Here is a 922,746-nt window from a genome sequence, read left to right as displayed (position 1 = left end):
AATCTCTGCCAATTGATACGCCACGCTGGATACCAAGCCATACCAATCCTTATTTCAGGCACACGTTATTGATATACGCCTGTAAGCCGTTTATTTGGCTGGTTGCAATTCCGATTCGCTCGCGGAGACTGAGATAATCCCGTTCAGCGGACTCAGTAAGTCGGGGGCTGGCATCATCAGGGATGCTGGCGGGGCCGGTGGTTTTGGACACTGGCTTTGTACATGTTGCGTTGAGCTGCAACCGCTTAGTGCCATTAGCGACATCAGCACGAAGGCGCTCGTTTTCAGATTTGGCATCTGCCAACTCCTTGGTGTGTTTGATATCGATAGCGGCTACGGCTTGGCGCTGGGTTTCTATCTGGTCGAGAGTGGCTTGTTGCTGCTTGGCTACATTGCTTAACTCTGCTACATCACGGTTTAGTGATTGAACTCTGTAGTGGTAGTAAGTCAGACCGAAGAGCGATGCGATAAGCACGGCGACGAGAGCGGCGGTTAATTTCCCAGACATAGCGCCTTCTCCTTCTCACGCCGAACAACCAGTCCGGGGAGCTGTTTCCCGCCACCATATGTCCAGCGAGGGAATTGATAACAGGCTTCAGTAAACTTCCCTTCTCGCAGCATTCGATACATCGTTGATTTCTGCATTTGGGCGCAACCGGCATTAAAGGTGATCGACGTGACCGCATCAAACTGGCCTTGGTTCAGCTTGTTGCCATTGCCGTACTTGTTCACGCAGGATTCAGCCTGAAGAATATTCTTCTCCCAGTCTGCGGCTATCTGAGTGTCGGTCTTAATGACTCCAGCCTTGACGCCATGAGTATTACCAATGCCATCGGTCAACACTCCGGCCGGGCAAACATACGGGTCACGGCGGCATGATTCAGCATTACCAATAAGCTCTAACCCTTTCTCGCTGGTCCTAACCGTTCCGTTAGATACGACGATTGCAATAATGGCTGATACAGCGCAGGCGGTACCGGTGGCAACACGCTTTAATGTCGCCATCACTCACTCTCCATTTGCTGCAACGCTTCATTGACCACCTGAATAGCCTCCGGGTGGCTGCCAATAGGCTTGCCCTGCAAGTAATCTTTTAGTATCTGCGTCCGGTCCTGCTGCTCTTTAATCTGAGCCGCTTTCTCTCTTCGATTTGCGTAATACGTCTTTATGGTGAACCAGGCACTTATCAGCGCGCCGATTATAAAAATGTATTCCTGCAAGCTAAGAGCGGAGAACAAAGCAAGTGAGGCTGTCCACCAATAAGGTAATTGCCCGGTATCGTTCATCTTCATGACCCACCCCCCAGTTGGGGATATATCCCCGGCTATTGGTCGGGTGCTGTTGTGTAGGGAATAGCTCCCGTCGTAGTCATTCGAAAGTGTGAGGGTGTTTTCAGTGATTGACTGTTTTGACGGGAGCTAAATAAAAAAGGCCACCAAATTGGCAGCCTTAAAAGTTGGTATGTGGTGTCCGGCGCTAATCTCGGATATGTCAGACTTTCACTGCGCTACTCCGCGTGTCGGGGAGTGGTTTTACACTCTCCCTTGCAGGCCGTCTGCTGGAGTTTTGCCAGCCTGCACGGTCACTTCATCTCCAGTATTGCGGCTCTTTAGCATGAGCATTCACCACATTCGGCTGGATACTGTTTCACAACGATTGGATTAACCAATCCAGTACCCATGCGAATGTAGAAAGCAAAAAGGCCGCACATAGCGACCTATTATTTGATATGGTTTTGTAATTACACGTCGTAACCGTGTTTAATTATTGCTTCTGTTATTTGGCTTTTACCGACTTGGCAGAATAATGCGAAATAGGCAAACTTATGGACAGACAGTTCTCTGTGTTCCCACATCTGAACATCGACAGCGTCCTCCAATCCATCATCGCCAATCATATGCCACTTTAGCGTCCCATCTGGTGCGTTAACTACCTTACTTACACCACCAGAAAAGATAACTATTTTCATATACAACCTCGCCTAGTTGTTCGTCATGGTTCGCTATGGCAGGCAGTGACGATACCGCTTTTCGATTGGCCTATCTAGCCATAGCTAACAAAAAAGCCCCGGCGATTAACCGAGGCTTATAATTTTACCGACCTCTCAGCCAGTATGGTTGGAGTTCCAGACCTAAGTCGAAGTGACCAACTCGGCGGTATCTATGGTTAACAAGTGCCGCCGCAAAATCTTGTTTACCAACTCAACGGATGCAATTACCACCGTTAGAGATGAATCTAGTCCATTTCCGCCAAATAGTCAACACTTTGCTTTTAAAATGTCGCCATCCGTGGCAATCGTGCTTCTATCGTGTCACCGCATGCAATTGTGCGTCAGCGAAACCCTCTTCTGCATGGCATTTGCTTATCAGAGCTTCATACATGGGTTTAAAGTTACGACGCCATGTGGTTTCTGGTATCTCACCGACGAACTCCTCAAGGGCCGCGCAAGCCTCAGATGATGGCAGTCGAGAATAACCACGACCTGAGCATTTCCCGCAGGTTTTATAAACCGGAATCCCCTGCTGTTCTGATTTCTCTTTGTCCACCACAGTGCCTTTCCCATTACAGCGGCATGAGTTGGAAACCACCCCTTTCCCACCGCACGGCTTACATAGCAATTTTACTTTTTCACGCAGACCCCTATGGACTTCATACTCTGAAGGCCGGAATCCCTCAACTCCAAAACTAATGGAGCCTTTAACGATCTCCCTGTTGAATAGTGGCATTGAAGTTTTAGTCGTGAACACCTCTGATTCAGTGAACCCTTCCCCTTTGCAGCATTCACACTCGCGAACACTGGCAGCACTCCGCGCATAATCAGCAAACGCATATCTTGCGAGTGTTTGCACGACGCTTTGTTTAATATCCTCATCGAGCTTAGAGATTGCTTTGTACTTAACGGATTCTTTCAGCGCATATTGAGTAATACTATCCACGGCGCGATGCGGATTACTGATCCCCTGTTTTGCCAAAAACAATTCCAGCCCGAAGCCGCTTTTAAGGTCTGCCAACCCTAACGCTGCCATGATATCGGTGCCGGTAAGTGAATCAGAAGCCGTTGCCCGTGGAGAGTCGCTAATCATTGTGGATTTAGCGAAGAAGTGTTTCGTTATTGATTCCAGTCTCATTTATCAATCCTCTTCCTGCCAGTTGTCCCAACCATCAGCCGACCATTAACAATTGCGTGCCGTTCGCCCTTCACGTCATTGGCGTATTTCTTTACCGTTGAGCGCTGAGTATTTAGCTGGGCCGCCACAGTTGATTGGTTGCCATAAGCGGCGATAAGTAACTCTGGAATGGTTTTCACATATGCGTTCACGCTGCTACCTCCTGAAAATGGGATCGCCTTTTCTCAAGCATCTTGGTTTTTTTGGTGAAGATGGTTTTAATGCGGATTAGATATGGAATGTCGAACTTGCGGGTTTCGTGGTTTGAATCTACTTCCTGAACTTTGTCTAAGCCGTCACGCTCGATAAGCCCTATTCTGAATCCGGCTACATTGCCGCTTAGGTGTCGATTGCAATAAACGCATTGGGACCCAGTATTGTGAAGATTAAATCGGAGGTGGGGTGCTGCGCCGCGGCTTCGATAGTGACCACACTCCATCGTTCCGCCGTACTTCTGTTCTGGATACCTGCCGCAACTGATGCAGGGTTTACCTAAATATTTGAGCCTCACATACTTGTTAAACGCTGTTTGGGCCTCTGCCATTCGCTGTGGTTTGGTCTTTAACTTCTCCCTCCTGGCTTTCAATTCGTCTTTCTGTGTCTTGGCTAACTGCTTATCTGCTACTGATTTCTTCTTCTGCCTTCGCTCACGGTCTTTTCGGTATAAAAGTATGCAGTATTCTTCCTTGTGCTCTGGACAGCACCACCACGTTTCTACGCGGTCAGGCTTGAACCTCGTTTTGCATACTTTGCAGTTACGATGGCTCGGTAGCTTGTTTATCATCGGCTTCCTCCTTCGCTGCTTTATCAATGCATTTCTGATGAGCGTAGGTTTCACCCTTGTTAAGCATCAGAAAGCAGAAGATACATATTGATTGGGGGAGTTCAGGCATGGCTAACCTCCGGCTTTGGCAGTCCGTCATAGACTTCAGATAAGTGACCTCTGATTTGCATTCTTCGTAGGGCGCTGTACATGAGGTCGCATTCGGCCTGTTTATTAGCCTTGAATGGCTTATAGGCTGTAGAACACCACATGGCGTTACCGGGCCAGCCGTGCACCTTGTAAACTCGTCCGTTCTTTACGTGCAATAACCCCCACCCTTGCGGCAGGTCATTGGCACTGATAATTCCCGGTTCACAGATAAAGAACCGCCAGTCGCCCATACCTAGATCTGGATTAATACGAAAACGCTTTTTCTTGTCTGCCAAAAAATCAGAGCGGGAGCATTTCGCCTCAATCAAGCATGACGCCAGATTTCTAAACCCTATTGCATCGGGCTGTTCTCCAGTTGATACGGCGGCAACAAAGCGATCATGAAATGCCACTTTAAATCCGTTGTTCCTGAGAAACTTTTCAGCTATCAGGCATAGCTCATCGTGAGTTAATGACTGCTCACTCATCGCGTTCTCCTTACTCTGTCGAATTTTGCGCGCAGCAATACCGGTACCGGGTCATAGGTTGGTATCTGGCTGGCGGGGATTTGTTTGGTTGGCTTGGTTCGAGAGGTCTTGCGGAATATCAGGTTGTCTATGGCTATCTGGGTGGGACTTCGTTGTCGGCTCATTCATGCCGCCTTCCTGATTTGCACAGGAAAATCCAATAGGGCCATGTGATGCCAATGCAAAACGCCCTTGCATACCCCGCAACTGTTTCTTTACTGCCTTGAATGTCATGAGCCCATTCAGATACAACGCCAGCCATCCAGAAATAAGCTGCGACTAATATCAGAGTAATCATGTGCCACCTCAGAAGTAGCTATAAAGTTGGTTGATAATGTTCTGGTCAGTCGTGCGACCAAACAGGTGTTTTATTGCGGCGTTAACCATTGCGTTGTAGCAGCGTTCGAACTCGTCAGGCTCCATGTTCGCGTAAGCCAAGCTCTTTGCCCTCACCTTTGTTTCGCCTTTGATGGTTGTCACGACGTCAAAAAATCCAGCCAGAATAGTCAGGTTGTTCCTGAATTCTTTTTTCTGGGTATATTCGTCTGTGAATTCATAACCAGCACTCTCTGCCGCCCAATGAGCAAAGCAGAAGTTAAAGAAGGCAAACATCTTTCGGTGAAAGGCGGGGTTTCGAGTTAGCTTAATATCGGCAGTGTACATCTCGCCGTTTTTGAACTTGGTTAACCTGGGTAAGTCATGATCGAACGCTGGAACAAAAACGCCACCGGCATTCTTGACCATTTCGATTTGCATTAAATATCTACCTGCTCGGGTGAGATAGCCAAATTAGCCATACGAAGAATATTCCGGAACATATGGCACCTAAGAAATAAAACCACTCACTGGTCATAGTGGCTTCTCCGGCGCGGCGGCTAGCATGGCTTGATATATGCGCATAAATTTACCTCTATCAGTTCCGCCCATAGCAAAATGCCCTTGCGACATCATTTGGCGTGTCGGCGCAATCGGCACCAGCTTCCAACCATCCGGTATCTCCGGAGAGTTCAACTGTGGGGTGGTGTAGAGCGCCAACGTATCGCATCGCATTTCGCTGGCGTAATTACCGGCAGCGAAAAGACTGTTGAATAATTTCCCGGAAACTTCATACCCCCACGGATCAGCCCTCTTTGCAGCTAACGCGATTCGGGCCAGTGAAAGCAGTAATCGAGGGCTTACAGGAAACTCATCGCTGGTTGGCGTGTTGTGAATTTCTTGCTGGCAGGAACTTATAATTTCTTCAATTTCTTCTACAGTGAAACTATCTAATGATTTCATGCTGTGTATCTCCATACTGAATTGCCGCGGCGTGAATAGTATTCGTCCAGACAGATGGCCGGCATTCCTTTAATTTCCTTTCTGATATCGGCGCAACTGAATTTTTGTTTGTGCTCATTCTCCAGGTGGTTTCGAATATTCCACGTAGCCATTTGCACTGGGTATCCCGCACCTAAATTCTCGTCCTGCCATTCTTTGTATTTCTTGAAAACGTCAATTATTTGATTGGCTAGTTCACTCATTCACTCTCTCCCTTGATTCATTGATAATCCCATTCAATATCTGCATTATCATCAGAGTTGATTCTGATAACCCCAAATCCACCGCATGAACGACAAACAACTGCATCACCATCATAAAAAACATTATCGATATCGCTATCTGTGTGTACCGTCTTTTTAATACCGTTGCATTGATAGCAGTCGGTCATTTTTGTAGTATCTACGCTATGCATATAATTTCCCCTTTAAGACTTTCAATCACCCTTGATTCGAATACCGGCAGTGCGGAGGGCTTCGGCGCACTCGTCAAGCGTGTTGTTTCTGGAGCGCCCGCCGTGATTTCCATCCCAATCTCTTTCTGTGTAAGCGTCGGCATTACGTTTAGGCAACTCCACCTCGATGCTTTCACGGCTGGCTTTCCAGCCCTCCCACAAATCAAGATATGAGTTAGCTGCCCAAGCACCGTAGCTAGTCACTGCATATCCCGAGCCACATCTGATCACGTGCTTTGGCATCGGGAATTTTTCTTCAAACTCTTCCCGCGATTTAGTTATGTCCATCAGAAACCACCTTGTTTTTTAGTTGACCGGCGCTCAGATTCAGCAGCCTTAGCTTTAGCCTGCTCCTGGTTGCAGTCATAGATTGCGCCGTGGCGCTGCTCAACGAATACAACACCGCCGCTTCCGTGCCGGTTAAGCCGGAGTAGTAACTCTGTATCCTGCTGATTGGCGTTCTCGTCGTAAGCACCTTCGCGGTATATCCCCAGCCAGTAATCACAGTCTTGCTCAATCTGTCCTGTGTCGCGGGAGTCGCTTGGTTGAGGCCGCTTATTGACGCGCTTTTCTAAATCACGGTTTAGCTGAGTCAGCAGAACGACAACACAATCCAGCTCTTTGGCGAGGTTCTTTAGCCCCTTGGTGATCATCCCGTAAGCCAGATCATTACGGTCTGCTTTTTCGGCGGTCATCAGTGTGAGGTAATCAACCAACACCATGCCTACAACACCACGTTCGCGCTTGATGCGGCGGCACTCAGAAACTATGTGGGACAGTGGAATGCCCGGCGTATCGTCGATATACAAATTTCCACTTCTTGCCAGCTCTAACCCTTTCGCAGATGCCAATGCAAAACGGTTATCGTCGTACCCATCAAGATAAAAATTACTGCTGGATACCCCAGAGGCTTGAGAGATCATACCTTCGCCAAGCTGCACTCCAGGCATTTCAAGACTAAACGCCAGCGCAGGGAGGTTCTCATTCAGCGCGCAGTTGATTGCCATGTTTGAATAGAGCGTTGTCTTACCCATTTTGGGGCGGGCACCGACCACGAACAGTGAACCTTTCACAATTCGCTTAGGTTCCAGCATGGCGTCCAGTGATGCTATCCCGCTGGTTAGTCCAATGGCTCGCGGGTCACCGGAAAGTCGCTGATCAACAACATCAACCCAATCTGAGAACACACTTTCGAATGTTCGCAGCCCTCTGCGGTTACCTGTCTTGGCGTGATCCGTAATCTCGGTAGATAGCGCCTGTATTGCCTCAAGCTTTTGCGTTGCTGTCATGCCGTTGTTGGCATAAAGCAACTCGGTCATCGCATTGGTTTTGGCAATGCTGTAACGAGTGATCGCCTTATCGCGGACTTCCATCGCGTAGTGCACGATATTCGCGGCGCTGGGGGTGTTCTTCGATAGCTCTGCCATGTAAGCAAAACCGCCTACAGTGCTGCTGATCCCCTTGTTCTCCATTTGGTTGAACAGAGTCAGAAGGTCAATAGGGATCTGCCTGCTAACCAAGTCTTTAATTTCAGCAAAAATAACTTGGTGCGGGCGGGTGTAAAACGATTCTGGTTTCAGCATGGACAGGACTTTAGCGACGTTATCACTGCCGTCATCCAGCATCAGGCCGCCAAGAACGCTTTGTTCAGCATCGAGGTTATGTGGTGGTGTTTTGTAATCAACGGTCATCCTTGTCTCCTTCGCGTACATCCCGGTAAAGCTTTTCTGACAGGAAGCTATCAAACTTCATCCTGCGCCATGTCTTGCCACTGCGGTTATCAGGGCGGTCTTCCAGCATCCAGCGGCAGTTCTCGCTGATGTACTGGAGATATTCCCTGAACCCCTGCATCGTAAGCGGCTGACCGTTATCCATCTGACGGGCAATTTTGTTTGCCTTAGCCCAAAAGCGTCTAATCAGGTTGCGCCGGTCATCGTCCATTACTCGCCAACCTCTAGCTTCGGGTAGCTCTTCTTTCAGGCATTGCCAGACTTCTTCGCAGGAAATCTTTTGTCCCTGATTGACCGTTTTTGAGTCGCCAGTTGCACACTTAATATCTTTAGATATTAAGTTAGTATTTAGTATTTCATTGTTTGTGGCACTTTGTTGGTAATCTGTTGGCACAACCTCTGCGCCAGCGCTTGGTACAAGCGGCTTTGCGTTGGCACTTTGTTGGTAATCTGTTGGCACAATATTTGGCTGATATTCGTCGTATTTTGTGACGTAAATTAGTGAGAATTTCTTGGTGGTTGACTTGGTGATCATCCCAAGTTTTTCAAATTTACCGATGAGATATTTAATGCGGTTACCGGTAATACCGGTTGCCAGTTCCAGCTTATTGCGACCGGTCATAAATTCACCACGGCGAACCATGACATCACCCAACTCAGTATTAATTATTGCCGGTGCGTGATTGGCGATAAGTATGAAATGGAACCACAAGTGAACCGCTTCAGAATCCGTCCTGTAGAAAGGCAGATCCATTATTTTCCTATGCATCAAGGCAAACCCCTTACCGGTTGCCTCCGGCCTTACTGTGTCTGGTTGACGAAACGCTAAGACGTTACTCATTGGCTTTCCCCTGCATAGCCTTAAGCTCCTTGAATTTCTCAACGAGCTTGTGACCGAATATTGGATTGTCCACGCAGACCATGACTAACTCGTCCGGCTTTGCAGAACGCTGCTGAGTAACTTCTCGCTGTTTTGCGTTAGTTTTCTTTCGCATCATTTGGCCTCCATGCGCTCAAACTCAATTACCCATACCCATGGGTTAGCTTCCCAGCTTTCCTCTCCGTAGATGGACTGCCATAAGCTGCTGAAATAACCTTTTGCAGTTGGTCTGCCAGTCATATTATGGTCAGCAATACAGTCATAATGGTCTTGAGATTCAGCAAGATAATCAGCGTCTACACCTTCAGCCAGTGCATCCGCATCACTGATATCATTCAACCGCTCAACACGAACGCCAGTGATTAGCAGGTTGATGCGGGAAGCTCTGCGCGGCATATGAATCGACGGCTTAGGCTTCGTCCAGTTCCCCCACTCAGGATTGCCGTCTGCCCAATACCAATAATCAGAGATGACATCGGGCACTGAAGGATTGAAAAAATCGAAGTCTTCGAGGTCCGAAAAACACTCGCGAACCCATAACTGATCGCCGGGCTTACCAAGCGGACAATTTCTGTAGTCACCCGCGTTAACCTCTCCGGCTAATTCATTCCCAGCCAGTTCACAACCCATGTTCTTATCGATAAGCGGGAGTTTGATAATTCGTCTCGTCTGTGTCTTGCGACCACTGAGAATGGCTTGAACCATTTCGGAATTGAAAAGTATTGGCTTCTCGTTCATAATTACTCCTGTGAATTGATCCAGTTAATTTGCATTGATGCCCTGACAGTTCGCGCTGTTGGGGCATTTTCTTTAGAACAAAGCTGGAGTCCTGTTGACTGGCTTCCTAGCTTTGGCTTTCTTTGCTTCGGCTTTATCAGCCGCCGTTGTGTTCTTAATTGCCCACGCCTTAGCAAGCCGTAAGCAGTCATCAAACATCTTTCCCTTTGCGCTTGCCTGTGAGCAGCGCCGATAGTGGTCAACTCCAAAACTTGCCCCCCCCTGAGCGATTGGTAACGAGTACCCAGCCGCTAGAAGCTCTTGCTTGATGTTGTGTTCGATAAATTGGATGTGGTTCATGACACCTCCTAAGCAGCAAGTGAGTTAGCGTCACTGCCGGTGATTTCTAACTGATACTTTGCAAACTCCATTGAAATGGTCATCAGATACCGGTACTGATCAATCGGTAGCTTCTTCTCACCTTCCATCACGAAGTCCTGAACACCACTCGCCGCTAATTGCTCCATGATTTCTGGGTACTTCTCAGCGCGTCGCATGACTGTTGAGTCGGCAACACTGAGTAGCTTTGCAACTACCGTTTGTCGTGTATGACTTAAGGCGTGGTGAGCCGATGAAAGGAGATGGCGACCAATAAATTCAACTGAATTTCTTTTGCGTGTTTTTGCACGTTCCATTGCGTACTCTTCCCTTGTTAGATGTTGTTACGTGACAAAGCTGTGAGCTTGTCACTTTGGTAGTGTTATTTTTTGCGCGCCATTGACAGTCAACCTTGACCACGCCGGGCACCCGACCGTATACCGGGTCGTTCGGTTACTAAGTTGTTGTTAAGCTGCTTGTTCCGGGTGAGGGAATAAGTCAGTCAAATCAGGGCGGATTCGGTATGCAGGGATTAGTCCTTTGGTCGCCTTCTCAATACGTTTTGCATTTTCGGCGGAAACCTTTTTCTTCCCATGCAACCAAGACCATACGGAGGGCTGTTTAACCTCACAGGCTTCAGCAAGTTTCTGCTGGCTCCCCACGATGTTAATAGCCGACTTAATAGCTTCGTTGACCATAAATAACTCCTGCTTTTGTAGATACAGGAATAATAGCCAAAGCTATTCATATTGTAAATAGCTTTAGATATTTGATTGGGTATAGCTGCGGCTATAAACTATGCGAATGGAAAAAATGACTTTTGCAGATCGGCTAAATCTAGCCATGAAAGAAGGTGGGTTTACTCAGGGTTCACTTGCTGAGGCCGTAGGTATGGCACAACCTAGCGTATGGAAACTAACTTCAGGAAAAGCCAGTTCTTCAAGGAAATCCGTTCAGATAGCCAGAGTGTTAGGCGTTCGCCCTGAATGGCTTAGTGAAGGAATAGAACCAATGCGCGAAGATGGCGCAAAGCCACACCATCCAGATTCAACAATCCCGCCTGAAAGCGAATGGGTTGGAGTTGAGGTATGGGACAGTTCCACCCCGCTTGGAGAGGATGACGTAGAAATTCCTTACTATAAAAGCATAGAGCTAGCAGCTGGGAGTGGTTGCGAAAACAACGAAGATCACAATGGTTTTAAGTTGCGATTTTCAAAGACCACCTTACGCAGGGCTGGAGCAGATCCAAAGAGCGTCATGGCCTTCCCTGTTCATGGCAATAGCATGGAGCCAGTACTTCCCAATGGAACGACTGTAACGGTTGATAACGCCAATAAGCGCATCGTTGACGGTGGGATTTACGCGATAGACCAGGATGATTTTTTTAGGGTTAAGCTGCTTTACCGGATGCCAGGCAAAAAGTTAAGCATTCGAAGCTACAACAAAGAAGAGTTCCCGGATGAGGAAGCGGATATGGATGATGTGAAGATCATTGGTCGAGTCATTCATTATTCGGTGATGCTGGTTTAGCTCATTACTAGCCCATCGTACCCGGCCCAGATGCCGGGTTTTTGTGCCTGTAATCTAAAGATGGAATAATTTCAGGAATATTTTGTTGTCGATTTTGGTGTTCCGATCCCCACTTGGTAATCACCCTAACATACTGATATTACTATCGTACGATTGAGATAATCCTCTTTTGGTGCCCACCCCGATCCCCATCGGCTGACAGAACGGCACCAGAATGTAAACCCGGCTGACATGAAAAACACCAACTACTCACCACCCTACCCGCTTTAAACACTACTCACCTCACACTTTTCACGCCTGATTGCCAGGTGCGATGAGTCACGTCTGCATATTTATTAAAAATAAATTACTTTATCAATCAATAGCTAAATAGCTTTATCTATATAATTATATCTTTAGCTATTTACATGGAATATATCCAAAGCTATTATCTATTCCATCAACACGGCAGGACGCCAACTAAGCAACACGCACCGAGGTGAGCGATGTAATCACTTCCGGCCCCGAGAGGGATCGACCGCTAAGTGTTCTTTAAAGGAGAAGTGAATTTATACCCTGTCGCTGTCAGTTCGAGGCGGCAGTAATAAGTTCTCTAAATGAGAGGTGAGTATGAAGAATGAAATTCGCTGTCCGGTGTGTGGGTTGAACTTCAATCCAAGGATACCGCTTATGCACATCGAGAAGCACCACAGGGGCGCGAAAGATTGTGACCTAGCAAAGATAAGGGATGCGCGTCGTAAATGCTTCACGGAGCCTACAGCAAAGAAGTCTGGCGGTAAGACCTGCTTACCACAGGTAGCTAAGTTTGCAGCAGGCTTCCGTAAGTCAGAATCATTAACAGCCCGTTAGGGCTCCACCGAGGATTTCATAATGGGATGCGATATTCATTTATACCGTGAGAAAAAAGTCTCAGGGGATTGGGTTACAGCTGATGTGTGGGAAGAGCAAGACGACGGCGATGACGGTGTTTACTTTGAAGTCCCATGGCGAAATAGATTCACTGACCGCAACTACAAATTGTTTGGGCTTTTAAGTGAGGGTGTTCGCTGTGAAATACCATTTGCATTCAAGCAGCGCGGAATACCTTTTAATGCCTGCAAAGAGGTTGCAGACAATAGCGCTCGCTGGGAAGGCGATGGTCACTCTCACAGCTATTTGTATCTGCATGAACTCAAGGATATGAGTGAATTTATCCAGAAGGCGAGCATCAATGTCACCGGCATGATGGAAAGAGATCAACTTAAAAAGCTTCAAGATAGCATCCGATCTGGCAGCCCAGACTGGAACCTGCTTTACCCATACTGCCGCATGGGTGGCAGTAGCAGTTATGTTGATTTCGATATCGACGTACCAGCGGCTTTTATCATGGCAAATTGTCTTGATTCAATTATTTCATCATTTAACGGTGTTGACGGCGACAACCACCGAATCGTTTTCTGGTTCGACAATTAATCATCAACATCGGCAAAAGCATCCCGCTTATTTAGAATCCCACCACATAGTTAAGGGGTAAGAGATGAAAATTAAGAATATGGAAGTAGCAGTTCAAGTTGTCGCAGCCCAGTGTTTGGCTAAACAATTGGAAGAACAATTAGTTCTTTGCACCACAGTGCAAACGGAGAAAGCAAAAGAGATTGCCGCCGCCGTCCGCACTGCTTTTGAAGAATTACTCAGTGATTAGTAAGGAATATCTTCTTATTGCTTATCCTTTTTGAAATGCTGTACAGCTTGGTCATACATTTTTAACAGATTATCCATATTACCAGAGCTGTGCATTGGCACTTTATCTCCACGAATTAACTCTACTACCAGTTGTAGCGCAGCCTTCTCAGGTAAAACTGTTGGATCAGAAATAGGTTCTGACATTCTCAATTCCTTATTTTGACTGTGGAATAACCAACATATCAATTTCCTTTGACTGTGGAAAGTAGGGAAACCACGGCTGGGCGTGGCTAAATACCCCAGCACAAATTATCAGGGTCGCATAACGCGGCCTTTTTTATTGGCGGGTAAATGAGGAATGAATGATGAGTAAGGAAAAGCGTGAAATAGCATGGCTGAATTGTGAGCGATGTGACCACAGCCCTGTGATTGTAGAAACCTCCGCACCAGTCGGGATGATTAATTTCAACGATAAGGCCGCATGCCCATCGTGCGGTTTGGAAGGTCATGCAGAGGTTGATAGTCCAGAGGAAGCATATATCTGCTGGAATGAATTTGAATGACCAGTGACCTTACCCCTGCCACTTAACCGGTGGCAGCAATAAGACCACTAGATGAGGTGATGTATGACAGATGAAATTAAAACAGGCGGCCCAGCGTTTCCGTGGTGTGGTGATTTGAATAATACGGCGCACATTGGGCTTGGTATGCAACTGCGCGATTACATGGCAGCTAAGTACATGCAGGGTGTAAGCGCGAGCCCTGAAAGATTGTACAGCAACGATGACTTAGCAGAAGAAGCCTACCAGATGGCAGACGCAATGATTAAGGCGAGAGGGTGATATATGGGAAAGATGACTTTTGTTGTTGAGTTCGAGGATGGAAAAGAACCGGCAATAAGTAAAGCCACTGAGATTCTCGGCGGGAAGTTGATTAGAGCCTCATTCAGGGACGGAATACTTAATGTGGATGACATCAATCAAGAAGCCTTAGCCGTTGAGCTTTGGAATGAGTTAACGGAATTAACTCAAAGCAGCGAAACAGAGTGGGAAGATGAGCCTTACGCTGATTTTTATCGCGATGCAGTGACTAATCTTCTCGAAAGCATTCAGAACCAATTTCAGGACTAACCCTCACCACCCCCACCAATCCCCAGAGTAAATAACTGACAACTGTCGGTGTTTTGCTGTGGGCGAAAATAAACAAACTTTATTAGGAACAACCCATGCAACAGCTAATTTGTGCAGGGTGGCCTTGCGTGGTCTGCTCTGATGAACCACCACGCAATCCACTTATAGAACTTCTGCTCTGGATTGCCAAAACACTTAATCAGCGAGGTGAGCCTTAATGGATATCGTAAAAGCACTTCAATTGCTCGCGGTTGATGCTCGCCGCGTTGGTAATAACGACCTGTGGCAAGTTGCAAATTGCTTATTTTATCGGGGGTTGAAATGAACGTATCTCAAATTATGGCTCTCGATAAAATCACAAAAGGATTTGATTCTCGCGATGAGAAAGCGCTGGAAGCGCGAACCGCCGAGCTGAATACCGAAATCAAGATTAAGCACATTGAGGCGCTGTTTAAACAGGTCGGCTTCTGTGACTTAAACCATAAGGTGCTTCACCTAATGCTTAATAACTCTGACTTCCAAGAAATGGCATCTCAATTTTTATGGGACTCAATGCTTATTGCAGCGAAGTACGAGCGAGCAATGATGATTGACGGGCATGGGGAGGCGGCGTGATGAGCTTCAGTATTGTTGAATTTGTAAAGCAACAGGAACCGCTATTCTCCAGTGCACTGACGGATCAGGGAGTGACATGGGCTAAGGAAAGCCAATTCGCTGTGCAGCTTTTCCAGAGAAATGAATATCTGACAAAAACAGCGATAGCCAATCCAGCTAGTGCACAGAACGCAATTATCAACGTGGCGGCAATTGGCATCACATTGAACCCAGCCAGTAAGCTGGCCTATCTGGTTCCTCGCGACGGCATGGTGTGCCTTGATATCAGCTATATGGGCCTTCTTCACTTGGCTCAAGCGACAGGGGCTATTAAGTGGGGTCAATGCAAACTCGTTTACTCAAATGATACGTATGAATCCAATGGATTGGATTGCGCCCCGACTCATAAGTACAACACATTTGGCGACAGAGGAACTGTTGTTGGTGGCTATTGCACTATAAAAACACCGGATGGTGACTACCTTACAGAAGAAATGAGCCTCGCAGAAATTAAAGCAACTGAAGCTACCAGCAAGGCAAAAAATGGCCCATGGAAAAACTTTTGGGAAGAGATGGCACGGAAGACCATCGTCAAGAGAGCAAGCAAATACTGGCCCCGCCGTGAACGTCTGGATGCGGCTATTGATTATGTCAATACGGAAGGCGGTGAGGGAAATAACTTCGATAATGCAAAGTCGCCTGAGCGAGATGTTACGCCAATAACGGCTGAGCAAAACGATAGAATTAACTCCATTCTTATCCAGGTTAATTCCACATTCGACAGTCTAAAAAAAGCATGCAAAACACTCACAGGACGTGAAGTTAATAACCAATCTGAACTGACTAACGAAGAAGCAGGGATGCTTATATCAAGCATGGAGCGCCGGTTAGCCAATAGCAAGGAGGCCGCAAATGCTTAGCAACGCAATAGCATCACAGAGGCTTGGCTTTGATATTTCCGCTATCGAGCAAGGAAGCGACGAGTGGAAAATGTGCCGGTTAGCATGCATTACAGCTTCAAGAGTTGGCGATATTTTGACAGAACCAAAGTCAAAAAAGGACAAGGATGCAGGCGTTCTATCTGGCATGGCTGAAACATACATGATGGATTTGATTGCTGAAGTCTGTACGGGAAGAATCCCCGACGAAATACCCGCTCGCCCCCTGCTTTGGGGGAAGAAACACGAAGAGGCTGCAAGGTTTCTTTTTGAGTTTGAAAACGACCTGACAACTACCCAGCCACCTATTTATTACAAGGATGAATCAATGCGCTGTGCATGCTCACCTGATGGCATGTGCAGCGACGGGAGAGGACTTGAGCTTAAGTCACCTTACACATCATCTCAGTACGTTAAGTTTCGCCTTGGCGGTATTGAGGCGGTTAAAAAGGAGTACATGGCACAGGTTCAATACTCCATGTGGGTCGCAGGATGTGATCAGTGGTGGTTTAGCAATTATGACCCGCGCATGCGCCGCGAGAACATGCACTCAATCATTATCGACAAAGACAATGAGTTTCAGGATGCCTTTGAGTTGAAGATACCCCAATTCATTAAGACCATGGATGAGGCTCTTGACGTTTTAGGCTTCAAATTTGGTGACCAGTGGGGGATTCAATGATGAAACCCTATGAACCATGGGAAGGATATGAAGAGCAGTTTATGAGAGAGGTTGCCGGATACATGCCCGGCGACCTGATAGCTGAAAAGCTTGAACGCTCTCTTCAGTCGATTTACGCAAAAGCTTCTTCGATGGGAATCGCACTAATATCCAACCGCCCAGCGCGACGCTGGACAGAAACGGAATTGCGGCTGCTCGGCAAGGATGCCGATGAGAAAGTAGCACACCTAACCGGCAGGACGCTGAAATCAGTGATATGCAAACGCGCTTCATTATCCATCCCGAAAGCAGCCTAATCCCCCACCCCATTACCGGCAGTCAATCTGCTGAGGAAACAGTTATGTCTGAAAATACTGATTACGAAACGTTAAAAGATGAGCGCGATTCAGCACTCAATACCTGCACTCTGATTGCCGAGGCTTTGGGTATTACCGGCGCGGTGGCGGGTGACACCATTGCTAGGGTACAGCAGTTGGTTAGTGAGAATGCAGCTCTGTGGAACGAAAACTCAGTACCTGAAGTTAAATTGGGACATCAAATGCAATGTTGGGCCATCGTCAGGTATACCAGCACCTTTAGCGGGAAAGTCACGGTTAGAGTTGCCATGCTGCGATATCTCAATATGCCTTGTGATGGAGGAGATGACGAATCTGATTGGGCTCTGCAAGACGACAACGGCGATTATTACAATGCCGTTGGTTGGCATTCATATCACGGACATCCTGAATATAGTGATTATTATCAATCGATTGAAAGTGGAGAAGAAGTATTGGCGTGGAAGCCACTGATTTATCCAAAGTTGCCTGAAAGGTTCGCCGCCAGCCTGAGGGGTGAGCATGAAATCAAATCGTGAAGCTAAGCGGCTGCTTGGCATGACGTTCAATATCAGTCGGCGGCGAATAGTGACTAAATCTGAATGGACTGGATTACACGTAACGGTTAAGCCATCTGCCAGCCAGAACCGTACTAAAAAACGGGCCGAGGAAGTCGAATATGCAGAATGCGTATGCGGTGAGTGGGGTGAAGTTAATTTTGACGGTCGCAGGTATTACTGCGGCTGCTCACCACGATGCTGCCCATAGGAGTAAAAATTGATGAATAACATAGAAGAGTTGAAACCCTGCCCATTCTGTGGCGGTAAAGCTCATTTATTAACGAGTAATGGAATGAGCTTTCTAGTTGAGTGCTCAGTCTGCCTGACTGATTTCCTCAATGGCCCCGTAGGTATTGGATGGTATCGCAGTGAAAAGGATGCTGCCGCCGACTGGAATGACAGACCTAGTGAACGTGCACTGATAGCCCAACTGGAAGCGGCACAGAAAGAAAACGGCGTTGTGCGTAATAAATATGAATCCATGTCTACTGCATATTCGTCAGTTACAGCAGAGCTAGCAAAAGCAGAAGCAGCGTTATCAGCGGCAAACGAGAAGCTGAAAGGCGATCAGGTGCCGGTAGCGTGGACTGACGCAGAAGAACTGCGAGGCATGGCTAACGATGGCTGCGGCTACCTGTTTAAGATTGACCCTGCAAACCCATTCACCGACCCGCGCAGGCAGATAATGCTATTCACCGGCACGCAGCAAAAGCCGGTTGTGTTGCTTGATAAGTATGTCCGAAATGAAAAAGGGCAGTATATTCTTGACGGAAAATGTGAGCCGCGCATAGGTTTTGCTGTGGGCTGGAACGCAGCAATCAAAGCAGCCGGTTTCATGGTCGAGGGGGGGTGATGACAAAGCCTCAGATAATTAAAGACCTCAAGCGGTCATATGAGTTGGCGCGTGACCACATGCTTTTGTCGCAGCGAATCACTGACTGGTTTGAGGATAGATACGGGGTTGATATCACCCCTGCCAGTGTTGATTGCGACGCAATCATTGACTCAATGGATTATGGGGTTGCTGGGCCATTATCAACGATTGAACGGATTGATGAGGAGATGGCCCTGTGCGGTGCTTATCCTTTGAACAAAGAGGGGAATGCAGATGCTGAGTAAAGAACAGAAATTACAGATAAAAATGTCGATGAATGACAAGTGGCAGTTAGTCAAACTAACTCACGTTTGGCCCGATGGTCACTTAATCAATCAAATGGCCCATGCTCTGATTGAACGAAATGCTGAACTGCTATCACTGCGTGAGCAATTGGAGGCACTAAAAAATCAGGAGCCTATAGCGTGGGGATTGGCCGATAAAAATGATATTGCTTATTATAATGAGTGCTGCATTGGTGATAAGGGAGTTATGGAGGATGAGGCTAGTAATTATAATGATTACGCAGATTCAGAAGATGACTTTATCCATGTGATACCGCTTTTCACAGTAGCAAAACCAGCGGAGGACTAATGCTAATCGGCTTTGTTCTTCTCATAAGCTCCTGCGGCTTTGATGTCTGTGATGCCCTGCCAGTTACCGAAGATATCTACCCTACTCAATCCGAATGCTTAACCATCTCAACGCTGATTAAAGAGCGCAAGCCCAACGTTGTGCTCATGTGCAGCGAAGTGTATCGGTAACTCGCTTTAACCCCACCACGGAACTCTCAGTAAACGGATTTCACTATCTGGAGTTCAGCATGAGCGACTCATTCGAAAAGTGGCTCAACGAGCCAATCGGGCCTAACGGTGAACAACGCCGCTACGTTCTCAGTATACCCCGTCAACACTTCGCTAAAACCGTATGGACAGATTGCGAGAAAGCAATCAAAGGGAAACGGACTTCATCTAAATAACCTGGAGATTCCCTATGAAAACTCACGACCTGAAAATCAGGCCGGAATTCTTTGCGCCCGTATATCAGGGGGTGAAGACCGCCGAAGTGCGCCTGAATGATAGAGATTACATGGTTGGTGACCTGTTAATTCTTAATGAATTTAATGGAACCCAATACACAGGAAAAATTGTAATCCGGCAGGTGACGCATGTTGCTGATATTAGCGAATTAAAGGCTGGATACGTGCTGTTGAGCATGGTCCCTTTTGAAATGGCAGAGGTGGCCTGATGGACGATATCAGCGAACTAATTCTGACTGTCGGCCGCGCGCCGGATGACGGACGTGACCACAAAGAAGCCTATTTGTGGGACATGAAAATAAAGCAGCGGCTACGAACCGGCGATAAATCAAAGAGACCGGTACCGCGGCAAGTTGTCCCGCCAACTCCAGTTAAAACGGTGAAGTCAGTGAAAGCGAAAGTGAGAAAGATAATGGAGGCGGCATGAGTGATTACGGCGGCAGCCACACCCCGGATAACTTGAAAGATTTATGGATGACACCCGCCGACATATTCACCGCATTAGATATTGAGTTTGGCTTTTACCTGGATGCAGCAGCCAGTCACAAAAGCGCCCTGTGCGCCCGATACCTCACCGAGCAAGACGATGCACTTATTAGTGCATGGGAAAGTTGCGGCGCTATCTGGTGCAATCCACCCTACTCCGATATCTCACCCTGGGTAACCAAGGCGGCTGAGCAATGTAAGCAGCAACTCCAGCCGGTAGTGATGCTTGTGCCGGCCGACTCATCTGTAGGCTGGTTTAGCCAGGCACTGCAATCTGTGGATGAGGTGCGATTCATTACTGATGGCCGGATATCGTTTCTACGCTCTGATACTGGAAAGCCAATCAACGGTAACAACAAAGGTTCGCTGTTGTTCATCTGGCGGCCATTCATCAAACCTCGCTGCATGTTCACGACCGTTAAGCGCGATGAGCTAAAAGCGATTGGGCAGGAAATATTAACCGGGAGTAAAGCAGCATGAAACGACTCAAATTATCAACTGAGATACTTGTGGTGATAATCCTCACCCTCTTCTTTATGTGCATGGTTGTCTATGTTGTGGGTGATGCGCTGAAGGGAGTTCACTGATGGATGCGTTTAGCTTTTTAATGGCATATCTCGACTGGATTCTTTTGCTAATCGGCGTCTGCGCAGCTTTCTGGTTGGTGCGAGTAAAAGGATGGTGACACGTGACTCCAGAAGAGAGACAGAACGCGCTCCAATCTACCGCCAGAATGTGTAACAACGAAATTAAAATCACCCTCGCCGCTCTGCCGGCCAACACAAACAAAGACTCCATCACCCGCCCTATCATCCTGCGCCACTACGAAAAGCTAAAGCCACTTGGCTACAAGCTGGCTTGGCTTCTTTTCGCCATCGGAGTGCTGAATGGTCAGTTTAAGTGGAATAGGTGATGGGATTGATAAAGAGATAAGAGGCCAGATATGACAAATGTTATTCAAATTGTGCCGAATAAGTGGGTAACAGAGGATCTGCTTATTACTTTAACCGGCCTTCGTCCTGGAACAATTAAGAGGGCCAGAGAGAAATCGTGGCTGCAAGGGAGGGAGTATTTACTGGTTTCTCCTGAAGATGATCCAAAACCCAATAGCGAGTGTATGTATAACAGGGAAGCTATTGATAACTGGGTCGAGCGTCAAAAAAGTATCCAGCCATCAACCGCAAAGCTAAAAAAAGCGGTATAACCTACAGTCCAATCAACCTCATAAGGGTCAATTATGAGCAAACAGCAATACCCTACCGGCGTAGAGCATCATGGAGGATATCTACGCATTTGGTTTATGTATCAGAAAAAGCGTTGCAGGGAATCCCTTGGGGTTCCTGATACGCCTAAGAACAGAAAAATAGCATCTGATTTGCGTCAGTCAATTGGGTACGCTATTAAGACCGGAACATTTGACTATGCAAAACAGTTTCCTGAGTCACCAAATGCATCACAATATACAACCACAGAAATCAGGAATATTACCGTTCAGGTGTTGTTCAACAAATGGCTTTCCCTGAAAGAGCCGGAGGTTTCGCTAAACACCCACGATAGATATACATCAACACTGAAAACGGCAGCTATTCTACTTGGTCCTGACCGGCAGGCTTCATCAATCAGAAATGAAGACATTTTGAAGTTGAGAAATGAGTTGCTTAATGGGATGCAATTACCTCGACGTCACCAGATTACGGCGGTTAGAGGGCGGTCGGTGCCAACTGTTAATTATTGCCTGGCATGTGTTAAATCAGCATTTATGTTTGCGGCGGGGAATGGGTACTCTAATTCAGATCCAACATCAAATTTGGTTCGACTGAGGAAAAGTAAGCCACAGCCAGATCCGCTAACAAGAGATGAGTTCTTTAGAATGCTCGATGGTTGCACCCATCAGCAAATTAAAAACTTATGGACACTCGCTGTATATACCGGCATGCGGCATGGAGAACTTTGTGCACTGGCGTGGGAGGATGTAGACCTCGAAGCGGGCACAATTATGGTAAGGAGAAATCTTACCCGAGTTAAGCAGTTTACTTTACCAAAAACCGACGCAGGAACCGATCGCATTATTCAGCTTACGGACAATGCAAAAGAAGCCCTGCGCAGTCAAATGCTATACACAAGGATGGGGCCGCAATATCAAATACTGATCCATACAAGAGAAGCAAGAAAAACAAGGGAAGACAGTTGCACTTTCGTCTTCATACCCAGAGTTACATCATCAAACCAGCTTTGCGGTGATTATTACTCAACTGAGTCACTAGGCCAGATATGGAACGGAGCATTGAGGAGATCGGGGATCAGGTCAAGGAAACCATATCAATCACGTCATACATTCGCATGCTGGCTGTTGTCGGCCGGTGCAAACCCATCATTCATCGCTTCACAGATGGGACACGCATCTGCGCAGATGGTTTTCTCTGTTTATGGGGAATGGATGCCAGAAAGCAACAATGAGCAAATTGCACTTTTGAATGCTAAATTTTCTCAAAATGCCCCACTCATGCCCCACAAGAAAATTGTATAGTGGTTTTTACTATATAATTCAATAGCATTACCCACTCACACGCCCATATTCATCACATCTTGATAAGCCGCAACTAACTTATTACGAACTTGAATGCCCAGTTGCAAAGATACTGATGACTTTTGCATATCTACCATCACATCATTCAGGCCAACACCGGGCACACCCAATTCAAAATTCTGAGCCTGAGTGCGGGCATGCTGTTGGTTTTCACTGATTTTGCCGATGGCCGCTTTCAACTCACTGGCGAAGCCGGCCTCTACTGGCAACATCTTTGCCGAACCGGATGCCTGCAATGCAGTGACCTGCAACTGCTGTAAAACCCCTTCAATACCTTGAACAGACATGCTCATCCTCAAACGATGTAATGGGTCAAATAACAACATGGAAAATGAGTCCGTAAATGCGGTTATTCACCATTCGCCACGTGTCACTATTTTCAGGATGACACCCTAACACATCATTTTTGTACTAAAGCCGCTAATTAGACACAAAAATACCGGCTTATTGAGCCATCGAATTCATCACTTACAGCAAATAATGGCATGCCCATAAAAGGGGAGATCAGCTATTGATGCTTTATCGCTCACAGCACTTGGGAGTCTGTTTTGTTTCGACACACTAGTTACATAAAAAATACTAACTCAAACGTTGTTCAGCTTGGCCAAGGACGTGTATGAATGCCTCGATAACTGGCGGTGAAAATCGTGAGAATGTTTTTACGACGACACTGGCACGCCTACGCGCGAATCCAAAAATCCCACTGCTGATTGCTGCGGCTGCGGCTGTCGCTATTATTGTCGCGCTGATGTTATGGGCTAAAAGCCCGGATTATCGCGTCCTTTATAGCAACCTGAATGATCGTGACGGTGGTGATATCGTTACGCAACTGACACAACTGAATATCCCTTATCGCTTCGCTGATAATGGTGGCGCGTTGTTGGTCCCGGCAGATAAGGTACATGAAACCCGCCTGCGTCTGGCCCAACAAGGCTTGCCTAAAGGCGGTGCGGTAGGTTTTGAACTGCTGGATCAGGAAAAGTTTGGCATCAGCCAATTCAGTGAGCAAATTAACTATCAGCGCGCTTTGGAAGGTGAACTGGCGCGCACTATTGGCACCCTCGGGCCAGTGATGAATGTGCGTGTTCACTTGGCAATGCCAAAACCTTCTCTCTTTGTTCGGGAACAAAAGTCTCCAACCGCCTCTGTAACACTCGCATTGCAACCAGGTCGTGCCCTTGATGATGGCCAGATTAACGCCATCGTATATATGGTTTCCAGCAGCGTGGCCGGTTTACCGCCGGGTAACGTGACTGTCGTTGACCAAACCGGCCGTTTGTTAACGCAATCCGACAGTGCGGGCCGTGATTTAAACGCCGCACAACTCAAATTTACTAACGAAGTTGAAAATCGCTTCCAACGTCGCATTGAAACCATACTCGCCCCGATGGTCGGTAACGGTAATGTGCATGCGCAGGTCACGGCTCAAGTTGATTTTGCCAGCCGTGAACAGACCGATGAAGAGTACAAGCCTAATCAGGCCGCCGACAAAGGCGCGGTCCGCTCACAGCAAGTTAGCACCAGTGAACAACTGGGGGGAACCAATGTCGGTGGTGTGCCGGGGGCATTATCCAATCAGCCATCTGCCACACCGGTCGCACCGATTGAAACCCCAGCAGCGACGCCTGCTGCCGGTGCTGCTGGTGCCACAGCGAACAATGCCAACGCGGCTAATCGTCCGGCCACTGCCGCTAAATCGACAGCGACGTCAAGCAACAGCCGCCACGACCAAACCACTAACTTTGAAGTTGACCGCACAATCCGTCATACCCAGCAACAAGCTGGCATGGTGCAGCGCCTCTCTGTTGCCGTTGTTGTTAATTACGGCAGTGATAAGGCGGGCAAGCCAGTTGCGCTGACCAAGGATCAATTGGCACAAGTGGAATCCCTGACACGCGAGGCGATGGGCTTCTCTACTGATCGTGGCGACACATTAAATGTGGTGAATACACCATTTAACGCCACCGATGATGCCAGCGGCAACACACTGCCCTTCTGGCAGCAACAATCGTTCTTTGATCAGATGTTAAATGCTGGTCGTTATCTGCTTATCTTGCTGGTGGCATGGATTTTATGGCGCAAATTAGTGCGCCCTATGGTCGCTAAGAAACAAGTTGCTGATAAGGCTGCGGCATCGGTCAATAACATTGTCCAGACTGCGGTAGCGTCTGAAAATGCCAAACAGAGTAAAGAAGAGCTGGCCTTACGTAAGAAAAATCAGCAGCGAGTGAGTGCTGAAGTTCAGGCCCAGCGTATACGCGAACTTGCGGATAAAGACCCACGTGTTGTCGCGCTGGTTATCCGTCAATGGATGAGTAATGACCAATGAGCCTGACCGGAACTGAAAAAAGCGCCATCATGCTGATGACTCTGGGTGAAGACCATGCCGCTGAGGTGTTTAAACACCTCTCCTCGCGCGAAGTGCAGCAACTCAGTACCACCATGGCCAGTATGCGTCAGGTTTCTCACCAGCAACTGATTGATGTATTGGCTGAATTTGAAGACGATGCCGAGCAATATGCCGCACTGAGCGTCAACGCCAGTGATTACCTGCGCAGTGTGCTGATAAAAGCCCTGGGGGAAGAGCGCGCATCCAGCTTGTTGGAAGATATTCTGGAATCGCGCGAAACCACCAGTGGCATGGAAACGCTCAACTTTATGGAACCGCAGATGGCGGCCGACCTGATCCGCGACGAACATCCGCAGATTATCGCCACCATCCTGGTCCATCTGAAACGCGCTCAGGCCGCCGACATACTGGCGCTGTTCGACGAGCGCCTGCGCAACGATGTGATGTTGCGTATCGCCACCTTTGGTGGTGTCCAGCCCGCCGCATTGGCTGAGTTGACCGAAGTATTGAACAACCTGCTCGATGGCCAGAACCTCAAACGCAGCAAAATGGGCGGTATCCGCACAGCGGCCGAGATTATCAACCTGATGAAAACACAACAGGAAGAGACGGTCATGGACGCAGTACGCGAATACGACGGCGAATTGGCTCAAAAAATTATCGACGAAATGTTCCTGTTCGAGAATTTGGTCAGTGTCGACGACCGCAGCATTCAGCGTTTACTGCAAGAGATAGACAACGAATCACTGTTGATCGCCCTGAAAGGTGCCGATCAAGCATTGCGCGAGCGTTTCCTCAGCAATATGTCATTGCGTGCAGCAGAAATCTTGCGCGACGATCTGGCAACCCGTGGACCGGTACGTATGTCACTGGTCGAAAACGAACAGAAAGCCATCTTGCTTATCGTCCGTCGTCTGGCGGAAAGCGGCGAGATAGTCATTGGTGGTGGCGAGGATATCTATGTCTGACAGGATAAATGCCCTGCCCTGGCAACCTTGGTCACTCAACGACTTTGCCACTACATCGGATACTACTCCGCCCGCGGCTGCGCCGGATATCAGTATGCTGTTTACTGATGAACCGGATACGGGTAGCGATAGCGAATCAACCGGGGTCAGTGAGCAGCAAGCACTGGTAAATCTGCAACTCGAAGCCGAGAAGCAGGGCCGCCAACAAGGGTTCGCTAAAGGGTTACAAGAAGGGTTGGATAAAGGTTACCAGACCGGTCTGGAGGAAGGTCATCAACAGGCACTGGCCGATGCTCAAAAGCAATTGGCCCCGATGACTGCCCACTGGCAACTGCTGGTGAACGACTTCCAAAGTACCCTTGATGCACTCGACAGCGTGATTGCCTCGCGGTTAATGCAAATGGCCCTGGCCGCCGCGAAACAAATTCTCGGGCAACCTGCAATCTGTGATGGCACGGCATTATTGGCCCAAATCCAACAACTGATTCAGCAAGAACCGATGTTCACCGGTAAGCCACAACTGCGGGTTAATCCTGATGATCTGGCTGTCGTCGAGCAACGCTTAGGCAGCACCTTAAGTCTGCATGGCTGGCGCTTGCTGGGTGATAGTCAAATTCATCCGGGTGGCTGCAAAGTCAGCGCCGAAGAAGGTGATCTCGATGCCAGTTTGGCGACCCGCTGGCATGAGTTGTGCCGCCTCGCCGCGCCGGGAGAATTATGATGACCGCGCGCCTTGGTCGTTGGCTCGCCTCTTTAGATAAATTCGAAGAGCGCATCAGCCAGTCAACCACTATCCGTCGCTACGGGCGGTTGACCCGCGCCACGGGTTTAGTCCTGGAGGCCACGGGATTACAGCTGCCATTGGGCGCAACTTGTCTGATTGAGCGCCACGATAACGGCGCAGTGCAGGAAGTTGAAAGTGAAGTGGTCGGTTTTAACGGCCATCGCCTGTTTCTGATGCCGCTGGAAGAAGTCGAAGGCATTGTACCCGGTGCCAGAGTCTATGCCCGGGTGACCACAGGCGGTGCTTCAGCCAGTAAACAACTGCCGCTCGGCCCGGAACTCCTGGGGCGGGTATTGGATGGCAGTGCCAAACCGCTTGATGGTCTGCCTGCACCAGAAACCAGTTATCGCGCCCCACTGATCACCCCGCCAATCAATCCATTACAACGTACCGCGATTGTGCAGGTACTCGATGTCGGTGTGCGGACGATTAATGCCCTACTGACCGTTGGCCGTGGGCAACGTATGGGTCTGTTCGCCGGCTCTGGGGTAGGTAAAAGTGTGCTGCTCGGCATGATGGCGCGTTATACCCAAGCAGATGTCATTGTGGTGGGTCTGATTGGCGAACGTGGCCGTGAAGTAAAAGACTTTATCGAGAATATTTTAGGGCCGGAAGGCCGTGCTCGTTCGGTAGTGATAGCCGCGCCTGCCGACGTATCGCCATTACTGCGTATGCAAGGTGCCGCTTATGCAACTCGCATTGCAGAAGATTTCCGTGACCGTGGTCAGCACGTATTGCTGATTATGGACTCGCTGACTCGCTATGCCATGGCGCAACGTGAAATTGCGCTGGCCATCGGCGAACCACCGGCAACGAAAGGTTATCCACCCTCCGTATTCGCTAAATTACCGGCGCTGGTGGAACGTGCGGGTAACGGTGTCACCGGCGGTGGCTCGATTACTGCATTTTATACCGTATTAACCGAAGGCGATGACCAGCAAGACCCGATTGCCGACTCGGCACGCGCCATTCTCGACGGTCATGTGGTGTTATCACGCCGTCTGGCTGAATCTGGCCACTATCCGGCCATCGATATTGAAGCATCGATCAGTCGTGCCATGACATCACTGATCGATGAGAACCATTACAGTCAAGTTCGCCAGTTTAAACAACTACTTGCCAGTTATCAGCGTAACCGTGACTTGGTCAGTGTGGGTGCCTATGCCGCCGGTAGTGATCCGCTACTGGATAAGGCTATCGCCCTTTACCCGCAAATGGAAATCTTCTTACAGCAAGGCATGTTCGAACGCAGCAGTTACGACGATGCATGCCAGCATCTGAAGAGTCTGTTTCCGGGTTGATAGCCAGTGACTCAAGCCACCGCCCCTGTCGTATACCCAAAGAAATTGGCGTGGCAGGTAGGCGGCAAATGAATGACAAATCGGTCGGGAACCGATTTGAACAGCATTTATGCTAGCCCGTAGGGTGAGCCTCATTAATCCCAATAAGCTTACACAGTCAAGTCATTTGGGTAAGTGAAGGTAGCCAACACCCCTGCGGCTTCAAGTACGGAGGGTATAAGGAATACGATGAAAAGTCAGTCACCTCTCATCACCCTGCGCGATCTGGCCCAGAAAGCCGTCGAACAGGCAAGCACGCAACTGGGTCAGGTTCGCCTGTCCTATCAGAATGCTGAGCAGCAACTCACGATGTTGCTGACTTATCAGGATGAATACCGGGTGCGGTTGAATGACACACTGAGTAACGGGATGGCCTCCTCCAGTTGGCAAAACTATCAGCAATTTATTCAGACGCTGGAGCAAGCCATTGACCAACATCGTAATCAGTTGGCTCAGTGGAATGCCAAAGTTGAGCAGGCAGTTAAGCATTGGCAAGAAAAGCAGCAACGGTTAAATGCATTTGAAACCTTGAATGAGCGGGCTGAAACCACCGCGCGCTTGCAAGAAAACCGTTTGGATCAAAAATTGATGGATGAGTTCGCACAGCGCGCCTCACAAAGGAGTCTTAATTCATGAATCTGTCCCTATTGCCTGCCACTGCAACTGCCAGTGAGACTGAGGGTGCATCTTCCTCTTCATCGATTGCTGCGCTGTTTACAGACGCAGGGCTACCGGCTGATTTTGCCAAATTATTGGGTGACCAACTGGGTAAAGAGCTGACGGCTATGGATGCCTCGACCCTGAAATCATCGCTGGCTGCAACCACTGATATCACTGCCAATGTGGACGGAGGAAAGTCAATCAGTGGTAACAGTAAATTGAATCAGTTATTGGCCGCCTTAGGTGATATTAGCGCCACGTTGCCTGTAGGCCTGACCCACGCAGGGCAGACTGGAGACGCGGCTAATGTGAAGAAAAACACATTAGATGATGACAGCACGCTGGATAAAACCACCGCGCTGGCCGAATCCAGTGCGTTGCAGTCGTTATTAGCCATGTTACCTCACCAGGTTGCTACCACGCTGGGCAGTGCCAACAATGGACAGAAAACGCCATTGACTGACGGCAATGGCCTGACCAGCGACAAAACCAGCGCCAGGCAGGACTTAGCTACTCTGACCAGTCTGACCTCACAAGATAAAGGTTTGGCGGCATTGATCAGCGGCACAATCGGCACTGCGAAAAGTGACAATGCCACCAACAACGCACTGCCAGCGGCCACCCCCGGTAAGGCTAAAACCACTACCGCCCAAGATAAGCTGGCACGTCTGACGACAGCACAGGATGCAGATAGCAGCCTTAGTGCCAAAGCCGCCCCCGTAGCCGTACCGACCGACAAAACCATTGCCACAGCCGCGGTGGATAAAATAGCCGTGAGTTCAGCCACGGTAACACCATCACTCCCTCCGGTTTCCAGCCCGGTTCTGCCAGCGACAGCCAGTGGCCCGGTTAGCGTGCCCGTCAGTGGCCATTTAAGCGCTCAGTTGGGTAGCCAGGAATGGCAACAATCGCTGGGGCAACAAGTGGTGATGTTTAGTCGTAACGGCCAACAAAATGCCGAACTGCGGCTACATCCGCAAGAGTTGGGGGCATTGCAAATCAGCCTGAAAATGGAAGATAACCAAGCTCAGTTGCACTTTGCTTCAGCTCACAGCCAGGTTCGGGCAGCTATTGAAGCGGCGATGCCAAGTTTACGCTCGGCATTGGCTGAAAGTGGTATCCAGTTGGGCCAAAGCAGTGTCGGCAGTGAAGGACAGTGGCAACAGGCACAACAACAGAGCCAACAAAATCAGCAGAGTTTCGCATCACACGGCCAACCCGCTTACGGTAGCAGCGCATCGGGTGATGTATCGAACAGCACACCGCTCGTGACACCTGCGGCGTTGCAATCGCTGGCTAATGGTAATGGTGGTGTTGATATTTTCGCCTAAAACGGGTGTTAATTTCAGCAAAAGGTGACAAACGGACAAGTTAGGCCGTTTTTCGCCACCTATTCTGCCTATTGGCATTAAAGATACGCGGGATAATCATCAGTAATAATTCGGATAGCATGGGGTTATTTGTCGGTGGTCAGCGGTTTGTACCATCCAGCAATGAGATACCCCAGGTTATTGTCGTGATTCACCGGTTTGATACCGAAACAGGAATTTGTCTTCTCCATGTCTGATAATACCTTCCCGGCCAAGCGTAAGAGTTCGATCTGGGTGATCCTGCTAGTGCTGATTGCTGTGGCAGCATCTGCAGGTGGCGGTTATAGCTGGTGGATACTCCATAAGAGTAAACCTACCGCTGCGAAAGCCGTTCCTGTTATTCCGGTGTTTATGCCGCTGGAGACCTTTACGGTCAATCTGATCACGCCAGATAACAATCTGGATCGCGTGCTTTATATCGGATTAACGTTAAGGCTGCCCGACGATGCGACTCGCGCCAAACTCAATGACTATCTGCCGGAAGTTCGCAGCCGCTTGCTGTTGCTACTTTCTCGGCAGTCCGCCGATAGCCTGTCAAATGAAGAAGGCAAACAGCGTTTAGTCGGTGAAATTAAAAACGTACTTAGCCCGCCAATGGTTAAAGGCCAACCTAATCAGGTAGTCAGCGATGTGCTGTTTACCGCATTTATATTGCGATAATCATTATGGGCGATAGCATTCTTTCACAAGCAGAGATTGACGCACTGTTAAACGGTGACAGCGGTGGCGATGAGCCAGTTGCTGTCGTCGGTAATGAAACAGACGTTAAACCTTACGATCCGACGACCCAGCGACGTGTGGTGCGTGAACGCCTGCAAGCGTTGGAGATCATCAATGAACGTTTTGCTCGTCAGTTCCGTATGGGGCTGTTTAACCTGTTACGTCGCAGCCCGGATATCACCGTCGGCCCGATAAAAATTCAGCCATACCACGACTTTGCCCGTAATCTGCCGGTACCGACCAATCTCAACCTGATTCATCTCAAACCGCTACGTGGCACCGCGCTATTCGTTTTCGCCCCGAGCCTGGTCTTTATTGCGGTTGATAATCTGTTCGGTGGTGATGGTCGCTTCCCAACTAAAGTAGAAGGTCGCGAGTTTACCCACACTGAGCAACGTGTGATTAACCGCATGTTACGGCTAGCGCTGGATGCCTACCGTGATGCCTGGGCGCCTATCTATAAAATTGATGTGGAATATGTCCGTTCTGAAATACAGGTGAAATTCACCAATATCACCACCTCCCCCAACGATATCGTGGTCACCACCCCTTTCCATGTGGAGATCGGGGCGTTGAGTGGTGAGTTCAACATCTGTATTCCCTTCGCCATGATCGAGCCATTGCGTGAGCTGCTAACCAACCCACCGTTGGAAAATTCCCGACAGGAAGATAGCCACTGGCGCGAAACACTGGTGAAGCAAGTGCAGCACTCCGAGCTGGAGCTGGTGGCTAATTTTGTCGATATCCCGCTGAGACTATCGCAGATACTCAAGCTGCAACCAGGGGATGTATTACCCATAGATAAACCGGATCGACTGATTGCGCATGTCGACGGCGTACCGGTACTGACCAGTCAGTACGGGACATTAAACGGGCAATATGCCCTACGTGTTGAACATTTGATTAACCCTATTTTGAATGCTCTGAATGAGGAACAGCCCAATGAGTGACCCTAAGCTTCCGTCTGACGATGGAAAGGAATCCGTTGACTCCCTGTGGGCTGATGCGTTTAATGAGCAGCAGGCAGCGGATAAACCAGCGGCCACCACCGAGGGTGTATTTAAATCACTGGAAGCACCGGATGCCTTGGGTAACCTACAGGATATCGATTTAATTCTGGATATCCCGGTAAAGCTGACCGTTGAACTGGGTCGCACCAAAATGACCATCAAAGAGTTACTGCGCTTGTCTCAAGGCTCGGTCGTCTCCCTTGATGGCCTGGCCGGTGAGCCATTGGATATTTTGATTAACGGTTATCTGATTGCGCAGGGTGAAGTGGTGGTAGTCGCTGATAAATATGGCGTACGTATCACTGACATCATTACTCCGTCAGAACGTATGCGCCGTCTGAGCCGCTAATGACCGCAGCACAGGTTGATACTGCCGCATCCACGGTTACGACACCGGTTACTGGCTTTGCCGCCAGCCACTCTGGTACGGCGGTGCAACAGACGGCACCAGCGATACCTGCCGGCTCGGTGTTAACGCAGGTTGGCAGCGTGTTAGGCGGTATTTTACTGCTGATTTTATGTGGTGCCTGGCTGGTACGCCGTTTAGGTTTTGCCCCGCAGGCACGTAACAACAAATTATTGAATGTGAAGGCCAGTTGTCAGGTTGGTCAGCGCGAGCGGGTGGTCATTGTTGAAGTAGACAATACCTGGCTGGTGTTAGGCGTAACTGCACAGCAGGTGACACAACTCCACACTCTGACACGTCCTGCGATTGATGAAGCCACAGCGGCTTCGTCGCCCGACCGTGCGAAACCGGCCGATTTTCGCCAGCTACTGAACAACCATCTATTTAACAAGAAATCGAAACACCCGGAAAAATCGGCATGATGTCTCTTCGCCCCGTGCTTACCACAGCCAATAGCGTAACAACCGCAGCGGCCAACACTGATTTCACTTATCGGTTGCTGCTGCGCCGTCTTCTGGCTGCACTCATCAATAAAACCACCCTACTGCTATTGGGCTTACTCTGCTCTCCGGCGGTGCTGGCTCAACTGCCCGGTATCATCAGCCAGCCATTAGCTAATGGTGGGCAGAGCTGGTCTTTACCGGTGCAGACCTTGGTTTTCATCACCACCCTGAGTTTCCTGCCTGCCGCCTTACTGATGATGACCAGTTTTACCCGTATTATTATTGTGCTCGGGTTGCTGCGCAACGCATTGGGTACCCCCTCTGCACCCCCCAATCAGGTGATGTTGGGTCTGGCGCTGTTTCTGACATTTTTTATTATGTCGCCGGTATTTGACAAGGTGTATCAGGACGCTTATCTGCCTTTCAGTCAGGACAAGATAAGCATGGAAGTGGCGATGGATAAAGGCTCACAACCTTTACGTGAATTTATGCTGCGCCAAACCCGCGAATCAGATCTGGCACTGTATGCCAGGCTGGCCAATCTGCCGCCATTGGAAGGTCCCGAAGTGGTACCGATGCGCATTCTGCTACCTGCTTATGTCACCAGCGAGCTGAAAACCGCCTTCCAAATCGGTTTTACCGTGTTTATTCCCTTCCTGATTATCGATCTGGTGGTAGCCAGTGTGCTGATGGCATTGGGGATGATGATGGTTCCCCCAGCCAGTATCTCACTGCCCTTCAAGCTGATGCTATTTGTCTTGGTTGATGGTTGGCAGCTACTACTGGGTTCCCTGGCACAGAGTTTTTATAGCTAAGGTAGACTCATCATGACACCTGAATCGGTAATGGCCCTCGGCGTTGAGGCAATGAAGATTGCACTTGCCCTGGCTGCGCCCTTGTTATTAGCCGCCCTGATAAGCGGCCTGATCGTGAGCCTGTTGCAGGCAGCAACGCAAATTAACGAAATGACATTGTCATTCATCCCAAAAATACTGGCCGTGTTCGCCACGATGGTGATCGCAGGCCCATGGATGCTGAACCTGATACTGGACTATATGCGTAATCTGTTCACCAGCCTGCCCACGTTGATTGGCTAACGGTGCTTTCCCTCGATACCACTCAACTTAGCCTCTGGGTCAGCCAGTATTTCTGGCCGTTAATTCGGGTGCTGGCGCTGATCACCACTGCGCCGGTGTTTAGTGAGAAACAGATAAACCGCAAAGTTAAAGTCGGTTTGGCGCTGTTAATTACCTTTCTGATTGCCCCTTCGCTACCCCCGGTCAATATTCCCTTAGTCTCAACCGGTGCAGTCTGGGTCGCCGCCCAACAAGTGTTGATTGGGGTAGCCATCGGCTTGACCATGCAATTTGCTTTTGCTGCCATCCGGCTGGCCGGTGAAGTGATTGGTTTACAGATGGGATTATCGTTCGCGACCTTCTTTGACCCCTCGGGGGGGCCGAATATGCCGGTTTTAGCCCGGTTACTTAACTTGCTGGCCCTGCTGTTATTCCTCACTTTTGATGGTCATTTATGGCTAATTTCATTGTTGGCCGACAGTTTTCATACCTTACCCATTCAGTTCGAACCGCTCAATGGTAATGGCTTTCTGGCATTGACGCAGGCCGGCTCATTAATCTTTATGAATGGACTGATGTTAGCATTGCCGCTGATCACGCTGTTGTTAACTCTGAATATGGCATTAGGCATGCTAAACCGAATGACACCTCAACTTTCGGTGTTCGTTATCGGTTTCCCGCTGACGTTGACCGTCGGTATCATCTCAATAGGGTTGATAATGCCATTATTGCCCCCCTTTGCTGAGCATCTGTTCGGGGAAGTTTTTGACCGATTAGCCGGCGTATTGAGCGGATTGGCAAACTGAGTCGCTGCAAAAAAATGGTATGTCACCCCAAACCTTAGTGGGAAAAGATGACACACCAAAAAGTGCACCCGGTTTAAGTACACTTAAGAGGGAACCTGTGGGGTAGACCCACAGGCAGAAGACGGATTACTTATTAAGCTGGAACAGGGACAAACCCTGCATATTGGTAAATGTGGTATATGAAGCCTGTAGCGCAGCCTGCTGCATCACATATGACGAGATAGCCGCGGTCCAATCCACATCCTGCAAATCACTCAAACGCTGTTTATTAATCAAACTACGATCACTGCCCAAACTATCCAGGTTGTCTAGCTCTTGCAGTTGGGTACCGATTTCGGCTTGAACCGACAACACATTATTCAATGAGTTGGACATCCCACGGATACCTTTATCCATATCGGCATTAGCTTGATCTTTAACCGCATCAGTCGCCCCTTGTAACGGGACTTTCAGTGAGTTCAGCACGGTATCGATGGTATTGAAAATATTGCTTTCTGACGCAACCGGATTACCACCGGCATCATCAGGTTCAGGTTTCGCATTACTGGTCAATGCCATAAAGACACTGGAACCGGTATGTCCAACCGTAATCGAACGGTTAGCATCGACTTTCTGCTCAATAGCGACATCGCCGCCCTGATAAGTCACATCACCGGTAGCACTAACCGCAAACGGCGCTTTGTCACTTTTGAAGCCAGCAAAGATGTAACGACCGTTGCCATCAGTGGTGTTAGCCTGATTGACCAGTTGGTCTTTCAAACCCTGTAACTGAGTGGCATAAGAGGCACGGTCATCATCACTCAATATATCGCTCTTAGCGCTAATGACTAAGGTCTGAATTGATTGAATGGTACTGGTCGCCTGCGCCAAAACCGTGGTTTCCAGCGAAGAACTTTGGCGAGCGAAACTGCGCGCTAAAGTATATTGGCTATTTTCCGATTGGGCTTGCGACACCATCACCGCTTGAGATGCGGCCATCGGGTCATCGGAAGGGTTAACCACCCGCTTGCCGCTGGAGAGTTGTTGGCCCGACTGCATCCACAGTGATTGGGCGTTAGTCACGCCCTGCATATTTTGCTGATACAGCATGCTGGTACTTAAGCGCATGATGCCAGTTCCTTTTAGTAATCGTTCAGCCCGCTAACCCCGTCTCAACAATCAATCTGTCTTAACAGGGATACTGACTAACCGCTAAATAAGATAAGTAGCGACAGGGACTCTCTGCCGCTGACAAAAAATTAACCGCGCAGACTCAGCAACGCATTAAACAGCGTCGAAGCCGTCTGAATGACCTGGGCATTCGCCAGATAATATTGCTGGAAACGCTGTAAATCGCCGTACTCTTCATCCAGGTTCACGCCGGAAATAGACTGCTGCTCGGCGGTCAACTGTTTGACGATATTGGCTTGCGCCGTGCTGTTGGTTTTCGCGGTGCTGGTTTGGTTACCGACGTTACTGACCAAACCGGCATAAGCACCAGACAGCGTGGCTTTGCCATCAACCAGTTTTTTGGTTTGCAGATCTAACAATGCCTGGGCGTTAACGTTGTCACTCGCGCCACCATCAGCGGTACCGGCAGCAGCAATCTTACTTGAGTCGGTGATATCGACCTGTAAATTAGCAGCCACGTTAGAGACGGTTTTGACGATGAATTTATCTCTGGCTTGCGCGCCAGCAGTGCCGTTATCAACACTGACGGCGACACCATCAAAGCTCAGCCCGGTGGTGTTACCACTGCCGTCTTTCACCGGGTTAGCCGGCACTTTGGTGTTATCAGACAGCCGTGTCACCTGCCAGTCAGTTCCATCAAACTCCACACTATAATCACTGGCTTTGACTTTTGAAGTATCGGTGTAGGACACCGTCAAGCTGGCATCACCCTGATTTCTCGCATTTTTCAACACATTCGGTTGTGCAAAGCTGAAGAAATCAACGCCCGGATCACCGCTGGTATCAAACCCGGCTTTATGCTGAGTATTGAAGCTGTCTGCCATGACCAGGGCCAATTGCCCCAGTTGGTTACGTGCACTGTCGAGTGCCTCACTGCGGAATTTCAGCGTACCACCCAGGCTACCGGTGGTCAGGCGGCTTTCGTCCACTTCAAGCACATCGCCACTACCATATTTGTAGCCAATGGTTAATCGGGTAGCATCACTGCTGGAAGGTATGGCTTCGACTTTATAAGAATCCGGTCCTTGCACCAATGGCAGACCGCTGGCAAAAGAAACGTTGTAAGCATCGCCGTCTTGCTGGGTCACGGTCACGCCAACAATCTGGTTCAATTCTGTGACCAATTGGTCGCGCTGATCGAGTAACGCATTTGGCTCGCTGCCACTGCTGCCGCGCAAACGGGTAATTTGATCGTTTAACTTAGCAATTTGGTCAGCATAGTTATTGATTTGCGTAACGCTTTCGGTGATCTTCTGGTTTACGCCGGTATCCATATCACGCAGATATTTATCTGCATTCTGGAACTGGTTAACCAACCCTTCAGCCTTGCCCAATACCGTTTTACGGGCCGCATCATCACCGGAATTACTCACCAGATTTTGCAGGTTACTGAAAAAGTCCTGCATGGTGCTGGAGAGGTTATTGGACGAATTAGAGAGCAAATTATCAATTTGCGAAATTTGCTGATAATAGGTAGTTAAGCCACTGCTTTGCGTTTGTGAAGAACGTAATTGGTTGGTAATAAACGAGTTATATTCACGGTTAACACCGGTTACTGCAACGCCATTACCAATAAAGCCGGCGGGACTTAAGGTTCCACCGTTTTGTGCAAAAATAGTATTCTGACGGTTATAGCCCGCCACCTGAAAATTAGTGATGTTATTACTGACGGTGCTCAGGGCATATTGCGCTGCGCTCAGACCACTCATCGCAGTATTCATTAAACTATTGGACATGAAGAAATCCTTTTACCACAGACGACGAGCATCGCAGCGCCTGCATTAATTAATATTGGGATACTGCCTGAGGAGACCTTAGCCTCCGCACAGCCTGTGATTATTATCGGCTCGACTTTGGAAAACTTGAGTCAAAATATGGGTGTAAATCTCGATCCTCACCAATCCAATAGGCGTTATTGTCGCAGACAGTTTGGGTGTGGCCAGCGCACAGGCAACGGAGCGTACACCATGACTTTGTAAGTTATGGCTACGTGACGCCGCCGAGCACTGTCCAATCCCAAAATGACAAATAAAATAGCCTATTTAGAACAACTGACTTAGGTCGCTGCTGTATGCCTTTACTGCTTGTTCGCCGCTATTTTTCATTTGCTGGATCACGCTGACTAATTTTTGCGCATATTGCGGGTCGGTGGCATAACCGGCTTGTTGCAGCGCATGTGCCCCCTGCTCAGGGCTTTGTGCTGCGGCAACATTGGCGTAGCGCGGGTTTTGTGTCAGTAATTTGACATAATCACTGACGGCCTCGACATAGGAGCCATATACCCGGAAGCGAGCTTTGGTTTTCTTCGCCACACCTTGCTCATATTCGGTAGTCGTAATTTCACTGACTGGACCATCCCAGTTGCTACCCGCTTTGATGCCAAATACGTTGTAACTGGTTTTGCCGTCGGCCGTCGGAATTTCACGCTGACCCCAGCCCGACTCCAGTGCCGCCTGAGCCACAATCAGCTGATGAGGAATGCCACTTTGCTGACTGGCAATTTGTGCCGGAATAGACATCCGCGCCACGAAATTACCGGTGCCTTGTGGCAATGACGCTGAGTTGTTGGCTGGCGGTGTCGGCATGGCACGACGTACCATTTGTGCCAATGCCTGTGCTGGCAATGTTTGCAGCACTTCATTATCCAGCAGCATCGGCACCGTTCCTGCCGTTTCACTTGGCGAGGTAGAGCCTGAAAGCTGCTCCACCATCATATCGGCCAGGCCCAACCCCTTGACCGACATTTGCTGCGCGACTTGTTGGTCATACATCGAGGTATAAAGCCGGGTCTGATCACTGTTCATCACGCCATCTTGCGGCAAGGCAGAACGCATACTTTTCAGCATCATCTGCACAAACATCCCCTCTACCTGCTGAGCAACCTGCCTCAAGTTACCTTGTGGATCTCTTGCCGCATCACGTTTTAAGGTATTCAGTGATTGGGCGTCATACGCCGCCCCAGACATCGCCATCAAATCACTCATCAGATAATTTCCAATTTAGCCCGCAAGCAGCCAGCACTTTGCATTGCCTGCAAGATAGACATCAAATCGATCGGGGTTGCCCCCAGCGAGTTCAGGGCGCGGACCACATTATTCAGATTCGGGCTGGCATTGACGCGTTGCAATACCCCACCTTGTTGCTGAACGGAAATCTGAGTATTCGGGGTAACTACGGTCTGCCCACCACCAAATGGGGTATCAGGCTGGCTGACGGTATTTTGCTTATCAATCACCACCGATAGATTCCCTTGCGCCACAGCACAAGAATCCAGCATTACATTGCGGTTCATCACCACCGAGCCGGTACGAGAGTTGATAATCACCTTGGCATCACCCGCATCGACATTCACTGGGATATTTTGAATATCTGCCAGGAAACGCACTTGCGAGCTGCTGCCGCGCGGGACCAAAACCTGAATGGTGCGAGCATCAATCGCTGTGGCAGAACCAAAACCGCGCTGGCGGTTAATGGCATCACTCACCTGTTGTGCCATGGTGAAATCCTCGGTATTCAATTGAAGATTAATCACACCATCGGTACCAAAGGTCGTCGGCAGCTCACGTTCGATAGTGGCACCATTGCTGATTCGCCCACCGGTCAGTTGGTTGACCTGTACACTACTGCCACCCGATGCCGCACCCGCACCGCCGACCAGCACGTTACCTTGTGCCAGGGCATAAACCTGATTATCCACCCCTTTCAATGGGGTCATCAGCAGGGTGCCGCCGCGAATACTTTTGGCATTACCCATTGAAGAAACCACAATATCAATGGTTTGCCCGGCACGGGAGAATGCCGGTAACTTGGCCGTGACCATCACTGCTGCTACGTTTTTGAGCTGCATATTGGTACCTGGCGGTACGGTAATCCCCAACTGCGACAGCATGTTACTCAGGCTCTGCGTGGTAAACGGCGTTTGCATGGTCTGGTCACCGGAACCATCCAGGCCGACCACCAGGCCATAACCGATTAACGCGTTATCACGTACTCCCTGCACGGTCACCAAATCGCGGATACGCTCTGCGGTGGCAGGTAATGACACCAGTGTGAGCAGCGCAATAAGCTGTATAACAAATAGAGTGACAAGTGACTGTTTACGCATCGACGGCCTCTTAGTACGGTGAGATATTAAGGAAGAACCGCTGCAACCAGCCCATGGTCTGCGCTTCATTGATATAACCATTACCCACATACTCGATGCGCGCATCTGCAACCTGCGTTGAGGTCACGGTATTGCTGCCGCTGATGGTGCGTGGGTTTACTACCCCAGAGAAGCGGATAAATTCAGTCCCCTGGTTGATTGCAATCTGTTTCTCACCGACCACATGCAAGTTGCCGTTAGCGAGCACGCGATCGACGGTAACGGTGATCGTGCCGCTGAAGGTGTTGTTGGCATTCGCCCCGCCCTTACCGCCAAAGGTATTGTCACCCGAGATATCCATATCAGCCCGCGCATTGCCCAATAATCCTTCCAGATAACGCGGCGCGGTGGCGACACCAAATTTGCTTGAACCATTACGGCTGGCGTTGGCAGAGGAGCTTTTGCTGGCACTGACATTTTCCTGCAAGGTAATGGTCAGCGTGTCACCGACATTACGTGGGCGACGGTCTTCGAACAAAGGCTGATAACCATAGTTCATCGGCTGAGCAGCCTGGAAAATAGAGCCATTCGGCAACGGCGCACTGGCCGGTGCCGGTTGTGCCGAGGTGGTACCCTCCACCAGTGGTTTATGCGGAATATACGCGCAGCCATTGAGCAGCATCGCCGTCAACGGCATACAGACCCATTTCAATCCACCTGATTTGCGCAGCGGCTTTCTGTCCATCTCTGATTATCAGTCCTGTAACCGGTAAGAGGCCACGCGGTCGGCCTCATCTACTCATTATTCTGTTGCAGTCAGGGGGCTAAATTACCCCCTGAAAGCGGATTTACAATTGGGTCAGTTTTTGCAACATCTGGTCTGAAGTTGAAACCGCTTTACTGTTGATTTCATAGGCTCGTTGCGTCTGGATCATATTGACCAACTCTTCCGCCACATTGACGTTAGAGGTCTCAACATAGCCCTGATACAGCAAGCCCCCGCCGTTCAGACCTGGCGTGGTTTCGTTTGGTGCACCGGAACTGGCGGTCTCCTGATACAGGTTTTCGCCAATACTTTCCAAGCCACTGTTATTGATAAATGTGGTCAATGTCAGTTGCCCGACTTGCTGCGTGGCAGTTTGCCCCTGCAAGGTGACACTGACTATCCCGTCGCGCCCCACCGTCATGCTCAGGGCATTGGCCGGAATGGTAATCGCCGGTTGTACCTGAAAACCGCCGGATGTTACTAACTGGCCGTTTTGGTCCACCTGAAAAGACCCATCGCGAGTATAAGCGTTGGTACCATCAGGCATTTGCACCTGAAAGAACCCTTCACCTTTAATGGCGATATCTTTGGTATTGTCGGTTTTGGACAGGTTACCTTGACTGTGTAAACGCTCTGTCGCTACCGGGCGAACACCGGTACCAATCTGTAAACCCGATGGCAAGGTTGTCTGCTCGGAGGATTGCGCACCCGGCTGGCGCATGGTCTGGTAGAGCAAATCTTCAAATACCGCCCGCTGGCGCTTAAAGCCATTGGTGCTGACGTTCGCCAGGTTGTTGGCGATGACATCCATATTGGTCTGCTGTGCATCCAAACCGGTTTTGGCAATCCATAATGATCGGATCATCAGTTTATTCCTCTGCGCCTGCGCGCTTAGCCCATTGCTAACAGCTGATTAGCGCGCTGTTCATTTTCATCCACACTGTGAATGACTTTCATCTGCATTTCGAAACTGCGGGCATTGGCAATCATGTCTGTCATGGCTTCAACCGCTTTCACGTTGCTGCCCTCCAGTACACCCGGCATAATTTTAATCAGCGGGTCATTGGCCAACTGAGCACCACGCGCCTGTTGCGTCGCGGGAGTCAGATGGAACAAACCGTCATCACCGTGCATCACTTCACCCGCATTGGCCCTAACCCGTTTGATTTGGCCGAGCTGAGCAATCGTATTCGGTGAGTCACCGGCGTTCAGCGCCGAAATGGTGCCATCAGCCGCAATAGTCACTGCGGCCTGCGGTGGCACTTCAATCGGGCCGTTATCGCCCATCAGCGGGTAGCCCTGCACGGTCATTTGACCGTTAGCCGCAACCTGAATATTCCCGTTGCGAGTATAAGCCTCGGTGCCATCAGGCAGTTGCACCGCCAGATAACCATCTTGCTGTAAGGCAACATCCAATGGGCGGCCGCTATAATTCATCGTCCCCTGACTGATATCCACACCGGGGGTCGATGCCGTCACCATGGTACGGGTTGCCATGCTCGGCCCGTCGATAGGTACGGCACGCATCGCTGACAACTGCGCGCGGAAACCCGGCGTCGAGGCGTTAGCCAGATTGTTAGCCGTAACCGCTTGCTGCTCCAGCGACTGCCTGGCAGCCCCCATCGCGGTATATATTGCGTGGTCCATGAGCTTATCCCGTCAGTTCGATTAACGCAGGTTAACCAGAGTTTGTAAGATCTGATCCTGAGTTTTGATGGTCTGCGCATTGGACTGATAGTTACGTTGCGCCACAATCATATTCACCAGTTCTTTACTCAAATCCACGTTAGAAGACTCCAACGCGCCACTGGTCAAGGTGCCGAAACCGCCACCACCGGCGGTACCGAGGATCGGGTTACCGGAAGACTTGGTTTCTTTCCAAACGTTATCGCCTTCAGGAGACAAACCTTCAGGGTTAGAGAAGTTAACCAGCACAATTTGGCCAAGCAGTTGGGTCTGCTGGTTTGAATAAGTGCCGACAACCGAGCCATCGTTGTTGATCTGGAAGCCGGTGAACTCACCTGCGGCATAGCCGGTTTGGTTTTGAGTCACAATACCGTCAGTACCGGTATTTTGCTGTTTGCTACCCCCAACATTCAGCGCGAAGGTTTGCGCCGGGGCACCATTCACCACCGCCATAGGGACGGTCAGATTGAAGTCAGTGGTACTGGCAGCACCCGCGCCATTTTTCACGCTTTTCAGTGCGCCATTGGTATCAAATACCATCGTTCCGCGCAGAGAGGCAGCGGCAGGGTCAGCAGGGTCAAAAGGTTTAGTCGCATCGGCCAATGTCCCGCTGCTGTCTTTGGTATAGACATTCCAGCTATTACCATTGACGGCATCTTCAGCGGTTTTCACATAATACACATTGATAACGTGGCGGTTACCCAGGCTATCGTAGGTGGTCATGTTATTCACAAAGCTGTAAGTATCTGGTTTTTGCGGATCAAAGGTTGCGCTAATAACATCATGGGTTGAGGTCAGGTTAGCGACCATATTGCCCGAGGTGGTGGCTTTCGCGGCAATCATATCCTGAGGAATCGACAAGGGTACCGGATTTGCCCCTTGCTGTATGGTAGGAGGAGTCCCTGTTGCCGGATAACCGGTCAGACTCAGCCCTTGCATGTTAACGATGTTGCGGTTTTCATCAAGTTTGAACTGGCCGTTACGGGCAAAGTACACACCGCCGCTGCTATCTTGCATGCGGAAGAAACCACTCTGGCTGATGGCTAAATCCAAACGGCGGTTGGTGGTGGTTGGCGTACCGTCGTTAAAGTCTTGAGTAATCCCGGCAACTTTAACCCCCATACCGGTCTGGGAACCTGCGAACATATCGGCAAAAGAAACTGAGCCGGCTTTAAAACCTGATGTCGCCGAGTTGGCGATATTGTTACCGATCACATCCAGATTGCTGGATGCTGCGTTCAAACCGCTGACTGCTTGAGAAAAGCCCATTTTCTTCTCCGTTAGATTCGGGGTCCGTTATAGACCTTGAGCATTGATGACATATCAAACGCTATTTAAAATATTAAGATGAGTTTTTTCAATTAGTTAACTCACCATGGTGTTTGTTTGGTTACTGCTTAAGACTGATCTCTGACCTACAAAATCTGACGGACTTTATCCATGGTGATAGTCCCCGCCAGGCCCAGATCCAGCTTGGAACCGTCACTGCCACGGGTCACACCATTAACAACCGCGTAGCTCAGCGGAGTAGCAACCAGTGACTCGCTACCACTACTGGCGGCGATCGTCACGGTGTAAGCACCATCTGGCGCATTACCGCCCGCGTCCAGTGAACCATCCCAGGTAAAGGAGTGGACACCTGCTGACAGGCCACCGATTTCAATGGTGCGTACTGCCAGACCATTGCTGTCGCTGATGGTTGCCGTCACTTTGTCTGCGGAACGTTCTAACTCAACACCAAATGGCGTGGTAGTGACGGTGCCATCTTTGCTGCCTGCCAACACCGTGGTGCCGGGGATCATCACGCCGTGGCCAATCAGGCTACTGGCTTGCAGCGACTGGCTGCTATCAATCTGCCCGGAGATGGAGCCCAGTGTAGTATTCAACTTTTCAATGCCACTTACGGTGTTGATTTGCGCCAATTGCGTTGTCAACTCGTTGTTTTGCATTGGGTTAGTCGGGTCCTGATTCTTTAACTGGGCAACCAGCAACGTTAGGAAACTGTTCTGCAAATCCTGACTGGTGCTACCGCTACCGGTGGTGGAATTAGCCCCGGTGGTGTTGGTAATACCGTAATCGCTCTCAGTCAGAGAATTGGTAATGGCCATATAGACAAGCTCCTGTTATTGACCCAGTGTTAGCGTCTTGAGCATCAGAGATTTAGTGGTATTAAGCACTTCAACGTTGGCTTGATAGCTACGCGAGGCCGAAATGGTGTTAATCATTTCCCCTGTTACATCAACGTTGGGCATGCGGACATAACCCTTGGCATCAGCCAGCGGATTACCCGGCTGATACACCAAACGATCCGGTGCGGGATCGTCAACGATTTGTGATACACGTACCCCGCCGGTTTCCTGCCCTGGTTGAGCCGCTACCTGAAACACCACTTGCTTGGCACGATAAGGCTGACCATCCGGGCCGGTAACGCTATCGGCGTTGGCCATGTTACTGGCGCTGACGTTCAACCGTTGCGATTGGGCTGATAATGCCGAACCGGCAATATCAAAAATATTCAGTAAAGACATACGTCTTATCCTTGTTGTAACACTGACATCATCCCTTTGATCTGGCCGCCAAGAACGGTCAAATCGGTCTGATATTTCAGGCTGTTATCGGCAAAATTAGTACGTTCACGATCCATATCAACCGTGTTACCGTCCATCGCCGGCTGGTCTGGAACCCGGAATAAAAGGTCAAGGTCAGGTGGCGCAACGGTGCTTGCCGGGATATGACGGGCTGACGTTAAACTGAGCGACACCCCTGTACCTGTGGCACGGCCTTGCTCCATCACTTTTTTCAGTTGGCTGGAGAAATCAATATCACGTGCCTGAAAGCCGGGTGTATCCGCATTTGCAATATTGGACGACAGGATCTCCTGTCGTTGCGCACGCAAATTAAGCGCCTCTTGTTGAAAACGCAGAGCACCGTCCAGTTTGTCGAGCATAGTCCCCCCGCAAGGTTAGAATTTGGAGTCGACAGCATAAACGCCGTATAGGAAAGCCTATCGCCAGAATAAGAGCAAAATGCGTCGCTATTTGTCCCCTTAACCTCATCGCGCTACAGGTACACTAGTGTGCAAAAGGGGTGTGCCCTGGTATTACCTGGTTACACAGGCAGAAAGGAGATTGATGACAATGAATAAAAATGGCGTCATAAAGTTGGCTTGGGGGGTGCTGTTGCTGAGTCAGACCGTCACTCATTCAGCGATGGCGGCAGATTTATCAACGCAGGTAAATCAATTCTTCCAACAGCAATACCCGGATAAAGAGAGTCAGGTTAAGGTGGTTATCAAAACGCCACAGAACCAATGGCCGCAATGCGAAGTGCCAGAAATCACGCTGCCTGCCAATGCGCGCCCGTGGGGCAATATCAGTTTGTCCGTACGCTGTGAGGGGGTTCGCCGTTTTATTCAGACACAAGTGCAGGTCAGTGGGCAATATGCTGTGGCTGGCCGCCAACTGGCAGCGGGTGAGAAAATTGCCGTGTCTGATATACAGATGAAACAAGGCCGGTTGGATACCCTCCCCCCCGGCGCCTTGCTGGATTCGCATTTTGCTCAAGGTGCCGTCAGCTTGCGGCAAATCAGTGCCGGCCAGCCGCTGACGCGCAATATGCTGCGTCGATTGTGGGTCATTAAAGCAGGGCAAGAGGTGCAAGTTTTGGCACAGGGAGAAGGATTTAATGTTAACAGTAATGGTAAAGCGATGAACAACGCCGCCATACAGGATAACGTTCGGGTGCGCATGGCATCCGGCCAAATCGTCAGTGGCACCGTAGCCGAAGATGGCACAATTCGGATTATGTTATAGTGATTAAAGTTTTTTTAACCTTTGCCGATAACTCTGGTATGCAGTTATTTGCGGGTAGCACTGTGACAATCCCGCCTTTCTTTTTGTTAAAAGATAAAAGTCTCGCGGGTCGATAAACGTCAATCCCGCTATAGAGGGAGCAACACAATATGAGTATTGATCGCACTCAACCGTTATTACCGGTATCGCAAGTGCAGCCACGGGAAACCAGTGACATTGCGCAGCAGATGCGTAAACCTTCTGCCCAGACAAAAGCACAGGTGAGTGGTACTGAGGTTAAATTAAGTGATGCGCAGGCAAAACTGATGCAACCGGGCAGCCAGGACATCAACGTAGAACGTGTAGAAACCTTAAAACAGGCTATCCGCTCAGGTCAACTGACGATGGACACCGGTAAAATTGCCGATGCTCTGTTAAAGAATGTCGCGGATTTTCTGAGAAATAGCTAAACATAACAAAAGTCATTAACCCTAGAATAATCGTTAACCGCAAAACAGTTGTTAACCGTAAAAGGATACGTGGTGGTGGAAAGACTACAGACCAATTTGGACCAGCAACTGGAACTTCTCGAGTCACTGACGACTGTGGTAGCACAAGAGCAGCAATTACTCTGCTCCGGTCGGATTCAAGGTGTCGTGCTGCAAGGTGTGACGGAACAAAAAAGTTCAATACTGGCCACCTTGGCTTATCTGGATCAAACCCGGCTCACCACCGAAATTGCGGCCAATATACAGGCGCCTTATAGCGAGATTCAAGAGTTGGCAATTCGTTGGCAACGTATCTTGCAGCTGGCTGAGAACCTTCAGTACAGTAATTTGCACAATGGATTATTGCTACAACAGCATATTGAGCATAATACTCAGGCGCTGGCAGTATTGAATACCCGCCACGGCCAGTCACTATACGGGCCAGATGGTCATTCTAAAGGTGCCAGTCTACTGGGCCGCAAGATCGGTATTTAAAACCGCATCCCTACGGATATAAACCGCCGCTCAGCCGAGGCTTATATCCGTACCGTTCCTCCGCGCTCATTGGCTCGTGCCCTCAATGCTTTCTACCTACTTAAAAAATGAGTTTTCCTGTTTTTCTCCGATGTTTTAATCTGCTGAAACTGAGCAAATGTGCTTAGTGTCAAGGAGGAAATATGAAAAAAAGGTATGTAAGTCTGTTATTGGGGTGGGTTTTCTGTGGTGCGGCAGCACTAACCATGAGTCAAACAGCGCAGGCCGTTGAGGTCTACAATCAGTTAGAACATCCGTTCTATTTCTGTACGACTTGCTATCACCCCTTCGTCTGGTTTTAGCGATAATTGACCAGCACCTGATTGCTGATCACTTGCAACGGCGGGTTAACCCGGCCTTTACCGGCAATAAAATAAACAAACCTCAGTTGAGTTGCTGCCGCCTCTCCCGCCAGTCCCCGGCTCTGTCCGCTGCCACCTTCAAGTGGCATACAACGGGTCGGGGTGCATAATTTAACCTGTAAACCCTCTGGCGCTGTCGACATTAATTGGTAGCGCCAGCCAACCGACACGATGCGCGCATTTTCCTGCGCCAGCGCTACCGGTGGTTGCAGTACCGCCGACGAGGTAGCTACCCCGCGCAAACCCTGCGTAACCCCAATATCGTCCGCCACCCAAGTGCCTGAAGCGACAGCATTCAACGGCAATACACATACCGGAAGTAGTGTAGCCAACATTAGGGAGAGACGAGTTAGCATCAAGCAGCTCCTATCGTTGATGTCATCCGGATCTGGCGATTATCGCCAATTTCCAGATTAGACAGCACCACCATCTGCGGCAAACTGCGGCGCAAGAAACGGGCTAAAAGTGCCCGCAGTGCATGGTTAACCAGTAACACCGGCGGTGCACCCAACATCTCCTGACGTTGCAGCGCTTGTTTAGATTGATCCAACAAACGGTCAGCCAGACCTGGCTCCAGACCACCCCCACCTTGCAGCGCCTGTAGTAACAAACGCTCTAATGCCGCATCCAGCCCGATGACCTGAATTTCGCCGGTTCCCGGGAACCATTGTTGCGCAATGGAGCGCCCTAACGCCACTCGAACTACCGCCGTTAATTCGTAAGGGTCGGTCTGGTTTGGCGCATGTTCAGCCAGTGTCTCGATAATGGTGCGCATATCGCGAATGGATACCCGCTCCATTAGCAGATTTTGCAGTACTTTATGCAGCGTGGTTAAGGTGACGACGCCGGGAATGAAGTCTTCCGTCAGCTTCGGCATCTCTTGCGCAACTCTGTCCAGCAATTGCTGGGTTTCCTGGCGGCCAAACAGTTCGCTGGCAAATTGGCTAATCAGATGGTTTAGATGGGTCGCCACAACGGTACTGGCCTCAACCACGGTAAAACCTTGAATCTGCGCCTGCTCACGTAATGCACTTTCAATCCAAACCGCCGCCAATCCGAAGGCGGGATCATGGGTGGCCTCACCGGGTAACGAACCGACCGCATTGCCGGGGTTAATGGCTAACCAACGGCCGGGATGAGCTTCGCCACTGCCAATCTCGACCCCTTTCATTAATATCCGATAGTTTGCTGGTGGCAGTTCCAGATTATCTCTGATATGCACCACCGGTGGCAGGTATCCCATCTCTTGAGCAAACTTTTTACGAATACTGCGAATCCGCCCCAACAGCTCACCATTTTGCTGGAAATCCACCATCGGAATCAGGCGATACCCCACCTCCATACCCAGCGGATCTTCCAGTTGAACATCTGACCAGGTCGCTTCAGTGGCTTGTTGCTGGTCTTGCACCACCGGTGATTCTGCCACCATGGGTTGCTGCATTTGTTTGCCACGTAAACGCCAGGCTAATGCCAACAGTGCGCTGGTGAATAGCAGGAAGACAAAGTTAGGCATGCCAGGCACCATCCCCAGTAACCCGAGGACACTGGCACTCAGCACCATCACGCGTGGGTTATTAAATAGCTGGGTGACCATTTGCTGGCCAACATCCTGGTCGGTACTGACGCGGGTCACGATAACACCCGCCGCCGTCGAGATAACCAATGCCGGGATTTGTGCTACCAGGCCGTCACCAATCGTCAACAAGGTATAGGTTTCTGCTGCATGGCCCACCGCCATGTCGTGCTGAAGCACCCCTACCAGTAAGCCACCGACCACGTTAATCACCATGATCAGTAACCCGGCAACCGCATCGCCACGAACAAACTTACTGGCCCCGTCCATTGAGCCGTAGAAGTCAGCTTCTTGCGTAACATCGGAACGGCGTTTTTTGGCTTCGTCTTCACCAATCAAGCCAGCATTTAAGTCGGCATCGATCGCCATCTGCTTACCGGGCATACCATCCAGAACAAAGCGCGCCCCCACTTCTGCAATACGCCCCGCCCCTTTGGTGATAACCATAAAGTTGATTATGACCAAAATAATAAAGACCACGATACCGATGGCAAAGTTGCCACCAACCAGAAAGTGACCAAACGCTTCCACCACACGGCCCGCAGCCGCCGCACCGGTATGCCCATCCATCAGAATGATACGGGTGGAGGCGACGTTTAGCGATAAACGCAACAGCGTTGAGAACAGCAGAATGGTTGGGAAGGCGGCAAAATCCAGCGTGCGTTGGGTAAACATGGCAACCAACAGCACCATAATGGACAGCGCGATATTAAAGGTAAACAGCAAATCAAGGATGAAGGGCGGCAGCGGCAGCACCATCATCGACAAGATCATCAGGATAAGAATTGGCCCGGCAAGGATTTGCCACTGCGTATCTTTAAAATTGCCCGGTAAACGTAGCAGGGCGGCCAAGTTAGCCATTAGTCAGTCTCACTCTCTGTTGCAAAATCCAGTGCTTCCGGCACTGGCAGATGTTCAGGTTTTTTCGGGATTAGCCCGCCTTCCCGTTTCCAACGCTTCAACTGGTATACCCAGGCAAGAACTTCTGCCACCGCGGCATAAAGGGTGGCTGGAATATGTTGGCCTACCTCGCTGTGCCGAAACAGTGCCCTGGCCAGCGGCGGCGCTTCTAATAACGGAATACGATGCTCTGCACCTAACTCGCGGATACGCAGTGCCACTGCGCCAGCACCTTTCGCCAGCACCTTGGGTGCACTCATTTTTGCTTCGTTGTATTGCAAGGCAACAGCATAGTGGGTTGGGTTGGTCACTATTACATCAGCTTTAGGGACATCAGCCATCATTCGGCGGCGAGCCATAGCCCGTTGCTGCTGACGAATGCGCCCTTTCACATGTGGGTCACCTTCTTGATCTTTGAATTCATCACGTATCTCTTGTTTGGTCATACGTAATTTTTTAATGTGGCTGGTTATTTGGAAGAACACGTCGAATCCAACCATCGGGGTCAGGCCTAATACCACCACCAGTCCGCAGAAAATAATCAAGTGGACAGCATCACTTAAAGCCGCCACTGGCGGGGCTGCCATCAACCGCATCATATCTGGCCAGTTGTGCCAGAGGAATATTCCCGTGACCCAACCGACCAGCGTGGCCTTGAGGATGGCTTTCAGCAATTCGGCCAGAGCCTGAGAAGAAAACATACGCTTTAAGCCCGCAATCAGACTCATCCGCTGAAAATCGAACTTGATGGATTCTCCGCTGAACAGCACCCCACCTAACAGCATCGGTACTGCTAGCGCCACGATCACCAATCCGGCAAAGATTGGCAGTAATGCCATCATCGTTTGACTCAGCAGCATCCCTATTTGGCGCAACATCTGCTTATCATCGCTGATAATGCCATGGTCAAAATGCAGCCCTTGGGCAATCATCGCCGCCAGTTGGCGAGCCATCGATTCCCCAGATACCCACAGGATCGCCAAACCGGCCCCGAGCATCAGCATCGAGGTCAGTTCGCGCGAACGCGGTATTTGGCCTTTTTCGCGAGCCTTCTCCAGCTTGTGGGCTGTGGGTTCCTCGCTCTTTTCCGCGTCGCTATCTTCAGCCACAGCAGGTTTTCCTGTTCAGCGTAAGCGTTCCCATATCAGATAATTAGGAAATAAAAAATTGCTGTCTAGCATGACAAATATTCAGCAAGGTTATGGATGGAACAAAGCAGCAATTAGGGGGTTATTTCTCGGATGAGGACATCATGTCAGGCTCAGTCGTCTGTTAGGGGGCTGGTTGTTGTCAGATTTTGATAGCCAAGAACACCCATAGCCAGTGATACCTTGTATTGGAGAGTAGTCCTGTACTGGCACTCTAATTAATCGGCAATTAAATGGTTCTTGTTAAACAACATGAAATATTCATTATTAGCAAACGGCAATCCATCACCAACACTATATTTGCATCTAACGATATTTATAAAGGAATAGTTATAAATGCAATAAAAATAGCAACTCACCTGGTTATATCAAAAGGAAATAAAAATGAAACGTTTTAACGTTACATATGACATTCTAAATAATAAAAGAAAGACATTCTCTATAATAAAATCCACTGACACCCTTATAATAAGAATGCATCAGGAGGCTAATTTTGCCGACATGATGCTCAGTGTCATGAATGATAATGGCATACAATATAAGGTTCTTTTTAACATTGCCAAAGCCAATATCTATGTTGTTAGCATAGATGCCCCAGCCGATAGCGTTAGCGAGATAAAGAAAACCATCGCTAATCATAACGATGTTAGATTCGCCGGATACGGGTTTAAAAATGAGGGCAATAAAAAACCTTTTATTTACACTGAGAATCTTTTTATTCAGTTCAACGATAATTTATCCGAGGGTGACTGCGAGAAAGTAATCGATGAATATCGCCTCAGCATTAAAATGAAATTATCATTTATTAACAATGCCTTTTTTGTTTCAATGCCGGAGAATACCGGTGAGAATATGTTCACTATCGCTGAATGTATTTTAAATCGCAAGGATGTTAAACATTGCCATCCTGAATTAATTCATCTTAAAAAAAATAAAATCATTCATCCTAATCAGTGGCATTTGAAGAAAACCACTGTACGAGTTGAAATCGATATTGATGCCAGCGCGAATGTTGAAAACGCGCATAAAATCACCTTAGGCCAAGGTACGACGATTGCCGTTATCGATGATGGATTCGACTTAGGCCATCCAGAGTTTTGGCGTGAAGGGAAAATAGTCCATCCGTATAATCTGGCGGGCGAGGACACTGATGACGATCCAACTCCGTGGCCCGGTGACAATCACGGGACGGCATGTGCGGGGGTAGCCTGTGCCGATGGCCGTTATGGTGCTTCTGGTGTGGCCCCGGAGGCCAGACTTATGCCGATACGACTAATGGAAGGATTAGGCTCAATGGGGGAATCTCTCGCCTTTGTTTGGGCAGCCGATCAGGGTGCTGATATTATCTCTTGCAGTTGGGGGCCAGTGGATGGCAGGTGGTATGACGTAGATGACCCTGAGCATGACGTTGTCACCGAACTCCCGGCAGCAACCAGAATAGCCATTGATTATGCGATAAAAAAGGGGCGCAAAGGTAAAGGGTGTGTGATCTTTTTTGCCGCTGGTAACGGCAATGAATCAGTCGAAAATGATGGTTACGCCAGCTATGAACAGGTTATTGCTGTCGCCGCCTGCAATGACCGTACTCTCCGTTCTGTTTACAGTGATTATGGCAGATCACTCTGGTGCGCCTTCCCGAGCGGTGATATGGCTGATCCACACTTCTCCGGTTCAGGTTCCTTAACTACCGGTATCTGGACCACCGATCTGCGTCATGAGCATGGCTATAATCGGGGATTCACAGCCGCAGGGGATGTTTTTGGTAATTACACCAATAGGTTCAGTGGTACCTCTAGCGCCTGCCCCGGTGCTGCTGGTGTAGCAGCATTGATCCTCGCGGTGAACCCCTCACTTAACTATCATGAGGTCAAAGATATCATCCGCTACAGTTGCGACAAAATAGATGAAGAAAACGCAGGCTATGATGAAAATGGTCACAGTGAACTGTACGGCTATGGACGAGTCAATGCCGAGAATGCTGTGATATTGGCCAGAAAATGGGAATGGAAGGACACTATCAGCCATCCCGCCAAGAATAGCTAAACAACAAGCAGCCTTAAATGAAGTTATCGCGCAGATCAATACAGAGAGAAATAATGGCAGATGAGATATCCCCTCACCTGCCTATTATGGTCATCAGTCGGCTTAGAAGCCTAAACTGTCCAGCAGATCATCAACTTGATCCTGGTTGGCAATAACACCAGCACCATTCTTATCCAGTTGTGGCCCATTGAGTAGACTGTCAGCAGGTTTTTGCGGTTTAGATGGCATATCTGGGATATTTTCCATCAGTACCATTAATAGCTGCTTCTCAATCTCTTGCACCACATCCATCATGCGTTTGATAACCTGACCGGTAAGGTCCTGGAAATCTTGCGCCATCATGATTTCCAACAATTGTGCATTGGTAAATGAGGTATGTTGCGGCACGACTTCCAGATATTCACGGGTATCAGCGACCAGAGAGCGGGCATCTGACAGCTCGACAGGATTAGCAAACCATTCGTCCCAACGAACTTTAAGCGCCTTCGCCGATGACTCCAGCTCATTTTGGCGCGGCTGTGCTGCCTCAACACAGTTCAGTGCTCTTTCTGCGGCCTGAGCCGTCATATGAACGACATAATCCAGTCGATCACGCGCATCTGGAATGGCTTCCGCAGCCTGTGCAATCGCCTGATCAAGACCTAATTCGCGCAGGCTGTCGCGTAACATCCGCGTCAATTGGCCAATGCGGCTTATTATATCACTGGCCGATGCCGCATCTGTTGCGGGCATTTGATGGTTACTCATCTCGCCTCCTTACATACCCAACTTTTCAAAAATCTTATTGAGCTTCTCTTCCAAGGTAGCGGCAGTGAAAGGTTTCACTACATAACCACTGGCACCTGCTTGCGCTGCTGCGATGATATTCTCTTTTTTCGCTTCGGCAGTTACCATCAGAACCGGCAAAGTACTAAGAGCACCATCGGCACGGATAGTTTTCAACAGGTCCAGGCCATCCATATTCGGCATATTCCAATCAGAAACCACAAAATCAAAACCACCCGCACGTAATTTATTCAATGCGTCGACGCCATCTTCGGCCTCTTCCACATTGTTAAAACCCAGCTCTTTCAGCAGGTTTCTGACAATACGACGCATGGTCGAAAAATCGTCTACCACCAAAAATCTGAGATTCTTATCCGCCATACCAACTCCTAAGGTTTGTTGCTCACCGCTGAGCGATTAACTATCAACGCCCGATTTCCACCGGAAAATGTCTACTAGATTCGCAGGGCTTGACCACTGCTAATCTGCGCCAACATACGCTGGCTTATCTGGTTCAAATCCAGAACTTCATTAACGCCCCCCATACCAATCGCTTCACGCGGCATGCCGAAAACCACACAACTGGCCTCGTTTTGCGCGATGGTATAAGCACCGGCGCGATACATCTCCAATAACCCGGCCGCACCATCATTGCCCATCCCCGTCAGGATAACCCCCACGGCGTTACGCCCGGCATACTGCGCCACTGAGCGAAATAGGACATCAACCGAGGGACGATGGCGATTAACCGCCGGCCCGTCATGAATGCGAACCTGATAGTTCGCCCCACTACGCGCCAGTTCCATATGCCGATCGCCGGGCGCAATATAGGCATGCCCCGGTAAGACCCGCTCACCGTCTTCTGCTTCTTTCACAGTGATTTGACACAGCTTATTGAGTCGCTCAGCAAATGAACGGGTAAAACCCGGCGGCATATGCTGAGTAATTAACAGTGCCGGGCTGGTCGGTGGCAACGGCTGTAATACCATACGGATAGCTTCTGTCCCCCCGGTAGAGGCACCAATTGCAATTAACTTTTCACTACTGAGCAGTGGTGTATGCGTCAGCATAACCGGCGCGTTTTCTGGGCCGCGCTGCGGCAGGCGAGCTTTAGCAGCCGTACGAATTTTCTCCGCAATCAACTCACTGTAAGCCAGCATTCCCTCTCTGATCCCAAGCTGAGGTTTGGTAACAAAATCAATCGCTCCCAACTCCAACGCACGCATGGTTATCTCGGAGTTCTTACCGGTTAATGATGAGACCATCACCACCGGCATCGGCCGCAACCGCATCAGCTTTTCAAGAAAATCCAAACCATCCATCCGCGGCATTTCGACATCGAGCGTCAAAACCTGCGGATTGAATTTTTTGATCAAATCACGGGCAACCAACGGATCGGGAGCCGTTGCAACCATTTCCATGTCCGGGTGACTATTAATAATCTCGGTCATTAGTTGGCGCATCAATGCAGAATCATCAACGCACAATACTCTGATTTTACTCATCACCTCTCCTTGGTCAGCCCATAAACGGTCTGCCCGCGCAAATAGAATTCCCGACTAATTTGACTGAAATTCTCCGAGTGGCCTGCAAACATCAGACCACCTGGTTTTAGCAAAGGGACAAAGCGACGCAGAATGCGCTCCTGCGTTTCTTTATCAAAATAAATCATCACATTACGACAAAAAATAGCATCAAACTGCCCGGGTAACGCCCACTCTGGTGCCAACAGATTGAGTTGCTGGAAATGGATCATATTGGCCAATTCCGGGCGCACTCGCACCATGCCTTGATGTGGGCCGGTGCCACGCAAGAAATAGCGTTGCATCTGTTGTGCCGACAATGAACGCAATTCATCTTGCCGGTATACACCACTGGTCGCTTTTTCCAGTACTTGCGTATCGATATCGCTGGCTAACACCTGACACGAACCCGCTCTATTACCCAACACATCACACAGTGTCATCGCGATAGAGTACGGCTCTTCACCGGTCGATGCCGCCGTACTCCACACCGAATAGCTTCCCGGCCGCTGGCGGGCATGTTCAGCCAGAATCGGAAAATGGTGTGCCTCACGGAAAAATGCCGTCAGATTAGTGGTCAAGGCATTAACAAATGCCTGCCACTCTGCACTGTTCGGGTCGGTCTCCAGCAAAGCAAGGTATTGACCAAAATCGTTAATCCCCAGCAATCTCAGCCGCCTGACCAGGCGGTTATAGACCATTTCCCGTTTGTGATCGGCCAGTACTATCCCGGCTCGTTGATAAATAAGTTGGCAGATGCGCCGGAAGTGAACATCCGGCAACGGGAGCCGTTGAATCATCTGAGTCAGGATCGACCCAGACTCTTGGGGTGATGGCTGTTTCATCGATGATGGTTTCATCCGGCCTCACCCCACAACAAAGTCTTCGTTACGCCGTTTGACAATCTGGAATTTCCTTAACAGCCGGTTGTTTACCACTGCCGTCTGCTGCCTGCCCCTCCCCGCTGTCGCTATCCTGCTCCAAACGAAAAACAGACACTGCATCGGAGAGCATACTTGCCTGCTCTTCGAGTGCGTTAGCCGCAGCCGCAGCCTCTTCCACTAATGCGGCGTTTTGCTGAGTGACCTGATCCATCTGTGTTACTGCCAGTGAAACCTGCTCTATACCTCGGCTTTGCTCATCCGAGGCGGAAGCGATTTCACCCATAATGTCGGTAACCCGAGTCACTGAGCGAACAATCTCTTCCATGGTAGTACCCGCATTTTCAACCAGAGTGGAGCCCTGGCGAACACGGCTGACCGATTCATCGATCAACCCTTTAATCTCTTTTGCTGCTTGTGCACTGCGCTGGGCCAGATTACGAACTTCACCGGCGACGACAGCAAAACCGCGCCCCTGCTCACCGGCGCGAGCAGCCTCAACAGCAGCATTTAACGCCAGAATATTGGTCTGGAAGGCAATACCGTCAATAACACTGGTAATGGCACCAATCTTCTGTGAACTGGTGGCGATATCATGCATGGTTGTCACCACACTGCCCGTCAACTCACCCCCTTTGGCAGCGGTTGCTGATGCGTCTTTCGCCAGCAATGTTGCCTGACGAGCATTATCCGCATTCTGTTTGACCGTCGCGGTCAGTTGCTCCATGCTGGCCGCAGTTTGTTCCAGTGACGCCGCTTGCTGTTCGGTTCTTGCCGACAAATCATTGTTACCAGCAGAAATTTCCTGAATCCCCGTTAGCATTGCTTCAGTGCCATCCCGGACATGACTAACGGTGGTGATAAGCGACTGCTGCATGATGCGTAAACTGGCAAACATCTCGCTGATTTCATTACGCCCGGAGACATGAATCTGCGCCGATAAATCCCCCCGTGCGATGCGGTCAAAATGCGCGCGCATAATTTTCAGCGGCCTGACAAACATGGTGCGCAGCCAAACAAGCGACGAAATCGCCATGGCTATTACCATTACAATCGCCGCACCAAATATCCACATGGAGAGATGGTACGCCTGCTGGTTTTGGGTACCGGCCTCAGCAATCACTTCATTGGCATACTGCAAATACTGTAAAAAATCGGCTTCGAACAAATCTTGTGTTTTCTGGGTGGGTTGGTCCATAAAGCCTTGTAAATTACCGGCTTCCAGAAAATCGATTAGTTGTCGTAACGACGTCCGTAAGTTCTGATAACTGTTTTTAGTGGCATCCAACAATTCGCCACCGTTATCACTCTCATCAAGGCGTGGCACCGCAATAAACTGATTGAAGTAGAGGTCCGCTTTCTGTAATGAGCTGCGCGCACTGCCCATTAATGCGTTGACTTGCTCCTGAGGTACTTTGAGAGCCGAGCGCGTCCCCGCCCGGTTTAAGGTATTACGCGCCTGAAGCAAGGATACCCAACTGAGGCTTAATGCATCCCGTTGCTGGCTACTGAGATCCACCCGGTTCAAATTTTGGTAGTCTGAGCGAAAAGCAGTAAATGACAGACCACTTGAAATTAACTGTATCGAGCAAATTAATATCAGTAACAGGAAAAAGCTGGTAGAAATCCGAATTCGGCCAAACATCGTAACCTCTTCTCAGCCGGCTCATTGGCCGGCTTTATCTATTTTTGTCCACCCAAAATAATTGGAGTTGCAGGTAGGCAGCCAGCAAACGAATCCCGATGAGCTTACGCAGTCAAGTGATTCGGGTTCGTGAGCGCAGTTAACACCCCTGCAATTTCAAGTATGAAGGGTTGTAGGGGACTAGAAAGTTTCCCAATTGTCTTGCAGGCCACTTCCCAGTGTTTTTTTAGCTGTGATGCTCAAATCCTGTGTCGGCTGCTTTATTTTTCTAACATCTCTTGTAGTACTACCGTTATCCATACGCAGAATGAATACAGACATGGATTGGGTTAACATACTGGCTTGTTCTTCCAGTGCGGCGGCGGCAGAGGCTGACTCTTCCACCAAAGAGGCGTTTTGCTGGGTTACCCGGTCCATTTCAGTGACCGCCTGACCCACCTGATCGATACCGCGACTTTGCTCATCGGAAGCAGAAGCGATTTCACCCATGATGTCGGTGACGCGGGTTACCGCATTAACGATATCTCCCATGGTTTCACCCGCACTTTCAACCAGTACTGACCCCATATCGACACGGCTAACCGAGTCTTCAATAAGGCCTTTAATCTCTTTTGCAGCTTGCGCACTACGTTGTGCCAGGTTACGTACTTCACCGGCAACAACGGCAAAACCACGACCCTGCTCACCGGCACGGGCAGCTTCAACGGCGGCGTTCAGCGCCAGGATATTGGTCTGGAAAGCGATACCATCGATGACACTGGTAATATCTGCAATTTTCTGTGAACTACCGGCAATCTCATGCATGGTTTGCACCACATTCGCCACCACTTTGCCACCTTTCTGTGCCGTTTCCGATGCACTTAAGGCCAGTTGGCTAGCTTGACGGGCATTCTCAGCATTCTGTTTCACTGTGGCGGTTAACTGCTCCATACTGGCGGCGGTTTCTTCCAGTGAGGCGGCTTGTTGTTCTGTACGCGCTGACAGATCGTTGTTGCCGGCGGAAATTTCTGAGGCACCGCTATAGATAGCATCGGCACCTAAACGCACGTCACTGACGGTGGTAATCAATTCAGATTGCATGTGTTTCAGGCTGGCTGCCAATGTGCCCATTTCGTTGCGGCTATGCACTTCGATAGTCTGCGTTAAGTCACCGTTAGCGATATGTTTAATATGTTCTATCAAGTGTTTAAGCGGATTAATCAAAATGTGTTGCATACCAAGCCAAACAACAATAATTACCGCGAATACCACAATCAGTACGGTAACAATCACCCCCATCGCGAAGCTAAATGACTGGTTGCTGTCTTCCACTGCAGAGGCATACAAGCGATCATTTTGTGTCAGGTAAGTGTTGTAATCCTGTTCAAAAGCATTTTGGAAGCTAGAGGTGGGTTGGTCGAAGAACTCATTGATCTTGCCAGCTTCCATCAATTGGATCAGTTCGGTCAACGCACCAAAGTATTGGTCATAAGTCTGTTTTAATTTTTTAGCTGATTCGGCATCTTGCTGGCTATCCAACGGGATCTGTTCGTAGCTTTTAAAACGCTCCGCCGCCACACCCAATGTCCCTTTGGCTGATGCCAACAGGTCATTCACCGTAGGGCCACTCCCGGTGTGATTCACATCCATCATGTAGCGGATGCCTGCGCGGTTCAGCGTATTACGGGTTTGCAGCAGATTTACCCAACTTTCATTCAACACCGACTGTTGCTGACGAATAACCTGTAAAACCGCAAAGTTCTCTTTGTCATTTTTCAGGGAATTGAAGAAAAGCCCGCCGGAAACGAACTGTAAGGCACCAAATAGCACTAACACCAACAGGAGGCTGGTGACCACTTTCATACGCTTAAACATGTTATCCCTTCATAAGTACGTCAAAACACAGGTACGCCAAAACATAGGACGTCTAATTAACTGTGTTATCGGCACTGGGAGGGGGAACTTTACCGGAGAGAGACATTATTTTAACGAGATGAGGATGAGTGTTAGCAGTTTGTTATTATCGAGGTGAAAACCGGCCTCATCAGGTTTTGGCCGGACAAAAACGGACCACGGTTTCGATGGAGACCGACGTGGTGATTGGTTCGGTTGACATGAGACAGGAGATCACCTGATCACTGAACGAATATCAACCGAAACCCGATAGGCAAATTAACCGAAACTTACCCTTTAATGACGGAGTCAATCAACGACATCTCTTCACTGCTCAACAGCTTTTCGATATCCACCAAAATCAGCATTCTTTCCCCGAGTGAACCTAAACCTGTTAGATACTCAGTTGCCAGAGTGACGGCAAATTCTGGAGCAGGACGTATTTGCTCATTGGTTAATGACAGCACATCAGACACACCATCAACGACAATACCCACCACGCGCTGATCAAAATTCAGTACGATCACTACGGTATTTTCGTTATAGCTCACGCCTTTTTGTGCAAACTTAACCCGTAAATCAATAATAGGAACAATGACGCCGCGTAAGTTAGTGACACCTTTAATGAACGTCGGGGTGTTAGCGATACGGGTCACCTGATCGTAGCCACGGATCTCTTGTACTTTCAGAATATCAATCCCGTACTCTTCATCGCCCAGCGTAAAAATCAGGAACTCTTGTCCTACCGTTTCGCCAGCCAGCTTCGTGACGGTTGCTAGTCCTGCCATGTTTTTACCCTTCAATCAATAGGTTGAATTTATGTTTGTTTTCAGGACCGGAACACTCCGTGCCCTATACCTGTTTTCATACGGGTTCCATACAGGCTTCAATTGGTCCACCTGTTAGGCTGCGACCACATCATCAGCCGTTACACGCTTTTCCCGGTTTAATGCCTGCAAAGCCGACACATCAACAATTAATGCCACGCTGCCATCACCCAATATGGTTGCGGCTGAAATACCTGGCACCTTGCGATAGTTACTCTCGAGGTTTTTCACCACCACCTGATGCTGACCAATCAACTGATCTACCAAGAGTGCATAACGACGCCCGGCACTTTGCAGAATCACAACGATGCCCTGAGTGGCTTCAGTTTTGGCGTTTTCAACATCAAATACCCGGTACAATTCAACCAAAGGTAAATACTCACCGCGCACTTGTAATACCCGTTCACCGCCGGCTAGCGGGTGTAAATCTTCAGCCAAAGGTTGCAGTGATTCCATTACCGCATTCAATGGCAAGATGAAGACTTCATCACTGACTTTTACTGACATTCCATCAAGAATAGCTAGCGTCAATGGCAATAGAATACGGATTGAAGTGCCAAGACCGGCCTGGAAACTGACTTGCACATGGCCGCCCATCTCCTGAATATTTCGCTTAACCACGTCCATACCGACACCGCGGCCAGAAACATCAGTGACTTGCTCTGCGGTGGAGAATCCGGGAGCAAAAATCAGCATCCCAACATCTTCATCACTCATATGCTCATTAATGGCCATTCCTTGAGACTGCGCTTTTGCCAGAATCTTCTGCCGGTTTAACCCTGCGCCATCATCCAAGACTTCAATACAGATATTACCGCCCTGATGCTCTGCGGACAGCGTCAGATTCCCCACCGGCGGTTTACCGGCAGCAATACGGGTTTCAGCATCTTCAATACCGTGGTCCAAACTGTTACGAACCAAATGGGTCAGGGGATCGATAATGCGTTCAATCAGGCTTTTATCCAGTTCGGTAGAACTGCCAAGCAGCGTCAGTTCGACTTGCTTATTGAGCTTACTGGCTAAATCGCGCACCAAACGAGGGAAGCGGCTGAACACATACTCCATCGGCATCATACGGATCGACATCACCGACTCTTGCAAGTCACGCGCATTGCGTTCCAACTGCCCCATACTATTGAGCAAATCACCGTTGATGACGGGATCCAGCGTGCTGGAGCGCTGTGCCAACATTGATTGAGTAATCACCAACTCGCCCACCAGATTAATCAACTGGTCAACTTTCTCAACCGCGACGCGAATACTGGTTGACTCACTGGCTTTCGCTTTTGGTTTTACATGTTCCGGGCTGGTCGGTGCGGCAATAACACCCGTTTTAGGGGAACTGTTGGTTTCAGCCACTGGGGCCACCGCCGTTGGCGGTAATTCTGCGATAACCGGCGCCACTACAGCCATTTCAGCTGTAGCTTCTGGTTGCAATTCAGCGGGTATAAAACTGATCTGTTCCGGTTCCAACACAAAACAGAGCACGGCGCTGATATCATCTTCACTGACAGACGTAATCAGGGTGGCTTCCAGGCTATCAGCACTTTGATGCGGATCTTTCACTTCACCCAGATTGCCTAGCTCTTCCAACATCAGTGGGATTTCTTGCTCTTTCAGGCCAGACAAGCGAATGCGCATTCCCCCCTGAACTAATGCCGGTGACTTACCCCCCACTTTGGTGTCAGTCATCACAACGCCATTCCCTTGTGCTACTGATGTGTTGGTTCCTGTGCTTTGTTGTTCTAAAGCCTCTAATGCCAGTTGGCGCAATGCGTGGCAGATATACTCAAAGCTTTCCGCATTAGGTTCCTGAGAGGTTTTATAGGCGTCCAACTGTTCCTGCATAATATCTTTCGTTTCCAAAAACAGGTTGATGATATCAGTGCTCAACCGCATTTCATCGCGACGAGCACCATCCAACAGGTTTTCCAACAGATGGGTTGTCTCTTGTAATACCGTAAAGCCAAACGTCGCTGCACCGCCTTTGATCGAATGAGCAGCACGGAAAATGGCATTGAGTTGTTCTTTATCTGGTGCCAGTGGGTCCAGCAATAACAAGTGCTGTTCCATATCTGCCAACAGTTCATCTGCTTCATCAAAGAAAGTCTGATAAAACGCGGTAATATCCATGCTCACGGTGTCACCTCTACTGTGCGTCGCGGCTTGTCGGAGAGACCGGTGCATTACTTGCAGGTGCCGCTGGCAACGATGTCGTTGGCCCAGTGGTCGCTGGAGTGATGCTCCCCGTGCTCGATTGTTGTGTTTGTGGTGCTGTTGCAGGCTGCGTTATCGTTTTCACAGGTGCTGCCGTTACCGGTACTGCCGCCGCCGATACTGTTACCGCCCCAGTCGCGGTTTGCCCGGTGGAGGTTGCCGTACCCGTTGGCGCTGTCGCAGCAGCAGGCGTCGCGGTTGGCACAGTCCCACTGGTTTCAAGCTGCTTTAAGCTCGCGGCTTTTTCTATATCCAGCGCTTTGTTATCTAAATTCTCATGCTCAATATCATGTTGCGTCTGTTTGTTCAGCACTAAAATACTGATTCGACGGTTAACCGGATCATCCGCTGCTTGCTCTTTTAAGCGCATCGTCGAGGCCATGCCCACCACCCGCAGCACTTTTCCCTCATCCAAACCACCGGCGAGCAATTCACGCCGTGAAGCATTAGCACGATCAGCCGACAACTCCCAGTTGCTGTAACCTCGTTCGCCATTGGCATACGGCAGATCATCGGTATGCCCAGACAGACTGATTTTGTTTGGTATGTCATTCAAGATAGGGGCTATAGCACGTAAAATATCACGCATATACGGCTCTACCTGCGCACTGCCCATCTTAAACATGGGCCGATTCTGGCTATCAATAATCTGAATTCTTAGCCCTTCTTCCATCATGTTAATCAACAGATGTGGCCGTAATGCTCTCAATCTCGGGTCGGATTCGATTAATTGATCCAGTTTTTCCCGCAACTTGTTCAGTCGATACTCTTCTTTGCGACTCTCTTCTGAATCGATGTGCTTGCGTACCTCGCCCACTTGCTGGGTGGGATCATCACCGCCCCCAGGAATCGGACTGGTACTGGCACTGCTCTTATCACCGCTGGTCAACGCTATTTTCAACGGTGTCCGAAAATACTCCGCAATTTGCGTCAGTTGCTGCGGGCTGGAAACCGATAGCAACCACATCACCAGAAAGAAGGCCATCATCGCTGTCATAAAGTCAGCGTAAGCAATTTTCCATGACCCGCCATGATGACCGCCACCATGCTTAGCTTTTCGCTTTCTAATCACAATAACGGGGTGGTTCTGATGCTTCATGCGTCCTCTTCTGTCGCTTGCGGTGCCGGCGCTTTCACTCTGCGTACATGCTCTTCCAGCTCAATGAACGATGGACGCTCAGTGGTGTAGAGCGTTTTACGACCAAACTCCACGGCAATTTGTGGCGCATATCCGTTCAGGCTGGAAAGCAGTGTCACCTTGATGCACTGCATCATTTTGGTGGTTTCTGCACTCTGTTGACGCAACAAGGTGGCCAAAGGTGAAATAAAGCCATATGCCAGCAAAATACCCAGAAACGTCCCCACCATCGCATGGGCAATTAGTGCCCCAAGTTCTGCGGCGGGTCGGTCGGCGGAAGCCAGGGCATGTACCACCCCCATAACCGCAGCAACAATACCGAACGCGGGTAACGAATCCCCCACCATCGCCAGGCTACCTGCGGGAACTTCACATTCTTGTTCGTGAGTTTCTATCTCTTCATCCATCAGTGCTTCGATTTCAAAAGCATTCATATTTCCGCTGACAATTAACCGTAAATAATCAGTAATAAATTCCACTAATAACTTATCGGCCAAGATCCGAGGATAATTAGAGAAAATTTCACTTTCCCGCGGACTTTCTATATCCCGTTCCAGTGACAGCATTCCCTGTTGACGGGATTTAGCTAATAAACGGTAAAGTAACGCCATTAAGTCCATATACAGGACTTTGTTATATTTAGAACGGCGCATCAATTTTGGCATGACCTTTATTGTCGCTTTTATCGCTTTGCCGTTGTTACCCACGATAAATGCACCGATACCTGCACCGCCGATAATTAAAAATTCGGCTGGCTGATACAGTGCGCCAAGGTTGCCACCAACAATCATGTAGCCACCGAAGACCGCACCTAAGACCACGATATAACCCAAAATAACTAACACGCGACATCCTTAGCAAAGTGTGTGGGTGGAAGGTGAGGCGTTAGCACCCTTTGAGTGCAATGAATTGTCATTAACTGGCTACAGGAACGGTATCCATACCGCAGCTGTAACCAAAAAACTCTGACAACTCAAAGAGACTCAAACTGCGCGTCTAACCTGCTCATCCAGCAGTTGTGAAGTAATATCGGCAGATGGCGGAGAAAGTTTACGTTTTTTTACTGCGCGGGAAGGTGGCTGGCAGAGACTGCAAACAAAGCTATTTCGTGGTTGATGCGCATGGGTGATAAAAGTCCCACCACAGCAACTGCAACCTGAGAGTTGCAACATACCACTGTCAACGAATCGAACCAGGGTCCAGGCACGAGTTAACGCCAGTAATGGCGGCACTCCAGACTGATCAGGACACTGTTCCAGATAAAGACGATAGGCCTTAATAACGGCCTCAACACCGGTGCATTGCCCGCTTTTTAGCAGGAAGCTATAAGCGTTATAAAACATCGATGAATGAATGTTTTGTTCCCAGGTCATAAACCAATCAGTCGAAAACGGCAGCATTCCTTTAGGTGGCGGACTCCCTCTCAGCTCTTTGTAAAGCTTAATTAATCGCCCCCGGCTGAGTTGCGTTTCGCTTTCAAGCATCTGCAAACGCGCACCTAAAGTGATCAACTCCATTGCCAAATGAATGTCTTTGGCTTCCTGGACAATACTTTTCACAACCATCAGTCATGCTCTTTTTTTAGGCGCACTACCGTCTTGTAACGATAGCTCGTGGAGTAAGTGACTCGACAATAGGATCCCTGTGTGGATTTGCTGCAAGTCATCGACACGAGATTCTTTCGTCAGATGATGAATAGTGTTGTGGTCACTGAAACGGAAATGACAGACTAATTGGTTAGTCTCAGCTAATTTAACCATTTGCGGTAAAGTTAACTGCGCTAATGCGTCGGCCATAGTATCTGTAATACCCAGACGAAACATCGCTGAGGCTTTTTCATCGTTAATTAACCGTTGTGCTAAAAGCAAGTAAGACAAATTAATATCATAAATATGTTTGAGTAATTCAGACGTACTCATTTTATACATCCCGACTGATTATGTTTTAAAACATAAGTTGGATGATAGAATTCTTCACCCAAGACCTGGGATCCTTCCCGCTATACAGTTAATTAAAACCCATAGAACTAAAAGTAATTAAAACCTACTGGTGTTACATTACAAAAATACCATTTTGGTATGAAATAACATGTCGTAAACTTGGCAGCTCGGTTTTGTGCTGCTCTGATAGTGCATTTTGCTATGCAATTTTTCTTACAAAATATTAGGATTATTCCTAAAGAGGCCCAACTCTACTCCCGAATCGTTAGCACATACAATGTGACTAGTGATTCATTTTAAATGTAATGTGATGCAGGTCACAAAAATAAAATATAAAGCTGTTTCTTACACCCATAATTGTTCATTTTTCACTCACATCCATGGTTAAAAAACACTCACAAGTCAGAAAAGAGCTAAAAAACTAGATATATAGGCCCAATTCTTAGTGTTTTTAGATCAGTTCGAACAAAAGCATTCCTAAAGCAAAATAGCAGAACATAAATCTGTTATAACCCAAAATTATCAGCAGTAAGGACTAAAGCAGAGGATTATAGTTCGGTTATCCTATAACTACCCTTCCGAAACTATTTTGTTTTAACGAATATTTATGCGATTTCACAAAACACCGCCTATCGACCATTTATTAACCCATTTACCTTTTAACGTTAAAAAACCCAACAACATGTATTAAAAAAGGCAACAGAGGTAACTGCATGTTTCAGTTCAACGCTATTGCACACATTTCATTCTGCCGCAGTTTTAACTTTGGTTCATATCCGCGTTTTTACAAGGAATTTGTGAATACAATGTAATTGAAAGTAATTAATAATGTTTGAAACATAAGTTTCAAACATTGCTTATTAGCGACTATTTTAATTAACGCCCTATCACGGCTCGCATTATTGGCTGGTCGTAACCAAATGTGACTGATATCCCATTTATCAAAGGTGTATTCCCCTAACCTTTAATCTATAGCCGCGCTTATGGGAGCTTAATGATGGGATACAGAAATGTACTGGTCGCAGTTGCCCTTTCACCCGATAGCCAACAATTGGTTAATAAAGCCGTTTCTATCGTGCGGCCCTATAATGGCAGGGTTTCGTTAATCACCCTGACAACTGAGCCAGAAATGTACAGCAGTTATGCTGCCCCCATGCTGGGAGACTTGCGTTCTGTGTTGCAAGAAGAAGCGCAACTATTTATGGAGGAGTTAGCGATTAATGCAGATTATCCCATAGAGGATAGATCCATTGTGCACGGGCAATTCGCTGATAGCATGGCTTACGTTTGCCAACAGCAGCATATTGATTTAGTTATCTGCGGTAACCACAGTACAAGCCTGATGAATAAACTCTCCTGTTCTGCTGCCAAGCTGATTAATACCAGTAGTGTCGACGTGTTGATCGTCCCACTTTAATTAACCCGCAGCTGCGCGTTGCGGCAACCGTTCTGTCAGAACCGTAATACCTTTCGCTGTGTTGCCGCACTATTAGCTGAAATCATCCCGCCGAGTTCTACTATTATTCTCAACACGCGTTATTTTTAATATTCGCTATGTTCACTACCGGCCTTTTTACTCCGTCCAAGTAAGGGAATTTGATGCCTCAAGATAAAACCAGTAACCGCCGTATTCTGCTGGCTTCACGCCCACATGGCACACCAACCAGCGAAAATTTCACCTTAGATATTCAACCTATTGCGCAACCCGCAGCAGGTCAGGTGCTACTTCGCACTCGCTATTTGTCGCTTGACCCCTATATGCGTGGCCGTATGAGCGACGCCCCCTCCTATGCCGCGCCGGTTGAAATTGGTGACGTCATGGTGGGCGGGGCCGTCTCACGCGTTGAAGCCTCTAATCACCCGGAGTTTCAAGTGGGTGATTGGGTTTTGGCCAACAGTGGCTGGCAAGACTATACGTTATCGGATGGTGCTGGTATCCGCAATTTGGGGCCACAACTCTCCCATCCTTCACGCTCTCTGGGCGTTTTGGGCATGCCTGGTTTCACGGCTTATATGGGACTATTGGATATTGGTCAGCCCAAAGCGGGCGAAACTCTGGTCGTTGCCGCAGCCAGTGGCGCGGTGGGCTCAGTTGTCGGGCAAGTCGGTAAACTAAAAGGATGCAAAGTTATCGGGATAGCCGGAGGATCGGAGAAATGCCGCTATGTGGTGGAAGAATTGGGCTTCGACGCCTGTATTGACCACCGGGCAACAGATTTTGCGCAACAATTGGAGAAAGCCTGTTCTGACGGCATTGATATTTATTATGAAAACGTAGGTGGTGCGGTATTTGACGCGGTATTGCCATTGCTGAACCCACGCGCCCGTATTCCAGTATGCGGGTTGATAGCACGCTATAACGATACGGAATTACCGGACGGCCCGGATCGTTTGCCACTGTTGCAAAGCATCATTTTGCGCAAACGGATTAGGATGCAAGGATTTATCATTTTTGATGACTATGGCCATCATTTTGGTGATTTCCTACAGCAAATGACCCAATGGGTTGATCAGGGCAAAATCAAGTTCCGTGAAGACTTGGTTGACGGACTAGAAAATGCGCCGCAAGCCTTTATCGGCCTATTGGAAGGCAAGAATTTTGGCAAGTTGGTGATTCGCGTCAGTAATGAATAGTCGACATAATTCCGGGGCCAACTCGCCCCGGAAACTGTTATATCAATGCCCTGATAGCAACAAATAATCTTGCCGGATATAAAACCTAGCCATTAATCGAAGCAATTACAGCCACTCGCCGAAGCGGCGAATATAAAATTGCTTCATCATTTGCGCAACAACACAGTAGCTGACTAAGGTACCTGCCAACCAAGGGAAATATTGCCACGGTAATGGTTGCAATCCGACTAATGCTCCCAATGGTGAGAACGGAATATAGATACCTATTGCCATGATCAATCCGGTGGTCAATAGCACTGGCAAGGCGGCGGTACTTTGAATAAACGGTATTTTTTGTGTGCGCAACATATGGACAACCAACGTCTGCGACAACAGACCTTCAATAAACCAACCGGACTGGAACAAAGCCTGATGCTCAACACTGTTAGCCGCAAAAACAAACCACATCAGTGCATAAGTCGTAATATCAAAAATTGAGGAAGTTGGCCCAATCCATAGCATAAAGCGGCCAATATTCTTAGCATCCCACTTACGCGGTTTGCGTAAAAACTCTTTGTCCATTTTATCCCACGGCAGGGAGAGCTGGGAAATGTCATACATCAGGTTTTGTAACAGCAGGTGGATGGCAAGCATGGGTAAGAAAGGAATAAATGCACTGGCAACCAGCACTGAGAACACATTGCCGAAATTCGAGCTAGCCGTCATATTCAGATATTTGATGATATTACCGAAGGTTTCACGCCCTATAATAACCCCCTCCTCCAGCACCATCAGATTCTTTTCTAACAGAATAATATCTGCCGACTCTTTAGCGATATCAGTGCCAGTATCAACCGATATCCCCACGTCAGCATCGCGTAATGCCGGTGCATCATTGATGCCATCGCCAAGAAAACCAACGGTATGCCCATTGCTTTGCAGCATTTTTAGCACCCGTGATTTTTGCAAAGGGGTAAGTTTGGTAAACACTGTGCGCAACTCGACTTCACGCGCTAACGTTTCATCATCCATACCTTCAATATCACGGCCACTCAACGGTTCCCCCGGCTCCAACCCGACATCGCGGCAGATTTTTGCCGTAATAATCGGGTTATCGCCCGTTAACACTTTTACTGCAACGCCATTTTCACGCAGTGCGGTGATAGCAGCCTCCGCGCTCTCTTTTGGCGGATCGAGGAAAGTCAGTAGCCCTTGAACAACCAAATCACGTTCATCATTAATATTTAACGGTAATTCACTGAGCTGAGTCCCTAACTCACGGGTTGCCAGTAACAAAACACGAAAACCGTCTTCATTATATTGCGTGGCTAACGCCAGTAATTTAGCTCTGCGGGCTTCATCCAGTGGGTATATCTTATCTCCCTCGCGAACTTGGGTGCAGATACTCAGCATCTCTTCCACCGCACCTTTGCAAATTAAGCGCTGGTGCTGCTGCTCATCTTTTACCACAATTGACAGACGGCGACGGATAAAATCAAACGGTAATTCATCGACCTTGTTAAAGCCGCGCAAAGCATCTATTTCAGGTTTACCGCGGCTAAATTTTATGACCGCCTGATCCATCAGATTGCGCATACCACTTTGATGGAAACTATTAAGCCATGCTAATTGCAGCACTTTATTGTCATTGCTGCCATTGGCATCCAGGTGGTGTTCAAGAATGATGCGGTCCTGGGTTAATGTGCCGGTTTTATCTGTGCACAACACATCCATAGCACCAAAGTTCTGTATTGCATTCAATCGCTTAACCACAACTTTGCGCCGTGACATAGCAATTGCACCTTTCGCCAGGTTAGAACTGACAATCATTGGCAACATTTCAGGGGTTAACCCAACCGCAACTGCCAATGCAAATAGTGCCGCTTCAGTCCAATCACCTTTTGTAAAACCATTAATTAGCAATACAATCGGTACCATTACCAACATAAAACGAATCAATAACCAACTGACACTGTTGACGCCACGATCAAATGCCGTCTGCGCGCGTGTGCCAACAATCGACTTAGCAAGCGACCCGAAATAAGTATGCCCGCCGGTAGCCACAACCACAGCCATTGCCGTTCCACTGGCAACGTTAGTTCCCATCAGACAAATATTAGATAATTCAAGTAATTCACTCTCGCTATTGGCATCCGCATCTACTGATTTTGAGCTGATGGCCCCCATTGCGTCGTACTTTTCAATAGGGATAGCTTCTCCGGTCAGGATCGCCTGGCTGATAAACAAATCTCTGGATTTAATGAGCCGTAAATCTGCCGGAATCATATCTCCGGCGGATAACAGAATGATATCCCCCGGCACTAATTGCTTAATCGCAATTTCTTGTTTTGCCGGTTGGGCACTATGGCTACTACGGCGTAATACTGTGGCGGTGGTTCGCACCATCGATTTCAGGGCTTCAGCCGCTTTATTGGTGCGGTACTCCTGCCAGAAACGCAATAAACCACTGATCAATACCATCGTCACAATAATAGTGACACCTATCAGATCAGTCTCCTCACCCTGTTGTAATGGCAGCCAATAATCAGTAAAGAAACTGATTGCCGCCAATACCATCAAAACAAAAATAAAAGGATTATTAAATGCTGCCAATAACTGAAGCAACGCTGGGGGCGCTTTCTCATGTGCTACCTGATTAATGCCGTATAATTCCAGTCGCTCCCTGGCATCCTCTTCTGTCAGCCCATTTAAATTAGCATTCAACTTGGATAATGTTTGATCCAAACTATTCTTGGCTTCTTGCGCGATAGCAAAAGTTTTTTTATTACTGCTACGGCTGGTAACTGTTTTTTTGAATTGGGTCATAACGCTTCTCTTTTAATTCTAAACGCACAGGGTTTATCTGCTCAATTATTGAGAGATAAATGTGCTGAACTATTATTGCGCTGCCAACTTTGTATTTATATTTAATTAGCAGCGACTAATTTGGTTAACTCCGGGGTGATCGTCCATAACAACTCCTTACTACCACATGGGTCAGTATTTAATTATTTATTGCAAAAAATTGAGCAACTTATTAATGAGTAAATTACTTTATTATTAAGCAGGTAATTCAGATGCGATACGCCAATGGACGGCACTGACGCTCCGCTCCAGACTGACACGGCAAACAATACTTTCAATTTCTCTTTGCGCTGCGGGTGTCGCCATTATTTCTGCACACACTTCCAACTGACCGGGTTTGGCAATATCTGCACTGCAAAGTGACTGTAATCGTAATGCCACACCATTTAACGCCTGTAAAATAAGGGTGCGAACCAATATCTCATCTTCCGCACCACAAGTGACCTGAATCCGGTAACGAACTTCCAGGTCTATAGCTTGTTGCTGAGGCTGCATATTAATCCGTTGCGCCGCCTCCCGTAACAATATATTGGCACACAGAATAACGGCAGTGGCGGCCACTGCATTCCAATACAGTCCCAAGCCACAAAGCACACCAATACCCGCCGAGCACCAGAGTGTAGCTGCGGTGTTCAGGCCACGAATATTCATGCCTTCACGCATAATGACGCCTGCACCCAAAAAACCGATACCTGAAACAACTTGAGCGGCGATACGACCAGGGCTATCAGGGGATGTGGCATAAGAGCTGAGAATAAATACTGCAGCACCGGTCGCGACTAATGCATTAGTACGTAAGCCCGCCATACGCTGGCGCCATTGTCTTTCAGCGCCAATTAATGCGCCCAAACACATCGCCAGTAATAAATTTACGACAAAAGGAGTTAATGCCATGATTCTCTCCATGAATTAATCACTGGTAGAATAATCATGTGCTATTTAGCACACAGGTAATTGTGCTGAGATATATAACCCGAGGGTATAAATCAGCAATAGCCCGTGTTTCTGCCGGGAGGAAAAAGTGCGTGGTTGTTAAATACCATAATAAAAACCCGAATTATTACCCTCGATGATTAAACATCGAGTGAAATATTACACCCACACTCATTGGCGTTATAACCAGACAACGATTGAATGAATCTCGTTGCGCTGACTAAAACATGGGCTTCAAGTGAATAAACACCACCAGCGCCACGATAACGTCAAGTAATAAGGGTCTACTTGGGTATGCACAACTCAGGAAATAAGAGAGGGTGCTGCCCGCCATTTTCGGCAAGCAACAAATCTGTAGAGAGATAGGTTAGCTTGCCTTGCTTATTTGACTACTACTTTGCGTATCCATTATTTTCTCCACCGAAATTTTTCAAGAGTATAGTTGCGTGTGATAATTATGTAAAGTCTATATTTCTAAACAAAACCTAAACCAGCCCCAATGAATTAAACAATAAACTTAATATTTATAATATATCGATTAATTACATCATACTCTACTCAAGCCATTGAGCATGCGTCAGGGGCATATAAGAATAAAACAGAGATAAGAGAATCAACTCAAACACTCTTACCTGCCATTCCCCGCGTCGGTGCCCATACTCAATCACCCTCGCTAAGACTCGCGCACAATGACACCTATACCCCCTCACTCAGCCAACTGAGTGCATCCCCCTATCCTTACCATCAAGTCATTGACACAATTACAGAAATCCCATCAATCTTTAATCCAAATTGCGATCGTGATCCCATTTATAACCCTAACTATTTTAGCTCCGTTGCCGATAGGTTCTTAAAGGACTGTTGAGATTTTTTTAGATATAGGGGTGGATTAACTGTAAGTAGCGATGCCTGTACCCACCGTAAATCGGCGTTACAGCGAACCAGGCTATAGCTTCAAACATACCGGGTACATCAGGCAAGGACCTTTCCTCGAGCGACTATAGAAACGGAACTAACAATGAAACGTGGAAGTACGCATCAGCCATTGGATATAAAAATAGCGCCAGAACAGAATAAAAATACGAAAGTATTGTTTATTAATAATATGCGTCTGGTCACTTTGTTTATCGCCATCTTGGCGGGAATACTGCTTTTATTTGCAGCGGCGATTGGGACGTCAGGTTACTTCTTAAAACAGAGTAACCAATCACTGGAAGAGGCGACGCAAGAGCTAGATATCCGCCTGGGTCTGTCTAACAGTTCGAACCACCTGCGTACTGCACGCCTTATTCTGATTCAAGCAGCATCAGCGGCACGTATCGGTGATACCGAGGGTTATCAGCAGGGGCTAAAAAACGCTGAGAGCCGTATCGCTCAATCGCAGCAAATGTTTAATCTCTACTATAACCGTCCGGTTAAATCCGAAACGGATAGCGCATTAGATGCACCATTGAAAAAAGCCTATGAACAGTATCGCGACGAGGGGATGAAACTCATGCTCGACGCGACGAAAGAAGGTCATTTTGAAGAAGTTATTTCCCTCGAAGCTGAAAAACTTAATCAGTTGGATGATGCTTATAATGAACCACTGCTGAAAGCAGTTAAGTATCGCACCGAACGGGCTAACCAGATTAATCAGACCGCCCAACAACAAGCCCGTCTTGGTTATATGCTGATGGGAGGCGCTTTTATTCTGGCCATCTTACTGACATTAATTGCTTTTTTAGTGATCAGCAAAGTCATCATCAAGCCGATTAATTGGCTGGTAGCACGTATTCAGCGTATTGCTCAGGGGGATTTGACACAAAGTTCGGTCTCATTTGGCCGCAATGAAATTGGTGTGCTGGGTAACAATATCCAACAAATGCAGGATTCGTTATCCCTAACTGTGGAAGCTGTGCGCAGCAGTGCTGAATCTATTTACCAGGGATCGAGTGAAATTGCACTGGGTAATACCGACCTTTCGGCACGTACCGAGCAACAAGCCGCATCACTTGAACAGACCGCCGCCAGCATGGAGCAACTGACCGCAACCGTGAAACAAAATGCGGAGAATGCCCATCATGCGAGCCAGCTCGCAGCCAACGCCTCAGGTAAAGCTGCTCAGGGTGGCGATATCGTTAATGATGTTGTTAGCACGATGGATAAGATATCCCTCAGTTCAATGAAAATTGCTGAAATTACCAATGTAATTAATAGTATCGCGTTCCAAACGAATATTCTGGCTCTGAATGCTGCGGTTGAAGCTGCCCGAGCGGGCGAACAAGGCCGTGGTTTTGCTGTAGTGGCCAGTGAAGTCCGTAATCTGGCCCAGCGCAGTGCCGATGCTGCCAAAGAGATAGAATCGTTGATTGAGGCCTCGGTTGACCTGATTGGTGATGGATCCATCCTGGTGTCCGATGCCGGTAAAGCGATGAATGAGATCGTGACAGCCGTTAGTCATGTAACTGATATTATGGGTGAAATTGCCTCTGCTTCTGATGAGCAGAGTCGTGGTATTAGTCAGGTTGCCCAGGCAGTTTCAGAAATGGACAATGTCACGCAACAGAATGCCTCTTTAGTTCAGGAAGCGTCAGCGGCGGCGGCCTCGTTGGAACAACAAGCTGAAATCTTGACTCAAGCCGTTGCAGTATTCCATTTAAAAGGCGGCAACCCTGCCCCGTCACTGAATACTCCAGCACCTATGTCCACCAAACAGAAGAGCGCGGTCGGGAATAAGAAGTCCGGTGACGACTCACTAAACTGGGAAACGTTCTGAGTTAACACCGAAATCGTTCAACCAAACTATAGTGACGATATTTAGATAGCAAAACCGGAGGCAAGGTGTACTCACCTTCCTCCGGTTTTTTATTGCGCCGCTTGCAGCACAACAGACAGAACACCAATGTTACGGGTGAAGCGGCTCGACAAAGGTGCCATCATGGCTATCAATCTCGTTAAAGAACCAGACACCTGCGGGGTAATCTTCCAACGAAACCAGATACATAATGCCCTCACTAAACTGCTCAACCTCTAACACAACCCCCTCACGCCGTGGGCCGCCATCGGTTTTTACTGTCACCCGATCATTCACTTTCATGATATTACCTTCAATTAAATCAATGCTGTTAGTGTAGTACAGAATAAGGTGAGAATGATAAGGTTTACGTATAAACAACGGTATGCTTTTGGTGAATATATTCGAGGGTAGAACAGTATTGGCTTACTGAGTAAGAGAAGCTGAGTTAATCAGAATCGAGGGGATAAAGCAGAGGATCTTGCCGGATGCCAGAAAGTAAAAAACCCGCCTTAGCGGGTTTTTTTATAATCAGCCAAAGGCCAATTAGATTGCAGTTACGTTTGCTGCAGACGGACCTTTAGCACCGTTCTCGATAGAGAACTGTACATTCTGGCCTTCAGCCAGGGTCTTGAAGCCTTGATCTTGGATTGCAGAGAAGTGAACGAACACGTCTTTGCTGCCATCAGCTGGAGTGATGAAACCGAAGCCTTTAGACTCGTTGAACCACTTTACTTGACCTTTCATCATGTTAGACATGTGTATTTCCTTTATTAAAAAAATTTGCCACCATGGGCGTGTTATAGCCGGTTATCAGTCGTTACTTATGGAGGCACTATGAAGGAAATTCGTCAGTGAAGAGCTATCAACGATAACGCTTTAAATATGAACCACTTTACTCAAGATGTCGTGCATAAATAGGTCTGTACCACAGGCCGAGACGCATTAACTCATGACCGGCTTTTAATAGCAACTCTTTTTAGCGGGCAAACTACAGATTCTTGTTTGCATGGCTAAAATAAAACCAAAAAAGCTATTAATTATACTCTTGATGCCCACTTTTACGCAGAATAATCATAAAATTTATTGTTACTAAACTACTGCTGCCCAAACGCTGGCGATAATAAAAAGAGCAAAATGTATTAAATGGGCTGTTTTACGTCATGTTTTCCGATGGGGACTGAAAGTTTATCTCATGAGTTTGCTATAATATGCAGCCACCTATCCCTGAGAAGAACGCATGAGGCCGAAGTCTGTCACCTTAGATGATGTTGCACGTCAGGCGGGAGTGTCATATCAAACCGTATCACGTGTTTTAAACCAGGCCCTTCATGTCTCGCCAAAAACCCGCAGCAAGGTCGAACAGGCCATGGCTGACTTAAACTATGTTCCTAACCGCGTAGCACAGCAATTAGCGGGGAAACATAGCCTTACGCTTGGGCTGGCAACGACAGATCTCGCGTTGCATGCCCCTTCTCAAATAGCTGCAGCGATAAAAAGCAAAGCCCGCGAGTTGGGATACGCAATAGTGATTGCCATGGTTGATGATCAAACTGGCCCAGCCTGCCAGCAAGCCATAAATGAGCTATTAGCCCAACGGGTGGACGGGATCTTAGTGAATATTCCGCTGAAGCCCAAAGGCTGCGAGAAAATTGTCCAGCAGTGTGCTGATACTCCAGTGCTGTTCCTGGATGTTGATCCACAATCCACCGCCTTCAGTGTTCTGTTTGACGCCAAAGTCGGGGCTGTTCAGGGGGCTGAACACCTAATTAGCTTAGGCCACCAGCAGATTGCCCTTATCTGTGGGCCCAAAAATGCCATTTCAGCCCAGTTACGTTATCAGGGCTGGTTACAGGTACTCAATGATGCCTCGTTAACACCGCAGGCGGTCTATCACGGTGAGTGGAATGCCAAAAGCGGCTATCAGACCACACTGCAACTTATTACCAGCAACATCCCTTTTAGCGCCATTTTGGTCGCTAACGATCAAATGGCTCTTGGTGTATTACGCGCTCTGCATGAGCATAATATCAATGTCCCTGAGCACGTCTCGGTCATTGGTTACGATGACACCGCAGACAGTGCCTATTTCCAACCGCCACTGACGACTGTCAGGCAGGACTTCAAGCAATTAGGGGCAGAGAGCGTTTCCCGCCTGATTGTCAGGCTGCATCACTCAATTGAGTTACCTTCTGCGTCTCTCTTGTTAGCCACTGAACTGACAATACGCCAAACAACAGCACGCTTTAAGCGCTCTATCCTTAAAAACGAATAAATGCGATCACTCTCGACTATTTATCCAACCACTATTTACTTTATCTGTCGTTGAATTCATCTTTATCCCAACACAATTGTGAGCGCATAACATTTTTACCCTTTGATCACTTACCAGCACAAAAAGTATCCACGCACATCGCAGAAATGAGGCTGATATCATGACGTCACAGCAGAAGGTTCAACAGCAGGTTCAACCGCCCCTATCGCAGATTTTGTCACGCAGAGATTGGGAGAACCCGCAGGTGACGCAGTATCACCGCCTTGAAGCACATCCTCCCTTTTACAGTTGGCGTGATAGCGACAGCGCAAAAAATGATACCCCTTCGCCACAACGGTGTTTACTCAACGGACAATGGTCATTCAGCTATTTTGACCAGCCAGAAAGAGTACCAGATGAGTGGGTTGAGCACGATTTATCGGGAGCGAGATTACTGCCAGTCCCCGCCAACTGGCAACGCCATGGTTACGACACCCCGATTTACACTAACGTCCAATACCCTATTCCGGTCAACCCGCCGCGAGTACCACAACAGAACCCGACCGGTTGTTATTCGCGTAATTTCGTTTTAGAGCCAGATTGGCTCTCATCAGGCCAAACACGCATTATTTTTGATGGTGTCAGTTCCGCATTTTATCTGTGGTGTAACGGAAAATGGGTGGGTTATTCCCAAGACAGTCGCCTGCCTGCTGAGTTCGATCTCACTCCTTACTTACAGGCAGGTGATAACCGTATCGCCGTTCTGGTTTTACGTTGGAGTGATGGCAGTTATCTGGAAGATCAGGATATGTGGCGCATGAGCGGTATTTTCCGTGATGTCAGTTTGCTTCACAAACCAGCGATCCATTTGCGGGATATCCATATCGCCACACATTTGTCCCTGGAGTTCAGCTCTGCCAATTTAGAGGTAATGGCAGCGATAAATATTCCTCCACTCAGCATCAACGATCCACAGATAACTGGGGCTTACCAAGTCCGCGTACAATTGTGGCTGGCAGATAAGTTAATTAGCAGTTTGCAGCAACCGCTAGGTACCCAAGCCATTGATGAACGTGGGCAATACACTGATCGCACCCATCTTAAGCTGCGGGTGGAATCCCCCTCTTTATGGAGTGCAGAACAACCCACGCTGTATCGCGCCGTGATTTCGCTGCTCACGCAGCAGCAAGAATTGATTGAGTCGGAAGCCTATGATGTCGGTTTTCGACAAGTTGCCATCCACCAGGGTCTGCTTAAGGTTAATGGTAAAGCGGTATTGATTCGGGGGGTGAACCGTCATGAGCATCATCCGCAAACCGGTCAGACCATAGATGAAGAGAGCATGCGGCAAGACATCATTCTGATGAAACAGCATAACTTTAATGCCGTGCGCTGCTCACACTATCCAAACCATCCATTGTGGTACCGCCTGTGTGATCGCTATGGTCTGTATGTTGTGGACGAAGCCAATATTGAAACACACGGTATGCAACCGATGGGGCGTCTCGCGGACGATCCTCAGTGGTTCTCTGCTTTCAGCGAACGGGTTACGCGCATGGTTCAGCGTGACCGTAATCACCCCTGTATCATTATTTGGTCTTTGGGCAACGAATCTGGCCATGGCGCAACCCATGATGCCCTCTATCGCTGGATTAAAACCAATGACCCGACACGTCCGGTACAATACGAAGGCGGCGGCGCAAATACGCTCGCGACCGATATTGTATGCCCAATGTATGCTCGCGTGGATGAGGACCAACCTTTCCCAGCGGTACCAAAGTGGGCAATCAAGAAATGGATTGGTTTGCCTGATGAATCTCGCCCATTGATTCTGTGTGAATACGCTCATGCAATGGGTAATAGCTTTGGTGGGTTTGCCCGTTACTGGCAGGCATTCCGCCAATATCCTCGGTTACAGGGTGGTTTTATTTGGGATTGGGTAGATCAAAGCCTTGTCCGCGATGATGAGAATGGTGAACCTTACTGGGCTTATGGTGGTGATTTTGGTGATAGCCCCAATGACCGTCAATTTTGTATGAACGGGTTAGTTTTCCCTGACCGCAGCCCTCATCCCAGCTTGTACGAAGCACAATGCGCGCAGCAGTTTTTCCAATTTTCATTACTGAGCACCACGCCACTGGTGATAAGTGTCACCAGTGAATATCTGTTCAGACACAGTGATAATGAACAGCTCTATTGGCGAATTGAATTAGACGGCGAATTGATACAGGAAGGTGACTTTTCTCTTGATTTATCTCCTGAGGCTACGCAGCACTACAGGCTGGCAGAGCAATTACCCCTGACAGATAAACCCGGCCATTTATGGTTAAACGTCGACGTCAGGCTGAGAACAGAAACACCTTGGGCAGCCAGTAACCATCGCAGCGCCTGGCATCAATGGCGTTTACCTCGGGCGCTATCTATACCCCGCCGCTCTGTGCCAAATAGCACTGAGCTAAATAGTACCGAGCCAAGCGAGCTTCAGCTCATTCAAGATGCGCACTCGATTATGGTGACTCACCAGCAACAGCGTTGGCAGTTCAATCGTCAGACTGGCTTGCTGGAACAATGGTGGGTGGGTGAATTACCGGTGTTACTTAGCCCGCTGCGTGATCAATTTGTTCGTGCGCCACTGGATAACGATATCGGTATTAGCGAAGCAACCCGTATCGACCCCAACGCCTGGGTTGAACGCTGGAAAAAGGCGGGAATGTATCAGTTGGAACAACGTTGTCTATCATTACACGCTGATAGCCTCTCCCACTCAATACAAATCTGTGCCGACTACAGCTATGAGTTTGCCAATGAAGTGCTATTGCATTCACATTGGTTATACCGTTTTGATCAGCAAGGCCGTATGACCATTGATGTTCAGGTTGAAGTGGCAACATCACTTCCCCCTCCGGCCAGAATCGGTATGTGCTGCCAACTATCAGATCTCGCTCCATATGTTGACTGGCAAGGGTTAGGGCCACATGAAAACTATCCTGACCGACAGCTTTCAGCACAATATGGTCAGTGGTCACAGCCGCTTGAGCAGATGCACACACCCTACATTTTCCCGAGTGAAAATGGCTTACGCTGTAATACCCACTCTATGCGTTACGGAAACTGGCAATTAACCGGTCGGTTCCATTTTGGTATCAGCCGTTACAGCACGCAGCAACTGATGACAACCAGCCACCAGCACTTACTAAAACCAGAGCAAGGTACCTGGTTGAATATCGATGGTTTTCATATGGGGGTCGGTGGTGACGACTCATGGAGCCCTAGTGTTCACGCTGATCACTTGCTGACGAATGAAAGCTATCACTATCAGGTCTGCTGGCACTATAAGGGTTAGGGTTAGGCTTAGCGCGGCGTACGGTGGCTATCTCGTCACCGTACGCCGCGGGTTATCCTGGTCCACAATTTCAGATTTATACCTATAGCGTAAGAAAAGTAATGTTCATACAATCAAAGTGTTCCAAACATCTCTTAGTCTTGATTGTAGCCCTGCAAGTAAGCCATACATGCACGACTCCTTTGCAAATTTGTGCGCCCACTCTGTTGGGCGCTTTTTTTTGTTTTCTACTTCACTGATGTTTTCTGACGCTTATTTTTGTCATCACTTAAGCACATTCTCGTCATGAATTATTTCCATTACCAGACTAAGATAGTCTCGTAGTCACTGGCATAGCATCGGACTTACCACTTTTAGGCGACAAGAGGAATATTATGACATCGTTAACGCACCTCCCGGCGAATATGGTCGCAATTGAAATCACTCAGTCTGGTGGACCAGAAGTCTTAGCGGCCGTACAGCGTCCAACACCGATGCCTGCTGCGGGCGAAATATTAGTTAAAGTTTCAGCCGCAGGTGTTAACCGCCCTGATGTGATGCAACGTCGTGGTCAGTATGCGCCGCCGCCGGGAGCCTCAGATATTCCTGGATTAGAAGTTGCCGGCGAAGTGGTCGCCATTGCGGCTGATGTTAGCCGTTTTAAGATCGGAGACAGAGTCTGTGGGCTGATAGCTGGTGGGGGTTATGCGCAATACTGTGTCATACATGAAACCAATGCCTTACCTATTCCCTCCCCCCTTACTGATATTGAAGCAGCGGCGTTACCTGAAACATTCTTTACCGTATGGACCAACCTATTCCAACGAGGCCATTTTAGCGCCGGTGAAACAGTCTTAATTCACGGCGGATCTTCGGGTATTGGGACCACCGCAATATTACTGAGCAAAGCATTTGGCGCACAGACAGTGATTGTCACTGTGGGTTCAGAGGAAAAACGTCAAGCGTGCCTGAAGTTAGGGGCAGATGTTGCTATTAACTACCACACCCAAGATTTTGTCACTGAAACTAAACGCGCTACTGCCGGCAAAGGGGCTGATGTTATTGTTGATTTAATTGCTGGAGAGTATGTCGGGCGCAATTATGAAGCTGCGGCCATGAATGGGCGTATTGTTCAAATTGGTACACAAAATGGTAATGCTAAAGATCTTAACCTGATGTTAATGTTGCTAAAATGCCTGACACACACCGGCTCCACATTGCGCTCTCGTAGCGTTGCAGAAAAAGCACTGATCGCCCAAGAACTGCAAAAGCAAGTCTGGCCTTTACTGGGTAAGGGCAATATGAAGCCGCAAATCTGCCAGACATTCCCACTGGAAGAAGCATCGAAAGCGCATGAGTTGATGGAAGGCAGTACACATATCGGGAAAATTGTTTTGACCGTTTAAAGCAATGCAAAACGATAAAAACCGCTATTATTTATACTCATCCGCAGAAATCGACACTCAAGGGTTGATTTCTGCGGATGAGTAAATAATATACATCACTATTATCCCTTATCAGCCTATAACAGTTTAGCTAACTAATTTATTGAACTGATATACTTTAGATTTGATCTTCTATGTTAATCTATAACAAACCATTATGGTTTAATTTTTATGAGTCATTAATCACAAGGTCATAATTATGGACATAATTAAAAAAATATTAATTGACGACATCGCAAGAATAAATCAAAAAGAAAAAAGAGATGGCCGGTTAAAATTTAACAGCGATTTTGTCTACAAACATCCCTACCTTTGCCTGGCAATGCTAGTGTCATATTTTTTCGTCTTAGTTTTGATGTACTTAACGCCATACTTTGGCACAGGCTACATGATTGCATTTACCGCTTTCTTTGTCCTGATGTCAGCCATCCTTATGATGGAAATCAAACCTGTATTTAAGTTTGAGGATATTGGCATTCTTGACTTACGCGTTTGCTACAACGGAGAGTGGTTCTTTAGTCGTGCGTTATCAACACAAGCAATTGATGAAATATTAAATAACAAGAATATCAGTGATGACTTTAAACTTCGCTTTAAGCATATTATTAATAATAAAGGCGAAATAGATTTTTATGATGTCTATGATTTGGCCTATTTACAAAAAAAGCCCTCACGGTTTAATGAACCAAACGTCACCTCCTCGTTAGCCAGTTCGTCAGTTATTGGGCAGTAAATACCCGTATTCAGAACACTTATGCCCCGTATGGGGCTTTAATCGTTATATCAAAGTAGCCTTTTTATCCAGCATACTTATTAGTTTTGTTAGGCAGATATCGTTAATACGCTAAAATGTTGCCTATAATAAGGTTAATGCTCCTAATAAAAAGAGGCTGATAGGTATGGATAAAATTGATGAACAACTGATTGCTATTTTAGCGGAAAATTCTCGTATATCTCTAAAAGATCTGTCACAACAAGTGGACCTCTCCTCTCCGAGTACATCCGAACGTCTGCGGCGTCTTGAAGAACGTAATATCATCCGCAGCTACACTCTAGACTTAGACCCGCGAGCTTTCGGTTATAACTTGCAAGCCATTGTCCGGGTCAAACCCTTGACGGGAATGCTGCATAGCGTTGCAAAGATGATCCAGGAGACACCAGAATGTGTTGAGTGTGACAAAGTAACCGGTGACGATTGCTTTATTAGCCGTCTATACCTTCAGTCATTGGAGCAATTAGATGCCATCACTGACCATTGGTCCGAACACGCCGAAATTCATACCTCAATCGTAAAATCATCCCCTATTATGCGGCGATTACCCCCATTAATGCAGCCAATCAGGGGCACAAAAATCTAAAATATATGCCTCCAGGCTCACTTTATTTATAATAAAGAGTTATGCTTCCTACCATTAGATAGATATCAAAAAAATGGATAGTTGATGAGCAGTGAAACCCTAAGTCAGGTGCCGGAGTCATTGATTCTAACACTCCCCAACAGCAGTTGGGATCAGAGTGAAACAGAAAGTGCCCGCGCTATTGAGGCTCTAGAACAAGGTAAAGTGCTATTTTTACCTCATCTGGCCTTTGCACTAAGTGAACAGGAGAAACAACTGCTCAACCCTGCATTAGTTGATGTTAAGCGTAAGAATATCAGCTACAAGCCAGTGGAAGGCACGTTAACGGGTGTCACTGATGAAAGCAAAATTGCCTTAACCCGTCAGTTACTTGAACGCTATTACCAACGTTGCTTAAATTTAATTAATCAACTATTGCCAGAGTATAAATCTGCCCTGCACAGCCCAACCAATAGTTTACGTTTACACCCGGTTACGGCCTGGCGTGATAACACATCATGGCGTAAAGACGATAGCCGCCTACATGTTGATGCATTCCCTTCACGCCCCAATTATGGCGAACGCATCATCCGTATCTTCACCAATATCAACCCTCAGGGTGAACCCCGGTCATGGCGTGTTGGCGAAAATTTCACCCAGTTGGCCAGCCGTTATTTACCGCAACTGGATGACTACTCCCCTATCAGTAGTTGGCTACAAAATAAAGTGGGTATCACTAAACGCCGTCGCAGCCATTACGACCATCTGATGCTTCAGTTACACGACAAAATGAAGTCCGATTTGGATTATCAGAAGAATGGCCTACAACAAGCGATTGATTTCCCATCGGGCAGCAGTTGGATCTGTTTTTCTGATCAAACCCCCCATGCCGCAATGGGAGGGCAATATATGTTAGAACAAACTTTCCTATTGCCGGTTACCGGTATGAAACACCCTGAGCAATCCCCGCTAAAGATACTGGAATCATTGACACAGAAAACACTAATATAATCTATACAGATATTCCACTAATCCGCCAACACGGCGGATTACTGATTAAAGATATCATTGCCAAGCTGCACCGGTTATATCGCGAGTAAATTAGCAAAAAAAAAATCATTGTTAAGCTTGATCCTCGATAAAAAATAAATATAATTTCTCACGTTATGTAAGCCAACTCCGCAATAGTTTTACTTGAGGTAAATAGATTAGCCTCATTGAGCACAATCCATATAGGGTATATTATTGCTCTGTTTGTGATTTTAGATAGCAGTTTTATTATATAGCTTATAATCATGGAATCTGATCAGATAGCGATTGGAGGTTAATATGGTTAAGGTCTATGACAGAAACAGAAACCAAATTATCCCGGGAAAACGTGTAATGGTCGCACAAACCGGTGAGATTGACATAGCAAAAGCTATCCATGCCGACGGGCTGCCCCCAGTACAGGCCGAACGGGAAAGAGTAGTTGAATTGCAGCAAACAGGTGAACGTTACGTGCCTTTCGATTTAGTCAGATTAGGCTAATAGTCGTGAGTACATATAATGAATAGATTTAGACATACGATTTTCTTGGCGAAAATTGAAAAGCTAATTTATTAGCAGTGGCACTAATACGCTGGGGCACCTATATTAAAAAGGTCGCCCCATCATTTTTATATAACCTTGCTATTTATATGATTATGGCATTTGATAACGCAACTATTTGACAACGCAACTATAGTAGCCATCAACTATAACAGCAGAGAGTGGAATCCTAGCCAACACTGATTATCATCAACTGCCAATAATATATCCGGCGGGTGTTAATGACCACCCGTCGGATCAGCGTTATTTAAATATGACAAGCCGGTTCAATCGCCTGAGCCACTTTCTTTTGGAAGGTCTCAAGCTGACAAAGTTTGTCCTCTCCGCTGTTTTCACAACCTTCAATCGCAACAGGAACCCTACCTGCCGGATTGTTTTTCAAATCTAGTTTCTCAGCATTTCGTAATTGCTCCATGGTTTGATAGAACATTTTCACCGCGACATAGCGTTGATGATTATCTGGGTTCTGCCATAGCTCAAAGACTAACCCTCCACCGGGCGGTGTATTATCGGGTTGCTGTGGTAGTTGCCAATTGGCACCCAACATTCCGCCAATATTGGCAATATTCGTATCATGCCCACCAAGGAAAAGAACTTTGGTTTGTGGTGATAACGGCAGTGTTTGTCCCTGAGCATCGCGCTGAAGGACGAGTGCGGTCTCGATCTGTTGCAATAATGGAGTGCCCTTATGACGAGCGATATAAGGTGTTTTGGCCATTAAATCAAATTGCGCATTATGCAACGATAATAACGAGATCCAATTTTCTTCTCCCGTTAACCGATGCCAGGCAACATCAGGCATCGCTTGTGAATTCTGTAGCAGGAAGATCTCACCCAAGGTTGATGATAGCGCCAATGGTCCACTGAGCGAGACTTTTGTCCCACTATTATTCACCGTGATTTCATTCGCTGCAAATTGGGCAAAATCACAGATTTTTCCTTGTTTTTGCAGTAACTTACAGTAAGGCGATGCTGCAAAGTTCAATACCTCGCCCATTTGGGCAAAGGGTTTAGCATAGCGCTGGCTTAGTTCACTTAATGGCGCGCCTAGTCGCTCCTCAACAGCCTGATGGGTTTGTGTCGAATCTAACTTACACACCCCCGCGTCGACAGGGTGAAACAGCGGATCCACTTTTTTCAAATCAGCCTGATAATGTACTTTCAGGCCGCACCCCGGTGCTATTCCATCAAGAAATGCCTGCCCGGTTAAACGCGTTCGTTGATCAACATCGGCCTGCGCATAGATAGCCGTGTCAGTTGGGCACCCTGGCGCGAGTAACCCTTTGCTACGGAAGTAATCGCCATAGAATCCGCCCATCAATGTTACTAATTGTGCACCTCGGGGGGTTAAGTATCCTGCGGCGACCGGCCATTGCGGCCACTTGTCGGGGGTTACATCATTCATTAACTGTGTTTGTTTGGTTGGCGAGCGGACACCATGGCGGCTCAAAATAACCACGCGCTCCAATGTGTAACCGGTAGGCGGGATAGCAACCGGTGCGGCACTAATCGCGCTGCTACTTAGCATCAAAACCAGTGCGGATAATCGCAGACTATCTACTGTTACTGTCATAATTTTATATCCTTATTAAAACTACGAATATTTTTGCCTCAACGAGTATGGTCGACGATCGACGCCCCCACAATGTGCGAAAGCAATAAACAGTAGGAGTGCTAATAAGTGCTATAGAGCAAAAAATTATGTCAATTGGCGCTAAACTTGATTCGCTTCTCAGTGTTAGAACCATAATTAGCCGATTATGTCATTAACGATATTTATATTGAAAGGAGGGAGGGTACAAATCCGCTTTATCATTCCGGCCATTGTCCGAAAAGCATTAAGCGCATAAAAGCATTTGGCACATTAGGATTGGAGAATATAGCCCGTAATCCGGCAGCTATACATACACATCATAAGGAGTCTGACATGCGGAAAACAGGCGATATCGACAGAGTCATGTCGGCCAGACAACTTCCAAACAAAGCCGTAGCACTGATTCTTGCAGGAGGCCGTGGCTCACGCCTTAAAGATCTTACGTCCGTTCGCGCGAAACCCGCAGTTCACTTTGGCGGAAAATACCGCATTATCGACTTCGCACTCTCTAACTGCCTCAATTCAGGTATTCGCCGAATCGGCGTAATAACGCAGTATCAGTCTCATACCTTGGTGCAACATATTCAGCATGGTTGGTCGTTTCTCAGTGAAGAGATGAACGAGTTTGTTGATTTGTTACCTGCACAACAGCGCCAAGGACAAGAGCACTGGTATACCGGCACCGCTGATGCCGTCTTCCAGAACCTGGATATTATCCGCCGTTATCGTTCTGAATATGTCGTGATCCTCGCCGGGGACCATATATATAAAATGGACTACTCCCGCATGCTGTTGGATCACGTGGAAAGCGGCGCTGCCTGCACCGTAGCCTGTATTGAAGTGCCCAAAGAGGAAGCGAGTGCCTTCGGTGTAATGGAAGTGTCTGAAGATCTACAAGTAAAAATGTTTTGGGAAAAACCGGAGGATCCGCCAACGTTACCCGGCAAACCCGAGCGCAGCCTGGCCAGTATGGGAATTTATGTCTTTAATGCTGAGTTCCTGTTCAATTTACTGGAAAGCGATCACGCCGATAAAGGCAGTAGCCATGATTTTGGCAAAGATATCTTGCCGAAAATTACTGAACAAGGTCATGTCTGGGCGCATCCGTTCTCACTGTCTTGTGTCTCAACATCACCCGATGCCCCTGATTATTGGCGTGATGTAGGAACATTGGATGCCTACTGGCAGGCTAACCTTGATCAAGCAGCTATCACACCCGAGCTGGATATGTATGACCCTCATTGGCCAATACGTACCTATGCCGAGCCCTTACCACCGGCGAAATTTGTTCAGGATCGTTCTGGCAGTCACGGGATGACCATGAATACCTTAGTTTCCGGCGGCTGCTTTATCTCCGGTTCAGTGGTGGTCAACTCAGTGCTATTTTCCCGAGTGCGGGTCAACTCCTTCTGCAATATTGATTCTTGCGTATTGCTACCCGACGTCAATGTGGGCCGCTCTTGTCGTCTACACCGTTGTGTAATCGATCGTGCGAGTACTATCCCCGAGGGGATGGTGATTGGCGAAAATGCAGATGAAGATGCCCGTCGTTTCTATCGTTCAGAGAGTGGCATTGTATTAGTCACCCGCGAGATGCTGGCAAAGCTGTAAGGACAGAGGTGGCCTGACATGGACAAGTGAGGAATAATTTATATAATCAGACCAAACAAATCAAAAGGTCTGATTATGTCGTTTACTGAATGGGTCATATTGGGTGTGGTTATTGGTTGTGCCGTTGGCGCGTTACTGAGGATTTTTGGTAAGAAGAAAGACCGCTAACCTTTTCAGTTGTCAGAATATACCCTAAATAATTCAAGTTGCAGGAAGACGGCAAGCGAGATACAAATCGGTCGGGAGCAGGTTTGAACGCTGCTTGCAGCGGCTTCGCACAGGCGAGGCCCAAGGATGGGCCGAGTAACGAGCGCAGCCAACACACATGCAGCTTGAAGTATGGCGGGTATTGATAGAGTAAGACGGCGCATTACTGTGCCGTCTTTTTTGTGATAACAATCTCATTATCGATCAGAAAGTGTAACGTAACCCTAAGCGGAAACGATATTGCTCGCTGTTGTATTCATTCCAACGATCCAACCATTGCAATTCAAAATAGGGCATCCAGTGAGTGTCAATTTTATAACTGAATTTATTGGTTATTTCCCAGTGAGAACTTTTGCCATTTTTACCGTGAAAATCATTGACGCGCACAAAGTAATGAGGTTCAAAAGTATATGACAACGCATCAGTCAGTTTGAAATTCCAATAAGTGGCAAACTCATGGGTGTCATTGTGAGCATAATGACCATTGAGATCTTTTGATTCATAGTTATTGTGGTTATAACGATAGCGCGCAGTCAAATTAAATACCGGTAAGAATTTGTAGTTAAAATCCATATAGGCGGAACCACCCGAACCTGAGCTATTGGAGTTCACTAAGCCGCCAGGGGAAATAGTGAATTTATCTGTCGGGCGAAATAATGGATACCAACCCTCCAGTTCGTTATAGCTATGTTTGAATTGATCCATTTTCCCTGTGTTATAAGCATTCGTTAACATCAAGCCGGAACCATTATCAAAGTTATACCCACCGCGCAGGATAACTTCATGCAGCTCAGAGGCCGTATTATATGCTGCCCGGGTTTCAACATAAGCTCGACCGGCAAAGGCACTGGCAGAGCAAACCAACGAGGTAATCAAGATAATTGAATTATATTTATTCATGACAAATCCCTATTGATAACAATAAATGAAGGTTTATTATTTTTCTTACATCATGAAAAATGACAAATAGTTATCATGGCTATTCCTCTGCCATAAATAACCGGTAGAGGAATAACACAATCAAAATAACAACATGCCAGTTTTTAACGTCACATTACTCTATATTTAATAGCATTTCTTATTACTACTAAAAAATAGAAATCACCCCGGCGTAGCCATTTTACGTAAATTCAATTCAGCAATAATTTTAACAAAGCGCTGCTCATTGAGCTTATAAAATAGCCCCATGGTTATGGCTGCAATCATTGCCAGAGTGCAAGGGTAAATAAAAATCAATTGGCGTAACCCCTCCAATACTGATGCCGATTGGGCAACATTGGGAATATAACCAATCTGAGTGAGCATGATACCGGGCAGAAATCCAGCCAGTGCGGCAGAAATTTTTCGCGAGAAGGTATAGCCGGTATACACCGACCCTTCTGCGCGAATACCTGTTTTCCATTCACCATAATCCACCGTATCGGAGACTAATGCCCAGTTCAGGCTGTTGACAAATGCAGTACCGAAAAAGGCCATACAGGAGAATGCAACAAAGCTGACCGAACTGGTGCCCCAGATATAATTCAGTACATCCCCCATGCCCCATAACATTAAGCCACTAAGGTAGACGGTTTTCTTGCCGAAATACTTCACCGCCGTGGGGACCAGCAATACGCCAATCAAAATACAGCCCATACTGAAAAAACCCATATAGGACAGTAAATGAATATCCTGCAATACGTACTGAGTGTAATAAACCTGAATCGCCAGTTTGATATTGAATGCTGCCAACGTGCACAGATTGGCAATACATAACACTAATAGCGGCGGGTTCTTAAAGATGGCGCAGAATGATTTAAAAATACCCGGTTTATGGTGTACCGATACCGGTTCCACATAGCGTTCTTTGACACCGGAATAACACCACCACATGCAGACCAGGCCGAACGTGACAAATATTAGCGCTGCAACCAGATAACCTATCTCAGGCGAGGACGTAAACAGCAGTTGAATTGGCATAAAAGCGACCGTGCACAGTAATAGCCCTACCGTCGCCCCACCCTGTCGCCAGGCTGCCAGGTGTGCGCGCTCATTTGGGTTTTTGGTCATTGCCGGGACCATCGCACCATAAGAGCAATTCATCAGACTGTAGAATAAACCGAATAACATAAACAGCACTGTTGCCAATACCGTTTTGATATTTAGACTAAAGCCAGTATTGAGAAAGTTCGCGACAGCCAACAACGCCACAGGTAATGAGGCATACAGAATAAATGGCCGGAACTTCCCTTTCACACCAATGTGACGGCGAGAATCTAATAGCACGCCGGTAAACATATCGGTAAAGGCGGTAAAGAACTTGGCAATCAAAAAAATCACGCCACCGTAAATAGCCGGGAGCCCCAGAATATCGGTATAAAACTTCAGTAAATAAAGTGTCCCGATGCACAGCATCAGGTTAGAACCAAAATCGCCCATCCCATAAGCTATTTTTTCCCGCAGCGGTAATCGAAGTGTTACCGGGTCCTGGTAAGTTGAATTCGGCATCTGACAGGTCCTTTTTATTTTTTAACCCGCTTACCTCCGGTTAAATCTCACTCGCACCGGATCCTGCCATAAGCGGGTTGTAGGGTTTTGGTGGTGTTAATTCATCTGATTAAACAGATCAAGGCTAGATTGCCGGACTGACATCGCGTTTGCGCTCTTCCAGCTCGCTGACAATCTTGATGTAATTTTTCTCGGTCAGATGGTAGAACAACCCCATAGTCAGTGCGGTAAGTATCGCCAACCCGCATGGGTACAAGAAGATAAGCTGCGTTAGCCCCTCCAGCGTTCTTTCTCCCTGTGCCACGTTAGGCACATAGCCGATATACGCCAGCATGACACCGGGGAAAAAACCTGCTAACCCTTGGGAAATCTTACGGAAGAAGGTGAAACCGGTGTATACCGTCCCCTCTGAACGCACGCCGGTTTTCCACTCACCATATTCCACCGTGTCAGAAACCAGCGCCCAGTTCAGGCTGTTCACAAAAGCGGTGCCGAAGAAAGCCAGGCAAGAGAACAGAACAAATAAAGTCGAGGTGCTGCCCCACATGTAGTTCATGGCATCCCCCAGAATCCACAAGCTCAGTCCCCCCAGATAGACGTTTTTCTTACCAAAGCGTTTCACCACCGTCGGTACCAGCAGCACCCCCAGCAAGATGCATCCCATACTGAAGAAGCCCATGTATGACAGTAACGTGACATCGTTGAGTACGTATTGGGTGTAATAGATCTGAATCGCCAGTTTGATATTGAAACCAGCCAAGGTGCACAGATTAGCAATACAGAGTACAAACAACGGCTTATTGCCAGTAATGGCTTTGAATGATTGCAACAGACCAGGTTTGGCTGCTCCCGGTTTTGGCAGTTCGACATAACGTTCTTTGACGCCGGAATAACACCACCACATGCACAGCATGCCGACAAAAGCGAAGATGGATGCAGCCACCAGATAACCGGTCTGCGCCTGCCCTTCAAATAGCGACAAAATGGGCACAAAACCGACGGTACACAATAGTAGTCCGACGGTTGCCCCCCCCTGACGCCATGCGGCAAGCTGAGCTCGCTCTTGTGGGTTTTTGGTCATGGCGGGAACCATTGCACCGTATGAGCAGTTCATCATGCTAAAGAACAGGCCAAAGCTCATAAAGATCAACGTAGCCGTGATGGTTTTACCGGTAATACTAAATGAGGTACCAATAAAGTTAGCCACCACCAGCAAGGCCACCGGCATCGATGCATAGAGGATAAAGGGGCGGAACTTACCCTTTGGCCCGATATTGCGGCGGTTATCCAGCATGACACCGGTACCAATATCGGTGAATGCAGTAAAGAAACGCGAGATTAGAAAGATTAATCCTCCCCAGGCGGCGGGGATTTCCAACACATCCGTATAAAACTTAAGCAAGTACAATGTACCCACACACAACAGTAAGTTTGAACCCACATCGCCAATCCCGTAGGAGAATTTCTCGCGCAGCGGCAGTGTCAATTTTACTGGATCTTGATGTATTTCACTCATGTCACTCTCCTGAGAGGCCCGCCACCCGCGGGCCTCTGCCTGTGTTATAACGCCCGTAATGATGCAAACAATTCAGCCCATTCACTGCTCGCCCGGTAGAACACCGGCGGCTGTCCCATTGGTGCCGCGACAGTTACATCAGCCCCGCCACAGTGTGATTCATCGGTCCACAGATTGATCCAGTTGTCTGATGGCAAATAGAGTGTCCAATCGGTGCGCCCCTCTTCATATACCGGTGCAACTAACAGATCACGGCCAAACAGATACTGGTATTTCAGGCCATAGGTGTGAGCATCATTCTCGTAATGCAGGAACAGTGGGCGCATTACCGGCAAGCCAGATTGTGAGTTAAGCGCCACGGCTTGTTTGATATACGGCTTCAGCGTGGTAAAGACTTGGGTCATCCGGGCAAACTGACGGATAGTCTCGACATCGCTATCAAACTGCCAGTTATCATCCGGGCGGTTACCTTCATGAGTACGCATCAGGGGGGTAAAGGCGCAGAATTCACACCAGCGCATCAACAACTCTTTACTGCGTTTCATCTCAAATAACGTGGTGTAACCACCAATATCGCTGTGATGCAAACCATGACCGGTCATTGCCAGTGATAACGCCGCAGGTATAACAGATGCCAACCCATCATCCAGACTCCAATCCACGTTCTGGTCCCCAGCCCACATCATCACCGAGTATTTTTGGCTACCGGTATAACCGGCCCGCATAAAGAACAATATTTCGCCTAATTTGCCGGTTTCGGCCAGGGCGTCGTAGTTACATTTGGCCCACAGCGCGGGCCAGGCGTTATGCATGATTTCAGCATCGACACCATTGTCCATCACGGTGTCGGTCGGCAAGTATTCGCCAAAGTCGGCCATCCAGCCATCAAGGCCAAACGCGATCAGATTCTTTTTAATCACTTCCTTATACCAGTCGTAGGCCGCCGGTTTGGTCAGATCAACCACCCCGGCATAGAATTCACCAAACTCCACCTGGTAGTCATTGCCGCTGTAGTCTTTGGTCAAATAGCCCTTCTCTGCCGCTTCGGCATACAGCTCTTTTTCAATCGCCACATAGGGATTGATATAGCCGAGGAAGCGCACACCTTCTTTCTTCCATTGCACAATACGTTTATCCAGCTCAGGATAGAGGTCGCTGTCCCAGCGCCAGTTCCACATCAGGCGTTTACCAAAAGATGTTATGCGACGGCCCTCCCAGTCCTGCGCCCAAATACCGCTGACTTTCACCCCATGCTCACGCATCATCTCCAGCTTTTGCTGGCACACCTCGGTCCCGCCCTGAATCCCCAGAATCACGCCGTCATATACCCAATCCGGTAACTCAGGCTGGCGGCCCAATAATGCGGTCAATTGCTCCAACAGACCGATATAGCTGTCAGCACACTCAAACCGTAGCACCGCTACGTCTTGCCAAATCGCCAGTTCGTGATAGTCAGGGGCTGAAAAATCGAAATTCATATAGCAACTGTTATCAACGTGACAGTAGTATTTTTGGCTGCTAACAAAAGTGGGCTGCGGGAAGAAGGTCCAGTAATAGTCACCGCCCGCGTTCTCTTTACAGTCGGCCTGCCAGGTAACATAACTTTGCTTGTTGCGCCCCACCCCCTGCTCGCTGGTCCACAGTGGGAACGGCTTGCCACGGAGATCGAAATAGGAGAACTGTTCACCACCGCCGTAGATATGGTCCTCCGGTTGCGCGGCGAGCCGTAGCCACATTCGGTTATTCTCTTTATCACCATTGCGCAGGGACATCTCCAACCGCCCGGCCGCGTCGTAGGTAATATGTAATGTGGCTTGGGCTACCTCTCCCCGGCTAAATTGAATCTCCCACCCCTGCTGTTGTGGGGTGATAACCGCATCGGTCAATGCCAGTTTTTCACTCAAGCAATCTTTGATACTGAAATTGCCACGGAACATATCAATGTCCGCTTTACCCCGACCAATCCACAGGCACGGTGTTTGTGCGCTGTGTTGCAGTAACAAACGTTGTTGGAATGAAAGAGTGAAACCGCCATCGTGCTCAACCAATACCACTCCCGGCAGGTTGCCCGCTTGATAAGTCATAATAAAAATCCCCAAAAAGTATAAATACTGTTGATTTAGTTAGGGTTCTTAACTTTCATCAGAACCCCTATTATCAGAATGGTTGCCCTATCAGGTCAGCTCAATCACCTCAAGGTTGAGTAAACGAGCCACCTTGCGCAGCAGCGGGCGATGCTCGCCATAGACCAGCGAGGTATGATGTTCCATACCGGCATCCAGTAGCCGTTGACGATAGCTATCAGCATCGATATCCAGTTTTGCCGTCCCGGCAGTGCCAGAGAACGCCAGCGGAGCTTTGATCATCTCGCCGCCTGCCAGCATCAGACGCAACTTGCCTTCACCCTGCGTAATACGGCATAGGGTGATGCGGCCCGGTTTAAGGGCAAACTCGGATAGCAGGGGTAACTTGCGGTTGGAGTGGATGGTGGCTTGCACCGGCCCGTCGCGATCAGCCATTTCAATCGGTGCCTGACCACAATGCCAGAACACCACACTGTTGCTCACCGGGTCGATATCGACCAAGTCGGTATTGAACGCGGCACTACCAGAAGCCCACTGCGCCATTAATGACGAGAGCACGCCGAACATGTCAGCCTCGCAGCCACACGGAACGAGGTCTTCATTCATCAGCGCCAATGCGCCACAGGCAGCACAACCATAATCGGTGAAGAAGTCTGGCCAGCAGCGCACCGCAATACCGGAGTAACCCTTCTGTTGCGCTTTCTCACGCAACGCTGAGTAGACTTTCAGCGTTTTACAGGTCGCACTTTGGTCCATTTCCGCCAAATTCGGGAAATCTTTAGCGCGGCGCTGATAGGGTGCATCGGCGGCACTGTCCGGTAGCGCTTTTACTTCATCGATAAATTCCAACACGGGTTGGCGATCAACGCTGACACCAAAGTGTTGTGTCAGTTGTTGTTGGTTGTAGTTACAAGCATCGAACCCCAGTGGATGTTCGCCTATTACCATCACTTTGGCGCACTTAAAACGATTGACGATCGCGGCAGCCTGCGCCAATTGTTGTAGCTCGCTGACCACATGGGCATCATCCGGCAGGCCATGAACAGTCTGGACCTTGATATTTTCGCGGCTCAGTGCATGACAGGCCAAATTAACCCCGCAGAAGGAGTTGAGCCGTAAACGGCCACCGGTACGAGCCTCCGGGAAGGACCACATAGCTGTTGGGACCGGGAAGTCACGCACCACTTCACAGGTCAGCGAAGCATCGGTAAACGTCACCTGTAAAATTAGCAGTAAATCAAGGTTGGCCTGCTTCAGCGCGGGCAAGGCTTGTAACGCAGACTCGGCATCAAACTGTAATGCCGGTTCCCCAATCAACTCGATATCCATTGCTCTCAGGGTATTCCACGCCTGCGCCAGCATTTCCTGCGCATACGGCACATCAAAAGTACTACGACCCAAGGCCAACACGCCCACTTTTGCTTTTTTATTCATCATATTGCTTCCAGTGAATTTAATGACTTATCGGTTGGCGCAGCTCAAGCGACAACACTGAAACGGTGTTCGGTGTAGCTAGAATAATTTTGATTTGGTCGCAGAATGACATCGGGGAAGTGCCCCTGATGAATGCTGTCAGGGAAGGCCTGTGTCTCCAGACATATTCCTGAAAATGCCTGATAGCGATGCCCTGCTTTGCCATTCCATACCTTGTTAGAAAGCTTGAATGCGTTATAAAACTGAATACCTGGCAAGGTGGTATGAACCGCCATCACCCGACCTGAATGTGGGCAAATCAGCGTGGCCGCTGGTTGCAGAGTGGTGCTATTTTTCTGCGATAAATCGTTTTTTTTCAGCACATAGTTGATGTCAAAATCCTGCGCTGGCCGCTGTTGCATCGCATCACCCAAGCGGCGGGCATTACGAAAGTCAAATGCAGTGCCTGCAACACGGACAATCTCGCCGGTCGGTAGCATGCTGCTTTCATCCACTGGCGTGATAAAGTCAGCGTCAATTTTCAGTTGCTGGTCGTGAATTAAATGAGTGTGACCGCGCAGATTGTAATGGCTGTGATTCACCAGATTGACGATGGTTGCCTTATCGGTTTGCGCCTCGAAACTGAAGGTCATGACATTGTCATCCGTCAGGCCGATACGGTGGCGCACCTGTAAATTCCCCGGATATCCCTCTTCGCCATCGGGCGACGTGCGGCTAAAAATAAGACCATCGCCCTCTTCCTGCGCCTGCCAGACATACTTATCAAAACCGCGCAGGCCACCGTGCAAATGCTGCCCGGTCGGCAGTTCATTGGTTGCCAGCAGATACTCTTGCCCGTCAATGTTAAAGCGCCCACCCGCAATGCGATTGGCACAGCGACCGGCAATGGCACCAAAGAACGGATGACCGGCCTGATAGGAGGTCAAATCATCAAACCCCATCACCACATCCTCCAGTTGCCCGTGGCGGTCCGGCACCCAAAGTTGGGTGATGATACAACCGTAGTCGGTCACGCAGAGCCGCATACCATTGCGGTTAGTTAGTGTAAACAGCGAAACTTCCTGCCCCTGATGCTCGCCAAATTGCTGGCGTTGAATTGTCGTCATACACTCAACCTCGTATTTCGTACGGCTTTAGTCGCCTGCCCGTTCAGATGCAAAACGCCATGCCGTACGATAGATAGAAAGGATTAGCCAGCAAAAGCAGCGGCTTTCCCCTGGCTGCCAAACAAGCGGATTTTTTCAATCACTTTTTGTTTCATCACATCACGCCCGTGGCCCAGAGAAACCGCCAAGACATACTCCTCTGGTGATTGATGCAATACTTCGCTAACCCCTTGGGTAAAGGCCTGACGCAGCTCGGTATCGACATTGACCTTGGCAACCCCCAAGGTAATCGCGCGGCGAATTTGCTCATCCGGCACCCCAGAGCCGCCATGCAATACGATAGGTTTCTTGACGATTTCGCGGATTTCTTGCAGCCGCTCAAATGCCAGTTTCGGCTCTTGCTTATACATTCCGTGAGCGGTACCAATCGATACCGCCAGATAATCAACGGTGGTCAGTTCGGCGAACTGTAGCGCTTCATCGCAACCGGTGATCAGGGCATCTTTTTCGTCAACTGAGATATCATCTTCAGTACCACCGATTTTACCAATTTCACCCTCAACGCCGATATTCAAGGCATGAGCGACATCTGCCACCGCGCGGGTAATACGCACATTTTCATCGAATGGCAGGTGAGAGCCATCGAACATCACCGACTGGAAACCGGCCTGAACCGCCGCCATGGTCTGCTCAAAACTACGGCTGTGATCCAGATGGATACAGACCGGTACCCTAATGTCGTGCATAAAGGCATCAACCATCTCTTTCATGGGTTTTAACCCCATGACGCTAATCACTTTCTGCCCAATTTGCAGCATGATGGGCGCCTGCTCCTCTTCGGCAGCCAGCAAGATCGCACGGATTGTTTCCGCATTGTGGGCACTAAAAGCGCCGATGGCATAGCCATGCTGCCATGCGTGTTGAATCAAGGTATTACCGGATACATAAGACATTTTCTCTCCCTCTGCGTGCTGATAACAGCCGCTTTAAAAACAATCAATTAATCGGAAATCATTCGGTTGTTGGCAGACCAGACTGACTGCGAACCTGTTGTAAAATGGCACTCCAATCCTGGCGCCCGCGCCCGCAGGCTCTGGCCTGACTGTAAACCTCGCGGGAAGCAGCCCCCATCGGCATGGTGACGTGCAATTGGTTAGCCACATCAAGAGCGATACCTAAATCTTTATGTGCTAAATCAATCATGAACGCTGGCGTTAAATCCCCCTTCAGCACCTTATTTGGCCACGTAGTAGTGAAATGCCCTTTACCCGCCGGAGTGCCACTCATCACTTGCAGTGCGACATCGAAAGACAGTCCCAGTGCTTCGCATAGCACGGCGGCCTCCGCCGACAACGCATTGAGCGCAATACTCATGTAGTTGTTGATAAGCTTCACGCGGATCCCCATCCCCGGCCCGCCCGCATTGATAAGTTCAGATCCCATTGCCATCAGCAATGGCGTTGCCCGCTCAACCTGCGCTTGCGTTCCCCCCGCCAGTATCAATAAGGTGCCGGCCTGTGCATGGTCAGAGGTACGCCCCACCGGCGCATCCATAAAACCATACCCTTTGGCCTGCATCTGTTGCGCCAAACGGTCAGTCTGTAATGGATGGATAGTGGACATATCAATCACCAGTGCATCTGGTGACAAGCGGCTACAAACGCCGTCGTTGCCGAACAGCACGTCATGCACCAGTTCTCCGTTAGGGAGCATGGTGATAACAAACTCTGCTCCTTTGGCGGCCTGCCCTGCGTTACCACATGGCGTGGCACCCAGCGCAGCCAACACCGCTACCGCGCCGGGGTTGGTATCGAAAACATGCAATTGATGCCCGTGTTTAATGAGGTTACGCGCCATGGGCGATCCCATTTGCCCTAACCCGATGAATGCTACCTGTGCCATTATTCTCTCCTGTCACCTGATGTCATTTTTCGTCACTTGATTGGAATATTTTGTCTGTTTTTGATCGTATTTGTAATTTATGGTCAAAAAATTGACATTCGTCACTCTTTTAACATTTGAACGAATTAAAATGGTCACATCGTGATCAACAGCCCTTTTTTGGCTAACCAAGGAACTGAAACCATGACCCGGATTGCATGTGTAGGAATTGCGGTGCAGGACCGCCTCTATTACCTGGCAAAACTGCCCGATAGCGGCGGTAAATATGTGGCGGATGATTATCGTGAGATTGGTGGAGGGCCTGCGGCAACAGCAGCGGTAGCGGCGGCTCGACTGGGCGCGCAAGTCGATTTTATTGGCCGGGTAGGTGATGATGCCACGGGCAATACTCTGCTCGATGAGCTGGAACACTATGGGGTAAATACCGCCCTTAGCCGCCGCTACGCCAATGCCCGTTCATCGCAGTCGGCGGTCTTGGTCGACCATCATGGGGAGCGCATCATCATTAACCATCCCAGTCCTGACCTGCCAGAAGATGCCCAATGGCTGACGGGGATAGATTTCAGCCACTATGATGTCGTGTTGGCGGATGTCCGTTGGCATCAGGGGGCGCTAACCGCATTTACACTGGCCCGCCAAGCCGGTATCACCACCCTACTTGATGCTGATGTCACGCCGCAAGATATCCGCCCGTTGGTCGCTCTTGCGGACCACGCGGTCTTCTCCGAGCCGGGTTTACAGCGAATGACGGGCAAAAATGACACTGACGCTGCGCTCTTATTAGCCGCCAGTGACACAAACGGACAGGTGTATGTCACCCGAGGTAAAAAGGGTTGTTATTGGCTGGAGAATGGCGAACAGCAACATCAGGCGGGATTTGAGGTAGTCGTGGTCGATACCACCGGTGCGGGGGATGTTTTTCATGGTGCATTGGCGGTAACGCTGGGCCGACAACACACAATTACTGCGGCAGTGCGCTATGCTAATGCCGTGGCGGCATTAAAATGTACCCGCCCCGGTGGGCGGGCCGGAATACCTGATTGTGATCAAACTGACTCTTTCCTGACGCATTTTGTATAAAATAAACAATAGTATGATGAATGAGAGAGAGCAAAGCATGAGTCTGACCGAACTAACCGGTAACCCACGCCACGATCAACTGATTCAACTGATCGCCAGTCGTGGCTATATGAATATTGATGAATTGGCACAATTGCTGGATGTTTCGACTCAAACCGTGCGTCGCGATATCCGTAAGCTTAGCGAACAAGGGCTGATTACCCGTCATCACGGGGGAGCCGGGCGAGCGTCTAGCGTCGTGAATACCGCGTTTGAACAGCGAGAGCTTTCATATACTAAAGAGAAAATGGCCATTGCTGAGGCGATTGCTGATTACATTCCCGATCGTTCAACGGTGTTTATCACTATTGGTACCACTGTTGAACATATCGCCCGCGCATTGATAAATCACAGCCACCTGCGGATTATTACTAATAGCCTGAGGGTGGCACACATTTTATATAAAAATACCGATTTTGAAGTGATGGTGCCAGGCGGTACGCTACGACCAAATAATGGTGGCATTATTGGCCCCAGTGCGGTCTCTTTCGTTGAAGGTTTCCGCGCCGACTATCTGATTACCAGCATGGGAGCAATTGATAGCGACGGCAGCCTGCTGGAGTTTGATGTTAATGAGGCGACAGTGGTGAAAGCGATGATGGCACATTCCCGCCACATCTTATTGGCAGCCGATCATACCAAGTTCCACGCCTCCGCCGCCGTCGAAATTGGTAATGTTGCCAAAGCTACAGCGCTGTTTACCAATGTTTCTCCCCCGTCACAACTGGCCGCACTGTTGCAGCAACAACAGGTGGAACTGGTGATCACACAGTTAGGTAATCAGGAACCCACTATCTAAATTTTACGCAAAAAAAAGCAGGCGACACGGCCTGCTTTTTCAGGATTTAACGCGCTAAGAACAGGTCAGTTAATGGTGCTATCACCATGACCAACCACAAGAGTAACGCACTGAACATAGCGCGCTGTAGCAATTTCCGAGCGCCCTGCCAGCGAGAGTCCAGGCTGCGCCCGCTGATAGGCTTGCTACGCCATACATGTTGTAACGCCGCATCAAAATCCTCAGTTTGCGCTGAGTTGGCATACAGCAAGGCAAATAACCGCTCATCAAGCCATAAGCGCCAACAGTAATAATGGGTGATACCCGCGAGCATCAAGAGCAACGTAGCGACCGGACTATCCGCGCCCCATAAGGCAAAGACTATCGGTGGTACCGTCAGTGCGGCCAGATAACGCCAACTGGCAAGATGAATAGTCAGAACCTGACCCGCTATTGGCCGGTTGAGCATGATGTTTCCTTTTGTTGCCATACTGCCAACGCCCGTAAGTGCTGTGGCTGTAACACCACTTGCGGCCGGGCCTGTCGTAATAATTCAGCGGCCGCCAATGGCGTCGCAACCCGCCCCTGATCAAGCAACCATGCAGCAATCACCAGTGCGCTGCGAGACATGCCCAAAGCACAATGAACCAGCACCGTGCCATGTTGCTGATGCAGTTGATTAAGTAACGTAACCGCCTGCATTAATTGCCGTTGCTCGGGCACCACTAAATCCATCAATGGGCAGCATCTATAAGGTTTACCCTGGCTGTAACGACTGCGGCTAAACTCCGCCGTCACATCCAATACGCTTGCTGGCAATATGTCGGATCGCGGATAACTGCCAATAAATACCCCATCAGCCACCGCAATTACCGAGGGAAGCTGGCGAGTGAACCCATACATCGACAATCTGGCTCCTAGCCGATAAGGCCATAATAGCAGCCGGGCTGAGGGTGAGATCCGGCCATCAGCGCGCTTTTGGCATACATCAGCCCCCCAGCCGCAATAACCCACAGCCACAGCCAGCAGTGACAGCACCGGCCACCACAGTAAACTCCATCCGCCGCCCAGCCACCCTGCCAGCCCAGTTGCCAATAAGGCACCGCCACCATAGTAAAAAGCCAGTTTCAGCGATGAACGACAAGGCGGTAGCCAACGCCAGCCACCCGTTATCGGGACCAGATAACTGACAACCACACCTGCCGCCAGCCCTGTAACAAGATCAATCACATGATGCTGCCAGGTCGTGAGCACCGAGACTGCAATCAATGCAAACCAACCACTCATCAACCAACGGAATACCCCTTTGCAGTGCGGCCAGAATCGTAGCCACAGCAACCATGCCAGCATAATATGTAGCGATGGTGCCTGGTTGTAGGGTAAATCAAACATTTCCAATTGCTGGAATAGCCAACCGAACGGCCCGTCGGTTACTGGGCGAATAAAGCTGAATTTTAGTGGGAACAGCAGAAAACCCAGGCACGCCACCAGTGATGCCATTACCAACCGCAGCGCGTGACGCGTCTGCTCTTGCTGTGAAGTGCAAATAAACAGCGACAAACCATACAACAGATCAATGCTCCAATAGGGCACGATGGTCCATGGCAGAAAAGGGATCTGCTGCTCCCAATCATATACCACACTGCCAACCCCAATACGGCTGGCCGTAAAGTGGTTGGTCTGACCGTAGCTAATAAAAAATAGCGGGGCCAGCAACAGCAGCCATAATGCGCCACGCCACCACAGTGACTTGCGTGGCGAGCGAATATCAGATTCAGACATCGGCACGGCGAACCGCCAGCGACACGGTAAAAATACCCCATTCATCAATCAGTTGATGACATTTATCAAAGCCGGCCTGTTCAACCAGCGCATCCATCTCGCCCTGACTGCGCACCCGCATCACCCAAGGCTGACCACCTTGATGGCTGGTCAATGCGCGGGCAATCATGTTAAGTTGCGGATGCCACGGCTGGCCGGTATAAACCAATATACCGCCGACAGGAATTGCCGCGGCCAACCCGGCCAATGATGCCTGAATCATGTCGTTGTGCGGGAAGAGTTCGTATAAACCGGAAACGATCGCCAGCGTCGGATTTGGGGCCAGATTGGCTAACGAGTCACGATCAAATGCATCTCCTTTCTCGAAACGCGCCACCTCGGCCAGATTGCGCTCTACAATCATCTGCTGCCCTTTCTCCACGTTCAGGTCGCTGTAGTCACGCAGTAGGATTTGCTCAACATCAGGTTGGTTCGTCAGCGCATCCAACACATAACGGCCATGACCGGCCGCGATATCAACAATTCGCAGCGCCATGCCTTTATCTCGTAACTGCTGGAGTGCTTGTTGAATCGTCTGTTGTAAATGTACTTTACGCCTACGAATACCGCGCCAGCCAATACTATTGAGGTATTGCTGGTCAATGTAGCGCCCTAGCTTGTTAGTGCCTTGCGGCTGATTGCGATAGACGTAATCTAGCGTACTGCCAGAGTCAAAACCGGTTTCAAACCCTAAGCGCACCCCAGTTGCACTGCGGCCCAACGTTTGCATACCGTAACGCAAAGCAGAGTAGTAGATTCCCTCCGCGGAGTACGGTTTCAGGGGCACTTGCAGTGCACGGTAGCTGTCCGCACTGGCACTCCAGCGGTCTTCGTAGCGGTAATTGTGCGTTGGCAATTGTGCGGTATACAGGCTTTCAATAAAGCACCGCATTTTATCGAATGCCAAATGCCGCTCTTTCTCGCCCAAGGTGTCGTGATAAAAACCGGGTAGGATATGTTGTTCTTTGACCGGGCTACTTAGGCGCTGATAAAACTTCAGTTGCGGTGCCCGATGAACCACAAAATCATCACCGGAAATCAGCAGTTGCGTTGGCAATGTAATGGCCGCGGCATCTTGCACAATCCGCTCAGCCGCACGGTAAAGATCTAACAGAATATTCACCGCAATAGGTCGGCTGACCAGCGGGTCGCTATCAAAACTGGTAACCCGTGATGCATCGTGGCTGAGAAACTTACCTTTGACGTAGGATTTAACATAGAACAAACCCCGTAAGCGGTGCATTAGCGCCAATCCTGGGCGGGCAAATGGCACATACAGTTTCACTTTAAACGCTGGCGATGCCAAAATCATGCCCCGTATTTTCGGTGCGTAATCATGAACCCAAGTTGAAACCAACACCGCGCCAACACTTTGTGCCACCACCACAATGTCCTGCAACGGCACACCACTATCCACGGCGGCGAAACGGACAAACTCATCAACATCTTGCACCGAACGGGCCAGACTTGGGCTATAACCACGATCACCCGGTGATTGACCATGGCCACGCGCATCCCAGGCATAAAAAGTTACATCCGGCAGCATCAATTCATCGACAATATGCTGTAGACGCCCCGAGTGTTCATGACCACGATGAAACAGCACCATCACCCGCTTGGCAACGCCGCTCTCAGCAGGCCAACAACGGTAGAATAACGGAACATTATCACTGGTGCTAAACGTCAGTTCCTGCGCGAGACGGTTTCCTTGAGTCACGGTATTTTCCTTGTGGCAAGTTGTTGCAAAATGATAAAGCGCTGCTGCAATTCTGTGCGAAACACCTGTTTATCATCATGATAATAGAAAGGTTTATCCACATAGATATCAATAAAAAATGGCACCGGAATGTGTTGCCCTTTGCCCATCGCCCGCCCCAGCCCATGCATATAAATCGGCGTTATCGGGACGCTGGGGAACTGACGGCTTAAATACCACAATCCCGATTTAAACGCTGAAAACTGCTCCGGTTCGCCACGTGTCCCTTCGGGGAACAGAATAACAATTTTGTTGTTTGATAACGCCTCGATGCAACCCGCTAAGGGATCATTGCCCTTGGTCGAACCACCGCGCACCACCGGGATAATGCCGATTACCTTGGTCGCGAACCATGCCATGGCACGATTACGGAGGAAATAGTCAGCGGCAGCCACCGGATGCACTTGCGATAGCGTTGACAGCGGAAACAGGGTAAATAGCGTCAGGATATCCAAATGGCTATTATGATTCGCCACCACAATTGCCGGGCCGTTCAGCGGCAACTGCTTGCGCTGCCAAACGGAAACCCCCAGCCATACCAGCACCACCGGATACGCCACACAAAGTGTAAAACACCAGCGCAAAAGTCGGTTCACAGTGTAGCCTCAGTAATAAAAGTAGCGGATAAAATGGAAGAACAGCGGCGCGGTATAAATAAGCGAATCCAGCCGGTCAAGAATACCGCCGTGGCCGGGTAATAATTTGCCTGAATCTTTCACCCCAAGATCTCGCTTAACCGCAGACATCACCACATCACCGCAGAAACCAGTCAAACCAATAAGTAATCCGGCCAACAGAGAGAAATAGATATTCATCGGCGTTAGAATCGGCCCCAGAATGGCCGCCAGCAACATGGTGGTTGCCACACCCCCCAACAAACCGGCCAATGTCTTATTCGGGCTAACGCTGGGGGTGACTTTGATGCGGCCCAGTGATTTCCCCCACAGGTATTGAGCTATGTCATTCAGTTCGGTCAACGCAACCAGGAATACCACCAGCAGTGCCCCCTGCGTGCCAATAGGGCCAGGCAGTACCATCAGGAATGCCACATGGCTCAAGGCAAATACGGTGGTCATCAATCCCCAATGCATATTTGATGCTGCGTGCAGGAACCCTTTGGTGTCACCAATCAGCACCATCCTGACGGGCAGGAACAAGAATGCATAAATTGGAATGAAAATGACGAACATGCCGTACCACCCTATGCCGACCCACAGATAATGAATTGGGATAGCCAAATACATCCATAACAGTGGGATATTATCGGAGCGGCGGGTTGATATCAGTGTTAGAAACTCTTTTAGCGCCAGAAAACTGATGAAACCGAAGATAACCAGTGACAGCCATTTCGGGCTAACCATCGCTACAGTGAAAACGATAATAATCAACCACCAACTGGTGATGCGCTGACGTAACTCCAACCACTCTTTTTGCGGGTAACGCAGCATCAATATCACGATAATCACGCTGGCAAGCGCCAACAGACCAAAAATAACCATCAGACTGATAGCAAGTCTCGAGTCCATATTATGCCTCGCCCTTTAGCGCTGCCCGGCAGCGGTTGATACATGTCCACAGCAATAACAACGATGCTAAAGCGAACAGCCATGCGGAAAAGGTTAAAGCGACAGGCCACAAAGCAACTGCTAACCCATAAGCGCCGAACAACAGGGCGCGATCGCTTTTTCCCAATGGTCCCTGATAACCTCGCGGCTGCCCCAGCGTTTGCGCCATAATGCCGCAGAACTCCGTCAGAAAAGCCAGAAACAGTGCCAAGATAACCCACTCAGGACGCGCATAAGGCAGCAAAGCAAACGGCAGGTAGAGCGCAATATCCGAGATAACGTCGCCAATCTCATTGAGCAACGCGCCGAGGCGTGACTGCTGGTTAAACTCCCTCGCTAACATGCCATCAATCGCATTCAGCGCCATACGGAAAAAGAGAAACACGGGGAGTAGAATAAACATCATGCGTGATGGGAATAACGCCAATAAGCCGCCCACCAGCACTGAAGCAATCAGAGTAAATAATGTGACTTGATTCGCCGTAATCCCCCGCCGATACAACCAGGCCAAACACGGTCGCAACAGCGCCTGAAATCGCGGTTTAATATCATAAAGCGTCATAAATATACCTGTGTATTGACCCTGAAAAGTCAGCAATTAGCTATGCGGATGGTTAATGAAATTATTCCACACCAAATTATTATAGAAAGGTATCACTTGTGGCCGGAGAGACCAATAGGAAAAACAAAGCAGGAATGAATTGTATCCATTTGATTTGTAGGATTTTTCTTATGACCACGTTGTTTGCCTGTTTGCGGGCTATCGTTGGTCTCGCCGCAGCAGTAAGGAGTAACAACGCGGGTTATTGTAGTGGCTGTTGACCTTCCACTGTCGAGCCAAAATCATCAATAATTGAGAAGAATACCGTCATATTCTTAGCCGGAATTTGATTACCGACTAGCCCACCATCGATGCTACTTTTCGGGGCGACCATATCGTCATTCCCCAACTTAACCGGGGTTCTCGCGGCACTTTTACTTTGCGCAATCTCCACAGTCTGGAATGTCACATTAAATGGCGTCGGATTGGTGACACGAAAGACCCCGCCACTGCCCTCTGGAATCCATCTGAAAGAGAGTTGGTTAAGCACCCCCTCTGAACTGGCAGGAATACCCGCCGGGCGATAGAACAGTTTGATGCGTGAGCGGAAGGCAATTTGTACTTCATTGCCGGCAGCCTGCGGTGAAGCGGTTTTCGGTGGCACTTCTAATACATTCAGCCAAAACATCGATTCGCGATCAGACGGCAGTTGACCGGCAGTACCGGTATAGTAAATGCGAACAGATTTATTGGTTTGAGGATCAAGGCGGAACACCGGAGTATCAACAACAAAGGGTACCTTTATCTGCTCAATGGATTTATCCATTTCAGCAATATTGTTATCAACCCACAGTTGCAGTAAAGCTGGGCGATTGCCCTTATTGAGGATCTGCACGCTGCCTGATTTATCATCTCCAGTAACCACCACTCGGGTCAGACCAATAGCAATACCCGCCTGCGCTGTGGTAGTGAGCAACAAGGAGGCAAGGGTCACCGCCGCAAACACGTGGTACCAATGCGTGAACCTGCGGATATACAGCATGAGCCAGTACGAAAACGTTTTCATTTATAGATCAACGTAAAAGTAAATGCGCCGTTGACGGAACCACTTTGCACGGTGCTTTCAGTTTGATAAAGCCCGGCGTTCATCGGCACGGTGTAGCTCTGCGTGCTTGCTGAATTATAGCCGCTCAAGGTGTATTCGGTATTCAACACGATAGGTGTATTTGTCTGGCTACGCAATAATACCCCCACGCCTCTGGCGGTAGATCCGCTATTCAACGCTACCACACCATTTGCCGCATTCAGCACATTAGTTGCCGCGCCAAACGTATAATTAATACCCGCCAATCCACCGGGGCAGTTATTAAAATTGAGATTAAATGATTTTAACCCTTCAATATTGCCAATCCCAGTAAATTTATTGCTGGCGACATCCGGTAAATTGACAATCACATCCGGTGTGGTGCAGGTCTGTGTCATTAACTGGATATTCAGGGAATTTGGCGCAAAATCAAATAATCGGTAGCGGGTTGATTCAAGATAACTACTGGTGCCATTGTTATAGGTGCGATAGTTATAGGCATAAGCAGGGTCAAAAGCGGCAGCCCATCCACTGGTTAATGTCGTGGCAATCTTAACAAACTTGATTTGTAGTTCTATGTTCAAGTTAAAATTAGCCCCATTGTTGTAAGGAATAGGGCCTAACAGCGGTGAGGAATAAACTATATTTGCCGCGCTAAAGCCATTCATCGGCTTCCAGTCGCTGCTGAAACCTGCGCCGGTCACGCGAAAACGCAGTGCATAGCCTAAGCCAGCTTTACCGGTATAAGAAAATACACTGTGACTATTGCCATCAATGTTGATTGTCCGATCGATGCTGTACGGCGAGAACAGCCCAGCCCCAGCCTTAATACTGTCATTCATTGAGGTGGATAATATCTTGCACACCCAGCCCCCTGCGGGGAAGCTTATCCATGAACCAATCGGCGAACCAACCGCAGTGTTGGGCGGAACTCGCAGCGTGGTTGTCGGGCCATAAATATAGTAAGTACCGCTATAGTCACAATCCATGGCAGAGCCCAAGGCATTAGCATTATGGCTGATCGCTAAACCACTCATCACCAGTAACCACAGTAAAAGTTGTTTTAGTTGACGGCAGCCGTGCGCTATCGAATCACTGGCTGCACCACAGGACCTGTCCATGTAATATTGCGCTATATTCCGATAAGAACTCATTTGCATATCACCTCTAACTGCCGGAATTCACCCTTAACCAACGCGCCGCGGGGTAATTTATAATCAAAGCCGCAACTATCACCAACGCCCTCACCCCATATCACGCGCAGATGTCCATCTTGCTGGTTCACCCGCACCATGGCTTGCCCGCCCTGAGCGATATAGCCCACACTGGCACCAGTGGCATCTTTCACCTCGGCACCAAACGGCAGTGGTGTGTTATCCGCCCGATGTCCGGTCAATAACATCGAATAGCCACTAGATGTCTCAAACTTCACCAGTGCCACCGCACCGGCAGTAGGGGCAACCCGCTGACTGGTGGTTTTAAATTCCACATCCGACGATAAGCCTTTTGGATCCAGTTCGACATCATTTTGTCGGTAAGGGCTTAAGTAAGGCACCACCGCCCGGCCACTGCTATCGAGACGCATCCCCGAGTAGTTGGCCACACGGGCTCCGGCAGCATCCGGGGCCTCAACAATCCCTACCGTATCGCCCAGATAGGAGGCAAAAACCACACCACCACCGTAGGCGACGATGCCACCAGACATATTGACACTGGCCTGCTCGTAATCATTACTTTTCGAATAACTGCCGCCAATAGTCGTTTTAGGCGCCAGCCAACTGCCCGTCACGCCTACAGTGTTGTAGTTACCGTTCACGTCAGTACGGTTATTCGCCGCTGAAACACCATAGTTAAATTGATTATCGTCGCCAGCAGAACCTGAAACCCCGGTTTGAACTGAACTGCTGTCACGAGTGTGGGTGTAACTGGTGCTCAACCGCGGTGAACCCCGTTTGCTGCCCAACGGAATGGAGAAAGAGACGCTCAGTTGATTATCCCAATCCCCACTGGACATATTGCGCAGCCGATTAAGAGCCAGGTTATAACTCAGTGACTTATAACTATTATTATAACCGAGCTGGAAATTCATATCGCGACGCTGCCCGCCCCAATAATCCTGCGCATTCGCATTGGCATAAAACGAACCATAACCCTCTGGCAAACCTTGAGTAATACTGATTTGCGCCTGATTGCGGCGACGATACTTAAAACTGTCATCGTAGCGGGTATTACCATCTGGCAGGCTTGAATTGAAAATAGTGTTATTAACTTCGCCATGTTGCAAATAGTCACGCATGCGCATCGCTTCTGACGGCGTATAAAAACCGTCACTGGAATAGTGGTAACTGGCGATGGTCAGGCTGGTATCGGTTTGCGGTAATGAGTTCGCATAGGTAATGCCCATACTCTGACCGTTCTGATCACTCTCACCGGGTAACCTGGTTTGCGCTTGTGTCAAACTAAATGCCACCGCTCCGACGGGGGTATTAAACGCCAGCCCGGCAGAGGCCGATAGATACCCTTCGGCCGCAACTACTCCGCCGTTGCCGGTAATTAAATTGGATAAGCCATGGCGTAAGGTTCCCATCAAGAGAGCCGGTTTTTCCGCCATTGAATTATCACGATACTCACCGGCCATTAAAGAATAGCGCGTGGTTCCCGGCCGCAATAGCTCGGCAATTGATGCAAATGGCACGGTAAACGACTGCTCGCTACCATCAGCTTCAGTAATAGTGACAATCAGATTGCCGCCCTGGCCTGTAGGGTAGAGATCGTCGATGGTAAAAGGCCCCGGTGGCACCGTGGTTTCATAAATAGATTGGCCTTGTTGACGCACCACGACACGGGCGTTAGTACGGGCGATGCCGCGCACCACGGGTGCATAACCACGCTGAGAGTCAGCGAACATACGATCATCCGAGCTTAATTCAATGCCACGATAGCTGAGACTGTCGAATACCTGACCATCAGTATTGGAGTCACCAATCGTCATTTTGCTGTATAAGGATGGCACCGCACGCTCTGCGTAGGTGGCCAGATTTTGATAATCAAATCCCTGACTGTCACTTCGATTTAATGCGCTACGATAGTATAAACGCCAACTTTGCCAGTTGAATCCGCCTAGCAGCCCGAGATATTGATAAGTCTGGCTGCTGGCATCACTCTGATTACTGCGATAACCGGTGTAATCATATTTCAGCGTTGCCGCCGTCACACCGTCATCCCAATATTTGGGATTAACATAGCCACGCGCCTGGCGGATTAAAGAAGCCTGTGGGATCTGAATATCCAACCGCTGGGTATTCTCATCAAAAATGGCATTCCCACCGTCCAGCAGAGTACTCAATGATGAGCAAACACGGGCAGTTTCCAGTTGTTTCAGTACATCAGGCGTGAGCTTAGTGGTATCAATTCCGAGTTCATCAAACAACTTTAAGTCAAAACACGGAAGGGCCACTTTAGATTCTGGCGACGGCAACTCAAAGCGTATCGCCTGACGCCCGATCCATTGCTCATTCAAATAGATATCAATGCTACGCTCACCTGGAGCAACGGGATTGCCCTCACTATAGCGACTGGCATCAACAGAAAAACGGAGGAAAGAATCACTGAACTCAACATGTTCAGGGTCTTCAGCACAGGCGGGTAAACTAAATAGCATGCCGCCCAAGCTAAAAATAACAAAGGAGAATGCCGACAAATATTTCGGGCGCTCGTTTTTTTGATAATACATGTAATAATTAAACATTATATCGAGGCCATTTAATAAATATGCACCTGGTGGATGCAGAGAAAGACTAATTAATTATATTTATGTTTTTATTGCGCCAACTTTTGAACACCCTGCGTTTCGCCACCCTGGTCATTGATAACAGAATAAAAAACTTGTGTAGTATTATTTATTGGACCGTTAACGCTAACCGGTAAGCTAAGCTCAGCAAAAGGTGCAATCATCTTATTATTTATTTTGCTCAAGTTCGCCACCGCTGGGCTCTCTTTTGATGCCCGTAACTCCAATTTTCTAAAGGTTATATAATACGGTGATGCATTTTTTATAACCAGTTGATTGCCCTTTTTAGAAAAGGTCAGATTCGTAATAGCCTGTTCTATCGGCATCGTTAATTCTGCCGGGCGATAGAACATTTTTATTCGGGTACGGAAAGCCAATTGCAATTTATTATCTTCCCCCGTGGCACCTTTAGTGGGTTTAGGTGGAATTTCTAGCAAATTAAACCAAAAAAGCGTTTCACGATCGGCTGCTAAGCCGCTGCCAGTACGGAACAGGCGAATAGTCTGATCCCGTTTAGGATCCAGACGCACTACTGGTGGCGTAACACTAAAAGGCACCTTGATAGTATCAGGACGCGCATTCGCATCACCGTTATCAATCCAGGCTTGAAGAAGAACCGGCATATTACCGGTATTGGAAACCTTAACCACGCCTTCACGCTGCTTCTCGTCATAAATAACACGCGTACCCGTGATCATTACTTCAGCACGGGTAACCGTTGCTGCAACCAGTAATGTGACAAAAGCAAAGGCTATAAAGTATGTTTTGCGCATAAGTGTTTCCAATTATAGAGCGAATGAAACAGGGAGCATTAAGCTCCCATTCGGCAACAGATAACATTAGCTATAACAAGCACTTGCTATCAACCACGCTATATCACACGCTTTGATTAATCGTAAACAATAGTATAGTCGACTTGTGTTACAACGGTACCAGCACCAACAGTGCCACTATTCGCATAATATTGTGCGTAGTAGCCCAATGTTGCATCACCAGTGGAAATATCTTCCACCACGCCGCCCTGGCTAGCGCCGCCTACCATGATTGCTGTGCTGCTTTTGTCTAACAAACGAACCTGAACACCCGTCGCTGTACCGCTATTGTTGTTCAACCGGCCAGTGCTGGTCTCAACAAAAGCACCTGGTTCGAAATAAGCATAAGCGGTATTCAGTGTCGCCCCAGTACAACCAGACAACGAGATATTGAAAGGAGTGGTACCCGCAACGGAGTTGACAGAACTCAGTGCGCTTGTAGAAATAGTCGGTAAGTTAACGGTCCCATCTTTAGTGCCGTTGTTGACAGAGACACCACAAGTCGTATCTGTAATTTGGCCGTTAATGGTAATAGTTCCATCAGCAGCAAATGCTGATTGTGCAATAAATACGCTTGCAATAGCAGCGATTAATGCATTGCTAGTTTTAATTTTCATGTTTATTTCCCCGTGCTTTAAAATAAGGTTTTAGGCCAATAATATTAATTAGGATTAATATCCTGAATCAGTGACGTCCGATTTCGTACGGCTATTATTTCAGCATTTTAAATATTGTCAATCCAGCCCAAAACGTGAGGTTATAAATGCATTACCAAATAATAAGAATCACAGAATACAAACAAAAGAAGAGTGGAAATTTACGGTAGGATATATCTCATTCCATGTAGGAAATTACCTACAATCGATAGATAACATATAAAAATAAGTTATGCTCGATATTAAACACGCGAATAACTCACAAATAAAAAAACAATATAAAACAGGCTTGTGGGACTTTTCTTACGCTGATAGATGAGGACATGTTAAAAAAACACCATTCTTGGATATACCACATCAAAAAACGCTAAACATAAATTTAGCTAAAAATGATCTTTACAAATTATTTATAATATTTAAGTGAAAAATATCTATTTATCGAAGAATTAAATTAATATCAACAAATCTCATGACAAAAAGAAACAAAAATAGCCACTTTTATTATCTTATAAACAGAAATAATTATCACTTACTGTTATCTTTTTTGGCTCTGCCAATCATTGTAAGCCAGTACGTAATGCCATCTTATGGCGCGATAGCATCACCTCATCTCCACCTGGGTGCCTAATTTACGCGCTAACCCTTTGGCACCTTCTCGCATAACGCTATCATGATTCCAGCGAAATAATGGGGCAGCGATTGGCGCCAGACAGTTCATCCAGCGCGTATTGGTTCGAATATGCCAATCGTAACGAACAATGGTGTCGCTGCCATTGTAAAATAATGACCACTGCCCAATCCCTTCAACTTCACCACTCGCCTGCCCCTCTAACAAATGTAAAGGCATAATGGTTACTACATGAATATCAAAGGTTATCCGATAAGGAAGTACACCTTTCCAGGTATAACGATGTAATGCGCCGATACCCTGTAGATCGCCTTTTTCTATCTCAATGATTTGCTCCAGGCTTTTCCACCAATGCGGCCACATATCCGGGTGGCATAAAATATCCCATACCGCCTGAAGTGGTGCCTTGACCTGCCAAATAGTGGAAAACCGATACTCAGCCATACCAGCGAACTCCGCATCAAGGGGTGAAAAAACGCTCAGGAAAATGCAAATTGATAATCATTGCCGCCATAATGACCGTTTCCAGTTGCTCTTCATCCACCCCATAGCTGATCACTTTGACAGGCAAATGGGATCGATTATCTAGCCAGATGTCACAACGATGCACCTTATCCACAGTGAAACCGGCCGGGCCAGTTATTGAGAGGTGCAATACCGGTTGTTGCGCGAAAACCTCCTCACCAAGAATTGCGGTCTTGCCACCTTGTTGCAGGCGCTGGATGTTGTCTAACAACCTTCCAATGTCTGATTGATCCACCCGGTGGCCATTTTTATCGCGTATTAAGATATTGGTGGGCAAAAGGCTCAGCACGGGTAGCGTGTTTACACCGAAGGGCCATAATCGAACTTTGCCACTGTCAGGGCTATAGACCAGCGCGGCGCCATTGTGGGGCTCAGTAAAATCCATACGCACATATCCCGGCTTACGATAGCTATAACGAATTACCGTAGCCTCGCCCTGTGCTGACAGAGAATGAATTATGACCTGATAGGATTCAATCTGCTCAAAATGGTGTTGAGCGACCCGAATCGGGTCAGAGGTGAGGAGACTCGATATTGGCATAAACATCGGGCTGGCATCACCCGCCATCGCTGCATAGGCAACACTGCCCGGAAGCAGTAGCGCCGTCAGTATTACAATGAAACCGGTTAAGCCGCGAATAGCCTTCTCCTGCATTTGGGACTCATCAGTCAGAACTCTCTGATGTCATAATTAAATATAGGCCTAAATAGCAGCAAACAATCAACAACCCTGATCTATTATTTATCATCTTGCCACGCCAACTTAGTGTGATAAAGATCGCTGAATTTTTTTTCTATAAGTGCTTGAATAATGGCGGAGCAAGTGGGGGTTTTTCCCTCAGAAAGGTTATCTTCTCAGTCGTTTTCGGGGCAACCTCTTCAGCCGCTCCGGTATCTCTCCATGAAACGGTTGCGATCATGCACCTTTTTACGGCATGTTTATGGCAACACCTCCCTGCTTTAGATATTCGAATTATCACTTTGTGAGCAACCTGATGATTAAGTGGCTGTGGAAAGCAAATCAACCGCAAGCGGAGATGCTTGCGCAGTGGCAGGAAGCACTGAACATCCCACTGTTGGCTCCGCTGAATGAGCAGGAGCAGCAGCGGCTGGTTTCTGTTGCCAGTAATTTGCTGCAACAAAAGCGGCTGGTGCCATTGCAGGGGTTAGAACTAACACCGCTGATGCAAGCCCGCCTTTGTCTGCTATTCGCACTGCCAGTGATGGAACTCGGCGCCAAATGGTTAGATGGCTTTCATGAAGTCCTTATTTATCCTTCACCTTTTGTGGTTGACGACGACTGGCAAGATGATCTCGGCTTGGTGCACTCTGGCCAAACGGTACAATCGGGTCAAAGTTGGGAACAAGGGCCGATTGTCTTGAACTGGCAAGATATTCAAGATTCCTTTGATTTATCAGGCTTTAATCTGGTTATTCATGAGGCCTCGCATAAGCTGGATATGCGTAATGGTGGCAATTCTAACGGGGTGCCTCCTATTGCTATGCGTGATGTAGCTGCATGGGAATATGACCTGCATCAGGCGATGGACAGTATTCAAGATGAGATAGATATGGTGGGTGTCGAGGCTGCCAGTATGGATGCGTATGCCGCCAGTGATCCGGCCGAATGTTTTGCGGTATTATCAGAGTATTTCTTCAGTGCGCCTGAACTATTAGAAAGTCGTTTTCCTGTTGTTTATCAGCATTTCTGCGCATTCTATCGTCAGGACCCACTCGCCCGATTAAAACGTTGGGAAAATGGGTTAGCGGATAATCAAAACACCGATAATATGCAGCCACTAAGTTAATTACCTATACCTTCGTTGAAGCAGTAAAGAGTCGATAGTTAATAATAAATCGCGGACTGGCCTTATTTAGCCGCTATCTCCCCCCTCTTTGCTCAGATGCTGAGCAGTCAATCGCAATGTACTAATTTAGCGTTGACAGTATCGGGCATGCTAGATATCATGCGCCCCGTTCACACGATTCCTCTGTAGTTCAGTCGGTAGAACGGCGGACTGTTAATCCGTATGTCACTGGTTCGAGTCCAGTCAGAGGAGCCAAATTTATGTTTTCATGCATCTTCACGAATCTTTATAAGTTTTAGATTCAACGAGTTAGTGTGAAAAGTCTTCCCGATGCATTTTCATCTCCCCCTCCGCATCGGGCAAGATTGGTGGTCTGATTTGGGGTCATTTCAGTTCGATTATGGAGTGACCACCTTATGTCTCTGAACGACACTAAAATCCGCAGTCTCAAGCCTTCTGAAAAACCTTTCAAAGTTTCCGATTCCCACGGTCTATACTTTTTAGTCAATCCAAGCGGTTCACGTCTCTGGTATCTTAAATATCGTATCAACAAAAAAGAATCTCGCCTTGGCTTAGGTGCCTACCCTGATGTATCTCTGGCCGATGCCCGTCAGCAGCGTGACGGTATCCGTAAATTGCCGGCGCAGAATATCAACCCGGCGCAATAGCGCTCAGCTGAAAGAGCTATTTCCGCACCAGAAAAAACCTTCAAGTACGTGGCACTGAGTTGGCATGAAAGTAACCGGAAATGGTCAGAGAATCATGCCGCCCGTCTGCTTGCCAGCATGAACAACCATATCTTCCCGATAATTGGACACTTTCCTGTCACTGAACTGAAAACCCATCACTTTATCGACCTGCTGAAAGGCATCGAGAAAAAAGGCCTGCTGGAAGTGGCGGCACGTACTCGACAACATATGTGTAATATCATGCGTCATGCCGTGCATCAGGAACTGATAGAAAACAATCCAGCGGCAAATCTGGACGGTATCATCGCCCCTCCCGTTAAACGCCACTACCCTGCCCTTCCACTGGAGCAACTACCGGAACTGTTGACACGCATTGACGGCTACCAGCAAGGACGAGAATTAACCCGGTTGGCAGTATCGCTCACTCTGCACCTGTTTATCCGTTCCAGTGAGCTGCGTTTTGCCCGTTGGTCTGAGATCGATTTCAGAAACCGAATCTGGACCATTCCCGCCACCCGCGAAGCTATCCCCGACGTTCGCTATTCCGGGCGTGGCGCGAAAATGCACACACCGCATATTGTGCCCCTCTCCCATCAGGCCATCACCCTTCTGAAACAGATAAAGGGAATATCCGGGCATCAGGTGCTGATATTCCCCGGTGACCATAATCCGTATAAGCCAATGTGCGAAAACACGGTCAACAAGGCTTTGCGCCTGATGGGTTATGACACAAAAGATGAAATCTGCGGCCACGGATTCCGTGCCATGGCCTGTAGTGCCCTAATGGAATCTGGAAGGTGGTCACGGGATGCCATTAAACTCCAGATGAGTCATCACCGTCAGGGCGGCCTACAATCATCTGGCAGAGCACCTTGAAGTCAGATATCAGATGATGCAATGGTGGGCTGATTATCTTGATGTGAATCAGTCAAATTATGTTGCCCCTTACCAAAAAAATGACCCGCCCTAAATAGCGTTGACACGTTCCCCCTAATATCAGGAGAACGCGATGAACCAATATGTTAAACGCACGTAACATGATGACTCTCTATCGACCCAAAAAATATATGTACAGGCGTACCAATAGGATCGAGAGATATTCCTATCTAATGTCAAGCATTGTAGAAGTTGCACTGTTACATTGTTTAAGAGGAAATGGCAGCAAACTGCATCAGTGCTCCCATGGCGTCTGCTGCCATCGTTCAAGTAAGAAGTCACTGAAGACGGTCAGTCGGTGCGGCACGGGTTCTCTGCGTGCTCGCACGAGGCTGATTTTGGATGCCACGCCTTCCCAGTCAGGCAAGACACGTACCAGTTGGCCATTGTGCAATTCCTCGTGAACGTCCCAAATTTCACGCAAAGAAATTCCCAAGCCAGCAAGACACCATTCATGTAAAACTTCGCCATTGTCGCTGCAGAGCATGCCGTCGATGACGATGGACTTCTCGCATCGGCCTTTTCGCAGCGGCCATGTGTTTTGCAGTAATCCAGGATAGGCAAACACCAGGCAATTGTAGTGCTCTAACTCTTCCGGTCGTGCGGGATTTCCATGTGTCGCAATAAAGGTCGGCGAAGCCACTAGAATGCGTCGGTTATCGGCGATCCGACGAGCAAGAAGTCTTGAGTCTGCCAACTCACCCATACGAATCGCCAGATCCAGATCGCCTCTGTACAAATCCTGGATCTGATCGGAAAGACGCAGGTCAAATCCAACTCTTGGGTGTAACCGACAAAAATCAGTTATCGCTGGGGCAACAAATTTTCGCCCAAAGGGAGCTGGCGCGGTTAAGCGTATGTGTCCGGTCAGTTCCTGACTTCCGCCTTGAGCAAGCTCTTTCACTTCATCCAAAACAGAAAGGGCAACACGTACTCTTTCTGCAATGGCGCGTCCCTCATCCGTGATACGTAAGTTACGGGTGTTCCTTTCAAACAAGGTCGTCCCAAGAGCCCCCTCTAACCTGGCAATCTGCTTGCTGACAGCTTTGGGGGTAATATGAAGGTTTCTTGCCGCCGCTGAAAAGCTGAGACAGTCAACAACATGCAGAAAGACGGCGAGATCATCGTTGCGCAACTTATTTGGGCCATTTAAGGGAAAGTGTTTGTCTATTTTAGTCACTTTAATACTTAAAGCAAATCATCCAGAATAACCTCTGATGATGTTCATCCCACCTAAGCAGTTTTGAGCTGTGGACGGATGCCCTCCCCCTCTTTACGTTTAAAGGAACCAACAAATGGCACAGCGCATACTGTTCGTATTGACCAGTCATGATCGAAAAGGTCCCGCAGATGCAATGGACGCCGCACCGAGCGGTTTCTACCTGTCTGAGGTAACACACCCACATAAAGTGCTCATCGAAGCCGGTTTCAGCATCGATTTCGTTAGCCCCAAGGGAGGCAAAACCCATGTCGACGGATTGGATCTCGAGGATCCGGTCAATGCTGCATTCTGGAATGATGTAGTGCTTCGTAAGGCCATCGAAAACACGCTGGCACCGTCACAGGTAGATCCCGATGCCTATGCGGCGATCTTCTATGCAGGTGGTCATGCGACGATGTGGGACTTCCCAGATAACACAAAACTGGCCGCTATTGCCGCGAGTATTTATGAGCGTGGAGGAGTGGTCTCTGCGGTATGCCATGGACCGGCAGGTCTGGTGAATATCAAGCTCGCTGATGGTCACTATCTGGTCGCAGACAAGGAAATTTCGGCATTCACCAACGAAGAGGAGCGTGCGGTTGGTTTGTACGAGACGGTGCCTTTTTTGCTCGCCGATGCCTTGCAGGAACGAGGGGCCAGGCATCTGCCAGTAGCAGACTTTCAGGCTCAGGTCGTGGTGAGCGAGAGGCTGGTGACTGGCCAGAACCCAGCCTCTGCTAAAGGTGTTGCTGAAGCGATGCTACCTCTGTTGGTGTCTAGCGCTTATGGGCGGGAATAAGCCATGAACGAGCGCATGCCCTTCGTTATCTACGTCTTCGCGCTCTGTGCCTTCGCATTGGGATTCACCGAGTTTGTCACCATAGGTCTGGTATCCAACATTTCCGCTGATCTGCACTCCAGCATCAGTCAGGTGGGAACGGCAGTGACGGCTTATGCGCTGGGGGCGGTCATTGGCGCCCCGGGACTGACAGCGCTCGCCACCCGCTGGCCACGAAAGCGTCTCCTGTTAGCGGCCATGGGGTTATTCACGCTGGGAAATACGGTGGTGGGTTTGTCGGACACCCTGACGCCTATGTTGGTGGCTCGCTTTGCTTCCGGACTTGGTCATGGTGTATTTCTCGCTGTGGCCTCCAGCGTTGCCACACAACTGGTTGGGCCTAACCGCGCCGGTGCTGCGGTTGCGGTTGTCTTCGCAGGTCTGACGCTTGCCTTGGCTTTGGGCGTACCGCTAGGGACTTACCTGGGTAGTATCTTGAGCTGGCAGGTGATCTTCATGGCTGTGGCCGCCTGTGGCACAATCGGCTTCGTGGGCCTACTGATCCTGATGCCGACCGACCACAATGATACTTCGGCGCAGGCCAACGCGATGGATGGCCTCAAGGCTATATTCAATCCGCGCCTCCTGGCAGGTGCTGGCATCACTGTACTGGCTTATGCTGGCTCGTTCACGTTCTACACCTACATTTCGCCTATCCTGCTGGTAGTAACCAAAGTCAGCGAAAGCACTGCCAGCCTGCTGATGCTGGGCTATGGCGTGATGGCTGCTGTCGGTAATGTCTGGGGGGGGCGCCTAGCCGACCGCAGAGGTGCTGATGCGGCAGTGATGACAGTACTGATCGGTTTGGTCGTGGTGTTAATTGCAATCTGGATATTTGCTCCATCGCTGACGCTCATGGTGTCACTGGTAGGCCTGTTGGGTGCGCTAACCTACGCCGCAGTGCCCGCCTTACAGGCTCGTTTGATCGGACTATCGCACATCCATGCACCACAAGCACCTGCGGTAGCTGCCGGGTTGAATATCGCAGGCTTCAATGGCGGCATTGCACTGGGTTCTCTGCTGGGCGGGGTAAGTCTGGGGACGATGGGGTTGGCCAGCACTGGATGGGTCGGTGCGTTCACTGTTTGCCTGGGCATTATTTGGATGCTCTGGCAGATCCACCGTCCCGCGTTCCAGGATACTAGAGTTAAAGGATAGTGTAGGCCTTCAACTGATTCGCTTATAAGTGTGGTGCTTACCCTGCTAAGTAACAGAGCAACTTATTGCTGACTGATGGGTAAAATAAGACTCTACTCTGATTTGAGAATGGTGCTAAGCGCACCTCTCGTAGCGCCAAAAGTCGCAGCCTTGGTAAGTTCCAGGTATTGCTTTAAGATCTCTGACGAGTTGTCTGGGGAATATGCAACAGCGATACCACTGGACAAACTTTTAGCCTCTGCTTTTAGTCGTCGAAAGACAACGCCCTGCCGCTTGACCTTCTGTAGTGATGAAAAGATGAATGCGATCCCTTGTCCCTCGGCAATAAGGCCGAGCAAGATATGGTGATCATCGGGTTCAGGGATCATGTTGGGTTTGAAGTCAATCTGTTCGAAGAACGACTGGCAGTGATCATAAAAACCTGGGTTCAGTCGCCGTTCAAAGCGAAATATTGACTCACCGCGAAGGTCATCAAAGCCTAGACTGCGCTTACGGGCAAGAGGATGAATGGCGGGCAATGCGACTATGAGTGGATCCTCAAATAGCATCTCGACCTTCAGACCTTTAGCCTCGGTATGCAAGCCGATAAAGGCTACATCCATTATTCCGTTTTTGATATCCCGCACAAGACTGATCGAATGCTTGCCTTGAGTAACAATCTGCCAGTTAGGGAAACGCTGACGTAAAGGCTCAAATACATCAGGAATAACGCTTCGGTCAAACACGGTTGTGTAACCCACGACGAACTTACCTGCAACGATAACGCGTGCCGCTCTAGCGGCAGCTATGGCCTTATTTGCTTGCGCTAATGTCCGCCTGACCTCGGGTAAAAATGCGGCACCTGCTTTTGTCAGTGTCACCCCGCTCCGGGTTCGCACGAACAGCTCAACGCCCAACACCGCTTCGAGCTGCTGGATCTGCCTGCTCAATGGGGGCTGGGATATGTGTAGTCGCGCCGCAGCCCGCCCGAAATTAAGCTCCTCGCTGACAGCAAGGAAGTATCGAAATTGTCGTAGATCTATAGGTTCATTCATACCTAAAAGGTATCACAAAAATGGTATTGGATGAACCCATTGGGTGAAATGTAAAGTGCACACATCAGTTAACTAAGGAGTGATGATGAACAACGAACGCTATGTCAGAGGCTGGGAGAAGCTCAAAGAGATTGATGGAAAAGCGGGTGAGAACGTCATAGAAAGTCTGGAAGATATCGCCCCCGACTTTGCTCGGCTACTCATTGAGTTTCCGTTTGGTGACATCTATTCAAGACCGGGACTCGACCTCAAAACTCGAGAACTTGCCGTGGTAGCATCCCTCACAGCGATGGGGAACGCATCTCCACAACTCAAGGTGCATATCTATGGCGCTCGCAATGTTGGCTGCTCTCGGCAAGAGATCATCGAAGTTATCATGCAGATGGCGGTTTATGCTGGCTTTCCTGCTGCAATCAACGGCCTACTTGCCGCTAAAGAAGTCTTCTTGCAGGAAAGAAGCTCTTCTGATCTCTGCGGCTGATACTCATTATGGCAGCTTCACCGAGTTGGTCTATAGCACAACCAAAAGTGATCAAAAGATATATTGATGTTGGACAGCGTAGTGTGCAGGCACCACGTTTTAGATTCACTCATTGCGGCGTAAAGTTACAAATGCATAAATTCACAAAATCAATACTTACTAACAGAACCATGGCTGCTTCACTCCTGTGTTTATTGATGAACCCAGTGCATGCCGGAGAACCCCTATTCACAGGGTTCCAGTCACCCACTGCTATCGTAACCGCACAAGACGGTATGACCTACGTATCGGACTGGAGTGCCGATACTGTAACGCGCATCAGTGCAGATGGAAGACGTACCATCTTAGCGCGCAACATTCCTGCGGCCTCCGGCTTGGCGCTGGATAGCGCAGGAGGACTCTATGTGAGCTCGTATTCAGGCCATTACATCCTACACATCGCTGCCGATGGGAAGAGTCGTCGAATTGCCGAGAACTTGGCTACACCTACTGGGATCGCTTTTGGACGCAACGGGCGGTTGCTTGTCGCGAACCGAAGTTCTGGGGAAATACTCTCTATTGATGTCTCAACCGGACAAGCTGAGATCGTGGCTCGGTCACTTTCGCTGCCAGTCGGCGTCGTGGAAATGGAAGATGGTAGCCTGGTGGCGTCTCAGTATGGCGGGCGAGTGACTCGGATCTCGCCTGATGGGAAACATCAGGAGATGGGGGCCAGTTTCAATCGTCCAGGCGTAGGTATTTTGTCTGATGGCAAAGATGCTGTGTTCGTTATTGACAACGGTGCTAACGTAGTTCGGAGAGTAACGTTTGATGGTCGCTCGACCATCGTGGTCAATGATTTATCTGGGAGTGCGGTCGCTCTGGGTCGAGGACGTAACGCTGATTTATTGGTGGGGACCTGGGTAACAGGAAATGTCTACAGCATTCGGCCCTAAGTGATGGGTTTTTGGGGCTGCGACAGCACCACGGGCAGTTAAGGGACACAGCCCAATTTCCCTCCATTCTTTTATATGGTTAGTCAGAGAATTCGATCGCACATTCTGCTCTAAACTCAGAGTTTTTGTAGACTTCATGGCTGGCCATCTTCTCCCTCTTCAGGAAGGTTGAACCGCTATGATGTTTTCATACAACAGTGCGCTGCGGCAGGCCGCTTATTGCGAATTGTCAGGTTCCAGTTGTTGTTTCAGCCATTCAAATGAACGCTTGATCAGCTCAGGCCTGTTTCTGATGTAATGGTCCATGTCTTCGATGCGCCAATACGTCACATCCACACCGGCTTGCTTTGCTTTTTTATAAAAATCATCGTTTGATTGGATCAGTGTGTCTTTCACGCCGGTCACCATCAGGAGTTTCCCCTGTCTATTTTTATAATCCGGCCCAGGGTATGTCAGGGCATCGGCCATATAAGCGTCGTTGCCAGCTTCGAGGGTATGAGAGTAATTGGCTCGGTAAGACTCAACGAATTCGCCCCCAAAGCCCGTCACTTTATCGACCTACTGAAAGGCATCGAGAAAAAAGGTCTGCTGGAAGTGGTGGTCCGTACAGTCCAAAAATAAACGCAGTAATAACCCGCCTATCGTCGAAGGCGGGTTATTAACGGTGCTAAATATTGCTTATTCCAGTTGCCAGGCTCCGGCATCGCATAATATCGCCGTTCCATTCCAGGCAAATAAACTTAACTCACGTCGATTGGCATCAGGATAAATTCGGCTGCTGAGGCATGCCTCGCCATCATTAACAAATACTTCTACCGAGGAGCTATCGATATATAAACGCAAAGTAAGAGCAGTTCCGGCCACCAGCGGTACGCTGCGCGTGCCACATAATCCGTGCTGAGGATAGTAGCGCTCAAGCACTAAACGCTGCATTTGGGTGTCTGCATAGACGCGCAGACCTTCACCAAGGCTTAGACCATACTGTTCAGCATCACAGTTCGCGCAATCCCAGTGAAGCACAACCTCCATGGCCTCCCCCTTGTTCGCCGTCAGGATCTGCTGGTTTTTCAAGGTGCTGACAGGCCACGGGAACCAAGCCTGGCGCAGAGCTTCTACCTCTTTCGCGGGCCGCATCTGCAGGTGATTGTTCTCATCAAGACTCAGTTCACGCGGCAGAGACAACATCCCGGCCCAGCCGTCCTGTTGTTCCGGTAGCGGCGACTCCCACATATCCAGCCAGCCAATGACGATGCGGCGGCCATCCGGCGTGAGGAAGCTCTGCGGGGCATAGAAGTCGTGTCCGTGATCCATTTCGACAAATTCTCCTACGCGGACAAACTGCTGTCCGGGCTGCCAGTCACCCACCAGATAGCCGCTCTGGAACAGGTTGCGGTTCTCAAAACCCTGCGCGGCTATCCCCTGTGGAGAAAACATCAAAACGCGTTTACCATTGAGGAGAAAGAAGTCGGGGCACTCCCACATAAAGCCCATACCGGTTTCCGCCTCATCCAGGATCCCTTCTTCCTGCCATTGGCGCAGATCAGCTGAGCGATATAACCGTACTTGCCCAGTATCGCCAACGCGCGCACCGACGACCATGTACCAGCTATCCTCTTCGCGCCAGACCTTAGGGTCGCGGAAGTGATGCAAACCCGGAGGAGTATCCACAATGATCCCCTCACGCTTGAAGTGAATACCATCGCGGCTCGTTGCCAGGCACTGCACCTGATAAAGGTTCTCTTCATTGCTGGCGTCGCCGTGAAATTTGTGCCCGGTGTAAATAAGCGCCAGGGTATCGCCATCCACCACCGCCGAACCAGAAAAACAGCCGTCTTTGTCTTCCGGCCCTTCCGGGGCCAATGCAACGGGTAAGTGCTCCCAATGAAGTAAATCTTTGCTACGCGCATGTCCCCAGTGCATCGGTCCCCACTGGGTGGAATAGGGATGATGCTGGTAAAATGCGTGATAACAACCCTCAAACCAAATCAAGCCATTAGGATCGTTAATCCAGCCAGCCCTTGCGGCCAGATGATAGCGCGGGTACCAGCGCAGGTTTAGCACCTCGTGTTTAGCTTGAAGTTCCTGTTCAGCGTTAGCAATTGAGTACGTCATAGTCTTCACTCTTTTCATTCAGATAGTGGAAAGTTGCGGCGTTTGCGGATCCCTGGAGGGTTTACTGGAGTGCAACAAGAAGATGGATATAAAGGTGATACAAAACACCATCAGCCCCATAACTAGATAGGACTGAGCAAATCCATATTTTTCGTAGCTGTAGCCTGCGAGGGGTGACAACACGGTGGCTATCACTGAGCTCGTACAGGCAAAGCCCACCAGATAGAGCGTAGATGAGAGTCGTTTATCGAAGTTAAGGCTGTTGTATTTGAAGATAGCGATTAACAGTATCGGGAGTTCAACGGCGTGTAACAGCTTAGTGATGGAGATAAGCAGTGGACCCTCCACTAATCCGGAAACGATCATGCGCATCGCCATCACCATTCCGGCGAAAATCAGACCATTTTTGGCACCGACTCGATTGACCAACCATGGAGCACAAAACATACCGGCTGCCTCAAGGAACACCTGAAACGAATTTAGATATCCGTACATGGCGTTTCCTTCATGTTGCGTCGGGAACTGTGAGGAAAAGTAGACCGGGAACTGTTGATCGTAGACGCCGTAAATACAGGTCCCGACGACAAAGAACACTAGAGCCCAGAAGCGCGGCAGGGTCAGCAGGCGTAATGCATCTTCCAGCGTGACTTTTCCGCCTGACACGGCCTCCTGCATTGCGTGTGGTGCCGAAGAGACGCGTAACCGCATCAAAAGCATAAAGAAGACCAGACCGGAGCAGCTGGCGACCACGAAGTTTAATTTCGGGTTAATATTAAACAGCAGCCCGGCGAAAAACGTTGCCACGGCCCAACCCAGCGATCCCCACATTCTTGCTTTTCCGAATTCAAACTGGCTCTGGCGAGCGACACGCTCAGTGTAGGATTCCAGGACACCAATACCGCCATTGAATGTCAGACCGATATAGACTCCACCAAAAAAGCTGCCGAGAAAGACATTAATTTTCAAAAGATGGCCAAAAAGCAGATAGGCCGGACCAGAAAAGATCAACAATGCCGTGATAAACCAGAGCAGATTCTTACGCAGACCGAGCTTATCCTGAATAAAACCATAACAAATTTGCACAAACAGAGTGGAAAGCGACATCACTGAAAAAATGATCCCGGTGTCTCCTGCTTTCAAACCGACCTCCTGATGCAGCCAGATAGAGAGCAGCGAACCTGTGGCAGACCAGGTCACAAAGAAAAAGAATAATAAAGCGCTGAGTATCAGATAACTGTGAGAATGATGGGTTTTCATCATGGCAATCTCATGCTGAAGTGGTGCCAAAATGATAACGTTAACACAAAACAAAACTCATGCTATTTTACTGCAATTATAGATGTTAATCACAAAAGTTAACGTTAACATTGTCGGTATGAGATCATGATCAACTTTTCTGATTCACAGCAATCAACACACGCAATTCAAAATCACGTATGATCGTTTTACATCAGCAAGTTAGTTTTATAGCCTGTGGCGTAGTGACTAGTTTGGAGCAAGAAGAATGGCATCCCTGAAAGATGTGGCAAAACTGGCAAACGTATCGCTGATGACTGTTTCCAGAGCATTAAACTCCCCGGAACGCCTGAAGCCGGAGACCTTGTCTCGCGTACAGTCCGCTATCGACGCGACTAATTATGTACCCGATTTATCGGCAAAAAAAATACGTGGCGCTCACGCGATTCCAAAAACCATCGGTGTGTTGGCACTTGATACCGTCACCACACCCTTTTCAGTGGAAATCACACTCTCCATCGAAGAAACTGCACGTGCGCATGGCTGGAACAGCTTTGTGGTTAACATGTTTTCCGATGACAGCCCGGAAAATATCGTCGATTTGCTTCTCTCGCATCGGCCGGATGGCATTATCTATACAACTATGGGATTGCGGCAGGTGCCGCTACCCGAGAAGCTGTTAAGCCTCCCCTGCGTACTGGCTAACTGCGAAAGCTTACATCAGCAGGTAGCGAGCTATATTCCGAATGATGAACAAGGACAATATTCTGCGGTGCATGCACTTTTATCCGCAGGTTACCGTCACCCACTCTGCTTACATTTACCTGCAAATCAACTTGCTACCGTCAGGCGCCGTAAAGGTCTGGAGCAGGCATGCACGGAAGCGGGTGTGGCTCCTGATACACTTGATCACTATTACATGGAGTGTGGGGATGAACATTATCGCGATATTCCCGACATGCTGCTGGTGCATATCCACCACGGTAAACCTCATTTCGATTCAGTGATATGTGGTAACGATCGTATCGCCTTTATGGTCTATCAGACGCTACTGGCACAGGGATTAAGGATCCCCCATGATGTCGCGGTGGTAGGCTACGATAATATGGTGGGTATCGGTGACCTTTTTTTACCACCACTTTCAACGGTGCAATTACCCCATTACGAGATCGGACGCCTTAGCGCGCTTCATATTATCAACGGTGAGTCTCATCAGAGAACTGTGGCAGTTGAAAGCCCATTACTACTCCGTGAATCAGTGAAAAAAGCAAAGTAAATCAGCTTTACCTCTTCAATTCAGCTGATCCCCTACTGAAAATAGTACCAGTATAAATTGAAGAGTCTGATCTTTCTTTCCATACCATTACATCCTTGTTGCAACTGAATTAAAACTGTATAGAGGGCCGTCTCCGATTGAACAACTAAATATTTATATTGATTCCAAAATCTCCGCCAGTACATCCCGCGGCCGTTCAAGAACGGCCAGATGAGTTTTGGCATTCTCCAAACGTTTAACTTTAAAGAAATCATGCGCCAAAGCGAAACGCTATTGTAAAGCAAGGTATTCGTCGTTTCTGTCGAGGGAATAGATATGAGTAGCCTTCGGTGGGTTTTTGAGTTTTCGAGGCATTGAAGCGGCGAGCCGTAATGATGATAGGCATCAGCGATCACCTGCCCTGCAAGTCGCCACAGTTGGTAGCTGGATTCTGCCATCTCAGTTTTAAGATGATGGACCATAATGGGTGAGTCGCTTTCTGCCAACCAAAATTCGTACAGATGACCCCGTGCATATTGTCAGCGATCTTCATGCTGCATCTCTCTGATTGCAGTGAAAAACTCCGTCACAGGCTGATTCATGATCCAATCAAGGAATATCACCGCAGGTACACGTTCCTTTAAACTGTCCACCAAATCAACAGCTATCCAACTGGCATGTGCAATGGAAACCGGTACTATCCGGGTCAAGCCGAGATGTTCAATCAGTGTCAAAGCTTCTGTTAATAAATCCGCACCGTCAAAATCTTGACCATCAGTCGATGATTTTCCATGATCACGCCAGTCTATAATGACAACAGGGAAGAAAACGGCACCAACCCGGCATGAGGAACAGAGTTGTGTCGCCCATACCGATATCTTGATAATCGATATCACCACAGTTTGCCCGTCCGTTCGTTAAAACTAATAAAAACGACTTCGTTGATGCCGAAGCTATCTGTGAGGCTGCATCACGTCCATCAATGCGCTTCGTTCAGCCTAAAACGGAGTCTCAACAGGCCATGCGGGCCCTACATCGGGTTCGTGAGTCTCTGGTGCAGGATAAGGTCAAAACGACTAATCAAATGCATGCTTTTCTGCTGGAGTTTGGCGTCAGCGTTTACTGACGATCCCCTGTGTGGGTACGCTGACAGCCAATACCATTTCCACTGAGCTTGGTGACGGGAAGCAGTACGCCAGCAGCCGTGATTTTGCGGCAGCAACAGGACTGGTACCACGTCAGTACAGCACGGGCGGCCGGACGTCGTTGCTGGGGATCAGCAAGCGAGGCAACAAAAAGATCCGAACCTTACTGGTTCAGTGTGCCAGAGTTTTTATACAAAAACTGGAACACCAGTCTGGCAAGCTAGCCGACTGGATTAGGGATCTGTTGTGCCGAAAAAGTAATTTTGTCGTGACCTGTGCTCTGGCAAACAAGCTTGCCAGAATAGCCTGGGCACTGACGGCACGACAACAGACGTTCCATGCGTAAGGTCAACAATAATAATGATTTTAAACAGCCACTTATCTGGTTTTGCGAATAATGATTATTGATGATACGAACGGCCAACCGGCCTGTTGAGGAATCTGTAAAACGGAAAGGCTCATCTGAAGCCGTATATTTTCTAGAGGCGGAACTCATCGAGGCGCGGGCAATTAAGCTCATTCAGACGCCGGATAGATTCAAGCAAGCCAACGATATCTTCAAAATCAGTGTTGCAAAAATGGGAGTGAGCATAGATTCCGTTTTCCAAGCGGACCCAAGTACATCTACCCATGCGGCCCCTTATCCAATAACAGCATTAACCTGATAGCTCACCGGCATAAACTTGAATAATCAACAACAATGGCATCCTCCACGACCGTATCTTTGACGTTCTGTAAGACTCAGTGTCCTAAGTTAGTTACCCACATGATATAGACAAAGTAATGTAGTCGTTTTATGGAATTCAATATCAATGACATGTCAATAATTTTGATAAATAAAATCGGTATTTCTAATATTGTAATGAGTGACTTAATTTTTTTCGAGGGTGAAAAAAGTGTATTCTTATTTAAGCCGTGTACATTGAATGGAGAAAAGTGGCGTACCATGTAAGAATGTTCCTACGGATGACTGCGCGCACTCCTATATATACATTGTCTGGGTTAATTCATAATGGTTGTATGGAATGTTGCTTTCTTATTCTGGGTTAATAGTTATAGAGAATAACATTTTTATTGTTGGGGATGATTTTCATTTGATATTTTCACTAAGGCGATAGCAAAAAAACCTAGTGGAATATTGATTGTTTTATTTGTTTCAGTCCCGCTTTTAAAATCTTCTCTGAAAGAATGAGTGGATTGGATAGTATCGGCATTATTAGTATTGGGTAATGCTAGCATACTTTCAACTATCGGGTTATTTACCACACCATCACATAATACAAATTATGTTGATTTGCTTATAAAATACTATTTATGGATTCAAAAATGAAAAAAAACTTAATGGCGCTTGCATTAGTGGCTTCTGGCATTCTGGCGTCTTCAGCTTATGCGGCTGACGGTACGATTAACTTCGAAGGTGAAATTACCGATTCTGCATGTATTGTCGATACCAATTCAGAAAATCTGACTGTTTCCCTTGGTCGGGTTTCTGCCGCATCATTTGCCGGAGCTGGGTCTTACTCTTCCGCAACCCAGTTCCAACTGGTTCTGAAGGAGTGCCCAGCCTCTGCAACAACGGCTATCATCAAGTTTGATGGCACCAGTGTTGCTGGTGATAACAGCGTATTGGCTTTGACACCTGGTGCTGGTGTGGCTACGGGGGTAGGTATTGAGTTGTCCGATGCCAGCCAACGTGTGGTTAATTTATACACTGAATCAGCACCTTATACTCTGGTAACTGGTGCAGGTTCTGAGACCAACTTGGACTTCACTGCGCGCTACAAATCGCTCGATACTACTGTCGGTGCCGGTATTGCAAACGCATCTGCACAGTTTACTGTTATCTACCAGTAATTGTTATTTGGTCTGTAAAACAGGCCAAGTATTGTTGAAAGCAGGTCGGTTTTTTTGCCGACCTTGCTGTATACCATCCAACACAACAGTTTATATTATTAGTGTTTTGGGGTGTCCCATAATATTAAGAATTGAAATGGTTATCATTAACATTATACAAAGTAAGTAAAATTAAACAGATTAGCGTTAAATAAAGTGTAAGTGTATTTGAAATAATTATACTTCATTTAACTCTTATCCAAATTAGAATACAGGAAATACACACATGAAGTTATGGTTAATAGTATTAGCTACGGGGTTATTTGCCCCGGCATTTAGTTCAACTGCAGGGGTTGTAGTCGGTGGGACTCGTCTTATTTATGATAGCGAAAAAAAAGAAACCACATTAAACGTAAGTAACCCAGATAAAGTCCCTTATCTGATCCAGTCTTGGGTGGACACTCAAGATGGAGGAGCAGCCAAGGCTCCTTTTATTATTACTCCACCATTATTTAGGCTGGACAGTAACAAGGATAATGTATTACGTGTTGTACGGGCCGGCGGAAATTTACCGGAAGATAAGGAATCACTGTTTTGGTTGAATGTTAAATCTATTCCTTCTAGTGAAAAGATAGATAACACCCTACAAATTGCTGTCAAAACACGTATCAAGCTGATTTATCGCCCACAAAGCATTAAAGAAACAGTAGAGCAGTCAGCAAAAAGCATTAAATGGCAGCGTAGCAGTAATACCTTGAAAGCCATCAATGACTCGGCTCATTACATAACCTTCTTTTCCGTCAGTATGGGAGGGAAAGATATTCCCAACGTCACTATGGTTGCACCAGGTTCAACACTGAATATCAATTTGCCTGCGGGTATGACTGGAAGCAGCGTCAGTTGGAAGATTATTAATGATTACGGCGGGACCAGTGAAGCTTATCAAGCCTCACTATAAATCGAATCGGTTGTAAGTTAACAACCCTGCCGCGTCAATACTTTGGGTAATAGAAAATGAAAAATGGGCTGGGTAAAGACCCTATTAAAAAAATAAAACATAATATTCATTTGACGCGGTTGAGCTATTTCATTTTGTGTCAGTTGGGCTTACTGATGACAGATATTAGTAGTGTACGAGCAGAAGATTATTTTAACCCAGAGTTACTTGAGCTGGATAATCCATCCCAAGCCGGTGCCGATTTATCTGTATTTGAGCGAAATAATGCACAGGCTCCAGGGGTTTATCGCGTTGATGTCCTGTTGAATAACGAATTCATCGATACTCGCGAACTGGAGTTCGCCCTAGTAAATGATACCACCGCGAAGGAAAGCCTGCAGCCTTGTCTGACAATCGATGAGTTGGCGCAGTTAGGTGTCAAAGTCAGTGCATTTCCAGGGCTGGCAAATGAAGGGTGTGTGGACCTGTCCACCGCTATTCCTCAAGCTTCGACAGAGTTTCGCTTTGACCAACAACAGCTCAACCTGAGCATTCCGCAGGCGGCGCTGACCAGACAGGTTCGTGGATATGTCTCGCCAACACAGTGGGACCAGGGGATTACTGCGTTGCTGGCCAACTACAGCTTTAGCGGTTCTAACTCTCGAGTAAGTCATGAGGGGAGTAACAGCAACAGTTACTTTCTGAATTTGCGCAGCGGGGTGAATGTCGGCCCATGGCGACTGCGTAATTATTCAACTTGGAACCGTGACACTGCCGGAACCAATGAGTGGAATTCAATCAATACCTATTTGCAGCGTAACATTATTGCCCTGCGCAGCCAGCTCACATTGGGTGACAGTAGTTCTCCCAGTGATGTTTTTGACAGTGTGCCATTTCGCGGTGGTCAGTTAACTTCGGATGAGGAGATGTTGCCGGACAGCATGAAAGGGTATTCACCGGTAGTTCGTGGGATTGCTAAGAGTAATGCTCAGATAACTGTACGCCAAAACGGCTTTGTTATTTATCAGAGTTATGTCTCACCTGGGGCATTTGAAATCAATGATTTGTACTCTACGTCTGGTAGCGGTGATTTGGCGGTAACGGTCACTGAAGCCGATGGCAGTGAACAGAATTTTGTGGTGCCTTTTGCGTCAGTCCCGGTATTACAGCGTGAGGGGGCATTGAAGTACAGCCTAACTGGCGGCAACTATCGCTCTTCTGACCGCAGTGTAGATAAAACGACATTTGCACAAGGAACCGCTATTTACGGGTTGCCCTGGGGGTTGACGGTATACGGTGGTATTCAAGGCGCTGGGAATTATCAGGCAGTCTCTGGCGGTTTCGGTAAAAATATGGGCCGTATTGGGGCAATTTCACTGGATATTACCGAGGCGCAAGCGACTTTCTCCGATGAGAGTAACAGCAGTGGCCAGTCATGGCGTTTTCGTTACGGTAAAAGCTTTGTTGAGACAGGGACCAACTTCAGTCTGGCCGGTTACCGTTACTCCACACAGGGTTTTTATACCTTGCAGGAAACACTGGACACGTTTAACAGCAATAATAACCAACCGAACCAGCAACATAAACGTAGCCGTGCTGAGGTCGTTGTGAGTCAAAATCTGGGGCAATCTGCCGGTTCTTTGTCAGTAAGTCTCATTGATGAAGGCTACTGGGACAACGGTCAGAAAACACAATCAATGAGTGTGGGGTATAGCAACAGTTGGCAAGGTATTAGCTATGGCATCAATTATAACCGTAATAAAAATGCCGCCAGCAGTAATGGGACCCGCAGCGAAACGACTGATCAGGTCGTTGCGCTTAATGTCAGTATTCCGATTGACCGCTGGATGAGTAACTCATGGGCAAATTACAGCATGAGTAGCACCAAAGGCGGTCGTACTACACATAACGTTGGGGTGAGTGGTACCTCGTTGGAAAATAACAATCTTAGCTGGGGTGTTAACCAAGGGTATACCACGCAAGGTGATGGGAGCAATGGTAACGTGACGGCCAGTTATGACGGTAGTAGTGGCCAAATTAATGGCGGCTACAGTTATGACAAAAGTCAGAATCGCATCAACTATGGTGTGCAAGGTGGTGTGGTTTTTCACTCGGGTGGGGTCACTCTTTCCCAGTCACTGGGTGAAACGGTCGTGTTGGTGAAAGCCCCCGGTGCAGAGGGAGTGGCTGTCAATAACAATCGCGGAATTAGAACCGATGCCCGTGGTTATGCGGTAGTGCCTTATACCAGCCCGTATCGCAGTAATCCTGTCAGCCTCGATACAGGCTCGCTGCCTGATGATGTTGAATTGGAGTTAACCAGTCAAACGGTGATCCCAACACGCGGGGCGGTGGTAGTGGCCAATTATCAAACCAAAATTGGCCAGCGAGTGATGATGACATTGCAGCGCAGCAATGGTCAGCCGGTGCCTTTCGGTGCCACAGTCAGCGATGCGTCAACTACATCAGAGAATGGATTTATCGTTGGTGATGAGGGACAGGTTTATCTAACCGGGATGGCAAATAGCGGCAAACTGCTGGTGCAATGGGGTAAAAATAGCGATAGCCAATGTGTGGTTGATTATCAATTGTCGAAACACCGGACTCAGGATACGACGTCAAACGGTATCCTGATGATGCGTAGCCGTTGCCAATAAAGGAACAAAAGAGATGAAGAATACCGTTAAGATGATGGGAGCTCTGTTGTTTTTATACAGTACCCACTCCTGGTCTTTCTCTGCTTGTACGACTGAGTCTGCTGGCGTCACTATCAATGCACCGCCGCTACTTGTTGTTCAGCGAGATGTACCCGTCGGTGCGCGGCTAGCGGTACCGGAATTCACGTCACCAGTCCTGCTGTTATTCAGTTGTCCTGCTGGGAGGACCTATCCCACGGGCGGACAAAATCTTGCTGTTAAAGCAGCAACAGCTTTTTCTGGTATGACTGCGGGTGGTGGTGCGCGCATTTACGCAACTAATATACCCGGTCTGGGGATACAATTGGGGGGGGTTAACTCCCAAACTTTGACTGTTTCTGGCTGGATTGGGCGTGCACCCAATATAGATGGCAATGTGAATCAAGGCGCATTTATTAGTACTAATGGCGTGTTTAAGACAGCGGAGGCCGGCGCGGCAGTCACTTTTTATAAAATAGGGGCGATGTCGTCAGGCGTTCTTACTCAAAAAGTCGGGTCACTGATTCTTGGCAATGCAACAAGTTGGGCTAAACCCGAAGTGCCCGTCAGTATTATAGGGATGAATGTGACGGTATTAGCCTGCTCGCTCACAACACCGACAATAAGTGTCCCGTTGGGGAATGTATACGCGGCTGATTTTACCGGAGTCGGTACCACCAAGGGTGATAAGGAATTTAATCTGGGGCTGAACTGTGCTGCGGGTACTAAAGTCAACGTTGCTCTGGCCGGTACACAAAACGCAGACACGGTCAATACCAGTGTGCTGGCATTGACCGGGGCAGGAAGCGCGGGGGTAGCAAAAGGGATTGGTGCACAAATTTTATATAACAATACACCACTTAATATTGGCAGCAAGTTGTTATTAAAAGAATCCGCTGGAGGGATAGAAACATTTCCGTTTAAAGCGCGTTATTACCAGACACTGACCAGTATTTCTCCGGGCACTGCAAATGCCACGGCCACCCTGAGTATTACGTATCAATAATTTAAATGCTATCTATTAACTATTTTTGTGAGAGTAAAATAATGTTATCAACCCCAAAATATATACTGGCAGGTTTCGGTTTCCTTGCGGCCCCAATAATCATGGCGGCAGATACTAGCACGATTAATATTACTGGCAATGTTATAGCATCTCCTTGCACAGTTAATGCGGCTAACTCGGCGATGAATATTAAACTAGATGATATTCAGGCCACGGATTTAAGTGCTGCGGGAGCTGCAAGCCCATGGAAAATTTTTACGATTACACTGATCAATTGCCCTGTTTCGACCACCAAAGTAGATGCGGCGTTTTCTGGCACTGCTGATACACAAGACGCGGCCCGTTACAAAAATGCCGGTACGGCCACCAATCTTTCTATTGAGCTAACTGACAGTGTCGGGACTAATTTGGGGCCTGGGAAAGTAACCAATGTGTCAGTAAATGCAACCAGTAAAGAGGCGGTTTTTAGCTTAAAAACGCGAACATATTCTGCTCGCGGGGGGGTTATGCCAGGAACCATTAACGGTACCGTTCTGGCCACCTTTACGTATCGATAGCATTATTGCCCAATCTATAATATGGACAGCAAGATGAAACTGCATACTTTTGGAATATTATTGATATCCGGCATATTAAGTAGTGAATGCATGGCGGCGGCATCTGATCTTTCTATTAGCGGCAATGTGGTCGCCAGCCCGTGTGTCATTGATGTTGATAGTGCTAATCAGACGATAGATTTCGGTCAAAGTCGCAGTGGCGATTTTGTAACTGCAGGTCAAGGGGGAGAATGGAAACCTTTCTCTATTATGTTAACTGAGTGTCCGTTAACCACTCGCCATGTGATGGTGTCACTGACAGGCACCTCTAATCCTGATGATGATACTCTTTACATCAACACCGGGTCGGCACCCCATGTAGGGATACAGATTGCGGAGGGCCAAACACAACAAATCTTGAGACCGGGTAGTCAGGTTACGGTAGCGGTCGATAGCATCAGCAAGAAGGTGACCATCCCTCTGGTCAGCAGACTTTATAGTACTGGCCAAATCAGCGCAGGTTCGGTAAGAGGAGCACTGCAACTTAATTTTACTTATCAGTAAGTTCAGGTTTGAGATAATGTTCATTTCATTCTCAAAAACTGAAATTCACACTCTTGATGATGGCCTCTATATGGATGTGCGCTCCGATCCCAATTGACTTCAAGTGAAGAGCATTAATCGAGGAGTCGCTACAGTTCGTTTGTAAGTAATTACATTTTAAAAAGTATGATTTAAAGTTAATGGTAAATTTCTTTCATCACTACGCTTCCCGTCCTAGATAAAGCATTTCACAATAATGATATTTATTATTAGTAATTAATGAAAAATAACAATACTGATATCCAGTCGATGTTATGTAATAAGTTTATTATTTTAATCTTGCCATTTAGTTAACATATATATAACCAAACTTTACTCAATTAAAAGAGGCTTGGTTGTGCTATGTGACTTCAGTATTTAGTGCGAAAAACGTAAGTTATATATTGTGAGTAAACAAATATTAGCACTGTGTTGCACTATCGTTATTATATTGAGTTGTAAATATACCCTGATGTTTTGTTAAATTATTGGGTGTTAATTTATTTCGTTTAATGTTGTATTTTTTGTTATTTGAGGTTTTTCATGATGAATTTAATTATATTTAGCCGTAGTGGGTTGATTTTATTTTCTCTGCGCAAAATGGTCATGGATGTTATGGAAAATGATCCTTCGCTATTCGAGATCACTTTGTGCACTGAGTTTAGTAAATTTGTTGATATTCTATTGTATAAAAATGATGTTATATGTATTTTCGATATTGATGGTATTAGTGAGAAAGAACAAGGGAGTGCCATTGGTTTTATTAAAGAACGTTTCGGAATTGCGTCTCTATTGATATTGAGTAAAAATGGCACCGTGCCATTTGTCAGTAATGTCATGATAGAAAATCAGTATGCTATTGCAAGTAAAAAACAGTTTTTATCAGAGATTGGCCTAAAATTTTTAAATTTGGTTCGCGTTAGGCGTTCTGGTTTGGCACAAATAATTGGTTATGAAAAGGTGATTGATGATAGCGAAAAAGATGAGTTAACCGTCCGTCAACGTCAGGTTTTAAAACTCATCATCTCTGGTATGAATGTCAATCAGATATCTAAGAAAATTGGTATAAGTAATAAAACAGTTTATAACCACAGAAGAAATATTTATAAAAAGTATAATGTTGACAGTGATCTAGAACTTTACTACAAAGTAAGAGAAATGTTGTCTTATTGACGATGGGAGACTTATTTCAGTAAGGGGCTACGCTCAAATAAACGGGACTTGTCTAGCATGCAAAACTATCAACTTACCTTAGTCAATTCCAGTTAAGCTGATCTTAGTAAATAACATTTACGGAATGAGTACTCTTCGAATCCGTGAGAGTGAGGAATTAAAAAATGCCGACCGATATTTGAAAAAAAGCAGTATTGCACATAGTGTTTTGGCCGCCACTTTTGTAATATTGCCGAAATATCTGTTTTTACCAATAGCCTCTATACTATTGAGATTGTTTTATCGTAATATTTACGTTTATCTCTGAGCAATATTGCTTCATCTGGCTATATGCAGCAACCTCATTTTTTATCTAAAGCGAAGCTGAACAAGTGATATAGGTTGTACCATCTAAAGGGAAGCTGAATAGATTGCCATTCCCCAGATAGACATAATGCCGTTCGTTACTATCATTGGTAAGTTCCCTCACCCAATAATTACCCGAAAACCAACCATTAGAGTAACTGCCCATAGTCCCCCACTCATTCCACAATCTCCCGTTTGCGTCTCTACTCGATCCCGTTGGCATCATTGGCACTCTGTCGGTCATCTGGCTATAATTTGGTATGGTGTAATCCCCCACAAGTGAGCTGCACCATGTTTGTGCATCACTGTATCTCATAAGGTTGAAGCTGTTGTTTCTAAACCAGCGGCCTACGGTAAATCGATAAGTTAATAGCGAACCATTGGTTTTATGTTCAGCAGTTATGGTAACTGTATTATTGCCAGAAGTGGGTTCCTGATTAAATCTAACACTCCCGACAGCATCCACACTGACCCAGCCCTGATCGGCATGCCAGTTATACTCTGTATTCTCCGCAGTGGATTCCCCAATGACTAACTGGAATACTGCTCCTGTGAACCCTGTTTTAGGGAACCCATCATTGACTGAGAAAGAAGTGCCATTGACTAAAATATGCGTCATCTGTTTTTCATTGAAAAATTCAACAGTGGCCGTAGCGGAAAGACCGCTACGTGTCGTTGCCGTAACCTCACTTCTGGCCGCCGTATTGCTGGTGAGGAATATTTCTACTTCGCCATTACTGTCGGTTTCACCGCTGGTATAAAGTAGGTTAACACCGTTTGTGGCAGTGAAGTTCACAGTTTCGCCCACTACATCATTGTGATGACGGTCGTTCACTCTGACCAATATCCTATTGTCATCTGATCCGTTGGCAACTGCATTATTTTGAGTCACTTCCGCATTAATGAGCTCGGCAGGACCCGCAATAAATAAGGTATCTATAGATTGGACATCCTCATCAATACTTGCCGTTACCTTAGTGGACCCAGAGATAAAATTTGTTACGAAAGCAGTTGTAATACCATCGGTTCCAGTTGGCTCATTCGGTGTGACTACACCTAAATTATTTGCAGAAAAATGTACAACCGCATTCACTGCAGGCGTACCATCCAGATATTCAACAGTCGCACGAACTGTATTAACAGCAAGTCCATCTGCAACAGCACCCAATGGTGATTCAGCCCATATCAGACTGGAGATAGCCCGTTGCCATTTAATATTGATCGTACTGGGTAGTTGAACCGGTAATCCAACGCTGGGTTCGGTAATACTGGGGTCTGTCTGTGGAGTTACGACCACATTCAGCTCACTGCCTACAATTATGTCGCTGAGACTCAGCGTATAATTTTGACTCGTCGCACCGCTAATAAGGTTACCGTCCAGTATCCACTGATAGGTTGTTCCAAATTCGGTATCACTGTCTGCGTCGTTAAAAGCAGATGTCACCGTAATCACATCTCCGACCCGTGGCTTGGTATTGTTGACTGAGAGGATTGTCGTCGGCGCTCGCCCGTGAACGGGCGCTGTTGATTGTTGAACAGCCTGCACTGCCTGGCTCATGATGACCATCAGGATCAGTAATAGTCTGATTAACAATTCATTAAAGATAAAATGACGGTGCAGCATCCAGTGTATCCATCATACTAATATTACGTTAATTGACCCCGACACACTTAACAAACTAAGCATGCCGGGGTTTACTCTTTATTACAGACTCAGTTAGTTGCTAACAACAACCTGAATCCTCAATCTCTGGTCTGTACGTACCGGTGTATAGGTATTACTCGTTGCTCCGCTAATGTCAATGAACGTATTCGTTCCTTGTCCAGTTTCAATCTGCCACTGGTAAGTTACACCATTACAGGCACCGCCCGCACACGTTACTGTCGCAGTCAGTGCAGAATCAACCTGAGGATAGCCGCCGACTTCGCCGGAAACTGTTACGCCAGTGACTGTACCGCCAGCAATGACCGTCAAGGCATTAGAGGCAACGGACAAACCAACGGCAGGATCAGTAATTGCCGGGTCTGTATGCGGCGTAACCTCCACAGTAATAGTTTTGCCCAAATCACCAGCAGCTATAGTGTAGGTATTTGATGTTGCTCCTGGGATATCGACACCATCGGCCCGCCATTGATATGTTTCCGGTATCGCTGCATCACCGTCAGCATCGCTGAATACGCCGGGAGTACTGATACTTAACGTATCTCCGACATCTATCAAACCATTGCCGTTGGCATTATCTGAGACAATAGTGCTTTGAGTGACTACAGGGGCACGCCCTATAACGTTGGCAGTCGGAATGGATGTAACGAGCGCCCATGCAGACCCTGCTGTCAGCAGACTCAACAATATCCCCAAGACGAGAGACTCGAGCCCTTTAAGTGAGCCTATCTTGCTTTTCATTGTTTTCTTTCCTCTTTTGTACTAGAACCCAATATATTAGTCACATTTTATTGCCGTTCAGAATGATGATAAATGCCTTGTTTTAATGCGAAACGACTCGAATAGCTCGTTTTTGTAAGCCTGCTGTTATTGTCAATGACTCAGAAGTAGCGCCAGGTATAGCAATGAACACTCCCGATCCCACAAAAGACTCTACTTCCCACTGATAATTCACTGGAACACCGTTACACAACGCAATTGAACACATCGCAACGGCCACGAGGGTATCGTCAACAACAGGGTGAGTTGTTAATTCTACTCCATTGCTATATATCATTAATTTCACTGGAGTTTCCGATATAAAAGAAGTGTCGATACTCTGACTATTGTCATTGAAACTGGCTATCACAGTTGTAACACCTGCATTGATATTGGCAAGCGTAGCCGTCACCTCACCATTAGCATCTGTAATGGCTGTGGGGGTGATGGTCGCATCATTGTTCGCTTCAAATTCCACCTGTACATTCGGAATAGAATTCCCATTCTTGTCAGTCACATGTGCCTGTACTTTATTGAGGTCGACGCCATTGGCGATTGCATTATCAGTGATCATCGTCATCTCAATAGTCGCGGTGCGATAATCTGCCGTAAGTATTATCTCATTCGATTTCTCTGCTATAGGAGAACCATTCAGCGTAGGTATGACCGTCGCGATACCTGCCGATATCCCGCTAAGCTCAGCATGATACACGCCGTTATCTTCGGTTATCGCACTCACGGTAACACCGGAAATACCTGTAACTTCAAATGCCAACACTAATTGATGAATTGGTTGTTTGTTAATATCCAAAGCAGTAAAGCTGAGCGTACTGGCCTCTATTCCATCAGCAATAATCGTCGCAGGGGCTACTTTGAAAAGAGAATACTCTGTACTCAATGCATGGAGGCTCTCTGTTAAGATAATCTTAGCCGATGCCAGAGAGATATCATTAATTACCGGAGCAATAATGGTTTCCCCTCTGGTGAACCCAGCAGTTAATTGGAATGTATATACACCTGGAGCAGTCTCAGTAATCGCACTTAACTGCGGTTTGCTCACAGGAGCTGCAGCTGTTTTGTCTGGCGTAAAATTTAAATCCAGTGTCAATTGATCGCTCTTACCCTGAACCGGCAGATTACTACTGTCTTTCAGAGACAACGTTAGGAGGCTGATGGCAACGCCATCAGCGGGTATTTCAGCGGGTGAAGCCTGTATCGTAGAGTTCGCCGGATTAATATCCTGCGGTGTGACAATGACCTGGGTTGTGCTTCGTTTTGAGACATTTCCCTGGCTGTCGTAGGCAACCGCACTCAGTGTATAAACATTACTGTTTATTTTATAGGGAGGGAGTTTAATCGATAGGGTTTGTGACGAAATCTGTATCACCTCTCCCCCTGCCGCGACCAGAGATGCAGTGTCCCAATCGATTCGTTTAAGCCCATATTTAGCCGTCACTTGTGCATCGACTTTGATAATTCCAAACGCGCTTCCTGACACGTGATCTGGCAATGATAGTTGAATCAATTCCTTTTTTTGGTAATCCAACACAATATTGTTGTTACGCTCAACCAGATCATAACGACTGCCTGCTAACGTGCGGCTTGTTGCCACCGCCGATGGGTCGATCTGCGATTGCCATGATGCACCAAGCCGATAATTCAATTCGATGCTCATGTTGGTTTCATTCCTGCCACCTTTACCAACGCGGTTTTCTGCACCAATAGTTATCAATGGGATAGGTGTATAATTTATCCCAGTGGTCACTGCATAAGGATTCTTCTGCCTATTATCTTTGCCAAACAGCGCCACATCATCACCACGATAATATTCATATGCCAACTTACTGCCCAACTGAGGATAAGTGGGTAGATAAGCTTCAATACGAAGATCATAGCCGTTGGCTGGGCGTTCATTATAATCAGTGAAATCCCGGGACTGGTGCCAGTCAGTGATACGCAAATAACTGTTAGCTGAAAACTTCAGATAATCAGTCCAGGCTTCAACTCCTAAGCCAACACGGTTATTTTTACCCGTTATGTCACGATCAAAAAAAGTATTGATACCGTACATCCAATCACCCTGCAGTATTCGCCCCCCCGCACCGATATTGACCGTATTCCGACCATCTTTCTTACGCATACCAAGCTGGCTGAATAACAGAGAACCTTGGTAGTCGTACAATGGCACCAATAGATCGACCGCGCTTCCATCAAGACCAAGATCGTTATTAACACCCAATTTAACTCGCGCAGTACCAAACTGACTCAGCCAATGCGCCACTGAGTCGCTGGCTTCCCCCACCACAGCAGATCGTGCGATGTTAGCTGCCGCGCCAGCTGTATCACTGTCAGCCAGAAGTGTTCCACCCTTTATCAAACTGTGTGCCAACCTTTCTTTATATTGAGGAGGAGCTGTCGAGTAAGGAGGTGCGTTACTGCTATTTTTAAAAGGTAACGGCGTAGAACGTGGAATGTCAATTTCATCCCCCGCACCCAGTTGAATGAAAGCCTTTGAAAATGTGCGGAACTGGTTTAATTTCCGAAGTTCACCCACCGTAATGTGATACTTTTTGGCAACAACATATACGTTTTCACCGGGTGACAATATATATGGTACAGTTTCATAAACTGCCCCCGTTAAAGTGTGAGGTTCAGAGGTAAGCATTTTTGCTATTGCAGGGTAAAAAGGTTGTGTCAACGGTAACAACAGTTGAAAAGTGATATTAGTCCACGCGACGATAGATTTAGGTGTCATTAAGAAAAACCCCATCTTAATATTAGTCAGCGCAGCTTTGCATTCTAATTTCCTTGAGTTATTGTTAAGATTATAGCTCTATTATCATGATTATTTTTTCGTCTTAACTATATAAATGCAACTAATGGTACACTTCAATGCCAAGTCACGTTCTTTCTGGCCGTTTACTTGTATATTGGAAGCCAGTAAAATCTAATTATTTAGGCAAGGCAAATGGCGTGACGATATACAGTATCAGTGAAGTAGCACAGCTTTGCGGTATTAATTCGGTAACGCCGCGAGTGTGGTAACACAATTATAACCATTTAAAACAAAAAATTACTGAAGGAAGCCATCGGCAGTATATAGAGACGATATTGTTCGTATCCGCAGTATTAGGTGTGCCGGTTGGGTTTACTTGACGGTAGTGTGGTATCAGATGACAGCACTAACTGGGTATGTAGTGGTCAAGCAAAACTGGCCACGGCTTTCGAATTTTTCCAGAACAACCGTTCTGATTCATTCGGCGTCAAACTGTAAGTATCCCCTCAAAATGACCCATTCACTTTTAGAGATCTTCCGCATACTGATTATGTCACCTGGTGAGATAGCTATGCGTAAGATCCGATTCACCGAGCGCCAGATTATCGCCGAACTAAAATCAGTCGAAGCTGGCAGGAGCGTCAAAGATGTGTGTCGCGAGGCCGCTATTTCCGAAGCCAGCTATTACAACTGGAAGGCGAAATATGGCGGGATGAAAGCCGCTAATATCAAAAAGATCAAAGATCTTGAGGACGAGAATCGTCGTCTGAAGCAGACCTTTGCCGATCTAAATCTGGAATGCCGGGCGCTGAAAAACTTTATCGAAAAAAGCTTTAAAACCAGCGATAAAGCGTGAGTTCGCCAACTATTTGACCGCGTAGTTTACGATGAGCATACGCCAGGTATGCAGAACGTAGGGGGATTAGTCAGATCCCAGTTGCTGCCGGAAGTGGTGATAACGCAGCCGGTGCTATTGGTATCGGTTTATACCGCACCGGACAGGCAATGCTTTCACTCGGAACTTCCGGCATTTACTTTGCCGTCAGCGACGGTTTTCTGAGTAATCCTGACCGTGCAGTACACAACTTCAGCCATGCCCTGCCCTGTCCAATAACTGGCATCTAATGTCTGTCATGCTCAGCGCCGCCTGCTTAGAATGGGCTTGTAAGCTAACGAATGTAGCCAGCGTTTCGGAACTGTTGGCAAATATTGAGCGCCCCCCCTCAGTCCGACAATCCCGTCTGGTTCTTGCCTTATCTTTATGGGGAGCTTACTCGCCATAATAATCCTAATTCTAAAGGGGAGTTGGGGGGCTTTACTCATCGACATAATGCGACTGATTTAGTCCGTGCGGTACTGGAAGGTATAAGTTTCGCTTTAGCCGATGGTATGGATGTGCTACATGCTACAGCCTAAGCAAATTATGTTGATCGGCGGCGGGGCCCGTAGCCCATACTGGCGGCAGATACTGGCAGACGTTAGTGGTCGGTCGCTGGAATACCGTACCGGCAGAGATGTTGGCCCAGCACTGGGGGCAGGTCACTACCTCTGTTATCTACCACGTTTGCTAGCCGTGTAATAAAAAGTTAAAAAATAGGTAAATCACAGATAATAATTAAGCCTGAAACTTTTCACATATTCGCATAGGCCAGGAATTGAAGTATGGGCACCTCGGATTTAAAATTAACGGGCAGACTGGCAACGGACGATAATAACCCCGGATTAACTACAGCGACGTAATTACTCACGCTTTTTTATTCTTTCTTTATAGATAAAACAAAAAAGAGGAAGAGCTAACGAGTGTCAACCCTTCTCCCCAACAAGAGGTAATGGGTATAATTTATACAAGTAATGATGAGGGTACTAATCACTATTGGTCGAACAACTGTTGCGATATAGCGGCAGGCTATATATTACCAACTGTACTGAACACCAACACGGTAACGTGTTTGACGTTCATCAGTGATTTTGCTACCAGGAACGTTGCCGATAGCAGCATATGGCCTCCAATTTTTATCCCATTTATAGGCAATTTTCAGGTCATGGCTCCATTCGTCTTTCTCATTGTTTGACAGAATTTCATCTTCAGACTTCTTGTAATTCAATTCGTATTCAGCTGAATAGTCTTTCAAGAAACTATAGGCAAATAGCATAGTAAACTCATGGCCTTTCTCTATAGATTTGGTTTGAGCAGGCTGGTTACGCTTGTAGTATGGACGATAACGCAGTGATGTTGAAAAATCATCAGTGAAGGACACTTTACCACGCAGATAAGGGCGGTAGTTGTTATAGTCAGATGATGACTCTAATGAGAAGCCTGGCTCAAGCTGGAATGTTTTATTGAATTGATAGATGTAACTGGCAACGACTTCAGTGCCATTGCTGACTTGCTCGTTGAAAGGTTTGTTTGGTGTCGTATCAGAGCTGTGCTGGCCCCATTTTCCTTCTAAAGACAAACCGAAACCATTGGCAAAACGATTGGAAATCAGTAAGCGATCTTTATGATCAGATTGACGGGTATCTTTCATCTCATGTCGATAGTCAATTGTTGTTGCAACAGAACTAAAACTAATAATAGAGACTACTGCCAGAGTAAGTGATTTTAATTTCATTTTTATATAATCCTAGTCGTAGAGTAATTTAAATAATCAATCATTAATAATTTTATAAAAAAACAGACTCATTTATATCCAAAATCATCAGCGTTGCCATCAGGCAGCCAATGAACATAACCCGCCAAATAGACTAAAGTTCAACTAATTTAGGTAAATAAACGCTACTAACAACGTGACAGTTTCAAATAGTTAATGTATGGACATTAGATTTAACGTCAGGTGGAATTATTAATGGTCACCATAAAACACCAAAATAAATAGTGACCATCTAGACGGTCACTTATAAAAAAACTACCATTATTTCAACATACATTAAAAGTGAGTCCAAAATAATGAAGGTTCACATTTTAAGCTCATTGAACATTAGACGGTTAAATCCATCTCGGGATTATTCTTTTAACTCATCATCTACACATTCGGCTGATTCACCAAGGTAATACAAAGGATCCAGGATTTTATTAATATCCAACGTATCTGGAACATTTGCTTTCTTAAGTTCATCATGAATTGATTCAGCAAATGTGAGTTTTTTCGCTATTGAATTCATTGCTGCCTCATACAGAATATGATGTGCGGCTGGGCGGCCAATGTGTTCCGCTAATTGCATCATCACGGCTTCAGAAAGGATTAAACCGCCGGATATATCTAGATTTTTCTTCATGTTTTCAGGGTAAACATTCAAACCAGAGATCAGCTTGTGTAGCCCCTCCACAATAGATACAGCAAAAATAGACACCTCAGGTAATGACACATCCATAATATTACTCTCAGCAGCATCCCCTTCATTCATTCTTATCATTGATGTATTACCCAACATCATTCTTGAGCGCAGCAATTGTGATATACCCACCAGATTCTGGGTATGCTGTGGATTTCGCTTTTGTGACATAGTGGAACTGCCTACTTTGCCATGATGAAAACTCTCTTCAACTTCAGCAACCTCGGTTCGTTGTAAGAAAATAACTTCTTCACCAATTTTTTCTACGGTAGCAGCAAGTAAGCCAAAAACATTAATGTAAGCGGCTAATGAGTCACAAGACGATCTGACAGGGATCGTCGATGATTTAAGATCCAGTAGCTCTGCGACTTTATTCTGCACATTTCGTCCATTGCCACCCATCGCTGAAAAAACACCCACGGCGCCCCCCATCGTGACGATGAAAGCATCCTCAGCGGCATGTATTAAGCGCGCTCTATGTCGCCGGATTTCAGCACGCCAGCCTGCAACTTTAAAACCGAAGGTGATCGGCAGTGCATGCTGACCATGCGTTCTACCCGCCTGAGGAATATTCTTCGTATCGGCGGCAAGTTTAGCCATTGCATTAAGCACATTATCAAGTTCTGACAGAATAATGTTATGTGTTTTTCTTAATTGTAATACAGCACCTGTATCAAAAATATTTTGGGTTGTGGCACCCCAATGTATATATGACGCAGCTTCAGTACCACAAATGGCTTCATATTGACGCAATACAGGTACAAAAGGGTGCATGGTTTCTTTAATACCTGCAGATATTTTATCTGTATCTAACAGTTTAACATGAGCCTTCTCTGCAATTATGTCCGCAGCAAACTTGGGGATCATCCCTAATTCAGCTTGGGCTAATGCCAATGCTGCTTCTACATCGAGCCAGCTTTGAATTGTGCTCAGATCAGACCAGATATCTTTTGCTTTCTGGCTGAACCAATGTCCAGTGATACATGAGTCAAACATTCCCACACTTGCCATAATTCACTTACCTCAGGTTTATCATTTTAGTTATGATAAAATATACATTGATATATACAGTGATATTTATCACAAAACACAATAAATTCATAACGTGTTGTTTTAAAATGAAAATATTTATTTTAATTAAATCGTGGATGACATCACTATTTATCTTGGTGACTTATGGTTATATCTTCATAACCTTAAAGGAAGGGTGTGAGTGTTACACCATGATACTTGCACAGAATCATGAACTCTATGTGAGATATAAAATGACTGAATCTACTGGAATGAAAAACATCAAAAAACCCTTATTTATATGGATAATCAGCATCCCCATAATTTTAGCTTCTATGTATCTCTGTTTTGGTCAGAAAACATTTATTCTTGCGGCATCTTTCACTGTTATCATATTGATTGGCATGGGAATAATGAAGAAAATATATGCGCAGGCGCTAGTATTGGTCGGTGGTTGCGTACTTCTGCTAATGGCCGCTTTTCTTTTTCCTGATAGTGCCATAACGAACCCCAGTTCCGGTTCAAAAGTCATCGATGTCTTTGTGGAAATAAAAAATGTTTTCAGTAAAAACATTGCCAGTCTAGGACTCATTATCATGGTCATCGCGGGTTTTTCACGTTATATGAATGATATTGGCGCATCTGGAAAATTGGTTGAGATTTGTGTAAAACCTTTGGGGAAATTAAAATCAAGGTACATGCTTCTTGGAGTGTGCTATATAATAATGCAACTTTTAGCATTATTTATATCAAGCCCATCAGGACTGGCTCTCCTCATGATGTCTACCTTATATCCTATTCTTCGCTCTATTGGATGCAGTAAAGCATCTGTGGCCGCTGTTATTGCATCCGGGGTTTGTATTGATTATGGCCCATCGGCAACTGGCAGTATCCTTATTGCTGAAATAACCCACTATGACCTCTTCAGTTTTTTTGTTGAAAAGCAAATCCCCGTTGTATGGATACTCTTTATATTCATCGGTATTATGCATATGTTCGTCCAAGCTTATTGGGATAGAAAAGAAACTATATCATCACAAGATGACAGCTTATTGATGCATCAACAGGTATCGTCTGAAAAAGTTCCCTATTTATTCGCTTTATTACCTGTAATTCCAATGATACTTTTATTTGTATTCTCTAGTTTAGCTGAAGAATGGCTTCCCAAAGCTATGAGATTTAAAATGGATGTGGTTACCGCAATGTTTATCTCATTCTTTATCGCGTTCTTTTGCGATTTTGTTCGTACTTTCAGTATAAAAAAAGCAGCTGATAAAATATCTGGCCTTTTTGACCAAATGGGGCAATCATTTATCATGATTGTTTCAATTTTGCTCTGTGCTCAAGTCCTTGCTCAAGGAATGATAAAAATAGGTTTTATTGAAACATTGTTTAGTTTCATTCCTTCTGGTACTCACACTCATATCCTTGTTGTTCTCTCTTTCAGCATTTTAGTATTTTTTAGCTCTGTAGTCTTGGGCACGGGTTCAACATTTAATGCTTTTGCACCATTAGCCGCTGAAGTATCTAAAGGTGCAGGGATCTCTGTATTCAAGGTTCTTATCCCAATGCATTTTTCAGGTAGCTTGGGGCGCAGTTTCTCTCCCATCGCTGGTGTAACTATTGCTGTCGCAGGATTAGTAGGATTGACTCCATTTGATATAATTAAGCGAAATGCTCTACAACTTGGCAGCGCTTATATTTTGATGTTAATACTCTCTCATTTCTTAATTGTGTGAAAAAATATTTTTTAATTAAACAATGCCTTGGTGTGACTAGACCTCATTCACACCAAAGCATTGACGACTCTATATTAGAGCGGTTCTGAGTATCGGTCAGGTGAGGGTTGATTTTGATGAATATACTCAAGGTAGCGTTGTATATGTGGAGGATTTAGATTTGAAAGCGTAAAAAATGATATATCATCTGACACTTCAGGAATGAAATCTTTAAAAATGACTTGAGGGTCATTGATAGTTGAGGCAGGAAATGAGGGTATCAAACAAATTCCTGAATTAGCCCTTACAAATTCCAATGCTGAAAATGAGTCAGAAACTTCAGCTACAATATTGTACGACACTCCCGATTTATCTAATACCCGATCAAGCTTCGTTCTTGAAATATTTCTTTTGATGAAAATAATCATTCTCTTTTGATTAAGATCCTCAGGAGTAATAATATCTTTGCTAGCCAATTCATCCAATCGATTCATTGCGCAAACTATTTTAGTTCTTCTTAAAGGAAATTCGCTTACATTTATACTTGCCGTATTTAGGGATGAATCACCAAGAGCAATATCTGCTCGACCCTCATTTAAATTGCTCAGCAATTTTGAAGCAGTAACAATGTCAATTTTTATATTTAAATCAGAGTTTTCTTTTATATATTGAGCTGTCAAAGGCATAAGAAAACAATATGCAATTGTAGGTGTGGAAATTATGTTTAGAGATTTCCCTTCTTCTTTATTCCATTCAAAATTTGTTAATCTCCCAAAAGAATCTGAAATTTTTACAATTTCTTCATATAAAGATAATGCATCTGAATTTGGTATTAACTTACCCCCTTCTCTTTTAAAGAGTACACGTCCTGATCTTGACTCAATCAGGCTTAACGTTCTACTTATTGCTGGTTGAGAAATACCCAGAAACTCTGCAGCTAATGTTGCAGTTCTCACCTCGATGAGTGTCTTTATTATTTCTAAATCTCTTAATGTAGCCCAACCACCTGACCAAGAAGATTTTTTCATCATTTCCGTGACCCTATATTTTTACAGCAATCGGTAGAACACAAGGCGATTTTATTATATTTCACATATTAAATATTTTTCGGATCAACATCTTACACTACCTTAATAAAAATTTTAAATCTTAATTCAAGTTAAATACAAACTGTATTTCAAACAACAGATAGTAGAAGGAACTACCTCCTCAGTAGTTCTGAATGTAACAGTTGGCATTGACAGGAATAATGTTGTCGTCAGCACCTAAAGCCGCTCAGGGACGTCCCAGGTAATTATGAATCCAACTGCCGTAAACACGGTGTGGTTAATGCTGTTGGCCTGGCTCTTAACTGTTTTAAGAGCCCGAACGGAATGCGTCATAAACGTCTGGCTTCGCAGGCGCATCTTCATGATGAGGATGCGCCTGCGAATGCCTTTAGGGACCACGATCAAAGGCCCCATCTGAGCCCAAATGTATGACTCCCTTCTTACACTGTTAGCATTGTTTTTGGCTGGGTGGTTTGATTTGTGGTGGATCCAATGATACCTAATCACCCTGCGCTAAATTAATAATCTCAAAAGATCAACAGGACCGAGTTCTAACTCAATGATGCTATTATCGCGCCAGGATTGCCGCAGTGGCGACGATTATGATTGTGTTTTCAGTTTTGATACTTCTCACTCTAGAGTTCTTACGGCGGAGTAATGATCGCTTAAAGCTTGTAACTGATACCAGACGATGATCCTGTTAATCCACATATAAACCTAAAGACAAAATGTAGGTTTCATATTGTACTTTGCATAATTGATTAAACATAAGTATTGATGAGTTCCAACTGCTCAGAGATGTCTCACCCTGGAGTTTCAGTCACCCCTACAGTCCGAGCAGATGATCACTTTTGGTTAGAGAGTATGAACGAAGGGCCGTAAGAGCACACTGCAATCCACTGTGGGTCATATTACTGACGACCCGCCACCGGTATCTGACACCGTGTTACGGTCTGAATTGAAGTGGTATTCTCCGATTTCACAAAAACTAAAAGTTGTATCTATAATAGCCCCTGTGATGCCAAACAACGCGGATAACGAAGCTTGGCAGGAGCTATTCTATCAGAGATAGACCCCACTTCACTTTACGCCTCACTCAATTTATAGGGCACACCACTGGTGTGGTTCCAGCCATTTCTTTTTGCCTGATACAATTACAGGTCAGCTTGAAACAGACCCCAAGGCTAACGCTGACAAAGGGATAAACAGAAAAGCCGGTATGAGGAATTTTCTGCTCAAGAAGTTGCAACCTGATAGTTTCAGCAACCTCCATAGCCCCGACTAACTCGGTGTTGGGGAGTAGGCAGACAAACTCCTCACCGCCATGCCTACACGATTAACGTATTCGGCAACCCCGATGAGATACGCGATTCTTTGCAAGGAGTCTGCTATCTGTTCTGTATGGCCCAACTATTCTCTGTCAGGTAATTTTTACATAGCCCGAAGCCCTGCCCCCCACTGCTTGCCAGTTTTTGGCGTGCATTTTAGTCAATTGTACATTTGTATAAACCACAGTTTGTGCAATGTTACTCAGGAGTAGATATGGGGGGAAACAGGATAAAAACACCTAAAGGTGACACGTTGAGCGCACATGTATGTATAGAATTATTTGACGAGGCACCGACGGCGTTCGTACATGCACATAGTGTGTTTTCCGGCACGTATGTGCCCAGCAGGCAGCCTCCTTTTGTCATGAGGTAATAAACTAAAGACCGAATAAAAAAGCCATTCACAGTGATGAGCTACACCGGAATGGCTTTTTTGTATTGTCTTAATCAAACAGTAATCAAATATTACAATCCGGCCTTTCTCCGCAATCCTTCAGCATCTGCCGTACGTAACGCCGCCAGCAGGTTTAGCGGATTGATATCATGGGGTTCGTTATGCATGGTCTCTCCAGGCTGACAACTGGCTTCGGCAACTTTCAGTAACTCATCATCTGTCACATTCCCCAGTCCGATGTCAGCCAGAGTAGTCGGTAAACCAATTGATTCACAGAAACTATAAACAGTATCAATAACTTCGGGTTCACGGTCTGTCAGCATCAACATCACGAGTGTACCAAATGCCACTTTCTCACCATGCCAGTAACAGTGAGTTTGCGGTAATACGGTAAGCCCATTATGAATAGCATGAGCGGCTGCCAGACCACCACTTTCAAAACCTAAACCAGAAAGCAATGTATTCGCCTCAATCACATGATCCAGCGCGGGTGTTACCTGATGATGTTCGCAGGCACTTTTCGCCAGCACGCCGTATTTCAATAATGTGTCATAGCATAAACGCGCTAATCCAAATGCTGACATCGGCCCGGGGCGGGTTGTCATGTTACCGGCACCTTTAATACGGCAATCCTCCGCTTCAAACCAGGTAGCAAGAGCATCTCCCATGCCGGATACCAGGAAACGGACCGGTGCATCAGCAATTACCTGCGAATCCACTAATACCACGTCAGGGTTACGTGGTATCATCAAATAGCGTTTAAACCTGCCTTCCTGAGTGTAGATAACCACTAGCGAGCTGCAAGGTGCATCGGTAGATGCCAGTGTCGGTACAATAGCAATCGGCTTTTTTAACATCGCGCCGGTAGCTTTAGCAGTATCGAGCGTCTTTCCACCGCCGATACCAACAATAACATCCGCCTGATAAGATTCAGCCAATACTGAAATACGACTTATCTCTTCATCAGAACATTCACTATTAAATACTTCAACCAAATACTCAACTTTCCCGCTCAGAGCCTGATTTATCTTATCACCCAATTTTTGGTGAACGACAGGGTCCTGCAATACTAATGCCCTCTGTCCTAATCGGGATAACTCATCACCCAGATAAATACTTATTGATTCAGCACCCTGTACATAACGCGCAGGGAATATAGCTGTAGTGATCATTGTATGTCCTTACAGTAAGTTGGAAAAAATTAAATAGCATGATGTGATTAATGAACAGACTCGTTGTTGATTTCCATTTTATTATCGAAATTAATCATCAATGAGCAAATCAGATAACCCACGGCTGCCGCAGCGAAAAACATCATGGCAATGTAATAATTACCCGTAATCTGAACAACAAAACCAATTAAGATAGGAATAATTGCAGCGAATAAGTTACTACTGAAATTCATTGTTCCACAGAGAGTACCAGCAACTTTTTGTGCACCTAATAATGAAGGAATAGACCAGTAGACACTCGCCCAGCGTAATGGGAACATCGCTACCCCCAGCAAGATAACCGCCGAAATGGGATTATTAATATTAGCGCATATAAATATCCCGACGCCAGCCGTCACCGCCGAGATACCCAGCATGGTATGCATGACTTTGTTGGTATCGGCACCGGAATTCCTCCAGCGGTCCATGATATATCCACCAGTTAATTGGCCGATAAAACACAACAGAAAAATAAAGGCCATTGCGCCACCCATTGATTTAATATCAAAACCATAGGTTTTCTGAAAATACAATGGCAACCAAGTCATTAATCCGTAAAATACCGTACTATAACAAACCCAACCACCGATTAATGCCTGGACATTCCGTTGTTTCAGGTAGGGTAGTACATCTTTTATTTTATATTTTTCTGGTTTTTTGGTAGAGAGTTCATTATTTTTATTAATATGCTCTAATTCAGCCTTGTTAATTCTAGGGTGTTCGTGAGGATAGGTCCTGATATACCACCATGCCAGCATCCCCGCCAACATCGTTCCCAACCCCGCAATAATAAAGGCCATGCGCCATGAACCAAAGAATGCAATCAGCCAGGTCAGGATCACCGCACCCATGGCTGTCCCCAGAGCCGCACCACCGTCTAACAACATTGACCCACGTCCACGTTCCGTTGGTGTCAGCCATGTCCCCATCAGCTTGGCACCTGCTGGCATAATTGGTGCTTCTGATACGCCCAGTCCAACACGGGATAATGCCAGGAAGGTCGTTGAGTGGCACAGTGCTGCAATGGCCTGGAATGCCCCCCAGGTAATTGTCGCACAGGCAATAATTGTCCGTGTTTTAAATCTATCGGCTAATACGCCGCTAGGAACCTGCATTAAGGCATAGGCCCAAAAAAAGGCACTGTGCAACAGCCCCACAACAATAGTATCTTTAATATTAAATTCTTCGACAATATACGGCATGGCGATCGCCAGCGAGGTTCTGTCGATATAATTGATAGCCCCCAGAAGCAGTAATATTAAGAATATATTCCATCTAACCTTAGTCGGTGAGGTATTATGGTAAGCCTCATTCCTTATTATAGACATGACACTCTCCTGACCATATTTATGCATATGGTTTTTATCAAGAATTGTTTAACTAAAATAAATTATATTACATGATTGAGCCGATATTCCATGGCACAAACTCCAGGCTGCCATATCCAAACTGTTCACTTTTAGTTTTTTTCCCTGATGCCATTTCAAGTATCATGGCATACAATCTTTCACCTGCTTCAGCGATAGTTTCCTTGCCTTCAACCACATCCCCGCAATTAATATCCATATCTTCCTGCTGGCGAACCCACAACGTATTGTTGGTCGCTAATTTAAGGCATGGAGTGGGCTTACTGCCAAATGCAGAACCGCGACCCGTGGTGAAACACAATAAATTTGCGCCCCCGGCAATTTGCCCGGTAACAGCAATAGGGTCATACCCGGGGGTATCCATAAATACCAGTCCTTTGGCCGTAACAGGCTCTGCATACTCATAGACTTCAACTAAATTGGACGTGCCGCCTTTAGCAATTCCCCCAAGTGATTTTTCCAGTACCGTGGTTAACCCCCCCACTTTATTGCCCGCCGATGGGTTATTATTCATTTCACTTTTGGTTCGCTGACAATAATCTTCCCACCACTCAATGCGGGCGATCAATTTTTTACCTACGGCTTCTGAAACAGCACGACGTGTTAATAAATGTTCTGCACCATAGATTTCTGAGGTTTCAGACAGGATTGCTGTTCCCCCCTGCTGGACAATTTTGTCTGCCGCATACCCCAAGACGGGATTAGCAGAAATACCGGAATAACTGTCCGAGCCACCGCATTCAAGTGCCAAAATAATTTCCGATACCGGTACTGGTTCACGTTTAACCTGATTTGCATCATTCAGCATGCTATCAATAACGGTAATACCTTGAGTGATAGTTTTCTGGGTTCCACCAGTCTCCTGTATTGTCATGGTATGCAGTTTCGCACTCTCTTTCAGCCCTTCAGTGTTAATCAAATCCTTTATTTGGTTAGATTCACAACCTAAGCCAATAATTAATACGCCAGCAAAATTCACATGCCTCGCATATCCACTCAACGTCCGGCGCATAACAATCATTGCTTCGCTGTCAGTGCCAATAGCGCAACCAAAACTCTGTGGCAGAGCAACAATCCCATCCACATTCGGATACTCATCCAGTCCGATTTTCTTATAGTGATCTTCGATAGCTCTGGCCACTGTAGCACTGCAGTTAACGGTGGTTAAAATACCGATAAAATTGCGGGTCGCAACACGGCCATCCACACGTTTGATCCCCATAAACGTATCGGTCTTTTCTGCTTTAGGCAGTGTCAGGGTATCTTCGCCAAACGCATAGTCACGGGTAAACTCACCCATACCCAAATTGTGCATGTGAATATGCTCACCTGCATTTATAGGTTGTGACGCAAAACCAATAATTTGTCCATAACGCTTAACGGGGGCATTTTTCTCGATATTGCGTATAGCAATCTTATGCCCTTCCGGTACCGGGTTGAGAACGGTGATCTCCTCTTCAGGAAGCGGTGTACCCGCACTGATATTGATGCGGGCAATAACAACATCATCGTTAGGATTGATTTTTATTGCAGGATAGACATTACTCATCATTATTATCCTCTTATTGATCTACCTGATGCTATTTAGGATTTCTTTTACTTGATTGATTTTTTCTGCCGATAATTTTCGGGTCGGTGCAATGACCTCCGTTGAAATACTCACGCCACTGGCATTGATGGCTTCCTTTACTACACCAAAGAACGGTGTTTCTAATGCATACAGTGACGAGAGTTTGGCAAGACGGCGTTGCAACACAAAGGCCTGCTCATACTCTTTATTGATGAACGCATCATAGATCCCACCGGTCACCTCCGGCGCAAAATTGAAGGTAGCCGGGATCCCCCCGTGCCCGCCCAAAATTAGCGTATCAAGCATATATTCATCATAACCCGAGAAAATGATAAAGCCGGGCCGGACAGCATGAACGCGATTAATCACTTCACGCGTATGACTGATATTATCAATAGTATCTTTGATACCAACGATATTCGGAACCTCTCTGGCCAGTTGGGTAATAACATCCAGACCGATATCTTGTCCGGTTAATGCCGGGAAGTTGTACAAAAATACCGGCAGCGTGAGCGCTTCAGCGATGGTTCGGTAATGATGATAAAGATAATCGCTATTGAGCTGAGCATAATAAGGATTCACCGCCAGAACGGCATCAACACCAATCGACGCCGCATGTTGGCCATAGGCAATAGTTTCAGCCGTTCCCGGCGCGGCAATCCCCAACAATACCGGCACTCGCCCATCGATATGCTGGACGCAGAACTCGGCGACCTCAAGACGCATTTCATGTGACATATGACAGAACTCGCCGCCACTGCCCAAGATAAGTACCCCGTGAGCTCCCTGCGCAATCACATGGTCCAACAGTTTTGCCATGCCGGTTTTATCAAGCTGACCTTTTGCATCAACCACGGTAGGGACGGGAGGAAAAACACCTTTAAATCTGTTCACATTCACCACCATCAAGTTCTGCATATGGAACTTATGTTCCTTGTATGGAAAATGATGCGAGAAAATTGAACCTGAGTCAACTGGCTCAAATAGTGAACTGTGATCGAACGCTTATTTTAGTTACTTAACGTGGGATAATGGTGTGATGACCTGATGACCCCGTCATCAGGCTTTGAGTAACGAACTTAATACAGAGCAGGTATGTTGGACACGATGGGCAATATCTTCCCACTCGTCATTCGGCAGTTGGAAAAGTACTCCGGACACACTGATTGCAGCAATGACCTTACCCTGAGCATCATGCACAGGTGCTGAAATACAACGTACGCCGAGACTGTCCTCTTCATCATCGCATGCCCAACCGCGCTGACGGATTTCAGCCAATTGCATTTTGTAGGTGGTACGGTGGGTAATCGTTTTTTCGGTAAAAGCCGGAAAATGCTCTCCTTCAGGCAACAGATCATCAATCTCTTCATCAGATAGCCAGGCCAGCAATACTTTACCTAAACCCGAGCTGTATAAAGAAAGACGTTTCCCTTCCCAACTACGAACCACAATAGCCTGAGGACTTTCCATTTTTAACAAATAAATCGCCGCCCGGCCTTCCAATACACCAAGATGGCAAGTCAGGTTAGTACTGTCGCGCAATTCTGCTAATAATGGCAATGCGATGGTTTTAATATCAAACTGTTGAATTGCTTTATTGCCCAATTCATATAACAGCAGGCCGAGTGAATACTTATCTTTTTCCTGACGGAGCAGTCCCTGCACCACCATGGCATTAAGTAAAGTGGACGTGCTGCTCTTGGGTAAATCAACACCGCAGTAAATTTGACTGAAAGTAGCACTGCCGTGTTCTGCCAGGTAATGACAGACACGAATAGCTTTATCAAGAGCCGGGACCGGAGTGGTAGGTGTCTTCATCATCGTGTCAGTTGGATAAGATTATTAATGGATACCGAATGAGAATTGTAACGTTTTTATGAGGCTATGTACCAATTAAATGAGTCACCTGCATTAGGGGAAACCGTGGCCCAGTATTCTTTAAGATAACGTGATAACTCTCACTATTTCTATCCGTGGGCGTACGTGCTGTCTTTGCCTAATCTGCTGGCAGGCTTCACTCTATTTAGTCCATGTCACGACCTCTTGCTTATCATAATGGGATGACCCGAAAGATATTTCCGAGCTATTGGTCTTCATTAAATTCTGTTCAACATTATCTAAACCAGACACTGGAAAAATCTGCTGCAGACGTAACCGACGCTGATATCGAGCAGTTTTGGCGCGGGTTCAGTACGGCCATCGAGCAGCAAAAGAGTAAAGCTGCGAATGCCCGATAAAAACGCTAGAATCAGTCATCTCCGCCCGGTGAAAGCAGAATAAATGACCGACACTCCACTTCCTCAAACATCAGGCTCCACAATAGCAACAGACTCTCCTTCATCTCAAATGGTCACCCAAAATTTGGGGCATCTCGCTTTCTGTGCGCTGACAGCCCTGCATCTGGCTCGTCAGGAGGGGGCCATCAACTCCCCGTATGCCGAAAATATGTTTCTGATTCGCTGGTTATCCCTGGCCCAAAAACAGAAGCGATTTCCTAAAACGGTCGCTCAGGACATTGTCTGGTTGCAGGAGAAAGGGCGACTCAAGGGAACAACCGCCAATTTGAAAAAGCATGTTGAGTATCTGTACCGCTCGTGTCCAAGGGTGATTGAAGATCAAACGGATTTGTTCAGATTAACCTATTCCATTGAAACGCTGAAAGAGCGTGGCTGGCGAAATATCTTGCTGACGCCGTGTGAATTACAACGCGGAGAAGACATCAATTTGTTAACCGACGGTTCAGCCCTCTATACCGAAAAGTCAGCGCTGAGTCATAGCTTTAACAGTGAAGGAACGCCGACGCGCTGGTCTCATGCGCGTTACTCATCCCGTCACTCCGTTAATTTATCGACAATAATTTCCAACTAAAATCTAATCAATTTACCACTGTCAATAATCATGATTCTGAAAAAATTATTTTGTAATAGGCACCACAACGCAGCTAGTCCAAGAAAACATCCGCACCTTCCTTTGGTCATAATTCCCTTAAGATAGGCTCTTCTATGCTCGCTTTAGCTACGCTTCCCTTGCTGGGAACACCATAGTAACGATCACCACATGCCGAGGAACGCTCAAACCATCTTTATATAACCCACAACTATTGGTGGTCATTCTGGTGGTCTTGACAGGAGGGTAATTCAGGTTTAGCTTACTTATTAGCCAGTTACTGGCAAAGGCGATCCCAGTCAGAGGAGCCAAATTAGAAAAGCTCGCTTAGGCAACTAAGCGGGCTTTTTGCTTTTGTTTTTTGATCGTTTTTGTGTGTTACTGGCCGAAGCCTCTTTTCTAAGCTGCCTGTACGGCAGTGAACGGTGTGGTGCTGGGCAGTGTTCTTTCAGTTGTTTTCTAAGCTGCCTGTACGGCAGTGAACCAGGCCAGCCCGCAAACCGTGGTTATCCGCGTTTTCTAAGCTGCCTGTACGGCAGTGAACAGTTATAAAATACACATAACTTGCTGATGGTAAAAGAACAATAGACTGCGAGGGTAAAAAAGGCTTTTTTAATACTCTCGGCCAACCCTGTATAAAATCAATACGTTAGTATTGGCCGAAAAAAGAGGGTTAAAAATAGAGAATGGTGGCGATGATGCTGCAACCATAAACGCTAAACCTTCCTGTAATCAGAATTTTCTGCAACTCACCTTGCTCAACAAATAACAAGAAGTGTAGTGTACTAAACTGGCTTTTTAGTCGTAAAAAAAGCAGATTACACCACTGCTAATGGCGGTTTGGAATACGTTATTTTGCTTCGTTTTCCGTTATCCACCGGCCTATATTTGGATTGATCCTGTGCGGCTATTATCGTACCAGGCCGACATTTTGATATGTTAATTGTTAGATATCCTGGAAATTACAACGTTGTGTGCAACGGAGACATCCGTACAAAAGTGCGAGATGGGTATTAGTCGACGCGAAGGAATATGAATATGGCTGAGTTTCAGAATCCGTTTTTCACCAGCACGTCAGAAGACGTGGAAGCCGAATACGTTTGTGGTGTTGAAGCCTTACGGGCAGGCGATTGTAACGCTGCAAGCAGACACTTAGGCAATGCTGTTCGGGGAGGTCACGTTTCGGCATTATTCAATCTTTCTCTTCTTTGGGGGTCAGGCAGTGTGACGCCCTATGATTTCGATCTGGCGGCAGACTGTTGGTATAAAGCAGCGGAAGCCGGTCATCCTCGAGCCAAAGCTATTCTCTGGCAGTTGGAGGCAGCGGATCGAGGTGGATTTGGGGCAAATAATCTCGCTAAATTTGCCAAAGACGCGAATTCTGGGGATAGCCTGATATATTCGATAATGGTTTGTGCCGCCCGCTTTTATGATGTGATTTGCCGAAAATACGGCGCTACGGTGGACGTTATCGCTTATGAATTGGATGCAGCCACAATGAGCAATTTTGATTTCGTTCATTCATTCGTCAAGCGAACTGGCATAAACAAGGACTTCTACGAAGGGGGGTTGAACCGGTTAAAACCCGATTCAGCTGCGGATCAAATCGTTGATGGCCTAAATCAGTTACATGCTGCGATGAGATCGTCAGGTGTAAGCGAAAAGCTCGCTGCCATGGCCCGTTGCTCTATCGTGGGACATATCATTGCAAAATCACCCTACGGAGAGCATTCTCAGCCGCTTCGCGGTATAGATACGTTCTTTATTGAGGATGCCGGATTATTAGCTGAATCGGACGAGAGTCATGCCAACGAAATGGACTTATCTACCAGAAAGCGGGAGTCTCAGGTCGAGCAAGCTCAGAGACAAATCGCAGTTAATCTTGAGCAGATGGGGGCATCGGTCCTCCTCATAACGCAATCAGGGAAAGTCGTTATGACGGCAGACAGCTTGCAAGACCGACCACGCAATTGGTTTGGTGGGAAGGTCATGGAGGTCATGATAAGCCGCCCAGGCTTAGCCCCGTATTTCATCTATTATGAGAACGACGAGTACTACTACAACATGTCTGGGCCTGCTCAGCAGTCCTTTTCCAACGCTCAAGGCTACAACAACTATCGCAGTAACGTATCGCAAGCCCTATGCATGTATTTGGTGGTACACCTGATAGCAACACAGGGTAACGATATAAGTCATCCTGAGATGTCATTCAGTCACAACAGAATACACACTAATGTCATCGCCTACGTTGATAGGCTGAATAACTGGTACCCCATTCAACACAACTCGGCAGAATCAGACTCAGCGACAGAACGCAAGGTCGCACTGGTTAATAGGGGCGAGATCGACATTACTGATGTTATTGCCGTTCATCATACATCTCCCTCATAGATTAACCGCGGTTGCGGGGAGTAGCCTTTATCGGCAATTCCCCGAACTGATCCAGACGTGCGCGGCTATCTTCCAGGATTACTGTCCGATGGGTTGATACCCTGCCACTCCGGTTTATTCGGCATGTCCGCGTCGTCTAACACTCTATAAAATGAACTTCATAAAACTATACATAAAAGGCTGATTATTATAATGAAGCCACTTTAGGCATTGGTTTTGCGTTCAAATACCTAAGACCATCCTGCGTCACTGTTATAAATTGCACTCTTTGTGTCGTGGTTTACGCAGATTGAAGTGACTATCCTTGGTGGGCAACTGGCAATTAATACACGCAGCAGCACAATGTCGCCGCGTATCGATTAATGTCGAATGGCTATTCGGTTATCCCCTCTTTTGCAGATGATTCAGGCTGCCATACAACGTCAGCAAATGTGCGTATTCAGTCGTATCATAAAAATTACAGGTACCTCGTCCATATTCTTTGGCCACTTCAACGGCGAATTTTACCACCAATGCAATATCCACTTCGTGGCTGGCCCCGGTACCACATCCCGGTACAACCGACTCGGTGCAGATTGCGACGCCGACCACCGGCGCAGTTGTGGCGGTAGAGGGCTGGAGAATACTGTTGATATGATGCACACCATTACCATACGGTGTGATGTCTTGCGTCGTGATAGGGAATGTTACTGCCGGGCGACCACTGGTCATCTCCATGATGCGTAAAAGATCTTCCGCCACCCGCAAAATATAGCCTTCCTTCACCGTCGGTGAAAGTGCGTAGCCTTTGTGATTGAGTATACGGTTGCCTTTGGTCGTGTCGATCGACAAAATGGCATCGGCTTGCGTGATCATCTCATTATTATTCATCGTCACGTCATCAATCGGCGAATCCATAAAATCAACGGGATCGTGCGAGCGAGTTGGTGCATTTGGACAAATGTGGGTGGTGACTATCACATCTCCCGGTAATACATCTCCGTTATGTTGCATCTGTGCCAGTTTCAGCGCGCTGGCAATTACCGCAATGGCACCATCACCGTCGGAAACCAGCCCGATACGTGTTGGCCGCGCACCAACCCCACCGAGGCGGCCAATAATACCCAATGTAGGTGCCTTGCCGCCCAGGGTCTTGCCTTCACTGCCCACAATTTCAATGCGCACAAAATCAGTTGCCCCTTTCTCGCCATCGACGCGATGGGTCGTGGCTTTTACCGCCGGGTATTGGGCAAACAACGCGACAATCTCTTGTCCGTTAACATATGCACTATCTATTAATTCATAGGCTTGTATTGTTTGTTTCAAACTCATTTTTATACCTCAATCATGTTGCCGGGTGAATCAATGCATCCTGCATCAGCCGCTACTGGTTATTTCCCTTTACTGGAAAAAATGGAGTTAAAGAAGTTATACAGTGCATCGCCGGCAATAAAGCCTGCCGCCATAATTTCCATCGGCGTGCGGCCTTTATCACCCCAGCGTTTAATAATTAGGATACGCAGTGCGATACCCACCACTACCGCCCACCCTGCCATCGCGTTGTTAATTAGCAATCCGGTGGCCAGCAGCACCCCAAGCTGCCGCTTCGGCCCACCAATGAATTGCACGATAGCGCCGGGAATAGCCCAGATAAGCAGATTCAATGCAATGCCCGGCTGTGCACCGGCCTCGATAGTCTTGGCATATACCCGCGCCACTGGTGGAACCAAGCCCTGTAGGAAATAACTGGTGTAAGAGAAATAAACTACCGGAATGGCAATCACAAAAGCGATAAGTGCAGCGATCAGTTGAATGCGGCGCCCCCACAACTCTTGCTGCAAGTCTTTACCATAACCTCGCAGGATAAAACCGGCTTTCAGATCAAATCCCATATCGGCAAATGCCGGCCCGGTTGCCGCAGTGAAGCCTGTCAGAATGCATAATGCTAGCGGGGGGAAACCAATTAAAATACCTATAATCAAGGTAATCAGCGCGACGGCAAAGGCAGGGAACCAACCAGAGTGCATCGCTGCGATACCCACGATCAATTCATGTACAAAGGCAGCAAAAGCTGCATAAATCACAAACAGTAACAGCATGACCAATGACATTTCACTGTATAGACTACCGGCCAAAGCCAGCAGTGCAGCAATAATGATATACCCAACCGCGCCCAGTCCCAGTGCCTTACGCACCTCGCTGTCAGGTTGCGCATGAGTGGATTTGCTCTCGCCATTCTTATTGCGAATCATCTGTACAACTTGAATCAAGGCCACCAAACCGGCCCCAACCATCACCCCGTGTGGAATAAAATGTGCATTGATATCGACTCCGGTCATTGGCTGGCCGTAAGCTCTCAGCAACAAACCGACTCCAAACATGCTCAGAGCCCAAATATTGCCAATAAAAGCGGTACCAAAGGCTGCCATCGGAACTTTTAGCATTGAACCGGCGATACCCACCAGAACACCCACCACGAGCAGCCATGCTTGCTTACCACCTCGGTCACCGGCTTTGATTGCTTCCGCAGCAGCCACACCGGGAGGCCAGGCATTAGCGGCCGGAAAGACTTTGGTATCAAATAATCGATACAATAGATAAGCATCCAGCAACATCGCTGCCGCAACACCACATAGCATCGGTAGGATCAATTGCGGTTGGCCCATGACATAGGGCACAGCAATCGGCATCAACAAACTATTAGCAGCACCGAAGGTGGCTGAAGAAATAACGGTTTGCGCCAGATTCTGGGTATGTATCGAACGATAGCGCTGAAACATCTGTAATGGAATGCGCGCAAGCAGCATGGCAATAAGCGCACCGATAATCGAGGTATTAGGCGTCACGCCCAAGGTTGTTATCAGTTGTACGCCGATAATTGCCCCCATAACGGATAACAGCACCATAACCAGCAGCGTGCTGATATCTTTCAACGGATTTATCGCTTTTTCTGGTTTCATAAGCCCCTGTCTATCTTTGGTATTTGGCAAAAATAATATTTCAGGCATAGGATGCCGTCGCAGTTCCAATATTTGGAACCAACAATGAAATTTATTATTTATAGCCTGACTTAGCTTATTTAATTGCACCGTGCTTATTCACAGTGCAATTAAATAATCGGTAAGATGCCCTGGTGTTGGCATACTGATTTATTAATCAAAAACAAAACTCTATTCGCGGTGAGTTATTTGATCTGTTGCCAATATTCATCACCGAGTTTTTTCGCTAATTGCCGGGAAACCGTTATCAATGCCGCCAAAACCTGAGGTGGATAAGGCTGATCATCGGACTGAGAGGGGAAAGATAAGCATAACCCCACCGTTTCACTACGGTGTTTATTGGTTACCGCCGTCGCGAGTGAGCTGATCCCAGGCAGGGTTTCGTTACGCGCCAAAGACCACCCCTGCCCCCTGATTTGCGCCAGTTTTGGCAGCAATGTATCGAGCATTTGTCCAGAATCCGGCAGGGCACCTTGATAGCCAGCGATAAAGCGTTGCCGAACATCATCATCACTTTCTCGTGCCAATATGGCCCGGCCTACCGAGGTTTCCGCGGCGGGTGAACATCCGCCAACCGGCGTGACCACATGTAAGAAATGACGGCCAGGGAAGGTTCGCATAACCCTGATATCTCGCCCCTCCAGTACCGATATATAACCGGTACAAAAAGTCAGTTGGCCTAAATGCGCCATAGCGACTGCCGCATTGTCCACCAATGGCGTTGATAAATAGTGGCTAGCAACGGAAAGCAGTAAATGACCAATTTTATACAAGCGAGTCTGAGGATCTCGCTCCAGCAACCCTTGGTTTTCCATCGTTTGTAATAGGCGCGAAACTGTGCTTTTCGGTAAACTCAGTTGTTCAACCACATCGCTGAATGAAATACCCGGCTGACCGTGCGTTATGCATCGATGAGAAAATAACTTCAATACCGCAGTGGCATTTTCTAATGTCGTCATCTCACACCTGTTCCATTATATGGAACCAAGTTCTTAAATGGTATTTCGAAATTAGAACCCGTCAAACTTATTGTCAATAAGTTTATTTTTTTATGTGAAGTGAAATTGAAAATAATGATAATGTTATAAAAACACTCCAGCATCTAGTACAAGAGCAGTAGCACCTTAATTTGTATTTATTCTATTTTAAAGGGAAACACCAGCATAAGATGCTAGTAAATGGCGTCATATAGGGAATATAAACAATCGTCCAGAGATCACGGATTTTTCCACTGTCCGATTTTAAAAGTGTATGAAATAAAACAATTCATTTTACATTGAGAAACAAAACAAGAAATATCTGATAAATATGCGTATCATCGGTAAACGTAATCAAGTAAAACTTAACAAACCGCTTGATGTTATTTTCTATCTAGTTGGTCTGACTATAATTATCAAAAAAAAACCATTATTTGGTCACATTCACTTTAAATAAATTAGTTTGGAGTGAAAAATCATTATTTCTTGTTATAACTTTAATTAAGATAAAAATACATTCATAATTAGTCGTATTTTTTTGGCAGCGTAAACTATAACTTTTATACTTCCAGAAAAGGATAACACTATGGTTTTTTGGCAATGCTACTTAAATGGATGGCAACGCACCTTTGATTTTAAAGGCGTTTCATCGAGGCAAGAGTTCTGGATATTTTTCTTAACCAATTCTTTACTTAAAATTCTATTAATTATAATAATTGCCACATTGTCAGTAACAAAAACAATCGATTCAGTAGACTATCTCTTGACCATAAATATATTTATTAACATTGTAGTGCCTTTACCACTGCTTGCTGTTGGCATTAGAAGAATGCATGACATTGATTTATCTGGCTGGTTTTTTGGTATGCTTTACATCTTTATTTTCTTGTTTTATTTTTTGAACCGATTTATTTGGGCTTTTGAACTCGCTAGCCCACGGAATTTATATTACATAAGAATATTCTTGTTAATTACCCTTTGCTGGGTACCTATGCTGATCGTCGGCATACTATGTTGTATTAAAAATGAATAAATGCCTTTCACACAAAGAGTCCTTGTCGATGAGCCATAACTCACTAGTGTTGATACTTTATGTTCTCGTGTATTGAAATGATTTAATTCTTTATATTAACTCTCACACATCAAATTTTATTTATATTTTTTTGGATAATGTTAATACAAATGGAGTGTTTTGAAAAATGAAAGTTTTAAAATATACAGGATTTATCGTCCTTTTCTTTATTGCCGTTTACATTTCTGCCATCACGCCTTACCAACGGTTTTTTTATCTTTTTGAAAGTGAAGTGTCTGAAGGCAACATTAGAAATGCAAAATCAGGTGAACAGTATGAGGGGAAAAAAGCCGGAGATACTATTCCAACCATTAAAACGTTAGCAGATATCAGAGTGGGTAGTTACTTCACTATAGAAACCGAGTCTCTCGAACCAACCGAATTATATGGTATTGTTGATATTCAACGTGGTGGATTTATTACTTCAGGGTCTGGGCGGAAAAAAAAGACCAAATTCATTCCTTATTGGACACAAAGTAAAATAAAAACACTTATTAATGAACTAGACTACGCCAGATTCTATATTGCAAAGTTACCCGATGGAAACAACGTTATTGTTCTTATTGATGATACATTGCTCAGTACCAGCAATGGAGATAAGATTCGTTTACCCATTGGTTCAAAAGCAGTGCCATTTCATGTAACAAAACAAAGATCAGGAACGTTTGCACAATATTTTCATGAGAATGCTGAAAAGTACTCTTTAAACAATCAAACCAATGGATATATTAATATGGCGAGTAAGTCATTCAATGACACTTACCGACTGACAGTTCTTATTTTAAGAATAATAGGTACCGTGGTTATATTCACTATATTGTATATGGTTGCTAATAGAATACTTTCCATATTTAATAAAAAAACAGAACGTAATCAGTCAAATGATAGGGATAACTTGATTAGTAAATAATACCCCCCCTCCAAGTGTCAGTTTTCCCAACATTTGGAGGGCAGCTCGTATAGATCTATCCGTTATAACTGCATAACTTTATGATGTAACAAGAAATAGTTATGCTTATGAGGTAGATTTTATTACCTGATTCTAAATTCACAACCCAAAAAAATCATTAAACAACATGGGCAATAGGTGAAAGTCAGGATACAGATTCACCGTTAACTGCAGGAGGGATTTTAGGGGGGATGATGAGGATGATTTTTACTGAGTGAAGTAGAGCTTGTCATTGTCGGAGCCCATGACGCTTAGCAATAATCGACAACTGAATAATAGACTTCGCATTGAACTTTTCATGCAATTTTCTTTTATATGCACTAATTGTCTTTCGACTAACATTGATGTTATTGGCTATATCATTAATCGTCAAACCCTGGCTAATCCCTTGCATAACAGCAATTTCATTAGGTGATAGACTTTTTATTATAAGATATTCATTTCTTTGTTCATCATTATCATCATTTTTAAAACTAATAATAAGCTTTGGAAAATAACAATAACCCGACATAACCGCTTTAATGGCACTTTCCAAATTATCAATGCTATCGGTTTTAGAGACATAACCATAAACACCACAGTCCATACATTTTATAGCATAATCATTAAATACCATCGCAGTGAAAATTATTATTTTTGAATCAGGTGAAACTCTTAATATTTGTTCAATCAGGCCAAGACCTGAATATTCATTTGTAAGAATATCAAGAATAATCAAATCTGGTTTATGCATATGGGCTATCCTAACCGATTCTGTTCGACAATTACTTTCTAAAACCTCACCTCCTTTACACTCTATAATACGTTTTATAACACTTCTAATTATAGGATGTTCATCAACAACAAGCACTGTCATGTCAAGCATCATATCTCCTTAATAAAGTACCCGCAACCTTTATAGGGCGTAATCCATCAAATAGACACCTAAGAAAATTCATTATTATTCAGATGCACCATAGTATTAATGCACAATAACACCCTCCATTTCAAATCGATAAAAATGGAAAATTCTCACTGTATTGGAATATCTAACCTTACTTTACTTAGGTCGAATTAAAAGAGCAGGGAACCATTAATATCTCCTACAATTCTCACAGAAAGAACACTCATAAAAATCGCCGATTACTGTACGCTAAACTCGCCTGAAAACTCACAATTTAATTGCGGTAACGAGGTTTCTGCGGAGCTAGATGGCTGTTTAACATAAACACCAAAATAAAGTGCCGGTGTTGAGAACGTTGAAATAGTATCACCAAAACCAGACAAGGAGATTGTCTGAGTATGTGTATAACCTGAAGCTGTCCCGGCAAGCGTATTTTTATAAACTCCGCAAGCTACCTGAGTATTACTGCCGGTGGCGGCCCCTTCGCTCGGAGTGACGACAAAGTCGACCGCTTTGGTATTAGCCGTTGGGCTCCAATTAACACAGTTCATAGATACATCAATAGGATTAATGGCTTGTGATAAGCGCGTCCCATTACTATCATGCACATATATATGTGGCCCACTTAGGGTCGCTGAACGTTGTGACAAACTACTCGCCTCACATACAACATCAATATTGGCTGTTTTAAGGTTAAAGTTATATGTACCTAGTAGAGCAGATGAAAATGTATAACATGAGGTACCCGCCGCATTACAGGGTTTTCCCTCAGCTCCAGTTATCATTGCAAAACTCCCCGATGTACCGGATATCGAAACCAGTGCTGAGCGTGATATCACTATGCGATAAGAAAGTATTACCCCGTGAAATTGTGCGATCGCTAGTGCTTCGTCCATTGTTGAAGCAGCTAACAATTGTTGGTCATATGTGCCATCCCCTCGTAAATCAAACGCGCCAGTGTATAAGTCAACCCCTAGACCTCCGGAGGTAACTGCTCTGACTTTATATGTTAGTAAACAACGTTCTAATGTAGTATGGCTAACATTTTGTGGCCGACAATAATTAACATACGCAGAACCACCAGGCTGGAATACCACATCCATACTCATTTCTGACAAACTTGTTTGCAGGTTTTTTATGATAAATTCCGCATAAACAGTGCCAGGAAACACTGTCATCAGCAGAATAAACACCAGTAGATTTAATAATCTCATCTTAATCTATTTCCATAATATCAGTCCACTAACGCAATATCGGAACAGTAATAACTAAAGGAAAGCGTTTTATACTAAATAACGTTTACAATAATTTATCGAAACCGAAATAATGATACTTAAGCTAAAGGGCTTCTATTTAATTAGATGCCCTTTAGCTTTCCTCTTTTCCCTGCCGCCTACTAATACATACTTCTGTCTATTCCTGCTAATGTCCTCAATGCGTCAAGAACCTAACGCTGCCACCATAAAGTGTCATCAGCTACAGCACGGTTATCCCCCCATGGTTAAGGTCAATCTGATCTCAAAAGGTACAGCAACAAATGTCATCACAACCATTGCGCTACTGGTATTATCCAGTGTTGCGGTCACCGCGCTATTACCAATTGTTGAACTTTTCAGTGTTATAACAAAAGTCCCATCGGCACCGCTGGTACCATTACTATTACTGCTGATAATTGCGCCATTATCCGCAACAACGGTTATATTCTGGCCTGGCAATGGATTATTGTTGGCATCTGTTACCGTCACTTTTATTGCAGCATCTGCCACCCCATCAGCAGGTTGATTATCTAGGCTCTTTTCTAAAATCACTTTCGCGCTATTAACATCGGCAATAAAGAGCACGTCTATCTTTTTGGTGTCATTACTGACCCCGATAAGGGTGGCAATCACCGCGATATCCCCGGCTCGGATACTGGTTAATGCCGCCGGGATATACCCGTCACTGTCAGTCATCATCACCGATGGCATCAGCGTGGCACCATTACCGACGGTAAAAATCACTACCTGATTGACCAGCGGGTTATCGTTCGCATCGGTGACCTGCGCCCGCACACTATGGATCTCATTGCCGTCCGCCACGATGCCACTGTTTAGCGCGGTGGTTTCAGTCAGGGTGGCGATTTTTGCGGTACTGACATCAGCAATAAAGGTCACTTCCACCTCTTTACTGCTGCCCCCACTCAGGCTGGCGCTCACGGTGATGGCCCCGGCCCGGATACTGGACAGTGCCGTCGGGATATACCCATCACTGTCGGTCATCACCACCGACGGCACCAACGTGGCACCACTGCTGGCGACAAAGGTCACCGTCTGATTGGCCAGCGGGTTACCGTTCGCATCGGTGACCTGCGCCCGCACACTGTGAGTCTGGCTGCCGTCCGCCACAATGCCACTGTTTGGCGCGGTGATTTCGCTCAGGGTGACTATCTGTGCGGTAGTAACATCAGCAATAAAGATGATTTGCACCGTCATATTGTTACCACTGCCCCCAGTCAGGGTTGCGGTAACATTAACAGCCCCAGCCCGGGTATTGGTCAGATTTGTCCTGATATACCCATCACTGTCAGTGGCCGTCTGACTTACCAGGGTGGCGCCGTTGTCAGCGGTAAAAATTACCGTCTGATTGGCCAGCGGGTTACCCTTAGCATCGGTGACCTGCGCCTGCACGCTATGGATATCGTTGCCATCTGCCACGATGTCACTGTTAAGCGCAGTGATTTTGGTCAGGGCAACGATCTGTGCGGTAGTGACATCAGCAATAAAGATCACTTCCACCTCTTTACTGTTACCCCCGTTCAGGCTGGCAGTCACATTGACTGCCCCGGCCCGGATATTGGTCAGTGCCATCGGGATATACCCGTCACTGTCGGTCACTGTCACCGCCTGATTCACCAGCGTGGCACCGTTATCGGCGGCAAAGGTTACCGTCTGATTGGCCAGCGGGTTACCGTTCGCATCGGTGACCTGCGCCCGCACGCTATGGATCTCATTGCCGTCCGCCACGATGCCACTGTTTAGCGCGGTGGTTTCAGTCAGGGTGGCGATTTGTGCGGTAGTGACATCAGCAATAAAGATCACGTCCACCGTTTTGTCGTTACTTCCACTGAGGCTGGCGGTCACGGTGATGGCCCCGGCCCGAATACTGGTCAGCGCCATTGGGATATAGCCGTCACTGTCGGTCACCGTCACCGATGGCACCAGCGTGGCACCACTGCTGGCGACAAAGGTCACCGTCTGATTGGCCAGCGGATTACCGTTTGCATCGGTGACCTGCGCCCGCACACTGTGGGTCTGGCTGTCGTCCGCCACGATGCCACTGTTTGGCGCTGTGGTTTCGCTCAGGGTGACTATCTGTGCGGTAGTGACATCAGCAATAAAGATCACTTGCACCTCTTTACTGTTGCCCCCGCTCAGGCTGGCGCTCACGGTGATGATCCCGGCCCGGATACTGGTCAGTGCCGCCGGGATATACCCGTCACTGTCGGTTACCGTCACCGACGGTACCAGCGTGGCGCCATTACTGGCGGCAAAGGTTACCGTCTGATTGGCCAGCGGGTTGCCGTTTGCATCGGTAACCTGCGCCCGCACACTGAGTCTGGCTGCCGTCCGCCACGATGCCACTGTTTGGCGCTGTGGTTTCGCTCAGGGTGACTATCTGTGCGGTAGTGACATCAGCAATAAAGATCACTTCCACCTCTTTACTGTTGCCCCCGCTCAGGCTGGCTGTCACATTGACTGCCCCGGCCCGGATACTGGTCAGCGCCATTGGGATATACCCGTCACTGTCGGTCACCGTCACCGACGGTACCAGCGTGACGCCATTACTGGCGGCAAAGGTTACCGTCTGATTAATCAGTGGGTTACCGTTAGCATCGGTGACCTGCGCCCGCACACTGTGGGTCTGGCTGCCGTCCGCCACAATGCCACTGTTTGGCGCGGTGGTTTCGCTCAGGGTGACTATCTGTGCGGTAGTGACATCAGCAATAAAGATCACTTCCACCTCTTTACTGTTGCCCCCGCTCAGGCTGGCTGTCACATTGACTGCCCCGGCCCGGATGCTGGTCAGCGCCATCGGGATATACCCGTCACTGTCCGTCATCACCACCGACGGCACCAGCGTGGCACCATTACCGGCGCTAAAGGTCACGGTCTGATTAGCCAGCGGGTTACCGTTCGCATCGCTGACCTGGGCCCGTACGGTATGGGTCTGGCTGCCGTCCGCCACAATGCCGCTGTTTGGCGCGGTGGTTTCGCTCAGGGCGACTATCTGTGCGGTAGTGGCATCGGCAATAAAGATCACTTGCACCTTTTACTGTTACCCCCGCTCAGGCTGGCAGTCACATTGACTGCCCCGGCCCGGATATTGGTCAGTGCCGCCGGGATATACCCGTTACTGTCGGTCACCGTCATCGCCTGATTCACCAGCGTGGCGCCATTACTGGCGGCAAAGGTCACGGTCTGATTGGCCAGCGGGTTGCCGTTCGCATCGCTGACCTGCGCCCGCACACTGTGGGTCTGGCTGCCGTCCGCCACAATGCCGCTGTTTGGCGCGGTGGTTTCGCTCAGGGCGACTATCTGTGCGGTGACATCAGCAATAAAGATCACATCCACCTCTTTACTGTTGCCCCCGCTCAGGCTGGCGCTCACGGTGATGGCCCCGGCCCGAATACTGGTCAGTGCCGCCGGGATATACCCGTCACTGTCGGTGACTGTCACCGTCTGATTCACCAGGGTGGCACCGTTACCGGCGCTAAAGGTCACCGTCTGGTTGGCCAGCGGATTGCCCTGTGCATCCGTCACTCGCGCCCGTACGCTATGGGTCTGGCTGCCGTCCGCCACAATGCCATTGTTTGCCGCCGTGGTTTCAGTCAGCGTCGCGATGCGTGCACTGCTGGTATCAGCAGTAAAGGTTACGTCTACTGTTTTGCTATTGCTTCCGCTGAGGCTGGCGGTCACGGTGATGACCCCGGCCCGGATACTGGTCAGTGCCATCGGGATATGCCCGTCACTGTCGGTTACCGTCACCGACGGTACCAGCGTGGCGCCATTACTGGCGGTAAAAGTCACCGTCTGATTGGCCAGTGGGTTACCGTTCGCATCGCTGACCCGCGCCCGTACGCTATGGGTCTGGCTGCCGTCCGCCATAATGCCGCTGTTTGGCGCGGTGGTTTCGCTCAGAGTGACTATCTGTGCGGTAGTAGCATCAGCAATAAAGGCGACGTCCACCACTTTGCTATTGCTTCCGCTCAGGCTGGCGGTCACGGTGATGGCTCCGGCCCGGATACTGGTCAGCGCCATTGGGAGATACCCGTCACTGTCGGTCACCGTCACCGTCTGGCTCACCAGAGTAGCGCCACTGCTGGCGACAAAGGTCACCGTCTGATTAATCAGTGGGTTACCCTGCGCATCGGTGACCTGCGCCCGCACACTGTGGGTCTGGCTACCGTCCGCCACAATGCCACTGTTTGGCGCCGTGATTTCAGTCAGGGTGGCGATTTGTGCGGTAGTGACATCAGCAATAAAGGTGACAACCACCGTTTTGTCGTTACTTCCGCTGAGGCTGGCGGTCACGGTGACCGCCCCGGCCCGGATACTGGTCAGTGCCATTGGGATATACCCGTCACTGTCGGTCACCGTCACCGCCTGATTCACCAGCGTGGCACCGTTATCGGCGCTAAAGGTCACGGTCCGATTAATCAGTGGGTTACCGTTTGCATCGGTCACCCGTGCCTGTACGGTATGGGTCTGGCTGCCGTCCGCCACAATGCCGCTATTTGGCCCAGTGATTTCGCTCAGAGTGACTATCTGTGCGGTAGTGACATCAGCAATAAAGATCACTTGCACCTCTTTACTGTTGCCCCCGCTGAGACTGGCGGTCACGGTGATGGCTCCGGCCCGGATACTGGTCAGCGCCATTGGGATATACCCGTCACTGTCGGTCACCGTCACCGCCTGATTCACCAGCGTGGCACCGTTATCGGCGGCAAAGGTTACTGTCTGATTGGCCAGCGGGTTACCGTTCACATCGGTGACCTGCGCCCGCACGCTATGGATCTCGTTGCCGTCCGCCACGATGCCACTGTTTAGCGCGGTGGTTTCAGTCAGGGTGGCGATTTGTGCGGTAGTGACATCAGCAATAAAGATCACGTCCACCGTTTTGTCGTTACTTCCACTGAGGCTGGCGGTCACGGTGATGGTCCCGGCCTGGATACTGGTCAGTGCCGCCGGGATATACCCGTCACTGTCGGTCACCGTCACCGTCTGATTCACCAGGGTAGCACCGCTGCTGGCGACAAAGGTCACAGTCTGATTAATCAGTGGGTTACCCTGCGCATCGGTCACCCGTGCCTGCACGCGATGGGTCTGGCTGCCGTCCGCCACAATGCCATTGTTTGCCGCCGTGATTTCAGTCAGCGTCGTGATGCGCGCACTGCTGGTATCGGCAATAAAGGCCACAGCCACCGTTTTGCTATTGCTTCCGCTCAGGCTGGCGGTCACGGTGATGGCTCCAGCCCGGATACTGGTCAGTGCCATTGGGATATACCCGTCACTGTCGGTCACCGTCACCGTCTGATTCACCAGGGTAGCGCCGCTACTGGCGGCAAAGGTCACCGTCTGATTGGGCAGCGGGTTACCCTGCGCATCGGTGACCTGCGCTCGCACGCTATGGGTCTGGCTACCATCGGCCACAATGCCACTGTTCGCCGCCGTGATTTCAGTCAGCGTCGCGATGTGTGCACTGCTGGTATCGGCAATAAAGGCCACAGCCACCGTTTTGCTGTTGCCACTGCCCCCAATCAGGGTGGCAGTAACAGTGACAGTCCCGGCCAGCGTACTGGTCAGTGCCATCGGGATATACCCGTCACTGTCGGTCACTGTCACCGTTTGACTCACCAGCGTGGCACCATTACCGGCGCTAAAGGTCACGGTCTGATTGACCAGCGGGTTACCCTGCGCATCAGTCACCCGCGCCTGCACGCTATGGGTCTGGCTACCGTTCGCCACAATGCCACTGTTTGACGCCGTGATTTCGGTCAGCGTCTCAAGCCGCGCACTGTTAGCATCAGCAATAAAGGCCACAGCCACCGTTTTGCTGTTGCCACTGCCCCCAATCAGGGTGGCAGTAACGGTGACAGTCCCGGCCAGCGTACTGGTCAGTGCCATCGGGAGATAACCGTCACTGTCGGTCACCGTCATCGTCTGATTCACCAGCGTGGCACCATTACTGACGCTAAAGGTCACGGTCTGATTAAGCAGCGGGTTGCCCTGCGCATCCGTCACTCGTGCCCGCACACGGTGGGTCTGGCTGCCATCCGCCACAATGCCGCTGTTCGCTGCGGTGACTTCAGTCAACGTCTCAAGCCGCGCACTGCTGGTATCAGCAATAAAGGCCACATCCACTGTTTTACTGTTACCACTGCCCCCACGGAGGGTGGCGGTCACGGTGATCACCCCGGCCCGGAGACTGGTCAGTGCCATCGGGATATACCCGTCACTGTCGGTGACTGTCACCACCGACGACACCAGTGTAGCGCCGCTGCTGGCGGCAAAGGTCACGGTCTGATTGACCAGCGGGTTACCCTGCGCATCGGTCACCCGTGCCTGTACCCTGTGGGTCTGGCTGCCGTCCGCCACAATGCCACTGTTTAGTGCGGTGACTTCCGTTAGCGTCTGGATTTGCGCAGTACTCACATCGGCAATAAAGGTCACGTCCACCGTTTGAGCACTACCATTAATAGTTGCCGTCACGGTAACAACACCGGCTTTGATACTGGTAAGCATTACCGTTACCGAACCATCTGGGCCCGTCGTGCCCTGAGTGGCGATAGTGGCACCGCTTCCGTTGGCAACACTGAAACTGACCACTTGATTTGATACTGGTGCATTGTGTCCATCAGTAACAATGGCTTTCACACTGTTAGTTTTCGTACCATTCGCAACAGCGCCGTCAGTAACGACTTTCAAGTTACCACTGGCAATGTTGGCGGGGGTAACAAATGTCACATTGACACTTTGGCTACTGCCATTGACGCTAGCGGTTACAGTAACAACAGTACTGATGGTATTGGTGAGTGTCATGATCACACTACCATCAGCATCAGTAATGCCACTGCTGGCAATAACAGCATTATTATTGGCGTAGAAACTGACCGCCTGATCGGATACTGGATTGCCGTTAGCATCCTTGATAATGGCCTTCACACTGTTAGTCGCGACGCCGTTGGCAATCGCCTTGTCACGAACGACAGTCAGGTCACCATTAATAATTCTTACCGTGCTACTGTCTGCCGTGAACCTGACCGGTTTTGTATCATGGTTGCCGTTCATCAAGGAGGCAGAAACTGTCCCACTCCCTGAACGAGTACTGGTTGTGACAATACCACTAACCTTTCCGTTACTGTCGGTTGCCGCAGTTTGCGGAGTGATTGTTCCCAGGGTAGAACTGAGCGTAACGGCCATACCCGTTATCGGTTGGTTAGCATTATTCGCGGTATTAATCACTGTGGCTTCAAAAGCCACCGTAGATAAACCATCGGCCAGCGTTGTGTGATTACCAACATGTTTAAGGGTAATATTATGTAGAGAGCGCTCAACCAGCAGGGTTGTGGTAGCCGTATTGGATTTATTACCCCGGACATCATATGCCGTGGCGCTAACTTGATAATTATTCAGGCTAACGGATGGTTGATAGGCCGGGAGAGTGATTAACACTGTTCCCACACTTGACATCGTTATACTGCCACCGGCAGCAAGCAATGCAGGGGCATGCCATACGATATTTTTCACCCCGTATTTCGAGGCCACTTTTGCCGTTAGTGAGATATCTTCCATAGCATATGCGGTAATCTGCTCAGGCAAACTCAGATGAATTAAGTCCTGCTTTTGATATTGCATAACAATATCGTAATTACGGTCAATGATATCGTAACGGCTACCCGCCACACTGCGCATTAAACCAACGGTCTGTTTGCTAATTTGATCAATCCACGGTACGCCAAAACGGTAATTTAAATTGATCCCTAGCTGAAAATCATTATCGACATTGCGCCCTTTCTTATGGGAAGCATCGAAAGTTACCAATGGAATAGGCGTATAATTAACCCCAACGGTAATGGCAGAGGGTGAATGACCTAAATCATCAGGGCTGGTATTTCCACTGCCTAATGCAACGCCTTTACCAAAATACTTTTCATAGACTAGCCGTCCACCCAATTGGGGATGAGAGGGTAAATAGGCCTCTGCCCGCACATCAAACCCGTTAGCCGGGCGTTCGTTATAATCCTCCATATCGGACAATACCGACTGATGCCAGTCGGTTATTCGGAAATAACCATTTGTGGAGAATTTGAGATAATCTGTCCAAGCTTCACCCCCGACCCCCAAACGGCTATTTTTACCGGTCATGTCATAGTCATAAAAGGTATTTACACCGAAGGTCCAGTCATCGGTAAATCCACGTACGCCAATGCCGCTATTATTTGTTGCGCGTTGTCCATTATGACGGACCCCTAGTTGAGCAAATAACAGTGCACTTTCTGATTCTGCTAGTGGCAGCAATACATCGGCATTACCGGTACCTGATGAGTTCAATTGCACTCTGGCATTACCGTATTGCCCCAACCAATCTGAAGCCATTTGTGAGGCCAGACCTGAGGAGACGCCTTTTATTGCATTTTCGCCAGCTTTGCCAGGCTCACTACTGCTCATCACACTGCCAAAATTGGAAAACGCACTCGCCACGTTATTTTCCGTGATCTCATATTTATTATTAGTACGGATGTCGCCAACTTCATGTTTATCTGAGCCTAAATCTGGTAACCCATTTTGCTGTGATGCAATCAAGGGCTCTGCGGGCTCATTTAGAGGTGAAGATGGCGAAAAAATAGGAGGATTTACTGTCTCTTGCGGTGGATTGTTAGATCGACTTGAATCAATAGTCACTGCTGCCGAAGTGTGTTCATTCAAGATATCTGATGCTCTCATATTTATCATTGCATCATCTAAGCTATCGGCATGCGCGGACAGTGAAATAATAGGTGTGATGGTAGCGGTAAGAAGTAAGCATATTTGAACCACTAAAGTGATAAATGCCACTCCCCGCATAAACACGCAGTTAGAATTAAATTGATTCATGTGAGTAAAAATTCCATTTTGAGAGCAAGCAACTAGCACTCGAATACGCTATATGCACGACATAAATGATGATGAAGATATTAGATAATTATCCCCAGTAATTTTAAATTAACGTCACCGCCACTTAATTAACTTAAAATTAACAAGCACACTTTAAAATAACGTCAATAATATAAATTATATTCTTTGTATAACCCTCAATTAAAAATGAGTGATTTAGCATGCCAAACCACCCTACAATAGACATCTTAATTAGCTTTACTAAAAAATGAGCATCAAAATAAAATCAACACCACCCTGTCAATTATTAAGAATAATTAAACATTACTATTTTAATCACAATTATAACTTCGCGATTACATTTACTTTTCTTTGAACCTCGTTAAAAGTAGTATGCCTAACTCTGGCACACACCATTTTTAGTTTAGAATTCAACTCCAGAGAAATAAGTTGTTTTGGGTCATCATCAAGAATATTTCTATTCTGATCCAGGAAAGCATACATGTGATTAATCTGCTCAAACTGTCCTCTAAAAACGCCAAACTCATCAGTGTTCAATTTTTTCAGAACTGAAAAATCGTTTACACACTGATTGCTTGTATTGTTCTTAATAATGGTAGCCGTTTGCTTTTCTGATTCGGTTTTATCTTTTGTCGCGCATCCTCCTAAAAATGTACTGACCATCAATATCACTATTGCTACTGATTTCATAAAATTCCCTTATAAAAAATCACTGATTATCTGTTCACTAATTATTATTTTATGCCACTGCATTTCAACCCTGAGCATCAATAAATTAAATTGATGACGACGTTATACTGCTGATATGTATCATCGACAAATTATAAAATAGATCTAAAGGATTGAATTTTTTCATCAAAACGAATAAATTCACTCTAAGCATATTTAAAGTCCCATCAATAATATAGAAAATGAGACATTTAATCGGGCATTTTCCTAAAACAAATAATGAAATATATACCAAACCCTGATTGGTAAAATAAAAAACGAACATAAGATAATGAAATTAAAGAGTAAAAATAAAGAATCAGAAAATAAATCAAGAATTTTGTAACTTTAAACTATAATAATCAATTTAACAGGATTAAGTGCTACTTGTGGTATCTTTAATTCAGTTTACGGATATTTAACTCCAAGTGGCTTTAATTAAACTCATTTAAGTCCGATATATATGAATAAATTTCATTTTATAGCCCACTAAAATATAAACCCATCACAAATGTTAAAAATAATGTCACCAATTGTTTTATTGAGTTTGAAATGTCTTTATAAATTATAGGCGCTTATTTTATTTTTCTGTCTGAGGTCGTTAATGGGCGTATAAACACAACACCATTGTCTTCAGGCACTGCCGAAATTCTGCTTAATCTTTCTTACACCAAGTTTAAATTGTCACCATGTTCATAAAGCTCGTGTTCGTAAGACACAGAGTGGAAAAACACCTTATGCCGTGTTAAAACTAAACGGCATCTTTAAGATAAAATATCAGCCTGAATTATGAGTGTTACATAAAGTTAGAGACAGTAGCGGATAACAGTCCCAGCACGGTAACGTGCTCAATTAAAAAAGGATATGTATATGGAATTGTGTGTGGCGAGTGTTACTGATATTGAACAAGTCATGGCATTACTAAAAAAATACCATGTAGCAACGATTAATGAAGATGATAAAAAAGAGGGTTTTGTTACCACACAGATGACACAACAACAGATGTTATCACTGGTGACGGAGGAACAAGGATTATTTATCGCCAAGAAAGAGGGGAATGTGGTGGCTTTTGTTATGGCTGCATCCTGGCAATTCTGGTCTCCCTGGCCATTGTTCGAACATATGATAAATAAATTAGATGAGAATACCTTTGCTGGACAAACATTGTCTGTCGAAAACTCCTATCAGTATGGTCCCATTTGTATAGACCAATCCATGCGCGGTAGCGGTGTACTTCAGCAGCTTTTTGCTTTCTCTTTGGAAAAAATGTCTACACGCTTTCCTATTCTGATAACCTTTATTAATGAAATAAATCATCGCTCATACGTTGCGCATTCACGTAAGTTGGGATTACAGGTACTGAGTAAGTTTGAATTTAATAATAATCACTATTACTGGATGGCCTGCTCAACCCAGGTACCAAATACCGCAACACCATAAGCAAAAGCTTGCTACAGACCTAACTCGTGTTCTGCAATATCTTCATTTTCTTGCCAGGAAAATAACGGAATTGGCTATTGGTACATTGAAATAGTTGACTCACCCCGTCAGTGGGGCAGAAATAAGAATGCGATTAGCCCCGACAAACAGAACAGGGCTATATCGCAGTCGTCCTCTAGCCTAACTCAATGATAAGGGGCTTCCAGATGTAAATTTTGGGTAGAAAGCAGGGCCTGTTCTATGCGTTCCCATGCCAGCGAAAAGGGTAATCGTGCTGCAATATGCGGAGCAATAACGACGCCCTTAGCAATCTTTTTCACCTGTTCATCATTATGCTTGAATCCCAAATCTTCTAACGTCAACGGGCAGCCAAAACGAGGTAATAACGACAATAACTCATCACGATCAGCCTCTTGCTCGTGCTCGATAAACGACTGTACCACCAGCCCGAAGCCGACTTTCTCACCGTGTAGCCAATGGTGAAGCTCTGGCAGACGGGTCATGCTGTTATGGATCGCGTGAGCAATTCCGATTCGTGGAATATCATCAGCCATGCTATTAGCTAAGCCTGCCAGTGCGATAACTGCATCGATCACTTTACGCAGTGCAACACTGACTTCCTGGCGTTGATTAGCTGCGATAGCCTGCTGTCCATAGGTATTAAAGGTATCCAGTGCCTGTTTCGCGACCTGTGACTTTAGTATCAGTGCCAATCCATCATCACCCTTTCGCAGATAAGGAAGAAACTCATACCATTTAGCCAATGCATCGACGATACCTGCATTCAGGTAGCGTGGCGCTGTTCTGGCAATCGTCTGGCTATCGACCAATACCCAGACCGGTAACCGCGTTAAGGATAAAGGGCCGATATGAGCCCCAGCCTCATCATAAATAACGCTAATAGGTGACCATGCGGCACAGGTCGCCGCAATTGTCGGTAGTGTGATTACCGGCAATTGCCCCAATGTCTCCCCTACCGCTTTCGCACTGTCTAATACCCGACCACCGCCTACCCCCAGAATAAGTTCTGAGCCTAGTTGCTGTGCTTGTACAACCAATGCATCAATAGCTGTACGGGTACAATCTCCTGGCAAATAGCTGATATGAAACGAGATATGATGCCGTTGCAGGCTCGTTATCACACTTACTCCCACCGACTGCCAGGCGCGTGGGCTGGTCACGATAAGCACCTTCTGAGCCAATGGCGCAATAAACTGCCCCACTTTCTCAGTCACGCCATCTTGATTCAGGTAATTTTGTGGGGTTTTAATTGCCAGCATGGTTAACTCCTGTAAATAGTATTAGCGCTGCATACCCCAGCGCTTGACGGTCAGTTTCTCTATAGTGGCGAAAATAAGCCCTTCGACCAGTAAACCAATGACGATTACGGTCGCCAGACCGGCAAATACCCTATCGGTATACAGTTCATTGCGATTTTGGAAGATATACCAGCCAAGCCCGCCTTGACCGCTAGACGCACCAAAAACCAGCTCTGCGGCAATGAGCGTGCGCCATGCAAAGGCCCAGCCGATTTTAAGTCCTGACAAAATAGAAGGCAGTGCTGCCGGGATAAGAATATGAGCCACATAGCGCCCACCGCGTAGCCCATAGTTACGACCGGCCATCCGTAATGTGTCCGAAACACCGAGAAAACCGGCGTAGGTATTCAACGCCATCGGCCACATCACCGAATGGATTAGCACAAAAACCAGACTCTTTTCTCCCAGCCCAAACCACAGCAACGCCAGAGGCAGTAGTGCAATAGCAGGCAACGGATTAAACATCGACGTTAGAATATTAAGCAGATCCCGACCAAAACGGGTCGACACCGCTAAAGCACTTAGCCCTAATGCAAACACGCTACCTATGGCATACCCTTTAAGAAGAGTGCTGAGCGAGATAGCAACCTTAGCGGGCAACTCGCCGCTGGCCATATCCTGGGTAAATGCCCGCAGTGTTTGCATAAATCCCGGAAACATTAGGTCATTATCCTGCAAACGTGCAGCCAGTTCCCACAGCGCCAGTAATACCAGTAATACCGTCAACTGGCGTAGCCACTGCTGGTTCCAACAGCGGGTAATGATGGGCAATGGCTGGGTCAACACCACTTCTGGTAGTGGGGCCAGTTCACGCTGATATTCGCAGCGGATCGGGGGTTGAGTGCTCATATGGTTTACCTTGCAGTGGGATCGACGGAGCAGCTTGTGCTTGCTCAGTGGGGAACAGCAGATGATGGATACGCTGTGCGGCGAATTGAAACTCATCGCTACCGTAGTCAGCTAGAGAAAACTGATGGCTGTTCACCTCGGCACAAACCCGCCCAGGATGTGGTGACAGCAGTAGTATCCGGCTGCCAACCACCAGCGCTTCCTCAATAGAATGAGTCACAAATAGCAACGTAAAACGTATTTCCTCCCACAGCACCAGTAACTCCTCTTGCATTTTACGGCGCGTCAGTGCATCAAGCGCGGCAAAAGGCTCATCCATCAGTAATACCTTGGGCTGCATCGCTAACGCGCGAGCAATGGCTACCCGCTGCTTCATACCGCCCGATAACATATGCGGATAAGCATCGGCAAATCCGGCAAGCCCCACTTTATCCAGGTAGTGTAATGCCCGCTCTCGTGCTTGCTTATGGGTAGCCTGACGACTGGCAACCAGCGGGAACAGCGTATTTTCCAGCACCGTTTTCCACGGGGGCAATTGATCAAACTCCTGAAATACCATCATGCGGTCCGGCCCCGGCTCCACAATGACCTCACCGTCAAGGCGTATCTCTCCGTCAACCGGCGGCAGAAAACCGCCAATCGATTTAAGCAGGCTGGATTTACCACAACCCGATGGCCCCAGCAGAACAAAACGATCGGCAGGATAGACATCAAAACTGACGTCATGTGTTGCACGAACGCGTTTCTGGCGGGTTCGATACTCCAAACCCACACCTGCGGCCTGTAATAACGGCTGCGGTGATATTTCATTAATGATGCGGCTCATACCCCCTCCGGCGTAATTGGGAAAAAGACCGTCTGTCTAGCGTTTTCCAAAGAAACCAACAACTCAGCTACCGGCCCCGTTATGAGCTTCGGCGAAGAAATAGTCCTGCCACGAGTCGGCTTTATTCTTGAGGATACCTAATTGCTGCAACTGGTCAGCGTACACATAGGTGCGCTGTGGTGTGATAGTGAAATCAATTTCTGGGTCTTCAACGATTTTCTTCACCAATTCAGGTGATAAACGCGACTTTTCTACCCGAATATAGGTTTCAGCCGCCGCGGCTTTGTTGGCTTTAACTATCTGAGAAGCTTCAGCCAGCGCATCATAGAAAGCCCGATAGGTTTTAGGATTTTCATCATGAAATTTTTGCGTGGTGTACAGCACATTAAATGTTGCCGGCCCTCCCAGAACGTCATAGGAGCTAAGAATCTTATGTACGTTGCCGTGCTCTAGCGCCTGATATTGGAACGGCGGGCTGGAAAAATGAGCAGAAATTTCAGAGCCACCGGCAATCAACGCGGCATTGGCATCAGGATGGGGCAAGCTTACCGTGATGGTATCAAAGCGTTTATAATCGCTATTGCCATACAGTTTGGCGGTTTCAATTTGTAGGGTACGGGACTGGAAACCCACACCGGCAGCCGGTACCGCGATACGGTCTTTTTCACTAAGATCTGCTATCTTTTTTACTGCTGGATTGTTGCTTAGCAGGTAATTCGGCATCGAACCCAGTGACGCTATCGCCTTCACATTCTGACGCCCACGGGTACGATCCCACACTGTAAGCATCGGGGGTACACCCGCAGCCGCAACATCAAGAGCACCAGAAAGCAGTGCCTCATTCATTCCTGTTGCTCCCGAGATAGTGCGCCAGTCAACGTTAATATCCAGCCCTTGCTGTTTACCATGCTTTTCTATCAGTTGTTGATCACGCACCACATCAAGAATCAGATAACCAATACCAAACTGCTGTGCAATGCTAATAGACCCTTCTGCATGTGCACCAAAGGTACTTAGAGCAAGACAAGTGAACGCAAATATACCTGTAACTTTTTTTATCCGTTTTTCTGTTAGTGACTTATTCATTTCCCTGCCTCTTATATGTCCGAATTAAAATTTTAATCATCCTAGGGGGTAAATGACGCCATTTATAAATTATTTTTTGGAATAAGGTAGATGTGATATTTAATAAAAAGCACAGAGCGATGATAAAAAATAATATCACATTAACATTTAAAGTTTGTAGCTTATTTTAAGCTAACGATAGCTATATATTATATATGTATCGAACATTGAAAGCGTTATAGTTCCCGATATTCCATTATTATTTTCGGAGCTAGAAATGCCCGTTTTCAGTCATCATTTTCTTCGGCAATATCTGCATGATCGATTGGTCGATATTTCAGTAGACTCAGGCATCGCCGCTAACGTGGCTGATAATTTGGTGGAGTCCAGTCTCAAAGGCCATGACTCCCACGGTGTTAGTATGTTGCCCCGCTATATCGCGGCAATTCATGAGGGAGGATTAAATCCTGCAGCAAAGGTTAAAATCACCACAGATTTTGGAGCGTTGATTTCATTTGACGGGCAGCATGGCTTCGGCCAGGTTATTGGAAAACAAGTGATTGAACTGGGTATTGAACGCGCCCGACAGCACGGAGTCACGGTTTTGAGTCTGGCAAATGCACACCACTTAGGCCGCATCGGTGCCTGGGCTGAACAAGCTGCCGCGGCGGGGTTAGTCTCATTGCATTTTGCGAATGTAAACAATCGCGCCAATGTCATCCCCTGGCAAGGGCAATCAGCCCGACTAGGAACCAATCCCTTCTGCGCAGGCGTTCCCTTGTTATCCGGCGAGCCAATCATTCTGGACTTTGCCACTAGCGTTATTGCGGGTAATAAAGCACGTATTGCGTGGAATGAGGGGCGACAATTAGAGCCTGGTTGCGCGGTAGACCACCAAGGCATGCCCACGGTCGACCCACGTTATTTGATGGAAGAACCCTTTGGCGCTCTGCGGGCATTCGGCGAACATAAAGGTTCGGGGCTGGCACTCATCTGTTCTTTGCTGGGAGCGGCATTAACCGGGGGCAACACCGAACGAAATACGCAGCCGGGGCAGCAGAGAATCATCAATAATATGCTGACAATATTAATTGACCCTGAGCGTTTGGGCGGAGCACAGCGTTATCAGCAGGAAATACCAGCTCTGTTAGACTGGGTACGTAGTTCCCATTCCGATAATAATCTGACATTATCTGGAGAATGGGAACAAAGAAATCATCAACAACGTTTGACTCATGGCATATTTATTGATGATGTCAGTTGGCAGCAATTATCCAATTTGCAATCCATTCCAGAAAATTTAAAATAGTTATTTACTACAACATCCCCTTAATGCGCCGAAATTAATCATTTAAATCGCCCTATTTAAAAAGGGCGCTATTGTATGTGAAAACTATTAGCCGATTGTGAATGTTGCCATAACGTCACACAATGCTGAGCTAAGGCATATGCAGGGTCAATACTCAAAGCCAGTAGTGGCGATTCAATAGCGTTAAACGCGAGCGGAATTTCAGTACAAGCCAACACTAATTTTTCGGCACCACGCCCTACCAATTCTGTAGCCAACTGTTGCAAGAGTTGGCCCCCAAGAGCTACCTCACCACGCTTTACCGCATAACATCCTGGGACAAACAAGGTTTTTAATGCCTGTTCGGTCGGTAAAATGACGCTGATCCCTAATGCCGCCAATCGCTGCTGATACCACTGCGCTTGCAGTGTTGCCTCGGTTGCGATCACCCCGACCCGTTGTGGTCGGGGGTGCAAACTAGCTATGTGGGCTACGGCAATATCGACAATATGCAGGATAGGTGCCCGGCTAGCATTGGCCAGTTGTGGATACCAGTGATGTGCCGTATTACAGGGTATAGCAATATGACTGACATCTAACTGATTCAGTTGCTGTATTGCATGTAACAACTGTGGCAACGGTGATTCCCCACATCCCGCCAATGCTTTTTGTCGATCAGGTATTTGCGGGACATTCCATGTCACTACCGGTAAATGGTCCTGATCCCGACTAACTGGCGTTACTTCAATAATTTTGTGCAATAGATCCAGTGTCGCAAGGGGTCCCATCCCACCCAGCACACCAAATAAAAGAGGTTTAGTCATCCTTGCCTACCTGCTCTAATACCTGGCGGTAACCGAACAGCCCGGCAGAACCGCCGGTATGGATAAAGACAACATTATCGTCTGGTGAAAAATATCCCTGGCGCACTAAATCGATCAACCCCGCCATTCCTTTTCCTGAATAGACAGGATCAAGCAGAATCCCTTCTAATTGTGCCACCAACGTCAGCGCTTCAAGCATGCCATCAGTCGGTAAACCATAACCCGCACCGACATAATCGCTATTAACGATCACGCTTTCCCGAGGGAATTCCCCCTTTAGCCCCAGCAGTTCCCCAGTCCGTTGTGCCAAAGAGTAAACATTTTGCTCCTGTTTATCTTGTGGTGCGCGAACACTGATGCCCAGTACCGGAATACCACTATTACTGGCAACCAGCCCTGTAACCAACCCGGCTTGTGTTCCCGTACTGCCTGTTGCGTGTACAATATGATCAATTCGTAGCTGCTGCTGGCTAGACTGATAAAGTAACTCTTGCGCGCAAGCAACATAACCTAAAGCACCGATCGGATTCGACCCACCACCCGGGATGATATATGGCTTTTTCCCTTGTGCCCGCAATGTCTCTGCCAAATGCTCCATCGCCTGCTGCATATCCGTCCCCGCTGGCAAGTGAGCCGCTATCGTTCCCCCTAATAAATTATCCAACAAGATATTGCCCGAAAACTGGTAATCATCGCCAAAATCACTGACTCGTTTCTCCAGCAAAATTTGTGCTTCCAAACCCAATTTTGCCGCCGCAGCAATCGTCTGACGGACATGATTTGACTGGGTAGCCCCTTGCGTAATCACCACATCGGCCCCTTGTTGCAGCGCATCCGCCAGCAGAAATTCTAATTTACGCGTCTTGTTGCCACCGGTCGCCAGCCCCGTGCAATCATCACGTTTAATATAAATATTAGGACCACCTAAATAACGTGATAACGCGGGCAATGCCTCTAATGGCGTAGGGAAATGGCCCAATGAAAGGCGAGGAAACCGAGCGAGATGCATAGTAATTCCTTAATAATATTATATTAGTTATTGAAATGACGGCGGGCTTCACTACGAACTCGATGCAATATCCGCTGTTTAATTTCGCTATAACCCTCAGCCTGAGCCAACGTTTCTATGTCACGCTGACGGCCAAAAGGCAGTTTTATTTCATCTACGATACAACCGGGGTGTGCTGACATGATAAGGATCCGGTCGGCCAGAAACAGAGCCTCCTCAACATCATGTGTCACAAACAAAATCGTGGTGCCGGTTTGCTGCCAGGCTGATAACAACAATTCCTGCATCATGAGACGGGTTTGCGCGTCCAACGCACCAAAAGGTTCATCCATCAGCAATATGTCGGGGTTGGGTAACCAGGCTCTGGCCATCGCGACCCGTTGTTTCATGCCACCGGATAATTGCCATGGATAGTGATCTTCAAACCCTTGCAAACCCACCAGTTTCAGGAATGCCTGTGTTTCCGGTAGGATTTGCGCAGGCGTCGCCCCCTGCATCCGTGGGCCGAAAGAGACGTTATCGCGTACCGTTAACCATGGGAATAGATTTGCCTGCTGAAATACCATCCCTCGATCCGGTCCAGGTGCTGACACCACATCTCCCTGGCATTGAATATTGCCACTGTCGGGGTGCTCAAAGCCGGCTATCAAATTAAGAATGGTTGACTTACCACAGCCCGACGGCCCGAGCAGTACCACAAATTCACCCAGCTCGATGCTCAAAGAGATATCTTCCAGCACCTGCTGCCGCCCCTGCTTAGTGGCAAAACCCAAATTGACCCGATTAACCGTAATAGATGCCGATGGTTCCTTTCGCATTACTCTCTCCCTGCCCATGGCACCAATAATCGCTGTAAACCTACAATCAGCAGATCAAGCAGATAACCAATACCACCCAGTAACAGTATTCCCAGCATCACAATGTCAGTACGTAAATACGAGCTGGCATTGATCACCATCCAGCCTAGCCCTGATGTCGCAGCAACCATTTCAGCAGCAATCAGCGACGTCCAACCAATACCAATGGATAAGCGCACACTGGTAAACAATTCTGGTAGCGTTTCAGGTAGTACTACACGAAAAAAAATCTGCCGACGGCTAGCACCTAATGTTTGGGCGACACGAATTCTGGCTCGTCCAATACGTTCAACCGCAGCGCAAGCCCCAACCACCACACTGAGAAATGTGGCAATAAAAATCAGGAAAAACTTGGATGACTCACCGATACCCAGCCAGACAACCGCTAAGGGGATCAATGCTATCTTGGGTAATGGCCGTAAAAACTGCACAAATGGGTTAAGCAGCGCTGCAATAGGTTGCGACAGACCCATAACCAATCCCAATGGCACGCCAACCAAGATAGCGACGGCGAATGCACTCAATGCCCGGGCAACACTGACAGCAATGTGTTGCCACAATGGCACTTGCCGGTATCCCTCTTGCAGCAACTCGCCGGCGGTGAGGGCAATATCCGATAATGGCGGTAACAGCAATGGATCGATCCACTGCTCAGCCCCCACCACCTGCCACAATAAGAAGAATGAAATAACCGCCCCAACGCTTAACCCAACCTGCTGCACTCGATTCATAAATACCCTATTGCTGTACTTGTGCGGCGATCGCATCCTTTAAATAACTGACATTAATTCCCTTTTCAAACGAGCTGGGAATGTCACGTTTACGCACTTCACCAATGCTTTCCAAGAACCCAGCAGTTTTATGCACCGCCTGCCCAATACCACTGTTATCAGTATCGGAACCGTTGCCTAACCACTGCGCCGTTTCCTGCTGTTTAAGTGTTGGATATTCCAAACCAGATAAGGTATTCGTTGCCGTAGTCACCGGTGCGCCAACATCTTTCGCCACGATAGCCGCCGCTTTTATTGGATCACGCTTAAATTCATCAACTTTTTGCTGATGTACTTGCAAGAATTGGCTCAATAACTCGGGATGCGCTTTAGCAAACGCAGTTCTGACCACATAATTGTTATAAATGAGATAACCGTCCTGCTGAAGCTGTTTGGTCTCGAATACGGGATGCCCGCCAGAGACTTCGAGCTCTTGCGCAAAAGGAGCCCAAACATAGCCCGCGTCAATATCTCCCCGTTTCCACGCAGCAACCATTTCTGCGGGTCGCAATGGAATTAATGTCACCTTATTACGGTCAATATGATTGACCACTATCGCGGCATCTAATGCATATTGAGCGGTTGAATTAGGCGGATAAGCGACACGTTTACCTTCAATATCCTTCAAAGAGGTAATCGTATCTTTAGCAATAAGGCGTTCAGACGTAGCTATCACACCTGATATACCAAATATTTCTATTGGCAGTTTTCGCACCAAACCCGCGACCGCAGGGCTTGAACCTATATTGGCAATATCAATCGCATCGCTGGCAAAATAACCTAATGCATCAGCACCGGTGGCAAATTGTACCCATTTCACCTTGGTATTGAGTGCTTTTTCCAACGAACCATCGACTTTCGCCAGAACCAGAACCTGTGAGCTACCACCGTAGGCCACGCGAACTTCATCGGGTAATGGTTCATCTGCCTGAGCATGAAAAGTGAGTAGGGATAAACTTGTTAATCCCAAAGAAAATGCGATAGGTTTCAACATGATACTGTCCTTGATTAATAATAATCGTAAAGTAATAATAAATAAAAACAGCCTTTAGCTATAATCACCCTGTACTTTTTCCTTAATCACCATTAGGAATAAAGTATATTTATTCGACACTATCGTCTTAATAGGAATATTAGGTTATTCCGTTTGGTTATTTATAATAATATATTTAAATACCAAGTTTTAATTTTGACGTAAAAATAACCCTCACATCCACTGTGCGATTAGTTTACTGTATGAATATAATTCACTATATAAGTAGAGTTTTATAGTCAGGAATAGGAATAATGCTCACACTACCTCCTTGTACTGTTAATGAATGAAAATATTATTATGCATAAGTGACTTGCGATAATATTATTATTTTATACTGCCAAAAGTTCATGCTATGCAAACAACATAAATATCTATCGTTATCTATTAACGTCATATAGAGGCATACGCGATAGTAACCTACTCTTTTTCTGAGTACCCAGGTTCTGTTTCAGGATGGAAACATGCGCGAATGGCATCAAATCGCCTTAATAACTTTATGCCGAAGTGGTTAATAAAAGTCACTACTGTTAAGCGTCAGCCAGCACATTGAGATGGTTTTACAACTACCAAATTAAAAAAGCCCACTTAAGCAACCTCAAGTGAACTTTTTGCTATTTAATCTGCTAATAAACCCTACAATTCCAGGCTTACACGACCCTCCCCCTATTTACGATTAAGGATACGGAGAAAATCCTGTTTATTTGAGATTAATGAGAGCGCATTGGCAATAATTTCATCACTAAAAATCGAGGCTACATCTTTTAACACATCAATATGCTCTTTTTCTTTAGCAATAACCCCAATGGCAATAAACATAACATTACTTCTATCCCAGATGACACCATCAGGGAATTGAAAAATCTCAACACCGGTTTTAACAATGATATTTGTGGCTGATTTAGGCAGATGAGGTAAGGTAATACCATTCCCCAAGAATGTAGAGACTTGTTGTTCTCTTTCATTAAGAAAAGAGATACAGTCTTGGTTAATATAACCTTTTAATTTAAACTCTTTTCCTATCATTGCTAAAACTTCAGCTTTATTTTTTGCATGACATCCTAAGTGTAGGTTATCAACGGTAATATTATCTATCATTATCTGTCCCTTTTGCGATATGATCTTTTTTATCTCATATAAAAATTATGTTATTAATTACCGGCAGACAGTTCTTCTTCAAGTTGTTCTAATGATTTATTGGATGTTTCTGGTAAGGCGGTAATCACAAAGATAATCGCCAGATAGTTGATAAGAGCAAAAATCAAGAAGACCGGACCCAAGCCAAGTTTCGCCTGAAGCACGGGGAACAAATAACTCACAATAGCATTCATGATCCACATGAAAAATACTGAGATCCCCATAGATAGGCCACGAATCTTTAATGGGAACAGTTCTGCTAATACGACCCAAGTCAGAAAGCCCATCGTACCCTGCATGACCCCGACAAACAGTGCACCCAGCAACCAAATAACAGTGGCCTTTATTTCACCAACCAGATAATAATCCGCGCCAGCAATAATCAAGTGCAGCGTTGCCATCAGGGCAAAACCATACACAATCAGTGTTTTTCGTTTAAAACGATCAACCAGGAACATAACCCCAATAACCATCCCCCCGACAGAAAAAACGCCATTTAACACGTTACAGATTAGCGACATTCTTTCCGAGAATCCGGCAGTTTTTAATATTTCCGTACCATAATACATAATGACGTTAACACCGGTAGTTTGCTGTAAAGCTGCCCAGGCAATACCCACCAAAATTAATTTTAAGATCCACGGTGTTTGAAAAATAATAGCCAAATCATTTTTAGCATACAATTTCTTTTCTTTTTCGATATCAATCAACGTTACGATATCATTAAACTCTTTAATAGCCCGTGGCTCAGGGCGAATTTGTTTTAAAATTGTTAATGCCTCTTCCCGCCTATTTTTACTGATCAACCAACGGGGGCTTTCTGGCGAACGCCACATTCCCACTAACAGGCAAATAGCAGGGATAGTTTGAACCAATAGCATATAACGCCAGACCTCAGGCAGATGGCCCCAGGCAATACCAATTACCGCATTTACTGCAAATGCTGCTAATTGTCCAATAACAATGGCAACTTCATTCAACCCGGTAAGTTTGCCCCGCATTTCTGTCGGCGCAACCTCGGATATAAATGTAGGTGCAGTAACCGATGCCCCGCCTACCGCGTAACCAAGTAAAAATCTGGCAATTAAAAGAGTGGTGATATTAGGCGATAATGCACACAATAACGCACCAAAGAAAAAAACGAAGGAGAGATAGAGCAGGTATTTTCTTCGACCAAAAAAGTCAGCCAATTTTCCGCCAAAAACACTACCAATGGCGGCACCGACCAACAGTACACTCATTACCAGGCCCACAGTCGTCGGCGTCAGGGCCATATTTTCTTTCAATGAAGAAAATGCACCATTAATAACACCGGTATCATAACCAAAGAGCAAGCCACCAAATGTAGCGACTAATGTTATTTGATGTAATCGTTTTCTCTGTTGTGCATTGAGATTCATCATTAACGACATATCATTACCTTTTTATTTGATTATCCATTTAATGTCAAAAAGGGTTTCAAAAAACAAAAGTAACTCCTTCTCCACCTTAAAACATGGAGGTGATGAAGAACTTTTTGACACTCTGATTTATTAATAAGATAAATGCAGTTATTGAAGACAAATAAGTTTTATTCCAGAGTGCGATATTATATGATTCTTGCTACGGTTTTTATTTTGCATGATCCTTTTGCGCTCCCAATTTTTAAAATGTACCGATTACCGTGGTGGTACTGGTAATACGTTATATTTTGCTAACCCGCCTCAACCGAAGTCCCGGCCCCTCATTCTGCTGACAGCACAAACAAAGGTTGCGGCCTGAAACCAACCGACGGCTTGACTGCAATAACCACCACCAATCAATCCAACACTGACTTCTTTCATCTATATCCTCCTGACGAGACAAAAATAGACTATCAATGAATGCTCGCTAGCGGTTTCTGGCGATCCTCAACTGGCGTTATCACTGATAAGTATGTTAACTCACTGTGACACAACATATCATTTGAATTGAAATTAAAATTCTATATCGATCACAACATGGCATTCTAATTTCATTTTTGGCGGGGAAAATTTCAGGTAAAACAGGTGGGCCATCATCAAACATATCATTATCGCACTGATATATAAGTACTATTATGCTTAGAATAGATGACGGTACTGATGAGTTATTCACGCTATAATTACAAAAAAATTTACAACTTTGTGACTTAGATAACTATATTGTTTCAAAAACAACTATCAATAGAATAAAATATTCCATTGGTTTTTGACGGCTCTAAGTATCAATTTTGGGTGTGATGTTTGTCTGAGTCTGGATTTGTGGCGGGGTTGCGGGCGTCAAAAAAGAAAAGTGATCAAGATAATTGATGAGAAAGCCCCACATAGTTAAGTTTGGGCAGGGCTCTCGCTATTTGATAGTCTGTTCTGTGAGCCGTTTTCTTTCACAGTGCATAAAAAATCAATACGGCAATACCACCGAATAATATCCATTTAATCAAATAATAGATCCTACGATTCCAGGCTTTCAACCGTTTCCCCACCTTGCGCACTGCATAGATGTATTTAAACATACGATTGACACCACCGGTACGATCCCCCTCTTCGTTGGGGGCAGTGGCTGCACTCATTAAATTGCGCCCCAACCAGTGGTTAATCCATTGCGCCCAGCGGTAACGCATTGGCCGCTCAATATCACAAAACAGGATCAGCCTATTCTGCCCACTCTGATTCTCGGCATAATGAATATAAGTTTCATCAAATAAAATGCCTTCACCGTCACGCCAACTGTAAGTGGTGCCATCAACATCAATAAAACAGCGGTCATCATTCGGGGTGATTAAACCAAGGTGATAACGTAAAGAACCGGCATAAGGATCACGATGCCGAGGCAGGCGGCTACCGTGCGGTAATTCAGCAAACATCGCTGCCTTTACCGAAGGTAATCCGCGTAATAACGAGGTGGTATAAGGGCAAAGTGTCATCGCCGAAGGATGGCTGTCTTCATACCATTTCAGATAAAAACGTTTCCAGCCAGTTTTAAAAAACGAATTAAAACCCGCATCATTATATTTATCCGATGCTTTGATTTGCTGGATTTCCATCAGCGCCTTACCTTCATCCCTGATTTGCTGCCAGTTTTCACGCAGCACGGTCAATTCAGGGAAAAGATCCTGCTTTAAATAGGGTGTGGTGGGTACCCGTGAAAACAGATACATAAACACATTGATGGGTGAAACAAATGTCGAATGATCTGAGAGCTGACGCCAGAACTTGTAGCGAACTTTGCCACGAAAATGCACATAGACTACACATAAGATAAAAACGAATAGCACTATATATTTCATGATGTCCTATCAAATAAATATGGTTGATAGTCAAATATTTAGTCTATATCGATTGAAATTTCCAACTTAAAAAAATAAAAAGTTATTACAACAAGTGACTAGTACCAACTTAGTAAGCAATAAATGTTTGAATATCACTGTCATTAACAGTGAAACATCCCGTAAAAATGCGGCCTGCTGGGAAGTCACTGCTGAGATCCCGTAATAGCTGCAACTCAAAACGCCCTGATGCCATGGAATAACTCAGGAAACGGGCCTCCAGGAAGTCAAAATAACGCCCTAGCTGTGGATACACTGCTTTAAATAGACTCTCTTTGGCTGAAAAAGCCAATGTCAGTAACTGGTTGAATACTAATGGGCCTTCCTGAAGGTCGCGGTACTCCTGCTCACTAAGGATTCCGGGCCATAGATCATTCGCCCTTTCAACGGCAATCAGGCTTTCAATATCTAGCCCAACACCGTGGACATGAGCACTTTCATCAGAATACTCTGTAGCCGGCGTTATAATTTGCGCAGTGCACAGAGCACGTTGGTTGTTATGACTGATGCTGCCAATCAAACCGGCGGGCCATAGTGGCGCGCGATCTAGCCCATTCGCCAACGGATAATTGCGTACTTCTAGCATATTCAGCACTTGTCGGGCGACAAAACGGCCCGCCAGGTATTCGGCACGCCGTTTTGCCACTGCTTTTTGTAAACTGCCGGGAAACGCAATGCCATAAACAGCAAACAGCTCATCCCGGTATTCATTGACATCAAAATCACATTTTGCCAACAGGCCGTGAAACAATGGCTGGCCATTTAAACCGCTGGCTGGCAGTGCGGCAAAGGTAAAGTTACGAATAAATACCGACGTCACGCGTTATCCTAATCATCTGGATTCATAGGCCTTTATAATAGTAGTTAACCCACAGCACCACAATATCCGAACCTATCCCGGTGGCTAAAACACATCAGTGAAAGCAAGTTGCTGCCAAAAGCCAAAACACCAATCCCATCAACAAATAACCCAATACGACTTAATTCATTATGAAATGTCACTTCACAATTATTGAAACGCAGTTCCTGACGTTTCTTTTTCTGTGACAATGGTCAATTTAAAAGAAAATGTAAACAGCTAGGTTAATTACCAGAGGGATAAAGGAATAACCTTTTTTTATATATTGATATATCCGTCAGGTTACAGGTTACAGATGCGCACCTGCTGCTTGAATTCTATTGGGTATATACCTATCCCATTATTAAAAATAATCCATTTTATCTTTTGTATAGCGACTTCTGGAGAACACTGAATGAAATTCCCAAAGCCTTTGCCCACACTGTGCCTGGCTATTTCTGCCATATTATTTAGTCAAATGGCCTCTGCTCAACAAATTAAAGCTGCCGATGTTCATCCCAAAGATTATCCTAATGTTGTTGCTGTTAAAAATATGGGCGACAAACTAAAGACCGCAACGGATGGTCGCCTGGAAATTAAAACATTCCCGGGTGGTGTCTTAGGTGATGAAAAGCAAATGATAGAACAGGCTCAAATGGGAGCAATTGATATTATTCGTGTTTCTATGACCCCTGTTGCCTCTATTCTGCCGGAGATCAGTGTCTTTACCCTGCCCTATATGTTCCGCGACGAAGACCATTTACATAAAGTTATTGATGGTCAAATCGGCCAAGAAATCGGTGATAAAATCACTAACAATAAGAACTCAAAATTGGTATTTCTCGGCTGGATGGATGCGGGTACCCGTAATCTGATTACCAAAGAACCGGTGGTTAAACCAGAAGATCTCAAAGGTATGAAAATCCGCGTTCAGGGCAGCCCGATTGCACTGGCTACCCTTAAAGCCATGGGTGCCAACTCACTCAGTATGGGCGTAAGCGAGGTATTCAGCGGGATGCAAACCGGGGTGATTGATGGTACCGAAAATAACGAACCGACCTTTATCGCCCATAATTATCTGCCGGTTGTCAAAAACTATACCCTGAGCGGCCATTTTATTATTCCTGAGCTGTTCCTTTATTCCAAAACCAAATGGGATAAATTATCTGCTGAAGATCAACAAACCATTCTGAAATTGGCCAAAGAAGCACAGGCTGAGCAGCGCGTATTATGGCAAGCCTATGTGCAGCAATCCCATGACAAAATGAAAGCCGGTGGCGTGCAATATCATGAAATGGATCATGACTATTATTATAAAGCCACTCAACCTGTTCGTGATGAATTCGGTAAGGATCATCAAGAACTGATCAAGCAGATTGCAGCCATGCAATAACATCTTTCCGACAGTATTAAATTTTTTAATACTACTGATATTTACCCAAGGTCATGGGTGTTGCAGCCAATGACCCTGGGTACACTGAGGTCTCCGCTATGGCTCGCTATTATCTATCAACGATGGATGCGTTATATCGCCTGTCGATCTGGGTCGCTGGTATTGCCTTAATCATTATGGTTGCAGTTATCCCTATGGGGATATTTGCCCGTTATGTCCAAAACGATGGCTTATCCTGGCCAGAGCCCGTCGCCATATTATGTATGGTGACATTTACTTTTATTGGTGCTGCCGCCAGTTATCGATCTGGTTCACATATTGCCGTCAGTATGGTCACTGATCGGCTCTCTGAGACCGGTAAAAAAGTATGCCTGTTATTGGTTGATTTGCTGATGGTGCTGATAAGCCTGTTTATTTTGGTCTATAGCTACATTCTGTGTAGCGAGCTTTGGTCACAACCAGTGGCTGAGTTCCCATTACTGACAGCCGGACAAAGCTATATTCCTCTGCCAATCGGCTCCGCGATAACGCTGATGTTTATCATCGAGCGGCTATTTTTTGGCCCGCAGACCCACCGCCCGGTAGTGATGATCGGCAATTCATAATTTGGGGAACTTTGCCTTATGGACGCATTTATTTTAGTTTTTACGCTGGCAATCTTGCTGGCGATTGGTGTCCCGGTGGCTTATGCCGTCGGTTTAAGTGCCATCGCCGGGGCATTTTGGATTGATTTACCGTTGGAAGCGGTGATGATTCAAATCACCAGTGGCGTCAATAAATTCTCATTACTGGCCATTCCGTTCTTTATTCTGGCGGGGGCCATTATGGCCGAAGGTGGCATCGCACGGCGGCTGGTGAGTTTCGCCTATATTTTCGTTGGTTTCATCCGTGGTGGTTTGTCGCTAGTTAACATTGTCGCTTCAACATTTTTCGGTGCCATTTCAGGATCATCAGTGGCAGATACCGCCTCCATTGGCTCGGTAATGATCCCGGAAATGGATAAAAAAGGCTATCCGCGTGATTTTGCCGCCGCAGTCACCGCCAGTGGTTCAGTGCAGGCGATATTGACCCCACCCAGCCATAATTCGGTGATTTACTCACTGGCAACCGGCGGCACCGTATCCATCGCGGCGCTGTTTATTGCCGGGATTTTACCGGGCTTGCTGCTCAGTTTTACCCTGATGCTAATGTGTGTCGGCTTTGCCTATAAGCGAGGTTACCCTAAAGGTGAACGAGTGCCGTTCCGTCAGGCGCTTAAAATCTTTGTCGATACATTATGGGGGTTGATGACGGTGGTCATCATCATGGGAGGAATTCTTTCCGGGGTATTTACCGCCACAGAATCTGCCGCGATTGCCTGTTTGTGGTCATTCTTCGTCACTATGTTTATCTATCGCGACTATAAATGGTCCGAATTGCCTAAACTGATGTATCGCACGGTAAAAACTGTCACTATCGTGATGATTTTAATCGGTTTTGCCGCCAGTTTCGGCGCTATCATGACCTACATGCAGTTGCCAGAACGTATCACTGAATTCTTTACCTCGGTTTCTGATAACAAATACGTGATTCTGATGTGTATCAATATCATGCTGCTGCTGATTGGCACCTTGATGGATATGGCACCGCTGATTCTGATCCTAACACCGGTACTGATGCCAGTGACCAATTCATTAGGTATTGATCCGGTCCATTTCGGTATGATTATGTTGATCAATTTGGGGATTGGTCTGATCACCCCCCCGGTGGGGTCGGTGCTGTTTGTCGCCAGTGCGGTGAGTAAACAGAAGATTGAACAAGTGGTAAAAGCGATGTTGCCGTTCTACGGCGCACTGTTCCTGGTGCTGATGTTGGTCACTTATATTCCTGAAATATCCCTGTGGCTACCAAGGGTATTTGGCGTGTACACCGGCTGATAAAACGATAATCATGAGTCGGGCCGCTGACCGGCCCTTCTCACGGTTACTTTGTCATCAATACCACAGGCTCATGATTGGCCAGCCCACCAGTAGCAACATTGAGATGTAGAACACCCCCATGATGCCACCCAGCCGCCAGTAATCTTTCGATTTCACATAACCACAGCCATAGATAATCACACCAGGGCCAGTCGCATACGGCGTCAGGACACCCATGATCCCAATGGATAACACCAGCAGCATGGATAAATGCTCCATCGGCACACCACTTAAACCTTTACCGACTGCCAAAATAACCGGCAGCATGGTTGCCGTGTGGGCAGACAAGCTGGCAAACAGATAATGAGAGAAATAGAACACCAATACTAGCGCCACCACCGTCATATTCGGCGAGAAACCATCCAAATGGGTACTCATGGTATTGGCGAACCAATCAATGAAGCCCGACCGCGTTAAGCCATTGGCCATCACCACCAGTGTGGCCAGATTGACCAGCGTGTTCCAGGCACTTGAGTATTTAGTAATGTCTTTCCACGACACCACATGCAGTGCCAACATCAGGGATACTGCCAGCAACCCTACCGCCGTCGCATCGATGAATTTACCGCCAAACACCCATAAGCACAGGCTCAGCAGCACCAAACCAATCAGAATTGCTTCCTTGCGCGTTAACGCCCCCATCTCAGTCAGTGCTGTTTGCGCCCAAGCTGCTACCTCATCGCTTTTGGTCACGCCGGGTTTATACAACACATAAGAGAGCCAGGGTGCCACGATCAGTAAAATTAACCCAACGGGCAGGAACGCCAGGAACCACTGCATCCAGCCAATATGAACACCGGCAATTTTATTGACAAACTCAATACCCAGCACGTTAGGTGCCGCGCCAGTGACAAACATGGAGGAGCTGATACTGGTCCCGATCACCATCATCCACATTAGGTACCCACCGATACGCCGTGACGACGGATCATTGGGGAATGAGTCAAACAGGGGTGGCAGATTTTTTACTACCGGGAACACTGTCCCCCCGGTACGGGCAGTATTGGATGGTGTAAAGGGTGCCAACAGAATATCTATAATAACAATGGCATAACCCAACGTCAGGGTACGTTTGCCCATGAATTTCACCATGAACAGGGCGATACGGCGGCCAAGTCCGGTGGCTTCATAACCCAGCGCAAAGATAAATGCCCCAAACACCAGCCAGACGGTGGTACTGGAGAACCCGGCCAGCCCCCATTTTAAAGACTCTTTACCGCCGTTAAAGCTGGCATCAGCCACTTCAGCCGCACTAAATAGCACCCAATCTGAACTCAGTACACATATCGTCACGGCGATAAAGCTTATCGCGGTGGCGGGGATCGGTTCTAAAATCATCCCAACAATCATGGCGACAAAAATCGCAAAATAGCGCCAGGCTTGAGGTGGCATTCCTTCCGGGGTGGGAATCAACAGCAGAACAGCCAGCACCACAAAAGGCGCGAGCGCTTTCCATAATTTCTCTTGCGACTTCAACATAGAGATACTCCTATAGCTGTTACTGGTTCAATAACAACGCTATTATTTTTGTGAGGGAGATGATGAGGGAACTGCGCCAGAAACCAGGTTAGGATCAGCAGGTCAGCACTGCCGCCGGGACTAAGGTTGCGAGCGATACATTGGGTATCAAACATTCGCACCCGCCTCAGGCTGAGAGGAGAACCCATCCCTGCCGATGCGAGTGAGGCCAGAATCTCTGTCGCCTGCTGTTGCAGCCATTGCAGCCCGGCCATACCGCCACGGGACACCACATTGGTATCGCGGTTGACGGACATCAAAATCAGCAAGGTGTGCAATAAGGCATGGTCGGATTCCGCCCCGTTAACTAATAAGCGTTGGTAAGCGGGCAAGGCATAATTCAACACTGTAGCGAAGCCAGATTCGGCCTCGCCGCGTGCGCCGGTCAGGCCATAGTGATAGAACAGCCGTTGGCCCGCCGTTTGTTGTGGATTGGATTGACGCAACTCACGCTCTGTCAGCCCAGAACACAGGCGCGCCGCCTCCTGGCAAATAGCATTAGCGCTAATCCATTCACCTCGCGCTTTCAGCCGCCCCAACGCACAGCAAATTAATCCCAGCGAAAAAACGCTACCTTTATGGGTATTCACCCCCCCGGTGGCGTGGAACATACTGTTTTCACACGCCAGTCCCAGCGGTCGCAGGCTGTTCAGTGCTGCCTGCCCACCAAGCTGAGCATGGTTGATACCCTGTTCTATAAAGCGCGGGAGCCACGGCGCAATAGCATCAGCACTGTGATAAAAATCGATCAGCGCCATATCCTTATGTGCACCACAATTGAAGCGATCCACCAGGCCCGGTTTCGGTGTCAGATTCACCTCTGCCAGCATGGCGCGATACGCCAGTGCGCCATATTTTTTGGCAAAGTCAGAGGAGGCGGCAGGTGATTGAGCCGCCCTGTTGTCAGTGCGTTGCAGTTGTGGCATTGAGCATCAACTCCATCTGAACCAATAGTTGGTCAATACTGTGGGTTTGCGCGCGGGCACAGACATTGGCTGGACGGTGACAAAGCAGACAGCGGCGCGGCGCTAACCCCACATCACGGCGCGATAAGATTTGCCCCGATGCATCAAGCACATCGATATCCCATAACCGGCCCTGCGGGTGTTTTAGCTCAAGTAACAACGCGGCGTCCTTCACCTGTTCCGCAGGTAAATCCACCGCCATCAAACCTTCACAGCCGGTCGGCAGTGGAAAAATCTCTTGCTGCAACACTGGCCAACACTGCCGTTGACTTAGCGAGGTGATCGCCTGCCATGCCAATGCAAATAATTTGCGCGTCAATGGGTTATCTTTCACCGCACCGGGTGCCACCAACGTCAGTGAAATCAACGTCACCTGATGGCGAGCCAGCCACGCCTGTTGTCTGCTCTGACGGGACTCACGGCTGGTAAGTAACTCCGGTAAGCTGATGGGCCGATTGGCCGCTAACGCAGGAGAGAGTGTGTTCATCGCCTACTCCTGTATTTGATGCACAACGTCAATCACTGAGCCGTCGCGATAGCGCACCACCGCTACCACGCGATCAGTAAATGCAATAGGTTGTGGCACGCCAGTCAGTAGTAACGCGCGCTGATGCAGCCATTCGATGGTGACTACGGCTAAACCGGCTTGCTGTAAGCGTTCCGCCAATTCGGGCCGGGCTGGATTAACCGCAATACCATGATCGGTCACTAAAATATCGACACTGGAACCGGGCGTCACACAGGTGGTGACGTCATTGACCAGCGTCGGGATCCGGCCACGAACCAAGGGAGCGACGATGATAGAGAGTCGGGCGGCGACCGCAGTATCGCAATGGCCGCCAGAGGCTCCGCGTAACACGCCATCCGAGCCGGTCAGTACATTGACGTTAAAACGGGTATCAATCTCCAGAGCACTGAGCACCACCACATCCAGTCGATCGACTGACGCACCTTTCGAACTAAAATTGGCGTATTGATTGGCACTGATTTCGATGTGACGTGGGTTACGGGCCAGTGAGGAGGCAGCCTGCCGGTCAAAGCTTTGCACATCCAACAACTTGGTAATCAGCCCTTTTTCGTGCAGTTCTACCATCGTTGAAGTAATGCCACCGAGGGCAAAAGCGGCAGTAATGTTGCGCCGCAGCATTTTATCCTCAAGGAAGCGCGTCACTGCCAGTGATGCCCCGCCAGTCCCGGTTTGCAAAGAAAATCCATCGACAAAATAGCCGGAACCGGCAATCACCTCGGCAGCTCGGCGGGCAATCAGTAACTCACGAGGATTGGAGGTCATTCGGGTGGTATCAGCACCGATCTTGTCGGCATCACCGACCTTTTCAACCTGTACAATCAGGTCAACTTGATCTTGGGTAATACTGGCCGGATGATGGGGATAGGTCACCACCGCTTCTGTCAGCAACACCACACAGTGTGCATAGTCTGCATCGACTTTGGCATAGCCCAACGAGCCACAACAGGCATTGCCGCTAAAGCCATTGGCGTTACCAAATTCATCACAGGCCGGTACGCCGATAAAGGCAATATCGATAGTCAGTTCGCCGGATTCAATCAGATTAACCCGGCCACCGTGGGAGTGAATCTGTACGGGTTTAGCCAGTAACCCGCGAGAGATCTCTTCTGCCAACGGCCCGCGCAGACCAGAGGTATAGATCTCACTGACCACCCCATTGCGGATATGATCCACCAGCGGTGAATGGCAGTCGCTCAGCGAACTGGAGGCCAGACGCAGATTTTTGAATCCCATGGCGGCAATGGTATCCATCACCAGATTCAGGGTTAAATCACCAGCACGAAAAGCATGGTGAAAGGAGATAGTCATGCCATCTTGCAACCCGCAACGGCGGATAACTGTCTCCAGTGAGTCGCATATTTTGATATCACGGGGTTTCTGCGCCTGTAAATTCGCTTTCGAGGTGTTTTGATACAGGTGGTACGCCGGGCCGTTATCCTGAGTGCGACTTAAACTTTCTACTCGTTGTTGCCTATTCATCTTTTATTCCTCACGCAGGCCACTGACCGCACGTTGCAAAACCAACCGTGCCCGTTCAATCACCGGGCTATCTACCATCTTGCCGTTCAGGGAGACCACCCCACGTCCTTCGGCTTCCGCCGCCGCCGCCGCATCGACCACTCGTTGTGCGTGCTGGACTTCCTTCTCGGTCGGGGCGTAGAGGTTATGTAGCAGTTCGATTTGCCGTGGGTTAATCAGCGATTTGCCATCAAAGCCCAGTTGTTTGATCAATGCGGCTTCCTGCAAAAAACCGGCCTCGTTGTTGGCATCGGAATAGACGGTATCGAAAGCCTGAATTCCAACAGCGCGGGCCGCCTGCAAAATTGAACAGCGCGCAAACAGCAGCTCAATACCTTCTGGTGAGCGCTCGGTACGCAAGTTACGCACATAATCCTCTGCACCTAATGCAATCCCCATCAGGCGCGGAGATGCCTGTGCAATAGCCAGTGCCTGAGTAATCCCTTGTGCTGACTCAATCGCGGCCAGTAGACCTGTACTGCCAACGTCGCGGCCGCATTCCGACTCGATACGGCTGATCTCGCGCGCCATATCGGTCACATCTTGCGCACAGTCAGTTTTGGGCAGACGTACAATATCGGCCCCCCCTCGGACCACCGCTTCCAAATCGGCCAGTCCGTAGGCTGAGTCCAACGCATTGACTCGCACAATGGTTTCCACATCTTGATAAAGCGGGTGTTGCAAGGCGTGATAGACCAAACGTCGGGCGGCATCTTTTTCGCGCAGAATAACCGAGTCTTCCAGATCGAACATCAATGCATCAGCCTGATAAATAAAGGCATTACTTACCATTGCAGCATTAGCGCCGGGAACAAATAACATGCTGCGACGCATTCTGTTTTTCATTTCAGGTTTCATCACGATGCTCTCCATGGCAGAATTTTTTCGTTACTTGCCCTGAGTAGCGCGGTTTCCAACCGTGCCTGCAATACGCAATCCAGTGCGCCTTTATCGTCAATAATCAGTTGCACTCCGTTTACCCGATACTGTTCCAACAGCGCCAAAACGCTGTAACGAATAGCTTCACCAAACTGCTTATCCACACTGCTATGTATTTGCAGATCTATTTCGGGTGGATTTAATGGCGCAATGCGCACCATCACGTCGCTCGACTCCAGTGTTCCGGCGACGGCCTCTCTGATAATTTTCATTTTTCACCTGATTAACTTGTCTTCAAATTCGAGGTTGCTGATCTACGTATCTGCACCTATCTTTGCGCCCTGTTTTATTCGGCTAAAACAGGGCTGGATCCTTTGCTGAAGCTACCTTTTTTGCCCGCTGCGCCAGTAGGCGTTGTAGATAGTGGCAGGTGGCGGGGGGGACCAATTTACGAATGGTTTCGCCATCCCCCTGAGCCAGTAATTTGCGTACCCAAGAGGCAGAAATAGCGGTGTTGTGATATTTAAGGCGCTCAATTTCTACCAGTGAGATGGGGGGATAGACTAATAACGGGGTTTCCAGCCAGTAGCTCATGTCATGGTTATATTTGGCGGTCACGGTACAAAACGGTTCGGTACCAACAAAGCGGTGAGTGACACCCAATGCCGGGGCCAAATATTGACGGAATATCTTCAGATCGATTTCGGTATAGCAGTCATCGGCCACACCTTGATCTTTAATGAAATAACATGGGAAAGTGGCACGAGAGATCATATATTCCGAGCCAGGATGCACGGTAAGATTGGTAATATCCTCGGTGCCACTGAGCACTAATTGCAGGCGGTCTTCATAAGGGAAACGCGAGTTATCTTCTTTCACCAAAAACAGGTGCAACCAATCACACTGTGCCGCGGCCTGGCGGACTAAATATTGATGCCCACGGGTAAACGGATTGGCATTCATTACGATGCTGCCAATTTTTTGTCCCGGTTGGCGTAACTGGCTTAATTGTTTGGCATAACGCTGCAAGCGGCAGGCGCTATTTTCCATCAACACCACAATACCGGGGACACTGGCTATCGGATAAAAGCCACAGGCTTTAAATAAGTCTTCATTCTTGGTCTTGGTATAAATAAACAGATGGCTATGGTGACGTTCATAGGCCAAATTGACCAGTTCGGTCGCCAGGGTCAGCGCCAATCCTTCCCCCCTAACCTGCTCACTGATTGCCACGCATTTGATAATATTACCGGCAATCCCGCCACAGGCCACGAGTTGTTCATTACGGCTTACGGTAATAAATACGTCAACAGTGGTATCTATATTCAGATCGTTAGCACGCAAGAAACGTGTTATTTCTGCAATTTGCTGATGCTCTGAACGATTAATTTGACTAAATACCGTATCCATAATTCACTCTCTAGCATAACGTTTATATAACAAATAAAGCACAAGTTAAACTCCCGATAATCAGGCAAGTAAAAGCGTGCGATTTAAATTAAAAATTCACATAAAAACAACAATATAAAATAACCATTTAAAAACTGATTTTTAATTTCAATTAATTTACGACCACATGCTAAACATAAAAATAGCGTTGTTAATTGACCTATTTCACATATAAGAGAGTAAATATAAGTTATTTAATGGTTTTAATTTCTTTAATTATTAATATTATTTTTTATTTCTCTTAGCTATTTAATTATTGCTTAAATTCACTTATGTTAATGCCTGTGCTAATGGTCCATATGTTAATTAAGGTGAGTAGCATGCCCAGTTCCTCTTCAGGTTCTTCCCCATTACGCAAATTAAAATGGCACGGTCTGAAATGGAGTCGCTTGAAGAATATTGCCTTCCCACTGCGTATATTTTTGCTGCTATTAACCGTCTCGATCATTTTGGTTGGTACACTTGATCGTTTTCTGAGCCACAGTTTTGAACAATATTTACTGGATCAGGTCAGTAAAACCGCGATGAATCAGGCCAAGATTATCGCCGCGATGGATTCGGTGGTGGATGCAGTAAAACGCCGCGATAAAGCTCAGTTAGCACAAATTGTGGGGCGGTTAGGTGATACCTCAGATCTTGATTATCTGGTGATTGGCGATACTCAGTCGATTCGTCTGTATCACCCTAATCCGCAAATGATTGGTTATCCGATGCAATGGACGAAACCCGGTGCGCTGGAACGAGGTGAAAGTTATATCATTTTCGGTAAAGGCTCGATGGGGGAAGCGATGCGGGCTAAAACCCCGATCCGCGACGAACACGGACAAATCATCGGGGTCGTTTCTCTGGGCTACCTCATCAGCAAGATTGACCACTGGCGACTCATTTATCTGCTGCCACTCACTCACTCGTTTATCATGGTGCTGATTGTATTGCTATTGCTGTCATGGCTGTTTGCACACCACATCCGCCGCCAAATGATGGGAATGGAGCCGAAAGAGATAGCGCGAGTATTACGCCAACAAGAAGCCTTGTTTGGTGCCGTATTTGAAGGGCTGCTGGCGGTTGATCCTGAGGGAAGGATCACTGCAATCAATCAAAATGCGCGTAAAATGCTGCACATCTCCGCCACACCACAACAGTTAATAGGTTGCAACGTCAGTGAAGTGGTCTCACCTGACCATTTCTTCCTCGATCAAACCGGCGATAACCGTCAGGATGAGCTATGTACCTTTAATGGCTTGAATACTATCGCCAATCGGGCGGGTATTTGGTCTGAAGAGGGGGTGTTTCAAGGCTGGGTGGTGAGCTTTCGTAGCCAGGATGATATTCATACTCTTAGCGTCCAACTGAGCCAGATTAAGCAATATGTCGAGAATCTACGCACGGTGCGCCATGAACACTTGAACTGGATGTCAACCATCAGTGGGTTGTTGCAGATGAAAGAGTTTGATCGGGCACTTGAGATGGTAAAAACCGAGTCTTCATCCCATCAGGCTCTGATTGATATGTTACGCACCGCGTTCAGTAACCGGCAAATTGCCGCTTTACTCTTCGGTAAATACCACCGGGCCAAAGAGTTAGGGCTGAGCTTGAACTTTATTCCCGGTTGCCAGTTGGGCATACTGCCGCCCACCATCGGGGAGAACGAATTGGCTGCTATCATGGGGAATTTATTGGATAACGCTTTTGAGGCTAGCTTGAAGAACCCGGAATGCGATAAACAGGTTGAAATTTACCTTTCTGATGAAGGGGATAACTTGATTTTGGAGGTTGCCGACCACGGTTGCGGTATCGATCCGCAACTGCAAGATAGCTTATTCGAACGCGGTATCAGCTCTAAAAATTCAGACGAACACGGGATCGGCCTGTACCTGGTAGCCACCTATGTTCAGCAAAGTGGCGGCACCATTACGATAGAAGAAAATCCGCCGCGCGGCACCTTATTTACGGTCTTTATTCCGAAGACGCGTTGATCTCAAAGATGAGGAGATCCCATGGAATGGCTTAATATTTTAGTGGTAGAAGACGAAACACCGCTGGCAGAGATGCATGCAGAATTTATCAAACAAAGCAGCTATTGCCACGAAGTTTGGCTCGCGGGTAATTTGCAACAAGCCCGCAGCATGGTGATGCGTTTCAAGCCTGATTTAATTTTGCTGGATAACTATCTGCCCGATGGTAGTGGCCTGGAATTACTGCGTGAGATGACCTTACAGGGTTTCTCTGGTGGCATTATTTTCGTCACTGCGGCCAGCGATAGTGAGACGGTATCTGAAGCAATCCGTTATGGGGTTTTTGATTACCTGATTAAACCGGTAGCCTATGAGCGGTTGGAGCAGTCATTAGCCCGTTACAGCCACCGCCATCAGGTATTACAAGATGGTACCAAGGTTAATCAGCGCCAGATCGATGAAATGTATAATACCTATGCCCGTGGTGAACAGAAAGTGACGCTACCATTAGGCATAGACCAGATGACATTGGACAAAATCCAAACCCTATTCAGTGATAACACGGCGGAGTACACCGCAGAAACTGTCGCCCAGGTTCTGGGATTAAGCCGTACCACGGCACGCCGTTATCTGGAGTTCTGTGCCACTAATCAGGCCCTACAGGCAGAAATTATTTATGGCAAGGTGGGTCGGCCACAGCGGATTTATCGCAGTAAAAAATCAGCGTAGTTGGGACGGCTCCCCACTCGATAGCAAAGGCGTTCCACCGTCAATCACGTGGAGCGCTTCATTTCTCAGATAATAATTGCCTAGTTAATAATCAGATTTTTCCTGCATCTGTTAAGCCTCTAACATTTTTGATAACAATTATTGCTACAACAAAGATTGATGAGCATCATGCAGGCTAGGTTCCGTAATACAGAAAAATCATGATTAATGTTGCATTGATAGATGACCATATTGTCGTCCGCTCTGGGTTTGCCCAACTGCTCTCGCTGGAAAAAGATATTCGCATTATTGGTGAATATGGTTCGGCAGCGCAGGCGTGGGCCGAACTACCGAATATCGATGTGCATGTTACCGTTATGGATATTTCGATGCCGGATGAAAGCGGGCTAAGTCTGCTCAAACGTCTGCGTCAAACCATGCCTCATTTTCGCGCAATTATTCTGAGTATTTATGACACCACCGCCTTTGTGCAAAGTGCGATGGATGCGGGTGCCAGCGGCTATCTGACTAAACGCTGTGGCCCGGATGAATTGGTTCAGGCGCTGCGGACGGTCAATGGCGGCGGCCTCTATCTGTGTGCTGACGCACTGCGAGCACTGCGTTATATACCACAACATCCGCCACAACTGGCAATATTAACGCCACGCGAGAAAGAGGTTTTCCAATTGTTAATCAATGGAATCAGTGTTAAATCCATTGCCGAGCAATTGTCACTCAGCCACAAAACCGTCCACGTCCATCGAGCCAATATTCTGGGCAAACTCAACTGTGAAACCACTGTCGAACTGGTGCATTTTGCCCTACAGCATCAGTTGTTGGCAGGTAATTAAGTATGTTACAGCTACGGTCGGTGGGGCTATCGCTGTTTCTGACCATCTTCTACTCTCTGAGTTGGCTCGCCCTGTGGACCATCAGTTTTTATCTCAGCAATGACGGCTTACACGCCGTTTTACTGCTGCCGCAAGGGCTACGGCTGGCCTTAATGATTCTGCTACCCCGCCGTTATTGGCCGGTACTGCTGCTGGCCGAATCTGGGATGTTGTGGTGGTTGTATAGCGAAAAGTTGCAAGTTACTGCCTTAATTGTGCTTTCATCGGCGCTGAGTTTATTGCCCGCCTGGCTGAGTCAACGTTTCTGGCATCACTACACCCTTTATTGGCAACGGCTATTACTTTTACTCACTGCGGTGACGGGCAACAGCTTACTGCACGGCTTCGTACTGGGTTTTTGGCTGCCTTTATCGTTAACGCAGACCCTGCTTGCCACCTTTACCGGCGGTATTTTGCTAGTCCCCTTTACCTATCTTATCTATGAATATTTAAAGCAGCAGCACATCCGTAACCTGTTTTCCCAACAGATGCCCGATCCGCCGCTGCGTACCTCGCTACTGATTTGGTGCTCGCTTATTTTTGCCATTGGCGTGTGTATACAGGTTGCTATTACGCCGAATATGGAGCGCCTGTTGCTGATTTTTGTTTTTCTACCCAATGTGTTTATGGCTTACAAATTCGGTTGGCAAGGGGGGGTATTGGCTGCGGTATTAGGCAGCCTGATGATAACAGTCACCCGTCAGGCCAGTGGCGCTTTTCATGACCTGTCGGAACTGGAGCTGTTCCTCTCGACCCAGGCCTTACTGGGAATGACATTAGGTATCGCCATCAGCCGCCAACAGCAACTGACCCAACATCTGCACCGTTACCGCAATCAGTTAGAACAAGAACTGCAAACCCGCCGTAAGCTGATGGAACGGTTGGTGCATACCGAGGAGGATGTGCGCAAAGAGATCGCACGCGAATTGCATGATGAAATTGGCCAGAATATCACCGCAATTCAAATCCAGGCGATGTTAGTCAACCGCAGCGCCCCCTCTGCGGCAGCGCAATCCGCAGCAAATCAGATAAGTACCCTGTCGCAACGTATTCATCAAACCACGCGCCAACTGTTACGCCAGTTACGTCCGCCAGTTCTGGATGAAATGCCGCTGGATCAAGCACTGCACCATCTGGCTGAAGAATTTGCTTTTGCCGAGCAAGGTATCAACTTCCAACTGGATTATGCGCTGCCACCCGACCCTGGTGAAGATGCGGTGATATTCACCCTGTATCGACTGGTGCAGGAGTTATTGAACAATATTAATAAGCATGCCAAGGCTCGCAATATTCATGTCAGCCTGCGCATCGGTAACAATATCATCACGCTGGACGTGCGCGATGATGGCATGGGTATTCCGGTGCAACCGCCAGGAGGTGGTTTTGGCCTGCGTGGCATTGAAGAACGGGTGCGCGCACTGGGGGGAGACTGGTTACTGCAACGCCGGTTAGGTACCCGGGTGGTGGTCAATCTACCCACTCACGTCCGCAGTAATGACACTGTGAACCTGCCCACAAAATTGAATCAAAAGTCTTCATAAATAAGCATTATTCCTAGCCGCCTAAAACCTTGTCTCATCTCTTTCACTTTCACCTTCCCTACACTCAACTCACTTACTGGAGGAATCCATGCCTGCATCGCACACGTCGTCGAAGACTTTACCCCCCGAGCCTTTGACGCCGGAACAGGTGAATGCGCGTTATCGCTATTGGCGGCCGCGCCTGATGGCCGCCATGGTGATGGGTTACGCCGCTTTTTATTTAACGCGTAAAAGTGTCAATTACGCGATGCCAGTGATGCAACTGGAACTGGGGTTGGACAAAGGGGATATCGGCTTACTCGGCACCCTGTTTTACCTGGCTTACGGCGGTTCTAAATTTGTCTCCGGTATCGTCAGCGACCGGACTCAAGCCCGCTGGATTATGGGTATCGGCCTGATGATGACCGGGGTGCTGAATGTGGTGTTCACCCTATGCCACACCCTACCCGCACTGTTAATTGTGTGGACCTTGAATGGCTTCTTTCAAGGATGGGGCTGGCCGCCATGCGCCAAATTGCTCAGCACATGGTATTCACGCAGTGAACGCGGTAGCTGGTGGGGATGCTGGAATACCTCTATCAGCATCGGGGGGGCGGCAGTGCCTCTGCTGTCTGCCTTTCTGGCCTCGCACTATGGCTGGCAAGCCGCACTACTGGTACCGGGTGCGATAGGCATCATATTAGGGATTTGGCTGTGCTGGCAGTTGTGCGATAAGCCGCAACAGCAAGGTTTGCCGACTATCGGCCAATGGCGGCGCGATCCACAGGATCAATGGCAGGAGCAACAAAGCCCGCCGATGCCGATGGGGCGTATTTTACGTGATGCCATTTTAGGTAATCGCACCATCTGGTTGCTGGGGGTCTCTTATGTGCTGGTCTATTTGATCCGCATTGCTCTCAACGACTGGGGCAATATCTGGCTGGCGGAGAGCCATGGAGTCAATTTGCTCAGTGCCAATGCCACGTTATCGCTATTTGAGTTAGGTGGATTATTTGGCGCGCTGTTTGCTGGCTGGGGATCAGATCTGTTATTTCGTGGTCAGCGGGCACCGATGATTTTGTTATTCGCGCTGGGGTTATTTCTGACTATGACCGCGCTGTGGTTGGCACCGGTACATAACTATCCGCTGCTGTCAGTGACGTTTTTCAGTATCGGTTTTTTTGTTTTCGGACCGCAAATGCTGATTGGATTGGCGGCAACGGAATATACCCATAAAGACGCCGCCGGTACGGTCACTGGATTTCTCGGATTATTTGCCTACCTCGGTGCAGCACTCGCGGGATGGCCACTGGCGCAAGTATTGCAACATTATGGCTGGCAAGGTTTTTTTGCCTTACTGACGCTGGCATCAGCCGGGGTTGGGTTGCTATTAATGCCGCTATTAATGACCGGTATGAATTTGTCGGGGTTGGAACTCGCGCAAAAGAGATTCGCCCCACAAGATAAAGATAATCTTTAGCCCGCAATGGAACGCAGGTGAGTAGTACCTAAAAAAGAAAATAAAACAGTACGTTACGTGAAGTGAGCACGACCTCGACCCTACAACATCAGCCCGACCTGTCACCCCGTATCGGCGACAAAAAGGGATAAAAGGATAATGTTATGAAACTCGCACCACTCTCAGTTCTGATTGCCGCCGGCCTCACCCTGAGCGCCTTGACTACTGTCGCCAAAGCCGAAGGCCGTCTGGTGATTTATTGCAGTGCCACCAATGCGATGTGTGAAGAAGAAGCCAAAGCCTTTGGGGCAAAATACGATGTAAAAACCAGCTTTATTCGTAATGGTTCCGGCAGCACGCTGGCCAAAGTGGATGCTGAGAAAAAGAACCCGCAGGCCGATGTTTGGTATGGCGGCACTCTGGATCCACAATCTCAAGCGGGTGAAATGGACCTGCTCTATCCTTACCAGTCACCTAATCTGGCGCAAATCATGCCGCAGTTCCGTGATCCGGCCAAACGCAAAGGTAACTACTCTTCAGCGGTTTACATCGGCATTTTAGGCATGGGCGTGAATACCGACCGCTTGAAAGAAAAAGGTCTGCCAGAGCCAAAATGTTGGAAAGACCTGACCAACCCAGTTTACAAAGGTGAAATTCAAATTGCTGATCCGCAAAGCTCTGGTACCGCCTACACCGCGTTGGCAACTTTTTCACAATTATGGGGTGAAGATGCCGCCTTCGATTACCTGAAAAAACTGAATGCCAACGTGTCGCAATACACCAAATCCGGTATTGCCCCGGCCCGGAATGCTGCCCGTGGCGAAACCACAATTGGTATTGGCTTCCTGCACGACTACTCACTGGAAAAAGAGAAAGGCGCACCGTTGAAATTGATCTCGCCATGTGAGGGTTCCGGCTATGAAATCGGCGGAGTCAGTATCCTAAAGGGTGCTCGTAATCTGGATAATGCCAAGTTATTTGTTGATTGGGTGTTGTCAAAAGAGGCACAAGAACTGGCATGGCAGAAGGGCCAGTCCTACCAGATTCTGACCAATACCACGGCGGCAACCTCACCTAACTCGCTCAAGTTGGATGATCTGAAGCTGATTAACTACGACATGGACACTTATGGTGCCACAGAAATGCGTAAGAAGCTGATCACCAAGTGGGTCAACGACGTCAAGATGGGCCAATAAAAGCCCACAAAGGACTCCGACTCATATAAATAATTTATTTCTATAACCGAGTCATTGGCGTTACAGCAAGTGAATAACAGATCGGTCGGGGACCGGTTTGAATAGCATTCATGCCGGTTCGCAAGGTAAGCGAACATTGCTGTAACGCCAGGGACAAAGGGTATCTGGGGAACACCATGACACATGCACATGCTCTGCGGCTCCCGCAGACACGGGATGCCATTTTCTATTGGCTGGCTTTCGCCGTGGCTGCTTTTGCCCTATTGCCCACGTTTAGCCTGGATTACGGCCTGCTTGAGGCCAGTCGTTCGGAGCTACTGGCCTCTTATGGTTGGTCTGGCCTTAATATCAGTACGCTGTGGTTTGGCCTGCCGTTACTGCTGCTTTTCAGGCCATTGTCACCCGTTGGTCGCGAACATCGCTACCGCCATCTGTTTGATGCAGGCTATGCCTTATTCTGCGCACTGCTGGTGGTGGTAAGCTCAGCCTGGCTCGGGCGCGGGTTAGGATTTGCCACTATCGGGCTGTTTATCGCTCTGGGGGCAATCATTACTCTGGCGCTGGCGCGCCTTGAATGGCTGGGTGGTGACCGTTTTGTACTCGGATCACTGGTGACTATCATTGCCCTGATCACCGTTTTTATTCTGTTCCCCAGTATTGCCATTTTTATCCCGATCTTTACCGATGAGAGTGGCGCTTTTGCACCGTGGCAGTTTATGGCAATCCTCGGTCAAGCGCATATCCTGCAAGTTATCTGGAATTCGTTCCTGCTGTCGGTGGCGGTTGGCATAGGTTGTACCTTTTTCGGTATGGTGCTGGCTATCTATACCACGCGTATTGCCAAACGCTCCGCTTTGCTGGGGCGCATCTTCTCAATTCTGCCTATTGTTACCCCACCCTTTGTCGTCGGGCTGGGTGTAACCTTGATGATGGGCCGCTCCGGCTATGTGACAGAGTTGATGGTCACTTGGTTCGGACTGACCAATACTAACTGGTTATATGGCTTCACCGGCATCTGGCTGGCACAAGTTTTAGCCTTTACGCCGATGTCATTTATGATCCTCGATGGCGCAATCAAAACTATCCACCCGTCGCTGGAGGAAGCCTCTTATACCTTGCGGGCCAGCCGTTGGCAGACCTTTATGCAGGTGTTTTTACCCTTGCTAAAACCGGCGCTGGCCAACTCATTCCTAATCGTTATTGTGCAATCACTGGCTGATTTCAGTAACCCATTAGTGTTGGGTGGTAACTTTGACGTGCTGGCTACCCAAATCTACTTCTATATCACGGGTGCACAACTTGACTATCCAGCCGCCTCCACGCTGGGGGTTATCTTACTGATGTTTTCACTGTTTATCTTCTGCATTCAGTATATGTGGATAGGTAAACGCTCTTACGTCACCATTTCTGGTAAGTCTTCTCGGGGCGATGTCCAACCATTACCGGTATCACTGGTGTGGGGCACCACCGCCATGCTGTATGTGTGGATTGCCTTTAACGTCTTACTGTATGGCAGCATTTTCTACGGCAGTTTTACCGTCAACTGGGGGGTCGATTACACCCTGACGCTGAATAACTTTAATCAGCTATTTGGTCAAGGTTTCAGTGACGGCGCATGGCCTTCTCTGCTCGATACGCTGCTCTATGCGGGTATTGCTGCCCCTATCACCGCCGCCTTTGGTCTGCTGATTGCCTATATCGTGGTGCGCCAACAGTTCCGTGGTAAAAAAACCATCGAATTCAGCACCATGTTGTGCTTCGCGGTACCGGGTACGGTCGCGGGGGTGTCCTATATTCTGGCCTTTAATAGTGCCCCGGTGTACCTGACCGGTACTGCCGCCATCGTTATTATCTCTATGGTGATGCGTAATGTGCCGGTAGGGATACGCGCGGGGATTGCCGGGCTGGGACAACTGGATAAATCATTGGATGAGGCATCACTTAGTCTGCGGGCGGGTTCGCTGCGTACTGTGATTTATATTCTACTGCCGTTGCTACGCCCGGCGATTCTATCGGCGCTGATTTACAGTTTTGTGCGCGCCATGACTACCGTCAGTGCCATCGTCTTCCTGGTAACACCTGATACACGGGTCGCCACCTCTTACATCCTTAACCGGGTAGAAGATGGCGAATACGGTATTGCCATCGCTTATGGTTCGATTCTGATTGTGGTCATGCTCGCCATCATCTTCCTGTTTGATTATCTGGTTGGCGAAGCGCGTACTGCCCGCTCGAAAGCCAGTAATGCTGAATAATGACGTACTGATAAGGCTGAATGCTATGTCTACTATAAATACAGTATCTACTCAAAAAAATCTGTCAGAGCAAAAGACAGTCACTCGCGATAAGAAACATTTCGTCGAGCTAAAACACGTCACCAAGCGTTTTGGTAGCAATATCGTGATTGACAGTCTCAATCTGGCTATCCCTAAAGGGGAAATGGTCACCCTGCTGGGGCCATCGGGTTGTGGTAAAACCACGGTATTACGGCTGGTTGCCGGGCTAGAAAAACCGTCCGGCGGACAAATCTTTATCGATGGTGAAGATGTGACTGACCGATCTATCCAGCAGCGGGATATCTGCATGGTATTCCAGTCCTATGCCTTGTTCCCGCACATGTCACTGGGCGAAAACATTGGCTATGGTCTGAAAATGCTGGGCCGGCCGAAAGATGAGATTCGAGATCGTGTACAAGAAGCCTTAGCGTTAGTAGATTTAGACGGCTTTGCCGATCGCTTCGTGGATCAAATATCCGGTGGGCAGCAACAACGTGTTGCGCTGGCCAGGGCACTAATCCTCAAACCTAAAGTGCTGCTTTTTGATGAACCGCTCAGTAATCTGGATGCTAATTTGCGCCGCAGCATGCGTGATAAAATTCGAGAATTGCAGCAGCAGTTTACTATTACCTCGCTGTATGTTACCCACGACCAAAGTGAAGCCTTTGCCGTGTCTGATACCGTGCTGGTGATGAATAAAGGTAAAATAATGCAAATTGGTGCGCCACAAAAACTGTATCGCCATCCCGCCTCGCATTTTATGGCCAGTTTCATGGGCGACGCTAACGTCTTTCCAGCCACTATTCACAGCAGTAGCGTTGAAATCTTCGGTTATCACATCCCTAAACCACAGGGATTTGCCGCCCAACGGCAACAGTCCACCGTGGGTGTACGACCAGAGGCTATCACGCTAAGTCAGCAAGGTGAGCCAAGCCAGCGGTGTACTATTAATAAAGTGGCTTATATGGGGCCGCAATATGAGGTACTGGTGGATTGGCAAGGTCAATCTTTGCTATTGCAAGTAAATGCCACACAACTGCAACCCGCCCCCGGTGACAGTTATTATCTGCAAATCCATCCCTATGGCATGTTTGTTCTGGCTGATACGCCCCAGTAGACTTGTTGGCGAGCAGCGTAACAATACGTTGCTCGCTCTTTCGTTAAACAATCGGCCGCTTTTTGCGCAAGGATTGAGCTAAAAGTCAAAATTCTCAATAAGTTGCGCAAACTGTAAGCAAACAATCCAAATTTACTGTTTCCCCTTTGACATGTTCCTCATACCCCGCTATTATTCGCCCCGTTCAGACAATTCCTCTGTAGTTCAGTCGGTAGAACGGCGGACTGTTAATCCGTATGTCACTGGTTCGAGTCCAGTCAGAGGAGCCAAATTTGAGAAGCCCGCTTAGGCAACTAAGCGGGCTTTTTGTTTTAATCCTGTAGATTCACGCTCCGCCGCAGTTTTGCGACAGTTAATGTATTATCATTAATTGCATTAGGTTACCATCCGCAAACCATTATCAGATAGGACCTATCTCCCTGATATTCATACTAGAATAACCCACACAATAGATTATAGAAGTTTCCTACACCCTACTCTGAAAAGTCGTATATATTTACATTTGGAATTATAAATTAACTATTTCTTCTCTGTTTTTCTGAATAATCTATTTTAAATTTAATAAAAAAATTCCTAATTCGTTTATAATCAATTCACTAGGCAGAATAAGGTTGCGGTGATGAGTTGGCTTCAGCGGGCTATACATGAGTAAGAATCTTTTCTTGATAATCTATAATTAGAGATTAGAATCACCGAAATAGTACTTTGGGCATCGGCAGCGTGGTTCTTGTTTATCTCGTCTTGGGTAATCATTTGGAGTCGATCGGTGCGAGTGAGGAGCAGTGAATTAACTCTGCGAATCCCAAGATATAACGATTTACGGAGAGAACATGACAAAATCAGTGATGATAGTTGATGACCACCCGGCTATTCGTGTCGCCATTCGTGCATTACTATCACAAAGTAACGAATTTTCAACCATTTACGAATCGGTTGATGGCAGTGAAGCCTTAGAGATTTTAAAAAACAACCCTGTTGATCTGGTTATTATCGATATTGAGTTACCTAACTTCGATGGTTTCTCGTTGTTGAAAAAACTACAGCAACGTGGATTTACAGGCAAATCATTATTCTTGTCCGCCAAGAATGAGCAAGTTTTTGCGGTACGGGCATTACAGGCCGGTGCCAACGGTTTCATCAGTAAAAATAAAGATATTAGCGAAATTCTTTTTGCTGCACAGAACGTATTACGTGGGTATTCTTTCTTCCCCTCTGAAACGTTGACCCAATTAGCCGGGCAACCTTCCAGCCATGATCCTGTCAATCGGGCGCGGTTGTTGTCAGAACGAGAAATTAATGTTTTACGTTATCTGGTGAATGGTTTGTCAAATAAACAGATTGCCGACGAAATGTTTATCAGTAACAAAACTGTCAGTACCTATAAAACCCGCATCTTGACCAAGTTAGGGCTAAGTTCCGTAATTGAACTGGCAGATTATGCACATACCCATAATTTGGTATAATTCAGGCGGCTCTGGTTTACCACGGGCAACCTTATCTTTACCGAGTAGGTTCTCTTTGCGAATTCTTCTTTACTGTTTGCTGTTGCTTAGCGGGCAGCTTAATGCCGCAATGATGACCGGTCGTCAGGGGTGCGATACTGGGCAGCCATTGACGATACACAGTATCGCTAATAGCTACAGTGAAGATCTATTACTGACACCTTCCACGGACACTCGCCAATCAAGCCGGCGCACGGTGAAAGTGGGGGTGGTCATGGATGCCAATACTCCTTTTGTCGTTAACCGTGATGATAATGCCATTGAAGGTATTGTTGCGGATTACCTGAAAATAATCAGTGATGCCAGCCAATTATCTTTCCAGATGATCGGTTATTGCGATTACGGGTTAGTTTTGAATGCCTTGGAAAATGGCCAGATTGACTTAATGGCCGGGACACCTATGCCCCCTCAGCCGGGGCTGATAGCTTCCCATGCCTTCTTTACCAACCGGCATGTCGAAGTTCGCAGCAAAAATTGGGACCCGACCAAACGTACCCACCCAGAAACGGTGGCTATCGTTAATAACGAGCCACTCTCCCCTGAGTTTTTATTTAATTATCATGCCGATAAAATTGTTGCCTACCCCAACCAATTGCAGGGGTTGTTGGCTGTCGCCTATGGTAATGCCGATGTCTTTGTCGCGAATGCCACAACAGCTAACTATCTGATTGATCAGTTACAATTGCTGACGTTGCAAATTCGTAACTTTACCCCTTATCACCCTGCCCCTTACACATTCCTGGCGAGGGAAAATAATCAAAAGCTGATTGACTACATTAATCAGATTTTAGAATTATTACCTACCCGCGCGACCGGTGATATTCAGCAACGCTGGTTTGGTAGCAAACATCATTACAATATTGATGCCAAGTTACTGTTGACCGAACAAGAGGTGAGCTGGATTCAGCACCATCCGGTGGTGAGTTATGTCGCCCCACTTGATCTGGCACCACTGATATTCCGCGATCGTCAAACCGGACAAATAGCCGGTTTCTCAGTCGATCTTATCGATATTATCGCGCGCCGAACCGGGATTAAATTTGAACCGGTCTATACCAAAGATACCGGTGAAGGGGTGCGTGATTTTATCGCCGGTAAAACCGATTTACTGCCGATTGTAGCCGTTCGCAACGGTATGTATGGTAACAACCTTTACTCCTCACCAGTAGCTCAATCCTTATGGGGTATATTGACGCGCGAAGATCGCCTGGATATCAACAATGTGGCAGATCTGGCAGGAAAGCGCGTGGGGATACAAGCCGGTAGTGCTTCTGGCGGGATTATTGGTAACCCCCTGTTAGCCCAAAAGATTACCTTTGTCCAAGCCCCGGATACCATGACACTGGTGCGTTGGTTGCAGCAAGGTAAAGTGGATGCTGTCGTTAAGAATATGATGACCGCCAACTACCTGTCAGCTCAGAATTTTAGCCCGAATATAAAAACGGTCGCGGTTGCAGGTGAAGAACCGCTGATGATGGCATTTGCCATCCGCCCAGACCTGCCCGAATTAAAGGCCATTATAGATAAAGTAATTGAATCTATTCCACCAGAAGAGTTAGACAACTTAATTAGCGAATGGAGTACCTTCAAGCCTAAGCCAATAAGTTTTGATGAAGACTCATCAGATAATGAATGGCTGATGATGGCGTTGAAAATAAGTTCAGGGCTATTGTTGGTCTTCGGTTTATACCTGTGCTATCTGGTGTTCAATAAGCGCCGCCAGGCCAAGTTGCTACATGCCCGTTTGCTACAACAAGAATCGATTATCAATGCATTGCCCTTTGCGGTCTTTATTCGTACAACCAATGCCGAGTTAGCCGTTTATAACAGCCATTTTGCTGCGGCTCACCAAGATAAGCTTCACGATTTGCTCAATCAGGATATTGAACAAGCCAACTGGCCGATGACCAGTCCGCTTGATCGCGAGATAGATAAATACTGTCGTTATGTATTACAGGACAGAAAACCACAAATGGTGGATTTATCCCTTGAAATCAATGGTGAGCTACGGGATATCTTCCTGTGGATTATTCCACTGGACAATGCCGAACGCAGTTTACTGGGCGGCTGGCTGGACATTAGCCAACGTAAAACCGTTGAGCGTGAGTTAGAAGCGGCCCGTGTCGAAGCCGAAAGCGCCAACCGGACCAAGAGTACGTTCCTTGCCACAATCAGTCATGAACTGCGAACGCCAATGTACGCCATCATGGGCTTATTGGAGCTGGAGATCCGCAGCTCCCAGCCGGTTGATAAAGATACACTGGTTACCGTGTCCAAATCAGCTCAATCGTTGATGTTACTGCTTGATGACATCATCGACTCTGCCAAAATTGAAGCAGGCCAACTGAGTGTTCACCCTGCGGTGGTAGATTTCCGCCAGGAAATGGAACGGATGCTGACTATCTATCAACCCATCGCCGATGAGCGTGGGCTTCGATTCTCGGGTTGGCTGGATGACCAAATCCCTCACCTGCTGATGGCAGATATGCTCAGAGTGCGACAAGTGATGGGTAATCTGTTAGGTAACGCGTTGAAATTTACCGAACAAGGTAGTGTTTCAGTGGATGTGACTTGGGAGCCGACAGATGATAAGCATGGCGTAATGAATATCGATATTACCGATACCGGTATTGGTATTTCTCCAGCGGCACAGGCAACGCTGTTCCAACCCTTTAGCCAGGCGAACGAAGGTAAATCACCCCGTTTTGGTGGCTCAGGGCTAGGGCTTTGGATCTGCCATCAATTGATTCATAAAATGGGCGGACAAATCAGCTTGGAAAGCCAGCTCGGCAAAGGCACCAGTTTGTTTATTACGTTACCACTGGAGATTGCCACTGCTGATGATTTACCGCCAGATGCGACTATTCTGCATGCTGATGAAAAGCAGTTAGACCAGTTGAAAAATCTGCGTGTTCTGGTGGTGGATGACCTTCCGGCCAACCGCCAGTTACTTCAGCAGCAATTGGCCTTTATCGGCATCGAACAGGTGATGAGCGCAGAAAATGGCGCAGAAGCCTGGAAAATATTGCAACATTACAGTTTTGATATCGTCATCACCGATTACAACATGCCGCTGATGAATGGCTATGAACTTGCCGCCCATATCCGCAATAGTCCGGCAATGAAGGAGATGATAATCATTGGCTGTACCGCAGATGCGCGGGAAGAGAGCATAACTCGCTGTTCTGATGCTGGTATGAATGATTGCATGGTTAAACCGGTGACTATTGACACCTTACGCACTGTTTTGCTGCATCAACAGATTGTCGGTAAAGATGTCGAGGCGAATTATCATCACACTACTGGCGACGATGGCATCAATGCGATGGAGATGAGCCATCAGGAAAATAGGGACTCAACCGCGGACAACAGTGAGCCCCCAAAAACGCAACAGCCCCCTATTGTCGCAGCACAAGATAAATTGACATCGCTCTCGGGTGGCAGAGCTGAGGTAGAGTTGCAGTTATTACAATCGTTGCTGGAAAGCAATGTGCAGGATACTGCCGCGCTAACGAAACTGTTTGACCATCTGATAACGGATGATAGCAGTACGAATGCTAGCGATATTTATAACGAAATGGCAACGTTGGTGCACCGGATCAAAGGCGCGGTACAACTGATTGATGCGCAAGATCTGGTAGATTGTTGTATCAGATTCGAACCCCTGTTACTCGCTCATGATAGGCCAGCCGTCATTTCACTTGGAGCAGACTATCTGAAACAGTTAACGGAGACTAATCAGTTATTAGTTAAGCTGGTTGCCTCATACGCCGAAATAGATAGCGATACCCCCGATTAAATAAATATTTAAATAGTGCTTTCATCTAAAGCCCGCCAGTACATACTTGGTGGGCTTTTTTATTTATCAACTAATCATCCCTGCACGATAGCAAAAATATAATTTCATATTTAATCAAAATAAATCACATAAGATATTGAAATTAAAGTAATTTATAATTTTTGCTTTTTTAATCGACTAAGTTCCTACACCTTTTGTGGGAAATTTCACATATAAAACAAGGACGCCTCTCATTTTACCCGTCTCTATTTCCCCCTACACTAGCCTCGGCCCGGATACCAAATAGCACAACTCAATCACGGCTGACTTTATTCAACTTAATGATCGCTCATTGTGATGAATGCTAGAGGTCTCCGTACAACTAAATATAAATTATAAAATTAAGTAGGAATTAAATGGGAAAGACTCTAATGACGTTGGTGCTACTTACCCTGCCGGGTATGGCGTTAGCTGCAACCTCAAATAACACTATCAAGTTTCAGGGAGAGGTAGCCGAACAAACTTGCATGGTGGATATCAATGGCACAGCTAACACCCCGGTAGTTTTGTTACCAACAGTTTCGACCAGCAACCTGAATCAAGTTAATGCAGTTGCAGGTAAAACCAATTTTACGATTAACCTAACCGGCTGCAATATTGCCATTCAAGACACCAAGATTAGTTCGGTTTTTCAGGGGATGAACGTCACTTCGGCGGGTAATTTGGGCAATGTGGGTACAGCTCAAAATGTTGCTATTCAGTTACTTGATACCAATGGTGCCCCAATTCGCATGTCTGGTGGCAGTGTTGAAGTACCGGGAATCACCTTGGTCGCCGGTGCAACCTCAGCATCACAGGATCTGGCAGCTCAATATATTACGGAAGAAGGTCGTGCGACCGCCGGGAGCGTTATTGCTTCCGCACAATACGCGATCACCTATCCCTGACTATTCATGAGATCCAAGCCATATCATGAATACGTTGCCAATCGGTAACGAAGTCGAAACAAACCAGAAGTATCAAGGATAAGTAATTGCTATGACACTGATTGCCCACAGAATGATCGCCTGCTCGTTGTTGCTGCTCAGCGGCGTACCCTTATGGACGCAAGCCAGTGTTGTCATGACCGGTACTCGTATTATTTATCCCGAAGGTACGCGGGAAAAAGTAATACAGCTCAGTAACAAAGATGACCATCCGAATTTAGTCCAATTATGGATGGACGACGGTAATAACCAGTCTTCGCCATCAAAAAGTGATGTCCCTTTCACACTGACACCACAGATATTCCGTATGGAAGCCCAAAGTGGGCAAGTGGTACGGTTGTCATATGTTGAGCGCCATTTACCTAAAGATCGTGAATCAGTTTTCTATCTTAACTTCTTGCAGATCCCCGCGTTAAAAGCAGATAAGCAGACCGAAAACAAACTGGTTTTGATCGTTAATAACCGAATGAAAGTTTTTTACCGCCCTGCGGCATTAAAAGAAAATGTCGATACATTAGGTGAAAAGATACGCGTTACTCTGGATGGCACTAGCGGTGATAAAATCAAGATAAGTAACCCGACAGGTTATTATATCAGCCTGCGTGATGCCAAATTGGTCAGTGATGGGAAAACGATTTCGTTCGCCACCAGTGAGATGTTCTCGCCCAATTCGACCACTGATTTAGCCTTACCCGCTGGGATTAAGGCCAAAAAGGGCGAAGTGCTGACGCTGAACGTGGTTAATGATTATGGCACCAACATTTCCACGAATTATCATTTGTAGTCCAGCCGTGATGATAATCCAGACTGTGCCCAGTTATAGAGATAACCAGTGAGGTTTGCTCCCTGGTTATCCTATTTGCTAACGCACGGTTTACTGGCGAGCCATTTCGTGTCAGCAGCAGAGCAGAGTAATCAAGACGAATATGTATTTGAGGATGCGTTAGTCCGCGGCTCAGCGCTCGGCTTAGGCTCCATCTCCCGCTTTAATAAAAAAGACACCTATCAAGAAGGCAAATATCAAGTTGATCTCTATATGAACAACAATTTTGTTGATCGTATAGAAATGATATTTATTGCAAAAAATGATGCGGTTATTCCCTGTTTGTCAGTCGCACTACTGCAACAAGCCGGCGTCACTGAGGAGGCGCTGAAAAACAGCGACCCAAAAGATGACTGTTTGGATTTTAAAACCACCTTGCCGGCCAGTGACTATCGCTTTGATTACGCCAAGTTGCGCTTCGACTTGTCAGTACCACAGCTGTTCGTTAAAAAAGTGCCGCGTGGCTATGTTGACCCCCATAATTTAACCTCGGGGGATACCATTGGTTTCAGCAATTACAACTTGAACCAATATCACGTGGGCTATAACAAAGATGGAATTAAGCGTTCAACCAACTCAACTTATCTCAGCCTAACCAATGGTATCAATGCTGGCATGTGGCGTTTGCGTCAACAGGGTTCATTGCGCTATGACCCTACCCGAGGAGCCAACTGGACCTCTAACCGGCTATACAGCCAACGCGCGCTGCCCGCCATAGGCAGTGAAGTGACCTTGGGCCAAACGTTCAGCGCGGGTCAGTTTTTCTCCAGTCTGGGCTTTAACGGCATCGCATTGGCCACTGATGACCGCATGTTGCCTGAATCGCAACGCGGCTATGCCCCTATTGTGCGAGGGATTGCCAGAACCAATGCCAAAGTCACGGTTTATCAAAACAATCGGTCTATTTACCAAACCACTGTGTCACCAGGACCGTTTGAATTTAATGATTTATCAGCCACCAATTTCGGCGGTGACCTGACGGTAGAAATTCAGGAAGCGGATGGCAGCGTAAGCACCTTTCAGGTGCCATTCTCTTCCGTGCCGGAGTCGTTGCGCCCCGGTTATTCCCGCTATAGCTTCGCCGCTGGGCAAGTGCGGGATCTGAGCAGTAGTGAAGTGTTCAGTGAACTGACTTATCAACGAGGGGTCAGTAACGCCATTACCGCCAATACCGGGCTACGCGTGGCGTCAGGTTATCAGGCCATCATGCTGGGGGGCGTCTTTACCCACTATATTGGTGCCTTAGGGCTGGATGCTACCTATTCGAATGCCAGCCTAGCGGATGACAACAGTTATGGTGATGAACGGCAGCAGGGCTGGATGGCGCGAGCCTCCTTCAGCCGCACGTTCGAAGCTACCAATACCACATTATCCGTGGCGGGTTACCGCTATTCTACCGAGGGTTATCGCGATTTAAGTGATGTTTTGGGGGTACGTGCAGCCCGTAATGGCAAAGTCTGGAATTCAGATACTTACCGGCAACGCAGCCGGGCAGAAATATCGATGAATCAGAGTTTTAACAGCTACGGTTCTCTGTATTTGACCGCGTCTTCACAGGATTATCGCAATGACCGCAAGCGGGATACACAGTTGCAATTAGGCTATGCCAATACTCTGTGGCGCGATACCAGTTTCAATATTGCGGTCTCACGACAAAAAACCGGAGGCGGCAGCAACGAAACCTACTTTGTCGACCCCGGTAGCGGCATGCCAGCGGCCAATGGCGCAAATATTCTTGGCATCAGCGAGACTGTGGTGCAGATGTCGGTCTCATTCCCATTAGGTGGTAGTGCGCATGCGCCGTATATCTCCGCCGGTGCTGTCAACAGTAAGCTCAGTGGCGCCAGCTATCAGACCTCATTATCCGGTGTGATGGGCGAGGACCAATCCGCCAGTTACAGTATGGATTTTGCCCGCAGTGAACAAACGAAAGAAAACACCTTTAGTGGCAGTTTACAAAAACGGCTTCCTGTCACTAGTCTGAGCGGCAGTGCGTCCAGCAGCCCTGGTTATTGGCAAGGTTCAGCCAGCGCCCGTGGGGCGGTGGCCTTCCATAGTGGCGGTGTGACACTGGGACCTTATCTGAGTGATACTTTTGCCCTGATCGAGGCCAAAGGCGCCAGTGGTGCCAAAGTGATGTATGGCCAAGGTTCAAGTATTGACAGATTTGGCTATGCACTGGTGCCAACACTCACCCCGTATCGCTACAACACCATTACGCTCAATCCTGATGGCATGGATTTCAATACAGAGCTTCAGGATGGTGAGCGGCAAGTTGCTCCCTTTGCCGGCTCAGCAGTGAAAGTCACTTTCCGCACCCTCAGCGGTTACCCGGTACTCATTACCGTCCGGCTGGCTGATGGGAGTCAGTTACCTATGGGCACCGTGGTATACAGCACGACGGCCGACGGCGACAACAGTGCTCCGCAGCAAAAGAACGAGGTTGGTATGGTTGGTCAGGCCAGCCAGGCTTATGTTCGGGCTGAAGGAACCCGAGGCACACTCATTTTGGTATGGGGCGATGCCGCCGATGAACGCTGCCAGTTAAATTACGACTTAGGCACGCCCAATAACGATAAACAGTTATATAAACTCGATGCCTTGTGTGTCGTTACCCAGCATTGAATCAGAGAAACAGTATGAATCCTATAACGACTCACTACGCCAGGTTATACCGATACAAGCCCCTATTCTCACACTATATGGGGTTATTCTTTTCACTCGCATTATTGAGCATCAGCTTACCCAGTTATGCACAATGTGTTTGGAAAGGCGCCAATATCGGTGGTGATAACTACGGTGCGTCTTTGCAATTAGGCAATATCAATATAACCAGTAATTACATTCAGCCTGTCGATTCAATCCTGGCCTCCAGCATTATCAGCTTGGTACCCGCCCGTTTCTGGTCAGACCCGGAAGCGGTTATCTATGAATGTGATGTGGCCGATAAAGACAGTTTATTTGAAGTTTTTGCGACTAATGGCGACAGTAATGTCGGCGGCTACAGCAATATGGGTGATAACTATTTTCAGACTTTCTTCCCCTATACCGCATTGAAACTGACTCATGTTGATACTGGCGTCGAATTTACTCGTATCTGGCAGCAGGTCCCGTTGAGAAAGTACGACGTAGTCGGGAATAAAATTCAAATTAAGGGTAAACATTTCAGCCAAATCCGTGCTGAGCTAAAAAAAGTAGGTTCTGTAGACCGCACGCCCGGCCCTTCCAGTTGGGGATGTTCTGGTCCTGCGGCTGATAACTATTCGGGTAGCTATTCCTGCAATCAACCCAACGGTTACGTGGTATTCAAAGGGCCCGGCATGCCAGTACCGGAAACCGGCTATGACTCAGCAACCAATTACCAAACATGGGGAAGTGGCCGCTATATGGCATTTGGTATGAATACCTCTCCGGTCTCTGTCCTGACACGCAAAAATACCTGCGTAGTACGTAACGTCACACCTTATGTGGTTTTCCCTATTATCACCGTGAACGAACTTAATGATAATCAATCACGCAGCGCGGATATCACTGTCGATATCGAATGCCAGTCGGGTACGGAATCTGGCATTAATAGTGGGCAAACTGCGCTGGGCATCCAAACTTCATTACCCGGTTATCTGAAAGCACAAGGACTCGGGTTAGTAAACGCAGCCGGCGGCGTGAGTTATCTTTTATCAGACCACTATGGTACTGACAAAAATATAGCCACCGGCGTGGGAATCAGCCTGAGTGACAGCAGCGGCGCGGCAATGAATTTTGTTGGTTGGGGAGGATGTGTCAGTAATTGCAATGCCAATACCAACGCGGGTTGGTACCCGGTACTCACGGGTGCCAGTGCTAATGGCAGCAATGGGGCTGGTTATGATAACTATTCACATCACTTTGTCGCCACCTTGAAAAAATTACCTAACGGCACGCCTACTGCTGGCAAAGTCGATGCGACCGCTTACGTTTTGGTGAAGATACAATGAGACTCCTCTGCCTATTTTTACTGATGTTGAGCATCAGCCAACACACCATGGCCGGTTTAGTGGCCGGTTCAACCCGCATGATTTATCAGCCTGAATCGCGTGAGCGCACCCTGATGTTGGCTAATACCAATGATTATCCGGTCGTGGTGCAGACCTGGATTGATGATGGCGATGTGGACAGCACTCCCGATCAGAGCAAAGCGCCTTTCATTGTCTTACCTGCTGTTTTCAAAATGCAGGCAGGAGCGGCTCAAGGGCTGCGCATTATCAATAAAGGTGACAATCTGCCGACAGATCGAGAGTCTGTTTATTGGCTCAATCTGTATGAAATTCCGCCTAAATCTCGGCGTAACACCGATGCTCAGGCCCAGGTTGCTATGGCGATGAATACCCAAATGAAAATATTCTATCGGCCTGATGGGCTAACGCCGAAACCGGCTGAGGCAATGAAAAAAGTCAGTTTTACCCTTAAGAAGAAAAACAAAGAATATATTCTCACCGCCCATAACCCCACACCATACCATGTCTCTTTTGGTCAGATTCAGCTAGAAAACCAACAACAACGCTTTCTGATAGCACAAGAGATGGACATGATGGTCACACCCTTTGCTGAGCGCCAATATCATTTTGAACAGCAGCCTACCTCACTCAATGGTGAAGTAACCTTGAACTATGTTTATTTTGATGATGCTGGCAATCAGCTAAAAAACAGCCAGTTAATAAAAGTGACGTTGTAACAAATTACTGTTTTCACGGTTAATCGCAGAGGAATTGCAGCGCTCATGTAATTCCTCTGACAATTCTGGCTACCCGCCACGAAATTATTACCCTATTGAATTTAGGAGGTATTTTACACATGTCCCACTTATGTTGCTTATGTCACTAAAACACACGGCTAAAAGTGTCTTTCCTACTGATTAGCGGGTTTAAATACATAACCTCGGCGTGTAATGGGCGCTTTTCGGTCACTACCGAGCCAATCACCTTCCCCAATACAAACGCGCCTCTCAGCCTTATTAAAAATAACCTCATTTGGCGGGATAACTCACGAGAAAATAAACAAGTTTGCTGAAAAACAAGCCAATAAGCTCATTCTCTCAGCAAACGCACATTTTTAGTGTTTTTCTACTTTGACAAACGTCACCACCCTCGCTATTATTCGCCTCGTTCACACGATTCCTCTGTAGTTCAGTCGGTAGAACGGCGGACTGTTAATCCGTATGTCACTGGTTCGAGTCCAGTCAGAGGAGCCAAATTTTTGTTTTCATGCCTCTTTGCGAATCTTTATAAGATTTAGATTCAACGAGTTAGTGTGAAAAGTCTTCCCGCTGCATTTTCATTTCCCCCTCCGCATCGGGCAAGATTGGTGGTCTGATTTGGGGTCATTTCAGTTCGATTATGGAGTGACCACCCTATGTCTGTGAACGACACTAAAATCCGCAGTCTCAAGCCTTCTGAAAAACCTTTCAAAGTTTCCGATTCCCACGGTCTACACCTTTTAGTCAATCCAAGCGGTTCACGTCTCTGGTATCTTAAATATCGTATCAACAAAAAAGAATCTCGCCTTGGCTTAGGTGCCTACCCTGATGTATCTCTGGCCGATGCCCGTCAGCAGCGTGACGGTATCCGTAAATTGCCGGCGCAGAATATCAACCCGGCGCAATAGCGCTCAGCTGAAAGAGCTATTTCCGCACCAGAAAAAACCTTCAAGTACGTGGCACTGAGTTGGCATGAAAGTAACCGGAAATGGTCAGAGAATCATGCCGCCCGTCTGCTTGCCAGCATGAACAACCATATCTTCCCGATAATTGGACACTTTCCTGTCACTGAACTGAAAACCCATCACTTTATCGACCTGCTGAAAGGCATCGAGAAAAAAGGCCTGCTGGAAGTGGCGGCACGTACTCGACAACATATGTGTAATATCATGCGTCATGCCGTGCATCAGGAACTGATAGAAAACAATCCAGCGGCAAATCTGGACGGTATCATCGCCCCTCCCGTTAAACGCCACTACCCTGCCCTTCCACTGGAGCAACTACCGGAACTGTTGACACGCATTGACGGCTACCAGCAAGGACGAGAATTAACCCGGTTGGCAGTATCGCTCACTCTGCACCTGTTTATCCGTTCCAGTGAGCTGCGTTTTGCCCGTTGGTCTGAGATCGATTTCAGAAACCGAATCTGGACCATTCCCGCCACCCGCGAAGCTATCCCCGATGTCCGCTATTCCGGGCGTGGCGCGAAAATGCGCACACCGCATATTGTGCCCCTCTCCCATCAGGCCATCACCCTTCTGAAACAGATAAAGGGAATACAGAACCCGAGCCTGCCGTCGCCCCTTTTGCTGTCACCGTTTCTTGTACCAACGTACTTGGTTTATTTGTCGCAGGAACATCTAACCCCTTCATCCCATACACTGCACCACCAATCGCCGCCGTGGTGTGCGTTATCGCTATGCCAGTATACAGTGCCGAAGCCGTCTCTACACTGACGCCCCAGTTCTTCGCTATGGTATGGATATCTTTAGCTTTCTGGGCCTGAGCATCTGCTGTCGCATACTGCCACAGCAGGCCATCAACTTTATCGGCTCCCTCTTTGTAAACGCTGGCCATGGTGCCGATGTACTGACCATCCATTTGTTAATCATAGCTTTTGCCCATCGCGGCCAGTTCTTGCCGCATTCCCCTGCACTGAGCTGATGACAGATGCTTACATGCTGCGTCTATGGCTGCATCGAATGCTTTATCTTTCGCGTCAAGGTCAGTGACCAGTTTTTCAGCCTGTACCTTCTTATCACCTTCCAGATAAGGCAGTGACCACTTCGCATCCTGACGCAGCTTCTCATCTTTAGAGGATAATGTATTATTCTCAACCGCATTTTTCCCAGCCTGTGCACCAGCCACTGCGCTATTACTGCTGTCACCTACCAACCCACCCGCCAACCCTGCTGCCAGTGTACCCAACGCGCTGACAGTTTGTTTCTGCTGTTCGGTGAGATGGTCTTTATCCCAGCCCATCGCCTTGATAATTGCGGGGGCGGCGGCCTCTGCCGTAAAGGCCGATACGGCACCGACTGTCGCATTGCCGTTAAAGTGCCCGACCACCGCACCCAACACCGCATGGGCCATCAGATTCGCACTCTGGTTCTGATCGGCGGGCAGATATTTGCTGATTTCGTGCGCCAGATACGGTGCGCTGCCGCCTGCCAACGCCTGACCAAGATTACCGCCGGTCAGCCCCTGCGTGACCGCAGTCGCGGCCTGAATAGCCCGTTGTAAATCACTGCCGGTGCCGTAACTGGCTGACGCTGTATTACGTATCTGGTTGGTAAGCTGTTCTTGTGTTGGCGTCAGATTGCCGTTCGCCGCCAACGCTTCTTTTGCTGCCTGAATCGCTTGCGGATCTTTCAGCGCTTTTTCTTCCGCTATCTTACCCTGCGTGCGCGCAATATCGCCAACCTGATTGCCTATCTCCCCGATCAAATTGATTTCACGCAGGCGATTCTGCTCTTTCTCTTTATCAAAGATAGGCGAAAGTGCATTGTTAGCGTGTTCAGCATCACGGCTCAGGTCAGCGACATTTTGTTGTTGTTTATCCGTGTCCCTGATGGTGATAGTGTCATCCGGTGGTGCCTTCCGCGTGCCCATCATTGCCCAGCCCCGACAGGACCACGCCGCCCAGTGTGCTGGTATCCAACTCAGTATTTATAAACATAGGTCACTACACCTAACCTATTTCATCAAAATAACTGGTGTAGCAATCCCAGTTTTGTCATTAATGGTATAATTTCCTCCATCCCATCTATACGCAATTATTCCACCATCATCACATAATGTCAGACTTGTGAAAGGATTACCCTCACAATCAAAGTCACTACTCACTTGCCAAATAGTCGCTCCATACATATCTAATAAATAAATATTTCGCGCACATTCAATTTTTCCGTATAGGTTCTCCATTCCTAGCCTATCAAGGAGAATTATTTTATTTCCATCAGAAAAATAGTATTCAGTTAGCACATTATTAGTCATGATTTCTCTCTTACTTTAAGGATTTCGGTATCCCAAAACTGCTAGTTGGGATCTGTTGCAAAAGTTGATACTGAACCCCACCCGCATTAGGTGCATCGAACTGAGGTTGAGCTGCAACTTTACCGACTTGCATTTTCGTTCCTGCTGGTACAAGAACATCAGCTATTTGCGTCGGAATTTTAGGTAAGGCTAAATATTTTTGGATCTGGATTGAAGTCATACCTGCAATTTCATCTGCACGGACTAAGAAACCACCTACGGGGTTATCAACCGTTGAAACACGCACAAAAGTAAGATCTGATGCTGTAGTAAATGTTCGTACTTGGGTTGCCGAATCATAAGGAGCTCCCCAACCTTTTGCTACAAACGGAGCATTGGCCTCAGTTGCACTTATAGATTTCACATCAGCTATTGAGCCAGTTGGAATCACACCTTTTGTCACAGGAACTTCAGTCTTCATCCCATACACTGCACCACCAATCGCCGCAGTGGTATGCGTTATTGCCATTCCTGTATACAGTGCGGAGGCTGTCTCGATACTGACGCCCCAGTTACTCGCTATAGTTTGGATGTCTTTGGCTTTCTGAGCTTGAGCGTCTGCTGTTGCATATTGCCACATCAGACCATCGACTTTATCCGCACCCTCTTTGTAAACACTTGCCATGGTGCCGATGTACTGGCCATCCATTTGTTCATCATAGCTTTTGCCCATCGCGGCCAGTTCTTGCCGCATTCCCCTGCACTGAGCTGATGACAGATGCTTACATGCTGCGTCTATGGCTGCATCGAATGCTTTATCTTTCGCGTCAAGGTCAGTGACCAGTTTTTCAGCCTGTACCTTCTTATCACCTTCCAGATAAGGCAGTGACCACTTCGCATCCTGACGCAGCTTCTCATCTTTAGAGGATAATGTATTATTCTCAACCGCATTTTTCCCAGCCTGTGCACCAGCCACTGCGCTATTACTGCTGTCACCTACCAACCCACCCGCCAACCCTGCTGCCAGTGTACCCAACGCGCTGACAGTTTGTTTCTGCTGTTCGGTGAGATGGTCTTTATCCCAGCCCATCGCCTTGATAATTGCGGGGGCGGCGGCCTCTGCCGTAAAGGCCGATACGGCACCGACTGTCGCATTGCCGTTAAAGTGCCCGACCACCGCACCCAACACCGCATGGGCCATCAGATTCGCACTCTGGTTCTGATCGGCGGGCAGATATTTGCTGATTTCGTGCGCCAGATACGGTGCACTGCCGCCTGCCAACGCCTGACCAAGATTACCGCCGGTCAGCCCCTGCGTGACCGCAGTCGCGGCCTGAATAGCCCGTTGTAAATCACTGCCGGTGCCGTAGGTCGCCATCGCGGTATTGCGTATCTGTTCGGTCAGCTGTTTTTCCGTTGGCGTCAGATTGCCGTTCGCCGCCAACGCTTCTTTTGCTGCCTGAATCGCTTGCGGATCTTTCAGCGCTTTTTCTTCTGCTATCTTACCCTGCGTGCGCGCAATATCGCCAACCTGATTGCCTATCTCCCCGATCAAATTGATTTCACGCAGGCGGTTTTGCTCTTTCTCTTTATCAAAGATAGGCGAAAGTGCATTGTTAGCGTGTTCAGCATCACGGCTCAGGTCAGTGACATTTTGTTGTTGTTTATCCGTGTCACGCACCGTGATAGTGCCATCGGATACTGCCGCATAGGTAGTGGAACTGGCATCACCATTATTACCGCCCGTGATGGGGATGCCCCCGCCCATATTGCTGATAAAGTCCTTGCTGCCGGTAAAGCCGCCACTGCTCAGGCCCATGCTACTGGTCGAGGTGTTAAAACTGGCCTGATTATCGAGATCCGAGAAGCCGAGCGTGCCAGTATCCAGTGTGTTTTTATCGGCAGTGGCCGTCGAGCCAATCACCGCACCGTTGAGCTGAGTGTGGTCGCCGACGGTGATATCAAAACCCCCTTTGCCAGCAAAGAACCCGGTCTGTTCCTGTACTGATGTGTAGTCTGAGTCAATTTTAGACTTACTGGCACTGACACTCCCGCTGCCGGTCATGGTGCCAAAGGTGAAGCTGCCACTGGCACTCACGCTGCTCTGTTTGCTGTCGTAGTTGTTGCGGTCTTGCTCACTTTGCAGGGTTAAATTGCGGCCAGCATCCACTTTCACCGTTTCACCGCTGACCTGCGCGCCTTGCAGCGTGGTATCACGGCCACTGCTGATACTTACCGTATTGCCCGCTTTCAACTGGCTTTCAGTATGGGTCAGGCTGTCGCCCTGTTCTTTGCCTTTACTGGCGTTCACGCCCGCAAAGATACTAATACCGGCGCCTTTCCCTGCGCCGATGCCCACCCCGATATTGCCGCCCGAACTTTTATTGCTGCCACGCAGGCTTTCACTGTTTTCAGCGCTGTTCAGCGCAATATCATTTTTGGCATCCAGACTGAGGTTTTTCCCTGCCTGCAATTCGCTGCCCTGTACGCGAATATCCCCGGCCCCGTGGTTCCCGGTGGCGGTGATGGACAGATTATTCCCGGCCGCCATGTTACTGCCGCTGGCGGTAGTCTGCTCAAGGTGACTTTCTGATTTACTTTTTTGGCTGCCCAGTGAAATGCTTACCCCTACCGCATTGGGGTCGCCGGTTTCATTGGCCAACACCGCGCCTTGTGCTGCCTGAACGCCCTGAAGGACTGCTTTGGTGGTCTGCAATGCCTGGAGACGGCCATTGGTCTCTTTTTTGGCATCCTGGGCAGTAGTGACGGCGCTGTTGATGGCACTGCCTACCGCACCTGACAGGGCGAGGGTGATGCCACTCTGTTTGCTCTCGGTGGTATGCTGTTGAGACAGGTTGTTTTCCGCCGCAGTTATCGCGACATCTGACCCTTGCAGGCTGATGTCTTTATTGGCGATCACTTCGCTGCCATGAATAGTTAACTGATTTCCCGCATCAAGAGTGACATTGCCGCCCAGACTGCCAATCGTGCTACCCACGTTGCTCAGAGTCTGCGTTTTGTCGGTGGTTTTTTGGCTGTTGCTACCCACCGTGACACCAATGCCGCCAGTGGTCATCAGGCCGGATTTTTTCTGCTCATACCGATGAGATTCGCTCTCGCTCTGTTGTGCTGTGCCGACGGTGATGTTCTCTTTAGCCCGCAGGTTAATATCGTTATCGGCCACCACATTGCTGCCGGTGACCGCGATATTGTTGCCGCTGACATCGATAGAACCTGCTGACAGCATGGAGCCGACCGCCAGTGTCTGGCTAATACTGTCTTCGGTACGAGTGGTCGTCGTCGATGCCAGCCCTTTACTCTTACCGGTATGATTGCGCTGTTGATCATGCTGTTCGGTCTGGGTGGTGAGCGTGACATCGCCGCCCGCCGCCAGCTTCAGCGCACCGTCGGTTTGTACCGTGCTGGCACTGAGGGTGATGTCTTTTGCTGCCTGTAAATTGATATCGCTTTTGGCGTTCAACTGGCTGCCGAGCAGCGTTTCATCGTAGAGATCCACTGAACTGGTATGGCGCTTGCTCGAGGATTCACCGCTGACGTGCAGGCTGTCGGTCGCCGCACTCAGGTTAATGTTTTGTGCCTGCACATCCACCGTGCCGGCGTTAATGTTAGCCCCCACCGCAGTCAGGTTGTCTACTTTAGCGGTCAGCGCACCGCCAACATTCACCTCGCTGCCCAGATGGCGGATATGCTCACTGGCCGAACTGCCATAACCATAATTCGCACTTATCTGGTCGCTGCTTTGCACGGTATTGAGGATCCAGTCGCCGCCGGTATTGACCTGAAGATCCTTGCCAACCGTCAGGCCAGCGCCTTGCAGGATAAAATCACGACCGGTATTGATAGCGGCGTTATTACTGACATTAATGCTCGCCAGCGGCCCCAGTAGGGTTTGATTGCGCAGCACAGCGCCATTGCTGCTACTGAGTTGCTCACTGCTGGTGCGCAGGATCACATCGCGCCCGCTATCGAGTTGCAGGTTAGTGGCATTTAACCGCGCGCCGGTCAGGTCAATATCGCTGTTGAGCGTACTGAGCAGCATGTTGCCACCGGCCTGAAGTAAGCCGCCATTGCTGGTCAGGGTGATATCTTTTGCCATGTCAATGTGCAGATCATTGCTGGCTTTAATCGCCCCCTGATTGGTGAAACCCTGCATATCGGTGAGTTCGATATTATTCGCGGCAATCAATGCTCCGTTGGCACGCAAGTCGCCTGGTTTCACCCCCGCCAGATACACCACCGGTACCAGCACGGTTTGCCCGGCGACTTCGCGGCTTTCCATCAACACGATATTGCGGGTCAATGCCGCCATCTGTTCCGCACTGAGGTGGCTACCAAGAGCAATATTAAATGCCTTACTGTATTCGAGTCCCGCCGCAAAGAGCTGCTCGAACTGCTCTTGAGCGCTGCGGTAATCACTGGCGACCGTTTGGCCAGTTAAGGCCAGCACCTGATCGCGCACCAGACGCTGCTCATAGGCATTATCCCCCAGCCGTTTATGGATGAAAGCAGGATCGCTATTTAACTGCTGGAGATAGTAATCCGACCCTTTCCAGTGATTCAGATTGGCAAAAGCCGGGTTGGTTTCTATCAGATAGCCGCCACTTACCGCACGATCAGGGGCGGTGAGGCCGATGCGATCCAGGTTGGCAGACGGGTTATTGATACTGCCAAGCGAGAGGTCACCTTCCGGGGCTGGCGCGTAGTGACCTTTGTCTGTACTGAGTTGATACAACCCACCGCTGGGAAGTGTCAGCGAAATACCGTTAAACTCAACAGCAATATTCTTACCGATATTGTCACGATCACTCGGTAGAGAGATTGCGCCGGAGTTTGCCCCATTGTTAATCGTCGTCCCACTGCCACTAATGGTTTTCGCCGTAAGACTGGAGGCGTATTGGTGGGTGGTGTGTTCTTTGACCTCCGGCCCCCAACCGGTACCCCACAAATTGCCTTTGTAGGTGCGGTAGCGCCACTCACCGCTGGAGGTGGTTCTTTCGATCAGCCGTTGTGCATTCCCCCAACCATCCTGGTTCAGGGTGACACCCGAAAGATCAATCTCGCCTTGCGCACTCACTTTACTCCAGAAGTTTTCCAGTGTGCCGACATGAGGCGCTAAGTTACCGCCCGCTAACAGTTGTGCTTCAGGGCTTATCTTATCGATGCCGTTTTTGGCGGTAGTCGAGGTATAGTTTGTACCAATATAATCGCTGTTCATCGAGCCGCCATGAGGTGGCTCAGCATAGCGCCCGCCGGGGATATCGGGGTTTGCTGTTGTCCAGTAGGCCGTCCCACTCACTGTACCCGCTGCCACGAAATTGCTATTGGCGGTTAAGATATGACGGCTATTGGTCAGCTTGCTGGCGTAAACCAGCAGATCTTTGCCTGATTCAATCAAACCAGAAATGTTGAGGATCTGAGCCGCCGTCTGGTAATTTCCGCTATTATCTTGCCCGCCCGCCAGAATGACCTTGCCCATCCCTAAAAGGGTGGTGGTCGGGGCGCTGTCGGTATGGGTGACGGTATCACTGTTTTCAATCACCGGTGCCAGCAAGGCCAGGGTGCCGTTTTCATCGGTGGCGCCGATCAGGGCGTTAGGGCCGGAGTTGGTGATGCGATCTCGCGCTTTAAGTGTGGCTTCAGCCGCAATAATGCTGCCACTGTTGAATAAGGTGGTGGAGTCGGTACTGAGTTTTCGACCTGCCAACAACTGCCCACCATTGGTTAAGGCACCCTGAGTGGTAAAGGTTAAATCTCGTCCAGCCTGGAGGGTGGAACCTGCCAGATTATTGAAATCACTCAGTAAACCAAGGGTCAGATCCTGACTGGCACTGACTTTACCTGCGCCGCCATCAAACTGACCAAGATTCAACGAGATATTATTCGCCGCCAGTGCGCCGCCCTGGTTATTGAGTGTTTGAGCTGCATTTGCGCCCGCAGTAATGGTCAGCGAGCCAAGGGAGATAATGTTGGCGCGTTGTGTGCTGACATCACCACTGTTGGCGATAATATTCATCTCGCGGGCTTGCGTGTGGCTGTCGGCAAGATTCACCCGACTGCCGGTTAACGTCATGGCTCCCGCCGCGAGGGTTTGACCTTGTGCGATCAAATCCTGACGGGTGGTTACCGCCAGGTTGCCCGCATCAGTCAGGCGGCCATCATTCTGTATCCCAGCACCCAACAGGCTGGTGCTGTTGCTATCAAGGCGCTGTGCCTGCACCGTCACGTTACCTTTGGATAGCAGGGTGCCCGCGCGGTTATCCAGATAACCGGCCAGATTGAGATTGAAATCAGTGATGCCGGTTTGTGCGATGACACCGCCGAGATTGGAGAGCGATTGGGCGCTAAGTGTGACCCTCTCCGCCATCAGGTTGGCCTTATCGGTACGCAGCAGGGCGGTGGTGTTGGCCGACAGTTGCGTGGCCGCTTTTACCACGGCCTCCGTTAAGGTGATATCGCCAGATTTAGCCACAAAGTTGATGGCGTTGGCCTGAGTCTGGCTGCCAGTGAGATCAAGTTGGCTCCCCGATAGCGCCAATGCACCGGCGGCCATGTTTTGCCCTTGCGCTATCAAGGTGTGCTCTGTGCTGACCGTCAAATCACCGCTGCTGGCGCGGTTGCCGTCAGATTGCAATCCCGCCCCTATCAGGGATTGATGGGTGCTAAATAAGTCATTAGCGCGCAGTTGGAGATCGCCAAATGCGGCGATTGAACCACTGTTGCCTACGCGCCCATCAGCCTGCCACTGTAGTGCGCCCTGAGTATAAATCGAGCCGCTGTTAACCGCGTCGCCGTGCGTAATGAGTTCGCTATTGCCTGCGCTATACAGGCTGCCGCTGTTATCCAGATAACCTTCTGCCCGCAGGTGGACGTTGCCATTGGCGGCGTACAGCTTGCTCTGATTGGTTAGATTACCGGTGGTTAACACCTGCATCTGGTCACCGCCACTGTACAGGGTGCCACTGTTATTGAGGTCGCCCTGCGTCGATAACCGCATATCACCGCGCGTTTGTATCACACCGCGGTTAGCCAGATTGCCCGCAGAGGCTAAAGTCAATTGCTGGTCGGTGTAGATCTCGCCCCGATTTTCGGCATTGCCGTTAACCGTAAATTGCCCGACACCGGTGGCATACAGAGTTCCGCTGTTAAACAGGCTATCGGTGTTAAATGACAAATCCCGACCTGCCAGTAGTGCGCTGCTGTTATCAGCATTAGTGTTGCTGATACTGAGCGCCGTGAGCTGCATATCCCGCCCGGCTTCCAGTTTATACTGATTAGTCAGTGCGCCACTGGTGCTAAAGACCAGATCACGCCCCGCCGTTAAACGTGCGCCAGCCTGATGAGTGAAATCACTTTGCAGGCGTATCCACAGGTCGGTCGCTGCTGCAATTTCCCCTTTGCTGCTATCCAATTTGGCGAGATTGAGCTGAATATTATCAGCATGCAATTTACCGCCACTGTTATTCAGGGTTTGTTTCGGGTTTGCTGCGGCGGTGATCGCAAGGGTTCCGGGGGTGAGTACCGTCGCGTCTTGCGTAGAAATATCGCCGTCGCGGGCCGTTATAGTGATATTGCCAGCCTGAGTTTGGCTACCGGTAAGGTCGACACGGCTGCCGGTTAGCGTCATGTCTTGTGCTGCGACGTTCTGCCCCTGAGCAATCAATGCTTGCCGCGTGGCGACATTCAGTTCTCCACTCTGAGCCAGCTTGCCATCGCTCTGCACTCCGGCACCGAGCAAGCTGTTAGCATTGCTGTTCAGCGTTTCGACTTGCAACGCGAGTTTGCCACCAGAGAGGATCTTGCCATCACGGTTATCAATATTACCCGGCAGATTCAGATTGAAATCTGTGGTCCCCGTTTGTGCTATCACGCCGCCAATATTGGAGAGCGATTGGGCGTTCAGCGTGACCCTCTCCGCAATCAGTCTGGCGCTGTCGGTACGTAACAGCGCGGCGGTCGACGCAGACAGGTTGCCACTGGCTAACAGTTCAGCGCCGGTGAGATCGATAGCGCCACCTTGTGCGGTGAGTGTCAGGTCACGGCTCTGTGTTTGGCTGCCACTCAGATCGATACTGTGCGCGTTAAGCACTTGCGCCGTCCCGCTAATATTTTTGCCTTGGGCGGTTAACATCCCGCTGGCATCAACGCGCAAGGTGCCACTGGTGATCGCGCTGTTGTCGGACTTGACACCGGCACCCAGTACCGAGTTGCGGCTACTATTGACTTCTGCCGCGCGCAGCGAGGTATCACCTGCCGCCGCGACAGTGCCGGTGTTATTCAACTTGCCTGCGGTGGTGAGCTGGGTATTGCCCTGCGCATAGAGCACACCTGCGTTCGCTATACCGGCGGCGGTATTCACCGCCAGATGTTGAGCACTGTTGATCTGGCCGTTGTTTACCAGCATGCCATCCGCCGTGATAGTGATATCGCCGGCTGACGCCCCTATTTCACCGGCATTGCGCACCCCGACACCGCTTTCAGTCCCGATCAGGCGAATTTTACCGGCGTACATGCCACCCAAATTGGCGACATCCACCGCCACGGTAGGGCGAGCGCTGCCATCGTCGGCTTTGGTGGTAATATTTTGGTGCGCGGCGTCAACCTGATTGCGTCCGGCGGTGACTTTTAGATCATTGGCCCAGATGCCGGCATTGACTTTAACCGAACGGGCAATCAGGTCGGTATGGTCCTGACGGCTGCTGTCCAGACCTTTGCCCTGAATAACAATCTCACCCCGATCCACATCGTAGCCAGTGAGTTGGCCGTTATTGAGCTGTGCCTGACCGGTGGTCAGCGTGGCGCGGTTGGCATTAATAAAGCCGCAGCCATCACAGGTAATGCCTGATGGGTTGGCGATAACCACCTGCGCTTTGCGGCCAGCGACCTCGATATAACCGTTGAGTCTGCTGGGGTCGCGGCTGTTGACTTCATTGAGAATAATACTGGCTTCACCGCGTGCCAGCGACGGGTTGCCGCTGACAAATCCGCCAAGTTGAGTCTGATTAACACCCTGGCCGTTATTGAGGATCACGCCACGATTATCGACATCAAACTGGCTGTAAACGTTACGCGAAACCCCACCGCTACTGGGTGTCTGGATATTGACCTGTGGCGTACCGTTGGCGCTGCTGATAAGGGTCGGCTGTTGGTTACCCGGCGCACTGGCATCGGCGACAATAGTGGCTTGCGCGGATAACGAGACGCAGCCCAAGGCCAGTAACAGACTAAAACTCAGCGACGATAAGGCACTGATACGGCGGTTTTGCGTATGCCCAACACCTGACGACGGCGACGAGGCGGCCCGACCGGAGGCGGCGATATCAGCCACCACCATTAATAAGCCACGCGCTTTGTTGAAAACGATACGGTACAGGTTGTTATTCATAACTCATCCCAGAGTAAAGCGTTAATCGGGCGCATCAGTATTGCCAGTTCAGGTTAAAGCCCACCGTCACCGAGTCGGTTTTGAATCCATCAGGTTTAGACAGCGGCTTGCCAGCAAACAGGTCATAACGGGTATTCAGAATATTGCCGCGCATACCGATGGCACCGCCCGCCAAATGCTGGCCCAGCAGATAAGAGGCGCTGCGTCCCCCGACCTCGCCATAGTCAACACCGACATACAGCTCATGCCCCGGTAGCGGGGTGTACCAGCCGAGATCATTGCGCACTGTCCAGCCACGGTCCGCATTCAGCGTGCGTTCGCCATCAAACCCGCGCACTGACCAGCGGCCGCCGATGGAGAATTGATCCTGTGGCGTCAGCAGCGTATTAGTGCTTTGCCGCTGGTATTGCAGGTTGTAGTGGAATTTTTGCGTCAAGACGGCAAAAGGAATATCCAGTTGCGCATTCAAGCGCAGAATTTTACTTAGGGCGGTGGCTTCCCCGACATACTCTTCCTGCGCGGGCATCGCACCAAACCAGCGGGTACCGCGCTGATAGCTGATACCGGCATCCAGTGTGGCCTGCGAAATAAAGTGGCGATGTTCCAGCCCAATACGCCAGGCAGAGGTGCGGCGGCGCTGCACTTCCACTTCGGTATCATTAATGTAGTTTTTCGACGAGCGGGTCAGCACATCGTAGGTAAAACTGGTTTTCTGGTTGGCGTTGCGGTGCAGCAGACGGCTGAGTTGCAGTGTTACATTCTCACTTTCACCCCGATAGCTGTAATCGCCATTCAGGCCCGCCACCGTCTGATGATAGTCATAGCTGCTGGCGGTAATACCTGCGGTCCAGTAACCGAACGGCAGCGAGTAATGGCCGGTCAGGTTATTGGTGCCTTTCTCGCCGCGATTTTTTATTGAACCGCCAGCCGAGACATAAAACAGGTCACTCAGGGATAAAGGGTTATCCAGAAACAGGGTTGCGCCCCCTTGATAACGGCCGGTGCTGCGGGTGCCGGAGTCATCCAGTGAGGCTGCCAGCCGCCACATTTTGCGCTGCTGCCAGTTCAGGGCGATATCGGTCTCGCCGGGGGCATCACCCGGGATCAATTCCATACTGGCTTGCACGGTGGGGACGCGCTGCAGGTTCTCCAGTCCTTGTTCGATATCACGTAAATTCAACAAGTTACCGGGGCGGGCAGGGAAAGCACTGAACAGCGTGACATGGCGGTCACTGCCCTGCGTCAGCTCAACATGGCGTATTGTGCCGGGCACCACGTGTAACGCCAGTGTGCCGCTGTTCAAATCCTGCTGCGGGGCCAGAACACGAGTGGTGACATAGCCGTGGTCGATCAGGCGGTTTTGCATCTGGCTCATCAGCAGATTAATGCCCTGGCCCCCCAAACACTGGCCTTGCGCCTGATTGGCGATGCGTTGCAGTGGCAACCAGCGGGGTAAAGGCTCTGCGCCACTGATTTTTATACGATCAATGGCAAAGCAGGGCTTTTCAACCGGAAAGACAATCCGGTCCAAAGTGGCTGCCGGTGCCGATAAGCGCACATCCGGTGTAGAGGGGGCCAGACGCTCTTCCAATGCCCGTTGCCGTTCCTGCTGATGAATACTTTGCTCAACGGGGGGGAATTCCGCACCATAACTGGATAACGGAATAATCAATACTGGCGATAATACGCCAGCTATTAATTTTAAATAGTAGGAACGCAGCACAGGGAATATCCTTATTTGCCCGGCTGGGGCAGATAAACGGCTGAATAAAATAATTCAGCGCATTATGCCCGCGAAAAAGTTATTTTCAATGCATTTCTACAATATAAAAAACACCCAATAATTAAATTATAAATACCGTAGAAAATATCGTACAAACGGGAAGTGATCGTGATAAATATCTCATTAAATGAGATTTCAATTACAGTTATAAGTCAGGGGAATAATATCGCTCTAACTTATAACAATCTTAAAAAAGGACTTAAGCCCGTATTCTCTGGCAAAGCAGCAGGGATAATCACACACCTATAATTCCAACCCCAAAATCTAATAAGTTATTTTTTACATTGTAAATAAGGATGGAAGACAAGGACCAAATCGCACACCAACTCGACCACCAACAGCAAAAGTTTCTCCTTTATTTAGGGTACGCGGAGAAGGATCAGTTGTTCCATCAACATAAAATCCATAACCGGCTCCAATCCAATAGTAGCCTCACCTTTACGCATAAGGTTTCACTTTATATGTAACACCAGAGGATGGGCTGAGATGTAAATCAGTTATTGTCTCAAGCTGCCGCCGTGGTTGGTCGTAGTGAGTAGTGGTGTCGCGGGGGGGTTGTTAAGTGTGGCACTGTGAGGTTCCTGACGTGGCAGACAAAGAACTTTACGGCCGTTTGCACATTCTGCATCTCGCAGCTGAAGAACCCGTCTTTAGCCTCGGCCTCATTGAGGAATTAAGACATCACGGTTACGATCTCAGCCAAGGTACCTTAATCCGGCGTGCACTCGTATAACGTCTGCTCCTCGCTCATAGCTGACTGTAATACTTGGTTGTGTGCTGTATGAGAAAACTGTCAGGCGATATGAGACATCAATCCCTCCTTAGGGCTGTCTTAATTCCACTGCAGGAATATGACTGTTCGGTGCTCGCTTTGGCTGTGCTCCGCCTCACTCATGTACCTACAGCGTTTCTGTTTAAACCTGCACTTGATGAAAAAAAGCATTCCTTTGCGACTTCTTCCTGCTCAGATTTTATCCATCAAATAACGATGCGCTTTGGATGCCGCGCTGGCGGCCTTGAAAATATAGCGTTTGTCGTTCTTCAGTGCTTTCAGCCAGGAAGCGATATAGCTTTCATGCTGAACCTCTCCGACAATCCCCAGATCCGCCATCAGGAACGCGCTTCCCAGTTCGGCGATCAACTCCTCAAACGCATAACCCTCACTACCAAACTTCCCTTTCATTTCACGGTTCAGCCGACTTTTTGCCCCGCTCCAGTGAACCAGCTCATGTAGGCCAGTGGCGTAGAAATTGGCGGCATCGGTAAAAAGACAACGTTCAGGTAGCCGAATTTCGTCGGTTAACGGTACGAAAAAGGCGTTCTGTCCCTTCTCAATGATGGTTGCACCACTGTTACGGAAAAGCGCTTCCGCCTGCGGTAGCGGCTCAAAGGTCTCTGCCGGGAAAACTGCTTCATCACTGAGAGGCAAACCATCAATTTGCTCAACATTAAACACGGTGAACGTCTTCAGCATCGGGATATAGTCAGTTTCTCCGTCGTCATTTTCCCTTTCCAGCATGGTATAGAAAATGGCGGTAGTACCGTGTTCTCCCTTGCGTACCTGCCCGCCTTCCGCTTTTGCCTGTTTGTAGGTCATCCAGCGCGAATCACTGAATCCTTGTTTTGAGGCACTGCACCACAACAGCATGATATTCATTCCACTGTAAGCAGCTCCAGTTGAGTAATTTGAAGGTAATCCTGACATACCCGGTACGCGCTGCCACGGACAGGACCACGGCTTAGCGCCTGCTTCAAGAGCAGAAATAATGCTGTCAGTGACGGTCTGATAAATATCGGTTTTGGATCTGGAAAATTTCGTTTTTGAGGAGCCTGACGGGTCCAGCGGGGATACGCTGGTCGCCGCTGCGGTGTTAGGGGCGCTAGTCTGGGTATGCAGGGAAATAGTCATGGTTTTTTCTCCGTCAGTGGTGTGATTTTCGTCTTCGTATCGCCTGACGGTTCGCTTTCCCGGCATCGTTCCGGCACGCAAGGGCGCAGAATGCGTGCCATTTACCCTTGCGGGACGGGTTGTGTTGGGAAACGATTAACCGGAAGTTGATACGAGGAATGAAAAGCACACAGGAGAAAAGGATCAGTCTCTACAAAGCCAGATGTAGCGCCCCTTGCTCCGCAGCGGTGAAAGGGATTTGGGATTTGGGATTTGGGATTTGGGATTTGGGGTTTGGGGTTTGGGGTTTGGGGTTTGGGGTTACACTCTTATAGCCAATTACTGATATTCCAAATTTCATTTCAACTAAAAAACAACTATGAATTGCATCAAACGCATAATCCCCCTTACCCTTTTTTAGGTGAAGAGGAATGTCATTAACTCATTAAAAAAACGAGAAAAGAAAGTATAATGCAATCATAAATTTGTCATACAGGCAATCAATAGCAATTGAATTATGACCCTAGTAAGTTTTAAAAAAGGAACTAAAGTGAATATCGAGGAGAAAAGTATTGTAAAACTGGGTCCACCTATTGGGAAAGCAGATGCTTATTTACCACTGGAGCTTATGGAGCCTAAAACGTTTGAGTTATTTTGCTGTGAGCTTATTAAAAAACGGCTGAAAAATATAGGTGGCAAGATAATAGATACTATGAAAATTGGCGTTCCCGGCCAGTCACAGTTTGGTGCCGATATTATTTCACATCGTCAACATGGCAATCAGGATTTTTATTCGCTATACGAAGTAAAACGTTTTAAAAACTTCAGAGAAAATGATTACCTTGCCACTGTTGAGCGTTTTCATGTGCATCGGGAAAAATGGCAGTTCAATGTAACTGAGTTTTATATTTTCCTCAGTGAGAAAGCCTCTGCAAAATTAATTTCCGAACACAAAGTACAAGAAGCCCGGTTAAAAAAACTGAGTATAGAGCATCGTTTACTGGATACAGAAACGATCCACGACTGGTTGAAAGATCTTGATTGTCCGGATCTACTCTACCGCTTTTGCCATGAGAGCTGGGTAGCTCTTTTTTATGGCGAGCGGGCGTTGCTTAATATCAAGAACTATGGCCTATGGGACTATCAAGAGTCTTCAGCCTGGCGAAATTATAAACAACCGTATCACAGAATTGATGGCAATATTTTCACGCTACAAAACGATCATGTACTGATAAAAGCGTTTTTACCCAGTCTGAGAGATAGCTCTCTTTCCTGCTTTATCGATCTACGTAATGGTCGCTATTCCCATGTGTTATTGACAATAAGCCAGAAAAACCTGCTAAATTCGGCTTTCGAAGGGGCTGGCAGCCCACCAGAGGCTGAAGTCAGACCGTGGATTTTGAGAGAACATCAGGGTGAAAATTATTACTGCGACATCGGCAACTGCCGTCTTCTGCTTACTCTGAATGAAGCCCAGGCGCTCTGTGATGCATTTGACGTATTGTGGCACAGTTATAAACAGTGTATGGAAGAAATTGACCGAATTTGCCGTACCGAAGGTTTTTCGGGTAGTACGCCGCTCGGCGATAATATTCAGCTAATCAATATCCCTTTATGGTTATGGAATCGTATTAACGTTTTTTGTCAGCGTCATGATTATCTGGATACCGAAGGAGAATGGTCGATATTTAACGCCGCGCATGAACATATTATGGTATTTAATCGTCATAAAGATGAAGTGATGAACGAGGGACATCACGTTACCTTACAGGCCAGGCGCGATCCTGATTTTAACAGCGTTAATAATCAGAGTGTGGCGTTAATCTGGCAGCCTCCCGGCCGATTCGATCGCCATAATAAGGAAGAGGACGCCATCGGGCCACGTAATTACTGGGATGCACTAACGACATACCACTGGTTGGTGGAAAAGCTGATACCGGAGGCGGATAGTTGGTATTGCGCTAATTTCTGTCCTCCGCGCCGGGGCTGGCAACGACTACCTTTTCTAGCCCCCGCCATACTGCCTATACGCCCCATGATATCTATTCGCGCTACCGGCCCGAAAATAATATCTCGGTTAAACAGGTCAACAGCAAACAGGGTCTGCTGGCGCTGCTGAATGAACTACAATATTTTTATCATAGCTATACTCATCGGGTATGTTTTAAGGTGGCAGAGTTTGAGCAACTCTGCGATGCCTTCCTCTTTTTGTTGAACGAAACTACCGTCAGTTACTGGGACTATATTCGCGGCAGTGTCGGGGCTTCGCAGGACAACCGCCAGTCAGTAGTAGAGGCACTGCAAAAGTATCGGATGGAAAGTAAGAATAATGTTAAAAACCTGTCGCTATATGACTATCTTTTCCGCGGTATAATGGCGCTATTTCGTGATGGCGACTGTCATATCAATGAGGTGGAAGCGCTGAAGGTTGCGATGCTGCTGAGCCCCTTTGCGGATAAGATGTCGGAAGTGCGTTTTTTGCGACGCTGTCAGAAGCGGTTGTGAGGGGGATTGCCAATGTTGCTTTTACGACAGCCACTCTATCTGACCGGTTTAATATTCAGCTGCAAGATAGTTTTCTGGATACTATCTCTCTGTTTTATTGGCAAACTATCCGTAAAATAAGTCCCAAGAACAGTAAGAATAGTGCGTCAGCACAGCATTCAATATATGAAGGTGGAATTTGTCTGATATAAATCTGAACGGTCCTGCAAACGGCGGTGGCGCAGCAACCAGCAGCGGTATTTTATTTCAGCAACAGTTGGGGGCTCACTTTGCTGCTCAGATCCTTTCAGATAGCAGACTGGATGCACGTTTAGGGCTGGGCAACGCTTCTTCTGTTTGGTTGCGCTTTGAAACGGAAGCGCCCGTTGACGATATACTGGTAGCGACATCCGCAGGTGGCTTTATCGCCATCCAGGCTAAAACAACCGTTTCGCTTTCAGATGATGAAAGAAATCCTTTTTACCGGACCATAGAACAGTTTGTCCGACACTGGCTAACATGCCGAGATGGTAATGGTTCTCTGGAGTGGAATCGACCTCTCGATTCGGATAAAGACCGTCTGGTTTTAGCCGTAAGTTCCAGAGCTCCGACTTCAATTCGAAATGATCTTCCTGCTGCCTTGTCCCTTTTATCTCAGCACGGCTGCAGAGCTGTAAATCAAAGCCAAGAAAAGGCATATGACATTTTTGACCGCTGCATTTCCACAGCCTGGAATAGCATAACCTCGGATCCCCTACCACTTCACCTTGTTTCTGAACTTTGCCGCCTGGTTGTTGTTTTGGTTGTTGATGTTGAAAACATGGCTTCACCGGCCTATTCACAGCTTACTCAGAGCCTTGTTAAAGATGCAGACGCAACGACTGCATTAAGTGTTCTTGTCGAAATTTGCGGGAAAATGATGTCACGTAGGGGGGCGGCGATCTGTCAATATTTCGCAACGAGCTTACAGGAAAAGGGATTGAGCTCGCAGCACCACCTCGATACAAGGATGATATTGCTCGACTTCAACATCATTCTCAGGAAATTGCAGATTCTCTTAATCGATATGAGGCGATTGAAAGTCTGGCAGGTCAACCGGTTACCCTCCGCAGGGAATGTCAGAGCGAAGTTGAACAAGCCGTACAGTCAGGTTCATTACTGATTATCGGAGAACCGGGAGCCGGTAAAAGCGGAGTGCTTAATGCACTGTCCCGCAACCTGCGCAATCGGGGAAATGATGTCTTGGAACTGGCTGTTGACCGATATTCCGTGGAGTCGCTTGAAGGTCTGAGCCGTGAGCTCAGGCTTGAACATAGTTTTACCGACGTGCTTGAGGCGTGGGATGGCCCATCTCAGGGCTGGCTAATTATAGATGCGCTGGATGCCACCAGAGGGGGCAAGGGAGAAGCCGTTTTCCAACCTCTGATTGAACAGGTTCTAGCTTGGGATGGCCGCTGGCGAGTGGTTGCTTCAATACGTAGCTTTGATCTGCGCATGGGGGTAAAACTTCGTGACTTGTTTAAAGGCCAGCCTCCCATTGCTGACCGTGCTGATGATATGTTTTCTTCAGTTCGCCACATTGTTATTCCGCGCTGGTCGGACAATGAATTCAACCAGTTATTGGAACTATCTACTGCGCTGGCCACTGCTCTTGACGGTGCCTCAGCAAGGCTTAAAGACCTTGCTAAAGTACCATTTAACACCAGACTGCTGGCCGAACTGATTTCACAAAATATGGATATCAGCCTGACTGCTATTTCGTCCCAAACAGAATTGTTAAAACTGTACTGGCAACATCGCGTCGAGGAGCATGGACTTAATGCGACCCGAAATATCAAGACACTGGTGGACGCCATGATCGATGCACGTTCACTTAGTGTGTCATCCCTACTTGCGGGTACGGATCCAGACATGATCGATACACTCTGCCGCGAAGGGGTATTGGTTCGGGAACAAAATGACCGTCGAATACAGTTTCGCCATCACCTTTTATTTGACTTCGCTGCGGCACAAATATCATTCGATCCGGATGCGCTAATTACAGGGACATTACGTTTCCAGAAACAGCAAGCTCAGGGGTTGATGCTATCCCCCGCACTCGGCTTTGTTCTTCAGGAAATATGGAGTTATGACGATAACCATCACAGTTTCTGGCAGGCGGTGAATAATCTGGTCAATGACAACGATGGCGATCCAATAATTCGAAGTTCGGCGGGTCGGATTGCGGCGGAGTATCCTGTTGCAGAAAATGACCTGCTCTGGCTTGCTGAACGTGTGACTGCCGGTGATGAGAAAGTGATAAGCACTTTCGGTCATATTTGCGGTGCGCTTGCAATACGATTTGAGGATGAACAAGAGGTTGTAGCTCTTCCGTGGGTACATCTGGTAGCAGCGCTGACGCCCCAGGTGCATAAGGTCTCAGAAACGTTATGTTTTCTGTTGCACCCGCTTATCAAGCGTGTTACCGAGAAACCCTTATGTAATATGCTGGGTACAGCCAGCCGCGCAGTACTTTCCTATGCCCTTACGCTGAGTAAGCCAGATTATTTTGTCAGGAGCGCTATTCTTCTCGTTATAGATACTTTCAACACTAATGTTCAGGCTTCCCGTCAATTACTGGAACAGATTATTAGTTCGGAACGTCTCCAGGCTTTTGGTTCAGAAGAGATTCCCGTACTCTGTTACAACATCAAGAAAATCGGAGTTCTTGCACCTGAGTTTGTAGTCAAAGTATTCGAGTTTGTCTATAGCTATGACGTCACAGAAGAACGGGAAACAAAGCTGGGAAACAGCCGAATTCTGCCTCTGAGATCAAATGCCCGACAGGATTATGAATCAGCTCGCTATTCACTCGGTGAGTATTTCCCTCATTTTATCGAGCAATATCCTGGTCTGGCTGTGGACGCCGCAATAAGCGCAATAAACGGGTACGTTTCCCGACGACATCCCTTAGATGATACGCCTGTGATGCATGTGTCCATTTCAGGGCATGATATTTATCTTAAGGCCGATCGCAGCCATATCTGGGCACACGATCCTGATGGCAAACACGCTCATGACGGTGAAGTACTGGTTAAAAAATTATTCCAGCGCCTGCAAAACTCGCCTGAACCTGACGCGCTCGCAAAATTTATCAGTGAAAAAGCTTCGCTTGCAATATTCTGGGCCAGACTCTTTCTGGCGGCAAATAAACGCAACGATGGCCTGATTGATTTTCTCTGGCCTATTGCTGCACAAGAAGCGTTTATTCAAAATGCCGATACCTGTAAAGACGCTATCGATCTGGTCGCTATGGGAATTATGCGTCGTTCAGAACATGAGCTTGAAGAACTGGAACATTCCGCATTTGAGTATGACTTCTCTGATTATTACTCCCCAGAGGAAGCAAAGAACAGTCTGTTGTACCGCCTTTTCAGAACAATTGGTTCAGAGAATCTTCATACTGAACTAGCCAGGGATTTCTGAAGAACGCCTCACGGGATAATAAAATATCTGGTAATAATAGGCTTTTCAGCATTTCCCCCGTTAGAGTCAGCACCGATATACCTTACGATTTTATTGATGGTCTGGATCGGAACGAACCAGACAACGCCACTCTTATCAATGCAGTCGAAACCGCTAAAACTGCCTTGGGGCTAACAACGAATAATACGCTTTCGTCCGAATTATCGCTGCAGGATGTTTTTAGCATTCTCGAACCGCTTCATAAACAACTCAATCTGGAAAATGCTCATTCATATGTACGTACAACCGCAGAGGATTTCATTGTACGGGCCTGCGTCGCCGTTGTTGAACAGAAATTACTTCCTTCTCCTGTAAATGACAATCGGACTGATAGGCCTACATCTTATTTTTTAGATTTAATACATCTCGCTTCCTGTGCAACTGCCCCGATCTTGAATGAAGATACAGAAAAGAACTTTGAAGATAATGTTAGCTGGGGCTCTCCTGCACCTAGGATCGATGCTGCACAGATTTTGCTCGATGTTATTCCATTACGTCCCGACCTGTATGAGCGGTTGAAACCAGATATTGAAAAAATGTTAATTGACCCTCATCCAGCCGTTCGACTACAGGCATCAGTACGCCTGCTACGGTTGTGGGATGTTGATCGGGATAGTATGTGGCGCCACTTGAGTGAACGGTTGGAGCAGGAAACCAATACCGGCGTAATAGCACATATAGTTGGGGATGGAGTCAGAAACCTGTTATATACCGATCCTCAGCGTACTTTCTGCCTTATTCAGAAATTGTTAGGGCGTTTTAATGGAGACCCTGAACGTCAGAAACGTATTCGTAGTTTTGTTTGCAGCGATCTTGCGATTCTCTGGGGAGTCCTTGAAGTCAGAGAGGCATACAATATTCTTCAGTGCTGGATTACTGACCCCGCCGTTTATAATGATGAACTTATTCAAGTCCTATTTACATTAAGGGATGGATTCGCTCTTGGCATTGTCGGACAAAGTAAAGAGTCAGATACCGAACTCAGGCAACGGGCGCTGGACATGGCCTATAGCATTATTGATGCTGCTGGTAAAAAACTGGAAGAATACTCTCCCCGTACTGACCTTACAGAGGCCGAACAGAAAAATAAAACACTGCTTTGCAATTATAGACAGAGCATGTCTACAACTTCGTTTCGTTTGTGAAGGGAAGCATAATTCTGATAAGGCATCATTAGAATATGAAGAACTTAAGCAATTTCTGAACGAAACTGAATTGCACATGCGCCGTATTGGTGATTGCAGCTCGCCACATACTGTTTATTATCTTCTGGAGTTGCTTGAAACGCTTGTTCCTGTCGACCCTGCCAAGTGTTTTGACCTGATGGCTCATGCGTTAAGTCATGCAGAAAAATCCGGTTTCCAGAACGAAACGCTGGGAATGGAACAATTAGTAAAAATGATGGGCGTGTTTCTTGCCGATTATAAAACCATCTTTGAAGATGAGAACAGACGAGCTCGTTTGATAGATAGTCTGGATATTTTTCTGGCCGCGGGTTGGCCCGCAGCCAGACGCCTGCTTTACCGTCTGCCGGAGTTAATTCAGTGAACGAACAACTGTTGCGTAATCAGTTTCGCGGTGATTCATCCAAATTGATTGAGGATCTTAAGCGCTTTCTTGAAGATGCAGAGATTAATCCCTATTCAAAAGATAGCGCAAATACGCTGCACGAGCATAATACGCGTATCTTTTTTTCGATCGTTTACTGGAAATTATAGGCTGGCATTTGGGATGCCGGTGGTAATGTTGCAGAAGAAGCCAGAATAAAAGCAGATACAACACGTTTTATGGATTACGTCGGTCTAAATCTGGACACTAAAGCACCTTTAATTATCCAAGAGGTATATAGTTTTCATATTGAACCTCACCGATGATCCCCAAATCCGCCATCCGCAACGCACTTCCCAGCTCACGTTCAACTCTTCAAATGCATTCCCTTCACTGGCAAACTTCCCTTTCATTTCACGGGTTTAGTTTTTTTTGACCGCTCCAGTGAACTGGCTCATGCAGGGCTGTAGTGCCGTGTTCCCCCTGCGCACCTGTCCACCTTCCACCCTCGCCTGTTTGTAGGTCATCCAGCGTGAATCACTGAAACCCTGTTTTGATGCATTGCACCACAGCAACATGATATTCATTCCGCTGTAGGCTACGCCGGTGGCGTAATTGGATGGCAGACCAGACATGCCGGATACACGCTGCCACGGGCAGGACCAGGGTTTCACACCGGATTCCAGCGCTGCAATAATGTTGTCGGTAACGGTCTGATAAATATCCGTTCTGGTTTTAGAAAATTTCGTTTTTGAGGAGCCTGACGGGTCCAGCGGGTATACGCTGGTCGCCGCTGCGGTGTTAGGGGCGCTAGTATAGGTATGCAGGGAAATAGTCATGTTTTTTCTCCGTCAGTGGTGTGATTTTCATCTTCGTCTCGCCTGACGGTTCGCTTTCCCGGCATCGTTCCGGCCTGCAAGGGCGCAGAATGCGTGCCATTTACCCTTGCGGGACGGGTTGTGTTGGGAAACGATTAACCGGAAGTTGATACGAAACGGAAAATACACAGGAGAAAAAAATCAGTCCCTGTATAGCCTAGCCAGATGTAGCGCCCCTTACTCCACAGCGGTGAAAAGGGGTTTGGGGTTTGGGGTTTGGGGTTTGGGGTTTGGGCGAATGATTTTAGTTCTTCATGATAAACGTAGATAAATGGTCATCCGTGCCAATTAAGACGGAAGCGTATACTCCGCTCAGATCTATTTCACATCAACTCCATCGTGCAGATAGTCACTTAAAATGTAAGGAGTTATAATCCAGCAGGCCTATCTGAATCTAAGGACAAATTTCAATGTCAGACAGCTTACTTGTTCGTGCCAGTAGGGATGGGGATCAATTTCACTACCTTTGGGCTGCCCGCCGTGCCCTCCGATTGTTAGACCCCAAATCCTCTTTAGCTGCTCTTACCATTGAAGGTGCTTCAGCAACCGAAATGGGATCACAACCGTCGGTGGAGGAAGGCGAAGAGATCATTGATATTGCCGAATACTATGGCAGTAATGAGTTCGAGCGAGCTACTACTGTCAGATATATGCAATTGAAACATTCAACATTGCATGCTGAAACCACATGGCCCCCTAGCGGATTACAGAAAACGATAGAAGGATTCGCTAAACGGTATAAAGAACTTTTGCAGCGATTTCCTGCTGAATCCTTGCATACTAAGCTTGAATTATGGTTTGTCACTAACCGCCCTGTCAGTACGAGTTTCAGTGAAGCAATTACAGATATGGCAAATCAACGCCCTCCTCGCCATCCAGACGACCTTGCTAAACTAAAAAAATTCACAGGTCTGAAAGATCAAGGGTTGGTGTCCTTTTGCCAAATGCTTCGCATTGAAGGACGACAGGATGGTTACTGGGAACAGCGAAATATTCTCCTGAGAGAATCTAACGGATATCTCCCCGATCTTGACACCCAAGCCCCGCTGAACCTAAAAGAACTGATTACCCGGAAAGCGCTATCAGAAAGTGCGTCAGACCCTGCTATTACCAGAATGGATGTTTTACGTGCGTTAGGGGTAGACGAAACAGATCTGTTCCCCGCACCTTGCCTGATAGAGAAAATTGATAATGTGATACCTCGAATACAAGAGGTTTCACTGGTCAAAAATATTGTTGAGTCCATGGGCTCACCTATCATCGTTCGTGCCGACGCAGGTGTCGGCAAATCAATTTTCTCAACCCGCATTCATCAACACCTGCCTGAGGGGTCAGTCAGTATTCTGTATGACTGCTTTGGTAATGGACAATATCGCAATGCTTCAGCCTATCGCCATCACCACCGAACCGCATTAGTGCAGATTGCTAATGAGATAGCCTCACATGGTCTATGTCATCCCTTAATTCCGAACGCCAGTACTGACATTTCTCACTATATGCGTGCATTTATGTATCGTGTCTCTCAGGGGATTTCCACGCTTCGGGCGTCACATCCTGAGGCAATATTGTGCATTATTGTTGATGCTGCAGATAATGCACAAATGGCCGCAGAGGAAATCAACGAATCACGTTCATTTATAAGAGATTTACTCAGAGAGAATATTCCCGCAGGAGTTTGTATTGTCGCACTTTGCAGACCACATAGGCAGAGTCTGCTTGATCCACGCCCTAGCACGCCTAGCCTGACTTTACAGCCTTTCGATCGTAGCGAAACTGCCGCACACCTGCGTGGAATATTCCCGGATGCAAATGATCAGGATGTGGATGAATTCCATCGACTGAGCTCTCATAACCCCAGAGTACAGGCGTTATCACTTTCGCGACGTTTATCACTGTCAGAGACATTGAGATTGTTAGGTCCTAATCCCAAAACGGTGGAGGATACTATCGGAGAAGTACTCGAAGCCGCCATCGGACAGTTGAAAGATGCTACAGGGCATACAGAACGTGCGCAGATCGATTTTATTTGTGCAGCACTGGCGGTACTTCGCCCACTCATTCCCATCGCAATTTTGTCTGCTATCGCTGAAATCGATGAATCCGCAATAAAAAGTTTTGCGTTAGATCTTGGGCGGCCGCTAATCGTCAATGGGGATACTATCCAGTTCTTTGATGAACCAGCTGAAACGTGGTTTCAGGAACGATATCGCCCTAAAGAAAAAGAGCTTCGTCAGTTTATTGCCCGACTGACACCGTTAACAAAAAATAGTGCCTACGCTGCGTCAGTATTACCACCGTTAATGCTTGAGGCAGGGCAATTTTCGGAACTCGTCACTCTGGCAATGACATCACAAGGGTTGCCAGAAACGAGTCCTATCGAACGCCGTGATGTTGAATTTCAAAGACTGCAGTTTGCCCTGAAAGCAGCGTTACGCCTTGAGAAGTATCAGGATGCTGCAAAACTTGCGCTCAAAGCAGGTGGAGAAAGTGCAGGTGACAGCAGGCAGCGAAAATTATTGCAGGATAATCTTGATCTAACTGCAAAATTTATGGACAGCCACAGTGTTCAGGAGCTTATTTCACGCCGTGCCTTTTCTGATACTGGTTGGGTTGGGTCACAAAACGTCTACAACTCTACACTTTTATCGGAATTTTCTGAGCTCTCTGGTGATGCCCGAAGCCGATTGCGTATTGCTCTGGAATGGTTAGATAACTGGAGTAAATTATCCGATGATGAACGAAGCAGAGAAAACGTAACGGCTAAGGATAGAGCAGTCATGGCGATCGCCTATCTGAATATTCATGGTGCAGATGAAGCTGCAAGAAGCCTTCGCCGGTGGCGACCTCGGGAATTATCTTTCGATGCCGGCATAATCATTGCCAAACAATTACTGGATCATGGCCGTTATACAGAGCTGAACCAGTTAGCTATTGCGGCAGGAAATGATCTTGGATTAATTTTGGCTATTGTACTGATTGCCAGAAAATTCCATTACCAATTACCTGAGCAATCTATAAAGAGAGGCTACCGTTTATTGGCCAGCTCTCATCTGAAAATAGAAATCAGATATTCATTTGATAATCAGACAATAGCAGCAATAACTAGCATGGTTGAAATGGCGCTACAGCTTAATGTTTGTAATGACAAAGAAGCTACAACACTTTTAAACCGCTACTTGCCCCAATCCGCTCCGAATGCCCTGTCCTCTAAATACAGTAAAGAACGAGTACAATATATACGAATGTATGCACTGCGCGCTGCATTGAGTCGCTCATCATTAAACTTAACTGATATTGCATCTGATAAGGTCATCGAAGAGATTAACTCTGAAAGAAAGTATAGTGAATCACAGGAACTTCGAGAACTAAAGCAATATAGCGGTGTATTAGTCCCTTGGTATAACTTATGGGCTAAAGCGTTTTTACAGGAAGTATCCAAAGCTGAATTAGATAATCAACTCGCTGATACTAAAAAGCTGTCAGCGGAAATAAAAGGGTATTCATACTCGGAACATTCCTCTAGCAGTGATGAAATAGCTAATATCTGGTTCGACATTTTATCTGAAGTCGGAGATATTAGCTGTGCTGATATCGAAGAAATCACTGCATGGTATCAGCATAAAGACAATCGAGTCTTTACACCGACATTACACAGATTTTCCCGTCTTTGCTCGCAGACAACTGGGCTTGAAAAATTTTCATTTATCTTCACGCAACAGGCACTATCTCTGTGGAAAGATGACCACACTGACGCACAAACCAAGGCTGAGAACTATATCGATATAGCTAGATCGCTTATTTTACTCGATAAGTCAGAAGCTCAAGAATATTTTAACCACGCTATTGAGGTCACCAATAAACTCGGTGATGAAAATCTGGAACGATGGGGAGCATTACTTGATCTGGCGGAATACATTGCCGACAAAAACATAGCTTCGTCAGAAATTGCCTATAAATTTTCACGCTGTGCCGAAGTAACTCGAGAATATGTTGATCGTGATAAACATTTTGCATGGAATGATACGATAAAAGCGTTGTCTGAATTATGCCCCTGTTCCACTCTGGCCATCATTAGTCGTTGGCGAGATCGTACGTTTGGCGATCACCGAAATATACTGGCGCTGACGATAGAACAACTAGTAAAGAAAAATAAAATCAATCCACTTGATGCAGCAGCATTAATCCCTTTCCGGGAAGAGTGGGACGAAGATAAGTTGTTAATAGCTGCTTTGCCTTTATGTAAAAACGATCAGGACAAACACGCGCTTTTTCATTGGGTTTATAATTACATCCAATTCACCTCACCTCGTTCAGAAAAATTAGCACAAATTAAAACTATTGCTTTATCCATTGGAATAGATCCCACTGAACTGAACATATACAGTTCAGCTGAAGAACAAACCGGATCAGATTTGGAATTAACAAGCGACCACGTCACTGAAATTGACGGAAAAACTAAAGTAGCATGGCATAGAGTTTTCAGTCTGTGTGATTTATCCACATCCGAAGGGATTTCTATTGCATACCAAAACTTCCGTCGTGAACCTGATCTTTATTCAACCGAACTGTTCATTCAAAAGGCGATAACTCGTATTAGTTTTGGCAAAGAAAAAGACTTTATTAACGCTTTTGGTAACTTATCTGAGATCAGCCTTTATAGCTTCACGACTTTTCTTGAATCAATTCCTCAGGAATGGACATCCCGGTTAAGCATAAAAACAGCTATTGCTTCAGTAGCCAAAAGTTACTGCCAGCGGTTCTGCATGCTTATTAGAAAGCATCGCTACTACGAAGTATTCCCTTTTAAGCTTGCCAGCGAGCTATCCGGGCTCAATGAAGATGATTTAATTAGTATTGTTCTAAATGCGACATCTGAATCACCAGAACCATCAGATTCACGACAATTATTTAGCCTTGTCGGGCTATTGGTTAATAAGTTGACCTCAGAAGAAGCATTAAATGTTCTGTCTTATGGGCTGGACTTATTCAATGAAATATTGAAAGAGGAAGATGGTGATGGCCCATGGGGACCTACATTAATTCCCCCTACTCAGATAGAGGATTCTCTTGCGGGGTATATATGGGCCAGGCTAGCATCGCCAGAATCAACCGTTCGCTGGGAAGCCGCTCATGCAGTTCTTATGCTTTGTCGACTAGAACGTTCCGAAGTGCTTCAAGGAATATTTAAACATGCCGAAAATTGCTCGACGCAGCCTTTTTGCGATCGCAATCTTCCCTTCTATACCCTTCACGCTCAATTATGGTTATTAATTGCTGTTGCACGTGCCGCACAAGATGACGGAAAAGCATTGATACCCTATACCGATTATTTTTATCGCTACGCCACAAGTGAACAGCCGCATGTATTAATCCGTCTTTTTGCCGCCAGAACCCTGAGCGCACTTAGTGAAGCCAGGTTGATATCTATAACCAATCAAGAAAGGGACAAACTTTGCAACATAAACCAGTCAACATATGACTCTACAGTGAGCCAATCTGAAAGCCTAATGGGCGAAGATTCGTACACTTTTGGTATCGATTTTGGCCCATATTGGCTGAAACCTTTAGGCCGCTGTTTTGGAGTATCTCAAAAACAGCTTGAACCTGAAATGTTACGTATTATTCGCAATGACTTTGGTTTCAAAGGAAGCCGTAATTGGGAAGAAGATGAGCGTAATAAACGACGCTACTATCAAGACAGTGATAATCATCACAGCCATGGTTCCTATCCACGTGTTGATGATTACCATTTTTATCTCTCCTATCATGCTATGTTCATGTGCGCTGGAAAGCTACTAGCGACCAAACCTCTGGTTGATAGTCGTTACGACGAAGTAGAAGATGTTTTTCAGGACTGGCTCAAAAGACATGATATTTCACGCCGCGATGGCCGTTGGCTCGCTGATCGGCGAGATCCGCAACCCGAAATCAGACCAAGCTGGATTAATGATACTTCTGGTAATCTCAATGAATGGCTGGGATCAATTTCAGAAAACATTTTTGACAAAGCATTAAGTCCCGCAGCTGGATTGCTGACCATATGGGGTCACTGGTCAGAGAATCGTACTGATCGAAGAGAATCAGTTTCCGTTTATACGGCCTTAGTTTCACCTGAAAGATCATTCTCTTTACTCCGGGCACTACAAACTGCCGAAAATGTACATGACTATAAAATTCCCAGTGCTGGTGAGGATATGGAAATTGATCATATGTCCTATCAATTAAAGGGATGGATTAAAGACATCAGTGAATATAAAGGCATTGATGAACACGACCCATGGGCTGGTGATGTGACATTCCCGTTACCTAAGCCAGCGCCGTTTATCGTTGAAGCCATGAAATTAACCACAGATAAAGACCAGCGAGTATGGCATACCACTCATAGCACCGAACCAGAAATGATCTCCAGTATCTGGGGTAACCTAGCAGAAAAAAATGAAGACGAAAAACCAAGTGGTCACAAACTTTGTGCCTCGGTGGATTTTATCAAAAACGTGTTAACTACATTAGACATGGATCTCATTATAGAGGTTGATGTAAATCGCTACTCGCGGAGTGACAGATATGGGCGGAGTAATGAAAATGAGCTCGAGAATATCCCCTCAAGTACCAGAATCTTCCTCGTTAAACATGACGGAACCTTCCGAACGCTACACGGCAATTATACAACTGGGGAAAAAGCTGGTTGAAGAACTTGAGTTAAACAATTCTGTTGATACGTTAGGCCGTTGGATGGCTCACCATATTGCAGAACTGATTTACGACGCAGAAAATACCACGAATGAAACTGTGCGCATCGCGAAACAGTTGGAGATCAGGGACTCTGTTTGGGCCTTCTGGACTAACCGCTACGAATTACCATTTGGCAATAAGCCATTTAAAGAGCTAGAACCCATCCTAAGGGCTTTAGAAAGTCTTGATCCTGAAAACCAGCAACCGAGACATATCTTCCCCTACCCAGGACTGACTGATGATAGAGAAAAGGAATCTACGGAGACTCAAAAATGGTTGAAAGTGGCCGAAAGCATCGACTCGACCTCAAAAATCCTGATTGATTATTGCCTCTCTTTAGCCGCAGAAAATTCTATTGATAAGTCTCAAGAATGGGTGGAACTAGCACAAAAAGCTGGGTTAGACGAAGACATTGATCTAATTGAATTTCGTATTTTTCAATTACGTGGGAACGCAGCCAACACAACTAATCCCAGTAGTGCACAATGGCGAGTTCTAGAAAAACGACAAAAGAATCTTGCCGTATTTCTTTCTTTGGCCACTCAGTTAGATGAACAACTCAAATCACAACTTGAAGCCCTACCAGCAATAGAAGATGAGCCAGAAAAAGACGATGACAATGTTTGAGATGACACATTTTTAGCATTCATGATAATTTAAAAAGCATATTACTCTCTAGACCAAAGCGTTGAGATTCCCTTAACATTTAGTAAAAGGAGTTCATATGTTAGTGTCCAGATTTTTGATAGAGAACAACGGTTCAAATCAGAACAATATAAAGCTAGCCATAAGCAAAGCCTATCATCTATGCCAAGATGCAGGGTTGCAGCGAATCACATTGTTATTTCCTGCAAAAGGAACATTTTCTCACTCTGATATTGCAACATTTCTTGGCGAGCAAGCGGTAAAAGCTTTGCTAAAAGACCAAAAAATCGATTTGGGTAACAACATTCAGCTAAATTTTAATATTCCTAAAAACTTTTCTGCACATGGCAACCATGACATTGTGTTAGCCACATATCTATCTGATAAAGACATGGATATTGTTGATAGTGCTGGAAACGTCAATAGCATCGTTTTCTTACCTTGGTCAGAGATCGAAGGTAAACGCTGGTTATCCACATGGGCACCTGAAAGAGTCGGCCCTTCTACCTGGGAAGTACAAAAAATACAGTTATTAATTTCCATTGGGGATGAAATTATACGCCTAGGTCGTTGCATCAACATGTCAACAGGGCTTAGTCATCCATCAGATAAAGACATGGCAAAACGAATTTTTACTAGCCTAAAAAAGCAAGGACTCAGAGCAACAGAAGAAGAGATCAGACAATTCGCGGTCAATAACGGATGGGAACCCGTCAGAGCGAAAGAGTTAGCTAGTTTTGCAAAAAAATATATGGGGTAGTGAAGCTTAAAAAGCTAACTCGTTGTATGTTCAGCCCGAGCTAAATTGGTGGTCATTCTGGTGGTCTTGACAGAAAGTGGATTCAGGTTTAGCTTTTTATTCAGCCAGTTACTGGCAAAGGCGATCCCAGTCAGAGGAGCCACTTTCTATTCCAAGGATGTTTACTGATGTCCATGGAAGCAGTAAGATCAATAAGTTATACGTAAATGTGGTTACACTGAGTTCCACATTGTTACGTTGACTGCCACAACTTTTGGGGGCTTTATTAGGGGCCTGTTCGGTTCGATAATATCGAGGCCCCCAAATGTCAATTTCTGATGTTGTAATCCGAAACACCAAGCCCCAAGACAAACCCTTCAAGCTGAGTGATAGCGCCGGTCTATACCTTCTGGTCAAACCCAACGGTTCAAAACTCTGGTATCTCAAGTACCGCTATGGCGGAAAGGAAAGGAAGCTGGCCTTTGGTGCCTACCCTGCCGTCTCCTTAGTGCTGGCCAGAAAATTACGCGACAACTCACGCTCCGAATTGGCTCAAGATAAAGACCCAGGACAAACTCGGCGTCATGAAAAACAGGTCAGAAAGGTAGGCATTACTCTGGAAGAAGTAGCTCGCACCTGGCACAAGAGCAACCGCACCTGGTCTGAAAATCACTCAAACCGTATATTACGAAGCCTTGAAATGTATCTGTTCCCGCCTCTGGGAAAACAAACTATTTCCGATATCAGCACGGCTGACTTGCTGTATGTCCTCAAAGCCATCGAAGACAAAGGATTTCTGGAGGTTGCCATGCGGCTGCAGCAGCGCATCGTCAACATTATGCGCTACGCCATTCAGAATCAGATGATCAAATATAACCCGGCGCTCGACTTGAGCGGAGCCATTGCCGTACCGAAAAAACGTCACCATGCTGCCCTTCCACTCTCTCGTCTGCCCGATTTCTTTGCCAGACTAAATCAGGATAATGGACGGCTTCTGACCCGTTTGGCACTGCGCTTTAACTTGTATGTCTTTGTCCGTTCCAGCGAGTTACGTTTTGCCCGCTGGGAAGAGATTGATTTTGATAATGCACTCTGGACCATTCCTGATACCCGAGATCCTGTTCCCGGTATCCGCTATTCCGAGCGAGGCGCCAAGATGAAAACTCCACATCTGGTGCCACTTTCTACCCAGTCCATTACAATCCTCAAGCAAATACAGCAGCTATCAGGACACGGTCAATTCATTTTCCCCAATGACCACGATATGTTTAAAGTCATGAGTGAGAACACCATAAATAAAGTACTGCGGCGTCTGGGATACGACACGAAATCTGAAATATGTGCGCATGGCCTAAGAGCCATGGCCTGCAGTTCCCTCATTGAGTCAGGAAAGTGGTCGCGGGATGCTATTGAACTTCAGATGAGCCATCAGGAAAGAAACTCTGTCAGAGCTGCCTATAACCATCTGGCTGAGCACCTTGAGATCAGATATCAGATGATGCAGTGGTGGGCTGACTATCTTGACGCGAATCAGTCAAATTATGTTGCCCCTTACCATTTCTTTCAAAAACAACAAAGAAAGAAAAACATCAAACAGCTCCTCCCGTGTTAGGGATTGAGTGACGATATCGTGGTCAGTGATTTATCTGGGAGTGCGGTCGCGCTGGGTCGAGGACGTAACGCTGATTTATTGGTGGGGACCTGGGTAACAGGAAATGTCTACAGCATTCGGCCCTAAGTGATGGTTTTTTGGGGCTGCGACAGCACCACGGGCAGTTAAGGGACACAGCCCAATTTCCCTCCATTCTTTTATATGGTTAGTCAGAGAATTCGATCGCACATTCTGCTCTAAACTCAGAGTTTTTGTAGACTTCATGGCTGGCCATCTTCTCCCTCTTCAGGAAGGTTGAACCGCTATGATGTTTTCATACAACAGTGCGCGCTTATTGCGAATTGTCAGGTTCCAGTTGTTGTTTCAGCCATTCAAATGAACGCTTGATCAGCTCAGGCCTGTTTCTGATGTAATGGTCCATATCTTCCATGCTTCAATAGATCACATCCACACCGGCCTGCTTTGCTTTTATAAAAATCATCGCTTGATTGAATCAGTGTGTCTTTCACACCAGTCACCATTAGGAGTTTCCCCTGTATATTTTTATGATCTGGCCCAAAGTGGACTTAAAACTATCCAAGAAAATCGGTGCGGTTCAATCTCAGATTTCATTACATTCCGGGCAGGTTCCGAAGTATCTGTAAAGTACAGCGCTTGCACATGACTCGGAGCAATGAAGTGGTTAAAAACGGAGCGCCATAATTTGTCTCAAATAGATAATTTGGCTTACAGCCTTTTGAACCAAAACACCCCCACTTTTCCACGTGAAGTTACCCCCCTAAACCTGTAAGGTGTCTTTGTTTTTACCTATAAATGATAGCTGAGATACCCTATTTTCAGCTCTTGCCAGGCGGTTTTGAATTTATTGATCGGGTACTGATATCGACTCGTTCAGCCAGAAAATCCAGAAAAGCCCGCACACGCAACGGCAGATGACCCCCCTGCCCGACATACACGGCATGAATTTCCTCGATATAGCCAGGATCGCAATCCTCAAGTACGGGTATCAATCGGCCAGCACCGATATCCTCACGTACCTGAAAGGCAGCAAGACGCGCCAATCCTAGCCCAGCCAAGGCTAGACGATGCAATGCCTCACCATCATTGACTTGAGCGTTGCCACTAATGGGTATCACGATATTCTTGTCACCCTGACGCAATAACCAGCCAGGTTGGGCACGCACGTAATTCGTTCCCAGACGATTGTGCTGGTATAAATCCTCTGGCGTCACTGGGACACCATGGCGAACCAGATAATCAGGCGACCCGACAATTATCTTGCATGTCTGACCCAATTTACGCGCCATCAGGTTAGAGCTTTTGAGCGGCCCCGCCCGCACGGCCACATCGGTACGTTCTTCCAGAAGATCGATGACCTCATCGGTCAGCATAATATCCAGCATGACCTCAGGATAACGCTCCAAAAATTCAGGTATCAACGGCAGCAGGAAGTGATGCCCAAAGGGCACATTGGCATTGACCCTTAACCGACCACGTGGCGCAGCGTTTTCACTGGCACAGCGATCTGCCTCGTCCAAATCAGCAAGGATACGCACTACGCGCTCGTAGTAGGCACAGCCTTCTGGTGTCAGTTGCAGTTGTCGTGTGGAACGATTCACTAGCCGTGTACCCAGCCGTTTCTCTAGTCGTGCGACCAACTTGCTGACAGCTGAGGGTGTCATGCCACAGGCGCGGGCGGCGGTAGAAAAGCCGCCTAGCTCAATCACACGCACGAACACTTCTAATTCGCCGGAGCGGTTGACTTCTTGGCGGGCCATATCTGCCTCCTTGATGAGTTTAATTCACAAATGCTATTCCGCTGAACAGTCTATCGTGATTGTGTCTTTGAATTCATAATTAATACACGATTTATTTTTGAGTTCACTAATATGAAAAAGCAATTCAAATCATTTTTAACGACTTCATCTAGAAAAATTATAACTTGGGCCCTTGCAGTGGGTACTGCCATGGTAACCACCACTGCGGTAGCTGCCACACCGTCTTGGGTTGCAACGTGGGGGGCCAGCCCACAGCCTGTATGGGGTTCGAGTTTTCCGCTTCCCACAAATATACCAACCGAACTGCATGATCAAACAGTTCGCCAAGTGGCGCGTATCAGCCTGGGTGGAGAGCGTTTTCGTATCGTGCTATCCAATACCCATGGCAGTCAGCCACTCACCGTGGGCAAAGTAACGTTTGCACAGACACAGAACAACCACAGCATTGCGGCTGATAGCTTACGCACTGTGACATTTGGTGGCCAGGAAGCAGCGACGATCCTCCCTGGCGCTTTGTTGGTCAGCGATCCTGTAACATCACACATACCTGCATTGACTCAGGTTGCCGTGAGTTTCTATCTACCGAAGGCTACCACTATGAGCACCTTCCACTGGGATGGCCGTCAGACTAGCTGGATTGTTCCAGGAGATCAGACCTCAGCCCTGGAGCTTAAGGTGACAGATGCTTCCATTCAGAGCACGACGACACGTCCGCTGCTGGTGGGGGTTCATGTTGAAACTGAACAGGCAGCGCAGACAGTTGTGGTTCTCGGAGATTCCATTACTGATGGTAATGCTGCAAGTCTGGACAAGAATAGCCGCTGGCCAGACTTCCTGGCTACTCGCCTTGCCTCGCGGGGTATCAGTGTTATCAACTCTGGCATCTCCGGTGCCCGGCTTCTCTCTGACGGTATGGGTGTCAATGCATTGGCACGGTTGGACCGTGACGTGTTGGCTCAACCAGGAGTGCAAAGCGTTATTGTCATGATAGGGATTAACGACATTGCCTGGCCGGGTACCATTTTCGCTCCACAGAGCCCAAGACCCACACTCGAGGCGTTAACAGCTGGCTATCGCCAACTGGCTGAGCAGGTTCATGCTCGCGGTCTGCGTGTTATCGGTGCAACACTGACACCATTCGAAGGGGCATTGCCTGGTACACCGATGGACAATTATTACCAACCAGAGAAAGAAGCATTACGCCAGCAGGTGAATACTTGGATACGCCAGAGTGACACCTTTGATGCCGTTATTGATTTTGATACGGTGTTACGTGACCCTGAGCATCGTACCCGCCTGCTGTCGCGTTTTGACTCAGGTGACCGACTCCATCCCAGCGATGAAGGTAACCGTGCGATGGCTGAATCGGTTGATCTTAAAATCTTATTTCCCGGCAACAATGCCTTATTGAAACCCAGCCACTAACAGGAACACCAAACTATGCTTTTACCCTCTATCGGCTGGGCAATCTGGAATTGCTCAACCACATCGTTAACCGTCCATAATATGTGCGAGTGCGGGTAACGTTACTACCGTGATAATGAACGGAGATCATGCACCATGCGCCTCGGGTACCTACACCACTTAGACAAACCTTCGTAACATACACGGATAAAAAGCATCAGATTGGGTTTTTTGTTGGCTATATTCATTTTTTGAATACCTGAAATGAACAGTTTTGTTTTTTAGAATTATAGCGAATCGCCTAAGCTGACAGCCAGTTCATGATTCATGCGCTGCGGCGCTCAACGGAGAAAATGATGAAAATCCTGATGGTATTAACTTCTCATGACAAGCTGGGTAGTACAGGTCATAAAACTGGCTTTTGGCTGGAGGAATTTGCATCACCTTATTACGTTTTCCTCGATGCCGGAGCGGAGATCACCCTGGCTTCCCCCAAAGGTGGCCAACCGCCGCTTGATCCGAAAAGCAGCCAGCCGGATGCCCAAACTGCGTCCACCCATCGGTTCGCATTGGACAACACTGTGCAGCAAGCACTGGCAAAAACTCTGAGACTACAGGAGGTTAGCGCCGATGATTTTGATGCACTGTTTTACCCCGGTGGCCACGGCCCGCTATGGGATTTGGCGGAAGACCCCTATTCAATAGCCCTAATAGAGCAATTCCAGGCGCAGAGCAAACCGGTCGCTGCGGTGTGCCACACGCCTGCGGTACTGCGCCATGCCAAGAATACGTCAGGCAAACCGCTGGTGATGGGGAAACAAGTTACGGGTTTTAGTAATAGTGAGGAAGACGCCGTAGAACTGACTCAGACAGTGCCGTTCCTGGTTGAAGAAATGCTCAAGGCCAACGGTGGGCTCTACAGCCGTGGCGAAAACTGGCAAAGCCACATTGCGGTAGATGGTTTGTTGATTACCGGACAAAACCCGGCGTCTTCAGACGCTACTGCTGAAGCCATGCTAAAGCTGTTGTAAATCACGGCAGCCAATATAACACCCTAATAACCTGGATGTTTGTTATGCGATTAACTAAATATGTGATTGCCCTGCTGCTTTGCCTGGGTATGGGTGCCACTGCTTTGGCAGCGGAAACCCATGGACGGATACTGGTACTGCTCTCTGGTGAAAACCAGTTACCGCTTAAAGAGGGAAAAACCTATCCGACCGGGTATTATCTCAATGAATTCGGTGTGCCTGCAGATGGCCTGCAAAAAGCGGGATATGAACTGGTGCTGGTTACGCCAAACGGCCAGGCACCGAGCGTTGACCAGCTTTCGGTTGATCCGCTCTATTTTGGCGGTAACAGTACGGAAATGCTGCGTATTCAATCGGTGGTAGCAAATATGCCAGGGATTAATAAGCCGCACAAACTGGCAGAAGTACTGGCTGGTGATCTCTCTCAATATGCCGGTCTATTGATCCCTGGTGGCCATGCGCCGTTGATTGACCTTGCCAATAACCCACAGGTGGGGGAGTTGCTGAAGCATTTCCACTCTGCAGGCAAGCCTACCGCCGCCATCTGCCATGGTCCGATTACCCTACTGTCAGCACAAGACGATCCGCAGGATTTTGAAGCAGGACTGATCCAAGGCAAAACGTCACAGGCAAAGAACTGGATATATCAGGGATATCGCATGACTATTTTTGCGGATGAAGAGGAACAGGTTTTTGAGGATTCACTGAAGGGGGGGAAGATCCGGTATTACCCAGCCAAAGCTATGGCGACAGCAGGCGGCGAGTTGACACAGGCAAAAGCCTGGACCCCGAATGTAGTTGTTGATCGTGAGTTGATCACCGGTCAAAACCCATTCTCTGACCATGCTCTTACCAAAGCGTTGTTAGCGCAGTTGCAAAACGGGCATTAATCCCTGCTTGCGCTGATCAGGTTGCCGCCAATAAGTATCCCCCGTCACAGCCGGGGGTTTTTCATATGCGCCTCTATCTCCGTTGAGCGCCACAACCCGTGGATCAGCAAACTGGCTATCAGCCTGGATGGCTCGCTATAATTCTAAAAATAAAAAGCGATCATTTCAGGCATTCAAAAAATGAATATAGCCAACAAAGACCTCAACCTGCTGCTGTTCTTTCACGTACTGTATCAGGAGCGTAATGCTTCTCAGGCTGCGATCAGGATGTCACTCAGCCAGCCCGCAATGAGTCATAAGCTTAACAAGTTACGGCATGAATTTGGCGATCCGCTGTTTGTCAGGGCACCGCGAGGCCTGGCCCCCACGCCACGTGCCCATCAGCTTGCGACTCAGGTTCAAAAGCTGGTTGAAGATATCGAGACGTTTTACGATCAATGTGAAGGGCGCGATTTTCTTGCACGGGCTGAGCGGATACATATCTATACAACTGACTACATGGAGCAGATCCTGCTGCCGGGTTTATTACCCATCTTGCGGCAGGAGGCTCCCAATCTGGTGTTGATAACCCATAACACGCGTGGAATGCTACCGCGTGACGAGCTTGAAAAAGGTACCTGTGACCTGGCTATTGCCGGTTTTTACGAGCAGCTTCCAGAGACTTTTCATCAGCAGCGTTTGCTGAGCGAGGATTTTGTCGTGCTGGCAGCGGCAGATCATCCTCTGCTGTTACAGGGGCTGGATCTGAACAGCTATCTGGCTTGCGAGCATGTTCTGACAACCTTGACCGGCGATCTGAACGGGCTGGTTGATCGTGACCTTCAACGTCAGGGACTGGCTCGTAAAGTCGTTGCCGGGTTGTCCAGTTTTCTTGCGCCAAGCCGTTTAATCAGAGGTAGTGACTTGTTACTTACCTGCCTGCGTTCGGTGGGGGAAGAGGCCGTTGCCCGCGATCCTGAATTGCGCCTGTACCCGTTACCTTTGGCACTGCCGCGCATCGACATGATGCAGATCTGGCATGAGCGGACACATAGCGATCGGTTACGCCGCTGGTTGCGTTTAAAAATTTACCAACATGCTCAGGCTCTGGCTGAAAGCCGGATTATGCTTGAAATATCGAGCCATCGAACGACTTAACTGTTATTGATTTTCAGCATGACCACCGCGTCCGTGGCCGGCATGTGGAACCGGTGCCGAGCCGCCATATCGAGCTTCTCAATATTCGCGGCCTGGAAATACTTACACGCCCATTTATCATTCACGGAGTAGCTTTACTGTTGTAAATGCGTTTCCATACCCAACTCAACGTCTTGACGAAATCACCGGACTCAGGCATTTGGATTATTTCGGGTGCTGCTACCCAAACGCCACGGTCATCTATGCCAGCAATGTCATAGCGGAAAAAATAATCGGGCTCTAGCCCCATTCGCAGATCGGTAAGGATCAACCGAAGCTCGCCATCCTCACGTCGCTGCGCGTGAGCGGCGACAAACCCCTGAGTGAACCACAATAGGCGTTTCAACTGCGGCACGGAGGTCAATTGCGTCAACGCTGGGTTGTCACTTGCGTGAAAAGTAAATTGCATTGGTCCTCGATCCGCGACAAGGGACCGGTCACCGAGCCAGTAGCCATCCGGTACCATCACAATCACCCGCCAAGCCAGCGTGTTGAAAGGAAGCGGTGTAGAAAAACGCGGGGCATTCTGCAAGTTCAGGACAGCCAGACTTTGCGATGCGACTCGGTCGACCAGAGATTTGGCGGCAACACTCCAAACCAGGTAGGTCGAGCTCACGAGCAGGCCTGCTACCAACCAATTGCGTGCCGCCCTGTCTCTGCCAGAGCCACTCGTTTGCTGCGCGGTTTTGTGTGGTGATAGCCGCCAGGCAGCAATAACCCCTATCAGCAAGGGCACGGTATATAAAGGATCAATGACGAAGATTGTCGCCCACATGACGGGAGGGGTCTTCATGGGCCATAACAGTTGAGTGCCGTAGACGGTAAAGGCGTCCAGCAACGGATGCGTTATCAAGGTCAGCCAGATCGCCAACAGCCACTGCAACGGGGAGGACTGGATCAGGCTACTGCGGGATTTGAGCAACAGCCAAAGCAATAATCCCAACACCGTTAGCACCAAAAGAGAATGCGATGGGCCACGGTGCCAGGTCACTTCTGTAACCACATCACTGCTGAAGACCTTGAACCAGAGTACGTCCAGATCGGGCAAGGTACCGAGTACTCCACCCGCCAGTATTGCCCGGCGTCGATGATTCGGGGGGACGACAAGTGCAGCAACACTACTGCCAAGAACGATCTGAGTTAATGAGTCCATGGCAGACTCCAGCGGCTTGGTTTATCGATCTGTTGGGCATCCTGGAGCTTTATCCATCGGTCATGCAGCCATTGTTCCGTTTTGCGGCGAGCGAGCAGAGTGGCCCATTCCAGATCGCGCTCGAACAGCATCGGTTTCTCATCGCTATCAACGTGGCATCGTTTCACTGGCTAAATCCGTTCGCAAGGAACGCATGATTGAAAATTTCAACATCCTGGATTTTGAACTCAGTGCGATGGAGATGACACAGATAGCTGCAATGGATTCGGCCACCAGTGCCTTCTTCTCTCATCGCGATCCGGCAATGGTTGAGTGGCTGGCCAACCGTAAACTGGATGTTTAAGCATCCACACACTCATAGTAGTTCTAAAGTGAATAGTCTCTCCATTATGTAGAAACACTGGGCTCTCACTGTAATGTCACCATTAAAATGAGATATCCATCACAATTATTACATGCAAATATTTTAGGGGCTTTATTGGGGGATTAGTCATCAAGAACCATCAATTTAAAATAATAAAATCAAGTAATTAAAGCAAAGTTCTAGCCCAATCAGAGGAGCCAAATTTGTGTTTTCATGCATCTTCACGAATCTTTATACGATTTAGATTCAACGAGTTAGTGTGAAAAGTCTTCCCGCTGCATTTTCATTTCCCCCTCCGCATCGGGCAAGATTGGTGGTCTGATTTGGGGTCATTTCAGTTCGATTATGGAGTGACCACCCAATGTCTGTGAACGACACTAAAATCCGCAGTCTCAAGCCTTCTGAAAAACCTGTCAAAGTTTCCGATTCACACGGTTTGTACCTTTTGGTCAATCCAGGTGGTTCACGTCTCTGGTATCTTAAATATCAAACCGAATCAGGACCATTGGCCACGGATGCCATGGCCTGTAGTGCCCTGATGGAATCTGGTCTGTGGTCACAGGATGCGGTTGAACGCCAGATGAGTCATCAGGAACGCAACAGCCTGCGGGCGGCTTACCCCCATAAAGCAGAATATCTCAATGCCCGTAAAGCGATGATGCAGTGGTGGTCGGATTATCTGGATATGAACCAAGAAGAATATGTTGCATCATACGTTTATGCGCAACATAAAACGGCTGGAACAGCCTGATCGATAACGCTTTGATAACAGCAGACCCTGATAGATGAGGCTGTAGTCCCAGTCCCCCATGAATTATTAAGCGAATTTCTCAGCTTCTTCGTGAGTCGTGATGAAGCTTTCGCCAAAACCAATCGCAATCAAAACGCCCACGATATAGCCTGCTAGCTTACTGTTTAGAATTTTCTTGAGCATCAATCCCCCAATTCAGAGAAGTCATTATCCTATACCCTTTTAAAATATTGGAGAAGACCCACAATAGTGCAGCCCTATAATTTGAATTATCTTGCAAAAATACACGCACTTTCAGCGATAATGAGTAAATGACATGGTCAAAAGGAAAATTGCCCCATGAATACCGGATTTATCCTGCTCTGCATTTACGGAATTGGGGCTATTGTCTCTACCCTCATCATCTTTCCACTAACACGTGATCAGAGCTTAGCAGTAAGGTGCTTATCATCATCTCTTATCGGATTAACGTGGCCCTTGAGCCTGCCCGTTGCCTTACTGCTTTCGATATTCTGATTAATAATACCGATGGATAAATAATCAGGCCGAATCACTAAGTGCCTGATCCAATGCCGAGAATATATTTAATTTACCCCTCGTTCAGTTGATAGAGCATCCCACTAGTTTGATTCCGGCCATTTTTCTTTGCCTGATACAATTGCAGGTCAGTTTGACGCAGAAGTGCAGTTGACATACCGATGCTTTGATTTTCTTTGCAGCAGACCCCAAGGCTAATGCTAACAAAGGGGTAAACTGTGGAACCAGAATGTTGAATTTTTTGCTCAAGAATTTGCAGCCTGATAGTTTCTGCCATATCCATTGCTCCGGCTAACTCGGTGTCGGGGAGCAGACAAACAAATTCTTCGCCACCATAGCGGGCCACCAAATCCGCAGGGCGTCGGAGAGCTTCCCGGATAACTTTTGCAATACTCCGCAAACAATCGTCCCCTGCCTGATGCCCATATAAATCATTATATTTTTTGAAAAAATCAACATCAATCATGATCATGCTAAGTGGAGTCTGGTTACGATTTGAGAGTTTCCACTCCAATTCTAACTGTTTATCAAAATAACGCCGGTTATGTACTTCGGTTAATCCATCTAAATAAACTAGTTGGCGTAATAAGTCGGATTGAGCTTTAAGCAATAAGTGTGTTTTCACTCTAGCCCGAACGGTGTTCCTGTTAATAGGTTTACTGATAAAATCTACGGCACCTTCGCTAAAGCAGCGAGTTTCGGTCTCTTCATCAATATGCGCAGTGACAAAGATAACAGGAATATCCTGAGTGTCTGGCGATGCCTTGAGTCTGGCACAAACCTCAAAACCATTCATACCGGGCATTTCAATATCCAGTAGAATCAAGTCTGGATGTTGACTAATACAGACGTCGAGTGCCTGTTTACCACTGGTGGCCATACACACATGATAATCGGAAGAGAATGCTTGATAGAGCATCTGAATATTTATCGGATGATCATCAACAATAAGGATCTTGGGCTTCCCCGTGCCGGGTAGATCCAAGGTCAAATCTTGCGAAAAAGAATGGATTATAGTCATATCTTCTTATCTCTCTGAGTAGGAAGATTAACCATCAAGGCTTGGCATAACTTGATAGCGTTGGCAAAATCTAGTTGGTTTACTGCATCATTAAGGGGAGATAATTGTCCATTAAGTTGCTTAGCAAAAGTCATCATCAATTTATTCATCAGCTCTAACGCAGCCATATCTGAGTTTTGTAATAACAGCATCAAACGATTCAGTTCCAACTCGATAGGTTTTATATCAACTGCCTCTGCCACGACATTATTAGTGTTATCTTTCGATAGCATTGGGATTAGTGTCACTATCCCAGATTGTATAACGGATACTTTATTTCGCATCTCGCTCAGTAATTGATTAATCGTATCTGCCGTAGGTATCGCGCCCTGGCTAAATAACTTCTCCCCCTGCCCCGCACTCAAAGAAAGACCCGTGGCCCCCAGCTGTGCGGCAAGTCCTTTGATGGTATGTAGCAGACGAGATGCCGACAGATGGTCGCCTTCAGTCAATAATGTCTCCAACTGGGTAGGGAAATTAGCCAAATCCTCACTAAGCAGCGATAACATTTTTTGGTACAGCGTAATATCGCCACCTAATCGATTAAGGGCGGTATCAACGTCAATTCCTGCCGTTGCCGCGACATTTTTCAATTCAGCAGATAACAAAACAGGCGTTAGATGGCTAACCGTAGCGGCAACATCAGTTTGCCCACTGTATTTCCGTATGACGTGTATTAGATTATTCAAGTCAAAGGGTTTACCAATATGGTCATTCATTCCAGCAGCAAGGCAGGCATCACGATCAGAGGCCATCGCATTAGCTGTCATGGCTATAATCGGTAAGTTTTTTAACCCAAGACTTTTTCGAATATATTTCGTCGCATTGTAGCCATCCATGACCGGCATTTGTAAATCCATCAATATCAGATCAAATGAAGACGGATGATGTTCTAATATCTCAATTGCCTCTTTGCCATGATTGGCAATACTGACCTCTGCTCCCTCATCCTCAAGTAACTCACGGGCTATTTGCTGGTTATTCAAGTTATCTTCAACAATTAATAGCCTTATACCAGACAGTCGGTGTAAAGATTCGGTTATTGCCGGTTTCGCAACATCAGGTTGTTTGCGTTCGCTTAATGCATCAATCACTGAATCCAACAACATCGATGCGGTGATCGGCTTAACCAAATAACCATCCAGTAATGCCTGCTCTTCTTCGCTGCGCTGTAATAACATTTCGCGATCATGGGCGGTTATCATGACAATCATAGGGCCGTTATCTACTGGCATCAGTTCACGCACACATTTACTGGTCTGCCAACCATCTAACCCCGGCATTTGCCAGTCAATAAAGAGCGCCCCGTAGGTAATACCACTATCATGCTGCTGTCTCATCAATTGCAATGCATCATTGCCACTGGTTGCGACATCAACGGTCCATTTTAGTGATTCCCCCATCCGTTTGATCAGGTCACAGGCGGTCGGATTATCATCAACAACCAAGACTCGTAAATTATTCAATGCCTGTGCTCTATTTACCAAAGTGTTTGGTGTTTCATTATTAATAACCAGATTGGTATAAGAAGGTAGTGACAGCGTTATGGTGAAATGAAATAGGCTCCCTTTACCCGGTTCACTTTCTAAGGTGAGTGTCCCGCCCATCAGTGCAACAAAGCGCTGGCTTATCACTAGCCCTAAGCCCGTGCCACCAAACCGGCGCGTTGTCGAGGCTTCTGCTTGTGTAAAACCACTAAAAATACTTTCTTGATTCTCTGGTGCAATGCCAATTCCGGTATCGCGCACCCCAAAATGCAACGTAACGTGATGGCTATCCTGTGTGATAACTTTGATGAAAAGCACCACCTCACCAAATTCGGTGAACTTCAGCGCATTGCCCCCCAGATTGGTTAATATCTGCTGGAGTCGCATGCTATCGCCTTCAACAAACTGGGGTAGTGAAGGGTCAATATCAAATAAGACCTCAACCTTTTTAACCTTCAGATTGCTCGATAAGATAACCGCCAAATCACGCAACATCACATGAATATCAAACGGGATACATTCCAGTTCCATTTTACCGGATTCGATTTTGGAGAAGTCCAGGATATCGTTCAGCAAGCGCAGCAAGGTACGCGTGGCGGCTTCACTTTTAACCGCATAATCGGCTTGTTTCCTATCAAGACCCGTTCTACGCAGCAATGTCAGCATGCCAAGGATGGCATTCATCGGGGTCCGTAGCTCATGACTCATATTGGCCAAAAATGCAGACTTGGCTTTATTGGCTTCTTCAGCAGCTTCTCTGGCTGTTTTCAGGATATTCTCGGCCTCGCGTTGTTGAGTAATATCCCGATTAATCCCCATCATCAACATTGCTTTGCCACTTTCATCCCGTTCAACCGTTCCAGTTGATTGAATAAAGTGGACTTCATTTCTCACCAAAATACGGAAAACCTGACGATAGACACTTTCATTTTCTAACGCCGCTTTTATTGCACTTTTAACGTCGGGAATATCCTCTGGATACAAAAGGCTATACCAATACGCCAACGGGATATCGGCATTGTGTAACTCTTCAGGGATCCCATAGATATTATTCATCCGCTCATCGAAAGAAAGCGTGCCTTCTGGAATGCTCCAGGTCCAAATACCTAACTCAGCAACATCCGCCGCTCTGACTAATTGATTTCGAGCAATAATCAGATTGGCTTGCTGATTTTTATTGGTTGTAATATCAACTTGAATGGAAATATATCGCTCAATCTGGCCAGTACTATTGTTAAACGGAGCAATCGTGGTATCGACCCAATATAAAGAGCCATCTTTAGCTTTATTACAGATTTCTCCACGCCACGAGATCCCATTAGCAATGTCATGCCACATCGATTGCCAAAAATCAGTCGAATGTGTATGAGAATCAACTAAGCGGTAAGTCTGCCCTATAAGTTCTTCGCGACTGTAACCACTGATAGTACAAAATGCGTCATTAACATCCGTGATTATCCCATCCCGGTCTGCGGTAGAGATAATACCGTGTAAATTAAGGGTGCTGAGTAAGGCATTATTTTCACGTAAGGCCGCTTCAAGACGTTGATAAGTCGCTTTACGTTCACTGATATCCGACTCAATAGCCATAAAGCCGATAAGTTCACTCTTATCGTTATAACGCGGTTGAATCTCCAGCTCAATCCAATATTCTTGCCCCGATTTAGCGCGATTGACTATTTCACCTTTAAATGGCTCTCCGGCATCTAACGCAATTTTCATCTCACTTGCTACGCCTTGGTCTGTATTACTGCATTGCAGTAATTTCCCCGGCGACTTGCCGAAAGCCTCGGCTAGACTGTATCCGGTAATACGTTCAAAACCCTCGTTAACCCAGACAACTTTACGGTTTACATCGGTAATAACGACGGCGTTAGAGGTATTCTTGGCCACTAAAGCCAGACGTTCAAGATCTGCAGTCATATTCCGCGCCAGCATTTCTGCCCGATTACGCCCACTGATTTGCTGGCGAATAAGTAAAGCCAATGCCGAACTGAGCAAAAGGCCAAAAGCAAATAACAACCAAGGGACATAACGCTCTATTTGTGCTTCAAACACCGGTGTACTGCTGATTCGCAGTGTCATTTCTCGGCCTGGTAGTGGCAAGATGCTGGTACTGTGAAATATTCTGGCGGCTATTGCTCCATCATGACCCTCTTCATCGGGTATGAAATCGGCGTATTTGCTACCATCGGCATCGAAGACCATCGTTTTATTAGATAAATCATTGAGACTGTCAAACAACTCAACATCCACTCGCCCGTCCATAAACTCAGGAATATCACTTAATAGTTCTGTAATTGCGATGGGTGAATAGAGAATACCCACTAATGACGCTTGCCTTTCAGCTGGGGTGGTAGGATTTGAGCCATAGCTATAAACCGGAATAAAAAGCAGTACCCCGGGGGCTTTAAAGTTAGACTGAACCAGATGAATAGATCCAGAGAAGGTAGGTTTACCACTGTTTATTGCTGAGAGTACGGCGGCGCGTCGTACCGGCTCAGAGCCAACATCGAATCCTTCCGCACCTTGGTTCCCTTCAGATGGCTCTATATATTTAATAATATACAAATCGTCATGTTGTCTATCCTGTAGCTGACGCAGCGCAAATTTCGGTGCGCCATCTGCTTGGGTCTCAGCCATAAAGGTATTTAACTGGTTGCGTTGCACCCGCTGAATAAAGCCGAATCCCCTGACACCAGGAAACTCAACCGATAAATTACGCGAGGCGACATAAGCATGAAATTGTCCACGGGTTAAAGCACCGTCAGCCGCATAAGCCCCTTTTATGCCATTCAGCCCATAGACAGGAAGATTGAAACGCTGAGCAACTTCTCCAGAGACTCGGTCAACATTACGTTGAAAATCGATTTCTGCATTGGCTTTAATTTCGTTATAAAGCCACCATGCTCCCGCACTTGAAATAACCAGCCCAATAATGAAAACAACCAGTGGCAGCAAAATACTTTTTTGTAACTTAAATGGAAACCAAGATGAGGACAATTGCTGCGTGTGGGCATTGAATGGAGAAGGATTCATATAATATCTATACCCTTATAATCACTATTGGCTAAAGCATAGGATCACTCTGTAATTTAAGATAGTATTGGCCACAATCAAATCTAACTTAAGCATTCTCTGCTAATAATAAGCAGTATTAGTTAGGGTTGAATATGAATTTGTAATTCATTATGGCCTAATATCTCACCCCGTTCGTTAATAATGTCACTCATTACATTCATTGGTTGAACGCTACGAGGTATAACTTGCAATTCAATCACCTTTTGACCGCTATCCGCCATTAATTTTATGTCCTGCGATCCTTTAGATAAAATCATGCCACTTTGCAATATTTTCCAATGTAATGATGCCTTTTGATAGTTGAACCAGTGATCGTTAATGGCCCATAAATCAATACGCCCTCTCTGCCCCTGCACCCAATTTTCTGTTTTCGGATCTATAGAGGGTAAAACGGGCTGATAAGCTCGCTGCAAAGCAAAATAACCCGGCTTAGGATGGCGGAGATAGTCCACCACGCCCCAGTTAATTGACGGCCAGTTTTCAGTAAACATAAAGTGAAATAATGCAGCAACGGGTTGATAGCGTTGGCGTCGATAACTCTCTGCGGCGAGTTGGATTAAACTTGCCTGATACTGTTGGCTGTTCTTGATAAACGTATTGATATTTGGCCCGCGAGTCACCTTAGCTAATTCAAATGTCTCATGAGGTTGAAAATTATGGTATGCCCAGATACGCCAACCTTCGTCTTGTTTATCCGCCGTTTTTGGCCACAGATCAGCGTGCGGAATTATCGTGTTTAACGTTGCCAAGTCAGGTAAGGCTTGTGCGCCAAACTCGCTGATTATTGAGGTGGTTGCCGGTTTAAGATGATCATTTTTCTGCCCTGAGTACCACCCTTGCCAGTAGTGTTCAGCAGTGGATGAGTAAGCATGAGTGATCCGGCTATGGTCCTGACTGAGCACCTGCGCGACGCTCGCGGTTAACGCCCGGTTGGTGTCAGGCCGCCAGTCTGAATAACGATATTGCATCCATGTGGCATCCCAGGGCGGTTCATTGTGCCCAGACCACAATACAATCGCTGGATGGCTGCCAAACTGCTGTGTCATATCTGCGGCCTGCCTGGCAGCCTCTCTGGCAAAAGAGGCTGAATCGTCATATCCCCATTGCAGTGGAAAATCTTGCCAGAGCAGTATCCCAATCTCATCAGCCAGGTCGTACAACGCCCGCCCAGCCACATGGGCATGTACTCTTATGGCGTTGATGTTCGCCTGCTGCATCATGAGCAAGTCATGGCGATAATCTGTCGGTGTCAGGCTTCCCAGCCACGGGCTACCAATATAGTTCGTCCCTCTGATGAATAGGCGTTTGCCATTGATTGACCAACTTTGCTGTTGGGGGTCTATCGCAATTTGCCGTAAGCCAGTGCGAATATGAGTCACATCCATCATGCCTAAACGGTCTGAGAAACTGACCTCCAGCCGATAAAGATTTTGTTTCCCATGACCAGACGGCCACCACAATGCGGGGTTATCAAGCAGAAAATTAGCAGTGAGAGTTTGTGCATTACGCTGACTGGCAACCAATGAAACGCTTTTCTCCAGTTGATAAGATTGGCCGATAAAATTATCGGGTATCAGACGTAGCAACATAACAACGGAGCGGTTGTGGTTAGCACGATAATCCAAACTCACTTTTAGAATCGGATGTGCAAGCCCCCGTGACCAGTCAGGCACGGCCAGTACATTGTCTATAACGGCGCCACGGCTGATATGTGACGCCACCGGAGCCCAAATACCACCCGAATTGGCATCTTGCCCGTGATCCGACCACGCGCCACCGGGCCGAGTATCATGATGATTGAACACGCCCTTAATCAGTTGCTTACGAAATGACCAAATTTTGCCCGGAGTCTCGTAAGGGCTATCTACACGCATAGCCAGCACATTATCTATTCGGGCTATATCGGTGATATCGATACTGAACCGCTGAAAATACCCCTTATGTTGCCCCGCTCGTTGACTGTTGAGCCAAATATCCGTTTGATAATCGACGCCATCGAATACCAAGGTCGCCATATCATCGGTATCTAAAACCGGTAATGTAAACCGGGTGCGATACCATAATACGCCTTGATGATCGACGCCCTCACTGTACCAATTAGCGGGCACTTTCAAATGTTGCCACTGGCTGTCATCCAGGGTGTCACGCCAGGCGTCAGAAGCTGGCGGATTGCCATCCCGTATTCGCCACTGACCGGACAAATCTAAAGTGGATGGCAACTGAGCAACAACAACCGACGAGATAAGTTGTAAAAGAAATCCCAAACTTAAAATGGAAGCCCTGCACCGGCAATTAATGTTCATTTCGATGCCGCCTGTCGACGGATGACTCTTTCTTGCGGCAGGCATAATTGTGGACGTGAAAAAACATCACTCATGCGCACATCCAGATATCCCGCCGTAGAGTCGCTATTAATTAAACTCCCCGCCGCTTTATAGAGCAGCGTTTCCAATACCATAGCGTTTGTCGTCAGACTAATGGTCTTGTTATATGCACCATTATTTTCATAACGCCCCTCATACCATCCGCGTTGTTCATCATATTGCATCTGAGTCAACTGCATTAATGCATCGGTATAAGGGCTATTCCACAAAACCCATAAGCCAAAAACTGCGCGGGTTGATACCAACGCCAGGTCAGGATGAAATTGCCCGTCTTCGCTAATCGTATTCCAATGATAACCGTTAGCGAACACCGTATCGTAAACGTGATATGGCGCAACTGAGGTGAAATAATCACTACGTGCCGTCAATATATGTTCTTTTTGCCACCGTATTTCTTGTACCCGATAGACATTATCTATCCGTTTTTTTTGCTGTTTAAATATTGGGGTGCTTTTTAATTCCATCGCAGTAAGTAAATAAGGCAAGCTGACGACAATAGAGGGTACATAGGTTGTTCGGGCATCTCTGATATCGAAATCGATAGGTATGTCATAAATAAACGTGGTGTTATAGGGAAGATTAGCTGATATTCCTACAGGAAAACCCCACAGTCCAAACGCACCAGCGGTATATTCGCTATAACCCAACACGCCTTCGGGTTTGGCTATAAATCTGCCATTAACCGTCGCTGATTTCAGCAACTCACCGTGACCATCAATAATCTGACAGAAATTCCATCGTAATAGGACCTTATCCAAATACTCAGCATATTCAGGATAAAAACGCACCACAACTTTCAAACCTATCATTAAGCGGCCGATATCTTGTGCAGACCACCCCAGTGGTTTTGGCTGGTGAGCATAATCAATCATCTGTCCGTTGGCGGTGTTGTAAAGCAGATTTGGCGTTTTTCCCTCCACCAAAGGTAAATGACTTATTGTTGCCAATAATAGTGTGAGGCGCTGATCAAACTCCTGACGATTGATCAACCCTAATTGGGCTGCTGCGGTTAATGTGACAAGTGTGTCGCCGATTTGCCAGAGATTAACAACCGGGTAATTATCCAAAGAATTAACCAGCCCAGTATTCACTTGCGTATTATTAACAAAGTAACGCCAAGCTACTTTCGCCCACAATTGTTCATTATCAGATAGCACACCACTACGGGCAGAATAGGCAACAGAGCTGTGAGTAATACTGCTTGCCACAAACATACCGCCCGTAAATGCAGCACCCAGTAGCCCAGCACCAATAACCCAGGCAAAAGCGGCGGACTTCACTATTTTGCGCATGATGATGTTGCCGCCGGTAATTTAAATAAATTATTACTGCTGCTTTCATCCTGACACTGAGCACACTGGCAGCTCTTACAATCTGGTGCTTTACGTATCGCAATGCCCGTTTGATCACAAAATGCGGCTAAGCTCGGTGTTGCATCAATATACGGCCGATTCCTTTTACTGTTATTATCATCAAAAGCATTAATTAACTGCCGTTCCCACAACGAGGGAATATAATCTTTATGGCTAGGATCACCACTGGTGAAACGGAGTATTTTCCCTGCTTTTTTAAATAATAGCGCTTCTAACATGATGCCATTATTATTTGCCGTAAACTCTTTAATTGGCCCTTTACCATTTTCGTAGAGGCCCTCGTTAAAGCCGATATCCTTAACGTTAGCATTTTCTATTGCATCAAATAATCGGTCAGTGTACGGCGAGTGCCAAAATACCCACATACCTAACGCAGCTTTTAATGACACTGCCGCATTTTCAGGGACAAAAATGCCCTGATCGGTAATTGTGTTCCAGTTATAGCCATCGGAAAAAACCGTGTCATAAACAAAGTAAGGGGCGTGGTCTAACTGATGCTCCGAACGCGCTGTCAGTATTCCCGTTTCACGATAGCGGTTTTCCTGTGCCTGATAGACCCGATTGGCGAAGTCTTTCATCCACGGATGGCTGTAGCTCGCCGCTTTATTAGCCCGATCATTACTGCGATCCCACCCCATCTCAAGGCCATGTAAGATATACGACTCGGTAACTACATAGTTGTGTTGATTAGTTTTGCGTGCATCTCTAGAGTCGTAAGGTACTAATACACAATAAATTTTAGCCAAATCATAAGGTTCAGGTCGTGACGCCTGACAGGTTGAAAAACCCCAAAGTTGAAAGCCACTGGCAGCGTACTCCTCATAGCCCAGTCGCCCTTCCTGCACATACTGAGGCGTGTTATTTTTATCTAATATCGCACCATATAACGTACCGCAATCATCGACAACATGTGAAAAATCCCAACCTAAGACCACGTTATCAATGCTATTGGCATATTCAGGATAACGTTCTTTAATAATTTTCAGCCAAATTAACATACGGCCAGTATCAATAGCTGAAAATCCTATTTCACCGGGTTTATTCATATAGTTAACTTTTTCAGCAGTTATGGTGTTGTAAGCTTTATTGGGTAATTGCCCTTGGAATAGTGAAATATTATTCAGTGTCTTTAAAAAAGGTAACATTCGGTGGTCAAACTCTTCCTTATTAATAATACCCAACTCGCGCGCCGACACCAGTGCCGCCAAATAAGATGCACTATCCCACATTGTGGTCGAAGGATAATTATTAACTGCATTAACAAGCCCAGTTGTAGGTTGTAAATTATGGACAAAATATTGCCAGGCATTAACTGCAACCGCCATCTCTCTGGGCGTTAACTCACCGTGCCGGACAGGGTAGTTTTCAGCAGCTAATTTATTGCCAGGTAATTCGGCAAAGGTATTAAAAGACGGTATGGCCAGGAGTATCAAAATCAAGCCGCCAGCCTTAACAATGAGACTTAACCTTATCAAAAATGACTGATTTCCCATCATAAAACCTTCCTACTTTAGTTGTTTATCTGTTGCGCCAACGGATTGCATCACCTGAGTACAGGCAGCACAAAGTAGTTTTCCACCCTTGATAAAAGCCAAACTTTCTAACACCACGCCATTGGTATTGGCATTTAGTGAAGTATTTATTTTATTGTTAACTTCATAAATTCCGCTATACCAACCTTTGTTCGAATCCATTAAGCTATTTAATTGATTCCGTGTCTGTTCACTATAAGGTGTGCGCCATAAGGCATACCAACTAAATGCCGATTTGGTTGATAACTGTCGTAACTGATTGACACGCTCACCTTTGTCCGTAATTACCGCCCAATCTTCATTAGCATAATGGAGTGTGCTATAAATAAAGAAAGGAGCTTGATCCACATGATCCTCACTGACAGAGGTATATATAGCAGTACGCTGAAAACGATTCTCCTGAGCCTTAAAAACCCGCCAGGCTAGTTCTGCTGAATAAAGATCAAAACCCAACTCTAAGCCGGTCAAGATATAGGGTTCACTGACGATAAATGTATTTGCTCCCTCTTTTTGCGAGATACGGTCATCATCAGGCACCAATATCCCTTCAACTTTAATAAATTGCAGATGTGCAGTGTAATCAAGGGCTAAACTAGCATTAATACCCACCAGTTGCAGGGTCCGTGCCGCATATTGCTCATACCCCATACGCCCTTCCTGATGCAATGAAATGAGCTGAGTTTTATCATCAACTACCGAACCTTGTAATTGATCATCAACCACTAGCGCATCTAATTGCCAACGTGAAATAACCTTATTGACCTCGACAGCATGCTGGGGATAACTCCAGACCAATATATTTAATGGCACCATCATTCGACTGATATCAATAGCCGACCAACCTATACCTTTCGTACTGGGCTGATTAATATAATTAACCATAGATAGAGTCTGTGTATTATAGGCTTTATTAGGTAATTTACCTTCAAATAGTGGCAATTTAGCCAATGCACCTAATGCATTACTGATTCGGGTATCAAACTCATCTTGTTGAATAATACCAATTCGTTGCGCTGAAATCAGCGCCATAAAATAACTACTGGTATCCCACATTGTCGACGATGGGAATTTATCCACGGAATTCACTAAACCACTCGGCTGAGTATTATTAATAAAATATTGCCATGCAGCCTTAGCCCAAATTATTTCTTCGGAACTCAGTGGTCGAGGAGCCGGTGTTAATGGTCGGCCAATACTGGTGGTGATATGGACACGAGAATCTTCCATATCTTGAGAGTTCTTTTCGACATACAACACAATAGAAAATGCGATTAAAATACCGATCACCATTGCCAGATAACTTCTCGCCTTGAGGAGGTTATATTTGAATGACATCAAGCCCCCTCCTGTCCGGTGTATTCAGCATGCTCGGGTTGCCAAAATGCGGCTAAAACCATCGGCATCATGGCTGCAATATTTGCAGCTCCCCAAAAGATATTGATCACAAAACCTGAGGGATCTTTTATGTTCCCTACGGCTATCTGAATCGCCCCCCAAATCAACCCCAATAACGTCAGCCCAATAATGGCGAGCTGAGGTTTAACTAAGGATAAAAAATTGCCCTGTTGGCGTTCTTTGGGCGTCACATGAAACTTGATTTTCTCTCCTCGTAGTACTGTATCAAGAGCTCGTAGATTCATGGAAAATAAAGCAAGAAAAGACGATTTCCCATCCCACGCCGATATACCCCAGGTGCCAAACATAAATGCTAATTCAGAGACAATCATAAAGGGCAAAAAATGCAAATAAAAAGGAGATGAGTAAGTCGAAACGGGGGGGATCCCCGTAAAAAGATAAATTAATGGGGCAATCAAGAATACCGTATTCCAGATACAGGCAAAATAGGACCAAAAAGTAGTTCCGTACATTAATTTTTGTATTGCACTGAGCTTAATCCTTTTACTGGTGAAAAGTCTGTCGTGCAAGGCAATATCCATTGAACCAGCCGCATATTTAAATCTCTGGATCATCCAAGTCAACAAATCCTGCGGTGAAAGCATTTTTGATTCTATTTGCGGGTGCATGACAGATCGCCATTTACGGCCTGGATCACCATGTAAAACGATAGAAGTATAGATATCTTCTGAAACATGAAATTTATATGGCATCAGCTCGGTATCATGCACCACATGAGGTAACATGGCCTTAGCCAAGTCTGCTTTGGTTTCTTTATCAGTTAGGTCGCCCGTATATTGCTCGATCTCATCTTCTATATTATCTACATAGCGACGCAGCGCAGCTTGCATAATAGCTTCACGACGATGAATTGATGCAGCGCCACAACAAAAAGCCGCATTAGCCCAATTACGTCGGCGTAAAATAACATCGTAAAACATTTGCGGATCATTAAAAAAGGGATCATGCCCCACAGTCAGCGGGCCAACCAATTTTTCAATCCCTTTACCAACAAAATAGCCTGTTGAACCTAACTTTTGCTTTGCCCATTCAGGTAATCGCTTGCCCTGTGGTAAATCATAAAACCACTGAGGAGTCTGGACCCAGGCAACATCAACATCACGAAAATAACCCAAAGTATGAGTCAATATTGTGGGGAAAACTCGGGTATCTGCATCACAGATAATAATAAAGTCACCGTCCGTCATATCCAGCCCGTGGCGGAGATTACCTGCTTTATAACCGATATTATTTTCCCGACTTAAGTAATTAACCCCCTCTTCTTTTGCAACAACCTCCATTTCGCTTCGTTTACCATCATCTAATACATGAATGCGATAATCCAAGGGGAAGGGATAAGTTACGGCGAGTGCATCCCGAATCGATAAACGCACCAATTCGACATCTTCATTATAGGTGGCAATAAACAAATCAACTTTTATCTGACGCCTTTCTTGCATCTCTTCAGCGGCTATACAGTCATCGATTGTTTCAGGTACTGGGAGGACAGGAATATCTCTGACTTTCCAGAGGTTGATAGTGAATAAAACAGAACCAATATAGGCTAGTGTTTCAGCCATTACCAAGGGGATGGAATACCAAAGCGCATCGTAATTAAGTGAATTCATCCAGCGCCAGCGGATATAATTTGCCCCCAAGATAAGCGCTGCAACCGCCAGACTTTGCCATAAAAACTCAGTAGCCCAATGAGTTTTGAGTGGTGATGGTGGTTTCCTGTTTTCAAACGAAGAGAAATAAAAAGCCATTATCACAACCTCAGTCAATCCATGAAGATAAGTGAGATAAATCAGCCCATTTTAAGGGGGAGTTCGAAGAGCATTATTTTATGAATAAACATAATTTTTACGCCTACTCTTCTATTTTCTTTATCAGCGATAGGTAATTGATGCCCTCTTCCACTTTATAACTGATGTCATCAACGGCATTAAACATCATCATCAATCCCATCCCATTTTCTGGCCAAGAATCCGGCGCTGACAACTCAGGAATATGAGACAACCCACTTTTATTTTGCAAAAATTTTGTAGGTATAGGCTTTCCTTTATCTTGTAAGGTCACAGCCAGTTGGTTATTGCCATAATGCATCACAATAGTAATATTTTGGGTGGCATCATAGTTAACACCATGCTTTACAATATTGATAAATGCTTCATTTAATGCAAGTTCCATAGCATAACTGCTAGATGAATCAATCTTTAAGGGTTGAATAAATTGTAGTAACTTTTCATGTAAAACATTCAGGCTAGACAAGGAGGCAGGCAAACATATTCTCATTAACCAGCTCTGTGAGCCACATTGGTGATAACTCATATCAACGTATCTTTATGTAGGAATTCATCGAACAAAGATTTCTCTGCCATAATAATATCTTTACGCCGTTTATCATCAATGAGCCAGTTTAAACCCGCCTCAGATAAATCAATGGCCATACCGTCTGGTGAGATAACTTTCCCAGCAAAAATCATCTGTTGATGCAAATGCGCAATACCCCCGACCCGGGTATAATCAGCAATAAAACTTTGATCGATAACAGCTCCCTGCTCTAATAAACACCCCGCACCAATAATTGTAGGCCCTTTAATCGTTACGCCGGACTGTATTTCTGTACTACTACCAATATAGACTGGCCCTTCAATATCTAAGGTCGAAAAGTCGGCTTTAACATTAAGTCCACACCAGATTTGAGGTGCAATCTTAATTCCCGGCATGGGATAGTCGGGTAAATCCTGATTAAGGATCATGCGATTCACATGCCAAAAATCTTGTAGAGACCCAATATCAACCCATTGGAATGGCAAGGCAATACCGTAGAAAGGAACACCTAATTCAGCAAGTTTGGGGAACAACTGACTACCAATGTCGTATTCAACGCCATCAGGAATATAATCGAATATTTCTGGCTCAAAAACATAAATTCCGGTATTGGCATTGTTTGATAATGCATCCTCGGTTTTAGGTTTTTCTTGAAACTTACTAACTCTACCCTGCTCATCAGTAACAACAATACCGTATTTGTTTACCTGATCTGCTGAGACTGGGCGCATCACCAAGGTTGCCACACTTTTTCTGGCTCGATGGAAAGCCAATACCTTATCGAAATCTACATCAATTAATGCATCACCACAGACAACGACAAAAGTTTCATCAAAAAAACCTGAGAAATTTTGGATGTGTTTCATTCCACCCGCTGAACCCAGAACATTGTCAACAAAAGTATTACCCTCCATAATACCTTCGTAGGAGTAACCTATTTCTACTCCCCAGGCATGGCCATCACGAAAATAATTCTCGATGTCCACAGATAGATAGCTGGTATTCACCATTAACTGATTAAAACCATATTTTCTTAAATGCTCAATAATCGATTCCATAATAGGTTTTCGAATCAATGGAATCATTGGCTTTGGCAGTATGGTGGTCAGTGGTCTGGCTCTGGTTCCTTTCCCGGCAGCAAGGATCATGGCTTTCATAAATAAGTATTCCTTACAAATTAAGGTGCTACGGAATGCATCTGCTGTAATGTATCGGGTTGATTAGCACCGATAGTAAATATCCTATCCATCCGGGTTAATTTGAACATTCCGTGGATATTATTATTCAGTGAGCAAATAGCCAGTTCACCTTTCCCATTTAAGGTCTTCAACAACGAAACCAGAGCACCTAAACAACTACTGTCGATGAAATCTACCCGACTAAAATCCAATAAAATATTTTTGGCTCCCTGAGCGATCATTGCTTGTATATCTTCCTTAAATTTCAGGGAAACTGATGCATCGAGTCGCCTGATCAAGGGGGTTATCACCAATACATTGTCAATTGTCTGAGTTTCAAAGTTCATTATTTCTTCCTTACAATGCTGTTAGGAGAGGGGAATTGTTATTGCGTTCGATCACCAGTAACGAGATATCATCACTAAATGCAGAACGCCCATTCTGAATATCACTTTGATGTTCATCTTCTTGTACCGGATGCCAGTATTTCAATGCCTGCTGTACTTGCCCAAAAACAGTTTGCACACAATCACGTTGACTTGCGGCCAGTAAGTCTTGTAATCGTCGTTCTCCAAATAGCTCTTGCTCAGGATTTTCACACTCAACAATGCCATCGGTGAATAAATAGAGCCTATCACCCGAAGCAAGAGTGAACGCAGTGTCCTGATAGTCCATCGAATCAATAAGTCCAACCGGTGCACCACCGTCACCAATAGGGGTAATCTGACCTGAACTACTGACAATAAAGGGGGTCGGATGCCCAGCTTGGCAAAGCACCCCACCCGCTGTTTGAACATCAATAACGCCATAAATAAGAGTGAAATAGCTGGCGATATCATCATTTTCTATACAGAAACGGCGATTAAGTTCGCTCACAACTTTGTGTGGCGGGGTAATTAGATAACCAGAGGGAGTATCTGCCAGTGAAATCAGTAAGTTATCTACCGTGCGCCCATTAAGAAATTGGCGTGCAACTGACAGTGACAGCATCGCTGCGGCCACGCCATGCCCTGCAACATCAATACTATAAAAACCAATGTGTTGATTTCCCAGTTGGAAAAAACTTAACAAGTCACCCGAAACATACGCGGAGGGTATAAACATCCATTCGGCTTGAAAACCACTCACCATTAGTTTTTCTGCTGGCAAAACACTACGTTGCAATTTTGCCGCAGCTTGCAAGTCATCTTCTATTTGTTGGTAGGCTTGGGACAGTTTCTGATTACGGGCATCGAGGGTTGCCTCTAGCATTAATATCCGTTCACCTGCATGTAATCGGGCGCGTAGCTCACTTTGATTTATCGGCTTTGACAGAAAATCATCGGCGCCCGCATCTAATCCTGCGATCAAATCCTCGATGGATTGCCGCACGGTTATCAATACTAAGTAAATATACCTATCGGAATAATGTTTACGGATAGTAGTACAGAGTTTCAACCCATCCATAACTGGCATTTCCCAGTCACTGATCACCATATTGATGGCATTATTATCAAGGATAGCCAAAGCATCTTGGCCATTTTCTGCTTCAAAAACAGTAAATTGCCAATTTTTTAGTAGATTAACCAATAAAAAGCGATAACTTGCTGAATCATCAACAACAAGAATAGATGTCACACCAGTAGCGGAAGGATGTGGTTGCATAAGTTACCCAAGAGCTTCGTGTAAACATAATTTATCAAACATCATCGTCAATAGAGGATGCTCAACGTCCCTGAACCTTTCATACCCACCAAAACATTATTCTCACTTAACTATTAATCGCGTAATTAAGCGTAGCACAGATTCTTACACCTTCAATTTATAGGGGTAATGTCCAACTGAGATTTATTGTCCCACTACGAAAATTAGCATTTGCATTCTGCCGCCACGGGTAGCGAGTCCCGGTGTAATTGCCATAAAAAAGCGACCAGGACCCCGGAGCGTAGCCAGACGTATAACCAAAACTATAGGTATAATCATAATTCCAAGGTTGCTGCTGGTTCTTGTCAGGGTAATAAAACGCGGACAAACGCAAAAAATAGTGCTGTTGTAAGGTATAGCCACAACTCCCTAAAAAACTGTTCTTATTTTCTTTGATAGTTGATGAAGCATCAGAGTAATAACGAGGCACATAGCTATAGCCAATTTGACAAATCAGTGAGTCATCTTTGTTAATCAATAATGCTGACTCCACCGTCTTGGGTAAGGTAAACTTATAGCCCAAAGTCCAAGAGCCTTGTTCAAACCGTGTTCTTTGGGCACCTGTCGCAGGGAAAAAACTATTATTATCGTTGTAATTACCATAAACCAAACTAAAAGTACCCGGATGCCAATCGTCATAACCAAAACTATAAACAAAGTCGGTACTGTATTTACTGGTATTTTGTAATGGAACCCGAACCGTCATATTGGCAAAAAGATAACTTATTGGGGAATACTGCACACTAAAAAGCCCCCGCTGATTTAGTTTATATACTTCCTCCGAGCTATATTTCCCTGTAGGTACATTAACCATCTTTTTTTTAAGTGGTGAACTATAGGTTAATGCCGTTGAAAATGTGTTCTCATCACCAGAAAAAAGGCGTGACCAAGGGCTGGTAAATAATTTAACAGCTGGTGGATTAGTCGTTTCACTCGCAGTCACCAGTGGGCAGAAAAAGAGTCCACTAAGTAATACCGTGAGTGATTTGTAATGTTTCACTTAAGGTTGTCCTCCCCCCAAATATCCTTGCTGTATCCACGAATAGTTCTGTCGCTGGAAAACTCTCCCATACCACTTATCGTATTTAATGCTCGCTTGTGCCAACTGTAAGTATCGCTATAATCGGTCAATGCTTGATATTGTGCGTAACAATAACTATCAAAATCAGCCAAATGGAAATAGTGGTCACCGTGACTCACTAGCATATGGAATATCGGTGAAAACAGGCTCTTATCGGCATGAAAAGTACCTGAAATAAGTGAATCAACAGTCTCTTTAAGTTCTGTATTAGATAAATACTCATCATATGATGACCGTCCTTTAGCTCTTTGCTCAGCAATTTGCTCCGCAGATAAACCAAAAACATAGAAATTCTCATGACCCACAGCGTCTCTAATTTCAATATTAGCGCCATCTAGCGTTCCGATAGTTAAAGCACCATTCATCGCCAGCTTCATATTGCTGGTACCCGATGCTTCAGTACCCGCAGTAGATATCTGCTCTGATAAGTCAGCGGCTGGAATAATATTTTCCGCGAGCGAAACTTTATAGTCTTCTAAAAAAACCACTTTTAGTTGCTCATTGACTCTAGGATCATTGTTCACTTTAAGAGCAACTTGATTAATCAACTGGATGATCAATTTGGCCATGGCATAACCCGGAGCAGCTTTGCCCGAGAATATATGGACTTTCGGCGAAACAGTTCCTCTTCCATTCAGTATTTTCTGGTAAAGGTTTATCACATAGAGGATGTTGAGTAATTGCCGTTTATACTCATGAATTCGTTTGATCTGACAGTCGAACATAGCTTCGGGATTGATAATTATCCCTTGCTGACGCGTAATTATCTGACTTAATTTTAATTTATTAAATTTTTTAATTTCAGCCAGTTCAGCAATAATGTCACGTTCGTTCGCTAACGATTTAAGTTTAGTCAACAGAGTCAGATCGGTAACCCATTCATGGCCTAAGTGACAATCCAGAAATGTCGATAACCGGGGATTAGCCTGCTGAATCCAGCGACGAGGTGTAACACCGTTGGTTTGATTAGTGAACTTCTCTGGCATTAAATGATAAAAATCGGGTACAAGATTCGATTTAATTAATTCCGAATGAAGTTTAGCCACTCCATTCACTTTGTGACTACCAATAATAGCAAGATAGGCCATGCGAACTTTCTTTTCAGGCGTCTCTTCAATCAAAGACATTGATGCTAATAAATCTGCACGTTCAGGACGCCATCTATGTATTTCCAGTAAGAAACGGCGGTTGATTTCATAGATAATTTGTAGATGTCGAGGCAGCAACAACTCGAATAAATTAACTGACCACTTCTCTAACGCCTCTGGCATTAAAGTATGATTGGTGTAGGCGCAAACCCGTTGTGTCAAATCCCAAGCGATATCCCAATCAACAGTATGTTCATCTACCAATATTCTCATTAGCTCAACAATAGCCAGGGCTGGGTGGGTATCATTAAGTTGAATGGCTACAAAATCCGGCAACTGGTTAATATCACTGGAAAGTAAGAAGAAATCATGCATGACATCACGTAATGTACAAGCCACCAGAAAATACTCTTGTGTTAAGCGTAATTCCTTCCCTGCCAACACTTCATCGGAGGGATAAAGCACTTTAGAGATATTTTCCGATGCTATTTTTTGATTAACAGCATTCAGATAATCACCATGATTAAAGATATGAATATCAAATGAATCTGAAGCGCAAGCACTATATAAACGCAATGAGTTTACGGTATGATTAATATAACCTGAGACCAGATAGTCATGAGGCACACCAATAATTATTTTCCAATCCATCCACATTGGATTGTAATTTCCTTGCTGGTCCTCTATTTCGACTATGCGCCCATACAGCGGAATTATCATTGCCTGACTTTGATGTTCTATTAGCCAGGGTGAGTGTGCAGAGTGCCAATCATCAGGCTTCTCTATTTGTTGTCCATCCTGAATTTGTTGGTGAAACAAGCCATATTCGTATTTTATACCATGACCAGAGCCAGCAATATCCAAGGTTGCCATTGAATCAATGAAACATGCAGCCAGGCGCCCCAACCCTCCATTACCTAATGCTGCATCTTCTTCACTTTTTACAATAACTTCAAAATCTACCCCAAGAGATTCCAATGCGGCTTTAGCTATCTCCATCATCCCTTGATTTATTAAGTTATTCCGCAGAGATTGACCAATTAAAAACTCCATAGAAATATAATAGATACGTTTTTTTCTTGCCTGATGATGTCGTTCCCGGGTGTTAAAATAATCATCAGTTTGGTTACGTCGTACGACCAGTGCTAATGCACTAAAAATGTCACTGGATGATGCTGTTGATAGTATCACTCCGAGAGAATATTTCAGTTCATAAAGTATGCTATTACGTAGCTTACTGATCTGATTCTTATCTGAAGTCGATGGAGTATTTTTCATTTCTAGCCTATTTATAAGATTGAGTCGAAAAAATACAAATCAGTTAGGAATGAATCTCCTACCGACATCATATTTTGCTAATAGCCATAACATCATTAAGGCACAGAGATGAACCAATGTATTTAGCAACCATACCCTATGCCATAAACCAAAATCAACTACCTGACTAACCAATAAGACCACATACACGTGGATAATAAAAACATACAAAGAATGTTGGCCTAATGTTATTAAAAACCAACCACATATCTTATTTATTGGTTTCCAAAAATAACTCAACACCAAATAACACGTTGTTAGCAGACTAAAATCATTAATAATACGCAGTGGACCTAGTGCATTCTTTTCAGCAAAGTTCAGATAGAACCAATTGAAATTTTTTGCATTTATGATATGGAGCATCGTGTTATAGGGCATAAATGGATTGGTATGATTCTGTGCAATAAACATCATTACTAATGTAAATAATACCACAACTGACAAACTCCAGAATCCAGCCTGAGTATGGGCTAAAGAAAGCAACTCTTCTTTGTACCAACCAATTGTCATTCCCAAGACATAAATAAATTGCCAAGCCAAAAATGGAAAAGCAAACTCAAACTCCGCTGATGTAACTCGTATCCCGGTAATATGGTAGGTGATATATAACGCCAAAGATAACAGCAGCAATACACCAACCCATCGGCGTTGCAATAAATAGATAAAAATAGGACTGGCCAACAGCAGATAGAAATACAGCCCCAAAATCTGGCTCTGATGAGGCCCGATCTGTAAGTAGAGCACCATGTTAAACCAAGATTCTTTTAGCTGGTCGTAAACTGGATATAACGTATAACTTACGTTTGAAAAGCGATCGGTAAAATGGGTTACTTCGAAAGTATTTATGAACGTCAGTTTAGTTAGAAGTAAAATACTAAGGATGATCACTATATTAACTACATATATTTTTGCTGCTCGTCGATATAGTGCATAGCTTATAGTTAGCAGAACTTCTTTTTTTAAACGCTGGCGATTGATTACACCCAACATAAATCCCGAGAGAATAACAAACCCTTCAGCGCCGGTTGTCAGGCCAAAACGCTCCCAAGTAAAGATATTCAATAGCGACATCACTTCAATGTGGGCTACAACCATCATCACCAGAGCAATGCCCCGCAGCAGATCAATCCTTAAATCACGCTTATCTGATGATATATAACGAAACGATTTTACCCAAGCAAGTATTGTCCTACATTTATCTTCAAGTACAGAAAATGCGTGAATCATCCAATCACCCGCAAAAATTACCTGCCAATAAAAAGGGGTAGCATTTATTTATCAGCCTAACCCTATTTCCCGTTGAAAACATTAACGCCCTTTAACTGTAGAGCAATCCGGCAATTATGGTTAATAATCAGAATAATTTATGCGTAATGGGATACCTAAAAGATAACCCCTTAAATGGGTGCCACTTTCGAAGATTATCCAGCACCTTCTTCTTTAAGCTGTCGCACTCACCTTCAGGCTAAGTTATTTGCCGCAGGAGCGAACCAAATTCTACCGTCGTGAAGAACTATCTTTTAGTTGTAGCCAGGAGTCATGTCTTTATTGGGTGCCTGGTAAAAGAGACTCAATGGACCCGCTATTTAGCGTATTCATGAATGCTGCTCATAGTGCTTATCCTACTACCTGCCATTATCTCTTTGCATAAATCCGTTAACATGCGTTCATCTCTTAATATTCAGATAGATGATCATGACCAACCCACAGACACGCTCGCAACTAGCTGCCGGAAAAACCAGCGGCCTTACACTTGTTTTAATTCTCAGTGCGTTAATGGCTATCACATCCTTATCAACCGATATCTATTTACCTGCCATGCCAGTCATGGCAATAGATTTGCAGGGCGATGTGGAATTGACTATCACCGGCTTTTTAATCGGCTTTTGTCTTGCCCAACTGATTTGGGGGCCAATTAGTGACCACTTTGGTCGACGCCTGCCACTGTTTATTGGCATGATATTGTTCGTTATAGGCTCTGTGGGCTGCGCATTATCGACTGATATTGTGCAAATCGTTTTCTGGCGTGTCTTTCAGGCTTTGGGAGCATGTACAGGCCCCATGCTGGCACGGGCAATGATACGCGATCTGTTTAGTCGTACTCGTGCAGCACAGATGCTTTCTACCCTGATGATCATTATGGCTATTGCGCCCATTGCCGGGCCACTGGTCGGCGGACAAATGATTAGAATCACCTCCTGGTACGCCATTTTCTGGTTGCTGGCGATTATCGGTGCATTGATGCTGGTTTCTCTATTCTGGCTTGCAGAAACCTTACCTACAGAAAAACGGGTTAAAGCATCTTTGTCCGGCGCTTTTGGTAACTATTTCATACTGTTGAAGAACACCAGGTTTATGCGCTTCACGCTATGCCTGACATTCTACTACGTCGCGGCCTATGCGTTTATTACGGGATCCCCCTTCGTTTACATCACTTATTTCGGCGTTGACCCGCAGCATTACGGCTGGCTGTTCGCTGTAAATATCGTCGGATTAATGGCAGTTAGCATGGTTAACCGGCATCTGGTGCATCGTTATCCGCTTGAGTCTTTGCTTAGGTTTGCCGTATTCATCGCCACTCTCGCCGCAGTGGTACTTGCCATTGCGACCGGACTGGGATTCGGTGGGATTAGCCTGATTATGGGCGCGGTATTTGTTTTCTTTTCCATGAACGGAATTATTGCTGCAACCTCAACGGCCTGCGCATTGGATGCCGTGCCGAACGTCGCGGGTTCGGCTTCGGCACTGATGGGATCGCTGCAATACGGGAGCGGAATTATTTCTTCACTTTTACTGGCCCTGCTTAGCGATGGTACACCTTGGACAATGGGTTGGATTATTGCAGTATTTACGGTGGCCAGCGCTGTGATGGCGCTGACTACAAAAGCAACAAAAACGGGCGATTCGACTGCGACATAACCCAATAAACTGCTACCAGCTCACCCGCACGCCAACCGTGCCGCCGACAGCATAGTTATCTCCAACATGACGGGTTGCCGTCAGCAAACTCACATTACCATATAATGCATAACGGCCATTCTGCCACTCATGAGTAGCACCTGCTCCGATCCCCACTGACTGACGTTCATCGCGGGTGCTGAAATCGACGCCAGAATTGGCCCCAGACACTCTGACTTTGCTACCATCAAGAAACTCGTTGTATAAATCCAGATTACTGTACAGATGTGAACGGCTGATAGTTCCGTCTTTGGCGCGCCACGATACCTCTTTATCTAATGCGACACCGATTCTTCCACGCAGGCTGTCAGCGTCTTCAAGCGACACATTACTGCCATACGGATCACTGAAAGGATCAAAATCCACCCGAGAATAGGTTAGTTGCATCTGCGGCGTCAGTGATAATCCATTACCCAACGAGTAACGTTTACCTGTCTCAACCGAAGAAGCATAGCCTCTGCCATTATTGCCATTGGCCACTGAATGCCCTTCAGTGCTGGAGTTCAGATCACTGTCAAACCACATGGTCTGTAGCTGCCCATCGACATACACCCCGTTATTGCCATACCAAGTGAGAGTGGCACCTACACCATAACCAGAGGAATCAATCGAGCCGTAGCCAAAGTAGGAACTGATATCCGCTTTGGCTTTACCGTAAGAGAAGTTTACCCCGCCAGTCAACAATGCGCCGTCGTTACCCTGATGTAATGGCACATCAATGCCAGTCTGCAACTTCCATATATCAATGTCACGACTCGAACTGCTGGTAGAACGGGCAGGATCAGTGACCTGACGGCTACCTTCGATACGCCCCCAAGCCCATTGGTTATCGTCAAGGCTGTTTGGCATTTGTTTCGACAGTGCTTCTTGTGACCAGTAACGATTACCGACGCGCTGTTGTAGCGTAGGTAATGTATTAAGGGCTGCCAGCACCTGCGGATATTGTTCATACAATGGAGCACCCGGCTGATAGCGAGTTTCCCCTTCAGTTCCTGTTGGTGTCAGTTCTGAAGAGAGATACCAGTTACGACCGGCAACAGTGGCGTCACCACTGGCTTGCAAGGTATAAGCATAAGCTCCGCCAATAACCGCTTGTTGCCCTTCAGGGGTAATATAATCTCCGGCCAGCAAGAAAGAACCATCAGGAGCCAGTCCCCCCACGTCAATAATACTGATACCATTGATGGTCTGCCCGCCAAGGCCACCTAAATTAGTAACTCTGACAGAAGTATTACCGCTCGCGTTACCGGTTATTATCAACTTGTCCGTTGCTGAGCTGTCATCGCCCAGTACTGTTTCGATATGTAATTCACCGTTATTACCAGTGTAGTTACCATTAACTGTAAAGGTTCCGATCGAATTACCTGGAGAAAGTATTCCGCCGTTGACAGTATTTCCCACTCGCCCATGGCCTTCGAGCATACCGCCGGCGAGGATAGATGCTGTACCGCCAGACATATCGCCATTTACGCTAATAATACCGTTGTCACTGACTTGAAGGGTGCCGGTGAAATCACCGTGGTCACTGTTGAACAATGTTCTGCCGTTCAATGAGTCAATCAGGATATTGCCCACCAGACCTGTGCCTGAACCCACAGCGTTATTCGCACCGCCGTTAAGCGAACTGTCGAGGACATAATCTGTTGCATTGTGGTTAAGAATAATGCTGCCGGAACCCTGACCCACAGTAATTTGCTGTCCAACCAGCGTCCCGGGGGCAGTCAACGCACTGCCGCCAATAATAAAAGTACCACTACTGCCCGTGTTCATTCCTAGTGTCGTATTATTGGCATTGACCGTGCCACTGTCAGCAACGATTAACGTGCCAGTCCCTCCCCCGCCAATAACAAGGCCATTTAGGGTGTTCCAGATGGAACCCGCACCGTTTACCTCCACAGTGCCCGTCGCTGATGCATTGAGGCCAATATTACTGGTTGAACTGCTCGTTACCAAACCACCTTCACGGATAAGCAGGCTGCCGTTACCTGTATGCCCAACGTAGAGGAAGCTGGAGTTATCCCAGCGAGAACCGTTGCCCGTCACAACCACTCGCCCTTCTGAACCAGTAGCCTGAGCGATAAAACCACTGAAGTTACTTACCTCACCCGTTGCCCCACCACTAATACCGATATTTAAAGTACCATTAATGAGTAAATTCAGCGCCGTTGCTGCCTACATCACCGGGAACGGTCACCGTTTCCCCGTCATTAATATTATCAAGAGCCAGCGCACTCATTGATATCGGAATAAGAAATGAGATGATCAATTTACCAAGGCGGCGAGTAACATTGCCAGTAAGACTGGAGGTTCTCGTGATACGCGACAACCGGAATTTAACAGTCATAACATATACCCTCTGCGTTGCCATCCCAAAAAAATGCCTGTATTTGAGTTGGAATACTAAAAAGAACTTTTTTTAGAACCAAGTCGCACACAAAATTTGAGTTCCCTTTATATGGCGGCCTGATTTTTGAGCCAGTGACAATGGTTGAGAAAAAGGGATATAGATCATCGCTTCCAGTCTCTACTTGAATAGGTATCACTGATAAAGCATTAAGGGGGACAGTAGACATGGTTACACCAGATGAATTAAGTAAGTTTAGTCTCTATAAGATAGTTACAAGCCCATACTTCAACCATTACACCATAAATTATAATATAACAAATAACTAACAAGATAATTGGTATCAAAGCACGGGATAGATAATATTGTGCTGGTATGCGAATTGAATAGGTAACATCTGGTATGGTGTGGGAATTCTCCTACGTCATGCCAGATTGAATGTAGTATACCGTAGGGTACAGCGCTGAGGTGGTTGAGGGCCAACGGGATTAAACCAACGCTAAGCCACGCCCCAGATTACCCACATTAGCTTTACCACTAATTTATTTGTTGATCCATAAATCCCAAATAGGCAAAACGAAGATCATCGATTAAGTGCTTCGCCAATGGCGTCAACGTCTGTTGCTGCCGATAAATTAAACTATAGTGCCCATCAGGTAGTTTTTCTTTGATAGGGATAATGGAGACAATTTTTTTCAGGTGAGGCACTGCCAGCATAGTTTTTGGCCCGACAAACAGGTAGTCCTCATTTAATACCAACTGTTCCGCAATAGCCGCAGAATCGCCAAAAATCACCGAACAGGTTGATTCTTTGCCATAGGGGAAAATTAACGCTTCCATATTACTGAAATACCCTGTGCTGGCCGTAGGTAAATACCATTTCGCCGCCCGTAAATCGCGTAATGACATGCTATTAATTAACGGATGTCCTTTACGAGCAATAACACCGAATTCAGCAATAGCTAAATGTTCATCATTAAATTCATGCAGAGAAATATCGGGAGAGATAACGCCAATAAAGAAATCCATGCGGCCAAGGCGTAAAGAGGGCAGTAATTCTGACAGTTGTCCCTCAATCACGGTCAGTCTGGCGGTCGGGTAACGCTCCTGAAATTTCTTAACCACAGTAGGAACAATGCCAAATGCAGGTAAGTGGGAGCAACCGAAGGTCACTGACCCATGAGATGATCGTTCAATCTGCCTTAATTCATCAATTGCTCGTTCCAGTTCATTAAGAATCATATTCATTCTAGGCTCAAATATCCTCCCCATCTCGGTTAAAACCGCACCTCGTGCCCCTCTGACCAACAGTGAAACACCTAATATTTTTTCTAATTCCTGAATGCTGCGCGTCATCGCTGGCTGGGTTTGGTGCGAAGCCTGAGAGGCAGCTCGTATGCTGCCAAATTGTATAATTGCTTTGAGGTTTTTAAGTTGATTAATCTTCGGCAGTTCTCTCATCATATACCTGCTGTTTCTATTAGATTTATTCATATAACTGTGAAAATTAAATGCAGCACTCATCTATGTAAACATAGCCCATCCTACAAAATATCGTGATAAAATAAATTATATCGTGGCCCCTATTTTTTCAATAACACATTGATTTTATGCCCAAAAAACATTCTGCTCGATAAATTTAACCCGGCAGAAATTTTCTTTTCCGTTATTCCTGAATAATATTGACTCTCTTTTAGTCAATAACGCCTTGAGTGATTGGCAGATCATTCGTGTTTTGTTTAGTTAGCGCCAAAGTTCAGAGTATTTTCAATAGAAACATCATGAGTTACAGCACCGGTAGAATAGCGGATACCAAAGCAGTCTCCACACTTCACTTGTCTTAGAATGAGACTTCACACTATTTAGAGGTTAGCGACATGCGTCACTTCTTTAATTTTGAATATAACTCCAACAGATTATTTACCTGAAATTTATTGAGAATATTGGCTCGATGTGCACTGATAGTCTTAGGGCTAATACTCAGTATACGGGCAATATTAATATTAGAGTACCCTGACAGAAGGTACTGGCAAACTTGGCTTTCTCTTTGGGTAAGAACAGGTTGTTGCATTTTATCTGGCATTAGAGCTGATTCTTTCTTCTTAAATATTACATTACAGCTATTCAATAGTGGATAGAATACGCTTTCCAACTGTGCCTGCGTGGCAGTTTTACTGAATACGAGTGAAGCTATATATCTTACTGCGACCACGTACTTTGACTCTTCAGATTCTTTAGTGAAAATAAAAATACGCTCACTTTTTGTTGTTTGTTTAATTAATTTTAAAAGACGAAACTGATCAAACCTAGAAACATTATCAGTATCAAAAAAGATGATGGGTTGGTCAATGGTTTGTATTGCATTTTCAATTTCGGGTAAAGAGTGACATAGCGTAATATCTGGTTTTTCTTTTTTGGGGTGCATTCCAGTAACTTTATCAACAACAGTTTTCAAGAAAAACATAATGATATCATAATGACTGAAGATAATAACATTAATCATAATAAACCCTACGGTATTAACATGCAGTATTGAAGCAGTCATTATTAATTAACATAATTACTTCGTGAGCAATAACGTTATATAATGAACAATAATCTTTGAAGGAAGAACAAGATTTTTCGTTAGTGTAATATGTCATAATGAGTTAAGTACATTTATTATGGCGTAGGTACTATAGAGAAAAATGACGCCTTCTGGAAGTAAGTTAAATTTTAACGTGATGCTAAAAATGCATAACTGATAAAGGAATGCCAGTCCTGTTTGGGAGCAGCACCATTTCTTCCCCCTTTCAGTTTTTACGAGATGCATGAATCAGCACCGATGAACGCACTACCGGAGGATATCATTCATGCTGTCGAGCACCTCAATATGCAAAATGACGGTGTGATCCGCTCGTTGATGGCATTACGGCAGTTACCAATGAATATCAGTGATCTGTTCACTATTGATTAACACGCCTTGGTATTAGCAACATCCGCTCTTGGTATGAGCAGAAATTTAGACCTCTTTGAACACAGTTCCTTTAGGATAGACTCTTCGATGCTCGCTCTAACTACACTTCCTTTTAAGGGAAAACCATAGTAACGATCACCACATGCTGAGGATCACTCAAACCAGATTTATGTAACCCGCAGTTATTGGTGGTCATGCTGGTGGTGTTGACATAAAGGGAATTCAGGTTTGGCTTATTTATTAGCCAGTTACAGTATCCACCTCTGCACTGATGTAATGGTACTGGCTGATGGCAGGTAACTCCTAACTTCATCACAATATTGCGGTAACCCGTGTTACAGAGCTCAAAACCCAATATTCATAATTTCAGCTGCACACAAAAGATAATAACAGTGCTGAACTAGATTAATTCACCCCAGTTTAAACTTATAATTAAAAACATTTCTTTTCATTCTCATCTTATTAAGATTATCAATTACACATCTAACAATGATTCAGTTTTATTTAACTATCACACACTAAACGCATTGAGCATTGTATCCGTAACCTGAAATAAGAATAGATATAAAACTGTGGCTGAGATAATTGCAACGGAAAAATAGCAGCAAGTTACCCTCTCAGTTACTATGGTTAACTCAACCGCTATCAATATAAAGATAACGCCCCAATAAATCCGAAACACCACGCCACCAAAGCCATAATCACAACCATAACAAATTGAAAAATAACAAGTAAAACTTAAAAAACAAACGTCTTACATTTACAACAAGTCGCACTGCACTTAATAAATCAATTAAATCAATTAAATCAATTTAGGGAAATTTCCTACAACACCCCTATCGCCCTCCTATATTCGTAATTAAGGGGGTGAGTTATATTGTGCTGATTAAAAGGTCAACCTTGTTAATTTAACATTTTAAACAATCCTACTCAGTTCTAAACCAACACCCTTGTGGATAGACCAGATTATCAGGTCTACGCATCTAATTAGAGTAATACAATGAATAAAGTATTTAAAGTCATTTGGAATAGTGCCTTAGGCCGCTATGACGTTGCATCTGAAATCTCTAAATCAGGAAAAAAAACTAAGTCACTTTGCTCAGGAACTGTCGATACAACTTTAGGTTTAACGACCCCTTCTCGCCTGAGCCAGATTGCCATCACCTTGATGTTTACATTAGGGGCGAGCTCTGCTTTTGCTGCGGATGTAAGTGTTCCCGGATTTACACCTGAAGTTGATTTTACGCAGACGTTTAGTGGAGCCAACAATACTTTATCGGGGAGCTTTAGCAGCATTACTCGCGGAGCCAATGGTTTTACAAACATGAAGTTAGGGGATATTCCGACAGATAAATTCCTTAATGGTGCTGAGAATCTGCTCAGTAAAAATATTTTCAACTTGGGTTCAATGGTAACTGAAACCTTCCTTGACCCGAAAGGCACTGGCGCATTAATTACCATTAATGTGTATAACAACGACAAAATGTCAATTAAACCACTTGCTGATTTTTCGGTACCGGTTTCTCATGCGGTCGGTGAAAATGGTCAGTATGTGAATCGCAACCTATTCCATGTGCTGGATGGTAGCGACCTAAGTGTGAATGTTGGTAGCACTGCCGCAGGCTGGGTTAATGACAGCGATAACTATTTTAACGCCATTCTTAAAGGCAGCCTGAAAAGTGAAGCTGCAACAACGACCTCTTCAGGATTCTATGTTGAATCTACTACATCGGCCCAGAATACAGTCTTAAATTATAACGCTAAGACAGTGGTCAACTTGGGTAATAACAGTAATAACCTTCGTGACCGCGACACCGCAGTGGCGAATGCTGTACTTGATGACTTTACCGGCGCATTCACCAGCCCTTATCTAGGGGCCCAAAATGTTCAAAATTTTGCAGATTTCCAAAAATATAACCAAGACCTGATCGATGCTATTAAGAGTGGTGCTATTACACTGAGCAGTACCGCCTATCAGACAGAACTGGCGAGAGCCTATATCACTAATGGCAGCAATAGCTCACCTAAAGTTACCCCGATCTATCTTGATATGGGGATTGATGCTAATGATGCTGTAAACCATTTCGTTGATTCTGATCGTGTTGCCTTTATTCATGGTGAAGGTCAGCATGCCATAGTGAACATTGGTGCTGATGCCAATATTCAGGCTTATAACACCGATATTTCAGTGGTGCGTCTGGAAGACGGTGCAACATTGAATAATGCTGGGACACTAGGTTCAGCCGCAGGCACTGTTCGTGGCACCAATATTATTTTTGCCACTGATAGTACGGTAGTTATTGAATCTACAGGTGTTTTGGATGCAGGGACTAACCCTGACATGCTGGATTTCAAACCCACCCCGACCTCCACATTACCGCTATATGTTGCCAACGGCAGCCATACCGCTATTTTGGCTAATGGAACTTCGTCAGTCACCAACAATGGTGTGATAAATACCGCTTCTCGTGGGGCAAGCGTTTATACTCGCGCAGCGATGATCGATGGCAACTCATCCTTCGTCAATAACGGTGCAATCAACATCGCGGCAACTGTCGATTTAGTCCCTCCGGCAGGATATATGAATGAAGGGGTTAATGTTCAGAAAGGCTCTACCTTTGAAAATAACGGTACTGTCTATGTGGGTCGTCAAGCCCAACGTTCAGCGACTGATATCGTCACTGATCTGGCTATTAAGACCCAGTCTTATGCCGTCAAATTACTACAAGATACCGTTAATCTGAGCAATATCGCCACCTTTACCAATAGTGCGACCGGTAAAATCGTGATTGGTAGCAAAACTGAAAACTCTATTGCTGTTGATGCGCAAGGGGTGAGAACGGCAGTCAATCAGAACGGTACCATCGAGCTAAACGGTGCGGGTGCAACACCTGGAGAAAAATCAGCGCAGAATATTGGTATCTTATCCCGTTACAGCGCCACGAATATCTTCAATAATGGCGACATCGTTATAAATGGTATCAATACCGTCGGTATTAAAGTGCTGACCAACAGCTCAGCCACTAACGCCGGTAACGTTTATGTGAATAACGGGCTTGATGCTGCCACTAATCTGGCGAACTACGGTATTCAGGCGGTTGGTGCAGGCGCGGTAGCTAATCTTTCTGGTCAAGTTTATCTTGCTGGCGATGGGGCTATCGGGGTGGTTGCCGAAGATAAAGGCACCATTAATGTCTCCGGTACCGGTCAGGTTGAGTTTGTCTCCGGCACCAAACAAGTGGGCTACCTGATTTATGGTGCCGGTGCGAGTGTTAATAACACCGCGGTTGGTGCTGAAACCGTTGCAACTGAAGGTTCTACCTTATATCGCGTCGATAAAGGGGCCTCTTTCGCTGGAACGACGGCCTCAACCATGAATGCAACGGGTAAGAACTCATCCCTTATTCAGGTTACGGGTGCTGGCAGTAGCTTTACCTCCGGCGCGTTAGATATGGTCCTGTCTGGCGAGGGCTCTACTGGGGTCAAAGTTGAAGGAGGAGCTACCGGCACCATCACGGCAGATGCCAGTCTGGAATTGAGCGGTGATGGGGCTACTGCCGGTATCGTCGATGGCAACTACTACGGCCTGGATGGTATTGCCACCGGAGCTACCGGAAAATCTGTCTTAACCAGTTCGGCGGTATTGACCACCGGTAACACCGCGTCTGGTGCCTATGGCTATATCGCCCGTAATGGTGGTGAGCTTATCCACAAGGGCTCCATTGATTTTACACAAGCAGGCAGTACTGGCGTGCTGGTAGACGGCGGGATTCTGACCAACCAAAACCTCATCACCGTAAATGGGACTGCGGTCAATATTCAGGGCGCTAACTCTACCGTGAATAACAGCGGTACCGTCAACGCAACCGACGGCACTGCCGCTTATCTGCTGGGTGCGGGTGCGAGCCTGACCTTATCCGGTAACGGTGAAACCAAAGCGGGCGGCACTGCCCATGGCGTACTGCTTGATACCGGTGCCACGGCACTGACCGTGGATGGCGCAACCATTACCATGACCGCGGGCGGCACAGGTAATGCGATTGAAAACAAAGCGGAAATTACCGGCATTCAGTTAAAAAACACCTCGCTGACGGTGGGTAATGGTGCAGGTATTCGTACCGGTGCCTCCATGGCGGCAACCAACTCTGGCACGATCAATGTCAACGGCAGCGGTACCGGTATTCTGTTTGCCAACACGGGCGACACCATCACCGATAATACGCTGGACATGTCCGACTCGGCCGATCTGGTGATTAACGTCAATTCAGCCGCGGGCAAAGGGATTGTCACCAACTCCAGCCAGGATCTGAAAACCGGTGCCAGCGTAAACGTCAATGATGCCGCAGGCGGTGCAGCGCTTATCGTTGGCGGCACCACGGCACAAGTGGAACAATCAGGTAACCTGAAATCTAAGTCACTGAGCAGCCCGGTGGTCGATATTGATAATGGTTTTGTTAACAGCTTCGTCAACAGCGGCACCATTCAAGCCAACAGCGCCACGCAGCAGGCTGTCGTAACCAATACTGGGACGGGTCTGGCCTTTACCAACGCCACGGGTGGCACAATTGTTGGCAAGGTGGATCTGTTAGCGGGCAACAACACCGTGACCCTGATGCAAGGCAGTAAAGGCAATGATTTCACCACCGGCGCGGGTGACGACCTGTTTATTCTGAAAGATCTTACATTAACTGATACAGGTGTGTTCAGCTCACTGAACGGCGGTACCGGCATGGATACCCTGCGCTTTGATAACTCGGCGTATACCCTGAGTAACGCTGCTGCCATCAGTAATATGGATTATATCGATCTGATCAATAACTCGACGCTGACACTGGACAACGTGCTGCTGGCGCTGGGTGACAGTCAGGATGACAATGCCAACACCGGTTTTAATCTGGGTGACGGCAGTCTGTTGCAGGTTAATAACCTGAATGCCGTGAGCTTTAACAGCAAGTTGAACGGCCTCGGCACGATGGCCGTTAATACCGCCGGTAATGCCTTTGATTTTACGGCTAATGCGGCACAGAACGCCTTTAACGGGGTACTGGCATTAGGTCACGCCACTTTTGAACTGGCGGCGGATAACACGGCAGCATTAGTGAATGCCACCCTGAAACTGGGCGCGGACAGTATCACCACCGTCGGTGACGGTGTGCAAACTATCGGTGGGTTGGCCTTTGACGGCGGTACGGTGAAATTTAACACCGGCACTCCGGGTGAGACGGTGGCGAAAAGCACTATCCATACCACCAAAGAGATGAACCTGCTGGGCACCGGGACGGTGGTTGTGGACATCGACAGCGTCGACAACAGCCAGACGCCGGTCAATCCAGTACTGCCCATCATGGAGCAGGATGACGCCAATACCGTGCTACAACTGGCGGTGAGTGATGTGGCCGTGCAAGGCAATGGCGGCAATCTGGTGCTGAAAGACCAGGATGGTAATGTCATTACCGATGCCACCACGGCCGATATTGCACAGAATGGCACCACGGTCGCCAAAGGCACTTACGATTATCGCCTGAGCAGCGGTACGGGTAACGACGGTTTGTATATCGGTTACGGCCTGACCGAAGTTGAACTGCTGGGCAGCGGTGCAGATGCACTGGCGCTGTATGCCACCAATAAAACCGGTCCTGCGGCGGATTTGAGTGCCAAAGTGACGGGCAGTGGTGAGTTGGCGATTGATACCGGTGCAGGAAATACGGTAACACTGTCCAATCTGGATAATGATTACACCGGTTCTACCGATGTACGCAGCGGCACCTTGCAGATGCTGAATAATAATGTGTTGGGGAATACCTCGCTGTTATCACTGGCAGCAGATACTGCCTTTGACATGAGGGGTCACAGCCAAACCGTGGGCGAACTGAACAGTACTGCGGGTTCAACGGTTGATCTCAATGGTGGCAGCTTAACCTTGAGTCAGGGCGGTGTGTCTGAGGGTGAACTGACCGGCAGTGGCGCGCTGACAATTGCCGCCAATGTGCTGACCGTTAAGGGTGCCAATACTGGCCTGAGCGCGGTGACCACCATTGCCAGTGGCGCACAAGCGTTACTGAACAATGCAGCGGGTCTGGGCGATGGCAATATCGTTAACGCCGGTCTGCTGACACTGAAAGGGGCTGCGGGCCAGTTAGCAAATGCTATCAGTGATGCTGGCAGTGTGGTGCTGGAAGATAACAGCGACATCACATTGAGCGGTGATAACCGCCTGTTCAGCGGCCTGTTTGCTATCACGAACGGCAGCCAGTTAACCGCTTCTCAGGCAGAACATCTGGGGACGGCAGCGGTCACTAACGACGGTTCATTGGTGCTCAATAGCGATAATAACTGGTTGTTGGCAAACAGCATTACCGGCAGTGGTAGTCTGACTAAAAACGGTGACGGTACCCTGTCATTGACTCAAACGGCGGCCTATACCGGCCAGACAGATATCAATGCGGGTGGCCTGATGTTAGGCAGCAGCGCTGACCCCATGACGCTGGCAAGCCAGCAGGTGAATATAGCCAGCGGTGCCTTTATGGGCGGTTTTGGTGGCGTAGCGGGAGCGGTTGATAACCAGGGCGTGCTGTTTGTGGGCAACCCAACGGCACCGGTGGTACCGGCGATGGGCCGTCTGGCCTCGGCCAGTAACATCTTTACCGTTGGCACTGACTTAACCAACAGTGGCACAATTTTTATCGGCAATAAAACTAATGATGGTACGGGCACCACGGGGAATCAATTAGTGGTAAACGGCAACTACATTGGCAACAATGGTCTGCTGCATTTCAATACGGCGTTGGGTGCAGATGACTCCGCAACTGACAGCATGATTGTGAACGGTAACACCAGCGGCACCACTAACGTAAGCGTAGATAATGCGGGCGGTACGGGCGCTAAAACCTTAAACGGTATTGAGCTCATTCAGGTGAACGGCCAGTCAGACGGTGAGTTTGTGAACCCTGGCCGTATCGTAGCGGGTGCATATGATTACTCACTGGTACGTGGGGTGGGTTCAAACGCCAGTAACTGGTATTTGACCAGCCTGAGTAATTTGCCGATTGATCCAGAGAACCCGGTTGATCCAGAAAACCCGGCGGGTCCAGGCGAGGAAACTAAACGTCCTGAAGCCGGCAGCTACACCGCGAACCTGGCCGCAGCCAACACTATGTTTGTGACGCGTCTGCACGATCGTTTGGGCGAAACACAGTATATCGACGCCCTGACTGGCGAGCAGAAAGTGACCAGCATGTGGTTGCGTAACGAAGGCGGACATAACCGTTCACGTGACACCAGTGGTCAGTTGAAAACCCAAAGCAACCGCTATGTGATGCAATTGGGTGGCGATATTGCCCAGTGGAGCAACGATGGTCTGGACCGTTTACACCTGGGTGTGATGGCCGGTTACGGTAATAGCAAGAGCGACACCCACGCGAAATCGGGCTATAAGTCGAGTGGTTCGGTTGATGGTTACACCGCCGGGGTGTACAGCACCTGGTATGCCAACGACGAAGACAAGTCGGGCTTGTATGTTGACGGTTGGGCGCAGTACAGCTGGTTTAACAATAGCGTGCAGGGCGACGGTCTGGCGACGGAAGAGTATAAATCGAAAGGGATCACCGCGTCGGTCGAGAGCGGCTACACCTTTAAGATCGGTGAAAATCAGTCTAAGAACGAAACGTACTTTATCCAGCCGAAAGCCCAAATCACCTGGATGGGTGTGAAGGCTGACGAGCACCGTGAAGCAAACGGTACTCAGGTGAGTGGTCAAGGCGACGGTAATATCCAGACGCGTCTGGGGCTGCGTTCTTATATGAAAGGCCACCACGAAAGTGATAATGGCAAGGATCGCGAGTTCCAACCGTTTGTGGAAGCCAACTGGATCCACAACACCAAAGATTTTGGCACCAATATGAACGCCGTTGACGTGAAACAAGCTGGCGCGAAGAATATCGGTGAACTGAAAGTGGGTGTTGAGGGGCAATTGAACAAGCAACTGAATGTCTGGGGTAACGTTGGCCAGCAATTGGGTGACAAAGGTTACAGTGATACCGCAGTGATGTTAGGGGTGAAATACAACTTCTAATCGTTATTAGCTCTCATCAATAACGGTGCTTCGGCACCGTTATTGATCTCCGAACAATTTAATAAAATCTCATTCTGAATAACTAAAAATTGCAGAGTAGATCAGAAGCCGCCATCAATATCAGTCACACCAATCAGCTTATGATTGACAAACTCCTTCAGTCCCAGACCAATCAGCTCGCGGCCATAGCCTGAGCGGCGCACACCGCCAAATGGCAGGTCAGCCTTCACCGCAGTCGGATGGTTGATGTAGACCATGCCGGTAGACATTTGAGCTGCAACCTTGCGGCCCCGTTCGATGTCTTGAGTGAACACCGAACCGCCAAGCCCGAAAGGCGAGTCATTCGCAATCTCGATAGCTTCCGCTTCATCTTTGGCTTTAAAGACCAGCGATACCGGGCCAAAGAATTCCCAGTAATACGCCGGGTTATCCTTAGTCAGGCCGGTGAGCAACACCGGTTGCACGAAGGCGCCCTGCGACGGCACCTCAGCGCCAATCACGGTCAGGGTCGCGCCGTGGCCGACAGCTTCCTTCACCTGTTTACGCACATCGTCGGCCGCACCCTGTGAGGACAGCGGCGCCAGAGTCGTGGCAGGGTCCAGCGGATCGCCGGCCTTGAGCTGGGCAACGCCAGCTGTGTACTTATCAAGGAAAGCGTCGTAGATAGCCTCGACCACGATAATACGCTTGGACGAGCAGCACACCTGGCCGGCATTCCAGTGGCGGCCAAACACCGCCCACTTAGCGGCCTTGTCCAGATCAGCATCTTCCAACACCACAAAGGCGTCAGCACCACCCAGCTCCATCGTCGACTTCTTCAATGCCTTACCGGCCTGTGCTGCAACCACAGCGCCTGCGTCCTCCGAACCCGTTAGCGCAACACCATGTACACGCGGATCGTTAATGATGGTTTCGAGTTGCTCACGGCTAGCGTAGAGGTTTTTGAATCCGCCTACCGGCAGGCCGGCTTCAAGCATCAGCTTCTCAAACACATCGGCAGATTGCGGTACGTTAGACGCATGCTTGAGTATCACGACATTCCCGGCCGCTAACTGCGGCGCGATGATTCGAGCTATCTGGTAGTAGGGAAAATTCCACGGTTCGATAGCCAGGATGATGCCTAGAGGCTCATGCACCAGCCACGCTTCGGTTACCGCAGGGTCTTTAGAATGCAGCTTCTCCGGCGCCAGTTGCTGCTGCGCATTCTCGACGTAGTACTCAAAGATAGCCGCCGATAGTTCGACCTCCGCTTCGGCCTCTCCCAGTAGCTTACCCATCTCCAGTGTCAACAACTTGGCGTATTCGGTATGCTTGGCTCGGAGCAAGTCGGCCGCCTTTTGCAGCACGGCAACACGATCGGCGATTGTGGTATTTTTCCATTGCTTGAATGCCCCATCGCCTTGATCCAGAGCAAGAGCAACATCGGCGGTAGTGGCGTCAGGAAACGTCTTGATCGTTTCGCCGGTGTAGGGATTGGTTGTTGCGTAGGCCATCTTTCGTTCCTTGGTTGCATGCAGGGGCCGTTCGCGAACGAACAGCCTATAAAAGAAAGTCCGACTCAGGATCGTCACCGACTAAAACCAGAGCGTTCCCGGGAGAGGAAACGTCATTCGGACGGCAGTGATATCACTCAACAATTAGATGATGAACGTAATACAAATAAAAAACGGCATCGTAGAAGAGTGTATTCGCTCCATGGCGATTCAGACACTTTTATCCGATTAAAATATGTGACTCTCTTAGCGCTATTTATAAACTGGCTTCAAGCGAAATCATGGGTACTGTTTTTAATGAGCCAGAACAGCATCTCCGTCTGAGCCTGCATAGACCAACACCTATCGCCCCTTCTTGCGCTAAACCAGCACCGCCTCACACAAAGTCCACGCCAAACACTATTGCAGTCGGCTGACTCATTCCATTTCGTCATTGCACATAATTACATCATCTAAGTGTCAAAGAGGATTCACTTGCACAAATAGATTATGAGTGTCATATATAATAGATGTTGGTCATCATAAATAATTATTGGGATGGGGAATCAATATGAAATACACCACTTTTGGTCGTAATAGCGGCCTACGGGTCTCCGAACTGGCACTGGGTACCGGTAACTTTGGTACTGCCTGGGGATATGGCTCGGAAAAAGAGGAAGCAAAACAGGTATTTGACCGCTATGCCGAGGCCGGGGGGAATTTCATCGACACCGCAGATACTTACCAATTCGGTCAATCTGAACAGATCGTAGGAGAGTTTATTGCTGCGGAACGTGATCGTTTTGTGGTCGCAACAAAGTATACGCTGGGAGCACAACCGGATGCGGGGATTGCTCAAACCGGAAACAGCCGCCGCAATATGATTGCTTCCGTGGAAAGCAGCCTTAAACGGCTTAACACCGACCGCATTGATTTATTGTGGGCCCATTTTGATGACCAGTTAACGCCTCTTGAAGAAATTGTGCGCGCTTTTGACGACCTGACTCGTGCAGGCAAAATACAGTATGCAGGGCTTTCCAATTTCCCGGCATGGCGCATTGCACGGGCAGATACCTTGGCAGAATTACGCGGCTGGTCACGTATTGCCGGTATTCAGGTAGAGTACAGTTTGGTACAGCGAACGGCTGAACGTGAACTACTGCCGATGGCCGAAGCACTCGGCTTAGCAGCCACACTGTGGTCACCTCTGGGGGGAGGATTGCTGACAGGAAAATATCGTCAAAGCGATGAAGGTCGTCTACTTGGTTTTGCGGGCCGATTGGTGCATACCGAGCAAGATACTGCGCTACTCGATGAAGTTATCGCAATAGCACAGGAACACCACATGCAACCATTACATATTGCTATTGCCTGGTTGCGCCATAAAGCCGCAAACTCCCCTACCAGTCTAATCCCTATTTTAGGCTCCCGTACCCAAGCCCAACTGGCTGACACACTGGCAGCATTAGATGTGATATTGAGTGATGAACAAGTGGCACGTCTTGATAAGGTCAGCGCCATTACTCTGGGGACGCCACACGAACAAATCGCCAACACTCTGGCACGGGCGCAGGGCGGCGATAGTACCCGTATCATCGCCCCCCTACCACCGCGGGCATGAATCAAGGTCTGTATTGATGAGAGGCAACATCTATTGATGTGCTAGCATGGCATACTTTATGATGCTGCCTGTTCAATCAGGAGAAATGTATGGCCCGAGTATCAAAGCAACAGATGGCACTCAATCGCGAGTCAATCGTACAGACCTCTTCGCAACTCTTCCGTGCCCGGGGTTTGAATGGTGTCAGCGTCAACGATTTAATGGCTGCGGTCGGATTGACCCATGGCGGGTTCTATGGACACTTTACCTCTAAAGATGAATTGGCGGCTATCGCCAGTCGCAAAGCGCTCGACGATTCCAGCACCCGTTGGCAGCAAATCAGCAGCCAGCCCGAGCATCATAATCTGCGCACGTTAGTCGAACTTTATCTCTCAACCACCCACCGTGACCATGCAGAAGATGGCTGTGCAATTACTGCGCTAGCCAGCGATGTGGCACGTGAGAATGATGAGAATCCGGTGCGAGAGGTTTATCTCAGTGGCGTGAGATCCCTGCTAGACAGATTAATGTCTGTTTCTGATATAGAAAATGAAGAACAACGCAGGCAACACGCGCTGGTACAGCTTGCTATGTTGTCCGGTGCATTAACACTGGCGCGCGCCACCGCCGGGGATAAGTTGTCGGATGAATTTCTTGAAGCAGCCAAAAAAGCCTTATTGACTGAAGAAAAGTAATGTCCCCACGGCCGGATTATCAAGATGCCAATCATGCTGTGCTAAAAACTTTTCGCCTATAGCTTAAGTGGCTATTTGCCCGCAAACATCCTGTCACTAAGGAAATCGATAAATACCCGTAATTTAGGCGTGATATAACGCCCGGAAGGCCACACCACATGCAAGCTCACTGTGCGCTTTACATAACTATCCAGCAAGCTTCGTAATTTGCCTTCCGCCACTGCCTTTCCCATCGAAAAATCCGGTAAGCAGGCGATGCCCAATCCTCTTAAAGCAAAACACATTCTGGTTTCAATGTTGTTGCATACCATCGAGATTGGGATCCGCAAATCAGACTCATTGGGCAAGGGCCAGGTTTCCAATTTTCCGCTGTTAGGGAAACGATAATGCAGGCAGATATGATTCGCCAGTTCAACAGGGTGCATAGGCTCACCATGCTGCTCCAGATAGGCGGGCGATGCCACCAGTAGCATGGTGGACTGCCCCAACTTACGGGCTGACAAACGGGAATCAGTCAGTTCACCGGTACGGACGACGGCATCAAATCCCTCTTCGACCACATCAACAATCCGATCACTAAAATCCAGATCCAGCTCAATGTCGGGGTATGCGAGCATAAAATCGGCCAATACGGGTAACAACAATGTGCTCACCAGTGGTAAACTGACCCGCAACCTGCCGCGCGGTTTATCGGTAAGTTGTAACAGCTCAAGCTCTGCCGCCTCTACCTCAGCAAGAATCCGCCGACTACGTTCAAGAAAAAGCGCACCTTCGGAAGTCAGTGCTATGCTGCGAGTGCTGCGGTGAAATAATCTCACGCCTAACCGCCCCTCGAGCCGTGCGATATTCTTACCAACCGCTGAAGCGGAAACACCCAATATACGCCCTGCCATCACAAAACTACGGGTCTCGGCCACTTGAACAAAAACACTCAGACTGCTTAGGCTATCCATCACGGCTCCGATTGCGGACATTTATATCCTCTAATACTGGAAATCTACCCCACTTTTTCCTGATTGCGTAGTTATCTATTGTTAGATTGCCATCTATGGTTAAGTCTTCATTCATTCAGATTAAGGAATTACTATGTCTGCGAGTTCGTTAGTGCCAATACAGCCAGTGCATCTGGCAGCCAGAATTAATACAGTGATTGATAAGGCGCTCACCGAACAGCGCTTGGTGGGTACCGTGGTCATGGTGGCGCTTAACGGCGAGACACATTTCAGCCGGGCAGCAGGATGGGCGGATCGCGAAACCAAACAACCGATGACCTCCAATACCCTGTTTCGTTTGGCATCCATCAGTAAGCCGATTGTTTCTACAGCAGCAATGGTATTAGTCGCACAGGGTAAGCTCGACCTTGATGGCGATATCCGGCGCTGGTTACCTGACTTTCAACCCCGGCTGGCAAATGAGGAATTACCAACCATTACGATACGCCAATTACTCAGCCATACCGCCGGTTTGAGCTATCGCTTTTGTGAAGCTGATGAGGATGGGCCCTATGCTCGCGCGGGGATCTCCGATGGCATGGATCGTTCAGCAATCACACTCAACGAGAACTTACGTCGATTAGCCGATGTGCCGCTATATTATGCCCCAGGAACTGCATGGGCTTATTCATTGGCAATTGATGTCTTAGGTGCAGTTGTCGAGCAAGTTTGTGGTCAGCCATTAGATCAGGCAGTAAGGGCATTGGTCACCGAGCCACTACATATGCAGGACACGGATTTTTTCACCCATGATGTCAGTCGGCTAGCTACGCCTTATGTCAGTGATACACCTGCACCACACCCCTTGCAGGAAGATGAACTTGTCGCCGCGTTCCCCGGTACCATCGGTATTCGATTTTCTCCTGCCCGTGCACTCAATCGCCATGCTTTCCCTTCTGGCGGTGCGGGGATGATAGGCAGTGCCAACGACCTGTTGCGCTTGCTGGAAACGCTACGTCGGGGTGGCTCACCACTGCTTCCAGCGGCTTTAGTCGATGAGATGGGACGAGACCAAACTCAGGGTCTTATCTTACCTGACTCTCCCGGTTTGGGCTTCGGGTTAGGCTTTTCGGTCTTGCGTGATCCACACCTGGCTGATTCACCTGAGTCCGTTGGTACATGGCGTTGGGGAGGTGCATATGGCCACTCATGGTTTGTTGATAGGATTCAAGGGATATCCGCAGTCGCATTAACTAATACCCTATACGAAGGTATGTCCGGGCAATTTGTCAACGATCTGCGGGACGCCATCTATGGCGTCGGGAAACAATAATGAAAACAGCACCCTTTCCTCTCTCGGCATTATTGGCTCTCGCGATGACGGGCTTTATTGCCATCATGACCGAGACATTACCTGCTGGATTATTGCCGCAGATCGGCCAAGGGTTGGGGGTTTCACAAGCATTGGCCGGCCAATTGGTGACACTCTATGCTCTGGGTTCGTTACTGGCTGCGATCCCCTTAATTACTTTGACCCGTAGTTGGGGGCGGCGTAAAGCCTTACTCAGCGCCATTGTCGGTTTTTTCATATTCAATACTTTAACCACTATTTCGCCTTGGTTCACTTTAACCTTACTGGCCCGTTTTATGGCCGGTGCTGCCGCTGGACTGGCATGGGGGCTTATCGCCGGTTACGCACGACGTATGGTACAACCTCATCAACAAGGGCGCGCGATGGCGATCGCCATGACCGGCACCCCTATCGCCCTGGCACTAGGGGTTCCATTGGGGGCATGGCTGGGCATGGTGCTCAGTTGGCGCAATGCATTTGCCATTATGTCGGGATTAACTTTGCTGTTGATTGTCTGGGTTATCGTGAAAATACCTGATTATCCAGGACAATCGGCCAAACAGCAGCAACCGGTGCGCAAAGTGTTCACCACCCCTGGCGTACGCCCCATTTTGTCGGTTATTGTCCTTTGGATGCTGGCACATAATATTCTTTATACCTATATTGCCCCTTTTATCACCCCTGCCGGGCTGGAAAATCAGCTCGATAAAGTGCTGTTGGTATTTGGTGTCAGTGCGCTAGCGGGAACTTGGTTCACCGGATTAGTCGTGGATCGATGGTTACGTGGCGCGGTATTACTGAGTCTTGGTACCTTTATTCTGGCTGCATTGATATTGGTAATCGCCGGGGGATCCCCCACCGCGATTTATGGCAGCATGTTGCTCTGGGGCCTCAGTTTTGGTGGCGCATCCACACTATTGCAAACCGCGTCGGCGGACGCCGCAGGACAAAATGCCGATGTGGCGCAGTCAATGATTGTGGTGGCTTGGAATTTAGCCATTGCCGGGGGCGGGGTCATCGGTGGCCTGTTGTTACAAAGCGCCGGAGCAGTAAGTTTCCCGTGGACAGTGTTGGGGTTATTACTCCTTGGGTTGATTATTGTCTGGCAGGCTCAACAATACGGGTTCAAACCGGGTATTCGTACTGCAATGCACGCTGAAAAATGCTGAGGTAATACACATAAAGACACCCGCTATTGGGTGGGTGTTGTAAAATAATATTAATTGGCGTAGATGATTTTATCTGAATAGATAGCTTCAATTGCTTGTTTATGAATATTCTTCTTTTTATCGGTGACAATAATATCAATATCATTGATGTCACTTATTTTCATTAACCCACTTTGGCCAAATTTACTGGTGTCACATAAAATAACTTTCTGTCTGCCCATCGCCAACATTTTCTTGGCAATACGCCCTTCATCTAAATTTTTTACCATCACGCCAAAATCACTGTCTATTCCGCCAACTCCGACGAAAGTGAAATCAGTATGAATATCGTTCATTTGCTCAATGGTCTGAATGCCTAAGTTAGCCTTGTAGGTATGATTATATTCACCACCTAATACATGCACGACAGCCATATTATTTTTACTTTTAATTTGATCAGCAATTAATGATGAATTAGTAAAAACAGTAAACTTCACTAATGGTAAGAATGAAGCAAAAATAAGTGTGGTGGTACAAGAATCAATAAATAAAGTATCGTTTTCAGTCACCAATGATGCAGCATATTGACCAATTAGCATTTTTTCCTGGCGATTTAAATCCATTCGTTGGGCAAAACTGCCCTCTTGTATATTCTGAACTTTTATCGCACCGCCATGGACTTTGGTGACCTCACCGCTCTTTTCCAAATAGGAAAGATCCCGGCGGATGGTTTCAGACGTCACACCCAACTCTTCGGAAAGACCAATAACCGAAACCTCACCAAGACTATCCAGCTTTTCTAAAATAAACTGTTTGCGTTTGATCTGATTCATAAGAATAGCGGCCCGAAGCTGTGCGATACATAGTGTCATTCTACTGAATAATTTTATGAAACAAAAGGCGATTCAATCACACCGGCCAGAGTTGATTAACGGTAAAAGCGACCCGGTGTTGGTTATTATCCTGACTTACCCTACCCACACAAGATTTGACAAAATCACTGACATTACCCATTGCCACACCCACAGCAGAAAACTGAAACATACTGATATCATGCTGCTGATCACCAATACTGACCACGGCTTGAGCACTAATATTTAAGTGCTGAGATAAATAATGCAATCCTTACCCCTTACTGATGCCATATTTCATTATTTCATAATAATGATTGCTGGTTTTACTGAGTGAGTAACGTGCCATCAAGAGCAAGCGCTAATAACTTATACATACGTTGACTCCAATAAAAAAGGGAGAATAGATTATTGCTAATATACTCTCCCTCCTTGCTCACATTATACTATCAGTGGGTAATAAAGCGCGATACCACATCCTTTGCCGCGTTGCAGACAACATTATCAATGGCGGTGCCCACCACCAAAATATTTACACCGGTATCTTTAAATGCTTTGGCATTTTCCAGATTGATCCCCCCTTCTGCTAATGTTGGTACCGAAACCGCACCGACCAAAGCCAGAAGCCGCTGTTTGATAGCATCAGGAATATCACCCGCACTGACACCTTCGTAGCTCATGCCAGTCATTAAACCAATCATATCAACACCCAGTGCCTCCATCGTTTTAGCCACTTGCGCAACGTCAGCGGGGGTTTCAGCGGCAATACCGAAGGTATGCAAGTCACTCGGGTGACCAATATAAGCATCCACCGTCAGACCATATTTATGGGCTAAATCCACCAGTTCCTTTAAATCTTCAAAACTTGACTTATGGGTATGTAAACCATCAGCCCCTGATTGAGCTATCAATAAAATATCTTGTTCTGTCACGGGTGTAGGTACAGTTTCAGTAAAGCCCCCGGCGATGCCGACGGTAATAAAAATATCGTCAGCCACCACATTACGCACCCCCCGCACGGCTTGTGCCATTTGGCCGATGGTTATCTCATGACGAATACGCTCCGCAGCATGCATATTCGTCACGCCATTATGGCCGCGAGCCAGTGCCAACGCCGGGTGATTAGGTTCCAATAATTTAACACCTGAATCGCATACTGCTTTCGCTAAGCGAGCATCATCTCCGGTTATTCCAGTACTGAGAATAGTTTGACCGCCATGTAATGAAATTGCATTTCGTACTTTATCCATAGCGACGGAACGTTTCTTACTCATATCAGCGTTGAACATATTTACCTCTACTTGATTTATATAAAACGGCTTTTTTAATTGTTAACTCTTAGCCCGAGATCCCTGGTGTTGGTGATTCGGGTACTGCTTTTTTAATTGCGACAAACTTGTTGGCTAATAGGGTGATTACACAGGTCAACACCAGTGTTACCGCCATGACTATCGCCATATAAAAAGCGTTATTCGACAAGAATGGGGAGGCGAATGCAGGTACATATGCCACGCCTTTAATATTTAATAATCCCAGCAACATGCCGCCAACGCCGGCGGAGAATATTGCTCCAGCAAAGACGACTTTATTAGAGAACATGAACGGGTAAGCAGATTCGACGAACGTCCCAAAACCGAGGTTAATTAACAACCCAGGGGCAGCTACTGCGGCTTCACTTTTCTCGCGCGGAGCAATCACGTTTGCCAGATTAATACCGGCTGCCACCATCACCAGCCCGACCATATCGACCGCGCCGAGGAAGCTGACACCGGATTTTTCCATTTCCAGTAATACCAGTGGCAATATAACTGCGTGATAAACCCCACCCAGAATAGCTGGCCAAATAACCAGACCGGCCAGTAATCCGGCTAAAATCGGGCTAAAGGCCAGAGTGGCTTCGATAGCCAATTTGATATAGTCACCAGCGGCTAATGCCAATGGGCTAAGCAGGTAATACATCACTAAACCGGAGAATAAACCGGACAAACCACCCGCTACGATATTGATGGTGGTCATTGGGAATTGCCATCTCAGACAGAGCCCGAACAGGTAACGCACCATAATACCGGCGCCGATCCCTCCCAAAATACCGCCAATTAAGCCACCTTCTACCGACAGCACCCCGGCGACAACCCCCGCCACAATCGACACTTCATCTAGCTCAGAAACCTGTTTAGCCGCAATAACCGCGACAATAACCGGCAACCCCTTCAACAGCAGTTCAAAAATGGCATTGAGTGATTGCAACCCTGGGATATGGCTTAGCGCCAATACAATGGCCATGGCAATAAAACCAGGCAGAGCTGGGATCATGATGCTACGGATATTGATTCTTTTTAGCAGGCTCTTGTCACTGCCCGGCATGTTGGCCTCGCTACTGCCCAGCACTGGGGTATATTTTATCTGCCAATGTTTGCATAGCGAGGCGGTAAAAGAGATAGCCCGTGTGCGGCTATTGGTCCCGGTGGTGCCAGAGGTGGCAATCACATTGGCACCTTTGGAGGTGATAATTGCCATCGAGGTGCCGCCAGTGCCCACAATAGGGATTTTCTTTTCTATCGCCGCCAAAATAGCGTCTTTATTACTGCGATCAGGGTCGGCACTCATGATAATGATGCCATCAATATCACCGGCTCGGATTTGTGCCGCAATGGCCGCGTCCGATGATTTTACCGCGTCATTCACCTCGGAGAGTTTCCCCTGGAAGCTAATCCGTGGTTTATCCCCTTCCTCCGCGATTATTGAATAAACGGCGGCGGCGGTGGTCGGCTTTGCCACATCCATCGATTCTTCCGCTGCAATAAATTGCACCGCACTAACACCTAACCCAGCAGAGTGGAGTTGGGTATAGATTTCTTGTAGAAGTCTTTCGGGGTAGGCACCACCGAGATTGAACAGATTTCCCCCGCTGCTTCCGAGTATTGCTACATTTTTCATGTCGGGCCTCAAAAGATAAGAAATATTAGAAAGTGTTATTATGTTTTTAACTGCAATTCACCATCACAGAAATAATCATTCAAAGCAACATTAAACAACATAAATCCATCTATTAACCCCACTAACATGACAGTGATTAATACCAATAATTTAATTAAAAAATCACATAATCAAACTAATATTCTATTAAATTAAGATAATGAAAAACTAAAAATCACAAACTGGCATTTTGTTGTTTTATTTTGTTTTGTTGTTTTCGTGATGAAGGTCAAATTGTTGCCGTTGGCTATTTCTGGCGAAGAAAGAAATGTGGGAAAAATGATTGGCATCGGACCCTCTCCGCACCGGATTATGCCAAGGGGAGCGGTGAGTGATGAAGAATTAGAGCAACCCGCTTAGGAAACTAAGCAAGTTTTTGGTGATTTGAATGCTATCAGGGCTGTTCAATCACTCGCGCCAATTCAGCCAAAGCACTTGTGCTGATTGCCAGCCCGACACTGGGATTAACCCAGCTTGATGATTTAACCACGGTGACACTCTTTCACGTCGAGAACCGACATATTCCGCAGCCCTCACCAAACTGGGAACATTGGCGTGATCAATATGGTCCGAAAACGCTGGATATTGAGGCCAGCCTGCGTTTTACCGATGAAACCCACGCGATTCAAACCGCCATCGCCAGGCAAGGTGTGGCCATTGTCAGCAGTTTGCTGGCGAAGGATTTTATCGATAAACAGATCCTCACCGTCCCATTTGATATGGCGCTACCGGGCGGGAAATACTTGTCACCAAAAGCACCGCGGGAAGATGTGCGAGAGTTAAAATTGTGGGTAGAGGGAAGTATCGCGGGTCGTTAAATAGCACAGTGCCATAACGGTTTTAGGCAAGAGTGATCAGTCGGCCCGTTCCTGCTCATGTGAGCATGCAGGAAAAGGCCGCAGGTATCATGGTGGTTACGCGTTTATCGCTTTCTTTGAATCCAGAGCGCTATGGATGGCGGCTTCCAATTCGTTGACTTCGAATTTTGCCACATAAGCATCTGCCCCAACTTTGCGGACATGGTCTTCATTGGCACTACCCGATAATGACGAATGGATTATCACCGGAATATTTTTCAAGAACTCATCGCGTTTTATATTCAGCGTCAAGGTAAAACCATCCATCTCCGGCATTTCTAAATCGGTTAACACAAAGGCGATTTTATCCGAGATAGGTACCCCTTCGGCCCGCGCTTCATCGGCCATCTTCTTGATCTTATTCCACGCTTCCAGACCAGTGATATGCATCACGGCAGGGATATTCATCATCTTCAGACCCTGTTCAAGCATCGAACGCGCCACCTTAGAATCTTCAGCCACAATCGCAACTGAGCCTGGCTTAAGTTCAAATGCCTTGGTCTTCTCACTGTCGATTTGAACATTGCGATTAGCAGGAATAATGTCATATAGAATCTGTTCAACATCCAGCACCAGTGCCAATCGGTTGCTGGTAGGATCGTTATCCAAGCGCGCGATACTGGTAATATTGCGGCTCTTAACACCCGCGTCGGCAGCCAGTACCTGGCTCCATTCAAGGCGCACGATATCGTCAACGGATTCCACGGCAAAAGCCTGTGTGCTCCGGGCGTACTCAGTCACCAGCAGAATATTTAGTCCAGTTTTTGGCACGCAACCGACGATAGACGGGAGGTCAATCACCGGAATGATTTCTCCGCGAATATTCGCAATACCCATCATCGGAGATGCCATACCCGCGGCTTTGGTCAGCGTAGGCATGGGTACAATTTCACGCAGTTTGAACACGTTGATACCGAATAACTCGGATTTCTCTTCTTCTTGAGATACCCCCAGTCGGAACAACAAAAGTTCAAATCGGTTTGATGAGGTGAGATTTGTTCTCTCTTCAATCTCTTTTTGAAAATTATCCATACTTTCCCCAATGCAAATAATTGTTGATGTGCAATAACAAGGCGATATCAGCCATTCGGAAAATAAGGAATAACATTCTGCTCAGCGGCAACTAATGCTTCACCCTTTCATTCGGGAACAGGAAAATACAGCACGCACGGTGCTCTCTCGTCCCACGTCTGTCCATTGCCTTTTCTCATTCTCACCATGGTGGAACTTATAGTGTTATCGGCACCTGGGAGAAAATGCTTAATAATTCGACTTAAGAGAAAAACGCGACACCGAGCACTGCCTGACGTCGCCGCTGCACATACTTAACGACCATCTGTGTCCATTGGAAAATGCGATAAAAGTCGCCAGGCGCTGGCCCGCAAACGGGCGCAAATGAACTTTAGTGGTCAGGCTGTGGGCCGATAGCGCCATAGCCAACGGCCAGAGGACATTCGCCGATAAAACAGCACACCACGCACTATCCAATCGAGGAACATGCCCATCCACACGCCAATGACGCCAAATCCTAGCGTCACCCCCAGAATGTAACCGACGATAATCCGGCAACCCCACATCCCGGCCAGTGCCACCCACATAGTGTAACTGGCATCCTTCGCCCCTTTTAGGCCGGATGGTAACACCCAAGAGGCGGCCCAAATCGGCATAAACAGTGCATTTATCCAGATCAGGTGTTTAACGACAGTAATGACGCCCGGCTCGTTGGTATACAACGAAGCCAAAAAACCTGCGCTGGGGATCGATAATAGCGCGATAAAACACACACCAACCGTCGATAACCAGAAGATATGCTTGAGTTGGCGGATCGGTTGCAAGATCTGCCCTTTCCCTAACCGCGTGCCGATAATAATCGTCGAGGTATAGCCCAGCGCATTGCCCGGCAAGTTAATCAGCCCGACAATTGAAAATGCGATGAAATTACCGGCGATCACTTCGGTCCCCATCCCCGCCACAAAACGCTGAGTAATCAGCTTACCAATGCTAAACATCACTGATTCAACACTCGCGGGAATACCAATACTCAACACCTCAAACATAATCGCCGAGGTAAACGGCATAAAATACGCTTTGAACGGGATGCGCAGAGTGTGATTGGCACCAAAAATCAGCATTAGCACCACCACCAGCGCGCCGATATAGCGAGAAAGCGTGATACCGATACCGGCACCAATAAAGCCTAAACCCTGCCAGCTAAATAGGCCGTAAATCAATATGCTACTGATAGCAATATTGAGAATGTTCATCATAATATTGATGAACATGGGTAATCGGGTATTACCGGCTCCGCGCAGTGCACCACAACCCACCAAGGTGATGGCCATTGCGGGATAATTCCAGACGGTCAGGTGCAGATAGGTCAGCGCCATCGCCTTAACGGAGGGATCGGCTTGACTGGCCATCAGATTAATAATCGTCTCACCGGTAAAATGCACCAGTAGCACCAAAAATAATGAGATGAGCACCAGTAGAGAGATCGATTGACGCGCTGCCGTTTGTGCTTGTTTGCGTTTACGCTGACCAAGGCTAAATGACACCACAACCGATGTTCCCAGCGCAACAGAGGCAAAAAAGGCCACAATCAACATATTGAAGCTATCCGCCAGCCCCACCGCCGCCATGGCCTCTTTACCCAACCAACTCACCAGCAGTGTGCTAAACACCCCCATCAGCAGCACACAAAGCCCTTCAATAAACAGTGGGATAGCCAGTGGCGTTATCTCACGCCAAAACAGTACCCGATAGGATTTTCGCTTTTTATACCACGCGCTTGCGTGAAAGATTTTCAACTTAACAGTCCCTGGAATCACGTCCATTTGCATACATCAACGCTTTCCACCACTATGGTGAAACATCCCGATGCGCTGATTTACCATGGTGATTGCCCGCGTTAAATTTTAACGTTTTGTCCGCGGTAAAAAACCCTTGCAGATCTCATAATAGAACATGCGATAAATTTTAGTGAAACATCATTTCACCATAGTGGTGATGAAATACTTATGCAATGAAACATACATAAATATGCAAAATGTCTTTGACTAGAATAGGGGTTTTGCGATATCAATGTAGGCATTGAAACCTTTGCCAGACAGACCTAATTCATACAGGATTTAATTGATGACAACTATTCTCAAACACCTTCCTATTAATCAGCGTGTTGGTATTGCTTTTTCTGGTGGCCTGGACACCAGCGCAGCACTGTTATGGATGCAGAAAAAGGGTGCAATTCCTTATGCATATACCGCCAATTTGGGTCAGCCTGACGAAGAAGATTACGATGCAATTCCGCGTAAGGCAATGGAGTATGGCGCAGAGAAAGCCCGTCTGGTTGATTGCCGCAAACAACTGGTTGCTGAGGGTATCGCAGCCATTCAATGTGGTGCATTCCATAACACCACCGCCGGTGTGACCTACTTTAACACCACCCCGTTGGGCCGTGCTGTCACCGGTACCATGCTGGTTGCCGCCATGAAAGAAGATGGTGTCAATATCTGGGGTGATGGCAGTACCTATAAAGGTAACGATATCGAGCGTTTCTATCGTTATGGTCTGTTGACCAATGCTGAGTTGAAAATTTACAAACCGTGGCTGGATACTGATTTCATTGATGAATTGGGCGGCCGTCATGAAATGTCCGAGTTTATGATTCAGTCCGGTTTCGACTATAAAATGTCGACCGAGAAAGCCTATTCCACTGACTCTAATATGCTTGGAGCCACTCACGAAGCCAAAGACTTGGAATTCCTTAATTCCAGCGTCAAAATCGTTAACCCGATTATGGGCGTGAAGTTCTGGGATGAAAACGTGGTAGTGAAAGCGGAAGAAGTCTCTATCCGTTTTGAACGTGGGTATCCGGTTGCTCTAAATGGCGTAGTGTTTGACGACAGTGTTGAGCTGATGATGGAAGCCAACCGTATTGGTGGCCGTCATGGTTTGGGGATGAGCGACCAAATTGAGAACCGTATTATCGAAGCCAAGAGCCGTGGCATTTATGAAGCCCCAGGGATGGCGTTGTTGCATATCGCTTATGAGCGTCTGCTAACCGGTATTCATAACGAAGATACTATCGAGCAATATCATGCCAATGGCCGGGTGTTGGGTCGTCTGCTGTATCAAGGCCGTTGGTTTGATCCACAAGCATTGATGCTGCGCGATTCTGCGCAACGTTGGGTTGCGAGCGAGATTACCGGTGAAGTGACACTGGAACTGCGTCGTGGCAATGACTATTCGATTCTCAATACGGTATCTGACAATCTGACCTACAAACCAGAGCGCCTGACCATGGAGAAAGGGGATTCCGTATTCTCACCTGACGATCGTATTGGTCAGTTGACTATGCGTAATCTGGATATCACCGACACCCGTGAGAAGCTGTTTAACTATGTTGAAACCGGTTTATTATCCTCTTCAGCAACCACTGGGCTGCCACAAGTTGATAATAACAACTTAGGCACACGCGGGATTCAGAACAAGAGTAAGTAATTATTCTCTTGAACTAAAATTTTTAGGCCGTAAAGGAAAGCCGTCCGAGTTTGTACACCAATACGTGCCCGCTAAATACTTGACAGTGAGTAGCAATCAGACCGAAATATCAACACTAGATCGCCCTTGCGTTACGTTGGTAACAAAGCCCTGCTGGAAAGGCCGCTTACCTGACCAGCACAAAAAAACCGCCTACCTGGCGGTTTTTTTGTTTCTATTTGATTATTCAACGACTAAAAACTCCCTTAGCAATTCAAAGCCATTCAAGTTACAGGTAGGCAGCAAGAGAATGAACTCCGATGAGCTTACTCATGTAAGTGATTCGGGTGAATGAACGTAGCTAACACCCCCTGTAATTTCAAGGACGAAGGAAACACCCCAAAGTCATTGGGATTACAGGTAGGCAGCAAGAGAATGAACTCCGATGAGCTTACTCATGTAAGTGATTCGGGTGAATGAACGTAGCTAACACCCCTGTAATTTCAAGGACGAAGGGGAGTAGGTAACTCAATATTACTTTCAGCCAACAACCCCATATTGTTATACATAGCACAGGCGGCATCCACTAAATGCATGGCAATTGCGGCGCCACTGCCCTCACCTAGCCGCATGCCCATTTGCAAGTATGGCTCGAGTTGCAGATGGCTTAACGCAATGACCGCACCTTTTTCTGCTGATAGATGAGAGGGGATCAAATAGTCACGGACCCCCGGTGCGATACGGCAAGCCGCTAACGCAGAAGCATATGAGAGGAAACCATCCAACACCACCGGTAACCCCGCCGCCGCCGCACCAAGCATCACGCCGGTCATACCTACCAAATCAAAACCACCCACTTTCGCCAACACATCAATACCATCACTGGCATCTGGATGATTGGTTTCGATAGCACGGCGCACTACCGCCACTTTATGATGCAACTGCGCGCTAGGAAAATTAGCCCCAATCCCCACCACCAATTCAGGATCGCTGTCAGTAAACACGCTGACCATCGCCGCTGCTGGCGTAGTATTCGCCATACCCAACTCACCAACACCAAATACTTTCACGCCTTCAGCCGCCTGCCGTAATGTCAGCAGTGCACTGGCACAAAGTAAATCCTCTGCCTGCTGGCGAGTCATTGCCGCTTCACGGGCGATATTGCCACTGCCACGCGCCACTTTCATATCCACCACACCGGGTAGCGTCTCGCTATCAATACCCACATCGACAATTTTTACTTCAACACCGGCATTAGCCGCTAGCACGCAAACACCCGTTACCCCTTTCACCATGTTCAACGCCTGAACCAGCGTGACCACTCGAGGTGAAATAGCCACGCCTTCATCGTAGACGCCATGATCTGCTGCCATCACAATAATTTGTTTGCGCTCAACTTGATGCCCGTATAACCCCCGCATTCCAGCCAGTTGAACCGCCAGTTGTTCCAGGCGACCTAAGCTACCTGGTGGTTTCAGTAAACCATCCAACCGCACCTGTGCTCGGGCCATCGCCTTGCTATCCAGCGGCGCAATCGTGCGCAGAATCGATGAAAGTGTTTGCATGTACTTAACCTCGTATTGCAGGCTGCCAAACAGCCCGACTGTTAAACGCACGCAGCGTGACAAATCCATCATGGATCTCTAATACGCTGTATGCCCCCTGATCAAAATGAAAATGCCACATAGCCGCCGCTGGCATGGCCAGCAAACGAGCCAACATCAGGCTTAATACCCCCTGATGAGCAACCAGTAGCCGATTGTTATCATTACTTTGTGGTGAAGTGCCCGATGCTAACAACAGTGGCTGGATAACCTCTTCAACCCGGGCAGAAAACTGAGGGAATGACTCTCCTCCAGTGGGACTTGCCTGTTGCCAATCGGCCACCCATTGTGCCCATGCATCCGGGTCTTCTCGCTGTAAATCATGATGATGGCGCATTTCCCAGTCGCCAAAATTCATTTCATTTAATTGCCCGTCGCTATCGGCGCTCACCCGGTGCCCAGCAAGTATGATGTCGGCGGTATGGCGGGCGCGCAGCAACTGGCTGCTGACGCCCTGACAAAAATTCACATCCGCTAACCAATCGGCCACCCATCCGGCCTGCTCCACACCCTGTGGTGTCAGTGCCAAATCGGTCAGGCCGCAAAAAACGCCACGCAAATTGGCCTCGGTTTGCCCGTGGCGTACCAGAAAAAGTCGCATAGAATGGCTCAATCTTGAGATTATTCAGGAAATAACGCTGTTATTGCAGGGCAGCTACAACAGCGCCAGCAAAAACACCAACTCACCTATTTCAGCAGCCGCGCCCAATGTATCACCGGTTTGCCCGCCTAAACGGCGACGCAGATAGGTTGCCAACAGCAGCACTACCGCCATGGTAATCACCAGTGCCAACAGCGCAGTCCCTTTCCCCAGTAACAGGGTAAGTATTGCGCCACCCACTAATGTGACGGCAGTTTGCCGGCCGGTAACTTTACCGATGTAAATATTGCCCAAGCCATTGCCTGCGCGGGCATAACGCTGGCGGTACATCAACAACACAATCACCGTGCGCCCCGCCACTGAAGCTGCCATTAGCATCAATAGCATCGGCACATCGCGCAGTGCCAGTTCACTCACCACCAGCACTTTCGCCACCACGATAAAGATCAAGGCTAAACCGCCGTTAGTACCAAGGCGGCTATCACGCATGATCTCCAACATCTGCTCGCGTTTACGAGCGGAAAACACGCCATCGCAGGTATCTGCCAAACCATCAAGGTGGAAAGCGCCAGTGACCAGCGCCAGTGCCAGCACATAACCCAGTGCCGCTAACGGAATGCCACACCAGGGGGCCAGCAGGGTAAAGACCAGCGCGCCGATGATACCGACAATCAGCCCAATCAGCGGGAAACCGATAATACCGCGTTCGTACTGATCCATCGCCAACCCTTGCGTCCAGCGCTCTGGCACCGGAATCCGGGTCATAAACTGCAAGGTGGCGAGAAATAGACGCAGGCTCATTTAATTTTTACCTCAATGCCGGAAACCACCAGAAACACCTGGTCAGCGGCAGCAGCCAGGCGCTGATTGACCCGACCGGCGATATCGCGAAAATGTCGCGCTAAACGATTTTCCGGCACAATGCCCATCCCCAGTTCATTCGTCACCAAATAAATCGGTGCTGAACTTCGGGCACAGGCGGCCAGCAGATCGGTAATTTGTTGCTGAATCCCCGCTTCAAGTAACATGAAATCCATCTGCTCCGGCGGCGTATCACCGGCCTGTTCAAACAGCAGATTAGTGATAAGGGTGGTAATACACTCCAACATCACCGCTTCGCCGGGTTCCACTTGCTGATCCAACACTGCCCCCAGATCCCGATAACCTTCCCAGGTACGCCAGTGTGCCGGGCGACTGGCGCGATGTAACTCAACCCGCGCGGCCATTTCCACATCTGTTACCACTGAGGTGGCAATGTAAAACACCCGCTCAGCCGCCTGTGCCGCCAACCGTTCAGCCAGCGAACTTTTGCCGCTGCGCGCACCTCCGGTAATCAAAATCACTGCGCGCTCTCCTGTCGATGTGTTTTCATTATTTTATAAATACTTTCAATATCAATATGTTGTCGCATATGTGCTGCCAGAATATCAAACTGTTGCTGCTTATGTTCGGCGTAATTCACCGTCACACCGTCAAACGCCGCTAGCCCTTTACGTTGGCGCAAATTGTCCAGCAGTGGGCGAGTGAAGTTGTGGCTGTCAAACAGACCATGAATATAGCTGCCCAGCACACTGCCGTCGGCGTTCACCGCCCCTTCCAACCATTGCTCCACTAGCCCGTTACGCAATGTCAATTGTGCGAAAGGCTTGGCTGCCGCTCCAAGCAGGGATGCACCCATATGAATTTCATAGCCTTCCAGTTGCTGCTCGCCGCAGCTTTCCAGCATCCCCGGCAGGCCCGTCAGACAATAGCCACTGACCCGCGTGGTCACTTTGTCCTGTGCAAACTGCGTTTCCACATCCAGCAAACCAAGGCCTGCCATCTGTTCCAGCCCAGACTCCACACCATCAATAATACGTTTTCCCAACATCTGATAACCGCCACAGATACCCAGCACCGGTACCTGATGTTGATGTTGTGCCAATAACGCGGCGGCCAGCCCACTGTGATGCAACCACTGTAAATCGCCCAAGGTATTTTTGCTGCCAGGCAGAATAATCAGATCCGGTTGCCCCAAGGCTGAGGGCTGCGAAACATAGCGCAGGCGCACATCTGGCTGGGCCGCCAACGCATTAAAATCAGTAAAGTTGGCAATGTGTGGCAAGTGAATGACAGCGATATCCAGCGCTTTTTCCGCCGCATCCTGATATTTGCCATTTTGTAATGCCACACCATCTTCATCTTCCAAATCAATATCCAGCCACGGCATTACCCCTAATACCGGCACATCCGTCAGCGCTTCAATCTGTTCCAACCCGGGTTTAAGCAGCGCAATGTCACCCCGAAACTTATTGATTATCACCCCTTTGACCCGGGCTTTTTCATGAGGATGCAACAGGGCTAAGGTGCCATAAATAGCCGCAAACACCCCACCGCGATCGATATCAGCCACCAGTATCACCGGTGCATCGGCCATTGCCGCCATCCCCATATTGACGATATCGCGGTCACGCAGGTTAATTTCTGCCGGGCTACCCGCCCCTTCCAGTACCATGACGTCATATTCACGGGCTAAACTTTGGTAAACCTCGCTGATTTGTTGCTGCAATTGCGGCTTATATTGATGATATTCCACCGCATCCATATTGCAGGCAACTTTGCCCATCAGTACCACCTGCGCCTTACGGTCACTGGTGGGTTTGAGTAGTACCGGATTCATGCGCACATCAGGGGTGATGCCTGCGGCTTCCGCCTGAAAAATCTGTGCCCGCCCCATCTCCTCACCCTGCGGCGTAATACCTGAGTTGAGCGCCATATTCTGCGATTTAAACGGTGCACAACGATAGCCATCCTGCATAAAAATACGGCATAACCCAGCCACCAATACGCTCTTACCTACATCAGATGCGGTACCTTGCACCATCACCGATAAACTCATTGCGCCTCCTCGGTTTCACGCTGACGCATCAACGCAAAAAGTTGTTCTTCCGTTTTGCATAACGGTAACCCTAGCTCGCAGTGCATTTTGACCAACCATGGCTGGATAAGCCCGGCAGCGCGCAGTTTATCCTGTTGCAGAAACACCTCAGTCGTTTCACCGGCCATCATTAAGCGACCATGAGATAAGACATACAGATAGTCACAAACCTTGTAGACCAAATCGATATCATGGCTGGAGAGAATAACCCGTTTCCCTTCTGCCACAATGCGTTCAATGATGGTAATCATGTGCTGACGCCCGGCCGGATCCAGCCCAGCGGTCGGCTCATCGAGTAACAGATACTCTGCTTCCATCACCAGTGCTCCGGCAATTGCCACCCGTTTTTTCTGACCGTGACTGAGGTGCTGAATAGATTTATGGCGAAAACCCTGCGCATCAACCAGTGTCAGCGCCCGATCCACTCGCGCGGCGATCACCGTTTCCTCCACGCCGAGATTACGCAGGCTGAACGCGATATCACTGTCGATATCGGTATAAAAAATCTGCTGTTCCGGGTCTTGGAATACCGTTGTCACCCGTTGGCGTAGCTCACGCAGGCTGGCCTTTTTATAACTCAGCGGCTCTCCTTGCCACAGCACAGTCCCGTGTTGGGGTTGCAAAATACCGGTCAGATTCATAAATAAGGTGGATTTGCCACAGCCATTGGCGCCCAAGACACCAGTGACCGCGTGCTGACTGAAATCCAGCGTCAGATCGTGCAATACCTGCTCATCCTGATAGCTGAAACCTAACTGCCTGGTGGCTAACATCAAATCCTGCCTTACAGGTGGAAATCACCCTGATAAAGTTTCATATCCAGCGAGATAACCATCTGTTGATAGCGAATCATCACGCGGGTAAATAGCATACTCACCAACATAGCCAGCGAATGGTAGCCAGTACGCAATGAGATATAACCAAACCGCAGGGACTGCGCATGATGGATAGCAGCAGCCTCTTCAGCCAAAATAAAAATAAAGCGCCAGGTCAGCAAAATTTGCTCAGTCAGCAAACGGGGGGCATGGCAGCGTTTAAGTATCTGAATAAGCTGTGGGAATGGCGTATTCAGCACAAACCAGAAAGTCGCGGCCAATGCAGCCAGGCTACGCCACAAGGTCTGATTGGCAGTGGTTAGACCGACTTTATCGATACCGAACCACCAATTGCCGATTTGTATACTCCACCACATGCTCTCCGGTTGACGGGCGAGGGATAACACAATAGTCACCAACCCCACCAACAGGAATGACAGCGGGATAGCCAGCCAGCGCAGATAACGGCGCGGGCCAATGCGTAACAAGTAGCAGGTCAGCGCGGCGATAAATATCAGCAGTAGCGCCTGATAGAGCGGCGGGCTGAGCATCGCCAACAACAGGAAAACCCCATACAGCACCAGTTTTCCTATTGGGTCAACCTGCCGCCAGCGGCTTTGATAACTTAGTTTATCAATCCCCAGCATGCTCACCGCGTTTCCCCCGGTAGTAACCCAAGATATAGAAAATCACCGCTGCGCCAATGGAGCCTTGCAGGGTGAACAACAGACTCTCAATTTCACCACTGGCAGGTTCATATAATGGCTGGAACCAAGGCTCATAGTGCGGTGCTGTTTGCTGGATCAGCGCTTCAGCCTCACCATCCGAGCCACCGTATTCGCCACCGTGATTAATAAAGAACGGCATAATAACCAGTGCAATCACCATTGCCAGCAGGATCAGGGTCTTTTTCATGTTAATGGCTCTCCGCGTGAATTAAGCGCCGTTTGGTTAATTGGTCGTAAATCATGACCGTCAGCAACCCTTCGGCAATCGCAATTGGGATCTGGGTAATACAGAACACCCCCATAAACTTGATAACTGAACCACTGATACCAAATTGTGGATCGGGGAATGCCAAGCCAAGTTGCACAGAGGTGACAAAGTAAGTGGTTAAATCCGCTAACATGGCACAGAGGAAGACCCCAACATCACGGCGTAATCCCGCTTTACAGGCCAATTTCCACACCAAATACCCCACTACCGGCCCGATCACCGCCATCGACATACCGTTAGCACCGAGCGTTGTCAGCCCGCCGTGTGCCAGCAATAGCGCCTGGAACAGCAGTACAATCGCCCCCAGCACTGCCACCACCACCGGCCCAAACAAGATGACAGCCAGCCCTACCCCTGTAGGGTGCGAGCAACTGCCGGTCACCGACGGAATTTTCAGTGCTGAGAGCACGAAAATAAACGCACCACACAGCGCCAGTAACACTTTCTGATTGCTGTCTTCAGCCACAATCTGCTTTAAGCGCACCAACCCCATAAACAGACATGGCAGAAACAATACCCACCAAGCCAGCGCCCACATCGGCGGCAGAAAACCTTCCATAATGTGCATGGCAAAAACGTCATTCGGTGCCAGCGTGAGCAAGATTGCCATTGCCACTCCGCTATAAGACAGTTTCTTTAACTCTTTTTCCATTTCCATTAGTTGCTCCAATCACTTTGGGGAGTAATTTAAAATTAATTAACCCTCTATTTAACTAACCTGTTATCCATTAACTCGTTGCTGTTTATTCACTAAAATGGTCGAGAAATAGGGCAATGGCTGGTCAGCGGCGATGCTATCAAGCTGACGCCAGCACACTTCGCCGGGCAATGAGGCTTCCGACATCAACAGCGCATGTGGGAACAGCTCCAACCGTGCCAGCAGCGCCTGGATCCGAGCAAAACGGCCGTAGACTTTCATTAGCACCACACAGTCGTGATCCCGCAGTGCGCGCTCCAATTCGGCCTCCGGCGCGGTACAGGACATGATGGCCAGTGACTGCTGCTCCATCGCCAGCGGTAGCGCCGCACGCGAGGCAATGGCGGCAAATGAGGTTACGCCCGGTACGATTTCCAACCAATCAGGCCGCCCGATGCGTTCCAATAAAAACACCCACGTGCTGAATAACATGGCATCGCCGAGGGTGATAAACCCCACCTGACGGCCATTGGCCACTTCCGATTGCAACTGTTGTGCCACCTCATCCCATACCGCTTGCTTCTCACTATCATCAGCGCTCATAGGGAAATGACAGGTGCGGATTTCGGTATGTGGTGAAAGGTATTCGCGCACGATAGAGAGCGCCAGACTGTCGCCACCTTTGCGCCCGGCAGGCGCATACAGCACATCGAGTTTGGCTATCAGCCGTGCTGCGCGCACCGTAATTAAATCACTGGCACCTGGGCCAACACCCAATGCATAAAGTCTGCCGCTCATTACGCTGCCTCCTGCTGTTTTTGTTGTAAGGCTTGGTCCAGATGTTCGACAAACATTTGACGTATCAATGGGTTCTCACCCAATCCTTGTAACCAGGAGTGAGCACAGATACCGGCGGCCTCCAATTGCGATTGCCATGAGTCCGGCTCATCAGAGGCCATATCGTTGATGGCATGGCAGCCTGCCACCAACATCAGCGGCATTAAGTGCACTTTACGTACCCCCTGCTGTTGCAGCCGGGTAATGATATGGCTGATTTCTGGATAACTTTCTACCGCGCCCACCAATGCCGGGAAATGCAGCGAGGTCATCAGATGATCAAGGCAGGCATAGGCTGAAAAGGCATAATGGCTGGCGCCGTGGCCCATAAAAACCACCCGCTCATCGGCGGCCAGCACCGGCATTTGAGCCTGTAACGCCACCAGCAGTTGTTGGTAATCGGCAAAACTGCTTAACAACGGCGTACCCAATACCAGACGATGGAAACAGTCGCTAAAGGTGCGCACTTCATTAGCAATTTTTTCGTATTCATCGCCGTTTATCACATGCAGCGATTGGATGGCGACATCCTGATAGCCCTGTTCAGCCAGGTGTTTTAGCGCCTCCCGTGGGTTGTTGATCAGCAAACCATCGCGTTTGCGCAATTTGCGGATGATCATCTCCGAGGTAAACGCGCGAAAGACATCACGATCGCTGTAAGCTGCCGCCAGTTGCTGCTCGCAAGCATCAATATTCTTTTGGCGGGTTTGTTCATAACTGGTGCCAAAACTGATCACCAACAGTGCCTTTTTCATTTTATTGTCCTCGTTGTTCTTGCCTGTGGGCCAAATTGTTGCCAGTGGTTCAGATGTTGACTAAATTCATCTAATGACGTCACTTGCTGACCAATACCGCCCAATACCACGCTGGCGGGGCGACACACCACAATGCAGGGGATATTCAGTGCCAGACAGGGGGCGACTTTTTCCTGATATCCCCCCAGGGCACCGGACTCTTTAGTGATAACCACATCCGGCTGGCAAAACTCATACAGTGCCTGATTGAACGACGCGCTGAATGGCCCGCGCAGCGCAATAATGTGGTCTACCCCCAGCCCCAGCGCCTCACATTGGTTCAGCACTTGCGCCGTGGGCAGCACCCGAACCAGTAAGGTTTTACCCACCAGCCCACGTTGATATTCAGCCAACTGCTTGCTGCCAGTCGTGAGTAACACCCGCGGCCCCAGCCGTTTGGCCACCTCACAGGCCGCAGCGACACTATCGACCTTGTGCAGTAGAGGGTGGCTCAGAACATCAATTTCACTTGGTCGTTGGTAACGGGTCAGCGTGACATTTGACTGTTCGCAGGCCGCCACCACATTGTCACTGAGCATGCAGGCATAAGGATGCGAGGCATCAATCACCCACTGGACCTGTCTGATCGCCAAAAAATCAGCCATCTGCCCTGCATCCATCCGCCCAACCATGACCTCACCGCCAATATCCCCCGCCAGTTGTTTACCGGCGTCCGTGGCGACCGACAGGCTATAGCGCTGCTCTGCGACATCCAGTAATTGGCAAATCAGCCGCGCATCACTGGTACCGCCAAACACATGAATCGGTGGATAAGGGTGATGGCCCATCACAATGAATAGCCCCGTGGCGTGATCATCAGCCCATCACGGCAATAGGTCGCCTGATTACCGACGATAACCAGACTGGTCATATCCACCGGTTCGAAATCCATCTCACCCAGCGTGGTTAGCCATTTCTCCTGTTTTTTACGCCCGGCGGCTTTCACTACCCCGACCGGCGTTTCAGGCCGCTTCCACGGCTGCATTAGCTCAAACGCGCGGGCCAGATGCCCTTCACGGCCACGGCTGCGTGGGTTATAGAAACAGATAACAAAATCAGCCTGCGCTGCCGCGATAATGCGCTTTTCGATCACCGCCCACGGCGTCATCAAATCACTCAGGCTGATATGACAAAAATCATGCATTAGCGGCGCACCGAGTAACGAGGCGGCAGCAATACTGGCGGTGATCCCCGCCACCAACCGCACCTCCAACTCCAATTTTTGTTGCGTTACCAGCTCCAGCACCAAGCCCGCCATACCATAGATCCCGGCATCACCACTGCTGATAAGCGCCACGTTATGGCCCGCCAGCGCCAGATCAATGGCGGTTTGGCAGCGCTCTATCTCTTTACACATGCCGGTTTTGATCACCTGCTTATCCCCAGTCAAGGGTTTCACCAGATGGGTATAGGTTTTATAACCAACGATAATTTCCGCCTCGCGGATTGCGGCGATGGCTTCCTGCGTCATCATCGATTCACTGCCCGGCCCAATGCCAATTACGGTTAACATTAATGCGATACTCCCAGAGTGATGGTGACACCCTGCTGACGCAGAGTATTGCCAACCAATTTACCGTCGCTCATCAGCCAGGCGACCGGTTGTGAAACGCTGCCGACACCCACCGTTTGGCGGACAAAATCAGAAGCAGGGAAACGTTGCTCATGGCGGCTCAGTTCGCCGACACTGAACAGTTCGAACGGTACTCGCCAGCACTGAGCCAATTGATGTAACGCGGGTTCATCTTTTTTGATAGTGACACTGCCAATAGCCCGCAGCGCCATGAGGTCAAAGTGATTCTCGGCCATTTGCTGTTGTAACAATTCAACCAAGGTTTGCAGCGAGGTGGCCCGGCGGCAACCGATACCCGCGACTACCCGGCGTGGCACCAGTTTGTAAACCGGTAATGGTAATGGGGGCAGGCTGTCGCGTAACGTGACGCAAACTAGTGCATCCAGTTTTGGCAATTGATCCAACGAATCGACCGCTACAAAACCACGGGTGTCACAGCGTTCACGCTCAGCTAACAGGGGTGCATCCCACCACAACCCCACTTTTTGTTCGCTGACCAACATTTGATTGACCACTTTGACGGCGTGACGAAAATCCTGCATTTCGCCGTCCAGTTGGGTCGCCAGCGTATCCAATGCCGCCATCTGGTTAACGTCGGTTGCAGTAGTTATCACCGGATCGGCCCCGAGAATGCCCGCCAGATAACGGGTTAACGTATTGGCACCACCCACGTGACCAGACAACAGACTAATAACATGTTGCCCACGCTCATCAATCACCACCACCGCCGGATCACTCATTTTGTCATTCACCAACGGGGCGATAACCCGCACTGTCAGGCCGATAGCCCCGACCACCACCAGTGCCGAGTACTGTTTAAATGCCTCGCGGATGGTGTCGCCAAAACTGCCATTGAACGGCAGAAAACCCGGTTCCAACAGTTTTTCACTGGTAAAGCAGGTCAGCGGCAAGTGGGTCTGCAAACGCCGCGCCAACCGCACCCCGCCCGGAGTCAGGCAAAATACCGCTATGGATTCAGGCTTGACGATATTCATGGCTAAACCCCGCATCATAGAGTTTGGAATAGTGGTATTCATCGCCGAGGAACGCCCCCACCAAAATCAGTGCAGTTTTATGAATAGCGGCGGCGCGGACCAATTCGGCGATATCAGCCAGCGTACCGCGCACAGTAAGGCTTTCAGCCCATGTCGCTTTGTACACCACCGCAACAGGAGTCGTCGCCGGGTATCCGCCAGCAATCAAACGTTCAGCTACGCGGTCCATCTCTTGCACTGACAAGAAAATCGCCATCGACGTTTGGTGCGCGGCAAACGCCTCCAGTTGCTCCAGCGGCGGCATCGGGGTTCGCCCTTCGATTCGGGTAATAATCAAGCTCTGCGCCACTTCTGGCACGGTGTATTCCACCCCCAGTTGCGCTGCTGCGCCAAGAAAAGCACTGACACCCGGTACCGACACAAAACCAATACCGTGCTCACTCAACACCTCCCCCTGCTCACGGATCGAACCATATAAAGAGAGGTCACCGGTTTGTAATCGCACCACCAACTTGCCAGCCCGCACACCATCAACCATCAGTGTGATGATCTGTTCCAAATTCAAACCCGCGCTATCGTGGCATTGCGCCTCTGGCGAACAATATTCCAGCAGTTCGGTATTGATCAGCGAGCCGGCGTAGATAACCACCTCTGCTTGCTGTAACAACCGGTAGCCTTTCAGGGTGATCAACTCTTTGTCGCCCGGCCCTGCACCGACAAACCAGATTTTTTGTGTATCCCAGGGTTGTATTACCGCTGTTGATACAGCATCAGGATGCTCAGACATTGCGCGCCTCCTTGTGGCAGGAAATAAGATAAGTAGGATTATTAGGTTTAAAATAGTGTCCGCTGCCCAAAGGGGTCAGGGTGGAGAGTTGCAACTGCACGCAATCTAACTGGCTGACAGCGCAGTGCTGTAAGTGAGCCAACGCGTCATTAAGGTTATTGAGCAAAATAAAGGTCAGTACCAAACGGCCATCGGGCTTTAGTGTCATCAGCGCCCAATCAATCAGATCGGTTAAATGCCCGCCGCTGCCACCAATAAAAATGGCATCGGCTGCGGCCGTATTAGGCAAGGGGGCAACGCCTGCAATAATCGCCACATTGTGGCAACCCAGCCGCTGGCGGTTTTCGCTAATCAGTTCCAGTGCCGCTGGATTGCGCTCAATCGCGGTGACCTGCAAATCGGGGAAGCGCAGTGCCGCCTCCAACGCCACACTGCCCGTCCCGGCGCCCACATCAATCAGATGGCCATAACAAGGTAACTCCAGCCGTTCCAGTGCCAATGCGCGCACCGCTTCTTTGGTCATCGGGACTTTTTGCCCACGTAAGAACAGATCATCTCTCATTGAGGATCACCACCACATTCATGTCATAACGCGCCGCCACCTGTTGTTGCGACAGACGGTGAATACGTTCATTGGGTTGTGACAGGTTTTCACCGATAATCAAGGTGCGGGACAGACCACGCTGATGTAATGCATCGGCGATGGCACGCGGGCCGATAATACTGTCAGTCACCATCGCCACCTTGTCATGCTGGAAAATCCAGTCAAAATCGGGTACCCGCCCGTGGCTGCTGGTAAGAAAAAGGTCATTCATATCCAGCGCCACTTTGGCACACAGATATTGAATAGCGCTGATGCCGGGCACGATATGTAACTCGTCAGTGCCGAAGTTCGCCGCCAGCAGTTTGCCAATGCCATACAGCAGAGGATCACCGGAAGCCAGTACCACAATGGCGCGAGTTTTGTTGCTATCCAGCCACTCCAGTAACCCCAGCAGATCCGCATCTAACCAGCGGGACTCACGGACATTGCTGCTAAATGTTGCCAGATGGCGCTTCCCGCCCACCAATACCTCAGCCTGGCTGATAGCCCGCCGGGCTTCAGGGGTCAGATAGTCGATATCACCTGGGCCGATGCCAACAACCGTAATCATCGCAATGCCTCCACAATCTCATCCAGAGGCCGGCTGCTGCCTAACACCTGATTATCGAAAGAGAATAAAATCGCATCGCACTGCGGCGGATTAACGGAGAAACGCATCATTTCAGCAATTCGCTCACAGATACGTTCGGCAATACGGCTGTAGACCGCCTGCCACCCCTGCTCAGCAATCAATTCCATCGCCGCTTCAGTGGTATCGCACTGGTTCACTTCAAGCAGTAGCGCATGCGGCGCCCCCATCAGCGCCAGATGGGCAACCAATGTTTCCATACGCCCATCCGCGATATGGCTGTGGGTATGGAAGATACCGGCGGCCACTTTCACTAATTTGCCGGGATGCCCTACCAGCAGCACCTGACGAAAGCCCAGTCGCACGGTTTCCTGCAACATATAGCCGACGAAATTACTCATGGTCACCACCCGCTGGCTGTCGAGGCCCAGATGGTCGCGAACAAAGCGCTCGCCATGATTGCCCGGTACCAGAATGACGCGATCTTCACCCGCCGCGCGCTTCATCTCCAATTCCAGTGCCAGCGAGCGTTTCCAGCTCTCTTCCGACATCGGTGTCACAATGCCGGTAGTACCGATGATGGAAATGCCACCGAGGATCCCCAACCGCCCGTTGTAGGTTTTTTTCGCCCGCTGTTGCCCTTCGGGAGCAAAGATCTCTATTTCAGCACCGCGTAACGGGCCGATGACCTCGCGCACTGCTGCCTCGATGGTCTGGCGTGGTGTACGATTAATGGCTGAGCTGCCGACGGGGAGGCCAATACCTTTACGGGTTACTGTCCCGACTCCTTCGCCACCGCGCAGAGTAATTTCCGTCTGTTCACGCAGCGTGACGCGAGCAAAAATCAGCATGCCGTGGGTCGCATCAACATCATCACCACCATCTTTGCGGATGGCCGCCGTAGCTTGCTGGCCCTCAATGAGGGGTTGTTCTACATTCAGGCATAACGTGACACCGGAAGGCGTCACAATTGAAATCTGGTCAATCACTTGCTGGCGCAACACCATTAGCGCCGCCACTTTAGCCGCCGCCGTCGCACAAGAACCGGTGGTGTAGCCTTTGCGATATTGTTTGCCGTTATGCCAAATACTGTCTAATTGCTGGTTTTGCAGCATCTGACTGTCATTGACAGTAGCCTCACTCATAGCGCCCCCCGTAACTGATAGAGGATGGCGTTGATGATGGCTGCTGCCACATTGCTGCCCCCTTTGCGCCCAAGTGCTGCAATGCACGGCAGGTCACTGGCAACCAAGGCATCTTTGGATTCAGCCGCCCCGACAAACCCCACCGGTACACCAATGACCGCGATCGGTGTGGCGTGGCGTTCCAACAAGCGGAATAACGCAGTCGGGGCATTACCAAAGACAAACAGCTTTTCTCCTGACTCTGCCAGAGCAACATCCACTGCGGCCATCGAGCGAGTAATACCCTGTAGCGGCGCACTCTCCACCACCCGTGGGTCACTGATGTAGCAACGGCATTCACATCCCATCTGCTTTAACAGCACTTTGTTGATACCGGACATCGCCATCGTGGTATCGGTATAAAGGGTGCAACCCCGGCGGATACCCTCGGCAATATGGGTCAGTACCTGCGGTGAGAAATGCAGAATATCCAGCCAATCAAAATCCGCCGTGGTATGGATAACCCGCTTGATCACCGCTTCTTGCATCTCACTGACAAAGCGAAAGTCCGGCCGCTCATCGGCAATAATGTCACCGATGATGGCAAAACTGTTTTGCTCTATTTCCTGCGGGTTCTTTATATAGTTCATCAGGTTATCCTTGTTAAATGCCGACCAGCAGCAGACGAATCAGGGCAAACAGTAATAGTGCTAATAACGACGCCACCAGCATCAAATGGATAGTGCGCGGGATATCGCCCAGATCCACCTCGCGCCGTTCATCACCGATCCAGGGTTTTTCAACCCGCACGCCAAAGTAATCATTCGGCCCCCCCAACCGCACGCCCAGCGCACCGGCAACCGTGGCCTCAGACCAGGCGCAGTTAGGACTGGCGTGCTGATAACGATCACGCCAGCCGATGCGCAATGCCTGACGATAATCGGCCCGGAGTAACCATGCGGCTGCGCTGAGTAATAGCCAGCTCAGACGGGCTGGGATCCAGTTCGCCAGATCATCCATCCGTGCCGACACATAACCAATTGCGCGGTATTTTGGCGTTTTGTAACCCACCATCGAATCAAGGGTATTGACTGCTTTGTAAGCCATTGCCAGCGGAGCGCCGCCTAACATCAGAAAGAACAGCGGTGCAATCACGCCATCAACGCTGTTTTCGGCCACTGTCTCTACCACCGCACGGGTGATTTGTGGCTTCTCCAGTTGTGAGGTGTCACGCCCGACAATCCATGACAGCTTCTCGCGGCTTTGTGCCAGCGAACCGTGTTTCAGGGCATCAAACACCAGCAGCGCTGCGTCACTCAGGCAACGTCCCGCTAATAAGGTGTAAATCATCCACACTTGCGCCAACCAGCCGAGCCACGGATTGATGTGTGTCATCAGTGATAAGAATCCCCAACTCAGCAGCCATGTCACACCGACCACCACCAACCACAACACTGCGCCCCCCCACTTCAATGCCCGTTCGCTTTGGCAAACCGCACGAATCGCACGCTGCATGACAGAGATCAGGTTACCCATCCAGCGCACCGGATGCGGCCAGTGCGGCGGGTCGCCGAGCCAGCTATCAAGCAAGAAAGCGACAAACCATGCGCTCAGGGTCATAGCACGCTCCGGGCAGCGGTCAGCCAGCCATCCAGTAAACCGGGGCGCTGAGCAAAATGGATATGCAGATAGCTGGCCTGAGTGCACTGGAGTTGATAGCCACTGTGCCAGCGCTGAATAGCGACGCCATCACGCCATTTGCTGCTATCAAATACCGGCGTCAATGGGCTGGTAAAATCGGAATAATGGAATTCATGACCACGTAGAATTTCACCTTGTGCAGCCAATAAGGTGTCACTGCGGGCCTGTGCCTGACAGTAACCAAAGCGAGTCAGCCGTTTCCCCATCTGGCTCTCACCGGCCAAAATACCAACCATCGGGTGGCGCTGCCCCCCCTCATCCGTTAAGCCATCACCGAGGTACATCAGGCCACCGCATTCGGCATACAGCGGAATCTGTTGGCGGTGCGCTTGCTGTAACGCTGCATGCATCGCTGTATTTGCGGCTAAGCGAGCAGCGTGAATTTCGGGATAACCGCCCCCGAGATAAATCATCTGGCAATCAGGTAACCGGCGGTCATGAAGTGGGCTGAAACGTTGGATGCGCACGCCTGCCTGCTCTAGCAGGTCAAGGTTATCGGGGTAATAGAAATTGAATGCTTCATCTTCGGCCAAGGCCAGTGTCAGGCCGTTAGCCAGTGTGGATGAAGGTAAGGAAGGGGGGGTGCCGGCAGGCTGTGCCGCACAATGCGTCAGTGCCAGTAATCGGTCAAGATCGATAAAGGCTTCAACCTGCTGTGCCAGCCGTTGCCAGCGGGGCGAGCTGTCGGGCTGATAGGTTTTACCCGCCACGCCCTCACGCTGTTCTTGCACCGGTATCAACCCTAAATGGCGTGATGGCAGCGCGATATCATCCATCACCGGCAAACGGCCCAGCACGGGAATACCGCAGTAATGCTCGATGGCGTGGCGGATTAGCTGATAATGGTTTTCTGAATTAACACGGTTAACAATCACGCCTGCAATGGTGAGATTCCGGTCAAACTGGCAGAACCCTAGCACGGTAGCTGCAACCGAGGTGGATACCGCCTTGCCATCCACCAGTAAGATAACCGGACAGCCCAGTTGCTTGGCCATCGCCGCACTACTGCAATAATCAGGATCAGTGCCGTAGCCGTCATACAAGCCCATCACACCTTCGATCACCGCCACATCAGCATGGCGCATATGCTGATTATACAGCCCATTCAAGGTCGCAGGCGGTAGCATAAAAGCATCGAGGTTACGCGAGGTAACACCGCTGACGGCGCTATGCCAGCCGGTATCCAGGTAATCTGGCCCGACCTTAAACGGCTGCACAGACAACCCGCGCACCATCAGCGCCCGCAGAATACCCAACGTCACGGTTGTTTTACCGCATCCACTGCCGGTACCTGCGATAATAAATGCTTGTTTGCCAGACCGTTGCATAAAAAATCCCGCCATTTCGAGCGGGATATGCAGTGTCAAAAAGGTGCGTCTGCGCAACGTCACCGCAGCGCGCATCTGATGACAACCCGCTTCCCACCGAAGGAGTTGAATATATTTTACCGATCTGGCTGGTCTTCTGGCTTAGCGTCATCCTCCCCCGCACCTTCCCAATCCAGTGGATCAGTGGTTTCAGCGGGTTCGTCGGCATCACAGCAGCGGGGGCTGCGGGGGATTTTCACCCCCTTCCCTGTCGTGTATTAAGTATCAATGCATACACGACATAACCATTTCAGTAACTTCCCCCTCGTATTGATAGCTACAGCGTTGTTAGCAACTCTCACGCCCCTGCATCACTGACCTTAGTCAGCTCCACGGGTTTGTTCGTTTGCTACCTTGCTGCAACGCCAACTACGTTGAGGTATGTATTTATCTAATACAGTAGATTATTTTATTTCTATTTCGTTATAGAATTTATCTCTTTATTTACACAGTTGTAACGTCAACTGATTTATTAAATCCGGTTAACGTTAATATACTCTTTTCCACAAATAAAAAATGGTTAATTTCATTTTTTGGGGATTATTTTTTAGTGTCAACACAGCAAATAATTGCCACCACATTATTAAAAATAACTTAAAAACAATCACTTACAACGATAACGACATTTAAGAACATAACAAAAAATTGTCATTATTTATTTAATATATTAATACCCATCACAGTTCTTAAATATATAAACATGAGCATAGAGCATGACTAATTGTTATTAGATCAATAACTGTCATTCCATTTCACTGCGTTCAGAAGAAAGTGAACGAAATACCTGCGGTGTCACATTATAGGTCTGGCGGAACACCTTGCAAAAATAGCTGGTTTGGGAAAATCCAAGATTTTTGGCAATGCTGGCAATGCTCCAATCACTGTGCTGCAACATCTCTCTGGCATTGGCCATGCGTTGTTGGTTGACCCAGGCATTGAAGCCGATCCCCTGATATTTTTTAAATAATTTACTGAAATAGTAAGGGCTGAGATACACCTTGCCAGCCACTTCTTCCAACCGCAGCTCTTCTGACAAATGCGTGTCTATATAGCGTAGTGCTTTCTTCATTTTGCTGTCATGCGGGTGGACCGGCCGTACCCTGCCCGGCTCTTTGCTCCCCATATTGTCATTGATTACAACGAAATTGAGGTGTTTTTTCAGGCAGTTCTCAACAATCAGCTTCAGCAAATCAGCCGAGGCTATTACCCGAGAAAAATCCATTATCGGTACATTATGGAACTCATCCATTAGCGCCGGATTCTGCTGCCAGTTATTATCGACATTCAGAATATCAATAAGGTAAACATCTGCATGCAGCCGGACCTGCCCACATAACACAAAACCCACCAGATGGCCGGCAATCACCAAAGGAATAGAAAAATCAGTTAATCCGGCATGGCAGCGGTAGATGCAGGGCTCATTGGATTTGGACGCTTCAAGGCCACCACAACGATCACTCATCCGACAACGCAGATGGTTAACCGGATCTTGACGCATTAATTGACAAAATGGAGTGAAATTAAACAGGTCAGAGATTTCCTCACCGTGAATATTCACCACCACCACCGCCAATCCGGTAGCTTGGGCAAAATCCTGGGCGATTTTATTTATGAGCTCTGAGTTAAGAGAACTGGCAGAAATCATGATAAAACCTCTCAGTTAATTTATTGTTATTAAATTTTATTTTATTGTTATAAAGCATCCCTGTAATAAGTAATATGTTAGAACATTGTTATTTAGTCATTCCTATTCACCAGGTTAAAATCTATTTCCCTGAAAAGGTAAAGTAACAATTTACTCTACCAGAGTCATAAACGTCAGGGGACAATTAATGAGCCATTAACCAGAATGGATCACGAAATTTCCTCACCCAGTGTCAGATGAGGAAATCCATATTGCTTTATAAATTAACTTTCTCATCCTCTAACTTACAGGTATTACAAGGTAGATTTTTGCCAATGAGGAAGCGATAAACTGCGGCCCCGAGGCAAGCACCAATAATCGGCGCCACAATCGGAATAATGAAATAAGGGATATCACGGCCGCCGGTCATTGAGATTTTTCCCCAACCAGCAAAGAAGGTAAATAATTTAGGACCAAAATCACGTGCTGGATTCATGGCAAAACCAGTTAATGGAGCGGTAGAAGCCCCAATAACCGCCACCAGAATACCGATCAATAGTGGACCTAATGCACCGCGTGGCACACCGTTACCATCATCAGTTAGTGCCATAATCAGCCCCATAAGAATCGAGGTGATAATAATTTCAACAAATGCAGCCTGCCATACGCTGATTGCCGGTGATGGGAAGGTGCTGAAGATACTGGCTAATTGCAGACTTTCCATGCTGCCACGCACCATCTGGTGTGCGGCTTCGAAATCAGTAAATAAATTATGATAGAGCATATAGGCCAGTGCCGCGCCACCAAAAGCACCGGCAACTTGAGCAATGCTGTACGGGATGACTTTCCGTGCGGGGAAACAGGCAAATAGCCATAACGCGATAGTAATGGCCGGGTTGAGGTGAGCACCGGAAATTCCTGCCGTCAGGTAGACCGCCAGTGAAATACCCAGCCCCCACACGATACAGATTTCCCACAAACCAAAACTGGCACCTGCTACTTTCAATGCAGCTAAACAACTAATACCAAAAAACAAAAACAGCCCGGTACCGAGAAATTCCGCAATACACTGCGCTTTTAGTGAGTCGTTCATAGGGTTACCCTGCTTGTTATTAAATTAATACGTTATATACCCTAAATAATTCAAGTTTCAGGAAAGCGGCAACTGAGTAAATCCCCAGGAGCTTACATCAGTAAGTGACTGGGGTGAGCGAAGGCAGCCAACGCACATGCAGCTCGAAGTATGACGGGTATGGAAATGCACGGCCCATGACCCAGCCACTATAAAGAGAGCAAAAATGAAAGTGTTGTCGTGATGTGCCATTAATTAAATAAAAAATAGACCTTGAATAACAAATTATTGTCATTTCCGTAGAAAAGTTAGCGCCAACACCGTGTTAACAGGCACTTTTATGCTTTATTCCGCTATATGACTTTCTTGCCATTTATTCTTTCCGTTATTGTTATCAAGCTCGCACTTTTGTGGCTGCTCCCCCCTCAGGTGTATCATTATATTTATGCGCGCGATCACGCGAACTATTTAATCGGGCAGGCGCGCAATTAGCAAATTTAATAGCTACTGTCACCTAATAAATTGTAATTCTGAATATGCAATAGCCAGTTATTACCACCCAACATCAACGAAATAACGTTTTAAAACATAATATTAAGTTATAGCCATGACAATAATTTGTTATTTCCTCACTAACCATTCCCGTCAGTAAATTCAATACAGCCATTCTTTTTCATTGCTTGTTTGTATATTCGTTCTCAGCACGAACCTGACAACTTTATTTTTAAACTTACCGAATTTGTTTTTTTAAATTTACTGAATGGCCCCAACACGACAATTTTTATTTTAGAACCTGAAGCGCGTTTGAAACCGTAATAGCTGTATTTCCAACGCACAAACATCAGGTCCCTGACATCCCCGTCGAGGTATTTATGCAACAAGAAGCACTAGGAATGGTGGAAACCAAAGGGTTGACTGCGGCCATTGAGGCTGCGGACACCATGGTGAAATCGGCCAATGTGACATTAGTCGGCTATGAAAAAATTGGCTCTGGTCTGGTCACCGTCATCGTACGTGGTGATGTGGGCGCAGTTAAAGCAGCCACTGATGCCGGTGCAAGTGCGGCTGCGAAAGTGGGTGAAGTGAAATCGACCCATGTCATCCCACGGCCACACACCGATGTCGAGAAGTTCTTGCCAAAGGGAAATAGCTAATGAAAAGCAATGACCTGGTCGACCAAATCATGGCGCAGGTGATAGCAAAAGTCAGCGAACACGCTCCGGCGTCTTCTAAACAACCCTCCTATAAACAACGAGATACGGCTATGGCTGAGAAGACTTGCAGTTTAACGGAATTTGTTGGTACCGCGATCGGTGACACGGTCGGACTGGTGATCGCCAACGTCGACAGCGCCCTACTGGACGCAATGAAGCTGGAAAAACGCTATCGCTCCATCGGTATTTTGGGCGCACGTACCGGCGCAGGCCCGCACATCATGGCGGCCGATGAAGCTGTCAAAGCCACCAATACTGAAGTGGTCAGTATTGAGTTACCCCGCGATACCAAGGGCGGTGCCGGTCATGGCTCGCTGATCATCTTCGGTGGTGATGATGTTTCTGATGTGAAACGTGCCGTCGAAGTGGCACTGAAAGAGCTGGATCGGACCTTCGGCGATGTTTACGCCAATGAAGCCGGTCACATTGAATTGCAGTACAGCGCACGTGCCAGCCACGCATTGGAAAAAGCATTTGGCGCGCCATTGGGCCGTTCTTGCGGTGTGATAGTCGGTGCACCGGCGTCGATTGGTGTTTTGATGGCGGATACCGCCGTGAAATCTGCCAACGTTGACGTGGTGGCTTACAGCTCCCCCGCACATGGCACCAGCTTCAGTAACGAAGTGATTCTGGTTATCTCCGGTGATTCTGGCGCAGTTCGTCAGGCAGTAATTTCTGCCCGTGAGATTGGCAAAACGGTATTAGCGACCTTGGGTTCTGAACCGAAAAACGACCGCCCTTCTTATATCTGACGCCACAGTGAGGCTGTTTCATGAAATCGAAAAGATTTGAAGCGTTGGCGAAACGCCCGGTTAATCAGGACGGCTTTGTCAAAGAGTGGATCGAGGAAGGCTTTATTGCCATGGAAAGCCCGAATGATCCAAAACCTTCCATCAAGATTGTTAACGGTGTGGTGACCGAATTAGACGGTAAGCCACAAAGCAGTTTCGACCTGATAGACCACTTTATCGCCCGCTACGGTATCAATCTGGCGCATGCGGAAGAAGTGATGAAGATGGATTCCATCAAGTTGGCCAACATGCTGTGTGATCCTAACGTATCGCGCCGCACCATTGTGCCACTCACTACAGCAATGACCCCGGCCAAAATTGTCGAGGTGGTTTCTCATATGAACGTGGTGGAAATGATGATGTCGATGCAGAAAATGCGCGCACGTCGTACCCCATCACAACAGGCTCACGTCACTAACGTTAAAGATAACCCGGTGCAGATTGCCGCCGATGCCGCCGAAGGCGCATACCGTGGCTTTGATGAGCAGGAAACTACCGTGGCCGTGGCCCGCTATGCGCCATTCAATGCCATCGCGCTGTTGGTCGGTTCGCAAGTGGGTCGCCCTGGTGTGCTGACGCAATGTTCGTTGGAAGAAGCCACCGAGTTGAAGCTGGGGATGCTGGGCCATACCTGTTATGCCGAAACTATTTCGGTTTACGGTACTGAGCCGGTATTTACCGACGGTGATGACACGCCATGGTCCAAAGGCTTCCTCGCCTCGTCCTATGCATCACGCGGTTTGAAAATGCGTTTTACCTCTGGTTCAGGCTCCGAGGTGCAAATGGGTTATGCCGAAGGCAAATCCATGCTGTATCTGGAAGCTCGCTGTATCTATATCACCAAAGCTGCCGGGGTTCAGGGGCTGCAAAATGGTTCAGTGAGTTGTGTCGGCGTGCCGTCCGCGGTGCCATCAGGCATCCGGGCCATCCTGGCAGAAAACCTGATTTGCTCTGCACTGGATTTGGAATGTGCTTCCAGTAACGACCAGACCTTTACCCACTCCGATATGCGCCGTACCGCCCGTCTGCTGATGCAGTTCCTGCCGGGTACTGACTTTATCTCCTCTGGTTTTTCTGCGGTGCCTAACTACGACAACATGTTCGCCGGTTCCAACGAAGATGCCGAAGACTTTGACGATTACAACGTATTGCAGCGCGACTTGAAAGTTGATGGTGGCTTGCGTCCGGTGCTGGAAGCTGACGTGGTGGCGATTCGTAATAAAGCTGCCCGTGCGCTGCAAGCGGTATTTGCCGGTATGGGCCTGCCACCAATTACTGACGAAGAAGTGATTGCGGCGACATATGCACACGGCTCGAAAGATATGCCGGAACGTAACATCGTTGAAGACATCAAGTTCGCTCAGGAAATCATCAGCAAAAACCGTACCGGTTTGGAAGTGGTAAAAGCATTGGCTCAAGGCGGTTTCGAAGATGTAGCGCAAGACATGCTCAACATCCAGAAAGCCAAAATTGCCGGTGACTACCTGCATACCTCGGCGATCATTAAAGGTGACAACCAAGTGCTGTCAGCGGTGAATGACGTCAATGACTACGCGGGTCCAGCTACCGGTTACCGGCTGGAAGGTGCACGTTGGGAAGAGATCAAAAACATTCCAAACGCGCTTGATCCGAATGAGCTTGGTTAAGGGGTTCACGAGATGGTGGATATTAACGAAAAACTGTTACGTCAAATTATCGAAGGCGTATTGCAGGAAATGCAGGGAGACAAAAATACCGTCTCCTTTAAGCAGGATACCCAACCCGCAGCGGCTACGGCCACTGTTGCTGAAGGAAATTTCCTGACCGAAGTGGGTGAAGCCCGCCCTGGCAGCAATCAGGATGAAGTGATCATTGCCGTCGGCCCGGCATTTGGCCTGTCGCAAACGGCAAACATCGTCGGTATCCCGCACAAAAATATTCTGCGCGAATTGATTGCCGGTATTGAGGAAGAAGGCATTAAAGCACGGGTTATCCGCTGCTTTAAATCCTCCGACGTGGCGTTTGTTGCCGTCGAGGGTAACCGCCTGAGTGGTTCCGGTATCTCTATCGGCATTCAATCCAAAGGCACTACGGTGATTCATCAGCAAGGCTTACCGCCGCTCTCCAACCTGGAGTTGTTCCCGCAGGCCCCACTGTTGACGCTGGAAACTTATCGCCAAATTGGTAAAAACGCCGCGCGTTATGCCAAACGGGAATCACCACAACCGGTTCCTACCCTGAACGACCAAATGGCACGGCCAAAATATCAGGCCAAATCAGCGATTCTGCATATTAAAGAAACCAAATATGTGGTGACCGGCAAGAATCCTCAGGAACTCCGGGTGGCGCTTTAACAAAGGAAAACACAATGAATTCCGAAGCTATTGAATCCATGGTTCGCGATGTGCTGAGCAAGATGAACAGCTTGCAAGGCCAGACACCTGCGGCTGCTTGTGCGGCACCAACAGCCAGTTCGCGCAATGATGCCAAAGTCTCTGATTATCCGTTGGCAAATAAACACCCTGATTGGGTCAAAACAGCCACTAACAAAACGCTGGATGACCTCACGCTGGCTAACGTTTTGAACGGCAGTGTTACTTCGCAAGATTTGCGGATTACACCGGAAATCCTGCGTATTCAGGCATCCATTGCCCGTGATGCGGGTCGTCCACTGTTGGCAATTAACTTCGAGCGTGCGGCCGAGCTGACCGCGGTACCGGATGACAAGGTATTGGATATCTACAACGCCCTGCGGCCATTCCGCTCCAGCAAAGAGGAGCTGAACGCTATCGCCGACGACCTGGAACAGACCTACCAAGCGACCATCTGTGCGGCATTCGTCCGTGAAGCTGCCGTTTTGTATGTCCAGCGTAAGAAGCTAAAAGGCGACGATTAACGCAGTGATATCAATCAAGGGGAAGCGTGCCATGGGGGTCGTAGCGGCGTAAGCCGCCGGAGAGCCCCTAGGTACGATAGCCCCGTTGATCACGACATCCAGTTATTAGTCATTTAAGGATCGGATATGGATTACATCGTCGGTGTGGATATTGGTAACTCATCAACAGAAGTGGCATTAGCACAATGCACGGCTGATGGTCAGTTGCACTTTATTACCAGTACCCTGACCGAAACGACGGGTATCAAAGGGACTCAACGCAATATTTTCGGCATCAACAAGGCGCTGAATATGTTGGTGGAAAAGGCCGGTATTGCGCTAAGCGATATCAGCCTGATCCGCATTAACGAGGCCACACCGGTGATCGGTGATGTGGCGATGGAGACAATTACCGAAACCATCATCACCGAATCCACCATGATCGGTCATAACCCGAAAACCCCTGGTGGACTGGGATTGGGGGTTGGGCTGACCATTACTATTGATGAGTTAGTTACCCGTGACCCTGCCCAACCTTACATTCTGGTGGTGCCATCAGCGGTGGATTTCGCCGATGTCGCGGCGGTGGTAAATGCCGCCAACGGCGCTGGCTACCGCATCACTGCGGTTATCTTGCAACGGGACGATGGCGTGCTGGTCAGTAATCGGCTGGCGCATCCGCTACCGATCGTTGATGAGGTGCTACATATCGACCGCATCCCGATGGGCATGCTGGCGGCGGTAGAAGTTGCGATGCCGGGTCAGGTGATTGAAACCCTCTCTAACCCCTATGGCATTGCCACCGTATTTGAACTGAGTGCCGAAGAAACCAAAAACATTGTGCCGGTGGCACGAGCGTTGATTGGTACCCGCTCGGCGGTGGTAGTGAAAACCCCAGAAGGGGATGTTAAAGCTCGCTCGATACCGGCCGGTCATCTGGAGTTATTTGCCGACGGTCGCACGGTGCGGGTGGATGTGGCGACCGGAAGTGAAGCCATTATGACCGCGGTTAACAGCTTTCGCCATTTGGACAATGTCAGTGGTGAAGCAGGAACCAATATCGGCGGCATGCTCGAACACGTTCGCCAAACCATGGCGGAACTGACCAATAAACCAACCAATGAGATCTTCATTCAAGACTTGCTGGCAGTAGACACTGCCGTGCCGGTCAATGTCACCGGCGGTCTGGCGGGCGAATTCTCGCTTGAACAAGCGGTGGGCATCGCCTCCATGGTGAAGTCTGATCGCCTGCAAATGGCGCATATCGCCAGAGAAATCGAAAAAACTCTGAATATTGATGTTCAGGTTGGGGGGGCGGAAGCCGAAGCGGCGATACTCGGCGCGCTGACCACACCAGGGACGCAACGGCCACTCGCCATCCTCGATTTGGGGGCGGGATCTACCGACGCCTCTATCATCAATGCTCAGGGCCAAATCGTCGCCACCCATCTGGCGGGAGCCGGCGATATGGTCACGATGATCATCGCCTCTGAATTAGATTTACAAGACCGCTATCTGGCAGAGGACATCAAAAAGTATCCGCTGGCAAAAGTGGAAAGCTTATTCCACCTGCGCCATGAAGATGGCAGCGTTCAGTTCTTCCCACAACCGCTGCCGCCAGAGGTCTTTGCCCGACTGGTGGTGGTCAAGCCGGAAGGTTTGGTGCCACTGCCGGGGGATTACGCGCTGGAAAAAGTACGCAATATCCGCCGCTCCGCTAAAGAGCGGGTGTTTGTTACCAATGCGCTTCGCGCCCTGCGTCAAGTCAGCCCGACCGGCAATATCCGCGATATCCCCTTCGTGGTGTTGGTTGGCGGCTCGTCGCTGGACTTTGAAATCCCGCAATTAGTCACCGATGCCCTCTCTCACTACAAATTGGTGGCGGGGCGCGGCAACATTCGCGCCAGCGAGGGGCCGCGTAATGCGGTAGCCACCGGGCTGATTCTGGCCTATCAACGGGAGAATCACGGATGAATTTCACCCATGACACCCCCGCAATAGTAATCAGTCTGACCACACCGACACCCGAAGCCGTCTGGCATCAGGTGCTGCTAGGTATTGAGGAGGAAGGTATTCCCTGGCGCTGGCAACAAGACGACGACGGCGATGTAGCACAACGCGCCTGGCAGGCCGCAACCCGCTCCCCGCTATTGGTCGGGCTGGCCTGTTCCGGCGACGAAGTGGTCGTGCATTTCCGTAACTTACCGCCCGCCAACCCGCTATTTCGCCAGCGGCGCGGGCAGAACGAGGACCAACTACGGCGGCTTGGCAATAACGCAGCCCGGTTAGTCAAAGGATTACCATTTAAATAACCCCATACAAATCTCAGGGCGTTGTCGGTGCAGGCAGTTTGGACTTGGCCAGCGCACAGCCACCGGAGCGTACACCTGGTGTTGTAAAAGCCAAGGTTCGTGAGGATGGCGAGCACTGCCCTGGTTCAAAATGGCAAACAAGATAGCCCTTACTTGATAACAAGGATAAATGAAACATGAATAACGCATTAGGTTTAGTCGAAACCAAAGGTCTGGTCGCTGCTATCGAAGCGGCTGATGCCATGGTCAAATCCGCCAACGTACAACTGGTGGGCTACGAAAAAATCGGCTCCGGTCTGGTCACCGTAATGGTACGTGGCGATGTCGGCGCAGTAAAAGCCGCTGTTGATGCCGGTTCTGCGGCTGCCAGCGCGGTGGGTGAAGTGAAATCCTGCCATGTGATCCCACGCCCACACAGCGATGTAGAAGCCATTTTACCGACCTCTGCCTAAGGGTAAGAAGAGGAGCACAGCGTGAAAACGTCACTGGGTTTACTTGAAGTTAGCGGTCTAGCGCTGGCGATCAGTGCGGCGGATGCGATGGCAAAATCAGCATCTATCAACCTGATAGGTATAGAAAAAACCAATGGTTCTGGCTGGATGTTAATTCGTCTGACCGGTGATGTGGCCTCGGTGCAGGCGGCAATCAGTACCGGTGCCGCCTTTGCCGAACTGCATCACGGATTGGTGTCGCGCGCGGTTCTGGCCCGTCCGACAAAAGCCCTGTTGGCCTATTGGCTGACAGAGACTGTTGAGGTCACGGCCCCCGAAATCGCTGTGGCGATAGAGCCAGTTGTCGTTACAGCGCCCATTAACGAAGAGACGGAAGCAGCAGAGACTCAGCCCGCTGCGGCTACCGCCACAGATGATGTACCTGAACCTGTCTTTAGTGCTGAAAAAATCAGCACCGAAGAAAGTAGTGTGGAAAGTGAGGCTCTAATCGCTCCCCGGGTGAGCTGTAATCTCTGCCTCGATCCGGCTTGCCGACGCCATAAAGGCGAGCCTCGCTTTCGCTGTATCCACTTGGGTAAACGAGGAAAAGTCTGATGGAAAAAGCGTTACTGGAACCCGTTGTCAATAAGATCCTCGACGAAATGCGTCTTCGTCCGATCCCACTTGGGGTTTCCAACCGACACCTGCATCTTTCGGTGCAGGACTACCAACGGCTGTTCCCGCAGCAGCCGATTACTGAAAAGAAAGCGCTGCTCCAGCCCGGCCAGTACGCCGCCGAACAGACGGTAACGCTGGTCGGGCCGAAAGGCAGCCTGAAAAATGTGCGTATTCTTGGCCCGTTGCGTAGCCACAGCCAGGTGGAGATCTCCCGTACCGATGCACGCACGCTGGGTATCAATGCCCCTCTGCGGATGTCTGGCAATCTGGACGATACCCCTGCCATCACGTTAGTCAGCCCGTTCGCTGAGCTGACGTTACCCCATGGGGTGATTGTGGCACTGCGCCATATTCATATGTCGCCGCTGGATGCCCTTATCTACCGGGTAAAACACGGTGACCGGGTACAAGTTGCCATTCAGGGCAGTGGCCGTCGCCTGATACTGGATGATGTGGCGATCCGCGTTTCACCCCAAATGAAACTGGAAATGCATATCGATACCGACGAGGCCAATGCGGCGGGTGCCGACGACCCTGCGGCATTTGCCACGATATTAACCTCATCAGGGACAACGCGGCCATGAATCTGACTCAGGCGCAAACCGAACAACTGGTCAGCCAGATTGTCACGCGGTTAGTTGAGCGCGAACGCCGGGTTCACGCCCTGCTACTGCCTCAATTGCGCGCCGGGCTTGATCCATCGGTATTCGTACACCATGCCACGCTGCATCTGATGTTGCCAGACCTGGCATTTATCCACCGACTGGCGCAGTTCGATACCACCTGCCCTGCGGTGGCGGCGCTAAACGAGGCATGGTCGTGGGGCATGAAAGTGCATATCAGCTTACATCGCCAACTACTGGCTGCTCTGCCCTGTGCCGCGCTGCACTCATTGCCGCTCAGTTTCAGCGACAGTCAGGGCGTTGCTATACGGTTGCACGCGGGCAAGGTTCTAAGTTATCGCGATATCGCCACTCTCGACTCCGGCTGGCTACTCATTGCAAGCCACACGCTGGTTACACCGCTGGCGCAGGACACCGTGTCAGCCCGTCACATTCAACTGTTAAGGCAGGAGTAAATCATGCAACTGGCCAGAGTGGTAGGTTCCGTGGTCTCAACGCAAAAATCACCCACGTTGATCGGTAGGAAGCTGCTGCTGGTGCGCCGTGTTGCCGGTGATGGCTCACTGCCACCCGACAGCAAAACGCCGGACGAAGTGGCCGTCGATTCGGTCGGTGCCGGTCAGGGCGATTTGGTCTTGCTGTCAGGCGGTTCCAGTGCCAGACGGGTATTTTCCGAGCCGAATGATGCCATCGATTTGGCGATTGTCGCCATCGTCGATGAATGTTCTTACTGATGATTAATGTTCTTACTGATTGAACGGGGACCTTATGAGCATTTATACCAAAACCGGCGATGCGGGCACCACTGCCCTGTTCACCGGACAACGTGTGAAAAAGAGCCATCCCCGGGTGGAAACTTACGGCACGCTGGATGAACTCAATGCAGCACTGAGCTTGTGTGCCCGCGTGACGCAGGGCGAGGAAAACCGTCAATTACTCGATGCCATACAACATCAGTTGTTTTATTTCAGCGCTGAATTGGCAAGCGAAGGTATCGAAACACCGCCTGCCGGGCGCAAAAGCATTAATGAACCCGAGATCCAAGCGCTGGAGCAAGCCGTAGACCGCTGTATGGCGGGGCTGCCACCGGTACAGGGTTTTATTCTGCCGGGTAGCAGTGAAGCCGGTAGCCGATTGCATTTTGCCCGCACTCTGGCACGGCGCTGTGAACGGCGGCTGATTGAACTGGCTGAACAAGTCCCGGTACGCCCGGTGTTATTGCAATACCTAAACCGTTTATCGGATTGCCTGTATGCACTGGCTCGTGATGAAGACCAGCGCCAACAGTTACAACACACCACGCAAACCGTGGTGGCCCGTTATCTGGCGGCAACAGCACTCCCTCCAGCCACAAGTCAGCCACAAACAGCGGCCTCTCTGGGATTTTCTGATGTTCATCAGTTAGTTAAATTGGCGGTCGATGCCGCTATGAAATTACAAATTGCCGTGGTCGTGGCACTGACTGACCGCCACGGCAACATGATTATGACCTACCGCATGCCAGACACCTTGCTGGTCAGCAGCGAACTGGCACCGAAAAAAGCCTGGACCGCTGTGGCGATGAAAACGGCAACTCACCAACTTAGCGACGCCGTACAACCGGGGGCCGACCTGTTCCAGCTTGAGGCCAGTACCGGTGGCAAAGTGGTGAGCTTTGGTGGTGGCTACCCGCTATGGCGTAACGGCCAATTGGTGGGGGGCTTAGGCATCAGCGGCGGTAGCGTCGAACAAGATATGCACATAGCAGAAGCGGCCATATCGGCTTTACATCTGAGGAATGAATAATGAATACCAATGACCTTGAATCTCTCATTCGCACTATCCTCATTGAGCAACTGACGCCCACACCCGCGTCTGCCTCCAGCGCCATTTTTGCCAGCGTGGATGAAGCTGTCAATGCCGCTCATAACGCATTTTTGCGTTATCAACAAAGCCCGATGAAAACCCGCAGCGCGATTATCCGCGCCCTGCGTGAACAGCTAAAAGCACAGTTGCCTTCACTATCAGAACGCGGTGCCAGTGAAACCGGCATGGGGAATAAAGAAGATAAGTTGCTGAAAAACAAAGCCGCGTTAGAAAACACCCCAGGTATTGAAGATTTGTCCACCACGGCGCTGACCGGCGATGGCGGCATGGTGTTATTCGAATACTCGCCTTTTGGCGTGATAGGTTCCGTTGCCCCTAGCACTAACCCAACCGAAACCATTATTAATAACAGCATCAGTATGTTAGCTGCCGGTAATGCCATCTATTTTAGCCCACACCCAGGCGCTAAATCGGTATCACTGGATTTAATCGCCCAAATTGAAGAGATAATCTTCAACAGTTGCGGCATTCGCAATCTGGTAGTGACAGTGAAAGAGCCAAGCTTTGAAGCCACTCAGCAGATGATGGCGCACGACAAAATCGCCTTGCTGGCTATCACTGGCGGGCCTGCCATTGTGGCGATGGGCATGAAGAGCGGCAAAAAAGTGATTGGGGCGGGGGCCGGTAACCCACCTTGTCTGGTGGATGAAACGGCTGAATTGGTAAAAGCGGCGCAGGATATCGTGGCAGGAGCCTCATTCGATAATAACCTGCCCTGTATCGCTGAAAAGAGCCTGATTGTGGTGGAAAGTGTTGCCGATCGGTTGTTGCAACAGATGCAAGCCTTCGATGCATTACTTATCAGTAATCCGCAAGAGGTCGACAGCCTGCGCAAAGCCTGCCTGACCCCTCAAGGCCACGCCAATAAGAATCTGGTCGGTAAAAGCCCGCTTGAACTGCTGAAAGCGGCGGGTATCGCTTGTCCGGCCAAAGCACCGCGCTTGCTGCTGGTTGAAGTAGCCGGTGACGATCCTCTGGTCACTACCGAACAACTGATGCCGCTGTTACCGGTGGTCCGGGTAAAGGATTTTGATGCTGGCCTGACGCTGGCACTGCAAGTGGAAGGCGGCCTGCACCATACCGCCACCATGCACTCACAAAATGTCTCACGCCTGAATCTGGCCGCCCGACTGTTACAAACCTCTATTTTTGTTAAAAACGGCCCGTCCTATGCCGGGATAGGCGTCGGCGGTGAAGGCTTTACCACCTTTACCATCGCCACCCCGACCGGAGAAGGCACCACCTCGGCTCGCACCTTTGCGCGCCAGCGTCGCTGTGTGCTGACTAACGGTTTTTCCATTCGCTGAGCGAGGACGTATGAAGACTTTTTTCCTGCAAACACGTATTTACAGCGGGGAAGGCAGCCTTAAGGTGCTGCAACGCTTCCATCAGCGCAAAATCTGGATTGTCTGCGATGGCTTTCTGGCCACCTCGCCGTTGCTGGATCGCTTAAAACAGTCGCTGGCAGAGGATAACCAAATCAGTCTGTTCAGCGACATTACGCCGGACCCGAACATTAACACCGTGGTTAAGGGCATTGAGCAGATGCATGCCTTGCGCCCCGATGTGGTGATTGGTTTTGGTGGTGGCTCCGCGCTAGATGCAGCAAAAGCTATTGTCTGGTTCAGTCGTAAACAGGGGATAGAGATCGAGACCTGTATTGCTATCCCGACCACCAGCGGCACGGGTTCAGAAGTGACCAGTGCCTGTGTAATCAGCGACCCGGAAAAGAGTATTAAATACCCGCTGTTTGACGATGAGATTTACCCGGACATCGCCATTCTGGACCCGGCTCTGGTGGTTACCGTGCCGCCAGTTATCACCGCCAATACCGGGTTGGATGTGTTGACTCACGCACTGGAAGCCTATGTTTCACCACGTGCCAGTGACTTTACTGATGCGCTGGCAGAAAAAGCGGTGCAGTTGGTGTTCCGCCATCTGCCCACCGCTTGCCGCAAAGGCGATTGCCTGATTACCCGAGGCAAGATGCACAATGCTTCCACGCTGGCTGGCATGGCATTCAGCCAGGCTGGTCTGGGCATCAATCATGCTATCGCGCACCAGTTGGGGGGGCAATTTCATATCGCGCACGGTTTGGCGAATGCCTTGCTATTGGTGCCGGTGATTCGCTTTAACGCGCTTGATGCACGGGCATGTAAACGCTATGCGCGATTGGCAAAACTGTGCCATTTCAGTGCGGCAAATAGCGATGAGCGCAGTGCAGTTAACCAATTGGTCCATCAGATTGAACAACTCAAACGTCAATGCGGATTACCTCAGCCGCTGGCCGCGATGAAAATCAATGAAGGCCAGTTAGAGCAACGCATTCCCGACATAATTACCGCCGCACTTGCCGACGTGACACTGCGCACTAACCCGCGTGCGGCTGACGGCAATGATATCCGTGGGATTATCGAGGCGCTTTATGAGTGACCTACACATTGCGGATACCTGCTTGCTACCCGCCTACGGTGAACTGGCTGATTGTGATGCCGTGACTATTCAGCAACGGGTTCAGCACGCTGGCGTGGTCGGTGCCGGAGGTGCTGGTTTCCCAACGGCGGTGAAGCTACAAGCGCAGGCCGAGATTTTTCTGGTCAATGCGGCTGAGTGCGAACCAATGCTGAAAGTGGATCAGCAGTTGATGCCGCGCCAGGCAGCCCGACTGGTGCGCGGTGTGCTGTATGGCATGAGAGCCACCGGCGCGCGGGAAGGCATCATCGCCTTGAAAGCCAAATATAGTGAGGCGATTGCCGCACTAACCCCCTTGCTACCATCACAAATCCGGCTGCACATTCTGCCCGATGTCTATCCCGCCGGTGATGAGGTTATCACTATCTGGCTGGCAACCGGTCGCCGGGTGCCACCTGCGGCGCTGCCGGTCAGCATCGGTGTGGTAGTGAATAATGTGCAAACACTACTCAATGTGGCGCGGGCGGTGGAACAGCAGTGGCCGGTGACTCGCCGCACCCTGACCGTAAATGGTGCGGTGGCGAAACCCTTAACCCTGACGGTACCGCTGGGTACCCCGCTGCGCGAAGTTCTGGCGCTGGCAGGAGGGGCTACCATCAACAATCCGGCCTATATCAATGGCGGGCCGATGATGGGCCATGCCCTGCATGACCTTGACCAACCGGTAACCAAAACTACCGGTGGCCTACTGGTACTGCCCGCTGATCACTTACTGATTACCCGCCGCGCCCGCAGCGACCAGGATGTGTTAGCCATTGCTCGTGCCGTATGTGAGCAGTGCCGCATGTGTACCGAGTTATGCCCGCGCCACTTGATTGGCCATGAGCTACCCCCGCATCTGCTGGTGCGCGCGATAACCTACCAACAAGTTGCCACACCAGACATTTTACTCAGCGCCCTGACCTGCTCGGAATGCGGGCTATGTGAAAGCTACGCCTGCCCGGTAGATATCTCACCGATGCGCATTAACCGCCTGCTGAAAACGCAGTTGCGGGCGCAAGGTGCCCGCTATCAAGGGGCGCTACGTGAGGCCGATCCGATGGCTAATTACCGCATGGTACCGATATCAAGGCTGATTGCCCGTCTGGATCTCACCGACTGGTATCAAGCTGCGCCATTCAGCGAACAAGGCTACCGACCACAACAGGTGGTACTGCCATTGCGCCAGCATATCGGGGCTGCCGCCGAACCCGTGGTCACGGTCGGCGAACGGGTCGATCACGGTCAACTTATTGGCCAAATTCCGAATAACGCGTTAGGCGCACCGGTGCATGCCAGTATCAGCGGCACGGTCACGGCCATCAGCGCAAATGCCATCACCATTAAACGGGCTGATGTTTATTAAAAGGAAGGGCTATGTCACAAGCCATTGGAATTGTTGAATTAAGCAGTATCGCCAAGGGCATGGAGGTCTGCGACTTGATGCTGAAAAGCGCTAACGTCAGCCTATTGGTGAGCAAAACCCTGTGCCCCGGTAAATATCTGTTGATGGTCGGTGGCGATATCGGTGCCGTCACCCAGTCGGTACAAAACGGCGAGCGGCACAGCGGGCATCTGTTGGTCGATAGCATCGTCCTGCCCAACCTTCATCCATCCGTATTACCGGCGATCAGCGGCCTGAATACGGTGGAAAATCGTCAAGCGGCGGGTGTGGTGGAAACCTGGAGTGTGGCGGCCTGTATTACTGCCGCCGACCGTGCGGTTAAAGCGGCCAATGTCACGCTGGTGCGCATCCATATGGCGTTTGGCATCGGCGGCAAATGTTATCAAGTGCTCAGCGGCGATATTGCTGATGTACAAACTGCCGTGGACGTTGCCAGCCAGTGTGCCGGTGAGAAGGGATTATTGGTTTACAGCTCAGTGATCCCACGGCCCCATGAGGCGCTATGGCGTCAGTTAGTTCAGGAGGCATGATGGAAAAGAGCAGCACCCCCGAGCGCGTAATTCAGGAATATGTTCCCGGTAAACAGATAACCCTGGCGCATCTGATAGCCAATCCTAATAAGGCACTTTACAAAAAACTGGGGCTGAATGATGTCAGTAGCGCCATTGGCATTCTGACCATTACCCCTAGCGAAGCCTCGATTATTGCCAGTGATATCGCCACCAAATCCGGTGCGGTTGAGATTGGTTTTATCGACCGTTTCACCGGTGCGGTGGTGTTTACTGGTGATGTGTCAGCGGTGGAATATGCGCTGAAACAGGTGATCCACACCCTCGGCGACATGATGAAATTTACCGCCTGCCCAATGACCCGGACCTGATGCCATGCAACGCATCATGTTGATTGGCCCTAGCCAGTGCGGCAAAACCTCGCTTATCCAGCGTTTGCAGGGTGAGGCGCTTAATTACCAGAAAACCCAAGCCATTATCTGGCAGGACAATGCCATTGATACTCCCGGTGAATACCTGGAAAACCGCTGTTTATACAGTGCGTTACTGGCAAGCGCCTGTGAAGCGGATGTGGTGGGGCTGGTACAAAATGCGGATGCGACCCAAAGCTGGTTTGCCCCGATGTTGGCGCAGGTTTTCAACCAGCCGGTCATTGGCATTATCAGTAAAGCCGACACCGTTAACCACCCAGACCAATTGCGTTGGGCTGCTGACAGCCTCACGCAGGCGGGCGCACAACACCTATTTGTGACCTCGGCGCTGAGCGGTGAGGGATTAACCGACCTTATTACTTATTTGAATCATTCTGGAGAGTCGCATGCCCGGTAAGATTATGGCGATTAACGCCGGCAGTTCTTCGTTGAAGTTTCAGTTGTTTTCCTTACCTGATGAAAAAGTGATCTGTCAGGGATTAATCGAACGTATCGGTATGGATGATGCGATATTTAACCTCCGCGCCACAGATGTGAAATGGCGCGAGATTCTGCCTATCGCCGATTGCCGCCAAGGTGCTGAACACCTACTTCACGCGCTGATTGAACACAATATTATTGATTCACTGGATGAAATTACCGGTGTCGGCCATCGTGTCGCGCACGGCGGTGAAGCATTCGCCGATTCGGTCGTGATAACCCCCGAGGTGCTGGATAAGATAGAGCAGCTTGGCGCACTGGCCCCCCTGCATAATCCGATTAATGCGCTCGGTATCCGGGTGTTCCAACATGCCCTGCCCCATGCCAGCGCGGTGGCGGTATTTGATACTGCATTCCACCAAACGCTGAGCCAGACCGCCTATTTGTATCCATTACCGTGGCGTTACTATGAAGAGCTGGGTATTCGCCGTTATGGTTTCCATGGCACCAGTCATAAATATGTCAGTGCCGTTTGCGCCGAACGAATGGGGCGGCCCTTAGAAGAACTGCGCATTGTCTCCTGCCATCTTGGCAACGGCTCCAGCATTTGTGCTATCGGCAACGGCCAGTCGGTGAATACCTCGATGGGCTTCACCCCGCAGGCCGGTATCATGATGGGCACCCGCAGCGGTGATATTGACCCCTCCATCCTACCGTTTATTCAGCAAGCGGAAGGAAAAAGCGCCAGTGAAATCAACCATTTGATTAATAACCAGTCCGGCTTGCTGGGTGTCTCCGGCATCTCACACGATTATCGCGATGTCGAACATGCCGCCGCCAATGGCAACCCGCGCGCTAAAGTGGCGCTCGACCTGTTTGCCGAACGTATCCGCGCGATGATTGGCAGCTATATCGTACAACTGGGCGGAATTGATGCACTGATATTTACCGGCGGTATCGGTGAAAATGCCCGCACAGCCCGCCAGCAGATCTGCCGTGGTTTAGCTTTTCTCGGTATCGAGTTGGACGAAGAGAAAAATATCAACAATCAACCATTTATCCAACATGACTCGGCGCCGGTACAGATTGCTATCGTCAATACCAATGAAGAATTAATGATTGCCCGTGATGTCATTCGCGTGGCCCTGAATCTGCCGGTACAACCGGCCCTCGCCGCACAATGAGAGGCAATATGAAAAGTGGGAAAGTTTGGTTGGTAGGCGCCGGGCCTGGGGATGCCGCGCTGATTACGGTGAAGGGATTACATGTTATTCGTCGCGCTGACGCGTTGGTCTATGACCGTTTGGTGTGTGCTGAGTTACTGGCAGAAGCCCCTGATGGTTGTGAAATGATCAATGTGGGCAAAAACCCCAACCACCATTTGGTGCCACAAACAGAAATCAATCAAATTCTGGTTGATTGCGCCCAACGTGGGCTAAATGTGGTGCGACTCAAAGGTGGTGATCCTTATGTCTTTGGGCGCGGTGGTGAAGAGGCTGAAACACTGGCGTTGGCGGGTATTCCGTTTGAGGTAGTTCCAGGGATAAGCTCCGCCATTGGCGGGTTGGCTTATGCCGGTATTCCGGTAACACATCGTGATTATGCCTCAGGCTTTCATGTGATAACCGGCCATTTGCGCCAAGGCAACGAGCCGCAGGACTGGGCAACATTAGCCAAGCTGGAAGGTACGCTGATTATCCTGATGGGAATGACACAACTGACAACCATTTGCCAGCAATTGGTCGCCGGGGGGAAAGCCCCCACGACCCCTGCCGCCGTGGTGATGTACGCCAGCCACCAGCAGCAACAAGTTGCCAGCGGCACATTGCTTACATTAGCCGATCAAGTTGCCGCACAGGGTTTATCGGCACCGGCGCTGATTGTCATTGGCGACGTGGTTCGCCTACGAGATGTGCTCGCCTTCACGCCGGAGCTATTGTCGCTAAACGCCATTCCCTCGCTGATATACCCAAAGTCATTGGCGTTGTAGGTAGGCTGCAAGTAAACGCATCCCTATGAGCTTATTCATATAGGGTCAACGACAAGTAAGTGATTCGGGTGCGTGAGTGTAGCGAACAACCCTACAGCATCCAGGACGAAGGGTATGGTACTCTAAACGCACAAGCTATATAGGGGAATAGAGTAGCAATGAGTGAGCATGGTGGGAATGTGCTGGAAATGGCACTGAAAATCGGCACAGATGCAGCCAATATCGTTGACTTCAGTGCCAATATTAATCCGCAGGGCATGCCGGGATCCTTGAAAACGGCGATTATCGAACAATTGGCCCGTGCCGAACACTATCCTGATGTTGAGTATCGCCAATTACACGCAGCGCTGGCCCGCGCTCACCACTGCCTGCCAGAGAATATTATGGCCGGCAATGGTGCCACTGAGCTGATTTACGCAGTGGTGCAACATCTGCAACCCCGCACTGCGGTACTGTTGACTCCGGGCTTTGCTGAGTACCGCCGCGCCCTGCAACGGGTCGGCTGCCAGATTCATGATTATCAGATGAGTGAGTCAGATGGCTATCAGCCCGATGAACGCCTACTGGCGCTATTAGCCCAACAGCGCCCAGACTGCCTATTTCTGGCGACACCCAATAACCCGACCGGCCTGATGCCTGATGCCAAATTGCTGCAAGCCATTGTGCAGTGTTGCCATCAGCACCATATTGCTTTAATTATCGATGAAGCTTTTATCGATTTCTTGCCAGATGCGCCGGGGCTTACCCCTCAATTAGCGGATTTCCCACACTTATACTTGTTACGCTCACTGACCAAGTTCTTTGCCATTCCCGGGTTGCGCCTCGGTTATCTGCTCAGTGGTGACCTGGCGGCGCTGGCGCAAATGAAACAGCACCGCGAGCCTTGGACTATCAATGCTTTTGCCGCACTGGCGGGTGAGATTATTCTCGATGACCAACCTTATATTCAAGCCACACATCAATGGTTGGCGCAGCAGCGACCTTGGTTATATCAGCATTTAGCCGCCCTGCCCGCGTTGCAGGTGTGGCAAGGGTGCGCCAATTATATTTTCCTGCGCTGCCTTAAACCTGAACTTAATCTGCAACACGCGCTATTAAAGCACCATATTCTGATCCGCCATTGTGCTAATTACCCCGGTCTAACCCGCGACCACTATCGTGTAGCCATTAAAAGCGCGGCAGATAACCAACGGCTGATCAATGCCTTACAGCAGGTCTTTGGTCATGGCTGAAGCCCGTTGCCCGGCCTCTTGTGGTGAGCTGATTCAGGGCTGGATACTGGGGGGGGAGAAGCTTATCTCCTGCCCGGTAAACTGGTTTAGTACGGTTTCGGTGACCGATGGCGTACCGGGCAAGAATGAACGCCCACGCATGCGCCAGATGTTGGCGGCGGTACTGGCCTATTTTGGCCAACCGGCACAGATGGCTAATGGCCTGCACATCAGTTTTGATTCCACCATTCCGGTAGCAAAAGGACTTGCCAGCAGTACCGCCGATATCGCCGCCACCGCACTGGCAACCGCCCGCCATCTCGGTGAAACACTCAATGAAGCCGCACTGGCAGCACTGTGTGTCAGGCTGGAACCGACTGACAGCACCCTGTTTCAACAACTGACACTGTTTGACCACCAAACTGCCGCAACACAAATCTCTTATAACTGGCAGCCAGCGGTAGATATTTTGTTACTGGAAAGCCCACAGATTCTCAAAACCGAGGATTACCACCGACGTGATCGTCAACCGGCGCTGTTAGCCAGTGCCATCTCACTGGAACGGGCATGGCAACTGTTTACCCAAGCCGCCGAGCGCCGCGATTGTTCACTGCTGGGCCAGGCCACCACATTGAGTGCGCAAGCCAGCCAGCGTTTACTGGTAAAACCTGACTTTAGCGCCCTGCTGAGGCTAGTGGAGGAGTTGGATTTATACGGGTTGAACGTAGCCCACAGTGGCAGCGTGGTTGGATTATTGCTTGACCGTCAACGGCATGACGTGGAGCAGGTGTTCTGGCAATTGCAGCAGCGCAATATCAACCGCCACTACCCCCGCCAACACCTGTTAACCATGGTGCCCGGTGGCGTGCGTTAGCCCGTAATTCAGCATCAAGCCATGATAGCGAAAAATTGAGAATCATCTGAACCAGAATATCCATGTAAACCTCACTGTTATTAACCTGCCGCTTACCATTTTTATGTAATTCTGTTTGTCTTGCCCCTCAAAATCATGACTTCAGTCACAAACAGGGAATGCAGCTATTTTGTCCATGTAAATAGCATTCATGTATATGGGGGAAACTGCTATCAAGGTATTAGATCCCACCAGCAGGAAATGTAGTGAAGATGTAAAATCTGTTTCCTGTTAAATCTTCATTTTTTTAAAAACATAAATAAAATTCATGTAATACAGCATGCTGATTATTGCACCAATACCTTAAATAACAATTACCTCAACCTACATGAGTTCCGGGAGCCTTAAATGAAAAAATTGAGTGTGAAAACCCTGTTGGCAGCCAGTCTGTTCAGCATGATGGTGTGCTCGGGCAGTGCACTGGCGCAGGAAGTCGAAGTGGTTAATATCTCAAAAATCGCCGGTATGCCGTGGTTTAACCGCATGGGCGAAGGTGTGGATCGCGCTGGTAAAGATCTGGCTATCAAAGCCTATCAAATCGGCCCTTCCAGTACCGATGCCCCGCAGCAGGTTAAAATTATCGAAGACTTAATCGCGAAAAAAGTCAGTGCTATCAGTATTGTGCCCAACGATGCCGATGTACTGGAACCGGTATTCAAGAAAGCCCGTGAAGCCGGTATTGTGGTGTTAACCAACGAATCTCCAGGGCAACCCAGCGCCAACTGGGATATCGAAATCATCGATAACGCCAAATTTGCCGCAGATAACGTAGAAGAGATGGCAAAAGCCATGGGTGGTAAAGGTGGCTATGTGATTTATGTCGGCAGCCTGACGGTGCCACAGCATAACCTGTGGGCCGATCTGTTTGTTAAATATCAGAAAGAGCACTACCCCGATATGTTTGAGGTGACCAGCCGCATGCCTGTTGCCGAGAGTATTGATGATTCACGCCGTACCACGCTCGATTTAATGAAAGCGCACAGTGACCTGAAAGGTATTGTCGCCTTCGGTTCGCAAGGTCCGATCGGTGCTGGCCGTGCCGTGAAAGAGAAACGTGCGAAAAACAACGTCCATGTGTTCGGTATGATGATCCCTTCACAGGCGGCATCCCTGATTAAAAGCGGTGATATCGCAATGGGCGTGACCTATGACCCAGGTTCTGCCGGTTATGCACTGACCGCAGTGGCGGACAAAGTGCTGAAAGGTGAAAAAATTGAGTCAGGTATGGAAATTCCTGGCGTGGGTAAAGCTGAAGTTGACCAAGATAAGCATCTGATCCAGTTCCACAATGTATTACGGGTAACCAAAGACAACGTGGATTCGCTGTATTGATTCACTAAGTTATTGCGGAGCCGGACGCCCTGTCTGGTTCCGCAATTAATTAATTAAGAATCAAAAGGACACAGGATATATGCAGCCATTTATTACCCTGGAAAATGTTAGTAAGACCTTTTATGGCGTCAAAGCGCTAAATAAAGTGGCTATGACCCTGTTACCCGGTGAAGTACATTGTCTTGCAGGGCAAAACGGATGTGGCAAATCGACCCTCATCAAGATTATTTCCGGCGTCTATCAGCCCGATGCTGATGCCACGATTACCATTGATGGCAAAACTTACTCAAGCCTGACCCCGATTGAATCCGTTCGCTTAGGGATTCAGGTAATTTATCAGGATTTGTCGTTATTCCCGAACCTGACTGTGGCTGAGAATATCGCCATGAACCATTATCACCATCACCTGTGGGTGGACAAACGCCAGATGCGCGCCACGGCTGAGCAGGTGATCAGCAGCATTGATGCGCATCTCAATCTGGATGAACTGGTTGAGAATTTGCCCATCGCCCAGAAGCAACTGGTGGCTATTTGCCGTGCCTTGGCACAGGATGCCCGGTTGATTGTGATGGATGAGCCTACCGCCTCCCTCACCCGACAAGAAGTTAATGGCTTGCTGCGGGTGGTACATGAACTGAAATCACGCAATATCTGCGTAGTCTTTGTCAGCCACCGATTAAGTGAAGTGTTGGAGATTTCAGACCGCATCACGGTGCTAAAGGATGGTGATTGGGTTGGCACTTACCCGGCCACCGAAGTGGACAACCAGCGGCTGGCGTGGCTGATGACCGGCATGAAATTTGATTTTCAGGTGCTACCGCCCTACAGTGCCGCCCGCCCGCCGGTGCTGGCCGTGGAGGAGCTTTGCCGTAGTAATGAATATCACAACATCTCATTGACGCTGCATCCGGGGGAAATTGTCTCGTTGGTGGGCCTGCTCGGTTCTGGCCGCACTGAACTGTGTCTTAGTTTATTCGGTTTGACCTCACCGGAGTCAGGCACCATCCGAATTAACGATAAACCGATGTATTTCAGCAGTAACCGTGATGCTATTGCGGCGGGGGTCGGTTATGTGTCAGAAGACCGAATGAGCACCGGGCTGATTATGGAACAATCCATTCGTGACAATATCAGTGCCACTGTTCTGCATCGCCTGAAAAACGTGTTCCATCTGATGCGTAGTGAGCGGGTCGATACGCTGGTCGAGGATATGGTGAAACACCTGTCGATCAAAATCGGCAACAGCGACCTTCCGGTCAATACGCTGTCTGGCGGCAATGCGCAGCGCATTGCTATCGCTAAATGGCTGGCAACCGATCCGCAAATTTTGATCCTTGACTCCCCCACTGTAGGTGTGGATATCGCTAACAAAGCCGGTATCTATAATATTATCAATGCATTGGCAGCTCGCGGTATCGCTGTGTTAATGGTCTGCGATGAAATTGATGAAGCTTATTTCAATAGCCACCGTATTTTAGTGATGCGGGCCGGACGACTGGTACAAGAGTTTTTACCGGGTAACAGTAGCGAAGCAGCCATTGCGGAGGTAGTAAATGGCTAACCCCCATGCAGTTAATAAATCTGCGGTAGGTAAAACAGGTTTATTCAATAAAGAACAACTAAAACGCCATGAAGTGATGCTGGCATTCACTATTTTGCTTATTTCGACTTATCTTGCGTTCACCAGCCCGGATTTTCTGACCCTTGCTAATATTTATGATCTGATAAATAACTACGCCATGTTAACCATTTTGGCCTGTGGCTTATTTATCGTATTGATTTCTGGCGGTATTGATATTTCATTCCCAGCGATGACCATTATTTCGCAATATGTCATGGTGACATTAATTGTGAAGTTTGGTGGCAACTTCCCGGTAGCTTTTGCGCTGGCTGGTGGTATCGGCCTACTTTTGGGCTTGGTTAATGCCCTGCTGGTTAACCGCTTACGCGTACCGTCGATCATTATCACCATTTCCACACTGAATATTTTCTACGGTTTACTGTTGTATCTCAGCCGTGGTGTTTGGCTGTATAGCTACCCTGAATGGTTTGAACACGGGCCAATGCTATTCGCCTTTACCGCTGCCGATGGTTATGACTACGGCCTGTCGCTCCCTATTCTAACGCTGCTAATTACCATTATTGTTACCGCTCTACTGATGACCCGCACCAGTATTGGCAGGCAAATCTATGCCTTAGGGGGCAATCAGGAAGCGGCGTCACGCATGGGGTTCAGTATTCTCAAACTGCAACTGTTCGTGTATGGCTATATGGGCTTTCTGTCCGGTATCGCCGGCGTAGTACAGTCTTATACCGTATTAACCGTAGCGCCTGATTCATTACTGGGCTATGAGCTTACAGTGCTGGCAGCCGTGGTGCTCGGCGGTACCAGTATTGTGGGTGGCCGTGGAACACTTACCGGTACCTTGCTGGGGGTGATTTTGCTGGCAATATTACAAAATGGTTTGAATTTACTGAGCATTTCGTCGTACTGGCATACCGTGGTTATCGGGCTGGTAATTGTCATCAGTATCAGTGTGACGGCCTGGGGCCAACGCCATAAGGTAGGGATATAACCATGTCGAAAACAACGCAACGTGATCATACCGAACGCTGGCTGGTTGCCCTGCTGGTGCTGGTCGGCGTAGGATTCAGCCTATTTATTCCACAGGTATTTTGGTCGGCGGCTAACTTCCAATCCATCGCCTCGCAAATCCCTGTCGCGGGGGTATTAACTCTGGCCATGGCGATTACTATGCTGACCGGTGGGATTAACTTATCGATTATTGCTACCGCGAATGCCAGCGCCCTGGTGATGGCATGGGTTTGTACCCATCTTGCGCCAACCTTTAGTTCAATGATGTTGATGTTACTGGCGGGTGCCTCGGTGGCATTGGTTGTGGGGCTTATCAACGGGATACTTATCTCGGTGGTACGAGTATCCCCTATTCTGGCCACTCTGGGCATCATGACCTTGCTCAAAGGCGTGAATGTACTTATCTCCAAAGGTTCGGCTATCTCAAACTTCCCGAACTATGTACTGGCACTGGATCGCAGCAACTTTCTCGGTGTGCCAGTGCCACTTTATCTGTTCGTCGCGGTAGCACTGACCATCTGGCTGATTCTGGCTAAAACGCCACTGGGCCGCCAAATCTATTTGTCCGGTTCTAATGAGAAGGCCACCTTCTTCTCTGGGATTAACACGCGCCGCACACTGGTTTGGGTGTATGTAATTTCATCTTTACTGTGTGCGGTAGCGGCCTTATTAATGATGTCGAAACTGAACTCAGCCAAAGCATCCTACGGTGAGTCGCTGTTACTTATCACTATTTTGGCAACCGTACTGGGTGGGGTAAATCCCGATGGTGGATTTGGCAAAGTTTTCGGCATTGTACTGGCGCTGTTCCTGCTGCAAATGCTGGAAAGCGGGCTGAATATCATGGGTGTCAGTAGTTATATCACTATGGCGCTGTGGGGCTCGTTACTGCTGGCGTTTATCTTTGTCAAAGGTGCTAAAATCCCAGCGTTTAGTTTCTTGCGGCAGAACAAACCGTCAAGTTAGAGCCATTTTAGCCAAAAAAAAGGCTGGCAATTGATGCCAGCCTTTCTCTTAATAGTGTTAAAACAAGCTATCAAACCTTGGTGAAGTTACTTAACTTCGCCCATCGCTTTCAGTTTTTTCGACAATTCACGACGTTCTTTAGACAGATCGGCATTTTTGATGGTGTAATCATCAACACGATCTTCGTAAGCAGTACGCATGTCCGCGATAATGGCCTGAATTTCTTCAATACTCATCCCCGGCTTGATGTAATCACTCAAGTTATCGAGCAACAGAACGCGTTTTTGGTTATCACGGATTTTCTTTTCGTTATCAACGATTTCACGCTGCAACTTGTTTTTGCGACGAAACATACGCACAAACTCCAAAACGTCCTGGAAAGTCGGCTTAATTGCATTATCCATTTTTACACCTTCACTTAAGTTTTACACAAATTCAATTGCTGGTGACCAGGCTACCTGCACCATACCGCTTTGCCGTACCTGGTGACAAGATTCATTGGCTTATCTTACCTGCTTTACTCGCCAGACAGAAATTTCATCTGCCTTCAGCGGCGAGAGATCACCTGCATAACGTCATATTAATCAGATAGTCGAATTCCTCAAGCTGTTTGGTTAGCTCCATCCTCAGCCAAACATAGCCATAAATCGGCGTTTCTACCTGCTGCTCTTGCGTTACCGCCAGCATCAATGATTTCACTGCGGTCGTAATTTCACTTAATTCGGCGGCAACCTCTCGCTCATGTGCTGGACTGACTCAGGGCGGCTTTCAATTTAGGTTCTAAGCGCGGGCAGTTGACACATGCGCTGACAGGTAAGCGGCGTAGATCTGGCTGATAAGCGGATAATCAATGATGAGACATAAACTGGAAAAGTTATTCCCCGCAATCTGTCGTTATGCGGGGAGAAATGTTTATTTAAAATCAACCGCCATTTGCTGCTGGATAGTTATTCCATGGCTGGACTCCACACAACAGGCAATATAATCTGTGAAGCGTGGTGATCTTGGCATACCCAAACTGAGCAGGCGTTCATTACTGAACCGCACATTTAACACTGCAAAAGAGCCATATAAACGCATGGCTTTCAACATTAAGCGCTCATTGCAGGGGCCGAAAATGCTTTTTAGTTGGTTACGCATCTGCACCAAAGCACCGTAGTCTACCTGGCAATAATCTGTACCCATCGGTTTTTGCCGCGCGGCCCATGACATCGCTTGATCAATTTCGGCAAAACTGACGCTGTCTTTTTCTCCGGCAGAAATATGATAAATATTTTCGGTCAAGTGGGGATGGAACAAAATACACAGCAGAGCATCCGCACAATAATCGACTGGGATAACGTCGATATAGTCATCCAATGAACACATAAACTTACGCAGCATTAATGCCATGCGAAATACCCAGAAAATACTGCTAGAGGGCTGACACCCCAAACGGGTATGCCCAACGACAATCGATGGCCGGGCTAATACCAGCGGTAAATTCGGGCATTGCTCTGCCAGCAATCGTTCAATAGCTGATTTGGACTTGGTATATTCCACTAAATGCGCATCATCTTGCGCTGATAATACTTGCTCGCTAACCACCGTTCCGGCATCTGGTGTGCACGACATGGCGGTACCCACGTGGATAAAGCGCTGTAATCCCACTACATTTGCCATTCTTTTGCCAAACGCCAGAGTGCCGTCTACATTTACTTTCCAGATTAAGGGATTATTACCAAATGACGCGACAGCAGCACAGTTAATAACATGGGTCACATCATCGATACGTGGGTCATTAATAAAGCTATCCGGCTCTGCCAAATCGCCTAATAAAATATGGTTGATATTTATTTTATTCAGCCGCTGACTGGGGAGATAAAATTTCGCCAGATTTTCACGGATGCGGTTTAGCCCCTGCTCCAGCGTAGTCGCCCGTACTAATAATAAATAATTAAAATCGGCGTCTGCCAACAATAATTTTTCAAGCACTGCCCCGCCCAGAAACCCTGTTGCGCCGGTTAGCAGAAGTTTTTTCACCATGATTCCTACCGTGTCATTTAGTAGGCGAATTGTATGAATAGCTGAGTAAACGGTAGGTAAATACTAATTAGATCGGCATGTTTCTGGCAAAACATAAGTATGTCGAAATAAATCCTGACGTCTCGGCGCACTTGAAATGATATTCTAACACTAACGTTATTGGTCACTGCGGCTTACCACCAAAACGGTGGCCCATCACTAAAGAATGACCATAGTAAAAAGGGTTAAACCGAATAATGTCAGATAAAAATAAGCAACCTACTTTCTACATTCACGATTACGAGACCTTTGGTCAGCGTCCGGCATTGGACCGGCCGGCCCAGTTTGCCGGGGTGCGCACCGATTTAGATTTCAATATTATCGAAGAACCATTGGTCATTTACTGTGCTCCCGCCGATGACTATCTGCCACAGCCAGAGGCTGTGATGATAACCGGTATCACGCCACAGCATGCCTTAGCCAATGGCGTGAATGAGGCAGAATTTGCCCGCCAAATCCATCAGGCTTTCAATGTGCCGGGCACCTGTATCCTCGGTTACAACAATATTCGTTTTGATGATGAAGTCAGTCGCAATATTTTCTACCGCAATTTTTACGATCCCTATGCCTATAGCTGGCAAGGAGGGAATTCCCGCTGGGATCTGTTAGATGTGATGCGAGCTTGTTACGCCCTGCGCCCGGAAGGTATCGTCTGGCCGGAAAATGAAGATGGCCTGCCGAGTTTCAAGCTTGAGCATCTGACCAAAGCCAATGGTGTTGAGCATTTGCATGCCCATGATGCGATGTCAGATGTGTATGCCACCATCGCGATGGCGAAATTGGTCAAACAGGCGCAACCCCGCCTATTCGACTATTTATATCAACACCGCAGTAAGCATAAAATAAACGCACTGATTGATATCGCGGAGATAACGCCGTTGGTTCATGTCTCTGGCATGTTTGGCGCGGCACGGGGCAATACCAGTTGGGTTGCGCCGCTGGCATGGCATCCTGAGAATAAAAATGCGGTGATTATGTGTGACCTGGCCGGTGATATGTCGCCATTGCTGGCGTTGGATAGCGATACACTGCGCGAGCGTCTGTATACCCGCCGCGACAAACTCAATGCACAGGATGCAGCGGTGCCACTGAAACTGGTGCATATCAATAAATGCCCGGTACTGGCTCCGGCTAAAACTTTATTACCGGAAAATGCTGATCGTTTGGGCATTGATCGCCAACGTTGCCTGCAAAATTTACAATTATTGCGGCAAAATCCGCAAGTACGTGAAAAAGTGGTGGCACTGTTCGCCGAAGCCGAACCTTTTGCGGTATCCGATGATGTCGATGCACAACTGTATAATGGCTTCTTCAGCGATGCCGACCGCGCCACCATGAAGATCATTTTACAAACTGAACCGCAAAACCTGCCCGCACTGGATTTGACCTTTCAAGATCCACGGCTGGAAGCGCTATTTTTCCGCTTTCGCGCCCGTAATTACCCCAATACGCTGACTGACAGTGAGCAACAGCGTTGGCTGGAACATCGCCGCGAAGCCCTCAATCCTGAAAGAGTGCAGGACTACGTGCTGCAACTGGAACAATTCTATAACCAGTATGAAGACGATAAAGAGAAGCTGGCACTGCTGAAAGCACTGTTTGAGTATGCCAGAGGCTTGGTGAGCTAGGGTTGTGGCAGCAAATTATCCCATAAAAAACGGAGCCATCAGGCTCCGTTTTAGTCAGCAATTGCGCAATATCAGATGCGACTACTGTGCCAGTTCGCCATTAAATTGAGGCAGAGCCTGACGGAAAGCACGGGTTTTCCAGACCATATAAGCCAGACCAATCGCGCCCCACACCAGCCCCAGTGTCATTGAACTGCTTTCCAGATTCATCCACAGCACCCCCACCGTTCCGGCACCAATCATTGGCAGAATCAGGTAGCTGAAATGATCCTTAAACGTTTTGTTACGGCGTTCACGGATATAGAACTGTGAAATCACTGACAGGTTCACGAAGGTAAAGGCCACCAGCGCACCGAAGTTAATCAATGCGGTCGCCGTCACCAGATCAAAGGAAATAGCTGACAATGCCACGCCACCGACCAACAGTACGTTGATTGCCGGAGTCCGCCATTTCGGGTGCACGTAACCAAATATTTTTTCTGGGAATACCCCATCGCGGCCCATCACATACAGCAGACGCGAAACGCCAGCATGTGCCGCCATCCCTGATGCCAATACCGTGACACAGGAGAAGCACAAGATAACTGACTGGAAGAATTTGCCAGCAACAAACAGCATAATTTCTGGCTGTGACGCATCAGGATCAGTGAAGCGCGAAATATCCGGGAAATAGAGCTGTAAGAAATAAGACACCACAATAAAGATCACGCCGCCAATCAATGCCGTCAAGAAAATCGCTTTCGGGATCACTTTACCGGCATTAGGGGTTTCTTCAGACAATGAACTGATGCCGTCGAAACCCAGGAATGAGAAGCACAGTATCGTGGCCCCGGTTATCATCGGCACCAAATGGGCATTTTCAGAATAGAACGGGCGTGGGCTTACCAATGTGCCCGCACCTTCACCCTGATAAACACCATGAATCAATAGCCCCATAAAGACCACCATGATAGCCACCTGAACCACAACAATAACCGAGTTCAAGTTTGCCACCACGTTGATGCCACGCAGGTTAAACAGCGTCATCAGGCTGACCAGCGCGCCAACAAAAATCCACGATGGCACACCAGGGAAAATCGCTTCGAGGTAAATTTTTGCCAACAGAATATTAATCATCGGCATGAACAGATAGTCCAGCAGTGATGACCAACCCACCATAAAGCCAACATTCGGACTAATGGATTTCTGGGCGTAAGTATACGCCGACCCCGCAGACGGGAAGCGTTTAACCAGTTTGCCATAGCTGATTGCCGTGAACAGCACCGCAATCAACGCAATGGCGTAAGAGGTCGCGACATGACCATCGGTCAAACCGGAAACAATGCCAAAAGTATCGAAAATGGTCATCGGCTGTAAATAAGCCAGACCCATCATCACCACTTGGACCAGTGTTAGTGTTTTTCTGAGTTGGACGCGGTTGTTGGTACCCGTTTGGTTAGTACCGACTGCAACAGTAGCGTTATGCGTCATGATTCAGCCTCCCCATACCTTTAACCCGATTCGCAAGTGTAGCGCACAGGTTAGAGGTGACGGGGAAACTTCGTATCTGCCTGGGATACGTAAGTGGGGAAATAAGAGCGGAGTAACGGGTATTTGCCATACCTGCTGCGCCATAATCGCTGCATGTGCAGCGCATACCGGTGGGCACCGGTGCCAGTGTGAATAATTGCCCCATCTTTCTTTCCTCATAACGGCGATTTCAGTATGTGAATAATCGCTCGCGGACCTGTTTATCTATCCGGATCGTTGTCCGGCCTCTTGATTTGTGAAAACATGAATGCAAAAAAATAACCGACGCGTTTAAACGTCGGTTATTGCATGGCGCGTATTCTGCCCTAAGTTGAGAGCAAAAAACAAGATGTTAAAGCACTTGAAACAATATTCTTATGACAGTTTGATCTATACCCTAAATAATTCGAGTTGTAGGAAGGCGGCAAGCGAGAAAATCCCGATGAGCTTACATGAGTAAGTGATTCGGGTTATTGAGCGTAGCCAACGCACATGCAGCTTGAAGTATAACGGGTATAAACGGCTATTCCCGCGTGCTATCAGTGCTGAGCGGCCATTTCTACCCGCTCAATTGCCGCCCACAGTTTGTCTGAATTCAATGCAATAGGCAGATAATGAATTGATTCACTCGGCTTCAGAATTCGACCAATCACCCGCTCAATAGCATCGCGATCATTAATATCAACATCCAGCGCCGCTAAATGGGTTGGCAAGCCCAACTTTTTAAACGCCACAATCAATGACTGTAATGCCTCATCCTGCTCCAGCAGGGCTGTCTGGACCAAAATCCCATAGGCCACTTTGGTGCCATGCAGAAAATGCTCGGTTTGGGGTAACAGAGTCAGGCCATTGTGCACTGCATGTGCCGCCGCCACCCGGGTATAACGCTCCCCCAACCCACCAACCATGCCGCCCCCGGCAATAATCGCATCCACCACATCCAGAAAGTCCTGTGTCAGTTCAGCTTGCTTAACCGCCCGTAACGCGGCTTCACTTTGCTTTAGCAGCACATTACGAATATCCAACGCAGCCTGTAATCCGAGGCGAACGGTGAGAGATAACGTTTCCGGCTGTGGGCTAAGTACCACGGCTTCGTACCATTTTGCCAAGGTATCGCCAATACCTGCCAGCAGATATTCCACCGGTGCTTGCAAAATGATGCGCGGTTCAACTAAGACTAAGTGATTAGCATCTTTGAAAATTTCAAAATTCAGTGCCTGCCCGGCGTCGCTATACCAGACGGAGAGTGGCGTCCAGGCGGCGCAGGTTGCAGCGATAGTCGGGATAGCGACCAGTGGCAACCCCAGCTTACGTGCCACCACTTTTGCGGTATCCAATACTGCCCCACCGCCGATACCGATCACCACCAGGCGGTCATTGCCCGCCGTTTTCACCAAATCCGCAACAGTAGACTCACTGCAATGGGTTGAAAACGCAGCACGCACCGCTTGCGGCCCGTGGAACGCGGCGGGCAAGTAATCACTGACTGCCGCCAAAGCACGCTCACCAAAGATCCACAGTGCCTTATCCAGGGCCGCCGGAGGGTAGAACTCACTCAGTTTGTCGATAGCACCCGGAAAAGAAAAATAGTTGGCCGGACCTACCTGTACCCGGATTGCATTCGTGCTCATCGCGCGTTCCTTTTAAATTACGTTCTTATCGCTGTTTTTCTCATCTTAAGGGGTAAGCCAGCAATGTTTAATAATTTTTTGATATACCTTAACTACTTTAGTTTGTTGCGAATAATAGAAACTGTGTTAAAAAAGAAAGCTATCAGCAGCATTATTGACTGCCTGTTTCTCCGGTTGATTGACCTGAGAAAAATCGTAAGCCTATTTCTGAATAGCAAAAAGGGGTAGGTCGCCAAAATACTTTATAGGGCAGTCACAGAAATTTATGTCCAGCATCAGCTCCTCCCGCCTTGAGATGCGCAATATCTCTATTTCGTTTTCTGGATTCCATGCACTGCAACAAGTTGATTTTACACTGGAAGGTGGTTCCACCCATGCACTGGTCGGTGCTAATGGTGCAGGAAAATCAACCTTGATGGCTATTCTTTCCGGCGCTCACAGTCACTATCGTGGTGAGATCTATATTGATGGCCAACAGATAGATATTCATTCCCCCCGACAAGCCAAACAACAGGGTATCCATGTGGTTCAGCAAGAGGTTGATGTCGCGCTGATCCCCACCCTGTCTGTGGCGGAAAATATTATGCTGGATACACTGGCGGAGCAGGGACATCTGTTTAACTGGCCGCAGCTTTACCGTCAGGCAGAAGCGCTACTCGGGCAACTTGATGTTAAATTAAATGTTCGTCAACGTCTGGAATCCTGCACGCTGGCAGAGAAACAACAGGTGTTATTAGCCCGCGCCCTTTCCCACCAATGCCGTTTCCTGATTTTAGATGAACCCACCGCACCACTGGATCAAGAAGAGAGCGCGCGCTTGTTCCGCGTAGTCCGCCGTTTGCAATCGGAAGGCATGGCAATCGTTTTCATTTCACATCGCATCCATGAATTACGCGAAATTTGCGATCAATTAACGGTGTTACGTGATGGGCGGCGTGTCAGCCATGATGCCATGGGTGAGCTAAGCGGCGAGCAGATTGTGGAAAAAATGCTTGGCCATACGCTGGATGATATTTTTCCCCCTCGGCGAGCGGCGGTCAGCCGTAAAACACTGCTGGCAGTACGTGGTTTACATGATCAACACAAATTGCGCGATATTTCCCTGACACTGCATGAAGGGGAGATTCTGGGTATTGCCGGGTTAGCCGGTGCGGGGAAAACCGAACTGTGCAAAGCGTTGTTTGGCGCAACACCCAGCCGTGTCGACAGTGGCGAATTACAAGGTAAAACCTGGAAGCCACGCTCGCCCGCCCAATCTGTCGCACAAGGATTGGCATTGGTACCGGAAGAGCGGCGCAAAGAAGGTATTTTTATCCACGAAGGGATTGCGATGAATCTCAGTGTGGCCGCCGATGACAGTTTTTCCCGCTGGAGTATTTTTAGCCGCCGTCAGGAGCTAAATTGGGCCAAAGAGTTAATTCAGCGTCTTGGGATACGTGCCTCTTCGCCGCAACAGAAACTCGCGCGCCTATCGGGAGGCAATCAGCAGAAAGTGGCAATCGGCAAGTGGTTGCGCGGTGATGCGCAGGTACTGATTTTTGATGAACCGACTAAAGGTGTCGACATCAAAGCCAAGCAAGACCTGTTCACTCTGATTGATGCTTTAGCACAGAGTGGGAAAGGCATTATTTATGCATCCGGTGAATTCTCAGAATTGGTCGGTTTATGCTCTCGCATCTGTGTGTTGTGGGATGGGCGTATTGTCGCCGAACTGAACGCCGCCGATGTTGATGAAGAGACATTATTACTATTCTCTACTGGAGGAACCCCTCAGTGAACAAAGAAATCCCCCTAGCCGACGCACAACCATGGCGTCATCAGCTCTTTGATTTTCTCTACAAATGGGGGATGTTACTCACCGTTGTGGCGCTAATCGCGTTATTTGGCTTGGCATCGGATAACTTCCTCGATCCAAACAATATTATAAATATTTTGCGCTCCATCGCCATCGTGACGGTGATTGCCATTGGAGTGTCGATTTCGCTGTCGATTGGTGGTTTTGATCTGTCGGTGGGTTCCACCGCTTCGTTGGCCAATGCCATCGTGGTATCGCTATTTGTCTGGTACGGTTTTGGTACCACTGGCGCCATTATTCTAACGCTACTGATTTGTACCTTGGTCGGCCTGTTTAACGCGTTTCTGATCGTGGTACTGAAGATCCCTGACATGCTGGCCACCCTTGCCAGTCTATTTGTGATTCAGGGCGTGGCGATGACCTACAGTTATGGCGGGTCTATCACGCAAAATATGTTGCTACCCAGCGGCGATATGGCGGAAGGCGTCATTCCTGAGATGTTTTCAGCGCTGGGCCAAGTGCCGGTAATTGTGCTGATTATGCTGGCGGTGACAATTGTAGTGCAGTTGTATCTGTCGCTAACCAAACATGGCCGGCGCATGTATGCAATTGGGGGTAATCCAGAAGCGGCTCGATTGGCGGGTATCCGTACCGTGCGTTATCGGGTGCTGGCCTATGTGCTCTCTTCCCTGTTAGCGGCACTGGGTGGCATTCTGCTGGCATCACGTATTGGCTCGTCGCAGGTGAACGCCGGGGGGGGCTACCTAATGGATGCCGTGGCAGCAGCGTATATCGGTTTCTCTTTGGCCGGTTCTGGCAAGCCTAATGCTTTCGGCACCTTAATTGGCGCGGTGATCTTGGGTGTATTACAAAACGGCCTGGTGATGCTGTCAGTACCTTATTATGCCATGGATATCATCAAAGGACTGGTATTAGCGATGGCGCTGGCGCTGACCTATATCCATCAAAAGCGGTGATAGGGCATTGATTCTTATGTTGTAATGCTTTCAATATCCATTCAAGGCATAGCGAGCGAAAGTAGTTTGGGTGCGGCCAGCGCGCAAAAACCGGAGCGTACACGTAGTACGTGAGGATTTCGAGCACTGCCCAAGCCCAAAATACAAACGCTCAGTAGCCGATAAGATAATTAATTCAAAGGCATTCGATTTGGGTCTGGATATTGATACTCAAACCCCAGCTCGCTACAAATTTTGCTGCCATCAATCTCACGTGGTGCTTCCTCAATATCCTCGGGAGCAAACTCCGGTGGCGTCAATTGTAATGCTCGCGCGCACTCAGGATAGAAATCACGCTTGGCGGGATGGTGTGGCGCACACAAATTATAAATATGGCCGCCCCTTGGCAGCTTAAGCAACAACTCGATGGCTGAAATAACATCTTCCTGATGCACCAGGTTAACCCCCAGTGAGCCGCCTTGCACACCGCATTTCCCTGCCAGAAAACGGCCAGGATGGCGATCGGTGCCCACTAGCCCGGCAAGGCGCAAGATATCCACCGAAGTATTGGGTAACTTATGCAACCAAAGCTCTAGCTCCATCAGTGTTTTACCGGCAGTGGTCACCGGTTGAAGCGGTGAACTCTCTTTGATTCGGCCACGGGTTTCGCCATACACCGAGGTAGAACTGGTAAAAATAATGCGCGGCATACCGAAAGCCAATGCGCTGTCGACCACCATCTGTACCGCCTGAAGATATTGTTCCCCACGTTCGGCGGTGCGGCTGGCAGGTAAGGTAATGACCAAAGCATCAGCGGTCATCAGTTGCTCCAGATCGTCTGGAGAGCAAATCAGTTCCGGTGTCAGTTGCAATTGAAAACAATCAACTCCGCTCATTCTGGCGGCATCGACACCATCTGGCGTAGTCTTACTGCCAACCACTTGTATTCCACGACGGATTAATGATTGCGCCAATGGCATCCCCAGCCAGCCCAACCCAATAATGGCTACTTTCTTCATTTCAATTGCTCTCCACGGATTCATACCGATAACCTATACCCTAAATAATTCGAGTTGCAGGAAGGCGGCTAATGCACATGCAGCTTGAAGTATGACGGGTGTATACCGATAACACACGTAATACGCATAAGTTACGCCAACTACTGTTACCTAACAATTACTCTCTATTATGGGCCTCTTTCTATAAATCGGTATAATGACGCTGGGTAAATATTTCATGCTTATACTGACATAAAACAAAGTGATAATGACTAAGTAGAAAACCATTACTGGTTGATAAGCCGCACCCTTCCAGGGTGAAATAAATGCATCAGGCGAAAAAAAGGTTGCGCGCTACCGAGCAGATGGTTTAGGTTGATTGACAGAAGTTATGCCACGTCATGGCTATATGGATACATCAAGGCTATTTTGATTTGCTCAAAACCGCCCAAACAGAGAAATTATTATGAACTGCGTTCAATTTAATCACCATCATCACCATCATCCTGACTAGTCTTGCAGGCCGATGTGTGCTGGAAGACGGTTAACGAATCTTCCAGGTGGCGGTAGAACGCAATAGAGAAAGCCCTCGGAAGATTATCTTCCGAGGGCTTTTTTGTTGCTCATCATTTTATATGATTAATTAATAGATTGAGGATTTACCATGCTGGATAAAACACGTTTACGCATTGCAATGCAGAAATCAGGCCGCCTGAGTGATGATTGCCATGAATTGTTATCGCGCTGCGGGATTAAAATCAATTTGCAACAACAGCGCCTGATCGCTTTTGCAGAAAATATGCCAATCGATATCCTGCGAGTACGTGATGACGATATCCCAGGACTGGTGATGGATGGGGTGGTTGATCTGGGGATTATTGGCGAAAACGTGCTGGAAGAAGAGTTACTGAGCCGCCGTGCTCAAGGCGAAGATCCCCGTTACTTCACCTTACGCCGCCTGGATTTCGGTGGCTGTCGCCTGTCACTGGCAGCCTCACTGGATACCGAGTATACCGGCCCGCAATGCCTGCAAAATAAGCGCATCGCCACCTCTTACCCACACATTTTAAAGCAATACCTTGATAAACAAGGGGTTACCTTTAAATCCTGTTTGCTTAACGGTTCCGTTGAAGTAGCACCACGTGCCGGTTTGGCGGATGTTATCTGTGATTTGGTGTCAACCGGTGCCACCCTGGAAGCCAACGGCCTGCGCGAAGTTGAAGTCATTTACCGCTCCAAAGCGTGCCTGATTCAGCGTGATGGCGAAATGCCAGCCGATAAGCAACAACTGATTGATCGCCTGATGACCCGAATTCAGGGCGTTATTCAAGCACGTGAATCCAAATACATCATGATGCATGCACCCAGTGAACGTTTGGACGAAATCATTACTCTGCTGCCAGGTGCCGAGCGCCCTACTATTCTGCCATTGGCCGGTGATAAGAGCCGTGTCGCCATGCACATGGTCAGTAGCGAGACGCTGTTCTGGGAAACCATGGAAAAACTGAAAGCGTTAGGTGCCAGCTCCATTCTGGTATTACCGATTGAAAAAATGATGGAGTAACTGATGCAGCCGACGAATTTCAATACCCTAATCGACTGGCAGCAATGCAGCGAAGAGCAGAAAAAATCGCTGTTGAGCCGCCCGGCTATTAATGCTTCTGAGCGAATCACCGCAACCGTCAGTGAAATCCTTGACCGGGTGAAAGCCGAGGGTGACAGTGCCTTGCGTGATTTCAGCCAACGCTTTGATACGGTGCAGGTTACCAATATCCGCATCAGTAGCGATGAGATAACTGCCGCCGTCGGGCGCTTGAATGACGACATTAAACAAGCCATGGCGAAAGCAGTATGTAATATTGAAATCTTCCACAACGCGCAGAAAATGCCCGTGGTGGATGTTGAAACGCAACCGGGCGTACGCTGCCAGCAAATCACCCGTCCGATTGCCTCCGTCGGCTTGTATATTCCCGGTGGTTCCGCCCCGCTGCTGTCTACCGTACTCATGCTCGGTACCCCAGCACGCATTGCCGGTTGCCAGCGGGTCATTTTATGTTCCCCGCCGCCGATTGCCGATGAAATACTGTATGCCGCGCAACTGTGTGGGATTAATGAAGTGTTCCAGATTGGTGGAGCACAAGCGATTGCTGCCATGGCATTCGGTAGCGAATCAATACCGAAAGTGAACAAGATTTTTGGCCCCGGCAACGCGTATGTCACTGAAGCGAAGCGTCAGGTAAGCCAACGTTTGGATGGTGCTGCAATTGACATGCCAGCTGGCCCGTCAGAAGTGTTGGTTATTGCCGACAGTGGTGCTACACCGGCGTTTATTGCCTCTGATTTGCTGTCTCAAGCGGAGCACGGGCCGGATTCACAAGTGGTATTACTGACCCCGGATGCCGCCATTGCCCAAGCAGTCGCTGTTGAGGTAGAGCAGCAACTTAAATTGTTATCGCGCGCTGATATCGCTCGTCAGGCACTGGAAAGCAGCCGTTTGATCGTCACCAAAGATTTGCAACAATGTATTGATATCAGTAACCAATACGGCCCAGAACACTTAATTTTGCAAATCCGTCAGCCGGAAGACATTATCGATCAGATTAATAATGCCGGTTCAGTCTTTATGGGTGACTGGTCGCCGGAATCTGCGGGTGATTATGCCTCAGGTACCAACCACGTGTTACCGACTTATGGTTATACCTCAACTTATTCCAGTTTGGGTCTGGCCGATTTTGTTAAGCGAATGACAGTACAGCAATTAACACCACAGGGCTTGCTGGGTCTGGCTTCGACTATCGAAATTTTAGCGCAAGCCGAACAACTCACCGCCCACAAAAACGCCGTTACCCTACGTGTTGCGGCCCTGACAGCCGCCCAAAAGGAGCAAGCATGAGCCAATCTACCAACGTCACCGATTTGGCCCGTGCCAATGTCCGTGCCCTGACCCCTTATATGTCTGCCCGCCGTTTGGGCGGTAATGGCGATGTTTGGCTTAATGCCAACGAATACCCGCTAGCGACCGAATACCAACTTACGGTACAAAACTTCAATCGCTATCCAGAATGTCAGCCGAAACAGGTGATTGAGCGTTATGCCGCCTATGCCGGTTTAGCAACTGATCAAGTGTTAGTCAGCCGTGGTGCCGATGAAGGTATTGAACTGCTAATCCGTGCATTCTGTGAACCGGGTGAAGATGCGATACTCTTCTGCCCGCCAACCTATGGTATGTATGCCGTCAGCGCCGAGACCTTTGGTGTGGAACTGCGTACCGTGCAAACCACCGCGGACTGGCAGTTAGATCTACCGGCAATTAAAGAAAACCTGGATCGGGTGAAATTGATCTATGTTTGCAGCCCAAATAACCCAACTGGCAATTTAATCAACCCAGCCTCTCTGCGTGAAGTGCTGGAACTGGCGCAAGGTCGCGCTATCGTGGCTATCGATGAAGCCTATATCGAGTTCTGTCCACAGGCCTCGGTAAGCGGTTGGCTAAAAGATTATCCGAATTTAGTCATTTTGCGCACCTTATCGAAAGCTTTTGCATTGGCCGGTTTACGTTGTGGCTTTACCTTGGCCAACAGCGATATCATCCAATTGTTGCTGAAAGTGATCGCGCCCTATCCGTTGTCTACACCGGTGGCCGATATTGCTGCACAAGCGCTCAGCCCACAAGGTCTTGAGCAAATGCGCCAGCGGGTAAACGAAGTACGAACTAACCGCGCATGGTTACAAAGCGCGCTGCAAGACTGTGCCTGTGTTGAGCAGGTATTTACCAGTGAAAGTAACTATTTACTGGCCCGTTTTACCGCCGCCAGCAATGTATTCAAAACCCTGTGGGACCAAGGCATCATCCTGCGTGACCAAAATAAGCAACCTGGGTTATCCAACTGCCTGCGCATTACGGTAGGCACCCGTCAGGAGTGTGAGCGAGTGATTGCCGCCCTTGCTCCCCTGCCTGGTATCAATAGCCCCAATAGCACTAATACCTCCAGCCTGCGTAAGGAAACGATATGAGCCAGAAATTTCTTTTTATTGACAGAGACGGCACCCTGATTGCTGAGCCACCGGAAGACTTTCAGGTTGACCGGCTGGACAAACTGGCGCTGGAGCCAGAAGTGATCCCGGCCTTGCTGGCACTGCAAAAAGCGGATTATCGTTTGGTGATGATAACCAATCAAGATGGCTTGGGTACCCACAGTTTCCCACAGGAAACGTTTGATCCTCCCCATAACCTGATGATGCAAATATTTAGCTCTCAGGGCGTCAATTTCGAGCAAGTGCTAATTTGCCCGCACCTACCTGCGGATAATTGTACTTGCCGTAAGCCGAAAACCGAGTTGGTAGAAAGTTATCTGGCTGAAGGCGTAATGAATAGTGCTAATAGCTATGTTATCGGCGACCGAGAAACTGACCTGCAATTGGCTCACAATATGGGCATCAGCGGCTTGCGTTATCAGCGTGATGGTTTGAACTGGTCGCAGATTGCCAAGCAGCTAACCCAACGAGACCGTCATGCCTATGTTAACCGTGTCACCAAAGAGACGGCAATTGATGTAAATGTGTGGCTCGATCGTGAAGGGGGCAGCAAGATCAAAACTGGCGTGGGCTTCTTCGACCATATGCTGGATCAAATCGCCACTCACGGCGGTTTCCGTATGGATATTCAGGTCAGCGGTGACCTCTACATTGATGACCACCACACCGTAGAAGATACGGCACTGGCACTGGGCGAAGCGATTAACAACGCGCTCGGTGACAAACGCGGTATTGGCCGTTTTGGTTTTGTCTTGCCAATGGACGAGTGTCTGGCGCGCTGCGCGCTAGATATTTCCGGCCGCCCGCATCTGGAATACAAAGCGGAATTTAACTACCAGCGCGTGGGTGACCTGAGCACTGAGATGGTTGAGCACTTCTTCCGCTCCCTCTCTTATGCCATGGCCTGTACCCTGCACTTGAAAACCAAAGGCCGTAACGATCACCACCGGGTCGAGAGCCTGTTTAAAGTGTTTGGTCGTACTTTACGTCAGGCGATCCGCGTTGAGGGCAATACCCTGCCAAGTTCCAAAGGAGTGCTGTAATGAATGTGGTGATTCTGGATACAGGGTGCGCCAACCTCTCCTCTGTCACCTATGCGGTGCAACGTTTGGGTTATGCACCCGTTATCAGCCGTGACCCTGAGATTGTACTGCGTGCAGATAAGCTTTTCCTGCCAGGTGTCGGTACTGCCCATGCAGCAATGGATCAGTTAAAAGAACGCGAACTTATCGAACTGATTAAGAGCTGTACTCAGCCGGTATTGGGTATCTGCCTGGGAATGCAGTTGCTGGCGACCAGCAGCGAGGAGAGTGGTGGCATTGAAACTCTCGGTATTATTGATACGCCGGTAAAACAGATGATGGATTTTGGTTTACCGCTGCCGCACATGGGCTGGAATCAAATTACCCCACAAGCGGGTAATCATCTGTTTCGTGGGATCCCGGATGGGACCTATTTCTACTTTGTGCACGGATATGCAATGCCAATATGCCCAGATACCATCGCCCAGGCCAATTACGGCGAGCCGTTTACCGCCGCAGTAGAAAAAGACAACTTCTTTGGCGTGCAGTTTCATCCGGAACGCTCCGGTGCGGCTGGAGCCCAATTGCTGAAAAACTTTCTGGAGATGTGAGCACCATGATTATTCCTGCGTTGGATTTGATCGAAGGCAAGGTGGTGCGTTTGCATCAGGGCGATTACGGCCAGCAGCGTGATTACGGTAATCACCCACTGCCTCGCTTACAGGATTATCAGCAGCAAGGCGCTCAGGTGTTACATCTGGTCGATCTTACCGGGGCCAAAGATCCGGCAGCCCGTCAGATCCCCTTGCTGCGCGAGTTACTGGCTGGTGTGGATGTCCCGGTGCAGGTGGGCGGCGGTATCCGTAACGAACAAGATGTGGTCGCACTGCTGGAAGCCGGTGCAACACGGGTTGTTGTGGGTTCGACAGCCGTTAAGCAGCCAGAAATGGTGCAACAGTGGTTTGAGCGCTATGGCGCTGAAGCCATTGTATTAGCGCTGGATGTCCGAATTAATGAGGCGGGCCGCAAACAGGTGGCTATCAGCGGTTGGCAGGAAAACTCAGATGCTACGCTGGAACAAATCGTCGAGCAATACCTGCCGTTTGGCCTAAAACATGTGTTGTGTACTGACATTTCCCGCGATGGCACCCTAAGTGGTTCCAATGTAGAACTGTATCAGGAAGTGTGCCAGCGCTACCCACAAGTGGCATTCCAGGCTTCCGGTGGTATCGGTTGTCTGGATGATATTGCCCGCCTGCGTGGCAGTGGTGTGCAAGGTGTGATTGTGGGCCGCGCGCTATTGGACGGCAAGTTTAACGTGAAGGAGGCGATCGCATGCTGGCAAAACGTATAATCCCTTGTCTGGATGTGAAAGACGGCCAAGTGGTCAAAGGCGTCCAGTTCCGTAATCACGAAATCATCGGCGACATCGTGCCACTGGCGCAGCGTTATGCACAAGAAGGTGCCGACGAGCTGGTGTTTTACGATATTACTGCGTCATCTGACGGCCGTGTGGTCGATAAAAGCTGGGTATCGCGGGTCGCAGAAGTGATTGATATTCCTTTCTGCGTGGCGGGTGGGATTAAAAGCGTTGAAGATGCCGGTCAGATCCTGACCTTCGGTGCCGATAAAATCTCTATCAACTCACCGGCGCTGGCAGATCCGACCTTAATTACCCGTTTGGCCGACCGCTATGGCGTACAATGCATTGTCGTCGGTATTGATACTTGGTATGACGCGGAAAGTGACAGTTATCAGGTTTATCAATTTACCGGCGATGAAAAACGGACCAAAGCCACCACCTGGCAGACCGAGGATTGGATCAAAGAGGTCCAGTTACGTGGAGCCGGTGAGATTGTGCTGAATATGATGAACCAAGATGGCGTGCGCAACGGCTACGATTTACGTCAGTTGAAACAGATGCGAGCCATCTGCCATGTTCCGTTGATAGCCTCTGGCGGTGCAGGTACCCCAGAACACTTCCTTGAGGCTTTCCGTGACACAGATGTCGATGGTGCGCTGGCAGCCTCGGTGTTCCATAAACAAATCATTAATATCGGCGAATTGAAAAAGTATTTGTCTGAACAAGGCGTGGAGATAAGAGTGTGTTAAGCGAACAACAAATTGCCCAACTGGATTGGGATAAAGTCGACAATCTGATGCCAGCCATCGTTCAGCATGCCATTTCCGGTGAAGTTCTGATGATGGGGTATATGAATCAGGCCGCACTGACGGTGACACAGCAAACCGGCAAGGTAACCTTTTTCTCTCGCACCAAACAACGTTTGTGGACCAAGGGCGAAAGCTCCGGTAACGTGCTGAATGTAGTGAATATCTATCCTGACTGCGACAATGATACCCTGCTCATTCTGGCTAATCCTGTTGGCCCAACCTGTCATTTAGGCAATAACAGTTGCTTCGCCCCGGCGGCCAGCGATTGGGGCTTCCTGTACCAGTTAGAGCAGTTATTAGCCTCACGTAAATCAGCCGATCCAGCCAGTTCTTACACCGCCAAGCTGTATGCCAGCGGCACTAAGCGTATCGCACAAAAAGTGGGGGAAGAAGGGGTAGAAACCGCCCTCGCCGCAACAGTGAATGACCGTGAAGAGTTGACCAACGAAGCATCGGATTTGATCTATCACCTACTGGTGTTGTTGCAAGACCAAGATTTGAATCTGAGTAAAGTGATTGGCCGTCTGCGCGAACGCCACGAGAAGTAATTGCCTGATTGCCTTTCTTATCAGCAAAAAAACGCCCTCGACTTAGCATCGAGGGCGTTTTTATTAGGGCAAACCTTTTAAATCAGCGACCACCTGTTCTTGCTAAGTTTGTCTTAACAGCAAGTCCATTCAAGGCGTCGCGAGCGAAAGTAGTTTGATTGCGGACAGCGCACAGTCACCGGAGCGTACACACAGTACGTGAGGATGACGAGCACTGCCCAATATCAAAATACGAACGCGCAGTAGCCGTTAACTTAAAGCCATTCGGTGTGGAACACGCCGTCTTTATCAGTACGCTTATAGGTATGCGCACCGAAATAGTCGCGCTGTGCCTGAATCAAGTTGGCTGGCAGTACGGCTGAACGGTAGCTATCGTAATAATTAATCGCCGCAGAGAATGTTGGTGTTGGGATACCGTTTTGAACTGCATAAGACACTACATCACGCAGTGCTTGCTGGTATTCATCAGCGATCTGCTTGAAGTAAGGTGCCAACAGCAAATTAGCAATATCTGCATTTTCTGCATATGCATCAGTGATTTTTTGCAGGAATTGTGCACGGATAATACAACCCGCACGGAAAATCTTGGCTATCTCACCGTAATGCAAATCCCAGTTATTTTCGTCAGAAGCGGCTTTCAGTTGAGAGAAGCCCTGAGCATAAGAGACGATTTTACCCAGATACAACGCACGACGGATTTTCTCGATAAATTCAGCTTTATCACCGACAAAAGGCTGCACTTTAGGGCCAGTCAGTACTTTAGAGGCAGCTACGCGCTGATCTTTCAGAGAAGACAAATAGCGAGCAAACACAGACTCAGTGATCAGTGTTAATGGCTCACCCAAATCCAGAGAACTTTGGCTGGTCCATTTACCGGTGCCTTTGTTCGCCGCTTCATCCAGAATCACATCGACCAGATATTTACCGGCTTCGTCTTTTTTGGTGAAGATATCTTTGGTGATATCAATCAGGTAGCTGTTCAGCTCTCCCTTGTTCCACTCAGCAAAGGTGCTAGCCAGCTCTTCGTTGCTTAAACCTAAAGACTGTTTCAACAGGGAATAAGCTTCTGCGATCAATTGCATGTCACCGTATTCAATGCCGTTGTGAACCATTTTAACGTAATGGCCGGCACCATCGGCACCGATATACGCCACACAAGCATCACCGTCATCAGCACGGGCAGCAATCTTCTCAAGGATAGGCGCAACCAGTTCGTAGGCTTCTTTCTGGCCACCTGGCATGATAGATGGGCCTTTCAATGCGCCCTCTTCGCCACCGGAAACACCAGTACCGATAAAGTTGAAGCCTTGCGCAGAAAGTTCGCGATTACGGCGGATGGTGTCTTTGTAATAAGTATTACCACCATCAATCAGAATGTCACCTTTATCCAGATGTGGAGTCAGTGAAGCGATAGTCTTATCAGTGGCTTCACCCGCTTTCACCATCAGCAGGATGCGACGCGGTTTTTCCAATGAATCAACAAACTCTTCCACGGTATAACTCGGCACCAGATTTTTACCTGGGTTCTCGGCAACCACTTCGTCGGTTTTGTCTGATGAACGGTTAAAGATAGAAACGGAATAGCCACGACTTTCGATGTTGAGCGCCAGGTTACGGCCCATCACCGCCATACCAACAACGCCAATCTGTTGTTTGGACATTAAAAAACTCCTGTCTGAAGGATGACACCTGTTACCGGCCTTGAGGCCAACAGGTTTTTGATGTGGGAAACATGTTAACTCAGGATTATGTCAGCTGGGTAGTGATTGGTGCGATAGATAGCACAACTGACCAGTTGCTGAATTGCATTCAGTAGAGTTAATCTTTTTTGTGCTACCTTTTCTGTTTATCCGCAAAAGCCCAAGACTTCATGGCTACAAAACTTAGTATTGGTACAAAAATAATAATCAAGGCGAAGCCAATTAAGTAGTGAAGTCCATAATATTTTGCTATAGATGACAATAGTAATGTCAAACCTAACGATAATAGAGATGCAAATAAAAATCTTAGATATAAGATAAATGAAATAGGTTTCTTAAAAGTTAAAATCGTATTCATAAAATATGAAAAAATATTTGCAAACATAAATGAAATAAAGTTAGACAGAACAACCTCAAGTTTAAAAATCTCGACAGTCAATACCAAAATAGAACCATGTATAATAGTGTTAATCCCACCAATCAATGCAAATTTAATAAATTGAGCGTGCTTGATAAAAAATTTAATATTCAATTATTAGAATACCTTTCTCACAATATATATCGGCCTATTCTTAACTTCTAAGAATATCCTACCTATATATTCACCTAATATCCCAATGCCAATAAGTTGAATACCAGTTGAGAACAAGACAACCACCATCAAAGATGCGTAACCTGGAGTATCAACACCTAAGAATACAGTTTTTAAAATCAAGTAAATAGAATACAAAAAAGCAAATAAGGAAATCACCCCACCAATATATGACCATACTCTTAATGGTACAGTACTAAAACTCGTAATCCCTTCTAACGCAAAATTCCATAGTTTCCAAGTATTAAAACTTGATTTTCCATACTCGCGGGGTTCGACTTTATACTCAACTGTTGTTGTTCTAAACCCTACCCATGCGAAAATGCCTTTCATAAATCGACTATTTTCTCTTAAAGTCCTAGTGGCCTCAACTACCTTTCGGTCCATTAAGCGAAAATCACCCACATCAGCGGGTATTTCTACGTGAGAAATCTTATTGCTAACTTTATAAAAAGTTCTTGCCGTCACTTTCTGAATTGCACCATCAGTATCTCTATCAATTCTTTTGGCGAGAACAACATCAAACCCATTTTCCCACTTTTCAAGCATGTCTAAAATTAGTTCTGGTGGGTGTTGCAAATCTGAGTCAATTGGTATAACAGCATCGCCATCTGCAAAATCTAATCCTGCAGTAACTGCGGCCTCTTTCCCAAAATTTCTCGAAAAATCAATTATCTTTACCCAGTGAAAAGTTTCTTTTGCGTGAAGCAGTTCGTCAAGAGTTCGGTCTTTACTTCCATCATTGATACAGACAACTTCTATATCATATTTCCCCATTATAGGGGAAAAAACTTGATTTATTCTTTCAAAAAAAGGGAATACGCCATTTTCTTCATTATAGAATGGTGCGATCAGCGTTATTTTCTTATTCTTAACTTCCATTAGGTGCCCTCACTCAATATAAGGATTATCTGCAAATATATGCAAAATCTACTTCGTTACATACTGGTGGTTTTTCTGCTGGGAATATTTTATTTAATACATCCATTTTTTGACTTTCTCCTTTCACAAAAATATAAGCAGAATTAGTCCGTGAAGATTGTTTAATTTCAGATTCTAAATTATCGCAAGTAGGGTTATGGCGCGATATATAACCAGTATTTAAATTTAAATTTCTATATGCAGCATATTTCATTACTGGCAATATAGTGTTATTGGGATCCCCTCCACATTTAAACTTTGGATATATATATAAGGTTTTCACATCATTCCCAATTACACCATCCCAAGCAGAATAATTAATTTTAGATATACTTTCACGCGATAATGTGTCTTTTAATTTTTTATAATGATTCTTTACATCCATAATTTGAAGCATAGTAATAGAAATCATAATTGCAATATAAATAATAGTTCTGTTTTTAAAATATTTATACAACATTAAAAAAGAAAAAATCACTATGCAATAACCTACGGGCCAAAAGAAACGTCCAGAAACTCGAAACTGCGAGGTTATAGAATCTAAAATAGCAGGATAATCAATAATCATAACTAACTGACTACCAAAATATACATTATCCGATAGTGAATATACAAAATAACCAAGCAGTAAAATCATCAACTGCCAGTTATTACGCAAGCAATGATTGTTATTGTCTTTTATCAAAAATAAAGATGCGAAAAAGGCTATAATTACCCCAAGGCCTAAATAATTAAATCCTTCATACTGACCTGGCATTATAGTCGCTTGTAGTTGAATAAATCTCCCACCAGTAAATGGAGATAAAAGATTCATAGAATAGAAACCGAACCCTGTATCTCTTGCTATTCCATCGGAAGGTAGTGGGAGTAAAAAAATAAATAGGCTAGCAGTCAAAGTAAGAAATGGAATTAAACACTTTAAAATGAGCCCTATACTGAACTTCTGTTTATTTGAAAATATAGCTGCAAAGTAGATTCCAGAAGCCATAACAAAAAGATAAATATTAATATAAAAAATAGAAACCAAAAGAATTGTCCATATGCCTATAGATAATTTTTTTTGTCTACGACCTCTGATATAAAGAGCTAACGAAAAAAGCAAAACCCAGTGGGACATTAAAGAAATATGCCCAATACGCGCTAGCAATGCTGGGTAGGTCAAAAATGTTAATAATAGTAATATAAAGAAAAGCCAAGAATTAACATTAAGTTCTTTTGTTATCCACCAAGCAGAAATTCCTTGTAACAGAAGACAAAGGGCAATCCAATATCCAAATGGATTGAATGGTGCAATGTTTTCAGGAAGTAATAACTTTAAAACAAATGAATATATTGGTATTGCATCAACGAAAGTAACTCTAGTTCCTTGAGGGTAATTTAGGCTATCAAAGGCGAGCAATGGGAAATTCCAAGGTGATGATAAGTACATATTAAACCCAGAAATATACTGAGTCACATCATCTACTTCACTCATCCAAAAGGATGAATCACCTATTATAAAATGCGGTCCATAAGTAGCTAAAATATACCCTATCGAAATTAATATAGCTAATATAGCTCCAGGGTATTTAGTCACATTCAATCTAAAGTTCAATTTTTTCTCCAAAAAATAAATCACATCAAAGCCCTTATCTATAAAATTAACAATTTAATATGATTAATTATATAATATTATGTCATATAACACTCTAATAACTTATGGCATTTAGCAAAAATGATTATCTGCCTTAACTACTAAAGATAGGTGCTGTATAACCATGGTTTAATTAGAATTAATGCCACACCTGAATTTACATTTCAGAGTCAAAAATAATGAAACATCAATTAATTATATAATGTGGATTTAGGGGGTCGATTATAATGTATAGACTATGAACCCCGCAATCAAAAAAGTATATAATCATATTCATCGTAATTATATTTTCAATATCACATACAAAAATCGATATTAAGTGTAAGGTATGTACATTTGAACTATCAATAGTAAAAAATACAAATCATCGCCCCCCAGTACGTTTAGCTACCCATAAACTCTTTCAACCAAGCCTTAAATTCTGCACCTTGTTTGGGGTGACGCAGGCCGTAGGCGACATAAGCCTGCATATATCCGAGCTTCTCGCCACAATTATAGGATTGGCCGGTTAATGCCACACCTTCGACTGGTTTAATCGCAGCCAGAGCATCAATGGCATCGGTCAGTTGGATACGGCCCCAAGCACCAGGCTTGGTTTTTTCCAGCATTGACCAAATATCCGCAGATAAGACATAACGCCCTACTGCCGACAGATTGGATTTGAGGTCAGCCGGACTTTGCGGTTTCTCAACCATTGCGTTAATTCGACTACTTTCACCCGGTGCCAGATCCGCTTTTTCACAAGAAATGACCGAATAGTTCGATAACGCCTCAGGTTCGACCGAGTGAACCAACACTTGGCTCGTACCGGTCTCTTCGAAACGTCTAACCAACTGAGCCAAATTATCACGGGTTAAATCCGATTTTGCGTCATCAATCAAGACATCTGGCAACAACACCGCAAATGGTGAGTCACCTACTAGCGGTTTGGCACACAACACCGCATGCCCCAAACCTTCAGGATGCCCTTGACGGATATGCATGATAGTCACACCCGGTGGACAGATAGATTGTACCTCATCCAATAGCTGACGTTTCACACGCGCTTCCAACATGGCTTCCAGCTCATAAGACGTATCGAAATGGTTTTCTACCGCATTTTTCGAAGAATGGGTTATCAGAATGATTTCTTTAATACCAGCAGCAACACATTCGTTGACCACATATTGGATCAATGGTTTATCGACAATAGGCAGCATTTCTTTTGGAATGGCTTTAGTCGCGGGAAGCATTCGCATACCTAAACCGGCAACTGGGATCACTGCTTTCAATTTGGTCATAATTAACCTACTGATTTCTTGAAGCGAATTTAAAATCTATTCCTACTCAGCCGCTAAGCTGAAGTTAGTCAATTTGCTGTTTCAGCCAGGCGGTAAAGCTCTCGCCCTCGGTGTTATGGCGCACGCCATAAGTGACAAAGGCTTTCATATAACCCAATTTGTCCCCGCAGTCGTGCGATTTACCGGTCATATGAAAAGCCTCAACATCCTCTTGCTCCATTAACATTGCAATGGCATCAGTAAGCTGAATTTCATCACCCGCCCCGCGTGGCGTTTTCTTCAGCAGCGGCCAAATGTCTTTTGACAATACATAACGCCCAACCACGGCAAGATTAGAAGGCGCATCAGCAAGTGAGGGCTTCTCTACCACTGCCGTCATTAGGGTACTTTCACCCGGAGACAAAGCCACATGATCACAATCAGCAATACCGTACTTGGAAACATCAGCTTTAGGCACCGGCTCCACCATAATCTGGCTACGCCCGGTCTCTTCAAAGCGCTTAATCATACTGGCAAGATTTTCTTTAGATAAATCTGCTGTTGAATCATCAAGTAAAACGTCTGGCAGCAGCACAATAAATGGGTTATCACCCACCATCGGTTGGGCACATAATACCGCATGCCCCAAGCCCTTGGCATGGCCTTGGCGCACTTGCATGATAGTGACATCCGGCGGGCAGATATTTTTAATCTCTTGCAATAGCTGCCGCTTAACACGTGATTCCAGTGCAGCTTCCAGCTCAAATGATGTATCAAAATGGTTTTCTATCGCATTTTTAGAGGAATGGCTGACCAGCACTATCTCTTTTACTCCGGCGACCACACATTCATTAACGATATATTGGATCAGAGGCTTATCCACCACCGGCAGCATTTCCTTTGGGATCGCTTTAGTCGCTGGCAGCATTCGGGTACCAAGCCCGGCAACAGGAATGACCGCTTTTAAACACTTCATTACTATGACCTCTTCAACTTTGGACAGCAAAACTTACAGGATTAACTCTATAATAATTAGTCAAATAATCTATGATTACTTATTATTCCTTTATCTTTGTACAAGCTTACATCAGAACGTCTTTGATTACATTCTTAAATGTATCAATAATCATTTCAACAAGTTATAGATTAATATCTTAGCTAAATCAAAATAGTAATAATGTCTTAGACTTTCTAGCAATAATGCTTACTTATCGATAATTTCATTATATAAGTCTATATAACTCGAAACCATTTTCTCGGAGGTGAAATTTTCTAAATAGCGATTTCGGGCATTTCGGCCAAATTTTTCTGATAACTCAATATCATCCCATAACTGATCCATCGCAGTTCTCAACGCGACAGGATCTGATGGGGGAACAACTAATCCAGTCTGTTGATCAATATTTATAAATGTCGTACCTGTACCAATCTCACTCGAAATTAGAGGCTTACCATACATCGCGCCCTCTAATAAGGTGATGCCAAAAGCCTCAGAGCGCAAATGTGATGGAAAGACTACGGCATAACAAAGTGATAGTAATGAAGCTTTATCTTCGTCAGATACGGCACCAAGAAAATAGATATTCTGTATATCTAATTTTTCCGCCTGTTTTTTTAATTCTGATTCAATTGGGCCAGCTCCGACAATCACAATCGGATAAGATGAATTTTTAGCTGCTTCGATTAGAATGTGAAGACCTTTATAATAACGAAAGGCACCAATAAACAGAAAAAAACGTGTTCCGAATTTATTTTTCCAGAAATCAATGCGTTCAGATAGTGGCGTTGGATATGAATCCTCATCTAAACCGTAAGGTATCACACTTACTTTTCGAGAGAATTTCTTTAAAGTTGCACTTGTGGCAACATAATTTGGCGATGCAGCAACAATTCGGGAAACACTACCAAGAAATAGGTTCATCAATGGTGTATATATCTTTAAAATATTTTTTTGCTTAACAATATCAGAATGATAACTAACAACCGTTGGTTTATTAATACCAGATATAAAGTGAACCATATCCATAAAAGGAAACGGAAAATGATAATGAATAATGTCAGCCTGCTGCGCCAATTTTTTGAAATCTTTAATCGCTTGAAAAGAAAAAGGAGTTGAGGCCGCTTCAAAATTTACAGGTGAACAATATACGGTATGTGTTCCTATTTTTTTATTTATAATACCACCACGCTTACTTAAAGAAAGCACTGTAGAATCGATACCTTTACTCGCTCCACCTTCACATAATTGAAAAATAACCTGTTCAATACCGCCGAAAGAATCTGGGTAATATGTTTTATAAAAATGCAGTACTTTTAGCATTATATTATTATACCTGCTTATAGGCTTTAATTGTTTCCTGAGTGCATCGCTTCCAGGAGAATGTACTAGCTCTGGCGAGCCCTGCTGCTATCGCCTTATTTCGCCAACCTTCATCCTGCAAACTTTTAACGATAGCGGTAGTCAGCCCCTCAACATCCAAGGCATCGCACATTAGACCCGACTCACCTATGACCTCAGGCAATGATGCCGCATTTGAACAAACGACAGGGATACCTGATGCCATAGCCTCAAGAACGGGTAAGCCAAACCCCTCATATAATGAAGGAAATAGAAATGTCCTTGCGCCAGAAAAAAGCAAAGGAAGATCATCCGAACTTAAATAGCCAAGGTATAATAACCAGCCTTGTTGTGTGGCTAATTCAAAACGGCGATGTAATGACTCACTGTTCCATCCAGAGAAGCCACATATTACCAAGGGATACCGAGAGCGAAGATCCAAAGGCAGGCGTTCATAAACATCAAGTAAGGTTGCAATATTTTTTCTTGGTTCGATAGTACCGGTAAATAATGTGTATTGTCCTGCAACCAAGTTCAAGCGGGTCATTAAATTTTGCAGAGACACATACTCTCGTGGATAAAATTCACCACTACTGGCTAACGGCGCTGAAACTATTTTTTCAACAGGGTAATCAAAATACTCGGCTAACTCTTTACGAGTAAATTCAGAGTCAGTAATTAAGACTTTCGCCCTTTTTATCGTGAGTAATAATTCTTTTTGCATATATCGTACACGATTTTCTGGATGGCACTGTGGCCATTTAAAAATCGAAAGATCATGAAAAGTTGAGACAGCATTATCAACTCGCGGGGGTAAATAAAAATTGGTGCTATGGTAAATAAAACCCTGGTAAGGTTTTAATGCCAAACTTTTTAGCCACGGAGCAGAAAGCCGATACAACTCACTCGCAATTGCACTATTTTTTACCGCAGTTTTTAACCCTGAAGTAGCACTCGACTCAGCCTTAACAGCAGGCAAATCCCGAGATATTTTTCTACCCTGTAAAAACAAGAGATCTGAGATATCGTCGTTGTTTTGCAGCTCTCGGGCTAACTCATATGTGTAGCGGCCAATACCCGTCAGTGGGTATTTAATAGAGTCAATAGAAAAAACCACTCTCATTATTTTCTTTCCAGCATCCAGCGTAGTGTTTGCTCTAATGGCGGCGTATTCCATCCATCAACAATACTTTGTAATTTGCTCGCATCACCGCATAACGTTTTTACTTCATTAGCACGAATAAAAGCTGGATTAACGCGAATTGATAGACTGTGTGAGGTTATTTCTTCGCATATCCTAATTACTTCACGTAATGAATAGGTTCTACCAGAGCAGACGTTAACAATCTCGCCAATAGGTTTGGCTGTTAGTAGTCCTAAATATGCTTTTACTAATGCTCTAACATCCGTAAAGTCACGCCATACGTCTAAATTGCCTAACTCTATTTCGTCGGCTTTACGTTTGAAGTGAGAGACTATTTTAGGCAATAAGAAATTATTTGATTGTCCGACACCGGTATAGTTAAAGGGACGAACAATGATAATCGGTAATTTTTCAGACCATAATTTAGCCATATATTCCATGGCTAACTTGCTGACGGCATAATCATTAGCAGGATTCACCACAGCTGTTTCACTCAACATACCAGCTTGAGTGTTACCATAAACATTAGCACTGCTGGCAAGCAAAACTGCGTCTATAGTAGACGCAACACTACTCAATGCGGCCAATAAATTCCTGGTACCAACAACATTGACATCATAAAAAGCGCCAGGATCTCCATGCCCGACAAATGCAATTGCGGCAAGGTGAATAACAAGATCCGGTCTTACCTGCTCAATAATAGAAGTAAGCCCGCTAGCATCAAGTAAATCCACTTGAAAATAATCAGGCTCATTTGAGGGCTGTGAACCTAAACCAAATACCCGGTAGCCGGCAGCGGATAACTCCGCTGCCATATAATGGCCCGTAAATCCCTGAATACCGGTGATCAGGGCACGTTTGCCATTCATTACCATCAGAATGAGAAACCTTGTTGATTACGACGGAGATCTTCTTCCACCATCATCTGGCAAAGTTCTTCTAATGTAGTTTTAGGCTCCCAACCAAGTACATCCTTGGCTTTTTGAGGGTTACCAATTAACAATTCAACTTCAGCAGGGCGGTAGAACTTCGGATTAACTTTAACTAAAGTGTTTCCTGTTTCAATGTCGATCCCAACTTCATTGTCATCTTTACCCTCAAATCGCAAATTGAAACCTGCAGCTTTAAATGCCATAGATACGAAATCACGTACAGTTTCGGTACGGTTGGTCGCCAGAACAAAAGTATCAGGAACATCTGCTTGCAGCATACGCCACATGCCTTCTACATATTCTTTGGCAAAACCCCAGTCACGTTTGGCATCCATATTCCCTAATTCAAGAATATCCAGTTTACCTAATTTAATTTTTGCGACTGAATCTGTAATTTTACGGGTAACAAACTCACGTCCACGCAGAGGAGACTCATGATTAAAGAGAATACCACTACAACCAAAAATACCGTAACTCTCACGATAGTTGATTGTCATCCAGTGCGCGTATAACTTAGCTACACCATAAGGACTACGTGGATAGAATGGAGTCTCTTCGATTTGTGGTATAGCTTGAACTTTCCCGAACATTTCAGAAGTAGATGCCTGATAAAAACGAATTTTAGTATTAACAATACGAATGGCTTCTAATAAGTTCAGTGGACCAATACCTGTAATTTCCGCCGTTGTTACAGGTTGATCGAAAGAAACACCAACAAAACTTTGAGCTGCAAGGTTATAAACTTCCGTTGCTTGTGTTGATTGCAACAAACGGATGCTAGCAGAAAGATCAGTGAGGTCATATTCGACTAAATGGAGATTAGGATGTTTGTCGATACCTAATTCTTCAATACGCCAGAAGTTTACAGAACTGGTACGGCGATAGGTGCCATAAACTTTATAGCCTTTCTCAAGTAACAATTCAGCCAGATATGCACCATCTTGACCTGTAACACCGGTAATTACTGCAGTTTTCATTCTAACCTCTGTTTTATTTATTAATAGTTTTTACTTGTTCAAAAATAGTCTCGGCAGATAAACTCCAAGAGTTAACTTTATAATAATTCCTTATACTGTTCTCTTTATCCACTAGTAATTCTTTGTTATAAATATACTTCTTAAGCGCTTCAGTCCAACCAACAACATCCCAAGGAGATATATACTCAATAAAGTCTCCTCCAGCTTCTGGTATAGAGGCTGCATTTGAAGCTAAGCAAAATTTTCCATATGCTAGACTTTCAGATACAGGCAGTCCCCAGCCTTCATACAACGACGGATATACACTGAAGAGGCTGTTTCTATACAAAAGTGAGAGCATGTTATCTTCAATATTATTGAAAATTTTAATTTTATCTTTTACTCTAGGGTCAAGAGCAATATCTTGAAGAAAGTCATGAACTCCCCAACCTGGCATACCTACAAATACGAGTATAGGTAAATTCTCACACTTTTCCTCTATTAGATTGATATATGCCTTATATAAAGTTTCATGATTTTTTCTTCTTTCAACTGTTGACACAAAAAGAATATATTCACTATTTTTAAGATCAGCTGGTAATTCCATTACTTCATTATTTTTCAAATTAGGTAAATCACATCCCAATTGTATAACATTTAACTCAGGAATTGGTGTACCCATTTCAACTAAAAGTTCACGGAGATCTTTTCTGGAACAGTCTGAGATACATAATATTTTATCAGCACACCACGCCACATTTGAAAAATAATGCCTAAAGGCAGCTGAAACATTACCGACACAAAGGTGAGGCAGTTTCACTGGAATTACGTCATAGCAAAATAATATAACGTTTAAAGAAAACTCTTTTTTAAGAGAATATAAATAGGTTAAATCTTTCTGATCCCAATCTAGTCCTAAGGATAAATAAACATCATTCGCTGCAAAAGGAGAATCTCTTTCTAATTTATTGGCTTTAGCTTTTACATTAGAAGAATTTTTTTCATGTTTAGCGAAGAGTTCTTTTAGACCAGCCTTCAGGTGCCTTGCACTACCAAGAAAATATCCAAAAGCACTTTTTTTTCTGACAAGAAACGAATGTAAGGAAGATGAAATAGAACGAGGTAGTTTGGAGTTATACTTCAAAAATAAAGTCTTTAGCCTCTGTTCAAATCCTATTTTAGATGCATCGTCAATTAATATTGATTTTTTTTGATACTTAGAAAAATTAGCAAAATAGGAGTTTACAGTATCCCGACTAACTTCATAATACCCGACGAGAGGATCATATACACAGAATTTTATATCATTATCAGTTTGTCCAATAGCATATTTTGCACATTCAGCTTCAACTCTAATTATTCCAACAGCAGGACGATTCCATTTACTAATAGTAGTAACGTCCATCCAGATAGATGACATTTATTTTCCCTCAATTACTTTTTTTACAGTTTGTGGAATAATCTGAAGGCAATGTTCCCAAAGTAAATCATCTAGGTTATTCGGCTCTTCAGTTGTAGTGCATTGCGATTTATCGTTTAAGATAGACCTGATAGATGAAGTAAAATCCTGACTATTATGACAAATTTTTATTTTATCAAGATCTTTATAACGCTCATAGCCTCTTAATGCTGTTTCAGTGGCAATAACATATTTTTTCGAAAAAATAGCTTCTGCCGTTTTGATATTAGATCCACCACCATGTGGGATTGGTAAAAGAAAAGCCGTTGCAAGTTCCTTTACTGCAGCCAAATCTTCATCTGAGAGCATATAAAGTAACTGAAGCCTACTTTTATTTATACTATTGTAATCAGTATCAACTAATTGACCGTAAAGACTTTCGCACACACTGCCAACAACGACAAGTTTGGAGTCTGGAGGTATACAAGCTAAAGAATCACCGATACAGGCTTTAAACCCCGTAAAGTTAGGGGGGTGTCCGCTAGCCACATACAAAATCCAAGGGACCATTGGTAGTTGACTTCGCCAATAATCTAGTCGGTCCTTTGCCGCTGTCCATTTTGAAATTCCATTTCTGGCAAGAATTACATTCTGTGCACCATAAGTAGATAATACATCTAAATCATTTTCTGTTACAGCACATACAATATCAGCTTGTTGAGTTGCACTAATTTCTAATTCTTTTATTTTTTGGATAATAGATTCAGCTTCGTTGATTGAATAACTTTCTAAAATATCTTTTTTAAGTATCCATTCAATATTTTGTGAACCATATATTAATATAGGTCTTCTAACAAAAAATTCACTAATTAATCGCTCAGTTAAAGGCCATAACCAAGGCTGCTCAACATGTATAACATCAATATCTTTAGGTATTATTTTTATCAGTTTATCAAAAAAATCCCTATCTTTAGATACATATTCGCCACATTGAAGATCAGTAATAAGTGGAACTAATTTTCCATCAAATTTCCTATAAGGTGAATTAAAATCAAAAGGTAGATCATGAGAATCAACATCACTTTTAGGATAGTTTTCAGGCTCGTATAAAGCAAAATTTATTACGTCAAAACCATTACTTTCATATGCCTTTTTAATATTAGCTAATCTTATCTGTCCCCCATGCCGTGGTTTGACTAACGGATATGTACTTAACAAAAGCACCTTACTTTTCATATTTACCTTCAAATCATAACTGATTTTTATGAGAATACTCATTTCAAAAAAATAGAGCCATCTTGTTATAGATGTATGACTTTATTCCTTTGTTTTTTTACTTTTGACTGAATTAATAAAATATTTTATCGGCTTAACTATCAGTGATATAATACTCTTACAATATTTTATTATATTAATCTCCTCTCGCGAGCTATCCCTTTTATAGCAATCTAATTCATCCTTAATTTCATTGACCTTATTATTTAGTTCACAAACCTCTTGATTAAGTTCATTAAGCTTACTAGTGAACTCACTAATTTCCTTTCTAAGTTCATTAAAAAGCATTTTTCTCTCCATTATTTTTTCTAAATAATAGTTAAGATGAAAATTGCGAATTTCCTTTTCACTAGGATTTGAGAGTCTCCAGTCATAATAATTTTTATCATATAAAAATTCTAATGGAATTAAATAATTTAGAACAGTAAAATCAAGAAACTTACCAGCATATTCTCTATCCGTACATTCACTTAATAACTTGAATGGGGAATCACCTAAGATTATTGTCTTTTTGCCATATAAAATAGCTTCGAGACCAACACTAGAATTTATAGTCACTATATTCCGACATTTATCTATAAAATCTTGGGGAGTTAACTCCTCACTATTTGGAGTTATCTCAGAGTAATTTATATATCCAGAAGGATGTTTACGAATCAAAATATTATTTGATAAAGAGCGACAATAATTTATCAACTCAAAATTAGAGAATCCATTTGAAAATGCAATAATATTTGAATCATCTTCTACTTGTAATGGAACACCAATATCATATACTTCTTCAATCAATCTTTCTTTTTCTTGCCCTTCTATTTTAAGTAAATTTAATAAATAATTTCTATCAAACTGAATAATCTCAATAAAATCTTTTTCTTTGCTAAAAGAAGTAAACCTTTTACTAGCTTCTGTATTGCCATTCACGCCGCTGAAATCAAAATAGCAAGTTCCTACATAATTAGGTGCCCGCAGAGGCCCCATCTCATTGTGTATAACTTTTATTTTCATCTGCTCAGCAATATAAACAACACTAGGAATATTACACCACAGCACAATGGCAGAAATTTCATACTTTGATACTAAATCATTAAAAATGTCATTTAGTAAAATCTCAAGAGGTAAATACCGCTCAGTTAATAATTTTCCCCAAACAATATTTTTTGATTTGTATTTTTTTTCCAATTCATCAAATATTTCAGGATTGATTAAAATTTTATCAATCGATGTTAATAAATCTTCTGTGGGTATGTTAGCATCATAAGATGCTAACCAATTTTCAGGTATATCAGCAGATGGAGGTTCGAAAATTTTTTTTTGGCCTATATGAATAGCATTTTTGATTGGAAACCTATCTAGTGCTAGATATAAGCTAGTTAAAAAAGTTTTATGCGTATATTTCACATCATAAGGTAACCAAAAAAATATATATTTATTATCTTTTTTGGAATACATATATATTTACCTGGCCTTGAACCTTTTCAACAGGCAACATTGCATTTTCATTCAACAATTGATGTGTATTGATTCCATGCTCATCAAATTGATAAACATCTTGGCCATACCATGTTAGCAATTCTAAACCATTACTGAATTTAGATAAAAAATCTAAATGAGTGTAATGTCTAAAATGAAATTTATGTGGATTCAGATCTAAACTGTGTTTCTCCTGATTGGGTACAGAAACTATAATCAATCCATCTTTTTTACATGATTTTTTGATTTCGTCAAAAAGTTGTTCATCTTTATCTACGTGCTCAAGTGACTCAAAGCAGGTTATTACATCAAATACATTGACGGGCAGTGTGAATGGAAAAAGTTTATTAGCGAAAATATTATTTTCTTTAACGTAATTTTTATTAGCTTCTAAGATCGCTTCAGAAGAACCATCAAGACCAATAAAATTGGCCTGTTCGAATTCAGAAGACAACATAAAAATACCATATCCATTCCCGCAAAAAATATCTGCAGCATTTATGATGATGTGTTTTTTCTGTCTTATGATCTCTATAGCCAACTCATATCTTGACGTATGATCACGCCGAATACCATCAATTGTATTAGAGGTCTGCCGTTCACCGCTATAAAGGGAATAATCTTTAGTTTCATCTAAGCATTCTTCAACAGATACATTGCTAACTTCACTAGTATTCTGAGAATAATCTACGTTAGTAGTATCTTTATTATTTTTGAAAAATTTCAACATCTGCTGGAACATAAAGTATCCCTCCAAAATTATTTTTTAAAAGATTACTAGGGGTATTCACGGTAAATACCTTCGCACAAAAAACTCTATCATAAAAGTTAGGGGAATACGGGTCCTCTTTTATGCCTATATCTACTCTGTAATCTCCCATAAAAAATGGTATTTTAAATCGCCAAGTTATAATAGACACCATACCCTTATTCATTAATGGAAGTCTCTTATTATAGTAATTGGAATTCATGCTGAGTAAAGGGAAACCAGCCTTATCTCCGATTAATAATCCGATAACGGCTCCTTCTGGGGTAGCGTCATTGCAACGAATGACAGCTTTAAATACTACCTCATCTTGGGCATAGAAAGTATTACTTTCAATCTCATCTGAATTTAGAATATCAAAACTAATAAATTCCAGGCTCTTGGTTCCTGTGTCTATAAGTAATGAATTAGCTCGTAGATTAGGATCGACTTTAATTTCGTTCGCTACAACCTCAGTATAATTAATCTCAACATTTTTAGAATTTTTATTGCTAGATTTATTTTCAACAAGATCATTTTGGTAAAAATCACAAACAGTCGCAGCATCACCAATAGATTTAATCTTTCCATCAGCAATATAGATTGCTCTATTACAAAATTGTCTGACTTGTGCTAATGAATGACTTACGAAAAGAATAGTAACTTTATCCGCTAATAAAGAATTCATTCGCTGCATACATTTAGCTTGAAATGCCAAATCCCCGACACTTAATGCCTCATCGACAATTAAAATATCAGGTTTTACGGCTGTAGCAACAGAGAATGCTACTCTTGCCTGCATCCCACTTGAATAAGTTCTTACTGGCTTATCAAAATAATCTCCCACGGCGGCAAAGCTTTCAATCTCCGGCATAATGCCATTGATCTCTTCTTGACTGAAGCCTAAAAGTTGCCCTGCCATATACGCATTCTGCCGTCCTGTGAAATCGGGATGAAAGCCCATACCTAGCTCGAGCAACGCAGCAACTCTTCCCTCAGTGTGTATTGAGCCAGTTGTAGGTGTCGTCGTCCCAGTGATCATCTTTAGTAACGTACTTTTCCCTGCACCATTTACGCCAATAATACCTATAGAATCCCCAGGATTAATAGTAAAGGTTATATCTCTTAATATCCATTTTTCAGTATGTCTTTTTTTAGCCGGAATAGAGATCCACTCGATAAACCTACTAAATTTATTCGGATATTGCTTATAAGCTTTTCCGACATTATTTACTATGATACTACTCATTATAGTTCATCCACCATGTCTGCCGAGTGTTTTTTAAATAGCTTAAATCCTAGATAACAAAAGACAATAGATAATACAATGACTAATTTTAATGGTCCCACTTGTGGCCATTGACCATGAACAAAAATGTTCTGATAAGAATTAATCAGCCCAGCCATTGGATTCCATCTAATTAATTTTTGCGCCCATTCGGGTAGTGTTCCAACCATATATACTATTGGAGTAAACCAAAACCAGAATTGGAGTAAGATACTAATAAATTGCCCAACATCTCGGAAGAAAACATTGATCACACCTACGGTCATTCCTAGACCTATGGAAAATACTATCTGTAGTATAAGAAGAGGAACCATTGCTAGAATAACGACTCCAGGAAAATTTCCACTTAGTATTAAAAACAAAATAAAGATAGTGAATATTATAATGAAATTAAGTAATGATGAAATGCTAATAATAATTGGTAAGCATATTCTGGGAAAATTTAATTTTTTTAATAAATTTGCATTGTCGGTAAATACATTTTGACTTCTAGATATAATCTCCGCAAAAAGCCCCCAGGTTAAGATGCCTGAACACAAATATATACTGTATGAAAAGGATCCAGATGTTTGTGGTAACCTAGCTTGCATTAATTGAGAAAAAATGACAGTGTAGACGATAATCATGGATAACGGTTGTAATACTAACCAAGAAATACCCAGCATACTCATCTGATAGCGCGATTGAAAATCACGCTTTACGCTGCCAAAAATAAACCCTCGATAGCGATATATTGCCAATAACATCTCTTTCACTGTTATTCCCTACCTAGTAATTCTAAAATTTCCTGAGTCTTATCATTCATTAGTTCAATATTAGCTAAAGACTCAACATTCAAGCGCACAACCGGCTCTGTATTCGACGTTCTTAAATTAAAGCGCCAGTCGCTGTATTCAATATTGACACCATCGGTTAAATCAATATTGGTCGCATCAGGCTCGTAAATAGCTCTAATTTGAGCAATGTGTTTGTGAGCATCAGTGAGTTTACGGTTAATCTCACCAGAGGCCGGGAATGCTTTCATTCTCTCACCCACAAATTGGCTTAAAGACATATTTTTGACGCAAAGCAACTCTGCAACTAACAACCATGGGATCATACCACTATCACAGTATGCAAAATCTCGGAAATAGTGGTGGGCACTCATTTCTCCACCATATATTGCATCTTCTTTACGCATTCTTTCTTTGATAAAGGCATGCCCCGTTTTTGACATAATTGGAATGCCACCAGCTTTTTCTACTATATCTATAGTATTCCAAGTCAAACGCGGATCATGAATAATCTTGGCACCAGGTTCTTTTTTCAAAAAAGCTTCAGCCAATAAACCAACAATATAATAACCTTCAATAAATTGCCCACTCTCATCGAAGAAGAAACAGCGGTCGAAATCTCCATCAAATGCTATGCCCATATCTGCACCAGATTCGGTAACAGCTCTTGCCGTGTCCGCGCGACATTCAGGTAACAGCGGATTAGGGATACCATTGGGGAAATTACCATCAGGCTGATGGTGAACTGTTACAAATTCGATAGGGAGATGGGCTGCAGTAAAACGTTTTTCAATTTCATCAATAACATGTCCGGCCGCACCATTACCGGAATTTATTACTAACTTCAAAGGCTTGGTAAAGTTTTTAAAGTCAATATAGCCCATCAAATGATCAATATATTCATTAAGGACCGATACCTTCTTATAACTCCCTCTTTTACTTTGAACTGGTACAGTAAAGTTATTTTCTTCAGCAAGTTTTTGGATATCGCATAACCCTGTATCACCGCTAATGGGTTTAGCATTCTCTCTAACTAACTTCATACCGTTATAGTTCATCGGATTATGGCTGGCTGTTACTTCGACTCCACCATCAACACCTAAATAAAATGTGGCGAAATAGATTTCTTCTGTTCCACTTAAACCAATATCTAATACATCGCTACCAGCATCCATCAAACCTTCTGCCAATGCCATTTTCAATGATTCACTAGTTAAACGAACATCGCCACCGACAACGATAGTTTTTGGTTTTAGATATTCACCAAAAGCTCGACCAATACGGTAAGCAATATCTTCATTTAACTCTGGACCTAATTGACCACGGATATCATAAGCTTTAAAACAAGTTAAGGTATTCATTGTTTCCTCTAAATCAGCAACGGCCATAATGGTCTTTAACTCGAATAATATCGTCATCGCCTAGATAAGAACCTGACTGGACTTCAATAAGCTCAAGTGGGATCTTACCGGGGTTTTCCAACATATGAAGTGAACCAATAGGGATAAATGTCGATTGATTTTCAGTAATTAAAAATGTTTTGTCGCCAATCGTCACTTTTGCTGTTCCTGATAACACAATCCAGTGCTCTGCCCGATGATGATGCATCTGCATGGAAAACGCGCCACCAGGTTTAACTGTAATCCGGTTAACATTAAAACGCTGTTCATTAACCACAATATCGCAGCGCCCCCAAGGACGATAAGTTTCTCGGTGACGGCGATACTCGCTACGTTTCGTCTGCTTGAGATATTCAACAATCTTTTTAACGTCTTGTACTTTAGATTTATCTACCACTAGCACCGCATCTTTAGTGCTGACAATGACTAAATTATCCACACCAACTGCAGCAACTAATTTCTCATCAGTATTGATATAGCAATTCTGTGTATCATGCAGGAATGTATCACCTGTAGTGGCATTACCTGATTTATCTTTGTTACTCACATCCCAAAGTGCGGACCAGGAACCAACGTCACTCCACCCCGCATCCAGCGGCACCACTACGGCGTTATTTGTTTTCTCCATTACCGCATAATCGATTGACTCATCAGGGCAGGCACTGAACTGATCTTTATCTATAGTGATGAAATCTTTGTCTGAATCAGAATCCTTCATCGCAGCTTTACAAGCATCAAGAATGTCTGGTCTAAATTTCTCTAACTCTTGAATATAACGTTTGGCCCGGAACATAAACATGCCACTATTCCAATAATATTCACCAGAATTGATATATTGTTCAGCAGTTTCTGAATTAGGTTTCTCAACAAACCGCTTGACGCTAAAAGCTTCCAAAGCCTCTTTGACTGTCGATTCTCCACGTTGAATATAACCATAACCCGTTTCTGGGCCGGTCGGAACAATCCCGAATGTTACCAGGCAATCCTTTTTAGCAAAAGGAATCGCACCGATAATAGCCTGGTGGTATGCATTACAGTTATTGATGATATGGTCAGCAGCCAACACCAACATTATCGGGTCGTCGCCTTGAGAGATAGCATTTAATGCGGCTAAAGCAATTGCAGGGGCAGTGTTGCGGCCAACGGGTTCTAATATTATATTATGTGAAAGTTTATTAATTTGTCGCAACTGCTCTGCGACCAGGAAACGGTGTTCTTCGTTACAAATGACAACCGGTTCTCTGACAGAAATCCCTTCTAAACGATTTACAGTCTCCTGCAACATCGAATTCACCCCGTGCAAGCGTAAAAATTGCTTTGGATAGAGTTCTCTTGACATCGGCCACAGGCGGCTGCCCGTACCGCCAGCCATAATCACGGGAAGTAACATCATATATCCTTAATCACCATAAAGTTTGAACTAAAGAGGTACCGCCACAACAAATGAGAATGAAAACTATTTCACTTTAAATAATATTCTATTAAATAATTAGTTTTTACAATGCTACCGCCCTTGGCTTTTCAGCTACCAATAGCTATTTGGTCACATTTACAGCATAGTTTACGCATATCTTGCATTGCAGAATGCATGATTTTAGTAAGGAAAACACACCCAATTAATCATTTTATTTTATGGTTATTATATAGCATTAACTTTGACTTTAACTAGGAAACATCTGTGATTTTTATATGTTCACCAGAATTTACATACCATAATAATATATCCACTTCAACCATTTAGATGTAAGTTTACGGTAACTCTCTAGCATACTTTTTATTTTCAATCTCATCCAATTTTTATATTTAGATTTGAAAATTCCCAAGTATAAGCCCATTATTCACTTTGGCGGCATAAGCCGTAGAAATCAAAGGTGAAATTGGATATATGGAATGGATCGCAGATCCTACTATTTGGGCAGGACTGGCAACGCTGGTCGTGCTCGAAATTGTATTAGGCATTGACAACCTGATATTTATCGCCATTTTGGCAGAAAAGCTTCCACGTCATCAACGAGATAAAGCCAGAGTTACCGGTTTACTGTGCGCACTGTTGATGCGTTTGGTGCTGTTAGCCAGTATTTCATGGCTGGCCACATTAACGGCTCCCTTGGTCACCTTATCTGGCCACCCGTTCAGCGCCCGTGACTTAATCATGCTAGTCGGTGGGATATTCCTGCTCTTTAAAGCCACCATGGAGTTAAACGAGCGGCTTGAGGGCAAGGACCAGCATCAAGGTCAGCAGCGCAAAGGCGCACGGTTCTGGCCGGTCGTCGCACAAATTGTGGTGCTGGATGCCATATTCTCGCTCGATTCGGTTATTACTGCCGTCGGTATGGTAGACCACCTCGCGGTCATGATGGCTGCGGTGTGTATTGCCATAGGTTTGATGCTGTTGGCCAGTAAGCCATTAACCCGTTTTGTCAACGCGCATCCAACCATTGTCATACTCTGTCTGAGCTTCTTACTGATGATCGGTTTCAGCTTAGTGGCTGAAGGCTTTGGTTACCATATTCCAAAAGGGTATCTGTACGCTGCGATTGGTTTCTCCGTCATTATTGAATCGCTCAATCAATTCGCACAATTCAATCGCCGTCGCTTTTTGTCAACGGTTAGACCGTTACGTGAAAGAACCGCAGAAGCAGTGTTACGTATGCTAAGTGGCAAACACGAAGAGGCCGAGCTGGATAACCATACTGCTAACCTGATCGCTGATAATACCAGTGTCGGCCAAGAGGTGTTCAATGAGCAGGAACGCCGCATGATTGAACGGGTGTTGGGGCTGGCGCAACGTACCGTGAGCAGCATCATGACATCACGGCATGATGTTGAGTATCTGGATCTTAACGATCCGCCAGAGAAACTGACTCAGTTGCTGACAAAAAATTTGCATACCCGAATTGTGGTTACTGAAGATAGTTCGACCGATGAACCCTTGGGTGTTATTCACGTCATTGATTTATTAAGGCAGCAGTTAGCAGATGAAAAGCTCGACTTACGCGCATTGATTCGCCAACCGTTGATTTTCCCCGAGCAGGTTTCGCTGTTGATGGCATTAGAGCAGTTCCGTCAGGCACAGACGCATTTTGCCTTTGTCGTGGATGAATTTGGTTCCATCGAAGGGGTGGTTACCCTGACCGATGTGATGGAAACCATTGCCGGTAATCTGCCCGTGGCCGGTGAAGAGTTGGATGCCCGTCATGATATTCAGCAAACCGAGGATGGTTGCTGGATTGCGAATGGCTATATGCCGCTGGAAGATTTGGTGCTCTATCTGCCGCTACCTATCGATGATAAACGTGAATATCACACCTTGGCCGGGTTAATCATGGAGTATACCCAGCGCATCCCGCAGGTCGGTGAACAGATGAAAATTGGTGACTACCTATTTGAGCCGTTGGAAGTCAGCAGCCATCGTATCTTGAAGGTAAAAATAACACCGTTGAAAGTGCCTGACCCAGATTATGAAGTGTAATAAACCGTCGTGATTTGGCGTAAAAGCCGGGTAAACTCGCCCGGCTTTTTTATCGTGATAGATTGTGATTACAAGTGCACAGGCACCAGAATCTCAGTGGCAACAATCACCACCACCAACCCGACTAAAACCGGTACCGAGGTGCGTTTCACCACTTCAAATGGTGAAATTTTTGCCATACCAGCAACAGCAACCACCACGCCTGAAACCGGGGATAAAGTACGCCCCAAATTTGAAGCCTGTAGCATCGGAATAACCAGATAGGCTGGATTTATCCCCATCTGAGCTGCCAGTTTTGGAATCAATTCAACAAACGCATAGAACGGCGCATTGCCTGACCCGGTGGTCATAGCCGCCAGCATCGTAATCACCACCAGTACCAGCATCATAATAATGCCACCGGTACCAAAAGATTGAGCTAGCCCAATCAGACCACTGATAAAACCAACGGTACTCAACCCTTGTGCAAATACCCCGGCGGCAACCAAAAGCATTACTACAGTAGCAAACGCATCGGCCATGCCACGATAAGCCACCTCAAGGCCGGTAAATACTGTTTTAGCACTGAAGCTGCGTAAGAATTCAATGACGGCGGCAATCAGCATGCAAATCACCAACACTGTAATAATATGCAGTTCCGGCCCCCATTTACCGTCAAATATCAGCACGCCGATAATCGGGGTAAAGGGTAAAATGGCATAGAAACCCGGCGCATTGGTGGTGATGTCATTAACATCCATCATCTCATGCTTTTCCTGACTTTTATTATCCAGATAGCGCTGCCAGAAGAAGTGCGCGATAGCCATGCAGACAATCGCGGCAATAGAGATAGGTAAGGTGGTTTTAAAAGCAAAATCGACTAATGGCATCTCAGAGGCTTTCGCTGCCAGTACCACATCGCCTGAGGTTGGCGCGAGAATAATTGCCGCCGGTGATGCACAGATTGCAGCTGCGGCACCCCGACTGATACCGACGTTAACCATCACTGGGAACAGTGTCGCCATCAGTAACACGCCCAACCCGGTTGCCGATGATACCGCCAACGACATCAAGCAAGCCACAAGATAAGCCGCAACCATCAGTAAGTATGGGGAATTGATCATTTGCAGTGGTTTAGAGGCAATCTTAACCACGACATCATTGGCACCGATATGGGTCATATAAGCCGCAAAGCCACATAACATCATGATCATCATGCCAAGATCGCCACCACGGCTCATCAGCAAGATTTTGACATATTCAACAATGTCCGTCGCCCGCCAGCCGGTTGAGGTCGCACTGGCAGGTAATACATTCTTGCCCATCAAGGCACTGATAATTAATAGCAGTAAGCCACCGACCATCAGCACACCTGTTGCTGAATAGCCTTTAATAATATAACGGCCTACACCTACGGCCACGACTATCCCAATCAAAAGATCTAACATATACCCTCTCTGAATCTTGCCTGTTGCTGTGTGTTGCTAAATATTGCTTCAGCATTATTATCGTTAAAATACTTAAATGGCTCTGCACTCTGCCCAAAGTCCATCGGCGAGTTTATGACATCTATCAATGATTCGCAGAGATTTTAGAAACAAATAGTAGTTTGTGAGCAAGAGAGAGGATTTTATGTTTTGAATGGCGAGATTGGTGAACAATTATACAACAAATAGATAACAGTATGCCGTCATTATCTCCGATAAACAGCCATGCCTATCGGAGATAATGGGTAATTAAAGCTTATCGATAAGCTTTTTAAGATCTTTGCTAGCACGGTTTTGTTGATTACGCTCTGCCCAATCATTGAGTGCTTTTTTAGCTCGCTGCTGTAATTCATTACGCAACAACTGTTCGACATTCAATTGATAGCTAAGCTGAGTCCACGGACCATAAATGCGCAGAGGGATATCAGTAGCTTGCAACATTTTTACCAGGCTATCTTGCCCGCTCCAGCCTTGCATAACCCGCACCGCCAGATTCATATCACATTGCTGTGCGGGTAAATTAAGTGACCCATTACCTTTAATAGAAATCAACGCCGAATCGGCACTAAGATTACTGACTTTCATTGATCCTCGGTGCAACGCCAGGCTCGCTTGTAGCTGTGTAACCTCAGTATAACGCTCATAACGATCCTGACCTTTGACATCACTGGAACTGCGAGTCACCGCCTGTTGAATAAGCTGTTGAATATTCAGCCCTTCCAGCCGCGCATTAGTCATGCCGAACTGCGCATCCCCCTGCCAACGGTGGTTGAATGCCTCAACATTGAGGCCATCACCAGACAACTGCGCTTTCATGGAAAATTTGCCCGTCATCATCGGCGGCAAACCGGCGGCCAATAGAACCGGCCCCAATTCCATATGGTTTATCACTGGGTTAACGGTAGCCAGGACCCTCTTGCCCGTCACATCCAGTGAGCCTGGCAACGAAAAATCGCCCTCAACCGCACTACCGGTTAAGCGGCTAATCTCTACATTCCCGCGCTGATTAGAGGCTTGAAGATTGAGTTGACTGATTTTAATCGCCCGATAGACCAGGTTATTCGCCGTTAGCGATATTTGGGCGGTAAAGTCGCGTAATGCCTGCAAGTCCTGCCCGACATCATCATCAGCCTGAATCGCAATCACCGGCGCTGTCACGGCAAGCTGTTTGGCCGTTTCTTTGCTGGCAATCGTACTTTTAGACTCCCAACCAAAAATAGAATCCAGATTAAGATTGTCGGCAGCCAAATTGATAACATAATCGGGTACCTCCCCCAAGGTGGCCTTGGCGGTCCCCGTCAACTGGTTGTTATTAGCCGAGAAGCTCAGTTGGTTCAGCAATAATTGTTGAATATCGTGTTGATAACTGGCTTGTAGTGTCCCTTCGCCGCTCACGCCGCCAACAGGAATATCCGCACCTTCCAATTTATAACTGAATTGGCTGATATTGGCGCTGTACTGCTGTGGATAATGGCGCATGTCTGCATCCGCGACCAGTGAGAAAGTCACATCACGTTGGTTACGGTTAACACGGCTGGAGAGAGAGATATGTACTTGGCGTTGGGCATCTTGTTGAAGTTCAAGATTGATATCACGTACATTGACTTGATCATTGTCTGCCCGCTGCCAAATCAACAGGCTATCAGCGATTTGTACTTTATTAATGTCGAGCTTCCAGGCACGGTGCTCATTAACAGGCACATTACCGGATGGTGCAACAGGAGCGTCAGGCTGTTGTTGGGCTTCACTGTCGGGCGTCAAGCGGATAACCGCCCCTTTCAACATCACCTGTTTTACTTCAAGTTGATGTGATAATAGAGGCCAAAGTTTGACATCCAGCCGCATATTTTCAGCACTGACAACCGGTGCCGCCGCACCGGGGGCAGTCAGCGCGGTCCGGCCAGCAATAATGCTAAGCTGGGGCCAGACATGCCAACGCAAATCTCCTTCCAGTTGCAACTGATAACCACTTTTTCTCTCTACCTGTTTGACCATGTAGGCGCGAAAGTCATTAGGATTAACCAGCAATACTAATGCGCTCATCCCTGCAACTAACACAACCAGCAGGATAATTAACGTCGTCAGTAATCGTCTCATGACATCCTCTTGTCTAATCAGGCTAAAAAGTCCAAACAGGCTAAACTTTGCGCAAGAAATGGCTAATCTTTATCGATACGACTGGCTACAGCACCTTGTTGACCACGATATTTTGCGTCCTGACGGCTGTTATAAGGGCGCGCTGCCGGGCCGGAGAGTGGTTCAAAACTCAGCGCGCCAATTAACATCCCTGGGCGTAGCGCCAATGGCAGCTTACCTGAATTATAGAACTCCAGCACAATCCTGCCTTGCCAACCCGGATCTATACGGTGTGCGGTAACATGCACCATTAATCCAAGGCGAGCTAATGAGGAACGACCATCAAGCCAGCCGACCAAGTCATCAGGGATTGTCACCGACTCCAGTGTCACTGCCAGCGCCAACTCCCCTGGATGCAGGAAGAATGCCTCTCCTTCCGGCAGATTGATTTCATCGCTCATGACTCGTTCCAGCGCTTCGCTGACTTCATCCTTAGGACCGCTTAAGTCAATAAATGCCGCCGTGTGACCATTGAATACACGGAATTGGTTGCCTAAGCGAACATCGACTGTGGCACCATTGATACGTTCTACCGGTGGGCGAGGATCAATACCTAATTTACCGCTGTCCAGCCAGGCTTCTATGTCACGATCGCACAGTCTCATTGCTAAAATCTCCATCAAAATTCGCATGTTACAGCTTATCTACTACGCAAGCTGCCATATTAAGAAGCAAAGGTCCAGACGAACATTACTCAAAGAACTGACTGATTTTCGCTTTTAGAATATCGATCGCAATTCGGTTCTTACCACCGCGAGGAACGATAATGTCAGCATATTGTTTGGATGGTTCTATAAATTGCAGAAACATTGGACGCACAGTCTTCTGATATTGCGCCATCACAGAGTCCATCGAACGACCACGCTCATTAACATCACGCTTCATACGGCGCATCAGGCAGATATCCAGCGGGGTATCAACAAAGATCGAGAAATTCATCTCCTGACGCAGACGGATATCGGTCAACAACAAGATCCCTTCCAAAATAATCACTTTTTTGGGTTCTAAATGGACGGTTTCTTTTTTGCGGGTGTGCTCAGTGTAACTGTAAAGCGGCAGTTCAATCGACCGGCCTGCTTTCAACGATTGCAAATGCTCCAGCAATAAGTTGTGATCCATGGCACTGGGATGGTCATAGTTGGTTTTGACCCGCTCTTCCATTGACAGATGACTCTGGTCTTTGTAATAACCATCCTCAGGGATAACGCCGATATGTTGGTCACCTACCTGCTCGCGTAATTCGCGATACAGCGTGCTGGCGATAAGACTTTTTCCGGAGGCTGAGGCACCCGCTATCCCGATAATGACGCACTGGTGTGCTTTGTCAGTCATAAAATTAAAGACCTGATTACGAAGTGTGAGGGGAGACAAAGCACGCTAGGTGCTTCGAGCGCGGCAATTATAAGGAGTTAGCGGGTTTGATGCCAGCACTATACCCTGCGTCTTTGACGCCGCAGGGGTGTTAGCGGCTCTCACGCCCCCGAATTACTGACCTATGTCAGCTCATCGGGGTTTATTCGTTTGCTGCCTACCTGCAACGCCAATGACTTTGGGTATAATTTTGCGTCTTTGACGCCGCAGGGGTGTTAGCGGCTGTTACACCGCGCGGAATGAGATTTCCGTTGGGATAGCTTCCCCTTGCCAGTACATCTCTGCCGCCACATTTGATGCCAGTTGGCGATAGATATCAGCAAATTCACTGTCAGGGTGGCTAATAACCGTTGGTTCGCCGCGATCAAGGTCTTCGCGCAAAGAAATATGCAATGGAATTTGGCCCAACAGTTTGCAATGGTACTTCTGCGCCAGTTTCTCCGCCCCGCCGGTGCCGAAAATAGGCTCCAAGTGGCCGCAATTGCTGCAAATATGCATGCTCATATTTTCAATAATACCCAACACTGGCACATGCACTTTCTCAAACATCACAATGCCTTTCATGGCATCGATTAAGGCAATGTCTTGTGGCGTTGTCACCACCAATGCTCCCGTCACCGGGATATTTTGCGACAGCGTCAACTGGATATCACCGGTACCCGGTGGCATATCAATCACCAAATAATCCAAGTCCGGCCATAAGGTGTCTTGCAGCATCTGCATCAATGCCTTACTGGCCATCGGGCCGCGCCACACCATAGCGTTCTCATCAGTGACCAGATAACCAATCGAGTTAGTCGCCAGACCGTGAGCCATGATCGGTGCCATATGCTTGCCGTCAGGGGACGTTGGCCGCTGATTCATGGTTCCAAGCATATTGGGAATGGAAGGGCCATAAATATCGGCATCCAGAATGCCGACTTTGGCCCCCTCTTCCGCCAATGCCAGTGCCAGATTAACGGCGGTACTGGATTTCCCCACACCACCTTTACCCGAACTGACAGCCACAATATTACGCACGCCTTTGATACCCGGCTGATCATTGGCACGTTTGAGCGTGGTGATATTATGTGACAGCTTCCAATCAATAGCTTTAGCACCAGTCACTGCCAGCAATTCCCCGCTGACCGACTCTTTCAATGCATCAAAACCATATTGCCAGGCAAACGGCATCACCAGCTCGATATGCAACACATTGTCCAATAAGGCGCAATGGTGGATAGCACGCAGGGTATGGAGATCCTTTTGCAAGGTTGGGTGAGTAAAGGCCGTAAGAACCTTTGAAATTTGTGATTGCAGCAGGTCAGGGGTGGTCTGCTCGGGGGATTTTGGGCTCATCCCGGCTCCTTGAATTTATCGTTATTAACCAATGATAGTGTACCAGAACTCAGTTGCCCCTGTGTCACAAAAGTAAACCGATTATGACTTAAGGCAAAGTGCGGGTTGCCTTACCCTAGCGGCAAGCCAGCATATCGGTTAACATCAAAGACCCTTTAATCGACATAAAGAAAGCAATTTCCCACTATGGCTCAAGTCGCGAAAAAAATATTGGTGACGTCCGCGCTACCATACGCTAACGGTTCTATACATCTCGGCCACATGCTCGAGCACATCCAGGCAGATATCTGGGTCCGTTTCCAGCGAATGCGCGGCAACCAGGTTCATTTTATCTGTGCAGATGATGCCCACGGCACCCCGATCATGCTGAAAGCTCAGCAACTGGGTATCGAACCAGAGCAGATGATTGCCGAAATGAGCCAGGAACACCAACAGGATTTCGCCGGTTTCGCTATCAGTTATGATAACTATCACTCCACTCACAGTGATGAAAACCGTGAACTGTCGAGCCTGATATACAGCCGTCTGAAAGCAAACGGTTATATCAAGAATCGCACCATTTCTCAGCTCTATGACCCTGAGAAAGGCATGTTCCTGCCCGATCGTTTTGTCAAAGGCACCTGTCCGAAGTGTAAAGCGCCAGATCAATATGGCGATAACTGTGAAGTGTGTGGCGCAACCTACAGCCCGACTGAACTTATCAGCCCAAAATCGGCGGTTTCTGGTGCGACTCCGGTGATGCGCGAATCTGAACATTTCTTCTTCGACCTGCCGGCCTTCAGCGATATGTTACAAGCCTGGACGCGTTCTGGTGCGCTGCAAGAGCAAGTTGCGAACAAAATGCAAGAATGGTTTGAGTCTGGCCTACAACAGTGGGATATCACCCGTGATGCGCCCTACTTCGGTTTTGAAGTGCCGGATGCGCCAGGTAAATATTTCTATGTCTGGCTGGATGCCCCAATCGGCTATATGGGGTCGTTTAAGAATCTGTGCGACAAGCGCGGCGATCTGGACTTTGATGAGTTCTGGCGTGAAGGTTCTGAAACCGATCTTTATCACTTTATTGGTAAAGACATTGTTTACTTCCATAGCCTGTTTTGGCCTGCCATGTTGGAAGGTAGCAATTTCCGCAAACCGACCAATATCTTTGTTCATGGTTATGTCACGGTAAACGGCGCGAAAATGTCGAAATCACGCGGCACATTCATTAAAGCCAGCACCTACCTGCAACACTTTGATGCTGATTGCTTGCGTTATTACTACGCCGCGAAACTCTCTTCACGCATTGATGATATTGATTTAAATCTGGAAGATTTTGTCCAGCGTGTTAATACCGATATCGTCAATAAAGTTGTGAATCTGGCTTCGCGTAATGCAGGTTTTATCAATAAACGCTTTGGCGGTAAATTAGCCGACCAGTTGGCAGATCCGGTGCTGTATAAAACCTTCACTGATGCGGCTATCAGCATTGCAGATGCCTATAACAGCCGCGAATCAGGCAAAGCTATCCGTGAAATCATGGCACTGGCTGATATTGCCAATCGTTATGTTGATGAACAAGCCCCGTGGGTGATAGCGAAAGAGGAAGGTCGCGATGCCGACCTACAAGCGGTTTGCTCCTTGGGTATCAATCTGTTCCGCGTACTGATGACTTACCTGAAACCGGTATTGCCATCGCTGACTGAACGTACTGAGGCTTTCCTCAATACCGAACTGACGTGGGATAGCATTCAACAACCGCTGTTAGGCCATCAGATCAATACCTTTAAAGCCCTGTTCAATCGTATCGATTTAGATAAAGTTAACGAAATGGTTACTTCGTCTAAAGCGGATATGGCACCAACAGTGGTAGCCACCGGGCCATTAGCTGACTCTCCGATTCAGGAAACCATCAGTTTTGATGATTTTGCTAAAGTGGATATGCGTATTGCGCTGATTCAGCAGGCAGAATTTGTTGAAGGCTCTGATAAGTTATTGAAATTGACTTTGGATATCGGCGGCCAAACTCGCCAGGTCTTCTCTGGCATCCGTTCTGCCTATCCTGACCCGAAAGTATTGGAAGGCCGATTGACCATGATGGTGGCTAACCTGGCACCACGCAAAATGCGCTTCGGTCTTTCAGAAGGTATGGTGATGGCAGCAGGCCCTGGCGGTAAAGATATCTTCCTGCTTAGCCCAGACAGTGGTGCCCAACCCGGCATGCAAGTGAAATGATTTGATGTATGACAGAGTTCTCTGACGAAAGTGGTTGTCAGGGAATAACTAAATTGTCAGGAAATAGCAAAAATGCCGGTCAGGGGAAACCCAACCGGCATTTTTTATCGCACAATGTTGGTAATGGTGGACAACCGCTCCCGTTGCCATGCCTCCAACCAAAACAGCATATTAATAAATAAGCTTAATGAGAAAATAAGAAACAGAATACTGTCCAGCAAGGAAACCTTAATTAGCGCATTAATAATAATATTCTTATGATGTTTCATCTCGACAAAACCTGATGCGAAAAACCAAAATACGCCGATGACGCCTAATAAATTTAACATCACAACCGGCCAATGCCACCTTGCCAGTAAAAAGAAAATCCACGACAGTAACATCAGGGAAATAACGGCATCATCCAGTTCAAATAATAGAAAGAAACTTATATATAATGCACTAAAGCAAGCAATAGTGAGACCAAACGGATACTCTTCCGGTATAACAGCAGCAAATTGTTTTTTTCGCTCACAATCTGGCAGTTTCACATTATAAATATTGATAAATATCAGATACAGTAAAAATAAATCTGATAAGAATGAGGTAACTGTATTGTGTATAACCATTTCAATAATGGGGAAAAGATGAAAAACCAACCAATAAGGCGTCAGATTTTGGTAGGTTAACCGATTGTAGCAAGGCAGCAATAAGACTAATGAGTAGACTGCGGGGAAAACCTGAATCGATAAAGACAAGACTTCATCTGCTAAATCAGGAAATAGTATCATTATTAAAAAAATAAGTACCGTTAATGCTAATAAATAGCGAATAAATAGAAATAAAAACTCACTGCGTGACAGATAAAAATAGATGTTCTTATAGGTAAAACAGCACAAACTCAGTTGTGTTCTATCAGCACTCTCCTGCCTGAATTTATATAGACTGCTAACTTTTTCCATAGTGACTTTAATCCTTTAAATATCATTAACTTTAACATTACAAAACCTATCTATATTATGGAATTGAACCTCTATTATTGATTACTACACATTTTCATTAGGGTATCAGTACTGAGCAAACAACGAAATAAAAAATTAATCCTAATAAAAATAAGGAATACTCATCGTCAGAATAAACCATTGCAATAGAAAGGTTATTAAGCCTATTTCCTCGCAGCATAATAATCCATTCGCCCTATTTTGCTGCTTATTTAAGCCATCCAAACTAAAAGATATAACCCAATCCAAAAATTCATAACAAAGTTAATTCCTAATCAAAATAGTTATGGTTATGATGCTGTACAGCAGCGAATAGACGTCTAGACACAAAGATAGCCATAACAACGACAACAACACTCACTTTGCATAACTTATCGACACCATGACGGAGTTTCGGATGAAAAAAATTGCTTCCCCTTTGCTGGCCCTGAGCCTACTGACAGCACTGCCGGTATTCGCAGCGGACACCGCCACGGTAGCCCCGATCCCAGATGCTATCGCCAAACATCCAGGGCAGATTAAAATTGCCGTGATCCGTAACCTGGGATCTGATGACAACACCACTCAGTTTTTGTCCGGTGTATTAAAAGAAGGTAAAAAGCTCGGTTTCAAAGTCGATACCTTCTTGAGCAATGGTGACGACGCCCGTTTTCAAGACTTTGTGAATCAGGCCATCAGCCAAAAATATGACGGCATCATTCTCTCTCAGGGGCGTGACCCGTACTCAACCGAACTGGTCAAACGGATTGCAGCCAGCGGTATTGCGGTATCGGTGTTCGATACCGCTATTCAGGGCGAGATTCCCGGCCTGACCGTCACTCAGCAGGATGATGCATCCCTGACCAATGAATCCTTTGGTCAATTGGTCAAAGACTTCAACGGTAAAGCCAATATCATCAAGCTTTGGGTTGCCGGTTTCCCACCGATGGAACGTCGCCAGGCCGCTTATCAGGCACTGCTAAAACAGAATCCGGGTATTCATGAACTGGAGTCTATCGGAGCCGTGTCTTCTGATGTGCAGGGTGATACCGCCAATAAAGTCGGTGCCGTATTGGCAAAATATCCGAAAGGCAAAATCGATGCAATCTGGGGAACTTGGGATGCCTTTACTCAAGGCGCTTATAAAGCCTTACAGGAAAATGGCCGTACCGAGATCAAACTCTACAGCATTGATATATCGAATCAGGATTTACAACTGATGCGTGAAGCCAATAGCCCATGGAAAGTCAGTGTTGCCGTCGATCCTAAACTGATTGGAGCCGTTAACTTGCGTTTGGTCGCCAAGAAGATTGCTGGGGAAGAGACGCCTGCCAGTTATGAGTTCCGTGCTGCATCCATTCCACAAGCCTTGCTGGCCAGTCAACCCGGCGCGGTTAACGTGGCAGGCTTGAGTAAAATCATTCCGGGCTGGGGCCAATCTGATGATTTCAACTCACCCTGGTTTGCCACCCTTGCCGCCAAAAACGGCCAGTAAATCTAACCGATTGGGAGTGAAATAGATGGCAACGCAAGCTTCCTTGCCACAACCCGAATACAGCCGCAATATGCGGCTGATTGGCCATAGCAATCAGGGCGGAAAACCCGACGGTGTACAGGTAATGGTGCACCGTGGCTACGCCTATGTCGGCCATATGGTATCGCAAGGGGTATCAATTATTGATGTGCGGGATGCAAAAAATCCGCGCCCGGCAGGTTTTATCGCCGCCCCCCCCAATACCTGGAACGTACACTTACAAGTCCATGATGACCTGCTGCTGGTGATTAACGCACGCGACCTGTTTGCCGACGCCAGTTTTGCGCAAGAGAAAGTCTATTACACTCGCTCCGTAGCACAAACCGTCAGTACCCGGCAGGAAGGTCGCAGTTGGAGTGCCGGTTTACGTATTTTTGATATTTCGATACCGGATAGACCGCGTGAAATTAGCTTCCTGCCGCTTGATGGTATTGGTATTCATCGCATCTGGTATGTTGGCGGCCGCTGGGCTTATGTTTCTGCATTGCTGGATGGCTACAGTGATTATATTTTCCTGACCATTGATCTGGCTGACCCGCAAAAACCACAGGTGGCGGGGCGTTATGCTTTACCCGGCATGCATACTGCGGCGGGTGAGCAACCAAGCTGGCCAGAAGGCAAACGTTACGCATTGCATCATGCCATTATCAGCGGTGATACAGCCTATGGCAGTTGGCGCGATGGTGGCCTGACCCTGCTGGATGTCTCTGACCGGCATGAGCCGAAACTGATAAGCCATCGCAACTGGAGCCCTCCCTTTGGCGGCGGCACCCATACTGCACTCCCATTGCCAGACCGCGACCTATTAGTGGTGCTGGATGAGGCGGTGCTGGATAATCAGGAAGATGGTGAAAAGCATATTTGGCTGTTCGATATTCGTGCGCCAAGCAATCCGGTGAGTATCTCAACTTTTCCGGTACCTGATGAGCGAGATTACGTCTCAAAAGGGGCGCATTTCGGCCCGCACAATCTGCATGAGAACCGCCCAGGCAGCTTTATCAGTTCGTCACTGATTTTTGCTACCTATCAAAATGCCGGAGTGCGCGCTTACGACATCAGTAACCCATACCAACCGAAGGAAACCGGTGCATTAGTGCCTGCAGCCCCGGAAAAAATGGTGGATAAACGCCCTGGTCGGCCACAAGTTATTCAGTCATGTGATGTGTTTGTTGATGCACAAGGGATTATCTACAGCACCGATTATAACGCTGGGCTGTCAATCATCGAATATTTAGGTTAATTATCCTCTTCGTCCTTGACGTTACTGCTATGTTAGCGGTAACGCCCATGACCTTGGCGATATCAATTAATGGCAGATCGATTCAGGTCGATCTGCTGCTTACAAAAATTTTTCCTCCCTCCCCCTCTTTTTATCGCCGCAATAGTCTAATGTAGTTGGTTGAGCCACTGTCGTAGCGCTGTGCGAGTCATTCTTTTTATTAGAAATAATCCGCATAGATATATCTTATTATCCAAATAATTAAAAAAGAAAATACCATGAAAGGATTTCCATCACGTGTCACCAATTTATTGATTGCTTCGCTGGTCCTGACTATTGGCCGAGCTATCACCCTGCCCTTTATAACTATCTATTTGGCTGAGCATTTTCAGTTGGCTCCCGATAAAGTCGGGCTGGTGTTAGGGGCAAGTTTGACGCTAGGTATTTTCACTAGCCTATATGGTGGCTATCTGGTGGACAAATTCAATAAAAAGCTATTGATTTTGCTCGCAATAAGTCTGTTTTCTGCCACATTTTTTACTTTGCCATGGATTGAGCATCCGGCCTGGATCATTCTGATTTTGGCGCTGCTGCATTCGGCCTACTCGGTTTACAGTATCGCGCTCAAAGCCTGCTTTGCTGATTGGCTGCCAGTAAATGAACGTATTAAAGCCTTTTCAGCTAACTACACACTGGTCAATGTCGGCTGGGCGGTGGGGCCGGCGATGGGGGTTTTGGTGGTTGGTTTTGGCTCACAATTGCCTTTTATCATTTCGGGGGTATTGGCGTTGCTGGTCGCGGTGGCGTTGAAATTCAGAATAAGCAGTACCGATATGTTAGCAACAGAACATTCAGCTAGCGAATCAGTACCGGATTTCCGCCAAACATTTACTATCTTACGTTGTGATAAACGGCTGATTTATTTCACCCTCGGCAGCATGCTCAGTGCTATTGTCTTTGGCCAATTCTCGGGTTATTTATCTCAATATCTGATTACGGTGTCAGATGCTAAATTTGCCTATCAGGTGATCGGGGCAGTAATGACCGTTAATGCAACTATTGTGATTACCCTGCAATACTTATTAAGTCGCCGTATGAATCAGCAGAACTTAATGCGCTGGCTGATGTTTGGCACCCTGTTCTTTATCATTGGCCTACTCGGATTTATGGCGGCTCAAGATTCAATTCCACTATGGATGCTGGCAATGGCGATTTTCTCATTGGGCGAAATTATTGTTATCCCAGTCGAATACTTGTTTATCGATTTTATTGCTCCAGCGAATCTCAAAGGCAGTTACTATGGGGTACAAAATCTCGGTCAATTAGGCGGAGCCATTAATCCGGTACTTTGTGGCTTCTTGCTAGCCTGGGCCGCACCGCAGATGATGTTCTATATGCTGATTATCGCGGCTATTTTGGGGCTGGCATTTTTCTATCGTGGCTATCGATTGGCTAAGACGCAGTCGGCTCAACCCCATCAGGTATCAGAACATACCCAATAGTCGCCCAAATGCAGCAAGGAGGGCTGCGAATAAGTTATGTGTAGTAGCAAATCAACACGCTCACAGTTTGATACATGATGAGTCTATTATTCATAGTGTGACAGCTAGCACATAATCAAACTTAATTGTATGATGAATGCACTCCGTAACTCAGGACCTTTTCTATGCGCAATGTGACTTCACTTTGCTGGCAGTACCTGCGGGCTTTCGCCATTATTTATCTGTGCTTATGGGCGGGTAAAGCACTGGCCTTGCTGCTGCCTATCACCATCCCTGGCAGTATCATTGGGATGCTGATTCTATTTGCTCTGCTGGCATCCCAGATATTGCCTTCAATCTGGGTGAAACCCGGTTGCCACTTACTGATCCGTTATATGGCGCTGTTGTTTGTGCCGATTGGTGTCGGTGTGATGCAGTACTACGACCAACTGACTAAACAGTTTGGTCCCATCGTAGTTTCCTGCTTTGTCAGCACCCTAATTGTCATGCTGGTGGTAGCTTACAGTTCTCATTATGTTCACCGCGAACGCAAAGTCATTGGTTCTCCTACCCATACCGAGGACGACAAATGATCAGCAATTTATGGTGGTCACTGCCACTCACCTTAATCGTATTCTTTGGTGCGCGTCGTTTAGCCCGCTGGCTGAAAATGCCACTGCTTAACCCATTATTGATATCGATGGTTGTTATCATTCCATTGCTGCTGGTCACGCATATGCCCTATGCCAACTATTTTGCTGGCAGCAAAGTATTAAATGATTTACTGCAACCCGCCGTGGTGGCGCTAGCTTTCCCGCTATATGAACAATTGCATCAAATTCGCGCCCGCTGGAAATCCATTATCAGTATCTGTTTTATTGGCAGTATTACCGCCATGGTCAGTGGTACGGCGGTCGCCCTGTGGATGGGAGCAACCCCGGAGATTGCGGCTTCGGTATTGCCTAAATCTGTCACCACACCTATTGCCATGGCCGTCGCTGAGTCTATCCATGGCTTACCCGCCATCAGCGCAGTATGCGTCATTTTTGTCGGTATTCTGGGTGCGGTATTTGGCCATAGCTTGCTAAATTTATTAAAGATAACCACTAAGGCCTCGCGAGGTTTAGCCATGGGTACCGCCTCCCATGCACTGGGTACCGCCCGTTGTGCTGAAATGGACTTTCAGGAAGGCGCATTTAGCTCACTGGCACTGGTAATCTGCGGGATTATCACTTCACTGTTGGCTCCTTTCCTATTCCCGGTGTTACTCCATTTGTTCGGCTAATGGCGTGAGACCCTGGCGCGCAAACGCACATCAGGGTCTACAGTAACAAGGTGAAATAGCGCCCGTTTTCAGGTTTAAATTTGAGATACATCTCTCATTTGAGATTTTACTTGCATCGATTTCATTAGTAATGAGACCTCAATCACATCAAGAAGCCCCTAAGCTGCCTAAAATAGTTTCCCGTTACTCTTGGAGAGACTCCCTATGCAAGCACGTTTTCATGCCCCTTGGGCTAAGCTACCCGCTTCACTGCAATCAGCACTTGAACCTATTCTGAGCGCAAACGATTTCCCTGCCATGTTGACAGCGAAGCAAGTGGAAACGGTAAAAAGCATCAGTGGGTTGGATGACAATGCGCTGGCATTCGCGTTGTTGCCGCTGGCTGCCGCGTGTGCGCTGGCGCCAATCTCTCATTTTATGGTTGGTGCTATCGCTCAGGGGAGCAGCGGCAACCTCTATTTTGGCGCCAATATGGAGTTTAGCGGTGTACCGCTACAACAAACCATTCATGCCGAGCAGTGTGCGGTTACTCATGCCTGGTTACGCGGCGAAGCCAGCCTGGTCGCAATTACTGTTAATTACACTCCCTGTGGTCATTGCCGCCAGTTTATGAATGAGCTGAATAGCGGAACCGACCTGCATATCCATTTGCCGGGCCGCCCTGCCGCAACCCTGGGTCACTATTTGCCAGATTCTTTCGGCCCGAAAGATTTGGATATCACCACGCTGCTGATGGATCCGGTGTTTCATGGCTACACCGTGGCTGAAACCGATGCACTGACTCAGGCAGCCCTCGAAGGTGCGAACCACAGTCATGCTCCTTATAGCAATGCTCATAGCGGTGTTGCATTGGAAGCGGCTGATGGCGCTATCTATGTGGGCCGTTATGCAGAAAATGCCGCCTTCAACCCCAGCCTGCCACCGCTGCAAGCTGCATTGATCCTGACCAACATTACCGGTGGGGATTGCGCGGCCATTCGCCGTGCGGTGCTGATTGAGGGCAGTAATCCGACACTGACTCAGTGGGATGCCACACTGGCAACACTGGCAGCCTTGGGTTGCGATGATGTAAAACACGTGACATTTTTGCCGAAATAATACCCAACTAATCGGGGGTTACATGGCTAACCCCCGGTTATCACGCTAATCCTACCTATTCCCCTAAATAGCAGTGAAACTCATTCCCGCGTGTACAACCTGATCAATCATCTGGTATTCCAAGCCATAAGCCGGCCTGAGCGATGCCGAATAGCACCAAGACCTCGCAACGAATGACGCCGGGTTCCAATAAACTGCTCAGCTAAATCTGCAAGTTAACTCGCACTTTTACCGATTACAGACATATTTAACTAACAAAAGCTGTACATATTCTTCTTATCTTTTAGGATCAGGGCAACAATTGCTATCAATACCCATAGTCATATAAGAGTAAAACTCATGGAACTTGAATACGAAAGTAAGCGCACCCTCTATATCCCCTACGCTGGTCCGATCCTGTTGGAATTCCCTCTCCTTAACAAAGGCAGCGCCTTTACTAATGATGAGCGCAACCACTTTAACTTACACGGATTGTTGCCTGAAGCGGTTGAAACTATTGAAGAACAAGCTGAGCGCGCTTACCGCCAGTATCAAGATTTTAAAAATGACGACGATAAGCATATCTATCTGCGCAACATTCAAGACACCAATGAGACTCTGTTTTACCGCCTGCTGGACGCCCATCTCAGCGAGATGATGCCAATTATCTACACGCCTACCGTTGGCGAGGCTTGTGAACACTTCTCTGATATCTATCGTCGTGCGCGTGGGTTATTTATCTCTTACCCAAACCGTGAACACATTGACGATATGTTACAAAACGCCACTAAACAGAACGTAAAAGTTATCGTGGTAACCGACGGTGAGCGTATTCTCGGCCTTGGCGATCAGGGCATTGGCGGCATGGGGATCCCCATTGGTAAATTGTCGCTGTATACCGCGTGCGGTGGTATCAGTCCAGCCTATACATTGCCGGTAGTGTTAGATGTCGGGACCAACAACCCGCAACGCCTGAATGACCCGCTGTATATGGGATGGCGTCATCCGCGTATTTCCGGTGATGAATATTATGCTTTTGTTGACGAATTCATTCAGGCGGTCAAACGCCGCTGGCCAAATGTGTTGTTGCAGTTTGAAGATTTTGCGCAGAACAATGCCACCCCGCTGCTGAACCGCTACCGTGACGAGCTATGTTGTTTCAATGATGATATTCAGGGTACCGCGGCGGTCACGCTGGGTAGCCTGATTGCTGCCAGCCATGCCGCAGGCAGCCAGTTACGCGACCAAACCGTCACCTTCCTCGGCGCCGGATCAGCAGGTTGCGGTATTGCTGAACAGATCATTGCACAGATGATTTCAGAAGGTTTGAGTGAAGATCAGGCCCGGGCGCGAGTCTTTATGGTTGACCGTTTTGGTCTGTTGACTGACAAACTACCTAACTTATTGGATTTCCAAAGTAAACTGGTGCAAAAGAGTGAGGCGCTACAAAGCTGGAATCTGGCCAGTGACTCAATTTCACTGCTGGATGTGGTGCGCAATGCTAAACCGACTGTGCTGATTGGTGTCTCAGGCCAGCCGGGGTTGTTTACTGAAGAGCTGATCCGCGAGATGCACCAGCACTGTCCACGGCCGATTGTAATGCCATTGTCTAACCCGACATCACGGGTTGAAGCACGGCCAGAAGACATTATTAACTGGACCGATGGTGCCGCATTGGTTGCCACGGGCAGCCCATTCTCACCGGTTAGTTATAAGGAGAAGCTGTATCCGATTGCACAATGCAATAACTCTTATATCTTCCCAGGGATTGGTTTGGGGGTGTTGGCATCGGGCGCCCGGCGGGTGACCGACGGTATGTTGATGGCAGCCAGCCGTGCATTGGCTGACTGTTCACCACTAGCATCGAACGGTGAAGGGGCATTGCTGCCGCGTATCGACGATATTCAGGCTGTGTCAAAGAGCATTGCAATGCAGGTGGGCAAAGCGGCGCAGTTGCAAGGTGTCGCCATTGTTACCTCAGAAGAAGCGCTGGCAAAAGCCATTGAGCATAACTATTGGCAGCCGCAGTACCGCACTTATAAGCGCACATCGTTCTAGTTATTATTCGGCCTGTACTTCGGTATGGGCTGAATAACGAATCCCCCTGTAGCTTCAAGGACGAAGATAATACCCAAAGGCATTGGAGTTACAGCTAGCCGGCCAGTGAAATAATCCCGATGAGCTGACTCATGTCAGTGATTCGGGTTAGCACGCGCAGCCAACAACGCTGTAGCTTCAAGGACGAAGGGTATAAGGCTTGCGCCGCATGCGCAGGTAAAGTAGCCTTGCAAATATGACCAGTAGATTGAATGCATCAAAGGCCTGAGAATGTGGAAACGCCTGATTATTAGCTTGATTACCATCGTAGGGTTGCTGATGGTGACTGCTATTGCGCTCGATCGCTGGATTAGCTGGAAAACAGCCCCCTTTATCTATGATGAGCTACAAGACTTGCCCCACCGGCAGGTCGGTGTGGTCTTGGGTACAGCTAAATATTATCGCACTGGTGGTATTAATCAGTTTTATCAATACCGGATTCAAGGGGCGATAAACGCCTATAACAGTGGCAAAGTCAGTTATTTACTGCTCAGCGGTGATAATGCGCTGCAAAGTTATAATGAGCCGATGACCATGCGCCGCGACCTGATCGCCGCCGGTGTCGCCCCCGCTGATATCGTACTGGATTACGCGGGCTTCCGAACATTGGACTCCATCGTGCGCACCCGTAAGGTATTCGACACCAACGATTTTATTATCATTACCCAGCGCTTCCACTGCGAACGGGCACTGTTTATCGCCCTCCATATGGGGATTCAGGCGCAGTGTTTTGCCGTCCCGTCCCCCAAAGATATGCTCAATGTGCGAGTGCGTGAGATTTTTGCCCGTCTCGGCGCATTGACGGATCTCTATATTCTGAAACGCGAACCACGTTTTCTTGGGCCATTAATCCCTATCCCTGCGATACATGTGATCCCCGATGACGCACAAGGTTATCCGGCCGTCTCACCAGAACAATTGGTTGAACTGGAACACCGGCTGGCAGAAGAAAAGCAGAAAAATCCAGCACCAGCACCAGCACCAGCACCAGCACCATGATTTTGAATTAGCTTTTGCTATTGGATTGGGTTTATCAAAGGTCAAGTGAGCTGTGAGGCACTAACTACCGAAATCTAACCCGATCCTGTTTTTAATAATACACCCGTCCGGTTAACCACTTTGCCCCAAGAATGCCCCTACATCACTCTCAACCTCCCCCATCTGCTGTAACAACTGCAAAGTTTCCAGCGCTTCCTCTTCATCCAGCCTGCTCATGGCAAACCCAACATGCACCAGCACCCAATGGCCGATTAATGCCAGACTGGCCTGCGAGTCGGCAGCCACCAGCATAATATTCACCGAACGCCGCACACCGCACACATCCACCCAGGCGGTACCGGGCTGAGTTTCATCCAGTGCGACAATTTGACCAGGGATACCTATACACATAGCCTGGCCTCTGCGTTATTCAATCGCCCAATTTCAGTTAAAAAAAGTAAACTCATTCCACCTCCAGTCGCTTAAGTATGACGCCATCATCAGATGCGCCGATGCGTAAATGGCTCCCGGCACACAATGGGCAACGTATCACTTTGCTACTCAGCAAATTAACCTGCTGCTGGCAATCAAAGCACCACACCTGTGACGGCTGCTGGCTAAGATGCAGCACACAACCTTCCGCCAGTGTGCCTCGGCATACCAACTCAAAACAGAACTCTAATGCCTGCGGTTCGACGCAGGAAAATGCGCCGGTTTCCAACCACACCCCGGTAATTCGCTGCGCGCCATGTAAGCGGGCCTGCTGTTCCATCATGGCAATAGCATGCTGGCACAAGGTTATTTCATGCATGACCGTGCTGCTCCTGTGGCGTATCCCTGACAATAGCGATGCAAAGAAGATGCCAGCCACACGCTGATTTTCACCTGTGCGAAAAATCATCTAAACAGCTAATAAATAACACTATTATTTAGATGTGGCCGCGACCAGATGATTAAAGTGAGCAATCACTGTCGAAGTGTCATTGATGAGCGGCGGTTTCGTCACTAATGTCGACACTTAACCACCGTAATTACGCCATTTTCACTGCCGTTTAAATCTCCGCTATTTACTCCCCCCGCCCCAATGCACAGCAGGCGTGCCTTCACCGCTCTTTTACAGCAGCAGCAGGCGTGCTGGCACAGAATATGCTTTGCAGCTTAGAAATGATTGCTATCAGCCTGACTGTCACCAGATTTTTGTCCCGGAGGGTATGGCTATGAACCGCTTTGTCATTGCGGAGTCGAGGCTTTGTATTGGATGCAATACCTGCATGGCTGCTTGCAGCCAGGTGCATAAAGCCAAGGGTTTACAACAGCACCCCAGATTGACCGTGATGCGAAATGCCACGGTCACAGCACCGATTCTCTGTCGCCACTGCGAGGATGCATGGTGCGCGCGAGTCTGTCCGGTCAATGCCATCACGTTGACCAATAACGCCGTTGAGTTGGATGAAACCACCTGCATCGGCTGCAAGCTCTGTGGTATCGCCTGCCCGTTTGGCGCAATTACGCCCGCGGGCAGTAAGCCATTAGCCGTACCGGAGAGCTTCCCTGAATATATTCCGATGACCGAGCTGTCTGATGTGCCATTCAGCCCAGCCAATATGAACCCATTCCTGGCCTGGACGGCCGGTGTTCGTACCATTGCTGTGAAATGTGACTTATGTAGCTTCCAACCACAGGGACCGGAATGTGTACGGGTCTGCCCCACCAACGCGCTGATGTTGGTGGATGAACACAGCATCGAGCAAGCCAATCAGGCTAAACGGCTCGCTGCGGCCCGTGGGTTTGCCAACGACCTGCCCTTTATTACCGGGGACAGCTCGCCCACCCTCTCTCACGAGGAGCAGAAAAGATGATGAACTCTCTGGAGCTACTGTGGCTCTCCTTACTGCTCTATCTGGCTGGTGCACTACTTTCGCTGCTTTTGGCTCGTCGCGAAACGCTGGCGATTTATGCCGCAGGGCTGGCCTCATTGCTGGGCGGGGTTGCGGGCCTGCTGGCTGCCGCGCCAACCTTACTGGGGGGCGGTATCATTACCTTTATCACCGCCGGACCCTTCCCCTTCGCGGCCTTCAGTCTGCGCCTTGATCCATTGGCGGCCTTTATGCTGATGGTCATTTCACTGCTGGTGGTCGTCACTTCGCTGTATTCACTGGCTTATGTACAGGAATACAAAGGGCGTGGGGCATGGGGAATGGGGGTATTTATGAACCTGTTCATCGCCTCGATGGTGGCACTGGTGGTAGTGGATAACGCCTTCTACTTTATTATTTTCTTTGAAATGATGTCATTGGCTTCCTACTTCCTGGTGATTTCCGATCAAGACGACGATGCTATCAGTGCCGGCCTACTCTACTTTCTGATTGCCCACGCCGGTTCCGTGTTAATCATGATTGCCTTCTTCTTATTGTACCGCCAGAGCGGCAGCCTGGAATTTGCCGCCTTCCGGCAGGTGCATCCAGAGCCGGTGATGGCTTCCGTTATCTTCCTGCTGGCTTTCTTCGGTTTTGGTGCCAAAGCCGGGATGCTGCCATTACATGGCTGGCTCCCACGCGCCCACCCCGCAGCCCCATCTCATGCCTCGGCCTTGATGTCCGGCGTGATGGTAAAAATTGGTATCTTCGGCATCATCAAGGTTGGTATCGATTTACTCGGTGCCAGCCAAATGTGGTGGGGAGTGGTGGTGCTGGCCTTTGGTGCGGTGTCATCGGTACTGGGAGTGCTGTATGCATTAGCCGAGCACGATATCAAACGGCTGCTGGCTTATCACACAGTTGAAAACATCGGCATTATTCTGATGGGCGTTGGGGTTGGCATGATAGGTATCGCGGGCCACCAGCCTATATTGGCCGCCCTTGGCCTACTGGGTGCACTCTACCATCTGCTTAACCATGCAGTATTCAAAGGGTTATTGTTCCTTGGCGCTGGCGCCGTTATCTACCGGGTGCACACCAAAGATATGGAAAAGATGGGTGGGTTGGCAAGGATGATGCCGTATACCGCACTGGCGTTTCTGGTGGGATGTATGGCAATTTCAGCACTGCCACCCTTCAATGGTTTTGTCAGTGAATGGTTCACCTATCAATCGTTATTTACTATGACCAAAGATGGTGGATTTATTATTCGTCTGGCCGGACCGATTGCCATCGTCATGCTGGCAATTACCGGCGCGCTGGCGGCCATGTGCTTCGTTAAAGTCTACGGCATTAGCTTCTGCGGCCTGCCGCGCACGGAAAAAGCCGCACAGGCGCGGGAAGTGCCGTGGCCAATGACGGCAGCCATGCTGTTGCTGGCCCTGCTGTGCCTGGCATTGGGGATTGGTGCCACCCAGGTAGCACCGGTGATTGCCCGCATTGCCAGTAGCCTGATAGCGGCCCCTGCGGCACAGTCGTTACAGGTTGCACAAGGGGCGCTGTTGTTCCCACAACACAGTTCTCAAGCGATGCTGTCTACCCTCTACATCTTCTTCGGCTTATTAATCCTGCCATTGGTGATTTTACTGATAGCCAGTCTCTACAAAGGCAGCCGTCTGGCATTTCGCCATGGCGGTGACCCATGGGCCTGTGGTTATGCCTACGAACAAGCAATGACCGTCTCCGCCGGTGGTTTTACTCAACCCTTGCGGATGATGTTTGCCCCACTCTATCGAATACGCAAAACCCTCTCCCCCGCACCGATGATGCAACGTGCTCTTGAGCACTCGATCAGTGGTGCCGGGCGGGTAGAGCCGCTATGGGACGACAAAATTGTGGCCCCGCTTATTCGCCTGATCCAATGGTTCAGCCAGCGTATTCAATGGCTACAACAGGGTGATTTCCGCCTCTACTGTCTGTATGTGGTCGCCGCACTGGTTACCCTGCTGATAATCGCGGCTCTTTAAGGAGACGAGCAATGCCAACTACTGATATGCCCGCGGTCTCTATGATTGCCTTCGCCATTGGGCAGGCGCTTTTCATGCTGGCGCTGGCACCATTGATGTCGGGTATTTCGCGCATGGTAAAAGCCCGCATGCACTCACGCCGTGGGCCGGGCGTGCTACAAGACTATCGTGATTTAGCCAAACTGTTAAAACGTCAGGATGTAGCACCAGCGAATGCAGGCATCATCTTCCGTCTGATGCCTTATGTGTTATTAGGCAGCATGTTGCTGATTGCGATGGCGCTGCCCATTTTCACGCTGGCATCGCCATTTGGCGTGGCAGGAGACCTGATAGCCCTGCTTTATCTGTTCGCGCTGTTCCGCTTCTTCTTCTCACTGGCCGGTCTGGATAGCGGCAGCATCTTTGCCGGTATCGGTGCCAGCCGTGAGTTAACCCTTGGTGTGCTGGTGGAACCGACACTGATTCTGTCATTACTAGTGGTGGGGTTAATCGCCGGTTCGACCAATATCGGCACCATCAGTACTGCACTTTCGACCGGCCACTGGCAATCGCCGACCGCAACCGCGCTGGCGTTACTGGCCTGTGGTTTCGCCGTGTTTATCGAGATGGGCAAAATCCCGTTTGATGTCGCCGAAGCGGAGCAAGAGTTACAAGAAGGGCCGCTAACCGAATACTCAGGTGCCGCGCTGGGTCTGGTCAAATGGGGCATCAGCCTGAAACAAGTGGTGGTGGCACAACTGTTCCTCGCCGTGTTTATCCCGTTCGGCAAGCTGGCAGTACTCACTGGATTTGGCCTGCTGTGGGCGCTACTGGCCTGCATTATCAAGCTGGTGGTGGTGTTTGTACTGGCCTCCATCGTGGAAAACAGTATCGCCCGTGGGCGCTTCCTGTTGACCTCCCGTGTTACCTGGCTGGGGTTTGGTGTTGCTGCCTTGTCCCTGGTTTTCTATCTCACCGGTCTTTAAGGAGCTAATAAACCCATCATGGAGAACATGGCTCTTATGAATATCGCCCTAATGAACATCGCCCTTGCGACCATTCTGGTCCCATTTGCCGGTGCCATCCTCACGGCCTGCTTGCCACAGCAATGGGCGAAATGGTCCTGTACTTTCTTTTCACTACTGGCAACCCTCGGAACCCTGTTGCTGGCCTATATCTACTTAAGTGGCGGGAAGATTGATGTCACGGTTGATCTGATTCACTACGGCGATATGGCGCTGTTTGGCCTGACTATCGACCGCATCAGTACCTTGATTGCTTTCGCCGTCGTCTTTCTTGGGCTGTTGGTCAGTATCTATTCTACCGGTTATCTGACCCTGGATAATCGCGAGCATCCGCACGAAGGCACTAACCGCTACTACGCCCTGTTGCTGGTATTTATCGGTGCAATGGCCGGGTTGGTATTGTCATCCACTCTGCTGGGTCAGTTGTTCTTCTTTGAAATCACCGGCGGTTGTTCGTGGGGATTAATTGGTTACTACCAGAGTCAGAAGTCACTGCGCTCGGCACTGAAAGCGCTGCTGGTAACCCATGTTGCGGCTATCGGTCTGTATCTGGCGGCCGCGGTGTTGCTGGTTAATACCGGCACCTTTGCCCTAACGGCACTGGCGCAATTGGACAACAGCACCAAAATCATGGTGTTCGGTGGCATCCTGTTTGCCGCTTGGGGGAAATCCGCCCAGTTGCCACTGCATATCTGGTTACCGGATGCGATGGAAGCCCCGACGCCGGTCAGTTCATACCTGCACGCCGCTTCTATGGTCAAGGTGGGGGTTTATATCTTTGCCCGCGCTATTTATTCCGCTGGCGATGTACCACAAATAATTGGCACCGTGGGCATGGTGATGGCGGTGATTACGCTGATCTATGGCTTCTTTATGTATCTGCCACAAAAAGATATGAAGCGGCTGCTGGCCTACTCCACCATCACCCAGTTGTCTTACATCTTCTTCGCTCTGTCGTTGGCTATCTATGGCTCAAAAATGGCCTTTGATGGCGGCATTGCCTACATCTTTAACCATGCGTTTGCCAAAAGTCTGTTCTTCTTAGTGGCTGGTGCGCTGAGCTATAGCTGCGGTACCCGTATGTTACCCAAACTCAAAGGCATCATGGGCAAAATGCCACTGCTGGGGGTGGGGTTCTGTGTCGCCGCACTGGCGATCACTGGGGTGCCGCCTTTTAATGGCTTCTTCAGCAAATTCCCTATTTTTGCCGCTGGCTTCTCGCTCTCTCACGAACATTGGCTACTGATACCCCTGCTGGTGCTGGCGCTACTTGAATCGGTAGCGAGCTTTGGCTGGTTCCTCTACTGGTTCGGACAGACCGTCCCCGGTAAGCCATCACCAGAGGTCGCCTGCGCCAAACCGCTGCCACTGGCGATGCAGGGGGTATTGGTGATTCTGGTGATTATGTCGGTGTGCTCAAGCTTTATTGCTGTCGCCTGGCTCGGATAAGGGAGTAGAAAATGACCGGAACACTTCTTGTCAACAATTTGGTCGTAAATAATCTCGCAGGGCTGCTGATCATTACCTCACTACTGGTAATCATCGCCAAGAAACCCGCCACTTCGGCACTGCTTTATGCCTTGCAGTCACTGGTACTGGTGCTTATTTTTCTGGTGCTGGCTGAAACCTTGGGTGCCCACGAGTTGTACCTGTGGTCGCTGAGTGCCTTTGTCACCAAGGTGGTGCTGGTGCCGTGGATTATGTATCGCGCTTTTCGCCAAATGGACGATCCCAAAGCCAATGGCGGCATCATTGGTACCGCCAGCCTGATTTTTATCGCCGCCATCATTATCTTGCTGAGCTACTTCGTGGTTGAACCGGTGCAACTGCCCATGGTCAGCGCACTGAAACCGGCTCTGGCCGTCTCATTGGGGCATTTCCTGATTGGACTGCTGTGTATCGTCACCCAACGCAATATTCTGAAAAATATCTTTGGCTATTGCCTGATGGAGAACGGGGCTCATCTGATGCTGGCGCTGCTGGCCTTCCGCGCACCGGAATTGGTCGAGATTGGCGTTGCCACCGATGCCATCTTCGCGGTGATTGTGATGACGCTAATGGCGCGCAAGATTTACCGCACGCTGCACACGCTGGATGTTAAACAACTGACGGCGCTAAAGGGGTAATGAAATGAGTAATACTGACCTGCTGTTGTTGCTGCTGGCGATACCTCTAATAGCCTCATTGCTCGCGTTCGCTTGCCGGGCGTTAGGCAGTGCCGCACGGATGGCAACCACTTGGGTGCATTTTACCGGCATCACTGTGTTGCTAGTGGTGGCGCTGACGGTAGTGTGCCGGGTTGCGCTGGGCGGGGAGATTCTGGCGGCACATAATTGGCTGCATATCGATAGTCTCAGCGCGCTGTTCCTCGCTATTCTGGGCATTATCGGCTTTATCACTGGCCTTTACTCCCTTGGCTATATGCGCCATGAAGTGAATAATGGCGAAATCACGGTTGGCACGCTGTGCAACTACTACGGTTTCTTCCATCTGTTCCTGTTCACCATGCTGTTGGTGGTCACCAGTAATAACCTGATCCTGATGTGGGTTGGTATTGAAGCCACTACCCTCAGCTCAGCCTTTTTGGTGGGATTATACGGGCAGCGCTCCTCACTGGAGGCGGCGTGGAAGTACATTATTATCTGTACCGTCGGTGTGGCATTCGGGCTGTACGGCACGGTGCTGGTATATGCCAATGCCGCGAATGTGCTGGCAGATCCGGGCAGTGCTATCTTCTGGACCGTGGTTTCTGAACACGCTAAAGAGTTGGACCCCAGCCTGATGCATCTGGCGTTTGTCTTTATCTTGATTGGCTTCGGTACCAAAACCGGGCTGTTCCCAATGCATTCGTGGCTACCGGATGCCCACAGTGAAGCCCCTAGCCCCACCAGTGCCCTGTTATCCGCCGTACTGCTTAACTGCGCCCTGCTGGTTATCATCCGTTACTACATCATTATCAGCGCCGCCATCGGGCCACATTTCCCACAAATGCTGCTGTTGGTGTTCGGCATGATGTCGGTTGCGGTATCCGCCTTCTTTATTCTGGCCCAGCGCGATATAAAGCGTTTACTGGCCTATTCCAGCGTCGAGAATATGGGGTTAATTGCGGTGGCGCTGGGCATTGGTGGCCCGCTAGGTGTGCTGGCAGCACTGTTCCACACCTTGAATCACAGTCTGGCTAAGACCTTGCTGTTCTGTGGTTCCGGCAATGTGTTATTGAAATACGGCACGCGGGATATGGGCGCGATTAAAGGCATTATCCGCGTCGCACCGCTGACTGCGGTGTTACTGGCTGGTGGCGCATTAGCGCTGGCCGGGATGCCGCCGTTTAACGTGTTTATCAGTGAATTTATGGTGGTGGCTGCCGCGATTAACGCCGGCCATATTTGGCTGGTTATCGTCCTGCTCTTGCTACTAACACTGGTACTGGCCGGATTGGTACGCATGATAGCCAACACCGTGTTGGGAACACCACCGGCAGCGGTCAGCAAAGGCGAACTGGGTATTCTGACCACCGCGCCGATGGCGATACTGTTGCTGTTGATGCTGTTGCTTGGCGTGCATATTCCGGCTCCAGTGACCCGTTTATTGACCGATGCGGCACAAATTGTTCTCAATAACGATGGCAGTGAGCCAACCCAGCAACAATTTATGCTGCCGTGGCAGCACCTCTCTCCACCGCAACCCGTAACTCAGCCCATTCCATCCGTTGCACAGAGCCATAGTGCGGTGCAACTAACCCCGAATCGTCAGGAGATGTAACGTGACTCGCGAAACCCCTATTTCAGCTATTCCGGGTTCAGGTCAGCCGGTGTCAAGCCATCCACACAGCGGTGAAAAGCTGGGTGCGGCCTATGTAGCCCGCCTGCGTGAACAATTTCCTGCGGCGATTTTAGATGAAGAGTGGCAAACCCCTGATCAACTGACCATTACCATCAAACTAAATAGCCTGCCCGATGTGGTAGAGCACCTTTATTATCAACAAGGTGGCTGGTTGTCGGTGCTGTTTGGTAATGATGAACGCAGCCTGAATGGCTATTTTGCCATTTACTATGTGCTGTCGATGGAAGGCCGTGAACAATATGGCGAAGAGACCGGTAAGCAGTATGGCGATAAGTGCTGGGTGATTGTCAAAGCACTTATCAGCCCCGAACGACCGGAGTTCCCGTCAGTCACACCTCGGGTACCTGCCGCCGTCTGGGGCGAGCGTGAAGTACGCGATATGTATGGTCTGCAACCGGTTGGTCTGCCTGATGAGCGCCGTTTAGTGCTGCCCGATGATTGGCCAGATGACCTCTATCCGCTGCGCAAAGACACCATGGACTATCGCCAGCGCCCCACGCCCACCAGCGATACGGAAACCTATCAGTTCGAAAACGAAGCAGGTAGCAGTAGCCGGGTGGTGCCTATTGGCCCAATGCATATTACCTCTGACGAACCGGGTCACTTCCGGCTGTTTGTCGACGGCGAAGATATTATTGATGCCGATTACCGCCTGTTCTATGTCCATCGCGGCATGGAAAAACTGGCTGAAACTCGCATGGGTTACAACGACGTCACCTTCCTGTCAGATCGCATCTGCGGCATTTGTGGCTTCACCCACAGCGTGGCCTACACCTCTTCCATTGAAAATGCTTTGGGCATTATCGTGCCGCCTCGGGCACAGATGATCCGCACCATTTTGCTTGAAGTGGAGCGGCTGCACAGCCATCTGCTCAATATCGGTTTGTCTTGTCACTTTGTTGGTTTCGATACCGGTTTTATGCAGTTCTTCCGCGTGCGTGAAAAAGCGATGACGATTGCTGAGATGCTCACTGGCGCACGTAAAACCTATGGTCTGAATCTGATTGGTGGCGTCCGCCGCGATATCCTGAAAGCTGATCGCATCAAAACGCTGCAATTGGTCTCGGAGATGCGTGCCGATATCGGCCAGTTAGTGGATATGTTGATGAGCACCGCCAATATCGAACAACGCACCGTGGGGGTGGGCCTGCTGGATCGCAAAATCGCCCGCGATTTCAGCCCGGTCGGCCCAATGATCCGCGCCAGTGGCTATGCGCGTGATATGCGCCATGACCACAGCTACGCCAACTATGCCAATGTGCCCAAAGAGTTGTTTACCCTCGATGGCTGCGATGTCCACTCCCGCCTGCTGGTGCGGGTGCGCGAGTTCTTTGACTCGCTGGTAATGATTGAATATGGCCTGAACCATATGCCTGGCGGGCCGCTGCTGGAAGAAAAAGTCAATTACCAACCTTACAAGTTCGCCCTCGGGTTCTCGGAAGCACCGCGTGGCGAAGATGTGCATTGGAGCATGACCGGCGACAACCAGAAGCTGTTCCGCTGGCGCTGCCGTGCGGCAACTTACGCCAATTGGCCGGTGCTGCGTTATATGTTGCGCGGCAATACCGTCTCTGATGCGCCACTGATTATCGGCAGCCTCGATCCCTGCTACTCCTGTACTGACCGGGTCACGCTGGTGGATGTGCGCAAGCAAAAATCCGTCACTGTGCCGTACAAAGAGATCGAGCGTTATGGCATTGAGCGCACCCATTCGCCGCTCAAATAGAGGGATGAAGAATGTTAAAACTGTTTAAAACCATCCTGAAAGTGGGCGACACCACGGTGAAATACCCGTTTAAGCCGCTTGAGGTCAGCCACGGTTTTCGCGGCAAACCGCAATATGATGCCGAGCAATGCATCGCCTGTGGTGCTTGTACCATGGCCTGCCCTGCCAATGCGCTAACCATGGAAACCGATCTTGCTAGCGGCACTCGTCAGTGGCAGTTATTTCTCGGGCGCTGCATTTTTTGTGGCCGCTGTGAGGAGGTCTGCCCGACCCGTGCCATTGTGTTATCGCAAGAGTTTGAACTGGCCGTCTTCAACAAAGCGGATTTGTATCAGCGTGCCAGTTTTACCCTTGCCCATTGCCAGCAATGCCAGCAACCCTTTGCGCCGAAAAAAGCAGTGGATTATGTCATGGCACTGCTGATTCATTCCGGGATGGCGGCCGAGGATATCGAGCAGCAGCGACCTCATTTTGAAACTTGCCCTGAGTGTAAGCGCAAACAGAATATCGTTATTAATAACAACGTTATGCTGGATCAGCACAACGAAGGGAGGGGCAACCTATGAGCCAACCACATTCATTAAAACCGGGCTGGGGGCACCATGTTAGTCAACCGATCGCACTTGATCCCTCGGTTGCCCAGTTAAAAAGTAAATTATTGAAAGATATCAAGCGCTCCGCCTATGTCTATCGGGTGGATTGTGGTGGCTGCAACGGCTGTGAGATTGAGATTTTCTCCTCAATCACCCCACTGTTCGACACCGAGCGCTTTGGTATCAAAGTTGTTGCCTCCCCCCGCCACGCGGATATTTTGCTGTTTACCGGTGCGGTTACTCGCGCCATGCGCACACCGGCACTGCGCGCTTATGAATCGGCACCGGACCCAAAAATCTGCGTCTCTTACGGCGCGTGTGGTTGTGGTGGTGGCATCTTCCATGACCTGTACTGTGTCTGGGGTGGCAGCGATACCATCGTACCGATTGATGTGTACATTCCCGGTTGCCCGCCGACCCCAGCCGCGACCATCTATGGTTTTGCCGTGGCATTGGGTCTGCTGGAGCAGAAACTGAAAGGCGAAGAGCATCAGGAGAGTGCCGATGAACGCGCCGCGCTGATTCACCCCGATGCACCGCTCAATCTGCGAGTGCTGTTGGAGCGTGAAGCGCGCCGTATGGCCGGCTATCGCCAGGGGCGGGAAATCACCGACAGCTTCTTGTCGCTGCTGGTCAATCAGCCATTACCGGAATTTGAACAGCGCTGCCAGAACTACCTGCGCCAACAAGATGATCCGCGTCTGAGCGAGATATTCGCCAACCTGCAACACATTGCCCTGATACAACTGGCGGGAGGCAAAGCTGATGTCCGCTAAGGTTATTTTCTATGCACTGAATCAGAAGTTCCTCGACAGTGATGACGATATGCCCGAGCAAGCACAACAAGTGATGTATTACTCACTGGCTATCGGCCACCATGTGGGGGTGATTGATTGCTTAAAAGCCATCATGGAATGCCCGCTGGCAGAATATGAACAATGGTTTGGTCAGTTGCCCGCAGGCGAGGCTCACCGCAAAATGGCCGGCTTACTGAAGTTTGGTGAAATCACCATCGACAGTACCCATACCCAGTTATTGGCAAAAGCCTTCGCGCCGCTGGCTGAAAACCCAGCCTCGCTCCACCAGCCATGGAGCCAACAACTGCTGCAAACCCTGTACGATATCGAGCAGGAACCGGCCATCTATTTAATGGTGAAACGCCGCCCATGAACATGCCACATCCCCCCGCCACTCACACCACCGCCCTCAATCTGGTGTTAACCGTTGGCAACAGCATGATGGGCGATGACGGCGCAGGCCCACTACTGGCTGAACGCATGACACAACAACCACTGATTGACTGGCAGGTGATTGACGGTGGTTCGGCACCGGAAAATGTGGTGCATCGTATCCGCGCGTTGCAACCGACACGATTAGTTATTGTCGATGCTGCCGATATGGAGCTGTCGCCGGGTGAGATTCGCATCATTGACCCTGAGCGAATTGCCGAAATGTTTATCATGAGCACCCACAATCTGCCGCTCAACTTTCTAATTGATCAGTTAAAGGAAGATATTAGCGAAGTCATTTTTGTGGGGATTCAACCCACCTTAGTGGCGTTCTACTTCCCAATGACCGAGCCAGTAAAACAGGCGGTAGAAACGGTGTATCAACAACTACCACACTGGCAAGGTGACGGTGGTTTCGCGCATTTATAGCGAAATGACGGCATGCCGTCGTCAAATTTGCCGACGTCATGCCAGCCGACAGTTTCCCGTTAACCTCCCCGCCCACATCAGTATCCATTAATCCTTTATAAAACAATCATATTCATTCACTTTTACCTGACCACTTCAAGTTGGCATAAACCATGCAGTATGTAAGGCAATGAGCCAGATTAGCTGTTCTAAACGTGAATCTGCCAGATCTATCAATTTATACCCAATAGATATCAAGGTGCAGGAAAGCGGTAAGCAAGTGCAGCCAACACCTCTGCAACTTGAAAGATGAAGACATTTATCCCCAATAGATTTCAAGATGCGGGAAGGCGGCAAGCAAGTGCAGCCAACACATCTGCAACTTGAAAGATGAAGGGGAAGGAGAGAAAACAATGAACCGGTTCATAATCGCAGACCCCAAAAAGTGTATTGGCTGCCGCACCTGTGAGGTTGCCTGCGTGCTGGCACACAACGGTGGCAAGCTGGACACGCTAACTAAAGCCAATTTCGCGCCTCGGCTGAAGGTGGTTAAAGGGCTAAATGTCAGTACCGCCATTATGTGTCGGCACTGTGAAGATGCCCCTTGTGCCAATGTTTGCCCGAACGGCGCAATTGTTCGAGCAGCGGACAGTATTCAAGTGTTGCAGGAAAAATGCATTGGCTGCAAAACCTGTGTCGTTGCCTGCCCGTATGGTGCGATGAGCGTCGTGACCAAACAGGTCGAAGTGATGTTTAACGGCCTCTCACAGGGATTCTGCCTGAAAGCCGAAGCACAGAAATGTGACTTGTGCGAAGGGCAAGCCGCCGGCCCGGCGTGTATCTCCGTTTGCCCAACGCAGGCGCTGCACATGATTGGCCGCGACACCATGCAGGCCATGCTGCGCAAAAAACAGATGCGTGCTGCTTTAGATGAAGCCAACGAAATGAGCTTTTAGTCAATAAGGCTGCGGCCCCAAAAACGAAGGGATGACCCAAAGTAATTGGTGTTGCAGCAAGGCAGCAATTGAGCGAATCCCGATGAGCTGACTCAGGTCAGTGATTCGGGTGAACGAGAGCAGCTAACACCGCTGCGGCTCCAAGAACGAAGGATGATTAATATGCACAAGGCACTCACTGTCTGTCCTTACTGCGGCTCCGGCTGCAAAATCAATTTACTGGTCGAAAATGGCAAAGTTATTGGCGCTGAAGGCGCAAATGGCGTCACCAATCAGGGTGAGTTGTGTCTGAAAGGCTACTATGGCTGGGACTTTCTCAATGATACCAAATTGCTAACTCCGCGCCTTAAACAGCCGATGATCCGTCGCCAAAAAGGCGGCAAGCTGGAGGCGGTATCTTGGGATGAAGCGATTGAGTTTGCTAGCAGTAAACTGCGAGCAATCAAAGAAAAATATGGCCCGGAAGCCATTATGCATACCGGCTCATCCCGTGGCCCAGGTAATGAAACCAACTATGTGATGCAGAAATTTGCCCGTGCGGTTACCGGCAGCAACAATATTGACTGCTGCGCCCGTGTTTGCCACGGCCCGTCGGTCGCCGGGCTGCAAGTGACATTGGGTAATGGCGCGATGAGTAATTCAATCTGCGAGATTGAAGATACCAAATGTATTTTAGTGTTTGGCTACAACGCCGCTGACTCCCATCCGATCGTGGCCCGCCGTATTCTGAAAGCCAAAGAAAAAGGCGCGAAAGTGATTGTCTGCGATCCACGCCATATCGAAACGGCGCGTATTGCAGATCTCTGGTTACCCCTGAAAAACGGCTCCAATATGGCACTGGTAAATGCCTTTGCCAATGTGTTGATCACTGAAGAGCTGTACGATAAAGATTACGTCTCACGCTATACCGAGGGCTTCGACGAGTACCGTGAAATCGTCGCCAAATACACCCCGGAATATGTCGAAAGCATTACTGGCCTGTCGGCGAAATCAATTCGTGAGGCTATGCGTATCTATGCCGCCGCCCCTTCAGCCACCATCTTGTGGGGGATGGGTGTCACTCAGTGGGGCCAGGGTGTAGATGTCGTGAAAGGGCTGTCAGGACTGGCACTGTTAACCGGTAATCTGGGGCGTCCGAATGTCGGTGTTGGTCCGGTACGCGGGCAGAACAACGTGCAGGGTGCCTGCGATATGGGCGCATTGCCAAATATGTATCCGGGTTATCAATCTGTGACCGATCCCGCCACACTGGAAAAATTTGCCAAAGCCTGGGGGGTACCATCCCTGTCCGATAAAGTCGGTTACTCGCTGACCGATGTTCCACATAAAGTGAAAGAGGGGAAAATTAAAGCCAACTACGTGATGGGCGAAGATCCACTCCAGACCGAACCGGATTTGTCCATGATGCGTGAAGCCTTCAGCGAATTAGAACTGCTGATTGTGCAAGATATCTTTATGACCAAAACCGCAGCCGAGGCGGATGTTATCTTCCCCGCCACCTCGTGGGGCGAACATGAAGGGGTCTATTCTGCGGCAGACCGTGGTTTCCAGCGGTTTGAAAAAGCGGTTGAGCCACAAGGTGATGTAAAACCAGATTGGGAAATTATTAGTCTGATGGCGACCGCACTCGGCTATCCGATGAAATATAACAATACCAAAGAGATTTGGGATGAACTGCGTGAATTGTGCCCGCTGTACTATGGCGCAACCTACGAGAAAATGGCAGGTTTGGGCTATATCCCATGGCCATGTACCACTGAAGACAGCCCCGGTACACCCTGGTTGTATGCCGGTAATAAGTTTGACCGCCCTGGCGGCAAAGGGTTGTTATTTGCCAGTGAATGGCGTGCGCCAATGGAACTGGTGGATGAGCAATATCCACTGGTGTTGTGTACCGTGCGTGAGGTCGGCCACTACTCCTGCCGTTCGATGACTGGCAACTGTTCCGCACTGCAAACACTGGCCGATGAACCGGGTTATGTGCAAATCAGCCCGCAGGATGCGGATAAAATGCGCTTGCAGGATCAACAACTGGTGTGGGTAGAATCGCGTCGCGGTAAAGTTATTACGCGAGTTTCAGTCAGTGAACGCATTAATATCGGTACGGTATATATGACCTACCAGTGGTGGATTGGTGCCTGTAATGAGCTGACGCTGGACCATCTGGATCCAATTTCCAAAACACCGGAATATAAATATTGCGCGGTGAAGCTGGAAGCCATCCCGGATCAGACGTGGGCAGAAAACTATGTGCAGCAGGAGTATAGCCAGTTGAAGGCGCGGTTACGTAGAGAAGCCGAAGTGGGGTGATCGGTTAACGGCTACTGCGCTTTGCCATTCTGGGTTTACGCAGTGCTCGCCACCGCCATGTACTTATGTACACTCCGGTGGCTGTGCGCTGAGCGCGCCCAGACTGGCTTTGCTCGCGACGCCTCGTTCAGGTAGAAGGGTTTGGCACTGCTTGGTTCAACACGGTATTCGGTAAATAGATACTAGTTTTATTCGAAGCAAATAAATGAGTTAATCCATCCCATCTTCATCTTCGATACTTTTTACTGATATTCCTAACCGCTGCATGCGGGATAACAAAGTGGTGCGTTTTAGCCCTAACTTAATGGCAGCCCCTTTTGGCCCAGCAACCACGCCGTTGGTTTCGCGTAATACTCGAATAATTCGCGTGCGCTCAGACTCTGAAGATTCAGGCTCTTCACTTTCGGGTAACAAGGTTTTATGCACTACCCTTTCTGCCACAGGTTTAGTAACCTCTAGCGGTGACAGATGATATTCCAGCTCTTGTAACTGCAAATTCAGCGTAGTGCCACGGCTAAGGATGACCGCCCGCTCAATAACATTTTCCAATTCACGAATATTGCCCGGCCACGGTAAACGGCTGAGCAAACGTAATGTTTCACCAGGAATTGTGTCGATAGTGCGATTCATCCGTTTGGCTATTTTTTGAGTAAAGAATTTTACCAGCAACGGAATATCTTCCGGCCGCTCACGCAGCGGAGGGATCACAATCGGAAAAACATTAAGCCGATAATAAAGGTCGCTGCGGTATTCGCGATTCACCATCATCAATTTTAAATCACGATTGGTCGCAGCAATCAGCCGAACATCCACCGGAATAATTTTACTGCCGCCAAGGCGTTCTATTTCCCGCTCTTGCAATACACGTAATAATTTAGGCTGTAGTTCCAGAGGAATATCGCCCACTTCATCAAGAAATAGTGTGCCACCGTCAGCCATTTCAAACCGGCCAATACGCTGTGATGATGCACCGGTATAAGCCCCCTTCTCATGACCGAACAGATCACTTTCCATCAATCCCGATGGAATGGCTGCACAGTTCATTTTCACCATGCGTTTATTCTTGCGGGTACTCAAATTATGAATAGCCCGGGCAATCAGCTCCTTGCCGGTGCCGGTTTCCCCCAGAATCAATACAGTACAATCACTGGAGGCCACCATCTCAACTTGTTCCAGTACCGCTTTAATCCCTGCACTATTACCGATTATTTCGCCAAACTCTTCATTATGAATAATCTGATCCGTTAGATAGAGATTTTCATTTACCAACGAATCTTTTAGGCGGGTAATTTCGTTGTAGGCCAGCGCGTTATCAACCGCAATGGCAATACGCGCCGCAATTTGGCGCAACAGTTTTACATTGCTATCAGTGAAAATATCACTCTGACATTGTGCCAGTTTCAAAACACCTAACATTTTGTGGCCGAAAAAAAGCGGCAACAGGCAGACAACTTGTAACCCTTCATCCAGCATATTTGCCAGTTGCTTATCATCCGGTGCCAAAAGAGAGATATCAGCCAAATTAACCAACAATAACGCTTTGCTCTGTAAAACCTGCCCAGCCAAAGTGCCGGTAATATCCACCCATGCCTGCTGATACTGTACGGCCTTACCACTCTGGTAGCGGGTAGAGAATACATTTAATTTATTTTTATCCTTATGGGTACCGCACAGCGCTAAGCTAATGTAATCAATATTAAAAAATCGATGTATCTCTTTTGAAACCTCTGCCGCTAATACATCCAATTCCAGCTTAGAAATAACCGTATTGGTCACATCCACTAAAATACGATAATGGTCGCGCTCAAAGCGCAGTTTTTCACGCTCAGAAAATGCCCGATTAATCTCAGCAATATTATCAACGGCAATTGCCACTACATCTGCCAGTAACCCCAGAAAAGTAACTGCTTGTTCATCAAACTCACTGTCATCAGTTTTAATAAATTCAATACAGCCTGACCAATGATTGTCATGGCCCAAGGGAAAATGGCAGCCAGAGTGCAATTCCTGATAGGGAATCAAATCACAAACAGCAGAAAACTCCCTTTGCATACGGCGATGGTCAGTCTGCAAAGGCGTCTGTTGCTGCCAGGCTAAGCCACCGGGGCCTTCGGCAAACAAGATATTTTGCGATCCCTGCACCCTGTTGGTCGCATCGTCATGGGTATAAAGGGTATTTTGGTTATAAAGAGGGTTAAGCAATAATAAATTGACCCGCTGAAAACGCACCACAGAAAAAGAGAGCTTTCTGAGTTCATTCACTAAATCGGTTATATCCCGTAGCAATAATAACTTTTTTGATACCGTGAACAGTGTATCTTGCCAAACTTGAGCCAATGTGGGACGGGGTAGTTTTTTTGCTCTATCCATAAACGTCGTTATTAAGCCCAGAAAAATGATCACTACTTTAAGGTATTAAACTGAACAAATATATATCAACAGCCGATAAGCTTGATCTGGGTTAACAAACTATTTCTCCGCAATTTATCCATCTTACCAATCAGTTGAAATTACGTCTCATTTTCATCGTAAGATAAATAAAAACATTAGGTTACATGTGATACTCACCACACATGGAACATCAAATCACAACTGGCGCTATATAAATAAATGCATATCGAAATCAAAGATACGTATTAATATCTGATTCGAAAAAAAACAATTTTAGGAAAAATACAAAATGCAACAATAAAAACCGCTCAATGAATGTCTGGTATGAAAAATGCATTACATTTAGGTCAGGAAAATAATTTATTAATATTTAGTTTTCATTCCCCTACACCGATAAAATAATAAGTAAGGAGTTATCAATGAGCATTGAAAATCCCTTTGATCTGCGCCTTCCGGTTGATATGGCAAAACTGGCAGAGCAAGTTGGTATATATAAAGCCACTAAGAATCCGGCCACCACCTTTTATTTAGCCATGACTGCCGGTGTATTCATCTCTATCGCTTTTGTCTTCTACATTACAGCAACAACCGGCACTGCTGGCGTGGTGGCATTTGGGTTGGCGAAGTTGGTAGGCGGCCTGTGTTTCTCTCTTGGCCTGATTTTAGTGATTATCTGTGGGGCTGATTTGTTCACATCCACAGTACTCATTGTGGTGGCTAAAGCCAGTGGCAAAATCAGTTGGCGGCAATTAATCTGTAATTGGGTGAATGTCTATTTCGGTAATCTTATTGGCGCACTGTTCTTTGTGGCATTGATTTGGTTTGCCGGTCAGCATACGGCGGCAAATGGTTTATGGGGTTTGAATGTGTTGCAAACTGCCGAACACAAATTACATCATACGTTTGTAGAAGCGGTGTGTTTGGGGATTCTGGCTAATCTAATGGTCTGCCTGGCAGTATGGATGAGCTATTCCGGCCATACATTGACGGATAAAATTGTGGTGATGTTACTGCCTATCGGCATGTTTGTCGCCAGCGGTTTTGAACACAGCATTGCCAATATGTTTTTGATCCCATTAGCTATTATCATCCGTGATTATGCATCACCGGAGTTCTGGCTATCAATTAATGCTACCCCGGATCAATTTTCTGCGCTGACCCTAAACAACTTTATTATCGATAATCTAATCCCGGTGACTATCGGCAATATTATTGGTGGTGGTTTATTGGTTGGCCTGACCTATTGGATTATTTATCTGCGCAATCCAGCTCATTGAGTCAATAGCGCCATTGATATCGACAAATATGACGAAATGACGTGAATAAAAGTGACACCCATAACAGAACAGCCAGCCGGGTTTACCCCTGACTGGCTGTTACGTTAATTCACAATAACCGATTATTTCTTCTTAGCGTATTTCAGTGAGTCTAATGCGACGGCAAAGATAATGATCGCACCTTTAATAATATACTGCCAATAAGGGTTCACACCGATATAAGTTAATCCGTAGTTAATAACGGTAAAGATAATTACCCCTGTCACTACACCGATAACGGTACCAACACCACCACTAAAGGACACACCGCCCACCACACAGGCGGCAATCGCATCCAACTCGTACATAAAGCCAAGGTTGTTAGTCGCACTACCGATACGGCCTGCTTCCAACATACCGCCGAAGGCATAGAACACACCGGACAAGGCATAGATCATGATCAAGTTTAGTGGCACATTCACACCAGAAACTTTTGCCGCTTCCGGGTTACCGCCGATGGCAAAAATATTTTTACCAAAGCGAGTTTTATTCCACAGCACCCAGACAAAGCCGATAGCAATCAAAGCATAGAAGGTAATATAAGACAGTTTGAAATCACCAAACCGCAAGAACCCTTGAGCAAAGGTTGAGAATGCCGGATCAAAACCTGCAATCGGTGATGCGCCAACGAAATCGTAATACAGGGAGTTAATCCCGTAGACGATAATCATCGTACCTAATGTAGTAATAAATGGAGTCACATTCAGGTAAGCAATGATAATACCGTTGACCAAACCAATAATCGCACCAATCAAACAGACGGTTAAAATAACAATCGGAATCGGCACGGTGTGTAAATCAGGGAAAACTTTATTAACGTTATCCATTGCTTGCAACATGGTCGCCGCAACTACCGCCGCCAAACCTACCTGACGCCCGGCTGACAGGTCGGTCCCTTGGGTAACAATCAGCCCTGCCACACCCAGTGCGATAATAATACGCACCGATGATTGGGTCAGAATGTTACTTAAGTTCATCAGACTTAAAAACGTCGGGTCCTTAACAATAATAATTGCCAGTAATACGAACAACACCACATAAATCCCGCTCTCTTTAAGGTAAGTGAGCATACTTTTCTTATTTAACGCATTCATAATAAGAACCTTCGACTAGATTAGAGATGCAAGGATGCAAGACGTAATATTTCATTTTGCGTGGTTTGCTTAGTATCAACAATTCCCGCAACCTGACCATTACTCATTACTAAAATTCTGTCAGTGATCCCTAGTAGCTCAGGCATTTCAGAGGAGATAATAATAATCCCTTTGTCTTTCTTCGCTAATTCAGTCATTAACTGATAGATTTCAAACTTAGCACCGACATCAATACCTCGAGTCGGCTCATCCAACATTAATATTTCTGGTTGAGTCAGTAGCCAACGGCCAATAATTACTTTCTGCTGGTTACCACCGGATAAAGAGCCAATACTGGTACGGTGACCGGGCGTTTTTACACGCATCGCATCGATAACCCATTGGGTATCGCTCTTCATGCGCGTATTATCCAGCAGCCCAAATTTATTTTTATAGTTACGGATATTAGAGATTAGGGAATTAAAACCCACATCGAGATAAGCGTAAATCCCGGTTGAGCGGCGCTCTTCAGTTACCAGTGCAAACCCATGATTAATGGCTTCATTGGCACTATGGTTATTAATACTTTTGCCATGTAACTTAATGGTCCCGGCCACTTTTTCGCGGATACCAAATAAGGTTTCAACAATATCGGTGCGCTTGGCCCCAACCAAGCCAGCAATCCCCAAAATCTCGCCTTTATGCAAATCAAAGGAGACATCACGGATCGAGGGTTGGCGCAGCGAGGTCAGATTTTTCACTTCCAGAATGACTTCACCCGGCTTGTTCAGGCGATCAGGGAAACGCTGACTCAGTGAGCGCCCCACCATCATTGAGATTATCTGATCCATGGTCAGCCCTTCCAGCGGCTGGGTAGTAATCCACTGACCATCACGCAAAATAGTGATTTCATCACACAGTTGGAATATTTCTTCCATCTTGTGAGAGATATAAACAATGCCGCAGCCACGCTCTTTCAATTTACGAATAATCGTAAATAGATGATTAACCTCTTTCTCGGTTAATGAAGAGGTCGGCTCATCCATGATGACGATTTTGGCGTTATAAGAGAATGCCTTGGCAATCTCGATCATTTGCATTTGAGATACTGATAATGTTGCGACTTTATCGCGGGGATCAATATCAATATCCAATTCATCAAAGATAGCTTTGGTATCTTTGTACATTTTATCTTGATCGACAAAAAAACCTTTGGTTGGGTAACGACCCAGCCACATGTTGTCCATCACTGTACGTTGTAACACCAGGTTTAATTCCTGATGAACCATAGAGACACCGTGCTCTAATGCTTCTTTAGAGCTTTTAAATTCTATTTCTTGCCCCTGAAAGAGAATACTCCCGGAGTCTTTTTTATAGATACCAAACAGACATTTTAATAGCGTTGACTTACCTGCGCCATTTTCTCCCATTAATGCATGGATCGAACTTGGCCGCACTTTAAGATTTACGTTATCTAACGCCTTTACACCTGGAAATGATTTATTGATATTACTCATTTCCAGCAACCACTCACGGGGTTGTGCTGTATTAATATCGGCCATAGTTATACCTGGCTAAGAATTGCCACTCACCTGCGAGATAAATACCTTATCCGCCGATAAGTGCATATTCAAAATAAGGATCAATGCAAAAAACCTTCTGCCCCGGTGCTGGTTACCCAATATCGGGGCCAGAAGGTTAATAATTACTGCTTTACCCTTAGCACTGACACAGCTTTGGGCACTACCTATCACGACAGGCTGTTATTTAGTAAATTCAGCCAGGTTATCTTTATCAACACCTACATACGGAATACGTACGATTTTGTTTTCAATTTTCCAGTTAGTCCCTTCAGCAGCAGGTTTACCGGCAGCCAGATTTTTAACTAAATCGAAAGTTGCTTTAGCTTGATTGTTGGCATCGTTCAATACGGTACCGGCCATTTGGCCTGATTTCACCAGTGCTAACGCTTCTGGCAAGGCATCAACACCAAATACTGGAATACTGGTTTTGTTATGAGCTTTCAAGGCTTCTACTGCACCCATCGCCATCGCATCGTTGTTAGCAATAACCACTTCGATCTTGTTGGCGTTAGGGCCAGATAACCAGGCATCCATTTTATCTTTAGCTTGCGCGGTATCCCACATTGCAGTATCTAACTGCAATTGTTGAGTCGGCAGACCTTTTTCATTCAACGTTTTAATGACATAAGTTGTACGTGCTTCGGCGTCTGGGTGACCCGGCTCGCCTTTCAACAGCACAAATTGGATTTTGCCATCTTTGTTCAGATCCCATGCTGGGTTGGCTTTCCAGTGTTTCGCAATCAGCTCACCCTGAATAACACCAGACTCTTTAGAGTCAGTCCCTACATAGTAAGCTTTATCGTAACTATCCAATGCCTTACGTGAAGGTTCTTTGTTATAGAACACGATCGGCACATCGTTGCCGCGTGCTTTATCAATAACAACCGGAGCTGCTGCTGGGTCAACCAGGTTAATGGCCAGCCCTTTCACACCTTTAGCCAGCAATACGTCAATCTGATCGTTTTGCTTGGACTGGTCATTTTGGGAGTCATTCATCAGTAAGGTAACGTCAGGAGATGCTTTAGCATCTTTCTCGATAGCTTTACGGACCACGGACATAAAGTTGTCATCATATTTATAAATAGTGACACCAATACGGGTATCAGCTTGAGCAGCCGCGCCAAACATCATGCTGGCAACCAGGGTCGCTAATGTGAAAACCTTCTTATTCATTTGTATCTCCGGGTTTATGTAGGGTAGTACAGGGTGATAACACCGTCGCCTTAACGTGAGAAAGACCCATCGTTCAAAGCTGCTGACACTGAATATCTATCGTCCTTGAGCGCACTCCACTCCGAGAAAGCCGCCTGAGTCGTCAAAAACCATGCCACTTACAAACTCAACATCTGCGGAACGCGTGTTTGTAAATCACTATTCTAAAACCCGCTACCGTGTGTTTTTTTATCCGGTAACCGATGACATATTGATACATTCAGGTAGAAAACAACTAGAGCATAGACGGGCCGTTGTTAAGAATCTGTGAATTTTCTCACAGATTGAAAACGGTTACACAAGAATAAATACGTAACTAGTGAGCGACCCCACAAATTGCGACAGAATGACGCGGTACCAATGTGGGTTTAAAACAATAAGCCGCGTGCGGGTCTGGCGGATGACTGGCCCCCTCAAGTGCCAGCTCTGTGGCTAAAGTTGCCATAGAAACAATAGGATAACGCACTGTGGTCAATTTGGGGCTGGTATAGCGGGCAATAGGGATATCATCAAAGCCCACCAGCGAAAACTGCTCAGGGACACTGATACCGTTTTCTTTCAACACCGCCAGCGCACCAGCAGCCATTGAGTCGTTATAGGCAAACACCGCACTGAGCTGTAAATTGCGACCCAGCAAGTCAATCATGGCACGCTCCCCCCCAGCCAGATCAGGAGTACCAAATGCTCGCCAACTGTCAGGAGCAGTGATACCGGCGGTCTCAAGCGCATTTAGGTAACCCGTTTGACGCTGGATAACATCATCAATCGGGTGGTTGGAACCGAGAAAACCGATACGTTGGTGCCCTTGTTTAAGCAGTAAACGGCATGCCATTTGCGCACCGCTAATATTGTCTAATCCTACACAACGGTGCTCAAACCCAGGAATAATCCTATTAATCAGAACCATACCTGGAACCTGATCTAAAAAAGCGATTAACTCACCGTCACTCAATGCCTTAGCGTGAACAACCAATGAATTACAGCGTTGACGCAGTAGCACTTCAATGGCATGACGCTCTTTATCGGCCTGGTGGTAGCTATTACCAATCAACAGATATTTTTGATGTCGTTGGGCTACGGTGTCTACCGCTTTCACCAAGGCACCAAAAAAGGGATCAGAGACATCCATCACCACCACACCGACAGTATCGCTACTTTGTGTTGCCAGTTTTTGTGCATTAGCATTTGGGCGGTAGCCCAGTTCTGACACCGCTTTCAGCACTGCGGCGCGCGTTTCTGGCCGAATAGCAGCGCTGTTATTGAGGACACGGGATACCGTAGCCAGCGAAACGCCAGCCCGCGAGGCCACATCACGAATGGTGATACTATTTCCAGATGAATGCAGAGCAGCCATGACCTTATCCTGTGAATAAGTAACCATGCGCGTGTTGATATGAACTGGGCATGGCAGGTGGCTTATCCTACCCAGTTTGTTGAATTTGCCACGTGAAATGCGTCACAAGAAAGAAAACGTTTACATACAAATTTGCAACCCGCTCGATCATTTTTACTTTACAGACGCATTCAGGGCTTAGTGTTGCGTGGTTGTAACGATTGACCGCAAGCATAGGCGGTCAATTTTCGCCATAACCACTCGAGTGGCCCTTGGGCAAAGTAATGCAGCCATAGCAGGGAGAATAGGATATTACACAGCCAGACCAGTGGAACAATCGCGAGAAGTTGTAGGCGGTCAAGCTGTTGATATAAGCCGAAGTGATAGAAGATCAGCGTACATATCAATGTTTGCAGTAAATAATTACTCAGAGCCATGCGCCCTACCTGTGCCAACCAATGATTGACACGCCAACCGGATATTGTGGGACCGAAGCCATACAGCAGAGCCAGATAGCCCACAGCCTGTAATGGAGCCCCTAACTCACGGGGAACTTGCAACAAAAAACCGCTCCAACGGTAATCCCAGCCCACTGCCCATTGCAGTGCCACCCCCGGTATTTGGATAACTAATGAAAGCGGTATCAAACATGCCGCAAGCAAACGGTAGTGCCGCAAGCTAAAATCACCGCGTAGCCAGCCAGAACGCATTAACCCAGCACCAAATAACATCGAGCCCGCCAGCTCCCAGCCATATTGGGCGCCGATAGCAATCAAATTGGATGACAACAGATCTAACCGGTTCTTCCAGGCTTCCATGCCCCCCTGCAACTTCCAAAATTGCTCATATTGCAGATCCGCAGGCCCCGGCTGCCAAAATCGCCCCGGTTCGCCATTGGTGATAAACCCCAGTAGCAGCAATACCGCGACACCCACTAAATACAGCACCGCACCGGTACGCAACAAACTGGCGGCATCTTTGGCATCACGAATCATTCGCCAACACACCAGACCGATCAAACCATAAGCAAATAGAATGTCTCCATCCCAGAAAAAGATACCGTGAATTAATCCCAGTAATAGCAATAAGGAAAGTCGCGCCCGAATCCAGCTCTTGCCGCGTTTAAGTAATAGCTCAAGGCCCGCACCAAACAGAATGGCGAAAATAGATAAGAACTTGGCCTGTGCCACAATATCGAGAATGGCCCAAGTCCAGGCATCGGATAGCGAAGGAAGGCCCAGATAGGCCGGATTAAGATAAGCAGCCTTTGACAGACCGAAGGCGCTGATATTGAGCAGCAGAATGCCAAGGATGGCCAGCCCTCGCGCACTGTCTAACGTTGCGATGCGTTGACGCATACCCGACATCCTGTGTACGGGCACCCACTGGCACCCTCTCTGAAAAGGCTAATTAGCCGTTGTGACGTTAGCTATTATGACGAACAGCACGCAGGAATTCCTGGCGTGTATTCTGGCTGGATTTGAATAACCCGCCTAATGATGTCGTGGTGGTCGCACTGGTAGCATCACGGATACCGCGCGCTTTAACGCAATAATGCACTGCATCGATAGAAACTGCGACATTATTAGTGCCTAACAGTGTCTGTAGTGCCAACAGGATTTGCTGTGTCAGCCGCTCTTGCACTTGCGGGCGCTGAGCAAAGAACTGCACGATACGGTTGATTTTAGATAAGCCAATCACACTGTCTTTGGGAATATAAGCGACAGTGGCTTTACCATCGATAGTGACAAAATGATGTTCGCAGGTACTGGTCAGGGTGATATCTCGTACCGTGACCATTTCATCGACCTTCATTTTATTCTGAATCAGGGTGATTTTGGGGAAATTTTCGTAATCCAGTCCAGAGAAAATCTCATCAACATACATTTTGGCAATACGTCTTGGCGTATCCGCCAGACTATCGTCTGACAAATCAAGATTCAGCAATTGCATGACTTCAGTCATATGCGCTTGAATCTTGGTTTTACGCGTTTGGGCATCTAACTCTTGTTTGCGCAGCGGGGTTTCAAGACCACGGGCCAGCAATGCCTCATGAACCAACTCAGCTTCTTTACTTAGCGATGACATTCTTTTCTCCAGCAGGCGTACACATCCGAACAGTATAAACATGATGTAGATCACGTTCGGATTTTGCTCCTCACTTTAGTTGAGAGCAAAATGATTATCCAGTGATTGTTATTCATATCGAATCATTATTTACATCATGATGAAATAGTTGCATTTGGTGCATCCACGGTAGCGTAAATCAACCGGTAACCGTTTCCTGAGCGCGACGTGGCGTTTTGATAACCAACCCTCCAGCAATGAACAGTGCCACCACTGCCACGTACAGCGCAGGCTCTAACCGGTGAGTCAAGGTTGTTGAGATAGCGGATAAGATTGGGCCAACCAGTTGTCCAATAGCATAACCGGTGGTCAGTAAACCGGCCATATAGCGGGTGTGTTGCGGTGCCAGCTCCCGGCCATGCTGCAATGAAAGTTGCACCACACTCAGGAAACCGCCACCGGTCAGTAATGCCCCTAAGGCCAACCCACTCACTCCCGGCACTAGCTCCGCGCACAATACCCCCAATGCCTGTACCCAGAGTGTTAATGCCAGGCGGGTTTGCGAACTCAGGCAATGGCGGGTCAAAATACCGATAGTGATCCCTATCACCGCCGCGCCACCAAACACCGGCCAGACAAACTGGGCAAACAGGCTCTCTGGGAAGCGCGCTGCTGCCATTTGCGATAAAAATGTTGCGGGCAGAATATAACCGAATCCCGCCAAACTGTAGCTCCACACCAGGCGCTTGAGTGCTGGCGTTAAGGTCAGCGGAATCGCCGCAATATGCGGGCGATGTAGTTCCCCACTTCGCGGCAGATTAATACTTATCATGGCAATAATAACTAACGCCAATACACCATAGACCAGCCAGGCTTGAGCGGCCGATAAACCATAGCTATGAATAACCACTGCTAACATACCGCTGATGAATATGCCCGCGCCCGGCCCGGCAAATACTGCGGCACTGAGTGCCGGACGACCGAAGTGGGCCAGACGTTCATTGGTCCAGGCGGCGATAAGCACCATCGACCAGCCACTGGCCCAGCCAATGGCAAAACGTACCACGCCATGCCACCACGGCCCATCAACTACTGCGGATAGCAGCGTAAGCGTTACCGCCCCCCACAATCCGAGCCATAAACGGCGCTCCACATGGCGGCTGGCGCGCATAGCATCAAAAGCGCCAAACAGGTATCCCAGATAATTAAATGCTGCCACCAGCCCGGCACCGGTTAGGGTGAACTGATGCTCTGCGATCATTAGCGGCACTTGCGGCGTAAAAGCAAAACGGCCAATTCCCATCGCCACCACTAACGCGAGAAAACCACTTAATGCAATTCTTAATGCCATCTGCCCTGCCCATTGATTGCTGACAGATAATTCCTGCCAGACGGTTAAAAGAAAGTTGCCAATATCATGCCTGAGCATTAGAATCACAAAAAATGAATAATACTCATTAAGTTCATCACAAAAAGAGAACACCTATGGACCTGACCCAGCTACGCATGTTTTGCTGTGTAGCAGAAACCGGTTCCGTTGCCCGGGCAGCGGAGCAGATGCACCGCGTCCCGTCAAATTTGACGACCCGCCTGCGCCAACTTGAAGTTGAGCTGGGTGCCGACCTGTTTATCCGTGAAAAACAGCGCCTGCGGCTCTCCCCGATGGGCCATAACTTCCTCTGCTACGCCAACCGGATTCTGGCGCTAAGCGAAGAGGCAATGCGCATTACGCATGCTGGCGAACCGGCGGGTAACTTCCCATTAGGCTCGATGGAAAGCACTGCTGCCACCCGTCTGCCTAATTTGCTGGCGGCCTATCATCAGCGCTACCCACAGGTGTCCTTATCACTGATCACCGGGACATCGGGTGAAATCATTGAACAGGTACGGGCCGGAACACTGGCGGCAGCACTCGTTGATGGGCCAGTTCAACATGATGAACTGCACGGGTGCCGCTCTTTCGACGAGCAACTGGTGATCATTTCTTGTCTGGACCACCCTCCGATTATGCAAGCCCGCGATGCGGTGGATGAGACACTATTTGCCTTTCGCCCCAGTTGCTCTTACCGCTTGCGCCTGGAGAGTTGGTTCCGTCAGGCCGGTGTCTTACCGGGCCATATTATGGAAATCCAGTCTTACCATGCCATGCTGGCCTGTGTTGCCAGTGGTGCCGGGCTGGCATTGATACCCCATTCGGTATTGGCGCTACTGCCGGGCCATGAACGGGTACAAGTTCATGCCTTACCGGCTGATGTTGCCAATACCGCAACTTGGCTTATCTGGCGTAAAGATGCCTTTAGCCCCAATGTCCGCAGCTTAAAAGAACTGATTATCGAGCAGATTGAAATTCAGTGACTTATCTGACGGCTTGCCGCTTATCGGCCATAATTTATACAAACCATGTTGACTTACGCCCAGACAGCCAGACGCAACATATTAGATACATTAAAAATTCATTTATATAACACTCATCACACAGAAGCTATAGGAGCAACACCATGCAGATGATTAAAACTCGCGCCGCAGTCGCATGGGGGCCAAACCAGCCGCTATCGGTTGAAGAAGTTGATTTGATGCCACCGCAGAAAGGCGAAGTGCTGGTACGGATTGTCGCCAGTGGCGTATGCCACACCGATGCCTACACCTTGTCAGGCAAAGATCCCGAAGGGATATTCCCAGTGATCCTCGGCCATGAAGGTGGTGGGATTGTAGAAGCAATCGGCGAAGGTGTTACCAGCGTTGCAGTGGGTGATCACGTCATTCCGCTGTACACACCAGAATGCGGTGAATGTAAATTCTGCCGCTCCGGTAAAACCAATTTGTGTCAGGCGATCCGTAGCACTCAGGGCAAGGGTTTGATGCCTGATGGCACCACTCGTTTCTCTAAAAATGGCCAGCCGATCTTCCATTACATGGGGACTTCAACCTTCTCTGAACTGACAGTGGTACCGGAAATATCACTGGCAAAAATCAATAAAGAAGCGCCATTAGAAGAAGTTTGTCTGCTCGGTTGTGGCGTCACCACCGGCATGGGGGCTGTGATGAACACAGCAAAAGTCAAACCGGGCGACACTGTCGCCATCTTCGGCTTGGGTGGCATTGGTTTATCGGCAGTGATTGGGGCGAAAATGGCTGGCGCCAGCCGCATCATTGGCATTGATCTCAATACCAGTAAATTCGAGCTGGCCCGCAAACTGGGCGCAACAGACCTGATTAACCCGAAAGATTATGATAAACCTATTCAGGATGTGATCGTCGAGCTGACCGATGGCGGCGTAGATTTCTCCTTTGAATGTATTGGTAACGTCAATGTTATGCGCTCAGCGCTTGAGTGCTGCCATAAAGGCTGGGGCGAATCAGTCATCATTGGTGTTGCCGGTGCCGGTGAAGAGATTTCAACCCGTCCATTCCAATTGGTCACCGGCCGTGTATGGCGTGGCTCAGCATTTGGTGGTGTCAAAGGGCGCTCCGAGTTACCGGGCATCGTGCAGCAATATCTGGACGGTAAATTCGCTCTGAATGATTTTATTACCCATACCATGGGGTTAGATCAAATCAACGAAGCCTTCGATTTGATGCATGAAGGTAAATCTATCCGTACCGTGATCCATTTTAATCATTCCTCACAAAACAAATAAGGCAAGGAGGCAGGCAACGCATGAATACGTCACTTGAACTTCTCGAAGAGCACCGGATGTTTGGCGGGTGGCAGCAACGCTATCGCCACGCCGCCAGCAGCCTGAATTGCAATATGACCTTCAGCATCTATCTGCCCCCCCTACGGGATGACAACCCGCCACCGGTGCTTTACTGGCTGTCGGGTCTGACCTGTAATGATGAAAACTTTACATTGAAAGCCGGTGCGCAGCGGGTAGCCGCTGAGTTGGGTCTGGTACTGGTTATGCCGGATACCAGCCCACGTGGCGATGATGTGCCGAATGACGAAGGTTATGATTTAGGGCAAGGCGCGGGGTTCTATCTCAACGCAACACAAGCGCCCTGGTCTAAACATTTTCAGATGTATGATTATATCAGCCAGGAGTTACCGGCGCTGATCGCCCAGCATTTCGAAGTGAGTGGCCGTCAGTCTATTTGTGGCCATTCAATGGGGGGCCACGGGGCATTGATGCTAGCACTGCGTAACCCGCAGCAATACCAATCAGTTTCGGCCTTTGCGCCGATAGTCAATCCGTGTCAGGTGCCTTGGGGGCGCAAAGCCTTTACTGCGTATTTGGGTACCGATGAGAGTCAGTGGTTGCAATATGATAGTTGCCACTTACTTACACATGCCCACACCCAACTGCCGATGCTGGTAGATCAAGGTGATAGTGATCAGTTTCTGGCAGACCAGTTACAACCGGCAAAATTAGCTGAATTGGCACGGCAACACGATTGGCTACTGAGACTTCGTATTCAGCCGGGTTATGACCATAGCTATTTCACCATAGCCACATTTATTGAAGATCACCTACGCTTCCATGCGAAATTCTTACATCGCTAACGGATATCACTCAGCCGATCAACAATAATAGAAAACTTAAAGCTCCTTCGGGAGCTTTTTATTTTATTTAAGATATATAGCTTACTATTGTTACGCCAATAACTAATAATCCTTTAGTTTAATAACATAATTAATAAATTATTATAAAAAGCATGATGAAAAAAACATTGATAAAATAGGAGAAAAGAATTACAAATAAATAGCTCAATACTCACCGAGGGTGAGCAGCACAAGAAAGGAATAAACTTAAAAGGAGATTTATATGTTTACGTCGAATCAATCAAATGAAAGAATAAATAACACTCACTTAATGGCATTAAAGGCTAAGTTAGAGTCGTTAGAACAATCATTTAAAAATAATTTATTTTCTATAAATGACCATGAAATAGAAAATCTAAAACGCAGCAACTCCAACAACCAAATAACCGCCTGGAATTGGTCAAAAAGTTTTACACAACAATAAATCAAACAATGGTGCTTTTAATTAAACCAAATTAAGATGCTATTAGTAACATCTTAATTATAACAATCATTATCGTTTGGTGAATTTTAGAAAAAAATAACATCACCACTCTATTTTATTAAAATCAGCGAGATGTTTTCCATGCTAACAAGTGAATTTTTCAATGATCTGAAGCTAAGCCCAGTATCAAGCATGTTAGCAATACTAATAACGGCTATAGGATTGATCTCACTATTTTTTGTATTGCTTCTTTATTTAACAGACTCTTGTATTGAAAAACATAATAGTAACTATAAAGATATATATCGGATAGAAACATCATTTAATCTACCTAACGGCGATGAAGTGAAGTCAGCACAAGTTCCATTCCCACTTATTTCCGTATTAAGAAATGATAAAGATATCAAAAAGATTGATTACATCGCACGTATTTTCACCAACCTACATATCAATGATAAGACGTATTCAAATATTGATATCTATGCAATTAGCACCGATTTTTTTAACACATTGAATCCCTATCAACAAAAAAATCTCTATCTGGCGCAGAATGAAATTATCATTACCCCAGAGTTTAACCGACAATATCTTCATCTGGATAATCCTCAAGGGCATGTCATAACGTTAGGTGATAAAGGCCAATTTCTTATTAAAGATGTTGTTGAATTTAATCCATCCAGCCGTTTTAAAACGACTGCAGTTATCGCATTCTCTCCTGAAATATTAGATGGCTACCACGATAAAAGACATGATTGGTATGATACCCATGCCTACGCTTTTATCACGATGAAATCTGGGATCAGCCCCACCCCAGAGCAACTAAACTCTCACGTTATTCAGCACGCACCACAGCTTCCAGGAGCCCCTTTTAGTCCAGAAGAATTCATTCAGCTTTCAGCACGTAATATTGCTGATATCCATTATGACAATGCATTGCCTGATGAAATTAGCACTGTAGTTTCAAACTCATACTTAAATATTTTATACGCCTCAGGTGTATTTATTTTTTTTGCTACGACAATGAATTTCTTCAATATTAACAATGTGATAAATACAAAGAAGAGAAACAGTTTCTATATAAAAAAAGCCGTTGGCGCGTCCCGTTACCAGCTAATCACAGAAGCATTTTTTATTGCTACATTCCAAACTGCATTTGTATTGTTAGTTGCTCTTTTTATTTTGATGTCACTCGTGCAATTTTCCGATAGTGCCAGAGAGCTTATCTTTACTCATGGCAGTTATGACTTCTCAACCGCGTTATCTATTACTACGGCGCTAACTTATGCAGCTATTTTACTCGCCCACTACCTCTTTTTGCTGACGCTGACTTTGCCTAATAATACCTATAGCCACAGCATTGCTGCACAATCATCACAGTCACACTATATGACTCGTATTATGTTCTGCATGCAGATAATTATTGCAGGTATCATCATATACCTGTGGGCGGGTATAATGACACAGATGCATTTTATGAAAGATTACAATTTTGGTTATGAAAAAGAAAATGTAATAACATTTATGCTAAGTGACGAATTAAAATCAAAGACCGCAATAAACAATTTACAAGATGAATTAAGGAATGCAGCTGGAGTTAATAGTATCTCGTTAAGTAACTGGCGGCCATTTGACATGTCTCGGCAGAATACTTCTGTATTCCATAGTAATCAGCAAGAAAAAGACAAACTAGCCACAGTTAACATCCTAAAGGTAAATGAGCACTTTATTAATACCTGGGGGGTAAATATTCTAGCGGGGGAAAAAAGCCCATTATTACCCAGTGATAATAGCAACATTTACCATGCAATTGCCACGAAATCGTTTATGACATTAATGGGACAACAGTCCTATGACCATATACTGAATACTATTTTTTATATTAATGAGAATAACTCGCAACATTCAGTTAGGGTACTGAATGTGATCGATGACTTTTATCTGGCAGATAGAGAGGAGACAGCGCCTCCCTTACTTATTCTCATTCAAAACAATCCCCAACGCTATGGCGCTGTCAAACTTGAAAACATTCAAGACATCGGGAAAATAGAGAAAATATTACAACGCTATCACGTTAATACTGAGCATATAAAATCAGTCAGCAAGTTACACCAAGAATATTTCAGTAATAATATACTTATGTATAACACGATCAACACGGTAACATTATTTACAGTCATATTAGTATTAATAAGCACAATAATAATCAGCACCTCAGAGACCAAACGGCTCGAAAAAACACTAGCAATAATGGAGTCTATTGGCGGATCAATTTATACGCATATTATTTTCTTTATACAGCAGAACATTACACCTATCGTCATAGCAGTAATAATATCACTTCCTCTCGGTTTTATGTTATTGCATAATTGGCTGACACAATATAGTGTAATTAAAGGGTTATCTTATGTATATGCGACAGGTTCATTTATTACTTTTATTTTATGCGTAATTATCGTTATGACTATTACACTTATTTTCAATAGTAATACACTAAATAGTCAGAAGAAGAAATAACATCATGGATATAAATATTGAGCAGAGAAAAAATAAAAACACAACTGCTAAGTTAATTATTTTTTGCGTATTATTAGTTGTTATTGCTTGTCTTTATTATATTTATTATTTATCTACCGCTCAGCGCTCTTTACTCATATCACGAGAGAATGCTGTTTTCCATACTATTGAATCAGAAGTGTATCAGGATGTGCTGACAACCCGAGCTATCGCGGTACCTAAAGAAAGTATGATTGTATCAAGTGAACGAGGAGGAAAAGTCACTGAAGTCGCCAAACAGGCTTTCGATACTGTCGAGAAAGGCGATGTTATTATTCGTTTATCTAACTATGATTTTATGCTGGAAGCGACATCCAGAATAGTGAATATTACCGAGCAAATAAGCAATCTACGCAATATGAAAATACAATTGGAACAAGATAATAGAGAGACAAAACTTAATTTACAAGAGGCTCAGCATCAAATAACGACTATATCGAGAGATTTAGCCAGGCATAAAATCCTCGACATGAAATCAATGATTGCAAAATCCGAACTGGAAAACCAAGTCGGCATGTTAAAAAACTGGCAAATAAAAAGTGAAATTTTAAAAGAACATGATAATAAAAATAAAGAATCATTCCCCTCACAATTTAAGAGGATAGATGATTCTATATTATTACTGGAGAGAATACTGGATATCATAGAAAACGGGATGGAACAATTAGTTATAACAGCCCCCATTGATGGAGTTTTATCTATCCTTGATGTAGAACTGGGTCAACAAATAAAACCCGGCGAAAAAATTGCAATTATCGACAACCTTAAATCATATTATTTTAATGTTTATTTCAGTGAATATTACCTCGATAAAATTAAGCCACAAAGCCAAATCTTGGCAACAATAAATGGTCAAAATACACCACTACTTATTGAGTCAGTATCCACTATTATTGAAAATGGTAAATTCAAAGCAAAACTGATCCCTCTACATGACACTACCTCCCTACTTAAAAGAGGGCAATCTATTGAAATACAAATCCCACTACAAGAAAAAAACAGCTCTGCATTGATGGTACCAACTGATAGTATCATTTCCGATGATGATGGAAATAATTTCATCTATATATATCAGCCAGAAAATGATCTAGCTATTAAATCTAAAATAGAAATAGATCGTCGAAGCCCGATGAAAACAGAGATAATAGCAGGAATAAAGGTTGGGGAAATCATTGTCACCCCCCCAGAAACTAACAATAGTGAATACGATATTATTGAGTTCAAATAACATGCTAAATATACAAAATGCTGAAAAGTGTTATACCACCAAAACAATTAAAACCAAGGTTCTTAATCATCTTAGCTTCAGCGTTGAAAAAGGTGATTTCGTTTCTATTATGGGGCCATCAGGCTCAGGAAAATCCACATTACTTAATATCATCGGTCTGTTTGACTCTCTTGATAATGGTTCATTCACACTGGCGAAAAAAAACATTATTGATATGAGCTACTCACAAAAAATAATATTAAGACGATTATTAATAGGTTATATATTTCAATCATTCAATCTCATTTCACACTTATCTATTTTTGATAACGTTGCCTTACCACTTAAATATCGGGGCATTGGTAAAAAGGAACGTACCGAACAAGTTAACCAAATTTTAAACCTGTTCGATATTGATAACCGGAAAAATCATAAACCAATGCAACTCTCAGGCGGTCAACAACAACGAGTCGCCATCGCCAGAGCGATGGTATCTAACCCTGCATTGCTCTTGGCTGATGAGCCTACTGGCAATTTAGACAGTAAAAATGCCCGTTCTGTATTACAGCAATTAAAATATATAAACCAAAAAGGTACAACTATTATTATGGTTACACATTCAGATGAAGCTTCTGCATATGGCAACAGAATAATAAACATGAGAGATGGAATACTTACATAAACAAATAGGAATATACTATGGATAATATAATTCCGGTAAAATTCATTGATTGCACTAAGATAAATGATATAGGTCTCAAAGAACTGGAAAAGCTCGATACATGTGAATACAGAACACTATCATCTTATCTTATTGGTAAAATACCAGCAAAAAAATTACTCGATAGTGATGAGCTAGATACATTCAACGAAGAGATTAAAAAAAGTATTTCAGTGAAAGCTATTCAAGCAAAAAAACTGGTTGTTGTGTTAAAGGCAACCCGTTTATGTAATCTTCGTTGTACCTACTGCCACTCATGGGCAGAAGGCCCCAATCAGACGGTGTCATTTCATACCCTCGTCCGGACAGTACGGCAGATCCTTGCCATTCCTAATGTAAATAGATTTGAGTTTGTCTGGCATGGCGGTGAAATAACACTACTAAAGCCATCATTTTTTAAAAAGCTTATTTGGTTGCAGCAACAATTCAAGCGGCCAGAGCAATATATAACCAACACCATGCAATCAAATGTCGTTAACATCTCAAATGAGTGGTTAATATTTATTAAAGGTATTGGCATGAATGTCGGAATTAGTCTTGATGGAGTACCAGCGGTAAATGATAAACGGCGGGTAGACTATCGAGGCAGAAAGACATCTGATCGCATAGCCAAAGGAATAAAAAAACTTCTAGAGTATAATATTCCATATGGTGCTCTTATTGTTGTTGACCGAGAAGTTTATCAAACTGACATGAAAGAGATGTTGGACTATTTTATCTCAATAGAATTAACCCACATTGAGTTTCTTAATATAGTTCCTGATAATAGACTCGTTAAAGGGCAGTATGTTGGCGAAGGATTTATCAGTTATGCTGAATTTATCCAGTTTCTATCAGAGCTGTTTACTATTTGGGTAAACGGTTATCAGGGAAAGATACATATTGCTGTTTTTGATGATTTTATTCGTGTATTGAAAGATGCTAAAAATAAACCTTCCGCATGTTATTGGTCTGGCAATTGCTCGCAGGAAATTATCACCTTAGAACCCAATGGTGACATCTCTCCCTGCGACAAATATGTGGGTGATAAAGGTAGCATCTATGGATCTTTGTTAAATACTAACCTGGCGGATCTTTTAGCTCATTCATCGCATAATCAACAAGCCATCAATGAGGAAAAAAACGCGACTGAAAAAATGCAACATTGCGAGTGGTTTTCTATTTGTCATGGCGGCTGCCCTCACGACAGAGTTATTAATCGCAGACATACTGCAGGATATGATGATACATGTTGTGGAACAGGGAAATTACTGGCCACTATTAAGCATCATTTAGCCCATAGTTACTGAAGCCATCTTATTGTGGCTTCAGTTGTACACTACATTAGCCCTTTATAGTTCAACCTCTTGCCCTTTGCGGTGCAGGCGCAATGAAACCAGGAAGGTGACGAAGCACATTGCCGAAACGTACCAAAAGAAGCTGTTTTCCATATCAAAAGACTTGAGAGACAGCGCCACGTATTCAGCACTCCCACCAAACATGGCATTTGCAACTGCATAAGACAGGCCAACACCCAAAGCTCTGACTTCTGGTGGGAACATCTCTGCTTTTAGTAACCCGCCAATAGAAGTATAAAAACTGAGAATAATCAGGGCGGTAATAATCAGCATAAACGCAATATATGGACTGGTTACCCCTTTTAGTGCATGCAGAATAGGTACCGTTAATAGCATTGATAATAGACCAAACGTTAGCATAGATGTACGGCGGCTAATGCGATCGGATAATGCACCAAATAAAGGTTGTACCAACATAAAAATAAATAATGCCGCCGTCATGACCAGACTGGCGGTTTTCACATCCATCCCGGCGGTATTGACTAAATACTTTTGCATATAGGTGGTGTAGGTATAAAAAGAAAGAGAGCCACCCGCGGTGAAGCCTAGTACCATAATAAATGCGCGACGGTTCTTCCATAGCCCTTTCAAGCTGCCCGCATCCTTCTTATTACGGTTCTTCTCATCCGAGGTTTCATTCAGTGAACGGCGTAAGTAAAGAGCAACCACTGCCAACAGTGCGCCCAGAACAAAAGGAATACGCCAGCCCCAACTGTGCAATACCTCTGATGAAAGTGTTTGCTGTAATAGAACCAGCACCAATAATGCCAGCAATTGGCCGCCAATTAATGTGACATATTGGAACGAAGCATAAAACCCTTTGTGCCCTTTCACTGCGACTTCACTCATATAGGTGGCACTGGTGCCATATTCGCCCCCAACAGATAACCCCTGGAATAAACGGGCGACTAACAGTAAGACCGGTGCCAGGCTACCAATTGACGCATAGGTTGGCAGGCAGGCAATCATCAGCGAGCCGGCACACATCATATAGACCGAAATCAACATGGATAACTTGCGGCCATGTTTGTCAGCAATATAACCAAATAACCAGCCGCCAATCGGGCGCATCAAAAAACCAGCAGCAAAAACACCGGCAGTCTGCACTAATTGGGTGGTTGGATTATCACTGGGGAAAAAAAGCGGGGCAAAATAGAGCGCGCAAAAAGAGTAAATATAGAAATCAAACCATTCTACCAAATTCCCAGAAGAGGCCCCAACAATGGCTCGTATCCGTTGCCGGGTATCTGCTTTATCTGTCAGACGTGCTGATGTTCCCTGACCTTCTACCACAGTAGTGTCTAATGAAGTTGTTTCAACCATAATGATGCGTCTGCCATATTGTTAAACGTCCATGCCATATAAGCTCAGAACCGAGAAATCACAGACACTGAACTCTCATTTTTATATTGTTAGATTGTTATATATTGGTAACATTATCGTTTCAATGAGAGTTATAGCGCAGAGAGTAGTTTAGGAAAAACCTCAATTTTCTGTGTGATGTCAATGGCATAAATATGTTAAGTCGACTATTTGGTGAAGGCTTTTTTGTGAGCTGAACGACAGAAACAAACGGGAACAGTACGTAGTAAAAGTGACGATAAGTGGCCAGCACAGCGATGTTGCTGACCCTGTATTCGTCTGCCCTTTTCCGCCTAGAAAGCAGAATCGGGCTGGAGAAGAAAAGCCTGTTCCTCTGCACTTGAGACTCGCCCAAGGATATGATTGCGGTGTGGGTAGCGGCCAAAGCGATCAATAATCGCTTTATGGCGTAACTCATAATCAAGCTGATTGTCATTACCCAATTCGGTAAAGAGTTCTAATGCCTGTTTATGAATAAGCGCCGATTCGGAATGCATAAAAGGAAGATATAGAAAGCCGCGTTGAATATCAGATAATTGTTTCGTCTGACCACTGCTGATTGCTTCCTGCGCTAACACCAGCGCCATCCCGTCACAAGAAAATGACGCAGGTAAATCACGGAACAGGTTTCTGCTAAATTGATCCAGTATCAATATTTCCGCCAAACGCCCTTCAATTTTAAACCGCCAGTCGGCCAATTCCCCCTTTGATGCCGCTTGCCAAACCGGGCCAAACCGTTTGCGTAGCAGAGCATCAAAGTCCTCATCCTTTTTGAACCACAACGCCGGGTCCATCTCGTTAAACCAAAAGTCCAGAATCGATTGATACTCCATGTCACACCCCTGTGTTGCCTGCCGAAGGTTTATACCCATGAAAATAATAGCACTGATCAAGGTAGTATCAGTCTATCGTCTCTTTGCGCCGCCATCCATTCACCCACCTGACAATCTCTGCCATAATGGTTTCATTATTTGATGGTAGCTCAGCACCCATAATTACCTCTAGCTAACGGTGCACACTGACCACGGAGTCCAGCATGGATCACAGTAATACCTCGGATTTACTCTCTCTCGAACAAGCTCTGACTAAAATGCTGTCGCAGGTTACGCCATTGCAGGCAACAGAAATCATCGCATTGACCGAAGCGGCGGGACGTATCACCGCCAGTGCAATTACATCACCGATTGCTGTGCCCCCCTTCGCCAATTCAGCCATGGACGGATATGCTGTGCGTTGTAATGAGCTTAGCAGCACATTACCGCTGCCGGTGGCTGGTAAAGCTTTTGCTGGTGCGCCGTTTAAAGGTGAGTGGCCGGCCAATACTTGCGTGCGTATCATGACCGGTGCCCCAATCCCTGAGGGAGCCGATGCCGTCATCATGCAAGAACAAGCCGTGACCAGTGAACAAGGTGTCATATTCAATGGCCAGGTGCAGGTTGGGCAAAATATCCGCTTGCCGGGCGAAGATATCCAACAAGGTGCTGCCGTTTTCCCCGCAGGGGTAAAATTAGGTGCGGCGCAATTGCCGCTACTCGCCTCATTAGGCATTGCAGAGATTGCAGTATTTCGCTCACTAAAAGTGGCTATTTTCTCCACCGGAGATGAATTGCAACCAGTCGGGCAGCCCTTGGGCGAAGGGCAGATTTACGATACCAATCGTTTTGCAGTACGGTTAATGCTGCAACAGTTAGGCTGCCAGATAGTTGACCTTGGCGTGATCCGTGACGATCAACGCGCCTTGCGCACCGCATTTGAACAAGCCGATACCGCCGCTGACCTTGTTATCAGCAGTGGTGGTGTCTCGGTGGGTGAAGCGGATTACACCAAACAGATGCTGGAAGAGTTAGGCGATATCGGTTTCTGGAAGTTGGCGATAAAACCCGGCAAACCTTTTGCTTTCGGCAAATTGGATAACGCCTGGTTCTGTGGCTTACCGGGTAATCCAGTCTCGGCTGCGCTAACATTCTATCAGTTGGTACAACCCCTTATTGCTAAACTCTCCGGCCATGCGGGGTGGCGTGCACCACTGCGCCTCAACGCAGTCGCGACGACAAAATTGAAGAAATCCCCCGGCCGTTTAGATTTTCAACGCGGTATTTTCTCCACCAATGCTAGCGGTGAATTGGAAGTACGTACCACCGGCCATCAAGGGTCTCACGTCTTTAGTTCGTTCAGCCAAGGTAACTGCTTTATTGTGCTGGAACGAGAACGCGGCTCAGTCTCGATCGGTGAAACAGTTGAAATCGAACTGTTTAACGGGCTATTGGGACAATGAATTGTAAATTGTGCGGAGGCTGAGATGCTGCCAGAACTGACCGATGCCCAAGCCCTGCGTTATAACCGGCAAATCGTGCTGCGCGGTTTTGATTTTGACGGTCAGGAAAAACTGAATGCTGCCAAGGTGTTAATCGTTGGATTAGGGGGGCTAGGATGCGCAGCTGCACAATATCTGGCAGCCGCAGGCGTGGGCCACCTTACCCTGCTGGATTTTGATACGGTTTCGCTTTCCAACCTGCAGCGGCAGGTTTTGCATCGCGATAATCGTATCGGAATGTCAAAAGTGGCCTCTGCGGCATTGACGCTGTCTGAAATGAACCCCCATTTGGCACTGAAATCCATTGATGGTCAGTTAGATGACCAACAACTCGCGGCAACCATTGCTGAACATCAGTTGGTGCTGGATTGTACTGATAATGTCACCAGCCGCGAGCAACTCAATCGCCTGTGTCATGCACAACGTAAACCATTGGTTTCAGGTGCAGCAATTCGCATGGAGGGGCAAATCAGTGTTTTCACTTATCAGCCAAACCAACCCTGCTATCGCTGCCTCAGTCGGTTATTCGGTGACAATGCACTGACCTGTGTTGAAGCCGGGGTAATGTCGCCCCTGGTGGGGATTATTGGTAATTTACAAGCGATGGAAACCATAAAGCTGTTAGCTGATTATGGTCAGGTGATATCTGGGCGCATATTGATGTATGACGCCGCAACGGCAGAGTTTCGGACCATGAAGCTTGCCAAAGATGTCCACTGTGAAGTCTGTGGCAAAGATTAGCCGCCTATTTAGCGCAAAAAAAAAAGCTGATGCAATGCATCAGCTCTCTTATCAACACACCATCAATTAATCAGGACTGAATACCCTGGCTACGCAGATAGTCTTCGTAGTTACCGGTAAAGTCGATCAGCTTGCCTGGTGTCATTTCAATCACTCGGGTCGCTAAAGAACTGACGAACTCACGGTCATGGGAAACGAAGATTAGCGTGCCTTCGTACATTTCCAATGCCATGTTCAGCGCTTCAATCGATTCCATATCCAAATGGTTGGTTGGCTCATCCATTACCATGATGTTAGGACGCTGCATCATCAGCTTACCAAACAACATCCGCCCTTTCTCACCACCAGACAAGACCTGTACTTTCTTCTTAATATCATCCTGGCTAAACAGTAAACGGCCCAGCACACTGCGCACAGCCTGCTCGTCGTCTTTTTCCTGTTTCCACTGACTCATCCAGTCAAATACCGTCAGATCGATTTCAAAGTCGCTGGCATGATCCTGCGCGTAGTAACCGATCTTACTGTTTTCAGACCATTTCACGGTGCCAGAATCCGGCTCATAATCCCCTACCAAGGTTTTCAGCAAAGTCGATTTACCGATACCGTTTGGCCCGAGGATAGCCACTTTTTCACCCACTTCCAGGCGCAAATCCAGTTTTTTAAACAGCGGGCCGTCATCAAAACCTTTGGTCAACAGTTCAACTTCCAGCGCATTACGGAACAGCTTTTTATCCTGATCAAAGCGGATAAACGGGTTCTGGCGGCTAGATGCTTTCACTTCATCAAGCTGAATTTTATCAATCTGACGGGCGCGAGACGTCGCCTGTTTAGATTTAGAGGCGTTGGCACTAAAGCGGCTAACGAAAGATTGCAGCTCAGAGATCTGGGCCTTTTTCTTGGCGTTATCTGACAACAGACGATCACGAGCTTGCGTCGCCGCCGTCATGTATTCGTCATAGTTACCCGGATAAACACGCAGTTCGCCATAATCCAGATCCGCCATGTGGGTACACACCATGTTCAGGAAGTGACGGTCATGGGAAATAATAATCATGGTGCTGCTACGTTCGTTCAGCACTTGTTCCAACCAGCGGATAGTATCGATATCCAGGTTGTTGGTCGGTTCGTCGAGGAGCAAAATTTCCGGGTCTGAGAACAGGGCTTGCGCCAGCAATACACGCAATTTAAAGCCAGGAGCGATTTCGCTCATCAACCCATAATGTTGTTCAACCGGAATACCTACACCAAGCAATAATTCACCGGCACGGGCTTCTGCGCTGTAACCATCCATTTCACCATAGGCAACTTCCAGATCAGCCACTTTATAGCCGTCTGCTTCGCTCATTTCAGCCATAGCGTAGATGCGGTCGCGCTCTTCTTTTACTTCCCACAGCTCGCCATGACCCATAATAACGGTGTCCAGCACTGTGTTGTTTTCAAAGGCGAATTGGTCCTGACGTAACTTACCCAGACGCTCATTCGGGTCAAGGAATACGTTACCGCCGCTAGGAACTAAATCACCGCCAAGGATTTTCATGAAGGTGGATTTACCACAGCCATTAGCGCCGATCAGACCATAGCGATTACCGCCACCGAATTTTACTGAAATGTTTTCAAACAGCGGCTTGCTGCCGAATTGCATGGTGATATTGTTAGTACTTAGCACAGAGCTCGCTCTCGATTGGATTACTGAATAGGGATATTCAAGAATTATAGAAAATGTGATTCGGCGCGCATTATGCCACAAGATGGCAAGAGTATCGCCTCCAGTTTTGCACGAAATCTCAGCAAGAGCTTAAATCTGGCGCTAAGTGGCTGCGGCAATAAAAGCTTGATGCCACTAAAAGGGGCTATTAGCCCCTTAAATAAATACCCTAAACCCTAGGTTATTCGTGCTGTTACTCATCAATACATTGCAATGCACTGTATTTATCCAGCAGGAATGGCCGCAGATAGCCAACTGTGTTAGACATCGGTAGCACCTCTTCGCTGAGATGGATATTCAGGATATCGCTGAGATAACTACGACGTTTTTGTATTCTTTGCCAAACATCAGGATACTGTGCAGCGAGCGCATTACGTAAATGCTGATCAGCCAGTGCAATACACTCCTCAGCACTCACTCCGGCATAACCTTTTACCGAAGGAATGATATCGATTTGGAATATCATCCCACTGCGAATTATCTCTTCAGAATCGCTATAAATGGGAGAGCACAACCACTCTTCATCAGCAACTAAATGGCCGGGATTTAGCGACCAATGGTATTGTGATTTTGGGAAAACAGTTTCCACTAATGCGTACATCTCTTTCCCTGGCATACCAATACGAATATTTTCCAGCCAAGCGACGACTGTTGTGTAATAAGGTAGCGCAACCTTATCAAGATAATCTCTTTCCGCGCGCGGTAGTTCATCTGCATGATGAACCGCATAGCCGGTTCTACTGCTCAAACCGCCTTTAAACCCGGTGGTCAATGATATTTTATCGCCGAGTTGTACCGCTTTATCACTGGGATATAAATTTGCCTGTTCAAATCTGGCGCCAGTCGCAGCAATTATCACAACACTGTTCGGTTGGCCTTCATCTGCCAGATAACTGCCCAGTTGCTTTTCTGTTATGCCGATATCAACCGCCGCCAATGCATTAAGAATACAATTCGACGCCAAATTAGCGCCATATTCATAGTGCGCCAATTCATTAGCATTATTGGTCACTCTAGCTGCAATATCACTGCCAATAAATAGACTGGTGGCGTTAATAATCGTTGCTACGGGTGAAGCAGACTTTTTAATCGCATCCAAAATAAAATGCGGAATATCAAATAGCTGACTGTTATCGTCCAGCTTACTGGTAAACAGTTTCCATCCTGCAACCCCAATCTTTTTAGCCTGCTGAATCCCGGTTGCTGCCAATAATTCAGTAAGCGTTTTACTGTTGTCCATTGGTTGATTTGGCAATGAAAAATAGGGAACATGAATCGCGGTATTTCTGACTCTGCCATAGTCAGATAACTTTAAATTCTCGTTACCTAATAATAAATAGACCTCGCCTGAGGCATGTAACACCATAGCCGCTTCTTCAAAACGGGGAATAAACCCCGCCAGATATTCAAAGTTACCCCCATGCTCTTTGTCCGCATACACCAATAAATAATCGATAGCGGCACGGCGCATATTACTAATAACTTTAGCTTTGCGATATTCGATGGTTTCATCATTAATGGCTACCTTAGTAACAGCATCAAACCTTGGCGGCGTATCAATAGCGTTTAGTTTTACCTGGCGCTTAATAATCATCTTGTTCATAAGAATCATTACCTTGGTTAATTTATTTACACGCCGCCATACCCGCTATTGATGTTGATGCTATAACCACTTGGCATCGCGGGTAAAGGAGATGGTTAGCCACCGATGAGGGCCGGACTCGCCAATTTCTTTGGCTATTTCATCGCGTAATTGGTCAAAATAACTGACACCACTCGTCTCCATCTCTGGTGGAATAACCACATGAATCTCGATAAACAACCCCCGCCCCATGCGGGTAGCATAGTGGGAGTAATCAATAAATTTATATTTCGCCATTAACTTATCCATTAAGCTCTCAATGGCATTATCCAGATTGTCTGGCGTCATTTGTAATACTTCACGAACTGCCGAAATGACTGTTTTTATTGGCACAGGTATTAAGATCAGGGTTAACAAGGCCAATACAGCGGGGTCGGTATAAACAATCAAATGCGCATAGCGGGTACCTTCCATACACCATGAAAGCAAGAAGGCTACTAATAACGCAGAACTGATGCAGGCCGACATTAACCAGCTTTTGGTATCCAATGCAATTAGCTCGGATTTAACTCGTTTATTTAAACGACGTTGTTTTAAAAAGAGGGTGAAACAGAAAATACTGACCACTAATGCATAAACAATCGCCCACCCCAACTCCAACTCCCTGCCGCCGTCGAAAATCCCCTTAATAGCATTGACGAATGCGTAAAGACAAAGAAAGGCCAGCAAGCTGCCATTGAAAGCCAGAACCAATGGTTCCACATGCCAGAAACCGTATTGAAAGCGCCGACTGTGCGGCTGACCGAGTAATCGGGAAACCAATAGCGATAAACTGCACATTCCAGCATCTAAAGCAGAGAACATACCATCGAAAATAATCGACATCGAACCGCATACGATACCAAAAACAATCCCCATAATGGCGATAAACAAAGTGCAAAAAATTGAACGTCTTAAAATCTGCTGTTCAAGCTTGGTGTCATGTAACAGAGGTGGAGCCTGTTCACTGAGTGTCGTCATGATTTAAACCCATTTTTTATTACAACCTATTGTTTTATGACAATCTATCGTTTATTACAACCAACTGTTTTATGACAATCTATTTTTTTATTTAGCTTAATGCGTGAATCACGATAAGAGCCTGAAGGTTAATCCGCACTAATAGTAGTGTGTCATATTATCTCATTTTTACCAGTAAATTACGCAGTAACACCCAAACAGAGAACCTTGTTAATCTCTTGTTTTTATTAATTTAAAATATAGCGAATCCTATTGGCAGGGATTTTATATCGCCAATTGATATCCAAATGGATTGTTCGGTACTTCATTTTCATCCTTATCCTAAAGCCATCAGCGCCCAGCGTTTTATACTTTAAACCTAATAACAGATTTGTTTAATTTTAATAACATCTGGCTATAAACAAGATTTTTCATTATTGCAGGTATATGAGTAGAAGTTGTTATTCGTCAAGAATGCTATTTCTGCATAACGATATTATGCACCGCTTGGGCTAATACCCGTTCAGGGGGAAATATGGCGACAAAACTTAATATTGTATTGGTCCATGGCGCATGGGCTGATGGCTCACAGTGGCGCTATATTATCCCAGCCCTGCACCAGATGGGGCACCGGGTCATTGCAATACAAAATCCGCTGACATCATTAGCAGATGACGTGGAGCGGACCATTAAGCTAACTACCGCCTTATATGGCCCTACCCTATTAGTGGGCCACTCTTATGGTGGCATGGTCATTACACAAGTCGGGCATCTACAAAATGTGGTCGGTATGGTCTATCTCGCCGCTTTTGCTCCCGATGCGGGAGAGAGCTTATCCAGTACTTTTGCACTGCGTGAACCACCTGTTAGCGCCGCTTATATTCGCCCGGATGATAATGGATTTCTATGGATTGACACTGACCAGTTCCACGAAAATATGTGTCAGGACATTGATGAGAATGAAGCACTGGTGATGTCTATGGTGCAAAAACCCTTAGCAACTCGCGCTTTTACTGATAAGTCTGCTCAGCCTGCCTGGCGGGTCAAACCTTGCTGGTATCAGGTTTCAACGGAAGACAGAATGCTGCCGGTCGAAACACAACGCGGTTTTGCTGCTCGAATTCAGGCCCAAAAGGTGATTGAGTTACCCTCCAGCCACGCCTCGATACTCTCTCATCCACAGCAGATAATCGCGCTGATTGTCGATGCCGTAAATGCGGTTAAATAGTTATCATACGTCAGCCTCACCTCTGCATCATATGACAGGCGAAAAAAATCCGCCCGAAAGCGGATTTTTATCAGACACAGCATAATACCGTGAAAGATGAGTGCTAACTATTCTAAGCAGTCGCTTAGAAAGTGTAACCTACGCCAGCAACCCAAGTACCAACATCAACGTTGCGGATGCGGCTCTGTTCGTAAGAAACGTCCAGGGCAACATTTTGCATTGGGTTGAACTGCATACCTGCGCCGTAAGTAAAGCCGTAATCGCTGGTGCTGCTTTTATCGCTAGCAGAAGTTGGGTAGTTCTGGCTGAAACGACCATAACCCACACCTACCAGGCCATAAACGCTAGCCCAATCGTTGATACGGTAAGCTGGGCCACCGGTGATAGCATTGTATTGTGCTTTGTTGTATACCGACGCGCTGTCACCGAAGCTGCTTTTTTCAGTGTGAGTGAAAGAGGTGATGTAACCCAGTTGAGAATCACTCCACTCGTAACGGTATTTCAGGTTGAAACCTGAAGATTTGTTAGCAACACCTTGATAATCGCTCTGGGCATAACCACCAGAAACGGTGCTTTGACCGGCAAAGGCTGAACCTGCGGTCACTGCTAATACACAAGCTGCTACTGCTGAAAGACATGCAATTTTATTCATAACCACCTCGAAAGACGCAAATTTTTAGATGAAACAAGAACACCATGAAATTATAACAATAAATAGTAGGAAACTCTGCCTACATATGATTGTCTAATCATTTATTTGGTGTAACAAAGGGTTTCAAGAATCTTCCATCTTACTAATACGCTTACGAATTTCCGCCATTCTACACCTTTTTGTGACTCCCATCACCAAAAGCCATTCCAGACTATTCTTAGTTTTAGCGCTTAAATAACCAGCAGAAATAGCGTTAAAAAACCGCAATGCTGAAAATTTATTATTTCTTTCACTGCTTTCCGTTTCTTTTTTCGCTCCTTTGGTGATTTTCAAACACTTGGCTGACATTTCATTTACACTGGCAAAGATAGTTACCTAATAATTTTCTTTGAGGCTTAACAGGATGTCTTTGTCTCCTTCATCCAAACATTCACTCCCCTTAGTCCCTATTCTGTTGCTGGTGATTGCCATGATCTCCATCCAGAGTGGTGCATCGTTGGCGAAAAGTTTGTTCCCACTGGTTGGCGCGCAAGGAATAACCTCGCTGCGGCTCGGTATCGGCACACTTATTTTGTTTGTCATCTTTAAACCTTGGCGAATGCGATTCACCTCAGGCAGCCGCTTACCCTTGCTTATTTATGGTGTGACATTAGGTGGAATGAACTTTTTGTTTTACCTGTCACTAAAAACGGTGCCATTGGGTATTGCCGTCGCATTGGAGTTCACCGGCCCGTTGGCGGTTGCCATGTTCTCTTCTCGCCGCCCGGTGGACTTTATCTGGGTAGGGTTGGCCGTTCTGGGGCTATGGTTCTTATTACCGCTGGGACATAACATTGGTACCATTGATTTATTTGGCGCGGCTTGTGCCTTGGGTGCGGGAGCCTGTTGGGCGCTGTATATTATTTCAGGGCAGAAAGCCGGCGGTGATCACGGTCCTGGGACTGTCGCGGTGGGTTCTCTGATCGCAGCACTGGTATTTTGCCCAATTGGCGTAGCATATAACGGCCTTGCCCTGTTCGATCCCGCCATTCTCCCCGTTGCTCTGGCTGTCGCTATTTTGTCGACGGCATTGCCCTACTCACTGGAAATGGTCGCACTGACCCGGCTCCCTACGCGCACATTTGGCACCTTAATGAGTCTGGAGCCAGCACTGGCGGCCATTTCAGGGTTGGTATTCTTAAATGAACATCTGACATGGGTTCAATGGTTGGCTCTGGCATCAATTATCAGTGCCTCTATCGGGGCCACACTGACTATCAAACCCAAGCCACAACTGGATCAAATTGCCTGAAGGGTGCTGGCTAGTTCAGCTCTCTCACCTTCTATCCTATTGTTATTTATCAAACGCCAGCCCAGCACTACACGGGTTGGCGTTTTTTATTAATTATTTTCCCTTTTTTTGCATCCAAAACACCAGGCTGATTCGTATAGGTAGATGTGAGGCAAGACTTCACCTCAACCCTCCTAAAAGGAATACATTATGAAAACGCTTCTTCGTACTGCTATCTGTGCTTCCTTACTGTTCAGTACTGTCTCTATGGCCGCCATGATGTCCGAAACTGTTATGGTAGGTGGTGCTTCGATGTTGCCGAGTAAAAATATTATCGAGAATGCGGTTAACTCCAAAGATCACACGACCTTAGTCGCTGCGGTTAAAGCTGCGGGGTTGGTTGATACCCTGCAAGGCCCCGGGCCATTTACCCTGTTCGCGCCCACCAATGCCGCGTTTGCAAAATTGCCCGCCGGTACAGTTGAAAGTCTGGTCAAACCAGAAAATAAAGCCATGCTCACCCAAATCTTGACCTATCACGTGGTGGCCGGGAACTACGATATGAAACAGTTAGAAAGTAAAATTAAAGCCGCAGGGGGTACTGCCGAGCTGAAAACTGTCAATGGCCAATCACTGTGGATTATGAACAACGGGCCACATAACATTCAGCTTAAAGATGGAAAAGGGAACATCGCTAATATCAGCACCTATGATGTACAACAGAAAAATGGCGTGATCGATGTGATTGATACTGTTCTGATGCCTAAATAAAACCCGTCTATACTGGGTGCAGTGTCTCACTGCACCTGACGGCTTTTTTAGGGATTGGCGCATGAATGAATACTCACTGGAACAACAAATCGGGCTGATCGATGCCATTGCTCAAGGTGATCAGTCCGCGTTTGAAAAACTATACCGGCTCACTTCCCCCAGACTCTTCGCGGTCGCCTTAAGAATGCTGCGCAACCCTGCTCGGGCAGAGGAGGTTTTGCACGACTGTTTTCTCACCGTCTGGCATCGGGCCGATAATTACAATGCGCAACTCAGTGCCCCATTGACCTGGTTGACCCATATTGTACGTAATCGGGCCATCGATTTGATGCGCGGCAGTGATAATCGTCTGCAAACGTTGAACGATGATCAAACCGATTATTTGACCGATGACACACTGACGCCTCTGGCTCAATTGCAGCAAGACAGTGAAGCTAAACAATTGGCAGACTGTTTGGCACATCTACCGGTTGAGCAACGACAAAGTATTATGTTGGCTTATTATCAGGGGCTTTCTCATGGGGAGATCTCTACTCATCTACAACAACCACTGGGTACGATAAAAAGCTGGATACGTCGTGCACTCGATCACTTGAAGGGCTGCGTAGGCTTATGAAAAACAGACGCGAATATGACTCAGCATTGGCCGCTGAATATGCGCTGGGAACCCTGCGCGGACTTGCCCGGCTGCGTTTTGAACGCCGATTCCGTCGTGACCCACAGTTGGCGGCAGATGTTGCCAGTTGGCAGCGTCTGTTTACCCAACTGGATAATCAATTGGCCCCGCTGGAGCCCCCTGAACGCGTATGGAAGCGGCTGGAGTTAGAGTTACCACCAATCAATCTGCGCCATATCAAACGTAATCGTTGGTCTTATTTGGGTTGGGCTGTCGCCGCCGCACTGGCCGCAGTCCTGGTTATCCCACGTTTATTGGTAGAGCCACCAACAGCCGTCCCGGTGGCCGTGCTCTCCAATAGCCAGCAAAGTGGTCAATGGGTGGTCAGTCTGGAGAAATCGACTCGTAGCCTGACATTAACTCCCCTTAACCCCGTGGTAGTCAGTGAGCGTAATAGCCTTGAATTATGGAGTATTCCGGCGGGTGAAAAACCACACTCTCTGGGGTTACTCAATACCCATGGGCCGACACAACTGACTCTGACTGAAAACCCGTTAATGGCCAATTCATTATTAGCAATCAGTCTGGAGCCTCACGGCGGTTCGCCCACTGGCCAGCCAACCGGTGCGGTGCTGTTTAGCGGGCCATTGCAGAATCTATAATAGATAAATATGCACGCGTTAGCGGCTATCACTTATCCGCATTACTGATCTTTTTCTACCGGAGGTTATGCATGCAAGACTGGGATCCTGATTTATACCGCCAATTTGAAGCAGAACGTACCCGCCCTGCCGGTGATTTGCTCGCACATATCAGCACTACCCAGCCACAGCGCATCAGTGATTTAGGTTGTGGGCCAGGCAACTCTACCCAATTGCTGCACCAGCGTTTTCCGCAGGCGCAGCTGGTTGGGATTGATAACTCGGTGGCGATGTTGGCCAGTGCGCAACAGCGCCTGCCGGCATGTGCATTTCTTGAAGCAGATATTCGCCAGTGGCAACCCGCTGAGCCACAAGATCTTATTTATGCTAACGCATCGTTACAGTGGCTAACCGATCATCAGCAACTCTTTCCCTATTTGTTCTCCAGGTTGGCTACCCACGGCATACTTGCGGTCCAGATGCCAGATAATCTGGAGGAACCCAGCCATCGAGCTATGCGTGAAGTTGCAGAAAACGGTCCATGGCAGCAAGCACTACAAGAGGCGGGGGCAATACGGGCGAAGGTTCTGTCAGCCAATCAGTATTATGACTTACTGGCCCCCAATGCAGAGCGGGTAGATATTTGGCGCACTACCTATTACCACCCGATGCCTTCAGCGCAAGCCATCGTCGATTGGCTGCGAGCCACAGGTTTACGGCCTTTTCTTGAACCGCTCTCTGAAGCAATGCGATTGGATTTTTTGCAAGACTATCTGGCAATCATTGATGTGGCCTATCCGCAACAGGCCGATGGCCGCCGTTTGTTGGCATTCCCCCGCTTGTTTATTGTTGCCCACGCCCGGTAGTCATACCGGGTATGTTGGTTGAATTTATTGACTGGCATAGCTGCTGATTCGTTCCGGTACGGAACTATTCATCGCATTATATATATTATTCATGTTCGCCAAGCCATTAATTAATAACACCTTCGCCTCATCCGTGACATTAAATATTATTGAAAGCACCCAAATGGATATTGACCTCATAAAAACCATACAAATCACAGTAATAGTTATTTTCAATTAGCCATAAACACCGCGATGATAATATTATTAAAACGAAACAATAAATTACATTTACAAATAAACACCACTATCAACTATTTAATTGATAGGCCGAATCTACCCTACAAACTTAAATATCTTTGTTATACTTATTGCGGTGAAGAAATTGGTAATCAACTCAATAAAGGGATACCTATTATGAGTACAGCAAAATTGGTAAAAACAAAATCCTCCGACCTGCTCTACACCCGCAACGATGTTGAAGAACATGTCAAAGTTGACACCGTGAAAGCATTAAACCGTATGGTTATTCAGTTTATTGATCTGTCGCTGATGACCAAACAGGCTCACTGGAATATGCGCGGTGCCAACTTTATCGCGGTGCATGAAATGCTGGATGGCTTCCGCACAGCCCTCACTGACCACCTGGATACCTTCGCAGAACGCGCCGTACAACTAGGTGGTGTCGCACTGGGGACCACACAAGTCATTAATGATAAAACACCGCTGAAAAGTTACCCAACCAATATCCATAGCGTGCAAGAACATCTTAAAGCGCTGGCAGACCGCTACGCCGTGGTTGCTAATGATATTCGTAAGGCAATTTCAGAAGTAGAAGATGAAGACAGTGCTGATATGTTTACTGCCGCATCTCGTGATCTGGATAAATTCCTGTGGTTTATCGAGTCAAATATTGAGTAATCCTCAGTATGATACCCAATAGATCGTAAAATGGCAGGAAGATAGACCGGGTAATGAGAATAGCCAATACACCTGCAATTTTAACGATGATGGGTACAGGGCCGGTTATCCGGCCCTACGCACGGAGGTCATATGGCAAGTGGATGGGCCGGCGACGGCGCAGTACAAGATCAAATTGACTCCACCGTTGAAGATGCGGTGCAACGCGCAAGACAGGCTCTTGGCAGTGGTGAAAGTGAGCTATATTGCCTTGAATGTGGTCAAGCCATTCCAGAAGCACGGCGTAAAGTTCTGGCGGGGGTTAAATATTGCCTGAACTGCCAGAATCAATTAGACAAGCATCAGGCCAGCCATACCGGATATAACCGCCGTGGCAGTAAAGATAGCCAATTCAGATAGCAATCCCTCCCCCTTCATCCCCCTTATTGCACCATTATCGAACAAAAATCGGAGATAGTTAACAATATTGTTACATTGATGTTGATTATCGATTGTACATTATTAACGAACTAGTTAATAATAAGTAAATAATGGATTAGTTGCACCAAAATGATATTAACGCACTATTTTGGTGAGTCACGATGGTGCAAATAGTGTCAGCTAAGTAATTGCGTGCTAATCACTTAGAATAATTTCGTTATTTTTAAATAACTTGCATTTCTGGCACGATCTTTTCATATTGCTATCTGAAATATAAAAAACGGATCTCTATCCACAAAAGTACAAAGGAACTCCCACTTATGAAGTCATTTGTCAAAGTTTCATTGGCCGCGCTCACGCTGGCCTTTGCTGTTAGCTCCCACGCCGCAGAAAAAGAACTGATTGTTGCTACCGACACCGCGTTCGTCCCTTTTGAATTCAAACAAGGGGATAAATATGTCGGTTTTGATATCGACTTATGGGATGCCATCGCGAAGAAACTGGATTTGAAATACACCCTGAAACCAATGGATTTCAGCGGTATCATTCCAGCACTGCAAACCAAGAACGTGGATCTGGCACTAGCCGGTATCACTATTACCGACGAACGTAAAAAAGCCGTTGATTTCTCTGATGGCTACTACAACAGCGGCCTGCTGGTGATGGTAAAAGCTGACAACAATGACATCAAAGGCGAAGCTGATCTGAAAGGTAAAGTGTTGGCAGTCAAAAGCGGCACCGGTTCTGTCGATTATGCTAAAGCCAACATCAAAACCAAAGACCTGCGCCAATTCCCGAATATCGATAACGCCTATCTGGAGTTAGGTACTGGCCGCGCTGATGCCGTTTTGCATGACACGCCAAACATCCTTTACTTCATCAAAACTGCCGGCAATGGCCAGTTCAAAGCGGTGGGTGAATCTATCAAAGCCCAGCAATATGGTGTTGCATTCCCACAAGGCAGTGACCTGCGTGACAAAGTTAACGTTGCTCTGAAATCTCTGAAAGAAGACGGCACTTACGCTGCAATCTATAAAAAATGGTTCGGCGTAGAACCTAAGTAATTCATTTTTGCCGTTTTTAGACCAGGAGAATATCCATGCAGTTTGAATGGAGCGCTATTTGGCCCGCCATCCCAATCCTGCTTGAAGGCGCCAAGTTAACCCTATGGATCTCGGTCCTGGGGTTGCTTGGCGGCCTGATTATTGGGGTTATAGCAGGGTTTGCCCGCGCCTATGGCGGTTGGCTGAGCAGAAATATCGCATTAGTCTTTATTGAACTGATCCGTGGCACGCCGATTGTGGTGCAGGTGATGTTTATCTACTTTGCGTTACCGATGATGATGCCGGTGCGCATCGATCCTTTCTCAGCAGCCGTTGTGACAATTATTATTAACTCAGGGGCTTACATCGCAGAAATTACCCGTGGTGCGGTGCTGTCAATCCACAATGGGTTCCGCGAGGCCGGTCTGGCTCTCGGCTTATCCAAACGCGATACCTTGCGTTACGTAATAGCCCCTTTGGCCCTGCGCCGTATGCTGCCACCACTCGGTAACCAGTGGATCGTCAGTATTAAAGACACCTCACTGTTTATCGTGATTGGCGTGGCAGAACTGACTCGTCAGGGTCAGGAAATTATTGCCGGCAACTTCCGCGCCATGGAGATATGGAGTGCGGTGGCGGTGATCTACCTGATTATCACCTTGGCTCTGAGCTTCGTTCTGCGCCGGTTAGAAAGAAAGCTGAAAATAATATGATTGAATTCAAAAACGTCTCTAAACACTTTGGTAAAACCCAAGTGCTTCACGACATCAATTTGAATATCACCAAGGGTGAAGTGGTGGTTATTATTGGCCCTTCCGGCTCGGGTAAATCCACCCTGCTGCGTTGTATCAATAAGCTGGAAGTTATCACCAGTGGTGAGTTGATTGTCGATGGTCTGAATGTCAATGATCCCAAAGTCGATGAGCGCCTGATCCGTCAGGAAGCTGGCATGGTGTTCCAACAGTTTTATCTGTTCCCCCACCTGACGGCCTTGGAAAACGTCGCCTTTGGTCCGATTCGCGTTCGTGGTGCTTCTAAAGAGGCAGCCAACAAACTCGCTATGGCGTTGTTAACCAAAGTTGGATTGGAAGAACGCGCGCATCATTTTCCCGCAGAGCTATCGGGTGGCCAACAGCAGCGTGTCGCTATCGCTCGGGCGCTGGCGGTAAAACCCAAGTTGATGTTGTTTGATGAGCCGACCTCGGCACTGGACCCAGAATTACGTCACGAAGTATTGACGGTAATGAAGGACTTGGCCGAAGAAGGCATGACCATGGTCATCGTCACCCATGAAGTGGGGTTTGCCCAGAAAGTGGCATCGCGTCTTATCTTCATTGATAAAGGTCGGGTCGCTGAGGATGGCAACCCGGATAGCCTTATCTCAAATCCGCCAAGTGAACGTTTACGGGAATTCCTCCAACACGTTTCCTGATGCGCAGGCTGACATTACCCTAAAATACCTCTGGCGGGCATCTTGATGATCCCCGCCAGATTTTTTATGCTGATAGGCCAATCATATCGGCGCTTGTTGATTCTTGACCTGAGCAAATGCGGTCATGAGTTTCACCACATCCTGCATCCCAATATTGACCTGATTAATAACCTCACCGGCATCTCGGGTCAGCGTCACCCCGCCCCCCGCTTGTTCGACACAAGTCCCCATACCCTTGATAGCCGCCATCACTCCATTCTGTATGCTCTTTGTCATCTGCTCGATTTCAGCCGCTGCCTTGCGTGACTGGTCCGCCAATATTCGGACCTCACTTGCCACCACCGAGAAACCCTTGCCATGCTCACCGGCATGAGCCGCTTCAATCGAGGCATTGATCGCTAATAGATTCGTTTGAGACGATATTTTACGAATCGCTTCCACCATGGTACCAATCTCTTGTGAGCAGCGGCCCAAATCACTGACCACATCAGAGGTTTCGCGTGCAATAGACTCAACCTCTTGCATACCACGAACCGCCTGTTGAACAATCTCAGCCCCTTGTGACGCCGAACGGTCGGTGGTTAATGATAAATGGTGCACATCGCGGATCAGGTTCTCCTCATGCTCCTGCTGCAACATCAATTGTGTAATATCCTGAGCAATCTTCACCACTTTAATCACTTGTCCCTCGTTATCCATAATCGGGTTATAACTGGCCTCCAGCCATACCCGTTTGCCATGTCTATTAAGACGCTCAAAACGGCCGATAATAAACTCACCATGGGCTAACCGCTGCCAGTGCTGATGGTACTCATCGCTATGTGCAAATTCTGGTGTGCAGAGTATCTGATGAGATTTATGTTGAATATCTGCCAGTGAATAACCAATAACCTTCAGCAGATTCTCGTTGGCATCCAAAATAATGCCTTGTGGTGTGAAAGTGATCATCCCCATTGAACGGTTAAGTGCTTTTAGCAAACTCTGGTGTTCCTGAGATTGCAAAATACGCTCGGTCACATCACTGGCGAGCTTAATAATTTCAATCACATTTCCACTACTATCGAGTACCGGTGTATAGGTTCCCTGCAACCAAACAATGCTGCCATCCTTGCGGATACGCTTAATATTATCGGTAATCGGTCGCCCTTCATTGAGCAGTTGCCAGTGGCGGCGGTAGGCATCAGTGAGTACATATTGTGGGTCACAGAACAGTTTATGATGTTTGCCGACCACCTCATCCTGTTGGTATCCCATTGCTTGTAAAAATAATGTATTAGCGTGTTTCACCGTACCATCTGGCTTGAAAATAATCATCGGGACAGCACTATCAATCGATGTCAGTTCGGCACGAGGGGATGCCTGAGATGAGCTGAAATTGAACAACATAAATTGAGTCCTTATGGCGAATGATTAAGCAAAAAATAAGTCATGTGGCTATCAACCTATTTGCACAATAAAACCCCTGCCCCGTGAAAGAGGGCAGGTGTAAGTTTTATTCTTCACCCTGGACGATGAGGTAGCTGAGTTAATAAAATCAAAAAGAAAAAATCATCACAATATAAGCAAGATTTGTCAGCTATAGCGCCTGACTAAGATTTATCTTAATTAGCATAGACGAAAATATGGGGGTTTGCTGTTAGTGCAATGAGAGGGAAATAAAACCATGGGAAATAGAGCAATATCCCTATAATTGAATATTGCCCATAGATATAACAGACTCAAGTCAGTGATTCGGGTAAGTGTGCACAACCAACCTCCCTGCGGCGTCAAGGACGAAGAAGAGCATACCCAAAGTCATTGACGTTGCAGGTAGGCGGCCAGTAAACGCACCCCGATGAGCTGACTCAAGTCAGTGATTCGGGTAAGTGCGCGCAGCCAACACCCCTGCGGCGTCAAGGACGAAGAAGAGCATACCCAAAGTCATTGACGTTGCAGGTAGGCGGCCAGTAAACGCACCCCGATGAGCTGACTCAAGTCAGTGATTCGGGTAAGTGCGCGCAGCCAACACCCCTGCGGCGTCAAGGACGAAGAAGAGCATACCCAAAGTCATTGACGTTGCAGGTAGGCGGCCAGTAAACGCACCCCGATGAGCTGACTCAAGTCAGTGATTCGGGTAAGTGCGCGCAGCCAACACCCCTGCGGCGTCAAGGACGAAGGGTATTACCAACGTTCAGCTTTCCACGCCACCTGCTGCTCCGGCGTCAGGAACGTCCATGCCACAAACCGGCTGACTTTTTGCCCTTGTGCCATATTAATGGTACGGACCTCAACGGCGTTGGCATAGCGCAGGGCATGATAGATTGCCGGTAAGGTGGTCTTCTTCGAGATCAATGAAGTGAACCAAAAGCAGTTTTGCGCCTTAGTTGCGCTCTCTGCCACCATGCGACTAACGAACCCTTCTTCTCCACCTTCACACCACAATTCGCTATTTTTCCCGCCAAAGTTTTGCACCGGTTTAGCGGCAACTTCACTTTTACCCAATTTGTGCAACTTGCGACGCGTGGTTGCTGCGGCCTCTTCGGCGGAGGCATGGAACGGCGGATTACATAGTGTGGCATCGTAACGTTCATTCACCGCCAAAATACCGTCGAAAATAGCTTGTGAGTCTTTTTGCTGTTTAAGTCGTAAGGTGTTTTTCAGCGTCGGGTTCATTGACACCACCATTCTTGCCGCACTGAGTGCTTGCGGATCAATGTCAGTCCCGGTAAAACGCCAGCCGTATTCCCGCTGACCAATAATCGGATAAATACAGTTGGCACCGACGCCAATATCCAACAGCGCAATATTTCTACCCTGCGGGATAACCCCTTCATTACAACTGGCCAATAAGTCGGCCAGATGGTGCACATAGTCAGCACGACCTGGGATCGGTGGGCATAAAAAGTCAGCTGGAATATCCCAATATTCAATACCATAGAAATGCTTCAGCAATGCCCGGTTGAGCATTTTGACCGCCAGAGGATCGGCAAAATCGATAGAAATATCACCATAGGCGGTAGCTGCCAGAAAAGGAACTAACTCCGGGCAACTTACTGAAAGAGCATCAAAATCATAGCGTGAGCGATGACGATTTCGGGGATGCAATCCGCTTTTTTCTTTGGGGAATATTTTTTTGTTTTCCATCGTCTGGCTCTCTGATCGGCATTTTCTGGCGCGTAAGATAGCATAAATTGCCGCAGAACGGGTGGTGGGTATTGCCATCAAAATAACAGCGAATCCTATCGGTAGGCGACTTCATTTGATGTTATCGCCACGATTTACTCAGAATAAATGGGCTTAGTTCAGTGCCACTCTCTGATACCACTTTACCCCGTCGCTCGCGCAAAAACTCACATAGCCTCAATCTGTTGCAGCGCATGCTCGAGGGTATCAGCCCGCCCGACTGCCACCAGACAACATGCTAACTGTTTTTGGATAGCATCAGGAATAGGCCATTCACCCGCCAAACAACCTTCAATCCAGCGGGCCGTTATGGCGGCATCTTTCGACGAGGGTAACACCAGTTCGCCCTGCTCTAACTGGCGATCCAGTAAAATTTGCTGTTCCCCCCCATTGATGTAATGAATTGGTGGGCAACGCGATGGGTTAGCATAAACCTCCCCTTCGGTCCCTTGCTGTAGCAGTGCCGGTGCGCCGATCGCCTGAAAGAAGCCGCCGACTTTTTGCATATATTCTGGGTGCGAAACACTGGCAAGACGCAATGCATTCTCGTGAATAAACGGTGTTGCCAGTTTCGCCAATGTGTGACTGCTATTTCTAACCCCCATCCGCCAGCGTAACTGTAATTGTTGGTCTAATTGAGTCGATAATGCTGATACAGGGATAAATACCGGCAACCCGCTATCAAGCCGTTGTTGGGCTTCAGCGGCATCAAGTGACCACGGAATATTCAGTTGCTGGAAAATCTCGGCACTGGTTACCCGGCTGCTGTCCTCAGTCACGCCGTGTACCACCACCGGTAACCCCAGACGTGAAAGTAATAATGCCAATAACGGGGTCAGATTAGCCTGTTTGCGCGCACCATTATAACTTGGGATCACCACGGGGAGTGGATAATCCATTGGCGCGCGTAGTGGCATCACCTGTTCTTGCATCGCCTGATAAAAGCCCAGAATCTCCTGTTCGGATTCACCTTTAATACGAAAGGCTATCAGGATCCCCCCTAGCTCCAACTCGGGGACCTGCCCTGCCAACATGACTTTATACAGTTCATAAGCGGTAAGCTTGTCCAGATCACGCGCATGATTCTTACCGCGCCCAATCTCTTTAATAATTTTACTGTAATCCATGGTGCGGCATTTCCCCTGTCCGTCGCGGTTAAACATAAATCAGGTAACTTATTGCTGAAACTTTATCACTAATAGTGATAGCGATACCCGAAATAATTAGAACTGCGCGGCTAATAGAGAGGAGTGGTACTGATGGTAGGCTAGCGGGTGAAACCCGCCACTGCCAGAACAACTTGCGGCAGTGACAGGCAAACTACAGTGGTTTGTTTAACTCTTCCGGTGGGCTAAATAATACCCGATAAATAGCGCCACCTAAGGCTCCGCCTACCAACGGGGCCAGCCAGAATACCCATAATTGCTGCAATGCGATTCCACCGGCAAAAATAGCTACAGCGGTACTACGTGCGGGATTTACCGAGGTATTATCCACTGGAATACTGATTAAATGGATCAGTGTAAGACATAGCCCAATAGCCAACGGCGCTGCAATTGCATGAGAAGGTTTATCGGTCGCCCCCATGATAACCATCACAAACCCCATGGTAAGAACCACTTCAGCCACCAGTACCGCTTGTAAGTTATATCCCCCCGGCGAGCGAACACCAAAACCATTACTGGCGAACCCGGCACTGACATCAAACCCGGCTTTGCCACTGGCGATTAAATACAAAATAGCGGCCCCGGCCAGCCCCCCCAGCACTTGCGCCACAATATAAGGCAGTAATTGTGCGCCAGAGAAACGCCCACCCACCCATAAACCGAGTGACACTGCCGGGTTAAAATGCGCACCTGAGACATGCCCCAGTGCATACGCCATCGTGACGACAGTCAGCCCAAACGCCAATGCCACCCCCAAAAATCCAATACCCGCCACCGGGAACATTGCAGCCAATACTGCGCTACCACACCCGCCTAACACCAGCCAGAAAGTGCCAATAAACTCTGCCATTAGCTGTTTCATTCTGCTTTACCCCTGCCTGCTAAACATGTCGATAACAGTTAACGTTGCCGCTAACCAATAACCCGCAATTTACACCGGAGGTACTGCCAAGCTTGACTTGCTAGAGTCAGCTCACCAGCGGCTTATATAATCTTAGTCATTGGATTTATACGCATAGAAAAAGATTTCAGATGAAAACAGTTTTCACTGTATTTATATGCATTTTCACAACAACTTCAGAACACAATAAAAACAAAATTAAAATAGCATTCCACATAAAATGGAATTATGTTTTAATTGTGTGATGCGCAGCTCGAATAACTTTTAGCATTAAAGGGATACTTTATTTGTGACAACATCATTTGTCATAAAAATGTTAATAAAAACATATTTTACGATATGCATATCTTCGGGGTGAGGTGGTAAGTTGGATATATTGCTTAGTTTAGTAAAAACACCAGCAGTAATAATTGCCATTGTGGCATTTTTAGGTTTACTCTTTCAAAAAGCATCTGTTTCTCGTTTAATTACCGGTACTTTCCTCTCTTTTATCGGGTTTACGATGATAAAAGTCGGTGGCAGTATTTTAATGAAGGTACTTACGGCATTCAGCACACTATTTTCCAGTGCATTTAATATTGTCGGTGTCGTACCCAGTAATGAAGCTATCATGGCGGCAACAATTGATAAAATTGGTGCAACAGCAGCACTTATTCTGCTATTTTCTATGATACTCAACATTCTGTTGGCAAGGTTTACCCGGTTCAAATTTATCTATTTATCATTACACCTTGTTTTATTTATGGCTTTTGCATTGACTGCCGTGCTTATGCAACTGGGCTACAGCCATTATCCAATAGTTATTATCGCCACTATTATTATTGGTTTTTATATGGCCGTATCACCCTATATTCTTAGCCGATTCAGTCGTGAAATCATTGGTTCAAATGAGTATGCTATTTCCCATGCCGCAATTTCCTCTTACGTAATAGGCTCTTACATGGGGAAATGGTTCGGTAATAAAAACTCTGACACTGAAAACATTAAAATCAGTAATAAGTTTGATTTCCTGCGCGAACCCAATATTGCCACACTATTAACCATGTTAATTTTGTTATTGATATCTTGTATTTTTGCGACACAACCGCAGATTACAGATGCAATGAAATTGGTTTATGGGGCCGGTGCTGCTGATAAAAATGTGATTATCTTCATCTTGGAGCAGTCGGCTATTTTTACATGCGGACTCTATTTAGCTAAGGCTGGAGTTAATTTATTTACCGCTGAAATCGTCCCTGCCTTTAAAGGCTTCGCGCGAGTATTTGCACCAGGCTCTGTACCTGCCGTTGATGTTATGGTGCTATTTACCAAAGCACCTAATGCGACACTAATCGGATTTTTGATGAGTTTTTCCGTCGAGCTGGTTTGTATCCTTATCTTCCCATTTATTGGATTGCCCATTATCGTACCAGGCATTATGGCCAGTTTTATTACCGGCGGGGCAGCCGCTATTTTTGGCAATGCGACGGGGGGGTTCCGTGGAGCACTTATCGCCAGTGGTATTAACGGGCTGCTTTTATGCGTGCTACCAGCACTAACATTGCCTCTGTTCTCTCATTTGGGCGCTCAGGGGGTTACTTTCGCCGATCCAGACTTTACATTGTCTTCATTAATTCTAGATCACGTACTCCGACTGTTTAACTAAAGGTTAAGGCCGGTGATGCCGGCCTTTTATCTCAACAGAATACAGAGTGTTTTGGTCTTCGCGAAAACATATCGTTTTAATGAATAAAGAAAACATGCTTATAAAACAGTCCGTTTCCGCCGCCCTCTTTTTACCGCCGCCTTCGCCGGGGCTTTTATTACCGCAGGCGGAATAATCACCCCCGCCGGCATCTCCGGTTGTTCAATTGGGAAGACCGGTAGTGCCGCCAACAATCGTGAACCATAACCCTTAGTCAATAAACGCCGATCGTAAATAACGATCTCACCGTGGCATTGATTACTACGAATCAAACGACCAACCTGTTGGATCAGATTAAACGAGGCACTTGGCAAACTTTGCACTTCAAACGGATAACGTTTTAACGACTTCAGCCACTCCCCTTCAGTGAGAATTACCGGGCTATCAATCGGTGGGAACGAAATTTTGTGAATATGAACCTGGGTCAACAATTCACCTTTCAAATCCAACCCTTCAGCAAATGATTGCAGACCAATCAATACACTGGCAGTACCGTTATTGACCCGCTTACGGTGCTCTTCCACCAGTCGGTAACGGGGTTGGTCCCCCTGCACCAGTAGCATCAAACGCAGATCGGTCACATGGCTGAGAAAGGTTTGCATCGCCCGATGACTACTGAACAAAATCAACATTCCTTTATGCCGCCCACTGGCCTGCTGCGCACGGAAAAATTGTGCCATTTCAGCCAGATGTTCAGCTTCATGGGCCATAGTTGGCTCGAAGCGCATTTTGGGAATAATCAACTTCCCCTGTTCAATATGGTTAAACGGGGAGGACAGTGTTTCAAACCGGTCGCCGGCCTTCTCACTCAGGCCACTGAGCTCCTGCAAGCGGGCAAAGCTGTTGAGTGAACGTAATGTCGCTGAAGTCACAATCACATGGGGGACTTTACGCCATAACATTTTATCTAGCTGGTCACTGACACGGATGCCAACACAGTGGAAATAGAGGTGCGTTTGATTCTCGCGATAATCACGGGTTACCCATTTGGATATCGGCGCATTCGAGGCTTTTTCCATTGCCGCGAGCCGCCAAAGTTTGCTCATGGCCTCCAGATAACCCAGTGTACGGCTCATTTGCAGGATGGCGCGATGCAGACGCACAATATCGTGCTTACCGGTTTGCTCACTCAAATCGTTCAGTACAAATTCGACCAAACCGCGCAAAGCATCGGTCAGCTTGAATAATTTGGCGCAATCTTCTGTCAAACTCCCCGGTAACTCACCCATTTCAAAACGGTACACCGCCGGATTGGCATCGGCAGGAAGCAGCTGACTGACTTGTTGTTCCACACTCAACATCAGCTCGCGCAACTGCTCGCAATGGTCTTTCAAGCGCTCTGGATTCGCTAAACCAGGCGGATTTTTAGGCCGGTATTGCACCATGCATTGATCCACCAGCCGCACAATCATATCCAACTGCATATTGGCAAAGAACGCGGTGATCTCACCTTCAATTTCTAGCGCATCGCGCGCTACATCAGGCAAATGGTGGCCTTCATCCAATACCAACAGTAATTCTTTCGGATTGGGTAGCACCGATTCAGTTTCCAATGCAGCCATCACTAATGCATGGTTGGCGACCACAACATCGGCACTTTCGATTTCTTTGCGCGCAATAAAGAACGGACACTCACGAAAATAATGGCAGTTACGCCCAAGGCAATTAGCCTTATCGGTACTCAATTTAGTCCACAGGCTATCACTAAGCGCCAACTGATGATGGTCACGCAGCCCGTCCCAGACATGGCTGCTCAGTAGCTTAGACAGCGTCAGACAAGTCGCTTGTTCCTCACCATTGGCGGGGGCCAATTCATCGCCGAGAAACAGCGATAAATCCCCTTGGCCAGAAACATCCGTACACATAGCCGCCAGATTACGTGGACACACATATCGCCCACGCCCGAAAGCACCGGTAAATTTAAGATCGGGAATAATTTTCTTCAATAGCGGCAAGTCTTTACTGTAAATCTGATCCTGTAGCGCCACATTAGCAGTGCTCACCACCAGTGGTTTGCTTTCTGCTCGGCTGACTGCAATGCCAGGGATCAGATAAGACAGCGTTTTGCCAACACCGGTCGGTGCCTCAATAGCCAAATGACGGCCAGCATCACCGGCCAGCGTTTTCGCCACTTCGGCGATCATCTGGCGCTGCGGTGCCCGGGAGATAAAGTCCGGGATCTGCTGCTGGAGAGCCTTATACCACTGACTGATTTGTTCTTTTACTGCCGGGGACAACGCCATGCATATCTTATCTAAACTGAGTGTTGCCCTATTGTCCCACACCACAACGCTGGCGTCAGCCCGAAAGCACCGCCGTAGTAGCTGAAATCCTCTGACCTGGCAAATCACCGCGTGCTGAAATTTACGCAATGTCGCAGTTATTTATGATTTGTCATAAATATATCACACAGATGCGGTAAAAATTCTGCGCTGGCCGAATTCAGATAGATATTGAATACAGCAAAAAAATCTTCTACTCGCGTCTTTTTAAATAAGAGAAACAGGGCAAAAATATGAAACGTAATCTTCTGGCAATCCTGGTACCGGCTTTATTAGTTGCCACTACGTCACATGCAGCAGAAATTTATAACAAGGACGGTAATAAACTTGATTTATACGGAAAAGTCAAAGCACTGCATTACTTTTCTGATAATAATAAAAGTGACGGCGATAAATCTTACGTGCGTTTTGGTTTTAAAGGTGCCACCCAAATTACTGACCAACTGTCCGGTTATGGCCAGTGGGAATATAACATTGCCGCTAACTACGCAGAAAGCCAGGAAACAAAAGACAATAAAACACGTTTAGCTTTTGCTGGTTTACGTTACGGCAAATTAGGTTCAATCGATTATGGCCGTAACTACGGTGTGTTATATGACGTGGCAGCCTGGACCGATATGTTGCCTGAGTTCGGTAACGACAGCTACACCAGAACCGATAACTTCATGACCGGTCGTACTACCGGTGTGGCTACTTATCGCAACACTGATTTCTTCGGTCTGGTTGATGGGCTGAAATTCTCGCTACAATACCAAGGCAAAAACGGCAGCGAAGCTGATAGCAATAACGGCCGCGCAGATGCCACCAAACAAAATGGCGACGGTTTCGGTTTGTCTTCCAGTTATGAAATTGGTGCTGGCGTGAGCGTGGCTGCTGCATATGCTTCTTCTAACCGAACTACGGCGCAGAAGAACGGCAACTTTGGTAAAGGCGATAAAGCTGATGCCTGGACAACGGGTCTGAAATATGATGACAACGGTGTTTATTTGGCCGCAACCTATGCTGAAACCCGTAATATGACCCCTATCTCAGGTACGGCAACCATTAATAATGTGTCAACTGGTGTAAGTGGTTTTGCTAATAAAACTCAAAACGTAGAATTAGTGGCACAATATTTATTTGATTTCGGTTTGAAACCATCGCTGGCGTATGTTCAATCTAAAGGGAAAGATATCGAAGGGATCGGTGATACTGATCTGGTTAAATATGTTGATATCGGTGCGTCTTATTACTTCAATAAAAACATGTCCACCTATGTTGATTATAAAATTAACCAGTTGAGTGATGATAATAAACTGAAACTGAATACTGACAACGTTGTTGCGGTCGGTTTGGTTTATCAGTTCTAAATTTTTCGCCTTAGTATGACCCTCATTAATTTACTGTTTGAATGCTTCATTGTGAATTTATTACCTGTTATTACGCCGGGATAACTCCCGGCTTTTTTTTGTTATTTATACCCTAATTAACTATTCACTTTGCTGAGTAGTCACGGCCAATAACCAGGTATCTCGCCGCGCTTCAGTTACCGCCCCTTTGCGCTTCGCCCCTTCCTTACTCGGCATAACAGTAAAGTCGGCTTGTTTGATCCACCGCTGATAGCGATTCTCGCCTAGCGCTTTATCTGCCTGAACCATCAGTGGTACCAACCGCACTCCCATGTGATCAAGACTGCGATAGGGCCACTTTGTCTGTTCATCAGAATAAGGAGCCATAAAATCAAGCGCTTTAATCAAACTACTGCCATTAGGTGTTTGATAACGCCACAAGTCGATTTGCACTTTATCCGCCAACTGTGCCATCAACGTCGCCGCCTGCAAACTGAAATAACTGTAATGAAAAGAACGGGTCCGCGCCAATTCCAGGGGTTGCGAGCCTTCCGCAGCGAGTTGAGTATCCAGTTTGGTTTTCAATAATTCAGCCATCTCGCTAACCCGTTGTGGTTGTTGCAAATACCAGGCAATTCCAGCCACCTGGACTGTGTACCAGCTACCGTGATTATTCTGCGCCGCCGCCTCTTTTTTACCTGCCGGGCTGTGCTGTAGCCAGTGTAAGTATTCCGTCATCCACTGTTGCATCTGCTTTTCATCTTGCGCCGTCCAACGTTTATTCTGCCGCAACATAATCAGTGAATCGACAATACGAGTGGCAAAGTAGCGCCCATCCAAAACACCGGTGCCACGTCCCGCAGCAATACCCGGCACGCCCTGAGCATAATCGAGGTTCGGGTTCATGCGCGTTTGCGGGTTGATAAACCAGGTTCGAATCATGCTAATCGCTTTATCAGCATATTTCTGCTGGCCAGAAAAATACCAGGCCAGCGTCAACGCCTGTACCTGAGCGGTAAAATCAGCCAGACGCACCCCGTCGCTATCCGCATTTTTACTGGCCGGATTTATCTGTCCATCTTTGCGCATCCAAGGTAACCCATCACTTTTTTGGCTATCAGGCCACCAGTAGGCACTAAGACTGAGATAATCATGTTTCGAACCACTGGGCGGCACAATACTCTTGTCAGTGACACTTTGATCTGGCCGTTGCAGCGCTTTATCCGCCTGCTGTAATAACTGCTGGTAAGCCCGTATGGTCTCCTTTGGCGCCTGGTTTTGCGCAATACTCTGCTGGTTATGCTGCAATTCGCTGGCAGACCAAAAAGCATAGTCACTGTTTAGCGAATTACTCTGCGCTGCATCGGCAAACGGGATTGCAAGCAAAATAAATAGCACCATCAAACCGGCGTATCTCCGCACCGGATTTAGTGTTCGAAAATCAAACCGGCGAGTGATTGGCAAAGCTGTTGATGTCATAAGTAATTCACCTTATCTGATAATTAACAATATAAGCATCGGATTTTATGCATCATGCCTGAAGCAACCTTAGCTTGCATGGGAAGCACCGAAACTATCAGTTGTTTATTAACTCATCAGTTATTATATTCAAGAATAACTCACTGTTTTTGCGTAAATTTCAGACGAAAAATTAAAACGTAAAAAAATGATAAAAACCTTTGCTAACGGCAGCTATTCTCATGTTTACTGATACCTCGATGTTTCACCGCTCCCTTTATTATTGAATAATTATGCTTAAGCAAAATAGCCGTAATCTGTGGTTGCTGGTTGGTTCACTTTTCACTTTATACTTCGTTTGGGGTTCGACTTACCTGGTCATACGTATCGGGGTAGAGAGCTGGCCCCCATTGATGATGGCTGGCTTACGTTACCTGATTGCGGGTGTACTGCTGTTCAGCTTTTTAGCCATTCGTGGTCACGCCCTGCCCACATTCCGCCAATGGCTGGGCGCCAGTGCGATAGGTATCTTATTATTGGCTATCGGTAATGGGCTGGTTACCATCGCCGAACATCAACATGTTCCCTCAGGGATTGCCGCCGTTATGGTGGCGACTGTTCCACTATTCACTTTGTGTTTCAGCATGTTATGGGGGATGCGTAACACAAAACTGGAATGGTCGGGGATTGCTCTCGGGTTGGTAGGTATCATCTTGCTCAATACTGGTAGCAACTTATTAGGTAATCCGGTGGGGGCAATGCTGATATTATTGGCCTCAGCCAGTTGGGCATTTGGCTCGGTCTGGGCTTCACGGCTGGCGCTCCCCAGTGGTGCCATGTCCGGTGCCGCACAGATGCTGGTTGCAGGTGTGGTGTTGTTGCTTGCCAGTACGCTAAGTGGTGAACAACTGGAACAAATGCCGACCATGGGTGGCATTCTCTCGTTACTTTACCTGATTGTTTTCGGCTCAATGCTCGCCATTAGCGCTTATATGTTCTTGCTAAAAAATGTGCGCCCGGCGGTCGCCACCAGTTATGCCTATGTGAACCCGGTTGTTGCGGTGTTGCTCGGTATTGGCTTTGCCGGTGAAAGTTTATCAACCACTGAATGGTGTGCATTAGCCGTGATTGTTTCTGCGGTAATATTGGTCACATTGGGGAAATTTCTGTTTAAGCCTCGTTAAGCTGCAACCGCCGGCGTGTTTATTTTATCCAGAATATAAATGCATCAACCATGTAACATGGTTGTTTCATTCAGTGAACAGATTATAATTCCCTCTGTTTCGATAAAAAGTGAAAAAATTATGCTAAGAAAAGCACTCATTATCCTGATTGCGATAATGGCACTGAGTTCATTAGGTGGCGTTTTTCTCGCCGGGTTGAACATCTATACCCGTTCAACCACCCCACATGAAACTGAAACGACCGAATCCTCCCCACTGTCTGATATTGGCCCTGCGGGCTTATCCAACAATGGTCAGGAATCACCGTAAGCGCCCATCCAATCGCGGCATCGTTGTTGCAAAAAAGTCTGTAAACCCCTGACCCGCTCTGATACCTGCGAGCGGTGGGGGCACAATAGATTTAAGGGTAAGACTTCGCCCTGCCAGCTTGGCAATACCTGAACCAAACGCCCTGACCGGATATCATCGACTACATCAATAGCAGCCTTATTGGCAATACCCAACCCCGCCAGTGCCCAACGTCGCGCTATCTCACCATCATCACTGACGTATTCACCGGACATCGTCACCTCTTGTTCTTCCCCCTGTCGCATTAACCGCCATTGGTTATAAAGTCGACCATTGCGCTGATATAACACCGAATGATGGTCGGCCAATTGAGCCGGTGTCTGCGGCACGCCGTAACGGGCAAGATAGGCAGGGCTGGCACATAACATACGCCGATGTTGAGTTAGAACGGGCAATGCCACCAAACTGGAATCGGTAGGCACCCCGAAACGCAAAGCAATATCTACCGGTTCGCGGAAAAGGTCGGCGTGGCGGTCGTTGAGTAACAAATGCAATTGAATATGCGGATGTTGTTGTTTGAAATCATTCAGCCAATCGACTAATAAGTTACGGCCAAAGTCTGAAGGGGCTGAAAGTTGTAATACTCCAGATAAGCCCGTCATTTTTTTCTGAATTGCCTGTTCTCCCTCAACTAATGCCCCTAACGCAATACGTGCACTATCAAGATAGCTGGCCCCTGCTTCTGTTAGGCGCAAACTGCGGGTTGAGCGGACCAACAAGCGCACACCCAATTGAGACTCCAGGCGTTTTACCGCAATACTGGCTGCTGCGGGTGTGATATTGAGCCGACGAGCAGCCTCAGACAAACTACCGCAATCAACCGTTCGAACAAAAACATCCAGATCACTAAATGAGATCATTAGTAAATTTCCTTTACAGGTGATTGTCTTTTTAGTCGATTGTTAGACAACTTTCAATAGATGACTATAGATGAAGAGTGAAACCCTTATTTAAATACAGGACTCATTATGGACATCACAACGTTATCTCAGCATCAATTCAGTTCTCCACTCAATCAACAAAAACTGGTTATTCTTGGAGGCAACAGTGGTATTGGCGCAGCCGTGGCTTATGCCGCCATCAGTCGAGGTGCCAAAGTCGTCTTAGTTTCGCGCCGTTCGGCAGGCTCACAATCTGTCGATCACGATAGTGCTATGTTGCGCTTATCTGCTGATATGACTGATGCAGAATCACTCAAGCGTCTGTTTGCACAGGTCGGAACCTTTGATCACTTGGTTATTACCGCCGGGCCTGCGGTGCAAGCACACGCTTTGGCAGACACCTCTTTAAGCGAAGCTCAGGAAAATTTTGATGTAAAACTGTGGGGAGCACTGCGGGCGATACAATCAGCGTTACCTTATCTGCACGAACAGGGTTCGATAACCCTGACGTCAGGTTTGTTGTCACGTAAGTTTGTCAGCGGCCAGTTCATCAAAACAGCTATTAATGCTGCATTGGAAGCAATCGGTAAGCAGTTAGCCAAAGAACTGGCCCCACGACGGGTCAATGTGATCAGCCCAGGCGTAACCGCGACTGAAGCTTATAATAGTATGAGTAATGAGCAGCGACAGGCTATGTTTACAAAAATGGCAGCCTCACTACCTGTCGGTCGAGTCGGCCAACCGGTTGATATTGCGGGTGCCTTTGTGTTATTGCTGGAAAACAGTTTTATGACCGGTAGCGTGATTGATGTTGAAGGTGGCGGCTTGTTGTAATTGATATCACTTAGTTTTTCTATTGAGCCATACACGGGGCAATGACTGCCTCGTGTACTGCACAGTAAAGTGCTTATCTCAGCGATTGCTTCAGCAGAAGATTGGCTTGTTTACTCACACCAATAACACTTCTTATCAAAGTGTTATTACTCCGGCTGAGAACGCTTTTTCTTGCATCCTTCTAATTACGTCATAAGCCGAAATTGGTAAAACACTAAATGATTTTATTAATAACCTATCTTTGGCAGACGCGGCTTCAGGAGAATTAACGGTAGCCGTAATAGCCTGGCGGATCTGGGTAAGCTGTTGTGCTGAAGTTGACAATGAAGTGATAAGTGGCAGGCCAGGAGCCGCGTCGGTTTGCGCTATTATTTTTAATCCGGCAACGGCTGAGGGATTGGCTCGCTGTAATAGTGCAAAACTGACACAATCTATTGCGGCAATATCGGCCTGTCGCTGTTGGATCATCGAGATCGAATGGTAATGCCCGCCAGAGGCCAAACTGTGAGAAAAAAAATGCCCATTGATCGCCAATGGTGCAATTAAAGCACGCAGTGCATTGTATCCAGACTGAGAATCCATACTGTTATAGGCAACTATTCTATGGCGAAAATCTGCCAGTTGTTGGCCTTTTTCATCAGCACGGACCACAACCAAACTACGGTAATATTCCCCCGAACAGTAAGGTGATTGATAGCTAAATACCCCAATCAATTGCACCTGCTGTTGCAATAACGTCACCAGAGGAAAACCGCAGGTTTGGCTCAACAGCAAATTAGGATCACGCCAATGTTGCAGTAAATCAGTAGGCCAGATGAGTTGATCACTTATCCCTGTAGCACCATCTATCCCTATAACCCCATGACGGTGCAGTTGTTGCGATAATAACCGCCAAAAAGGCAAAACATCCTGCGGCTCGACACCATACATAGGAAGTGAAATTAGCATAGGCACCTGTTACTAATCAGAGCGCAAAACAGCCAAAACATTAATCGTGCCGGTCTATCGGAAGAGATTGTAATTCCCGCCAACGTGACAGCCGCCTGGCCCAACGAGCAAAAATCATATCCGTAATAATAGCCAATAGTGCGACCACAACCGCCCCCTGAATAACGTAAGCCGTATTAAAACCGCTAAGTCCGATAATGATCGGAGAACCCAAGGTTTTCGTCCCAACGGTTGACGCTATTGCGGCAGTACCTATATTGATAATGACCGAGGTTCGGATACCTGCAACGATAATAGGTGCTGCCAGTGGCAATTCAACCTGCCACAAAATCTGCCTGGCACTCATTCCCACCCCTTCTGCCACCTCATGAATGCCGCGGGAGACAGACTCGATACCGGTGATAGTTCCTTGTAAAATCGGCAATAAACCATAAAGCACCAAAGCGATAATGGCGGGTTTCTCACTAAATCCCATCACCGGTACGGCAATAGCCAGCACCGCTACCGGTGGAAAAGTCTGCCCCACAGCAACAACGGTTTCCACCACTGAACGAAACTCTTTCCCCATGGGACGTGTCACAGCAATACCCGCACTCACTCCTATCAAAACAGCGATAACACTGGAAACCAGCACCAATAAGACATGAGCAACCACTAGTGACCAGAATGTATCTTGCAGGTAGACAGGCCGATCGAGATCAGGAAATAACGCGGCAAAGAAACCGTGTAGAGAGGTCATACCAAAAACCAAACCGGTCAACAGCAGCAGCGCCCAGCACAGAGGGTCTTTTAGCCAACGCAGTACATCGGATACTACCCATTTAAACGCTTTCTTTGTTGGCTTATAAGTATGAGCCGTATCACGGGTATGAGCGGTATCAGGTTTCACACGCTCCCCTTATCTGCCACCAAATCAGCAAAATAAAGTACACCTAGTGATTGCCCATATTCATCGGCCACCGGCAGTTTATCGGTCTGACGAGAAACAAACAGGGAAAGCGCCTCGCGCAGGCTGGTAGTACCGAGAATCGGCGGCCCTATCAACGTTTCACCGCGCCTGACCCGTTGTTCAGCCCACCCCAGTGATAACAGCTTAATTCCGAGATCACTACGACCAAAAAAATCACGAACAAAATCATTGGCGGGTTGAGTTAGCATTTCAAGAGGCGTTCCCTGCTGAATGACTCGGCCTTCATCCAACAGAACTATGCGATCAGCCAGACTCAACGCCTCATCAATATCATGAGTCACCAGCACGATAGTCCGACCCGATAATTGATGAATACGGGTAATTTCAAACTGGAGTGCCGAGCGCGTCACGGGGTCTAACGCCCCAAAGGGCTCATCCATCAATAAGACTTCAGGATCTGCTGCCAAGGCGCGAGCGACACCGACACGCTGTTGCTGCCCACCAGACAATTGATGAGGATAGCGGTGGAGAAATTGTTCTGGTTCAAGATGCAGTAGCTCAAGTAATTCGATGACGCGTTGGAGAATACGGTCCTGGGGCCATTTCAACAACTGTGGCACAGTGGCAATATTGCGCTCCACCGTCCAGTGTGGAAATAAACCTATCGATTGGATGGCATATCCCATCCGCCGCCGAATATCTTCAGGTTTATAGTTACGAATTTCTTCACCAGCAAAATGAATCTCCCCCTCATCATGTTCAATAAGGCGGTTAATCATTTTTAGTGTGGTCGATTTACCGGAGCCAGAGGTACCGATGAGTACAGTAAACTCACCCTTGGCTATCTGCAACGTCAGATTATCGACCGCTCGTTTACCGGCAAAATATTTACTTACCTGATGGAAATGAATCATCGACGTGAAGTATCCATAAAAATAACCATAAATTTAAACAGCGAATCAACCACAACCGCCATCACAATCACGGGGATAACGCCAAGCAGCACGAGATCCAATGCGCTACTAAGCAAACCTTGGAACACAATCGCGCCTAACCCACCCGCACCAATCAATGCAGCCACTACAGCCAGCCCTACTGTTTGTACCGCGACAATGCGGATACCGGATAAGATAAGTGGCATCGCAATAGGTATTTGCACCTGAAAGAACAACTGGCTGCGAGTCATCCCCATACCTCGGGCCGACTCGACAACACTGTCAGGCACCGACTCTAGCCCTGCGACCACATTGCGCACTAATGGCAACAATGCATAAAGCACCAACGCGACAATAGCCGGGGCCAGACCGATACCGCTGACACCATGCTCTGCCAACCAGGGGAGAGCCGCAGCCAGCCCCGCTAAAGGCGCAATTAGCAGGCCAAATAAGGCAATAGATGGAATGGTTTGAATAATATTCAATGTCGAAAAAATGGTGCTTTGAAAATGACGAGAACGAAAACAGAGTAAGCCGAGTGGGATCCCCAAAAGGATGGCGGGTATCAATGTTGCGAGTAAAATCTGAAGATGTTGCCATAGCGCATCATTAAATACGTCTTGCCGGTTAACGTACTCTTTCATTAACGATAGTTGATCCAACTGCCCCATCATGAGCAATATCACTACCGGCAGAAGCAGTAAGACATTAGCCACACTGCGCCACACAGGGTTAACAATGGCACGAGATAAGCTATCGACGGCAATCAATAGACTCATCCCACTCATCAGCCAGAACCCTCCACCTAATGAGGTACGTGCCAGACTCTCGCCACCTCCGGCAAGCTGTATGGCGGTCGTGCCAGCCAATAACAACAAACCCAAAAGCAGCAACTCGGCAAATAATACTGTTAGCCAATACAGCACGATATTTTGTTTTAAGAACGCAAAAATAAGCAGGATCAGAATAGGAATTAGCACCGCCCCATTTGATCCACTTATCAGCGATAACAACGAGATCCCTTGCCCGGAAATCAATCGGTTAGGTGCATGGCTCACAAAAGACAGCCCAGCACCTGATAAAACCAATAAAATAGCCAGTACTAGCAGGACCCGGTTTTTGACAGCCATAAAAATCCATCTCCATGACAGGTAACCTTTGTTGTAATAACGAGTGACCTGTTTCTTTGATAGCGCTATAAACCAGGTGCCTACAGCGCCATCTCTGACACCCACCACTATCCTTTAACAAACCCTTTTTCTTTCAGATAATTAGCTGCCACTTTTTTCGCATCCTGACCTTCAACCGCAATACGGGCATTCAGTTTTTGTAGCGTCGGCCCATCAAGGGTAGCAAATACAGGATTGAGTAAAGCAGGTATCGTTGGATGCGCTTTCAGTGTGGCCTCACGAATGATCGGCGTCGGCGCATAAATAGGTTGCACACCCTTAGTGTCTTCGAGTGTTTGTAAGCCTAAAGCAGCAACCGGGCCATCAGTGCCATACGCCATGGCAGCATTAACACCAGAGGTCTGTTCTGCCGCAGCTTTAATCGTCACCGCAGTGTCACCACCGGCTAATGATAACAATTGGTCTTGATTCAATTTAAAGCCGTAAGCTTGCTGGAAAGCAGGCAAGGCATCTGGCCGTTCAATAAACTCGGCGGAGGCCGCTAATTTGAATTTACCACCAGCATTAATCCATTTGCCCAAATCCTCCAGCGTTTTCAAGTTATTCGCTTGGGCTAAATCCTGGCGTACTGCAATGGTCCATGTATTGTTCGCTGGAGCAGGTGAGAGCCACACCAGTTTGTTCTTCTCGTAATCTAACGCTTTGACTTTTTCATAGCCTGCTTTCGCATTTTTCCAAGCGGGATCTTTTTCATCCGAGAAGAAAAAAGCCCCATTACCGGTATATTCAGGGTAAATATCAATCTCACCCGCAGTGATAGCACCACGCACTACTTTGGTGGTGCCCAACTGTGATTTATTGGTGGTTTTTATCCCGTTAGCATCCAGTACCTGCACAATAATATTGCCCAGCAATGAGCCTTCAGTATCAATTTTTGAGCCAACTCGGACAGTATCTGCGGCCTGTGATATACCGGTTGATGCCGTTAGCACCATTGCCGCCAATGCAAAAATCCGTCCACGGGTTAGGGTCATTGCCATGCTTACCTCTCATGTGCTCAAGGGTGAGTTAACGTTCATTCTTACATACTTGTAGTAGCTGCATGTTTACAGGGTGTGCGGCCAGGACATCTTTAACAGATGAGTAACCATATTAGATTTAGTCCAAAACAAACCAAATAACCAATTGATATTAAATATATTATTAGCGTTACATTAGGCTTATAGGTTTGTATCTATAATACGTAACAGTTTGATAGCTAAGTATTTAAGCTGTGTTGTAACAGCAAGATTTTCAGTTAAGATTACATGAAATACTGTATATAACAACAGCAATTTTCAAATAACAGAAGAGATCGCTAAGAATTTTTTCGCCTGAATCCATAGCCGTCCTAACCTCAGCGGGCTGATTTAGGTTGATTCAGAATGCTGGCTACTACTTTTAATCACACCATACCGCTCTTCTGCCGCAACAGTTTTATTCTCGCAATCGTAAAATGGGTGTACTTCTATTTCCAACGCAGTAAAAGCAAATGCGTCAAACCATTGAGTATAGCCGTTCACGACAAATTGCCCGCTGCGCTGCTGATATTGAACGCGGTTTTCCAGATAAATCTGGCGTAGCCCGTACCAAGGTAAGGCTGGTAAATCATGATGCACCAGGTGGTAATTGAGGTTTAGAAATAGCAGACGCCATGGCCATGCAGCTTCATTCAGGGCTGAGCGCGCCGAACTCTCTGGCGCTGCACGATGTTCAAAAAAAGATCTTACTTTAGTCAGACTAAGTGCCGGATAGCTAATCGCCAGTAGGTAGAAAACGGCAGAAATACCATAGCCTGCCATCCAGTGAAGTAACCCGTAAAGTAGCCCTAAATGAATCAGCCACATGAATATGGCCGAGCGATCGCCGGAAATAAAAGCCCGGGCTGCGCTGCGAAGGGTATTAATGATGTCCAGTGATGGCCCGATGGCTAGCCGCCCCACAAAGGTGTTACTCGCACGTATAATACATTTGAGTAATATGTGGAAGTATTGCCATTGTGTTGCCGTGTAGTAATAGCACTCTGGATCTTTTTCTGGGTGCGTCAAATCCTCATCGCGGTGATGTTGAATATGAGAATCACGATAAAGGCCATAGGGGTACCATACCGCCAGTGGCAAAGTTCCAAATAGCTGATTTACCCACCGCCAACGGGTTGGATGGCCGTGAATCAACTCATGTTGCAAAGACATATACCACGCACTCAACAAGATCAGCAGAACACTTCCCATCACTGGCCCTAATTGCTGCCAATGAATAACACCAACAAACCACCCAGTGTAAATGGCACCGATCAATATCCAAGTGGGGATCTCCAGACGCCATAGCCAAGAACGGGACAACTGCTTTACCCTTGCCCGTTGCTGCTCATTAAGATAATGAGCAGCAGTTGTCGCGTGATTATTACGTTTAGTGTCAGCAGTGGGCATATTTAAAACTCATACATGGCCTAATTCGGGCCAGTATCAGCTAAATGAGGCTCACCACTAACTAACTTAAGGTGCTATGTAAATCTGAGAATTAGATAACCTCTCTTCGCATTGACATTGTAGAAATTAAAAATGTTAGCTGTAGCAGAATAGTCAATCTGTTAAGACATTTACCCAGCATCGTTCCTCGGCAGAAACGGCAATAGCATCCAATACTTTCGATACTTTCCAACCTTCTTCAAAATCCGGCCACATACGGTCATCGGCAGCAATGCCGTTAATCAAATCGCGGATCTCAACCGTTTTTTGATCGTTAAATCCAATACCATGTCCTGCACTGACACAAAAAGCCGCATAGTCTGGATGCTGTGGCCCTGTAAGTAATGTTTTAAACCCTTGTCTGGCCTGTGGATCATCATGGCAATAGAGCTGTAATTCCGCCATGCGTTCTTGAGAATAACTGATCGCACCTTTAGTGCCGGTGATTACATATGTCAGCCCCATTTTACGGCCACAAGCAATCCGTGAAGTTTCTATGGTCCCCATAGCACCATTGCTAAAATGTACCAATGCGCTGGCTTGATCTTCATTCTCCACAGCAAGAAGCGATGAGGGATCTTTCGGGTCAGGGCGCCGTCTGATGATAGTTTGCATATCGCCACAGACACGGGTGATATCGCCGACCAGATAATGAGCCATATTAACAATGTGTGCGGCTAAATCCCCCAAGGCCCCCAGACCTGCCTGCGCCTTGGTACAATGCCAGTCCAAAGGTGTGAGTGGATCAGCCAGATAATCTTCATTATGAGTACCATAAAAATGCACGACCTCACCAATCTCACCGTTTGCAATAATTTCTCGCGCTAACTGACTCGTTGGATTTTTCATATAGTTGAAGCCTACCAACGTTTTTACCCCTTTTGCGCGTGCAGCATCGACCATTTCTTTAGCATCGGCAGCACTCAGCGCCAGTGGTTTTTCTGAATAAACATGTTTGCCGTGGCTAATTGCTGCTAGAGCCATCTCCTTATGCAAGAAATTTGGTGCACAAATATCCACCACATCAATATCAGGATCGGCAACCAGTTCGCGCCAATGGGAGGTAGATCGGGAAAAACCAAATTCTACCGCACGTTTTTGAGCCAATTCAGGAGTCACTTCTGCCAACATCTCTAATACTGGCTGGCCCTTGAGTGGAAAAACAGTCGCAACCTGCGCGTAAGCAATGGCATGGCAACGGCCGATATAACCAGTACCAATAAGGCCAATTCGAACTTTTTTCATTTTATTCCCCTTACCTGTTTATAAATTAAAGCCCCGATAAGGTAGCTTTACTTGCCACTGGTTATACGAAATTAAAATTTCACCATCAAGCCAATATGAAATTAAAGTTATTTTTTGCGAGGCGCTACGAAGAAAAGAGTCAAGCTAATGAAAGCTTACATAATCAGGATGCTTCTATCAGTACGCAGTTCACAGATTGAATTACAAATTCAATTAATTGATTATATATTTTCATTATGTAATTCATTGAATAATAAATTTCAATAAATGCGAAGCGTTACGCATCATGAGTCAGTCGGGGTTTCAATAGCGTAATTTCGTTATATAGTGGGCATCAAGATGAAGCGATAAATCCCATCGCTCCTTTATAATGTTGACAGGTAACTTGCTATGAACTCACCTTTTCTGGTTACAGCACAATGGCTGGCAGAACATGCTAATGATGCCGATATCGTTATTCTGGATGCCAGAATGTCACCGCCGGGATTGATACCTAAAAGAGACATTCAGGCTGAGTTCGAGCAAGGGCATATCCCGGGAGCCGTTTACTTTGATATTGATGAAATTGCAGACCACAGTACTGAATTGCCACATATGCTGCCATCGCCACAGGAATTCAGTGAGAGGGTTGGTCAATTAGGGGTAAGTGAGCAACATACTTTAGTGATTTATGACGACGGTAACCTGTTTTCCGCACCACGCGTTTGGTGGACGTTCCGTACTTTTGGTGCCAAAAATGTGCGTATATTGGCCGGTGGTATCAACGGATGGCGGCAAGCGGGCTATGCATTAGAAAGCGGCCAGGCAAAACCAACCCCGCAAGTGTTCAATGTGGCTTTCAATAATGCTGCGGTCAAAAACGTTGATGAGGTTGTCGCCGTGCTGGGAAATAGTGACGTACAAATTATAGATGCCCGGCCAGCCAACAGATTTAAAGCCCAAGAGCCTGAGCCTCGGCCTGGTCTGCGCCTTGGCCGTATCCCCGGCAGTATTAATGTCCCGTGGGGGAGCATGGTAGAAAATGGTAATTTGAAATCGCCACAAGCACTGGCAAGTATTTTTGCCGCTCAAGGCGTGGATTTAACCAAGCCCATTATTACCAGCTGTGGTTCTGGCGTAACAGCCGCAGTGGTGGCTCTGGGGCTGGCGGCATTAAACGCACCATCAGTATCACTCTATGATGGTTCTTGGGCGCAATGGGGGGCATTCGATTCACTGCCCATCGAGGATACTCGCCTCCCATAAGAGCCTGTCAGATAGCAACCAGGCCACGGACACCGTCTAACTCCATATCAGTGCCGTGGCCACGCTGGATAATTTTGCCACGGGACATCACTAAATAGTTATCCGCCAGCTCTGCGGCAAAATCATAAAACTGCTCAACCAACAAGATAGCCATATCCCCTTGAGCAGCCAGTTTTTTGATAACTATACCTATCTCTTTGATAACCGAAGGTTGAATTCCCTCAGTTGGCTCATCCAAAATGAGCAAACGAGGCTGGCAAGCTAATGCGCGCCCAATCGCTAACTGCTGCTGCAGCCCACCAGATAAATCCCCACCACGGCGATGTTTCATTTCTTGTAACACTGGGAATAACTGATAAATACTTTCAGGTACTACCTTGCTCTGGGTGCCGGGAAAACGAGAAAGCCCCAATAGAATGTTCTCTTCAACCGTTAATCTGGGGAAAATTTCTCTACCTTGTGGCACATAAGCAATGCCTCCTTTCACCCGTTGGTGTGGTGACTGATGGCTAATATTTTTACCTTCCCATGTAATGCTACCGTTTTTGACCGGCACCAGTCCCATCAAGCATTTGAGTAACGTCGTTTTACCAACGCCATTACGGCCCAATAAGCATGTAACCTCACCTATCGCAGCCTCGAATGACAAGCCACGCAAGATATGGCTGCCACCGTAATATTGATCAAGTTCATTCACTTGCAGCATATATTGCCCTTAAATATCCAGTTAACTGTTAGTCACCAAAACCCGATCACCTGATATGGCAGGAGAAACAACACCGATCAGCTGCTATGAATCAAGGCGCAATCCCCCAAAGTTTGGTCAACCCAAATGAGGGGGGAAGCAACACCAAGTCACCGTGGCTCAGCCGCTATGAATCAAGGCGCAATCCCCCGAAGTTTGGTCAACCCAAATGAGGGGGGAAGCAACACCAAGTCACCGTGGCTCAGCCGCTATGAATCAAGGCGCAATCCCCCGAAGTTTGGTCAACCCAAATGAGGGGGGAAGCAACACAGAGTCAGAGCGGCTCAGCGCCCCAAATATACCTCGATCACTTGCTCGTTAGCCTGCACCTCTGCCAATGACCCCTCGGCCAACACCTGGCCCTGATGCAACACCGTGACATGATCAGCAATGGACTCGACGAACCCCATATCGTGCTCCACGACCATCAGTGAATGCTTCCCGGCTAATTGATTAAACAACTCGGCGGTATAGGCGGTCTCGGCATCGGTCATCCCAGCGGCTGGCTCATCCAACAGTAGCAAATGCGGGTCTTGCACCAATAACATCCCAATTTCAAGAAACTGCTTTTGACCATGAGATAACAAGCCTGCCTGCCGCTGTCGCATCTCACTAAGGCGCAACATAGTAAGCGTTTCATCAATTTGATCCCGCTGCTCACTGTTCAACTTGGCGCGCAGACTGGCCCAGACCGTTTTGGTGCTTTTTTGTGCCAATTCAAGATTTTCAAACACACTCAGCGCTTCAAATACCGTCGGTTTCTGGAATTTCCGGCCAATCCCTGCTTGAGCAATCTCTATCGTATTCATCATTGAGAGATCATGGTGTTGGTCATAGGTCATCTTACCGGTCTGGGGACGTGTTTTACCGGTTATCACATCCATCAGCGTGGTTTTACCCGCACCATTCGGGCCAATAATGCAACGCAGCTCGCCAACACCTATTTGCAATGAGAGATCACGCAAAGCATGAAAGCCATCAAAGCTAACATTAATATTTTCGAGGGTTAACACCGGATCCCGTTGCTGGCGATGCTTGTCGGCCGCATGCTCTAACGCACCGGGTTCCTGAACAATTATCTCGGGATAAATCAGTTGTTCCGTAATTTGAAACCGGCTCATTTGTCTTTCCCCCGCCGCAGTAACCCGATAACACCCTTAGGTAAGAACAACGTAACCAAAATAAATATCAATCCGAGGAAGAACTGCCAATATTCTGGCATTGCCATGGTGAACCAGCTTTTTACGCCATTGACAATGCCAGCCCCTAATACCGGGCCAATTAATGTCCCGCGCCCACCAAGCGCTACCCAGATAGCAGCTTCAATAGAGTTGGTTGGTGACATTTCACTTGGATTGATGATGCCAACCTGAGGTACATACAACGCTCCCGCCAGAGCACAGAGTACGGCTGATAATGTCCAGACAAACAGCTTGAAACCTTTCGGATCATAGCCACAAAATGTCAGGCGATTTTCAGCATCACGCACGGCGGTCAACACTCGCCCAAACTTGGTGCGGGCCAATGCAAATCCCAGTACCAAACTGGCGATTAACAAAGCGAGTGTGGCCAGAAACAGGGCAATACGGGTAGAGGTTGCCGATACCGGGAAGCCCAGCATAGTGGTAAATCCGGTGAAACCGTTATTACCGCCAAAGCCCGTTTCGTTACGGAAAAACAGTAACATCCCCGCGTAAGTCAGCGCCTGCGTCATGATAGAGAAATAGACGCCCTTTATTTTGGAACGAAAGGCGAAATATCCAAAAATAAAAGCCAGTAAACCGGGAACCAAGACGATCAAGCACAATGCCCAAATAAAATATTGGCTACCACTCCAAAACCACGGCAACTCAGACCAGGATAGAAAAGACATGAATGCAGGCAGGCCATCACCAGCCGCCTGACGCATCAGATACATGCCCATGGCATAACCACCAAGTGCGAAAAATAGGCCATGGCCAAGAGACAGTAAACCGGCATATCCCCATACCAGATCAAGTGCGATAGCCACTACTGCATAGCATAGAATCTTACCGATAAGCGTTAAGGTATAGGTTGATATTGCGAGGGGATTATCCGCCGGCAGCAGTGCTAAAAAAGGCAAAATAATCAGTGCAGTAACAACTACAGCCCCCAATGATAAGCTGATAACAGGTGCTTTTTGCGTCAAGGTTATAGCTAAAGGTTGATTCATTAATCACTCACCCTGCCCTTGAGGGCAAACAGACCCTGCGGCCGTTTTTGAATAAATAATATGATTAGCACTAAAATCAAAATCTTACCTAATACTGCGCCAATCTGCGGTTCCAAAATTTTATTCAGCATGCCTAACCCCAGTGCTGCAACAACGCTACCAGCCAGTTGTCCGACACCACCAAGCACCACAACCAAGAAGGAATCGATGATGTAGCCCTGCCCTAATTCCGGGCCAACATTTCCCAGTTGTGACAGGGCAACCCCGCCTAATCCGGCAATACCCGAACCCAGACCAAAAGCCAGCATATCAACCCTGCCGGTTGCCACCCCACAGCAAGCAGCCATGGCTCGATTCTGCGTCACTGCCCGTACCTGTAGACCGAGACGGGTTTTATTTAGCAACAGCCAGGTGAGTAACAGAACAATGATCACAAAGGCGATAACGGCGATGCGATTCCATGGCAAAACCAGATTTGGCAAAATCTGTACCCCGCCAGATAGCCACGCAGGATTAGCGACTTCCAAGTTTTGCGCGCCAAAAATCATACGCACGCTCTGAATCAGCATTAGACTAATTCCCCAGGTTGCCAACAGCGTTTCCAGCGGGCGGCCATAAAGATGCCGAATTACCGTTCGTTCCAAAGCCATGCCGATTCCAGCCGTAATAAAGAACGCGACCGGCAAGGCGACCAACGGATAGAGGGCTAGCCAATGCGGAGCTAACTGCTGAAACAGAGATTGCACCAAGTAAGCTGAATAGGCTCCCAACATCAGCATTTCACCATGGGCCATATTGATAACACCCAATAGGCCGTAAGTGATGGCTAACCCAAGAGCTGCTAGCAACAAGATAGAGCCTAGTGATAACCCGCTGAATACTTGCCCAATAATATCCCCGACCATCAACCGATTTTGTACCTGTTTCAAACTACTGGCTGCCGCGGCACGCACTTGTGCATCAGGCTCGGTTTTAGCATCGGTTAAGCTTTGCAAACGAGATTGGGTTTGTGGCGAACCTGATTTTCCGAGCAATTGCACGGCATTCAGGCGCACCAAAGGGTTACTATCGGTCAGTTGTAAATTAGCCAAAGCAATACTTAGCGCCTCTTTGACTTTACTGTCTGTTTCCAATTTAAGACGCTGATTAAGTAACGGTAATTGATCACTTTGCGCTTGCTGCTGTAACTCTAGTGCCGCTTGCCAGCGCACTGATTCATCTTCACTTGCCAGCCGTTGAGCCGTCAGTGCATTAGCAATAAGAATACGTAAGCGGTTATTGAGCCAGATTTTCTTTGGTGTACCGACAGGTTGTAACTGCCCTTCCAGCGGGGTGAAACTCTGATTATGCTGGATGAATGCCTGCCCTGTGCTATCGACCACCAACGTTTCTTGTTTCAGTGCCTGCAATAAGGGTAATCGGCTAGCATCCGGTTCGGTCGCCCATTGCTGCAACATAGCGGCTTGCTGTGAACGATTAGCCACAGCAAAATCATGGGCTGGCCCTGCTGTTGCCAAGGCTGAAAAGCTCAGTAACAGGCCTATCAGCGGCCTGAGCAAAAGATTGACTGCTCTACTCCAAACAGGAATTAACAATTTCATAGGCCCGCTCATCACTGATATATGGCAAAAAAGATCCAGAGCCAGCAAAATCTGGCCCTGGAGTGTCATCGCTACTGCGTGCTTTTCACTGGATGATCCGGTTTCTTGTCATTTCCGGCGATGAACGGGCTCCATGGCTGAGCACGAATTGGCGCATCGGTTTGCCATACCACGTTGAATTGTCCGTTAGCCTCAATTTCGCCAATCATCACCGGTTTGTGCAGATGGTGATTAGTCTTATCCATTGTCAGCGTAAAACCTGATGGTGCTGGATAGGTTTGTCCGGCCATCGCAGCACGAACCTTATCCACATCGGTTGATTTGGCTTTTTCTACTGCCTGGGCCCACATGTGCATACCTACCCAGGTAGCTTCCATCGGATCATTGGTGACAGCAGTATCTGCATTCGGCAACTTATGCGCTTTGGCATAGGCTTTCCATTGTTCAACAAACGTCTTGTTCGTCGGATTATCCACCGATTGGAAGTAGTTCCAGGCAGCCAGATTGCCCACCAGTGGTTTGGTATCAATGCCACGTAGTTCCTCTTCACCCACAGAGAACGCAATGACAGGCACATCAGTTGCTTTGATACCTTGGTTGGCTAACTCTTTGTAGAAGGGAACATTTGAATCGCCGTTGATGGTGGAAATAACGGCGGTTTTGCCATCGGCAGAGAATTTCTTAATATTACCCACAATAGTTTGGTAATCGCTGTAACCAAACGGGGTATAAATCTCTTCGATATCTTTATCCTGAATACCTTTGGTATGCAGGAAAGCACGTAGGATTTTGTTGGTAGTGCGCGGGTAGACATAATCCGTCCCTAACAAAATAAAGCGTTTTGCACCGCCCCCATCTTCACTTAATAAGTATTCCACCGCGGGGATAGCCTGTTGGTTTGGTGCCGCACCGGTATAGAAGACGTTGGGCGACATCTCCTCCCCCTCATACTGTACCGGATAGAACAGTAGACCATTTAACTCTTCAAATACCGGTAAGACAGACTTACGTGAAACCGACGTCCAGGCACCAAATACGACGGCGACTTTATCTTGTGTTAATAATTGCCGCGCTTTCTCGGCAAAGAGTGGCCAGTTAGAGGCCGGGTCGACAATAACCGGCTCCAGTTGTTTACCCAATACACCACCATGAGCATTGATATCATCAATACTCATCAAAGCCATATCTTTCAATGGTGTTTCAGAGATAGCCATCGTGCCGGACAACGAGTGCAAAATACCCACTTTGATGGTGTCGGCAGCCAGCGTGCCAAAAGCCACACCCATACTGATAACCGAAGCTGAAAGAGCAAAAACCTTAATCAAGTTACGATGTTGCATAGCGTTAACCTCTGGTCGTTGAGTAAAACACACAAGATCGGATTACTCTGCGCAATCGCCATGCCAGTTTTATATCTTAATAATTTAATTGAAGATTATAGATAACGTTGCCAAATAACCGGATAAACGGCCTAATTGTCTGCACCAATAATGCGCAACGCACGGGCACAGATAGTGCAACAATGAGAGGAAGTATGTGAGCAGGTAATTAAAAAACAGAGTAGTGTTAATTCAGAGATTGGTGAGAAGAGTGCCGCTTAATTTTAACGAAAAACAGGAGTGCCAAATTGCCACTCCTGTTTTGTTATTAATAATCTATATCAGATAGTTATATCGATATGATCAATTTTACTTTTTAGGACCACGTATACGTAGTGTCAAACCTTTCAGGAAATAACGCAAAGCCTGATCACCACATGGGCGGAAGTTTTTGCTGCCCTCTTTGCGGAACAGTGCATTTAGCTCAGGTTTGGATACTGGGAATTCAACCGCATTAAAGACATCGTGCATATCAGTATCTTTCAACTCAAATGCCACACGTAGTTTTTTCAATACAATATTGTTGGTAATGACTGGCTCTACCGCTGGGGCCGGGAACTTGTCATCTTTACCACGTCTAAAGAAGATCAAACCATTAAGGAAATGTGCCATTACCAGATCAGGGCAATCTTGATAACCGGCCTCATCTTCTTTTTTAAGAAAATTAACGACATCCGCATTGTTCACTTCAAAATCAGCCAGCTTAATGATTTCTGCTATCTTGATATCGTTTACGTTAAGCATGTAGCGAACACTACGGAGCACATCGTTGTTCATCATATTACTGCCCTATTCCTATTATTTAGAGTAGACGTGGGCGAATATCGCAAGAAAAACAAAAGGCTTCTTTCACGTCTAGCGGGCAGTATTGTATAGATTTACGTTGATTTTCTCAATGCAAATCTGATTAATGAGAAAAGTATGCATTCCGGTAAAATACATAAAACTCAATAATAATGAAATTTGAAGGACTAAGATAAATTAATATTCCCTTCATCTTTCTACTTTATTAAACATCAGCTATTCATCTTACTGTTATAGCTGGATTGATAAAGGGCGATATCCTCACCGGAAATGTATTTTCTACGTAATGTGGCAGATATTTTATCCATAATCATAACCACCACAACCATTATTAAGGTAATAAACATCACAACATCCCAGTTCCATAGACGCATATTCTCGGCATAAACCAAGCCAATACCTCCCGCCCCCACAAAACCTAATACTGCGGCAGAACGCGTATTTGACTCAATTTGATAAAGGCTTAGTGCTAACAGTGTTGGGAAGGACTGAGTAAAAATACCAAAACGATGTTTTTGCAAAGCATTAGCCCCCATGGCGGTCAAGCCGCGATTAGGCGATTTATCAACAGCTTCATGCCCTTCAGCATAGAGTTTACCCAACAACCCTATATCTTGCATAATAATAGCTAACACCCCGGCAAGCGGCCCCATACCAACGGCACGAACAAAAATCAGCCCCCAAATTGCCATATCAATGCCACGAAAAACATCCAAAAAGCGCCGAATTATAAAGGAAATAATACGTAATCCCGGTGTCGACATTACGTTGCGTGCGGCTAAAAATGATAGCGGCAAAGCCAGCACCGTCGCGGTTAAAGTCCCTGCGAATACAATTGCCAAGGTAATAAATATCTGACTAAAATAGTATTTAAAGGGCCAATTAATGAAATCATGCCAAACAAACATACGCAAAAAATAGCGACTTATTTGCTGGCTTCCATTAGCAAATGTCTGCCAAGGGATACCAAAGACTTTAAAGAAAAATAGATAATATAAAAAAATACCGACAGTAATGGCGGTGACTAACCTGATATACCGTTTTTGCTGTAAGAAAAACTGCGGATGTTGCTGTTTTAAAGTCAATATCTGTGACGGTGTTAAATGATGAGCCAACATTATGAAGCTCCTTCCACAACGTGCTGACGTAATTTACCCGAGGTATAATCCAACAGCGATACCACAATAATAATCAGCAGCAATGTCATGCTCACCTGATCATAACGGTCCAATTTTATTGACGTCATCAGCTCCTGCCCAATCCCACCAGCACCAACCAGTCCTAGAATGGTCGATTGGCGGAAATTAATCTCCAGACGCATAAAGCTATAAGAGAGAAATATCGGTTTTACCTGTGGCCACAGCGCAAAACGCATTCGTTGTAATTTACCCGCACCACAGGCCGCCAGCCCACGCACTGGTTTATCAGATGCCGTTTCAAGCGATTCATAAAACAACTTAGTCAGACTGCCAATCGTATGTAATGCCAGTGCCAGAAAACCGGGAATTGCCCCGATACCAAAAGCCATAACAAACATCACTGCCCATGCCAATTCCGGCATGGTGCGTAAAAATGCCACAAAAGTTCGAATAGATAACCGTAACCAAGGCGGGCTTTGAGTATTATTCGCAGCCAGGAAGGCCAGGATAACCGCAACCACCACGGATAAAATAGTGGATGCTACCGCCAATTGCAGCGTTTCCCAAATCAGTGGTAACTGTATGGGTAACCGATAGCCCCAATAAGCCAGAGAACCCTCCGTGTGACCATCGGCAAGTAAATTGTGCCAATGGAGTACCGGTATCGTTTCGGCTAGATAATCAAAAAAATGTGGTATGGAAATAAAAACAGTATGTAAATTAAACTCAGCAATACTTCCAGCACCCAGATAAATAATTGCCAGCGTTAATGACCAAATCAACGTTTCACGTTTTTGTTTACCGCGAATCTGCTGGTAGTAGTGGTTAAAATCAGTATTCAAAATAAGCTACCACCTAAAAGCAATAGCTCCGGCAAGCCAGAGCTATTTCGTTTTATCCGCCGGACCGAATTAACGATCACCTTTGGTTAATTCACGCTTCATATCAATGATAGTTTGATACTCGCTGAGGGATGTTTCACCAATATGCTGTTTGCCACCCATCGCTTTAATGAAACAACCGTGATCCTCTTTATCCAGTTTTTTAACCGCAGCGACTAATTGCGCTTTAAATTCAGGCGGTAATGCACTGCGGACAAGAATCGGGCCGTTGGGGATCAGTGGCGACTGCCAGATGATACGGATCTGTTTCATTAAATCCGGGTGATCCATACGAATCATGCGCGTAAATGCACCACTGGTATAACCGGTGTTATAGTCACCGATCATGGAAGCCCAGGTGACAGCACCGGCGAATTGCCCGTTAATGACACCCAGAATATCTTGTTCATGACCACCAGAGAATGTCACGCTAGAGAAGAAGTCGTTATATTTATTATCCGGTGTTCCACCAAATTTCTGTTTAAAACTTTGATTAGGGATTAAAAAACCGGAGGTTGAATCTGGGTCAGCAAAACCGAACGCTTTACCTTTCAAATCTTCAATTTTCTGATAAGGGCTATCCGCTTTCACCACAACCACAGAGTGATAACCGCGTGATTTGTCAGTATCATCGATAGCAATACCTACAATATCAACGGCTTTAGGATCTTTAATATAAACAGAGGCAAAAGAGGAAGGAGACATACTTAATACCAAGTCAATCTTCCCACCTAATAGGCCTTGTATTACGCCAGAATAGTCTGATGCATTATGCAAGTTTGTTTTTACATTTAACTCTTTATCTAAAAACTCTTTGACACACATATTATCGCCAATTTGTTGTGTCGCATTCTGCCCACCAAGAATACCCAGATTAATTTCTTTTGGTGCATCCGCTGCTGTAGCATTAAATACCATCAAACTTGCCACTAATGAGGTAAGACAAAGTACTTTTTTCATTAAAATAACCTATTCTGATAAAGGGATAAGTGGGGATTAATGCAAAAGCTCAGTGGATTCGTCGCTGTAAATATCTTGAATAATAGAATCATTTAACAGTGAAGGATGCCCATCAAAGACAATCCGCCCGTGGGCAATCCCAATCACTCGGGTGCAATAGTCTTTCACCAAATCAACAGAGTGTAAGTTCACAATCACAGCAATATCGTTTTCACTTATTTTCTGTAATGTATTCATAATGCGGGTTGTGTTTTTTGGATCTAAAGAAGCGACAGGTTCATCAGCCAATAATATTTTGGGGTTTTGCATCATGGCGCGGCAAATGGCCACCCGTTGCATTTGGCCGCCAGAGAGATTCTCTGCACGCTGCAACGCATGGGGTAACATATTAAGCCATTGTAATAACTCAATTGCTCTAGCCCGATCTTCATCAGCAAATATTTTGAAAAATGATTTAAACGTGGAGGTGTAACTCAGGCGGCCTAACAAAACATTAGTAATAACATCAAGGCGGGGGACCAAACAGAAATCTTGGAAAATCATGCCGCATTTTGCGCGCCATTTACGCATCTGCTTGGTTGTTAGTGCTGCAATATTTTGCGTATCGCCATTGTCATGGTAATTAATAATTTCACCCGCACTGCTGGGGATCGTGCCATTTAAAACATGTAATAATGTTGATTTCCCGGCACCGGAGCGGCCAATAATTGCAACAAATTCACCGGCATGGAGTTCAAAATTAATATCATCCAGCACGCGGTGTTGTGATTGGTACGCTTTAACTAATCCCTTAACGGCAAGTACCTTCTTACGCGGTTCTTGCACCGCAGCCGGATAGTCAGCCACAGTGAATTTACGTAATGCCTGGCCCATAACATGTCTCTCAGATTGCCTGTCGTCATGAGCTATTAACGGATAATTCTATTGCATCTTGATGAAAGTTTTATGAGAGAAAGGTGACAAAAAATAGCCACCTTTCTTATACTTTACTCAATTACAGGATATTGATGAGTATCTAACTTCTTAATTTACGGTAGACGAACAGTACAACCAGTGAACCGATAACCGCCACGACAAAGCTACCAAAATTAAACCCATCAACTCTGCCCATACCAAAGAAGGTGCTAATATAGCCCCCCACCAGGGCACCGACCACGCCAAGGATTACGGTCATAATAAAGCCACCGCCATCCTCTCCGGGCATAATCCATTTAGCCAAAACACCGGCGATAAGACCAAAAATAATCCAAGATAGTATGCCCATAAACACCTCCATAAAATTAATATTTGCTGATAACTGATTTGACTACCCACTGTTGTTGATCCGCCTTTCAGCTTTGCGTTCAATCTTAAACATAGGTCTCAGGTAAACATAACGGGCTTAACCTGACAGTCTTAAAGCAGCTAACATCATTAAGTTAAGACCCGATTAACAAAATCTGCAAATCAGACCAGCCAAGTTAAATACAAATCAAATAACCGGCTGTCGCGGGGTGAAAACATGATTAATTCCCTGCTGTTGTAGCTTTTTCAATAAATCATATCCACCATTTGGCACACTATGCGCAAACTCTCGTTCGCTTGTAAAAACAGGGCTGACCCAATACATATTAACCGGATCACCTTGTTGAAGAGGTAGAGTAAGATTGTCTGCATCAGCATATAACGCTGATGATAAAATATAGCCTTCATAACCCTTAGGGGCGACAGCCGACTCCAGTGTATGCCCTTCGCCAAGCCAGGTTATTTTACTCCAGGGAACGTGGGCAAATCCTGCCAGCGCACTGGCCATGTGAATAGCGTTGTCTTCGTTGACATATTGGCTATCAATTGCAATCGCCATTTCCAAGCGCCGGTATTTAGCTGCATCATCATTAAATAATATTTCAACCCATGGCTGAGGACGAATACTGACCCCCACGGTCAGAAAGTAATATATTCCCTCTTTCTCATGTTGAGAGATGGCCATTGGCGGCCACGTCCCCTGATCGATGGCATAATATTTTACCGATGGACCGAAGTGCTGTTCATAATATTGAATATATTCAGCTTGTAATGCAGGCCACGGATTTCCCTCTTCCTGTTGCCAGGCCCGCCAAAATTGACGAGTATGTTGCGCATTGGCATATTGTGTATTCGTTGAAGCTGACCCCAGAGGTAATGTCAGGGGATTATCTTTAATACAACTGGCGGAATAGCAAATTGAGTGATCAATATAGAGGCTCCAGCCAGGAATAATTGCTAACAGTTGTCCCTGATACCACAATGCCGCACCATCGTCACTTTCAGACCAGACTATCGTAATATATTGCGCATCCAGCTCCGCCTCACCCGCCACATTACGGCAGAACTCTGCGGCTAATCGTGGGGCCAACCCTTGTTCAAGGGCGGTATTATCAGCCGATTGTGGCGCAGCAACCAAATTTCTCACCCAGCAGGCACGCACGGGAAAACGCTCTTCAAATGCCTCCTGCGGATAAATATAGAAGTAAACAACCCGATTATCCTGTTGCACCACAGCAACCAATGTCTGGTTTTCATTACTGACTTCGGCCAGTACCTCAGATTCTTTCATATCGCCTCAACTGTATCGGCAAAGGGTTTCAGGCGAAACATACTGTATTGCCTGCTGTAAAATAAGCCTATTAGCGGAACACAGATAATCTCATGCTAATAACTTTAATACTGATAGTGTAAAGCATGGCATAGTGTAAAACGTCTTATCCCTTTAAATCATCAGCAAAAGTCTCAAAAATACGCCGAATGCGATTATTATTTGAATCTTATTTTTTATAATCGATTCAATATGATCCTATAGTGACCGATCGTAATTATAGACTGTCACCTCAATACCTATAACCAATAGTTGATAGTCTACAGCCTGAATTCACGCTAAAATAAAACCATTATTTCTCGCAGAATTGAGGGTTCACATGGCATATATACCGAAGAATTACACCCGGCTGGAAAGTGGCTATCGGGAGAAAGCACTGAAAATTTTTCCGTGGGTCTGCGGTAAATGTTCACGAGAGTTTGTTTATTCCAATCTGCGAGAGCTGACGGTTCACCATATTGACCATGATCATAGCAATAACCCAGAAGATGGCAGCAATTGGGAGATGTTATGCCTTTTTTGCCATGATCATGAACACTCTAAATACACCGAAGCAGACCAATATGGGTCGACTGTGATTGCCGGGGATGATGCCCAGAATGATCAGGGTGTTGCTACCCATAATCCATTCGCCAACCTAAAGTCTTTGATGAAGAAATAACGCTGTCTGGCCGTGGTATGCAACACGGCCGACATGACATCACCATCGGACTAAAAACCTAATAGCTGCCGGTAAGATTGCGTTTCTTGTTGTTGTGGCAATAGCCCTAATTTATCGGCTAACTGTTGGCATTCGACTTTAAGGCTATCCAGGGCCGTAGCATCATCAGTCATGATGGCTATTTCGGCAAAGTCGCCAAGACCCGCCAAGCTATCAACCGTGACATGAAACTTTCCAATAAAGTAGATACTCCGTATTTTTTCCAGCATAAATGCTGGCTGATAGCCTAACGTCGCCAGCATGCTTTGAACCTTGGTTATATCCTCAATATTGCTGGCCTCACAGCGTTCAGTTCCCGGCCCTTTTACTATCCATAAACGAATACCTGACGGGTTCATCTCACGTAAAACCATACTGACCTGTTTAGCCGCTAAATCACCGCCGTTGGCTTCCAGATAGATATCTTTTTCATGATTATTGAGGGTAAATGGCAATGCTTGATGTAATGCTAGTTGTTCATGTAATTGGCTGATGTTCGATAGATGGAACTTTAACTCAACTTCATATTTACCAACAAAATGCTCACTCATAAATGCCTTACTAATCAGTGTAATCATTAAACCCGATCCTATACCTCATCACGTAATGATCAAAATACTTATCAATATCCCCATGGCTCAACCTAGCCTTGATACGCTGAATAATTTTCTGATTAATCATTAATGTTGGTAATGTTTAAACGGCGGAAATGATGAAGGTTGAAGACAATTTAAGCACTAATAACGAGAGCTAGCTCACAAAGCAAACGATTCATCAGGAAACCCTTTCCTCCCTCATGTTTACTTCATGGCATCCGAAGATGCGGTTTGCTATCAGCCGATACGTGGATGAATGCTAACAAAAGTCAATGCCATTACAGGGAGCGGCACCAATGAATCAATCCAATGATGAAAAAAGGCAAACCTTGCTGAACCAGTTGCAGCAGATTGTGGGTGCGCGCTACTTGCTAACCGGCGAACGGCAGACAGAGCGTTATCGTACGGGTTTCCGCTCAGGAGCAGGGTCTGCTCTTGCGGTGGTGTTCCCTTCGACGTTATTACAGCAATGGCAGTTGCTACAAGCCTGTGTGGCCGCCGATACCATTGTTATCATGCAGGCAGCGAACACCGGGCTGACAGAAGGCTCAACCCCCAGTGGTAATGATTATGATCGACCCATTGTTATATTAAATACTTTGCGCCTCAATCAAATCCAGCTATTAAATGATGGAAAGCAGGTTATTGGTTTTCCTGGCAGTACGCTGAATCAATTGGAAAAACGTCTGAAACCTTATGATCGTGAACCCCATTCGGTCATTGGGTCCTCTTGCATCGGAGCCTCGGTGGTGGGGGGCATTTGTAATAACTCAGGGGGGTCATTGGTTCAAAGAGGCCCTGCCTACACCGAAATGGCACTGTACGCACAGATTGATGCTCAGGGTGAGTTACAGTTAATCAATCATTTAGGAATTAATTTAGGCAATACGCCAGAAGAGATTTTGCAACGGCTGGAACGGGGTAAATATCGTGCCAGCGATATTGCACAAGGTACACAACAAGCCTCCGACCACGAATATGCTACGCGAGTAAGAGATATTGATGCGCCGACCCCTTCGCGTTTTAATGCCGATCCAAGACGATTATTTGAAGCCTCGGGATGTGCCGGTAAATTGGCCGTATTTGCAGTACGGCTTGACACTTTTCCCAGTGAAAAACAGCAGCAAGTCTTTTATATCGGCACCAATCAGACTCAGGTATTGACTGAATTACGCCGTGCAATTTTACGTGACTTTAAACATTTGCCCGTCGCTGGTGAATATATGCATCGCGATATTTTTGATATTGCTGAAGTGTACGGCAAAGATACCTTTGTCATGATAAATAGCATGGGTACCAATAATATGCCCCGTTTCTTTACCCTAAAGGGCAAAATTGACGCGCGGCTTAGCAAAGTTCCTTTTTTAATCGACCATTTAACTGATCGAATTATGCAAGGCTTCAGCCAGGTACTGCCCAACCATTTACCTAAACGCCTCAAAACATATCGGAGTAAATATGAGCATCATTTGATGCTTAAAATGTCAGGTGCAGGTATTCCTGAAGCACAGCAGTTTTTGAAGGACTTTTTTGCGAAGGCGGAAGGTAACTTCATTACCTGTACCGCTGATGAAGGCAAGAAAGCCTTTTTACACCGCTTTGCCGCAGCCGGTGCTGCTGTGCGCTATCACGCTGTTCACGCTGATAAAGTGGAGGATATTCTGGCTCTGGATATTGCGCTACCGCGCAATGAAGAACAATGGTTTGAGACCCTCCCGGCAGAAATAGACCAATGCCTGGTCGCCAAACTCTATTACGGCCATTTCTTGTGCCATGTCTTCCATCAAGACTATATTGTGAAAAAAGGTGTTGATACCCAGGCATTAAAACAAAAAATGCTGGCACTGCTGAATGACAAAGGGGCGGAATATCCGGCTGAGCACAATGTGGGGCATCTCTATATAGCCAAACCAGCCTTAAAGGATTTTTACCAACAGATAGACCCAACCAACAGCTTTAATCCTGGGATTGGTAAAACCTCAAAACGTAAATCCTGGCAGAAAGAATAATATCACACCGATACTGGGCTCCATATCAAGTCGAATTAGGCATTATCTGAATTCAAGTCCTCTATCTCCTGAATTCTGCCAAACAAACTATAGTCATAGTCTAGAGCCAACGAGGTTGGTGCGGCTAACAAATGTTAGTCGGTATTAATGCTAAATCTGGGAGACAGAATGAAAATAATACTGTGGATTATCGCCATTATTTTTATTGTCGGGTTGTTGACGATTACTGGTGTGTTTAAATTAATTTTTTAATGGTTATCAGAGAGATGTAAATATCCGCCAATTGCTTTAAGCAGAATTTGCAGCCCGCCTGCAAATTCTGCTATCTACTGACGGTGTTCTCTACCTATTCCGACACCTGAGCTAAACGCCCTTGCGCATCTTTTTGCTGACGATAGCTTTTGGCAGCCCCAGGGATCGGCGCGGCTTTACCGGTTTCCATCCAACTGCGTAGGCGGTTTGCATCTGCAAAATGCGTATATTTACCAAAGGCATCTAACACCACAAGAGCTACAGGACGATTGCCAATGACGGTCCGCATTGCCAAACAGTGCCCTGCTTGATTCGTAAAGCCGGTTTTAGTGAGCTGAATATTCCATTTATCGTTATAAACTAAATGGTTAGTGTTACGAAATGGCAGCGTATAATCAGGGTCACGGAAAGTTGCCATTTTCTCAGTGGTGGTGCTTAGTTGACCAATCAGCGGGTATTGTTTGGTCGCCACCAGCAACTTGGTCAAATCATGCGCGGTCGAGACATTATCAATCGACAGACCTGTTGGCTCAACATAACGTGTTTTGGTCATTCCCAAAGATTTCGCTTTCGCATTCATTGCGTTAATAAATGCGTTATAGCCTCCGGGATAGTGATGCGCCAGACTCGCCGCAGCGCGGTTTTCCGATGACATTAATGCTAATAGCAGCATATCTTTGCGACTGATTTCACTGTTTACCCTAACCCGAGAAAATACCCCTTTCATTTCTTTAGTTTGATGAATATCTACTGAGATAATCTCATCCAGTGGCAATTTGGCATCCAACACCACCATTGCGGTCATCAGTTTGGTGATCGACGCAATGGGTACCACTTCATCAACATTGTTAGCGTAAATCACTTTATTTGTTTGTAAATCAACCACCATCGCGCTGCCGGATGCCAGTTCCAAGGGCGTTTTCCCTTTAATTTCAGCCGCCCCACCACTGGCAGAGGCTAAAGGAACAACACTGATACCGGTAGATAAAAGCAAAAAACTTAATAGTGCAAAACGGATTTTCACATGCATGTTCGTCAGCTTAGATAGGTTGTCGGGAGTGATTGTGGTTGGTTCGGCGCATTATAAATTACAGTAATGCACGGCGCACCACACATTCTTCAAATGATTGTTACAAAGATTAAAGCTGCCTAATTGCTACTCACCGGTAAACACTTTTCAAAGAAAGGAACAAAGACTTATTGTGAGCATTATTTTGAAAGATAGTGATTGTTTATAAAATAAGCAAGCAGCCATCGTGGCTCAATTTAGGTCAGGATAATTCAATTTTGCTAAATTGCGCGAGATGTGACGTTAATTGGCGGAAAGATTAGCGCTATAAATCTAAACAGATTATCAATAATGACAAAAAAAACGCTTGCTAGACTAATTATTACCCTATAATTGCCAACATAATTTTTAGATATACCCTAAATAATTCGAGTTGCAGGAAGTCGGCAAGCGAGAGACAAATCGGTCGGGAACCGATTTGAACAGCATTTATGCTGCCCGCAAGGTGAGGTTCATTAACCCCGATGAGCTTACATGAGTAAATGATTCGGGTGATTGAACATAGCCAATGCAGCTGCAACTTGAAGTATGACGGATATAAAACTGATTCATAGGTATTTATATGGGAACAACAATCTTTGGTATTCTCTTTGGTGTATTTCTAATCGCGGCAGGTTTAGCGGATATTCATGATGAAAATCTAGCATCACTAACCTTCTGGGTTGACGCATTGCTGATTCTTGTTGGTGCAGTATTCCTATTGGGTATTGCAAAGTTTATCGGGCGTAAGAAGAAATAGCAGTGATATTTATCAGAAAAGGCCGCGCACGGCCTTTTCATTGTCAGCCTGTTATACCAAATCACTCATCACTAATTGTGCGATTTCAAAGTAAATAATCAGGCCCGTACCATCAATAAAGGTAGCAATAAAAGGTGCGGAGACCACCGCAGGATCAATTGACATCCGTTTTAATACCATCGGAATAATCGAAGAGACAATGGCACTCCACACGGTGATAGCAACAACAGTTAAGCTCACCACAATGGTGACTTCCATCCCTACGCCCAGGAACCAAGCGCGGATCCAGGCCGCCAGCCCAATCGTTGTTGCCACCATCAGAGAAGTAGAGACCTCTTTACGCAATACCGCCCCCACATTGCGCAGACTCACCTCCCCCAAAGCCATGGCCCGTACCAGAGTCGAGGTGATTTGCGTACCACTGTTACCACCGGTTCCAATCAGTAATGGAATAAAGAAAGCCAGCGCGATAGCGGCTTCCAATTGCTCTTCAAACGCTTTCAATACTGTTCCGGTATAAGCTTCTGCCACAAATAACAGTAATAACCATATAACGCGTTTACGCCATAATGTTATCGGGCTAGTTTGCAAATAAGGCTCGTCGAGAGGCAAACTGGCTCCTTGCCGTTGGGCATCCTCAGTATTTTCATCTTCGATCAATTCGGCAATATCTTTCGCCCGTAATACCCCCACTAATTTTCCGTGGCTTAATACCGGAACAATGTCCAGACCGCTTTTTGCCAGTAAACTTGCCGCTTCATGGCGATCTTGATCTGGAGATAGTGAGAAATAGCTCTGATTGATAATTTGGAATACTTTTATATCCGGCTGATCTTCAGTCAGTAAATTCTTAACCGAGAGTAAGCCGACCAAATGCTGCTTGCCATTTGTTACCAACAATTGCGTTGGTATTTCATTATCTGAGATATTCTGCAAGAAATAGGCTTTAGCCTCAGTGACTGACATATCAGCCGATACCGTAATATAAGCATCGCTGATATAGGCACCTAAGGTGGACTCTTTATCTTCGCCTTGATTGGATTGGTTTGGTATTGCTAAATCGAAATGTGAACTCATAAATGACCCTATTACTGTTATAAATTAACTAAACAGTCCTCACATAGGGGCGTAACCAGATTAGAGAGTGCTCTATGGCTATCTCCGTGTCTAAGTTTTAGCACTATACAACGTATCTGATTTCTCAGAAGTTACTTTGGGTTATACCTTAATCCGATATAACCTGTCCTAACCTTGGGCGTCTCTGGACGTCGTCAGATCAGTAACCTGTGTTTGTATAGGAGCCTCGCCTAACGAGATACTGCATTTAAAATGCAGGCACACTATAAACGCGATACTTAAAACAAATCAAAAGAATAACTATTCTTGTTTAAGCTATATTTAAGGTTAGGATTTATATGGCTAATATATAAGTAATAGAAAATTCATACCCGCAGAATAGCCAACGCAATATCTTTTGAGTTTTTTAACGCACGGATTTCACTGAATAAATCTGTTGCTTCAGCATATTCTTTACGTAAATAACCCAACCACTGTTTGATGCGGGCAACATGATACAGGCCGGTATCGCCCTGCTTTTCCAACTGCACATATTTTTGCAGCAGTTTTACCACTTCAGACCAAGCCATACGCGGTTCGTTATACTTCACCACCCGGCTCAGATTCGGTACATTTAATGCCCCGCGCCCTAGCATCACGGCATCACAGCCCGTGACCTTCATGCACTCCTGCGCGCTCTGGTAATCCCAGATCTCACCATTGGCGATCACGGGGATAGTCAGCCGCTGGCGTATTTCGCCAATCGCTTGCCAATTAATGCGCTCGGCTTGATAGCCATCTTCTTTGGTGCGGCCATGTACTGCCAGTTCAGTCGCGCCCGCTTGTTGCACTGCGTCTGCGATTTCAAACTGACGAGCGCCAGAATCCCAGCCCAAACGAATTTTGACTGTGACTGGCAAGTGGGCAGGCACGGCTTCACGCATCGCTTTGGCCCCCTGATAAATCAATTCAGGATCTTTCAGCAATGTGGCACCACCGCCACTGCCATTCACCAGCTTTGAAGGACACCCACAATTGAGATCGACACCGTATGAGCCAAGTTCTACCGCGCGAGCCGCGTTTTCCGCCAGCCACTCGGGATATTGACCCAATAATTGAATACGAACTAAGGTGCCGGAGGGAGTACGGCTTTGATGATGTAATTCAGGGCAGAGACGATAGAAGGATTTTGCTGGCAAAAGTTGATCGACCACCCGTAAAAACTCAGTGATACAAAGGTCATAATCGTTCACTTCGCTGAGGAGTTCGCGCACCAGTGAATCTAATACCCCTTCCATCGGCGCCAATAATACTCGCATGCTAATTACCCTGATCCATTATCCGCACTCGCCCAGTATAAGCGTAAAAAAGACCGGCAATGATACGGGGGAATTGAGGTGTAAAACAAGGAATAACCCAGCAGGAACGCCAATTCAGATGAAAAAAAACCGCCTCAAAGAAGCGGTTTGATCAGCGAAAGGGATTACTGCTTATTCGCCTGGTTTACTGCTACGGCCACGTGAAGCAGGGCCAGCCGGGCGACGTTGACCATCAGCCTGGCTACGTGGGCGACTGTTACGGCTATCGCCGCGACCGGCTGCACCACCGCCATTCTGTGGACGGCCTGCGCTGCTACCACGCCCCATTCCTGGACGTTGTGCGCCACGACCCTGACGACCATTTTGAATCGGATCAGCTTTGATGCTTGGGTCCGGCTCATAGCCATCCAGCGCGATGCGCGGAATTTCACGCTTCAGTAAACGCTCAATATCACGCAACAGTTTATGCTCATCAACGCAAACCAGTGAAATCGCTTCACCGGTGCGTTCCGCGCGGCCAGTACGACCAATACGGTGCACGTAATCTTCTGGTACGTTAGGCAATTCATAGTTAACCACATGGGGTAACTGATCAATGTCCAGACCACGGGCAGCAATATCAGTGGCTACCAGAACCCGGATTTTACCGTCTTTAAAATCAGCCAATGCACGAGTACGCGCGCCCTGGCTCTTATTACCGTGAATTGCCGCGGAGGTAATGCCGTCTTTATTCAATTGTTCAGCCAAATGGTTAGCACCATGCTTAGTGCGGTTAAACACCAACACTTGCTGCCAGTTGCCCTCACCAATCATCTGAGACAATAATTCACGTTTGCGGTTTTTATCCACAAAATGAACACTTTGCGCAATTTGTTCAGAAGCTGTATTGCGGCGCGCGACTTCAACGGAAGCCGGGTTGTTCAACAGCTTGCTCGCCAGACCTTTAATCTCATCTGAGAAGGTGGCGGAGAACAGCAAGTTCTGGCGCTTAGCGGGCAGTTTTGCCAATACGCGACGGATATCGTGAATAAAGCCCATATCCAGCATGCGGTCAGCTTCGTCCAATACCAAAATTTCGATCTTGGACAAATCTACTGCGTTCTGATGTTCCAGATCCAGTAAACGGCCAGGCGTCGCGACTAAAATATCAACACCACCACGCAGTTTCATCATCTGGGGGTTAATGCTAACGCCACCAAATACCACCAGCGAACGTAGCTTCAGATATTTACTGTAACTCTGTACGTTTTCGTCAATCTGCGCAGCCAGCTCACGGGTCGGCGTTAAGATCAACGCACGTACCGGGCGACGGCCTTTAATTGGCTGTTGATCCTGACTAAGCAGTTGCAGCAATGGCAAGGTGAAACCAGCGGTTTTACCGGTACCGGTTTGCGCACTGGCCATTAAATCACGGCCTTCCAGTACCACAGGGATTGCCTGACGTTGAATCGGTGTCGGCACAAGGTAGCCCTGCTCTTCAACAGCACGCAGGATGTCGGCGTTTAGGCCGAGAGAATCAAATGACATATTACAAGAAGCTCCAGATCTTCCCAATCCCAACGATATCGTCAGGTGCAGTTTCAAGGGAAGATTATCAGACGAGGCATGAATTGAGGCATTACCACGAGGATTGGCACAAACTGCAGTGCACCATTGCGGCTGATTGTAGCAGATCTTTAGCAAGAAAAGGGATATTTACACATTTCTTAAGATTTTTATTAGCGCAAACATCAAGAGAATTGATTTATTACTTGTCATTTATCCATCCCTGATCGCAAAAACCAGGCTTTTATCCGCGCTGACTTTACATATTCTTTGGGACGACCTAAAGTTAATCATATGATTGATTAATTGTTCGACTACCTCTTAGCATTTAACTAATTTCTATTTATTGAGTATGGTGACGATGTCTCATTCCACACCTCATTCCTTAATATTATCCACGCCCGTTACCAGCCGTGGTGAGCAAGCCCGCCAACAATTGATTCAGGCGGCTACCGAATTATTCGGTGAGTTAGGCCTGAAAGGGGCAACAACTCGGGATATCGCCCAGCGGGCAGGACAGAACATTGCGGCCATCACCTACTATTTCAACTCTAAAGAAGGGTTGTATCTGGCGGTCGCGCAACAAATAGCGGATTTCATTCAGCAGACCTTCTCACCGCTGGCGCAAGAGATTGACCAGTTTCTCCAACAACCGATTCACGCACAAACCGCCGAGCAACAGTTGCATTTTATTCGCCGTGGGTTGCTGGAATTCAGCCATCTAATGACGCAGCCAGAAACGTTGAATATGAGCAAAATCATGGCGCGTGAGCAACTCTCCCCGAGCGATGCTTACCCACTGATTCATGTGCAGGCTATTGCGCCATTACACCAAAAACTCAATCTGCTGCTGGCCGCATTTATTGGTGCTGATGCCAGTGCAACCAAAACGATTCTTCATACCCATGCCTTGATTGGTGAAGTGTTGGCCTTTCGCATGGGGCGCGAGACTATCCGCCGCCAGGCCGGTTGGCTGGATATTGGTGAGGCTGAAAGTGAAATGATCAATCAGGTACTTATCGAACACATTGACCTGCTGCTTTACGGATTGCGGGACAAATCAGTACGGTGAGCGTATTGAAGGGGTCGTTATAAAATTGTAGCTATAGACATGGTCGATAGGGAGCATTATGAATCGCAAGAAGATTATAGTGGCCGTCGTTATTGTTGCCCTACTGGCGGCGATAGGTTATGGCTGGAACTACTACCGTCAACAACACGACGCATCACTGACGCTGTACGGCAATGTGGATATTCGCACAGTGAATTTAGGCTTTCGGGTCGGTGGTCGGCTGGCGTCTCTGGCTGTCGATGAAGGGGATAAAATCCAGCCAGGGGAAGTTCTGGGGAAACTGGATGACGGCCCTTATCTCAATGCACTCAAACAAGCGCAAGCCAATGTTCAAAGCGCGCAAGCACAATTGGCTTTATTGAAGGCAGGATACCGTGACGAAGAGATAGCACAGGTAAAATCTGAAGTTGCTCAGCGAGAAGCGGCATTTAGCTATGCCGATAGTTTCCTAAAACGTCAACAAGGGTTGTGGGCAAGTAAAGCCACCTCGGCCAACGAGCTAGAGAATGCTCGAACTGCCCGTAATCAAGCACAGGCTAATCTGCAAGCCTCCAAAGATAAACTCGCACAATATTTGAGTGGCAACCGGCCACAAGAAATTGCGCAAGCCGAAGCGAATCTGGCCCAAAGTGAAGCTGAACTGGCTCAAGCTCAACTCAACCTGCAAGACACTACCCTGCTCGCGCCATCAGCGGGTACCGTACTCACTCGCGCGGTTGAGCCGGGGACCATTTTATCCGCCAGTAACACCGTATTTACCCTGTCACTGACCGATCCGGTATGGGTACGGGCCTACGTCAGTGAGCCTCACTTGAATCAGGCCATTCCCGGTACCGAAGTCGACGTATTTACCGATGGCCGCCCGGACAAGCCATATCACGGCAAAATAGGTTTCGTATCACCCACGGCGGAATTTACCCCTAAAAGTGTCGAAACGCCTGAGCTGCGTACCGATCTGGTTTATCGCTTACGTATCATTATCACTGATGCCGATGAATCGTTACGACAAGGTATGCCCGTCACCGTTCGTTTCGCACAACCTTAAGGCGGCATGAGCTATGAATGGAATCCAGCATCTTATTACTTTGGAGGGTGTTGAAAAACGCTTCCCCGGACTGGATAACCCCGCCGTCGCCAGCCTGACGACCGAGATCCGCAGTGGTGCAGTCACCGGTTTGGTTGGGCCGGACGGGGCTGGTAAAACCACCCTGCTCCGTATGCTCGCCGGATTACTCAAACCCAGTCAAGGCAAGATGACGGTGGTCGGGCTGGACCCGTTAGAAAACGATCGCCAGTTACATTCTATTCTCGGATATATGCCACAAAAGTTTGGTTTATATGAAGACCTCACGGTGATGGAGAACCTGACGCTGTATGCCGATCTACGCGGGGTTACCGGTGAGCTTCGCCGCCAAACATTTGAGCGCCTGCTGACGTTTACCGATTTAACCCGCTTTACTGACCGGCTGGCGGGAAAATTGTCCGGCGGGATGAAGCAAAAACTGGGCCTGGCCTGTACTCTGGTCGGTCAGCCCAAAGTACTGTTGCTCGATGAGCCGGGCGTCGGCGTTGACCCGATTTCACGCCGCGAGCTATGGCGCATGGTGCATGAGTTAGCGAGCGATGGCATGCTTATCCTGTGGAGCACGTCATATCTGGATGAAGCAGAGCAATGCCGCGAAGTGTTGTTGCTAAATGAAGGGAAGTTGCTGTACAGCGGCGCGCCGCAAAGCCTGACACAACGGATGAGTGGGCGCACAATTTTGCTGGCAGCGCAAACCGGGACCAACCGTAAACTGTTACAACATGCGCTGGCATTGCCCCAAGTGAGTGATGGGGTTATTCAGGGGAAGTATGTGCGGTTAATCCTCAAGCCCGACGTGGATCACAGCCAACTATTGCCACTACTCAATCAACCCAATGCCGAGATAACGGAAGCAGAACCGCGCTTTGAGGATGCCTTTATCGACCTGTTGGGGGGCGGCCCCGCCAGTGAGTCCGCGTTGGCGAAAATCATGCCCAAAGTTGCAGGTAGCCATCAGGAGACCGTGATTGAAGCCCAAGAGTTAACCAAAAAATTTGGCGATTTTGCCGCTACCGATCATGTAAATTTTCAGGTCAAACGCGGTGAGATATTTGGTCTGCTCGGTCCGAATGGGGCGGGTAAATCCACTACCTTTAAAATGATGTGCGGTCTGTTAGTCCCCAGCTCAGGCAAAGCATTGGTACTGGAAATGGATCTGAAAACCAGTTCAGGTAAAGCACGACAACATTTGGGCTATATGGCGCAGAAATTCTCGTTGTATGGCAATCTGACCGTTGAACAAAACCTGAAGTTTTTCTCCGGCGTTTATGGTCTGCAAGGCAAAACGCAACGCGATAAAATAGCTGACATGACCTCAGCCTTTAACTTTACCCCAATCCTCAAACAGACACCGGACTCACTGCCACTGGGGTTTAAACAGCGTTTGGCATTGGCCTGCGCGTTAATGCATGAACCAGACATTCTGTTCCTGGATGAACCGACGTCCGGTGTCGACCCCCTCACCCGCCGTGAGTTTTGGTTGCATATCAATGGGATGGTAGATAAAGGTGTCACCGTCATGGTTACCACCCACTTTATGGATGAAGCGGAATACTGTGATCGTATCGGGCTGGTTTACCGTGGCAAAATTATCGCAGCCGGCACACCTGATGAGTTAAAACAACAGGTTGCCAGTGATGATAATATTAATCCCTCCATGGAAGAGGCCTTTATTGGGCTGGTGCAGCGCTATGATCAGCAAAATGATAAGGAGCAACAGTCATGACCGAGCCACATCTATTGCCAGTGGATAAATCGTCGGTAAATGAGAGCGAAACTTATCAGGACACGGGGTTTTCCTGGCGTCGCCTACGAGCCCTATGCCGTAAAGAGACCCGGCAAATACTGCGTGACCCGAGCAGTGGATTGATAGCATTCGTCATCCCGCTGTTGCTGCTGTTTATCTTTGGCTATGGCATCAATCTGGACTCCAGCAAACTGCACGTCGGCATTTTAATGGAGCAACAGAGCAAACCGGCTCAGGATCTGGCTAACGCCTTCGCCAGTTCACCTTATATTTCACCGCAAATCAGTGATAATCGCCAGGCGCTAATTCAGGCGATGCAAGCCGGCAAAATTCGTGGGCTAATTGTTATCCCCAATGATTTTGCGCAGCAGCTTGCGCGCCCCGAAAGTAAAGCCCCCATTCAGGTGATTACTGATGGCAGTGAACCCAATACCGCCAACTTTGTGCAAGGCTACGCACAAGGGGTGTGGCAAATCTGGCAACAACAACAGGCGCAAAACCTAGGGCAAAAAAACGATCCTCTGATTGAGATTCAGGTCCGTTATTGGTTTAACCCTGCCGCCATCAGCCGACACTTTATTATTCCCGGAGCCATTACCATTATTATGACGGTTATCGGCGCGATTCTAACCTCGCTGGTGATCGCCCGTGAATGGGAGCGCGGGACCATGGAAGCGCTGTTGTCGACCCAGGTCACGCGCAGCGAGTTGCTGTTGTCGAAACTGATCCCCTATTACGTCTTGGGCATGATAGCCATGACACTCTGCATGGCGGTGTCGGTATTTATCCTCGATGTGCCTTTCCGTGGCTCATTGTGGATACTGTTTGTTATGACCAGCCTATTTTTGGCCAGTACTCTGGGTATGGGATTGCTAATTTCGACCATAACCCGTAATCAATTTAACGCCGCAATGGTGGCCTTGAATGCCGCATTCCTGCCGGCTGTGATGCTGTCTGGCTTCATTTTCGAAATTGACAGCATGCCCGCTATCGTGCGCGCCGTAACCTATATCATTCCGGCCCGCTATTTTGTCAGCAGTCTGCAAACCCTGTTTCTGGCGGGGAATATCGGCACCGTGCTGGTGATTAACCTGTTGTTCCTGGTCGCCTCAGCAGCCGTATTTATCGGCCTGACGGCATGGAAAACTAATCGTCGGTTAGATTAGACGCCGATTAGATTAAAGGAAGGAAGCAAGATATGTTTCACCGCCTCTACACATTGATTATCAAAGAGTTGCAGTCACTGCTGCGGGAGCCACAGACACGCGCAATCTTAATTATGCCGGTCATATTACAAGTCATTTTGTTCCCATTCGCCGCTACATTGGAAGTGACCAATGCCACCATTGCTATTTATAGCGAAGACAGCGGGAAAGCCTCTGTAGAGCTGACCCAACGCTTTGCCAAAGCAGAGGCTTTTTCTCATGTCTTACTGCTCCACAGCCCGCAAGAAATTCAGCCAGTGATTGATAACCAGCAAGCACTGCTTTTGATACGTTTCCCAGAGCAATTCAGTGCTGACCTGGCGAATGGCAAAACCACTCAGTTGCAATTATTGCTGGATGGGCGCAACTCCAACAGCGCGCAAATTGCCGCCAATTACATTCAGCAAATCGTACAAAATTATCAATTAGAATTAACCCAAGGCCAGATAAAGCCCAACAACAGCGAGTTAGTCATCCGCAATTGGTATAACCCAAATCTGAACTACAAATGGTTCGTAGTGCCATCATTGATTGCGATGATTACGACCATCGGGGTGCTTATTGTGACATCACTGTCGGTGGCTCGTGAGCGGGAGCAAGGGACCCTCGAGCAGTTGTTAGTTTCACCGCTAACCACCTGGCAGATTTTTATTGGTAAAGCTGTCCCGGCACTGATTGTCGCCACTTTCCAGGCAAGTATCGTCTTGTTTATCGGTATCTTTTTTTACCAAATTCCGTTTGCTGGTTCGTTGGCACTATTTTACGGCACCATGCTGCTCTACGGCTTGTCGCTCGTTGGCTTCGGTTTGCTAATTTCCTCGTTATGTTCCACTCAGCAGCAGGCTTTTATTGGCGTGTTTGTTTTTATGATGCCCGCTATCTTGCTGTCCGGTTATGTCTCGCCGGTGGAGAATATGCCTATCTGGCTGCAAAATATTACGTGGATCAACCCTATCCGTCACTTTACCGATATCACCAAACAGATTTACCTCAAGGATGCCAGTTTCGATATTATCTGGCACAGTTTGTGGCCGTTACTCGTGATAACCGCCACCACGGGGAGTGCCGCCTATGGGATGTTTAGGCGGAAAATCGCATAGCGACATTAAACGGTAGCAAGACTTACTTGCATTCACCAAAAAGCAAAAAGGACACCACAGGGGTGTCCTTTAAAATTTTGATCAACCTATACAACGAGCAAGTTTGCCGCATTGCAACCCTGAATCAGCCAGCTTAAGCTAAGTTTGATTCAGTGGCGAGACCAAAAAATTGACCGACGCCCGCAGCGCAGAAAGCGCAGTTGACATCAGTCAATGAGCATTTCGAGCAGCGTACAACGAGCAAGTTTGACGCATTGCAACCCTGAATCAGCTAGCTTAAGCTGAGTTTGATTCAGTGGCGAGACCAAAAAATTGACCGACGCCCGCAGCGCAGAAAGCGCAGTTGACATCGGTCAATGAGCATTTCGAGCAGCGTACGGCGAGCAAGTTTGCCGCGTCGCAGCCCTGAATCAGCCAGCTTAACGGCGGTTGCCGAAAATCCGCAGTAACATCAAGAACAAGTTAATGAAATCAAGATACAGCGTCAAAGCACCCACGATGGAATACTTGCGGAAGTTATCTTTATCATTGGCATCCAACTGTGAGCCCATGTTTTTCAACTTCTGGGTATCATAAGCAGTCAAACCAACAAACACTAACACCCCGATGTAGGTCACTGCCCACATTAGCGCCGTGCTTTTCAGCCAGATGTTAACAATCGATGCCAACACGATACCGATCAGGCCCATAAACAGCATGCTGCCCATACCACTCAAATCACGCTTGGTGGTATAGCCGTAGAAACTCATGGCACCAAACATACCGGCAGCAATCAAGAATGTGCTGGCGATAGAAGAGCTGGTGTACATGATGAAAATGCTGGATATCGTCAAGCCGGTTAATGCGGAGTAGAGCATAAACAGCGAGGTAGCCATCGAGCCACTCAGGCGGTTAACCATGCCAGAAATAACAAATACCAGACCTAACTGAACAATAATCAGCCCGAAAAAAGTGATCTGACTGGAAAATATAAAGTTGAGTATCGCAGGGGTATTCGCTGCGTACCAAGCGACAACCGCCGTTAATAACAGACCACAGGTCATCCAGCCGTATACCTGCGCCATGTATGCCTGAATGCCTGTGTTGGCACGTTCGACAATCGAACCATTAGAGCGTGGATAGCGATCCATGGTAGTTACCTTATGCATATAAATAATGATACAGGCCATCTAAATTGACAGCCCACCGACTTTTTAAGGGTACCACAGAAGTACAGTCAACAAGGGAGTAAAAATAGACATTTAGCAGTGATCTTTACACTGGTTTACGCTCAATTTACCAGCGCCTGGCCGCCTGATGATCACTGTCGCGTGATTCAACCCAACGTTCGCCGTCCGTTGTGGCTTCCCGTTTCCAAAATGGTGCCTTTGTTTTCAGGTAATCCATTATAAATTCAGCCGCATCAAACGCCATACTGCGATGGGTACTGGTCACCCCGACAAAGACAATTTCATCACCGGGGAACAGTGGCCCCACCCGATGAATAACGCTAACTCGCTGTAAAGGCCAACGGCTGCGGGCGTCATCAATAATCTCAGCTAACGCCTTTTCTGTCATGCCTGGGTAATGTTCCAGCGTCAGTGCACTGACGCTATCACCCAGGTTGTGATTACGGACTTTGCCGGTAAAGGTCACCACCGCGCCATCTTCATCACACTGTGACAACCAGTGATACTCATCACCCACACTGAAGGTCTCAGTGCCCACACGAATACGGGTATGCTCCATTATCAACCTCCGGTCACCGGCGGGAAGAACGCCACTTCATCACCCGCCACCAGCGGATGGTGAACATTAACCAGTGATTGATTCACCGCAGTCAGTAATTTGCCTTCTTCAAGGGCTAATTGCCAGCGTTCGCCCCGTTGGCACAGGGATTGGCGCAGTGCCTCGACAGTGGGAAATTCCGCCGCCAATTGCAGGCTGTCGGTTCCGACCAGTTCACGCACCTGAGCAAAAAAGAGAATCTGAATCATGGGTTCACCTTAAAATCACCGGATTTCCCGCCACTTTTTGCTAACAGGCGCACCGGGCCAATTATCATGTCTTTTTGTACCGCTTTGCACATATCGTAAATTGTCAGGGCGGCAACGGAAGCTGCCGTCAGCGCTTCCATTTCCACGCCGGTCTTACCGGTCAGGCGGCAGCAAGTTTCGATACGCACACGGTTGTGTTCTGGTTGTGCTTCCAGTTGAACTTCAACTTTGGTCAGCAGCAGTGGATGGCACAGCGGGATCAATTCCCAGGTTTTTTTAGCCGCCTGAATCCCGGCAATACGTGCAGTGGCAAAGACATCACCTTTGTGGTGGCTGCCCTCGATAATCATCGCCAACGTCGCGGCCTGCATTTCAACAAAAGCCTCTGCCCGTGCTTCGCGCACAGTTTCTGCTTTAGTGGAAACATCCACCATATGGGCTTCGCCTGCGGCGTTAATGTGAGTTAGTTGGGTCATATATTCTCTTCTGTTCTTAACGTTGCCCGCTATCAACCGCCAATAAACGATAAATTCTGGGTAATACCGCTGTTGCCCTGATGCAGAAAATGGGTCTGTTTCTTGGTTTGCAATGCACTCTGGATGCGTGCCATTAACTCATCTTGCTGGTCATCGCTGCCCAGTAAGTCACGTAGCGTAATACCTTGCTCGCCAAATAAGCATAAATGCAGATTTCCCAGTGCTGAAACACGCAAACGGTTACAACTGGCGCAGAAGTCTTTCTCATACGGCATAATCAGCCCGACCTCCCCCAGATAATCCGGGTGATAGAACACCTGCGCCGGGCCATCACTGCGCGCCCGCGCTTGCTGTTGCCAACCTTGTTGGAGTAATTGCTGGCGGATGACACCACCGGAGACATGGTGTTGACGAAACAGCTTGCCCCCCTCGCCGGTTTCCATTAACTCGATAAACCGTAGTTGAATCGGCCGCGATTTTATCCAGGTGAGGAAGGCATTCAGGCTGCGATCATTGACATCACGCATCAGTACGGCATTGATTTTGACTTTCTCAAAACCAGCATCGAAAGCAGCATCAATGCCTTGCATGACCTGATGAAATTTATCCTGCCCGGTTATGGCATGAAATTGTCGCGGGTCAAGGCTATCAACACTGACGTTAATGGCTGTCAATCCAGCCTCCCGCCATTGGGTGGCGTCACGGGCTAAACGGTAGCCATTGGTGGTGACTGCCAGCGTGCGGATCGCCGGATTTTGTTTGATAGTCGCGATGATATCGGTGAAGTCGCGCCGCATAGAAGGTTCGCCGCCCGTCAGACGAATTTTTTCTGTTCCCAGCAGAGCAAAGGCGCGGCTGACGCGGCTTATCTCGTCCAGACTCAGAAAGCTTTTTAATCCGTCGGGGCGATAGCCATCCGGCAAGCAATAGGTGCAACGGAAATTGCACACATCGGTGATTGATAGGCGCAAGTAATAGAACTTGCGCGCAAATGCGTCAGTGAGTTGTACCATAACACCTTTCCAAATACGGGAGATGCAGGCATTTCTACCTCGCACCCTGGTGGCTTAAAGCCACGGCCAGAGCATCATATTGTTCGCGGACGAGACAACGTAGACGCCAAGGCTAGGAGTTTATGTTCAGTGACATTTTACCTACTGCCCACCGAACCATGGTTTAAAAAGTAAAGCGCTTAGTGGCAGGTGAGTCGCTAAAAACCCTACTTTTCCTAGAGATTCTAACGCTAAAACGGCAGGATAGCCAATGGCTGTTTTTCGTTATATATTTTTATATACAACGACTTATCTAACAAAACTCACTGTTATTCAGTCTATTGTAATCCGTTGCTAATACTTTGTTTAAAATCACGAAAACAATGGCTTTTATCGCGTTTTCGCGGCAAATCCGTTAACTTATGCAGCAATTTCACCCTTAGCTACGCTATTAGAGCCAGGCAACAATATTTAGACAGGAAAAATATGCGAAATCGCACATTAGCGGATCTCGATCGAGTGGTTGCTTTAGGGGGAGGCCATGGCCTGGGGCGCGTGATGTCAGCCCTTTCTCCGCTGGGTTCACGCCTGACAGGTATTGTTACCACCACCGATAATGGCGGCTCGACGGGTCGCATTCGCCGTTCAGAAGGAGGGATTGCCTGGGGTGATACCCGCAATTGCCTTAATCAGTTGATCACTGAGCCGAGTGTGGCTTCGGCAATGTTTGAATACCGTTTTAGCGGTAATGGCGAACTCTCGGGCCATAATCTGGGCAATTTAATGCTCAAAGCGTTAGACCATCTCAGCATCAGACCTATCGAGGCAATCAATCTGGTGCGTAGCTTGCTGAAAGTAGAGGCATGGCTCATCCCGATGTCTGAGCAACCGGTCGATTTGCTGGCCATCGATCATGAAGGGCACCCCGTTTATGGTGAGGTGAATATCGACCAACTGGCAAAAATGCCACAAGAGATGTTATTGTCACCGCACGTTCACGCCACGCGGGAAGCCGTGGAAGCAATTAGCCAGGCCGATGTTATTTTGATTGGGCCAGGTAGTTTCTTAACCAGTCTGATGCCCTTGTTACTGCTCGATGACTTAACTCAGGCCTTACGGCGCAGCTCTGCCAGTATGATTTATATCGGTAATCTCGGGCGTGAACTCAGTGTGGCGGCGGCCGCGCTATCGTTGCAAGAAAAACTGGCGATAATGGAAAGCAAGATTGGCCGCAAAATTATTGATGCGGCAATTGTCAGTCCACAAATTGATATCAGTGGTGTAACGGACAGGATTATTATCCAGCAGCCACTGGAAGCCAAAGATATCCCTTATCGCCATGACCGTGAGCTACTGCGCCAGGCACTGGAAAACACCCTGCAACAGCTCGGTGGGGCAAACTAGCTAAGAGGCTTAGCTTGAGTTTGAGCTTGCAACCTTGCGCTGTCATTCATATGAATATACAGCGCCTCCACTTTAGTTCTAGCCCATGGTGTACGGCGTAAGAACTTCAGGCTGGATTTAATACTGGGATCGCTGATGAAACAGTTGATATTGATACGGTATGCCAACTCCTCCCAACCATAATGCTCAACCAGTTTAGTCAACAGTTGTTCAAGGGTAATACCGTGTAATGGATCTTTCGACAAGTGATCACTCATTATTTATCTCGCACTTTTACTCTTCGACTTGGGGTTGCTGAATTGTGGGTTTGCCACCAACCTGCAACGCCAGGTTATTTGAGTATATCTAGGTGATGATTTTATTAGTCGCACACCTTAATCAGGATAGGTTGATGCGACAAGCATAAATTCCCGATTTGTCGCACCATTGCTTACCGGCCACATAATGCAGGGCTGATGAGCATCAAGATATCGCGATAAATTGCTGGCGCAACTGATGGACTTGATCGCGCAGTTCTGCTGCCTGCTCAAACTCCAGATTTTGCGCGTGGGTGTACATTTTAGACTCCAACTCACGGATTTTCTGATCAAGCGCTTTCGGTGGCAAGGCGTGATAATTATTGGGATCGGCCACTTTGCCGCCCCGCCCTTTCCCTTTACCACGGGAAGAGGCTTGGCCCAGTTGCAAAATATCGCCAATCTTCTTGTTCAACCCTTGCGGAATGATGCCACGTTCTTCGTTGTAAGCTTGCTGTTTGACACGGCGCCGTTCCGTTTCACCAATAGCCTTTTCCATTGAGGCGGTAATTCTGTCGCCATACAGTATTGCTTTACCATTAAGGTTACGCGCCGCACGGCCAATGGTCTGGATTAAAGAGCGTTCAGAACGCAGGAAACCTTCTTTATCAGCATCAAGAATTGCGACCAGAGAAACCTCCGGCATATCCAAACCTTCGCGCAGTAAGTTGATTCCCACCAATACATCAAACTCACCCAAACGCAGATCACGAATGATCTCTACCCGTTCAACGGTATCAATATCCGAATGCAGGTAACGAACACGGGCACCATGCTCTCCCAGATACTCGGTCAGGTCTTCAGCCATACGTTTGGTCAGCGTGGTCACCAGCACCCGCTCGTTAATCGCTGCGCGAATACGGATCTCTGACAGTAAGTCATCAACCTGTGTGGCTACCGGCCGGACTTCAATTAACGGATCGAGCAGGCCCGTCGGCCGCACGACCTGATCGATGATATCGCCACCGGATTTCTCCAGTTCATATTTACCCGGAGTTGCTGAAACATAAATAGTTTGTGGTGCCAGTGCTTCAAACTCTTCAAACCGCATTGGCCGGTTATCCAGTGCCGATGGCAGCCGGAAACCATATTCCACCAGTGTTTCTTTGCGTGAGCGGTCACCTTTGTACATCCCGCCAATTTGCGGAATAGTGACGTGGGATTCATCAACCACCAACAGACCGTCTGCCGGTAGATAGTCAAATAGCGTCGGTGGCGCTTCGCCTGGACCACGGCCCGAAAGGTAGCGGGAATAGTTTTCAATACCGGAGCAATAGCCCAGCTCATTCATCATTTCAAGGTCAAACTGGGTCCGCTGGCTAATACGTTGCTCTTCCAACAACTTGTTATTGGCTAATAGCACCTGACGGCGGTCGGCCAGTTCGACTTTGATCTCTTCCATGGCCTGCAAAATACGCTCGCGCGGGGTAACGTAGTGCGTTTTAGGATAGACCGTAAAGCGCGGTACTTCATGCTGTAACTGGCCTGTCAATGGATCAAAGATGGACAACCGTTCGACCTCTTCATCGAACAACTCTACCCGTAGCGCCCATTCATCAGATTCTGCGGGGAAGATGTCGATAACTTCACCACGCACCCGGAAGGTACCGCGCTGGAATACCTGATCATTACGGCTGTACTGCAATTCGGATAAGCGACGCAAAATAGAGCGCTGATCAATGATCATACCCTTAGTCAGATGCAGCATCATTTTCAGGTATAAATCAGGATCACCCAGACCATAAATCGCAGAAACCGACGCCACCACGATAACATCACGTCTTTCCAGCAGTGCTTTGGTCGCAGATAGCCGCATTTGCTCGATATGCTCATTTACCGAGGCATCTTTTTCAATAAACGTATCAGAACTTGGGACATAGGCTTCAGGCTGGTAGTAGTCATAGTAGGAGACGAAATACTCTACCGCGTTATCGGGAAAGAACTCTTTCATCTCACCATAAAGCTGTGCTGCCAATGTTTTATTGGGTGCCAGCACCATGGTTGGGCGATTCAAATCAGCAATAACATTGGCTATCGTAAAGGTTTTACCCGATCCCGTTACTCCCAACAGTGTCTGATGAGCCAGACCATTCTCTAGCCCTTCTTCCAGTTTACGGATAGCCTCAGGCTGGTCGCCTGCTGGCTTAAACTCAGAATGTAGTTTGAATAATTTACTCATGAATTTGCTACCCACTGGAGAAACACACACTATCAGGAGGCTAATTATGAAAGCCCCATAGAATTTTGCCACCTCTATGATACTGGATATAAAACCAGCTTCAAGCACCAAAATGTAGGAATTTCTTTCACCAAGAGATTGTTTGCCTCGTTACAGTGACATCTAAACGACAGCTGCACTGTAAAAGCGTTTTTATCCCCAACTGTTAACATAAACACATTAGTGATAACTAATCGATTAAAGATCACTCATCAGCGCCAGTTATGATTTTTCAGCGCTTGATTTTAAATAACCCATTGAAAATAAAATAAATTATTAAAAAGTAGAGAATGCGGACAACAGGAGCGCAAGCCGCGCCCGCTCTCGCTTGCCATCAGTTTTCTATGGCTAATGCACAAGGTTATCCACAGGAATGGTGGATAACTCATTCAACCCCACAGCGGCTGGGAGTTGGCGAAAAGCAAAGCTTGGGGGATAAATAGGGACTAACTGACTTTTTTAGTGTTTTTTTTACATTTTTATTTCACCGCATATTTCAATTAGTGCTAACTATGTAGCTTGCTAATTCTATAATTTTCACTAGTTAACACCTGCATCTAATGGCCTCTGACCTCTCTCTTTTTCTACTGCACCATTTTCTCCACCAAAGCACCGCTTAAGTGCAAGCTCGCCATCACTCTACGCTCGCACCCCGCCAGGCTGAGCTATTTTTACCCCACGCTGCGCGTTAAAACCATTTACAGCCTGTTAACAAACAGATTTTACTCTCTGTATAGCAACTTGGCCCAAGAGTTGCTTTATATCTCTGTGAAACGGAGAGATTAAAGGGGAAATGGTCTAAAGTGGTGCAACGCATTAATAGACTAAAAATCATCCTATCGCAGGGTGATTAAGGATAAAAATAGCCTGTTGATGCCATTTAATGCCGCAATTCGCCCATTTCACCTCAATTTACACCGACAACCACCCGTTAGAAGTGTGGTGTTTTATGCTGTACTGCCGCTACCAAGTATGCAGATTTGCTGGTTAATCCTTCACTAGCCGTTACAGAACACCGGGCCACCTGTGAACTACTGAGATCGACTGAGGAGAAGCACTGATGCTGAGTTTAACCGCTGTGAATCAATACTATGGACAGAATCATATCCTTTGGGATATTAATCTCGAGATCCCCCGTGGGCAGTGTACCTGCCTGATTGGCCGTAATGGCGTAGGAAAAACGACGTTAATTAATTGCATCATGGGGCATCTGCCAATTAAGAGTGGCACCATGACCTGGCAACCGAATCATGAACCGCCGCAGAATTTGCTACAGCAGCCGGTTGAGGGGCGCACTGCTCTGGGTATTGGCTATGTACCACAAGGGCAGCAGATCTTCTCTCAACTGAGTGTGGAGGAGAATATGCTGATAGCCGTGCTGGCGGGCCGCCATAAGTCGCGCCAAATTCCGGGCTGGATTTTTGATATATTCCCCCAACTGTATGACAAACGCACCCAACGTGGTGGGGAGCTAACCCGTAATCAACAACAGCAGTTGGCCATTGCCAGAGCACTGGTGACAGAGCCAGAACTGTTGATTCTTGATGAACCGGGGAGTGGTATTTTACCGCCGTTGACTGAGGATATTGGCAATATCCTACATCAGCTCAGTCGTAGCCTGGGTTTGACGGTACTTTTGGTTGAACACCGTTTACCCTTTATTCAGCATGTGGCGGATCGATTCTGTTTGATGGCCGATGGCCGAAATGTGGCACAAGGAACATTGGCTCAATTGGATGAAGAGATGATTATTACGCATTTGGCCAGTTAATATGGCGCAGAGTGGTTTCTCCCTCATGCAAACTAAAGCCGATGATAGCGGCCATACTCCGCAAAAAACTCAGGGCTAATAATATCTATTAGCCCTTTAGGGTCATATCGCCGTCAAAAATTCAGCTCAGTGGCACCTCAGCCAAAAGTCCTAAATCCAAATAGCCACCAAGATCACGCCGCTGGGTGATGGGATACACGTCAAGGTCCGTCAGATAGGGAACGACACCTAATCGCGGGGCACTGATCATCTGTGTCAATGTTGCCATATACTCAACTTGTCGCCCCCCCGCAGGTATCACCTCATTAGCTATCCACCCCACCAGTTTCAGCCCAGCTTGTCGGATAGCCAAAGCGGTCAACAAAGCATGATTGATACATCCCAACTTGATGCCAACAACCATAATTACTGGCAATTGCTCTCGTAAAACCCAATCGGCAAAAGTTGCCTGTGGCGACAGTGGGGTAAACCAGCCGCCAGCCCCTTCGACCAATATCCATTCGGCTGAGTGCTCAAGCTGCTGTAGTCCTTGCGATAAAATTGACAAATCAATCTCAAGCCCTTCGCTGGCACTGGCAATATGGGGCGAGGTGGCCTCCAGAAACGTGAGCGGATTCACCTGTGAATAACTAAGTGCCGCACTGCTGTTTGCTTGTAGCGCCAAAGCATCACTGTTGCGCAATCCGTCAGGCGTCATCTGGCTACCAGATGCCACCGGTTTATAACCGGCGGTGCGATAGCCCTGCTGGGCTGCGGCTTGCAGTAAGGCACAACTGGCAACTGTCTTACCGACATCGGTATCCGTGCCAGTGATAAACCAACGTTTAGTCACGATAGATAACCCCATAAACTAAGTGGTAACTCAGCGGGTAGGTGCCAGATTGGGTGCTATAAGCGCGTTGCAGGGCCACCAGCCGTTGGCGACCACTTAACCCGGAATGACGCCCCTGATGTAAATGCGTAGCACCAATGCCTTGCAGAGAGCGCATAAGCGCAATTACATCAGGAAACTGTTGCTGATATAACTCGGTTGTCAGGTGATGGCGATACCCCTGACAAGCGTCACTGATATGCTGAAAGGGGAGAAAATCATTCACATGGCGCTTGCCATCTACCTGTTGCCACGCCTGCCCCAGCTCATCAAGAGACCCCTTTGCCAGGGTAGAAAACAGGATGATGCCGCCAACTCGCGTGACACGATATAACTCAGCTAGCGCCTGCGCTAAATCAGCACACCACTGTAGCGCCAGATTACTAAAACAAATATCAACGCTTTGATCTGGCAGCGGTATATTCTCGATATCAGCCAATAAATAGCTGTCCGCAGCCTGCTGTCGCCGGGCATGATCCAACATTCCGGCGGCCAAATCTAGCGCAGTTACATATCTGTCTCGTTCACGCCAACAGCGGCTAAAATAGCCAGTACCGCACCCGGCATCCAGCACCGACGCACCAGGATGCTGATAACCCAGCGCTAATAAGGTATTCCCCGTTTCCCGTTGCAAACTTGCCGCTGAGTCGTAGCTGCCAGCAGCCCGGCTAAATGCAGCCGCAATCGCCGGTTTATCAACCAAGGGTAATCGTGGATTATCAGCGACAAACGCCATACAGCACCTCCAGCAATCTGTCGATATCATCACATTGATGCGCAGCACTCAGGGTAATACGCAATCTGGCACCCCCCGGCGGGACTGTTGGAGGGCGAATCGCCGTTACCCATAACCCCTCGGCGCGTAGTTGCTCCGCCAGTGTCAGTGTTTGCTGATTGTCACCCACCAGCAGTGGCTGGATAGCGGTTTTAGATGCCCCTAATTGCAACGGTAAGTCTGCCGCTCCACGCCGAAATTGCGCAATACGTTGCTGAAGCTGCTGTCGCAAGTCATCACCTTGCTGAATACGTAATAGTGCCGCTTGCAGCGCACAAGCCTGTGCTGGCGGCATCGCGGTGCTGTAAATCAGGTGACGGGCATATTGCAGCAGATACTCGGCAACCGGCTCCTGACACAACACTGCCGCCCCACTCAGGCCGAATGCCTTGCCAAAAGTGACCACTAACAGTTCAGGTTTTACCCCTTGCTGCCAGCAACTACCACGGCCACCTTCGCCACACACCCCAATTCCGTGCGCATCATCCACCAGTAACCAGCCACCCGCCGCCACTGTTTTTTGCTGCAAAGCAGCCAGTGGAGCGCTATCACCGTCCATACTAAACACGCCTTCGGTGACCACCAATGTTTGGCCCGCACAGGGTTTATCGAGTAGGTTTTGTAGCGCATCGGGCTGATTATGCACAAAGCGCCGCAATTGAGCCGGAGAGTGTGCAGCCGCCTCCAGCAAAGAGGCGTGGCTGAGTTTATCGGCCAGTATCCTGTCGTCGGCGGCAGTTAACGCCGCCAATACCGCCTGATTTGCCGCGTAGCCTGAGATAAACAACAATGCACGCGGATAACCCAGCCAGTCCGCCAATTGGTGTTCCAGTTGGGCATGAGGCCGACTATAGCCGGTAACATGGCCAGAGCCACCACTGCCAACACCATAGCGTTGCGCCCCCTGCTGCCACGCCGCAATCACGTCAGGATCCTGACTTAACCCCAGATAATCATTGCTGGAGAAGTTGAGATAACGCCGTTCTGCTGATTGCAACCAGCGCCCACTCGCCCCCTCATTAACCTGACGGCTACGGTAGGCCGCGGCGTCGCGTCGCTGTTGCAGCCCCTGCTCTATCTTGCTTTGCCAGTTCATCAGATTGCCGCGTTATAGAATTGTGTGCTCTCGCCGGGCAATGAGTCACGCTGCAAGAGTTGCTCAGTCAATACTTGCTGCTGTTCGCGATCCCCTTGCTCGGTGGCGGTTTGCTGTGGATTCAGCCCCAATTTACGGAACAGTTGCAGATCTTTATCTTCTTCAGGATTCGCCGTGGTAAGCAATTTACAGCCGTAGAAAATAGAGTTAGCCCCTGCCATAAAGCACATCGCCTGCGTTTGCTCGTTCATTTGTTCGCGACCGGCAGATAAACGCACGTAAGAGGTTGGCATCATGATACGTGCGATAGCGATGGTGCGGATAAACTCGAAAGCATCGACGTCGTCGTTATTTTCCAGCGGCGTGCCTTTCACTTTTACCAGCATATTGATCGGCACACTTTCAGGCGGTTTGGGCAAATTCGCCAGTTGTACCAGTAGCCCTGCGCGGTCGCGGACAGTTTCGCCCAACCCGACAATGCCTCCCGAACAGACTTTGATACCGGCATCACGAACTTCACTGAGGGTATCGAGCCGTTCCTGATAACTGCGGGTGGTAATGATGCTGCCATAGAATTCCGGCGAGGTATCAAGATTGTGGTTGTAATAATCCAGCCCAGCCTCTGCCAACCGGTGAGCTTGCTGTTTATCCAGCGAGCCAAGCGTCATACAGGTTTCCATCCCCATGGCCTTGACACCTTCAACCATTTTCTCCAGATAAGGCATGTCACGCTCATGGGGATTCTTCCAGGCCGCGCCCATACAGAAACGGGTTGAGCCGGCGGCTTTGGCCTTTTTCGCTGACTCCAGCACTTGTTCAACCTGCATTAAGCGCTCACTTTCCAAGCCAGTTTTGTAACGCGAGCTTTGCGGGCAATATTTGCAATCTTCCGGGCAAGCACCGGTCTTAATCGACAGCAAAGTACTGACTTGCACCTGACGCGAGTCAAAATGCTGACGATGAATCTGCTGCGCTTCAAACAATAAATCCAGCAGTGGTTTTTCAAACAGGGCCTGGGCTTGCCCGACTGTCCAGCGAATATAATTTGCCATTACGGCTTCTCCAGGGAAGAGAAAAAAGTTTCGCCAGTGTAAATAAACTCGATATACTGTCAACCATTCTTGTAATGAATTGGTTTACAACAATCCTCATGACACCTTCTGACCTGGCTTTTGATCAACGTCATATCTGGCACCCCTACACCTCAATGACTGACCCACTTCCCTGCTATCCGGTGGTCGCGGCCGACGGCGTTGAGCTGCAACTGGCTGATGGCCGACGTCTGATCGATGGCATGTCATCATGGTGGGCGGCCATTCACGGCTATAATCATCCGGTACTGAACCATGCGGCACATCAGCAGTTGGATAAAATGTCCCATGTGATGTTTGGGGGTATCACCCACCCGCCCGCCGTGGAACTCTGCCAACAGTTGGTTGCTCTAACCCCTTCGGCACTAGAGTGTGTTTTTCTCGCTGATTCGGGTTCGGTGGCCGTTGAAGTGGCGTTGAAAATGGCATTGCAATACTGGCAGGCCAAAGGTGAACGGCGGCAACGGATTTTAACCCTGCGCCACGGCTACCATGGTGATACTTTTGGTGCGATGTCAGTTTGTGATCCCCAGAATTCAATGCACAGTTTGTATCAGGGGTATTTAGCTGAAAATCTGTTTGCCCGCGCGCCACAATGCCGCTTCGACCAGGCGTGGAACCCGGAAGACATCACTGATTTTGCTGAAATGATAGCCACACATTCCAGCGAGATAGCCGCAGTCATTCTGGAACCGATAGTGCAAGGTGCCGGTGGAATGCGTATCTATCACCCCGCCTATTTGCGTGAGGTCAGAGCATTGTGCGATCAGCACCAGATTTTGTTGATTGCCGATGAAATCGCTACCGGTTTTGGCCGCACCGGCAAATTTTTCGCCTGCGAACATGCGCAAATCGTGCCGGACATTCTGTGTTTAGGTAAGGCATTGACCGGCGGCTACCTGACCTTATCGGCTACCTTAACTACCCGTAAGGTGGCAGAAACCATCAGTAACGGTGATGCGGGTTGCTTTATGCACGGCCCGACATTTATGGCTAATCCATTGGCTTGCACTGTCGCCTCGGCAAGCTTGAGTCTGTTGGCTGAGAATCACTGGCAACAGCAGGTTGCCGCCATAGAAAACCAATTGAAACACGCGTTAATGCCACTTGCAGAACATGAAGCAGTGGCCGATGTGCGGGTATTAGGAGCAATTGGGGTAGTGGAAATGAAAGAGCCGGTTAACGTCGCGCGCCTGCAACGGCAATTTGTCGAACACGGCGTGTGGATCCGCCCGTTTGGTAAACTGATTTACCTGATGCCGCCTTATATTATCTCGCCGCAATCACTGGCGCAGTTAACGGATGCGGTGAAAGCGGCGATAGTAAATATCCACTAAAGCAGTGGTGGGCAATATCGTCCGCAGACTGGCGGGGCGACTGCACCGATGGGCGTTGCGACGGCTTACGCCGTTACGACCCCTTCGACACAATTCCCCGCCCGGTAATATTATTTTTAAACTCTTGGGGCCAAAATAGTGACCCACATTGGCCCTTTCCCTACCGCATAGCGCTTCAGAGTGGTTAGCTCACCGCTGTGTTGATCAATACGATACACGGCAATATGATCCGACTTCTGGCCGGAAGAGATCAGGAAGTTACCACTGTTATCGATATTAAAACCGCGTGGCTGTGCTTCAGTCTGTTGGTGCCCGACCAACGTAATCTCACGCCCATCCTCAGAAACACTGAAAATACCCAGCAGACTGGCAGTACGGTCACTGATATAGAGATGACGGCCATTTGGCGTAATATGGATATCAGCCGCCCAACGAGTGCCGGTAAAGTCTGTTGGCATCGCATCCAGCGTCTGTATTAGCTGGTATTCCTGGCCGTTTTTGCTGATTTGATACACATCTACCGAGCTATTCAGCTCGTTAACACAATAGGCGACGTGTTTATTGGGGTGGAAGGCCATATGACGTGGGCCTGCACCGGCAGCAACCGGTATCACCGCCTGAGCGTGTGGCGTCAGTTTACCCTCAAGGCTCAGATCAAATAACCGCACCTTATCTTCTTTCAGGCAAGGTACCAGTAAGATTTGATTGGTCGGATCAATATTCGCCGAATGTGGAGCAGGCAAATCATCCAATTGCTGAATAGGTGCCTGTACCACACCCAGCTCATCAATAGGGCTAATGCTGACACAGTTAAAGCTATAAGAAGCAGAGAACAGGAAGCGGCCTTGTAAATCAGTGCCGATGTGCGTTGGGCTACCTGGAAGTGGTGCCCTGCCAGCAGCGGTCAATGTGCCATCGTCACTGATGTTGTAGCTGATAATGGCAAAATCGGGGCGCACCCCAACATATAACTGGCGCTGGTTTGGATTGATTGTCATCGGCTGCACTTGCCCCGGCACCTCTACCGTTTGCAATAAGGTTAATGCACCGGCGGAATCTAATTGCCAAACATGGATCTGCTGACTGTCTGGGCTTGCCACGTAAACCACTTGCTTCATCTCTACTCCTTAGTCGAACCTATTATACTCGTCATACTTCAAGCTGCATGTGTGTTGGCTTCGTTCAATCACCCGAATCATTGACTGGCGTCAACTCATCGGAACTCACTCGCTTGCCGCCTTCCTGCAACTCGAATTATTTAGAGTATAGGCAACTTTAATTGGCCGAATTTGTCTTTCCAAACAAACCTTGCGCTTAACACAATTGCAAAATTGCGAATAATTTAGCCTAGCTTACCTGACTCGGCGGACATAACAACAGTCTGCTGTCGCGCTGTTTAAAACTTATCCTGCTTATTTTTAGCTGATTATGCTACCCACTCCCAAGCTTGGTTTAATCAACCCACCATCCGGTGTACCATCAAGTAATACTATGCAAACATACTATTAATGCCCTTATCGACGAGACTATAGCTGCCATGACATATCGCATAATTGCACTGGATCTAGACGGAACGCTACTGGATCACAAAAAACGTATTCTGCCAGAATCCTTGTCCGCACTGGCACAAGCCCGTGCTGAGGGCATCAAAGTGGTAGTGGTGACCGGCCGCCATCATGTTGCTATTCACCCGTTTTATCAGGCACTAGAACTTGATACACCTGCAATTTGCTGCAACGGTACCTATATTTATGATTATCATGCAAAAAAGGTATTAGATTCAAACCCCTTGCAGCCTCAACAAGCGGTTCAGGTGCTGCAGTTGCTGGAGCAAACCGGTATCCACGGGCTAATGTATGTGGACGATGCCATGCTCTATCAACAAACCAGCGGACATGTGATTCGCTCACTCAGTTGGGCTGAGTCATTACCACCCGCTCAGCGCCCGACGCTACTCCATGTTGATAGCTTGCTCGATGCAGCCCACACTGCCAGTTCCATCTGGAAATTTGCCACTTCACACTCGGATATTGAGCAACTGAGAGCGCTCGCAACCCAGATTGAGAATGAAATGGGGTTGGCCTGCGAATGGTCATGGCATGATCAAGTTGATATCGCACAGACGGGTAACAGCAAAGGTAAGCGGCTACAGCAATGGGTTGAATCTCAGGGTTTGAGCATGAAAGATGTGATTGCCTTTGGTGATAACTTTAATGACCTGAGCATGCTGGAAAGCGCCGGTTTGGGGGTAGCGATGGGGAACAGCGCCGATGCTATCAAACAGCGGGCTGACCTGGTGATTGCCGATAACGAACAACCCGGTATTGCTGGCGTCATCCGCCAGCATGTTCTGGCTTGATAGTAAAATACGCCCGGCTGACGGGCGTTTTATCATCGGGTAAACCCAAGGGTTAGCGCCCTCAATTCTTGCGGTTAAACGAGACACTTTTTATCTGTGCATACACCCACTGACCGGGTTTAAGCGCCAATTCATCCCGTGCCCACGGCGTGATCCGCGCCCACAGCCATTGATCACCAACCGCGAGTTTGACATCGACCTGCCCATCCACCTCAAGGCATTCGGCAATTTTTACCGGCAAGATATTACGGATACTGCTACTTTGCGGTGGCTGTAATACCAACGAAACATCGGCTGCATTAATCCGAATACGCATTGAGCTACCCTCTTGCGCATCAAGCTTACCCACCCACAATCGCTGATCACCTAACGCCAGCGCGGTCATGGCATAGCGGTCGTGGTGACCAATGACACTGACCCGCAGTATGCTGCTCGGTTCTTCCCGTTGCAGCCACGGGCGCAATGCACTACTGGCCCACACTTCCTCCAGCCCGCCGACCGCGCGCACTTTGCCACCATCCATAACCACCACTTGATCTGCCAGCCGCAGGATCTCATCCATGCTGTGACTGACATACAAAATAGGGGTGTTAACATCTTGCGCCAACCGCTCCAGATAAGGCAGCAGCTCACGTTTGCGGGGCAAATCCAGAGAGGCCAGTGGCTCATCCATCAACAACAGCTCGGGGGCTGTCAATAATGCGCGCCCAATAGCAACACGCTGTTTCTCGCCGCCAGAGAGGGTCAGTGGGAAACGACTTAATAGTGGCTCGATACCCAGCAAACCGACAATTGTGTCAAATTGCCCACGCATTGACGGGGCCATGCCGTATTGTAAATTGCCCCGCACCCGATAATGGGGAAATAAGCGCGCATCCTGAAATACGTAACCGACTTTGCGTTTTTCCGGCGGCAGATAGATTTGCTGCTCGGCATCCACCAGCACCCGGCCATTTAACACCACTTTGCCTTGCTGCGGGCGGGTCAGGCCACCAATGACATTAATTAATGAAGTTTTACCGGCCCCCGACAACCCGAAAATAGCGGTGATACCTTGGGCGGGCAGATTGGTGGAAACACGTAAATCCAAATCGCCCAGTTGCTGACTGAAATCCAGCTCTAACATGGTGCCCCCATGCGTTTTTTACCCCAGCGGGCCAGCCATTCGGATAATAACAACGCCACCAACGACAGAATAATGGCAATGACACACAAACGCGCAGCAGCAGCTTCCGCCCCAGGGGTTTCAATCAGTGTGTACATTGCCAGTGGAATAGTGCGGGTTTCACCGGGAATATTGGAGACGAAAGTGATGGTCGCCCCAAACTCCCCCAGTGAACGGGCAAAAGAGAGCACGGTGCCAGCAATCACCCCCGGTAAAGAGAGCGGTAACGTAATGGTGAAAAACACCCGCCACGGATTGGCTCCTAGCGTGCGGGCCGCCAGTTCCAGACGCGTATCAACTGCTTCCAACGCCAGCCGGATAGCCCTCACCATCAGCGGAAAGGCCACCACCGCCGAGGCTAACGCCGCACCACGCCAACTAAAACTGAAATTAATGCCAAACCAGCTATAGAGCCACTCGCCAATAAAACCGCGCCGCCCCATGCTTATCAACAATAAATAGCCAATCACCACGGGTGGCAGCACCAGTGGTAAGTGAATAATACTGTCTAACAACGATTTACCGGGAAAACGGCAGCGCACTAAAATCCACGCCATTAAAATGCCTAACGGCAAACTGCACGCCACCGCAACCGCTGAAACCTTCAGACTCAGAATAATTGCCTGCCACTCATACTCACTCAATATCATTAGCGTGGGGTAAATCCATAATTTTTGAAAATAACCGCCGCGGCTGGGCTTTTCAGGTAATCATAAAAAGCACTCACGGTCGGGTTTTCATGGCCTTTAACAATTGCCATCGGGTATTCAACCGGCTTATGACTTGCTTCCGGGAATATCCCCACAACCTTAACTTTGTTACTGGCTATCGCATCTGAACCATAGACAATACCCAGCGGCGCTTCTGCCCGTTCGACCAGTGCCATTGCACTGCGCACGTTATTGGCCCGCGCCATTTCAGGGGCTAAAGTTGACCAGGCACCTAAATTCTCCAGTGACTCTTTGGCATAAATCCCAGCAGGAACATGATCAGGATCGCCCACTGCCAAACGGCCACCATCCAATAATTTCTTCCAGTCGGTTTTTTTATCGATTACGACTTTATCTATTTTACTGTCTTGCGGAGCAATTAATACCAGTTCATTACCTAATAAGGTGTAGCGAGTATTGGCAACAATTTGCTGTTTATCAATAGCATAATCCATCCATTGCTGATCGGCAGAAATAAACATATCAGCCGGTGCGCCCTGCTCAATCTGGCGTGCCAATGTTGAAGATGAAGCATACGACGCCACGACATCAACCTGCTTCTCTTTTTTATACTGTACGGCAATATCTTGTAATGCATTGGTCAATGAAGCCGCAGCAAACACTGTAATGTTGTCCGCCGCTAACGTGGTGCCGGAAAATGCTGCCAGCAGTGTTGCACTCGCTACCCAAACCTTGGCGTTACCGTATTGATTCTTCATGTTGTTCTCCGCATTAATGAAATCGCTATATACATGGGAATATAACGCAACATTATAAGCAGGTCATGCAGTTTATCGGCAAGATGTGAGGTATCTTGAGCTGTGGTAACAAGTGGGGGAAATGAGGGAGAAAAACGAAAATGCCCAGCATCTATGCGCCGGGCATTCAGAAATCAGATTAAGAGCGTTCTTTGGTGTGACCGGTCTTAGAGATGACGTTGAACACCTCGCCCAGTCCATAGATAAGCCCCAGAATCACGGCCATCACCACCGGTACCATGACCACGGCAAAGACCAGACTTTTCAATAAATCCAACATATCAGCCTCTCATTACTGCTCATTGAGCGATAACTTACGTTATCACAATAACTAGGATCTATCATTTACTGTAAATTATATCAGCGATGAATGAACCCTGTTATTTTAACTAACAGCAAAAGAATGTAACCTGCCAAACGTGCGATTCAGGTGTATACAAGCACTTAGATAGCAATAATCCTTTCCCGCCGGAGTAAAAAATCATGCAGGCTGAAATTCTTCTTACCCTAAAACTTCAGCAACGGCTGTTTGCTGATCCCCGGCGTATCGCATTACTGAAACAAATACAGCATACCGGTTCCATCAGCCAGGGCGCAAAACTGGCTGGGATTAGCTATAAAAGTGCCTGGGACGCGATTAACGAAATGAATACCTTAGCCGAGGAAATATTGGTTGAGCGGGCAACGGGTGGTAAAGGCGGTGGCGGCGCGCACCTGACTCGTTACGGCGAGCGTTTAATTCAACTTTATGATTTGCTCGCCAAGATTCAGCAAAAGGCATTTGACACGCTGAAAGATGATTCGCTGCCACTCGATAGTTTATTGGCCGCTATTTCGCGCTTCTCTTTACAAACCAGCGCCCGTAATCAATTTTTCGGCACCCTGATTGAGCGGGATCATCAGCAGGTTCAACAACACGTCAATATCCTATTATCAGACGGCAAAACCCGGTTATCTGCGGCACTCACTCAACAGAGTGCTGATCGCTTGCAACTTTCGGCGGGCAAAGAAGTGTTGGCACTGATCAAAGCCCCTTGGGTAAAACTGGTTACTGATCAGGCACTGGCGGGTGCTGCTGATAACTCTCTGCCCGGCACCGTAGCCAGTATTGAACCCGGCAACGATCACAGTGAAGTTATCGTGACCTTGACCGGGGGAGCCAGCTTGTGTTCGACACAAAACAACAGCGAATTACATAAGCTGAATTTGCATGTTGGTAGTCACGTCATTGCTCAATTCAATGCAGATCGGGTCATTATCGCTACACTTTGCTAAATAATTTAGCTTAGTTATGCAAAATAACCTTAGTATTTACTGTTGACATTTTGCCCCTTTCCGATTATCCCTAACACCCTTATTGTGTTGCAAGATATGGAAAGAATGATGTCGGAGTTGCAAATATCGCAAGGTTGTTTTCGCCTGAGTGACACCCGGACACTCATCCTGCCAGCATTGCATGTTCAATCGGGTGATAGCTGGGCATTTGTCGGTGCCAATGGCAGCGGGAAATCCGCGTTGGCGAAGGCATTAGCAGGGGAATTAATCCTGTTGAGCGGCAGCCGCCACAACCATTTTCGCCACAGCGTGCATTTGTCGTTCGAGCAACTTCAGCAGTTAGTCAGCGAAGAGTGGCAGCGCAATAACACTGATTTACTCAGCGCAGATGAAGACGATACCGGGCGTACTACCGCAGAGATCATTCAGGAAGAATACGTTGATCCGCAACGTTGTCAGCAGTTGGCAGAGCAGTTTGGTATCAGCCAGTTACTCTCGCGTCGCTTTAAATATCTTTCTACTGGTGAGACCCGCAAAACATTGTTGTGCCGAGCGCTGATGCCACAACCGGATCTGTTGATTCTGGATGAACCCTTTGATGGTCTGGATGTGACAGCCCGCACGCAGTTGGCTGGCATGCTATCCACCCTTTCAGCACAAGGTGTCACGCTGGTGTTGGTACTAAATCGTTTTGATGATATCCCTGATTTTGTGCAATACCTCGGTGTGCTGGCAGATTGCCAATTAACCCAGACTGGCCCCCGCCAGCAGATTCTTTCCGAGGCATTGATTGCCCAACTGGCGCACAGTGAAAACCTTGATGGTATGTTGTTGCCAGAAACAGAACACCCGCAACAGCAGGCCTCTTTCGCACCAGATAAGCCACTAATTATCTTGCGTAATGGCGTGGTTGAATACAATGACCGCCCTATTCTTCATAACCTGAGTTGGCAGGTTAATCCCGGTGAACACTGGCAAATTATTGGCCAAAACGGTGCTGGGAAGTCAACTTTACTCAGCCTGATTACTGGCGACCATCCGCAAGGATACAGTAATGATTTGACACTGTTTGGCCGCCGCCGTGGCAGTGGAGAAACCATTTGGGATATTAAACGCCATATTGGTTATGTCAGCAGTAGTTTGCATCTGGATTACCGCGTCAGCACCAATCTACGTACCGTGATTCTCTCCGGTTTTTTCGATTCAATCGGTATTTATCAGGCGGTGTCTGATCGCCAACAACAATTAGCCGATCAATGGTTAGACTTACTCGGTTTTTCCGCCGTGACCGCTAATCAGCCCTTCCACAGTCTCTCTTGGGGGCAACAACGGTTGGCACTGATCGCCCGAGCACTGGTTAAGCATCCTGCACTGTTGATTCTTGATGAACCCTTGCAGGGTTTGGACCCGCTTAACCGCCTATTGGTACGGCGTTTTATTGATGTAATGATCAGTGAAGGTGACACGCAACTGTTATTCGTTTCTCACCATGCTGAAGATGCACCACAATGCATTACCCACCGTTTGACCTTTGTTCCTGATGGCAATATTTATCACTACCAACAGGAAAAGTTAGCAGGTTAAAACTCTTCAGGCTTTTCGTTGAGGATAATGAGAGCTATCCTCAACGGAAGCGGCGTTTATTGGCGGGGGCTTATGCTATCATTCTTACTGCCAGCCCCTATCAGCGCCGGCGATAAAGTTAACATATTCAGCCACCATCAGGATTTATACCCTATAAATTTCAGGTGCAGGCCAGCCGCAAGAGACAAACCGCTCATAAGCCGATTTGAACTGCATGTACGCAAGTCCGCAGGCTAAGTCTCAAAAGGGCTATAGCCCTATAAGCCGAACGAATCAAGCGGCCAACGCACCTGCGATTTGAAAGATGACGGGCATAACATTAAAGGGATATTTATGTGGGGCATACTTGCTGCTTCGTTACTTTTCTTATCAATTAACCGGGTACTTTCCCTGTTTCTCTTGCTGTCGTCACTGTCAATTGCCTTGTATCACGGTGTTTTGACTCTGCCATCAGCCGCATTCTTGCTTCTAACATTGATTGTGGCACTACTACTGAAAAAATATCGTCACCGGAAATGGCCGGCCGTCGCACTGGAATTGCTGCTGGTGATGGCAGCAATCGTACTGTTTCTGCATCTGGTACCCGGTTTTAATAATCTAAATGTATTGAATGAAGTGAAAACAGGGCCACTCAGCGCGCCCTTCAGCCTGTATTACAATCTTGATAAGGCATTAATACCTTTTATTTTACTGGCTTGCCTGCCAACCTTATTTGTCGCGAAAAAGCACCCATCAGTGAGCCGTGCAAGCTGGCTGGTATTGATTGTCAGTATCCCTGCATTGCTGTTGCTGGCTGTTGCCTTAGGCGGCCTGAAAATTGAGATGCACACCCCGGCATGGATAGGTTCCTTTGTGGTCGCTAATGTGTTTTTTGTTTGTCTGGCAGAAGAAGCACTGTTTCGTGGCTATTTGCAACAAAGGTTAAGTCAGTGGTTGGGTAACTATCCGGCCCTACTGCTCACCGCCCTGTTATTTGGCGCAGCACATATTGCAGGCGGCCCGCTATTGATGGTGTTCGCCGCATTGGCGGGGTTAATTTACGGCCTGGCATGGCTGTGGAGTGGTCGTTTATGGGTGGCGGTAGCCTTTCACTTCGCCCTGAATTTGATGCATTTATTGTTCTTCACTTATCCTCTTTATTCATCGCACTAATCTTTATCTACCCTGGTTATCTACCGACCCGAGGCTAGCATTCTTAACTGGAATCGGGCGGTGCATAACAGGCAGGACATTTCTGCTGAATTAATGGATGAGAACGCTACCAATCCAGTTATCTATGTGGTGACTGTTATTTATCTCTTGTTTTTGCCTATCCTTGCTTATTCCCCTGTCTTTATGCTTTTGCTGGGATTAAACTGGGAGAAATTTAAATGTAAACGATTCCATTATTGAGCGCAGATCACCTTTTCTCACATAATGGCGTGCTATCTTTCTTAGACTAAAGTCATTCGAGGAGTCTTTTATGTACGTTCTGGTAACAGGTGGTAGCGGTTACATCGGTAGCCATACCTGTGTGCAATTGATTGAAGCTGGCTACCAACCGGTCATCCTCGATAACCTTTGCAACAGCAAATCCAGCGTATTAGCCCGGATACATGCCCTTAGCGGCTATACACCGAAGCTTTATCAAGGTGACATCCGTGACCGCGCTTTACTCGACCGAATATTTGCTGAGCAGTCTATCCATGCGGTCATTCACTTTGCTGGCCTGAAAGCCGTGGGTGAGTCGGTCAGTAAGCCACTGGAATATTACAATAATAATGTCTTCGGCACCTTAGTATTGCTGGAGGCCATGCGTGCTGCACAGGTCAAAAACTTTATCTTCAGTTCCTCTGCCACGGTCTACGGCGATCAGCCACAAATTCCGTATGTCGAAAGCTTCCCGACCGGCTTGCCATCCAGCCCGTATGGCCGTAGCAAGTTGATGGTTGAGCAAATTTTGCAAGATGTGCAACTGGCTGACCCGCAATGGAATATGACCATTCTGCGCTATTTCAATCCGGTTGGCGCACATCCGTCAGGCTCCATGGGTGAAGACCCACAAGGTATCCCGAATAACCTGATGCCATTTATTGCACAAGTTGCCGTTGGTCGTCGTGAGTCGCTGGCCATATTCGGTAATGACTACCCGACACCGGATGGCACCGGGGTACGCGATTATATTCACGTAGTCGATTTAGCAGATGGTCATGTGGCAGCGATGAAAAAACTACACAATCAGCCTGGCGTGCATATTTTCAATCTGGGTGCCGGCGTGGGTAGCAGTGTTTTACAAGTGGTCGAGGCATTCAGCAAGGCGTGTGGCAAGCCGCTGGCCTACCATTTTGCCCCGCGCCGCGCAGGTGACTTACCGGCTTACTGGGCAGACCCGAGCAAAGCTGCCGCACAATTGGGTTGGCGGGTGCGCCGCTCGCTTGATGAAATGGCGGCAGATACCTGGCATTGGCAATCCAATAATCCTCAGGGCTATCCCGATTAAGGTGTTGTTATGACTGATTTTAACCCTGTGGATCATCCACACCGTAGATACAATCCATTAAGTGATCAGTGGGTGCTGGTTTCACCTCATCGGGCCAAGCGCCCATGGCAAGGCCAGCAAGAAGCCCCGGCGACGGAGAATTTACCGGCGCACGACCCTGATTGCTTCTTGTGCCCTGGTAATACTCGGGTGACCGGCGATGTCAATCCTGACTATCCATCAACCTATGTGTTTACCAATGACTTTGCCGCGCTGATGCCAGATACACCTGATGCGCCGCAAAGTGATGATCCCTTGATGCGGAGCCAAAGCGCGCGCGGCACCAGCAGGGTTATTTGCTTCTCACCTGACCACAGTAAGACACTGCCGCAACTCTCTTTGCCTGCGTTGGAAGATGTTATTCAGACCTGGCAGCAACAGAGTGCCGAATTAGGCCAAACCTACCCATGGGTGCAGGTATTTGAAAATAAAGGCGCGGCGATGGGATGTTCAAATCCGCATCCCCATGGCCAAATTTGGGCCAATAGTTTTTTGCCAAATGAAGCAGCACGGGAAGACAGCCTGCAACAGCACTATTTTCAGCAAAATCAGTCCCCCATGCTGGTCGATTATGCTGAACGTGAGCGTCGTGACGGCAGCAGGACGGTAGTTGAAACCGAGCACTGGCTGGCGGTAGTGCCCTATTGGGCAGCATGGCCGTTTGAAATATTATTACTGCCCAAAGCCCATGTGCTGCGGTTAGAAGACCTCTCCGTGGAGCAGCGCAGTTGCCTCGCTATTGCCCTGAAGAAACTGACCAGCCGCTACGACAACTTGTTCTCGTGCTCTTTTCCCTATTCGATGGGGTGGCATGGCGCACCGTATAACGCAGACGACAACACACACTGGCAATTGCATGCTCATTTTTATCCGCCGTTGCTGCGTTCGGCGTCGGTACGTAAATTTATGGTGGGTTATGAGATGTTGGCTGAAACCCAGCGCGACCTTACAGCAGAACAGGCGGCTGAACACCTGCGGGCAGTAAGTGATGTTCATTATCGAGAAGCCGGAGTCAAATAATGAGTTTAAAACAGCATACCCAGGCTATTTTCCGCCAACAGTTTAATCAAGAACCTGACATCACTATCAAAGCGCCGGGTCGCGTCAATCTTATTGGCGAACACACCGATTATAACGACGGTTTCGTGCTGCCCTGTGCCATTGATTATGAAACCGTCATCAGTTGTGGCAAACGTGATGACCGCCAGATTCGTGTTATTGCTGCTGATTATGAAAATCAGCAGGATATATTTTCACTGGATGCGCCAATCGTCCCACATGCCGAATACCGCTGGGCGGATTACGTGCGCGGCGTGGTGAAACACTTGCAACTGCGCCATGCCGATTTTGGTGGTGCAGATCTGGTGATCAGTGGCAATGTGCCACAAGGTGCCGGTCTCAGCTCTTCAGCATCACTTGAGGTCGCGGTCGGGCAAGCGTTGCAGTCTCTTTATCAATTGCCCCTTAGCGGTGTCGATCTGGCGCTGAATGGGCAAGAGGCAGAGAACCAGTTTGTTGGCTGTAACTGCGGCATTATGGATCAGCTCATTTCAGCGCTGGGTAAACAAGATCATGCACTACTGATCGATTGCCGTACCCTTGAAACCCGTGCCGTGGCCATGCCGGAAAACGTTGCGGTCGTTATCATTAACTCCAATGTGAAACGGGGTCTGGTTGATAGCGAATACAACACCCGCCGCCAGCAATGTGAAACTGCCGCCCGTTTCTTTGGTGTTAAAGCCTTGCGTGATGTGGATCCAACCCTATTCTTCTCTATTCAGGATGAGCTGGATCCCGTCGTCGCTAAGCGTGCACGCCATGTGATTACCGAAAACGAACGCACGCTAGCGGCAGCAGATGCCCTGGCCTCCGGTGATTTGAAATTGATGGGGCAATTGATGCAGGAGTCTCATATTTCGATGCGTGATGACTTCGAGATCACAGTTCCGCCGATCGATAGCTTGGTGGATATTGTGAAATCCGTTATTGGGGAGCAAGGTGGTGTTCGTATGACTGGCGGGGGGTTCGGTGGCTGCATTGTCGCACTGATGCCAACGTCGCTGGTTGAGCAGGTTCGTGCGGCCGTAGCCCAGGAGTATCCGGCTCATAGCGGCGGTAGGAAAGAGACCTTCTACGTATGTCAGGCTTCACAAGGAGCGGGTTTATGCTGAAAAACGACGCTGCATCATCAAGCAGTGTTGACCAGTTAGCACCAGATGGTCACCCCTTTGAATTGACCGAATTGCATAATAAAGCCGGTATGAGTGTAACGCTGATGGACTGGGGCGCAACCTGGCTGTCAGCGGTACTGCCGCTGACCGATGGCGAAAAGCGCGAGCTATTGCTGGGCTGCCAGACCCCCGCAGACTACCTACGTCAAGCCGCTTATCTTGGTGCCACCGTTGGCCGCTATGCCAACCGCATTGCTAACAGCCAAATCACGGTGGAGGGTCAAACCCTCAATTTGTTACCTAATCAGGGACCTAACCAACTGCATGGTGGTCCAGAAGGTTTCCATGCTCGCCGCTGGCAAAAGGTTAAGCAGGATGAGAGGCAGGTGACTTATCAACTGCACTCACCTGATGGTGATCAGGGCTTCCCCGGTAATCTGACCGCCGAAGTGCAATATCTGTTGACGGAAGATAACCGATTGGAGATCCACTATCAGGCTCAGGTCGATAAAACCTGTCCGGTGAATCTGACCAATCATGCTTACTTTAATCTTGATGGTGAAGGGCTGGACGTGCGGGCGCATCGGTTGCAGCTATTTGCGGATCGTTACTTACCGGTTGATAGTGAAGGGATCCCAAGCGGCGGATTGGCCAATGTTGAGAAAACCGGTATGGATTTCCGACAACCAAAAACGCTGGCACGCGACTTCCTGCAAGACCGTTGTCAGCAGCGGGTTAAAGGCTATGATCATGCTTACCTGCTCCATCGTACTTGCGGTGCAACCGAAAGCCCGGCGGCTCATCTGTGGTCATCTGATAACCGGGTACAAATGAGTGTTTATACCACCGCACCTGCGTTGCAGTTGTATAGTGGCAACTTCCTTGGCGGAACACCGGCCCGCAAAGGGGGCACTTACGCCAGCTACACCGGCGTAGCGCTGGAAAGTGAATTCCTACCTGATAGCCCTAACCACCCCGAATGGCCACAACCTGATTGCTGGCTAAAACCGGGGAAAACCTACCGCGCCACCACGGTTTATCACTTTATCGCGCTATAAAGCTATATACCCAACAGATTTCAAGATGCAGGAAGACGAGATCCCGATGAGCTGACATAGGTCAGTGATTCGGGTGACAAATCGGTCGGGAACCGATTTGAACGCTGTTTGAAAGATGACGGGGATAACTACCCATATTGAGCACTGCCGACTACGCTTAACAGCATCTATCTGCGGTGATACTGACCTGTTTCCCGCCCTTTCCGACCCTCAACATTATTTAAGGAATGTTTATGCGCCTAACTACCCTATGGTTACTCTGTGCGGGATTACTGCTTAGTGTCAATGTGATGGCAGCAGATACGGCGAAAACACCGTCACCCGCTCAGGCCGCACAACAGAAGAAGATGACTGACTGTAATCAGCAGGCAACGACCCAATCACTGAAAGGCGATGATCGGAAGAAGTTTATGAGCCAGTGCCTGAAAGCGCAGATTCATCCCGATGAAAAAGCCCTGACGCCACAACAGCAGAAAATGAAAAGCTGCAATGCCGACGCAGCGGCCAAAGCATTAAAAGGTGATGAGCGTAAAACCTTTATGAGTACCTGCCTGAAGAAAACCGCCTAATCCCCGCAGCCGGAGGGGTATTTAGTACCCCTTTTTTAATTGGATATAAACCGATACCTAATAAATATCAAGATCCAGGAAGGCGGTAAGCAAGGGAACCCCAATGAGCTTAACTTCCGCTAAAAAATTGGCTATGGTTAAACACAAACCATTGCTGTTGGCGGCAATCCCGCAATATAATGATAATAGTTATCATTGAATATTAATCTATACCCTCCGGTAATAGCGTGGTTAGACAGCGTCTTCAAGTCCGACGGGTATAGAGATTGAGTTTCACATTAAAGGAGTTAACGCTATGGCAGTAACTAAGCTGGTTCTGGTACGACACGGCGAAAGTCAGTGGAACAATGAAAACCGCTTCACCGGTTGGTATGATGTTGATTTATCTGAGAAAGGCCGTGGAGAAGCACAAGCGGCCGGCAAGCTGTTAAAAGACGAAGGTTTCGCGTTTGATTTTGCTTATACCTCAGTACTGAAACGTGCTATCCACACCTTGTGGAGTGTGCTGGATGAACTGGATCAGGCCTGGCTGCCAACAGAAAAAACCTGGAAACTGAATGAGCGTCATTACGGCGCACTGCAAGGTCTGGATAAATCAGAAACTGCGGCCAAATATGGCGACGAGCAAGTTAAATTGTGGCGTCGTGGTTTTGCTATCACCCCACCTGCGCTGGAAAAAAGCGATGAGCGCTTCCCTGGCAATGACCCACGTTACGCAAAGCTTACCGATGCAGAATTGCCAACCACAGAAAGTCTGGCGCTGACCATCGAACGTGTTATTCCTTACTGGAATGAAGTGATCAAACCCCGCATTGTCAGTGGTGAGCGTGTCATTATCGCCGCCCACGGTAACTCTCTGCGAGCATTGGTAAAATATCTGGATGACCTGAGCGAAGATGAAATTCTTGAGCTGAACATCCCAACTGCCGTACCTTTGGTGTATGAGTTTGATGAAAACTTCAAACCAATCAAACGTTACTATCTGGGTAACGCTGATGAAATCGCTGCTAAAGCCGCCGCTGTTGCCAACCAAGGCAAAGCGAAGTAATCATCCCTGATTAGCACCATTAAAAAACCCCCGAACATGATCAATGCCGGGGGTTTTTATTTGCCTGCTCGCTATTATTGGCGGCGCGCTTTCACGGCATCTGCTAACTCACGTAATACCGTTTCGGTGTCTTCCCAGCCGATACACGCATCGGTGACACTTTTGCCGTAAGTCAGTGGTTCGCCACTTTCCAGATTCTGATTGCCTTCCACCAAATGGCTTTCAATCATCACGCCCATAATCGATTTTTCACCATGAGCAATCTGGTTGCAGACATCTTTACTGACATCCATCTGCTTTTTAAATTGCTTGCTACTATTAGCATGGCTGAAATCAATCATGATCTGTGGTTCCAGGCCCGCTTTACTCAGCCCTTCTTTAACCGCAGCAACATGAGCACTGCTGTAGTTTGGCTCTTTGCCACCACGCAGAATAATATGACAATCGTCGTTACCGGCGGTATTTACAATCGCTGAATGACCCCATTTGGTCACTGACAGGAAGCAGTGCGGCGCACTGGCCGCATTAATGGCATCGATAGCGACCTTGATAGTGCCATCTGTGCCATTTTTAAATCCAACCGGGCAAGAAAGACCTGAAGCCAGCTCACGGTGAACCTGAGATTCAGTGGTACGGGCGCCGATGGCACCCCAGCTCATCAGGTCAGCCAAATACTGCGGGGTTATCATATCCAAAAACTCACCCGCGGCTGGCAGCCCGCTCTCGTTGATATCTAACAATAACTTACGCGCGATACGCAGACCGTCATTGATGTCGTAGCTAGCGTCCATATGCGGATCGTTAATCAGACCTTTCCAACCCACCGTGGTACGCGGTTTTTCAAAATAAACCCGCATCACCACTTCAAGCTCGCCTTGCAGTTCTTCACGCAAGGTTAGCAAACGGGCCGCATACTCTTTGGCCGCTTGGGTATCATGAATAGAGCATGGACCGATGACAACCAACAAACGGTCGTCTTGGGCTCGCAGGATGTTATGAATAGCTGTGCGGGTCTTGGATACCGTTTCTGCTGCGTTCTCACTGGCTGGAAACTTCTCTAACAAAGCAACAGGGGGCAGGAGTTCCTTAATTTCATTAATCCGTAGGTCATCATTCAGGTAATTCATAGTTCTTCCATTAAGTCTTGTGACGGTCATCGCACAACGTCTATCGGTACCAATCTAGTTGAACCAATCTAGCTGGTGAATTGAACGCTGTAAATCTACTTTATTACATTTGGTGTTCTGTGCAGATAAACAGCAATAATGCGGTTTACTCGATTAGGTATCAACTTATTGAATGAAGCCATCAATTTTTATCTGGATTGTTATTTGTTATAAAATCATTAATAAGAGTCATACTCGGTTATCACCCCCCTCTTATCCCTAAAGGTTAATACGGTTTATGCCTAGGTTACTGTTAGTTGATGATCACCCTGTGGTGCATGTTGCCCTTGAAGCCGCACTGATGCGCGCGACACCACGTTATCATCTGTATTGCGCTGCTGATGACCAGCAGGCTTTGGCCTTATTGGCGGAATATCACTTTGATCTGTTAATTTTGGATATCAGTTTGCCACAGCTTGACGGTTTGCAGTTTTTACGCAAAATCCGCCGCCACTATCCACAGCAGTCCATCATGATTTACACCGCCCAGGAAGAGGAAGTTTATGCCAAAATGGCTTATTCCGCTGGGGCACAGGGGTTTATGCATAAAGGGCAGCCGATGGATAACCTATTGCAAGCCATTGATGCCGTTATTGCCGGCCAACGAGTATTCCCCGCCAGTACGCTGGATAGCGGCACACCTAACGATGAAAAATACCATTTAACCCAGAAAGAGCTGCAAATATTGGGATTACTCAGTAAAGGCCATTCTAATTTACATATTGCTGAGTTACTGAATATCAGCAATAAAACTGTCAGCACACATAAGAAAAATATTCTCAATAAAACCGGTGCAGCAAATTTACTGGCATTAATTGCCGTATTTAACGAGCTACAACCATGAGAAAATGCGGGTTAGTATTGCTATTCATTGTCCAATTCTGCCTGCTGCTACCCGCACAAGCGACCTCTACTTTGCACTACAATTTAGTTAGCAGCTTGAACATACCGGCCAGCACACCGTTTATCACACCTAATAATCCATGGCGTAATGCCACTTTGCGGGTTGGCATCCTCAACGACAATGTGAGCCCGTATAATATTATTGTCGATGGTGACCTGTACGGTCTGAATGCCGATTACCTTAACTATATTAAGCAAGCAACCGGGGCCAATGTGGAGGTGATAGGCTTCTCCGACGCCACAACCCTGAATCAGGCATTAAAACAAGGTGATATCGACCTACTGTTTGGTTTACCTCGCAGCGCATTAAATCCCAACCTATATATATCAAAACCTTATTATATCAGTAAGTTACTGGTGTTACGTAGCCGCCAAAATAGCCGTCAGGTAATGTTAAACTCGGCTGATGCGCGCATTGCTATTAGTAAAATGGCCGGTATGCAGTTGGTCGATGAAATTCAGAATAAAACCCCGTATAACCAGCTGTTTGATAATAATCTGCAAGCCATTTACTCCTTATTAAACGGCCTTAATGACTACTTTATTGCTGATGAAACCAGTGCCAGCTTTATTATTGATCAACTGCAACTGGGGCAAATTTATCAGGTTGAGAATGATATAAAGCCCGGCAGTCTCTCTTTGGTGTTTGCGGCAACCAATCCGGCATTGATAGAGACGCTTGATCACGTTATCAGCAACGTCCCTATGGACGTTCTTAATACCATTCAGGGCCGCTGGAGTAAAAAAATCCCCAGCTATCTCGATACCGGTAATGCTGATCTTACCCGCATGGAGCAAGAATGGGTTAAGGCCCATCCCGTGGTGTATTACGCCGCCATCAATGATGACTATCCCTTTACTTATCGTGGCCGCGATAAACAACCACGCGGCTATATTGTCGATATTCTCAATACCATTGCACAAAATACTGGCCTGCAATTTTCGCCGGTCTGGAGCAGTAACCCACGGTTGGCCGATCAACTGGTGCAACAAAATAAGGCCATGATGCGGGCTTTACTGCCGCTAGCCGGTGGTTTCAAAGCGCAATATGACAGCTCGATGCCAATTCACCGTGCCTTGTGGGGGGTGTATAGCAACGCGTTCACTCATAATGTCTCAACGTGGGGAGATCTATCTGGCAAGCGTCTCGGTGTGGTGGAAGGGGATTTAGGTCAGCAACTGATCCCCCCCCAGACCTTGGCCACTGTCTTTGCTAACCGTAAGGCAATGTATGATGCACTGGCTAATGGGCAGTTGGACGGGCTGATTGATAATGTCATCTCCGCCAATTTTATGGTTCTTTCCCGCTATTCCGGGGTCATCAAACTGGCATTTGCGGCAGATAACATTGCTTATCCACTGGCCTTTGGCGTCGCGCAACACTCGCCGTTACTGCTGTCGATTCTCAATAAAAACTTGCTACAAATCCCCCCCGCCACCCTGCAATCACTGCGTGATGAATGGGTATCCGATCCTCGCAATATTATTGATGCGGTAAATGAAAATCGCATGATGCCCCCTGCCACCTGGTTGTTTAGCGCCCTTGGCGGGCTGTTGATACTGCTCTTGGTGGTGATGGTCCGCCGTTTTATTCAGCGGCGCAAAGAGCGACGTGAGCGAGAAGTCTTGGAACAGGCGCGCCTGCAAGCCGAAACCGCTAATCAGATGAAAAGTAAATTTCTGGCAACTATCAGCCATGAGCTACGAACACCAATGAATGCCATCCTTGGTTTGTTGGAACTGGAGCTTAAAAAAAACACGACCGCGCAGGGTAATTTGCCCGTTATTTACAGCTCAGCATCATCGTTATTAAGCCTACTCAATGACCTACAAGATTATGCCAAGTTAGAAATTGGCTCGTTACAGCTTTTACCACAACCTACTGCATTGATTCCTTGGATTAATCATATTCGCGCGGTTTATCAACCGCTGTTGGGTATGCGGCCGATAACCTTAAATGTCAGTTACAGTGATAACTTACCTGAAACAGTTCTGCTTGATGGCGGTCGCTTACTTCAGGTCATGAACAATCTAATTAACAATGCCATTAAGTTTACCCGCCAAGGCGAAATTAATGTTCGAATGGCGTGGCAACCGCAGCACGAAGGGCAAGGAGAGTTGATATTGCAGGTGGAGGACAGTGGTTGCGGAATAGCCGCTGCGGAAATACCCCACCTGTTCCAGCCCTTTTATCGGGTTGAGACCAGCAACAATCTGATGATCCCAGGCAGTGGTTTGGGTTTATCGATCTGCAAAGAGCTTATTGACCGAATGAATGGCACTATCAGCCTGGCCTCAGAGCTGAATAAAGGCACCGTGGTCACCATCAAATTATTGCTTGCCATGGAGACGGTATCGCCGTCAATCCTGAGGCCCGCAACAGAAATTACGGACACGTTATGCCTGTATCCTCTTCGTGTTGCGATGGTTGATGACCACCCGAGTAACCTCCTGTTGATGCAACAACAGCTCAGGCATTTTGGTATTGAATCCGAGCTGTTTGATAATGCCCGCCAGCTATTACACGCTCATTTTCAGCAACCGTTCGATGTGCTGTTTGTCGATTACAATATGCCCACTCTGGATGGTTTTACCCTGGCGCGAATCATTCGCCGACAAGAGCGCCCATCTCAGTCTAAAGCGGTAAAAATCATCCTTTGCTCGGCCGATGTACAAGAGTTTACCCGTATCCGGCCTGGGAATATCGTTATCGACCATTGGCTGACCAAACCGGTGACACTCAGTGATATTGAGCGGGTATTACGCATACAAACCGTTATGTCCACAGAGCAACCGGTTTACGATAACCTGCGGGAAATACTATTACGATTGGGTAATCAGGACCCAAAAATGGTGCGCAAATTAGTGGTGACGCTGCTTGATTCCATGGTGCATGACCGCCAACAACTTGCACTGGTACCACAGCCGCTAGCGGCCCGTGCACAGGTATTACACCGTATTAAGGGCAGTTTTCTGATATTGCAAAATGCCGCAGGTGCCGCATTATGCCAGCAGTTAATTAGCCAATGCCAGCAAGGCAAAATCGCTCCTGCGGCCTATACTAAACTGCAGAATCTATTAGCACAGTTGATTAAAGGTTTGAATCAAACCCTGTCAGAGCTAACATAAACCGGCAGTTCTGTGCACACATCTTATGGTCCAAGGATAACTATGGCTGTATCTTCATTTTTCCCCCAAGACAGCAACAGCAAACGCCTACTGATAGCTTTTGTGGTTACCACTCTGTTTATGGTGGTGGAGGCCATTGGTGGCTGGCTATCGGGTTCGCTGGCATTATTGGCGGATGCCGGACATATGCTGACAGACTCGGCCGCATTATTTATCGCATTGATGGCAGTTCATTTCTCTCAGCGGAAACCTGACTCTCGCCATACCTTTGGTTATTTGCGCCTGACCACACTGGCAGCGTTCGTCAACGCGGCGGCATTATTGTTGATTGTGGTATTGATAGTCTGGGAAGCGGTACGGCGTTTCTTTTCTCCCCACGAAGTGATGGGGATGCCGATGTTATTCATCGCCATCGCCGGATTATGTGCAAATATTTTCTGCTTCTGGATACTGCATCGTGGCGAGGAAGAAAAGAATATCAATGTGCGCGCCGCAGCCTTACATGTGCTGGGAGATCTATTAGGTTCCGTTGGGGCGATAGTGGCTGCCGTGGTCATTCTGACTACCGGCTGGACACCTATTGATCCGATATTGTCGGTATTGGTCTCAGTGTTGGTGCTCCGCAGCGCCTGGCGGCTGCTGAAAGAGAGTTTTCACGAACTGTTAGAGGGCGCGCCGCAAGAGATTGATATCACCAAATTGCGCAAAGACTTATGCGCCAGCATATATGAAGTGAGGGACGTTCATCATGTTCACTTATGGCAAGTTGGCGAAAAACGACTAATGACGCTGCATGTGCAAGTGATCCCTCCGAGGGATAACGATGAATTATTGCATCGTATCCAGCACCATTTACTGCATCACTACAATATTGGGCATGCCACCATTCAAATGGAATATCAGCATTGCGCCGCACCCGATTGTGGTATCAATCAGACCGCCAGTAACGACGCGCACCATTACCACCCTCACTGAGGGCAAAAGGCCACTGTTTCAACGGAGATAAGCCCGATAAAACAGTGGCCTGACTTAGCCGCTAGTGACTCTGCGTTGATAACGGGCGTGAATGATTTCTTGCCGCGCTCTTCATCCACAACCAAGAGCCATTCAGGGCAATCAGTGTCAGTATCACGTATTCCAGAGCCATCGCATAAACCCCCTGATAGGCGAAAATCGCTACACTGATGACATCAATCACCACCCAAATCAGCCAGTTCTCAACATATTTGCGTGTCATCAGGATCATCGCCACAATTGATAACACCATCATGGTGGAATCCCAGAATGGGAATGCATCAGGTTGCAGTTCAGGCATTTGCACATTAGCGCCCAAACGCTGCATCACCACCACTGCGGCACGGGTCAACCCGGCAAAAACAGTATCAATATGCAAGGTCATTAAAGTGATACCAACCACGCACACTGCGCCCCAAATCAATGCTTTCGGCAATGATAACCAGCGAATTTTCAATTCAGCTTGATTGTCAGGCGTTTGCTTACTCCAGGCATACCAGCCATAGATATTGGCGACGAAGAAGAACAGCTGTAACAGCAGGCTGGCATAGAGCTGAATCTGGAAAAAAATTACCGCAAATAACGTCACGTTAATCAGGCCAAACAAATAGTTAATTATCTTCTCTTTGCTGGCAAACCAAATACAGAGTAACCCAAACAGGGTACCAATCGCCTCTATCCATGAAAGGTCATCCCCCCCCGCACCCAGCGGAATATGCACCAATATATTGCTTGTACTGAGGAAATCCATCTGGCAATCCTTTTATTGGGGAGAAATAATAAGTATTGAGGTCAATTGGTGTCATTTACGACTCAGGCATTGCCTTTGACCTGTAACTTCAACTGGTTGGCAAAATCCAACATCCGATTCAGCGGTATCAGCGCCTGCTGACGCAATTCTTCATCGACATGTATCTCATGCATTACACCTCCCTGCTCCAGCCCCTCAGCAATCGCTCTGAGACCATTCATTGCCATCCACGGACAGTGAGCGCATGTTCTGCACGTCGCACCTTCACCCGCCGTCGGGGCTTCGAATAATTCTTTATCTGGGCACGCCTGCTGCATTTTGTAAAAAATGCCACGGTCAGTCGCCACAATAAGTTTTTGCTGTGGCAACGTTTTTGCAGCCTGAATCAGTTGGCTAGTCGAGCCGACAGCATCAGCCATATCAACCACTGCCTGAGGTGATTCCGGGTGAACTAACACCGCAGCATCAGGATGCAGTACTTTCATGCGAGCCAGCGCCTGGGTTTTAAACTCGTCATGGACGATACAGGCCCCCTGCCAGCACAATACATCGGCCCCACTCTTCTTCTGCACATAATTGCCCAAGTGGCGATCCGGCGCCCAGATAATTTTCTCACCCAGGCTATCGAGATGCTCAATAAGCTCAACCGCAATACTGGAGGTCACTACCCAATCAGCTCGGGCTTTAACCGCCGCAGAGGTATTGGCATACACCACCACGGTGCGGTCTGGATGACTATCACAAAATGCGGCAAATTCATCCGCCGGGCAGCCTAAATCCAGCGAACACTCTGCATTCAGGGTTGGCATCAACACTTGCTTCTCAGGGTTCAAGATTTTGGCCGTCTCTCCCATGAAACGCACGCCGGCGACCAGTAATGTCGATGCCGGATGGTTATTACCAAATCGTGCCATTTCAAGGGAATCGGCGACGCAACCGCCGGTTTCTTCGGCTAAAGCTTGGATTTCGGGATCAGTATAATAGTGAGCGACTAACACCGCATCGCGCTGCTTCAGCAGTGTTTTGATCTTCTCACGGTAAAAGGCTTTTTCCTCTTCATCCAAAAGGACAGGCCGTGGAGGAAATGGATAAATAGCCGCATTCACATCAAAAGTTTCACTCATCGCTCACATCTCTGTTGCCAGTTATTCCAGGGTCAGCAAACGTTGCTGGCTGCTAGTAAGACTTGATTTGTTTTTTATCCTAAACAAAATACCCAATATCCAGCTAAAAGTCGCCCAAAATTGTCTGATAATGGTGAAAATGTTTAATGGAGTTAAAAATGAGATGGGAAAGTGAGTCGTCGAAAGGATATTAGAGGATTATAGGGGTTATATTCAGGATGGAAAGGAAATCGATAAGAACACTAGGGAGATAAATCGGGAGGAGATGATGACAACTGGAAGATAATGGTGGGTTGTGCGGGATTACTTGACATAATGGTGGGTCGTGCGGGATTCGAACCTGCGACCAATTGATTAAAAGTCAACTGCTCTACCAACTGAGCTAACGACCCATTATGTGTACTGCTGATGGCAATTCAGTGCCTGTCGTACGGGATTACTCGTCCTGCGGACTCGCCCTTCGGGTCAACGCTAACGCGTTGCTGTCTCGCTTCGCTCGGCTCGAACCTTTAACCAACTGATTAAAAGTCAACTGCTCTACCAACTGAGCTAACGACCCATTATGTGTACTGCTAGTGACAATTCAGTGCCTATCGTGCGGGATTGCTTGACATAATGGTGGGTCGTGCGGGATTCGAACCTGCGACCAATTGATTAAAAGTCAACTGCTCTACCAACTGAGCTAACGACCCATTATGTATGCTGCTAATGACAATTCAGCGCCTGTCGTGCGGGATTACTCGCACTTCGGGTACTTTTTAGACAAAACAGGAAGAAAAATCTTTGCGCTGATTTCAACTTCGTACATTCAAACCGGCGTGCGGGGAGAATGGTGGGTCGTGCGGGATTCGAACCTGCGACCAATTGATTAAAAGTCAACTGCTCTACCAACTGAGCTAACGACCCGCTGTAATGCGGTACTGCTTAACATAGTGGTGGGTCGTGCGGGATTACTTGTCCTGCGGACTCGCCCTTCGGGTCAACGCTACGCGTTGCTGTCTCGCTTCGCTCGGCTCGAACCTTTACGGTTCTCATCCCTACGATTTGATACCCTGATAACTCTGCATAATGGTGGGTCGTGCGGGATTCGAACCTGCGACCAATTGATTAAAAGTCAACTGCTCTACCAACTGAGCTAACGACCCATTATGTATGCTGCTAATAACAATTCAGTGCCTGTCGTGCGGGATTACTCGTCCTGCGGACTCGCCCTTCAGGTCAACGCTAACGCGTTGCTGTCTCGCTTCGCTCGGCTCGAACCTTTAACCAACTGATTAAAAGTCAACTGCTCTACCAACTGAGCTAACGACCCATTATGTGTGCTGCTTACTATAATTTCCTGCTGCTTTAACGTTTTACAAGTTGTCTTGGCAACGGCGGCATATATTACTAATTTCTCTTCACAGTGCAACTTAAATTTCTGTTGAAGCGTTTAACTGCTTGTTCTTCACTCGCCAAAGTCCAGAAATTAGTCAATATGACCAATTCCTGGACTCGAAAATGGCTAAAGAGCAGATAAACGTTTCTGTGCCTGTTTAGCAGCATCAGTATTAGGATATTGCTTGATCACTTGTTGATAAACCGCCTTCGCTTTATCGCTTTGGCCTTTATCCTGCATGATCACCCCAACTTTAAACATCGCTTCTGAACTTTTTGGAGACTTTGGATAATTTTTTACTACAACAGCATAATAATATGCAGCGTCGTCTTTCTTACCTTTGTTGTAATACAACTGCCCTAACCAATAGTTGGCATTAGGCTGGTAAGTCGATTTTGGATACTGTTTCACAAAACCTTGGAAAGCAGTGATCGCTTGATCAAATTGCTTTTTCTCAAGAGCCAAAGAAACGGCTGCATTATAATCGCTGTTTTCATCACCAGTACTTGCTGCAGGTGCCGCTGTAGCAGCCGCTGCGCCTGCGGCAGCAGTATCGGAACTTCCAGCCGCAGAATTATCTGTCGCAGCACCAGTAGCCGCAGAAGCTGAACCCTGCGCCCCCTGACCACCGCTCAGACTCTCCATCTGCTGGTAGATCTGTTTTTGCCGCTCAACAATTTGATTGAGCTGGTACTGATTTTCTTGGATCTGACCGCGTAAACTATCTACATCGCGTTGCGAATCGGATAGCTGTTGCTGAAGTTGAGTTAATAGTTGGCTGTGAGCGTTGGAAATACGCTCAAGTTGAGTGACCCGATCTTCTACCGAGCCGGAGCCGACATTACTGATTGGCGCTTGGGCAGTAGCGGCCCATGGGACCGCTACGCCAACCAGTAACGACAGACCCACTAAGTGACGTCTGAAGTTACTGTTCATGCGATTCTCTTAGTAAACCAGAACTGCACGACGGTTTTTAGCGAACGCTGCTTCGTCATGGCCCAGTACTGCTGGTTTCTCTTTACCGTAAGAAACGATAGAGATCTGGTCAGCCGAAACGCCTTTACCTTGCAGATACATTTTCACAGCATTTGCACGACGCTCGCCCAACGCGATGTTGTATTCTGGCGTACCGCGTTCATCCGCGTGGCCTTCAACAACAACTTTGTAAGATGGGTTGCTACGCAGGAATGCAGCATGTGCATCCAGCATTTGAGCGAAGTCAGAACCGATATCGTATTTATCGAAACCGAAGTAAACGATATTGTTCTTTTGCAGTTCTTGCATCTGAAGACGAGCTTGCTCTTCTGAAGACAAGTTGCTGCCATTTTCTGTACCAGTGCCAGCGCCCATGCCAGATTGGTCATTATTTGCGCTTTTGTTAGAACTACACGCAGCGATTGCCAGAACTGGCAAAGCCAACATTAGCCCTTTTAGCACTTTGTTCAGTTGCATCTCTTTGATCCTTTTATAGTTTGCCATACATACGTATTTACACATGCATCACAGATACGGCGACCAGGCAGGAAATTTGACCTGTCCATCAGTTGCCGGAAGACGCGCTTTGAAACGCCCATCAGTCGAGACCAGCTGTAACACAGCTCCCAGCCCTTGTGTCGAGCTATAGATAACCATGGTGCCGTTAGGCGCGATACTAGGCGTTTCATCCAGGAACGTGTCCGTTAATACTTGAACGGCTCCCGTTTCTAGATCCTGTTTGGCGATGTGTTGTGCCCCACCATTAGAACTAACCAATGCCAGGAACTTACCATCAGGACTCACATCTGCGTTCTGGTTCTGAGAACCTTCCCACGTGATTCGCTGTGGTGCACCACCATTAATATTCACTTTATACACTTGTGGACGACCGCCCTGATCCGAGGTATAGGCCAGATTCTGGCTATCCGGGAACCAGCTTGGTTCAGTGTTATTGCTACGGCCATCAGTAACCTGGCTGATTTGACCAGATCCTAAGTCCATAACATACAAGTTCAAACTACCGCTTTTAGATAACGCGAAAGCCAATTTAGTCCCGTCCGGTGAGAAAGAAGGCGCACCGTTATGACGAGGGAATGAAGCCACTTGTCTGATTGCACCATTAGCCAGCGTCTGAATAACCAGTGCTGACTTACCACTCTCGAAAGTGACATAAGCAATTTTGCTACCATCTGAAGACCAGGCTGGTGACATCAAAGGTTGTGGCGAACGGTGAACGACAAACTGGTTGTAGCCGTCGTAATCAGAAACCCGCAATTCGTGTGGGAATTTGCCGCCGTTGGTTTGCACAACATAAGCAATACGGGTACGGAAAGCACCTTTGATCCCTGTCAGCTTTTCAAATACTTCATCACTGGCAGTATGCGCTGAATAACGTAACCATTGTTTAGTTACTTTATACTGATTTTGCGCTAAAACGCTACCGGCTGCACCAGAAGTATCGACTAACTGGTAAGAAACCACATAGCTACCATCAGCACTCGGTTGAACCTGACCAACAACAACAGCATCAATACCCAACGCAGTCCAGGCTGCTGGCGTTACTTCTGCCGCAGTTGAAGGCTGTTGTGGCATGCGAGCCGCATCAATTGGGTTAAATTTGCCACTGTTACGTAAATCTGCGCCAACAATAGCACCGATCTCTTCAGGTGGTGTACCCGGCCCCATCCATTTAAACGGAACAACACCAATTGGACGAGCAGAGTCTACCCCTTGGGTAATCTCAATTCGAACTTCTGCATGTAACACAGAAGCCCACAAAACTAAAAAGCCTAGCGCAACTCGAAATGCCTGCTTCATCTTATCTCCCTTATCCGAGCGGGATGCCCGCGATAATTAGCAGAATTTTAACAAACCAACGCAAACAAAACTACATAATCCACGGTTGATCAACAAAGTTATACCCCTGTTAATCAACCCTTATTGAGGTTTAAATACAAGCGGAGCATTCTTAAACACTTCATAAACATCCGAGCTTGGAGGCTTAGGAATCTTCGCTTGTTTTGCAGCAGCGATAGCAGCCTGGCACAGTGCCGGGTCACCCCCTTCTGCTTTAACATCAATTAATAGACCATCTGGTGCTAATTTAATTCGCAGATCACAGGTACGGCCTTTGTAAAGATCTGCATCATAAAATTTACTCTGGATCGCGGCAGTGATCTGGCCCAAATAGCCGCTGACATCACCCGCTGATGCCCCGCTCTTCTTGCCACCACCTTTACCCGCAGCAGCAGCGCCCGCGCCGGCCCCACTTTTCGGTGCATTTTTGGAGTTAGCTAAACCACCAAATAAATCATCAACATCGGTTGTTGCCGCCGCTTCTGCGGCCGCTTTTTTCTTGGCATCAGCAGCAGCGGTTTTTTTAGCCTCTGCGGCCGCTTTTTTCTCAGCATCAGCCGCAGCTTTCTTCTCAGCGGCGGCAGTTGCTGCTTTCTCCGCAGCATCAGCCGCTTTCTTCGCCTCAGCATCAGCTTGTTTCTTCGCTGCTGCTGCTACAGCCGCCTCTTTTTTAGCTTCGGCTTCTGCTTTTTTCTGCGCGTCAGCTTGTGCTTTCACGATTTTATCAGCTTCTGCTTTTGCTTGTGCGGCTGCGGCCTCTGCCTGTTTCTGCTCTTCTTTCGCTTTTGCAGCAGCGGCAGCAGCAACTTTCTTTTGCTCAGCGGCCTCTTTTTGCTGCTCAGCGGCTTGTTTTTTCTGTTCTTCAGCCGCCTGCTTGGCATCTTCTTGCGCTTGCAGACGCTCTTTTTCCAATTCTTTCAGCCGTTGTTGCTCAGCAGCCTGCTTTTGCTGCAATTCTTCTGCTTGCTGATCGGCTTTTTTCTGGCGCTGTTGTTCTGCGCGTTTAGCGTCAGTCTGCTGTTGCTGCTGACGGTTATACTGTTCTGTTACTGCGCCCGGATCGACCATGACAGCGTCAATAACTTCGCCGCCAGCACCGCCGCCGCCCATTTCAGTCTTCTGCGTCAGAGAGCCCCAAATCAACAGGGCAATCAATATGATGTGCAGAACCACCGACACGATAACGGCGCGATTCAGCTTATCATTTTGCTCGGTTGCCTTACCCACGCTCGATTTCCACACTCGATGTCCGCATCTATTGCTAAAAAACGGAACTGCTAAAAACAAGGTATCTACTGGCTGGAGTGACTCTCAATCCAACCAATATCAACGCAAATTTATATCGGTTGAGTCATTAAGCCCACCGACGTCACACCCGCCTGATGCAGCATATTCAGAGCCTTGATAATTTCATCATAAGGCACCTCTTTAGCACCACCTATCAGGAACACGGTTTTCGGATTCGATTTCAATCTGGCCTGAGCCTCTGCCACAACTTGTTCTGAAGGCAGTTGCTCCATCCGCTGGTGATCTACCACCAACGAGTATTGACCCACCCCTGACACTTCCACAATCACTGGTGGATTATCATCACTTGAGACGGTTTTTGAGTCCGTCGCGTCGGGCAGATCCACCTCAACGCTTTGCGTAATGATCGGCGCGGTCGCCATAAAGATCAGCAATAGCACCAGCAACACGTCCAGTAAGGGAACAATGTTAATTTCAGACTTAAGCTCGCGACGTTTACGACCACGTACTCGCGCCATACAACCCCCTACTTATTTGCTCTCGGCGCTGGCAAAAGCCTGACGATGCAGAATAGCAATGAACTCTTCCATGAAGTTGTCATAGTTTTGTTCAAGTTTATTCACGCGCTGGTTCAGGCGGTTATAGGCCATAACAGCAGGGATCGCAGCGAACAGACCGATCGCGGTAGCAATCAGTGCTTCGGCAATACCTGGTGCGACCATTTGTAACGTCGCCTGCTTTACTGCACCCAGAGAAATAAAGGCATGCATAATCCCCCATACTGTACCAAACAGGCCAATATACGGGCTGATGGAACCAACAGTACCGAGGAATGGAATATGAGTTTCCAGAGCTTCTAATTCACGGTTCATTGAGATGCGCATCGCACGGGAGGCACCGTCAATCACCGCCTCTGGTGCATGGCTGTTTGCGCGATGTAAACGGGCAAACTCTTTAAATCCAGAATGGAAGATCTGCTCGGAGCCCCCGAGAGTCTCGCGACGAGCCTGGCTTTCCTGATACAAGCGAGACAGCTCAATACCGGACCAAAACTTATCTTCAAAGGCTTCTGCATCGCGGGTGGCAGCATTCAGAATACGCGTTCGTTGAATGATGATCGCCCATGAAGCAATAGAAAAGCCCATTAATACCAGCATGATAAGCTTAACGAATAGGCTTGCCTGCAGGAATAAATCCAGAATGTTCATGTCAGCCACTACTTAAACTCCGCGACAATAGACTTAGGAAGCGCTCTTGGCTTCATTTGGTGTGGATCGATACATGCGATCAATACTTCTGCACTACTCAGAAGATTGCCATGTGTGTCGAGAATTCGTTGAGCAAACGTGAGAGAAGCCCCACGCATTGCGGTAATTTCACTCTGTACTTCCAGCATATCATCAAGACGTGCCGGTGCCAGGTATTCTACCGTCATGCGGCGGACAGCGAAAGCGACATGCTCACTGAGCAATTGCTGCTGGTGAAAATTGCGTTGGCGCAACATTTCAGTGCGCGCCCTTTCATAAAAGGCAACGTAGCGTGCGTGGTATACCACGCCGCCAGCATCGGTGTCTTCAAAATAGACACGTACCGGCCATCGAAACAACGTATTACTCACTCTACTTCCCAGTAATGCAGTTAACGGACACACTATACTGAAGAGCGCTAAGCTTTGGAATCACTTGAGGGAATAGAACGAAAATAATTATGGGCCGAATGGCCCATAAGGATAGATTGTGTTCAGATTAGACAAAAAAGTAGAATAATCCCGCGGCCAAGATCACAATTGCGGGAAGTGGTGAGAAAAAAGCACGCAACCATATCCGCTTAGGGCGAAAACCTACCCCATGAATCACACCGGTACAAACCGCCCACACGATAAACACCTCTTGCCAGACCTCAAGTGAACTGGTTGCCGCCGCAAAACGTGAAGGGTCCCAAAACACACAGAATGCCACAGCAAAGGCGAGCACCAGTGAAAGGGCCCGCAGCGGGCCCTTATCCAGTAAATCGTATAACTTATCGGACAACATCATCATTGCCATTATTAGCGGCTTTCGCTGCTGCATTGGCTTCACTCTGCTCCAGCGCCAGAGCAGTAATGATACCAAAGGAGCAGGCCAGAAGTGTCCCTAGAATCCAGGCAAAATACCACATGCTTTATGCTCCTTAGTACAGTGAGTGCTTATTGTTTTCGATAAAGTCTTTATCAATGCGCCCGAACATCTTGTAGTAACACCAACTGGTGTACAGCAGGATGATAGGAACAAAGATTATCGCAACAACGGTCATCACTTTCAGCGTCAACAGGCTAGAGGTGGCATCCCACATTGTCAGACTGACATTTGGCACTGTGCTTGACGGCATGACGAATGGGAACATAGTTACCCCGGCAGTCAGAATCACACAGGCAATAGTCAGTGATGAGAACAGGAAGGCCCAAGCCCCTTTTTCAAAGCGCGACAGCAAAATGGTGAACAGTGGCAGAATAACCCCAAGAGCAGGCAGCGCCCACAGGCTTGGGTACTTATTGAAGTTAATCAACCATGCACCCGCCTGATGTGCAACTTCTTTGCGCATCGGGTTAGATTCAGCCGCCGTATCCAGAGCTGAAGTTATAACGAAGCCATCAATACCTTTAACTAACCAGATACCGGCCAACAGGAAGGCCACACTCATCACCAACGCAGAGATCTGAGCCGCAGTACGGGAGCGCAGATGCAACTCACCACGGGTACGCATTTGCAGGTAAGTAGCACCTTGCGTTACCAGCATGGTCAAGCTGACAACACCCGCCAGTAACCCAAACGGGTTCAGCAACTGGAAGAAGTTACCGGTGTAGAACAGGCGCATGTAGCTATCCATGTGGAACGGTACCCCTTGCAGCAAGTTACCGAATGCCACACCGAAGACTACCGCTGGCACGAAGCTACCAGCAAAAATGCCCCAGTCCCACATATTGCGCCAACGGTTATCTTCCACCTTAGAACGGTAATCAAAACCGACCGGACGGAAGAATAACGCAGCCAATACCAGAATCATCGCAATATAGAAGCCGGAGAATGCGGCTGCATACACCATTGGCCAGGCAGCAAACAGCGCCCCACCCGCAGTGATCAACCAAACCTGATTACCATCCCAGTGAGGGGCAATCGAGTTAATCATAATACGACGTTCTGTATCATTCTTACCGATGATCCGCAGCAGGATACCGACACCCATATCGAAACCATCGGTTACTGCGAACCCAATCAGCAGCACACCGATCAGCAGCCACCAGATAAATCGTAATACTTCATAATCAAACATAAGTGGACTCCTGTTTACCGTGCTTCCTGCACTGGGGCAGTCGGCTGTTCAAAATGATAGCGGCCGGTTTTCAGGCTACTTGGCCCAAGGCGCGCGAATTTGAACATCAGGTACATTTCTGCCACCAGGAACAGCGTGTACAGACCACAGATCAACCCCATGGAGAATAGAATATCCCCAGCGGTGACTGACGAGTTTGCAATTGCTGTCGGCAGCACTTCACCGATAGCCCATGGCTGACGACCATATTCCGCCACAAACCAACCTGCTTCTACTGCAATCCACGGCAACGGAATACCAAACAATGCTGCGCGCAGTAACCATTTTTTCTCACCAATCCGGCCACGAACTACGTTATAGAAGGACAGACCGATAATCAGCAACATCAGGAAACCACAGGCAACCATGATGCGGAAAGCGAAATACAGTGGCAGAACACGTGGGATTGAGTCTTTAGCCGCCAACTGAATTTGCTCTTCAGTCGCATCGGTAACGTTTTGGGTATAACGCTTCAGTAACAGACCGTAGCCCAGATCTTGTTTCGCCTTACTAAAGGCTTCACGCACCGCAGGGTCAGTGTTACCCGAACGTAATTTTTCTAGCAGACTGTAAGCATGGATACCATTACGGATACGGACTTCATGTTGAGACATCAAATCACGCAAGCCGATAACCGGTGTATCCAATGAACGGGTCGCTATTATCCCCAAGGCAAATGGAATCTGAACCGCAAATCGGTTCTCCATGGTTTCTTGATTCGGGATAGCAAACAGCGTAAAGGCTGCCGGAGGCGGTTGGGTTTCCCATTCAGCTTCAATTGCAGCCAATTTGGTTTTCTGCACATCGCCCATTTCGTAACCAGATTCATCACCCAGCACGATAACCGACAATACGGCAGCCAAACCAAAGCTCGCCGCAATGGCAAAGGAACGCTTGGCAAACGGAATATCACGGCCTTTCAACAGATAGTAAGAGCTGATACCCAGCACAAACATCGCGCCAGTCACATACCCTGCCGCTACAGTGTGAACGAATTTCACCTGTGCAACCGGGTTGAGAACCAGTTCAGAGAAGCTCAGCATTTCCATACGCATAGTTTCAAAGTTGAAATCAGATGCAATCGGGTTTTGCATCCAACCGTTGGCAACCAAGATCCACAACGCAGAGAAGTTAGAGCCTAATGCAACCAGCCAGGTTACAGCCAAATGCTGATGTTTACTCAGGCGATCCCATCCGAAGAAGAACAGACCGACGAAAGTAGACTCCAGGAAGAACGCCATCAAACCTTCGATTGCCAGAGGGGCACCGAAGATATCACCGACGTAATGTGAGAAATATGACCAGTTAGTCCCGAACTGGAACTCCATAGTCAAACCAGTAGCAACCCCCAGAGCAAAGTTAATAGCAAATAACTTGCCCCAGAATTTGGTCATATCTTTATAGATTTGTTTACCAGACAGCACATAAACCGATTCCATAATTGCCAACATAAACGCCATACCCAGCGTTAGTGGGACAAATAAGAAATGGTACATTGCCGTTAAGGCAAACTGTAACCGTGACAGTTCGACAATATCAAACATCTTGACTCCTTGCTCCTCGCAGGAAGACTCCGACTTGCGGCAACCGAGCCTCCGCTAACTAAATTGGAAGCCCTGAAATTACCCCGCAGTGAATGCCCAAAAAAACACAACAAAAATAACAATATCAACTACCCAGTATTACACCGCGGTAATAGTACGCTTCTAATCCCACACAATAAATAGGATTTTACGTGACCCAGCGTTGAGTTCTGGATACAGGTCAACAAACAGGCCATTTGCCCATCCCGCCGTAGTTTGATCTAGAACAATTTAAGCTCATATGAACATTATTGCTATATTCAAAACTTGATTTAGGACAATTAATTCTTTTTCATGTTAATTAAAAGTTTGATTGTTTTTATATAACCCCGAACTGTTAATGAAATGTAATTTTATGGTTTATCTAATGCTTTATTACTGCGTTATTATGCGATCCAGATTAACGTTTAAATTTATTACACTCAGGGTGAGTTAAATCACAATTCCGAGTTTTATATAAATATATTAGTCTAACTTGAGGGAAGCGTTCGCAAGTGTTGCCATTTTGTTGCATGATGAAATGCTATTTCTTGATAAAATATTGAATCCTCTACAATGAAAAAAATAGCGCTCACCACATTACTCTGTGTCAGTACCGCTTCCATCGCCGCGCAACAAGTTGATATCACTATTTTAGGCACCTCTGATTTACATGGTACTTTTGTGCCGTGGGACTATGCCAGCGACAGTGAAAACTTAGCCGGCAGTCTGAGCCAGATAGCCACGAAAGTGCAAAAAATACGGGCTGAACAGCCGAATGTGATTCTGGTCGATGCCGGTGATACCCTTCAGGGCAACTTTGTTGAAACCTTTAAAAATGAGCCGATAAGCCCGATGATTCTCGGCTTCAATGCCTTGAAATATGATGCCTGGGTGATGGGCAACCACGAATTTGATTTTGGCCTGAAAGCCCTTTCCACTTCACTAAAACAATTTGATGGCACGGCACTGGCGGGGAATATCTTCTGGGATTCAGGTAAACCTTACCTCCCCTCTTATAAAATCATCGAACGTCAGGGGGTGAAAATCGGCATTATTGGCATGGATACCCCAATGACTGCGGAGTTTGCACAAGGCACCGACCGTATCAATGGCATTCATTTCACCGATCCAGTACAAGAAGTGAAAAAGGTTATTCAGCAAATCCAGCCACAAGTAGATGCCATCGTGCTGGTTGCCCATATGGGAGTCGATAATGAGAATCAGCGCCCTGGCACCGGGGTTGGCGATATCGCCAAGGCCAATCCAGAGCTGGCAGCCATTGTCGCAGGCCATATGCATGTGAAGATTGATAAAGCAGTGGTTAACGGTGTCATTATCACTGAGCCGGATAAGTATGGCCGCGCGCTCTCCCGCATTGACCTGAAATTTGAGCAGCGTGAGGGTAAATATCATCTGGTGGATAAAGACAGCTATACCTACCCGATCAAGGGAGTCGAGTCTGATAAAAAGCTGGAAGCGATTTACCAGCCTTATCATGATATTTTGCGCGCCAATGCTAATCGGGTGATTGCAACCTTGAGCGGCAGTAATCTGGTACCGGCCGATGAGATTAAAGGTATTCCTCAGGTTCATATTCAGGATACCGGTATCAGCGCGTTGTATCAGGAGGCGGCACATTATTATGCTCCTCAGGCGCAGGTTATTGCCTTACAGATTGATAACGACCATCCTAAACTGGATGTCGGGGATATCACCGCTAAAGACATTGCATTTAACTATCAATATGCCGGCGGTGAAATCACCGTTTATGCTCTGACCGGTAAAGCGTTAAAACAGTACATGGAGTGGTCGGCTGATTACTTTAATCAGGTTAAAGCGGGTGATGTCACCTACAGTTTTAATCCACAACGTCGCGCTTCAAAATATTCGACCAATGACTTCTTCGATGGTGTGACTTACACCATTGATTTACGTCAGCCAGTCGGCTCACGTATCACCGACCTGCGCCTCAATGACGGCACGCCTGTTACCGATAGCACCCCTATTCATCTGGGCATGAACAGTTACCGGATGGGGCATTTGACGCAAAAAGGTGGCGCATTGGAAGGACAGAAATTCCAAGTGTTATCAGACAGTAAAGCACAGTACGGTGAGGAAGACGGCACAATACGTAATCTGACCATTCGCTATTTGACTGATATTAAGGCCGGGAAGTATGAGGGTAAAACTCAGCAGCGCTGGCATTTAATCGGGTTGGAAGGCTACGAGAAAGAGCGGCAGATTGTTAAACAGCTGATTAATAACGGCACACTTGCTGTGCCCGTGACGGCTGATGGCCGCTATACCAACATCGCGTCTATCAATGTCAAAGATAAGTTGTTTAAGGATAGAGCCAGTTATGATGCTGCATTGGCTGCGTTGCAGCAACAAACTGCCAGTGCCAGCACTGAGCAGGCTAAGCAACAAGCGCAAACAGATATTATCTTAATCACCGCCCTGAATACGTTCTGATTAGCCACAAAAAAGGCCACCGCAAGGTGGCCTCAGGTGTCGAACTAACACTGAAACCAGTGCACTCGATGTTATTTATTACTTTGGTAAACAGCTTTCACGGCATTACCAATTTCAGCCAGGCTACGGACTGTTTTCACACCGGCAGCTTCCAGCGCCGCGAACTTATCATCCGCAGTTCCTTTACCACCCGCAATGATGGCGCCTGCGTGGCCCATACGCTTACCTTTTGGTGCAGTTACACCGGCGATGTAACCCACAACAGGTTTGGTCACGTGATCTTTAATATAAGCAGCGGCTTCTTCTTCAGCGTTACCACCAATTTCACCGATCATCACAATAACTTCAGTCTGCGGGTCTTCCTGGAACAACTTCAGAATATCAATGAAGTTAGAGCCTGGGATCGGGTCGCCACCGATGCCAACACAAGTTGACTGACCGAAGCCGATATCCGTGGTTTGTTTTACCGCTTCATAGGTCAAAGTACCGGAACGAGAAACAATACCCACTTTGCCCGGTAAATGAATGTGGCCCGGCATGATGCCAATCTTACATTCACCTGGGGTGATAACACCTGGGCAGTTCGGGCCGATCATCCGTGCATCAGACTGTTCTAATCTGACTTTTACTACCAGCATATCCAGTGTTGGGATACCTTCAGTAATACAGATGATCAGTTTGATACCGGCATCAATAGCTTCCAGAATGGAGTCTTTACAGAACGGCGCTGGCACGTAGATAACAGATGCCGTAGCACCGGTAGTTTCTACTGCTTCACGTACGGTATTGAATACTGGCAGGCCCAGATGCTGGGTGCCGCCTTTACCTGGCGTTACGCCGCCAACCATTTTTGTACCATAGGCAATAGCTTGTTCGGAGTGGAAAGTCCCCTGGCTACCGGTAAAACCCTGGCAAATAACTTTGGTGTTTTTATCAATTAAAATAGACATTATTTAGCCCCCACTGCCGCTACAACTTGCTGAGCCGCATCTGTCAGGCTGGTCGCAGCAATGATATTCAAACCGCTGTCTGCCAATTTTTTGGCACCCAGTTCAGCGTTATTTCCTTCCAGACGAACCACCACTGGCACGTTTACGCCCACTTCTTCAACCGCACCAATGATGCCGTCAGCGATCAGGTCACAGCGCACAATGCCGCCGAAAATGTTAACCAGAACCGCTTTCACTTTGTCATCAGACAGAATGATTTTGAATGCTTCAGTCACGCGCTCTTTGGTTGCACCACCGCCAACATCGAGGAAGTTAGCCGGTTCACCACCGTGAAGTTTCACGATGTCCATGGTTCCCATTGCCAAACCGGCACCGTTAACCATGCAACCAATGTTGCCATCCAACGCCACGTAGTTCAGTTCCCACTGCGCCGCATCAGCTTCACGTTTATCTTCCTGCGACTTATCACGCATTTCACGCAGTTCTGGTTGACGGAACAAGGCGTTACCATCAGCACCCAGCTTGCCATCCAGACAGATCAGATCACCTTGTTTGGTAATCACCAGCGGGTTGATCTCAACCATCGCCAGGTCACGTTCCAGGAACAATGTTGCCAGGCCCATAAAGATCTTGGTGAACTGAGTGACTTGCTTACCGCTCAGGCCCAGTTTAAAGGCTAACTCGCGGCCCTGATAAGGCTGCGGCCCCGTCAACGGATCCAATGCAATTTTGTGGATCAGTTCAGGCGTTTCTTCGGCAACTTTCTCAATTTCAACACCGCCTTCAGTGGATGCCATAAACACCACGCGACGGGAGCTACGGTCAATAACCGCGCCCAGATACAGCTCTTTATCGATATCAGTCGCAGCTTCAACCAGAATTTGGTGAACCGGCTGACCGTGGGCATCTGTCTGGTAGGTCACCAGGTTTTTACCCAACCACTGTTCAGCGAAAGCACGAATATCTTCTTTGCTGTTAACCAGTTTCACGCCGCCCGCTTTACCGCGACCACCCGCATGCACCTGACATTTAACCACCCACGGGCCAGCACCGATTTTAGATGCGGCTTCTTCTGCTTCACGCGGTGTAGTACAAGCGTAGCCAGTTGGCGCTGGCATGCCATACCGAGCAAACAGTTGTTTTGCCTGATATTCGTGTAAATTCATGATGTTCTATCCATATAAGGTCTGAGATGGGCCGAAGCCTACTAGGTAGCCTGATTGCACGGAGGCAGGTTAATCAACACCTTGCAATCAGACTGACCTTGTCATTTATCTTTTTTATACGTCGAGCAGTAAGCGAGCTGGATCTTCCAGCATCTCTTTCACCGTCACCAGATAACCCACGGACTCGCGGCCATCAATCAAACGGTGATCGTAGGACAGTGCCAAATACATCATTGGCAGAATCACTACCTGACCATTTACCGCCATTGGCCGGTCTTTGATAGCATGCATACCAAGGATCGCGCTTTGTGGTGGGTTAATGATCGGAGTCGACATCAGGGAGCCGAATACGCCGCCATTGGTAATGGTGAAATTACCGCCAGTCAACTCTTCTACTTTCAGTTTGCCGTCACGGCCTTTTACAGCCAGTTCTTTGATTTTCTTCTCGATATCAGCCATACCCAGTGTATCTACATCACGCAACACTGGAGTCACCAGACCGCGCGGGGTAGAAACCGCAATACTGACATCAAAGTAGTTGTGATAGACCACATCTTCGCCATCAATAGAAGCATTCACTTCAGGATAACGTTTCAAAGCTTCAACTACCGCTTTGATATAGAAGGACATAAAGCCCAGACGAACACCGTGGCGCTTCTCGAAAGCTTCACCGTACTGCTTACGCAGGTCCATGATCGGCTTCATATTGATTTCGTTAAACGTGGTCAGCATTGCTGTACTGTTTTTCGCTTCCAACAAACGCTCAGCAACACGTTTACGCAAGCGGGTCATAGGTACGCGTTTTTCGCTACGGCTAGCCAGTGCCGCAGGTGCGGCGGCGGCTACTTTGGTTTCAGCCACTGCCGGTGCCGTTTTACGGTTTGCCAAATGACTATCGACATCTTCACGGGTAATACGGCCACCCACGCCACTGCCTTTAATGGCAGTAGCATCAAGGTCGTGTTCTGCAATCAGACGACGAATTGCCGGGCTGAGAGTATCGTTACTCTCTTCTTCCAGGCTAGCGGTCTGGCGCTGCGCCGGAGTGGACTCAGTGCTTTGACTTTTTTCTTCCGTCGGCTTACCTGAGCTGTCACTTGGACGAATACGGCCCAGTACCTGACGTGAGGTCACAGTCGCGCCTTCGTCTTCCAAAATGGCGTCTAAAATACCGTCCTGACTGGCCGGAACTTCCAGAATCACTTTGTCCGTCTCAATCTCAACCAGCACTTCATCGCGTTTAACGCTGTCGCCCGGTTTCTTGTGCCAAGTTGCTACAGAGCCATCAGCGACAGACTCAGGGAGGTCAGGAACATTAATATCTACGCTACTCATTCTCTATCCTTTATATGTTAACCGGCTCGCTACTCGACGGTCAGCGCGTCATTAACCAGAGCTTGTTGTTGTTTCTGGTGTACGGAAATGTATCCAACTGCCGGTGAAGCTGATGCCGGGCGACCTGCATAACGCAAGGAAGCGCCAAATGGAATCACTTCGCGGAAGTTGTGCTGACTACAATACCAGGCACCCTGGTTCAGCGGCTCTTCCTGGCACCAGACGAAATCATGCACATGAGCGAACTGTTCCAACACCGCTTGTACAGCATGATGCGGGAACGGATAAAGCTGCTCGATACGCACGATAGCAACATCGGTTTGCCCATTCTTACGGCGTTGTTCCAGCAGGTCGTAATACACTTTGCCTGAACACATGACGACACGTTTGACGCCTTTCGCATCCAGCTCGTCAACTTCACCAATCGCTGGCAAGAAGCTGCCATTTGCCAATTCATCAAGCGATGATATGGCCAACGGATGACGCAACAATGACTTAGGTGACATTACCACCAGCGGGCGACGCATACCACGTAATGCCTGGCGGCGGATCATGTGGTAAACCTGCGCCGGCGTAGAGGGGATACACACCTGCATATTTTGTTCGGCACAAAGTTGCAGATAACGCTCCAATCGTGCGGAGGAGTGCTCTGGTCCCTGCCCTTCATAACCATGTGGCAGCAACATCACCAGGCCACACATCCGGCCCCATTTCTGCTCACCGGAGCTGATGAACTGGTCGATAACCACTTGCGCACCGTTGGCAAAGTCACCAAACTGCGCTTCCCAAATAGTCAGGGTGCGTGGTTCTGCGGTGGCATAGCCATATTCAAATGCCAACACCGCTTCTTCTGACAGCACGGAGTCCCAGACCTGGAAGTCACCCTGCCCGCTGTGTACATTCGCCAGCGGCACATAAACCGAGCCATTTTTCTGGTTATGAATCACCGCATGACGATGGAAGAAGGTACCGCGACCCGCATCTTCACCAGATAAACGAATCGGAATCCCTTCATCTACCAGCGTTGCGTAAGCCAGTGTTTCAGCCCCCCCCCAGTCAAACGGCTTCTCACCACTTGCCATCAAAGCACGATCGCCATAAATCTTGGCAACACGGGATTGCATTTCAATGGCTTCCGGTGCATGGCTGATGCGACGCGCCAGATCTTGCAGGCGTTTCATCTCAACTTTGCTTGGATATTCTTCGTCCCACTCATGGTTCAGATACGGCGACCAGGTGAAGGATTGCAGATTCATCGGACGCCACTCTTCCACCACACAGTCACCACCATCCAGCGCATCACGATACAGGTTGACCATTTCCGTGGCATCTTCCAGGCTGGCGATATTTTGCTCGGTCAGCTTGTCAGCATAAATCTTGCGCGGCGTCGGGTGTTTTTTGATCTTCTGATACATCACGGGCTGCGTTGCACTTGGCTCATCGGCTTCGTTATGCCCATGGCGGCGGTAGCAAACCAGATCGATCATCACGTCACGTTTAAAGGTGTTACGGAAATCCAACGCCAGACGGGTAACAAACGCCACAGCTTCAGGATCATCAGCATTCACGTGGAAAATCGGAGCCTGTACCATTTTGGCGATATCGGTACAGTACTGGGTAGAACGCGCATCCAGTGGGTTCGACGTAGTGAAACCAATCTGGTTGTTGATAACAATGCGCACCGTCCCGCCCACTTCATAGCCACGTGCCTGTGACATATTCAGTGTTTCTTGCACCACGCCCTGGCCGGTAATCGCCGCATCACCATGAATAGTGATTGGCAGAACCATATTACTGCGTGCTTCATCCAGACGATCACGGCGTGCACGTACCGAACCGATAACCACCGGGCTGACAATTTCCAGATGGGATGGGTTAAAGGCCAGTGCCAGGTGAACCAGGCCGCCTTCAGTTTCCACATCGGATGAGAAGCCTTGGTGATATTTAACGTCACCGGTCCCCAGATGCTCTTTATGCTTACCGGCAAATTCGTCAAACAAATCTTCCGGCTTCTTACCCAAAACGTTGATCAATACGTTGAGGCGGCCACGGTGAGCCATCCCCAGAACCACTTCACGGGTACCATTTTTCCCCGCATGGCGAATCATCTCTTTCAGCATGGTGACCAGCGAATCGCCGCCCTCCAGCGAGAAACGCTTCGCGCCCGGGAATTTAGCCCCTAAATAACGTTCCAGACCTTCAGCGGCAGTCAATTCGCTCAGGAAGCGACGTTTTTCTTCATCACTGAATGTCGGTTTCCCAACCACCGACTCAATACGCTGCTGAAGCCAGCGTTTTTCTTCGGTGTTGGTAATGTGCATGTATTCAGCGCCGATAGAGCCGCAATAGGTCTGTTTCAGTGCTGCATACAGGTCAGACAACTTCATGGTTTCTTTGCCAATAGCAAAAGAACCCACATTGAAGGTGTTTTGGAAATCGGCTTCGGTCAGGTGGTGGTAGGAAGGCTCGAGGTCTGGAACAGACTCCTGCTTCCACAAACCGAGTGGATCAAGGTTGGCATGTTGATGACCACGGAAGCGGAAGGCGTTGATTAACTGCAACACCTTAACTTGCTTGGCATCATTTTCAGGATCGCTGATGGATGAGTTATAACGAGAGGAATCCTTCGCCAGGCGACGGAAATACTCACGTGTTTGAGAGTGGAACTGATCAGGTTTTACACCCGTTGTTGGTAGCTGTTGAAAAATTGAACGCCAACTATCATCAACGGAACCAGGATCGGTTAAAAAGTCTTCATAGAGCTGCTCTATGTAGGACTGGTTCGCGCCCGCCAGATAGGAGGAATCCAGCCAGGCCTTCATTGCGCCGTTCTGCATCATGATCCCTTAAGCTTTGAAGCTTCAGTTTTCGCCGTGGTTAACATATACACCGTAGTATCAACGGTTTGCCGTAAAAACGGTTCACTCGACGTGCTCAATGCACGTTCTGTTATGGACCTTAACGGTCCCGTTCAAGGAACCTCTAAAAACTGACTGCATGCCGGCTTTTAGAGATTCCCTACCTTGAAGCAACCCGGGAAATACATTCCCCGGGTTAATAAACTCACATCATGCACTACGTTGCAACTATCATTCGCTACCCTGTAGCTATCAATCACTACACTGTAGCTATACCTGCGCTACGCTGTAACTATCATGCGCTACGCTGTAACAACATAGACTTAATGTGACCAATTGCTTTGGTCGGGTTAAGGCCTTTAGGACAAACACTGACACAATTCATGATGCTATGGCAGCGGAAAACACTAAAAGCGTCGTCCAGGTCATCCAACCGTGCTGCTGTTTCGGTATCACGGCTGTCAATCAGGAAGCGATAAGCAGCCAGTAACCCTGCCGGGCCGACAAACTTATCTGGATTCCACCAGAATGACGGACAAGATGTCGAGCAACAGGCGCACAGGATGCATTCATACAAACCATCCAGTTTTTCGCGCTGTTCCGGGGATTGCAGATGCTCACGTGCCGGCGGATTTTTGCCATCATTCAACAGGTAAGGTTTAATTTTCTCGTACTGAGTATAAAACTGCCCCATATCGACCACTAAATCCCGCACCACCGGTAACCCCGGCAATGGGCGAATCACAATCTTTTTATTACCCTTTTGCAATGCCGAGACTGGCGTAATACAAGCCAGACCGTTTTTGCCATTCATATTCAAACCGTCTGAACCACACACACCTTCACGGCATGAACGGCGAAACGACAGGGTAGGATCTTTTTCTTTCAACTGGATGAGCGCATCCAGCAACATCATATCCCGGCCTTCTTCCGCTTCCAGCTCATAATCCTGCATGTGCGGCGCGTTATCGATGTCCGGGTTATAACGATAAATTGAGAACTCAAGTTTCATGACCTTTTCCTCCGCAACGGGTTAGGTTTAACCCTATCAACACAACACATGCATTAATAAGAACGCACTTTCGGCGGGAATGCCGCGCGTAGCTTAGGCTGCATGTTTACCTCACGGCGGGTCATGCTCTCAGTGTCTGGTAAATAGAGCGAATGGCACAGCCAGTTAGCATCATCACGATCCGGGAAGTCAAAGCGGCTATGAGCACCACGACTTTCGGTACGGAAGTTTGCTGATACGGCAGTGGAAAACGCAGTTTCCATCAGGTTATCCAATTCCAGACATTCAATACGCTGGGTATTGAACTCGCTGGAAGTGTCATCCAGACGGGCATTTTGCAGACGTTCGCGGATAGTTCTTAACTCTTCCAACCCTTTCGCCATCGCATCACCTTCGCGGAATACCGAGAAGTTATGCTGCATGCAAGATTGCAGTGCTTTGCGGATCTCAACTGGATCTTCACCTGAACGGGTGTTGTTCCAACGGTTCATTCGTTCCAGTGAGGCTTCAATATCTGATTCGCTGGCATCGCGGCTAGCACCCTGCTCCAGTAATGACTCTTGCAGATGCATACCGGCGGCACGACCAAACACCACCAGGTCCAGCAATGAGTTGCCCCCCAGGCGGTTGGCACCGTGGACGGAAACACAGGCGATTTCACCGACCGCAAACAAACCAGGGATGACAACATCTTCACCCTTTTCATTTACTGTAATTGCCTGGCCGGTCACTTTGGTCGGAATACCGCCCATCATGTAATGACAGGTTGGAATAACCGGAATAGGCTCTTTAATCGGGTCAACGTGAGCAAAGGTGCGAGATAACTCAAGGATGCCCGGCAGACGGGATTCCAGCACATCTTTACCTAAATGATCTAACTTCAGTTTGGCATGTGGGCCCCAAGGACCATCACAGCCACGACCTTCACGGATTTCAATCATAATGGAACGTGCAACCACGTCACGACCCGCCAAATCTTTGGCGTTCGGGGCATAACGTTCCATAAAGCGTTCACCGTGCTTATTCAGCAGATAACCGCCTTCACCACGGCAACCCTCGGTAACCAGCACCCCCGCCCCAGCGATACCCGTCGGGTGGAACTGCCACATTTCCATATCCTGCACCGGTACACCGGCACGCAGTGCCATCCCCACGCCGTCACCGGTATTAATGTGCGCATTGGTGGTTGATTGATAGATACGACCCGCACCACCGGTGGCCAGCACCGTGGCCCGCGCTTTGAAATAGACCACTTCACCGGTTTCAATACAGATAGCCGTACAGCCAACAAAGGCGCCATCCTGATTTTTCACCAGATCCAGTGCATACCACTCAGAGAAGATAGTGGTGTGGTTTTTCAGGTTTTGCTGATAAAGGGTGTGTAATAGCGCATGGCCGGTACGGTCAGCGGCTGCCGCAGTTCGCGCCGCCTGCTCACCGCCAAAGTTGCGCGATTGCCCACCAAATGGCCGCTGGTAAATGCTGCCATCTTCTAAACGGGAGAAAGGTAACCCCATATGTTCCAGTTCGAGTACCGCCTCTGGACCGGTTTTACACATATATTCAATGGCATCCTGGTCACCGATATAATCGGAACCTTTTACCGTGTCATACATATGCCATTCCCAGTTATCTTCATGGGTATTACCCAGCGCCACGGTAATACCGCCCTGCGCAGATACCGTATGGGAACGGGTAGGGAAAACTTTAGATATCAGGGCACAAGACAGCCCCATTTGTGAAATTTGCAGTGCGGCGCGCATACCTGCACCACCTGCACCGACGACAACAGCGTCAAACTCTCTGACCGGCAGTTTCATTTAAGCACCCCACACCACAATTGTTCCATACAATAGATAGACCAGCAGCGTAACCACGACGGCCAGTTGTAACACCAGTCGTACCGCTAGCGGCTTTATATAGTCCGTTAATACCTGCCACAGACCAATCCAAGCGTGAGCCAGAATCGACAGTAAGGTCAGCAGGGTAAATACTTTTGTGATGTGCGAGGCAAAAAAGCCGCGCCAGATTTCATAGGTGATGTCCGGGACAATAACGACGAAGCCCAGTATATAAAGAATATAAAGAGTGATGACGATTGCAGAAGCACGCAGTAACAGCCAGTCGTGTACTCCATTACGCCCTAACGCAGAAGCATTGCTTACCATACGAGGACTCCAGCTAAAACTGACAGCACCAAGGTTAACACCATTGTTACTTGGGCGGAGCGGGTCCCCGCAGCCAAGCTCTCTTCGATGTAGCCAAAATCCATAAGCAAGTGACGGATGCCACAGCAAACGTGATAGGCCAGTGCAGTAAGTATTCCCCAGAAGATGAATTTAACAATAAAACTATTCATGACAGCCGCTGCTTGCATGAATCCCTCTTGCGAGGAAACAGACAAACCTAACAGCCAAAGGAGGATACCAACGGCAACGAAAGTAATTACGCCAGAGACTCGGTGTAAAATGGACGCTATCGCAGTAACGGGAAATCGAATCGTTTGCAGATCCAAGTTGACAGGTCTTTGTTTTTTCACGGTTTTGCCCACACAGCTCTTATTATTTTCCTTCCTCCGGGCCTTGTTGGGATCAGACAGCGTTAAGAGCCGAAACCCTTCACATCGCACATTTAAACATAACATCCTGCATGCCTAGATGACGTGTTCTATATAACGCTGGGTGCTCCTACTTCAGGGTAATCCGGAGACCTGGCGGCAGTATAGGGGGTTCACATTCTTATTACAATTCCCACACAAACCGATTGGTAACATTTCCCCTGAACAGTGATTAGGATCACGATTTACACAATTTATATAAAATTAATTATCTGATTTGACAAAGAATAAACATTTCCATTACAACTAGGGTAGAAATAAGCCCTATGATGCACTAAAGGTCTGCGGATACACTTCCCCATAAGCCTAAGTTATGCAACAGTGTATTAAGTGAATATCCCCATAGATATCGTAGGCAATGAACTATAAACGATAAGCATCCGACAAATCGTTAACAACTTTGTAACGTCGCTATCGATCCAGCCTCTCGGATCGCTGGCCGCATTGGTAAGACACTCTGTACCCTAAATCATGTTTTAATCGTGAATAAAACGTTTAATCGTGAATCAAACAGAGCAGTGCCGATAAGATAATGCCCTACAGGCATCTAAGACATTCCAGTTGTTAGCGGTTTTTAAAATAAGCGCGAAGGAGACTGTAAATGGCTGATAAAAAAGCGACGCTGAATCTGGCAGGCGAAGCTGCGATTGAACTGAAGGTTCTATCCCCAACCCTCGGCACTGACGTGATCGACGTCAGCACTTTAGGTTCTAAAGGGTATTTTACCTATGACCCTGGGTTTACCTCTACCGCGTCCTGCGAATCAAAAATCACGTTTATCGATGGTGATAAAGGGATCCTACTGCATCGTGGATACCCTATTGATCAATTGGCAAAAAACTCTACTTATCTGGAAGTTTGCTACATTCTGCTGTACGGCGAAACACCCACAACAGAAGAGTATGAAACCTTCAAAGCGACAGTAACCCGCCACACCATGATCCACGAGCAAATCACCAGCTTGTTCCGTGGGTTCCGTCGCGACTCACATCCGATGGCTGTATTATGCGGAGTGACCGGTGCACTGGCCGCGTTCTACCATGACGCACTGGATGTAAACAACGAGCGCCATCGTGAAATTACCGCCTTCCGTCTGCTGTCTAAAATGCCAACAGTGGCTGCCATGTGTTACAAATATTCCATCGGCCAGCCCTTCGTTTATCCACGTAACGACCTGTCCTATGCCGGTAACTTCCTGCGTATGATGTTCTCCACACCGTGCGAAGAGTATGAAGTCAACCCGGTGCTGGAACGCGCGATGGATCGTATTTTTATCCTACATGCCGACCACGAACAGAACGCCTCTACCTCTACCGTGCGCACCGCCGGTTCTTCGGGCGCTAACCCGTTTGCCTGTATCGCCGCGGGGATAGCATCTCTGTGGGGGCCAGCTCACGGCGGCGCGAACGAAGCCTGCCTGAAAATGCTGGAAGAGATTAAATCTGTCGAGCACATTCCAGAATTTATCAAACGCGCGAAGGATAAAAACGACTCGTTCCGTCTGATGGGCTTCGGTCACCGCGTGTATAAGAATTACGATCCGCGCGCTACGGTGATGAAAGAAACCTGTGATGAGGTATTGAAAGAACTCAAACTGGAAAATGACAGCCTATTTGCTGTCGCGAAAGAGCTGGAACGTATCGCACTGGAAGACCCCTACTTCGTTGAGAAAAAGCTATATCCAAACGTGGACTTCTATTCAGGTATCATCCTGAAAGCCATGGGGATCCCGTCTTCAATGTTTACTGTGATGTTCGCGATAGCCCGTACCATTGGCTGGATTGCTCACTGGAATGAAATGCACGATGAGGGCCTTAAAATTGCCCGTCCGCGTCAGCTTTATACCGGTTATGCCGAACGTGACTTCAATAGTCAACTGAAGAAATAAGCAGAGTAGTTAGGCTGTTTATGACGAGAGCGCCACCTGTGAAGGTGGCGTTTTTTTATAGGAAAATCAGTGGATCGCGCCGCCTGATATGTGCAGATCGTGTTCAATTTGCATGGCAATAGAGATAGCCAGTTCTAAGGCTACCAGCACTGAATGTGTTGACATACTGGGTGTTCCGGGGTGAGCTACCGCCTGTTCCGGCAGATAAGGGATATGAATGAAACCACCCTTCACCTCACTATTGAGCTGATTTAACCGATGCAATAACCCGTACATCACATGGTTACAGACATAGGTTCCGGCCGTCTGGGAGACCGAGGCCGGAATGCCCGCCTCACGGATACCCTGCACCATCGCCTTGATGGGCAAACGGGTAAAGTACGCCGCCGGGCCATCCTCAACTATCGGCTGATCTACCGGTTGATTCCCCAAATTGTCAGGAATACGAGCATCATCAACGTTAATAGCTACCCGTTCGATAGTAATATCGGCGCGTCCCCCGGCCTGACCGACAGCCAACACCAATACTGGCTGAATCTCATCTATCGCGGCATTCAACGCAGTTAATGCTTCACCAAAGGCGCAAGGCAACTGGCGAGCCACCACTCTGACCCCACCCAGCATTAAATCATTCAATTGTTTGACCACTTCCCAAGAAGGATTTACTCGCTCCCCACCAAATGGCTCAAACCCGGTAATTAATACACTTCTCATCACCACTCCTAGAGGAACATCAGGAAATACAGCAAGAATACGTTAACAATCAAAAGAGTCACCCCGGTTGGAATCTGGGCTTTAATCACCGCATTCTTATCCGGCAACTCCAGTAACGCAGCAGGAACGATATTAAAGTTGGCTGCCATCGGGGTCATTAAGGTACCGCAGTAACCTGAGAACATACCAATAGCTGCCATCACTGCGGGATTACCGCCGTGTTGCAATACTAAAATTGGAATACCGATACCGGCAGTAACGATGGGGAAGGCAGCAAAGGCATTACCCATGATCATGGTTAACAGTGCCATGCCAATAGCATAGACCGCCACGGCGACAAAGCGATGATCGACTGCCAGATATTCCTGTGTCAGATGGGCAATAGCGGTTCCGACCCCGGCGGTGGTAAACAGCAGGCCAAGGGTGGCCAATATCTGTGGCAAGATAAATGCCCAGCCGATGGAATCGAGCAAACGCCGAGCTTCCTGCACCGGTTGTGCCGCGGTTTCGTGGGTCATGACGACCGCAATAATCAAACCGAGAACACAACCAACAGTCATCGAGAATAAGGTGACTAAGGTGGCGTGGTTGCCGGTACCAAACAGCCATTGATCCAGCGCGGGGATATTGTTAAACAGCAGCACACCAATAACCGTCACCACCGGGATAGCCAATGCCGGGATGAACAGCCGATTCCCCAAACGCTTGGCACTCACTTCGCGCTGTTCTGGAGTGCGTTGATGATAGCTACCCAGTTTTACCCCACCAAAACCGGCAATCAGCGCCATAATCACCACCACCACACCGACAGTAATATTCAGAATGCGCTTCTCATCCGGCCCCTCGCCCGCCAAAGTATTGGCCAGACGATAGGTCCAATCGCCCACCAGGAAAATCAGCCCGTATAACCCCCAAAATAAGCCGGTGGTGATACGACGTGGGTTGGCCTTATCACGAAATGACATTAACGCGACGATCAACAGCACTACGCCAGCCAGCCAATAAAGATATTGTTGTTGGAAAATCATTTTGCGTCTCCCTTGGTAGCCAAAGCAGACTGACTCAGCGCGGTTAACTCAGCGGCGAGATGTTTATCCAAACGTTGCAAACGGTAGGCGTGGATCAGGAAAGCACAAATCGCAGTCGGGATACCCCACAACGCAATGTGTAACGGCTCGGTCTGAATGCCACCGGATTCCAGCATAAAGTTGTGCATAAAAATAATCGCACCGAAAGCGACAAAAATATCTTCACCGAAGAACAACCCAACGTTATCGGTCGCGGCAGACATTGCACGCAGGCGATAACGCACTTTCTCCGGTAACTCACCATAACGGGTTTCAGCCGCCCCTTCTGCCATCGGTGCCAGTAATGGCCGTACCATTTGCGGATGACCACCCAGACTGGTTAAACCCAGCGCGGCTGTCGCTTCACGCACAAACAGATACACAATCAATAAACGGCCAGAGGTGGCACTTTTAATTTGTGAAATCCACGCCTGCGCTCGCTCTTTCAAGCCGTGGCGCTCCAGCAAGCCGATAACAGCCAGTGGCAGTAACAGAATCAGAGGTAGGTTGCGGGTATTGAGAAAACCTTCACCCAGTTTTTCCAAAATAGTGGCCATTGGCATTAGCGCCGCCAGACCAGTGATGATGCCGGCGGTAATCACCACCAGTACTGCGTTGATGCGCAGTAAAAATCCGATTACGATCGCCGCAATACCAATTAGCGGCCAAAGGTTTACCGTTTGTTCCAAGGTGACTCTCCTGTCCTAAAGTGTTGTTATAAAGTGTGATATGTATCTAATTGATGAAGCCATTCCACCCGGGCCAGGCGGTTATAATTTTTACTGCCCAACGTCCATCTTACTGCGCGGTTACCGTGATATTTTGCTGCTGAAAACTGTGGCGTAAACGGCGGGCAAAATCCAAGGCATGGGCGCCATCACCGTGGACGCATACTGTATCCGCCTGTACCGCTACCCAACTGCTATCACGAGCCTGAACCTGCTGACGCTGTACCATTGCCAACGTTTGTGACAACGCCAACTCGTCACTTTCAATTAAGGCATCTGGCTGGCTGCGCGGCACTAGAGTGCCATCAGGCTGATAGCGGCGATCAGCGAATACCTCTTGTCGGGTCACCAAACCTGCGCGCTCACCGGCACGGATCAATTCGCTTCCCGCCAATCCAACCAGCCGTAACGACGTGTCCACGGCTTTCACCGCTTTAGCTATTGCATCCGCCAGCAGAGGATCAACCGCCGCCTGGTTATACAACATGCCATGAGGCTTCACATGTTGCATCACGCCGCCCTCCGCCTTCACGATGGCTGCCAAGGCACCTAATTGATAAACCACTTGGGCATACACCGTCTCAGGGGGTAACTGCATCGCGGTTCGACCAAAATTCTCGCGATCAGGGAAACTCGGATGCGCACCGATAGCAACGCCATATTCCATAGCCCAGCGCACCGACTGGCGCATGGTCTGCGCATCACCGGCATGAAAGCCACAGGCAATATTGGCTGAACTGACCAATTGCAGCAGTGCTTGATCATTAGCGCAGCCTTCACCTAAGTCGGCGTTTAAATCAATCTTCATTTGGCCTCCGTCGCATCGAATCCTTGCTGTAAACCCCATGCGATCTGTTTTAAGAAATGCTGTTGCTCCGCTTTGGCCCGCAGCGCTTCCTCAACTGTGCATGGCACAAAATGCACCGGTTCGCCGAGCCTAAGCTGAGCTAAATGGTAAAGATCTGCTTCGATAACGCAGGCAATGCGCGGATAACCGCCGGTTGTTTGCGCGTCAGCCATCAGCACAATCGGTTGGCCGTTGTGCGGCACTTGCACCACGCCGGGTAATAATCCGTGGGATAACATCTCGCGGTCCGTGGTGCGCGCTAATTCGCGCCCGGTCAGGCGATATCCCATACGGTTGCTCTGTGGGCTGAGTTGCCAGGCTTCACGCCAAAAAGCACCCTGTGCGATATCGTCGAACTCATGATATTCCGGGCCAGGAACAGCCCGGACACGGTTACCAAATAACAGTTGTTTGATACCGACTGATTCACGTGGTAAACGTGTAGCTTGGCCTAATGGCAGGGTGTCGCCATCTTTGATCAGTCGCCCCTGATAACCGCCAAAACCGGCTTTCAGGTCGGTGCTGCGTGAACCCAACATCTCCGGTACTGCAATCCCTCCAGAGATGGCTAAATAGCTGCGCATTCCCCGATGTGGCACACTGAGTTTTAGCTGCTGCCCCGGCTTGACCGGATAACGCCAGCCGGTCCACAGCAACTGATTATCAAGTCGGGCATCGCAACCGGCTCCTGTCACCGCTATCCAGCCTGGTTGCGTAAATTGTGCCGTAAACTGACCCAGGGTAATTTCCAGCCCGGCAGCATCAGGCTCATTACCTACCAGCATATTTGCCATGCTGAGCGCCGGTAAATCGAGTGCCCCACCCTGACTGATTCCCAAACGGCGAAAACCGCCACGGCCACTGTCTTGGACTGTGGTATAAATACCTGAACGAATAATATTCAGCATACGCCCTCCTTTAAGGGCAGGAAGCGCACATTATCGCCGGGCCGTAACAAGGTTGGCGGCATCTCCAGCGGGTTAAACAGTGCCAATGATGTGCGGCCAATAAGTTGCCAGCCACCGGGCGTTGCCAGTGGATAGATACCGGTTTGGCTACCGCCAATACCGACAGAACCGGGTGCTACCACTAAACGTGGTTCAGCACGCCGTGGCGTGGCGAGCTTTTCCGGCATCCCCCCCAGATATGAGAAGCCCGGCTGGAACCCCAAAAAATAGACGATATAGCTCGCACCAGCGTGGCACTCCACCACCTGACGCTCTGTCATACCGGTGTGACGAGCCACTTCAGCCAGGTCTGGGCCTGCCTCACCGCCATAAATCACTGGAATGGTGATATCACGTGATTCAGGCACTAATGATTCGCTCTCTTCCCACCAGCGTTGGAGGCGTTCAATGGCGTCCAGCGCCGTATTTTGTGGATCTGACAATAATAGAGTCAGATTATTCATACCCGGAATCGCTTCAAGGACATCAGGATGATGAATCAGACGATCAGCCAAGCCCCAGATCCGTTGCTGGCTTGCTAATGTTACCGGCGGTTCCAATTCCAGAACCACCGCACTCTCTCCCAATAAATAGCATCGTGCTCTTTGCACTCCCGTCCCCCTAAGACATGTATAGTTTTTATTTTCATTAGATAAATAGCTTTTATAAGGACATATTTATGCGTTAGCACCTAACTGCTGTCAATAGAACTGAATCAACCAATAGATATCAGCAATCACTAGATTCAATGTAAATACTGAAATTAACCGCTGGAAACCGCGTATTTTGAAGTTTTTCACGAAGGAAAGTGGTAAATAATCGATTCTTTTCTTATTTAGAATCAGGCTATAGAGAGCAAATATTCTTAAAAACTGTCGGTTTATCATCCAACTATGACCAGATGGTGATTTTAAATAGCCAGAGAGAGGATAAAACCTTTTTTAAAGTATGGTTTAATTGCACATAAACAAGGAGATATCTACAGTAGGTTATGCACCGATACTTATTACCAGTGCATAATGTTGCATAATGGTCAGGCGGGATTGGGGATATCGATAAAGATAACTTCAAATTGATGCTTGCTAGCCAACCATTCGCCTAACGCCTTGATGCCGTAACGCTCAGTGGCGTGATGCCCCGCAGCATAAAAATTCACGCCCATCTCCCGGGCAATATGAATTGTTTGCTCTGAAACTTCACCAGTGATAAATGCATCAACACCAAAATCAGCCGCTTGTTGGATAAAACCCTGCCCGCCGCCGGTACACCAGGCAAGACGACGCACATCTACTGGCGCTCGATCACCACAATGTAATACCTCACGGCCCAACAACTTTTCCAGCCGTTCACGTAAAATTACCGCATTTAACGGTGCATCAAACTCACCATAAGGTAAGAAAGATTCAATTTCACCCACCCCCCGAATACCCAGTAATTTAGCCAATTGCGCGTTATTGCCTAATTCAGGATGAGCATCCAGTGGCAAATGGTAGCCATACAAATTAATATCGTTGGTAAGCAATGTTTTCAGCCGGTTACGTTTCATTCCACGCACCACGACCGGTTCATTTTTCCAGAAATAACCGTGATGAACCAAAATAGCATCGGCCTGTTGCCCAACCGCAGCATCCAATAGTGCCTGGCTGGCGGTCACGCCGGTGACAATGCGCTTGATCTCTTCGCGCCCCTCAACTTGCAAACCATTGGGTGCATAGTCTTGAAAAGCCGAAATATTCAGTTGGTTATTGAGTAGAGTTTCCAGTTCGGTATTGCGCATTTCATCAGCCTCAAAAAATATAAATGGGTAGTTAAAAACGCTGGCTATCGCCTTGCTCCATCAGGATAAAATTAACCCCCATATCATTGCCTTGTTGCAACTCAGTGGCAATGGTTTTACGCACATCTTGCCCCTGTTTAAATGAAGGTTTTATATGACTGATAACCACCGGTAGCCCCTTTAATGGTTGGCCTTCACCGCTGTATTTCTCCAGATTTTTCAATTCCTTCAGCAACCACTTAGGCGTCATATGGCCGTACAACTTGCTATCAGCAACGTCATTGGGGAAAGAAACTTCGATTATCATCCCTTTCAATTGCTGCTGTTTAACCTTTTCGGCCAGGTTACGCCACACCGTATCCAGATTTTTCGACTTTTCCATCTCATCCGGGCCAGTATCACCAAAATAGGCAAATGACTGATTATTACTGCTGATCAATAACATAGCAGAGGGGGACTTATCATGGCTCAGTGGATACAATTCCCCCGTCAAACGGGTTAAGCCCAGGCTTAAAGGTTGATTTGGCCGCACCATCTGCATGCGATAGGTTCCCAGCCGGGTACCGCTGCCGCTGTCAGTAAAGTTAGGCCAGACACGCCAGTTAAAATAGTAGTTTCGCAATACATCAATCGTGTCTGCCGAGGCATAAAGGGTCTTTTTGCTGTCTTCCGGCGAACCGATAATCAGGCCGGAAACATGGTCAAGATGGGCATGACTAAGAAAATAGCTGTTGATGCGCTGGCGGAAGATATAACCCTGACGTGTCAGCGGGGCGGCGGTTTCATCGGTAATCTCGGGGAAAGCGCCCTTCTCCAGAGCTTTGGCAATACCCGGTAACACCGAACCGGCATCCAGAGCTAAATAGACCGGCTGGCTATCATCACGAATCAGATAAGATGTCAGATTGCCATCGCTGACACCCCCATCCACCCCCAGTGCCACCACCTCAAAACCGGCCGCTGCCAGCGAGCTATATAGGCTAAACGATAAAATCAGCCCGGCGTTAAGCACCATGTGGGTTATCTTATTGGTACATAACGTGGGTTTCGTTAAAACATGGGTTTTAGTTGAAACACAGAATTTAGTCGAAATATATGTCAAAAACATGCAGGCTCCTGGTGATTAGGGATCCTTGCGGCCATCCCGCTTAGCGGCTTCAAATGCCGCGAGTGTAGCCAATCTGGCCAGCTTATGATCCACCAGCGGTAGTGGGTAATCCAGATGTTGCTGTTGCCGCTGCGCCCAGCGCCATGGCTGATGGATATCACTGTCTGGCACCCTCGCCAGCTCAGGTAACCAACGGCGGATAAAAACGCCGCTCGGGTCAAAACGCTCGCCCTGGGTGGTGGGATTAAAAATACGAAAATAGGGTGCAGCATCAGTACCCGTGGAAGCAGCCCACTGCCAGCCGCCATTATTGGCAGCCAAATCCCCATCCAATAGCTGGGACATAAAATAGCGTTCGCCGTGTCGCCAATCGATCAACAGATCTTTAACCAGAAAACTGGCGCTGATCATCCGCAGGCGGTTATGCATCCAGCCGGTTTCATTCAACTGCCGCATAGCTGCATCAACAATAGGGTAACCTGTTTGCCCCTGCTGCCAGGCAAGCAGTTGCTGTTCTGAGTGATGCCATATTACGCCATCAGCCCAGTCAATAAAGGGACGATGCTGGCATAAACGCGGATAGGCCACTAACAAATGGCGATAAAATTCACGCCAGATCAACTCATTAAGCCAAGTAAAAGCACCACCGTCGGAGTTTTCCAGCAACGCGGGGCATTCTGCCAACAAGCGGTTAAAGCATTGACGGGGCGAAAGTATCCCCAACGCCAGATAAGGTGACAAACAACTGGTCCCTGCCACAGCGGGCAGATCACGTTGTTGCTGGTAGTCCTGAACCTGCTCGCGACAAAAACTGCGCAGGCGGTGTAATGCCGCCTCTTCGCCTGCCGGAAATAATTGGCTATCTACCGGTTGTTGCGGATAGTCAAACGGGAGCAGTGGTAATGGCATGGCAGCTACCACGTTATCGCGCGTTTTTGGCGCAGGGACACAGCGGCATTCACTCATCATTAAACGCTGAATAAAAGCGCGGCGAAACGGGGTAAATACTTTGTACATCTCATTATTACCCGTCAGGACACTGCCCGGCGGCAATAACACACTGTCATCGAAACGGTGACAGGTAATGGTGTGACCGGCTTCTTGCCGATGATTGAGCCGCGTCACTAGCGCCCCATCTCGCAGTTGTTCATTTAACTCATACTGTTGGTTATAAAATAGCGCATCCACTTGCTGCTGCTGACAAAAATCATCCAGCCAGATAATGGAATCCTGAAAATTATCACACTGATGATAGTGTAGCGGTATCGCCCGTATAGCCAGTGCGTGCTGTAACTGTTGTAGGTTTTGCAGCAGGAAGGTGGCCTGCCGGGGAGCCATATCATGTGCCGCCCATTGTGCCGGCGTGGCGATAAATAGCGCAATCACAGTGGCTTGTGGGTCCTGACAAGCGGCATGCAGCGCCAGATTATCCGTTACGCGTAAATCATTACGAAACCAGACCAGATGCGTCGCCATGCCTTATCCTTGTGCCGAGTAAAATGTAAAATAGCGTTGTCCGGCCAGATACTCATTCGGGAATTCAACCAAGTAAGCATTTATTTGGCCGATGGGGACACTCAAAGGCAACTCACCTACCCGATACTGCTCGATAAGCTGTGCCAATGCCTGACGTTGTGTTGACGTAAGGTAAGGCCGAAAATAGCCCTGTACATGCATTAATACGTTGGTGTGATTGGCGGACGTTGGCTGATGAGACAACAAATGCAGTAAACGCTGGCGATACTCATCAGCAAACTCAATTAATGATGACCATCTATCCATTGAGGCAATAAAAGGACCGATTTCGCGGTATTCAGGCTGCGAATGCGCCAACAGCACTAACTTATAGCGGCTATGAAAATCCATCAATTGGCCACGCGTTATGCCTGCTGCATATAACGCATCAAGCTCGTCTCGCGCATGGCAGTACTCAATACTGTGGGTTACCTGATTACTCTCCAGCATTCTATTCTCCCTTAGCTTTGGCAGCTTTTCTCATCACAGCATAACAGTTGTTGCCCGAGAACCACGCTATTGCTTGATACCTTTATATCTGGGGCAGATATCGCAGGCAGTAAAAAGCCCGCGAGTGTTAACCCACGGGCCATTAATTTTACGCCGTTTTTATCTGCGAGCAGCTTACTGATTTATCTCAGTAAAAATCCTGTATTGCCGATTCAGACTGTGCCAACCACACCGGCTTATCACTGGTTTTAGCCCAAACACGGTGCAGGTAACTGTAAAAACGGGCACGGTCTTTGCGGAAAAGCATCACCGGCAGTGCCAGTAAACCGACCAGAATCACTGCGCTCCGGCGCAAGAGAACCTGATGCAATGGGTATGCGTTGTACATGGTCATAACGATCCTCCTTTAAAACGCCTTTGTGTAACAGCCAACTCGGTTAAACAGAGAGTCGATTTACAACTTGGCGTTGAAAATAAAATAAACAAAATTGGAAACTGGACAAAATTTTACCGTATCGGTTGAAATTTTACCACTCATCCGACCACTCAATTGCATCAAAAGCCGAAATAAATTGTCAATTCTGTAATTTTGTTACAGTAAGGTTAGTTTAAAACCAATTATTGGTTACATTACAGTTATGTACTCTTTAGTAATTGGCAAATTATATGTATTGACTTAGTGCCTAACCCTTCAAGGGCCAGAATTGGCGATACTGCGCTGCCACTGGTTAATTTACACCCATTTCATGTCTGTTTTTTGACCGTTTTTATACTTTTTTTACACCTCACGGCCATTTTTTATCAGGAACTTTTCGCCCGACTTCATAAGCTGTTGTTATCAAAAATAAGCGTTGTGGAGGTGTATCGTGAGTTTCAGCATCATTAGTGGTGCGCTGTTGGTCCTACTGCTTCTTGGCTATCTGGTTTATGCCTTGTTTAATGCGGAGGATTTTTAAATGGCAGCGTCAGGATTTCTGCTTATCGCCAGCTTCATGCTGGTGTTGTTGGTGCTGTCCCGCCCGTTGGGGAGCTTTTTGGCTCGCATAATCGAAGGCGAACCCTTTGCGCCATTGCGCCAAGTCGAGGCCGGTTTATGGCGTTGTAGCGGTGTAAAAAATGAAGAGATGAACGGCTGGCAATATGCGCTCGCCATTCTCTGCTTTAACTTACTGGGTATTGCCTTGCTGTTCACGCTGTTGATGGCGCAAGGTTCGTTACCGCTAAATCCTGAACACATGCCGGGTATGTCATGGCATCTGGCCTTAAATACCGCGGTCAGCTTTGTCACTAACACCAACTGGCAAGCCTATAGCGGCGAAAACACCCTCAGTTATCTCAGTCAAATGGCCGGTCTGACGGTACAAAACTTCCTCTCTGCCGCAACCGGCATTGCCGTCGCTTTTGCTCTGATCCGTGCCTTTGCCCGCCATTCGGCCCACACATTGGGAAATGCCTGGGTCGATCTGGTGCGCATCACCTTATATGTGTTGCTGCCGATTGCGCTGATTATCGCACTAATTTTCGTCAGTCAGGGGGTATTACAAAACCTGGATGGCTACCTGCATATCACCACCCTTGAAGGGGTAAAACAGACCCTACCAATGGGGCCGGTAGCCTCGCAGGAAGCCATAAAAATGTTGGGGACCAACGGCGGCGGTTTCTTTGGCGCTAACTCCGCACATCCATTTGAAAACCCAACTGCTTTTAGTAACTTTGTGCAGATGCTGGCGATTTTCCTCATACCCTGTTCACTCTGTTTTGCCTTCGGTCAGGTGGTGGGTGATAGCCGTCAGGGCCATGCGCTGATCTGGGCTATGTCACTGATTTTTGTGGTGGCCGTAGTCGTGGTGATGTATGCAGAACTGGCCGGTAACCCGCACTTAACTCAGTTAGGTGCCGACAGCAATATCAATATGGAAGGTAAAGAATCCCGCTTCGGCATTCTGGCAACCAGTATGTATGCCGTGGTCACTACCGCAGCCTCTTGTGGGGCCGTTAACGCCATGCATGACTCCTTTACCGCCTTAGGTGGCATGGTACCGATGTGGTTAATGCAGATTGGCGAGGTGGTGTTTGGTGGGGTCGGTTCTGGGTTATACGGCATGCTGCTATTCGTGCTGCTGACCGTCTTTATTGCCGGGTTGATGATTGGTCGTACCCCTGAATATCTTGGCAAGAAAATTGACGTATTTGATATGAAAATGACCGCGCTGGCCATTCTGGTCACCCCGGCTATCGTGCTGCTGGGTACCGCACTGGCACTCTGCACTGATGCCGGGCGGGCGGGGATTCTTAACCCCGGTGCGCATGGTTTTAGCGAAGTTCTCTACGCCCTCTCCTCTGCGGCCAACAATAACGGCAGCGCCTTTGCTGGCCTGAGTGTCAATACACCGTTTTATAACCTGCTGCTGGCCGCCGCCATGTTCTTCGGCCGCTTTGGCGTGATTCTGCCGGTATTGGCCATTGCCAGCTCATTGGTGGCGAAGAAGCGGCAACCCGCGGGTAATGGCACGCTGCCAACCGCTGGACCACTATTTATCGGTTTGCTGGTAGGTACGGTGCTGTTGGTCGGCGCATTGACCTTTATCCCAGCGCTGGCCTTAGGTCCGGTTGCTGAGCATCTGCAAGTTTGGTTAGCACATTGATGAGAGAACTACTATGACACGCAAACAACGCGCGATTTTTGAGCCAGCACTGGTTCGTACTGCGCTTATTGATGCCGTGAAGAAACTGGACCCACGCGTCCAATGGCGTAACCCAGTGATGTTCGTGGTCTATCTGGGGAGTTGGCTGACCACTCTGATTTGGCTGGCGATATTAAGCGGCCAAACCACCGGTAGTGCCATGTTTACCGGCAATGTGGCTCTGTGGCTGTGGTTTACCGTGCTGTTTGCCAACTTCGCCGAAGCTTTGGCCGAGGGGCGCAGTAAAGCACAGGCAGAAAGTCTGCGTGGGGTGAAAAAAACCAGTTGGGCCAAAAAACTGTCAGAAGCCCGCTTTGATGCGCCACAGGAGAAAGTCTCCGCCGATAGCTTGCGCAAAGGCGATGTGGTGTTAATTGAAGCTGGCGATACCGTACCCTGTGACGGCGAAGTGCTGGAAGGTGGTGCATCCGTTGATGAAAGCGCCATTACCGGCGAATCTGCTCCGGTTATCCGTGAATCCGGTGGTGACTTCTCTTCCGTGACCGGTGGTACCCGCGTGCTGTCCGACTGGTTGGTAGTTGAGTGCAGCGTTAACCCCGGCGAAACCTTCCTTGACCGGATGATCGCCATGGTTGAAGGCGCGAAACGGCGTAAAACCCCTAACGAAGTGGCGTTGACCATTTTGCTGGTGGCTCTGACCATTGTCTTCTTACTGGCGACGGCGACACTCTATCCGTTCTCGGTGTTCAGTGTTGAGGCCAATCATGCCGGTTCACCGGTGACAATTACGGTACTGGTGGCGCTGCTGGTTTGTCTGATCCCAACCACCATCGGTGGCCTGCTATCAGCCATCGGGGTTGCCGGGATGAGCCGGATGCTGGGCGCTAACGTGATTGCCACCAGCGGGCGCGCGGTGGAAGCTGCCGGTGACGTTGATGTGCTGTTGTTGGATAAAACCGGCACTATCACACTGGGTAACCGCCAGGCGTCTGAGTTTTTACCTGCACCGGGTGTCACCGAGCAACAACTGGCCGATGCCGCGCAACTCTCTTCTTTGGCGGATGAAACGCCAGAAGGCCGCAGTATCGTGGTGTTAGCGAAACAGCGCTTTAACCTGCGCGAACGTGACTTGCACAGTCTGAATGCCACCTTTGTGCCTTTCTCGGCACAAACACGGATGAGTGGTGTGAACGTGCAGGACAGAATGATCCGTAAAGGTGCTGTGGATGCTATTCGCCGCCATGTCGAGTCCAATCAGGGCCATTTCCCGCGGGCAGTGGAAGACGCGGTGGAAAGTGTCGCCCGCACCGGTGGTACGCCACTGGTAGTGGCCGATGGGCCACGGGTGCTGGGTGTAGTGGCGTTGAAAGATATCGTCAAAGGTGGCATCAAAGAACGTTTTGCCGAGTTGCGCAAAATGGGCATCAAAACAGTGATGATCACCGGAGATAACCGCCTGACAGCAGCCGCCATTGCCGCCGAAGCGGGTGTGGATGATTTTCTGGCGGAAGCCACGCCAGAGGCCAAACTGGCATTGATTCGCCAGTATCAGGCCGAAGGCCGATTGGTGGCAATGACCGGTGACGGTACCAACGACGCCCCGGCACTGGCGCAGGCTGACGTCGCCGTGGCGATGAACTCGGGAACACAAGCGGCGAAAGAAGCTGGCAACATGGTGGATTTGGATTCTAACCCAACCAAGTTAATTGAGGTGGTGCATATCGGTAAACAGATGCTGATGACCCGTGGCTCGCTGACCACCTTCAGTATCGCCAACGACGTTGCTAAATATTTCGCCATTATCCCGGCTGCATTTGCAGCTACCTATCCGCAGCTTAATGCCCTGAATGTCATGCAGTTGCACTCCCCGGCGTCGGCCATACTGTCGGCGGTTATTTTTAACGCGCTGGTGATTATGTTCCTGATCCCGTTGGCACTGAAAGGGGTGAGTTACAAGGCGATGAGTGCAGCGGCGCTGCTGCGTCGTAACTTGTGGATCTATGGGCTGGGTGGCCTATTGGTGCCGTTTGTCGGTATCAAACTGATCGATCTGGTACTGACCGCCCTAATGATGGGCTGAAAACTCAGTAATTAATGTTTGCAATGGCCACGGCGTGTTTTGCTGGTGGCCGCTATTAAGACCGAATAGAGAGGCAATATCCATGTCATACCTGCGACCTTCATTGGTTCTACTGATATTACTGACACTTATCACCGGGATAGCTTATCCTCTGCTGACTACCGGATTGGCAAAATTGATGTTTGCCGAGCAAGCGCGTGGTTCACTGGCGATGCTGGGTGATGAAGTTGTCGGTTCTACCTTGCTAGGCCAAAACTTTACTCAGCCAGGCTATTTTGCCGGCCGCCCATCGGTAACAGCAGATATGCCTTATAATCCAATGGCCTCTGGTGGGAGTAATCTGTCCATCAGCAATCCCGCACTGGATCAGGTTATCAGTGAGCGAGTAACATTACTGCGTCAGGCTAACCCGACACAAACTGGCCCAGTCCCGGTTGATTTGGTGACAGCATCAGGCAGTGGTCTGGATCCCAGTATTTCACTGGAAGCGGCCTATTATCAGGCTCCCCGCATCGCCAGCGTGCGCCAGATGCCATTGTCTGAAGTGAAGCAGTTGATTGATAGTAGTGTGCAAAAAGCGACACCGAACTTCTTCGGTGAATCAGTGGTGAATGTGCTGAATCTGAATATGGCGTTGGATGCCCAAAGCCCGGTAAAAGTACCGATCAACCCGGCAAAATCTTAAGGACATAACATGGTGGATGCAGAACCAACCCGCCCCGACCCCGACAGCCTGCTCGCAGCAGCCAATGAGAAGACCCGTGGCCGGCTGAAAGTGTTTTTCGGGGCCTGCGCGGGGGTGGGCAAAACTTACGCCATGCTGCAAGAGGCTCAGCGCCTGCGGACTCAAGGGTTGGATGTATTGGTTGGTGTGGTGGAAACACACGGGCGTAGCGAAACCGCAGCGCTGCTCGAAGGGCTGACCATCCTACCGCAAAAGCGAATTCATCACCGCAATCGTCAGGTACGTGAATTTGATTTGGATGCGGCCCTGGCACGCCACCCGGCCCTGATCCTGATGGATGAGCTGGCGCACAGTAATGCCTATGGCTCGCGCCATCCGAAACGCTGGCAGGATGTTGAAGAACTGCTGGATGCGGGCATTGATGTGCTGACCACCGTCAATGTACAGCATCTGGAAAGCCTGAATGATGTGGTCGGCGGCGTGACCGGTATCCGGGTGCGGGAAACCGTGCCCGACCATATGTTTGATGAAGCCACTGAAGTGGTTTTGGTCGACCTCCCCCCCGATGACCTGCGCCAGCGGCTGAATGAAGGTAAAGTCTATATTTCGGGTCAGGCGGAGCGAGCCATCGAGCACTTCTTCCGTAAGGGCAATTTAATCGCCCTGCGCGAACTGGCACTGCGCCGTACCGCGGATCGGGTTGATGATCAGATGCGTGCTTTCCGTGACACTCAGGGGCGCGAACGTGTCTGGCATACCCGTGATGCCATCTTATTGTGTATTGGTCATAACAGCGGTAACGAAAAACTGGTCCGAACCGCTGCCCGGCTGGCAGCCCGATTGGGGTGTATCTGGCATGCAGTCTATGTGGAAACACCCCGTCTGCATGGCCTGCCAGAAGCGAAGCGCCGGGCCATTTTACGCACACTAAAATTGGCGCAAGAGTTAGGAGCAGAAACTGCTACGCTGTCAGAACCCCGTGAAGAACAGGCCATCCTGCGTTACGCCCGAGAACATAATCTGGGGAAAATCATCATTGGTCGCCGCACGGAAAAACAGTGGAAACTGCGTGGTAGCTTTGCAGATCGCTTGGGCAAGCTGGGGCCAGATCTGGATTTGGTGATTATTGCACTGGAGGGCGATACCCCCCCCAGTGTGGTGAAAGAGAGTGATTCTCGTACCTTTACTGAAAAGTGGCGGATGCAACTGCGTGGCTGTGCGGCAGCCATCGGCTTGTGTGCCCTGATTACGGTGTTATCGCAGTGGCTCATCCCCGGTTTCGATCAAGCCAACCTGGTGATGGTCTACTTACTGGGTGTTGTGATTATTGCACTGTTCTATGGCCGCTGGCCGTCAGTCTTGGCGGCAGTGATTAATGTCGCCAGTTTCGATCTGTTTTTTGTTCAACCACATTGGTCACTGGCGGTCACTGATGTGCAGTATCTGGTGACGTTTGGCGTGATGCTGATTGTCGGTATCGTGGTGGGTAATCTTACCGCCGGGGTGCGCTATCAAGCCAGAATTGCCCGTTATCGCGAGCAGCGCGCCAGACATTTGTATGAGATGTCGCGCGGATTAAGCCGTGCCCTAACGCCTGCGGATATTGTCAAAACCAGTCGTCATTTTCTCTCCAGCAGTTTTCAAGCGAAAACTGACCTGTTACTGCCACAAGAAGATGGACGCTTGCAGCAAGTCGCCACTGACGAAGGCGGCGCACTTTCTGTTGATGTGGCTATTGCCCGCTGGAGTTTTGACAAAGGCGCACCAGCAGGTGCCGGTACCGACACCCTGCCCGGTGTCCCCTATCAGTTATTACCGTTGACCGCCTCCAGGCAAACTTTTGGCGTGCTGGCAATCGAACCTGCTAACCTGCGCCAATTAATGGTGCCGGAGCAGCAGCGCTTGCTGCAAACCTTTACCAGTCTGATCGCCAATGCTCTGGAAAGGCTACATCTGGCCCGCAGTGCCGAATTGGCAAAACTGGATGCCGAACGCGAGCAACTGCGTAACTCACTGCTGGCGGCACTATCTCATGATTTACGTACCCCATTGACGGTGCTATTCGGTCAGGCCGAAATTTTGACGCTGGATCTGGCAGCGGAAGGTTCACGCCATGCGCCGCAAGCCAATCAAATCCGCCAACAAGTGCTGAGTACCACCCGACTGGTGAATAACTTATTGGATATGGCGCGTATTCAATCGGGTGGGTTTAATCTACGTAAAGAGTGGCAATCACTGGAAGAGATCGTGGGTAGCGCCCTGCATATGCTAGAAACCGCCCTCAATCATCATCACATCAACGTCGAGTTACCGGATGAAATGGTGTTGATCAACTGTGACGGCAGCTTACTGGAACGGGTGTTTATCAATTTGTTGGAAAATGCGCATAAATATGCCGGTCAGGGGGCATTGCTGGGGATTCGGGCCGCAGTACAAGGTGAGTGGCTAAATGTAGAAGTATGGGATAATGGCCCAGGAGTGACCCTTGGGCAAGAACAGCTAATCTTTGATAAATTCTCCCGAGGCAACAAAGAGTCAGCCATTCCCGGTGTCGGTTTGGGTTTAGCCATTTGTCGTGCCATTATTGATGTACACGGTGGGCGCATCTGGGTTGAGAACAATAAAGATGGCGGTGCTAGCTTCCGCTTCACGCTACCACTAGAGCGCGCGCCAGATATTGATGGTGAAAACATTGATAGTGAAAACATTGATAGTGAACACCTTGATGCTGAAAAATGATATACCCTAAATAATTCGTGTTGCAGGAAGGCGGCAACTGAGTAAGTCCCCGGGAGCTTACATAAGTCAGTGACCGGGGCCGCTGCAAGCAGCTTGAAGTATGACGGGTATGAGGAGAAGTGACTATATCCCCGACTAACATTCTAATCGTAGAAGATGAAAAAGAGATCCGGCGCTTTGTTCGTATTGCGCTGGAGAGTGAGGGCTGGCGAGTATTCGAGAGTGATACCTTGCAACGGGGGCTAATTGAAGCCGGTACCCGCAAACCGGACCTGATTATTTTGGATCTGGGGTTACCAGACGGCGATGGGCTGACTTATATTCAAGACCTGCGCCAGTGGAGTGCCATTCCTATTATCGTCTTATCGGCTCGTAACAATGAAGAAGATAAAGTGGCCGCGTTGGATGCCGGAGCCGATGACTACCTAAGCAAACCATTTGGAATCAGTGAGTTATTGGCTAGAGTGCGGGTTGCTTTGCGCCGCCATAGCGGTGGTAGTCAGGAAAGCCCGCTGGTGGGCTTTGCCGATATCAGCGTTGATCTGATTAATCGTCAGGTTACCCGTGCCGGCGAAAATCTGCACCTGACACCGATTGAGTTTCGCCTGCTCTCTGCATTGTTGGCGAATGCCGGTAAAGTCATTACCCAGCGCCAGTTATTAAGCCAAGTCTGGGGGCCAAATTATGTCGAACACAGCCACTATCTGCGTATTTATATGGGCCATTTACGGCAGAAATTAGAAACAGACCCGACCCGCCCTAAGCATTTGCTAACTGAAACCGGCGTCGGCTATCGCTTTATCCCGTAACATCTTGTGTGATATAAAAATTTACATTGATACTAGGAAAATAGCTGTCAGCGGCGTAGCATCAAACTTTTAAATGCTAATAGGTCTTATTATTCATGAGTACTTGGTTGATTTACGCCCTGTTATCTGCCTTCACTGCCTCTCTGGTCGCTATCTTCGGTAAAATCGGCTTGCAGCAGTTGGATGCCAATACTGCGACCGCCGTTCGTGCTGTCGTGATGGCGCTGTTCCTGGTCGGCGTGGTGCTAGCTCAAGGGAAATTCAATCTGATCGGTGGGGTATTGGCAGATAAAAAAGCCCTGCTATTCATTATTCTCAGTGGTGTTGCAGGTGCGTTATCCTGGCTGTTTTACTTTATGGCTATCAAGCATGGCAATGTCTCTCAAGTGGCCCCGATTGATAAACTCAGTGTAGTTTTTGCGGTGATTCTGGCGGTTATCCTGTTTGGTGAAAAAATCTCGCTGGTGGCGAGTTTGGGCGTCGCACTGATTACCGCCGGTGCTTTGCTGGTGGCATTGGGGTAATAACACATTCACCAAATCAATAACAAAGACCTCATTATAATTCATAACCTTATTATTAATTAAATGACAATAAATAATGAAATTAAGCTTCATTTAAAATAATGTTGATTGCTAATATAAAAAAGCATTATCACATTATATTTCAAATGAAAGGATATTAAATGAGCATTAACCAGGAACAACAAAGACCAGTAAAAAAAAGCACAATCGACTGCACAGGTAATTTAATAATAAATGACACTATGAATTCTATTGCACTGAGAGATGAACTGTCCGACAGAATCTTCTTTCGGTATTCAGGCTCAAACCTTACCGTTATTTTTTCAGACCAAAATAAAAATAAATACGAATATAAAACCTATAAAAAAATTATTGAAAACGGTGAGCTGAAGATTAAATCTATTATTTTCTATACTAATGACAAACAGAGAAAAGAACTATTCCTATCCAATGCCAAACAACCTCATAACTTTTATGATTCACGTAAGTACCTCTATATTCATAGAGAAGATCTTGTTGAATATCCTGCCGATGAACTGTTAACCATAGGATACTCAGGGAAACAGGCTGAAACCGTGACACTTAAAAAGTCGGACAAATATTTCACGGGTAAACACAGACTAAGAAATGGCGTTATCACCGAGCCTGGCGGCGGTGATAAAACCATTATCGGTGGTAAAAAAAATGATAACCTTGCTGGTGCCGATGGTAATGATTACATAGAGGGTAAAGAGGGTAATGACGCGCTGTTTGGCTGGGAGGGTCATGATACATTAATTGGAGGTAACGGTGATGACGGCTTATATGGCGGTGCCGGCAGCGATATCCTGGTGGGTGGAGAAGGTAATGACAGTTTAAATGGTGATTTAAATTACCATGATGTTAGCCAACTTGAGTCAGAACAAAGAGCGCAATCCCGCCGCGCGCTCGGAGATGATCAACTCTATGGTGGCAAGGGGAACGATCGCCTTCAAGGTGGTAAGGGAAATGACTATTTAGCCGGTGGCGAGGGAAATGACCTCTATGTTTTCGCCGCTAACGACGGTATAAATATGATAGTAGAATATGCAGGTGAAGAAGATACTATCGCTTTGATGGATCATAAATTTGAAGAGTTAAAGTTCAATCGTTATGGTGATCACTTAGTCATCAGCAGCCGCAATGAGGGTGATGACCTTACTATCGTCGTTCGTAACCAATTTACTCCTGATGGCTATAAAGTAAAATATTTGCATACAAAATCAAATGCCATGCTTATGCAAAATAACTCAGCGGAAATACTTCACAATCTAGTGATCAATAATCCTGAAACGTATAATGAAAAATTAAGCCAACTGAATAATGACTTGGCTGTAGATTTTCGTACTCATATCAGTTTTAAATTATCTGAGATATTTAACAGAAACATGCCTGATAGTGAAAAATTATATAATACAACCCTCAGCCAAGTTCTTATAGATAAAAACAATCAGATTAACTATGATTTAGAGTATAATTTTGACTACGATTACGCTAACGGTGGTGGTGGTGCATTACCCAGTATTGGGATGATCATTGATGCCCTATCGTCCTTCGCACCCAAAGAGGCGGCTCCGCTAGAACGATCTATATCAAAGGAAAATATATCCACCCAAAGTTTAGCTCAGGGGCTATTCGCCACTAACGTTAGAGTACCATGTTGTAATCACTAACTGACTTTCGTTATCAATGATAAAAAGCCAGAACCTAATAACAACCTCCTGTTATTTGATTCTGGCCTGATACTCTTAATCAGCGGTTTATTTAGCCCCTGCCAGTACATCACTGACAATATCTACGGCTTCCTGCTCTATCTTTTCACGATGCTCTGGGCTGATAAAACTTTCACAGTAAATTTTATAAGCGTCTTCAGTACCGGATGGACGCGCCGCAAACCAGCCGTTATCCGTCATCACTTTCAGGCCGCCAATGGATGCACCATTGCCTGGCGCGGTGGTTAAACGGGCAGTAATAGGATCACCCGCCAACATGTTGGCTGTTACCATCTCAGGTGACAGTTTAGACAACGCGTTTTTCTGCGCCTGAGTCGCCGGAGCCTGAATACGGTTATAGCTCGGTGCGCCAAAGCGTTTAGCTAAATCATCATAGTGATGCTGTGGATTTTTACCGGTAACTGCTGTGATTTCTGCCGCCAGCAAACACATGATAATACCGTCTTTATCAGTAGACCACGGCGTGCCATCGAAGCGCAGGAAGGAGGCCCCAGCACTCTCTTCACCGCCAAAACCAAAGCTACCGTCGTGCAAACCGTCAACAAACCATTTAAAGCCGACCGGGACTTCTACCAACTTACGGCCTAAATCAGCCACCACGCGATCAATCATCGCACTGGAGACCAGAGTTTTACCCACGGCCACCTCAGCGCCCCATTGCGGACGGTGCTGGAACAGGTAATTGATCGATACTGCAAGATAATGATTCGGATTCATCAACCCTGCCGGAGTCACAATACCATGGCGGTCATAATCGGGATCGTTAGCAAAAGCTAAATCAAATTTATCGCGTAACGCCAATAAGCCAGCCATGGCGGATTCTGACGAGCAATCCATCCGGATCACGCCATCATGGTCCAGATGCATAAAGCGGAAGGTCTGATCGATAGAATCATTAACCAGTGTTAGATCCAACTTATAGTGCTCACCAATACGTTGCCAATAAGCAATACCGGAGCCACCGAGAGGATCAACACCTAATTTCAAACCAGCACGTTGAATAGCCGGAATATCGACCACATCCACCAAGCCTGCAACATACGGCTGAATCAAATCTTGCTCACGCAGATGATTACCACGCCAGGCTTTATCCAGCGTTTGGCGTTTGATGCCCTCTAATTTCAGGCTGAGTAACTGATTAGCTCTTTTTTCAATTACCGAGGTCAGATTGGTATCGGCCGGGCCGCCATTCGGTGGGTTGTACTTGATGCCACCATCTTCAGGCGGATTGTGTGACGGTGTGATAACAATGCCGTCAGCCAAGGCTTTCCCCTGCACATTATGGCAGAGAATAGCATGTGAAATCGCCGGGGTTGGTGTAAAACCATTATCTTGCTGTACCACGACATCCACACCATTCGCCGTCAGCACTTCTAATACCGAGATAAATGCCGGTTCAGAGAGTGCATGGGTATCTTTACCCACATAACACGGGCCGCTAATGCCATGTTGATGACGAACTTCTGCGATCGCCTGAGCGATTGCCAAGATGTGTGCTTCGTTAAAACTGTGGCGTAATGAACTGCCACGATGGCCGGAGGTGCCAAATTTGACCGCATGGGCCGGATTTTCAGCATCTGGCTGCAATACATAATATTGTGACGTTAACTGCGCAACATTTATCAAATCGCTTTGCTGAGCGGGTTGCCCGGCACGAGGGTGATTGGCCACAGTCACTACTCCCTATATATCCCCTTCGCACTTGGAGCCGCAAGCTGCGTTCACTCACCCGAATCGCTTATTTGCGTAAGTTCATCGGGATTAGGAGCCTCTGATGAGGCTCACCCTGCGGGCCAGTGCAAGTGCTGTTCAACATGGTTTACAACCCATTTGTCGTTCGCTTGCTGCCTACCTGCAACTCCAATTTCTTTGGGTATCGGTTCAACGAAATTAAATAGTCCCGCACACTTTTTCGGTCAAATCCGGCGGGAACTGCATTGCCAGCATGAGATGTTGCACCATACTGCGTTTACGCTCGGTATTGGTATTGGTAATAACCCAGTATGGCGTACCTGGGACATGTTTGGGTTTGGTGTGCGTCCCGTTTTGCAACAATGTCTGTTGGTCACCCGCAAAATAAACCCGGGTGCGACCATGTAATGATTCAGTCGCCTCGGTAAACGCCTGTGCATCCAGCGTGTAAAGTGTGGATAACACCAACATAAAGCGGTTAACCGCCCTATTTTGCTCTGCATACTCATCGGACAACAGCAATTCACGCACTGCACGAACCCGATCTCGTGGTGCTGGAGCTGCCGCCGCTTTCACCGCATCAGTGCTGGCAGGGATACTGGGTACCGGCTGACCGGCCGTAAACTTCAGCATACGTCGTAAAATATCAGACGCGCTTTCGCCAATGTGCTGCGTATGGCTGGCAATATAGCGATAAAGTTCTTCGTCGAGTTCAATAGTTTTCATCTTTATCCAGTACGGGTTTCTACTTTCTTATACATATCTTAGGATTATAAAGTCAAAGTGCGCTGACGAGTACCTTTATAATGGCTTTATCGGGATAAATGGCCCGCCCCACCCACAGCAACTCAATAATCTACATATGACTGATGATAAGGCAAATAATTGTGTAACAGCACACCTTTGTTCCGCCATGATATCCTAACCACATTATCTCTCAGTATGAACGTCGCTATGAAATTAAACTTCCGCTTACAAAACGCGCTTTCTGCCACACCTTCCCTGCCAATCATGCTGATTCATGGGCTATTTGGTAATCTGGATAACCTGGGTGTTTTGGCCCGTGACTTGCAAAAAGATCATACCGTGGTTCAGGTTGATATGCGTGACCATGGTTTATCACCCCGCTCACCGCAAGTGGATTACCCTGCAATGGCCCAGGATGTGCTGGAGCTGCTCGACCACCTCGCAATAGAGAAAGCCATTATTATCGGCCATTCGATGGGGGGTAAAGTGGCAATGGCACTGACAGCAATTGCTCCTCATCGTATTGCAAAGCTGGTCGCGATTGATGTCGCCCCGGTCAATTATCAAGTACGCCGCCACGACACTATCTTTACTGCCCTCAATGCTGTGAGTGCTGCGGGTATAACCCAGCGACAAGAAGCCGCTCAATTGATGCGTGAGTCGATAAAAGAAGAAGGGGTCATTCAGTTCTTATTGAAATCATTCCACAACGGCGAATGGCGGTTTAATGTGCCCGCACTCTGGGATCAATACGAAAATATTGTCGGCTGGCAACCTATTCCACCGTGGCCGCACCCAATCCTCTTTATTCGCGGTGAGCTGTCGCCATATATTCAAGATAGCCATCGTGATGATATTGCCCGCCAATTCCCGCAAGCCCGTGCCTATGTGGTCGCAGGGACTGGCCACTGGGTACATGCGGAAAAGCCGGATTCTGTCTTGCGGGCTATCCACCGTTTTATTGATGAAAACAGCACCGATGAAAAAGAGGCTGAATAAAAAAAGTACAGCGCACGATGGGGATTGATTAAAAATCATCCCCTGGGGAAAAAAAATGTATTTCCTGTGGAAAAATTGTGCAAAAAAGAACGAATTAGCACAATCTAATCACAGTAAAGCATTGTCGTTGCTCAGTTGGCTGGGGTATTATGGCGCGCTCTAATTTTGCTGCGGACTTCGGTCGCTGTTCACAGATCGTAACCGGTGCAAATGCAAATTCAGGCTGCTGGTATATAGGTTATTCAATGCGCTCAAGCTATGTTCTCAACCTGAAACATGTAAACCGAATCGTCAGACAAGGCTTCGTTACGCTTTCTGATGTAAATCCCTTGTAGTACTGCTACCTATGGCAAAAGAACAAACGGATCGCACGACGCTGGATCTGTTCGCAGATGAACGCCGTCCGGGGCGTCCGAAAACAAATCCATTATCCCGTGATGAGCAGCTTAGAATTAATAAGCGGAATCAACTACGGCGCGATAAAGTGCGTGGCTTACGACGCGTGGAACTGAAGATTAATGCCGATGCCGTCGATGCTCTCAACAGCCTTGCAGAGCAGCGTAACATCAGCCGTAGTGAGCTGATTGAACAAATGTTGCTGGCTCAATTAGCCCACTCACAAGAAGGGTTTTAACCCTATCGGTTACCACGACGGCGTGGCGTAATCACTTACGCTACGCCGTTTTTACTTTATCCCGCCCATACTGAAGTCACCGGGCTGTTAACGGTTTTTAGAATGTTTCCCAGTTTGCGTTGCTATCCACTCTCGCGCTGGCAGGTGCTGTGGTTAATGGGTTGGCCCGCGTTTTCACTGCCGGTTTTACTCGTTCGTCATCTGCCTTTAGTTTAAACACCGCCACCGCCCGGTTTAACTGAGTGGCCTGTTCTTCTAGCGAGGCCGCAGCACGGGAAGCTTGCTGTACTAACGCGGCATTTTGCTGTGTCACGCTGTCCATTTCTGCCACCGCTTGTCCGACCTGGCTAATACCTTTGCTCTGTTCATCAGATGCAGAAGCTATCTCACCCATTAAATCGGTCACATTGGTGATGGAACGAACAATTTCATCCATGGTAATACCAGCACTCTCCACCAAGGCCGAACCACTACTGACACGACTAACCGACTCATTAATCAAGCCATCAATCTCCTTCGCCGCCTGTGCACTGCGTTGTGCAAGATTACGTACCTCGCTGGCAACCACGGCAAAGCCACGACCTTGTTCACCGGCACGGGCGGCTTCAACGGCTGCATTCAGTGCCAAAATGTTAGTTTGAAAAGCAATGCTGTTAATTACCGTCGTTATATCGGCTATTTTCCGCGAACTGGCTGAAATCTCATTCATGGTGTTAACCACATCTGCCACCAATATTCCGCCCTTTTTCGCGGTGGCGCAGGCATTGGCCGCCAGTTGACTGGCATGGTGCGCATTATCAGCATTGTGTTTTACGGTTGCGGTTAACTGCTCCATGCTAGCTGCTGTTTCTTCAAGCGCCGCAGCTTGCTGCTCAGTGCGGGATGACAAATCGGTGTTGCCGGCTGAAATCTCGGCTGCACCATGATAGATCCCATCGGTGCTACTACGAATTGCCTGAACAGTATTCACCAAACTGGTTTGTACATCACGCAGCAGCGGGAATAACCGCCCAACACAGTTGCGACCAAAATCAGCAATAGGCAGACCAAGCTGACCGGAAGCAATCACGCGAAAATGCTCGCGAATATCGTCCAGTGGGCGCACCAGGTTGGCAACCAGATAGCGATCTGTTGCCAGTAAAATCACCAGACCGGCGATCAGCGCTGAGATAAGGGTAATGCTGCTCACTTTGGTCAAATGAGAGAATTGATCTTTAGCCACCCCGATAGCTTTTGATGCCGCCTGATTAAATTTTTCAGCCACTGAACCATACTGGCGACTCAATGCAGGTACCGTTTTTTTCGCTAAATCCTGATAAGCGGCGCTGTTATTGTCCATTGCAGCTTGATACAGCGGCGTAACCCCTTGTTCAATTAACCCACTCCACCCATCAATCACGCCGCTAACCAAAGCGGAGTCTAACTGTGCATGGTCAATAGTTTTAAATTCTGCCAACTTTTGCTTCAGGTTTTCCAATGCAACATTGGATGATTTCAATTCTTTGTCAGCATCCACGATATTACCGCTCTGGCGGTAATCTACTGAACGAGACAGACGTGTCACCATACGGAAATATTGATCCGTCCCCTGATTAACCAAATTCATATTTTCAACCAACACAGTATTCGCGTTGGAGGATTGTGTCAGTTGGTTGAGTGATAACAAGGTATAAGCCGATACACCGCCCCAGAGCAGACAAAATGCGCCAAGTACCCAAAGCAATGCCGCCCTGATAGTAATATTTTTTAAAAACTGCATGTTCGTTCCCCTTATATATCGGATAGTTACCGTTAGAGACTCTGGTGTTATTTGATGACCGAAAAGCAATAAAGGACGTTCATACAGCTAACGACAACTCCTTTGCCGGCAGACCTTCATCTGACGGATTTCCCCCTGGCACCGCAAATTGCAACTATTCAGTTACACAACGGTTATCGGCAATGGGGTTATAAGGTTGAGCGACTCACAAAAATTTAATATCGCATAAACTTGATAAAAGCCTGATGGGGTTCTCTGGCATTATGTCGCCCTATACATGTGTTATAATATTGGGCAGAACGCTCAGTAATTTGCATAACTATTTGAATTTAAAAGGTATTTAGCTATATGGCAACTGTAGGCATTTTCTTTGGCAGCGATACTGGCAATACTGAAAACATTGCCAAGATGATCCAAAAGCAACTGGGCAAAGATGTTGCTGAGGTTCACGACATTGCCAAAAGCAGTAAAGAAGATTTAGAAGGCTTCGATATTTTGCTGATTGGGATCCCAACCTGGTATTACGGCGAAGCGCAGTGTGATTGGGATGATTTCTTCCCAACACTGGAAGAGATCGATTTCAATGGCAAGTTGGTGGCGCTGTTTGGTTGTGGTGACCAGGAAGACTACGCAGAATATTTCTGTGATGCGATGGGTACCGTGCGCGACATCATTGAGCCACGTGGTGCCGCAATCGTGGGCCATTGGCCAACAGCGGGCTACCATTTTGAAGCGTCCAAAGGTCTGGCGGATGACGACCACTTTATTGGTCTGGCAATTGATGAAGACCGTCAGCCAGAACTTACCAATGAGCGGGTTGAGGCATGGGTAAAACAGATTACTGAAGAACTGAGCCTGTCTGAGATCGTGGGTTAATCAAGCCTGTCGGAAACGCTATGGTCGTGTTCAACACTGCCGGGCGTTTCCGTTGCCTTTTATCCTTTTGATCTGTGCTTTTTGTCATAACGTTGTTTTCTCTCTCTTTAGCTCCCATCCCCGGTGAGCAGCGCGTCCGGCTATCCGATTGTGCTTTGTTAAGCGGCCCACAGATCCACATCTTCCTGCGCGCAAAATGAAAATAAACTGCTACAAATTTGTAACTTTATCGCTCGTCACTGTACACTTAAATGATGTGTTATCCCCATTCATCAATACACTGCATGATTAATCTTACAAAGTGTGCAATTATATCTTTGTTAACAACCACGGTTTTCATTTGGGGCTAGCAGTTCTATAATGAGACGCAATTGTAATTATTGCGCCACGGATGTCATAGGCTGAACAGCCTTAATTTGAATCGATAGTAACAGGACTGAATCCGCATGACTGACAACAACAAAGCCTTAAAAAACGCAGGCCTTAAAGTAACACTGCCCCGGCTTAAAATTCTGGAAGTGTTGCAAGATCCGGCGTGCCACCACGTCAGCGCGGAAGATCTTTATAAAAAGCTGATCGATATTGGTGAAGAGATTGGTTTAGCCACGGTTTACCGCGTACTGAACCAGTTTGATGATGCCGGTATTGTTACCCGCCACAATTTCGAAGGCGGTAAATCAGTCTTTGAGCTGACGCAGCAGCATCATCATGATCACTTGATTTGCCTGGATTGCGGCAAAGTGATTGAGTTTAGCAATGAATCCATTGAATCGCTTCAACGTGAAATTTCTAAACAGCATGGTATCAAGCTGACCAATCACAGTCTGTATCTGTACGGCCATTGTGAGACCGGTGATTGCCGTGAAAACGAGTCGGCACACGATAAAAGATAATGTGGTTTGAAAGCATTATCTTATAAAGATTTTAAGCACTGAATACACTACGGCTTATGTTTAATCCAGATTGATAGGTTCTACTGTTTGGTTAACATAAGCTATCAGCAAGATGGCCACCTTTCCCGTTCTATACCTGAGTATCTCTCGGTTGGGAGTCAGGTGGTCGTTCTTATTTATGCCCTTGATATTTATTTATCCCCTTGCTACTTAAAGCCACTAGAGTGTTAGCGATGCTCTGGGTTCGTTCGCCTGCTAGCTATCCGCAACACCGTATCTACCCCGTTATTGATCTTTCCTGAGTGACAAATTTACTGTTTATCGCCCCCATTTATTGACTCTCCCCCCTTTAGCGAGCTGCACCAATTTTGCAGCAAAAAAAACCCCGGACCTGCCGGGGGAAAAACCATCAACTCAACTTCACTTAAATTTGTTTAGCCAAAAAATAAAGCAAACAGGAGATAACATTAGACACAGCTCGATACTACCAATTTTCAGACTTTAACCGGCTCAGCACGGCTACTACGCTTACCGTCTGGGCTGGTGGAGCGGATCATCACCTCGCCACTCACGGTAGGTTGTGCCTTGGCATCATACTTCTGCCACTGCTTACCGCCATCAGTTGAATACTCGATAATCAGGCCCGGCAGTGAGATATTGGCTTCCAACTTTCCTGCCACAACCCGAGCTCCGGGGACAGGCAAGCGATATGACACACCGGCTTTATCCAGTTTTGCCAGTTCACGTTGGCCCATGATGTTGGCAAAACGTTGCCAATCGATGTCCAACGCCTTGGTATCGACCCTGTGCGTCTGGCCACCTTGATATTCGCGGCCCGCTTTGTAGTCTTGCTCCCACGAAGCGCGATGCCAGGCACGCTCAGCCAATGGCAACATCCGCGGGAAGATCATGTATTCCATCTGCTCATCAGTACGGACGGTTTCATTCCATGACTGACCCGAGATGCCATGTACACCCGGCCAAGGTTTATCGCTTTTCGCGCTGAAGTGATTACCATCGCGGTCCACTGAGGTCTCGGCATTCTGCGGCATGTTGTCTGGTGCGAAGCTGAATACTTTCGCTTCGTCATTAAAGCGGGTTGCCCAGTAGTAACCGCGTTCATTCGGATTAACTTCATATGGCATATCGAAGTAGACATAATCTGGATTTGACGCGACCACTTCATAACCTTTATTGGCCCAATCATTGATTGAGTCAGCACCACCCCAATAGAGGGTATCCCAGAAGTTGACGCCAACGCGTTTAGTGGCAAACGCTTTAGCATCTTTGGCGTCTTTCAACCCATCCTGCCAAGCCTGCATCTTCTCGATGCCGTGAGCATTAACCAACTTACTGACTTCAATGGCAAAATAGCTGGAAAGATGTTCAACATCCTGCACCTTGCCTTGTTTGACCATATCCTGACAAACTTGTGATTTGGCCCAAGGTTTATCTTCAACACTCTTATCAATAATGCCTTTACCCGCTTCAATCGGCCCGTTTTTGTCCTGATAACCCGCACCCAAACGGATATTTTTCGCTTCATCGCCACCAAAGTGCCAGGTAGTCAGTGGCATACCGGCTTCTTTATGCATCTGCGCCATTTCGCCAATCACTTTATCGACAAACCGCTTAGAGGAATCGAGGCATGGGTTGAGATAGCTTTTACGCTCATAGAACTGAACTGACGTGGTATTGGAATCATCAGTCGGGTCAAGCAGACGGAATTCGTTAGCTTCTTTTTCTTTGCCCTGTTTCATCAGATTATTGTAACGGGCTTCCATCGACACTACGGCTGCACGGGCGTGTGCTGGCACATCGATTTCAGGGATCACATCAATCTGGCGTGCTTTGGCATATTTCAGAATCTCAATATAATCATCACGAGTGAAATGGCCGCTACCCATATTATTGCTGTCTGGGCCAGAACCCAATTGCGGCAGCAAGCAGGTATTCTCCGTCAAATCGTGACAACGTTTGCTACCAACATCGGTCAATTCGGGTAAGCCTGGGATTTCAATACGCCAGCCTTCATCATCACTTAGATGGAAGTGGAATTTGTTCAGCTTATAAGCTGACATCTGATCAAGTAAGCGCAGCACTGCATCTTTGGTTTTAAAATTACGGCCAACATCGAGGAACACACCACGGTATTCAAAACGTGGCGCATCTTTCGCCTCAAGAGTGGCAATAGTCTTAGTGCCGTCAGTCGGAACCAACGATAGAATGGATTGCAGGCCATAGAACACGCCGCTCGGATCAAAACCAATAACCTGTGCCCCTTTCTCGCCGATCTTCAGCTCGTAAGCACCGGAAACCGCTAAGTCACCTTTAAACGCGGCAGGTTGAATCACAGTTTTTATCGGGAAACCGGCTGAATTGGCCTTCAGACCCAGTAATTCGAAGCGCTGCTGAGCTGCCTCTGCGGCAGCTTTTGGCAATACACTCAGATCCAGCGCAACCCCGTGACTCAGATCCACATCCTGTTTATAGAGCTTAATCTCCATAGGCGTAGGGATTATTTGCCCACGCAAGTTAGCCACAGATAACGTTTTTACTGCTTCGTTTTTAACAAAGCGTGATTCCGGCGTCATCAGCACATTATTGTCATCTTTGGTGCGTTTCCACTGATCGCCGGTAAACTGTGTCAGATACTCATTGATATCTTCGGTATCGGTATTTTTTAGTACTTTGGGTTTAGCATCGCCAGCAGTGGCATACCAGCGCGGCATAAAATCAGTGGCAAACAACTGCCAGTATTCGCCAGTAATAGGGATTTCAACCGCTTGATTGGCGGGGAAACCCGTGAATTTGGCGGTAGGTTCAATTTTATGCAAATCACCCGTCAGATGAGTAATTTTAAACTGACTGTTATCGACGGTCAGAATCTGGCGGATACTATGGAAATAAATAGCCCAGTCTTGGCCGACTATCTCATCCCCGGTGTTGGTCAGAGTAATCATGACTTTATTACAAGATGCCCAGTCGGCACCCAGTTTGGCACAATCAACGCCATTTTCAGCAGCACGGTTATCCAACAATTTATAATTAACTTTCAATGTGCTGAGTTGATCAACAAGTTGCTGATTACGGGTATCAGCATTGGCATATCCCATCAAGCCAAAGGTTGCGGTTATCGCCGCTAAAGCATTTAATTTGAATTTATTCATCACTAACCTCATCCGTAATTAATAACAGCTGCCAGAACGGTTATTGACAGTATTGCTGCTAGCAGCGTTATTGTTAGCTCAATTACCGTTATCCTAATATTTTTATCTTGGATATTATTTATCTGGATTATTATTACTGCGTATTTCTTGCCACAGCTTTCCGCATTGCGCGTCATAGGCCTGACCATTACCGGTATGTGCAGCATCAATGCAACGCTGGTAATCCAACACTCGAACGGTCTCTTTCTCAGTAAAAGCCTGATGCGCTTTCTCTTGTTTCAGCACATCTAGCACCGCCTTGCAGGGGATCAATCTTTCTGGCGAACCTTCGCTGGCATTGATGCACGCGCTGTAGGCTTGTTTGAGTTTGCTATCTTCCGGTTGAACTGGGGTTTGTGGTGCGCAGGCACTTAATCCCAATACCGTGGTAATAATAAAAAGCATTTTCTTCATGGCGGGTGCTCCATTATGTCCCCGGGTTGGTTACCGGGGATGGCAATCAAAAAGTGGTCAACATCAGAAGATGGTAAAGGGTGCAATCACGATGAATTTAACGTCTTTTTCATCCTGGAATACGTTGCCAAAACCGCCGCCAAAGCTTGGAATATTGGTGTGGTTGTCATACATGGTGTAATGCAGTTTGAAGAGCGTGCCTTTCGCCCGGCCTTCTTGCAGGGTGTAGAGAACATCAAAGTTCCAAGCAGATTCTTTCAGACGCGTATTCTGGTCATAAATTGGGTTAGTACTTGGTTTTGCATCCCAGCCATACGCATAGGAGGTTCCCACTGACCAGCCCGCAAGATTCCAGTTTTTCAGGTCATACATCACGCCACCAAACAGCGCTTTTTCGCCGTTGGCGTTGAAGTCAGAGCGGGAATCCCACCAAACATCCAAACGGCCATTAGAGGTCGCATAGCCTGGCGTCATACGTTGCAGGAAGTAACCTTGGTTACCGTCAGCTTTGGCCCAGGTACCTTCAAGACGCAAGTCAAATGGACCGGTGGTGTAGCCCAATGTCAGCGCTTGTAGCCAGGCTAATCCGTCATAGACGTCGTTTACATTGCTGGCACCGCCATCAACTTTATCTTTTGCGCCGTAGAACTGATAAGAGGTACGAAGATCATTGCCAGCCACCGGGAAGGCGTAAGAAGCCTTGGCGAAATACTGGTCCATGTAATCTTTTGCCTGGCCAAATGCCGCTTCCATCACCAGTTTGTTTTTGAAATCGTATTTAGCACCGATTGAGTGCAGATAACTTACGCCGGTCTTGCCATCAGCCTGGCGGAAGTTGTACATATTCTGATACCAAGGCGCTTTATATTCATCAGTCCACATGTAAGACATGGACAAGGCACCGGCAGTATCAAAATCGAATTTAGCACCACCTTCAGCCCCACGGTAGGTCCCTGGCATAAAGCTCCAGTGTGGTGCGAGCAGTGTCTGACCCGTTGGTTGGATATAACCCCCCCGCGCCCAGAAATCACCTAGCTTAAATTTGGCCGCGGCTTTATAAACACTGACGCCACTTTTATCACCGGTCCATTTCTCATCCCAACGGGTTTTAGCATCACTGAAACCAATTTCGTTTGGCGCTGCCGGGCCACTGTTGGTCATTTCAACTGCGCCGAAAGCAGCCAAGTCAATACCAAACATGTCAGCCGCATAACCGGAAGAGAAATCCAGATTGGCGTTAAAGGTAGAGTGGTGCAAGTTGGCGACATATTTGCCGTACTCCGCACTCCCTGGCGTTAAATCTTTACGGTCACGCTGACGCTGCCAATAATAAATCCCACCGGTCAGTGACGAATCATCAATAAAGCCTTTAGCCTTGGCCTCTGGGGCTACCATGAACCCCGTTCCTAACAATGCACCCGCGACTGCGAGCGCCAGCGTTTTACGTTTAGCACCGTGCGTAACCATATGAAAAAATTCCTCTTTGACATCACATTTAAAGTGCGTTGCCTGTGTCCACCACAGCTCACAGGTTTAGCCTCAAAAAAACCCTAGTGGGTAAAATTTTTGCTGGGGAGCAATAACCACCAGCCATTACTGCTAAAAACTTCTGTTGCGAAAAACAACCGCTCTGTAGATTGCTGCTGCCACACAGACTATTTTTCGCGACGCGAATTATCAATTAAAAATAACGCTAATTATTCAAAGTATGACAACGAGCACATAACTGTGAAAAAATATTACAGAGTTCACAAAAGCTTTAAAAACAATGCATAACGTCATATTTTTAATTAGAAATCTTCTCTCATTGACATATTGAATGGTTTCAGCCGATGCAATAAAGCCTGCGTTTTCTCTTAATGAAATAGGGCTTTTCCCTCAGTTAATTCGTAAAGCGAATATTTAAGAAAGACTTACAGACAGCCGCTTTGTTGCTAAAAAAAGGAGCAATATGTCGACATTGACCAGGGGATAACACGCAGCAGTGGAAAAGAGAAAGGGAGTTATTAGTGTTTAGTACAATAAACAATTTCAGTTTTATTTCTAATAAACCGGGTGTGCCACCAGACAACGCACAGCTATCTGGATGAACTTACGCAGTCATGTGATTTGGGTGAATACCCGTTGTTAACATCAAATTTGCAGGAACTCAGGGCATAAAAAAAGCGTGGACTAAGCCACGCCAATTCTACTGTTCTGAGTGAGAACTAAAACTTAACTGGTCGTTTTTGCCGCCCAGGTATCACGCAAACCGACAGTACGGTTAAATACCAAGGCATCAGGGCGTGAATAGCGGCTATCAGTACAGAAATAACCTTCACGTTCAAATTGATAGGTTCGCTCTGGAACTGCATCAACCAAACCTGGTTCAACAAAACCCTGACGGATAATCAACGACTCAGGATTGATGGTAGACAAGAAGTCTTCCGCCGCCGCAGGGTTTGGTACGCTAAACAGACGGTCATACAGGCGAATTTCTGCCGGCAATGCATGTTTAACAGAAACCCAATGAATAACGCCTTTAACTTTGCGCCCATCGGCTGGATCTTTGTTTAAGGTTTCTGCGTCATAACTGCAATAAAGCGTAGTCACATTGCCTTCTGCGTCCTTTTCGACACGTTCAGCTTTGATAACATAGGCATTACGTAAGCGCACTTCTTTGCCTAGTACCAAACGCTTGTACTGTTTATTCGCTTCTTCACGGAAATCGGCGCGATCGATATAAAGCTCACTATCGAAAGGAACCTGACGCGTGCCCATCTCCGGGTTATTCGGGTGATTTGGCATAGTCAGCCACTCTTCCCCGGCCACACGATTTTCAATAATGACCTTGATTGGGTCAAGAACCGCCATGGCCCGTGGGGCATTTTCGTTGAGATCATCACGGATACAAGACTCCAGTGACATCATTTCAACGTTGTTATCCTGCTTGGTCACCCCAATACGGCGGCAGAACTCACGGATCGAAGCCGCGGTGTAGCCACGGCGACGCAAACCAGAAATCGTTGGCATACGTGGATCATCCCAGCCTTCCACGACTTTCTCGGTCACCAATTGATTCAGCTTACGCTTAGACATAATGGCGTATTCTAGATTCAGGCGAGAGAATTCATACTGACGCGGATGACATTCGATAGAGATATTATCCAGCACCCAATCATATAAGCGGCGGTTATCCTGGAATTCCAGTGTACAGAGTGAATGGGTGATCCCTTCAATCGCATCAGAAATACAATGGGTAAAGTCATACATCGGGTAGATGCACCACTTGTTACCAGACTGATGGTGTTCGGCGAACTTAATACGATACAGCACCGGGTCACGCATCACGATAAACGGTGACGCCATATCGATTTTGGCACGCAGACACGCAGTACCCTCAGCAAAACCACCAGCACGCATCTTTTCAAACAGCGCCAGATTCTCTTCCACACTGCGATCACGGTACGGGCTATTTTTCCCCGGCGCAGTCAGTGTGCCACGATATTCGCGCATCTGCTCAGCGGTTAACTCATCGACATACGCCAGGCCCTTATTAATCAGCTCGACAGCGTACTGATACAGTTGATCGAAATAGTCTGAGGAGTAACGCACATCACCGCTCCAGGTGAAGCCTAGCCACTCTACGTCGTGTTTAATCGACTCAACGAACTCAACATCTTCTTTCACCGGGTTGGTGTCGTCGAAACGCAAATTACACTGACCCTGATAATCTTGTGCGATGCCAAAGTTCAGGCAGATAGATTTGGCATGACCAATATGCAGGTAGCCATTTGGCTCTGGCGGAAAGCGGGTATGAACCGACGTATGTTTACCGCTGGCTAAATCTTCGTCAATTATCTGACGGATAAAATTACTCGGGCGGGCTTCTGCCTCACTCATTGTTCTATTCCTCAATGCAAACGCAACAAATATAACCGCATATTTACCTAATAGATTTCAAGGATGCAGGAAGGCGGCAAACGAGAGACAAATCGGTCGGGAACCGATTTGAATAGCATCTATGCTAGCCCGCAGGGTGAGCCTCAAGGATGAGGCTCATTCATCCCGATGAGCTTACACAAGTAAGTGATTCGGGTGAATGAGAGCGGCCAACACACCTGCAACTTGAAAGATGACAGGTATAATCCAACAAGCCCGACTTGGAAACAACCGTTTGTTACAGGAAATAAAACAAAAAAACGGGAAGAGATTGCTCTCTTCCCGTTGGTTCAGCTAAAAGTTAAATTGGTTATTCAGGACAGCAGTCCCTTTTCACCATTAACCTTAAGCTGATTATTTGCCACGGATCTCAAACAATGGGCTTTGACCGGCAACAACAGAGCTGCCTGCCAATACCGAGATACCGGCATAATCATCAATATTGCTCACCACAACCGGGCTAATCATTGAGCGCGCATTGGCGTTCAGATAAGCCAAGTCCAGTTCCAACACCGGTTGACCAGCAACGACAGTGGCTCCCTCATCGACCAGACGAGCAAAGCCCTGACCGTTCAGTTTTACCGTATCAATCCCGATATGAACCACAATTTCAGCGCCGGTTTCAGTTTCCAGACAGAATGCATGGTCAGTATTGAAGATTTTAACGATAGTCCCGTTCGCCGGAGAAACCACCATTTTATCAGTAGGACGGATGGCAACACCCTCACCGACTGCTTTGCTGGCAAAAGCTTCATCAGGAACTTGATCCAGTGCGACAACATCACCGGTAATAGGTGAAACCAGTACCAGAGAAGCGGTCTTAGTGGTGTTAATAACTGCCTGAGGCTTGGCTGCTGCTGGTGCCACAGAACTGCTGGCGGCAGGAACCGAACCACTTGCCAACACCGTACGCATTGCCGAAGCAATCAATTCTGCGCGGGTACCTACAATGATTTGCACACTTTGTTTATTCAGACGAATGACACCTGACGCACCTAAGCGTTTGGCAACACTGTCATTAACCTGGGCAGAATCTTTTACGTTCAGACGCAGACGAGTGATGCAGGCATCAATGCCAGTCAGGTTATCTGAACCACCGATAGCGCCAATATAGCGACGCGCCAGCCCGTTGATTTCACTTTCGTTCACTGCTGGGGTGTTATCAACATTGACGTCATAACCATCTTCTTCACTGCCTTCAACTGCCAATTCACGCCCAGGTGTCAGCAAGTTGAATTTCTGGATGGTGAAACGGAACACCACGTAGTAAATGGCGAAGAACACCAAACCTTGTGGGATAAGCATGTACCACTGTGTGGCTAACGGGTTGCGAGAAGAGAGCACCATATCCACTAAACCGGCGCTGAAACCAAAGCCGGCAATCCAATGCATGCTGGCAGCAATGAACACCGAAATACCGGTCAGCACGGCGTGCAAGAAGTACAGCACGGGTGCGACAAACATGAAGGAGAATTCAAGTGGTTCGGTAATACCGGTGAAGAAGGCTGCAAATGCACCCGCCAACATGATACCGGCCACTTTCGCTCTATTTTCAGGACGCGCGCAGTGATAAATCGCCAACGCCGCACCAGGTAAACCAAACATCATGATTGGGAAGAAGCCAGCCTGATAACGGCCAGTGATACCCACAACAGCTTTACCAGAATCGATAGATTGTTGGCCACCGAGGAAGTTAGGAATATCGTTAATACCAGCAACGTCAAACCAGAACACTGAGTTCAGGGCATGGTGCAGGCCGACTGGGATAAGCAAGCGGTTGAAGAAGGCATAGATACCCGCCCCCACTGAACCCATATCTTTGATATATTCGCCGAAGGTCACCAGTGCGTTATAAATCAGTGGCCAAACGTACATCAGAATGAAGGCAACCACGATCATCAGGAAGGACGTCAGAATTGGAACCAGACGGCGGCCGCTGAAGAAGGAGAGTGCTTTTGGCAATTCAACGCTGCTAAAGCGGTTGTACAACTCAGCAGAGATAATACCCACCAGAATACCCACGAACTGGTTGTTGATTTTACCAAAAGCTGCCGGAACCTGATCAACCGGGATCTTTTGAATCATCGACACCGCAGCAGGCGAGCACAGCGTGGTTAATACCAGGAAACCTACAAAGCCGGTCAGTGCAGCCGCACCGTCTTTGTCTTTTGACATACCGTAAGCAACACCAATTGCGAACAGCACGGACATGTTGTCGATAATCGCCGCACCGGATTTGATAAATAATGCCGCCAGTGCATTATCACCCCCCCAGCTTACCGGATCGATCCAATAGCCTACGCCCATCAGTATCGCGGCTGCTGGCAGTGTGGCCACTGGGACCATCAAGGCCCGGCCCACTTTTTGTAAGTAACTAAGAATATTCACCTTTCCCCCTATTCGTCCGCTATCGGACCCTTTAAGTAGTTTATTTATTTGATTCACTACCTTTTAGAAAAACGCATGGCACATCTTTAATTTATTCACGGCATGTATTACTCATTGCGGAGTGTAAAAAAATTATTTCGTAACGCAAATTAAAACCCCCTATTTTGTGATAAACTTCACCAAAAAACAGTCAAAAAGCACCAATGCACTAGCCATAACACAAAACTTATTTTATCATTCGAAAAATGAACAAAGTATTGTACCAGCGCATGAGTCAAAATCTGAGTTACGCTTAGCTGAATGATTCAATCCGCGTAGAGTATAGCCACTATTAGCAATCAAAGAGGTGCAAGATGAGACTTATCCCACTGAAAAACACCACAGAAGTTGGTAAATGGGCAGCACGTCATATCGTTAGCCGTATCAACGCATTTAAACCAACCGCTGATCGCCCATTTGTTCTGGGGCTGCCAACTGGCGGCACACCGATGGAAGCGTATAAGCACTTGGTTGCGATGCACAAAGCCGGTGAAGTGAGTTTCAAAAATGTGGTCACTTTCAACATGGATGAATATGTTGGGCTGCCACAAGAACATCCCGAAAGTTACTACACCTTCATGCACTCCAATTTCTTCGATCATGTTGATATCCCAGCCGAGAACATCAACCTGTTAAATGGCAACGCGCCAGATATCGATGAAGAATGTCGTCGTTACGAAGAAAAAATTAAGTCTTACGGTAAAATTAACCTGTTTATGGGTGGCGTGGGCGTTGACGGTCACATCGCATTTAATGAACCGGCATCGTCTTTAGCATCCCGTACCCGTATCAAAACGCTGACGCAAGAAACCCGCATCGCTAACTCCCGCTTCTTTGGTGGTGATGCAAACCTCGTGCCGAAATATGCGCTTACCGTAGGTGTAGGTACCTTGCTGGATGCGGAAGAAGTGATGATTCTGGTCACCGGCCACGGTAAAGCACAAGCCTTGCAAGCTGCGGTCGAAGGTAGCATCAACCACATGTGGACCATCAGTTGCCTGCAACTGCATGCCAAAGCCATCATGGTGTGTGATGAACCTTCCACTATGGAATTGAAGGTTAAAACTGTAAAATACTTCCACGAATTGGAAGCTGAAAATATCAAAGGTCTGTAACAGTCATCAGGGGGCTAAGATGTACGCTTTAACTCACGGCCGTATTTATACCAGCCACGAAGTACTGGATAATCATGCTGTTGTCGTGGCTGATGGATTGATCGAACGTATCTGTCCTGCCGATGAACTTCCGGCTGATATTGAGGTGCGCGATTTGGGTGGCGCCATTCTGGCCCCCGGTTTTATTGATGTGCAGTTAAATGGCTGCGGCGGCGTGCAATTCAATGATTCTCTCGAAGCTATCTCCGAAGAGACGTTGGATATCATGCAGCGCGCGAATGAAAAGTCTGGTTGCACCAGCTTCCTGCCAACACTCATCACATGTAGTGATGAGTTTATGAAGCACGGCATTAATGTCATGCGTTCATACCTGCAAAAAAACCAACATAAAGCGTTGGGTCTGCATCTGGAGGGGCCATATCTTAGCCCGCTCAAGAAAGGCACACATAACCCAGCGTTTATTCGCAAACCAACCGCAGAGATGATTGATTATCTGTGTGCAAATGCGGATGTGATTACCCAATTCACTCTGGCACCAGAGATGGTTGATGACAAATACATTCGCCAGTTGACTGAAGCCGGTATTCTGGTTTCAGCCGGTCACTCGAATGCCACTTATCAGCAAGCCCGCCAAGGCTTTGCGGCCGGTATCCGCTTTGCGACACATCTGTATAATGCCATGCCATACATCACCGGGCGTGAACCCGGCCTGATCGGAGCGATTTTTGATACGCCGGAAATCTACACCGGGGTGATAGCAGATGGCCTGCATGTCGACTGGGCCAATATCCGCAACGCAAAACGCCTGAAAGGTGACAAGCTGGTACTGGTAACTGATGCTACCGCTCCGGCCGGTGCTGAAATTGATCAATTTATTTTTGCTGGCAAAACAATATACTATCGCGATGGTTTATGTGTGGATGAGAATGGCACATTAAGCGGTTCAGCACTGACGATGATCGAAGCGGTACAAAATAGTGTGGAACACGTTGGCATCGCACTGGACGAAACATTGCGTATGGCGACACTGTATGCGGCCCGCGCTATCGGCGTGGATAAGCAGTTAGGGAGTATTGAAGTCGGCAAAGTGGCCAACCTGACTGCCTTTACCCGCGATTATAAAATCACTAAAACCATCGTTAACGGTAACGAGGTTTTAAAATAAGCGAGTAATTTTATTGATGAGCACCGGCGGACAGTCACAAATTGGTAATGTGGATCTTGTGAAACAACTCAATGGTGCCGTTGTTTACCGGCTTATTGATCAGCAAGGCCCTATCTCGCGCATTCAGATTGCCGATCTCAGCCAACTCGCCCCCGCCAGTGTCACCAAAATTACGCGTCAGCTACTGGAACGGGGGCTTATCAAGGAAGTTGATCAGCAAGCCTCTACCGGCGGTCGCCGTGCTATATCTATCGTGACAGAAAACCGCCAGTTCCATACCATTGCGGTGCGTCTGGGCCGCCATGATGCGACTATTACCCTGTTTGATATGAGCGGTAAATCACTGGGTGAAGAACATTATTCGCTACCTGAACGCACGCAAGAAACGCTGGAACACGCGCTGTTTACTATTATCAGTCAGTTTATTGAAGCCTATCAGCGCAAATTGCGTGAGCTGATTGCCATTGCGGTTATCCTCCCAGGTCTGGTTGAACCGCACAAAGGTATCGTGCGCTATATGCCCCATATCAGTGTCAGCAACTGGCCATTAGTCGAAAATCTGCAAAATCGTTTTAATGTCACCAGTTTTGTTGGCCACGATATTCGCAGTTTGGCGCTGGCGGAGCACTACTTTGGTGCAACTCGTGACTGTGAAGACTCCATATTGGTTCGTCTGCACCGTGGTACCGGTGCGGGTATTATCGTTAACAGCCAGATATTCTTGGGCAGTAACGGTAACGTGGGTGAAATCGGCCATATCCAGATTGACCCATTGGGTGAACGCTGTTATTGCGGCAATTTTGGCTGCCTGGAAACGGTTGCCTCCAATGCCGCCATTGAAAATCGAGTGCGCCACCTGCTCGCTCAGGGCTACCCAAGCAAATTAACGTTGGATGATTGTCATATCGGCGCTATCTGCAAAGCGGCTAACCGGGGTGACTTGCTGGCAAGCGAAGTGATTGAGCACGTGGGCCGCTATCTGGGCAAAGCCATTTCTATCGCCATCAACTTATTTAATCCGCAAAAAGTCGTTATTGCGGGTGAAATCATTGAAGCCGATAAAATCCTACTGCCAGCCATTCAGAGTTGCATCAATACACAAGTATTGAAAAACTTCCGCCTGAATCTGCCTATCGTGACGTCGCAGCTTGATCATCAGTCTGCAATTGGTGCTTTTGCTCTGGCTAAGCGCGCCATGTTGAACGGTGTATTATTGCAACGCCTGCTGGAAAGCTAACGCGTAGATGCAAATAAGGCAACGGCAGGGGTAAACGCCTTATCGGTCATGTTATAGTGGGCCATTGCCGTGCAAAAATGAGTAATATAATACCCTTCTGACTTGAGGCTGCTGCTCTCACTGACCCGAATACTGACCAGCGTCAGCGCATCGGGATGCACTCATTTGCTGCCTAACTGTAACTCCAATTAATTTGGGTTTAACCATGACAATTAAAAGCGTTATTTGCGATATCGATGGTGTGTTGTTACATGATAATAAAGCGATACCGGGCGCTAACGACTTTCTGGCCCGGATCCAAAATGCCGGAATGCCGCTGGTTATTCTGACCAACTATCCGTCACAAACCGCGCAGGATCTGGCTAACCGCTTCAGTTCTGCTGGGTTGGACGTACCAGAAAGCGCCTTTTATACCTCGGCGATGGCCACTGCCGACTTCCTGCGCAATCAGGAAGGTAAAAAAGCCTATGTTGTGGGTGAAGGTGCATTAGTACACGAACTCTATAAAGCTGGCTTTACTATCACCGATATCAATCCTGACTTTGTGATTGTCGGTGAAACCCGGTCCTACAACTGGGACATGATGCATAAAGCCGCCTATTTTGTCGCCAATGGTGCGCGTTTTATTGCCACCAACCCCGATAGCCACGGGCACGGGTTTGCTCCGGCGTGTGGCGCATTGTGCGCACCTATTGAGAAAATCTCCGGTCGCAAGCCGTTTTATGTGGGCAAGCCCAGCCCGTGGATCATTCGCGCGGCGCTGAATAAAATGCATGCCCATTCAGAAAGCACGGTGATTGTCGGTGATAACCTACGTACCGATATTCTGGCCGGTTTCCAGGCTGGGTTGAAAACGATTTTGGTCCTGTCCGGTGTTTCAACGCTAACAGATATTGAAGCCATGCCATTTCGCCCGAACTACGTTTTCTCTTCCGTGGTTGATATCAATATTATCTAATCTCTATTGGCGGTCATGTCATGGCCGCCACTCTCTTTTTTGCCCCCTCCTCCTTTAGCGCTATGCCTTTTTTTAGTGCAGTGCACCAAAGTTTCTTGCCATTACGCCCTATTTTGGCGCATTTTCTTTTATAGCCTTCGTCCTTGAAGCTGCTGGGGTGTTAGCTGGGTTCACTCACCCGAATCACTTGGCTGAGTTAAGCTCATCGGGACTGACTCGCTGGCTGCCTGCCTGCAACGTCAAGTGCTTTGGGTATAGGTACCCATTGCCGTACCAACCATTGCACCAAAATAATAGCGCTGTGAATTGGCGTATAAATTGCATGTATTTCTCACATCTAGTTTAGAAATAATTTGGATGACTGCATCGTCATGGGGCATAACTTGCATCACTCATAAGCAAGTGTGAAAAAACAGATCCAGCGATGAACGACTCAAATTCAACATCATCACCGCCAAAGCAGAGAAGTTAGGGAGATTATTATGTGTTCTATTTTCGGGGTCCTCGACCTTAAAACCGACCCCATTGAGTTACGTAAAAAAGCGCTGGAAATGTCACGTTTAATGCGCCATCGTGGCCCGGATTGGTCTGGTGTGTGGGCAAATGATAAAGCCATTCTCGCCCACGAACGTTTGTCTATCGTTGACGTCAATACCGGAGCCCAGCCCCTGTTTAATGCGGCCCACACGCATATTCTGGCCGTTAACGGTGAAATCTATAATCATCAGGCATTACGTCAGCAATATGGTGACCGTTACGCGTTTCAAACCGGCTCAGATTGTGAAGTGATTCTGGCGTTGTATCAGGAAAAAGGCCCAGAATTCCTTGATGACCTGCAAGGTATGTTCGCTTTCGTCCTGTACGATACAGAAAAAGATGCCTATCTGATTGGCCGTGACCATTTGGGGATTATCCCGCTGTATATGGGCCATGATGAAAACGGCAACATGTTTGTTGCTTCAGAGATGAAAGCATTAGTACCGGTGTGCCGCACCATTAAAGAGTTCCCAGCGGGCAGCTATCTGTGGAGTAAAGAGGGTGAGATTCGCGAATACTATCATCGCGATTGGTTTGATTTCGACAACGTCAAAGACAATGTAACTGACAAAGTTCAGTTGGCTAACGCGTTAGAAGAAGCGGTAAAAAGCCACTTGATGTCTGACGTGCCTTACGGTGTATTGCTGTCCGGCGGTCTGGACTCTTCCGTTATCTCTGCTATCACCAAAAAATTTGCCGCCCGTCGTGTCGAAGACGATGAGCGCAGTGAAGCCTGGTGGCCACAACTGCACTCCTTTGCAGTAGGTCTGATTGGCTCACCGGATTTACGTGCTGCGAAAGAAGTCGCCAACCATTTAGGTACCGTGCACCATGAAATTCATTTCACCGTGCAAGAAGGTTTGGATGCTATCCGTGATGTGATTTATCACATTGAAACCTATGATGTCACCACCATCCGCGCCTCAACACCAATGTATCTGATGTCGCGTAAAATCAAAGCGATGGGGATCAAGATGGTGCTATCTGGCGAAGGGTCTGACGAAGTGTTCGGCGGCTACCTCTACTTCCACAAAGCACCAAATGCGAAAGAATTGCATGAAGAGACTGTGCGTAAATTGCTGGCCCTGCACATGTATGACTGTGCGCGTGCCAACAAAGCGATGTCTGCCTGGGGTGTTGAGGCCCGCGTCCCCTTCCTGGATAAGAACTTCCTCGATGTTGCGATGCGTATCAATCCGCAGGACAAAATGTGTGGTAATGGCAAAATGGAAAAACATGTCCTGCGTGAATGTTTTGAATCTTACCTACCACACAGCGTTGCATGGCGTCAGAAAGAACAATTCTCTGATGGTGTCGGCTATAGCTGGATTGACACACTAAAAGAGAAAGCCGCAGAGCAAGTCACTGATCAACAGATGGAAACTGCCCACTTCCGTTTCCCATACAACACGCCATCGTCAAAAGAAGGTTACTTGTATCGCGAAATTTTTGAAGAGCTGTTCCCGCTGCCAAGTGCCGCTGAATGTGTCCCTGGTGGCCCATCAGTCGCCTGTTCATCAGCAAAAGCCATCGAGTGGGATGAATCATTCAAAAGTATGGATGACCCTTCCGGTCGTGCGGTTGGCGTGCATCAGGACGCTTATAAATAATTGAATGTGATGGTCTGCCTATATTGACTGTCCAATCTCAAGGCTGCCCTAGGGTAGCCTTGTTTTTTGCTGGCAAATTCAACAATTAATCACCATAAGTGCTGCTTTAATCACCAGACTGTTCACAAGCCACACAAACGAACCCTTTCAGCGCTTTTTTGGGAAAAAATTAGTTGACGCAATTCGGCCATATACGCATAATGCGCCCCGCAACGCCGATGAAGGTAATGCGGAAAAAGATGGCTACGTAGCTCAGCTGGTTAGAGCACAGCACTCATAATGCTGGGGTCACAGGTTCGATTCCCGTCGTAGCCACCATCTTTTTGCGGGAGTGGCGAAATTGGTAGACGCACTAGATTTAGGTTCTAGCGCCGCAAGGTGTGCGAGTTCAAGTCTCGCCTCCCGCACCATTATTCGTTCATCGGTTTGTCACAGCGGATGGGATATCGCCAAGCGGTAAGGCACCAGGTTTTGATCCTGGCATTCCCAGGTTCGAATCCTGGTATCCCAGCCATCTTTTTTTTGGATGGATAGCTGTAAGGCAAGAGAGTTGTCATATAAAAAAGAATTGTATTTCAGTTGGGATATCGCCAAGCGGTAAGGCACCAGGTTTTGATCCTGGCATTCCCAGGTTCGAATCCTGGTATCCCAGCCATACAACTTCTCAAGATTAAAGATTTAAAGATGGCTACGTAGCTCAGCTGGTTAGAGCACAGCACTCATAATGCTGGGGTCACAGGTTCGATTCCCGTCGTAGCCACCATCTTTTGGGGTATCGCCAAGCGGTAAGGCACTGGATTCTGATTCCAGCATTCCGAGGTTCGAATCCTCGTACCCCAGCCAAATTTAGAAAAGCTCGCTTCGGCGGGCTTTTTGCATTCTGGGATTTCACTATATTCCCTCTTATTGAGTCCGATGTCTCAAGTCCAGGTTGGATTAGGTTTCGATTGATGGTTGGTTGAGGCGACAAAGCCCGCAAAGAGAACAGATCGAATTTCAACCGAAACCTGCTCCGAACTGTCCCAAATATTAACTATTGAACTCAAAAAAAACAGATCCCCCCTACAGCCCCAATGCATACCTCAACGCATGTTCTTTCAATTTGCCCGCGCGCTGAGCGGCTATCAACGCCAGATTCCGTACGAATTTCACCGGTGGCAGATCATTGCTGAATGTGGTGTAAAACACATCCATACCACTTTGCATAATCAGATTATCAGTGCGGCGGCGGCGTTGATAACGCAGTAATACCCGCTCGCTGTGCCACGGTTCTGCCCGTTCACGCGCTTGATTTAGCACCTCCAACAGCGCATCGACATCGCGATATCCCAGATTCACCCCCTGCCCGGCCAGTGGATTAATGGTATGGGCTGCATCCCCGAGTAAGACCAATCCCGGCTGTACATAACGTTGTGCATGGCGACGCACTAGCGGGAAAGAGCCAGCAGCAATCGCTTTGACAGCCCCCAAACGTGATGGGAAAGCCTTGGCAATTTCCTGATTCAACTGTGCCATCGGCAGCGCCTGAAGCTGACGAATACGCTGCGGGCTGTCGTACCAGACCAATGATGCCCACTGGCCAAATAGCGGTAAGAAAGCACGCGGCCCCGTTGGGGAAAACTGCTGCCAGGTGGTATCTTGCTGAGCTGTATCCGTCTCTACCGTAATTAACATGCAAGACTGGCGATACTGCCAGCCATTGGTGCCGATACCGGCTAACCGTCGTACCAGAGAGTTGGCACCATCAGCACCTATAACTAAACGGCCCTGTATCTGTTGCTGAGCGTCTAACGTGATTTGCCAGCACTCATCTACTCTAACCATAGTTTGCAGCCGTGACGGGCACAGCAACGTTAAATTGGGGCATTCCGCTATCTGTTGCCATAATGCCAACTGTAAAATCCGGTTCTCAACCATAAACCCCAGCTCAGGCAAAGAGAGCGAGGCGGCATCAAACACCACCTGTGAACCGGGCTGCTCCCAGGTCTCCAACCGACGATAAGGTGCATAACGCATCTGCTGTACCTGCGGCCAGACACCGAGCTGTTTCAGCAACGATACCGAAGTGCAGCCGATAGCGGAAACCCGTAAATCGGGGGCACTGCTGGCATCAAACGGGGTGGGTGCTTCATGCTCGAGTAACGCGACTGACCAGCCTGTTTGTGCCAGCCCAAGCGCGGCAGCAGCACCGACCATACCGCCCCCCACCACCACAACATCATAATTTGGTTGCGATTTATTCATTTTGGCCATTCTTTAAAAGTTAAAATAACATCCATACTTTATCTGCCCTCAGTGTACCGGATTTTTCATCACCCCACAGAATAACTAAGCCGAACTGCGGTGGTCATCGCAACTGCAAATGACTACAATACCCCGCAACTAGTGAGCCTTTGCGCCTGGCGAACACATGGATCACCGCACCGCGCGATGTGACATTTATGATGAATTTTTGATGGTAATTTTTGATGGTAGATAAGCCATGACGAAAAAACTGCATATTAAAACCTGGGGCTGCCAGATGAATGAATATGATTCATCTAAAATGGCAGATTTGCTGGCCAGCACCCATGGCTACCAGTTGACAGAGATCCCGGAAGAAGCCGATTTACTGCTACTGAATACCTGTTCAATTCGCGAAAAAGCACAAGAAAAAGTGTTCAGCCTGCTGGGCCATTGGAAGCTCCTGAAAGAAAAGAATCCCAATCTGATTATTGGTGTCGGTGGATGTGTAGCATCACAGGAAGGCGAACATCTGCGCCAACGCGCGCCCTGTGTTGATGTCATTTTCGGGCCGCAAACCCTGCATCGCCTGCCAGAAATGATTAACCACGTCCAAGGCACGCACAGTCCGGTGGTAGATATCAGCTTCCCTGAGATTGAAAAGTTTGATCGGCTGCCAGAGCCGCGTGCTGAAGGCCCGACCGCGTTCGTGTCTATCATGGAAGGATGCAATAAATATTGTACCTTCTGCGTGGTGCCTTACACTCGTGGCGAAGAGATCAGCCGCCCAAGTGACGATATTCTGTTTGAAATTGCACAGTTAGCGTCCCAAGGGGTGCGGGAAGTGAATCTGCTCGGCCAGAATGTCAATGCCTATCGCGGTGCCACCTATGACGGCGATATCTGTAGTTTTGCCGAGTTATTGCGACTGGTTGCCGCCATTGACGGTATCGATCGCATTCGCTTTACCACCAGCCATCCGATTGAGTTTACCGACGATATCATCGATGTTTATCGCGATACGCCAGAACTGGTGAGTTTTCTGCATCTGCCAGTGCAAAGTGGTTCCGACCGAATTTTAACCATGATGAAACGCGCCCACACCGCACTGGAGTACAAAGCTATCATCCGCAAACTGCGGCAGGCGCGGCCAGATATCCAGATAAGTTCCGATTTTATTATCGGTTTCCCTGGTGAAACTCAGCAGGATTTTGCACAAACCATCAAGCTGGTCGCGGAGATTCATTTCGATACCAGTTACAGCTTTATTTACTCTCCACGCCCTGGCACACCCGCGGCAGAGCTACCAGACGATGTCAGTGAAGAGGAGAAAAAACAGCGACTGCATATTTTGCAACAGCGTATCACTCAGCAGGCCATGGAAATCAGCCGCGAGATGGTTGGCAGTGTGCAACGTATTCTGGTAGAAGGCCCCTCCCGTAAAAGTGCGATGGAGCTGGCTGGGCGTACCGAAAATAACCGGGTGGTGAATTTTGAAGGTACACCAGAGATGATTGGCAAATTCGTTGATGTCGAAATTGTAGACGTTTATGCCAGTTCACTGCGCGGTATTTTGCAGCGAACCGAAGACCAGATGGCGCTACGGGTTCATGAATCGCCACAATCGGTCATTGCGCGGACCCGAAAAGAAAATGAGATTGGCGTGGGGCTGTATCAACCCTGACCATAGTTGTTCGAGTTGACTCGCATTAGCAGGCGCTGCATTGTCAGTGCCTGTTTTATTTTAGTGGGCTGCTGCGCAGATTCGTACTTTTTAAGTTGCACCTCCAGAGGGTCGCTACTTGAATAGAGCGTGAAAGCACGGATTGATAAGTAAACTTGCGTCAGCACCATGCACCATGAATAATTCTTAAATGACATGTATGATTGACGTTATATGCCCAAGGCCATTTCCAGTACGAAAGGTATAATCGGGTATCAGACAAATAATATCCGTGAATGATATATCCAGAGGAACACAGTGACTCAGAGAAATAGTTTGCACGTAGTGACACAAGAAATCTTGCTAGAGCCCACCGACAATCAGCGTTTGTTGAGTCTGTGCGGCCCTTTTGATGACAACATCAAGCAGTTGGAGCGCCGGTTAGGTATTGAAATTAATCGCCGAGACAACCGTTTCAAGTTAGTCGGTAAGAATATCTGCGTTGTTGCAGCGGCAGATATCCTGCGCCATCTGTATGTTGACACCGCCCCCATTCGGGGTGTTACCCCAGAGATATCCCCGGAAGATATCCACCTTGCGGTGAAAGAGAGTCATGTATTGGAGCAAACGGCACAGAGCGTGCCCGATTACGGAAAAGCCGTGAATATCCGTACCAAGCGCGGCATGGTTAAACCGCGTACCCCCAATCAGGCGCAATACATCGCCAATATTCTTGATCACGATATTACCTTTGGGATTGGTCCTGCCGGGACCGGTAAAACCTATCTGGCGGTAGCCGCGGCAGTTGATGCTCTGGAACGCCAGAATGTGCGCCGTATCTTACTGACCCGCCCGGCCGTTGAAGCGGGCGAAAAATTGGGTTTCCTGCCCGGGGACCTGAGTCAGAAAGTCGATCCATACCTGCGCCCACTTTATGATGCACTGTTTGAAATGCTTGGCTTTGAGCGCGTTGAAAAATTGATCGAACGTAACGTGATTGAAGTGGCACCGCTGGCATATATGCGGGGCCGGACACTCAATGATGCCTTTATCATTCTGGATGAGAGCCAGAACACCACCATCGAACAGATGAAGATGTTTCTCACCCGTATGGGCTTTAACTCCAAGGCAGTTATTACCGGTGATGTGACGCAAACCGACTTACCGCGCCACCAAAAATCTGGCTTAAGTCATGCCATTGAAGTGCTGTCTGAGGTAGAAGAGCTGAGCTTTAACTTCTTCCATAGCGAAGATGTAGTGCGTCACCCCGTGGTGGCCCGTGTGGTTATTGCCTATGAGGCCTGGGAAGCGGCGGAACAAAAACGCAAAGAGACTATTGCCGAACAACGTAAGCGGGAAAACCATACCCCGTCTGAGCAGGAGGCTCCGTGAGCCAAGTTATACTCGATTTACAAATTGCCTGCACCGATAGCCAGGGTTTACCTGCCGAAGCTGACTTTCAGCGTTGGCTGGAGGCGGTATTACCGCAGTTTCAAGACGTGGCAGAAGTGACCATTCGGTTGGTTGATGAAGCTGAAAGCCATGAGCTGAATCTAACCTATCGCGGTAAAGATAAACCGACCAATGTCTTGTCTTTTCCTTTTGAGGCCCCACCTGAAATTGAACTGCCACTATTGGGTGATTTAATCATTTGCCGTCAGGTGGTTGAACAAGAAGCTATCGAGCAAGAAAAAGCACTATTAGCTCATTGGGCGCATATGGTTGTTCACGGCAGTCTCCATCTGCTAGGGTATGACCACATCGTGGACGATGAAGCAGAAGAAATGGAGTCAATCGAAACTGAAATTATGCAAAGTCTGGGTTATCCAGATCCGTATATTTCGGAGAAAGACCCCGAATAAACCCATCATATCGGGTGTTATAATGCCCTGTTAGTCGGGGAAAACTGTCGGCGGTGTGAGTCTACTGCTGCCGATAAAATATAATCTTTACCCAACGTTATTGGAATTGCAGGTAGGCGGCAAGCAAACCTCGCTAGCCCCTACGGCATCAGATACAAGGGTATAACATGAGTAAACTTAACTAAAACGCCATGAGCGACGACCACTCACAAAACAACGATAGCCCCAGTCCCAAGAAAGGGTTCTTTACTCTTATCCTTAACCAGTTATTTCACGGTGAACCTAAAAACCGTGGTGATTTGGTAGAGCTTATCCGTGATTCTGAACAAAACGATCTGATCGATCCCGATACCCGTGACATGCTGGAAGGCGTGATGGATATTGCCGAGCAGCGCGTGCGGGACATCATGATCCCCCGTTCTCAAATGGTCACATTAAAGCGTAACCAAACGCTGGATGAGTGTTTGGATGTGATTATTGAATCTGCTCACTCCCGCTTTCCGGTGATTAGCGAAGATAAAGATCACATCGAAGGTATCCTGATGGCCAAGGATTTGTTGCCGTTTATGCGCACCGACTCCGAGCCATTTAGTATTGATAAAGTGTTACGGACGGCGGTTGTAGTGCCAGAAAGTAAGCGTGTCGATCGGATGCTGAAGGAGTTCCGTTCCCAGCGCTACCACATGGCCATTGTCATTGATGAGTTTGGTGGCGTTTCAGGGCTGGTGACCATTGAAGATATTCTTGAGCTGATCGTTGGCGAAATAGAAGATGAGTATGACGATGAAGAAGACAGAGATGTGCGTCAACTCAGCAAGCATACCTATACCATTCGTGCGCTGACGCAAATTGAAGATTTCAATGAAGTGTTCAATACCCATTTCAGCGACGATGAGGTTGACACCATTGGTGGCTTGGTAATGCAGGCATTTGGCCATTTACCTGCCCGGGGTGAAACCATTGAAATTGAAGGTTACTTATTTAAAGTTGCCATGGCGGATAGCCGACGTATCATTCAGGTTCATGTAAAAATCCCGGATGATGCTCCGCAACCCAAACTGGAAGAATAAATCCTTGATGCCTATTGCTTCATATCTTCAACGCCAGTGGGTTCGCGCCCTACTGGCGCTATTTTTTGGTGCCTGCGGTACGCTGGCCTATTCACCGTTTGATTACTGGCCGGCAGCCATTGTTTCACTGTTTGGCTTACTCAGTCTAACCCTGAACCGTAATACCCGACAGTCCGCCTTTATTGGCTTTTGTTGGGGAATGGGGCTATTTGGTAGCGGTATTAACTGGGTCTATGTCAGTATTTCCGAGTTCGGCGGAATGCCAACGGCAATCAATATTTTCCTGGTGGTACTACTGGCGGCCTACCTATCGCTCTACACCCTGCTATTTGCCGGTGTGTTAGCGCGTCTCTGCCCAAAAGCGACATGGTGGCGGCTAGCGATTGCCGCACCGGTTGTATGGCAACTGACAGAATTCTTACGCGGCTGGGTGTTGACCGGCTTCCCGTGGCTGCAATTTGGCTACAGCCAGATTAATGGCCCGCTGCGTGGGATTGCCCCAATACTCGGGGTTGATGGCATCACCTTTGTACTGATGGCAATCAGTGGATTACTGGTCTACGCCTGCTATCAGCGCCGGGTGACTGCGGCAATAGTGGCGATGGCACTGTTATTGTTACCATGGCCACTGCGCCAAATGCATTGGTTCACGCCAGAGCCGGAACGCGCTGTCAATATCGCCATGGTGCAAGGTAACATTGCTCAGTCCATGAAGTGGGACCCTAAAGTCCTGCTTTCGACCCTGCAAGTCTATCTGGATGAAACTCGCCCATTTATGGGCAAAGCGCCGATCATCATCTGGCCGGAATCTGCCATTCCTGATATTGAAACCGATCAAACCGGCTTCCTGACAATGGTTGATGATCTGATGCGAGCCAATCATAGCAGCTTGATCACAGGGATTGTCGATGCCCAGCGCCGGCCTGAAGGTCAGGGGTATCATTTCTTTAATAGCGTCATCGTCTTAGGCGATAAAGAACCGTATCAATATCCGAGCCGAAACCGTTACAGCAAACACCATCTGGTCCCATTTGGTGAATTTGTGCCGCTAGAATCCTTACTGCGTCCACTGGCACCGCTGTTTGACCTACCGATGTCAACGTTCAGCCGTGGCAGTTATGTGCAACCATCGCTCAAGGTGGCAGGATATAACCTGACTGCGGCTATTTGTTATGAAATCGTGTTAGGCCAGCAGGTACGGGATAATTTCAATCCTGATACTAATTTCCTGCTGACCGTCTCGAATGATGCCTGGTTCGGCCACTCAATTGGGCCATGGCAACATTTCCAGATGGCACGGATGCGCGCGCTTGAATTGGGTCGCCCTCTGCTGCGTAGTACCAATAACGGTATCACTGCGGTGGTTGGCCCGAGCGGTGAAGTGCTCGCCCAGATCCCGCAATTTACCCAACAGGTGTTAGAGGCCAAAGTTACACCAACAACGGGCGTCACCCCCTATGCCCGTTTGGGTTCATGGCCGATGTGGATTATCACGCTGGTGCTTGGCGCCCTCACGCTGTACCGCGCGATCCGTAATCGTTCTGATAACAAATAACATAATATGTGGGCATGTTATCTGCATGCCCGTTAATCTTGAGAGCCTTATGTCACTGAAGCCTGAATTTATCCTCACCAGCGAAGCACAACTCAGCGAGCACTACGCCGCCCCCTTTGAAACCGTGTTGAAGAAACAAATAGATCACATTGATGATTATGCTAAAAAACTCATCGCGGCAGCCCCCTTCGCCGTACTGGGTACCCTCGGCGCCAATGGGATCGACTGCTCACCCAAAGGTGGGGAACCGGGTTTTATCCATGTACAGGACAGTAAAACCCTGATGCTACCAGACCGCCCGGGGAACAACCGCCTGGATGGTATCCGCAACCTGCTGCATAACCCCGCTATCGGTATCTTGTTCCTGATCCCCAACTGGGACGAAGGTTTTCGGGTGAATGGCCGGGCTAAGATTTCGGTCGATCCTGAACTGTGTGAGCGCTTTAGCCAAAATGGCCACCCCGCCCGCAGTGTGTTAGTGATCGAGGTTGATGAAGTGTTTATTCATTGTGGCCGCGCGATTACCTTTGCCAAGCTGTGGAATCCAGAAAAACACGCCGCAAAAGAGACCATTCCGACAGCATTGGATGTGTTTAAGGCCCATTTGGCTATCAACAACCAGCAATTAGGCTAACTGGCAGTAAAGCCGCTGTTTGGCGGCTGATTAATACCCACAACTCCCCGTGGGTATTCTATAGCTCTCAATTTGTAGAGCTATTATCCTCATCTCTTCGCCGCGACTGGCACAGACCTTGCATTGTTTCTAACCATTATGTGTTAACTCTCGGCCAATGCCCGCCAATCTTTTAGCCGTGGTCGGGGATTACCGCAACAAGTAGGGAACACAGCGTTTCAAATGCGGGATCACGATTATTTACACGCTCGTTTATAGGGCATAGCCCGCACCATAGAAGTGCATTGCTGTTTTATTGCCTCTATTTGGTGCGATTTGCGTCCCAAAAAACAAACATTTATTCATCATTCGCATAACATTTGGCTATTTTTTAAAGATAATCTGATACAAGTAACAGCGAAAACCACGTACCGGCCAACAAAACATCGGTGGTTGTACCGCTGAAACGAAACAAAACGATTTCTCGCCTGACGAGATTTAGCAACAACGTATTTTTAGCATCACAACATCAAGTAATAAAACAACAGCAAAGGAGTTGGACCATGCATATGCGTAAATTGGCGTTAGCGCTACTGTTAGCTGGGATGGCAAGTGGCGTAGCCCAAGCAGAAGAAGCGGCAGCACAACCCGCAGCGAAAGCTGAAGCCCAGGCTGATACTCTGAAAAAGATTAAAGACAGTGGCGTTATCGTAGTGGGTCACCGTGAATCTTCCGTTCCCTTCTCTTATTACGATAATCAGCAGAAAGTTGTTGGTTACGCACAAGATTATTCTAATCTGATCATTGATGCAGTTAAGAAAAAACTTAATGCTCCAGACTTACAGGTCAAACTGATCCCAATCACCTCGCAGAACCGTATTCCACTACTGCAAAACGGCACCTTTGACTTTGAGTGTGGTTCCACCACCAATAATCTGGAGCGTCAGCAACAAGCGGCGTTCAGTAATACCATTTTTGTCGTCGGTACCCGTTTACTGACCAAAAAAGGGTCTGAAGTTAAAGATTTCAAAGATTTGGCCGGTAAAGCAGTGGTTGTAACTTCAGGTACTACATCTGAAGTTCTGCTGAATAAACTAAATGAAAAAGACAAAATGGATATGCGCATCATCAGCGCCAAAGACCACGGTGACTCTTTCCGCACCTTGGAAAGTGGCCGCGCAGTGGCCTTTATGATGGATGATGCTCTGCTAGCCGGTGAGCGAGCCAAAGCCAAGAAACCAGACCAATGGGATATCGTCGGTACTCCGCAGTCTCAGGAAGCTTACGGCTGTATGTTGCGCAAAAATGATCCGGCCTTTAAAGCCTTATTGGATGAAACCATTGCCAGTGCACAAACTTCTGGTGTCGCTGAAAAATCATTCGATCGCTGGTTCAAAAACCCAATTCCACCTAAAAATCTTAACCTGAATTTCTCACTGTCTGATGAAATGAAGGCGCTGTTCAAAGCACCTAACGATAAAGCATTGAACTAACAATAATAATCAGGGCGGGCGGTTGCCTGCTCGATTCGATTGATGATGGGCCGATTGGGATACAGGAAATGAATGCGGGGTGGCCGTTCCCCACTCCGCATTTTTTTGTGAGTCCTCAAGGTCGCCACGCATTAAATCATCAGTCATCAGGATGGCTTATCCATCCTTTTAAGGGAGTTTGTTATGTCAATAGACTGGAACTGGGGCATCTTCTTGCAACCTGCCCCCTTCGGCAATACCACCTACCTCGGCTGGATCTGGTCCGGCTTTCAAGTCACCGTCGCTTTATCACTGTGCGCCTGGGTGATCGCGTTTTTTGTCGGTTCACTGTTTGGTATTTTAAGAACCGTGCCCAATCGAGTCCTGTCAGGGATTGGGACCTGCTACGTTGAGCTGTTTCGTAACGTACCCTTGATTGTGCAATTCTTTACCTGGTATCTGGTGGTACCTGAACTGTTGCCAGTTGATATTGGCATGTGGTTTAAAAGTGAACTTGACCCGAATATACAGTTCTTTCTTTCATCGATGCTTTGCCTTGGCTTATTTACCGCAGCACGTGTTTGTGAACAAGTCCGTGCCGGGATTCAGTCACTGCCTCGAGGCCAGAAAGCAGCGGGGTTGGCTATGGGGTTGACCCTGCCACAAACCTATCGCTATGTGTTACTGCCCAATGCTTATCGGGTGATCATTCCCCCGATGACCTCAGAAATGCTCAACCTGGTAAAAAACTCCGCCATTGCTTCAACAATCGGATTGGTCGATATGGCCGCTCAAGCAGGTAAATTGCTGGATTATTCAGCTCACGCCTATGAGTCCTTCACCGCCATCACTCTTGGTTATGTACTGATCAACGCCGTGATCATGCTGTTGATGCGATTAGTTGAGAAGAAAGTGCAGTTACCCGGCAATCTGGGGAGTAAATAATGTACGAATTTGATTGGAGTTCTATCGCCCCCAGCATGCCCTATCTGCTGCAAGGGTTAGTGGTCACCGCCAAGATAACCATTACCGCTATCGTATTTGGCATTATCTGGGGGACAGTTCTGGCGGTCATGCGCTTGTCGCCGATTAAAGCCATCAGTTGGTTTGCAACTGCCTATGTCAACGTGTTCCGCTCTATTCCGTTGGTGATGGTGCTGCTGTGGTTTTATTTGGTTGTCCCGAGCTTATTACAAAATGTGCTGGGCTTATCACCAAAAACTGATATTCGGTTAATCTCAGCCATGGTAGCCTTTTCGCTGTTTGAAGCGGCCTATTACTCGGAAATTATCCGCGCCGGGATCATGAGTATTTCCCGTGGGCAATCCTCTGCTGCGCTGGCATTGGGCATGACCCATGGGCAGTCAATGCGGCTGGTTATCCTGCCCCAGGCTTTCCGCGCAATGGTGCCGCTCCTGTTAACTCAGGGGATAGTGTTATTTCAGGATACTTCACTGGTGTATGTCCTTAGCCTGGCCGATTTCTTCCGCACCGCCACCACCATTGGCGAGCGGGACGGTACTCAGGTCGAAATGGTGCTGTTTGCCGGTTTGGTTTATTTCGTTATCAGTATTGCCGCGTCGATGCTGGTTAACTATTTGAAGAAAAGGACTGTTTGATGATTTCCCTGAAAAATGTTTCTAAGTGGTACGGCCACTTTCAGGTGCTGGCTGACTGCACCACCGAAGTTAAAAAAGGTGAGGTTGTGGTGGTCTGTGGTCCTTCAGGCTCAGGCAAATCAACCTTAATCAAAACTGTTAATGGGCTGGAACCTATTCAAAAAGGCAGCATTACAGTTAATGGTATTGGTGTGAATGATAAAGGTACCAATCTGGCCCAACTGCGTTCCAAAGTGGGCATGGTGTTCCAACATTTCGAGCTGTTCCCACACCTGTCTATCATTGAAAATCTGACGCTGGCGCAAATCAAAGTACTCAAACGTGATAAAGCAGAAGCGCGTGAAAAGGGGTTGAAACTGTTAGATCGCGTGGGCCTTTCTACCCATGCAGATAAATTTCCTTCTCAGTTATCGGGTGGCCAGCAGCAGCGCGTGGCAATTGCCCGTGCACTCTGCATGGACCCCATTGCCATGCTGTTTGATGAACCCACCTCCGCACTTGGCCCGGAAATGATCAACGAAGTGTTGGACGTGATGGTCAAACTGGCATTGGAAGGGATGACCATGATGGTAGTTACCCACGAAATGGGCTTCGCCCGCAAAGTGGCTAACCGCGTTATTTTTATGGATGAAGGGAAAATCGTCGAAGACAGCAACAAAGATGATTTCTTTAATAATCCTAAATCAGATCGCGCCAAAGACTTCCTGGCAAAAATCCTGCATTAATCATATTGCCTCCCCTGCATCCGTAGGGGAGGAATTTGCGCCTGTTCTCTTTTTACGCCCTGCGTGATTGCTTATCCGTTTTTTTGTGCGCATCCTCTGGTTAACACTGTGACTAACAAGAGGAAAAGTGATGCCCCGCTCTATTATCATTGATTGCGATCCCGGCCATGACGATGCTATTGCATTGATTCTGGCGTTGGCCTCCCCCGAACTCAACGTAGCAGCGGTTACCACTTGTGCCGGTAACCAAACTCCCGACAAAACTTTGCGTAATGCCCTGCGCATTCTGACACTGCTCAAGCGTCAGGATATTCCGGTGGCAGGCGGCGCACTCAAACCATTACTGCGCGAATTGATTATTGCCGACAATGTTCACGGTGAAAGCGGGTTAGATGGCCCCTCATTACCGGATCCAGATTTTGCCCCGCAAACTGACAATGCGGTGGAGCTAATGGCGAGAATATTGCGTGCCAGCCCTCATCCGGTGACCCTTGTGGCGACAGGTCCATTGACTAACATTGCCTTGCTGCTGGCCGGTCATGGCGCTCTGACGGCCAAAATAGAGCGTATCGTCATCATGGGGGGGGCCGTGATGCTAGGAAACTGGACCGCCGCTGCTGAATTTAATATTTTTGTCGACCCTGAGGCCGCTGATCGGGTATTTAAATCAGGTATTCCGATTACTATGGCCGGGTTGGATGTGACCCATCAGGCACAAGTGATGGATGAAGATATCGATCGCATTCGTCAGTTGAATAATCCGGTCGCCGACGTGGTAGCAGACTTACTGGACTTCTTCATGCTGTATCACCGCCAGGAACGCTGGGGTTTTCAAGGTGCCCCGCTACATGACCCTTGCACCATTGCCTGGTTATTAGCCCCCGAGTTATTCACTAGCATTGAACGCTGGGTCGGCATCGAAACGCGTGGTGAATACACCCAAGGCATGACGGTGGTCGATTATTACCAGCTCACAGATAATGTGCCTAATGCAGAAGTGTTGATGGGTATCGACAGGAAAGGATTTATTGATTTGCTGGTTGAACGGGTTGCCCGCTACAGCGAATAATCGAATGACACTCCGCCACTGCGGAGTGTCTCTTTTTAGCCCAAATTAATGTTAGGGCTGGAATGGCCGGCGGTTAAATTGATCATGCCCACACTTAGGGCAGAGCGGCAACACTTCAGGGGTATAGAAAGCCAGGTGATGGTGGCACTTTTCACACACCAGATTCCCTAATCCAACCACCTCACCACTGTGATACACCCCATGGTGGCTGACATCTTTAAACACTTCACGCCACTCTAGCTGTGTTTTGTCAGTGATATCCGCCAGCTCCTGCCACAGGCTCTCTTTAATCACCCGCATAAATACACTATCAGTGAATTCGTCCTTACTCTCTTCATAACTACGGGCAAACTCCTCCAGATCGCGGCGCACCGCCTGAATGATTTGCTCAACCTCACTGCGGCTCAACTCTTCTACTGCGTCTAACCGCTGCTCGGCGCTTTCCACCAGCTTATCGATATCACGTTCACCATTTTTCAAGCGTTCAGTCAGTGATGCCACCAACTCACGATAATATTGAGCTACCTTGTTCATACTGTCTCCTCGATCCGCGATTGTGGTACAGCAAAGGTTGTTACAAAGAAAATAGTGATAGAGCCAATCTCTCGCCTGCTTATGGTTGCCCCGCTGCTGTTGTCTGCTGGTACTTACTCTGATATTAAAGCTAACGTTTATTATTTTAGCCGTAAATGACTGAAGTCACGTCATCATAAGGTTGTTACTCCCTCACTTTGATGATTTCTGCCATTCACCGCGCAGAAAAACCGTTCTGCGGGATGCTGAGTGTTGTTGCGCCTGCCGCTTATCAGCTATGCTATGCGGATCTCTCTTTATGATATGAAACAGATGATGCTACAGGCGTAGCTGTTTTTCACTATAGGACCACTGGCCGCCATGCAAGAGCAATACCGCCCAGAAGATATCGAAACGCAAGTACAGCTTCACTGGCAAGAGAAGCAAACATTTAAAGTCACTGAAGATACCAGCAAAGAAAAATATTACTGCCTATCTATGCTGCCATACCCTTCAGGACGCCTACATATGGGGCACGTTCGTAACTACACCATTGGTGATGTTATCTCACGCTACCAACGTATGCTGGGCAAGAACGTCCTACAGCCGATTGGCTGGGATGCGTTTGGCCTGCCGGCAGAAGGTGCAGCAGTTAAAAATAACACCGCACCGGCCCCATGGACTTACGACAACATCGAATATATGAAGAACCAGTTGAAACTACTGGGCTTCGGTTACGACTGGGATCGCGAGATTGCCACCTGTAAACCTGACTATTACCGTTGGGAACAGTGGTTCTTCACCAAGTTGTATGAAAAAGGCATGGTCTACAAAAAGACCTCTGCGGTTAACTGGTGTCCACAAGATATGACCGTGTTAGCCAACGAACAAGTGATCGACGGCTGCTGTTGGCGTTGTGATACCAAGGTTGAACGCAAAGAGATCCCGCAGTGGTTTATTAAAATCACCGATTACGCTGATCAGTTGCTTAATGATCTGGACACTCTGGAAAGCTGGCCGGAGCAGGTGAAAACCATGCAACGCAACTGGATTGGCCGCTCCGAAGGGGTTGATATCGTTTTCGACGTGCAAGATAGCGAAGAAAAACTGTCAGTTTATACCACCCGCCCAGACACCTTTATGGGTGTGACCTATGTAGCGGTTGCTGCCGGTCACCCACTGTCACTGCAAGCGGCTGCCACCAACCCGGCGCTGGCTGATTTTGTGGCTGAATGTCGCAATACCAAAGTTGCCGAAGCTGAAATGGCAACGATGGAGAAAAAAGGCATGGCGACCGGCCTATACGCCATCCATCCACTGACAGGTGAGAAGCTGGCTATCTGGGCCGCTAACTTTGTCTTGATGGATTACGGTACTGGCGCGGTAATGGCGGTTCCAGGCCACGATGCCCGTGACTGGGAATTTGCCACCAAATACCACCTGCCAATCAAGCCCGTTATTTTAGCCGCTGACGGTAGCGAGCCTGATTTGAGTCAGGAAGCCATGACCGAAAAAGGCACCCTGTTCAACTCCGGCGAGTTCGACGGTCTGGATTATGAAGCGGGCTTTAATGCCATTGCTGACAAACTGGTGGCTCTCGGTGTTGGCCAGCGTAAAGTGAATTATCGCCTGCGCGATTGGGGTGTATCACGTCAGCGTTATTGGGGTGCGCCTATCCCAATGGTGACATTGGAAGATGGCACCGTCGTGCCAACACCAGAAGACCAACTGCCGGTTATCCTGCCAGAAGATGTTGTAATGGACGGTATTACCAGCCCGATCAAGGCTAATCCCGAGTGGGCGAAAACCACCGTTAACGGGATGCCGGGCCTGCGTGAAACGGATACTTTCGATACCTTTATGGAATCATCTTGGTATTACGCACGCTACACCTGCCCACAATTTGACGAAGGCATGCTGGACCCTGCCGCCGCCAACTACTGGCTGCCCGTTGATCAGTATGTAGGCGGTATTGAACACGCCATCATGCACCTGATGTACTTCCGTTTCTTCCACAAACTATTGCGTGATGCCGGTCTGGTGAACTCCGACGAACCAGCCAAACGCCTGTTGTGCCAAGGCATGGTATTGGCTGACGCCTTCTACTACACCGGTACCAGCGGTGAACGTATCTGGGTTTCACCGGCTGATGCTATTGTCGAGCGTGATGAGAAAGGGCGGATTGTTAAAGCGACCGACGCGCAAGGCCATGAACTGGTGTATGCCGGTATGAGCAAAATGTCGAAATCGAAAAACAACGGTATCGACCCGCAAGTTATGGTAGAAAAATACGGTGCCGATACTGTGCGCCTGTTTATGATGTTTGCATCGCCGGCAGAAATGACGTTGGAATGGCAGGAGTCTGGCGTTGAAGGGGCTAACCGCTTCTTAAAACGTGTCTGGCGTCTGGTGTTTGAAAGCACTGCCAAAGGTGCAACTGCGCCGCTGGATATTGCCAGCCTGACAGAAGAGCAAAAATCACTGCGTCGTGATCTGCACAAAACGATTGCCAAAGTCACTGATGACGTGGGCCGCCGTCAAACCTTCAACACCGCCATCGCTGCGGTGATGGAGTTGATGAACAAGCTGGGCCGTGCACCTCAGGAAACTGAGCAAGATCGTGCTCTGCTGCAAGAAGCATTACTGGCAGTGGTACGTATGCTTTATCCATTCACCCCGCACGTTTGCTTCAGTTTGTGGCAAGCTCTCGGTGGTGAAGGTGATATCGATACCGCACCATGGCCAATTGCTGATGAACAGGCGATGGTCGAAGACTCTAAATTAGTAGTCGTACAGGTTAATGGTAAAGTGCGTGGCAGAATTACTGTGCCTGCCGATGCCACTGAACAGCAAGTTCGCGAACGCGCTGGTCAAGAGCACCTGGTGGCTAAATACCTGGATGGGGTTACTGTGCGTAAAGTAATCTACGTCCCTGGCAAACTGCTTAACCTGGTTGTAGGTTAAGACAAGGAGGAGTTGTGCGACATCGTATTCTGACATTGTTGCTGGGGTTAGCGGTGCTGGTCACCGCTGGCTGTGGCTTTAATCTGCGAGGCACCACTCAGGTGCCACCTGAACTGCAAAAACTGTTGCTGGAAAGTAGTGACCCTTATGGCCCGTTAACCCGAGCTGTACGTCAACAGTTGCGTTTAAGCAATGTCACCATTGTTGATGACCCGATGCGTAAAGACTTACCCGCCTTGCGGATCCTTGGTTCATCAGAAAATCAGGATACCGTGTCAATCTTCCGCAACGGGGTAACGGCGGAGTATCAGTTAGTGTTGCATGTGCAGGCGCAGGTATTGATACCGGGCCATGATATTTACCCATTACGGGTTAATATCTTCCGCACATTCTTCGATAACCCGTTAACAGCGCTCGCCAAAGATGCTGAAGCTCAGGTTCTCCGTCAGGAAATGCGTGAACAAGCCGCTCAGCAGTTAGTGCGTCAGCTTCTGACCGTACATGCTGCAGAAGTCAAAAATGCGCAAGAAAATGGTGACAAGCCGGTTGGTAATAATACAGCAACAGGCGCCGCCAAGATGGCAGAAACTAAAGAAATCAATATTGGCAAACCCGCAGTCAGTACCCCGGCCCAATGATCCGAGTCTATCCTGAACAACTTGTCGCGCAGCTCCATGAGGGGCTGCGCGCTTGCTATCTGTTATGCGGCAATGAGCCATTGCTGTTACAAGAAAGTCAGGACCACATTCGTCGGGTAGCAATAGAGCATGATTTCACCGAACATTTCAGTTTTGCGCTGGATACTCATACCGAGTGGGACAATATCTTTAGTCTTTGTCAGGCACTCAGTCTATTTGCCAGCCGCCAGACATTAACGCTGAGCTTCCCTGACAGTGGTTTAACCGCACCAATGAACGAACAATTGGTCAAGTTATCGGGCCTGTTACATCCAGATATTTTATTGATTTTGCGCGCAAATAAACTAACCAAAGCACAAGAAAACAGTGCCTGGTTTAAAGCACTCGGTAGCAATGGCGTATTGGTCAGTTGCCAAACGCCGGAGCAGGCACAACTGCCACGTTGGGTCAGTACACGGGCCAAAAGCCTGAATCTGGAGGTCGATGACCCCGCCATTCAACTGCTTTGTTACTGCTACGAAGGCAATCTGCTGGCGCTATCACAAGCTTTGGAACGGTTATCGTTGCTCTACCCTGACGGTAAACTGACGCTGCCTAAAGTTGAGCAAGCGGTCAATGATGCCGCGCATTTCACCCCTTACCACTGGCTCGATGCTCTAATAGCAGGCAAAAGCAAACGCGCCTGGCATATCCTGCAACAATTGCAGCAGGAAGAGAGTGAACCGGTTATTTTGCTGCGCACCTTACAGCGAGAACTGCTCTTGCTGCTAACGTTAAAGCGCCGCATGGATCAGGTGCCACTGCGCACGCTATTTGATCAATTAAAAGTGTGGCAAAATCGCCGGCCCATGATGACACAGGCTCTGCAACGCCTTTCGCTGCCACAATTGCAACAAGCCGTTCATTTGCTGGCACAGATAGAAGTTCGCTTGAAACAGGATTATGGTCAGTCAATTTGGCCTGAATTAGAAACGCTATCTATGCTGATGTGTGGCAAAATATTACCTGAGAGCTTTTTTGATGCCCAATAAATCCCCGACTCGCGCCCTACATGCCCTGTTCGGCGGTACCTTTGACCCCATTCATTACGGCCACTTGACGCCGGTTGAAGCATTGGCTCAACAAGTGGGTCTGCAACATATTATTTTATTACCCAATAATGTCCCACCTCACCGCCCACAACCCGAGGCCAATGCACAGCAACGGCTGAAAATGGTGGAACTGGCGGTAGCCGGTAACCCGCTGTTCAGCGTCGACTCGCGGGAGTTATTGCGCGATACCCCCTCATTCACCATTGATACCCTGGAATCACTGCGTAAAGAACGTGGTGTTGAACTGCCTTTAGCGTTTATCATTGGGCAGGATTCATTATTGTCGCTGCATAAATGGCATCGCTGGCAATCGATATTGGATGTGTGCCATTTGCTGGTTTGCGCCCGCCCTGGTTACTCACAAACGCTGGAAACACCTGAGTTACAGCAATGGCTTGATGAGCGACGGGTCTTGGATCCGCAAGCATTAAACCTGCAACCACAAGGGTTAATCTATCTGGCTGATACACCTTTATTGAATATTTCAGCTACCGATATTCGCCATCGGCGTCATAATGGTGAAAGCTGCGATGACCTGCTGCCACGTGCTGTCCAGCGATATATTGAGTTACAAGGTTTATATCGCCAAAAGAATTGAAGTTGCAGGTAGGCAGCAAGAGAATAAATCCCGATGAGCTTACTCAGGTAAGTGATTCGGGTGAGTGAACGTAGCGAACACCCCTGCGACTTCAAGTATGAAAGCGATTCGCGGCTGAGGGTTTATATCGCGACGCATTCACCCATGTTATACTCCGCCGCTAAATTTCAGGTATTCGCTGGAAACCCGATACATTATAACCGTTCATGTCAATAACTGTTTGCCGGATCACTCGCAAAACACGACCGAAGAACGTTATATACCCAAAGAACTTGGCGTTGCAGGTAGGCAGCAAGCGAACGAATTCCGATGAGCTTATTTATGTAGGGTCAACTACAGGTGAGTGATTCGAGTGAGTATGCGCAGCTAACACCCCGGCGACTTCAAGTACGAAGGGTATGGACAGAAATCACCCGAGGGGGAACCTTTGCAAGGTAAAGCGCTCCAAGAATTTGTTATCGACAAGCTCGATGACTTGAAAGGTCAGGACATTATCACTCTGGATGTTCAGGGTAAGTCCAGCATCACTGATTACATGATCATCTGTACCGGGACTTCTACCCGCCATGTTATGGCGCTGGCAGACAATCTGGTGCAGGAATCCCGTGTTGCAGGCATGATACCGCTGGGCGTAGAAGGCCAGGGTGTGTCTGACTGGGTTGTTGTGGATTTAGGCGAAATCATTGTGCATGTCATGCAAGAAGAAAGCCGCCGTCTGTATGAACTGGAAAAACTCTGGAGCTAAGCGGTGAAACTGCAACTGGTGGCTGTCGGCACCAAAATGCCAGACTGGGTGCAGACAGGTTTCATGGATTACCTGCGCCGCTTTCCCAAAGATATGCCCTTCGAGCTGGTAGAAATACCGGCCGGTAAGCGGGGCAAAAATGCGGATATTAAACGCATTTTGGAAAAAGAAGGCGAACTGATGCTGGCGGCGGTTGGCAAGAATAACCGCATTGTCACGCTGGATATCCCAGGCACTCCCTGGGAAACACCACAATTGGCTCAGCAATTAGAACGCTGGAAGCAGGACGGCCGTGATGTCAGTCTGCTGATTGGCGGGCCGGAGGGATTAGCCCCAGCCTGTAAAGCTGCCGCAGAGCAGAGCTGGTCGCTCTCTGTGCTTACGCTACCCCATCCTTTAGTGCGTGTTTTAGTGGCTGAAAGCCTCTATCGCGCCTGGAGTATTACGACCAATCACCCTTATCACCGGGAATAAGCGGCGATGAACCTGAGTAAAGTGATGGCTTTGAGTAACGTGTTGGTTTTGGACAAGATGAAGTAGCTGCGGGATGAAAAAAGAACCTAACCCTTTTCGCGACTATTCAGCTGAATCAGCCTTGTTTGTCCGCCGCGCCCTTGTGGCTTTCCTCGGTATCCTGCTGCTAAGCGGAATATTGATCGTAAACTTGTACAATTTGCAGATAGTGCGTTTCGAAGACTATCGCACCCGTTCCAATGAAAACCGCATTAAGCTGGTCCCTATCGCCCCTAGCCGCGGTATGATATTTGATCGCAACGGCACCCCGTTGGCGATGAACCGGACCATTTATCAATTAGAATTGATGCCGGAAAAAATCGAAGACCTCCCCGCGACACTCAATGCACTACGCCCGATAGTGGATCTGACGGATGAGGATATCGCTAATTTTGAAAAAGAGCGTAAGCGCTCACGCCGCTTTACCTCCATTGCCGTTAAGACCCCCCTTACCGAGGTGCAGGTCGCCCGTTTCGCCGTTAACCAATTCCGCTTCCCCGGTATTGAAGTCAAAGGCTATCAACGCCGCTTCTATCCCTATGGTTCAGCCCTGACTCACGTTATCGGTTATGTATCGAAAATTAACGATAAAGATGTCGAACGGTTGGATAAAGAAGGCATTCTGGCTAACTATGCCGCAACCCACGATATCGGCAAGCTGGGTATTGAGCGCTATTATGAATCCGTATTACACGGCAAAACCGGTTATGAAGAAGTTGAAGTCAATAACCGTGGCCGGGTGATCCGCCAGCTACATGAGCAGCCGCCGCAGGCCGGTAAAGATATTTACCTGACGCTTGATTTACACCTGCAAACCTATATTGAAAAACTGCTGAGTGGCAGCCGCGCCGCAGTGGTGGTCACGGACCCACGCACCGGCGCTATCTTAGCCTTGGTATCGAACCCAAGTTATGACCCGAACCTATTTGTCGATGGGATCTCCAGCAAAGATTATCAGGGGTTGTTGAACGATCCTGACCGCCCGCTGATTAACCGTGCCACTCAGGGTGTCTACCCCCCTGCGTCTACCGTAAAACCTTATATTGCCGTTTCTGCCCTGAGTGCCGGTGTTATCACCAAAAATACCAGCTTGTTTGACCCTGGCTGGTGGCAACTGCCTGGCTCAGAAAAACGCTTTCGCGACTGGAAAAAATGGGGTCATGGTCGGTTGAATGTCACCAAGGCGCTGGAAGAGTCGGCGGATACCTTCTTCTATCAGGTTTCCTATGACATGGGGATTGACCGTTTGTCCTCATGGATGAGTAAATTCGGCTACGGTGAATATACCGGTATCGATCTATCCGAAGAGCGCGCGGGCCTGATGCCGACCCGTGAGTGGAAACAAAAACGCCACAAAAAACCGTGGTACCAAGGGGATACCATTCCGGTGGGTATCGGCCAAGGGTATTGGACCGCCACCCCAATCCAGATGGCAAAAGCGTTAATGACGCTGATTAATGATGGGGCGGTTAAAACGCCACATCTGCTACAAAGCACCCGGATTAATGGAGAGTTAGTCCCCTATCAACAAGAAGATCGCACGCAAATTGGTGATATACACTCCGGTTATTGGGAAATTGCTAAAGATGGCATGTATGGTGTAGCCAACCGTCCGAACGGAACGGGGCGTAAGTTTTTTGAAGGTACACCTTATAAAGCAGCGGCAAAATCCGGTACCGCCCAGGTGTATAGCTATGAAACCTATAATGCCCATAAAGTGGCAGAACACTTACGCGACCATAAATTGATGGTTGCGTTTGCGCCCTACGAAAATCCAACGGTATCTGTCGCCATGATTTTAGAAAATGGGGGTGCCGGGCCTGCGGTGGGGACCATTACTCGCCAAATTCTCGACCACATTTTGTTGGGTGATAACAATACTGAATTACCGGATGCGGCCCCTCTGCCTCCAGGTGTTGAAGCAGATTAATTGAAGTGGACTAAGGTAACTCATGACTGATAATCAACAAAAAGGCTCTTTGTGGTACAAAATGCACATCGATCTGCCGTTTTTGATTTGCATCCTGGCGCTGTTGGCTTATAGCGCCTTTGTGATGTGGAGCGCCAGCGGGCAAGATATCGGCATGATGGAACGCAAAGTTGGCCAAATCGCAATGGGCCTGATTGTCATGCTGGTTATGGCGCAGATACCGCCGCGCGTCTATGAAAACTGGGCACCCTACCTCTATTTCGTGTGCGTAATTTTGTTGGTATTGGTTGATGCCTTTGGCCAAATAAGTAAAGGTGCACAGCGCTGGCTGGACTTGGGTTTTATCCGCTTCCAACCTTCTGAAATTGCTAAAATTGCGGTTCCGCTGATGGTGGCTCGCTTTATGAACCGTGACGTCTGTCCGCCCTCATTGAAAAACACCGGTATTGCGCTAATTTTAATCTTTATGCCCACCTTATTAGTTGCCGCTCAGCCCGATTTGGGTACCTCTATCCTGATTGCGGCCTCTGGCCTGTTCGTACTGTTTCTCTCCGGTATGAGTTGGCGTTTAATCGCTATTGCCGCCGTATTGGTCGCTGCATTTATCCCGATATTGTGGTTCTTCCTGATGCACGGCTATCAGCGCGACCGCGTGATGATGCTGCTGGACCCGGAAAGTGATCCGCTCGGCGCCGGTTATCATATTATCCAATCAAAAATCGCCATCGGCTCAGGTGGCTTATCAGGGAAAGGCTGGCTACACGGGACTCAGTCACAACTGGAGTTTTTACCGGAACGCCATACTGATTTTATCTTTGCCGTACTGGCAGAGGAGCTAGGTTTAATTGGCGTGCTGGTACTATTAGCGCTTTATCTCTGTCTCATTATGCGTGGTTTGGTGATTGCCGCCCACGCACAAACCACCTTCGGCCGAGTGATGGTCGGAGGATTAATGCTGATACTATTTGTATATGTGTTTGTTAACATAGGTATGGTCAGTGGAATTTTACCTGTGGTTGGCGTACCTTTGCCTTTGGTCAGTTATGGAGGCTCGGCACTGATAGTTCTGATGGCCGGGTTTGGTATCGTGATGTCGATACATACTCATCGCAAAATGTTATCGAAGAATTTATAGAGGTGAGCAATGCGTAAGGAATGGCTTTGGATAGGCATCGCAGGCGTGCTGTTATCAGCATGTACCAGTCAGCCTCCGGCACCCCAGCAACAGGTGCAACAGACGTACAACGGCCCGGTTGAAGAGATTGGCGGGGCAGAACCGCGCTATGAACCCTTTAATCCTAATTTTAATCAGGATTATAAAGCCAATGGCCAGTCTTACAGCATTATTAAAGATCCACAAAACTTCACTCAGGTGGGTCTTGCCGCTTGGTATGGCGAAGAAGCTAACGGCAATACAACCGCCACTGGCGAAACGTTCGATCCTAATGCATTGACCGCCGCCCACCCTACTTTGCCCATTCCAAGTTATGTGCGCGTCACCAATGTCAGTAATGGCCGCCAGATTGTGGTGCGCGTGAATGACCGTGGCCCGTATACCCCTGGGCGAGTAATTGATTTATCCAAAGCGGCCGCTGATCGCCTGAATATTTCGAATAACACCAAAGTGAAAATTGATTTTATCAATGTCGCACCTGATGGCTCGCTGTCAGGCCCAGGTATGGTCGGTACCACCATTGCCAAGCAAAGTTATGCCTTACCAAGTCGCCCGGACTTGACCTCCAGCGGGATGGGGACGCCAGTGCAACAGGATGCCCCCGTAGTAAGTGCGCCAGTGCGCCCTATCGCTAACAGTAATTTGTCTGGTGCGGATGCCACTCAACCGGTCGCGCCACAAAGTAGCGGCTTCCTGCGGGCATCGACCCCGGTACCGGCTGGCGTGTTGGAAAGCTCAGAACCTGCCGTGGATTCTGTATCCACTCAGGGTGCAGGGCCGGTGACACCACCGGTTGTTGCCAACCCCGGTCCCGTGACCTCATCAGTAGCTACAACAGGTGCTGCGACCTCTGGTGGTTATGTGGTTCAGGTCGGTGCGTTGAGTGATGCTCAACGGGCGCAAACCTGGCAGCAAAGCCTGAGCCAACGTTTTGGGGTACCGGGTAAAGTAGACACCAATGGTAGCGTGCATCGTGTCCAACTTGGGCCATTCAGTAGCCGCCAACAAGCCGTAGAGCTGCAACAGCGCCTATCGAGCGAAGCTCAGCAGCAATCATTTGTGGTCGCGGCGCCTTAAAACATACATACCTTGTAGCAATTTAAGGTCTGTCAGATAAAAATAACCGTAACCCCCTGTGCAAACAGGATGTTACGGTGAAACCAATAAACGCCACACAGGTGTATAGCCAAATTTATTGGCGTTGCAGCAAGGCCGCAAATGAATGCATCCCGATGAGCATGTGATTCGGATGAGTGAGTGCCGCTAACGCCGCTACAACGTTAAGTAAGTAAGGGTATGGTATAGTGTGGCACTTTCTTAACTTACTCCCACGGATGTTGTTGTCCTGATCATGAAATATGTAACTACTTCTCGCATTATCAAGAGCCTGGCGCTCAGCACTGTTATTGTTATGAGCACAGCGTCTGCTGCAAACGCTGATGACGTCAATCTGAAAACCATGATCCCCGGCGTGCCACAGATCGACTCCGAAGCGTATGTGCTGATTGATTACAACTCCGGCAAAGTATTGGCAGAAATGAATGCTGATGCGCGTCGTAATCCGGCCAGCTTGACCAAAATGATGACCAGTTATGTTATCGGCCAAGCAATCAAAGCAGGCAAAATCGGGCCAGAAGATATGGTTACCGTGGGGAAAGATGCCTGGGCAACCGGCAATCCAGAATTCAAAGGCTCTTCGTTGATGTTTTTGAAACCCGGTGACCGTGTACCGGTTTCTAAACTGACTCGGGGTATCAATCTGCAATCCGGTAATGACGCCTGTGTCGCGATGGCTGATTATGTTGCTGGCAGCCAGGACTCATTCGTCAACCTGATGAACAACTACGTTAAAGCACTGGGCCTGCAAAATACCCAGTTCAAAACAGTTCACGGTTTAGATGCTGAAGGCCAGTACAGCTCTGCGCGCGATATGGCGCTGATTGGTCAAGCACTGATTCGCGATGTACCGGATGAGTATGCCATTTATAAAGAGAAAGAATTCACCTTCAACAATATCCGTCAGATGAACCGTAACGGTTTACTGTGGGATACCAGTTTGAATGTTGATGGTATTAAAACCGGTCATACCGATGCTGCTGGCTACAATCTGGTGGCCTCCGCTACCGATGGTCAAATGCGTTTGATCTCAGCCGTGCTGGGCGGTCACACCTATAAAGGTCGTGAAACCGAGAGTAAAAAATTACTGACCTGGGGCTTCCGTTTCTTTGAAACTGTCGCACCATTGAAAGTGGGTAAAGAGTTTGCGTCAGAGCCAGTCTGGTTCGGCGACAGTGACCGGGTGCAGTTGGGTGTTGATAAAGACGTCTACCTGACTATTCCACGTGGCCGTATGAAAGACCTGAAAGCCAGCTATGTACTGAATACCCCAGAGATTCATGCGCCACTGGCGAAGAATCAGGTTGTTGGCATGATTAACTTCCAGTTAGATGGCAAAACTATTGATCAGCGCCCATTAGTGGTGATGAATGAAGTTAAAGAAGGCGGATTCTTTAGCCGCATGGTGGACTACATCAAACTGATGTTCCACCGCTGGTTCGGTTAGTTGGCGGGCTTGAAAATCAGCAGACTATCCCCATATTATAAATAATCTGAAACTCCCGCCCCGGCGGGAGTTATAATTTTAAGGTCGGATAATTTTTTCTTTATCCTGGCACCTATCCGGCAGTAATCTGTCCGTCAACACCCCAGGAGCGCACATGAAAACTAAACTGAACGAACTGCTTGAGTTCCCTTGTTCTTTTACCTACAAGGTAATGGGCATTGCAGAACCACAGTTGGTAAACCAGGTGGTAGAAGTGGTACAGCGCCATGCTCCGGGTGATTATACCCCGCAGGTAAAACCGAGCAGCAAAGGCAACTTTCACTCCGTCTCCATCACCATTACAGCCACCCATATTGATCAAGTGGAAATCCTGTATAAAGAGCTGGCCGACCTTGAACTGGTGCGAATGGTACTGTAGTTAAGACCATATAGTTAAGACCATATAGTTAGGAGCATCGAGTTAAGTCCATATTGCCTACGAGCAAGATACCTAATTTGTACCAAGCCCGCCTTATTATGGCCCGGAGCGGTTATTCACGCTCTGGGCCTTATTTTACCTTTTAACCCCATGGTTGAACCGCAAACCTGCTTTTTTAAATGTCAAAATAGTAGCCCCACACCGCTGGGCTGGTATACTGACGCCACCATTTCTGTAACCAGATGATGCCTCGCTTGCAACAACACAAGATCATTTTACGAAAGCTAGGGCTACAACCCTATGCCCCCGTATCTCAAGCTATGCATAATTTCACTGAGTTCCGTACTGACGCCACTCCAGATGAAATCTGGCTGGTTGAGCATCAGCACGTTTTCACTCAAGGTCAGGCGGGGAAAGCCGAACATGTACTGATGCCCGGTGATATTCCGGTTATCCAAAGCGATAGAGGTGGTCAGGTCACCTATCATGGCCCCGGCCAGCAAGTCATGTATGTCATGATTGACCTCAAGCGTGCCAAAATTGGTGTGCGGCAATTGGTTACCGCGATTGAGAATACCGTGATTCAGACATTGGCTCATTTTGCTATTGATTCACAAGCCCGCCCAGATGCCCCCGGTGTCTATGTCGGCCAGCAGAAAATATGCTCGTTGGGATTACGCATCCGTAGAGGTTGCTCGTTTCACGGGCTGGCCTTGAATATCGATATGGACCTGGAGCCGTTCCAACGCATAAACCCATGCGGTTATGCTGGCATGCAAATGACCCAAGTCAGTGCCTTAAAAACAGGGACAACTGTTGCTGATATCCAGCCAATCTTGGTGCGCGAATTTACCCGCCAATTGGGCTATCCGCAAGCGGAGCAGCAGCCATGGTCACTGGCAGACTATTCATCATCTGACGTATCCTAAGTTAGCCAATTGAAATCGTGGATGCCCTGACTCTTTTAATATAACCCACGTAATTGGGGGCTGAATAGGATAGGGTAATGATGATATAATTTTTAAACAATTTTCAAAAAATTTTTAACGCAAGCCATATCACGTTGAATTTAATGAAAAATCTCAAATTGAGAGATTCAGAACTGGAACCTGTACGATTATGAGTAAACCGATTCAGATGGAACGTGGCGTAAAATACCGCGACGCAGATAAAATGGCGTTAATCCCGATAAAAACCGTGGTTACCGAACGTCAGGAACTGTTACGTAAACCCGAATGGATGAAAATCAAGCTACCCGCTGACTCCAGCCGCATTCAGGGTATCAAGGCAGCAATGCGTAAAAACGGTCTGCACTCGGTTTGCGAAGAGGCATCCTGCCCTAACTTGTCAGAGTGCTTCAACCACGGAACAGCGACCTTTATGATCCTCGGCGCAATTTGTACCCGCCGCTGCCCATTCTGTGACGTTGCCCATGGTCGTCCGGTTACACCTGATGCCAATGAGCCAGAAAAGCTGGCTCAAACAATCAAAGATATGGGATTGCGCTATGTGGTTATCACCTCGGTTGACCGTGATGACTTACGCGATGGTGGCGCTCAACATTTTGCAGATTGTATCGCAGCCATTCGAGCCAAAAATCCGACCATAAAAATTGAAACATTGGTGCCTGACTTCCGTGGCCGTATGGATCGCGCGTTAGATATTTTGACTGTCACCCCACCGGATGTGTTTAACCATAATCTGGAAAACGTACCACGGGTGTATCGCCAAGTGCGACCTGGGGCTAACTATGAGTGGTCGCTTAAATTACTTGAGCGCTTTAAAGAGGCTCATCCTGATATTCCGACTAAATCAGGTTTGATGGTTGGCTTGGGAGAAACCAATGCCGAAATCGTTGAGGTTATGCATGATCTGCGCCGCCATGGAGTAACCATGCTGACGCTGGGGCAATATTTGCAACCAAGCCGCCACCATTTACCCGTACAGCGCTACGTCAGCCCGGCTGAGTTTGACGAAATGAAAGCAGAAGCTATGGCAATGGGCTTTACCCACGCTGCTTGTGGCCCGTTTGTTCGCTCTTCTTATCATGCCGATCTGCAAGCAAAAGGGTTGGAAGTAAAATAAATAAATTGGCCTGATGAGACTTTTAGGCCAATTTTATGAAATATTTAGTTACACCTTAAATGCCAGACAAACAAAAACGGATTTCCATTGGAGATCCGTTTTCTGTTATCAGACATAATAAGTTTGCTGATAATAGCTAAGCTAAAAAATTTTCATGCTGCCGCTTTCACCGGAATACCGGTTATCTCGAGCGAGGGCAATCAGTCCTTATGCTCAATTGGCGGTGCTGTTTTGGTTTCAACGGCCGTTTTAGCTTCAGCAACAGGCGTCGCCGCAGGTGCATCATCATTACCCATAGCCTTTTTAAAGCCTTTCAGGGCAGCCCCCAGATCCGCGCCCAACGTGCGCAATTTGCTGGTTCCAAACAACAACACAATCAATATGCCGACTACCAACAATTTGGTAATACTGATACCTTCCATACTCACCTTCTTGATTAGCTCTGTTCATTAAACAATGAATATATCCTTCTTACTGGATATTGCGCCAATGTGGGCACATCTCACGCCCTGAATCATTCACATGAGTCAGAATGGTGGGATTCACTCGCGAGCGACAACGCCAATGACGTTGGATATTGTTAAATAATGGCCTATTTACGAATAAATTACCGATTAAAACAACAGTAATATGTAACAGATTTCGTTAGTGAACTATGATTACTCAGAGTCTATTATCACTTATTTTGACTCATTCCGGATGAGACATTGCCGTTAACATCCCCCCAAAGCAAAAAGAAAGAGGGAGCCGCCAATTGCCTTATTCAAGTAGAATAAACACCCGTCGGTCAGGGTTAAGTTTTGCTAAAAGAACTTATTTACCTCGAGCATTTGGCTTAGGTGTAGGTATGTTTTGTGTAGGCTCGGTGCTCTACACACAGCATTCCCCATTATGGTTATGGCTGATGCTAGCTATTAATGGGTTGATATGGCCACATATTGCATTCTTGCTGGCGTTGCGGTCTGAACAACCGTTTGAGCAAGAAATAATCAACATGAAAATAGACTCTGCGTTGGGTGGCGTCTGGGTGGCAATAATGTCGTTCAATGCTTTGCCATCCATTGTTATTCTATCCATGATGAGTATGAATAATATTGCTTCCGGGGGTAAGAACATTTTTTGCAAAGGTTTAGCCTTGCAAATCTCCTGTAGTTTATTGACCGCATGGATATTTAACTTGCCCTTTGAGCCTGAAACTTCCCCCATTCAGGTTTATGCTTGTTTGCCGATGATAATTATCTACCCTTCCCTACTCGGATTAGTTACCTATCGAACTGCCAAGCGTTTGGCCGAAAACAAAGAAGAGCTATTACGTATTAGTGTAAGAGATGGGTTAACTGGTTTGTATAACCGCAGACATTGGGAACACCAGTTACATAATCAATTTGACAGTTGCCGGCGCTATCAGCACGGCGCAACACTCATTTTACTTGATATTGATAACTTCAAAGCCATAAATGACACCTTTGGCCATGCTGTCGGCGATGAAGCCATTACGGTTCTTGCTGAGGAGTTATTATTAGGGCTGCGAGCCATTGATATTGTCGGTCGCTATGGTGGCGACGAGTTCGGTGCTATTTTGCCCAATACCACCGCCGAACAAACCCGCGAAGTATTAACGCGAATTCAAGAAAAACTGGCTGAATTAGCCTTTACGCAAGCCCCCACGCTGCAACTTAGAGTAAGTGCTGGCATTGCTGATTACAGGCACGACATGATTAATTATCAGCAATGGTTGAAAGCGGCTGACTCCGCACTGTACCAGGCAAAAGATAATGGTCGTAATCGTATTGAGCTGGCCAGTTAAAAACTATTCCCAATAGATTTCATGATGTAAAAAGTCAGTGTATTATTGATTCGCAAGCTCTGGAGATGACATTCCTCCATAACCGCCCTTCAAGGCTGATGATGTCTACGTAACCTTTTCATTAAGGTGCGTAGTATTGCGCCTAAGCCTTTCTGAAAAGCCCATTAATAATGACCAACTACCCCGCACTATGGGTATCCATAATGAAAGGTATTTATGTTTAATACATTACTCGCAGTATTTATTGGTGGTGGCGTGGGCAGCGTTGCTCGCTGGCTGGTCAGTATGAAGCTAAACAGCTTATCACCCCATGTCCCCGTGGGAACACTGCTGGTAAACCTGATAGGTGCTTTTATCATTGGTCTGACATTAGCGCTGTTTACCCGCATTGCACATATTGATCCCGTATGGAAGCTTCTGATTACGACAGGTTTTTGTGGTGGTCTAACGACATTTTCCACCTTCTCTGTGGAAGTGGTTTATCTCATTCAGGAAGGTAAGCTGGCATGGGCGGCGGGGACTGTTTTACTTAATCTGGCCGGGTCACTTGCGATGACGATGCTGGCCTTTATATTGGTCAATCATTTCGCGGGGCAATAATAGCGAGTAACTATAAATAGTTTAACTTTCCGGGTAGTCCATTATATTGCCCGGAAACGCGCAAGATAAAGAAAGTCGCGGGTCGGGTGGTATCGTCTTAATGTTTTCTTAATCTACGAACCGGATAATCATTTGCCAGAGAACAGTTAGCCGATGGTGGTGACTGATGTGCTGGATAACACTATGTTTGGATTACCGAAAAAACGGGCTGAGTGGCTAACAGTTATTTTTTGCCTGGTCATCACCGTGATGTTTCTCAAAGCCTATCTGTTCTAACCTTGGTGTGTTACTTCTCTCAATTCTGCTTTGTTGATTGTAAAACAACGAGTTGTGTCGTGTCGTTCAACAAAAGCACTCTTTTTACCTTATTGGTAATACCCATAAAAAACCCGCCTATAGAGGCGGGTTTTAACAAATATGGGCTACTTAGATAGCGATAACATTAGCAGCAGATGGGCCTTTGGCACCGTTCGTGATTTCAAATTCTACACGCTGGCCTTCAGCAAGAGTTTTGAAACCATTGCTAGCGATGGCTGAGAAATGAACGAAAACGTCCTTGCTGCCATCTTCTGGGGTAATGAAGCCGAAACCTTTGGACTCATTGAACCACTTAACGCTACCTTTAATCTTAGACATCAAACTTACCTTTACGTGAATGTTGGACACAAATAGTGTGTCAACTACAGTACAGCAATAGAACCGTTTTTTGTCCACAGCCGAGATCACAAAAAGAAGAGAAAAAGTGAAAAACGCCGTTTTTTGGCTCTGTTTCTAGCACAGAAAACCACATTTTTTTGCTTTTGTAGTTCACCATTATGGCGCTGATAAGCGCCTCAGCGAACTGACAGGCTGTATCTGAACGCTATTCACCTGTATTATACTTAGCCATTGGATACGCTAATATGAGATGCATGATGAACGGTAGAATAACAACTTTTTTTGAAGATAAAGGCTTTGGTTTTATCACCGATGAGAACGGAGATAACCGTTATTTTCACGTTATTAAAGTTGCTAATCCCGAGATGATCAAAAAAGGGGCCGAGGTTACCTTTGAGCCAACAACCAATACCAAAGGGTTGTCGGCATTTGCGGTAAAAGTAGCAATTGAGAGTAAATACATATTCATTGCTAACGAGAGAATCAAACTCACCAGCATCAAGTCATTCAATACTTTTACTAAAGAAGTCCCTGCACAGGCCGAGGTAGACAAAGCTAATACTATACTTTCAGTAAATTTACTGATGAACAAAATCCGGCCGCAGGAAGAAGATATTTCAGAAAAAACCGTGCCATTGAAAATGTTATCGATAACGACATTCCAGAATGTAACTTATACATTTTCTGAACATGAGGTTGATATCGAGAGTACGGTTGCTAAATTGAAGAGTATTTAATACTGATTCTATTTTTCTTGAAACTAGGGGATATCAGCACCCTCAAGCAGCCCCAAATGCCTTTGGGGCTGTCCGGTCTACCCGGAGAGTTAGATGCTGGCATCCCTGCCCGCTAACGCAAGAACATCCCTTTGATATCCTCTGGTGTTGACGCTAGAAATAATAAAAAATCAGATTATTTTCATTAACTACTTGAACATAAACATTTTAATCAACTCAACGTCAGTACGAGCACCTAGCTTCTTCATAGCAGAACGTTTTTGTCCGCTAACTGTCTTCTCACTTTTCTTCAAAATTCTGGCGATATCACCGCCTGAAAAACCTTCATTAAATAGTTTCAACACAATATTTTCATTTGGCGTCAAATATTGCCGCTCTGATGATGCCAGCCCCAACACCTTAGTAACTTTACGTTCGACCAGATTCTCTTTAAGTCCGCGCAGTTTTCGTTTAAATACCGAGGTAATCTTGTTGATTACTGTATCAACCGAATCTTCTCTGAAAATCATGGTTACATTGCTGAATCTGGGAATACCTTGTAAAAAGCTATTCAGTCTGGCATCACAAATCAAAAAAACATCTGCTTCAGAAGGAGCCTTATCCAAACGTTTCAGCGCTTCGAAAAAGCTGAATTCATCAACACCAATAAAAATCACATCTGCTGAATAAAATGCTTTTCGATAGAATTTAATCTCTTTTTTAAAACCTAACGATGCAAATATTTTTTTTACGACAGTTACCATACCCAGTGTTTGATATTTATCGTTATCGACTATCATACAGCTTATCATATTGGCCACACCCGTTAGCGCTTCAGCACCCCATGAATGGTTAATTCATATCTGTTTGCAATGAATTAAATATTATTACAAATCAAATAGATAACACAATATACTTTCCTACTTGTTAGTAGAACATAGGGGAAAGGAGAGCGATATAGGATGTCAACACCGGAGGGTGTAGGAAACGTCTGTTTCTCTGTGGAATATTTCCTTATTTTTTATTTTTGTTTCAGTTTGCCAAACGTGACAGCATTCAGATTGTATGCAAAAATGTAAAAATATTTAGTAGTCTGAATAGGAAGGTTCTGATGCAAACCATACACCCTATGAAGCTGCATCTCTCATTTAACCTTATTTTAAGTCAAACTACTTTATGAGAAACGTCGGTTTACATGCCCTAAAAACGTTAAGCTGCTTTTCTGCCGTTACTTTCTACTCTGCAAGTAAAACCTGTACTGACCAGTGTTTTTTAGGCGGCGAAGTAATGAGTGTTCTGTACTTTTTATCGATTATTGCTACCCCATTATTTTTCATGATCATCGGTTATATCGACTCTAATGATGAGATAGATCAAAAGGATATCCTCAGTAAATTAAAATCTATAATAACGATTATTATCTTTTGGAACGTCCTTTTCTATTTTATCAATGAGGATGGCTTCAAACGAGGGTATTTCCTGCAAAGTTGGCTTTTGTTCAGCATTGCCATTATTTATCTGCTTAACCCGCTAATCTCGAAGGTTTTGAAAAGTAACAGAACGGCCATCATAACCCTTTCGTGCCTGGTTATTTTCTCGATTACGATCGATCTGATCAGCGCCTTCACTGAAAGGCCATATTTAATTGATTTCCCACAATATTTTAGATTATGGACTTGGGTTTTCTATTATATAACCGGTAGGTTCCTCTGCTCAAAGATGTGCCAGAAAATAACCAAGTTACCGAGAGTGCGTCTCATCGCTAAAGTGCTGCTGCTGCCAACAGCAATCTCAATGTATTTTTACGAAAGCTTTATGTCGATACATGTATATAAAACAGTGAATGCAGGTTATTTCCTTGATAACTTACACGTTTTAATACTAAGTTTATGTTTATTTGTCATATTTGATAACTTTGACACTAAACACCAATGGATAAAGAAAACATTGGCCTATATCAGCCCCTCAATGATCGGGGTGTATATACTGCATGATGGAATTTTCTATTTCATTGCCAGTGCATATAACTTATCCGACGTCACGCTGAGATTTACGTTACTACTGTCAGTATTTGCTGCTTCGGTATTATTGTCGCGTATTCTATTACTCAATAAGTACACATCCCGCTTTATCTCATTTTAATTGCTATCGGCTGGCCGACCAAGCGTGATAATAGGCCAGCCAGAGCTTTTGATTATGCCTGGTTGCATCTCGTCTTGAGGTCGTTAAGAAGGTAGCAGTGGGGTTGATCGGCTACTGGATTTGAATCACGGTTAGCGTATTGCCAAATACCGCACCGGTATCGATATAAAGCTGATTTTTAAATAGTGAGGGTTTCACCAGCGGTGTATGGCCGAAGATAAATTTATCTGCCCCTACAATTTCGTGGTTTTCCCCTTTCATCGATGCGTTAAGACGCTTACGGTTCCAGAGCACTAATTGCTCACTAACAGCTTTGCCGTAGACATATTCATCTGAAGGATAATCAGCATGAGCAACAACATATTTCGCCTGGTCAGTGTTAACCTCAATAATTAAAGGTAATTGTTCTGCCCGCCTAATGAGTTGTTCTACCAGATGTTTATTACTTACATCTAGTAAAAAAAACCATCGCCCACCATTTGCTATCCAAGTGTCAACCTCTCCACCCGCTAACACATCAATTGCCATCTGTTCATGATTACCACGCACCGCATAAAACCAGTGGCTATTAAGCAGTTCGTAACATTCAATATTCTGTAAACCCCGATCAGCCAAGTCTCCGACAGAGACCAGTAAATCAGTCGAACGCTCAAACTGAACACGTTCCAAGGCATCCATCAGTTTTTTATAGCAGCCATGAATATCTCCAACCACGAAGATACGTTGGTATTCGCTGCCGTCTATTTTATGGTACATAACAGGCTCCACAGTCAGTGTATGGCCTGTATTAACCTTAGCTTACTTGAATGTTTTTTGAGCAGTAAATATCTCTATTTTCTGTGGTTCAAGCCGTTACCGCCAACGGGCTGGCACTTATTTCAGTGATTACCAATGAAAGTCTTGAGGAAATTGCGTTGGCTGCAAGAAGTGAGGTAACTGCTCTTTTTAAAGCATCGAGTGTGATCCTCGCCACCAGGCAGGCGTAATCACCGATTTGCTTGGTGAGAATGGCATATCATGATCGAATAAGCCGCCCTTAGGCGGCTTATTTAGCATTGAGGCACTGTTACAAAGGCCGGTATATGCCCCTGTAATGCGCTAATCTTTCGTGGAAATAGTCTCGTTCGTCCAACGAAAGGTTGGCCTCAACTTCATCAACATCAATGTTCTTCTTTTGGCTTTCCATAAAAGCAACCGTGGATGCCACAAAGTCCAGGCTGGTATGGCAATATTCAGAAACCAGTTTCTCTAGTGCTGACATTTCACACCCCCTACTTCGCTACCACACAAATATAATTAACACAAATCATCACATCAACACCGTGAACAAGATCACTAAAAATGACATGCGTATGTTTACTTCAATTGAAACTATCTATCACTATTTTTGGCAGCACAGGTAATACCATACTTAAATAGCATCGCTGGGGTGACAGCGATGCTATCCACAGATCAATTTTTCGCAGGGATCATTTCTCATATTGAACTGCACATCAGTGTCTTTTAAGCTATTTTCCGTTATCTTGTTGGATTAACCTCAAAACAAAAACAGACCACAGAATCGGAGCAGGAATGAGAAAGACAACCATGATTATGATAGCCATTGCACTGGCGGTATTCGCTTATACCTACTTTACCGGGGCGTAGCCATCATCCAACAATGAGACAATTGCCAGAGAGCGGTCTCTACATAACATTTTCTGGCACCGCGCGTTATTTATCTCTATTGAATCGAGGTTACATAAGTAAAAAATGCTAAAAGTTATTGCCCAAGATTTTATAAAACCGGAACACATTATCGATGTTATGCCGCTGTATAAACAATTAGTGGCCAGTACAAAGCGTGAACCTCTTTGCATATCCTATGACTTATGTATCAACCATAAAGACCCAGGCCATTTTATTTTTGTTGAGGAATGGCCAGATCAAGCCGCTTTAGACATACATTGTGCCACTGCGCATTTCAGAGAATTGGTTCCACAAATCAACCGATACCAAAGAAGCGAGGGCACCTTCATCTTAATGCACTCTTTTGAATAACCCTTACGGGCGGCGAGTTACACTACGAGTTGCTCCTCCTCATGATATTGATTTTGCCACATAGCGGCGTAACGCCCATTGGTCAGTAATAGCGCGTCGTGGCGGCCTCGCTCTACAATTGCGCCGGCATCCAATACAATAATTTCATCCGCATCAATGATTGTTGATAGGCGATGGGCAATCACCAACGTAGTATGGTCGCGACTAACTTCTCGTAGATGAGCCTGAATTTCGCGCTCAGTTTGCGTATCTAACGCACTGGTTGCTTCATCGAATACCATTATTGCGGGGTTTTTGAGAATAGTGCGCGCAATGGCTACCCGCTGTTTTTCGCCACCGGAAAGCTTCAACCCCCGTTCCCCTACCCGCGTATCATACCCATCTGGCAGGCTGGTAATAAATTTATGGATATGTGCCAGTTTTGCCGCGCGTTCTATCTCTGCAAAAGTTGCAGACGTTCTGCCATAAGCGATGTTATAACGCAATGTGTCATTAAACAGCACGGTATCCTGCGGTACAATGCCAATCGCTTCGCGCAAACTTGACTGGGTAACCGCCCGAAAATCCTGATTATCAATATAAATCGCGCCGCCCGTCACATCATAAAAACGGAACAATAACCGTGAAAGCGTTGATTTCCCCGCACCAGAGGCCCCCACTACAGCGACTGTTTTACCCGCAGGGATGCTGAAACTCACGTTATCCAGAATAGGTCTGCGAGGATCATAACCAAAGCTGACCGACTCAAAACGGACTTCACCTTGTGTCAGTTTCAAAGGTAATGCATCTGGTCTGTCAGTCACTTCTTTCTTAACCATCAGTAGATCGAGCATATTTTCCATATCAATCAGGGCTTGTCTGATCTCAGAATAGATAAACCCAAAGAAATTAAGTGGTTGATATAACTGAAGCAGATAGGCATTAACTAATACGAAATCACCGATAGTCATGTTGCCCTGCGTGATACCTTGCGCCGCCATCGCCATCATGACGACCAATCCAATTGAGATTATTGCAGTCTGTCCAAGGCTCAATGCAGTAAAACTGAATTGATTTTTGATTGCCGCATGTTCATAAAGTTGCCGTGAGGTGTTGAAACGCTGCGCTTCAAACGCTTCATTACCAAAATATTTCACTGTTTCATAATTGAGCAAGCTGTCGATAGACTTAGTGTTAGCATCGGCATTGGCTTTATTTAGCTCACGCCTGAAGCGGGTTCGCCAACTGACGGCCATAACCGTAAACAAGATATAGCACCCAACCGTCACCAAAATCGCGATCGCAAACCAGCCATCTAATAGATGCCACATGATCAACGAAACCAGTGTTATTTCAAACAAAATTGGGAAGATAGAGAACAGCAAGCGCGAAAGTACAGTAGCAACGGCTTGAGTTCCGCGCTCAATTGACAGTGATAAACCACCGGTTTGTCGGTCCAGATGAAAGCGCAAACTTAGCTCATGCAATTGTTTAAATACCCGTAAGCCGAGTAACCGGGTCGCATTCTGGCTAACATGTACAAACATCACGTTTCGCAGTTCCTCAAATAAGGAGGCGCTAATTCTGGCGATGCCGTATGCAATAATGAAACCGATTGGAATAGCCAGCATCTTGGCGTTTTCACTGCTTAATGTATCAACCATTGCCTTATAGGCCAGTGGGACCAGAGTGGTACTAACCTTGGAAACCACCATAAATATCACCGCAGCAACCAAATAATAGCGAAGCTTAGGGTTATTTTTAGGCCACAGATAAGGCAGCAGGAACTTGAGTAAGCGTGAACGATCCATATTTATCTATTTGTCATCTCAGGTGAAATAGTTGTATTTATTTTTTTATATTCTGCCACGTATAAGTGGAATGGCCTAATGAGGCTATCAATATCTTGTCGTCGTAAAATTTAACGACCTACGCTGAGTTGTCCTGCCCCCAGGATGATAGGGAGTCAATGGGGAAACTCACTTCACTTGCCCCTCTTTTTTGATTAACAGACGAGTCTTATAAATCATAAATATTTGTGCACTATAATTAATGTAAATTTACTTAATTTGAGGTTATCTGATGGTGTGGCTGGAACAAGGGCTGTATCTAAGAGTCAGTGAAATGGACAATGGGCCAAGGCCACTACCACTTCAGAGCGGCTTTAATGAAACATCTGCCTATCGGGCATTAGGTCTATTCAATCCATCAGAAACCTCAGATGCTTACTATATATTGTCTAATGACCGCGATGAGATATGGTTTATCTGTAATCGCCATTTACGAACAGTGGCGTTATCGCCACATCCTGAAGATTTTAGAAGACCACTTTCCTCATTCATTGATATGCCTGCGTAAGTACCCTGTTGAGCAACGGTAAAGCAGATGAAACTCATCAATAGTTAGCGAGTTGTGCAACCGCACGCCTCTTGTTTCTGTGCAGTGATAAATTATGCTCATTACAACAAAGGGTCCATCGCCCTTATTCATTCATTTTTTTTGAACAAGATGAACGATTCTCTTTAGTATTCAAATTATGTGATCGGAGTAACATTATTCCTATCGAAAGCAACCCGCTTTCACATACACAAATAGAAGAGAATTTATTATGAAAACTACCATCGCAGCAATCGCACTTATCGCAGCAATCCTGGCACCAACTGTTTCAATGGCAAATATCGGCGACAGTGATAGCTATAAAGGGACCTACTCTATCAGCCAGGGCCAGAATACTACCACCACTGATCAGACAGCCAAAAACTAAGACAAAATAATAGCATAAAGTCCCACTTAGATTAAGTGGGGCTATTTATTAATGCCTTTATATTTAGTCCCTGTAGTATTAAACATCCCCTCAGCCATCCATAATTTATTTTATTATCGTTAAATTACTTCTTATCTTATTCCCCTTCAAATCAAATTAGCTTTATAAAAAATAGCCAATAAAAGATCGGTTATAGCCATAAAAATGCCCCGGCTTGATTAATCGTTTGGTTTGTATACAAGGTGGGGAAATCACTGCGGCCTCCGAATCTCGTCACGATATTCGCATTCGGAAGCCACTCTTGATTGCATTCTTATTCGTCGAAGAACCAGTAACCCTGATTAATCAATTCGGTTAACTCAGCCATGAAAGCTGGGTTATTTAGTGCCTCACCTAGCTCTTTCTTGCCAATCATGGTGTAACGACACAGTGCGTCAGCAGCTTTAGCATCGGTCGTTTCCAGCCGCTCACTGTTGATAAAGAAACTGTCGCCAACTTGCAGAACACGTAAGCCACTCAGGCGCGTCAAGATCTGACCATCCATCAAAGCACCCACAATTTCATCCTGCTCGTAGGGTGGTTGCGCGGCAGAGATATCCAACTCATGGCGCGGCGTGGTAGCAAAGCGGCCGAACCACTGCTTAAAATCTTCCGGCTGATTAATCATATCGACCATCATCTGGCGCAAACGATCAAGCTCGTGTTCCTCAACCCGCCCCGGATGTTCCCGGCAGGTTAAATCAGGATCACTGTAGTGCTCACCGCCGAGATCTTTCTCCAGCGCATAGTCAGCAAAACTACTGATCAGATCCCTGCCATTCGGCCCGCGAAATCCGACAGAGTAATTGAGTGCCGTTTCATGGGTGAAACCGTCGTGCGGAAAGCCCGGCGGGATATATAAAATGTCGCCCAGTTCGAGGTCTTCATCAATGATTGGTGTGAAAGGCTCAACATGCAGCAGCGCTGGATGTGGACAAAACTGCTTTAACGGCAGTTTGTCACCCACGCGCCAGCGGCGGCTGCCCATCCCCTGAATGATAAAGACATCGTATTGGTCGATATGCGGCCCGACACCCCCACCCGGTACGGAAAAAGAGATCATCAGATCGTCTAAACGCCAGTCCGGCAGCACGCGAAATGGGCGCACCAGTTCGGCAGACGGAGCATGCCAGTGGTTAACAGCCTGAGCCAACAACGACCATCCGGTCTCACCCAGGTTATCAAAATGCTCAAACGGCCCATTACTGGCCTGCCACTGGCCATTACTATGGCTGACAAGGCGGCTATCTACCTCCGCTTCCATCGCCAAACCCGCCAGTTCGTCTGGCGTAATAGGATCAATGAAGTTAGGGAAGGCATTTTTTAATATAACAGGTTGTTTTTGCCAGTATTTCTCTAAAAATTCGGGCCAATTAAGATTAAGTTGATAAGCCATGCTTTAACACCAGTGAGAAGACAAACGGCCCTGATTATAAAGTGGCTGCCCCATAGGCCGCCTTGTCATTGGTCAAGGCTATGTCGAGCGCATCAGCAAATAAGTCTATCCCCCCTTGCAAGATGGGGGGATAACGCACCCTTTCTACAGAAAGACAGAAATAGTGGCCGGTCTTATTACAATGCGTTAAATCGTGTTTCCACCTCGGTTATGGCGTCTACCCGTGTTTGATGTCGCCCCCCTTCAAATTCTGCATCAAGCCAGGCATCCACAATCATCTTAGCCAGTTCCAACCCTACGACCCTAGAGCCAAAAGCCAGTACATTAGTATTATTATGTTGTCGGGAAAGCTGTGCCGAATAAGGTTCGCTGCACACTACCGCGCGGATACCGGGATGTTTATTTGCCGTAATCGAGATACCTACGCCCGTACCACAAATCAAGACGCCACCATCAGCTTCCCCAGCCGTCACCGCCTCAGCAACTTCATTGGCATAACGTGGATAATCCGTACGTTCTGTAGACCACCAACCTTTGTCAATCACCTTGATGCCACGCGTTTGTAAGTGAGCAACAATATCCGCTTTCAGAATAAATCCAACATGATCACAACCCAGAGCAATACTTTTCATTGAATAACCTCTCATTCGTCAGTAAGCCAAACTTCACAAATTTCAGTTTTATGTGAGCTAAAACGATACTTTTAGTTAAAAACCCCGGCAATGGCGCGCAGCAATGTGTCCATTTTACGCACAATAATCATCGAATTTAAATAACTCGTGTAGTAACCATAAAGAACAATCCGTTAAACACCCCCATACAACACAATCAACCAATTGATTTTAATTATAATAAATTTATTTATAATATTTCACCCCGCCAATGAGAAACCACACAAACCATAATTACTTTATAAATTATCAAATTCTGTGAAGTTGATTGCATATTTCGTCAACACATTGTGGTGATATAGTGACGTCTTCAATTTTTGGACATGGGACCGAGATGAGTCAGTCAGAGTTTGATCAAGGTATTCCTAACGGGATCGGTATCGCCCCCTACCTACGAATGAAGCAGGAGGGAATGACGGAAAATGAAAGCCGTATTGTTGAATGGTTTCTTACACCTGGGAACTTGAGTGCCGCACCGGCGATTAAGGATGTTGCCGAGACCCTCATGGTGTCGGAAGCGATGATTGTTAAAGTTTCAAAACTGCTGGGTTTTAGTGGCTTTCGCAATCTGCGCAGTACGTTGATTGATTACTTCTCGCAGTCTGAACAGGTGTTACCGGCTGAGTTATCGTTTGATGAAGCGCCAGAGGATGTGGTTAATAAGGTATTTAACATCACCCTGCGCACGATTATGGAAGGGCAATCGATCGTTAACGTCGATGAAATCCACCGCGCTGCACGCTTTTTCTATGGTGCCAGACAGCGTGATTTATACGGCGTGGGTGGCTCGAATTCGATTTGTGCCGATATCGCGCATAAACTACTGCGTATAGGTGTGCGTTGCCAGGCTTACCAAGACGCACACATTATGATGATGTCCGCTGCATTACTGAAAGAAGGTGATGTGGTGCTGGTAGTGTCCCATTCCGGGCGCACCAGTGATTTAAAAGCCGCTGTAGAATTGGCAAAGAAGAATGGAGCGAAGATTATATGTATTACTCATAGCTATCACTCCCCTATTGCCAAACTGGCTGATTTTATTATTTGCTCGCCAGCACCAGAGACCCCTTTATTAGGGCGAAACGCCTCAGCGCGTATATTACAACTCACATTATTAGATGCATTTTTTGTTTCTGTAGCACAACAAGATATTGAACGAGCTACGATTAATCTGGAAAAAACCGGCGCTATTGTCGACTTTTTCCGGCGAGATAAATAATAGTAATAAAAAACCGGCATGCCTCTACTTTAAGACATGCCGGAACTCTCTCCCTACAATGAGAAATGAGCCATGAATAAACTTCTAAAACTCTTTAGTGGTGCAGCCATAGGTATGATGTTATCCACCAGTGCGTTCGCTGCCGCAGAGTATGCGGTTATTTTAAAAACGCTCTCTAATCCTTTTTGGGTGGATATGAAAAAAGGAATTGAAGAGGAGGCAAAAGTATTAGGTGTCAGTGTAGATATATTTGCGTCCCCCTCTGAAGGTGACTTTCAGTCTCAACTGCAATTATTCGAAGATCTGAGTAATAAGAATTACAAAGGTATAGCCTTTGCGCCACTGTCTTCAGTTAACCTGGTTATGCCTGTAGCTCGTGCCTGGCAAAAAGGAATTTATCTAGTCAATCTCGACGAGAAAATTGATATGGATAATCTGAAAAAAGCTAAAGGCAATGTCGAGGCCTTTGTCACGACCAACAATAATGCGGTAGGTGCCAAAGGAGCGGCTTTTATTATTGATAAATTAGGCACTACCGGTGGTGAAGTCGCTATTATCGAAGGTAAAGCGGGTAACGCTTCTGGTGAAGCACGCCGTGCGGGAGCAACGGAAGCATTTAAGCAAGCCAACCAAATCAAATTAGTTGCCAGTCAGCCTGCTGATTGGGATCGTATTAAAGCGCTAGATGTCGCCACCAATGTTTTGCAGCGCAACCCCAATCTGAAAGCTATCTATTGTGCCAATGACACCATGGCGATGGGGGCAGCACAGGCAGTCGCCAATGCAGGTAAAGTTGGCAAGATTCTGGTTGTCGGCACCGACGGAATCCCCGAAGCACGTAAGATGGTAGATGCCGGGCAAATGACCGCCACGGTTGCACAAAACCCAGCGAATATCGGTGCTACCGGGTTGAAACTGTTGGTGGAGGCGGTTCAACGGGGGAAAGTGATCCCATTGGATAAACAGCCGCAGTTTACGCTAGTGGATTCTGTACTGGTCACCAAATAGCATTATAGCCGTACCCACCCGGCTAACATCCGGTTAAAGAGCCAGCCACTCACTCGGCTTTCCTCTTACGGGTTAGCTCGGGTAAGGGTAGATTTCGGTAGGAATAAAAACTAAGGTGATTATATGGTCACGCCTTATATCTCTATGGCGGGGATCGGCAAATCCTTTGGGCCGGTTCATGCCTTAAAGTCCGTTGATTTAACTGTTTTCACACATGAAATTCATGCGTTATTAGGTGAGAATGGCGCAGGTAAATCAACGTTAATGAAAGTATTGTCAGGTACTCATTCCCCAACGAGTGGTTCAATAACTATTAATGATATTAATTACGACAAACTGGACCATAAACAGGCAGCGCAATTAGGTATCGGAATCATTTATCAGGAACTTAGTGTTATTGATGAATTGACAGTATTAGAAAATCTTTATATTGGCCGTCACCTGACGAAAAAAGTCTGCGGTATAAACATTGTAGACTGGAGAAAAATGCGTATCCAGGCAGCAATAATGTTATTGCGCGTGGGGTTAAAAGTCAGCCTTGATGAAAAAGTGGCTAATTTATCTATCAGTCATAAACAGATGTTGGAAATTGCTAAAACATTAATGCTCGATGCTAAAGTTATTATTATGGATGAGCCAACCTCATCACTGACTAATAAAGAGGTAGATTATCTCTTCTTAATTATGAATCAGTTGCGCAAGGAGGGCACGGCCATTGTTTATATCTCTCATAAACTGAATGAGATCCGCCGTATTTGCGATCGCTATACAGTAATGAAAGATGGTAGCAGTGTGTGTAGCGGCATGATTCAGGATGTCACTAACGACGATATTGTGCGCTTGATGGTCGGGCGCGAATTACAAAACCGCTTTATTGCCTTCAAAGAAAATGCCGGCAACGTGGTACGCGACACGGTGTTTGAGGTGAAAAACCTGACCAGTCGCGATAAGAAAAAAGTCCGCGATATTTCATTTGCTGTCAACCGGGGCGAGATCTTCGGGTTTGCCGGTTTGGTGGGTTCTGGCCGCACCGAATTAATGAATTGCCTGTTTGGTGTCGACAAAACCAGCCATGGCGAAGTCTGGCTGAATGGCAAAAATATCACCCCCCGCTCCCCGCTGGATGCACTGAAAAAAGGCATGGGCTATATCACTGAAAGCCGGCGTGAAAACGGTTTTTTCAGCAATTTCTCTATCGCTGAAAACATGGCTATCAGCCATAGCTTAAAAGAAGGGGGTTACAAAGGTGCAATGGGGTTGGTTAAGCCACAGCTTGAGCAGGAAATTGCCGAAGAACAACGCAGCCTACTGGCACTAAAGTGCCATTCGGTGTCGCAAAACATCACAGAACTGTCTGGCGGGAATCAGCAAAAGGTATTGATTTCTAAATGGTTATGCTGTCATCCCGACGTGATTATTTTTGATGAACCCACCCGAGGCATTGATGTGGGTGCTAAAGCCGAGATCTATAAAGTGATGCGCACCCTTGCAGATGAGGGAAAAGTCATTCTGATGGTCTCCTCTGAGCTTCCCGAAATTATTACCGTTTGCGACCGTATTGCGGTGTTTTGTGAAGGACGATTGACGCAAATCCTGACCAACCGTGATGACATCAGCGAAGAGGAGATTATGGCATGGGCATTACCACAAGAGTGAAATCGGATACGGCTGGGAAAAAGCCGTTTAACTTCGCCGCTTTTTGGGATAAATACGGCACTTTTTTCATTCTGGCGATCATTGTGGCTATCTTTGGCTCTATTTCGTCGGAGTATTTCCTTACTACCAATAACATCACGCAAATATTCGTCCAAAGCTCGGTCACCGTATTAATTGGGATGGGGGAGTTCTTTGCCATTTTAGTGGCGGGGATCGACTTGTCTGTTGGTGCGATTCTGGCGCTGTCTGGCATGGTTACCGCAAAATTGATGCTGGCAGGGGTCGATCCAATATTCGCAGCACTGATTGGTGGTGTGCTGGTAGGTGGCGCGCTGGGGGCCATTAATGGCTGTCTGGTCAACTGGACCGGCCTGCACCCTTTCATCATCACTCTTGGCACCAATGCCATTTTTCGCGGTATCACCCTAGTGATTTCTGATGCCAACTCGGTGTATGGCTTCTCGTTTGAGTTTGTAAATTTCTTTGCTGCCAGTGTGTTAGGCATTCCGGTACCGGTGTTATTCGCCCTGTTTATCGCCATAGTGCTTTGGTTTCTGACCACCCGTACACGCCTTGGGCGCAATATCTACGCCTTGGGCGGCAATAAAAACTCAGCTTTCTATTCCGGCATTGATGTGAAATTTCACATGCTCGTAGTGTTTATCATCTCGGGTATTTGTGCCGGTCTTGCTGGCGTGGTTTCGACAGCCCGCCTTGGCGCGGCTGAACCTCTGGCCGGGATGGGGTTTGAAACCTATGCCATCGCCAGTGCCATTATTGGTGGTACCAGCTTCTTCGGGGGCAAGGGGCGCATCTTTTCAGTGGTTATTGGTGGCCTGATTATAGGCACCATCAATAACGGCCTAAATATTCTCCAAGTACAAACCTATTACCAACTGGTGGTGATGGGCGGCCTGATTATTGCCGCTGTCGCCCTCGACCGACTTATCAGTAAGTAAGGACTCGATAATGAAGATATCTCCCTCCCTGATGTGTATGGATTTGCTGAAATTTAAAGAGCAAATTGAATTTATTGACCAAAATGCGGACTATTTTCACATCGACATTATGGATGGCCATTTTGTGCCTAACCTGACACTGTCCCCCTTTTTCGTCAGCCAAGTGAAGCGTATCGCCAGCAAACCACTGGACTGCCACTTAATGGTGACGCGCCCACAGGATTACATTGCTCCTTTGGCAAAAGCGGGCGCAGACTTTATCACGCTGCACCCAGAAACCCTCAACGGGCAAGCATTTCGCTTGATCGAGGAGATCCGTAGTTTAGGGATGAAAGTCGGCCTGATCCTCAATCCAGAAACACCGGTCGATAGTATGAAATATTACATTCATAAAGCAGATAAAATAACCGTCATGACGGTAGACCCAGGCTTTGCCGGACAGCCATTTATCCCTGAAATGTTAGATAAAATTGCTGAACTGAAAGCCTGGCGTGAAAAAAACCAGCTTAATTATGAAATTGAAATTGATGGTTCTTGTAATCAGGCAACTTACCAACGTCTGATTGAGGCTGGGGCCGATGTGCTAATTGTTGGCTCTTCCGGGCTGTTCAATCATGCCTCTGATATCGATAAAGCCTGGGCGCTGATGTCGCAACAAATCATTCATGCCAAGAGTGAGGTGTTACAGCATGCCTAAATATGACGTGGTGATCGGAGTCGATATGGGGGCGACCCATATCCGCTTTTGCTTACTCAAACGCGATGGCGTGATGCTTCATTGTGAGAAATTACGTACCGCTGATGTCATTGTCTCGGGGTTAGTTGCTGGATTAAGCGCCCGACTGCATCAATATCTTGAACGTTATAATGCATGCTGCCAAGGGCTGGTCATGGGGTTCCCGGCACTGGTAGAGAACGACAAAAAGAGCATTATTTCCACGCCAAATTTACCGTTAACCTCGACTGACCTGGCGGGGCTGGCCGATAAGCTGAGTGCAGCGCTGCACTGCCCGGTTCAATTCGAGCGTGATGTTAATATGCAACTCTCCTATGACGTACATGAACATCAACTTGAGCGGCAATTGGTCCTCGGTGCTTATCTTGGTACCGGCATGGGTTTTGCTATCTGGATGAATGGCGCCCCCTGGACTGGAGCACACGGCGTGGCAGGTGAATTGGGGCATATCCCCATGGGAGATGATGAAAAGCAGTGTGGATGCGGCAATTACGGCTGTTTGGAAACCACCTGCTCCGGTTTGGCGTTACGCCGATGGTATGACAGCACGCCGCGCGAGTTTGAGCTAAGTGAACTGTTTCTCTATGCCTCTGGGCAGCCGTTTATTGTGCAGTTTATGCAACGGACGGCGAAAGCCATTGCCACCAGCATTAACCTGTTTGATCCCCATGCAATAGTGCTCGGCGGCGGGGTGATGGATATGCCGGGTTTCCCACTAGAAGCATTGATCCGGCAAATACGAACTTATTTGCGCCGCCCGCTTTCCCATGACGTAGTGCGCTTCGTGCAAGCTTCATCGTCAGCATTTAACGGTGCCAGCGGCGCTGCGACAATAGCCAGTAAACAGTGGTTTATTTGACTGAACCTGCGTGTTCTTAAACGATGTCCTCTGCATCAGATATCGGCATATTGAGCCGCATGCTGATTATCTGCCCCGCAGCAGACCGGATTTCAAGTCGCCAGTGTTACCCTTCCCTGACTCAGAGCTGCCCCACGACCCATACCGGTTTTAAACAATATTCGCCGTTGCCGACCGGTATAATTTTAACATGCTGGCCTGACTTATTTTAATATCTTAGCTGCCTGTGCAAGGTAGTCGCTCTTCGACAGTCATATTATCAATATATTCTTTGGCTAATTATTTGCTGAAATTGATATTCTATTTTTCGCATATTTAAAGACGAAATTATTCTGTAGAACTGCCATTTCAAATAATCATCCTCATGATATAGTCAAATCCTATTATTTCACCAAGAAGACTCACAATAAGTGTAATTAACCACTCTTTTCATGTTGTTTTTCCAAAAACTATATATTAGATAATTTTATATAACGGGGAAGTACTATCTTATGCGCAAAATAACTTATTTAATAACAACATTAGCTATCACACTGAGCACCTTTGCATTGTCAGCTAATGCTGCGCCGAAAGGCAAAGACGCTCCGGTGACGATTTTAGTTTCAGCATTAACATACAGTTTTCCTCATTTTGTTTTTCTACAAGAGCAACTTGAAGATGAAGCTAAAAAATTAGGTAATATAAAAATCATTCGCTCTGATGGCCAATTAAGCGCACCTAAACAAATTGCCGATATTGAAGCAGCAATTGTTCAAGGGGTTGATGGCATTATTATTGCCCCAGCCGATGCAACCGCTCTGGCTCCCGTATTACGTAATGCGATTAAAGAAGGTATTTCCGTGGTCACCATTGACCGCCCGGTAAATGGGGTGCCCGAAGTTATTGCCAATGTAGCCGCAGATAATTTGATTGGTGCACAGCGTCAAGGGGAAGCAGTAGCAAAATTATTCCCTCAAGGAGCCACTATTATTAACTTACAGGGCATTCCGGGCGACAAAACGGCAAACGATCGTAATAAGGGCGTGCATGACACGTTGGATAAGCAGCCTGAACTTTACAAATTTGTCGCCGAGCAAACTGCACGCTTTAACCGTGACCAAGGCTTATCTGTTACAGAAAATCTGTTAACTGGCCTGGCTGAGACCCCAACAGTTATTGTCGCAGCTAATGATGACAGCGCGTTAGGGGCCGCCCAAGCGGTTGAAGCGCGAGGCTTAAAAGGCAAGATTGCTATCTTTGGTTACGATGGTTCAACTGATGCATTAAAGGCAGTACGAGACGGTGTACTCACCGCGACAATCGATCAGTACCCTGGGAAACAAGGCCGAGAGGCAGTAAAAATTCTGACCGATTACATCCGTACAGGTGCTCGCCCGGCAACAGCAGATGTCTTGGTTAGCCCTGTCGCAATTACCAGCAAAAATCTTAATGATGCAGAACGAATCGGGCTCGTAAAATAATGTCGTCCGCTATGTTATCACTCTCATCACCACCCGATTCTCCGGAAATCAATCGGGAAATAGATGAATATATTAGTGTCAGGAATCTGACCAAATTATTTTTTGGTCAGATGGTGCTTGATAACGTCTCTTTTTCTTTGCAGGCGGGGGAAATAAGAGCGTTATTAGGCGAAAATGGGGCCGGTAAATCAACACTAATTAATATATTAAGTGGCGTGCACCAACCTGATGGCGGCACTATTATTTTGCAAGGTCATACGACCTCATTTAATAAACCACTTGATGCCTGGAAGTCGGGTATTACAACTATTCATCAGGAATTTAGTCTATTCCCTGATTTAACGGTGGCCGAAACTATTTTCACCGGACATTTGCCGGTGAATCGATTTGGTTTTGTCCGTTGGAACACCATAGTGAAAGATGCGCGCCACGTATTGGCATTACTTGGCGTGACTATCAATCCCTTACGCAAGATTGCTGAATTAAGCATTGCTGAACAGCAGTTAGTTGAAATTGCGCGGGCGCTAACCTCCAAGCCCCGATTAATTATTATGGATGAGCCAACCGCGGCATTAAGTCCAGCGGAAGTGGATAAATTACAACAGGTGGTACGTACCATTGCTAAAAGCGGAGTGGCTGTTATTTACGTCAGCCACCGCCTTGAAGAAATTAAAGCCTTATGCCAAACCTACAGCGTGTTAAGAGATGGTCTGCTGGTCGGAGAAGGAGACGTCAAAGATGTCTCTATTGAGAGTCTGGTCCGTTTGATGGTAGGGCGCGATTTAGCGCAGTTCGACCGCAATGCGAGTCATATTACAGGTAGCAATATTCTGGAAGTCGAAAACCTGTCGAGTGCAGCGACGGGAGCTGAACGTGTCACCGTACGTAATGTCAGCTTTACGGTCAGGGCGGGTGAGATTGTCGGTTTTGCCGGGCTGGTAGGGGCCGGAAGAACTGAAATTGCCCGGCTGTTATTTGGCGCAGACCCAATAGGAAGCGGGACATTACGTATTAAGGGCAAAGTCTACCACCCGGCCTCTCCCCGTGATGCAATTGCTGCCGGTATTGGTCTGGTGCCGGAAGACCGTAAGCAGCAAGCCTTGTTTATGTCGCTGACGGTGGAAGAGAATTTCGCGATTATCTACTCCCCTTTACGCACGACCCGCCACGTTATTGATCGTCAACGTGAACGGATTTCCTTTCTTGATTTTAAAAAACAGCTAAACCTGCGCGCCGTCAGTTTGGGGGCCAATATTGCCACCTTATCAGGGGGCAATCAGCAAAAGGTAGTACTGGCACGTTGGATGGCTCAGCACCCGGCGCTGCTGATTGTCGATGAGCCGACGCGCGGCGTCGATATTGCCGCAAAAGCGGATGTCCACCGGTTGCTACGTGATATGGCGGCAAAGGGTGTCGCTATCATTCTGATTTCCTCGGATTTACCTGAAGTCCTTGCCGTCAGTGACCGTATTCTCACTCTGCGCGCCGGTCAATTGACCGGGGAGTTGTCGGCACAGGAAGCGAATGAAGAAAACGTTATGCAATTAATGACGCGCCCTATTGCGCAAGTGTGAATTAATTTATTGGATTAGAGATATGACTATGAGCTCGACAATCCTGATTAAAAATCAAAACAGCAATAAGAAGAAAGCTCTTCTGGCGCGTTATGCCCCACTTATTTTTCTTGTGTTGCTGATGGCGCTATTTACGTTATTGGCTCCGCGTTTTCTCTCATCAATCAATCTTTTTAATATTGTCAGGCAAGTTTCTATCTACGGCATTATCGCGGTGGGAATGACATTTATTATTCTGACCCGTGGCATTGATTTATCCGTCGGGGCGATTGCCGCTTTATCGGGAATGGTCGCCGCGGTAGTCGCCAAAGGCGGTATTGAAGGCCAGTTTATGTTGTTCTCTGATGGACGGGAAATTGCCTGGCAATGGGCAGCATTGGCCGCAATTATCACCGGCGGACTAGCGGGCGCATTACAAGGATTGATTATTGCCCGCCTGACTGTACCCGCCTTTGTCGTGACCTTGGGCGGGCTGACCGTATTTCGCGGGCTAACGCTGATGATAAGTAATGGCAGCCCGGTCAGTGGGGTTGATGAAGCCTTTGGTTGGTGGGGGCGTGGCATGGTTGGCCCGGTTCCGGTGCCAGTCATCGTCTTTGCGCTGGTCGCGATTATTGCCTCACTCACGTTGCACTATACCCGCTATGGCCGCTCCATTTATGCCATTGGATCGAATCCTGAAGCGGCACGTTTATGTGGCCTGAATGTGAAAGGCGTGGTGACCAGTGTTTATGCGCTAACCGGATTATTCGCCGGGCTGGGCGGCTTTTTACTCACCGCGCGCCTGAATTCGGCAGAAGCCGTGGCGGGTAACCAGTATGAATTGTATGTGATAGCGGCGGTAGTTATTGGTGGCACCAGTTTGTATGGCGGAACCGGCAGTATTTGGGGAACGGTAATTGGCACACTGCTGATTGGTGTGTTGTTAAACGGACTGGTCATTCTGAATATATCCCCATACATACAGCAGTTGCTGATCGGCATCATTATTGTTGCCGCCGTGACATTTGATATTTTCATCAAAAGGCAAAAAAGATGAGCAGAGCTGTCTTCCTTACCGGCACCTCTGCCATCGAGGCGGCCAAACAAACGCTATCAGCAACCTCTTTATCCGCTGAATTTGACAATGGATCTTTACGTTGGATTCGCTGGCATGGCGTAGAAATCTTGCGGGCGGTGACCTTCTTGGTTCGCACTCCGGGATGGGGAACGCCAGAACCGCAGATTAGTGGGTTGGATATTCATCAGAGTGATGATACCTTTGAAGTGAACTATCAGGCACATTACGTTAATGGCAGCGAACAACTCAGGGTCAATATCCACTTTGCAGGCCGTAGCGATGGAACATTGTCAGCAAGCGCCCGTATTGCTGCCGACACCTCTTTTGAAACCAACCGTACCGGTTTTGTTGTACTGTATCCCTTGGTCGGGTTTGCCGGTACCACCGTTCATGTCGAACATGCGGCGGGAGAAAGTACCGATTTAACCATCCCTGATGCCATCAGCCCTGGGCAACCTATATTCAATATTCGGGCAATTACCCATCGGCCAATTGAGAATCTCTCCGTTATCACTCGATTTGATGGTGATATTTTTGAAGCCGAAGACCATCGCAATTGGTCGGATGCCTCTTTTAAGATATACAGCCGCCCGATTGGTTTGCCTTATCCCTATCGCTTGCTACCAGAGCAGGTTTTGCATCAATCAGTCATCATTCATATCAGCGACAACACCAACCGATCACCAGATAAACCGGTCATTGATGCGGCACCCATTGCCCGCGTGGATGTTGGCGCGCTAACCCAACAATCCATGCCAGCCATTGGCTTGGGGCTGTCTGCTGATGAGAGTGCACAGGCTATCGCTTATGCATCACAACTGGCCAATATTGGCCCGGTACATTTTTTGCTGCGCTATGACCCCTCCTCGTCACACAATATTGAACATCTCGCCGCCGCAAGCCAACTGGCTTCCCGCACGAAGTTGCCGGTAGCGGTTGAATTACTGTTAACCGCCAGCCATGACCCGGCACCGGAGATAGCACAGGCAGCAAAACTGTTGCAAGATGTTGGCATCTCGCCGGTATCAGTGGCTATTTTCGCCAAAACGGATGAACGCTCATTCCAGCCCGGTGAAGTTCGCCCACCATCCCCCACTGATACCACTATCTATGCTGAAGCTAAAAACGCCTTCCCTGGTATTCCGGTAGGGGGCGGAAGCCCTGCATTCTTTACTGAATTCAACCGCAAGCGCCCTTCTCTTGGTGCATTTGATTTTATTACACATGCGACAACACCCACCGTTCATGCGGCGGATGATGCCTCAGTAATAGAAACCTTGCAGTCATTGCCACACATCATTCGCTCCGCCCGGCACATCGCTGGCAATGTGCCATATCGCATTGGCCCGATTGGGATTGGCGCGCGGTTAAACCCATATGGCGAGGGTCCGATCGCTAATCCGAATTCTGCCCGCGTGGGGCTGGCCGCGAATGATCCTCGCCAGCGCGGCCTATTTGCTGCGGCGTGGCATGTTGGCTACGCCGCCGTAATCGCAAAATATGGCATTAATAGCTTGGTGCTGGCGGCACCGACCGGGCCGTTTGGCGTGATTTCAACTAAACAGCGCTATGCCCGTCAGTGGTGGGATGAACAGAGTGAAGGTAGCGTGTATCCGTTATTTCATGTGGTGGCTGATTTGGCTTCCGCCAGTGGTAAACCGCGCCTTGAGGTGACATCAAGCAATGAAAAACTGGCCGTTATTGGCTGGCAGGAAAACCGTGAAAACATCTTGTTGATTGCCAATCTTGCCAGTGAATCGGTGAATGTCACGGTGGCAGATGTGGATCTTGTAAAGGTTCGTATCCTGGATGTTGCTCACAGTGAGCAGGCCGCACTATCACCACAGCTATTCCGCCAGGCAAGTGAGGCACGGGATATTGGTCAGGGCATCAGTCTGGATGCCTATGCGGTCGCAAGAATCAGTTATCAGAGACCATTAAATAAATGACTTCAAAACTGAAAGGGGCCGTTATTGGCTGTGGCTTTTTTGCCCAAAATCATCTGGCCGGTTGGAAAGATATTGAAGATGTCGACATTGTCGCGGTATGTGATCTGGATATTGAGAAAGCCAAAGCAGCGGCAGAGAAATTCGGCATTGCGCATTATACCGACGATGCTAATGCGCTGTTGGCGGCACAAACATTAGATTTTGTCGATCTTCCCACCACGATGGAAACCCATGAAGCCTTGGTTCGCATTGCGGTGTCACACCATATTGCGGTGATTGTGCAAAAACCGTTTGCGCCCGACCTTGCGGGATGCCGACGGATGGTTGCCATGGCGCAAGCCGCGAATGTGCCGCTGATGGTCCATGAGGACTTTCGCTTTCAGAATGTATTCAGGGCCGCCAAAAAGATTATCGACCGTGGTGAATTGGGCGAATTAACCTTTGGCCGGCTCTCCTGGCGAACCGCCATTGATGTCTATTCGAACCAACCTTATCTGATAAAAGTTAAACGTTTCATGATCATGGACGTCGGGATCCACTTATTGGATCTGGCGAGATTCCTATTTAGCGAGGTTCAGGGGGTGTTTTGCCGCACGCAGCAAATCAAGGTGGGTATTGCCGGTGAAGATGCTGCCACCCTCTTGCTCTCACATGAGAATGGCGCAACGACAGTGCTCGATTTCAGCTATGCCTCACAACGCTATCCAGACCCCTTCCCACAAACATTGGTCGAGATTGAAGGTACCGCAGGCACCTTGTTAATTGGCGCCGATCAGGTGCTAACCCTCCATACCCAGGGTGAGTCCCGGCAAGAAAAGATCGAACATGACGCGCGTTCATGGACGAGTGAGCCATGGAAACAGATTCAGGACAGCGTGGTGCATACGCAACGCCATTTTATTGAGTGTTTGCGCCAGAATCGCGAGCCGGAGACGTCGGGGCGGGACAGTTTATTAACCTATGGTTTGCTTGAGGCGGCCTATTTGTCAGCGGCCACTGCGCAGCAAGTTCTGCCCGAGAGAGATTAAGTATCGCGAGGTGAAATAATGGGATTAGAAAACACACGGCCACTGGGAAGATCAGGGTTTCAAATACCGACCATTGGGGTAGGAACATGCCCACTCGGCGAATTGTTCGAAGAAATTACTGAACAGGATGCGCAAGCAACGCTAGAAACCGCATGGAATAGTGGTATCCGCTTATATGACACCGCACCTTGGTATGGGCGCGGCCAAGGAGAGCATAGAACCGGGCGATTTCTGTATAGAAAGCATCGTGACGATTATGTGCTGTCAACCAAAGTAGGCCGACGCCTGCTAGCGCCTCGCGCGCGTAACACCTTCCAAACAGCACCCTGGCAAGGTGGCCTGGCCTTTGATCATGTCCATGATTACACCTATGACGGCATCTTGCGCTCGTATGAAGACAGCCTACAGCGATTGGGGATCAATAAAGTCGATATTTTATATATCCATGACTTAGATACTGGCTATTTCCCCCATGAGCAAGCGTTACTTGGCAAGTTAAAAGAGCTGGAGTCTGGCGGCTTCAGGGCATTGGAAGAGTTGAAAGCAGCCGGTGAGATTGCCGCGTTCGGGGCTGGAATTAATGAGCCGGGTATGATTAACCGCTTTCTGGATCGCTATCCCTTAGATGTGTTTCTGGTCGCGTCTCGCTACACCTTACTGGAGCAAGAGATCTACGCTGACGAGCTATTGCGGGCGCAACAACAAGGGGCCGGTATTGTCATTGGCGGCGTATTTAACTCCGGTGTCTTGGCGACCGGCATCCATGATGGCGCACGTTATGACTATGGCAAATTACCGGTTTCTGTTGCTGATAGAGTCAAAAAACTGCAAGCCGTCGCGGCTGACTTTGCGGTGCCACTCGCGGCCGCCGCCTTGCAATTTCCGTTAGGATTCAGTGCCGTCACCAGTGTGCTGTACGGCCCCGCCAGATTCGCTGAAGTTACGCAAAATTCATTGAGTTTTCAGCTCCCTATTCCAACAGCATTTTGGCATGCCTTAAGAACGCAGGGGTTGATTGCGGAACATATTCCACTACCCGGCCTGCCGGTATAAGCGCAGACCCGTTATTTTTACCAGGGGGTTTTATGACATACAAAACAATAATTTCTGCCAAAGAATTAGCTGAACATCTACATGATACCGATTGGGTCATTTTGGATGCACGTTTCACGCTGGATGATGAAAGTTGGGGGCAAAGTCAGTACTTGGTGGGGCACATCCCCGGTGCTCACTATGCAAATTTGGCCACTGATTTATCTGGCACCGTCATTCCAGGGCATACCGGCCGGCGACCACTGCCACAAATTGATGTGTTTGCAAAAACACTGTCTCAGTGGGGAATTGGCCCCAACACCCAAGTTATTGTGTATGACGCAAGCGGGGGATTGATGGCTGCATCACGAACATGGTGGATGTTGCGCTGGTTGGGACATGATGCGGTGGCGGTATTGGATGGCGGCTGGCCTTTATGGCTTAAGTCCGGTTACCCAACCACCATCGAGATCCCGACACCGGCTTTTGCCACCTTCGTTGCGCAAGAGCGCCCTGATTATATTGCGAACGTAACGCAGGTCGATAACGTTCGCCAGAACCCTGAGTGGGCGGTGTTTGATTCCCGCTCGCAAGAGGGATTCCATGGCGGGGGGGTCTATCATGATCCCGTTCGTGGTCACATTCTTGGCGCCAGGTTGGCTGACCGTGCGAACACGCTCGATAGCAATGGGCAATTTCGCTCACCACAAGAGTTACACCAACATTACACCCGCTTATTGGGGGATGTGCCGATTGAGCACACAATATTTTACTGTGGATCTGGGGTCACTGCGGCACAGAATCTGTTGGCTGTAGCGCATGCCGGTCTGGGGGATGCCAAACACTACGTAGGTTCTTGGAGTGAATGGATTATTGATCCCGCCCGTGCCGTTGAATTATAGCTTCCCGTGGAAATACGGCGTTTAACATTTTATTTCAATGCTGGCAGTCGCGTCAGCAGGCCACTATCTGAAGGTATCTATGAGTAATATTATTGATAAGTTGTTTTCTTTACAGGGCAAAGTGGTGCTGGTTTCTGGGGCAGGCGGAGCGATTGGCAGTGTGCTGAGTAAGGCGCTGGCAAATGCTGGTGCTACCGTGGCATTACACGATATTGACATCGCACGAATCAAACCGGTGCAAGAAGCGATTGAAGCTGAAGGAGGCAATGCCTTATCGATTACCGCTGATTTGAGTGATGTCGCGGCTTGCCGACAGTTGGTCGATACCCTGTATGACAAACTGGGGCAGATTGATGTCTTGCTCACCAGTGCCGGTGTCAATCGCAGAAAACCTATCAAAGATGTCACTGCTGAAGACTTTGATGCAATCATTGATATTAATTTACGTAGCGTCTACTTTTTGGCACAAGCCGTCCAACCCTATATGGCGAAACAGGGTGGCGGTAAAATCGTTAATATCAGCTCACTTAGCGCGAAACATGCATTCAATACGATCTCTGTTTATGCCGCATCAAAAGCAGCCGTCAGCCAATTAACCAAGGCGATGGCCCGCGAATGGGTGGGTGACAATATTCAAGTTAATGCGATTGAACCTGGTTTTATTAAAACCGAATTTACACGCCCCTTGTGGGATGACGAATATCGCTCAAAATGGTTCCAGAACTTTATTCCGCAAGGGCGTTTAGGTAACCCAGATGATTTGATTGGCGCGGTACTCTTTTTAAGCTCGTCTGCCTCGGCCTATTTGACCGGGCAAGCGATTACCATTGATGGTGGCGTGTTATCAGGTTCTTCATGGGTGAATCCAGAAATAGCCTAAATATCCGCCATCCTTGAAGCCGCAGCGGGCTACAGACACTTATTCAAATGACGCTCATTAGAATCGGTGTACCGCTTGCCTGCGACTTCAATAACCTTCGGTTTTGCTTTCCAATAAATGACTTTGCTTCAGATAGTTATTCCATTAAGGCCATATAGCCGCAATTAATTTCATTATTCAACCAACAGCGCCCGCCACTATTTCCCATCACATCACTACCAGCAGTGATAATGGTGCGATTCAGCGCAGCCAAACCGTACTGGGGCCGCTGGCGAGTATCAATGTCAGTCATAACGCGACTATCAATACCGAGCGTGATTTTATCATGCAAGGTGCCGGCCTCAATGTGGGTCAGGATGTGAAAGCCTTTATGAATGACTATAGCAGTCAGGATAAAGGCAAAGATCGTGTATTCCAGCCATTTATTGAAGCTAACTGGCTCCACAATACTAAAGACTTTGGTGTCACTATGGATAACGTGACAGTGAAGCAAGATGGGGCCGCCAATATCGGTGAATTAAAAGTGGGTATTGAAGGCCAAATCAATAAAAAAGTTAACCTGTGGGGTAATGTTGCCCAGCAAATCGGCAACAAAGGTTACAGTGATACTGCGGTAATGTTGGGCGTTAAATATAACTTCTAATACTAACTGTAGGATTAAAAATAAACCGACCGGGTCATTAAGCTCGGTTTTTTGCTGTTAAAAACGCAATGATACAAAAACCGTCGAGTATAGGTGCTCAGGGGGTTAACTTCCCCTTGTCACGTTCTTCGCCATACCTGAACAAATGGGCCAGTTCAGACAGGGGAATGCCGCTGCCTATGAACAAATTAGGCAATTATCAGAAATAGTTATTGAGAAAAACAGTAAGTTTCGGCCAGTAAACTAAACATTGAAATTTACCTCTCTAGCATAAATCATTTCTATGAAGGTTTAGGAATATTCTTTTTCAAGAGTTTGCGTTGTAATGTTCGTCGATGCATATTCAACGCTCTTGCCGAAGCAGAAATATTACCAAGATGATCATCCACAACTTTATTTATATACTCCCATTCCATTTGTTCTAGTGAGGGGTAGGTAAATGGGCTACCCTTATCATTTTTTAATGTTGGTATTTCATTACGAAGACTCAATAGAATGTTATCCACACTCACTGGTTTTTGCAGAAGATTATCAGCCCCCTTTTTTAACGCAATGATGGCTGAAGTGATACTAGAGTAATTTGTCAGAATTAAAATTCTAGATAATGGGTTAAGATGTCTTAATGCAGAAACCCATGCTAGCCCAGAGTCATCTTTCAACTGCAGATCTATCACAATATACATATGCTGAGTAGATTCGGCCATTCTGACGGCCTGCACTCCAGTGGTTGCTACATTAACAAAGAATCCTTTTCTAAGCAGAATTGTTGATAGCGTATTAGTAAATACATCATCATCATCCAGAATTAAGATCTTTTCCATCATAACAATCTCACCCTAATAGTGGCTGTTGTTCCGGTATAATCTGAGTATAGTTTTATTTTAGCACCAATTCTGACTGCATTAGAAAAGGCTAACATCAAGCCAATACCATATCCAGAGGTTGTGCTTTTTACCGGTTGTTTTCCCAGGAGGTTGATTAAATCATTTGGTATACCACATCCATTATCAGTTATGCTTATAATTGCATTACCATTCTCTATCTTACAACCACATTGAATGAAACCATTGTCACTGGGAATAGCCGAATTAGCATTCTCAAGTAAATTAACAATAATAGCATGAAGAATGCCAGCATTTTTTATATATACACAGGTGTTGGGTAATTTATAAATTATATTTTTATTGCACTTAAGTTTAAATGAACCAAATACGCCATCAAGCCATAAACATAAGTTGATAGCTTCTTCATTTTCAAACTCATTAAATCCTAATGAAAATGACATATTAGCTAGTTTTTTCGTACACTCTTTTGCTTGTTCCAAGGCTAGATTTAAATACTCATCAAACTCTTTACCCGATCGCTCCCCTGGTTTAAATAGCTTAATTTCCTCTAAGGCCAGAACCGCTGTTGATATAGGTTTTGATATGTCGTGGGCAGAAGACGCGGCTTGCAGACCAAAAGAAAATATTATATCCGACTGTTTTTGATACTCTTTTGAGCGAATTAAATCATTATTGTATTCAATTGACACGTCATTCATCTTTTTTATAAAGAAAATGATAATAAATGTGGACATTAAAAAACTCACCCACGGAGCATAGTATTCTATACTTTTAGGTCTATGTGTAATTTCGAGATGATTTGATAATGTTAACTTAGATGAAATATAAAATAAAATAGCCGAGTAAATCACTATAAATGCAATATTTTTATTAGATAGAATAGCAAAGGCCATTGCTACTCCTGGAAGATAAAATGAAACACTTAATATTTCACCATGGAAATTCAACTCTTCCCAGAGAGTAAATAAAAGTAAGTCAATACAAATCTGAGCAACAAGTTCTCTTTCTTCTAGTGGTGAAGGAAGCCTCATTCTGTATAATGTCACAACAATACTGAGTAACAATAAAAATAAAATAATAGCAATGGGGAATACAAATGAATAGATGTAGTTTGATTTTCCTTTAAATAAAATAACACTTAATAGAAGTTGACTACATATTGCAAATATCCTAGCCCAAGTAATGATAGTTAGCTTCTTATGCTGAGGTAGTGCCTGTAATATTTTCATTTTAATCAGTCACGTATATATATAAAATGAAACATAGATTACAAAATTGCTTAGTTCAACATAAAATATAAATTAACTTAACCTTTGTTTAACCATTGTTTAACAATGTATTTATCTTTCATCTATGGCTATTAATTCCCCAGGCGTAATTGATATCCCCCCAATAAGGGGGGATTCGTTATTACATACTTCCGTTGCCTGCGTTACCATTCCCACCGCTACCATTCCCCCCATTGCCGTTACCACCATTACCACTACCACCATTGCCCCCGTTACCACCATTACCCCCATTGCCGCCGTTGCCATTACCACCGTTACCATTACCGCCATTACCCCCATTGCCACCGTTACCATTACCACCGTTGCCGTTACCGCCGTTACCGTTGCCTCCGTTACCATTCCCTCCATGACCACCACCATGGCCGCCGTGCTTAATCAACATCAAGTCTGAGGTCATGGACGTATTTTGTGTGTAACTTGTATCCTTCATCAATTTCGATACATCAACCGTAGCGGCTGATACATAAAAGGAACATGCTGATAATACTGAGGTTGCAGCGAGCATAATTACGTTAATCTTTTTCATAGGAATATCCTTCAATAGAATTTAGATAATATAATTTAAGATTTCAGCATGGATAAACCTCTCGGCCAATCCACGATTAAAACATAGAGCACATATTAAAAAAATAAAACAAGAATTTAATGATATTGAAAATATTTTCAATTTTTAATGATAAGTCATTTTGTTTTAAAGTAATGATGATATCATGTTTAAATATTCATCATAAAGTGAGGCATTATGTCGCACTATAAAGACGATATACCCTATTTTAATTCTTTTTAATATGTGATAGATGAGGTTAACAATAAAAACAAATATTTACATTTAATACTAAAATCCCACAATCTAAATTAAAAACTCATTTATCCATTTCATCGGGGGTTAAGTAAAACATTATGATTCTGGGTAATAATTTTAGAGACTGAATGAGATTATTTGCAGAGATAGGCTCACAGCAGGATAGAATGGCTTAGTGATAGTGGAAATTTGACTGTTTTAATTAACATAGTATGCATATCATTTTTAGGAAAATAAGGTGTATCTATGGCGTAATAAAGATGGATGTCATAACATTTCACTCTTACATCCATCTTAAAACATGAAATAAATAACATTGATGAAATTTTGCCAGCTCCGGGATTTTGACTAAACTATTGAGTAATTGCAAATAGCATTCCCATTGCACCAATAAAAACAAGTATAATACCTAAAGCCAGTTTACCTCTGGTGCCAGCGTTAACATCTTTACATAAAAAACGTCGTCTCACTTTCCTATCCATAATAATTTCGCTCATTGTTAGTGCCTCAGTTTCCCGATATCTAAAACGTGATATAAATTTAATACTTATTGTTTTCAAAAGAAAGAAACATAGTCTTAATCAAATTGAATTAAGAGTTAACTTTTTGTTTTAATTGATTAAATCAAGATTCCTCAAGTGTAAAATCAGACTGTGTTGCTGTTATTTTAAAGCTCAGAATCTCTTCATTTCGCCTATTATCTCTATCATAATTGAGTGGCCTAAATAGTTTTTTAGGCCGATTCAATGATACAGGTCGTCTAAACCTAAGGTATTCCATACTCAAATTTCTAATGAATATGTTACTGACAGTCTCGATGAGAATAACTTCTTATCCTCAATGAAGGATTTTCATACAAGAATACAACCCGGCATGCTGATGCCAACATGCCACCACTCCAGTTACTTGTTTATCTATAAATTAGAATATTTTTATATACTGTAGATTAAATATAATAATATATGTTCACTAGACTTATTCGGCTATCAATTAAAAATAACATCGACAGTTGCCGAGGCGGTAACGTTACCAACAGGTAATGTGTCGCCACCGGAACATAGTCGCCAGGTGAGTTCATTTGAGAAAACTTCGCTAGATTCACCCGCATTAATTGAACCTAATTTCATTGGTTCACCATTAAACTTCAGACCTTGCGTGAGATTACATGTTCCAGCTCCTGTAACTCCCGTTATTTCACCTGTGATATAGCCGCCTCCCTCATTGAGGGATAATCGAGTCGTCTCACCATCATAAAGCCCTGAATTAGCCTGAAATTTTATATTAATATTAGCGGCAGGATTAGCGCCATTTTGGGTACATCCCACCACCAGACTATCCTTCACTAGTTCTAATTCAGCCCCCAAAGTCGAATTATGTTCTACTTCGCCAAAGTTGATCGATTTGTTAATATTGATCGAGCATTGCCGTGTGGAAACTTTAACCTGATAGCCAGTAAGAATACTTGCCTTCGTAGCACTCGATATTGCACTGCTACTAAAATACATCTCAGGAATGGGGTATACTCCATCTTGCTGGGTCCCATCGGTGATAATGACCCAATCGCCCGTTATTGATCCACTGCGGACGCTATATTCCTCGAAAAAAGAGGGTGTCGAGATTGCCCGGGGTGATAAACACCAGGCAGAATTTGCAGGGGTTGCAGCAGCATTTCCAGATCCAGAGACTATCCCCTGGACTCCCGAATTGCTAAAAGTTCCGCTCATGGTTTCTGATGAGCCAGCATTTAACTGATAATTCATAGTGAAAGATGCCTGCGGTACCAAAAAAATACCTTGAGCAATCTTATACCCTTGAATTCCACCAACATCACTTAAGGCGGTGTTATTAACGCAACCCAAAGTTTCAGGAATTCCCGCCCCCGTGATGGCAACAAGACCATAATTTGGATTGAGCGTCATATAGTAGTCACCAAAACTGGTGGAAATATTCTGATTAATGGCTGGGCCTGTCCATTGTTGGCTACCACTACCAATCTCAATGATAGCTGCCTGTAATGGCATAATAACGCCCAACGACAGCAGACAAAGCCCTATTCGTAACCGCGTAAAACCAGTGGTGCTTATTTTATCTGTCACGGTGTTTACCCCTCTATTGAGTGAATTCTCGGTGCTCAACATGTTAAACCTCACAACGTAATGGCAAATGACGTATCGGATTAGCCGCTGACGGGGCTGGAGTGTTCGCCAAATTGAACGCTACATTGCATTGCTGGCTAGTATCCCCCCCCCACTTCACTTTTAGACGACCACTTTCTGGTAGCCCGCTGAGATAGACCTGCCCTGCATCTCCAACAATGCTGGTATTCGGCTCTTCACCCGCGCTACCTTCAACGGCAACCACGGCACCGAAAGGGATTAATCCGCCACTTTTACTCAAAGTAACCAATACTTGATAACCGACGCGTGTTGCAAAGTTAGCCTTAACCACTGCACCTTTAGTTGGGTAGAGATTTTGGCTTGACTGCGTTATGTCAACCCCCTCAGGCAGGGTTGCCGGATCCAGGCTAATATTATTGCGCTGGTAGTTTGAGAGATAAGGCACCACTGCATAACCACGACTGTCCACCTGATTATTGCCGCTCATCACCTTACTTCCTCTGGCGCCTGGTGCACTGACTAATGCAACGGTATCGCCCAAAGGTTGACTCAATGTGACTCCGTCGGCATGTGCCACCACCCCGCCGCTGGCATTCATATTCACCGCGCGGTAGCCACTACCATAGCTATATCCCATACTCGCCATGCCCTTGCTGCCACGGTAACCAGTATTCACCGACCCCATGTCACTGCTGCCGTCGTTAGACCAGCCTTGTGTCACATTGTAAGAAAGACGGTCATCCATTGATGTTCCGTTAATACCCGCCTGATTCTGAACACTACCTTGGTTGTTATTTGTCATCTGATAACTGGCGAAGCTACGGTTAGCAAGTGATGAACCGCTCAATAAACTTAATGGTACTTGAACGTTCATGGATAACTGTCTGTTCTCCGGCCAGCTATTGTCCCCTTTAATGCGGTCAATACTGTAATTCATGCCGTAAGTCACCCCGTGGTAGCTGTTGCTATAGCCCGCAGTAAGGTTGTTATTGACCTTACTGTTGTCCCAATAGTTATCCCGCATCCCAGAGATATATAGCGATCCTAAATCCCCCATATTCTGAGACAAACGTAACTGGTAACTATTGCGCTTACGGTCTTGTGACCAGGGCAACTGATCGTCGCGTAATTGGTAGCCATTGTTGTTAACATCGGAAAAACTGTAATAATTTCGGGTCGAGTAGCGCATAGTCGCGACATCAATTGATGTGCCGGTACTGGCAATATTTTTGGCATAGCGCAACCGATATGACTCCCCTTTTTGCCGGTCATCCACGTCCTTCAGCTTAGCGTTCGACTGAGTGACATCCGCAGACAATGCGCCAAAGTTCCCTAAAGACAACCCGCTCCCCACCACGCTTGAGAAGTAATCATCCGCGACCAGTCCACCACCATACAGCGTGAGATTATAGGGCAAGCCATAAACCAAAGTGCCGAGTCCAAAAGTTGACTCCTGAGAGCCAACAGTGGTGCTGCCATTATATTTCCCACTGGTCAGTTCATACTTAAATGCACCAGGACGTAACATTACCGGCAGTGTTGAATAGGCGACAGTCTGGGTGCGAACGGAGCCATCAGCTTCAGTTATCGTTACTGTCAAATCACCTGAAGAACCACTCTGCCCCAAGTCATTTAGCGTAAACGGGCCTGGTGCAACATAGGTTTGATACACAATGTTGCCATTCTGCCTCACGGTTACCCTCGCATTACTTTGCGCAACACCAGAGATAACCGGAGCAAAGCCACGCAGATTGTTGGGCAACATCTCTTCGGTTGAGTTAAGTTTGACGCCACGGAACGGAATGCTGTCAAAAACATCCCCGCCACTGCTGCTTTCACCTGCCAATATTTCAGAATGCCAAGGCTGGATATCCCGCTGCAGGTAGCTATTGATAAACTGGGTGTCCTGCGTACTTTCACCCGCACGATTATCACCATTCGTCGTATTCCGGCTATGGGTAATCAGGCTGCGTAAACGCCAGGCATCAAAGTTCAACCCCGCCCGTAAGTTGGCAAAGAGGCTTGTTTGCTCTGATGTTCCCAAGTCTGATTGGGAAGAGCGTCGGCTGCGGCTGCCGTTCACGTTATAATTCAGCAAAAATGCCGGAATACCTTGATTCCACAATGAGGGATCAACCTGATTGCTACTATTTGGTTGCATTGCGACTTGGGGGATACTGATATCCAGCCGCAACTTGGCCAGCGAAAATTGCACCTGCGCATGAGGAATCAGGGCGGACAAATCCTCCACTGGCTTATCCAGTGGTAAATTTGAGAATGTCGGCAGTGCACTGGTATTCACGCCGAACTCATTCAGTAACGCGGGCGTGAGGAGTGGCTCAACCTTATTCCGCGAACCTTTTTGGAAAGTGATTGTTTGCTCGCCGCGCTCAATCTGATTAACAAATATCGTCACCAGATAGGCCCCTTCAGGCACCTGATCGGTAGTCTCAAACTGAGTCAAATCCACTTTTTCAGACTGCTCTTGATCAAGCATTAGCAGCCCGGCATCAAAATAATCCCGGCCCCAAGCGGGCAGAACAGACGTAAGTAATATCGCACCCGTAAATATAGGTGAGATTTTTATCCCATTAACGTGTCGTTTCATGATATTTAGCTCAACCTGGTTTATCTGTTTTGCCAATACACAAAATTGGAATTAAAAACATATGATTAACCAGCAGTTAAAATAAGTTTGTCGGTAAACTGGATATCAATATCGAGATGAGCCAGTAAGTGATTTTTGTTGTTCTAATGGCGTATTCCATGCTGTCTCATCAAGCAATTGCCACTCAACTGGCCCCTTTGTACCCGCAGGCAAGTTATAGCGTTGCTGCCCTTTTGGTGGAACCATCAGGCGCATAGCCGCATTATCAAACAAATAGTTACCAACTTTTAACCGAGAAAATGTCAACCAAAACGGCGTTGGGTTTTCAGCAACCAGCGTATTACCTTCCAGATGGAAGCGTAATTGTGAGGCAGCACCTGCCACCCCACTGTCCGGCAGGCTGGACGGGCGGTAAAATAGTTTAAGATTACTGACAACAGCTAACGTTAATTGACCGCCGTTTTGCGCCATATTCGCAGGTGTAGATGGGATAGCCTTGGTAGCAATATAAAATACTGATTCCCGATCCTGTGCTAACTCCCCTCCGGTACGCCGAATACGCAAGGTCAAATCACTATTAGGCTCCAGTCGTTGCAGCGGCGGAGTGACAATAAAAGGCATCGGAGTAACGACTTTGCTCTGCGGTGCAACGCTGCCAGTTTGAGGATCCATACTCCGAATCCAAGATTGCATTAAAAAAGGCTGATCACTTTTGTTATAGACGGTTAATGCAACACCCTGACTGGCTTTTTCCGGGTAAATAACCCGCATCACATAAAAGGAAATACCTTTAAGTTCAGCCTGATTTGCGCTCACCGATAAACTGTTCAGCATCAGTAAGCTCCCAATCATTATTAATGACAGGCGAGTCCAGAAACTTTTCATTTACTCTCCAGAAATTATGGCGGTGAATATTCGCATTTCGACGAGAGGATCCCGTAATCGGTAATCACTCGCCAGTCAGCCATTGCCAACGGTGAAATAGCTGGATAAATTTGATTACTGTGAGGGGCAATCATTGCCGGGTGCTGCTCGAAACTAACGGCGCGATGATTAATATTCAATTGCCCCAGCGTTAAAAAATAGGGTGTAGGATTTTCTACAAGGATACCCTCAGCGACTTGGGTAAATTGTAATTTGCAGTAAGCGTCTTCCGGGGTCATATTCAACCCATCGGGCCGATAGAACAGCTTAATCAAAAAACGAATTCCCATTGATAGCTGGGCCTGCTCTGTCAGCTCGGAGGCTTGAGCAGGAATCGCCAGAACAGATAAATAAAATACCGATTCATGTTGCTGCGATAATGTTCCTTTATTCTGGCGTATAATACGCAGCAAATTACGGCTATTAGGCTCCAGCCGAAATAATGGTGGTGTCACGATAAATGGTGCTGCTTGTTTATTATCTGGACCCAGTTGAACCAGAGACTGAATTAAATAAGTTTTATCGCCATCATTCTTAACCAGAACAGTGCGCGCCCGATCAGTTTCATTAAATACGACCCGCGTTTGTCCAAGGCTTATTCCGCCATCAGCAGCAAAAACGATATTTCCCCAGAGGCTAAGAAGTAAGCCACTGATAAGTTGCAAGTCTCGCAAACGAAGGGTTCGAATCATAATGCGCTCTTAATCGTAAAGAAAATTGAAGGTAACTCGAGCAATGAGTTTACCGGTGGTTGGATTACAGCCCCCCGAATCAATACAGGATACCCCTGCGGAAAATGCCATAGCGGCACCGGTGGCTGGCGGGACTATTCCTTGAAATTGCAGCTTGTCATCATGGCGAACGGTATTCATGTTTTGAGTTAGCAGCACACCAACCCCTTGAGCGTCTGAGTCAGCGTCACGAAACAGCCATTTGCTGCCACTGCCATCACCATTGCCAGTGACCTGAATAACAGGTTTTTGACTACCAGGTGCCGTCCCGCTACAATTTTGTACTTTCAGAGAGAAAGTATTGGATGCAGCCACGGCTCCCGATAACAACGCGCTTGTTTGGACGCTCCCCAAATCCAAAAACTCTTGATCTAGCTTAATTTCGCAAGTTCCAGGAACAATGGTGGCACGGAAATCCACTATTTCAGTAGCTTGTACCGGCAGAGCGACTACACAGATGAAAAGGCTCGCAGAACCCGCATTACGGCACCACTTTAGTAAAGGCATCAATACCTCCAAGATCGTTGATCACCCGCCAGCGGACCTCCCCTTGTTTAACTTTGGTCGGGAAGATATGGCTACTGAAAGGGGCAATCATACTGGCTTCGGCGCGCGCCAAAGATAGCGCCTCTCCGGCAAAACTGATGCCAGCAAAGTTAATAAAATAGGGGGAGGCGTTATTAACCTGTAATCCCTCTTTCACTCGGGTAATTTGTAGGTTCTTATGGGCATTGGCGACAGTCGGGGCTAATCCAGCAGGGCGATAAAATAGCTTGATGACGTTCGCAACGCCCAGTTTTACTTCACCACCAACGCTTTGTTGCTGATCTTCTCCTGTTCCTGCAACGCTACTGGGTATAGCCCGAGCATTAATATAGAAAACCGATTCACGATCACTGGGCAAAGCCCCACCATTAGCAGAAATCCGAATTTGGTTGCTACTATTTGGTTCGAGGCGAAATAACGGAGGAGTGACCAAAAAAGGGGCGACTCCTTTCCCATCAATAGAAGCGCTGACTGTGGTCTGTACCAAATAAGGAGCATCTGGTTGCGTATTGCGCAAAGTGAGTGAAACACTCGATGCACCCTGTGGGTAAATCAGCCGAGTGGCACTAATACCAAATCCGCCAGCCTGAACGGTTTGAGTGGCAGTCAAACCAACGAATATCAAAGACAGCGTGCGAAATAAAAATTTCATTACTCAAACTCCTCTTGCCTGATGGCAGGGAGTTATCATCACCTGCCATCAGAAATGGTTATTTATAAACAAAACTAAATGTAATTGGTGCACTAATCGTTGTATTTTCGATGGCGGATATATTAGTGGTAGCTAACGCAGCACTTAAAGAAATCGATTTTTCAAAATCTCCAGCTCCCGGCGGGTCACCCGCAGTTCCGACAAGAATAGACTCTCCACTTTGTAGGATCTTGCCTGTACCGTTATGTTTGATCATGACACCAACATTAGAACTATTATCGCTGTTAAAGATATTGCTCTCGCCACCACTCAATGTGGTACCCGAAATAAGCAAGCTCGCAGTATCATTCTCAGCCGACGGTGTCCCACAATTCATAAGTCTCACATCAAAATTTTGTGCCGTCTTATCAATAAAAGTATTAGGGGCAGTGAAAACGGCTGCTGTGTGGTTATTCAAATTCAATCGGTCAGTGACCGAGACATCACAGGTTGCAGTTACGATGCTAGCCTCTATCGTTATCATAGCATTACGCCCAGAGTCTGCTGCCAGGGCCGTTCCAGCCGAAGCCAGCAATAACAAAGCGGCAGGTGATAAAGTTAAAAGTGTTGTACGCATGTATTTATTCCTCTAATGACACGTTGATTAAGGATTTGAGTGTGTCCTAGAGAGAGCTAAAAAATTAATGATTTAGTCTAATTAAGGTGGAGTTAAGACTCTTCAGGTTTACTTTCAATAAAAATAAATATGTAACATATTGATTTTAAATATATTTAACTTCACTCTTAAATGTATTGTTCAACACAGACAATGCAGAATATCAGTCCGAATATGTTTGAAACATGACAGCTAAATCCACCAATTGGGATTATGTGTTGAAGTCAGTTACCTGAGATAGCCCAGCGTTGTGGCCGACATCTTTTCAGGTTCCCTAACCCCAATAGACTGCATAAAGACCATTAACAGATAATGGAGCTTGCACATGGCTGTCTCCTCCAGAGGACATAATCAGTATGCCGGAATGAGTGGTTGGCGTTGACGGGTTACTTACAGGAGGCTGACCAGCAATGATATCCTCAGTATGCTAATAGACCACTATTTCTAAAAAGCTAAACTCTAGCGATCTCTTAAAACCTTAGAGCAGTACACATAGGGCATTGTTTTAGTCGAAATATAATAACTTCCGTTACGATTTTTAGTGAAGAAAGCAGCCATGGGATGATCATCAACTAAATAAAACCTCGATAGCATCAGATCTGAAAATAAAGATTCATTCACATTATTAGTTTCAGTCACCCAGTTTCTCTTCGATGTTAATAACAAATCATCATTAATCGCTGTTACATCAAAAAAGGTTCTACGACTTATCGTGCCTACTTTCTCATTATTTTTATAAACCACGCCATCAATATAGACAATTCCATTTTTATTATTCATAGAAAATTCGACCATAAGTTTTGTCATTAGTCCCAATTCTTCTCTATGAATGGTCAGATTCGCATTACAATTAATAACATCACTTTTATCATATCTAAATTTTAGCAGTAGAAATGAAACGGAATAGACGAACACGATAGACAGTATTATTTTCAATATGAAATAAATTTTATTCACAAGAGCAACATCGTTCATCAAAGCAAAACCTTATTATTTTAAATTAATTTGTTTTTACGTCTATTTAAAAATAGTGATTCTTATTCTTTTCAATCCAGAGGTATAGCCCTTGATTATTAATAACATTTATCTTCCTCATAACATTTCGTTTGTGAGTGCTAATGGTTTTCTCACTTAGATTCAGCAAAAGAGAAGCAGTCTTAGTGGTAATCCCATCATAAAAAAATTTACAAATTTTTATTTGAGTTGACGTTAATTTAATCACCCCACGATCATTATAGATAACATCATGCCCGTGACCATGCTTTAGCATATTGGCGATTATACATTCAACTTTACGGCTTAATTGATTAATGCTGTCATTCCTAAAAATTACAACTTCCGAAGCCAGTTCTTTTGCCATATGTTTTTTGTCTCTAATTTTAAGAGTAACGCTGACATTCTCACAAAAGGATATAGCGATAAAGCCATCATCAGTTTCATTGTCAAGGCTCGTAGTCTTAACCAATAAACAAACTTTAAGGTGGCTCTTAAATAAATGATACAACCCATACGAAAAAAAATTATTGTGGTCAGATATAGTTATCATGCAGCGCATAAAAATGTACTCTTTACTTGAGTTAAAAAATTAGAGCAGCAATTAAAACATAAGCTAAAAAATAATATAAATCATAAGGTCTTAATAAAAATTAATTAATGAAATTATACAAAGAAGCCTATGTCAAAGTGTCACGTGTGCACCATAACATATTGAAATAAAGAGTAATTATGTGATTTTCTTGTATGGAAATTTCACTACAACTGCGGGAGGAAGATGGGTTTTAGTTGAGCGAAATTTAGCCCAGTTAAGACTTGGTTAATATTCAGAATAATGAATATAACCTTAAAAAGAAATAATAAAGATATAGGGTATAGTAAAAAGCTGCTTAAATATCGCTATTTAAAATAGTCAAAAATCATGCCGACGTTTAAGCAGAACACCCAATAAACTAATCCTTATTACACAGAAAACTTGCCACACCATTAGACTCAATAATATAATTATTATTGTTAATTCTATAAATAGAAATTAAGAGATTACTACCTACTTGAGACATAAAACTAGGTAGCATCTGCTCAAGGTCAGTTCGGCTCACTTCGTCTGAAAGACTAATCTCAACGCCAGTAAAAGTCAGAATGGTTTTATTATCAATATCAGAGATATTAAATAGTGTCTTCCTGGTTAATTGATAGGGTATGTTATTATTAGTAACAATTCCATTTATTATCATATAACCATTTTTGCTATATAGATTTATTTCAACATTGGACTTGATGTTAAAATTTTTACTATACGTATAATGCACACCATGGCAATTTAGTTTTTTATTGTTGTTATCCGCTAAAAAATAAGCATAAGCAATAGCGGAAACAATCATGATGACTGATATGAAAATCAGTAGTATGTATTTAGTATTTAATTTCATTAAAACCACCATGATTGACGAATATTTCAGTTCTACAATTATTCTTCTTACTATAATTAACTTCAAACTCACAAGAAATGACTGATATTGTAGGGTGTCTTATTGTATAGTTTAAGTAAATATAAGGGTAAGTATTACACTCTAATGATTGGCCACTTAGAAACGTATTAACTTTCTCCTGACTTTCCAAGTTATGTAATTCAGTGCTGGTGAATATACTGCACCCATCAATTTTTGATAAAAATGTGAAGTTTTTAGGATAATCGATTATACGCTTAGGAATACTTTTATGGATAAAATAAAACACAGCGCCAAAGAAAATCAACACAGATGCGAATAGTAATACTATATTATATATTTTATATTTATTTTTGGTTACTAATTTCTCATCTTGCTGCTGAGGGACAATATTCTCGATAATAATTTCATCAACTTCATCTTCAGGGTCAATATCGACTTCGCATTCTGCAACTTTAGTGACCGTAAAGATAAACCCTTTTCCTCTTACAGTCGTGATGGCTTCACCAGACAACCCGATATCTTGCAATGCTTTACGTAATAATGAAATATTTTGATACAGTGTGTTCGGTGTGACATTCACACCATTATCACCCCAAGCAATTGAATACAAATCACTTTGCGATATTATCAAACCAACTCTATTAACAAACGCCTCTAGTAATTGTGCTGTTGGCACGTTGATCTTAATGCGAGCGCCACCCAAAGAGGATGAGAGGATACCACTTTCAGGGTAAAATGTAATATTATCATTTATAGTATAACATTTACTCATGCCAATTATTTCCAATGATACGTATCAAAAATTTATTATAGATAGTCAGCAATAATAATCAATAAAAGAGAACATTGCGATGGCAAATCTACCAAGGGTTAGCAGTTCGTCACAAAGGTTAATCTGACTCGAATTGACAATATCAGATTAAGTAAGATACGACCCATTGAGAGTATTGTGCAGTACCTCTCTGCTAAGACTACTTTTTTCACAGTAAACAGAATGAGTAGCGACAGATGAAATGCAACTTGAACTTACATTTCGTTTCCAGGGTTGAAGAACGACGAGCCAGGATTCTCATCACAATTTTAAATATTACATACCATAACGACTCGAGCAATATAGCAGTTAAATGACATGTGCTATCTAAAGTAAGAACTGTTTGTAAAAATTAAAACCATCAACAATTGTACTCATCAGCAAGTCTACCGTGGCGAGCAATATATAAATGGAATGCTTTTTGTAGATATCCCATAATAGCCCTCCTCTTTTTTCGAGAACGTAATTTGCATTTTTCTATTTGGTGTGGTGTAGAACTCATGGATCATGATTTCATTAATCAAAGTATCATCAATACTATTTACCTCGCTAGCCCAATTATTTACTGACCTTAATAAGAGTATATCATTAATCGAGTAGACGTAAAAAATAATCCTGCGACTAATCACCCCTATACTCTTATGATCCTTATAAAGCTTACCATCAATAGAAACAATACCATTAGTAGAATTGACTGAAAAATCAATGTTAACATTGGCAACCATACCAGGTACATTACTGTGAATGATGACTTCAGCATTACATTTTATTACATTTAATCCTCTCTCTTTTTCATCATTACTGCCTCTTAAAAAGAGAAACAAACAAATAGAGATTATGATAAAAATCAAAATAGAAATCTTCAAATTTTTTTTAATGCAGATGGAGAGTATATTTTTCATAAACATTCTATTTTTATCTCGTAAAGATGATCCTAAATTCCATTATAATTAAGTAGGTACAATTTGTTCGGCTTTTATAACAGCCTTATTATACCGAATCATCTCCATCATGTTATATCACCTTTAAAACTCAGCATCGGTAGAAAGAATTGGATAAATAGATCCTATTGTTAAATTACAGGCTGCAAAGTAATGGCAGCCTGTTGTTAGTATTATCTCGATAGACCTAGTCTAGGCTATCGTTTGGACGAATCCGTTGGCACTGATATTGTCGGGTGTTTGATCCAACCTGACGATGTACCATCATCTTTAGGTAAACTACCAACAAAACTACCATCCTGTTTCGAGCCTGGGTAACTTGGGCTCATATGATTTGGATTGCTTTCTGCAGGCGGCTTACCCGAAGAAACTGGCGCTTTAGACGGCGGTGTAGACTGCCGAATCTCGGATGGCTTAGGGTATGATACTGGCTCATATCCTGTGGCAGTTTTTTTGATCCATCGAGAAGAGTTTTTATCATCTTTTGGTAAATGACCTTTGAAATCACCACCTAGTTTAGAACCTGGATAACTAGGGCTCATATGATTTGGCTTCTCCTCACCTTTCACTGGTTTTGATGGTCGATTCTTTGGTGGTGTCGGTTTGTCAGTTTCCACCGGAGCGGGTTTCGGTGGTGTCGGTTTGTCAGTTTCCACCGGAGTCGGTTTCGGTGGTGTCGGTTTGTCAGTTTCCACCGGAGTCGGTTTCGGTGGTGTCGGTTTGTCAGTTTCCACCGGAGTCGGTTTCGGTGGTGTCGGTTTGTCAGTTTCCACCGGAGTGGGCTTCGGTGGTGTTGGTTTGTCCGTTTCCACCGGAGTCGGTTTCGGTGGTGTTGGTTTGTCCGTTTCCACCGGAGTCGGTTTCGGTGGTGTCGGTTTGTCAGTTTCTACCGGAGTCGGTTTCGGTGGTGTCGGTTTGTCAGTTTCCACCGGAGTCGGTTTCGGTGGTGTCGGTTTGTCAGTTTTCACCGGCGCGGTTTTCGGTGGTTTTGATGTATTGCCATTTTTTGCCGGTTTATTTGAACTCGATAAACCGCCAGCAGTAAATGAAATACTATTTGATGCTGTAACTTTATCAACATTTACTTGAGAAAGTGTTTCACCATCAGTATTCAGTTCACCTTGTACATTTCCTTTAATATTACCAACATCGATGGTCGCTTTTTGATCTTCCTGATATTCCACTTTTTCCACAGTGTTGTAATAGCCATTGACTGTCGGTAAGCCTGTTTTAGAAATACCACCACCGCCACCACCGTAAGCACCATCTTGATCAATAGTATCTGATAGCTCGACTGCGTTAATATTGCCTGCAACATCTACAGTACCGGTTTTGGAATCAGAAACAATGTGCGCGCCAGTAAGATTGAGGTCCCCTCCTGTAGAGATATTCAGCTCACCAGTGGTATTAATACCGGTCTGGGTCCCTGTAGTCTTCGAATCATAATGTTCGCCACCTTGGCCGTAGTTCCCAGCCAATGTTGGGATAAGTCCTCCATTGGTTGAAACAGCAACCCCGACTGATCCACCCCACTCATTACTATTAGTCTGGTTATTGACCGTATCTTGCACGCTCTGCACATTCAGATCGCCAGTAATATTAAGGTTTGCGGTTTCTGACTGAATATTACCGCCAGCTAAAGTCATATCTCCCCCAGTGTTAATGCTAATATCACTGCTATTAAGGTTGGAGTTAGTATATGTGTGGCTTGAGCCAGTTGAGGTTGAACTGCTGCCATGGTAATCAACAGAAACTCCCGCGCCAGCCCCTGTAGGCGCGGCGGAAGCCCCGGCACTGACGCCCGCTGAGTGGGTATCTTTTTGCGACCAACTCTCAGTTGAGGACTCGGCGGCTAAAATATTCAAATCACCGCCAGTAGTGATCTCTACACTTTCTGCCGATAATTCGACACCTTTTAACGTGGTATCGCCATTACTGGTAATTGATACATTGCCAGCATTTATATTAGTGATGTTTTCACTTTTAGTCGTCGATGAACTACTGGTCGTCGTGGTATCGAATCCAACTGAGACTGAGCCGCCAAGCAAATCATTAAACATAAGGTTAGAAGCACTACCTGCCACTTCTGCCGCCGTTAAACCGGCATCAATTTCTTGCCCGTCATTGCCCTTTTCAACCAAATTACCGACTTTATCAGCAGCATCAGCCACTGAACTATGAGCCTCGCCCTTTACGCCATAAAACGAAACGGTTTCCTCACTCGTTGTTATCACTTCATCTTCATATTTTGTAGACTTGACTTCATCGGCAACAATAGTCAACGCACCTTCAGTGCTAAAATTACCACCGCCGATATCAACCGTGTTTCCCGCTTCTAATGTCATAGAATCGGTAAAGTTAAGTGAAGCATTATTATTTGTCGTCGTTTGCTCAGTATCAACCGTCGTGACGGTTTCTAACCCGGCTTGGAAATTACCAGAGGAAGATGTTGGAGCACGACCAGGCTTGGACCCGGCATTGGTGATATCCGACCCAAGATTATTATGCTCACCGGTGCTGGTACTACTACTTTCCCCATCCAGACCGCTAATATCATAACCTGCCGATTGCCCAAAACCACTCGCGCCTGCACCAAATTTTAGATCAGTGCGTTCAACCGTGGTTTCAGAATAGCTGTAATCTTGTGATGTTTGGATGTCTACATCGCCAACAGCCTTCAATTCACCCGATTGGGCATTATATTCACCACCTTTGAGAACAATATCATTCGCGGAATTAACGGTAAACTTGCCGCCGGCGTTGACCGAACTATCAACACTCGTAGCACTTGAGCTGACAGTTTCTGTCGATTCGTGACTTAGTATCCCCGTAGATTTATGGCTGTATTCATAATTCCCCTCAACCTCATACATATTATTGAAGGTGACATCACCTTCAGTTGAAGTCAGGCTGATATCTTTTTCCGCAGCAATATCAACAGCATTAACTGTGATATCTTTGGCACTCATGTCAATGCTACCACCGGCGGTGACACCATCATTATAATAATGAAGTTCTTGATTACCGGAAACATTAGCGCCTTGGCTGGCAGTAAGCTCAATTGAACCATTATCTGCCTGTAAAGTGAGATCATTACCGGCACTAAGAGCAGCGCCACTGTTAGTTATAGAACCACCACTGGAGACCAATGATAAATCTCCACCTGAAGTGATACCACCATTCATGCCCACACTACTATTATTAATATTGCCTTCTGATTGAATATTAATATTGCCACCGGCACTGATCTGGCCATTAACATTATTAAAGGAGGATGCATCAACATCCATATTACCGCCAGCGTGGACTATGGCGGAACCATCATAGCGGCCACTTTCTAATTGTTCTAACGTAGTTGTTGCGAAATAAATTTTAGGTGTGAGTACATCATGACCATCGATATTTTCTGTCACAAACCAAACAATATCTTTATCCAGTACGGCAATCTGCTCATCAGTTAGAGCTTTACCGACGGTAAAATCTTCTACTCCATTCACAGTTGCAGCATTGGACATTAATTTCTCAACCAACTCGGTGCCATCAACACCATCGCGCACACTGAAAAATGTCCCTACAGACTCATTTAATTGGCGGCGAATAACTTCACTAATAAAATAATTATCGCCCACAACCAAAACAGGTGTTTCTGGTATATAGCCAATTTGGTCAAAGAAATATTGCGAACCAAAGAAAAGGCTCTGATCAATCATCTCAGTTCGAGTTTCATAAAACGGATAAATAGGGTTACTGGCACCATCTCCGACCTTGGCAGTGAAATCAACATCTTTCCATTTCTGGTTAGAAACAAATAACCCCTGAATTTTAGCGAGTTCGGTATAGGTTTTTGTGGTACTTAATCCTTTCGTCAGTTCGGCAATTGTTTTCAACCCAATATTAATTTCATAAGGATTTTGAGTTACCACAACCTCCTTATCACCGATGGCAACTGTTATTTTTTCACCTTCAAGTTTCGCACCGAATAATCCATTGTTAAATGCTCCACCATTGTGAGTCAGATTACCGCCTGCGATAATCCCACCGTTATTATCCGACAAACCATAATCTTTTAAATCTTTCAAAGAAGCATTATTGGAGCCCGTTACCCTGGCCCAATCTTGTGATAGCTTCTCTTGGCTATCAGATAACCACGCATCGCCGAACAATCTTTTCATAACACTGTTTAATTGTTCACTCTGTTTGGCCATTTCTTTTAAGCTATTAAAACTGTTGGACTGAGTATCATATATATATGATCCCTTCCCTGAGACAGATTCCGGACTTCCATCACCGAAATAAAAGTCCAGCAATTGATATAGCGTATTAAACTGAGCATAGCCAGAATCGCCACCTATCACTTTTCTATATACCTCCAGCTCAATCGGGGTACTCAGCGTCTCCGTCAAATAATAGTAAAATGACATTTCATTATATTCTGGTGCATTATTAACAGTTCCAGATATTATCATATCCTTACTTGATTGAATAATGCCACCTGTATTATTTAACGTTTTAGTACTATAAATGTTCTTTTGATTAATGTTTAAATTACCGCCGGATGAGATTTCGGCCATTTTAGTTAATTTAAAATCACCAATCCACGTTGGAATTGAACCTGAGAGTTTTGCGTTATAATATACCAGGCTTATAAAGCCTTGCTTCCATTCATGTGAACCTTCAGCATTTTGTGCAGGGCCTGTAACCCATCCAGGATTATCATACTTACTAATATTATCAATAATTTTAGCATCTAATGCCATATCGCCTTGAGAACGAATATTACCACCATCATTCTTTATATTCTCTGCAACAATATCAATTTTACCCATACTAAGAACATTAGCATTTTCTTCATTTAGAAACTTACCTTTCTCTGCATCAATAATAATATCTTGCGAGGAGAAAATCAAAGCTCCACTACTATTAGTAATATTAATTGCCTTAAGAATGACATCCTTAAGACTCAAAATAGATTGATTACTTGAAATTTTAATGTTCTCATCTGCATTAAGTAGTATGCTTGCAGCACTTTCCAGAATGCGGTCAATAATGATAGAACCCGTAGTCTTAATAGAGAGTTCACCTCTAGCATTAATATCACCACTATCATCATTGTAGCGATAATCTTTAGAGAGAATTAAAGAGAGGTTATTATCGCTAAAAATGTCACCAGATAAATTATTCAAAGATTCAGCTAGCTTAATTAATAAATTTTTAGCCGAATAAATATAACCAACACTGTTATTTAAGTTATCAGCTTGAATATCAATATTATTACCACTGATATTAGAGCCACTGTTATTTACATTTTTTGATCTAATAGAAATATCAGCATCAGAAAATAAGGTCGCTCCATTCAGGTTAGAAATAGAGTCTGACTCCACGGTAAGCCCACCAACACCAATAATGATAGCGTCACCAGCAGATGACCCTTTATCACTACTGTTTACAATAGTATTAGCCTCTACGGACAATATCCCTGACGCCTGAATTATCGCATTAATATTATCTAGTTTATTGATGTTTTTGAAGGTGGCGTCACCATCAGAATTAATAATTGCCGCAATGGAATTAATAAAACTACTGACATAACTGACGTATAAATTTCTACCCGCATTAATAACACCGACATTTCCCGTCCCATCACCTATATTGGATAAAACCCCAATATTAGTTAGAGACATATCAGCACCAGAGTAAATAACACCTTTGTTATTTAGATTATCTATATTAGATATCATTAGGCCATTATCTGATGTTATAACACTACTCTTATCGTTTATAACACTATTAATAAGTTCTAGTTTTAACCATTCTCCCAATGCTGAAATATAACTTCCACCGGAATTTTCCACATTGGCAACAGAATGAATATCAATATTATTCGCGACTATCCCTGAACCAGAATATTGGGTGGTCCCAGTTCCTGTATTAAATAGATTAGTACTATTATTTATGCTTACAGTTCCATCTGCATTAATAAATCCATCTACATTTTTTATCGTTTCTATATTACTCAAATTAATATCACCAGAGGCGAGTATAGATGAGTTCTGATTAATTAATTCTGACGAATGGCTAATTGACAACTGGTCAGCCGCGAGTATTTTTGCTTCATCAGTATTTTTAATGCTATCAATATTCGTTAATATAATATCGTTCGCTTGAATGAGTGACGAATTACCTTTGTTATTTAACTCTTTAATGTCATCAAGCTTAAGTGAGCTTTCTGAAATTAGTTTTGCATTATTACTATTTGTAATAGTGTTAGCGTTACTAATTTCAATAGCACCACCTTGAATTAAACTGTTATTATTATTTATATTAACTGCATGCACCCCACTGTTATTTATTTTTAGATTAGCACCTGAGAGTATACTACCCCCATTTTGATTATTAACCTCCTTACTGATATTTAGTGATAAATCTTTAGCTGCTGTGATATCGCCACTATTGAAAACACTTTCTGTTGTTATATCAATAGATTCTTCTGAGTTAATTACCCCGGTATTTTCCAATAAACCGCCATCACTAACCTGGCGAATAGCAACATTTTTACCGGACAATACACCACTATTAATGGCACTTCCATTGACAATGGAAACATCTAACATTGAGGCAGCTGAGACAATTCTCCCACTATTATTAATACTATTTGACTTAATGGTATTGTTTTTATCAGCTTGCAGTAATCCTTTATTAATTAAAGATCCGAGAATAAGATTTGCGTCTTGCTCAGTATATAAAACACCTTTATTATGTAAATCATTAGCGACAATGCTCAGCGGACCACTCGCATTGACAACACCATCATTGTCAAATAGTTCGTTAATAGTGAAGCTTAACGTCCCCTTCTGGCTATTAACTCCCGCACCTTGATTTAAAAATGAATTAGCATTAACTATAACATTTCCTGACTGACTGCTAATAGCAGCATCAGAACTTATAGTTGCGGAGTCAATAGTTTCGCCGTTAATCGATACAATATAATTACCATCCACAAGGGATATAATTGCATTCTCTATTTTTTTACCTGAAGCATCAAGAGCGAAAAGTGTCCCTGTTATTTTATATTCACCCTTAACATCAATGAAAATGGATGTTACATCTATTTTGTCACTATCACCGCTCATTGCAAAAATACGTGCTGCATTTTGCAACAATGAATCAGCAGTAATTCTAATATTGCCATTTTTTGATACTGCATCAGCACTGAGTTTAGCTTGAGATAAAGCTCTAATAATTAGATCGCCATTACTAATAACACCACCAAAGCCTGTATCTTCATTAACTGAAATATCGATATTGTTGCCGGATAAATTAACATCACCTGACTTGCTGCTAATTGCTGTCAGTGCTAAATCACCATCGGCCGATATCTCAACAGTCTGATTACCGACTAAGCTACCTTTATGTCTAACCCCAACACCGCTTTCGGTACTGATTAGCTGTATTCTTCCCCCATACATGGAACCCAATGAACTGCCATCAATAGCAACTTTAGGGGTATCTGCAGCCGATAAGTTACGAATCTGGTGCTGTCGCGTTTGTGTGTCGTAAGTATTTAGCCCCGCAACAACTTTAATGTCGGCACTCCCAGAGACTTCACCATCGAGTTTTACCGTACGGCTGATCATATCAAAGTGGGTTAATCCTTCAGTAGATAGGCCCTGTCCTTCTACTGCAATCATACCCTTATTAACATTTAATTGAATATTACCATTCTCACCATATTCCACTCGACCTGTACTGAGAGTTAAGTTATTCGCATTAATGGTTGATACGCCATTCACAGAAATGCCATTTTCATTTGCAATGATAAGGTCAGCTTTTTTCCCAAACACTTCCATTGTGCCATTCAAATACGATCCCTTAGCACCCGTAACTTCACTAATGATAGCGCTAGCTTCTTGTTGTAGCTGACCGTTTTTAATTATATAACCACCGATACTACTAACACCATCCTGCATGCTGTTATTAAAAATCAAACCATCTGGGCCAACATTAAAGTCATCAAACTTATTGTGAGAAATCCCATTACCGTTTGGATTAATAATATTTACTGTCGGTGTTCCATTGGCTGACTCTGAAATCGTTGGCGCATTTGAACTTGTATCGGGAACTAAGTTTGCATAAGACAAACTGGGCAATACTGCAACCAATGCCAAATAAATAGGGCACAACTTTTTATGTAAATTTTCTTGAGTTAGTTTCCCAATAAAAGATGATGCAGAATTATTGGTCTTACCTTTATTTTTGCTCATGCGTAAAGCTCCTGCAGTTTGCTGGATATAACTTTATTAAGATGGAATTTCTTATTTATTTAGAATCGTAAATCAAACCTGTAACTTAGTGTTCTAGAATCAATATCAGAATTCCTTAATGTTGATGGTTTGGTTAGAGGATAACCCAATGTTAATGAAGTGGAGAAATGACTACCTACAGCCTTAAGGCCAAGAGCAGCTCCAGTTAAATACTCTGCAGGGCACGAACCCATATCATCAGTACAGTTGTTTTTAATAAAACCAAGATCATAGCCAGCAAAAGGCGACACCTGCCATATCCCCAATTTATTGATAGCAATCGGCAGCTGAACTGTATTGGAAATGTAACCACCGTTATGTCCCGACACTGAACTTTCTTTGTAACCACGAACGGTATATTCATCACCAATTGATTGTTTACCATCACTCACTAATATATCTTTTGTAAATTGAAATCCTGAGTTAACTTCATATGATAAACTCACTGGACCATATTGGGCCAATGACTTAGACCAGCTAATGATGCCATTATATTTTATGTAGTTTAGATCAAACCCCTTTAGGTCAGGTTCATTTTTCCATGCTGCACCAAACCAGGGAACACCCGCAGTCGAACTCAGATCCCAAAATAAACCGCCCCCCCAAAGTGTGCCAACCCGAGTTACCCCAAGGGCAATACTGCTGTATTTTTTACTACTAACACCTATTTTTATATCTTCTATTTTATTAGTATTATCGCGGCCTTCAACCTTTGTATAAGCACTAAACTTCCCCACTGCGTCTCGAAAAATAACGCGGCTTAATTTAGTAGAAGCCCGCTGGGAAGTACCTTCACTATGATAGCCACCAAAGTATCCACCAATAACCTTCTCATATTCAGAACGATATAAGGAAGCATCTAGCAACCAATAGCCAAGTGGTAAACTGTAATTCATAGACCAAGAACTTTGACTATCGGTTTTGGCATACAAATCATTGTAAGCATAATAGAAAGATAAAGAGTCATTAAATCCGGAAAAATTATTTACGGTCAAAGTCGAATTGTATTGATGCCAACCATCATCTTCACGGCCTAAGTTATTCATCCCTACAGAGAGTGAAATAGGAAAATAACTTGAATTACTGAGATCTAAAGTTGAGTAGCCAAAGTCATCCGATGGAACAATTTGTAATTTATCAGTCCTTGAAACTCGAAGTAAGTTATCCAACCCTTGGTCAATATCTGACATTTTAAGTTTATTCCCTTGGGCAAAAGGAATTGCACTAAACAGCCTGGTTTTTTCAAAGAATGTGGGTGGATTCCCCTCGACACTAAACCCTGAAATCTTCCCCCATAATACCTCTAATTTAAGTACCCCCTCACGTAAACTACCCGGTTGAACAGTCACCAGCGTTGTCGCATAACCCTTGCCAACATAGAAATTGGTCAAATCCTTAACCAATTCCATTATCTCCTTTTGTCCCATCTCAGTATCTAAGAATTGCATAATAATCTTCTGCCTTTGTGGTGAATTGGCATAGATATCATCGTTTTCAATACTAATATGATGAATAAAAAACGTATATTTTGACTTCAAAAGATTATCCTCATGCTGCTCATTGAGAATATTATTCTGACGTCTTATTTCGCTCTCTCTACGTTTTTCATCTTGAATCATTGAGCGTGTACGGCTACGTTCCAGTCTATCTAATTCTCTGGATGCGTTTGATGCTTGAGTATTTAATTGTGGTGGCTGTATTTGAGCATTAACCTGTGCGCACATAAATGCGAATGGCGCGACAATGCAGCCTGTTAAATACATCCTATTAATAATAACCATTCTGACGATACCAAACATGATATTACTCTATCGTTAAATTGAAATAAACTTGGCCAGCAACATTTCCTGATGTGATGTTTTTCCTATTTGGATCCACTATGTATATTTGGGCAAAATATTTTAGATCTTTATGTTCATCTACGTTAAATATAATTTCGGATGATTTTGTACCATCCACCTGTTGAGCATTAATCCCATTCCCAGTTAACATCCTTGTCCCTATTCCTTTCGCACCACCATTTTCAACGGGAATAGTATTTTGGATAACCCCTCTAGAGGAGGTTACAGGTTGTTGTTCAACAGTGGTAAATGCTATTTTTACAGAAGACGCCTGTGGACAATATACTGAGATTGAAAATGGAATTGGAGTTCCATGTTTATTACCTGTATTGAAATCAGAAAGAGGATAATTTCCCAAATCAATATTTAAATTTGAATTTGCGATCATACAGGAACGTACAACAACTGAAGTATTGGCTGTTAACACTATAGATAATAATGTTAGACTATTGCTTGCCTCCTCAGCTGCAGTAAGGACAACCTTTGCAATTTCACCCTGGGGGATATCCCCTGCTGTTATTTTTCCGGTTTGAATAAATTCGATTAATAAACTGTCGTTATTTATGGTGCAAGGCGATTGACAATCTTGAATCGTTGGAAAATAAGCAGCATCACGGCTAACGGGCCATTTTATTCTGATTCCTACACCACCAATTTCAGTACTGTATACATCAGGAAGAGCTGATAAAGAATTACCGCGCGTATAAGTAGACGTTAGGCGGGTTTTTACCCCCCCCCCACAGGTATAATTTAATGTATTAACGGGAATAAGCCGCGATCCGAGAACAGAACCTATTGCTCCATTTTCTGCTGGGTTAAGAACCAATTGAGGCATAGCAACCGTTGCTACATTTCCCGAACAGGTTGCAGCTATTACACTCGAACTCATCCAACCTAACGATAAAGCAATAATGGTTAACATCCTAATAATTAACATATAACATTCACCTCAATTAGGTTAGCTACTTTCATTACGACAAATAGTGTTGACGATTTTTATGTTTTCATAGTCAGAATAGAGTTCAGGTATATAGTTGATAAAGCATTTCTGTATGCCTTCTTTACTGTTCCAAACAATAGTAATACTCTGCGATTTCTCACTCGAGAGAATGATATTCCCACCTTGACCAACCACACCTAGTGAATCACCAGCAGCATTATAGGCGTTGGCACCAAAGGGGATATAGTGTCCTTCTTCATTCTTAATCTTAAGAATTTGGTTATTAATATTTTTAGTATCAAACTTAACTAATACAGAAGCACCTGCTGTTGGCACTATTTTAATTCTATCCTCTTCAATCTCTATATTAGTTGGCATATCTTTTACATTAAGAGAGATATCATTATATTGGAATGGTGACAAATACGGTAAAATAGCATATCCATTTTTAGCTACCCGTGCATTTGTATAAGGATAAATACTGGCTCCAGTCGCACCTTTGGCTTCAATAATACCCAAGGTATCGCTAATAGAATGCGATAGGTTCACTCCGCCGGCATGCACGACAATACCACTACTTAAATTTACTGAAGCCATAGAGTTCGATCTACCTTGGCTATAACCAAGATTTATTAATGATGTGTTACCACTATATCCACCGTTAATGCCGAAATTGCGATCACTATTGCTTGTTCCATCGATCCAAGATCCATAGCTATATTCTTGATGTTCGCCAACAGTACCACTAATCGCTGTTTTTAATCGGGACTCGCGATCATTATGACTTATTGTCGACGTTAATCTTGGCCTATTACGATGACTTGAAGCCGTATCTAATGGAATGCTGAGTGATAAACGTAAGGTATTCTCACCATTACCATAGCGATTATTTAACCGATTAAAACCTAAGCTATAATTGACGGACCCTACCGAGTTTGCATAGCCAACTTGGTAGTTTAACGTATTCTTCTCATTAACATCTTTATGCCAGTATCGACCATAGTAGGTTGTTAAAAAGAGGCTTCCCCACCCAGGGGATAGATTTTGATTTATATTTGCTTCAAGTACTTCGCGATAATTTTCAGTACGAATACCTTTGCCACTCTTTTGGGCCTCAACAGTATTAAGCGCATCCATTAATGTAAAATAATTACTACTTGAGTAGCGATATGCCATTAAGCTAAAATTAGTTTTTGTTGGTTCAACGACCTTCGCCAGGCTTACTTTAAAACTCATATTGCAAAATGTAGAGTCACATTGCGATTCATCATCTGCTTTAACTGAAGTTGAAGAACGTGTCGCATCAAAACTTAACGCACCGACTGGTGTATTAAATGCAACCCCACCAAGCAATGCAAAATAATCAGTTGATATAGTTTTCTGTATACCACCATAGCCAGTAATATAATTATTAAATCCATATTGATAGCTCCCCTCAAATAACATGGGTGGATCACTAAGGTTTGAGCTTCTTATCTCACCTACTGTGGCCGTGTATCTTGAGTATCCTTCACGTAAAAGTTGAGGAATACTAGAATAAGGCACAACTTGTACTCTTATATTTCCGCTTGCTTCTCTGATAGTTACTTCAAGATTCCCACCATAACCGGCTGTATTTAAATCATTTATAACAAACTCGCCAGGGGGAACATTTGTTTCATGGATAACATTGCCATTTTGTCGGATGGTGACCAAGGCATTACTGTCGGCGACCCCTCTGATTACTGGTGCATATCCCCGCATAGAATTTGGCAGCATGCGATCATCAGTATATAGGCTGGCCCCTCGAAGTGGCGTGGTATTAAACATAGCCCCAGTAGTATTCACATCTCCAAAGATAAATTGTGACTGATTGGCCGCGAATGATCTCTGTATATAAGCAGATTGGTTATTCCACGTTACACTTTCATCGCTACTACTATTTGCCATACCATTAGTATAAAATCGCCATGGTCCTAGCTTTGCTGATGTATTCAAGCTGCCATAATAGAATTGTTTGTTTTTTTTATGATCATTATATTCAGATGAGTTTTTATAATTAGATGCATTCAAACTATAAGCTAAGGTTAATGCTGGGACACCCTCATCCCATAACTCTGGTCTAATATATCCATTAGGCATACTCTCCACATAGACCTGTGGTATCGTCAGATATAGCTTCTGATCGCCATCGTCAAAAGTTATTGTTGCATCTGGGATAATATCGTTAATTAAGATGCAACCATTGCTTTGCCAGTCCTGAGGGAGCATGCTCAGTCTTACACCAAAAGCCAGTATATCTTTCGGAGTGAAACAAGGTTGAACACCTTGTTCTTTATCTGTTTCAATAAAGTTTACATTTAAACTTTCAATATTTTTTGAGTTTAAATTCATTTCTACATAATACTTTCCAGCTTTTACTGTATCTTCACCATCAAAATCCTCTAAATTAATCCCATGCTCATAAAACTTCATAAAGCCAGACTTAAATTTAACCTGTCCCTGTGGAATAGAATTATATTTCCCCACAGCAAATGACTGTAGTGGGAAAAAACATAGGGTAATACCAAAAATGAAAAATTTCATTGTAATCATAGCGCCTGTATTGTTATTTTATATTTAATTTATTATTCTAATATTATTTCCTTTTCTACAAATGCACCTAAATCAGTAATATAACTATAAAATAACTTAATAGGCTGATTACTAAGGTCTGTAACCTTAAAATCAAATTCATAGTTCGAATAAGGAAGGATCATCCCTCCCGTTAAATCAATTTTCTTGCTGCCATCAGTTACTACAAATTTACCGATTGATATGTGATACGGTGACTTATTCTCACCTTTGATATTAATCGCCTTACCTGTCCTTTTTGCCACCCAACTAACACTTTCTGCCGCAACTCTTGGATCTGAAGATAAGCCTATCGGACGATATAAGAACTTTAAGCGTGTACGAAATGCAAGGTTTAGCTTATTTTTTGCATTATCGTTTTCCACCTCTGGGGGTATATCAAGCACATTTACCCAGAGCAATGTCTCTCTATCACGGGGAAACTTTGCTTTTGCTTCTTCTGTTTTAAAAACTCTAAACGACTTTCCTTTCCCCGCATTTATTCGCGAAACTGGAGGGCTAATAACAAAAGGCAAATCTTCTTTTTCCACATCACCAGAATCCATGGAATCCCTATCGGATTCTAACCACACTTGGACTAATGAGGGCAGATCCCCAATATTATTGACTCTAATAACTTGTTCTTTACTTTTTTCATCAAAAATTATTCGCGTTGCCATAATTTGAATAGAGGCATAGGCCGAATATCCTCCACACGCAAAAAAACCTATTAGAAGTATTTTTAATAACTTCATTTCCTACATCCTAAAACCATTGGAAAAATAATCATCGGGGACTGGCTCTTAAAGAGCAAGCCCCCAAAAATTAGTTATAAACTATAGAATAAATAAGACTTGATTCTACATTACCCGCAGTCACCACACCGGTGGCTACATATTCTGCCCAATAATCAAATCGAGCACTGTTACCTGCAATAGTTTGTTCTTGATGTTTATCATTTGCTACCGATAAATTTAAAGGAGTAGTATCTTTATTTAGAATACTAATTTGCACATTAGCAGCAGCGTCTACAGCAGAATTTTTCAAATTGCCAGTGCTATCGTCAATCGTGCCTCTGGCCCTTTCAAAATTCACATTTGCTTTTGCGCCATCAGTACATTCTGCTCCTGTTAGTGCGATATAAAATTTAGTTGCTTGCGCACGTTGACCAATACTTGATAATGCAGAAGTACTGACAGTTTTAAGAGGAACGGTAAAATCATTACTCCCAGAACTCCCTGCTTCTGTTCCACCCGTTATTTCACAAGTAACAGCCGAGACTGCTCCCGTAAAAGTAATGGTGCCATCTTCAGCCGCAGCTTGAGGTGAAGTAGAGAGTACTGAAAATGCGAAACACACAATGGTGGCAATTTTTGTTCTTAAATTACCATCCTTAATAATATCTTTATTCCTTTTGCACATAACTAAACTTCCACTCTTCGTTTTTTAAGAGGTGGGATTATTACTTCATGTCTGCAAAAAATAAAATAAAACAGTTTTAATTAATTCTTAACTAGCACACTATATATAGTTAAGATAGATAACTTAAATTTTTTAGTTGCCTACCTTACTTAACGCCCATCCAAAACTTAAACGTAACATATTGATTAATATTAAAAATATCATTATTACCATCCTCTTGATAACCTAAAGCCATGTATGAGTACAATACTCACACCTTGGCTCCCTTAATTAATTTATATCTATTTAAAATGTGGGGATATACTGAAAAATTAGATGAATACATTAGAAGAGGTATTGATCGCTCAAAAAACAATCTGGTTATACAACATTACTATCTGACGTACGGTAATGCAGCATTATCTATTTAGTGAGTCAAAATCATAAAACAACTCTGTCTTACATACATTTTTACTGTTGTTTATGATTTCATTTTTACACGATGTTAGTGAAATAGTGGAGTGAAGTTCACTCAGAGAGATATAAAGATAGGGGTAAACTTGGCAAGATGATAGAGTGCCTTCTAAAAAAACATCTATATCGGGGATGATTGAATTCATATCATTACTATTATCATAATATATGAAACATTTTTCATTTATATGACTAAAGGAAAATCCATCAGACTTTCTTGCAACAAAATAACCAGGTTGTGATTTTATAAAAAAATATAGTAAAATTAGTATGAAACAAACTCCCATCGTTATTGAATATACAACAATCATCTTTTTTTTTGTTTTGTTATCGCTACACTCTAAACTAATGTTTTTCACAATCTCGTTATCAGTCATATTTTCTATAACTGTTGACATAGTAAAAATAAAACCTTTCCCTCTAACAGTTGTTACAGACTCACCGATAACACCAACATCTTTGAGTGCTTTTCGTAATAAAGAGATATTTTGATACAACGTGTTAGGAGTGACACTCGAACCTTTTTCGCCCCAGGCAATATTATAAAGTTCACTTTGTGAAATTGTCATTCCCACTCGGGAGACAAAAGCCTCTAATAATTGTGCCGTAGGGGCATTAAGTTTAACTGTACTACCTGTTAATAGTGAAGATACTATACCGCTGCCAGGATAGAATATGACATTCCCATTGATAATATAGCTTTTATCCATTCTTATCTCCATTTCCCTTGTCTACTCACTAAATTACTTCACCAAATATTTTAATTTATTTTTATGTGGCGTTAATCTGGTCAGCATAACATATCTTATAAAGGTGAATGAACTCTGACCTCTTCTTATATTGTATGGTTAATCGAGTACGATTCTAGATTAAGAATTATCTGGCAATAGTATTGGCTCCTATTGAAAATTATCTTTCTATTATATCAATGGTATTCGTTCCTCCCAGTGAGCAACTGGCAACTGGCAACTGGCCACCCAGTAGCGGCCAGTCAGCTACTTTCTAGAATATCGGCATAGGGATATCTCACGTTTATTACGGTATCAATTTTTTGTTCGCGACTCTTCAAACAACCGTTTTAGGAATTCTTTCTTCATAGTAGAACAACTGAATACTTGCTTGATTGCCGGGTCGTAAGCATAAATCGTGCATCCAGCGGGATAACCACTAATACCAAATAGTTTAGTTCCCTTTATCCATCAGCATTGGGTCTTCGCCTTTACGAACGTTAACACAATTGGTGTGGGCTCTGAATGATATATGAACAGATAGGGAGGCACTTTCGATATGTGTTTGTCCACACCTCAGCATGGCACCGCCCCCCGTCTTTAAGGATAGCGTTACGTCGACCCGTTGAGCTCACAGCACGGAGCGGACAGATACCCATTATGAAGGGGCTAAAGCACAGTTCGAACGTTCACTGAATCGCCTGCAACTGGACTATGTTGACCTGTACCTTATCACCAGCCCTACGGTGATATCCATGGTGCATGGCGGGCAATGGAAGAACTACAGCAGGCCGGAAAAATCCGCTCTATTGGCGTGAGCAATTTTCATCCCGACAGACTTGCAGATCTTGTTGCATTCAATAAAGTCGCCCCCGCCGTGAACCAGATTGAAGTTAACCCCCTTCAACCAGCAACTGCATGCAGCACCGTGGATGCAAAGCCATGGGATTCAACCTGAAGCCTGGGCACCTTTTGCTGAAGGGAAAAACGGGCTATTCCAGCATCCCGTATTAACTGCGATTGGTGAGAAATACGGCAAAAGCGTGGGTCAGGTTGTCCTGCGCTGGATCTTCCAACGCGGTATCATTTCGCTGGCAAAATCAGTGCGAAAAGAGCGTATGGAAGAGAATAGCAACATTCTCGATTTTGAACTCAGTTCTGAATACATGCTACAGATAGCCGCTCTTGATACCGCAATCAGTGCGTTCTTCTCGCATCGCGACCCGGCAATGGTGGAATGGCTGACTGGCCGTAAACTTGATGTCTAAGCCGCTATAGAAGAGGAGCTTATTGATGCAAAAACGTTATCTCGGAACATTCAGGCTTGAAGTGTCTGCTCTGAGGTTGGGAGTGACAACCAGTTTTAGCGTTTCTCTGGCTCAAACCACGCAGCTAATTGCAGAATATCATTTTCTTGCAAAGTCCCTGCGTTGTAGCGTAGCTCTAGCCATGATTGGAGCCAACTGTATTTCGCTTCTGCCAAATCCCGCCGCGAGTTATACAGTTGCTGCTCAGCCAATAAGACATCCAGATTGATTCGTTCACCACCCAATACGCTGCGACGGGTAGCCAGCAGTACCTTTTGCGCTGAATCTACCGTCATTTGCCACGCACGTATTTTGGCGGCACCACTACTCGTGAGATTGAACTGGCGTTTGAGCTCCGCCAATACCTGTCTGGTTTCTTGATCGAGTTCCGCCTGCGACTGTTGATAGTGTGCCGTTGCCTGCCGAGTCGCACTGGAAACACTCCCCCCAGCATAAATAGGCACATTCAACTGTATACCAATGTTTTGCGTATCATATTTCTGGTTATAATTATATTCCGCTTCAGAGCGAGAATTACGGGAGGAGGCCACCAGTTGCAAGGTCGGCAGATGACCGCTACGACTGTTTTCTATTTCATAATGTTTGGCATCCAGATTCTCCCGCTGGCCGGCAAGACGGGCATTATAGCGAATAGCCAGATCGCGCCACTGCGCCAGTGTGCGGTCATCGCTGATATTCTGTGGCAAAGCGTCCAACGTTAATGGCCGTAACTCTGCCAAATTAACCGATCGACCGATCATATTTTCCAGTTCGGTTAACTGGCTATCCAACACATCTTGTTGCTCAATAAGTTGTACCTGAGTCAACGTCAGGCGTGCAGCCGTTTCATCAATATCTGTTTGTGTGCCCTCCCCGGCAACCAATAACCGACGATTCAGTTGGATCTGTTCCTCATAAGCACGTAATTGGGCATTTAATAGGGCTGTTTTTTCCTGAGCTAATAAGGCGCTGCTATAAGCCCGATACAGCCGGACGATCAATTCCTGACTTTTATCCCGATAACGTTGATCTGCGAATAACTTACGCGCAATGCCTTGGCGATAGCGGGCATAGGCGCCGTAATCAATTAATGGTTGCCGCAAAGACAGCATGGAGACATAGCTATCGTAATCCCGTTTTACCTTACTGTTACTACGGTTATCAGCCTGACTCACTGTGGAGTAATTGGTGTTTGCCCCATAGCTGTATTGCAAGGAGGGTAATAAACCAGATAAACCTAAAGAAACCTCCTCTTGCCCTGCATCCCGCTCATAACCCGCGGCCCGAAATTGTGGATCATTATGTACTGCCAATTCCCATGCATCGAGTAATCCCAGTGCATTTCCCCGCTCAGGTAACACTAACAGGATGAAAAAAATGATTCGTAAAGTTAATGGCATCCAATGCTCCCTACTCTTCCGTTAATGCTATGTGCAAGCGATCCATCAATGGCTTAAATAGATAATTAATCATTGAGCGTTCACCGGTACGGACAAATCCTTGAACCGGCATACCAGGCTTGATTTCTAAGTGATCCAACGTCTGCCGCGCCGCCTCACTGACTTCTACCCGTAAACTGTAATAAGGCTCTTGCGTTCGTTCATCTAATATCCGGTCAGCCGACAACAATTTTACCGTCCCTTCTACTTTCGGCGTAGTGCTCTGATTAAACGCTGTAAACTGCAATTCCACCGCTAAGCCAGAGTGGATTTTATCCACCATTTCTACCGGTACTCGCGCATCCACAAAGAGCGGTTGATCATCAGGCAAAATTTCCATCAGAGACTGGCCTGCCGCGATAACACCACCTTCGGTAAAGACTTTCATCTCCACCACGGTACCGGCTACCGGCGACCGCATTTGTATATTTGCCAGATCGAAATTCGCTTTTTCCAACTGGCTGAACACTTCAGTTATGGTGGATTGCACTTCCGCCATCTGGGTGTTGACCTCTTTCCGATATTCTTGTTGACGCAGTTGGATACGGAAATTTTGTTCCTGTATTTCCCGCTCGCCCCGCTTGATTTCGCCGACAATCTGCGCTATTTCGCCGTTAAGTTGCGCATAAAGCTGCTTACTTTCCAGCATTTTATTGCGCGGGACATAGTTCTCATCCGCTAACGATTTCAATCCATCCAACTGTTGGGACAATGCTTGCTTTTGGCTATTCTTACTACCAAGAACTTGCTTCTGCGCCCCCATCGCGGCCTGTAAACCGGCAATATTGGCGCGTAATCCATCACTTTCCAACTGTAATGCTTGCTGGCGGCTATCAAGTAGTAGTTGTTGTAAGGCCAGCATTTCATCCATACCAGTCTGCCGCTTCACTTGTTGTAAACGAGGCGTCTCCACCAACTGTTTATCCCCCTTTTGCTCGGCCAATAAACGAGCTTCGTTCGCCAGCAACTGATAGTACTGCGATGTTAGTCCATTACTGGCGGAGCGTGCCCTGACAGCATTTAAAGTCAGTAGCACTTCACCGGCAACTACCCTGTCGCCATCATGAACCATAATGTGGTCAACAATACCGCCTTCGGGGTGCTGAATGGCTTTTCGGTTGCCCGAAACCACCACAGTACCCGTAATCGGAACCCCTTTATCCAACGGGGCCAGTAGAGCCCAAAGGATAAAACCGCCAAAACCGGCCAATACCAACCCCCATCCCCAAGACAATGCCCGATTCTCACTGCGTTGTATTTCCTGCAAAAATGCCTGTTCCGTTTTTTTATTGTGTTCGGACATATGACTTGCTTCTCTTCTTATTGCCACTCAACCCGGTATGCCTGTTGTTTGCGCAGCGCGCTTTAGTTCAGGCTGATTGGACGCATTTAGCTGCTGTAGTTCGGCCATCACTTCGCCTGCCGGACCAAATCGCTGCTGTTGCCCCTGATTCAGGATCAATAACTTATGGGCACGAGCGGTCAACGCAGGACGATGAGTGATCAACACCAAGGTACAACCGCGTTTTTGTAGCGCATCCAGTGCCGTCAACAGGGCACGATCCCCGGCGGTATCCAGACTGGCATTCGGCTCATCCAGCACCAAAAAACAGGGATCACCATATACTGCTCTTGCCAGCGCTATCCGTTGGCGTTGACCGCCCGACAGACCCGCACCACTCTCACCAAGCTCCGTGTCATAACCTTGAGGCAGTGAGAGGATCAGCTCATGAACCCCGGCCAACTTTGCAGCGGCAACCACTTTCTCACTGTTAGTGGTACCGAATCGGGCAATGTTCTCCGCCAGAGTACCGCTAAATAATTGAATATCTTGTGGAAGGTAGCCGATATATGCACCCGATACTTCTTTGTCTAACTGATTCATATCGGCTGAATCCAGCCGCACAGTCCCTTGACTCGGCGCTTGTACTGCAACTAACAAGCGTGCCAAAGTGGATTTTCCCGAGCCGGAAGCACCCAGAATCCCCAAAGTCTCCCCCGCATTAAGAGAAAAATGAATATTATGCAAACGCGGAGGTTGATTGGTATTGGGACGGAAAGTGAGGTGTTCAACACTCAGCTCACCTGTCGGTGCTGGCAAGGTCATGCTGTCTTCACGATGGGGATGATTGTGTAACAGTAAATGCAAGCGGTTCCAGGCTTGACGTGCTGCAACCCATTGCTTCCAGACCCCAATTAACTGGTCGATAGGACTAAGCACTCGCCCGACCAAAATCGATCCGGCGATCATCATACCCGCGGTAATCTCACCGTTTACCGCCAGTAATGCCCCCAAACCTAGCATCAAAGATTGTAAAACAATGCGCGAGCTTTTCGATAAAGCAGTCACAGCCGCAGAACGTTCACTCGCCAGATTCTGCTGGCGGATAAAACCATAGTGCTGCGCTAACCAGCGCTTACGCATATTGCCTAACATTCCCATCGCTTCAATCACTTCCGCATTGCGTAAATGCGTATTGGCCTGATGGGTTGCTTGCATTGACAGCTTATTGGCTTGCGCCAATGGGTGGTGGGTAATACGTTGGTTTAACCAGGTGAGGATGATCAGAAAAATAGCACCGCCCAACGCCAGCAGACCCAGCCACGGATGTAACAGGAAAACCACAGCGAGAAATAACGGAAACCAAGGCGCATCGAAGAAGGCAAACAGAGCATTACCGGTGACAAACTGGCGTAATTGAGTTAAATCCGTTAACGCCTGTCCTGCTTTGGCATCACCATCACGCAAGTTACGCTCAAAAGCCGCATTGAAAACCTGTTGATTGAGACGCAAATCCAGTCGGGTACCAAGACGGATAACCACCAGACTACGCACCCACTCTAGCGCTCCCATAAAAAAACATAAGCCAACCATGAGTAATGTTAGCATCAGCAATGTCATCTCATTACCCGAAGCCAAAACCCGGTCATACACCTGCAACATATACAAGGAAGGTGCCAACATCAGTATATTAATAATGGCACTGAATACGCCCACACCGTAGAAACTCTGACGACATGCACCCAGCGCTTCTCGCAATCGGTCATAATTAGGAATTGAATGAGAAACCATATCTTTCCTTTAATGGTTTTCTGACAAGCGAAATATTATGTTTATGGCTTTACCTCTCAAGGAAAAAAATAAAGTCATTAGATGAAGTAGATTGGTGTTAATTCGGTATACGGCGCAATGTGACCACTCCGGTATTATCCGGCAAAGTCATTTCATAACCTTCTTGTGCTCGTTCAAAAAATGCCAATGCATTACCAGTCCCATCAGTTAAAGTAATGCCGTCCGGTGTTGGACGCCAGCCCTGCGGAGCACTACCCAGTAACTGTTTAAGGCAGGAGGATTCTCCGCTGGCATGCCAGGTCAAGTTGGGTTTAATTGCCGTGGATTTCAGCTCAATGCCGCAGACTTTCACAACAGAGCTATTTAACTGTAATTGCCATTGACCACTTAAATCACTGGCATTCGGTAGCACCAGACTGCTCGCCATAATCGCTCCTGAACTCATTAAAGTTGATATCGCCAATATGGCACCAAACAGTGACCGATAAGGTTGACGTAATGACCTCTTCACCATAAATACTCCTTTATAAACAGTGCTCGGCTTATCACCCGGACGCTGGTTTACTCTTATCAGCACAGCCTTATAAGATAAACGCTATCTTTAGATCAGACTGTTCCATAATTCATAATATAAAGAGGCATTCAGCAATAATTAACCCACTCTACATGCAACTATAAAACTCATTATTCTTGATTTATATGCTATTTTCATCTCTAACACGGTTGAGAGTTTTTTAATTACTACTTCTGTAATACGTGATAAAAACGTCTGATTAAATCAACCAGACGTTGGATAGCAATCACATCAAACAATAAAATCAGTTGCCTGAGTTGGCTGCCCCACAATTTTCACAAGAAAATCAGGTAATAATTGCCCGCCATCAACATTTAATGCCAAATCGCTGATATTAGTCTGCGGATCATAAGTTAATAATGCTTCACTGGCAGAACCGCTAAAATGATCGACAAAGTGAATACCACCGCTGCCAGTATTAAAAACGGATAAATCGATTTTATCTATACCGCCCTCAAAATCCATGATCCAGTCTGGCGCACTTGGTGAAGAATCCGTGGTCCGGCCGAAAACGAAAATATCGCTACCGCTGCCCCCCCAAAGTTTATCTGCACCGCCGCCGCCGAACAGAACATCATTGCCTGCGCCACCACGTAGTTCGTTATCTGCTCCATTACCCACCAGAACATCATTACCAGAACCACCAATGGCATTCTCAATCGTCACGTTGGCGGCGATTGAAACGTTAGCTTTTAATCCCCCGACATCAGAAAAAGCAGCTTCTTCCAGATTGATACGTTGATCAACGCTATAGCCTGAGAAATCAAAGGTATCAATGCCGCCCGCATCCCAAACAGAGAATACTTTCTGATCACTGCTATCTGTCAGGGTAAAAGAGTCGCGCTGAGTGTTGGAGTTGAAACCATAGATATTATCTTCCGTGCGGGTATCCATATTCGCACCGTAAAGACGCTGAATTGCAAAAATATCATCCACCAGTGGCGTTGACGCGTAGTGCCCCTGATGGTCAGCCCCGGATTGCCAAGCATCCCAATAACTCATGATACTGAACTGACGAGTATCTTCACCATAAACCGCATCCTTGGCAAAAGTATTACCCTGTCCGGCGTTATAATTCGCAGGGTGACTCAGACCAAGTGCATGTCCCAATTCGTGCGCCAGAGTCAAGCGGCCATACTCCATTTTCTCTGGCTCTCGGATATTATCCATATTGTAATTATACCAAGTGCTGGTATCAGCAATTCTTTCGTTAGGACCAGAAGTATAACTGGAACTGGTATATGCCTGCCCTCCCGCCAACTGCCCATCAGCCGTTAATGAATAGTTGCCCAATGTAATATTGGCTTTTTCGGTTGGCCCCACCTCGGTGAAGTGGATATTAGCGACATCAGACCAGGATTGCAGTGAAAATTTAGTTTGTGCCACTTGCTCAGGATTGAATTTAATAAACCCGTGAACATCATCCGATTTTTGAGACTGCAAATCGAGGAATGAATAAGTCAGATCAACATCGTGCCCTAAGGTCGTTTTTCCATTCCAATTTAGTTCGCTGCGGTTTAACTGCAGAGCCGACTTACCTAAATCAAAACTAATCTTTCCACTTGACGTAGTAAAACCATCGCCTCGAACTGAGTCACGGAATAAATCAATGACAGCACTATAGCCACTTTGGTTAATAGTGTTATTGATCTGATCATTAGCTATTTTATTGATTGATTTCAACGTCAAGTTCCTTGTAATTAATTAAATTCACCACCACCTCGACAGCCCACATTAATTAATGGATAGATATTTCCCCATGTAAGAAAGTGAATCCATGTCATATCCTTTGTAGTGGCATCACATAAAGCTATACTATGACATAATATAATTTGCCGACTAATTAATAGGTAAAAAATAATTATCGAATCATCACGATGCATTCTAATTATATGCTTTGAATTATTAAAATCAAGGAATGGTAATTAAAATCAACAAAACCAAAATATCTAATTACATGCATAAAGCACAGACGATATCACTATATAACCTCATCATTCCTGGTTTAACTTACTAATAACGTCTAATAAAACTCATTAGACGTTATTTTTGTTTCATAAATATAGGTTATCAAACAATAAAATCCGTTTCTTGTGCTGGCTGCCCAATTATTTTTACTAAAAAATCGGAGAATGAATGATCGCCTGTCACATTATTTAATGCTAGCTCACTAACATTGCTTCCAGCATCATAAGTCAGCATAGCTTCGCCTGCTTTACCGCTGAAACTATTAACAAAATGGAAGCCACCACTGTTGGCAAAATTGAAAGCTGAAAGATCAATCTTGTCAATGCCACGTTCAAAATCCATTATCCAATCAGCAGCTTGTGGGGTGGAGTCACTAACTTTGCCAAATACAAAAATATCTTTACCTGCCCCACCCCACAACACATCAGCACCGCCATCGCCGAACAAGATATCATTACCATTACCTCCCATTAAGGTATTACGAGCGTCGTTACCCACGATGATATCGTTACCTGAGCCACCAATCGCATTTTCGATAGTCACACCGGCCGCAATGGAAACGTTGCCCTTCAGACCACCGACATCAGTGAAGGATTTCTCATGCAAGTTAATACGTTGATCATTGCTATAACCGGAAAAATCAAAGGTATCGTTACCATCGGCATCCCAGACCGAAAAGATTAATGCCTTACTGCTGTCCGCAGCAGTGTAATAATCACGATTGGTATTGGAATGAAAACCGTATATGGTATCACCGGTGCGGGTCGTCATATTCGCTCCGTATAAATGCTGAATAGCAGCAATATCATCCAACATCGGTGCAGCAGCATAATGCCCTTTGTTATCGCCTCCGGTATTTTTTTCGTTCCAATAACTCATAATACTGAACTGACGGGTATCTTCCGCATAGGTCACATCTTTATAAGTCGGTGTTCCCTCCCCTGCATTATAATTACCGGGATGGCTAAGGCCTAGAGCATGCCCTATTTCATGGGTTAGTGTTTGCCGTCCATATTCCATGGTATCCGGGTGGCGTATATTATCGACGTTATAATTGTACCAGGTAGAACCAGATGAACTTCCACTGCCGGGCAAAAGTGCATAGGCCTGTGAATCAGCCAGTGACCCGTCGTGAGAAAGTGTAAAATTGCCAAATGTAACATTAGCTTTTTGGTTGGGAGTGATTTCTGTGAATGTAATATTGGCAGCATCTGACCATGACTGTAATGATAATTTAGCAGTGGCAATTTGTGCGGGGTTAAATTTAACAAAACCCTTATCGCCTCCCGGAATTCGAGTAACACTATCTAAAAATGAATAAGTCAGCTTTACCGGCTGATCAAAAACGTATTTACCATTCCACGTTTGATCAGTGCGAGTAATTTGTAATCCAGCATCTTCATTGGAGTAAGAAGGCTTACCGTTAATCACTAAGTCTTCACCACGCGCATGATACTGAAAAAACTCGCTTACTGCATTATAACCATTCCGTGATATCGCGGCATCAAACTGATCGGCAACTTTATTACTACTTGCTTTCATAGATAAATTTCCACGTAATTGGACTTAATCGTCATTTAACGGAACACAGCCGATGAATTAATTTAATATTAAATTAAAAACACGGGCATCCACCTTCGTAATATTTCAGAAGAATTAACCAACAAATGAACATGCATGATGAATAATTCGCTAAGTAGTCATGCAAAATTAATTATAGCTGGTAAATATAAAATGCAAGGGAGATCGCGTTTATTTTTATTTATTCAAATTTAATTTTTAATATTGAATTAAAACAAAGGATTATAATTCATATAAAGTTGAATTGTTTTAATAAAAATAGATGCTTTTATTAATTATTCAAACAAATACGGATTGATGGTTATACGACTGTGTTGCATTAATAGTGGTAAGTCAGCAAATAGTGAGTACTTATCTTCATCACAGACTTTATCTATCAAAATCCCAATCAATTTAGTGCAAATTTAGCCCGATGAGAGCGAATGGGATATAGCAGGCTTTGTCGCATTAAGGCGTTGTTAGGTAACATGCTGTTTTTTTTTGTGATGTTATCTGCCCATGTCTCTGATCCGAAACGCCCTCTGTCGCCTGCATTATCCCGTCGATATTATTGCTCAGTGTGTCCGCTGGTATTGAGCTGCTACAGATAATCCGCAAAGGACAACTTCATCATCCTACTGGTGACGGATTGTCACCGGCAGAACAATTTTATCTGTTGGCGGCTTGAAAAATAGGCAGTGCTATTTTTCCGACCTCGCTCTGTTAATGCGACAAACCTACAAATATGGAGTAGTTTAATTTTCACGGCAAACTTAAACCAGAGCTAAACGAATGGGGGATTTACATATTTCGTATGAATAATCTGGGTAGCAATATTTTTAGTGAGATAATTACAATTAAAATCAACAGCATTTCTTACCTGATAAGGAGTATCATCGCGACAGAAAAATTACGTTAATGATGCAATCCCAACTCGAAAAATTAAAAATATAACATCCAAGATTACAATAACAAAAAAATAGAAAGAATTACCAATCACACGTTCTGTTACTTTGTTCAAAAAATAAAATTCAAATATAATTTAGCATGTTAATTAATCACTCCATGAATTATCATCTTTAGTTAATAGATAATTCACTCATATGGAGAATGATAATGAAAATCTTGTTTATCGATGGGGCACAAAAATCATTGCATTATAACAATAAGAAAATTATGTTAACAGAAAAGGAATTTCTAATGCTCGAATTGCTAATAAGTAAGAGGAAAAACAATAAGATACCTATAGATGAAATTATAACTCATGTCTGGAGCGGAAGAGAGAATACTATAGTTAAAGGCAATGTCTCACAGTTAGCCTATCGGCTAAGAAGTAAATTATCCGCCATAGGGGATGCTATCCAGATATCTATTTCTATGAATAGTGGTGGACGTTGTAAAGTTCATCGAGACGCGATAACCATTATCACAACAAATAATGGAATTCTCTGCTTATTGCTCAAATCTCTACTGAATGTTAACAAAAACGACGCCATATAATATTGGTTAGTTAGCCGGTAAGCAATCTTAAGACACTGACAATAACGACAGTTAAATTATAATTAAAGATGATCACAAGTAACAAATAGGATAAACATAAATAATTGTAAATGACTTGGATAGTATAGAGACTACAAGATATTATTTGAAATCCAACAAGTACGACAAATTAACATAAAGCGACTATGATAAAAGGAGTTAGATCTATCCATTCGGTATGGACTAAGAATAAAGCTAGAAATATATTTTATATAGACATGGGTCTGACTATTATTTGGCCCATGTGCTGAAGTAAAATAAACTACTCCAGTTACAGGTTAAGATAATTATTTATACTGATTTTTATGGTGAAATATAATGAACAGATATTCGAAATCAGCCATTGAATATGGCTAATAAATGGAGATACATCATGTCACTAAAGCCCCCAGCAGAAACACAAGTTATTACGTGGATAATCATCGGTGTCCTATCTGCCTGGGGAGGGGTGGTGAGATATCTAATAGATAAACAAGGAACCCGTTGTAAATGGAGTTGGATGGCTGTAATTAGCCAAGTAATAATATCGAGTTTCACCGGTTTATTAGGTGGATTATTGAGCTTTGAAAGCGGTGCTAGCTATTACATGACATTCATATTTTCTGGATTGTTTGGTGCAATGGGCAGCACAGCTCTGAGCTATATATGGCGTCGTTTCTTCAATCCTTCAGGGAGGTAAAATGAGTAACTTTATTCTTAGCCACATCAGTAAGAGTAATTTACGAGGCGTTCATCCCCATCTTATTAACATTGTGTATTTGGCGCTTGAGATTACAGATATAGATTTTTGTGTCATTGAAGGCGTCCGTGATATTTCACGTCAACGCCAAATGGTACTAACCGATAAAAGCCAAACGTTAAATAGTCGTCATTTAACTGGGCATGCTGTAGATCTTGCCCCATGGATAAATCAATCTATTCCATGGGATAACTGGAGTGCATTTAAAGTAGTTGCAGACGCAATGAAAATTTCCGCAGAAAAATTAAATATTCTCATAGTATGGGGGGGCGATTGGAAGACGTTAAAGGATGGCCCACATTTTGAACTCTCACGAAAGAGCTACCCATGATATTACCTATTTCAAAAATGTATAGTATCGGACTATTTCTAGTCATACTACTTGTTTGTGTATTATGGATACGCTATCAACAACGAGCTTATAACCAAATTCAACAAGATAATAAGCAATTGAAAATGCAAAATGGCTTATTAAACAACCGGTTTTTACAACTAAAAAGTCAGGTTGAAAATTTAGCTTTTGTCATAACTAAACAAGCTCAAAATCACACTGAATTGGAGACAAAAAATGATTTATTCCGTCAAAAGACTCGTGCCGCTTTGGCGAAAACCCCTTTAGCTAATCAGCCTGTCCCAGTTGATGTTATCCGGTTTCAGCGCGAACTTATCGAACCAAAATAGCTATCATTTCGAGTTTATTCCTCGCTCTATTTTTGAAAGAAGCGACGCGCCACCATTCGATGTTGAGCGTTGGGGTGATTATCCAGATTATTTTTCCCGTCTATATCTAGCGTTGGAAAAGTGTAATCTGGATAAAGCCACTGCAGCAGAGCTAATTTTTTTTGACATGAAATACCTAAAGTCCCCTACGAAAAATCAAGAGTCATATCTTGCCCCCCTATCATGGCGCGATTCATATGTATTATGGTAATGAAAATGAACTCTTGCTAGAGTTGCGGCCGTAATAATCATGAGCCAACAATGTTCCAATTTTCAATCAACATTATGTTTCTCATTGCATTTTCTCAGAAAATAAACCCAGTAATATAATCTCAGAGTTGAATCCCATTGGTTATTTATGGGGGCTTTGTCTTTACCAATCAGAGTAAAAAAACACATTCGATTATCGCAAGGTGTTCTATCAACTAATCAAATAGACACTGTCAGTAACTGGTTAACTTGCGACTAATTATAATGAAAAATTAAATTACCGTATTATGCCGAATCTATAAGTGAAAGTAATATAACAGTAAGATAAAATACAGAATAAATAATTAAAATAAAAACATATAAATATTAATAACACTACTTTTAACCTAATATTGATTTTTTAATGAGTAACATGTTGAGTATTCTTCTGGCACCAACACTATGGTTGGCATAAAAAGAGGATGTAAAATATGAACAAGGTAACTATCACTATCAATACCGATTCAAATGAAGTAGACGTTAAAAACTTAACTGAGGCTGATACCGAGAATTTAACTTTGACCGCAGCACAAGCCCGAGCCAGGGTGCCAACTGAGGTTGCTCCTAACTCAAGTACCGAGGTTCTTTATCGCAGCACACCGATTATTCCTGAAAGTCGTCGAAATGTAATGATCACTAATGATGGTGCTGCAAATGTAATTACAGCTCAATATTATTGGTCGCACAGTTTTACAAGTCAATGGTTCTTGTATACCTCTATTGACGTAAATGTCGGTGATTCTAAGTTATTAGTTTCACCATCTAATTCATTATATTACAGTAAGGTTGTTCTAATTAACAATACAAGCCGTAAGGCATATGTTACCGCTGAGGAAAAATAAACACCGCCTTAATATAAGGTAATTTATTTTTATAAAAAGTAAAATAAAACATTAACTGGTCTCACTTTCGCAATAGTTAAGGCCAAATATTTACTATTAAATATTGACTTCTGTTTATGCAAAAGTGAGGCCATTAATTGTCTTTAATAAAGTAATGCCTTAGAAAAGGCGACATGGTTTTTTATTTTAAACTTTAACTATAGGTATATTAAATGAATAACATTACAGAATATAGCAATACAGCGGCACTTGTTCCTTACAATGTATATGCTACTTCAGCCTTTGAATTTGACTGGGACTCCTCAGCAATTCTTAAGCAAGCAGTGCTTAAAGGCATATCATTCATTCCTTATGTCGGTGATTACTTATCCTCTATTATTGATTTCTTTTGGAAAGACCAAGAGAGGGATATCTGGCAGGAAATTTTGGGTCGGGTACAGCAACTTATTGAAGAGAATGTGCTTAAGGCTATTAAAGGCATTCTATTGGGTGATATTGCCGAACTTAAGGGGAAGATTGCCTCCGTAGTTGCAGCTTTGCAGGATCATCCTGGTACACCTGAAGCCAAAAGTCTATTTATGAGCGTATCGGTACATTTGGACAGTGTACAACGCAAGTTTACTACTTTTGATCACAAAACTAACTATCATATTTTGCCGATGTATTCAGCAACCGCGTTAATGCAAATAATGTACTGGACTATGGGCATTGAGCGTAAAGACGATATTGGACTGAACAGTAATGAAGTTGGGCAACTTCAACGAAATATTGATCTATTGCTTAAACATGTCGAAGGCTATATCCAAGGGATTTACGATACAGAATTAGAGATCCAATACAACGACTCTGCACCTAATACTGTAGCTAACAATGTTATGTATGTACATGGCTACTGTCGGGTACATGGCTTGGAGTACACCGAGATCATTCAAAATATCCAGAAAAATGGAAGCAATACAAAGGGACTGTATTTAAAAACACTGAGTTATTCGACCTTCTTTGGCTGGCCAACCAGTCATGCACGAATTCTTGCATTAAAAGACGAAATTAATATGCCGGAGCCATTTAAGCCAAAATTAATAAATGGCCGTATAAACCAAATCAAGTCAGTTAAAGGTTTTATTCAACGTATCGGAGGCGCTTTACGGGTAGGTGGATTAGAAGTTACCTTTGAAAATGGTAATAAGTATCAACAAGGAACTGTTACCGGTGAATCTAGTTCAATTGACCTCAATGGGAGTGTCATTGAGACAATAGAAACCTGGGGTAATGGTGCTATTGACGAAGCCAAATTTACCCTAAGCGACGGACGTATCTTAACTGTTGGTCAGCGCTATTCAACAAACTACAGAAAGTTTGCGCTCGAGGGGAAATATATTTCTGGTATTTTTATTGCCAGCGATCGAAGTGAACTCGCCGGTCAAGCTGCAAATATTTGTGTTTCTTATCACCAAAAACAGTGAAATAAATAATTTAATCTATATAAAGCTGCATTTTTGCAGCTTTATCTTAAGTTAATTACAAAAGGAAAGTAAAAATGAATAAAATACCTCTAGCTTTATTTTTATATGTTTTTTGCATTTCAGCTTATGCAGTGAAAGAAACGAGTTCAAGTTCAATTTCAGAAACAAGTATTCCACCTGAAAGGAGTATGCAACATTCTGCGAGGAATAGTGAAACCTACACCTATATAAAGTGTGTCTATAGGAAAAATAAAGATAAAAATTTTGATGCAACTTCATCTTGGGAATGGGGGCGGGCGGGTAACGCAGCCAACAATTATGCTACAGTTAATGGTCATTGGTATTCCAGCGCCATTCTAGCTAATATGTTTTATACAAAAGCTAGCCACCAAGAAATAAAAAATGTTTGCATTAATACATTAAATAAAAAAGACATTAACTATAGTGACTTAATACCTTACGCATCTGATTACACTCTATCTTATTATTACTCATTCTGGAATGAAGGAAGTAATATTCCCTCAGTAGAAGTTGGCAAAGCGAAACTGGATAGAATGGTTGTTTTCGGCGATAGTTTATCTGATACGATTAATGTTTATAATGGTTCTTATGGAACAGTGCCAAATAGTAATACATGGTTTTTAGGGCATTTTTCAAACGGACTTGTTTGGCATGAATACCTGAGTAAAAAGCATATCAAGGTGCCTGGTTACACATGGGCAACGGGCAATGCAGAGAGTGGCAGTAATCTGATATTCTCAGGATTTAGTCAGCAATTAGACTCATTTGAGTCTTATATGAAAAAATCTAATGGATATGATATTGGTCAAACTCTTTTTCTTGCTATGTTTGGCGGCAATGATTTTATCACGGGAAACAAATCACCTGATGATATTGTTAATAACTATAAAACCTCTTTAGTTAGATTGAAAAGTCTGGGAGCTAAGCAGGTTGCGATATTTACTCTCCCTGATTTCTCAACTATCCCTGCGGTTAAGAACTGGAGTCAATCCGACAGAGATAAGTTAAAAAACAAATCCACTGAGTTTAATACGAAACTAAGTTCGTTAATTAATTCTTTAAAATTAACTTATCCTGATGTCAAATGGATTATGCCAGATTTAAATGCAGCTTTTGATAAAATAATCAAAAACCCCGCAAGCTTTAATTATGTAAACGCTAAAGATACTTGTCTGAATCTGAGAGATTCCAGTCTTGATTATATTGCAGGTGCATCACCTAAAGACGAATGTAAAAATAGTAATGGAGCATTTATCTTCTGGGATAACATGCATACAACGACAAAAATGCATGAAGATATCAGTGATATCTTGGGTGATGAAATTAAATTTTTACTGTAAATGATCGTTAGCAATATAAGTAACCGTTATGTAGAAATGGCGTATGTTCACTGTGGAGGACATACGCCTCTTTATATTATTATAAAGGATGAGTTGTATATAAATTATGATTATACACATGGCTATTCAAACCCTTGACGAATAGCTTTGCGAAAGAAGCGCAATGCAGCCGCAGAGTCCCGTTTAGCGGTCAGCAAAAGGTCGATGGTTTGGCCTACAGTATCGACCGCGCGGTACAGATATCGCCACTAGCCTTTGATTTTGATGTAAGTTTCATCCATTCGCCACCGCCGACCTACTGTGCGTTTGTGTCGGCGAAAAACCTTATCTAACAGCGGCACCCAACGATGCAGCGTGGAATGGTCAATGACAATACCACGCCCCGCCATCATCTCTTCCAGGTTGCGTAAACTCAGTGAATAAGCCAGATACCAGCGGACACACTGAGCAATAATATCGACGGGATAATGCAGGCAACAAAAGGCGTTTCGGGTCAGAGACATGGGCAGGTAACATCACAAAAAACAGCATGCTACCTAACAACGCCTTAATGCGACAGAGCCATTTCATGTGGGGGTGTCTCATTCCATGGAACCTCGGCTTCCCCCTATTTATACCCCAACTATCTATAAAATTCAGTCGATGCGGATAAGCCTAGGGATGCCAGGAATTGTCAGAGAGGCTGATTATATAAGGGATTTATGGACTTAGATAGAATTTAGGAGACGTAAAGATGGTCCCTACAGGAGCCAAATTAAACCCTCAACACACTGTTAAATAAATATATTTACCAGGTTCAATTTTCAAGATACCCCCAATGATACCCCCAAATAATTTTCCTTCCCCAAGCCTATACAAATAAATTACCAAGAATAGTGAAAGACGGCATTTGCTATAAGAATGATTTCATATCATCGCACTTCACTTTGATGGTTGTTATTTGACCACTAATTTAACAGTTGATTATGGATTCATAATCGCAAATAAAATTTCTCTATATATAACCAGAAAGTGGTCGGTTCGGTAGGTTCAGTCGGTTCACGGACTTATTTATTTGATATATAAGATAAATTAATTTTAAATTGAACCGACCCACGGTAGGTTCATTTATCAAGGAAGTCGGTTCAGTATCCATCTTCATATGTAGAAATAGCTGGAGGAGGATAAAAATATTATTATAAAACATAATGTTATCAACTTACTTTGGAAATTTCATGCTATGCCGCTAACTAAAGGTTTTCATTTCATAATAGGCTGGGCAATTAAGCGCATTGATGTAGGTACTAACTCATAGGATCAGTGTTGAATCGTCTGTATAGGTCAAAGCACTGATGAGCTGTTCTGAGCTGATACTTTTCAGTAACGGGAAATTTATCAGCTTAAAACCGTTACTGAAGCAGATATCACACGTCTTGTTCTCAGTATCGAGCACTATTTCTTTAAACGTTTTAAAAATAAAACGTCTGCATTTCTCCCGGTCCTCTTTTAAGGTTAAATCCAACGTTGTTACATCCTCACTAACGACCAGCCTCTGCTTATTGTTAACTGCACGGATCATGGATTCATTACTTTTGAATTCTTTATGCAGTGCCTTTATCTTTTCAGCCAGAGCAGCCACTTCAGGTGCTATTTGTAATGCCTCAATCAGCCTATCAATACTTTTAAGAACCTCAATATTTCTGTCCTGGAGCGAACGGGTCGATTCTCTACTGGTTGAATTAGTTTGGAATTTGTCAGCATGGATAACAACTGTAGTTATCAGGTTTACATCTGCAATATCACGCCTAATAGATGGAGTATTACAGCGATGTAACCGGCGCATAGGGCATACGTAATACCCCATCCCTTTGCCATCTATAGAATTGAGAATGATACTGTGACCGCATGCTTTACACTTCATCACCGAACGGAAGAGATTAATTAGATAGGGATTATCAGTGTGCTTGTCTTTGCCAAAGGGTGGTTTTCTGAACTCTCTGACGGCGTAGAAAGTTTTATCGGAAATGACTCGGGGAAAATAGCCCGCTATTTCTTGTATTCCATTGGCTATCGTACGATATGACGGGGCATTTATTCCAATAAGCGCTTTATTTACCAATAGTTTTTCAATTGTAGAAGGGTTCCAGACACCAATTTCTCCTGTTAGCGTTATCACCTTTTTATCATTCAGGACTTTAACTATTCCATTGAGGGATTGCCCTTTTAATCGTAGCCGAAATATCTCTTTAATCGTCCTGGCATGTTCAGGTATCAGTTCGAAACTATCTCCGCTTTGGCTCACCTTCAACCAACGCGGGCAACTTCTGGTAATTATTTTGCCCGAGGCCTCTGCTTCCTCCCTTTTCTTCTTCCATGCAGACTTCATCCGACGTGATTTGATTTCACTTTCTTCATTAGCCCGCTGCGCAATTAGAATGGCTTTTATCAGTGAGTAAGGATCATCCAAAGAATCTTTAGTGTAATGAGTATGGTCGCTAAGCGTAACAACATCGATACCGGCCTTTAATATGCTTTTAAGTCGTTCCGTTGCTTCACCTATTTTTTCACGAGACAGTCGGTCCAGGCTTTCTACCAATAGAACCGTGCCATATTCAATATAACCGCCCTCTACAGCTACCATAAAGTCTGAGAATGCCCCTCGCGTGGCGTGTTTTCCATGGTAAGCACTGATACCCAAATCTTTATACGTCAAGTCGTCCAACAAGTAATCGGGGTTAGCCTCAAGCCATTCCATCACTAACCTGTTTTGCCTTTTTAAAGAATCCCCATACTGTTGAACAGACGCAGAGAACCGGAGGTATGCGATTGCTTTTTTCATGGATATAACCAACGTAATAATGAAGACAGATACTGGCATACCGAAACTTAGCAGAAAGTGAACCCTGTCAAATCTTCTTCATGAGGAAAAATTCAGCATTATTGATTTAAAAATAAGGTTGATGAAGAGATTTTGAAGGATACGTGGGAAGGTGCTGATGATTGGCTTCAGGCTTAAACTACTCCCGTCAGGCCGGTGATCTAGCGGCCACTCCTTCCCTGATAAATCCCCAGTATTTGTGTTACAAACTATTCGATCTATGATGCTTAAGGAAAATCTAAACTCTATGGCACCCAAAGGCATCCAGCTAGTCCATATCTCAAGGAAGAGTAATGAAAGAATATGTAATCCCTACAATTCTAGCCGCGGTAAGCGTCATGAGCCTCTCATTTACCGCAATGTACCTATTCGACCTATTGGGTAATGGGTTGAGCATTGGAGGGATATGTATTAATGAAATTCGAGTTTACCATTACCACTGCTAGCCCATAGAGGGGTGGGTAAACAAATACAGCGAATCTGGCAAAGACCAGAGCGCGTTCAACTTTAGGGAATCTAGTGGATTTGACCACCATTAAATATAAAGGAAATTCAAATGGATAGCCCTACATTACCTTCACTTGGCCCCCAGATAAAAATGGAACTTTTCCCAGTTAAAGAGGTTGAAATTAATGGGATACAAATGGGGGTGCTCAGTGATGGTACGCCTTACCTTTCCCTGCGAGGATTAGCAAAGTTATGTGGTGTAGATCACAAGACATTGCATGCATTAACAACCAACTGGATTGAAGAGAGAAAAAAACCAAGAGGCAAGAGGATTGATGAAATCCTACAAGAGCAGGGGTGTTTTTTAGATGATCTATATACCGTAGTTAGCGGTAAAAGCAATTGGGATTCACATGCTTATCCCGATATTGTTTGCATGTCTATCCTCGAATACTATGCTTTTGATGCAAGCCAAGCCGACAACACGATAGCTCTAAAAAATCACCGGACGCTAGCTAGGCAGACCCTCCGTACATTTATTTTTAAAAGCGTTGGGATTGATCCGAGCAATCCAATATCTGGTGCTTGGAAATGCTTTCAAGAAAGAATAGTTCTAAACGATAAGCTGCCTGCTGGTTATTTTTCAGTTTTCAGAGAGATGGTTGATATAAGCGTTCCGCTAATAAATGCAGGATTTGAGTTCAACCAAAAAAATGTTATAGATATAAGCGTTGGCATTAGATGGGCCAATCATTGGAAAAAAAGTAAATTATCAGATAAGTATGGCCCACACACCAAGCATCCGCACATTTACCCAGATTGGTTCCCCCAAAACAAGGCTGGGCCACAGCCAGCAAACATCTATCCAGAAGATGCTTTAGGTGAATTTCGCAGATGGATGAGGGATGATTATATACAAAATAACCTACCCGAATACTTAGCCGGAAAAGCGAACGATAAGGTCATAGAACACAAGAAAGTTATTGAGGTTCTTGAACAACTTCAGCAGCAGAAACTACCCCACAAAAAGCATTGATAACCATCTAACCCGGCCCCGCTGCCGGTTTTTTTGTGCCTGTAATCTGACAATCTCAACACCCTACCCGCGTTAATCCCTTTCTAGCGGCCACTCAGTATTATCTGACAGTCGTTCTATAGCATCATCCATACAAGCAATTACCTCGTCACTTCGCTCTGAACGGTGTCCACGCTGCTTGGTGATTGAGTCTATGAGACTTTCAACGTCTATAGGCAGGCCAATGGCATGAAGTGCTAGCACCGTATCACCTACTATTCTGCACGTCTCTGCATACAGCCGATCTTCTTCATCTTCTGGGAATCCCATAACTACCTCCACATAATTTCACCAAATTTAGCACAACTATCGTCATTTTCCCTCAATAGCGGAAAAGAATAGACCGGCCATTAAGCTCGATTTTGTATTTTATAAGCCTGACAAATCACAATGATCGTTTTAACCGATCAATATCAATACATTGATCTGTCTAACCAATTTGCAAACGTGAGAAAAACAGTGGTGATCGGGATTATTAGAAGAATATGTCTTTATGCGATTCGAAGTACATGGAAAAAGAATAAGAAAAACTATATTATTTGATTATAAAAATATGTCATTATTTCAACCTCAGTAGAGAATCACCATGTTAATAACTTGTATTTACATATTGATAAGTTTAGGTTTCTTTAATACGCTAACATATATTTATTCTCCTTCGGGGGATAGAATATCCAATGGTGAAACTGTAGTTCTTGTTTTGGGTGCATTTTTGTGGCCAATTATGCTCATTGGCGCGCTTACAACATTTATATTCGCAGGCCCACTCCTCAGTTTATTCCGATTTATACGCCGATATGAGAGTAAATTGAACAGCTAGTCTCCCCTTTGATACTCCGGGCAATTAAGCCCGGTTTTTTTGTTTTACTCTACCGTTACAATTGGCTCAGGCAACCCATCACGAATGAAACTCGGCAGTGAATCGTAAAATGCTATATATCTTGGATCGTTAGCATAAACCTCACCTAAAAAAGAATAATATTCCGGTGATTGCTGGCAGCAGAACCAACTAATAATTACTGTTTCTGTTTCATTAGAAAATTGTACATATAAATTCTCCATTCTTAGCTCCCATTAAAAAGCATAATCAACCAAGCTAGATGCAAAATTAGTTAATGTACCCAACGTCGCATTAGCAGAGTAATAAATGGTTTGTGCAGTGATTACCGGGATATTCATAGCTGTATATGTAGACCCATAACCTGCCGTAGTGGTCATTGCGCTTGCCCGCCAAGCGATACCAGAAAGGGACGATGAAAACCCCATGCCAACAACGCCATTAGTAGATGTCCCCAATGCGCCATCTACGCTGCAATACTTAGCATTTATAGGTAAGTAATTGGGCATATTTATTGGAAGTAGCGGTGTCGTTCCTGTTGTTGTAGTCAGTACGGTTATTCTAGGGAATGAAATAGAACGGTCTAACTGATAACCAACAGTAAACTGGCTGCTTGCAGTTCGCCACACGCTAACAAGTGCTGAAGCTGTGTAGCCAGACGGCATGTTAGCCCCGCCATATACCTCTGGGGCCAGCACTGACGTAGCATTAACTGCCAGCAATGCGGACACTTGAGTTGTTGGGTTGTAAATTGCATACAGCGTTACAAATCCCGTTGCTGGCGCGGTACCCGTGTCCATGCCGCCTACGCCGGTGTTTGCAAGATTAATCGTTTTGTTGAAACTACTCAGCTTGTACTGCAATCCACCTAAAGCAGTTTGCACGATTAATTCATCCGCGGTGAATGTTGCCGTCGCAGATGCGGCTGTAACACTCATTTTTGCATTGCGCGATGTACCAACAACCCCTGTTAATTGCGATAAACCAATGCCGCCAAGGTTTGCAAGAGCACCAGCGGCAGCAGTTGCGCCGGTCCCGCCTCCAGAAATTGGGACTGGGTTTGCTGAGTTCCATGCCTCGCGCACAGTGAATACCCGAGATCCAGCGGCACCGACTGAAATAACTTCATAAACTCTGTAGTTTGAGTTCGTGACTGTATGTGGTTTCAATGTAAAACAAATATAATTACTTGAATTTGCAATATAATTAACAGTAATGCTGACGGTTAAACCGCTTGGGTAAGTAACGCCAGAAGGCGCATTTAGCCAATTCACAGTCGAAGCAAGATAATTTGCACCCGATGTAAATGTAAAGTTCTGGAAGTCAAAGTTTACGATGGCTGGCTGAGTCTGCAAGCCAATGCCTATCCCCGTCAGACCAAGAGTTGCCAATTTAGATACAGCAGTGGCTACCTGATCAAATTTATTGCTGTCTGGTGTGATACCGGCAGCACTCAGTACGCTAATTAATTCACGCTGAATGGTATTAAACCACTCTGCCGGCAATATCGTTGGTGGCACCCCACCCGCAACATTGCCATCCGTAAACTCGCCATTAATGTCAGCGCGGGTATTCGGTATATCGCCAATTTTTTGCATAGAAAATCCTCGCCAGTTAAGGCGTTAAAAATGAATGAAGGGTAATTATTTAATTAATGTAGCCAAATTTAAGGATGGTATGAGAAGGGTTTAACACTGTTAACCGACATTCAAGCTGCTTATTTCCCCACGAACGCAGCGGATCACCACAATACGTTAAACCACACTGGGCATAATTTATGGTGGTTTCTGGTGCGGTAATCAGCCAGGTGAAAGGCCACTCGTCACCGTTTAAAGCATCACCACACACGGACATCCCGGCACAGGCTTGCCGGTATTGGGTGATAGCAATGGAGTAACCCAATGCCTCAGCAACACGAATAAAATAAGCAACAGACTGACCACCAATGCCAAACAGTTTAGATACTACGGCCCGCTGACGTTGGATAATGCTGTCAATCTCACCTATCGCACATAAATCAGGTAAACCAAGCGTCGCTTCCCATTCAGGCAGCATTGCCGTTGCTGTAGAGGGAAAAGCCGCATCGAGCAGATCACGGGCATCCTCATCACTGCGTTGGAAGGATCGAGCTAGTGCGCGTAACGTACTGGCTTGAACACCGTTAAGTTGCCGTGGCCAAACCAGACCGCCCGGCATTAGTGCTTGAAGAGCGGCGGTATATTCATTCACAGAATAACGGCTCATAGGTAGGTCACCGTGCCCCGGACAGGTAATTTACCGGTTTCAAGCTGAATATTAGTCGTCGGAGAGTCGAGAATAAAACCACTGGTCCCTGTCACATCGCCGATGGCCAGCAGCAGTGACGACAGTAAGATTTTCCCACCCGGCTCACCCTCAGTAAAAAACACCTCATCAATAGCCGTATTTATTGCCGTGGTAGTTTCACTGGATGCCGCAGGAATACCACTGATAACAAAATTCACGGGCGCGGCGACCGGCGCACAAACATATATGATGGCGATAATGGGCTGTAAGGGATAGATATGATCTGCAACTCGCCCCTGATCGCCGGTCGCTTTCACCGCCCCCCATTCTTCAAGCTGAGATACGCCGTCAGTCCCAACAGGAAAGCCGCCAGAATCATTGCCATCGCACATGATATAAATACCGACCGTACCAACCCCCTGTAAGCGGCGTTTAACCCAACATCGAGTAATACCTGGTACTGACAATGCCCAGCCGCGATAATCAGTATCGTTACCGCCTTGAGGGGTGTTTTGATAGGCCAGCAACATACGGGAACGAAAAGCATCTTCTGACTCAATATCAGCGCCGCCAGATATCTTAACTGTTGCGGTGGCCACTGACAGGACACCATCAATTGCAACGTCGAGTGTAAGAGACGTTCCGGCATCCGCATTCCCCGCAATACCGCCGCCAGTAGTGTCATCTAATACACTGGGGAGTACAGCAGTGATTGAACCGGTGGCTGTACCACCAGCCCCCAGTGTTACCTCATGATCGAGGCGATATTGATAACCATCGGCCCGATTTAAAAGGCTCCCAGCGGTAATCACACGACCTGTAGTGCCACTAAATTCGACGGTAGGAGAAGTTGCAGGGTTGGCGGGTTTGCGGAAAACATCTTTCAACGCGGCCCACGCGGCAAGATATTCGTCAGTGGCATTATAAGGCGTGGATTGCAGCGCGATATAATCCAGATAACCATAATGTAAATGCGCCATTCCGGCATCAGCATCACTGATCACACCGATATTGGAGAAGCGCAATAAATTACCGCCCGTCTTGAGTTCTGATTGAATATAAGACAGGTTGCGCTGGCGCAGTTCGCTTAATGTGGGGCGATTAAATGGCATGTATTAGGTCTCCCATACCCATGAGAATTTAACTGAAGCCTGTGCTTTAGCCGGTTGTTGATAGCTGATGATCAGATTCAGTCGGTTGGGATACATTATCTGAGCATTGGCGCTTATTGCGGTCACTACACCATCATCAAGTAACCAAGCTACGGCTTCATTGGCGTAATCCTCAGCCTTTAACGCGACTTTAGTCGTGAGTTTTTCGCGGCGAAGCAACCACAAACGAGAGCCTATCGGATACTCTGAGCCGGTATCACCCCACCACCCGCGCCGATCGTCGCCGTCGATAGCGTCATCAGAACGGGCTAACCGGTCCGTGAACAGGCTAATTAAAATGGCAGTCTCTAAATCATCACCCTCCAGCAACCCACCGCCGCCGGTTTGCCAGTCACCCAGCAATTTGTCCGGTTCCCAGACTGTTTTGATATCTGTTGTCATTCAACCACCTTGCCCGTCACTTCACTGGTTAATGTCGAGCTACCACCCTGAACATTTTTAAGTTGGTGATTGTGGGTGTTATAGGCTTCGCGCAGGGTTTTCAGTGTGGTGCTATTGCTGTCTGCGTTATCGACAATATCGCCGCTAACCTCTAATAACGACGTATTTAACCGTACTTTTCCCGAGGCACTAATCGTCACCTCAGTCGCATTATTAACCGTGACCGGTTGGCCATTGGCTTCAATAATAATGCCGTTTTCGGTTAACTTGACGTATTGCCCCCATTGCGAATAAATCACCGTTTCACCCGTATTGAGTCCGGTGTGGCGAAAAGACTGATGATTTGAGCCAATAATGACTGCACTTGACCTGTCCCCACCTAAAAAACCAATAACCACATCAGTATTGGCGGGAAGTCCTGATGAAAAACCGAACTCAGCCAGCCTCGGGGTATCACTACGAACTTCTAAAGGGGTTTGATATTGGACGGTCTGAACGGTGCCACCATCATTGCTTCCCGTCACCCGCCCCACCCCGATCATCATTTTTATTTGCCGGTATAACTTGGAGAGTTGCCCTGAGTCGCTCATTACTGGTTTAACTCCATAAGATTTGAATAAAACTGATAAGGTTGGACGGTAAAGGCTTCGGGGGGCATCAGGACCATTTGCGCAGCAGTGCCGTGATCGTCTTTGAGGTAGGTCACCTCCGATAGCAGCCAGAGTTCATCCTTTAAACCAAAAACAGGTAAATCAATGGGGATCAGCGTGTTAGGTTCCCACAGTTTTCCGTCTTTATCCCGCCAGCTATCGACCGTCACCAACAGCTCTTTAGAGCGTCCATAACGGCGGTTCATTTCCCAATCAATACATTGCTGAGCCAGCTTTAGGGCTTTCATGGTACTTTCAACAATGATAATGCGGTTTCGATAGCGCATTTGGGCTGCTTCAGGATCGCGGCTTCGCGCTAACGTCACTGAACCGTATCCCGCATCCTGAACCTGCTCCTGAAGTTGACTAACAGACATCGAAACGCCGATATAGTCAGAAAATCGTTGGTCCATTCCCGAGTTATAAGCAGCGTCTTCAATATTGATGCCCTGCGCTACCCCGCTGCCTGCTTTTCGCGTACCCACCCGAGTTAGATATAAACTGCCATCGGGTAGATCGTAATACAGCAATGCCGCCCAGCGCGTGATGCGGTCAATAATTTCCTGAGAGGACTCCCCCCAGTTCAATGTAAATTGGGGAACAATATCGAGGTCGGTAACATCACTGGACACCGTAATGCCGTAGGGCATCGCTAACCGTTGAGCTATCTGTAGCGCTGTCGATTGGCTGATCACATTGTTTGGCCACTCTGCGGAGCAATCAACCAAGTCCTGGCACTTACTCCGCCCCGTAGCCCTCACTTCACGGCGATTACGACTGATCATCGGTGCCCAGCGGTCTATGTAGCCTGTGAGAACAACATCATCCCCCAAATTAACCACACAAGCGTCTCCCGGGTTAACCCACTGTTGATTGTCACTCCCCGGATAAAGGTCCATCAATGACAGGCTGAAATCGCTGGGTAACCGCTCTATGCTGCGCGTGACCCGTATATTATCCCAACCGGAAATCAGCTTATTGCCAATGCGCAATGTCAAATCATCACTCATGAGTTCAGCGCCTTAAATCGGACGGGCATAAATGCCGGGTGAACGGGGTTAGCCATTTTCACCAACGCGTCACCCCGCTGTGCATCCTGATATAGCCGATTGGCAAGATTAAGCGCGGGTAGTGATCGGTTAAAATTGACTGTCTCAACGCGAGACAGGTTCGCGCCGGTCTGCTGCAACAGCGTGACGATTGAACCGCGCAAGTCGTTTAGTGCCTGGTATACCTCATCATTACCCCTGTCAGCCGCAGAAAGCGCCGCACTGTCTACAACATCACAGACCCGCGTCAATATATCGACCGCATCGTCGTAGCTTTCAGGTTGATATTGCGAAGCAGCAAACACCATCGCACCGGCGCACAACGCAATAATAAGTTGGTAGCTGGCGGCTGCGGTATTGCTGTCACTGGGATTGGGTCGAAAAGTATTGTCATTAACTTCCGTTAATTCTTGCATCATACGGATTAAGTCAAGGGTACTGGCTCCGCTGGCCAATATGGCATTCACGACCGCAAGAGCAGCATTCGCATGCCCTTCAACTGTAGCGGCTGTTCGTAATGCCTCCGTGGCCTTGTTGACTGACTCCCGCCCCTCAACTGATACCGCCATTCTTTGTGCCACCAGCGCGGATAGATTGGCCGTGTCATTTTGTGTACTAATGGATGCAGTCGCACCCGACACGCTGCCGCCAACCGTGCCGTGGTTGTAGCGGCCATAACGATCCCGGCCTAATGTAGAGCGGAGCACATTGCCAAGGTTTGTTGCCTCGCTGGTCGTTGAATTCACCATATTGACCCAGAATGCAGCCGTACTTTTCAGCGTTCTGATGGTTTGAGTGACAGAGCGGATCTCGCCTTTTACCGTGGCGATAAATGTCGCAACGGATTTGGACGCCAAACCAAACCATGACGACTGAATAGACGAAACGGCATCTGCTGAACTGGTAACAGAGAACACCCGTAAACCTGACTCAATGATGGTCAACGTAAATTCAAAAACACGCCCTGACTCAGCCCCTTCATTCAAACGAAGACCACTTTCAGGAATACTGACCGTCATTTCACCCAGCGTTGGGTGTACTAATGTTCCCGCATCCGGCATTTCACAGGCAGCAATCAGTGAATCACGCTGAGTCATGACGTCAGGCGCGTTATAAAGTCCACTACTCTGAATAAGAAAACCACGGATAGTCAGGCGGCGAGTCGCGCGGCCCAAATCCTCAATCCATGCTGTATCGCGATAAGGGTATTCATGAATGGCCTGACGACGGCCGAATACACCTTCCGCAGTCATAACAGCAAAGGGAACCCCACGGAAGGATGCGGGGTGAAGGTGTTCAGACCATTGCCAGCTATCGCCGCCCGTACCTAACAAATCAGAAAGAGCATTACTGATCAGTGACATTTTATTCCCTCCCTAAAATGAAAAAACCCGCACAGTGGCGGGCTAGAGTGTTTGTGGTTACTTTGTGTCGGGACTTCAATAAGCGCCGGTATTATTTAGCTGCTTGCATGGCATTTATCTGAGAGTTAAGTGCTTCAATGTCTGATGCTGGAAAATGCAAGATAACGCCATCATTTAAGTCAAAAACGACAGGAGTACCGGATAGTACTTTGTTATTTAGTATATTTTTACCTTCATCAGACTTTGGTTGAATTAGCTTTAGTCCATTGATACAGGCTTTTATAACCTTAACATACTCGCCATCGATTGAGATTGGGGCTATATCTTCAACATCAGAAGTTTCATTTTCCTTACAAGCTCTAACACCTTTACCGCTTAAATCCATCAATGCTAATATTTTTGTTTTTTGATTAACCATCGTCAGATAAATGCCCAAATCCGCCCCCTCGGCTGGAGCTAAGGTTGGCATTGAACCACCTAGAAACTGCCATTTAGCCAGATCACCGCTAGCCGCCATCACCGATGGTGACAGAGCAGAAAACAAAGCAACAATTACTATTGATAGTATTTTCATATAAAACCCTAGTTTTAACGTGTATAACCCGAAAATATAAATCAATATGTCATTGATGTCGCCACTTTCCCTCGCTCTGCTGCAGTAATAGTTTTACGTTCGCCAGTCTTATCATTAATCAGCGTAACCTCAACTTCAGTCTTCTCCCGTCCAATACCTTGAGTGATGTCGTTAATATCCTGACTGCTATTATTGGGCGTAGTTAAAATGGAAGACTGATTGTTTATACCCTCTGCGGTTATGTTCCCTTTCTGATTTCCACTGTTGGAGGGCAAAAACTGCCGCTGCGATAATAAAATATTAGGGTTACGCAACCCTTTCCAGCGGTCATCACTGATCGAGGTGTTAATACCACTATCAATCTCTTCTGAGGTATAAGGCTGATAGCCATTTTCATGGCCAATGATGGCCGTAACCAATTTTTTTAATACTTCAGGTGAATGAAGATCTAACCGCTCATACGGGTTTGCCCCTGTTGCACCAGAAACCGCATTAATATAACCCTGCGTATTATTTTCTGTGCTTGGCGCGTAAGTATGCAAAATACCGGAAAGCGTATTGTTTCCTCTATCACCATAGAGTTGCAACTGCCGGGAAAGAGCGGCGATCCCTTCCTGAGGACTAGCAAATGTGGAGAAACCTCCATTTTTACCTGTCGCATTAGGCGCTACTCGTAAGTTGCCGGGGTTATTATTTCTTACTCCTAAAGCATCCTGCCCTGATTTTGATGTTGTGGTCGTGGATGGCGTTAACAAATAAGGTTTATTTGTAGGCACTGCTGCCTTTTCTGCCTCCAGCCGTTTCTTTTCCTGCGCTTCCCAAGCGGCACCGTATTGATCATTTAATTTTTGGGTAAAATCCTTATCTGGATATCCAAACGTTAAGTAGGCTTTCTCTTTAAACGATAATGTCTCTTTGAATTTATCGTCTACTCGCGCCCGATGAAGAATATCTTTCTGTTTATCACCATGTGCAAACGAGTTTTCATCATCGTTCTCGCGCATCCTCATATCATGAAGTTGGGTCGCAGCACTTCCCTTGACCATATTTTCATCCGGCAACAGTTTTTTGGCGGCCCATATCTTTCCCTTGGCCATCAAACCATCAATTGCCGCGCTGGCCTCCTTGAGCTGAGCATTCAATTCAACCAGTTGCGCATTAACTTTTGGATCAACCGTTAAGCCCAAACTATCCGATTTAGCCAGTAACTCTTTGTACCTAGCACCCTCTCGCATTAATGCTAAAAGGGGGGCGTTCAATCCTAAAGCATCTGCTAGCGTTTTCTGAGTTTGTGGCGAAAGTTTAGGGAATATCTTGGCAACATTATCCAGTGTTTTATAAACATCTGCCGTGCCATCTTTGAGGCGTTCAATGACAATGCCGTTCCGAGCCAATAACTCCTGTGTCACATCGTTACGTGCCCACAAAGGGTCATTAAACGTCTTGTATAGCCCTTCAACAGATTGACGGGCAGAGTCGCTATCGACCCCTAATATCTGCATAGCACCGCTAACACGGCTAAAATTATCAACTGACATACCGGCATTTTTAGCCGCCACATCAAGCGAATAGGCTGAATCAGCAGCCGCACTTAACCCCTGAGCGGCTTTGACGCCAATATAACCAACAGCGCCAAGCGCACCAAACCTGAGTACCTTGCTGCCAATCTCACCAACCATTTTTAGCGGGGGCACCATATCACCGACAAACTGCACACCTTCACGCGCAAACTGCCCCATTCCCTTTAGACGAGCATTGAGGTCGTCAATACCTTCAACTGATCCCTGCCCCCCTAATTTAAGTCCATCACGGGTTTTATCCAGATCAGGAATGAGATTTTTAACGGCCTCTTCGATACGCTGAATGGAGGCCGACGCCTGATCTGTCGCGGTCAGTTCAAAATCAAATGCATTACCCATTTTTCCCCGCCTTCACCTTGTTAATTCTGACCGCCTGCTGATACCACCACTGTAATCGGCTATAGGTCAGGGACCAGGCATCTGCTGGTCCCCACCCATAGTAATAGGTCACATCTGCTAGTTCGTTACCCCATTCTCCACCTGGGGGGAGTAGGCTAAAAAACCCATCATGTAGACCTCACAGGCTTTATAGTCGGTAAAAGCCATCTTTTTGATGGCTTCACGCGGCACATTCGACACCAGCGAAATAAGTAGTCCCATCGCACTGAGTGCACCAGATTTAGCCTGTTCGTCATAAAACTGCTGAACCTGAATCAATATCGGCTCACTGAGTTCGATAGCCTCATAGGTGGTTTTAGTGGCTTCATGAGAAATAGGCTTAACGAGGGGGATTGTTTTAGTGCGTTCTAATTCAGACATCTTAGTTCTCCGTCACCGATACCGAACCACCTTCCCAGCGAATATCAGCAGTCGCCTCGGTACTATCTACTTCTTGGGTATTTACCGACCACATACCACTGCCGATAATCGTTTTGCCATTGGCCAGCTCACAGACAATATTGACATTGGTCTGGTCGTTAAAATCGCTGATCGACGTGCCGCCACTGTCACGGATTTGGCAGGAAATAAACGGGGCGCTAAAGGTTTCTTTATAACCATGCACCCCATCCATACCCGTCAGGGTTTCACGCTTGAATTTTGAGGGGCTGTATTTAAATTGCCCCGCAACCATGATGGTCAGGCCGTCAACGGTGACATAAGCTGTTCCCGCGAGGCGATTGGATGTATCACCCATGATAATGAATCCTTATGCTGATGCCTGGAGGCGGAATTGGTTGAGAACAGCGAAGATACGCAACTGATTGATCAGGACACCGGTCCACAGCACATCAACTCTATTCGGGTTACTGGCGCTTTTTTCGACCTTCAATCCCTTGGCAAACCCTTTGGCATCCTGCACATAGCCGTTAAATTCCAACGTCTGGTACTGGGCAATCAATTCAGCGCGGATCACGTTCGGGGTAATAATCGCCGAGCCGGGGGCAAAACGGGTGCCATCGGCCGCCAGCTTCATACGGGCGAATTTCGACGTTACCTGGGTACGCAGGAATCGAGTGACAAACATCAGCAGGAATAAGGTCTCAATCTGCAAATAGCTGTCATCTTCCGCACCATACTTGTTCTTTTGGTAGGTGGTGATGATGTTTTCTACCTGTACCGTGCCATCATCGGTGGTAGTGACCGTGGATATCCCGCTGTGCAGCAGGTTATTACGCTCGGTCAGGGTAAAGCGGCTGGCCAGTGGGGGAGCCAGTACACCACTGATTGCCAAAGTTTGTAACGGGCGTCCGGGGTCGTTACGCAGACTTTGCGCAATAGCGCCAACATAAGCCGCTGACCAGATATAACTCGGTGTTGGCGAGCCATTTACTCCCAACAGAGAAGCATGCTGATCATTACGCAATTCGCCTGCGGCCGTCAGTTGGCCATAAGTCCCCGATTGAGCAGCGAAGCTGTGACCGTACAACTGCTCTGCATAGCTCCAGCGACCGGTACTGTCTGACAGAAACTCTTTGATTTTATTCAACGAAGCCGTATCCGTGTACGGATTGATAATGAAATCAAAGGTCCTGTCCTGCAAATTAGCCAGCGCATCATCCAGTTCAGGCGCACCCGCACCGCCAGCCATTGGCGTAAATGTCAGTACCAGGCTATCTGGTGTTGTTTCGCCACCGGCGCTACCCAAATAGTTCAGCCGCAAATCAATCGTGTTACCGTGGGCACCTTTGTTTTTAGCGGTGAGCGTGATGACCGCCGCCACCGCAGCAGCAGTGACAGGCAAGGCGCTGGCGGCATTGATGGCGGAAGTTAATGCAGTGGCAATCTCTGCCACCTCATCAGTCGCCACCACCGCGACTTGCACCCGAATACCCGCGATATACAGAGAGATAACCCCAGTTGCTGATGCCTGCGTGGTCACGGTAACCTTACCCGTTGCCGCAACCATGGATTCCGCATCGCTCAACGGTAAAATGTAGATCTCACCGGCGATGTCATTCGCTAAGTATGCAGCCATCTGACCATGCAACATTGAACCTGCACCAGCTTGCCCCGCCACGGTAGCCACTGAGGAAACCAGTACCGGAATATCCGCAGGTAACGAGCCTGAAGCCAACATCTGGCCGATGATTAAAGTTCGCTGCGTCGTTGTCGCCGTGTTCGCCTGTGAGTTATCAAATTCAGCGAAGAAAAGCGGTGTCCGAAGATTGCTCGGAATATGAGTAAAAGGAATAGTCATTATTTGGTTTTCTCCGCTTTGGTGGTTTCTGGCGCAGGTTTAGCCTCTTTAGGTTGTTCGCGCACCACATCACCGTCGTTTAAACGACGACGCCAAAATGAATTATCGGGAACCTCAGAGCCGGATTCAGGCAAAAAGGTGCCCTTAACCGGGTCGCGTACAGTGCGACCGGCTACGGGTTTAACAATCATGAGGTTTACTCCGGGAAGTTGATTGAAACTACGGGTTCGGTAGCGCCATCTGGCATGGCGATCGTGACATCCATACCGTCTAATCTGTCGGCATTAATGGGATAGAAGTCTTCCGGCCCCTGGTAATACTCGATATCCAGTTCCATGAGTAATTGAGCCATATGCCCTTCACCACCCGAATCCAGATCAATGGTTGAGCGGACTCGGGCAAACTGCTGTATATGGCGAGTGAGGTCATAACTGTTTATCACTGCCCGCTCAATTTGTTCTCGCAACCGTTCGAGCGCCAGCTCTGCCTTATTCGCCCCATCATTCTCATTTTCGCCGTCAAGCTCCTGCAACCGGCCAGTGATACGCACGGTTGTAATGGTGTTGAACTGCGGGGCGTTGCGGCCTAATGACTGTTTTTCCTCGATAAGGGTTTGCACCAAGATAACCGGATACATCTCCTCAGTGGTTGGCCAGTCACGCGGGGAGTAGACGCTGTTTCCCGCATCTGTATTCCCAATAATGGCATCAACAACCAGTTGCCTGACTTGCGCTGTATTCATGATCTTGTCCGATTAAGAATGAGTTTGCTCCCGCCGTGACTGTCTGGCTGAACATCTGCTACAACAAACAAGGTATTGACCGGCTCATTAGCGACGATGCCAATAAATACCCGGTCCCCCTGTTTGGGTGGTGAACGGAACTCACTGTCCCTTACCCCTAAAACGGGATTAGTGGTATTAATGGTGCTGCCATCATCCAGCGGGTCAATGGTGGTATAGGCCCGATCAAAGATGCCGCTGATGGTATAAGTTGGCTTACCACCAGCAGGCCGGTAATCAACCGGGTCACCAAATACCGCTTGTAGGGGTGCAAGAAGATGCTGATCCCAGTTGATACCCATCAGCCACCTCGATTTATCTTCACACCATCATCGACAGTGATTGAGGGGCCAATAGTGCTAGCCGCCTGCTGCCGTAACACTTTCACATCAGCAACCACGCCCAGGCTAATCAGTCGTTCAACATCATCATGCGGCAGGAATAAACGGCTATTCTCCACATGAGTTTTCCCGCTATGGCGCAGAGTCTGGCCTTTTACGACAACAACCTCCAACTCGTCAGATTCGTCAGATTCGTCATCCCCCATATCACTCTCTGCTGAGTTTTCATGAACATCAGATTCAGAAAGAACTTTTTCATCATTCTGTTCCTGTTGGGTATCAGCCGCGAACTCGGGCGGCAAGCCGCCCAGTTCATTGATAGTCGGTTGTTGCTTTGCTGGTTTTGCCATATCACACCACCGTTGCACAGAGTGAGGCATTTACTCGGCTTGGGATTACCAGTGGAGCAGATTGCATCAACAGGTAACGCTGTGCCGGGTCGGGCATAATCCATGACTTTGGTGCGAAAGCCATCGGACCATAATTAAACGCAGGATCTAAAATGAGGCCAAAGGCGCGAGTCCCCATCAGGTCAGCACCTGACATTAATACTGCACCATCTGGGATCATTGGCTTTTCAATGCCGTCCAGCGGGTCAATAAACCAGTCGTTATACAGCCACAGATCAAAGTTACCCCAGCGACCTTTATAAACCGCGCCTTTATTGACGCGCGGCCCCGCATCAACCTGATTACCAAAGGGACTTAATGCCGGGAATACGATGGCATTGTCTTTAATAGTGGTATCCAGACGGAACGCTTTCCATGATGAGGTAGTAAATACCAGGTCAGTGGCTACCGACCCTGACTCTTTCAACATCAGCGTTTGCCAGTCTTCAATATCATCAGAGGGCTGAGTATTTGTTGCGCCTGCGGCCACCGATAAAGGCCATTTATCTGACCCACTCAATGTAATGGTCAGATTACTTGATCGGCCAAAATCAATGACAGTTGTTGGGAATCCGTCACCCACCACTGTAATCTGAGATTTAGTCAGCGCGCTGGCTGCCATCCATTCCAGACGACGGTTAAGCATGTCGATCTGGTCTTCCATTTCAAACTGGATGTTTAACATTTCGCGCTCTGCGGCGGTGTATTCCCCACCAATGCGCTCCCCCATTTGGCGGCGGATAGGTTTACGCAAATCAGGCGCGCGCTTGTCTTTGATATAAGCGGGTTTGAAGGTATTGGTTTGATACTTGCGACTCTCCACCAGCTTCCCTTCAACTAACGGGGAAACGAAAGGAGACATACGACGTTTACCAATATCAACATCGATGGAAACCTCTTCAGTTTCGTAAGTAACGACGTTGGGAAAGAAGCGATCAAGTAACCAGTTTTGGCTGGTTTTCAGGTTGGGAACCAGACCCACCAGCACATTGGTATCGTAAATATTATTCATGAAGTATCTCTTTTAATTTGCTGGCAGCCAGAGCCGCCAGACAAAGATTGAATACGAGCAAACCCCTGCCAGATGAATGGCATTGGGTGCAAATTAAGAAAATGGGTTTTTAAACGGGTGCTTGGATACTGTCTTCGAGGAAGATTGAATACGACCGCAGTGCCGTTTTTAGTTCAGCCAATGTCCATGAAGCATCGTGAATGATCACGTTCTGATTAAACTGCCCCATCAGATAAACGCCCCCTCGCTGGGCGGTAGTGGTTGTATCCACATTATCGACGAGGATAGCAACCGGCACTTCGCTGCCGTCATCCGCATCTTTTACTGACTTGATGTATTCGCCTGACGCTGTAATTTTACCCATCACGGTGCCACGCAAATGGATTGGAGCTGCCTGAGCAATAACAGCGGTATCCGTGACCAGTTGCAGTGTCCCGGCAATTAACTGGTCGGGCACATACAAAGATGAGCGCATACCCGGCTGGAACGCATTTTGTCCAAAGTTATCCATTATTTTTTACCCTTTACTGAGTCATAGAGGCTGGTCATCTTATTGACCAGTGACGCGCCTTTTGATGCGACTGCGGCATCCTGTCCGGGCTGTGTATTGCCGAGGGCCTGCATCCGTTCATCCAAAGAGCGTTTACGGGGCACTGTGGCAGATACCAGTGCTGTAGCAGTAGTGGAGGCAAGAACACGGATCACAGCAGCAGAACTTATGCCGGAATTAAGCGCCAGAGAAACCGCTAAATCTCCGCGCCCGGTAGCATGCTTACTGCCAAAGATACGAGCACAGCGCTGGCGTTCAGCACTGCGGCCTTTTTTGACGTTACGGTCTTCGGTATCATCATCACCGTCATCGTCACTCCCTTCATCCGCGTCAGCATCATCGCTGTCATCCTCAGCATCAGGGTCCTTATTATCCTGATCATCAGGATTATCGTTTGAGTCGTCATCGTTCTCTTCAGCTTCAGGATCTTTTTCATCATCTTCAGCCTGACGACCTTTGGCCTTTTTGACCTTGTCTTTATCGTCCTCAGTCTCTTCTGACGCCTTGGCCCCACGGCCAAACAGGTGTGAAAAACCTTTAATTTTCGCCATTACTTTTCTCCAACCAATGTTAATAAATCGCGGAATGCGACATCAGGCGGGGCAACTTGATCAGCCAGCCCCAACTGCACACCATCAGCAGCCAAGAAACATGCCGCCTCGGTGTCTCTGATCGTTCTCTCTGCTACCCCGCGATTGCGGGAAACCGTACTCACGAACAAGCGGCCCATCTCGTCAACATCGGACTGAATGGCCTTCTTTGCTTCTTCGCTTAATGCTTCATAGGGATTTGATTCGGCTTTTCTGCTGCCAAAGGTGATTATCGTGACCTGTACGCCATCGTTTTTTATGCGCTGTGACCAGTCAACATGCATCACGATGACGCCGATCGAACCGACCCCGCCGGTGCGAGGAACGATAATACGATCCGCTGCACTGGCCAGTGCATAAGCAGCCGAATAAGCATTTTCGGACAGGATTGACCAAATGGGTTTAGCGCCTCGGGCGGCATAAATTTCATCGACCAAATCAAAACAGCCGGCGACTTCGCCGCCCGGTGAATCGATATCAAAACAAATGCCCTTAACAGCATCATCATTCATTGCGGTCAGAAAGCTGGCTCGAATGCCGTCATAGCCTGTCATGCCGCTATAAGGTCGCAGGGTGCCTAACTTTTGCACCAACGTGCCCTGAATCGGAATGACCGCCACGCCCTCGATAACGTCATAACCACAATCACGCCCTTTGCGTGAAAAGAAATCATCCTCTTCGTCGGCCCAATCGGCATTGGACTGAATGCGCGTCAGGCCGAACCGGTCAGTCAATGCCGCCATAACGACTTCAGCCTTGTGCGGATGAAGTGCCAGCGGGGTGTTAAAGAGCCGCTGGGCTAAATGTGGAAGATTCACTGTGCCTCCGGTTTTTGTTGTTGATCAGGCGCAAAGGTGTCAGCTTGCAGCCATGTAGGGATAGCCAATCCACGCTCAATGTATGCCTCACGTTCTCGCTGGCGCTGATCCAGCAGTTCTTCCCAGTCTTCGCCCACGTTCTCAGCGGCTTCCATTTCGAGAGTAGACAATCCCGCCTCCATCCCGAGAATGGCCCCTTTCTTCTCAGCCACGGGATCAACCCAACCACGACCTGGCCCCATCCACTGCGCACGGCAATATGCCGCTTTCGCTGTGAGAAAATCAGGTGCGCCATCAGGCAAGGGAACCTCACCTAAGTCATGCAGTTCTTCGATAAAACACGACAAGATGGGCTGAGCGAATCCTGCCGCAAAGTCATCACGGCGGCGGGTCAGCGTTTTCCACGCTTCCAACATGGCGGAACGAGCTGAGCTGTAGTTAACATCAGACCAGTCTTGTGTCAGTTGCTGGGTAGAAATTCCCAATGATGCGGCTATGTTCCGTAACGCCGCGCTTTCAAAAGCAACAAAGTTACTGGTTGGTCGAACCGCGTTTAGGGTGGTCATTTCCTCACCGGGTGCCAGTATCGGAATACGTGCGCCACCCTGTAGTGACAGGCGTTTTTCGTCGTGATACTCGCGGCGCATGTCTTGATATCGGTTAACTTCCTCACCCGTATCAAGGGCGTCCGCTACCAAACTTGGGTCATAAGGTGATGTGATAAAGGCGGCAAAAATGGAGTTCAGGATTGACGACTGCAACTCAACCTCATCGTACTTAATCAGCATTTTAAGACGCTGAACGATGGGAGTGAAAATACTGATACCCCGATGCTGGGAGGCCCGGTCACTATCAAAATCATGGATGACGATTGGGCGGCCCCAGTCAGTTTCACGTGGGATACGCTCCCAAGTCATGGTTTCTTTACCGCTCCACCAGTCGCCCATGTGAGCTTTTCGGATGTGATAAGCAATAGGTACCCCATCCTCATCAATCTCTACCCCACCGCGAATATTCGGCATGTCGAAATTTTGCTGAGGATTGCTTAATCTATCCGGGTCGATGATCTGCATGGTCGTGGCATACTGCGCGCGCCCATAGCCCAGACGGTCAGGTCGATATTGCATAACGCAGAGCGCATCACCGTCAGTTAGTTTGTGGCGAAAACCAAGCCGGAGCAGTTGAGCGACTGTTTTCTTCCTTTCCACATCACAATAACGGTTCGGATCATTCGCCCACGTTCGCCAGCCTGATTCAATGGCCCGTCCATATTCATCAGCCCATTTCGCGTCAAATTTAGGGTTCCCGGTCATCAGTGCCAAAGTCCGGTAATCAACCTTGGCAAGCGGCCGGAAAGACGCACCAACGGCATTATCCAAAATGCGGGTAACGCTGCCCGAGGCCCAACCATCGTTACGTACCATGTCGCGAACGCGGGCAACAACCTGATCGCGGGAGGTATTGATTTCGTTATCCGGTGACCACAAGGACGGCTGCCAATTGGCCATAGAATCACTGAATGAATCAGCAGCGTCATACGGAACCCCTCGGGAACCACTCAACATCGATGCCCTTGATTTGGATGGCGGCAAGGGGCTACCGTCAGGACCTAAAATCCTTACTGGGTTTTTCATCAGTAACGAAACCTTATCGCCCTGCGTGGACGCTTAACGATGCCTAGCTGAGCCTGAAGAAGCTGAATTAACCCCATGAGTATCCCAATATCTGTTTGCTGATAGGTAACCGATCGGGTGCCATCCCCTTGCGCATAGGAGAACGAAACGCCCTTCGCGCCGGACGATAATTCGATATAGGCTTGCTGCGCTCGGTTTAATGCCTCTTCTAATTGGGCGCGACTCATCGCACCGGCCAGTAGGCTAGTGTTTGCATTGAACATGGATATCCTTATGCCAGCCTTCTGGCTCTACTTTTGGGTGTAGTGGGTTGTGACTCTGGAATAATGACGCCCGGAAAACGCAAGTTGGGCTTGTCTTCTGTAACGTCTGAAGGAGGCAGTAATTTTTCAGGATGACTTAAAAGACTGTCAGCATATTGGTTAAGACTTAATCCAAAATGCAGCAACCCTTTCAATGCTGCATAGCTGTATACCCGGCAATCTAATGCCTCATTTGCCCGCCCGGGCAATAATTCCCAAACGCGATAACGTTGCCCGCCCGCCGTTTTAACAACGGAGCGCTCTGCAAGTAATTGGCTAAAATAGTGTAAATCACGCTCAACTGGGTAGTGCATATACCCAGCAGAAGGGATACCCGCCGCCGGTTGCTCCATGTGAAGACGGGAACGAATGGCGTCTTTTGCAGCATTAACACCCAGTATAATGGGCTTGAATTGAGACTTTGACCGAGAAGATGGTCGCTTTGTTGGCCAGATGGGTGAACGCTTACCGCCTCTTGCCGACTCGCCTTTTATCGCCCATATCCGCCGTCCAATACGCTCTTTGGAAAACTCATACACTTTCTGGGTATGATGCCCGCCGGAGTCGTGACAGGCAGCCATAATCGTAAAACCTCGCCCGTCCGCTCTCCGCCATGTCTGCTTCAGGTAAGCATCAAGCCGACGCCAGGGTTCGTCAGTTTCTAAATCCCCCTCAATAACGTCATAAGCGATAGACCAGCTTTCTTCATTCCGGCCCCAACCCACCACCTCAATCTCAAGTCGTCCGTCTTGTGTATCGATACCGGCGGTGACGACGGCAACACCATCAGGGACTTCAGCGGAATAAACCTCACAACGTTCTGCCAGGCTTTTTTCACTGAGCGCCTTTTCACCGCGATCTTCATAGGGTTCACCCAAGACAAGGTTAATAAATGTCTGGCGCATCAAAGGGTCGTCTTTTACCCGCAACCACTCGGCAACCAGATACTTCCATGCCGCGTTAGGGAAGAGACTGTATCCCGCCCAAATATGAAAACCCGCATGCCCTTTAAAGGGCATAGTTGCCTGCCACCTTCCCGCTTTCACCATTCCGGCTTTATCGTTGTGATGGATCACACAACCGTTATGGCGGCAAACATAATAGGCGGTATCGGGTAATCCATTACCGTCAGAGTCTTTATCCCACTTAATTCCGTATGGCGTTGTTGGCCCACCCCATTCCAGCGTTTGAAACTCACCACAGTGAGGGCATGGAACATAATATTTACGCTGATCACTTTCAGCATAAGCCTTCTCAATGCGGCTAATTCCTTTAACCGTCGGGGTTGATCCTAATATTATTTTTCTATTCCAGAATGTCTCTGAACGCTTGGTACCCAAGGCTATCTGATCACCATCAACACCGGCCCCCGCTATCGGATACCCATCAACTTCATCAAAAGCAATGATTCGACAAGTTATACGACGGAAGCCACCAGGACTGTTTGCCCCTACCAGCGTTAAATTAGAACCATTGAGAAACTGCTTTTTAAGGATGGTCTGGTTACTGCTTTTGGCTTTCGGATCACCGGATATCTCAGCGAGAACAGGGGTATCCCTGAGCATGGGAGAAATTTCAGTCTTACTGTAATCCTCCGCATCTTCAACGCGGGGTTGCACAACTAGAATGGGTGAAGGGTCATGTACCAGGTAATAGCCGATAACATGATCCAAAATCTTGGTGTAACCCACTCGGGCAGATTTCATGACGGACACCTGAGTAACCAGTGGGTCAGTTACTGCATCCATAATGCCATCCTGATAAGCAAAAGAGCGAAATCGTCCAGTCTGTGCACTGGTCTCTTTTGACAATACCGCATGCTTATTGGCCCACTCACTCAATGATAGAGGTTCGGGGGGCTTTACGTTCTTGCGTCGTTGATGCAGTTCCGTGGAGAAGTTTTGCCAAGCGGCCGGGTCAACTGCTCTCTCCGTTGTTATTGTTATCAAGGCTTAGCTCCTCCATTGCCTCGTAAACCACTTCTTGCAGTGCTTCAACAAACTCCGCATCGTTAGTGGTTGAGGCCAGCACCCGCAAGCGGGGACCATGTTCGGGAGCGATGGCAATCAGGCGGGTACGCATACGTGAATATTCGCTACCTACCGCCTCAATCATCTCTTTGTAAGGAAGTACCTGACCTGATTTAATGTCATATTCCAACCGAGTGAGCAGCGCCAGAAAGTTTTCTTTCATTTCTCTGGCTTCATCGATTGTCATCTCGACGCCGCTTTCAGCAATCATTTTCTTCACAACGTCTGCGGGAGAATCCACCGGATCTTTATCAGGTCTGTTACCTGATCTGTTACCTTTGGCTCTGTTACCCGTCTTGTTACCTGCTTTGTTACCCTGCGTGTTACCTGCAACTTTTTTCTCTGGTCGGGTAACAGTTTTCCGAAAGCGCTCAATGTTGGCATTTGATGCCTCGACATCAATGTCATCACCCGCTAAAACCAGCCACCCACGCGCCTTCCACGCCGTAACCGTCTTTCGACTGACATTGTGAAGTTTGGCAAAATCTGACTGGTTCATGTGTTACCTCAGTTGTTACCTGTTACCCAAATTTCAAAAGTTGAAAGCTAGACGCAGAACGGGGTGCGCAATGCCCGTACATTACAAAGGTCTCAGGAGGGACCCATTTTTTTCTAGATGATAATGGTTGTCATATAACTCTCTATTTTGCAGTATTCAACGCCTGCTCGATTGCCATGCTTAACGCGCCAGGCATCAAACCCTGTGCCATTGCATTCGCCCGGTCGAAGTATCCAAGCGTTGGTTTAACTGCCAATGCGTCACCAAACTGAATAAGCAGCTTAGGTGCTCTTTGTTTCTCTCTGGCTCGATGCACGCCGTTAGGAGAGCGCTTCTGACGCTTCTTAACTTTTTTGCTCTTCTTGCCTTTCTTACGCTGGAAGAAACCACTAACGCCATTCACCTCACCTACAAAGACATTTTCCTTAGCCTTGAGCTGCTGCGTTTTATTACGGGCTAAGTTGCCGAACTTATTCAACTTAATGTTCTTAGGGTTAAGTAGCGCCTGACCATTAAGCTTGTGCTGTCCGCCGAACTCGAACGGTTCTAGATAGCTCGCAGCAATATCCCGCACAAACACTTTGGCCTGTAATCGGTCTTTGCGGGCACCAAACGAGCCGACAGAATTAACGGTGAAAGGTGTCGGATTATCCAGATTGCGCTGCATACCCACCTTCTGAGCGGCTGCAATCTGGCGAGCAACACTTGTTAGTGCCTGGGCAGCAGCAAAGGGAATCTGCTTTTTAATCTGCTGGAGCTGATTAGATAAATCCTTAAGAGTCGCCATGACCTATCCCTAAATAGAAAAGCCACCAGCATTAACCCCCACAGCGAGCCGGAGTTAACGAGGTGACTTTGGTTTGCGCATTATCGATGGCACTTACTAAGTACCATCTGTAATGCTATTACTTTACGGTGGCCAATTAGCCGATTAGCTTTCGCGGCCTAGTTATTCCGGTTGACCTTCCCCCGGCAAACGACATGCACCGTCTCCCCCGTCAATAGCGTAATGTAAGCCTCATCATCACGATTAATCTCAGTCGCGGGCATTGAGTCGCCTTTGCTGTATTTAATGACCGCTACCGTGTTGCCTTCTTTTCCGGTTGGATAAAACTCCAGTTCGTACCAGTCCCCTAATGCCTGACGGGAATAGACTGAACTGTTATCGGGGGTATGCTTAATAATGGTTAATGCGTACATAGTTGATTCCTTAATTGGTTTTTTAGGTAATAAAAAAGGCCGCGTAAGCGACCTTTGGGTTTACTCATGATATATCTATGAGGTATGGCAGGGTTTGCAGCAGTGAATACAACCATTCGTCGGTGTATAGCCAAGACGCTTAGCTTCTGCTACGGCAGGCGTACAACTTGAATACTCGCCTAACTCTTTACGATTATCTACTAGCGGAAGTTTGTGGCAATCTTTTGTATGCACTTCATAATCACCCTCCGCATCCTTTTTAGTGTGAACAAAGTATTTCATTTTTTTCTCCATTTGTTTGCGTACGCATAGAGAAAGTATCCTTTACGAAGTAGAACACTCCTGATTGAGATCAATATTCACACAGAATGATAAAAAAAATTAATGATTATGTAATTGATTAAATAAAATATTAATGGCATCAATAGCGCTAAGTTCCTAGCCATCTTTGCCGAAGAGGGCAAGACCAATACAAAAACACAAATAACCCGACACTATTGATGTGTGGTGCTGTTAATTATTAACCGGTCGTCAGTGACAACCTTTTGTAGCGCGGTGAGTTTCTCGACTAACTTGTCGGCTCGCTCAGCGATTGAAATAAGAAACCCGACATCTGCGTCTGAAAATCCGCAGTCTCTGGCTGCATCAGTGAGCTGTCCACTGGCGGGAGTAACGGGCATATCCCCAACTGAAGCGGCGAGACACTCGAAACGCTTTTGCAACCTGATATTGCCAGCACGGTAAGCAGCAATAGTGCCTTTTGCTTTGTTCTCAGCATCTACTACCCCTTGTTGATATGCCTTTAATCCGGCTGATTGCGCGGCTTGAAGTTGAGCCTCTTTCTCGTCAGCGCTCTTTTTAGCGGCTAGCTCTGATTTTAGGTCTGAATTGTCTCGGTCAGTCCATTTAAGGGACCACTCCGTATCTTTGCTATCGCTACCCCACCAGTACCCGCCAGCTACGCAAATAGCAGCAACTATAAGTACAGCAATAATCACACCAACTATTTTGTTTGACATAGCGTTCGTTCCTTATCGCGGCGAGCCACCAGCCCCGGCAATTTCTTACCGCCGCCATATACCCAGCGCGGGAACTGTTCACATGCTGCCGTCACGTTGCCAGCACGGAAATACTGGAACATGGTGGATTTCTGCATCGATGGGCAACCAGTATTAAAGGTGATAGACGTAGCAGCATCAAAAGCACCTGGCGGTAATTTATTGCCGTTCGCATAGCGAATAACACAACGCTCAGCATCAATGATGTTTTTTTCCCAATCAGCCGCTATCCGTGCATCAGTCTTTCGGGTGCCAGGTATGACGCTGTGAGTGTTCCCGATCCCATCTGTGATAATGCCTGCGGGGCAAACATACGGATCACGGCGGCATGATTCAGCATTACCGATAAGCTCCAATCCCCGCTCACTGGTTCTGACGTTGCCATTGGATACAACGAGAGCAATGATTGCTGCCACAGAACACAAGCCACCGGCCTTACTTAGCTTGTTCATATAGTTCCTCGTTACGCTTTATCGCTTCTGCAACAATCTCCACAGCCGCTGAGCGATCCGCTATCGGGCGGGTGGTCGCGTCATTGAGGAACTCCCGCAGTATTTCTGTACGCTTTTGCTCTTCAATTAACCGCGCTTTCTCTTCACGCCGTTTGGCGTAATACGTTTTTATCGTGAAGAAAGCAGAGATAATTGCGCCCAGGATAAAGATGTACTCCTGTAGGGATAGTAATGAGAAAACGCCAAGCGCTAATGACCACCAATAAGGCAGGTTCTGAGAGGTAACTGGTTCCATTCGCATAGTCTCCCCCTCCCGGCCTGCGGGTTGGGCGTGTGGTTAAGGAATTTAGCCCACCAGTGCAGCCACTCATCTGTTAATAGTGTGTGTGGAGTTGATTGGGTGACTGATGGGCTAAAACTGAAAAAGGCCACGAATTAACGCTGTCTAATAGTTGCCTGCTTTTAACCACGTCAGGCGAGGTGCATCCTGTCATTCCCCAACAACATGGATTCGGTTAATCTGAATACCCCCAACAATATGAAGAGTATTTATTGTGATCGCAGAATTGACGGCTGTAATGACAGCAATCCGTGAAACGGCAAATCTAGCTAAAGTAATAAATGATGCAAAAACAGACGCTGAAATTAAGAAGGCAATTTCAGAACTACAGTCGCGATTATTAATGCTCCAGCATGAGAGCTTCACACTTGGAGATCTGATCCGCTCTCGTGATGAAGAGCTGTCCCATGTCAAAGCAAAACTGGCAGAGGCTGAAAATTTCACAAAGGAGTCTGAAGGTTACGTTCTTAACAAAGCGGAGTCGGGAACGTTGATGTACTCCAAGAAGCAAGCGATGAACGGTGAAGAGTTGATAGTGAATGTATGCCCACAGTGCTTTCATCATCATAAAATATCTATACTTCAACCTGGCATAACTACCGGTGTAAAAGGCGGCTTTTTTGTTCATTATTGCCCTACATGCAAGAGTGAATTTAAAATGAATAAGCTACCTCCAGCAAAGCCACTTCGCATTGCTGGGTCAGGCCCTCGGTTTGGTGGTAATGGCGGCTGGTAAAAACAATTTAAGTATTAGAAAAAAGGCCTACCGAGATGAGCCCTGAATGGGCACCAGAGAGAATCTGGCATTATCCCTTTGCTTTCCACAGTCAAGGGAAGCTGATAAATTGACTATTCCATAGTAAACCTAAGGGATTGAGAATCATGGTAAAACAGACGAAATGTCCTAAATGCGAATCCACTTCATTTGAGTTAAACAGTGGTACTAAAGTTGACGGTTGCAGGCACAACATTCATTTTATTCAGTGTGCGTCGTGTGGTGCGGCTATTTCTGTAGTTAGTGATAGACACAATTTTCTTTTCGAAGAAATAGCTAAAAAGCTTGGAATCAGCTAAGTGTGGGCACATTCCACAAATAATTATGCCCTGACAGATGTCGGGGCTTTTATTTTTTGAAGCCGGTTACGGTTCCGGCGTCAACATCTACCAATGTGCTGACCGCATACCTTTCAGTGTGCTTCTGTGGTGGCCGGCACTGATTTCCGGCTTGATCCTACCTTGCTGGCGCAGATATTCCGGTCTTACCCGTATTTTACCCTCGCCATACATCACGGATTCAGTAGCATTCCCGTCGCGCATCAGCCTGCGCATTCACCACATTCGGCTGGATACTGTTTCACAACGATTGGATTAACCAATCCAGTACCCATGCGAATGTTGGTTCACTCTTTGTTGGCAGATTCTACATACGGGATAATCACGCATGTAAAAAGCCCTCGAGCTATTAACTCAAGGGCTTGAATAGTTGCCAATATCTCATAGATATAATTCCCAACAGAGAGGCGCACCGGGCAATTTTCCGTAGGGGGACGCCGATAGTGCAATCAACAACGCCCGATGCGCTTTTCTCTTGGGACTCATTTGGAGCGGTCAGCGGGAATCGAACCCGCATCATCAGCTTGGAAGGCTGAGGTAATAGCCATTATACGATGACCGCACTGGTGGCCCTTGCTGGACTTGAACCAGCGACCTAACGATTATGAGTCGCACGCTCTAACCAACTGAGCTAAAGGGCCGAACATGAGTAAGTAAACTGGACATCTCAGGGAAACCCGTCATCGACTTAAACCCAGATTACTTATTATTTGGCCCGCAACCGAGGCCTCGAACCTCGCACCTACAACAACTATGGTTATCGGCTCTATCCAGCTGAGCTAGTGGCGGTTAGGGCGCGGATTCTACACACCAATTTATAAACGTACAATCAACAAGGTCATTTTTCAGACTATTCAGACTACCAACCCAAGCCCAAAAACGACAAAACCCCGCACGATGGCGAGGTCTTTTTAATTGTGTAAGCTACGTGACAAAGTAACCACTCTTAGCAGAATAATAGGTAAAATTCGTAACGAATAGCTTTTTATGCAATTTTCCCGATATCAGCTTTATAAGTCCACTCATCCATTTCTAACTTGGCACCCGCCATAATTAGGCAAGCATCAACAAAGGTTTCGGCCATCATAAGTTTTAATCTAATCTTCCCTTCAGAACATTTCTGTTTCCGAGCAATTGCTGATTTTGATATCCCTTTCTTATAGTGCTGCTCTATCAGGTTATAATCTTCATCTCGCCCAGCTTTCTTCAGTCGGCCTACTGCCGCATCTACCAGCAGACCATCATTATCACAGCACGATAACCGCGACTTTGTAGTGCTAGGTAACAGACCTTTAAATCCTGCTGCAATGGGGGAATAACCTACGCCACTATCTTCATTTGCTGCCCAACCGCCCCAGCGTTCTAATACCAATTGAATATCACGCATATTATGGATACCCCTCTGAATCTCTGAACGTTACCCAATAAAAAAGCGAGCCGTATTTAATATACGACTCACTATTTATATTGATTAGCTATGTAGATATATTACCATAAATCGTAACGATAAATGAGTAAATAACGGCAATATTTTCCACAATGGCAGCACGTTAGGCGACGTTAATTGATTTATTTAACAAAGTCGTTTATTACAGGTGCATTCATCACCAGATCCCCCGTCTATTCCAATGCTTCTGCTTTTGCATCCCCTATACGCACTCATGCACTCCTATCAAATTCAGATATACCGCATCACTATTTGAGCCAATAAAATCCTGATGTCGCTCACTTTGCAAATACCATTTCAATACATCCAGTGCCTCTCGTTGATGGCGAGGGCGGATAATCTCAAGCTTCTTATCAAGATAGGTTTCACGGTCTGATATAGGGCCGTCGCAATCATAACCATATCCACCAGGGTCCATTTCTTTGCAAGCAGCATTACGAACCGTATATAACCATTGCCAATATTGAAACTCCCTTACGACATCAGAGAGCGTATGAGGTTCTGGTAAAACCCCAGCGAAACCCTTTGACGCTTGCGCTCGCAGGTCCCATACATCAGTAACTCGCTTGCCCTCAACGCATCCCTTCTTTTTTTCCTCGGCTGTCCAGCCAAAATTATCATCATAGATATCGCCATAGGCCATCTCCATGAGTTGTTCGGCTCTAGTAGGCTCCAGTGCTGCCTCATAGCTGCCAAATGTACCCCTGACCTCTGCTGCGCGGGAATATTGTGTTCTAGCTCGGTCTATATAATGCTGTGGGTCCCCCATCATTAATGTGGAAAAGCCAGCAGTCCACCCAGCGCCATTCGCTTCTAAATAACGAGTGTAATTATCTCGAGCATCTTTAGGGGATATAGTCAGCTTGTGCAAGGCTTCCTCAGCCGCTGCAATATGTCCCGGTTCGCCGGTATTGATAACTTCCAACACCCACAAATAGGCGTCGGTCTGCTTATCTCCCGTAATACGCCGCTGCACTGGTAACGGTTTTGGTACTATAAGTGCGGTACTGTATTGCTTCTCTGGTATCTCAAACATCGCTGTATGCTCGGGATTATCAGCAAATAACCCCGACCGCTTACAGGCGCTTTTGACCGTGCTCAAATTCAAATTAGTCATATCGGCTATCCGTTTATAACCGATGCCTGATTGTTTAAGCCGAAATACCTCAGCACGTAATTCTTTTGTCATTCTCATGATATGCATACCCTGTATTCTTTTACTCTCTGTCAGGGCATTGGTGTAATACCCCGCCAGAGAGAATGATTTATCCGATTCAGGTCAGTTCAAATGGAGGCAATCTGCTTACTCCTCCAAATCATCAGGCATCATGAGCACCACGAAGTGAGGCTGCTTACCGTCAATTCTGAGCGTTTTCTTAGTGATCCCCTTGCTCGGTTTATCCAACATACCGGCATCCACGAGAGCCTGAGCAAAAGCCACCGCATTGGCACCTACGGCAATCTCGTTTCGAAAGACTGAGGGAAAAGTATGAAATACCAATGTATCGAGTCCCGGCTTTTTCTCTCGATATCCCGCCAAATCCTTTATTGGTAAATCTCGCGGATCCGTTTCAGGATGTGGTAAATAACGGCTATAACCGAAGCGTTGCAAGAAAGATTCAGCCTGTTCCGCCCATGCTTTTGATTCACGATTACCCATACCAAAATCATTAACCCATGCATTAAAGCTATGTTGTAAAGCGTCACGGCACTCTTGCTCACTCCAACTGGTAAGGTGTTTGGAAAGCAGCAAAGCGGCTTCCAGTATGGCGAACCTCGATGCAACACGGCGTACCTGCTCACTGGCTTCATCGGGTAATAATGCTATCCACCGACGTTCCGCATCCCTGACAGCTTTCGCTGCTACTTCTTTCTGGCTGGCTAGACATTTTATCCATGCCCGCCCTACCGCACCGTAGTGGTCTTTACAGGCATCTCGCATAGCATCTGCATGCGCTTTACCGTCCTTATAGCCGTGGTATTCAGTTGCTTTGGTAATAGGGACATTTAATAACCGCACCAGTTGACCGGCATTCACTTTGCCTCCATCAGCTCGGATATAACTTTCGAGATCGATTTCACCGGTACTGAATGCCATTGCGCGCCAGCGTTTCACATCCCGATTACCGCCCTCCTTGGCCCCCTGAATTTTGCCGACGCCGTTAAACAAAGCGTAAGCAGCATCAGCAACTGCGCGTTTATTACTGCCTTGCCCTATCTCATCCAGTGGCATAAAACCGTCATTGTGCGCCGCAGCTTCATTTACCAATCCCAACGCTGTTGAGTACCACGTCAGCTTCAGCGCTTCGGGTTCGCCATAAACAGTGGTAGCTGCATTACCCGTCGTGGTTTTACCCGCGGAGGAACCACCGAATAAATGAACACCAAAACCATCCGCACCAGCCAGACCAATCAACGGAGCAGCAAAGGCGCAGGCAATACCCAACATCATGGAGGGATTACCTCGAGCAAGTTTGGCTACATTATTGCGCCAGCTCTCTGGGGTCCCCTTGGTGGTGTAGCCTTTTGCCGCCGATGAGCGACCATTAAAGAGTACCGGGGTTGCAGGTGAGCCAATCACTGAACCATCAGGCATGATGTATGCACCGCACTGCCAGCCAGTAGCATTGGCAACTGTCCAAAGCTGCCGCTCTCCACTGCGTTGCAGGTAGTCAGCCAGTATTGCCCGTAATCCACTTTTGGCTGTGATAGATAAACCACCAGCCCGCAGCCGCGACCAGCCTTCCCGCTCGCCAATGTCACGCATGGGTAAAGCTTCTGAACGTTCGGTACTGTTACCCTCCGGCGTCCAGGAGAGGATCAGATACCGCTCGTTATCGTCTTCACCTATCCCCGAAACAGATATCGGGTCACTCAGCCAGCTTTCTCTTTCCGTAATATTGCCGTTACTTTTATCCAGTTTGGGTTCAACCCAATACATGCCACCTTTACGCTCATCGACATATGGACGTCTGACATCCTGAGGCTCCGCTACCGGAGGCACCTCTTCTGCCAAAATATGTGGTTGATATAGAGAATCAGCAAACGCGGTAATACTCGCATCCAGCCCATACTGCTGACGGTAATCATCCCAGTCGGCTTTATGGTCTGTCGGTGGTAAGGCAACCCAGCCATTCACAGCGGTAGCCGCTTTTTCAGCAGACTCCCTCCCGACATTCTTTTCACCGGGTTTAAGGTCGTTATCAGCAGCAATGATAATTTTCGCATCAGGCCAACGTTCCCGGCAGGCTTTCGCTATATGGATCAGGTTCCCTTCATCAATAGCAGCCAGCACAACCCCATCACTCAGTAACGAAACTGTAACGCCGGTTGCGTTACCCTCAGCAATTAACACCGTTACAACCAGCTCATCATTCAGTGCAGTTGGAAGTCTCACTGGAATGAATGAACCTTTCTTGATGGTGCCGGATATCAGTCGCTTGGTGCCATCAGGCTTAATCACCTGCGCACCCGTTACCTCACCCTCCATTGTTTGCAGCACCAGTAACAAAGAACCGTCACTCAATAGGGCTTTAGAGGGGCTTGAAAGCCCCTTATTAAGTAGGTACTGAGATTCGCCAGGTACCGTTTTCGCCACCAGCTCCGCAACCTTATCCGCTATTGGGATACCGGGTTGTACCGGCTGTTTTACATATTTAGCAGGCACCGGCGCAGACACTCGTGAATCTGGGTCCATTCCCAATGCGTCTGCTACCATGACCGCCGCCTCAGTGGATGTGCATTGCTTAACTTTCTGTACCAGCTCAAGCCCATCACCGGCACCACACTGATTACAGAAATGAGTCCCACGTCCATCCTGATCATCAAATCGGAATCTGTCTTTGCCACCACATGCAGGACAAGCAGAATGGTCGCGAGGTCTTTCCGGTACATCAATACCGAGATAACCAAGAATATCGCGCCAACGGTTGGTGGCCTGAGCCGTAACTTCACGGATCAAATCAATGGGCTGTTTCATCGACTCCCTCCTCGTAAGCGGCGACCTTTAAGCTATCGATGTATCTTGCCAGAGCAGCATGTAAGCAACCTGTTATTGCTGAATTATCAAATTCACCGGCATCAATCCGTTGATAAACTTCAGTTACAGGGACCTCAATCAAAGGTAACCACACATCGCTTCGCAACACATGAATCGTGATACTAGGAATTCCATAAAGAGGAATTGTTTGTCCTACCATATATTTAGTCATGCTGCGTTTCCCCCACTGAATACCAGCCCATGCCGGTTATCGTGAGGATTAGCCAAAGTCTCTACGACCGTAGCCTTCATGACTTCCGTCATTGTCTCGACGCCGTGCGGTGTCAATTTACTGTTATCTTTACTCAGCATCTGAGTGTAGGTTTCCACAAGAATGCGCGAGCCGTCATCACGCCCGAATTCCTGAAAACAAAGCACTTCCAAAGAATGAATAAGGCAATTACAAACTGCGGCCTCGGTTAAATTCTCAAGAACGACAATCTTTTTAGAATTAATAATGACATTGGCAATGGATTCGCCTCTATTTCGTTTCTGACAATAAGCGATAAATGCCACTGCAATATGTTTACGATTTAATTCGATTGAATGATTCAGGTTCGTCATAAATATATCCTTTCCTTTCATCAGGCCGAGCGAGTCCCCAGCCTGATGGCTGTTATTTTTGAAATGTTGGAATGCTAACTAATTAAATACAGGGCATTTAGCTATTGGCTTTATCAAGGCGCTCCATTTTGTCCGGCCTCCCGCTCAAGCAAATGAACCGCAACTGGCCCGGCGAGATCCAGTGCTAGACCTAGTAATTCCTTTTCGTCAGTAGTATCTAATTCAACATTGGATTCAAACATCAACAGCAAGAGAGCATTTAATTGACCAGCCTTATGCGTGGCAATATCCAGAGGTACTGATTCACTGGCTTTCATGGTTATGCTCTCCCGATAAAGGTAAATTCAGTAACAAACCGTGCCAGTGGCATAATGCAGGGTGATGAATATCCGTCACGGCTAAAGGTAACGCGATTAAAGGCAACGGAATCGACAGTGACCAATGAACCATGACTGTCTTTGTAACGATCATTTGGCTGTGGTTGGCCCATAATTCACCCCCTTAATATTTTTCTCCGCTTTTTCAGCGCGTTCCTGAGCGATCCAAAGAAGTTCATAACCCGTGTCGTTACCATCCTCACTAGCAATCAGCATTGAACTAACTTTTAAAATTGAAGCAATTTCACTGAGAAGATCGGAAACTTCGCAGGGCGCTAACTTATCCATAAGTCACCCCCATAACATCAGACAGATTGATACTATGTACTGCCAGCCATGCTTCGCGAGGCCATGATTTTACAGAGCCATACTGTGGATCCGGCACAATCTCTGGTTTAAAGCCATTCTCAAGACACCATTTCCGCAACGGATGCCACGCAAACTTCTGATGAGTCACGTTCTCCACCGCTTTCACCGTGGCATGCTTTGTACTTTCCCCCAGCCGTTCTTCCAGTACACGACATTTGCGAGTCGCGGCACTTAGTTTGCCGAGGGCGCTGGCTTCACGTTTCCGGCTAATCTGACCTTTGGTGCGAACAGCTTTATCGGCGCGTTGCTTTTCAGCTAAGCGGCCTTGCTCGGAGTCGATAGCCAGTTGAAGGATTTCCAGACGACTGAGGTCGGGAATGGTTGCAGGTGCTGGCAATGCATCACGTCGGGAGAAGTAAAACTCAGTGAGGTCATTGAAGTAGTCCCACGCCTGATCCGTTTCTAACATCTTCGCGTGATTGGCCGCACCGCGCTCAGTCCAGAGCATAAGTGAGCGAGTTTTTGGCGAGATTTGCAGTTCGCTTAAAACTAGTCGCAAATTGTTGAGTTCAGTACCAACCACTTTGAAGAAGTGCTTACCCTCAACAAAACGGGATTTATTTTCATGGTGGTTTTGCTGAATACGGATCACCGTTGTGCCATACCCAGCCGCCAGTTGCTCAGTGGTTGCTACACGCTGACCACGATACTCAATAACCTGCAAATCTTTGGCCGCTACCGGAGCCAGTTCAGTTTTTTTAGACATTGCACACCCCCTGCTCATTTTTCGCGTCATGCTCTTCAAACTGCACGATGTTATGTACCGCCTCAGCCCACCAATACACCTGCAATCGTTGCTGCTCGTTCTCAATCAGAGGAATAACGACCGTCAACAAATGAAGCAGACCTGCTTCGACGCGTATTAAGCGAGTGCGGGATACATTCTCGTTGGTGTCAGGGATTGGCTTACCACGGCTGCCCATCAGTTCAGCAATCAGGGCTTGAGTTTCTTTGTATGAAGGTGGGTAGATATCATCCTCATCAAGGAGCTGCATGATGCTGGTGATCTGAATGTTGCTTAACCGGCGCTCTGTAGCCCCTAAGAGAACAGTGGCTGATGCTTTATCAAGGCTTTCGGCTTCACCACACCATGACAGTTTGAGAGCACCACCAGCAGCGTCTAATGCGCTAAATTCAACACGGTATTTTTTAAGCATTGCATACCCCCTGTGCAGGAATGCGGCCAGCAAAGGAAAGTACGAACTGACCAGCCAGAGAGCGGCGGGCATCTTGTTCAGAATGGGCAGTTACTGATTCACGGTGCGGCTTGGCGTTCAGGTCAGAACGGCACACGGCGAGAAAGAGATACTGAAATTTAGGGCGAGTTTGGGTACTATGTTGTAATGCCATAGTGTAAGCCTCATTTACATTGTGGTTAGACGCCCTGCCAGTGTTCGAGCACTGCGGGGCGTTGCCATGTATACACCATGATACATTCAAGGTGAACACCACCAATGTATCTACAAGTGAACACCACGTCAATGATTGAATTAGAAAAATAATCGTGCATACTGAACACCACCTAATCGTATAGGATTCAGTAATGGCTACAGGTAGAAGGAACAACAAGTCACTACAGGTATCAGTGAGATTACCTCTAGAAGACTTAGAATCCATTGAGAAAGTTAAAGAGGATGGCGAAAGCACTGCAGGATTTTTGATTGCTGCGGCGCAAGGCGAAATTAAACGCCGCCAGCGTAAGAAGTCCAAAGCTGAACCATCTGAGTAATCCCAAAGGGTAGCACTGTGAATGCTACCCTTTTCTTTGCCTGAACCCGAATACTGTTCGTGTTTGGTTAAACTCGGTGAATTGCCGTTTTTGAGCGGCGTTTGCTGAGCCGAATATTTGGCTGAGCGGTAATCTCCATTATATTCTGGAGATTGGTATAGATTGCTTGCTTCAGGTACTACGGAAGTTTCGTAGTTTAAATTTTGAGCGTCAGTATTACTTACTTTCAACTGACACGAAATCACCGAGATAGCTATAATCTGAGACATAATTACTGTATCCCCAGCTTGCCACCGCCAATAAACTCAAAAGGGATTTGCCCTATCTCATCAACCAATTTCTGGGCTTTCTGAAGTACAGGTAAATCATCTTGGCGCTTGCGTAAGCGCCTACCTGCATCAGAAGAGTCTTCATTGGAAGTTTTCCAAGCTGTAGCAACAATGTTCTGCATCTGCTGGAGCGTCAGGCGAGTATCAGCGACCAATCCCCCTGACTCTTTGTCCATTAAATCCAAAGCCCAACGCCTCAAGTCCTTGGCAACAGGAGTTTCAGCCAGCAATCCAAGTAAGTGCAAACCCCGAAGAGAGAAAATACGTATTTTCGTCTTAAGATTATTGCAACCCATTGTTTTCCCCGAGGTCACTGTTGTAATGACCTCGGTCATACTAGAGGTAAACTCATCTGAGTTGCTGTTGTACAAGTTGGTAACTGATTTCGCATTGGCATAGCCGAGCAACTTAGCGGACTCTTTAGCTGTTACCCAAATCTTCCCATCACCATGGTCAAAAGGAATTACAGTTTGATCTTTAAACTTCAGCGCGATCGAGTTAGAGGTAGTGCTAAATTCAGAGTGAGTTTGGCCGCTGCCAATTAAGGCATTTAATTTTTTCATGTTTAATTACCCTTCGTTAAATCGTTTAGTATCTGTAGCGATGGAAATCAAATGCTGGATTAAGTCGAACGCAAACACACGCAACAAATGAACACCCTATATTCATAATCAGGCGACTTCCTTGCGGGATTCAGCAATGCGCTGATTGATCCATTCGTCAATTTCGCTTTCAACGAAGGCAATGGAACGGGTACCGATCTTAATAGAGGTGGGGAATCGACTCTGGCTCATAAGGCGATAAAGCCATGCCTTACTATAGCCAGTGCGACGTTGAACTTCTGATAGGCGGATAAGTGATTGCGGCATATTGTCCCCTGTTTCTGGTTACCGTCACTGATAGACGTCTGTAGATGACAAGGGATTTTCACTCTTATTATAATAAATATAAACAACAAAAACCTAGTTATTACTCATTATAAACAAATACCAAGTTTTTATTTTTTTTGCATAAAAACCTAGTTTTTATTTTACTGATTTCTTAGGTCTAAACTCAGCATTTTTGAGCCATTTTTTTATTGCCGGTAAACTTGGGGAATCCTTATACTTATTATCCAGATGATGTTTTACAGCAGTGGCAACGATATTCAATGAAGCATATTCCATGACATTCCATTTTTGCCTAGCAATCTTAATTGCCTCAGACTTCCTAGGGTGCTCCGGCCGTCCTCCTAACTTACCTCTCTCTTTTGATATATCTCCAATTCGCATGACAGATAGTATTGGCTGCATGCACATTATCAAATATTGGGATGCTTTAAATTGTTCGCCCTTTGCAATAAACCAAATCGCCGCGAAAGCTGATGCCCCATAAACCTGAAAAGAAACACCAAATGACTCACACATCCACTTTGAACAATATGATAAATAACCTAGGTAATCTTCAGGCCATTCTTCTAAGAAGAAAATATCTAGAGCATTATCTAACGATAAATGGCTTAGATTTTCTTCAGTAAGCATCCCTTTATAATTAGATAAATCCTTAGATATATGCCCTGTCATCTCTGAAACAAGCTCAATGAATGAATCAGAAGAATATATAAAATCATCGTCTTCCTTTATTTTATTAGCAATCATCTGCTCTTTTTTACTAAAGTCCTCAATAAACGAAAAAGACAATGACTTATTCACAACGCCACCTCGCATCCTCTAAATTTTAGGGGCTATGCCAGCCAGTAGAGGTGTACTGGTTTTCGGGGATCAGCCTAGGCATAGCCTTATTCTCTTGAGGTCTACTATAAATCACCACTGTATACTCGTCCAGCACCTACCCCACCAATGCATGACACCACTTCACATTTTTACATCAAACTGTGGTGAACAATTTCGGCTTATCGATCACAGATTTAGGATGATTTAGCTGAGAGAAAGCCAGTTTTACAGGAGGTAACGTGATTAAGGTCGGTTCAAACGGCCTAAAGTCGGTTCAGGGTCGGTTCAAAAAATGAAATAATTAACTTATAAATCAATAAACTAAAGCATTGAACCGACTGAACCTACTGAACCGACCCTTTTTTATTCCTCACGGAAGAATTTTACCTAATCACTAAGCTTTTGACTGACGTTCCAGGCTATCCATATAGTCGGCATACCACTGAAGCATTTCTCGACGACCATCCAGATACTGGGCGTGATTGTAGGTACCACGAATGCTGTTTTTATCCACGTGGGCCAACTGTGTTTCTATCCACGCAGTATTAAACCCCTGCTCATGTAAAATGGTACTCATGGTGTGCCGGAAACCGTGACCAGTGGCTTTACCATGATAACCAATACGTTTTATGACCTGATTAATACTGGCTTCACTCATTGGCTTTAAGCTGTCATTGCGGCCGGGGAATACCAGTTTAAATCGTCCAGTAATCTCATGTAATTGACGCAGTAATGCCAAAGCTTGTTCTGGCAAGGGAACCAAGTGAGGACGACGCATTTTCATTCTGGCAGTAGGTACTTCCCAAATGGCCTTATCTAAATCAAATTCTACCCACTCAGCAGCCCGTAGTTCGGTTGTGCGAACTCCGGTAAGCATAAGTAGGCGTGTTGCTATTCGGGTGACTGTACTGCCGCTGTAGGCGTTGAGGGCGTTAAGATATGCGGGAAGCTCGTTCGCTAAGAGGTGGGGGTAATGCGTGTGCTTCTGAACCGCCAGAGCGCCAGCTAGTTCACTTGCTGGATTGTTCTCTGCCCTGCCAGTTACGATTGCATAACGGAAGGTTTGACTGCATGCCTGACGGATTTTACGCATCTTATCGAGGACGCCACGCTTTTCTAACTTGCGTAGGGTTTCGAGAATTTCTAGAGGTTTGATTTCAGCAACTGGACGCTTGCCAACGTAAGGGAATATGTCTTTTTCGAACGACTCCATTAAATCATCAGCATAACCTTTAGACCAATTGGGCCTTTTGTAGGCATGCCATTCTCTGGCTAGAGCTTCGAACGTGTTATCAATGCTGACTTTTCTGGTTTGTTTTTCTACTTTCTTTTCTTCACCAGGGTCGCCGCCCACTGCAAGTATACGCTTTGCCTCGTCTCTTTTTGCTCTGGCTTCAGCAAGAGTGATATCAGGATAGACCCCAAATGCTAGCAATTTTTCTTTACCGGCGATCCGATACTTCAGCCGCCAACAACGTGAACCAGTAGTTTTTACTAACAAAAATAATCCACCTCCATCAGATAGCTTATAGGGCTTCTCTTTTGGCTTTGCAGTATCGACCTGTCGGGCGTTCAGTTTCATGTGGGGGTATCTCACTTCATTGAACCTAGACATACCCCCAATAGTACCCCCACTTTGTTGTTGATTGCAGTGGATGTAGGTAGACGTTGGGATGCTAGGAATTGTCAGAGAGGCTGATTATATAAGGGATTAGTAGACTTAGATAGACGGCAGAAGAAGTATAGATGGTACGCCCTACAGGATTCGAACCTGTGACCTACGGCTTAGAAGGCCGTTGCTCTATCCAACTGAGCTAAGGGCGCATTTGATATTTACCGCAGCACAGAACACTGCCGGTAGTCAGTTGCGGGTTGGATTATACGGGCAGTCTCTTTCGAGTCAATGGGTTTTCGCCTTACGGTTTATCATCTGGCTATTTAATCGTTAATTAATCGTTATTATACGCCTGACAGCACGCCCCGCTTCTGACAAAATAGGCACATTCCCGCTTTTTTTAATTGATGGATCCCTCCACTGATGTCAGCAAAAATTATTGATGGTAAAACGATTGCGCAGCAGGTAAGAAATGAAGTTGCTGCGTTGGTACAGAAACGTTTGGCTGCCGGTAAGCGTGCTCCCGGCCTGGCTGTAGTATTAGTTGGTGTCAACCCAGCCTCACAAATTTATGTCGCCAGTAAGCGTAAGGCGTGCGAAGAGGTCGGTTTTGTTTCGCGTTCTTATGATCTGCCAGTGACCACCACAGAGGCAGAGTTGCTGGCATTGATTGATTCACTGAATGACGATGGTGAAATTGATGGGATTCTGGTGCAACTACCACTGCCTGCTGGCATTGATAATGTCAAAGTACTGGAACGTATCCACCCAGATAAAGATGTAGATGGCTTCCACCCGTATAACGTGGGCCGTCTGTGTCAACGCGCACCGAAATTGCGCCCTTGTACCCCACGCGGCATCGTTACCTTGCTGGAGCGTTATAATATCTCGACTTACGGCCTCAATGCAGTTGTGGTCGGTGCATCCAATATTGTAGGCCGCCCAATGAGCCTTGAACTGCTGCTAGCAGGTTGCACTACCACCGTCACGCATCGTTTTACCAAAAATCTGCGCCAACATGTGGAAAATGCTGACTTGCTGGTGGTTGCCGTGGGTAAACCCGGTTTTATTCCCGGTGAATGGATTAAACCTGGTGCTATCGTGATTGATGTAGGCATTAACCGTCTGGAAAGTGGTAAAGTAGTCGGCGATGTAGAATTTGATGTCGCCGTTGAGCGTGCGGGTTGGATTACACCGGTTCCCGGTGGCGTCGGGCCGATGACCGTTGCAACACTGATACAAAATACCTTGCAAGCCTGCGAGGAATATCACGACATCAACGAAAATTGATTGTAAGGATAGGAATGGACATTTTTCATTTGGAAAAACACCCGCACGTTGAGCTGTGTGACTTATTAAAGTTACAGGGCTGGAACGACAGCGGTGCCTCAGCGAAAGCCGCCATCGCAGATGGACAGGTGAAAGTCGACGGGAATGTAGAAACGCGTAAGCGCTGCAAAATCCTGGCTGACCAGATTGTTGAGTTTCAAGGCATGAAAGTGCAGGTTAAAGCCTAATCACCTCAGCAAAGGCGAGTTCTAGCTGGTTATTGCGAAAGACTGCCATGGCGAGATAAGGGCAAAAAAATGCGGTTACTGGTCAGCACCAGAACCGCAATTTTTTTAGATGCAGATAGCTAAATTGCACCTATCCACCCAATACCATGCTATTTACGGCGCCATATCGTCCCTTGTGGGCCATCTTCCAGCACAATACCCAGCTCATTCAACTGATCACGGGCCGAATCGGCCAGCGCCCAATCTTTACTGCTACGGGCATCGTTACGTTGCTTAATCAACGCTTCTATTTTTGCTACTTCGTCGTCATTAGTCTGCGCGCCACTTTGTAAAAACAGCTCTGGATCCTGCTCTAATAATCCCAGCACATGGGCCAGTTTACGCAATTCTGCCGCTAAGCCATTCGCCGCCATAATATCTTCAGTTTTCAGGCGGTTTACTTCACGGGCAATATCAAACAGTACCGAATAGGCTTCTGGCGTATTAAAATCATCATCCATTGCGGCACGGAAACGCGCTTCAAACTCTGCACCACCCGCAGGCGTCGCACTCGCATCAGTCCCACGTAGAGCGGTATACAGGCGTTCTAGTGAGGCACGTGCCTGTTTGAGGTTCTCTTCGCTGTAGTTAAGCTGACTGCGATAGTGGCCGGACATCAGGAAGTAACGTACGGTTTCAGCATCGTAATAGGCCAGCACATCACGAATGGTGAAAAAGTTATTCAGTGATTTAGACATTTTTTCTTTGTCAATCATCACCATACCGGAGTGCATCCAGTAGTTCACATAGGGACCATCATGGGCACAGGTAGATTGTGCAATTTCATTTTCGTGGTGCGGGAACATCAAATCAGAACCGCCGCCGTGAATATCAAAATGTGCGCCCAACTGTTTGCCATTCATCGCCGAGCACTCGATATGCCAGCCAGGGCGGCCCGGCCCCCAAGGCGATGCCCAACTTGGTTCACCCGGTTTAGACATTTTCCACAAGACAAAATCCATCGGATTGCGTTTAACATCAGCCACTTCAACCCGGGCACCGGCCTGCAATTGATCCAAATCCTGACGGGACAGCAAACCGTAATCAGGATCACTGTCCACAGCAAACATTACATCGCCATTTGACGCGACATAAGCGTGATCACGGGCAATCAAACGCTCAGTCAGCGCAATAATTTCAGGAATATGGTGAGTCGCACGCGGCTCTAAATCAGGGCGTTCAAGATTCAGTGCATCGAAATCTTTATGCATTTCTGCCAGCATACGTGTCGTCAGTTGCTCACAGCTTTCATTGTTTTCCAATGCGCGCTTGATAATTTTATCGTCAACATCGGTAACGTTACGCACATACGTCAGAGAGTAACCTAAATAACGCAAATAACGCGCCACGACGTCGAAAGCGACAAAAGTACGCCCATGCCCAATGTGACACAGGTCATAAATGGTGATCCCGCATACGTACATACCAATTTTACCGGCATGAATAGGCTTGAATTCCTCTTTTTGGCGACTCAGTGTATTAAAAATCTTTAGCATCGGGACATTCCGTGGTTTTTGTTTTGCGGTAAGCATGGTTTATACCCAAACTCATTGGCGTTGCCGGTAGAGCGCAAACAACGTCAAGGACGAGGGAGATAAAAGGATATCATCAGATTATGCGGTAAATCAACCACTGATTCAGCACTTTTTCACACATCTTGCTGGCGTTTCGAGTGCTGACTCAATCTCAGAGTTATGATATAAGAGCCGTCTAAAGAGTTACGACTCATTTGTGAATACACTATTACACTAGCAGGAACATTATTATGGTCACGTTTCATACTAATCACGGCGATATCGTCGTCAATACCTTCGCGGATAAAGCGCCGGTTACCGTTGAAAACTTCCTGAACTACTGCCGTAAGGGCTTCTATGATAACACTATCTTCCACCGTGTTATCGACGGTTTCATGATTCAAGGCGGTGGTTTTGAGCCGGGCATGAACCAGAAAACCACGGATGCAACTATCAAAAACGAAGCTAACAACGGCCTGAAAAACACCCGTGGCACCCTGGCAATGGCGCGTACCAACGATCCGCACTCTGCCACTGCACAGTTCTTCATTAACGTTGCCGACAACGACTTCCTGAACTTCCGTTCAGAGCGCCCAGATGGTTGGGGTTACTGCGTATTTGCTGAAGTCACTGAAGGTCTGGACGTTGTTGATAAAATCAAAAACGTTGCTACTGGCCGTAGCGGTATGCATCAGGATGTACCAAAAGAAGATGTGATTATCAAAAGCGTCACTATTAGCGAATAATGACAGCTTAATGAGCACGCTTTTTATTGCAGATCTGCATCTTAGCGTTCAGGAACCGGCAATCACTGCCGGTTTCCTGCATTTTATACAGCGTGAAGCCATTCATGCTGATGCGTTATATATCCTGGGTGATCTGTTCGAGTCCTGGATTGGCGATGATGACCCCGAACCACTGTACCGGCAAGTTGCCGCTGCGCTGAAATCACTCCAACAACAGGGTGTACCTTGCTACTTTATCCACGGTAATCGTGACTTTTTGCTCGGTAAACGCTTTGCTCAAGAAAGTGGTATGACCCTGCTGCCGGAAGAGATAGTCGTCGAACTGTATGACCGTAAAATTGTTATTTTACATGGTGATACACTGTGCACCGATGACACCGACTATCAGCATTTTCGTCGTAGAGTACATAATCCACTGATTCAAAAACTGTTCCTGTGGCTACCTCTGCGTTTTCGTTTACGCATTGCGGCTTATATGCGTAACCAAAGTCAGCAGAACAATAGCGGCAAATCTGAACTTATCATGGATGTAAATCCACAAGCAGTGATTGATAGCCTCCAACGTAATGGCGTCAGTTGGATGATCCACGGGCATACGCATCGCCCAGCGGTTCACACCGTAGCACTCCCCGCCACAACCGCCCATCGAGTGGTTCTTGGTGCCTGGCATGTTGAGGGGTCGATGGTCAAAGTCACGGCAGACAACGTTGAGTTGATTAAATTCCCATTTTGACCTTCAGGTTTATCTGGCTAGTGGGTATAAAAAACCGATAAATCCCACTAAAAGCCGCGACGCAACCGTTTTCCTCGCCTTTGGCTCATGATATGCTCTACGCCCTCTTCGCCAGTCACGATTTAAGTAAAATCATTCTGGCCGACGCTTGCGCAATCACAGGAGCTTTACACTCATGGGAGCTAACCTCGATTCGGCTTATGCAGCCGGGGTTAAAATCGCTATCGTAATGGGGTCCAAGAGTGACTGGGCCACCATGCAGTTCGCCGCTGACGTGCTCACCACGCTCAATGTTCCATTTCATGTGGACGTTGTCTCCGCACACCGCACCCCCGATAAGCTGTTCAGTTTTGCCGAGTCGGCCCAAACCAAGGGCTTACAGGTGATAATTGCCGGTGCCGGTGGTGCTGCACATCTGCCAGGTATGATTGCGGCAAAAACGCTGGTACCTGTTTTAGGTGTTCCGGTACAAAGTGCTGCGCTGAGTGGCGTCGACAGCCTGTATTCGATTGTACAAATGCCGCGCGGTATCCCGGTGGGAACCTTGGCTATCGGTAAAGCCGGTGCCGCCAATGCCGCTTTGCTGGCCGCACAAATATTGGCATTGCACGATGCTGAATTAGCCGCTCGTCTGGCTGATTGGCGCAAAAGCCAAACTGACGAAGTGCTGGATAATCCAGATCCTCGGGTGCCAGACTTACAGGTGAAGGCATGAAACCAGTTTGCGTATTAGGTAATGGTCAGCTAGGGCGCATGCTGCGTCAGGCTGGCGAACCCCTGGGTATTGCCGTTTATCCGGTGGGTTTGGATGCAGAACCTGAAGCCGTGCCTTATCAGCACAGTGTGATTACCGCCGAGATTGAGCGCTGGCCAGAAACGGCGTTAACCCGCGAACTCGCCACACACACGGCTTTTGTTAACCGCGATATCTTCCCGCGTCTGGCTGATCGCCTGACACAAAAGCAATTGCTCGATAGCCTGAATCTGCCAACCGCACCGTGGCAGCTATTAGCAAGTAGTAGCGAATGGCCGCAGGTCTTTGCAACATTAGGTGAGCTGGCCATTGTCAAACGTCGGGTCGGAGGCTATGACGGACGTGGTCAGTGGCGGTTGCGGGCAGGTGATCAGGATACCTTACCGACTGATGCTTACGGTGAATGCATCGTTGAGCAAGGGATTAACTTCAGCGGTGAAGTTTCGCTGGTCGGCGCACGCAGCAGCCAGGGCAAATCGGTGTTTTACCCGTTAACCCACAATCTGCATGAAGATGGCATCCTGCGCATGAGTGTGGCTTTGCCACAGCCCGATAGCAGATTACAGCAACAAGCTGAAAAAATGCTGTCAGCCATTATGGATGAGCTGAATTATGTTGGCGTAATGGCCATGGAGTGCTTTATCGTTGGCGACAATTTGTTGATCAATGAGCTGGCACCACGGGTGCATAACAGCGGCCACTGGACGCAAAATGGTGCGTCAATAAGCCAGTTTGAACTGCATCTGCGCGCCATTTTGGACCTGCCCTTACCGACGCCGGTGGTCAACACCCCGTCAGCGATGGTCAACCTGATTGGCACGCCAGTGAACATCGAATGGCTATCTCTGCCGTTGGTGCATCTGCACTGGTATGAAAAAGAAGTGCGCGCAGGCCGTAAAGTAGGTCATCTGAATTTGAACCACCCCGATGGCGCACAATTACGTGCTGCTCTGGTCGCACTTGCGCCGTTGTTACCAGCGGAATACCAGAACGCGCTGATCTGGGCGCAGGATAAGCTGTAACTCATCTGGCCTGCCCCACAAATCGTTGGCGTTGCAGCCACACTGCAACGCCAGATTACCCAAGTGGGCTAACTGTCATAATTGCGGAACAGCGCCCTTCCCTGTAACAAACGCGCACCTAACCAACCGCCACACAGTGACAACAATAGTGCGCCAGCCAGTGGCAACAGCCACCACATCACCCAATTAGGCTGCCACGGGAAATCAAACACTAAGCGCTGTAATGCCCACAGTGCCGCCTCTGCCCCGATGGCAGCCGCCAGCCCGGCGACCAACCCCAGTAGGGCAAACTCCCACCACAAGGTACCCCGCAGTAAGCGTTTACTTGCGCCAAGTGTCCGGTAAACCACCAGCTCCTGACGGCGCTGACGCATCCCTACTTGAACCTGCGCTAACAGCAACAAAGTGCCACAGATGATAACCAGTATCACCATCACTTCCAGTGCACGACTCACCTGCTGCAACACCTGCCCGACCTGTTTAAGCATCGCGCCAATATCCAGCAAACTGAGTGTTGGGAACTGCCGATTCAGTTGTGTCAGCACCTCCCCGTCTCCTTGATAGCGGAAACTGGTCAGCCAGGTTTGTGGCTGTTTATCCAATGCACCTGGCGGGAAGATAAAGTAGAAGTTTGGCCGCAGGCTTTCCCAATCCACCTGACGAATACTGCTAACTTTGGCTTCGAATGACTGCGTATCGCCGCTAAATGTCAGTTTATCGCCGATTTTAATCCCCAGCCTGTCAGCAATTCCTTGTTCCATCGACACTTCATCGGCTTTAGGTGGCCATTGACCGGCGGTCAAAATATTGTGCGCCGGTAAATCTTGCTGCCAAGTCAGATTCAATTCACGGTTAACCGCCTCACCACCGGGTTCATCTTCACGCACCCGCTCGGTGGCCAGTTGCTGGTTAATTTCAGACAGCCGTACCCGCACGATAGGATAGAACGTTGATGGCGTTATCTGATGTTGCGTCAGAAACTCAGTTACCTGTGGCACCTGTTGCGGTGTCATATTCAGCAAGAAGTAATTCGGGCTGTCCGGCGGCAATTGTTGCTGCCAACGATCCAATAGATCCCCACGCAGTACCAATAACAATGCTAACAGCATAAAGGATAAAGAGAATGCCGCCAGTTGCGTTAACGTCATCCACGGTTGACGTAGCAAACGGTTGATTGCCAGCCGCAATGATAGACGGGTAACAGTCAGGCGGCGCAACAGTACCAGACTGCCCCAGCCAATCACGCCCAGTAATAACGCCAATACCACCATGCCAGCCAGAATGGCCCACAATAACGCGTTCCCCCCCATCAGCAATGCCAATAAGCCAATCACGATAACCAACATTGCAGGAATAAAGTAACGCAGCGGCCAAACATTCGCGGAAACATCACGGCGCAAAACCCGTAGCGGCTGGGTCGCGAGCAGTTGCCGATAGGGGCGCACACCCACCAGCAGCGAAATCAATACCAGCGAACCCATTGACCATACCCATGGCCATAAACCGGCTGCTGGCAATGCGGCCGGTAATACCGGTGACAATAAACGAACTAAAACCTTCTCGAATAAGAGGCCAATCACGCTGCCACACAGGCCTGCCAACACCAGCACCGACAGCCACTGACCGATAATCAACCGCCGCAGTGCACGGTGTCCTGCACCTAATGTTTTCAGTACCGCAACTAAATCATAGCGGCTACGGCAATAGTGGCCCATCGCCACCGCAACGGCAGCAATCGAAAGTAGTAACGTCAATAGCGCCGATAACAGCAAGAACTGCTGCGCCCGTTGCAGCGATTTCCCCAACGCGCCACCTGATTCTTGTAAACCATACAACCGCTGCTCTGGTTTCAATTGTGGCGTAAGCCAGTCACTAAATTGGGTCACGCCATCAGGCTGGCCGGCGAACATATAACGATAGGTCAGACGGCTACCCGGCTGAATCGCACCGGTCTTTTCCACGTCAGCCAGATTGATCAAAATACGCGGCGCGGTTTGGAATGGATTAAAGCCAGAATCAGGCTCCTGAATCACTTCACCGACAATTTTCAGTGAAGTATCACCGACATCCAGCATATCGCCGACCTTAACCCCAAGCAGCGACAACAGCCTTGGAGCCACCAACACCGTACCCGGTTCAAGCACCGCGCCAGCAGGCAACGTATCTAATTTGCCATACAGCGGATAGGCTAAATCTGTGGCTTTCACATCAGCCAGTTGTGGGCGATCGCCCGCGAAGGTCATGGTCATAAACGATAACTGGCGACTGACGGTCAACCCTTGCCGTTTAGCTTCCAGCAACCACGCTTCAGGAACCGGATGCGCCGCGCTCAGCACCCGATCGCCGGCCAAAAAATCGCGGCTTTGCTGACTTAGCCCTTTTTCCATCCGGTCACTGATGGTACCCAGCGCCAGCACACAAGCCACCGCCAGTGTTAATGCCAGCCAAACAATTAACAGTGAGGGTGAGCGCCACTCACGCCAAAACCAGCGCCAAATCATGCTTCCTCCCACAATTTGCCGTCCCGCAGCCGCAAGCGGCGCTGACAACGCCCCGCCAGTTGTACATCATGGGTAACCAGAATCAGTGTGGTGTCATAATCCCGATTCAATGAAAACAACAAATCAGCAATTCTGTCACCGGTATGGCGGTCAAGATTACCGGTCGGTTCATCGGCAAATAACACTTTAGGCCGCCCACTGAAGGCTCGGGCCAGTGCTACCCGCTGCTGCTCACCGCCAGAAAGCTGAGCGGGCAGATGATGTAGCCGTTTGCCCAATCCGAGTTGCTCTAATAACTCCACCGCATGGGCCTTACTATTGCGTTCGCTCTCTCCACGCAACAATGCAGGAAGCTGAACGTTCTCCAACGTATTGAGTGTGGGTACCAACATAAATGACTGAAACACGAAGCCGACGTTTTTTGCACGTAATTGCGCGCGCCCTTCTTCATCCATCGCGGTCAAAGACTGGCCGAGTAAACTCACCTCACCACTGCTGCCATCATCCAGGCCTGCCAGAATCCCCAGCAAAGTTGACTTGCCTGAACCCGACTCACCAATCAGCGCAATTGTCTGGGCGGGTTTGACAACCAGCTCAACTCCGGTAAGGATGGAGAGCTGTTGCTCACCCTGGCCGACGTATTTATTAAGATGATGAACTTCAAGAACGTTTTCCGCTGGCATCTTCCCTTCCTTTTACTGTTGGGATTATTCAGTTTGCGTGCCGCCGCAACCGATACACTGTTAATTCTTGGCGATAGCTTAAGCGCCGGTTACCGCCTGCCGATTGCCCAAGCATGGCCTTCACGGCTGGATAAAACATGGCAGGGAACACCGTCACTGCCGAAGGTAGTCAACGCCAGTATCAGTGGTGACACCGCCGCTCAAGGTTTGGCCCGCCTACCGGCCCTACTCAAACAACACCAGCCGCGCTGGGTGCTGATAGAACTGGGAGCAAATGACGGCCTGCGTGGTTTTCCAACGCAAGATACTCAACGGGATCTGACACAAATTATCAATCAGATATTGGAAGCAAAAGCCCAACCTTTATTGATGCAAATCCGTATTCCGCCTAACTATGGTCGCCGTTATACTGCTGCTTTCACCGCGATGTATCCACAACTGGCACAGCAATTTAACATTCCATTGGTTCCTTTTTTTATGGAAGCTGTTGCTGTGAAACCGCAGTGGATGCAGGATGATGGCTTACACCCTAACGCCGCGGCCCAACCCTTCATCGCCGATTGGATGGCGCAACAACTTAAACCATTAGTGACCAATAAGCAGTAATAGCACTTGTTCAAACAAATAGAATCACTCACCAGGTAAAGTTATGCAAAAAACTGTATTAATTACCGGTTGTTCCAGCGGTATCGGGCTGGTTGCAGCACAGGATTTGAAAAACAGGGGCTATCGCGTACTGGCCGCCTGCCGTAAACCTGATGATGTGGCAAAGATGACGCAATTGGGTCTGGAAGGTATTGAACTGGATTTGGATGACAGTGCCAGTGTGGAACGTGCTGCTGCGCAGGTTATCGAACTGACTGGCGGGCGCTTATACGGCCTGTTTAACAATGGTGGTTTCGGCCTGTATGGCCCATTGCACACCATTTCACGCCAGCAGTTGGAAAAGCAGTTTTCCACCAATCTATTCGGCACCCACCAGCTCACGCAATTGCTGTTGCCAGCAATGTTGCCTCACGGCGAAGGGCGTATAATTCAAACCAGTTCGGTGATGGGGTTGGTTTCTACCGCAGGTCGCGGCGCTTATGCGGCCAGCAAATATGCGCTGGAAGCCTGGTCTGATGCACTACGTATGGAACTGCACGACAGTGGTGTACATGTTTGTCTGATTGAACCCGGCCCGATCAGTACCCATTTTACACAAAACGTCAATCAGGCCGAGGCCGATAAACCGGTCAATAATCCCGGTATCGCAAAGCGATTTACCCTGCCCCCGCAGGCTATATTACCGAAATTACGCCATGCACTGGAAAGCCCGCGCCCACAATTGCGCTATCCTGTCACATTAGTGGCCCATGCATTGACCCTATTGCGCCGCATCCTACCGGGGCGAATGTTAGATAAAGTCCTGCGCGGTAATGCCTAACTGACTATCCAAAAATAGTTGGGGTTGAAGCAACATAATCTGCCCCCATCTAGTGTTAAAACGGATGAGAGAAATAATTCATGCTAGCACCTACTACGATTGATATTACTGAAGCAAACCTACACCAGGCCTTAGAACAATCCATGGCCGTGCCGGTACTGTTCTACTTTTGGTCCGAACGCAGCCAGCATTGTCTGCAACTGACCCCAGTGCTGGATAAACTGGCCGCAGAATATGCCGGTCAATTCATTCTGGCTCGTGTCGACTGCGATGCAGAGCAGATGGTGGCGTCACAGTTTGGTTTACGCTCAATTCCGGCGGTTTATCTGTTTAAAGACGGTCAACCGGTTGATGGCTTCCAAGGACCACAGCCGGAAGAGGTTATCCGCGAGCTATTACAACGGGTATTGCCGAAACCTGAAGAATTGAAAGTTGCCGAAGCTGCACAATTGTTAAGCGAAGGCAAAGTGCAAGAAGCACTGCCACTGCTGAAAGATGCCTGGGCGCTGAGTGGGCAAAACAGTGAAATTGGCCTGCAACTGGCTGAAGTGCAAATTCAGTTGAACCGCAGTGAAGATGCTGAAACAGTGTTGGCAACCATTCCACTGCAAGACCGTGATACCCGTTATCAAGGGCTGATTGCTCAGATTGAGTTGCTCAAACAAGCTGCCGACACGCCAGAGATCCAACAGTTACAACAGCAACTGACTGAACAGCCTGATAACGTCGAACTCGCGGTGCAATTGGCGCTACAACTGCATCAGGTTGGCCGCAATGAAGAGGCTTTAGAGCTGTTGCTGAGCCATCTGAAGAAAGATCTGGCTGCCGCGAACGGTACTGCACGTAAGACATTAATGGATATTTTAGCTGCACTAGGCACCGGCGATGCACTGGCCGCCAAATATCGTCGTCAACTTTACTCATTACTGTACTGACAGCGAAAGTTAATCGCCATAACCTTTTTGGCGATCCCCTTATTTGCTACTGCGCGGGGGCATCCCGCGCGGTTTTATTCTGCCTCAGCCAAGTTTTTTCTCATTTACACGCTTTTACCTGCCTTTAGTTAGGCATTTAACCACCGGTCACGTAATATTAAGAAACAAATATCATTGCTGACAGGAAGTTAAATATGTTTACGGTCATCCCTGTTCTTATCGTTGTAGCCCTGATTGTGGTGTTTTCCTCAATCAAAATTGTTCCACAAGGTTTTCAGTGGACTGTCGAGCGTTTTGGTCGTTATACCAAAACCCTGATGCCAGGCTTGAACATCGTTGTGCCATTTATGGATCGTGTTGGCCGCAAAATCAATATGATGGAACAAGTCTTGGATATCCCATCCCAAGAGATCATTTCCCGCGATAACGCCAACGTAGCAATTGATGCCGTCTGCTTTATCCAGGTTATTGACCCAGTAAAAGCAGCTTATGAAGTCAGCAATTTGGAATCGGCCATCATCAATTTGACCATGACCAACTTCCGTACTGTTTTGGGTTCTATGGAGCTGGATGAAATGTTGTCGCAACGTGACAACATCAACGGCCGCCTGTTGCATATTGTTGATGAAGCCACCAACCCGTGGGGCATTAAAGTGACACGTATTGAAGTCCGTGATGTGCGCCCACCGGCTGAGTTGATTTCTGCGATGAATGCTCAGATGAAAGCGGAACGTACTAAACGTGCTGATATTCTGGAAGCCGAAGGGGTTCGTCAGGCCGCAATTTTGCGTGCTGAAGGTGAGAAGCAATCACAGATTCTGAAAGCTGAAGGTGAACGTCAATCCGCATTCTTGCAAGCAGAAGCCCGTGAGCGTGGTGCTGAAGCTGAAGCCCAAGCCACCAGAATGGTTTCTGAGGCTATTGCTGCCGGTGACATTCAAGCCATTAACTACTTTGTGGCACAGAAATATACCGACGCACTGCAACACATCGGCTCCGCCAATAACAGCAAAGTCATTATGATGCCGCTAGAAGCCAGCAGCCTGATGGGTGCTATCGGTGGGATTGCAGAACTGATTGGCGAGAGTAAAAACAGCCGAGGTAAATAACCATGCTGGAGGAAATTGCCGCGAATCCAAGTTGGTTTTGGCTATCCCTCGGCGGGCTGCTTCTGGCCGCTGAGATGCTAGGTGCCAGTGGTTATATGCTGTGGAGCGGCGTTGCCGCCGTAGTCGTGGGCGCGTTAGTCTGGCTATTTCCCTTCAGCTGGGAGATGCAAGGCGTGCTATTTTCCGTCCTGACGGTGGTTGCTGCATTCCTGTGGTGGTATTGGCTGAGTAAACGCATCAAACCACAACCTGCCATGCTGAATCAACGTACCCATCAGCTGTTGGGTACGCGGGCCACATTGACCGAACCAACCATTGATGGTTTTGGTCGCATGCGGGTTGGTGACAGTAGCTGGCGTATTTATTGCGCAACCGAACTGGGTGTTGGTACCGAAGTTGAAGTGATATTCGTGGAAGGCAATACCTTGCATGTCCGCGCCATCCCTCAGTAATACCTATATTATCGTCAGTAGCATATTGACCGGCAGGCCGTCAGTTGAGTGGCCTGTCAGTTAACCAACAACCGCCTCATCCCCCACAACCGTCTGTTTGTTAACAACTTTATCCTTATCATCGCCAGCCTGCTTAGCTGCCGAATGACAACATCCCGACAAATTATTGATAATCGGGCAATCAGCGCCATCATCCCCTGGGCACTCATCTGCCAACGCTAACAAGCGCAAGCGCATCTGGTTAAGATCATCAATATGTTGCTCGATTTCCGCAACCTTTAGCAGCGTCGCCGCTTTCACATCCGCGCTGTGGCGGGCCGGGTTATGAAATAATGCCAGTAACTCGCGACATTCATCCAGTGTAAAGCCAACCTGCCGTGCCTGACGTAGCAGGGTTAACTCTTCAATGTGTTTGGCACTGTAGCTGCGATAGCCGTTATCAGTGCGGATAGGCGGTGTCAGCAGTTTTTTTTCTTCGTAGAAACGTATGGCTTTGCTGGTTAAACCGGTTTTTTTTGCCACATCGCTTATGTTCATATTTCCCCCTTGACCTTCCCCTTGCTGGAAGGTTTAACCTCCATAATTAGTGAAAACAACGATGTCAGTCAAGCGGAATAAAACCTGTACAGCTTAAGGTTATGGATAAATCCATTATCAGCGACGATAAGCGATGTGACTGGGATTACCGACTAAACTTATCCCGACGAAATGAACGGATAAGTGGTTACTCGATAAGGAGTTAATTATGTTGCAAACCACAGTGCTGGCCTTGCATGGCCTTTCCTGTATGAATTGTGCCAAGCGAGTGAAAACCGCCTTAGAAAGTCGTGAAGATATTCATCATGCTGAAGTCGACGTTAACTATGCCAAAGTGACCGGTGAAGCCGATATCAACACGCTGATTGATACTGTCAAACAAGCCGGTTATCAGGCAGAAGCAGCCCAAACACCCGATACACAATTACAGCTCTCTGGCTTAAGCTGCGGCCATTGTACTGAAGCCACACGCCAAGCTCTGGAAGCCGTTCCCGGTGTAATTGCAGCCGTGGTGAGTGTGGATAGCGCTAAAGTGTATGGTAAAGCTGATCCGCAGGTGCTAATTAGCGCAGTGGAACAGGCGGGTTATCACGCCGCACTGCCAGGTGCCCCATCCCCAAAAACTGAGCCGCTGACTGACTCAGCCCCATCTCAGCCGGAATATCAGGCAGCGGCCTCTTCAACCATTCCGGCAGTAACAAGTGATATTAATGCTAACCCAACCACAGCGGTGGATATCGATAGCGTCCAGTTATTGCTAACCGGGATGAGCTGTGCCAGTTGCGTATCCAAAGTACAACATGCTCTGGAAGGTGTTGATGGGGTTGAGGTTGCGCGCGTCAATTTGGCGGAGCGTAGCGCGTTAGTAACCGGTAACCCAAGCAATGAAGCCTTAATCGCAGCCGTCAAAAATGCCGGTTATGGTGCGGAGATTATTGAAGACGAAGGCGAGCGCCGCGAACGTCAGCAACAGATGTCGCAAGCCAGTATGAAGCGCTTCCAATGGCAAGCAGCACTGGGCCTGCTGTTGGGTATCCCCCTGATGGGATGGGGGTTATTTGGCGGCAGTATGACGCTAACGCCAGAAACCCAGACACCGTGGCTTATTGTCGGGGTGATTACTCTGCTGGTGATGATATTTGCGGGTGGCCATTTCTATCGCAACGCCTGGGTCAGCCTGAAAAATGGCAGTGCCACCATGGATACCTTAGTGGCACTAGGTACCGGAGCGGCGTGGCTCTATTCCATTACGGTGAATATCTGGCCGGATGTTTTCCCGATGGAGGCGCGCCACCTCTATTATGAAGCCAGCGCCATGATAATCGGTTTGATTAACCTTGGTCATGCGATGGAACAACGCGCCAGACAGCGTTCATCTAATGCGTTGGAGCGACTGCTGGACCTGGCACCACCGACAGCACGGCGGGTATCTGACGACGGTGAGCAAGTGATCCCTCTGGCTGAGGTCCAATTGGGCATGACCTTGCGTCTGACTACCGGTGACCGAGTACCGGTTGATGGTAAAATTGTGCAGGGCGAAGTGTGGATGGACGAAGCCATGCTGACCGGCGAACCTATCCCACAACAAAAATCAGCAGGTGATGTGGTACATGCAGGTACCCAAGTACAGGATGGATCGGTACTGTTCCGCGCCAATGCCATTGGTAGCCAAACCACACTGGCTCGCATCATCAAACTGGTTCGTCAGGCGCAAAGCAGTAAACCAGAAATCGGCAAATTGGCGGATCGAATCTCAGCGGTATTTGTGCCAACCGTGGTGGCAATTGCTGTTATCGCCGGACTGATTTGGTATTTCCTCGGTCCACAGCCTCAGTTGGTGTACACCCTGGTGGTTGCTACCACAGTGCTCATTATCGCTTGTCCCTGCGCGCTTGGACTGGCGACGCCGATGTCTATCATCTCTGGCGTCGGGCGGGCGGCCGAGTTTGGTGTTTTGGTACGTGATGCCGATGCATTGCAGCAAGCCAGTAATCTCGATACGTTGGTGTTCGACAAAACCGGCACGCTAACGGAAGGTCACCCACAAGTAGTGGCAATTCATACCTTTAACGGTGTCAGCGAACAACAAGCGCTGGGATGGGCCGCAGCACTAGAAACCGGCTCTAATCACCCATTGGCTCGCGCTATTTTGCAACGTGCCGAAGGGCTGACGCTGGCTACCGTCAGTCAGTTCCGCACCTTACGTGGCTTGGGTGTCAGTGGTGAAGTTGACGGCATTCCTTTGTTGCTAGGGAACAACCGCCTGCTGGAGGAACAGAGCATTGATACCCGTGAGTTGCAATCACTCATGCAGCAGCAAGCTGAAAGTGGTGCCACCCCGGTTATCCTCAGCGCGATGGGTAAACCCGCGGCACTGCTGTCGATCCGCGACCCACTGCGCAGCGACAGTGTCAGCGCTCTGCAACGATTGCATCAGCTGGGATACAGTCTGGTGATGTTAACCGGTGATAACCCAATTACCGCCAATGCCATTGCCAAAGAAGCCGGTATTGATCAGGTGATCGCGGGGGTGTTGCCGGAGGGTAAAGCTGAGGCTATCAAGCAACTGCAAGCCGCCGGACATAAAGTGGCGATGATTGGTGATGGTATCAATGATGCCCCTGCACTGGCACAAGCGGATGTTGGGATTGCCATGGGGGGTGGTAGTGATATCGCGATTGAAACTGCGGCTATCACGCTAATGCGCCACAGTCTGCATGGGGTTGCGGATGCCGTGGAGCTTGCCAAAGCAACATTGCGCAATATGAAGCAAAACTTATTGGGTGCGTTTTTCTACAACGCACTGGGTATTCCGATTGCGGCGGGAATTCTGTTCCCGTTCACCGGAACATTACTTAGCCCGGTGGTGGCAGGGGCGGCCATGGCGCTGTCATCCATTACCGTAGTCAGCAACGCTAACCGTTTGCTGCGTTTTAAACCTAAGCAGTAAGCGCTCCTGATATCCCCAAAGTCATTGGCGTTGCAGGTAGGCTCAGGGATGGGCCGAGTAACAAGAGCAGCTAACCCCCTGCGGCTGCAAATACAAAGGGTATAACCTAATGGCGCACAACACTTTCATGTGCGCCATTTAGCGTTTAGCATGTTAAGAAATGCTAAAAAGGGAACCACATGGATATGGGCCAATTATTACGCCACATCGCACGATTTCTCGGTATCCTGACACCGGCGACCTACCCCTATCCGGCGTTGGATATCACCTTACCCGGTGAACGCCACTTCCATATGGTCGGCAGTATTCATATGGGAACCGAGAACATGTTCCCCCTCCCCCACGAATTACTGAATAAATTGAATCAGGCTGATGCACTTATTGTCGAAGCTGATATCACCGACACCTCCTCACCTTTTGGTACCGATACCCTCAGCGAAGCATTAATCGATAGATTATCTGAGGAGCAATATCAGCAACTGTTACAGCGCTGCGAAGAGCTGAGCACTGATCCGCACTCGATGGCCTTTCTACCGGCATGGCAGGTCGCCTTAATGCTTCAGGCTCGCCAGGCTCAACGTCTGGGATTGCGTGGGGAATACGGCATCGATTTTCAATTATTGAAAGCGGCAGCAGCACAAGAAAAAAGTGTTATAGAGTTGGAAGGAACACAAATGCAACTCGATTTACTGGAGACATTACCTGATAACGGCATGTCTTTACTGCTTGATACTCTGACCCATTGGCACACCAACGCACGCCTGCTGCAAACCATGATTGGCTGGTGGCTGGAACATCCCCCAACCAATAACCTAACCACACTGGCACCAACTTTTAGCCAAAATCTATACGATGTGCTGATGATTCAACGGAATAAACGCTGGCAGCAGCAACTAGAACATCTGCCAGCCGGGCGTTATGTGGTCGCGGTCGGTGCACTGCATCTGTATGGCGAGGGTAATCTTCCTGATTTGTTGCAACTCGGCGAGCAGTAATCACCAATAAAAGTAAAAAAATGGCCGATATCGCTATCGGCCAGTCAAAGAGGAATTTTCATTATTTTAGTTATTAAGCGCCCACACTCCTTGCGGATAATATGAGCTGCAGGTACAGGGTAGCAACCTGACGATTAGATTAGCAACTTACATTCATCATAACTCCGGCAATCCATCATGATAGCATTGATTTTATTAGGTTAATTTTTAACTCTACCGCAATGATTGGGTGTAGGATAATCCCTTGGAATAAATTTTCATTTTTAATTGGACGTTTATTATGACACCTGCAGTCGTTTTGCTGGAAAAACAAAAAGTTCCGTTCACATTACATCCTTATCACCATGACGCAGCAGAAACCAACTTTGGCGATGAAGCTGTTAAAAAGTTGGGGCTTAATGCCGATCAGGTTTATAAAACCTTGCTGGTCGCCTTGAATGGGGATGCCAAAAACCTGGCGGTTGCCGTTACCCCTGTCGCCACCCAGCTTGATCTGAAAAAAGTTGCGCGTGCTTTGGGTGCCAAAAAGGCGGAGATGGCTGACCCACAATTGGCGCAGCGCACCACCGGTTATTTAGTCGGTGGTATCAGTCCATTAGGGCAGAAAAAGCGCTTACCGACTGTTATCGATAGCTTGGCACAGGCGTATGCCACAATATTCGTTTCCGGCGGAAAGCGGGGTTTAGATATTGAATTGGCTGCAACAGATTTATGCCAGTTGCTACAAGGCAGCTTTGCCGATATTGCCAAGCGCGATTAATTTATTTATTGCATTACAAACCCGCACCGCGCTGCATATATCTCGTGCAATTCATCAGAAGCCTCCACTGCCAAATAGAGGCTTCCAGCTTCACGCCTTACTTATAAACAATCTCACCTTTCGGCTGATACTGACTGGCATCCAGTGGAGAGTGCTTTTCAATATACTGCTTTAACACTTCAGCATCGATAAAACCGGTGTTCACATAGCCCGGTAAGGTATCGATTTTCGGGTAGCCATCGCCGCCTAATGCATTAAAATTCAGGGTGGCCAGACGATACGTTTTATTCGGATCTAATGGCTTGCCCTGTATTTTCACGTCACTGACGCCATTACCATCAGCGACCAGGCTGACATTGGCAAATTGTGCATAAGCACCTGAATCGACTTTTTTATTCGCCACCACAGCCAGATACTTCTCGACCTCGCTGCCTTTCATATCGGCGTAAACCAAGGTATTACCAAATGGCTGGACCTTAAGCACATTTTTATACGTGATATCACCGGCATCGATAGAGTCACGCACCCCACCACCACTCATCACCGCGAAATCTGCACCCGCTCGTTCCATTTGCGCAGCCAATAACATCCGCGCCAGGTTGGTTTGTTCGAAACGAACCTTGCTACGATCACCTTCTAGCTTGCCATTGACACTGCCAACTTTAATATCCAACTGCGCCTTACCTTGCTCTTCAAAAGGCGTAAGTAGCTTCAGCATCGATGGATCTTGCGCAATCTCCTGGGTATAAAAGACCCGCTCACTGCTACCATCAGCCTTCTCAACTTTTTTCTTTAAATTGATTGGAATTAACTGATAACTCACCAGTTTCAACTCACCATTGCGGAATTTAAAATCAGCACGACCAACATATTTACCCCACTCATGAGCTTGAACAATCCAGGTTCCGTTCTGACGATCAGGCGCACAAGGTGTACCGGGAACATAATCAGCCTGCTTATGGTTCTCACTGGCCATACAAACCGGATCTTGCGAGTGACCACCCACTATCATATCTAAATAGCCTGCGGGGAGGCTGCGAGCCATCTCTACATCACCTGGAGCATTCGAACCATGCTTGCCATCATCGTAATGCCCCATATGGGTAGCGGCGATGATAATGTCAGGCTTATCGGTCTTTCGCAGTTGATCGACGACTTGTTTTGCTTCAACGGCCGGGACATGGAATTCAATATCCGTGAAATACTCGGGATTCCCGATCTTGGCAGTATCATCGGTCGTTAAACCAATTACCGCAATTTTCACCCCTTGCTTATCAAACAAGGCATAAGGCTTAAACAACCGCTGTTGCGTGCTTTTCTGGTAGATATTGGCCGATAACAACGGGAAAGTTGCCCATTTCTCTTGTTGTCGCAGCACACTCAATGGATTATCAAATTCGTGATTGCCGATGGCCATCGCGTCATAACCGACCAGATTCATACCACGAAAATCAGGCTCCGCATCTTGTAAATCAGACTCAGGCACACCGGTGTTGATGTCCCCACCTGACAGCAGTAGTAGACTTCCGCCTTCGGCTGCAACTTGTTTGCGAATACTATCAACGACAGTTTTCTGTGCCGCTAAACCATATTCGCCGTGATCGTTTTGCCAGAAATGCCCATGGTGATCATTAGTGTGCAATATAGTGATATCGTAAGTTTTATCTTTTTCCCAGGCAGCAGCCCATCCCGGTGCAAACGCCAGCGACACAGCCAAGGCACATGCTGTGGTCGGTAATGAAAAACGCATGGCAAATCTCCATGTAGTCGTTAAAAACCGGCCTGATAAATACCGATTTAATGAGTGAAAAGAGTGTAATGCATATCAATAGCACGATAAATCAACACCATACCGTGACGCAGTAAGCATTGTAGTGTGATTATGTATGCATGAATTTCATAACTTTGGAATATATATCAAATTATGTCAGATGTAGTAAAAATCATTCGATCTGCATAATATGTATTCGTTACCAACATATTATTAACAGTGAAATTATTAGGCGAATACTCACTATGACCGATCGTTCTGAGACTGGATTCCAGCCCTCCGTTAATGCCGCTGTAAAACGCACATCCTTCTCTATTCTGGGGGCTATCAGCGTATCTCATCTACTCAACGATATGATCCAATCGTTGATTCTGGCGATTTATCCTTTATTACAAGCCGAGTTTTCACTGAGTTTTACTCAGATAGGGCTAATCACGCTCACTTACCAGCTTACTGCATCACTACTGCAACCCCTGATAGGGCTGTATACCGATAAGCACCCTCAACCTTACTCTTTGCCTATTGGTATGGGTTTTACCTTATCAGGCATATTGCTGCTGGCGGTGGCAACCACTTTCCCTGTGGTTTTATTGGCAGCAGCGCTGGTTGGCACCGGCTCATCGGTATTCCATCCTGAGTCATCACGGGTCGCGCGCATGGCATCCGGTGGTCGCCATGGCCTGGCTCAGTCAGTTTTTCAAGTCGGTGGCAACTTCGGTAGCGCTCTCGGCCCACTATTAGCTGCAATTCTTATTGCTCCTTATGGTAAAGGCAATGTTGGCTGGTTCTCTCTCGCAGCCTTACTGGCCATTGTGGTGCTATTGCAAGTCAGTAAGTGGTATCAGCAACAGCAAAGAGCAACACATGGCAAAGTGATAAAAACCTCATCGGCAAAATTACTGCCTAAAAAGACGGTTATTAAGACGTTAGTTATTTTAATGGTGCTGATATTCTCTAAATACTTCTACTTGACCAGCATTAGCAGCTATTACACCTTTTATTTGATGCATAAGTTCGGTGTTTCAGTACAAAACGCCCAGATACATTTATTTGTGTTCTTATTCGCAGTCGCCGCTGGCACCATAATTGGCGGCCCTCTTGGTGATCGGATAGGGCGAAAATATGTTATTTGGGGGTCAATACTGGGTGTAGCGCCATTTACCCTTATTTTACCCTATGCTTCGTTGTATTGGATGGGGGTTTTAACCGTAATCATTGGCGTCATCCTCGCATCAGCCTTCTCTGCAATACTGGTGTATGCCCAGGAGTTGATCCCAGGGAAAGTGGGGATGGTATCCGGTCTATTCTTCGGTTTTGCTTTCGGTATGGGTGGGTTAGGTGCGGCTGTACTAGGGTATGTTGCTGATTTAACCAGTATTGAGCTGGTTTACCAAATATGTGCATTCCTGCCATTACTGGGGATATTTACTGCCTTATTGCCCAATATAGAAGATAAGTAATAGTAATAACCTTATAATCCCGACTGAGACTAGCACTTCAGTCGGGAGAGTCCCCTGTGTAATCGTGACAAAAACAGCAAGTCCCCCACAAACAACCACTTCAAACAATTTCCATGCCAAACCAGACTTTTATCGATAAAAAATGAATTTTTATCGCGCATTGATCGCATAAATACAATAAACTGATGTTATTGCTGTGAAATGCTTGCTGCTCCACATATCCCAATACTCATCCAAAAGGCGGCAAGCGCGTGACAAATCTGTCGGGAATGGATTTAAACGCTCCTTGCAGCGGCCTCGCAGAGATGGGCCAAGTAATAAACGTAGCCAACACACCTGCAATTTGAAAGATGGCGGGTATAACGAGAAGGAGTCTGGATGCACCACTCAACACCCTTAATCACCACGATCGTCGGAGGCCTTGTTCTCGCCTTCCTCTTGGGTTCCCTGGCCCACCGCCTACGCATCTCACCACTGGTGGGATACCTTGCCGCAGGGGTGCTTGCCGGGCCATTCACGCCGGGTTTTGTTGCTGATACATCATTAGCTCCCGAACTGGCTGAAATCGGTGTCATTTTGTTGATGTTTGGTGTCGGACTTCATTTCTCGCTTAAAGACCTCCTCGCAGTAAAAGCAATCGCCATCCCCGGAGCCGTGACACAAATAGCCGTTGCTACTCTGCTAGGTATGGGCTTGTCTCATTTATTAGGCTGGGATTTAGTCACCGGCTTGGTCTTTGGGTTATGTCTGTCAACCGCCAGTACCGTGGTATTACTGCGCGCACTGGAAGAACGGCAACTGATTGATAGTCAGCGAGGGCAGATTGCTATCGGCTGGTTGATTGTTGAAGATTTGGCAATGGTACTGACATTAGTGTTATTACCCGCATTTGCCGGAGTCATGGGCAACGAAACCACGAGTCTGAGCCAACTGTTTACAGAGCTAGCGATTACTATTGGTAAAGTGATCGCCTTCATAACCTTAATGATTGTCGTCGGCCGCCGGCTGGTGCCCTGGATACTGGCTAAAACAGCCAGTACTGGCTCGCGAGAACTCTTTACTCTGGCAGTCTTAGTCTTGGCGCTTGGGATAGCCTACGGTGCTGTAGGGTTGTTTGACGTATCATTTGCTCTCGGCGCATTCTTCGCCGGAATGGTATTAAACGAATCTGAGCTGAGCCACCGTGCCGCGCAAGATACCTTGCCGCTGCGTGATGCCTTTGCCGTGCTGTTCTTTGTTTCAGTCGGCATGTTATTCGATCCGATGATTTTGCTACGAGAACCATTAGCAGTGTTAGCGTCATTGACCATCATTATCTTCGGTAAATCGGTGGCGGCTTTCATCCTGGTGCGGCTGTTTGGCCACTCAAAACGCACAGCACTCACCATTTCCGTTAGCCTGGCCCAAATTGGGGAGTTCGCCTTTATTCTGGCGGGGCTGGGTATTTCTCTTGGTTTAATGTCTGAACATGGCCGTAATCTGGTACTGGCGGGAGCGATTCTGTCTATTATGCTCAACCCGTTACTTTTCACCTTGCTAGATCGCTATTTAGCCAAGAATGAGACGATGGAAGATCTTATTCTGGAAGAGGCGGTAGAAGAGGAAAAACAGATACCTGTAGATTTATGCAATCATGCATTATTGGTGGGATATGGCCGGGTTGGCAGCTTATTAGGGGCAAAACTTAATGCGGAAGGCATCCCGCTGGTCGTCGTAGAAAATTCGCGCCCGCGAGTGGAAGCACTCCGTGAACAAGGTATTAATGCGGTATTAGGTAATGCTGCAAGCGCAGATATTATGTCACTGGCGCGCCTGGATTGCGCCCGTTGGTTATTACTGACCATACCAAATGGCTACGAAGCCGGTGAAATAGTCGCATCAGCCAGAATTAAGCGGCCAGACCTTGAGATAATCGCCCGCGCCCATTATGACGATGAAGTGGTTTATATCTCAGACCGTGGCGCTAACCAGGTTGTTATGGGGGAGCGCGAAATCGCCAACAGCATGCTTAATATGCTGAAAATAGAAACGCTTACTGAAGAAGATAAAATGCCAGTTTGCCCAATTTAAAATTATATCTGTGTTTATAACTGAAGTTCTCTATCCAATAGATTTCAAGGTGCAGGAAGGCGGCAAGCAAGAAAATCCCGATGAGCTTACACCGGTAAGTGACTGGGGTGACAAATCTGCCGGGAGCAGATTTGAACGCTGCTTGCAGCGGCCTCGCCTTACTCGGCCCAAGAATGGGCCGAGTAAGGCGAGCAGCCAACACACCTGCAGCTTGAAAGATGATGGATATATTATCGTTCCCAGTACGACTCTTCTAAACTATCTTCCCGTTCAGGCAAGCCACGTGTTAAACGCGGCGAATGTTGATTCAATACCTGATAACTGACCCGATTGGCGTATTTACACACTTGTGCCAGCGAGGAGTAGCTAAGGTAACTACGCACATGTTTGCTAGAGTTCGGAACATTATTACGATGATAGCCATTCGCCGCAATATCATGTAGCACAGCGGATAATGCACCATCCCCTGCCCCGTTGGTATTCATTATCTTCTCTGGCCCGCCCATATAAGGGGCAATGTGAGAATAGATACGTAACGGATGGCCACAATGCTCTTGCCGCATTGCCCGGCTAAATTCATACAAGTTAAATTCTGCGATAGCGCCAGGTAATAATGGATGCTGTGTTTGGCGCTTATTTGCCTCTTCAGTATATCCCGCCATATAAAGCCCATTAGGACCCGCAGTACAAAGCACTAAATCTACCCAATTCAGTGCCATATCAGAAGCCATCAACGGATCATTCAAGCCCGTCAGTTCATAAGCCTCATCTTCATTCATCGCTAATATAGAGACATGCTCGTTGAGAAAATCGCGCCACCACTGCGGATTATCTGCAATAACATATTTCGTGCCTAGGGTCATCACGACAGGAACATCATGTTTCTTCGCATAGCTGATGGCTTGCATTGTGGCCGCAGGCATCGGTTCATCCGGCTTACAACGCACCAGATAAGCAGTCAGCACCAGAGCAGAAGCACCTGCAATCACATCTTCAGGAATACTTTCAGGACGTAGCTGATTCATTTGCCCGGGACTGATAGCAAAAGTCCGCTCACCATTATCACTAATCAAAGTAAAGCAGCGGCCAATAGCACCATCAACTCCCTGCAAATAATTCAGATCAGTGCGACTTGAGGTATTACACAGATAGCGATAGGCATAACTACCGATCTTAATATTGCTACACATGGTGCCCAACAGGATGGAACGATCATCAGCAAGGACAGAATAGTTGTGTAAGGTATTACCAATGGTACCGCCAGCAAACTCATGAGTAATCAACCCATTAGCAGTTAGTTCCTGATAAAGATTTTCAGCGATATCATCTTCAATCACTAAAGAGTGCCCTTGGCTCAGACCATAACGCGCAATAAAGCTCTCATCGACCTTGGCTTCAATATCAACCAACGTCTGGTCAATGCCAACGATATAAGAGGTACTCACTTCATTTTCAGTCTGCGCCGGTTGCAATAAAGGGTCACGGGCATTCACCGGAAAGTAGTGCTTAGATTTGCGTTTACCAGGAAATTTCATTGTTTTGAGTTACAAATTGAAATGGGAAGATAAGGAATTTTAGCATATGTAGGCATGAATTTAGCGGGCATAACCATTAGGATTTGATTGTTGCCAGTTCCATGCATCCTTTATCATTTCCGTTAGGTTCCTCTTAGCTTTCCAATCTAATTCTTTGAGCGCGAGTTCAGTACTTGCCCAGCACTCCGCGATATCACCAGCCCGACGCGCCGTTATTTCATAGGGGATTTTTTTGCCCGAAATGCGTTCAAATTCACTCACCATCTGAAGTACTGAATATCCTACACCTGATCCCAGATTATAAACTTTGTACCCAGCAGCCAGCCGATTAAGTGCACAAACATGCCCATCAGCAAGATCCATAACATGAATATAATCACGTACGCCTGACCCATCTTTGGTCGGATAGTCATTACCATATACGGCTAATTTTGGCAGTTTACCAACCGCAACTTGAGTAATAAACGGCAACAGATTGTTTGGCTTTCCATTTGGATCCTCGCCAATCAAACCTGAAGGATGGGCGCCAACAGGATTAAAATAACGCAATGCTCTTATCGCAAACTCGGGGTGAGCAAAAGAGAAATCCTTCAATATCTGTTCAACCATGACTTTCGATGAACCATATGGATTGGTCGTGCCTCCAATACGCGCATCCTCGGTCAGTGGGATAAACTCAGGATCACCGTATACTGTGGCTGATGAGCTGAATATCAGCTTCGTTACACCTGCAATTAACATTTCTTCAAGTAGGGTGATAGAACCTGTAACGTTATTTTGATAATATTCAATAGGTTTAACCACTGACTCACCTACCGACTTTAGGCCAGCAAAGTGAATAACGGAATCAATACTGTGCTCTAAAAATATTTTTTTTAGGCAACTGTTGTCTAATACATCACCTTGGAAAAATGTAGCCGAGCAGCCAGCAATTTCGGAAACACGTAATAATGACTCAACAGAAGCGTTGGATAAATTGTCTAATACAACAACATCTTCCCCTTGTTCCAATAATACTAATACCGTATGCGAGCCAATATAACCTGCACCACCAGTAACTAAAATAGTCATAATCTACCTTTAAAACGTAATAATTTAGAGTTTCATATTACGACCCAAGCATTATCTCTCTGCACTTATCTTTAACATTATTTATATCGAATTTACTCTTTTGCATCTGTGCGGATTTGTAAAAGAAGTCATAATTTGAAAATATGGTATTGAGAGCACTTTCTAGGTTTTCTGTCGTGTTATTTATCAGAATACCATTTTGGTCGACTATTTCAGCACAACCTCCCACATTACTTATGATGATAGGTAAACTAGCACTGACCGCCTCAATCGCAGCCATTGGCAAACCTTCACTTTCAGATGTTAGCACAAATACATCATAGTCATTAAACCTGTTAAATCCTTTAATTTCCCCATAGAAGTGAATGTTTTTATAACTGCTATATTCTTTCTCAAGTTCTTTATAATACTCACCATCTCCAACCATATCGAGATTAAAATGAGGATTAACGGCAGCAACTTTCAACATCAAGTCAGGTCGTTTAGGATAAGCAAGTCGACATACATAAATTATTTTATTTTTACACGGCCGATCAGAACGTTCAATCAATGGTGTTATAGCATTAAGCTGGACCGTAATCTTTTCAGGTTTAATACCAATAATATTAACCGCCTTATCAGCATCACTTTGAGATACACACCAAATCACATCAGTAATATTTGAAAGCAGTTTTTCAATATAACAAAATATAAACCTTAACATATTGCCATTGTATATACATGACCAGCCATGCGAAACATATACGCCGCGAAAACGTAAAAATAAACGAGCCAGACGACTGTAAAGACCTGCATTAGCTGAACTTGAAACCACTACATCAATTTTATTATCCTTGAGCACCTTATATAAACAATAAATAGCTTTAATACTGGCCATTTTTCTAATCTCAGGGATGATAATAATTTTATCGCAAACTATAGTTTCTGTTAACCAGCCTGGTTCAGAGGTTATTAATATTATATTACAATCACCCTCAAGTAATTTAACTTGTTCTAAAACCCAACTTTGCGCACCACCAATTATTGATTTAGTGATTACGAATGCAATGTTTTTCATATTATTTCCATAAGCGATAAAAACACCAACCTATTTATAAATGGCCCCAACCCCATTAATTAATATTAATAGACATGTTTTTTTTGTGATGGCTATTTTGCCAAGCCAAATCACAAATACCATCTGTTGGTTGAAAACCAACAGGAGCCTCTAATAATAAAGAGCGAATATATTCATAATCAAAGTCATTACAAGCACTTTCAATTGTACTGAGTAATACATTTAGTTTATCCCATTCAAGCATCACCTCAGTAGCAGTCATAATTCGGGGATGATAGGTATTTTGTACCGACTCTCCAATCAATAGCTCTTCGTATAATTTTTCACCTGGGCGCAAACCTGAAATTTCTATCGCAATATCACCATCAGGGTTTTCATCACTCTTAACTGAAAGCCCAGAAAGGTTGACCATGCGCTTAGCCAAGTCGATAATCTTAACAGGATCTCCCATATCTAAGACAAACACATCGCCTCCTTGCCCCATTGCCCCAGCTTGAATAACCAGTTGTGCCGCTTCGGGGATAGTCATAAAGTAGCGGATAATATCTTTATGGGTGAGCGTGATTGGCCCCCCTTCAGCGATTTGTTTCTTAAATAGCGGAACAACAGAACCAGAGGAACCTAGAACATTGCCAAAACGTACCATGCAGAATTTTGTATGACACTGCTCATTAGATAATGCCTGCAATACAAGTTCAGCCATTCTCTTGGTGGCCCCCATGGTATTGGTTGGCCGCACCGCTTTATCAGTCGATATTAAAACAAACTTTTCGACTCCCGACTTAATGGCTGCCTTTGCACAAAATAGAGTACCAAATATGTTATTTCTCACACCTTCAATAACATTATTCTCAACCAGTGGAACATGCTTATAAGCGGCAGCATGGTAGACAGTATTCACTTGAAAGTTAGTCATTACTTGCACTAGTCTACTTTCATTTTGAACTGAACCGAGTAATGCGACAAATTCCGAATCAATTTTATGGTTCCTGCATATTGCCGCTATATCATTTTCAATAGAATAAAGAGAGAATTCAGAGACATCAAAAAGAACCAATAATTGTGGTTTTTCAATAATTATTTGGCGACACAATTCAGATCCAATTGAACCGCCAGCACCGGTTACCATAACGACCTTGCCAGTGATATTTTTGGCTAATAACTTTTCATCAGGTACAACTGGATCACGCCCCAATAATTCCTCAATTGAGACTTTCTTTAAACTGCTGATTTGTGCTCGGCCTTCAACTAAGTCCGACATCCCAGGGATAGATAAGACTTCACAAGAAAGATTTTCTAGCTTACCAACCACAGCTTTACGCTGGCTTTGGCTAACACTTGGCATTGCAAGTAAGATTTTTTTAATACCGTAACGACCTATCAAATACTCAAGTTTCTCTGAAGGATAAACAGTAACTCCATGAATAACTGCTTTGTGTAATTTAGGATTATCATCAACAAACGCAATAGGAAAATATTCACTAGCTTGCATTAAAGCAGGCAACAGTTGCCGACCAGAAGCACCTGCGCCATAAATAACAACAGGAATTTGTCCTCTAACACCATAGTTCAGTAACATGCGGAAGAACAACCGAGAACCACAAATAAGGACTAGCGAGAATACAAAGAACATGACTGATACTGTTCTTGGCAAGTAGACACCTAAGAAGTAGGAACCAAAAACAAGTAAACCCGTAGAAAGTATTACACCGACTAACACGGTAGTGACAATTTTCGCACTGACATAGCGAAGTACAGTACGGTACAACCCGAGTCGGATAAAGACTAAAAGCGTTGGCGGTATAATTACGGCCAGTGCAACCCATTGTTCAATGCTGCTAAATGGACTATCAACATCCAGACGAACCCAAAAAGCACCCCAATATGCTAACCCGATGAGAGTAGCATCTAATAACAACATAATAATTCTTTTAACAATTCTTGGTAAAGATAATAGAAATACGAGAAACATATAATACCTAATCCCAAGCCAGAAAACGTAATTCAAACCAATGACTATTTAAGCATATTTAGTCAGAATTAAAATAAAACGTAACTGACTTAATTGTTTTTCACACCCGCATCAAGCTTATAATCCAAATATATAATTGGAACATAGGCAATAATCAAAGCAACCATTGGATTAATGGTATTTAGTCCGACGAGCAATGCAATAGGGAATAACCAAACAATATTTATAACGATAGCAGATAATGTAACTGGTAAATGTCTTTTAAATCTTCTGGATGCAATCTGGTAACCATGACTTCGATGAGCTTCATAAACTTTAAAACCACCCAAAATTCTACGAATGAGAGTCCATGTTGCATCGACAATAAATAAACCCAACAGGATCAACCAACAGAATAAAAATTTTGATTCTATCCAACCGGCACTTATCGCTAGAGAGCCTATGATTAATCCCAGAAAACCACTACCTGCGTCTCCCATAAATATCTTTGCAGGAGGGAAATTCCATAATAAAAACCCTAAGACAGTCACCGCCAGCAACCAAAGAACCAGATAGTTATCTAAGCCAACTTTATCACCACTAATTATATAGATCACGATCGCACCAAGACTGACCATTACAGCTTGAGCACTCGCCAAACCATCAATACCATCCATGAAATTATAGAGATTAAGCATCCATACCAAAAATAGCAGGCCCAAAATGTTACCGACAATACCCAAATCGATTATTGTCCCAAAAATAGTTAATGGCGGGAAACCGCCTAGACAAAACAATAAAAATGCTGCTGAAGAAAAATGTGCCATGAGACGCCAACGAGCAGCAATATGCCCGTGGTCATCCCAAAATCCGACTATAGCAATTACCCCACCAGAGACAATTAACCCGACAGTCGTAAGAGTCGTTAAATAACCTTGAAAATAAAAAATCGCTAAGCCGATTAAAAAACTTATAACAATAGCAACACCACCACCTCTTGGAGTTGGAGTTACATGTGAACTACGTGAGTTAGGAGTATCAATAATATTATTTTTAAAGGCGTAAATTCGTAATAAATACGTTAGCACAAATGACACAATCAGAAAAAAAAGTAGTAATAACATTACAGTTGGCATATACCCCCCAAAAAAACTGCATAGACGTGATAATTAAAACAATAAACACTGATATTTTTTAGTTTCCTTACAAAAAAAACATAAATTAAACTCTTATTTTCTGCAAGAAGAATATATAGATATCCAGTGGTCAACTATTTTATCAATAGAGTTTGTTTTTACGATACGCGCTCTAACTTTTTCGCCTAACGATATTTTATCGTCATCAGATAAATTTATCATTTTATATATAGCATTAGACAAAGCGTCAGGATCTTTAACTGGGACAACAGCTCCACATTCACCTAGAGCCTCCTTAATACCACCAGAGTCTGTAGCAACAATTAACTTCTTACATGCCATCGCTTCAGTAATAACCAGCGGAAATCCTTCCCATTCGGAAGACAACACGAAAATATCGGTAGCACACATTAATTGCCGGATGTCATCCCTGCGTCCAAGAAAGGTAACGTACTGCTCAATAGCAAGTTCACTGGCCATTTTTTTAAGATAAGTATCAAGATGACCCGTTCCCACAATGAATAGTCGTGGAATACTTTTATAGCTATAATTTTTGAGAAGTAAAGAGTATGCATTCAGTAAGTTTGGGTAATCTTTTGCTTCCATTAACCTTCCAACACTCAATAGCATTGGTGTCTCATCTGATATGGCTAACTCAGCTCTTTTCGTTTGTCTATCACTTACCGAAAAATCAAATTGAGAGGTATCAATCCCATTTGTTACCACAATCATTCTATTGGCAGTAGAAGCCCGTTTGCTAACAAAAGAATCAACAGCATCCTGGCTAACATTAGTGGATAGCGAAGCGAGACGGTCAGTATATCTATACGCTAACATTCTCAGCGTACTACCTTCATTAGTATTATGTGCAGTACATATTAAAACTGGAATTTTGGTGAATAGTCGAAGTATCCGGGAGAATATGTTGGCATGAAACATATGACTATGAATGACATCAGGTTTAAATTTCTTTATTATTTGTCTAGCTTTGAAGAATCCATTACATAGATTAAAAATGCTCTTATCTAAATTTAACTCTCTCAGGTGGATACCCTCTTCAGGCCTTACTACCGTCTCACCTGTCAGCGATATGATCATGACATTATGGCCAGCCGAAAGCATCTTATTCGCGAGCAAGACCGTCTGTTTTTCAGCCCCCCCCAAACCTAACCCTGTAATAATGTATAATAAATTCACTGGTATCTTCTTATCCAATTGTAATTAAATTCTAAACTCTATTTTCACTCATTAACATTTCGATCAAGTTTTTCCATTTACTTCCGATCGTAGACTCTATTCTATACTGTTCTGCATTCTCTAATGATTTAATTGACATGGTTTCTCTTAATTCTTCATTATTAATGAGTATTAGAAGTTGCTTTACGAATTTATCACTATCATCAAAGGGTATAATAAATCCATCCTCATGGTCAGTGATTAGTTCTGAAGGGCCTGTATCGCAATCATAAGCTATTATCGGTAGTCCACTTGCTTTAGCTTCAAGCAAAACCATAGGGAATCCTTCGAACCGAGAAGTCATTACATAGATATTAGACTGATTATATAACTCTCTCACATAAGGAGTGGTGGGTAGCAACTCTATATTCTTAATATTTAATCTCTTTATTTTATCTAATAAAAATTGCTTATCCTCACCATCACCTGCGATTATAAGTTTCCAGTCATGATTTTCCTCTTGTACCTTAGCCCAAATATCAATTAAGAGATCAAAACCCTTCTGGTAAGTAAATCGTCCTAGAGCCAAAACATTTCTTGAGTTTTTTTTAATTAGTTTATCTTTTACATCAAAGGGTAATGGATTAGGTATCGATATTATTCTTTCTGGATATTTATTTTCTTCCAGCCAATACTGGCGATCTTTTTCTGTTAGCGTGACTACTGCGTCAGCATATTTGGCTGCTACTTTCCTGGCTAGTTTCCGTGACTTTATATTTAGATCATTTTTATAATTAAAATGTTCCCACGATATATGCTTTATCTTAGTGCCTAATAAAGCTGTAGTACTAAATAATGCTAACATTGTATCAACATCAATCAAAACATCGATTGATTCATCTATTAAGATACGGCGTAATCTAAAAACGACAGACAAGTAGGCAAGTGAGAAGCGTTTTTTTTTATCAAAAAGTGATACGATTTTTATTCTTTCATCTACATGAAAAAAAGGCGAAGCATTACCACTTAAACTGATAATAATAACCCGATAGCCATCTTTAACCAGATAGTTAGCAAGAGCTAAACTGACTCTCTCAGTACCACCGGTGAGACTGATATCGCCACCAAAGAAAGCAATTACTTTCATGAAATCCCTTGTTGTGACTTAATTTTACGAATTATCACACCAGGCAGTGTAACAATTTTAAGTAAGAGTGAATTTTTTTCTTCAATGACATACTTCTTATCCATCATAGCGATAGCCTGATTAATACGTATGATAGTTTTTATAAAATCCAATGGCCTATATAACCATACAATCTTTGGAGTATTTTCCAATAATGCCTTACGCGAGATATAATGGCCTATTGCATGTTTTTTTATTGAAGACTGACTGAGCCGGTTCGTTTTCTCATCATCAAAAAAGATGCGAACTGGAATTGAACTATAAAAAAATGAATACTCTTTAGATATCGTACTATAAAACCAAATTTCAGGAATAAAATTAATTCCTGGCTTAACTGGATAGTAATATTTTTGTAAGTACTCTGTTTTAAACAAATCAATTCTCTCACCACGGATACCTGAGCGAAACTCATCTAACCATGAGCTTTTCTTATCTTCATTGGATAAGTAATAATTATTAGGTTTCATTGTTTCTGAGCTAACAGATAAAGCTCTTATACCAATAACGTCTTTATCATCCAGTACTTTTGTTATTGAAAGTAGTTTACTTATTGAACCACTAATAAGAGCATCATCGGAATCCAACCCGATAAAATACTCACCACTCGCATTCTCTACCGCCTTATTCCAAGCAGCTTGCTTCCCACTATTATCTTGGTAGATATACCTTATTTTTATTCTATTTTCATTTTGAAAATTATTTACAACATCAATTGTGTTATCTGTCGAACCATCATCAATTATTAACCACTCAATATCATTTCTATTTTGCTCTAATATAGAAAGATAGCAGCGATTTAGTACTTTAGCTCTATTAAAAGTAGGAGTAAATATAGTAACGGTAACCATACTATTTTTTCACCTCATTTTTAACAGCCGAAACTAATCGATAAAACATTATATCGCTAAATATATAATATAAAATAGACTTTATGTTACCTGAAGAAATAATTGGCCTTAATGATATTATTTCGAGAGATTTCCTATAACTCCTCAGTGCTGTTTTTTTTTCAATATGGTATATTCTGGCACATTTAGATATATGAGATACAAATACACTTGCGATAATCGTAGCCCAATATCTACTATGATATTTTATATACTGTTCTTTAAATCTTAACAGCCCGACCTCACTATCATCAAGATCTGAAACATTCAGGTTTTTAGTAATACTATCTGGATTTTGTCTATATTTAACAATGTAATCCTTACTTTCATAGATGGATTCACATTTACTAATTAAAATAGGAAAAATCAATTGATCTTCAAATCTGCGTCCAACATCAAAAATTATATTGTCGAAGATATTTTTATTAAAAACACACCGCCAGAGATAAAACATTTCACTATTGGCTATACCAATCTTAACTGATTCTAGATTACTTTTAGTGAATTCATTCTTATTTATTAATTCAAATTTATTTTCTTTATCTTCAGTTAATTCAATGTAGTTAAATAATATACAATCAGGTGCGTTTTTTATAATTATTTTTTTGATACTAGGATATATTCTATCGCACCAGATATCATCAGCATCGACAAAGGCTATATAATCTCCTGTGGAGATCTCTACACCTTTATTTCGCACTGCGGATATACCTGAATTATCTTGTGACAAATATTTAAAGTCATATATTTTACTATATTTACTTATTATATCAGCAGAGTTATCAGTTGAACCATCATTGATAATGATAACTTCAAGCATGTTATCCCATTGTGAAAATACAGAAATTAGGCATGACTCAAGATACTTGCCAGCATTATAGACAGGTATAATCAACGAAAGTATTTTTTTATTATCCATGTTTGTTTCTCGAAAGTATTTCAAATAAGAGATTTTTTCTCTTAAGAATCATAATCAAACATATAAATGATAAAGCCTCAATAGTAATAATTGAAATAATACCGCCCCAAGCTCCATATTTAGAGGCAAGATATGCACAAAGAGGGATATGAATTACTGCCGAAATCATTGGTAAAATCGTATAGGATTTCTTATACCCATGAGGTAATAAAATGTAGTTAGCTAGTACAGTCGATTGTATAACCAGAATATAAACAGGAGAAAATAAAATTAAAAGTGTTGATACTTCCGAATATTCAGAGCCAAACATTATTTTAGTAATCAATTTAGAGAAAACTATGACACATATTGTTATAGCAATGCACAAGCCACCCTGCCAATAGAAAATCTTTCTGATTAAAGAGTAGGCCTCTTCTTTTTTATTAACCAATAACGAATTTATTCTGGGGTAAAATGCATTTCCTAGAACTAAAAATATACCTAAAATAGCCCCTTTAACTCTATCAGCTGCCGTAAATATACTGACTTCATAAACATTACTGAATATACCAATTATAATTGTTGTACTCATGGTATAAAGACTAATAGATAATGTTGCAAAAAATATCGGGAAAGAATCTTTTAATGTATGCGCTATCTTTAGACTAGAGAAGTTAACTACTCTTACAAGTTTTTTCCGATATATATATATTATTGCTATGATACCAGCCAATAAATTCATTGACGATTGAATTATTACTGCATATTTTATATCCGCATCACTGTGAACAAAAATAAAAAATAAAGGTAGCATTGATAGCTTTGCCACTATCATTAAATTTGTCACAACAGATAGTTTTTCTATGCCTTGGAAAAACCACGCTGGCATTAACGTGGTACCAATTAACATTAATACAGTATAAATCAACTCACTTTGGATAACAGCATGCGTACTTGTAATCGTAAGTAAAATAATTATAAGAATAGAAATGGCGCATAATATTGATTTGGAATAAAGTGTTTCAAAAAAAACTTTAGATATATATTCTGGATTTTCTTGATGTTCAGCAATTTTCTTCGAGGCCGATAAATTAAATCCAAAATCTATTAAAATAACAAAATACTGTGCTAAAGAAAGAGTAAGGCTATAGACACCGAAACCTTCCACGCCCAAAACTCGAGTTAAGTATGGCAATGTAAGGAGTGGGATAATATAGTTACTGCCTTGTAATAGAAGTAAAGAAAATATATTTCTTCGTAAAACTGACATTTTCATTTCCAATTATTGGATTAGACTATATTGTTCATGATTGCTAAAGATACTCAATTATTTTTATCTCTCATAATACAGAGTATATCTCTCAAAAATATATAAATTCAAATCGTGAAAAATAAAATCACGCTACCGCCCTTGGCTTAACAGCTACCAATGCACTGCTCTAAAATCCCTGTCTTTTGCTCAACTTAAAAACCCAATAAAAACAAATATTTAAGTCACATTCTTACATGCCTATTGTTTATAAAAACCTAATTCTCATACATCTAAACAGGCATTACAAGAGAAAGGAGTAGGCAAATATGTAATCACATATCATTAATATACCAATCGATACATAAAAATTACGAATTAAGAGATAGTTGAGCAATTTCTTGTTTTATCAACTGTTCTAAAAGGTCTATATGCCCCTCATCGTCGTTCAACGCAGGGATATATTCAAATTTCTCGCCACCGGCGTGCATGAAAATCTCCCGGTTCTGCTCCTTGATCTCCTCTAGTGTTTCAAGACAATCGGAAGAGAAACCAGGGCAGATCAGCTGAATATGCTTAATACCTTGGGCGGGGAGACTTTTTAATGTCTCGTCGGTATAAGGCGTTAACCAAGGTTCACGACCAAAGCGAGACTGATATGTCATCATGATATTTTCGGCTGGCAACACCAATTTGCCACGTAACGCGCGGCTGGTATCTTCACAGCGTTGTGGATAATCATCCCCCAGTTGAGCATAGCGCTTAGGAATACCATGGAAGGAAAGAATTAGTCTGTCAGGTTTGCCATGCTGCGCAAAAGCACGTTCAACACTTTGCTGTAATGCCGAAATATAGGTGGGATGTTCGGCATAATCACGGATAAAAGAAACTGATGGTAACCGACGATATCCTTTCAGAATACGGGCAACAGCGTCCCACACAGCGGCACTGGTTGAACAGGAATATTGCGGATAAAGCGGCAAAACCACCAGCTTAGTCACACCTTGGGCTAATAACTTATCGATAGCATCTGGCAGATTTGGTGAGCCATAACTCATACCTAACTCAACCGGGATCTCTGGCATACGTGCCGCCAATGCTTTCTGCTGCCGTCGACTATAGACCAATAGCGGTGATCCTTCGTCCATCCAGACTGATTGATATAATTTAGCCACGCGAGGAGATCTAATAGGCAAAATGACACCGCGTAACAGAGGCCACCACAGCCACGGGGAAGTATCAACCACCCGGCTGTCACTCAGGAACTCAGCCAGATAGCGTTTTACTGCTTGCGGTGTTGGGGCGTCCGGTGTCCCCAAGTTGACCATTAATACGCCGAGCTTACTTTGCATGATGCAAAATCCTTGTGGGGGATATTACGCTTATTATTCGAGCTTACGAATAAGCCTTCAACGAGATCCGTAAAACGAGAAAGGCGACCTTAGGCCGCCTTAGCTATCTTACCATCCAGAATTAACCGAGAATAGTCGCCAGTTCTGCACTGACTTCTGCTACTTTACGGGTTCCGTCCAGCTTAAAATATTGCGTATTGCCTGCATCAGCTTCTTTACGATAGTAAGAAACGAGTGGTGCAGTTTGTTGATGATATTCGATCAGACGTTTGCGAACAGTGGCTTCCTGATCGTCTTTACGAATAGTAAGTTCATCACCTGTTACATCATCTTTATCTTCAACTTTAGGTGGGTTGAATTTAATGTGGTAAACACGGCCTGAAGCAGCATGTACTCGACGCCCGACGATGCGTTCAACAATCAACTCGTCTGGTACAGCGAACTCCAGCACATAATCAACCTTGATACCGGCTTCTTTCATGGCATCAGCCTGAGGAATGGTACGTGGGAACCCGTCTAACAGGAAACCATCACGGCAATCGTCCTGGGTGATACGCTCTTTAACCAATGCGATAACCAGCTCATCAGTAACCAGTTTGCCGGCATCCATTATTTCTTTCGCTTTCAGACCTAACTCAGAGCCTGCTTTTACAGCGGCGCGCAACATATCACCAGTAGAGATTTGCGGAATACCGTATTTCTCCATGATGAATTGAGCCTGAGTACCCTTACCAGCGCCCGGAGCGCCCAGCAGAATGATACGCATTGCGTAAATCCCCTTGCTATGTAGTTTTTCTATGTGTTTTTACTTAGAGCCTATCCCATTAGGGCTATTTTATTTGCCATTTTGAACCAAGGCAGTGCTCAGAATCCTCACGTACGATGTGTACGCTCCGGTTCTTCCGCGCTGTCCATGTTCAAACTGGCTGCAACAATGACGCCAACGGGGATAAGCTCTTAAAAAAAATCGAAATTGCGGAAAACAAGCAACCATACCATTTTCAGGGGGGTTGGCTCAAGGCGCGCGAGGCCGGTTAGCAGGAGAGAATCAATGACATCCAGGAGAAATAAAAAAATAACCCATTGAAAATAAATAAAAAAACGCCCCAGATAACACATCTATCTGAGGCGCTCTATTACTCAATTAAGCCGTTAATAACTGATTCATTCTGCGGATAAACTGGTTAGGATCATCTAATGTTCCCCGTTCAGCTAGCAGCGATTGATCCAGTAATAACTCTACCCATTCAGCAAACTGAGCATCGTCAGTCACATCAGCAGCGCGTTTAACCAAGCTATGTTCAGGATTTAATTCAAAGATATACTTCACTTCTGGTGCCTGTTGGCCCGCAGCAGCAAACAATTTCGCCATCTGCGTACTCATTTCATCGGCATCAGTCGTCACTATCGCTGGCGTATCCGTCAAACGATGCGTCAGGCGGACATCTTTCACGCGTTCGCCCAGCAGGGTTTTAACCCGCTCAACGAATGGCTCCAACGCTTTGTCGGCCTCTTGCTGATCTGGACGCTCTTCATCTGCCAGCTTATTCAGTGAGTCATCTGCTTTGCTGACTGACTGGAAAACTTTACCGTCAAACTCGGTCAGGTAGCTCATCATCCATTCATCGATGCGATCAGATAACAGCAAGACTTCAATGCCTTTTTTGCGGAACAGTTCCAGATGAGGGCTGTTCTTCGCCGCAGCATAGCTGTCAGCAGTGATGTAATAAATCTTCTCCTGCCCTTCAGTCATACGGCTGACATAATCTTCCAAAGACACTGTCTGCGCTGAGCTGTCGGTATGGGTTGAAGCAAAGCGTAGTAACTTGGCAATAGTTTCTTTATTGCTACCGTCTTCCGCTGGACCTTCCTTAAGCGCCATACCGAACTGCTGCCAGAACTGCTGATATTTCTCAGCATCATCTTTAGCCAGTTTTTCCAGCATTTGCAGCACACGTTTAGTCAGCGCACTACGTAGATTCTGAGTAATGCGGCTGTCTTGCAGAATCTCACGCGAGACGTTCAGCGGCAGATCATTAGAATCTATTAAACCACGAACAAAACGTAGGTAATTCGGCATGAACTGCTCAGCATCATCCATAATGAACACGCGCTGCACGTAAAGTTTCAAACCATGCTTATGGTCGCGATTCCACATATCCCACGGGGCCTGAGCTGGGATATACAGCAAGCTGGTATACTCCTGCTTACCTTCAACGCGGTTATGGCTCCAACTCATCGGGTCGGTGAAATCATGCGCGATATGTTTATAGAATGCTTTATATTCGTCGTCAGTAATCTCTGCTTTGCCGCGCGTCCATAATGCCTGAGCTTTATTGATTTTCTCCCAGGTGACCGTGCCGTCTTCTTCGTTTTTGCTTTGAATTTCAACTGGCAAAGCAATATGGTCTGAATATTTACTGATGACTGAGCGCAAGCGCCAATCATCCAAATACTCGTCTTCACCTTCACGCAGATGCAGGGTTATCTCTGTACCACGCTCTTCTTTGGTGATATCCGCGATGGTGTAGTCACCCTCGCCTGCCGATTCCCAGAATACGCCAGCATCAGCAGGCGCACCGGCGGCACGGGTACGAACGGTGACTTTATCTGCCACGATAAATGCGGAGTAGAAACCGACACCAAACTGGCCGATTAATTGGCTATCTTTGGCTTGATCTGAACCAATAGACTCAAGGAATGCTTTAGTCCCTGACTTCGCGATGGTACCAAGATTATCAATAACTTCGTCACGGCTCATACCGATGCCGTTATCACTTAGAGTCAAAGTACGCTTTTCTTTATCAAAAGATAAACGCACTCTCAGCTCACCGTCGCCCTCAAATAATTCAGGATTAGACAGCGCGCGGAAACGCAGTTTGTCTGCCGCATCAGAGGCATTAGAGATCAACTCGCGCAAGAAAATTTCTTTATTGGAATAAAGCGAGTGAATCATCAAATGGAGGAGTTGTTTTACTTCAGACTGGAATCCACGGGTTTCTTGACCTTTCATACTCATTAATTACCTCAATCCAAATTACCGACAGGTACATAAAATCGAACAATGAGTATCAGATGGGGCCAATAGGGGAAAGTTTCAAGTATGAGGACAGAAAAAAACAGAGAATCGAGGGCGATTGACTTATTATCCCTAACGAATTTATTCGTAAGATAATCAATAACAAGACTGTCGCCCACAGTAAAGAATGGGATCAATACTTAATAGGATTACGCCCAGCCAGTGAGTGCGATAATGTCGTACCATCAACCATTTCCAGTTCGCCGCCTACGGGTACGCCATGAGCAATACGGCTGGCTAATACGCCATACTGACCACACATCTGGCCGATATAGTTGGCAGTGGCATCCCCTTCTACGGTCGGATTAGTTGCCAAAATGACTTCAGTGATAGTTTCAGTTTCAAGCCGTTTTTCCAGCAAATCCAAACCAATATCGCCAGGGCCAATGCCATCCATGGGAGATAAATGCCCCATCAACACAAAGTAACGCCCACCAAACTGGCCGGTTTGTTCAATAGCATGGATATCTGCCGGGCTTTCGACCACACAGAGTTGGCCATTCTGCTGCCGGCGTGGGTTGGAGCAGATAGTGCAACGGTCTTGCTCGGTAAATGTACGGCAATCAGCACAGTGACCGATTTCGGACATCGCACGAGTCAACGACTGCGCCAGCCGCATTCCACCACTACGATCACGCTGTAGCAGTTGGAATGCCATACGTTGCGCTGATTTCGGGCCAACGCCCGGCAGGCAGCGCAACGCCTCCATTAATGACTCAAGGAGTGGACTGGTTTGCATCAGAACGGCATCTTAAAGCCTGGTGGTAATTGCATACCACTGGAGACCGAAGCCATTTTCTCTTTTTGCGTTTCGTCGATACGACGCGCTGCATCGTTCAATGCCGCAGCAATCAAATCTTCCAGCATTTCTTTATCTTCTTCAACCAATAGGCTTGGGTCAATTTCAACCCGGCGGCAGTTATGCGCCCCATTGATGGTTACTTTTACCAAGCCCGCGCCAGATTCACCGGTAACTTCCAATTTGGCGACTTCTTCCTGCATCTGCTGCATTTTTTCCTGCATCTGCTGGGCTTGTTTCATTAAATTGCCAATACCGCCTTTACCAAACATAGTCATCTCTCATAGCAAGGGGCCGCGTCAGTACACCATGTACTTACCGCAGCGGTTAAACCGGCCGGATACTCTCTTCATCCAATTCTGCATCGAAGAAACGACGCAGTGTCTGAATATTATTATCCGCAATAATCGACTGGCGTGCTTGTGCCAGCTTTTCTTCATAAATGGCCTGCCGCCATTCCAGCGGAGTACGCTCCGCCGGGTTGTCATCTTCGATAACGCTAAGTGTGACAGCATTACCGTGTAATTCACTCAATGCATCAGCCAGCGCCTTTTGTGCCGAGGGCGAATTTAAATGCCGCTGGCTAGAACGCAGGTGAAGGCAAATATTACCCGGTTCTATTTCTTCTTTAAATGCATTCAACGCAAGTTGCTGTACCAATTTCGGAACATGTAGCTTATCTATCTCTGCCGCCCAAGGATCCCGCACCATGGCGTCTTCAGCCAATTTGGCAGAAAGCTCTGGTGTTTTTTCATGCTCTAACGCAGAGCGCAACGCCTTAGGCGTGGTAACTGGCTCAGCTACGACCTCAGACTGATTCTGCGCGGTCCAGCGATAAGCTTCTTTCTTCGCCGGTTTCTTTTCTTCGGTTGATTTAGCGGCCAGACGCTGCTGGCTGCGCTCAGTCACCGAAGCTAAACGCTCCAGTGCCGAGGTTGCCGGCCGCGCTTTTCCTGGCGCTGCCGGCTCATTCTTTTTTGGTGTGGTTGTCCCGGATTGTCGCAACAACTGGGTCCGTGCCTGAAGGAGCTGCGCAGTAGAATCTGGCAGCTGAGTACTCACTTCAGCGGCAAGCCCTAGCGGTGGTACATCTTGCGGTGGCCCTGAGTGAGTAGATGCGGGCTGTTGCGTATTTGGGGAGTGCTGCGGTGCATTGTTAGCCACAATCGCTGCTGGCGCACTGACAGATACACTCTGCGGTTCGGCAATTATCGCTTTAGGATGAAAAGCTAACGCTCGCAATAAGGTCATTTCAACCCCCATGCGGCGATCCGGCGCATAAGCCAGCTCTTTGCGGCCCATTAACAGTATTTGATAATATAGCTGGATATCTGTAGGCGGCAATGTGCGGGCCAGTTCGCGTAACCGAGGCTCAACCGTCGCATAGTGATTATCCAACATTGATGGCAGCAGTTGCACCATCGCAATGCGGTGCAGCAAACTTAGGGTTTCGACCAATAAGTTTTCCCAATCGACACCACGTGATGCCGCTTGTTCTACCTGAGCCATCACCCGCGCACCATCAGCACTGACCAGCGCCTCGATAATCGCCAAGGGTTGCTCGTCATCCAGCGTTCCCAGCATTTGACTGACTGTAGCTGTCGTCACATGCCCATCGCCCATCGCAACGGCCTGATCTGTCAGACTAAGCGCATCTCGCATACTGCCATCGGCCGCCCGTGCCAGTAATTGCAATGCTCGCGCATCACTACTGATTTGCTCTGCCAGCAATATTTTTTCAAGCTGCCCACGGATAATCTCAACATCAATCACTTTGAGATGGAATTGCAAACAGCGGGAAAGGATAGTCACCGGCAGTTTCTGAGGGTCCGTAGTCGCCAGCAAGAATTTCACATGAGCTGGCGGCTCTTCAAGAGTTTTTAGTAGCGCATTGAAACTGTGGCGCGACAGCATATGCACTTCATCAATTAAGTACACTTTGAAGCGGCCACGGGCTGGAGCATATTGAACGTTATCCAGCAGTTCTCGGGTATCTTCTACCTTCGTGCGCGAGGCGGCATCTATCTCGATCAGGTCAACAAAACGGCCTTGTTCGATCTCCAGGCAGTTAGCACAGGTACCGCAAGGCGTCGCTGTAATGCCGGTTTCGCAGTTAAGACCTTTGGCTAATAGTCGTGCAATCGATGTCTTGCCAACGCCACGGGTGCCGGAGAATAGATAGGCGTGATGAATTCGCCCTAATGAAAGGCCATTAGCCAGCGCCGTCAGGACATGCTCCTGACCAACGACGTCTGCAAACGTTTGGGGGCGCCACTTACGGGCAAGGACCTGATAGCTCATTAATACTTCATCATTGATTTATAAAGAATAATTTAATCACCAGTAAAAAAACCACTATTTAACCTACATATATTAAGTGGTTTGTTTTTGAACACATTAACCCGAATAGCTACAGGTTGAATCTTAGTGTACCAGTACGCCCATCGTCATTCCCACAAATTTACTTTGTGGAAGTAGAGTTGTCGATTCTTTGTACCCTGCGATGCCGTAATAATCCCGTTCTTATTTCCTTTCTGACTCTCCCCCATGTTGAAAGAATCGATATTGCCAGCAATGAATTTTACAACGGTGGCCTGTTCATTTTTATTCCACAATCTGGATGTTATGCTGGCAATCTATTGTGAAATACCGGCCTTAGTACGATCGGAAATTTGCTCTGACAGGTAACGGAGATTAGCAGAGTGTAAAGTTGCTTCCCTGACTGCTGGATTTTGCATGGTATTCAATCAGTGCCGATGCCTAGGCTATCAAGAAGTTATAGTTAATAATCAGCGGCACCCAGTTTTGGTCAATTAACAATGGACGGATTTATGACAAGTAAAAAAAGAGGGATGGGCTATATTGCTATCGTCGTTGATGATTACGATAAAGCGATTGAATTTTATACCGAAAAGTTAGGTTTTTTTCTGCGAGAAGATGAGGCACAACCAGGGAAACGTTGGGTGTCGGTTTCGCCGACAGAAGACAGTGAGTGTCGTTTATTGCTAGCTCGGGCATCCAATGACCATCAAACTGCGTTTATTGGTAATCAATGCGGTGGTCGAGTATTCCTTTTTCTTGAGACAGATAACTTCTGGCGTGATTATGAGTTGATGAAATCAAAAGGAGTGACATTCTGCGAAGAACCTCGCAAAGAGGAATATGGCATGGTGGTTGTATTCGAAGATATTTACGGTAATCGCTGGGATCTCTACCAAAAATAGTGAGTATAATTAGTGCGTTAGGAAAAAAATAATGATAAGAATCATCTCGGTGAGAAGTCACCCTGAGTATAAAGATCAATCTATCCGCTATTTTCAGAATAAGTGGGCCACGGAAGAGACTAAAATGCTTTATCAGGATTGCATCAGTCTTTGTATTGCAGCTAAAAATCCTTTACCTCAATGGTATTTGATGGAAATGAATAATGAAATTATTGGTTGCGCTGGATTAATCACCAATGATTTTATTAGCCGTATGGATCTGTACCCTTGGTTATGTGCGCTTTATATTGAAGAGCAACACCGGGGGTATGCTTATGGTGAATTACTGATCAGGCATATTGCTAAAGAAACCAAACAATTAGGTTTTGATACACTACATTTATGTACTGACCATATCGGGTTCTACGAAAAGTATGGTTTTACTTTTACTGGATTGGGTTATCACCCATGGGGCGAGTCTTCACGTATTTATTCGCTGCCACTCTAATAAGTGAATGGCAGTTTGCATTGATAATATTTTCCCGATATTCATCGAATAATCTGACGGTCACGGTTGATGACCACCAGATTGTTATGCCTACCATCTTTCAGTCCAGAGTGCTGTTGGCTGCTTTCATTCACCCAAATCATCTACCTGGGTAAGTTTATCGGGATGTATTCACTTGCAGCCTACCTGCAACTCCACATTCTTTGGGGATAAAATCAATGCCCGCTGAACGAGACCAAACTATAGCAAGTGATACCTTGCTGAGTCAGACGCGCTTCGCCGCCCAATTCAGGCAAATCAATCACAAATGCAGCGTCAGTCACGACGCCACCCAGCCGACGGATGAGCTTAACCGTTGCCTCGATTGTGCCGCCGGTAGCCAGCAAATCGTCAATCACTAAGACATTATCGCCCGGTTTAATGCTATCGGTGTGGATCTCAAGTTTGTCCGTGCCATACTCCAACTCATAGCTTTCGCTGATAGTTTCCCGCGGTAATTTACCGGGTTTACGCACCGGAACAAAACCGACACCCAGCGACAGGGCTACCGGAGCACCAAACAGAAAGCCGCGAGCTTCAGTACCCACTACTTTGGTCACGCCTTTACCCAGATAGCGCTCTACCAGCAATTCGATGCTAGCGGCATAGGCTAATGGATCTTCTAGCAAGCTGGTCACATCACGAAACAGTATTCCCGCTTTTGGATAATCGGGGATGGTTTTGATACTGTCTTTAATATATTGAAGCTGTTGTGCTGTATTAGGTGCAGTAGCGGTCATAATTTGTGCCTGATAAAACTGCTGTACATACTTAAGCGCGGCCAGTCGATGTTAAATGGCATCGGCTGAGTAACTTAGTCTCACTATCGATAATACTCCGATAGTTTAAGTCACTGCATCCTTAACATTAAGGATGCAACGAGGGATTACCCCGCGCACGAAAACGCTCAAATCTATGCAAACTGGCACTAAAATGCAACTAGTGTGAATTGCTCAGCGCCGTTTTTGTTGCGATAGGTCAATAACTGGCATTCGCCACATAAAGGTCAACAGTAGGGTTAACATAATAAGTAATATGCCTCTCACCCACCAGATTTTCACCAACCAAAGTGAAACAGCAAATGTAAGTATGGTAACCAGTATTGCCTTCCATTTAGTGCCCACAGGCAATGCTCGATGTTGTTGCCAGGTACGTATATAGCTACCAAACCATGAACGGTAGAGCAACCAGTGATGAAATCGCGGGGAGGATCGTGCAAAACACCAGGCGGCCAACAGCAAAAACGGTGTGGTGGGTAACAGAGGAAGCACGACACCTAACGTTGCCAATATCACCGCCAGCCAACCCAAGGTTATCAAAAACCAACGAGACATAAGCTCCCTTTATCATCACTTTAATAAAGCGTTATCATTAACCCATGCGTTGAACATCATCAATAGATATTCTTGCCATTATTTGCACCAGACGTCGGTATCTATTTTATTTACCCTCCTCCAAGCTTGTATCTGCCGCCATTCGAAGGCAAGCTGGCGGGAAATGCCAAGGAGAAGCGCCATGAGTACGGAAAAATTATTGCAGGTGCTTGAAAGTCAAATTGAAGCGCTGTCAGCGCAAGTTGGCCCTCAGGCAAACATTCCCTCTCAGCAAGCCCGTTTTGATCTAAAGCTGTTTGGTAATCATGGCAACCGTTTCCGCGATTATCTACAGGAAATACGTAAAAATATGGCACAACTAAAGCAGGTGGTTGCTGATAATCGCACACAACAGGTTGCTTTTCTCGCTGAAAAACTGGTTGCCCAGATTTCTGCATTGCAAAGAGAATTGGCTACACAAAAATTAAGAAAATCCAATCCTGAACCTCGGGATAATAAATTGGACCCTTACCATAAGCTGGCTGAACATCAAGATTATGAACGGCGAATATTGGCCATGATTCAGGATAGAGAGAGCCAACTTGGTAAGCAAAGTTTGTTATCTGAGCAGCAGAAAATACAGAAAGAGCTAGCGGCACTCGAGGGGCGCCTAATGCGCTGCCGGCAGGCGTTGATAAGAATAGAACGCAGTATTGAGAAAAAAGAGAACGGTTTTTGAATATTTGTCACATTTTTTGAATCATTGAGATTCCGACAGCAAATAGTTCTCTATAATGTTTATGCCCGCCCTCTTTCAAGTGCAGATGTTGACGGCTTGCGTTCACCCGAATTACTGACTGGTGTCAGTTAATCGGGATTACCTGGCTTACCGCTTTCCAGCATGTTGAAATCTAGTGGGTATATAGGTTGAATCAGGTCAGGTGGAACCCAGGTCCGATATTCACACCCGACTTCCCGATTAACTGCAAATCAAATGTTGGTCAGATTATGTCAGTTGAAAAAGCTCCACCAGAACTGCAACTGGCAGTAGATCTTATCTATCTGCTGGAATGCAATGAGATAGCGCCCGAGACAGCACTGGCGGCGTTAGCGATCGTGCAACTTGATTATCAGCGTAAGCTCCGCCGTCAAAACTCAGATTGAAGATATCACTTCTGCTGTTTAGCCAAGGCGATACACTAACGTGTCGCCTTAGTGATGCAGGTATATTACCCGACCTGTAGAGACTCCATCAGTAATGGTGCGCTACTGCCTATACAGCCTAATGCCTTAAGCAAGCGGCTTATTGATATCCGGTAAGTCAGGCTTAGTATCTCCCAATTCCGATTGCTCAGCCGGTAAGCCCTGTTTATCAAGCGGGCGACTGACTTCCTGAATCTCGGTACCATCTGGTTTGTGCAGATACACTTCCAACTGGTTAAAGGCGATATTAATGTCATTATCACGACATAACTTATCAATAGCCCTGTTCAATTCATCCACCGTATAGCTGCGATCTCTCAATTCACGAACATACAGGCGTAACTCATGATCAAGAGTGCTGGAACCGAAGTTTAGGAAGAAGACTTGCGGTTCAGGATCAACCATAACTCGTGGATTCTCATGGGCGGCTTGTAACAGTACATCTTTTACTTTCGCCAGATCAGAACCATAGGCGACACCCACTTTAATGATGATGCGCGTAATGGTATCTGACAGTGACCAGTTGATCAGGCGCTCGGTAACAAATGCTTTGTTCGGAATAATGACTTCTTTACGGTCAAAATCGGTAATTGTCGTCGCACGGATGCGTATCTTGCTGACATTCCCCGAAAAAGTACCAATGGTAATGGTATCGCCGATACGAACGGGCCGCTCAAACAGAATAATCAAACCGGATACAAAGTTGGCAAAGATTTCCTGCAAGCCAAACCCCAAACCAACAGACAATGCCGCCACTAACCATTGCAATTTATCCCACGAAACACCGAGCGAACTTAACGCGGTTATCCCACCGACCGCCGTGATGAGATAAGTCAGAATGGTGGTGATGGCATAAGAAGTGCCTTGGCGCAGTTGCAGGCGCGACAATACCACAACCTCAAGTAAGCCCGGCAAGTTACGAGTCAGAACATAGGCAACCACCAATGCCATCAAAGCCACCAGCATATTCCCCAAGGTCACAGCCTGCGCGACGCTAGCACCAGCGACTGTTGAGGTGTAATGCCACAAAGAGATACTGTCCAGATAGGAAATAACCGTTATCAGGTCCGCCCAAATCCAATAGAAACAAGTGGCAAAAATCAGGAAGAGCGCCATCGTTGTCAGGCGTAATGACTGTTGGTTAATTTGGTCCAAGGCTAATGGCGGCTCTTCAACCGGCTCACCACCTTCAGCCCCCTCTTTCACCAAACTTTGCCGCCGGGCAATGGCCCTACGATAGGCCAAACGCCGCGCGGCTACCCCTAAACCTCGAATTGCCGTCAGGTAAACGATATTCCACAGGAACAATAAGTACAGGCTATCAATCCAGCGACCAGCCAGTTGCAGTGTCGTATAAAAATATCCTGCCATCATTAAGCCAATCAAAATGATGGGGGTTACCGCAACCGCAGTCACAATCACCAACCGCACCGCATGGGAATCTTTTTCACGCCAACTATCGCGGCAGAATGGATAGACAAACAGGGCCAGCAGTGCCAATGCAATAACAATAACAATTTGCCCGATGACATCATCGACCAATCGAAGTGGACTTTTCTCTCCCAATTCCGACCAGAATATCACCGGCAACAATGCCCCCCCTAATCGCACCATTTGGCGGCGATAATGCGCGCATCGGTCAGCCGCGATCATAAAGTGTCGCTCGGTAATTCCCCCTGGCGAGAGCATACGATAGGTCAGATCAAATATTAGCCAGAACAGCGCCAAACGTTGGAATAAGCTCCAGAGGAAATCACTAAGATTAAAGTCTGAACGCAGGCACCAATAGCCAATACCTAGGATAATTAAGGCCCCAGGCAAGACTTTCAGTAAAGTGAGCATAATGGCATTTGGCGTATGCATTTGGCTGTCGTGCTTGAGTTGCCCGACGTCAGCCGCCAACCTATCCAAATGTTTATTAATGATGTTATAGCGTGATCGGATCACCCCCACCACAATCAACATGGGTAGTAAGAACACCACTGATTTGATCAACCCCGCTAACACATCCCCCGGTGACAGGGTAAAGTGAAAATTGCTCAGTTCAGCTTTAAGTGCGCCCGGTAAGGCTTTTAGCCAAGACCAGTCCATCGGTTTATTGCTACTGACCCAAAAAATCTGCTGTGTCAGAGTATGTTGCAGTGATTCATTGACGCTGAGCAACTGCTGTTGGTTAATTTGCAGATTGATAGCCAATGTCAGTTGGTTACCCAACTGTTTATTCAACTGATCCAGTAGCTCACGGCGGATATCAACAATTTGCCCCAGCGCGTCTTCTACATCAGGACTGATCTTCTCTTTACTGTCATTCATCAGGGTTTGGATATAGTCATCCCCCTGGAATAGCTGGTCACGTTGCTGATTTATTTCAAATTGCTCCAAGCGCAAGTCAGCAATACGTGGCCCCATATTGGTTATCAAACCCGCAGCCGGTAAATTGAGCTGCTGTTGATACAAGATACGCGAAAGCAACAAGCTACCGCGTAATACAGTAATTTGTTCTTTTAAGTTACGTTCCGATTGCAGCGCGCGATCCAGCCAGTTTTTAACTCTGATATTCTGTTGTACCAGGGTGTTGCCTTCTTTCGTGGCATTAATCAGGCGCTGACTTAATTCTTTGTTAATCGTCAGTTCTCGGCTAACTAACGGATCATTTTGAATATCAGTTGCATCATTAGGTGCTTGCGCTTCTTTGGCTGTTTTTTCTGATAGGATTAATCGTTTGCCGCTGACCACCTCTTGCAGTAGCTGTACGTAGCGCTCCAGTTGGTTTATGTGCGCAGTAGTGTAATCCCGTTGTTTTTGCAGTAAATCCTGTAAGGTGGTGTTAGCTTCCAGATTTTTACGTTGCAAATCCAACTGCGCATTTAACATCACCTGCTCAGTCAATAACTCTTGCTGCTGGGTTGGACGCAGAACCTCTTGATTTGGCGCTAATCCATTGAGTTGATTGCGAATCTGCATTAAACGCATTGATGCGTTATACATTGCACTCTGCACCCGTTCGGGCTGAGTTTGCAGGGCAATTAACTGGCTATTATAAGCGGAGAGGTCTTCCTGAGCTGATTGTAAATCATCCAGCGTTTCATTTAGACGTGATTCCAATTGGCGCAGCGAATAATTCGCCAATGACTCCCGGGTCAGCGGGTCAGCGGTACTATTCTTAAGCGCATCCAGCCCCTCTGTCGCCTGCCGTAATTTTGCGGGAGCTTGTGCCAGTTGTTGTTTAAGTTGACTGGCCTCTTGCTTGGTACGCTCAATGGTATCAAGGTATTCCAACGTTTTAGTCAGATCCTGCTGTGATAACTTTTCCGCTGGCGACAATATTTTTTGTTTTGATAGTGTATCCAGTTGGCTTAATACCTCAGTGCGGGTCGGCACATCAATATTGATTCCAGATGCAAAAGTCGATGGCAAAGATATAAAGGCAATTATAAGCAGGATAAGCATTGTCTGAAGGCGTAATAAAAATGCCCCCACTGACGTCATGACTGGCATGGATAAGGGTAAAGAATATTGATTATGGGATCTGCTGCTCATATTTGAACTTCATTTCAACAGAGAGGCTGAAATCCTATCACGTTCAGTCTCGAGTCATAATAAGAAAAATCTTTCAGAGCGTGAATAGCTGTAATAATGCGGGCTGTTACGCAGTTGTTGTTGAATAGGATGTAACAACCAGCAATATCGGTTGATTCAGGGAAGAGTAATAATCCCCTTATTACTTAGAACGTGAGAACTTTATCAGCGGCTAACGTCCATTGAGCCAACTCAACCAAAGTACCGATTTCTGCACCATCAACCAGCGTTAACCCAGTCACACCACGGGCATCGGCGCAAGTTTTGCATAATTTAACCGGAACATTCTGTGCTGTAAGAATCTCTAGCATCTGCTGTAAATTGTAACCTTCACGTGGTTGTTGCCCGTTAAGACCAGCAATGACGGCATCAGACATTAAAAAAAGGCGTAAATCGAGATCGGCTTGTTGTTCTTTTAACGCAATAGATAAACGCAGAGCATTAAATAATGACTCATGGCCATAGGCGGCCCCATTCGCAATCACAACCAGTGAACTACTCATATAAACCTCCAGTTAATCCGATGCTTTGTTATTTAACCCTTTTCGCAACGAAAGACTATGGCCTAGCATCTCCAGATAGGCATCAATTAATACCGGTGCCTCTTGTTTTATATCAAAACTTTCTGGCATAAAGAGCCAGTTTTCCATCAAACCTGTAATATAAGCTTTCATGATAATCGCAGCTCGACGAGTATCAAGGTTGACGGGCAATTGATTTGCATCAATACAGTCTTGCAAAACCGATTCAATTCGCTCATAACTAGCTAAATCAAGAACTTTACGCGCGTCATGGACTGAGGTCATCTCACCGATAAACTCACATTTATGGAATACAATCTCCATTAGTGCACGGCGTCGGCAATCCTCACGCGTAGAAACAAGAACATAGATGAGTATTTCACGCAGGATGCGGAGTGGATTATCGGGATATTTTGCCTGATACTCTAATTCGAGCTGATCAATTTTAGACTCTGATAACTCCCAAACTTCGTTAAACAGGTCTACCTTATTCTTGAAGTGCCAATAAATTGCGCCTCGGGTTACGCCTGCGGCGGCGGCAATATCAGTAAGTGAAGTGCCGGAAACGCCATGCGCAGAAAACTCCCGCACTGCGGCATCAAGAATTTGTTGCCGGGTCTCTTCGGCTTGCTGTTTGGTTTTTCGTGCCATAGCGTTGTTTTTTCGAGGGGGTGCGATTTACATACATTCACGAATGTATGTACCATAGCACGCACATATAATTTACGCAGCAATGGGTTTTAAAGCTTGTGATCCATTGAATTAAATTAAAAATCGGACACTTGAGGTTTATCTATGAGCAAAAACAGAGGGGTAATGCCTCTGGCTGCAATTCTGGTACTTTCAGGCAGCTTAGTACTTATAGGATGTAATGATAAAGATGCGGCGCAAGCCCATGCTCAACAGGCACCTGAAGTCGGTATTGTGACATTGAAAGCAGCACCACTGAATATCACAACCGAACTACCGGGCCGCACGTCCGCATTCCGTGTTGCAGAAGTTCGCCCACAAGTTAGCGGGATCATTCTTAAACGTAACTATGTTGAAGGCAGTGATGTCACCGCCGGAACATCACTTTATCAAATTGATCCAGCCACATATCAGGCCGCTTATGACAGCGCCAAAGGTGATTTAGCGAAAGCACAAGCTGCCGCTGAAATTGCCCGCCTGACAGTGAATCGCTACAAACCATTACTGGGTACCAATTACATCAGTAAGCAAGAGTATGACCAGGCTGTGTCTGACTCAATGCAAGCTAATGCGAGTGTTCTGGCAGCAAAAGCGGCGGTAGAAACAGCGCGTATTAACCTGGCATATACTCAGGTTACGTCGCCAATCAGTGGGCGTACCGGTAAATCTTCAGTTACTGAAGGTGCATTGGTGACCAGTGGTCAGGCAACGGCAATGACCACAGTTCAGCAACTTGATCCGATGTATGTCGATGTGACTCAATCAAGCGATGAATTCTTGCGCCTGAAAAAAGAGCTGGCTGATGGCACGCTCAAGCAAGAAAACGGCAAGGCCAAGGTTCGCTTGTTACTGGAAAACGGCTCTGAATACGCACAAACCGGTACTCTGGAATTCTCTGGTGTCACCGTCGATGAAACGACCGGTTCAATTACTATCCGTGCCATCTTCCCTAACCCGAACGAGGCGCTGCTGCCTGGCATGTTTGTTCGTGCCCGTTTGGATGAAGGTGTCAGACCTGATGCACTGTTGGTGCCTCAACAAGGTGTGACGCGTAACCCACGTGGCGAAGCTACTGCTATGGTTGTCGGCGCAGATGACAAAGTTGAAATGCGCACGCTGGTTGCTAATCAGGCCATTGGTAATAAATGGTTGGTTACTGAAGGATTGAAAGCAGGCGACCGCCTGATCGTTTCCGGCTTGCAGAAAATCAGACCGGGCGTGCAGGTAAAAGTGCAGGAAGTTACTGACCCGGCGCAAAAAGCAGCTCCGGCTGATACAGCGAAGAAGTCTTAAAAGGAGCCGGTAATTCATGGCTAAGTTCTTTATAGATCGCCCTATTTTCGCTTGGGTTCTCGCCATCATTCTGATGTTGGCTGGTGCACTTGCGATAATGAAATTACCCGTTGCGCAATATCCAACCATTGCGCCACCGGCAATTACAATCTCCGCCAACTATCCTGGCGCCGATGCGACTACTGTTCAGAATACAGTTACGCAGGTTATCGAACAGAACATGAACGGTATCGATAACCTGCTGTATATGTCTTCCAGCAGTGATTCCTCCGGTAACGTTCAGTTGACGTTGACCTTTAACTCAGGCACTGACCCAGATATCGCTCAGGTTCAGGTCCAGAACAAACTGCAATTAGCTATGCCATTACTGCCGCAAGAAGTGCAGCAGCAGGGCGTGAGCGTTGAAAAGTCCAGTAGTAGCTTCCTCATGGTTGCCGGCTTTATTTCTGAAGACGGCACCATGAAACAAGAAGATATCGCGGACTATGTGGGTTCTAACGTTAAAGATCCAATTAGCCGTACCGCCGGTGTGGGTGACGTTCAGTTATTTGGTTCCCAATACGCAATGCGTATCTGGATGGATCCGCATAAACTGAATAATTTCAAACTGACACCGGTTGATGTTATTAATGCCATTAAAGTACAGAACAATCAGGTCGCAGCAGGCCAGTTAGGGGGGACTCCACCCGTACCTGGTCAAGAGCTGAACTCATCAATCATTGCGCAGACCCGTTTAACCAACGCAGAAGAATTCAGCCAGATCTTGCTGAAAGTGAATACTGATGGTTCGCAGGTTCGCCTGAAAGATGTGGCTATCGTTCAACTGGGTGCTGAAAGCTATAACATCATCGCCCGTTATAATGGTAAACCTGCGGCAGGTATCGGTATTAAACTGGCAACCGGTGCTAACGCCCTGGACACCTCTGCTGCAGTAAAAGCTGAACTGGCGAAATTACAACCCTTCTTCCCGAATGGGTTGAAAGTGGTTTATCCGTACGACACCACCCCATTCGTTAAAATCTCTATTAACGAAGTGGTTAAAACACTGGTTGAAGCCATCATTTTGGTGTTCCTGGTAATGTATCTGTTCTTGCAGAACTTCCGGGCAACATTGATTCCAACGATTGCAGTACCGGTCGTATTGCTGGGTACTTTCGCTATTCTCTCCGCCTTTGGCTATTCGATAAACACCCTAACGATGTTCGGGATGGTGTTGGCGATAGGTCTATTGGTAGATGACGCCATCGTGGTGGTAGAGAACGTCGAACGTGTGATGCAGGAAGAAGGGCTACCGCCGAAAGAAGCCACCAAAAAGTCTATGGAGCAAATCCAGGGCGCATTGGTGGGGATCGCGATGGTACTGTCGGCAGTATTTATCCCGATGGCCTTCTTTGGCGGCGCAACCGGGGCGATTTATCGTCAGTTCTCTATCACCATTGTTTCAGCCATGGTGCTCTCGGTTCTGGTGGCATTGATTCTGACACCCGCACTGTGCGCGACAATGCTGAAACCTATCACCAAAGGTGAACATGGGCCGAGTACCGGCTTCTTCGGTTGGTTTAACCGCATGTTCGAGAAAAGCACCCATCACTACACTGACAGCGTTGCCAACATTTTGCGCAGCACTGGCCGTTATCTGCTGATCTATCTGCTGATAGTGATTGGTATGGGCGTGTTGTTCCTACGCTTGCCGACATCATTCTTACCAGAAGAAGATCAGGGTGTATTCCTGACCATGGTGCAAATGCCTGCGGGTGCGACGCAAGAACGTACTCAGAAAGTGCTAAATCAGGTTACTGACTATTATCTCGACAAAGAAAAAGACGTGGTTAACTCTGTATTTACCGTTAACGGCTTCGGTTTCAGTGGTCAGGGTCAGAACACGGGTCTGGCATTCGTCAGTCTGAAAAACTGGGATGAGCGTCCGGGAGAACAGAACAAAGTTCCAGCAATTGTCGGCCGCGCATCTGCTGCCTTCTCGCAAATCAAAGACGGTTTGGTCTTCGCCTTTAACTTGCCAGCGATTGTGGAGTTGGGTACTGCTACCGGCTTTGACTTCCAGTTAATTGATCAGGGTAACGTCGGCCATCAGAAATTAACTGAAGCGCGTAACCAACTGCTCGGTATGGCGGCGCAACACTCAGATATGCTGGTCGGTATGCGGCCGAACGGACTGGAAGATACACCTCAGTTCAAAGTGGAAGTTGATCAGGAAAAAGCACAGGCTCTTGGTGTTTCGATTTCCGATATCAATACCACGCTCGGTTCAGCAATGGGCGGCAGTTACGTAAACGACTTTATCGACCGTGGTCGTGTGAAGAAAGTTTATGTACAAGCTGATGCGCCTTTCCGTATGTTACCGGGTGATATCGATAAGTGGTATGTCCGTAACAACGCCGGTCAGATGGTATCGTTTAATACCTTCTCCACCGCGAAATGGGAATACGGCTCACCTCGACTTGAACGTTATAACGGTCTGCCATCCATGGAAATTCTGGGTCAGGCAGCGCCGGGTAAAAGTACCGGTGAGGCAATGGACCTGATGCAGGACTTGGCATCTAAATTGCCAAGCGGCATCGGTTATGACTGGACCGGCATGTCTTATCAAGAACGTCTGTCAGGTAACCAGGCTCCCGCGTTGTATGCCATCTCACTGATTGTGGTGTTCTTATGTCTGGCTGCGCTGTATGAAAGCTGGTCGATTCCATTCTCAGTTATGTTGGTGGTACCGCTGGGTGTTGTGGGCGCGTTACTGGCGGCCTCTCTGCGTGGGCTCAATAACGACGTTTACTTCCAGGTAGGCTTATTGACCACTATCGGACTATCGGCCAAGAACGCCATCTTGATTGTTGAGTTTGCTAAAGACTTAATGGACAAAGAAGGGAAAGGTTTGGTGGAATCAACCTTGGAAGCAGTACGTATGCGTCTGCGACCAATTCTGATGACGTCATTAGCCTTTATCCTAGGGGTTCTGCCACTGGTTATCAGTAGTGGTGCAGGTTCTGGTGCACAGAATGCGGTAGGTACAGGTGTTATGGGCGGGATGGTAACCGCGACTGTACTGGCTATCTTCTTTGTTCCGGTCTTCTTCGTGGTGGTTCGCCGTCGCTTTAGTCGAAAAAGCGAAGATGTAGAACACTCGCATGCGGTTGACCATAAGGCCAAGTAAACCTTACGTCACCACAATTGATGAAATACATCATTAAGAAAACCCGCAGACTTAGGTTTGCGGGTTTTTTATTTTCTGTACTTGAAACTCAAAAGTGAATAGCGCATAATTATTGTTATAGTATAACATAACAATTGGAGTTTTTATGAAGCCCGGCATCCACCCTAACTACCGGACAGTGGTTTTTCACGACACCAGCGCAGATACCTATTTCACCGTGGGTTCCACCATTGCCACAGCACGCACCATTGAGCGCGATGGGCAGACCTATCCTTATGTCACGCTGGATATCTCCTCAGCCTCACATCCGTACTACACCGGTAAACAAAAAGAGTTCTCCAAAGAAGGCAGTACTGCGCGCTTCAATCAACGTTTTGGTCGCTTCTTGACTAAAAAAGCCAGCTAATCCTGAGAGTTAACCATGCAAGTATTGAGTTCATTACGTTCAGCTAAAAACCGTCATCCCGATTGTAAAATCGTTCATCGTCGTGGTCGGGTATACGTTATTTGTAAAAGTAACCCACGTTTCAAAGCGGTTCAGGGAGGGACTCATAAGAAGCGTTGATTTTGATTTGGTCTTTAGCCCATCAGTTGATGGTATTGATAAGCCCCGTTGCTGCCCAACGGGGCTTTTTCATGTTAAAGAAGAGAGTTATCAACTAAGGTCAAGTACTCAGCCTCTGACCAAAATCAAAGACTGAGCGCTAGCCACTTTGTTTATTGGTTTATAGTTACTTCATACTGTTCACAATGGTATCTACATTGTGTTTAAAAGCTTCAGCATAGGTTGCTGCCGGGCCACCGGTTGCAGATAAGGCTTCAGGGTAAAGCTCCCCACCAGCTTTAGCACCACTGGCTGCGGCAATCTGTTTTACTAAACGCGGATCAGTCTGATTTTCAATAAAATACGTTTTTATTTTCTCTTGTTTGATCTGTTTAATTAGCGCGGCTACATCGCTGGCACTGGCTTCAGCCTCAGTGGAGAATCCGACGGGCGATAAGAAGTTAACCCCATACTCTTGGCTAAAATAGCCGAAAGCATCATGGCTGGTCAGGACCTTACGCTTATCCATCGGGATCGTGGCAAATTGAGCTTTCGCATAAGCATCCAGTTTTTCCAATTGCTGAATGTATTCTCCACCACGTTTACGGAAATAATCCGCATCCTCAGGATCGGCGACAATCAATGCATTCATTACGTTGTTGGCATACTTGATACCATTCGCCATGCTGTTCCATGCGTGGGGGTCCGTCACCCTCTTTCCCTCGTCATCCATTTTACGCGTATCGATCCCGGTTGAGGCGACAACGACCTGCCCTTTATAGCCAGAAGCACTGATCAAACGCTCCAACCACCCTTCAAGCCCTAGCCCGCTGATAAACACCACATCAGCGTTAGATAACTGTTTACTATTTTTCGGCATCGGTTCAAAACTATGGGGATCCCCATCCGGGCCGACCAATGTCACCACATTGACATGCTCGCCCCCCACCTGCTGGACGATATCGCCTAAAATAGAAAAACTGGCTACAGCTTCAACAGTTTTTGCCATCGCCAATGGGCTAGACAGTAGGGCAGCTACCGCCAAACTAATAGGTAAACGCTTCATTTAACTCTCCTTTAACGACCGGTACTTCTTAACGGCGCGCGGTTGCTAAAACACCACCACGCGTTCCAAATAGAATAGATACAAAGAAAATCAGGCTGGCACTAAGGACTATTGCCGGCCCGGCAGGTAACGAGGCGTAATAAGACCACAACAAGCCGACAAAACTGGCAACTATGCCGATGGCCATAGCAATACCTAATGTATGAGGGAGATTTTTGGCCCAAAAACGGGCACTGGCAGCAGGCAACATCATTAATCCTACCGACATCAGGGTGCCAAGAATCTGAAACCCGGCGACCAGATTGATAACCACCAGCGATAAAAACAGAGCGTGGACCACCATCAGCCAGCGCCCCATACTGACCCGTAGAAAGACAGGGTCGAATGACTCAATCACCAGTGCGCGATAAATCGCCGCTAAAGCCAACATCGAAACCGTCGTAATAACGCCGACCATGGTCATGGCACTGACATCAACAGCCAAAATAGAACCAAATAACACATGAAGCAGATCCATGCTCGAGCCACGTAGAGAGACCAGCGTGACCCCCAACGCCAGCGAGCCCAGATAGAAACCGGCAAAGCTGGCATCTTCTCTTAATAGTGTTCGTCGGCTGACCCAGCCGGACAACATAGCAACCGCTAATCCGGCAATAAACCCACCCACGCCCATTGCCACCAGTGACATTCCTGAAATGAGGTAACCGATAGCCGCTCCCGGCAATACCGCGTGAGATAGGGCATCCCCCACCAGGCTCATTCGCCGTAATAACAAGAAAACCCCTAAAGGAGCTGAACTGAGTGACAAAGCCAGACAGGCGACTAATGCCCGCCGCATAAAGCCAAAATCGACAAAAGGATCAGCAAATAAATGGAAGAATGTCATCAGTTGATAACCCTTTGCTGTTCGGGTTGAGGAGCCAGAGAAGAGAGTGCGCAAGATGAGCTGTGGCAGTGATGCCATTGCGCCAGAACCTGTGCAGATGAGTCCCAACAGTTACCAAGAGGTGCCAACCACAAGGCGCGGGGGAAATGCTCAGCGACCATCGACATATCGTGTAAGACAGCAATAATTGTCCGCCCCTCATCCTGTAACCGATGAATAACATCGAGTAACAGCTGCACGGTTTGGCTATCAATACCGGTAAAAGGCTCATCCAGTAATATCAGTTGTGCCTGTTGCACTAAAAGACGGGCAAACAGCACCCGTTGCAACTGCCCGCCAGAAAGCTCACCAACGGGTTGGCGCGCCATCTCCTGCATACCGACTGTGTTTAATGCCTTTTTGATTCGTTGCCGTGATTGATGATTAATGCCCCCTAGTAGCCCACTTTGTGGCCAGCACCCCATCGCCACGACATCCTGAACGACAATGGGGAACTGTTTATCTAACTCAGCTTGCTGTGGGAGATAGGCTATTTGAGGGCGCACTTCTCCGGTAAAAGTTATTTCCCCCATCACTGCGGGTTGTAAATCTGCCAATGTTTTAAGTAGGGTTGATTTACCCGCTCCATTTGCCCCAATGATGGCCGTGAGAGACCCGGCAGTAAAACCACCATCAATTGGCGGGGTAAGTGCATGCCGATCATATCCAATCTCAATATTTCTCAACTTTATCATGGCAATATATTCGCCCAATAAATAGCTCCCCACAGCAGCAAGCAAAGTAAGGCGACTCCGCTGATACGCTGTAATGACGAAAGTGAGAACAATGTCCAGTAGGAAGGCAGGGTTAACCGGGTAAGGAAAGCGTGTTTATTCATAGTAGAACAGAGCATGTGTTTTTATGTGATACATTATAACATCACATAAAATTATTAAATTCAAGAAAACATCATGATTGACGGGTTTTAAAAGTAACAAGTTTTAGCACGCTAGCCCCACCGCCCTCAGTAAACGGAAGCAAACCTGCCGCTAATGGCAAACCAGACAGCGCAAACATGCTTAGTAACAGTAAATTAAACAATTTTTACTGTTACTCCACTGGTGAGGTCAGGCAGGGTTTTGGTATTCTAACCTCAACATTGTTCGGTAATGCTCGCAAAACGATAAATTACACAATAGAAAACAGGTAATATCCCCCCCTGCTCTTGACCAAACCCGCTGAGCATTCTAGGTTAATAGAGAGTAGTTAAATTAATCGTGAGTAATAACCCTAAATATGAAGAACCCTATTTAGACTGCGTTATTTTATAGGCAGAGCGTGTTATTGAAAGCAAGTGCGTCAAATAACATCACAGCATGTAGCTGATAGTATTAGTTGAAAAAATCTCATTAAATTTGATTTTTTTGATTCAAATCATGCTCGTAGTTGCTGAAAAACAAATGCCAAAGCATTTTTTGTTACAATAGCGATACAGGAATGAATTAATCATGCCACCATGAGCGGACAATTAATGAACAATGAAATAGCTGGGGACTTCACCTCAGGGTGTTACGCGATTTCATTACTCAAGAGTGTTATCAGCAATAATATCCGTGAAATTGAAGGAAGTTTGATTTCCGGCTTAATGTATTATTCGGAAAATGCCAGGTACACGGCGGGTTCATTAGAAATTCTTGATATTTCTCACGTAGAAGATAACTGCTATTCAATGACTTACTGTTATCAATGGCATATCTTTAACCCCTGTTTGGATATCAATACTGAAGAATCCTTAACCGGTGCTGTAACATTTATTGTACATCCAGAAAAAATCACTTTTGATATAATTAACAATGACAGGCCCTCAACCGCTGACGAATTGTAAGATTAAGTAATAAAGTTGCGCGGTGAGCGAAGAAATGATTTATATTCATATCAAGACAAGTTTATTTACGTTAACGATAAGCTTCTACATTTATATGATTATCTATCTACTCACATTGTGTTATCAACACCGAATTAAGACTTTACGGAGGGGATGATATGGATGAGTACTCGCCTAAACGGCATGACATTGCCCAGTTGAAGTTTCTATGTGAGAACTTGTATGATGAAGGCATTGCTACCCTTGGCGACAGCCATCATGGGTGGGTAAATGACCCAACATCTGCCGTAAATCTGCAACTCAATGATTTGATCGAGCATATAGCTTCATTTGTGATGAGTTTTAAAATAAAATACCCGGATGACGGCGACCTTTCAGAGTTAGTGGAAGAATATTTAGACGATACATATACTTTGTTTAGTAGTTACGGGATCAATGATCCTGAATTGCGGCGCTGGCAAAAAACCAAAGAGCGTTTATTCAGACTTTTCTCAGGAGAATACATCTGTACCCTGATGAAAACTTAAGGGATAGTTTCCCTATATTAATTTGTATATCGAGAAGAAAAACCACCATGACAAAAACTGACTACCTGATGCGTTTAAGAAAATGTACGACTATTGATACATTGGAACGTGTAATTGAAAAGAATAAGTATGAGCTTTCCGATGATGAGTTGGAATTATTTTACTCAGCGGCAGACCATCGCCTGGCTGAACTCACAATGAATAAGCTTTATGATAAAATCCCACCTACGGTTTGGCAACATGTGAAATAGTCTGCTTAACGCTGGTTAAGACACACAACGTTGAGCCGATAGTCGTTATCGGCTTCAATGAACCAGGCGATTTGTTCGTGTTTTAATTTGAGATAAATGTCTTGATAGGCCCACGGTATTGAAGGTTAACTTGAATCCCGCGTTATTGCATATCAGGATTTAGGTAAAATCCAGTGAGTTATCAGCAGAGTGGAAGGGCATTTAAGTCAAAGTGCTTGGTCCGTTTTATTTATTAAAATTCACTCTTACCGCTAATAATTTCAAAATATTATTAATCCTTTGCTAAATCTTAAATGTAAATAGACACCTAAACCAATAAATAAATGAGAAAAATCTTATTTCCTCCTTCATTAATACGTCTATCTGAAAATATCTGACCAATAGCATAAGAAAACTTAAAGAAGAGGTCCAGCAAGAAGGGTTGACACTTTAGATAAGCACACTAAGAAGATAACATCAGCAATGGTGGAGGCTAGCACTCATTGCCATGGCAGTGCAGGAGCCGACCTTGACCTGCAAGAACCCCAATACGGGTAAGCCATTTAGCAAGGATGAGTTTGTACAATTTGCCGACGATTATCTTGGTGCAGATATTATTTTTTGGTGCACAACGTCTCCCTGGCTGACGAAGAAATAGGTATCAATCGCTAAGGAAATAAAGCCCCGCCGCGAGATCATGCCGGATATAATCACGGCAGCAGTCGGGCAAAAAATGGATGCAACCTCCTATCATCAACAGTTTACCCTAAGCAGCTATTGGCAACAGTACCAAAATAAAAGAGATGATAAGATATATATAATATTCAACGCTATCTTGTTCTCAGATACGAGAGGAAAATACTGATGTCAAAGACAATCAAAACAACATTTTTGGCTGCCTGTATGGTCAGCCTCCTACCCTCACTATCTTATGCTCAATCGCCAAATAAATTACCAATGACTATCTTCGAAGATGTCCGGGTCTTTGACGGCACAACCTTAACGTCCAAAATGAATGTGGTTGTTGAAGGCAATAAAATCACTCAAATCTCTGCTCAACCGATTAATCCAGCAACTGATGCCGTGCATATCGCTGGCAATGGTCAAACATTGATGCCGGGCCTTATCGATGCCCACTGGCATACTTTTATGGCTCGTCCTTCCATGGCATTAGCGTCAACCGCTCCGTTAAGTTTTATCACATTGCTGGCCGGTGCTGAAGCAGAGTCAACACTTCTGCGCGGTTTTACCAGCGTTCGAGATTTGGGTGGACCCGCGTTTGGCTTAAAACTCGCAATTGATAATGGCGTAATCAAAGGGCCACGCATCTGGCCATCAGGGGCAATGATTTCACAAACGGGTGGTCATGGTGATTTTCGGATGCTTTCAGAAATACCGGCTACCCCAGATCAATTAAGTTACCCAGAACGAATTGGTATGTCAGCGATAGCTGATTCAGCCGATGAAATTCGAAAGCGCACCAGAGAGCAATTGTTGCAAGGAGCTAGCCAAATCAAGTTGACAGGAGGCGGTGGCGTATCTTCTCCCTATGGCCCATTAGATACAGTTCAACTTAGCGTCGATGAAATTCACGCCGCAGTCGAGGCCGCGGCTAATTGGGGTACTTATGTGACAGTCCATGCTTATACCCCTGAAGCCATTAGCAATGCTATCAAAGCTGGAGCAAAAGTAATTGAGCATGGTCAATTGGCAGATGATGCAACTGCAAAATTAATGGCAGATACAGGTACATGGTGGAGTCTGCAGCCTTTTTTGGCGGACGAAAATGCAAATCAACAGCCCGATCCCGCAGGACAAGCCAGAGCAGCGCAGATTTTTGCCGGGACTGATAACGCTTATCGCTTAGCTAAAAAATACGGGGTGAAAGTTGCGTTCGGAACAGATGTTTTATTTGATGGCAATTTGGCAGCCCGACAAGGCTCACAGCTTTCTACAATGACACGGTGGTATACGCCCGCCGAAGTGCTCAGAATGGCAACATCTGATAATGCAAAATTGTTAGCACTATCAGATCGACGCAATCCATATCCAGGAAAACTTGGTGTGGTCGAAGTCGGAGCCTTAGCTGATTTATTGCTGGTTAACGGCGATCCAATCGCTGATATCGGACTGCTGGCAGATCCTGAAAAAAACCTGACTATCATCATGAAAGACGGACAGATAATAAAAAACAAGCTGGTTTCAAAGTAAAAAGGTTTGAATAGGATTCAGATTATCGCTACGGAAGCACCAAAAACACTATGCACCGGCATAATATCATTGTGATAAAGCTGATTCGAATTTCACGACGTTTTCCAGGTGTCAGGTAGACTCTAGGGTAGTACCAGATTCCATGACGGGAAAGCATAAGATGTGACATTGATTAGCGCCCTGGTGATACACAAAAGTTGTATCACTGCCGTTTCAATGCACGAGACAAGTGTTGAATATGATGGATATCATGCACTTATCAGAAATGGTGGAGGCCCTGCCAGCTACATCCCGGCACACACCTCGCCTGCTACGGCTGCTTCCTTCCGGATCTGACCGAGTTCACAAGTTAGTGTTGCGGGAGAACCAACAGGACCTCCATTGACGTTAACGGCTCCTTGTACTCTGGAGCGGTGGGCATTATCGACCATGACCCACCAAATAGCAAGACAACCCGCACTAACCGGTGGTTTCTTGCCCACTTCCCCTCAGGTTTAGGTTAAATCTATTTTCTGCTGGCACCAAAAGCATTGATGATGTTATTTATTCATCTCATTCTATTTATATCGCCCGATTTATTTCTATAGCGTCGCACTATCCGCCCATGTAGATAAAAAAGAGAATGCTGTGACATCATCAAAAACAGAGAGCCAAAATCAGCGGGAGTCTACAACATCAGATTTGCCCACAGAATCGGGTGACCTACCGTTTGTCGACAGTTTCCGCCAACGGGTCTTCCAGGTGGTAGCCGCTATCCCCTATGGACAAGTGACCACTTATGGCGATATCGCGCGGCTGATTGGCTCCCCCAGAGCTGCACGCCAAGTCGGTGGGGTTCTCAAACGCTTGCCGGAAGGCTCTGCCTTACCCTGGTATCGGGTGATTAATCGCCATGGCGAAATATCATTAATTGGTGATGATTATCTTAGACAGAAAAAGGCATTACTGGCTGAAGGTATTGATATCGACACTTCGGGTCGAATTGATTTACGTCGCTATCGCTGGCAATACCGCTAATAAAAACGCCACAGAATAGTGGCTATCCTGTGGCGCTATTGCCAAATTAATTGGCGTTTCTGAAAAACCGGCTCATGGCGGGTTAAACATTACTGGATGGTCGCACTGCCTGTTATGGTAGGCGCGCCCTGTATTGTTGCCGGTCCCCCTGGGGTTGTTTCTATAGCAACAGAGGTTGCAGGGACCAATAACAGATTAGCCTGGGTACCCGCGCCACGGTTGATCACTTCTTGCATGGTATCGGTGATAAACAATAACTGGCCATTGCGAGTGATCGCTGCACTTACAATAATACGTGCATTTGGCTGGATGTCGGCTGGGTTAAACGGCAAAGCAAAAGTAAACGGAGCCTGTTTGCCCTCAGTACGAATTGCTTTCTGGGCGATAACCCGTGATGGTGCATCAGCCAGTGAGGCATCCGACAGCGTAACCGTGACTACGGCATCAGGTGGTAATGCAATGCGCTCGCGGATGTTCACTGTCCCCTGTACAGCAGGCTGTGCAATAGGCGCAGCAGCAGTGGTTACACCTGCCGGTGCGGGAACCGGAACATCAGCCCCTCGATGAGCACACCCAGCCAAACTTACCACTAATGCTGCCCCACCTGCTATCTGCCAGAATTTCATTGATTGCCAAGGTTTCATAGGTCGCACTCCTTCTTATTATTAAGATGCAAGCTATCCACAGAACAGCCGGCGTTTAATAAGTGGCTTCAACCACCTAGCAAGCCAATTATAGCACAATATTCTACTTCCCGCCGACGCTTACCCCATTGAGGCATTTATCAGACTATTCCTTATCCGATATTCCTCAGTTGAACAGGCCTTTCACAGCAATATATTGACGAGCGCCCAACGGATTCAGCACACTGTGTATAAACTCAACCATCAGGGGCCACAACATGAGTCAAGCATTAGAAAAACTACTCGATCTGCTCTTCCTTGAGAAAATTGAAGAAGGTATCTTTCGTGGCCAAAGTGAAGATCTGGGCTTGCGCCAGGTATTTGGTGGTCAGGTAGTGGGTCAGGCTATCTATGCAGCAAAACAAACCGTACCGGCAGAGCGGGCAGTACATTCTTTCCACAGCTATTTTCTGCGCCCAGGGGACAGCAGCAAGCCCATTATCTATGACGTCGAAACACTACGTGATGGCAACAGCTTCAGCGCCCGCCGGGTCAGTGCGATTCAGAATGGTAAACCCATCTTCTATATGACGGCATCGTTCCAGAGTCAAGAAGAGGGGTTTGAACACCAAAATACCATGCCGGACGTTCCCCCGCCGGAAGGGTTGATGTCGGAAACAGACATTGCTCGCCAATTCGCACATATGATCCCCGAAAAAGTACGGGAAAAGTTTATCGGCCATCAGCCAATTGAAATGCGCCCGGTGAAATTCCACAACCCATTGCAAGGCTCGGTAGAAGAACCTAATCGCTATGTCTGGTTCCGCGCCAACGGCGCCATGCCAGATGACCTGCGGGTTCATCAGTATTTACTGGGTTATGCCTCTGATTTTAATTTCCTGCCAACGGCCTTGCAGCCACATGGGATTGGTTTCCTGGAGCCAGGAGTGCAGATTGCCACGATAGATCATTCTATGTGGTTCCATCGGCCATTCCGCCTGGACGATTGGCTGCTGTATGCAGTAGAAAGCACTTCTGCTTCCGGCGCGCGGGGCTTTGTCCGTGGCCAGATTTACAGCCAGGAAGGGATATTAGTGGCTTCTACCGTGCAGGAAGGTGTCATTCGTTTGCATCGATGATACCTCGATAGCCTTTGCCAAAAATAGAACAGGGGCGATATCATATCGCCCCTGCTGCTATCATCATTATTATTTATTTTACTGCTACTTCTAGCTTATTGGTTGTATGCATTTTCGCCGTGGCTGTTAACATCCAGACCTTCGCGTTCTTGTTCTTCTGGTACCCGCAGGCCAACCAACAGGTCAGCAATTTTAAAGGCAACGAAGGCAACAACACCAGACCAGACCAAACACACACCGACGCTGAACAGTTGCACACCTACCTGATGGCCCATAGTGACGCCAGCGGCGTAACCTGTACCGCCCAGCGAAGCCGAGGTGAAGACACCGGTCAGGATACAACCGACAATCCCACACACGCCGTGGACACCGAATACGTCGCAGGTATCATCTACCCGCAGCCATTTCTTCAGCAGAACCACACCCCACAGACCGGCAACACCCCCGACCAGACCGATAATCAATGCACCACCAACCCCGACTGTACCTGCCGCTGGCGTAATCGCAACCAAACCTGCGATACAACCGGAACATGCACCCAGCAGCGACGGTTTGCCGCGTAAAATCCACTCAGCAAAGACCCAAGACAAGATAGCCCCCGCTGTTGCAACTACTGTATTCAAGAAGGCAAGTGCAGCAATTTCATTTGCGGCACTGGCTGAACCGGCATTGAAGCCAAACCAGCCGATATACAGAATCGCAGTACCAGTAAACACCATAGGTAAGTTATGAGGTTTGAACGCTTCTTTACCAAAACCAGCACGTTTACCCAGTAAGTAAGCGCCCACCAAACCAGCAATCGCGGCGTTGATATGCACAACAGTACCACCGGCAAAGTCCAGCGCGCCATCCATTGCCAGGAAACCACCACCCCATACCATATGTGCCATTGGCAAATATGAGAAGGTGAACCACAGTGCAGCAAAAATTAATACCGCAGAGAAACGAATACGTTCGGCGAATGACCCCACCACCAGTGCGACCGTGATACAGGCAAATGAAGCCTGGAACACCACATGGATATATTGATAGAAAGTGCCACTCAGGCTGGTCAAACCAATACCTTTTAGCATCGCCATATCGAAACTACCAAAGAATGCATTGCCGGTGCCGAAAGCCAGACTATAGCCGTAGAGCACCCACAGCACACAGATCAGAGCAAAGCTCACCATGACCTGAGTCATCATCGATAATACGTTCTTGGAACGCAGCAGACCGCCGTAGAACAGGGCAATACCGGGCACAGTCATAAACAGCACCAGCGCGGTGCAAATCATCATAAAAGCATTATCAGCTTTGTCAGCTACAGCCGGTGCTGCGGCCATTGCCAAAGAAGGCAGCATCGCTACCGAACTCAGGCCCAACATGGATAAAAGTTTTTTCATCATCAACCCATCCCTATTCACTAAATTTGAGCCTGCAAATTACAGTGCTGCTTCGTCGGTTTCGCCGGTACGGATGCGAATAACACGTTGCAATTCAGCAACGAAAATTTTGCCATCACCAATTTTGCCGGTATAGGCCGCCTTACTGATCACGTCAATCACTTCATCCAATTGATCATCAGCAATTGCAATATCAATTTTCACTTTAGGTAAGAAATTGACACTGTATTCAGCTCCCCGATAGAGCTCTGCGTGTCCCTTCTGGCGACCAAATCCTTTTACTTCGGTTACGGTCAGCCCCTGAATACCCACAGAGGATAAGGCTTCACGCACATCCTCCAGCTTAAATGGTTTGATAACCACGGTAACCAGCTTCATATTTGCCCCTTCTCGAATTAAGTCGAATTCATGTCTGCCACAAATGAAGTAAAGCAAAGGTTATGCCATAAGTAATGATAGATATAATTTAATGCGGAAATGGCGAAGCTAGGGCGGTTGAGATACATGAGCCAGCCGTGTAGCGGCTGAATTCATCGTGTTGAATAATTTTCGCGCACCAAAATAGTGCGAAGCGCGTCACAGAAGTGCACAACAGCATCGACGGCCTATTGCATTGCAAGATTATGGTGCACGAAGGCGGCAAAATGGGCATTAACGGGGCTATGCATTGACGATTTGACTTAGGAAAACACAGAAAATAGTGCGGGGCCGCTTAGCCCCACAACTTATTAATTAACTTACTACCGTCTCTACCTGATCAATGGCGGCTAAATCTTCGCTAACCAATTGCAATTGATACATTTGATAATAACGCCCATGGGCGGCCAGCAGCTCTTGATGCTTACCCTGCTCCACTGCCACACCACGGTGCAACACCAAGATGGTATCAGCATCAACAATGGTTGAAAGGCGGTGAGCAATCACTACCAGCGTGGTATTTTTTCGGATTAGCTGCAATGCCCGCTGAATGGCCTGCTCAGTACCAGAGTCAATATTGGCAGTCGCCTCATCTAAAATCAGGATTTGCGGAGCCTGTACCAATACTCGCGCCATCGCCAGCAACTGTTTTTGCCCAACTGACAAGGTATTCCCCTGCTCACCAAGCAGACTGTGCAATCCATCGGGTAGCGCATGGACTAAAGGGGCCAGTTGCACCGTTTCCAGAGCTTCCCACACTTGCTGTTCAGAGATATCACGACCTAAAGTCACATTGGCAAAAAAGGAATCAGCCAACACCACTGGATCCTGTTGCACCATAGCCACCCCTTGGCGCAAGGTCTGATGGGATAACGCTGATAAAGGACGAGCATCCAGCAGAATCTCACCATGTTGCACCGGGTAGTAGCCCATCAGCAGGTTAGCCAACGTGCTCTTTCCGCTGCCGGTATGCCCGACCAGAGCAACAAACCCGTGCGAAGGCACATCAAGGGAGATATTTTGCAGCACCATTTTATCGCTACGATAAGCAAAGCTGACATTATCCACCTGGATACGGCCACTGGTCAGTGGGCGATCATCAGTACCGTATCCTTGCTGGGCGCGGTCCATCAGATCAAAAATACGTTCCCCAGCCACCACAGCTTGCTGCATGACTGACTGCTGTGATGTGAGTTCAATTAAGGGTTCATTTAAGCGGCCCAGATAGTTAATGAAGGCATACAGCACCCCCACCCCCACTGAGCCATCAGGACTGAAACCGAACAACAGTAACAAACCACACAGTACCAAGGCAGAAAACAGGCTCAGCAGCGGGCGCAATAAAAACCCTTCCAAGCGTAAAGTTTGCATGCGTGCCATATAGTGTGCACGGCTGGCAGACTCCATACGTTCGCCAAAACGAGCTTGCTGGCGAAACTGCTGAATCACGCCCATGCCGTTAATGATTTCATTAAAACCGTCATTAATATCAGCCAAATAAGCCCGGACTCGCCGCACTACGGGTGTGCTGTAATGTTGATAAATGGCCATCACCACCAGCACTGCTGGAAAGATACAGATAGAAATTAGCGCCATACGCCAATCCAGACTGAACATCGCCACCAGCATCGCGCCAATTAATGCCGCGCTTTTTAATACGGTGGAGACCACCATCACATATAAATCTTTAATGACTTCAGTGTCATTTGTGACACGGGAAATCAATTGCCCAACCGGCTGGGTATCAAACGCACTGAGAGGTTGACGCAAAGCGGCATCCATCACTTCAATACGTAGGCGCTGAACCACACCTACGGCAGCACGGTTAAAAAGCAATGCCTGAAAATAATGCAATGCTGCGGCCAACAATTGCAGCAACAGATAAGCCAATGCCAACCCACTGACTAAACCGAGGGGCAAAGTGCCTTTTGCGACCACATGGTCAATAAAATAACTTATCAAAAGCGGGCCGCTGACCTCGGCGGCAGCCGCAATCCACAACATCAATACCGCCAACCCTAACGGTTTACGATAAGGGGAGCCATAGGAGAGCAGGCGCTTAAGTGTCGGCCAAAGTTGCTGAACTTTACTCATCGGTTTTGGCCTCCGACTCACCATCATCTAATGCTGCCTCCAGTTGTTGATAACGGTACATCTCCCGATACCAGCCGGATTGACTGACTAATACGTTATGTGTCCCGCGCTGCATCACGCCACCATGTTGCATCACTAAAATTTCGCTGGCTTCGGTCAACGCTGAAAGACGGTGCGCACTGATAATCACGGTACGATGCTCACCCCATTCACGCAGATTTTTTAGGATTTCATATTCGGTCTGACCATCAACTGCGGATAGCGCATCATCGAGAATCAGGATCTCAGTATCCAGCAACAGTGCGCGGGCGATGGAAATCCGCTGTTTCTGCCCGCCAGATAGCATCACACCGCGCTCACCCACTTCAGTGTCATAACCCTGAGGAAGGCGTAAAATATCTTCATGCACACTGGCTAAACGAGCAGCCCGCTCAATTTGAGCCTGCGTGGCATCAGGTTTACCCAATGCAATGTTGCCAGCAACCGTATCAGAAAAGAGGAATGGCGTTTGGCTGACCACAGATAAACGGCCACGCCAGTCATGCAACCTAATATCAGACAGCGCATGCCCTTGATAACAAATAGCACCATCATCCACATCAAACTGCCGCTGAATCAATGCCAGTAAGGTACTCTTACCCGACCCTGTAGGCCCGCATAGCCCCAACATCTGCCCCGGTGCTAATTTCAGCGCCACATCATGTAACGCAGGCTGTTCACTACCTGGATAATAGAAATGGCGAATATTCACCGCGAGCGTGCCACGCCCATCGCTCAGCTCAATATCACCATCTTTAACCACCGGCGCTTCTTCCAGCAAACTGCGAATACGGCTATAGGCGGCACTGCCTCGTTCAACGATGTTGAACATCCACGCCAAAGCAAGCATGGGCCAGATCATCAGCCCCAGATACATGATGAAACTGGTAAGTTGACCCAAAGTAATGCTGTGATTAACCACCATCCAACTGCCGCCACCAATCGCCAATAAATTCGCGATCCCGATGGCGATATAGATAGTTGGATCAAAACGGGCATCGATACGTGCGACATACATATTCTTGGCACCGGCTTCTGCCGCTACCTGAGCAAACTGCTGTGATTGGTGATCTTCCAGGCCAAAAGCTTTAATCATGCGAATACTGGTCAGGCTTTCTTGCGCCTGGTTATTCAGCGTAGAAAATGCCCCTTGAGCCGATTTGAAACGTTGATGCAGTTGGTCACCGTAATATTTGATCACCACCGCCATTACCGGCATAGGTAACAATGATAACAGTGTTAATTGCCAGCTAATTTGGGTGCTCATTACAATCAGCACCGCGCATCCCATCACCAACGAATCCACCAGCGTCAGCACCCCCTCACCGGCAGCAAAGACCACACGATCAACATCATTCGTCGCACGAGCCATTAAATCGCCGGTACGGTGACGTAAATAGAAACCAGGGGCCTGGCGGCTAAGTTGGCGATAAAAGTTTGACCGCAACTCCACAGCCAATTGATAAGAGGCACCAAATAATAAAACACGCCAGACATAACGCAGTAGGTAGACCACAATAGCGGTTATCAGCATCACACCAATCCATACCAGTAACATATTGGTAGACATCTGTTTTGTGCTGATACCATCCACAATTACCCCGACCAGCTTAGGCGGCAACAGTTGTAGGATAGCGATAATAATTAACAACAACACCGCGCCTACATAGCGGCGCCATTCACGGCGAAAATACCAGCCTAGTTGTGCAAACAATCTCACTCAGTTTTATTCCTGGTCTGACACCGAATACATCGGTATTTTCTCGCTACGCGCGATGAAGGGGGTAGCATAGCATCGGTAAAAGGGCTTTTAATCCAAATATTCACTCAGGAACAGGCAACATAGTTGTATATTTGATTTTTTCCATCGCAAAGCTTGATGTCACATCAATCAGCCCCGGAACACCATTAACCATGCGTTTGTAAAAATTGTCGTAACTTTTCATATCGGCAACTTCGACCTGCATCAGATAGTCATATTCTCCGGCCATACGATAGAACGCCAACACCTCTGGCATTTGCTTAGTAAATTCAACAAATTCCTGATACCAGCCACTATTATGCTGCTGAGTTTTAATCAGCACAAATGCCGTAAGCCCCAACCCCAATTTTTCGCTGTCCAGCAGTGCCACGCGCCCACGGATAAATCCTTCATCCTCAAGGCGTTTTAATCGTTTCCAGCAGGGTGTGGAGGTAAGATTGACGGCTTCGGCCAGTACTTGCAGTGATTGAGTGCAATCTTCTTGCAACATACAGAGGAGTTTACGGTCAGTTTTATCTAACATAACGAGTAACCATAGAATAAATTTCTACCATTTGGCGATAAAGAAGGAAAAATGGCAACGTTTTTTTCTTTAATAACCGTTAATCTAGTCATCATTAGTTTACTACCTACATCGCAGGCCATGAAATGACCAACACTTGGGTAAAAAATGCTATCAGTGAAATAGAAGCTGACTTCCAACGCTCCGCTGATACTCACCTGATCCGCCTAAATCTGCCGGCTTTCCCCGGTATTTATCTCTATTTAAAAGATGAGAGTACCCATCCAACCGGTAGCCTAAAGCACCGTTTGGCTCGTTCACTGTTTCTTTATGGCTTATGTAATGGCTGGATTACAGAAGGAACAACGATAATCGAGGCATCCTCAGGAAGCACGGCAGTGTCTGAAGCCTACTTTGCCCGGCTGATTGGTCTGCCCTTTATTGCAGTTATGCCAAGTTGCACTGCGCGGCGCAAAGTCGAGCAGATCACCTTCTACGGTGGCCGCTGTCATTTTGTTGAAAGCGCTGGGCAAATTTATGCAGCATCTGAACAACTGGCTCGTGACCTGAATGGCCACTATATGGATCAGTTCACTTATGCAGAGCGCGCTACCGACTGGCGTGGCAATAACAACATTGCCGATAGCATCTTCCGCCAAATGGCGCGTGAACCTTTCCCGGTACCTGACTATATCGTCATGAGTGCTGGCACTGGCGGCACATCGGCGACCTTAGGCCGCTATATCCGCTACCAAGGGCATGACACCCAACTGATGGTCGTCGACCCAGAGAACTCAGTATTTTATGACTGTTTCTGTAACCGCGACCGCACGGTTACCGGTAGTTGCGGCAGCCGTATTGAAGGGATCGGCCGCCCACGGGCTGAGCCTTCGTTTATTCCAGAAGTGATCGACAGTATGTTGCGCGTACCCGATGCCGCCAGTGTTGCAACCATTCATTGGTTGGAAGGTATTTTGGGACGCAAAGTGGGGGCATCCACCGGCACTAACGTCTGGGGCGCATTACAATTAGCCAAACAAATGCGTGAGCGAGGCAAAACCGGCGCGATTGTGACGTTGCTCTGCGACAGTGGCGAACGCTATCTGGATACCTATTACAATACCGAATGGGTCAGTAATAACATTGGTGATCTGACCCCATTTAGTAATGAATTAAATAACCTGTAATTAACCGATAAAATTCGGTTTTCCCCTCTTGGATGACCGAGGAAAACCGAATTTTGGCAGAAAAAAACCGGATGATTATCCGGCTGGCTAATAGCTATCCTCAAGTCATCAAAAGGTGCAGTTAGGCAGCAAGCGAGTGATCCGCTGAGCTGACACCATCAGTGATTCGGGTGAGTAAGCCCGTTAACACTGCTACAACTCTAAGAACCAAGGGGATAAACCTCAGAATTCGGGGGAATAGGTGAGGTGTGGTGAACTTAGCCAATGTTGCAAATAGTGAGCGACGCCTTGTTGTTCACAGCGCCCAATAACCTGTAACTGAGGTAACTCTTGCTTCAATTGCGGTAATGCGTTGCCCATCACTAAGCCAAGACCTACCCGCGATAGCATCTCTTTATCATTCATCGCATCACCAAAGGCCATACAATCGTCCAGTGTTAAATTGAGATGATGGCTTAATCGCTCTAAAGCCGCCCCTTTGTTGCATCCACGAGGCAACACTTCAAGGCAATCAACCGCTGAAAAACAAAAATCGGCTTCGCCGCCCATCTGCTGCTCAAGCTGGGTTTTAAGCTCGGTCAATTCCTGATGTGAGGCAATAAAGCAAATCTTATGATTACCAGTTAGAGGCAATGCGCGCAGTGCCGTGAGCTGAAACTGGAAGCCACTGGTTTTATGTGCAGTCAGCAGCGCAGGGTCATTACAATCAGTAAACCAGCCATCATCACGGAAAATATGGATACTGGCACGGGTCTGCCACGGAGTTCGTAACACAAACTCCACCAGTTCTGCGGGCAAATCCATACCGTATAATGCTTCACCCTCTACATCACAGACTCGGGTCCCATTGCCAGTGATCAAATAACCATTTATGCCCGAGTGAGACAAAATGCCTTTCATATCAATATAATGTCGACCGGTAGCAAAGGTTAGGATCATCCCGTTGTCCACCAACTGGTGTAACGCATTCAATGTAGCGCCGCCAATTTTATGGTCGCGCATCAGTAAGGTTCCATCCATATCAAAAGCGGCTAAACGGTACATTTAAAACCTCGATAACAGCAAAACTGGTGGTATGAATAAAATTATGACGTACTATTTACGGAACTAATAGTGAACAATTAAATTAAACTATTCCTGATTTAGAGCCTATCCCAGTAGGCGTCATTGTTGCAGACAGTTTGAACATGGATAGCGCGCAAGAACCGGAGCGTACATGTAGTACGTGAGGATTCTGAGCACAGCCCAAGTTCAAAATGGCAAATAAAATAGTTCTAATGGGTAGATTCTTAATTATGCGCATTATTCATCGGCTGACCCAGTATCAGCGCTTGTATCAGAAGTTTGGCGATCAACCTGCGGCAACCACCGTCAGTGAACTGGCAGGCTTACTATTTTGCAGTGAGCGACATGCCCGCACTCTGATTCAACAGCTACAAGCGAATGACTGGCTCAGTTGGCATTCACAAGTTGGCCGCGGCAAACGCGCACAACTACAATGCCTGAAAAAACCAGATGCGCTGCGCGCAACCTACCTGCAATTGTTCCTTGAGCAAGGTGACCATCAAGCTGCTCTCGCACTCGCCCAACTGGAACCTGAACGCCTTCAAGCGTTACTAAACCCTCACATGGGGGGACAATGGCAAGCCGATAGCCCAATACTGCGAATCCCTTATTATCGGGAGCTTGAACCGTTAAATCCAATGACCGTCAGTGGCCGGGCAGAGCAGCATCTGATTTATACTTTACATGCTGGCCTGACCCGATTTAACACCGGAGACCCACAGCCAAAACCGGATCTGGCCCATCACTGGCAAGTCAGCGATGATGGTTTAACCTGGCAATTCTTCTTACGCAGCCAATTACGTTGGCATAATGGGGAACATATCCGCAGCGAGCAGTTGTTGCAGACGCTGGCACTGCTGCGGGCAAATCCACGCAGCCAACCGAGTTTTGCCAATATTGCAACGATTACCCTGCCCCATGCTTTATGCCTGAAATTTACGCTGCTGCATCCTGATTACTGGCTGGCACATCGGCTGGCAGATTTACCGTGTAAACTGTTTCATCCCGACGCCCCGCTTCTGGGGGCGGGCCCATTTAAGTTAGCGATCTTTAACCAACATCTGGTCCGGTTGGAGCAGCACGAATTTTACCATTTGCAGCATCCTTATCTGGAATTCATTGAATACTGGATAACTCCAAGCCTTGTCGTGCAGTCAGCCGACGGGAGCTGCCAACACCCGGTACGTATCACCATTGGACAGGAGGAGGATTTCCCTTTAGCCCGCCCTGTTCAGCGCAGTATGAGCCTTGGATTTTGCTATCTGGCCATCAATCGGCACCTCAATAATATTACTCCCCAGCAAATAGCCAAATTGCTGATGCTAGTGCAAACTTCCGGCATCTTAGAAGAGTTATCCATTCGGCGTGGTGTGATAACGCCTAGTCATGAAATGCTACCTGGCTGGCCTATCCCCCGGTTTAGCTCCGATGAAAACCCACCATTGCCTGCCCATCTGATACTGACCTATCAACCGCCAATGGAACTTGAGAGTGTTGCCGAACAACTAAAAGCGGTATTGGCAACCCATGGTTGCACATTAGAAATCCGCGCCAGTCGTGATAAGCAGTGGAAAGATACTCATCAAATTGAAGAAGCAGACTTATTATTAGCAGACCACTTAGTTGGTGAATCTCCTGAAGCGGCGATGGAAAGCTGGCTCCAACTTGATCCGCTGTGGCGCGGTATACTCTCCCCGGCTCAATTAGAACTACAGCGACAAACACTGATACAGATTCAGCAAACTGAACTTGCGGCTGAGCGTTTCCGCCAATTGCGTGAATATTATAATGGTCTGATGCTGGCAGGGCTGATTCTCCCGCTATTCAATTATCAGTATCAGGTCAATGCTCCGCCACGGATTAACGGTGTTACCCTAACCGCATATGGTTGGTTTGATTTCAATCAGGCATGGCTCCCACCGGCCACTACCTGATTGCCAAATGCAGGTTGCTACCCTTTCGTCCGTGAACTGAGTAACATACCGCCAATTCTTTATTTTGCTGTGGGTTGGCTCTTTCGAGGCTCACAGCCGTACGAGGTCACAGTATGAAACGCGCTGTCGTTGTATTTAGTGGTGGGCAAGATTCCACTACCTGTTTAATTCAAGCATTACAGCAATATGATGAGGTCCACTGCATTACATTCGATTATGGGCAGCGTCACCGCGCAGAAATTGATGTTGCTCGCGCCCTTGCCACGCAGCTTGGTGCTAAAGCACACAAAGTGCTAGATGTTGGCATGCTCAATGAGTTAGCGGTGAGCAGTCTGACCCGAGACAGTATCCCTATCCCCTCTTTTGATGAAGAGGATGCCGATACGGTTCCCAGTACGTTTGTCCCTGGTCGCAATATTCTATTCCTGACCTTAGCCGCAATTTATGCTTATCAGGTACAAGCACAGACGGTTATCACCGGGGTTTGTGAGACCGATTTCTCCGGCTACCCTGATTGCCGGGATGAGTTCGTGAAGGCACTCAACCATGCAATCGATTTGGGTATTGGCCGAGATATCGCTTTCGTTACCCCTTTAATGTGGCTGGATAAAGCAGAAACCTGGGCGCTAGCTGATTATTATCAGCAACTCGAGCTGGTCCGCCACGACACACTTACTTGCTACAATGGGATTCAAGGCGATGGTTGCGGCCAATGTGCTGCCTGCCATTTACGAGCCAAAGGGCTGGCGTTCTATCTTGCTAATAAGCCAAAAGTGTTATTGAGCTTGAAACAAAAAACCGGGCTAGCTTGATTATTGTTCACTCAGATAGCCACTGTAATCGACCCATTGCCTTGTTCTAATCGTGACCTCGCTCATCAGAGCGAGGTATATCGCGGCCATTGCACATTTAACCAGATATTCGGGGAAAATATCCCTCCCCGGCAACAAAGCCGAGTTATCCTGTAATACCTCGATTGACAAACTCGTCCAGTTTTTCCCTTAGCTCTCCCTCAATGGGCAATGCTCTCTGACTACGCAGATCGATACAGGCAAACGTTAGTTCTGCATCTGCCACCGGAATAGATTCAGGCTCTAGCGTGACAGTCTGTTTCATCACACCACTTTTACCGTTTAGCTTTAATAACTGGCTATCGATTCGTAGCAGATCCCCCAATACCGCAGGCCGACGGTAGTTGATATTGATATTAACCACGATAAAAGCGATTTGGTTTTCAGCCATCCATTGCGCTGCTGGCTCCCCATCAAGCCATTCCCAACGCGCTTCTTCGAGAAACTCTAAGTAGCGGGCATTATTAACATGTTGGAAAACATCAATATGAAAACCCCGGACTTTAATATGAGTATGCATGACAGCGAGCTTCTCCAGACAGTGAATAAAAATTATGTACCTTCGGCAGTAAAATAGCGTTGGCAAGAGAGTACCCGCACAACTGGTACGACCTCATAGCAAGATTAGCAGAGGGAAATCACTTCATCGCATGCTTACGATATAATCTAGAGCGAAATCACAGTTTCCCTCTGCTACTGCGACTTACATTATGAAAAGATGGGGATTCTTTGTGGTGAAAATAGTCACTGGTATCTGTCTGACCACAGCACATCCCCATCACCAACTAAAGTTACATTGTAAGCTTGGTATTGTTTCTCTCTAAAAACGAGGGGCCAATACCTGGAACTTCGAGTAACTGCTCAACATCAGTAAAAGGGCCGAACTGCTCGCGATAATTAACGATGGCCTCTGCCTTCTTCCTGCCAATTCCGCTCAGGAACTGGGCCAACTGTTCCGCATTAGCACTATTAATATTGATTTGGCTATATGCACTGTCCGTTGAGCTGCCAGCTGTGGTTGTTGCCGTTGCATTCGTCTTATCCGCCACTTTGGCAGGCGAAGAGCCTGCTTTTAGCTGGCTATTTATTGGAGTATGGCTTTGCGAATTGAGGTCTTTATTCTGAGTCGTACTCGTAGGGCTGACGGGAGCGGCAAAAACGACCTGCTGGATATTCAGACCTGCGAACAATGCGGTTATAACAAATAATTTTCCTATGAATTTCATGCTGTATCCTCCTTGTGTTTGACAGCATGACTACCTTGCCGCAACCTCCGATTCATCACAAAGGGTAGATTTCAGATATGCGAAAGGTCGCCAAAGCGACCTTTCTTTATTACATCGAGTTGCAGATGTATGCGAGACTCATGGCAATTATGGTTTTATTGCGGCTGCTGTTGCTCCGCTGGACCCATCTTAATGGTTGCCTGTTTGTGCAGATTTGCCATCAATGCATCAAAAGTCACACCGCTTGACCCTTCTAGCATTTTAGCGCTAAAGGTCTTCATCTCGCCTTCCGGCAATTTACCCGGAGTTACTGATAGCAGTTCGATCAGTACGATGTTGTCTTGACGATCCTGGGATAAGCCATAAACCGACTGATCTTTCTGCGGATGAGGCAAGGCAAAAATAGTCTGCACTAATTGATCATCGTCTGGTGCGCGTGACAAGGTTTTCTTCTCGCCAAAGCTGATACCAGCGGCTTTCATCGCCTCTTCGCCTTTACCTTGTTTCAGTGCAGTCAGGAGTTTCTCACCATCAACACGTGCCAATTGTTCTGCTTTCTGACGTTTCACCAACTCAGCAACCTGATCGCGTACTTGATCAAATGGTTGAATACCTTCAGGTTTATGAGCATCAATGCGGATAACAAAAGCACGGTCGCCGTCAACAGTGATTACATCTGAATTACTACCTGGCGCACCATTCTCACCGACCAGGCCACCGTCAAAGATTGCCTGTACAACCGGTTTGAAGTTAACCTCAGCAGGTACTGCGTCGCGAGTAAACCAGCCGGTTTGCTTAGCTTTAGCGCCTGCTGCTTCTTCCGCTGAGGCTAGAGATTCGTTATCACTGGTAGCGGCTTCACTGACCTTTTGCTGTAACGCGTAGTAAGCGTCAACGGCTTTTTCCTGCTTAACTTGTTTTGCCAGTGCATCATGCACTTCTGACAAAGGTTTAACCAGGGCAGGTTTGATGTCATTTAAGCGAACAACCAGATAACCCACCGAAGATTTAACCACATCAGACAGTTGGCCCTTCTCGGTCAGATTCGCTTGTTTCAGTTCATCAGCCGTAGTTTCTGGTTCCAACCACCCCAGTTCACCCCCATTTTTGCGGGAAATGATATCGGTAGATTTCTCTTTTGCCATCGCAGCAAAATCAGCACCTTTTTTCAGCTCCTCTAACGCCGCTTTGGCTTCAGCTTCAGTTTTAAACTGAATCACACTGTAGTTGCGTTGTTCCGGCTGGGTATAGCTGCTTTTATGCAGTTCATAATACGCCGCGATATCTTCCTCGGTGACCGTGATTTTGTCCTGCATCGCGGCAGCATCCATCGTAATGAAACTGACTTTCATCTGTTCCGGTGCAATGAAGCTATTCTTGTTCTGGTCGTAGTAGGCTTGCAGCTCTTCATCAGTGACTTTCTGCTGTGCCTGAAGGGCTTTGAGGTCAACTGTCGCCAGACGAACTTCACGTTGCTGCAAAATCAGCTCTGACATCGCCTGTGCTTCGATAGGCAGAACAAAGCCAGTATCGCCAAACGCTTGCAGCAATTGTTGATTAATGAGCTGTTGACGCTGTAATTGCGCGAATTGATCAGGGGTGTAGCCCATCCGATTAACCAGTTCGAGATATTTGTTGTTATCGAACTTATTATCGGTCTGGAAATAAGGTGCCTGACGGATGGCATCTTTAACTTGTTCGTCGCTAGCAGTCAGGCCCAGTTTTTTGGCGTACTGGTCAAGCAACATGTTGTTGACCAACTGCCCCAATACCTGCTGGCGTAATTGCAGCATGTAGCCTTCATTTGCGGCCAGTGCGGAGAATTGTTCACCTAATTGCTGCTGCAAGCGGCCACGCTCACTCTGTACAGCCTGTTCTAACTGAGCACGACTAATCTCTTGGCCATTAACTTTGGCTGCGAAGTCGTTGGAACCGCCAATCAGATAGCTGCCAACCCCGGTCAGGATAAAGGACAACATGATCAAGGCCAGAATGATTTTGAGCACGACGTTATTAGCAGCCGCGCGTAAATTGTCCATCATAATGTGACAATACTCCGCTGTAATATGGATTAAAACTGTTGCGCAGGTCTAAATAAACCCAGCATTCCTTGCGACAGCCCTTCGTGCTGCTGCGCGTTAAACTGCTTACTCTATTTGTTACTGCCTATTTTTGCTCTAAACGGGTCGCTGATATTCTCTCGTCAGACTAACATTTTACCCCCGTTTAGCGCTCAGCCAGTTCAACTGCCTAAGCGAAAAAAAAGCGCATCATTAACGATGCGCCTTGTATCTTACCTTACCAGCTCAACTGCGTCAGGTTATTGTTTAACACAAACAATATATACCCTTGGTACTTGAAGTGGCACAGGTGCCCGCTACTTTCACTAACCCGAATCGCTGACCTGAGCAGACTCATCGGTATTCGTTCGCTTACAACCTGGCTGCTACTTCATTTCCTTTGGGTATACGCGCAGATGAGAATTGACGCGGCAATCAGTTTACTGCGTCTTTCAAGCCTTTACCGGCACGGAAGCCTGGTACTTTAGCAGCAGGAATACTGATTTCTTTGCCTGTCTGAGGGTTGCGGCCAGTACGTGCAGAACGCTCACGTACTGCAAAAGTACCAAAACCAACCAGAGCTACATCATCCCCTTCTTTCAAAGATTCAGTAACAGAAGCAATAATTGCATCTAACGCGCGCCCAGCGGCCGCTTTGGAAATATCTGCACCTGCGGCAATTTTGTCGATCAGTTGTGACTTATTCACTCTTTCATCCCCTTTAGAATTCTATCGTCGCGCCGAAAATCCCTACGGACAACACGACAGCGCAGCTGTTATATCAATCCTATCCAACCTTGGCAAGCAGCCCAAAGGCATAAACTTTTGTCGGACAGACGAACTAACTTAGCGGCACAAAAAATAGCTGGCAAGTAGCATTTCACTTACCAGCATCAGTTTTATCAATACTTCTTGCGATCCGTCACTATTTTGACGCTACCGGCTGTGCCCCGAAGGCTGGATTTTGCAACGCGATGGCTAAAACATCATCAATTAGTTTAACCGGATGAATCTCCAGATCAGCGATAACATTGTCTGGGATCTCTTCCAAATCACGTTTGTTATCCTCGGGAATCAGCACAATTTTGATCCCGCCACGGTGAGCTGCCAGCAATTTCTCTTTCAAACCGCCGATTGGCAATACTAAACCACGCAAGGTGATTTCACCGGTCATCGCCACATCCGCGCGCACTGGGTTACCGGTCAGACAAGAAACCAGCGCGGTACACATAGCAATACCTGCACTCGGGCCATCTTTCGGCGTCGCACCTTCAGGCACATGCACATGGATATCGCGTTTTTCGTAGAAATCAGGGTTAATACCTAATTTATCTGCGCGCGCACGTACCACTGTCAGTGCCGCCTGAATTGATTCTTGCATCACTTCACCCAGCGAGCCGGTGTAAGTCAGCTTGCCTTTGCCCGGAACGCATGCAGTCTCAATAGTCAGTAAGTCACCACCCACTTCCGTCCATGCCAGCCCGGTCACTTGACCTACACGATTCTCAGTATCAGCTCGTCCATAATCGACCTTCTGCACACCTAAGAAGTCTTTCAGGTTGTCACCGTTGATTTCGATGTGCTTAACCGTTTTATCCATCAGCAGATTTTTTACTGCTTTACGGCACAGTTTGGAGATTTCACGCTCCAGACTACGCACCCCAGCTTCACGGGTGTAATAACGGATAATGCTCATAATGGCACTGTCATCGATGGTCAGTTCACCTTTCTTAATGGCGTTGCGCTCAAACTGTTTCGGCAACAGATGCTGCTTGGCAATATTGAGTTTCTCATCTTCGGTATAACCGGACAGGCGAATAACTTCCATACGATCCAGCAACGGCGCTGGAATATTCATGGAGTTGGAGGTGGCAACGAACATGACATCCGACAGATCATAATCCACTTCCAGATAGTGATCGTTGAATGCAACGTTTTGTTCTGGGTCCAAAACCTCCAGCAGTGCTGACGCAGGATCACCGCGCATATCGGACGCCATCTTATCAATCTCATCCAACAGGAAGAGTGGGTTCTTCACCCCAACTTTCGCCATCTTCTGGATCAATTTACCCGGCATAGAACCGATATAGGTGCGGCGATGACCACGGATTTCCGCTTCATCACGCACCCCACCCAGCGCCATACGGACATACTGGCGGCCAGTAGCACGAGCAATAGATTGCCCCAGAGAGGTTTTACCCACCCCAGGAGGCCCTACCAGGCACAGGATTGGTCCTTTAATCTTGCTAACACGGCTCTGTACTGCGAGGTATTCTAAAATACGATCTTTAACTCGTTCCAAACCGTAGTGATCGGTATCCAGAACTTCCTGCGCTTTTACCAAGTCTTTTTTAACTTTACTGCGGCTGTTCCAAGGCACCTGCAACATCCAATCAATATAACCACGTACTACGGTTGCTTCCGCAGACATCGGTGACATCATTTTCAGTTTTTGCAGCTCAGCTTCGGTTTTTTCACGTGCATCTTTCGGCATTTTGGCCGCTTCGATTTTACGCTTCAGCGCTTCGTGCTCATCCGGCGTATCGTCCATCTCGCCCAGTTCTTTCTGAATGGCCTTCATTTGCTCGTTCAGATAGTACTCGCGCTGGCTCTTTTCCATCTGTTTTTTGACGCGATTACGAATCCGTTTTTCAACCTGTAACAGATCGATTTCTGATTCCATCATCGCCATCAGGTACTCCAGACGTTCGGTGACATCGAACATCTCCAGAACAGCCTGTTTATCATTTAACTTCAACGGCATATGTGCCGCGATAGTATCCGCAAGACGTGCTGCATCATCAATGCTGTGCAGTGAAGCCAGCACTTCTGGTGGGATCTTTTTATTCAGTTTGATATAGCCTTCAAACTGATTAATCGCCGTGCGAACCAATACTTCTTGTTCACGATCGTCCATCACTGGCGATTCAAGATATTCTGCCTGAGCAGCAAAATGCTCACCGCTGTCGGAAAGCGTGGTAATACGCGCACGCTGTAGCCCTTCAACCAGCACTTTGACCGTGCCATCAGGTAACTTCAGCATTTGTAAAATCGAGGCTACAGTGCCTACTGAAAACAGATCGTTGATACCAGGCTCATCAGTCGAAGCTTCTTTCTGCGCAACCAGCATGATTTTTTTATCATGGTCCATTGCCGCTTCCAGGCACCGAATCGACTTTTCCCGGCCAACAAACAGTGGGATCACCATATGCGGATAAACCACCACATCGCGCAGAGGCAATACGGGGATTTCTATGCGTTCGGAACGCTCAGGGTTCATAGAGCTCTCTCTTAGTTTAGCTTCCGCCAGATTACTGGGAATCTCGTGAAACACGAGTCATCACGAGTTTCACTAAATAGGTAATTGAGTATATGGGGACGAATGTCTTACATTCAACGATTACAATGCGAGGAAAAAGAAATGGGGGATAAAATCCCCCATTGTCATACTAACCATCTGGATTATTTGGCTAATTATTCGCCAGAAGCTTGGGCTTCCGGTTGGCCATAAATCAGCATCGGCGCAGATTGGCCAGCAATAACTGACTCATCTACCACCACTTTCTCCACACTGTCCATTGACGGTAAATCGTACATGGTATCTAGCAATGCGCCCTCTACGATAGAACGCAGGCCACGAGCACCTGTTTTACGCGCCATCGCTTTCTTGGCGATTGCAGTCAACGCTTCATCGCGGAACTCAAGCTCCACACCTTCGAGATTGAACAACGCCTGATACTGTTTGGTCAGTGCGTTTTTCGGTTCTTTCAGGATCTGAATCAGCGCGTCTTCACTCAATTCACTCAGTGTTGCAACTACCGGTAAACGGCCAATAAATTCAGGGATCAAGCCGAATTTAATTAAATCTTCTGGCTCAGCCTGACTCAACAACTCGCCTTCGGTTGCTTTTTCTGACTTGCCTTTTACCGTAGCCCCGAAACCGATACCCGTTCCGGTGTTAATGCGCTGCCCGATAACTTTGTCCAGGCCGGCGAAAGCACCACCACAGATAAACAGAATTTTAGAGGTATCAACCTGCAAAAACTCCTGCTGCGGATGCTTACGGCCACCTTGTGGTGGTACGGCAGCAATCGTCCCTTCAATCAATTTCAACAGGGCCTGCTGCACACCTTCACCCGAGACGTCACGCGTGATAGACGGGTTATCAGACTTACGTGAAATTTTATCAATTTCATCGATATAGACGATACCACGTTGCGCTTTCTGCACGTCGTAATCACATTTCTGCAATAACTTCTGAATGATGTTTTCAACATCTTCGCCCACGTAACCTGCTTCAGTTAGCGTGGTCGCATCTGCCATGGTAAACGGCACATCCAGGAAACGAGCCAATGTCTCTGCCAACAGTGTTTTACCACTACCGGTTGGGCCAATCAGTAGAATATTACTTTTGCCCAGTTCGATACCATTACTGGTATCACCATTGCGCAAACGCTTATAGTGGTTGTATACCGCAACTGCCAACACTTTTTTCGCCGGTTCCTGACCGATGACATAATCATCCAGGTGATGGCGGATTTCGTGCGGCGTAGGCAGCGAACTGCGCTCCCGATGCGGGGCAACTTCTTTGATCTCTTCGCGAATAATGTCGTTACACAAATCGACACATTCATCGCAGATATACACTGACGGCCCGGCAATTAGCTTACGCACTTCATGCTGGCTTTTGCCGCAGAAAGAGCAATACAGCAGCTTTCCAGAACCGTCTTTGCGCTTATCTGTCATCAGTAAACCTCTTCTTCAGTATCTGCCACACCCGAAACTATGGTGGCAGGGAGACTATTCTCGCTATTGCTGGACGCCGCGCTAACCTTCAGCGGACAGCCGATATATCGGGTAGTTAGTGAACAATGTGCAATACAACTGTTCGATTACACGATTTGTTCTATTTACATACACTATAGTATATCGGCTCACAGAAATAAGTCGTTAGTCACGACGGGTGAACACGGAATCAACTAATCCGTATCCTACAGCCTCTTCAGCCGACAAGAAACGGTCACGTTCAGTGTCTCTCTCTATTTCTTCAAGAGATTTTCCCGTGTGAAGTGCCATCAGTTCATTCATGCGCGATTTCACTTTTAAAATCTCTCTGGCATGAATTTCAATATCTGTCGCCTGCCCCTGGAAACCGCCCAACGGTTGGTGAATCATTACCCGTGAATTCGGCAAGCAGAAACGTTTACCCTTAGCACCCGCAGTCAACAGGAACGCACCCATTGAACATGCCTGGCCCATACAGATAGTGCTGACATCAGGTTTAATGAATTGCATGGTGTCATAAATTGACATCCCAGCAGTGATCACCCCGCCTGGTGAATTGATATACAAAAAGATGTCTTTTTCTGGATTTTCTGCTTCCAGAAACAGCATCTGTGCCGTAATCAGGTTGGCCATATGGTCTTCAACCTGACCGGTCAGGAAAATAATGCGCTCTTTTAACAGACGGGAGAAGATATCGTAAGAACGCTCCCCACGTGAAGTCTGCTCAACCACCATTGGCACCAGAGCCATGTTAGGTGCAAATTGATCTCGTTCGCCACTGTATGACATTACCGTCTCCTAATAGAATTTACTTTGGCGCCATTCATAACCGATTCTACTTGAGATAAGTAATGATGACTATGTTCATGCATCAAGGTCGCGTGCAAGCCGTCTGGTTACCCAGACACATTCGACGGTGGTAATCAGCCAGTGTTTCATTAACATCTTATATGAACGTCTGTTAGGTTAATTGGGGGATTAATCGTCTTTTTCAAGCCCCTGAGCACTTTTTTTTAACCAAGCGGACGCTCATTATCTTTGCCGTAATCCTGACGCTCTATTGATTGTTCATCTGTTAAGTATTGCATTTCACTTTTCAAATATAGCGCAGATTAGGGCGAAACATGCCAGATTAATCATACTATTGAGTGATTATTGTTACAAAAAGAAAAGCCCGTAGCCAAAGGCTACGGGCTTAATCAGTCAAAAAACCGGATATACCCTTTGTATCAGGAGTTGCAGAGTGCCAGCTACCGACACTCACCCGAATCACTTTACTGCTTTAGCTCATCGGTATTTGTTCAATTGCAACCTACCTGCAACGCCAATTTTTTGGCGATATATTACATCCAGCTTGATGCGCTAAAAAACATTACGCAGCAGTGGTCTGATTCATCAGTTCACTGAAGGTAGTTGGTTTTTCAGTTACTTTGGCTTTAGCCAGCAGTGTTTCTACTGCTTGTTCTTCCAGAGCAACGTTACGCATATTGTTCATCAGCTCTTTATTTTTGCTGTAGAACTCAATCACTTCTTGTGGATCTTCGTAAGCAGATGCCATTTCTTCGATCAGTGCTTTAACGCGATCTTCATCCGCTTTCAGCTCGTGCTGGCTGATAACTTCGCCCAGCAACAAACCAACAACTACGCGACGTTTAGCTTGTTCTTCGAACAATTCACGTGGCAGTTCAGCAGCTTGTTTCTCGTTACCACCAAAACGCTGTGCAGCCTGACGGCGCAGAACGTCGATTTCACCTTCAACCAGTGCCGCTGGAACGTCAATTTCGTTAGCGCTGACCAGGCCGTCAATTGCCTGAGTTTTAACACGGTTGCGCACTGCGCCTTTCAGCTCACGCTCCATGTTTTTGCGCACTTCAGCACGCAGACCTGCTACTGAACCATCAGCAACACCGAAACGCTTGATGAATTCTTCAGTCAGTTCTGGCAGCTCACGCACTTCAACTTTCTTCAACACGATGTCAAATTTAGCTGATTTACCTTTCAGGTTTTCTGCGTGGTAATCTTCTGGGAAGTTTACGTCGATGGTGAATTCTTCACCGGCTTTATGGCCGATAACACCTTCTTCGAAACCTGGGATCATACGACCCTGGCCCATTGCCAGTACGAAATCAGACGCTTTACCACCTTCAAACTCTTCACCGTCGATAGAGCCGGTGAAATCCAGAGTTGCGCGATCTTCTGCAGTCGCAGCAGCGTCAGTTTCTTTCCAGGTAGCTTGTTGCTTACGCAGAGTTTCCAGCATGGTATCAACGTCAGCGTCGTTTACTTCAACAACTGGCTTTTCTACTTCAATGCTTTCCAGATCTTTCAGCTCAACTTCTGGGTACACTTCAAACTCAACGGAATAAGTAAAATCTTCGCCCTGCTTGAATTCACCAGGCACATAGTTTGGTGCGCCAGCTGGGTTGATTTTTTCTTTAATGATCGCATCAACGAAATTACGTTGCATCAGGTCACCCAGAACATCCTGGCGAACAGATGCGCCGTAACGCTGTTCAACGATGTTCATCGGCACATGGCCTTTACGGAAACCGTCGATACGAACACTTTTAGCGGCTTTCACTAATTCGCTTTTTACTGCTTTCTCAATGCTGTCAGCAGCAACAGTAATTGTTACACGGCGGCCAAGGCCTTGAGTGGTTTCAACAGAAACTTGCATCTTGTTACCTCAAAAAAATCACAGTGCTCGGTCAACTCCAGAAGCTGCAAACAAAGCAGCACCATTACCCTTTCAGGAATGATGCTAACTCTGAAAACACCCTCTAAGAACCGGGACGGCCGCATTATACAGAACCGAGTATCCCAGATGTCAGAAGCGTCCCGAAACCATTCCGGAAAAATAAGACGCGACATTATAGCGGCGCACAGGTTATGAGTCGAGGAAAGCAAGCGAATGTTGTCGCGGTAAAATTCACGCGTGAATCGTTCCTTCGGCTAAAACTCCTGTGGCGCACTAAGGAAATAAAGGTGTCGCCTATACAGAAACACAAACGGCCCTGAGGCCGCTTGCTAAATTCTCACCTACTAATACCCTAAATCAGGCCGGAATTACTACTGTTATCCAGCCTGTTTTGGATTAATACTGTCACTTAAGCCAATGTACCTGCTAAGCCAATGTACCTGCGCCACGACAAGATGGAGAAGTTGGTACCGTGTCTTGTAACCCCGCCCACTCTTTCAGCGTGTAGGTATGTAAGGCCAATGCATGAACAGTGCCGGCCAGCTCATCAGCCAACACACTATAAATCGCACGATGGCGGCTGAGAAAGCGCTGATCTTGAAATTTATCGCTGACGATCACAATTTTAAAATGACTTTCAGAACCGGCTGGAACATTGTGGCGATAACTTTCATTAATCACCTCCAAATGATCCGGTTCAAATGCCGCTTTTAGTTTTTCTTCAATTTGTTCCCGAATCAAAATCATCATGTTCTCCTTACCGCTGAGGCAGAAAGCTGCCCACTATCTATCTATTGCAAACCCACTATCTACTGCAATATTAGTTGATTTTCGCTGTTTTATAACATTTCAGATACAAAATATCCCGAATATCTCCCTTCTGCTCATTTAAGGTATAAGGCTAATCTGATAGTCAGGGGAAAAGGTTACTTGTAAGGTCTTTAAGCAAAATGAAAGGTCACAGGGCGAAAAATCACTTTTTTTGCTGAATTTCTCTACATCAGGATCTTCCACCAGCCAATCTCAGTGCTATGATGGCGCGACTGCACATTCGCAAAATAACATGGCAGCTATCCCGCTCTGATTATTAAAGAATTCCATAACTATTGAGAAAGTGAACATGCTAAAGAAAATTCTTTTCCCGCTGTTGGCTGTTTTTATACTGGCGGGTTGTGCTGCCAGTAACAACACTCTGAATGTCACCCCGAAGGTGGTATTACCACCGCAAGATCCAACTCTGATGGGGATTACTATCAGCATTAATGGTGCAGACCAGCGTCAAGATGCTGCACTGGCTAAAGTAAATCGTGAAGGCCAACTGGTGGTATTAACCCCATCCCGTGACCTGCGTTTCCTGTTACAGGAAGTGTTGGAAAAACAGATGACTGCTCGTGGCTATATGATTGGTACCGATGCTCCAGTTGATTTGCAGATTGTAGTAAACCAACTGTTTGCCGATGTACAGGAAGGTAACCTGCGCTACAACATCACCACTAAAGCGGATATTTCCATTACTGCGACCGCAAAAAATGGTAATAAACAGGTTAAAAACTACCGTGCCAGCTACAACGTTCAGGGCGCATTTACTGCAACTAACGAAAAAATCACCAATGCCGTTAATACTGTGTTGAGCGATGTTATTGCAGATATGGCGCAAGATACTAGCGTCAGCGGCTTTATCAAACAAAATGCCCGCTAATCGGTTGTTTGCTTAATATCATTATTACTGCTTAACAGAATGCTTTGCCCCGACCTTGGGGCAGAGCATGTAGGTCTCACATGCCCAATCGCTATTCAAACCTTTTTACCCAACGTAACTCCCTTATTCTTCTGTTGTTGGGGTTTGCTTCCGGCCTTCCTTTGGCCCTTACCGGTGGTACGCTGCAAGCATGGATGACGGTTGAGAACGTCGATCTGAAAACCATTGGTATCTTCTCTCTGGTTGGTCAGGCCTACGTCTTCAAGTTCCTCTGGTCCCCCTTGATGGACCGCTACACTCCCTCGTTTCTTGGCCGTCGGCGCGGTTGGTTGGTGATAAGCCAACTGTTTTTAATCGCCGCGATTATTGCCATGGGCTTTATGGAGCCTGCGAAGCATTTATGGTGGTTGGCGGCAATCGCCGTGTTGGTCGCCTTCTGTTCGGCATCGCAAGATATTGTTTTTGATGCCTATAAAACCGACTTGCTCACCGCAGAAGAGCGCGGTACTGGTGCCGCAGTTTCCGTGCTGGGTTATCGTCTCGCAATGCTGGTATCTGGCGGGCTGGCGCTATGGATAGCGGATCGCTATCTTGGCTGGCAATCCACTTACTGGTTAATGGCCGGGTTAATGTTAATTGGGGTGTTTGCTACCTTATTGGCTCCTGAACCTGATATCCGTATCGCGCCACCAAAAACGTTGGAACAGGCGATCGTCGCCCCATTGCGTGATTTCTTTGGCCGCAACAATGCATGGCTGATTCTGTTGTTAATTGTGTTGTACAAAATGGGCGATGCCTTTGCCGCGAGTTTGAGTACCAGTTTTCTGATCCGTGGTGTTGGGTTTGATGCCGGTGAAGTCGGGTTGGTGAATAAATCATTAGGACTGATTGCAACAATTATTGGCGCACTGTATGGCGGCCTGTTAATGCAACGCCTGAGCTTGTTCCGCGCGTTGATGATATTCGGTATTTTACAAGCTATCTCGAATGTGGGTTATTGGCTGTTATCCATCACTGACAAGAATATCTTCTCCATGGGCAGTGCCATCTTCCTGGAGAATCTGTGTGGTGGCATGGGAACTGCGGCCTTTGTCGCATTGCTGATGACACTGTGTAACAAGTCATTCTCCGCGACACAATTTGCCCTGTTATCAGCGCTGTCCGCCGTTGGGCGCGTTTATGTTGGCCCGATTGCTGGATGGTTTGTTGAAACACATGGCTGGCCATTGTTCTATCTATTCTCTATTGCGGCAGCCATTCCAGGCCTATTCCTGCTGTATATTTGTCGCCAAACGCTGGAGCACACCCAGAGAACTGATGAATTTATGCCTCGAACTGCTTTTAAAACCGCTTATCGCTGGGCGCTACGCTTGTTGACGGTTGGCTGCATCTTGTTAGCTATATGGCTAATTTTACTGATAAGTAACGCATTGGATTGGACCGCCGCCCCACACGTAGCTGATATGTTGTTGTTACGCGGTATTCAGCTCAGCGTCGTCGGGATGCTTCTGGGTGGAGTATTAGATTATCTGGCACTCAGGCGCGAAAAATTAGCCTAATAAACTGCATTAGATGACAAAGGCCGGTACTTATACCGGCCTTTTTTATGCCAGTAAAATAAGCCACCTGAATCCTTCCCTGCTCACTTATTGATATGAGTCACATATTTAAGTAACAGTTGCACATTGTTATTCACAAAATGTGATCCGCATCACTTTCAACTATTTATCCTTTCGTGCTGTGGGACTATGATGAGCGCACTTTTTGTTAAGGACTGTGTCCTTTTGTTTCCCCTGACATCTTTCAACTACACAGAGGCATTTATGCGTAAAATTCTTATCGGTGCGCTCGCGCTGACAACAGTCACTTTGGCTCCAGTTGCCCAAGCTGAATACCAGTGGGGTTTTGGTAATATCAGCATGAACTATCTTGACTGGACCCGAAGCACTACGCATAAATCAGGGGGTTCATCACATAAAGATGACTTCGCTTATATCGAGTTAGAAGGGGGGGCAGGTTATAGCTGGGGGGAGGTCTATGGTTTCTTTGATCTAGAAAACCCATTTAATTCAAAAACAGCACAACCCGGTGATAATCAGCGCTACACCTTTAAAACTACTGGCCGCTACTATTTAGGTGATACCGGTTTCAATCTGTACGGTCACGTCTATGGTACTTACTCACTACCGAGTGCTGAAGGTAATGATTACAGTAACTTCCACGAAGTGAACACCCTGTACGGTGTCGGCTATAACGCAACGCTAGCGGGCGTGTGGATGAAGCCTTTCGTGGCATTACATTATGTTGATCAAACCTATTATTCAGGTAATAACGGTTATGTGGTGGGTTGGGTTGCAGGTTATGACTTCACCGCGTTTGATGAAAAATTCAGTATTACCAACTGGAACGAGCTTGAATTCAACCGTGCAGAACGCTATGCCGCAGGCAATGGCGGCCGTAACGGTGTGAATGGTGCCATTTCACTGTGGTGGACACCGGTTAAGCAATTTACCACCGGTATTCAGTACCGCTATGCTTATAACAAGTTGGGGGAAGACTTTTTACAAGATGCTATCATTTACTCTATTAAATATAATTTCTAGCTAAATGATTCCGAGGTGGCTATTTAGATCACCTCGGAATATATTTTAATTTACTTTTACACCACATATTATTTACACAAAATAAGTCTATCTACGAATTTAAAATCAGTATTTCCCATGAGTAAAAGGCTAATTACTGTTGTTTTTCCTTAACATCCGCAGTCTGGCAACTATGTCCCACCGCCAACATATTGTTGCTATTAGTAAATTACCACGCAAGGCAACATCTGTGACCCCCTTAACATAAAGTGTCAACAAGCCGCTGACACAATCTTAAGCATGTTTACAGTCTTGCAACCTTCCCGTAAAATGCCCGCACACATGAAACGACAATAGAGCCCTTTTGTAATTGAGGTCGTTAGATGAGACTTAAGAAATACATTAAAAATATGGGTATGTTGTCTTTATTTGCAGCCACTGTAATGCTCAGTGGTTGCGATATGGCATTGATGAACCCCAAAGGCGCAATCGGAGTCGAACAAAAAACACTGATACTTACTGCTATCGGTTTAATGTTGATCGTCGTAGTTCCGGTTATTTTTATGGCGTTTGCTTTTGCATGGAAGTTCCGCGCGTCCAACAAAAGTGCGACCTACACCCCCAACTGGTCCCATTCCAACAAAATTGAGCTTGTTGTCTGGGCTGTTCCAATCATTATCATCGCTATTTTGGCGACGATAACCTGGAAAACCTCCCACGAACTTGACCCGTTCAAACCTATCGTAGTGGCTGGTAAAGAACCGATCACTATTGAAGTGGTTTCCCTTGACTGGAAATGGCTGTTTATCTATCCAGAACAAGGTATTGCTACAGTTAATGAACTGGCCTTCCCTACTGACGTTCCGGTGAATTTCAAAATCACTTCTAACTCAGTAATGAACTCGTTCTTTATCCCTCAGTTAGGCGGGCAGATTTATGCGATGGCCGGGATGCAAACCAAACTGCATCTGATTGCTAACGAACCTGGTAAATATAATGGTATTTCCAGTAGCTTCAGTGGCAAAGGCTTCTCTGGTATGAAATTCACTGCAATCGCAACACCGACGCAGGAAGAGTTCAACCAGTGGGTCGCACAGGTGAAAAAATCGCCGAACACCCTGAATACCACTGACGATTTCAATAAACTGGCTGAACCGAGCGAAAATAACCCGGTTGAGTATTTCTCCAGTGTTAAACCGGAGCTGTTTAAAGGAATTATTGGCAAGTTTATGGGCGATATGAACATGCACCAGAAAGGCGATGATACCCATTCAGGTATGGATATGAGCCAGGGCATGGATATGGGCGAACACGCCGCTCACGCCGGAGCCGAGGAATAAAACGATGTTGGGAAAATTAACACTTGATGCGGTTCCGCTACACGAACCAATCATTATGGTTACCGTTGCTGCAATTGTCCTGGGTGGGCTGGCTCTTGTTGCTGCTCTGACCTATTTCGGCAAATGGAAATGGTTATGGAGCGAATGGCTGACTTCGGTTGACCATAAAAAAATCGGTATCATGTATATCCTGGTCGCCATGGTCATGCTGTTGCGTGGTTTTGCCGACGCTATCATGATGCGTAGCCAGCAAGCACTTGCTTCCGCTGGTGAGGCCGGCTTCCTGCCACCTCATCACTATGATCAGATCTTCACCGCTCACGGCGTTATCATGATTTTCTTCATGGCGATGCCTTTTGTTGTGGGTCTGATGAACGTGGTCGTACCGCTACAAATCGGTGCTCGTGACGTTGCCTTCCCGTTCCTGAACTCATTGAGCTTCTGGTTCTTTGTGGTCGGGGTGGTGTTAATTAACATCTCTCTGGGGGTCGGTGAATTCGCGGGAACCGGTTGGTTGGCCTATCCGCCACTATCAGGTAAAGAGTACAACCCAGGTGTCGGGGTAGATTACTGGATATGGAGTCTACAAATCTCCGGTCTGGGGACCTTGTTGACCGGTGTTAACTTCTTCGCCACTATTTTGAAAATGCGTGCACCTGGCATGTCGATGATGAAGATGCCTGTCTTCACATGGGCGGCACTTTGCACCAACATTTTGATTATCGTTTCCTTCCCGATCCTGACCGTAACTGTCGCGTTACTGACTCTGGACCGTTACCTTGGCACCCATTTCTTTACCAATGATATGGGTGGCAACATGATGATGTACATCAACTTGATTTGGGCCTGGGGCCATCCAGAAGTGTACATTTTGGTCCTGCCGGTGTTCGGGGTGTTCTCCGAGGTTACTGCGACCTTCTCTAAAAAACGTCTGTTTGGTTACACCTCTTTAGTTTGGGCAACCATCGCTATCACCGTATTGTCATTTATCGTTTGGCTACACCACTTCTTTACTATGGGATCCGGTGCCAACGTTAACGCCTTCTTCGGTATAGCTACGATGATCATTTCCATCCCAACCGGGGTGAAAATCTTCAACTGGTTGTTCACCATGTATCAGGGCCGTATTCAGTTTCACTCTGCAATGCTGTGGACCATTGGCTTCATCATCACCTTCTCTATCGGTGGGATGACCGGGGTTCTGCTGGCGGTTCCAGGTGCGAACTTCGTACTGCACAACAGCCTGTTCCTGATTGCCCACTTCCATAACGTGATTATCGGTGGTGTGGTGTTCGGTTGCTTTGCTGGCCTGACTTACTGGTGGCCTAAGTCCTTTGGCTTTACGCTTAATGAGAAATGGGGTATCCGTGCCTTCTGGTTCTGGATAATCGGTTTCTTCGTAGCCTTTATGCCGCTGTATGTTCTGGGCTTTATGGGTATGACCCGTCGTCTGAGCCAAGATATCAATCCAGAATTCCACGCGATGTTGATGGTGGCTGCTGGTGGTGCAGTACTGATTGCCTGCGGTATTTTGTGTCAGGTTATTCAGGTCTTCGTCAGTATCCGTGACCGCGAACAAAATCGTGACTTGACCGGTGACCCATGGGGTGGCCGTACGCTGGAGTGGTCTACCTCTTCCCCACCGCCGTTCTATAACTTCGCCGTAGTGCCTGAAGTTGTTGACCGTGACGAGTTCTGGGATATGAAAGAGAAAGGTGAAGCGTACAAACGTCCGGCGAAATACGAAGAAATCCACATGCCGAAGAATACCGGTGCAGGTGTGATTATTGCTGGCTTCAGCTTGATCTTCGGCTTTGCCATGATCTGGTACATCTGGTGGCTGGCCATTATTGGCTTCGTCGGCATGATTGTTACCTGGATTGTGAAGAGCTTCGACGAGGATGTTGATTACTATGTGCCAGTTGCAGAAGTTGAGCGCATTGAGGATCTTCATCATGAACAAATCAGCAAAGCAGGCGTGAATCATGTCAACTGAAACTCTGACTAACCACAACGTCGCCCATGCAGAGCATGGGCATCACGATGCGGGAGCGACGAAAGTCTTCGGCTTCTGGATCTACCTGATGAGCGACTGTATTTTGTTTGCGACCTTGTTCGCAACCTATGCAGTGCTGGTAAACGGGACCGCTGGCGGTCCTTCAGGGCGGGATATCTTCGATTTGAACTTTGTTCTGGTCGAAACCTTCCTGTTGTTGTTCAGTAGTATTACTTACGGCATTGCGATGCTGGGCATGAACAAAGGCCATAAAAACCAGGTCAACACCTGGTTGGGTCTGACCTTCTTGTTCGGTCTGGGCTTTGTGGCAATGGAAATCTATGAATTCCATCACCTGATTGCTGAAGGCTATGGCCCGGATCGCAGTGCGTTCCTGTCTAGCTTCTTCGCACTGGTTGCCACCCACGGTATTCACGTTACCGCAGGTCTGGTCTGGATCATCATTATGATGATTCAAGTAGCAAAACGCGGATTGAATGAAACCAACCGCACCCGTCTGATGTGCCTGAGCTTGTTCTGGCACTTCCTGGACGTGGTGTGGATCTGCGTATTCACCGTTGTCTATCTGTTAGGAGTCATGTAATGAGTCATCCAACATCTAGTCACCCAACAACGACTCACGGTGGAGCCAGCCACGGTAGCTTGAAGTCATATCTTATTGGCTTCATTCTATCGGTGATTCTGACAGTTATTCCATTCGCTATGGTGATGAGTGGTACCGCCTCTCATACAACTATTCTGGCCACAGTGGTCGGTTTAGCTGTGGTGCAGATTATTGTGCATCTGGTGTACTTCCTGCACATGAATGGTAAGTCTGAAGAACGTTGGAATCTGGTGGCGTTCCTGTTCACCGCTATGATTATCGCAATCGTTGTAGTGGGCTCACTCTGGATTATGTACAACCTCAACATCAATATGATGGTTGACTGAAGAGCTGCATGTGATGATTAAGCAATACCTGCAAGTAACTAAACCAGGAATTATTTTCGGCAATTTAATTTCTGTCGTTGGGGGATTTCTCCTCGCTTCCAAAGGCGTGATTGATTACCCCCTTTTTCTCGCCACCCTGATCGGTGTCTCGTTAGTTGTTGCCTCCGGGTGCGTATTTAACAACTATATCGACCGTGATATCGATAGCATCATGGAGAGAACGAAGAATCGTGTCCTGGTCAAAGGGCTTATCGATCCGAAAGTGAGCCTGATTTATGCGTCCGTACTGGGTATTGTTGGCATGCTGTTGCTCTACGTGGCCGCCAATCTATTAGCAATGATGCTGGCGATTATCGGTTTCGTTATCTATGTCGGGGTTTATAGCCTCTACATGAAACGCAAGTCAGTCTACGGAACATTGATCGGCAGCTTGTCAGGAGCCGCACCACCCGTAATTGGTTACTGTGCGGTCACCGGCCAGTTCGATATGGGTGCATTGATTTTGCTGCTGATTTTCAGTCTGTGGCAGATGCCGCACTCCTATGCCATCGCAATTTTCCGCTTTAAGGATTATCAGGCTGCCAACATTCCGGTTCTGCCGGTAATAAAAGGCATATCGGTCACCAAAAACCATATTACCCTGTATATTCTGGCGTTTATGGTTGCGACCCTGATGCTGACATTAAGTGGTTATGCCGGTTATAAGTATCTGGTTGTCGCAGCGGCGGTCAGTGTCTGGTGGCTGGGTATGGCATTACGTGGCTACAAAGCGACCAATGACAGCGTATGGGCGAGAAAACTCTTTGTCTTCTCAATCATTGCTATTACATCATTGAGCGTCATGATGTCAGTCGATTTCAATGTCCCTTCCTCGGTTGGATTACTGACTTACGTCGGGTAACACCTAGCGCATTGATAGACACAAATAGAGTGGCTGATGGGCCTGTTCCTGCCAGCCACTTTCTCTTTCTGCCCTACCCTGCTTTCACCTAAAATCTCGCCTGTAATACATTCTAAACATCAATAGATTTACCGGCCCCTATTAACATCATTACAATACACCCTATAGATTTCAAAGTGCGGCCAACACACCGGCACCTTGAAAGATGACGATATCGTGCAGAATGTTTTTGAGGTGTAATGAACGACAATAAAATGACTCCGCTTGAGCTTCGGGCAACCTGGGGGCTGGGCAGCGTTTTCTCACTGCGCATGCTGGGCATGTTTATGGTTTTGCCGGTTCTCACCACCTATGGTATGGCACTGTCTGGCGCCAGCGAAGCGCTAATCGGCATAGCCATTGGCATCTACGGACTGGCTCAAGCTATTTTTCAGATCCCCTTTGGATTAGTTTCCGATCGTATTGGCCGCAAACCGCTGATCGTGGGCGGCCTGTTAATTTTTGCCCTTGGTAGTGTGATTGCTGCCATGAGTGACTCTATTTGGGGCATTATTCTGGGCCGCGCGCTACAAGGCTCCGGTGCCATTGCCGCCGCCGTCATGGCGCTGCTATCTGATTTGACCCGTGAACAAAATCGCACCAAAGCCATGGCATTTATCGGTGTCAGTTTTGGTATTACCTTTGCGATTGCCATGGTGCTCGGGCCCATCGTCACCCATGCCTTTGGCCTGCATGCCCTGTTCTGGGCTATCGCCATACTGGCGCTATTAGGGATTGTCATTACATTAGCTGTGGTGCCGGATGCTGATAACCATGTACTTAACCGCGAGTCCAGTATTGTTAAAGGTAGCGTCAGTAAGGTGTTAAGTAACAGCCGGTTGCTTAAGCTCAATTTTGGCATTATGTGCCTGCATATTTTGCTGATGTCGAGCTTTGTTGCATTACCGCAGATTATGGCCAGCGCAGGTTTAGTCCCGGCTCAACACTGGAAAGTGTATCTGGTGACAATGCTGATTTCATTCGCAGCGGTGGTGCCGTTCATTATTTATGCTGAAGTCAAACGCCGCATGAAACAGGTCTTTATGGGCTGCGTTGCGGTGCTGTTTGCCGCCGAAGTAGTGCTGTGGTCTGCCGGCCACAACCTCTGGGTGATTATTGCTGGTGTGCAATTATTCTTCATTGCGTTCAATGTGATGGAGGCTATTTTACCCTCGTTGATCAGTAAAGAGTCACCAGCCGGGTATAAAGGCACGGCAATGGGGATCTATTCCACCAGTCAATTTATTGGCGTAGCTATTGGCGGCAGCTTGGGGGGATGGCTATTTGGCATGGAAGGGGCAAGTATGGTGTTTGCTGGCGGTGCGGTGATTGCGCTAGTGTGGTTTGCAGTCAGTGCCACTATGCAAGAACCGCCCTATGTCAGTAGCCTGCGCATTACCTTATCTGAATTGGCGGTGAAAGACTCCGCATTGGAACAGCGGCTCAAGGCTCAGCCAGGGGTGACAGAAGCGGTTGTAGTGATGGCCGAACGCAGTGCATATATCAAAGTTGATACCAAACAGACTAATCGCAACCAGTTAGAGCAGTTAGTTAACGCGGTATAAGAGAGCGCTAAGGTACAAAGGCTATCAACACCTTTGTACCTGGCTCGTTAACTCAATATCAGTCGCGGAAGTTATTGAACTGGAACGGCTGCCCCAGATCAGCACCACGAATCAAGGCCATGACACTCTGTAAATCATCACGCGCCTTGCCTGTTACCCGGACTTGTTCGCCCTGAATTTGTGCCTGAACTTTCAGCTTGCTGTCTTTAATCAGCTTAACCAGCTTCTTAGCCTGGACACTTTCGATCCCTTGTTTCAGCTTGGCGTCCACACTGTAGGTTTTCCCACTGCGCTCCATTTCTTCCGGGATTTCTAATGCAGCACCTTCAATACCACGCTTGCTCAATTGAGCACGTAAGATATCCAACAACTGCTCAACCTGAAAATCAGATTCGCTGACGACTTTGATACTTTCGTTCTTTTCATTTAGCTCAAAACTCGCCGGAACATTACGAAAATCCCAACGGTTCGCCAAATCACGGGTGGCGTTTTCAACTGCGTTACGCACTTCCTGCATATCAATTTCAGATACGATGTCGAAAGATGGCATATTCCCTCCTCCTGATAAGATGACTGGCAAGCATAATAACCGCTTTATCTACGCAGACAAAGCCATGCCGCAGACAATTACTCAACGAAGCCGCGGTTATTAACGGACCCGATTTGTTGCTAGCCCTGCGTTTAATGACTAAAAAGTCTATAATCAACACATAACATTTAGAACGATGCAGTGTGCTTTCCGCTTACACCAAGGGGGTTTCAATGAAAATTACTGTGCTTGGTTGCGGAGCTCTCGGGCAGTTATGGCTATCAGCGCTGTATCAGCAAGGCCATGATGTACAAGGCTGGCTCCGTGTGCCACAGCCCTTTTGTTCAGTCAATGTTATTACGTTAAGCAATGAGGCGTTCAACCAGAACCTACCGACTAATGATCCAGAGCATTTGTCGAAAAGTGAATTATTACTGGTGTGCTTAAAGGCGTGGCAAGTATCCAGCGCTGTCATCGCCCTATTACCCAAGCTTAACCCTGAGTGTAAAATTTTACTGCTGCATAATGGTATGGGCACAGAGGACGAACTGCCGCGCCATGAGTATACCTTCCTGCATGGTGTAACCACTCATGCAGCCCGACATGACGGCAACACGATAGTCCATGTTGCCAGTGGGGTTACGCATATTGGCCCAACCTCGCCAACGGCAATAGATATCAGCCATCTGGCCGATGTACTACATCAGGCACTGCCGGATGTCGCCTGGCATAACGATATATCAGCAGCTTGTTGGCAAAAACTGGCGGTAAACTGTGTAATTAACCCGCTCACAGGGCTGTATAACTGCCGCAATGGTGACTTGCAGCGCTACCCAGAGCTGATTAGCAGTTTATGTGCCGAGGTAGCCAGTGTTATGGAGATGGAGGGCTACCACACCTCAACCAGCAGCCTGTTAAGCTATGTTAACGATGTTATCCAGAGTACCGCAGATAATACCTCGTCGTTATTGCAGGATTTACGCTGCCAGCGGCATACCGAGATAGATTACATTACTGGTTATTTACTGCGGCGTGCGCGCAACCACGGTATGACGTTACCGGAAAATGCCCACTTATATGATTTAATAAAACGTAAGGAAAATGAGTATGAGCGTATCGGCGCTGGTTTGCCTGGCTCCTGGTAGCGAAGAGACCGAGGCGGTCACCACTATTGATGTTCTGGTGCGCGCCGGTATCGAGGTAACAACCGCCAGTGTCGCCAGTGATGGAGCATTGGAAATTGTCTGTTCACGCGGTGTCCGCTTGCTGGCAGATACCCGTTTAGTGGATGTGGCGGATCAGAAATTTGATGTGGTGGTCCTGCCTGGTGGTATAAAAGGTGCGGAATGTTTTCGCGATAGCCCGCTGCTGGTTGCTACTGTGCGTCAAACCCATAATGAAGGACGACTGGTGGCCGCCATTTGCGCTGCTCCCGCCTTGGTACTTGAGCATCACAATTTGTTCCCTGTTGGCAATATGACCGGCTTCCCAGCACTGAAAGATAAAATCGATGCCACTAAATGGATGGATCAGCGGGTAGTTTATGATCGGCGGGTGAATTTGGTCACCAGCCAAGGGCCGGGTACTTCCATCGATTTCGCACTGAAGATCGTATTTTTGCTGCTCGGCAGGGAAAAGGCCGAAGAAATCGCCTGGCAGTTGGTACTACCGCCAGGGATTTATAACTATACCCTTCAGACTTGAAGCCGCAGGGTTGTTAGCTACGCGCACTACTCGGCCCGTCCATGAGCCTCGCCTCTGCGAGGCCGCTGCTAGCAGCGTTCAAATCTGCTCCGGGCAGATTTGTCACCCGAATCACTTACCTGAGTAAGCTCATTGGGATGAGTTTGCTGGCTGCCTACCTGCAACTCCAATTACTTTGGGTATATAGTGAATATGATCATAGCAACCACGGCGCAAGCCCAGAGTGGCAAAGCGCAGTAGCCGCTGACGATCCCCAACAAGGCGTCGCGAGCGAAAGGAGTTTGAGCACAGCGCAAGCTCAAAATACACACGCGCAGTAGCCGTTAACTATCCCAACAAGGCGTCGCGAGCAAAGTCAGTCTGGGTGCGCCCTGCGCGCAGCCAACGGAGCGTACACGTAGTACGTGACGGCGGCGAGCACTGCGCAAGCCCAGAATGGCAAAGCGCAGTAGCCGTTAACTATCCCCAACAAGGCGTCGCGAGCGAAAGGAGTTTGGGTGCGCCCTGCGCGCAGAACCCGGAGCGTACACATAGTACGTGAGGAGTTCGAGCACTGCGCAAGCCCAAAATCCACACGCGCAGTAGCCGTCAATTATTCAAAAACTAAGGGCGGTACACTTTTACGTTTGTATACCCCTGCTCACGCAAGTAAAGCGCCTGCAAACGACTCATCACCCCGCGATCGCAATACAGCAGATAAGTCTTGCTCTGATCCAGACTGGCGAATTGCGAACTCAGTTTATAGAACGGTAATGCGTGAACTTCTACACTGCCCACGTTAAGCGGCTTTTCGTCCTGCTCATCCGGTGCGCGAATATCCAGCAACACATCGGTATCGGCCAGTTCAGCAACGGTTTCAACCTCAACAACCTGCTCACGGCTTTGCTCGGCAATTTCACGAATATCAACGTTTTTAGCTTCGCTGACGACCCGGTCCAGAATAGAGAAATCAAAGTGGGACTCCTCTTCTTCAATCTTGGCTTTGACCGCTTTCACCGTAGGGCTTTTGGAAATCACGCCGCAATATTCCGGCATGGTTTTTGCGAAATCTTCAGTGCCTATTTGCCGCGCCAGATTAATGATGTGCTCTTTATCATGGGAAATCAGTGGGCGCAAAATCAGGGTGTCTGAAGCATTATCAATTAACCGCAGATTGGTTAATGTTTGGCTGGAAACTTGCCCCAGTGCTTCACCGGTAACCAGTGCCTGCACACCATAACGTTCTGCAACCTGCGATGCCGCACGCACCATCATGCGCTTGAGTACTACGCCCATCTGACCATCTTCGACTTTTTCGAGAATTTCGCCGACAACCGGTTCAAAATCAATAGCAACAAAACGCACCCGATGGGAGCTGCCAAAACGGTTCCACAGATAATGAGCTACCTGCTTGACACCAATTTCATGAGCCGAGCCGCCGAGATTGAAGAAGCAATAATGCACGCGGCAACCACGACGCATCAGCATATAGCTGGACACACCCGAGTCAAAACCGCCTGAAATCAGCGATAACACATCTTCTTGTGTGCCGATCGGGAAGCCACTCAACCCTTCATGACGCGCCTTGATCAGTGTCAGTTTGTCCTGATCAATTTCTAAATGAACCGTAACCTGAGGATGGGTCAGTTTAACTTTTGCACTTTCAATATGTTGATTCAGACCGCCGCCAACATAGCGTTCAACATCACCTGACGAAAATTCATGCTTACCGCGGCGCTTCACCCGCACACAGAAAGTTTTCCCGATCAGTGTCTCGCGATAGGCTGCCAGTGTCTGCTCAAAAATATTGTGCATATCGGTGTAGCTGCGATCTTCTACTTCGAGAATATGGTGAATCCCCGGCACGCGGGTCAACGCATCACAGATAACCGGGCCAAGATTGTCATCTTTGGTACGAATTTCAATATGATCCCAATGACGGACTACCGCGAGGGTATCGTCCTCAAGGTTTTTCAGTACATTGCGGATATTCGTAGTAAGGATCTTAATGAAGCGCAATCGCACAGATTGACTCTTGATGGTGATTTCTGGGAACAATTTAATGATAAACTTCATGGCGGTCTTTAGTTGTCTGGTTATGGAGTGATGGCGCTGCTATTGATAGCAACAGTCAAAGGCTTTAGCGAAAACATGCAAGCCGAGGAGTATATCACTATTAGACGTGCCACTGCGTACTAAAAACCCGACTTAAACGTCACGATTTCCCCTTCATTATCCGCTAGAATAGCCGGTAATAATTTTTTGGCCCGAATGTAATTGGTATGGTGAGTTACTCTCAGAAAAAACCTCATTAGCAGGAATGCGTTACGCACCATTAATGTTACGTTTCATAAAAATATCGAGTCGAATAGAGCTATGGCGAAAAAACCCGCAACACCAGAAACCAAAGTGACCAGTTTTGAGACATCCCTCAGTGAACTGGAACAGATTGTGACCCGCCTGGAGTCCGGTGAATTACCGCTGGAAGAAGCGTTAAACGAATTCGAACGGGGTGTGCAACTGGCCCGCCAGGGGCAGCAAACCTTGTTACAAGCGGAACAGCGAGTGCAAGTTCTTCTCAGTGATGATGTAGATGCACCCTTGGCACCTTTCACCCCGGATACTGAATAGCCTTATGTCTATCGCCCACTCATCTGCTGATTTTTATCATCAACTTGCAGCTCATCAGCAACGGGTCAATCAGGCGCTGCTTGATTTTATTGCTCCGCTACCCTTTGGCGACAGCGACTTAGTCGCCGCCATGCGTTATGGTGCCGTGCTCGGCGGTAAGCGGCTGCGCCCTTATCTGGTTTATGCCACCGGCCAAATGTTTGGTCTGTCGCTGACTAATTTAGATGCTCCTGCGGCGGCAATTGAATGTATCCATGCCTATTCATTGATTCATGATGATTTACCGGCGATGGATGACGATGATTTACGTCGTGGGCAGCCGACTTGCCATGTGAAATTTGGTGAGGCCAATGCCATTCTGGCTGGAGACGCACTGCAAACGCTCGCGTTCTCTATTCTGGCTGAAGCGGAGATGCCCGATGTGGCAGATAAAGATCGCTTATCGATGATTGCCGAATTAGCTAAGGCCAGCGGTGTCGCGGGGATGTGTGGGGGTCAGGCATTGGATCTGGAAGCCGAAGCGCGCCAGATTTCACTGGAAGAGCTTGAACGCATCCACCGCCACAAAACCGGCGCATTGATCCGTGCCGCGGTTCGCCTCGGTGCATTGGCTGCGGGCACAGCAGGGCGCGAAGCGTTACCGTTACTTGACAGGTACAGTGAGGCCATTGGTCTGGCCTTCCAGGTTCAGGACGATATCTTAGACGTTATTGGCGATACAGCTACAATTGGTAAACGTCAGGGTTCAGATCAACAACTCGGCAAAAGCACTTATCCGGCACTGCTGGGGTTAGATTGCGCTAAAGCTAAAGCGATGGATCTGTATCAGGAAGCGCTCAGCGCCCTGAATGCCTTGTCAGAGCAATCCTATAACATAGCGCCGTTGCAGGCGTTAGCCTGTTTTATTATTGAGCGTGATAATTAGAAATATACTGACCGTTAATAAACGCTGATATACCCCAAGAACTTAGCGTTGCAGTCAGGCAAAGCAAACCCTTCTGCTGCAACAGATTCTAAGGGTATGCACCCACTTTTGATATGAGCATCGAATGAGCCTTGATATAGCCAAATACCCGACATTGGCACTTGCAGAAAATCCTGAAGAACTGCGCATGTTGCCAAAAGAAAGCCTGCCGAAGTTATGTGATGAACTACGCCAGTATTTGCTCGCGTCCGTCAGTCGCTCCAGTGGGCACTTTGCTTCCGGGCTGGGCGTAGTCGAGCTAACTGTCGCGTTGCATTACGTCTACAACACACCTTTCGACCATCTGGTGTGGGACGTAGGTCATCAAGCTTATCCCCACAAAATATTAACCGGTCGTCGCGAACAGATCGGTACTATTCGCCAGAAAGATGGTTTACATCCTTTCCCTTGGCGTGGTGAAAGTGAATATGATGTGCTCTCGGTTGGCCATTCCTCAACCTCAATCAGTGCAGGCCTGGGGATGGCTGTCGCAGCTGAACGGGAAGGTAAAGGGCGGCGGACTGTTTGTGTTATCGGTGACGGTGCTATTACAGCGGGTATGGCTTTCGAAGCAATGAATCATGCCGGTGATATTCACTCAGACATGCTGGTTATCCTCAACGATAACGAAATGTCTATCTCAGAAAATGTCGGTGGTTTGAACAATCATCTGGCTCAGTTATTATCGGGTAAGCTCTATGCCAGCCTGCGTGAAGGTGGCAAAAAGGCATTTTCTGGCTTACCACCGATTAAAGACCTGTTGAAACGGACTGAAGAGCACCTAAAAGGGATGGTGGTGCCAAGTACCTTATTCGAAGAGTTAGGCTTTAATTATATTGGCCCGGTTGATGGGCACGATGTGCAAGCATTGGCACAAACGTTGAAAAACATGCGTGACCTGAAAGGCCCGCAGCTGCTGCACATCATGACTAAAAAGGGCAAAGGCTACGCACCGGCTGAGAAAGATCCGATTGGCTGGCATGCAGTGCCGAAGTTTGATCCCGCCTCCGGTACTTTGCCGAAAAGCCAGGGTAGCCTGCCGACTTACTCCAAGATTTTTGGTGAATGGTTATGTGAAACCGCCGCCAAAGACAGCCAGTTAATGGCCGTCACCCCTGCTATGCGCGAAGGCTCTGGGATGGTGCGTTTCTCTCGGGAATACCCCCAGCAATATTTCGATGTGGCTATCGCTGAGCAACATGCAGTGACCTTTGCCGCAGGATTAGCCATTGGGGGCTACAAACCGATTGTGGCTATCTACTCCACCTTCCTGCAACGAGCATATGACCAACTGATTCACGATGTTGCCATCCAAAACCTGCCCGTTCTATTTGCTATTGACCGTGGTGGCCTGGTAGGTGCGGATGGCCAAACCCATCAGGGTGCGTTTGACCTCTCATTCATGCGCTGCATTCCAAATATGGTCATCATGACCCCAAGTGATGAAAACGAGTGCCGTCAGATGCTTCACACCGGTTATCACCACCACGGCCCTGCGGCGGTACGTTACCCACGTGGCAACGGCACCGGTACCGACTTGAAACCGTTAGAGATCATGCCGATAGGTAAAGGTATTGTGCGTCGTGAAGGTGAAAAGATTGCCATATTATGCTTTGGTACTTTACTGGCTCAGGCCCAGTTCGTCGCCGATAACCTCAATGCCACCTTGGTGGATATGCGTTTTGTGAAGCCATTGGATGAGGCGTTGGTACTGGAAATGGCTGCCAGCCATGAGGTATTAGTCACCGTGGAAGAGAACGCCAGCATGGGTGGTGCGGGTAGTGGTGTGAATGAATTGCTGATGGCGAAACGGCAATTAGTGCCGGTACTGAATCTCGGTTTATCGGACAGCTTTGTGCCACAAGGTGAACAAGAGGAAATGCGCGCTGAGTTTGGGTTAGATGCTGCGGGTATACAACGCCAGATTGAAACGTGGCTGGCGTGATAACAACTTAATTTACACAGATTGAGCCAAGGCCGACCACTCCTACAGCCGCTCCGGTGGCTCGCGCCACTACGACCCGAACGGAGTGTTTCCCTTGGTTCGAATTTCACCTGCAATTTGAAAGATGACCACACACATACCCTATAGATTTCAAGGTGCAGGAAGGCGGCAAGTAAGTGCATCCCGATGAGCTGACATGAGTCAGTGATTCGGGTAAGCGAATGCAGCCAACGCACCTGCAATTTGAAAGATGACGGGTATTAGTAGAATAAATCAATTGGCCAATAGTGCCCGATAACAAAGATAATCGCCGCCGCAATCACCCCGGCAATAATGTCATCGATCATGATCCCCATGCCACCATGGACATTGCGATCAAACCAGCGAATCGGCCAAGGCTTCCAGATATCAAAAACTCGGAACGCGACAAAACCCGCAGCGACCCATTGCCAATGATTGACGGGCAATGCCATCAGGGTTATCCACATGCCGACAAATTCATCCCAAACGATACTGCCATGGTCATGAACCTGCATATCTTTGGCGGTACGATGACAAATGTAGACACCAATGCAGATGCTGAACATTACAGCCAAAGAATAAAGCTGCCATGGGAGCTGGATCAATAGCAGCCAGAATGGGATTGCCGCAATTGACCCCATGGTACCGGGTGCCCATGGTGATAAACCACTACCAAAGCCGGTGGCCAGCAAATGCCAAGGATTGGTTAACCGCAAACGGCGTTTGGCTTCATCCATGGGATTTACCTGTTGAGAAGTGATCAAAACCACGAAAATCCAGTTGTACTGCCTTACCTTCACGGAAGAATTTAACACCTTCCGATTGCGGGCCTACCTGCCCAATACAAGTATAGCCTGCGCCGGTATTACTGAGAGCGACATCCAGTGCACCACGGTTTATCTCAGGTACGGTAAAGCACAACTCATAATCTTCACCACCACTCAACGCCCAGCGTAGAGCCTGTTCAGCGTCAACCTGACGTGTTAGCGCATCAGAGTAAGGCAATGCATCCAACTCAATACGCGCCCCACAATTGCTCGCTTTCAGGATATGTTGCAGATCAGAAATCAGCCCGTCGGAAATATCAATGGCAGAGCTGGCAAGGTCGCGCAATGCCTGCCCTTGCAGCACCCGTGGCTGTGGCCGCAGATGACGGTGAATTAATGCAGACCTATCGGCTTCATTATCAACTCGCAACGCATTTTGCAAAATCGCCAGTCCTGCGGCACTGTCACCTAGCGTACCGGTAACATAAATCCAGTCACCAATTCGCGCACCGGCTCGGGTCAATGCCCGCCCTTCCGGTACCAAACCTTGAATGGTCAGCGTTAGACTCAATGGCCCACGAGTAGTATCACCACCAATCAGTTGCATACCGTAATAGTTAAGTTGATCAAATAAGCTATCACTGAATGCCTGCAACCAGTCTTCATTTACATTGGGTAGGGTTAAAGCAAGAGATAACCAGGCAGGATCGGCACCCATTGCAGCTAAATCGCTAAGGTTTACCGCTAAAGATTTGTAACCAAGATCGGCCGGATCGATATCCGGTAGGAAATGAACGCCCGACACCAGTGTATCCGTACTGATGGCCAACAGCTGTTTTTCTGCCACGGTGAGAAGTGCGCAGTCGTCTCCAATACCCAGCTCTACATCCCGGCGATTACTTCTAAACCGGTCAAAGTAGCGGGCAATGAGGTCAAATTCGCCACATGCCATAATACAATTCCAGGAGTGTTTACCGATATATGATTAAGGCCGGTTCCCGGCCTTAATCATATCCCTCTTCACTTGACGCGGTGTTAGCGCTGCCAATGACTTTGGGTATATTATTTCTTTTTACGTACTGTCGGAGCTACTTTATCCAGCACGCCATTTACGAACTTGTGACTATCTTCCGCACCGAAAGTTTTGGCCAGTTCGATAGCTTCATTGATTGCCACTTTATAAGGGACATCATTACGTTTGCTCAGTTCAAACAGTGCAATACGCAGAATAGCTCTTTCAACCTGACCTAATTCCTCGAGCTGGCGGGAAAGAAAAGGTGTCATTAACGCATCCAAAGATGTGGCATTAACTGCGACCCCTGACAGCAATTCGCGAAAATAGGAGATGTCTACATCTTTGACATCCTGCTCCGACAGGAACTGTAATTCAACATCAGCGATGTCGTTTTTAGACAACTGCCAAGAGTAAAGCGCTTGAACAGCGCACTCACGAGCGCGGCGACGAGCAGCAGGTTTCACGGAATTCCCCTTAACTAAATTCAGCCTTTAATAGCTTTGATTACATTAATCATTTCAAGTGCGGTCAGGGCAGCTTCTGCACCTTTATTACCCGCTTTAGTACCAGCACGCTCAATTGCCTGCTCAATACTTTCTGTGGTCAGCACACCGAAAGCGACTGGAATATCGCTATTCATGGCTACACTTGCCAAGCCAGAACTCGCTTCACCAGCAACATATTCAAAGTGCGCAGTTCCCCCACGGATAACCGTACCCAGCGCAATTACCGCATCGTAACGATTTGTTTTTGCTAATACATTGGCAACCAGCGGCAACTCATAGGCACCCGGTACCCAAACAACAGTAATGTTGTCATCAGCTACCTGACCAATGCGCTTCAGGGCATCAATTGCACCTTCCAGCAGACTGTCGTTGATAAAGTTGTTAAAACGCGCAATTGCAATCGCCACGCGGGCATTAGGAGTAGCAACAACACCTTCGATAACGTTCATAGCTTTCCTCAATATGGGTTCATACCCCGCAGGGGGGCGGATTCTATCATATTCTTTCACGCCCCGCCCCTGCGCATTTACAAAACGCTTGGCAAGACGATGATTGAGCTTCGGGAAATTCTGCCGGAAAATTCAATTAATACTTCGGTTTCAAACGCAAACGTAAGTCTGGCCCCACCTGACGTACATCACTGAAGACAAATTCAGGGGCTTGTGCTAAATGCGTTAATCCAGCCAACTGGCACAATCCGCGGGCATCGCTACCCAACAGTTTTGGCGCGATATACAGAATTAACTCATCAACCACACCGGCCTGTAATAGTGCGCCTGCCAGTTGTGGCCCGGCTTCAACCCACACTGAGTTAATTTGCCGCTTGCCAAGTTGCATCATCAATAATACCAAATCCACACCATTACCATGGCGAGGTAACAATAACTGCTCGACATTATCTGGCCATGGCTGCTGATCCGCCTCAACCCGCGCCAGCCAGCATGGGCCATTTTGTTGTGTCACTTTGTGTTCAGGCGTTACACGGTTATGGCTATCCAATATAATCCGAACCGGTGGGCGCAGCGAATCTTGGGGATACAAGGCTTGCGTTTGGGCATCTAACTCCGACCAGCGCACCGTGAGCGAAGGGTCATCCGCTATTACGGTGGCACTGGTACTGAGAATCGCCGAACTCTCAGCCCGAAAACGCTGCACATCCTGGCGTGCCTGTGGCGACGTAATCCACTGGCTTTCACCCGAGGCCATCGCGGTACGTCCATCTAATGATGCCGCCATTTTCAATTGCAAATAAGGAAAACCGGTACGCATCCGCTTTAGGAAACCAAGATTCACGGCTTCAGCTTCCGCCAACATCAAACCGTGGTCGACTGCAACCCCGGCCTGTTTCAATTTATATAACCCGCGCCCGGCAACTTGCGGATTGGGGTCCTGCATGGCCGCCACGACTCGGGTTACACCAGCGGCCACCAGTGCATCCGCACAAGGCGGCGTGCGCCCGTGGTGACTACAAGGCTCAAGGGTGACATAAGCCGTTGCACCGCGCGCTTTCTCACCCGCCATGCGTAATGCATGTACTTCGGCGTGTGGCTCTCCGGCTCGCAAATGATACCCTTCGCCGACAATTTCACCATCACGCACCAATACACACCCAACATTTGGGTTTGGCGAGGTAGTAAACCGCCCTAACCGCGCGAGTTCAAAAGCGCGGGCCATATAGAACTCATCAGTCTGCATGGCTTTCCTTCCTTTTATTGCGTCGCTTTATGGCTGCGCGACCCTCGCTAAATAACCATTTGACGCGAATTAATCCTGCAAACGGGCAATTTCTTCACCGAATTCACGAATGTCTTCAAAGCTACGATAGACCGAGGCGAAGCGAATATAGGCCACTTTATCGAGCCGTTTGAGGGCTTCCATCACCAGGTTACCCACCATTTTCGTCGGAACTTCCCGCTCGCCCGTGGCGCGCAATTGGGATTTGATATGACTTATTGCTGTTTCGACATCATCAGAGCTAACCGGACGCTTTTCTAATGCTTTCAGCATGCCACGCCGTAATTTATCTTCGTTGAAGGGTTCGCGCACATCATCACTTTTAACCACGCGCGGCAACACCAGTTCTGCCACTTCAAAAGTGGTAAAACGTTCATTACAATCTAAACACTGGCGGCGGCGGCGCACTTGCGAACCATCGCTCACCAGACGGGAGTCAATGACTTTAGTATCCACAGCGGCACAAAACGGGCAATGCATAGTGCTTCCTGATGAGTGAGCCAAAACTTAGCCCCAGTTTACCGCGAACTGCCACGACAACAAAGTGCGGAAACGGCAGTTTATCTTGATTCAACTATTGAGCAGCTTCTGGTTCAGTGGATTTAGGCTTTATCAGCACAGGCCATTCCTTTTGCAGCGCTAACCAAACTTTACGATCCGGGGATAATATATTGAGAGGGTCGAAAGGGTATTGGGCTGGTGTGCCCTTAACGAATATCTGAGTAACCAGTCCATAGAGCCAATTTGCTTGCGCCACTTGGTCATAACCCGCATATTTCCTTAATTCAGTAATTAGCCCTTTTAACTCTAATAAATCTTTTGCTGACTGCATATTTACATTTTTGTAATCTTGGGATAAATCAGGGAAAAGGACTGAAGCAATAGCATTCACGAATCGTGTCCAAAGCGTGTCATGCTTATTTGATAATTCTAGCAGCAGAGAGTTTATCAACGCCAAGGCATTAGGACTTGTTTTGCACACAATAACCAGGCTATTATTTAACTCAGGCAATGACCCCATATTCATGATTATTTCTTTGTCATAAGACTCTATCAGTTTCTCAATTTCTTTATATCGAAGTTGAAGTTTATCTAAGTCATGTTCCCCAGACATGCTGCCTTTAAATATGACATCTTTATTTATTGTTAAATCTTTCCCTCGATATATATTAGATTCAAATATCTTATGCTGCATTAGGCATAGACCTCGCGCGAGAGAATATAGATGTATAAGCTTCATTAGCTTATTCTCTGCACATCTAATACTCTCTCTAGCTGAATTTATTTTTTCATGATCTACAGACGCCGCATTGGAGCAAGACTCTGTTGATAACACAGCTTCCTGCGTCATATTTTCCTTTATGATAAATTGATATTTATTATTAGTCCCCTTTGATAATACATACTTATCACAGATATTAAGTTTGTTGTTTTTTGTGGCAGATTCAAGTTCGTCAATAAATCTTTTATACTTACCAGATATTCCCCACCACAAAAAACTATCATTTGCTTTTACCCGTAGGTATGCATTGATTTCATTAATAATAGATTCGATACTATCACTGTCCATAACGCTGTTTCTACAAATATCAAGATTACCCCCTTTTTTTATTTCATTGTCTCCAATAGCTATTGTAAAAATGTCTGAAAGATCATGTTTCAGAGTGCTCAGTTGTGAAACACTCTCGGTATCATTGGGGTAATTAATTTTTGAGCCATCGATTTTATTAGCGTCCATCCCTACCTCTATTTTAAGCACCCATTTAAATAATGACTAAATAGTAGCAAAAATAAAATAACCAACTATCAGTTCAACTCTATAGTTTATGAAATAAATCAATTGGTTTATCTTCTATTCTTATAAATCACGCTGTGTGAATACAAATAAGAAGCTCATTCATTTCAGAGATGTTTTATTTAACAGAATAAGTAAGTTGAAAATAGTTTGTAATAAATAAAGCGGTGAGGGAAATGGCTTAATATCGTTTTTTTATGGCAAAAATGAAGTCTGGCGACTCAAACAAAAAAGCCCTAATACCAGCTATACACCGGTATCAGGGCTTGCTTTTCGTTCTGCCACTTACAACTTAAGGCAGGATTGAAGGTTGGTCTGCGCCTTCTTTCTCAACTTTCTGCTGCAACATGTGTTCACGTTTCATACCCAGTTTCAACGCCAGCGCGGACGCAACGTAGATGGATGAAACGGTACCGATGGAAACACCGATCAACATCGTCAGTGAGAAGCCTTGCAGCATCGCACCACCGAAGATGAACAGCATCAATACCACCATCAGCGTAGTTGCAGAAGTCATAATAGTACGGCTTAAGGTCTGGGTCAGAGACACGTTCATGATTTCATAAGGCGTACCGCGACGGATCTTGCGGAAGTTCTCACGAATACGGTCCGATACCACGATACTGTCGTTTAGTGAGTAACCAATAACCGACATCAATGAAGCAATGATGGTCAGGTCGATCTCAATCTGGAATAACGACAAGATCCCCATGGTAATGACCACGTCATGGGCCAAAGCGATAACCGCCCCCAGCGCCAGACGCCATTCAAAACGGAAACCGACATAAACCAGAATACACAGTAACGCGACTATCAACGCCATGCCGCCAGCTTGGGCTAAATCGCTGCCCACACTTGGCCCGACGAATTCGATACGTTTTACCGAAGCATTCTTATCAACTGACTCATTAATAACAGAGATAACTTTGTTGCCCAATTCCTGCCCGGCAGTTCCGGTGGCGGGTGGCATACGTACCATCACATCACGGGTGCTACCAAAGTTTTGCAGAATTGGCGATTCAAAGCCCGCTTTTTCCAGCGTGTCACGCAGTTGATCCAGATCCGCAGGTTTTTCCAGGTTAATTTCAATCACCGTACCACCGGTGAAATCCAGACCCCAGTTGAACCCTTTAGTGGACATCACCACAATCGATGCCACCAACAGCAACAACGAGACGCCGAAAGCGACGTAATCCCAGCGCATAAAGTCATAGACTTTACGGCCATAGTTCAGTTGTTCAACAGTATAATCCTGTGCCACAACGTACTCCTCAAATAGACAGCTTGTTAATGCGCTTGCCGCCGTAAAGCAGGTTGACGATGGCACGAGTACCGACTATAGCGGTGAACATTGACGTTATAACACCGATTGCCGTTGTAATGGCAAAGCCTTTAATCGAACCGGTACCCACAGCATAAAGAATAATTGCCGTGATAAGCGTCGTTACGTTCGCATCGACGATACTTGAGAAGGCACCTTTGTACCCTTCATGAATCGCTTGCTGGATCGTCCGCCCGTTCCTGAACTCTTCTTTTATTCGCTCATTAATCAGTACGTTAGCATCAACTGCTACCGCCAATGTCAATACGATCCCGGCAATACCCGGCATGGTTAATGTCGCCCCCGGTAACAAGGACATCACACCCACGATCAACACCAGGTTAGCCAATAGCGCCGTACTGGCAATCACACCAAATTTACGGTAGTAAATCACCATAAACAGGATAGATACCGCCAGGCCCCACAAGCAAGCTTCCAGACCTTGGGTGATGTTCTGTGACCCCAGAGTTGGCCCGATAGTACGCTCTTCCACAATCTGGATAGGAGCAATCAGAGCACCAGCACGCAGCAACAGGGAAAGCTGACGAGCTTCAGCCGGGTTATCAATGCCAGTAATACGGAAGCTGTTACCCAAGCGTGACTGAATAGTCGCTACGTTGATAACTTCTTCCTGCTTAACCAGAATCGCTCGGCCGTTAGCATCCTTTTTGCCGCTGTCTTTATATTCTACGAACAAAGTCGCCATCGGCTTGCCGATGTTGTCTTTGGTAAAATTAGACATCAGAGAACCACCGGCGCTATCGAGCGAGATATTAACCTGAGCCTGGTTATATTCGTCGGTGCTGGAGGTTGAGTCAGTAATATGGTCACCGGTCAGGATAACGCGCTTGTACAAGACAACCGGGCGGCCTTCACGGGTATTTTTGACTTCTGAATCACCCGGTACCCGACCGGAAGCAGCAACAGAGGCATCAACATTGCTATTTACCAGACGGAACTCAAGTGTTGCCGTCGCACCAAGAATCTCTTTGGCACGCGCGGTATCCTGAATACCCGGTAATTCAACCACAATACGATCCGATCCCTGGCGCTGAACCAACGGCTCGGCTACACCTAACTGGTTAACCCGGTTACGTAGGATAGTAATGTTTTGTTGAACTGCATATTCACGCGCTTCCCGCAGACGGTCATCCGTCATCACTGCCTTTAAGGTATTGCTACCATTGGAGCCAATGACCAGATCACGGTGGCGAGAAGAGAGGTAGCTGACGGCATCATCGCGGGTTTTATCGTCGCGAAAACGCACTTCAACACCATAGTTATCAAGCTTACGCACCGTGGCATACGGGATATTTTTCTCACGCAGATCGGTGCGCAGGGTATCCATCGTTTGCTCTTGCAGTTTGCCCAGCGCAGTATCCATATCCACTTCCATCAGGAAGTGCACACCGCCGCGCAGGTCAAGACCCAGCTTCATCGGCTCTGCACCTAGCTTGGCAAGCCAAGAGGGTGTTGCCGGAGCCAGATTCAGCGCGATAACGTATTTGTCACCCATCGCAGCCATCAGTGCCTCACGGGCACGCAACTGGACGTCAGGATCTCTAAAGCGAGCCAGGATTGCACCGTTCTCCAGCGCAATAGACTTGCTCGCTATGTTGTCTTTTTCTAAAACGTCACGGACTTGGACCAGCGTTGTTTCACTGGCGGCGATTCCTCGCGCACCAGTGATTTGAACAGCCGGATCCTCACCATAAAGGTTGGGAAGTGCGTATAGCAGACCGATGAAGATCACAACGATCAGCATCAGATACTTCCACAAAGGATAACGGTTTAACACGGCAATTCCCTTCGGGAAAATCGAAAATTACAGAGCCTTCATTGTACCTTTCGGTAAAACGGCAGCAACGAAGTCACGTTTGATCATCACTTCAGTGGTGTCGTTCAGTGCGATTACGATATAACCCGTTTCCGCAACTTTAGTTACACGACCAAGTAAACCACCCGTGGTTAGCACTTCATCACCTTTACCAATAGAATCCATCAGTTTTTTGTGTTCTTTGGCACGTTTTTGCTGTGGACGCAGGATCATGAAGTAGAAAATAAGACCAAATACCACCAGCATAATCACCAGGGAGTACGGGCTGCTTTGAGCCGGAGCCCCAGCGGATGCGACAGCATCGGAAATGAAAAGACTCATTAAAATTCCCTCATTGTTATCAATATCAATAATGTGAAATCAGTGCGATAAAACAGAAACGGTAAATCGTAACTGTTAGATCTACAAATACAAAGGCAATAATTTTAAAATCAGGCATTTAATGGCGGAACAGGTTTCCCAATCCGGCCATAGAAATCTTCAACGAAGACCTCTAATTTACCCTCTTCAATAGCCTGACGTAAACCCGCCATTAAGCGCTGGTAGTAACGCAGGTTATGAATAGTATTTAGTCGCGCACCCAGTATTTCGTTGCAACGGTCAAGATGATGCAAGTAGGCACGACTATAATTGCGACAAGTGTAGCAATCACAATGTTCATCCAACGTTGCAACATCATCCTTATGCGTGGCATTACGGATTTTTACCACACCGTCAGTGACGAACAAATGGCCGTTACGGGCATTACGCGTAGGCATCACACAGTCAAACATGTCGATACCACGGCGCACACCTTCTACCAGATCCTCTGGTTTCCCCACGCCCATCAGATAACGTGGTTTATCTGCCGGAATCTGCGGGCAAACATGCTCCAAAATACGATGCATATCTTCTTTTGGCTCACCCACCGCCAAACCGCCCACAGCGTAACCATCAAAACCGATATCTACCAGCCCTTTTACTGACACATCACGTAAATCTTCGTAAACACCACCCTGAATAATACCAAACAATGCATTTTTATTGTTCAGTTCATCAAAGCGTTGGCGACTACGGGCCGCCCAGCGCAACGACATCTCCATCGAACGCTTGGCATAATCCCAGTCCGCGGGATAGGGGGTGCATTCATCAAAAATCATCACGATATCGGAGCCGAGATCGTACTGAATTTCCATTGATTTTTCTGGGCTAAGGAACACTTTATCGCCGTTGATCGGGTTTTGGAACATCACCCCTTCTTCTTTGATTTTGCGCATCGCACCCAAGCTGAATACCTGGAAGCCGCCGGAGTCAGTCAGAATCGGGCCATGCCACTGCATGAAATCATGCAAGTCACCATGCAACTTCATGATTTCCTGACCTGGACGCAACCACAGGTGGAAAGTGTTACCCAGCAAAATCTGCGCACCGGTCTCTTTTACTTCTTCCGGTGTCATCCCTTTAACTGTGCCATAGGTGCCAACAGGCATAAATGCCGGGGTTTCTACCACGCCACGCTCAAAGATTAGACGACCACGACGGGCGCGCCCATCAGTTGTTTGTAATTCGTACTTCACATAACCTCCAGCACTAGAGAAACAGTCTAATGTTGTTATTGCCGGATCACACAATATGTGTGACCTAAAATTTACGGGTTAACCGTCTCTTGCGGTGCCCGTGGATTACGGCTGATAAACATCGCATCGCCGTAACTGAAAAAGCGGTATTGTTCTGCCACCGCTTGCTGGTATGCATTCATGGTATTTTTATACCCAGCGAAAGCAGACACCAACATTATTAATGTTGATTCAGGTAAATGGAAGTTGGTCACTAAGGCATCCACAACCTGATAATGATAACCCGGGTAGATAAAGATACGGGTGTCACCAAAGAAGGGGGCAATCAGGCTGCTCTCTGCCGCCTTAGCAGCACTTTCCAATGAGCGTACCGAGGTGGTCCCAACCGCCACGACACGATTGCCACGCGCCTTACAAGCCAAAACAGCAGCTACCACATCTTGAGGTACCTCTGCATATTCGGAATGCATGATGTGCTCTTCAATGGTGTCTACACGCACGGGTTGGAACGTCCCCGCGCCGACATGTAGCGTAACGAAAGCCATCTCAATGCCTTTCTCGCGCAGTGCGGCCAGCATTGGCTCATCAAAATGTAAACCGGCCGTTGGTGCGGCTACTGCCCCTGGGCGCTCACTGTAGACTGTTTGGTACAATTCACGGTCAGCATCTTCATCAGGGCGGTCAATATAAGGAGGCAAAGGCATATGGCCGACGGCATTTAGGATAGTAAAAACATCCCGCTCATCGTCAAAACGCAGCTCGAACAAGGTGTCATGGCGTGCCAACATCGTGGCTCGAATACTTTCGTCATCGCCCAACAGCAGCTCAGCACCCGGTTTAGGTGCTTTGGAGGCTTTTACATGGGCCAGTACACGATGATCGTCCAAAACACGTTCTACTAATACTTCAAGCTTACCGCCACTGGCTTTACGGCCAAACAAGCGCGCTGGAATAACGCGGGTATTGTTAAATACCAGCAGATCGCCGGGCGTCAGTTTATCCAGCAAATCGGTGAAAATTCCGTGCGTTAACGTTCCCGTCGGGCCATCCAGTGACAGTAAGCGGCAACCGCTACGCTGGGGCTGGGGATAATGGGCAATCAGAGATTCCGGCAGCTCAAAAGAAAAATCGGCAACACGCATAGCTTTCCACTTGATATCAGAACAGACCCGGCTCACGAGTATGATTGGAGCCGGTTCACAAAAACAGGCCGCTAGTCTAGAGCCCTCAAGGGCTGGCTGCAAGAAATAAGGACAATTGGTGGTCATTTGCTATAGCCAAAATAATTGTCGTCGCAGCCAGGCAGTAAATGAATGCATCTCGATAAGCTGACGCCCACCAGTGATTCAGTTGGCAAATCTGCCAGATGCGGATTTGAGCACGGCTTACAGTAGCTCCGCAGAGGTGGGCCAGGAAATTGACCGCGTAATGACGGCAGCTAACACCGCTGCAACTTCAAGTAAGAAGGGATATACTTTGCAGATGAATTTTCTCGCTCACCTCCATTTAGCCACACTGGCTGACAGTTCCCTACTGGGCAATCTGCTGGCAGATTTCGTCCGTGGTAATCCACAGGATGAATATGCCCCTGAGATTGTGGCTGGGATTATGATGCATCGCCGCGTTGATGTCATGACCGACGCGCAGCCGCTGGTCAAAGAAGCCCGTCGCTATTTTAGTGCTGATTACCGCCGAGTTGCCCCTATCACTTTGGATGTGCTGTGGGATCATTTTCTGGCACGTAATTGGGATAAACTGGTGCCGGACTACACGCTGCCCGGGTTTATCCAGCATGCGCAAAGCCAGATTGTGCCCCATCTACCACAGACACCCGCGCGCTTTCAGCACCTTAATGCCTATCTGTGGCGGGAGCGTTGGCTGGAGCGCTATGCTGAACTACCCTTTATAGCTGATGTGTTACAAGGTATGGCTAATCGGCGGCCCAAACTGGCAGCACTTGCTGGCTCTTTTCAGGATATAGAACAACACTATCAGCCGTTAGAACAACTGTTTTGGGCGTTTTATCCTGCCATGATGTTGCAGGCACAACGCCAACAAATCTAGCTTAAAACATCTTTATTTGTATGGTTATTACTACTAAGTCACTTGCGCTTTCTGCCAGAATGGGTATCTTAGCAAGACTACGAAACTAAAAACGTCGTAACGATAGGTAAAAGCTATCACAGCGATTGGTATTTATCCCTTTATTCATTGCGCTTAAATATCTATGCTGTGCCGATACTTTTAAGACAACTGGTTAATCCATCCCTATTAACAGGAGTAATTTATGGTTCTGGTAACTCGTCAAGCCCCTGATTTTACAGCAGCTGCTGTTCTTGGTAGCGGCGAAATCGTTGAAAACTTCAACCTGAAAAAACACCTGAACGGCCGCCCTGCCGTCCTGTTCTTCTGGCCAATGGACTTCACTTTCGTTTGTCCTTCAGAGTTGATCGCTTTCGACCACCGTTACGAAGAATTCCAGAAACGTGGCGTTGAAGTTGTTGGTGTTTCTTTTGACTCTGAGTTTGTGCACAACGCATGGCGTAAAACCCCCGTTGATAAAGGCGGCATTGGTGAAGTTAAATACCCAATGGTTGCTGATACCAAACGTGAAATTCAGAAAGCCTACGGCATTGAACATCCAGAAGCTGGCGTTGCATTGCGCGGTTCATTCCTGATCGACAAAAATGGTATTGTTCGCAGCCAAATCGTTAACGACCTGCCAATCGGCCGTAACATCGACGAAATGATCCGTACTGTTGATGCACTGCAATTCCACGAAGAACACGGCGAAGTTTGCCCTGCTCAGTGGGAGAAAGGTAAAGCAGGTATGGGCGCATCACCAGATGGCGTAGCTAAATACCTGTCTGAAAACGCCTCTAAACTGTAATAACAGTTTATGCCGCCCCTGATTTACTCGGGGGTATCAAGCCAGTCAGTTCACCCTGACTGGCTTTTTTATTTTATAAAGTGGTAAATGGGTGCTTGAAAGCTTCTACCTGACAACGAAGGGCGGGGATGACTCCCCACCCGATTGCCTTACCGTTCAGATTCGTAAGCTAAAATGGCCGCAACCTCTTTGTTTCCATTTTTTACCCGTAACTCACACAGTGATTTATGGGTAATCAATGTAAATGCCAGTACTGTTATACAAACAATTAACAGGCATAGAACCAACGTATTTTGTGGCATATTCAGCCTCCTTGCCTTGCCTTTCGGCGGGTAAAAGGCTACCGTAATGTTGCTAGGCATTAGGGAGCCTCGTATTGATTAACCTCAGTACGGGGCTTTTTCCTATCTGCTTTATGACAACAACTGTTTTTACCAAGGCACTTACAGCACTGGTTCAAACAATGCCCAAAGCAGACAGCTTCAAGCACCCGCCGCAGAGTCTATATAATAATCTTTTCCATTCCCAGCTTATCAAGCTCGTAAATACTTATTTATTTTCAATAAGTTATTTTTATTTATCTTGGCGCCTTTCAAGCATAAATCAACCTATCTGCCAGACAACAACTGACAAACTCTCCTTTCGCCGCCAATTAATTAGCAGCCATAAACATTAATTCTGCTATTAATTATTACTGGTGTGTTTTTTTGCACACGCCATAAGCAGCGCTTTTAAGCTGCCAGACAAAAATGATCAGGTCATCCCTGGCGGGCAGGAACTAACAGGAGTCAGAATGTTGTTAAAAAAATGGAACAAACCCTTGGCTGTATTGGCTTTACTGGTCAGTGGTACACTGCATGCGGCCTCTACACCGGCGGTGGAAGCAAAACATGGCATGGTGGTGACCTCGCAATATCTCGCTTCACAAGTGGGAACTGATATTTTAAAAATGGGCGGCAATGCCGTTGATGCCGCAGTGGCGGTGGGATATGCACAGGCTGTTGTAAATCCATGCTGTGGCAATATCGGTGGGGGTGGTTTTATGACCATTCACCTTGCCGATGGAACTGACACATTTATCAACTTCCGTGAAACTGCACCAGCGGCTGCCAGCGCCGATATGTATTTAGATAAAGAGGGAAAAGTCACTAAAGATGCCAGCTTGTATGGTTATCTGGCAGCCGGCGTCCCTGGTACGGTATTGGGAATGGATAGCGCGCAGAAGAAATACGGTAAATTGACGCGCCAGCAAGTGATGGCTCCGGCGATCAAACTGGCCCGTGAGGGCTTTGTACTGACGCGTGCCGATACTGACATTCTGGACACTACCGTCAAACGTTTCCGCCAAGACCCTGAATCCGCGCGTATTTTCTTGCGCAAAGATGGTGAAGCACTGCAACCGGGGGATCGTTTAGTTCAGGCTGATCTGGCTGAAACCCTTAGCGCAATCTCAGAGCAAGGGCCGGATGCCTTCTATCAGGGCAAAATACCGCAAGCAGTAGAGGCGGCGGCGAAAAAAGGTGGCGGTATTTTGACAGCCGCTGATTTTGCCAACTATAAAATCACTGAAACTGCACCAATAACCTGTAGTTATCGCGGTTATAAATTTGTTTCCTCACCACCACCCAGCTCCGGTGGGGTGACATTATGTGAAACTCTGAATGTGCTGGAAGGCTATGACCTGAAAAGCATGGGCTTCAATTCCGCGGCTTACATCCATACCCTGACAGAAGCTATGCGCCATGCTTATATGGACCGTAATACCTTCCTCGGTGACCCCGAGTTTGTTAAGAATCCGATTGATCGCCTGTTGAGCAAAAGCTACGCCGCCGATATCCGCAAGCAAATCGTTGCCAACAAAGCGACTCCCTCGGTAGAAGTACAACCGGGGATGCAACCCCATGAAAAACCAGAAACCACCCACTACTCTATCGTCGATAATGAAGGTAATGCGGTCTCCACGACCTACACGGTTAACGGCCGCTTTGGTGCTGTGGTGATTGCCCCGGGTACTGGCTTCTTCCTGAATGATGAAATGGATGATTTCACCGTCAAAGTGGGCGAGCAAAACCTGTATGGTTTAGTACAGGGGGCAACCAACTCCATCGCCCCCGGTAAGCGCCCACTATCGTCTATGAGCCCAACATTAGTGACCAAAGACGGTAAGACATTTATGGTGTTAGGCTCTCCGGGTGGCTCCCGAATTATCACCATCACCCTGCAAACAGCCCTCAATGTCATTGACCATGGCATGGCACCACAAGAGGCGGTAGATGCACCACGCATCCATCACCAATGGCTACCTGATGAGGTATATTACGAACAACGTGGCGTATCCGCAGATAGTCTTAATCTGCTGAAAACCATGGGATATAAGATGGTCGAACAGAACCCATGGGGTGCAGCCGAGCTGATTCTAGTGGGCTTGGCCGGAGTGGAGGGTGTCAGCCCGGCCAACTCGGGGAATGACTCGGCAGTTTCCGGCAAAGTTCGTGAAGGCTACCTGTACGGCGCTAACGATGTCCGTCGCCCAGCAGGTGCCGCCATCGGTTACTGATAGCTATACCCGTCATACTTCAAGCTGCATGTGCGTTGGCTGCTCTCAATCACCCGAATCACTTACTCCAGTAAGCTCATCGGGACTCATTCGCTTGCCGCCTTCCTGCAACTCGAATTATTTAGGCTATATAGATATTGATTAACAATGCTATTCATCCCCCATCAATGTATTGGTGGGGGAAATTTACTGGCTTATTGATATTACCAAGGCAATGTATGCCCCTGGTAATCAATAAAACCGTGACCGCCCTTACCGGAAGCGTGCTCAATTTGGTCGACCACGCCCTTCACACTGGTCGCAATGGTCAGGGGTGCCGCATCCCCGCCCATATCCGTTTTTACCCAACCTGGATGAATCGATAGCACCGTCAGAGCCGGATCGGCCACTTCAGCAACCAAACTACGGGTCATCATATTTAGTGCGGCTTTACTGGCTGAATAGAGAGGTTTATGGCCGGAGGCATTATGACCAATACTCCCCAACTGAGAAGACATAAAGGCCAATACACTTTGAGTTGGATTACGTTGTGTCAGCAGATGCTGAGCGATACGGATAGGTGAAACGGCATTGGTTTGGAATAATTCCAGAATATCTTCCGGTTGCGCCTCAAGAGCTGATTGATGTTCCGGCCCAGAGATACCCGCATTAACAAATATGAGGTCGAATATCTGCCCCTGTAGCTGCGGCAAAAACTGCTTAATACTTTCAGGTTTATTAATATCCAATGTTAGCCAATGGGCGGCATGGGCTGCGGTATCTTTCGCAGCACCGCGTGTCGTCGCAGTCACTGACCAACCACGGCGATTAAGTTCGTCAACCAGCCCCAGTCCCAAACCTCTTGAGGCGCCAATGATCAATGCCTTTCGTTTAATTGTGCTCATATCATTCTCCCTTTGCTGAATGTTACCTGCCCACTGTTTGGTCAGCCATACGATTACCTATCATATATATAATATCTCAACAAAAGGAAAAGCGGCGCTTGGCCGCTTTTAATCGCTATCACTGCTGGCTAACGATTAAGTTAGCGCTCACCAACACCACGCCACAAAGTGACACTCTCACCAGCCAAGTGCAGATTGACGCCTGACTCAGTGCCATCCAACTCGGATGAGCCTTCCAGGCGCAGCCACTTAGCGACATTGAGTAAAGGGGATGCTGGCAACGAAACATTGATATCACTAATACGTTGTATCGCGACCATCACTCGTTCACGTTGGTAGCTACGAATAAACACCAAAGTGTCACCATTGGCATAAACCACCTGACAACCACCACGCCGCAGCGCCATGCTTTTGTGCCTTAGAGCCGCCAGCCGTTGGCATAATTTCAACAGGTCATTATCCCATTGAGCCTCATCCCACGGGAACGGTTTGCGGCAGAACGGATCATTACCACCATCAAGACCAATTTCATCGCCATAAAATAAGCAAGGCACACCAATCCAGCTAAATAACCACACCAGCGCCATCTGCATTCGGGCTTTGTCATTATTCAGTAGGGTTATAAAACGGGCGGTATCATGGCTGTCCAGTTGATTAAATAAACGCAACTGATGGCCGTGCGGCAATCCGGCTCGGTACTCATCCATCCAGTAGGCACAATCCTCAGCCTTGAGTTTTATCGGATGATAAGCCACATCCAGGCCCGCTAAAAAGCTACGCACCGGTAATGCAAACCCCATGTAATTCATTGCCGAATCTTCTACACCGGCATGTAACCAATTACGTGCGTCGCCAAAGTGTTCCCCCAGAATATAGGCCTGCGGATTTTCTTCTTTAGCCGCCTGATAGATACCGGTCAAATGGCGCAAATTCCCTTTCGCTCCGCCCTCCTCCCCCAACATATGCACCACATCTAACCGCCAACCATCAATGCTGTAAGGGGGGCGTAACCAATAACGCACCACACTACCGTCGCCCCGATAGATTTGATTTACCACGTCCTCAC

General features: G+C 47.0%; 817 protein-coding genes, 16 tRNA genes, 4 other RNA genes, 24 pseudogenes, 1 CRISPR repeat array, 4 riboswitches and 2 other annotated features (1 of these 868 cut by a window edge). Of the genes and pseudogenes, 379 read left to right on the top strand and 482 right to left on the bottom strand.

The features are described 5' to 3' along the window. Window positions 1–49 precede the first annotated feature (49 nt). The 21 genes from Q2T71_RS08120 to Q2T71_RS08020 all read right to left on the bottom strand — a co-directional run bounded on the left by Q2T71_RS08120 (window position 50) and on the right by Q2T71_RS08020 (window position 10,781). Window positions 50–508, bottom strand: a complete 459-nt coding sequence (locus tag Q2T71_RS08120; RefSeq protein WP_372558719.1) for a lysis protein — start codon at window positions 506–508, stop codon at window positions 50–52. Beyond that, the gene (locus Q2T71_RS08115) at window positions 493–1,005 is read right to left on the bottom strand and encodes a lysozyme (RefSeq protein ID WP_372558718.1); all 513 of its coding nucleotides are present in this window, start codon (window positions 1,003–1,005) and stop codon (window positions 493–495) included. The genes Q2T71_RS08120 and Q2T71_RS08115 overlap by 16 nt, the downstream gene beginning before the upstream one ends. After that, window positions 1,005–1,286 (bottom strand): hypothetical protein, encoded by a 282-nt coding sequence (locus Q2T71_RS08110; protein ID WP_048620322.1) that lies wholly within the window; start codon window positions 1,284–1,286, stop codon window positions 1,005–1,007. The genes Q2T71_RS08115 and Q2T71_RS08110 overlap by 1 nt, the downstream gene beginning before the upstream one ends. A gap of 455 nt (window positions 1,287–1,741) precedes the next feature. Continuing rightward, window positions 1,742–1,969, bottom strand: a complete 228-nt coding sequence (locus Q2T71_RS08105) for a hypothetical protein (protein ID WP_372558717.1) — start codon at window positions 1,967–1,969, stop codon at window positions 1,742–1,744. A gap of 334 nt (window positions 1,970–2,303) precedes the next feature. After that, window positions 2,304–3,128, bottom strand: a complete 825-nt coding sequence (locus tag Q2T71_RS08100; RefSeq protein WP_372558716.1) for an antitermination protein — start codon at window positions 3,126–3,128, stop codon at window positions 2,304–2,306. Next, window positions 3,125–3,319, bottom strand: coding sequence for a protein ninH (locus tag Q2T71_RS08095; RefSeq protein ID WP_372558715.1), 195 nt, complete (start codon window positions 3,317–3,319; stop codon window positions 3,125–3,127). Before Q2T71_RS08095 ends, Q2T71_RS08100 begins: the two co-directional genes overlap by 4 nt. Continuing rightward, on the bottom strand, window positions 3,316–3,951 hold the full coding sequence (locus tag Q2T71_RS08090; protein ID WP_372558714.1) for a recombination protein NinG: 636 nt from the start codon (window positions 3,949–3,951) through the stop codon (window positions 3,316–3,318). The genes Q2T71_RS08095 and Q2T71_RS08090 overlap by 4 nt, the downstream gene beginning before the upstream one ends. Window positions 3,952–4,052: 101 nt before the next feature. Further along, entirely contained in the window at window positions 4,053–4,568 is a 516-nt protein-coding gene (locus tag Q2T71_RS08085) for a hypothetical protein (RefSeq protein WP_372558713.1), read from the bottom strand. Then, window positions 4,565–4,732 (bottom strand): hypothetical protein, encoded by a 168-nt coding sequence (locus Q2T71_RS08080; protein ID WP_372558712.1) that lies wholly within the window; start codon window positions 4,730–4,732, stop codon window positions 4,565–4,567. Before Q2T71_RS08080 ends, Q2T71_RS08085 begins: the two co-directional genes overlap by 4 nt. Before the next feature lie 181 nt (window positions 4,733–4,913). Next, window positions 4,914–5,363 (bottom strand): DUF1367 family protein, encoded by a 450-nt coding sequence (locus Q2T71_RS08075; protein ID WP_219655600.1) that lies wholly within the window; start codon window positions 5,361–5,363, stop codon window positions 4,914–4,916. 93 nt (window positions 5,364–5,456) lie between these two features. After that, a complete protein-coding gene (locus tag Q2T71_RS08070) occupies window positions 5,457–5,885 on the bottom strand; it encodes a hypothetical protein (protein WP_372558711.1) in 429 nt (142 codons plus the stop codon). Beyond that, entirely contained in the window at window positions 5,882–6,127 is a 246-nt protein-coding gene (locus Q2T71_RS08065; protein WP_372558710.1) for a hypothetical protein, read from the bottom strand. The genes Q2T71_RS08070 and Q2T71_RS08065 overlap by 4 nt, the downstream gene beginning before the upstream one ends. Before the next feature lie 17 nt (window positions 6,128–6,144). After that, window positions 6,145–6,339 carry a hypothetical protein gene (locus Q2T71_RS08060; protein ID WP_372558709.1) on the bottom strand — a complete coding sequence of 65 codons (195 nt, stop codon included), beginning with the start codon at window positions 6,337–6,339 and terminating at the stop codon, window positions 6,145–6,147. Between the two features lie 21 nt (window positions 6,340–6,360). Beyond that, entirely contained in the window at window positions 6,361–6,666 is a 306-nt protein-coding gene (locus Q2T71_RS08055; protein ID WP_372558708.1) for a hypothetical protein, read from the bottom strand. Further along, complete coding sequence (locus tag Q2T71_RS08050) at window positions 6,666–8,069, bottom strand: DnaB-like helicase C-terminal domain-containing protein (protein ID WP_372558707.1); 1,404 nt, start codon at window positions 8,067–8,069, stop codon at window positions 6,666–6,668. Before Q2T71_RS08050 ends, Q2T71_RS08055 begins: the two co-directional genes overlap by 1 nt. Further along, on the bottom strand, window positions 8,059–8,949 hold the full coding sequence (locus Q2T71_RS08045) for a DNA replication protein (protein WP_372558706.1): 891 nt from the start codon (window positions 8,947–8,949) through the stop codon (window positions 8,059–8,061). Before Q2T71_RS08045 ends, Q2T71_RS08050 begins: the two co-directional genes overlap by 11 nt. Further along, window positions 8,942–9,106, bottom strand: a complete 165-nt coding sequence (locus Q2T71_RS08040; protein WP_372558705.1) for a hypothetical protein — start codon at window positions 9,104–9,106, stop codon at window positions 8,942–8,944. Before Q2T71_RS08040 ends, Q2T71_RS08045 begins: the two co-directional genes overlap by 8 nt. Beyond that, window positions 9,103–9,726 carry a morphogenetic protein gene (locus tag Q2T71_RS08035; protein ID WP_372558704.1) on the bottom strand — a complete coding sequence of 208 codons (624 nt, stop codon included), beginning with the start codon at window positions 9,724–9,726 and terminating at the stop codon, window positions 9,103–9,105. The genes Q2T71_RS08040 and Q2T71_RS08035 overlap by 4 nt, the downstream gene beginning before the upstream one ends. A 72-nt stretch (window positions 9,727–9,798) precedes the next feature. Beyond that, the gene (locus Q2T71_RS08030) at window positions 9,799–10,065 is read right to left on the bottom strand and encodes a hypothetical protein (protein WP_372558703.1); all 267 of its coding nucleotides are present in this window, start codon (window positions 10,063–10,065) and stop codon (window positions 9,799–9,801) included. 8 nt (window positions 10,066–10,073) lie between these two features. Next, on the bottom strand, window positions 10,074–10,400 hold the full coding sequence (locus Q2T71_RS08025; RefSeq protein WP_372558702.1) for a hypothetical protein: 327 nt from the start codon (window positions 10,398–10,400) through the stop codon (window positions 10,074–10,076). A gap of 150 nt (window positions 10,401–10,550) precedes the next feature. Beyond that, window positions 10,551–10,781: a helix-turn-helix domain-containing protein gene (locus tag Q2T71_RS08020; RefSeq protein WP_050136668.1), complete on the bottom strand. Its 231-nt coding sequence runs from the start codon at window positions 10,779–10,781 to the stop codon at window positions 10,551–10,553. Between the two features lie 106 nt (window positions 10,782–10,887). Between Q2T71_RS08020 and Q2T71_RS08015 the strand changes: the two genes are divergently transcribed. The 3 genes from Q2T71_RS08015 to Q2T71_RS08005 all read left to right on the top strand — a co-directional run bounded on the left by Q2T71_RS08015 (window position 10,888) and on the right by Q2T71_RS08005 (window position 13,294). Next, on the top strand, window positions 10,888–11,613 hold the full coding sequence (locus Q2T71_RS08015) for an XRE family transcriptional regulator (protein ID WP_372559881.1): 726 nt from the start codon (window positions 10,888–10,890) through the stop codon (window positions 11,611–11,613). 870 nt (window positions 11,614–12,483) lie between these two features. Then, window positions 12,484–13,065: a hypothetical protein gene (locus tag Q2T71_RS08010; protein WP_372558701.1), complete on the top strand. Its 582-nt coding sequence runs from the start codon at window positions 12,484–12,486 to the stop codon at window positions 13,063–13,065. 64 nt (window positions 13,066–13,129) lie between these two features. Then, entirely contained in the window at window positions 13,130–13,294 is a 165-nt protein-coding gene (locus Q2T71_RS08005; protein WP_372558700.1) for a hypothetical protein, read from the top strand. A 14-nt stretch (window positions 13,295–13,308) separates the two neighbouring features. Here the strand turns inward: Q2T71_RS08005 and Q2T71_RS08000 are convergent, their stop codons facing one another. Continuing rightward, a complete protein-coding gene (locus Q2T71_RS08000) occupies window positions 13,309–13,479 on the bottom strand; it encodes an ATP-NAD kinase (RefSeq protein ID WP_108087569.1) in 171 nt (56 codons plus the stop codon). A 161-nt stretch (window positions 13,480–13,640) separates the two neighbouring features. On the opposite strand from Q2T71_RS08000, the gene Q2T71_RS07995 reads away from it, so the two are divergent. The 19 genes from Q2T71_RS07995 to Q2T71_RS07905 all read left to right on the top strand — a co-directional run bounded on the left by Q2T71_RS07995 (window position 13,641) and on the right by Q2T71_RS07905 (window position 22,419). Beyond that, on the top strand, window positions 13,641–13,838 hold the full coding sequence (locus Q2T71_RS07995) for a hypothetical protein (protein ID WP_372558699.1): 198 nt from the start codon (window positions 13,641–13,643) through the stop codon (window positions 13,836–13,838). Window positions 13,839–13,901: 63 nt separating this feature from the next. After that, window positions 13,902–14,117 (top strand): hypothetical protein, encoded by a 216-nt coding sequence (locus Q2T71_RS07990; protein ID WP_372558698.1) that lies wholly within the window; start codon window positions 13,902–13,904, stop codon window positions 14,115–14,117. Between the two features lie 3 nt (window positions 14,118–14,120). After that, window positions 14,121–14,405 (top strand): hypothetical protein, encoded by a 285-nt coding sequence (locus Q2T71_RS07985; RefSeq protein WP_049611665.1) that lies wholly within the window; start codon window positions 14,121–14,123, stop codon window positions 14,403–14,405. A gap of 321 nt (window positions 14,406–14,726) precedes the next feature. After that, window positions 14,727–15,020 carry a hypothetical protein gene (locus Q2T71_RS07980; protein WP_372558697.1) on the top strand — a complete coding sequence of 98 codons (294 nt, stop codon included), beginning with the start codon at window positions 14,727–14,729 and terminating at the stop codon, window positions 15,018–15,020. Further along, window positions 15,020–15,919, top strand: coding sequence for a recombinase RecT (locus tag Q2T71_RS07975; protein WP_372558696.1), 900 nt, complete (start codon window positions 15,020–15,022; stop codon window positions 15,917–15,919). Before Q2T71_RS07980 ends, Q2T71_RS07975 begins: the two co-directional genes overlap by 1 nt. Beyond that, entirely contained in the window at window positions 15,912–16,619 is a 708-nt protein-coding gene (locus Q2T71_RS07970) for a lambda exonuclease family protein (RefSeq protein WP_372558695.1), read from the top strand. The genes Q2T71_RS07975 and Q2T71_RS07970 overlap by 8 nt, the downstream gene beginning before the upstream one ends. Then, window positions 16,616–16,915, top strand: coding sequence for a hypothetical protein (locus tag Q2T71_RS07965; RefSeq protein WP_372558694.1), 300 nt, complete (start codon window positions 16,616–16,618; stop codon window positions 16,913–16,915). Before Q2T71_RS07970 ends, Q2T71_RS07965 begins: the two co-directional genes overlap by 4 nt. Before the next feature lie 44 nt (window positions 16,916–16,959). Further along, window positions 16,960–17,472 (top strand): hypothetical protein, encoded by a 513-nt coding sequence (locus Q2T71_RS07960; RefSeq protein WP_372558693.1) that lies wholly within the window; start codon window positions 16,960–16,962, stop codon window positions 17,470–17,472. After that, complete coding sequence (sra, locus tag Q2T71_RS07955) at window positions 17,456–17,701, top strand: stationary-phase-induced ribosome-associated protein (RefSeq protein ID WP_372558692.1); 246 nt, start codon at window positions 17,456–17,458, stop codon at window positions 17,699–17,701. The genes Q2T71_RS07960 and sra overlap by 17 nt, the downstream gene beginning before the upstream one ends. A 12-nt stretch (window positions 17,702–17,713) precedes the next feature. Next, the gene (locus tag Q2T71_RS07950; RefSeq protein ID WP_372558691.1) at window positions 17,714–18,346 is read left to right on the top strand and encodes a Lar family restriction alleviation protein; all 633 of its coding nucleotides are present in this window, start codon (window positions 17,714–17,716) and stop codon (window positions 18,344–18,346) included. Next, the gene (locus Q2T71_RS07945; RefSeq protein ID WP_372558690.1) at window positions 18,346–18,612 is read left to right on the top strand and encodes a hypothetical protein; all 267 of its coding nucleotides are present in this window, start codon (window positions 18,346–18,348) and stop codon (window positions 18,610–18,612) included. Before Q2T71_RS07950 ends, Q2T71_RS07945 begins: the two co-directional genes overlap by 1 nt. Further along, entirely contained in the window at window positions 18,602–18,961 is a 360-nt protein-coding gene (locus Q2T71_RS07940) for a hypothetical protein (RefSeq protein ID WP_372558689.1), read from the top strand. Before Q2T71_RS07945 ends, Q2T71_RS07940 begins: the two co-directional genes overlap by 11 nt. 229 nt (window positions 18,962–19,190) lie before the next feature. After that, a complete protein-coding gene (locus Q2T71_RS07935; RefSeq protein ID WP_155412594.1) occupies window positions 19,191–19,346 on the top strand; it encodes a hypothetical protein in 156 nt (51 codons plus the stop codon). Window positions 19,347–19,360: 14 nt separating this feature from the next. Continuing rightward, complete coding sequence (locus Q2T71_RS07930) at window positions 19,361–19,615, top strand: DUF3850 domain-containing protein (protein WP_372558688.1); 255 nt, start codon at window positions 19,361–19,363, stop codon at window positions 19,613–19,615. After that, entirely contained in the window at window positions 19,615–19,833 is a 219-nt protein-coding gene (locus Q2T71_RS07925) for a hypothetical protein (protein ID WP_372558687.1), read from the top strand. Before Q2T71_RS07930 ends, Q2T71_RS07925 begins: the two co-directional genes overlap by 1 nt. Continuing rightward, window positions 19,830–20,372, top strand: a complete 543-nt coding sequence (locus tag Q2T71_RS07920; RefSeq protein WP_372558686.1) for a phage N-6-adenine-methyltransferase — start codon at window positions 19,830–19,832, stop codon at window positions 20,370–20,372. The genes Q2T71_RS07925 and Q2T71_RS07920 overlap by 4 nt, the downstream gene beginning before the upstream one ends. Before the next feature lie 208 nt (window positions 20,373–20,580). Then, on the top strand, window positions 20,581–20,805 hold the full coding sequence (locus Q2T71_RS07915; protein ID WP_372558685.1) for a hypothetical protein: 225 nt from the start codon (window positions 20,581–20,583) through the stop codon (window positions 20,803–20,805). Window positions 20,806–20,835: 30 nt separating this feature from the next. Further along, entirely contained in the window at window positions 20,836–21,096 is a 261-nt protein-coding gene (locus Q2T71_RS07910) for an excisionase family protein (protein WP_145603526.1), read from the top strand. A gap of 33 nt (window positions 21,097–21,129) precedes the next feature. Then, on the top strand, window positions 21,130–22,419 hold the full coding sequence (locus Q2T71_RS07905) for an Arm DNA-binding domain-containing protein (protein WP_372558684.1): 1,290 nt from the start codon (window positions 21,130–21,132) through the stop codon (window positions 22,417–22,419). A gap of 35 nt (window positions 22,420–22,454) precedes the next feature. Here Q2T71_RS07905 and fliE read toward each other — a convergent pair whose 3' ends face one another. Then, on the bottom strand, window positions 22,455–22,766 hold the full coding sequence (fliE, locus tag Q2T71_RS07900; RefSeq protein ID WP_372558683.1) for a flagellar hook-basal body complex protein FliE: 312 nt from the start codon (window positions 22,764–22,766) through the stop codon (window positions 22,455–22,457). 329 nt (window positions 22,767–23,095) lie between these two features. Here fliE and fliF point away from each other — a divergent pair, with 329 nt between their 5' ends. From fliF to fliR, 13 genes are all read left to right on the top strand, one after another. Further along, window positions 23,096–24,808: a flagellar basal-body MS-ring/collar protein FliF gene (fliF, locus tag Q2T71_RS07895; protein ID WP_372558682.1), complete on the top strand. Its 1,713-nt coding sequence runs from the start codon at window positions 23,096–23,098 to the stop codon at window positions 24,806–24,808. Next, entirely contained in the window at window positions 24,805–25,797 is a 993-nt protein-coding gene (gene fliG / locus Q2T71_RS07890; RefSeq protein WP_083159147.1) for a flagellar motor switch protein FliG, read from the top strand. Before fliF ends, fliG begins: the two co-directional genes overlap by 4 nt. Further along, complete coding sequence (gene fliH / locus Q2T71_RS07885; protein WP_372558681.1) at window positions 25,790–26,518, top strand: flagellar assembly protein FliH; 729 nt, start codon at window positions 25,790–25,792, stop codon at window positions 26,516–26,518. Before fliG ends, fliH begins: the two co-directional genes overlap by 8 nt. Further along, a complete protein-coding gene (gene fliI, locus Q2T71_RS07880) occupies window positions 26,518–27,882 on the top strand; it encodes a flagellar protein export ATPase FliI (RefSeq protein ID WP_372559880.1) in 1,365 nt (454 codons plus the stop codon). Before fliH ends, fliI begins: the two co-directional genes overlap by 1 nt. 228 nt (window positions 27,883–28,110) lie before the next feature. Further along, a complete protein-coding gene (gene fliJ, locus Q2T71_RS07875) occupies window positions 28,111–28,557 on the top strand; it encodes a flagellar export protein FliJ (protein ID WP_372558680.1) in 447 nt (148 codons plus the stop codon). After that, window positions 28,554–29,912, top strand: coding sequence for a flagellar hook-length control protein FliK (locus Q2T71_RS07870; protein WP_372558679.1), 1,359 nt, complete (start codon window positions 28,554–28,556; stop codon window positions 29,910–29,912). Before fliJ ends, Q2T71_RS07870 begins: the two co-directional genes overlap by 4 nt. 228 nt (window positions 29,913–30,140) lie before the next feature. Then, on the top strand, window positions 30,141–30,611 hold the full coding sequence (fliL, locus tag Q2T71_RS07865) for a flagellar basal body-associated protein FliL (RefSeq protein ID WP_372558678.1): 471 nt from the start codon (window positions 30,141–30,143) through the stop codon (window positions 30,609–30,611). A gap of 5 nt (window positions 30,612–30,616) precedes the next feature. After that, window positions 30,617–31,621 (top strand): flagellar motor switch protein FliM, encoded by a 1,005-nt coding sequence (gene fliM / locus Q2T71_RS07860; protein ID WP_083159152.1) that lies wholly within the window; start codon window positions 30,617–30,619, stop codon window positions 31,619–31,621. Then, window positions 31,614–32,030: a flagellar motor switch protein FliN gene (gene fliN, locus Q2T71_RS07855; protein WP_372558677.1), complete on the top strand. Its 417-nt coding sequence runs from the start codon at window positions 31,614–31,616 to the stop codon at window positions 32,028–32,030. The genes fliM and fliN overlap by 8 nt, the downstream gene beginning before the upstream one ends. Then, window positions 32,030–32,509, top strand: coding sequence for a flagellar biosynthetic protein FliO (gene fliO, locus Q2T71_RS07850; protein WP_372558676.1), 480 nt, complete (start codon window positions 32,030–32,032; stop codon window positions 32,507–32,509). Before fliN ends, fliO begins: the two co-directional genes overlap by 1 nt. Window positions 32,510–32,589: 80 nt before the next feature. Beyond that, window positions 32,590–33,345 (top strand): flagellar type III secretion system pore protein FliP, encoded by a 756-nt coding sequence (gene fliP / locus Q2T71_RS07845; protein WP_372559879.1) that lies wholly within the window; start codon window positions 32,590–32,592, stop codon window positions 33,343–33,345. A gap of 12 nt (window positions 33,346–33,357) precedes the next feature. Next, a complete protein-coding gene (gene fliQ, locus Q2T71_RS07840; protein ID WP_083159154.1) occupies window positions 33,358–33,627 on the top strand; it encodes a flagellar biosynthesis protein FliQ in 270 nt (89 codons plus the stop codon). Window positions 33,628–33,629: 2 nt separating this feature from the next. Then, entirely contained in the window at window positions 33,630–34,412 is a 783-nt protein-coding gene (gene fliR, locus Q2T71_RS07835) for a flagellar biosynthetic protein FliR (RefSeq protein WP_372558675.1), read from the top strand. Window positions 34,413–34,538: 126 nt separating this feature from the next. Here fliR and flgL read toward each other — a convergent pair whose 3' ends face one another. From flgL to flgB, 11 genes are all read right to left on the bottom strand, one after another. Continuing rightward, a complete protein-coding gene (gene flgL, locus Q2T71_RS07830) occupies window positions 34,539–35,519 on the bottom strand; it encodes a flagellar hook-associated protein FlgL (RefSeq protein WP_372558674.1) in 981 nt (326 codons plus the stop codon). Window positions 35,520–35,650: 131 nt separating this feature from the next. Further along, the gene (gene flgK / locus Q2T71_RS07825) at window positions 35,651–37,318 is read right to left on the bottom strand and encodes a flagellar hook-associated protein FlgK (protein ID WP_372558673.1); all 1,668 of its coding nucleotides are present in this window, start codon (window positions 37,316–37,318) and stop codon (window positions 35,651–35,653) included. Between the two features lie 306 nt (window positions 37,319–37,624). Beyond that, window positions 37,625–38,566 carry a flagellar assembly peptidoglycan hydrolase FlgJ gene (flgJ, locus tag Q2T71_RS07820; protein WP_102970432.1) on the bottom strand — a complete coding sequence of 314 codons (942 nt, stop codon included), beginning with the start codon at window positions 38,564–38,566 and terminating at the stop codon, window positions 37,625–37,627. Further along, window positions 38,566–39,687, bottom strand: a complete 1,122-nt coding sequence (locus Q2T71_RS07815) for a flagellar basal body P-ring protein FlgI (protein ID WP_372558672.1) — start codon at window positions 39,685–39,687, stop codon at window positions 38,566–38,568. The genes flgJ and Q2T71_RS07815 overlap by 1 nt, the downstream gene beginning before the upstream one ends. 10 nt (window positions 39,688–39,697) lie before the next feature. Next, on the bottom strand, window positions 39,698–40,411 hold the full coding sequence (gene flgH / locus Q2T71_RS07810) for a flagellar basal body L-ring protein FlgH (RefSeq protein ID WP_372558671.1): 714 nt from the start codon (window positions 40,409–40,411) through the stop codon (window positions 39,698–39,700). Window positions 40,412–40,514: 103 nt separating this feature from the next. Next, window positions 40,515–41,297, bottom strand: a complete 783-nt coding sequence (flgG, locus tag Q2T71_RS07805) for a flagellar basal-body rod protein FlgG (protein WP_005189344.1) — start codon at window positions 41,295–41,297, stop codon at window positions 40,515–40,517. Between the two features lie 26 nt (window positions 41,298–41,323). Then, window positions 41,324–42,079 (bottom strand): flagellar basal body rod protein FlgF, encoded by a 756-nt coding sequence (locus Q2T71_RS07800; RefSeq protein WP_005189342.1) that lies wholly within the window; start codon window positions 42,077–42,079, stop codon window positions 41,324–41,326. A gap of 21 nt (window positions 42,080–42,100) precedes the next feature. Beyond that, window positions 42,101–43,387, bottom strand: a complete 1,287-nt coding sequence (flgE, locus tag Q2T71_RS07795; RefSeq protein ID WP_083159158.1) for a flagellar hook protein FlgE — start codon at window positions 43,385–43,387, stop codon at window positions 42,101–42,103. Window positions 43,388–43,533: 146 nt separating this feature from the next. Next, the gene (gene flgD / locus Q2T71_RS07790; RefSeq protein ID WP_372558670.1) at window positions 43,534–44,226 is read right to left on the bottom strand and encodes a flagellar hook assembly protein FlgD; all 693 of its coding nucleotides are present in this window, start codon (window positions 44,224–44,226) and stop codon (window positions 43,534–43,536) included. A gap of 15 nt (window positions 44,227–44,241) precedes the next feature. After that, a complete protein-coding gene (gene flgC / locus Q2T71_RS07785) occupies window positions 44,242–44,646 on the bottom strand; it encodes a flagellar basal body rod protein FlgC (protein WP_005189321.1) in 405 nt (134 codons plus the stop codon). A 5-nt stretch (window positions 44,647–44,651) separates the two neighbouring features. Beyond that, the gene (gene flgB, locus Q2T71_RS07780; RefSeq protein ID WP_083159160.1) at window positions 44,652–45,065 is read right to left on the bottom strand and encodes a flagellar basal body rod protein FlgB; all 414 of its coding nucleotides are present in this window, start codon (window positions 45,063–45,065) and stop codon (window positions 44,652–44,654) included. A 184-nt stretch (window positions 45,066–45,249) separates the two neighbouring features. On the opposite strand from flgB, the gene flgA reads away from it, so the two are divergent. The 4 genes from flgA to Q2T71_RS07760 all read left to right on the top strand — a co-directional run bounded on the left by flgA (window position 45,250) and on the right by Q2T71_RS07760 (window position 47,233). Then, complete coding sequence (flgA, locus tag Q2T71_RS07775) at window positions 45,250–45,930, top strand: flagellar basal body P-ring formation chaperone FlgA (RefSeq protein ID WP_083159161.1); 681 nt, start codon at window positions 45,250–45,252, stop codon at window positions 45,928–45,930. A gap of 149 nt (window positions 45,931–46,079) precedes the next feature. Next, complete coding sequence (flgM, locus tag Q2T71_RS07770; RefSeq protein WP_372558669.1) at window positions 46,080–46,379, top strand: flagellar biosynthesis anti-sigma factor FlgM; 300 nt, start codon at window positions 46,080–46,082, stop codon at window positions 46,377–46,379. Window positions 46,380–46,451: 72 nt separating this feature from the next. Then, a complete protein-coding gene (locus Q2T71_RS07765) occupies window positions 46,452–46,892 on the top strand; it encodes a flagella synthesis protein FlgN (RefSeq protein WP_083159163.1) in 441 nt (146 codons plus the stop codon). A 182-nt stretch (window positions 46,893–47,074) separates the two neighbouring features. Then, the gene (locus Q2T71_RS07760) at window positions 47,075–47,233 is read left to right on the top strand and encodes a hypothetical protein (protein WP_372558668.1); all 159 of its coding nucleotides are present in this window, start codon (window positions 47,075–47,077) and stop codon (window positions 47,231–47,233) included. On the opposite strand, the gene Q2T71_RS07755 is transcribed toward Q2T71_RS07760, so the two are convergent. From Q2T71_RS07755 to flhB, 3 genes are read right to left on the bottom strand one after another with little or no spacing between them, the layout of a single operon-like run. Next, window positions 47,230–47,649 carry a flagellar protein FlhE gene (locus Q2T71_RS07755; protein WP_083159164.1) on the bottom strand — a complete coding sequence of 140 codons (420 nt, stop codon included), beginning with the start codon at window positions 47,647–47,649 and terminating at the stop codon, window positions 47,230–47,232. The two genes, Q2T71_RS07760 and Q2T71_RS07755, sit on opposite strands and share 4 nt — an antisense overlap. Continuing rightward, a complete protein-coding gene (gene flhA, locus Q2T71_RS07750) occupies window positions 47,649–49,727 on the bottom strand; it encodes a flagellar biosynthesis protein FlhA (protein ID WP_372558667.1) in 2,079 nt (692 codons plus the stop codon). The genes Q2T71_RS07755 and flhA (Q2T71_RS07750) overlap by 1 nt, the downstream gene beginning before the upstream one ends. After that, window positions 49,727–50,875: a flagellar biosynthesis protein FlhB gene (gene flhB / locus Q2T71_RS07745; protein WP_372558666.1), complete on the bottom strand. Its 1,149-nt coding sequence runs from the start codon at window positions 50,873–50,875 to the stop codon at window positions 49,727–49,729. Before flhB ends, flhA (Q2T71_RS07750) begins: the two co-directional genes overlap by 1 nt. 828 nt (window positions 50,876–51,703) lie before the next feature. Between flhB and Q2T71_RS07740 the strand changes: the two genes are divergently transcribed. After that, the gene (locus Q2T71_RS07740) at window positions 51,704–52,957 is read left to right on the top strand and encodes a S8 family serine peptidase (RefSeq protein WP_372558665.1); all 1,254 of its coding nucleotides are present in this window, start codon (window positions 51,704–51,706) and stop codon (window positions 52,955–52,957) included. Between the two features lie 102 nt (window positions 52,958–53,059). On the opposite strand, the gene cheZ is transcribed toward Q2T71_RS07740, so the two are convergent. From cheZ to flhD, 12 genes are all read right to left on the bottom strand, one after another. After that, window positions 53,060–53,704, bottom strand: a complete 645-nt coding sequence (gene cheZ / locus Q2T71_RS07735; RefSeq protein ID WP_372558664.1) for a protein phosphatase CheZ — start codon at window positions 53,702–53,704, stop codon at window positions 53,060–53,062. 9 nt (window positions 53,705–53,713) lie between these two features. Beyond that, complete coding sequence (cheY, locus tag Q2T71_RS07730) at window positions 53,714–54,103, bottom strand: chemotaxis response regulator CheY (RefSeq protein WP_372558663.1); 390 nt, start codon at window positions 54,101–54,103, stop codon at window positions 53,714–53,716. Between the two features lie 74 nt (window positions 54,104–54,177). Continuing rightward, window positions 54,178–55,227, bottom strand: coding sequence for a chemotaxis response regulator protein-glutamate methylesterase (locus Q2T71_RS07725; RefSeq protein WP_083159168.1), 1,050 nt, complete (start codon window positions 55,225–55,227; stop codon window positions 54,178–54,180). Continuing rightward, a complete protein-coding gene (cheR, locus tag Q2T71_RS07720) occupies window positions 55,227–56,105 on the bottom strand; it encodes a protein-glutamate O-methyltransferase CheR (protein ID WP_372558662.1) in 879 nt (292 codons plus the stop codon). Before cheR ends, Q2T71_RS07725 begins: the two co-directional genes overlap by 1 nt. 28 nt (window positions 56,106–56,133) lie before the next feature. Then, a complete protein-coding gene (locus tag Q2T71_RS07715; RefSeq protein WP_372558661.1) occupies window positions 56,134–57,771 on the bottom strand; it encodes a methyl-accepting chemotaxis protein in 1,638 nt (545 codons plus the stop codon). Between the two features lie 180 nt (window positions 57,772–57,951). Further along, a complete protein-coding gene (locus Q2T71_RS07710) occupies window positions 57,952–59,625 on the bottom strand; it encodes a methyl-accepting chemotaxis protein (protein ID WP_372558660.1) in 1,674 nt (557 codons plus the stop codon). Window positions 59,626–59,933: 308 nt separating this feature from the next. Then, window positions 59,934–60,431, bottom strand: a complete 498-nt coding sequence (cheW, locus tag Q2T71_RS07705) for a chemotaxis protein CheW (protein WP_083159171.1) — start codon at window positions 60,429–60,431, stop codon at window positions 59,934–59,936. Window positions 60,432–60,545: 114 nt separating this feature from the next. Then, window positions 60,546–62,603, bottom strand: a complete 2,058-nt coding sequence (cheA, locus tag Q2T71_RS07700; protein ID WP_372559878.1) for a chemotaxis protein CheA — start codon at window positions 62,601–62,603, stop codon at window positions 60,546–60,548. A 16-nt stretch (window positions 62,604–62,619) separates the two neighbouring features. Continuing rightward, window positions 62,620–63,786, bottom strand: coding sequence for a flagellar motor protein MotB (gene motB, locus Q2T71_RS07695; protein ID WP_372558659.1), 1,167 nt, complete (start codon window positions 63,784–63,786; stop codon window positions 62,620–62,622). Then, complete coding sequence (gene motA, locus Q2T71_RS07690) at window positions 63,783–64,670, bottom strand: flagellar motor stator protein MotA (protein ID WP_083159174.1); 888 nt, start codon at window positions 64,668–64,670, stop codon at window positions 63,783–63,785. The genes motB and motA overlap by 4 nt, the downstream gene beginning before the upstream one ends. Window positions 64,671–64,808: 138 nt before the next feature. Then, window positions 64,809–65,390 carry a flagellar transcriptional regulator FlhC gene (flhC, locus tag Q2T71_RS07685; RefSeq protein ID WP_083159175.1) on the bottom strand — a complete coding sequence of 194 codons (582 nt, stop codon included), beginning with the start codon at window positions 65,388–65,390 and terminating at the stop codon, window positions 64,809–64,811. A gap of 3 nt (window positions 65,391–65,393) precedes the next feature. Next, a complete protein-coding gene (gene flhD / locus Q2T71_RS07680; RefSeq protein WP_193784677.1) occupies window positions 65,394–65,744 on the bottom strand; it encodes a flagellar transcriptional regulator FlhD in 351 nt (116 codons plus the stop codon). 1,018 nt (window positions 65,745–66,762) lie between these two features. Between flhD and uspC the strand changes: the two genes are divergently transcribed. Both uspC and Q2T71_RS07670 read left to right on the top strand, forming a co-directional pair. Then, window positions 66,763–67,182, top strand: a complete 420-nt coding sequence (gene uspC / locus Q2T71_RS07675; protein WP_083163715.1) for a universal stress protein UspC — start codon at window positions 66,763–66,765, stop codon at window positions 67,180–67,182. A 182-nt stretch (window positions 67,183–67,364) separates the two neighbouring features. Next, complete coding sequence (locus Q2T71_RS07670) at window positions 67,365–68,399, top strand: NADP-dependent oxidoreductase (RefSeq protein WP_083159177.1); 1,035 nt, start codon at window positions 67,365–67,367, stop codon at window positions 68,397–68,399. 105 nt (window positions 68,400–68,504) lie between these two features. Here the strand turns inward: Q2T71_RS07670 and mgtA are convergent, their stop codons facing one another. Beyond that, window positions 68,505–71,204 (bottom strand): magnesium-translocating P-type ATPase, encoded by a 2,700-nt coding sequence (gene mgtA / locus Q2T71_RS07665; RefSeq protein WP_372558657.1) that lies wholly within the window; start codon window positions 71,202–71,204, stop codon window positions 68,505–68,507. 234 nt (window positions 71,205–71,438) lie between these two features. After that, window positions 71,439–72,137, bottom strand: coding sequence for an MgtC family protein (locus tag Q2T71_RS07660; protein ID WP_193784678.1), 699 nt, complete (start codon window positions 72,135–72,137; stop codon window positions 71,439–71,441). Between the two features lie 1,057 nt (window positions 72,138–73,194). Between Q2T71_RS07660 and Q2T71_RS07655 the strand changes: the two genes are divergently transcribed. Next, window positions 73,195–74,934, top strand: coding sequence for a methyl-accepting chemotaxis protein (locus Q2T71_RS07655; RefSeq protein WP_372558656.1), 1,740 nt, complete (start codon window positions 73,195–73,197; stop codon window positions 74,932–74,934). Between the two features lie 129 nt (window positions 74,935–75,063). Here the strand turns inward: Q2T71_RS07655 and dsrB are convergent, their stop codons facing one another. Both dsrB and cspE (Q2T71_RS07645) read right to left on the bottom strand, forming a co-directional pair. Continuing rightward, entirely contained in the window at window positions 75,064–75,255 is a 192-nt protein-coding gene (dsrB, locus tag Q2T71_RS07650; RefSeq protein WP_372558655.1) for a protein DsrB, read from the bottom strand. A 243-nt stretch (window positions 75,256–75,498) separates the two neighbouring features. Continuing rightward, window positions 75,499–75,711, bottom strand: a complete 213-nt coding sequence (gene cspE, locus Q2T71_RS07645) for a transcription antiterminator/RNA stability regulator CspE (RefSeq protein ID WP_002210893.1) — start codon at window positions 75,709–75,711, stop codon at window positions 75,499–75,501. Window positions 75,712–76,192: 481 nt separating this feature from the next. On the opposite strand from cspE (Q2T71_RS07645), the gene Q2T71_RS07640 reads away from it, so the two are divergent. The 7 genes from Q2T71_RS07640 (at window position 76,193) to ydfZ (ending at window position 84,840) form a co-directional block, all read left to right on the top strand. Further along, window positions 76,193–77,227, top strand: a complete 1,035-nt coding sequence (locus tag Q2T71_RS07640; protein WP_372558654.1) for a LacI family DNA-binding transcriptional regulator — start codon at window positions 76,193–76,195, stop codon at window positions 77,225–77,227. A 160-nt stretch (window positions 77,228–77,387) separates the two neighbouring features. Continuing rightward, the gene (locus tag Q2T71_RS07635) at window positions 77,388–80,549 is read left to right on the top strand and encodes a beta-galactosidase (protein WP_372558653.1); all 3,162 of its coding nucleotides are present in this window, start codon (window positions 77,388–77,390) and stop codon (window positions 80,547–80,549) included. A 374-nt stretch (window positions 80,550–80,923) separates the two neighbouring features. Continuing rightward, the gene (locus tag Q2T71_RS07630) at window positions 80,924–81,934 is read left to right on the top strand and encodes an NAD(P)H-quinone oxidoreductase (protein WP_372558652.1); all 1,011 of its coding nucleotides are present in this window, start codon (window positions 80,924–80,926) and stop codon (window positions 81,932–81,934) included. Between the two features lie 238 nt (window positions 81,935–82,172). Continuing rightward, window positions 82,173–82,706 carry a YlaC family protein gene (locus Q2T71_RS07625; protein WP_083159184.1) on the top strand — a complete coding sequence of 178 codons (534 nt, stop codon included), beginning with the start codon at window positions 82,173–82,175 and terminating at the stop codon, window positions 82,704–82,706. Between the two features lie 166 nt (window positions 82,707–82,872). Continuing rightward, window positions 82,873–83,331 carry an Lrp/AsnC family transcriptional regulator gene (locus tag Q2T71_RS07620; RefSeq protein ID WP_083159185.1) on the top strand — a complete coding sequence of 153 codons (459 nt, stop codon included), beginning with the start codon at window positions 82,873–82,875 and terminating at the stop codon, window positions 83,329–83,331. A gap of 84 nt (window positions 83,332–83,415) precedes the next feature. Further along, on the top strand, window positions 83,416–84,321 hold the full coding sequence (locus Q2T71_RS07615) for a Kdo hydroxylase family protein (RefSeq protein WP_372558651.1): 906 nt from the start codon (window positions 83,416–83,418) through the stop codon (window positions 84,319–84,321). 318 nt (window positions 84,322–84,639) lie between these two features. Then, a complete protein-coding gene (gene ydfZ / locus Q2T71_RS07610; RefSeq protein WP_372558650.1) occupies window positions 84,640–84,840 on the top strand; it encodes a putative selenium delivery protein YdfZ in 201 nt (66 codons plus the stop codon). 307 nt (window positions 84,841–85,147) lie between these two features. Here ydfZ and Q2T71_RS07605 read toward each other — a convergent pair whose 3' ends face one another. Next, on the bottom strand, window positions 85,148–86,473 hold the full coding sequence (locus tag Q2T71_RS07605; protein ID WP_372558649.1) for an AppA family phytase/histidine-type acid phosphatase: 1,326 nt from the start codon (window positions 86,471–86,473) through the stop codon (window positions 85,148–85,150). Between the two features lie 354 nt (window positions 86,474–86,827). Here Q2T71_RS07605 and glgC point away from each other — a divergent pair, with 354 nt between their 5' ends. Next, window positions 86,828–88,105: a glucose-1-phosphate adenylyltransferase gene (gene glgC / locus Q2T71_RS07600; protein ID WP_083159188.1), complete on the top strand. Its 1,278-nt coding sequence runs from the start codon at window positions 86,828–86,830 to the stop codon at window positions 88,103–88,105. A 411-nt stretch (window positions 88,106–88,516) separates the two neighbouring features. Here the strand turns inward: glgC and ompL are convergent, their stop codons facing one another. From ompL to yihU, 8 genes are all read right to left on the bottom strand, one after another. Continuing rightward, complete coding sequence (gene ompL / locus Q2T71_RS07595) at window positions 88,517–89,212, bottom strand: porin OmpL (RefSeq protein ID WP_372558648.1); 696 nt, start codon at window positions 89,210–89,212, stop codon at window positions 88,517–88,519. A 201-nt stretch (window positions 89,213–89,413) separates the two neighbouring features. Beyond that, window positions 89,414–90,799, bottom strand: coding sequence for an MFS transporter (locus Q2T71_RS07590; RefSeq protein WP_372558647.1), 1,386 nt, complete (start codon window positions 90,797–90,799; stop codon window positions 89,414–89,416). 124 nt (window positions 90,800–90,923) lie between these two features. Continuing rightward, window positions 90,924–92,315 (bottom strand): MFS transporter, encoded by a 1,392-nt coding sequence (locus Q2T71_RS07585; protein WP_372558646.1) that lies wholly within the window; start codon window positions 92,313–92,315, stop codon window positions 90,924–90,926. Between the two features lie 44 nt (window positions 92,316–92,359). Further along, window positions 92,360–94,399, bottom strand: coding sequence for an alpha-glucosidase (locus Q2T71_RS07580; RefSeq protein ID WP_372558645.1), 2,040 nt, complete (start codon window positions 94,397–94,399; stop codon window positions 92,360–92,362). 90 nt (window positions 94,400–94,489) lie between these two features. Beyond that, on the bottom strand, window positions 94,490–95,836 hold the full coding sequence (locus Q2T71_RS07575) for an L-fucose/L-arabinose isomerase family protein (protein ID WP_372558644.1): 1,347 nt from the start codon (window positions 95,834–95,836) through the stop codon (window positions 94,490–94,492). Window positions 95,837–95,877: 41 nt separating this feature from the next. Beyond that, window positions 95,878–96,939 (bottom strand): aldose epimerase family protein, encoded by a 1,062-nt coding sequence (locus Q2T71_RS07570; protein WP_372558643.1) that lies wholly within the window; start codon window positions 96,937–96,939, stop codon window positions 95,878–95,880. 83 nt (window positions 96,940–97,022) lie between these two features. Further along, window positions 97,023–97,892, bottom strand: a complete 870-nt coding sequence (locus Q2T71_RS07565; RefSeq protein WP_372558642.1) for a ketose-bisphosphate aldolase — start codon at window positions 97,890–97,892, stop codon at window positions 97,023–97,025. 58 nt (window positions 97,893–97,950) lie between these two features. Beyond that, on the bottom strand, window positions 97,951–98,841 hold the full coding sequence (gene yihU, locus Q2T71_RS07560; protein WP_372558641.1) for a sulfolactaldehyde 3-reductase: 891 nt from the start codon (window positions 98,839–98,841) through the stop codon (window positions 97,951–97,953). Window positions 98,842–99,024: 183 nt separating this feature from the next. Between yihU and Q2T71_RS07555 the strand changes: the two genes are divergently transcribed. After that, window positions 99,025–99,921: a sugar kinase gene (locus Q2T71_RS07555; protein ID WP_372558640.1), complete on the top strand. Its 897-nt coding sequence runs from the start codon at window positions 99,025–99,027 to the stop codon at window positions 99,919–99,921. Between the two features lie 37 nt (window positions 99,922–99,958). Then, entirely contained in the window at window positions 99,959–100,759 is an 801-nt protein-coding gene (locus Q2T71_RS07550; RefSeq protein WP_372558639.1) for a DeoR/GlpR family DNA-binding transcription regulator, read from the top strand. 46 nt (window positions 100,760–100,805) lie between these two features. Here the strand turns inward: Q2T71_RS07550 and Q2T71_RS07545 are convergent, their stop codons facing one another. From Q2T71_RS07545 to Q2T71_RS07485, 13 genes are all read right to left on the bottom strand, one after another. Further along, window positions 100,806–101,207, bottom strand: a complete 402-nt coding sequence (locus Q2T71_RS07545) for a hypothetical protein (RefSeq protein ID WP_372558638.1) — start codon at window positions 101,205–101,207, stop codon at window positions 100,806–100,808. Then, the gene (locus tag Q2T71_RS07540) at window positions 101,189–102,520 is read right to left on the bottom strand and encodes a phosphatase PAP2/dual specificity phosphatase family protein (protein WP_372558637.1); all 1,332 of its coding nucleotides are present in this window, start codon (window positions 102,518–102,520) and stop codon (window positions 101,189–101,191) included. The genes Q2T71_RS07545 and Q2T71_RS07540 overlap by 19 nt, the downstream gene beginning before the upstream one ends. Then, a complete protein-coding gene (locus Q2T71_RS07535) occupies window positions 102,513–104,276 on the bottom strand; it encodes a bifunctional alpha/beta hydrolase/class I SAM-dependent methyltransferase (RefSeq protein WP_372558636.1) in 1,764 nt (587 codons plus the stop codon). Before Q2T71_RS07535 ends, Q2T71_RS07540 begins: the two co-directional genes overlap by 8 nt. Further along, entirely contained in the window at window positions 104,273–104,911 is a 639-nt protein-coding gene (locus Q2T71_RS07530) for a lysophospholipid acyltransferase family protein (RefSeq protein ID WP_372558635.1), read from the bottom strand. The genes Q2T71_RS07535 and Q2T71_RS07530 overlap by 4 nt, the downstream gene beginning before the upstream one ends. A gap of 9 nt (window positions 104,912–104,920) precedes the next feature. Next, window positions 104,921–105,841, bottom strand: a complete 921-nt coding sequence (locus Q2T71_RS07525) for a phosphatidate cytidylyltransferase (RefSeq protein WP_372558634.1) — start codon at window positions 105,839–105,841, stop codon at window positions 104,921–104,923. A gap of 1 nt (window position 105,842) precedes the next feature. Beyond that, window positions 105,843–106,442, bottom strand: coding sequence for a CDP-alcohol phosphatidyltransferase family protein (locus Q2T71_RS07520; protein WP_372558633.1), 600 nt, complete (start codon window positions 106,440–106,442; stop codon window positions 105,843–105,845). Window positions 106,443–106,683: 241 nt separating this feature from the next. Continuing rightward, window positions 106,684–107,487, bottom strand: a complete 804-nt coding sequence (locus Q2T71_RS07515) for a molecular chaperone (RefSeq protein WP_372558632.1) — start codon at window positions 107,485–107,487, stop codon at window positions 106,684–106,686. Then, on the bottom strand, window positions 107,484–108,659 hold the full coding sequence (locus Q2T71_RS07510) for a fimbrial protein (protein WP_372558631.1): 1,176 nt from the start codon (window positions 108,657–108,659) through the stop codon (window positions 107,484–107,486). The genes Q2T71_RS07515 and Q2T71_RS07510 overlap by 4 nt, the downstream gene beginning before the upstream one ends. After that, window positions 108,656–111,253 (bottom strand): fimbria/pilus outer membrane usher protein, encoded by a 2,598-nt coding sequence (locus tag Q2T71_RS07505; RefSeq protein WP_372558630.1) that lies wholly within the window; start codon window positions 111,251–111,253, stop codon window positions 108,656–108,658. Before Q2T71_RS07505 ends, Q2T71_RS07510 begins: the two co-directional genes overlap by 4 nt. Window positions 111,254–111,324: 71 nt before the next feature. Continuing rightward, window positions 111,325–112,068 carry a molecular chaperone gene (locus Q2T71_RS07500; protein WP_372558629.1) on the bottom strand — a complete coding sequence of 248 codons (744 nt, stop codon included), beginning with the start codon at window positions 112,066–112,068 and terminating at the stop codon, window positions 111,325–111,327. A 116-nt stretch (window positions 112,069–112,184) separates the two neighbouring features. Beyond that, window positions 112,185–112,724: a fimbrial protein gene (locus Q2T71_RS07495; protein ID WP_372558628.1), complete on the bottom strand. Its 540-nt coding sequence runs from the start codon at window positions 112,722–112,724 to the stop codon at window positions 112,185–112,187. A gap of 640 nt (window positions 112,725–113,364) precedes the next feature. Further along, on the bottom strand, window positions 113,365–113,835 hold the full coding sequence (locus Q2T71_RS07490) for an SRPBCC family protein (RefSeq protein WP_372558627.1): 471 nt from the start codon (window positions 113,833–113,835) through the stop codon (window positions 113,365–113,367). A 16-nt stretch (window positions 113,836–113,851) separates the two neighbouring features. After that, window positions 113,852–114,571 (bottom strand): DUF1571 domain-containing protein, encoded by a 720-nt coding sequence (locus tag Q2T71_RS07485; RefSeq protein WP_372558626.1) that lies wholly within the window; start codon window positions 114,569–114,571, stop codon window positions 113,852–113,854. A 340-nt stretch (window positions 114,572–114,911) separates the two neighbouring features. Here Q2T71_RS07485 and mtfA point away from each other — a divergent pair, with 340 nt between their 5' ends. The 3 genes and pseudogenes from mtfA to Q2T71_RS07470 all read left to right on the top strand — a co-directional run bounded on the left by mtfA (window position 114,912) and on the right by Q2T71_RS07470 (window position 117,383). After that, complete coding sequence (mtfA, locus tag Q2T71_RS07480) at window positions 114,912–115,724, top strand: DgsA anti-repressor MtfA (RefSeq protein WP_372558625.1); 813 nt, start codon at window positions 114,912–114,914, stop codon at window positions 115,722–115,724. A 179-nt stretch (window positions 115,725–115,903) separates the two neighbouring features. Continuing rightward, a tRNA-Asn gene (locus Q2T71_RS07475) sits at window positions 115,904–115,979 on the top strand. 161 nt (window positions 115,980–116,140) lie between these two features. Then, a pseudogene (locus Q2T71_RS07470) lies at window positions 116,141–117,383 on the top strand (tyrosine-type recombinase/integrase). Window positions 117,384–117,584: 201 nt separating this feature from the next. Here the strand turns inward: Q2T71_RS07470 and Q2T71_RS07465 are convergent. Next, complete coding sequence (locus tag Q2T71_RS07465; protein WP_372559877.1) at window positions 117,585–118,484, bottom strand: LysR family transcriptional regulator; 900 nt, start codon at window positions 118,482–118,484, stop codon at window positions 117,585–117,587. Window positions 118,485–118,644: 160 nt separating this feature from the next. Between Q2T71_RS07465 and Q2T71_RS07460 the strand changes: the two genes are divergently transcribed. Continuing rightward, the gene (locus Q2T71_RS07460) at window positions 118,645–119,349 is read left to right on the top strand and encodes a type 1 glutamine amidotransferase domain-containing protein (protein WP_372558624.1); all 705 of its coding nucleotides are present in this window, start codon (window positions 118,645–118,647) and stop codon (window positions 119,347–119,349) included. 3 nt (window positions 119,350–119,352) lie between these two features. Further along, a complete protein-coding gene (locus Q2T71_RS07455; protein WP_372558623.1) occupies window positions 119,353–120,546 on the top strand; it encodes an MFS transporter in 1,194 nt (397 codons plus the stop codon). Between the two features lie 92 nt (window positions 120,547–120,638). On the opposite strand, the gene Q2T71_RS07450 is transcribed toward Q2T71_RS07455, so the two are convergent. After that, entirely contained in the window at window positions 120,639–121,580 is a 942-nt protein-coding gene (locus tag Q2T71_RS07450) for a LysR substrate-binding domain-containing protein (protein WP_372558622.1), read from the bottom strand. Window positions 121,581–121,665: 85 nt separating this feature from the next. Between Q2T71_RS07450 and Q2T71_RS07445 the strand changes: the two genes are divergently transcribed. Together Q2T71_RS07445 and Q2T71_RS07440 are read left to right on the top strand one after the other, a co-directional pair. Then, the gene (locus Q2T71_RS07445; RefSeq protein WP_372559876.1) at window positions 121,666–122,061 is read left to right on the top strand and encodes a carboxymuconolactone decarboxylase family protein; all 396 of its coding nucleotides are present in this window, start codon (window positions 121,666–121,668) and stop codon (window positions 122,059–122,061) included. 404 nt (window positions 122,062–122,465) lie between these two features. After that, window positions 122,466–122,996, top strand: coding sequence for a hypothetical protein (locus Q2T71_RS07440; RefSeq protein WP_372558621.1), 531 nt, complete (start codon window positions 122,466–122,468; stop codon window positions 122,994–122,996). Window positions 122,997–123,212: 216 nt separating this feature from the next. On the opposite strand, the gene Q2T71_RS07435 is transcribed toward Q2T71_RS07440, so the two are convergent. Further along, a complete protein-coding gene (locus Q2T71_RS07435; protein WP_372558620.1) occupies window positions 123,213–123,464 on the bottom strand; it encodes a hypothetical protein in 252 nt (83 codons plus the stop codon). Window positions 123,465–123,539: 75 nt separating this feature from the next. Between Q2T71_RS07435 and Q2T71_RS07430 the strand changes: the two are divergent. Further along, window positions 123,540–123,611 (top strand): annotated as a pseudogene (locus Q2T71_RS07430) (hypothetical protein); the annotation flags it as partial. A gap of 63 nt (window positions 123,612–123,674) precedes the next feature. Here Q2T71_RS07430 and Q2T71_RS07425 read toward each other — a convergent pair. Beyond that, window positions 123,675–125,108, bottom strand: coding sequence for a glycoside hydrolase family 32 protein (locus Q2T71_RS07425; RefSeq protein ID WP_372558619.1), 1,434 nt, complete (start codon window positions 125,106–125,108; stop codon window positions 123,675–123,677). An 18-nt stretch (window positions 125,109–125,126) separates the two neighbouring features. After that, entirely contained in the window at window positions 125,127–126,368 is a 1,242-nt protein-coding gene (locus Q2T71_RS07420; RefSeq protein WP_372558618.1) for an MFS transporter, read from the bottom strand. A 244-nt stretch (window positions 126,369–126,612) separates the two neighbouring features. On the opposite strand from Q2T71_RS07420, the gene Q2T71_RS07415 reads away from it, so the two are divergent. Next, a complete protein-coding gene (locus Q2T71_RS07415; RefSeq protein ID WP_372558617.1) occupies window positions 126,613–127,620 on the top strand; it encodes a LacI family DNA-binding transcriptional regulator in 1,008 nt (335 codons plus the stop codon). A gap of 518 nt (window positions 127,621–128,138) precedes the next feature. Here the strand turns inward: Q2T71_RS07415 and Q2T71_RS07410 are convergent. Beyond that, window positions 128,139–128,498, bottom strand: coding sequence for an alpha/beta fold hydrolase (locus Q2T71_RS07410; RefSeq protein WP_372558616.1), 360 nt, complete (start codon window positions 128,496–128,498; stop codon window positions 128,139–128,141). Between Q2T71_RS07410 and Q2T71_RS07405 the strand changes: the two are divergent. Then, window positions 128,489–129,090 (top strand): annotated as a pseudogene (locus Q2T71_RS07405) (IS110 family transposase); the annotation flags it as partial. The gene Q2T71_RS07410 and the pseudogene Q2T71_RS07405 overlap by 10 nt on opposite strands. A 725-nt stretch (window positions 129,091–129,815) precedes the next feature. Here the strand turns inward: Q2T71_RS07405 and Q2T71_RS07400 are convergent. After that, on the bottom strand, window positions 129,816–129,983 hold the full coding sequence (locus Q2T71_RS07400; RefSeq protein WP_372558615.1) for a hypothetical protein: 168 nt from the start codon (window positions 129,981–129,983) through the stop codon (window positions 129,816–129,818). Window positions 129,984–130,070: 87 nt separating this feature from the next. Between Q2T71_RS07400 and Q2T71_RS07395 the strand changes: the two genes are divergently transcribed. The 7 genes from Q2T71_RS07395 (at window position 130,071) to Q2T71_RS07365 (ending at window position 137,486) form a co-directional block, all read left to right on the top strand. Beyond that, window positions 130,071–130,598: a fimbrial protein gene (locus Q2T71_RS07395; RefSeq protein WP_372558614.1), complete on the top strand. Its 528-nt coding sequence runs from the start codon at window positions 130,071–130,073 to the stop codon at window positions 130,596–130,598. A gap of 265 nt (window positions 130,599–130,863) precedes the next feature. Further along, window positions 130,864–131,535, top strand: coding sequence for a molecular chaperone (locus tag Q2T71_RS07390; RefSeq protein WP_372558613.1), 672 nt, complete (start codon window positions 130,864–130,866; stop codon window positions 131,533–131,535). A 56-nt stretch (window positions 131,536–131,591) separates the two neighbouring features. Then, on the top strand, window positions 131,592–134,171 hold the full coding sequence (locus tag Q2T71_RS07385) for a fimbria/pilus outer membrane usher protein (RefSeq protein WP_372558612.1): 2,580 nt from the start codon (window positions 131,592–131,594) through the stop codon (window positions 134,169–134,171). 13 nt (window positions 134,172–134,184) lie between these two features. Next, window positions 134,185–135,195 carry a fimbrial protein gene (locus tag Q2T71_RS07380; RefSeq protein WP_372558611.1) on the top strand — a complete coding sequence of 337 codons (1,011 nt, stop codon included), beginning with the start codon at window positions 134,185–134,187 and terminating at the stop codon, window positions 135,193–135,195. A gap of 5 nt (window positions 135,196–135,200) precedes the next feature. Continuing rightward, window positions 135,201–135,752, top strand: coding sequence for a fimbrial protein (locus tag Q2T71_RS07375; RefSeq protein WP_372558610.1), 552 nt, complete (start codon window positions 135,201–135,203; stop codon window positions 135,750–135,752). A gap of 33 nt (window positions 135,753–135,785) precedes the next feature. Beyond that, window positions 135,786–136,295, top strand: coding sequence for a fimbrial protein (locus Q2T71_RS07370; protein WP_372558609.1), 510 nt, complete (start codon window positions 135,786–135,788; stop codon window positions 136,293–136,295). Window positions 136,296–136,856: 561 nt separating this feature from the next. Continuing rightward, the gene (locus tag Q2T71_RS07365; protein WP_372558608.1) at window positions 136,857–137,486 is read left to right on the top strand and encodes a helix-turn-helix transcriptional regulator; all 630 of its coding nucleotides are present in this window, start codon (window positions 136,857–136,859) and stop codon (window positions 137,484–137,486) included. A gap of 352 nt (window positions 137,487–137,838) precedes the next feature. On the opposite strand, the gene Q2T71_RS07360 is transcribed toward Q2T71_RS07365, so the two are convergent. The 3 genes from Q2T71_RS07360 to Q2T71_RS07350 form a co-directional block, all read right to left on the bottom strand. Beyond that, on the bottom strand, window positions 137,839–139,455 hold the full coding sequence (locus Q2T71_RS07360) for an Ig-like domain-containing protein (RefSeq protein ID WP_372558607.1): 1,617 nt from the start codon (window positions 139,453–139,455) through the stop codon (window positions 137,839–137,841). Between the two features lie 93 nt (window positions 139,456–139,548). Continuing rightward, a complete protein-coding gene (locus Q2T71_RS07355; RefSeq protein WP_372558606.1) occupies window positions 139,549–140,178 on the bottom strand; it encodes a ZirU family protein in 630 nt (209 codons plus the stop codon). A 139-nt stretch (window positions 140,179–140,317) separates the two neighbouring features. Then, the gene (locus Q2T71_RS07350; protein WP_372558605.1) at window positions 140,318–143,008 is read right to left on the bottom strand and encodes a ZirU family protein; all 2,691 of its coding nucleotides are present in this window, start codon (window positions 143,006–143,008) and stop codon (window positions 140,318–140,320) included. 592 nt (window positions 143,009–143,600) lie between these two features. On the opposite strand from Q2T71_RS07350, the pseudogene Q2T71_RS07345 reads away from it, so the two are divergent. Both Q2T71_RS07345 and Q2T71_RS07340 read left to right on the top strand, forming a co-directional pair. Next, a pseudogene (locus Q2T71_RS07345) lies at window positions 143,601–143,907 on the top strand (transposase); the annotation flags it as partial. A gap of 19 nt (window positions 143,908–143,926) precedes the next feature. Then, window positions 143,927–144,566, top strand: a pseudogene (locus Q2T71_RS07340) (FGGY-family carbohydrate kinase); the annotation flags it as partial. A 376-nt stretch (window positions 144,567–144,942) separates the two neighbouring features. Here the strand turns inward: Q2T71_RS07340 and Q2T71_RS07335 are convergent. Next, window positions 144,943–145,641: an oligogalacturonate-specific porin KdgM family protein gene (locus Q2T71_RS07335; protein WP_372558604.1), complete on the bottom strand. Its 699-nt coding sequence runs from the start codon at window positions 145,639–145,641 to the stop codon at window positions 144,943–144,945. Window positions 145,642–146,032: 391 nt separating this feature from the next. Next, window positions 146,033–147,373, bottom strand: coding sequence for an adenylosuccinate lyase family protein (locus tag Q2T71_RS07330; RefSeq protein ID WP_372558603.1), 1,341 nt, complete (start codon window positions 147,371–147,373; stop codon window positions 146,033–146,035). 254 nt (window positions 147,374–147,627) lie between these two features. On the opposite strand from Q2T71_RS07330, the gene dcuC (Q2T71_RS07325) reads away from it, so the two are divergent. Further along, window positions 147,628–149,112: a C4-dicarboxylate transporter DcuC gene (gene dcuC, locus Q2T71_RS07325; RefSeq protein WP_372558602.1), complete on the top strand. Its 1,485-nt coding sequence runs from the start codon at window positions 147,628–147,630 to the stop codon at window positions 149,110–149,112. A gap of 74 nt (window positions 149,113–149,186) precedes the next feature. Here the strand turns inward: dcuC (Q2T71_RS07325) and Q2T71_RS07320 are convergent, their stop codons facing one another. The 7 genes from Q2T71_RS07320 to Q2T71_RS07290 form a co-directional block, all read right to left on the bottom strand. Then, window positions 149,187–150,122, bottom strand: coding sequence for a LysR family transcriptional regulator (locus Q2T71_RS07320; RefSeq protein WP_372558601.1), 936 nt, complete (start codon window positions 150,120–150,122; stop codon window positions 149,187–149,189). A 1,114-nt stretch (window positions 150,123–151,236) separates the two neighbouring features. Then, complete coding sequence (locus Q2T71_RS07315; protein ID WP_372558600.1) at window positions 151,237–151,413, bottom strand: hypothetical protein; 177 nt, start codon at window positions 151,411–151,413, stop codon at window positions 151,237–151,239. 520 nt (window positions 151,414–151,933) lie between these two features. After that, window positions 151,934–153,034: a glycerol dehydrogenase gene (locus Q2T71_RS07310; protein WP_372558599.1), complete on the bottom strand. Its 1,101-nt coding sequence runs from the start codon at window positions 153,032–153,034 to the stop codon at window positions 151,934–151,936. Window positions 153,035–153,081: 47 nt separating this feature from the next. Then, window positions 153,082–154,401, bottom strand: coding sequence for an MFS transporter (locus Q2T71_RS07305; protein WP_372558598.1), 1,320 nt, complete (start codon window positions 154,399–154,401; stop codon window positions 153,082–153,084). A gap of 67 nt (window positions 154,402–154,468) precedes the next feature. After that, window positions 154,469–155,989, bottom strand: a complete 1,521-nt coding sequence (locus tag Q2T71_RS07300) for a UxaA family hydrolase (RefSeq protein ID WP_372559875.1) — start codon at window positions 155,987–155,989, stop codon at window positions 154,469–154,471. Window positions 155,990–156,010: 21 nt separating this feature from the next. Continuing rightward, window positions 156,011–156,913, bottom strand: coding sequence for a dihydrodipicolinate synthase family protein (locus Q2T71_RS07295; RefSeq protein ID WP_372559874.1), 903 nt, complete (start codon window positions 156,911–156,913; stop codon window positions 156,011–156,013). Window positions 156,914–157,069: 156 nt separating this feature from the next. Continuing rightward, a complete protein-coding gene (locus Q2T71_RS07290) occupies window positions 157,070–157,828 on the bottom strand; it encodes an IclR family transcriptional regulator (RefSeq protein ID WP_372559873.1) in 759 nt (252 codons plus the stop codon). 462 nt (window positions 157,829–158,290) lie between these two features. Between Q2T71_RS07290 and Q2T71_RS07285 the strand changes: the two genes are divergently transcribed. After that, entirely contained in the window at window positions 158,291–158,878 is a 588-nt protein-coding gene (locus Q2T71_RS07285) for a DUF2913 family protein (RefSeq protein WP_372558597.1), read from the top strand. Between the two features lie 411 nt (window positions 158,879–159,289). Further along, a CRISPR array of direct repeats spans window positions 159,290–159,443; the repeat unit is 29 nt; unit sequence TTTTCTAAGCTGCCTGTACGGCAGTGAAC. A 126-nt stretch (window positions 159,444–159,569) separates the two neighbouring features. Here Q2T71_RS07285 and Q2T71_RS07280 read toward each other — a convergent pair. Beyond that, entirely contained in the window at window positions 159,570–159,713 is a 144-nt protein-coding gene (locus Q2T71_RS07280) for a type I-F CRISPR-associated endoribonuclease Cas6/Csy4 (RefSeq protein WP_127891223.1), read from the bottom strand. A 221-nt stretch (window positions 159,714–159,934) separates the two neighbouring features. On the opposite strand from Q2T71_RS07280, the gene Q2T71_RS07275 reads away from it, so the two are divergent. Next, on the top strand, window positions 159,935–161,287 hold the full coding sequence (locus Q2T71_RS07275) for a hypothetical protein (protein WP_372558596.1): 1,353 nt from the start codon (window positions 159,935–159,937) through the stop codon (window positions 161,285–161,287). A 381-nt stretch (window positions 161,288–161,668) separates the two neighbouring features. On the opposite strand, the gene Q2T71_RS07270 is transcribed toward Q2T71_RS07275, so the two are convergent. The 3 genes from Q2T71_RS07270 to Q2T71_RS07260 all read right to left on the bottom strand — a co-directional run bounded on the left by Q2T71_RS07270 (window position 161,669) and on the right by Q2T71_RS07260 (window position 165,224). Continuing rightward, window positions 161,669–162,598 (bottom strand): DUF1177 domain-containing protein, encoded by a 930-nt coding sequence (locus tag Q2T71_RS07270; RefSeq protein ID WP_372558595.1) that lies wholly within the window; start codon window positions 162,596–162,598, stop codon window positions 161,669–161,671. A gap of 59 nt (window positions 162,599–162,657) precedes the next feature. Further along, a complete protein-coding gene (locus Q2T71_RS07265) occupies window positions 162,658–164,226 on the bottom strand; it encodes an OPT/YSL family transporter (RefSeq protein ID WP_372558594.1) in 1,569 nt (522 codons plus the stop codon). 224 nt (window positions 164,227–164,450) lie between these two features. Continuing rightward, window positions 164,451–165,224, bottom strand: coding sequence for an IclR family transcriptional regulator (locus Q2T71_RS07260; RefSeq protein ID WP_372558593.1), 774 nt, complete (start codon window positions 165,222–165,224; stop codon window positions 164,451–164,453). 604 nt (window positions 165,225–165,828) lie between these two features. Between Q2T71_RS07260 and Q2T71_RS07255 the strand changes: the two genes are divergently transcribed. After that, a complete protein-coding gene (locus Q2T71_RS07255; RefSeq protein WP_372558592.1) occupies window positions 165,829–166,275 on the top strand; it encodes a DUF805 domain-containing protein in 447 nt (148 codons plus the stop codon). Between the two features lie 166 nt (window positions 166,276–166,441). Beyond that, window positions 166,442–167,224 carry a hypothetical protein gene (locus Q2T71_RS07250; RefSeq protein WP_372558591.1) on the top strand — a complete coding sequence of 261 codons (783 nt, stop codon included), beginning with the start codon at window positions 166,442–166,444 and terminating at the stop codon, window positions 167,222–167,224. A 268-nt stretch (window positions 167,225–167,492) separates the two neighbouring features. Here Q2T71_RS07250 and Q2T71_RS07245 read toward each other — a convergent pair whose 3' ends face one another. The 6 genes from Q2T71_RS07245 to Q2T71_RS07220 form a co-directional block, all read right to left on the bottom strand. After that, complete coding sequence (locus Q2T71_RS07245; protein WP_372558590.1) at window positions 167,493–168,131, bottom strand: response regulator; 639 nt, start codon at window positions 168,129–168,131, stop codon at window positions 167,493–167,495. 254 nt (window positions 168,132–168,385) lie between these two features. Further along, window positions 168,386–169,360 (bottom strand): heme utilization protein, encoded by a 975-nt coding sequence (locus tag Q2T71_RS07240; protein ID WP_372558589.1) that lies wholly within the window; start codon window positions 169,358–169,360, stop codon window positions 168,386–168,388. Window positions 169,361–169,633: 273 nt separating this feature from the next. Further along, complete coding sequence (locus tag Q2T71_RS07235; RefSeq protein WP_372558588.1) at window positions 169,634–171,766, bottom strand: beta strand repeat-containing protein; 2,133 nt, start codon at window positions 171,764–171,766, stop codon at window positions 169,634–169,636. Further along, entirely contained in the window at window positions 171,663–172,451 is a 789-nt protein-coding gene (locus Q2T71_RS07230) for an Ig-like domain-containing protein (RefSeq protein WP_372558587.1), read from the bottom strand. Before Q2T71_RS07230 ends, Q2T71_RS07235 begins: the two co-directional genes overlap by 104 nt. Then, window positions 172,442–177,886, bottom strand: coding sequence for an Ig-like domain-containing protein (locus Q2T71_RS07225; protein WP_372558586.1), 5,445 nt, complete (start codon window positions 177,884–177,886; stop codon window positions 172,442–172,444). Before Q2T71_RS07225 ends, Q2T71_RS07230 begins: the two co-directional genes overlap by 10 nt. A gap of 735 nt (window positions 177,887–178,621) precedes the next feature. Continuing rightward, complete coding sequence (locus Q2T71_RS07220; protein WP_372558585.1) at window positions 178,622–178,990, bottom strand: hypothetical protein; 369 nt, start codon at window positions 178,988–178,990, stop codon at window positions 178,622–178,624. An 888-nt stretch (window positions 178,991–179,878) separates the two neighbouring features. On the opposite strand from Q2T71_RS07220, the gene Q2T71_RS07215 reads away from it, so the two are divergent. Continuing rightward, on the top strand, window positions 179,879–180,448 hold the full coding sequence (locus Q2T71_RS07215; protein ID WP_372558584.1) for a GNAT family acetyltransferase: 570 nt from the start codon (window positions 179,879–179,881) through the stop codon (window positions 180,446–180,448). A 185-nt stretch (window positions 180,449–180,633) separates the two neighbouring features. Here the strand turns inward: Q2T71_RS07215 and Q2T71_RS07210 are convergent, their stop codons facing one another. From Q2T71_RS07210 to Q2T71_RS07195, 4 genes are all read right to left on the bottom strand, one after another. Beyond that, entirely contained in the window at window positions 180,634–181,728 is a 1,095-nt protein-coding gene (locus tag Q2T71_RS07210) for an iron-containing alcohol dehydrogenase family protein (protein WP_372558583.1), read from the bottom strand. 21 nt (window positions 181,729–181,749) lie between these two features. Beyond that, on the bottom strand, window positions 181,750–182,616 hold the full coding sequence (locus Q2T71_RS07205) for an ABC transporter permease (RefSeq protein WP_372558582.1): 867 nt from the start codon (window positions 182,614–182,616) through the stop codon (window positions 181,750–181,752). Next, complete coding sequence (locus Q2T71_RS07200; RefSeq protein WP_372558581.1) at window positions 182,576–183,442, bottom strand: ABC transporter ATP-binding protein; 867 nt, start codon at window positions 183,440–183,442, stop codon at window positions 182,576–182,578. Before Q2T71_RS07200 ends, Q2T71_RS07205 begins: the two co-directional genes overlap by 41 nt. Before the next feature lie 63 nt (window positions 183,443–183,505). After that, complete coding sequence (locus Q2T71_RS07195; RefSeq protein WP_372558580.1) at window positions 183,506–184,528, bottom strand: ABC transporter substrate-binding protein; 1,023 nt, start codon at window positions 184,526–184,528, stop codon at window positions 183,506–183,508. Window positions 184,529–184,784: 256 nt separating this feature from the next. On the opposite strand from Q2T71_RS07195, the gene Q2T71_RS07190 reads away from it, so the two are divergent. Then, window positions 184,785–185,816 (top strand): malate/lactate/ureidoglycolate dehydrogenase, encoded by a 1,032-nt coding sequence (locus Q2T71_RS07190; protein ID WP_372558579.1) that lies wholly within the window; start codon window positions 184,785–184,787, stop codon window positions 185,814–185,816. A 68-nt stretch (window positions 185,817–185,884) separates the two neighbouring features. Here the strand turns inward: Q2T71_RS07190 and Q2T71_RS07185 are convergent, their stop codons facing one another. The 9 genes from Q2T71_RS07185 to Q2T71_RS07145 all read right to left on the bottom strand — a co-directional run bounded on the left by Q2T71_RS07185 (window position 185,885) and on the right by Q2T71_RS07145 (window position 195,570). Next, window positions 185,885–186,619 carry an aspartate/glutamate racemase family protein gene (locus tag Q2T71_RS07185; RefSeq protein ID WP_372558578.1) on the bottom strand — a complete coding sequence of 245 codons (735 nt, stop codon included), beginning with the start codon at window positions 186,617–186,619 and terminating at the stop codon, window positions 185,885–185,887. After that, a complete protein-coding gene (locus Q2T71_RS07180) occupies window positions 186,612–187,628 on the bottom strand; it encodes a D-cysteine desulfhydrase (RefSeq protein WP_372558577.1) in 1,017 nt (338 codons plus the stop codon). The genes Q2T71_RS07185 and Q2T71_RS07180 overlap by 8 nt, the downstream gene beginning before the upstream one ends. A gap of 23 nt (window positions 187,629–187,651) precedes the next feature. Beyond that, on the bottom strand, window positions 187,652–188,446 hold the full coding sequence (locus Q2T71_RS07175) for an ABC transporter ATP-binding protein (RefSeq protein WP_372558576.1): 795 nt from the start codon (window positions 188,444–188,446) through the stop codon (window positions 187,652–187,654). Beyond that, entirely contained in the window at window positions 188,446–189,216 is a 771-nt protein-coding gene (locus Q2T71_RS07170; RefSeq protein ID WP_372558575.1) for an ABC transporter permease, read from the bottom strand. Before Q2T71_RS07170 ends, Q2T71_RS07175 begins: the two co-directional genes overlap by 1 nt. 7 nt (window positions 189,217–189,223) lie before the next feature. Then, window positions 189,224–190,246, bottom strand: a complete 1,023-nt coding sequence (locus Q2T71_RS07165; protein WP_372559872.1) for a glycine betaine ABC transporter substrate-binding protein — start codon at window positions 190,244–190,246, stop codon at window positions 189,224–189,226. Between the two features lie 708 nt (window positions 190,247–190,954). Further along, on the bottom strand, window positions 190,955–191,386 hold the full coding sequence (locus Q2T71_RS07160) for a PTS sugar transporter subunit IIA (protein ID WP_372558574.1): 432 nt from the start codon (window positions 191,384–191,386) through the stop codon (window positions 190,955–190,957). A gap of 53 nt (window positions 191,387–191,439) precedes the next feature. Further along, window positions 191,440–192,837 carry a sugar porter family MFS transporter gene (locus Q2T71_RS07155; protein WP_372558573.1) on the bottom strand — a complete coding sequence of 466 codons (1,398 nt, stop codon included), beginning with the start codon at window positions 192,835–192,837 and terminating at the stop codon, window positions 191,440–191,442. A 971-nt stretch (window positions 192,838–193,808) separates the two neighbouring features. After that, complete coding sequence (gene lpxO / locus Q2T71_RS07150) at window positions 193,809–194,711, bottom strand: lipid A hydroxylase LpxO (protein WP_372558572.1); 903 nt, start codon at window positions 194,709–194,711, stop codon at window positions 193,809–193,811. Between the two features lie 109 nt (window positions 194,712–194,820). Then, a complete protein-coding gene (locus Q2T71_RS07145; protein WP_372558571.1) occupies window positions 194,821–195,570 on the bottom strand; it encodes a 4'-phosphopantetheinyl transferase in 750 nt (249 codons plus the stop codon). 433 nt (window positions 195,571–196,003) lie between these two features. Between Q2T71_RS07145 and Q2T71_RS07140 the strand changes: the two genes are divergently transcribed. From Q2T71_RS07140 to Q2T71_RS07130, 3 genes are all read left to right on the top strand, one after another. Continuing rightward, window positions 196,004–196,981 (top strand): TRAP transporter substrate-binding protein, encoded by a 978-nt coding sequence (locus tag Q2T71_RS07140; protein ID WP_372558570.1) that lies wholly within the window; start codon window positions 196,004–196,006, stop codon window positions 196,979–196,981. 98 nt (window positions 196,982–197,079) lie between these two features. Next, a complete protein-coding gene (locus tag Q2T71_RS07135) occupies window positions 197,080–197,586 on the top strand; it encodes a TRAP transporter small permease (protein WP_372558569.1) in 507 nt (168 codons plus the stop codon). Window positions 197,587–197,604: 18 nt separating this feature from the next. Next, window positions 197,605–198,897: a TRAP transporter large permease gene (locus Q2T71_RS07130; protein WP_019080904.1), complete on the top strand. Its 1,293-nt coding sequence runs from the start codon at window positions 197,605–197,607 to the stop codon at window positions 198,895–198,897. A gap of 57 nt (window positions 198,898–198,954) precedes the next feature. Here the strand turns inward: Q2T71_RS07130 and Q2T71_RS07125 are convergent, their stop codons facing one another. The 7 genes from Q2T71_RS07125 to citC all read right to left on the bottom strand — a co-directional run bounded on the left by Q2T71_RS07125 (window position 198,955) and on the right by citC (window position 205,758). After that, window positions 198,955–200,418 carry an anion permease gene (locus Q2T71_RS07125; protein WP_083159211.1) on the bottom strand — a complete coding sequence of 488 codons (1,464 nt, stop codon included), beginning with the start codon at window positions 200,416–200,418 and terminating at the stop codon, window positions 198,955–198,957. Next, window positions 200,412–201,383: a triphosphoribosyl-dephospho-CoA synthase CitG gene (gene citG, locus Q2T71_RS07120; protein WP_372558568.1), complete on the bottom strand. Its 972-nt coding sequence runs from the start codon at window positions 201,381–201,383 to the stop codon at window positions 200,412–200,414. The genes Q2T71_RS07125 and citG overlap by 7 nt, the downstream gene beginning before the upstream one ends. Beyond that, window positions 201,361–201,909, bottom strand: a complete 549-nt coding sequence (citX, locus tag Q2T71_RS07115) for a citrate lyase holo-[acyl-carrier protein] synthase (protein ID WP_372558567.1) — start codon at window positions 201,907–201,909, stop codon at window positions 201,361–201,363. The genes citG and citX overlap by 23 nt, the downstream gene beginning before the upstream one ends. 3 nt (window positions 201,910–201,912) lie before the next feature. Next, window positions 201,913–203,430: a citrate lyase subunit alpha gene (gene citF / locus Q2T71_RS07110; protein WP_372558566.1), complete on the bottom strand. Its 1,518-nt coding sequence runs from the start codon at window positions 203,428–203,430 to the stop codon at window positions 201,913–201,915. Window positions 203,431–203,433: 3 nt separating this feature from the next. Next, on the bottom strand, window positions 203,434–204,327 hold the full coding sequence (gene citE, locus Q2T71_RS07105; protein ID WP_372559871.1) for a citrate (pro-3S)-lyase subunit beta: 894 nt from the start codon (window positions 204,325–204,327) through the stop codon (window positions 203,434–203,436). Continuing rightward, complete coding sequence (citD, locus tag Q2T71_RS07100) at window positions 204,327–204,620, bottom strand: citrate lyase acyl carrier protein (RefSeq protein ID WP_372558565.1); 294 nt, start codon at window positions 204,618–204,620, stop codon at window positions 204,327–204,329. The genes citE and citD overlap by 1 nt, the downstream gene beginning before the upstream one ends. Before the next feature lie 82 nt (window positions 204,621–204,702). Next, entirely contained in the window at window positions 204,703–205,758 is a 1,056-nt protein-coding gene (citC, locus tag Q2T71_RS07095) for a [citrate (pro-3S)-lyase] ligase (protein ID WP_372558564.1), read from the bottom strand. Between the two features lie 338 nt (window positions 205,759–206,096). Here citC and dpiB point away from each other — a divergent pair, with 338 nt between their 5' ends. The 18 genes and pseudogenes from dpiB to Q2T71_RS07005 all read left to right on the top strand — a co-directional run. After that, complete coding sequence (gene dpiB, locus Q2T71_RS07090) at window positions 206,097–207,773, top strand: sensor histidine kinase DpiB (protein ID WP_372558563.1); 1,677 nt, start codon at window positions 206,097–206,099, stop codon at window positions 207,771–207,773. A 21-nt stretch (window positions 207,774–207,794) separates the two neighbouring features. After that, complete coding sequence (gene dpiA / locus Q2T71_RS07085) at window positions 207,795–208,481, top strand: two-component response regulator DpiA (protein WP_372558562.1); 687 nt, start codon at window positions 207,795–207,797, stop codon at window positions 208,479–208,481. A 200-nt stretch (window positions 208,482–208,681) separates the two neighbouring features. Further along, window positions 208,682–209,311: a response regulator gene (locus Q2T71_RS07080; protein WP_083159218.1), complete on the top strand. Its 630-nt coding sequence runs from the start codon at window positions 208,682–208,684 to the stop codon at window positions 209,309–209,311. Between the two features lie 2 nt (window positions 209,312–209,313). Further along, window positions 209,314–210,891, top strand: a complete 1,578-nt coding sequence (locus tag Q2T71_RS07075; RefSeq protein WP_372558561.1) for an MASE1 domain-containing protein — start codon at window positions 209,314–209,316, stop codon at window positions 210,889–210,891. Between the two features lie 88 nt (window positions 210,892–210,979). Then, window positions 210,980–212,350, top strand: coding sequence for an MFS transporter family glucose-6-phosphate receptor UhpC (uhpC, locus tag Q2T71_RS07070; protein ID WP_372558560.1), 1,371 nt, complete (start codon window positions 210,980–210,982; stop codon window positions 212,348–212,350). Between the two features lie 143 nt (window positions 212,351–212,493). Continuing rightward, window positions 212,494–213,525, top strand: coding sequence for an ABC transporter substrate-binding protein (locus Q2T71_RS07065; RefSeq protein WP_372558559.1), 1,032 nt, complete (start codon window positions 212,494–212,496; stop codon window positions 213,523–213,525). A gap of 176 nt (window positions 213,526–213,701) precedes the next feature. Beyond that, complete coding sequence (locus tag Q2T71_RS07060) at window positions 213,702–215,780, top strand: ABC transporter permease (RefSeq protein ID WP_372558558.1); 2,079 nt, start codon at window positions 213,702–213,704, stop codon at window positions 215,778–215,780. A 25-nt stretch (window positions 215,781–215,805) separates the two neighbouring features. After that, window positions 215,806–216,918, top strand: a complete 1,113-nt coding sequence (gene fbpC / locus Q2T71_RS07055) for a ferric ABC transporter ATP-binding protein (RefSeq protein WP_372558557.1) — start codon at window positions 215,806–215,808, stop codon at window positions 216,916–216,918. Between the two features lie 193 nt (window positions 216,919–217,111). After that, window positions 217,112–217,187 (top strand) — tRNA-Asn (locus Q2T71_RS07050). 561 nt (window positions 217,188–217,748) lie between these two features. Then, window positions 217,749–218,381, top strand: a complete 633-nt coding sequence (locus Q2T71_RS07045) for a response regulator (RefSeq protein ID WP_004705218.1) — start codon at window positions 217,749–217,751, stop codon at window positions 218,379–218,381. 79 nt (window positions 218,382–218,460) lie between these two features. Then, complete coding sequence (locus Q2T71_RS07040) at window positions 218,461–222,219, top strand: ATP-binding protein (RefSeq protein ID WP_372559870.1); 3,759 nt, start codon at window positions 218,461–218,463, stop codon at window positions 222,217–222,219. A gap of 395 nt (window positions 222,220–222,614) precedes the next feature. After that, on the top strand, window positions 222,615–223,145 hold the full coding sequence (locus Q2T71_RS07035; RefSeq protein WP_372558556.1) for a fimbrial protein: 531 nt from the start codon (window positions 222,615–222,617) through the stop codon (window positions 223,143–223,145). Between the two features lie 91 nt (window positions 223,146–223,236). Then, a complete protein-coding gene (locus tag Q2T71_RS07030; protein WP_372558555.1) occupies window positions 223,237–223,968 on the top strand; it encodes a molecular chaperone in 732 nt (243 codons plus the stop codon). A 48-nt stretch (window positions 223,969–224,016) separates the two neighbouring features. Further along, complete coding sequence (locus Q2T71_RS07025) at window positions 224,017–226,632, top strand: fimbria/pilus outer membrane usher protein (RefSeq protein ID WP_372558554.1); 2,616 nt, start codon at window positions 224,017–224,019, stop codon at window positions 226,630–226,632. A 14-nt stretch (window positions 226,633–226,646) separates the two neighbouring features. Then, window positions 226,647–227,981, top strand: a complete 1,335-nt coding sequence (locus tag Q2T71_RS07020; RefSeq protein WP_372558553.1) for a fimbrial protein — start codon at window positions 226,647–226,649, stop codon at window positions 227,979–227,981. After that, window positions 227,978–228,718, top strand: a complete 741-nt coding sequence (locus Q2T71_RS07015; RefSeq protein WP_372558552.1) for a molecular chaperone — start codon at window positions 227,978–227,980, stop codon at window positions 228,716–228,718. The genes Q2T71_RS07020 and Q2T71_RS07015 overlap by 4 nt, the downstream gene beginning before the upstream one ends. A gap of 440 nt (window positions 228,719–229,158) precedes the next feature. Further along, window positions 229,159–229,234 (top strand) — tRNA-Asn (locus Q2T71_RS07010). Between the two features lie 161 nt (window positions 229,235–229,395). Next, window positions 229,396–230,298: pseudogene (locus Q2T71_RS07005) on the top strand (tyrosine-type recombinase/integrase); the annotation flags it as partial. A gap of 325 nt (window positions 230,299–230,623) precedes the next feature. On the opposite strand, the pseudogene Q2T71_RS07000 reads toward Q2T71_RS07005, so the two are convergent. From Q2T71_RS07000 to Q2T71_RS06980, 5 genes and pseudogenes are all read right to left on the bottom strand, one after another. Beyond that, a pseudogene (locus Q2T71_RS07000) lies at window positions 230,624–230,770 on the bottom strand (DUF6862 domain-containing protein); the annotation flags it as partial. A 57-nt stretch (window positions 230,771–230,827) separates the two neighbouring features. After that, window positions 230,828–231,671 (bottom strand): annotated as a pseudogene (locus Q2T71_RS06995) (VENN motif pre-toxin domain-containing protein); the annotation flags it as partial. 44 nt (window positions 231,672–231,715) lie between these two features. Continuing rightward, window positions 231,716–232,015: a hypothetical protein gene (locus Q2T71_RS06990; protein WP_372558551.1), complete on the bottom strand. Its 300-nt coding sequence runs from the start codon at window positions 232,013–232,015 to the stop codon at window positions 231,716–231,718. A gap of 10 nt (window positions 232,016–232,025) precedes the next feature. Further along, complete coding sequence (locus tag Q2T71_RS06985; RefSeq protein ID WP_372558550.1) at window positions 232,026–241,397, bottom strand: hemagglutinin repeat-containing protein; 9,372 nt, start codon at window positions 241,395–241,397, stop codon at window positions 232,026–232,028. Window positions 241,398–241,431: 34 nt separating this feature from the next. Further along, window positions 241,432–243,120 carry a ShlB/FhaC/HecB family hemolysin secretion/activation protein gene (locus Q2T71_RS06980; protein WP_372558549.1) on the bottom strand — a complete coding sequence of 563 codons (1,689 nt, stop codon included), beginning with the start codon at window positions 243,118–243,120 and terminating at the stop codon, window positions 241,432–241,434. 646 nt (window positions 243,121–243,766) lie between these two features. On the opposite strand from Q2T71_RS06980, the pseudogene Q2T71_RS06975 reads away from it, so the two are divergent. Then, window positions 243,767–243,892, top strand: a pseudogene (locus tag Q2T71_RS06975) (PadR family transcriptional regulator); the annotation flags it as partial. Window positions 243,893–244,144: 252 nt separating this feature from the next. On the opposite strand, the gene Q2T71_RS06970 reads toward Q2T71_RS06975, so the two are convergent. After that, window positions 244,145–245,089, bottom strand: coding sequence for an ArdC family protein (locus tag Q2T71_RS06970; protein ID WP_372558548.1), 945 nt, complete (start codon window positions 245,087–245,089; stop codon window positions 244,145–244,147). 496 nt (window positions 245,090–245,585) lie between these two features. Between Q2T71_RS06970 and Q2T71_RS06965 the strand changes: the two genes are divergently transcribed. The 6 genes from Q2T71_RS06965 to Q2T71_RS06940 all read left to right on the top strand — a co-directional run bounded on the left by Q2T71_RS06965 (window position 245,586) and on the right by Q2T71_RS06940 (window position 252,604). Further along, window positions 245,586–247,187 carry a hypothetical protein gene (locus tag Q2T71_RS06965; protein ID WP_372558547.1) on the top strand — a complete coding sequence of 534 codons (1,602 nt, stop codon included), beginning with the start codon at window positions 245,586–245,588 and terminating at the stop codon, window positions 247,185–247,187. Window positions 247,188–247,237: 50 nt separating this feature from the next. Continuing rightward, window positions 247,238–247,573: a hypothetical protein gene (locus Q2T71_RS06960; RefSeq protein WP_372558546.1), complete on the top strand. Its 336-nt coding sequence runs from the start codon at window positions 247,238–247,240 to the stop codon at window positions 247,571–247,573. Between the two features lie 178 nt (window positions 247,574–247,751). After that, window positions 247,752–248,714 carry a hypothetical protein gene (locus Q2T71_RS06955; RefSeq protein WP_372558545.1) on the top strand — a complete coding sequence of 321 codons (963 nt, stop codon included), beginning with the start codon at window positions 247,752–247,754 and terminating at the stop codon, window positions 248,712–248,714. Between the two features lie 32 nt (window positions 248,715–248,746). Further along, window positions 248,747–251,017 carry a hypothetical protein gene (locus Q2T71_RS06950; RefSeq protein ID WP_372558544.1) on the top strand — a complete coding sequence of 757 codons (2,271 nt, stop codon included), beginning with the start codon at window positions 248,747–248,749 and terminating at the stop codon, window positions 251,015–251,017. A 164-nt stretch (window positions 251,018–251,181) separates the two neighbouring features. Beyond that, entirely contained in the window at window positions 251,182–252,201 is a 1,020-nt protein-coding gene (locus Q2T71_RS06945; RefSeq protein ID WP_372558543.1) for a hypothetical protein, read from the top strand. Between the two features lie 76 nt (window positions 252,202–252,277). After that, complete coding sequence (locus Q2T71_RS06940; protein WP_372558542.1) at window positions 252,278–252,604, top strand: hypothetical protein; 327 nt, start codon at window positions 252,278–252,280, stop codon at window positions 252,602–252,604. Between the two features lie 294 nt (window positions 252,605–252,898). Here the strand turns inward: Q2T71_RS06940 and Q2T71_RS06935 are convergent. Then, window positions 252,899–253,443, bottom strand: a pseudogene (locus tag Q2T71_RS06935) (ArdC-like ssDNA-binding domain-containing protein); the annotation flags it as partial. 449 nt (window positions 253,444–253,892) lie between these two features. Here Q2T71_RS06935 and avs3a point away from each other — a divergent pair. From avs3a to Q2T71_RS06915, 4 genes are all read left to right on the top strand, one after another. Then, window positions 253,893–260,171, top strand: a complete 6,279-nt coding sequence (avs3a, locus tag Q2T71_RS06930; RefSeq protein WP_372558541.1) for an AVAST type 3 anti-phage nuclease/ATPase Avs3a — start codon at window positions 253,893–253,895, stop codon at window positions 260,169–260,171. After that, window positions 260,113–260,841 carry an AVAST type 3 anti-phage proein Avs3b gene (avs3b, locus tag Q2T71_RS06925; RefSeq protein WP_372558540.1) on the top strand — a complete coding sequence of 243 codons (729 nt, stop codon included), beginning with the start codon at window positions 260,113–260,115 and terminating at the stop codon, window positions 260,839–260,841. Before avs3a ends, avs3b begins: the two co-directional genes overlap by 59 nt. Window positions 260,842–260,938: 97 nt before the next feature. Continuing rightward, window positions 260,939–261,619 carry a hypothetical protein gene (locus Q2T71_RS06920; protein WP_372558539.1) on the top strand — a complete coding sequence of 227 codons (681 nt, stop codon included), beginning with the start codon at window positions 260,939–260,941 and terminating at the stop codon, window positions 261,617–261,619. Window positions 261,620–261,923: 304 nt separating this feature from the next. Beyond that, a complete protein-coding gene (locus Q2T71_RS06915; RefSeq protein WP_372558538.1) occupies window positions 261,924–263,210 on the top strand; it encodes a tyrosine-type recombinase/integrase in 1,287 nt (428 codons plus the stop codon). Between the two features lie 836 nt (window positions 263,211–264,046). Here the strand turns inward: Q2T71_RS06915 and Q2T71_RS06910 are convergent. Then, on the bottom strand, window positions 264,047–264,988 hold the full coding sequence (locus Q2T71_RS06910) for a LysR family transcriptional regulator (protein ID WP_260514215.1): 942 nt from the start codon (window positions 264,986–264,988) through the stop codon (window positions 264,047–264,049). 189 nt (window positions 264,989–265,177) lie between these two features. Between Q2T71_RS06910 and Q2T71_RS06905 the strand changes: the two genes are divergently transcribed. The 4 genes from Q2T71_RS06905 (at window position 265,178) to Q2T71_RS06890 (ending at window position 269,450) form a co-directional block, all read left to right on the top strand. Next, on the top strand, window positions 265,178–266,413 hold the full coding sequence (locus Q2T71_RS06905; RefSeq protein ID WP_372558537.1) for an SGNH/GDSL hydrolase family protein: 1,236 nt from the start codon (window positions 265,178–265,180) through the stop codon (window positions 266,411–266,413). A 335-nt stretch (window positions 266,414–266,748) separates the two neighbouring features. Further along, a complete protein-coding gene (locus Q2T71_RS06900) occupies window positions 266,749–267,423 on the top strand; it encodes a type 1 glutamine amidotransferase domain-containing protein (protein WP_372559869.1) in 675 nt (224 codons plus the stop codon). Window positions 267,424–267,467: 44 nt separating this feature from the next. Further along, window positions 267,468–268,313, top strand: a complete 846-nt coding sequence (locus Q2T71_RS06895) for a type 1 glutamine amidotransferase domain-containing protein (RefSeq protein ID WP_372558536.1) — start codon at window positions 267,468–267,470, stop codon at window positions 268,311–268,313. Window positions 268,314–268,493: 180 nt separating this feature from the next. Continuing rightward, a complete protein-coding gene (locus Q2T71_RS06890) occupies window positions 268,494–269,450 on the top strand; it encodes a LysR family transcriptional regulator (protein ID WP_261466630.1) in 957 nt (318 codons plus the stop codon). Window positions 269,451–269,571: 121 nt separating this feature from the next. Here Q2T71_RS06890 and Q2T71_RS06885 read toward each other — a convergent pair whose 3' ends face one another. Then, the gene (locus Q2T71_RS06885) at window positions 269,572–270,642 is read right to left on the bottom strand and encodes a metal-dependent hydrolase (protein WP_372558535.1); all 1,071 of its coding nucleotides are present in this window, start codon (window positions 270,640–270,642) and stop codon (window positions 269,572–269,574) included. A gap of 145 nt (window positions 270,643–270,787) precedes the next feature. On the opposite strand from Q2T71_RS06885, the pseudogene Q2T71_RS06880 reads away from it, so the two are divergent. The 4 genes and pseudogenes from Q2T71_RS06880 to Q2T71_RS06865 all read left to right on the top strand — a co-directional run. Then, a pseudogene (locus tag Q2T71_RS06880) lies at window positions 270,788–270,985 on the top strand (aldo/keto reductase); the annotation flags it as partial. A gap of 382 nt (window positions 270,986–271,367) precedes the next feature. Then, window positions 271,368–271,493: pseudogene (locus Q2T71_RS06875) on the top strand (Arm DNA-binding domain-containing protein); the annotation flags it as partial. Between the two features lie 30 nt (window positions 271,494–271,523). Next, a pseudogene (locus Q2T71_RS06870) lies at window positions 271,524–271,757 on the top strand (integrase); the annotation flags it as partial. 339 nt (window positions 271,758–272,096) lie between these two features. Then, window positions 272,097–272,273 (top strand): GhoT/OrtT family toxin, encoded by a 177-nt coding sequence (locus Q2T71_RS06865; protein WP_372558534.1) that lies wholly within the window; start codon window positions 272,097–272,099, stop codon window positions 272,271–272,273. Window positions 272,274–272,346: 73 nt separating this feature from the next. Here Q2T71_RS06865 and Q2T71_RS06860 read toward each other — a convergent pair whose 3' ends face one another. From Q2T71_RS06860 to opgC, 14 genes are all read right to left on the bottom strand, one after another. Beyond that, window positions 272,347–273,315, bottom strand: coding sequence for a diguanylate cyclase (locus Q2T71_RS06860; RefSeq protein ID WP_372558533.1), 969 nt, complete (start codon window positions 273,313–273,315; stop codon window positions 272,347–272,349). Then, window positions 273,312–277,880 carry a CHASE domain-containing protein gene (locus tag Q2T71_RS06855; RefSeq protein WP_372558532.1) on the bottom strand — a complete coding sequence of 1,523 codons (4,569 nt, stop codon included), beginning with the start codon at window positions 277,878–277,880 and terminating at the stop codon, window positions 273,312–273,314. Before Q2T71_RS06855 ends, Q2T71_RS06860 begins: the two co-directional genes overlap by 4 nt. A gap of 122 nt (window positions 277,881–278,002) precedes the next feature. Next, window positions 278,003–280,225 carry a glycoside hydrolase family 2 protein gene (locus Q2T71_RS06850; protein ID WP_372558531.1) on the bottom strand — a complete coding sequence of 741 codons (2,223 nt, stop codon included), beginning with the start codon at window positions 280,223–280,225 and terminating at the stop codon, window positions 278,003–278,005. Beyond that, window positions 280,222–281,598, bottom strand: a complete 1,377-nt coding sequence (locus Q2T71_RS06845; RefSeq protein ID WP_372558530.1) for a DUF3131 domain-containing protein — start codon at window positions 281,596–281,598, stop codon at window positions 280,222–280,224. Before Q2T71_RS06845 ends, Q2T71_RS06850 begins: the two co-directional genes overlap by 4 nt. Next, complete coding sequence (locus tag Q2T71_RS06840) at window positions 281,586–283,172, bottom strand: DUF3131 domain-containing protein (protein WP_372559868.1); 1,587 nt, start codon at window positions 283,170–283,172, stop codon at window positions 281,586–281,588. The genes Q2T71_RS06845 and Q2T71_RS06840 overlap by 13 nt, the downstream gene beginning before the upstream one ends. Window positions 283,173–283,184: 12 nt before the next feature. Beyond that, a complete protein-coding gene (locus Q2T71_RS06835) occupies window positions 283,185–284,546 on the bottom strand; it encodes a DUF3131 domain-containing protein (RefSeq protein ID WP_372558529.1) in 1,362 nt (453 codons plus the stop codon). Next, on the bottom strand, window positions 284,546–286,372 hold the full coding sequence (locus tag Q2T71_RS06830; protein ID WP_372558528.1) for a glycosyltransferase: 1,827 nt from the start codon (window positions 286,370–286,372) through the stop codon (window positions 284,546–284,548). Before Q2T71_RS06830 ends, Q2T71_RS06835 begins: the two co-directional genes overlap by 1 nt. A gap of 103 nt (window positions 286,373–286,475) precedes the next feature. Beyond that, complete coding sequence (locus tag Q2T71_RS06825) at window positions 286,476–286,901, bottom strand: ATP-binding protein (RefSeq protein WP_372559867.1); 426 nt, start codon at window positions 286,899–286,901, stop codon at window positions 286,476–286,478. A gap of 32 nt (window positions 286,902–286,933) precedes the next feature. After that, the gene (locus Q2T71_RS06820; RefSeq protein ID WP_372558527.1) at window positions 286,934–288,097 is read right to left on the bottom strand and encodes a sugar phosphate nucleotidyltransferase; all 1,164 of its coding nucleotides are present in this window, start codon (window positions 288,095–288,097) and stop codon (window positions 286,934–286,936) included. A 20-nt stretch (window positions 288,098–288,117) separates the two neighbouring features. Continuing rightward, window positions 288,118–288,465, bottom strand: a complete 348-nt coding sequence (locus tag Q2T71_RS06815) for an STAS domain-containing protein (protein WP_083159236.1) — start codon at window positions 288,463–288,465, stop codon at window positions 288,118–288,120. Window positions 288,466–288,475: 10 nt separating this feature from the next. Further along, the gene (locus tag Q2T71_RS06810; RefSeq protein WP_372558526.1) at window positions 288,476–289,762 is read right to left on the bottom strand and encodes a PP2C family protein-serine/threonine phosphatase; all 1,287 of its coding nucleotides are present in this window, start codon (window positions 289,760–289,762) and stop codon (window positions 288,476–288,478) included. Window positions 289,763–289,919: 157 nt separating this feature from the next. Continuing rightward, window positions 289,920–290,744, bottom strand: a complete 825-nt coding sequence (locus Q2T71_RS06805; RefSeq protein WP_372559866.1) for a hypothetical protein — start codon at window positions 290,742–290,744, stop codon at window positions 289,920–289,922. A gap of 53 nt (window positions 290,745–290,797) precedes the next feature. Further along, window positions 290,798–293,248 carry a glycogen/starch/alpha-glucan phosphorylase gene (locus Q2T71_RS06800; protein ID WP_372558525.1) on the bottom strand — a complete coding sequence of 817 codons (2,451 nt, stop codon included), beginning with the start codon at window positions 293,246–293,248 and terminating at the stop codon, window positions 290,798–290,800. Window positions 293,249–293,287: 39 nt separating this feature from the next. Continuing rightward, window positions 293,288–294,514, bottom strand: coding sequence for an OpgC domain-containing protein (opgC, locus tag Q2T71_RS06795; protein ID WP_372558524.1), 1,227 nt, complete (start codon window positions 294,512–294,514; stop codon window positions 293,288–293,290). Between the two features lie 468 nt (window positions 294,515–294,982). Between opgC and Q2T71_RS06790 the strand changes: the two genes are divergently transcribed. Beyond that, complete coding sequence (locus Q2T71_RS06790; protein WP_372558523.1) at window positions 294,983–296,206, top strand: multidrug effflux MFS transporter; 1,224 nt, start codon at window positions 294,983–294,985, stop codon at window positions 296,204–296,206. A 12-nt stretch (window positions 296,207–296,218) separates the two neighbouring features. Here Q2T71_RS06790 and Q2T71_RS06785 read toward each other — a convergent pair. From Q2T71_RS06785 to Q2T71_RS06765, 5 genes and pseudogenes are all read right to left on the bottom strand, one after another. Beyond that, window positions 296,219–297,754, bottom strand: a pseudogene (locus Q2T71_RS06785) (autotransporter outer membrane beta-barrel domain-containing protein); the annotation flags it as partial. Between the two features lie 291 nt (window positions 297,755–298,045). Next, window positions 298,046–298,324, bottom strand: a pseudogene (locus Q2T71_RS06780) (hypothetical protein); the annotation flags it as partial. A gap of 64 nt (window positions 298,325–298,388) precedes the next feature. Continuing rightward, window positions 298,389–298,589, bottom strand: coding sequence for a hypothetical protein (locus Q2T71_RS06775; protein ID WP_372558522.1), 201 nt, complete (start codon window positions 298,587–298,589; stop codon window positions 298,389–298,391). A 537-nt stretch (window positions 298,590–299,126) separates the two neighbouring features. Beyond that, window positions 299,127–300,050 (bottom strand): LysR substrate-binding domain-containing protein, encoded by a 924-nt coding sequence (locus tag Q2T71_RS06770; protein ID WP_372559865.1) that lies wholly within the window; start codon window positions 300,048–300,050, stop codon window positions 299,127–299,129. Between the two features lie 421 nt (window positions 300,051–300,471). After that, window positions 300,472–301,092 carry a LuxR C-terminal-related transcriptional regulator gene (locus Q2T71_RS06765; RefSeq protein WP_372558521.1) on the bottom strand — a complete coding sequence of 207 codons (621 nt, stop codon included), beginning with the start codon at window positions 301,090–301,092 and terminating at the stop codon, window positions 300,472–300,474. A gap of 321 nt (window positions 301,093–301,413) precedes the next feature. On the opposite strand from Q2T71_RS06765, the gene Q2T71_RS06760 reads away from it, so the two are divergent. Both Q2T71_RS06760 and Q2T71_RS06755 read left to right on the top strand, forming a co-directional pair. Then, complete coding sequence (locus Q2T71_RS06760) at window positions 301,414–301,545, top strand: hypothetical protein (RefSeq protein WP_372558520.1); 132 nt, start codon at window positions 301,414–301,416, stop codon at window positions 301,543–301,545. A 1,000-nt stretch (window positions 301,546–302,545) separates the two neighbouring features. Beyond that, window positions 302,546–309,616, top strand: coding sequence for an autotransporter outer membrane beta-barrel domain-containing protein (locus Q2T71_RS06755; RefSeq protein WP_372558519.1), 7,071 nt, complete (start codon window positions 302,546–302,548; stop codon window positions 309,614–309,616). Window positions 309,617–309,717: 101 nt separating this feature from the next. Here the strand turns inward: Q2T71_RS06755 and Q2T71_RS06750 are convergent, their stop codons facing one another. Beyond that, window positions 309,718–311,109 carry an NAD-dependent succinate-semialdehyde dehydrogenase gene (locus Q2T71_RS06750; RefSeq protein WP_372558518.1) on the bottom strand — a complete coding sequence of 464 codons (1,392 nt, stop codon included), beginning with the start codon at window positions 311,107–311,109 and terminating at the stop codon, window positions 309,718–309,720. A gap of 550 nt (window positions 311,110–311,659) precedes the next feature. Between Q2T71_RS06750 and Q2T71_RS06745 the strand changes: the two genes are divergently transcribed. Next, complete coding sequence (locus Q2T71_RS06745; RefSeq protein WP_372558517.1) at window positions 311,660–312,709, top strand: aldo/keto reductase; 1,050 nt, start codon at window positions 311,660–311,662, stop codon at window positions 312,707–312,709. 89 nt (window positions 312,710–312,798) lie between these two features. After that, window positions 312,799–313,383, top strand: coding sequence for a TetR/AcrR family transcriptional regulator (locus Q2T71_RS06740; protein ID WP_372558516.1), 585 nt, complete (start codon window positions 312,799–312,801; stop codon window positions 313,381–313,383). A 71-nt stretch (window positions 313,384–313,454) separates the two neighbouring features. Here the strand turns inward: Q2T71_RS06740 and Q2T71_RS06735 are convergent, their stop codons facing one another. Next, window positions 313,455–314,336, bottom strand: coding sequence for a LysR family transcriptional regulator (locus Q2T71_RS06735; protein WP_083159244.1), 882 nt, complete (start codon window positions 314,334–314,336; stop codon window positions 313,455–313,457). Window positions 314,337–314,469: 133 nt separating this feature from the next. Between Q2T71_RS06735 and Q2T71_RS06730 the strand changes: the two genes are divergently transcribed. Both Q2T71_RS06730 and Q2T71_RS06725 read left to right on the top strand, forming a co-directional pair. After that, window positions 314,470–315,648 carry a serine hydrolase domain-containing protein gene (locus Q2T71_RS06730; protein ID WP_372558515.1) on the top strand — a complete coding sequence of 393 codons (1,179 nt, stop codon included), beginning with the start codon at window positions 314,470–314,472 and terminating at the stop codon, window positions 315,646–315,648. Then, window positions 315,648–316,835 carry an MFS transporter gene (locus tag Q2T71_RS06725; RefSeq protein ID WP_372558514.1) on the top strand — a complete coding sequence of 396 codons (1,188 nt, stop codon included), beginning with the start codon at window positions 315,648–315,650 and terminating at the stop codon, window positions 316,833–316,835. Before Q2T71_RS06730 ends, Q2T71_RS06725 begins: the two co-directional genes overlap by 1 nt. Before the next feature lie 50 nt (window positions 316,836–316,885). On the opposite strand, the gene Q2T71_RS06720 is transcribed toward Q2T71_RS06725, so the two are convergent. The 4 genes from Q2T71_RS06720 to Q2T71_RS06705 form a co-directional block, all read right to left on the bottom strand. Then, the gene (locus tag Q2T71_RS06720; RefSeq protein ID WP_083163745.1) at window positions 316,886–317,647 is read right to left on the bottom strand and encodes a DeoR/GlpR family DNA-binding transcription regulator; all 762 of its coding nucleotides are present in this window, start codon (window positions 317,645–317,647) and stop codon (window positions 316,886–316,888) included. A gap of 76 nt (window positions 317,648–317,723) precedes the next feature. Continuing rightward, window positions 317,724–317,936 carry an HAD hydrolase family protein gene (locus Q2T71_RS06715; RefSeq protein ID WP_372558513.1) on the bottom strand — a complete coding sequence of 71 codons (213 nt, stop codon included), beginning with the start codon at window positions 317,934–317,936 and terminating at the stop codon, window positions 317,724–317,726. A gap of 178 nt (window positions 317,937–318,114) precedes the next feature. Continuing rightward, window positions 318,115–318,954 carry a histidine biosynthesis protein gene (locus tag Q2T71_RS06710; RefSeq protein WP_372558512.1) on the bottom strand — a complete coding sequence of 280 codons (840 nt, stop codon included), beginning with the start codon at window positions 318,952–318,954 and terminating at the stop codon, window positions 318,115–318,117. Between the two features lie 49 nt (window positions 318,955–319,003). After that, entirely contained in the window at window positions 319,004–320,602 is a 1,599-nt protein-coding gene (locus tag Q2T71_RS06705) for a PTS sugar transporter (protein ID WP_083159248.1), read from the bottom strand. 476 nt (window positions 320,603–321,078) lie between these two features. On the opposite strand from Q2T71_RS06705, the gene Q2T71_RS06700 reads away from it, so the two are divergent. Then, window positions 321,079–321,459, top strand: a complete 381-nt coding sequence (locus Q2T71_RS06700) for a hypothetical protein (protein WP_372558511.1) — start codon at window positions 321,079–321,081, stop codon at window positions 321,457–321,459. A gap of 96 nt (window positions 321,460–321,555) precedes the next feature. On the opposite strand, the gene Q2T71_RS06695 is transcribed toward Q2T71_RS06700, so the two are convergent. Together Q2T71_RS06695 and Q2T71_RS06690 are read right to left on the bottom strand one after the other, a co-directional pair. Then, complete coding sequence (locus tag Q2T71_RS06695) at window positions 321,556–322,530, bottom strand: chemotaxis protein (RefSeq protein WP_083159249.1); 975 nt, start codon at window positions 322,528–322,530, stop codon at window positions 321,556–321,558. A 377-nt stretch (window positions 322,531–322,907) separates the two neighbouring features. Further along, window positions 322,908–324,305, bottom strand: coding sequence for an EmmdR/YeeO family multidrug/toxin efflux MATE transporter (locus tag Q2T71_RS06690; protein WP_372558510.1), 1,398 nt, complete (start codon window positions 324,303–324,305; stop codon window positions 322,908–322,910). A gap of 328 nt (window positions 324,306–324,633) precedes the next feature. Here Q2T71_RS06690 and argG point away from each other — a divergent pair, with 328 nt between their 5' ends. Beyond that, window positions 324,634–325,998 carry an argininosuccinate synthase gene (gene argG / locus Q2T71_RS06685; protein ID WP_372558509.1) on the top strand — a complete coding sequence of 455 codons (1,365 nt, stop codon included), beginning with the start codon at window positions 324,634–324,636 and terminating at the stop codon, window positions 325,996–325,998. Between the two features lie 482 nt (window positions 325,999–326,480). On the opposite strand, the gene cobT is transcribed toward argG, so the two are convergent. The 23 genes from cobT to pduF form a co-directional block, all read right to left on the bottom strand. After that, a complete protein-coding gene (gene cobT / locus Q2T71_RS06680) occupies window positions 326,481–327,542 on the bottom strand; it encodes a nicotinate-nucleotide--dimethylbenzimidazole phosphoribosyltransferase (RefSeq protein WP_372558508.1) in 1,062 nt (353 codons plus the stop codon). 4 nt (window positions 327,543–327,546) lie between these two features. Continuing rightward, entirely contained in the window at window positions 327,547–328,182 is a 636-nt protein-coding gene (locus Q2T71_RS06675; protein WP_372558507.1) for an adenosylcobalamin/alpha-ribazole phosphatase, read from the bottom strand. A 54-nt stretch (window positions 328,183–328,236) separates the two neighbouring features. Then, window positions 328,237–328,983 (bottom strand): adenosylcobinamide-GDP ribazoletransferase, encoded by a 747-nt coding sequence (gene cobS, locus Q2T71_RS06670; protein WP_372558506.1) that lies wholly within the window; start codon window positions 328,981–328,983, stop codon window positions 328,237–328,239. After that, a complete protein-coding gene (cobU, locus tag Q2T71_RS06665; protein ID WP_372558505.1) occupies window positions 328,980–329,525 on the bottom strand; it encodes a bifunctional adenosylcobinamide kinase/adenosylcobinamide-phosphate guanylyltransferase in 546 nt (181 codons plus the stop codon). Before cobU ends, cobS begins: the two co-directional genes overlap by 4 nt. Continuing rightward, a complete protein-coding gene (locus Q2T71_RS06660; protein ID WP_372558504.1) occupies window positions 329,522–331,060 on the bottom strand; it encodes a cobyric acid synthase in 1,539 nt (512 codons plus the stop codon). Before Q2T71_RS06660 ends, cobU begins: the two co-directional genes overlap by 4 nt. Beyond that, a complete protein-coding gene (locus Q2T71_RS06655; protein WP_083159258.1) occupies window positions 331,057–331,872 on the bottom strand; it encodes an ATP-binding cassette domain-containing protein in 816 nt (271 codons plus the stop codon). Before Q2T71_RS06655 ends, Q2T71_RS06660 begins: the two co-directional genes overlap by 4 nt. A gap of 11 nt (window positions 331,873–331,883) precedes the next feature. Next, on the bottom strand, window positions 331,884–332,561 hold the full coding sequence (locus Q2T71_RS06650; RefSeq protein WP_372558503.1) for an energy-coupling factor ABC transporter transmembrane protein: 678 nt from the start codon (window positions 332,559–332,561) through the stop codon (window positions 331,884–331,886). Next, entirely contained in the window at window positions 332,548–332,829 is a 282-nt protein-coding gene (locus Q2T71_RS06645) for an energy-coupling factor ABC transporter substrate-binding protein (protein ID WP_005185363.1), read from the bottom strand. Before Q2T71_RS06645 ends, Q2T71_RS06650 begins: the two co-directional genes overlap by 14 nt. 1 nt (window position 332,830) lies before the next feature. Further along, window positions 332,831–333,568: a cobalt ECF transporter S component CbiM gene (gene cbiM / locus Q2T71_RS06640; RefSeq protein WP_005185360.1), complete on the bottom strand. Its 738-nt coding sequence runs from the start codon at window positions 333,566–333,568 to the stop codon at window positions 332,831–332,833. A gap of 63 nt (window positions 333,569–333,631) precedes the next feature. Beyond that, window positions 333,632–334,345, bottom strand: coding sequence for a cobalt-factor II C(20)-methyltransferase (locus Q2T71_RS06635; protein ID WP_372558502.1), 714 nt, complete (start codon window positions 334,343–334,345; stop codon window positions 333,632–333,634). Next, window positions 334,345–335,139, bottom strand: a complete 795-nt coding sequence (locus Q2T71_RS06630; protein WP_372558501.1) for a sirohydrochlorin cobaltochelatase — start codon at window positions 335,137–335,139, stop codon at window positions 334,345–334,347. The genes Q2T71_RS06635 and Q2T71_RS06630 overlap by 1 nt, the downstream gene beginning before the upstream one ends. Next, entirely contained in the window at window positions 335,136–335,966 is an 831-nt protein-coding gene (locus tag Q2T71_RS06625) for a cobalt-precorrin-6A reductase (RefSeq protein ID WP_372559864.1), read from the bottom strand. Before Q2T71_RS06625 ends, Q2T71_RS06630 begins: the two co-directional genes overlap by 4 nt. Beyond that, window positions 335,966–336,691 carry a precorrin-3B C(17)-methyltransferase gene (locus Q2T71_RS06620; protein WP_372558500.1) on the bottom strand — a complete coding sequence of 242 codons (726 nt, stop codon included), beginning with the start codon at window positions 336,689–336,691 and terminating at the stop codon, window positions 335,966–335,968. Before Q2T71_RS06620 ends, Q2T71_RS06625 begins: the two co-directional genes overlap by 1 nt. Next, on the bottom strand, window positions 336,691–337,746 hold the full coding sequence (gene cbiG, locus Q2T71_RS06615) for a cobalt-precorrin 5A hydrolase (RefSeq protein ID WP_372558499.1): 1,056 nt from the start codon (window positions 337,744–337,746) through the stop codon (window positions 336,691–336,693). Before cbiG ends, Q2T71_RS06620 begins: the two co-directional genes overlap by 1 nt. Beyond that, on the bottom strand, window positions 337,727–338,533 hold the full coding sequence (locus tag Q2T71_RS06610; protein ID WP_372558498.1) for a cobalt-precorrin-4 methyltransferase: 807 nt from the start codon (window positions 338,531–338,533) through the stop codon (window positions 337,727–337,729). The genes cbiG and Q2T71_RS06610 overlap by 20 nt, the downstream gene beginning before the upstream one ends. Beyond that, window positions 338,526–339,095 carry a decarboxylating cobalt-precorrin-6B (C(15))-methyltransferase gene (locus Q2T71_RS06605; protein ID WP_083159262.1) on the bottom strand — a complete coding sequence of 190 codons (570 nt, stop codon included), beginning with the start codon at window positions 339,093–339,095 and terminating at the stop codon, window positions 338,526–338,528. The genes Q2T71_RS06610 and Q2T71_RS06605 overlap by 8 nt, the downstream gene beginning before the upstream one ends. Continuing rightward, window positions 339,085–339,687, bottom strand: coding sequence for a cobalt-precorrin-7 (C(5))-methyltransferase (locus tag Q2T71_RS06600; RefSeq protein WP_372558497.1), 603 nt, complete (start codon window positions 339,685–339,687; stop codon window positions 339,085–339,087). The genes Q2T71_RS06605 and Q2T71_RS06600 overlap by 11 nt, the downstream gene beginning before the upstream one ends. Continuing rightward, on the bottom strand, window positions 339,684–340,850 hold the full coding sequence (gene cbiD / locus Q2T71_RS06595; protein ID WP_372558496.1) for a cobalt-precorrin-5B (C(1))-methyltransferase CbiD: 1,167 nt from the start codon (window positions 340,848–340,850) through the stop codon (window positions 339,684–339,686). The genes Q2T71_RS06600 and cbiD overlap by 4 nt, the downstream gene beginning before the upstream one ends. Next, window positions 340,847–341,479, bottom strand: a complete 633-nt coding sequence (locus Q2T71_RS06590) for a cobalt-precorrin-8 methylmutase (RefSeq protein WP_372558495.1) — start codon at window positions 341,477–341,479, stop codon at window positions 340,847–340,849. The genes cbiD and Q2T71_RS06590 overlap by 4 nt, the downstream gene beginning before the upstream one ends. Before the next feature lie 13 nt (window positions 341,480–341,492). Next, window positions 341,493–342,449, bottom strand: a complete 957-nt coding sequence (gene cbiB / locus Q2T71_RS06585) for an adenosylcobinamide-phosphate synthase CbiB (RefSeq protein ID WP_372558494.1) — start codon at window positions 342,447–342,449, stop codon at window positions 341,493–341,495. After that, entirely contained in the window at window positions 342,446–343,858 is a 1,413-nt protein-coding gene (locus Q2T71_RS06580; protein WP_372558493.1) for a cobyrinate a,c-diamide synthase, read from the bottom strand. The genes cbiB and Q2T71_RS06580 overlap by 4 nt, the downstream gene beginning before the upstream one ends. 108 nt (window positions 343,859–343,966) lie before the next feature. After that, window positions 343,967–344,154, bottom strand: a riboswitch (cobalamin riboswitch). 485 nt (window positions 344,155–344,639) lie between these two features. Continuing rightward, window positions 344,640–345,542 (bottom strand): regulatory protein PocR, encoded by a 903-nt coding sequence (gene pocR / locus Q2T71_RS06575; RefSeq protein WP_372558492.1) that lies wholly within the window; start codon window positions 345,540–345,542, stop codon window positions 344,640–344,642. Window positions 345,543–345,798: 256 nt separating this feature from the next. Further along, complete coding sequence (gene pduF / locus Q2T71_RS06570; RefSeq protein ID WP_083159268.1) at window positions 345,799–346,614, bottom strand: propanediol diffusion facilitator PduF; 816 nt, start codon at window positions 346,612–346,614, stop codon at window positions 345,799–345,801. An 851-nt stretch (window positions 346,615–347,465) separates the two neighbouring features. Between pduF and pduA the strand changes: the two genes are divergently transcribed. The 27 genes from pduA to Q2T71_RS06435 all read left to right on the top strand — a co-directional run bounded on the left by pduA (window position 347,466) and on the right by Q2T71_RS06435 (window position 371,586). Continuing rightward, on the top strand, window positions 347,466–347,747 hold the full coding sequence (gene pduA / locus Q2T71_RS06565) for a propanediol utilization microcompartment protein PduA (RefSeq protein ID WP_032906380.1): 282 nt from the start codon (window positions 347,466–347,468) through the stop codon (window positions 347,745–347,747). Further along, window positions 347,747–348,559, top strand: coding sequence for a propanediol utilization microcompartment protein PduB (gene pduB, locus Q2T71_RS06560; protein WP_004699354.1), 813 nt, complete (start codon window positions 347,747–347,749; stop codon window positions 348,557–348,559). Before pduA ends, pduB begins: the two co-directional genes overlap by 1 nt. 20 nt (window positions 348,560–348,579) lie before the next feature. Then, entirely contained in the window at window positions 348,580–350,244 is a 1,665-nt protein-coding gene (gene pduC, locus Q2T71_RS06555; RefSeq protein ID WP_005185311.1) for a propanediol dehydratase large subunit PduC, read from the top strand. Window positions 350,245–350,259: 15 nt separating this feature from the next. After that, on the top strand, window positions 350,260–350,931 hold the full coding sequence (locus Q2T71_RS06550; protein ID WP_372559863.1) for a propanediol/glycerol family dehydratase medium subunit: 672 nt from the start codon (window positions 350,260–350,262) through the stop codon (window positions 350,929–350,931). Between the two features lie 14 nt (window positions 350,932–350,945). Next, window positions 350,946–351,473 (top strand): propanediol dehydratase small subunit PduE, encoded by a 528-nt coding sequence (pduE, locus tag Q2T71_RS06545; RefSeq protein ID WP_372558491.1) that lies wholly within the window; start codon window positions 350,946–350,948, stop codon window positions 351,471–351,473. Between the two features lie 126 nt (window positions 351,474–351,599). Further along, window positions 351,600–353,426 carry a diol dehydratase reactivase subunit alpha gene (locus Q2T71_RS06540; protein WP_372558490.1) on the top strand — a complete coding sequence of 609 codons (1,827 nt, stop codon included), beginning with the start codon at window positions 351,600–351,602 and terminating at the stop codon, window positions 353,424–353,426. Continuing rightward, entirely contained in the window at window positions 353,423–353,764 is a 342-nt protein-coding gene (locus tag Q2T71_RS06535) for a glycerol dehydratase reactivase beta/small subunit family protein (RefSeq protein ID WP_372558489.1), read from the top strand. Before Q2T71_RS06540 ends, Q2T71_RS06535 begins: the two co-directional genes overlap by 4 nt. Window positions 353,765–353,940: 176 nt before the next feature. Beyond that, window positions 353,941–354,216 carry a propanediol utilization microcompartment protein PduJ gene (gene pduJ, locus Q2T71_RS06530; protein WP_004090424.1) on the top strand — a complete coding sequence of 92 codons (276 nt, stop codon included), beginning with the start codon at window positions 353,941–353,943 and terminating at the stop codon, window positions 354,214–354,216. Between the two features lie 21 nt (window positions 354,217–354,237). Continuing rightward, the gene (locus tag Q2T71_RS06525; protein WP_372558488.1) at window positions 354,238–354,810 is read left to right on the top strand and encodes a BMC domain-containing protein; all 573 of its coding nucleotides are present in this window, start codon (window positions 354,238–354,240) and stop codon (window positions 354,808–354,810) included. Further along, window positions 354,810–355,457, top strand: coding sequence for a phosphate propanoyltransferase (locus tag Q2T71_RS06520; RefSeq protein WP_050084484.1), 648 nt, complete (start codon window positions 354,810–354,812; stop codon window positions 355,455–355,457). The genes Q2T71_RS06525 and Q2T71_RS06520 overlap by 1 nt, the downstream gene beginning before the upstream one ends. Beyond that, complete coding sequence (pduM, locus tag Q2T71_RS06515; RefSeq protein ID WP_083159274.1) at window positions 355,454–355,951, top strand: microcompartment protein PduM; 498 nt, start codon at window positions 355,454–355,456, stop codon at window positions 355,949–355,951. The genes Q2T71_RS06520 and pduM overlap by 4 nt, the downstream gene beginning before the upstream one ends. A gap of 3 nt (window positions 355,952–355,954) precedes the next feature. Then, on the top strand, window positions 355,955–356,230 hold the full coding sequence (locus Q2T71_RS06510) for a EutN/CcmL family microcompartment protein (protein WP_005185294.1): 276 nt from the start codon (window positions 355,955–355,957) through the stop codon (window positions 356,228–356,230). A 34-nt stretch (window positions 356,231–356,264) separates the two neighbouring features. Next, on the top strand, window positions 356,265–357,281 hold the full coding sequence (locus Q2T71_RS06505; protein WP_372558487.1) for a cob(I)yrinic acid a,c-diamide adenosyltransferase: 1,017 nt from the start codon (window positions 356,265–356,267) through the stop codon (window positions 357,279–357,281). Then, window positions 357,281–358,669 (top strand): aldehyde dehydrogenase family protein, encoded by a 1,389-nt coding sequence (locus tag Q2T71_RS06500; RefSeq protein WP_083159276.1) that lies wholly within the window; start codon window positions 357,281–357,283, stop codon window positions 358,667–358,669. Before Q2T71_RS06505 ends, Q2T71_RS06500 begins: the two co-directional genes overlap by 1 nt. A 10-nt stretch (window positions 358,670–358,679) precedes the next feature. Continuing rightward, window positions 358,680–359,795 (top strand): 1-propanol dehydrogenase PduQ, encoded by a 1,116-nt coding sequence (locus Q2T71_RS06495; protein WP_372558486.1) that lies wholly within the window; start codon window positions 358,680–358,682, stop codon window positions 359,793–359,795. Continuing rightward, window positions 359,788–361,179 (top strand): 4Fe-4S dicluster domain-containing protein, encoded by a 1,392-nt coding sequence (locus Q2T71_RS06490; protein ID WP_372558485.1) that lies wholly within the window; start codon window positions 359,788–359,790, stop codon window positions 361,177–361,179. The genes Q2T71_RS06495 and Q2T71_RS06490 overlap by 8 nt, the downstream gene beginning before the upstream one ends. Before the next feature lie 11 nt (window positions 361,180–361,190). Continuing rightward, on the top strand, window positions 361,191–361,748 hold the full coding sequence (locus tag Q2T71_RS06485) for a BMC domain-containing protein (protein ID WP_005185285.1): 558 nt from the start codon (window positions 361,191–361,193) through the stop codon (window positions 361,746–361,748). After that, complete coding sequence (pduU, locus tag Q2T71_RS06480) at window positions 361,748–362,098, top strand: propanediol utilization microcompartment protein PduU (RefSeq protein WP_032813079.1); 351 nt, start codon at window positions 361,748–361,750, stop codon at window positions 362,096–362,098. The genes Q2T71_RS06485 and pduU overlap by 1 nt, the downstream gene beginning before the upstream one ends. A 4-nt stretch (window positions 362,099–362,102) precedes the next feature. Further along, a complete protein-coding gene (locus Q2T71_RS06475) occupies window positions 362,103–362,555 on the top strand; it encodes a EutP/PduV family microcompartment system protein (RefSeq protein ID WP_372558484.1) in 453 nt (150 codons plus the stop codon). Further along, window positions 362,545–363,762 (top strand): acetate/propionate family kinase, encoded by a 1,218-nt coding sequence (locus tag Q2T71_RS06470; RefSeq protein ID WP_372558483.1) that lies wholly within the window; start codon window positions 362,545–362,547, stop codon window positions 363,760–363,762. The genes Q2T71_RS06475 and Q2T71_RS06470 overlap by 11 nt, the downstream gene beginning before the upstream one ends. Before the next feature lie 8 nt (window positions 363,763–363,770). Then, window positions 363,771–364,568, top strand: coding sequence for a uroporphyrinogen-III C-methyltransferase (gene cobA / locus Q2T71_RS06465; protein WP_372558482.1), 798 nt, complete (start codon window positions 363,771–363,773; stop codon window positions 364,566–364,568). A 158-nt stretch (window positions 364,569–364,726) separates the two neighbouring features. Further along, complete coding sequence (gene cobD / locus Q2T71_RS06460) at window positions 364,727–365,800, top strand: threonine-phosphate decarboxylase CobD (RefSeq protein ID WP_372558481.1); 1,074 nt, start codon at window positions 364,727–364,729, stop codon at window positions 365,798–365,800. Then, window positions 365,793–366,653: a GHMP kinase gene (locus Q2T71_RS06455; RefSeq protein WP_372558480.1), complete on the top strand. Its 861-nt coding sequence runs from the start codon at window positions 365,793–365,795 to the stop codon at window positions 366,651–366,653. Before cobD ends, Q2T71_RS06455 begins: the two co-directional genes overlap by 8 nt. 435 nt (window positions 366,654–367,088) lie before the next feature. Next, window positions 367,089–368,024 carry an autoinducer 2 ABC transporter substrate-binding protein gene (locus tag Q2T71_RS06450; RefSeq protein ID WP_227746594.1) on the top strand — a complete coding sequence of 312 codons (936 nt, stop codon included), beginning with the start codon at window positions 367,089–367,091 and terminating at the stop codon, window positions 368,022–368,024. Between the two features lie 79 nt (window positions 368,025–368,103). After that, window positions 368,104–369,585, top strand: a complete 1,482-nt coding sequence (locus Q2T71_RS06445) for a sugar ABC transporter ATP-binding protein (RefSeq protein WP_372558479.1) — start codon at window positions 368,104–368,106, stop codon at window positions 369,583–369,585. Beyond that, the gene (locus tag Q2T71_RS06440) at window positions 369,578–370,600 is read left to right on the top strand and encodes an ABC transporter permease (RefSeq protein WP_083159285.1); all 1,023 of its coding nucleotides are present in this window, start codon (window positions 369,578–369,580) and stop codon (window positions 370,598–370,600) included. Before Q2T71_RS06445 ends, Q2T71_RS06440 begins: the two co-directional genes overlap by 8 nt. A 2-nt stretch (window positions 370,601–370,602) precedes the next feature. Next, on the top strand, window positions 370,603–371,586 hold the full coding sequence (locus tag Q2T71_RS06435) for an ABC transporter permease (protein ID WP_372558478.1): 984 nt from the start codon (window positions 370,603–370,605) through the stop codon (window positions 371,584–371,586). A gap of 86 nt (window positions 371,587–371,672) precedes the next feature. Here the strand turns inward: Q2T71_RS06435 and tmaR are convergent, their stop codons facing one another. The 3 genes and pseudogenes from tmaR to Q2T71_RS06420 all read right to left on the bottom strand — a co-directional run bounded on the left by tmaR (window position 371,673) and on the right by Q2T71_RS06420 (window position 373,608). Next, window positions 371,673–371,990, bottom strand: coding sequence for a PTS system regulator TmaR (gene tmaR / locus Q2T71_RS06430; RefSeq protein WP_005187773.1), 318 nt, complete (start codon window positions 371,988–371,990; stop codon window positions 371,673–371,675). A 157-nt stretch (window positions 371,991–372,147) separates the two neighbouring features. Then, window positions 372,148–372,339, bottom strand: a pseudogene (locus Q2T71_RS06425) (FUSC family protein); the annotation flags it as partial. A 159-nt stretch (window positions 372,340–372,498) separates the two neighbouring features. Further along, complete coding sequence (locus Q2T71_RS06420; protein ID WP_372559862.1) at window positions 372,499–373,608, bottom strand: SDR family oxidoreductase; 1,110 nt, start codon at window positions 373,606–373,608, stop codon at window positions 372,499–372,501. 239 nt (window positions 373,609–373,847) lie between these two features. Between Q2T71_RS06420 and sbcB the strand changes: the two genes are divergently transcribed. Next, the gene (gene sbcB / locus Q2T71_RS06415) at window positions 373,848–375,278 is read left to right on the top strand and encodes an exodeoxyribonuclease I (RefSeq protein ID WP_372558477.1); all 1,431 of its coding nucleotides are present in this window, start codon (window positions 373,848–373,850) and stop codon (window positions 375,276–375,278) included. An 81-nt stretch (window positions 375,279–375,359) separates the two neighbouring features. On the opposite strand, the gene Q2T71_RS06410 is transcribed toward sbcB, so the two are convergent. From Q2T71_RS06410 to Q2T71_RS06400, 3 genes are all read right to left on the bottom strand, one after another. Next, a complete protein-coding gene (locus tag Q2T71_RS06410; RefSeq protein WP_083159326.1) occupies window positions 375,360–376,748 on the bottom strand; it encodes an APC family permease in 1,389 nt (462 codons plus the stop codon). Next, window positions 376,738–376,953 carry a hypothetical protein gene (locus tag Q2T71_RS06405; RefSeq protein ID WP_032906857.1) on the bottom strand — a complete coding sequence of 72 codons (216 nt, stop codon included), beginning with the start codon at window positions 376,951–376,953 and terminating at the stop codon, window positions 376,738–376,740. The genes Q2T71_RS06410 and Q2T71_RS06405 overlap by 11 nt, the downstream gene beginning before the upstream one ends. Before the next feature lie 373 nt (window positions 376,954–377,326). Then, window positions 377,327–378,418, bottom strand: a complete 1,092-nt coding sequence (locus Q2T71_RS06400) for an oxidoreductase (protein WP_372558476.1) — start codon at window positions 378,416–378,418, stop codon at window positions 377,327–377,329. A 265-nt stretch (window positions 378,419–378,683) separates the two neighbouring features. Between Q2T71_RS06400 and Q2T71_RS06395 the strand changes: the two genes are divergently transcribed. Beyond that, window positions 378,684–380,195: a sugar ABC transporter ATP-binding protein gene (locus Q2T71_RS06395; RefSeq protein WP_372558475.1), complete on the top strand. Its 1,512-nt coding sequence runs from the start codon at window positions 378,684–378,686 to the stop codon at window positions 380,193–380,195. Beyond that, the gene (locus tag Q2T71_RS06390) at window positions 380,192–381,190 is read left to right on the top strand and encodes an ABC transporter permease (protein WP_050072904.1); all 999 of its coding nucleotides are present in this window, start codon (window positions 380,192–380,194) and stop codon (window positions 381,188–381,190) included. The genes Q2T71_RS06395 and Q2T71_RS06390 overlap by 4 nt, the downstream gene beginning before the upstream one ends. 170 nt (window positions 381,191–381,360) lie before the next feature. Here Q2T71_RS06390 and Q2T71_RS06385 read toward each other — a convergent pair whose 3' ends face one another. Then, window positions 381,361–382,188, bottom strand: a complete 828-nt coding sequence (locus tag Q2T71_RS06385; RefSeq protein WP_372559861.1) for an SDR family oxidoreductase — start codon at window positions 382,186–382,188, stop codon at window positions 381,361–381,363. A gap of 445 nt (window positions 382,189–382,633) precedes the next feature. On the opposite strand from Q2T71_RS06385, the gene hisL reads away from it, so the two are divergent. The 9 genes from hisL (at window position 382,634) to hisIE (ending at window position 389,944) form a co-directional block, all read left to right on the top strand. Further along, a complete protein-coding gene (hisL, locus tag Q2T71_RS06380; RefSeq protein ID WP_105877057.1) occupies window positions 382,634–382,681 on the top strand; it encodes a his operon leader peptide in 48 nt (15 codons plus the stop codon). Beyond that, window positions 382,657–382,787: a sequence feature (His leader region), on the top strand. Its footprint overlaps the gene before it by 25 nt. Window positions 382,788–382,831: 44 nt before the next feature. Further along, window positions 382,832–383,731: an ATP phosphoribosyltransferase gene (hisG, locus tag Q2T71_RS06375; RefSeq protein WP_004388789.1), complete on the top strand. Its 900-nt coding sequence runs from the start codon at window positions 382,832–382,834 to the stop codon at window positions 383,729–383,731. Between the two features lie 3 nt (window positions 383,732–383,734). Then, window positions 383,735–385,060: a histidinol dehydrogenase gene (gene hisD, locus Q2T71_RS06370; protein ID WP_372558474.1), complete on the top strand. Its 1,326-nt coding sequence runs from the start codon at window positions 383,735–383,737 to the stop codon at window positions 385,058–385,060. Next, complete coding sequence (gene hisC, locus Q2T71_RS06365; RefSeq protein WP_372558473.1) at window positions 385,057–386,181, top strand: histidinol-phosphate transaminase; 1,125 nt, start codon at window positions 385,057–385,059, stop codon at window positions 386,179–386,181. Before hisD ends, hisC begins: the two co-directional genes overlap by 4 nt. Further along, entirely contained in the window at window positions 386,178–387,245 is a 1,068-nt protein-coding gene (gene hisB / locus Q2T71_RS06360; RefSeq protein WP_049603572.1) for a bifunctional histidinol-phosphatase/imidazoleglycerol-phosphate dehydratase HisB, read from the top strand. The genes hisC and hisB overlap by 4 nt, the downstream gene beginning before the upstream one ends. Beyond that, window positions 387,245–387,835, top strand: coding sequence for an imidazole glycerol phosphate synthase subunit HisH (hisH, locus tag Q2T71_RS06355; protein WP_032906852.1), 591 nt, complete (start codon window positions 387,245–387,247; stop codon window positions 387,833–387,835). Before hisB ends, hisH begins: the two co-directional genes overlap by 1 nt. Before the next feature lie 5 nt (window positions 387,836–387,840). Continuing rightward, window positions 387,841–388,578, top strand: a complete 738-nt coding sequence (hisA, locus tag Q2T71_RS06350; RefSeq protein WP_005187731.1) for a 1-(5-phosphoribosyl)-5-[(5-phosphoribosylamino)methylideneamino]imidazole-4-carboxamide isomerase — start codon at window positions 387,841–387,843, stop codon at window positions 388,576–388,578. Next, a complete protein-coding gene (gene hisF, locus Q2T71_RS06345) occupies window positions 388,560–389,336 on the top strand; it encodes an imidazole glycerol phosphate synthase subunit HisF (protein ID WP_083159333.1) in 777 nt (258 codons plus the stop codon). Before hisA ends, hisF begins: the two co-directional genes overlap by 19 nt. Then, window positions 389,330–389,944 carry a bifunctional phosphoribosyl-AMP cyclohydrolase/phosphoribosyl-ATP diphosphatase HisIE gene (gene hisIE / locus Q2T71_RS06340; protein ID WP_372558472.1) on the top strand — a complete coding sequence of 205 codons (615 nt, stop codon included), beginning with the start codon at window positions 389,330–389,332 and terminating at the stop codon, window positions 389,942–389,944. Before hisF ends, hisIE begins: the two co-directional genes overlap by 7 nt. Before the next feature lie 254 nt (window positions 389,945–390,198). Here the strand turns inward: hisIE and gndA are convergent, their stop codons facing one another. The 19 genes and pseudogenes from gndA to Q2T71_RS06245 all read right to left on the bottom strand — a co-directional run bounded on the left by gndA (window position 390,199) and on the right by Q2T71_RS06245 (window position 411,159). Further along, the gene (gndA, locus tag Q2T71_RS06335) at window positions 390,199–391,605 is read right to left on the bottom strand and encodes an NADP-dependent phosphogluconate dehydrogenase (RefSeq protein ID WP_372558471.1); all 1,407 of its coding nucleotides are present in this window, start codon (window positions 391,603–391,605) and stop codon (window positions 390,199–390,201) included. Between the two features lie 172 nt (window positions 391,606–391,777). Further along, the gene (locus tag Q2T71_RS06330; protein ID WP_372559860.1) at window positions 391,778–392,128 is read right to left on the bottom strand and encodes a GtrA family protein; all 351 of its coding nucleotides are present in this window, start codon (window positions 392,126–392,128) and stop codon (window positions 391,778–391,780) included. 51 nt (window positions 392,129–392,179) lie between these two features. Next, window positions 392,180–393,118 (bottom strand): glycosyltransferase family 2 protein, encoded by a 939-nt coding sequence (locus Q2T71_RS06325; RefSeq protein WP_372558470.1) that lies wholly within the window; start codon window positions 393,116–393,118, stop codon window positions 392,180–392,182. 25 nt (window positions 393,119–393,143) lie between these two features. After that, window positions 393,144–394,775, bottom strand: a complete 1,632-nt coding sequence (locus Q2T71_RS06320) for a DUF6311 domain-containing protein (protein WP_372558469.1) — start codon at window positions 394,773–394,775, stop codon at window positions 393,144–393,146. A gap of 398 nt (window positions 394,776–395,173) precedes the next feature. Further along, complete coding sequence (gene galU / locus Q2T71_RS06315; RefSeq protein WP_372558468.1) at window positions 395,174–396,070, bottom strand: UTP--glucose-1-phosphate uridylyltransferase GalU; 897 nt, start codon at window positions 396,068–396,070, stop codon at window positions 395,174–395,176. Between the two features lie 64 nt (window positions 396,071–396,134). Further along, window positions 396,135–397,025 carry a UTP--glucose-1-phosphate uridylyltransferase GalU gene (gene galU, locus Q2T71_RS06310; RefSeq protein ID WP_372558467.1) on the bottom strand — a complete coding sequence of 297 codons (891 nt, stop codon included), beginning with the start codon at window positions 397,023–397,025 and terminating at the stop codon, window positions 396,135–396,137. A 228-nt stretch (window positions 397,026–397,253) separates the two neighbouring features. Next, window positions 397,254–398,369 carry a glycosyltransferase family 4 protein gene (locus Q2T71_RS06305; RefSeq protein ID WP_372558466.1) on the bottom strand — a complete coding sequence of 372 codons (1,116 nt, stop codon included), beginning with the start codon at window positions 398,367–398,369 and terminating at the stop codon, window positions 397,254–397,256. A gap of 7 nt (window positions 398,370–398,376) precedes the next feature. After that, window positions 398,377–399,510, bottom strand: a complete 1,134-nt coding sequence (locus tag Q2T71_RS06300) for a glycosyltransferase family 4 protein (RefSeq protein ID WP_372559859.1) — start codon at window positions 399,508–399,510, stop codon at window positions 398,377–398,379. Further along, a complete protein-coding gene (locus Q2T71_RS06295) occupies window positions 399,510–400,400 on the bottom strand; it encodes a GDP-mannose 4,6-dehydratase (protein ID WP_372559858.1) in 891 nt (296 codons plus the stop codon). The genes Q2T71_RS06300 and Q2T71_RS06295 overlap by 1 nt, the downstream gene beginning before the upstream one ends. 5 nt (window positions 400,401–400,405) lie before the next feature. Then, window positions 400,406–401,440 (bottom strand): GDP-mannose 4,6-dehydratase, encoded by a 1,035-nt coding sequence (gmd, locus tag Q2T71_RS06290; RefSeq protein ID WP_372558465.1) that lies wholly within the window; start codon window positions 401,438–401,440, stop codon window positions 400,406–400,408. 13 nt (window positions 401,441–401,453) lie between these two features. Then, complete coding sequence (locus tag Q2T71_RS06285; protein ID WP_372558464.1) at window positions 401,454–402,839, bottom strand: glycosyltransferase family 4 protein; 1,386 nt, start codon at window positions 402,837–402,839, stop codon at window positions 401,454–401,456. Beyond that, the gene (locus tag Q2T71_RS06280; RefSeq protein ID WP_372558463.1) at window positions 402,840–404,054 is read right to left on the bottom strand and encodes a hypothetical protein; all 1,215 of its coding nucleotides are present in this window, start codon (window positions 404,052–404,054) and stop codon (window positions 402,840–402,842) included. Window positions 404,055–404,135: 81 nt separating this feature from the next. Then, complete coding sequence (locus Q2T71_RS06275) at window positions 404,136–405,542, bottom strand: hypothetical protein (protein ID WP_372558462.1); 1,407 nt, start codon at window positions 405,540–405,542, stop codon at window positions 404,136–404,138. Next, a complete protein-coding gene (locus tag Q2T71_RS06270; RefSeq protein WP_372558461.1) occupies window positions 405,523–406,305 on the bottom strand; it encodes a class I SAM-dependent methyltransferase in 783 nt (260 codons plus the stop codon). The genes Q2T71_RS06275 and Q2T71_RS06270 overlap by 20 nt, the downstream gene beginning before the upstream one ends. Continuing rightward, window positions 406,271–406,726: a Wzt carbohydrate-binding domain-containing protein gene (locus tag Q2T71_RS06265; RefSeq protein ID WP_372559857.1), complete on the bottom strand. Its 456-nt coding sequence runs from the start codon at window positions 406,724–406,726 to the stop codon at window positions 406,271–406,273. Before Q2T71_RS06265 ends, Q2T71_RS06270 begins: the two co-directional genes overlap by 35 nt. Before the next feature lie 150 nt (window positions 406,727–406,876). After that, window positions 406,877–407,557: pseudogene (locus Q2T71_RS06260) on the bottom strand (ABC transporter ATP-binding protein); the annotation flags it as partial. Then, on the bottom strand, window positions 407,557–408,342 hold the full coding sequence (locus Q2T71_RS06255; RefSeq protein WP_372559856.1) for an ABC transporter permease: 786 nt from the start codon (window positions 408,340–408,342) through the stop codon (window positions 407,557–407,559). The gene Q2T71_RS06255 and the pseudogene Q2T71_RS06260, both read right to left, overlap by 1 nt. Before the next feature lie 11 nt (window positions 408,343–408,353). Then, entirely contained in the window at window positions 408,354–409,730 is a 1,377-nt protein-coding gene (gene cpsG / locus Q2T71_RS06250; protein ID WP_372559855.1) for a phosphomannomutase CpsG, read from the bottom strand. A gap of 13 nt (window positions 409,731–409,743) precedes the next feature. Beyond that, entirely contained in the window at window positions 409,744–411,159 is a 1,416-nt protein-coding gene (locus Q2T71_RS06245; RefSeq protein WP_372559854.1) for a mannose-1-phosphate guanylyltransferase/mannose-6-phosphate isomerase, read from the bottom strand. Between the two features lie 495 nt (window positions 411,160–411,654). Between Q2T71_RS06245 and Q2T71_RS06240 the strand changes: the two genes are divergently transcribed. Then, complete coding sequence (locus Q2T71_RS06240; protein WP_372558460.1) at window positions 411,655–413,241, top strand: TerC family protein; 1,587 nt, start codon at window positions 411,655–411,657, stop codon at window positions 413,239–413,241. Between the two features lie 68 nt (window positions 413,242–413,309). Here Q2T71_RS06240 and dcuC (Q2T71_RS06235) read toward each other — a convergent pair whose 3' ends face one another. The 5 genes from dcuC (Q2T71_RS06235) to apbC form a co-directional block, all read right to left on the bottom strand. Beyond that, complete coding sequence (gene dcuC, locus Q2T71_RS06235) at window positions 413,310–414,668, bottom strand: anaerobic C4-dicarboxylate transporter DcuC (protein ID WP_005187706.1); 1,359 nt, start codon at window positions 414,666–414,668, stop codon at window positions 413,310–413,312. A gap of 288 nt (window positions 414,669–414,956) precedes the next feature. Further along, on the bottom strand, window positions 414,957–416,804 hold the full coding sequence (gene asmA / locus Q2T71_RS06230; RefSeq protein ID WP_372558459.1) for an outer membrane assembly protein AsmA: 1,848 nt from the start codon (window positions 416,802–416,804) through the stop codon (window positions 414,957–414,959). A gap of 62 nt (window positions 416,805–416,866) precedes the next feature. Then, window positions 416,867–417,448, bottom strand: a complete 582-nt coding sequence (gene dcd, locus Q2T71_RS06225; protein ID WP_032906849.1) for a dCTP deaminase — start codon at window positions 417,446–417,448, stop codon at window positions 416,867–416,869. A gap of 85 nt (window positions 417,449–417,533) precedes the next feature. Continuing rightward, window positions 417,534–418,175: a uridine kinase gene (gene udk, locus Q2T71_RS06220; protein ID WP_083159353.1), complete on the bottom strand. Its 642-nt coding sequence runs from the start codon at window positions 418,173–418,175 to the stop codon at window positions 417,534–417,536. 264 nt (window positions 418,176–418,439) lie between these two features. Continuing rightward, window positions 418,440–419,552 (bottom strand): iron-sulfur cluster carrier protein ApbC, encoded by a 1,113-nt coding sequence (gene apbC / locus Q2T71_RS06215; protein ID WP_083159354.1) that lies wholly within the window; start codon window positions 419,550–419,552, stop codon window positions 418,440–418,442. 186 nt (window positions 419,553–419,738) lie between these two features. Between apbC and metG the strand changes: the two genes are divergently transcribed. After that, window positions 419,739–421,766, top strand: a complete 2,028-nt coding sequence (metG, locus tag Q2T71_RS06210) for a methionine--tRNA ligase (RefSeq protein WP_372558458.1) — start codon at window positions 419,739–419,741, stop codon at window positions 421,764–421,766. A 104-nt stretch (window positions 421,767–421,870) separates the two neighbouring features. On the opposite strand, the gene Q2T71_RS06205 is transcribed toward metG, so the two are convergent. Continuing rightward, window positions 421,871–422,707: a hypothetical protein gene (locus tag Q2T71_RS06205; RefSeq protein ID WP_372558457.1), complete on the bottom strand. Its 837-nt coding sequence runs from the start codon at window positions 422,705–422,707 to the stop codon at window positions 421,871–421,873. 436 nt (window positions 422,708–423,143) lie between these two features. Here Q2T71_RS06205 and Q2T71_RS06200 point away from each other — a divergent pair, with 436 nt between their 5' ends. The 8 genes from Q2T71_RS06200 (at window position 423,144) to sanA (ending at window position 432,417) form a co-directional block, all read left to right on the top strand. Next, a complete protein-coding gene (locus Q2T71_RS06200) occupies window positions 423,144–424,220 on the top strand; it encodes a sugar ABC transporter substrate-binding protein (protein ID WP_193784687.1) in 1,077 nt (358 codons plus the stop codon). Between the two features lie 25 nt (window positions 424,221–424,245). Continuing rightward, complete coding sequence (locus tag Q2T71_RS06195) at window positions 424,246–425,499, top strand: LVIVD repeat-containing protein (protein ID WP_372558456.1); 1,254 nt, start codon at window positions 424,246–424,248, stop codon at window positions 425,497–425,499. A gap of 257 nt (window positions 425,500–425,756) precedes the next feature. Continuing rightward, window positions 425,757–426,980 (top strand): MFS transporter, encoded by a 1,224-nt coding sequence (locus tag Q2T71_RS06190; protein ID WP_083159359.1) that lies wholly within the window; start codon window positions 425,757–425,759, stop codon window positions 426,978–426,980. A gap of 164 nt (window positions 426,981–427,144) precedes the next feature. Next, window positions 427,145–427,552 (top strand): CidA/LrgA family protein, encoded by a 408-nt coding sequence (locus tag Q2T71_RS06185; protein WP_083159360.1) that lies wholly within the window; start codon window positions 427,145–427,147, stop codon window positions 427,550–427,552. Then, on the top strand, window positions 427,549–428,244 hold the full coding sequence (locus tag Q2T71_RS06180) for a CidB/LrgB family autolysis modulator (protein ID WP_032906846.1): 696 nt from the start codon (window positions 427,549–427,551) through the stop codon (window positions 428,242–428,244). The genes Q2T71_RS06185 and Q2T71_RS06180 overlap by 4 nt, the downstream gene beginning before the upstream one ends. Window positions 428,245–428,448: 204 nt before the next feature. Further along, window positions 428,449–429,342, top strand: a complete 894-nt coding sequence (gene cdd / locus Q2T71_RS06175; protein ID WP_372558455.1) for a cytidine deaminase — start codon at window positions 428,449–428,451, stop codon at window positions 429,340–429,342. Between the two features lie 339 nt (window positions 429,343–429,681). Then, window positions 429,682–431,379: an NAD-dependent malic enzyme gene (locus Q2T71_RS06170; RefSeq protein ID WP_372558454.1), complete on the top strand. Its 1,698-nt coding sequence runs from the start codon at window positions 429,682–429,684 to the stop codon at window positions 431,377–431,379. Window positions 431,380–431,649: 270 nt separating this feature from the next. Next, window positions 431,650–432,417 carry an outer membrane permeability protein SanA gene (gene sanA, locus Q2T71_RS06165; protein WP_372558453.1) on the top strand — a complete coding sequence of 256 codons (768 nt, stop codon included), beginning with the start codon at window positions 431,650–431,652 and terminating at the stop codon, window positions 432,415–432,417. A gap of 111 nt (window positions 432,418–432,528) precedes the next feature. Here sanA and Q2T71_RS06160 read toward each other — a convergent pair whose 3' ends face one another. Next, window positions 432,529–432,807 (bottom strand): HypC/HybG/HupF family hydrogenase formation chaperone, encoded by a 279-nt coding sequence (locus Q2T71_RS06160; RefSeq protein WP_372558452.1) that lies wholly within the window; start codon window positions 432,805–432,807, stop codon window positions 432,529–432,531. A gap of 52 nt (window positions 432,808–432,859) precedes the next feature. Next, complete coding sequence (hypA, locus tag Q2T71_RS06155; protein WP_083159365.1) at window positions 432,860–433,207, bottom strand: hydrogenase maturation nickel metallochaperone HypA; 348 nt, start codon at window positions 433,205–433,207, stop codon at window positions 432,860–432,862. Window positions 433,208–433,613: 406 nt separating this feature from the next. On the opposite strand from hypA, the gene Q2T71_RS06150 reads away from it, so the two are divergent. From Q2T71_RS06150 to fdhF, 13 genes are all read left to right on the top strand, one after another. After that, entirely contained in the window at window positions 433,614–434,255 is a 642-nt protein-coding gene (locus tag Q2T71_RS06150; RefSeq protein ID WP_372558451.1) for a 4Fe-4S dicluster domain-containing protein, read from the top strand. Next, the gene (gene hyfB / locus Q2T71_RS06145) at window positions 434,252–436,279 is read left to right on the top strand and encodes a hydrogenase 4 subunit B (RefSeq protein ID WP_372558450.1); all 2,028 of its coding nucleotides are present in this window, start codon (window positions 434,252–434,254) and stop codon (window positions 436,277–436,279) included. Before Q2T71_RS06150 ends, hyfB begins: the two co-directional genes overlap by 4 nt. 11 nt (window positions 436,280–436,290) lie before the next feature. Further along, on the top strand, window positions 436,291–437,244 hold the full coding sequence (locus tag Q2T71_RS06140; protein ID WP_083159367.1) for a respiratory chain complex I subunit 1 family protein: 954 nt from the start codon (window positions 436,291–436,293) through the stop codon (window positions 437,242–437,244). A 36-nt stretch (window positions 437,245–437,280) separates the two neighbouring features. After that, window positions 437,281–438,732 carry a hydrogenase 4 subunit D gene (locus tag Q2T71_RS06135; RefSeq protein ID WP_372559853.1) on the top strand — a complete coding sequence of 484 codons (1,452 nt, stop codon included), beginning with the start codon at window positions 437,281–437,283 and terminating at the stop codon, window positions 438,730–438,732. 11 nt (window positions 438,733–438,743) lie between these two features. Beyond that, window positions 438,744–439,409 carry a hydrogenase 4 membrane subunit gene (hyfE, locus tag Q2T71_RS06130; protein ID WP_083159369.1) on the top strand — a complete coding sequence of 222 codons (666 nt, stop codon included), beginning with the start codon at window positions 438,744–438,746 and terminating at the stop codon, window positions 439,407–439,409. Between the two features lie 4 nt (window positions 439,410–439,413). Then, window positions 439,414–441,045, top strand: a complete 1,632-nt coding sequence (locus tag Q2T71_RS06125; protein ID WP_372558449.1) for a hydrogenase 4 subunit F — start codon at window positions 439,414–439,416, stop codon at window positions 441,043–441,045. Between the two features lies 1 nt (window position 441,046). Next, window positions 441,047–442,852 (top strand): NADH-quinone oxidoreductase subunit C, encoded by a 1,806-nt coding sequence (locus tag Q2T71_RS06120; RefSeq protein WP_083159372.1) that lies wholly within the window; start codon window positions 441,047–441,049, stop codon window positions 442,850–442,852. Between the two features lie 11 nt (window positions 442,853–442,863). Further along, window positions 442,864–443,418 carry a hydrogenase 4 subunit H gene (gene hyfH / locus Q2T71_RS06115; protein ID WP_372558448.1) on the top strand — a complete coding sequence of 185 codons (555 nt, stop codon included), beginning with the start codon at window positions 442,864–442,866 and terminating at the stop codon, window positions 443,416–443,418. After that, a complete protein-coding gene (locus Q2T71_RS06110; RefSeq protein ID WP_372558447.1) occupies window positions 443,415–444,221 on the top strand; it encodes an NADH-quinone oxidoreductase subunit B family protein in 807 nt (268 codons plus the stop codon). The genes hyfH and Q2T71_RS06110 overlap by 4 nt, the downstream gene beginning before the upstream one ends. After that, window positions 444,211–444,615, top strand: coding sequence for a formate hydrogenlyase maturation HycH family protein (locus tag Q2T71_RS06105; protein ID WP_372558446.1), 405 nt, complete (start codon window positions 444,211–444,213; stop codon window positions 444,613–444,615). The genes Q2T71_RS06110 and Q2T71_RS06105 overlap by 11 nt, the downstream gene beginning before the upstream one ends. 2 nt (window positions 444,616–444,617) lie before the next feature. Further along, the gene (gene hycI / locus Q2T71_RS06100; RefSeq protein ID WP_372559852.1) at window positions 444,618–445,103 is read left to right on the top strand and encodes a hydrogenase maturation peptidase HycI; all 486 of its coding nucleotides are present in this window, start codon (window positions 444,618–444,620) and stop codon (window positions 445,101–445,103) included. Between the two features lie 392 nt (window positions 445,104–445,495). Beyond that, a complete protein-coding gene (locus Q2T71_RS06095) occupies window positions 445,496–446,038 on the top strand; it encodes a 4Fe-4S binding protein (RefSeq protein ID WP_032906839.1) in 543 nt (180 codons plus the stop codon). 162 nt (window positions 446,039–446,200) lie between these two features. Next, window positions 446,201–448,348, top strand: a complete 2,148-nt coding sequence (gene fdhF, locus Q2T71_RS06090) for a formate dehydrogenase subunit alpha (RefSeq protein WP_372558445.1) — start codon at window positions 446,201–446,203, stop codon at window positions 448,346–448,348. Window positions 448,349–448,558: 210 nt separating this feature from the next. Here the strand turns inward: fdhF and flhA (Q2T71_RS06085) are convergent, their stop codons facing one another. Beyond that, window positions 448,559–450,718 (bottom strand): formate hydrogenlyase transcriptional activator FlhA, encoded by a 2,160-nt coding sequence (gene flhA, locus Q2T71_RS06085; protein ID WP_372558444.1) that lies wholly within the window; start codon window positions 450,716–450,718, stop codon window positions 448,559–448,561. Between the two features lie 440 nt (window positions 450,719–451,158). On the opposite strand from flhA (Q2T71_RS06085), the gene focA reads away from it, so the two are divergent. Further along, entirely contained in the window at window positions 451,159–452,016 is an 858-nt protein-coding gene (gene focA / locus Q2T71_RS06080) for a formate transporter FocA (RefSeq protein WP_372558443.1), read from the top strand. Between the two features lie 122 nt (window positions 452,017–452,138). On the opposite strand, the gene mglC is transcribed toward focA, so the two are convergent. The 7 genes from mglC to Q2T71_RS06045 all read right to left on the bottom strand — a co-directional run bounded on the left by mglC (window position 452,139) and on the right by Q2T71_RS06045 (window position 460,674). Next, complete coding sequence (mglC, locus tag Q2T71_RS06075; RefSeq protein ID WP_005187595.1) at window positions 452,139–453,149, bottom strand: galactose/methyl galactoside ABC transporter permease MglC; 1,011 nt, start codon at window positions 453,147–453,149, stop codon at window positions 452,139–452,141. A 20-nt stretch (window positions 453,150–453,169) separates the two neighbouring features. Beyond that, window positions 453,170–454,690, bottom strand: a complete 1,521-nt coding sequence (gene mglA / locus Q2T71_RS06070; protein WP_372558442.1) for a galactose/methyl galactoside ABC transporter ATP-binding protein MglA — start codon at window positions 454,688–454,690, stop codon at window positions 453,170–453,172. Between the two features lie 201 nt (window positions 454,691–454,891). After that, complete coding sequence (gene mglB / locus Q2T71_RS06065) at window positions 454,892–455,884, bottom strand: galactose/glucose ABC transporter substrate-binding protein MglB (protein WP_372558441.1); 993 nt, start codon at window positions 455,882–455,884, stop codon at window positions 454,892–454,894. 355 nt (window positions 455,885–456,239) lie between these two features. Continuing rightward, window positions 456,240–457,277 carry an HTH-type transcriptional regulator GalS gene (galS, locus tag Q2T71_RS06060; protein ID WP_372558440.1) on the bottom strand — a complete coding sequence of 346 codons (1,038 nt, stop codon included), beginning with the start codon at window positions 457,275–457,277 and terminating at the stop codon, window positions 456,240–456,242. 170 nt (window positions 457,278–457,447) lie between these two features. Then, window positions 457,448–458,614: a DUF418 domain-containing protein YeiB gene (yeiB, locus tag Q2T71_RS06055; RefSeq protein ID WP_083159389.1), complete on the bottom strand. Its 1,167-nt coding sequence runs from the start codon at window positions 458,612–458,614 to the stop codon at window positions 457,448–457,450. Between the two features lie 67 nt (window positions 458,615–458,681). Beyond that, window positions 458,682–459,344, bottom strand: coding sequence for a GTP cyclohydrolase I FolE (gene folE / locus Q2T71_RS06050; RefSeq protein ID WP_042569448.1), 663 nt, complete (start codon window positions 459,342–459,344; stop codon window positions 458,682–458,684). 178 nt (window positions 459,345–459,522) lie between these two features. Beyond that, window positions 459,523–460,674 (bottom strand): YbfB/YjiJ family MFS transporter, encoded by a 1,152-nt coding sequence (locus Q2T71_RS06045; protein WP_372558439.1) that lies wholly within the window; start codon window positions 460,672–460,674, stop codon window positions 459,523–459,525. 134 nt (window positions 460,675–460,808) lie between these two features. Here Q2T71_RS06045 and Q2T71_RS06040 point away from each other — a divergent pair, with 134 nt between their 5' ends. The 8 genes from Q2T71_RS06040 to darE all read left to right on the top strand — a co-directional run bounded on the left by Q2T71_RS06040 (window position 460,809) and on the right by darE (window position 470,057). Next, window positions 460,809–461,678 (top strand): LysR family transcriptional regulator, encoded by an 870-nt coding sequence (locus Q2T71_RS06040; RefSeq protein ID WP_372558438.1) that lies wholly within the window; start codon window positions 460,809–460,811, stop codon window positions 461,676–461,678. 143 nt (window positions 461,679–461,821) lie between these two features. Next, a complete protein-coding gene (locus tag Q2T71_RS06035; RefSeq protein ID WP_050311956.1) occupies window positions 461,822–462,961 on the top strand; it encodes an S-(hydroxymethyl)glutathione dehydrogenase/class III alcohol dehydrogenase in 1,140 nt (379 codons plus the stop codon). A gap of 20 nt (window positions 462,962–462,981) precedes the next feature. Then, window positions 462,982–463,824 (top strand): S-formylglutathione hydrolase, encoded by an 843-nt coding sequence (gene fghA, locus Q2T71_RS06030; RefSeq protein WP_372558437.1) that lies wholly within the window; start codon window positions 462,982–462,984, stop codon window positions 463,822–463,824. A gap of 262 nt (window positions 463,825–464,086) precedes the next feature. Next, window positions 464,087–464,287: a darobactin family peptide antibiotic gene (darA, locus tag Q2T71_RS06025; RefSeq protein WP_372558436.1), complete on the top strand. Its 201-nt coding sequence runs from the start codon at window positions 464,087–464,089 to the stop codon at window positions 464,285–464,287. 141 nt (window positions 464,288–464,428) lie between these two features. Then, window positions 464,429–466,801, top strand: a complete 2,373-nt coding sequence (darB, locus tag Q2T71_RS06020) for a darobactin export ABC transporter permease subunit (RefSeq protein WP_372558435.1) — start codon at window positions 464,429–464,431, stop codon at window positions 466,799–466,801. Window positions 466,802–466,805: 4 nt separating this feature from the next. Next, window positions 466,806–468,068: a darobactin export ABC transporter periplasmic adaptor subunit gene (gene darC / locus Q2T71_RS06015; RefSeq protein WP_372558434.1), complete on the top strand. Its 1,263-nt coding sequence runs from the start codon at window positions 466,806–466,808 to the stop codon at window positions 468,066–468,068. Window position 468,069: 1 nt separating this feature from the next. Beyond that, window positions 468,070–468,729 carry a darobactin export ABC transporter ATP-binding protein gene (darD, locus tag Q2T71_RS06010; protein WP_372558433.1) on the top strand — a complete coding sequence of 220 codons (660 nt, stop codon included), beginning with the start codon at window positions 468,070–468,072 and terminating at the stop codon, window positions 468,727–468,729. Window positions 468,730–468,746: 17 nt separating this feature from the next. Then, window positions 468,747–470,057 (top strand): darobactin maturation radical SAM/SPASM protein DarE, encoded by a 1,311-nt coding sequence (gene darE / locus Q2T71_RS06005; protein WP_372558432.1) that lies wholly within the window; start codon window positions 468,747–468,749, stop codon window positions 470,055–470,057. 42 nt (window positions 470,058–470,099) lie between these two features. On the opposite strand, the gene Q2T71_RS06000 is transcribed toward darE, so the two are convergent. Together Q2T71_RS06000 and Q2T71_RS05995 are read right to left on the bottom strand one after the other, a co-directional pair. Continuing rightward, on the bottom strand, window positions 470,100–471,428 hold the full coding sequence (locus tag Q2T71_RS06000; RefSeq protein ID WP_083159411.1) for an MFS family transporter: 1,329 nt from the start codon (window positions 471,426–471,428) through the stop codon (window positions 470,100–470,102). 332 nt (window positions 471,429–471,760) lie between these two features. Further along, the gene (locus Q2T71_RS05995) at window positions 471,761–472,300 is read right to left on the bottom strand and encodes a DUF924 family protein (RefSeq protein ID WP_372558431.1); all 540 of its coding nucleotides are present in this window, start codon (window positions 472,298–472,300) and stop codon (window positions 471,761–471,763) included. Window positions 472,301–472,503: 203 nt separating this feature from the next. On the opposite strand from Q2T71_RS05995, the gene moeA reads away from it, so the two are divergent. Both moeA and moeB read left to right on the top strand, forming a co-directional pair. Then, window positions 472,504–473,742, top strand: coding sequence for a molybdopterin molybdotransferase MoeA (moeA, locus tag Q2T71_RS05990; protein ID WP_372558430.1), 1,239 nt, complete (start codon window positions 472,504–472,506; stop codon window positions 473,740–473,742). 24 nt (window positions 473,743–473,766) lie between these two features. Next, complete coding sequence (gene moeB, locus Q2T71_RS05985; protein WP_372558429.1) at window positions 473,767–474,522, top strand: molybdopterin-synthase adenylyltransferase MoeB; 756 nt, start codon at window positions 473,767–473,769, stop codon at window positions 474,520–474,522. Between the two features lie 70 nt (window positions 474,523–474,592). Here moeB and Q2T71_RS05980 read toward each other — a convergent pair whose 3' ends face one another. The 3 genes from Q2T71_RS05980 to Q2T71_RS05970 all read right to left on the bottom strand — a co-directional run bounded on the left by Q2T71_RS05980 (window position 474,593) and on the right by Q2T71_RS05970 (window position 478,829). Then, window positions 474,593–476,188, bottom strand: a complete 1,596-nt coding sequence (locus Q2T71_RS05980; RefSeq protein ID WP_071843536.1) for an ABC-F family ATPase — start codon at window positions 476,186–476,188, stop codon at window positions 474,593–474,595. Window positions 476,189–476,420: 232 nt separating this feature from the next. Further along, window positions 476,421–477,830 carry a M24 family metallopeptidase gene (locus tag Q2T71_RS05975; RefSeq protein ID WP_372558428.1) on the bottom strand — a complete coding sequence of 470 codons (1,410 nt, stop codon included), beginning with the start codon at window positions 477,828–477,830 and terminating at the stop codon, window positions 476,421–476,423. 60 nt (window positions 477,831–477,890) lie between these two features. Then, the gene (locus Q2T71_RS05970) at window positions 477,891–478,829 is read right to left on the bottom strand and encodes a cation diffusion facilitator family transporter (RefSeq protein WP_372558427.1); all 939 of its coding nucleotides are present in this window, start codon (window positions 478,827–478,829) and stop codon (window positions 477,891–477,893) included. A 514-nt stretch (window positions 478,830–479,343) separates the two neighbouring features. Here Q2T71_RS05970 and Q2T71_RS05965 point away from each other — a divergent pair. Continuing rightward, window positions 479,344–480,036 (top strand): alpha/beta fold hydrolase, encoded by a 693-nt coding sequence (locus Q2T71_RS05965; protein ID WP_372558426.1) that lies wholly within the window; start codon window positions 479,344–479,346, stop codon window positions 480,034–480,036. 124 nt (window positions 480,037–480,160) lie between these two features. Here the strand turns inward: Q2T71_RS05965 and ompX are convergent, their stop codons facing one another. Beyond that, complete coding sequence (gene ompX / locus Q2T71_RS05960) at window positions 480,161–480,688, bottom strand: outer membrane protein OmpX (RefSeq protein WP_372558425.1); 528 nt, start codon at window positions 480,686–480,688, stop codon at window positions 480,161–480,163. Between the two features lie 123 nt (window positions 480,689–480,811). Beyond that, entirely contained in the window at window positions 480,812–481,021 is a 210-nt protein-coding gene (locus Q2T71_RS05955; protein ID WP_227746547.1) for a hypothetical protein, read from the bottom strand. A gap of 70 nt (window positions 481,022–481,091) precedes the next feature. Between Q2T71_RS05955 and rhtA the strand changes: the two genes are divergently transcribed. From rhtA to glnQ, 10 genes are all read left to right on the top strand, one after another. Further along, window positions 481,092–481,979 (top strand): threonine/homoserine exporter RhtA, encoded by an 888-nt coding sequence (gene rhtA / locus Q2T71_RS05950; RefSeq protein ID WP_083159428.1) that lies wholly within the window; start codon window positions 481,092–481,094, stop codon window positions 481,977–481,979. Between the two features lie 189 nt (window positions 481,980–482,168). Continuing rightward, window positions 482,169–482,729 (top strand): fasciclin domain-containing protein, encoded by a 561-nt coding sequence (locus tag Q2T71_RS05945; protein ID WP_372558424.1) that lies wholly within the window; start codon window positions 482,169–482,171, stop codon window positions 482,727–482,729. 61 nt (window positions 482,730–482,790) lie between these two features. Continuing rightward, window positions 482,791–483,345, top strand: coding sequence for a sigma-70 family RNA polymerase sigma factor (locus Q2T71_RS05940; protein ID WP_083159432.1), 555 nt, complete (start codon window positions 482,791–482,793; stop codon window positions 483,343–483,345). Continuing rightward, window positions 483,342–484,007: an anti-sigma factor domain-containing protein gene (locus Q2T71_RS05935; RefSeq protein ID WP_372558423.1), complete on the top strand. Its 666-nt coding sequence runs from the start codon at window positions 483,342–483,344 to the stop codon at window positions 484,005–484,007. Before Q2T71_RS05940 ends, Q2T71_RS05935 begins: the two co-directional genes overlap by 4 nt. A 71-nt stretch (window positions 484,008–484,078) precedes the next feature. After that, the gene (gene tam, locus Q2T71_RS05930; protein ID WP_372558422.1) at window positions 484,079–484,852 is read left to right on the top strand and encodes a trans-aconitate 2-methyltransferase; all 774 of its coding nucleotides are present in this window, start codon (window positions 484,079–484,081) and stop codon (window positions 484,850–484,852) included. A gap of 396 nt (window positions 484,853–485,248) precedes the next feature. After that, complete coding sequence (gene dps, locus Q2T71_RS05925; protein WP_372558421.1) at window positions 485,249–485,752, top strand: DNA starvation/stationary phase protection protein Dps; 504 nt, start codon at window positions 485,249–485,251, stop codon at window positions 485,750–485,752. Between the two features lie 132 nt (window positions 485,753–485,884). Continuing rightward, window positions 485,885–486,151, top strand: coding sequence for a DksA/TraR family C4-type zinc finger protein (locus tag Q2T71_RS05920; protein ID WP_372558420.1), 267 nt, complete (start codon window positions 485,885–485,887; stop codon window positions 486,149–486,151). A gap of 341 nt (window positions 486,152–486,492) precedes the next feature. Next, a complete protein-coding gene (gene glnH / locus Q2T71_RS05915; protein ID WP_372558419.1) occupies window positions 486,493–487,236 on the top strand; it encodes a glutamine ABC transporter substrate-binding protein GlnH in 744 nt (247 codons plus the stop codon). A 35-nt stretch (window positions 487,237–487,271) separates the two neighbouring features. Next, complete coding sequence (glnP, locus tag Q2T71_RS05910; protein ID WP_004709093.1) at window positions 487,272–487,928, top strand: glutamine ABC transporter permease GlnP; 657 nt, start codon at window positions 487,272–487,274, stop codon at window positions 487,926–487,928. Continuing rightward, window positions 487,925–488,647, top strand: a complete 723-nt coding sequence (glnQ, locus tag Q2T71_RS05905; protein WP_372558418.1) for a glutamine ABC transporter ATP-binding protein GlnQ — start codon at window positions 487,925–487,927, stop codon at window positions 488,645–488,647. Before glnP ends, glnQ begins: the two co-directional genes overlap by 4 nt. Window positions 488,648–488,728: 81 nt before the next feature. On the opposite strand, the gene Q2T71_RS05900 is transcribed toward glnQ, so the two are convergent. The 4 genes from Q2T71_RS05900 to aqpZ form a co-directional block, all read right to left on the bottom strand. Next, the gene (locus Q2T71_RS05900; protein ID WP_372558417.1) at window positions 488,729–490,033 is read right to left on the bottom strand and encodes a PAS domain S-box protein; all 1,305 of its coding nucleotides are present in this window, start codon (window positions 490,031–490,033) and stop codon (window positions 488,729–488,731) included. Window positions 490,034–490,807: 774 nt separating this feature from the next. Then, window positions 490,808–491,770 carry a 23S rRNA (adenine(1618)-N(6))-methyltransferase RlmF gene (rlmF, locus tag Q2T71_RS05895; RefSeq protein ID WP_372559851.1) on the bottom strand — a complete coding sequence of 321 codons (963 nt, stop codon included), beginning with the start codon at window positions 491,768–491,770 and terminating at the stop codon, window positions 490,808–490,810. Window positions 491,771–491,976: 206 nt separating this feature from the next. Then, window positions 491,977–492,936, bottom strand: coding sequence for a DNA-binding protein YbiB (gene ybiB / locus Q2T71_RS05890; RefSeq protein ID WP_372558416.1), 960 nt, complete (start codon window positions 492,934–492,936; stop codon window positions 491,977–491,979). A gap of 193 nt (window positions 492,937–493,129) precedes the next feature. After that, window positions 493,130–493,837 carry an aquaporin Z gene (gene aqpZ / locus Q2T71_RS05885; protein ID WP_372558415.1) on the bottom strand — a complete coding sequence of 236 codons (708 nt, stop codon included), beginning with the start codon at window positions 493,835–493,837 and terminating at the stop codon, window positions 493,130–493,132. A 406-nt stretch (window positions 493,838–494,243) separates the two neighbouring features. On the opposite strand from aqpZ, the gene Q2T71_RS05880 reads away from it, so the two are divergent. After that, window positions 494,244–495,521 carry a PTS ascorbate transporter subunit IIC gene (locus tag Q2T71_RS05880; RefSeq protein ID WP_083159450.1) on the top strand — a complete coding sequence of 426 codons (1,278 nt, stop codon included), beginning with the start codon at window positions 494,244–494,246 and terminating at the stop codon, window positions 495,519–495,521. A gap of 98 nt (window positions 495,522–495,619) precedes the next feature. Here the strand turns inward: Q2T71_RS05880 and dinG are convergent, their stop codons facing one another. Continuing rightward, on the bottom strand, window positions 495,620–497,803 hold the full coding sequence (dinG, locus tag Q2T71_RS05875) for an ATP-dependent DNA helicase DinG (RefSeq protein ID WP_372558413.1): 2,184 nt from the start codon (window positions 497,801–497,803) through the stop codon (window positions 495,620–495,622). Window positions 497,804–498,075: 272 nt separating this feature from the next. Here dinG and ompF2 point away from each other — a divergent pair, with 272 nt between their 5' ends. Then, complete coding sequence (ompF2, locus tag Q2T71_RS05870; protein ID WP_372558412.1) at window positions 498,076–499,191, top strand: porin OmpF2; 1,116 nt, start codon at window positions 498,076–498,078, stop codon at window positions 499,189–499,191. Between the two features lie 120 nt (window positions 499,192–499,311). Here the strand turns inward: ompF2 and Q2T71_RS05865 are convergent, their stop codons facing one another. Then, complete coding sequence (locus Q2T71_RS05865) at window positions 499,312–500,649, bottom strand: alginate lyase family protein (RefSeq protein WP_372558411.1); 1,338 nt, start codon at window positions 500,647–500,649, stop codon at window positions 499,312–499,314. Between the two features lie 272 nt (window positions 500,650–500,921). Between Q2T71_RS05865 and yedA the strand changes: the two genes are divergently transcribed. After that, entirely contained in the window at window positions 500,922–501,812 is an 891-nt protein-coding gene (yedA, locus tag Q2T71_RS05860) for a drug/metabolite exporter YedA (protein WP_083159458.1), read from the top strand. Between the two features lie 120 nt (window positions 501,813–501,932). Beyond that, entirely contained in the window at window positions 501,933–502,121 is a 189-nt protein-coding gene (locus tag Q2T71_RS05855) for a hypothetical protein (protein ID WP_032815427.1), read from the top strand. Here the strand turns inward: Q2T71_RS05855 and Q2T71_RS05850 are convergent. Then, a complete protein-coding gene (locus Q2T71_RS05850; protein WP_372558410.1) occupies window positions 502,106–503,020 on the bottom strand; it encodes a LysR family transcriptional regulator in 915 nt (304 codons plus the stop codon). The genes Q2T71_RS05855 and Q2T71_RS05850 overlap by 16 nt on opposite strands. A 108-nt stretch (window positions 503,021–503,128) precedes the next feature. Here Q2T71_RS05850 and Q2T71_RS05845 point away from each other — a divergent pair, with 108 nt between their 5' ends. Beyond that, window positions 503,129–503,875, top strand: coding sequence for an SDR family oxidoreductase (locus tag Q2T71_RS05845; RefSeq protein ID WP_372558409.1), 747 nt, complete (start codon window positions 503,129–503,131; stop codon window positions 503,873–503,875). Window positions 503,876–504,010: 135 nt separating this feature from the next. Here Q2T71_RS05845 and Q2T71_RS05840 read toward each other — a convergent pair whose 3' ends face one another. The 7 genes from Q2T71_RS05840 to Q2T71_RS05810 form a co-directional block, all read right to left on the bottom strand. Next, complete coding sequence (locus tag Q2T71_RS05840; RefSeq protein WP_372559850.1) at window positions 504,011–504,805, bottom strand: phosphate/phosphite/phosphonate ABC transporter substrate-binding protein; 795 nt, start codon at window positions 504,803–504,805, stop codon at window positions 504,011–504,013. A gap of 58 nt (window positions 504,806–504,863) precedes the next feature. Beyond that, window positions 504,864–505,562: an ABC transporter permease gene (locus Q2T71_RS05835; protein ID WP_372559849.1), complete on the bottom strand. Its 699-nt coding sequence runs from the start codon at window positions 505,560–505,562 to the stop codon at window positions 504,864–504,866. Between the two features lie 146 nt (window positions 505,563–505,708). Next, entirely contained in the window at window positions 505,709–506,647 is a 939-nt protein-coding gene (locus Q2T71_RS05830) for an ABC transporter ATP-binding protein (RefSeq protein WP_372558408.1), read from the bottom strand. Continuing rightward, entirely contained in the window at window positions 506,644–507,798 is a 1,155-nt protein-coding gene (locus Q2T71_RS05825; protein WP_372558407.1) for an ABC transporter permease, read from the bottom strand. The genes Q2T71_RS05830 and Q2T71_RS05825 overlap by 4 nt, the downstream gene beginning before the upstream one ends. A 107-nt stretch (window positions 507,799–507,905) precedes the next feature. Beyond that, complete coding sequence (locus Q2T71_RS05820; protein ID WP_083159470.1) at window positions 507,906–508,838, bottom strand: ABC transporter substrate-binding protein; 933 nt, start codon at window positions 508,836–508,838, stop codon at window positions 507,906–507,908. A 369-nt stretch (window positions 508,839–509,207) separates the two neighbouring features. Next, window positions 509,208–510,266: a fatty acid desaturase gene (locus Q2T71_RS05815; protein WP_372558406.1), complete on the bottom strand. Its 1,059-nt coding sequence runs from the start codon at window positions 510,264–510,266 to the stop codon at window positions 509,208–509,210. A 153-nt stretch (window positions 510,267–510,419) separates the two neighbouring features. Beyond that, the gene (locus tag Q2T71_RS05810) at window positions 510,420–511,550 is read right to left on the bottom strand and encodes a Gfo/Idh/MocA family protein (protein WP_372558405.1); all 1,131 of its coding nucleotides are present in this window, start codon (window positions 511,548–511,550) and stop codon (window positions 510,420–510,422) included. A gap of 390 nt (window positions 511,551–511,940) precedes the next feature. Here Q2T71_RS05810 and sseA point away from each other — a divergent pair, with 390 nt between their 5' ends. Next, a complete protein-coding gene (gene sseA, locus Q2T71_RS05805; RefSeq protein ID WP_372558404.1) occupies window positions 511,941–512,795 on the top strand; it encodes a 3-mercaptopyruvate sulfurtransferase in 855 nt (284 codons plus the stop codon). A gap of 7 nt (window positions 512,796–512,802) precedes the next feature. On the opposite strand, the gene urtE is transcribed toward sseA, so the two are convergent. The 12 genes from urtE to Q2T71_RS05745 form a co-directional block, all read right to left on the bottom strand. Then, window positions 512,803–513,501, bottom strand: coding sequence for an urea ABC transporter ATP-binding subunit UrtE (gene urtE / locus Q2T71_RS05800; RefSeq protein WP_372558403.1), 699 nt, complete (start codon window positions 513,499–513,501; stop codon window positions 512,803–512,805). A 323-nt stretch (window positions 513,502–513,824) separates the two neighbouring features. Beyond that, a complete protein-coding gene (urtD, locus tag Q2T71_RS05795) occupies window positions 513,825–514,661 on the bottom strand; it encodes an urea ABC transporter ATP-binding protein UrtD (protein ID WP_372558402.1) in 837 nt (278 codons plus the stop codon). Continuing rightward, entirely contained in the window at window positions 514,658–515,734 is a 1,077-nt protein-coding gene (gene urtC / locus Q2T71_RS05790) for an urea ABC transporter permease subunit UrtC (RefSeq protein ID WP_372558401.1), read from the bottom strand. The genes urtD and urtC overlap by 4 nt, the downstream gene beginning before the upstream one ends. Further along, a complete protein-coding gene (gene urtB / locus Q2T71_RS05785; RefSeq protein ID WP_372558400.1) occupies window positions 515,734–517,335 on the bottom strand; it encodes an urea ABC transporter permease subunit UrtB in 1,602 nt (533 codons plus the stop codon). The genes urtC and urtB overlap by 1 nt, the downstream gene beginning before the upstream one ends. A 71-nt stretch (window positions 517,336–517,406) precedes the next feature. After that, the gene (urtA, locus tag Q2T71_RS05780) at window positions 517,407–518,675 is read right to left on the bottom strand and encodes an urea ABC transporter substrate-binding protein (RefSeq protein WP_083159486.1); all 1,269 of its coding nucleotides are present in this window, start codon (window positions 518,673–518,675) and stop codon (window positions 517,407–517,409) included. A 348-nt stretch (window positions 518,676–519,023) separates the two neighbouring features. Further along, a complete protein-coding gene (locus Q2T71_RS05775) occupies window positions 519,024–519,494 on the bottom strand; it encodes a DUF1456 family protein (RefSeq protein ID WP_083159488.1) in 471 nt (156 codons plus the stop codon). A 236-nt stretch (window positions 519,495–519,730) separates the two neighbouring features. Further along, entirely contained in the window at window positions 519,731–520,636 is a 906-nt protein-coding gene (gene phnE / locus Q2T71_RS05770) for a phosphonate ABC transporter, permease protein PhnE (protein ID WP_372558399.1), read from the bottom strand. After that, window positions 520,636–521,499 (bottom strand): phosphonate ABC transporter, permease protein PhnE, encoded by an 864-nt coding sequence (gene phnE / locus Q2T71_RS05765; protein WP_372558398.1) that lies wholly within the window; start codon window positions 521,497–521,499, stop codon window positions 520,636–520,638. The genes phnE (Q2T71_RS05770) and phnE (Q2T71_RS05765) overlap by 1 nt, the downstream gene beginning before the upstream one ends. Before the next feature lie 69 nt (window positions 521,500–521,568). Beyond that, window positions 521,569–522,498: a phosphonate ABC transporter substrate-binding protein gene (gene phnD / locus Q2T71_RS05760; RefSeq protein ID WP_372558397.1), complete on the bottom strand. Its 930-nt coding sequence runs from the start codon at window positions 522,496–522,498 to the stop codon at window positions 521,569–521,571. Window positions 522,499–522,534: 36 nt separating this feature from the next. Next, entirely contained in the window at window positions 522,535–523,371 is an 837-nt protein-coding gene (phnC, locus tag Q2T71_RS05755) for a phosphonate ABC transporter ATP-binding protein (RefSeq protein WP_083159494.1), read from the bottom strand. Window positions 523,372–523,513: 142 nt separating this feature from the next. Then, the gene (locus Q2T71_RS05750) at window positions 523,514–523,762 is read right to left on the bottom strand and encodes a GlsB/YeaQ/YmgE family stress response membrane protein (RefSeq protein WP_372558396.1); all 249 of its coding nucleotides are present in this window, start codon (window positions 523,760–523,762) and stop codon (window positions 523,514–523,516) included. Window positions 523,763–523,969: 207 nt separating this feature from the next. After that, entirely contained in the window at window positions 523,970–525,073 is a 1,104-nt protein-coding gene (locus Q2T71_RS05745) for a suppressor of fused domain protein (protein ID WP_372558395.1), read from the bottom strand. A gap of 358 nt (window positions 525,074–525,431) precedes the next feature. Between Q2T71_RS05745 and yajD the strand changes: the two genes are divergently transcribed. Next, a complete protein-coding gene (gene yajD / locus Q2T71_RS05740) occupies window positions 525,432–525,773 on the top strand; it encodes an HNH nuclease YajD (RefSeq protein ID WP_005189583.1) in 342 nt (113 codons plus the stop codon). A gap of 50 nt (window positions 525,774–525,823) precedes the next feature. On the opposite strand, the gene Q2T71_RS05735 is transcribed toward yajD, so the two are convergent. Next, window positions 525,824–526,363, bottom strand: coding sequence for a class IV adenylate cyclase (locus tag Q2T71_RS05735; RefSeq protein WP_372559848.1), 540 nt, complete (start codon window positions 526,361–526,363; stop codon window positions 525,824–525,826). Between the two features lie 341 nt (window positions 526,364–526,704). On the opposite strand from Q2T71_RS05735, the gene dld reads away from it, so the two are divergent. After that, complete coding sequence (gene dld, locus Q2T71_RS05730; RefSeq protein WP_372558394.1) at window positions 526,705–528,417, top strand: D-lactate dehydrogenase; 1,713 nt, start codon at window positions 526,705–526,707, stop codon at window positions 528,415–528,417. A 346-nt stretch (window positions 528,418–528,763) separates the two neighbouring features. On the opposite strand, the gene pbpG is transcribed toward dld, so the two are convergent. After that, on the bottom strand, window positions 528,764–529,699 hold the full coding sequence (gene pbpG / locus Q2T71_RS05725; protein WP_372558393.1) for a D-alanyl-D-alanine endopeptidase: 936 nt from the start codon (window positions 529,697–529,699) through the stop codon (window positions 528,764–528,766). Window positions 529,700–530,300: 601 nt separating this feature from the next. On the opposite strand from pbpG, the gene Q2T71_RS05720 reads away from it, so the two are divergent. Continuing rightward, complete coding sequence (locus Q2T71_RS05720; protein WP_005189574.1) at window positions 530,301–530,477, top strand: hypothetical protein; 177 nt, start codon at window positions 530,301–530,303, stop codon at window positions 530,475–530,477. A gap of 51 nt (window positions 530,478–530,528) precedes the next feature. Here the strand turns inward: Q2T71_RS05720 and Q2T71_RS05715 are convergent, their stop codons facing one another. From Q2T71_RS05715 to rhlE, 3 genes are all read right to left on the bottom strand, one after another. Next, window positions 530,529–531,554, bottom strand: coding sequence for a magnesium transporter (locus tag Q2T71_RS05715; RefSeq protein ID WP_372558392.1), 1,026 nt, complete (start codon window positions 531,552–531,554; stop codon window positions 530,529–530,531). Window positions 531,555–531,629: 75 nt separating this feature from the next. Next, window positions 531,630–531,799: riboswitch (M-box (ykoK) riboswitch) on the bottom strand. A gap of 120 nt (window positions 531,800–531,919) precedes the next feature. Next, window positions 531,920–532,852 carry a tRNA dihydrouridine(16) synthase DusC gene (gene dusC / locus Q2T71_RS05710; RefSeq protein ID WP_372558391.1) on the bottom strand — a complete coding sequence of 311 codons (933 nt, stop codon included), beginning with the start codon at window positions 532,850–532,852 and terminating at the stop codon, window positions 531,920–531,922. A 171-nt stretch (window positions 532,853–533,023) separates the two neighbouring features. Next, window positions 533,024–534,379 carry an ATP-dependent RNA helicase RhlE gene (gene rhlE / locus Q2T71_RS05705; RefSeq protein WP_372558390.1) on the bottom strand — a complete coding sequence of 452 codons (1,356 nt, stop codon included), beginning with the start codon at window positions 534,377–534,379 and terminating at the stop codon, window positions 533,024–533,026. 379 nt (window positions 534,380–534,758) lie between these two features. On the opposite strand from rhlE, the gene cecR reads away from it, so the two are divergent. The 5 genes from cecR to Q2T71_RS05680 are packed head-to-tail and all read left to right on the top strand — an operon-like array spanning window position 534,759 to window position 540,605. Next, the gene (cecR, locus tag Q2T71_RS05700) at window positions 534,759–535,469 is read left to right on the top strand and encodes a transcriptional regulator CecR (RefSeq protein WP_372558389.1); all 711 of its coding nucleotides are present in this window, start codon (window positions 534,759–534,761) and stop codon (window positions 535,467–535,469) included. Window positions 535,470–535,527: 58 nt separating this feature from the next. Continuing rightward, entirely contained in the window at window positions 535,528–536,514 is a 987-nt protein-coding gene (gene hlyD, locus Q2T71_RS05695; protein ID WP_372558388.1) for a secretion protein HlyD, read from the top strand. A gap of 13 nt (window positions 536,515–536,527) precedes the next feature. After that, the gene (locus Q2T71_RS05690) at window positions 536,528–538,279 is read left to right on the top strand and encodes an ATP-binding cassette domain-containing protein (RefSeq protein ID WP_372558387.1); all 1,752 of its coding nucleotides are present in this window, start codon (window positions 536,528–536,530) and stop codon (window positions 538,277–538,279) included. Further along, window positions 538,276–539,466, top strand: a complete 1,191-nt coding sequence (locus Q2T71_RS05685; protein ID WP_083159516.1) for an ABC transporter permease — start codon at window positions 538,276–538,278, stop codon at window positions 539,464–539,466. The genes Q2T71_RS05690 and Q2T71_RS05685 overlap by 4 nt, the downstream gene beginning before the upstream one ends. A gap of 32 nt (window positions 539,467–539,498) precedes the next feature. Then, the gene (locus tag Q2T71_RS05680) at window positions 539,499–540,605 is read left to right on the top strand and encodes an ABC transporter permease (protein WP_005189548.1); all 1,107 of its coding nucleotides are present in this window, start codon (window positions 539,499–539,501) and stop codon (window positions 540,603–540,605) included. A 419-nt stretch (window positions 540,606–541,024) separates the two neighbouring features. On the opposite strand, the gene Q2T71_RS05675 is transcribed toward Q2T71_RS05680, so the two are convergent. From Q2T71_RS05675 to moaA, 5 genes are all read right to left on the bottom strand, one after another. Next, entirely contained in the window at window positions 541,025–541,735 is a 711-nt protein-coding gene (locus Q2T71_RS05675; protein ID WP_083159520.1) for a Bax inhibitor-1/YccA family protein, read from the bottom strand. Between the two features lie 145 nt (window positions 541,736–541,880). Further along, on the bottom strand, window positions 541,881–542,333 hold the full coding sequence (gene moaE, locus Q2T71_RS05670) for a molybdopterin synthase catalytic subunit MoaE (RefSeq protein ID WP_193784695.1): 453 nt from the start codon (window positions 542,331–542,333) through the stop codon (window positions 541,881–541,883). A gap of 2 nt (window positions 542,334–542,335) precedes the next feature. Then, on the bottom strand, window positions 542,336–542,581 hold the full coding sequence (gene moaD / locus Q2T71_RS05665; RefSeq protein WP_032907188.1) for a molybdopterin synthase sulfur carrier subunit: 246 nt from the start codon (window positions 542,579–542,581) through the stop codon (window positions 542,336–542,338). Next, window positions 542,578–543,057, bottom strand: a complete 480-nt coding sequence (gene moaC, locus Q2T71_RS05660; protein ID WP_372558386.1) for a cyclic pyranopterin monophosphate synthase MoaC — start codon at window positions 543,055–543,057, stop codon at window positions 542,578–542,580. Before moaC ends, moaD begins: the two co-directional genes overlap by 4 nt. Before the next feature lie 32 nt (window positions 543,058–543,089). Further along, the gene (gene moaA / locus Q2T71_RS05655) at window positions 543,090–544,070 is read right to left on the bottom strand and encodes a GTP 3',8-cyclase MoaA (protein WP_372558385.1); all 981 of its coding nucleotides are present in this window, start codon (window positions 544,068–544,070) and stop codon (window positions 543,090–543,092) included. Then, a riboswitch (molybdenum cofactor riboswitch) is annotated at window positions 544,057–544,201 on the bottom strand. It overlaps the preceding gene by 14 nt. A 334-nt stretch (window positions 544,202–544,535) precedes the next feature. Here moaA and yvcK point away from each other — a divergent pair. Further along, window positions 544,536–545,453, top strand: a complete 918-nt coding sequence (gene yvcK, locus Q2T71_RS05650) for a uridine diphosphate-N-acetylglucosamine-binding protein YvcK (RefSeq protein ID WP_083159524.1) — start codon at window positions 544,536–544,538, stop codon at window positions 545,451–545,453. Here the strand turns inward: yvcK and Q2T71_RS05645 are convergent. Then, window positions 545,450–545,710: a VF530 family DNA-binding protein gene (locus tag Q2T71_RS05645; RefSeq protein WP_083159526.1), complete on the bottom strand. Its 261-nt coding sequence runs from the start codon at window positions 545,708–545,710 to the stop codon at window positions 545,450–545,452. The genes yvcK and Q2T71_RS05645 overlap by 4 nt on opposite strands. 205 nt (window positions 545,711–545,915) lie before the next feature. Beyond that, on the bottom strand, window positions 545,916–547,928 hold the full coding sequence (uvrB, locus tag Q2T71_RS05640) for an excinuclease ABC subunit UvrB (protein ID WP_372558384.1): 2,013 nt from the start codon (window positions 547,926–547,928) through the stop codon (window positions 545,916–545,918). A 329-nt stretch (window positions 547,929–548,257) separates the two neighbouring features. Between uvrB and Q2T71_RS05635 the strand changes: the two genes are divergently transcribed. Both Q2T71_RS05635 and Q2T71_RS05630 read left to right on the top strand, forming a co-directional pair. Continuing rightward, a complete protein-coding gene (locus Q2T71_RS05635; protein WP_372558383.1) occupies window positions 548,258–548,410 on the top strand; it encodes a hypothetical protein in 153 nt (50 codons plus the stop codon). Between the two features lie 617 nt (window positions 548,411–549,027). Beyond that, window positions 549,028–549,738 (top strand): ABC transporter ATP-binding protein, encoded by a 711-nt coding sequence (locus Q2T71_RS05630; protein WP_083159528.1) that lies wholly within the window; start codon window positions 549,028–549,030, stop codon window positions 549,736–549,738. Between the two features lie 121 nt (window positions 549,739–549,859). On the opposite strand, the gene bioD is transcribed toward Q2T71_RS05630, so the two are convergent. Genes bioD through bioB form a run of 4 tightly spaced genes read right to left on the bottom strand, consistent with a single transcriptional unit; the run spans window position 549,860 to window position 553,532 of the window. Next, window positions 549,860–550,570: a dethiobiotin synthase gene (gene bioD, locus Q2T71_RS05625; RefSeq protein WP_372558382.1), complete on the bottom strand. Its 711-nt coding sequence runs from the start codon at window positions 550,568–550,570 to the stop codon at window positions 549,860–549,862. Beyond that, a complete protein-coding gene (gene bioC, locus Q2T71_RS05620; protein WP_372558381.1) occupies window positions 550,563–551,345 on the bottom strand; it encodes a malonyl-ACP O-methyltransferase BioC in 783 nt (260 codons plus the stop codon). The genes bioD and bioC overlap by 8 nt, the downstream gene beginning before the upstream one ends. Next, window positions 551,329–552,480, bottom strand: coding sequence for an 8-amino-7-oxononanoate synthase (gene bioF / locus Q2T71_RS05615; RefSeq protein ID WP_372558380.1), 1,152 nt, complete (start codon window positions 552,478–552,480; stop codon window positions 551,329–551,331). The genes bioC and bioF overlap by 17 nt, the downstream gene beginning before the upstream one ends. Next, window positions 552,480–553,532, bottom strand: coding sequence for a biotin synthase BioB (gene bioB / locus Q2T71_RS05610; RefSeq protein WP_372558379.1), 1,053 nt, complete (start codon window positions 553,530–553,532; stop codon window positions 552,480–552,482). Before bioB ends, bioF begins: the two co-directional genes overlap by 1 nt. Before the next feature lie 98 nt (window positions 553,533–553,630). On the opposite strand from bioB, the gene bioA reads away from it, so the two are divergent. After that, window positions 553,631–554,908, top strand: coding sequence for an adenosylmethionine--8-amino-7-oxononanoate transaminase (bioA, locus tag Q2T71_RS05605; RefSeq protein WP_372558378.1), 1,278 nt, complete (start codon window positions 553,631–553,633; stop codon window positions 554,906–554,908). Window positions 554,909–555,024: 116 nt separating this feature from the next. Here the strand turns inward: bioA and pgl are convergent, their stop codons facing one another. Next, window positions 555,025–556,026, bottom strand: a complete 1,002-nt coding sequence (pgl, locus tag Q2T71_RS05600) for a 6-phosphogluconolactonase (RefSeq protein WP_372558377.1) — start codon at window positions 556,024–556,026, stop codon at window positions 555,025–555,027. Window positions 556,027–556,445: 419 nt separating this feature from the next. Here pgl and Q2T71_RS05595 point away from each other — a divergent pair, with 419 nt between their 5' ends. Next, window positions 556,446–557,267, top strand: coding sequence for a pyridoxal phosphatase (locus tag Q2T71_RS05595; RefSeq protein ID WP_372558376.1), 822 nt, complete (start codon window positions 556,446–556,448; stop codon window positions 557,265–557,267). 61 nt (window positions 557,268–557,328) lie between these two features. Here the strand turns inward: Q2T71_RS05595 and modC are convergent, their stop codons facing one another. The 4 genes from modC to Q2T71_RS05575 form a co-directional block, all read right to left on the bottom strand. Further along, a complete protein-coding gene (modC, locus tag Q2T71_RS05590) occupies window positions 557,329–558,393 on the bottom strand; it encodes a molybdenum ABC transporter ATP-binding protein ModC (protein WP_083159544.1) in 1,065 nt (354 codons plus the stop codon). Then, entirely contained in the window at window positions 558,387–559,082 is a 696-nt protein-coding gene (gene modB / locus Q2T71_RS05585) for a molybdate ABC transporter permease subunit (protein WP_032907071.1), read from the bottom strand. Before modB ends, modC begins: the two co-directional genes overlap by 7 nt. After that, on the bottom strand, window positions 559,082–559,861 hold the full coding sequence (gene modA / locus Q2T71_RS05580; protein WP_083159546.1) for a molybdate ABC transporter substrate-binding protein: 780 nt from the start codon (window positions 559,859–559,861) through the stop codon (window positions 559,082–559,084). The genes modB and modA overlap by 1 nt, the downstream gene beginning before the upstream one ends. Window positions 559,862–560,039: 178 nt before the next feature. Continuing rightward, window positions 560,040–560,180 (bottom strand): AcrZ family multidrug efflux pump-associated protein, encoded by a 141-nt coding sequence (locus tag Q2T71_RS05575; RefSeq protein ID WP_083159548.1) that lies wholly within the window; start codon window positions 560,178–560,180, stop codon window positions 560,040–560,042. A 203-nt stretch (window positions 560,181–560,383) separates the two neighbouring features. Here Q2T71_RS05575 and modE point away from each other — a divergent pair, with 203 nt between their 5' ends. The 9 genes from modE to gpmA all read left to right on the top strand — a co-directional run bounded on the left by modE (window position 560,384) and on the right by gpmA (window position 570,123). Next, complete coding sequence (gene modE, locus Q2T71_RS05570) at window positions 560,384–561,175, top strand: molybdenum-dependent transcriptional regulator (RefSeq protein WP_372558375.1); 792 nt, start codon at window positions 560,384–560,386, stop codon at window positions 561,173–561,175. A gap of 108 nt (window positions 561,176–561,283) precedes the next feature. Then, window positions 561,284–562,759: a molybdate ABC transporter ATP-binding protein ModF gene (gene modF / locus Q2T71_RS05565; protein ID WP_372558374.1), complete on the top strand. Its 1,476-nt coding sequence runs from the start codon at window positions 561,284–561,286 to the stop codon at window positions 562,757–562,759. A 333-nt stretch (window positions 562,760–563,092) separates the two neighbouring features. Further along, window positions 563,093–563,911 carry a lysostaphin resistance A-like protein gene (locus Q2T71_RS05560; protein ID WP_372558373.1) on the top strand — a complete coding sequence of 273 codons (819 nt, stop codon included), beginning with the start codon at window positions 563,093–563,095 and terminating at the stop codon, window positions 563,909–563,911. Between the two features lie 310 nt (window positions 563,912–564,221). Further along, complete coding sequence (gene galE, locus Q2T71_RS05555; RefSeq protein ID WP_372558372.1) at window positions 564,222–565,238, top strand: UDP-glucose 4-epimerase GalE; 1,017 nt, start codon at window positions 564,222–564,224, stop codon at window positions 565,236–565,238. 9 nt (window positions 565,239–565,247) lie between these two features. Continuing rightward, window positions 565,248–566,297, top strand: coding sequence for a galactose-1-phosphate uridylyltransferase (gene galT / locus Q2T71_RS05550; protein WP_372558371.1), 1,050 nt, complete (start codon window positions 565,248–565,250; stop codon window positions 566,295–566,297). Continuing rightward, the gene (gene galK, locus Q2T71_RS05545; protein ID WP_083159560.1) at window positions 566,297–567,448 is read left to right on the top strand and encodes a galactokinase; all 1,152 of its coding nucleotides are present in this window, start codon (window positions 566,297–566,299) and stop codon (window positions 567,446–567,448) included. Before galT ends, galK begins: the two co-directional genes overlap by 1 nt. Continuing rightward, window positions 567,442–568,506 carry a galactose-1-epimerase gene (gene galM / locus Q2T71_RS05540; RefSeq protein WP_083159562.1) on the top strand — a complete coding sequence of 355 codons (1,065 nt, stop codon included), beginning with the start codon at window positions 567,442–567,444 and terminating at the stop codon, window positions 568,504–568,506. The genes galK and galM overlap by 7 nt, the downstream gene beginning before the upstream one ends. A 233-nt stretch (window positions 568,507–568,739) precedes the next feature. Beyond that, window positions 568,740–569,075 (top strand): PsiF family protein, encoded by a 336-nt coding sequence (locus tag Q2T71_RS05535; protein ID WP_372558370.1) that lies wholly within the window; start codon window positions 568,740–568,742, stop codon window positions 569,073–569,075. A 295-nt stretch (window positions 569,076–569,370) separates the two neighbouring features. After that, window positions 569,371–570,123, top strand: a complete 753-nt coding sequence (gene gpmA, locus Q2T71_RS05530) for a 2,3-diphosphoglycerate-dependent phosphoglycerate mutase (protein WP_083159566.1) — start codon at window positions 569,371–569,373, stop codon at window positions 570,121–570,123. Window positions 570,124–570,197: 74 nt separating this feature from the next. Here gpmA and aroG read toward each other — a convergent pair whose 3' ends face one another. After that, window positions 570,198–571,250 (bottom strand): 3-deoxy-7-phosphoheptulonate synthase AroG, encoded by a 1,053-nt coding sequence (gene aroG, locus Q2T71_RS05525; protein ID WP_083159568.1) that lies wholly within the window; start codon window positions 571,248–571,250, stop codon window positions 570,198–570,200. Window positions 571,251–571,527: 277 nt separating this feature from the next. Between aroG and Q2T71_RS05520 the strand changes: the two genes are divergently transcribed. The 3 genes from Q2T71_RS05520 to zitB are packed head-to-tail and all read left to right on the top strand — an operon-like array spanning window position 571,528 to window position 576,296. Beyond that, window positions 571,528–572,133 (top strand): response regulator, encoded by a 606-nt coding sequence (locus Q2T71_RS05520; protein WP_372558369.1) that lies wholly within the window; start codon window positions 571,528–571,530, stop codon window positions 572,131–572,133. Next, window positions 572,130–575,321 carry an ATP-binding protein gene (locus tag Q2T71_RS05515; protein ID WP_372558368.1) on the top strand — a complete coding sequence of 1,064 codons (3,192 nt, stop codon included), beginning with the start codon at window positions 572,130–572,132 and terminating at the stop codon, window positions 575,319–575,321. The genes Q2T71_RS05520 and Q2T71_RS05515 overlap by 4 nt, the downstream gene beginning before the upstream one ends. A 42-nt stretch (window positions 575,322–575,363) precedes the next feature. Continuing rightward, window positions 575,364–576,296: a CDF family zinc transporter ZitB gene (gene zitB / locus Q2T71_RS05510; protein WP_083159572.1), complete on the top strand. Its 933-nt coding sequence runs from the start codon at window positions 575,364–575,366 to the stop codon at window positions 576,294–576,296. Window positions 576,297–576,357: 61 nt separating this feature from the next. Here zitB and pnuC read toward each other — a convergent pair whose 3' ends face one another. From pnuC to cydA, 20 genes are all read right to left on the bottom strand, one after another. After that, entirely contained in the window at window positions 576,358–577,086 is a 729-nt protein-coding gene (pnuC, locus tag Q2T71_RS05505) for a nicotinamide riboside transporter PnuC (RefSeq protein ID WP_372558367.1), read from the bottom strand. A gap of 62 nt (window positions 577,087–577,148) precedes the next feature. Continuing rightward, the gene (nadA, locus tag Q2T71_RS05500; RefSeq protein WP_083159576.1) at window positions 577,149–578,210 is read right to left on the bottom strand and encodes a quinolinate synthase NadA; all 1,062 of its coding nucleotides are present in this window, start codon (window positions 578,208–578,210) and stop codon (window positions 577,149–577,151) included. Window positions 578,211–578,526: 316 nt separating this feature from the next. Then, a tRNA-Lys gene (locus Q2T71_RS05495) sits at window positions 578,527–578,602 on the bottom strand. Between the two features lie 27 nt (window positions 578,603–578,629). Next, window positions 578,630–578,762, bottom strand: a non-coding RNA gene (locus Q2T71_RS05490) — RtT sRNA. Window positions 578,763–578,826: 64 nt separating this feature from the next. Then, window positions 578,827–578,902: transfer RNA gene (locus tag Q2T71_RS05485), tRNA-Lys, on the bottom strand. 138 nt (window positions 578,903–579,040) lie between these two features. Then, a tRNA-Lys gene (locus Q2T71_RS05480) sits at window positions 579,041–579,116 on the bottom strand. A 27-nt stretch (window positions 579,117–579,143) separates the two neighbouring features. After that, a non-coding RNA gene (locus Q2T71_RS05475) (RtT sRNA) lies at window positions 579,144–579,265 on the bottom strand. Window positions 579,266–579,279: 14 nt separating this feature from the next. After that, window positions 579,280–579,355, bottom strand: a tRNA-Lys gene (locus Q2T71_RS05470). Between the two features lie 27 nt (window positions 579,356–579,382). Next, window positions 579,383–579,515: non-coding RNA, RtT sRNA (locus Q2T71_RS05465), on the bottom strand. Window positions 579,516–579,714: 199 nt separating this feature from the next. Then, the gene (gene cpoB, locus Q2T71_RS05460; protein ID WP_032907063.1) at window positions 579,715–580,524 is read right to left on the bottom strand and encodes a cell division protein CpoB; all 810 of its coding nucleotides are present in this window, start codon (window positions 580,522–580,524) and stop codon (window positions 579,715–579,717) included. A gap of 9 nt (window positions 580,525–580,533) precedes the next feature. Beyond that, window positions 580,534–581,040, bottom strand: a complete 507-nt coding sequence (gene pal / locus Q2T71_RS05455) for a peptidoglycan-associated lipoprotein Pal (RefSeq protein ID WP_004393299.1) — start codon at window positions 581,038–581,040, stop codon at window positions 580,534–580,536. Between the two features lie 48 nt (window positions 581,041–581,088). Next, window positions 581,089–582,381: a Tol-Pal system beta propeller repeat protein TolB gene (tolB, locus tag Q2T71_RS05450; RefSeq protein ID WP_372558366.1), complete on the bottom strand. Its 1,293-nt coding sequence runs from the start codon at window positions 582,379–582,381 to the stop codon at window positions 581,089–581,091. A gap of 120 nt (window positions 582,382–582,501) precedes the next feature. Next, the gene (gene tolA, locus Q2T71_RS05445) at window positions 582,502–583,647 is read right to left on the bottom strand and encodes a cell envelope integrity protein TolA (RefSeq protein WP_372558365.1); all 1,146 of its coding nucleotides are present in this window, start codon (window positions 583,645–583,647) and stop codon (window positions 582,502–582,504) included. Window positions 583,648–583,757: 110 nt separating this feature from the next. Continuing rightward, window positions 583,758–584,186 carry a colicin uptake protein TolR gene (gene tolR / locus Q2T71_RS05440; RefSeq protein ID WP_083159585.1) on the bottom strand — a complete coding sequence of 143 codons (429 nt, stop codon included), beginning with the start codon at window positions 584,184–584,186 and terminating at the stop codon, window positions 583,758–583,760. A gap of 12 nt (window positions 584,187–584,198) precedes the next feature. Then, window positions 584,199–584,885: a Tol-Pal system protein TolQ gene (gene tolQ, locus Q2T71_RS05435; protein ID WP_005188971.1), complete on the bottom strand. Its 687-nt coding sequence runs from the start codon at window positions 584,883–584,885 to the stop codon at window positions 584,199–584,201. Next, window positions 584,885–585,286: a tol-pal system-associated acyl-CoA thioesterase gene (gene ybgC, locus Q2T71_RS05430; protein ID WP_032907060.1), complete on the bottom strand. Its 402-nt coding sequence runs from the start codon at window positions 585,284–585,286 to the stop codon at window positions 584,885–584,887. The genes tolQ and ybgC overlap by 1 nt, the downstream gene beginning before the upstream one ends. Window positions 585,287–585,413: 127 nt before the next feature. Continuing rightward, a complete protein-coding gene (gene ybgE / locus Q2T71_RS05425; RefSeq protein WP_372559847.1) occupies window positions 585,414–585,701 on the bottom strand; it encodes a cyd operon protein YbgE in 288 nt (95 codons plus the stop codon). Next, the gene (gene cydX, locus Q2T71_RS05420) at window positions 585,688–585,825 is read right to left on the bottom strand and encodes a cytochrome bd-I oxidase subunit CydX (RefSeq protein ID WP_004712290.1); all 138 of its coding nucleotides are present in this window, start codon (window positions 585,823–585,825) and stop codon (window positions 585,688–585,690) included. The genes ybgE and cydX overlap by 14 nt, the downstream gene beginning before the upstream one ends. 12 nt (window positions 585,826–585,837) lie before the next feature. After that, complete coding sequence (cydB, locus tag Q2T71_RS05415) at window positions 585,838–586,977, bottom strand: cytochrome d ubiquinol oxidase subunit II (protein ID WP_083159589.1); 1,140 nt, start codon at window positions 586,975–586,977, stop codon at window positions 585,838–585,840. 14 nt (window positions 586,978–586,991) lie between these two features. Further along, window positions 586,992–588,560 (bottom strand): cytochrome ubiquinol oxidase subunit I, encoded by a 1,569-nt coding sequence (gene cydA / locus Q2T71_RS05410; RefSeq protein ID WP_372558364.1) that lies wholly within the window; start codon window positions 588,558–588,560, stop codon window positions 586,992–586,994. Between the two features lie 594 nt (window positions 588,561–589,154). Between cydA and Q2T71_RS05405 the strand changes: the two genes are divergently transcribed. Continuing rightward, the gene (locus Q2T71_RS05405; protein ID WP_372558363.1) at window positions 589,155–591,053 is read left to right on the top strand and encodes a bifunctional UDP-sugar hydrolase/5'-nucleotidase; all 1,899 of its coding nucleotides are present in this window, start codon (window positions 589,155–589,157) and stop codon (window positions 591,051–591,053) included. 71 nt (window positions 591,054–591,124) lie between these two features. Here Q2T71_RS05405 and sucD read toward each other — a convergent pair whose 3' ends face one another. The 8 genes from sucD to sdhC all read right to left on the bottom strand — a co-directional run bounded on the left by sucD (window position 591,125) and on the right by sdhC (window position 600,925). Continuing rightward, the gene (sucD, locus tag Q2T71_RS05400) at window positions 591,125–592,003 is read right to left on the bottom strand and encodes a succinate--CoA ligase subunit alpha (RefSeq protein WP_372558362.1); all 879 of its coding nucleotides are present in this window, start codon (window positions 592,001–592,003) and stop codon (window positions 591,125–591,127) included. Next, a complete protein-coding gene (gene sucC, locus Q2T71_RS05395) occupies window positions 592,003–593,169 on the bottom strand; it encodes an ADP-forming succinate--CoA ligase subunit beta (RefSeq protein WP_372558361.1) in 1,167 nt (388 codons plus the stop codon). Before sucC ends, sucD begins: the two co-directional genes overlap by 1 nt. Window positions 593,170–593,283: 114 nt before the next feature. Then, complete coding sequence (odhB, locus tag Q2T71_RS05390; RefSeq protein ID WP_083159597.1) at window positions 593,284–594,504, bottom strand: 2-oxoglutarate dehydrogenase complex dihydrolipoyllysine-residue succinyltransferase; 1,221 nt, start codon at window positions 594,502–594,504, stop codon at window positions 593,284–593,286. Window positions 594,505–594,533: 29 nt separating this feature from the next. After that, a complete protein-coding gene (gene sucA, locus Q2T71_RS05385; RefSeq protein ID WP_083159599.1) occupies window positions 594,534–597,341 on the bottom strand; it encodes a 2-oxoglutarate dehydrogenase E1 component in 2,808 nt (935 codons plus the stop codon). A gap of 316 nt (window positions 597,342–597,657) precedes the next feature. After that, complete coding sequence (locus Q2T71_RS05380) at window positions 597,658–598,374, bottom strand: succinate dehydrogenase iron-sulfur subunit (protein WP_083159601.1); 717 nt, start codon at window positions 598,372–598,374, stop codon at window positions 597,658–597,660. Window positions 598,375–598,427: 53 nt separating this feature from the next. Next, on the bottom strand, window positions 598,428–600,194 hold the full coding sequence (gene sdhA, locus Q2T71_RS05375) for a succinate dehydrogenase flavoprotein subunit (protein ID WP_083159603.1): 1,767 nt from the start codon (window positions 600,192–600,194) through the stop codon (window positions 598,428–598,430). Further along, entirely contained in the window at window positions 600,195–600,542 is a 348-nt protein-coding gene (sdhD, locus tag Q2T71_RS05370; protein WP_050098880.1) for a succinate dehydrogenase membrane anchor subunit, read from the bottom strand. Further along, entirely contained in the window at window positions 600,536–600,925 is a 390-nt protein-coding gene (gene sdhC, locus Q2T71_RS05365; protein ID WP_372558360.1) for a succinate dehydrogenase cytochrome b556 subunit, read from the bottom strand. The genes sdhD and sdhC overlap by 7 nt, the downstream gene beginning before the upstream one ends. A 667-nt stretch (window positions 600,926–601,592) precedes the next feature. Here sdhC and Q2T71_RS05360 point away from each other — a divergent pair. Then, window positions 601,593–602,879 (top strand): citrate synthase, encoded by a 1,287-nt coding sequence (locus Q2T71_RS05360; RefSeq protein WP_372558359.1) that lies wholly within the window; start codon window positions 601,593–601,595, stop codon window positions 602,877–602,879. Between the two features lie 66 nt (window positions 602,880–602,945). Here the strand turns inward: Q2T71_RS05360 and pcp are convergent, their stop codons facing one another. From pcp to Q2T71_RS05305, 11 genes are all read right to left on the bottom strand, one after another. Continuing rightward, the gene (gene pcp / locus Q2T71_RS05355; RefSeq protein ID WP_372558358.1) at window positions 602,946–603,593 is read right to left on the bottom strand and encodes a pyroglutamyl-peptidase I; all 648 of its coding nucleotides are present in this window, start codon (window positions 603,591–603,593) and stop codon (window positions 602,946–602,948) included. Window positions 603,594–603,601: 8 nt separating this feature from the next. Then, window positions 603,602–604,621 carry a DUF979 domain-containing protein gene (locus tag Q2T71_RS05350; RefSeq protein ID WP_372558357.1) on the bottom strand — a complete coding sequence of 340 codons (1,020 nt, stop codon included), beginning with the start codon at window positions 604,619–604,621 and terminating at the stop codon, window positions 603,602–603,604. Then, window positions 604,618–605,349 carry a DUF969 domain-containing protein gene (locus tag Q2T71_RS05345; protein WP_372558356.1) on the bottom strand — a complete coding sequence of 244 codons (732 nt, stop codon included), beginning with the start codon at window positions 605,347–605,349 and terminating at the stop codon, window positions 604,618–604,620. Before Q2T71_RS05345 ends, Q2T71_RS05350 begins: the two co-directional genes overlap by 4 nt. A 109-nt stretch (window positions 605,350–605,458) precedes the next feature. Beyond that, window positions 605,459–606,196, bottom strand: a complete 738-nt coding sequence (pxpA, locus tag Q2T71_RS05340; protein WP_083159610.1) for a 5-oxoprolinase subunit PxpA — start codon at window positions 606,194–606,196, stop codon at window positions 605,459–605,461. Next, on the bottom strand, window positions 606,193–607,143 hold the full coding sequence (gene pxpC, locus Q2T71_RS05335; protein WP_372558355.1) for a 5-oxoprolinase subunit PxpC: 951 nt from the start codon (window positions 607,141–607,143) through the stop codon (window positions 606,193–606,195). Before pxpC ends, pxpA begins: the two co-directional genes overlap by 4 nt. Next, window positions 607,137–607,793 carry a 5-oxoprolinase subunit PxpB gene (pxpB, locus tag Q2T71_RS05330; protein ID WP_050086195.1) on the bottom strand — a complete coding sequence of 219 codons (657 nt, stop codon included), beginning with the start codon at window positions 607,791–607,793 and terminating at the stop codon, window positions 607,137–607,139. The genes pxpC and pxpB overlap by 7 nt, the downstream gene beginning before the upstream one ends. A 422-nt stretch (window positions 607,794–608,215) precedes the next feature. Beyond that, on the bottom strand, window positions 608,216–608,959 hold the full coding sequence (locus Q2T71_RS05325) for a type 2 GTP cyclohydrolase I (protein WP_372558354.1): 744 nt from the start codon (window positions 608,957–608,959) through the stop codon (window positions 608,216–608,218). Between the two features lie 31 nt (window positions 608,960–608,990). After that, window positions 608,991–609,974 (bottom strand): MBL fold metallo-hydrolase, encoded by a 984-nt coding sequence (locus tag Q2T71_RS05320; RefSeq protein ID WP_372559846.1) that lies wholly within the window; start codon window positions 609,972–609,974, stop codon window positions 608,991–608,993. 108 nt (window positions 609,975–610,082) lie between these two features. Then, the gene (phrB, locus tag Q2T71_RS05315; protein WP_372558353.1) at window positions 610,083–611,543 is read right to left on the bottom strand and encodes a deoxyribodipyrimidine photo-lyase; all 1,461 of its coding nucleotides are present in this window, start codon (window positions 611,541–611,543) and stop codon (window positions 610,083–610,085) included. A gap of 3 nt (window positions 611,544–611,546) precedes the next feature. Beyond that, on the bottom strand, window positions 611,547–612,032 hold the full coding sequence (locus Q2T71_RS05310) for a YbgA family protein (RefSeq protein ID WP_372558352.1): 486 nt from the start codon (window positions 612,030–612,032) through the stop codon (window positions 611,547–611,549). A gap of 187 nt (window positions 612,033–612,219) precedes the next feature. Beyond that, the gene (locus Q2T71_RS05305) at window positions 612,220–612,426 is read right to left on the bottom strand and encodes a YbfA family protein (RefSeq protein WP_083159616.1); all 207 of its coding nucleotides are present in this window, start codon (window positions 612,424–612,426) and stop codon (window positions 612,220–612,222) included. 472 nt (window positions 612,427–612,898) lie between these two features. Between Q2T71_RS05305 and Q2T71_RS05300 the strand changes: the two genes are divergently transcribed. The 8 genes from Q2T71_RS05300 to Q2T71_RS05265 all read left to right on the top strand — a co-directional run bounded on the left by Q2T71_RS05300 (window position 612,899) and on the right by Q2T71_RS05265 (window position 623,205). Further along, entirely contained in the window at window positions 612,899–612,988 is a 90-nt protein-coding gene (locus tag Q2T71_RS05300; protein ID WP_032907040.1) for a K(+)-transporting ATPase subunit F, read from the top strand. Continuing rightward, window positions 612,989–614,677: a potassium-transporting ATPase subunit KdpA gene (kdpA, locus tag Q2T71_RS05295; protein WP_372558351.1), complete on the top strand. Its 1,689-nt coding sequence runs from the start codon at window positions 612,989–612,991 to the stop codon at window positions 614,675–614,677. It begins immediately after the preceding gene. A 13-nt stretch (window positions 614,678–614,690) separates the two neighbouring features. Continuing rightward, entirely contained in the window at window positions 614,691–616,757 is a 2,067-nt protein-coding gene (gene kdpB, locus Q2T71_RS05290; protein WP_372558350.1) for a potassium-transporting ATPase subunit KdpB, read from the top strand. A gap of 82 nt (window positions 616,758–616,839) precedes the next feature. Further along, window positions 616,840–617,442: a potassium-transporting ATPase subunit KdpC gene (kdpC, locus tag Q2T71_RS05285; RefSeq protein ID WP_083159620.1), complete on the top strand. Its 603-nt coding sequence runs from the start codon at window positions 616,840–616,842 to the stop codon at window positions 617,440–617,442. A gap of 9 nt (window positions 617,443–617,451) precedes the next feature. Next, entirely contained in the window at window positions 617,452–620,181 is a 2,730-nt protein-coding gene (gene kdpD / locus Q2T71_RS05280; protein WP_372558349.1) for a two-component system sensor histidine kinase KdpD, read from the top strand. A gap of 119 nt (window positions 620,182–620,300) precedes the next feature. Continuing rightward, the gene (gene kdpE / locus Q2T71_RS05275; RefSeq protein WP_083159624.1) at window positions 620,301–620,990 is read left to right on the top strand and encodes a two-component system response regulator KdpE; all 690 of its coding nucleotides are present in this window, start codon (window positions 620,301–620,303) and stop codon (window positions 620,988–620,990) included. Window positions 620,991–621,085: 95 nt separating this feature from the next. Continuing rightward, entirely contained in the window at window positions 621,086–621,514 is a 429-nt protein-coding gene (locus Q2T71_RS05270) for an EamA family transporter (RefSeq protein ID WP_372558348.1), read from the top strand. A 161-nt stretch (window positions 621,515–621,675) separates the two neighbouring features. After that, entirely contained in the window at window positions 621,676–623,205 is a 1,530-nt protein-coding gene (locus Q2T71_RS05265; RefSeq protein ID WP_372558347.1) for a calcium-binding protein, read from the top strand. Between the two features lie 87 nt (window positions 623,206–623,292). Here Q2T71_RS05265 and pgm read toward each other — a convergent pair whose 3' ends face one another. Both pgm and seqA read right to left on the bottom strand, forming a co-directional pair. Then, complete coding sequence (gene pgm, locus Q2T71_RS05260) at window positions 623,293–624,936, bottom strand: phosphoglucomutase (alpha-D-glucose-1,6-bisphosphate-dependent) (RefSeq protein WP_372558346.1); 1,644 nt, start codon at window positions 624,934–624,936, stop codon at window positions 623,293–623,295. 219 nt (window positions 624,937–625,155) lie between these two features. After that, window positions 625,156–625,683: a replication initiation negative regulator SeqA gene (seqA, locus tag Q2T71_RS05255; protein WP_372558345.1), complete on the bottom strand. Its 528-nt coding sequence runs from the start codon at window positions 625,681–625,683 to the stop codon at window positions 625,156–625,158. Window positions 625,684–625,911: 228 nt separating this feature from the next. On the opposite strand from seqA, the gene ybfF reads away from it, so the two are divergent. Continuing rightward, window positions 625,912–626,703 (top strand): esterase, encoded by a 792-nt coding sequence (ybfF, locus tag Q2T71_RS05250; RefSeq protein WP_372558344.1) that lies wholly within the window; start codon window positions 625,912–625,914, stop codon window positions 626,701–626,703. Between the two features lie 346 nt (window positions 626,704–627,049). Beyond that, the gene (ybfE, locus tag Q2T71_RS05245) at window positions 627,050–627,337 is read left to right on the top strand and encodes a LexA regulated protein (RefSeq protein WP_005163374.1); all 288 of its coding nucleotides are present in this window, start codon (window positions 627,050–627,052) and stop codon (window positions 627,335–627,337) included. A gap of 97 nt (window positions 627,338–627,434) precedes the next feature. Here the strand turns inward: ybfE and Q2T71_RS05240 are convergent, their stop codons facing one another. Then, on the bottom strand, window positions 627,435–629,096 hold the full coding sequence (locus Q2T71_RS05240) for a methyl-accepting chemotaxis protein (RefSeq protein WP_372558343.1): 1,662 nt from the start codon (window positions 629,094–629,096) through the stop codon (window positions 627,435–627,437). 348 nt (window positions 629,097–629,444) lie between these two features. Here Q2T71_RS05240 and fldA point away from each other — a divergent pair, with 348 nt between their 5' ends. Together fldA and fur are read left to right on the top strand one after the other, a co-directional pair. Further along, window positions 629,445–629,972: a flavodoxin FldA gene (gene fldA / locus Q2T71_RS05235; protein WP_083159633.1), complete on the top strand. Its 528-nt coding sequence runs from the start codon at window positions 629,445–629,447 to the stop codon at window positions 629,970–629,972. A gap of 446 nt (window positions 629,973–630,418) precedes the next feature. After that, window positions 630,419–630,865 (top strand): ferric iron uptake transcriptional regulator, encoded by a 447-nt coding sequence (fur, locus tag Q2T71_RS05230; RefSeq protein WP_083159634.1) that lies wholly within the window; start codon window positions 630,419–630,421, stop codon window positions 630,863–630,865. Window positions 630,866–631,359: 494 nt separating this feature from the next. Here the strand turns inward: fur and Q2T71_RS05225 are convergent, their stop codons facing one another. The 5 genes from Q2T71_RS05225 to nagE all read right to left on the bottom strand — a co-directional run bounded on the left by Q2T71_RS05225 (window position 631,360) and on the right by nagE (window position 640,797). Further along, window positions 631,360–634,035, bottom strand: a complete 2,676-nt coding sequence (locus Q2T71_RS05225; RefSeq protein ID WP_372558342.1) for a beta-N-acetylhexosaminidase — start codon at window positions 634,033–634,035, stop codon at window positions 631,360–631,362. A 114-nt stretch (window positions 634,036–634,149) separates the two neighbouring features. Next, complete coding sequence (gene chiQ / locus Q2T71_RS05220; protein WP_083159636.1) at window positions 634,150–634,488, bottom strand: ChiQ/YbfN family lipoprotein; 339 nt, start codon at window positions 634,486–634,488, stop codon at window positions 634,150–634,152. A gap of 63 nt (window positions 634,489–634,551) precedes the next feature. Then, a complete protein-coding gene (locus Q2T71_RS05215; RefSeq protein ID WP_083159637.1) occupies window positions 634,552–635,955 on the bottom strand; it encodes an OprD family outer membrane porin in 1,404 nt (467 codons plus the stop codon). Between the two features lie 747 nt (window positions 635,956–636,702). After that, the gene (gene glnS, locus Q2T71_RS05210) at window positions 636,703–638,370 is read right to left on the bottom strand and encodes a glutamine--tRNA ligase (protein ID WP_372558341.1); all 1,668 of its coding nucleotides are present in this window, start codon (window positions 638,368–638,370) and stop codon (window positions 636,703–636,705) included. Window positions 638,371–638,763: 393 nt separating this feature from the next. Beyond that, window positions 638,764–640,797, bottom strand: coding sequence for an N-acetylglucosamine-specific PTS transporter subunit IIBC (gene nagE, locus Q2T71_RS05205; RefSeq protein WP_372558340.1), 2,034 nt, complete (start codon window positions 640,795–640,797; stop codon window positions 638,764–638,766). 353 nt (window positions 640,798–641,150) lie between these two features. On the opposite strand from nagE, the gene nagB reads away from it, so the two are divergent. The 11 genes from nagB (at window position 641,151) to Q2T71_RS05150 (ending at window position 648,301) form a co-directional block, all read left to right on the top strand. Further along, a complete protein-coding gene (gene nagB, locus Q2T71_RS05200; protein WP_372558339.1) occupies window positions 641,151–641,951 on the top strand; it encodes a glucosamine-6-phosphate deaminase in 801 nt (266 codons plus the stop codon). Between the two features lie 19 nt (window positions 641,952–641,970). Further along, on the top strand, window positions 641,971–643,116 hold the full coding sequence (gene nagA / locus Q2T71_RS05195; protein ID WP_372558338.1) for an N-acetylglucosamine-6-phosphate deacetylase: 1,146 nt from the start codon (window positions 641,971–641,973) through the stop codon (window positions 643,114–643,116). Between the two features lie 16 nt (window positions 643,117–643,132). Next, complete coding sequence (locus Q2T71_RS05190) at window positions 643,133–644,353, top strand: N-acetylglucosamine repressor (RefSeq protein ID WP_193784698.1); 1,221 nt, start codon at window positions 643,133–643,135, stop codon at window positions 644,351–644,353. A 205-nt stretch (window positions 644,354–644,558) separates the two neighbouring features. Then, window positions 644,559–645,311, top strand: coding sequence for an HAD-IIA family hydrolase (locus tag Q2T71_RS05185; RefSeq protein WP_032908027.1), 753 nt, complete (start codon window positions 644,559–644,561; stop codon window positions 645,309–645,311). Window positions 645,312–645,793: 482 nt separating this feature from the next. Then, window positions 645,794–647,458, top strand: coding sequence for an asparagine synthase B (asnB, locus tag Q2T71_RS05180; protein ID WP_005193277.1), 1,665 nt, complete (start codon window positions 645,794–645,796; stop codon window positions 647,456–647,458). Window positions 647,459–647,699: 241 nt separating this feature from the next. After that, window positions 647,700–647,776 (top strand) — tRNA-Met (locus Q2T71_RS05175). A gap of 7 nt (window positions 647,777–647,783) precedes the next feature. Continuing rightward, window positions 647,784–647,868, top strand: a tRNA-Leu gene (locus tag Q2T71_RS05170). A gap of 29 nt (window positions 647,869–647,897) precedes the next feature. Continuing rightward, window positions 647,898–647,972: transfer RNA gene (locus Q2T71_RS05165), tRNA-Gln, on the top strand. A 66-nt stretch (window positions 647,973–648,038) separates the two neighbouring features. Further along, window positions 648,039–648,113, top strand: a tRNA-Gln gene (locus Q2T71_RS05160). Between the two features lie 31 nt (window positions 648,114–648,144). Continuing rightward, window positions 648,145–648,221 (top strand) — tRNA-Met (locus Q2T71_RS05155). Between the two features lie 5 nt (window positions 648,222–648,226). Beyond that, window positions 648,227–648,301, top strand: a tRNA-Gln gene (locus tag Q2T71_RS05150). Window positions 648,302–648,520: 219 nt separating this feature from the next. Here the strand turns inward: Q2T71_RS05150 and ubiF are convergent. Then, the gene (ubiF, locus tag Q2T71_RS05145) at window positions 648,521–649,702 is read right to left on the bottom strand and encodes a 3-demethoxyubiquinol 3-hydroxylase (protein WP_372558337.1); all 1,182 of its coding nucleotides are present in this window, start codon (window positions 649,700–649,702) and stop codon (window positions 648,521–648,523) included. Between the two features lie 238 nt (window positions 649,703–649,940). On the opposite strand from ubiF, the gene miaB reads away from it, so the two are divergent. The 11 genes from miaB to rihA all read left to right on the top strand — a co-directional run bounded on the left by miaB (window position 649,941) and on the right by rihA (window position 661,329). Then, window positions 649,941–651,365, top strand: a complete 1,425-nt coding sequence (miaB, locus tag Q2T71_RS05140; RefSeq protein WP_372558336.1) for a tRNA (N6-isopentenyl adenosine(37)-C2)-methylthiotransferase MiaB — start codon at window positions 649,941–649,943, stop codon at window positions 651,363–651,365. Window positions 651,366–651,662: 297 nt separating this feature from the next. Beyond that, entirely contained in the window at window positions 651,663–652,736 is a 1,074-nt protein-coding gene (locus tag Q2T71_RS05135; RefSeq protein ID WP_193784699.1) for a PhoH family protein, read from the top strand. Beyond that, window positions 652,733–653,206: an rRNA maturation RNase YbeY gene (gene ybeY / locus Q2T71_RS05130; RefSeq protein ID WP_372558335.1), complete on the top strand. Its 474-nt coding sequence runs from the start codon at window positions 652,733–652,735 to the stop codon at window positions 653,204–653,206. The genes Q2T71_RS05135 and ybeY overlap by 4 nt, the downstream gene beginning before the upstream one ends. Before the next feature lie 191 nt (window positions 653,207–653,397). Then, window positions 653,398–654,276 (top strand): CNNM family magnesium/cobalt transport protein CorC, encoded by an 879-nt coding sequence (gene corC, locus Q2T71_RS05125; protein ID WP_083159653.1) that lies wholly within the window; start codon window positions 653,398–653,400, stop codon window positions 654,274–654,276. A 7-nt stretch (window positions 654,277–654,283) separates the two neighbouring features. Further along, window positions 654,284–655,831 (top strand): apolipoprotein N-acyltransferase, encoded by a 1,548-nt coding sequence (gene lnt, locus Q2T71_RS05120; RefSeq protein WP_372558334.1) that lies wholly within the window; start codon window positions 654,284–654,286, stop codon window positions 655,829–655,831. A gap of 49 nt (window positions 655,832–655,880) precedes the next feature. Then, window positions 655,881–656,465 carry an MSMEG_1061 family FMN-dependent PPOX-type flavoprotein gene (locus tag Q2T71_RS05115; protein WP_372558333.1) on the top strand — a complete coding sequence of 195 codons (585 nt, stop codon included), beginning with the start codon at window positions 655,881–655,883 and terminating at the stop codon, window positions 656,463–656,465. Between the two features lie 542 nt (window positions 656,466–657,007). Next, the gene (locus Q2T71_RS05110; protein ID WP_083159659.1) at window positions 657,008–657,937 is read left to right on the top strand and encodes an amino acid ABC transporter substrate-binding protein; all 930 of its coding nucleotides are present in this window, start codon (window positions 657,008–657,010) and stop codon (window positions 657,935–657,937) included. Between the two features lie 183 nt (window positions 657,938–658,120). Continuing rightward, a complete protein-coding gene (locus Q2T71_RS05105; RefSeq protein ID WP_372558332.1) occupies window positions 658,121–658,861 on the top strand; it encodes an amino acid ABC transporter permease in 741 nt (246 codons plus the stop codon). Further along, window positions 658,861–659,535 (top strand): glutamate/aspartate ABC transporter permease GltK, encoded by a 675-nt coding sequence (gltK, locus tag Q2T71_RS05100; protein ID WP_032905734.1) that lies wholly within the window; start codon window positions 658,861–658,863, stop codon window positions 659,533–659,535. The genes Q2T71_RS05105 and gltK overlap by 1 nt, the downstream gene beginning before the upstream one ends. Further along, window positions 659,535–660,260, top strand: coding sequence for an amino acid ABC transporter ATP-binding protein (locus Q2T71_RS05095; protein WP_372558331.1), 726 nt, complete (start codon window positions 659,535–659,537; stop codon window positions 660,258–660,260). Before gltK ends, Q2T71_RS05095 begins: the two co-directional genes overlap by 1 nt. Window positions 660,261–660,390: 130 nt before the next feature. Then, on the top strand, window positions 660,391–661,329 hold the full coding sequence (gene rihA / locus Q2T71_RS05090) for a pyrimidine-specific ribonucleoside hydrolase RihA (RefSeq protein ID WP_372558330.1): 939 nt from the start codon (window positions 660,391–660,393) through the stop codon (window positions 661,327–661,329). 51 nt (window positions 661,330–661,380) lie between these two features. Here the strand turns inward: rihA and Q2T71_RS05085 are convergent, their stop codons facing one another. After that, window positions 661,381–661,863, bottom strand: a complete 483-nt coding sequence (locus Q2T71_RS05085) for a zinc ribbon-containing protein (protein ID WP_372558329.1) — start codon at window positions 661,861–661,863, stop codon at window positions 661,381–661,383. A gap of 360 nt (window positions 661,864–662,223) precedes the next feature. On the opposite strand from Q2T71_RS05085, the gene leuS reads away from it, so the two are divergent. From leuS to lipA, 13 genes are all read left to right on the top strand, one after another. Continuing rightward, window positions 662,224–664,806: a leucine--tRNA ligase gene (gene leuS, locus Q2T71_RS05080; protein WP_083159665.1), complete on the top strand. Its 2,583-nt coding sequence runs from the start codon at window positions 662,224–662,226 to the stop codon at window positions 664,804–664,806. A 14-nt stretch (window positions 664,807–664,820) separates the two neighbouring features. Further along, window positions 664,821–665,444, top strand: coding sequence for an LPS assembly lipoprotein LptE (gene lptE / locus Q2T71_RS05075; protein WP_083159667.1), 624 nt, complete (start codon window positions 664,821–664,823; stop codon window positions 665,442–665,444). After that, complete coding sequence (gene holA / locus Q2T71_RS05070) at window positions 665,441–666,475, top strand: DNA polymerase III subunit delta (RefSeq protein ID WP_372558328.1); 1,035 nt, start codon at window positions 665,441–665,443, stop codon at window positions 666,473–666,475. The genes lptE and holA overlap by 4 nt, the downstream gene beginning before the upstream one ends. Beyond that, window positions 666,465–667,133, top strand: a complete 669-nt coding sequence (gene nadD, locus Q2T71_RS05065) for a nicotinate-nucleotide adenylyltransferase (protein WP_372558327.1) — start codon at window positions 666,465–666,467, stop codon at window positions 667,131–667,133. The genes holA and nadD overlap by 11 nt, the downstream gene beginning before the upstream one ends. A 427-nt stretch (window positions 667,134–667,560) precedes the next feature. After that, a complete protein-coding gene (rsfS, locus tag Q2T71_RS05060; RefSeq protein ID WP_083159674.1) occupies window positions 667,561–667,878 on the top strand; it encodes a ribosome silencing factor in 318 nt (105 codons plus the stop codon). Between the two features lie 3 nt (window positions 667,879–667,881). Next, entirely contained in the window at window positions 667,882–668,352 is a 471-nt protein-coding gene (gene rlmH, locus Q2T71_RS05055; protein ID WP_083159676.1) for a 23S rRNA (pseudouridine(1915)-N(3))-methyltransferase RlmH, read from the top strand. Window positions 668,353–668,425: 73 nt separating this feature from the next. Continuing rightward, window positions 668,426–670,321 (top strand): peptidoglycan DD-transpeptidase MrdA, encoded by a 1,896-nt coding sequence (gene mrdA, locus Q2T71_RS05050; RefSeq protein WP_372558326.1) that lies wholly within the window; start codon window positions 668,426–668,428, stop codon window positions 670,319–670,321. A 22-nt stretch (window positions 670,322–670,343) separates the two neighbouring features. Next, the gene (gene mrdB, locus Q2T71_RS05045) at window positions 670,344–671,456 is read left to right on the top strand and encodes a peptidoglycan glycosyltransferase MrdB (RefSeq protein ID WP_005182719.1); all 1,113 of its coding nucleotides are present in this window, start codon (window positions 670,344–670,346) and stop codon (window positions 671,454–671,456) included. 9 nt (window positions 671,457–671,465) lie between these two features. Beyond that, on the top strand, window positions 671,466–672,572 hold the full coding sequence (rlpA, locus tag Q2T71_RS05040; RefSeq protein WP_372558325.1) for an endolytic peptidoglycan transglycosylase RlpA: 1,107 nt from the start codon (window positions 671,466–671,468) through the stop codon (window positions 672,570–672,572). Between the two features lie 274 nt (window positions 672,573–672,846). Then, window positions 672,847–674,058, top strand: coding sequence for a D-alanyl-D-alanine carboxypeptidase DacA (gene dacA, locus Q2T71_RS05035; protein WP_083159682.1), 1,212 nt, complete (start codon window positions 672,847–672,849; stop codon window positions 674,056–674,058). 154 nt (window positions 674,059–674,212) lie between these two features. Further along, complete coding sequence (gene ybeD / locus Q2T71_RS05030) at window positions 674,213–674,476, top strand: DUF493 family protein YbeD (protein WP_032905731.1); 264 nt, start codon at window positions 674,213–674,215, stop codon at window positions 674,474–674,476. Between the two features lie 242 nt (window positions 674,477–674,718). Further along, window positions 674,719–675,405: a lipoyl(octanoyl) transferase LipB gene (gene lipB / locus Q2T71_RS05025; protein ID WP_372558324.1), complete on the top strand. Its 687-nt coding sequence runs from the start codon at window positions 674,719–674,721 to the stop codon at window positions 675,403–675,405. 190 nt (window positions 675,406–675,595) lie between these two features. After that, complete coding sequence (lipA, locus tag Q2T71_RS05020) at window positions 675,596–676,561, top strand: lipoyl synthase (protein ID WP_083159686.1); 966 nt, start codon at window positions 675,596–675,598, stop codon at window positions 676,559–676,561. Between the two features lie 200 nt (window positions 676,562–676,761). Here the strand turns inward: lipA and tatA are convergent, their stop codons facing one another. Then, on the bottom strand, window positions 676,762–676,983 hold the full coding sequence (gene tatA / locus Q2T71_RS05015) for a Sec-independent protein translocase subunit TatA (RefSeq protein ID WP_372558323.1): 222 nt from the start codon (window positions 676,981–676,983) through the stop codon (window positions 676,762–676,764). A gap of 332 nt (window positions 676,984–677,315) precedes the next feature. Between tatA and Q2T71_RS05010 the strand changes: the two genes are divergently transcribed. Together Q2T71_RS05010 and crcB are read left to right on the top strand one after the other, a co-directional pair. Continuing rightward, window positions 677,316–678,368, top strand: coding sequence for a diguanylate cyclase (locus tag Q2T71_RS05010; RefSeq protein WP_083159690.1), 1,053 nt, complete (start codon window positions 677,316–677,318; stop codon window positions 678,366–678,368). A 52-nt stretch (window positions 678,369–678,420) separates the two neighbouring features. Continuing rightward, window positions 678,421–678,483, top strand: a riboswitch (Fluoride riboswitch). A gap of 101 nt (window positions 678,484–678,584) precedes the next feature. Next, window positions 678,585–678,968, top strand: a complete 384-nt coding sequence (gene crcB, locus Q2T71_RS05005) for a fluoride efflux transporter CrcB (RefSeq protein WP_083159692.1) — start codon at window positions 678,585–678,587, stop codon at window positions 678,966–678,968. 426 nt (window positions 678,969–679,394) lie between these two features. Here crcB and cspE (Q2T71_RS05000) read toward each other — a convergent pair whose 3' ends face one another. Further along, window positions 679,395–679,604 (bottom strand): transcription antiterminator/RNA stability regulator CspE, encoded by a 210-nt coding sequence (gene cspE / locus Q2T71_RS05000; protein ID WP_002210315.1) that lies wholly within the window; start codon window positions 679,602–679,604, stop codon window positions 679,395–679,397. A gap of 278 nt (window positions 679,605–679,882) precedes the next feature. Between cspE (Q2T71_RS05000) and Q2T71_RS04995 the strand changes: the two genes are divergently transcribed. After that, window positions 679,883–680,362 carry a cold-shock protein gene (locus tag Q2T71_RS04995; RefSeq protein ID WP_083159694.1) on the top strand — a complete coding sequence of 160 codons (480 nt, stop codon included), beginning with the start codon at window positions 679,883–679,885 and terminating at the stop codon, window positions 680,360–680,362. Between the two features lie 188 nt (window positions 680,363–680,550). Here the strand turns inward: Q2T71_RS04995 and Q2T71_RS04990 are convergent, their stop codons facing one another. Next, window positions 680,551–681,141: a LuxR family transcriptional regulator gene (locus tag Q2T71_RS04990; RefSeq protein WP_102970450.1), complete on the bottom strand. Its 591-nt coding sequence runs from the start codon at window positions 681,139–681,141 to the stop codon at window positions 680,551–680,553. Window positions 681,142–681,517: 376 nt separating this feature from the next. Here Q2T71_RS04990 and Q2T71_RS04985 point away from each other — a divergent pair, with 376 nt between their 5' ends. Next, on the top strand, window positions 681,518–682,483 hold the full coding sequence (locus tag Q2T71_RS04985) for an acyltransferase (protein WP_372558322.1): 966 nt from the start codon (window positions 681,518–681,520) through the stop codon (window positions 682,481–682,483). Between the two features lie 111 nt (window positions 682,484–682,594). Here the strand turns inward: Q2T71_RS04985 and Q2T71_RS04980 are convergent, their stop codons facing one another. Further along, the gene (locus Q2T71_RS04980) at window positions 682,595–683,239 is read right to left on the bottom strand and encodes a metallophosphoesterase (protein ID WP_372558321.1); all 645 of its coding nucleotides are present in this window, start codon (window positions 683,237–683,239) and stop codon (window positions 682,595–682,597) included. Window positions 683,240–683,319: 80 nt separating this feature from the next. Between Q2T71_RS04980 and Q2T71_RS04975 the strand changes: the two are divergent. Then, window positions 683,320–683,469 (top strand): annotated as a pseudogene (locus tag Q2T71_RS04975) (TOBE domain-containing protein); the annotation flags it as partial. A gap of 80 nt (window positions 683,470–683,549) precedes the next feature. Here Q2T71_RS04975 and Q2T71_RS04970 read toward each other — a convergent pair. Beyond that, complete coding sequence (locus Q2T71_RS04970) at window positions 683,550–683,744, bottom strand: glycogen synthase (RefSeq protein ID WP_372558320.1); 195 nt, start codon at window positions 683,742–683,744, stop codon at window positions 683,550–683,552. A gap of 491 nt (window positions 683,745–684,235) precedes the next feature. Here Q2T71_RS04970 and Q2T71_RS04965 point away from each other — a divergent pair, with 491 nt between their 5' ends. Continuing rightward, window positions 684,236–684,523, top strand: a complete 288-nt coding sequence (locus Q2T71_RS04965) for a putative quinol monooxygenase (RefSeq protein WP_083159704.1) — start codon at window positions 684,236–684,238, stop codon at window positions 684,521–684,523. Window positions 684,524–684,540: 17 nt separating this feature from the next. On the opposite strand, the gene Q2T71_RS04960 is transcribed toward Q2T71_RS04965, so the two are convergent. Then, complete coding sequence (locus tag Q2T71_RS04960) at window positions 684,541–686,313, bottom strand: ABC transporter ATP-binding protein/permease (protein WP_372558319.1); 1,773 nt, start codon at window positions 686,311–686,313, stop codon at window positions 684,541–684,543. A gap of 271 nt (window positions 686,314–686,584) precedes the next feature. Between Q2T71_RS04960 and Q2T71_RS04955 the strand changes: the two genes are divergently transcribed. Together Q2T71_RS04955 and Q2T71_RS04950 are read left to right on the top strand one after the other, a co-directional pair. Next, window positions 686,585–686,860, top strand: coding sequence for a hypothetical protein (locus Q2T71_RS04955; RefSeq protein WP_083159708.1), 276 nt, complete (start codon window positions 686,585–686,587; stop codon window positions 686,858–686,860). Window positions 686,861–687,110: 250 nt separating this feature from the next. Further along, the gene (locus tag Q2T71_RS04950; protein ID WP_193784700.1) at window positions 687,111–687,266 is read left to right on the top strand and encodes a hypothetical protein; all 156 of its coding nucleotides are present in this window, start codon (window positions 687,111–687,113) and stop codon (window positions 687,264–687,266) included. 313 nt (window positions 687,267–687,579) lie between these two features. Here Q2T71_RS04950 and Q2T71_RS04945 read toward each other — a convergent pair whose 3' ends face one another. Both Q2T71_RS04945 and rpiB read right to left on the bottom strand, forming a co-directional pair. Beyond that, a complete protein-coding gene (locus Q2T71_RS04945; RefSeq protein WP_372558318.1) occupies window positions 687,580–688,701 on the bottom strand; it encodes a JmjC domain-containing protein in 1,122 nt (373 codons plus the stop codon). Between the two features lie 176 nt (window positions 688,702–688,877). Continuing rightward, the gene (gene rpiB, locus Q2T71_RS04940; RefSeq protein ID WP_050081743.1) at window positions 688,878–689,333 is read right to left on the bottom strand and encodes a bifunctional allose-6-phosphate isomerase/ribose-5-phosphate isomerase RpiB; all 456 of its coding nucleotides are present in this window, start codon (window positions 689,331–689,333) and stop codon (window positions 688,878–688,880) included. A 373-nt stretch (window positions 689,334–689,706) separates the two neighbouring features. Between rpiB and alsR the strand changes: the two genes are divergently transcribed. From alsR to Q2T71_RS04870, 14 genes are all read left to right on the top strand, one after another. Further along, a complete protein-coding gene (alsR, locus tag Q2T71_RS04935) occupies window positions 689,707–690,591 on the top strand; it encodes a D-allose utilization transcriptional regulator AlsR (RefSeq protein ID WP_083159713.1) in 885 nt (294 codons plus the stop codon). A 72-nt stretch (window positions 690,592–690,663) separates the two neighbouring features. Further along, a complete protein-coding gene (gene alsB, locus Q2T71_RS04930; RefSeq protein WP_372558317.1) occupies window positions 690,664–691,599 on the top strand; it encodes a D-allose transporter substrate-binding protein in 936 nt (311 codons plus the stop codon). A gap of 123 nt (window positions 691,600–691,722) precedes the next feature. Next, window positions 691,723–693,255 carry a D-allose ABC transporter ATP-binding protein AlsA gene (gene alsA, locus Q2T71_RS04925; RefSeq protein ID WP_372558316.1) on the top strand — a complete coding sequence of 511 codons (1,533 nt, stop codon included), beginning with the start codon at window positions 691,723–691,725 and terminating at the stop codon, window positions 693,253–693,255. After that, entirely contained in the window at window positions 693,234–694,214 is a 981-nt protein-coding gene (alsC, locus tag Q2T71_RS04920) for a D-allose ABC transporter permease (protein ID WP_049605299.1), read from the top strand. Before alsA ends, alsC begins: the two co-directional genes overlap by 22 nt. 10 nt (window positions 694,215–694,224) lie before the next feature. Further along, window positions 694,225–694,911 carry a D-allulose 6-phosphate 3-epimerase gene (gene alsE, locus Q2T71_RS04915; protein ID WP_372558315.1) on the top strand — a complete coding sequence of 229 codons (687 nt, stop codon included), beginning with the start codon at window positions 694,225–694,227 and terminating at the stop codon, window positions 694,909–694,911. Beyond that, window positions 694,904–695,809, top strand: coding sequence for an allose kinase (gene alsK / locus Q2T71_RS04910; protein ID WP_372558314.1), 906 nt, complete (start codon window positions 694,904–694,906; stop codon window positions 695,807–695,809). Before alsE ends, alsK begins: the two co-directional genes overlap by 8 nt. A 491-nt stretch (window positions 695,810–696,300) precedes the next feature. Beyond that, a complete protein-coding gene (locus Q2T71_RS04905; protein WP_083159721.1) occupies window positions 696,301–697,269 on the top strand; it encodes a substrate-binding domain-containing protein in 969 nt (322 codons plus the stop codon). After that, entirely contained in the window at window positions 697,269–698,843 is a 1,575-nt protein-coding gene (locus Q2T71_RS04900) for a sugar ABC transporter ATP-binding protein (RefSeq protein WP_372558313.1), read from the top strand. Before Q2T71_RS04905 ends, Q2T71_RS04900 begins: the two co-directional genes overlap by 1 nt. 28 nt (window positions 698,844–698,871) lie before the next feature. Next, complete coding sequence (locus Q2T71_RS04895; protein WP_372558312.1) at window positions 698,872–699,882, top strand: ABC transporter permease; 1,011 nt, start codon at window positions 698,872–698,874, stop codon at window positions 699,880–699,882. Then, entirely contained in the window at window positions 699,879–701,852 is a 1,974-nt protein-coding gene (locus Q2T71_RS04890; protein WP_372558311.1) for a hypothetical protein, read from the top strand. Before Q2T71_RS04895 ends, Q2T71_RS04890 begins: the two co-directional genes overlap by 4 nt. Then, on the top strand, window positions 701,849–702,880 hold the full coding sequence (locus Q2T71_RS04885) for a Gfo/Idh/MocA family protein (RefSeq protein WP_372558310.1): 1,032 nt from the start codon (window positions 701,849–701,851) through the stop codon (window positions 702,878–702,880). The genes Q2T71_RS04890 and Q2T71_RS04885 overlap by 4 nt, the downstream gene beginning before the upstream one ends. Window positions 702,881–702,898: 18 nt before the next feature. Next, on the top strand, window positions 702,899–703,933 hold the full coding sequence (locus tag Q2T71_RS04880) for an aldo/keto reductase (protein ID WP_372558309.1): 1,035 nt from the start codon (window positions 702,899–702,901) through the stop codon (window positions 703,931–703,933). A gap of 32 nt (window positions 703,934–703,965) precedes the next feature. Further along, entirely contained in the window at window positions 703,966–704,814 is an 849-nt protein-coding gene (locus tag Q2T71_RS04875) for a sulfurtransferase (protein ID WP_372558308.1), read from the top strand. 79 nt (window positions 704,815–704,893) lie between these two features. Then, window positions 704,894–705,694 (top strand): SDR family NAD(P)-dependent oxidoreductase, encoded by an 801-nt coding sequence (locus Q2T71_RS04870; protein ID WP_372558307.1) that lies wholly within the window; start codon window positions 704,894–704,896, stop codon window positions 705,692–705,694. A gap of 136 nt (window positions 705,695–705,830) precedes the next feature. On the opposite strand, the gene Q2T71_RS04865 is transcribed toward Q2T71_RS04870, so the two are convergent. After that, window positions 705,831–706,025, bottom strand: coding sequence for a hypothetical protein (locus Q2T71_RS04865; RefSeq protein ID WP_372558306.1), 195 nt, complete (start codon window positions 706,023–706,025; stop codon window positions 705,831–705,833). A 27-nt stretch (window positions 706,026–706,052) separates the two neighbouring features. Here Q2T71_RS04865 and Q2T71_RS04860 point away from each other — a divergent pair. Continuing rightward, window positions 706,053–706,337, top strand: a pseudogene (locus Q2T71_RS04860) (autotransporter outer membrane beta-barrel domain-containing protein); the annotation flags it as partial. Between the two features lie 281 nt (window positions 706,338–706,618). On the opposite strand, the gene Q2T71_RS04855 reads toward Q2T71_RS04860, so the two are convergent. The 23 genes from Q2T71_RS04855 to Q2T71_RS04745 all read right to left on the bottom strand — a co-directional run bounded on the left by Q2T71_RS04855 (window position 706,619) and on the right by Q2T71_RS04745 (window position 737,960). Next, the gene (locus Q2T71_RS04855; RefSeq protein ID WP_372558305.1) at window positions 706,619–707,161 is read right to left on the bottom strand and encodes a response regulator transcription factor; all 543 of its coding nucleotides are present in this window, start codon (window positions 707,159–707,161) and stop codon (window positions 706,619–706,621) included. Continuing rightward, the gene (locus Q2T71_RS04850) at window positions 707,158–708,411 is read right to left on the bottom strand and encodes a sensor histidine kinase (RefSeq protein ID WP_372558304.1); all 1,254 of its coding nucleotides are present in this window, start codon (window positions 708,409–708,411) and stop codon (window positions 707,158–707,160) included. The genes Q2T71_RS04855 and Q2T71_RS04850 overlap by 4 nt, the downstream gene beginning before the upstream one ends. A gap of 181 nt (window positions 708,412–708,592) precedes the next feature. Continuing rightward, the gene (locus Q2T71_RS04845; protein WP_372558303.1) at window positions 708,593–708,997 is read right to left on the bottom strand and encodes a hypothetical protein; all 405 of its coding nucleotides are present in this window, start codon (window positions 708,995–708,997) and stop codon (window positions 708,593–708,595) included. A gap of 629 nt (window positions 708,998–709,626) precedes the next feature. After that, window positions 709,627–709,770 carry a hypothetical protein gene (locus tag Q2T71_RS04840; protein ID WP_372558302.1) on the bottom strand — a complete coding sequence of 48 codons (144 nt, stop codon included), beginning with the start codon at window positions 709,768–709,770 and terminating at the stop codon, window positions 709,627–709,629. A 489-nt stretch (window positions 709,771–710,259) separates the two neighbouring features. Then, window positions 710,260–711,369, bottom strand: a complete 1,110-nt coding sequence (locus Q2T71_RS04835) for a hypothetical protein (protein WP_372558301.1) — start codon at window positions 711,367–711,369, stop codon at window positions 710,260–710,262. 43 nt (window positions 711,370–711,412) lie between these two features. Next, window positions 711,413–713,998: a fimbria/pilus outer membrane usher protein gene (locus Q2T71_RS04830; RefSeq protein WP_372558300.1), complete on the bottom strand. Its 2,586-nt coding sequence runs from the start codon at window positions 713,996–713,998 to the stop codon at window positions 711,413–711,415. Window positions 713,999–714,103: 105 nt separating this feature from the next. Continuing rightward, window positions 714,104–714,883 (bottom strand): molecular chaperone, encoded by a 780-nt coding sequence (locus tag Q2T71_RS04825; protein WP_372558299.1) that lies wholly within the window; start codon window positions 714,881–714,883, stop codon window positions 714,104–714,106. A gap of 14 nt (window positions 714,884–714,897) precedes the next feature. Beyond that, a complete protein-coding gene (locus Q2T71_RS04820; protein ID WP_372558298.1) occupies window positions 714,898–715,614 on the bottom strand; it encodes a molecular chaperone in 717 nt (238 codons plus the stop codon). Window positions 715,615–715,623: 9 nt separating this feature from the next. After that, on the bottom strand, window positions 715,624–716,160 hold the full coding sequence (locus tag Q2T71_RS04815; protein ID WP_372558297.1) for a fimbrial protein: 537 nt from the start codon (window positions 716,158–716,160) through the stop codon (window positions 715,624–715,626). Continuing rightward, window positions 716,135–716,851 (bottom strand): molecular chaperone, encoded by a 717-nt coding sequence (locus Q2T71_RS04810; RefSeq protein ID WP_372558296.1) that lies wholly within the window; start codon window positions 716,849–716,851, stop codon window positions 716,135–716,137. The genes Q2T71_RS04815 and Q2T71_RS04810 overlap by 26 nt, the downstream gene beginning before the upstream one ends. Window positions 716,852–716,909: 58 nt before the next feature. Next, window positions 716,910–717,467: a hypothetical protein gene (locus Q2T71_RS04805; protein WP_372558295.1), complete on the bottom strand. Its 558-nt coding sequence runs from the start codon at window positions 717,465–717,467 to the stop codon at window positions 716,910–716,912. A 498-nt stretch (window positions 717,468–717,965) separates the two neighbouring features. Next, entirely contained in the window at window positions 717,966–718,313 is a 348-nt protein-coding gene (locus Q2T71_RS04800; RefSeq protein ID WP_372558294.1) for a hypothetical protein, read from the bottom strand. A gap of 214 nt (window positions 718,314–718,527) precedes the next feature. Beyond that, the gene (locus Q2T71_RS04795) at window positions 718,528–718,971 is read right to left on the bottom strand and encodes a helix-turn-helix transcriptional regulator (RefSeq protein WP_193784704.1); all 444 of its coding nucleotides are present in this window, start codon (window positions 718,969–718,971) and stop codon (window positions 718,528–718,530) included. A gap of 481 nt (window positions 718,972–719,452) precedes the next feature. Further along, the gene (locus Q2T71_RS04790) at window positions 719,453–719,929 is read right to left on the bottom strand and encodes a hypothetical protein (protein WP_372558293.1); all 477 of its coding nucleotides are present in this window, start codon (window positions 719,927–719,929) and stop codon (window positions 719,453–719,455) included. Further along, complete coding sequence (locus tag Q2T71_RS04785) at window positions 719,913–720,722, bottom strand: transcriptional regulator (RefSeq protein ID WP_372558292.1); 810 nt, start codon at window positions 720,720–720,722, stop codon at window positions 719,913–719,915. The genes Q2T71_RS04790 and Q2T71_RS04785 overlap by 17 nt, the downstream gene beginning before the upstream one ends. 425 nt (window positions 720,723–721,147) lie before the next feature. Further along, window positions 721,148–721,663: a hypothetical protein gene (locus tag Q2T71_RS04780; RefSeq protein ID WP_372558291.1), complete on the bottom strand. Its 516-nt coding sequence runs from the start codon at window positions 721,661–721,663 to the stop codon at window positions 721,148–721,150. A 236-nt stretch (window positions 721,664–721,899) separates the two neighbouring features. Next, the gene (locus Q2T71_RS04775; RefSeq protein WP_372558290.1) at window positions 721,900–729,963 is read right to left on the bottom strand and encodes a hemagglutinin repeat-containing protein; all 8,064 of its coding nucleotides are present in this window, start codon (window positions 729,961–729,963) and stop codon (window positions 721,900–721,902) included. A gap of 59 nt (window positions 729,964–730,022) precedes the next feature. Further along, a complete protein-coding gene (locus tag Q2T71_RS04770) occupies window positions 730,023–731,801 on the bottom strand; it encodes a ShlB/FhaC/HecB family hemolysin secretion/activation protein (protein WP_372558289.1) in 1,779 nt (592 codons plus the stop codon). A 4-nt stretch (window positions 731,802–731,805) separates the two neighbouring features. Further along, window positions 731,806–732,780, bottom strand: a complete 975-nt coding sequence (locus Q2T71_RS04765) for a fimbrial protein (protein WP_372558288.1) — start codon at window positions 732,778–732,780, stop codon at window positions 731,806–731,808. A gap of 21 nt (window positions 732,781–732,801) precedes the next feature. Next, window positions 732,802–735,348, bottom strand: a complete 2,547-nt coding sequence (locus Q2T71_RS04760; protein ID WP_372558287.1) for a fimbria/pilus outer membrane usher protein — start codon at window positions 735,346–735,348, stop codon at window positions 732,802–732,804. A 41-nt stretch (window positions 735,349–735,389) separates the two neighbouring features. Beyond that, on the bottom strand, window positions 735,390–736,130 hold the full coding sequence (locus tag Q2T71_RS04755; RefSeq protein WP_372558286.1) for a molecular chaperone: 741 nt from the start codon (window positions 736,128–736,130) through the stop codon (window positions 735,390–735,392). Window positions 736,131–736,200: 70 nt separating this feature from the next. Continuing rightward, window positions 736,201–736,797: a fimbrial protein gene (locus Q2T71_RS04750; protein WP_372558285.1), complete on the bottom strand. Its 597-nt coding sequence runs from the start codon at window positions 736,795–736,797 to the stop codon at window positions 736,201–736,203. A gap of 398 nt (window positions 736,798–737,195) precedes the next feature. Further along, a complete protein-coding gene (locus Q2T71_RS04745; RefSeq protein WP_372558284.1) occupies window positions 737,196–737,960 on the bottom strand; it encodes a transcriptional regulator in 765 nt (254 codons plus the stop codon). A gap of 668 nt (window positions 737,961–738,628) precedes the next feature. Between Q2T71_RS04745 and Q2T71_RS04740 the strand changes: the two are divergent. After that, a pseudogene (locus Q2T71_RS04740) lies at window positions 738,629–739,246 on the top strand (aldo/keto reductase); the annotation flags it as partial. A gap of 95 nt (window positions 739,247–739,341) precedes the next feature. On the opposite strand, the gene Q2T71_RS04735 reads toward Q2T71_RS04740, so the two are convergent. From Q2T71_RS04735 to Q2T71_RS04710, 6 genes are all read right to left on the bottom strand, one after another. After that, complete coding sequence (locus Q2T71_RS04735) at window positions 739,342–740,685, bottom strand: TolC family outer membrane protein (RefSeq protein ID WP_372558283.1); 1,344 nt, start codon at window positions 740,683–740,685, stop codon at window positions 739,342–739,344. Window positions 740,686–740,695: 10 nt separating this feature from the next. After that, window positions 740,696–742,027 carry an HlyD family type I secretion periplasmic adaptor subunit gene (locus Q2T71_RS04730; protein WP_372558282.1) on the bottom strand — a complete coding sequence of 444 codons (1,332 nt, stop codon included), beginning with the start codon at window positions 742,025–742,027 and terminating at the stop codon, window positions 740,696–740,698. Between the two features lie 27 nt (window positions 742,028–742,054). After that, window positions 742,055–743,797 (bottom strand): type I secretion system permease/ATPase, encoded by a 1,743-nt coding sequence (locus Q2T71_RS04725; protein ID WP_372558281.1) that lies wholly within the window; start codon window positions 743,795–743,797, stop codon window positions 742,055–742,057. Between the two features lie 97 nt (window positions 743,798–743,894). Then, window positions 743,895–744,311, bottom strand: a complete 417-nt coding sequence (locus Q2T71_RS04720) for a protease inhibitor Inh/omp19 family protein (RefSeq protein ID WP_050086261.1) — start codon at window positions 744,309–744,311, stop codon at window positions 743,895–743,897. A 291-nt stretch (window positions 744,312–744,602) separates the two neighbouring features. Continuing rightward, on the bottom strand, window positions 744,603–746,054 hold the full coding sequence (locus Q2T71_RS04715) for a serralysin family metalloprotease (protein ID WP_372558280.1): 1,452 nt from the start codon (window positions 746,052–746,054) through the stop codon (window positions 744,603–744,605). Between the two features lie 387 nt (window positions 746,055–746,441). Further along, window positions 746,442–747,881 carry a serralysin family metalloprotease gene (locus tag Q2T71_RS04710; protein ID WP_372558279.1) on the bottom strand — a complete coding sequence of 480 codons (1,440 nt, stop codon included), beginning with the start codon at window positions 747,879–747,881 and terminating at the stop codon, window positions 746,442–746,444. 537 nt (window positions 747,882–748,418) lie between these two features. On the opposite strand from Q2T71_RS04710, the pseudogene Q2T71_RS04705 reads away from it, so the two are divergent. The 9 genes and pseudogenes from Q2T71_RS04705 to Q2T71_RS04665 all read left to right on the top strand — a co-directional run. Next, window positions 748,419–748,493 (top strand): annotated as a pseudogene (locus Q2T71_RS04705) (IS6 family transposase); the annotation flags it as partial. Further along, window positions 748,486–748,587: pseudogene (locus Q2T71_RS04700) on the top strand (IS6 family transposase); the annotation flags it as partial. The pseudogenes Q2T71_RS04705 and Q2T71_RS04700, both read left to right, overlap by 8 nt. 428 nt (window positions 748,588–749,015) lie before the next feature. After that, window positions 749,016–749,399, top strand: a complete 384-nt coding sequence (locus tag Q2T71_RS04695) for a winged helix-turn-helix domain-containing protein (protein WP_372558278.1) — start codon at window positions 749,016–749,018, stop codon at window positions 749,397–749,399. 412 nt (window positions 749,400–749,811) lie between these two features. Next, window positions 749,812–750,117, top strand: a complete 306-nt coding sequence (locus tag Q2T71_RS04690; RefSeq protein WP_372558277.1) for a phage holin family protein — start codon at window positions 749,812–749,814, stop codon at window positions 750,115–750,117. A 1-nt stretch (window position 750,118) separates the two neighbouring features. Then, entirely contained in the window at window positions 750,119–750,508 is a 390-nt protein-coding gene (locus tag Q2T71_RS04685) for a M15 family metallopeptidase (RefSeq protein ID WP_372558276.1), read from the top strand. Continuing rightward, on the top strand, window positions 750,505–750,858 hold the full coding sequence (locus tag Q2T71_RS04680; RefSeq protein ID WP_372558275.1) for a hypothetical protein: 354 nt from the start codon (window positions 750,505–750,507) through the stop codon (window positions 750,856–750,858). Before Q2T71_RS04685 ends, Q2T71_RS04680 begins: the two co-directional genes overlap by 4 nt. 719 nt (window positions 750,859–751,577) lie before the next feature. Next, window positions 751,578–751,988: a hypothetical protein gene (locus Q2T71_RS04675; RefSeq protein ID WP_372558274.1), complete on the top strand. Its 411-nt coding sequence runs from the start codon at window positions 751,578–751,580 to the stop codon at window positions 751,986–751,988. Between the two features lie 212 nt (window positions 751,989–752,200). Next, window positions 752,201–753,451: an insecticidal delta-endotoxin Cry8Ea1 family protein gene (locus Q2T71_RS04670; RefSeq protein ID WP_372558273.1), complete on the top strand. Its 1,251-nt coding sequence runs from the start codon at window positions 752,201–752,203 to the stop codon at window positions 753,449–753,451. Window positions 753,452–753,525: 74 nt separating this feature from the next. Further along, complete coding sequence (locus tag Q2T71_RS04665; protein ID WP_372558272.1) at window positions 753,526–754,812, top strand: SGNH/GDSL hydrolase family protein; 1,287 nt, start codon at window positions 753,526–753,528, stop codon at window positions 754,810–754,812. Window positions 754,813–754,949: 137 nt separating this feature from the next. Here Q2T71_RS04665 and Q2T71_RS04660 read toward each other — a convergent pair. Then, a pseudogene (locus tag Q2T71_RS04660) lies at window positions 754,950–755,315 on the bottom strand (IS6 family transposase); the annotation flags it as partial. Window positions 755,316–756,100: 785 nt separating this feature from the next. Then, complete coding sequence (locus Q2T71_RS04655; RefSeq protein ID WP_372558271.1) at window positions 756,101–757,630, bottom strand: recombinase family protein; 1,530 nt, start codon at window positions 757,628–757,630, stop codon at window positions 756,101–756,103. A gap of 595 nt (window positions 757,631–758,225) precedes the next feature. On the opposite strand from Q2T71_RS04655, the gene Q2T71_RS04650 reads away from it, so the two are divergent. After that, window positions 758,226–759,152: a hypothetical protein gene (locus tag Q2T71_RS04650; RefSeq protein ID WP_372558270.1), complete on the top strand. Its 927-nt coding sequence runs from the start codon at window positions 758,226–758,228 to the stop codon at window positions 759,150–759,152. A 72-nt stretch (window positions 759,153–759,224) separates the two neighbouring features. On the opposite strand, the gene Q2T71_RS04645 is transcribed toward Q2T71_RS04650, so the two are convergent. The 32 genes and pseudogenes from Q2T71_RS04645 to Q2T71_RS04490 all read right to left on the bottom strand — a co-directional run bounded on the left by Q2T71_RS04645 (window position 759,225) and on the right by Q2T71_RS04490 (window position 783,659). Next, window positions 759,225–759,461 carry a DUF2767 family protein gene (locus Q2T71_RS04645; RefSeq protein ID WP_372558269.1) on the bottom strand — a complete coding sequence of 79 codons (237 nt, stop codon included), beginning with the start codon at window positions 759,459–759,461 and terminating at the stop codon, window positions 759,225–759,227. Between the two features lie 594 nt (window positions 759,462–760,055). Continuing rightward, window positions 760,056–760,253, bottom strand: a complete 198-nt coding sequence (locus Q2T71_RS04640) for a hypothetical protein (protein WP_372558268.1) — start codon at window positions 760,251–760,253, stop codon at window positions 760,056–760,058. A gap of 1,164 nt (window positions 760,254–761,417) precedes the next feature. After that, window positions 761,418–761,627, bottom strand: a pseudogene (locus Q2T71_RS04635) (phage tail protein); the annotation flags it as partial. A 49-nt stretch (window positions 761,628–761,676) separates the two neighbouring features. Beyond that, window positions 761,677–762,273: a YmfQ family protein gene (locus tag Q2T71_RS04630; RefSeq protein ID WP_372558267.1), complete on the bottom strand. Its 597-nt coding sequence runs from the start codon at window positions 762,271–762,273 to the stop codon at window positions 761,677–761,679. Continuing rightward, window positions 762,270–763,406 (bottom strand): baseplate J/gp47 family protein, encoded by a 1,137-nt coding sequence (locus Q2T71_RS04625; RefSeq protein WP_372558266.1) that lies wholly within the window; start codon window positions 763,404–763,406, stop codon window positions 762,270–762,272. Before Q2T71_RS04625 ends, Q2T71_RS04630 begins: the two co-directional genes overlap by 4 nt. Before the next feature lie 3 nt (window positions 763,407–763,409). Further along, window positions 763,410–763,847 (bottom strand): phage GP46 family protein, encoded by a 438-nt coding sequence (locus tag Q2T71_RS04620; RefSeq protein ID WP_083159834.1) that lies wholly within the window; start codon window positions 763,845–763,847, stop codon window positions 763,410–763,412. Beyond that, window positions 763,844–764,437 (bottom strand): phage baseplate assembly protein, encoded by a 594-nt coding sequence (locus tag Q2T71_RS04615; RefSeq protein WP_372558265.1) that lies wholly within the window; start codon window positions 764,435–764,437, stop codon window positions 763,844–763,846. Before Q2T71_RS04615 ends, Q2T71_RS04620 begins: the two co-directional genes overlap by 4 nt. Continuing rightward, a complete protein-coding gene (locus Q2T71_RS04610; RefSeq protein WP_372558264.1) occupies window positions 764,437–765,507 on the bottom strand; it encodes a phage baseplate assembly protein in 1,071 nt (356 codons plus the stop codon). Before Q2T71_RS04610 ends, Q2T71_RS04615 begins: the two co-directional genes overlap by 1 nt. Beyond that, window positions 765,504–766,910, bottom strand: coding sequence for a DNA circularization protein (locus Q2T71_RS04605; protein ID WP_372558263.1), 1,407 nt, complete (start codon window positions 766,908–766,910; stop codon window positions 765,504–765,506). Before Q2T71_RS04605 ends, Q2T71_RS04610 begins: the two co-directional genes overlap by 4 nt. A gap of 91 nt (window positions 766,911–767,001) precedes the next feature. Next, a complete protein-coding gene (locus tag Q2T71_RS04600; RefSeq protein WP_372558262.1) occupies window positions 767,002–767,484 on the bottom strand; it encodes a hypothetical protein in 483 nt (160 codons plus the stop codon). Window positions 767,485–767,525: 41 nt separating this feature from the next. Further along, window positions 767,526–769,403, bottom strand: a complete 1,878-nt coding sequence (locus tag Q2T71_RS04595) for a hypothetical protein (protein ID WP_372558261.1) — start codon at window positions 769,401–769,403, stop codon at window positions 767,526–767,528. A 117-nt stretch (window positions 769,404–769,520) separates the two neighbouring features. Continuing rightward, entirely contained in the window at window positions 769,521–769,823 is a 303-nt protein-coding gene (locus Q2T71_RS04590; RefSeq protein WP_080608340.1) for a phage tail assembly protein, read from the bottom strand. A gap of 1 nt (window position 769,824) precedes the next feature. After that, window positions 769,825–770,199 carry a phage tail tube protein gene (locus Q2T71_RS04585; RefSeq protein WP_049602789.1) on the bottom strand — a complete coding sequence of 125 codons (375 nt, stop codon included), beginning with the start codon at window positions 770,197–770,199 and terminating at the stop codon, window positions 769,825–769,827. 12 nt (window positions 770,200–770,211) lie between these two features. Next, window positions 770,212–771,702: a phage tail sheath subtilisin-like domain-containing protein gene (locus Q2T71_RS04580; protein ID WP_372558260.1), complete on the bottom strand. Its 1,491-nt coding sequence runs from the start codon at window positions 771,700–771,702 to the stop codon at window positions 770,212–770,214. Further along, window positions 771,702–771,893: a DUF2635 domain-containing protein gene (locus Q2T71_RS04575; protein ID WP_083159848.1), complete on the bottom strand. Its 192-nt coding sequence runs from the start codon at window positions 771,891–771,893 to the stop codon at window positions 771,702–771,704. The genes Q2T71_RS04580 and Q2T71_RS04575 overlap by 1 nt, the downstream gene beginning before the upstream one ends. Before the next feature lie 5 nt (window positions 771,894–771,898). Beyond that, the gene (locus Q2T71_RS04570; protein ID WP_372558259.1) at window positions 771,899–772,444 is read right to left on the bottom strand and encodes an ATP-binding protein; all 546 of its coding nucleotides are present in this window, start codon (window positions 772,442–772,444) and stop codon (window positions 771,899–771,901) included. Then, entirely contained in the window at window positions 772,441–772,785 is a 345-nt protein-coding gene (locus tag Q2T71_RS04565; RefSeq protein ID WP_372558258.1) for a hypothetical protein, read from the bottom strand. The genes Q2T71_RS04570 and Q2T71_RS04565 overlap by 4 nt, the downstream gene beginning before the upstream one ends. Next, entirely contained in the window at window positions 772,785–773,174 is a 390-nt protein-coding gene (locus Q2T71_RS04560) for a hypothetical protein (protein ID WP_372558257.1), read from the bottom strand. The genes Q2T71_RS04565 and Q2T71_RS04560 overlap by 1 nt, the downstream gene beginning before the upstream one ends. A gap of 1 nt (window position 773,175) precedes the next feature. After that, window positions 773,176–774,225: a major capsid protein gene (locus Q2T71_RS04555; RefSeq protein WP_372558256.1), complete on the bottom strand. Its 1,050-nt coding sequence runs from the start codon at window positions 774,223–774,225 to the stop codon at window positions 773,176–773,178. A gap of 109 nt (window positions 774,226–774,334) precedes the next feature. Further along, window positions 774,335–774,736: a head decoration protein gene (locus Q2T71_RS04550; protein ID WP_050289190.1), complete on the bottom strand. Its 402-nt coding sequence runs from the start codon at window positions 774,734–774,736 to the stop codon at window positions 774,335–774,337. Then, window positions 774,736–775,326, bottom strand: coding sequence for a DNA primase (locus Q2T71_RS04545; RefSeq protein WP_372558255.1), 591 nt, complete (start codon window positions 775,324–775,326; stop codon window positions 774,736–774,738). The genes Q2T71_RS04550 and Q2T71_RS04545 overlap by 1 nt, the downstream gene beginning before the upstream one ends. Beyond that, on the bottom strand, window positions 775,326–776,183 hold the full coding sequence (locus tag Q2T71_RS04540) for a S49 family peptidase (RefSeq protein WP_372558254.1): 858 nt from the start codon (window positions 776,181–776,183) through the stop codon (window positions 775,326–775,328). Before Q2T71_RS04540 ends, Q2T71_RS04545 begins: the two co-directional genes overlap by 1 nt. After that, complete coding sequence (locus Q2T71_RS04535) at window positions 776,180–777,817, bottom strand: phage portal protein (protein ID WP_372558253.1); 1,638 nt, start codon at window positions 777,815–777,817, stop codon at window positions 776,180–776,182. The genes Q2T71_RS04540 and Q2T71_RS04535 overlap by 4 nt, the downstream gene beginning before the upstream one ends. Further along, complete coding sequence (gpW, locus tag Q2T71_RS04530; protein WP_083159866.1) at window positions 777,817–778,080, bottom strand: gpW family head-tail joining protein; 264 nt, start codon at window positions 778,078–778,080, stop codon at window positions 777,817–777,819. Before gpW ends, Q2T71_RS04535 begins: the two co-directional genes overlap by 1 nt. Window positions 778,081–778,088: 8 nt before the next feature. Continuing rightward, window positions 778,089–780,065, bottom strand: coding sequence for a phage terminase large subunit family protein (locus tag Q2T71_RS04525; RefSeq protein WP_080347399.1), 1,977 nt, complete (start codon window positions 780,063–780,065; stop codon window positions 778,089–778,091). Further along, window positions 780,037–780,648 carry a hypothetical protein gene (locus Q2T71_RS04520; RefSeq protein WP_005278871.1) on the bottom strand — a complete coding sequence of 204 codons (612 nt, stop codon included), beginning with the start codon at window positions 780,646–780,648 and terminating at the stop codon, window positions 780,037–780,039. Before Q2T71_RS04520 ends, Q2T71_RS04525 begins: the two co-directional genes overlap by 29 nt. A 142-nt stretch (window positions 780,649–780,790) precedes the next feature. Further along, window positions 780,791–781,435 (bottom strand): hypothetical protein, encoded by a 645-nt coding sequence (locus Q2T71_RS04515; protein WP_372558252.1) that lies wholly within the window; start codon window positions 781,433–781,435, stop codon window positions 780,791–780,793. Window positions 781,436–781,593: 158 nt separating this feature from the next. Continuing rightward, window positions 781,594–781,848 (bottom strand): hypothetical protein, encoded by a 255-nt coding sequence (locus Q2T71_RS04510; RefSeq protein ID WP_372558251.1) that lies wholly within the window; start codon window positions 781,846–781,848, stop codon window positions 781,594–781,596. Between the two features lie 75 nt (window positions 781,849–781,923). Next, entirely contained in the window at window positions 781,924–782,130 is a 207-nt protein-coding gene (locus Q2T71_RS04505) for a hypothetical protein (RefSeq protein WP_372558250.1), read from the bottom strand. Window positions 782,131–782,342: 212 nt separating this feature from the next. Continuing rightward, the gene (locus Q2T71_RS04500; RefSeq protein ID WP_372558249.1) at window positions 782,343–782,867 is read right to left on the bottom strand and encodes a DUF2514 family protein; all 525 of its coding nucleotides are present in this window, start codon (window positions 782,865–782,867) and stop codon (window positions 782,343–782,345) included. Beyond that, entirely contained in the window at window positions 782,852–783,358 is a 507-nt protein-coding gene (locus Q2T71_RS04495) for a lysozyme (RefSeq protein WP_372558248.1), read from the bottom strand. Before Q2T71_RS04495 ends, Q2T71_RS04500 begins: the two co-directional genes overlap by 16 nt. Next, on the bottom strand, window positions 783,342–783,659 hold the full coding sequence (locus tag Q2T71_RS04490) for a hypothetical protein (RefSeq protein ID WP_050090307.1): 318 nt from the start codon (window positions 783,657–783,659) through the stop codon (window positions 783,342–783,344). Before Q2T71_RS04490 ends, Q2T71_RS04495 begins: the two co-directional genes overlap by 17 nt. A gap of 253 nt (window positions 783,660–783,912) precedes the next feature. Here Q2T71_RS04490 and Q2T71_RS04485 point away from each other — a divergent pair, with 253 nt between their 5' ends. After that, window positions 783,913–784,434, top strand: a complete 522-nt coding sequence (locus Q2T71_RS04485; protein WP_125461930.1) for a hypothetical protein — start codon at window positions 783,913–783,915, stop codon at window positions 784,432–784,434. 375 nt (window positions 784,435–784,809) lie between these two features. Next, window positions 784,810–785,070: a hypothetical protein gene (locus tag Q2T71_RS04480; RefSeq protein WP_372558247.1), complete on the top strand. Its 261-nt coding sequence runs from the start codon at window positions 784,810–784,812 to the stop codon at window positions 785,068–785,070. 228 nt (window positions 785,071–785,298) lie between these two features. Here the strand turns inward: Q2T71_RS04480 and Q2T71_RS04475 are convergent. The 13 genes from Q2T71_RS04475 to Q2T71_RS04415 form a co-directional block, all read right to left on the bottom strand. Beyond that, a tRNA-Gly gene (locus tag Q2T71_RS04475) sits at window positions 785,299–785,373 on the bottom strand. 2 nt (window positions 785,374–785,375) lie between these two features. Further along, window positions 785,376–785,452: transfer RNA gene (locus Q2T71_RS04470), tRNA-Ile, on the bottom strand. A gap of 344 nt (window positions 785,453–785,796) precedes the next feature. After that, on the bottom strand, window positions 785,797–786,198 hold the full coding sequence (locus tag Q2T71_RS04465) for an antiterminator Q family protein (protein ID WP_372558246.1): 402 nt from the start codon (window positions 786,196–786,198) through the stop codon (window positions 785,797–785,799). 262 nt (window positions 786,199–786,460) lie between these two features. After that, the gene (locus tag Q2T71_RS04460; RefSeq protein ID WP_372558245.1) at window positions 786,461–787,462 is read right to left on the bottom strand and encodes a hypothetical protein; all 1,002 of its coding nucleotides are present in this window, start codon (window positions 787,460–787,462) and stop codon (window positions 786,461–786,463) included. A 99-nt stretch (window positions 787,463–787,561) separates the two neighbouring features. Then, window positions 787,562–790,237 carry a DUF927 domain-containing protein gene (locus tag Q2T71_RS04455; protein WP_372558244.1) on the bottom strand — a complete coding sequence of 892 codons (2,676 nt, stop codon included), beginning with the start codon at window positions 790,235–790,237 and terminating at the stop codon, window positions 787,562–787,564. Further along, a complete protein-coding gene (locus Q2T71_RS04450) occupies window positions 790,221–790,469 on the bottom strand; it encodes a hypothetical protein (RefSeq protein ID WP_049602774.1) in 249 nt (82 codons plus the stop codon). The genes Q2T71_RS04455 and Q2T71_RS04450 overlap by 17 nt, the downstream gene beginning before the upstream one ends. Next, window positions 790,466–790,861 carry a hypothetical protein gene (locus Q2T71_RS04445; protein WP_372558243.1) on the bottom strand — a complete coding sequence of 132 codons (396 nt, stop codon included), beginning with the start codon at window positions 790,859–790,861 and terminating at the stop codon, window positions 790,466–790,468. The genes Q2T71_RS04450 and Q2T71_RS04445 overlap by 4 nt, the downstream gene beginning before the upstream one ends. Before the next feature lie 113 nt (window positions 790,862–790,974). Then, on the bottom strand, window positions 790,975–791,178 hold the full coding sequence (locus Q2T71_RS04440) for a hypothetical protein (RefSeq protein ID WP_050535714.1): 204 nt from the start codon (window positions 791,176–791,178) through the stop codon (window positions 790,975–790,977). Between the two features lie 2 nt (window positions 791,179–791,180). Continuing rightward, entirely contained in the window at window positions 791,181–791,351 is a 171-nt protein-coding gene (locus tag Q2T71_RS04435) for a DUF4222 domain-containing protein (protein ID WP_032898472.1), read from the bottom strand. Beyond that, window positions 791,329–791,526: a hypothetical protein gene (locus Q2T71_RS04430; RefSeq protein WP_372558242.1), complete on the bottom strand. Its 198-nt coding sequence runs from the start codon at window positions 791,524–791,526 to the stop codon at window positions 791,329–791,331. Before Q2T71_RS04430 ends, Q2T71_RS04435 begins: the two co-directional genes overlap by 23 nt. Continuing rightward, window positions 791,519–792,313 carry an ORF6N domain-containing protein gene (locus Q2T71_RS04425; protein WP_372558241.1) on the bottom strand — a complete coding sequence of 265 codons (795 nt, stop codon included), beginning with the start codon at window positions 792,311–792,313 and terminating at the stop codon, window positions 791,519–791,521. Before Q2T71_RS04425 ends, Q2T71_RS04430 begins: the two co-directional genes overlap by 8 nt. Continuing rightward, complete coding sequence (locus Q2T71_RS04420) at window positions 792,306–792,764, bottom strand: hypothetical protein (protein ID WP_372558240.1); 459 nt, start codon at window positions 792,762–792,764, stop codon at window positions 792,306–792,308. The genes Q2T71_RS04425 and Q2T71_RS04420 overlap by 8 nt, the downstream gene beginning before the upstream one ends. Further along, window positions 792,757–792,957 carry a host cell division inhibitor Icd-like protein gene (locus Q2T71_RS04415; RefSeq protein ID WP_050327262.1) on the bottom strand — a complete coding sequence of 67 codons (201 nt, stop codon included), beginning with the start codon at window positions 792,955–792,957 and terminating at the stop codon, window positions 792,757–792,759. The genes Q2T71_RS04420 and Q2T71_RS04415 overlap by 8 nt, the downstream gene beginning before the upstream one ends. A gap of 193 nt (window positions 792,958–793,150) precedes the next feature. Here Q2T71_RS04415 and Q2T71_RS04410 point away from each other — a divergent pair, with 193 nt between their 5' ends. Then, on the top strand, window positions 793,151–793,336 hold the full coding sequence (locus Q2T71_RS04410) for a YlcI/YnfO family protein (RefSeq protein ID WP_372558239.1): 186 nt from the start codon (window positions 793,151–793,153) through the stop codon (window positions 793,334–793,336). 271 nt (window positions 793,337–793,607) lie between these two features. Here the strand turns inward: Q2T71_RS04410 and Q2T71_RS04405 are convergent, their stop codons facing one another. The 5 genes from Q2T71_RS04405 to Q2T71_RS04385 form a co-directional block, all read right to left on the bottom strand. After that, complete coding sequence (locus tag Q2T71_RS04405; RefSeq protein WP_145566360.1) at window positions 793,608–794,228, bottom strand: BRO family protein; 621 nt, start codon at window positions 794,226–794,228, stop codon at window positions 793,608–793,610. Between the two features lie 108 nt (window positions 794,229–794,336). Next, window positions 794,337–794,534 carry an AlpA family transcriptional regulator gene (locus Q2T71_RS04400; RefSeq protein ID WP_100190925.1) on the bottom strand — a complete coding sequence of 66 codons (198 nt, stop codon included), beginning with the start codon at window positions 794,532–794,534 and terminating at the stop codon, window positions 794,337–794,339. A 156-nt stretch (window positions 794,535–794,690) separates the two neighbouring features. Further along, on the bottom strand, window positions 794,691–795,356 hold the full coding sequence (locus Q2T71_RS04395) for a hypothetical protein (RefSeq protein ID WP_145566359.1): 666 nt from the start codon (window positions 795,354–795,356) through the stop codon (window positions 794,691–794,693). 415 nt (window positions 795,357–795,771) lie between these two features. Further along, the gene (locus tag Q2T71_RS04390) at window positions 795,772–796,959 is read right to left on the bottom strand and encodes a tyrosine-type recombinase/integrase (protein WP_372558238.1); all 1,188 of its coding nucleotides are present in this window, start codon (window positions 796,957–796,959) and stop codon (window positions 795,772–795,774) included. Between the two features lie 165 nt (window positions 796,960–797,124). Then, window positions 797,125–797,201 (bottom strand) — tRNA-Arg (locus tag Q2T71_RS04385). A 214-nt stretch (window positions 797,202–797,415) separates the two neighbouring features. Between Q2T71_RS04385 and folD the strand changes: the two genes are divergently transcribed. Both folD and ybcJ read left to right on the top strand, forming a co-directional pair. Continuing rightward, window positions 797,416–798,282: a bifunctional methylenetetrahydrofolate dehydrogenase/methenyltetrahydrofolate cyclohydrolase FolD gene (folD, locus tag Q2T71_RS04380; protein ID WP_083159903.1), complete on the top strand. Its 867-nt coding sequence runs from the start codon at window positions 797,416–797,418 to the stop codon at window positions 798,280–798,282. Window positions 798,283–798,296: 14 nt separating this feature from the next. Next, the gene (gene ybcJ / locus Q2T71_RS04375) at window positions 798,297–798,509 is read left to right on the top strand and encodes a ribosome-associated protein YbcJ (protein ID WP_004390634.1); all 213 of its coding nucleotides are present in this window, start codon (window positions 798,297–798,299) and stop codon (window positions 798,507–798,509) included. A gap of 149 nt (window positions 798,510–798,658) precedes the next feature. Here ybcJ and cysS read toward each other — a convergent pair whose 3' ends face one another. Beyond that, window positions 798,659–800,044 (bottom strand): cysteine--tRNA ligase, encoded by a 1,386-nt coding sequence (gene cysS, locus Q2T71_RS04370; protein WP_372558237.1) that lies wholly within the window; start codon window positions 800,042–800,044, stop codon window positions 798,659–798,661. A gap of 269 nt (window positions 800,045–800,313) precedes the next feature. Here cysS and ppiB point away from each other — a divergent pair, with 269 nt between their 5' ends. The 4 genes from ppiB (at window position 800,314) to purK (ending at window position 803,317) form a co-directional block, all read left to right on the top strand. Further along, window positions 800,314–800,808 carry a peptidylprolyl isomerase B gene (gene ppiB, locus Q2T71_RS04365; RefSeq protein WP_005182430.1) on the top strand — a complete coding sequence of 165 codons (495 nt, stop codon included), beginning with the start codon at window positions 800,314–800,316 and terminating at the stop codon, window positions 800,806–800,808. Between the two features lie 10 nt (window positions 800,809–800,818). Continuing rightward, window positions 800,819–801,541 carry a UDP-2,3-diacylglucosamine diphosphatase gene (locus Q2T71_RS04360; protein WP_372558236.1) on the top strand — a complete coding sequence of 241 codons (723 nt, stop codon included), beginning with the start codon at window positions 800,819–800,821 and terminating at the stop codon, window positions 801,539–801,541. A 175-nt stretch (window positions 801,542–801,716) separates the two neighbouring features. Continuing rightward, window positions 801,717–802,256 (top strand): 5-(carboxyamino)imidazole ribonucleotide mutase, encoded by a 540-nt coding sequence (gene purE, locus Q2T71_RS04355; RefSeq protein ID WP_372558235.1) that lies wholly within the window; start codon window positions 801,717–801,719, stop codon window positions 802,254–802,256. Continuing rightward, window positions 802,253–803,317 (top strand): 5-(carboxyamino)imidazole ribonucleotide synthase, encoded by a 1,065-nt coding sequence (gene purK, locus Q2T71_RS04350; protein ID WP_372558234.1) that lies wholly within the window; start codon window positions 802,253–802,255, stop codon window positions 803,315–803,317. Before purE ends, purK begins: the two co-directional genes overlap by 4 nt. Window positions 803,318–803,385: 68 nt before the next feature. Here the strand turns inward: purK and ybbP are convergent, their stop codons facing one another. Beyond that, window positions 803,386–805,818 carry a putative ABC transporter permease subunit YbbP gene (ybbP, locus tag Q2T71_RS04345; protein ID WP_372558233.1) on the bottom strand — a complete coding sequence of 811 codons (2,433 nt, stop codon included), beginning with the start codon at window positions 805,816–805,818 and terminating at the stop codon, window positions 803,386–803,388. Continuing rightward, window positions 805,815–806,501: a putative ABC transporter ATP-binding protein YbbA gene (gene ybbA / locus Q2T71_RS04340; RefSeq protein WP_372558232.1), complete on the bottom strand. Its 687-nt coding sequence runs from the start codon at window positions 806,499–806,501 to the stop codon at window positions 805,815–805,817. The genes ybbP and ybbA overlap by 4 nt, the downstream gene beginning before the upstream one ends. Between ybbA and tesA the strand changes: the two genes are divergently transcribed. The 5 genes from tesA to Q2T71_RS04315 all read left to right on the top strand — a co-directional run bounded on the left by tesA (window position 806,472) and on the right by Q2T71_RS04315 (window position 810,423). Then, window positions 806,472–807,107, top strand: a complete 636-nt coding sequence (tesA, locus tag Q2T71_RS04335; RefSeq protein ID WP_372559845.1) for a multifunctional acyl-CoA thioesterase I/protease I/lysophospholipase L1 — start codon at window positions 806,472–806,474, stop codon at window positions 807,105–807,107. The genes ybbA and tesA overlap by 30 nt on opposite strands. A 43-nt stretch (window positions 807,108–807,150) precedes the next feature. Further along, window positions 807,151–807,927 carry an SDR family oxidoreductase gene (locus tag Q2T71_RS04330; protein ID WP_372558231.1) on the top strand — a complete coding sequence of 259 codons (777 nt, stop codon included), beginning with the start codon at window positions 807,151–807,153 and terminating at the stop codon, window positions 807,925–807,927. An 80-nt stretch (window positions 807,928–808,007) separates the two neighbouring features. Next, the gene (locus Q2T71_RS04325) at window positions 808,008–808,862 is read left to right on the top strand and encodes a co-chaperone YbbN (protein ID WP_083159919.1); all 855 of its coding nucleotides are present in this window, start codon (window positions 808,008–808,010) and stop codon (window positions 808,860–808,862) included. A gap of 194 nt (window positions 808,863–809,056) precedes the next feature. Beyond that, on the top strand, window positions 809,057–809,971 hold the full coding sequence (locus tag Q2T71_RS04320) for an SPFH domain-containing protein (RefSeq protein ID WP_004704953.1): 915 nt from the start codon (window positions 809,057–809,059) through the stop codon (window positions 809,969–809,971). Between the two features lie 2 nt (window positions 809,972–809,973). After that, window positions 809,974–810,423 carry an NfeD family protein gene (locus Q2T71_RS04315; protein WP_083159921.1) on the top strand — a complete coding sequence of 150 codons (450 nt, stop codon included), beginning with the start codon at window positions 809,974–809,976 and terminating at the stop codon, window positions 810,421–810,423. 60 nt (window positions 810,424–810,483) lie between these two features. Here Q2T71_RS04315 and cueR read toward each other — a convergent pair whose 3' ends face one another. Continuing rightward, the gene (gene cueR / locus Q2T71_RS04310; RefSeq protein WP_372558230.1) at window positions 810,484–810,960 is read right to left on the bottom strand and encodes a Cu(I)-responsive transcriptional regulator; all 477 of its coding nucleotides are present in this window, start codon (window positions 810,958–810,960) and stop codon (window positions 810,484–810,486) included. Window positions 810,961–811,168: 208 nt separating this feature from the next. Here cueR and copA point away from each other — a divergent pair, with 208 nt between their 5' ends. From copA to ybaK, 3 genes are all read left to right on the top strand, one after another. Further along, window positions 811,169–813,910: a copper-exporting P-type ATPase CopA gene (gene copA / locus Q2T71_RS04305; protein ID WP_372558229.1), complete on the top strand. Its 2,742-nt coding sequence runs from the start codon at window positions 811,169–811,171 to the stop codon at window positions 813,908–813,910. Window positions 813,911–814,095: 185 nt separating this feature from the next. Next, window positions 814,096–814,905: a TraB/GumN family protein gene (locus Q2T71_RS04300; RefSeq protein WP_372559844.1), complete on the top strand. Its 810-nt coding sequence runs from the start codon at window positions 814,096–814,098 to the stop codon at window positions 814,903–814,905. 280 nt (window positions 814,906–815,185) lie between these two features. Next, a complete protein-coding gene (gene ybaK / locus Q2T71_RS04295; RefSeq protein ID WP_083159927.1) occupies window positions 815,186–815,665 on the top strand; it encodes a Cys-tRNA(Pro)/Cys-tRNA(Cys) deacylase YbaK in 480 nt (159 codons plus the stop codon). 97 nt (window positions 815,666–815,762) lie between these two features. On the opposite strand, the gene ushA is transcribed toward ybaK, so the two are convergent. Then, a complete protein-coding gene (gene ushA / locus Q2T71_RS04290; RefSeq protein ID WP_372558228.1) occupies window positions 815,763–817,415 on the bottom strand; it encodes a bifunctional UDP-sugar hydrolase/5'-nucleotidase UshA in 1,653 nt (550 codons plus the stop codon). Window positions 817,416–817,681: 266 nt separating this feature from the next. Here ushA and Q2T71_RS04285 point away from each other — a divergent pair, with 266 nt between their 5' ends. Next, a complete protein-coding gene (locus Q2T71_RS04285) occupies window positions 817,682–818,896 on the top strand; it encodes an MFS transporter (protein WP_083159931.1) in 1,215 nt (404 codons plus the stop codon). A gap of 378 nt (window positions 818,897–819,274) precedes the next feature. Continuing rightward, window positions 819,275–820,966, top strand: coding sequence for a YbaL family putative K(+) efflux transporter (gene ybaL, locus Q2T71_RS04280; protein ID WP_263699323.1), 1,692 nt, complete (start codon window positions 819,275–819,277; stop codon window positions 820,964–820,966). Between the two features lie 230 nt (window positions 820,967–821,196). Here ybaL and Q2T71_RS04275 read toward each other — a convergent pair whose 3' ends face one another. The 16 genes from Q2T71_RS04275 to dnaX all read right to left on the bottom strand — a co-directional run bounded on the left by Q2T71_RS04275 (window position 821,197) and on the right by dnaX (window position 840,643). Further along, window positions 821,197–822,501, bottom strand: a complete 1,305-nt coding sequence (locus Q2T71_RS04275; RefSeq protein WP_372558227.1) for an inosine/guanosine kinase — start codon at window positions 822,499–822,501, stop codon at window positions 821,197–821,199. Between the two features lie 60 nt (window positions 822,502–822,561). Next, the gene (gene galE / locus Q2T71_RS04270; protein ID WP_372558226.1) at window positions 822,562–823,572 is read right to left on the bottom strand and encodes a UDP-glucose 4-epimerase GalE; all 1,011 of its coding nucleotides are present in this window, start codon (window positions 823,570–823,572) and stop codon (window positions 822,562–822,564) included. A gap of 37 nt (window positions 823,573–823,609) precedes the next feature. Continuing rightward, window positions 823,610–824,629 (bottom strand): glycosyltransferase, encoded by a 1,020-nt coding sequence (locus tag Q2T71_RS04265; protein ID WP_372558225.1) that lies wholly within the window; start codon window positions 824,627–824,629, stop codon window positions 823,610–823,612. A gap of 55 nt (window positions 824,630–824,684) precedes the next feature. After that, the gene (locus tag Q2T71_RS04260; RefSeq protein WP_372558224.1) at window positions 824,685–826,550 is read right to left on the bottom strand and encodes a polysaccharide biosynthesis protein; all 1,866 of its coding nucleotides are present in this window, start codon (window positions 826,548–826,550) and stop codon (window positions 824,685–824,687) included. Window positions 826,551–826,690: 140 nt separating this feature from the next. After that, window positions 826,691–827,716 (bottom strand): glycosyltransferase family 4 protein, encoded by a 1,026-nt coding sequence (locus Q2T71_RS04255; RefSeq protein ID WP_372558223.1) that lies wholly within the window; start codon window positions 827,714–827,716, stop codon window positions 826,691–826,693. 93 nt (window positions 827,717–827,809) lie between these two features. Beyond that, on the bottom strand, window positions 827,810–828,913 hold the full coding sequence (locus tag Q2T71_RS04250) for a glycosyltransferase (protein WP_372558222.1): 1,104 nt from the start codon (window positions 828,911–828,913) through the stop codon (window positions 827,810–827,812). 31 nt (window positions 828,914–828,944) lie between these two features. Beyond that, window positions 828,945–830,039, bottom strand: a complete 1,095-nt coding sequence (locus Q2T71_RS04245; protein ID WP_372558221.1) for a glycosyltransferase family 4 protein — start codon at window positions 830,037–830,039, stop codon at window positions 828,945–828,947. Continuing rightward, window positions 830,036–830,926 (bottom strand): glycosyltransferase family A protein, encoded by an 891-nt coding sequence (locus Q2T71_RS04240; RefSeq protein ID WP_372558220.1) that lies wholly within the window; start codon window positions 830,924–830,926, stop codon window positions 830,036–830,038. The genes Q2T71_RS04245 and Q2T71_RS04240 overlap by 4 nt, the downstream gene beginning before the upstream one ends. 1 nt (window position 830,927) lies before the next feature. Beyond that, window positions 830,928–831,884: a glycosyltransferase gene (locus Q2T71_RS04235; RefSeq protein ID WP_372558219.1), complete on the bottom strand. Its 957-nt coding sequence runs from the start codon at window positions 831,882–831,884 to the stop codon at window positions 830,928–830,930. Beyond that, the gene (locus tag Q2T71_RS04230) at window positions 831,877–833,133 is read right to left on the bottom strand and encodes a flippase (RefSeq protein ID WP_372558218.1); all 1,257 of its coding nucleotides are present in this window, start codon (window positions 833,131–833,133) and stop codon (window positions 831,877–831,879) included. The genes Q2T71_RS04235 and Q2T71_RS04230 overlap by 8 nt, the downstream gene beginning before the upstream one ends. A 350-nt stretch (window positions 833,134–833,483) precedes the next feature. After that, window positions 833,484–834,467, bottom strand: a complete 984-nt coding sequence (gene hemH, locus Q2T71_RS04225) for a ferrochelatase (protein ID WP_372559843.1) — start codon at window positions 834,465–834,467, stop codon at window positions 833,484–833,486. A 118-nt stretch (window positions 834,468–834,585) separates the two neighbouring features. Beyond that, entirely contained in the window at window positions 834,586–835,230 is a 645-nt protein-coding gene (gene adk / locus Q2T71_RS04220) for an adenylate kinase (RefSeq protein ID WP_083159957.1), read from the bottom strand. Between the two features lie 378 nt (window positions 835,231–835,608). Further along, window positions 835,609–837,477 (bottom strand): molecular chaperone HtpG, encoded by a 1,869-nt coding sequence (gene htpG / locus Q2T71_RS04215; RefSeq protein WP_372559842.1) that lies wholly within the window; start codon window positions 837,475–837,477, stop codon window positions 835,609–835,611. Window positions 837,478–837,676: 199 nt separating this feature from the next. Next, a complete protein-coding gene (gene recR / locus Q2T71_RS04210; RefSeq protein WP_083159961.1) occupies window positions 837,677–838,282 on the bottom strand; it encodes a recombination mediator RecR in 606 nt (201 codons plus the stop codon). Further along, window positions 838,282–838,614 (bottom strand): YbaB/EbfC family nucleoid-associated protein, encoded by a 333-nt coding sequence (locus Q2T71_RS04205; protein WP_019081276.1) that lies wholly within the window; start codon window positions 838,612–838,614, stop codon window positions 838,282–838,284. Before Q2T71_RS04205 ends, recR begins: the two co-directional genes overlap by 1 nt. Window positions 838,615–838,669: 55 nt before the next feature. Then, window positions 838,670–840,643: a DNA polymerase III subunit gamma/tau gene (dnaX, locus tag Q2T71_RS04200; RefSeq protein WP_372558217.1), complete on the bottom strand. Its 1,974-nt coding sequence runs from the start codon at window positions 840,641–840,643 to the stop codon at window positions 838,670–838,672. Then, window positions 839,276–839,339, bottom strand: a sequence feature (DnaX frameshifting element). (Overlaps the previous gene by 64 nt.) Before the next feature lie 530 nt (window positions 840,644–841,173). Between dnaX and Q2T71_RS04195 the strand changes: the two genes are divergently transcribed. Then, complete coding sequence (locus tag Q2T71_RS04195; protein WP_372558216.1) at window positions 841,174–841,566, top strand: VOC family protein; 393 nt, start codon at window positions 841,174–841,176, stop codon at window positions 841,564–841,566. 31 nt (window positions 841,567–841,597) lie between these two features. Next, entirely contained in the window at window positions 841,598–842,053 is a 456-nt protein-coding gene (locus tag Q2T71_RS04190; protein ID WP_372558215.1) for a GNAT family N-acetyltransferase, read from the top strand. A gap of 215 nt (window positions 842,054–842,268) precedes the next feature. On the opposite strand, the gene apt is transcribed toward Q2T71_RS04190, so the two are convergent. After that, the gene (gene apt / locus Q2T71_RS04185) at window positions 842,269–842,832 is read right to left on the bottom strand and encodes an adenine phosphoribosyltransferase (RefSeq protein WP_083159969.1); all 564 of its coding nucleotides are present in this window, start codon (window positions 842,830–842,832) and stop codon (window positions 842,269–842,271) included. 213 nt (window positions 842,833–843,045) lie between these two features. After that, on the bottom strand, window positions 843,046–843,426 hold the full coding sequence (locus Q2T71_RS04180; protein ID WP_372558214.1) for a DUF454 family protein: 381 nt from the start codon (window positions 843,424–843,426) through the stop codon (window positions 843,046–843,048). A 181-nt stretch (window positions 843,427–843,607) separates the two neighbouring features. Here Q2T71_RS04180 and priC point away from each other — a divergent pair, with 181 nt between their 5' ends. Both priC and rsmS read left to right on the top strand, forming a co-directional pair. Further along, window positions 843,608–844,144: a primosomal replication protein PriC gene (priC, locus tag Q2T71_RS04175; protein ID WP_372558213.1), complete on the top strand. Its 537-nt coding sequence runs from the start codon at window positions 843,608–843,610 to the stop codon at window positions 844,142–844,144. A gap of 269 nt (window positions 844,145–844,413) precedes the next feature. Then, window positions 844,414–844,569 (top strand): pleiotropic regulatory protein RsmS, encoded by a 156-nt coding sequence (rsmS, locus tag Q2T71_RS04170; protein WP_050086075.1) that lies wholly within the window; start codon window positions 844,414–844,416, stop codon window positions 844,567–844,569. A 126-nt stretch (window positions 844,570–844,695) separates the two neighbouring features. Here rsmS and mscK read toward each other — a convergent pair whose 3' ends face one another. The 3 genes from mscK to acrR form a co-directional block, all read right to left on the bottom strand. After that, the gene (mscK, locus tag Q2T71_RS04165; RefSeq protein ID WP_372558212.1) at window positions 844,696–848,148 is read right to left on the bottom strand and encodes a mechanosensitive channel MscK; all 3,453 of its coding nucleotides are present in this window, start codon (window positions 848,146–848,148) and stop codon (window positions 844,696–844,698) included. 185 nt (window positions 848,149–848,333) lie between these two features. Next, a complete protein-coding gene (locus Q2T71_RS04160; RefSeq protein WP_083159977.1) occupies window positions 848,334–848,690 on the bottom strand; it encodes a DsrE/DsrF/TusD sulfur relay family protein in 357 nt (118 codons plus the stop codon). Between the two features lie 12 nt (window positions 848,691–848,702). After that, window positions 848,703–849,359: a multidrug efflux transporter transcriptional repressor AcrR gene (gene acrR, locus Q2T71_RS04155; protein ID WP_372558211.1), complete on the bottom strand. Its 657-nt coding sequence runs from the start codon at window positions 849,357–849,359 to the stop codon at window positions 848,703–848,705. 144 nt (window positions 849,360–849,503) lie between these two features. Here acrR and acrA point away from each other — a divergent pair, with 144 nt between their 5' ends. From acrA to ykgO, 4 genes are all read left to right on the top strand, one after another. Continuing rightward, window positions 849,504–850,691, top strand: coding sequence for an efflux RND transporter adaptor subunit AcrA (acrA, locus tag Q2T71_RS04150; protein WP_372558210.1), 1,188 nt, complete (start codon window positions 849,504–849,506; stop codon window positions 850,689–850,691). A 16-nt stretch (window positions 850,692–850,707) separates the two neighbouring features. Then, window positions 850,708–853,860, top strand: coding sequence for an efflux RND transporter permease AcrB (gene acrB, locus Q2T71_RS04145; RefSeq protein WP_372558209.1), 3,153 nt, complete (start codon window positions 850,708–850,710; stop codon window positions 853,858–853,860). 145 nt (window positions 853,861–854,005) lie between these two features. Beyond that, entirely contained in the window at window positions 854,006–854,266 is a 261-nt protein-coding gene (locus Q2T71_RS04140) for a type B 50S ribosomal protein L31 (RefSeq protein ID WP_372558208.1), read from the top strand. A gap of 15 nt (window positions 854,267–854,281) precedes the next feature. After that, window positions 854,282–854,425 carry a type B 50S ribosomal protein L36 gene (ykgO, locus tag Q2T71_RS04135; RefSeq protein ID WP_038402146.1) on the top strand — a complete coding sequence of 48 codons (144 nt, stop codon included), beginning with the start codon at window positions 854,282–854,284 and terminating at the stop codon, window positions 854,423–854,425. Window positions 854,426–854,591: 166 nt separating this feature from the next. Here ykgO and Q2T71_RS04130 read toward each other — a convergent pair whose 3' ends face one another. Genes Q2T71_RS04130 through Q2T71_RS04120 form a run of 3 tightly spaced genes read right to left on the bottom strand, consistent with a single transcriptional unit; the run spans window position 854,592 to window position 857,090 of the window. Further along, complete coding sequence (locus Q2T71_RS04130; protein ID WP_372558207.1) at window positions 854,592–855,470, bottom strand: metal ABC transporter substrate-binding protein; 879 nt, start codon at window positions 855,468–855,470, stop codon at window positions 854,592–854,594. Between the two features lie 28 nt (window positions 855,471–855,498). Then, window positions 855,499–856,356, bottom strand: a complete 858-nt coding sequence (locus Q2T71_RS04125; protein WP_372559841.1) for a metal ABC transporter permease — start codon at window positions 856,354–856,356, stop codon at window positions 855,499–855,501. Next, window positions 856,356–857,090: a metal ABC transporter ATP-binding protein gene (locus tag Q2T71_RS04120; protein ID WP_372558206.1), complete on the bottom strand. Its 735-nt coding sequence runs from the start codon at window positions 857,088–857,090 to the stop codon at window positions 856,356–856,358. The genes Q2T71_RS04125 and Q2T71_RS04120 overlap by 1 nt, the downstream gene beginning before the upstream one ends. A 776-nt stretch (window positions 857,091–857,866) precedes the next feature. Here Q2T71_RS04120 and Q2T71_RS04115 point away from each other — a divergent pair. The 4 genes from Q2T71_RS04115 (at window position 857,867) to Q2T71_RS04100 (ending at window position 861,188) form a co-directional block, all read left to right on the top strand. Next, window positions 857,867–858,220: a hypothetical protein gene (locus tag Q2T71_RS04115; RefSeq protein ID WP_372558205.1), complete on the top strand. Its 354-nt coding sequence runs from the start codon at window positions 857,867–857,869 to the stop codon at window positions 858,218–858,220. Window positions 858,221–858,378: 158 nt separating this feature from the next. Beyond that, entirely contained in the window at window positions 858,379–858,747 is a 369-nt protein-coding gene (gene tomB, locus Q2T71_RS04110; protein WP_083159993.1) for an Hha toxicity modulator TomB, read from the top strand. Between the two features lie 47 nt (window positions 858,748–858,794). Beyond that, the gene (ymoA, locus tag Q2T71_RS04105) at window positions 858,795–858,998 is read left to right on the top strand and encodes an expression modulating protein YmoA (protein ID WP_002208622.1); all 204 of its coding nucleotides are present in this window, start codon (window positions 858,795–858,797) and stop codon (window positions 858,996–858,998) included. An 843-nt stretch (window positions 858,999–859,841) separates the two neighbouring features. After that, a complete protein-coding gene (locus Q2T71_RS04100) occupies window positions 859,842–861,188 on the top strand; it encodes an amidohydrolase family protein (RefSeq protein WP_372558204.1) in 1,347 nt (448 codons plus the stop codon). Window positions 861,189–861,463: 275 nt separating this feature from the next. Here the strand turns inward: Q2T71_RS04100 and ffs are convergent. After that, window positions 861,464–861,560: signal recognition particle sRNA small type (gene ffs / locus Q2T71_RS04095), an RNA gene on the bottom strand. Window positions 861,561–861,869: 309 nt separating this feature from the next. Between ffs and Q2T71_RS04090 the strand changes: the two genes are divergently transcribed. Next, window positions 861,870–862,205, top strand: coding sequence for an MGMT family protein (locus Q2T71_RS04090; protein ID WP_372559840.1), 336 nt, complete (start codon window positions 861,870–861,872; stop codon window positions 862,203–862,205). Window positions 862,206–862,294: 89 nt separating this feature from the next. Here the strand turns inward: Q2T71_RS04090 and Q2T71_RS04085 are convergent, their stop codons facing one another. Beyond that, a complete protein-coding gene (locus Q2T71_RS04085; RefSeq protein ID WP_372558203.1) occupies window positions 862,295–862,849 on the bottom strand; it encodes a YbaY family lipoprotein in 555 nt (184 codons plus the stop codon). A gap of 257 nt (window positions 862,850–863,106) precedes the next feature. Between Q2T71_RS04085 and tesB the strand changes: the two genes are divergently transcribed. After that, the gene (gene tesB, locus Q2T71_RS04080) at window positions 863,107–863,967 is read left to right on the top strand and encodes an acyl-CoA thioesterase II (RefSeq protein WP_372558202.1); all 861 of its coding nucleotides are present in this window, start codon (window positions 863,107–863,109) and stop codon (window positions 863,965–863,967) included. Between the two features lie 95 nt (window positions 863,968–864,062). Here the strand turns inward: tesB and amtB are convergent, their stop codons facing one another. From amtB to Q2T71_RS04055, 5 genes are all read right to left on the bottom strand, one after another. After that, entirely contained in the window at window positions 864,063–865,352 is a 1,290-nt protein-coding gene (amtB, locus tag Q2T71_RS04075; RefSeq protein ID WP_083163833.1) for an ammonium transporter AmtB, read from the bottom strand. A gap of 39 nt (window positions 865,353–865,391) precedes the next feature. After that, window positions 865,392–865,730: a P-II family nitrogen regulator gene (gene glnK / locus Q2T71_RS04070; protein WP_002208627.1), complete on the bottom strand. Its 339-nt coding sequence runs from the start codon at window positions 865,728–865,730 to the stop codon at window positions 865,392–865,394. Window positions 865,731–866,084: 354 nt separating this feature from the next. Then, complete coding sequence (locus tag Q2T71_RS04065; RefSeq protein WP_372558201.1) at window positions 866,085–867,863, bottom strand: SmdB family multidrug efflux ABC transporter permease/ATP-binding protein; 1,779 nt, start codon at window positions 867,861–867,863, stop codon at window positions 866,085–866,087. After that, a complete protein-coding gene (locus tag Q2T71_RS04060; RefSeq protein ID WP_083160005.1) occupies window positions 867,856–869,622 on the bottom strand; it encodes a SmdA family multidrug ABC transporter permease/ATP-binding protein in 1,767 nt (588 codons plus the stop codon). The genes Q2T71_RS04065 and Q2T71_RS04060 overlap by 8 nt, the downstream gene beginning before the upstream one ends. Window positions 869,623–869,725: 103 nt before the next feature. Next, window positions 869,726–870,187: an Lrp/AsnC family transcriptional regulator gene (locus tag Q2T71_RS04055; RefSeq protein WP_083160007.1), complete on the bottom strand. Its 462-nt coding sequence runs from the start codon at window positions 870,185–870,187 to the stop codon at window positions 869,726–869,728. 125 nt (window positions 870,188–870,312) lie between these two features. Between Q2T71_RS04055 and Q2T71_RS04050 the strand changes: the two genes are divergently transcribed. After that, window positions 870,313–871,353: a PLP-dependent cysteine synthase family protein gene (locus Q2T71_RS04050; protein ID WP_083160009.1), complete on the top strand. Its 1,041-nt coding sequence runs from the start codon at window positions 870,313–870,315 to the stop codon at window positions 871,351–871,353. 222 nt (window positions 871,354–871,575) lie between these two features. Here the strand turns inward: Q2T71_RS04050 and cof are convergent, their stop codons facing one another. Then, complete coding sequence (cof, locus tag Q2T71_RS04045; RefSeq protein WP_372558200.1) at window positions 871,576–872,397, bottom strand: HMP-PP phosphatase; 822 nt, start codon at window positions 872,395–872,397, stop codon at window positions 871,576–871,578. 251 nt (window positions 872,398–872,648) lie between these two features. On the opposite strand from cof, the gene Q2T71_RS04040 reads away from it, so the two are divergent. Further along, on the top strand, window positions 872,649–874,352 hold the full coding sequence (locus Q2T71_RS04040) for an SgrR family transcriptional regulator (protein WP_372558199.1): 1,704 nt from the start codon (window positions 872,649–872,651) through the stop codon (window positions 874,350–874,352). A gap of 113 nt (window positions 874,353–874,465) precedes the next feature. Continuing rightward, window positions 874,466–875,164 (top strand): 7-cyano-7-deazaguanine synthase QueC, encoded by a 699-nt coding sequence (gene queC, locus Q2T71_RS04035; protein ID WP_372558198.1) that lies wholly within the window; start codon window positions 874,466–874,468, stop codon window positions 875,162–875,164. A 145-nt stretch (window positions 875,165–875,309) separates the two neighbouring features. Here the strand turns inward: queC and Q2T71_RS04030 are convergent, their stop codons facing one another. The 9 genes from Q2T71_RS04030 to bolA all read right to left on the bottom strand — a co-directional run bounded on the left by Q2T71_RS04030 (window position 875,310) and on the right by bolA (window position 886,719). Further along, window positions 875,310–875,723 (bottom strand): acyl-CoA thioesterase, encoded by a 414-nt coding sequence (locus Q2T71_RS04030; RefSeq protein ID WP_372558197.1) that lies wholly within the window; start codon window positions 875,721–875,723, stop codon window positions 875,310–875,312. Between the two features lie 271 nt (window positions 875,724–875,994). Next, complete coding sequence (locus tag Q2T71_RS04025) at window positions 875,995–876,429, bottom strand: ComEA family DNA-binding protein (protein WP_372558196.1); 435 nt, start codon at window positions 876,427–876,429, stop codon at window positions 875,995–875,997. A 155-nt stretch (window positions 876,430–876,584) separates the two neighbouring features. Further along, entirely contained in the window at window positions 876,585–878,471 is a 1,887-nt protein-coding gene (ppiD, locus tag Q2T71_RS04020; RefSeq protein ID WP_372558195.1) for a peptidylprolyl isomerase, read from the bottom strand. A gap of 453 nt (window positions 878,472–878,924) precedes the next feature. After that, a complete protein-coding gene (gene hupB / locus Q2T71_RS04015) occupies window positions 878,925–879,197 on the bottom strand; it encodes a nucleoid-associated protein HU-beta (protein WP_004392663.1) in 273 nt (90 codons plus the stop codon). A 217-nt stretch (window positions 879,198–879,414) separates the two neighbouring features. Next, window positions 879,415–881,769, bottom strand: coding sequence for an endopeptidase La (gene lon, locus Q2T71_RS04010; RefSeq protein ID WP_005182204.1), 2,355 nt, complete (start codon window positions 881,767–881,769; stop codon window positions 879,415–879,417). A gap of 194 nt (window positions 881,770–881,963) precedes the next feature. Then, window positions 881,964–883,235 (bottom strand): ATP-dependent protease ATP-binding subunit ClpX, encoded by a 1,272-nt coding sequence (clpX, locus tag Q2T71_RS04005; RefSeq protein WP_004703362.1) that lies wholly within the window; start codon window positions 883,233–883,235, stop codon window positions 881,964–881,966. 204 nt (window positions 883,236–883,439) lie between these two features. Then, on the bottom strand, window positions 883,440–884,063 hold the full coding sequence (gene clpP / locus Q2T71_RS04000) for an ATP-dependent Clp endopeptidase proteolytic subunit ClpP (protein WP_005272733.1): 624 nt from the start codon (window positions 884,061–884,063) through the stop codon (window positions 883,440–883,442). A gap of 583 nt (window positions 884,064–884,646) precedes the next feature. Beyond that, the gene (tig, locus tag Q2T71_RS03995) at window positions 884,647–885,951 is read right to left on the bottom strand and encodes a trigger factor (protein WP_083160023.1); all 1,305 of its coding nucleotides are present in this window, start codon (window positions 885,949–885,951) and stop codon (window positions 884,647–884,649) included. Between the two features lie 447 nt (window positions 885,952–886,398). Then, complete coding sequence (gene bolA, locus Q2T71_RS03990) at window positions 886,399–886,719, bottom strand: transcriptional regulator BolA (protein WP_372559839.1); 321 nt, start codon at window positions 886,717–886,719, stop codon at window positions 886,399–886,401. Between the two features lie 373 nt (window positions 886,720–887,092). Between bolA and Q2T71_RS03985 the strand changes: the two genes are divergently transcribed. From Q2T71_RS03985 to Q2T71_RS03945, 9 genes are all read left to right on the top strand, one after another. Continuing rightward, window positions 887,093–887,671: a lipoprotein gene (locus Q2T71_RS03985; protein ID WP_083160027.1), complete on the top strand. Its 579-nt coding sequence runs from the start codon at window positions 887,093–887,095 to the stop codon at window positions 887,669–887,671. An 80-nt stretch (window positions 887,672–887,751) separates the two neighbouring features. Then, a complete protein-coding gene (ampG, locus tag Q2T71_RS03980; RefSeq protein ID WP_372558194.1) occupies window positions 887,752–889,230 on the top strand; it encodes a muropeptide MFS transporter AmpG in 1,479 nt (492 codons plus the stop codon). A 264-nt stretch (window positions 889,231–889,494) separates the two neighbouring features. Further along, a complete protein-coding gene (locus Q2T71_RS03975; protein ID WP_372558193.1) occupies window positions 889,495–890,274 on the top strand; it encodes an outer membrane protein OmpK in 780 nt (259 codons plus the stop codon). Window positions 890,275–890,636: 362 nt separating this feature from the next. Beyond that, complete coding sequence (gene cyoA / locus Q2T71_RS03970) at window positions 890,637–891,593, top strand: cytochrome o ubiquinol oxidase subunit II (RefSeq protein WP_083160033.1); 957 nt, start codon at window positions 890,637–890,639, stop codon at window positions 891,591–891,593. 4 nt (window positions 891,594–891,597) lie between these two features. Further along, window positions 891,598–893,589 carry a cytochrome o ubiquinol oxidase subunit I gene (gene cyoB / locus Q2T71_RS03965; protein ID WP_372558192.1) on the top strand — a complete coding sequence of 664 codons (1,992 nt, stop codon included), beginning with the start codon at window positions 891,598–891,600 and terminating at the stop codon, window positions 893,587–893,589. After that, on the top strand, window positions 893,579–894,193 hold the full coding sequence (locus tag Q2T71_RS03960; protein WP_083160037.1) for a cytochrome o ubiquinol oxidase subunit III: 615 nt from the start codon (window positions 893,579–893,581) through the stop codon (window positions 894,191–894,193). The genes cyoB and Q2T71_RS03960 overlap by 11 nt, the downstream gene beginning before the upstream one ends. After that, window positions 894,193–894,540, top strand: a complete 348-nt coding sequence (locus tag Q2T71_RS03955) for a cytochrome o ubiquinol oxidase subunit IV (RefSeq protein WP_372558191.1) — start codon at window positions 894,193–894,195, stop codon at window positions 894,538–894,540. The genes Q2T71_RS03960 and Q2T71_RS03955 overlap by 1 nt, the downstream gene beginning before the upstream one ends. Window positions 894,541–894,553: 13 nt before the next feature. After that, window positions 894,554–895,441: a heme o synthase gene (gene cyoE, locus Q2T71_RS03950; protein WP_083160039.1), complete on the top strand. Its 888-nt coding sequence runs from the start codon at window positions 894,554–894,556 to the stop codon at window positions 895,439–895,441. 239 nt (window positions 895,442–895,680) lie between these two features. Then, a complete protein-coding gene (locus tag Q2T71_RS03945) occupies window positions 895,681–897,045 on the top strand; it encodes an MFS transporter (RefSeq protein WP_102970458.1) in 1,365 nt (454 codons plus the stop codon). 58 nt (window positions 897,046–897,103) lie between these two features. Here the strand turns inward: Q2T71_RS03945 and Q2T71_RS03940 are convergent, their stop codons facing one another. Then, window positions 897,104–897,595, bottom strand: a complete 492-nt coding sequence (locus Q2T71_RS03940; protein WP_083160041.1) for a YajQ family cyclic di-GMP-binding protein — start codon at window positions 897,593–897,595, stop codon at window positions 897,104–897,106. A gap of 212 nt (window positions 897,596–897,807) precedes the next feature. Here Q2T71_RS03940 and panE point away from each other — a divergent pair, with 212 nt between their 5' ends. Both panE and yajL read left to right on the top strand, forming a co-directional pair. Next, window positions 897,808–898,719, top strand: coding sequence for a 2-dehydropantoate 2-reductase (panE, locus tag Q2T71_RS03935; RefSeq protein WP_372558190.1), 912 nt, complete (start codon window positions 897,808–897,810; stop codon window positions 898,717–898,719). Continuing rightward, window positions 898,682–899,278, top strand: coding sequence for a protein deglycase YajL (yajL, locus tag Q2T71_RS03930; RefSeq protein ID WP_372558189.1), 597 nt, complete (start codon window positions 898,682–898,684; stop codon window positions 899,276–899,278). The genes panE and yajL overlap by 38 nt, the downstream gene beginning before the upstream one ends. A gap of 603 nt (window positions 899,279–899,881) precedes the next feature. Here the strand turns inward: yajL and thiI are convergent. After that, on the bottom strand, window positions 899,882–901,333 hold the full coding sequence (gene thiI / locus Q2T71_RS03925; protein ID WP_372558188.1) for a tRNA uracil 4-sulfurtransferase ThiI: 1,452 nt from the start codon (window positions 901,331–901,333) through the stop codon (window positions 899,882–899,884). Window positions 901,334–901,633: 300 nt separating this feature from the next. Between thiI and xseB the strand changes: the two genes are divergently transcribed. From xseB to dxs, 3 genes are all read left to right on the top strand, one after another. Beyond that, window positions 901,634–901,888, top strand: coding sequence for an exodeoxyribonuclease VII small subunit (gene xseB / locus Q2T71_RS03920; protein WP_372558187.1), 255 nt, complete (start codon window positions 901,634–901,636; stop codon window positions 901,886–901,888). A gap of 4 nt (window positions 901,889–901,892) precedes the next feature. Then, window positions 901,893–902,813, top strand: a complete 921-nt coding sequence (gene ispA, locus Q2T71_RS03915) for a (2E,6E)-farnesyl diphosphate synthase (protein WP_372558186.1) — start codon at window positions 901,893–901,895, stop codon at window positions 902,811–902,813. 124 nt (window positions 902,814–902,937) lie between these two features. Beyond that, window positions 902,938–904,797 (top strand): 1-deoxy-D-xylulose-5-phosphate synthase, encoded by a 1,860-nt coding sequence (gene dxs / locus Q2T71_RS03910; protein WP_372558185.1) that lies wholly within the window; start codon window positions 902,938–902,940, stop codon window positions 904,795–904,797. Between the two features lie 260 nt (window positions 904,798–905,057). Here the strand turns inward: dxs and pgpA are convergent, their stop codons facing one another. The 12 genes from pgpA to queA form a co-directional block, all read right to left on the bottom strand. Continuing rightward, window positions 905,058–905,555 (bottom strand): phosphatidylglycerophosphatase A, encoded by a 498-nt coding sequence (gene pgpA, locus Q2T71_RS03905; protein WP_338628848.1) that lies wholly within the window; start codon window positions 905,553–905,555, stop codon window positions 905,058–905,060. Next, entirely contained in the window at window positions 905,548–906,537 is a 990-nt protein-coding gene (gene thiL, locus Q2T71_RS03900; RefSeq protein ID WP_083160057.1) for a thiamine-phosphate kinase, read from the bottom strand. The genes pgpA and thiL overlap by 8 nt, the downstream gene beginning before the upstream one ends. A 110-nt stretch (window positions 906,538–906,647) precedes the next feature. Next, window positions 906,648–907,064: a transcription antitermination factor NusB gene (nusB, locus tag Q2T71_RS03895; RefSeq protein ID WP_083160059.1), complete on the bottom strand. Its 417-nt coding sequence runs from the start codon at window positions 907,062–907,064 to the stop codon at window positions 906,648–906,650. A 20-nt stretch (window positions 907,065–907,084) separates the two neighbouring features. Next, window positions 907,085–907,555, bottom strand: coding sequence for a 6,7-dimethyl-8-ribityllumazine synthase (ribE, locus tag Q2T71_RS03890; protein ID WP_005182120.1), 471 nt, complete (start codon window positions 907,553–907,555; stop codon window positions 907,085–907,087). A gap of 136 nt (window positions 907,556–907,691) precedes the next feature. Next, complete coding sequence (ribD, locus tag Q2T71_RS03885) at window positions 907,692–908,801, bottom strand: bifunctional diaminohydroxyphosphoribosylaminopyrimidine deaminase/5-amino-6-(5-phosphoribosylamino)uracil reductase RibD (RefSeq protein ID WP_372558184.1); 1,110 nt, start codon at window positions 908,799–908,801, stop codon at window positions 907,692–907,694. Window positions 908,802–908,870: 69 nt separating this feature from the next. Further along, window positions 908,871–909,320 (bottom strand): transcriptional regulator NrdR, encoded by a 450-nt coding sequence (gene nrdR / locus Q2T71_RS03880; RefSeq protein WP_005182112.1) that lies wholly within the window; start codon window positions 909,318–909,320, stop codon window positions 908,871–908,873. A 94-nt stretch (window positions 909,321–909,414) separates the two neighbouring features. Then, a complete protein-coding gene (locus Q2T71_RS03875) occupies window positions 909,415–910,578 on the bottom strand; it encodes a hypothetical protein (protein WP_372558183.1) in 1,164 nt (387 codons plus the stop codon). 349 nt (window positions 910,579–910,927) lie between these two features. Continuing rightward, window positions 910,928–911,896, bottom strand: a complete 969-nt coding sequence (gene secF, locus Q2T71_RS03870) for a protein translocase subunit SecF (RefSeq protein WP_083160065.1) — start codon at window positions 911,894–911,896, stop codon at window positions 910,928–910,930. A gap of 10 nt (window positions 911,897–911,906) precedes the next feature. Then, window positions 911,907–913,754 (bottom strand): protein translocase subunit SecD, encoded by a 1,848-nt coding sequence (gene secD / locus Q2T71_RS03865; protein ID WP_083160067.1) that lies wholly within the window; start codon window positions 913,752–913,754, stop codon window positions 911,907–911,909. 27 nt (window positions 913,755–913,781) lie between these two features. Next, window positions 913,782–914,114 (bottom strand): preprotein translocase subunit YajC, encoded by a 333-nt coding sequence (gene yajC / locus Q2T71_RS03860; protein WP_005166605.1) that lies wholly within the window; start codon window positions 914,112–914,114, stop codon window positions 913,782–913,784. A 110-nt stretch (window positions 914,115–914,224) separates the two neighbouring features. Further along, window positions 914,225–915,349, bottom strand: a complete 1,125-nt coding sequence (gene tgt / locus Q2T71_RS03855; protein WP_372558182.1) for a tRNA guanosine(34) transglycosylase Tgt — start codon at window positions 915,347–915,349, stop codon at window positions 914,225–914,227. Between the two features lie 71 nt (window positions 915,350–915,420). After that, window positions 915,421–916,491: a tRNA preQ1(34) S-adenosylmethionine ribosyltransferase-isomerase QueA gene (queA, locus tag Q2T71_RS03850; RefSeq protein ID WP_372558181.1), complete on the bottom strand. Its 1,071-nt coding sequence runs from the start codon at window positions 916,489–916,491 to the stop codon at window positions 915,421–915,423. A 340-nt stretch (window positions 916,492–916,831) separates the two neighbouring features. On the opposite strand from queA, the gene Q2T71_RS03845 reads away from it, so the two are divergent. Continuing rightward, entirely contained in the window at window positions 916,832–917,413 is a 582-nt protein-coding gene (locus Q2T71_RS03845; protein WP_372559838.1) for an ACP phosphodiesterase, read from the top strand. Between the two features lie 223 nt (window positions 917,414–917,636). After that, window positions 917,637–918,239, top strand: coding sequence for a peroxiredoxin C (locus Q2T71_RS03840; RefSeq protein WP_372558180.1), 603 nt, complete (start codon window positions 917,637–917,639; stop codon window positions 918,237–918,239). Between the two features lie 149 nt (window positions 918,240–918,388). Here Q2T71_RS03840 and Q2T71_RS03835 read toward each other — a convergent pair whose 3' ends face one another. After that, window positions 918,389–918,541 (bottom strand): type I toxin-antitoxin system Hok family toxin, encoded by a 153-nt coding sequence (locus Q2T71_RS03835; RefSeq protein ID WP_372558179.1) that lies wholly within the window; start codon window positions 918,539–918,541, stop codon window positions 918,389–918,391. Window positions 918,542–919,032: 491 nt separating this feature from the next. On the opposite strand from Q2T71_RS03835, the gene ggt reads away from it, so the two are divergent. Further along, window positions 919,033–920,796, top strand: coding sequence for a gamma-glutamyltransferase (gene ggt / locus Q2T71_RS03830; protein ID WP_005182078.1), 1,764 nt, complete (start codon window positions 919,033–919,035; stop codon window positions 920,794–920,796). Between the two features lie 203 nt (window positions 920,797–920,999). Here the strand turns inward: ggt and Q2T71_RS03825 are convergent, their stop codons facing one another. After that, on the bottom strand, window positions 921,000–921,680 hold the full coding sequence (locus Q2T71_RS03825) for an SDR family oxidoreductase (protein WP_372558178.1): 681 nt from the start codon (window positions 921,678–921,680) through the stop codon (window positions 921,000–921,002). 140 nt (window positions 921,681–921,820) lie between these two features. Continuing rightward, window positions 921,821–922,746, bottom strand: the 3' portion of a protein-coding gene (gene malZ, locus Q2T71_RS03820) for a maltodextrin glucosidase (protein ID WP_372558177.1). 919 nt of this gene lie beyond the right edge of the window; only the last 926 of its 1,845 coding nucleotides appear in the window; the start codon falls outside the window, past its right edge; the stop codon is at window positions 921,821–921,823.

The sequence above is a fragment of the Yersinia sp. 1652 StPb PI genome (assembly GCF_041538345.1).
Classification (GTDB): Bacteria; Pseudomonadota; Gammaproteobacteria; order Enterobacterales; family Enterobacteriaceae; genus Yersinia; species Yersinia enterocolitica_E.
The sequence above is the reverse complement of the archived record's forward strand: the minus strand, read 5'-3'. Positions and strand labels throughout refer to the sequence as shown.

Coding starts and splice junctions, on each gene's coding strand:
- Q2T71_RS08120 (WP_372558719.1), bottom strand. CDS start 508: ATGTCTGGGAAATTAACCGCCGCTCTCGTCGCCGTGCTTATCGCATCG.
- Q2T71_RS08115 (WP_372558718.1), bottom strand. CDS start 1,005: ATGGCGACATTAAAGCGTGTTGCCACCGGTACCGCCTGCGCTGTATCA.
- Q2T71_RS08110 (WP_048620322.1), bottom strand. CDS start 1,286: ATGAACGATACCGGGCAATTACCTTATTGGTGGACAGCCTCACTTGCT.
- Q2T71_RS08105 (WP_372558717.1), bottom strand. CDS start 1,969: ATGAAAATAGTTATCTTTTCTGGTGGTGTAAGTAAGGTAGTTAACGCA.
- Q2T71_RS08100 (WP_372558716.1), bottom strand. CDS start 3,128: ATGAGACTGGAATCAATAACGAAACACTTCTTCGCTAAATCCACAATG.
- Q2T71_RS08090 (WP_372558714.1), bottom strand. CDS start 3,951: ATGATAAACAAGCTACCGAGCCATCGTAACTGCAAAGTATGCAAAACG.
- Q2T71_RS08085 (WP_372558713.1), bottom strand. CDS start 4,568: ATGAGTGAGCAGTCATTAACTCACGATGAGCTATGCCTGATAGCTGAA.
- Q2T71_RS08080 (WP_372558712.1), bottom strand. CDS start 4,732: ATGAGCCGACAACGAAGTCCCACCCAGATAGCCATAGACAACCTGATA.
- Q2T71_RS08075 (WP_219655600.1), bottom strand. CDS start 5,363: ATGCAAATCGAAATGGTCAAGAATGCCGGTGGCGTTTTTGTTCCAGCG.
- Q2T71_RS08070 (WP_372558711.1), bottom strand. CDS start 5,885: ATGAAATCATTAGATAGTTTCACTGTAGAAGAAATTGAAGAAATTATA.
- Q2T71_RS08065 (WP_372558710.1), bottom strand. CDS start 6,127: ATGAGTGAACTAGCCAATCAAATAATTGACGTTTTCAAGAAATACAAA.
- Q2T71_RS08060 (WP_372558709.1), bottom strand. CDS start 6,339: ATGCATAGCGTAGATACTACAAAAATGACCGACTGCTATCAATGCAAC.
- Q2T71_RS08055 (WP_372558708.1), bottom strand. CDS start 6,666: ATGGACATAACTAAATCGCGGGAAGAGTTTGAAGAAAAATTCCCGATG.
- Q2T71_RS08050 (WP_372558707.1), bottom strand. CDS start 8,069: ATGACCGTTGATTACAAAACACCACCACATAACCTCGATGCTGAACAA.
- Q2T71_RS08045 (WP_372558706.1), bottom strand. CDS start 8,949: ATGAGTAACGTCTTAGCGTTTCGTCAACCAGACACAGTAAGGCCGGAG.
- Q2T71_RS08040 (WP_372558705.1), bottom strand. CDS start 9,106: ATGATGCGAAAGAAAACTAACGCAAAACAGCGAGAAGTTACTCAGCAG.
- Q2T71_RS08035 (WP_372558704.1), bottom strand. CDS start 9,726: ATGAACGAGAAGCCAATACTTTTCAATTCCGAAATGGTTCAAGCCATT.
- Q2T71_RS08030 (WP_372558703.1), bottom strand. CDS start 10,065: ATGAACCACATCCAATTTATCGAACACAACATCAAGCAAGAGCTTCTA.
- Q2T71_RS08025 (WP_372558702.1), bottom strand. CDS start 10,400: ATGGAACGTGCAAAAACACGCAAAAGAAATTCAGTTGAATTTATTGGT.
- Q2T71_RS08020 (WP_050136668.1), bottom strand. CDS start 10,781: ATGGTCAACGAAGCTATTAAGTCGGCTATTAACATCGTGGGGAGCCAG.
- Q2T71_RS08015 (WP_372559881.1), top strand. CDS start 10,888: ATGGAAAAAATGACTTTTGCAGATCGGCTAAATCTAGCCATGAAAGAA.
- Q2T71_RS08010 (WP_372558701.1), top strand. CDS start 12,484: ATGGGATGCGATATTCATTTATACCGTGAGAAAAAAGTCTCAGGGGAT.
- Q2T71_RS08005 (WP_372558700.1), top strand. CDS start 13,130: ATGAAAATTAAGAATATGGAAGTAGCAGTTCAAGTTGTCGCAGCCCAG.
- Q2T71_RS08000 (WP_108087569.1), bottom strand. CDS start 13,479: ATGTCAGAACCTATTTCTGATCCAACAGTTTTACCTGAGAAGGCTGCG.
- Q2T71_RS07995 (WP_372558699.1), top strand. CDS start 13,641: ATGAGTAAGGAAAAGCGTGAAATAGCATGGCTGAATTGTGAGCGATGT.
- Q2T71_RS07990 (WP_372558698.1), top strand. CDS start 13,902: ATGACAGATGAAATTAAAACAGGCGGCCCAGCGTTTCCGTGGTGTGGT.
- Q2T71_RS07985 (WP_049611665.1), top strand. CDS start 14,121: ATGGGAAAGATGACTTTTGTTGTTGAGTTCGAGGATGGAAAAGAACCG.
- Q2T71_RS07980 (WP_372558697.1), top strand. CDS start 14,727: ATGAACGTATCTCAAATTATGGCTCTCGATAAAATCACAAAAGGATTT.
- Q2T71_RS07975 (WP_372558696.1), top strand. CDS start 15,020: ATGAGCTTCAGTATTGTTGAATTTGTAAAGCAACAGGAACCGCTATTC.
- Q2T71_RS07970 (WP_372558695.1), top strand. CDS start 15,912: ATGCTTAGCAACGCAATAGCATCACAGAGGCTTGGCTTTGATATTTCC.
- Q2T71_RS07965 (WP_372558694.1), top strand. CDS start 16,616: ATGATGAAACCCTATGAACCATGGGAAGGATATGAAGAGCAGTTTATG.
- Q2T71_RS07960 (WP_372558693.1), top strand. CDS start 16,960: ATGTCTGAAAATACTGATTACGAAACGTTAAAAGATGAGCGCGATTCA.
- sra (WP_372558692.1), top strand. CDS start 17,456: ATGAAATCAAATCGTGAAGCTAAGCGGCTGCTTGGCATGACGTTCAAT.
- Q2T71_RS07950 (WP_372558691.1), top strand. CDS start 17,714: ATGAATAACATAGAAGAGTTGAAACCCTGCCCATTCTGTGGCGGTAAA.
- Q2T71_RS07945 (WP_372558690.1), top strand. CDS start 18,346: ATGACAAAGCCTCAGATAATTAAAGACCTCAAGCGGTCATATGAGTTG.
- Q2T71_RS07940 (WP_372558689.1), top strand. CDS start 18,602: ATGCTGAGTAAAGAACAGAAATTACAGATAAAAATGTCGATGAATGAC.
- Q2T71_RS07935 (WP_155412594.1), top strand. CDS start 19,191: ATGAGCGACTCATTCGAAAAGTGGCTCAACGAGCCAATCGGGCCTAAC.
- Q2T71_RS07930 (WP_372558688.1), top strand. CDS start 19,361: ATGAAAACTCACGACCTGAAAATCAGGCCGGAATTCTTTGCGCCCGTA.
- Q2T71_RS07925 (WP_372558687.1), top strand. CDS start 19,615: ATGGACGATATCAGCGAACTAATTCTGACTGTCGGCCGCGCGCCGGAT.
- Q2T71_RS07920 (WP_372558686.1), top strand. CDS start 19,830: ATGAGTGATTACGGCGGCAGCCACACCCCGGATAACTTGAAAGATTTA.
- Q2T71_RS07910 (WP_145603526.1), top strand. CDS start 20,836: ATGACAAATGTTATTCAAATTGTGCCGAATAAGTGGGTAACAGAGGAT.
- Q2T71_RS07905 (WP_372558684.1), top strand. CDS start 21,130: ATGAGCAAACAGCAATACCCTACCGGCGTAGAGCATCATGGAGGATAT.
- fliE (WP_372558683.1), bottom strand. CDS start 22,766: ATGTCTGTTCAAGGTATTGAAGGGGTTTTACAGCAGTTGCAGGTCACT.
- fliF (WP_372558682.1), top strand. CDS start 23,096: ATGAATGCCTCGATAACTGGCGGTGAAAATCGTGAGAATGTTTTTACG.
- fliG (WP_083159147.1), top strand. CDS start 24,805: ATGAGCCTGACCGGAACTGAAAAAAGCGCCATCATGCTGATGACTCTG.
- fliH (WP_372558681.1), top strand. CDS start 25,790: ATGTCTGACAGGATAAATGCCCTGCCCTGGCAACCTTGGTCACTCAAC.
- fliI (WP_372559880.1), top strand. CDS start 26,518: ATGACCGCGCGCCTTGGTCGTTGGCTCGCCTCTTTAGATAAATTCGAA.
- fliJ (WP_372558680.1), top strand. CDS start 28,111: ATGAAAAGTCAGTCACCTCTCATCACCCTGCGCGATCTGGCCCAGAAA.
- Q2T71_RS07870 (WP_372558679.1), top strand. CDS start 28,554: ATGAATCTGTCCCTATTGCCTGCCACTGCAACTGCCAGTGAGACTGAG.
- fliL (WP_372558678.1), top strand. CDS start 30,141: ATGTCTGATAATACCTTCCCGGCCAAGCGTAAGAGTTCGATCTGGGTG.
- fliM (WP_083159152.1), top strand. CDS start 30,617: ATGGGCGATAGCATTCTTTCACAAGCAGAGATTGACGCACTGTTAAAC.
- fliN (WP_372558677.1), top strand. CDS start 31,614: ATGAGTGACCCTAAGCTTCCGTCTGACGATGGAAAGGAATCCGTTGAC.
- fliO (WP_372558676.1), top strand. CDS start 32,030: ATGACCGCAGCACAGGTTGATACTGCCGCATCCACGGTTACGACACCG.
- fliQ (WP_083159154.1), top strand. CDS start 33,358: ATGACACCTGAATCGGTAATGGCCCTCGGCGTTGAGGCAATGAAGATT.
- flgL (WP_372558674.1), bottom strand. CDS start 35,519: ATGCGCTTAAGTACCAGCATGCTGTATCAGCAAAATATGCAGGGCGTG.
- flgK (WP_372558673.1), bottom strand. CDS start 37,318: ATGTCCAATAGTTTAATGAATACTGCGATGAGTGGTCTGAGCGCAGCG.
- flgJ (WP_102970432.1), bottom strand. CDS start 38,566: ATGAGTGATTTGATGGCGATGTCTGGGGCGGCGTATGACGCCCAATCA.
- Q2T71_RS07815 (WP_372558672.1), bottom strand. CDS start 39,687: ATGCGTAAACAGTCACTTGTCACTCTATTTGTTATACAGCTTATTGCG.
- flgH (WP_372558671.1), bottom strand. CDS start 40,411: ATGGACAGAAAGCCGCTGCGCAAATCAGGTGGATTGAAATGGGTCTGT.
- flgG (WP_005189344.1), bottom strand. CDS start 41,297: ATGATCCGATCATTATGGATTGCCAAAACCGGTTTGGATGCACAGCAG.
- Q2T71_RS07800 (WP_005189342.1), bottom strand. CDS start 42,079: ATGGACCACGCAATATATACCGCGATGGGGGCTGCCAGGCAGTCGCTG.
- flgE (WP_083159158.1), bottom strand. CDS start 43,387: ATGGGCTTTTCTCAAGCAGTCAGCGGTTTGAACGCAGCATCCAGCAAT.
- flgD (WP_372558670.1), bottom strand. CDS start 44,226: ATGGCCATTACCAATTCTCTGACTGAGAGCGATTACGGTATTACCAAC.
- flgC (WP_005189321.1), bottom strand. CDS start 44,646: ATGTCTTTACTGAATATTTTTGATATTGCCGGTTCGGCATTATCAGCC.
- flgB (WP_083159160.1), bottom strand. CDS start 45,065: ATGCTCGACAAACTGGACGGTGCTCTGCGTTTTCAACAAGAGGCGCTT.
- flgA (WP_083159161.1), top strand. CDS start 45,250: ATGACAATGAATAAAAATGGCGTCATAAAGTTGGCTTGGGGGGTGCTG.
- flgM (WP_372558669.1), top strand. CDS start 46,080: ATGAGTATTGATCGCACTCAACCGTTATTACCGGTATCGCAAGTGCAG.
- Q2T71_RS07760 (WP_372558668.1), top strand. CDS start 47,075: ATGAAAAAAAGGTATGTAAGTCTGTTATTGGGGTGGGTTTTCTGTGGT.
- Q2T71_RS07755 (WP_083159164.1), bottom strand. CDS start 47,649: ATGCTAACTCGTCTCTCCCTAATGTTGGCTACACTACTTCCGGTATGT.
- flhA (WP_372558667.1), bottom strand. CDS start 49,727: ATGGCTAACTTGGCCGCCCTGCTACGTTTACCGGGCAATTTTAAAGAT.
- Q2T71_RS07740 (WP_372558665.1), top strand. CDS start 51,704: ATGAAATTATCATTTATTAACAATGCCTTTTTTGTTTCAATGCCGGAG.
- cheZ (WP_372558664.1), bottom strand. CDS start 53,704: ATGAGTAACCATCAAATGCCCGCAACAGATGCGGCATCGGCCAGTGAT.
- cheY (WP_372558663.1), bottom strand. CDS start 54,103: ATGGCGGATAAGAATCTCAGATTTTTGGTGGTAGACGATTTTTCGACC.
- Q2T71_RS07725 (WP_083159168.1), bottom strand. CDS start 55,227: ATGAGTAAAATCAGAGTATTGTGCGTTGATGATTCTGCATTGATGCGC.
- cheR (WP_372558662.1), bottom strand. CDS start 56,105: ATGAAACCATCATCGATGAAACAGCCATCACCCCAAGAGTCTGGGTCG.
- Q2T71_RS07715 (WP_372558661.1), bottom strand. CDS start 57,771: ATGTTTGGCCGAATTCGGATTTCTACCAGCTTTTTCCTGTTACTGATA.
- Q2T71_RS07710 (WP_372558660.1), bottom strand. CDS start 59,625: ATGTTTAAGCGTATGAAAGTGGTCACCAGCCTCCTGTTGGTGTTAGTG.
- cheW (WP_083159171.1), bottom strand. CDS start 60,431: ATGGCAGGACTAGCAACCGTCACGAAGCTGGCTGGCGAAACGGTAGGA.
- cheA (WP_372559878.1), bottom strand. CDS start 62,603: ATGGATATTACCGCGTTTTATCAGACTTTCTTTGATGAAGCAGATGAA.
- motB (WP_372558659.1), bottom strand. CDS start 63,786: ATGAAGCATCAGAACCACCCCGTTATTGTGATTAGAAAGCGAAAAGCT.
- flhC (WP_083159175.1), bottom strand. CDS start 65,390: ATGGTTGTGAAAAGTATTGTCCAGGAAGCCAAAGACATTCATTTGGCA.
- flhD (WP_193784677.1), bottom strand. CDS start 65,744: ATGAGTACGTCTGAATTACTCAAACATATTTATGATATTAATTTGTCT.
- uspC (WP_083163715.1), top strand. CDS start 66,763: ATGGGATACAGAAATGTACTGGTCGCAGTTGCCCTTTCACCCGATAGC.
- Q2T71_RS07670 (WP_083159177.1), top strand. CDS start 67,365: ATGCCTCAAGATAAAACCAGTAACCGCCGTATTCTGCTGGCTTCACGC.
- mgtA (WP_372558657.1), bottom strand. CDS start 71,204: ATGACCCAATTCAAAAAAACAGTTACCAGCCGTAGCAGTAATAAAAAA.
- Q2T71_RS07660 (WP_193784678.1), bottom strand. CDS start 72,137: ATGGCATTAACTCCTTTTGTCGTAAATTTATTACTGGCGATGTGTTTG.
- Q2T71_RS07655 (WP_372558656.1), top strand. CDS start 73,195: ATGAAACGTGGAAGTACGCATCAGCCATTGGATATAAAAATAGCGCCA.
- dsrB (WP_372558655.1), bottom strand. CDS start 75,255: ATGAAAGTGAATGATCGGGTGACAGTAAAAACCGATGGCGGCCCACGG.
- cspE (WP_002210893.1), bottom strand. CDS start 75,711: ATGTCTAACATGATGAAAGGTCAAGTAAAGTGGTTCAACGAGTCTAAA.
- Q2T71_RS07640 (WP_372558654.1), top strand. CDS start 76,193: ATGAGGCCGAAGTCTGTCACCTTAGATGATGTTGCACGTCAGGCGGGA.
- Q2T71_RS07635 (WP_372558653.1), top strand. CDS start 77,388: ATGACGTCACAGCAGAAGGTTCAACAGCAGGTTCAACCGCCCCTATCG.
- Q2T71_RS07630 (WP_372558652.1), top strand. CDS start 80,924: ATGACATCGTTAACGCACCTCCCGGCGAATATGGTCGCAATTGAAATC.
- Q2T71_RS07625 (WP_083159184.1), top strand. CDS start 82,173: ATGGACATAATTAAAAAAATATTAATTGACGACATCGCAAGAATAAAT.
- Q2T71_RS07620 (WP_083159185.1), top strand. CDS start 82,873: ATGGATAAAATTGATGAACAACTGATTGCTATTTTAGCGGAAAATTCT.
- Q2T71_RS07615 (WP_372558651.1), top strand. CDS start 83,416: ATGAGCAGTGAAACCCTAAGTCAGGTGCCGGAGTCATTGATTCTAACA.
- ydfZ (WP_372558650.1), top strand. CDS start 84,640: ATGGTTAAGGTCTATGACAGAAACAGAAACCAAATTATCCCGGGAAAA.
- Q2T71_RS07605 (WP_372558649.1), bottom strand. CDS start 86,473: ATGACAGTAACAGTAGATAGTCTGCGATTATCCGCACTGGTTTTGATG.
- glgC (WP_083159188.1), top strand. CDS start 86,828: ATGCGGAAAACAGGCGATATCGACAGAGTCATGTCGGCCAGACAACTT.
- ompL (WP_372558648.1), bottom strand. CDS start 89,212: ATGAATAAATATAATTCAATTATCTTGATTACCTCGTTGGTTTGCTCT.
- Q2T71_RS07590 (WP_372558647.1), bottom strand. CDS start 90,799: ATGCCGAATTCAACTTACCAGGACCCGGTAACACTTCGATTACCGCTG.
- Q2T71_RS07585 (WP_372558646.1), bottom strand. CDS start 92,315: ATGAGTGAAATACATCAAGATCCAGTAAAATTGACACTGCCGCTGCGC.
- Q2T71_RS07580 (WP_372558645.1), bottom strand. CDS start 94,399: ATGACTTATCAAGCGGGCAACCTGCCGGGAGTGGTATTGGTTGAGCAC.
- Q2T71_RS07575 (WP_372558644.1), bottom strand. CDS start 95,836: ATGATGAATAAAAAAGCAAAAGTGGGCGTGTTGGCCTTGGGTCGTAGT.
- Q2T71_RS07570 (WP_372558643.1), bottom strand. CDS start 96,939: ATGACGACAATTCAACGCCAGCAATTTGGCGAGCATCAGGGGCAGGAA.
- Q2T71_RS07565 (WP_372558642.1), bottom strand. CDS start 97,892: ATGTCTTATGTATCCGGTAATACCTTGATTCAACACGCATGGCAGCAT.
- yihU (WP_372558641.1), bottom strand. CDS start 98,841: ATGGCACAGGTAGCATTCATCGGGTTAGGGCAAATGGGATCGCCCATG.
- Q2T71_RS07555 (WP_372558640.1), top strand. CDS start 99,025: ATGACCCGGATTGCATGTGTAGGAATTGCGGTGCAGGACCGCCTCTAT.
- Q2T71_RS07550 (WP_372558639.1), top strand. CDS start 99,959: ATGAGTCTGACCGAACTAACCGGTAACCCACGCCACGATCAACTGATT.
- Q2T71_RS07545 (WP_372558638.1), bottom strand. CDS start 101,207: ATGCTCAACCGGCCAATAGCGGGTCAGGTTCTGACTATTCATCTTGCC.
- Q2T71_RS07540 (WP_372558637.1), bottom strand. CDS start 102,520: ATGTCTGAATCTGATATTCGCTCGCCACGCAAGTCACTGTGGTGGCGT.
- Q2T71_RS07525 (WP_372558634.1), bottom strand. CDS start 105,841: ATGGACTCGAGACTTGCTATCAGTCTGATGGTTATTTTTGGTCTGTTG.
- Q2T71_RS07520 (WP_372558633.1), bottom strand. CDS start 106,442: ATGACGCTTTATGATATTAAACCGCGATTTCAGGCGCTGTTGCGACCG.
- Q2T71_RS07515 (WP_372558632.1), bottom strand. CDS start 107,487: ATGAAAACGTTTTCGTACTGGCTCATGCTGTATATCCGCAGGTTCACG.
- Q2T71_RS07510 (WP_372558631.1), bottom strand. CDS start 108,659: ATGAGTTCTTATCGGAATATAGCGCAATATTACATGGACAGGTCCTGT.
- Q2T71_RS07505 (WP_372558630.1), bottom strand. CDS start 111,253: ATGTTTAATTATTACATGTATTATCAAAAAAACGAGCGCCCGAAATAT.
- Q2T71_RS07500 (WP_372558629.1), bottom strand. CDS start 112,068: ATGCGCAAAACATACTTTATAGCCTTTGCTTTTGTCACATTACTGGTT.
- Q2T71_RS07495 (WP_372558628.1), bottom strand. CDS start 112,724: ATGAAAATTAAAACTAGCAATGCATTAATCGCTGCTATTGCAAGCGTA.
- Q2T71_RS07490 (WP_372558627.1), bottom strand. CDS start 113,835: ATGGCTGAGTATCGGTTTTCCACTATTTGGCAGGTCAAGGCACCACTT.
- Q2T71_RS07485 (WP_372558626.1), bottom strand. CDS start 114,571: ATGCAGGAGAAGGCTATTCGCGGCTTAACCGGTTTCATTGTAATACTG.
- mtfA (WP_372558625.1), top strand. CDS start 114,912: ATGATTAAGTGGCTGTGGAAAGCAAATCAACCGCAAGCGGAGATGCTT.
- Q2T71_RS07460 (WP_372558624.1), top strand. CDS start 118,645: ATGGCACAGCGCATACTGTTCGTATTGACCAGTCATGATCGAAAAGGT.
- Q2T71_RS07455 (WP_372558623.1), top strand. CDS start 119,353: ATGAACGAGCGCATGCCCTTCGTTATCTACGTCTTCGCGCTCTGTGCC.
- Q2T71_RS07450 (WP_372558622.1), bottom strand. CDS start 121,580: ATGAATGAACCTATAGATCTACGACAATTTCGATACTTCCTTGCTGTC.
- Q2T71_RS07445 (WP_372559876.1), top strand. CDS start 121,666: ATGAACAACGAACGCTATGTCAGAGGCTGGGAGAAGCTCAAAGAGATT.
- Q2T71_RS07435 (WP_372558620.1), bottom strand. CDS start 123,464: ATGGCCGATGCCCTGACATACCCTGGGCCGGATTATAAAAATAGACAG.
- Q2T71_RS07425 (WP_372558619.1), bottom strand. CDS start 125,108: ATGACGTACTCAATTGCTAACGCTGAACAGGAACTTCAAGCTAAACAC.
- Q2T71_RS07420 (WP_372558618.1), bottom strand. CDS start 126,368: ATGATGAAAACCCATCATTCTCACAGTTATCTGATACTCAGCGCTTTA.
- Q2T71_RS07415 (WP_372558617.1), top strand. CDS start 126,613: ATGGCATCCCTGAAAGATGTGGCAAAACTGGCAAACGTATCGCTGATG.
- Q2T71_RS07400 (WP_372558615.1), bottom strand. CDS start 129,983: ATGCTAGCATTACCCAATACTAATAATGCCGATACTATCCAATCCACT.
- Q2T71_RS07395 (WP_372558614.1), top strand. CDS start 130,071: ATGAAAAAAAACTTAATGGCGCTTGCATTAGTGGCTTCTGGCATTCTG.
- Q2T71_RS07390 (WP_372558613.1), top strand. CDS start 130,864: ATGAAGTTATGGTTAATAGTATTAGCTACGGGGTTATTTGCCCCGGCA.
- Q2T71_RS07385 (WP_372558612.1), top strand. CDS start 131,592: ATGAAAAATGGGCTGGGTAAAGACCCTATTAAAAAAATAAAACATAAT.
- Q2T71_RS07380 (WP_372558611.1), top strand. CDS start 134,185: ATGAAGAATACCGTTAAGATGATGGGAGCTCTGTTGTTTTTATACAGT.
- Q2T71_RS07375 (WP_372558610.1), top strand. CDS start 135,201: ATGCTATCTATTAACTATTTTTGTGAGAGTAAAATAATGTTATCAACC.
- Q2T71_RS07370 (WP_372558609.1), top strand. CDS start 135,786: ATGAAACTGCATACTTTTGGAATATTATTGATATCCGGCATATTAAGT.
- Q2T71_RS07365 (WP_372558608.1), top strand. CDS start 136,857: ATGATGAATTTAATTATATTTAGCCGTAGTGGGTTGATTTTATTTTCT.
- Q2T71_RS07360 (WP_372558607.1), bottom strand. CDS start 139,455: ATGCTGCACCGTCATTTTATCTTTAATGAATTGTTAATCAGACTATTA.
- Q2T71_RS07350 (WP_372558605.1), bottom strand. CDS start 143,008: ATGACACCTAAATCTATCGTCGCGTGGACTAATATCACTTTTCAACTG.
- Q2T71_RS07335 (WP_372558604.1), bottom strand. CDS start 145,641: ATGAAATTAAAATCACTTACTCTGGCAGTAGTCTCTATTATTAGTTTT.
- Q2T71_RS07330 (WP_372558603.1), bottom strand. CDS start 147,373: ATGGCAAGTGTGGGAATGTTTGACTCATGTATCACTGGACATTGGTTC.
- dcuC (WP_372558602.1), top strand. CDS start 147,628: ATGACTGAATCTACTGGAATGAAAAACATCAAAAAACCCTTATTTATA.
- Q2T71_RS07320 (WP_372558601.1), bottom strand. CDS start 150,122: ATGATGAAAAAATCTTCTTGGTCAGGTGGTTGGGCTACATTAAGAGAT.
- Q2T71_RS07315 (WP_372558600.1), bottom strand. CDS start 151,413: ATGGAGGTTGCTGAAACTATCAGGTTGCAACTTCTTGAGCAGAAAATT.
- Q2T71_RS07310 (WP_372558599.1), bottom strand. CDS start 153,034: ATGATCACTACAGCTATATTCCCTGCGCGTTATGTACAGGGTGCTGAA.
- Q2T71_RS07305 (WP_372558598.1), bottom strand. CDS start 154,401: ATGTCTATAATAAGGAATGAGGCTTACCATAATACCTCACCGACTAAG.
- Q2T71_RS07300 (WP_372559875.1), bottom strand. CDS start 155,989: ATGAGTAATGTCTATCCTGCAATAAAAATCAATCCTAACGATGATGTT.
- Q2T71_RS07290 (WP_372559873.1), bottom strand. CDS start 157,828: ATGAAGACACCTACCACTCCGGTCCCGGCTCTTGATAAAGCTATTCGT.
- Q2T71_RS07285 (WP_372558597.1), top strand. CDS start 158,291: ATGACCGACACTCCACTTCCTCAAACATCAGGCTCCACAATAGCAACA.
- Q2T71_RS07275 (WP_372558596.1), top strand. CDS start 159,935: ATGGCTGAGTTTCAGAATCCGTTTTTCACCAGCACGTCAGAAGACGTG.
- Q2T71_RS07270 (WP_372558595.1), bottom strand. CDS start 162,598: ATGAGTTTGAAACAAACAATACAAGCCTATGAATTAATAGATAGTGCA.
- Q2T71_RS07265 (WP_372558594.1), bottom strand. CDS start 164,226: ATGAAACCAGAAAAAGCGATAAATCCGTTGAAAGATATCAGCACGCTG.
- Q2T71_RS07260 (WP_372558593.1), bottom strand. CDS start 165,224: ATGACGACATTAGAAAATGCCACTGCGGTATTGAAGTTATTTTCTCAT.
- Q2T71_RS07255 (WP_372558592.1), top strand. CDS start 165,829: ATGGTTTTTTGGCAATGCTACTTAAATGGATGGCAACGCACCTTTGAT.
- Q2T71_RS07250 (WP_372558591.1), top strand. CDS start 166,442: ATGAAAGTTTTAAAATATACAGGATTTATCGTCCTTTTCTTTATTGCC.
- Q2T71_RS07245 (WP_372558590.1), bottom strand. CDS start 168,131: ATGATGCTTGACATGACAGTGCTTGTTGTTGATGAACATCCTATAATT.
- Q2T71_RS07240 (WP_372558589.1), bottom strand. CDS start 169,360: ATGAGATTATTAAATCTACTGGTGTTTATTCTGCTGATGACAGTGTTT.
- Q2T71_RS07220 (WP_372558585.1), bottom strand. CDS start 178,990: ATGAAATCAGTAGCAATAGTGATATTGATGGTCAGTACATTTTTAGGA.
- Q2T71_RS07215 (WP_372558584.1), top strand. CDS start 179,879: ATGGAATTGTGTGTGGCGAGTGTTACTGATATTGAACAAGTCATGGCA.
- Q2T71_RS07210 (WP_372558583.1), bottom strand. CDS start 181,728: ATGCTGGCAATTAAAACCCCACAAAATTACCTGAATCAAGATGGCGTG.
- Q2T71_RS07205 (WP_372558582.1), bottom strand. CDS start 182,616: ATGAGCACTCAACCCCCGATCCGCTGCGAATATCAGCGTGAACTGGCC.
- Q2T71_RS07200 (WP_372558581.1), bottom strand. CDS start 183,442: ATGAGCCGCATCATTAATGAAATATCACCGCAGCCGTTATTACAGGCC.
- Q2T71_RS07195 (WP_372558580.1), bottom strand. CDS start 184,528: ATGAATAAGTCACTAACAGAAAAACGGATAAAAAAAGTTACAGGTATA.
- Q2T71_RS07190 (WP_372558579.1), top strand. CDS start 184,785: ATGCCCGTTTTCAGTCATCATTTTCTTCGGCAATATCTGCATGATCGA.
- Q2T71_RS07185 (WP_372558578.1), bottom strand. CDS start 186,619: ATGACTAAACCTCTTTTATTTGGTGTGCTGGGTGGGATGGGACCCCTT.
- Q2T71_RS07180 (WP_372558577.1), bottom strand. CDS start 187,628: ATGCATCTCGCTCGGTTTCCTCGCCTTTCATTGGGCCATTTCCCTACG.
- Q2T71_RS07175 (WP_372558576.1), bottom strand. CDS start 188,446: ATGCGAAAGGAACCATCGGCATCTATTACGGTTAATCGGGTCAATTTG.
- Q2T71_RS07170 (WP_372558575.1), bottom strand. CDS start 189,216: ATGAATCGAGTGCAGCAGGTTGGGTTAAGCGTTGGGGCGGTTATTTCA.
- Q2T71_RS07160 (WP_372558574.1), bottom strand. CDS start 191,386: ATGATAGATAATATTACCGTTGATAACCTACACTTAGGATGTCATGCA.
- Q2T71_RS07155 (WP_372558573.1), bottom strand. CDS start 192,837: ATGTCGTTAATGATGAATCTCAATGCACAACAGAGAAAACGATTACAT.
- lpxO (WP_372558572.1), bottom strand. CDS start 194,711: ATGAAATATATAGTGCTATTCGTTTTTATCTTATGTGTAGTCTATGTG.
- Q2T71_RS07140 (WP_372558570.1), top strand. CDS start 196,004: ATGAAATTCCCAAAGCCTTTGCCCACACTGTGCCTGGCTATTTCTGCC.
- Q2T71_RS07135 (WP_372558569.1), top strand. CDS start 197,080: ATGGCTCGCTATTATCTATCAACGATGGATGCGTTATATCGCCTGTCG.
- Q2T71_RS07130 (WP_019080904.1), top strand. CDS start 197,605: ATGGACGCATTTATTTTAGTTTTTACGCTGGCAATCTTGCTGGCGATT.
- Q2T71_RS07125 (WP_083159211.1), bottom strand. CDS start 200,418: ATGTTGAAGTCGCAAGAGAAATTATGGAAAGCGCTCGCGCCTTTTGTG.
- citG (WP_372558568.1), bottom strand. CDS start 201,383: ATGCCACAACTGCAACGCACTGACAACAGGGCGGCTCAATCACCTGCC.
- citX (WP_372558567.1), bottom strand. CDS start 201,909: ATGAACACACTCTCTCCTGCGTTAGCGGCCAATCGGCCCATCAGCTTA.
- citF (WP_372558566.1), bottom strand. CDS start 203,430: ATGAATAGGCAACAACGAGTAGAAAGTTTAAGTCGCACTCAGGATAAC.
- citE (WP_372559871.1), bottom strand. CDS start 204,327: ATGAAACCTGAAATGAAAAACAGAATGCGTCGCAGCATGTTATTTGTT.
- citD (WP_372558565.1), bottom strand. CDS start 204,620: ATGAAAATTATCAGAGAGGCCGTCGCCGGAACACTGGAGTCGAGCGAC.
- citC (WP_372558564.1), bottom strand. CDS start 205,758: ATGGATACGGTATTTAGTCAAATTAATCGTTCAGAGCATCAGCAAATT.
- dpiB (WP_372558563.1), top strand. CDS start 206,097: ATGTTAATTAAGGTGAGTAGCATGCCCAGTTCCTCTTCAGGTTCTTCC.
- dpiA (WP_372558562.1), top strand. CDS start 207,795: ATGGAATGGCTTAATATTTTAGTGGTAGAAGACGAAACACCGCTGGCA.
- Q2T71_RS07080 (WP_083159218.1), top strand. CDS start 208,682: ATGATTAATGTTGCATTGATAGATGACCATATTGTCGTCCGCTCTGGG.
- Q2T71_RS07075 (WP_372558561.1), top strand. CDS start 209,314: ATGTTACAGCTACGGTCGGTGGGGCTATCGCTGTTTCTGACCATCTTC.
- uhpC (WP_372558560.1), top strand. CDS start 210,980: ATGCCTGCATCGCACACGTCGTCGAAGACTTTACCCCCCGAGCCTTTG.
- Q2T71_RS07065 (WP_372558559.1), top strand. CDS start 212,494: ATGAAACTCGCACCACTCTCAGTTCTGATTGCCGCCGGCCTCACCCTG.
- Q2T71_RS07060 (WP_372558558.1), top strand. CDS start 213,702: ATGACACATGCACATGCTCTGCGGCTCCCGCAGACACGGGATGCCATT.
- fbpC (WP_372558557.1), top strand. CDS start 215,806: ATGTCTACTATAAATACAGTATCTACTCAAAAAAATCTGTCAGAGCAA.
- Q2T71_RS07045 (WP_004705218.1), top strand. CDS start 217,749: ATGACAAAATCAGTGATGATAGTTGATGACCACCCGGCTATTCGTGTC.
- Q2T71_RS07035 (WP_372558556.1), top strand. CDS start 222,615: ATGGGAAAGACTCTAATGACGTTGGTGCTACTTACCCTGCCGGGTATG.
- Q2T71_RS07030 (WP_372558555.1), top strand. CDS start 223,237: ATGACACTGATTGCCCACAGAATGATCGCCTGCTCGTTGTTGCTGCTC.
- Q2T71_RS07020 (WP_372558553.1), top strand. CDS start 226,647: ATGAATCCTATAACGACTCACTACGCCAGGTTATACCGATACAAGCCC.
- Q2T71_RS07015 (WP_372558552.1), top strand. CDS start 227,978: ATGAGACTCCTCTGCCTATTTTTACTGATGTTGAGCATCAGCCAACAC.
- Q2T71_RS06990 (WP_372558551.1), bottom strand. CDS start 232,015: ATGACTAATAATGTGCTAACTGAATACTATTTTTCTGATGGAAATAAA.
- Q2T71_RS06985 (WP_372558550.1), bottom strand. CDS start 241,397: ATGAATAACAACCTGTACCGTATCGTTTTCAACAAAGCGCGTGGCTTA.
- Q2T71_RS06970 (WP_372558548.1), bottom strand. CDS start 245,089: ATGACTATTTCCCTGCATACCCAGACTAGCGCCCCTAACACCGCAGCG.
- Q2T71_RS06965 (WP_372558547.1), top strand. CDS start 245,586: ATGACCCTAGTAAGTTTTAAAAAAGGAACTAAAGTGAATATCGAGGAG.
- Q2T71_RS06940 (WP_372558542.1), top strand. CDS start 252,278: ATGCGCCGTATTGGTGATTGCAGCTCGCCACATACTGTTTATTATCTT.
- avs3a (WP_372558541.1), top strand. CDS start 253,893: ATGTCAGACAGCTTACTTGTTCGTGCCAGTAGGGATGGGGATCAATTT.
- avs3b (WP_372558540.1), top strand. CDS start 260,113: ATGACGGAACCTTCCGAACGCTACACGGCAATTATACAACTGGGGAAA.
- Q2T71_RS06920 (WP_372558539.1), top strand. CDS start 260,939: ATGTTAGTGTCCAGATTTTTGATAGAGAACAACGGTTCAAATCAGAAC.
- Q2T71_RS06915 (WP_372558538.1), top strand. CDS start 261,924: ATGTCAATTTCTGATGTTGTAATCCGAAACACCAAGCCCCAAGACAAA.
- Q2T71_RS06910 (WP_260514215.1), bottom strand. CDS start 264,988: ATGGCCCGCCAAGAAGTCAACCGCTCCGGCGAATTAGAAGTGTTCGTG.
- Q2T71_RS06905 (WP_372558537.1), top strand. CDS start 265,178: ATGGTAACCACCACTGCGGTAGCTGCCACACCGTCTTGGGTTGCAACG.
- Q2T71_RS06900 (WP_372559869.1), top strand. CDS start 266,749: ATGAAAATCCTGATGGTATTAACTTCTCATGACAAGCTGGGTAGTACA.
- Q2T71_RS06895 (WP_372558536.1), top strand. CDS start 267,468: ATGCGATTAACTAAATATGTGATTGCCCTGCTGCTTTGCCTGGGTATG.
- Q2T71_RS06890 (WP_261466630.1), top strand. CDS start 268,494: ATGAATATAGCCAACAAAGACCTCAACCTGCTGCTGTTCTTTCACGTA.
- Q2T71_RS06885 (WP_372558535.1), bottom strand. CDS start 270,642: ATGGACTCATTAACTCAGATCGTTCTTGGCAGTAGTGTTGCTGCACTT.
- Q2T71_RS06865 (WP_372558534.1), top strand. CDS start 272,097: ATGAATACCGGATTTATCCTGCTCTGCATTTACGGAATTGGGGCTATT.
- Q2T71_RS06860 (WP_372558533.1), bottom strand. CDS start 273,315: ATGACTATAATCCATTCTTTTTCGCAAGATTTGACCTTGGATCTACCC.
- Q2T71_RS06855 (WP_372558532.1), bottom strand. CDS start 277,880: ATGAATCCTTCTCCATTCAATGCCCACACGCAGCAATTGTCCTCATCT.
- Q2T71_RS06850 (WP_372558531.1), bottom strand. CDS start 280,225: ATGAACATTAATTGCCGGTGCAGGGCTTCCATTTTAAGTTTGGGATTT.
- Q2T71_RS06845 (WP_372558530.1), bottom strand. CDS start 281,598: ATGCGCAAAATAGTGAAGTCCGCCGCTTTTGCCTGGGTTATTGGTGCT.
- Q2T71_RS06840 (WP_372559868.1), bottom strand. CDS start 283,172: ATGGGAAATCAGTCATTTTTGATAAGGTTAAGTCTCATTGTTAAGGCT.
- Q2T71_RS06835 (WP_372558529.1), bottom strand. CDS start 284,546: ATGTCATTCAAATATAACCTCCTCAAGGCGAGAAGTTATCTGGCAATG.
- Q2T71_RS06830 (WP_372558528.1), bottom strand. CDS start 286,372: ATGGCTTTTTATTTCTCTTCGTTTGAAAACAGGAAACCACCATCACCA.
- Q2T71_RS06825 (WP_372559867.1), bottom strand. CDS start 286,901: ATGAGAATATGTTTGCCTGCCTCCTTGTCTAGCCTGAATGTTTTACAT.
- Q2T71_RS06820 (WP_372558527.1), bottom strand. CDS start 288,097: ATGAAAGCCATGATCCTTGCTGCCGGGAAAGGAACCAGAGCCAGACCA.
- Q2T71_RS06815 (WP_083159236.1), bottom strand. CDS start 288,465: ATGAACTTTGAAACTCAGACAATTGACAATGTATTGGTGATAACCCCC.
- Q2T71_RS06810 (WP_372558526.1), bottom strand. CDS start 289,762: ATGCAACCACATCCTTCCGCTACTGGTGTGACATCTATTCTTGTTGTT.
- Q2T71_RS06800 (WP_372558525.1), bottom strand. CDS start 293,248: ATGAAAAATACTCCATCGACTTCAGATAAGAATCAGATCAGTAAGCTA.
- opgC (WP_372558524.1), bottom strand. CDS start 294,514: ATGATTCACGCATTTTCTGTACTTGAAGATAAATGTAGGACAATACTT.
- Q2T71_RS06790 (WP_372558523.1), top strand. CDS start 294,983: ATGACCAACCCACAGACACGCTCGCAACTAGCTGCCGGAAAAACCAGC.
- Q2T71_RS06775 (WP_372558522.1), bottom strand. CDS start 298,589: ATGACTGTTAAATTCCGGTTGTCGCGTATCACGAGAACCTCCAGTCTT.
- Q2T71_RS06770 (WP_372559865.1), bottom strand. CDS start 300,050: ATGAGAGAACTGCCGAAGATTAATCAACTTAAAAACCTCAAAGCAATT.
- Q2T71_RS06765 (WP_372558521.1), bottom strand. CDS start 301,092: ATGATTAATGTTATTATCTTCAGTCATTATGATATCATTATGTTTTTC.
- Q2T71_RS06760 (WP_372558520.1), top strand. CDS start 301,414: ATGAACGCACTACCGGAGGATATCATTCATGCTGTCGAGCACCTCAAT.
- Q2T71_RS06755 (WP_372558519.1), top strand. CDS start 302,546: ATGAATAAAGTATTTAAAGTCATTTGGAATAGTGCCTTAGGCCGCTAT.
- Q2T71_RS06750 (WP_372558518.1), bottom strand. CDS start 311,109: ATGGCCTACGCAACAACCAATCCCTACACCGGCGAAACGATCAAGACG.
- Q2T71_RS06745 (WP_372558517.1), top strand. CDS start 311,660: ATGAAATACACCACTTTTGGTCGTAATAGCGGCCTACGGGTCTCCGAA.
- Q2T71_RS06740 (WP_372558516.1), top strand. CDS start 312,799: ATGGCCCGAGTATCAAAGCAACAGATGGCACTCAATCGCGAGTCAATC.
- Q2T71_RS06735 (WP_083159244.1), bottom strand. CDS start 314,336: ATGGATAGCCTAAGCAGTCTGAGTGTTTTTGTTCAAGTGGCCGAGACC.
- Q2T71_RS06730 (WP_372558515.1), top strand. CDS start 314,470: ATGTCTGCGAGTTCGTTAGTGCCAATACAGCCAGTGCATCTGGCAGCC.
- Q2T71_RS06725 (WP_372558514.1), top strand. CDS start 315,648: ATGAAAACAGCACCCTTTCCTCTCTCGGCATTATTGGCTCTCGCGATG.
- Q2T71_RS06720 (WP_083163745.1), bottom strand. CDS start 317,647: ATGAATCAGATCAAACGCAAACAGTTTATTTTAGAAAAGCTGGATAGT.
- Q2T71_RS06710 (WP_372558512.1), bottom strand. CDS start 318,954: ATGTTCAACGCTGATATGAGTAAGAAACGTTCCGTCGCTATGGATAAA.
- Q2T71_RS06705 (WP_083159248.1), bottom strand. CDS start 320,602: ATGAAAAATGTAGCAATACTCGGAAGCAGCGGGGGAAATCTGTTCAAT.
- Q2T71_RS06695 (WP_083159249.1), bottom strand. CDS start 322,530: ATGGATAATTTTCAAAAAGAGATTGAAGAGAGAACAAATCTCACCTCA.
- argG (WP_372558509.1), top strand. CDS start 324,634: ATGACAACTATTCTCAAACACCTTCCTATTAATCAGCGTGTTGGTATT.
- cobT (WP_372558508.1), bottom strand. CDS start 327,542: ATGCAAACACTTTCATCGATTCTGCGCACGATTGCGCCGCTGGATAGC.
- Q2T71_RS06675 (WP_372558507.1), bottom strand. CDS start 328,182: ATGCGACTTTTTCTGGTACGCCACGGGCAAACCGAGGCCAATTTGCGT.
- cobS (WP_372558506.1), bottom strand. CDS start 328,983: ATGAGCCTGCGTCTATTTCTCGCCACCTTGCAGTTTATGACCCGGATT.
- Q2T71_RS06660 (WP_372558504.1), bottom strand. CDS start 331,060: ATGAGTTTATCGGTGATGGTGCAAGGTACCGCATCTGATGTAGGTAAG.
- Q2T71_RS06655 (WP_083159258.1), bottom strand. CDS start 331,872: ATGTTAGCCACCAGGCAGTTAGGTTTCAGCTATCAGGATGAGCAGGTA.
- Q2T71_RS06650 (WP_372558503.1), bottom strand. CDS start 332,561: ATGCTGGGGATTGATAAACTAAGTTATCAAAGCCGCTGGCGGCAGGTT.
- Q2T71_RS06645 (WP_005185363.1), bottom strand. CDS start 332,829: ATGAAAAAGACCCTGATCCTGCTGGCAATGGTGATTGCACTGGTTATT.
- cbiM (WP_005185360.1), bottom strand. CDS start 333,568: ATGGAAATGGAAAAAGAGTTAAAGAAACTGTCTTATAGCGGAGTGGCA.
- Q2T71_RS06635 (WP_372558502.1), bottom strand. CDS start 334,345: ATGAGCGGCAGACTTTATGCATTGGGTGTTGGCCCAGGTGCCAGTGAT.
- Q2T71_RS06630 (WP_372558501.1), bottom strand. CDS start 335,139: ATGAAAAAGGCACTGTTGGTGATCAGTTTTGGCACCAGTTATGAACAA.
- Q2T71_RS06625 (WP_372559864.1), bottom strand. CDS start 335,966: ATGGGCCATCACCCTTATCCACCGATTCATGTGTTTGGCGGTACCAGT.
- Q2T71_RS06620 (WP_372558500.1), bottom strand. CDS start 336,691: ATGTTAACCGTAATTGGCATTGGGCCGGGCAGTGAATCGATGATGACG.
- cbiG (WP_372558499.1), bottom strand. CDS start 337,746: ATGAATATCGTCAAGCCTGAATCCATAGCGGTATTTTGCCTGACTCCG.
- Q2T71_RS06610 (WP_372558498.1), bottom strand. CDS start 338,533: ATGTCTGAGCATCCTGATGCTGTATCAACAGCGGTAATACAACCCTGG.
- Q2T71_RS06605 (WP_083159262.1), bottom strand. CDS start 339,095: ATGAGAGATGATCTGTTCTTACGTGGGCAAAAAGTCCCGATGACCAAA.
- Q2T71_RS06600 (WP_372558497.1), bottom strand. CDS start 339,687: ATGATTACGGTTGTTGGCATCGGCCCAGGTGATATCGACTATCTGACC.
- cbiD (WP_372558496.1), bottom strand. CDS start 340,850: ATGAGTGAGGCTACTGTCAATGACAGTCAGATGCTGCAAAACCAGCAA.
- Q2T71_RS06590 (WP_372558495.1), bottom strand. CDS start 341,479: ATGAACTATATAAAGAACCCGCAGGAAATAGAGCAAAACAGTTTTGCC.
- cbiB (WP_372558494.1), bottom strand. CDS start 342,449: ATGACCCTGAGCGCATGGTTTGTCGCTTTCTTGCTTGATAGCTGGCTC.
- Q2T71_RS06580 (WP_372558493.1), bottom strand. CDS start 343,858: ATGCAACGGTCTGGCAAACAAGCATTTATTATCGCAGGTACCGGCAGT.
- pocR (WP_372558492.1), bottom strand. CDS start 345,542: ATGATTTCTGCCAGTTCTCTTAACTCAGAGCTCATAAATAAAATCGCC.
- pduF (WP_083159268.1), bottom strand. CDS start 346,614: ATGAACGACTCACTAAAAGCGCAGTGTATTGCGGAATTTCTCGGTACC.
- pduA (WP_032906380.1), top strand. CDS start 347,466: ATGCAACAAGAAGCACTAGGAATGGTGGAAACCAAAGGGTTGACTGCG.
- pduB (WP_004699354.1), top strand. CDS start 347,747: ATGAAAAGCAATGACCTGGTCGACCAAATCATGGCGCAGGTGATAGCA.
- pduC (WP_005185311.1), top strand. CDS start 348,580: ATGAAATCGAAAAGATTTGAAGCGTTGGCGAAACGCCCGGTTAATCAG.
- pduE (WP_372558491.1), top strand. CDS start 350,946: ATGAATTCCGAAGCTATTGAATCCATGGTTCGCGATGTGCTGAGCAAG.
- Q2T71_RS06540 (WP_372558490.1), top strand. CDS start 351,600: ATGGATTACATCGTCGGTGTGGATATTGGTAACTCATCAACAGAAGTG.
- Q2T71_RS06535 (WP_372558489.1), top strand. CDS start 353,423: ATGAATTTCACCCATGACACCCCCGCAATAGTAATCAGTCTGACCACA.
- pduJ (WP_004090424.1), top strand. CDS start 353,941: ATGAATAACGCATTAGGTTTAGTCGAAACCAAAGGTCTGGTCGCTGCT.
- Q2T71_RS06520 (WP_050084484.1), top strand. CDS start 354,810: ATGGAAAAAGCGTTACTGGAACCCGTTGTCAATAAGATCCTCGACGAA.
- pduM (WP_083159274.1), top strand. CDS start 355,454: ATGAATCTGACTCAGGCGCAAACCGAACAACTGGTCAGCCAGATTGTC.
- Q2T71_RS06510 (WP_005185294.1), top strand. CDS start 355,955: ATGCAACTGGCCAGAGTGGTAGGTTCCGTGGTCTCAACGCAAAAATCA.
- Q2T71_RS06505 (WP_372558487.1), top strand. CDS start 356,265: ATGAGCATTTATACCAAAACCGGCGATGCGGGCACCACTGCCCTGTTC.
- Q2T71_RS06500 (WP_083159276.1), top strand. CDS start 357,281: ATGAATACCAATGACCTTGAATCTCTCATTCGCACTATCCTCATTGAG.
- Q2T71_RS06495 (WP_372558486.1), top strand. CDS start 358,680: ATGAAGACTTTTTTCCTGCAAACACGTATTTACAGCGGGGAAGGCAGC.
- Q2T71_RS06490 (WP_372558485.1), top strand. CDS start 359,788: ATGAGTGACCTACACATTGCGGATACCTGCTTGCTACCCGCCTACGGT.
- Q2T71_RS06485 (WP_005185285.1), top strand. CDS start 361,191: ATGTCACAAGCCATTGGAATTGTTGAATTAAGCAGTATCGCCAAGGGC.
- pduU (WP_032813079.1), top strand. CDS start 361,748: ATGGAAAAGAGCAGCACCCCCGAGCGCGTAATTCAGGAATATGTTCCC.
- Q2T71_RS06475 (WP_372558484.1), top strand. CDS start 362,103: ATGCAACGCATCATGTTGATTGGCCCTAGCCAGTGCGGCAAAACCTCG.
- Q2T71_RS06470 (WP_372558483.1), top strand. CDS start 362,545: ATGCCCGGTAAGATTATGGCGATTAACGCCGGCAGTTCTTCGTTGAAG.
- cobA (WP_372558482.1), top strand. CDS start 363,771: ATGAAAAGTGGGAAAGTTTGGTTGGTAGGCGCCGGGCCTGGGGATGCC.
- cobD (WP_372558481.1), top strand. CDS start 364,727: ATGAGTGAGCATGGTGGGAATGTGCTGGAAATGGCACTGAAAATCGGC.
- Q2T71_RS06455 (WP_372558480.1), top strand. CDS start 365,793: ATGGCTGAAGCCCGTTGCCCGGCCTCTTGTGGTGAGCTGATTCAGGGC.
- Q2T71_RS06450 (WP_227746594.1), top strand. CDS start 367,089: ATGATGGTGTGCTCGGGCAGTGCACTGGCGCAGGAAGTCGAAGTGGTT.
- Q2T71_RS06445 (WP_372558479.1), top strand. CDS start 368,104: ATGCAGCCATTTATTACCCTGGAAAATGTTAGTAAGACCTTTTATGGC.
- Q2T71_RS06440 (WP_083159285.1), top strand. CDS start 369,578: ATGGCTAACCCCCATGCAGTTAATAAATCTGCGGTAGGTAAAACAGGT.
- Q2T71_RS06435 (WP_372558478.1), top strand. CDS start 370,603: ATGTCGAAAACAACGCAACGTGATCATACCGAACGCTGGCTGGTTGCC.
- tmaR (WP_005187773.1), bottom strand. CDS start 371,990: ATGGATAATGCAATTAAGCCGACTTTCCAGGACGTTTTGGAGTTTGTG.
- sbcB (WP_372558477.1), top strand. CDS start 373,848: ATGTCAGATAAAAATAAGCAACCTACTTTCTACATTCACGATTACGAG.
- Q2T71_RS06410 (WP_083159326.1), bottom strand. CDS start 376,748: ATGACGCATAACGCTACTGTTGCAGTCGGTACTAACCAAACGGGTACC.
- Q2T71_RS06405 (WP_032906857.1), bottom strand. CDS start 376,953: ATGGGGCAATTATTCACACTGGCACCGGTGCCCACCGGTATGCGCTGC.
- Q2T71_RS06400 (WP_372558476.1), bottom strand. CDS start 378,418: ATGAGCACGAATGCAATCCGGGTACAGGTAGGTCCGGCCAACTATTTT.
- Q2T71_RS06395 (WP_372558475.1), top strand. CDS start 378,684: ATGTCCAGCATCAGCTCCTCCCGCCTTGAGATGCGCAATATCTCTATT.
- Q2T71_RS06385 (WP_372559861.1), bottom strand. CDS start 382,188: ATGAAGAAAGTAGCCATTATTGGGTTGGGCTGGCTGGGGATGCCATTG.
- hisG (WP_004388789.1), top strand. CDS start 382,832: ATGCTGGATAAAACACGTTTACGCATTGCAATGCAGAAATCAGGCCGC.
- hisD (WP_372558474.1), top strand. CDS start 383,735: ATGCAGCCGACGAATTTCAATACCCTAATCGACTGGCAGCAATGCAGC.
- hisC (WP_372558473.1), top strand. CDS start 385,057: ATGAGCCAATCTACCAACGTCACCGATTTGGCCCGTGCCAATGTCCGT.
- hisB (WP_049603572.1), top strand. CDS start 386,178: ATGAGCCAGAAATTTCTTTTTATTGACAGAGACGGCACCCTGATTGCT.
- hisH (WP_032906852.1), top strand. CDS start 387,245: ATGAATGTGGTGATTCTGGATACAGGGTGCGCCAACCTCTCCTCTGTC.
- hisA (WP_005187731.1), top strand. CDS start 387,841: ATGATTATTCCTGCGTTGGATTTGATCGAAGGCAAGGTGGTGCGTTTG.
- hisF (WP_083159333.1), top strand. CDS start 388,560: ATGCTGGCAAAACGTATAATCCCTTGTCTGGATGTGAAAGACGGCCAA.
- gndA (WP_372558471.1), bottom strand. CDS start 391,605: ATGTCCAAACAACAGATTGGCGTTGTTGGTATGGCGGTGATGGGCCGT.
- Q2T71_RS06325 (WP_372558470.1), bottom strand. CDS start 393,118: ATGGAAGTTAAGAATAAGAAAATAACGCTGATCGCACCATTCTATAAT.
- galU (WP_372558468.1), bottom strand. CDS start 396,070: ATGACCAAATTGAAAGCAGTGATCCCAGTTGCCGGTTTAGGTATGCGA.
- galU (WP_372558467.1), bottom strand. CDS start 397,025: ATGAAGTGTTTAAAAGCGGTCATTCCTGTTGCCGGGCTTGGTACCCGA.
- Q2T71_RS06305 (WP_372558466.1), bottom strand. CDS start 398,369: ATGCTAAAAGTACTGCATTTTTATAAAACATATTACCCAGATTCTTTC.
- Q2T71_RS06300 (WP_372559859.1), bottom strand. CDS start 399,510: ATGAGAGTGGTTTTTTCTATTGACTCTATTAAATACCCACTGACGGGT.
- Q2T71_RS06295 (WP_372559858.1), bottom strand. CDS start 400,400: ATGAATGGCAAACGTGCCCTGATCACCGGTATTCAGGGATTTACGGGC.
- gmd (WP_372558465.1), bottom strand. CDS start 401,440: ATGAAAACTGCAGTAATTACCGGTGTTACAGGTCAAGATGGTGCATAT.
- Q2T71_RS06285 (WP_372558464.1), bottom strand. CDS start 402,839: ATGTCATCTATCTGGATGGACGTTACTACTATTAGTAAATGGAATCGT.
- Q2T71_RS06280 (WP_372558463.1), bottom strand. CDS start 404,054: ATGAAAAGTAAGGTGCTTTTGTTAAGTACATATCCGTTAGTCAAACCA.
- Q2T71_RS06275 (WP_372558462.1), bottom strand. CDS start 405,542: ATGTATTCCAAAAAAGATAATAAATATATATTTTTTTGGTTACCTTAT.
- Q2T71_RS06270 (WP_372558461.1), bottom strand. CDS start 406,305: ATGTTCCAGCAGATGTTGAAATTTTTCAAAAATAATAAAGATACTACT.
- Q2T71_RS06255 (WP_372559856.1), bottom strand. CDS start 408,342: ATGTTATTGGCAATATATCGCTATCGAGGGTTTATTTTTGGCAGCGTA.
- cpsG (WP_372559855.1), bottom strand. CDS start 409,730: ATGAATACCTTAACTTGTTTTAAAGCTTATGATATCCGTGGTCAATTA.
- Q2T71_RS06245 (WP_372559854.1), bottom strand. CDS start 411,159: ATGTTACTTCCCGTGATTATGGCTGGCGGTACGGGCAGCCGCCTGTGG.
- Q2T71_RS06240 (WP_372558460.1), top strand. CDS start 411,655: ATGGAATGGATCGCAGATCCTACTATTTGGGCAGGACTGGCAACGCTG.
- dcuC (WP_005187706.1), bottom strand. CDS start 414,668: ATGTTAGATCTTTTGATTGGGATAGTCGTGGCCGTAGGTGTAGGCCGT.
- asmA (WP_372558459.1), bottom strand. CDS start 416,804: ATGAGACGATTACTGACGACGTTAATTATCCTGCTGGTTGTGTTAGTT.
- dcd (WP_032906849.1), bottom strand. CDS start 417,448: ATGAGACTGTGCGATCGTGACATAGAAGCCTGGCTGGACAGCGGTAAA.
- udk (WP_083159353.1), bottom strand. CDS start 418,175: ATGACTGACAAAGCACACCAGTGCGTCATTATCGGGATAGCGGGTGCC.
- apbC (WP_083159354.1), bottom strand. CDS start 419,552: ATGAGCCCAAAATCCCCCGAGCAGACCACCCCTGACCTGCTGCAATCA.
- metG (WP_372558458.1), top strand. CDS start 419,739: ATGGCTCAAGTCGCGAAAAAAATATTGGTGACGTCCGCGCTACCATAC.
- Q2T71_RS06205 (WP_372558457.1), bottom strand. CDS start 422,707: ATGGAAAAAGTTAGCAGTCTATATAAATTCAGGCAGGAGAGTGCTGAT.
- Q2T71_RS06200 (WP_193784687.1), top strand. CDS start 423,144: ATGAAAAAAATTGCTTCCCCTTTGCTGGCCCTGAGCCTACTGACAGCA.
- Q2T71_RS06195 (WP_372558456.1), top strand. CDS start 424,246: ATGGCAACGCAAGCTTCCTTGCCACAACCCGAATACAGCCGCAATATG.
- Q2T71_RS06190 (WP_083159359.1), top strand. CDS start 425,757: ATGAAAGGATTTCCATCACGTGTCACCAATTTATTGATTGCTTCGCTG.
- Q2T71_RS06185 (WP_083159360.1), top strand. CDS start 427,145: ATGCGCAATGTGACTTCACTTTGCTGGCAGTACCTGCGGGCTTTCGCC.
- Q2T71_RS06180 (WP_032906846.1), top strand. CDS start 427,549: ATGATCAGCAATTTATGGTGGTCACTGCCACTCACCTTAATCGTATTC.
- cdd (WP_372558455.1), top strand. CDS start 428,449: ATGCAAGCACGTTTTCATGCCCCTTGGGCTAAGCTACCCGCTTCACTG.
- Q2T71_RS06170 (WP_372558454.1), top strand. CDS start 429,682: ATGGAACTTGAATACGAAAGTAAGCGCACCCTCTATATCCCCTACGCT.
- sanA (WP_372558453.1), top strand. CDS start 431,650: ATGTGGAAACGCCTGATTATTAGCTTGATTACCATCGTAGGGTTGCTG.
- Q2T71_RS06160 (WP_372558452.1), bottom strand. CDS start 432,807: ATGTGTATAGGTATCCCTGGTCAAATTGTCGCACTGGATGAAACTCAG.
- hypA (WP_083159365.1), bottom strand. CDS start 433,207: ATGCATGAAATAACCTTGTGCCAGCATGCTATTGCCATGATGGAACAG.
- Q2T71_RS06150 (WP_372558451.1), top strand. CDS start 433,614: ATGAACCGCTTTGTCATTGCGGAGTCGAGGCTTTGTATTGGATGCAAT.
- hyfB (WP_372558450.1), top strand. CDS start 434,252: ATGATGAACTCTCTGGAGCTACTGTGGCTCTCCTTACTGCTCTATCTG.
- Q2T71_RS06140 (WP_083159367.1), top strand. CDS start 436,291: ATGCCAACTACTGATATGCCCGCGGTCTCTATGATTGCCTTCGCCATT.
- Q2T71_RS06135 (WP_372559853.1), top strand. CDS start 437,281: ATGAATATCGCCCTAATGAACATCGCCCTTGCGACCATTCTGGTCCCA.
- hyfE (WP_083159369.1), top strand. CDS start 438,744: ATGACCGGAACACTTCTTGTCAACAATTTGGTCGTAAATAATCTCGCA.
- Q2T71_RS06125 (WP_372558449.1), top strand. CDS start 439,414: ATGAGTAATACTGACCTGCTGTTGTTGCTGCTGGCGATACCTCTAATA.
- hyfH (WP_372558448.1), top strand. CDS start 442,864: ATGTTAAAACTGTTTAAAACCATCCTGAAAGTGGGCGACACCACGGTG.
- Q2T71_RS06110 (WP_372558447.1), top strand. CDS start 443,415: ATGAGCCAACCACATTCATTAAAACCGGGCTGGGGGCACCATGTTAGT.
- Q2T71_RS06105 (WP_372558446.1), top strand. CDS start 444,211: ATGTCCGCTAAGGTTATTTTCTATGCACTGAATCAGAAGTTCCTCGAC.
- hycI (WP_372559852.1), top strand. CDS start 444,618: ATGCCACATCCCCCCGCCACTCACACCACCGCCCTCAATCTGGTGTTA.
- Q2T71_RS06095 (WP_032906839.1), top strand. CDS start 445,496: ATGAACCGGTTCATAATCGCAGACCCCAAAAAGTGTATTGGCTGCCGC.
- fdhF (WP_372558445.1), top strand. CDS start 446,201: ATGCACAAGGCACTCACTGTCTGTCCTTACTGCGGCTCCGGCTGCAAA.
- flhA (WP_372558444.1), bottom strand. CDS start 450,718: ATGGATAGAGCAAAAAAACTACCCCGTCCCACATTGGCTCAAGTTTGG.
- focA (WP_372558443.1), top strand. CDS start 451,159: ATGAGCATTGAAAATCCCTTTGATCTGCGCCTTCCGGTTGATATGGCA.
- mglC (WP_005187595.1), bottom strand. CDS start 453,149: ATGAATGCGTTAAATAAGAAAAGTATGCTCACTTACCTTAAAGAGAGC.
- mglA (WP_372558442.1), bottom strand. CDS start 454,690: ATGGCCGATATTAATACAGCACAACCCCGTGAGTGGTTGCTGGAAATG.
- mglB (WP_372558441.1), bottom strand. CDS start 455,884: ATGAATAAGAAGGTTTTCACATTAGCGACCCTGGTTGCCAGCATGATG.
- galS (WP_372558440.1), bottom strand. CDS start 457,277: ATGGCTGCTCTGCATTCATCTGGAAATAGTATCACCATTCGTGATGTG.
- yeiB (WP_083159389.1), bottom strand. CDS start 458,614: ATGCGTCAACGCATCGCAACGTTAGACAGTGCGCGAGGGCTGGCCATC.
- folE (WP_042569448.1), bottom strand. CDS start 459,344: ATGTCATCGCTAAGTAAAGAAGCTGAGTTGGTTCATGAGGCATTGCTG.
- Q2T71_RS06045 (WP_372558439.1), bottom strand. CDS start 460,674: ATGGCATTAAGAATTGCATTAAGTGGTTTTCTCGCGTTAGTGGTGGCG.
- Q2T71_RS06040 (WP_372558438.1), top strand. CDS start 460,809: ATGGACCTGACCCAGCTACGCATGTTTTGCTGTGTAGCAGAAACCGGT.
- Q2T71_RS06035 (WP_050311956.1), top strand. CDS start 461,822: ATGCAGATGATTAAAACTCGCGCCGCAGTCGCATGGGGGCCAAACCAG.
- fghA (WP_372558437.1), top strand. CDS start 462,982: ATGAATACGTCACTTGAACTTCTCGAAGAGCACCGGATGTTTGGCGGG.
- darA (WP_372558436.1), top strand. CDS start 464,087: ATGTTTACGTCGAATCAATCAAATGAAAGAATAAATAACACTCACTTA.
- darB (WP_372558435.1), top strand. CDS start 464,429: ATGCTAACAAGTGAATTTTTCAATGATCTGAAGCTAAGCCCAGTATCA.
- darC (WP_372558434.1), top strand. CDS start 466,806: ATGGATATAAATATTGAGCAGAGAAAAAATAAAAACACAACTGCTAAG.
- darD (WP_372558433.1), top strand. CDS start 468,070: ATGCTAAATATACAAAATGCTGAAAAGTGTTATACCACCAAAACAATT.
- darE (WP_372558432.1), top strand. CDS start 468,747: ATGGATAATATAATTCCGGTAAAATTCATTGATTGCACTAAGATAAAT.
- Q2T71_RS06000 (WP_083159411.1), bottom strand. CDS start 471,428: ATGGTTGAAACAACTTCATTAGACACTACTGTGGTAGAAGGTCAGGGA.
- Q2T71_RS05995 (WP_372558431.1), bottom strand. CDS start 472,300: ATGGAGTATCAATCGATTCTGGACTTTTGGTTTAACGAGATGGACCCG.
- moeA (WP_372558430.1), top strand. CDS start 472,504: ATGGATCACAGTAATACCTCGGATTTACTCTCTCTCGAACAAGCTCTG.
- moeB (WP_372558429.1), top strand. CDS start 473,767: ATGCTGCCAGAACTGACCGATGCCCAAGCCCTGCGTTATAACCGGCAA.
- Q2T71_RS05975 (WP_372558428.1), bottom strand. CDS start 477,830: ATGAACAAGATGATTATTAAGCGCCAGGTAAAACTAAACGCTATTGAT.
- Q2T71_RS05970 (WP_372558427.1), bottom strand. CDS start 478,829: ATGACGACACTCAGTGAACAGGCTCCACCTCTGTTACATGACACCAAG.
- Q2T71_RS05965 (WP_372558426.1), top strand. CDS start 479,344: ATGGCGACAAAACTTAATATTGTATTGGTCCATGGCGCATGGGCTGAT.
- ompX (WP_372558425.1), bottom strand. CDS start 480,688: ATGAATAAAATTGCATGTCTTTCAGCAGTAGCAGCTTGTGTATTAGCA.
- rhtA (WP_083159428.1), top strand. CDS start 481,092: ATGTCTTTGTCTCCTTCATCCAAACATTCACTCCCCTTAGTCCCTATT.
- Q2T71_RS05945 (WP_372558424.1), top strand. CDS start 482,169: ATGAAAACGCTTCTTCGTACTGCTATCTGTGCTTCCTTACTGTTCAGT.
- Q2T71_RS05940 (WP_083159432.1), top strand. CDS start 482,791: ATGAATGAATACTCACTGGAACAACAAATCGGGCTGATCGATGCCATT.
- Q2T71_RS05935 (WP_372558423.1), top strand. CDS start 483,342: ATGAAAAACAGACGCGAATATGACTCAGCATTGGCCGCTGAATATGCG.
- tam (WP_372558422.1), top strand. CDS start 484,079: ATGCAAGACTGGGATCCTGATTTATACCGCCAATTTGAAGCAGAACGT.
- dps (WP_372558421.1), top strand. CDS start 485,249: ATGAGTACAGCAAAATTGGTAAAAACAAAATCCTCCGACCTGCTCTAC.
- Q2T71_RS05920 (WP_372558420.1), top strand. CDS start 485,885: ATGGCAAGTGGATGGGCCGGCGACGGCGCAGTACAAGATCAAATTGAC.
- glnH (WP_372558419.1), top strand. CDS start 486,493: ATGAAGTCATTTGTCAAAGTTTCATTGGCCGCGCTCACGCTGGCCTTT.
- glnP (WP_004709093.1), top strand. CDS start 487,272: ATGCAGTTTGAATGGAGCGCTATTTGGCCCGCCATCCCAATCCTGCTT.
- glnQ (WP_372558418.1), top strand. CDS start 487,925: ATGATTGAATTCAAAAACGTCTCTAAACACTTTGGTAAAACCCAAGTG.
- Q2T71_RS05900 (WP_372558417.1), bottom strand. CDS start 490,033: ATGTTGTTCAATTTCAGCTCATCTCAGGCATCCCCTCGTGCCGAACTG.
- rlmF (WP_372559851.1), bottom strand. CDS start 491,770: ATGGAAAACAAAAAAATATTCCCCAAAGAAAAAAGCGGATTGCATCCC.
- ybiB (WP_372558416.1), bottom strand. CDS start 492,936: ATGGATTACAGTAAAATTATTAAAGAGATTGGGCGCGGTAAGAATCAT.
- aqpZ (WP_372558415.1), bottom strand. CDS start 493,837: ATGAAACAGCTAATGGCAGAGTTTATTGGCACTTTCTGGCTGGTGTTA.
- dinG (WP_372558413.1), bottom strand. CDS start 497,803: ATGGCGTTGTCCCCGGCAGTAAAAGAACAAATCAGTCAGTGGTATAAG.
- ompF2 (WP_372558412.1), top strand. CDS start 498,076: ATGAAACGTAATCTTCTGGCAATCCTGGTACCGGCTTTATTAGTTGCC.
- Q2T71_RS05865 (WP_372558411.1), bottom strand. CDS start 500,649: ATGACATCAACAGCTTTGCCAATCACTCGCCGGTTTGATTTTCGAACA.
- yedA (WP_083159458.1), top strand. CDS start 500,922: ATGCTTAAGCAAAATAGCCGTAATCTGTGGTTGCTGGTTGGTTCACTT.
- Q2T71_RS05855 (WP_032815427.1), top strand. CDS start 501,933: ATGCTAAGAAAAGCACTCATTATCCTGATTGCGATAATGGCACTGAGT.
- Q2T71_RS05850 (WP_372558410.1), bottom strand. CDS start 503,020: ATGATCTCATTTAGTGATCTGGATGTTTTTGTTCGAACGGTTGATTGC.
- Q2T71_RS05845 (WP_372558409.1), top strand. CDS start 503,129: ATGGACATCACAACGTTATCTCAGCATCAATTCAGTTCTCCACTCAAT.
- Q2T71_RS05840 (WP_372559850.1), bottom strand. CDS start 504,805: ATGTATGGTGTCGAGCCGCAGGATGTTTTGCCTTTTTGGCGGTTATTA.
- Q2T71_RS05835 (WP_372559849.1), bottom strand. CDS start 505,562: ATGACCTCTCTACACGGTTTCTTTGCCGCGTTATTTCCTGATCTCGAT.
- Q2T71_RS05830 (WP_372558408.1), bottom strand. CDS start 506,647: ATGATTCATTTCCATCAGGTAAGTAAATATTTTGCCGGTAAACGAGCG.
- Q2T71_RS05825 (WP_372558407.1), bottom strand. CDS start 507,798: ATGGCTGTCAAAAACCGGGTCCTGCTAGTACTGGCTATTTTATTGGTT.
- Q2T71_RS05820 (WP_083159470.1), bottom strand. CDS start 508,838: ATGGCAATGACCCTAACCCGTGGACGGATTTTTGCATTGGCGGCAATG.
- Q2T71_RS05815 (WP_372558406.1), bottom strand. CDS start 510,266: ATGCCCACTGCTGACACTAAACGTAATAATCACGCGACAACTGCTGCT.
- Q2T71_RS05810 (WP_372558405.1), bottom strand. CDS start 511,550: ATGAAAAAAGTTCGAATTGGCCTTATTGGTACTGGTTATATCGGCCGT.
- sseA (WP_372558404.1), top strand. CDS start 511,941: ATGAACTCACCTTTTCTGGTTACAGCACAATGGCTGGCAGAACATGCT.
- urtE (WP_372558403.1), bottom strand. CDS start 513,501: ATGCTGCAAGTGAATGAACTTGATCAATATTACGGTGGCAGCCATATC.
- urtD (WP_372558402.1), bottom strand. CDS start 514,661: ATGAGCCGGTTTCAAATTACGGAACAACTGATTTATCCCGAGATAATT.
- urtC (WP_372558401.1), bottom strand. CDS start 515,734: ATGAATCAACCTTTAGCTATAACCTTGACGCAAAAAGCACCTGTTATC.
- urtB (WP_372558400.1), bottom strand. CDS start 517,335: ATGAAATTGTTAATTCCTGTTTGGAGTAGAGCAGTCAATCTTTTGCTC.
- urtA (WP_083159486.1), bottom strand. CDS start 518,675: ATGCAACATCGTAACTTGATTAAGGTTTTTGCTCTTTCAGCTTCGGTT.
- Q2T71_RS05775 (WP_083159488.1), bottom strand. CDS start 519,494: ATGATGAACAACGATGTGCTCCGTAGTGTTCGCTACATGCTTAACGTA.
- phnE (WP_372558399.1), bottom strand. CDS start 520,636: ATGTTGGCTCATCATTTAACACCGTCACAGATATTGACTTTAAAACAG.
- phnD (WP_372558397.1), bottom strand. CDS start 522,498: ATGAAAAAAGTACTTTGTCTTACCTCATTAGTGGCAAGTTTGATGGTA.
- phnC (WP_083159494.1), bottom strand. CDS start 523,371: ATGGGCCAGGCATTACGTAAATTCACTGTGGCTGACTATCCGGCTGCG.
- Q2T71_RS05750 (WP_372558396.1), bottom strand. CDS start 523,762: ATGGGCATACTATCTTGGATTATTTTTGGTCTTATCGCCGGTGTTTTG.
- Q2T71_RS05745 (WP_372558395.1), bottom strand. CDS start 525,073: ATGAAAGAATCTGAGGTACTGGCCGAAGTCAGTAATGAAAACCAGACA.
- yajD (WP_005189583.1), top strand. CDS start 525,432: ATGGCATATATACCGAAGAATTACACCCGGCTGGAAAGTGGCTATCGG.
- Q2T71_RS05735 (WP_372559848.1), bottom strand. CDS start 526,363: ATGAGTGAGCATTTTGTTGGTAAATATGAAGTTGAGTTAAAGTTCCAT.
- dld (WP_372558394.1), top strand. CDS start 526,705: ATGAATCAATCCAATGATGAAAAAAGGCAAACCTTGCTGAACCAGTTG.
- pbpG (WP_372558393.1), bottom strand. CDS start 529,699: ATGCATGTGAAAATCCGTTTTGCACTATTAAGTTTTTTGCTTTTATCT.
- Q2T71_RS05720 (WP_005189574.1), top strand. CDS start 530,301: ATGGGAACAACAATCTTTGGTATTCTCTTTGGTGTATTTCTAATCGCG.
- Q2T71_RS05715 (WP_372558392.1), bottom strand. CDS start 531,554: ATGAGTTCACATTTCGATTTAGCAATACCAAACCAATCCAATCAAGGC.
- dusC (WP_372558391.1), bottom strand. CDS start 532,852: ATGCGAGTATTATTGGCGCCGATGGAAGGGGTATTAGATTCACTGGTG.
- rhlE (WP_372558390.1), bottom strand. CDS start 534,379: ATGTCATTTGATTCTCTCGGCCTAAACGCCGACATCCTGCGTGCTGTT.
- cecR (WP_372558389.1), top strand. CDS start 534,759: ATGTCTCATTCCACACCTCATTCCTTAATATTATCCACGCCCGTTACC.
- hlyD (WP_372558388.1), top strand. CDS start 535,528: ATGAATCGCAAGAAGATTATAGTGGCCGTCGTTATTGTTGCCCTACTG.
- Q2T71_RS05690 (WP_372558387.1), top strand. CDS start 536,528: ATGAATGGAATCCAGCATCTTATTACTTTGGAGGGTGTTGAAAAACGC.
- Q2T71_RS05685 (WP_083159516.1), top strand. CDS start 538,276: ATGACCGAGCCACATCTATTGCCAGTGGATAAATCGTCGGTAAATGAG.
- Q2T71_RS05680 (WP_005189548.1), top strand. CDS start 539,499: ATGTTTCACCGCCTCTACACATTGATTATCAAAGAGTTGCAGTCACTG.
- Q2T71_RS05675 (WP_083159520.1), bottom strand. CDS start 541,735: ATGGATCGCTATCCACGCTCTAATGGTTCGATTGTCGAACGTGCCAAC.
- moaE (WP_193784695.1), bottom strand. CDS start 542,333: ATGGAGCATACCCGTATTCGTGTGGGCACTGAGACCTTCAGTGTGGGT.
- moaD (WP_032907188.1), bottom strand. CDS start 542,581: ATGATTCAGATTCTCTTTTTTGCTCAGGTGCGTGAACTGGTCGGAACC.
- moaC (WP_372558386.1), bottom strand. CDS start 543,057: ATGACCCAACTAACTCACATTAACGCCGCAGGCGAAGCCCATATGGTG.
- moaA (WP_372558385.1), bottom strand. CDS start 544,070: ATGGTACAACTCACTGACGCATTTGCGCGCAAGTTCTATTACTTGCGC.
- yvcK (WP_083159524.1), top strand. CDS start 544,536: ATGCGAAATCGCACATTAGCGGATCTCGATCGAGTGGTTGCTTTAGGG.
- Q2T71_RS05645 (WP_083159526.1), bottom strand. CDS start 545,710: ATGAGTGATCACTTGTCGAAAGATCCATTACACGGTATTACCCTTGAA.
- uvrB (WP_372558384.1), bottom strand. CDS start 547,928: ATGAGTAAATTATTCAAACTACATTCTGAGTTTAAGCCAGCAGGCGAC.
- Q2T71_RS05635 (WP_372558383.1), top strand. CDS start 548,258: ATGCGGACAACAGGAGCGCAAGCCGCGCCCGCTCTCGCTTGCCATCAG.
- Q2T71_RS05630 (WP_083159528.1), top strand. CDS start 549,028: ATGCTGAGTTTAACCGCTGTGAATCAATACTATGGACAGAATCATATC.
- bioC (WP_372558381.1), bottom strand. CDS start 551,345: ATGGCGTTTGTCGCTGATAATCCACGATTACCCTTGGTTGATAAACCG.
- bioF (WP_372558380.1), bottom strand. CDS start 552,480: ATGAACTGGCAAAGCAAGATAGAGCAGGGGCTGCAACAGCGACGCGAC.
- bioB (WP_372558379.1), bottom strand. CDS start 553,532: ATGGCAAATTATATTCGCTGGACAGTCGGGCAAGCCCAGGCCCTGTTT.
- bioA (WP_372558378.1), top strand. CDS start 553,631: ATGACACCTTCTGACCTGGCTTTTGATCAACGTCATATCTGGCACCCC.
- pgl (WP_372558377.1), bottom strand. CDS start 556,026: ATGAAGCAAGTGGTTTACGTGGCAAGCCCAGACAGTCAGCAGATCCAT.
- Q2T71_RS05595 (WP_372558376.1), top strand. CDS start 556,446: ATGACATATCGCATAATTGCACTGGATCTAGACGGAACGCTACTGGAT.
- modC (WP_083159544.1), bottom strand. CDS start 558,393: ATGTTAGAGCTGGATTTCAGTCAGCAACTGGGCGATTTGGATTTACGT.
- modB (WP_032907071.1), bottom strand. CDS start 559,082: ATGATATTGAGTGAGTATGAGTGGCAGGCAATTATTCTGAGTCTGAAG.
- modA (WP_083159546.1), bottom strand. CDS start 559,861: ATGAAGAATCAATACGGTAACGCCAAGGTTTGGGTAGCGAGTGCAACA.
- Q2T71_RS05575 (WP_083159548.1), bottom strand. CDS start 560,180: ATGTTGGATTTATTGAAAAGTCTGGTCTTTGCCGTGGTCATGGTACCG.
- modE (WP_372558375.1), top strand. CDS start 560,384: ATGCAGGCTGAAATTCTTCTTACCCTAAAACTTCAGCAACGGCTGTTT.
- modF (WP_372558374.1), top strand. CDS start 561,284: ATGTCGGAGTTGCAAATATCGCAAGGTTGTTTTCGCCTGAGTGACACC.
- Q2T71_RS05560 (WP_372558373.1), top strand. CDS start 563,093: ATGTGGGGCATACTTGCTGCTTCGTTACTTTTCTTATCAATTAACCGG.
- galE (WP_372558372.1), top strand. CDS start 564,222: ATGTACGTTCTGGTAACAGGTGGTAGCGGTTACATCGGTAGCCATACC.
- galT (WP_372558371.1), top strand. CDS start 565,248: ATGACTGATTTTAACCCTGTGGATCATCCACACCGTAGATACAATCCA.
- galK (WP_083159560.1), top strand. CDS start 566,297: ATGAGTTTAAAACAGCATACCCAGGCTATTTTCCGCCAACAGTTTAAT.
- galM (WP_083159562.1), top strand. CDS start 567,442: ATGCTGAAAAACGACGCTGCATCATCAAGCAGTGTTGACCAGTTAGCA.
- Q2T71_RS05535 (WP_372558370.1), top strand. CDS start 568,740: ATGCGCCTAACTACCCTATGGTTACTCTGTGCGGGATTACTGCTTAGT.
- gpmA (WP_083159566.1), top strand. CDS start 569,371: ATGGCAGTAACTAAGCTGGTTCTGGTACGACACGGCGAAAGTCAGTGG.
- aroG (WP_083159568.1), bottom strand. CDS start 571,250: ATGAATTACCTGAATGATGACCTACGGATTAATGAAATTAAGGAACTC.
- Q2T71_RS05520 (WP_372558369.1), top strand. CDS start 571,528: ATGCCTAGGTTACTGTTAGTTGATGATCACCCTGTGGTGCATGTTGCC.
- Q2T71_RS05515 (WP_372558368.1), top strand. CDS start 572,130: ATGAGAAAATGCGGGTTAGTATTGCTATTCATTGTCCAATTCTGCCTG.
- zitB (WP_083159572.1), top strand. CDS start 575,364: ATGGCTGTATCTTCATTTTTCCCCCAAGACAGCAACAGCAAACGCCTA.
- pnuC (WP_372558367.1), bottom strand. CDS start 577,086: ATGGATTTCCTCAGTACAAGCAATATATTGGTGCATATTCCGCTGGGT.
- nadA (WP_083159576.1), bottom strand. CDS start 578,210: ATGAGTGAAACTTTTGATGTGAATGCGGCTATTTATCCATTTCCTCCA.
- cpoB (WP_032907063.1), bottom strand. CDS start 580,524: ATGAACAGTAACTTCAGACGTCACTTAGTGGGTCTGTCGTTACTGGTT.
- pal (WP_004393299.1), bottom strand. CDS start 581,040: ATGCAACTGAACAAAGTGCTAAAAGGGCTAATGTTGGCTTTGCCAGTT.
- tolB (WP_372558366.1), bottom strand. CDS start 582,381: ATGAAGCAGGCATTTCGAGTTGCGCTAGGCTTTTTAGTTTTGTGGGCT.
- tolR (WP_083159585.1), bottom strand. CDS start 584,186: ATGGCGCGAGTACGTGGTCGTAAACGTCGCGAGCTTAAGTCTGAAATT.
- ybgE (WP_372559847.1), bottom strand. CDS start 585,701: ATGTTGTCCGATAAGTTATACGATTTACTGGATAAGGGCCCGCTGCGG.
- cydX (WP_004712290.1), bottom strand. CDS start 585,825: ATGTGGTATTTTGCCTGGATTCTAGGGACACTTCTGGCCTGCTCCTTT.
- cydB (WP_083159589.1), bottom strand. CDS start 586,977: ATGTTTGATTATGAAGTATTACGATTTATCTGGTGGCTGCTGATCGGT.
- cydA (WP_372558364.1), bottom strand. CDS start 588,560: ATGTTTGATATTGTCGAACTGTCACGGTTACAGTTTGCCTTAACGGCA.
- Q2T71_RS05405 (WP_372558363.1), top strand. CDS start 589,155: ATGAAAAAAATAGCGCTCACCACATTACTCTGTGTCAGTACCGCTTCC.
- sucD (WP_372558362.1), bottom strand. CDS start 592,003: ATGTCTATTTTAATTGATAAAAACACCAAAGTTATTTGCCAGGGTTTT.
- sucC (WP_372558361.1), bottom strand. CDS start 593,169: ATGAATTTACACGAATATCAGGCAAAACAACTGTTTGCTCGGTATGGC.
- odhB (WP_083159597.1), bottom strand. CDS start 594,504: ATGAGTAGCGTAGATATTAATGTTCCTGACCTCCCTGAGTCTGTCGCT.
- sucA (WP_083159599.1), bottom strand. CDS start 597,341: ATGCAGAACGGCGCAATGAAGGCCTGGCTGGATTCCTCCTATCTGGCG.
- Q2T71_RS05380 (WP_083159601.1), bottom strand. CDS start 598,374: ATGAAACTTGAGTTCTCAATTTATCGTTATAACCCGGACATCGATAAC.
- sdhA (WP_083159603.1), bottom strand. CDS start 600,194: ATGAAACTGCCGGTCAGAGAGTTTGACGCTGTTGTCGTCGGTGCAGGT.
- sdhD (WP_050098880.1), bottom strand. CDS start 600,542: ATGGTAAGCAATGCTTCTGCGTTAGGGCGTAATGGAGTACACGACTGG.
- Q2T71_RS05360 (WP_372558359.1), top strand. CDS start 601,593: ATGGCTGATAAAAAAGCGACGCTGAATCTGGCAGGCGAAGCTGCGATT.
- pcp (WP_372558358.1), bottom strand. CDS start 603,593: ATGAGAAGTGTATTAATTACCGGGTTTGAGCCATTTGGTGGGGAGCGA.
- Q2T71_RS05350 (WP_372558357.1), bottom strand. CDS start 604,621: ATGATTTTCCAACAACAATATCTTTATTGGCTGGCTGGCGTAGTGCTG.
- pxpA (WP_083159610.1), bottom strand. CDS start 606,196: ATGAAGATTGATTTAAACGCCGACTTAGGTGAAGGCTGCGCTAATGAT.
- pxpC (WP_372558355.1), bottom strand. CDS start 607,143: ATGCTGAATATTATTCGTTCAGGTATTTATACCACAGTCCAAGACAGT.
- Q2T71_RS05325 (WP_372558354.1), bottom strand. CDS start 608,959: ATGCGCAATACCGAACTGGAAACTCTACTCAATAACCAACTGAATATT.
- Q2T71_RS05320 (WP_372559846.1), bottom strand. CDS start 609,974: ATGGTGCTTAACGCCGGGCTGATTTTATCGTTTAGCCTATATAGCTCG.
- phrB (WP_372558353.1), bottom strand. CDS start 611,543: ATGGCGACGCATCTGGTCTGGTTTCGTAATGATTTACGCGTAACGGAT.
- Q2T71_RS05310 (WP_372558352.1), bottom strand. CDS start 612,032: ATGCTGGAGAGTAATCAGGTAACCCACAGTATTGAGTACTGCCATGCG.
- Q2T71_RS05305 (WP_083159616.1), bottom strand. CDS start 612,426: ATGACCATGTACAACGCATACCCATTGCATCAGGTTCTCTTGCGCCGG.
- kdpA (WP_372558351.1), top strand. CDS start 612,989: ATGGCAGCGTCAGGATTTCTGCTTATCGCCAGCTTCATGCTGGTGTTG.
- kdpB (WP_372558350.1), top strand. CDS start 614,691: ATGACACGCAAACAACGCGCGATTTTTGAGCCAGCACTGGTTCGTACT.
- kdpC (WP_083159620.1), top strand. CDS start 616,840: ATGTCATACCTGCGACCTTCATTGGTTCTACTGATATTACTGACACTT.
- kdpD (WP_372558349.1), top strand. CDS start 617,452: ATGGTGGATGCAGAACCAACCCGCCCCGACCCCGACAGCCTGCTCGCA.
- Q2T71_RS05270 (WP_372558348.1), top strand. CDS start 621,086: ATGAGTACTTGGTTGATTTACGCCCTGTTATCTGCCTTCACTGCCTCT.
- Q2T71_RS05265 (WP_372558347.1), top strand. CDS start 621,676: ATGAGCATTAACCAGGAACAACAAAGACCAGTAAAAAAAAGCACAATC.
- seqA (WP_372558345.1), bottom strand. CDS start 625,683: ATGAAAACTATTGAACTCGACGAAGAACTTTATCGCTATATTGCCAGC.
- ybfF (WP_372558344.1), top strand. CDS start 625,912: ATGAAATTAAACTTCCGCTTACAAAACGCGCTTTCTGCCACACCTTCC.
- ybfE (WP_005163374.1), top strand. CDS start 627,050: ATGGCAAAAGAACAAACGGATCGCACGACGCTGGATCTGTTCGCAGAT.
- Q2T71_RS05240 (WP_372558343.1), bottom strand. CDS start 629,096: ATGCAGTTTTTAAAAAATATTACTATCAGGGCGGCATTGCTTTGGGTA.
- fldA (WP_083159633.1), top strand. CDS start 629,445: ATGGCAACTGTAGGCATTTTCTTTGGCAGCGATACTGGCAATACTGAA.
- fur (WP_083159634.1), top strand. CDS start 630,419: ATGACTGACAACAACAAAGCCTTAAAAAACGCAGGCCTTAAAGTAACA.
- Q2T71_RS05225 (WP_372558342.1), bottom strand. CDS start 634,035: ATGAATAAATTCAAATTAAATGCTTTAGCGGCGATAACCGCAACCTTT.
- chiQ (WP_083159636.1), bottom strand. CDS start 634,488: ATGAAGAAAATGCTTTTTATTATTACCACGGTATTGGGATTAAGTGCC.
- Q2T71_RS05215 (WP_083159637.1), bottom strand. CDS start 635,955: ATGGTTACGCACGGTGCTAAACGTAAAACGCTGGCGCTCGCAGTCGCG.
- glnS (WP_372558341.1), bottom strand. CDS start 638,370: ATGAGTGAGGCAGAAGCCCGCCCGAGTAATTTTATCCGTCAGATAATT.
- nagB (WP_372558339.1), top strand. CDS start 641,151: ATGAGACTTATCCCACTGAAAAACACCACAGAAGTTGGTAAATGGGCA.
- nagA (WP_372558338.1), top strand. CDS start 641,971: ATGTACGCTTTAACTCACGGCCGTATTTATACCAGCCACGAAGTACTG.
- Q2T71_RS05190 (WP_193784698.1), top strand. CDS start 643,133: ATGAGCACCGGCGGACAGTCACAAATTGGTAATGTGGATCTTGTGAAA.
- Q2T71_RS05185 (WP_032908027.1), top strand. CDS start 644,559: ATGACAATTAAAAGCGTTATTTGCGATATCGATGGTGTGTTGTTACAT.
- asnB (WP_005193277.1), top strand. CDS start 645,794: ATGTGTTCTATTTTCGGGGTCCTCGACCTTAAAACCGACCCCATTGAG.
- ubiF (WP_372558337.1), bottom strand. CDS start 649,702: ATGAATAAATCGCAACCAAATTATGATGTTGTGGTGGTGGGGGGCGGT.
- miaB (WP_372558336.1), top strand. CDS start 649,941: ATGACGAAAAAACTGCATATTAAAACCTGGGGCTGCCAGATGAATGAA.
- corC (WP_083159653.1), top strand. CDS start 653,398: ATGAGCGACGACCACTCACAAAACAACGATAGCCCCAGTCCCAAGAAA.
- lnt (WP_372558334.1), top strand. CDS start 654,284: ATGCCTATTGCTTCATATCTTCAACGCCAGTGGGTTCGCGCCCTACTG.
- Q2T71_RS05115 (WP_372558333.1), top strand. CDS start 655,881: ATGTCACTGAAGCCTGAATTTATCCTCACCAGCGAAGCACAACTCAGC.
- Q2T71_RS05110 (WP_083159659.1), top strand. CDS start 657,008: ATGCATATGCGTAAATTGGCGTTAGCGCTACTGTTAGCTGGGATGGCA.
- Q2T71_RS05105 (WP_372558332.1), top strand. CDS start 658,121: ATGTCAATAGACTGGAACTGGGGCATCTTCTTGCAACCTGCCCCCTTC.
- gltK (WP_032905734.1), top strand. CDS start 658,861: ATGTACGAATTTGATTGGAGTTCTATCGCCCCCAGCATGCCCTATCTG.
- Q2T71_RS05095 (WP_372558331.1), top strand. CDS start 659,535: ATGATTTCCCTGAAAAATGTTTCTAAGTGGTACGGCCACTTTCAGGTG.
- rihA (WP_372558330.1), top strand. CDS start 660,391: ATGCCCCGCTCTATTATCATTGATTGCGATCCCGGCCATGACGATGCT.
- Q2T71_RS05085 (WP_372558329.1), bottom strand. CDS start 661,863: ATGAACAAGGTAGCTCAATATTATCGTGAGTTGGTGGCATCACTGACT.
- leuS (WP_083159665.1), top strand. CDS start 662,224: ATGCAAGAGCAATACCGCCCAGAAGATATCGAAACGCAAGTACAGCTT.
- holA (WP_372558328.1), top strand. CDS start 665,441: ATGATCCGAGTCTATCCTGAACAACTTGTCGCGCAGCTCCATGAGGGG.
- nadD (WP_372558327.1), top strand. CDS start 666,465: ATGCCCAATAAATCCCCGACTCGCGCCCTACATGCCCTGTTCGGCGGT.
- mrdA (WP_372558326.1), top strand. CDS start 668,426: ATGAAAAAAGAACCTAACCCTTTTCGCGACTATTCAGCTGAATCAGCC.
- mrdB (WP_005182719.1), top strand. CDS start 670,344: ATGACTGATAATCAACAAAAAGGCTCTTTGTGGTACAAAATGCACATC.
- rlpA (WP_372558325.1), top strand. CDS start 671,466: ATGCGTAAGGAATGGCTTTGGATAGGCATCGCAGGCGTGCTGTTATCA.
- dacA (WP_083159682.1), top strand. CDS start 672,847: ATGAAATATGTAACTACTTCTCGCATTATCAAGAGCCTGGCGCTCAGC.
- ybeD (WP_032905731.1), top strand. CDS start 674,213: ATGAAAACTAAACTGAACGAACTGCTTGAGTTCCCTTGTTCTTTTACC.
- lipB (WP_372558324.1), top strand. CDS start 674,719: ATGATGCCTCGCTTGCAACAACACAAGATCATTTTACGAAAGCTAGGG.
- lipA (WP_083159686.1), top strand. CDS start 675,596: ATGAGTAAACCGATTCAGATGGAACGTGGCGTAAAATACCGCGACGCA.
- tatA (WP_372558323.1), bottom strand. CDS start 676,983: ATGGAAGGTATCAGTATTACCAAATTGTTGGTAGTCGGCATATTGATT.
- crcB (WP_083159692.1), top strand. CDS start 678,585: ATGTTTAATACATTACTCGCAGTATTTATTGGTGGTGGCGTGGGCAGC.
- cspE (WP_002210315.1), bottom strand. CDS start 679,604: ATGTCTAAGATTAAAGGTAGCGTTAAGTGGTTCAATGAGTCCAAAGGT.
- Q2T71_RS04995 (WP_083159694.1), top strand. CDS start 679,883: ATGAACGGTAGAATAACAACTTTTTTTGAAGATAAAGGCTTTGGTTTT.
- Q2T71_RS04990 (WP_102970450.1), bottom strand. CDS start 681,141: ATGATAGTCGATAACGATAAATATCAAACACTGGGTATGGTAACTGTC.
- Q2T71_RS04985 (WP_372558322.1), top strand. CDS start 681,518: ATGAGAAACGTCGGTTTACATGCCCTAAAAACGTTAAGCTGCTTTTCT.
- Q2T71_RS04980 (WP_372558321.1), bottom strand. CDS start 683,239: ATGTACCATAAAATAGACGGCAGCGAATACCAACGTATCTTCGTGGTT.
- Q2T71_RS04970 (WP_372558320.1), bottom strand. CDS start 683,744: ATGTCAGCACTAGAGAAACTGGTTTCTGAATATTGCCATACCAGCCTG.
- Q2T71_RS04965 (WP_083159704.1), top strand. CDS start 684,236: ATGCTAAAAGTTATTGCCCAAGATTTTATAAAACCGGAACACATTATC.
- Q2T71_RS04960 (WP_372558319.1), bottom strand. CDS start 686,313: ATGGATCGTTCACGCTTACTCAAGTTCCTGCTGCCTTATCTGTGGCCT.
- Q2T71_RS04955 (WP_083159708.1), top strand. CDS start 686,585: ATGGTGTGGCTGGAACAAGGGCTGTATCTAAGAGTCAGTGAAATGGAC.
- Q2T71_RS04950 (WP_193784700.1), top strand. CDS start 687,111: ATGAAAACTACCATCGCAGCAATCGCACTTATCGCAGCAATCCTGGCA.
- Q2T71_RS04945 (WP_372558318.1), bottom strand. CDS start 688,701: ATGGCTTATCAACTTAATCTTAATTGGCCCGAATTTTTAGAGAAATAC.
- rpiB (WP_050081743.1), bottom strand. CDS start 689,333: ATGAAAAGTATTGCTCTGGGTTGTGATCATGTTGGATTTATTCTGAAA.
- alsR (WP_083159713.1), top strand. CDS start 689,707: ATGAGTCAGTCAGAGTTTGATCAAGGTATTCCTAACGGGATCGGTATC.
- alsB (WP_372558317.1), top strand. CDS start 690,664: ATGAATAAACTTCTAAAACTCTTTAGTGGTGCAGCCATAGGTATGATG.
- alsA (WP_372558316.1), top strand. CDS start 691,723: ATGGTCACGCCTTATATCTCTATGGCGGGGATCGGCAAATCCTTTGGG.
- alsC (WP_049605299.1), top strand. CDS start 693,234: ATGGGCATTACCACAAGAGTGAAATCGGATACGGCTGGGAAAAAGCCG.
- alsE (WP_372558315.1), top strand. CDS start 694,225: ATGAAGATATCTCCCTCCCTGATGTGTATGGATTTGCTGAAATTTAAA.
- alsK (WP_372558314.1), top strand. CDS start 694,904: ATGCCTAAATATGACGTGGTGATCGGAGTCGATATGGGGGCGACCCAT.
- Q2T71_RS04905 (WP_083159721.1), top strand. CDS start 696,301: ATGCGCAAAATAACTTATTTAATAACAACATTAGCTATCACACTGAGC.
- Q2T71_RS04900 (WP_372558313.1), top strand. CDS start 697,269: ATGTCGTCCGCTATGTTATCACTCTCATCACCACCCGATTCTCCGGAA.
- Q2T71_RS04895 (WP_372558312.1), top strand. CDS start 698,872: ATGAGCTCGACAATCCTGATTAAAAATCAAAACAGCAATAAGAAGAAA.
- Q2T71_RS04890 (WP_372558311.1), top strand. CDS start 699,879: ATGAGCAGAGCTGTCTTCCTTACCGGCACCTCTGCCATCGAGGCGGCC.
- Q2T71_RS04885 (WP_372558310.1), top strand. CDS start 701,849: ATGACTTCAAAACTGAAAGGGGCCGTTATTGGCTGTGGCTTTTTTGCC.
- Q2T71_RS04880 (WP_372558309.1), top strand. CDS start 702,899: ATGGGATTAGAAAACACACGGCCACTGGGAAGATCAGGGTTTCAAATA.
- Q2T71_RS04875 (WP_372558308.1), top strand. CDS start 703,966: ATGACATACAAAACAATAATTTCTGCCAAAGAATTAGCTGAACATCTA.
- Q2T71_RS04870 (WP_372558307.1), top strand. CDS start 704,894: ATGAGTAATATTATTGATAAGTTGTTTTCTTTACAGGGCAAAGTGGTG.
- Q2T71_RS04855 (WP_372558305.1), bottom strand. CDS start 707,161: ATGATGGAAAAGATCTTAATTCTGGATGATGATGATGTATTTACTAAT.
- Q2T71_RS04850 (WP_372558304.1), bottom strand. CDS start 708,411: ATGAAAATATTACAGGCACTACCTCAGCATAAGAAGCTAACTATCATT.
- Q2T71_RS04845 (WP_372558303.1), bottom strand. CDS start 708,997: ATGAAAAAGATTAACGTAATTATGCTCGCTGCAACCTCAGTATTATCA.
- Q2T71_RS04840 (WP_372558302.1), bottom strand. CDS start 709,770: ATGAGCGAAATTATTATGGATAGGAAAGTGAGACGACGTTTTTTATGT.
- Q2T71_RS04830 (WP_372558300.1), bottom strand. CDS start 713,998: ATGAAACGACACGTTAATGGGATAAAAATCTCACCTATATTTACGGGT.
- Q2T71_RS04825 (WP_372558299.1), bottom strand. CDS start 714,883: ATGAAAAGTTTCTGGACTCGCCTGTCATTAATAATGATTGGGAGCTTA.
- Q2T71_RS04820 (WP_372558298.1), bottom strand. CDS start 715,614: ATGATTCGAACCCTTCGTTTGCGAGACTTGCAACTTATCAGTGGCTTA.
- Q2T71_RS04815 (WP_372558297.1), bottom strand. CDS start 716,160: ATGCCTTTACTAAAGTGGTGCCGTAATGCGGGTTCTGCGAGCCTTTTC.
- Q2T71_RS04810 (WP_372558296.1), bottom strand. CDS start 716,851: ATGAAATTTTTATTTCGCACGCTGTCTTTGATATTCGTTGGTTTGACT.
- Q2T71_RS04805 (WP_372558295.1), bottom strand. CDS start 717,467: ATGCGTACAACACTTTTAACTTTATCACCTGCCGCTTTGTTATTGCTG.
- Q2T71_RS04800 (WP_372558294.1), bottom strand. CDS start 718,313: ATGACAAAACTTATGGTCGAATTTTCTATGAATAATAAAAATGGAATT.
- Q2T71_RS04790 (WP_372558293.1), bottom strand. CDS start 719,929: ATGAAATTAAATACTAAATACATACTACTGATTTTCATATCAGTCATC.
- Q2T71_RS04785 (WP_372558292.1), bottom strand. CDS start 720,722: ATGAGTAAATGTTATACTATAAATGATAATATTACATTTTACCCTGAA.
- Q2T71_RS04780 (WP_372558291.1), bottom strand. CDS start 721,663: ATGAAAAATATACTCTCCATCTGCATTAAAAAAAATTTGAAGATTTCT.
- Q2T71_RS04775 (WP_372558290.1), bottom strand. CDS start 729,963: ATGAGCAAAAATAAAGGTAAGACCAATAATTCTGCATCATCTTTTATT.
- Q2T71_RS04770 (WP_372558289.1), bottom strand. CDS start 731,801: ATGTTTGGTATCGTCAGAATGGTTATTATTAATAGGATGTATTTAACA.
- Q2T71_RS04765 (WP_372558288.1), bottom strand. CDS start 732,780: ATGTTAATTATTAGGATGTTAACCATTATTGCTTTATCGTTAGGTTGG.
- Q2T71_RS04760 (WP_372558287.1), bottom strand. CDS start 735,348: ATGAAATTTTTCATTTTTGGTATTACCCTATGTTTTTTCCCACTACAG.
- Q2T71_RS04755 (WP_372558286.1), bottom strand. CDS start 736,130: ATGAAGTTATTAAAAATACTTCTAATAGGTTTTTTTGCGTGTGGAGGA.
- Q2T71_RS04750 (WP_372558285.1), bottom strand. CDS start 736,797: ATGTGCAAAAGGAATAAAGATATTATTAAGGATGGTAATTTAAGAACA.
- Q2T71_RS04745 (WP_372558284.1), bottom strand. CDS start 737,960: ATGGATAAAAGCTATATTATCAATGGGAATGTCATATTCTATCCTGGC.
- Q2T71_RS04735 (WP_372558283.1), bottom strand. CDS start 740,685: ATGCCATTAACTTTACGAATCATTTTTTTCATCCTGTTAGTGTTACCT.
- Q2T71_RS04730 (WP_372558282.1), bottom strand. CDS start 742,027: ATGTCCGAACACAATAAAAAAACGGAACAGGCATTTTTGCAGGAAATA.
- Q2T71_RS04725 (WP_372558281.1), bottom strand. CDS start 743,797: ATGGTTTCTCATTCAATTCCTAATTATGACCGATTGCGAGAAGCGCTG.
- Q2T71_RS04720 (WP_050086261.1), bottom strand. CDS start 744,311: ATGGTGAAGAGGTCATTACGTCAACCTTATCGGTCACTGTTTGGTGCC.
- Q2T71_RS04710 (WP_372558279.1), bottom strand. CDS start 747,881: ATGAAAGCAAGTAGTAATAAAGTTGCCGATCAGTTTGATGCCGCGATA.
- Q2T71_RS04695 (WP_372558278.1), top strand. CDS start 749,016: ATGAAAATCTTGTTTATCGATGGGGCACAAAAATCATTGCATTATAAC.
- Q2T71_RS04690 (WP_372558277.1), top strand. CDS start 749,812: ATGTCACTAAAGCCCCCAGCAGAAACACAAGTTATTACGTGGATAATC.
- Q2T71_RS04685 (WP_372558276.1), top strand. CDS start 750,119: ATGAGTAACTTTATTCTTAGCCACATCAGTAAGAGTAATTTACGAGGC.
- Q2T71_RS04680 (WP_372558275.1), top strand. CDS start 750,505: ATGATATTACCTATTTCAAAAATGTATAGTATCGGACTATTTCTAGTC.
- Q2T71_RS04675 (WP_372558274.1), top strand. CDS start 751,578: ATGAACAAGGTAACTATCACTATCAATACCGATTCAAATGAAGTAGAC.
- Q2T71_RS04670 (WP_372558273.1), top strand. CDS start 752,201: ATGAATAACATTACAGAATATAGCAATACAGCGGCACTTGTTCCTTAC.
- Q2T71_RS04665 (WP_372558272.1), top strand. CDS start 753,526: ATGAATAAAATACCTCTAGCTTTATTTTTATATGTTTTTTGCATTTCA.
- Q2T71_RS04655 (WP_372558271.1), bottom strand. CDS start 757,630: ATGAAAAAAGCAATCGCATACCTCCGGTTCTCTGCGTCTGTTCAACAG.
- Q2T71_RS04650 (WP_372558270.1), top strand. CDS start 758,226: ATGGATAGCCCTACATTACCTTCACTTGGCCCCCAGATAAAAATGGAA.
- Q2T71_RS04645 (WP_372558269.1), bottom strand. CDS start 759,461: ATGGGATTCCCAGAAGATGAAGAAGATCGGCTGTATGCAGAGACGTGC.
- Q2T71_RS04640 (WP_372558268.1), bottom strand. CDS start 760,253: ATGGAGAATTTATATGTACAATTTTCTAATGAAACAGAAACAGTAATT.
- Q2T71_RS04630 (WP_372558267.1), bottom strand. CDS start 762,273: ATGAGCCGTTATTCTGTGAATGAATATACCGCCGCTCTTCAAGCACTA.
- Q2T71_RS04625 (WP_372558266.1), bottom strand. CDS start 763,406: ATGCCATTTAATCGCCCCACATTAAGCGAACTGCGCCAGCGCAACCTG.
- Q2T71_RS04620 (WP_083159834.1), bottom strand. CDS start 763,847: ATGACAACAGATATCAAAACAGTCTGGGAACCGGACAAATTGCTGGGT.
- Q2T71_RS04615 (WP_372558265.1), bottom strand. CDS start 764,437: ATGAGCGACTCAGGGCAACTCTCCAAGTTATACCGGCAAATAAAAATG.
- Q2T71_RS04610 (WP_372558264.1), bottom strand. CDS start 765,507: ATGAGTGATGATTTGACATTGCGCATTGGCAATAAGCTGATTTCCGGT.
- Q2T71_RS04605 (WP_372558263.1), bottom strand. CDS start 766,910: ATGTCACTGATCAGTAATGCTCTTTCTGATTTGTTAGGTACGGGCGGC.
- Q2T71_RS04600 (WP_372558262.1), bottom strand. CDS start 767,484: ATGAAAATACTATCAATAGTAATTGTTGCTTTGTTTTCTGCTCTGTCA.
- Q2T71_RS04595 (WP_372558261.1), bottom strand. CDS start 769,403: ATGGGTAATGCATTTGATTTTGAACTGACCGCGACAGATCAGGCGTCG.
- Q2T71_RS04590 (WP_080608340.1), bottom strand. CDS start 769,823: ATGTCTGAATTAGAACGCACTAAAACAATCCCCCTCGTTAAGCCTATT.
- Q2T71_RS04585 (WP_049602789.1), bottom strand. CDS start 770,199: ATGGGTGATACATCCAATCGCCTCGCGGGAACAGCTTATGTCACCGTT.
- Q2T71_RS04580 (WP_372558260.1), bottom strand. CDS start 771,702: ATGACTATTCCTTTTACTCATATTCCGAGCAATCTTCGGACACCGCTT.
- Q2T71_RS04575 (WP_083159848.1), bottom strand. CDS start 771,893: ATGATTGTTAAACCCGTAGCCGGTCGCACTGTACGCGACCCGGTTAAG.
- Q2T71_RS04570 (WP_372558259.1), bottom strand. CDS start 772,444: ATGAATACAGCGCAAGTCAGGCAACTGGTTGTTGATGCCATTATTGGG.
- Q2T71_RS04565 (WP_372558258.1), bottom strand. CDS start 772,785: ATGGGTATCAACTGGGATCAGCATCTTCTTGCACCCCTACAAGCGGTA.
- Q2T71_RS04560 (WP_372558257.1), bottom strand. CDS start 773,174: ATGGCAAAACCAGCAAAGCAACAACCGACTATCAATGAACTGGGCGGC.
- Q2T71_RS04555 (WP_372558256.1), bottom strand. CDS start 774,225: ATGAATAATATTTACGATACCAATGTGCTGGTGGGTCTGGTTCCCAAC.
- Q2T71_RS04550 (WP_050289190.1), bottom strand. CDS start 774,736: ATGGATAACTTTGGACAAAATGCGTTCCAGCCGGGTATGCGCTCATCT.
- Q2T71_RS04545 (WP_372558255.1), bottom strand. CDS start 775,326: ATGGCGAAAATTAAAGGTTTTTCACACCTGTTTGGCCGTGGGGCCAAG.
- Q2T71_RS04535 (WP_372558253.1), bottom strand. CDS start 777,817: ATGAAAAACCCAGTAAGGATTTTAGGTCCTGACGGTAGCCCCTTGCCG.
- gpW (WP_083159866.1), bottom strand. CDS start 778,080: ATGTTCAATGCAAACACTAGCCTACTGGCCGGTGCGATGAGTCGCGCC.
- Q2T71_RS04520 (WP_005278871.1), bottom strand. CDS start 780,648: ATGAACCAGTCAGATTTTGCCAAACTTCACAATGTCAGTCGAAAGACG.
- Q2T71_RS04515 (WP_372558252.1), bottom strand. CDS start 781,435: ATGGCGACTCTTAAGGATTTATCTAATCAGCTCCAGCAGATTAAAAAG.
- Q2T71_RS04510 (WP_372558251.1), bottom strand. CDS start 781,848: ATGTACGCATTAACCATTATTAAGCATACCCCCGATAACAGTTCAGTC.
- Q2T71_RS04505 (WP_372558250.1), bottom strand. CDS start 782,130: ATGAAATACTTTGTTCACACTAAAAAGGATGCGGAGGGTGATTATGAA.
- Q2T71_RS04500 (WP_372558249.1), bottom strand. CDS start 782,867: ATGTCAAACAAAATAGTTGGTGTGATTATTGCTGTACTTATAGTTGCT.
- Q2T71_RS04495 (WP_372558248.1), bottom strand. CDS start 783,358: ATGAACAAGCTAAGTAAGGCCGGTGGCTTGTGTTCTGTGGCAGCAATC.
- Q2T71_RS04490 (WP_050090307.1), bottom strand. CDS start 783,659: ATGCGAATGGAACCAGTTACCTCTCAGAACCTGCCTTATTGGTGGTCA.
- Q2T71_RS04480 (WP_372558247.1), top strand. CDS start 784,810: ATGTCGGGGCTTTTATTTTTTGAAGCCGGTTACGGTTCCGGCGTCAAC.
- Q2T71_RS04465 (WP_372558246.1), bottom strand. CDS start 786,198: ATGCGTGATATTCAATTGGTATTAGAACGCTGGGGCGGTTGGGCAGCA.
- Q2T71_RS04460 (WP_372558245.1), bottom strand. CDS start 787,462: ATGCATATCATGAGAATGACAAAAGAATTACGTGCTGAGGTATTTCGG.
- Q2T71_RS04455 (WP_372558244.1), bottom strand. CDS start 790,237: ATGAAACAGCCCATTGATTTGATCCGTGAAGTTACGGCTCAGGCCACC.
- Q2T71_RS04450 (WP_049602774.1), bottom strand. CDS start 790,469: ATGACTAAATATATGGTAGGACAAACAATTCCTCTTTATGGAATTCCT.
- Q2T71_RS04445 (WP_372558243.1), bottom strand. CDS start 790,861: ATGACGAACCTGAATCATTCAATCGAATTAAATCGTAAACATATTGCA.
- Q2T71_RS04440 (WP_050535714.1), bottom strand. CDS start 791,178: ATGAAAGCCAGTGAATCAGTACCTCTGGATATTGCCACGCATAAGGCT.
- Q2T71_RS04435 (WP_032898472.1), bottom strand. CDS start 791,351: ATGGGCCAACCACAGCCAAATGATCGTTACAAAGACAGTCATGGTTCA.
- Q2T71_RS04430 (WP_372558242.1), bottom strand. CDS start 791,526: ATGGATAAGTTAGCGCCCTGCGAAGTTTCCGATCTTCTCAGTGAAATT.
- Q2T71_RS04425 (WP_372558241.1), bottom strand. CDS start 792,313: ATGTCTAAAAAAACTGAACTGGCTCCGGTAGCGGCCAAAGATTTGCAG.
- Q2T71_RS04420 (WP_372558240.1), bottom strand. CDS start 792,764: ATGCTTAAAAAATACCGTGTTGAATTTAGCGCATTAGACGCTGCTGGT.
- Q2T71_RS04415 (WP_050327262.1), bottom strand. CDS start 792,957: ATGGCATTACAACATAGTACCCAAACTCGCCCTAAATTTCAGTATCTC.
- Q2T71_RS04410 (WP_372558239.1), top strand. CDS start 793,151: ATGGCTACAGGTAGAAGGAACAACAAGTCACTACAGGTATCAGTGAGA.
- Q2T71_RS04405 (WP_145566360.1), bottom strand. CDS start 794,228: ATGAAAAAATTAAATGCCTTAATTGGCAGCGGCCAAACTCACTCTGAA.
- Q2T71_RS04400 (WP_100190925.1), bottom strand. CDS start 794,534: ATGCCGCAATCACTTATCCGCCTATCAGAAGTTCAACGTCGCACTGGC.
- Q2T71_RS04390 (WP_372558238.1), bottom strand. CDS start 796,959: ATGAAACTGAACGCCCGACAGGTCGATACTGCAAAGCCAAAAGAGAAG.
- folD (WP_083159903.1), top strand. CDS start 797,416: ATGTCAGCAAAAATTATTGATGGTAAAACGATTGCGCAGCAGGTAAGA.
- ybcJ (WP_004390634.1), top strand. CDS start 798,297: ATGGACATTTTTCATTTGGAAAAACACCCGCACGTTGAGCTGTGTGAC.
- cysS (WP_372558237.1), bottom strand. CDS start 800,044: ATGCTAAAGATTTTTAATACACTGAGTCGCCAAAAAGAGGAATTCAAG.
- ppiB (WP_005182430.1), top strand. CDS start 800,314: ATGGTCACGTTTCATACTAATCACGGCGATATCGTCGTCAATACCTTC.
- Q2T71_RS04360 (WP_372558236.1), top strand. CDS start 800,819: ATGAGCACGCTTTTTATTGCAGATCTGCATCTTAGCGTTCAGGAACCG.
- purE (WP_372558235.1), top strand. CDS start 801,717: ATGGGAGCTAACCTCGATTCGGCTTATGCAGCCGGGGTTAAAATCGCT.
- purK (WP_372558234.1), top strand. CDS start 802,253: ATGAAACCAGTTTGCGTATTAGGTAATGGTCAGCTAGGGCGCATGCTG.
- ybbP (WP_372558233.1), bottom strand. CDS start 805,818: ATGATTTGGCGCTGGTTTTGGCGTGAGTGGCGCTCACCCTCACTGTTA.
- tesA (WP_372559845.1), top strand. CDS start 806,472: ATGAACTTCAAGAACGTTTTCCGCTGGCATCTTCCCTTCCTTTTACTG.
- ybbA (WP_372558232.1), bottom strand. CDS start 806,501: ATGCCAGCGGAAAACGTTCTTGAAGTTCATCATCTTAATAAATACGTC.
- Q2T71_RS04330 (WP_372558231.1), top strand. CDS start 807,151: ATGCAAAAAACTGTATTAATTACCGGTTGTTCCAGCGGTATCGGGCTG.
- Q2T71_RS04325 (WP_083159919.1), top strand. CDS start 808,008: ATGCTAGCACCTACTACGATTGATATTACTGAAGCAAACCTACACCAG.
- Q2T71_RS04320 (WP_004704953.1), top strand. CDS start 809,057: ATGTTTACGGTCATCCCTGTTCTTATCGTTGTAGCCCTGATTGTGGTG.
- Q2T71_RS04315 (WP_083159921.1), top strand. CDS start 809,974: ATGCTGGAGGAAATTGCCGCGAATCCAAGTTGGTTTTGGCTATCCCTC.
- cueR (WP_372558230.1), bottom strand. CDS start 810,960: ATGAACATAAGCGATGTGGCAAAAAAAACCGGTTTAACCAGCAAAGCC.
- copA (WP_372558229.1), top strand. CDS start 811,169: ATGTTGCAAACCACAGTGCTGGCCTTGCATGGCCTTTCCTGTATGAAT.
- Q2T71_RS04300 (WP_372559844.1), top strand. CDS start 814,096: ATGGGCCAATTATTACGCCACATCGCACGATTTCTCGGTATCCTGACA.
- ybaK (WP_083159927.1), top strand. CDS start 815,186: ATGACACCTGCAGTCGTTTTGCTGGAAAAACAAAAAGTTCCGTTCACA.
- ushA (WP_372558228.1), bottom strand. CDS start 817,415: ATGCGTTTTTCATTACCGACCACAGCATGTGCCTTGGCTGTGTCGCTG.
- Q2T71_RS04285 (WP_083159931.1), top strand. CDS start 817,682: ATGACCGATCGTTCTGAGACTGGATTCCAGCCCTCCGTTAATGCCGCT.
- ybaL (WP_263699323.1), top strand. CDS start 819,275: ATGCACCACTCAACACCCTTAATCACCACGATCGTCGGAGGCCTTGTT.
- Q2T71_RS04275 (WP_372558227.1), bottom strand. CDS start 822,501: ATGAAATTTCCTGGTAAACGCAAATCTAAGCACTACTTTCCGGTGAAT.
- galE (WP_372558226.1), bottom strand. CDS start 823,572: ATGACTATTTTAGTTACTGGTGGTGCAGGTTATATTGGCTCGCATACG.
- Q2T71_RS04265 (WP_372558225.1), bottom strand. CDS start 824,629: ATGAAAAACATTGCATTCGTAATCACTAAATCAATAATTGGTGGTGCG.
- Q2T71_RS04260 (WP_372558224.1), bottom strand. CDS start 826,550: ATGTTGTTATTAGATGCTACTCTCATCGGGTTAGCATATTGGGGTGCT.
- Q2T71_RS04255 (WP_372558223.1), bottom strand. CDS start 827,716: ATGCCAACTGTAATGTTATTACTACTTTTTTTTCTGATTGTGTCATTT.
- Q2T71_RS04245 (WP_372558221.1), bottom strand. CDS start 830,039: ATGAAAGTAATTGCTTTCTTTGGTGGCGATATCAGTCTCACCGGTGGT.
- Q2T71_RS04240 (WP_372558220.1), bottom strand. CDS start 830,926: ATGGTTACCGTTACTATATTTACTCCTACTTTTAATAGAGCTAAAGTA.
- Q2T71_RS04235 (WP_372558219.1), bottom strand. CDS start 831,884: ATGGATAATAAAAAAATACTTTCGTTGATTATACCTGTCTATAATGCT.
- Q2T71_RS04230 (WP_372558218.1), bottom strand. CDS start 833,133: ATGTCAGTTTTACGAAGAAATATATTTTCTTTACTTCTATTACAAGGC.
- adk (WP_083159957.1), bottom strand. CDS start 835,230: ATGCGTATCATTCTGCTGGGCGCTCCGGGCGCTGGTAAGGGTACTCAG.
- htpG (WP_372559842.1), bottom strand. CDS start 837,477: ATGAAAGGTCAAGAAACCCGTGGATTCCAGTCTGAAGTAAAACAACTC.
- recR (WP_083159961.1), bottom strand. CDS start 838,282: ATGCAAACCAGTCCACTCCTTGAGTCATTAATGGAGGCGTTGCGCTGC.
- Q2T71_RS04205 (WP_019081276.1), bottom strand. CDS start 838,614: ATGTTTGGTAAAGGCGGTATTGGCAATTTAATGAAACAAGCCCAGCAG.
- dnaX (WP_372558217.1), bottom strand. CDS start 840,643: ATGAGCTATCAGGTCCTTGCCCGTAAGTGGCGCCCCCAAACGTTTGCA.
- Q2T71_RS04195 (WP_372558216.1), top strand. CDS start 841,174: ATGACAAGTAAAAAAAGAGGGATGGGCTATATTGCTATCGTCGTTGAT.
- Q2T71_RS04190 (WP_372558215.1), top strand. CDS start 841,598: ATGATAAGAATCATCTCGGTGAGAAGTCACCCTGAGTATAAAGATCAA.
- apt (WP_083159969.1), bottom strand. CDS start 842,832: ATGACCGCTACTGCACCTAATACAGCACAACAGCTTCAATATATTAAA.
- Q2T71_RS04180 (WP_372558214.1), bottom strand. CDS start 843,426: ATGTCTCGTTGGTTTTTGATAACCTTGGGTTGGCTGGCGGTGATATTG.
- priC (WP_372558213.1), top strand. CDS start 843,608: ATGAGTACGGAAAAATTATTGCAGGTGCTTGAAAGTCAAATTGAAGCG.
- rsmS (WP_050086075.1), top strand. CDS start 844,414: ATGTCAGTTGAAAAAGCTCCACCAGAACTGCAACTGGCAGTAGATCTT.
- mscK (WP_372558212.1), bottom strand. CDS start 848,148: ATGAGCAGCAGATCCCATAATCAATATTCTTTACCCTTATCCATGCCA.
- Q2T71_RS04160 (WP_083159977.1), bottom strand. CDS start 848,690: ATGAGTAGTTCACTGGTTGTGATTGCGAATGGGGCCGCCTATGGCCAT.
- acrR (WP_372558211.1), bottom strand. CDS start 849,359: ATGGCACGAAAAACCAAACAGCAAGCCGAAGAGACCCGGCAACAAATT.
- acrA (WP_372558210.1), top strand. CDS start 849,504: ATGAGCAAAAACAGAGGGGTAATGCCTCTGGCTGCAATTCTGGTACTT.
- acrB (WP_372558209.1), top strand. CDS start 850,708: ATGGCTAAGTTCTTTATAGATCGCCCTATTTTCGCTTGGGTTCTCGCC.
- Q2T71_RS04140 (WP_372558208.1), top strand. CDS start 854,006: ATGAAGCCCGGCATCCACCCTAACTACCGGACAGTGGTTTTTCACGAC.
- ykgO (WP_038402146.1), top strand. CDS start 854,282: ATGCAAGTATTGAGTTCATTACGTTCAGCTAAAAACCGTCATCCCGAT.
- Q2T71_RS04130 (WP_372558207.1), bottom strand. CDS start 855,470: ATGAAGCGTTTACCTATTAGTTTGGCGGTAGCTGCCCTACTGTCTAGC.
- Q2T71_RS04125 (WP_372559841.1), bottom strand. CDS start 856,356: ATGACATTCTTCCATTTATTTGCTGATCCTTTTGTCGATTTTGGCTTT.
- Q2T71_RS04120 (WP_372558206.1), bottom strand. CDS start 857,090: ATGATAAAGTTGAGAAATATTGAGATTGGATATGATCGGCATGCACTT.
- Q2T71_RS04115 (WP_372558205.1), top strand. CDS start 857,867: ATGAACAATGAAATAGCTGGGGACTTCACCTCAGGGTGTTACGCGATT.
- tomB (WP_083159993.1), top strand. CDS start 858,379: ATGGATGAGTACTCGCCTAAACGGCATGACATTGCCCAGTTGAAGTTT.
- ymoA (WP_002208622.1), top strand. CDS start 858,795: ATGACAAAAACTGACTACCTGATGCGTTTAAGAAAATGTACGACTATT.
- Q2T71_RS04100 (WP_372558204.1), top strand. CDS start 859,842: ATGTCAAAGACAATCAAAACAACATTTTTGGCTGCCTGTATGGTCAGC.
- Q2T71_RS04085 (WP_372558203.1), bottom strand. CDS start 862,849: ATGAAACCTTGGCAATCAATGAAATTCTGGCAGATAGCAGGTGGGGCA.
- tesB (WP_372558202.1), top strand. CDS start 863,107: ATGAGTCAAGCATTAGAAAAACTACTCGATCTGCTCTTCCTTGAGAAA.
- amtB (WP_083163833.1), bottom strand. CDS start 865,352: ATGAAAAAACTTTTATCCATGTTGGGCCTGAGTTCGGTAGCGATGCTG.
- glnK (WP_002208627.1), bottom strand. CDS start 865,730: ATGAAGCTGGTTACCGTGGTTATCAAACCATTTAAGCTGGAGGATGTG.
- Q2T71_RS04065 (WP_372558201.1), bottom strand. CDS start 867,863: ATGAGTAAAGTTCAGCAACTTTGGCCGACACTTAAGCGCCTGCTCTCC.
- Q2T71_RS04055 (WP_083160007.1), bottom strand. CDS start 870,187: ATGTTAGATAAAACTGACCGTAAACTCCTCTGTATGTTGCAAGAAGAT.
- Q2T71_RS04050 (WP_083160009.1), top strand. CDS start 870,313: ATGACCAACACTTGGGTAAAAAATGCTATCAGTGAAATAGAAGCTGAC.
- cof (WP_372558200.1), bottom strand. CDS start 872,397: ATGTACCGTTTAGCCGCTTTTGATATGGATGGAACCTTACTGATGCGC.
- Q2T71_RS04040 (WP_372558199.1), top strand. CDS start 872,649: ATGCGCATTATTCATCGGCTGACCCAGTATCAGCGCTTGTATCAGAAG.
- queC (WP_372558198.1), top strand. CDS start 874,466: ATGAAACGCGCTGTCGTTGTATTTAGTGGTGGGCAAGATTCCACTACC.
- Q2T71_RS04030 (WP_372558197.1), bottom strand. CDS start 875,723: ATGCATACTCATATTAAAGTCCGGGGTTTTCATATTGATGTTTTCCAA.
- Q2T71_RS04025 (WP_372558196.1), bottom strand. CDS start 876,429: ATGAAATTCATAGGAAAATTATTTGTTATAACCGCATTGTTCGCAGGT.
- ppiD (WP_372558195.1), bottom strand. CDS start 878,471: ATGATGGACAATTTACGCGCGGCTGCTAATAACGTCGTGCTCAAAATC.
- lon (WP_005182204.1), bottom strand. CDS start 881,769: ATGAACCCTGAGCGTTCCGAACGCATAGAAATCCCCGTATTGCCTCTG.
- clpX (WP_004703362.1), bottom strand. CDS start 883,235: ATGACAGATAAGCGCAAAGACGGTTCTGGAAAGCTGCTGTATTGCTCT.
- clpP (WP_005272733.1), bottom strand. CDS start 884,063: ATGTCATACAGTGGCGAACGAGATCAATTTGCACCTAACATGGCTCTG.
- tig (WP_083160023.1), bottom strand. CDS start 885,951: ATGCAAGTTTCTGTTGAAACCACTCAAGGCCTTGGCCGCCGTGTAACA.
- bolA (WP_372559839.1), bottom strand. CDS start 886,719: ATGATTTTGATTCGGGAACAAATTGAAGAAAAACTAAAAGCGGCATTT.
- Q2T71_RS03985 (WP_083160027.1), top strand. CDS start 887,093: ATGCTAAAGAAAATTCTTTTCCCGCTGTTGGCTGTTTTTATACTGGCG.
- ampG (WP_372558194.1), top strand. CDS start 887,752: ATGCCCAATCGCTATTCAAACCTTTTTACCCAACGTAACTCCCTTATT.
- Q2T71_RS03975 (WP_372558193.1), top strand. CDS start 889,495: ATGCGTAAAATTCTTATCGGTGCGCTCGCGCTGACAACAGTCACTTTG.
- cyoA (WP_083160033.1), top strand. CDS start 890,637: ATGAGACTTAAGAAATACATTAAAAATATGGGTATGTTGTCTTTATTT.
- cyoB (WP_372558192.1), top strand. CDS start 891,598: ATGTTGGGAAAATTAACACTTGATGCGGTTCCGCTACACGAACCAATC.
- Q2T71_RS03960 (WP_083160037.1), top strand. CDS start 893,579: ATGTCAACTGAAACTCTGACTAACCACAACGTCGCCCATGCAGAGCAT.
- Q2T71_RS03955 (WP_372558191.1), top strand. CDS start 894,193: ATGAGTCATCCAACATCTAGTCACCCAACAACGACTCACGGTGGAGCC.
- cyoE (WP_083160039.1), top strand. CDS start 894,554: ATGATTAAGCAATACCTGCAAGTAACTAAACCAGGAATTATTTTCGGC.
- Q2T71_RS03945 (WP_102970458.1), top strand. CDS start 895,681: ATGAACGACAATAAAATGACTCCGCTTGAGCTTCGGGCAACCTGGGGG.
- Q2T71_RS03940 (WP_083160041.1), bottom strand. CDS start 897,595: ATGCCATCTTTCGACATCGTATCTGAAATTGATATGCAGGAAGTGCGT.
- panE (WP_372558190.1), top strand. CDS start 897,808: ATGAAAATTACTGTGCTTGGTTGCGGAGCTCTCGGGCAGTTATGGCTA.
- yajL (WP_372558189.1), top strand. CDS start 898,682: ATGAGCGTATCGGCGCTGGTTTGCCTGGCTCCTGGTAGCGAAGAGACC.
- thiI (WP_372558188.1), bottom strand. CDS start 901,333: ATGAAGTTTATCATTAAATTGTTCCCAGAAATCACCATCAAGAGTCAA.
- xseB (WP_372558187.1), top strand. CDS start 901,634: ATGGCGAAAAAACCCGCAACACCAGAAACCAAAGTGACCAGTTTTGAG.
- ispA (WP_372558186.1), top strand. CDS start 901,893: ATGTCTATCGCCCACTCATCTGCTGATTTTTATCATCAACTTGCAGCT.
- dxs (WP_372558185.1), top strand. CDS start 902,938: ATGAGCCTTGATATAGCCAAATACCCGACATTGGCACTTGCAGAAAAT.
- pgpA (WP_338628848.1), bottom strand. CDS start 905,555: ATGGATGAAGCCAAACGCCGTTTGCGGTTAACCAATCCTTGGCATTTG.
- thiL (WP_083160057.1), bottom strand. CDS start 906,537: ATGGCATGTGGCGAATTTGACCTCATTGCCCGCTACTTTGACCGGTTT.
- ribE (WP_005182120.1), bottom strand. CDS start 907,555: ATGAACGTTATCGAAGGTGTTGTTGCTACTCCTAATGCCCGCGTGGCG.
- ribD (WP_372558184.1), bottom strand. CDS start 908,801: ATGCAGACTGATGAGTTCTATATGGCCCGCGCTTTTGAACTCGCGCGG.
- nrdR (WP_005182112.1), bottom strand. CDS start 909,320: ATGCATTGCCCGTTTTGTGCCGCTGTGGATACTAAAGTCATTGACTCC.
- Q2T71_RS03875 (WP_372558183.1), bottom strand. CDS start 910,578: ATGGACGCTAATAAAATCGATGGCTCAAAAATTAATTACCCCAATGAT.
- yajC (WP_005166605.1), bottom strand. CDS start 914,114: ATGAGTCTTTTCATTTCCGATGCTGTCGCATCCGCTGGGGCTCCGGCT.
- queA (WP_372558181.1), bottom strand. CDS start 916,491: ATGCGTGTTGCCGATTTTTCTTTTGAGCTGCCGGAATCTCTGATTGCC.
- Q2T71_RS03845 (WP_372559838.1), top strand. CDS start 916,832: ATGAATTTTCTCGCTCACCTCCATTTAGCCACACTGGCTGACAGTTCC.
- Q2T71_RS03840 (WP_372558180.1), top strand. CDS start 917,637: ATGGTTCTGGTAACTCGTCAAGCCCCTGATTTTACAGCAGCTGCTGTT.
- Q2T71_RS03835 (WP_372558179.1), bottom strand. CDS start 918,541: ATGCCACAAAATACGTTGGTTCTATGCCTGTTAATTGTTTGTATAACA.
- ggt (WP_005182078.1), top strand. CDS start 919,033: ATGTTGTTAAAAAAATGGAACAAACCCTTGGCTGTATTGGCTTTACTG.
- Q2T71_RS03825 (WP_372558178.1), bottom strand. CDS start 921,680: ATGAGCACAATTAAACGAAAGGCATTGATCATTGGCGCCTCAAGAGGT.